This window comes from Nocardioides sp. WG-D5 (assembly GCF_054031175.1).
In genome coordinates this window covers 2,830,001-3,730,398 of record NZ_CM132928.1, presented here as the reverse complement: position 1 = coordinate 3,730,398, position 900,398 = coordinate 2,830,001, and the positions used below count along the sequence as shown (strand labels likewise).

Sequence of the window (900,398 nt, the reverse complement as noted above, 5' to 3'; positions counted from 1 at the left end):
GGGCCTCGGCGTTGCGGGCGTAGCCGGCGTACGGGCCGACGACGCCGGCCAGCTCGGCCGAGCGCTTGTAGCCGGCACCGGTCATCAGCGAGGTGATGGCGGCGGCCATGGTGCGGCCACCCTCGGAGTCGTAGCCCAGACCCATCGCCATCAGCAGGGCGCCGAGGTTGGCGTACCCGATGCCGAGCTGGCGGTAGTCGCGGGTGGTCTCGCCGATCGCCTCGGTCGGGAAGTCGGCGAAGCAGATGGAGATGTCCATCGCGGTGAAGACGATCTCGCAGGCCTGCTGGAAGCGGACCGCGTCGAAGGTGTCGTCGTCCTTGAGGAACTTCAGCAGGTTCAGCGACGCCAGGTTGCAGGAGGAGTTGTCCAGCGACATGTACTCCGAGCACGGGTTGGAGCCGGTGATCCGGCCCGTCTCCGGGTTGGTGTGCCAGTCGTTGATGGTGTCGTCGTACTGCAGACCCGGGTCGGCGCACTCCCACGCGGCGATCGAGATCTTGCGGAACAGCTCGCGGGCGTCGATCTCCTCGATGACCTCACCGGTCGTACGCGCCCGGAGGCCGAACTTCTTGCCCTCCTCGACCGCACGCATGAACTCGTCGGAGACGCGCACGGAGTTGTTGGCGTTCTGGTACTGCACGGAAGAGATGTCCTTGCCACCCAGGTCCATGTCGAAGCCGGCGTCGCGCAGCGCGCGGATCTTGTCCTCCTCGCGCGCCTTGGTCTCGACGAACTCCTCGATGTCGGGGTGGTCGACGTCGAGGACGACCATCTTCGCCGCGCGGCGGGTGGCGCCACCGGACTTGATGGTGCCCGCGGAGGCGTCGGCACCGCGCATGAAGGAGACCGGGCCGGAGGCGGTGCCGCCGGAGGACTTCAGCAGCTCCTTGGAGGAGCGGATGCGGGAGAGGTTGAGACCGGCACCGGAGCCGCCCTTGAAGATCAGGCCCTCCTCCTTGTACCAGTTCAGGATCGAGTCCATGGAGTCGTCGACCGAGAGGATGAAACAGGCCGAGACCTGCTGGGGGGACTCGGTGCCGACGTTGAACCAGACCGGCGAGTTGAAGGCGAAGTGCTGGTTGACCAGCAGCCAGGTGAGCTCGCGACCGAAGAGGTCGGCGTCGGCCTCGGAGGCGAAGTAGCCGTTCTCCTTGCCGGAGGCGACGTAGGTGTTCACGACCCGGTCGATCAGCTGCTTCAGGCTCTGCTCACGCTTGTCGGTGCCGAGGGCACCGCGGAAGTACTTGGTCGTCACGATCGTCGAGGCGTTGATCGACCAGAAGTCGGGGAACTCGACTCCGGTCTGCTCGAAGACGGTCTCACCCGTCTTCCAGTTCTTCTGGACGACGTCGCGTCGCTCCCAGGTGATCTCGTCGTAGGGGTGGACGCCCTCGGTGCTGAAGATCCGCTCGATCTTCAGCCCGGCGCCCGCCTTCGACGATGCCTGTGCCTCTGCTGCCGTGTCTGTCATTTCGTTCCCCCTGTTGTCATCGATCGCTGTGCCGTACTGCTGGTCGGTGCTGATGGTGGAGTCTCCTGTTGCGCCCGTTCGGGCTTCGTGCGTCGTGCTGTGCTGTTTTCGCTGGATGGCCCGGACAGGTCGCTTCCCCACGGCCTGCCCGGGCCGGTCTGTGTGCCATCGTTGCGAATGGCCGTGGGATCTAGTCGCTGCCCACCGGGGCCTCGACCGGATGTTCTGCCTCGAAGTCCTGGACTTCCCGTTCCGTACGCAGCATCTGGATCTCGCGCTCGAAGTCGTCGGCCGAGCCGAAGGCCCGGTAGACGCTCGCGAAGCGCAGGTAGGCCACCTCGTCGAGCTCGCGCAGCGGCGCGAGGATCGCCAGCCCCACCTCGTGGCTGGGGACCTCTGCCAACCCCTGGCTCCGCAGCGCCTGCTCGACCTCCTGGCCGAGGCAGGCGAGCTGGTCCTCGGTGACCGGACGCCCCTTGCACGCCTTGCGTACGCCGTGCACCGCCTTGTCGCGGCTGAACGGCTCCGCTGCGCCGGAGCGCTTGGCCACCATCAGCTGCATCTGCTCGACGGTCGTGAACCGCTTCCCACATTCCTGGCAGACCCGACGGCGCCGGATCTGGCCGCCGTCCTCGGCCACACGGGAGTCGAGCACCTTGGTGTCGCTGTGTCGGCAGAACGGACAGTGCACGGTCGAGCCCCTCTCGTGAAGCCTTGTGGATCCAGGCCGTCTCAGCGGCGGCCCGAGCCTGTGGAACCTGTGGAATTGAGCGTGAGTCCCTGTGGAACAACACCCTCGGGGCTGTGGGTCATCCGCCCGTTCATGTGAACTAGATGTGGATAACTACAGCGGTGTAACTACTAGATGTAGTGGTAACCGTACGCCCGCCCCCCAGCCGATGCAAGCGAGCGCCGCGTTTCCCCGTGCGCCCGGCGTGTCGCCGGTCAAACACCGAAAGATTCCGGTTCAGCGGCGACGGGCTGGCCCAGATGGGTAAGAATGACCCCGTGACAAACATCTCCGGAGGTAATCGCGTCGGGTCGCGGAGAGGCACGCGCCCCAGAAGCGGTCCCCGGCCACCGTTCATCTTGCCTGCGATCGCGACGCTGGCATTCCTCGTCATCTGGGGAGTGCTCGTGTGGATCGCCGTCGGTTTCGGGGCCGACGCACGAGGAGGCGATTCCGGCGCCTGGGTGAAGCTCGCCATCGCGGCCGTCGTCGCAGTCGCCTGTCTCTTCCTGACCTTCACCTTCGCCGGGAAGGCCTGGCGGGCCCTCACCGGCTCCCCCACCCCACCGCCCGCCGACGACTACACCGGAAGCCACTCCAACGCCTACGTCGAGGAGCAGGACTACCCGGAGCAGCCCTACGGCGACCCGACCTACACCGAGCAGGACTACTACGGCACCGGCTCCTACGGCTACGAGGACACCAGCTCCTACGGCCGGCACAGCTCCGACACCGGGAGCCAGTCTCCGTACGACACCGGCAACCAGTCTCTGTACGGCGACACCGGCAGCCGCTCGGCCTACACCGACACCGGCTCGCAGTCGCCCTACGGCTACACGAGCAGCTCCCCGGACTTCGGCAACACCGGGAGCCGGTCGGCCTACGGCGCACCGAGCTACCAGCCGCCGGCCCCGACACCGCCGAGTGCTCCGCCCTACTACACGAGCCCGCCGACGCCGACCTCCACGCCGACAAGCTCCCCGGCATACGGTTCGCAGGGCTACGGCACGGACAGCTACCCCACCCAGCAGGCCGGCTCGTCGCAGTATCAGTCGGGCGCCTACCAGGCTCCGACCAGCTACGGCCAGACCGGCTCGAGGGCTCGGCTGACCCAGGATCCCGCGGCGACGCAGGCGATGCCCGCCCAGCGCCAGCCCCAGGACCCGCCGGCCGCCGAGCCGGACGACGAGTGGCCGCCGCGCCACAGCTCCCGCAACAAGCCGTGGCCGCCGGCCGAACCGGACACGCCCTATCGCGGGCGTCACTGACGACCGCCAGGACAGCGAGAGTGCTGCAGACGCTTCCCATCGTCTGCAGCACTCTCACTTTTCCCCGGTTGCCGGCTGCCAGGGTCGAAGGAGCAGCCGGACATCTGTGGGCGCCTCTACGGCGCGGTCGGAATGATCAAGGTCTGCCCGGACACGAGCATCGAGGACTCGAGACTGTTGAGCTCCTTGATCCTCTGCTCCATCTCCCGAATCGAGGCGTCGGTCCCGGCGACGGCTTCCGCCGAGATGTCCCAGAGCGTGTCGCCATCGCCGACGACCATCGTGTGGGCGGAGGGAGCGGGGCTTTTGTCGGCACCGTCCTCCACCGCGAAGGCCACCCGCGCCCCGATCAGCGCGATCCCGAAGAGCACCACGAGCGCGAACGCGAACACGACGATCCGGCCCCGCCGAGTGAGCCGCACGGTCGAGCGACGCACCTCCCGCACGGGCCGGGGCGGCTCGGCTACGGGCAGCACATAGACGGTTGCACTCATCACGGCCTCCAGTTCACAAGTCTCTCGATCACGTGTTCGATCGAGCACATGTTCGAAGGTAGATCACGTGTTCGAACAACGCAAGTAGCGACCCCAAGAATTTTCGAACGCCGACACGCACTACCGAAGAGATCGAACAGATGTTTGATGTAGTGGTGCCAGAGGGACTAATGTGATGACATGACCACGCAGAAGACAGGCACCGGATCAGGCGGTTCGAAGAGCCGCGTCCGCGAGCTGCCCGACGGGCCGCCGGACGCGACCGGGCTCACGCCGCGTCAGCAGCGCATCCTCGCTCACCTGCGCGACAGCATCGAGCAGCGGGGCTATCCGCCCAGCATGCGTGAGATCGGCGCCGCGGTCGGGCTGACCAGCACCAGCAGCGTCGCCCACCAGCTGCGGGCGCTGGAGCAGCGTGGTCTGATCCGCAAGGACCCGAAGCGGCCCCGCGCCCTCGAGGTCTTCCTGCCCGAGGTGATGGCCCACCGCAAGGCGATGTCCGGCGAGGAGACCGAGCCGGCGATCACGGCCGAGGCCGTCGTCAACCCCAATCCCGACGCCGCCATGGTTCCCCTGGTCGGTCGGATCGCGGCCGGTGGCCCGATCCTGGCCGAGGAGACCTCGAGCCAGCAGAGCGTCGAGGACGTCTTCCCGCTGCCCAAGCAGCTGGTCGGCAACGGCGACCTCTTCCTGCTCTCGGTCTCCGGTGACTCGATGGTCGACGCGGCGATCTGCGACGGCGACTTCGTGGTCGTGCGCCAGCAGCCCACCGCCGAGAACGGCGAGATCGTGGCCGCATTGATCGACGGCGAGGCGACCGTCAAGACGCTCTCCCGCAAGGACGGCAAGGTCTGGCTGCTGCCGCACAACGCGGCGTACGAACCGATCGACGGCACCCACGCGACGATCCTCGGCAAGGTGACCGCGGTCCTGCGCAGCCTCTGAGTCCTGCCTCACACCTCCCGGAACCGGAGGGCATGTCTGGCAAATCCACGCCCGCTGCGCGACGTTTCGCATCCGATCTGGCGGCGTTGGCGCCGCTCGACAGCCTCCAGGATGCCTTCGCAGCGCCGCCTTGCCAGATCGGCCCGAAACGCCGCTCGCGGCCGCCGTGTCTTTCCCAGACATGCCCTCCCCGGGAACACTGCGTGAAATCCAGCCGCCGGCCCATGACAGGGCCGGCGGCTGCGTCGTTCCATACAGCGTGACTCAGACGCAGATCGACCGCCGCACCCTCATCGCCGCCGGACTGGCCACCGCCGCAGGAGCGGGGGCCGTGGCGCTGCCGGCACCCGCCGAGGCGGCCGGCGCCACGCTCAACCACTTCCAGCACGGTGTCGCCTCGGGCGACCCGCTCCCGCACCGCGTGGTCATCTGGACCCGGGTCACACCCACCGCGGAGGCGACTCCGGGATCCGGCCTGGGCGAGGAGGTCCTGGTCCGCTGGGAGGTCTCGCCGACCGCGGACTTCGGTCGCGTCGTCGCCAAGGGCTCCCAGCAGACCGGCCCCGACCGCGACCACACGGTGAAGCTCGACGTCACCGGCCTCTCGCCCGAGAGCTGGTACTTCTACCGCTTCAGCTACAACGGCCAGACCAGCCGCGTCGGCCGCACCCGCACCGCTCCGGCCGCGGACGCGACCCCGGACAACGTACGTTTCGGGGTGGTCTCCTGCTCCAACCTGCAGGCCGGCTGGTTCGCCGCCTACCGCCACCTCGCCGCCCGCGACGACCTGCACGCGATCCTCCACCTGGGCGACTACCTCTACGAGTACGCGCCCGGTGAGTACGGCTACGGCATGGCCAACGAGGACATCCGCTCGCACGAGCCGGCCCACGAGATGCACACCCTGGCCGACTACCGGATCCGGCACGCGCAGTACAAGCGGGACGTCGACCTCGCCGACGCCCACGCCCACCTGCCCTGGATCGTCACCTGGGACGACCACGAGTCCGCCAACGACGCCTGGCTGCTGGGCGCGGAGAACAACGAGCCCGGCGAGTACGACTGGATCGACCGCAAGACCAACTCCAACCAGGCCTACGACGAGTGGATGCCGCTGCGCGTCGACGGCACCGCCACGGTGGAGACCGACGACCACCTCCACGACACGATCTACCGGAGGCTCCGCTTCGGGACCCTGCTCGAGCTGAGCATGCTCGACCTGCGGTCCTACCGCTCCCAGCAGGTCGCCCGCACCGACCTGGCCGGGGCCGACGACCCGGACCGCACGATCACCGGCGACGAGCAGCTGGAGTGGCTCAAGGAGGGCCTGCTCACCGACGCCCGCTGGAAGATCGTCGGCAACCCGGTCATGATCGCGCCGGTCACCTTCGGAGCTCTTCCGAAGAGCCTCATCAGCCCGGTCAACGATGTCACCGGGCTGCTGCCCGACAACGGCATCGCCCTCAACGTGGACCAGTGGGACGGCTACACCGCCGACCGCACCGAGCTCTTCGAGCACATCCGCAACAACGCGATCACCGACACCGTCTTCGTCACCGGCGACATCCACTCGGCCTGGGCCTGCGACCTGCCGTACGACTCCGCCGTCTACCCGCTCGGCAGGACGGCCGGCGTCGAGTTCGTCGCCACCTCGGTGACCTCGAACAACCTCAAGGACATCCTCGGCGCCCCGCGCCGCACGGTCAGCGTGACGGTCGAGGAGATCATCAGGACCGCCAACCGCCACGTCCGCTACCTCAACTTCGACGACCACGGCTTCTCGGTCCTCGACGTGACCCGCAACCGCGCCCAGATGGACTGGTACGTCATCGCCGAGCGCAAGGACGCCAGGACCACGGCCACCTGGAGCAGGTCGTACGCCACCGCGACCGGGAGCAACCGGCTCCATCACGTCACCGAGCCCGTCTAGGCGTTTCACCGGTGTGGCCGGGTCGTCGTGCCCTTAGACTGCCCTGGTCTGCCTTCCCGAACGTCTGGTATCTCATGCGAAACATTGCCCGCCGGATCAACCGCAAACAACGCTCCTTCGTCTTGATCGCAGGGATGGTAGTGGCCACCTTCGCCGCCACCATGCCCGCAACCGGATCGACCCCGGCGAGCTCGGTGCGCACCGGCGGTGACACCAGCGCCGCGCAGCCGGTGACGGAGGAGGCGGCCCGGGAGGCTCTCGCCGAGGCCAAGAAGGTCAAGCGCAACCAGTCGGTCCGTGGCGCCCGCCAGGTCGTGCCGGGCAGGCACGTCGCGGGCCGGCCCGACGCGACCATCGCCCTGACCAACCTCTGGAACGCAAAGGACGCCCTGGACGGATCCAGCCAGAAGGCCGCCCGCCAGCTGCTCGCCCGCCCGCGCACCGCGACCCAGACCTGCAGCGACGTCGTCTGCGTCCACTACTCGCCGGGCAAGGGCGGCGACAGCGCCTCGGTGGCGTACGCGACCCAGGTCCGTGACGTGGTCACGAAGGTCCACAACGTCTATGTGCAGGCGGGCTACCGCAAGCCGGCGGCCGACAAGACGGTCACCCCGGGCAAGGTCGACATCTACCTGGAGAACCTCTACGACGAGGGCTACTACGGCTACTGCGCGCCCGAGACGAAGGTCTCCAAGACCGCCGCGACGGCCTACTGCGTCCTGGACAACGACTACGCCACCGCTGAGTACGGCACGGCCAACACGCCCACCGAGAACCTCCGGGTCACCGCCGCCCACGAGTACTTCCACGCCGTCCAGTTCGCCTACGACGCCGGCGAGGACCGCTGGATGATGGAGTCCACGGCGACCTGGGTCGAGGACGAGGTCTACGACAGCATCAACGACAACCGGCAGTACCTGGCCTACGGTCAGCTCGAGGACCAGCGCAAGCCGCTGGACAACTCCAACGTCTCCAACCTCGGCATCTACGGCAACTGGATCTTCTTCCGCTACCTCTCCGAGCGCTTCGCCAAGGAGCGGGGCTCCCTGCCGGAGGTGGTCCTCGGCGTCTGGAACCGGGCCCCGTCGACCTACTCCACCGCTGCCATCCGACAGGCGCTCGCCGCGCGCGGCACCACGCTGAAGCTGCAGTACGCCCGCTTCGCCGCCGCCAACCTGGCCCCCTCGAAGAGCTACAGCGAGGGCGGGGCCTACTACCCGCCGGTCTACGACGGCCGCACCGCGCTGCCCGCCAAGCGACAGACCGTCGACGGCCAGTTCACCCTCAAGCACCTCACCTACGCCTCCCAGCGTCTGGTGCCGAAGAACGTCGGCAAGGGCTGGAAGCTGCGCATCAAGGTCGACGTCGCCCGCCCCAACGCCAACGCCGCCGTGGTCAGCATCTTCCGCACCGACGGCACCCGCGGCGTCTACTACCTCAAGCCCAACAGCAAGGGCATCGCCACGAAGACGATCGAGGGCTTCTCGTCCAAGCGGATCCGCAAGGTCGAGGTCACCTTCGCCAACGCGAGCAGCAACTTCACGTGCGGCCAGGGCACCGCGTACTCGTGCCACGGCATCGCCACGCCCGACAAGGCCACCCACCGCTGGTGGGCCAAGACCTACCGCTGACCCGTTGAAGCACGCCGAGTCGGCTCGTCACAACGAGCCGACTCGGCGTGCTTCTCGGTCAGGCAGAGGCTGATTCGGAGAGCCGCTTCAGGGCCTGCCGCACGATGGCGGGGTCGGTGGTGGCCCACATCGGCGGCAGGCTCGCCTTGAGGAAGCCGCCGTAGCGGGCGGTCGCCAGGCGGGGGTCCAGCACCGCCACGACCCCGCGGTCGGTGGTGGTGCGGATCAGCCGGCCGGCACCCTGCGCCATGAGCAGCGCTGCATGGGTGGCGGCGACCTGCATGAAGCCGTTGCCACCGGCCTTGTCGGCGGCCTGCTGCCGGGCCGACATCAGCGGGTCGTCGGGCCGCGGGAACGGGATCCGGTCGATGATCACCAGCTGGCAGGTGTCGCCGGGGACGTCGATCCCCTGCCACAGCGACAGCGTGCCGAAGAGCACCGTGTGGGGGTCGGCGACGAACTGCGCGGCGAGCTCGGGCAGCTGCGCGTCGCCCTGGGCCAGCGTGGTCAGGTGAGGCAGCTTCTGGCGCACGACCTCGGCCGCCGCCTCGGCCGCGCGGCGGGAGGAGAAGAGCCCGAGCGTACGCCCGTCGGCGGCGTCGACCAGGTCGACGATCTCGTCGAGGGTCTTGGCGCCCATACCGTCGCGGCCGGGAGGCGGCAGGTGGCGGGCGACGTAGAGGATCCCCTGCCGGCCGTAGTCGAACGGGCTGCCGACGTCGAGCCCGACCCACGGCAGCACGTCGTCGGTACGCTGCGCCCCGGCGCCCAGCTCGGTGCGCTCCTCCGCCTTGAGCCCGAGGGATCCGGCCACGGGGCCGAAGTCGCCGCCGAGCTTGAGGGTCGCGGAGGCGAAGACGACGGTCTTCTCCCGCAGCAGCTTCTCGCGCATCTGCGCCCAGACCTGGAGCGGCGCGACGCAGAGTCGCGGCGGGATCCGGTCGCTGCCCTCGTTGAGCCAGATCACGTCGGACCCTGCCGAAGCGGAGCCCGAGGCATCAGGCGGAGCGGCCGCGGCCATCCGCTCGGCGGTCGTGAAGACCTCCTGGAGCCCGCCCTTGGCCTGCTGGAACCCGGGGTCGGCGCTGTCGGAGTCCTTCGGCTTCGGCAGCGCGGAGAGCGCGGACCGGGCGGCGTCGCGCACCAGCACGAGCGCGTCGGAGATCATCTCGGGGAGGGTCACGAACCGCCCCGGTGAGGACTCGTTGATCGCCGCCCGCAGCGCGTCGGAGGCGTCGGCCAGGTCGTCGGCCTCGGAGCCCTCGACGTGCTTCTGCGCCCGGCGGGCGGCGCGCTCCACCTCGGCGGCGGTCAGCTCGTCGGTCGCAGCCTGGGTCACCCGGGCGACCAGCTCGTGGGCCTCGTCGATCACCACCGCGTCGTACTCCGGGATCATCGGGACGCCCTCGATCGCGTCGATCGCGAGCAGGGAGTGGTTGGTGACGATCAGGTGGCTCTTCTGGGCCTTGTCGCGGGCGACCTCGACGAAGCACTCCTCGCCGAAGGGGCACTTGGCGGCGCCGAGGCAGTCACGGTGGTTGACCGAGACCTGCCGCCACTCGCGGTCGGTGTGGCGGGGCGCGGAGTCACGCTCGCCGCTGCCGCCCTTCTCCGCCTCCTTCTCCGCCCAGCTGCGCAGCTCGAGGACCTTCTCGGCCATCGGGCCCAGCGGAACGTCGACCAGGGTGCCCTGGTCGTCGGGCGCACCCTCGCGGACGCGGTGGAGGCAGGCGTAGTTGGAGCGGCCCTTGAGGACGGCGTAGGAGGCGTCCACGCCGGGGCGCGAGCCGATCGCTTTGACCAGGCGCGGCAGGTCGCGCTCGACGAGCTGGTGCTGCAGCGCCAGGGTGGCGGTGGCGACCACGACCCGGCTGTCGTGGAGCAGCGACGGGACCAGGTAGGCCAGCGACTTCCCGGTGCCGGTGCCGGCCTCGACGAGGAGGTGCTCCTCGTCGGCCAGGGCCTGCGCGACCGCATCGGCCATCTTCACCTGGCCCTCGCGGGTGGCCCCGCCGAGGGTCGCGACCGCATCCGCCAGGGCTTCACGTACGGGCGTCTGGGAGGCGATCTCGGTTGCGGTCACTCGGGCAACCTTAGCCGTGGGCGGGGACAGTCTCCGATCGGCTCTCCGCGATCCGGCGGGCGACGATCTCCCCGAACTGCATGTGGCCCGCGACCGTCAGATGGGTGTTGTCCTCGAGCATCGGCAGCTCGAGGTCGAAGACGTTGATGTACGTCACCCCGTACTCGGCAGAGACCCGCCGCATCATCTTGTTGACGACCTTGATCGCCTTGGCCCGGGAGTTCACCCTGGGCGCACTGAGCACGATGACCTCGTAGCCCTTGAGCTCGTCCAGCGTGGCCCGGAAGCCCTTCTCGACGTCGTCGATGTCGCTCTTGGAGTCGTTGATGCCGCCCTCGAGCACGACCAGGTCGGCGCCTTGCGCGATCACGTCCGGAACCCGCTCGGGGAAGGAGATCGGACCGCACGTCTCCATCGAGCCGGGCGCGTAGCCGGTGCCGCCGAAGCCGGAGACCCGCACCTCGCCGTCGAGATAGCGCGGCCACGACAGACCGGGGTCGTCCAGACCGAAACCGGAGGCCCAGGAGTCGCCGATCACGACGACCCGCTCACCGGCCCCGGTCACCACCGAGGCCCGGGTCACGGACTCGGCGGCCAGCCGGGTGCACAGGTCCTGGGTCACCTCGGTCCCGTGGCTCGCCTCCTGGCCCGGGAGCACACCCTCGCCCTCGTTGACGCAGCCGGCCAGGGTGGCCACGAGGACAGCACCGGCCAGCGCGCTCACGACCGTGGCGCGCGCCGCGTGGCGTCGACCTCTAGTGCGCATCCGTGACCTCTCCCTCGACCGACCGTCCCCAAGTGTGAGGGACGAGCGTGGCATCGCCTGTGTCGAAACGCCGAAGCCGACCCCGGATCAGGCAGGGTGCGCGCTCCGCGCGCTTACTCCCTCGCTCGGCGCGAACGGACGAGCAAGCTCGCCGCTCGGCCTCGCTCAGTTCGTGTACGCCGCCAGCTCCCCCGCCAGGTCCGCGTTGGCGCGACCCTTGACGACGGTGCCCTCGGCCGTGTGCTCGAGGTGGTCGATCTCGCCGTGCTGGTGGATCCGGTTGACCAGGTCACCGCGCTCGTAGGGAACCAGCGCGGAGAACTCGACGCCCGGTCGCGGCAGGTCGTTCTCGACGGCCTTGATCGCCGCGTCGATGCCCTCACCGGTCTTGGCCGAGACCGCGACCGAGTGCGGCTCGGCACGGAGCAGCCGGCTGATCACCAGCGGGTCGGCGATGTCGGCCTTGTTGATCACGACCAGCTCCGGCACGTCGCCGGCACCGATCTCGGCGAACACCTCGCGCACCGCGGCCAGCTGGCCCTCGGGGTCGGGGTGGGAGCCGTCGACCACGTGCACGACCAGGTCGGCGTCGGCGACCTCTTCCAGAGTCGAGCGGAAGGCCTCGACGAGCTGGTGGGGCAGGTGGCGCACGAAGCCGACGGTGTCGGACATCGTGTAGACCCGCCCGTCCTCCGTGGTCGTACGCCGCGTGGTCGGGTCCAGGGTCGCGAAGAGGGCGTCCTCGACGAGCACCCCGGCACCGGTCAGCCGGTTGAGCAGGGACGACTTGCCGGCGTTGGTGTAGCCGGCGATCGCCACCGCGGGGATCTGGTGACGCTTGCGGTCGGCGCGCTTGGTGTCGCGCGTGCCCTTCATCGCCTTCAGCTCACGGTTGAGCTTGGCGATCTTGGTGTTGATCCGGCGACGGTCGGTCTCGATCTTGGTCTCACCGGGACCACGGCCACCGATACCGGCACCGCCGGCGACCCGGCCACCGGCCTGGCGGGACAGGTTGCCACCCCAACCACGAAGCCGCTGCTTCATGTAGTTGAGCTGGGCGAGCTCCACCTGCGCCTGGCCCTCACGCGACTTCGCGTGCTGGGCGAAGATGTCGAGGATCAGCGCGGTCCGGTCGACGACCTTGACCCCGGTGCGGTCCTCCAGGTTTCGAAGCTGCGAAGGGGCCAGCTCGCCGTCGGCGATCACGGTGTCGGCGCCGGTCGCGGCGACGATCTCCTTGAGTGCCTCGACCTTGCCGCGTCCGATGTAGGTCGCGGGGTCCGGCGCCTGGCGGCGCTGGTAGATCGCCTCGAGCACCTCGGAACCGGCCGTCTCGGCCAGCAGCGCGAGCTCGGCGAGGGAGTTCTCGGCGTCGGTCTGGGTGCCGCCGGCCCACACGCCGACGAGCACCACTCGCTCCAGGCGCAGCTGCCGGTACTCGACCTCGGTGATGTCCTCGAGCTCGGTGCGCAGGCTGGCGACGCGCTTGAGCGCGTGCCGCTCGGCGAGCTCCATCGCACCGACGGTCGGATCCGTGTCCTCGGGATCCTCGTCGGCGTAACCACTCTCGAAGCTGTCGTCGAGCGCGTCCCAGTCCTCGGTGGCCTCGAGCTCGTCAGCGAGTGAAAAATCGTGTGCGTTGTTCGTCATATACCAACAAGGGTACGGCGCCACACCACCCGGGGGACAATGCTTATCCAGAAGCGGCCCTCAGCGCTGCGCGAGCGCCTCCCGCAGCACGGTTCCGACGTCCTCCGGACGCTCCGCGACGTACGCAGCTCCACCCGTCGCATCGGCGATCGCCTGCAGCGCGCCCAGGTCGGCGTCGGCGGTGATCCCGATGCCCAGGACGCGGACCGGCCGACGCGGGTCGGAGGCAGCCTCCAGCTGGCGTACGAGCTCGTCCAGGTCCATCGAGTCGGGGTCGTCGTTGGTGCCGTCGGTGAAGAGCAGGACGGTGTTGGAGGCGAGCGGGTCGTAGGCGGCGACGGCTGCCTGGTAGGCCGCGAGCGCGGTGTCGTGCAGGGCGGTGCCACCACCGGTGCGCGCGGTGAGACCGGCGATCGCCTCGGTCAGCTGGGCGCGCTGATCCTTCGTGGCCAGCTGACGGGTCGGGACGAGCACGGTGTGGTCCTCGTCGAGCATGCCTGCGCTCTTCTCCGAGAAGGCCCACAGCCCGACCGCGGCGCCGCCCGGAAGGAGGTCGACGGCCTCCGAGGCCGCCGCCTGGGTGAGCTGGAGCCGCGTCGTCGCGCCGGAACCGGTCGGCCAGGCCATCGACCCGGAGACGTCGACGACCGCGATCGTCCGGGTCGGCCGCAGCCTGGCGTTCCACGCGGCGGCGGCGCTGGTCACGCTGGCCGCGTCGACCCGGGTGTAGGCACCGACGTTGGGCGACGGCTTGCCGGCGCCCGCGGTGCGGAACCCGGCCTGGGTCAGCGCGGTGTCGGCGGCGCCGCCGTCGAGCACGCGGGCGAAGCTGGTGATCGACTCGGCGATCGTGTTGCGCCGCGACGAGTCGGCCGTGATCAGGACCGGGTAGTCGAGGACGACCGTTCCCTCCTTGGGCGCGGCGGCCTTCAGCGTCGGCGCGTACGTCGACCACTGCTGCTCGCTGGTCGCGGTCACTCCGCTCATGACGGTCTGCAGCTCGGCCAGGCGCCCCGAGTCGGTCGGGGCGGCAGCCTCGTCGCCGGAGGCGATCCGCTCGCCGTACGCCTCCAGCCTGGCCTCTCTCGCCGGCTTCGCCTGGCTGGCGACCACCGTGCCGAGCGCGCTCATCATCCGCTGGGGATCGCCCATCAGCAGGTCGTCCTCGGCGAACGCCTCGGCGTAGGAGGTGCGGGTGAGCCCGTCGCCGGAGACGAGCACGACCGGCGAGGAGGCCATCGAGGCCCGCAGCGTCACCGGCTCGGTCGCAGGCGTGATCCGGTCGAGCCAGAGCGAGGAGTCGGGGATCCACACGTCGGGCAGCTCGCCGCCGAGCGCCATCGGCTGGAGGACCTGGTCGGCCTTGGCCGACTCGACCTCGATCTGGGCACAGCCGGCCTCCTCGAGGATGTTGCCGACCACGGTCGCCGCCTCGGGAGCCACCGCGACCGTCATCTGCGGTCCCAGGCAGGTCCGGTCGCTGCTCGAGCCAGACGTGCCCTCGGCGACCAGCGCGGTGGCGAGCAGGCACAGCGCCAGGACACCGGCCGCACCGGCGATCACGCCGATCGTCTCCCGCCTGAACCGGGGCTGCTGCGCGGGCTCGGTCGGCCCGGTGGGCTCCTCGGGCTCGATGATCGCGAGCGCCTTCGACGTACTGGTGTCCGCCTTATCGGACATGCGAACTCCCCTAGCTCCGACGTCCGCGGAGCGGTCTGAACTGTCCGCGGCTGGCGCACACATTAGCGGTGCGCCAGCCGTCGGGGTACTACCTGCGTCCTGTTACCAGTTGCGTCCGGTCACTTCGGTGGCATCCGGATGCCGCCGTCGACCCGGATCGTCTCGCCGTTCATGTAGTCGTTGGTCAGGCACTCCACGACCATGCTCGCCAGCTCCTCGGGCACGCCGAGGCGGTGCGGGAACAGCACGCTCTCGCCGAGCTTGGCCTTGAACGCCTCGGACTCCGGGCCCTCGCCGTAGATCGGCGTGTCGATCAGACCCGGGGCGACGGTGTTGACCCGGATGCCGACCGCGGCGAGGTCGCGCGCGAGCGGGAGGGTGAGCCCGACGACGCCGCCCTTGGACGAGGAGTAGGACACCTGCCCGATCTGGCCGTCGAAGGCGGCCACGCTGGCCAGGTTGACGATCGCGCCGCGCTGCCCGTTGGCGTCGGGCTCGTTGCGGCTGATGTAGGTCGCCGCCTGGCGGCACATGTCGAAGGTGCCGATCAGGTTGATCGCGATGACCTTCTTGTACGCGTCCAGGTCGTGCGCCGACCCGATCTGACCGTCACGCCCGATGGTGCGCTGCGCCCACCCGATCCCGGCCGAGTTGACCACCGCCTTCAGCGGCGCGATCTCCACGGCCCTCTCCACGGCGTTGGTGATCTGGTCGGTGTCGGTGACGTCAACGGGCACGAACAGCCCCTTGATCTCCTCCGCCAGAGCCTCGCCCTTGTCCTTCTGCATGTCCGCGACGATGACCGTCGCACCCTTGGCCGCCAGCGCCCGGGCCGTCGCCGCCCCGATCCCGCTGGCTGCTCCGGTCACGATCGCTGTGCTGTCAGTCAACTCCATGGGCAGCACCCTAGACGTGACCACCCTCACGGTGGTGAATACCCGTTAACCGTCTCGCGGTCAGAGCGACGTCGTACCCTCAGCGACCAGGATCGCCGGTCCGGTGAGCAGAACGCGGTCGGCGGTCGTCCAGGTGACATGGAGCGTGCCGCCCGGCACGTCCACCCGGTACGTCACATCGGCATCGCGCGCGATCGCGAGACCGTCGGCCTCGGCGGCCGCGACCATCACCGCGCAGGCTCCGGTGCCGCAGGAGCGGGTCTCGCCCGCGCCGCGCTCGTAGACCCGCATGGCGAGGTGACGCTCGGCGACGCGTACGAAGAACTCGACGTTGACCCCGTGCGGATAGACGGTCTCGTCGAAGACCGGGGAGTCGTAGAGGTCACCGACGGGGCCGTGGGGATCGATCGACTCGACCTCGGCGGCGGCGTGCGGGTTGCCCATGTCGACGTTGCAGGCCGACCAGAAGTGGTGGGCGACGGTGACCTGGGTCGACCCGAGCAGCTTCGGCGAGCCCAGGTCGGCGGTCCAGACGTCACCCTCCGCACGCAGGGTCTTGTCGCCGGCGCGCGTGGCGAAGGTGACCTCGTCACCGGCGAGCCCGGCCGAGCGCAGGTATTCCGCGAAGACGCGGGTGCCGTTGCCGCACATCTCGGCCAGGGTGCCGTCGGCGTTGCGGTAGTCCATGAACCACTCAGCGTCGCTCGCCGGCCGGTCCGAGCCGGTGTAGGCGGCGGTGCGGATCACCCGCAGGATCCCGTCGCCGCCGATGCCGGCCCGGCGGTCGCACAGCGCCCGGACCCGCGCGGCCATCTCCTCGTCGGAGAGCGAGCCGTGCACCGACCCGTCGAGGTCCGGCAGCAGCACGAAGTCGTTCTCCGTGCCGTGGCCCTTCAGGTATGCGTAGGTCATCAGTAGAGGTACTTCGAGTAGACGTCGGTGCGGTAGTAGTCCTCCATCTCCGCCAGCGTGCGCGGGTCGTTCTCGACCTGCTTGGCGATGACCGCGCGCTTGGGGAGGTGGTCGGGGTTCCAGGTCTCCGGGTCCCACAGGCCCGAGCGCAGGAACGCCTTGGCGCAGTGGAAGAAGATGTCGTCGATCTCGACGACCAGGGCGAGGATCGGCCGCTTGCCCTTCACGGCCATCTCGTCGAAGAACGGCGCGTCCGAGACCAGCCGGGCGCGGCCGTTGATCCGCAGCGTGTCACCCCGGCCCGGGATCAGGAAGTTGAGCCCGACGTGCGGGTTCGAGAGGACGTTGCGGTAGCCGTCGACCCGCTTGTTGCCCGGTCGCTCCGCGATCGCGATCGTCGTCTCGTCGATGACGTGCACCAGCGACCCGGCCGGGTCCCCCTTGGGCGAGGCGTCGCAGTTGCCGTCGGCGTCGGAGGTCGCGAGCACGCAGAACGGCGTGGCGGCGAGCCACTCCCGGTCGATGTCGAGGAGCGCCGGGCGCCCCTTGGTCACCGCGCGCTCGTGCGGCGTGCCGACCACGTCGACGAGCTCCTCGAGCGTGCTGATCTCAGTCCAGGTAGGGGTCACTGCCCCAGGGTACGAGGCGGCACCTCGCCGCGGCGAGCCCGCAGCCAGTCGATCGGGTCACCCCGGTCGACCTCGACACCGGCCATCCGGAGCATCATCCGGGCCAGCAGACGCCGATGTGCTGCGTACGTCAGGACGTGGGCGACGACGGACCCCATCTGGAAGCTCTCCGGCGGCTCGCACAGGGCGTCCACGAGCCGGTCCTCCCAGGCCCCGCGCCGCTCGATGTCGCGGACGACCGCGAGCCAGCGTGCCGCCACGGACTCGTGACGCTCGATCAGCGCGGCGACGTCGTCGGAATGGCGCCGGACGGGCATCGAGAGCCCCTCGATGGAGGCCACCCAGCACTCCTTGGCCCACACCGTCGCCTCCAGGACCTGGAGGAGGGACTCCTCCGGTCCGTCCCACGGCAGCACCTCGTGGCCCGGCAGCCGCACCCCGACGAGCACCTCCTCGGGCAGGCCCTTGGCCAGATCGAGCAGCGCCCGGGTGTCGTCGACGTCATGCATCACCAGCTGCTCGGTCAGCGGCGCGAGCACCCGCTCCTGGGAGTCGACCCACAGCGACTCGGGCGGGTGGAAATGGATCCCGTTCGGCGCGGGCAGCCAGTGGCTGACGGCGGCCGTGCTCGGCGGGTGCCCGAACGCCTTCGCGTAGGCCCGTGAGAAGCCCTCGACCGACTCGTAGCCGGCGGCCCAGGCGGCGTCGGTCACGGTGCCGCCGTGCTGCAGTTGCCACGCGGCCCGCTCCAGCATCACCCGCCGCCGCATCGCCACCGGCGGCTCCCCGGCGCCCCGGGAGAGGAGCCGGTTGAAGTGGTAGGGCGAGGTGTAGGCGTCCCCCGCCATCTGTGCCAGCGTGCGGGGCTCCCCGTCGTCGGCGCCGTCGAGCACCGCGTCCAGCAGCTCCCGAAGACGGTCGCGCACCTGCTCGCTCACATCATCACCGCCCGCACGGCCGCGACGGCCTTCTCGAGACGGGACGGATCGTCGTACGAGACCCACACGACCCGCGGATCCTTGCGGAACCAGGCGTCCTGACGCCGTGCGAACTGCCGGGTCCTGATGGCGGTCCGCTCCATGGCCTCCTCCAGGCTCAGCTCCTGGGCGAGGTACGCGGCGACCTCGTTGTAGCCGATGGCCTTCGCCGCGGTCCGCGACCCTCCCAGACCGGCCTCCAGGAGCCGGGCGACCTCGTCGACGAACCCGGCCTCGAACATCTCCGCGACGCGTTGCCGGATGCGTACGTCCAGGGCTTCGCGGGAGATGTCGACGCCGATCTGGATGGAGGCCGGGTCCTCGTAGACCTGCTCGGGCAGACGGGCGCTGAACGGCTCACCGGTCAGCTCGATGACCTCGAGGGCGCGTACGACGCGGCGACCGTTGTCGACCTCGATCCGCTCGGCCGCCACCGGGTCCAGGGTTCGCAGCCGGTCGTGAAGTGCCTTCTCACCTGCGGTTTCTAGCTCCTTCTCCAGGCGCTCCCGCACCTCGGTCGAGGTCCCGGGGAACTCGAACCGGTCCAGGATGGCTCGGGTGTAGAGGGCGCTTCCGCCGACCAGCACGGGCGTCTTCCCGGCCTCGCGGAGCGTCGCGATCCGCTCGCGCGCCAGCCGTTGGAAGTCGGCCACGGAGGCCGGCTCGGCGATGTCGAGGAGATCCAGCAGATGGTGCGGGATCCCGCGCCGCTCGGCGACCGGGAGCTTCGCGGTCCCGATGTCCATGCCGCGGTAGACCTGCATCGCGTCGGTGTTGATGATCTCGCCGCCGAGGGTCTCGGCGAGGTCCAGGGAGAGTGACGTCTTGCCCGCCGCGGTGGCACCCACGACGGCCACGATCGGGGTGCTGGACCGAGGAGAAGATCCCAACCCGGGTAGCTCGTACGAGCTATCCGCGTCGCGTGTCCCCCTGTTGCTGTCGTACTCCATGTGGTTAGTCTGGCGGCTAGTTGGCTCATACGGGGAGCCACCGAACAAGAGGGGGGAAGCAATGAGCTTCTTGGACAAGGCGAAGGATCTCATCGGGCAGGGCGTCGACAAGGTCGGTGCCGACAAGGTCGGCGAGGGCCTGGACAAGGCCGGCGAGTTCGCCGACGAGAAGACCGGTGGCAAGTTCAGCGACCAGATCGACCAGGGCGTCGAGACCGCGAAGAACGAGGCGGAGAAGCTGGACGGCAACTGAGCCCACCCACGCATCGAGGCGGGGAGCAATCCATACCGGGTTGCTCCCCGCCTCGCGTTTCGTGGGCATTACACCCCGTCGACATTTTGCGTGGCTTTTTCCGAAACACTGTTACGGAGCTGTTGCCATTGGTGCCGTCACATGGAACGGTCGAGAGCGTCTCATTCGCGTGTCTCACCGAATGGGGCAGCCGGGGGGCGGACGTGCGATGCATGTTCCGAAGCCGGTCCGAACACAACTACTCGGAAGTGTGGACCAATATGTCTGAGAACTACGGCAACAGCGACGAGCAGCAGAACTACGGCCAGGAGGGCGGCTTCGGCGGCCAGGAGTCCAACGAGGGCTCCTCCTACGGCGAGCAGTCCAGCGAGGGCGGCTTCGGCGGCCAGGAGGGCGGCCAGAGCGAGGGCGGCTCCTACGGCGAGCAGTCCAGCGAGGGCGGCTTCAGCGGCGGCGAGCAGTCCGAGGGTTCGAGCTACGGCTCCGAGGGTGGCCAGAGCGAAGGCGGCTCCTACGGCGAGCAGTCCGACGAGGGCAGCGCCTACGGCGGCGGCGAGCAGTCCGAGGGCTCGAGCGAGGGTGGCTACGGCGGCCAGGAGCAGTCCGAGGGCTCCTCCTACGGCTCCGAGGGTGGCCAGAGCGAGGGCGGTTCGTACGGCGAGCAGTCCAGCGACGGCGGCTTCGGTGGCGGCCAGGAGCAGTCCGAGGGCTCCTCCTACGGCTCCGACGAGGGCTCCAGCGAGGGCTCCAGCGAAGGTGGCTTCGGCGGCGAGCAGGAGCAGTCGCAGTTCTGATCCAGCTCTGCTGATCGCACAAGGATCGAGCGCCGGGCCCGCGAGGGACCCGGCGCTCGGCGCTTCTACAGGGAGATCGTCAAGCAGCGATCAGGCGCGGTACGCCACCCACCCGTCGATCATGCGCTGCACCTGTCCCGGCGTGAACTCGTCCATGCACGCGTCCTCGGTGTAGTCCATGAAGTTGTGGATCGGGTCGAGGCCCGGGGCCGTGCAGGTGTCGGAACCCTCCGGGCAGCCGAAGGCGGGCGCCGCCTCGGCCGGGGTGTCGGCGACCTGGTCGCCCTTGCCGTGACAGCCACCCTGGAAGGTGTGGTAGAGGTGCAGCCAGTGGCCGACCTCGTGGGTCGCGGTGTCACCCTCGTCGTACGGCGCCGCCGAGCCACCCGGCAGCGACTCGCCGAGGATGACCACGCCGTCCTGCGACCCGATGTTCTTGGTCGGGAAGGTCGCCCAGCCGAGCAGGCCGTCGTCGATCTCGCCGATGTAGACGTTGAGCGCATTGTCGCCACCCTGACGCAGGGTCGACTTCATCTCCCGCTCGCCGGCCGAGCCGGAGATGATCGGGTACCAGGCCGGGTTGATCGTGGTCTCCTGGCCAGCCACCTCGAAGGAGAACGGCGTGCCAGCGTAGGCCGCGTTGAGGACGTCTATCTGCGCGTCGATGTTCGCCTGCGGGACGACGCCGGTGGTGGCGTCCTCCTGGATGACGTGGATGTAGGTCGGGATGGTCGTCGGGCCGAGGGTGGCGCTGCCGCCCTTCTTGCCCTTCGCCGCCAGCGCGTCGCTGAGCGCCTTCTCCTTGGCGTCGGCCTGCTTCGCGGTCAGGTGGTTCGTGTCGCGGACCTGCTTGGCGCCCTCGGCGACCCGGGCCGCGCCGACCTCGTGCGGGTCGAAGCAGGCACCACCTTCTCCTGCCGCCTGCATCGCGGACGCGGGCGCCGCGGCCGCCAGGCCTGATGCCACGAGCACTCCGAGCGCGCCCATCGCCGCTGCTCTGCCGGCCAGCTTGGGAATCGACATGGGGGTATCCCTTCCTGAGACAAGTTGCCTCAGGCTAGGACAGAAATACCCTCGGGGGAACGGCGTTACGGAGAATTTGCTGTTCGAGTAACGTGACGCCGCACGATCAGCCGCAGGCGGGTGCAGCGGGCAGCGGAGCAGGTACGCCGACCGACGGCATGCCGAGTCCCACCGAAGGCGTCTCAGGCTCGGTCCGGCCCTGGCGCAGCTCCCAGGCGTCGCCGGAACGGGTGCGCCGCACCTCGAGCACCGGGTTGTCGGCCACCAGGTGGTGCGGAGCGGCGTAGGTGATCTCGACCTTCACCATGTCGCCGGGACGTACGCCCTCGGCACCGGCCGCATTGAAGTGGACGAGCCGGTTGTCGGGAGCACGACCGGAGAGGCGGTGGGTCTCGGCGTCCTTGCGGCCCTCGCCCTCGGCGACCATCAGCTCGAGCGTACGTCCGACGTTCTTCTTGTTCTCCTCGTAGGCGATCTCGTTGACGAGGTCGACGAGGCGGCCGTAGCGGTCCTTGACGACCTCGGGCGAGATCTGGTCGGGGAGATCGGCGGCAGGGGTGCCGGGACGCTTGGAGTACTGGAACGTGAAAGCGGAGGCGAACCGCGACTCGCGCACCACGTCGAGGGTGGCCTGGAAGTCCTCCTCGGTCTCCCCCGGGAAGCCGACGATGATGTCGGTGGTGATCGCCGCGTGCGGGATCGCCTCCCGGACCCGCTCGATGATGCCGAGGAACTTGGTCGACCGGTAGGAGCGGCGCATCGCCTTCAGCACGCGGTCGGAGCCGGACTGCAGCGGCATGTGCAGCGACGGCATCACGTTGGGGGTCTCGGCCATCGCCTCGATGACGTCGTCGGTGAACTCCGCGGGGTGCGGGCTGGTGAACCGAACGCGTTCCAGCCCCTCGATCTCGCCGCACGCACGCAGCAGCTTGGAGAACGCCTGCCGGTCGCCGAACTCGACGCCGTAGGCGTTGACGTTCTGGCCCAGCAGGGTCACCTCGGTGACGCCCTCGGCGACCAGCGCCTCGATCTCGGCGAGGATCTCGCCCGGTCGCCGGTCCTTCTCCTTGCCGCGCAGGCTCGGGACGATGCAGAACGTGCAGGTGTTGTTGCAGCCGACGCTGACCGACACCCAGGCGGCGTAGGCCGACTCGCGCTTGGTGGGCAGCGTGGACGGGAAGACCTCGAGGGACTCCAGGATCTCGACCTGGGCCTCCTCCTGCACCCGGGCCCGCTCGAGCAGGACCGGGAGCGACCCGATGTTGTGCGTGCCGAACACCACGTCGACGTACGGCGCCTTCTCGGTGATCGTCGCCCGGTCCTTCTGCGCGAGGCAGCCGCCGACGGCGATCTGGAGGTCGGGGTTGGCCTCCTTGATCGGGGCCAGGTGGGAGAGGTTGCCGTAGAGCTTGTTGTCGGCGTTCTCCCGGACCGCGCAGGTGTTGAAGACGACCACGTCGGCCTGCGTGCCCTCGGTCGCCTTGAGGTAGCCCGCATCCTCGAGCAGCCCGGAGAGGCGCTCGGAGTCGTGGACGTTCATCTGGCAGCCGTAGGTGCGGACTTCGTACGTACGGGCCGTTGCGGAGCCAGAGGCGATCGACGTAGTCATAGCGCCCTCAAGCGTACGACCGCAGGGGCCGCGCGGAGGAATCCAGCGCGGATGGCGGTGGCGGTCCGGCGTACTGAATCTTGTTGGTTATCTGCTTGTAACCGATACCGGGGACCAAGTCATGGATGTGCAATGCAGGATGTGGTTAGGTCTGCGGCATGACCGTGCTTGACACAGATCCCACCAGCGCACCTTCGGGAGACGCCCTGGTGGTGCTCGACCATGTCGACAAGCACTACGGCGACCTGCACGTGCTCCAGGACATCAACCTGGAGATCAAGCGTGGCGAGGTCGTCGTGGTGATCGGGCCCTCGGGCTCCGGGAAGTCGACCCTCTGCCGCACGATCAACCGGCTGGAGACGATCGACTCGGGCACGATCACGCTCGACGGCAAGGAGCTCCCCGCGGAGGGCAAGGGCCTGGCCAAGCTGCGCGCCGAGGTCGGGATGGTCTTCCAGAGCTTCAACCTCTTCGCCCACAAGACGATCCTGCAGAACGTCACGCTCGGCCCGATGAAGGTGCGCAAGCTCAAGAAGGCCGACGCCGAGGCCGAGGCGAAGAAGCTGCTCGACCGCGTGGGCGTCGGCGCCCAGGCCGCGAAGTATCCGGCGCAGCTCTCCGGCGGCCAGCAGCAGCGCGTCGCGATCGCCCGGGCGCTGGCGATGAAGCCGCAGGTGATGCTCTTCGACGAGCCGACCTCCGCCCTCGACCCGGAGATGGTCAAGGAGGTGCTCGACGTCATGGTCAGCCTCGCCAAGGAGGGCATGACGATGATCGTGGTCACCCACGAGATGGGCTTCGCCCGGGTCGCCGCCGACCGCGTCGTCTTCATGGCCGACGGCCAGATCGTCGAGTCCAACACCCCTGCCGAGTTCTTCGACAACCCGCAGTCCGAGCGCGCCAAGGACTTCCTCGGCAAGATCCTCAAACACTGAACGTACGTCTCGGGTGAGCCGCTGAGCTCGCGAACCCTGCAATGCACCAACACTCATATCCCAGAAGGTGGATTCGATGAAGTTCAAGAAGATCGCCGCGGTCGTGGGCGCCCTTGCGCTCGCCGGCTCGCTCGCTGCCTGTGGCGGCAGCGACGACACCGGCTCCGACGCCGGCGGCGACAAGATCAAGATCGGCATCAAGTTCGACCAGCCGGGTCTCGGCTTCAAGGAGGCCGACGGCTCCTACTCGGGCTTCGACGTCGACATGGCGACCTACATCGCCGAGGGCCTCGGCTACGAGGGCGACCAGATCGAGTTCGTCGAGGCCGTCTCCGCCAACCGCGAGACCTTCCTCAAGGACGGCACCGTCGACATGATCCTGGCGACCTACTCGATCACCGACGAGCGCAAGGCCGAGGTCGACTTCGCCGGTCCGTACTACATCGCCGGTCAGGACCTCCTGGTCGCCGCCGACAACACCGACATCACCGGCCCCGACACGCTCGACGGCAAGAAGCTCTGCTCGGTGACCGGCTCGACCTCGGCCCAGAAGGTCAAGGACGAGTACGCCAAGGGCGTCCAGCTGCAGGAGTTCGACACCTACAGCAAGTGCGTCACCGCGATCGAGGGCGGCCAGCTCGACGCGATGACCACCGACGACATCATCCTCGCGGGCTACGCCCAGCAGGACCCGGGCAAGTTCAAGATCGTCGGCGCCCCGTTCTCAGAGGAGAACTACGGCGTCGGTCTGCCCAAGGGCAGCAAGGACCGCGACAAGATCAACGACCTGATCGAGCAGTCCTTCGAGGACGGCGCCTGGGAGAAGGCGTTCAACGACAACCTCGGTGAGTCCGGCTACGAGCTGCCGGAGCCGCCGGCGGTCGACCGCTACTGAGTGACCCACGGGGCAGGGGAGTCCGCTCCCCTGCCCCGTCGGCACGTCCAGCGCAAGAAATTTGGAAGGACCAATGGACCTCATCTCCGAGAGCGGGTCAGTCATCCTGACCTCGTTCGGGCTGACCTTGAGACTCGCCATCTTCAGCGGCATCTTCTCGCTGCTGCTCGGCGTGGTGCTCGCGACGTTCCGGGTCTCACCGGTTCCCGTGCTGCGCTGGATCGGCTCGGCCGTCGTCTACACGTTCCGCAACACTCCGCTGACCCTGGTCATGTTCTTCACGCTCTTCGGACTGAGCTACCAGCTCGGCGTCAGCTTCGACAAGGAACTGCTCTACCGGAACAACTTCTGGCTGGCAGTCCTGGCGCTCAGCGTCTACACCTCGACGTTCGTGTGTGAGGTGCTCCGTTCGGGCATCAACACGGTGCCGCTCGGACAGGCCGAGGCGGCCCGTGCGATCGGGCTGACCTTCACCCAAAACCTTCGTCTGATCGTGCTGCCCCAGGCGCTGCGGTCGGTGATCAACCCCCTCGCCAGCGTCCTGATCGCGATGACCAAGAACACGACGGTCGCCGTCACCATCGGCGTCACCACCGCCACCATGGTCAACGAGGCCTCGGGGCAGATGAAGTCGCTGATGGAGCGCAACTCCGACCAGATCCTGCTGATCTTCATCATCTTCGCGGTCGGCTTCATGATCCTGACCCTGCCCATCGGCTTCGTCGCCGGCTGGGCCGCCAAGCGATTCGCGGTGATCCGATAATGAGCGCCTCAGTTCTGTACGACGCCCCCGGCCCGCGCGGCAAGGCGCTCAACTGGGTCTACTCGGCCTTCGCCCTCGTGGTCCTGGCCTGGGTGGCCTGGATCGTCTACTCCAAGTTCGACGAGACCGGCCAGTGGGCTGCCGACAAGTGGAAGCCATTCCTCGAGGCGCCGGTCTGGGAGAACTTCCTCATCCCCGGTCTCCTGGGCACGCTGAGCGCCTTCGCGGCCGGTGCGGTGCTCGCGCTCGCGTTCGGGTTCGTCTTCGCAGTCGGCCGCCTCTCGCAGAGCCGGCTCATCAGCGTCCCCAGTGCCGTGGTCGTGGAGTTCTTCCGGGCGATCCCGATGCTGCTGCTGATGATGTTCATCTACTTCGCCCAGAGCGGCATGCTCGGCCTCGAGACCAGCGTCTTCTGGGCGGTCGTCCTCGGTCTCATGCTCTACAACGGCTCGGTGCTGGCCGAGGTGATCCGTGCCGGCGTGAACGCCCTGCCGAAGGGGCAGTCGGAGGCCGGTGTCGCGATCGGGCTCTCGCCCGGCCAGGTGATGCGTACGATCCTGCTGCCGCAGGCCGTGCGCTCGATGCTGCCAGCGATCATCGCTCAGCTCGTGGTGCTCCTCAAGGACACCGCGCTCGGCTACATCCTCGCCTACGACGAGCTGCTCAACCAGATCAACAAGATCGAGGGCAACTACGACAACCTGATCCCCGCGGCGATCGTCGTGGCGCTGATCTACATCTCGATCAACACGATCCTCGGTCTCGTGGCCAACTTCGTCGAAGCCCGTACGCGGCGAGTCGCTCACACCGCCGGCCCCGTCGGCACCGCGGAGGACCCGGACGTGCAGACCGCGACGGCGGCCGGAATGCCGGGTGGCGCCGCCTGACGCGGTCATGGACAGACAAAGCGGCCCGCTGCCCCTCGGGGCAGCGGGCCGTTGCGTACCTGCTGCTACTTCTTCTTCGGGGTCACCCAGAGGTTGATGGTGCCCTCGATGACGACAGTGCCGTCCTCCCGGATGCCCTTGACCCGGACGGCGAGGTCGCCGTCGGCGGTCTCCCAGTCCTCCTGGTCGGTCTCCGCGATGCAGGTGATGTCGGAGGTCGCCTTCGCGGTGTAGGAGACGGTCATCCCCTTGGGGATCCAGCGCTTGTCGCGCGGGATGGTGACCTCCGCAAGGGCACCCATCGCCATCTCGAGACCGTTGCACAGCGCGATGGCGTGAACGGTCCCGATGTGGTTGTGGTTGCCCTTGCGGTTGGGCACGATGACCTCGGCGTAGTTGGGCCGCAGCTGGTTGACCAGCGGGTGGATGGACCCGAAGTACGGCGCCTTCTTCGCGAATGCAACCGAGAATGCTCGCTTGCCCACAACCGGCACGCGGTTGAAGGACTTCCAGAGGTCGTAGAGCTGGCTCATGCCGGTCAGGTTACCCGAGGGTAACCCCCTCCCCTCTCCTGGCCCGAGATCAGGAGAGGGAGAGGAAGACCTTCTCGAGCTCCTCGATCTGCTCCGGGCGGTCTCCGTCGGCGTGCGCACGGCGCAGCTCGTTGGAGAGCAGCGCGAAGGCTGCCTTGTCGAGGGCGCGGGTCACTGCTTTGAGCTGGCCGACCACATCGGCGAGCTCGCGGCCGTCTTCGATCATGCGGAGCACGCCACCGAGCTGGCCCTGAGCCCGGCGGACTCGATTGACCACGCTCGTCGTCTCCGCGTCCCGAGGTTGGGGGACGGTCACGTCGTCAGTCAAAGTCTTGCCTTCCATCGTTTCTGGCATCGTTCCTGGCATCGTTGTTGTATCCCCCGGGGGACAACGGTCCAGACCAGTTGGCGTTACGGTTCTTTTTGCTTGATTCCAGTTTTCGCCTACATGGACCAGAAGTTCGTGCTAAACGGCGGTCGGCCACACGATCTCGACGCGGTTGCCGAAGGGATCACGGACATGGAAGCGCTGGAACCCGTCGGCGTTGTGGCGCTGGCTCCAGTCGACGTCGAAGCCCAGCTGCGCGAGCTTCGCCCCCAGCGCCTCCAGCTCTGCCTCGGTCTCGACGGCCAGGGCGGGATGAGCCTTCACCGGCGGCCGGTGCGGATCCTCGACCCCGAGATGGATCTCGGCGCCGCCCGGCGATCGGAACCAGGCGCCCCCTCGCTTCGCCAGCTCGGCCGGCTTCGGCACCTCGGTCAGCCCGAGCCCGTCGGCGTAGAACGTCCTGGCCTCGTCCTCGCGGCCGGCGGGCATGCCGACCTGTACGTGGTGGATGCGCATCATGCCGCCAGCCTGCGGGCGACCACGAAGACGCGGCGGAACGGGAGCAGGACGAAACTGTTTCCTACGGAATCATTTCGTACGGGATATGCCTGTACCAGACGGTTCTTGAGCTCCTCGGCGAACGGCTCGAAGAGCCCGGCCTTCTCCAGCGCGGCCGCGGTGGGCCGCAGGCTCGTTCCGGCGATCCAGGTGAAGACCGGATCCTCACCGGTCAGCACGTGCAGGTAGGTCGTCTCCCAGGCATCGACCGCGAAGCCCTCGTTCACGAGCACGTCGTAGTAGTCGGCCGGATCGTGCGACCCGGGCGCCTCGAGGTGGCCGGCGTGCTCGGCGTACGGCTCCTCCGCCGCCAGCTCCTCGCGGAGCCGGTGACTGGGCTCGTCGAAGTTGCCCGGGACCTGGAAGGCGAACCAGCCGTCGTCGCTCACGGCACGGGCGAGCGCCGGCAACAGCTCCAGGTGGCCGGGAACCCACTGCAGAGTCGCGTTGGAGAGGAGTACGTCGACAGACCCCGGCGCCGCCGAGTCGGCCCAGTCGCGAAGGTCCGCCACCGCGAAGTCGACACCGTCGACGGTCGAGCGGGCCTTGTCGATCATCGCAGAGCTGGAGTCGAGGCCGACGACCCTCGCTCCCGGCCAGCGTCCCGCCGCCAGGGCGGTCAGGTTGCCAGGACCGCAGCCCAGGTCGACCACCGACTTCGGCTGGTCCGCGGCGACCCGGCGGAGCAGGTCACCGAAGGGCCGGCCTCGCTCATCGGAGTAGGTCAGATAGCGCTCGGGGTCCCATGCGGTCATGGCGTACGTCCTCTCGATTTCTCTTGATGTCAAGATATTCCGATCGTCCTCCCGACTTGTCTCGATGTCAAGATTCTCGATGAGGCGAACTTGGGCTACGCTCGACGCCATGCGCGACGAAGTCGACGACCTGAGCGAGGCTTGGGCACACGAGCGGCCCGATCTCGACCTGGGGCCTGTGGAGATCTTCTCGCGTCTCTCCCGCCTCTCGCGCCACCTCGACCTGGCTCGACGTGACGCGTTCTCCGGGTCCGGGATCGAGTCCTGGGAGTTCGACGTGCTCGCCGCGCTGCGGCGTGCAGGCGACCCCTACGAGCTCTCCCCCGGCCGGCTGCTGCGCGAGACCCTGGTGACCAGCGGCACCATGACCAACCGCGTCGACCGGCTCGCCTCGCGCGGCCTGGTCGAGCGGCTGCCGGACCCGGCGGACCGCCGCGGCGTGCTCGTGCGCCTCACCCCCGACGGCAAGGCGACCGTCGACAGCGCCTTCGAAGCCCTGCTCGCGGCCGAGCGGGAGTTCCTCGACGGCCTCTCCGCCGACCAGCAGAGCCAGCTCACCGATCTGCTGCGCCGGCTGCTGGTCCCCTTCTCGTCCTGACCAAGGCCGCGAGCCGCCGACCAGCACTCCCCGAAGGGGCTACTCAAGCACCTCGGCCGCCTCGAGCCACTCCAGCTCGAGGTCGTCCTTCTCGGCGGCGAGCTGGTCCAGCTCGGCGCTGAGCTCGGCGAGGCGGGTGTAGTCGTTGACGGCCTCGGCCATCGCGAGCTCGAGCTTCTGCTGCTGCTCGCCGATCCGCTCGAGCTGCTTGTCGATCCGAGCGATGACCTTCTTCGCGGCTCGCTCCTCGGCCGAGCCGGGCTTCGCCTTCGCCGCGCCCGCCGATGACGTCTCGGCCGACGCGAGCGACGCCTCGGCCTGCGGGGCCGACGCCTCGGCAGGGATCGGGAGGCGGCGCTCGAGATACTCGTCGACGCCGCGCGGCAGCATCGAGATCTGGCCGTCGCCGAGGAGCGCCCAGATGGAGTCGGTGACGCGCTCGAGGAAGTAGCGGTCGTGGGAGACCACGATCAGGGTGCCGGGCCAGGCGTCGAGGAAGTCCTCGAGCACGTTGAGCGTCTCGATGTCGAGGTCGTTGGTCGGCTCGTCGAGCAGCAGGACGTTCGGCTCGGTCAGGAGCAGACGCAGCAGCTGGAAGCGGCGGCGCTCACCACCGGAGAGGTCGCCGATGCGGGTGACCAGCTTGTCGCCGGTGAAGCCGAAGCGCTCGAGCATCGAGGTCGCCGAGAGCTCCTGGCCGTCGGTCGTCTTGGTCACCCGCCTGATCGACTCCACCGTCGGCAGCACCCGGGCCTCGGGGTCGAGGTCGTCGAGCTGCTGGGTCAGGTGCTGGAGCGCGATGGTGCGGCCGTGGCGTACCTTCCCCGCCGCAGGCGCCAGGGACCCGTCCAGCAGGGACAGCATCGAGGTCTTGCCGGCGCCGTTGACGCCGACGATGCCGATCCGGTCGCCCGGACCGATCCGCCAGGTGGCGTGCGACAGCAGCTGCCGCTCACCGCGGTAGAGGTCGACGTCCTCGACGTCGATGACGTCCTTGCCGAGCCGCTGGGTGGCGAACTTCTGCAGCTCGAAGCGGTCGCGCGGCGGAGGTACGTCCTCGATGAGCTGGTTGGCGGCGTCAATGCGGAACTTCGGCTTGGACGTACGTGCCGGGGCACCGCGGCGCAGCCAGGCCAGCTCCTTGCGGACCAGGTTCTGGCGGCGTACCTCAGAGGCCGCCGCCTGGCGCTGCCTCTCGGCCTTCGCAAGCACGAAAGCGGCATAGCCACCCTCGTAGGCGTCGACCTGGCCGTCGTGGACCTCCCAGGTGAACTGGCACACGGCGTCGAGGAACCAGCGGTCGTGGGTGACCACGACGAGCGCGGAGGTGCGCGCGGCCAGGTGGGAGGCGAGCCAGGCCACCGCCTCGACGTCGAGGTGGTTGGTGGGCTCGTCGAGCACGATCAGGTCGTGCTCCCCGAGCAGCAGCTCGGCCAGCGCACAGCGACGACGCTCACCACCGGACAGTCCCATCACCGCCCGGTCGAGATCGATCCCGGCCAGCAGCTGCTCGACGATCTCGCGCAGCGCGGGCACCCCGGCCCACTCGTGGTCCGAGCGGCCACCGAGCACCGCCTCGCGGACGGTGTGGGAGTCGACGAGCTGGTCACCCTGGTGCAGGAACCCCACGAGCAGGCCACGCTGGCGCGAGACCCGGCCGGAGTCGGGCTCCTCCAGACCGGTCATCACCTGCAGCAGCGTCGTCTTCCCGTCACCGTTGCGGCCGACGATGCCGACCCGGTCGCCGGCGTTGATGCCGAGGGAGACGTCGTCGAGGAGGGGCCGGATGCCGTAGGCCTTGGAGACGTGCTCGAGGTTGAGGAGGTTCGCCATATCGCCTCCCATTGTCCCCGAGGGCGGTGAGGCGGCCTGCATCGCGGCGGCCATCCAGTGGCACACCGAGCGGACGAAGAGCCCCTGACCTGCCTAGACTGCGTGCAATGGTCGAGAAGACGCTCCGCGAGCACACCCACGGCTCGCGTCAGATGATCCTCGAAGCAGCGCTCCGCCTGGCGGCCGAGCGTGGCTATGTCGGCACGACGATGGCGCTGGTCCGGCGCGCGACCGGTCTCCCGCCGTCCTCCCTCTACTGGCACTTCCCCAACAAGGATCAGCTTCTCGCCGACGCGCTCGAGCACGGCTACACCCGCTGGCACCGGGCCGTGCCCCGATGGGAGGAGACGCCCAGCAAGGGCGACCTGCGCGAAGGGCTGCTGGCCAATCTGCGGCGTACGACCTCGGACACCCGCGACGCCAACGCCGACTGGTGGCGGATGGGCCTGATGCTCGCCCTCGAGTCCGGACCGACGGTCGGCGACGGCCCCCGGCAGCGCTTCCTCCAGATCCGCACGCAGACGCTGGCCGGCTTCGAGCTGTGGTGGTCCGGGGCGGTCGACCTTCCGCCCGCCCACATCGAGACCCTCGCGCGGCTGACCCTCGCCGCCCACGACGGCCTCTTCATCCACGTCCAGACCGATGCGTACGCCGCGCTCGACCCGCTCCGGCAGCGGCTCGCCGACGGGCTGGCCGAGGTCGCCGACCACCTCCGGAAGCAGGACCCGGCGGCCGTCCCGGAGGACGTGGACCTGCCGCCGGCGACCTTCGAGGGCAGGAGCAGCAGCCGCGAGAAGCTCGTCGCGGCCGCGCTGGAGGTCGCTGCGGAGAGCGGCTACGAGGGCGCCTCGATCAGCCGGATCTGCGCCGCGGCGAAGCTGCCGGCCTCCTCGGTCTACTGGCACTTCGCGAACAAGGACGACCTGTTCTCGGCTGCGGTGGACGACTCCTACCGCGCCTGGAGCAGCGCGCAGTCCTCGTGGCTGCCGCCGAGCGCCGACTGCGACTGGTCGACCGAGCTCCCCCGGATGCTGAAGCCGCTGGTGGCCAGCCTCCGCCGGCTGCCGCCGTTCCTGCGGATCGGCCTGATGCTGGTGCTTCCCAAGCGCCCCGAGCCGCTGCCCGGCCGCGACCGTTTCCTCGCCGTACGCCTCCAGTCGCGCGCCGACTTCGCCGGCTGGTTCCGCGGAGCCCTCGGCGACGACGCGGCGGAGCATGCCGAGGAGATGGCCGCGCTAGTGCTCGTGATCGCAGACGGACTCCTCTTCGCCGAGGCGCTCGACAGCGCCGACATGCCACCGGCCACGACCTCGGATCTGCTGGCGCGACTGGTCACGGCAACGCCGATTCATGCACAGATGAGCCACTGAGCTACTACCGTAGACCCACAGAGGGTTTACGAGGCTAACGGTCGAAAACGCATCGAAATGGGTGCTGTGTCATCTATTTCCGCAGGTCAGGAATGAGATTTATCCAACATTTCCGCCACAACCTCCGGAACGATCGTTACAGTGACTGCTGTCACAGAGAGTCGGGGCCACCAGATCCCCCCATCGCGGTGTGTCTTCGACTCAGTAAAGGAGATCCCCCCATGAGCGTCTCTGCTATCCCCACCCTGGCTAGTCAGCACGACCATGAAGGCGCCCCGAGGACGACCTCCTCGGCGACCCCGTCTGCGACGAAGGCCCTCCAGATCCTGGAGGCATTTCTCGGAGCCGGCCCGAAGCTCGGTGTCAGCGAGATCGCACGCACCGCGGGCCTACCCAAGTCGACCGCCTTCCGCCTCCTGCGTCACCTCGAGCAGAGCGGATACGTGGAGCGCACCGGCCGGCACTACGTGCTCGGGCGTCGCCTCTTCGAGCTCGGCAACGCGGTGCAGATCTGCCGCCCGCAGGGCATCCGCGAGACCGCGATGCCGCATCTGGCCGAGCTCTACGTGGCCACCGGCAAGACCGTCCACCTCGCCATCCTCGAGGGCACCGACATCGTCATCCTGGAGAAGATCACCGGACGCGGTGGCATCCAGCCCGATACGTACGTCGGCGGGCGAGCGCCCGCAGCCTGCTCCGCCCTCGGCAAGGCGATCCTCTCCTTCAGCGACCGCAACCACATCGCGGCCGTGCTGGAGTCGGGCCTGGTGAGGCGCACCCGCCACTCGCACGGCGACCCGGCGAAGTTCCTCGCCGAGCTCCGCCGCGCCAACAGCGAGCGCATCGCCTTCGACCGCGAGGAGGCCCAGCTCGGCATCGTCTGCGCCGCGGTCCCGATCATGATCGAGGGCCGTGCGATCGCTGCCGTCTCCGTCTCCGGCAGCGCCGCCGGGTTCAACGCCGCCAGCATCACCCGACACCTGCGCCGCGCCGCCGCCGCGATCTCCGACGAGGTCGTCTCCAGCGCCGCCTGACCTCGGCCGAGGCGTCACGTACGCCGGCCGAGGCGTCGACTAGGTCGGTCGAGGCGTCATGCGCTGACGTCTCGACCTGCCTACCTGACGTCTCGGCCGACGCGGCTGACGTCTCGGCAGGGTCGGGTCAGTAGGTGACCACGTGGGCGCCGGCGACCGGGCCCGGGGCGGTCCAGACGCGGTCGTAGTCCTTGGCCTGCATCGCTCCAGCGACCTCGCGGGCGTGGGCGGCGTCGCGGCAGAGCAACAGGATCGTCGGGCCGGAGCCGGAGAGCTGGACGGCCAGTGCACCGGCCTCCTCGCCGTCGGCGAAGGTCTGGGCGAGGTCGGGACGCAGCGCGAGCGCCGGGGCCCGCAGGTCGTTGGTGAGCGCCTCGGCGAGGAGGTCGGGGTCGCCCTTCTCCAGCGCCATGAGCAGACGCTCGGGCACCTGCGGGTCGCCGATCTCGGTACCGGTGTGCTCGTCGAACGCGCGGTAGACCGACGGCGTCGAGAGCCCCTGCTCGTTGCCGACGGCGACCCACCACCAGGCGCCGTTGTCGGTGACCGGCTCGACGATCTCGCCGCGGCCACCGCCGACGGCGGTGGCGCCGATGAGCGCGAAGGGTACGTCGGAGCCCAGCTGCCCCGCCAGCGCCAGCAGATCCTCGTCGGAGGTCTCCAGCGACCACAGACGGTCGAGGGCGACGAGCGTCGCGGCGGCGTCGGCCGAACCGCCGGCGAGGCCGCCGGCGACCGGGATGCCCTTGTGGATCTCGATCCTCGCCGCCTTGTCGACGCCGTGGTGGGCGGTGAGAGCCTTGCCGGCCCGCACGACGATGTTGTCGTCGCCGGTCGGGACCTCCCCGAGCGCGATGTGGTCCTCAGCGGTGACCGCGACCTGCCACTCGCCGGCCTCGCTCACGGTGACGTCGTCGTAGAGCCCGATCGCGTGGTAGACGGTCGCCAGCGGGTGGTACCCGTCCTCACGAACAGGACCCACGCCGAGGTGCAGGTTGAACTTCGCGGCCGCACGGACGGTGATCGTCATGAGGGAACCTTCTGGAGCGATTCGGTGATGCGTACGAAGTCCGCGATGGTCAGCGACTCCCCACGCGCCAGCGGGTCGATGCCGGCCGCGACGAGCGCCTTCTCGGCCGCGTCGGCGGAGCCGGCCAGCGGCTTGAGTACGCCGCGCAGCGCCTTGCGACGCTGCGCGAACGCGGCGTCGATGACCGCGAAGACCTCTTCGCGGGAGACCTCTGTCGACGGCGGCTCGCGGTGGCTCCAGTAGACGAGACCGGAGTCGACGTTGGGGGCCGGCCAGAAGACGTTGCGGCCGATCGCTCCGGCGCGGCGTACGTCGGCGTACCAGGCAGCCTTGACGGACGGGACGCCGTAGACCTTGGAGCCGGGCTTGGCGGCCAGCCGGTCGGCGACCTCGGCCTGCACCATGACCAGCCCGTGGCGCAGCGAGGGCAGCAGGGACATCAGGTGCAGCAGGACCGGGACCGAGACGTTGTAGGGCAGGTTGGCGACCAGCGCCGTGGGCGGCGGGCCGGGGACGGAGTCGACACGGAGGGCGTCGGCGCGGATCAGGCTGAAGGCGTCGGCCTGGTCAGGGGCGTACTCCTCGATGGTCCGCGGCAGCCGCTCGGCCAGGACCTCGTCGATCTCGATCGCAGTGACCCTGGCGCCCGTCTCGAGGATGGCGAGGGTGAGCGACCCCAGGCCGGGGCCGACCTCCACGACGACATCGGAGGAGTCGACGCCGGACTCGCGCACGATCCGGCGCACGGTGTTGGCGTCGATGACGAAGTTCTGACCGCGCTGCTTGGTCGGGCGCAGATCGAGCTCGGATGCGAGCGACCGCACCTCCGCCGGGCCCAACAGGCGCGGCGGGGTGCGGTCGGTCATGGGTACAGACTATGGCCCGAAGGCCGAAACAGCCTTACTGCGGCAGACCGAGCTGCTGCGAGCAGTGCGGCCAGGAGCCGTAGCCACCGTTGGCGTCGCGGACCTTCGTCGCGATCGCGATCTGGGCCTCACGGCTGTTCTCGTGCGGGTAGCCGGAGCCGCCGTAGGCCTGCCAGGTCTGCAGGTTGAACTGCAGACCGCCGTAGTAGCCGTTGCCGGTGTTGATCGCCCAGTTGCCACCGGACTCACACTGCGCGAGCTGGTCCCAGACGGTGCTGCCACCGGCGAAGTTGGCCGCGGGGGCCTCCTTCTCCTTGGTGCCGACCTTGACGATGCGCGGCTCGGCCTCCTCGATCACGTTCTGCTCGAGGACCTTCTTGGAGACGGCCCGGCCGTTCTTGTAGAAGACGCGGTAGGTCACCGAACGGAGACCGTCGGAGCCTTCCTCGACGACCTCGGTCTCCCCCTCGTACATCGACGAGTCCTCGCGCTCCTCGACCGGCGCCTCGACCTTCTCGCGGGCGACCTTCTGGATCTTGGCGGAGAAGTCGGTGAAGACGATCTTCTGACCGGTCTTCAGGGCCTTGTCGGAGGCCGGGGAGACCTTGTCCCGGCGCTCGAGCTCGACACCGAGGTCCTCGAGCGCGTCGCCGACGGTCAGCGCGGTCACGCTGACCTTCGTGGTCTTCCTCCCGGCCAGCGCGACCGTGACGGTCTTCGGCGTGATGACGTCGAGCGACATCCCGTCGCGGCCGATGTAGGCGCCGCGGCTGGTCGAGAGCTCGGCCCGGTCGTAGTCACGGCCGAGCTCGGCGAGAGCCCCGCCTACGGTCGTGGCGGTCACCCAGTGGTCCTGGGACTTGCCGTCGACCTCGAGGCTCAGCTGCCGGGCGTAGCGGACGCTGATGGCGCTGCCGTCCTCGACCTCGGTGTCGACCGACGGGGCGACGGCGTCACGGTCGCCGATCTCGATGCCTTGCGCCTCGAGGACCTCTCCGACGGTGTCGGCGTGGACGCTGACGTCCTTGGCCTTGCCGTCGACCGAGAGGATGACGTCGGTCTGGGAGGACTTGACCCCGTATGCGGTGCCGCCTGCCGCGACGACTGCGGCGGCGAGTCCGCCGACCAACAGGGCCTTACGGCGACGGGTGGATGCGATGTTACGAACCCATGAGGTGGTGCTGCTGACGGGCACAATGCTCCGATGTTCGTGCTCCCCGGGCACGGGCGCACGGTGTTGCGAGATCTGGTGATCTACGCGCTGAGGCCCACCCCCAACACCGTCCGGATCTATCCCGACCCCGGCTTTCTCGCCGGACAGCGGAACAAATGCGGGCGGTCAAATGCAAGTCCTGTGCCCACTCCGCAGGCAATATCAAGCATGCAATCTTGGCATCAAATGAGTGCCAGAGCGCCCTGTCAATACCTGTCGTAGCGAATGACAGCCGTGCGATTCATCACGTCGAAATCGCAGGTCAAGCGGGCTGATCACGGTCGCTGTCGTAATCCCGCCACGAAATATCGGGCCCACTGGCCAATAGGCGACAAATCCTTTACAGGTAACTCCGTTGCTTGGTGTTGTACTCCGAAGCCATCTCTGTCGTGATGGCCCGTCGTGCCGGTCAGTTCTCGGGGAAGGCAGATGTGCGCGATGTCACCAGACTCCGGAGGAACGATGAACAAGCGCGTTTTCAGCGCCCTCGCCGCAGTTGCGGTCGTGGGAGTGACGCCGGTTGTCCTCTCCCCCTCGACGGCCACCGCCGCCGAGGAGACCAGGACCCCGGCTTCCGCCAGCGTGAAGCAGAAGATCGACAACAAGCCAGATGCACTCCACACCAAGCGCACCGAGCTGAAGCAGGCCGCTGCCGAGGCCCTCGCCACGGGTGAGAAGAAGACCGTCACCAAGAACGGCAGTGAAGTCGTCAAGATGGGCAAGGGCGACAACACCCGCTGGGTCGAGCACCAGCCGACCGAGAAGTCCCAGCTGCTCAGCTTCCTGGTGGAGTTCGGCGAGGGCGGCAACCCGGCGTTCCCCGACAACACCTCGGGCCCGCTCCACAACGAGATCGAGGCTCCGGAGGAGGGCGACAACTCCACCTACTGGGAGTCCGACTTCTCGCGGGCCCACTACCAGGACATGTTCTTCAACGAGGACGCGCGCGCTGAGTCCTTCCACAACGTCTACAAGGAGATGTCGAGCGGCCGCTTCGACCTCCAGGGTGACACCAGCGACTGGGTGAAGCTCCCGCACGCCGCGTCCTACTACCAGAGCGAGACCGGCGACGAGACCGCCAGCTCGATGAAGAACTTCATCCAGGACAGCGCCAACGCCTGGTACGACGCCCAGAAGGCCGCCGGCAAGACCGACGCCGAGATCGTGTCCTACCTGAAGGACTACGACATCTGGGACCGCTACGACATCGACGGTGACGGCAACTTCAACGAGGCCGACGGCTACATCGACCACTTCCAGGCGATCCACTCCGGCGAGGGCGAGGAGGCCGGCGCCGACCCGTGGGCCATCTGGTCGCACCGCTGGGCCGCGAACGCCTCCGGCTCCGACGGTCCGTCGAACTTCCCGAAGGTCGGCGGCGTACAGATCGGCAACACCGACATCTGGATCCGTGACTACACCACGGAGCCGGAGAACGGCGGTCTGGGCGTCTTCGCGCACGAGTTCGGCCACGACCTCGGTCTGCCGGACTTCTACGACACCGCCGGCGGCGAGAACGGCACCGGCTTCTGGACCCTGATGAGCTCCGGCTCGTGGCTGGGTCACGGTGACGGCGCGATCGGCACCACCCCGAACCACATGGGTGCCCCGGAGAAGCTCTTCCTCGGCTGGCTCAACTACGACACCGTCGAGGCCGGCACCGCCAAGAAGCTCGCGCTCGGCCCGTCGTACCACGACACCGGTGCCAAGACGCCGCAGGCGCTGATCGTCAACCTGCCCGACGGCGAGAAGACGTACGACGCCGGCGACGGTTCCTCCGGGCGCTCGTTCCTCTACTCGGGCAAGGGCGACGACCGTACGGCCACCGCTGTCAGCCCGTCGATCACCGTCCCCGCGGGCGGCACGCTGTCGGCGAAGGTGAAGTACGACCTCGAGGCGGAGTACGACTTCACCTTCCTGGAGGCCTCCACCGACGGCGGCACCACCTGGTCGACCCCGCTGGCGACGAACCTGTCCTCGGCCGAGTACAACAACGGCATCCACGGCACCTCGGACAGCTCCTGCACCGGCAACTGCGCGACCAAGGACCCGGTCGAGTGGACCAACCTGACCGCTGACCTGTCCGCGTACGCCGGTCAGAACGTGAAGCTCCGCTTCCGCACCGCCAACGACGGTGGCCTGCACTACTACGGCTTCGCGATCGACGACCTGGCCGTCGGCTCGGCCTACACGACGGACTTCTCGTCCTTCGACGGCTGGACGGTGAACAAGTACTTCGAGCTCACCGACGGCACCTACACCCTGCCGTACAAGCACTTCTACATCGCCGAGAACCGGCAGTACAAGGGCTACGACAAGACGCTGGCCGAGGGTCCGTACAACTTCGGCTACGCCGTCACCGCGCCGGACAAGGTCGACCACTACCGCTACCAGGACGGCCTGCTGGTCTGGTACCAGAACGGTCTCTACACCGACAACAACACCTCCGCCCACCCCGGTGGTGGCCAGGCACTGATCGTCGACGCCACGGCCGGCGTCCAGAAGTGGTCGAACGGCGCCCTGTCCCGTAACCGGATCCAGGGCTACGACTCGACCTTCGACGTGGACCGCACCAACGCGCTCCACCTGGAGAGCGAGATCGCCGGCGCTCCGAACAACGTCCTCGACATTCCGTCGCGGAAGGGTGTCTCCACCTTCTTCGACAGCTCGGAGACGGCCTACTGGAACGCCGACAACCCCCGCCACTCGACCAAGACGGCCGGTAGCGGCGTGAAGATCCAGGTGCTCTCCTCCGACGAGAGGGCCGGCATCATGAAGATCAGCGTCTCCTGACCTGACTCAGCCGTGACAGAAGGGCCCGAGGCGATCGCCTCGGGCCCTTCTTCCGTCTGCCGGTCAGCGTCCGGAGATCACCAGGTGCCGCCGAAGGCGGTCTCGGTGTTGGTGTTGACGGCGTTGCAGAGCGCCTCGAGGTCGTCGCCGCGTACGTCGGCCATCACCCGCATCGTCGCCGGGATCATGTAGCTGGAGTTGATCGCGCCACGGTGGGGATGGGGCGTCAGGAACGGGGCGTCGGTCTCGACCAGGATGCGGTCCTGGGGCACGATCGCCAGGGCGTCGCGGAGGTACTGGGCGTTCTTGAACGTCACCGTGCCGGCGAAGGAGAGATAGGCGCCGCGGTCCAGGCACTGCCGGGCGAACTCGGCGTCGCCGGAGAAGCAGTGCATCACCCAGCGCTCCGGGGGACCGACGCTGTCGATCACCTCGAGCACCGCCTCGTGGGCGTCGCGGTCGTGGATCATCAGGGTCTTGTCGAGGCGCTTGGCGATGTCGATGTGGCGCCGGAACGAGTAGGCCTGGGTCTCGCGGCCCTCCTCGTCGGTGCGGAAGAAGTCCATCCCGGTCTCCCCCACCACGCGCACCTTGTCGTGCGCCCCGGCGAGCTTCTCGATCTCGTCGAGCGCCGCCTCGAGGTCGGGCTGGCGCGGAGCGTCGTTGGGGTGGAGCGCGACGCCGGCGACCATGTTGTCGTACGTCTCGGCCGCCTCGACCGCCCAGCGCGCGCCGGGCAGGTCGCAGCCGATCTGGACCACCCTGGTCACGCCGACCGCCGCCGCCTGGGCGAGCGCCTCCTCGACCGGGAGGCTCTCGTCGCCGCGGACGATGTCGAGGTGGGTGTGGTTGTCGACGACCGGTGCGGGAAGTGGCTCGGGTGCCGGGGCGAAGCTCATGCTCACCAGTCTTCTACACGCTCTTGTGGACGAGGTCGTAGACCTCACGTTTCGGTACGCCGGCGAGCTTGGCGACCTCGGCGATGGCCTCTTTCCGGGTGCGGCCCTCGCCCTCCAGGTCGGCCACGGCCTCGCGCAGGCTGTCCGGGTCGCTGCCGATCTCTGCGGACGGGTCGGCGCCGGTGACGACGATGGTGACCTCACCTCTCACGCCCTCGGCGGCCCAGGCCACCAGCTCGGCGAGGCCCCCGCGGCGTACTTCCTCGTGGGTCTTGGTGAGCTCACGGCAGACGGCGGCAGCGCGGGTGTCGCCGAAGGCTTCGCGCATGGCCTCCAGGGCCGCCTCGGTGCGGTGCGGAGCCTCGAAGAAGACCATGGTGCGCTCCTCCTTCGCCAGGCTCGCCAGACGCCGCGAGCGCTCGCCCGCCTTGCGCGGCAGGAAGCCCTCGAAGCAGAACCGGTCGACGGGGAGGCCGCTGACGGCCAGCGCGGTCAGGACGGCCGAGGGTCCGGGCACCGCGGTGACGTGTACGTCCTTCTCGACCGCCGCCGCGACCAGCCGGTAGCCGGGGTCGGAGACGGACGGCATGCCGGCATCGGTGACCAGGAGGACGCGGTTGCCGTCGAGGAGATCGGCGAGCAGCGCCGGCGTACGTGCGCTCTCGTTGCCCTCGAAGTAGGACACGATGCGGCCCTTGAGCTCGACCCCCAGATCGGTCGTCAGCCGACGCAGGCGACGGGTGTCCTCGGCGGCGACGACGTCCGCGGTGGCCAGCTCGGAGGCCAGGCGGGGCGGGGCGTCTTCGACACGTCCGATCGGGGTCGCCGCAAGTACGAGCACGCCGTCCTCTGGAACTACCACACCGATATTGTTGCAGGCTTATAAGGTTCCCTCGTGACGACGACGGTGACCGAGGAGCCGGAGCCCCTGGAGGGCCTGGCCAGCACCCCCTCGGGTCACCTCCTCCCGACCGCCTGGGAGCGCGCCCGGCGCCGCATCAGCGGCTCGCCGCGAGCCGGCTGGATGGCGACCATCGGGATCACCGCGCTCGCGTTCCTGCTGCGGCTGTGGCACCTGGGCACCCCGAAGGTCTTCGCCTTCGACGAGACCTACTACGCCAAGGACGCCTGGGCGCTGCTGGAGTTCGGCTACGCACGCAACTTCGTCGAGGGTGCCGACGAGAACATCCTGGCCGGCCAGCTCGACGGGCAGTTCGCCGACGGACCGTCGATGATCGTCCACCCCGACGTGGGCAAGTGGCTGATCGCGATCGGCATCAAGCTCTTCGGGATGGACCCGTTCGGCTGGCGGATCGCCTCGGTCGTGGTCGGCTCGCTCCTGGTGCTGCTGACGATCCGGTTCGTACGCCGCATCTCCGGGTCCATGCTGCTCGGCCTCGTCGGCGGCATCCTGGTCACCTTCGACGGGCTCGCCTTCGTGCTCTCCCGGCTGGCCCTGCTCGACCTCTTCGTCGCCTTCTTCCTCCTCCTCGCGGTGCACCTGATGGTGATGGACCGCGACTGGTGCCGGCGCCGGTTCTCGGGGCTCGCGCCCACCCAGCTCTCCGCGCCCGGCGCCTGGGGGCCGGTCCGGCGGATGCTGTTCCGCCCGTGGCTGCTCTGCTCGGGCATCGCCTGGGGCCTGGCCATCGGTTGTAAGTGGGAGGCGCTCTACCCGCTGGCCGCCTTCGGCCTCCTCTACGTGGCCTGGTCCGCCGGGATGCGGCGCTCCTTCGGCGTACGTCTCTCCTGGCTGCGCGCCTGTGTGGCCGACGGGCCGACGGCGTTCGTGCACCTGGTGGGCGTCGCGCTCGCGGTCTACGTGATGACCTGGATCCCGTGGATGGCCCACGCCGACGTCTACGAGGGCGCGCTCTCGGCGACGCAGTACACCCGCTACACCGGCGAGGGGCACTGCGAGAACAAGTCGTACGTCCCCGAGAACCTCAACGACAACCGCTGGCCGACCGCGACCGAGCCGGACGCCTCTGGCCTCGGCGAGGTCAGTCAGTCGCTGCGGTCGCTCTGGTACTACCACCGCGACGTCTACACCTTCCACACCCACTTCCTGGAGTGCGCCGAGCACACCTACGGCTCGCATCCGATCGGCTGGCTCGTCCTGAACCGGCCGGTCGGGGTCGCCGCCGACACCGGGATCCTGTCGGGCTCGAAGTCGCGTGGCGAGATGTGCGAAGCGACACCCTCGGCCGATCCCGACGGCAACGGTCCCGAGGAGGCGGGGACGTGCCTGCGGCAGGTGCTGCTGCTCGGCACCCCGGTGCTGTGGTGGGGCGCGTTCGTCGCGCTGATCGTCTCGGCGTTCCTCTGGGTCGCCGCGCGCGACTGGAGGTTCGGGGTCGCCGTCGTCGGGGTGCTGTCGACGTGGCTGCCGTGGCTGCAGTACGCCGGGCGGCCGATCTTCTCCTTCTACATGATCATCGCGCTGCCGTTCCTCGTGCTCGGCCTGTGCCTGTGCCTGGGCAAGCTGCTCGACCGGCCGCCGTCTCCGGTCGGCGGCAGCTCCGGTCACCGCCGTCGGGTCGGTGGCGCCGTCGCCGGAGGCATCTTCGTGGTGCTGGTCGTCCTCAACTTCGCCTGGTTCTGGCCCATCTACACCGACGAGCTGCTCACCCGGCAGGAGTGGCTGACGAGGATCTGGTTCAAGCGATGGATCTAGACCATGTGGTACGCGGCCGGGTGCCGCGGCCGGGAGGCTTCGACGACCTCGTCGTGACCGTCTCCGCCGGGGTCGTCACCGATGTGCGGACCGCCGTGGACGGTGATCCGGAATCGTCCGGGATCCTGCTGCCCGGTCTGGTGGACATCCACAACCACGGTGGTGGTGGCGCGTCCTTCCACTCCACCTCGTCCGACGAGATCGCCGTCGCTGCCGGGGTCCACCATGCCGCCGGTACGACCACGTTGCTCGCCTCGACCGTGACCGACGCGCCTGAGCGGTTGCTGTCGGTGGTCTCGGCCTTGGCCACCGCCGCGGAGGACGGGCTGATCGCCGGGATCCACATGGAGGGGCCGTTCCTGGAGCACTCCTGCCGCGGGGCGCACGATCCCGAGCTGCTGCGGGCACCGGATGCCGGGCTCGCCCGCGAGCTCGTCGATGCCGCGCGCGGGCAGCTGCGGGTGATGACCGTGGCGGCGGAGCTCCCCGGCGCCGACGAGGTCGCCGCGGTGCTCACCGAGGCCGGGGTCGTGGTGGCGCTGGGCCACACCGCCGCCTCCGCCGCTCAGGCCCGCGCGTTCCTCGCCGGACCGGGCGGTCTGGTCACCCATCTGTTCAACGGGATGCCGCCCGCGCACCATCGCTCTCCTGGACCTGTGCTCGGGTCCCTGGGAGCCGCGGGTGTGGGAGACGCCTGCGTGGAGCTGATCGCGGACGGCGTACACCTCGACGACGAGACGGTCCGGGCGGTGATGTCGATGGTGCCCGGCTCGGTCGTGCTCGTCACCGACGCGATGGCTGCGGCCGGGATGGCCGACGGCGACTACCAGCTCGGCCCGCTGTCCGTGGAGGTACGCTCCGGGGTCGCCCGAGTCGCCGACGGGACCGGCAACGGGTCGATCGCCGGTGGCACCTCGCGCCTCATCGACCAGGTACGCCGCCACGCGGCCGCCGGGATCGACCTGGCCATGCTCATGAAGGCTGCCGGTCTGCGGCCGGCCTCGGTGGTCGGGCTCGACGCGGGCCGCCTCGAGCCCGGTGCCCGCGCCGACCTGGTGGTCACCGACGAGTCGCTGCAGCCGACCCGGGTGATGCGCGGCGGGGCCTGGCTGTCCGCGTAGGCCGGGCTCGTATCCTGAGCACCATGTCCTCCACGGAGTCCTCCTCCCCACTCGTCGCCGGGCTCGTGCCGAAGTGGGCGGTCGCGGCCTTCGCGGTCGACGTCTTCTTCGTGCTCCTCTTCGCCTTCGCCGGGCGCCAGTCGCACGACTCCGGGCCGGCGCTCGTCGTGCTCCGCATCGCCTGGCCGTTCCTGGTCGGCCTCGTCGTCGCCTGGGCCGTGCTGGCCTGGCGCCGCTGGCCCGCGCTCCGCGCCTGGCCGGCGGGCGTGGTCGTCTGGCTGGGGACGTACGCCATCGGGATGGTGCTGCGCGGCCTCACCGGCGAGGGCCTCGCGCCGGCGTTCCTCGTCGTCTCGATCCTCTTCCTCGGCCTCACCCTGGTCGGCTGGCGTGGCTACGTCAGCGCCAAGCTCCACTACCGCTCGAGGCGCCTCGCCGAATAGGTAGTTGCGGCGGACGAGACCGTCGAAGTGGCGGACGAGACTGTGGTTTCGTCGCCCAGAACTGCAGTCTCGGCTAGAGGGTGGCGGCAGCGGCGACGGGGTCGAAGCCGAAGGGGAGCTCCAGGCGGTGGGCGCGCATCAGGTCGGCGTTGGAGAGCACATCGACCGTACGGCCCTCGGCGGCCACGACGCCGCCGTCGAGGATGACGGAGCGCTCGCAGAGCTCGAGGGCGTACGGCAGGTCGTGGGTGACCATCAGGACGGTGACGTCGAGGTCGCGGAGGATGTCGGCGAGCTCGCGGCGGGAGGCCGGGTCGAGGTTGGAGGACGGCTCGTCGAGGACCAGGATCTCGGGGTCCATCGCGAGCACGGTGGCCACCGCGACCCGGCGGCGCTGGCCGAAGGAGAGATGGTGGGGCGGCCGGTCGGCGAAGTCCTCCATGCCGACCTTCGCGAGCGCCTCGGTGACCTTCGCGTCGAGGGCCTCGCCGCGCAGGCCGAGGTTGGCGGGGCCGAAGGCGACGTCCTCGCGCACGGTGCCCATGAAGAGCTGGTCGTCGGGGTCCTGGAAGACGATGCCGACGCGGCGGCGGATCTCCTTGATGTTGGCCTTGGTGACCGGCAGGCCGCTCACCGCGACCGATCCCGCGCCGGCGAGGTGGATGCCGTTGAGGTGGAGTACCAGCGTCGTCTTGCCGGCCCCGTTGGGCCCCAGCAGCGCCACCCGCTCGCCACGGTGGACGTGCAGGTCGACACCGAAGAGCGCCTGATGGCCGTCGGGGTAGGCGAAGGCGAGGCCGCGTACGTCCAGGACTGGAGTGGTCACCGGGGCATTCTCCCTGTGTAGCCGCGCGAGACCATGGCCAGGTGCACCCGCTCACCGCGCTCGAAGGAACGGATGAACAGCGCGCCGACCGAGCGGGCGAGCACCGGCCAGTGGAGCGGATTTCGGGCCACGAAGCCTCGGGAGGCGCGCGCCACCGCCATCCGGCGCATCTCGTCGGTCACCACCTCCAGGTAGCGCACCATGAACGCCATGATCTGCACCAGCTGCTGAGGTAGCCGCAGCCTCTCTAGGCCGTGGACCAGCTCCTGCGGTGTCGTCGTCGCGGCCAGCAGCAGGCCCGCGATCACGCCGAGCGTGCCCTTGGCCAGCAGCCCCCACGCCGAGAGCAGCCCCGACTCGCTCAGGCTCAGCCCGAGCACGTCGATCCGCGGCCCGTGGGAGATGAACGGCATCAGCACCGCGAAGACCACGAACGGCGTCTCCACCACCATCCGCTTCAGCACCCATCCCGAACGCACCCGGCCCACCGCCCCGACCGTCACCAGGACGGCGAGGAAGATTCCGTACGCAGCGAACCACTCCCGCGGGGTCGCCACCACCACGAGCATGAAGCCGACCAGGGCCAGCACCTTCAGATGGGCGGGCAGGGCATGTCCGACGATGCGGCGTCGAGCTGAGCGTCGTCCAGCGCGTGTGCCGGCAAGGCGGAGGAGGGAGGCGGCCCGGGGTTGGCCGACGACCGACGACAACGCCGCCGGGACGCGTGATGGGCGGCGCTCAGGCGACGCTTCCGAATCGTGGGACATGCCCTGATCAGGCCTCGTCGGAGGAGCTGCTGGATCGGCGGCGCACGACCATCGCCAGGCCGCCTGCGAACAGGAGCACGACGACGGTGCCGATCACGCCGGCCAACCCGCCGGAGAGCCGCTCGTTGTCGACACCCTTCGTGCCGTAGTCGGCCAGCGGGCCGGCGGCGGCGCCGTGGTCGGAGGCGCTGTCGAGGAAGCCGGTCTTGCCGGCGACGTACTCGAGGCCGTCGGGGTGGGCGGAGGCGTAGTAGGAGACCACGCCGGCCAGGAGCAGGGCGACGACGGCGATGCCGACGGCGACCCACTTGAACGGGACGTGCTTCTTCGTCGTCGTGCTCATGCCACCGACTCCTTGGGCTTGATGACCAGGTCGCGCTCGGTGATCACGCCTCGGGCGGCGTAGACGAGGTCGGGGCGTACGGACAGGATCGCGCCGACCGCGAGGAACGTGATCACGCCCTCGCCCAGGCCGATGAGGGTGTGCCAGCCGAGCATCGCGGTGGCCAGCGTCGTCAGCGAGATGTCGGCGGTGCCGCCGACGGCGTAGAGCGCGGTGAAGACGAGGGCGGCCGCAGGGACGGAGACGAAGGCACCGATCGCCGCGGCGGGCGCGACCAGGCCGACCCGCTTCGGCAGCACCGTGATCAGCACCCGGCTCACCAGCCAGCCGACGACCACCGTGGTGACGGCCATGAGCAGGATGTTGGTGCCGAGGGCGGTGATCCCGCCGTCGGCGAAGAGCAGCGACTGCACGATCAGCACGACCGAGACGCACAGCACCCCGGTCCACGGCCCCACCAGCACGGCCGCGAGGGCGCCGCCCATCAGGTGTCCGCTCGTGCCGGCCCCCACCGGGAAGTTGAGCATCTGGGTCGCGAAGACGAACGCGGCGACGAGGCCGGCCAGCGGAGCGGTCTTGTCGTCGAGCTCGCGGCGCGCGCCGCGCAGCGCGACGCCGACCGCGACGACGGCGACAGCGCCGGTGGCGATCGACGTCGGAGCGTCGAGGAAGCCGTCGGGGACGTGCATGGTCACCTCTGGGATCTGCGTGGGGTCGGTCGAAGGGGAGCCCGAGAACTGCTAACGCGAACTTATCGCAATAGCCTCGCCCGCGCACTGTCCGGTCGGGTAGTGGATCAAGACGTCAGAGGTGTCAATCGACGCCAAATGAATACTTCTCAAGTCATGACTGTCCGCGTAACGTCGAGGGCATGAGCAGTGCCGCCAACGACATCGTCATCTGCGAGCCCCTCCGCACCCCGGTCGGCCGCTTCCTCGGCGCTCTGGCGCCCCTGACCGCCACCGAGCTCGCCACCACCGTGCTGCGCGAGCTGGTCGAGCGCACCGGCCTGCAGGAGGGCGACGTCGACGACGTCATCCTCGGCAACGGCTACGCGAACGGCGAGAACCCCGCGATCGGCCGCATCGCGGCCCTCGACGCCGGCCTCGGCACCGGCGTCCCCGGCCTCCAGATCGACCGCCGCTGCGGCTCGGGCCTGCAGGCGATCCTGTACGCCGCGGGCTCGGTCGCCACAGGCGCGGCCAACCTGGTCATCGCCGGTGGCGCGGAGTCGATGTCCAACGTCGAGCACTACGCGCTCGGACTGCGCGGCGGGGTGAAGCAGGGCGGCATCGAGCTGCTCGACCGCCTCGACCGGGCCCGCGAGACCGCGGGCGGCAAGGACCACCCGATCCCCGGCGGCATGATCGAGACCGCTGAGAACCTGCGCCGTGAGTACGGCATCTCCCGCGAGGAGCAGGACGAGTTCGCGCTGCGGTCCAACCAGCGCGCCGTGGCCGCCCACGAGGCCGGCAAGTTCGCCGACGAACTGGTCCCGGTGACCGTCCCCGGCGGGCGCCGCAAGCCCGACGTGGTGGTCGACCGCGACGAGCACCCGCGCGCCGACATCTCCCTGGAGAAGCTCGCCTCGCTGCGCCCGGTCCGGCTGAAGATCGACGAGGAGTCGACGGTCACCGCGGGCAACGCCTCCGGCCAGAACGACGGCGCCGCGATGTGCGTCGTGACCACCCGCGCCGAGGCCGAGAGGCGTGGCCTGACTCCCCTGCTGACGCTCAAGTCGTGGGCCGTCAGCGGCTGCGAGCCCGAGCGGATGGGCATCGGCCCCGTCCTCTCCAGCCGCGCCGCGCTCGGCCGGGCCGGGCTCACCCTCGACGAGATCGACCTGATCGAGCTCAACGAGGCGTTCGCCGCCCAGGTCCTCGCCGTGCTGCGCGAGTGGAAGATCGACGCCACCGACGTGCGGCTCAACCCCAACGGCTCGGGCATCTCGCTGGGCCACCCGATCGGCGCGACCGGCGCCCGCATCCTCGCCACCGCTGCCTATGAGGCGCAGCGCCGCGAGGCTCGGTACGTCCTGGAGACGATGTGCATCGGTGGCGGGCAGGGCCTCGCGGCGGTGTTCGAGTCGGTCCGCTGAGCAGCCGGCACGCTTCGTACGGAAAATCTCGAGAGAGCAGAGAAGACATGGGTCTGGACAAGGTGGTCGGGTCGGCCGCGGAGGCGGTCGCCGACATTCACAGCGGGGCCAGCCTGGCCGTGGGCGGCTTCGGGCTGGTGGGCATCCCCTGGTTCCTGATCGAGGCGCTGCGCGAGCAGGGGGCGGACGACCTGATGGTCGTCTCCAACAACTGCGGCGTCGACGGTGCGGGGCTCGGGCTGCTGCTCGACGACCACCGCATCTCCCGCGTGATCGCGAGCTACATCGGCGAGAACAAGGAGTTCGGCCGGCAGTACCTGGCCGGCGAGATCACCCTCGAGCTCACCCCGCAGGGCACCCTCGCCGAGCGGATGCGCGCCGGCGGCAGCGGGATCGGCGCGTTCTACACCCCGACGGGCGTCGGCACGATGGTCTCCGACGGCGGCCTGCCCTACCGCTACAACCCCGACGGCACGGTCGCCGAGGCCTCCGAGCCGAAGGAGGTCCGGGAGTTCCACGGCAAGCAGATGGTGCTCGAGGAGGGCATCATCACCGACTTCGCGCTGGTGCGCGCGACCCGCGTCGACCGGGCCGGCAACGCCCAGTTCAACGCCTCCACGCGCAACTTCAACGTGCCCGCCGCGATGGCCGGACGCGTGACGATCGTCGAGGCCGAGGAGGTCGTCGAGGTCGGTGAGATCGCCCCCGCCGACGTACATCTCCCGGGCATCTTCGTGAAGCGGATCGTCGCCCTGACTCCCGAGCAGGCGGCACGGAAAGACATCGAGAAGCGTACGACGCGCGGCGAGCGCCCCACCGAGACCGCATCGAGCAAGGAGGCCTGAGTCATGGCTTGGGACCGCAACCAGATGGCCGCGCGCGCCGCGCAGGAGCTCCAGGACGGCGACTACGTCAACCTCGGGATCGGCCTGCCGACGCTGATCCCCGACTACATCCCCGAGACCTCGACGGTCGTGCTGCACGCCGAGAACGGCATCCTCGGCGTCGGCCCGTTCCCCTACGAGGACGAGGTCGACCCCGACCTGATCAACGCCGGCAAGCAGACCGTGACCGTGCTCGCCGGGGCGTCCTACTTCGACTCCGCCACCTCGTTCGCGATGATCCGCGGGGGCCACATCGACGTCGCCGTGCTCGGCGCGATGCAGGTCTCCGTCAACGGCGACATCGCCAACTGGATGGTGCCCGGCCAGATGGTCAAGGGCATGGGCGGCGCGATGGACCTCGTCTCCGGCGCCGGGCGCGTGATCGTGCTGATGGAGCACGTCACCAAGAAGGGTGCCCCCAAGCTGCTGGAGGCCTGCGACCTGCCGCTGACCGGCCGCGGGATCGTGAAGCGGGTCATCACGGACCTCGGGGTTCTCGATGTCACCGGCGAGGCGTTCGAGCTCGTCGAGCTGGCGCCCGGGGTGACGTACGACGAGGTCGTGGCGGCCACGGGCGGGAAGGTCGTGGACCGCACCGCGCCGAGCGTCGCCGGCGTCTGATCGGTCGAACAACTCCGACACACCGTTGTCGCCCCGGTGACTCAGGGTGGGCACATGACCGAGTTCATGCACCCTACGACCGACGCCACGGCTCGACGCTCGCTCGACCTGTGGTTGACCATGTGGAACACCGACGGCGACATCGCCCGCCGCATCTGTGCCGACGACTTCCGGATCCACTTCGCCATGACCGAGGCCGACGGCTCGACCCCCGCGGACGACATCCGCTCCGCCGAGGACTTCGCGCGGTATCTCGACTGGTGGCACGGGCAGCACCCCGGTGTCGTGTTCACGACGGTCGCCGATGCGATCGACGGCGACCACGGACGGCTGCTCTGGGACATGCAGGCCGGCGACCTGCTCGTCGGCGGCGTCGACGTCTTCGACTTCGACACCGACGGCCGGGTCCGGCGGGTCTGGTCGGTCGGCGGCCAACGAAGCATGCGGAGCTGACGCGCGGGCTCACCGTCGGTGGCCACTGGAAGAATGCGAGCGTGAAGCGAGCCGAGCGGCAGTACGCACTGGTCGACCTGCTCCGCGGAGCACGTCGACCATGGTCCGCTGCTCGGCTCGCGGCCGAGTTCGAGGTCTCCTCGCGCACGATCGAGCGCGACATCAGATCCCTCCAGCTCGCCGGCGTCCCGATCTACGCGGACCACGGCGCGCAGGGTGGCTACCTGATCCTGCGCGAGTACTCGCTCCCGCCGCTGAACCTCTCCGCGGCCGAGTCGCTGGCCGTCCTGGCGGGTCTCGGGCTGCTCGAGTCGTCGCCCTACCAGGGAGCGGCCCGGCGAGCCCGGGCGAAGATCACGGCGGTCATGGCCGAGGAGCACCGCGACTCGGTGGCCGAGATGCTCGGGATGATCCAGGTCATCGAACCCGGTGCCCCGAACGACGGCAGCGTGCCGCTCGGCATGCTGTCCGACGTCGTCACGGCACGCCGCGTCGTACGCCTCACCTACCGCGGCGAGAGCGCGGACGATAGCGCCGACGGGAGCCTGGGCGGCCCCGTGACCACTGTCCGTGACGTGGAGACCATGGGGCTCCTCCGTGCCGACGACACCTGGCTCCTCGTCGGGTGGTGCCGCCTTCGTGCCGCGATCCGCGGATTCCGGATCGGGCGGATCGCCCGGCTCGAGATCCTCGACGAGGTGCCGCCTGCCCGCGATCCGTCGCTCCTGGAGGCCGACCTCGCCCGCTGGCCCACGCGACGTCTCGGATGAGCCACGCCCGCCGGTCACCGAACCGGCTCAGTTGCGTAACCCTCGTTTACATTCATCGTTTCACTCTGTGATCCCCACCACACCTTGGAGTGAGTGATGAACCTCGGACTCGTCTCGGTCCTCTTCCCGTTCTTGGCGCTCGTCATGAGCTTCCTCCCCGCCGTCGGCCCGGCGAACGGCACGGGCTCGCCGGGGTCGACCGCGCCACCGGCCGTGTCGGCGTCGCAAGCGCGGGGCACCGAGTCCGCGGCACGGTCGAGTGCGTGGAAGCCGCGGCTGGCGACGTACGGCGTGGTCGTGGAGAAGGACGTCGAGATCACGATGTCCGACGGCGTGGTGCTGCGCGCCGACATCCACCGTCCGGCGAAGGCGGACGGCACCGCGGCGGCCGGCCGGTTCCCGGTGATCCTGACGCAGAACCCCTACAACAAGAACGTCGCGGGCGGGGGCGGCGACTACTTCGTGCAGCGGGGGTACGTCTTCGTCCAGACCGACGTACGCGGCACCGGCTCCTCCGCCGGGCAGTGGGACGCGTTCGGCGACCGCGAGCAGAAGGACGGCCTCGAGGTGGCCAACTGGGCGACCTCGACGAAGCGCCCGTGGAGCAACGGCGAGCTTGGCCTGTGGGGCCCGTCCTACATGGCGATCAACCAGTTCTTCACCGCCGCCCAGCACCCGCGCGGGTTGAAGGCGATGTTCCCGATCGTGCCCGCCGGCGACGTCTACCGTGACGTCGTCGCCTCCGGCGGGCAGATCGACGCCGGCTTCATCCCGCTGTGGTTCGGGCTGGTCACCGGATCGGGACTGGTGCCGCCGGCCGTCAACAAGACCCGCCCGGAGGCCACGCTGACCACGTTGCTGCAGCACGTCGGCGGCGCGCTCGGGTTCCAGGTGCCCATGCTCGTCGGTGCGGCGCTGGGGAGCGACGCGGGCTACGACGGGCCGTTCTACACGAAGCGCTCGCCGCTGAGCGTGGTCGACGAGATCGATGTGCCGACGTTCGTCACGGCCGGGCAATACGACATCTTCCAGCGCGGCACCCCGATGCTCTTCGACCGGATGCAGCAGAACGGGGTCGACACCAAGCTGCTCATCGGTCCGTGGACCCACGCCGAGGCCGCGACCGCAGCCGGTCTGGACGGCAGCGGGATCAACAGCCTCGACGAGATGGCGCTGCGGTGGTTCGACACGCACATCAAGGACATCCCCGACGCGGCCCTCGACACGGACGTCGCCCCGGTGACCTACCACGAGATCGGGTCCGGGAAGTGGCGCACGATGAAGTCGTGGCTCGGGAGCGAGGTCCGGGCTAGGACGTACGCCCTCGGGTCGGACCTGAAGCCGGTCGGCGGCGACACCATCGTGCCGCTGCCGGTGCAGGGGCTGTGCTCCCGCAGCACCGCACAGTGGACCGCGGGCGCCCTCGCGATCCCCGGCTGCGTGACCGACAACCGGATCAACGACGCGCTCGGGGTCTCCTACGAGACCGCTCCGGCCACCTCTCGCACGGCCTTCTCCGGGCCGCTCAACGCGGACCTGTCCGTCTCCACGACCGGTACCGACGGACTGATCTCGGTCTCCGTCGAGGACGTCGCTCCCGACGGCTCCGTCGACCGCATCACCGGCGGCTGGCAGACCCTGCGCCACCGCGCCGTGATCCCGTCGAGGTCGCGGACGCTCAACGGCCAGGTCGTCCAGCCCTGGCACCCCTTCACCCGAGAGGCCGAGCAGGCGGTCGTACCGGGCCGGATCTATCGCGTTCCCGTCGAGGTCTTCCCGACCGGCGCGGTGATCGAGAAGGGCCACCGCCTCCGGGTCACCGTCCACTCCTACGACGTCCCGCACCTGCTGCCCAACGTCAAGCAGTTGGTCCGAGGCGTGGCCGGCGTGGTCACGGTCCATCACACGGCGGCGAACCCCTCGACGCTGGTCCTCCCGGTCCGGAGGTAGCGCCGAGGGGCACGGCCCTGGCATCGAGAGCTCAGAGACTGGCTTCTTCCGGCACGCGCTCGGAGACCTTCGGGTCCCGGGCGCGTGCGGCGTTCACGAGCAGGTACGCCGCGACCGCCGCCCCCACGGCCAACGCGATCGCCGCCGAGGCGTAGGCGGTGCCGTAGCCGGAGGTCGTGACCAGGCCCGCGGCGATCAGGGTGCCGATGAACCCGCCGGCCTGCTGGGTGGTCGTGGTCAGGCCCGAGCCGATCCCGGCGTGCTCCGGCGCCAGCGCGCCCATCGCCAGCGCCGTGACCTGCGGCATCGCGAGTCCGAAGCCCAGGCCCATCACGACCGCGCCGGGAAGGACGTCGAACGCGAAGCTGCCGGCCTCCGGCAGGCGAACGAGGTAGACCATGCCGGCGACGAAGCCGAGCACACCGGCGACCAGGACCCGCTCCGAGCCGAACCGCTCGGCCAGCGTGGCGCTGAAGCCCAGGCTCGCGACCGCGATCACCGCGCTGACCGGGAGGAACGCCAGGCCGGTCGCGAGCGCCCCGAAGCCGAGGACGTCCTGAAGGTAGAGCGTGGTGACGAACTGGAAGGTGAACCCGGCGAAGGTCAGGGTCAGCAGGATCAGGTTCGCGAGGGCGAACCGGCGCTCGGCGAACAGGCCGCGCGGGAGCAGGCCACCCTTGGCACCGGTGCGCGGCGTACCTTCCACCGCGCGGAGCGCGACGATCAGCGCGACGATCCCGACCGGCACGTTGATCAGGAACGCCCAGCGCCAGGACGCGACCTCGGTGAGTACGCCACCCAGGACCGTCCCCACCGAGGCACCGATCGATCCGACGAAGGCGAGCACGGCGAAGGCACGGAGGCGGTCGCGGGTCTCGGAGTAGAGGCCCGCGATCATGCCGAGCACCACGGCCGAGGCGATGCCGCCGCCGAGACCCTGGACGAACCGGGCGGCGACCAGGGACGTCGGGTCCCAGGCGAGACCGCACCATGCCGACGCGAGCGTGAAGATGCTCAGCCCGGCGAGGAAGACGGGGCGGGTCCCGAAGGCGTCGCCGGCCCGGCCTGCCGGGAGCAGGACGAGCGCGAAGGCGAGGAGGAAGCCGTTGACGATCCAGGCCAGCGAGGTGTCGCCGAAGCCGAGGTCGTCACGGATGGCAGGAAGGGCGACGGTCACGACCGTGCCGTCGAGGATCACCATCAGCTGAGTTGCTGCGAGGGTCGCGAGCGCGACTGTCTTGGTCGTCATAGATACGACCATAGAAGATTGTTTGTTATGAAACAATCTATTTCTGGATATTCGTTTGTGAGACCTATTTCTCAGCGAGCCGATGCAGGCGCACGGCGTCGCAGCGTCATCGTGTGCGACGGCGTGGCCCAGGGCCCCTCGACCAGGTGCTGCAGCGCCTCGAGGAACGCCTCAGCCTCGCTCGGCGCCAGGCTCTCGAGGGCCTTGGCGACGGTCGCGTTGTAGACCTTCGAGGCCTCCTTGAGCGCCTTCGCGCCGGCCGGGGTGAGCGCGACGATGCGAGCCCGGCGGTCGGTGCTCGAGACACGTCGCTCGGCGAGGCCGCGGCGCTCCAGGTTGTCGAGGGTGGTGACCATCGTGGTCTTGTCGAGCATCGCCATCTCGGCCACGGCGTTCTGGGTGTACTCCCCCTCGGCGGCCTTCATCAGCACGCAGTACTCCCGCACCGAGAGCTCCAGGTCCGCCAGCGCCTCGCCGACCTGGGCCGCGAAGGCGTGGGCCGACTGGTTGAGCAGGAACAGCAGGTCAATACGTGGTCCGGTCATGAACCAGATCTTAACGAACCATCTGATACGGAACTATCTTCTGATCAACTATCTATGCAGAACGGCGCCCGACCCCGGCATATCGGGATCGAGCGCCGTCCGGCATCGCCTCAGAGATACTGGGCGAGGTCCGCCTGGATCTCTTCAGGCGTCACCTGCGGCTCGTAGCGCTTGACGACCTCGCCCTCGCGACCGATGAGGAACTTGGTGAAGTTCCACTGGATGTCGCCCGGCGCCTCGGCACGAAGGAACTCGTAGAGCGGAGCAGAGTTCTCCCCGTTGACATCGATCTTGGAGAGGACCGGGAACGTCACGTCGTAGGTCGTCTTGCAGAACTCCTGGATCTCGTCGTCGGTGCCGGGCTCCTGACCCATGAACTGGTTGCACGGGAACCCGATGACCTCGACGCCGGAGTCGCTGGTGGCGCGATAGAGCGCCTCGAGACCCTCGTACTGCGGCGTCAGACCGCACTTGCTGGCTACGTTGACGATCAGCAGCAGCTTGCCCTTGTAGTCACCGAGCGAGACGGTGCTGCCATCAGCGGCGGTCACTTCGAAGTCGTACGTGGTGGTCACAGGTCTCTCTCCTCGATCGAGTTGCGGTGCAGGGGGACAACCTTGCTCGCCCCGAGGTTATGCCCCGCGCTGATGCGGGACCGACGAGGCCTCCTCGGCCAGGCGGCGGTCGCGCGCGACCGTCATGATCGCGGCCGACATCCACTCGAGCGCCTCAGGCATCTCGAAGGCGATCTCCTCGAGCAGCGTCGGCATGTCGTGACGCCCGACCGAGAGGAGCATCTCGCTCAGCGATCCGTCGGGCGCGGCGACCATGAACCGGAACTCGATCGCCTCGGGGGTCACCGTGGCCGCGCACCGGCTGGTCTCGAACGTCCACGGCGCACGGCGGGCCTGGCCCTGGGTGCCGGGAGTCGTCATGACCGCGCATCATATTCAGGTTGCCGCCCCGCCCGCACCCCTTTCACGCCTCGGATCACCCCTCGAACAGTGATTCGAATCTCGCCACGAGACACACCACCCCAACGCACGCGCAGGACGCCGACGACCGGTACGTTCATCCGCGGTCATACGGCGGGGGAACACTGGAGAGGGACACAACTTCACATGATGGGCGGGCATCACGCGGCCTCCGGGGCTGCCGCGTGGATCGCAGTGACATCGTCGGCACCGATCGCGTTCGGGTGGTATCCGGGCGTATCGGACGTGGGCGTGATGACCGGCACCCTGGTGTGCGCCGGCGCCGCGCTGCTTCCGGACGCGGACCACCACAACGGCACGATCGCCAACTCGCTGCCACCGGTCTCGGATGGCGTGACGAGGATCGTCGGACAGGTCTCCGGCGGCCACCGCAACGGCACCCACTCGATCCTCGGCGTGCTCGCCTTCACCGGCCTCGCCTGGGGCGCAGGCACGCTCTCCCTCCAGACCGAGCGCTTCGGCAGCATCCTGATCGGCCCGGGCATCATGTGCGTCCTGCTGGTCGCCTTCGCGATGAACGCGCTGAAGCTCACCCGCCGAGGGTTCGTCTGGCCCTGGGTCTCCGCGGTGACGCTGGCCACGGTGATCGCGATCTTCGCGCCCGAGGAGTGGTGGTGGATGCCGTTCTCGGTCGCGCTGGGCTGCGTCGTCCATCTCCTCGGCGACTTCGTGACCACGATGGGGATCCCGTTGTTCTGGCCGATCGCACCCAAGCCACCCAGGTGGGTCCGCCGCAACAAGTGGCTGCCCTTCGACAACATGTGGACCCGGGGCGGCAACTTCGCCCTCCCGATCCTCGGCGACGCCGGCTCCATCCGGGAGTGGGTCGTGATGACGCCGATCAGCCTCTACGCGATCGTCGGCTTCGGCTGGGCGCTGCTGAGCCAGATGGGCTTCGACGTGGAGAGCCGCTGGGACGTCCTGGTCTCGAACCTCAGCACCCTCGTCTGATCGAGGGCCCCGCCGACCGGTACGTCGAGGATCAGGCCTCGACGTACCGCCGCCGCCCGCGGAGCGGGCGCACGACGAACATCCCGGCCAGCAGCGCGAGCCCGGCGAGGAGGGCGGCGACGGCGAGGATCCCGCTCAGGACGACCTTCGTCTGGATGCCCCGGTGCTCCTCGCCGACATCGTCGGACACGATCAGCGTCATCGCCACGATGGTGTCCTTGAGGAGCTGGATGAAGCGGGTCATGTCCTCGGCCCAGACCTGCGCGGCCGGCCTGCCCACGCCGTGGGTCTCCAGGTCCGGGACGACACCCTCGAGCGACCCGTCGTTGATGACCTGGACGACGGCGTTCTGCGACACCACGCCCCGGGAGCCGTCCGCGAAGGTGCCGTCGGAGATCTTGTCGAGTGCCTTCTGGGTCGCCTTCGGGGCGTCGGCGTAGAAGGAGCGCGAGTTGAGCTGCCAGGACGTACGCGCCTCGCTCATCGCCTCCATCGACTCCTCGTCGATCCGCCCGGTCATCAGAGCGGGCACCATGATCGCTCGCTCGATTCCCAGCGACTCGGCCGCCGACCTGACGTACTTGAGGTTGGTGACCTGCTTGTAGATCTTCTCGTTGCGGATGTTGGGCATCTCGGTCGCGAAGTCGAGCAGCTCGTAGGCGGTGTCGGTGTAGGCGGCGATCGCCGCGTCCGTGCTCGCTTTGTCGCCCTCCTCGAGATCCTTACGATAGGCGTCGATGCCCTTGAGGACGGTGTACGTGCGCTCGACCCGCTCTCGCAGGCTCGGGGTGTCGGCGAGGTCGATCTTGGTGATGTCGGCGTGCCACGCCTCGATCGAGTCGTCGGTCACCTGGCGGTAGGCCTGCCGGACCGCGTCCGGGACCTGGTCGGAGCCCAGCGCGTCCCGCTCGAAGATGAGGTCCATCCCGAGCTCGTAGCTCTCCGGGAGAGCACCCGCGATCGTCATCGCCCGGCTGGAGACGGCCCGCTCCTCGAACGCGTCGGCGAAGGTCAGCCCGCCCAGGACGAGGGCGATCACGACCGGGACCAGAAGCGCGCCGAGCACCCGGGTGCGCAGAAACCACGGCTTCGGGGCGGCATGGGACCGAGGCGTACGTTGCCCCGACTCCACCACACCGGCGATCGCCGTCACCGGCGAGGCCAGCGACGGCGAGGAGGAGGACGAGGACGCCTTGGGGGCCATGATCGCCGCGGGCTTGGGCGGGGCCGACAGCTCCCGGCTGCCCGCCGCGATCGCGGGCACGACACCGGGTCTGCGCGCGAAGGCGACGACCTCGCCGGCGGTGGGCCGGCGGGAGGGGTCCTTGTCCATCATCGACGCCACGAACTCGTCGACGTGGGCCGGCACGGTGACGACGTCGTTGACGTGCGGAACCGGAGCGGTCACGTGCTGGTAGATCATCGAGACCGGCTCGGAGCCGGCGTAGGGTGCCCGCCCGGTGAGCAGCTCGAACGCGACGCAGCCGAGCGCGTAGATGTCGCTCGGCGGGCCGACCACGGTGTCGGCGGCCTGCTCCGGAGAGATGTAGGGCAGGCTGCCCATCACGTGGCGGGTCGAGGTGAGCCGCTCGGCCTGATGGTTGGCCAGCTGGGCGATGCCGAAGTCGAGCACCCGGATCCGGCCGTCACCGTCGTAGACGAGGTTGGACGGCTTGATGTCGCGGTGGATGATCCCGGAGGCGTGGACCGCGCCGAGGGTGCGCGCCACCTGGACGATCACCTCGCCGGTCTCCTCCATGGTGAACCGCCCCTGCTTCTCGAGCCGGTCGGCCAGCGTCGGGCCGGGAAGCAGCTCCATGACGAGGTAGACGATGCTGCCGTACTCGGTCTGCTCGACCCCGACGTCGTGCACCTGCACCGTCCCAGGGTGGCTCGCCGCCGTCGTCGAGAGCGCCTCACGCCGGAACCGCTCGGTCACCTTCGGGTCGGCCGAGGTCTCCACGACCTTCACGGCGACCCAGCGTTCGAGCCTGATGTCGGCGGCCTGCCAGACCTCGCCCATCCCGCCGCGGCCAAGCAGTCGGTGCAGGCGGTAGCGGCCTGCGATCGGGGGGCGCGTTCGCATGCGCATATGGTGTCGGACTCACACCCCGTGCGTCTCGTGTACGCACCGATGAATTCCGCCGATCTTCGCTGAAGTCGCCGGTTTACGCATCAACCGTTCGCTTTCGTGCTCGCAGCAGAGCGATGCCCAGCCCGGCGAACAGCGCCAGCAGGATGCCGCTGAAGATTCCCCAGCCGATCGTCTGGTTCTTCGCCTCCCGATGCTCGCGGTCGACGTCCTCGGCGAGCTGTCGCGCGGAGTCCACGACCACCTTCTTGAGGTCCTGGACGTAGCTGGCCGCATCGGCCAGCCAGATCTGGTCGACGGGCCTGCCGTCGGCGCCGTCCCCGAGCTGCCGGATCACGTCCTCGACGTCACGAGCGTTGAGCACCCGGATGACGGCACGCTGGGACGAGACCGCATAGGACCCGAACTCGAACGACTGACCCGAGATCCTGTCGAGCGCCTGCCGCATCGCCGGATCAGCTCGGGCGTGGATCGACGCCGAGTGGGTCGCCCAGGAGTCCTGCGCCGCGCTGAGATCGGCGATGCCGTGGTCGCTGATCCGCTCGTTCCGCAGCGCGTTCGCCATGATCCTCCGCTCGAGTCCGAGCACCTCCGAGACGGACCCGATCAGCTCGAGGTTGCGCGCCTGCCTGGCCAGCGAGTCGTCCTGGAACGAGGGCAGCTCGGCGGCGAGGTCGAAGAGCCCGTTGACCGCGTTGGTGTACATCTCGACGGCCGCCAGCTTCCCGGACCGGTCGCCCGCCCGGGCGGCCGTGCGGATGTCCGAGAGCCGCTCGATGGCGGCCGCCGTCCTCTCCGTACGCCGCCGCAGCCCCGGGTCGTCGGCGGTGTCCAGGTCCTTGATCTCGGCGGCCCAGGCCTCGATGGACCTGTCGGTGATCTGCAGGAAGTCCTCGGTCAGCGCCGCGTCGGTCCGCAGCGCGTCGCGCTCGATCGAGAGGTCGAAGGCGAGCTGGAAGCTGGTCGGCAAGATGTTGGCCAGCGGCCTCGCACTCCCGACGGTCGACGTCGTGTCGCCGGCCCGGAGCGTGCCCCAGCCGCCGAAGACCAGCCCGGGGAGGACGAGGAGCATCAGCACACCCAGAAGCGTGGGCGAGAGGCGCGGGCCGGTGATACCGGTCGGGCGTACGATCCGCTTCGGCGGGGCAGCGACGCCGCTCTCGAGCACCGCCGCGACCTCCTCGGCCCGAGGGCGCTTGGTCGGGTCCTCGGCGAGCATCGCGGTCGTGATGCCGTCCAGGTGGCCGGGCACGGTCACCAGCGTGCCGACCCGCTCGGGCTCGATGCCTGCGTACGGCGGGCGGCCGGCGAGCAGCTCGAAGAACACCGCGCCGAGCGAGTAGACGTCGCTGGCGGGGGTGATCCGTCGGCGGTCGATCTGTTCGGGCGACATGTAGGGCAGGGCCTCACCGCCGCGCGGCGGGACCGCACCGATCAGGGCGACCCGGCCGCCAGGTGCGTACCCGATGGTGGCCGGCCGGACGTCGCCGTGCACCTGCCCGACGGCGTGACCCGAGTCGAGGATGCGCGCCACCTGCGCGACGACGGCGGAGGCCTCATCAGGAGAGAAGCGGTTCGCCTGGGCAAGTCGGTCGGCAAGGCTCTGACCGTTCAGAGCGGGTCCGCCCTGTCCGGTCAAATGGTTCAAATGCTGGCGACCGGCGCGTGGGGGACGGATACGCATGGGTACATGGTCCCTGTTGAGCGCCGTTCCAGCCCGGGATCAGCCGAGAGTTTTCCTGGGCGTGGCCAAGAGTTCCACTTGCCCGGCGCGTCGTCCCAGGTAGGCCAGGCAGGCGACGGCGAGCGCCACGCCCCACACCGGCCAGAGCATCTCGGGGGCCCATGCCGCCCAGTCCGAGGTGGCGCCGGGGACGGCCCAGAGGTCACCGGCGACCACCATCCGCCAGAAGGACAGCCCGGCGGAGGTGACCGCGGCGGCGACCAGGATCCCGGGCACCAGCGCCATCGCCACCGGCACCGGACGGCCGCCGAACCGCGGCACCCAGGCCCAGAAGACCTCGCCCCAGCGGGCGACCAGACCCCAGGTCAGCACCGCCCCGACGACCGCGAAGAGCGCCAGCCCGAGGCCGGCCCATCTCCCCGAGCCGAGCTCGTCGAGCATCTCCTGCCTGATCCCGAGCGGCACGCCCACCGCCCAGGCGATCCGGGTGACGGCGTAGAGGAGGGGTACGACGACCGCGACCGTGACGGCCGGGCGACCCCAGCGCGCCCAGCGACCCCAGTCGATCCGGCCCTCCGGTGCGGCCCGTTCGAGCAGACCGATGCCGGTGACCACGCTCGCGATCCCGCCGACCGCGTGCGCGAGCGCCGTGCCCGAGTCGAGGAAGATCGCCCAGTTCAGGTGGCCGGCGGCCGGACCGACGCCGACCAGGGCGAGCAGCGTCTGCGGCAGATAGCCCAGGAAGGACAGCGCGCGGACGTCGGAGACGACCAGCGCCACCACGAGCCCCACCCCGACCAGCAGCCAGCCGGCCCGCCGCTGCGTAGGACGCTCCCGGCCGACGGCTCCCGCGACCCCGGCGGCCAGCACCAGGAGCGCGGCGACGGTGACCACCCAGGACATCTGGGTGCCGCTGAGCCCGCCGAGCGGCGAGGCGGGCTCGGGCGCCCACGGGTCGGACGTCCGGCCCACGAGCGCGAGCCCGGACAGCGCGCCGTAGGCGAGCGCCCAGGCACCGGCCACCCAGGGCGCCGCGCGGCGAACGGACGATCGGGGCTGCGTACGTTGCATCGTGGTCGTCATCTCGACAAGCTCGATACATCGCATCGGGCCACCCCCTGAGCGTTCTCCCAGCGACGGCCGACCGTGCGCAGCAGCGCCGGGTAGACGACGAGGTAGCGGAACGGCTTGATGAGGGCCATGTAGGCCTCCCCGAACAGCCCGTTCGGCCGCACCAGCACGCTCAGCTGCGCGCTGTAGCCGTCGGGCGCGGTCTCGTCCTCGACCCAGCCGAGGTGCAGGACACCGTGCATCGTGCGGTTGGCGATCTCCGCGGCGTACTCCCGGTCCGTCAGGTAGAGCGCGTGGAACGGGCTCGCGTCGCGCTCGGGTCCGGGATGGTCCCGGAGGTCGGCCGGGAGCCGGTCGACCAGCGAGGCGACGCGGCGCCCGAGGCCGTGCTCGTCCTGCTCGGTGCCGAGCATCCGGCCGAGCGCCCAGCGGACCGCGAAGAGGAAGCGGTACGCCGCCGGGAAGTCACGCTCCTCGCCGCTCATCATCGACTCGACGAAGCGGGGAAAGTCGTCGGCGCCGCCGTGGACGGGCAGGGCCCAGACGTCCTCGAGCTCGAAGTCCTCGGTGATCTGGTGGATCCGCCATGACTGCCCGGAGTAGGCGCCGGTCGGAAGCGGTCTGGTTCTGATCGGGGCGGGCCCGACGGGTGCGTGTGTGGTCATGTCTCCACACTCGTGCGCGCGCGGCCGCGGTTCGTCGCCCTCAGGTCGCGGGCCTCTCATCCTCCAGGATGAGGCTCAGCTCCGGGGTCCGACCAACCCGGTCTCGTACGCCAGCACGACCGCCTGCACCCGGTCGCGCAGGCCGAGCTTGGCGAGCACATGGCCGACATGCGTCTTCACCGTCGCCTCGGAGAGATGGACGCGACGGGCGATCTCGGCGTTGCTGTCGCCGGTGGCGAGCTCGAGCAGCATGTCGAGCTCGCGGGGCGTGAGCGTCGCCCGGATGTCGGCGGCCCGCCCGTTGTCCGGAGCCGGAGCGGTCGCCACGTGCTCCAGCAGCCGGCGCGTCGTCGACGGTGCGACCACCGCGTGACCTGCGTGAACGGTCCGGATCGCCTCGACGATCTCCTCGGCCCGGGCGTCCTTGAGCAGGAACCCGCTGGCACCGGCGCGGATCGACGGGAACGCGTAGTCGTCGAGGTCGAACGTGGTCAGCGCGATCACGCGCGTCGCCGGCTGCTCGCCGGTGATCGCTGCCGTGGCCTGGATCCCGTCGAGGCGCGGCATCCGCAGGTCCATGAGGACGACGTCGACCCGCTTCGTACGCACCAGGGCGAGCGCCTCGTGCCCGTCGGCCGCCTCACCGGCGAGCTCGAGGTCGGGCTGGCTCTCCACCATCATCCGGAGGGCCGAGCGCATCAGCTCCTGGTCGTCCACGATCGCGACCCGAATAGGGGTCTCTGGTTCCGTCACAGCGGCATCATGGCGCGGACCCGCCACCCCTCGCCGCTCGGCCCGGCCTCGAGCGTGCCGCCCACCGCGGCCACCCGCTCGCGCATCCCGCTCAGCCCTCGGCCGGGCGGACTCTGGATGCCCGCGCCGTCGTCGCTGACCTCGACCCGCAGCTGGCGCCCGGTGCGGGTCACCGACACGGTCGCGACGGCTCCGGGACCCGCATGGCGGGAGACGTTGGTGAGCGCCTCCTGTACGACGCGATAGGCGGTCAGACCGACGGCAGGAGCGACCGGCCCCGGGTCGTCCGCCTCGAGGTGGACCCTCAGACCGGCCTCGCGCATCCGGCCGACGAGGTCATCGACGTCGGCCAGCCCCGGCTGCGGCTCTGTCGAGGCGATGTATCGAGCTTGTCGAGATGACTCGCCACCGAGCACACCGAGCAGCCCGCGCATCTCCGCGAGGGCCTCCCGACCGGTGGTCGCGATGGTGTCGAGGATCCCGGAGGCCCGCTCCGGCTGCTGCCCGACGACCATCCGGCCCGCCTCGGCGTGGCTCACCACGACCGCCAGCGAGTGCGCCACCACGTCGTGCATCTCCCGCGCGATGCGCTGGCGCTCCTCGGCAGCCGCACGGTCGGCGAGCTGGTCGATCCAGGCGGCCCGGGTCGCCCGGAACCGGCCGAGCGCCCAGGCCGCCACCGTCGCACCAAGCGTCGCGGTGGCCACCATCAGCCACCACGTCCACCCCTGCAGCCCGGTGCCCTCGAACCCCGACAGACGTACGACGGTCACCAGGCAGCCGACCAACCCGATCCCGAGCGCGATCCCTGGCCACGGCCTCCGGTCACGTGCGCTCACCGCGTAGAGCAGCACGAAGAAGCACAGGCTGCTCGGCAGCAGCACCGGCCCGTAGTCGCTCCCCGCCGCCTCGGCCGTGGGCCCGCTCAGGTCCGGGGCCGCGACCATCACGAGCTCGGCCACCGACCCAGCCGCGAAGGAGACCAGCGGCCAGCGGCGGGCGGTGGCCACGGCGCTGTGAAGAACCACGAGCGCGGCGACGAGCGCGATCTCCCAGCCTCTGGCGATCTCGCCCTCGAGCACCGACGTCCAGCCGACCGGCAGCAGCACCAGTGCGAGCGCCCCCGCCAATGCGACCTGCCCCAGGTCACCGAGCCAACGGGGACCTGGGGCAGGGACTGAAGTCATGACCTCAGCGTAGGGCTTACATGCTGCGCGGGCCGGTGGCCTCGTCGCGCTCCTTCTCGGTCATGCTGCGCGACTTGAGCAGGCTCAGGATGGTGGTGATCGCCAGGATGCCGACGATGACGCTGAGCGAGACCTCGATGGAGACCTCCGGGGCCCACTCGACGTGGTGGCCACCGTTGATGAAGGGCAGCTCGTTCTCGTGCAGCGCGTGGAAGACGAGCTTGAGACCGATGAACCCGAGCAGGATCGCCAGGCCGTAGGACAGGTAGACCAGGCGCTCGAGCAGACCGCCGATGAGGAAGTAGAGCTGGCGCAGACCCATCAGCGCGAAGATGTTGGCGGTCAGGACCAGGTAGGCCTCATTGGTCAGACCGTAGATCGCCGGGATCGAGTCGAGGGCGAACAGCAGGTCGGTGGTGCCCAGGGCGCAGATGACCACGAACATCGGGGTCGCGACCCGCTTGCCGTTCTCCCGGATGAACATCTTCGCGCTCTCGCCCCACTGCGAGGTCAGCGGGATGTGGCGCTCGAGGAACTTCACCACGGCCGGCTCTTCGTACTCGTCCTCGTCCTCGCCGCCCTCCAGGGCCAGCTTGACCGCGGTGTAGATCAGGAACGCACCGAAGAGGTAGAAGACCCAGCTGAAGTTCTCGATCGCGGCCGCACCGACGGCGATGAAGATGCCGCGGAAGACCAGCGCCAGGATGATGCCGATCAGCAGCGCCTTCTGCTGGAACTGCCTCGGCACCGCGAACTTGGACATGATGATGATGAAGATGAACAGGTTGTCGACCGAGAGCGAGTACTCGGTCACCCAGCCCGCGAAGAACTGCGTGCCGTACTCATGCCCCGCGAACACGTAGATCCCGATGCCGAACAGCACGGCCAGGCCGATGTAGACGCTCAGCGCGACGATCAGCTCCCGGCGCGAGGGCTCGTGCGGACGACGGCCGATGACGAGTACGTCGAAGAGCAGCACGGCACTGGCGATGCCGATGGTCAACCACCAGATGAGCGGGGAGACGTCCACGAAGGGACTCCTTAGATCGTGAGGCAGAGCGTTTCTTTGGGAAGGTTAGGCGACCGGCGTCCAAGCTTCGAAGTCGTAGCGGCCGCAGCGTCCGTCGACGCCATCGGCGACGGCGCTGGAATCGGCGGACTGCGCCATCCCAACCGGAGTTGTATAACAAGTCCTTAGCTAAACTAACAAGTAACACCTCCGGCTGGTCCATGATCTCAGGCGCGGAAAGGCCGATGAGTCCTCGATCACACCATGGATCACTGGACCTCAACTGGACTTGATGTTTTAGCGTCGCTGCGAAAGAGAGAGGAGGGGGTGTGAGCGACACACTCACCGACCAGTTCAAGGCCGGCTTCCGTCGATACCCCACCGGCGTGGCCGTCGTCGCCACCTCGACCGACACCGGGCCCGTCGGGGCCACGGTCTCGAGCGTGGCCTCAGTGAGCGCGAACCCGCCGATGCTGTCGTTCTCGGTCTCGCGCTCCGGCCGGTCCGGGCCCGCACTCACCGCGAGCGACCGTCTCGCGGTGCACGTCCTGACCGATTCCCAGGCCGACGTGGCTGCGGCCTTCGCCGACCGCACCGCACCGCGGTTCACCGTGGCGCAGGGCTGGACCCTCCAGCACGGCGAGCCACCGGTCCTGGACGATGCCGCAGCGAGCTTCTACGGGCAGGTGGTGCGCGTCGTCCCCGCCGGTGAGGCCTGGCTGGTGCTGCTCGAGATCGACGCGGTCAGTCTCGACGAGACCGCCGAACCGCTCCTCCACCACGACCGGCACTACTGGTCGCTCGGCCCGTCCGCCGGCACCGTCCCGCTCGACCGCATCCTGCCCGAGAAGGCTTCCTGACCGTCGGGCTCGACGGTCTGTTCACCACATCATCGAGAGGATCCACCATGCGTCTGTTCGCTCCCACCATCGAGGTCTCGGCCCACTGCGACCTGCCCTGCGGCGTCTACGACCCCGCCCAGGCCCGCATCGAGGCCGAGTCCGTCAAGGCGGTCATCCAGAAGGCCCTGGACAGCGACGACCCCGACTTCCGCACCCGCGCCATCATCATCAAGGAACAGCGCTCCAACCTGGTCAAGGAGCACCTGTGGGTGCTGTGGACCGACTACTTCAAGCCCCCGCACTTCGAGGCCTACCCCCAGCTCCACACCCTCGTCAACGAGGCCACCAAGCTCGCCGGCGCCTCCGGCACCAAGGGCACCCTCGACCTCGAGACCGCCGACAAGCTCCTCGCCAAGATCGACGAGATCGCCGAGATCTTCTGGGCGACCAAGAAAGCCTGAGGAACGAAGTCCGACGCGAGAAGCCAGGTTCCGGCAGCCAGCCGGGGCCTGGCTTCGTCGATTTCTCGACGCGCTCGAGGCGATAGGCGTACGACAGTTCCGTCACCAGCGTGACCAGCACCCTGTCCCCATTACGCACTCACACCAACAGTTAAAGGCTGAACAACAGCCAGGTGTTACCAGGGTGTTGCAGCCACCCCGAATCGCTGAACGCCAGCGTTAAGAACACTTCACTCAGCACTTTTCGTTGTTACAGGGGGCATGCGCATGCGTAACTGCTCCGGAACCGGTCTGAGATCAACTATAAGTGCCAGATTTTCGGCGCTAACGACATACACATTGCCGTGCGCGTTCGCGAACACAGAATGGGCATTCACCATCCCGATCCCATTCGTCCTTCGCCACCGGGCACTGAGGCCATAGATGGCGCACGACACGTGGTGCTGCGCTCTCATGCGCAGGCCCGGTGTCGACTGAGCCAGGACCCCCTAGTTCGATGACTCGAGACTCGCTCAGGTGAAAGCAATGTCGAATTCTTCCACACGCGGATCGCGGCGACTCGCGACGACGTTCGCAGCGATGATCTTCGCGCTCTCGTTCCTGACTCCCACACTATTCACAGCGGCCCCAGCGTCCGCGCACGCGCACTTGGTCGAGAGCCTTCCGCAGGCCGGCGCCGTGCTCGCCGCCGGCCCGTCGGAGGTAGTGCTCACTTTCGACCAGCCGGTCCAAGCGTTCCCCGGCGCAAACGGCGTAGTGGTGACCGGCCCAAAGAACAGCCACTGGGCGTGCGGTCGTGCTCACATCAACGGGAACACCCTGACCGCCTCGATGAGTGAGGTGGGGCCGCCGGGCCGCTACCAGATCCACTACCGAGTGCTCGGAGCGGACGGTCACCCGATCACAGGGTCGGTGCCGATCGACATCCGGCGGTCGGCGTCCGCCGCGTACACCGCTTCCACAGCTTCCGCCGCGTCCGCCGCCGCAGCGATGACGGCGTTCAACGTGGATCAGCCGCGTGGTCTGGCAGCGATGCCCGCGTGGTTGTGGATCGCGCTGCTGTCCGCGATCGCGGTGTGCGTCGGGGCTGTCGGCCGCCGGACCGTACGCCGAACGGATGCGATATGAACGACCGTGCCTGGCTCCTGCAGGTATCGGCGCTTGTCGGCGCGAGCCTCGTCGTGCTTGCCTTCGGGATACTCGTCACACTGCCCCACCCGGTCGTCGGCATTCCCGAGCCGTCGGTGGTGGTGCGCACCGGAATCCCGCTGCTCCGCTGGATCGCGAACGTGTGCGCGATCGGCGCCGTGGGCTCCGTGCTGGTGCTGGTGCTTCTCGGTGAGGCTGGTCGCGACCGTGCTCCTGCCCTGGCCCGACGTACGTCAACGGCGGCGGTGTGGACCGCAGCAGTCTGGACGGTCGCGGCGCTGCTGGGTCTCTGGTTCAACGCGGCGGAGATCTCGCTCCGCCAGCTTCGGCTGCCGGTCGGCGGCGTGCTCGGCTACGGCGGAAACGTCAGCCTGGGTCTCGCACTGCTGATCAGCGCCGGGTCGGCGGGAGCGTTGACCGCCTATTCGGTTGCCCGCTTGCGGCGGCCGTCGCTGCCGCCGGACGTGGGCTTTCTGATCGCGCTGTCGGGCCTGACGGCCGTGTCGATGAGCGGGCACCCTTCGCAGGGTGAGCCACCGTTGCTGCTGATGACGGCGAGCGCCCTCCACGTGACCGGAGCGGCACTCTGGGTGGGCGGACTGGCGATCACCTCCCTGATCATCGGCGCCGACCGCCAGGCGCTGGCTGTCGTCCTTCCCCGGTTCTCGAGGGTCGCCGAGGTGAGTTTCGCGCTGGTGGGGGTCAGCGGCCTGTTGTTGGCCGCGACCCGGCTGACCGGCGACGTGACGCCGCCCCTCGGAGACGTGGTCGACGCATTGACACAGACCGGTGCCGGCTGGCTGGTCATGGGCAAGCTCGCCTGCATGGTGCTACTGGGCTGCTCGGGGGCGTACATCCGTTCTGCCGTCGTCGACCGCGTGGCACGCCAACAGCCCACGCCACTCACCGCGTGGGCCGGGCTCGAGCTGGCCGTGATGGCGGTCGCGGTCTCGCTGGCCACGGCGCTCGGGCGTCCCCTCTGACACGTAACGGCCTCTGGTCAGGGCAGGTTGACGCGCTGCCGAGGCTCCAACCGCTTTCGGCGGCGTCTCTGCTTCGCTGAGGCCTCAGAGAACGGTCACACGGGCACGGCGCCGCCGCAGCGCATTCACGGTTCCGTCGAGGACGACGAAGGCGACGAGGGTGACGCCGAAGACCGGCATCGCCCAGCCAAGGGCACCCGCCATGAGAAGCACCACGACCAGCGTCGGCACCGACAGGTTGGGCCACACCGGCGCCGGGGCGGAACGCCCGGACCGAGTCGGCCTGCGCTGCCACCACATCCGGTATCCCAGCCCCAGGAGCACGAGCGACCCCAAGGCCAGCAGGGCCAGCGCGAGCTGGTTGGCCAGACCGAACAGAGTGCCGCTGTGGGCGGCGATACCGATGCTGGTGAGCTTGGCCATCAACGGGTAGTCCTCCCAGCCCAGGCGGGCAGTGACCTGCTCCGTGTAGGGATCGATGACGACGGAGGTCTTGCGGATCGGCATCCCGTCGGACGACTCCTTGACGGTGAAGGGCTCTTCGGCAGCGTGCGGTGGGACGACAGTGAGTTCACCCTGCAGACCTTCGGACCTGGCCACCTCGACGGCACCGTCGAAACTGATCGGCTCAGCACTGTCCGCGGGCGTCACCTCCGGCATCGAAAGCCAAGGTGTCTTACCGTTCAGGGCTGTGATCGCGGCGTCGACGCGTCCACCCGCATAGTTCGACCAGGTCAGGCCGGTGATGCTGATGCCGAGCAGTCCGACCGCCAGCCAGAGACCCAGGACCCCGTGCCAGGACCGATTGCGTCCACGTCCCTTGGCCGTGAAGGACGGAACCAGCAAGGCCCGCAGGGATCGGCCACGGGCGCGTTTACTGAGCCACAGCACCAGGCCACCGAGCACGATCAGGGGCAGCCAGCTGGCAACGAACTCGGAATAGAGCCGACCTGGGTCACCCAGGTGCAGGTTGCCGTGGAACTCGCGCAGCCACACCTGCGCGGGTGGGCGGTTGTCCACGGTGACCAGCTCCCCGTTGACGCCACCGGTGTACGGATCGACGTACACGGTCAGCGACTCGGAGGAGAAGTCGCTCCCGGTCTCTTTCAGGCCTTCGATGCCCCCGAGCACGACCTCGGTGGTTCGGTCAGGGTTCTCCGCCGGAATGACTGACGTGACATGTGCTTCAGGATGGACGGCGAGGGCCGCCGCGACCTGCTCCGACAAAGGTCGGGGGCTTCCGGTCTGCGCCTCGACATACAGTTTGTCGCCGTACAGCACATCGTTGATCTGGGGGCTGAAGGCGTAGGCCAGGCCGGTCAACGCCAACACCGCAAGGAACGGCGCGACCAGAAGGCCCGCCATGAAGTGCACGCGTCGCGCGAGCAACCACAGCAGGGCGCTGGAGCGCTTTCGGTCGGGCGTGCCGGGACCAGTCCGGGGCTGTGAGGGTTCGGTGGGGATCGTGGTCATGCCAGCACCCGCTTGCATGCAGCGCCGGCGACGACCACTCGGATCTTCCCTCCAGCGCCGTCCTGGTAATCGTAGGTAAAACCAGACATGACCCCTCCTTCTTTACTTTTCACCTCGAATACCCAACTGGTTGCGGATGTTTCAGAGGTTTGTTTTGGATGTTTCAAGGCTTCACAGAAGCGCTATTCAGGCTCAGATAGTCAGTAGGCCGACCAGGTATGTCTGCTTCGTCGCTGTGATGTAACGCGGCAGTAAAAAGAGGACGAGGGCGCCCAATTCTTCCTTTTCAGGCGGCCACCCGCGGCCCGCATTAGAGGTCCCCGAATAAACGCCCCGGGGTATTATCGAGGTGAAACCGCCCGGGGTATTATCGAGAACATCACGCCTGGTTTTTACCTCATCACTTCCCGGCTCTTAATGCCGCTCGTGAGGCTGTGAGGTCCCATTAACGATGAGATTTCGCCCAGGGTTCTGGGGCCTTAATGCGCACAGGATTTAGTGGATCACACTCCTCGGAATCCCCAAATCTTCACCTTGGAGCTCACATCAATGCGCGAAAAGGAGATGCGTTCTATGTCTGAATTAGCTCCCCAAGGCTTCTTGGGGCTCAAGAAGCGACGGCGACGGCTCGGTGCAGTCGCCGTGGCGGCGGCCTCGGCGATCACAGCAGCGAGCCTGACCACGATGCCGGCGGTGGGCCAGCAGCCGGTCGGGGTGGGCCCGCTCCCCATCACCTTCGACCTGACCGACGAGAACGGAGGATGGTTCGACGCCGGGCTCAACCTCTTCGGCAGCAAGTCCCTCGCGGTCGGCGTCCTCCCCCGGGTCGCCGTACCTTCTGGCGGCCTGCCCTCCGTCGGTGGTCCGGTGCTGCCGGCTGACGGGTCGTTGGTGGAGAACCTCCTCGGTGGGCTCGGTGCCGCCGGCGGAGCGGGTGCCCCGACCGACCCGCTGGCCCTCGACACGACCCTGGCCACCGTGAAGGGCATCGCGAAGTCCTCGCCGGAGGCGGCGTCCAAGGCCGCCGAGGCCGAGAAGCTGATCGGCGAGCTCGAGACGACCGTCGCCGACATGCCGGCGGACGAGCCGGTCGACCTGACCTCGCTGCCGGTCGGCGTGGACCTGGCGGGTGTCCTGGACTCCCTCCAGGAGTTCGCGGTCGAGGGACCTCCGGTCACCGTCACGTTCAACGTGGACCCGGCCAAGTCGCAGGGAATCCGTAACCCCATCGGGCTGATCGCCCCGGAGGGAGCGGACGAGTTCCCGTACATGGATGCCAAGGGCGCCTTCTTCGGCGAGAAGACGATCCAGCTCACCGAGCCGGGGCTGTACGCCTTCACCGACTCGGTCGCGCCGTACATGCTCGGCGCTGTCGTGGTCGACGACCCGCTCACCTTGGGTCTCGACTTCGGCGAGAAGCTGGTGGTCAACGGCAAGCCCGAAGCCGTTCCGTCGAACGCCGACATCATCCAGCGGCTGGTGAACGCCTTCTTCACCATCACCAACCCGAACAACTGGCAGCAGTTCAGCAGCACCAAGGAGGTGTCCTGGAACCCGGTCCAGCCGCCCGCCCCGATCCTGCAGTACGACGCGGACGGCAAGCCGGTGCTGATCCCGAACCTGGACGCGTACTACGACCAGAAGTTCGAGTACCCGAGGAAGCTGCCTGCGCTGAAGAAGCCCACCACCCCTGGCGTGGGTGAGGTCTGGATGGCCACACAGATGGAGGACTACGCAGGGAAGGAGAAGCACGGCTCCATCACGAAGATCGACGTGGAGAACTGGACGATCGATCGGAAGATCGCGGCCCCCGAGATCAACATGAACAACGTCCACAACATGTGGTCGGACAAGAACTACAAGTACGTGTACGGGAACGAGTGGTTCGACAACGAGACCGACGTGTTCGACCGGGAGACCGGCAAGTTCGTGCGGAGCCTCGAGGTCGGGCCCAACCCGGCACACGTCATGACCCGTCCGGGCAACGACAACCTCACGATCGGCATCAACGCCGGGACGGACATCGTCGAGGCGGCACCAGGCGCCACGAAGGTCGTCAAGCGCATCCACGCCGACCCGGAGAGCGGCATGACCCCGCACCCGCACGCGCACTGGACCAGCCATGACGGCAAGACGGTCGTCGCGCCGAACACGATGACCGAGGAGGCCGTCATCGCCGACTTGGACTCGGGCACCGTCAGGCACGAGCCCGTCGGGGCGTTCCCGATCGCCACGTCGATGACGCCGGACTCGAAGAAGGCGTACCTGTCCAACTTCCTGGGCATGAGCGTGTCGTGTGTGTCGCTCAAGGAGGACGCGTGTGCGACCCCCGACGGCGGTGTGGCGAAGAACTCCACGATCGACCTGTGGCAGAACTACGACCCGCAGTCCGGCCCTGAGAAGGGCAAGTCGTGGGGCGGACTGACCATCCAGCTCCCGGTGAGCCCGGACGGTAAGGCGCTGTTGGCGGTGAACACCCTGTCCCAGACGGTCAACGTGATCGACCCGAAGACGCACAGGTTGATCAAGGATCTGCCGTGCAACGCCGGTTGCCACGGCGCCAACTTCGGCGCCAAGCAGGGTGGCGGCTACTACGCCTACGTCTCCAACAAGTTCTCCAACGCCATGCAGGTCATCGACGTCGACCCGAACAACGATGGCGACATCTCGGATGCCGCCATCGCCGGCCAGCTGCCGCTGGGACCGACGTCGGACACCAAGATGGACGACGAGCTCGTCGCCCACCCCGGTGTGGGTGGACAGGGCGTCCTGGCCCTCCCGCTGGTCTACAACGGCTGGTCACAGGAGATCCCGGCGGCCTGGCGAAAGGGTCTGACCTGCGAGCAGATCAACCCGATCGACGAGTCGGCCTGCTGATCACCATCTGACACCACCGACGGTCCGGGGCTGGGCAGCGCAGCCCAGCCCCGGATCGTCTCTGCCGGGCGCCGGCACTTTCCCCAGATTCCGACTCATGCAGGAGGTCCGCCGATGACGGCGCAGAAGATTCGCCCACAGGCTGTCACGACCCCATCGCACCCCGGGTTCCGTCGGCGCGTGATCGGCCTGGTCGTGTTGGTTGCAGTCTGCTGGGGCGTGTTGCTCACGGTGCTGCCGTCGCCAACCGGTGACCCGGTGCTGGTCGCGCTGAGCCCGAAGGACGGCGAGACGGTGAGGTCCCCCGACGAGGTCCGGATCACGTTCGACCGGCCGGTCCCCGCGGAGCTCGCGACGGTCCAGATGACGGATCCCGCAGGCGAGCGCATCGTGTCGACCCGGCCGTACAACCCGCCAGATGCCGACGACACGGTTGCCGTGCCGATGCCGAAGACCCGCTACGAGGGGATCTACTCGGTCGTCTGGTCGGTGCCGTCCAGCGCCCTCGAACCGATGGTCGGGTCGTCGACATTCTCGGTGTTCTCCGCGGCGAGGCTCACCGCTGTCCCCGGGCTCGTCGTCGACCGTGACCCGGTCGTCGTCACGGTCTACACAGTCGCGGGAGCCCTCGCGACAGCCGCCCTGGTGCTCGGCGTCGGCACCGTGTTCGTGCTCGGGGTCGTCTGGCCCGAGGGCATCCGTCGCCCGGGATCGCGCCGTCTTCTCGGGTACACATGGGCGACCTTGGTGCTGGCGACGCTCGTGTCCCTGCTCTCGTTCGGCGGTTACGCCGCCCGGACCTCGCTCGGGGACGCGTTCGATCCGGCACTCCTCGCCGGGACGTTCAAGTCGGACATCGGGGCAGCGCTCATGGCCCGGCTGCTCATCCTGGTGCCGATCACACTCGGCTTCTGGCAGCTCCTGCGAAGCGCGCCCGCCCGGACCCCGGTCGAGCGCTGGACGTCTGCCGCCACGGTGCTCGGGGCCGCCTCGGCGTTGGCGGCCACCTGGGTCTTCGCCCGCCCGCACGCACCGGCGGGACCGGGGCCGCTCACCGTGGCTGCGGGCACCGCTCTCCTACTTGCGGCTGCGGTCGTCGTCGGCGTCGCGGTGATGCAGTGGACGATCCTGCGTCGAGCCGGTGGACAGGCGGCGCCCGCCAAGCGGCTGCTCGCCCAGATCATGCCGGTGGGCGGTGCGGTGCTGCTGCTCGCGGCGACCGCGACCGGTGGCTGGCGGCTGATCGCCTACGGCGCGCTGGCGGTGGTGATCTTCGGCACGGGGGTGGCACTTCTGATCCGGGAGCGGCGCCGCAGATCCGACCCCGTGAAGAGCCGCGGCCGGCGGGACAAACCCGCTCGCCGGCGGCTGCAGGAGGTGGCCGCGGTGTCGGCCTCGGCCACCGTCGTGGTGCTCGCGGCGCTGCCCGGTTCGGCCCTCCCCGGTTAAGACGCGGCTCACACGAGAGGTACCCATGCCTACGTACCACCGCCCTCTCGGGCGATCCAGCATCACCATCGCCGCGACGTTCACGCTCGTCCTCACGCTCGCCGCGTGCGGAAGCGCCGACGAGGACACCGCCCCATCGGCCGAGTCGACCGATGCGACGTCCTCCGTGACCCCTTCGGTTACCACATCGCCAGCAGCTCCGGTCAGCCCCACGACCGCGTCAACCGATCTCGGTCCGACTCTCACGGTCACGATCGACGGCGACGAGGTGTCGCCCAATGCGGAGGAGATCCATCTCGGCACCGGAGAGAAGCTTCTCGTGGAGATCGACTCCGACCGAGCCGGCGAGCTGCACGTCCACTCCGCCTCCGAGCAGCTCATCGAGTTCGCCGAGGGGACCACGAACAGCGAGATCGTCGTGAGCACCCCTGGCACCGTCGAGGTCGAGGACCACGACACCAGCGCAGTCGTCGCCCTCATCGAGGTGCACTGACCTTGTTCCCCATGATCCTGCCCATGCATGGCTTGGGCGGGGGCGCCGACCTGCCCATTCCTGCCCCCTTCGCGATCGCCGGCGGCACCGCCGCCCTCGCGCTGTCATTCGTCGTCCTGCTCCTGGCGTGGCGTACGCCTCGGTTCGCGACGGCAGGCGGCGAGCGAACTGTCCACGTGGGTCTGGCAGGCCTCCTCGACAGCCGCGGCTGGACCACGAGCATCCGCACACTCGGGATGACGTTCTTCTGCTTCATGCTCTGGCCCGCGCTGTTCGGGCCGGACCTGCTGAGCAACCCCACCTTCGGCGTGGTCTACGTCTGGCTCTGGGTCGGCATCGTCTCGGCTTCGCTGCTGTTCGGCCGCTTCTACCGCGCTGTCAGCCCGGCCCGTACCCTCCACTCGATCCTCGCGAAGGTCGCCGGGCGACCACCTGGCGAGGGCCAGCGCCGATATCCGGCCCACCTGGGGTACTGGCCCGCAGCGATCGGTCTGTTCGCCTTCGTCTGGCTCGAGCTGGTCTCACCCCAAGCGACGTACCTGGGCTCGGTTCGCGCGTGGTTCGCGTGCTACCTCGCTGCGATGTTGATCGGCGGCGCGATCTTCGGCGAACGATGGCTCGAGCGGGCCGACCCGTTCGAGGTCTACTCCACCCTTCTGGCCCACCTCTCACCCTGGGCACGCAACGACGACGGCGACCTCGTCTGGATCAGTCCACTGCGGCACATCGCCCGCGTGCCGAGCGAAGCAGGACTGGTGGCCACGGTCGCCGTCCTCCTCGCAAGCACCGCATACGACAGCTGGCGCGAGAGCGTGACCTGGATCCGGTTCGTGCAGTCCAGCGGCATCGATCAGACCGTGTTGGGAACAGCCGGTCTGCTGACGGCGGTCACCGTCGTCGGAGTCGTCTTCATGGCGGCGTCGATGGCAACAGGGGCGGATGGGAAGGTCGCTCGCTGGCAGACCCCACGTCGGCTGGCTCACTCTGTTGTCCCGATCGTCGTCGGCTACATGGTGGCGCACTACCTGAGCTTCTTCGTACAGGTCGGCTCACAGACTCTGATCCAGATCAGCGATCCCATCGGAACCGGGGCGAATCTGTTCGGGACCGGCGACTGGGAGGTCAACTACTGGTTCTCCCAGCATCCGACCTTCCTGGCCACGACCAAGATCGTCGCCATCGTGACCGGGCACGTCTTGGGCGTCATCGCAGCTCACGACCGTGCCTTGGAGTTCCTCCCACGCCGTCACCAGGTCGCAGGTCAGTTGCCGCTACTCATCGCGATGGTGCTCTACACCTACATGGGCCTCTACCTGCTGTTCGGAGCCTGACACGGTCAGCCGACATCCTCGACCCTGTCCACCAGCTCAGCGGATCAGGTCGTCGACGCACCGGTTCCAGGCCACCAGGTCGAGCCGACTCACGCCGTTCACCGTGCACAGCGTGATCGCCTGGGTCAACGTCACGACTTGATCGACAGGTTCGCTGACAGGGGCTGGAAGTGGCTCGGTGACCTTCTCGAGAGTCCCCTCGTCCTCGTCCTGGCCGTGCTCGGGCGGCGAAGACGGCTCCGGAGCAGGTGACTCGGGTCTGGTCTCAGGCTCGTCTTCCGTGCTTGCCTGACCACCGCGATCCCGGTCCGGAGCGGAGGCCGGGCGATCCGTCGCGCTGTTGTCAGCCCCCGGGAACCGCCCTGTGTTCGGTACCCCGTTCTCGCCGTTGGCAGCAGCGTCAACCCGCCGATAGGAGCCGGACATGGCGGTCGCCGGCCCGATGTGGTCGGGAACGGCGGCGTAGTCACCCTTCAGGTACGCCACTCGAGTCCGCAGCACCTGGTCGGCGTAGGACCGCGACCGGTTGTAGCGGAGGAGCGCTTCGCGGCGGCCGGCCTCGCTACCGAGATCAAAGGGCCCTGAGCACAGGTACACCGCTGCTGCCAGCGCGGCGTCATTGATGTTCTGTGGGTTCCTCTGCCCGTCGCCATCGGCGTCCACCCCGACGGCCGACCACGTGGCAGGGACGAACTGCATCGGACCGACAGCACGATCCCAGACCTTGTCCCGGTCGTACTGCCCGGCGTCGGTGTCTTCGATCGCCTGGGTGTCGTTCGTACCGTCAAGCGGGATGCCGTAGATGCCTGGACGGGAGACGCCGTCGGGGCCCAGGGTGCTGCCGCCGAAGCGGCCGTGGTCCGACTCCACGTGACCCACAGCCCCGAGCAGCTGCCAGTCGATGTTGCACGTCTCGTCGGCAGCGTTGATGACGGTCTCAGCGCGCTGGTACGCGGCAAGTGCAGCTGTCGGGATTCCACTTGCCGAAGCGGCCGACGCAGCCTGTACGACACGCCTCTGTGGCACTCCGGCCCGGACGACCTCGGGTAGGGAGTAGCTCGCCGGTGCCTGCGGCGCCTCCACCGGCACCGAGATTCGGCTGGAAGCCGTGGCGCTCAGCCCGCTTGGGCCAGCGAACGCGTAGGGACCCATCAGGTGCGCGCTCCATACGAATGACAGGGCGGCCAGATGGACGTGGGCGGCAACGCGCCGCTTCGTGCTCGACGTCGGTATCTCGGCACTATCCGTGGCAAGCATGGCACCTCCGCAGGGTCCACAGTGATGACGCTGGGGCGAAGGATCGCACCGTTGCGACCGGAGACAGACGGGTCCTACCAAGCGGGGGCCACATCCGTCGCGGCTCTGATACGAGCTGGGCAACGGGGGACACCGGACCTCTTGACCGTCAATACTGGCGAGGCCGATCGCACCTCCAGACCACGTCGGCGTAAACATGCGGGACGCCTAGGTCTCACAACCTCACATCACGATCGCCCCGCTCCCGGCCATCGCCGAGCACACCGGCCCCGTGACCGCCTTCGCGGGCAGCCAGGACCAGTCCGGCCGTCCAGCCGGGAGCGCGTCCGCCGTCCGGCGGCCTGATGCTCCCGGTGTCGTGCCCGCTCACGGCGAGCAGCCAGGAGATCAGCGAGTTGGAGTTCCACATCTCTCCGGCGCCCAGCTCGTCCCGGCCCCAGGTGGCTGTGGGAAACGACGGTACGAGCTCGAGGAGCCGCGTCGTACGCCGCAAATCGGTCGCCACCGGGAGCGGACCACCGACAGCGGCGGAGACGTCCGGGATGACTCCGTCGCGCCAGCAGCGGACCTCGTACCGGAAGGCGCGGGAACGCCCCAGGACGCGCAGGCCGACGGGCCCCTCGGACACCGCACCCTGGCCGGCGCCGATGCTCCACACCGGCGCCATCTCGATCACGTAGCGCGCTCCTCCCCGCGAGACGTCCAGCGCCGAGTGGTAGAGGTCGCACCGGTCACGTCGCTCGATGAGCGCGACCAGCCTTTCGTAGGCCCGGCCGTTGACGCGGACGCAGTGCGTGTTGTCCCCGGCGCCCAACGGCAGCCAGTAGAGGTCGATGCGCGGTTCGGGCTCCACACCTCCACGCTGCGCCTCCCGACGCGCGGCGGCGAGGGCCCTTGTTCCCTGCCTGAGGGTCCGTTGGGCGGTTCACCCTGCCCGGAGGTTCTCGCCGGCCCGGGTCAGCTCGGACTGGGAGTGGCCATGGTGGCTGCGTACGTCTTGGGGCAGGTGCTTCCCGAACAGGCGCGGTACTTCGCATCGAGCGCCCTCAGCTGGGCGACGACCTGGGTGTACCTCGGGTCGCGGGCCAGGTTGCGCGTCTCGTACGGATCGACGGCGCGGTCGTAGAGGACGGGCACGCCGGTCGCGGTGAGGGTGATGTAGGTGTAGCGCCCGTAGCGGATGCCCCGGTACTTGCTGGTCGTTCCGCCCTGGGTCGGCCAGGCGGCGATCGGGATCGGGCGGTAGAGCGTCCTACCGGCCTTCACGCTCGACGCGAGCACCCGCGTGATGTCGACGCCGTCCTGGGTCCGCCCCGGCGTCGCCCGCCCCAGCGCGGCGACCGTGGTCGCGATGTCAGGGTTGCCGACCGCGGAACCGACCTTGATGTTCTTCGGGATCCCCGGTCCGACCATGATCAGCGGGATCCGCATCGACTGCGAGAACTCCCACAGCTTGCCCTGGCGGTTGTGATGGCCGGTGGTGTAGCCGTTGTCGCCGGAGAAGATGATGACGGTACGCCGGTACTGCCCGCTGTCCTTCAGGTGGGCGATCGTGCGGGCGACGGCCCGGTCGACCGACTGCGCCGCTTCGATGCGCTGCTGGTAGACGTAGCGCATGACCCGCTTCTGGGCCGTCGTGTAGGGCTTCCCGGCCGTCACCTGGCCCGGCCCGGCGTAGAACATGTCGGGTGTCTTCGGCAGCTCGAGGCCGCTGAAGCGTCCCTTGTCCGCACCCATCGGCCGGGTGTTCTCCAGCCACAGCGACGGCTGATCGGGGTAGCGCTTCTTCGGGTCGCTGGCCTCGACCGGGCCGCCCGCATGCGGCGCGACGTAGTTGACCCACAGGAACCACGGCTTCTTGCCGCCCACGTTGGTGCCGGCGTGCTTGATCATCCTGATGCTGCGGTTCTGCAGGGCGACCGAGCTGTAGATCCCCGGCGACTGGAGCGTCCCGTTGCTGTTGAACGTCGGACTCAGCAGGTTGTAGGTCGAGGGATCGACCGTCGCCTGCCAGTCATCCCACCCCGGCTCACCGCTGGAGTAGCGCTCCGAGCCCTTGCCGTAGTTGTTGAGGTACTTCCCGAGAAACATCGTCCGATAGCCGGCCTTGTCCATCCACACCGGAAGCGTGTTCCGACGCCCCGTGAAGCCCGCGTAGCCGCCGTTGGTCCCCGTGATCGACCAGTTCTTGTGGTTGTGCGCGTACTTGCCGGTCAGCAGGCTCGCCCGTGCCGGCACGCACAACGGCGTCGGCGCCACCCCATCGGTGAACGTGGTCCCCTGCTGCACCAGCAGCCTCTGCACGTTCGGCATGTACTTGATGTCGGTCGCCGCCAGATCGTCGACGTTGATCATCAGCACGCTCGGCCGCCCGGACTCCAGCCGACCGGGAAGCGCGGCCGCTTCCGCCGTCGACGTCGGACCGCACAACACCCCGACCGTGCTCGCCACCGCCACCGTCGCGATCGCAAGCCGTCCGCGCCGAAGAATGCCACCCAGACTTGCTTCAGAACTCAACGTCCGACCCGCTTCAGAAGACAGACAGCGACCATGCGACGGCATGGGAGATTCAACGAGACTCCTGGCAAGAATCGGACAGCTGGAACGCTTCTCCGATCCCGAGCCGGCGAGCAAGGCTGAACTTAGCCTCGGCTGGCATTTTTCGCAGGCGATTCAGGGCACTGTTAACCACGTGTCCATCAGCCGGCCTCGCCACGCCTGCCCTCGGACGGACATACAAGAAACCCGGCCGTCGCTGCGGTGGAGCTGCAGGTCAGAACCGGGTTTCTGCTTGTGGAGCTGAGGGGATTCGAACCCCTGGCCTTCTCATTGCGAACGAGACGCGCTACCAACTGCGCCACAGCCCCAAGCGATGAGAAACGTTAGCACCTCGTCGCGGGTGTTACCCAATCAGTAGGGCTTCAGGAGCCCGTGGCGCGGCCACGCGCCTCTTCGGCAGCCGAAGCCGCGGCGCGCTCGGCCTCCTCGGCCTGGCGGACGAGCTCGGAGTCGGCGGCGTTGCGGCCAGAGCTCCACACCCCGGTCGCGTCCAGGTCGATGGTGCGCACGGTGCGGCGCGGCGCCGCCTCCTTGGAGACGTACGTCGGCAGCGGTGTCTCCACCGGCTTCCAGGCACCCTCGGGGAGCTGCTCGCCGGTGTCGTCGTGCTCGACGACGGCCACCAGGTCGCCGGTGTCCTGGTCGATGTCGAAGGTGACCCGGGGCGGGGCGACGGGCTCCGGCTCGGGGATGTCCTCGGGGAACGGGATCCGCGCCCAGACCTCGCGCTGGTGGCGCACGCTGAGCCGGCAGGTGACCAGCCAGGCGACAACGAGCCCGGCCGGGATCGAGATCCAGACCGGGCCGAAGACACCGAAGCCGGCGAGCGCACCGACCGCGGCCAGGCCGAGGACGAGCACACCGAGCACGATGCTGCGGCGTTTGGCCGCGACGCGAGCCGCGCGGCGGCGTACGGCTATCGGGACGGGCCGTGGAGCAGGCTTCTCGACCTCGGGCTTCTTCGAGGACTTCTCGGTCACCAGGTCGGTGGAGTCCTTGCCCGTGGCCTCTCGCCGTGCGAGGATCCGGCGGGACTTGGAGATGGCGGCGCCGGCCCGGCTCTTCGTCCCGTCCTCGGCCGTCGCCGTGTGCTCGAGCGCTTTAGGCACCAAGTACACCGCCCACGCCACGGCGAGGGCGACGAAGATGAGTGCGCTCGGGTCCACGTTAAGAAGCGTAGGAGCCATTACCAGCCCGTAGGCGGACGTGCAGTGGTGTGTCGCGTGTGACTTGTGTGATTTCAGAAGGACACGCCGACGTCAATGCCTCATTCAGGTGACAAACCCAGTCTGGCCAGCATTCCTTGGTGACATTCCTCGACGGTTATCGCGAAGATTCGGTGATCTCGCCAGGCGCCGTCGATATGCAGGAATCGGGGCGCATATCCGATCTCGTTGATGCCGAGCTTCTCCACGACGCGGAGCGAGTTGGAGTTCTCCGGGCGGATGCAGATCTCGACCCGGTGCAGCCGAGCGGTGGTGAAGCAGTGGTCGATGACCAGCGCCACCGCCAGCGGCATCACGCCCCGGCCGGCGAAGCCCTGGTCGATCCAGTAGCCGATCGAGGCGAACTGCGCGGACCCGCGAACGATGTTGTTGACCGTGACCTGACCTGCGAAGACACCGTCGACATCGATCGCGAACGGATAGGTCACGCCACGCTTGGCCTGACGCCGAAGACGACGTACGAGGCTGGCGAACGTCGTGGGCCGGGCGCTCGAACCCGGGGGCACGGTCGCGTCCCACTGGTGCAGCCAGGCAGCCGAGCGGCGGCGCGCCTCGGTCCATGCCTTGGCGTCGCTACGGTCGAGAGGGCGTACGGTCACCGCGCCGTGGGACAGGACGGCGGGCCAGCCGGGATCGGTCATCAATGGTCCCAATCAGTGATCACTGCCGACCGACTGCTCCACGGCGTGGGGCAGCACCGGACGCAACACATCGATCGCATCCTTCACCCCGCCCCGGGATCCGGGAAGGTTCACCACAATGCACGCTCCGATCTGACCGGCCAGACCGCGGGACAGTAGCGCCGTCGGGATCCCCTTGGCCACTCCGGCCGCTCTGATGCCCTCGGCGATGCCGGGGATCTCGCGGTCGAGCAGCGGCTGTGTGACCTCAGGGGTGCGGTCGGTGGGGGTCAGGCCCGTGCCTCCGGTGGTGAGGACGACCCGCGCCCCCTCGTTGGCAGCCCGGGCGATCGCCTCGCCGACCGGGTCGCCGTCGCGTACGACCTCGGGAGGGCCGACCACGAAGCCGAGCTCTTCGAGAAAGGCGACCAGGAGAGGGCCGGTGGTGTCCTCGTAGACGCCCGCCGAGGCACGGTTGGAGGCGACGACGACGGTCGCTTTCAGACTCATCGGGTGAAGTCTCCCGACTTCCCGCCGGTCTTCGTCTCGACCCGCACATCGGTGATGACCGCACGCTTGTCGACCGCCTTGATCATGTCGACCACGGTGAGGCCGGCAACCGCCACAGCGGTCAATGCCTCCATCTCGACACCGGTGCGGTCGGTGGTCTTCACGGTCGCAGCGATATCGACCGATTCGTCGGAGACGCTCAGCTCGACCTTGACGCCGGAGATCGCCAACGGGTGACACAACGGAATCAGGTCGGGCGTCTTCTTGGCACCCATGATCCCGGCGATGCGGGCGACGGCGAGCGCGTCGCCCTTGGGTACGCCTTCGCCACGGAGCAGCTCGATCACCTCAGGAGAGACCAGAACCCGCCCGGAGGCGGTCGCGGTGCGGGTGGTGACCGCCTTCTCGGAGACGTCGACCATCCGGGCAGCGCCGGTCTCGTCGACATGGGTCAGCCGGTCAGCCATCAGAACTCCACATCCAGCTCGATCACGTCGACCTCGGCATCCTTGTCCAGCGAGGTCGTCTCCGGCGGGATCACGATCAGGCAGTTCGCGCCGGCCAGGTCGCCGATCAGGTGCGATCCCGGGCCTCCGATGGGCGAGACACCGGCGCGGGAGCCGTCGTACCAACCGCGGAGATACTGCTCCTTGCCCTTCGGGGAGCGTACGCCGTGGGTCAGCGCGGCGCGGCGCGCCGGTCGGGCCTCGGGGGTCATGCCCATCAGCCGGCGCAGCGCAGGGAGCACGAAGAGCTCGAAGGAGACGAACGAGGAGACCGGGTTGCCGGGAAGGCACAGGACAGGCACCCGCTCCTCACCGATCCGGCCGAAGCCCTGGGGCTTGCCCGGCTGCATGCTCACCGGACCGAACCAGACGCCCTCCGGCGTCAGCGCCTCCTTGACCACGTCGTAGTCGCCCATCGAGACGCCGCCGGAGGTGACCACCAGATCGGCGCGGACGAGCTGGTCGGAGAGCGCGGTCATGAACGCCCGCGGCTCGTCGGGCACGATCCCGACGCGGTAGGCGATCGCGCCGGTTTTGCGGGCGGCGGCGGCCAGGAGGAAGGAGTTGCCGTCGTAGATCGAGTCATGACCCAGCGTCTCGCCGGGCTCGCGCAGCTCGGTGCCGGTCGAGAGCACCACGACCCGGGGCCGCGGCCGCACGGCCACCTGGGCGCGTCCGACCGAGGCGATCAGACCCAGATGGCGCGGGCCGAGCACCGTGCCCGCGGGGATGAGCAGATCGCCCTTGGCGACGTCCTCGCCCGCGTAGCGGACGTGCTGGGCCTCCTCGGGCGTCTGCCGGATCTCGACCTCGGCGACGCCGCGGTCGGTCCACTCGTAGGGCACGACCGTGTCGGCGCCCGTGGGCAGCGGAGCGCCCGTCATGATCTTCGCCGCCGCACCCGGCGGGAGCGCCAGCAGCGAGGCCTGACCCGCGCCGATCTCGCCGAGCACCGGCAACCGCACCGGTGCGTCCGCCGAGGCGGTCGCGACGTCGGCGTAGCGGACCGCGTAGCCGTCCATCGAGGAGTTGTCGAAGCCCGGGAGCGCGACCTCGGCATGGATGTCCTCGGCCACCGCCAGCCCGAGGCAGTCCATCAAGGGCTGCGGGTAGGCCGGCATCGGCTCGAGATCGGCCAGGATTCGCTCGCGGTATTCGGCGGGGGTCACCCCGCCAACACTAGTCGGACAGCACGGTGGCGGGCGCGACGCGTTCGGCGTTGGCGCCGTCGAGCTCGACCGCGCCGATGACCTGGACGCCCTTGCCGAAGGTCCAGTCGCCGTTGACGGTCAGCGAGGACGCCTTCCGCAGCGACGGAGCACCCTCGGGGAAGCGCTCGTCGAAGTTGGCGACGTACTTGTAGTAGTCGCCGTCCAGGTCGATGAACGGCACCTCGTCGGCGACCTGGTCGAGCACGAAGTCCTCGCCGATGTCGTAGACGTCGGAGCGCAGCACGAGCAGGTCGTTGGTCGTCTTGACCGGCACGAACCGGTCGCGGCCGACCTCGATCAGCTGCGAGCCCTCGAAGACCTCGATCGCGGCGCCCATGGCGGTCTCGATCTGGACGACCTTCGGGGTGTTCGGGTCCGAGGGGTCGACGGTCTTCTCGTTGCGGATCAGCGGCAGGCCGAGGATGCCGTCGCGCTCGGAGAGGACCTTCTTGAGCGCCTTGAGGTCGAACCAGATGTTGTTGGTCGAGCAGTACTTGTGGCGGCTGAGGTCCTGCAGCGCCACCTTGTCCTCGTCGCGCGTCTGCGCGGTCTCGCGCAGGATGAGGCGCCCGTCGGACTTGCGGCGCGCGAAGTGACCGCCCTTGCGGTCGCTGGGGGTGCGGCGTACGGCCTCGATGGCGAAGGGAGCTCCGCTCATCGCGAACCAGCCGGCGACCTTCTCGTCGGGGACGGCGCCGAGGTTGTCGGAGTTGGAGACGAAGACGCGCTCGTAGCCCTGCTCGATGAGCAGATCGAGCAGCCCGGTGTCGAGCAGGGCGGTGTAGATGTCGCCGTGTCCCGGCGGGCACCACTCGAGCTCGGGGTCCTTGGGCCACTCGACCGGGGTCAGGTCGTCGACGAGCAGGCGCGGCTCGCGGTTCTGCAGGAACTCCAGCGGCAGCCCCTCGACCGGAAGGTCCTGGTAGCGCTCGAGCGCGGCCAGGCTGTCCTCGGAGGTGCGGAAGGAGTTCATCAGCAGCAGCGGGAGGCGTACGTCGTACTTCTCGCGCATGTGCAGGATCTGGCGGGCGATCACGTCCAGGAAGCTGAGGCCCTTGCGCACGCACAGCAGCGACTTGGCGCGGTCCATGCCCATCGAGGTGCCGAGGCCACCGTTGAGCTTGATCACCGCGGTGGTGGAGATGGCGGCGTGCGCCTCGTCGTCGCTGACCACGGCGTCACTGATCGACGGGATGTCGACCGGCTCGATCGTGTCCTCCGGGATCATCCCGGTCTCCCCGTGCTCGAGCTGGCGGTAGTAATGTGCGAATGTCTGCACCGCGACGTCTTCCACGCCGGCGTCGCGCATCTTCGCCATTGCCTTGGCCAAACCTGGGCTACCCATAAAGGAAAGCCTAGGCTGTCGTTGTGTCGGGTTCACACACCCCTCCGGGTTCTGAAGGTCCAGCCCCCGCTGACTTCGTGGGGCGCAAGACTGCCTTACGCGACCAGTTGTTGACCACCCGGGGGCGCATCGGGCTCCCCCGGCTGGGCTCGCTCGCGCGCGCCCTGTCGCAGGTGGTCACTGATATTCCAGACGTACGCAGCGCCGCCACGGTTGCCCTCTACGTCTCGATCGGCACCGAACCGGGCACCGGACCTCTTATCGACGAGCTGGACGCAGCCGGGAAACGCATCCTCCTTCCGTGCCTGCTGCCGGACAACGACCTGGACTGGGCCGTCTACGACGGAGAGCTGGTCCGGGCGGCTCGGGGGCTGCTGGAGCCCGGCGGGGAGCGCCTGGGCGTCTCCGCGATCGCCGGGGCCGACGTGGTGCTCGTCCCTGGCCTGGCCGTCGACTCGAGGGGACACCGGATGGGACGGGGCGGTGGCTCCTACGACCGGATCCTGGCTCGGGTGCCCGCCGGAACCTTTACCTGCGCACTTCTCTATCCGTGGGAGATCGGCCTCCCGGTGCCGGTGGAGGACCACGACCGGGCCGTGGGTGCGGCCGCTAGCGCGGAGGGAATGCAGCGCTTCTCCTAGGCGTTCGCTAATATTGGCAGTCGCACCCGACGAGTGCCAGATTCTGTTCTAGGAGAAACGTGCCCACCTATCAGTACGCCTGCACCGAGTGCGGCCACGCCTTCGACCAGTTCCAGAGCTTCAGCGACGCCTCGCTGACCGAGTGCCCCGAGTGCGGCGGCAAGCTGCGCAAGGTCTTCAGTGCAGCCGGCGTCGTCTTCAAGGGCTCCGGCTTCTACCGCACCGACTCGCGCTCCGGTTCGTCCTCGTCGACGTCGTCCACGTCCTCGACCTCGTCCTCGAGCACCCCCTCCCCGGCGCCCGCGGCCTCCGGCTCCTCGGACTGAGACCGCCCGCCACGGCGGGTTATCCACAGGTTCATCCACACCATCAGCTGGGCTGTGGATAGCGAGATGCGGGAATCACGGGGGCGACCTAGCGTGCCCGCATGCTCACTCGAATCACGTCCTTCACCCGTCGCGTACGCCGCGGGGTCCTCGCCCACCGACGCCTGCTGGCGTTCCTGCTGACCGCCTCGGCGGTCGCGATCGGGTTCTCGGCCACCCGGCCGGACCCACCCGACACCTCCACGATGGCGGTCGCGTCCCGAGATCTGCCGGTCGGCACGGTCCTCACCGCTGCCGACCTGACCGACATCGAGACCGACCCCGGCAGCGTGCCCGCCGACCTCGCCGAGGCGCCGCTCGGTGAGCGCCTCGCGGCTCCCCTGCGGCGGGGCGAGCCCGTCACCGACGTACGTCTCGTGGGGCCGGAGCTGACCGAGGGACACCCCGATCTGGTGGCCGTCCCGGTCCGGCTCCCCGATGCCGAGATGGCCGGCCTGCTCCATGTGGGCGACACCGTGGACCTCTACGCCACCGACCCCGCCACCGCCGAGACCGCCCGGGTCACCACCGACACGCTGATCCTCAGCCTCCCTCAGGCCACCGAGCCGAACCGGGATGATTCTTCAGCACAAGGAAAGACCGAAGGGTTTGGCGTCACGAACACTTCGGCGGGGCGTCTGGTCATCGTCGGAGTCGCCGCGAGCAGCGTCGAGGACGTCACATCAGCAGGGGTGGGTGGCTACCTCACCTTCGCGTACTGACGGCCCACGCACGCCATATCCGGGGTCTCCTTCACCTCACACAATGAGCACAGGAGAATTGCAAGACATGGACGGTTTCAAGAAGTTCCTGCTCCAGGGCGACCTGATCAAACTCGCGGTCGCCTTCATCATGGGCGGCGCGTTCGCCACGGTCGTGACCGCGACGGTTGACGTCATCATGGACCTGCTCGGCAAGCTCGGCGGCACGCCGGACTTCTCGAACTACGCGCCGGGCGGCGTCAGCCTCGGCGCATGGCTGACCGCGGTGATCGCCTTCCTCATCATGGCCACGGTCGTCTACTTCCTCATCGTGAAGCCGTACACGCACGCCAAGGAGCGCTTCTTCCCGGACCCGGACCCGGGCGAGACGGAGATCGACATCCTCAAGCAGATCCGCGACAGCCTCAGCGCCCGCTGATCCCAGTCGCACCCAGGTGCCGTCTCACCCACCGTGGTGAGGCGGCACCTGCGATTTCAGCCATCGGTCCGACGCCGACTCCTCCGACTCGGCCGACGACTCCCGCTCGTCCTGAGTCGTCTCGGGGAGCACGTCACCGAAGATCCGCGCCAGCCGCTGCTTGCGCTTCCACTCAGGCTCCTCGGGCTCCTCCGGCCCCGCCGTCTCGGACGAGGTGTCCTCATCCATCAGCAGAGACCCGCCCGCTCACGCGCCGCCTTCGCCTCTTCGGCGATCTGGGCGAGCTCTTCCTCGGAAGCGCCGCTGCTGGCACCGTCCGACGCGGTGTCCGACGACTCACCGGTCGCCGCATCTTCAGAGGGCTTCGTGTCCGCGGTCTCGCCGTCGGTCGAGCCACTGTCAGACGGCGCGTCGCCCGTGTCCTTGCTCTTCTTGCCGGAAGCCTCTCCGGCGTCCAGCGCCCCGGCGGCGATCTTCTTGGTCAGCGGCTTGTCGTTGGCGATGGCCTTGAAGACGTTCTTCGCCTTCTCCTCGTCGAGGACGACAGTCGCCTCAGGGTTCTCGGGATCGGGAACCGTCGGGATGGTGAGGAACTTGATGTTCTCCATCCCGATGCTCTTGAACCCGGCGCCGATCTTCGCCATCGTCTCGAGGTTGTCCTTGAGGCCTTCGTCCATGGTCAAGCCCTTGGTCGCGGCGTTGAGGAAGCTGAGCACCTTCGTAGGACTGGACAGGGTGTCGCCGGAGAGCAGCTTGGCCGCCATCGACCCGATGAACGCCTGCTGGCGCTTGGACCGGTCGAGGTCACCGCCATCACCGAGGCCGTGTCGCAGGCGTACGTAGTTGAGGGCCTGTTTACCCGTCAGCCTCTGCTTGCCCGCGTCGAAGTGAGCGCCGGTGTACTTGTCATCGACCTCCTCGGGAAGACAGACGTCGACGCCGTCGATGGCGTCGACCATTCCCTTGAAGCTCGCGAAGTCGACGACCACGAGATGGTTGACCGTGATGTCGCACTTCTTGCCGCACATCTCGCTGGCGACGGACTCCAGCTGGGTGATCGTGCAGGTCGGACCGGCCGTCGCGTACGCGGCGTTCCACCGCACGTACTCCGCCGGCGCCGTGCTCCCGTCCTCGGTCTTGCAGGAAGGGCGGTTCACCATCGTGTCGCGAGGGATCGAGACGCCGTAGGCGAACTTCCGGTTGGCGGACAGGTGCAGCAGGATGTTGGTGTCCGAACCGCCACCGCTCTCACCATCGACGCCGCACCCTTCGCAATCGCGGCTGTCCGAGCCCATCACCAAGATGTTGATCGGCTCCTTCGGACCGACATCCGCCGCTTTCTCTCCGAGGCTGACGGTGGTGATGTTCGACTTGAGGTCGCGGTAGGTGTAGACGACGAACAGCCCGACGATCAGCGCCAGCACGAGCAAGGTCGAGCTGAGCACCTGCCACACACTGATCCGCGGCTTGTCGCGGTCCTCGTCCTCGTCACCCGGGTAGGGGGCGTACGGCTCTTCGTAGCCGCCCTGGGGCGGGTAGTCGTCATACGGCTCGTCGTCGTAGCCCGACGCGTACGACGCGCCCCGGCGCTCCGGAGCGGGATAGGCCTCGTGCCGGGCCTCGTGCAGCTCGTCACGCGAGGACGTACGTCCGCGGGGCCGCTCGGCGGGGGCAGGGGCGTTCCAGTCGAACTCGCGGGCAGCCGGCGGGGCGAGCTGCTGGTCGGGGACCTTGGGCGCGGAAGGAACCGGCTGAGGATCTTGGCGATACCACTCGGGCGCGGGCGCGACCGCGGTCTCCTCGAGGGAGGGCGCCGGCGCAGGCGGCGGGGGTACGTGACGGGCGGGGCGCGGTGTCTCGCGCGGTGTCTCGCGTGGTGTCTCGCGCAGCGCCGGCGCGACAGCGGTCACGTCCGGGTCGCCCCACTCCTGAGGTGACGGCGGGGCAGGCGTCGGTGACGCACCCGCGCTCCCCCGGCCCATCGCCTGGTAGCGCTCGGCCCGGGTCGGCTCCCGCCGCACCGGTTCGACGCGCAGAGGGTCGACACGAGGCGGCTCGGCGACGGAACGATCGACCGGAGCCGGCTCCTGACGAACCGGACGCGCAGCGCGGCGACCACCGCCCGCTGACCCCGGCCCCGGACCTGGGCCCGGAGGAGGCGGCGACACGAACTCGGACTGCGGACGCGCGGCCCGCCGTCCACCGCCAGGCTCCGCCGACGGCTGGTCGGTCGGTACGTCAGCGGCCCGGGCACCACGGCCGGAACGAGTCCCCCCAGACTCATTGCCGGCAGCCTCGTCGGCGCCGTACATCCACTCGAATCCGGACACGCCCGAGCCAGAATCCGCACCCCCACGTCGGGGAGGCAGGGAGGGGTCAGGCATAGATCACCGTCACTCGTCGCTTGTCATCGGGGGGATTCGGGTTGAGTCGACGGTGACTCAACCTACGCGAGGGCCCCAAGTTTGGCCCCTGACCGCATCGAACCCCAAACCGTAGTATCACCCGCCACCATGGCAAGATATCCGCGAACGCCCCAGTAGCTCAGTGGATAGAGCAGCCGCCTCCTAAGCGAAAGGTCGCAAGTTCGACTCTTGCCTGGGGCACCACGAACCACCCGCCACACCATCCCGGACCGGCCCCGTGAGGCCGCTGACCTGCGGATAGCGTCAGTGCAGAGAGCCGTCCGGCGCCCCGACCCTCCAGTCGAAGAACGGGACCTCGAGCCCTGCACGTGTCGGAGCGCAGAGAAACGGCCCCGCGCTCACCTCACGGCGCGTCTCGAACGGAAGTACGCGCACCAGCTGCCAGCTCGCATCCTCCCTGCGCGCACGGATCGTCAGCGCGTCGTCCGCCCAGCTCACCCGGAACGTCACCCGGGTGTCGCCCCACTCGGGAGCTGACGAGGCCGACCAGTCCGATCGGCCGTCGGTCACGACCGCGCCGATCTGAGGAACCCCGTCGGCGAACTCGATACCGGCCTTGACCCAGCGCTCATCCGAGGCACGGACGAAGATCCCTGCCTGGTCGAACTGCTGCGAGAACGGCGTGCCGAACTCGACCTCCATCGAAGACCCGGGAGCGAACGGAGCGACGAGCGCGTGCTCGGTGTCGTGCACGAAGCCGTACGCGGTGTGCCGCCAGGCGTCGCTGCCCTCCACCGCGGTCGCGACCAGGACGCCCTCGGGCGTCACTCGGGCGGCGGCCGGCTCATGCGTCCACCGGCCTGCCGACCAGTCGAGTGAATTCATGGCGGTGATCCTAGGTCGGTCGGCTCCCGAGGCGACTCAGCCGGCCGGTGGCAGCCGCCAAAGCAAAGTTCTCCTCGGCCCCTTGACTGATATGAGGTCCGTCACACACTATGAATGGGAACGTTCCCGCTAACGTTCCCATCCGTCCCAGACACGAGGAGCCTCGCTCATGAACCTCGACCTTCGCGGCCTCACCCCCGCGCCCGTCACACCCTTCACTCGCGACCTCGAGGTCGACTACGACGCCCTCGCCTCGCTCACCCGTTGGTACGCCTCGATCCCCGGCATCACCGGGCTGGTCTACCTGGGCCACGCCGGCGAGGGCACCTACCTCACCCCCGAGGAGCAGGTGCGGGTCATCGAGGTCGCCGTGGAGAACGCCGGTGACGTACCGGTGATCGCCGGCATCACCGGCGAGGGCGACAAGGTCGCCGGACTCGAGGCCAAGCGCGCGATGGAGGCCGGCGCGCGTGCCGGCCTCCTCTACCCCTCGCACGGCTGGCTGCGCTTCGGGTTCCAGAAGGGCGCCCCTCAGGAGCGCTACCGCATCGTGCACGAGGAGTCCGGCCTCCCGCTCATCCTGTTCCAGTACCCCGACGCCACCAAGGCCAGCTACGACCTCGCCACCCAGCTCGAGATCGGGGCCCAGCCCGGCGTCTTCGCCACCAAGAACGGGGTGCGCAACATGCGCCGCTGGGACACCGAGATCCCTGTCCTCCGCCAAGAGCTCCCGGACCTGCAGATCCTGAGCTGCCACGACGAATACCTGCTGCACACGATCTTCGATGTCGACGGCCTGCTGGTCGGCTACGGAGGCATCGCTCCCGAGCTGCTCGTCGAGTTCATCGCAGCGGGCAAGGCCAAGGACTATCCCGAGGCGCGCCGCATCCACGACACCCTGCTCCCCGTCACCAAGAACGTCTATCACCGCGGCTCCCACATGGAGGGGACCGTCGCGCTCAAGCTGGCCCTCGTCGAGCGCGGCAAGCTCGAGCACGCCGCCGTGCGGCCGCCGCTGCTGCCGCTGGCACCCGAGGCCCAGGGCGAGATCTCGCTCGCGCTCAAGCACGCGGGCATCATCTGAGACCGGTGCCGGCCCCGCCACGATCCGCGTGGGCCGGCACCCACCCCGCACCGTACGACCGGCGACGCCTTCGGCTCGCGGCCCCACGCTCCGCATCCCGTCACCACTGACAGAGGCTTCTCGCGGAGCATCATCGACGGCATCATGGCGACTGTCACGGTCGGCCGCCGTCCCCGCCCGACGCCCGTTGCGTCGTGAGCATTCTTCCGCACATCCCCGCTGGCGTCGGGGCCGTGCCGAGATGAGAGGACCTCCCCATGTCCCACCCCACCGCCGTACCCTCCGACGCCGTCAGCGCCGAACGTCACCCAGCCTCCCCGGTTCGCAGGCGGGGCGTCCTCCAGATGCTGAAGCTGATGGGCCCCGCCTTCATCGTCGGCGCCTGGCAGTTCGGGCCCGGCAATCTCGTCTCTGCCGTCCAGGCCGGAAGCCTCTACACCTACGACCTCATCTGGGTCATCGTGCTCTCCACCGTGCTCATGCTCGTCTTCGCGGACATGAGCGTCCGTATCGGTATGTCGTCACGCGGCTCCGTCGTGGCCACCATCAAGGAGACGCTCGGAAAGCCCACGGGTGTCGCAGCCGGACTCGGAGTCTTCGGCATCACGCTGTGCTTCTCCGTCGGCAACGCGGTGGGCACCGGCCTCGGCCTCTCGCTCGTGCTCGGCGGCAAGCCCGTCATCTGGACCATCGCGTGCAGCGTCCTCGTCGTCGCGATCCTCTTCACCCGCAGTGCCTACAAGGTGATCGAGAAGCTGGTGCTTGCGATCGTCGCCCTGATGGCGGCCGCCTTCATCGTCACGGCCATCGTCACGAAGCCGGACTGGATGGGAGTCGCCGAAGGTGCGGTCGTTCCCACCGTGCCGCACGGTGTCGGGCTCCTCATCGTCGCCCTGGTCGGCACGAACTTCTCCCTCAACGCCGCCTTCTACGCCGGGTACGCCAGCCGCGAACGTGGCCTCCGGCCCGAGGACTACCGCGACACGACGATCGCCGACACGATCCCCGGGATCCTCGCTCCCGGCATGATGACCGCACTCGTGATCGCCGCGGCCGCGGCCACGCTCGCCGGCGAGGGCGGACCGGCCGGAGCCACGATCGAGCAGTTCTCCGCGGTCCTCGAGCCCGTCGCCGGCGAGGTCGGCCGGACGATCTTCGCCCTCGGCTTCTTCGGCGCCGCCCTCTCCGCCATGATCGCGAACGCCACGGCGGGCGGAACGCTCCTCGCCGACGGGCTGGGACTCGGGAACCAGATCGCGTCCAGCCGGGTGCGGGTCGGCATCGTCGGCGTCCTCACCTTCGGCGCGACCGTCACCATCCTCGCCGCGGGCACGTCGCCGGTGCAGCTGATCATCGTCGCGCAGGCGATGACCGTCCTGATCGCCCCGCTGCTCGGCATCCTGCTGGTGATTCTCTCGAACAACCGCCGTCTGATGGGCGGTCTGCGCAACCGCTGGTGGCAGAACGTGCTCGCCGCGGTCGGGCTCGTCACCATCATCGCCATGTGCTACCAGCTCATCGACACCGTCACCACCCTGCTCTCTACCTTGTGAGCCGTGGCGGACGTACGGCCCGACCGGCATCAGCTGCCGGCCGGGCCGTCCTGCTCCGCAGGTCCACGCCGCCGGAGCGGTTATGCTCGCGCCGACGGCGAGAAGGTGACACACATGACGGATACAGCAGGCCAGGCACGATCCGCGCGTGCGACGATCCGCGACGTCGCCCGAGAGGCCGGCGTCAGCACCTCGACCGTCTCCCGCGTACTGGACGAGCGGTTGCCCCCTTCGCGCAACGAGACTGCCGAACGCGTACGCGAGGTGGCGGCCCGTCTGGGTTACCGCAAGGACTCCCGTGCCTCTGCCCTGCGGCGCCAGCAGAGCGGGACCATCGGGGTGCTCGTGCCCCGCCTGACCGACACCGTGATGGCCATCCTCTTCGAAAACATCGCCACCGCCGCCGCCGAGCGCCAGATGTTCGCGATCGTGGCGACGACCGCCGACGACCCGGCCTCCGAGCGGTCGGCCGTGGAGAGCCTTCTGGACCAGCACGTCGACGGGCTCGTCCTCACCACCGCGCGCCCGGACGATGCGGTGATCACCGACCTCCGCGAGCGCGGCGTTCCTCTTGTCCTCGCCCTGCGGCACGACGGCGTGACGCCGGCCGTCGTCGGCGACGACGAGCTCGGCGGCTACCTGGCCACTCGCCACCTCCTGGACCTAGGCCACCGCGAGATCGCACTGGTCGCCGGACCGTCCTACGCGTCGAGCGCCGTCGGACGTGTCGCCGGGTTCAGGCGGGCGATGGCCGAGGCCGGCATCGATGACGTCGACCACCTCATCCACCCGTCGACGTTCGGGATGGAGTCCGGGGAGGAGGTCGGCCGTCGCATTCTCACGACCTCGCCGCGCCCCACCGCCGTGTTCGCCGTCAACGACAACACCGCCGTGGGTGTCCTGGCAGCTGCGCGGGCAGCCGGGCTGAGCGTTCCGGACCAGCTCTCGGTCGTGGGCTACAACGACATCCCGCTGGCGGCTCGGTTGCCGGTGCCCCTCACGACCGTCCACGTGCCGTTCGACCAGATCGCCGCACGCGCCGTCGCTGCGCTTGCCCGCCTGCTCGCCTCGCCCGGCGGGACCCCGCCCGGCACGACCACGACCCTCATGCCCTCGCTGATCCCGCGCGCCTCCACGGCACCCCCGCGCGCGGGCGGCCTGCGCTAGGAGGCCGCAACCACCTCGAAGCGGATCCCCGCAGCCTGGAGCCGCTCGAGGAGCGCGTCGCCCATGGCGACCGCGGTGGTCACCGACCCGGAGGTCTCGGGAAGCGTGTCGAAGGCGAGGCACAGCGCCGACTCGGCGAGCATCTTCGCCGTCTCGGTGTAGCCGGGGTCGCCTCCGGACACCTTGGTGTGGATCTTCCGGCCGTCGGTCTCGGCGACGAAGTCGACCGTGAACCACGACTTCTCGCGCCGGCCCTCGGAGGGTCCGGTGCCCTGCTTGACCCGCTCGCCGAGCTTGGCGCGCAGCGGCGGCACCTGCATCGCGAACGCGAGGCCGCCGGCGCCGAGCGCGCCACCGACGGCGTACCGCAGCGTCTTGGTCCCGGCGAAGTGCGAGTAGGTGAAGGCGGGGCCGTACGCCTCCAGGGCCCGGCCGGAGCGGGCGACGATGAACGGATCGATGGTCGGCAGCGGCAGCAGCCAGTAGCCGAGCTCGCTGTCACGGCCGATCCTGGGCTTCGCCGGCCGAGACGTACGTCCCTCCGGCCGCACCTCGAGCGCCCGGCGCTCGCGCGAGGCGGCCGCCATCTCCCGGGGACGCGACATCTGCCCGAGCGCCGAGTGGAAGGTGCCGCCGGAGAAGGTGGCGTTGGTGCGTACGACGCCCTTCATCGTCAGCGGGCCGGTGATCTCGCCACCGGCGGCGAGCTCGCGCACCGTGTAATAGGCGCCGAGGTCGTGCGGGATCGAGTCGAACCCGCAGGCGTGCACGATCCGGGCGCCGTTGGCGCGGGCGGTGGCGTCGTACATCACGAACATCCGGTCGACGAACTCGGGCTCTCCGGTGAGGTCGACGTAGTCGGTGCCGGCCTCCGCGCAGGCCTTGACCAGGGGCTCCCCGAACTCGAGGTAGGGACCGACCGTGCTGATCACGACGCGCGCACGAGCCGCCAGCGTGGCCAGCGAGGCCGAATCGTTCACGTCTGCCTGGATGAGCTCGACCTCGCCGGAGCCGAGCCCCTCGCGAACGGTCTCCAGACGTGACAAGGAGCGGCCCGCGAGCGCCCACCGCAGTCCGTCGGGCGCATTCGCGGCCAGATACTCGGCGACCAGACCGCCGGTGAACCCGGTCGCACCGAAGAGGACGATGTCGAGATCGCGAGAAGTCGTCATAGCCGCTACCTTTCCAGAAGCAACGAAATCCGAGACGGCACGGGTCTCTGAGTGATCAAATGTTGCATCAATAGGGATACTCTTAAGCGGTTTCTTTCGGCACCATCCCCAACGACGAGATGAGTGAGACGAGCCTGTGGGCGACGCGGTGATCAGCGTTCTGCTGGCCGACGGTCACGACGTCGTGCGTGTCGGCGTGCGTACGGTGCTGCGGCGCGAGTCGGACATCGAGGTCGTCGGCGAGGCGCGCACCGCCGCCGAGGCACGCCCGCTGATCGCGACGCTCCGTCCTGACGTACTCATCCTCGACGCCCATCTCCCCGACTCCTCCGGCGTCGCGCTGTGCCGCGAGGCGCTGGCGATGAAGAGCGACATCCGCTGCCTGATCCTGGCCACCGACGCCGACGACGAGGTGATGAGCCAGGCGATCATGGCCGGCGCCGCCGGCTACGTGCTCAAGCAGATCGAGGCGACGAGCCTGGTCTCCGGCGTACGCCTCGTGGCCAGCGGCCACACCCTCTTCGACCCCGAGGCGGCCGCCAAGGTCGTGCACAACGTCGAGGAGCGCCGTCGGATGCACGAGGTGGTCGCCGAGCTGACCCCGCAGCAGCGCCGGATCCTGGTGCTGCTCGCCGAGGGCATCTCCAACCGGGAGATCGCCGACCGGCTGGTGCTCGCAGAGAAGACCGTCAAGAACCACATCACCGGGCTCCTCGCGAAGCTCGGCGTCAGCCACCGCACCCAGGCCGCGCTGATGGCGAGCCAGCTGCTCGAGGACGGCGTCGTCCCCCGGCCGGCGCCCCCGGGCGACAACGCGAGGCCGGCCAAGGGCCCGGGTCCCAACGGCGGGCCGGTGCCCCCGCATCCTCGCGGCCAGTCTCCTTCCCACGCACCCGGTCGTTCCCGGTAACCACCTCGACGATCCGAGTACCGTGGATGGCATGTGCCGCAACATCCGCCCGCTCCACAACTTCGAGCCGCCTGCCACCAACGACGAGGTCACCGCTGCCGCCCTGCAGTTCGTACGCAAGGTGAGCGGCACCACCAAGCCCTCGGCCGCCAATCAGGAGGCCTTCGACCACGCCGTCGCCGAGATCGCCCACATCACCCGGCATCTCCTCGACGACCTGGTCACCAACGCCCCGAAGAAGAACCGTGAGGTCGAGGCCGCCAAGCGCAAGGCTCGCGCCGAGGCGAGGTACGCATCGTGACCCTCGCCCCGGAGGCGAGCAACACCGATTCGTACGCAGCAGCCCTGGCCCTCCTCCAGGACCGGCGACTCGTGGTGCTGACCGGGGCCGGCGTCTCGACCGACTCGGGCATCCCCGACTACCGCAGCCCGGGCAGCCCCTCACGCCAGCCGATGACCTATCAGCAGTTCATCTCGGGCCCGCAGGAACGGCAGCGCTACTGGGCGCGCAGCCACCTCGGCTGGCGACGGATGGGCAGCGCCGTGCCGAACGCCGGCCACCGCGCGCTGGCCGCGATCGACCCCGAGCTGCTGATCACCCAGAACGTCGACGGGCTCCACGAGCAGGCGGCGCCGGAGCTGGCCAGGAGCGGCCGGATCGTGACGCTGCACGGCCGGGTGGCCGACGTGATCTGTCTGTCGTGCCGCACGGTGAGTCCGCGCCGCGACCTCCAGGTGCGGATGGAGGCGCTCAACGCCGGCTGGGCCGAGGCGCACGCGGACGTGGAGAGCCGGCCCGATGGTGACGTCGCCCTCGAGGAGACGCAGGACTTCGTCGTTCCCGACTGCGAGATCTGCGGCGGCATCCTCAAGCCCGACGTCGTCTTCTTCGGGGAGAACGTGCCCAAGGACCGGGTCGCCCGGTGCATGGATGCGGTCGACGCGCTCGCGAAGGACCCGGGAGGTTCCGAGCTCCGCGGCGAGCGGCACGAGGGGAAGGGCGTGCTGCTCGTCGCGGGCTCGAGTCTGGCGGTGATGAGTGGCTATCGGTTCGTACGCCGGGCGGCCAAGGCCGGGATCCCGGTCGTCATCGTCAACCGTGGTGCCACCAGGGGCGATGGGGAGGCTACGTACAAGCTGGAGGTGGGGACCAGCGAGTTCCTCACCGCGCTGTCCTCACGCAGAGCGTGACTGGATCGGCATGTCTGCCATGCGGCCGGCGGCCTCGTCGACCGACAGTCTGGCTCCGATGAAGAAGTGGTAGACCGGACCTTCGTCGATCAGCAGCACCTTGGCGCTGTGGAAGTCCCCACCGAGGTCGGTGAGCACGATCTCCTCGCCACGCTCGAGGTGACGGGTCAGGCCGGTGTCGGTGTGGTGGACGGCGACTGGGCGGAACGTCTCATCCAGCTCGCGACCGCGAGCGGGCAGATGAACGACCTCCATAGAGCTCTCCCCTCCGGAGACCCCCGCAAGTCTCGACATGACAACTGCTGAAGCCCACATGGATCACTGGCCTCCAGCAGGCCCCGCACGTCAAACATAAGCATCGATGACGTAATCGGTCCAGAGTGATGTGCCGAATTCTGCCGACGTCGAGAGAATTTCACCCACGGTTGCAAAAGTGGGTGCGTGGTTGCCACACTGATGCCGACTCGTGGAGCCGACCGGCGGTGAATCTGCGGGTCAGAGCGCCTTGACGAAGATATGGTCCGCGGCCTCGGGGATGATCTCCGCGGTCTCCCCACCGGAGCCGAGCAGGACCCCGTCGGGGGTCGCCTTGATGGCGACGGTCTGGTCCGGGATCGCACCGACCCGGCGCAGCGCGCTCATCAGCGACTCGTCCTTCTGCATCTCCTCGGAGATACGTCGCACCAGGACGGTGGCGCGCTCGGAGCCCGCCGCGGCGGTGAGCGACTGGACGCCGGCCATGAAGTCCTCGTCGGCCGGCTTGCCACCGAGCTCGTCGAGACCGGGGATCGGGTTGCCGTAGGGCGACTCGGTCGGGTCGCCGAGCAGGTCGAGCAGACGCTTCTCGACGGTGTCCGACATGACATGCTCCCAGCGGCACGCCTCCTCGTGGACGAGCTCCCAGTCGAGGCCGATGACGTCGGTGAGCAGCCGCTCCGCGAGCCGGTGCTTGCGCATCACCCGAGTGGCCAGGCGAAGGCCCTCGTCGGTGAGCTGCAGGTGACGGTCACCCTCGACCGTGAGCAGACCGTCGCGCTCCATCCGGGCGACGGTCTGGGAGACCGTCGGACCCGACTGGTGCAGGCGCTCGGCGATGCGGGCGCGCAGCGGAACGATTCCCTCTTCGACCAGCTCATAGATGGTGCGAAGGTACATCTCGGTGGTGTCGATGAGGTCGCTCACGGGGTAATCCTACATCCTTGAATCAGTCAAAAAAACCGAACCCAGCAGGGTGTGTCCCGGACGACGTCGGCCTGCAGGAGAGATCATCACGGTGATCCCCTAGGTGCCCTAGCGCTCGAGGGCTTCGTTGTATCTCGAAAGCATAGCGCTGAGCCGGTCTATGTCGTCGGGACTCCAGTTGGACAGCCGGTCGCTGAAGCGTACGCGACGCTCCCGGGCCACCCGGTCGAGCCGTTCGCGCGCCTCGGCGGTCAGCGAGACCAGGCTGGCCCGGCCGTCCTCGGGATCGGGATGGCGCTCGAGCAGACCGAGGTCGACGATCGCCTGCACCATCCGGCTGACCGCACCCTTGTCGATGCCGAGCGCGTCGACGAGGGCGGAGGCGCGCAGCGGGCCGTGCTCCGCGACCCAGGTCAGCACCATGTAGCCGCCCGGCGGGAGGTCGGGGTGGACCATCCGGCCGCGGTCGCGCATCGCCCGCTTCGCCCGCCGCATGAGCACACCGACCTCGGCCTCGAGCCGGATCAGCGACTCCACCCGCGGGGCATCGATCCCGTCGTCCACGGCGGGCTCGTCAGTCATCTCCGAACAGCTCCCTCGGCGTCGGTCTCGGCCTCGGCGAGGGCCTTCTCGTCGGGGAGGTCGTCGACGGTCGTCTTGAGCGGAACCTCCCTGATGCCCACGATAGCGACCAGCGCGAGCAGGGCACACGGGATGGCCACGAGGAAGAGGTCGGCGGTGGCGACGGCGAAGGCGTGCTCATAGAGGGCCTGCATCGCGCTGGGCATGCTCGCCGGGTCGGCGAGCCCGCCGCTCTGCAGACTCTGCAGCTCCTCGGAGGTGACCTTGCCGCTGGCCACCAGCTCGGGGATGCCGTCGGTGATGACGTCCTCGACCCGGTGGGAGAGCACGGCGCCGAGCGCTGCGATGCCCATCGAGCCGCCCATCGACCGGAAGAAGGCGACCACCGAGGAGCCGGCACCCATGTCCTTGGTGTCGAGGTTGTTCTGCACCGCGAGCACCAGGTTCTGGTTGGTCGCACCGACACCGAGGCCGACGACGGCCATGAAGGCACCGACCAGGGCGAGGTTGGTGTGCTCGTCGATGGTGCTGAGCAGGTAGAGCCCGATCGGCAGCATGACACCGCCGAAGAGCAGGTAGCGCTTCCAGCGCCCGGTGGCGCTGATCAGGCGTCCGGTGACCATGCCGGCCACGGAGAGCCCGAGCATCATGCAGATCGACATCAGGCCGGCGTGGGTCGGCGTCATCCCACGGGCGGTCTGGAAGTACTGCTGCAGGTAGACCGTCGCACCGAACATTCCCGCACCCACGAAGAACGAGGCGACCGTGGAGAGCACCATGGTGCGGTCGCGGAAGAGCCGCAGCGGGATGATCGGCTCCTTGGCGAACCGGCCCTCAACCAGGATCGCGACGGCGAGCACGACGAGGCTGCCTGCGACCAGGGCGTACGACATCAGCGAGGCCCACTCGAAGGACTCACCGCCCAGGGTGACCCAGATCAGCAGCATCGAGACACCGGCGACCAGCAGGAACGCACCGAGGTAGTCGATGCTGACCTCGCGGCGTACGTGCGGGACGTGCAGGGTCTTCTGCAGCAGGATGAAGGCGACCACGGCGAACGGGACGCCGACGTAGAAGACGCCGGGCCAGCCGACCGGGGAGTCGACGACCACGCCGCCCACGAGCGGGCCGATGACCGTGGCCAGCGCGAAGACCGCGCCGATGTAGCCGGAGTAGCGGCCGCGCTCACGCGGGGAGACGATCGTCGCGATGATCACCTGGATCAGCGCGACGATGCCGCCCATGCCCAGGCCGGCGATCACGCGGCCGGTGATGATCACCGGCATCGACGGGGCCAGGCCACAGATCGCCGAGCCGACGATGAACAGGCCGAGGGCGACCTGCACCAGGACCTTCTTGTTGTAGAGGTCGGCGAGCTTGCCCCAGATCGGCGTCGTCGCGGTCATCGCCAGCATGCTCGAGACGACGATCCAGGTGTAGCCGCCCTGGGTGCCGCCGAGGTCGGTGACGATCCGCGGCAGGGCGTTGGCGACCGATGTGCTGGACAGCATGGCGACGAAGAGCGCCATCAGCAGGCCCGAGAGGACCTCCATGATCTGGCGGTGGGTCATCTCCGGCGCGGCGACGGCCTGCGAGGACTGCGTGGACTCTGACAAGTGGGGACTCGGCTCTCTCACAAGAATTGGTTGAACATCGGCAACCAATGTACGCCGGGTTAGTTGCTAAACGCAACTTGTCACCACTCGTGGTCGACCCTCGAAAACGGGACGACCCGCAGGCGGGCCAGGTGGCCGACCCGGTGGATGAGTCCGGTACGCCTGCGGGTCGGGTGGCTGCCGTTGGATTGCCAGCTCCCCATCCTTGGTTGGAGGGCTGCTAGCGAGCAGCCACCTCACGCATCCAATCGTTCTTCATCTGATCGGATCACCTCCTTTCCCGTGTGCCTCAACGGTAGGTGTCGAGGCCGCCCGGATTCAAAGGGTTTATTTCATGCGGTCGCGGGCTCCTCCTCGACGATCGCGTGACTGAACTGCGACTGGTAGAGCTCGGCGTACGCCCCACCTGCCTCGAGCAGCTCGGCGTGGTCGCCCTGCTCGACGATCGCGCCGTCGCGCATGACCAGGATCAGGTCGGCGTCGCGGATCGTGGAGAGCCGGTGGGCGATCACGAAGGACGTACGGTCCGAGCGCAGCGCCGCCATGGCGTGCTGCAGGAGCAGCTCGGTGCGGGTGTCGACGGAGGAGGTCGCCTCGTCGAGGATCAGCAGCGACGGCTCGGCGAGGAAGGCCCGGGCGATCGTGACCAGCTGCCGCTCGCCCGCCGAGAGGTTGCCGCCCTCGTCGGTGATCAGGGTGTCGTAGCCGTCGGGGAGCGAGTGCACGAACCTGTCGACGTACGTCGCCCGCGCCGCCTCGAGGAGTTCCTCCTCGGTCGCGGACGGCCGGCCGTAGCGGATGTTGTCGCGGATCGTGCCCTCGAAGAGCCAGGTGTCCTGGAGCACCATGCCGGTGCGCCCTCGCAGGTCCGCGCGGGGGATCGAGGCGATGTCGACGCCGTCGAGGCTGATCCGGCCGGCGTCGAGCTCGTAGAACCTCATGATCAGGTTGACCAGCGTGGTCTTGCCGGCTCCGGTGGGTCCGACGATCGCGACGGTCTGCCCGGGGCGGGCCACCAGCGACAGGTCCTCGATGAGCGGCCGGTCCTTGTCGTAGGCGAACGAGACGTGCTCGAACCGGACCTCGCCGGCGCCGGGCGACCCGTCCCCGGCTGCTCCGACGTCGGGCGACTGGTCCTCGGCGTCGAGGAGCTCGAAGACCCGCTCGGCCGAGGCGACGCCCGACTGGAGCAGGTTCATCATCGAGGCGAGGGTGGTGATGGGCTGGGTGAACTGGCGCGAGTACTGGATGAAGGCCTGCAGCTCGCCCAGGCTCAGCGCGCCGCTGGCGACGCGGAGCGACCCGACCACGCAGACCACCACGAACATCAGGTTGCCCACGAACATCATCAGCGGCATCAGGATCCCGCTGATGAACTGGGCCTTGAAGGCGGCGGCGAAGAGCTTGTCGTTCTCCTCGGCGAAGGTCTTCTCGACCTCCTCCTGGCGACCGAAGACCTTGACCAGGTCGTGCCCGGAGAAGGTCTCCTCGATGTGACCGTTGAGCTTGCCGGTGCTGCGCCACTGGGCCACGAACTGCCCCTGTGACCGCTTCATCACCGCACCGGTCACGACCAGCGAGACCGGCACCGCGAGCAGCGCGATCAGGGCCAGCACCGGGCTGATCCAGAACATCATGAACAGCACCGTGACCAGCGTGAACAGCGCGGTCAGCACCTGGCTGAAGGTCTGCTGCAGGGTCTGGCTGATGTTGTCGATGTCGTTGGTGACCCGGCTGAGCAGCTCGCCTCGCGGCTGCTTGTCGAAGTAGGACAGCGGGACGCTGTGCACCTTCTTCTCGACGTCCTCACGCAGCCCCTTCACGGTGCCCTGGACGACCGAGTTGAGGATCCAGCCCTGCGCGAAGGAGAGCATCGAGGCGACCAGGTAGACGACGAGCACGACCATCAACGCGTTGCGCAGGGCATCGAAGTCGACGCCGTGGCCGGGGTTGACGTAGTCCATCCCGGAGAGCATGTCGGCGAGCTTGTCGTCGCCCTGGGCCCGCAGGCCCTCGACCGCCTCCTCCCGGGTCACCCCGGCAGGCAGCTCGCGGGAGAAGACGCCGCCGAAGATGATGTTGGTCGCCTTGCCCAGCAGCCACGGACCGAGCGACATCAGCGTCACGCTGATCGCAGCCAGGACGATCGTGGCGAAGGCATGGATCTTGTAGGGCGCCATCCGGCGCAGCAGCCGCTTGGCCGAGGGGACGAAGTTCATCGCCTTGTCCCCCACCGCGCCGCCCGCGCCCATCGGACCGGGGCCGCCCTGGGGACGTACGATCCGCTCGGTCTTCTTCATCTGGCCGTTCTGGCCGTTCTGGCCGTTCTGGCCGTTCTGGCTGGTCTGGCCGGTCTTGGGGTCGCTCATGCGGCGGCCTCCTCTGCGCTGAGCTGGGAGGAGACGATCTCCTGGTAGGTGGCGTTGGCGGCGAGCAGCTCCTCGTGAGTGCCCTCGCCGACGATGGCGCCGTCCTCGAGCACGAGGATCTTGTCGGCGTCACGGATGGTGGAGACACGCTGGGCGACCACGATGACCGTGGCGTTGCGGGTCTCGGGGGCGAGCGCGGCGCGGAGGCGGGCGTCGGTGGCGACGTCGAGCGCCGAGAAGGAGTCGTCGAAGAGGTAGATGTCAGGGCGACGTACCAGCGCGCGGGCGATCGCCAGGCGCTGCCGCTGACCACCGGAGACGTTGGTGCCGCCCTGGTCGATCTCGGCGTCGAGGCCGGTGCCGCCCTCGGGCGCCATCCGCTCCACGAAGTCGCGTGCCTGGGCGACCTCGAGCGCGTGCCAGAGCTCCTCGTCGGTGGCGTCCGGCTTGCCGTGGAGCAGGTTGGACCGGACGGTGCCGGTGAAGAGGAAGGCCTTCTGCGGGACCAGTCCGAGGGAGCTGCGCAGGGTGGCCGGGTCGAGGTCGCGTACGTCGATCCCACCCACCCGGACGACGCCGGCCGTCGCGTCGAAGAGCCGCGGGACGAGGCCCAGGAGGGTCGTCTTGCCGGCTCCGGTCGAGCCGATGATCGCGACGGTCTGCCCGGGGCGGGCCTCGAAGGTGATGTCGTGGAGGACGGGGTGGTCGGCGCCGGGGTAGGTGAAGCCGGCGCCGGTCAGGTCGACGTGCCCGCGCCGGGAGATCTCGGTGACGCCGGCTGTCGGCGGGGTCACCGACGTCTCGGTGTCGAGGACCTCGGCGATCCGGTCGGCGCAGACGGCCGCGCGCGGCACCTGCATGAGCATGAACGTGCCCATCATGATCGACATCAGGATCTGCATCAGGTACTGCAGGAAGGCGGTCAGCGGGCCGATCTGCATCACCCCGTCGTCGACCCGGATGCCGCCGAACCAGATCACCGCGACGCTGGCGACGTTGATGACCAGCATCATCAGCGGGAACATCGTCGACATCCAGCGCCCGGCCCGCAGCGCGACGTCGGTGAGCTCGTCGTTGGCCTTCGCGAAGCGGTCGGTCTCCTGACGCTCGCGTACGAACGCACGGATCACCCGGATGCCGGTGATCTGCTCACGCAGGATGCGGTTGACCGCGTCGATGCGCTCCTGCACCCTGCGGAAGTTGGGCACCATGCCGCGCACGACCACGGTCATGGAGAGGAGCAGCACCGGGATGACGACCGCGAGCAGCCAGGCGAGGCCGGCGTCCTCCCGGATGGCCATCACGACGCCGCCGACCATCATCATCGGCACCATCACCGCGAGCGTGCAGGTCAGCACGGCGAGCATCTGGACCTGCTGGACGTCGTTGGTCGTCCGGGTGATCAGCGACGGGGCGCCGAAGCGGCCGACCTCGCGGGCGCTGAAGGAGCCGACCTTCGCGAAGATCGCCGCCCGCAGGTCGCGGCCGAAGCTCATCGAGCTGCGGGCGGCGAAGTAGACGCTGGCGATCGAGCACAGGATCTGCACCAGCGCCACGGCGAGCATGATCGCGCCGATCCTCATGATGTAGCCGGTGTCGCCCTCGGCCACGCCCTGGTCGATGATGTCGGCGTTGAGGCTGGGCAGCAGCATGAAGGCCGAGGTCGAGAAGAGCTGCAGGATCGCGATGACGACCAGGAATCTCTTGTACGGGAGCAGGTAGTCCCGCAGCAGTCGGAGAAGCATTCAGGGGGTCTCTCTGGTCAGGCTGTGCTCGATTAGAATCCCGCCGAGCAGCACGTCGATGACGTCCTCGCTGCTCAACGGCTGGTTGGTTCGGTTCAGACCGGGGAGCCAGGCCCCGATCGTGAGGCTGCGCAGCACCAGCGCCGCCTTGCGCGGCGGCAGCCGCAGCTCGTCCACGTGCGGCTCGAACACGAGCCTCGTCAGGTTGTCGACGAGGGCCTTGTTGGCCTCGATGAGGAATGTCGGCGGGCCGTGGGGATGACGTACGCCCTCGGGGTCCGCCTCCTCCATCACGGCCGAGCGCACGGCCATCATGACGAGGACACCACGCTGCGAGCCTGCGGCCAGCAGGTCGATCACGGCCCGGAGCTTGTCCTCGATCTCGGCCTTGTCCTCGAGGACGTCCGCCATGGACTCTCCGGTCCTGACCGGGTCGAAGACGTTCTCCGCCACCGCCCGGTAGAGCTCCTTCTTGTCACGGAAGTGCCTGAAGATCGTGCCTTCGGCGACTCCGGCCGCCTCGGCGATCAGCCGCGTGGTCGTTGCCGTGCCGTGCTCGATCAGCAGCGTCTCGGTCGCCGCGATGATCGCTGCGCGCCGGTCGGCTGCGGGAATCGGCTTCGCCCGCGTACGTCGTTCGTCCACGTCGACGAGCGTAAATGAGTGAGCACTCACTCACAACCCAATTATTGGGTGGATGGTGGATCCAAACCCTGTTCCATCGGATGCGGACTAGGGCATGCTGGGCCCACTGTCGGGCCGACAAGGGCCATGACAGCGGTGGTCCCGACAATCTCGACCACCGAATCCGGAATGGAGACAGCATGCGTAGGTTGTTGACAGGTGCGACCGCGGTCGCACTGGGGGTCACCGGCGCCCTCGTCATGGCGAACTCGGGAACCGCCACCTCCGACAAGGAGGTCCGCTATGTCGTGGCATATGCCGAGGGATCCTCGGCCGCCAATGCCCGTGCCGCGGTGAAGGCCGCCGGGGGCGAGATCGTCTCGGAGAACAGTGCCATCGGTGTCGCGACGGTGACCGCGGGTGAGGACTTCGCCGAGGCGGCCAACGCCTCGAGCGCCCTCGTCGGCGCGGCCCAGGACAGGATCGTGGGCGCCAACACCCCCGACGGGGCGAGCAACGCCCGCAAGCAGGAGGTGTCGAAGGTCGAGACCGAGTTCCGTGGCGGCAAGGGCACCGCACCCAAGACGCCGAAGCCCAAGGGTGGCAAGGAGCCGCTCTCCGGCCTGCAGTGGGACATGAAGCAGATCCACGCCGGGGATGCCAACAAGACCGAGCGCGGCAAGGGTGTCCGCGTCGGCATCCTGGACACCGGTGTCGACGGGTCACACCCCGACATCGCGCCCAACTTCGACGCGAACCTGAGCCGCAACTTCACCACCGACATCCCGGTCGACGCCAACGGCGACCCGGTCGACGGTCCGTGTGAGGACGAGCCCGACGCCTCCTGCGAGGACGCGGCCGACGTCGACGAGAACGGCCACGGCACCCACGTCGCCTCGACCATCGCCTCGCCGGTCAACGGCATCGGCATCTCCGGGGTCGCCCCGCAGGCCGACATCGTCAACCTGCGCGCCGGCCAGGACTCCGGCTACTTCTTCCTGCAGCCCTCGGTCGACGCACTGACCTACGCCGGCCGCCACGGCATCGACGTGGTCAACATGAGCTACTACGTCGACCCATGGCTGTTCAACTGCACCAACCACCCGGCCGACTCCGCCGCCGACCAGGCCGAGCAGGTCACGATCATCACCGCGATGCAGCGTGCCCTCGACTACGCCCGCGGCCACGGCGTGACCCTCATCGCCGCCGCCGGCAACCAGGCGATCGACTACACCAAGCCGCAGACCGACGCGAGCAGCCCCGACTACGCCAGCGAGCCCGGCGAGGCCGCCTACGTCCGTGACCTGCTGGACCCGGAGTCGTGCGTCTCGATGCCCACCGAGGGCAACGGGGTCATCGCGGTCAGCGCCACCGGCCCGTCCGAGCGCAAGTCCTACTACTCCAGCTACGGCAACGGCTTCGTCGACGTCGCGGCGCCTGGTGGGGATGCGTACGACACCGCGGACGGCACGCGCGACTTCGCCGCCAACATCCTGGCCGCCTACCCCTACGACCTGGCCGTGGCCGAGGGCGCGATCGACCCGGCGACCGGCGAGGTCGTGGTCCCGTGGGCCGTCGCGGACTGCTCCAGCGGCGAGTGCTCCTACTACCAGTACCTGCAGGGCACCTCGATGGCCTCCCCGCACGCTGCTGGTGTGGCCGCGCTGATCGTCGGCGAGTACGGCAGCCGCGACCGCTCCGGCAAGACCCTCTCGCCCACCAAGGTCGAGAAGATCCTGCTCAAGTCGGCCACCGACAAGGCCTGCCCGGTCCCGGCGGACTTCACCTATGTCCGCCACCTGCCCGACGGCTCGACGCGGACCAGCACGCACACCTGTGAGGGTGGCGACGCGCCGAACGGCTTCTACGGCAGCGGCATCGTCAACGCCGAGGCGGCTGTCAGCCGCTGATGCTCACCCCTCGCGGATGACCGCGACCTGGCCGGCCCGCACGACGTGCGGGCCGGCCTCGTTGCCGGAGAGCAGGTCGGTGCCCCGGACGGGCACGATGACCGCTTCGTGGGTGTGGTTGATGACGAAGACGTACGTCCCCTGCTCACCGACTCGACGGATCGCCTCGACGCCCTCGGGGAGGCCCCCGACGACCGGCTTGGTCGTGGTGAGGACCTGGTTGGCCAGGGTGTCGAGCGACTCGGGGGTGAGCTCGGTGCCGACGTACCAGGCCGTGCCCTTGCCGACCCGGCGCCGGGTGACGGCCGGGTCGCCGGCGCAGTCGCCGGTGGCGTACGCAGCCACCACATCGGCCCCGACGGCGCGGCCGCGCTCGCTCCAGATCGTGCCGGAGCCGTAGGCGGTCAGCGGGATCTCGTCACCCTCGGGAAGCGGGCAGAACTCCTCGATCCGCACCCCGAGGAGATCGGACAGCCCGCCCGGATAGCCGCCGAGCCGGATGTGGTCGTGCTCGTCGACGATGCCCGAGAAGTAGGTGGCGACCAGGGTGCCGCCGGCCTCGACGAAGGCGGTGAACCGCGCGACGGCCTCGTCGGAGAGCAGGTACTGCACCGGCAGCACCACCACTTCGTAGCCGTCGAGCGGGTCGGCGACGCCGACGATGTCGACACCGAGGTTGCGAGTCCAGCAGGCCTTGTGCCAGGCCCGCGCGGTCGCCATCGGGTCGACGTCGACCGACGGGTGCGAGTCGAACGTCGCCGCCCACCAGGACTCCCAGTCGAAGCAGATCGCGACGCCTGCTTGCGCGACCCGGGAGCCGGCGACCTCCGCGATCGCGGACAGGTCCGCACCGAGGCGTACGACGTCTCGCCACAGGCGGCTCTCGGTGCCGGCGTGCGGAACCATCGCGGAGTGGAACTTCTCCGCGCCACCGCGCGAGGCGCGCCACTGGAAGAACAGTGCTCCGTCGGCGCCCCGTGCGACGTGCTGGAAGGAGTTGCGGCGCATCTCGCCGGTGGTCTTGGCGATGTTGCGCGGCTGCCAGTTGACCGCGGAGGTCGAGTGCTCCATCAGCAGCCACGGCTCGCCGTGGGCCCAGGAGCGGGTCAGGTCGGCGGTCATCGCGAGCTGGTGGGTGCGGTCCTCGTCCGCGGCGATGAGGTAGTGGTCGTTGGAGACGAGGTCGCCGACATCGACCCAGCTGCGGTAGTCGAGCGACTTGCGGAAGCCCATGAAGTTGGTGGTCAGGGGCTTGTCGGAGTGCGCCCGCACCGCCGCCGCCTCGACCCGGTAGAGGTCGCGGATCTCGTCGGAGCAGAACCGCCACCAGTCGAGCTGCTGGCCGGGGTTGGCGACGTTGCCGTAGGAGACCTGTCGCGGCGGGCCGATCTGCTCCCAGCCGGTGTAGTGCTGGCTCCAGAAGGCGGTCGCCCAGGCCTCGTTGAGCTGCTCGATCACGCCGTAGCGGTCCCGCAGCCAGCGCCGGAAGGCCACCGCGCTGGCATCGCAGAAGCAGTGGTCGTTGTGACAGCCGTACTCGTTGTTGACGTGCCACATCACCACCGCCGGATGCTCGTCGTAGCGCTTGACCAGCTCGGTGATCAGGGACGTGGCGGCCTCGCGATAGCCGTTCGAGGAGGGGCAGTACGCCTGGCGCGCACCGAACGCGCGCTGGTTGCCGATCTCGTCGACGAGCGTGGCCTCCGGGTGCCGCTCGAGGAACCACGGCGGCGGGCTCGCGGTCGCGGTCGCCAGGTCCACGGCGATCCCGCCCGCGTGGAGCTTGTCGAGCACCCGGTCGAGCCAGCCGAAGTCGTACATCCCCGGCTCGGGCTCCAGCAGGGCCCACGAGAAGATCCCCACGCTGACCAGGTTGACCCCGGCCTCCTGCATGAGGCGTACGTCCTCGTCCCAGACCTCCTCCGGCCACTGCTCCGGGTTGTAGTCGGCGCCGTAGGCGATCCGGCCGCCCAGCGCTCGGGTGACCCGCTCCATCCCCGTCACGGAGCCAGCCTCTCCGTGCGCCACGTGTCGCCCTCGCGGCGGTAGACGAGCCGGTCGTGCATCCGCCCCGGCCGCCCCTGCCAGAACTCCACGGTCTCGGGCTCGACCCGGTAGCCGCCCCACTCCTCCGGCACCGGGACCGGCTGTCCCTCGAACTGCGCCTCGACCCGCGCGTACGCCGCCTCCAGCTCCTCGCGCCCGGAGACGACCCGGCTCTGGTGGGAGGCGTGGGCGCCGAGCTGGGAGCCGCGCGGACGCTGGGAGAAGTAGGCCTCGACGTCTGCTGCGGAGAGCTCGCGGGCGACGCCGTCGATGCGTACCTGACGCTCCAGCGGGTGCCACGGGAAGAGCACCGCGCAGCGTGGGTTGCGCGCGAGGTCGGAGCCCTTGCGGGAGGCGGTGTTGGTGAAGAAGGTGAAGCCCTCGGTCGAGAACCCCTTCAGCAGCACGGTCCGCGACGAGGGTGCGCCGTCCGCCGAGACGGTCGAGACCACCATCGCGTTGGGCTCGACGATGCCCGCGTCACGGGCCTCGACGTACCACCTCTCGAACTGTTGGAACGGGTCTGCCGCGAGGTCGTCCTCGGTCAGACCGCTGCGGGTGTAAGACTCACGCGCGGCCGCCAGCTCAGCTGAGAGATCCATGGTCTCAACCTACGACGTCGTGGAGTCACCGGTGTCGGGGACTCGACCCATCCGGATCAGCCCATGAAACCTTTGACCTGGGTGCCCGACTCGTCGAGCTTGTCGCCCAGCTGCTCCAGAGCCGAACCGACCTTCGCCAGCAGCTCGGCGATCGTCTCGAGAGAGCCGGAGAGGTCGTCGAGCGCCGAGCCGGCGCCGCCGATCTCCTTCGCGGCGCTCGCGATCGACTTCGCCGGGCCGTCGGCCATCGGCACCCGGCCGAGCCCCTCGGCGACATCGGCGAGCCGGTCGACGCCCTTCGAGATCGCGGCCGAGATGCCGCCCAGCGAGGTGGCGACGTCGCCCAGTGCGTCCTTGACGCCGCCCGCGCCGTCCCCGATCAGTACGGCACCGGCCTCGCGGGCGCGCCCACCGGCCGCCTCGAGCCCTTCGCCGAAGGAGTCGAACAGCTGCGGCAGCCGCTCGAGCGCCGCCAGCACGTCCTTGTTCTCGGTGATCAGCTTGATCACCTTGTCGATGTCCTTGGTGTTGAGGCCACCGACGAGCTTCCCCAGGTCCATGGTGGTGACAGTAGCGCCGGACCCCCTACCACGACCGCGCCCCACGCCCGGGTCGAAGCCAGGATGCGGCACAATGCCCATGACAACAGAGAACGGAGAAGGCAGTGAGCCAGGTACAGCACGGTCTCGAGGGCGTCGTTGCCTTCGAGACCGAGATCGCAGAGCCCGACAAAGAGGGTTCGGCCCTTCGCTACCGCGGGGTCGACATCGAGGACATCGTCGGGCGGGTGCCGTTCGAGAACGTCTGGGGCCTGCTGATCGACGGCTCGTACGGCCCCGGCCTGCCGCCCGCCGAGGCCTACAACCTGCCGGTGCACACCGGTGACGTACGCGTCGACGTCCAGGCCGCCATCCCCATGCTCGCGCCCGCCTTCGGGTTCGGTCAGACCTACGACATCTCCGACGAGCAGGCCCGCGAGGACCTCGCCCGCGTGGCCGTGATGGTCCTGTCGTACGCCGGCCAGTCGGCGCGCTCGATCCATCTGCCGGTGGTGCCGCAGCGCGAGGTCGACAAGGGCAAGACGCTGGCCGAGAAGTTCCTGATCCGCTGGCGCGGCGAGGCCGACCCCGCCCACGCCCACGCCATCGACGCCTACTGGTCCTCGGCCGCCGAGCACGGCATGAACGCCTCCACCTTCACCGCCCGGGTGATCACCTCCACCGGCGCCGATGTCGCCGCGGCCTTCTCCGGCGCGATCGGCGCGATGAGCGGCCCGCTGCACGGCGGCGCACCCTCCCGCGTGCTCGGCATGATCGAGGACGTCGAGAAGTCCGGCGACGCGGCCTCCTACGTCAAGGGTCTGCTGGACTCGGGCGAGCGGCTGATGGGCTTCGGCCACCGCGTCTACCGCGCCGAGGACCCGCGTGCGCGCGTGCTGCGCCGCACCGCCCGCGAGCTGAACGCGCCCCGCTACGAGGTCGCCGAGGCGCTGGAGAAGGCGGCTCTGGAGGAGCTTCGTGCCCGCCGCCCCGACCGGGTCCTGGAGACCAACGTCGAGTTCTGGGCCGCGATCGTCCTCGACTTCGCCGAGATCCCGGCCAACATGTTCACCTCGATGTTCACCTGTGCCCGCACCGGTGGCTGGTCCGCCCACATCCTGGAGCAGAAGAAGACCGGCCGCCTGATCCGGCCCTCTGCCATCTACACCGGCCCCGCCCCGCGCCCCGCCGACGCGGTCGAGGGCTGGAACCCCGACTGGGCGAAGTGACCGCCCGCTGACATCACGACGCAGGAACCGACCGGCTCGAGCCGGTCGGTTCCTGCGTTGTAAGGGGTGGCCACCGCTAGGTCGTGCGGCTGCTCGACCGGCCGACGTGGTCGAGAGACGCCACCGGGGCGTACCGGTCCACCAGCAGGAGGACCGCTGTCAGCACGATCGCGTAGCCGAGCACCGCGGCCGCACTGAGAAGGACAGGGACCATGCCGTTCTGGCCGACATCGAGGAACGGGTAGGGATACCAGCCGGTGATCGCGCCTCGGATGAGGGTGAGCACCAGCCAGGCGATCGGCCAGACGAAGGCGAGCACGGCGATCCGCACATCCCACTGGCGCCGTGGGCCCCACAGCAACCAGCCGAGCACGAACAGCACGGGGCTGGCGATGTGGAACAGGTTGGTCGCGACGACCGCCTCTCCTCGCAGCTCGATGCCGGGCGCGAGCACGAGGCTGAACACCGTGCCCGTGACCGTGATGCCGAGGAGCGCGCTCAGCCCGATCGCACGCGACGCCACGCTGTTCGCGGCCCGCCCGAGCGCCACCGCGGTGGCCACCGCGAGGACGAGCACGTTGCTGTCGACGGTGAAGAAGCTGAACAGCCTGGCGAAGCGTACGGCCAGCGGGATCTCATGACCCGACTCGCCCGAGTTCGCGTCCGCGCCGCCCGTGAACAGCAGATAGAACTGCAGCACGAATCCCACACCGACGACGACGGCGACGACCGCGTACCAAGCGCGCATCGCGACGGCGGTTCGAAGGGCCACGAGCACACGCTAACGTCCGTACGTCGGATGCCCGGGGTGCGACATCCGGACCGCGGCTGCCGGCGTGCTCTAGCCGTCGAGGCGCTTGGCCATGCAGACGACCAGGTCGTCGTCCTTGTAGTAGCCGAACGGCTCGACGTCGATGTAGCCGTTGGCCGCGTAGAGGCCGATGGCCTCGTGCTGGAGGCCACCGGTGGTGAGGACCATCGCCTCGAAGCCGGCCTCGCGGGCCGAGGCCTCGACGTGGGCGAGCATGCGTTTGGCGAGGCCCTGGCCCTGGGCCTCGGGGACGACGTACATCCGCTTGATCTCGGCGGTCACCACGGTCCCGAGCACGGACTCGCCGGAGCGGCGCCAGGCGCCGGAGGCGACCGGGACGTCGTCGAGATAGGCCAGGAAGTAGGCGCCCGCGAGGCCCTCGAACATCTCCGGCAGGGTCGGGTCGTGGTCGGGCTCGCCGTAACGCTCGACGTAGAACTCCTGGACCCGGTCGACCAGCTTCTGCGCATCCGGGTGGTCGTACGCGACCCGGCGAATCTCAACAGACACGTCGGTATTCTGGCCGACGCCCGCCTCTTGCGAGAATGGGTTTATGACGCTGCAGATCCCCGCCGACCTCCTGCCCGCCGACGGACGTTTCGGGTCCGGGCCGTCCAAGGTGCCCGCCGGGCGCCTGGAGTCGCTCGCCGCGACCGGGGTCTCGGTGATGGGCACCTCCCACCGCCAGCAGCCGGTGAAGGATCTCGTCCGCCGGGTCCAGTCCGGGCTGGCCGACCTGTTCTCGCTGCCGGAGGGCTACGAGGTCGTCATCGGCAACGGCGGCTCGGTGGCGTTCTTCGACCTGGCGACGTACGCCCTCGTGCGCGAGCGCAGCCAGCACGCCGTCTTCGGGGCGTTCGGCAAGAAGTTCCTCTCCGCGGCCAAGGCTACGCCGTGGCTGGCGGACCCGTCGGTGATCTCGGCCGAGCCCGGTGGTCTGGCGGTGCCGTCCCAGGAGGACGGTGTCGATGTTTACGCCTGGACACATAACGAGACCTCGACGGGCGTGATGGCTCCGGTCGTACGTCCTGCCGGCGCCGGTGCCGACCAGCTCACCATCGTCGACGCGACCTCGGCCGCCGGCGGGCTGCCGCTCGACGTGACCCAGAGCGACGTCTACTACTTCGCGCCGCAGAAGTCGTTCGCCTCCGACGGCGGCCTGTGGCTGGCGCTGCTCTCCCCGGCCGCGATCGCGCGGGCCGAGGAGATCGCGGCGAGCGGCCGGCACATCCCGTCGTTCTTCTCGCTCACCGAGGCGATCAAGCAGTCCCGCAGCGGACAGACCGTCAACACCCCGGCCGTCGCCACGCTCTTCCTGATGGCCGAGCAGCTCGACTGGATGAACGGCTCCGGCGGGCTCGACGCGATGGTCGCCCGCACCACGGCCTCCTCCGACGCGCTCTACGCCTGGGCCGAGAAGGCACCGTACGTCCGGCCGTTCGTCGAGGACCCGACCCACCGCTCCCTGGTGGTCGGCACCGTGGAGCTCGACGCCGGCATCGACAAGGATCTCCTCCGGTCGGTTCTGGCCGAGAACGGCGTCGTCGACCTCGACGCCTACCGCGGCGTCGGCACCAACCAGCTCCGGATCGCGATGTACCCCTCCGTCGACGCCGCCGACATCGAGGCCCTCACCGCCTGCATCGACTGGGTCGTCGACCGCCTCTGACCCGCCGACCCGGCTCGTCCTGACGAGCCGACTCGGCGTCAGGAGCGCTTGCGGAAGATGAAGTACGCAGCCACGGCGAGCACCACGAGCGCGGCCGGCCCCACCGACCCGCCGCCGGATTCGTCGCCCGCGTCGCTGTCCTCGGCGCCGGTCTCGTCGTCCGCCGGCTCGGTGGCATCGGGGCTGGGGTCCGCGGTCGGCGTCGGCTCCTCGCCGAGGACCTCGCTGACCAGCTCGGGGTCGACGCGGATCACCTCGGCCCGGATGCCCTCGCTGGTCACGACCACCTCGCCCTTGGCGGTGACGCCGATGGCCTCGCCCTGCTCCTGGTCGGGGGTCCGGAACGAACCGACGCGGTCCATCGAGGGCCAGTCGTAGATCGTGGCGGAGTAGTAGCCGCGTACGACCAGGTGCTTGCCGTCGGGGAAGAAGGCACCGTCGGTGGCCATCGGGATGACCGGGGCGACCTCCTTCAGCCGGTTGGGGCCGTCGGGGTCGAGACGCTTCGGGACGGCGTAGAGCCGGCCGCCTCCCCAGTCCTTCGTGGCGACGAAGACCTGACCGTCGGGGTGGGCCAGCAGGGACTCGGCGTTGTGCGGCCCGTCGGGGTAGACGAGCTCGTAGACGGTCGGCGAGACCGTCCGCTCGCCCCGCCCGACGCGTACCTTCGCGATCCGGATCGAGTCCCAGACGCTGTTGTTGTCGCCGATGTCGCCGACCCAGACGTGGTTGCCGCCGGCGGGTGCGAGCCCCTCGACGTCGACCGGGTCCGCCGCCCAGTGGGTCACCCCGACCGTGTCGCCGCGCGAGTCGACGGTGAAGACGCGGCCGCTGTCGCCGGAGTCGTTGGTGGTGGCGTACAGACCCTCGCCGAGAGGGGTCAGCGCACTGGCCTCGCTGATCGTCGGGTCGGAGAAGGAGAAGAGGACGTCGTCACCGGCGGCGTGCGCGGGCACGGACGAGATCAGCACCAGTCCGAGCGCGCCCGCAGCGGCGACGACCGCCTTCATCGGTCGGCGAGCAGCTCGCCGAGCTTCGGACGTACGCCCCACTCGGCCACGAGGTCGTCGTACTCCTTTTTCACCGAGCCGCCCTTGACCGGCGAGCCGGTGCGGATCGCGCGGAGCATGGTGTTGCGCGGGGTGTGCTGGCTCTCCACGAACTGCACCACCTCGACGCGGTAGCCGGCTAGGCGCAGCAGGCTCGCGCGCAGGGCGTCGGTCAGGGTGTCGGCGAAGCGTTCGCGGAGGATGCCGTGGCGGGTGAGCATCGAGTAGGGCGCCGGGGTCGGGGCCTTGCGGAGCTGGGCGGCGATGTCGTGGTGGCAGCACGGCGCGGCCAGCACCAGCGGCGCCTCCCACTCGACCGCGCGGGCGAGCGCGTCGTCGGTGGCGGTGTCGCAGGCGTGCAGGGCGAGCACCACGTCGGGCTTCTCGGTGAGCTGTACGCCCTCGATCGTCCCGGCGACGAACTCGGCCTTGCTGTATCCGAATTCCTTGGCGAGCTCGTCGGCGATCTTCGAGTTGTGCTCCCGCGACTGCTCCTTGACGTCGACGCCGGTGACGACGACGGGCAGCTCGCGGACCTCGGTGAGGTAGCGCTGGGCGGCGAACGTCAGGTAGCCGTTGCCGGCACCCAGGTCGATGATCCGCAGCGGCTCCTCCGCGGTCGGCCGACGGACCTTGCCGGACTTCATCGCGTCCGTCAGGGCGGCGTCGAGCTGCCGCAGGAACTCCTCGACCTGGCGGTACTTCGCCTGGCGCGACGGCTTCAGCTTCCCGTCCTTGTCGGAGAGGCCGAGCACCCGGAAGACCGGGTCGGACTCCGGCAGCAGCCGCTCCTTGGCCTGGTCATGGCCACGTTCGACTTCGACCGGCGCGGTCAGCTCCGTGGTCGAGACGAGCGCCGTCGTCGGCGTCTTCGCCTGGATCTGGGTCTGCTCGGTCGCGGTCGTGACGATCCAGTTGGCGAACGGTTCGTCGAGAAGATCGTCCAGTGACGAACTATCTCCTACGGGATGGTTCGCGGTGAACGCCTGGGTCGCGTCGTACGTCGTGATCTGCAGGTGTCGGCCGGCCTTGAGGTCGACGTAGCGGATCTCGGCGCGACGCCACTTCGGCGTGGTGCCGCGCTGCTTGCCCGACGCGACCGCCTTGACCAGCTGTTCGGGATCGAGGATCACCGATCGCATCCGGTTCAGCGCCCGCAGCAGCGGTTCGGACTCCCTGCTCAATTCAGCACCCCGGCAATGACGACCACCAGCAGAAGGGCGACCAGCGCGCCGGGAATGATCATTCGGCGGTAACGCGGGTTCACCGCTTCATTCTAGGCGTCGGCCGGGCACCAACACCCATCCCCGACCGCGGGCACCCGTCAGACCCGCGACGCGAACAGCTCGGCGAGATGCATGGTCGGCACCGAGGCGAGGTCGTCGAGCTGGACCCGGCACGACATCCCGTCGGCGAGGACGACCGCGTCGGGATGCGACCGCACAGCCGGGAGGAGATGCGTCTCCGCGACCGCGACCGACACCTCGTAGTGGCCCTCCTCGACGCCGAAGTTTCCGGCCAGGCCGCAGCAGCCCGAGACCTTGGTGACCGTCGCGCCGGCCTGCTTCAGGAGCGCCTCGTCGGCGGTCCAGCCGAGGACGGCGTGCTGGTGACAGTGCGGCTGCGCGACGACCTCGACGCCGCTCAGGTCGGGCAGGCTCACCCGCCCCTCAGCCACCAGGCGGGTCACCAGCTCGGCGAAGGTGAGCATGCCGTCGCGTACGACCTCGGCCTCCGGCAGGGCCGAGAGCTCGACCGAGTCCGAGCGCAGGGTCGCGGTGCACGACGGCTCCAGCCCGACGACGGGGACGCCGGAGGAGACATAGGGGGCCAGCGTACGGACCGTCTTCTCCATGATCTTGCGGGCGTCGTCGAGCTGGCCGGTGGTGATCCAGGTCAGGCCGCAGCAGGCCTTCTCGCCGATGACGCGCACGTTCAGCCCCTGCGACTCGAGCCACGTGATCGCGCCGTGGCCCGACTGGGCGAAGAAGTGGTCGGTGAAGGAGTCGGCCCAGATCCAGACGTCCGGGGTCTCGGTGGCGAGCCGGGCTACCGGCGCCGACCGCTTCAGCGTCTTCGGCGCGAACGCCGGGATCGAGCGCCGCTGGTCGATGCCGGCGGTCTTCTTGGCGATCTTCGCCAGCGGCGAGATCTTCAGGGACGCGTTGGCCATCTGGGTGAACGGCGCCGCGAGCCGGGCCCACTTCGGCAGCTGCCCGAGAAGAGCGTGCGAGCGCGGCCGCCGCTCCCCGAGGACGTCGTGCTTCTGGTAGAGCGCCTCCGACTTGTACGTCGCCATGTCGATGCCCGTGGGGCAGTCGGACGCACACCCCTTGCAGGCCAGGCACAGGTCGAGAGCCTCGGCGACCGCGGGGTCGCCGAGCCCGTCGACGAGCGAACCCTCCAGCGCCTCCTGCAGCACCCGCGCGCGCCCACGGGTCGCGTCCTTCTCCTCGCGGGTGGCGAGGTAGGAGGGGCACATCACGCCGATGGTCTTCGGGGCCACGCACTTGCCGACGCCGGTGCAGCGGTGCACGGCCGCGCCCAGGTCACCGGAGTCGTGGATGAGCCGCAGCCCGGTCCGGGGCAGGGCCCGGGGCCGTACCGGACGCAGGTCGTCGGTGATCGACGCCGGCCGCACGATGTTGCCGGGGTTGAGCAGGTCGGACGGGTCGCAGATGCCCTTGACCTGCTCGAAGAGCTCGATCGAGGTCTTGTCGTACATCAGAGGCAGCAGCTCGGAGCGCACCCGCCCGTCGCCGTGCTCACCCGACAGCGAGCCGCCGTAAGTGACCAGCTGCGTGGCGCACGCGGTCATGAACTCGCGGAACACCTGCGCCGACTCCGGCGAGTCCGGCGCGAAGGGGAAGTCGATGCGGCAGTGGATGCAGCCGTCGCCGAAGTGGCCGTAGGGATAGCCGTGCAGGCCGAAGTCCGAGAGGATCCCCTCGAAGTCGCGCAGCCAGGCGCCGAGGTGCTCCGGCGGGACCGCCGCGTCCTCCCAGCCGGAGTGGGCCGGCGTCGGCAGCGAGACCCCGGCCAGGCCGGCACCGTCCTCGCGGATCCGCCACAGCGCCGCCGCCTCGATCGGGTCGACGACCACCCGCGACTCCAGCGCGCCCGACTCGGCAGCGAGGCGTTTCACCAGGTCAGGAGCGTCCTGGCCGGCGACCTCGACCATCAGCCAGCCGGCGCCCTTGGGCAGGTCGGGCACGGCGCGGCCCTTGGCGCGCACCAGGTCGGCGATCCGGGCGTCCATCCCCTCGCACGCGATCAGCCGTCCTGGCGCCACCCGCAGGAGGGTGGGCACGGCGTCGGCCGCCTCGACCATCGTCGGGTAGCCGAGCACGAGCAGGAGTCGCCCGGGAGAGTCCTCGACGAGCCGCACGGTCGTCTCCAGGACGGTCGCGAGAGTCCCCTCGGACCCGGCCAGGAAGCGGTCGATCCGGCCGCCCTTCTCGGGCAGCAGGTGCTCGAGCGAGTAGCCCGAGACCTGGCGCCCGAAGCGGCCGAACTCGGTCCGCACGTGCCCGAGGTTGGCACCGACGAGCGCCTGGAGCCGCTCGGCGGTCTCCCCGGAGGAGACACCGTCGGCGTAGACCGCCTGCTCGCCGTTGCCGAAGAGCACGGTCAGCGACTCGATGTTGTCGACGGTACGGCCGTAGCCCAGCGCACGGTTGCCGCACGCGTTGTTGCCGATCATCCCGCCGATGGTGCAGCGGGTGTGGGTGGACGGGTCCGGCCCGAACCGCAGCCCGTGCGGGGCGGCCGCGCGCTGCAGATCGGCGTGGACCACGCCCGGATCGATCCGTGCGGTCCGCGCCTCCGGATCGATCTCGTAGATGGTCCGCAGGTCGCGCGTGTCCACGACGATGCCGGCGCCAACGGCGTTGCCCGCGATCGAGGTGCCCGCGCCCCGCATCGTCACCGGGGCGCCCGTCGAGCGGGACACCGAGTGCACCGCGAGCAGCTCGTCGCGGGACTGGGGCCGCACGACGACGGAGGGCACGACCCGGTAGAGGCTCGCGTCGCTGGAGTAGAGCGCCCGGGCCAGCGGCGAGTCGTCGACCCGGCTGATCCCCTGGTTGCGCAGCTCATTCGCCAGATCCGAGGCAGTCGCATTCACCCGCTCATTGTCACAGACCCCGGCGCCGCCACCGGCCAGCGCCCACCATCGGCGACCACAACGCGAACCCGTCTCATGGAGCGATATCGGGCTCTCATATAATGGGACGACCCGCGAGAGGCGGGCCCATCAACACCTCGGAGAGAGACCATGTCCGCCACCCCCGCACCGGCCAACCCGCGCTCGCGCGTGCTCGTCGCCAGTCTCATCGGGACGACGATCGAGTTCTACGACTTCTATGCGTACGCGACCGCAGCCGTCCTCGTCTTCCCCGCCCTCTTCTTCCCGGCCGGCGACCCGACCACCGCGCTCCTGGCGAGCTTCGCCGTCTTCGGCGCCGCGATGGTCGCCCGCCCGGTGGGCGCGATCTTCTTCGGTCACCTCGGCGACCGGCTCGGCCGCAAGACGACCCTGGTGATCTCGCTGCTCACCATGGGCATCGCGACCTTCCTCATCGGTGCGCTGCCGACGTACGAGACCGTCGGCTGGGTCGCCACCGCGCTGCTGGTGCTGATGCGCCTGGCTCAGGGCTTCGCGCTCGGCGGCGAGTGGAGCGGCGCGGCCCTGGTCGCGACCGAGAACGCCCCGGAGGGCAAGCGCGCCATCTTCGGTACGTTCCCGCAGCTCGGCGCGCCGCTCGGCTTCATCCTCTCCAACGGCCTGTTCCTGACCATCGCGGCGCTGCTCTCGGCGGAGGGCGCCGACCCGACCAAGCCGTCCGACGCCTTCCTGGCGTGGGGCTGGCGGGTACCGTTCCTCTTCTCCGCGGTCATGGTGATCGTCGGCCTGTGGGTCCGGCTGCGCCTGGTCGAGAGCGACGTGTTCACCAAGAGCCAGGACGCCGGCCTGGTCCGCAAGGTCCCGCTGGCCTCGGTCGTGCGCAACCAGGGCAAGCAGCTGGTCCTCGGCACCTTCTTCATGCTGGCGACGTACGTCCTCTTCTACCTGATGACCGCGTTCTCGCTCTCGTTCGGCACCGCGGCCAAGGACCTTCCGGTCGCCGGCCTTGGCTACGGCTACACGACCTTCGTGCTCATGCTGATCTTCGGCGTGATCTTCTTCGGCATCTTCACCATGGTGTCCGGTCCGCTGGCCGAGCGCTTCGGTCGCCGCCGCCTGCTGATCGCGGTCACCCTCGGAATCATCGTCTTCGGCCTGGCCTGGGTGCCGCTGGTCGACGCCGGCACCCCGGGCGTGCTTCTCTGGCTCGTCCTCGGCTTCTCGCTGATGGGTCTCACCTTCGGCCCGATGGGCGCGCTGCTGCCCGAGCTGTTCCCGACCAGCGTGCGCTACACCGGCTCCGGCATCTCCTACAACGTCGCCTCGATCCTCGGCGCCGCGGTCGCCCCGTTCATCGCGGTCGCGCTGTGGAAGCAGGCCGACGGCTCGCCCGTCCTGGTCGGCGTCTACCTCTCCGTGATGGCGGTGATCACCCTGATCTCCCTGCTGATCGGCAAGGAGACCAAGGACGTCGCGCTCGAGGAGACCGCGGAGAAGGCGACCGTCTGAGCGTCTAACGTGGCGGGATGAACGTCAGGATCCTCTCCGCCACCGACGTACGCAGCATCTTCACGCCGCAGCTCGCGCTGGAGTCCCAGCGTGAGGCGTTCACCCGACTGGGAGCCGGGGAGGCCGTCCAGCCTCCCCGGCTCCTCGTCCCGGGACCGGACTCGTCGGTCTCGTTCTGCTACTCCTCCCGGATCGCCCCCGACGCCCCCGCGGTGAGCAAGTTCGGCAGCGTCAACCCTGCCAACAAGGCTCGCGGCATGGGCGCCGTGCACTCGGTGATCACGGTCCTCGACGCCGAGACCGGCACACCGCGCGCGATCATCAACGGCGACAGCGTCACCGGCCTGCGCACCGCTGCCGCGACCACCCTCGCCATGCAGCAGCTCGCACCCGACGCCCGCACCGTCCTCGTCGTCGGCACCGGCGCCCAGGCCCGGGCCCACCTCGACGCCTTCACCGTGACCCGTCCCGACGCCGAGCTCCAGGTCTTCGGCCGGAACCCGGCGGCCGTCGCGGAGGTCGCCGGGTCGCACGATGCGGCTGCCATGACGGACCTGGAGCAGGCCGTACGGGATGCCGACATCGTCGTCCTCTGCACCTCGTCCCTCACCCCCGTGATCGAGGACGCCTGGGTCACCAACGGCACCACCGTGGCCAGCGTCGGCTCCTTCGCCCCCGACCGCGTCGAGCTGCCGCCGTCGCTGCTGACCCGCTCCACGGTCGTCGTCGACTACCGCGCGTCAGCGCTCACCGACTGCGGCCCGGTCGTCGAAGCCGTCGGCTCCGGGGCGGTCGACCCCGATCGGATCACCGACCTCGGCGCCCTCCTGACCGGCGCTGCCACCCTCGACCGCCGCGCCGCCGACGTGGTCACCTACTTCTCCGTGGGCGTCGGTGTCCAGGACGCCGCCGCGGCGGCGGTGATCCTGACCGCGGCCGAGGAGAACGGCGCCGGCACCCAAGCCGACCTGGGCTAGGAGCGATGCCCACAGCTCGAGGGGCTGGTCGTCGCTGCCAGGTCACGATGATGAGGGCGACCCCGCCAGGCCCCTGACCGCGCGGCGAACGAACTTTCTTTCGCGCTGGGAGCGTGAACGAATCTTCATTCACCCCGGACACGTGAACGAACTTTCATTCACCCCGGACACGTGAACGAACTTTCATTCACCCCGGACACGTGAACGAACTTTCATTCACCCCGGACACGTGAACGAACTTTCATTCACCCCGGACACGTGAACGAACTTTCATTCACCCCGGACACGTGAACGAACTTTCATTCACCCCGGACACGTGAACGAACTTTCATTCACCCCGGACACGTGAACGAACTTTCATTCACCCCGGACACGTGAACGAACTTTCATTCACCCCGGACACGTGAACGAACTTTCATTCACCCCGGACACGTGAACGAACTTTCATTCACGTACGACGCAGTCCACCACGACTAGGAGGCTGCCTTCTTCTCCGCATCGAGAGCCGCGGTGACCACGTCGAGGAGCGGCAGTGTCGCCAGCTCTTCGCGGGTCACCCAACGTACGTCGTCGGTGGTGCCGCCCTGCTCGACCACTCGCGGTTCCGCGTCGTCGGGGACGGTCGCGGCGAAGATGAGATGGACGCCGTGGAACTCCTCGTGACGACCGCTAGGAGCGGTGCCGGTGATGTTCACGTCGTGCACGTCGAGCAGGACGCCGACCTCACAGGTCAGGCCGCACTCCTCGGCCACCTCGCGCACCAGCGCCTCCCGCGGCTGCTCGCCGAAGTCGACCCCGCCACCGGGAAGCGTCCACGAGCCCGAGTGATAGCCGAGCGGTGAGATCCGGGTGAGCAGGATCGCGTCGTCGGCGTCCCGGGTGATGAACGCGTACGCAGCCAGCCGCTGCATCCGCGCCGGCTTGTGCACCTCGAGGGCATCGGTGACCAGCGGGGACGTCGGGATCTCGCCGCTCACCACCGCGGCGAGGGGCAGCCAGGCCGCCTCCGCCGTGGACCCGTCGACCTCCATCGTCTGCGGCTCGGGAGCGTCGTGGGGCACCCAGCCGTCGTAGACGATCCGGATCGCGTGGGAGTTGACCCGGCGGCCCAGCCGCCAGGCCTTGGCCTGGTGGACGGAGTAGACCCGCGCCTCGATGCCGACCTCGACCGGCACGCCGGCCTCCTCGTAGACCTCGCGCACGACCGCGTCGCGCGGGTCCTCGCCGTGGTCGATCCCACCACCGGGCAGCGTCCACCGCTCCTCCGGCGTGACCTTCTCCGAGAGCCGGCTGAGCAGGATCTCCGGCTCGGCGGCCGCACCCGCCCGGATGATGACGGCGTACGCCCCCACCCGCTGCACCTTCGGAAGCTTGCGTCGCCGCCCACTGCGGCCCCGATTCCGCGTCGCCATCAGCTGAACGGGGGTCGGGAGTCGAGAGCCAGCGAGCCGCGACCGGCCCAGCGCCACACCTTGGCGGCACGGTCGCGGTCCTCGTCGGTGACCAGGTTGCCCATCCACCGCAGAGCCAGCGTCATCAGCCACTCGGAGCGCATTCCGGCAGGTCCGAGGGTGGATACCAGCCGCGGTCGGGTCGCGATCCCGGCCAGGCGGCGGGCGATGGAGAACGCCTCGCCGTAGTGCTCACGCAGGGTCGCCGGCCATGCGGTGGCCAGGTCCTCGCCCGCGACGATGGCGTCGGCGACCATCCGTCCGGTCTCCAGGCCGTAGTCGATCCCCTCGCCGTTGAGCGGGTTCACGCAGCCGGCCGCGTCGCCGATCAGCGCCCAGTTGGCACCGGCGACGCCGGAGACCGCACCACCCATCGGCAGCAGCGCGGACTTCTCCGCCCGCAGCTCGCCCTTCAGCCCGAACTCGTCGCGGCACAGCGATGTGTAGTGGCGCATCAGCGGCTTGATCGCGACGTCCGCGGGCCGCTTCGAGGTGGCCAGCGCACCGGCGCCGATGTTCACCTCGCCAGATCCGAGCGGAAAGATCCAGCCGTAGCCGGGCAGCGCCTCGCCGGACTCGTCACGCAGCTCCAGGTGGGAGGAGATCCACTCGTCATCAGCCTGGTCGGAGGCGATGTAGGCCCGCCCGGCGACGCCGTAGACGGTGTCGCGGTGCCACTCGCGCCCCAGCACCTTGCCCAGCGGCGAGCGCACGCCGTCAGCCACCACGACCGACCGGCAGGCCACCTCGCGACCACCCTCGAACACGACCGCGGCGATCCGCTCGCCGTCCCAGCGCACATCGACCGCGCGCACGCCGTCGACTGCCGTCGCGCCGGACTTGATTGCCACGGTGCGCAGGTGGTCGTCGAGCTCGGTGCGCGGCACCGCGGACCCCCAGGACGGCAGCGTGCCGCCGGGCCAGGGCAGATGCAGCGTCTGCCCGAAGCCGTGCGCCCGCAGGCCCTTCGAGACCGGGTGCGCCCGCAGCCAGTCCTCCAGCCCGAGCCGGACCAGCTCGTGGGTCGCGCGCGGGGTGAGCCCGTCGCCACAAGTCTTGTCACGCGGGAAGACGGCGGCGTCGGTCAGCAGGACATCGACCCCGGCGCGCGCCAGCCAGGCCGCCGCGGCCGAGCCCGCAGGCCCTGCCCCCACGACGAGCACGTCAGCTGATTGCGGAAGGGACGAGGTCATGCGCATATCTTCCCAGACCCGCCACACGGCCGGTCAGAGAACCCTCACCTCCGCCCGGAGCGGGAGCCTGCTAGGTTATTGCAAGTTCTTCGCATTAACCCTCGGCGCAGTCTCGGAAGGCCCCCACGTGCACGACCCTCTCGGCGTACGTCGCCGCCGCCGGCGCGCCGTCATCTGGCTCCTGGGCCTCCTCGCAGCCGCCGTGACGACGGTCGTCGTCGCGGTCGGGCTGGGCGCTGCGTACGTCACGCCGGGGACAGTCGCCCAGATCCTCGGCCACCACCTCCTCGGCCTGCCCGAGACCGGCTGGAAGGCCACCGAGGAGGCGATCGTGTGGAAGGTACGCCTCCCCCGCGTCCTCCTCGGCGCCCTGGTCGGTGCGGGCCTGGCCGTCACCGGCATGGCCCTGCAGGCGATGGTCCGCAACATGCTGGCCGACCCCTACCTGCTCGGGATCAACTCCGGCGCCTCCAGCGGCGCCGCGGCGGCGATCCTCTTCGGCGCGGGCACCGGCCTGGGGGCGTACGCCCTGCCTGGCTCCGCCTTCCTCGGTGCTCTCGCCGCGTCGTTCCTGGTGTTCGCACTGGCCCGCAGCGGCGGCCGGGTCACCTCGCTGCGGCTGCTGCTCTCCGGTGTCGCGGTCGGCTATCTGCTCTACGGCCTGACCAGCTTCCTGATCTTCGCCTCGGGCTCGGCCGAAGGGGCGCGGTCGGTGATGTTCTGGCTGCTCGGCTCGCTCGGCCTGGCCCAGTGGGACGGCCTGCTCGCCGTCGTGGCCGTCGCGGTGATCGCCACGATCACCCTGCTGACCCTGTCCGGTCGCGGCCTCGACGCGCTCGCCATCGGCGACGAGACCGCGCACACCCTCGGAGTCTCCCCCGACCGGTTCCGCACGCTGCTGCTGGTCGTCGTGGCACTGACCGTCGGCGTGGTCGTCTCGGCCGCCGGCAGCATCGGCTTCGTCGGCCTGGTGGTGCCGCACCTGGCCCGCCGCGCGGTCGGCTCCGCCCATGCCGTGGCCGTCCCCGCAGCCGCGCTGATGGGCGCGATCCTCCTGGTCTGGGCCGACGTGCTCGCCCGCGTCCTGCTCCAGCCCCAGGAGATCCCGATCGGGATCGTCACCGCGCTCCTGGGAGCGCCGTTCCTCATCGTCCTGATCCGGCGCTTCTCCGCCCGCGACGTCTGACCACCCGCCCGACCCATCACCAGGAGCCCGACATGATCCGCCCCACGATCGCCACCGCCGCCCTCGTGCTGGCCACGACCACCGCCTGCGGCGCCGACGCCGCGGGCACCGAGGCCGCCCGAGACGGCTTCCCGGTCACCATCGAGAACTGCGGCGCCGAGGTCACCTTCGAGGCCCCACCGGAGCGCGTCGTGATGCTGAAGAGCTCCGCGGTGCCCTACCTGCACGCGCTCGGCGTGATGGACCAGGTCGTGGCCCGGGCCGGTGACTACCCGGCCGACTACTACGACACCGAGACCCGGGCCGAGCTCGACGAGATCCCGCTGCTCACCGACGAGATGGACACCAGCGGCCACCTGCAGATCTCCAAGGAGGTCGTGATCGCCGAGGAGCCCGACCTGGTCCTCGGCGAGGTCGACAACCTCTCCCGGGACACCCTCGACGCGGTCGACATCGATCTCCTCGAGGAGCCGGCGATGTGCCCGGAGGGCGTCGACGACCCCGGTTTCGACGACGTCTACAGCCAGCTCGAGGCCTACGGCCGCGTCTTCGACAAGACGGACGAAGCCGCCAAGGCTGTCGCTGACCTGCGCAAACGCGTCACCGACTTGGAGACGAAGAAGGTCGGCAAGGGACGCACGGCGGCGGTTCTCTACCCCACCGTCGGCGGCGGCGTGACCTACGCCTACGGCACCCGCTCGATGGCCCATCCGCAGCTCGAGGCGGCCGGGTTCGAGGACGTCTTCGCCGACGTCGACGAGCGGGTCTTCGAGGTCTCGACCGAGGACCTCCTCGAGCGCGACCCCGACGTGATCATCCTGCTCCACAACGCCGGCGACCCGGCGAAGGTCGAGGAGTCGATCACCCAGCTCGCCGGCGCCGAGGACCTCACCGCGGTCAGGAACGGCGACGTGATGGCGCAGCTGTTCAACTTCACCGAGCCGCCCTCGGCGCTCTCGGTCGACGGCCTGGAGCGGATCATCGACAGGTTCGGCCGGTGATCGAGGCCGGCGGGCTGTCCTGGACGTACGGCGCCACGAGCATCCTCGAGGACGTCGACGTCGACGCCCACGAGGGCCGGGTGCTGGGTCTGATCGGCCCGAACGGGAGCGGCAAGACCACCCTGCTCCGGATGCTCTACGGCGCCCTCCGCGGCAGCGGCACCGTCCAGATCGACGGCGACGACCTCGCCGGACTGCCCGCCAAGGAGGTCGCCCGCCGGCTGGCCGTCGTCGTCCAGGAGTCCGGCACGGACACCTCTCTCACCGCCGGCGAGATGGTGCTGCTGGGACGTACGCCGCACCTGTCCGCCTTCGCCAGAGCCGGTGAGCACGACCTGGAGATCGCCGCGGAGTGCCTGGAGCGGGTCGGCGGGACCCACCTCGGTCCACGCTCCTTCGCCGCGCTCTCCGGGGGCGAGCGTCAGCGGGTGCTCATCGCCCGGGCGCTGGCCCAGGAGGCGACCCACCTGCTCCTCGACGAGCCGACCAACCACCTCGACATCCGCTACCAGCACGAGATCCTCTCGCTGGTCCGCAAGCTCGGGACCACGGCGATCGTCGTGCTCCACGACCTCAACCTGGCGGCCCGCTACTGCGACGACGTGGTACTGCTCGACCAGCGCCGAGTGGCCGCGCGCGGCACCGTCGACGAGGTGCTCCGCCCCGAGATCCTGGAGCCGGTCTACGGCATCGGCATCGAGCGGCTCGAGCTGCGCGAGGAGATCCACCTCGTCTTCCGCCCCTCGAGCTGAGGCTCAGATCTCCGGGGCCGCCTCGACGCGGGTCTCCGGCGCCGCCTCGTCGTCCGGGTCGACCCCGGGAAGGTGCGCCTCCCAGAGCTCCACGTCCATCACGTAGAGCCGCAGCGGCGCCTCTCCGCGCAGCTCCTCGGGCTTGAACGCCCGCGCCGTCCCGACCAGCCGGTGGAACGCCACCGCGCAGCGCTTCTCGAGCTCGAAGTCCGGCACCTGGCGAGCCATCCCGGTGACGTACGCCGCGCTCGCGCCGGACCCGGGCGGGACCGAGGAGTCGAAGATGACCCCGGCCACGCGCGGGTCGCGCACGATGTTGCGGGAGTGCTGGGCGTCGGGTGCCGAGACCCAGTAGAGGTCCCGGTAACCGTCGTGGGAGAAGTAGACCGGCGACGTACGCGGCCTCCCGTCGGGATCCGAGGTCGCCAGCACCAGATAGGCGACGCTGTCGACGATCCCGCGGACGTGTCTGTCCAGATCAGCTGCCATACCCCAGAGGGTAGGCGACTTTCTTACTGGTGACCTGCGTATATACGCGGCAGCTTGTAGCCGTGCTCGGCCAGGACCTCGCGCAGCACGTCCGGCTTGTCGGTGATCAGCCCGTCGACCCCCAGCCCGATGAGGTGCTCCATGGTGGCGACGTCGTCCACCGTCCACGGCACGACCGCGATGCCGCGCGCGTGCGCCGCGTCGACCAGCTCCTGGTTCGTGAACGGCACATAGCCCGGATCGGACACCGAGCCGCCCTGCGGGTCGCCGTGGACCGGCGAGACCGCATCCGCCCCGAACGAGTCCGCGGCCGCGACGTACCGCTCCTGCAGCGACCCTTCGAAGTCGTCGATGTCGATCCCGCCCAGCCACGGCGAGGCCCCCGGCTGTCCCTGCTGGAGGAACTGCTGCCCGTTGGTCAGCGCGACGATCGACAGCCGCGGCTCGACCTCGCGGAACCGCTTCAGCGCACCCCAGTCGAAGCTCTGGATGGTGACCTGGTTGCGGATGTGTGCGCGTCGGATCTCGGCCAGGACGACGCGGACGAACTGCTCGCGCGGCGCGGTCTGCTCCGGCGCCCCCGCCTCGACCTTGGTCTCCACGTTCAGCGTGACCTGGCCGGCGTGGTAGCTGTTGACCAGCGCGAACACCTCCGAGAGCAGCGGCATCCGCTCCCCCGGCGACAGCTCCTGCTGGGGGAACTGCGGCTGGCGCATCGACCCGCAGTCGATCGTGCGCACCTGGGCGAGCGTCAGGTTCCTGATGTAGGTCCGGTTCGGCACGTACGGGAACTCCGGATCACCGGGGAACGCCGGTGCGGTGTCGACACACTTGGCCGGGTTCGGGTCCCGGTCGTGGGTCACGACCGCGTAGCCGTCGTCGGTGATCTGCACGTCGAGCTCGAGGGTGCTCACGCCCAGCTTGAGCGCCCGCGCGAAGGCCGGCAGCGTGTTCTCCACCGTCAGCGCGATGCCACCACGGTGCGCCTGGAGGTCGAAGGTACGCGGATCGCTCTCGGCGTGCGCCGGGGAAAGAGCGGAGAGGGCGGAGCTCGCCAGGAGCGCCGCGGCAACGAGGAGGCCTGCTCGGACACGTCTCATGCCCGCCAGGATCGCGCTGCCGGATGGCCGCTAGTGGAACGCGCGATGAGACAGGAGCGACACGTTCTTGTCCGCACACCCGGTCGTCTGGTGGCGGACGAACTGGGAGTCGTAGGAGTCCGGCACGTAGACCCGGAACCCGTCCACCTCGGTCGGCCTGCAGTCCGCGGCCGGGTAGTTCTCCGCCGTCGACTCGGCGACCGCGCTGACGGCCACCTGACCCGGCTTCATGATGACCTTGCGCCAACCGCCCTCACGCTTCGCGGGCGCACCGACCTGCGTGCCGTCGCCACCGCCGACGTACGAGAGACCGCCGAAGCCACCCAAGGAGCAGGCGTGGTCGGAGACGTTGGTCAGGGTGATCTCACCGAACCGCGATCCCGCGCCCGCATCGGTGGCCCGATAGCCCGCCTTCAGGTCGGCGTTGACGCACTTCGGCGTCACCGGATCCGCCGGCGCGGCGTCAGCGTTCTGAGACTCAGTCCCCACCGGCGAACCCCCCGTGGCCGCCGGTGAGGACTGAGTCGGGGACGATGGTGCACTGCTTCCCGAGGTGGGATCCGCGGTCCCGGAGGCAGATGGTGACGCGTCGACCGCCCCGTCCTTCGTCGACCCGCAACCTCCCACCGCGAGCACGCCGAGGATCCAGACGCCGACCACCATCAGCCGTAGGTGCCGCATCTTTGCTCCTCGAGTAGCAGATGCCAGCCAGATAACCCAGCCAGTTAACTCATCGTCCTACCCCTGTGACGTTCGGACCGCGGGGTTCGTTGCGTCCGATCTCGAGAAATTCTCAGACCCTGCCGTCGTACGTCGTGCGGGCCTCGTCCACCTCGGCCATGTGCTCCTCGGCCCACGCCTTGAGGTGGGCGAGGACGGGCAGCAGCGTCAGCCCGAGCGGGGTGAGCTCGTAGTCGGTCCGCACCGGCACCGACGGCGTCACCGTGCGGATCAGCAGACCGTCGCGCTCCATCCTCCGCAGCGACTGGGTCAGCATCTTCTGGCTCACCCCCTCGATCTGCGAGGCCAGCTCCGAATACCTCAGCGGGCCGCGGAGCCCCAGCGCCACGATCGCCAGACTCACCCACTTGTCACCGATCGTGTCCAGCAGCCGCCGGCTCGGACACAGCGCTGAGAACGCGTCGAATCCGCTCGGTCGTTCGGCTGTCGTCGTCCCCATGGCAGACCTCCAGGTGCGTACGCCACTTCAAAGTGCCTTCTTCCCAACGGAGAGTAGGGCACCGAAAGTAGTGCAGGCAACCAGACAGACCACCACAAAGGACGAACACCATGTACGCACTCATCTCCCGCGCCGGCGACCCGACCCCGCACCTCGAGGAGCTCCCGGCCCAGCCGCTCGGCCCCGACGACATCCGGGTCGAGGTGGCCGCCGCCGGCTTCACCCTCTTCGACGCCTTCGTCGCGAGCGACCACGCAGCCATCGGCCTCCCCGACGTGATCGGCCTCGGCTTCGACTTCAGCGGTGTGGTCACCGCGGTCGGCGAGGCCGTCTCCGGATTCGCTGTCGGCGACCGCGTCGCCGGTCTCCATGGCAACCCGGCCGCAGGCGCCCGCGCCCACGCGACCGAGGTCGTGGTGCCCGCCTCCGCCGCAGCGGCCGTACCCGACGGGCTCACGCTCGAGGCGGCCGCCGCGGCTCCGCTCAACGCGCTCACCGCCCGCCAGGCACTCGACCTGCTCGGCACCGAACGCGGCAGCCTCCTCGTCACCGGTGCCGCCGGCAGCGTCGGCCTGTGGGCATCCGGGCTGGCCAAAGCCGACGGTTGGACGGTCGACGCCCTGGTACGCCCCGGCACCGAGCACCTCGCCACCGGCGCCGACCGCGCCGTCACCGAGATCGAGCCGCACGGGCACGACGCCGTCCTGGACCTGGCAGCGCTCAACGAACCGGCGCTGGCAGGCGTACGCGACGGCGGCCGCTACGTCAGCGTCAAGCCCGGCCGGGCACCGGCGCCCGAGCGCGGCATCGAGGTCTCGACCGCGCTGAACCAGCCTGATGGGGCGATGCTCGCCGACCTCCTCCGGTTGGCCGCCGACGGCACCGTGCCGACCCGGATCGCCGCGACCCGTCCGCTGAGCAAGGCCGCCGAGGCCTACCAGGAGGCGGAGGCGGCACCGGGATCCGACGGACGCTGGCTCCTCGTGCCCTGAAAAGGACGAAGGCCCCGCCACCCGAAGGTGGCGGGGCCTTCTAGACCACTCGATCAGCTCTGGTAGGAACCGAAGTCGAAGTCGTCCAGCGCGACGGCCTGGCCGCCGGTGTTGCCGAACTCGTAGTCGTAGTTGTCGTAACCGGTCACGGAGTACGCCGCGGCACGAGCCTCATCGGTCGGCTCGACCTTGATGTTGCGGTAGCGCTCCAGGCCGGTGCCGGCCGGGATGAGCTTACCGATGATGACGTTCTCCTTCAGACCGCGCAGCGAGTCGGAGCGGCCGTTGATGGCAGCGTCGGTGAGGACGCGGGTGGTCTCCTGGAAGGAGGCCGCCGACAGCCAGGACTCGGTGGCCAGCGAGGCCTTGGTGATACCCATCAGCTCCGGACGACCCGAGGCCGGCTTGCCGCCCTCGGAGACCACGCGCCGGTTCTCCGACTCGAAGTCGATGCGGTCGGCCAGGTCGGACGGCAGCAGGTTGGTGTCACCGGACTCGAGCACCGTGATCCGGCGCAGCATCTGCCGCACGATGATCTCGATGTGCTTGTCGTGGATGGACACACCCTGCGACCGGTACACGGCCTGGACCTCGTCGACGAGGTGCTGCTGCGTCTTGCGGACACCGAGGATACGGAGGACCTCCTTGGGGTCCGGCGTACCGATGGTCAGCGCCTGGCCGACCTCGATGTGGTCGCCGTCGGCGACCCGCAGCCGCGAGCGACGGGAGACGACGTACTCCTTGACGTCCGAACCGTCGTCCGGGGTGACCAGGACCTTGCGGGCCTTGTCGGTCTCCTCGATCTCGACGCGACCGGCGACCTCGGAGATCGGCGTGACACCCTTCGGCGTACGCGCCTCGAAGAGCTCGACGACACGCGGCAGACCCTGCGTGATGTCGTCGGCCGAGGCCACACCACCGGTGTGGAACGTACGCATGGTCAGCTGGGTGCCCGGCTCACCGATGGACTGGGCGGCGATGATGCCGACCGCCTCACCGATGTCGACGAGCTTGCCGGTGGCCAGCGAGCGGCCGTAGCACTTGGCACACGTACCCGTGCGGGCCTCACAGGTGAGGACCGAACGGACCTTGACCTCGGTGATGCCGGCGCGAACCAGCTCCTCGATCTTGACGTCGCCCAGGTCCTCACCGGCGACCGCGAGAACCTCGCCGGTCTGCGGGTGCTCGATGTCGACGGCAGCCGTGCGAGCGTACGCAGCGGTCTCGGCGTTGTCGTCCTTGACGACGACGCCGCCCTGGTCGACACCGATGACCTTCGGCAGACCGCGCTCGGTGCCGCAGTCGTCCTCACGGATGATGACGTCCTGCGAGACGTCCACCAGACGACGGGTCAGGTAACCCGAGTCGGCGGTACGCAGCGCGGTGTCGGCCAGACCCTTACGAGCACCGTGGGTGGAGATGAAGTACTCCAGGACCGAGAGACCCTCGCGGAAGTTCGACTTGATCGGCCGCGGGATGATCTCGCCCTTCGGGTTGGCCACCAGGCCTCGCATGGCGCCGACCTGGCGGATCTGGTTGAAGTTACCCGACGCACCCGAGGTGACCTGCATGAAGATCGGGTTCTTGCGGTCGAACGCCTCCTCCATCGCAGCACCGACGACCTTGGCAGCCTCGGTCCAGATCTCGACGAGCTCCTGACGGCGCTCCTCGTCGGTGACCAGACCACGCTCGAACTGCTTCTGCACCTTGGCAGCCTGCTTCTCGAACGTCTCCAGGATCTCGGCCTTGTTCGGCGGCGTGGTGACGTCGTCGATGGAGACCGTGACACCCGAACGGGTGGCCCAGTGGAAGCCGTTGTCCTTGAGCGCGTCCAGCGACGCCGCGACCTCGACCTTGGTGTAGCGCTCGGCCAGGTCGTTGATGATCGCGCCGAGCTGCTTCTTACCGACCTCGTAGTTCACGAAGGGGTAGTCGGCGGGGAGGGTGTCGTTGAAGATCACCCGGCCCAGCGTGGTCTCGACGACGAGCGGGTCGCCCGCGGTCCAGCCCTCCGGGACGTCGTAGCCGATCGGCGGGACGATGTCGTCGAGGCGGATCTTGATCTTCGACTGCAGCGTGATCTCGAGGTGGTCGAAGGCCATGATGGCCTCGGCCGGGGACGAGAAGGCACGACCCTCGCCGACCTCACCGTCACGGTCGGAGGTGAGGAAGTAGAGACCGATGATCATGTCCTGGGTCGGCATGGTGACCGGACGACCGTCGGACGGCTTGAGGATGTTGTTGGTCGAGAGCATCAGGATGCGAGCCTCGGCCTGGGCCTCCGCCGACAGCGGCAGGTGGACAGCCATCTGGTCACCGTCGAAGTCCGCGTTGAACGCGGTGCAGACGAGCGGGTGCAGCTGGATGGCCTTACCCTCGATCAGCTGCGGCTCGAAGGCCTGGATGCCGAGGCGGTGCAGGGTGGGCGCACGGTTCAGCAGAACCGGGTGCTCGGTGATGACCTCTTCGAGGACGTCCCACACGACCGGGCGGGCACGCTCGACCATCCGCTTGGCGGACTTGATGTTCTGAGCGTGGCTCAGGTCCACCAGGCGCTTCATCACGAACGGCTTGAACAGCTCCAGGGCCATCTGCTTGGGCAGACCGCACTGGTGCAGCTTGAGCTGCGGACCCGACACGATGACCGAACGACCGGAGTAGTCGACGCGCTTACCGAGCAGGTTCTGACGGAAGCGACCCTGCTTGCCCTTGAGCATGTCGGAGAGCGACTTCAGCGGACGGTTGCCCGGCCCGGTGACCGGACGGCCACGACGGCCGTTGTCGAACAGCGAGTCGACGGCCTCCTGCAGCATCCGCTTCTCGTTGTTCACGATGATCTCGGGGGCACCGAGGTCAAGGAGACGCTTGAGGCGGTTGTTGCGGTTGATCACACGACGGTAGAGGTCGTTGAGGTCGGAGGTCGCGAAGCGGCCACCGTCGAGCTGCACCATCGGGCGCAGGTCCGGCGGGATGACCGGGACGGCGTCGAGCACCATGCCGGTCGGCTGGTTGCCGGTCTTGCGGAAGGCGTCGACGACCTTGAGGCGCTTGAGCGCGCGGACCTTGCGCTGACCCTTGCCGGTGGCGATGGTCTCGCGCAGGTTCTCGACCTCGGCCTCGATGTCGAAGTTCTCGAGGCGCTTCTGGATCGCCGTGGCGCCCATGTGGCCCTCGAAGTACTTGCCGAACCAGGTCTTCATCTCGCGGTAGAGCAGCTCGTCGCCCATGAGGTCCTGGACCTTCAGGTTCTTGAAGGTGTCCCAGACCTCGTCGAGACGGTTGACCTCACGCTCGGTGCGGTCGCGCAGCTGCTTCATCTCGCGCTCGGCGCCGTCCTTGACCTTGCGCTTGGCGTCGGACTTGGCGCCCTCGGCCTCGAGCGCGGCCAGGTCGGTCTCGAGCTTCTTGGCGCGGTCGTTGATCGCCACGTCGAGCCGGCCGGTCAGCATCTTGCGCTGCTGGTCGACCTTGGCCTCGAGCGAGGACAGGTCGCGGTGACGCGCGTCCTCGTCGACCGAGGTGATCATGTACGCAGCGAAGTAGATGACCTTCTCCAGGTCCTTCGGGGCGAGGTCGAGCAGGTAGCCCAGCCGCGACGGAACGCCCTTGAAGTACCAGATGTGGGTCACCGGAGCGGCGAGCTCGATGTGGCCCATGCGCTCGCGGCGTACCTTGGAGCGGGTGACCTCGACGCCACAGCGCTCACAGATGATGCCCTTGAAGCGCACGCGCTTGTACTTGCCGCAGTAGCACTCCCAGTCCCGGGTGGGACCGAAGATCTTCTCGCAGAAGAGGCCGTCACGCTCGGGCTTGAGCGTGCGGTAGTTGATGGTCTCAGGCTTCTTGACCTCGCCGTGGCTCCACGCGCGGATCTCGTCCGCGGTGGCCAGGCCGATCTTGAGCTGATCGAAGAAGTTGACGTCGAGCACGGTGGCTTCCAGTTCCTTCGTTAGTTCTTGGAAAGTTAAAGGGGACTGAGGGAGGGAGGTGCGCCCGGAGGCGCACCTCCCGCTCGTCAGACTTCCTCTACGGAAGAGGGCTCGCGGCGGGACAGGTCGATGCCGAGCTCCTCGGCGGCGCGGAAGACGTCCTCCTCCGCGTCACGGAGCTCGATCGCCGAACCGTCCTGGCTCAGGACCTCGACGTTCAGGCACAGCGACTGCATCTCCTTGACGAGAACCTTGAACGACTCCGGGATACCCGAGTCGGGGATGTTCTCGCCCTTGACGATCGCCTCGTACACCTTCACGCGGCCGGGCACGTCGTCCGACTTGATGGTCAGGAGCTCCTGCAGGGCGTAGGCGGCGCCGTACGCCTCCATCGCCCAGACCTCCATCTCACCGAAGCGCTGGCCACCGAACTGGGCCTTACCGCCGAGCGGCTGCTGGGTGATCATCGAGTACGGACCGGTCGAACGCGCGTGGATCTTGTCGTCGACCAGGTGGTGCAGCTTCAGGATGTACATGTAGCCCACGGCCACCGGCTCCGGGAACGGCTCGCCGGAGCGACCGTCGAAGAGGCGGGCCTTGCCGTCGGTGCCGACCACACGCCGACCGTCCCGGTTCGGGAGGGTCGAGGCGAGCAGACCGGTGATCTCGTCCTCACGCGCACCGTCGAAGACCGGCGTGGCCACCTTGGTGCCCGGGTCGGCCTTGTCGGCGTGGATCTTGATCAGGCGCTGCTTCCAGGCGCTGTCGTCGGGGTCGTCGGAGAGGTTGAGGTCCCAACCCTGCTTGGCGAGCCAGCCGAGGTGGAGCTCCAGGACCTGTCCGATGTTCATACGACGCGGAACACCGAGCGGGTTGAGCAGAACGTCGACCGGGGTGCCGTCCTCCATGAACGGCATGTCCTCGACCGGCAGGATCTTCGCGATGACACCCTTGTTGCCGTGACGGCCGGCGAGCTTGTCACCCACGGAGATCTTGCGCTTCTGCGCCACGTAGACACGAACCAGCTGGTTCACGCCCGGGGGCAGCTCGTCGCCCTCCTCACGGTCGAAGACGCGGACACCGATGACGGTGCCCTCCTCGCCGTGCGGAACCTTCATCGAGGTGTCGCGGACCTCGCGCGCCTTCTCACCGAAGATCGCGCGGAGCAGACGCTCCTCCGGGGTGAGCTCGGTCTCGCCCTTCGGCGTGACCTTGCCGACGAGGATGTCACCGGTGGTGACCTCGGCGCCGATGCGGATGATGCCGCGCTCGTCGAGGTCGGCCAGCATCTCCTCGGAGACGTTCGGGATGTCCCGGGTGATCTCCTCCGGACCCAGCTTGGTGTCGCGGGCGTCGACCTCGTGCTCCTCGATGTGGATCGAGGTGAGGTAGTCCTGCTGCACCAGACGCTGGGAGAGGATGATCGCGTCCTCGTAGTTGTGGCCCTGCCACGACTGGAAGGCGACCAGGAGGTTGGCACCCAGCGCCATCTCGGCACCCTGGGTCGCCGGACCGTCGGCCAGCGGGGAGCCGACCTCGACCCGGGCGCCCTCGTCGACCAGCGGCTGCTGGTTGACGCAGTTGCCCTGGTTGGAGCGCTCGAACTTGGCCAGCTTGTAGGTGGTGTAGGTGCCGTCGTCGTTGAGGGTCTCGATGACGTCGGCGGAGACCTCCTTGACGACACCGGCCTTCTTGGCGACGAGCACGTCACCGGCGTCGACCGCGGCCCGGTACTCGATGCCGGTGCCGACCAGTGGCGAGTCGCTGCGGACCAGCGGAACGGCCTGACGCTGCATGTTGGCGCCCATGAGCGCACGGTTGGCGTCGTCGTGCTCGAGGAACGGGATCAGCGCGGTCGCGACCGACACCATCTGGCGCGGCGAGACGTCGATGTAGTCGACCTCGTCGGCCAGGAGCTCGGAGACCTCACCGTCGCGCTGGCGGACCAGGACGCGCTCGGTGGCGAACTTCATGTTCTCGTCGACGGCCGCGTTGGCCTGCGCGATGACGTACTTGTCCTCGTCGTCGGCGGTCAGGTAGTCGATCTGGTCGGTGACGACGCCGTTGACGACCTTGCGGTAGGGCGTCTCCACGAAACCGAACGGGTTGATCCGGCCGAAGGAGGCCAGCGAGCCGATCAGACCGATGTTGGGACCTTCAGGGGTCTCGATCGGGCACATCCGGCCGTAGTGCGACGGGTGGACGTCTCGGACCTCCATGCCGGCGCGGTCACGGGAGAGACCACCCGGGCCGAGGGCCGACAGACGACGCTTGTGCGTCAGGCCCGCGAGCGGGTTGTTCTGGTCCATGAACTGCGACAGCTGCGAGGTGCCGAAGAACTCCTTCAGCGCAGCGACCACGGGACGGATGTTGATCAGGGACTGCGGCGTGATCGCCTCGACGTCCTGGGTCGTCATCCGCTCGCGCACGACGCGCTCCATACGAGCAAGGCCCGTACGCAGCTGGTTCTGGATCAGCTCGCCGACCGTCCGCATCCGGCGGTTGCCGAAGTGGTCGATGTCGTCGGCGGCGATGTCGATCGTGCCCTGCGGGGTCTCGAGCTGCGTACGCCCGTCGTGCAGCGCCACGACGTACTTGATCGTCGCGACGATGTCGTCGACGGTCAGGGTCTGCTGGTCGAAGGCCTCGGTCAGGCCGAGCTTCTTGTTGACCTTGTAGCGGCCGACCTTGGCGGTGTCGTAGCGCTTCGGGTTGAAGTAGTAGTTGTTCAGCAGCGTCTGCGCGGCCTCACGCGTGGGCGGCTCGCCCGGGCGCAGCTTGCGGTAGATGTCGAGCAGCGCGTCGTCCTGGGCGGTGGTGCTGTCCTTCTCCAGGGTCAGCATCATCGACTCGTACTCGCCGAACTCCTCGCGGATCTGCTCGTTGGTCCAGCCGAGGGCCTTGAGCAGCACCGTGACGTTCTGCTTGCGCTTGCGGTCGAGGCGGACACCGACGAGGTCGCGCTTGTCGATCTCGAACTCGAGCCAGGCACCACGGCTCGGGATCAGCTTGGCGGTGTAGATGTCCTTGTCGGACGTCTTGTCGGCGGTGCGCTCGAAGTAGACGCCCGGGGACCGGACGAGCTGGGAGACGACGACACGCTCGGTGCCGTTGATGACGAAGGTGCCCTGGTCGGTCATGAGCGGGAAGTCACCCATGAAGACCGTCTGGCCCTTGATCTCACCAGTGTCGTTGTTGGTGAACTCCGCCGAGACATAGAGCGGCGCGGAGTAGGTGAAGTCCTTCTCCTTGCACTCCTCGACGGTGTACTTGGGGTCGTAGAAGACAGGGCTCTCGAAGGAGAGGGACATCGTCTCCGAGAAGTCCTCGATCGGGGAGATCTCCTCGAAGATCTCCTGTAGACCGGACTTGTGAGACACGTCCTCACCCGCGGCTTCGCGGGCGGCAACCTGCTCCTGCCAGCGCTCGTTGCCGATCAGCCAGTCAAAGCTTTCGGTCTGGAGGGCGAGGAGCTGAGGGAGCTCGAGAGGCTCTGAGATCTTTGCGAAAGAGATGCGGCGAGGGGTGGAGTCACCCGACGAGGTGCGCGCGGCCAAGAGGAATCCTTCGACAAGGTTCGCAGGTGGATTCGCGCCGCCGACCACCGAACAGCCACCGGGCAGGCTGAGGGGCATATGAAGGCATGCGCAAAGCGCCATAGTACGGCATAAAAGCGCACTTCACAACACCGGGCCTCAATTAAAGTCCGGCGTTCCTTCATTCACACCTTCGGCGCCCGACCGTCGGCGTTGTCGATCGTTGCCTTGTCGAGCATCGCGGATGATCATGCGCCTCTTCGGCACCCCGGGTCAAGCATCCGCGCCAATCGGTCCGTCCTCCGGGAAGGTTGATCCGATCACTTGACAGGTAGGACGAGGCCTGCGGGCCTAGTCCTTGCTGGGCTGGGTCTCGACCTTGTCCACCAGCCACTCGTCGCCGACCTTGGTCATGGTGAGCATCGCGTACTCCTGGTAGCCGATCGGGGTGCTGCGCTGGGCGTTGGTGACCTGACGGTCGACCAGCACCAGGATCTGCACGGTGTCGTCGGAGACCCGGATGACGCCGGCGTCGACCGGGGCGAGGGTCTTCACCACGGTTTTCGTCTCGGGGACGTTGTCGACGAGCACCGCGAAGAGACGGTCGTAGTCCTCGCGGTAGTCCTTCGTCATCACGTCGTGAGCCTTGCTCTTCGACGCGTCCATCTTGCTGTAGTCGTAGGACAGCAGCGGGACCACGGCCTTCTTGGCCGCCTCGAGCGCCTCGGCGCCCTGCTCCTCGACGAGGAGCTTGTGGTTGCGGGTGATCTGCTTGCCCACCGCACCCTCGACCGTGCTGGTCGTGACGTTGTTGTTGGAGACGGTCTCCACCTTCTCCTGCCCGAAGAAGACCACACCGGCGGCCACGACCGCGGCCAGGGCGAGGGCAGCGGCGGCGACCAGGCCCCACGTCGGGAGCAGCGGGAGCGTACGGCCGCCGGGCTCCTTCGCCTCGTCGTCGGAGTCCTCGGCGTCCTCGGGAGCGGGTACGTCCTCGGCCACCGCGTCCTCGACGGCAGCGGTCTCCACGGCGGCCTCAGGGCCGTCGTCCTCGACCTCGTCGCTCTCGTCCTCCTCGTCCGCGGCAGCGGCGGCCTCCAGGGCCGCGAGCTCGGCGTCGTACGCAGCCCGCTTGTCAGCGTCCAGAAGGACCGCGGCGGCCTCGTTGAGGGTGCGGAAGCGACGGTCGGTCGGGTCCAGATCGGCGATCGCCGCCTTCCAGGCCGCCCGGATGTCGTCGGTGGCGGCGTCGGGCTCGACGTCGAGCAGGTCGTACCAGGTCGGAGAAGTCATCGTGGAACTCATGGTGTCACCCCTTCGCTGCTTTCCGAAGTAGGAGCCTCCTCGGCGGGATACCAGTCGTCGACCAGCCACTTCCCGTTCTGCTTCACGAGCTCCACCTCCGTCCGTGCGAGCTGGCGCGCCGCCTCGACGCGCTCCTCGGACCCCTCGGACTTCGGGTAGCTGATCGCGAGCTCGGCGACGACCAGCACCGTCGCGCTGTCCTCGTCGAGGCCGGCGACCGCCGTGCTGTGCACGTCGCTGGTGCGACCGACGCCCTGCTGGACGACGGTGGCCTCGGCGAAGGCGACGTTGCCGAGGAAGCTCTTCTCGAACTTGGGGGTCAGCAGCGCGCCGACCTCCTTGCGGTAGTCCGGCATCGTCTTCTTGTCGCTGCCGATGTCCTCGGGACCGTAGGTGTTGACCCGCCCGACGAACTTGTCGGCAGCGGCCATCACCTGCTCGCGCTGGCTCACCACGGAGTCGTCGGCGCCGCGGGTAAGCTGCCAGCCGACGTAGCCGACGGCGGCGATGATGACGGCGATCAGCAGCGCCAGCACGCCCCAGCGGAGCAGAGCGCCCTGCCTGGCCGTCGCCTGGTCGTTCTCTGAGCCGGTCTCCGTATCGGGTCCGGGGTCGGTCGTGGTGCTCAAAACGGATCACTCTCTGTGGTCAGTGGCTCCAGGAGCCATTTCCAGGCATCCTCACCGTACGCCGCCGGCGAATCGGTCGATGCGGCAGCACTCCGGGGCCCCGAACCCGGCGGGCTGCATGTGGTCGAAGTCGTCGCGCTACTGGGTCTCCATCGGCTGGAGGTAGAGCCACTTCCAGGCGTCGTCGCCGTAGGAGGACGGCGCCGCGGTCGACACCGAGGTGTCCTCCGCCTCGCCCCAGGTCAGCTTGCCCGTCTCCGGGTCGAAGGACGCGACCGAGCCGGCCTCGCCGACACCGGCGCGCGGCAGCTGGCTGGAGCCGCGGGCGTTGGACTTGGACGGGTCCTCGGTGCAGGAGACCTCGGTGTTGAACGGACGGCTCTGCAGGTCCAGCGGGCTGCGCTTCTTGGTGCTCTCGTAGCCCTTCTTGCACGGAGTCTGGCTGGTGATCACCAGTCCGAAGTGCGCCTGCGCCAGGCCCGGGTGGCCGACGTCGACCACGGCGAAGCTGCCCTCCACCACGGTGGGGAAGATGGAGAGCAGGTGCTTGACGCCCGGCAGGTTCTTGCGGACGACCTTGCCCGTCACCAGCACCTCGTTGAGGAGCTCGCTGATCTCGACGTCGTTCTGCTCGAGGAACGTACGCAGCTCGGTGGCGCCGGCGGAGCCGCTCTCGATCAGCTTGATCAGGTCCTTGTTGGAGCCTGCGAGCGTGCCGGTGAACAGCTCCAGGTCGGTCGCGAACGACGTGATCGCCGAGGTGCTGTCGAGCTGCCCCTGCAGGACGGTGTTGCTGTCCCGGATCAGCTGCGTGGTCAGCCCGAAGTTCTGGTCGGCGGTCTCCACGAACGCGGTGCCGGTGTCGATGATGGTCTGCAGGTCCTGACCGGTGCCGGCGAAACCCTTGCCGAGCTCGTCGACGGTGGTCGTCAGCGCCTTCTGGTCGACCGAGTTCACGGTGACGGTGATGTCCTCGAGCAGCTTCTCGGTCGGCAGCGGCGTGGCCGTCGCCGCGCGGGCGATCTCCGACCCCTCCTCGAGGTAGGGCGCACCCTTCGACTGCGGCTGCAGCTCGACGTACTGCTCACCGACGGCGGAGCGGTTGCCGACCACGGCGAGGCTGTCCGCCGGGATCTTGTCCTTCCACGCGTTGTCGATCTTCAGCGTGACGTCGACGCCGCTGCGGTTGAGCACGAGCTCACCGACCTGGCCGATCTTGACGCCTCGGTAGTCGACCTCGGCGTCCTCGTAGATGCCGCCAGACTGCTCGAAGTGGGCCATCACGACGTAGTGGTCCTTGACGAACAGGGACCCCAGCCGGGCGTAGCGCGCACCGACGAAGCTGACCCCGACGAGGGTGATCAGCAGGAAGATCATCAGCTGCATCTTCGTACGGCGGGTGATCATGAGACGCCCTCCTGATGAGTGTTGCTCGAGGTGCTCAGTGCCGGGATCATCAGCGAGGTCAGACCCGGGTCGAGCTCCTTGCTCAGCTCCTCGTACGTCACCGCGTGCGTGCCTGGTGTCGCGCCGGCGCGACAGAACAGCAGCAGGACGCACCCGGTGCCGTCGTCACCCGACGTGCTGCCGTCGTCGGACGAGGACGTCCCGAGGCCGAGCAGGCCGTCGAGGGTCTTCCCGATGGAGCCGAGCACACCGGTCACGCACGCCTGAGGCGCCGTCGACTGCCCGGTCAGCGCTTCCTGGCAGGTGTCGATGGCACTGGCCAGCCCGCCTTCCTTGCAGACGTTGGTGAGGTTGTTGAGCCAGTCGAGAGCCGTCTCCTCGTCGGGGAAGGTCTTGATCTTCCGGTTGATCTCCTCGAGGCCCCAGCAGGCGGCGCTTCCGACCCGAGGGGCGTTCTGCAGCAGGGTGTCGAGGTTGAGGTCGACGGTGACGTCGAGGTTGACGAAGTCACCCATGTGCAGGTTGCGCGCGGTCTGCGGCGAGCCACCGACCGCCTGGTCGACGAACGGGTAGGTGAGGATCGTGTTCATCGCCTTGACGAAGTCGTCGCCGGCGTCGGCGAGGTTCGACAGCAGCGGCCGGAGGTCCTTCACGATGCCGATCGTGTTGTCCTTCGACGCCCTGATGACACGTACGCCGGTGTCGCCGAGCCGCTCCAGCGCCTCGAGCATCTTGACCAGGTCGGCGCGCTGCTTGTCGATGCTGGAGATCGCCGAGGGCAGCTCGTCGAGGGCGGCGTCGATGGAGCCCATCTGCGCGTTGGTGGCCTTCGCCAGCGCGTCGAGCGCCTCGATGGCCGCGACGATCTTCTCCTTGTTGTTGTCGAGGTCGCGCGCCAGCTTCTCCACCTGGTGGAGCACCGAGCGAGCCGAGTCCTCGCGACCCGCGAGGGCCTTGTTGAGCTCGGTCGAGATCGTCTTCAGCTGGGCGACGCCACCACCGTTGAGCAGCAGGCTCAGCGCACTGAAGACCTCTTCGATCTCCGGGTTACGGCCGGTCTGGGCCAGCGGGATGGTCGAACCGTCGGTCAGCTTCGTCGACTCGGGCTCCGCCGGCCGCTCCAGCGAGACGAACTTCTCGCCGAGCAGCGAGGTCTGCTGGATCGAGGCCCGTGTGTTGGCGGGCAGGTCCACGTCCTTCTTCAGCAGCATCTCGACGGTCGCGACACCGTCGTCGAGCCAGATCTTGTTGATCTTGCCGACGTCGATGTCCTCGAGCTTCACGGTCGACTGGGGCACCAGGTCGAGGGTGTCCTGGAACTGCGCGGTGACCGAGATCGCGTCGTCTCCGGCGTCCACACCGCCCGGGAGCGGCAGGTCGTAGACGGAGAAGCTGCCGCAGCCGGTCAGCATCAGGGCGCCGACGAGCACACCGACGAACGCCTGGACGGCGCGCTTCATGGTCCTCATCGGTCCGTCACCTCCACCAGGCCGCCGAGCGACATGTCATAGGGCACTCCGTAGGACGAGCCCGTGCCGGGGCCGATCGCCGCGGAGCGGTTCAGACCGGGCATCTGCCGGATCTGCGTGCAGATCTCGGCGCTGCTGCCGTTGGTCGCCTGGTCCACCAGGCTGCACAGGAACGAGGCCGGGTTCTGGACGATCTCGTCGAGGACCATCGTGATGTTGGCGTTGGTGTCCAGCGTGCCGGTCTCCGGGTTGTACGCCAGGCCCAGGTTGTTGAGGGCCAGCGGAGCGGTCCGGAGGCTCTCGTCGAGCGCCTTGCGCTGCTTCACGAGCACCTTGCCGATCCGGTTGAGGCCTTGGATGTCCTCGCGCAGGATCGCCTTGTTGTCGCGGACGAACTGGGTCACCTTGGTCAGCGCCACCGACAGGTTCTTCATCGACGCCGCGAGCTCCTGACGCTCACCCTCCAGCATCGAGGAGACCTCCGCGAGGGCCTGGGCGAAGTCGCGTACGGTCTGGTCGTTCTCGGCGAGCGTGCCGATGAAGCCCTCGAGCTGCTCGGCGGAGTCGAAGAACTGCTCGTCGCGGTTGTCGAGCGTCTTGGTCAGCTTGCCGAGGTCGCCGACGGTCGAGTTGATCTTCTCGCCCTGGCCGCCGAGGTTCTTCGCGGTCTGCTGCAGCAGATCGGTGAGCGCGCCGTTCTTGTTGGCGCCGTCCGGCCCGAGCGCGACCACCAGGTCGTCGACGCTGGAGTAGATCTGGTCGAGCTCGACCGGGACCGACGTCTTGTCGGTGCTCAGCACCGCCCCGTCGTCCATCTTCTCGCCGCCGTCGTAGGCGGGCGTGACCTGGACGTAGCGGTCACCGACGATGGAGGGCGAGATGACCACGGCCTTCCCGTCGGCGGGCAGGTCGACGTCCTCCCGGTACTCCATGGTGACCTTGACGTCGGTGCCGTTCGGCTCGACGGCGGTCACCTTGCCGACGGCGACACCGAGCACGCGCAGGTCGCTGCCCTCGTAGAGGGAGACCGTGCGGGGGAAGTGCGCCACCAGCGTCTTCTCGCCGGTGTCGCGGACCAGCGCCCAGGCGCCGACCGCCAGGACGAGCGCACCGATGATGATCGGGACGATGTACTTGTTCACGGGGTCCTCCCAGTGACTGCCGGTACGGGAGGCATGTTCTGGACGTAGGTGTCCCACCACGGACCGTTGCCCAGGGTGTTGTTGAAGACCTTGTAGAACGGCGCCATCAGCCGCAGGGACTTCTCGAGGTTCTCCTCGTTCTTCGTGAACACGTCGAGGATCACGTCGAGGCTCTCGAGCGCCGGCTTGAGGTCGGCCCGGCTGTCGTCGACCAACTGCGAGAGCTCCTTGGAGAGCTGCTGGGTCGAGAGGAGCAGGTTGTGGACCGCCTCGCGCCGCTCGACCAGGGCTGCGAACAGCTGGTTGGCGTCGTTCATCAGAGCGATCAGGTCCTCGTCGCGCTCGTCGAGCACCTTGGTCACCCGGTCGAGCTGGGTGAGCAGCGAGTCGATGCGCTCGTCCTTGGCGGCCAGGTTGCGGGAGAGGTCGGAGACGCCGGTGAGGGCCGCCTGGAACTCCTCCGGCGTCGACCGGGTCAGGTCGGCGAGCGTGGTGAGCGCCGCGGCGAGCTGGTCCTTGTCGATGTTGGCGGAGGTGTCGGCCAGGCCCTCGAAGGCCTGGACCACGTCGTAGGGAGACTCGGTGCGGTCCACCGGGATGGTGGCTCCCGCCTTCATCTGGCCCTCGCCGGCCGGCTGGAGCTCGAGGAACATGTCGCCGAGCAGCGTCTTCACGCGTACGCCGGCACCGGAGCTCTCACCGAAGTTGACCTTCTCGCGGATCTTGAAGCCGACCTTGACCTGGTTGCCGTCGAGCTCGATCGAGTCGACCTTGCCGACCCGGACACCGGCCACCCGGACCTCGTCGCCGGTCTTGAGACCACCGGCCTCGGAGAAGTTGGCGTAGTAGGTGGTGCCACCACCGATCAGCGGCAGGCTGTCGGCCTTGAACGCCATCACCATCAGCATGAGGAGGACGGCGATCGAGACGGCACCGATCTTGACTGGGTTACGTTCGCGGAAGGGAATCATCCGAGGTTGCACCTCGCTTGACCGGGCTGGTAGAGCGGAATGTCGAGGTCCTTGCCCTCGGGGTCGCGGATCGTGCCCCGCAGACCGCACAGGTAGAAGTTGAACCAACCGCCGTAGCTGGCCGTCGCACCGATCTTGTCCAGCTTGATCGGCTGGAGCTCCATCGCGTCGTCGAGCTGCCGCTTGTCCTTGGCGACCTGGTCGGAGAACCTCCGGGCCTGGCGCAGGTCCTCGAGCAGCGGGTCCTTCGCCTCGTGCACGAGGTCAGCGGTCTCCACGGACAGAGCCGAGATCTGGTCGAGGGATCCCAGGATCGCCTCGCGGTCCTTGTTGAGACCGCCGACGAAGTCACGGAAGGTCACGATCAGGCTCGAGAGCTCCTTCTCGCGGTCTCCCACGTGCTCGAGCACCTCGGTGAGGTTGTCGATCAGGGCGTTGATGATCTGGTCCTTCTCCGCCAGCGTCGAGGTCAGCGACGCGGTGTGGGAGAGCAGGCTCTCCAGCGTGCCGCCCTCGCCCTGGAAGACCTGGACGATCTCGTAGGAGAGGGTGTTGACGTCGTTGGGCGACAGCGCCTGGAACAGCGGCTTGAACCCGTTGAAGAGCACGGTCAGGTCGAGCGCCGGGTGGGTCTGCCCGACCGGGATCGTCTGGCCCTCCTGAAGCGCCGACGCGTCGCCCACCAGCTGGTTGGTCAGCGCGAGGTAGCGCTGGCCGATCAGGTTGCGGTACTTGATCGTCGCCTCGGTCGTGGTCGCGAGCTGCTGCGCGCTGTCCACCGTGAAGGTGACCACGGCGCTACGGGCGTCGTCGGAGATCTCGATGCCCTTGACCGAGCCGACCTTGACCCCCGAGATGCGTACGTCGTCGCCCTTGTTCACACCGGTGACGTCGGTGAAGACCGCCTTGTACTCATCGGTCTGGCCGAAGGTCACGTTGCCGATCGTGATCGCGAGCAGCGCGGTGGCCAGCGTCGTGACGACGATGAAGATGATCAGCTTCCAGAAGTCCTGGAAGGTCTTGGCGTCGAAGAGCTTGACCGCGGTCATCGGTAGCTCACCTCCGCTCCACGCGCCGCCGGGCCGAGCATCAGCGCACCGAGGTCGGGGACCTCGTCAGCGGTCATGCCCATGCCCGGAGCGAACAGCTCGTTGATGACATCGGCCTCGGCCGACGTACCGACGTAGGACAGGGCCGAGTATCCGGTCGTCCCGGTGGCAGAACGCATGACGCCCTTTCCGGTGGGCTCGTCGACGCCGTCGTCCTTGTTCGGGAACGGGGCGAACGGCTTCGCCTGGGTCCAGGACGCGTTGGGGAGCTCGCCGCAGTCGGGACCGCTGTCCTCGCCGTAGCGCGGCTTGTCGTTGGTGTTGTAGGGGCGCGCCTGGTGCGGCAGCGTCTCCAGCGTGATGTGGACGGTGTAGTTGCGGAACACCTCGGTGAACTCGTCGGTCAGGGTGTCCATGCCGCCGATGAGACACGGGAGCATCGGGGCGTAGCGCGCCAGCGCCTGGGTGACCGGGCGGCCGACCTCGCCGAGCTGGATCAGCGTGTCGCCGTTGTCGTCGAGGAACTTGTCAGCGGTGTTGGAGAAGGCGGTGACGTCGGTCAGCATCTTGTTGAGCTGTGCCTCGCGGTCCTCGAGCGTGGTCGCCGTGACGATGGTGTTGCGCAGGATCTGACCCAGCTCGGGCAGCACGGCCTGGTAGGTGCCGGAGACCTTCGTGGCGAGCTCGAGGTCCTCGATCAGCGCCGGGATCTCGGGGTTGAGCCGCTTCAGGTAGGAGTCGAGGGTGTCGAGCGACTCGCCGAGCTTCTCGCCGCGCCCCTCGAGCGCGGTGGCCATGGCGTTGAGCGTCATGTTGAGGTCGGCCGGCTGGATCGTCCGCAGCAGCGGGTAGAGGTCGCGCAGCACGGCCTGGACCTCGGTGGCCAGCTTCGTCTTCTCGATGACGGCGCCCGGCTGGATCGACTCGGTGAAGTCGGAGTCGGGCGGGATCAGCGAGACGTACTTCTGCCCGAAGAGCGTCTTGGGGAGGATCGCGCCGGTCACGTCGGGGTGGACCTTGCTGATCTCGTCGGGGAAGAGCCCCAGGGTCAGCTCGGCGCCCTCGTCGGTCGCCTTCATGTCGAGGACCTCGCCGACGATCAGGCCACGGACCTTGACGTCGGCGCGGTCGGGAAGCTGCAGACCGATGCGGTCGGCCTTGAGGGTGATCTCCTCGAAGTCGCCGAACTTGTTGGTGAACTGCGCCCAGGTCAGGACGAGCGCGGTGAGGACCAGGGCGATGAAGACGATGCCGAGGATCTTGCCCTTCTGCCGAGCCCAGGCGAGGGCCACGGCGCTCCGCTTGTGAGGAGCGGGCACGTGGTGCTCGATGCCGTCTCGGCTGAGTGTCTGAGTCATCCCGCCAACCTCACAGTCGTCGTGCTGCCCCAGATCGCCATGGAGAGCATCAGGTCGAGCACGGAGACGGCGACGATGCTCGTACGTACCGCCTTGCCGACCGCGACGCCCACGCCAGCAGGACCGCCGGAGGCGTTGTAGCCGTGGTAGCAGTGGATCAGGATCACCACGACCGCGAAGATCAGCACCTTGCCGAAGGACCACAGCACGTCCACGGGCGGCAGGAAGGTGTTGAAGTAGTGGTCGTAGGTGCCGGCGCTCTGGCCGTAGAAGAGGATCACCGTGAACCGGGTGGCGACGTAGGAGGAGAGCAGACCGACCACGTAGAGCGGCACGATCGCGATCAGGCCGCCGATCATCCGGGTGGTGACCAGGAAGGGCAGCGACGGGATCGCCATCACCTCGAGCGCGTCGACCTCCTCGGAGATCCGCATCGCGCCGAGCTGAGCGGTGAAACCGCAGCCGACCGTCGCGGCGAGCGCGATGCCGGCGACCAGCGGCGCGATCTCACGGGTGTTGAAGTAGGCCGACACGAAGCCGGAGAACGCACTGGTGCCGAGCTGGTCGAGGGCGGTGTAGCCGGAGAGCCCGACCTGGGCTCCGGTGAAGAAGGTCATCGCCAGGATCACGCCGACGGTGCCGCCGATGACGGCGAGCGCACCGGAGCCGAGGGTGACCTCGGCGAGGATCCGGAGGATCTCCTTCTTGTAGCGCCTGAGCGTGCGTGGGAACCACGACACGGCACGCAGGTAGAAACCGAGCTCGTCACCGAGGTGGTCGAGGCTCTTGGCAGGCTTCTCGTAGATCGCCTTGATGTTCGCCATCCGTCTCGCCTCCTAACCGGTCTTGCTCGGGATGATCTGCAGGAAGATCGCAGACATCACGAAGTTGACGATGAACAGCAGCAGGAACGTGATGACGACCGACTCGTTCACGGCGTCACCGACGCCCTTCGGGCCGCCGCCCGCGTTCATGCCCTTGTACGCAGCCACGATCGCCGCGATCAGACCGAACACGAGCGCCTTCGCCAGGCCCTGCCAGAGGTCGGCCATCTGCGCCAGCGCGGTGAAGCTGGCCAGGTAGGCACCCGGGGTGCCGCCCTGGATGATGACGTTGAAGACGTACCCGCCCATGACCCCGACGATCGAGACCAGGCCGTTGAGGAAGACCGCGATCATCATCGCGGCGAGCACACGCGGGACCACCAGACGCTGGATCGGGTCGATGCCCAGAACCATCATCGCGTCGAGCTCTTCACGGATCTTCCGGGCACCGAGGTCGGCGGCGATCGCCGAACCACCAGCACCCGCGACCAGCAGCGCGGTCGCGATCGGGGCGGCCTGCTGGACGACCGCGAGGACCGCGGCCGACCCGACGAAGGACTGCGCACCGAACTGCTGCACGAGGCCACCCACCTGCAGCGCGATGACCGCACCGAAGGGGATCGCGACCAGCGCGGTCGGGACGATCGTCACCGACGCGATGAACCACGCCTGCTGGATGAACTCGCGGAACTGGAAGGGGCGCCGGAACACGGCTCGCCCCACGTCCAGCCCGAACGCGAAGAGTGAGCCAGCGGTCCCGATCGGTTTCAGGACCCTGGCAGCGGTCAGAGAAGACATCAGTGAGGAGCCTCTGTCGGATCTGCTTTCACGCCACCGGGGGCCATGGCGGCGTCGGGACGGAACGACCCCGGCGGCGGGGTGACACCGTTCTCCCGGCACCAGGCACCCGGGGGACGCTGGTACTTACGGGGGATGCCGTTGGACGGCTCGAGCTGCATCGGGATCGGCGGCAGCGGCGGCAGGCCCATGTCCTTCTCCGCGGCCAGCTCGTCGGCGTCCTTCTCCTCCGACATACCGATCGGCCCGATCGTCTGGGCGTTGAGGAACTGCCGCACCACGGGCTCCTCGGAGCTGAGCAGCATCTCGCGAGGCCCGTACATCGCCAGGTGCTTGTGGTAGAGCAGGCCGATGTTGTCCGGCACCGTACGCGTCGAGTTGATGTCGTGGGTCACGATCAGGAACGTGGCGTCGATCTGCGCGTTCAGGTCGATGAAGAGCTGGTTGATGAACGCCGTACGCACCGGGTCCAGACCCGAGTCGGGCTCGTCGATCAGCAGGATCTCCGGGTCGAGGACGAGGGCACGCGCCAGGCCGGCACGCTTGCGCATACCACCGGAGATCTCACCGGGAAGCTTGTTCTCGGCACCGATGAGACCCACCAGGTCCATCTTCTCCATGACGATGTTGCGGATCTCCGACTCGCTCTTCTTCGTGTGCTCACGAAGCGGGAACGCGACGTTGTCGAACAGGTCCATCGAACCGAACATGGCGCCGTCCTGGAACAGCACCCCGAAGAGCTTGCGGACCTCGTAGAGATCCCGCTCCGAGCACGTGGCGATGTCGACGCCCTCGATGACCACCGAGCCCTGGTCGGGCTTGATCAGACCGATGAGGGTCTTGAGAAGCACCGACTTGCCGGTGCCGGACGGCCCGAGCATCACGCTGATCTCGCCCGCGGGCAGCGTCAGCGTGACGTCCTTCCAGATGAGCTGCTTACCAAAGCTCTTGGTCAGCCCTTCGATCTTTACGTCTACACCCATCCGGGCCGGCTCCCTTCCTGTTCGCGGAGGTCTCCCTCAAGTCCCCCACTGCCCGACTAACGGCAGAGTGTGACGGGGGTTACGCACTTCCTGCGACACGCGTCACACTTTTGTAAACCATAGCGGCTGCGAACGGCGACGGTGATCGCCACCCGAGACGGGTCCTCTCGGCGAACGCTTCGACGGTCGGATCACGACCTTCGCGCTCGGCGTGTGTTCAAGATAACGAAACAAACCGCGGGAGGCTACTCTCCAGTAGCCTCCCGCGGTTGGAACGATCGGAGCGCTGCGCTGCAGCTTGACCGATCTGTGGCGGAACTGTTTCCGCGATGTAGCAAGCCCGGGCCGGCGGAAACCGCCGAACCCGGGCTCGCAGGGCCGAAGCCCTCAGATCACTTGACGGTGACGGTGGCGCCGGCGGCCTCGAGGGCCTCCTTCGCCTTGTCAGCGGTCTCCTTGTTGGCGGCCTCGAGGACAGCCTTGGGGGCACCCTCGACGAGCTCCTTGGCCTCCTTCAGACCGAGGGAGGTCAGGGCGCGCACCTCCTTGATGACGTTGATCTTCTTGTCGCCAGCGGACTCGAGGATGACGTCGAACTCGTCCTTCTCCTCGGCAGCGGCGGCGGCCGGGGCGCCCGGGGCGCCGGCAGCGGCAACGGCGACCGGAGCAGCAGCGGTGACACCGAAGGTGTCCTCGAAGGCCTTGACGAACTCGGAGAGCTCGATGAGGGTGAGCTCCTTGAAAGCGTCGAGCAGCTCGTCGGTGGAGAGCTTCGCCATGATGGCATTTCCTTTCGTGGTGGCCCTGTGCGTATTTCTTTGAGTACGCGGCAGAGCCGGGTTACAGGTGGTGGTTAGTTACGACCGGGGCGATCACGCCTCGGCCGGAGCCTCCTCGGCGGCAGCCGGCTCAGCGGCACCACCTGCGAGGATCGAGGGGTCCTCCGCGGCCTTGGCCTCGAGAGCGGCAGCGAGCTGCGCGGTCTTCGAGGGCAGAGCGTTGAAGGCGTACAGAGCCTGGGACATCGTCGCGGTGAACGCGCCCGCAAGCTTGGCGAGCAGGACCTCGCGCGACTCGAGATCGGCAAGCTTGCCGACCTCAGCAGCGTCGATGGCCTTGCCGTCGAGGTACCCGCCCTTGATGACAAGGTTGGGGTTGGCCTTGGCAAAGTCACGCAGACCCTTGGCCGCCTCGACGACGTCACCCTTGATGAAGGCGATCGCGGTCGGGCCGGTCAGCAGGTCATCGAAGCCTTCGATGCCGCTCTGGGAGGCAGCGATCTTGGCCAGCGTGTTCTTGACCACGGCGTAGTTAGCGCTCTCACCGAGCGAGCGACGAAGAGTCTTCAGCTCGCCAACGGTGAGACCACGGTACTCGGTCAGCACGACGCCGCTCGAGGCGCTGAACTCGTCAGCGATCTCGGCAACGGCAGTCTGCTTGTCAGCCCGCGCCATGGGTCTCCTTCTTCCGGGAATCGATCCCACCGGCGAGGGCCCGTGAATGACAAACGCCCCGAGCGCAGGCTCAGGGCGTGACGTACGATCTCGTCTTGCTCTTCACCTACGCTGGCCGTCCGCATCCTGCGGAACCTTCGATCGGGTGCATGCACACCTGACAACCGGCGGTCTCTGGTTTCGAACAACAATTATGCGTACGCCGCGGGGTGCCGCCAAATCGGCGGCGAGCGCTACCTTTGCGGCCATGGAGAGCCACACCTTCGGAAGGATCGGACGCACGGCGTCGGTCATCGGTCTCGGCACCTGGCAGCTCGGCGCCGACTGGGGCGAGGTCAGCGAGTCGGACGCCCTGGCGGTGCTCGAGGCCGCGGTCGGCGACGGAGTCACCTTCCTCGACACCGCCGACGTCTACGGCGACGGCCGGAGCGAGCAGGTCATCGGACGGTTCCTGCGGTCGCACGACGGCATCTTCGTCGCCACGAAGATGGGACGCCGGGTGGAGCAGGTGCCGGCCAACTACACGCCGGCCGCGTTCCGCGAGTGGCTGGACCGCTCGCGCACCAACCTCGGCGTCGACACGATCGACCTGGTGCAGCTGCACTGCCCGCCGTCGGAGACGATCGAGTCCTCGGCCACCTACGACGCGCTGGACGCCCTGGTCTCGGAAGGGGTGATCGCGGCGTACGGCGTCAGCGTGGAGACCTGCGACCAGGCCCTGGCCGCGATCGCGCGGCCCAACGTGGCTTCCGTCCAGATCATCCTGAACGCGTTCCGGCTCAAGCCGCTCGACCGCGTGCTCCCGGCGGCCGCGGAGGCCGGTGTCGGGATCATCGCGCGGGTGCCGCTGGCGTCCGGGCTGCTGTCCGGGCGCTACTCGGAGTCGACGACGTTCGCCGCCGACGACCACCGCACCTACAACCGCCACGGCGAGGCCTTCGACGTGGGCGAGACCTTCTCCGGCGTCGACTTCACCACCGGCGTCAAGGCCGCCCAGGAGTTCGCCGCCCTGGTGTCCGAGCACGGCCCCGAGGGTGCCACCCCCGCCCAGGTCGCCCTCGCCTGGGTGGCCCAGCAGCCGGGCGTCACGACCGTCATCCCCGGCGCCCGCAACCCGTCCCAGGCCCACGCCAACTCCGCCGCCGGCTCGCTTCCCCCGCTCTCCGAGGAGCTGCTCTCCGGCGTCCGCCAGATCTACGACACCCACTTCCGCGAGGCCGTGCACTCGCGCTGGTGACGACCCCGCCGAGGCGTCACTCCCGTCGGCCGAATGGGCACCGACTGCCGGTTCGGCCGACCTGGGTGACGTCTCGGCCGACCGTCGTGGCGTCTCGGCCGGCGGGATCGCCGTCTCGCTCTGTGTAAAAAATAGTGAGCCTTGGTAACGAATCAGGCAGAGTAAAGGCGTGGCGACGCAGACGACGACCGAGGGGTTCCGGTTCCGAGACATCGCGGTGGTGGCGTACGCACCGTCGATCGTCAGCTCGATGGGGCACGGGGCGGTGATGCCGGTCCTCGCGCTCCGCGCCTCCGACCTGGGCGCGGACGCGTCCATGGCCGCGTTCGTCGTCGCGCTCCTCGGGATCGGGTCGCTGGCCACCTCGCTGCCCGCCGGGTCGCTGGTGGCGCGGATCGGCGAGCGGCGCACGCTGATGGCGGCGGGTGCGCTCGACGCGGTCGCGATGACCGTGGCGTTCCTCAGCAGCTCGGTCGCGGTGCTCGCCGTCGCCGTGTTCGTGAGCGGGATGAGCTGGACGGCGTTCCTGATCGCTCGGCAGGGCTTTCTCATCGACGCGACCCCGGTCTCCCACCGGGCGCGGGCGATGTCGCTGCTCGGCGGGTCGTTCCGGCTCGGGGTCTTCGTCGGGCCGCTCCTCGGCGCCGGCCTCATCCACCTCTTCGGACTCCCCGCGGTGTTCCTGTTCGCGGCCGCGATGTCGCTGTGCTCGGCGGTGATCGGCGGCTGGATGCCCGAGCTTGGCCGGAGCCGCACGCGCGAGCAGGGACATCTGAGCGTACGCAGCGTGCTGTGGACGCACCGCCGCACCTTCGCCACGCTCGGCATCGCGGTGGTGATCATCGGGATCTCGCGGTCCGTACGCACCGGCCTGCTCCCGCTCTGGGCCGACCACATCCACCTCGAGGCCTCGGTCGTGTCGCTCCTCTTCGCCGGGGCCGCACTGGTCGACATCGCCCTCACCCTTCCCGGCGGCTGGCTGCTCGACCGCCGCGGACGTCAGGTCGTGGCGATCCCGGTGGTGCTCGCTGTCGGCCTCGGCTGCCTGCTGCTCCCCCTCACCCACGACGCGCTCAGCCTGGGCGCGGTGATGGCGCTGATCGCCATCGGCAACGGCCTCGGCTCGGGGATCGTGATGACGCTCGGCGCCGATGCCGCGCCGGCCGACGGACGAGCGCAGTTCCTCGGCGGCTGGCGGCTGTGCGGCGACCTCGGCGGCACCGGTGGGCCGCTCCTGGTCTCCGGGCTGGCCGCGGTCTTCTCGATCGCCGCCGCGCCGGTCGCGCTCGGCCTCTTCTCGCTCGCCGGGGCGGTCTGGGTCGGATACTGGACCGGCCGCGCCGACCGTGCCCGGCTCTCGGGCGCGGCTACGGAACGATCGCTCGAGACAGTGCCTCGGCCAGGGCTGCCTCGTCGCCGGTGACGGTCAGCTCGGCGGCGGTGGGCGACGTACGTCCCCAGAGCAGGAGCGCGAGGTCACGAGCCGTGCCGGTGACCGACACCTTCTGCACCGCGTTCGGTGCCCCGATCGCCCAGGTCTGGTCGATGTCGGTGGCGGTGAGCTCGATGCGGGTGACGACCTTCCGCGTACGCTTCAGGGCGATCTGACGCGGATACATCACCGTCAGCACCTCGTCGACGGTGTCGGCCCACAGCTCCGGGGTCGCCTCGGGAGCCGCGAGCCCTAGAGCCGAGCGGATGTCCCACAGGTGGACCAGGGTCTCGTGCACCTGGCGACGGAACCAGAACGAGACCGGTCCGAGGCCGTCCTCGGTCAGCCCGTTGAGGATCCGGCCGGTCGCCTCCGGACCGAGCGCCGACAGCGTCTCGCGCAGCTCGGCGGCCTGCTCCTGGTAGGCCGCGACCAGGTCCAGCGGGACCGGCAACGGCACCTCGTCCTCGTCGCGCGCCATCGCCGCAGCCCAGTGGTGCACCCCGGCCAGATGGTCGGCCAGGTCCCCGACCGACCAGTCGTCGCAGGACGGGACCGGCAGGTCTGGGTCGGCCTGCTTCAGCGCGGCGGCGAACTGGGTCTGCAGCTCACCGAGAGTCACGAAGTAGTCGTCAGGCGTGGGCACGTCGCCGACCCTACTGGCAACGGAGCCCGGTCTCAGCGGCATCTCGTCAGGACCGCGGCTAGCCGCTCCTCGAGGCGGGCCAGCTCGGCCGGATCGGTGATGAACGACGCCCTGCCCGGCGGCGGTAGGAAGCCGACGACGTCCATCACGTCGAAGTACGGTTGTGGTGCGCGGCCGGTCGTCGTGACGTACGCGTCGGCGAAGCGGTCCGCGACCTCGCTGCCGTGGGTGAGGGCGAGATTGGTCGCGCAGTGGGCCACGTCGAGCCAGGCCGGGCCGATCGACGTCTCCACCCAGTCGACCACACCGGTGATCTCACCGCGATCCCACAGCACGTTGCGCGGCTGGAAGTCACGGTGGATGAAACAGGGGTCGTACGTCGCCGCCTCGCCGCGCAGCAGCGCGAACGCGTCCTCCCACAGGCCCGCGTCGCTCGCCCACTCCGGCACGACGAACTTCGCCTCCCACGCCCACGACTGGTAGCTGCGTACGTCGATCGTCGGCGTGACCGCGTGGATGTCGGCCAGCAGCTCCGCGAGCCTTGCGAGCGAGGCGTCGTCGACGCGCTGCGGCTCGACCGCACCCGGGAGCAGCGTCATCAGGTGAGCCGGATGACCGCAGTGCTCGCCCGTCGCGTCGAGCGCGAGCGACCTCGGCGCCGGGACGTCCACAGCCGCGAGCATCCGCTGGATCTCGCTCTCCCGGGTGGTGAGCGGCTCGCCGTGCGTACGCCACGGCTCGTTGGTCATCAGCCGCAGCACCGCCGGCTCATGACCGTCCGCCGAGATCGCGAGCATGGTCGAGGTCCAGCCACCGGAGAGGCGTCGTACGCCACCGATCTCCCCCAGCGTCCGCTGTGCCCACTCGAGCGCGGCGGCCCAGTCCACCCCGGGATCGACTCGCACGCCGCAACTCTAGGAGACCGTCCGGCGAGCCCGGTGCGCGGCGGCCTTCACCCGGCTCTGGCACCGGGTGGAGCAGAAGCGGCGGCCGGCGTTCTTGGAGGTGTCGACGAAGACGCGGTTACAGGGGTCGGCCTGGCAGACACCCAGCCGGCCGGCGAGGTCCGAGCCGATCGCCAGCGCGAGCCCGGCGGCGATACCGGCTCCCCAGCCGACGACCAGGTCGGGCTCGCGACCGTGGAAGTGGAGGGCCCAGCCTCCCCCGCGGGCCCGGTCGAGCTGTGGGACCGACCCCATCTCGCGCAGGAGCGCGTTGACGGCCGTGGCTGCGGTGTCGACGTCACCGCTCGCCGCGGCCTCGAACACGACGCGCAGCGACTCGGCGAGGGCGACCATCCCGTCCGCGGAGGCCTCGTCGACCAACGGGTCGTAGTCGGGGCGAGCCAGCAGACCACGTACGACCTCTGCCCGCTGCCCCCGGGCCGGCGGCTCGACCGGTCGGGTGCCGTCGTGACCGGAGGTCAGGGCATTGACGAGCCTGCAGGCTTGATCGGTCACCGTATGAACGTGACTGTCGAAATGTATTTGACCAGTCACGACCGCCGGATCTACCGTCTCGTCCATGACTGTCATTCAATCATTGACCAGTCACCGGCGCACGAGGTGGCCGCGCTCTCTCGTCGCTCTGGTCATCGCCCGAGCGGTCAACCGGCTGGGCTCGTTCGCCATGGCGTTCATGGCCGTGGCCTTGGTCGAGGTCCACGGTGCGTCGCTCGCGACCGCCGGAGCCGTCGTGACGGCGTTCGGCGCTGCGACCATCCCCTCGCGACTCCTCGGCGGCCGGATGGCCGACACCCTGGGCCGTCGCCCGACCATCGTCGCCGGACTCGTCGCCTGCGCCGCCGCGCAGCTGGTCATCGCCACGTCCCCCGGCATCGGCGGCGCGCTGGTCGGCGCGACGCTGCTCGGGCTGACGTACGAGATCTACGAACCCGCCTCCCAGGCGCTGATCGCGGAGTCGGTCGAGGTCGAGCGTCGGCCGCAGACGTACGGGCTCTATGGGGCCGCGATGGCCGTCGCCGGAGTGGCGGCAGGCGCACTGGCAGCCCTGGTGGGCGGCATCGACCTGCGCCTGCTCTTCGTCGCCGATGCGGTCACCTGTCTGTGCGCTGCGGGGCTCGTCCTGGCCCTCGTGCGTGACACCGGAGCTCGAGCCACAGGTCCGCAGCGGCACGAGCCCAGCCCGTGGCGCGACCGGCGGCTCCTGACCATGCTCGCCCTCGGAACCGGATTCGCCACCGCCTGGATCCTGAGCACGATCGCGCTCCCGCTCACCGTCTCCGCACGCGGACACGACCCAGCCGTCACCGGCTGGCTGCTCGTGGTCGCCGCCCTGGTCACGATCGCCGGCCAGCGCCTGCTGCGAGGCGCCGCCGGCCGGCCGTTCACCCTCATCCGGGCCGGGCTGCTCTTGATGGCCGTCGGCTTCGCGGTGATCGCATACGCAGCATCGCTGCCGCTCCTCGCCGCCGGCACCGCGATCGTGGCACTCGGCGAGGTCCTGCTCCTGGGACCGCCGATCGCGCTCGTGGCCGGGCTCGCAGGCGACGCGTCGCGGGCGGGCTACCTGGCGGCGTACGGGACCTGCTGGGGAATCGCGCAGACGGTCGGCCCGCTGCTCGCGACCGGCCTGATGTCGCACGGGGTTCCCACGGCCTGGCTCACCGGCGCGGGCCTGTGCCTCGCCCTTGCGGCGGTCGTCGCGTCGGCGGCCCGCTGGATGTTCACCGAGTTACCTCGGTGAACATCCAGACTCAGAGCACGCGGGAGAGGAACGCCTGGGTGCGCTCGTGCTGTGGATTGCCGAGCACGTCGGCGGGGAGGCCCTCCTCGACGATCACGCCGCCATCCATGAAGACGACCTTGTCGGCGACCTCGCGGGCGAAGCCCATCTCGTGGGTGACGACCATCATCGTCATGCCCTCGGAGGCCAGGTCCTTCATGACCGCGAGGACGTCCCCGACCAGCTCGGGGTCGAGCGCGGAGGTCGGCTCGTCGAAGAGCATCATGTCGGGGTTCATCGACAGCGCCCGCGCGATGGCGACGCGCTGCTGCTGACCGCCGGAGAGGTGAGCCGGATAGGCGTCGGCCTTGTCGGAGAGCCCGACCTTCTCCAGGTTGGCCCGGGCGATCTGGGTGGCCTCGGCCCGGCCGCGCTTGAGCACCTTCTCCTGAGCGACCGTCAGGTTGCGCAGCACGGTCATGTGCGGGAAGAGGTTGAACTGCTGGAAGACCATCCCGATCCGGGCGCGCAGCGCGTCCACGTCGGCATCCGGGTCGGTGATCTCGTCGCCCTCGACCAGGATCGTGCCGCTGGTCGGCTGCTCGAGCAGGTTCACGCAGCGCAGCAGCGTCGACTTTCCGGACCCGGAGGGACCGATCACGCAGACCACCTCGCCCCGGCCGATGTGGAAGTCGATGCCCTTGAGCACCTCGTTGTCGCCGAAGTACTTGTGCAGGTTCTGTACGTCGATCGCCGCCGCCCCGCGGCCGGCAGCCGGCGTCGTCTCGGTCTGGGTCATCAGCGGGCCTTCCCGGACTTGGCTTCCATGCGGCGTACGACGATCGAGAGCGGCACGGTGATCAGTAGGTAGCACAGCGCGATCGTGACCATCGGGGTCAGGTTGGCGAAGGCGTTCATGTTCTCCCGGCCGAACGCGGTCAGCTCGTACTCGTCCAGCGACATCCCGAGGATGTAGACCAGCGAGGAGTCCTTGGTGAGCAGGATCAGCTCGTTGGTCAACGGCGGCAGGATGATGCGGAACGCCTGCGGGATCACGATCGTGACCATCGCGCGCGTATGGGTCATACCCAGCGTGCGGGCCGCTTCATACTGCCCCTTGGGCACTGCCTGGATGCCCGCGCGGATCGTCTCGGCCATGTAGGCACCGCCGACCAGACCGAGCGCCAGCGTCACCGTGACGATGTTGCCGAGGTTCACACCGAAGGCGATGGGCAAGCCGAGGCCGAGCACCAGGAAGACGACCAACGCCGGCAGCCCGCGGAAGAGCTCGATGATGCCGGTGGAGATCCACCGGTACGGACCCACGCTCGAGAGCCGCATCAGCGCCAGGACCAGTCCCAGCGCCAGACCGAAGGCGAAGCCGCAGGCGGTGTAGATGATCGTGTTCTTGAGCGCGATCAGGATGACATCGGGAAACAGTTGCGAGGCGATCTCGATGTCGAGGAACGCACGCCCGATCTCACCCCAGTCGGCGATCAGGGCAAGGACGACGACCAGCAGCACCAACAGGGCGTACTGGACATAGCGGACGAGCGCCGCGCGCTTGCGCGGCGACATCCGCTTCTTGGGAACTACCGCCGCGCTGGTCACTGCGCGGCAGCCTCCCCGAACCACTTCTTGTAGACCTCGTCGTAGGCGGCCTTGTCGTTGATCCCCTTGTTGAGCACCTCGAGCAGCTTGTCGTTGCCGCCCTTCTTGACCGAGAAGCCGTACGCCTCACCGGTCTGGAACTCGCTGGTGATCTCCGTGTCGGTGTTCTCCTTGACGAAGTCGTAGAGCAGACCGTTGTCGTTGACGCCGGCGTCGGCCTTGCCGGACTTGACCGCCTGCATCATCAGCGCGGAGTCCTCGAGGGTGATGATCTTGGCGTCCTTGGGAGCGTTCTCCTTGACGTAGTCGGCGCCGGTGGTCGCCTCCTGGACCGCGATGGTCTTGCCGGCGAGGTCGTCGAGCGACGCGTAGCCGGCACCCTTCTTCGTCATCAGCGCCTGGGTCGCCTCGAAGTAGGGCTCGGTGAAGTCCATGACCTTCTCGCGCTCCTCGGTGATCGTCATCGCACCCGCGGCGACGTCACACTTGCCGGAGTTGAGCGCCTCACCGGAGACGATGGTCTCCCAGCCGATGTTGACGACCTCGGTCTCGAGCTTCTCGGCGTCGGCGGCGATCTTGAGCACGTCGATGTCGAAACCGACGACCTCGCCGCCCTCGTTGAACTCGAACGGCTTGTAGGGCAGGTGCGTGCAGATGGTCAGGGTGTCGGCCTTGACCAGCTTCGCGCCCGACGGTGAGGTGCCACCCTCGTCGCCGCCACCGCAGGCGGCGAGCGCCAGCCCGAGGGCAGGAACGGTCAGGGCAGCAGCAAGCTTCCGCAGATTCATGCGCCGAACTCTACGACTCTTTGAACGCCGATGGCCCGCCACCCCTCGGGGTGGCGGGCCATCGGAACGATGAGGTTCAGGGAACTGTGCAACGCAGACGTGGATCTCGACCCGCTTCGCGGCTTCGCAAGCTCAGCCGCTGCGCTCGCTCGATCCCTTCGCGTTGCGACCCTGTTCGTTCCTCACAGGATCGCAGGCTCAGGCCTCGTCCTCACCCGCGACGTTCTTGATGCGGTTGGGGTCGACCTGGACACCGGGGCCCATGGTGGTCGAGAGGGTGACCTTCTTCAGGTAGCGGCCCTTGGAGGAGGACGGCTTCAGACGAAGCACCTCCTCGAGAGCAGCGGCGTAGTTCTCAGCGAGCTGAGCCTCGGAGAAGGAGGCCTTGCCGATGATGAAGTGAAGGTTGGCGTGACGGTCGACCCGGAAGTCGATCTTGCCGCCCTTGATGTCGGTCACGGCCTTGGCCGGGTCCGGGGTGACGGTGCCGGTCTTCGGGTTCGGCATGAGGCCACGCGGGCCGAGCACGCGGCCGAGGCGACCGACCTTGCCCATCATGTCGGGGGTCGCGACGACGGCGTCGAAGTCGAGCCAACCGCCGGAGACCTTCTCGATGAGGTCGTCGGCACCGACGACGTCCGCGCCGGCCTCGCGAGCGGCCTCGGCCTTGTCCGGAGCAGCGGCGAAGACGATGACGCGCATCGTCTTACCGGTGCCGTGGGGCAGGCTGACGGTGCCGCGCACCATCTGGTCGGCCTTGCGGGGGTCGACGCCGAGACGCATGACGACGTCAACGGTCTCGTCGAACTTCTTCTTGCTGGAGCCCTTGGCGATCTTGATCGCGGCCAGCGGGGCGTAGAGCTCGTTCTTGTCGAACGTCTCCGACGCCGCGCGGTAGGTCTTGCTGCGCTGCATGGTGATTCCTTCGGTAGTTAAGAGGAGATGTGGTTAGCGAGCCAGCGCGGCTCTCCCACGTATCAGTCGGTGGTGACGCCCATGGAGCGGGCGGTGCCCTCGACGATCTTCATCGCGGCGTCGATGTCCTCCGCGTTGAGGTCGGGCATCTTGGTGGTCGCGATCTCGCGCACCTGGTCCTTGGTCAGCTTGCCGACCTTGTCCTTGTGCGGGACGGACGAGCCCTTCTTGAGGCCGGCGGCCTTCTTGATCAGCTCAGCGGCCGGCGGGGTCTTCGTGATGAAGGTGAACGAGCGGTCCTCGTAGATGGTGATCTCGACGGGGACGACGTTGCCGCGCATGGACTCGGTCTGGGCGTTGTACGCCTTGCAGAACTCCATGATGTTGACGCCGTGCGGACCGAGCGCGGTACCGACCGGCGGGGCCGGGGTCGCGGAGCCGGCCTGCAGCTGCACCTTGACGAGCGCTGCGATCTTCTTCTTCGGAGGCATTCTTGAGATCTCTTCCTTCTCGTGGTCATGACGAAGCCGCTTGTACGTTTCGGCCTCTGCCACCTGCGGTGTTGCTCTCGCAACTGGTCAATTGTCCGTGATCGGTCCGGGTTCACGAAATCAGCGCAGGGCGGCCCACTGAGTGGGACCCCCTGAGTGACGGCCACCACTCCCCTTGGCATACTCCCCCGGGGATTTACAAAGGGAGCTCAATTGTTCAATCGACGTCGTCTGTCCATGTTCGCCGCGCTCGTGCCGCTGGCCGCGCTCTCGGCCGCGTGGACCGCCGCCGCCACCGGAACGGCGTTCGATCCGGTCGAACCCGTGACGCTGCCCGGCGGGGAGACCATGGCGACCTCTGTGATCGACCAGCCCGCGAGCGTCACCGAGCCCGCCCCGGCACAAGGTGCGCGCAAGGGCGCCCGGACCGGCACGATCGCCGTCGCGATGGCGCAGGGAAGCGACATCCCGATGCCTGCCCTGGCGGCGTACCAGCGTGCGGCCGCCGTGGTGACGACCGCCGACCGTGCATGCGCCCTCGACTGGACGCTGCTCGCCGCCGTCGGGATGCTCGAGTCCGACCACGGCCGCCTGAAGAGCAGCCGGCTCGACGACTCGGGCAAGGCCACCCCTCCGATCTACGGCCCCGCGCTGACCACTCCCGCGGGCGACCCTTCCCCCGACACCGACGGAGGCTCCGTCGACAAGCTCTCCAGCGGTGACCGCGCCGTCGGGCCGATGCAGTTCATCCCCACGACGTGGCCGTTGGTCGCCGTCGACGGAGACGGTGACGGCGTACGCGACCCGCAGGACATCGACGACGCCGCCCTCGCCGCCGCGGTCTACCTCTGCTCGGGCGACGAGGACGTCTCCACCGATCGCGGGAAGCACGCCGCGCTCAGTCGCTACAACCAGAGCCAGGCGTATGTCACCACCGTCCTGAAGATCGCCAAGGGCTATGCCGACAGCCCCTACGGCGGTGACGACGTCGAGCTCGCCGCCGCCGCTCCGGCCCACGCCGAGTCCGGCTCCTCCGGCCGCGGACCGAACGCGACGAAGAAGACCGACAAGAAGCCCGCGAAGAAGATGCCGGCGACGACCGCTCCGAAGCCGACCGCCGGCGCCGAGCCCACGGCGAAGCCGAGCTCGAGCCCCTCGACCGCTCCGAGCCCCAGCCCGACACCGACCGACGACGGCAGCTGGGCCTCGATCTCCGAGCGGCGCGGGATCTGTGCCGCCGAGCTCGGCTCCCGCTTCCCCGATCTCGCCGAGGGCTGGGACACCAACCGCGCCGTCGACGCCTGCAGCATCCGGCTGCTCGGCAAGACCGTCACCCAGACCAAGGCCGCCGTGCCCGGAGTCGTCACCGACATCACCGGGTACGTCGAGTGGCTGATCAAGACGCTGCCGTGATCCCGTCACCGATCACTGCTTCCCGCTACTGCTGAACCGAGAGGGACGGCTCCCACGTGCGGCCGCCGTCGGTGGAGGCCAGCACCTCCCCGCCCGGGGCGAGATAGAGCGTGTCACCGACCCGGGCGGCGTCCCAGACCTCTGCACCCTCGCCGAGACCGGTGTCGACCTTCTGTGCGCCGGCCTCGGTGAGCAGGGTCTCGCGCTCGCCACGCAGCAGGATCGCGTCGTCGGTGAGGGCCACCCGATCGTTCAGATGACCTTGCACGCTGCCGAACTCCTGCCACGAGATCAGGTCGGTCGATCGGTACACGGTCGCAGCCGCCTCGTCTGCTCGGCAGAGCGAGAAGACCGCGGTCCCGGCAGGCATCAGACTGTTCTCGCCACTGCACGGGAACGGCAGCTCGGACCAGGTCCGACCACCGTCACGGGTGACCCTCGGCACCGAGGTCACGTTGCCCTCACCCTCGGGCCTCGGCGTGACCACGAGCGCGTCGCCGACCTGGATCAGATCCTGGGCAGCTCCGATCTCGTCGTACGACACCGATGCGAAGCGGTCGCCGTCGAACCGCCACATCGCGCCGGTCGTCGCATCGACCGCCCATGCCGGCCACGCCGGATCGCCGGTGGCAGCCAGCAGGTAGCTGTGCTCGCCCGGCTCCTCACCCGTCATGACGGCCTGCTTCCAGGTTTCGCCGCCGTCGCCGGTGGTCCAGATCCTCCCGCCGCCGGCGGCGGCGGCCCAGCCGCTCCGGCCGTCGGGTGCCATGGCGAGCCGGTCGACGTACTCCTCGGTGAAATCGTGCAGCCGCTCCCAGGTCTCGCCGTCGTAGCGCCACAGCACGCTGCAACCACAGTCCTCCTCGTTGGACGTCACGAGCACCCGGTCCGAAGCGGCCTCGATGGTGAGGGCGTGCGTCGGCCGCACCGGGTCGGCTGTCGCCGAGGAGGACTCCGTCGGCGACGGGGCCGGTGTTGCCGGTTCGGGTGCGGAGTCGTCGCGAGTGCTGAGCAGCGAGCCGCCGACGGCGACCCCGGCGACCAGCACGGCTGCCGCGCCGACCACCCCCGCAGTCCGGCGGACCCGGCGTCGCTGCGCGCCGCGTCGTACCTCTGCCAGCATCTGCCGAGCGGGCGGTTCCGCGGCGATGTCGCGGTCGATCGCGTGGCGGATCTGGTCTTCGAACTGGTTCATCGCTCGTCCTCCCGGTCGGCGAAGGCGGACTGTTGCGCGCGGAGCGTGGTCATCGCTCGGTGCGCCTGGCTCTTGACCGTGCCCACCGAGCAGCCCAGCACCTCCGCGACCTGTGCCTCCGTGAGATCTTCGTAGTAGCGCAGCGCGATCACGGCACGCTGCCTCGGTGGCAGCCGTTTGACCGCCGCCAGCAGCTCGTGGTCGGCCGGCCGGTCGGTGCCGACCGGCTCGCGCAGCTCCGCGAGCGGCCGTTCCCGGTGCAGCTTGCGCCACACCGACACGCTGCGGTTGGCCATGGTGCGCCGTACGAACGCCTCGGGGTCCTGCACCTTCGACCAGTTCAAGAGGGTTCGCTCCAGCGCGTCCTGGACCAGGTCGGCCCCGCGCTGGTCGTCGCCGGCCAGCACCCGCCCGAGCTTGAGCAGATGGGACAGCCTGGCGGTCACGAACTCGGTGAACGCGGCATCGTCTCGCACAGTTGCGCCGGGCGCCCGGGGTCTGGTCATCGCGCACTCACCCGATATGTGACTTCGCTCCATGACCTGGTGACGCACCAGCCGCGCCGATGGTTGTACTGGGCGAGGGTCGCGGCCAGCATGCGTCGCGAAATCGCGGAACGCCCGGGGCTTCGTGCCCGGGCGTTCGGCGTGCTGAGTCTTCTTAGACTGGGTCTCGACCCGCTTACACCGCTTCGCAAGCTCAGCGGTGACGCTCGCTCGACCTCTTCGCGTTGTGACCTGCGACTTCGTCGCAGGTCACAGGCTCAGACCTTCTCGATCTGGTTGAACGAGAGCTCGACCGGGGTCTCGCGGCCGAAGATCTCGACGAGCGCCTTGACGCGCTGCGACTCGGCGTTGAGCTCGGTGATGGTCGCGTGGAGGGTGGCGAAGGGGCCGTCGACGACGGTGACCGAGTCGCCCTCGGCGAAGTCGACGACCTCGACGGGCTTCTTGGCGGTGCCGGTGGCACCGGTGCTGGCGGTCGCGGCCTCACCGGCGGCGGCAGCCTCGGCCTCGGCCTGGGCGACGACGGCGGGGGCGAGCATGTTCTCGACCTCGGTCATCGACAGCGGCACCGGCTGGTGGCTGTGGCCGACGAAGCCGGTCACGGACGGGGTGTGGCGTACGGCGGCCCAGGACTCGTCGGTGAGGTCCATCCGGACCAGCACGTAACCCGGGAGAACGGTGCGCTTGACCATCTTGCGCTGGCCGTTCTTGATCTCCGGGACCTCCTCGGTGGGGACCACGATCTCGTGGATGTAGTCCTCCATGTTGAGGGAGACGATGCGGTTCTCCAGGTTGGACTTCACCCGGTTCTCCATGCCGGAGTAGGTGTGGATCACGAACCAGTCGCCCGGCTTGGCCCACAGCTCACGGCGGAACGCCTCGAGCGGGTCGTCGTCAGCGGCCTCAGGGGCCTCGCCCTCGACGATCTCGTCGAAGGAAGCGTCGTCGGACTCCTCGGCCTCGCCGGCCTCGTCGAACTCGGCCTCTGCAGGCACGTCGGAGGCGGCCTCGGCCGTCTCGAGGACCTCGGTCTCCTCGGTGTAGTCCTGCTCAGACACGTCCTGCTCCAAACCGTTGATTGTGTGTATCGGGTGTGTTCCGCGGGCCGGGGCCCACGCGATCACGCGTCGCGGCCGCCGAACACCCAGAACATCAACTTGCCGAACCCGAGGTCAAGGCCCGCGGTGATCGCCATCATCACGAGGACGAAGACCAGAACCACGATGAAGTACGTCGTGAGCTGGTTCTGCGTCGGCCAGACGACCTTGCGGAGCTCGGCCACGACCTGGCGGTAGAACGTCGGGAGACTGGTGCGCTTCTCCGTCTTCTTGTCGTTCGGAGTCGGGACTGCCTTGCTGTCCGTCACGCCGCCACCTTCTCTCGAAAACGTTTCCATCGCTGGTCCGGCTTTGCAGGGCACGAGGGACTTGAACCCCCAACCTTCGGTTTTGGAGACCGATGCTCTGCCAGTTGAGCTAGTGCCCTACGGAGGTCTGCATCAGACGCGCGGTTGAGGGCGCGGCTAACCATGTGGGAAGACCACCAACGGTGAGTCTACGCACGGGGCGATGGCGGTTCCAAAACCGGGGTGCGATGACCCATAGGATTGCTGGCATGACCTCAGATCCCCGTCCCCTCGCCGAGCTCTCGCGCGAGGAACTCGAAGCGTTCGCAACGGAGCAGCGCACGGCGTACGACAACTTGGTGGCCAAGGGCCTGAAGCTGGACCTGACCCGGGGGAAGCCCTCCGCGGACCAGCTCGACCTTTCCGACGGCCTGCTCCATCTCCCCAAGTCGACGACGGCCCCGGACGGCACCGACACGCGCAACTACGGCGGTCTGGCGGGCGGCATCGAGATCCGTGAGATCTACGCCGAGCTGCTCGGCCTGGAGCCCGACCAGATCATCGCCGGCGGCAACTCGAGCCTCACCATGATGCGCGACACGCTGATGTACCTGTGGCTTCACGGTGGCGTCGACAGCGAGCGTCCCTGGGGTCGCGAGGAGACGGTGAAGTTCATCTGCCCGGTGCCGGGCTACGACCGCCACTTCACACTGCTCGAGTGGTTCGGGATCGAGATGGTCACCGTCCCGATGCACGCCGACGGGCCCGACGTCGAGGCCGTCGCCGCCCTGGTCAAGGACGACCCGACGATCAAGGGCATGTGGCTGGTGCCGACCTACGCCAACCCGACCGGTGACACCACCTCGCAGGAGATCGCCGAGCGGCTCGCGTCGATGCCGACCGCCGCGCCCGACTTCAAGATCTTCTGGGACAACGCCTACGCGCTGCACCACCTCACCCCGGCCGAGACCAAGACCGCCGACGTCGTCTCGCTGGCCAACGCCGCCGGCAATCCCCACCGCCCGCTGGTCTTCGCCTCGACCTCCAAGGTCACCTACGCGGGCGCCGGCGTCGGCTTCTTCGGCGGCTCGAAGGAGAACGTCGCCTGGTGGCTCGACCACCTGAGCCACGGCGCGATCGGCCCCGACAAGGTCAACCACCTGCGGCACGCGGAGTTCTTCGGCTCGGCTGCCGGCGTACGCGAGCACATGGCCAAGCACCGCGAGCTCCTGGCGCCGCGGTTCGCGGCCGTCGAGGACGCGCTCACCGACCAGCTCGGCGCGCTCGGTGTGGCGACCTGGACCAGGCCCGCCGGCGGCTACTTCGTCAGCCTCGACGTGCTCCCGGGCACCGCGACCCGGGTGATCGAGCTGGCCAAGGGTGCCGGCGTCGCGCTGACCCCCGCGGGCTCGGCGTTCCCCGGCAAGGTCGACCCCGAGGACACCAACATCCGCCTCGCCCCGTCCTTCCCGCCGTTGGAGCAGGTCAGCGCGGCCATGGAGGTCGTCACGGTGTGCGTGAAGCTGGCCGCTGCGGAGAAGCTGCTCGCGTGACTTCTGACCGACGCGACCTACGTACGCTGCCGAAGGCGCATCTGCACCTGCACTTCACGGGGGCGATGCGCCACGAGACCCTGCTCGAGCTTGCCACCCGCGACGGGATCCGGCTGCCCGACCAGCTGGTGTCGGAGTGGCCGCCGGCGCTGAGCGCGGCCGACGAGAAGGGCTGGTTCCGGTTCCAGCGGCTCTATGACGTGGCCCGCTCGGTGCTGCGCACCGAGGCCGACATCCGGCGGCTCGTCATGGAGGTCGCCGAGGACGACGTACGCGACGGCGGCAGGTGGCTCGAGATCCAGGTCGACCCGTCGGGCTACGCGGCGAAGTTCGGCGGGATCACGGCCTTCACCGATCTGGTGCTGGACGCCGTCGGCGACGCCGAGCGGGCGACCGGGCTGGGGATCGCGGTGATCATCGCCTCCAACCGCACCCGCCACCCGATGGACGCGCGCACGCTGGCGCGCCTGGCCGGGCAGTACGTCGACCACGGTGTGGTCGGGTTCGGGCTCTCCAACGACGAGCGGCGCGGCCGGACCGAGGAGTTCGACCACGCCTTCCGGATCGCCGAGCGTGCCGGGCTCCGGCTGATGCCGCACGGCGGTGAGCTGCGCGGCCCCGAGCACATCCGCACCGTGCTGCGGTCGCTGCACGCGACCCGTCTGGGTCACGGCGTACGCGCTGCCGAGGACCCGGTGCTGCTCGACGAGATCGTGCGTGCGGGCGTCGCGTTGGAGGTCTGCCCGACCTCCAACGTGTCGCTCGGCGTCTACTCCGACCTCACCTCCGTTCCGCTGCCGCAGTTGCTCGACGCGGGCGCGACGGTGGCGCTCGGGGCCGACGACCCGCTGCTGTTCGGGTCCCGGCTGGCGGCGCAGTACGCGACGATGCGGGCCGCTCACGAGCTCACCGACGAGACCCTCGCCGACCTGGCGCGGATGTCGATCACCGCATCGACCGCGCCCGAGTCGACCAAGAAGGGTCTGCTCGCCGAGGTGGACGACTGGCTCAATACGCCCTCGCAACCCACGGATCCGCCGAGTTAAGACAGAATGTCGGCCATGACGAACCCGTCCGACGATCAGCCCGATCCCAACCAGCCGGCCGACGCCTCCACGCCGCCTCCGCCGACCCCGTCCGAACCGGCTCAGCCCGGGCAGGACGAGTCCGACGCGACCCGGGTGGCGACTCCGCCTGCGTCGACGCCGCCCGCGCCGACCCAGCCGATGTACGGCCAGACCTACGGCGAGCAGCCGGCGAACCCCTACGGCGGGGCGACCTTCGACCAGAAGCCGCCGGTCCCGCCGGCGCCGGCAACGGGCTACGGCCAGACGCCGCCGGCCTATGGCGCTCAGCCGGGCTACGGCCAGGCGCCCTACGGCGCACCGGCTGCGTACTCGGCTCAGGTGGGCACCCCGGACTCCGGCGCGACCACCGCGATGGTCCTGGGCATCATCGGGCTCGCGGGCGGGTTCTTCTGCGGCCTCCCGATCGTGCTCTCCCCCTTCGCCCTCTTCATGGGTCTGTCCGCGAAGAAGCGGATCGATGCGGCCGCCGGCGCCCTCACCGGCCGCGGCAACGCTCAGGCCGGCTTCATCCTCGGCATCATCGGCACCGTCCTGCTGGTCCTGAGCATCCTCGTCATCGCCATCATCATCGTCATCGGCGTCAGCGGCGGTTTCGACGACGGCGGCTACGACAGTGGCTACGAGCCGTACGACAGCGAGTTCTGAGGGATGACGAGCACGCCACCGCCGGGCTATCAGCCGGGCCATCAGCCGGCGCCCTACGGGTTCCCGCCGCCTCCTCCCCACCCCGAGGCCAACTCGGCGATGGTGTTCGGGATCGTGGGCCTGTGCCTGTCGGTCATGTGCGGCGGGATCGGCGTCTTCATCGCACCGTTCGGATGGATCAAGGGCAAGCGGGTGATGGCCGAGATCGACGCCAACCCCTCGGCCTACGGCGGCCGCGGCAACGCGCAGGCCGGGTTCATCACCGGCCTCATCGGGACGATCTTCGGGGCGCTCTACCTGCTCTTCTGGGTCGCCTACGTCATCTTCATCATCGTGATGCTCTTCGTCGTCGCCGAGGAGACCGACCCCACCACGACGTTCGACAGCATCAACGCGATGCTGAGCAGCCGCATCTGACCGATGGACTGCGGCTACTTCACCTCCGACGCCTGCCGCTCCTGCCGCTGGCTGGAGATGGCGTACGCCGACCAGCTGGCGCAGAAGCAGCAGCGGGTCGCGACCGCGCTCGATGCGGTCTGGCCCGGCGCCGTACGTTGGGAGGAACCGGTCTCCAGCCCGGAGGCCGGTTTCCGCAACAAGGCGAAGATGGTCGTCGCCGGGTCGGTGGAGGCGCCGACGCTGGGGATCCTGTCCCACGACGGTCTCGGCGTGGATCTGCTCGCGTGCGGGCTGCACACGCCGGGGCTGCAGGCCGCGCTGCCGGTCCTGTCGCGGTTCGTCACGGCCGCGCGGCTGACCCCCTACTCGGTGCCCGAGCGGCGTGGCGAGCTCAAGCACGTGATCGTCACCGAGGCTCCCACCGGGGAGCTGATGGTGCGCTGGGTGCTGCGGTCCACCGAGGCGCTGGCCCGGCTGCGCAAGCACCTTCCGGCGCTGCTCGACGAGCTGCCGATCGCGGTCGCCTCGGTCAACATCCAGCCCGAGCACAAGGCCGTCATCGAGGGGCCCGAGGAGATCTTCCTGACCGCCCGCGAGGCGCTCACGATGGAGGTCAACGGGATCGGCCTGCGACTGCGGCCGCACTCCTTCTTCCAGACCAACACCGCCGTCGCCGCGGCCCTCTACCGCCAGGCCCGCGACCTGGTCTCCGCGGTGTCACCGGGCTCGGTATGGGACCTCTACTGCGGCGTCGGTGGCTTCGGGCTGCACGTCGCCGCCCCGGGGCGGGAGGTCCTCGGCGTCGAGTCCAGCGAGCAGGCGATCGAGGCCGCCGCCTCGACCGCCGCCGAGCTGGGCCTGTCGGGCACCAGCTGGGTGGCCGGGGACGCGACGGCGTACGCCCTCTCGGCGGGCGCCGCACCCGACCTGGTCATCGTCAACCCGCCGCGGCGCGGCATCGGCTCCTCGCTCGCCGGATGGCTGGAGGAGTCGGGCGTCGAGCACGTCGTCTACTCCTCGTGCAACGTCGACACCCTCGCCCGCGACCTGCGTGACATGCCCTCGTTGCGACCGGTGTCCGCACGTCTGCTGGACATGTTCCCGAACACCGATCACCACGAGGTCCTGGTGCACCTGAAGCGCGCCTGATCCCGACCCGGCGCTGATGTCCCGGAATTTCGCGCCGAGTCGGCGCATCTGTCCCGGGATTCTGGGACAGATGCGCCGACTCGACCTTTCAGCGTGGGACATTTGCGCCGACTCGGCGGGCTCTGCGCAGGGTGACGGCGCCCAGGGCCAGGGCCGCGAGGCCGAGGACGATCGCCATCCCGCCGCCGACGACGCCGTTGCCGGTGCCCGGCCCGCCGTCGGCGACCAAGAGGTTGACCACGCCCACGACCAGGGCGATCGAACCGCAGCCGAGCGCCACGACGGCGCCGTTGCGGCCACGGTTGCCGACACCCCGGACGGCGCGGGACAGTGCCGCCGCACCGGCCACCGCTCCGCCGAACCCGACGAACGCGGCAAGCGTCGCCCAGAGCCGGGCGGTGGTCAGTGTGTAGGCACCGACGTCCGAGCCGGCAGCGTTGACGAGCACATCGTTCAGGGACATGTGAGACTCCTTCGTCGAGTTCCATCGGATGACTCGATCGTCTCGTCGGCGCACCTCCGAGTCGTCCTGCCGACGTGGACTCTTCGGCGCCGTCGCTACTGCGTACGTGGTAGCCGGAAGTCCTACGGGAGACGGACTCGCGCGCGGCGCCGCGGGCATATCCTGCTCGCATGGCCAGGCGGCGGATCACCCTCGGGGACGCAGGTATCGCCGCAGGAGTGGCCGTGGCCCAGCTGGCTGCTGCGCTGAGCGGCGGCCACCCGGGCTCCGGCAACGAGCTGCTCGGCTACGCCGCGCTGGTCGCGAGCGCTCTGGTCCTCGTCGTCCGGCGCCGGGCGCCGGTCGCCGTGCTGGTCGTCAGTGGCGCGTGCGGACTGGCCTTTCAGGCGCTCGGCTTCGACGTCGCGGTGATCGCGTTCCTGGTCGCGGTCTACGCGGCGGTGCGCGAGGGACATCGGCTGGTCACGCTGCTCGCCGCCGTCGTGATGCAGAGCGGACTGTTCCTGGTGGCGTACGCCGCCACGGGCGACTTCGGCGCCGCCTCCGAGCAGGCGCGCGGAGCCCTCGAGATCGCCTGGCTGATCGCGGCGGCCGCCGCCGGCGAGGCGCTCCGGCAGGCCGAGCGGCGGGCCGACGAGGCCGAGCGCACCCGGGAGGCCGCCGCCCAGCGCCGGGCCGACGACGAGCGCCTCCACATCGCCCGCGAGCTGCACGACTCGCTCACCCACCAGATCTCGGTCATCAAGGTGCAGTCCGAGGCCGCCGTCCACGTGGCGCAGCGGCGCGGCGAGGAGGTCCCCGAGTCGCTGCTGGCGATCCGGGAGGCCGGGCGCGAGGCGGCCCGCGAGCTGCGGGCGACGCTGACGGCACTGCGTGACGACGATCCGAACCCGCCGCGGGGGCTCGAGGACGTACGCGATCTGGTGGGGTCCGCCGGAGCCACCGGGCTGGAGGTCACGCTGACCGTCGACGGGCAGCCCGGCACGGTGCCCGTGGCGGTGGGCCGGACGGCCTACCGGATCGTCCAGGAGGCGCTGACCAACGTGACCCGTCACGCCGCGGCCACCACCGCGTCGGTCCGGATCGACCATCGGCCCGGCTCGATCGGCATCCGGGTCGAGGACAACGGCACCGGCGCCCCGGCGGCGACCGTCCCCGGCGTGGGTCTGCTCGGGATGCGAGAGCGGGTCTCCGCTCTCGGAGGTGAGCTGCGGGCACAACCCCGCGAGGAGGGCGGTTTCATGGTCGAGGCGCGGCTGCCGGTGGAGCGTACGTCGTGATCCGGGTGCTCCTGGTCGACGACCAGCCGCTCATCCGGAGCGGGTTCCGGGCCTTTCTCAACCTCGAGGACGACATCGAGGTGGTCGCCGAGGCGGCGAACGGCGTCGAGGCGGTGACGCTCGCCCGCGAGCACCTGCCCGACGTGGCGATGGTCGACATTCAGATGCCGGTCGCCGACGGTCTCGAGGCGACCCGGCGAATCGCCGCCGACCCTTCGCTGGGCGGCGTGCACGTGGTGATCCTGACCAACTACGGGATGGACGAGTACGTCCTCGAGGCCCTACGTGCCGGCGCCGCCGGGTTCCTCGTCAAGGACATCCAGCCGGAGGACTTCGTCCACGCCGTCCGGGTCGCCGCCCGAGGCGACGCGCTGCTGGCGCCGTCGATCACCCGCGCGCTGATCGACCAGTACGTCGCCCAGCCCTCGCCCGCCGACGCACCCCTCGGGCTCGCCGAGCTCACCAACCGGGAGCGCGAGGCGGTCGCCCTGGTCGCCCGGGGCATGACCAACGACGAGGTCGCCGAGACCATGGTGATCAGCGTGCTGACCGCGAAGACCCACATCAACCGGGCCATGACGAAGCTGCACGCGCGTGACCGCGCCCAGCTCGTCGTGATCGCGTACGAGTCGGGGCTGGTCGCGCCTAGAGCTCCACGCCGAGCATGACCGGCTCGTTGACGAGCACGATCCCGTACGCCGCCTCGACCCCGTCACGGACCTCTCGTGCCAGCACGAGGAGATCCTCGGTCGTGCCTTCGCCGCGGTTGGTGAGGGCGAGGGTGTGCTTCGTGGAGAGCGAGACCCTGCCCGCCAGACCCTCGGGCGTGTGGCCCTTCTTGAAACCGGCGTGGTCGATGAGCCAGGCGGCGGAGGTCTTCACGGTGCCGTCGGGCTGCGGGTACGCCGGAGCGCCCTCGGGCACGTCGTCCGGCGCGACCACGGGGTTGGTGAAGAACGAGCCCGCCGACCAGGTGTCGTGGTCGGCCTCGTCGATGACCATGCCCTTGCTGCGACGCAGCGCCAGGACGGCCTCGCGGATCTGCTTGGACGGCACCCGGGTGCCCTGCTCGACGCCGAGGGCGCCGGCCAGCTGGGCGTAGGCGATCGGCGAGCCGGTCTCGCCGTCGGTGCCGAGCCGGAAGGTGACCTCGAGGACCACGTAGCGTCCGAGCACCTCCTTGAACCGCGACCAGCGGTAGCCGAACCCGCACTCCTCCGCGGTGAAGGTGCGCAGCTCGCGAAGCTCGCGGTCGAACACCCTCACCGAGGTGATGGTCTGGGAGACGTCCTGGCCGTACGCCCCGACGTTCTGGATCGGCGTCGCGCCCACGCTGCCGGGGATGCCGGAGAGTGCCTCGACCCCGCTCCAGCCCTTGTCGACGGCGGTGGTCACGAAGTCGTCCCAGGTCTCGCCCGCCGCCACCGTGACGAGTACGCCACCCTCGACCGTCTCCACCTCGACGCCCGTGGTCGCCAGCTTGATGACGGTGCCCGGGAACCCGGCGTCGGCCACGACGAGGTTGCTGCCGCCGCCGAGGACGAGCACGTCCTGGCCCGCCGCGTCGGCCGCGGTCACGGCGTCGATGATCTCCCCCTCGGTCGTCGCGGTGACGAACTCCGCCGCCGGGCCGCCGAGATGGAAGGTGGTGTGGCGGGACAGTGATTCAGACACGTACGGAGACCTTCGGCATACCGAGCACCTTCTGGGCTTCCCCGGTGGTCGAGCTTGTCGAGACCACGGTCAGGGCGATCGTCGCGAGCCCGTCCTCGACCGACTTCACGGTGCCACTGACCGTCACCGACGTCCCCTCGTCGTCGTCCGGCACCACGACCGGGTTGGTGAACTTCGCACCGAAGTCGACGACCTCGGCACCGTCGGTCCACTCCGAGACGGCTCGGGCGACGAGGGCCATGGTGAACATGCCGTGGGCGATCACGCCGGGGAGGCCGACGGCGGTGGCGATCCGGTCGGACCAGTGGATCGGGTTGAAGTCGCCGCTCGCGCCCGCGTAGCGGACCAGCGACGCCCGGGTCACGGGGTAGGTCTTCGGGGCGAGCTCGGCGCCTGCTTCGAGTGTCATCAGGCGACCTCCGCCGCTCGGTGGACCAGGGTGGCGGACGTGGTGCACACGACCGCACCGGAGTCGTCGGTGATCTCCGAGACGGTGCCGATGATGTCGTTGCCGCCGATCTGGCGCAGCGAGGCGACGCTCAGGGTCGCGGTCAGCACGTCACCCGGCGCGATCGGCCGGGCGTAGGAGAACTTCTGCTCGCCGTGCACGATCCGCGACAGCTCCACCTCGACGTCGTCGAGGAACGCGTTCATCGCGTCGAAGGCGAGCACGATCGGGAACGTCGCGGGGACCGGGTCCCCGCTCTCCCAGCCCACACCGGTGGCGGCAGCGAACTCCCGCACCTTCTCGTCGGTGACCCGATAGGGCCTGGTCGGAGGAAACGCGCGCCCTACGAGCGACCCATCAACTGCCATGCGGCCAACTCTAGTGGTCGGCCGAGAAGTCGCCCGCGTCGGCCGAGGCGTCACGTACGTCGGCCGAGATGGCACCGGCCTGACAGCTCGACCGACGGGAGCGACGTCTCGGCCGACCGGGGTGATGTCTCGGCAAAAGAACGAACGCCCCGCCTCCCGGAACTCGGGGCGGGGCGTTCGGAGCGCCGATCAGCGTCGCGCTCTACTGAGATGCTTCAGCGGGTCTCGCGGTGCGCGGTGTGCTTGCGGCAACGCGGGCAGTACTTGTTGAGCTCGATGCGGTCGGGGTCGTTCCGACGGTTCTTCTTCGAGATGTAGTTCCGCTCCTTGCACTCGGTGCAAGCGAGGGTGATCTTCGGGCGAACGTCGCTGCTCTTGCTGGCCACAGGAGTTTCCTTACAGTGCTGATCGAGGTGATGCGGTCTTTGGCGGTAGCGGGGGCGGGGATCGAACCCGCGACCTCACGATTATGAGTCGTGCGCTCTAACCGCCTGAGCTACCCCGCCTCAACAGGAATCAGGCCCGCAGTATTCCTACTGCGGGTCCCGAACTCCAGAGCCCCTTTACGGAATCGAACCGTAGACCTTCTCCTTACCATGGAGACGCTCTGCCGACTGAGCTAAAGGGGCGTTGCGAGAGAGAACATTACGGCACGGCGCGATGGTCAACAAATCGAGAAGCACCCTTCGCTCGGCGACCGCATCACCGCAGGTCAGCGGGGTCCTCGGCGCTCCCGCCGGGCTCCCAGATGCGCGCGAAACCCATCGCTTCCTCGAGCTCGTAGGACAGCTCGAGGAGCATTCGCTCCTGTCCTGGCGCGGCCCCGAACATCATCCCCTGGGGCAGCCCGGCGAGCGTCTGCTGGACCGGTAGCGACACCGCCGGCCCACCGGTGACGTTCTGCCACGGGGTGAACGCGACCCAGTCCATCAGCCGCTTCATCACCAGGTCGTAGGCCTGGCTCGGGGCCAGCCGGCCGACCTCCGGCGTCTCGTGCGCGACGGTGGGCGTCAGGACGACGTCGTACGCAGCATGGAACCCCTCCGCGATCGCCTGCACCTTGCGCAGCCGGACGATGGCGGCCGGAACGTGCTTGGCGTTCCTCATCGTGTGCTGGGCCAGGCCGACGGTGAGGTTGTCGAGTCGCTGCCGGTCCCAGGTCTTGCCGCGCAGCGGGCCGGCGTTGACCAGGGCGACGGCGAGCGTGCCCCAGTAGAGGACGAAGTCGTCGGCGAAGGTCTCGGGCACCGGCGGTGGGACCGTCTCGACGGTGTGGCCCAGCTCCTCGAGCACCGCCGCCGTCTTCATCGTCAGCTCGGCGACCTCGGGGCTGGCCTCGCGCCCGAGCGCGCCGGTGAAGACCGCGAACCGGAGCCGTTTCGAGCCGGGACCGGTGACGTTCCCGATCGGCGGCAACGAGGTGTGGTGCGCCTTCTCGGCCTCCCGGAAGAAGGCGGCCGTGTCTCGGACCGATCGGGTCAGGACGCCGTCGGTGACGATCTTGAGGGGCAGCAGCCCGTAGAGCGGGTCCTGCGGCAGTCGGTCACGGGTCGGTTTGAGGCCGACCAGCCCACAGGCGCCGGCCGGGATCCGGATCGAGCCACCACCGTCGTTGCCGTGGGCGATGGGCACCGCCCCGGCGGCCACCAGCGCACCCGACCCCGCCGAGGAGGCACCGGCCACCCGGCCGGTGTCCCACGGGTTGCGCACCGCCCCGAGCCGCGCGTGCTCGGCGGTGCCCGAGAAGCCGAACTCGGAGAGCTGCGTCTTGCCCAGCGACAGCAGGCCGAGCTTGAAGAGCAGCTTGGTCATCTCGCCGTTGCGTGACGCCGGCGGCATGACGTACGAATCCGTGCCGTTCCTGGTGGGCACCCCGGCGACGTCGGTGTTGTCCTTGATCAGGGTGGGCACGCCCGCGAAGAACCCTGCCCGGGGAGCGCGCGCCTGGACCCGGGCGCGGTCGAAGGTGCGGTAGGCCATCGCGGCGAGCGCGGGGTCGACCGCCTCGATCCGGGCGATGGCCGCCTCGACCGCCTCCACGGTGCTGAGATCACCACGCCGCAGGGCCTCGGCGACCCCGACCGCGTCGAGAGTGCCGAGTACGTCGTCGGTGAAGGCGTGCACTCGAGCCATGAGACCAACGTTAGGGCGTGGGCCGGGTCAGAGGAGGAAGTACGCCGCCAGCGGAACCATGAGACACGTCACGACCGCGGTGAGGCCCATCGCCAGGCCGGAGAAGGCGCCCTCGACCTGGCTCTCCTCCAGCATCCGGGCGGTGCCGATGCCGTGGGAGACGGCGCCGACGGCGACGCCACGGGCTCGCGGGTCGCGGATCCCGAGCAGGGTCAGCACCCGCGGCGCGACCATCGCGGCGATGATCCCGATCACGATGGCGAAGGCCGCCGACAGCTCCGGATAGCCGCCGAGGCGGTCGGTCAGCTCGATCGCCACCGGCGTCGTCACCGCCTTCGGAGCCATCGTCCGCTCGAGCACGTCGCTGCCACCGAGCCAGCGCACCAGCAGGATGCCGCTGACCACCGAGACCACCGCACCGGCGGTCAGTGCGACCAGGACCGGCACCACCATCCCCTTCAGCCGGGAGACCTGGTGGTAGAGCGGGATCGCCAGCGCCACCGTCGCCGGGCCGAGCAGGAAGCTGATCAGCGCGGTGGCGTCGGCGTAGTCGTCGTAGGCCGTGCCGCTGACCGTCAGCAGCGTGCCGACGATCACGATCGCGACCGCCACCGGCTGCGCCAGCGGCGAGTGGGTCCGCTTGCGCAGCCACCGCCCGAGCTCGTACGCCGCCACCGTCACGAACAGCCACAGGATGACGCTCACTCGATCTCCTCCCCGGGCGCGCCCTCGGTGCCGGCGACCGACGGAACCCGGCGGAGGAACAGGCCGAGCACCCAGCCCACCGTGGCCAGTCCGAGGATCCAGGAGCCGAGCAGCGCGACCACGATCGGCACCGCCGCGTCACGGATGACCGCGACGTAGGCGATCACGCCGACGCCGGCCGGGATGAAGAAGAGCTGCAGGTGGGAGAGGAAGTAGTCACCGACCTGGATGACCGGGTCGTCCTCGCCGTCGCGGCGGCGCAGGAGCAGCACGACGAAGAGCAGCAGCATGCCCACCACCGGACCGGGCAGCGGGATCCCGGTCAGCTCCACGATCGCGGTTCCGGCCAGCTGGCACCCGAGCAGCCAGAGCAGGCCGACGATCACGAGGCGATGGATTCGATGGCCATCGCGGCGCAGCCGACCAAGCCCGAGGAGTCCCCGTGCAGCTGGGCCATGAAGGTGAGCTCGCGGGTGGCGATCGGGTTGGCGCGGGCGTAGACGCTCTCGCGCACCCCGGCGGTGTAGAGGTCGAAGGCGCCGGCCATGTCGCCGCCGATGACGACGACCTCCGGGTTGAGCAGGTTGACGGCCGTGGCCACCACCTCGCCGAGCTGTCGTCCGCCCTCGCGCAGCAGCCCGCGCGCCACCGCGTCGCCGGCCAGCGCGGCGGCCACCAAGTCGCGTACGTGACCGGCGGGGACGCCGGAGTCGGTCAGCCGCTGCGCGAGCGCCCAGCCGGACGCGACCGTCTCCAGGCAGCCGGTGGAGCCGCAGCGGCAGGGCCGGTCGCCGGCGGCGTCGATGCGGGTGTGGCCGATCTCGCCGGCGGCCCCGAGCGCACCGGTGACCACCTTGCCGTCGGTGATGATGCCCATGCCGAGGCCGGTCGAGGCCTTGATCACCAGGGCGTTGCGTACGGGATGGTCGGAGTTGAAGAGCTCCGAGCGCGCCAGCGCGTGGGCGTCGTGGGCGAGGATCAGCGGGGCGTCGGTCAGCGAGGTGAAGTAGGGCGCCAGCTGGACGCCGTCCCAGCCGCCCATCGCCGGGGTGTCGATGCTCATCCCGAGATCGGGGTTGACCACGCCGGGAAGGCTCATCCCGATCGCCAGCACCGGCAGATCGATCGAGGCCACCATCTTGGTCATCCGCTCGACGATCTCCGGCATCAGCGCCTCGGCGGAGATACCGACCTCGTGGTCGCGGGTGTCGCCGGCCAGCTCGCGGCCGGCGAGGTCGAAGACCGCCGCCTGGCTACGGCTGCGGCCCACCGCCACGGCCAGCACGACCCCTGGGTCTGCGGATTCGTCACTCACGACTGCAGTCTAAGCACGAGCCGCGACGCCACCTAAGACCGCGAGCTAGGACCGGGAGCGGAGGCGCGCGTTGGGCAGCGGAGGCGCCGGGATGGGCCTCTGGTGGTTGCCCTCGACCACGCCGAAACGCCCCTCGGCCAGCTCCTGGGAGTCCTCGACGACCTCGCCTCCACCGCGGGTGATCTGGTCCTGCCACTCCTGGCGGTAGGCCACGACTTCGTCGTGCGTACGCCCGACGAAGTTCCACCACATGATGATCGACTCGCCGAACGGCGGACCGCCGAGCAGGAGCAGCCGGGTCCACGCCTCACCGGCCTGCAGGACCAGGGTGGTGGCACCCGGAGGCGCGTACGCCAGCGAGTCCTTCTCCACCGTGGCCGAGGCCGGGCCGGACGGGCCCACGCCGGTCATCGAGACCTCGCCCGTGTCCACGAGTACGCCGTGCTCGAACCGGCTCTCGACCGGGATCTCCAGCCGGGCGCCGGGCTCGAGCAGGATCTCGGCGCCGAGGAGCTCGGAGTAGGTGCGCACCGGGGACGTGGAGCCCAGGAGCGAGCCCAGGAAGACCCTGACCGTCGCCCCGTCGCGCTCGATCGGCGTCGGGACGTGGTTCTCGAAGGCCGGCTCGACATCGCGGAACTCGTCCGGCAGCGCGACCCACAGCTGCGCCCCGTGCAGGACAGTCGCCTCGGGCGTCGAGTTCTCCGAGTGGGAGATGCCGCGCCCTGCGGTCATCAGGTTGACCTCGCCCGGGCGCACCATCGCCACGGTGCCGACCGAGTCACGGTGCTCGATCTCCCCGGTGAACAGCCAGGAGACCGTCGCCAGCCCGGTGTGCGGGTGGGGCGGCACCTCCATCCCGCCGGAGACCACGACGTCGTCGGGACCGTAGTGGTCCAGGAAGCACCACGCGCCGATCAGCGAGCGCGCGCGGGCGGGCAGGGTGCGGCGTACGTTCATCGCCCGAGGACCACCCAGAGGCACGTCGCGCGGAGTGATGATCTGGATCTCGACGCCTTCGTCGCCAGTGCCTCCGACACACTCGACGGGGGTGGGGTGCGCGTCCAGGTTGGTCATACCGCAAACGCTACTCCCGAACGTTCGACCCTGAACCAATACGCCACCTCGCCATGCCGACGTCACATCGAGGTCGCCGACGGGCTACCTCGATGCCACACGATGTGGCCCGTGCTCATCGCTCAGCTCGCGAACTTCGTCGGCCCCACGTCCGGAGGGATGAAGACGGCTCTGGAGGCTCTCGCCCGCGGATATGTCGAGGCGGGCCACGACCGGCTTCTCGTCGTCCCCGGCCCGTACGACGCGGTCACCTCGACCGACCTCGGCGAGGTGGTGCAACTGAGAGCGCCACGCGTGGGCGGCGGCTACCGGCTCATCATCGAGCCGTGGCGGGTCACCGACGTGCTGACCCGCTACCGCCCGACGAGCCTCGAGGTCAGCGACAAGTTCACGATGCTGCCGGTCTCGCGCTGGGCCCGGCGGCAGGGCATCGGCACGGTGCTCTTCTCACACGAGCGGCTCGACGAGTACATGCCCACCTACACCGGCATGGACACCACCTCGAAGGTCTCCACCGCGCTGCTCAACCGGATGCTGGTGCGCTCCTTCGACCAGGTGCTGGTCACCTCCGACTACGCCCGGCACGAGTTCGAGCCGCTGGCGGCGACCGTCGGCTGCCCGATCGCGCAGGTGCCGCTGGGCGTCGACCTGGACTTCTTCCAGCCCTCGCCCGGCCACCGCGACGACACCCTGCGGATCGTCCACGTCGGCCGCCTGTCCCGGGAGAAGTCGCCCGATCTCGCCGTCGCCACCGCCGTCGAGCTGCATCGCCGTGGGTTCGACGTACGGATGGACGTCTATGGGGACGGACCGCACCGTGCCGAGATCGAGGCGCTCGCCGCCGGCGCGCCGATCGTCTTCCACGGGCACGTCTCCGACCGCCACCGGATCGCCCGGGCGCTGGCGGAGGCCGACGTGGCGCTCTCGGTCTGCCCGCGCGAGACCTTCGGGCTCGCCGTCCTGGAAGCCCTCGCCAGCGGTACGCCGGTGGTGACCGCCGACCGCGGCGGCGCCCGCGAGCTCATCGACCCCCGGTGCGGAGCCTGGGCCCCTGCCCACCCCACCGCGCTGGCCGACGCGGTGATCGACGTCGCCGAGCGGCCCGTGGCGGCGACCCGCCACGCGGCCCGGGAGCGCGCCGAGCAGTTCCCGTGGTCACGCACGATCGAGCAGATGCTGGAGCTCCACGAGAGCCTCGCGCAGGAGACCGCGCCGACCTATCTCCTCGCTCGTTCGCGGCAGCGGCAGGCGGCCCGGCGGGCTCGGCGTTACGCATGAGCCGTTGACTCGTTAGACCGTTCACCATGAGCGATTCAACGAAAGTCACCGCTGAAGCCGACCAGGTAACACTGCCGCAGCCCACCCACTTCGCCGACTCGTTCGGCCCGGTGTGCAGCGCCTACGGGGAAGATCCGACGACCACCTACGACTACCGCAACGTCACCTGCGGCGACTGCCGGCATGCCGCGCCCTACATCAGCGCGCTGCCCGAGCACCTCAAGCCCAGGTCGACGCGACGGCGCTCCTGGCCGCGGTCGATGCAGGATCGGGCCTAGGGCACGTCCGAGTGGACGCGGATCACGGTCGGCTCCGGCTGCACCGGCGTCCACCGCTGCGCCGAGCGTGACCGGGCGAGCCCGACGATCCCGGTGACCAGCAGGGCCCCGGCGCTCACCGCGACCCACAGCGTGGGGGCGGACGCGCCGAACGCGACAACGGCCGCGACGTACGAGACGGTGGGGTTGGTGATCGTCATCGCCGCCATCGCCCAGGGCAGCGGCCCGGCGGCCAGTGCCGCCTGGGTGAGCACGATGCCGAGGCCGCAGGTGCACAGCAGCCCGTAGAACGCCGGCAGCGTGAGCAGCCCGACGAAGCCGTCGGCGGCGGCCCGGTCGGCGGTGATCTTCAGCAGCACCGAGGTGGTCGCGAACGAGCACCCGGCCGCGACCGCCGTGGTCGCCGCAGCGATCGGCGGCGGGAACCGGTGCGCCACCAGCAGGAGTACGCAGATCACGACCGCCACGCACGCCGCGAAGAGGGCGACGCGGCCGACGTCGGCGTAGGTCCCGCCGCGATGGTCGTCGGTGACCAGCAGGATCACGCCGCCGCAGATCGCGGCCCCGCTGACCCAGTCGACGACCGTCGGCCAGTGGCGCGCGGCGATGGACGCGAAGACGAGCGCGAAGAGCAGCTGGGTGGGCATCACCGACTGCACCACCGAGACCGACCCGAGGTGGAGCGCGACCGCCTGCACCCCGAAGCCGACGGCGTTGATCGCCGCGCCGGTGACCCACAGCGGGTTGCGCACCAGCGCCAGCATCAGCTGCTCGACCCCGGAGATCCCGCCGCTGCGGCCGGGCGCGAGAGCGCTGGCGCGCTGCTGAACGGCAGCGGAGAGCGAGAACAGGACGCATGCGCCGATGGCCAGGCCCACGGCCGCAGCATGATGCATGCTGCGACGCTAGACCTCCCCAGGAAAGCCCACCCGCCGCTCACGCGAGCATCGGATGAACCCTGGGGGTCAGTTCTTCACCTTCGCGCCCATGATCTCGCCGTACTCGACGCCGAGGACCGACGGGTCCCCGTCCTGCGGCACCAGGACCGCGACCGTCACCGCCGTCCGGATCGACAGGTTCTTGCCCGCCCGGCTGCGGAACTCGTCATAGGGCGGGTTCCACTCCCACTCGCTGTCCTGGCCGCCGACGATGGAGTCGGTCGTGAAGTCCAGCATCGCGAGGGCACCCTCGGGCGTCTGCACGATGCGGGTGCTGGTCGTGTCGAAGGGCTCGGCCGTCGTCCTGACCAGGTCGACACCCATGTCCGAGGCGTACGCCGCGATCTCCTCGCCGGGGTCGGCGAGCTTCTTGAACCCGTCGAGGCCGTCGATCCTCGTGGGCTTCTCGAGGTAGGCGTCGATCGTGGCCGCGACCTCCTCGACCTGCTTCGTCACCGCGGCCGAAACAGGCGCCGCTCCCTCGACCTCGGACGGCACTGCCTTCTTCTTGACCCCGAGGCTGCTGTGTACCTTCCAGGGCGAGAGGGCGTCCTGCTGCTCGTAGACGGCCAGCCGGGTCAGCTTCGCCTTCCTCTCGCCCTTGACGTTGACCTCGATGACCGCCCACATCGGGTACTCGCCGAGCTGCACCGACCACACCCGTCCCGGCACGGCCCTCCAGGTGGGCGGGCGATCGCGGACGTCGAAGCTCTTGTTCGCCGCGGAGGTGAGCTGGTCCTTGGCCAGGACCGGTCCGCTGTCGGCCTCGGCCCACGCCTCGCCCTTCCACTTCCCGGGCTGGTTGGCCTTGATCGCCTTGTTGTTGCGCTTGTTCCAGTCCTTGATCAGGTCGGCGACGCCGTCCTTGCGCAGCGAGACCTTGCTGGCCGGTTCGAGCTCGACCGCCGCCGGCATCGAGCAGCCGGTGAGCGAGAGCGTCAGTACGCCGACCCCCGCCGCCACGCCCAGGCGGCGGTAGAGCCCACCGGCGGGCGGTCGTGGCGGTGCGGGGCGCTCCGGGGCGGGCCCGGTCAGGGTCGGCCGAGCCGGCTGCGTCGGCCGGGGCGGATGGGCAGGGTGGATCGGGTGGGTCGGCTGAACGTACGAAGCCGGCGGGCGCGGCGGCTGCCACTGCTCCGGTCGCTCGGGCCTGCCGGTCAGCAGCAGGACCACCGCGCCAACCAGCAGCAGGGCACCACCGCCGGCGACGCCCAGCGAGGCCGCGAAGATCCCGTCGAGCCGATACCCGAAGGCGAGCTTGATCGGTGCGCCGTCCCGGCTCGCGGCCAGGAACGAGACCGGCTCGCCCTCGAGCGTCACGTTCAGCTCCTGCGTACCGGAGCCCGAGACCGTCCCGTGCCACCACGGCGCCTGGGAGGCATCCGGCACCTCGTCCCCCGAGCCCGCGGTGCCGCTGACCCTGGTCAGCGGGGTCCTGGCGATCTCGACGGCCTTGGTGTCCTCGACGACGTCGAGGACGTCGACCGGGTTGCCCACCCCGATGTACGTCTCCCCGATCGCCTCCACGCGCACCGTGACCGGGAGTCGGTCGAAGGCGAACGCCTCCGGCGTGGAGTACGCCGCGCCCTGCTCGATCGGGGTCTCCTTGCCCATCACCACGTCGTCGGGCCCGGCCGCGATGGCCAGACCCGTTCCGAGGAGAACAAGCGGCCCCCCGAGAAGTCCGAGGACAACCGCCAAGAGGACCCTGCCGCCCTTCCTCAACCGATCGGGACCAGGGTTCACGGGTGCGTACGTTGCCGAGCTCATCGAGGCCTTCTTCGTGGGGGTCCCGAGAAGTGGACGCGGCAATCTAGCGTCTCCGGCATCTCGCGCGAAGCGATTAACCCAGCCGGGCACGGTATTACCGGGCAGTATGGAACGTTTACGTTGACTTGGTAACCCCGATGCCGTGTCGCTCGGACAACCGGTCGTTCAGTGTCTTTAGCGTCATGAAGCGGTCACGGACGTGCCGATGCCGATGTCGGCCGAACCGTGACCGCTGATGTTGTTTCAATTCGAATTGATCGACGAAAGGTATGAAATGAGCAAGAAGACAGGGCTGCTCCGCCGCGCCGCGGCCGTCGCCGCCTTCTCGGGTGTCGCCTTCGCGCTGACCACCGGAGCCGCCACGGCTGCTCCGGCCGACGTCGAGGTGCCTGCCGCCTCCTCCGTGACCCCCTCGGACCTCTCGCCCTCGTCGCAGAAGGCCTGGGAGGACTTCATCCTCGGCGGCTCCTACGTGACCGAGGGTGCTGCCCAGATGGTCAGCGGCGCCTGGGTCGGTGCCCCGGGCCTGCTCCTCGCCGGTGCCACCGGCGCCCCGCTGACCCCGGAGCAGCTGGCTGCCTGGGAGAACTGGGACGAGGGTGGCCGCAAGATCGGTGAGGGTGCCGCCATGATGGTCGCCGGCGCCTACGTCGGTGCCCCGGGCATCATCCTCGACCAGATCGCGGGCGGGGCGACCCCGAGCGACCTGTCGCCGAGCGAGCTCGAGCAGGTCACGTTCCTCATCCCCGAGGACAGCCCGGCTCTCGACGGCGTTCCCACCGAGCAGGTCCCGAACCCGATGGCTCCCCTCGGATCCTTCTGAGCGGCGACATGACTGCTGCCGACCGGTCGTAGCTCCCACCACGGTCCGATCGGCGCCGTCTACAGATGGCCTTGGCGTGCACTCGTGCACGGCCGGGCCATCTGCGCATTTACGCGCGGTCAGACAACAACGTTGCAGTTTGGCGAAAATTACGTCATTACATTTCTTTCGGCACTTAGTTGACACGAAAACAGCCGTGTCGCTTGCGCTGATGACCCTCGATGCTCCTAGCATCTTTTCCCGGATGCGAACGTATCGATGCGTCTGTTATCGGTCCGGGGGTCGCGTCCGTGCGTGATGTTTCAATTCGAATTGATCGATGAAAGGTACGAAATGAACATGAAGACAGGGCTGCTCCGCCGCGCCGCGGCCGTCGCCGCCTTCTCGGGTGTCGCCATCGCTCTGACCGCCGGCACCGCCAACGCGGCTCCGGGCGACGAGCACCACAAGCGCACCGAGGCCCAGTGCATCAAGGAGAACTCCGCCGGTGCCTCGGACCTCTCGCCCTCGAGCCAGAAGGCCTGGGCCAGCTTCATCTGTGGCGCCGGCCAGGCCACCGGCGGCGCCGCCCGCATGGTCAGCGGCGCCTGGGTCGGCGCCCCGGGCCTCATCCTGATGGGTGCCACCGGCGACGAGCTGAGCCCCGCGCAGAAGAAGGCCTGGGTGAACTGGGACGGTGGCGCGCACCAGGTCGGCAACGGTGCCGCTCTGGCCGTCTCCGGCGCCTACGTCGGCGCGCCCGGCATCGTGATGGACAAGATCCTCGGCGGCGCCGTGCCGTCCGAGCTGTCCGACCGCGAGATGGACCAGGTCTCCTTCCTGCTCCCGATGGAGAACCCGGCCCTCGACGGCCTTCCGGTCCACGAGGTCCCGAACCCGCTGGGTCCGCTGGGCACCTTCTGAGAAACATGACCATGGCCGAGTGATCACCCCCTACCGACTGCTCGGCAACGTCACACAGGTGGCCCCGGGCGTGCACAGGTGCACGCCGGGGCCACCTGCACGATTTGAGCGGGGTTCAGCCGGGCCCGGCACGGCTCAGTCGTACGCCAGAGGCTCCTCGATCACGTTCATCACCGCCCTGGCGACCCAGTAATGCCGGCCGCCGCGGCCCGACCGGCCGGCCGCCTCGATCCACCCACGCCGCTCGGCGTCCTGGATCAGGTTGCGCGCGCCCTGGTTGGTCAGGCCGGTCGCGTCCTGGACCCGCTTGACGGTCAGGTAGGGGTTGGCGAACAGCAGCGTGACCAGCCCGGACAGGTTGGCGCGCGAGGTGGCCGCCTCGTCGAGGTAGGCCTCCCGGAGCGCGACCAGGCGCTCGGAGCGGGTCGTGGCATCCTCGGCGGAGCGCCGCACCGCGGTGAGGAAGAACTGCAGCCACTCCTGCATCTCACCGCGCTCGCGGACGCTCTGCAGCCGCTGGTAGTAGGTCTGGCGGTGCGCCTCGATGTAGCCCGAGAGATAGAGCAGCGGCGTGGTCATCCGCCCCTCCTCCATCAGCATCAGGTTGATCAGCAGCCGGCCGATGCGGCCGTTGCCGTCGAGGAACGGGTGGATCGTCTCGAACTGGTAGTGCATCAGCGCGCAGCGCACCAGCGTCGGGCTGAGGTCCGGGACGTTGACGTACGCCTCCCAGTCGGCGATCAGCTCCGGCAGGTCCGGCGGGAGGGGCGGGACGTACGCGGCGGTGGTGGGGTCGTCGGTCGGCGAGCCCACCCAGACCGGCATCCGCCGGAACTCTCCGGGGTGGCGCTCGTGGCCCCGGACGCCGGTCAGCAGCGTCTTGTGGAGCTCGAGCACGAGGCGCTGGCTGAGCGGCCAGCTCTTGATGAGCTCGAACCCCTGGCGGGTCGCGGCGAGATAGGCCTTGACCTCGGCGACGTCCTCGCTCCTGGTCGCCTGACCGCTGGCCTCGTCCTGGAGCACCTCCTCCAGGGAGGTCTGGGTGCCCTCGATCCGCGAGGAGGCGACCGCCTCCTGGGTCAGGTAGGGCCCGATCAGCAGCTCGGGGTCCTGGATCAGCGCGCTCACACCCTGCAGTCGCCCCAACGCGGCGTCGGCGTCCGAGAGCGCCTTCACGGTGAGCGGCTGGAGGGCCAGGTCACGCGGGATGTGGGCGGGCAGGTAGTACCAGTAGGCCCACTTGTTGCCCGGCTCGCGGGTCACCCGGCCGAACTGCGGAGCGTCGTACCTCTCCGGATCCATGACCGCTGAACTTACCACTCAGATGCAGTTTGAGTTGGAAGTTGGCGGGAACTTCCAACTGAGAGTTGGCAGTTCCTGACAACCTCCAACTCCGCCCCGGACGGACCTAGGCTGGGGAGCGTGCAGTTCGGACAGTATCCCGCTCCCCGTCATACGATCGCCCACCTCCGACACCCATCTCTACGCCGGTGACCGGCGGATCTTCGGCAAGGTCGACCCGACGCCCGGCTTCGAGCGCGCCCTGGACCGGCTGCGCGGGATGACCGTCCCGCCGCAGGCGATCGTCTTCACCGGCGACCTCGCCGACCTGGGCGAGCGCGACCCCTACGTACGCCTCCGCAAGCAGGTCGAGCCGGTCGCCGCGGACCTCGGGGCCGAGATCATCTGGGTGATGGGCAACCACGACGAGCGCGAGGTCTACTCCGAGATGCTGTTCGGGGAAACCTCCGACGCCCCGCAGGACCGGGTCTACGACATCCACGGCCTGCGGATCATCTCCCTGGACACCACCGTGCCCGGCTGGCACCACGGCGACATCACCCAGGCGCAGCTGGACTGGCTGAGCGAGGAGCTCGCCGAGCCGGCACCGCACGGCACCCTGCTCGCGATGCACCACCCGCCGATCCCGCTCCCCCTCAACGAGGCCAGCGTGATCATCGAGCTCGACGGCCAGGACCGGCTCGCCCCGGTGCTGGAGGGGACCGACGTACGCGCCGTTCTCGCAGGTCACCTGCACTACTCGACCAGCACCACCTTCGCCGGCATCCCGGTCTCGGTCGCCTCCGCGAGCTGCTACACCGCCGCGCCCGCGACCCTCGACCGCTACTCCGCCTCCGTCGACGGCCACCAGGCGATCTCGCTGGTCCATCTCTACGACGAGGGGGCCGGCGGGGTCCCCGGCGCCCCGGTCGTCCACACCACCGTCCCGATCGGCGAGGCACCCGAGGTCGCCGGCTTCCCCTCCTCGGTCCTCGCGAAGCTCGGCCCGATGTCCCCCGCCGAGCGCCGCGACCTGTTCTCCCGCAAGGGCAAGGCCGCCCGCGCGCTGCGGCGTCAGCTTCGAGACTGACCGAAGCGGGCCTCGATCTCCGGCTCGAGGCTGATGTGGGCGTACGTCCAGGCCCGGAACGATGGCTGCGAAACGTCGACGACGACAGGAGCAGTCATGTCTCGGACCCTCGTCCGCACGAGCACCGCAGCGATCGCCGCGGTGCTCCTTCCGCTGACGGCCGTGCCGGCCGCGTACGCCCAGCCCGATCCCGGTCCCGGTCGCGATCCCGGTCGCGGGCCCGCGGCCGTTGCGCCGGACCCGACGGCGCTGACCCGGGAAGCGACCGCGATCGCCGAGCGGGCGGCGGCCGAGCAGCAAGGGTTCAAGGCGCGGTCGTCGACTCCGGCTGCCGCGGAGCTCGACCGAGCCGTCGACGCGGTCATCGCCGACGGTGCCCTCGGCGTCACCGCCCGGGTCGAGGCTCCGGGTCTGACGTGGACGGGGGCGGGTGGCGTACGCGAGGCGGGCACCGAGCGCGACGTCCGGGCCTCCGACAGGTTCCACGTCGCCAGCAACACCAAGACGATGATCGCGACCCTGGTCATGCAGGAGGTCGAGCGCGGCACCTGGAGTCTGGACACGTCGGCCGAGGACGTACTGCCCGGGATCTTTCCTGCCGGCGTCACGATCGAGCACCTGCTCAGCCACCGCTCCGGGGCCCCGCGCGGCCCCGAGGAGCTGCTGCTGACCCGCGTCGAGGACCCCGACTCGTTGGAGCAGCTCATCGACGCCGTCGGTCAGCACTACACCGAGGCCGAGCACCTGGCCGCGATGCGCTCGGTCCCCTGGCTCTTCGAGCCGGGCACCGACTTCTCCTACTCCAACTACGGCTACGTCGCCCTCGGCGTCATGCTCGAGAAGGAGACCGGCCACGATCTCGATGACCTGCTCCACCGGCGCATCTTCTGGCCGGCCGGCATGCTCCGCACCGACTACCCGAAGACCTCGCACAACCGCGGACCGTTCCTCGAGGGTGCGGCCGAGATCGACCAGACCGGATGGCGGGCCCTGACCGACCTGGACCCGAGCGTCTTCCACGCCTCCGGCGCCGCGACCAGCACCACCCGTGACCTGGCCTCGCTCAACGAGGCGCTGCTGACCGGCGAGCTGGTCTCGCCGGCATCGGTCGACGCCATGCTCCCGCCTCGCTCGGGCAGCGCCGACCCCGACTACGGACTGGGCATCTATCGCGTCGCCGACCCCTGCGCGGAGGGTGAGTACCTCTACGGCCACGACGGCGCCCACTTCGGCACCCAGTCGATCAACTGGAGCTCGCGCGACGGGGAGCGTCAGGTCACCCTCGCCTGGACCGGCCGCGACTACACCGGTGCCACCGAGCCGCCCTACGACCTCGGCCTCCTGCTGGAGCCGATGCTGCTCGCGACCTGCTGACGGCCCGGCGTACGCCGCTACGGTCAGGGGCGCAGGATGCGGCGCTCGATGGCCGTGGCGACGGCGCCGGCGCGGGTGTCGACGCCGAGCTTGGTGTAGATGTGGGAGAGGTGGGACTTGACCGTCGCCTCGCTGACCAGGAGCTCGCGGGCCATCTCCTTGTTGCCCAGGCCCTTGGCGAGCAGGCGCAGGATCTCGACCTCGCGCGGGCTCACCTTCGGCGCCGGGGAGGCGGCCCGCTGCAGCAGCCGGGTGGCGACCGAGGGCGCCAGCACGGTCTCGCCGCGGGCGGTGCCCCGGATCGCCCGGAACAGCTCGTCGGGCGGGGCGTCCTTCAGCAGGTAGCCGGCCGCACCGGCGTCGACGGCCTCGAGGACGTCGGCCTCGGTGTCGTACGTCGTCAGCACCAGCACCTGCGGGGGCGAGGGCAGGTCGCGGACCAGCCGGGTGGTCTCCGCACCGCCGGGCCCGTCGCCGAGGCTGAGGTCCATCAGCACCACGTCCGGCTTCGTCTCGGCCACGATCGCGACCGCCTGGGCCGAGTCGGCCGCCTCGCCGACCACGTCCAGGTCGTCCTGGGCGCTCACCAGGGCGCGTACGCCGGCCCGGACCACCGGATGGTCGTCGACCAGCACCACCCGGACGTGTTGCTCACCCACGACGTTCCTCCGCTCCCAGCTGGGCCGCCGCGAACGAGGCCGCGACCACCGTGCCCTCCCCCGGGGCACTCTCGATGACCAAGTCTCCACCCAGCAGCCGGGCGCGAGCCCGCATTCCGGCCAGGCCGTGTCCCCGCAGACCGTCCGACTCCTTGAGGTCGGCCGGGTCGAAGCCCGCCCCGTCGTCGCGTACGTCCAGGGCGACCCCGCCCTCGTGGAAGGTGAGGGACGTGACCGCGGTGATCGCGCCGGCGTGCTCGGCGACGTTGGCGAGGGCACCGCGCAGGGTGCGGACGACGGCCGTCGCGACCCGGCCGCCGACCTCGTGCGGCTCGCCGTGGACGTGGACGGGGATGTCGAGCCCGGTGGTGGCGGCGACGTCCTCGGCGACCTGGCGTACGGCCGTGACCAGCGCCGATCCGCCGGTCAGCTCGGCGGGGGCGAGGTCGCGGACGACCCGGCGGGCCTCGTCGAGGGAAGAGCGGGCCATGGTGGCGGCCTGGTCGACGTGGTCGCGGGCGTCGGCCGGGCGCGACTCCCACTCCTGGTCGGCGGCCTGGAGCAGCAGGTTGATGCTGGTCAGGCCCTGGGCGACGCTGTCGTGGATCTCCCGGCTCAGCCGCGCGCGCTCGGCCACCACACCGGCTCGGCGCTCGGCGTCGGCGACCTCGTCCTGGGCCGCCTCGAGCTCGGCGAGGAGCATGCGGCGGGTCGCCGCGTCGCGCTCCAGAGCCCGGTAGGCGGTCACGGCGAGCACGGCGACACAGACCGGGCCGAGCAGCACGGTCGGGTCGGCCAGGCCGGTCATCCGGCTCCAGGCGACCGCGACGACCGCGACGAGGAACACCGTGACTGCCACCGCCCAGCGGAAGGGCAGCACCCGCAGCGCCAGGAAGACCAGGGGCACCGCCGCCCATGAGAAGGACGGCGCGATCAGCGCCAGCACGGTCCAGCAGGCGACCACCGCGGCCAGCCAGACGACCGCGGCCGTGCCGATGAGGCGGCGGCCCGCTGCGTACGCGATCAGGAGGACGGCGGCGCCGGGCAGGACCACCTCGGCCTGGTCGCCGAGGCCGTGCCCCTGCAGGTAGCGCGCGACCGAGGCGACGACGAGCACCACCAGTGAGATGTGGAGCCAGCGGTCGAGCAACGACTGGCCGGCCAGGATCCCACCGGCGGCGGACGGGGTTGGCCCTGGAGCTGGCTCGGTGTCGGTCGACATGGTCGTTCCAGGCTAAGCCGGTCGCGGGGCACCGGCATCATCCAATCGGCTATCCGGGGTGTCGCCGGACGGCTATCCAGACGTCGCCGGTCTCCCGATGTCCGGACCCCTCCCCGACGGCGATGGTTGAGGCACATCAGCTCGACCATCAAGCACGGAACTCAGGAGAACCACCATGCGTACGTCCCGAATCGCCGCCCTCGCCGGCCTGGCCGGCATCGCCGCCACGGCCACCCTGTCCTTCACCGCCCTCGGCACGGGCACCGCGGCCAACGCCGCGGAGGGCCGGCCGGCGAGCTACCTGCTCGAGGGCGAGTCGTTCGCCCAGGGCGGCTCGAAGTTCGAGGGGATCGGCGTCGACCAGGAGTCCGGGACGTTCTACGTCAGCGAGGTCACCGGCGGCGAGATCCAGCGGGGCACCGCCGACCGGGCCCAGGCCGAGGAGTGGCTGGCCGGTGACGGCACCGACGGCCGCTACACCGCCCGCGGCATCACCGTCGACGACGAGGGCCGCATCTACATCGCCGGCGGTCCGAACGGCACCGGCAACGACCGTCCCGACCTGTGGGTCTACAGCCCCTCGGGCGAGCTGCTGGCGGCGCTTCGCGTCCCCGACAACAACGCGTTCCTGAACGACGTCGCGATCGGACCTGACGGGGCTGCGTACTTCACCAACTCCAACGACCCGACGATCATCCGCGTCGCCGAAGGCGCGAACGGCTGGGAGGCCACCGAGTGGGCCGACGGCAGCTCGCTGATCGCCCGGCAGGAGGGCTTCAACCTCGGTGGCATCGTGCTGAGCACCGACCGCTCGGCGTTCGTGGTCGCCCAGGGCAACACCGGCCAGCTGTGGCGCTTCTCGGTCGCGACCGGTGAGGTCAGCGCGATCGACACCGACGGCGCCGACCTGCGCAACGCCGACGGCCTGATCCGGCAGGGCCGCGACCTCGCCGTGATCCGCAACTTCGACAAGCAGATCGTGCACCTGGAGCTGAACCGGTCCGCCACCTCCGCCGAGCACGTCTCCTCGCGCGCGACCGACCCGGACCGCGTCTTCACCACCGGCAAGCTGCTCGACGGCCGGATGCTGCTGGTCGACAGCCACTTCGACGAGCAGACCGCGCAGGGGCCGTACGAGATCGTCACCGCACGGATGCCGCGATGACGCTGTCCACATCGGTGCGGCCACACCTGCGCTGGTCGATGGCCGCCGCGGCGCTGGCCGTGCTTCTGGCAGGCTGCGCCGCGGCGCCGGTGGAGACCGCCCAGTCGTCTCCGTCCAGCCCTGCGTCGGCCCCGTCCGAGGCGCCGAAGAACACCCCCGACCCGGAGGAGCGACAGCGGATGAACGAGCAGCTGATCAAGGCCGCCTGGGACAACGACGTGGCGCGTGCCCGTGAGCTGATCCGGGCCGGTGCCGACGTCGACTACCAGGACGACACCCAGCAGAGCGTCTACCTCATCGCCGCGAGCGAGGGCTATGTCGACCTGCTCGACCTGACCCTGCGCAACGGCGCCGACATCAACGCCAAGGACTCCTACGACGGCACCGCGCTGATCCGCGCCGCCGAACGTGGGCACGCCGACGTCGTCGGTCGCCTGGTGCAGGCCGGCATCGACCTGGACCACGTCAACAACCTGGGCTGGACGGCACTGCACGAGGCGGTCGTCCTGGGTGACGACGGCCCGGACGCCGCCGACACGGTGCGGGTGCTGGTGGCGGCCGGCGTGGACATCTCGGTCAAGGCGGGCCGGGACGGGAAGACCGCCCTCCAGCACGCCGAGGGGCGCGGGTTCGACGCGATCGTGTCGACGCTGCGTACTGCTTCCTCCGAGGTCGCCGACGCCGACGCCCAGCTCCTGCACGCCGCTTCAGCCGGCGATGCGGACGCGGCCGCGGCGGCCCTCCGTGGCGGCGCCGACCTGGAGGCACGCGACGGCAACCGGCGTACGCCGCTGCTGCTCGCGGTCACCGAGGACCACCTCTCCACGGCCCGACTGCTGGTGCACCTGGGGGCCGACCCGGACGCTCTCGACGGCCAGCACGACACCCCGTGGCTGGTCACCGGCGTCACCGGGAGCGTCCCGATGGCCGAGCTGCTGCTCAGCGTCGACCCGGACCTGACCGTGCGCAACCGCTACGGTGGCGTCTCGATCATCCCCGCGAGCGAGCGCGGCCACGCGGACTACGTGGAGCGGGTCGCTCGCACCGAGATCGATGTCAACCACGTCAACGACCTCGGCTGGACCGCCCTCCTCGAGGCCGTGATCCTGGGCGAGGGGACCGAGCGCTGGCAGCGGGTCGTCCGCAGCCTGCTCGAGAACGGCGCCGACCCAAGCATCGCCGACCGCGACGGCGTCACGCCGCTCGAGCACGCCCGCAGCCGCGGCTTCACCGAGATCGCTCGCATCATCGAACGGCACAGCATCGAGCGGCCCGGCGGCTGATCCGTCGCCGCTGCCTCACAACCCGAGGCCCTGACCGGTTCCCCCGCCGGTCGGGGCCTCGTCCCGGGTGAAGGTGAGCTGCTGGACGTCGATGTAACCCGCCGCGAATCCAGCCCGGGAGTACTCCAGGTAGAAGTGCCACATCCGCAGGAAGGTCTCGTCGAAGCCGAGCGCCCTGACCTCGTCGGCCCGGTCGCGTACGGCGAGGTCCCAGCGCCGCAGCGTCTCGGCGTAGTGCGGGCCGAAGGAGAGCCGGCTGCGTATCCGGAGCCGGGTGTGCGCCTCGGTGGCAGCGGTGATCGCCTCGGTCGAGGGCAGCAGGCCGCCGGGGAAGATGTACTTGGTGATCCAGGTCTCGATGTTCCGGGTCGCCAGCATCTGGTCGTGCGGCATGGTGATCGCCTGGATCACCGCTGTGCCGCCCGGGGCCAGGACCTCATCGATCTTCGCGAAGTAGACCGGCCAGAACCGCTCGCCCACGGCCTCGATCATCTCGACCGAGACCACCGCGTCGTACGTCCCGTCGACGGCCCGGTAGTCGCGCAGCTCCACGTCCACCCGATGGCTCAGACCGGCCGCGCCGATCCGGCGGCGCGCCAGGTCGGCCTGCTCGACGGAGAGGGTCACCGTGGTGACCTGGGCGCCCCGGGCAGCGGCCCGCAGGGCGAGCTCGCCCCAGCCGGTGCCGATCTCGAGCAGCCGGGTGCCCGCGCCGACCCCCGCCTCCTCGAGGATCCGGTCGATCTTGCGGTGCTGCGCGATCGCCAGGTCCTCGGTGGAGGGAAGCGAGGAGAACAGCGCCGAGGAGTAGCTCATCGTCGGGTCGAGGAAGAGCGCGAAGAAGTCGTTGGAGAGGTCGTAGTGGTGCCCGATGTGCTCGCGCGCGTTCTCGGGGGTGTTCAGGTCGGTGGCGCCGCGACGACGCTCGTAGACCGCGCCCGCCTTCTGCGCCCATCCGGGCAGCAGGTCCCTGACGTCGCGGCACAGCACGGTCAGCGTCTCGCCCAGCTCAGGAGCGTCCCAGGCTCCGGTCAGGTACGCCTCGCCGAAGCCGATCAGACCGTGCCGGCTGATCCTGGCGTAGAACTCCTCGGGCCGGTGCAGCACGATGTCGGCCGGGCCGCCGTCCTCGCTCACGCTGATGCCGAGCCGCTTCGTGGCGGTCCGGAACAGGGTCGCCGCAGCGGCCGCGGCGCCTCGGGTCACCAGGCCGGTGGGCGCCTCCTCCAGCATCGGCCAGCGGTCCTCCACGGCCGGGGCGACGGGTGCTTCGACGGTGTTCATCGGACTCCTTCTTGATGGTGCAGCGGCCGGCTGTGGACCGGCAGGCGTCGTAGCCACAGCGCGATGCCGTGGAGGCGGATCCACGCCGCGCCGAGCAGCGCGGCAGGAGCGGAACGGAGGGTGGCCCCGAAGCGCGGTTCGACCCGGACGCCGCGGACGGCGGCGTCGAAGACGGTCCCGTCCTGGGTGGTCAGCCGGACGGCGACCGCGAGCCGCCCGTCGGGCGGCGGCACGGTGAGGTCGTAGTGGCCGTCGACGCCGTGGAACGGCGAGACGTACATCGCCTTGGCGACCTGTGCCCGGTGCCGCTCGTCGGGGTGGACGAGGTAGGCGTGCCGGTCGCCGTAGGTGTTGTGCACCTCGACGACGGTGGCCAGCGGCTCCCCGGAGGCTGCCGTGCACCAGTAGACGCTGATCGGGTTGAAGGAGAAGCCGAAGGCTCTCGGTTGGGCCGCCATCAGCACCCGCGCGTCGGCCAGGTCGATGTCGTGGAGCTTCAGGAACGCGGCGAGGTTCTCCCGGATCGAGAGCTCGGGGTCGCCGAGATGGTCGCGGGCCTCGAAGCGGCCGAGGGGCCCGTGATCGGGCAGCCGGTCCAGGTCGACCACCTGCCAGTGGGAGCGGTGCACGAACCGGTTCCGCAGCGGCCCCCGCCGGGTGTGGCTGATCGTGGTGCGGTAGACACCGGTCGCCGGCTCCCCGCGCGGCTTCGTGGGCTTCGTCCACCGCAGCCCCAGCCGCTCGGCCGCCCGGGCCCCGGAGCGGGCGCCGTCCTCGTGGAACCCCCAGCCACGCCAGGCGCCGGCGAAGACCAGCACGTCCGAGTCCAGCTCGTCAGCACGCTGCTGAGCGGCGACCGACTCCGGGGTGTAGAGCGGATGCTCGTACTCCATGGTGGCGATGACCTTCTCCGGATCGATCAGGTCCGCCCCACCGAGCGTGACCAGGTGACGTACGCCTCCGGGAGCCGGCAGCCGCATCAACCGGGTCAGGTCGTAGGTGACCGTGACCCGACCGCTGCCCGGCCGCTCCAGGTAGTTCCACGAGGACCGGACGTGCTCGCCGGCCGGCAGCAGGCTGGTGTCGGTGTGCAGCTGAGCCTGGTTGGCGGAGTACGGGAACCCACCCAGGATCTCCCGCTGGTCCGCCGTCGGCTCGCCGAGCATCGCCAGCGACTGCCCGGGGTGGGTCGCCAGCACGGCGGCGTCGAAGACCTCGGTGGTCCCGTTGCCGTCGGTGATCTCGACACCCGCACCGGTCTCGACCACGGTGACCACCTTCGTCGAGGTCAGCACCCGGCCGCCGCGGTCACGGATCATGGCGGCGACCCTCTGGACGTACGTCGCCGACCCGCCGGTGACCGTGCGCCAGCGCGGCGAGCCGAAGACCTGCAGCATCCCGTGGTGGCTGAGGAACTCGAAGAGGTAGCGAGCCGGGTAGCTCAGCGCCGTCGCCGGGTCGCACGACCACACCGCGGCGACCAGCGGCGCCATGAAGTGGCGGCGGAAGTGCGGGGTGAACCCGTGCTCGTCCAGGAAGGCCCCGAGCGTGCGGTCGTCGGGCTCGTCACCGGCCAGCAGCGCCCGGGCGGCCCGGTGGAACCGGGGGATCTCGGCGAGCATCCGCAGGTGCGCCGGCCGCAGCGCCCGCCGGTCGGGCAGCACCCCGCGGATCCCGCGCGCGCCCGCGTACTCCACGCCCGCGGCCTCAGACCGCACCGACATCGACATCTCCGAGACCTGGGTCGGCACGTCCAGCTCGGCGAAGAGACGCAGCAGCGTCGGATACGTACGCCGGTTGTGCACGATGAACCCGGTGTCGATCGCCAGCTCGCTCCCGTCCGGCGTGGTCACGCGGTGGGTGTCGGCGTGGCCGCCCAGCCTGTCGTCGGCCTCGTAGAGGGTGACCGCTCCGTGCAGGGACGCGATGTACGCCGCGGTCAGGCCCGCGACGCCGCTGCCCACCACTGCGATCCGGCGGCGTTCGGGATCGGGGCTGCTCATCCGGGCTCCTCGGGGGTCGAAGGGACGACCGGCGCAGGGGCGCCGTCACCGGGTCTTCGGTCCCCGAGGCGAATCGGATTTCGTCTTCAGGTCGACTTTTTCGCCGTCGACGAGCTCGATGGCGGCTACGCCGGCTCCTCCCCAGCGCTCGCTGCCGCAGACTAGGAGACGAGCGTTCCGCCGTCGACGACGGAGACGGTGCCGGTGACGTAGTCCTGGTCCATGAGGGCGAGGAAGGCCTTGGCGACGTCGTCGGGCTCGCCCACGCGCTTCAGCGGCAGTGATGCGGACAGGCTGGCGTACATGCCTTCGCGGTCCTCCTCGCTCATCTGCGACCACAGCGGGGAGCGGACGACGCCGGGGGCGACGACGTTCACGCGTAGCGGCGCGAGCTCGACGGCGAGGCTGCGGGCCGCCGAGACGACGGCTCCGGAGACGGCGGTGCCGAGGGTCCAGCCGGGGCCGCCCTTGAACGCGGCGGTGCCGCTCATGAGCGTGATGGAGCCGTGTGAGGTTAGGTGCGGAACGGCGAGGCGTACGGCATCGAGCATGTGGAAGAGCCGCAGCGCGAAGAACTGCTGGGCGCTCTCGACGGTGTAGTCCGCCATCGGGAAGCCGGTGAGGTTCTCCGCGGCGGTGTAGGCGAAGTGGTCGAACTCGCCGATCTCGTCGAAGAAGCCGGCCACGGCGTGGCTCGAGCTGGCATCGACGGCGCGACCGACGACGCCGGCGGGGAGCTGCCCCAGGGCGCGCTCGATGGACTCGGGTCGGCGCGAGGCGATGGTCACGGCGGCGCCGGACTCGGCGGCACGCCGGGCGATGGCCAGGCCGATGCCGCTGGTGGCGCCGATGAGAACGATGCGGGAAGAGGTGGAGATGGTCACGTATCCAGGATCAGTGTGACCCGGGCGCCTCGTCCAAGACCCTTTCCGTCGTCAGCGATGTCCGCAAGGCATGAGCGAGCTCGATCGCCCGCGTCAACGGTTCCGAGCGACGTCGCGCCGCCCAGGCGACACCCACCTCACTCGGTCCGAGGCCACTGACCTCTTTCGCGATCAGGTCCGGCCGGGAGTAGAACCGTGCGGTGGAGGCGGGCAGGAACGCGACGCCGAGCCCGAGGGCGACCTGCTCCAGCTTCACCTCGACCTCGTGGGGATAGCTCGGCGCCACGGATACGGGCAGACCTCTCCGGAGACGCGCTTCACGCCACTCCGGTACGGCGTCCGGCGACTGCAGCAGCTCGAGCTCGGCCACGGCGTCCATGTCGAGCGCGCTGCGGTCGGCCAACGGATGCGTACGCGGCAGCACCGCCAGTCGGTGCTCGGCGAACAGCGGCTGCACGGTCAGCCCGCGGGTCGGTACCGGCAGACGCACCAGGCCCAGGTCCACGCGGCCGTCGAGGATGGTCTCGACCTGGTCGTCCCAGCTGGTGCGCACCGTGCTGACCTCGAGGGCCGGGAACGCGGCGCGCAGTCCCTGCAGGATCGGGGTGGCCAGCAGGCCGGGCATGAAGCCGACCACCAGACGCTGGGTTCCGCGCGCGGCTTGCCGGCCGCGCCGCTGAAGAGCCGCCGCGGACTGCAGCATCGCCTGCGCGTCCGGAAGCAGCTCGCGGCCGGCTTCGGTGAGGGAGGTACCCCTGCTGGATCGCTCGAACAGAGGCACCCCCAGCTCCCGCTCCAGCAGCGCGATCTGACGGCTGAGGACCGGCTGGGTGACGTGCAGACGCTCGGCGGCACGACCGAAGTTCAGCTCCGCAGCCACGACCACGAAGTACTCCACGCGCCGCAGGCTCAACTCGCTCACACCGGAATGCTCTCAAACACGGCCCGCCTCGCCTCCTCGATCACCAGCGGCGGCTGACCTAGGCCGAAGAGCCCTCCATCTCCTTCCGCGGAGGTGGCGGACCCTTCGGTGCGGGCGAGATTCGAGGAGGTTCGACGGGCGGGGTGAGACCGTGGGCGATCGCCCAGCTGACCGCCTGGCTGCGCGTGGTGACGTGGATCTTTCGGTAGGCCCGCCGGATGTGGCTCTTGAGCGTGTTTCCGCTCATGGCGAGCCTCTTCGCGATCTCCTGGTTGGGCAGGCCCTGGGTGATCAGCTTGAGGACCTCGATCTCCCGGACCGTGAGCCCGGCTGCGGTGCCTTGCCGGTCGCTCGGGGGCTCGTTGATCGGCTCGCCGGCGGCGGTGAGTTCGATGCTGCGTACGAGCTCGGCGGCGTCCGCGCTCATCGAGATCCAGGCCCTGGCGCCCAGTGCGTAGGCCTGGGCGTGCAGGTCGGGGCGGAGGTCTCGGCTGTAGATCAGCACCTTCGCATCGGTCTCGTGCAGCAGGTGGGCGAGTTCACGCTCACCGTCGAGGAACAGGCCGTAGGTGTCGTACACGATCAGGTCGAAGCCAGTCGTGTCGCTGCGGGCGGACGGAAGGGCGGTCACGGCCACGCGGTCGGGGTAGTCGTCGAGCATCGAGGTGATTCCGCGTTCGACGACTTCCTGCGGGCTGACCACGGCTACGCGCACCGGTCCTGACATCGACATGAGCTGACGATCTCAGACCGGAGAGGCTGGCGGACCCGAACGGCTGTTCTAACCCATTTCAGGGGTACGAAGTGGGGCCGTGCCGTCAGCCGCGGCCGGCGTACGGCATCCCGGTCGCGAGGATGGTCATCGTGGGCACGCTGACGCCGAGCGGCAGCTGGGCCATGGCGACCACTGCGTCGGCGACGTGCTGGGGGTCGAAGGTCGGCTCGGGGCGTACGGTGCCGTCGGCCTGACGGGCGCCGACGGCGATGCCCGCGGTCATCTCGGTGGCCGCGTTGCCGATGTCGATCTGGCCGACCGCGATGTCGTGGGCCCGGCCGTCGAGGGCGAGCGAGCGGGTGAGGCCGGTGATCGCGTGCTTGGAGGTGGTGTAGGCGGCGCTGCCGGGGCGGGGTACGTGGGCGGAGATCGAGCCGTTGTTGATGATCCGCCCGCCGCGCGGGTCCTGCCGCTTCATCTGGGCGAACGCCTCGCGGGCGCACAGGAAGGAGCCGGTGACATTCACCGCGAGGGTCGCGGCGAACTCCTCGACCGGGATCTCGTCCGGATCCCCGCTCGGGCCGAAGGTGCCGGCGTTGTTGACCAGCAGGTCCACGCGCCCCCACATCCCGACGACCGCGGCGAACGCCGCCGACACCTCGTCGGCGGAGGCGACGTCGGTCGGCAGCACGAGGGACCGCGCCATCACCGACGCGGTCTCCTCGAGCGAGGCATTGGTCCGCCCTAGCAGCGCGACCTGGAAGCCGGCCCCGTCCAGGGCCTGGGCGATCACCCTGCCCAGACCCGAGCCTGCGCCGGTGACGACCGCGACCGGCATCAGCCGAACTGCCGCGAGAGGACCGCGTGCCGGTTGACGTCCTTGTAGAGCAGGTAGCGGAACCGGCCGGGTCCACCGGCGTAGCAGGCCTGCGGACAGAAGGCGCGCAGCCACATGAAGTCGCCCTCCTGCACCTCCACCCAGTCCTTGTTGAGCAGGTAGACGGCCTTGCCCTCGAGGACGTAGAGCCCGTGCTCCATCACGTGCGTCTCCGGGAACGGGATCGCGCCGCCGGGCTCGAAGCTGACGATGTTGACGTGCATGTCGTGGCGTACGTCATCGGGGTCGACGAAGCGCTGCGTCTTCCAGGCGCCGTTGGTGCCCGGCATCTCACCACCGGGCACGTCGACCTCGTTGGTGACGAACGGCTCCGGTACGTCGATGCCCTCGACCCGCTGGTAGGCCTTCCGGATCCAGTGGAAGCGGGCGACCTGGTCGCTGGTGTTGTGGAGCGTCCAGGCGGAGCCGGGCGGCAGGAACGCGTAGCCGCCCGGGGCGAGGTCGTGCTTCTCGCCCTCGATCGAGAGCGTCAGCGCGCCCTCGACCACGAACAGGACGCCCTCGGCGCCCGGGTCGAGCTCGGGCTTGTCGCTGCCGCCGCCGGGCGAGACCTCGACGATGTACTGGGAGAACGTCTCGGCGAAGCCCGAGAGCGGCCGGGCGATCACCCACAGCCGGGTGCCCTCCCAGAACGGGAGCTTGCTGGTGACGATGTCGCGCATGGTGCCACGGGGGAGCACGGCGTACGCCTCGGTGAAGACGGCCCGGTCGGTGGTCAGCTCCCGCTGCGACGGGTGGCCGCCGGTCGGGGCGTAGTAGCGAGGTTCGCTCATGGTCGGGCTCCTTCTGTGGTGACTCTGCTGAGCAGCCGGCCCTGGGGCGCGGCCTCGATGTCGATCTTCTCGCCGCGCAGCCAGGTCGCGCGGACGACGCCGGCGAGGGTGCGGCCGTGGTAGGGCGTGACGGCGTTCTTGTGATGGAGTCGCGCGGCGTCGACGACGAAGGTGTCGTCGGGGGCGAGGACGGCGAAGTCGGCGTCCTGGCCGACCGCGATCTGCCCCTTGCTCGGCAACCCGGCATGACGGGCGGGGGCCGCAGACATCCAGCGGGCGATGTCGGTGAGGGCGAAGCCACGGGCCCGGGCCTCGGTCCAGACCGCCGCCAGGCCGAGCTGGAGCGAGGAGATGCCGCCCCAGGCGACGCCGAAGTCGCCGGTGTCGAGGGCCTTCAGGTCCGGCGTCGAGGGCGAGTGGTCGGTGACGACCATGTCGATGACGCCGTCGCGGAGGCCCTGCCAGAGCAGCTCGCGGTTGGCCGCCTCCCGGATCGGCGGGCAGCACTTGTACTGCGTCGCGCCGTCCGGGATCTCCTCCGCGGCGAAGGTCAGGTAGTGGGGGCAGGTCTCGGCGGTGATCGGGACCCCGTCGCGACGGGCCGAGGCCAGCATCGCGAGCACGTCGGAGCTGGAGACGTGCAGGATGTGGACGCGGCAGCCGGTCCACCGGGCCAGCTCGATCACCTGGGCGATGGCCAGGTTCTCGGCGCCCCGCGGGCGGCTGTGCAGGAATCGCTCGTACGCCCCACCGTCCGCCGCCGGCGCGTGCTCGATCGCGTGGGCGTCCTCGGCGTGCACGATCAGCAGGCCGTCGAAGGAACGGATCTCGCGCATCGCCTGCTCGAGCTGCTCGGCGTCGAGCGGTGGGAACTCGTCGACGCCCGAGTGCAGCAGGAAGCACTTGAACCCGGAGACGCCCGCCTCGTGCAGGGGTCGCAGCTCGGCGACGTTGCCCGGGATGGCACCGCCCCAGAAGCCGACGTCGACGAAGGCCTGGCTGGCGGCGGTCTTGCGCTTGAGGTCGAGCGCCGGGAGATCGCAGGTGGGCGGGATGCTGTTGAGCGGCATGTCGACGATGGTGGTGACCCCACCCGCGGCCGCGGCCCGGGTCGCGGAGGCGAAGCCCTCCCACTCGGTCCGGCCGGGGTCGTTGACGTGCACATGGGCGTCGACGACGCCCGGCATCAGCACCTCGTCGTCGGCGAGCTCGACCACGCGGTCCGCGGTCAGGTCCCCCGGCTCGACCGCGACGATCCTCCCGTCGCTGATGCCGACGCTGCCTGCTGTCTCCCCGTCCGGGGTCACCATCCGCGCCGCGCGGATGACGACATCGAGATCTCGACTCACACCTTCACCTCTGCCTCATCGACTGCCTCTTCGACTGCCACCACCCGCGTACGCTGGCGCCCGAGGCCGGTCACCTCGACCTCCACCACGTGCCCCTCCCGCAGGAAGGGCCGGGGCTCGGGCCGCAACGCTGCGACCCCGCCAGGCGTCCCGGTCAGCACCAGGTCGCCGGGTTCGAGTGTCATCAGCGTACTGAGGAAGGCGAGGACCTCACCGACGCCGTAGGCCATCCGGGCGGTCGTCCCGTGCTGTCGCAGCTCGCCGTCGACCCACAGCTGCAGGCCGAGGTCCTGCGGGTCGCCGACGGTATCCGGCGTGACCAGCCAGGGGCCGATCGGTGTGAAGGTGTCGGCACACTTGCCCTTGGCCCAGGTCGGCCCGGCCGCGATCCGAGCCCGCTCGCTGACGTCGTCGGCGGTGAGGTAGCCGCCGACCGCGGCGAGCGCCTGCTTCGGGTCCGGGCACCGGGAGAGCCTTCGCCCGATCACCACCCCCAGCTCGACCTCGTAGTCGGTCATCGTCGAGCCGGGAGGCAGCTCGATCGCGTCGTACGGCCCGACGACCGTCGTCGAGGGCTTGAGGAAGACCACCGGCTCCTCCGGGATCGCGACCCCGGCCTCCTCGGCGTGGTCCTCGTAGTTGAGTCCGACCCCGACGACCTTGCCCGGCCTCGCGACCGGCGGTCCGATCCGGGTGGCGTCGGGGACTCTCGGAAGGCGGCCTGATGCGACTGCCGCTCTGACCGAGTCGAGCCGCTCGGGGTCGCCCAGCAGGTTCCCGTCGATCTCCGGCACGACGGCCGACAGGTCGCGCAGGATGTCGTGGTCGTCGAGGGCGGCGGGGCGTTCCTGCCCCGGCGGTCCCACGCTCAGCAGTCTCATGTCGCCTCCTCGGATGTCGACCGAGGTATCTCGGTCTGGTTGCTGTTCCCTCGTGGAACTCCACGAAGGAGGTGCGCGCTCACCGAGTTACCTCGGTGAGCATTCCGACGGCGATCCGCTCGGCGATCTGCTCGAGCAGGGCCGCTGCGTCGGCCAGGCAGCGCTGCCGGTCGGGCTCGACGTCCACCAGGGCGTACGCCGCCCCGATCCCGGCCGCTCGCAGCCGGTCGTGGTCCAGGTGGTTGACCCCGCAGACCGCCACGACCGGGACGCCGGCGCGGGCAGCCGTGGCGGCGACGCCGGCCGGGGCCTTGCCGTGCAGGGTCTGCTCGTCGAGCGCTCCCTCCCCGGTGACGACGAGGGTCGCGCCGTCCAGCGCCGCGGCGAAGCCGACCAGCTCGAGCACGAGGTCGATCCCCGAGCGGAGCTCGGCGCCGAGGAGGGCGACAGCAGCGAAACCCACACCTCCGGCGGCACCGGCACCCGGATGGTCCCGGCAATCGGCGCCGGTCGTCGCTGCGACGACGTCGGCCCAGTGCGCGAGCGCTGCGTCGAGGCGGCGTACCTGGTCGGGATCGGCACCCTTCTGCGGCCCGTAGACCGCGGCCGCGCCGCGGGGGCCGGTGAGCGGGTTGTCGACATCGCAGGCGACGGTGATCTCGACCCCCTCGACCCGGCGGCGGAGCTCGGCGAGGTCGAGCCGGGCCACCTGCTCCAGGCCGGCTCCGCCGTCGGGCACCGGTGCGCCGGACGCGGTGAGCAGCCGGGCACCGAGCCCGCGGAGCAGACCCGCTCCCCCGTCGGTGCTGGCACTGCCGCCGATGCCGAGCACCACCCGGCGACAGCCGGCATCGATCGCCGCCGCCATCACCTGGCCGGCCCCGAGGCTGGAGGCGCCCAGTGGATCGGGCGCCCCCGGCAGCTGGGCGAGCCCGGCCGCATCGGCGAGCTCCACGACGGCGACGTCATCGCGCCGGGCGTACGCCGTCTCGACCGGCGACCCGGTCGGCCCGGTCACGGTCACCGGCACCAGCGTGAAACCGGCGGACTCGGCCGCCGCGAGGGTGCCGTCGCCGCCGTCGGCGACCGGGATCGCGTCGACGACCACACCGGGACGCCCCCGGCGCATCCCCGCGCTCACCGCCGCCGCGACCTCGGCAGCGGTGAGCGACCCCTTGAACTTGTCGGAGGCGACCAGGACTCTGACCATGAGTCAGTCCAGCGGGACGAGCGCGGTCGGGGCGTGCTCACCACGCTCGGCGAGCTCCTCGAACTCGACGACACCGTCGATCTCGACGCCCATCGAGACGTTGGTGACCCGCTCGAGGATGACCTCGACCAGCACCGGGACCCGATACTCCGCCTGAAGCGCCTTGGCCTTCTCGAAGGCGGCACCCAGATCGCTCGGGTCGGTGACTCGGATCGCCTTGCAGCCCAGGCCCTCGGCGACCTTGAGGTGGTCGACGCCGTAGCCGTCGACCTCGGGGCTGTTGACGTTGTCGAAGGCGAGCTGGACGCAGTAGTCCATCTCGAACCCGCGCTGGGCCTGGCGGATCAGGCCGAGGTAGGAGTTGTTCACGACGACGTGGATGTAGGGGATGTTGAACTGGGCGCCGACCGCCAGCTCCTCGATCAGGAACTGGAAGTCGTAGTCGCCCGAGAGCGCGACGACCTGGCCGTCGGGGACGGCGGTCGCGACGCCGAGGGCCGCCGGCAGGGTCCAGCCGAGCGGGCCCGCCTGACCTGCGTTGATCCAGTGCCGCGGCTGGTAGACGTGCAGCAGCTGCGCGGCCTGGATCTGGGACAGGCCGATCGTGGTGACGTACCGGGTGTCGGCGCCGAAGGCGCGGTTCATCTCCTCGTAGACCCGCTGCGGCTTGATCGGGACGTTGTCGAAGTGGGTCTTGCGGTGCAGGGTCCGCTTGCGCTCGGCGCACTCCTCGGCCCAGGCCGTACGGCTCGGGATCCGGCCCGCCCCCGCCCATTCCCGGGCGACCTCGACGAGCACCTCGAGCGCCGCGCGGGCGTCGGAGACGATCGAGTAGTCCGGTGCGAAGACCCGGCCGATCTGGGTCGGCTCGATGTCGATGTGCACGAACGTACGTCCCCGGGTGTACGTCTCGACCGAGCCGGTGTGGCGGTTGGCCCAGCGGTTGCCGATGCCGAGGACGAAGTCGCTGGCCAGCATCGTCGCGTTGCCGTAGCGGTGCGACGTCTGCAGACCGACCATGCCCGCGTTGAGCAGGTGGTCGTCCGGGATCGTGCCCCAGCCCATCAGCGTCGGGACGACCGGGACGCCGGTCACCTCGGCGAGCTCGACCAGCAGGTCGGCGGCATCGGCGTTGATCACGCCTCCGCCCGCCACGATCAGCGGACGCTCCGAGGCCAGCATCATCGTCAGCGCCTTCTCCGCCTGGGCACGGCTGGCCGCCGGCCTGGCGATCGGCAGGGGCTCGTACGTCTCGATGTCGAAGTCGATCTCGGCCAGCTGGACGTCGAGCGGCAGGTCGATCAGGACCGGGCCGGGACGTCCCTCGCGCATCAGCCGGAAGGCCTTCTGGAAGGCGCCGGGGACCTGGGCGGGCTCCATGACGGTGACCGCCATCTTGGTGAGCGGTCCGGCGATGGCGGCGATGTCGACGGCCTGGAAGTCCTCCTTGTGGAGCTTCGCGACCGGCGCCTGACCGGTGATGCACAGGATCGGGATCGAGTCGGCGGAGGCCGAGTAGAGGCCGGTGATCATGTCGGTGCCGGCGGGACCGGAGGTGCCGATGCAGACGCCGATGTTGCCGGCCTTCGCCCGGGTGTAGCCCTCGGCCATGTGGGAGGCCGCCTCGACGTGACGGGCGAGCACGTGGTCGAGACCACCGTGCGCACGCATCGCGCTGTAGAACGGATTGATCGCGGCACCCGGGAGGCCGAACAGCTGGGTCGCGCCCTCCTTCTCCAGGATCAGGACGGCGGCGTCGACCGCGCGCATGCGTGCCATGTCAGTTTTCCCCCTTCAGCGCAGAGCCGCTCAGCCGCTCGACGCCCCGCAGCAGCGCGGAGTGGTCCAGGCCGCCGTCGCCGTTGGCCCGCGCGCTCGCCATCAGCTGGGCGACCAGGGAGCCGAGCGGGACCACCACGCCGGCCTCGCGGGCGGCGGCGGTGACGATCCCCATGTCCTTGTGGTGCAGGTCGATCCGGAAGCCGGGCTGGAACGAGCGGGTCAGCATGTTCTCCTTCTTCTGGTTGAGAACGGCCGAGCCGGCGAGCCCGCCGCCGAGCACCTCGAGGGCGGCCTTGGTGTCCACGCCGTACGCCTCGAGGAAGACGACCGCCTCGGAGAGCGCCTGGATGTTGGCGGCGACGATGAGCTGGTTGGCCGCCTTGACCGTCTGGCCGGCGCCGCTCGGGCCGACGTGGACGATGGTCTTGCCGACCGCGTCGAAGAGCGGCTTCGCGGTCGCGAAGTCGTCGGCCGAGCCGCCGACCATGATCGAGAGGGCCGCGTTCTTCGCGCCGGCCTCGCCACCGGAGACCGGGGCGTCGAGGATGCGGAAGCCGCGGGCGGTGGCCTGCTCGGCGAGCGCCGTGGTCACGTCGGGCCGGATGCTGGAGAAGTCGATGATCAGCGCGCCGGTCGGGGCGCTCTCGAAGACGCCACCCTCGGCCGCGAGGACCTCCTCGACGTGGGGCGAGTCCGGCACCATGACGCAGACGACCTCGGCGTCGCGGCAGGCGTCGGCGGTGGACTCGGCGGCCCGGCCGCCCGCCTCGACGAGGGCCTTCGCCCGCTCGGTCGAGTGGTCGTAGCCGGCGACGGTGTGGCCGGCCTCGGCCAGGTGGACGGCCATCGGGTTGCCCATGATGCCGAGGCCGATGAATGCGATGTTGGTCATGATGTTCTCTCCTGCTGGATGGTCAGGGGGCGTGTCAGCGGGTGGCTGTCGCGGCGCTGCGGCGCTCGCGCGGCAGCCAGTCGAAGCTCTCGGCGGAGGTCGTGGCGGGCTTGTACTCCAGCCCGACCCACCCGGTGTAGCCGGCCGCCTCGAGGGCGGCGAGCTGCCGCTCGAGCGGAAGGTCGCCGCTGCCGGGCTCGTTGCGGCCCGGGGCGTCGGCGATCTGGACGTGGGCGATGCGTGCGGCGTACGCAGCGATCACCGCGTCGACGTCGTCGCCGTTCACGGCGAGGTGGTAGAGGTCGGCGAGGAGACCGATGCCGGGCTCGCCGGCTCGGTCGATCGCGGCCACGGCGTCGGCGGCGGTGAGCAGCGGGTAGCGGTCGGCGCCGCTGACCGGCTCGACCAGCACGGTGCCGCCGATGCGGGCCGCAGCGCGGGCGGCCAGCGCGAGGTTCTCGGCGCCGAGCTCGTCCTGCGCCTCGGGGTCGGTGCCCTCGATGCGGTTGCCGTAGAGCGCGTTGAACGCGGTGCAGCCGAGGCGCTCGCCGATGCCGATGGTGACGTCGATGTTGTCGCGGAACTCCGCCGACCGGGCCGGCCACGAGACCAGACCGCGGTCACCGGCGGGCATGTCGCCGGCGAAGAAGTTGAGGCCGACCAGGTGCACCCCGGCGTCCTGCACGGCGGCGACGAAGGCGTCCACGTCCTTGTCGGACGGAACGGCCTCGGCGAACGGCCACCAGAACTCCACCGCGTCGAAGCCGGCGGCCTTCACCGCCGCGGGGCGCTCGAGCAGCGGGAGCTCGGTGAACAGGATCGAGCAGTTCACCTCGTAGCGGAGCTGGTGGGACATTCTCACCATTCCTTCCGTAATGCGGAATTTGATTTCTGACATTCGAAATATAAGGATGTGAGCGGAGTCACGTCAACCCCGGCCGGTTCCCGGGCCCCAAACTGATGAAGAAACGACAACGGGCCTCGCACGCACGTACGCAGGCGTTGTACGTTCCTCCAAGACGCGGCTTCGGACCGGCGGACCGTGGAGGCACCCGTGCTACTTGCAGAGCTGTTGGAGACGCCCAGCCTGGAGCTGCGACTCCTGCACGCGCCCGAGGGCTCGCTCGAGCGTCCGGTGGGCCGCACGATCACGATCGACCTGCTCGAGCCCGGCCGCTATCTGAACGGCGGCGAGCTCGTCCTGACCGGCCTCGTCTGGCGTCGCCGGCCCGAGGACAGCGAGACGTTCGTGTCCTCGATCGCCGACGGGGGCGCGACCTGCCTGCTGGCCGGCGCCGCGCTCCTCGGCGCGGTGCCCGACGATCTCGTCGAGGCCTGCCGCCGCCACCAGGTCGCCCTGGTCGAGGTCCCCGGAGACGTGGCGTTCGCCGACGTCACCGAGTACGTCGCGGCCGCCGGCGCCGCCGGCGAGAGCGCCCGGATGTCGGCCAGCCTGGCCCGCCAGCGCCAGCTCCTCTCCGCCATCGCCTCGGGCCGCAGCCTCGACGAGCTGGCCGCCCGGGTGGCCTCCGAGATCGGCCATGCGTGCCGGGTGCTCACCGCGAGCGGCCGACATGTCGTCCCTGGGCCCGGCGAGCTCGATCCCGAGACCGTCGACGCGCTCACCCGCCGCTTCCTGACCGCCGACCTGCTGCCGGCCGTGGCCGACGTGGGTGACCGCAGCTACTCCCTGTTCCCGGTTGGATCGGGCCTGGCCGACCGGGTCACCGGCTGGACCGTGGTGGTCGAGGGCGACCACACCACCTGGCCACGGGAGGACCTCGACATGGTCCACGAGTTCGGGGCCATCACCGCCCTGGACCGCTCCCGGCGCGACGAGGGATTCCGCGTCCGGCGGCCCCTCGCGGCCGCGACCCTCGCCCACCTCGAGGCCGGTGCCTCACCTGCCGAGATCGCGGCCGGGCTGCGCCAGTCCGGGATCGACCCCGAGCGTCCGCTCGTCCTCGCCGTCGCCGAGCTCGGGCCGGGCGGCCCGCCCGACGCGGTGGCCGCGGTACTCGAGGACGTGGCCCTCGGCCTGGGACCATCCGTCGTCGCGAGCGCCCGCGACGGCTGCGCGGTCGCCTTCCTCCCCGCCCGCCCGGACCTCACCGACCAGCTGCGCCGCTCGCTCACCCGGCTGGGGCCGGCGCTGGTCCGCGGGTCCCTGTCGGTGGGACTGAGCGGCGAGAGCGGGATCGAGGCACTCGCCGGCGCGCTCGAGGAGGCCCGGTTCGCGCACCGGGTCGCCCGCTCCGGCGGTGGCGCAGTGGCGCTGTCCAGCTCGGAGGAGGTCACCTCCCACGTATTGCTGCTCGCCACCGTCCCCGACGACATCCGCCGCACCTACGCCCAGCGCGTCCTCGGCCCCGTCCTCGAGCACGACCAGCGCACCGGGAGCGATCTGGTGCCGACGCTCGAGCGGTTCCTGACGTACGCCGGGTCGTGGACGCGCACCGCGGAGTCGCTCCATCTCCACGTCAACAGCGTGCGCTACCGGATCTCCCGGGTCGAGGAGCTGACCGGCCGTGACCTGACCACGATGGAGGACCGCGTCGACGTGTTTCTGGCCCTCAGATCGCTGTGACCTATCTGATCGAAACGCGCGCTGGCCGGCCGGCGGTGTAACACGTCGTTCGTAGTACTACTCGCCCTATTGGAACGACCGGATAGTGCTACGAACAGCGTGTTACACGCATCCCGGCGCGGAGATTCACGCCGCAGAAACGGCTACGAAACCAGCCGCGCGCCATTCTGGAGCATCACACAAAGGCCACATCCGCACCGACCCCATCTTCGGATGATCGGCGGGTGCCGCTCGGGGCGCCGAAAGACCAGGCTGTGGGGTAAGTCACAGCTCACCTGCCCACCGAGGGCGCCCCCGAGAAAGGTGTGAGGATGAACGCGAGAGCAGTCCTGAGGTCGATGAGGCCCCAGCAGAAGGTCGGTGCCGGCCCCACCCACCCCGTGGACGAGGTGCTGCCGGCGGGCAAGCTCGCCGTCTACGGCCTCCAGCACGTGCTCGCGTTCTATGCCGGTGCGGTGATCGTGCCGATCCTGCTCGCCAACTCGATCGGGCTGAGTCAGCAGGAGCTGATCCACCTGATCAACGCCGACCTGTTCACCTGCGGCATCGCCTCGATCATCCAGTCGGTCGGCTTCTGGAAGGTCGGCGTACGTCTCCCGCTGCTGCAGGGCGTCACCTTCACCGCCGTCTCGCCCATGATCGCGATCGGGATGGCGGCCGGCGGTGGCACCGACGGCCTGCTCGTCATCTACGGCGCGGTGATCGTCGCCGGTCTGGCGACCTTCTTCATCGCCCCCTACTTCAGCCGCCTGATCCGGTTCTTCCCGCCGGTCGTGACCGGCTCGGTGATCACCATCATCGGCATCGCGCTGCTGCCCGTCGCGGCCGCGGACGCGACCGGCGGCGCCGGTCCGACCTCGGACCCCACCAGCGGTCGCAACCTGGCGTACGCGCTGGGCACCCTGGCACTCATCGTGGTCATCCAGCGGGTGTTCAAGGGCTTCATGGCCACCGTCGCGGTGCTCGTCGGCCTGGTCGTCGGCACGCTGGTCGCCTGGGCCCTCGGGGACGCCCACTTCGACGCGGTCGCCGGCTCCGACTGGGTCGGCGTCACCACGCCGTTCCACTTCGGCTGGCCACAGTTCTCCGCCGCCGCGATCGTGTCCATGATCGTGGTCATGCTGATCACCGCCGTCGAGACCACCGGTGACGTCTTCGCCACCGGCGAGATCGTGGAGAAGCGGATCGGCCGCACCGACATCGCCCGGGCCCTGCGCGCCGACGGCCTGGCCACCACCATCGGCGGCGTCTTCAACTCCTTCCCCTACACCTGCTTCGCTGAGAACGTCGGCCTCGTCCGGCTGACCCGGGTCAAGAGCCGTTGGGTCGTCGCCGCGGCCGGCCTGATCATGGTGCTGATCGGGCTGCTGCCCAAGGTGGGCGCGATCGTCGCCGGTATCCCCCACCCGGTCCTGGGCGGCGCCGCCCTGGCGATGTTCGCCACCGTCGCGGTCGTCGGCTTCCAGACCCTCAGCAAGGTCGACTTCCACGACCACCGCAACGTGGTGATCGTGGCGACCAGCGTCGGCCTGGCCATGTACGTCACCGCGCAGCCCGAGGTCGCTCAGGCCGTCCCGGGGTGGGCCGAGATCATCTTCGGCAGCGGCATCACCCTCGGCAGCCTCACCGCGATCCTGCTCAACATCCTGTTCCACCACGTCGGCCCGGACTACGGCCCCGCCGTCGCCGGTCAGCCCGGCGAGGGCGTCCGGCTCGACCAGGTCAACCAGATGGGACGTACGGAGTTCGTGGAGACGTTCGACGGTCTCTTCCAGGGACCGCGGTGGATGGTGGAGCGGGCCTGGGAGCAGCGGCCGTTCACCGACACCCACGCGCTGCGCCGCGCCTTCCAGGACGCCCTCTTCAGCGGCTCGGCCGAGGAGCAGCGCGAGCTGATCGAGGCCTACCCCGAGCTCGGTTCGAAGCTGGTCTCGGAGGGGATGGTCGGTGAGGAGTCGCTGCGCGACCAGTCCTCGAGGGGCCTGACCCACCTGGCCGAACCGGACCAGGAGGCGCTGACCTCCCTCACCGAGGCCTACCACGAGCGGTTCGGCTTCCCGCTGGTCATCTCCGTACGCGACTCCGACTCGCTCGACCGGATCCTCGCCGAGGGCCGCGAGCGGCTCGGCAACTGCGAACGCCAGGAGCACGCCGCCGCGCTGATCGAGATCGCCAAGATCGCCGGCCACCGCTTCGACGACTTCCTGCGCGATGCCAACCCCATCCACAGCGCCCGCACCCGCAACCCGATCCGGAGTCAACGATGAGCACACCCAGCGCCCCCAGTGTCACCGTCAACGGGGACCAGGTACCCCTGACCGGGGTCGCCACGCACACCACCGCCCTCGACTGGCTGCGCAACCGCGGTCTGACCGGTGCCAAGGAGGGCTGCGCCGAGGGCGAGTGCGGCGCCTGCTCGGTGCTGGTCGCCCGGCCCGGCACCACCTCGCCGACCGAGTGGACCTCGGTCAACGCCTGCCTCGTCCCGGTCGCCGCGCTCGACGGCCAGGAGGTGGTGACCAGCGAGGGTCTCGGTTCCAGCGACGACCTGCACCCGGTCCAGCAGGAGCTCGCCGTACGCGGCGGGTCCCAGTGCGGCTACTGCACGCCGGGCTTCGTCTGCAGCCTCGCCGCGGAGTACTACCGCCCGAACCGTGAGCCGGCACCCGAGACCGACGGCGCCGCCGCGGCCTGCGACCACGAGCACGGCCCGAACGGCGTCGACCTGCACGCACTGAGCGGCAACCTGTGCCGCTGCACCGGCTATCGGCCGATCCGCGACGCCGCCTACGCCCTCGGCGCGCCCGACGCCGACGACGCGTTCGCGGCGCGTCAGCAGCAGCCCCCGCCCGAGCCGCGACCGACCCGGATCGCGGTCGACGGGGCCGAGTTCGTACGCCCGAAGACGCTGACCGAGGCGCTCGACGTGATCACCGAGTGGCCGGAGGCGCAGGTCGTCGCCGGCTCGACCGACTGGGGCGTGGAGGTCAACCTCCGCGGTCGCCGTGCGCGGCTGGTCGTGGCGGTCGACCGGCTGCCCGAGCTGCGCGAGCTCTCCTTCCGGACCGGCCACGTGGAGATCGGCGCGGCCCTCACCCTGACCGAGATCGAGCGCAAGCTCAACGGCCGGGTGCCGCTCCTGGCCGAGCTGTTCCCGCAGTTCGCCTCGCGGCTGATCCGCAACAGCGCGACGCTCGGCGGCAACATCGGCACCGCCTCTCCCATCGGCGACGCCCCGCCGGCCCTGCTCGCGCTCGACGCCGAGGTCGTGCTGGCCTCGCCGCGCGGCGAGCGGGTCGTCCCGCTGGCCGACTACTTCACCGGCTACCGCGAGACGGTCCTCGCCGATGACGAGCTGATCCGCAGCGTACGGCTGCCGTTGCCGTTGGCTCCGGTCGTCGGCTTCCACAAGATCGCCAAGCGCCGCTTCGACGACATCTCCAGCGTGGCCGTGGGCTACGCGCTCGAGATCGCCGACGGCACCGTGGTCCGCGCCCGGATCGGCCTGGGCGGCGTCGCCGCGACACCCTTGCGTGCCGTCGCCACCGAGGACGCCCTGGTCGGACAGCCCTGGACCGAGGAGTCCGTACGCCGCGCCGCAGCCGTCCTCGCCGGCGAGGGCACACCGATGGACGACCACCGCGCCAGCGCGTCCTACCGCTCGGCGATGCTCGGCCAGTCCCTGCTGCGCCTGTTCCACACCCATCCGGAGACCCACACGGACCGCGAGGAGGTGCCCGCATGAGCGCCCTGTCAGAACGCCCCGACAACCCCGTCGTCGGGATCCCGCTCCCGCACGAGAGCGCCGCGCTGCACGTCACCGGCGAGGCGCTCTACACCGACGACCTGGTCGGGCGGATCGCCGGCACGCTGCACGCCTGGCCGGTCCAGGCGACGCACTCCCATGCCCTGGTCACCGCGCTGCGGACCGCGCCCGCCTACGCGGTGCCCGGTGTCGTGCGCGTGCTGACCGCCGAGGACGTACCCGGCATCAACGACGCCGGTGTGAAGCACGACGAGCCGCTCTTCCCGACCGAGGTGATGTTCCACGGCCATGCGGTGTGCTGGGTGCTCGGCGAGACCCAGGAGGCGGCCCGGCTGGGCGCTGCCGCGGTCGAGGTCGACTACGAGGCCTTGCCGTCACTGGTGACGGTGAAGGAGGCGATCGCGGCCGAGAGCTTCCAGGGCACCCCGCGCCACCTCGAGCGGGGCGACGTCGCCGGCGCCTTCGAGAGCGCCGCCCACGTCTTCGAGGGCGAGTTCGAGTTCGCAGGTCAGGAGCACTTCTACCTCGAGACCCACGTCTCGCTGGCGCTGGTCGACGAGGGCGGCCAGGTGCTGGTGCACAGCAGCACCCAGCACCCCTCCGAGACCCAGGAGATCGTCGGCCACGTGCTCGGCGTACCGAGCCACGAGGTCACCGTCCAGTGCCTGCGGATGGGTGGCGCGTTCGGCGGCAAGGAGATGCAGCCGCACGGCTACGCGGCCATCGCCGCGCTCGGCGCCACGCTGACCGGCCGGCCGGTGCGGCTGCGGCTCAACCGCACCCAGGACATCACCATGTCCGGCAAGCGCCACGGCTTCCACAGCACCTGGCGCGCCGGGTTCGACGACGAGGGCCACATCGTCGCTCTCGAGGCCACCCTCACCGCCGACGGTGGCTGGAGCCTCGACCTCTCCGAGCCGGTGCTGGCCCGCGCGCTGTGCCACATCGACAACGCCTACTGGGTGCCCAACATCCGGGTCGACGGCCGGGTCGCGCGCACCAACAAGACCTCGCAGACCGCCTTCCGCGGCTTCGGCGGCCCGCAGGGCATGCTCGTCATGGAGGACCTGCTCGGCCGGTGCGCACCTCTGCTCGGCATCGACCCGCTCGAGCTGCGGCGCCGCAACTTCTACCAGCAGGACCAGACGACGCCGTACGGCCAGCAGGTGCGCCAGGCCGACCGGCTGGCGGCCTGCTGGGACCAGGTCGCTGCGTCCGGAGAGGTGGCCCGTCGCCGCGCGGAGATCGCCGATTTCAACCGCCGTCACCCGCACACCAAGCGGGGCCTGGCGATGACGCCGGTGAAGTTCGGCATCTCGTTCAACCTGACCGCCTTCAACCAGGCCGGCGCCCTCGTCCACGTCTACAAGGACGGTTCGGTGCTGATCAACCACGGCGGCACCGAGATGGGCCAGGGCCTGCACACCAAGATGCTCCAGGTCGCCGCCACCGCGCTCGGGCTCCCCCTGTCCCGGGTCCGGTTGGCACCGACGCGCACCGACAAGGTGCCCAACACCTCGGCGACCGCGGCCAGCTCCGGCGCCGACCTCAACGGCGCCGCGATCAAGAACGCCTGCGAGCAGATCCGCGAGCGGCTGGCCCAGGTCGCCGGTGGCCATCTCGGGATCAGCCCCAGCGACGTACGTTTCGACGACGGCGTCGTCCGCGGTCTGTCGCCTGCGTCGGGGTCGATCGGCTGGGACGAGCTGGTCAACACCGCCTACCACCAGCGGGTGCAGCTGTGGGCGGCCGGCTTCTACCGCACCGAGGGCCTGCACTGGGACCCCAACGCGATGCAGGGCGAGCCGTTCAAGTACTTCGCCAACGGTGTCGCCGCGTCCGAGGTCGAGGTCGACGGCTTCACCGGCGCCTACACGCTGCGGCGCGTCGACATCGTCCACGACGTCGGCGACAGCCTGAGCCCGCTGATCGACATCGGCCAGATCGAGGGCGGCTTCGTGCAGGGCGCGGGCTGGCTGACCCTGGAGGACCTGCGCTGGGACACCTCCGACGGGCCCAACCGTGGCCGGCTGGCGACGCAGGCGGCGAGCACCTACAAGCTGCCGAGCTTCTCCGAGATGCCCGGAGACTTCCGGGTGAAGCTGCTCGAGAAGGCCCACGAGGAGGGTGCCGTCTACGGTTCCAAGGCCGTCGGCGAGCCCCCGCTGATGCTCGCCTTCTCCGTGCGCGAGGCGCTGCGCGAGGCGGCCGCCGCGTTCGGTCCGGCCGGGACCAGCGTCGAGCTGGCGTCCCCCGCGACCCCGGAGGCCGTCTACTGGGCGCTCGACAAGGCGCGTACGCCGCAGGCCCCCGCGACGAGCGACGCCGGCGCCGAGCCGGCCATGGCCGGGGAGAGGTGACGACATGGAGTGGCTGAAGGCCGTCCAGCGGCTGCGCGAGCAGCGGGTTCCCGGCGTACTCGTGACGCTCACATCCGTGCGCGGTCACTCGCCGCGCGAGGCCGGGGCGAAGATGGTGGTCTCGACCGACCGCACCTGGGCCACCGTCGGTGGCGGCAACCTCGAGGCGGTCGCGATCGAGCGCGCCCGGGCCATGCTTGCCGAGGATCGTGGGATGCCGGAGAGCCTGAAGGTGTCGCTCTCCGACAAGGCGCCCTACCAGCACGGCGTGCAGTGCTGCGGCGGCGAGGTCGAGCTGCTGCTCGAGCCGCTGCCCGTGGTCCCGTCCGTGGCCGTCTTCGGGATGGGCCACGTCGGGGTCGAGCTGGCGCGCATCCTGGCCCGCCACGACCTCGAGCTGCACCTCGTCGACTCACGCGCCGCCCAGCTCTCCCCTGCGCATCTGCGCGGTCTGGACGACGCCGTCGCCGGCATCCACGTCCACGAGGTGCCGGTGCTGCCCGAGCTCGTCATCGGCGAGCTCCCCGAGGGCACCCACGTCCTGATCATGACCCACGACCACGCCGAGGACGCCGCGTTGTGCGACGCGGCACTCCGCGCCGCCCACCTCGGGTCGATCGGGCTGATCGGCTCGAGCGCCAAGTGGAGCCGGTTCCGGTCCAAGCTCGCCGACGAGGGGCACACCCCCGAGGCGATCGCCCGGATCACCACCCCCATCGGCCTCCCCGATCTCGGTGGTAAGGAGCCGGCCACGATCGCGGTCAGCGTCGCGGCCCGGCTGCTGCAGATCTTCGCGGGCGAGCCCGCATCAACCGAACAACAACCAAGGTGAACCCCACGATGACGCTCTTCCGAGGAACCTTCCTCGACACCCCCTCCGACCCGTTCTCCGGCGGCGAGCTCCGCACGGAGCAGGACGGCGCCCTACTGGTGCGCGACGGCGTGATCCGCGCCCGCGGGTCCTTCGCCGAGCTGCGCCGGCAGCACCCCCAGGAGGAGGTCGTCGACCTCTCCGGCGGCTTCGTGCTGCCCGGATTCGTCGACACCCACGTGCACTTCCCGCAGGTACGCGTCATCGGCGGCCTCGGCATGCCGCTGCTCGACTGGCTCGACCAGACCGCCCTCCCCGAGGAGGCGCGCCTGGCCGACACCGCCTACGCCGCGGGCGTGGCCACCGACTTCGTACGCGGCCTGGTCGGTGCCGGCACCACCACGGCACTCGTCTTCGGCAGCCACTTCGCCCCCGCCGTCGACACGGTCTTCGCCGAGGCCGCGCGGGTCGGGCTACGGATCACCAGCGGCCTCGTGGTCAGCGACCGGCTCATCCGCGAGGACCTGTTCACCGATCCTTCGCGGGCACGGGAGGAGTCGCTCGCGCTCGCGGCCCGCTGGCACGGTGTCGGCCGGGCCCGCTACGCCGTGACGCCGCGGTTCTCGCTGTCGTGCTCCGAGCCGCTGCTCGAGGCCTGCGGTGACGTGCTGCGCGCGGTGCCGGGTGCGATGTTGACCTCCCACGTCAACGAGAACACCCGCGAGATCGAGACCGTCGAGGAGCTCTGCGGCTGCGACTACGTGACCTCCTATGACCGCCACGGCCTGGTCGGCCCCGGCACCGTCCTGGCGCACAACGTGCACCCCACCGACGCCGAGCTCGCCCTGTTGGCGGCTCGCGGCGCCGCCGTCGCGCACTGCCCCTCCAGCAACGCCGCCCTCGGCAGCGGCCTCTTCCCGCTCGCCCGCCACCGCGCCCACGGCGTACGCGTCGCGATGGGCTCCGACGTCGGCGCCGGCACCGGATTCTCCCTGCTCAAGGAGGGCCTGGGAGCGTACGTCGCCCAGCAGCTCCTCGGCGACGCCGGCCACCCCCTGACCCCCACCCACCTCCTCCACCTGGCCACGGTCGCCGGCGCCGAAGCCCTCGGCCTCGGCGCCTCGATCGGCGACTTCTCCGTCGGCCGCCGCTTCGACGCCCAGTGGATCAAGCCCGCCCCGAGCACCCCTCTCGCCGTCGGCCTCGCCCACGCAGCGGATGCGGGCGACGCCCTGGCCAAGATGTTCGCCCTCGGCACCCCCGCCGACGTACGCAGCGTCTGGATCGAGGGCGACCTCGTCAACGCCTCCGATCCTCACCTGGTCGGCTGACCCCGCCGGTGCCGAAGCGTCGCCCCGGTCGGCCGAAGCGTCACTTTGGTCGGTCGAGTTGGCACCTCGGTGCCAGCTCGACCGACCGGACTGACGTCTCGGCCGGTGCCCTGGCACCCGCCACTTCTTCCAAGACCACCAGCAGCTCGACTGCCCTCCGCCTTCACCAGACGATGACACCTTGTGAGCAATTCACAAGGTGTCATCGTCTGGTGAAGCCGACGTCGGTGAGTGTCACGTCCTCTCGATGTCGTCGTCGAGCCGGTCCCCGAAGGCCTCACGAGAGTCCTGCGAGGCGGCGAAGACGGAGGCGCCCGAGCGGTTGCCGAGGGTGATCTCGTTGAACAGCAGGTTGAGGACGACGGCGACCAGGGCGGTGGCGCTGATGCCGGAGTGCATGACCACTCCGAGCCAGGACGGGAAGGCGTCCCAGAAGGTCGGGGCGGCGATCGGCAGGATCCCGACGGCAAGAGCCACGGAGACGATCACCATGTTGAGGTTGTCCTCGTAGTCGACCCGGGACAGCGTGCGGATCCCGGATGCCGCGACGGAGCCGAAGAGAACGATGCCGGCGCCGCCGAGCACGGGGTACGGGATGGCGGCGACGACCGCGCCGACGACCGGCAGCAGCCCGAGCAGCAGCAGGACGAGACCACCGGTCGCGACGACGTACCGACTGCGGATGCCGGTCAGAGCCACCAGCCCGACGTTCTGTGCGAACGCGCTGCACGGGAACGTTCCGAACAAGGGCGCAACCGTCGTCGCGGCCATGTCGGCGCGGAGACCACGAGCGACACGTCGAGCGTCCACGTCGGTCTCCACGATCTCGCCGATCGCCAGGATGTCGGCGGTCGTCTCGGTCATGATCACCAGGATCACGATCGTCATCGAGACGATCGCACCGACCTCGAAGGTCGGGCTGCCGAAGTGCAGCAGCGGCGGCAGCGCGACGAGGTCGGCCTTGCCGACCGCCGAGAAGTCGGCACGACCGGCGGCGACGGCGATCAGGGTGCCGATGACCAGCCCGATCAGGATCGACAGGCGTGAGATCGCGCCCTGGAACACCCGGCTGATCACCAGGATGATGAGGAGCGTCAGACCGGCGTACGCGATGTTCGTCATCGAGCCGTAGTCCGGAGCGGAGGCGTCGTTGCCCATCGCCCACCGGAACGCCACCGGCATCAGCGAGAGCCCGATGACGGTGATGATCGTGCCGGTGACGACGGCCGGGAAGAGCCGGACCAGCTGGGCGAAGAACGAGGACAGGACCAGCCCGATCAGGCCGGCGACGATGATCGCGCCGAAGACCGGGCGCAGCCCGTCCTCGCTGGCGATGGCGACCATGGTCGAGACGCTGGCGAACGAGATCCCCTGCACGATCGGCAGCCGGCTGCCGAAGGGCCCGAGACCGAGCGTCTGCAGCAGCGTGGCGAGGCCGGAGACGAAGAGCCCGGCGGTCACCAGGAGCGCCAGGTCCGTGCCCGAGAGGCCCGCGGCACCCCCGACGATGAGCGGCGGCGCGATCACGCCGCCGTACATCGTCAGGATGTGCTGCGTGCCGTAGGCGAGAAGCTGGCCCGGTGGATGCCGTTCGTCCTCGGGACGGGTCGATACCGATGCGGTTGCCTGTCTCCTACGACCAAGCATGGCCGGGCCTCAGCAGAATCCGGGGATGGCATGCCAGGCGTTGCCGGCGTCAGGGGCCTCGTCGCGTACGACCGAGGCTTCGATCAGGCCGTAGGGCCGGTCCGCGGCGAAGAAGACCTCGCCGGGGTTGTCCAAGCCGAACGGCGAGAGGTCGGACAGGAAGTGGTGCTTGTTGGGCGCGGAGAACTTGATCTCGGCGACGTCGCCGTGCTGCTCGAGCACCGAGGTGCCCATCCCGTTCAGGGTCTGCTGCAGGGCGAGGCTGTGGATCTCCGCGAACCGCTGCAGGAGCAGGGCCCGGATCGAGTCGTACGACTTGTCCCAGTCGATCTCGCCCCTCGAAATCGGCAGAGTCGAATAGCGCCAGCGGGCGACGAGCGAGGTCGCCAGGATCCGGTCGGTGGTCTCCTGCAGGGTCGTGTACTCGTCCTTGAGGAAGCCGTGGAACTCCGAGCCGGTCGACTTGAGCACGACCAGGTCCTTGATGCCCGAGACCACATGGGCCACCCGGTCCGACCCGCGGCCGTCGACGTTCACCACAGTCGTCCGTACGCCGCCACCGGATCGCACGAATGAGTGGTCGTGACCGGCCCCGTCGACCTCGATCCGGTCCCAGGCGTACTCGTCGATCTCGACCCGGGCGCCCTCGGCGGCCGGGCAGGCCTCGAGGTAGCGGTCGGCGAGCGCGAGCGCGAACTCCTCGATCGAGGCGACCCCGATCTTCTTCGCGTAGGCGAAGACGGTGTTCTTCTGGGTGTCGGTGGGCAGCACGTCCTGCTGGTCACCGCTGGTGTGCGCGTCGTCGAAGCGACCACGCAGGGCGGTGGAGACGTTGAGGTCGCGGATCTGGTGGCGAGGAGTGTCGCGGTAGATGCGTACGACGCGGTTCTCGGCCTTGCCGTACTGGTTGGATCCAAGGTGGATGGGCATGTCAGCTCCCTCGGTAGGTGGAGTAGGCGAACGGGCTCAGCAGAAGTGGCACGTGGTGGTGCCGCCGATCGGTGACCGCGAAGGTGACGAGGACCTCCGGGTAGAAGCACTCCTGACCGGTCGCCGCGTAGTAGGCGGCGGTGTCGAATCGGAGCTGGTAGGTGCCGGCGGGGGCCTGATCGGGCCCCAGGTCGGTCACCCGGCCGTCGTCGTCGGTGGTGGCGTCGGCGAGGACGGAGGTCTGTCGGGTGTCGTCCTCGATCCGGCTGAGCCGGACCGGGACACCGGCGGCCGGACGGCCGAGGGCGGTGTCGAGCACGTGGGTGGTGATGGCACTCATGCCGAGACCTCCTCGGCGTCCAGGACCCGCTCGAGTCGCAGCAGCGCGATCTTGCGCAGCTCGTCGGCGACCACGGCCGCCTCCTGGTCGTGCTCGTTGCCGAGCCGCTCGCGGAGCGAGGTCAGGACCTGGTCGGCCGAGAGGCCGGTGGCGCAGATCAGGAAGACCCGTCCGAAGCGCTGCTCGTAGGCCCGGTTGCCCTCGGCGAGGGCCTGCGCGGTGGCCGGGTCGGTGCCGACCGCGGCCTGCTCGCGCCGCGACCAGGCGGCCTCGGCGTGCTCGCCCTCGGCGCGCTCCCCGATCCGCGGGTGGGCGGCCAGCGCCTGGTCGACGTCGGCCGCGGTGAACCGCCGGGCCGCCTCGTCGGCAGCCCGGACGACGTCGGCCTCGTCGGCGTAGGGACGCCCGGCGAGGACGGCGGCGACCCAGCTCGGCGCGTCGCAGCAGGCCCGCAGCGCAGGTCGCACGACGTCTGCCGGTGAGGTGTTGAAGCTCTGGAGATCCATGAACCGTTCTCTCTCGCTATGCGGAAACTAATTTCCGTACAGCAACAACGATTGCATGTGGCTCTCGTCACAGTCAACAGTTTGTTGAAAAGTTTGGGCTACTCCCGCTCACGGTTCAAGTAGTTGTAGACGGTGAACCGGGTGACCCCGAGCGCACCGGCCACGATCTCGGCGCTCTTGCGGTAGTCGAAGGCGCCACGCTCCTCGAGCAGCCGCACGGCGCGCTGCTTCCCCTGGCGGTCCAAGGACCGCAGGTCGCTCCCGAGCTCGTCGGCGACCTCGGCGAGCAGCCCCTCCAGCCCGCCGGCCGTACGCCGCGGCGCGCTGCGTCCCTCGACGCGGACCTGGAAGGTGATCTGGTCGGCTCCGTGGTCCAGCCCCGCGGCGACCACGTCCGCCAGCGTCGCGAGGACGGCGTCGCGCTCACCGCGCACCGAGGTGCCCAGCGGCCCGAAGTCGCACTCCAGACCGGCCCCGCGCGCGGCCTCCAGTGCCGCGGTCGCGTGCTCGGGAGGCTCGCCCTCGCCACGGAACGGTTCGGTGGTGAACTCGGCTTCGACGCGCATGGCGGCAGGCTACCCAGCCTGCCGCCGTGCGTCCGGCAGGCTCAGGCGACCCGCCGACGGGCCAGCTCGGCCAGCTTGACCTGGTCGATCCCGGCGAGCCGCTCGACCTCGTCGGTCGCGACGGCGCCGCACTCGACCCCGCGCAGCACGAAGGCGGCGAGCGCGGCAGCAGTCGCCGGCTCGTCGAGATAGCTGGAGTCGCCGCCGTGGACGTACGCCCGCAGCCGGGCCGAGGCGACCTCGAGCCCGTCGCGGAAGAACGCGTACGTCGCGAGGTAGCGACTGGGGAGCTGCGCCGGGTGCAGGTCCCAGCCCTGGTAGATCCCGCGCGCCAGCGAGCGGCTCACCAAGCGCGAGTGGAGCTGCCACGCAGCGCGCACCGAATCGCGGTCCCCGACCGGGAGCACGTTGGTCGAGCCGTCCGAGACGAAGACACCGGTCCCGGCGGCGGCCACCTGCATCACGTCCTTGGCGTGGTCGGCGACCGGGTGCTCCATGCTCTGGAACGCGGCCGCGACCCTGAGCGAGGCGGAGTAGTCGTACGTCCCGTAGTGCAGGCCCGTGACCCGGCCCGCCCCGGCGGCGATCATCCGCGCGACCAGCGCCGTGCCGTCGGAGCCGAGGATCGACTGCGGCGTCTCCACCTGGATCTCGAACCGAAGACTCCCGTCCTCGATCCCGTGCGCCGCCTCGAGCGCGGACAGCGCGGTGACCATCGCGGTCACCTGCTCCACCGAGGTCACCTTGGGCAGGGTGACGACGAAGCCGTCGCCCAGACCGCCGTCGCGGACCAACGAACCCAGGAAGAGATCGAGCGTACGCAGCCCGCGATGTCGCGTCGGAGCCTCGAAGGACTTGATCCGGATGCCGTGGAACGGGGGCGCGGCGCCGTCGCGGACGGTGGCGGCAAGCGCCCCCGCGGCTGCCACGACCTCAGCGTCCTCATCGACATCAGGCCGGTTCCCGTAGCCGTCCTCGAAGTCGATCCGCAGGTCCTCGATGGGCTCCTCGGTCAGCTTGGCGCGCGCCCGGTCGTAGATCGCGGCGACCGCGTCAGAGCCCAGTCCGAAGACCGAGGCCACCTCGGCAGCCGAGCCCCCGAACTCATCCAGCGCGGCGACCGATTCGGCCGACCACTGCGCCACCGTCTTGTCCGAGTAGCGGTCGCCGGGCACGTAGACCGTGTGCACCGGCTGGCGTACGCCACGATCCCCCGGATAGCCGGCGGCCAGCGCCGCGTCGGCCCCTGCGAGATCCCGGTCGAGCCGCGCAACCAGATCCTCGAGATGGCTCATGCACCCACCACCTGGTCGTAGGCGGGCAAGGTCAGGAAGTCGATGTAGTCGTCGGCGAGCGCGACCTCCTCGAAGATGGTGCGGGCCTGCTCCAGGCGGTGCTCGATCCCGTCGGCGGCCGCGAGCAGCTTCGCCATCTCCTCGTCCAGGACCTGGCGTACGAGCTCGGCGGTCACCGGCGTCCCGTCGTCGAGCTTCGAGGAGTTGTGCACCCACTGCCAGATCTGCGAGCGCGAGATCTCGACGGTGGCGGCGTCCTCCATCAGGTTGTGGATGGCGACGGCGCCGGCGCCGCGGAGCCAGGCGTCGAGGTAGACCAGCGAGACCTCGACGTTGTCGCGCAGACCGGCGAGGGTGATCGCGCCGCCGGCGGAGGCGACGTCGAGCAGGTCCTCGGCAGCGACCGTGACGTCGTCGCGCTGTCGGTCGACCTGGTTCGGGCGATCACCGAGCACACCGTCGAAGATCTCGCGGCAGATCGGGACCAGGTCGGGGTGGGCCACCCAGGAGCCGTCGAAGCCGTCGCCGGCCTCGCGCTCCTTGTCCTCGCGGACCTTGGCGAAGGCGATGGCGTTGACCTCCTGGTCCTTGCGGCTCGGGATGAAGGCGGCCATCCCGCCGATCGCGTGGGCGTTGCGGCGGTGGCAGGTCTTGACCAGCAGCTGGGCGTACGCACGCATGAACGGCGAGGTCATCCCGACCGTGGCCCGGTCGGGCAGCACGAAGGAGGGCCCGGCGTCGCGGAAGTACTTGATCAGGCTGAACAGGTAGTCCCAGCGGCCGGCGTTGAGACCGGAGGCGTGGTCGCGCAGCTCGTAGAGGATCTCGTCCATCTCGAACGCGGCCGGGATGGTCTCGATGAGCACGGTCGCGCGCACGGTGCCGTGCTGGATCCCGAGCTCCTCCTGCGCGTACGTGAACACGTCGTTCCACAGCCGCGCCTCGAGGTGGCTCTCCATCTTGGGGAGATAGAAGTACGGCCCGCTCCCGCGCTCCACGAGCTCGCGGGCGTTGTGGAAGAAGTAGAGCCCGAAGTCGACCAGGGCGCCGACGACCGGCTTGCCGTCGACCAGCACGTGCTGGTCGTCGAAGTGCCAGCCGCGGGGGCGCATCACGATCGTGGCCAGCCGCTGGTCCTGCTTGAGCTCGTAGAGCTTGCCCTGCGGCGACATCGCGGAGATGTCGCGCCGGATGGCGTCGTACAGATTCACCTGGCCGCCGATCACGTTGTTCCAGTGCGGGGTGCTGGCGTCCTCCATGTCGGCCAGCCAGACCCGGGCGCCGGAGTTGAGCGCGTTGATCGTCATCTTCCGGTCGGTCGGGCCGGTGATCTCGACGCGACGATCCTGGAGGTCCTCGGGCACCGGTGCCACGGTCCAGTCGCCGGCGCGTACGTCGGCCGTCTCCGGCAGGAAGTCGAGGCGCCCGGTGCGCGCGACCGTGTCGCGCCGGGCCTTGCGGGCGGCGAGCAGCTCGTCACGGCGGGCCCCGAACCGTCGCTGCAGCTCCGCGACGAAGTCGAGGGCTTCGGGCGTGAGGATCTCGTCTCCCCGCTCGACGTCGCCACCGGTGATCTGAATGTTCACGAGCTCCACCCTCCCAGGGCCACAGTTTCCTTTGAATGGATTCTTCTTTCCGCATTGCGGATATTAATCCCGGGGAACAACCGGCGCAACCGTCCGGATTTCCTCTAGACGACGCTAGACTTCCGTCATCCGGAAGAACAGCCCGGACGGACAAAGGAGTTCAGGTGAGCGAGAACGAGAAGGCACCCAAGGCACGCGCCGGTGCCGTGCAGTCGATCGAGCGCGCCTTCGCGCTGCTCGAGACGATGGCCGACGCCGGCGGGACCATGGGGCTCTCCCAGCTCGCCGCCGCCTCCGGTCTCCCGCTGCCGACCATCCACCGCCTGGTCCGCACCCTCGTCGACCTCGGCTACCTCCGCCAGGAGGCCAACCGGCAGTACGTCCTCGGCCCCAAGCTGATCCGGCTCGGCGAGAGCTCCTCGCGCATGCTCAGCACCTGGGCCCGCCCCCACCTGGCCCGACTGGTCGACGAGGTCGGCGAGTCGGCCAACCTGGCGATGCTCGACGGCGACCAGATCGTCTACGTCGCCCACACCGAGTCGCGCCAGTCCATGCGCATGTTCACCGAGGTCGGCCGCCGGGTGTCCCCGCACTGCACCGCCGTCGGCAAGGCGATCCTCGCCGACATGGCTCCCGACCAGGTCCGCGACATCCTCCGGCGCACCGACATGGTCCCCTACACCTCGACCACCATCACCGACCGCAACGACTACCTCGACCAGCTCGAGCAGGTCCGCGACCGCCACTACGCCATCGACGAGGGCGAGCAGGAGGCAGGCGTACGCTGCGTCGCCGTCGCCGTCCCCGACTACGCCCCGCGCCTGGCGATGTCGATCAGCGGGCCCACCGGGCGGATGACAGACGAGCTCATCGAGCGCGCCGTCCCGCTGCTCACCGAGGCCGGCAAGCAGCTCGCCGCCGACCTGGCCTGACTCGCGCCGAGCGGCATCCCCGCAGCGCGCCTCCCGACGTGGTACGTATTGCGGTTCCGGGCCACGTCGACCCGGTAGATCTCGGGAGATCTCCATGTTGCCCACCGACGTCGGCCTGAACCGCCGCACACTGCTCCAGGGAGCCGCCGCCATCGCGGGGCTCACCGCTCTGTCCTCGTCCGCGGCCGCGTCCGCGACCTGGGGCGGCGAGCCGCACCAGAGCCCCATCCGCATCACCCCCGGCCACACCGAGCCGGCGCACCTGCCCACCATCCACGTCCACTACCCCCGCGACGCGACCGTCACGATGACGTACGTCCGCGAGGACGCCGACGACCCCGACGGCTGCACGGTGCGCGGCCACGAGGAGACCGTGCGCGCCGAGCTCCCGCCCGGCGCAGCGTCGCTCACGGTCGGCGGCGTGACGTACGGCCTGGCGCAGTTCCACTGGCACACCCCGAGCGAGCATCGCCTCGCCGCCCGGGACTACCCGATCGAGATGCACTTCGTGCACCAGGACGACACCGGCCACACCCTGGTCATCGGCGTCTGGGTCCGCCCCGGTCGGGCCAACCAGACCCTCGGCCGCCTCTACGACCACCTGGTCTCCGAGTGCGCCGCTGCCGACCCGGTCGGTCACATCGACGTCGGCGCGCTCCTGCCGCGCCGGCACGCCTCCTACCGCTACGACGGCTCCCTCACCACGGCCCCCTACACCGAGGGCGTCCAGTGGGTGATGCTCACCGAGCCCATCACCGCCTCGCCCCGCCAGATCGAGCGCCTCCGCACGATGTTCCCGACCGGCAACCGCCGCGACGTGCAGGACATCACCGACCGCACGGTCCTCTCCGACCGCGGCCCCCTCTAGAGCCGGGTCAGCCGACCCGGACGCCGAGGTTCCGGGTGAAGAAGGCACCCAGTCTCTCGACGGCCGCCCCGACGTAGGGCTCCCGGTCGTAGAGGTCCACGTGGCTCGCGCCCTCGACCCAGAAGGCCTCCTTCGGCCCCACGGCTCGTTGGAAGGCCTCGGTCGTCATCCATGCCGTCTCGGCACGGGTGCCGACCACCATGAGCAGCGGTCGCTGCCCGATCAGCGGAATCTGCGCGAACGCGTCGAACATCGCCATCCTGTCGACGCTCGTCCAGTCGAAGGCCTTGGCGGCTCGCTCGTGATCGGCACGCGGGGTGCAGTAGTAGTCGAAGCCCTCGGCGGCATGCTCGCCGCCGATCGCTCGCGCCTCGTCCGCCGTCGCCGGGAACAGCGGCAGCATCCCGGGGTCCTCACCCTGGGCGCGGGCCGTGCGGGCGGCCGCCGCACCGTCGAGCATCGCCTGGAAGACCGACGGGTCCTGGGTGCCGTCGGCGCCGAGACGGAACTGGCGGGCGACATCGACCGCGCAGACGGTCGCGAGCGCCTTGATCCGGTGGTCGCCGGCGGTCGCGGGGAGCGAGTAGCCGCCCGACGCGCAGATGCCGAGCACCCCGATGCGCTCGCGGTCCACCTCGGGACGGGTGGTCAGGAAGGAGACCGCCGCCTTGATGTCCTCGATCCGCTGAGCCGGGTCCTCGAGCCCGCGGGGAAGACCGCCGCTGGCCCCCTGGTAGGCGGCGTCATAGGCGACGGTCACGAAGCCCTGCTCGGCCAGGCGCGAGGCGTACAGCCCCGAGGCCTGTTCCTTGACCCCCGTCCCCGGATGACCGACGACGACGGCGGGCGCGTCGCTCGCGCCTTCGGGGATGTAGAGGTGGGCAGCGATCTGGATCCCTGCGCTGTCGAATGTGACGTCGTGCTTGGTGACCATGGGTCTCTCCTTCGTACTGGCGGCCGGTCCGTCCGGTCCGCGCCGGCGGGTTCGCCGCCGGCACACACCAACTTCCACCGCGTCGAAGGACCGCGAAAGCGGCCAGTATCTGCCTGGGAAGGTTTCTTCCCTCCCTGGCCGCGTACGTCCCGGCCACAATGGACCCATGAGCAACCCAGCCGTTCCCGACGAGCTCGGAGCGTTCCTCAAGGCCTGTCGGGCGCGCCTGACCCCAGGCGATGTGGGCCTGCCTGACCTGGGAAATCACCGGAAGGTACGTGGCCTGCGCCGGGAGGAGGTCGCCGGCCTCGCCGTGATCAGCGTGGACTACTACACCCGTCTCGAACAGGGGCGCGTGAAGGCGTCCGCATCCGTCCTGGAGACGCTGGCTCGTGCGCTTCGACTGGACGAGGACCAGCAGGCGTACCTGTACGAGATCGCCGGCAAGGTCGATGCGCTTCCAAAGCGCCGGCGGACCGTGCAGACGATCCGGCCTGCCGCACGCCGGCTCCTCGATCAGCTGGTCGACACGCCCGCACTGGTGCTGGGGAGGCGGCTCCACGTCCTCGACTGGAACCAGGCCGCCACGGCGTTGTTCATCGACTTCTCGACGATCCCCGAACGGGACCGCAACTACATCCGTCTGATGTTCACCCATCCGCTCGTACGCGGCCTGCATGCCCGCTGGGAACACGACGCCCGCGACGCCGTGGCCGCCCTGCGGATGGAGGCAGCGAACGACCCGCACGATCCCGACCTCGCCAAGCTCGTCGGCGAGCTCTCCGTGAGAGACCCCGACTTCCGTACGTGGTGGGCGGAACGGCACGTGAACTCCGCAGGCTCCGGGACCAAGCACTACCACCACCCTGCGGTCGGTGACCTGACCCTGGACTGCGACACCTGGCAGAGCCCGGACGGCTCCGGTCAGCGCCTGATGGTGCTCACCGCCCCCGCCGGCAGCCCGTCCGACGATCGCCTGCGCATCCTGACGTCGTGGCGGGCCGACCGCGACGTACGGAGGCCGGACTCAGCGACGCAGTGAGCGGTGAGTGACACTCCCGGTTGCCGTGCTCACCAGCCCGAAGGGCGGGTGTTGCCGAGCACCCGGGTCACGGTGATCTCGATGACCACCCGCTCCGGGTTGGGTCGAGGCTGCCGGTAACGCTCGGCGTAGCGCCGCTCGGCGTCGGCCACCGACTCCGCGTCGTCCTTGACCACCGCGGTGCCCTCCAGGGTGCACCACCGCCGCCCGTCGACCTGGCTCACCGCCGCCTGCGCGCCGTCTCCCGCCGCGCGTACGTTGCGGACCTTCTTGCTCCCCGCGCTGCTGATGATGCGCGCGATGCCGGCCTCCGGATCGAACGTCACCCCCACCGGGACGAGATGCGGACTCCCGTCCGGGCGGCTCGTGGTCAGGAAACAGACCCGCCGCTCCCGCCAGAACTCGTCGTTCTCGGTGGTGGAGGGCGTCGTGTCGGCTGTCATGGGGCTCCTTCGTGGACCGGGACCGGGCAGGCCCATCGGTGGGTCAGCGGTTGTCGCCGCTGCCACCGATGGCGTCACGCTGCTGACGATCGGCGAGCTTCTTGATGTTGAGCTCGGCGACGTCCGCGAGCGGGAGGCCGAAGTGGTCGGCGAGGACCGCCAGGTACCACAGTGTGTCGCCGAGCTCCTTGGCGAGATCATCGAGGTCCCACCGGGCGAAGTCACTGTCGTGGTCCCGGATGATCTTCTTCGCCTTCTCGGCGATCTCACCGGTCTCGCCGACCAGCCCGAGCAGCAGGTGGAACACCTCGTTGGGCGTGCCCTTCGACGCCGCGGTCCGCAGCGCCGCCTGCTGGTAGGCGTTCATGTCCATCACCAGAACCTATCGCGCCTCCCGCTCAGACGGTCGGGACGGTGCCGCCGTCGATCACGTACTCGGCGCCCACGATCGCCGAGGCACGGTCCGAGACCAGGAAGCCGACCAGGTCCGCGATCTCCTCGGTGCGCGCGAACCGTCCCAGGGGTACGCCGCCGAGGGAGTCATAGATGCTCTGCTTGGCTGCCTGACGGGTGAGCCCGTTGCCCTCGGCGATCCGGTCCACGAATCCCTCGTAGGCCTCGGTCTCGATTCCGCCGGGGCTGATCGCGTTGACCCGTACGCCGCGCGGGGCGAGCTCGTTGGCGAGCCCCTTGCTGTACGTGCGCAGGGCGGCCTTCGCTGCTGCGTACGCCAAGGTCGCGTCGTGCAGGGGCAGCTCACGCTGGATCGAGGTGAAGTGCAGCACCACGCCCGACCCGGACGCGATCATCGCCGGGAGAAGGGCTCGGTCCAGACGTACCGCTCCGAGGAGGTTGAGGTTCAGCTCGGTGAGCCACTGGTCGTCGGTGATGACCGCGAACCCACCGGGCGGTGTCGACGACCCGCCGACGACGTGCACCAGGATGTCGAGCGTGCCGCCGACCTCGGCGATCCGAGCGGCAACGGCGTCGGTACCGTCAGCCGTCGAGATGTCCGCTTCGATGAATCGGTCGGGGTGCTCGTACCCCTCGGGCATGGTGCGCGCCGTGACGTACACGTCGGCACCCATCTCTCGCAGTCTCTCTGCGACGGCCTTGCCCGAGCCCTTCGAGCCGCCCGTGACCAGCCCCCGGCGACCGTCGAGACGGTCGCGATCTGAGATAGACATTGTTCTCCTGTGAAGATCGAAGTGTGTGGTGTGGTCAGGCCGGGTGGTTGGCGATGACGAGCTCGGCGATGAGGCCGTCCCGCAGCGCGAACCGGTAGTCGAGCTCGGCGACGCCGCCCGGGAAGGTGCCCTCGAGCCGCAGGGTGACCACCCAGTGGGTGTCGTCGGCGCGGTGGGCACCGATCTGCTCGGTCGTGTACTCGAACTCGGACCCGGCGTCTCGCAGGAACGCGTAGACCACCTCCCGTCCGCGGAATGTCTCGTCCTGGTCGACGATCACCGCGTCCTCGGTGAGGAACGACGAGGCGGTGTCGGCGTCGTAGGCGATGTGCGCGGTGAGGAAGTCGCGCACGGTGGTCGGGAGCAGGTCGGACGGGATCTCGGTGTGCTGTGTCATGAGCCCACCGTGCGGCGTCTCGCCGCGGGAGGGTCAAGCGGTGGACTCTCCCCCTGGGGGAGCGTTCACAATGAGGGGGTGCTGACCATCGGGGAGTTCTCGCGGCTGACCCACTTGAGCGTACGGACCCTGCGCCGGTATCACGAGGGTGCTCTGCTGGAGCCCGCCGTGGTGGACGAGGCCACCGGTTACCGCTACTACGGCGTCGACCAGATCCCGACCGCGCAGGTCATCCACCGGCTTCGTGAGCTCGACGTCCCCCTGAGTGACGTACGGCGAATCCTGAGGACCCCCGACCCCGGTGTCCGGGCGGCCCTGGTCGCAGAACACCTGCAACGCCTCGAGGAGGTGCTCGACCGCACCCGGGCCGCGGTCGTGTCGCTGCGCCGCCTGCTCCAGCCCGACCCCGCGCCGATCGACGTCGAGCTGCGCGCGGAGCCCGCCCGGACGGTCGCCGCGGTGGAGGCCGTCGTCGGGCACGACGACATGGAGTCCTGGTACGCGGGCGCGATGGCCGAGCTCGAGGCGGCCGTCGGCGCCGCCGTGACCGGACCGCCGGGCGGCAGCTACGACAACGCCCTCTTCGAGCAGGAACGCGGTCACGCGCTCGTCTACCTGCCGACCGCCGCGCCACCTCGCACCGGACGCGTGCACCCCGCGACCCTGCCGGCCGCGGAGCTGGCCGTCACCACCCACGTCGGCGAGCACGACGGCATCGACGTCACGTACGGCGAGCTCGGGACCTGGGTGGTGGAGAACGCGATGTCGGTCGCCGGGCCGGTGCGGGAGGTCTACCTCGTCGGCCCTCGCGACACGAGCGACACCGCTGCGTGGCGTACCGAGATCGGCTGGCCGGTCTTCCGGGTCACCTGACGACCGTCGCTAGGGCTGACACCGCCAGAGAAGCGAAACACCCCCCGGTGGCCAACGTTTCCGCTGGTCACCGGGGGTGTTCTCCCAGGCGTGGCAGGTGAAGGATTCGAACCTTCGAAGGCAAAGCCGACGGATTTACAGTCCGCTCCCATTGGCCGCTCGGGCAACCTGCCTGGGTTGTGCGCGTCCCGTCGGAGACGGATCGCGACAGCACGAAACAATAGCGCAGGGGCTGGCGGCGTACGAAAACGGCACGAGGTCCTAGGGTGAGACAGGTACGTTCCCGGGGCACCGTCCTGGTCAGAGGCTAGAGGAGAGAGTCATGGCTGACTCGTCGTTCGACATCGTGAGCAAGATCGACCGCCAGGAGGTCGACAACGCGCTGAGCCAAGCCGCACGTGAGGTGGCGACGCGGTTCGACTTCAAGGGGACCAACGCGACCATCGAGTGGAGCGGGGAGCATGCCATCGAGATCTCCGCGTCCGCCGACGACCGGGCCAGCGCGGTGCTCTCGGTTTTCCAAGACAAGCTGATCAAGCGCCAGCAGTCGCTGAAGATCCTCGACGCGAGCGAGCCGCGCCAGTCGGGGCAGCAGTCGAAGATCTCGATCACGCTCAAGGAGGGCATCTCCTCCGAGGACGCGAAGAAGATCTCCAAGCTGATCCGCGACGAGGGCCCCAAGGGCGTCAAGGCGCAGATCCAGGGCGACGAGCTCCGCGTCTCCTCCAAGAAGCGCGACGACCTGCAGACCGTGATCTCGCTGGTCAAGGCCCAGGACTACGACTTCGCGGTGCAGTTCATCAACTACCGCTGACCTCGTGCCCTACGAGCACCCGAGAGCCTCGGCCGAGATCGACGCCCCGATCGAGGTGGTGTGGCGGGTGATGCTCGAGACCGAGTCGTACGCCGCGTGGAACCCTTTCGTCGTTCGCGCGGAGACCGCGCAGCCGGCGGCGGTGGGCAACCCGATCATCTTGCACGTGACCTGGGCGAACGGTGGCCGCGCGCGCTCACCCGAGCGGATCTCGGCTCTCGAGCCGCCGGTCGTGGGCGAGGACGGAGTCGGGGCTGCGTACCTGGCCTATGTCTACGAGGGCTGGCCGGCGCGGCTCGGCCTGGTCCGGGGCGTACGTCACCAGCGACTGACCCAGCGACCTGGCGGGCCGACGCGCTACGAGACGGTCGAGGAGTTCTCCGGTCCGCTGGTCGGGCTGGCCGGTCCGGAGCGGGTCGCGGACGGGTTCCGGCGGCACGCCGCCGCTCTGAAGGAGCGCGCCGAAGAGCTCGCGAGTGAAAGTGGACTTGACCACTAGATTGAGCGAAATTCTGCATTCATCTGCAAGAATGTGGCTGTGCGAGTATCTGCCAAGTCCGACTACGCCCTCCGCGCCCTCATCGAGATGGCCGCGCGCGAGGACGGAAAAGCTGTCAGCGCCGAGGAGCTCGGCCGCGCCCAGGAGATCCCTCACGGGTTCCTGCAGGCGATCCTCGCCGACCTCCGCAAGGCCGGCGTCGTCATCTCCCAGCGCGGTCAGTCGGGCGGTTGGCGCCTGGCCCGCAAGGCGTCGGACGTGTCCGTCGCCGACGTGATCCGCGCCGTCGACGGCCCGCTGGTCTCGGTCTACGGGCTGCGCCCCGAGGCGGTTACCTACAACGAGCGTGCCGACGTCCTCCAGCACGTCTGGATCGCCGCGCGCGACTCGCTGCGCGAGGTCTTCGAGAAGGTCTCGATCGCCGCGCTCGCCGCTCGCGAGCTGCCCGACGAGGTCACCACCCGCACCGCGCGCGACGAGGCCTGGCTGCCTCACTGAGGCTGCGGGCTGTTGGTCTAGGTATGCAGTCGAACCGTCACTTCCCTCGCGGAGTTCCGCACGGGAACTGACGGTTTCCCTGCATACCTAGACCAACAGCCGCCCCTACGCCGCCGGCGAAGGCGCCGGCATCGTGTAAGCCCCGGGCGACGGCGTGACGAACACGTTGACGCCCTCCTCGAGCTGCAGAGCCCGGGCATGCGTACGCGTCAGCTCGGCGGTCACCACCTCGCCGTCGTCGGTGAGGACGGTGAGGCGCACCTCGAAGCCGATCCGCAGGACGCGCGAGACGGTGCCCTCGAGCGAGTGCTCGGAGATGGGCGACGGGGTGACCTCGACGTCGTGCGGCCGGATCAAGGCACCGCCGAGCGTGGTCACGTCGCCGAGGAACGACATCACGAAGTCGTTGGCCGGCTCGTCGTAGAGCTGCTCGGGGGTGCCGATCTGCTCGATCCCGCCCTGGTTGACGACCACGATCTCGTCGGCGACCTCGAGGGCCTCCTCCTGGTCGTGGGTCACGAAGACAGTGGTCACGTGCACCTCGTCGTGGAGACGGCGCAGCCAGTCGCGCAGCTCCTTGCGCACCTTCGCGTCCAGCGCGCCGAACGGCTCGTCGAGGAGCAGCACGGACGGCTCGATCGCGAGCGCACGCGCCAGCGCCATCCGCTGCCGCTGGCCGCCGGAGAGCTGCGAGGGCAGCCGGTTGGCGAACTGCGAGAGGTGGACGAGCTCCAAGAGCTCCTCGACCTTCTTCTGGATCTCGACGCGCGGCCGCTTCCGGATCTCCAGACCGAAGGCGACGTTCTTGGCCACCGAGAGGTGCTTGAACGCGGCGTAGTGCTGGAAGACGAAACCCACGTTGCGCTTCTGCACGGGCAGCGACGTCGCGTCCTTGCCCTCGATCACGACCGACCCGGAGTCGGGCGTCTCGAGCCCGGCGATGACCCGCAGCAGCGTGGTCTTGCCGCCACCGGAGGGCCCCAGGAGGGCGGTCAGCTGCCCGGTCGGGATGGTCAGATTGATGTCCTCGAGCGCGACGAAGTCGCCGTAACGCTTGTTGACACCACTTACTTCGATGCTCATGGGATGGGTCCTTTCACCGCACGCGCGCACCGCGGGCGCGCAGCACGAAGACGATGAGGATGCAGACGACCGAGACGCTGGCGAGGAGGAAGGCGACGGCGTACGCGCCCTGCTGGTCGAAGTTGAGGTACTTCTCCTCGACCGCGAGAGTGGCGGTGCGGGTCTGGCCGAGCACGTTGCCGGAGACGACCTTGACCGCGCCGAACTCGCCGAGCGAGCGGGCCAGGGTGAGCACGACGCCGTAGATGACTGCCCACTTGATGCCCGGCAGGGTGATCCGCCAGAACGTCTGCCACGAGCTCGCGCCCAGCGACGCGGCGGCCTGCTCCTGCTCGGTGCCGATCTCCTCGAGCACCGGGATGACCTCGCGGATCACCAGCGGCAGCGACACGAACGCGGTCGCCATGATGATCCCGGGGGTCGCGAAGATGACCTGGATCCCAGCGGATTCCAGGGAAGGCCCGAACCAGCCGTCGCGTCCGCCGTAGACGAGCACGAGGGCGAGTCCGACCACGATCGGCGAGACCGAGAGCGGCAGGTCGATCAGCGCGCTCAGGACGCGCTTGCCAGGAAATTCCGTACGCACCAGCAGCAGCGAGATCGAGACGCCGAAGACCAGGTTGATCAGCGTCGCGACCACCGCGGCCCAACAGGTCAGCTGGATCGCGTGCATCATCTGCGGGTCGCTGAAGATCTCGGCGAACGCCTCGGTCGTGAAGCCGACGTCGGGCACGTGGAAGGCGTTCCACGCGACCAGGACCACCGGCCAGGCCACGAGTAGGCCCAGATAGGCGATGACGATGATGCGGAGGACGTACGTCAGCGGGGTGCGGGGAGCACGACGGGTCTCAGCCACGGCGGACCATCCTCCTCTGGATCAGGTCGAGGACGACGATGACGAGGAGCGAGACGACCAGCAGCATCGCCGCGATCGCCGCCGCGCCCTCCGGGTTGTCGTTCTCGATCGCGGACAGGATCCGCACCGAGGCGACCTCGGACTTGAACGGCAGGTTGCCCGAGAGCAGGACCAGGGAGCCGTACTCCCCCATCCCGCGCGCGAAGGAGAGCGCCGCACCCGCCGCGATGGCGGGGGCCAGCGAGGGCAGGATGATCCGCCGGAACGTGGTGAACCGAGAGGCCCCCAGGGAGGCCGCGGCCTCCTCCACGTCGGCGTCCAGCTCCTCGAGGACGGGCTGCACCATGCGTACGACGAAGGGCAGGGTCACGAAGGCGAGGGCCAGGTAGACCGACATCGACGTGTTCGCCCAGTGCAGGCCGAGCGGTGACTCGGCGCCGTAGAGGGAGAGCAGCACGAGGCCGGCGACGATCGTCGGCAGCGCGAACGGGATGTCGATGATCACCTCGAGCAGGCCCTTGCCCCAGAACTTGTCGCGCACCAGCACCCAGGCGATGACGGTGCCGACGACGACGTTGATCAGCGTGACCACGATGGCCGCGCGGATCGTCAGCCAGATCGCGGATGCGGTCTGCTCGTTGCTGAGCTGGCTCGCGAAGGCGGACCAGCCCCCGCTGGACGCGGTGATGACCACCGCGACCAGCGGGATGAGGACGAGCAGGCTGAACCAGAGCATCGTGACACCGAGCCCGATGCCGCTGGTCCTTGTCAGAGTGGAGGCCGGCCGGCTGGACCGAGGAGCAGCCGGCCGGACCTCAGGGATGGTTGTCGTCATGACGGGACTACTGGGAGGCCTTGCCGGACTTGGCGATGGAGTCGGTCACGATGCCGAGAGCCTCGCCGTCCTCACCGGTGCCGAAGAGCTTCTCCTTGACGCCCGACCAGTCGCGGCCGCCGAAGTCGTTCTCCAGGGTGAGTAGCTGCTTCGGCGCCGGGAACGGGTCGGCCGGGTCCTTGGCACCCTTGATGTCCTCGGGCTTGAGGCCGATCGCGTCCCAGTCGACGACGCCGGGGTTCTCGGTGTTGACCGGACGGAAGCCGGTCAGGGCGAACTGCTTCTGGCCACCCTGGGGGTCGAGGACGAAGTCGAGCCAGTCCTGGGACGGCTTGGAGGCGTCCTTGAGGATGGCGCCCGGGTTCTCGATCAGGACGGTCGAGTCCGGGATGATGTACTCGAAGCCCTCGCCCTGCTGCGACGCGAGGATCGCCTCGTTCTCGTAGGCGAGCAGTACGTCACCGGTACCGCCCAGGAAGGCGGTGGTGGCGTCGCGACCGGAGTTGGTCAGGGTGACGACGTTCTTGAAGAGCTTGTCGAGGTAGGCCTTGCCGTCCTCCTCGGTGCCCCCGTTCTTCACGACGGAGCCCCAGGCGGCCAGCGCGTTCCAGCGGGCAGCACCGGACGACGCCGGGTTGGCGGTGACCACGCCGACACCCGGCTTGATCAGGTCCTCCCAGCCCTGGATGTTCTTCGGGTTGCCCTCACGGACACCGAGCACGACGATCGAGCTGGACACGATGCCCTTGTTGGGGCCGTCGTCCCACTTCGGGTCGACCAGGCCGGCCTTCTCCAGGCGCTGTACGTCGGTGCCGACGGACAGGTGGACGTAGTCGGCCTTCAGACCCGACTCGACCGCCCGGCTCTGGTCGCCCGAGGCGCCGTAGGAGGTCTCGAACGTGACGCCCTCGCCCTCGGGGGTCTTGTTGAACTCCTTGGCGATCGCCTTGTTCGCGGTCTCGGGGACGGCGAAGCCGACGATGGAGATCGACTCCGCGTCACTGCCACCGCCGGAGCCACCGCAGGCGGTCAAGGTCAGGATGCTCGCAGCGGCCAGGGCCACTGCAACCTTGATCTTCTTCATCTGGTTCCTCACTTCTGCCCTGCCGAGTCAAGGTCGATCGGGTTACGAATGTCGAGGACAATACTTGAGTTAGTAGAGAGCATGTGAAAACGCGCGATCGTTCCGCCCATTGGACGGAACGGTCACGGACCGGACGGTGAACCGCGGCCGAAGCGGCGCGGGTCGCGAGCTACACGCCGGTGGAGCTCAGCGGCGCGACCTGCGCACGCAGGACCTTGCTGCGGTGGTGGACGGCCTCGGCGCTGAAGATGATCAGGGCGACCCAGACGATCGCGAAGCCGGCCCAGCGGCCGGGCGGCATCGCCTCGTGGGCGATGAAGACGCCGACGGCGAACTGCAGGATGGGCGCGAGGTACTGCAGCAGCCCGATCGTGACCATCGGCACCCGGATCGCGGCCGCCCCGAAGCAGGCCAGCGGCACCACCGTGATCACGCCGAGGCTGATCAGCAGGAGTACGTGGAGGACACCGTGCCCGACGAGCGTACCGTTGCCGGTGGCCTGGAGAGCGACGATGAGCGCCAGCGCGAAGGGCGTCGTCACGGCCGTCTCGACCGCCAACGACTCGAACGGGCCGACCCCCGCGCTCTTCTTCAGCAGCCCGTAGGTGCCGAACGAGAACGCCAGCAGCAGCGCGACCCACGGCAGTCGCCCGTAGTCGATGGTGAGCACGATGACGGCCACGAACGCGATCCCCAGCGCCACCCACTGCAGCTTCCGCATCCGCTCGCGCAGGATGATCACGCCCATCAGCATCGTGACCAGCGGGTTGGTGAAGTAGCCCAGGCTCGTCTCGACGATCCGCCCGTTGTTGACCCCCCAGATGTAGGTCACCCAGTTGAGCGAGATCACCGCCGCGGCCGCCGTCAGCAGCCCGAGCTTGCGCCGGTCGCGCAGGATCGCCGCCACCTGTGCGCGGCGCCCCACGATCAGAACCAGCGCCCCGGCCACGACGAGCGACCACACGATCCGGTGACCCAGGATCTCCCAGGCGCCGGCCGGCTCCAGGAGCGGGAAGTAGAGCGGGAACGCTCCCCACATGACGTACGCCGCGGCGCCGAACATCACTCCACGCCGTTGCTCATTCACGTCGCAACGGTACTGCCAGGGCGTCGATACCCTTTACCGAATATCGCGCCTCGGCTCACACGGAGCGGACGGCGACGATGTCGGCGAAGGCCTCGAGGGCCTTGCGGACGGGCCCCTCGGGCAGTGGCGCGAGGGCGGCCTTGGCCTCCTCGGCACGGGCCTGGACGTAGGCGCGCGCCTCGGCCAGCGCCGGGTGGGCGCGGAGCAGCGCGACACACTCGGCCAGGGCCGCGTCGTCGGTGAGATCGCCGTCGAGCAGCTCGAGGAGGCGGGCGTCGCCGGGCTCGTTCGAGCGGCGGACGAACAGCACCGGGAGCGTCGGGACGCCTTCGCGCAGGTCGGTGCCCGGGGTCTTGCCGGACTCGTCCGAGGCGATGTCGAGGATGTCGTCGGAGAGCTGGAAGGCGACGCCGACGATGTCGCCGTAGGCGACCAGGGCGTCCTGGATCTCCTTGTCGGCACCGGCGAAGAGCGCGCCGTAGAGGGCCGAGGTGGCGATCAGGACGCCGGTCTTCCCGGCCAGCACCTCGAGGTGGTGGTCGACCGGGTCGACACCCTCGGCCGGCGCGACGCCCTCGAGGATCTGGCCCTCGACGAGCTTGGCGAAGGTGGCCGCCTGGATGCGTACGGCATCGGGACCGAGCTCGGCGGTCAGCGAGGAGGAGCGGGCGAAGAGGAAGTCGCCGGTCAGGATGGCCACGTGGTTGTCGAAGCGGGCGTTGGCCGTGTCCTCGCCGCGGCGCAGGAGCGCCTCGTCCATGACGTCGTCGTGGTAGAGCGAGGCCTGGTGGGTGAGCTCGACGATGCAGGCGGCGGTGATGACCTCGTCGGCGAGCGTGTCGGGGCCGCACTCGGCGGCCAGCAGCACCAGCAACGGCCGGAACCGCTTGCCGCCGGCCTCGAGCAGGTGCGACGCCGCTTCCGTGACGAACGGCGAGCTGCTGCGGGCATAGCCCGCCAGCTTCTCCTCGACGATCGCCAACCGAGCGCGCAGCCGCTGCTCGAGCTCGGGATCGGTGATCGGGAGGGCGAGTTCAGGGGCTCGGTCGGTAGGTGCGCTGGTGCTCACCCGATGAATCCTCCCGCATCCACCAACAGGCTGAGCACAGGGCCCGGAATTACACCCAACAAGACGGTGGCGACAGCGCTCAGAGCGATCACGACGGAGGTGGCGTACGACGGCCTGGAAACGGTGGCCACGTCCTCGCGGGCGTCGGTGAAGAACATCAGCATGATGACGCGTACGTAGAAGAATATCGCGATGATGCTGGAGCCGATCGCGACCGCGACGACGGGCCACTGACCGGCACCCAGGGCGGCGGCGAAGACGCCCCACTTGCCGATGAACCCGGCCGTGAGCGGCAGTCCGGCCATCGAGAGCAGGAAGCCGGCGAAGGTCGCCGCGACCCAGGGGTGGGCGCGGCCCAGGCCCGCCCAGCGGTCGAGCGAGCCGACCTCGCCGTTGGGCCCGCGGACCAGGGAGACGATCGCGAAGGCACCGAGCGTCGCGAACCCGTAGGCGGTCAGGTAGAAGAGCACCGCCTGGGTCGAGCCGAAGGCGTCGGTCTGCACACCGAGGAGGCCGGTGAGCAGGAAGCCGGTGTGGGCGACGGCGGAGTAGCCGAGCATCCGCTTCACGTCGGTCTGGACGATCGCGAAGGAGGCGCCCAGGAGCATCGTCAGCACCGCGACGACGCCGATGGCCGGGCGCCAGATCTCGCCCTCGGCGCCGAAGGCGACGTAGAAGAGCCGGAGCATCGCGGCGAACGCGGCGATCTTGGTGGCCGCGCTCATCCACGCGGTCACCGGCGTCGGGGCGCCCTGGTAGACGTCGGGCGTCCAGGAGTGGAAGGGCACCGCGCCGGTCTTGAAGAGCAGACCGACCGCCATCAGGCCGATGCCGAGGAGCAGCAGCGGGCTGGAGCCGTCCTCGGCCGCCACCTCACCGATCTCGGCCAGCGACATCGAGCCGGCGAAGCCGTAGACCAGCGCGAGGCCGTAGAGGAAGATGCCCGAGGAGAAGGCGCCGAGCAGGAAGTACTTCAGCGCCGCTTCCTGGGAGAGCAGCCGGCGACGCCGCGCCAGCCCGGTCAGCAGGTAGAGCGGGAGCGAGAGCACCTCGAGGGCGACGAAGAGCATCAGCAGGTCGCCGGAGATGCAGAAGAGCATCATCCCGCCGACCGCGAACATCATCAGCGGGTAGACCTCGGTGTGCTCCAGCCCCCTCTGGGAGGCCGTGCGCTCGGCCGAGGTGCCCGGCAGAGCCGCGGCCTGACCGGCGAAGGCGCTGACGCCGTTGTCGAGCCGGCGCTCGGCGAAGAGCGCCACGCCACCGAGCGAGACCAGCAGCACCAGCCCCTGGGAGAACATGCCGGGACCGTCGATGACGAGGGCGCCCTCACCGGTCGACATCCCGAGGCTGCTTCCGGCGCCGACGGCGACGGTCCCGGCGAGGGCCGCGACCAGGCCGGCCAGCGCCAGCGACACCTGGGCGTTGAACCGTGCGGCGCGCGGCGCGAAGGCCTCGACGACGACACCGGCGCAGGCCACGCCCAGCACCAGCAGGACGGGCCAGAGGGTGGCGTACGAAATTCCGGGGGACTCGAACATCGCGTCACTCACCTGCCTGGATGACATCAACAAGAGGAGCCACGACCGGTTGGGCCGCCGAGATCAACGGGCCGGGGACGAAGCCGAAGAAGAGAAGGGCGACGAGCAGCGGCGCGAGTACGCCGACCTCCCGCCGGTCGAGGTCGCGGACCGGCCCCCGGGAGAGCTGAGCGGGCCCGGTGAAGATCCGCTGGTAGGCCCACAGCACGTAGATCGCGGCCAGCACGATCGCAGTGACCGCGATGACGCCGACCAGCCAGTGGTAGTCGAACGCGCTGATCAGGACCATGATCTCGGAGACGAACTGGGACAGTCCGGGCAGGCCGGCGGTGGCCAGGCCGGCGACCAGAAACGTGCCGGCGAGCACCGGGGTGGCCTTCTCCAACCCGCGCATCGAGGAGATCGAGGCGGTGCCCTTGCGGGCGATCAGGAAGCCGGCGATCAGGAACATCGCCGCGGTCGCGACCCCGTGGTTGACCATGTAGAGGATTGCGCCGACCAGACCCTCGCGGGTGGCCGCGAAGATGCCCAGGGTGATCAGCCCGAAGTGCGAGAGCGAGGTCAGACCGATCAGCCGGAGCAGGTCGTCCTGTCCGATCGCGAGCACCGCGCCGTAGACGATCGAGATCAGCGCCAGGACCACGACGACGGGCGTCGCCCAGGCCGAGGCCTCCGGCACCAGACCCAGGCAGAGCCGGATCATGCCGAAGGTGCCGATCTTGTCGAGGACGCACACCAGGAGCACCGAGGTCGGCGTCGTCGCCTGCTCGGTCGTGTCGGCCAGCCAGGTGTGCACCGGGAACAGCGGCGCCTTGACCGCGAACGCGATGAACATCGCCACGAAGATCCAGCGCTCGGCGGTGGTGCCGATGTCGAGCTGGGCGAGGTCGCTGATCAGGTAGGACGGCGCGCCGGCCTCCGAGGAGACCACGAAGAACCCGATCAGCGCACCGAGCAGCACCAGTCCGCCGCCGAGCTGGAACATCAGGAACTTCAGCGCGGCCTTCGCCCGGTGGGGCCCGCCGTGCTGGCCGATCATGAAGTACGCCGGGATCAGCGTCGCCTCGAAGGCGATGTAGAAGACGAACAGGTCGGCGGCCAGGAAGGTGAGCAGCGCGAAGGCCTCCAGGGCCAGCGCCCAGGCGTACCACCGCTTGTCGTGGTCCTTGACCGCCGCCACCATCACCAGCGGGACCAGGACGACGGTGAGCAGCACCATCAGCTTGCCGAAGCCGTCCATCTCGAGCGCCCAGTGGACGCCGAGCGGCTCCATCCAGACGAGGTCGGTGTCGGGAGCCGTGAACATCGTGACCAGGCCGGCGATCAGGGTGGCGATCGCGAAGCCGAAGGCCCACAGCTTGGGCCGGGCCGGCATCACCGCGGTGACCAGCGCGCCCACGAACGGGATGAGGACGAGAGTTGTCAGCATCAGTTGACCACCAGGATCGCGAGGGTCACCAGCACAGTGCCGCCGAGGACGGAGAGGGCATAGGAGCGTACGTAGCCGGTCTGTGCCTTGCGGAGCTCACCGGCGATCGCCGCGAGGGCGATCGGGCCACCGCTCATCAGGCCGTCGACGGCGTACTTGTCGGTCGCCAGGGCGCCGCGGGTGATCGCCATCCCGGGCGGCACCACGACGTCCTCGATGTGCGGGACGTGCAGATAGGGGGTCGGCTCGGTCGTGGCCGGGCGGCGCCCGAAGACGAACCCGGCGGCCGCCACGCCGATCGCGACGACGAGCACCGCGAGGACGGAGGTCGCCCAGACCGGGAGCGGACCGTGGTGCTCGGCGTGGCCGATGGCCACGACCGGCTCGAGCCAGTGCTCGATCCAGCCGCCGAGCGTGAACACGCCGCCGAGGACCGACAGCGCGGCGAGGACGACGAGCGGTCCGGTCATGATCCGCGGCGACTCGTGCGGGTGTACGCCCTCGGGCCACCGCTTGCGGCCGAAGAAGGCGAGCATCATCAGGCGGGTCATGTAGAACGCGGTCACGCCGGCGGCCAGCAGGGCGATGATGCCGACCAGCCAGCTCTCGGCGAAGGCGACCTCGAGGATCTTGTCCTTCGACCAGAAGCCGGCGAAGCCGGGGAAGCCGATGATCGCCAGGTAGCCCATCGCGAAGGTCAGGAAGGTGACCGGGAGCGCCCGGCTCAGGGCGCCGTAGTGCTTGAGGTTCACGTCGTCGTTCATGCCGTGCATCAGCGAGCCGGCGCCGAGGAACATGTTGGCCTTGAAGAAGCCGTGGGTGAGCAGGTGGAAGATCGCGAAGGCGTAGCCCGGCCCGCCCAGCCCGGCGGCCAGCATCATGTAGCCGATCTGGCTCATCGTCGAACCGGCCAGGACCTTCTTGATGTCGTCCTTCACGCAGGAGATCGCGGCACCCCAGATGATCGTCACCAGGGCGACGACCACGACGGCGGTCGAGGCGGCCTCGGCGGCGTCGAAGATCGCGCTGCTGCGGACGATGAGGTAGACGCCCGCGGTCACCATGGTCGCCGCGTGGATCAGCGCCGAGACGGGCGTCGGGCCCTCCATCGCGTCGAGCAGCCAGCCCTGCAGCGGCACCTGGGCGGACTTTCCGCAGGCGCCGACCAGCAGCAGGATGCCGAGCCAGTTGAGCGTCGTCGTGGTCGTGTCGCCGATGTCGATCGCGGAGAAGGACGTGGAGCCGAAGGTGACGAAGGACAGCGCGATCGCCAGCGAGAGACCCATGTCGCCGACCCGGTTCATCACGAACGCCTTCTTGGCGGCGGCGGCCGCGGACGGCTTGTGCTGCCAGAAGCCGATCAGCAGGTAGGACGCCAGGCCGACGCCCTCCCAGCCGAGGAAGAGGCCGACGTAGTTCTCCGCCAGCACCAGCATCAGCATCGCGGCGAGGAACAGGTTGAGGTAGCCGAAGAACCGGGTGCGCCGCTCGTCGTGGGCCATGTAGCCGACCGAGTAGACGTGGATCAGCGTGCCGACCCCGGTGATGAGCAGCAGGAACAGGCTGGAGAGCTGGTCGTAGAGCAGGTCGAAGCCCACCGACAGGTCACCGGTGTCGAACCAGGTGTAGAGGTGCTGGACGACCTGCCTGCTCTCCTCGTCGCGACCGAACGCGGCGATGAAGAGGACGAGCGACAGCACGAAGGACGCGCCGGCGAGCACGACCGCGAGCCAGTGCCCGATCCGGTCGAAGAGGGCCGGGGCGAACGGCCGGCCGATCAGGATCAGCGCAGCGCCGGCCAGGGGCAGCGCGATGACCAGCCAGATCAGCGAGAAGACGCCGCTGGCCTCAACAGGATTCACCACTTGAGCATCCTTGGCTCGTCGACCGAAGCCGTGTTTCTGGTGCGGAAGATGGTCATGATGATCGCCAGCCCGACGACCACCTCAGCGGCCGCGACGACCATCACGAAGAACGCCGTCACCTGCCCGTCGAGGTTGCCGTGCATCCGGCTGAACGCCACCAGGGCCAGGTTGGCTGCGTTGAGCATGAGCTCGACGCACATGAAGACGACGATCGCGTTTCGCCTGGTCAGCACGCCGATCGTGCCGATCGTGAAGAGGATGGCGGACAAGATAACGTACGCCGTGGTGTTGTCTGTCATGCCGCCGCCTCCGTAGCGCAAGCGCCAGAATACGAACGCGGCGGCATGTTGATCCTATGACTCGCTCGCTGACGCTCGCTCATTCGCCCTGCCCCTCGTCACCTGTTCCGTTCGAGCGTCCACCGGCGAGGATGGCCGGGACCGACTTCGTGCTCTGCGACCCGTCCGGCAGAAGCGCCGGGGTGTCGTTGCTGTTGTGGCGCGCGAAGGTGCCCGGTGGGGGCAGCGGGCCGAGGTGCTTGCCGCTCTTCGCGTAGTCGGCGACCCGCTTGCGGGCGAGGTCGCTCTGGCTCTGCTTGGGGTCGATCCGCTCGCGGTGGGCCAGCACCATCGCCCCGATCGCGGCGGTGATCAGCAGCGCGCTGGTCGCCTCGAAGGCGATCACGTAGCGGGAGAAGAGGAGGTCGGCGAGGCGCTGTACGTTGCCGCCCTCGTTGGCGCTGGACAGCCCGCGCATCGTGGCGATGCTCGCCTGGCCGACGCCCGCGATCAGGGTCGCCCCGAGACCGATGCCGAGCAGGGCCGCGAGCACCTTCTGCCCCGCGATCGTCTCCTTGAGGGTGTCGGAGGTGTCGACGCCGACCAGCATGATCACGAACAGGAACAGCATCAGGATCGCCCCGGTGTAGACCACGATCTGCACCGCGAACAGGAACGGCGCCTCCAGCGTCGCGTAGATCATCGCGAGCCCGACCATGACGACCGCCAGCGACAGCGCGGCGTGCACCGGCTTGCGCGCGAAGAGGAGGCCCAGCGCGGCGATCACCGTGACCGACGCGAGGATCACGAAGCTCATCGGGCCGACTCCTTGGGCTCCGGTGCGTAGTAGGAGGTGTCGTCGTTGCCGAGGAACATCGGGTGCGGAGGAGCCTCCATCCCGTCCTCGAGCGGCGCGAGCAGGTCCTGCTTCTCGTAGATCAGGCTCTCGCGCGAGGTGTCGGCGAGCTCGTACTCGTTGGTCATCGTCAGCGCCCGGGTCGGGCAGGCCTCGATGCACAGCCCGCACAGGATGCAGCGCAGGTAGTTGATCTGGTAGACGCGGCCGTAGCGCTCACCCGGCGAGTAGCGCTCCTCCTCGGTGTTCTCCGCGCCCTCGACGTAGATGGCGTCGGCCGGACAGGCCCACGCGCAGAGCTCGCAGCCGACGCACTTCTCCAGGCCGTCGGGGTGCCGGTTGAGCTGGTGGCGGCCGTGGAAACGCTCCTCGGTCGGCTCCTTCTGCTGCGGGTACTGCTCGGTGACCGGCTTCTTGAACTGCGTCCCGAACGTCACCGCGAACCCGCTCACCGGGTCCCAGAAGCGCTCCTTGAACGTGCGGTCGTCGTTGCTCACTTTGCCTCCTCAGGAGAGGGAAGAATGCGTACGCCGTTGGCACCCGACGGCGGGCCGAACACCAGCGGCTGGGCGGCACCTCGCACCGCTCCGCCCTGCGGCAGCGCGGGCGTTGGGAAGCCGCCGGCCGGCGTGCTGACCTGGGCCTCCTTCTCCGGCAGCCGGTTGAGGAAGCCGAGCACGACGACGGCCGTGACGGCCACCCCGAAGCCGAAGAGGACCCAGTTGGGACTGAAGCCGCCCTCGATCGCGGCCATCTTGATCACCGCGACGACGACGATCCAGGCCAGGCTCGCCGGCAGCAGGACCTTCCAGCCGAGCGACATGAACTGGTCGTAGCGCAGCCGCGGCAGGGTGCCGCGCAGCCAGATGAAGATCCAGATGAAGAAGAACATCTTCAGGAAGAACCACAGCACCGGCCAGTAGCCCTCGTTGGCGCCGGCCCAGAGGGTGCCGAGGCCGAGCGGGGCCTGCCAGCCGCCGAGGAAGAGCGTCGTGGCGAGCGCGCTGACGGTGGCCATGTTGATGTATTCGGCCAGGAAGAAGAGCGCGAACTTCAGGCTGGAGTATTCGGTGTGGAAACCACCGACCAGCTCACCCTCGGCCTCGGGGAGGTCGAACGGCGCGCGGTTGGTCTCGCCGACCATCGAGATGCAGTAGATCAGGAAGGACGGCAGCAGCAGGGCGCCGAACCACCAGTCCTGCTGGGCGGCGACGATCTGGCTCGTGGACAGGCTGCCGGCCATCAGGAAGACGGTGACGAGGGCCAGGCCCATGCTCACCTCGTAGGAGATCATCTGAGCGCTGCTGCGCAGACCTCCCAGCAGGGAGTAGGTGGAGCCGGAGGCCCAGCCGCCGAGCACGATCCCGTAGATGCCGATGCTGGCGATCGCCATCACGAACAGCACCGCGACCGGCATGTCGGTCAGCTGCAGCGGCGTCTGCACGCCGAAGAAGTTGACCTCTGGCCCGAACGGGATCACCGAGAACGTCACGAACGCCGGCACCGTGGCCAGGATCGGGGCCGTGATGAAGACGATCTTGTCGGCCTTCTCCGGCGTCAGGTCCTCCTTGAGTGCCAGCTTCACGCCGTCGGCGAGGGACTGCAGCAGGCCGAACGGTCCGTGCCGGTTGGGCCCGATGCGGTGCTGCATCCGGGCCACGACCTTGCGCTCCCACCAGATGTTGAACAGCGTCAGCACGACGCAGACCACGAAGACCAGCAGGACCTTGATCGCGATGATCCACCACGGGTCCTGGCCGAACTGCTCCAGTCCGTTCACTGTCATGCCCCCTCTACCGTGACCGTCGAGCCCGGCGAGGCGAGGTCCGCCCAGACGCCGCGCCCGAAGCTGTTCGTCGGCACCCACACGGTGTTGTCGGCGAGCTCGGCCGGCAGCGCCGGGAGCGTCCAGCTCCCCCGGTCGCCGGTCACCGTCACGACGTCGCCGAGCTCCGCGTGGAGCGCTGCCGGGATGCGTACGAATGCGGGGCGGGCGGTCGCCGCCAGCGCCTTGTCACCGCTCTGCAGCGTCCCGTTGTCGAGCATCAGGTGCCAGGTCGCCAAGTGGAATCCACCCGAATCGGTCGTTGTGGCGGCCGAGTCGGTCGTTGTGGGCGACGAGACGACAGTTTCGTACGCCACTTCTGCGGACTCGGCGTCCAGAAGTGAGAACTCGGCGGTGATGTGGGCGAGGACCTCGGCGTCGGAGTAGGCCGCGGGCTTGTCGAAGACCTTCTCGAACGGACGGCGGCGACCCTCCCAGGTGACGAAGGTGCCGGCCTTCTCGGAGGCGGTGGCGACGGGGAGTACGACGTCGGCGCGCTCGGTCACGGCGGTGACCCGCTGCTCGAGACTGACCACGAAACCGGGCTGGTCGAGGGCGGCCAGGAAGGCGGCGGGGTCGGCGGTGTCGTCGGGGTCGACGCCAGCGATCACCAGAGCGTCGAGTCCGGCACGGACGATCGCCTCGGCGTCGAGGCCGCCCTCGCCCGGGAGCAGGTCGGCCTCGACCGCACCCCGGTCGCCGGCGCGGCGCGGCACCCAGGCGAGCCTGGCGCCGGTGCGGTCGGCGAGCTCCGCAGCCGCGGAGTAGCCGCCGGGGCTGGTCGCCAGCCGCTCGCCGACCAGGATCACCGAGGCCGCGGTGACTCCGCTGACCTGCGACAACACGTCCTTCTCGGCGCCGGGAGCGGTCAGCACGACGTGGGCCCCGAGCTTGCGGGAGCCCTCGGATGCGTACGCGCTCAGGGCGGTGATCCGCAGGCCCTTCCGGTTGGCCTTGCGCAGCCTCAGGAAGAGCGTGCCGGCCTCGTCCTCGGGCTCGAGGCCGACGAGGACGACATGGTCGGCGGCGTCGAGGTCGGCGTAAGTGACGCTCGTGCCTGCCACCCGGGTGCGGAGGAAACCGGTCTCCTCCTCCGACAGCGGACGGGCACGGAAGTCGATGTGGGGCGTGCGCAGCGTGTCGCGGGCGAAGGTCGCGTAGGCCTTCGCGTCCTCCAGCGTGAGCCGGCCACCGGGCAGCACGCCCACCGAGCCGGCAGCTGCCAGACCCTGGGCGGCGACCGCGACGGCCTCCAGCCAGGACGCCGGGCGGAGCTCGCCGTCCTCGCGGACCATCGGCGAGGTGAGCCGGTCGCGCACGGCGTAGCGGAAGCCGAAGCGGTCCTTGTCGGAGATCCACTCCTCGTTGACCTCGGGGTCGTTGCCGGCAAGGCGGCGCATCACCTTGCCCCGACGGTGGTCGATGCGGATCGCGGCACCGCAGGCGTCGTGCTCGGCGACGCTCGGGGTCGAGACCAGGTCGAAGGGACGGGCGCGGAACCGGTAGTCGTCGCTGGTCAGCGCGCCGACCGGGCAGATCTGGATGACGTTGCCGGAGAAGTAGGACGAGAACGGCTTGTCGTCGGCGATGCCGATCTGCTGCTGGGCACCCCGCTGGATGAGCGCGATCCCCGGGTCGCCCGGGATCTCGGCGGCGAACCGGGTGCAGCGCTGGCAGACGATGCACCGCTCACGGTCGAGCAGCACGTTGGGCGAGAGGTTGATGGGCTTCGGGAACGTACGCTTCGTCCCCTCGAACCGGGTCTCGCTCTGCCCGTGGGACATCGCCTGGTTCTGCAGCGGGCACTCGCCGCCCTTGTCGCACACCGGGCAGTCCAACGGGTGGTTGACCAGGAGGAACTCCATGATCCCGTGCTGCGCCTTCACGGCCGTGGAGTTCTGGGTCTCGACCACCATGCCCTCGGCGACCGGGATCGTGCAGGAGGCCTGCGGCTTCGGGAAGCCACGGCCGTTGCCGGCGTCGGGGATGTCCACCAGGCACTGCCGGCAGGCACCGACGGGGGCCAGCAGCGGGTGGTCGCAGAACCGCGGGATCTCGATCCCGGCCACCTCGGCGGCCCGGATCACGAGAGTCCCTTCGGGCACGGTCACATCGGTGCCGTCGATCTTCAGCGTCACGTCAGTCATGGTCGACTGCCTCCTCGCGGGTGGTCTCGACAAGCTCGACCACCGGATCCGCCCATGCAGTCGACGCGGCCGGGTCGAACGGGCAGCCGCCCTGCTCGAGGTGGGCCAGGTATTCGTCTCGGAAGTACTTGATCGAGGAGGTGATCGGGCTCGTCGCACCGTCACCCAGCGCACAGAACGAGCGGCCGAGGATGTTGTCGCACTGGTCGAGCAGCAGGTCGAGGTCCTCAGGCTTGCCGTCGCCCTTCTCCAGCCGCTCCAGCACCTGCACCAGCCACCACGTGCCCTCGCGGCACGGGGTGCACTTGCCGCACGACTCGTGCTTGTAGAACTCCGTCCACCGCAGCACCGCCCGCACGACGCACACGGAGTCGTCGAAGATCTGCAGCGCGCGGGTGCCGAGCATCGAGCCCGCCGCCGCGACGCCTTCGAAGTCCAGCGTCACGTCCAGGTGCTCCTGGGTGAACAGCGGGGTCGAGGAGCCACCCGGGGTCCAGAACTTCAGCTCATGACCCTCACGTACGCCACCGGCCAGCTCGATCAGCTGGCGCAGCGTGATGCCGAGCGGAGCCTCGTACTGGCCGGGCTTCTTGACGTGACCGGAGAGCGAGAAGATGCCGACGCCGGCCGACTTCTCCGTGCCCATCCCAGAGAACCAGGAGGCGCCGTTCTTCACGATCGCCGGTACCGAGGCGATCGACTCGGCGTTGTTGATCACGGTCGGGCTCGCGTAGAGACCGGCGACGGCCGGGAACGGCGGACGCAGCCTCGGCTGCCCGCGACGTCCCTCGAGCGAGTCGAGCAGCGCGGTCTCCTCGCCACAGATGTAGGCACCGGCGCCGGCGTGCACGACCAGCTCGAGGTCGTAGCCGGAGCCGTGGATGTTCGTGCCGAGGTGGCCGGCCGCGTAGGCCTCACGGACCGCGGCCTGCAGCCGCCGGATCACGTGCAGCACCTCGCCGCGTACGTAGATGAAGGCGCGCTCCGCACGGATGGCGTAGGAGGAGATGATCACGCCCTCGACCAGGGTGTGGGGCGAGGCCATCATGAGCGGGATGTCCTTGCAGGTGCCCGGCTCGGACTCGTCGGCGTTCACGACCAGGTAGCGCGGCTTCGGGTTCTCCGGATCGGGCGGCGGCAGGAAGCCCCACTTCACCCCGGTCGGGAAGCCGGCACCTCCGCGGCCGCGAAGGCCGGAGTCCTTGACGGTCGTCTGTACGTCCTCAGGAGCCATCCGGAGCGCGACGTCGAGCGCCTCGTAACCCCCGGTGGCGGTGTAGGCGGGCAACGTCCAGGCCCGCTCGTCGCCCCAGTTGGCGGTCAGGACCGGGGTCAGGGTGTCGGTCATGCCTCAGGGGCCTTCCACTCGTTCTCGGCGGCCAGCTTCAGACCCGCCTGGGAGGCCTCGCCCGATGCCGGCCCCTCGTCGACGAGCCCGTCCTCGAAGCCGGCCAGGACCCGCTCGGCCTCGCGCCAGCTCGTGATCCGGGCGCCGCGCGAGGCCACGACCTCGCGGCCCTCGCGCAGGTCGTCGACCAGCTGCGAGGCCGACTCGGGGGTCTGGTTGTCGAAGAACTCCCAGTTGACCATCACCACCGGCGCGTAGTCGCAGGCCGCGTTGCACTCGATGTGCTCGAGGGTGATCGCGCCGTCGGCGGTGGTCTCGTCGTTGCCCACCTCGAGCTTCTCGCGCAGGCAGGCGAAGATCTCGTCGCCGCCCATCACCGCGCAGAGCGTGTTGGTGCAGACGCCGACATGATGACGACCGACCGGGTGGCGCTTGTACATCGTGTAGAACGTCGCGACCCCGCTCACCTCGGCCGGGGTGAGCCCGAGGACGTCGGCGCAGGCCTGGATGCCCTCGGGCGTGACCCGGCCCTCCACCGACTGCACCAGGTGGAGCATCGGCAGCAGCCCGGAGCGGGCCTGGGGATAGCGGGCCGCGATCTCGCGCAGCTCGTCGAATGTCTCAGGAGCCAGACTCATCGGTCGACGCCTCCCATCACCGGGTCGATGGACGCGATCGCCACGATCACGTCGGCCACCATGCCGCCCTCGGACATCACGCTCGTGGCTTGAAGGTTGGTGAACGACGGGTCCCGGAAGTGGACCCGGTAGGGCTTGGTGCCGCCGTCGCTGACCACGTGGGCGCCGAGCTCTCCGCGCGGCGACTCGATCGCGGCGTACGCCTGGCCGGCCGGCACCCGGAAGCCCTCGGTCACCAGCTTGAAGTGGTGGATCAGCGCCTCCATCGACTCGCCCATGATGTGGCGGATGTGGTCGAGGGAGTTGCCCTGACCGTCGGGGCCGACGGAGAGCTGCGAGGGCCAGGCGATCTTCTTGTCGGCGACCATCACGGGGGCGCCGTCGAGATCCTTGAGCCTCTTGAGCGCCTGCTCCATGATCCGCAGCGACTCCCACATCTCGGCCAGCCGCACGCGGAACCGCCCGTAGGAGTCGCAGGTGTCCCAGGTGATGACCTCGAAGTCGTAGTCCTGGTAGCCGGAGTAGGGCTGGGTCTTGCGCAGGTCCCACGGGTAGCCGGTGCTCCGCAGGATCGGCCCGGTCAGACCGAGCGCGAGGCAGCCCTCCAGGTCGAGGTAGCCGACCTGCTCCAGGCGGCCCTTGAAGATCGGGTTGGCGTTGCAGAGCGCCGCGTACTCGCTCAGCCGGGTCTTCATCAGCTCGATGAACTCGCTCACCCGCGCGACGGTGCCCTCCGGGACGTCCTGGGCGACGCCGCCGGGACGGATGTAGGCGTGGTTCATCCGCAGCCCGGTGATGAACTCGAACAGGTCCAGGCACAGCTCACGCTCGCGGAAGCCGATCGTCATCACGGTCAGCGCGCCGAGCTCCATGCCACCGGTCGCGATCGCCACCAGGTGGGAGGAGATCCGGTTGAGCTCCATCAGCATGACCCGGATGACGTCGGCCTTCTCCGGCACCTCGTCGCCGATGCCGAGCAGCTTCTCCACCCCGAGGACGTACGCCGTCTCGTTGAAGATCGGCGAGAGGTAGTCCATCCGGGTGACGAAGGTCGTGCCCTGGGTCCAGGAGCGGAACTCCATGTTCTTCTCGATGCCCGTGTGGAGGTAGCCGATCCCGGCACGCGCCTCGGTGACGGTCTCGCCCTCGAGCTCGAGGATCAGCCGGAGCACCCCGTGGGTCGAGGGGTGCTGCGGACCCATGTTGACGACGATCCGCTCGTCCTTGACGTCCTTGAGGGCGTCGGTCAGCTCGTCCCAGTCCTGGCCGGTGACGGTGAACGTACGGCCCTCGTCAGCCTCTGTCGCGGTCATGAGTAGCTCCTGCGAGTGTCCGGCGGCGGGATCGTCGCGCCCTTGTATTCCACGGGGATCCCACCCAGCGGGTAGTCCTTGCGCTGCGGGTGGCCCGGCCAGTCGTCGGGCATCAGGATCCGGGTCAGACCCGGATGGCCGTCGAAGACGATCCCGAACATGTCGTAGGTCTCGCGCTCGTGCCAGTCGAGCGTCGGGTAGATGCCCACCCCGCTCGGCACGTGCGGGTCCTCGTCGGGGGCGCTCGTCTCGACCCGCACCCGGCGGTTGTACGTCATCGAGAGCAGGTGGTAGACCGCATGCAGCTCTTTGCCCAGGTCAGCGGGGTAGTGAACCCCGGAGACCCCGGAGCAGAGCTCGAAGCGCAGCTCGTCGCGGAGCACCTGCAGGGCCTCGAGCAGCCGCTCGCGGCGTACGTGGAAGGTCAGCTCACCACGGTGGATGACCGCCTCCGCCTCGGTGAAGGCGAGGGCGTCGGCGATCTCCTTGAACCAGCCGCCGTAGGGCTGCACCCCGACGTCGCTGGTGCGGCTCGGCATCGAGTGGCGGCGGGTGAGGCCGCCGTATCCGCTGGTGTCGCCGGTGTCGCTCACGCCGAACATGCCGCTGTTCTGGCCGCTGTTCTGGTCGCTCACCGCAGAAGTCCCGTCTGGTCGATCAGCGGCAGCTGGCGCAGGGCCACGGCCTCGTTGTCGATGTCCTCGCGCTCGGCGTTGACGCCCAGCGAGCCGTGCTGGATCTTGTCGTGGAGCTTGAGGATCGCGTCGATCAGCATCTCGGGGCGCGGCGGGCAGCCGGGGAGATACATGTCGACGGGCACGATGTGGTCGACGCCCTGGACGATCGCGTAGTTGTTGAACATCCCGCCACTGCTGGCGCAGACGCCCATCGCGAGCACCCACTTCGGCTCGGGCATCTGGTCGTAGATCTGCCGCAGCACCGGCGCCATCTTCTGGCTCACCCGGCCGGCCACGATCATCAGGTCGGCCTGCCGCGGACTCGCGCGGAAGACCTCCATGCCGTAGCGGGCCAGGTCGTACTTCGGGCCGCCGCTGGTCATCATCTCGATGGCGCAGCAGGCCAGCCCGAACGTCGCCGGCCACAGGCTCGCCTTGCGGAAGTAGCCCGCCAGGCCCTCGACGGTCGTGAGCAGAACCCCGCTCGGAAGCTTTTCTTCGAGACCCATGTCAGTCCCAGTCCAATCCACCGCGGCGCCACACATAGGCGTACGCGACAAAGACGGTCAGCAGGAACAGGCCCATCTCCGCGAGGCCGAACCACCCCATCGCGTCGAACCTGACGGCCCACGGGTAGAGGAAGATGATCTCGATGTCGAAGATGATGAAGAGCATCGCGGTGATGTAGTACTTCACCGGGAAACGACCGCCCAGCGCCTGAGGCGTGGCCTCGATCCCGCACTCGTAGGGATCCGCCTTGGCCTGGTTGGCGCGACTCGGTCCCACGACCGAGCTCATGATCACCGAACCGACCGCGAAGAGCGTCGCCAGTCCCGCCAACGCGAGCACCGGCACGTAGAGCTCCATCTCGCCTCCTACCCTGAGCGGCCCACCCCTTCTTGAGACTTTGTGAATAGAATCACAATGTGGGCCAACTCACATCCTGCCACTCCTGCGGCGGATTGCAAGTGGGTTGCTGAAATGGCGCGCGGGCACTTTCGCGCCATGGCGGGAAAGTGCCCGCGCATCCGGCGGCAAACGCTTGCAGAATCACGCCATGGCGGGGTTGTGACGGGTCAGACGTCGGCGTTGGCCGCCGGCGTTGGCGCGTCGAGGAAAGCTCGGGGGATCACGACGGTCCGCCGGTCCAGGCTCGCAAGTCCCCTGCGGGGCCGGATCGGCACAACGTTGTACGCCACGACGTGCTCAGTCGCTCGGACCTGTCGGAGCCAGCCCCGATGCCAGGCGACACTCCCCCACGGCCCCTGAATCAGGACGGATTCGCCCACCGAGCCGACGACGGTCGCGCCGACCGGATACATGACGGAGATCGGGGCCCGCCCTCCGCGGAGTGCACTCACCGTGTAGAGCAGCAGAATCAGCGTCCAGACGATCATCTGCCGGTAGGCGCCGTCGATCAGGTTGGTCGTGCATTGGAAGACAGCCAACGCCAGGAACACCCACACCGGCCACCTCATCTGCTGACGCATCCAGCCACTGCTGAGCCGTACCTGAAGCGCTCGATCGATAACGACTGGCTCGCCTGAGGGCGCCGGCTCCTCAGACCCGCCCGACCTCATCGTCAGCTCCCGAGCGATGCCCGGACCGATCAACTGAACCGGAAAGTCCAGCGACTTCGACAGCTCCTCGGGCCCAACCAGAAGAGAGGTCTGCACGTGCAGCCTGAACCGGCCGATCCGCTGCGGGAAGCGCACGGTCACCGATCCATGATCGACCTGTGTGAGCCGTGACCACGGGTAGAGGGCGAGGCGGTTGGGCGTACGCACTCCCAGACCGGTCGTCGTCGCCCACGATGTGAACGTGGATCCGACCGGGAAGTCGCCTTCGACCCGGCGGCGCACGGACTGGACTCCCGTTGCCGCCAGGAGTACCTGGACGGCGACCGTCACCGCCGCGATCAGCATCAGTTCGATATCGAACGGAAGCTGATCGATCGGCAAGCCCCAGGCCCACAGGTAGACCCCGACCAAGATCGGCGGAAACGCCGCCACGGCGACCCAGAAGCCCAGGCTCGTCAGCTGAGCCATCACCTCGGCTCGCCTCAGGCGACGCTGATCGGCGATCGTGACGGTCCAGTCCGTCACCGATCCCGGCACCACATCCACGTCCACGAACGGCTCCCCTCAGCGTCCCCGCGGCCCAAAGTCGCCGCAGCGTAACGGATACCGGGGAGGGAATGTCGGCAAACTCGGAACGGGTCCCCGTCAGTCGGGATCCGGGCGGATCCAGCCCTTGGCGAGACCCGCACGCACGATGGCGTCGGTGGCTTCCCCGAGGGTGGTGCTCGCTGCGACGACACCGGCCTCGCGGGCGCGGACCCGGGACTCGGTGGCACCGGGCATGCTCCAGGTGCCGCCGCGGTTGAGCCAGTTCAGGAGCATCGGCTCGAGGCGGTCCATCGCCTTGCAGAAGCGCGCCTCGGGGGTCTGAGCGGCCTCGAACTCGTCCCACAGCGCCCGGATCTCACCTGCCTGGTCCGGCGGCAGCATCGTGAAGAGACGGTCGGCGGCGGCGAGCTCGCGCTCGACCTGGTCGACGACCGCAGCAGCGTCGAAGACCGGGCTGTCGCCGGCGTAGATCTCGACCATGTCGTGGATGATCACGAGCTTGATCGCGTGCCCGACGTCGATCGGCTCGTCGGCGTACTCGGCCAGCAGCAGCACCATCAGCGCCAGGTGCCAGGAGTGCTCGGCGTCGTTCTCACGGCGGTCGGCCGCGGCCAGCGGGGAGGCGCGCAGGATCGTTTTGAGCCTGTCGGCCTCCGCGATGAACTCCAGCTGGGCTCGCAGCCTCCCGCCGATCTCGGCAGGGAGCGGATTCAGGTCGGTGATGAGGTCGGCGGGCGAGTCATCCATGCGTTGACCTTCGCATGGCGCGTACGTCTGGAGAAACCGACTCCTCGTCGAGGATCGCCCGCGGCACGATCACCCGCGCCGCGCCCGACCTGAAGACGATCGCATACCTCGTCCTGGCGACCGGCGCGAGCTTGGACCGGTGGATCGACGTACGTCCCCACGGGCCACGGACCACCAGATACTCACCGAAGGAACCGCTGATCGTCGACCCGATCGGGTAGGTGCCGATCGTCGGAAGGACGGTAGCGGCGATGACGACGCCCAGGGCGAGCGTCACCCCTCCTGCCGTCCCCAGAGCCGGCCAAAGGTCGCCGTCAGCAATCCTGAGAAGCACCAACAGCACGGCTGCGGCGACCACGATCCAGCCCGCCACGCGGAAGCGGCGCACTGCCGCCGCGCACAGGGCGATCTGCAGCTTTCGGTCGACGACCACGGAGCGCTCGCCGGGTGCATCCTCGCGAGCAACCGGTTCGACGACACGTCCATCGACACCGCGGTCCAGGCGCGCCCTCGCCTGCTCACCCAGCACCTGCCGAGCCATCAGGAGATTCTGCTTCGGACTCAGTGTTCGCAGGTGCACGGCGATCGGCCCGACGTTCGTAGCAGCGATGCGATCCCAGTTGATCTCCATACCGCCACCGCGGCCGTCGAGCCGGTACGCCGTCGCGCCCGCCCAGGAACGGAAGGTCTCTCCGACGGGGTAGACCTGTCGGACCCGCCGCACCGAGATCCCAATGATCAGGGCCACAGAGGCAAGCATGGCGGCGATCGCCACGACCGGGTGCCAGTCGAGCACCATCGCAGCGCAGGCGATGATCCCCACGGCTACGCACAAACCCAACCAGGTCGAAGGCTGCCGCACCCACCACCGCCGATACGCACGCATGAACTCGCGCCGTTCCTCGGCGGTCACCGTCCATGTGGCGTCCGGCGCGTCGATCGAGTCAGTCACGACGCCGCATCATGCCGTAGCGGCACACTCCAACAGGCCTCGGGTCAGCGGGTGGGCAGGGGAAGCGCGCGCTTGGAGCGGCTCACGTAGGCCGAGCCCTCCGGGCCGACGACGACGTAGGAGTCGCCCAGGCGGGAGTTGTACTCCAGGTGCGCACGACCCCAGAACATGCCGATCCGGATGCCGCCGTACATCCCCGGGGCGGTGAACCAGGCCTCGTCGGGGCCGCCCTCCTCGGAGATGAGCCGGACGTCGAACGTACGCAGCTGGTGGTCGCCGCGGAACTCGGCGGTCAGCTCGGCGAGCGTCGTGTTGACGTGGTGGTTGACGGCCTCGAGGTTGTCACCGAGCGGGGTGCCGGGGCGGAAGAACGGGTCGAGCATGTCGAGCAGGTGGTCGTGACCGCGTCGCTTGGCGAGCAGGTAGGGCGTCTCGCCGTGCGCGGTGGGCAGCGACCGGACCCCGCCCAGCGAGAGGAGCTCCTGGACCGTCTCCCGCGGCGCACCGAGGTAGGCGGCGTGGTGGAGCGGGGTGAACATCGACTCGCCGCCGATCTTCCAGGTGTTGACGCCGACGGTGTAGTCGTTGCGTACCTGCGAGAGCGCGCGGCGCCAGTCCCCCTGCGCGGCCGCGTCGGTGAGCGAGTCCCTGGCCTTGACCGCTGCGGGGCCGTAGGCCTCGCGAGGCATCAAGATGCCGTCCCATGGCAACGTGGTGGTCATAGTTGAACTTTCGCAGAGATCAAGCGGTTGCGTGATGGAGTGCGACGATTCCGCCCGAGAGATTCGTCCAGGTCGGCGACTGCCAGCCCGCTGAGGAGAGCATCTCGGCGAGACCTGCCTGGTCTGGCCATGCCCGGATGGACTCAGCGAGATAGACGTACGCGTCGGGGGAGGACGATACCGCGCGCGCGACCGGAGGAAGGGCCTTCATCAGGTATTCGACGTAGAGCGTCCGGAACGGCTTCCAGGTCGGGTGCGAGAACTCGCAGACCACGATCCGGCCGCCGGGGCGGGTGACCCGGCGCAGCTCACGCAGGCCGGCCGCCGGGTCGACGATGTTGCGCAGACCGAACGAGATCGTGACCGCGTCGAAGGTCGCATCGCGGTAGGGAAGCCGGGTGCCGTCGCCGGCCGTGAACGGCAGGTGGGGCTTGGCCTCCTTGCCGACCTGGAGCATCCCGATCGAGAAGTCGGTCGGGACCACCTCGGCTCCTGCGTCCAGGAACGGCTGCGACGAGGTGCCGGTGCCGGCGGCCAGGTCGAGCACGAGCTCGCCGGGCTTCGGGTCGACGGCCTTGATCACCTCGCGACGCCAGCGCCGGTCCTGGCCGAGCGAGAGCACGTCGTTGGTGATGTCGTAGCGCTTGGCCACGGCGTCGAACATCCGGCGGACGTCGCCGGGCTGCTTGTCCAGATCTGCTCGGGTCACGGGCTGATTTCTGTCTCGGGTCGCTGTCCGGACCGAACTCAGGCGAGCTTCTCGAAGATCTCGTCGGCGTACTTCGCCGCGTCTTCCTTCGAGGCGGCGGTCGCCTGGACGGTCAGGTCGTTGGACGCGTGCGAGCAGGTCGCCTGGGTCTGACCGGTCGACTGGTCGGCGCTGGAGTAGCAGACGTTGTCGCGCACCTTGGAGACCTCGCCACCGCCGTAGTAGGCGCTGCCGTCGCCGGCGAAGGCGCGGATCATCACGGACTTCTTCATGTCCTTGGTGATGTAGGTGCGCGAGGACATCGAGAACCCGAGCGCGTCGGACACGTTGCGGTCCTCGGTCCTCGAGCTCGCCGCGTTCTGCTTGATGAAGGTGTCCAGCTGCTCCTCGGACGCGCCCTGCTTCTTGATCACGTCGAGGTCGTAGGAGGACTTCTTGTCGGCCGGCTGGTAGCCGCCCGACAGCGTCTCGGGGAGCGTGATCTTCACGCCCGAATGGGACTCGGAGTCGCCAACCCACCGTGGCAGGCCAACGCCCAGCACGACGAAGAGGGCCAAGGCGATGATGCCGAGGGTGATGCCGTTCTCTGCGATGAACGACTGCTCTTTGTTGGTACTCACGCCAGCGCACGCTACAACCCCGATGGTGGTGGATGGCAAACGGGGCGCAATGCCACATACATCACTTCGACTCGTCTCGGCCGACACCACGCCGATACCCTGAGGGCGTGAGTGAGTCTGAGCAGCGGTCCCTGGTGGCCACCACCGTGGCCCTCGACGCCGGGTCGGAGACGCTCGACGACCTGCTCGCGCTGCTGCCCGCACGCCGGCGCGTGCTGTCCTGGGTCCGCCATGGCGAGGGCCTGGTCGGCTGGGGCACCGCCGCCGAGATCCGTACGTCCGGGCCCGAGCGTTTCGCGCACGCGACCAAGTGGTTCGAGGAGCTGGCCGCCGTCTCGACGGTCTCCGATCCCGTCGGCGTGCCCGGCACCGGACTGGTCGGCTTCGGCTCCTTCGCCTTCGCGGACCTGCCGGGATTCTCCGTGCTCAAGGTGCCCGCGGTCGTCGTCGGCAAGCGTGGCGACACCGCCTGGGTGACCACCGTAGGGCCGGCCGCCACGCCACCTCCTCCCCTGGCTCCGACACCGGCCCCGGAGGCGCCGCGCGACGTCGTCTTCGCCGACGCCTACGTCGACGGCGAGCACTGGATGCGGATCGTCGCCGACGCCGTCTCCCGGCTCCAGCACGGAGACCTCGACAAGGTCGTCCTCGCCCGCGATCTGCTGGCCGCGGCCAGCGCACCGATCGACGTCCGAGCCGTGCTGCGGCGGCTGGCGGCTGCGTACCCGACGTGCTGGACGTTCCACGTCGACGACCTCTTCGGCGCGACCCCCGAGCTGCTCGTCCGCCGCGAGCGCGGCCTGGTCACCTCCCGCGTCCTCGCGGGCACGATCTGGCCGACCGGCGAGGAGGACCTCGACCACGCCCTGGCCGCCTCGCTGGCGGAGTCGTCGAAGAACCTGGAGGAGCACGAGTACGCCGCCAGGTCGGTCGCCGACGCCCTGGAGCCGCACTGCTCCTCGATGAACGTGCCCGAGGCTCCCTTCGTGCTCAAGCTCCCGAATGTGATGCACCTGGCCACCGACATCACCGGCGTGGCCAGCGACGGGGTGAGCTCGCTCGACCTGGCCGCGGCGCTGCACCCCTCCGCCGCGGTCGGCGGCACCCCGCGCGAGGACGCCGTCGCCCTCATCGCCGAGATCGAGTCGATGGAGCGCGCCCGCTACGCCGGGCCGGTCGGCTGGATGGACGCCTCCGGCGACGGCGAGTGGGGCATCGCGCTGCGCTCGGCCGAGATGATCGACGACCGCACCGCTCGCCTCTTCGCCGGCTGCGGCATCGTGGCGAGCTCCGACCCGGAGACCGAGCTGGCCGAGACCCAGGCCAAGTTCGTCCCGATCCGCGACGCCCTGTCCTAACCTCCATTCATGGAGAACTCGGACGGTCTCATCCGCACAGCCCTGCGCGAGGGGGAGGAGAACGCCGATCGGCTGGCACGCACCCAGCTGCTCCTGGTCCCGGTCCTGATCGTGGCGATGATCTCGGTCCCCGCCTATCGGATCGTCCATGACGACGGGGCGGACGGGGACAGCTACGGCTTCTGGTCATCCATCAGCTGGCTGGCCGACCGCCCCGACGACGCGCCCGGCGCCTATCGGCTGCTCGTCATCGCGGCGATGCTGACGATCGTCTTCGCCGTGGCGGCCGCGGCGATGGGCCTCTTCCTCGCCTACTCCCGAAGCAACCATCCCGCCGTCGAGACCGGGATCGCGATCGCGTCCGGAGCGTTGCCGAGCGTCGTGGGCGTGATCGGCGTGATCGCGCTGCCCGAGGACTCGGCCGTACAGATGGGCTGGGGCCTGCTCCTCCCCGCCTTCCTCGGACTGTGGCTCGCCAACATGGTCCGCTCCGAGGTCTAGATCCGGCGCGATAGATTCGGCGGCATGAGGATCACGAAGTTCGGCCATTCCTGTGTCCGGATCGAGCACGACGGGGCGGTGGTGGTCGTCGACCCGGGCGTGTTCGCGCAGCCCGAGGCGCTCGACGGGGCGACGGCGGTATTGATCACCCACGAGCACCCCGACCACTACAACCCGGCTCTCCTCGAGGGCAGCGACGCGCCGGTCTTCACCATCGGCGCGGTCGCGGCACAGATCCAGAAGGGTGCTCCTGAGGTCCACGAGCGGACCACCGTGGTGAAGCCGGGCGAGTCCTTCGACGTCGGGCTGCCGGTCACCGCGGTCAACGAGAAGCACGCGGTGATCCACGCCGACCTGCCCCACTTCGACAACTCGGGCTACCTGATCCAGGCCGGGGACACCAAGATCTTCCACCCGGGCGATGCGCTGGACGGCCCCGGCGAGGCCGTGGACGTACTCTTCCTGCCGGTCTCGGCGCCGTGGGCCCGGTCCGCAGAGCTGATCGACTTCGCCCGCTCGGTGGGAGCCTCGCGTACGGTCGCGATCCACGACCGGGTCTACTCCGAGGCCGGCTCCGGCATCTTCGACACCCAGGCCGCCGCCCTGATCCCGGCCGAGCGTGGCTACGTACGTCTCGCGGACGGGGCTGACCTCTGATGGCCCTCGTCGCAGTCCTGTACGCCTACAACGACCTCCCCGACGTACGCGCCGAGCACCTCGACGCCCATCGCGGGTTCCTGGCGAGCCAGGACAACCTGGTCCTCTCCGGCCCCAGCTCCGACGGATCCGCCCTGCTCGTCTTCGAGGGCGAGATCGCCGGCGTCGAGGCGACCTTGGACGACGACCCGTTCCTCGCCGTCGGGCTGATCAAGGAGCGCCGGGTCTTCGAGTGGACCCCGGTCCTCGGCTCCTGGAAGTCCCAGCTGGGCCTGTGAGGACCCGGGGGCCACCCCGGAGGAGTCAGCCCAGCGCGAGCGCCTGCAGGCGGTCGTACGCGCCGTTGAACGTGTTCTGGTCCAGCGGTGAGGACGTGTACTGCCAGAAGGTGTAGTAGCCCCAGCCCGCCGGCAGCGTGCCGGGCGAGCTGGCGTAGCGCGCGATCCACAGCGGATGGGCGCTGGCGAACTGCGAGGTGTTGCCCGTGCAGGTCGTCCACCAGTCGGTGGTCGTGTAGATGACCGCGTCGCGGCCGGTGCGGTAGCGGTAACGGTTCAGGAAGGCCGCGATCCAGGAGCGCATCGACGCCTGCGAGAGGCCGTAGCAGGTGCCGCCGCTATAGGGGTTGTACTCGATGTCGAGCACGCCCGGCAGGGTCTTGCCGTCGGCCGACCAACCACCGCCGTTGTTGACGAAGTAGTCGGCCTGGGCCGCGCCGCCCGAGTCGGACGGGTTGGCGAAGTGATAGGCGCCGCGGATGAAGCCCTGGTTGTAGGAGCCGTTGTACTGCTGCGGGAAATAGGTGCTGTTGCGGTAGTAGGTGCCCTCGGTCGCCTTGATGTAGGCGAACCGCTTGCCCTGGCCCCACCAGTAGGCCCAGTCGACGTTGCCCTGATGACCGGAGACGTCGATGCCCGACACGGACGCCTGGGCCGTGATCGGCTGCTCCTGGGGCGTGCCGCCCTCGGCGTGCGAGCCCGGCGTCGACCAGCCGACGTACGCCCCGTGCTCCAGCGTGACGCCGTGGGACCTCGCCTTCTGGGTGAGACGGCGGTCGTCCTTCTCGGCGGCGCCGGCGGACTGTGTCGGGGAGAGGGAGACGGCAAGGAGGAGACCGGCGGCTATCGCGGTCACCCTCATGGATCTGCGGCGCGAAGGACTCATGGGTGGGGCCTTTCCCGAGGAGGAGCACTGCACTGGCACAACATGGTGCCGCAACCGATGTCCCCCGGGGAGTGTTTTCCGGTAAGCAAGTTACTCAACCAAATGGTTGACAATGCCGTACGCGACGACCTAGCCTCGTTATCAACCAAATGGTTGAGGAGTGACGGATGAGCGAGGACAGACTCTCCCGAGTCTTTGCGGCACTGGCGGACCCGACCCGGCGCGACCTGGTCGCCCGGCTCTCGTCTGCCGACGCGACCGTCGGCGAGCTGGCGGCGCCCTATGACGTCAGTCTCCAGGCGGTCTCCAAGCACCTCAAGGTGCTCGAGGACGCCGGCCTGGTGAGCCGGGAGTCGCGCCGCGCGCCCGTCCGCCTCGAAGCGGAGGTGTTCGACCTCATGACCAGATGGATCGAGAGATACCAGCAGCAGGCCGAGGAGCGCTACCAGCGCTTGGACGCACTGCTCGCCGAGATGCAGGAAGACCGACCAGCCCGAGAACCAGCCCGAGAAGAGGACGCATCATGACCACCACGAAGCACGAGACCACGATCGAGGCCTCCAAGGAGACCCCCACGATCACCATCGTCCGCGAGTTCGACGCTCCCCCGGAGCTCGTCTTCCGCGCCCACGCCGACAAGGACCTGTACGCCAGGTGGCTCGGGCCCCGCGACGTCGGCATGAACATCACCGAGTGGGACTTCCGCACCGGGGGCTCGTGGGCCTACTCGGCCGAGCGCGACGGTGACGAGTTCACCCAGTTCTTCGGCAGCTTCCACGAGGTGCGCGAGAACGAGCGCATCGTGCAGACCTTCACCTGGCGCGGCGCTCCCGACGGAGCCTCGCTGGAGTTCCTCACCCTCGAGCCACTCCCCGGCGGCCGCACCCGGCTGACCGGCCTCAGCGTCGTCGAGTCCTTCGAGACCCAGGCCGCGATCATGGCCAGCGGCATGGACAAGGGCGTCATCCAGGGCTACGAGCAGCTCGACGAGCTCCTCGAGGAGCTCTCGTGAGTCCTTCCGAGCAGCACGCCTACGACGCGGCCCGGTTCGCCGAGCTCGTCGGCTCCGCCGCCCCCGGGGACTGGGCCCGCCCCAGCCCGGTGGCGGCGTGGACCGCTCTGGACGTCGTCGAGCACCTGGTCGGGTGGCCACGCGACTTCCTGCGGGGATCGGCCGGCGTGGACCTGGCTCCGCTCGACGTCGCGGCTGATCCGGTCGCCGCCTGGAAGACCCACACCGCCGACATCCAGGGGCTCTTCGACGACCCCGCCGGCCGGATGGTGTCCAACCCCCACATGGGCGACAAGCCGCTCGACGTGGCACTCTCGGAGATCTACACACCCGACATCTGGATGCACTCCTGGGACCTCGCCCGGGCCCTCGGGCGCGACTTCGACCTCGGCGACGAGCGCGCGTCGGCGATGCTCACCGGCGCTGCTGCGATGGAGGACGCCATGCGCGCCTCGGGTCAGTTCGGCCCCCGCGTCGAGGTCCCCGCCGATGCGACCCCTCAGGCGCAGCTCCTCGGCTTCATCGGCCGGGATCCGTACTGGCGGGCCTGAGTTCCCCACGCCGGCGGAGACTCTCCCACAACGACAGAGGATCCTCTGCTCCGGAGCGGGGGGAACCGCCGTCAGCGTGGGGAATCTCCCTGGGTGCGGGAAGGACGCTGCGCCGCACCGCACCCGTGCCGCGCACTCCGATGCCCGCCCGGCGACATCCTCCGGGTGGCCGGACCTCAGGACAGCGTGAGGGAGCCGACGCCGGAGGTGTAGTGGGTCGCGTACGTGAGCTGCACCTGCTCCGCGCCGGGCGCGAGCAGGATGGTGGCCGCCTGCTGGATGTAGTCGCCTTCGACATGGACGCTGATGTGGCAGGCCCGCTCGGCGGGGATCTCGAACGACACGGTCCCCCAGTAGACGACGTACTGCCTCCCGTCGATGCTGGCGATCGGCGGCAGCTTGCCGGGGTTGTTCGCCAGCATCACGTTTCCGCTGGTCAGGTGGAGCACCAGGATGCGCTTCGTGCCGGTGTAGTAGTCGACGTAGGGCACGACGCCCGGCCACTGCGGCTGTTCGGTCACGAGGTCACTGTGCCATGTCATCCGGGCGGCGGCTCAGGAACGAGCGAGCGCGCGGATGGCCAGGTCGAGCTCCCGGCGGCCGGCACGGGAGACCACGGCCTCGATGACCTCGATGCCGCCATTCGGGGAGGCGAGAGCGGCCTCGAGCTCGGGGACGGAGGTGACCGCGAGGTGCGGGATGCGGTGGGCGGCGCAGAGGGCTTCGAGAGAGGTGCCGTGCGGAGTTCCGAAGAGGCGCTCGAAGCGGTCGGCGTAGTCGTCGGCACCCTGCTCGAGCGAGGCGAAGATCGAGCCGCCGTCGTCGTTGGCGACGACGAGGGTGAGGTCGGGGTTGACCTCCTCGGGGCCGAGCAGGAGACCACCGGCGTCGTGCAGGAAGGTGACGTCGCCCATCAGCGCGAGCGCGCGCGTCGACGACGGTCGGCCGACGGCGGCGCCGATCGCGGTCGAGACGATGCCGTCGATGCCGGCCAGGCCACGGTTGGCGATCACCTTCCGTCGCCCGCCGACGTTGTTGGGCCGCATCATCAGGTCCAGGTCGCGTACGGGATTCGAGGGACCCAGCATCAGGAGCCCGCCGTCGGGCAGGGCGCGGGCGACACAGGCGGAGACGTCGTACGCGGTCATCTCCGGCTGCTCGTGGAGCAGCCGGTCCACCTGGCGGCTGACCTCGCGATCGGCCGAGCGCCATTCCTCCAGCCACGCGGTGTCCGGGGTGCCGTCGACGTGGAGCCGGGTGCGGATCGTGCGGTCGACCCGGAACGGGCGCGCGGGCCAGATGCCGTCGACGGGGGCCGCGATGATCTCGACGTCGGCGCGCGCGAGCAGGTTGGTGACCGGACGCGAGAGGGTCGGGTGACCGTAGACGACGACCCGCTCGATCCGCTGGGCGAGCGGCGACTCGAGCAGCAGCCGGTAGGAGCGGAGGGCGTTGTCGCCCGTACGGGCGCCCGAGGAGGGCTCGGCGAGCAGCGGCCAGCCGCCGTCCTGGGCGAGGACACGCGAGGGCGGGCCGGCGTCGTCGCCTGCGACGACGACCGTCAGCGGCGTACCGGCGCCGGTCGGGATCGACTCGTAGATCTTCAGCTCGGGGCGTAGCGGCTCCGTGCGGACCTCGACCCGCCCCGGCTCCCACCGGTCGGGCGGGGTGAGCGGCTCGTCGAGCTGGAGGTTCCAGTGGACGGGGCCGCGTGCGGCGTCGAGGGCATCGATGTGGTCCTCGGCCGGCGCCTCGGCCAGATCGAGGGTCTCCACCAGCCGGCCGAAGATGCCGACCTGGTCGGTGACCTGGTTGGCACCGGTCTCGCGGAGCCGCGCCGGCCGGTCGGCGGTGACGACGATCAGCGGTACGCCCGCATGGGCTGCCTCGAGCACCGACGGGTGCAGGTTGGCGACCGCGGTGCCGGAGGTGCACATCACCGCCGCGCGCGAGCCGACCTTGGTCAGGCCCAGGGCGAAGAAGCCGGCCGAGCGCTCGTCGATCCGGGTGTGCAGGCGCACCAGCCCGGCCCGCGCGGCATCGAAGGCCGCGAACGACAGCGGCGCGTTGCGCGAGCCCGGCGCGATGACGAGGTCGGTGACGCGCGCCTCGAGGAGCGCGGTGACGACCGCCCGGGCGAGCTCAGTAGCTGTAGCCACGTCGGCTCCTTCCGTCGGCTGTGTGAGGGTCCGGGGCACTTTCCCGGTAGGCCACCACGTCTGCGAGACGCCGGCGCCAGGATTCCGTACGCTCCGCGTTCGCGCGCAGCGCCGGTTCGGCGAGGAGGCGGGCGGGTGCCGGCGAGGCCGGGAGCACCGGCAGGAGGCCACCCTCCGGAAGGAGCGAGGTCGCGGTGATGTCGTCGGCGAACATCGAGACCGTGCCCAGCCCGCAGGCATAGGGCAGCTCGGGCAGCGCCGCCGCGAGCGCGATCCCGGCGGCCATCCCGACCGAGGTCTCCAGCGCGGAGGAGACCACGCACGGCAGCCCGATGTCCTCGGCGATCCGCAGGCAGGCGCGTACGCCACCCAGCGGCTGCACCTTCAGCACCGCCACGTCGGCAGCCTGGAGGTCGCGTACGCGATAGGGGTCCGTGGCCCGCCGGATCGACTCGTCCGCGGCGATCGGGACGTCCACCTTGCGGCGTACGTCGGCGAGCTCCTCGACCGTGGGGCAGGGCTGCTCGACGTACTCGAGGCCGCCGGCGGCACGGTCCAGCACCTTGATCGAGGCCAACGCCTCGTCGACCGTCCAGAGGCCGTTGACGTCGATGCGCACCCTGCCCGCGGGGCCGAGGGCGTCCCGGACCGCCTCGACGCGGGCGATGTCGTCGGCCAGGCTCTGGCCCGGGTCGGCGACCTTCACCTTGGCGGTCGCGCACCCGGACCTGGCCACGATCTCGTGGGCGCGCTCCGGCCCGACGGCGGGCACGGTGGCGTTGACGGGCACGGCGTCACGGACAGGCACCGGCCAGTCCCCCGCGGCCGCCTCCTCGGCGCAGCGCAGCCAGGGCTCGATCTCGGGGGTGTCGTAGTCGAGGAACGGCGACCACTCGCCCCATCCCCCGGCACCCTCGAAGACGAGGCCCTCGCGCTCGGTGATCCCGCGGAAGCGCGTGGTCATCGGGAGGGAGAAGACCTGCGGGCTCATCGGGACTCCATCTCGTCGCTCGTGGCCAGCGCGAGCAACGCCTGCCGGTCGGGCTTCCCGTTGCCGAGGAGCGGGACCTCGTCGAGCGCGACGACCTGTCGCGGCGCCCACGAGCGGGGATGCTCCGCGGCGACCCACTCACGGGCGGTGCCGGCGTCGATGTCGCCGACGACGAAGGCGACCAGGCGCTGACCCCACTCGTCGTCAGCGACGCCGAGCACCTCGGCGGCCGTCACGGCCGGGTGCTCGCGGAGCCTCCTGGCGACGAGGGCCGCCGGCACCTTCACGCCCCCGGTGATCACCATGTCGTCGAGACGGCCGAGGATCCGGAGCCGTCCGTCCTCGTCCAGCGTGCCGGCGTCGGAGGTGAGGAACCAGCCGTCCACCAGCGCCTCCGCCGTCTGGACGGGATCGTCCTGGTAGCCGTCGAAGAGCGTCGGACCACTGATCCGGACCCGGCCGTCGGTGCCGATCGCGATCCCGACACCGTCCAGCGGCATCGCGTCGTAGACGCACCCGCCGCAGGTCTCGGCCGACCCGTAGGTGGCCACGACGTCGACCCCGGCCTGCTCGGCCCGGGTACGCAGCGACGGGTCGATCGGGCCACCGCCGAGGAGCAGCGTGTGGAAGCCGGCCAGCGCGGCGAGATCGTCGCCACCGGACTCGATGATCCGGTGCAGCTGGGTCGGCACCATCGAGACGAACCGCGGCCCCTCCGCCATCGCCTCCGTGGCCTTCGCGAAGGATTCGTGGGCGGCGGCGATCACCGGCTCGTGGCCGGCGAGGAGCGAGCGGGCGATCACGTTGGCTCCGGCGACGTATGAATCGGGCAGGGTCAGCAGCCACTGCCCGCTCGCCCCGATCCGCCGCGCCGACGCCGCCGCGGACGCTGTCATCGCCTCGCGCGACAGCATCACCCGCTTGGGCGTGCCGGTGGAGCCGGAGGTCTCCACGACCCAGTGCTCCGGCCCGCCTCCGGCGAGCCACTCGGCCATCGCGGCGACGGTCTTCTCAGCCCGTACCACCGCGTCGTTCATGCGCCCAACGCTATCTCCTGCGGTAGGAGGGCCTGCGGTGGGCTGCTGGGTCCGCGGGCTGTAACACGCTGTTCGTAGCACTATCCGGTCGTTCCGATAGGGCGAGTAGTGCTACGAACGACGTGTTACACGTCCCGCAGCCGCTACTGGCCGCGGATGTTGAAGTCGCCCACCAGGCCGTGGTGGTCGGAGGCGAGCTTGAACGTGGCGTGCCGCGTGGGGGTGGCGGTGGCGTTGGAACCGAGGAGCCAGTCGATGGTGCCGCCGCCGTCGTGGGTGGCCCAGCCCTGCGGGGGCGCGCCGAGGGTCTCAAAGGAGGAGGTCATCCCGGCCTTGGTCATCAGCGGCTTCGGACCCCACGGGTCCCCGTCGCCGCCGTCGCGCGGGTAGGGCGAGTTGAGGTCGCCGGCGACGAGGACGGGGCCGTACTTCTGCAGGCCCTGCGCCAGCCCGGCGAGCTTCGCGAAGCCGCGCTGGGCCTCGTCCTTACGCGCCTGGGGGCTCTTGGCGGGCGAGGTCATGGTGTGGGTCGAGATCACCGAGATCCGCCCGGAGCCGTCGCTGCTGGCGAGCACCACCCAGGTGGCGTACCTGTTGTCGTTCTTGACCCCGGTGACCGGCTTGGTGAGCTGGACGGTGCCCTTGTCGACCGCCACCCAGCGGTCGGTGCGCCACATGACGACGGGGCTGAGCGCCTGGCTGCGGGTGCCGTACTCGTCCGAGGAGGCCCGGTAGGTGCCGTAGCCGCGCACCGAGATGTCGGAGACCGTACGCGACTGGGCCTCGTTCAGGGAGACGAAGTCGGGTCCGTGCTTCATGACCTCGGCCAGGTCGGAGCGGTACTTCGCGCGAGAAAGGGAGACCTTGATGTTGGCCTGGGCCAGGCGCACCTGCGGGCCGGAGACGGCCGCCGGAGAGGCACCGGGCTGCCCCGCACCCGGCAGTCCGGCGACCTGCTTGGTGGCCTGGAGCGTCTTGCCGATGTTCTTCGTCAGCCACGCGGCGGGGTCGACCTGGTCCTGCAGATAGCCGCCGCCGTGCGGGTGCACCTCGAAGTGGAGGTGGCAGCCGGTCGAGTTGCCCTCGCTGCCGACCTGCCCGATGACCTGCCCGGCCTTGACCATCTGGCCCTCGCGGACGGAGAGCGACTGCATGTGGCCGTACCACGTGGTCAGGTTGCCGGGCGCCGTCTGCACCTTCACCAGCCAGCGTCCCGACCAGCCCCAGCCGCCGCCCGACTCGATCACGATCGTGCCGCCGTGGGCCGCCTGCACCGGGGTGCCGCACGGCGAGGAGTAGTCGTTGCCGGTGTGCATGTTGGCCCAGTTGGAACCTGAGTTGCCGTAGTTGTTGTTGTCGATCGCGAGCCCGGCCTGGATGGGACGTACGACGGAGGTGCTGATCCCGGCCATGCCGATCGTGCAGGCCACGTCGGTCGCGGTGGCCTTCAGGTCGGCGGCGGTGACCCCGTCGGCGAGCGCGGCGACGAGAGCCCGCGCCTCGTCCTCGTGCTGGGCGTACGCCAGCGGGAACGCCGAGCGCTGCACCGCCTGGGCCGCCGCGGTGACCTGCATCTTGCGCCACCCCGGGATGTCCAGGAGGCCGGTGTTGCCGGTGTGGGCGGCAACGCCGTAGAACGCCTGGGCCGACTTGACCGGGTTCATGATGTCGGCGACGGTGCCCCATCCGGAGACCGGCCGCTGCTGGAACAGACCCACCGAGTCGCGGTCGCCGTAGTCGAGGTTGCGCAGGGTGCTCTCCTGCATCGCGGTCGCCAGCGCGATCACCCAGCCGTAGGCGGGTACGCCGGACTGCTTGCCGACCGCCACGATCGTCCGGGCGTTCTGGATCTGCTCGGTGTTGAAGCCGGCGATGCTGCCCTCGGGCACCTCACCGTCCGGCCCCAGGTTGCCCGCCGGGATCGCGTTGACCCCGCCGACACAGCCCGACTCGGCCTGGTCCTGGTTGCTCTGCTCGGTGCTCGCCAGACCGCCGATCAGGATCACCAAGGCACCGGTGACCACCAGGACGAGCGTCGCCGCCGCGGCCACGATTCCCCAGATCAGACGTGCCTTGAAGATCCACATGTCAGACCGTGCCTCTCGATGCGACGCCGAGCGAGCGGCGTTCCAGTGCGTGTCCGGCAAGGCGGAGGAGGGAGGCGGCCCGGTGTTGGCCGTCGACCGACGACAACGCCGCCGGGCGCAGGTCTGAACGAAGTGGCCTGGGGCGCCGCGCAGCCGGCGCCTTCGGATCGAGAGGCACGGTCTTAACCTCCGGGGAGGATGTTCGCGACGTACCAGACGTTGTCGACCAGCGTCAGGTAGACGATGACCTTGGGGCCGTCGGTGGTGACCTCGACGCGGGCCTCCCCGTCGGTCTGCTCGAGCACTTCCGCGGCGCCGACGACCTTGGTCGCCGGTACGGTCGCCGGGTCGGTGGTGCCCAGGGCCTGGGCGAGCGACTCGTCCGGGCGGGCGGCGTTGATGCCCTCCCACCACTGGTCGGTGGTCAGGTCGGGGCGGGCCCACGCGGCGACGAACTTGGTCGCCAGGGGCCGCGGGTCAGGGACCGGCGCCGGCGATCCGGTGGCGCCGGGGCTCTGCTCGGCCGTCGCCGAGCCCCGCTCGGGCTGCGCGGCCGGCTCGGCGTCGGGGGCGTCGCTCCACTGGGCGATGAGCCAGATGACGAAGACGATGCCGACGACCACCGAGAAGAACCGGAACGGCGACCGCATGGGCCACCTCAGCACCGGCGCGATGACCTCCCACAGCACACCACGCGTCGTTGTCGACCGCACTACCGGGCTCCTCCTTCAGCTGACCCCCAGCTGGAACCGTTGTCGACGGGCACCGAGCGGTTCCCGTTGGGTGAGTAGATGACGAAGACCGGGTTGCCGTCCGCGTCGTAGTCCACGTTGGCCTCCGCGACCGGCGAGTGGCGCGGCGGCTCCGGCTCACGGTCGGAGTAGGCGGTGTGGTCGACGGGGCTCGGCGCATCGGAGCGGCCGTCGGTGTAGACCTGCGCCGCAGGTCCGCGAGTCGGCTCGCCACGGTAGGGCGGCTCGTCGACCTCGGCGGAGCGCGAGTCGAACCACTGTCCGGCCACGCGCTCACCGTCGTTGCCGCTCATCGAGGACCCCAGGGCGTACGTCGGAGCTGCGCTCGCGCTCGACCCGGCACCCAGCGCCCCGGCAGCCGTCACCGGCGCCTGGTTGGGCACCTGCTCGGCGATCATGGTCGGCCGGTTGCCGGTCAGCTCGTGCCCGGGCATGTAGACCCCACCGGGGCTCGAGATCGCTCCGGTCCCGGCCGGGGCACCGCCCGTGGCGGGCCGGTCGGCGGTCGCGTCGCGTACCCCGGCCTCGGTGCCCGTCCGGGCGCCGACGTACGAGGTGAGCATCGAGGTGAGCCGGCCCATGCCCGGCAGCGGGATCCCGTAGGCGGCGGGGCGGGTGAGTCGCCAGGCCAGCACGGTCAGCACCGCGATCAGCCCCAGCTTCAGCACGAACCACATCGTCGAGGTCAGGATCGCCGAGTCCAGCCGCAGCAGCAGCAACGCGACCAGGAAGTAGATCGGGCCCATCACCAACGGGCCCACCACCCGCTTCAGCATCGCCACCGCGGCATCCCGGGTGTGGTCCAGCATGAACAGCACCCCGGCCGCCGGCGCGAACGGCACGATCAACCGGATCAACGCGAACGAGAGCAGGATCGCCAAGCCCGCGACCAGCAGGAACCCGCACACCACCACGACCACCACGAGGTTCACCAGCGCCGTGGTCGCGCGCTGCGACCAGTGCTCACCCTTGAAGTACTCGTACGCCACCGGGTCGGACTTCTTGACCGCCTCGGCATGCTCCTTGAACGCGTCCTGCTTGGCCTCCAGGACCTTCTTGCCCTCGCCGTTGGGGTCCTTGCGGTAGGCGTCGTACTCCTGCCAGGAGAAGTGCGTCGACCGGAACACCCGCGGACCGTACGTCTTCGCCGTGGCCGAGTCGGGGTCGCCGAACGCACCCGCCAACCAGGTGCGGTACTGCGTCGAACGCACCACCTCGTCCATCTGGCCGTCCACGGCCTTGACCGCATCGGTCTCACCGAAGTTGTCGTCACCGACGCCCGGGACCGTCCTGCCGTCGTTGAACCCGGTCGCGATCAACCCGGTCGCCGACCGCACCCCGTCATCGACCAACCGGGTCGACTCGACCGGATACTGGATCAGCCACGAGGTCACCACGAGCACACCCAGCGCCCAGCCCGCCGCCGTCACCGCCCGCGCGAACCGGCCGTCCCGCGCCCGGATCATCACCGTCGCCGCGACCAGCAGGAGCACCACGCTCACCCAGGGCGCCCAGACCCCGTCCGTGACCGCCTTGGACGCGGCCACGATCGGGTCGTCCAGCGCCTTCAGGAAGGAGTTCTCCCCGATCACCGCGTTCAGCAGCGCGTGCGACCAGTTCGGCAGGATCCCCGAGATCTCCAGCATGATGTTGCCGATCGAGGTGCCGGCCCCCGCCACGAACTGCCCCGTGCAGCCGTTGTCATAGGTCCACCACTGCGGAGACGTGCCGTAGGCCGACTCCAGCGAGACCTCGTCCTTGTTGCGGAACGGGTCCAGCTCGTCGTCGATCTTCTCCGGATCGTTGAGCTCCGTGCCCGCCTTCGACGCCGCCCCCAGCGCCGTCATCCGCACGATGAACGAGCCGTCCCCGTAGGGAGAAGCCGGCATCGGCGCATCCAGGTTGTTGCACGCGTCGCTCACGCCCGAGAGCCCACCCGTGGGGTCGAACGGGATCGGGATGTCGATCCCCTTCGGACCCGCAGCCGTCGCCGGCCCGGCGACGGACAGAAGAGCAACCACGAGTACGAGGAGGGCAGCCGCCCTACGGCGCCACCCGCCCCCGCTGGTCGAGCCGCCGGAGCCGCTAGGCGGAGGCGTGTCGAGACCAACACGGTTCCGTCGAGCGACGAGGGGACTGTGTTGGTCTCGACACGCTCGCTGGCGCTCGCGGCTCGACCGACGGTGGGCGGGGCGGGGCGGCATCAGCCGATCCCGTCCCCGGAACGATCGGTCATGGCGCGGTCGACCGGCTCGCCGCCGATGGCCCGGCTGACGCGGCGGGTGGGGTCGGCGGTGGTGTTGAGCGCCTCCTGCAGACCCGGGTGGTGGTTGAGGGTGACCTTGATGATCTCCATGCCACCGTGGCCGGTGTCGCCACCGAGGCCGTCGCGGTAGATGAACTCGCGGTAGCCCAGCTGCTCGTCACCGCGCCGGGTGCGCGGCGAGAGCCGCGCCAGGATCGACTCGTAACCCAGACCCTCGGGCTTGCCGAGCAGCTTGAGCGCGTCGCGCTGGGCGGTCTCGTCCTGCGTACGTCCCACGAAGGCCGCGCCGACGAAGTTGTTGATGTCGGAGCCCAGGATCGCGGAGGCGTTCTGGGTGGAGACCAGCGCGGCACAGTTGTTCTTGCGGGAGTCGCTGGAGAGCTTGTGGACCAGCGCTCGCCCGGTGCCGCCGGAGGCCTGGGTGACCTCGTGGGCCTCGTCGAGCGCGAACAGCTTCCGCTCGTTGGGGTCGCTGCGGTAGATCAGGTGGAGCGCGGACCAGGCCGCGAGGGTCATGATCGGGCGCGCCATCTGCTCCTCGGCGCTCCACTCCTCGCGCGGCACGTGCTCGGGCGGGGTGTTGAGGCCCTTGAGGTTGTAGAACGTGAACGGCGTGCCCTTCAGCTCCTCGTCGGACTGGAGGAAGTCGTTGCCGAAGAAGAGCCGGCCGAGCTCGCGCTCGCGGGCGGCGGCGAGCTCGCGGGCGATCTCCTGGTCGCCGCCGTCGCCCTCGAAGAGCATCTTCACGATCGTCGAGGTGTCGGCACCACGATCCGCCTGCGCCTCCATGACGCGGGCGCGGATGCGCTTGAGCACCTCTTCGTTGTTGGCCAGCCCGACCGGGAGGCAGGAGCGGAGCACGGAGACGGTGAGGTCGCGGCGCTGCTGCACCGCTGCCGACCGCTCGCGGTGGAGCCGCTCGGCGAACTCGTGGTCCGACATCGCCTCGGCCCGGATCAGCTCCGGGTTGGGGTCGGGCACGACCGCGTAGGGCGACAGGCTTCCCGGACGACCGCCGAGGACGTCGACGCTGCGAGCGCGGGCCGGCACCTGTTGGCCGTTGAAGATGCCGCCGCCGATCTCGGGCAGCGTCATCAGCCGCTGCAGACGGCCCGCCGGGTCCATCGCGACGCCGTGGATGCCGGACAGGATCGACATGTAGATGACGACGCCCATCAGGGTCGACTTTCCCGAACCCGGGGTGCCGACGAGCGGGATCAGGCCCGCCTGCTCCATGACCTCGGTCAGGTACCACGGGTCCATCAGCACCGCCCGCGAGGCCATCGCGGAGGTCTCGCCGAGGTAGAAGCCGCGCTTGTCACCCACCTCCGCGGTGACCGCCGGGAGCCCGGCGGCGACCTTGAGCACCGGGAACTTCCGGGCGTGGGCGGTCGAGGCGAGCGGCTCGCCCGGGACGAACTCGCGAGCCAGGTGGTACTGCCCCAGCTGGCGGGTGATCTTGATCTGCGGCCGGTAGAGGTCGACGACCTTCTGCGCCTTGTCGAGCGCCTCGGCCTCGGTGCGGCCGGTGACGGCGATCCGGTACCAGCCCCTGGTCCGGGTCGAGAGTCCGGTGAACTCCGAGCGCATCTCGTCCTCGACGTCGGCAGCCCGGCCGGCCTGGCGGGAGAGCTGCTTCGGCGGCCGCTTGCCGTGGTCCTCGGACCAGTGGCTGACCTGGCCGTCGATACGCCGGGTCAGGCTCGCCATCTCCCGGGAGACGTCCTCGGGTGAGCGCGGCTCGACCCGGAAGGACCACTCCACCGGGAAGCCGAGCGCGTCGGTCTTCGCCATCCACGGCGCATGGGTCTCGGGGACCTCGATGTCGCCGATCCGGGAGACGGTCAGCACGCACACGTGGCTGGTCTCCTGGCGGCCGCCGATGCTGCTGGTGACCTGCACCGTCGGGGCCAGCGGCTCGGCCGACCAGGCGACCGACTCGAACCACTCGGCCATGTCGTCGGTGTCGAGGAAGTTCTGCTGGGCCTCGCCCGGCTCCGGCACGGGGATCTTGGCCCCCAGCGAGAGCGAACGGGCGATCATCCACTCCATGTCGTGACCGACCGCGGGCCGCGCCGAGAAGCCCGGCCGCGACATCACCCGGTTGACCGTGTCGAGCCGCTCGCTGATCGCGGCCATCTCCCGCTCGGCGGCGCTGGCGGAGAACTTCGCCAGGGTGCGCACCGTCGCGTCGCGGCGGCCGAGATCGACGCCGTAGTAGACGAGCTTGTCGGCCTGGCTGTGGGCGGCCATGTGGGCCTGGTTGCGCGCCATCATCTCCTCGAACCCGGGCTGCGGGTCGGGGGCGTTGGCGAACGCGGCATGCGCCCAGTGACGTACGGGATAGGGGCGGGTGGTGACCCGGCCGTGGATCGTGTTGCCGACCAGGTCGGCCAGCTGGCTGGCCTGGTCGGTGATCAGCGCCTCGAGGTCGGAGTGGGCACGGAACGACCAGGTCTGCGGCTCGGCGAGGTACCAGGCGATGATGCGGTCGCCGGTGAAGGTCAGGTGACCGCGCACCTCCTCCAGCGCCCACTTGTCACCTCTGGGCTCATGGACGCCCTTCGAGTCGTCGCCGCCCCGGCCGAAGACGCTCCTGCGTCCCGGCTTGGGCTTCTCGAAGCCAGGCCCGTAGGCCCGCTCCGTTCGCGGCCGCCTCATGCGGTTCCTCCGTCGTTGGGTGCGTCGTCGCCGTTGAGGCGCTTGCGGTAGTCGTCCACGCTCTGCGGGCGCTCGTCGGTCGTCGCCCACTCGTCCTGATTGTCCCTGGGACGCGTACGTCCCGAGGGCGCATCGTCGAACTCGTCGAAGTCGTCGAACTCATCGAGGTCGTCGAGACCCGGCTCCGGCGCGATCACCACGGCCGGCCTGACCGCGTGCGACAGCGGCTGCCGGGCCGGCTTCGGAGCCTCCTGGCCGGTGCCCTCGTCCGCCGGCTTCGGGGCGGGCTGCTGGGCTGCAGGGGCCTGAGCGGGCGGGGGCGGAGGCGGAGACGACGGGGGCGGCGCAGCGGGTCGGGCCGGCGCAGCGACCGGGGTGGCCGGCGGAGTCGCCGACGGACTGGCAGGAGGGGCCGGAGTGGCAGGAGGAGGGGGCGGCGGCGCGGGAGAAGCGGCCGGAGGCGGCGGCGCGGGCTGCTCGCGCTCCTGGCGTGCCTGCCACGGCGCCCCGCCCTTCCACGGGACGTCACGGGGCTCACGCGGCGAGGAGGACGGCCGGCTGGACCAGCCGCCCTTCGCCGGACGTACGCCGGACTGGTGCTGGCGCGCAGGCTGACGCACCGGCTGGACCGCGGGCTGGACCTTGAGCTGGGCGGGAAGCGGCTCCTCGACGACCTTGGCCTCGATCACCGGTCGGACGGGCGCGGCCTTGCCGCGTACCGGCGGGGTGTGGGTGCGCGGCTTCGAGGCGACCACGGTCGCCTGCAGCATCTGCGGCTCCGGAGTGGCGCCGGGCTGCTGCGCGAACCGGCGGCCCGGCCGTCGCATCGCCTTGGCCCAGCCGCCCCGGGGGCTCGTGGCGTGGCGGAAGGCGACAGCCGCCCCGCCTGCGTACTGAACGCCCGTCTCCACGCGTGGCGTGGTCAGCTCGTGCCAGAAGGTCATCAGCCAGGCTCCGGCGGAGCTCTCCGAGCTGATGTAGTCGGAGGCCTTCATCGAGAGGTAGGAGGCGCCGATCAGCCACAGTCCCATGCTGAGCAGCGTCACCGGCATGCCGAGCTTGCGCAGCAGCACAAGCGTCACTGGTGCGATCACCAGGAACAGGAAGATGGTGCGATAACGCATCTCCCCGATGTAGCGACGAGGGGGACCGAGATACGTCTGGTCGACCTCGTACAGCTCGTCGTCGTCAGGCAGCCTCATCCCCGAGATCCCTCCCTGGGTTAGCTAACGGGACCGGGATCACCCCTTGAAGAGACCAGCCATCCACGTGCCGAGGTCCGTGGCGTTGTTGCCGACGGCCAGGCCGAGGACGCCGAGACCGATGATCAGGCCGCCGACGATCGTCACGGCCTTGGAGATGTTGCCGCTGCGGGCAGCCCACAGGACCGTGACGCCCAGGATCAGGACGACGAGGGTGATGATGTTGTCGGTGATCCACTCGGCCAGGCCACCGGTGCCGTACTCGGCGGCCTGAGTCGTACTCTGAATCAACTGGTGCGGTGCCATTGCTCTGCTCCCTTTCCCGAGGTGAGGTGTGGTTGCCGGACACGTCCGGAAGTATTCGATTGTCCCGTCCGGCGCAGCCCCATGCGGCACCGGTGGGTGGAGGCGTCTCGCCCCTCCCGCGCGCTGACGCAAACTCCCGGGCATCGGCATTTCTGGACAAACGCCACCGCCATGTGAGACGAGCGTAGTCGCCAGACCGCCTCGGCGCACCTCGTTCCACCTGACGACACGTCTTGTACCGCGCGCGTAGGGGGCGGTGGCGCACCCGGTTCACCCGGCGGTCATGCCACCCACCGGACCGTTGGGCGCGACACTGTCCCGCTCAGTGGTCTCCTTCGGCGAATTCTTGCGAGGGGAGGCTAACTTCGGGGAACCTATATTCCGGTGCATCCTCGCGAATTTCGCGCGCTTGCGTCCGGATTCGCGAATTTACATTACATTCAATCGGATTTCTCGGGAGGACGAGCTCACATGGACAAGAAGAAGATCTTCATCGTCATCGGCGTTCTGTTCGTCGGGTTCTGGCTGTTCACCGATCCGCAGGGACTGACCAGCACGATCTCGGCCATCGCCGGTGGCATCTGGGGCGTCACCACCGACGTCTTCGGCGGCGTGATCGGCACGATCGAGGGCTCCACCCGCTGACCCCGGCCGCCACCTACGCCGACACACGGGTGCCGGCGCGATGGGCTCCTTTTTTCTCGCTGCCCGGTTTGGGGACCGAGCAGCACAGATAACTGTTTGACGTCGAACGAGGCGATGACAAGACTGCGCTTGTCTCGATGTCAAGATAGTTCGGAGTCGACGTGTCCCCTCACTTCATCCGGTTGAGGGACAAGGTCCTCTCCGACGACCCGCTCATCCGGGCGATGTCGTACCAGTCGGTGCTGTCGGCCTTCGCCGAAGGCACCTTTCTCACCGGTTCGGCGGTCTTCTTCACCCAGATCGTCGGCCTCTCCGCCGCACAGGTCGGCCTCGGTCTCACGATCGCGGGCGTCGCCACCTTTATGTTCGCCGTCCCCCTGGGCCGACTCGCGGATCGTCTCGGCACCCGGTTCAGCTGGATCGCCGGTGCCGTTCTCCAGGCGCTGCTGTTCGGCGCCTGGGTACTGGTCGGCAACTTCGCCGCGTACGTCGCCGTGGAGGTGCTCCTCGCGCTCGCCTCCTCCTGGCAGAAGTCGGGCCGTGACGCCTACCGGATCTCGGTCTTCCCCGCAGCGACCCGGGTGCGCGGGTTCGCCTACATGCGCGCCGCCCGCAACGTCGGCTACACGCTCGGCGCCCTGGCCAGCGGCCTCGCCCTCGCGGCCGACTCCAACACCCTGATCAAGGCCGTTCCCCTGATGACCGCCGTGGTGCTGCTGGTCAACGCCTACTGGATCTCGCGGCTCCCCCGCCTCGCCACCGCTGCCTCGCCCGGCGACCTGAAGAAGGACGTACGCGACCGCCTCGGCGCCCTGCGCAACCGCGCCTTCCTCGCCACCACCTTCTTCGACGGCGTGCTCGGGACTCACCAGGTCCTGCTCAACGTCGTCATCCCGCTGTGGCTGGTCCAGGAGACCGACGCCCCGCGAGTGCTGCTGGCGTGGCTGTTCGGCACCAACACCGTCATGGCCGTCGGTCTGCAGGTGATCGCCGCCCGCGGCGTGACCGACGTGACGACCTCGCTGCGTGCGCAGCGGCGGGGCGCGCTCTGCTTCCTGGCCTCCTGCGCCATCATCGCGGTCACCCACGACACCGTCGGGCTTCTCACGATCGCACTCGTCTGGATCGGCCACGTGACCGTCACCGGCGCCGAGCTCTTCCAGTCCGCCGGCGAGTGGGGCCTGGTCGCCGACCTCTCCGACCCGGAGCACCGCGGCGACTACCAGGGCGCGGCCCAGGTCGGCTACACCCTCGGCACCGTCTGGGCCCCTGCGGCGTACACCTTCCTGGCCATGGAGCTCGGTCACCTCGGCTGGGCCGTCATCGCCGGGATCATCGTCGCCGCCGCGATCGGCGTCCACCCCTCCGCCCGCGCTGCTGAGCGCTATCTGGCACGGCGGCGGAGGTCGGTGGCTGAGCTGGTGTAGGCGGTCGTGTAACACGTCGTTCGTAGTACTACTCGCCCTAAATGAACGACCGGATAGTGCTACGAACAGCGTGTTACACCTCGCCCAGTCCGCCGCGCCGGGCCACTCACCATCCACAGCGCCACCCCGCGGCGGCGTTATCCACAGCGCGGCGGCGGGCGCCTGCGGTTGTCCGTGGGAGGCAGCAGGGTGGTGACATGAACCCGCGCATCCAGGCGATCATGGCGGCCAACCACGGCCTCGTCACCCACAACCAAGCGCTCGCGGCCGGCCTCGACCTCAACGCGATCCACCGGCACCTCAAGGAGGGCATGTGGACCGTCGTACGCCGGGGGGTCTACGCCGAAAGCACCTACGTCGAGAGCGTCAGGCTGCCCTCCGACAGGCAACGGCTCCTCGACCGGGCGGCGTGCGCCGCGATCACCGTCCCGTTCATCCGAAGTCACGACACTGCTGCACTGGAGCTCGACATGGGCATCCTCCTGCCCAGAAAGCCGCAGACCCACGTGACCCGCCAGCCCGTCGTCGGCACTCACAACAAGTGGGGCGTGAAGCACCACCTCGCGCCTTACCTCGACGCTCAAGTCGTTCAGGTGAACGGGTTCGAGGTCCTCGGCCTCGCCCGGACCGCGATCGACATCGCCCGCGAGCACGGCCGCCCGTACGGGGTCGTCGCCGTCGACTCTGCTCGAAGGATGGGGGTGTCCGTCGACGAGCTCTGGGAGGTCCTCGACCACATGAAAAATTGGCCCAACCGCCGACTGGCGATCGAGGCCATCGACCTCTCTGACCCGGGCGCCGAGGCGGTCGGGGAGTCACTCACCCGCGACGTACTCGAAGAGCTCGGGCTGACGGGGATTGAGACGCAGTTCGAGATCACGGACGGCGTACGCACCGCCAGGTTCGACCTCCGGGCGGGCCGTCACCTCTTCGAGTTCGACGGCCGGAGCAAGTATGTCCCTGTCGCCGACGGAGGTCTGGCGCTCAGGTCGGTCGATGACATCCTGGCCGAGGAGAAGGCCCGACAGGACTGGGCTCACGGTTTCCATCTCGGCATGTCGCGCGTCGGGTGGGCCGACCTCTTCGGCCGCAACCGCGACGTCCTCAAGGGCCGCCTGACCCGCGAGTATCTGACCACCTGCCGAGCCTTCGGCACCGACATCTCAGACCTGGAGCGATTCCGCGTACGTCGCCCGAAGGTGGCATGAGCCTGGGCTGCGGGAGATGTAACACGTCGTTCGTAGCACTACTCGCCCTATCAGAACGACCGGATAGTGCTGCGAACAGCGTGTTACACCGTTCGCAGGCGCTCAGACGAACAGCAGAGGTACGCCGACCAGCAGCCCCCACACGAGCGTGGCCAGCCCCGTCTGCTGGAGGACGGGGATGAGCCGCGGGCCGAGGTTGGCGCGGTCGAGGACGGTGCGGACGCCCTGAGCGGCGACCACGACGAACCCGAGGCCCAGCAGCGCCCACCAGGAGGTCGTCAGGGCCACGAGCACGACCGAGACGGCGGCGACGGCCACGAGGGCTACGTAGAGCCAGCGGGTGCGCGCGTCGCCGAGGCGTACGGCGAGGGTGATCTTGCCCGACTCGGTGTCACCGGGGATGTCGCGGAGATTGTTGGCGACGAGGAGGGCCGAGGTGATCGCGCCGATGCCGACGCCTGCCCACAGCGCGCCCCACTCCCAGGTCTGGGTCTGGACGAAGGTGGTGCCGACGACCGCGACGAGGCCGAAGAAGACGAAGACCATGACCTCGCCGAGGCCGGCGTAACCGTAGGGGTGCGAGCCGCCGGTGTAGTACCAGGCGGCGATCATGCAGACCAGGCCCACGACGACCAGCCACCACGCGGAGGTCACCGCCAGCACCAGCCCCGCCACCGCGGCGACGCCGAAGGCGATGAACGCGGCCCGCTTGACCGAGGCCGGCGCCGCGAGGCCCGAGCCGGTGAGCCGCAACGGCCCCACGCGCTCGTCGTCGGTCCCGCGGATCCCGTCGGAGTAGTCGTTGGCGTAGTTGACCGCGACCTGCAGCGCCAGCGCCACGACGAGCGCGAGCAGCGCCTTCCACCAGACCAACCCACCGGCGTACGCAGCCACTCCGGTGCCGGCGATGACCGGCGCGAGCGCCGCGGGGAGGGTGCGAGGACGGGCTCCCTGGAGCCACTGAGCGGTGTTTGCCACCCCGCTATTCAACACCGACGGCTCGTTGCGGGTGCCGCGGGGATGTAACGCACACCAACCCCGAAAACCCGACGACCCCTGCCCGGGGGGAGGACAGGGGTCGTGGGGTGGGGGAGGGAGGGATGGATCAGGTCTTCGGAGGGTCGTTGGAGTCGACGCTCAGCTCGGCCTCCATGGCCTCGATCTCCTCGGCCAGCTTGTCGGGCGGCGGAGCGCTGGGCTCGGCGGACTCGGCACCCGCGCCACCGGAGCCGGCGGTGCGGCGCTTGTTCCACACGTCGAAGGCGACGGCGAGCAGGAGCACGAGGCCCTTGATGGCCTGCTGCCAGTCGATGGAGACACCGAGCAGCGACATGCCGTTGTTGAGGACACCCATGACGAGACCACCGATGATCGCGCCGACGACGGTGCCGACACCGCCGGTGACGGCCGCGCCACCGATGAAGGCGGCGGCGATCGCGTCGAGCTCGAAGTTCACACCGGCCTTGGGGTTGGCCGCGGTCAGACGGGCGGTGGTGACCAGGCCCGCGAGACCGGAGAGCAGACCCATGTTCATCATGACCAGGAAGTCGACACGCTTGGTGTTGACGCCGGACATCGTCGCCGCGTCGACATTGCCGCCGATCGCGTAGACGTGGCGGCCGAAGACGGTCCGGTTCATGATGAACGTGTAGACCACGATCAGGCCGCCCAGGATCAGGCCGACGATCGGCAGGCCGCGCGCGTCGGCGAGCAGGTAGGCGAAGTACATGATCACGATCGTCAGCAGCGCCAGCTTCACCACGAAGAGCGGGAAGGGCAGGACGTCGAAGTTGTAGGCGGCCTGAGCCGACCGGCGCCGCACCTCGAGCACGATGAGCACCGCGACGGCGGCGACGGCGATGATCAGCGTCAGGTTGTGGAACCCGGTGTCCGGCCCGATCTCGGGCAGGAAGCCGTTGCCGATGGCCTTGAACTGCTCGGGCAGACCACCGACGGTCGCGCCCTTGAGCACGACCAGGGTCAGACCGCGGAAGAGCAGCATCGAGGCCAGCGTGACGATGAACGCCGGGATCCCGACGTACGCCACCCAGAAGCCGTGCCAGGCGCCGATCGCGGTGCCGATCAGCAGGCCGAGGAAGACGGCCAGCCACCACGGGAAGTCGTACTGGGTCATCATGATCGCCGAGGCGGCGCCCACGAAGGCGGCCACGGAGCCGACCGAGAGGTCGATGTGGCGCGCCACGATCACGATCACCATGCCGATGGCCAGGATCAGGATCTGAGCGTTCTGGACGACCAGGTTCGAGACGTTGAGCGGCTTGAGCAGCACGCCCTCGGTCGAGATCTGGAAGAGGATGACGATCGCCGCCAGAGCGATGATCATCCCGTACTGGCGGAGGTTCCCGCGCAGCGTGTTGAGCAGGGCATTCATCGGGTGTTACTTCCTCGCGTCCGCGGTCATGTAGCGCATCAGGGACTCCTGGGTGGCCTCTGAGCGGTCGAACTCATGGGTGATCACGCCCTCGGCGAGCGTGTAGATGCGATCACACAGACCGAGCAGCTCGGGCAGCTCGGAGGAGATCACCAGTACGCCGCGACCGCTGCGGGCGAGCTCCTGGATGATCCCGTAGATCTCGTACTTGGCACCGACGTCGATGCCACGGGTCGGCTCGTCGAGGATCAGCAGCTTCGGGTCGGTGTACATCCACTTGGACAGCACCACCTTCTGCTGGTTGCCGCCGGAGAGCTTGCCGACCCCGGCGGTGATCGACGGCGCCTTGATGTTGAGGTTCTTGCGGTAGCCCTCGGCGACCACGACCTCCTTGTGCTCGTCGACGACCAGCCCACGCCGCAGCTTGTTCAGCGCCGCCGCGGTGACCGAGGTCTTGATGTCGTCGATGAGGTTGAGCCCGAGGCCCTTGCGGTCCTCCGAGACGTACGCGATGCCGGCCTCGATCGCCTGGGTGACCGTGTTGAGCTGCAGCTCCTTGCCCTCCAGCACCAGCGAGCCGGACGTGCGGGAGCCGTAGGAGCGGCCGAAGATCGACCGCGCCAGCTCCGTACGTCCCGCACCCATCATCCCGGCGATGCCGACGATCTCGCCGGCTCGCACGGACAGGTTGGCCTGGCGGATGACCTCGCGGTGGCTGTCCTGCGGGTGCATGACGGTCCAGTCGCGCACCTCGAAGAGCACGTCCCCGATGGAGGGGGTGTGGTCGGGGAAGCGGTTCTCCAGGTCACGGCCGACCATCCCGCGGATGATCCGGTCCTCGTCCACGCCGCCGGCGGCGACCGAGAGGGTCTCGATGCTCTGACCGTCGCGGATGATGGTGATCTCGTCGGCGATCTGCTCGATCTCGTTCAGCTTGTGGCTGATCATGATCGAGGTGATCCCCTTCTCCTTCAGCCCCTCCAGGAGCGCGAGGAGATGCTGGGAGTCGTCGTCGTTGAGGGCGGCGGTCGGCTCGTCGAGGATGAGCAGCTTGACCTCCTTCGAGAGCGCCTTGGCGATCTCGACGAGCTGCTGCTTGCCGATCCCGAGGTTCTTCACCGGCGTCAGCGGGTTCTCCCGCAGGCCGACCCGCGCGAGCAGGTCGATCGCCTCGCGGTTGGCGCGGCCCCAGTCGATGATGCCGCGCTTGGCGGTCTCGTTGCCGAGGAAGATGTTCTCCGCGATCGAGAGCTCGGGGATGAGGGCGAGCTCCTGGTGGATGATCACGATGCCGGCGGCTTCGCTCTGCCGGATGTTGGCGAACGTGGCGGTCTCGCCCTCGAAGACGATGTCGCCGCTGTAGGTGCCGTGGGGGTAGACCCCGCTGAGCACCTTCATCAGGGTGCTCTTGCCGGCGCCGTTCTCACCGCAGATCGCGTGGATGTCGCCACGGTTGACGACGAGGTTGACGTCGGAGAGCGCCTTGACGCCGGGGAACTCCTTGGTGATGCCGCGCATCTCCAGGATCGGTGAGCTCATGTGGTTCCTGCTATCTGGCAAGGGGCCGGCGTGGGCCCGGTCCGGAGGGACCCGGGCCCACGCCGCGTACGGGGTGCTACTTGATCTCGTCGGCGGTGTAGTACTCGGAGTCGACGAGCACCTTGGTGACGTCTTCCTTGGTGACCACGACCGGGTCGAGGAGGTAGGACGGGACGACCTTCTTGCCGTTGTCGTAGGTCTCGGTGTCGTTGACCTCGGGCTCCTCGCCCGCACCGACGGCGACGATCATGTCGACGGTCACCTTCGCGAGCTCGCGGGTGTCCTTGAAGATCGTGGAGTACTGCTCACCGGCGTTGATCGACTTCACCGACTGCACCTCGGCGTCCTGACCGGTCACGACCGGGAGGTCGGCGGTGGTGTAGCCGTTGCCCTTGAGCGCGGCGATGATGCCGAGCGAGAGGCCGTCGTAGGGCGAGAGCACGCCCTGGACCTTCTTGGAGGCGTACGTCTTGGTGAGGATGTCCTCCATGCGCTTCTGCGCGGTGGCGGGGTCCCAGCGCAGGATCGCGGCCTGCTTGAAGTCGGTCTGACCGGAGGGGATGACGATCTCGCCGGACTTGATCAGCGGCTCGAGCACCGACATGGCGCCGTCCCAGAAGAAGGTGGCGTTGTTGTCGTCGGGCGAACCACCGAAGAGCTCGACGTTGTAGGGGCCCTCGCCCTTGGCCTTCAGGCCCTCGACGAGCGAGGTGGCCTGCTGCACGCCGACCTGGAAGTTGTCGAAGGTCGAGTAGTAGTCGACGGCCTCGGTGTCGCGGATGAGGCGGTCGTAGCTGATGATCGGGATGTCCTGCGACTCCGCGGTCTCGAGCACGTCGCCGAGCGCGGTGCCGTCGATGGCCGCGACCACGAGGACGTCGACGCCCTTGGTGACCATGTTCTCGACCTGGGAGACCTGGGTCGGGATGTCGTCCTCGGCGTACTGGAGGTCGACCTTGTAGCCCTCGGCCTCGAGCTGCTTCTTGATGTTGTTGCCGTCTGCGATCCAGCGCTCCGAGGACTTGGTCGGCATGGCCACGCCGACGGTGCCCTTGTCGCCGCCCTCGCCGCCGTCGCCGCCACCGCATGCCGCCAGGCCGAGCGCAAGCGCCGCCGCGGTGATCGTGGTGAGTACCTTGCGCACTAACCTGCTCCATTTCATCTACGGCCACGCCGGTAGGCCGACGCGCCGCTGTCGGGGGTGCCGGAGACCGGCGCACAGGCCGGTTCCCGGGTGAGCCACATCACAGATGTGAACGCTCACATCGAGACAATGTGCCTCCTCACCTCCGAATGCGTCAAGTGCAGGACGAGGATGTTTCCGACTCGTGACTTAGTGGTGCCCCCGTTGATCACCTGAATCTCACAGCAGGCTCACAGACAGGACGGCAGGCCTGTCGCAACAGCGACGAGCCGGCCTCTGCGATCAGCGGTGACGTACGCCCACCAGCGCCGCGTCACCGTCCGGCCAGGTGACCTGGATCGAGTCCGTGCCGTCGGCGTCGGAGCCGTCGACGACGCGCTTGACGACGACCACGAAGCTGCCCACCTCGACGCGCGACTCGGCGCCGTGGGAGCGGATGGTGACACCGTCGAAGTGCGGCACCGCGTGGCGCGACCACGAGCCGGTGCCGGCCGCGGTGACGACCGTCTCGCGGCGCTCGACCAGACGGCCCTGGTCGTAGACGTCCATCGGCTCCTGGGTCGCGCCGGTGAGCGCGGCCGCCAGCAGCGCCCGGACCGCGACCGGGTCGGCGCAGGCGTCGTAGACGTAGCGGGTCCCCAGCGCCGAGTGCTCGGTGGTCGCCATCAGGAAGTCCTCGGCGCCGTCGAGCGGCGCCTCCCGGTAGGAGACCGGGAGGTGGACGACGGAATCGCCGACCTCGAGGAGCACACACTCGATCCCGACTCTTCCGGCCGGATCGTCGAACCGGTAGGAACCGATCGTCCCGGTCAGGTCACCCTCGCACCACGACTGGGTGGCGAGCCAGGCGCCGAAGATCTCCTTCTTCGACGGGGTGAGCGTGGCCTTGTGAACGATCGACATGACCGTTATCTACCAGGTCAGGAGACCTTGTGGCTATCGCCTTCGCCGTTCGAGGGGGTGTCGGCCTCGGAGTCGATCTCGGAGCCGGTCTCGGAGTCGATCTCGGCGTCCTCCTTGGCGCGCGCGGCCTCGACCGCCTTCGCGGCCCGGGCCTCGACCTTCTCGGCGAACGCCCGCCGCTGCGGGTCGAGCACGAAGAAGGAGAGCACGCCGCTGATCACGAACGCCACGATCACCGAGAGGAAGATGTCGACCTCGCCGGCGACGAGCGACCAGATGCCCGCCACGATGCCGAAGGTGGCGACCAGCGACAGCAGCCGCAGGCCGGTGTAGATCCAGAACTCTTTCATCGTGAGGCTCCCTCAGTGAGCTCGACAACAGCCGGGGCCGCGGGCGCTGCGTACGAATGCTGCGAGGTGGACGAGAAGTAGTTGATGCCGATGAAGTTGAACCACAGCGTGGCCAGGCCGATCAGCGCGACGATCGCGGCCTTCTTGCCCTTCCAGCCGGCGGTCGCGCGCGCGTGCAGGTAACCCGCGTAGACGACCCAGGTGATGAACGCCCAGACCTCCTTGGGGTCCCAGTTCCAGTAGGAGCCCCAAGCCTCGTGGGCCCAGATCGGCCCGGAGATCAGCACGCCGAAGGTCCACACCGGGAACGCGAAGGCGTGGATCCGGTAGGAGACCCGGTCGAGCGCGTCCAGCTCGGGCACCCGCGCCAGCAGGGCGGCGTCGGGGAAGCGCGACTTGAGCAGGTACGCCACCGCCGCGATGCCGCCCAGGGTGAACCCGCCGGTGGCGATGATGGCGGCGATGACGTGGATGACGAGCCAGTAGGAGTTGAGCGCCTCGGTCAGCGGCGCGACCGGCTCGTAGAGCCCGACGACGGCCAGCATCAGTACCACGACGGTGAAGCCGAGCAGCCACGGCGCCATCCAGGCCAGCTTCAGGCGCCGGTGCAGGACGACGTACGCAGCGGCCACCACGAACGAGCCCGAGATCGTGAACTCGTACATGTTGCCCCACGGCACCCGGTTGGGGTCGGCGGCCATCCCGCGGGCGACCAGCGCCGCGAAGTGGCACGCCACCGCGATCGCGGTCAGGAGCAGGCTGAGGCGGCCGAAGAGGGCGGCCCGCTGCTCGCGTACGGCATCGGCGGCGTTCGGCTCGGCAGCGGTCCCGTCCGCCGGAGCACCGGCCCCGACGAGCTCCTTCGCCGCGACCGCGGACCGGGCCCGCGACTGCCAGGCGGACCACTCGACCAGCGCGCAGAGCAGCGCCAGGAAGTAGACGACCCCGGCGGCCGTGATGGCCTGGTTGCTGAGAACGCCCCAGGTGTGGTCAGACATCCTTCTCCTCCTGTGTTCGCACGCCTCGGAGGGCCTCCACGAGGCCGGTGACGACGGCGGCGGTGTCCCCGCCGCCGGAGCGGTCGAGCGCGGCGATCTCGACCAGTGTGCCCCCATCGACGCGGCGGGCGCGAACCCACACCCGTCGCGAGCGGATGAAGAGCGACCCGAGCAGACCCACCAGGGCGAGGGAGACCCCGAGCAGCGCCCACTCCTTGCCGGGCGACTTCGAGATCTGCACCCGGTTCCACTGCTGGACGTCGTCGAACGAGACCGAACCGAGCCCGTCGGGCAGCTCGACGGTCTCGCCCAGGCGCAGGTTGAACGCCTTCCCCGACTCGTCGGGCGACATCATGTTGGCCTTGGACGTGTCGAGCGCGTAGACCGACTGCGGCCCGGCGTCGAGGTTCAGGTCGCCCCGGAAACCCTGCAGCGAGAGCATCGCGTGCGAGCCGTCGCCGATGTCGCCCATCAGGTTGACCGGCTCACCGTCGACCGTGCCTTCGAACGGGTAGAACAGCCCCTGGAAGCCGAGCTCCTCGGGCGAGGCGTACGGCGCCTTCACGACCCCGAAGGAGAGCAGGTTCTGGCTCTGCGGGAGGAAGATCGTCGGGCCGGAGTAGGCCACGTTGCCCTCGCCGTCGCGCACCGTGATCACCGGCGCGTAGCCGTGGGCGAGCAGGAAGACGTCGGTGCCGCCGATGGTCAGCGGGTGGTTGACCTTCAGGTCGTAGGTCTTCTCCTCGCTCGTACCCGCCGTGTAGCGGATCTTCGAGTTGAACCCGCGTGCGGTCCCGGCGCCCGCGCCGGTGGTCAGCCACTCCGCCTTGAAGTCGTCGATCTTGAAGCTGAAGTCGTCGAGATCCTCGGGGGCGAAGAGGGAGCCGGGCTTGAAGTCGTCATACTGCGAGAGCTCGTTGGCGAAGCCGTACTCCTCCCCCACCAGCACGATCACGCCGCCCTTGTAGCCGAACAGGCTCCCGGTCGCGAACGCGACCAGCACGATGATCAGCGACATGTGGAAGATCAGGTTGCCGGCCTCGCGGAGATAGCCCTTCTCCGCCGAGACGGAGTCGCCGTCTGCCCCGGAAGACGACTCGTCCTTGCGGAGGCGGTAGCCGCGGAGCTGCTTGCGCGCGGCGGCGAGGACCTCCTCCGGCTCCTGATCGGTGACGTACGAGGCGGAGTCGGGCAGCCGGGTCAGCTTGGCCGGCGTCGCCGGCGGCTGAGCGCGCATGGCCTTCGCGTAGACCAGGCAGCGCGGGATGATGCAGCCGACGAGCGAGACCATCAGCAGCAGGTAGATGGCCGCGAACCACGGCGTCGAGTAGACGTTGAAGAGCCCGAGCTTCTCGTAGATCGGCGTCAGCGTCGTGTGCGCCTCGCGCCACTGGTCGGCCTTCAGCGAGTCGACGCCGTCCTGCGGGATCAGCGACCCCGGGACGGCCGCGAGCGCGAGCAGCAGGAGCAGGATCAGCGCCGTACGCATCGAGGTCAGCTGGCGCCAGCCCCAGCGTGCCAGCTCACGGGCGTTCAGCTCACCCGGGCGGCGTACGTCTTCGTTCTTCTGGTCGGGAACAGAGGTGGTGCTCACAGCGCGATGCCCTCCCAACGCTGGACGAGCTGGACCTGGAGCCACTGGACGCCGTTGTCCCACCAGCCGGTGAGCATGGCGACGCCGATCAGGATCATCAGCACGCCGCCGATGATCGTGATCGCGCGGGTGTGCCGGCGGAACCAGCTCAGCGCGACGGTGGCCTTGCGCCACATCACCGCGACGAGCACGAACGGGATGCCGAGGCCGAGCGCGTAGACCGCGAGCAGCAGGCCGCCGCGCGCGGCGGTGCCCTGATCCCAGGCGAGCCCGGCGATGACGCCGAGCGTCGGACCGGTGCACGGGGTCCAGGCGAGCCCGAAGAGGAAGCCGAGCAGCGGTGCGGCCGCCAGGCCGACAGCGGGTACCTTGTGGAACTTCAGGTCGCGCTGCAGCAGCGGGATGAAGCCCATGAACGCGACGCCCATGATGATCGAGAGGACGCCGAGGACCTTGGTGCCGGTCTGCTGGAACTCGAGCAGCTTGTAGGCGATCCCGCCGACGGTGATCCCCATCAGGACGAAGACCACCGAGAACCCGGCGACGAAGAGCAGTGACCCGGCGAGCATGCGGCCGCGGCGTACGTCACCGGAGGCGAGGTCGGCGCCGGACAGGCCGGTGGCGTAGGAGAGGTAGCCCGGGAGCATGGGCAGCGTGCAGGGCGAGATGAACGAGAGGAACCCGGCCAGCAGCGCGATCGGGACCGCCAGCAGCAGCGACCCGCTCCCGGCGGTGCTCGCGAACCAGTCCGTCACGATTCAGCTCCTGCCGAGGAGATGAGCTCGTCGAGCGTACGTGCCGACGGGATCTCGCCGCGGATGAGCGCGGCCACGCGCCCCTCGGTGTCGAGGATCGCGGTGGCCGGGATGGCGCGGGGCGCCAGCGACCCCTTCAGGGCGAGGACGGCGGCACCGTCGGGCGAGTAGACCGACGGGTACTCGACGCCGTAGTGCCGCTCGAAGGCCAGCCCCTGGGCGGCCGAGGCGTCGCGGGTGTTGAGCCCCACGAAGGCGACCTCGTCACCGAGCTCCTCGTAGGCCGCCTGGAGCATCGGCATCTCCTTGCGGCACGGCGCGCAGCCGGTCCACCACACGTTGAGCACCGTGACCTTGCCACGCGTGTCGGCGAGGTCGAACGGCTTGCCCTCGAGGGTCTCGCCGGTCAGCTCGACCGGCTCGCCGCGGTCGGCGACCGGGATCTCCTGGGTGCGGCCGTCACCGGAGATGTAGCCCGCCTCGTTCGTGCCGTTCTGCCCGCAGGCAGCCAGCAGCCCCACCATCACCACAGTGAGGACGAGGCCACCCAACTTCATACGCACGCGCAGGACTCTTCCTGACAAACCTGAGAGACCCGTTAATCTTCCGCGTCGCCGGCCGAGAACGGCGCGTACTTGTCCTTCGCCGGCAGCATGTCACCGGCGGGCTCGCTGTAGGAGAGCGCGACGAACTCGTCGTCCACGAAGTGCAGCGAGGTCAGCGAGCACAGCGCACACTGGCGGCGGCGCGGGTCGTGCAGGAAGCTGCGGCCCTCGATGTGCAACCGGGTGGTCCAGATCGGCAGCTGGTGGGAGACGATGACCGCCTCGTGGCCCCGCGCCAGGTCCCGGGCGTCGTGGATCGCGGCCATCATCCGGGCCACGATCTCCAGGTAGGGCTCGCCCCACGACGGCTTGAACGGATTGAGCAGCTTCGGCCAGACCTTCGGGTCCTTCAGCGGGCCCATGCCGTCCTTGAAGCTCTTGCCGACGAAGAGGTTCTCCGACTCGAGCACCCGCTCGTCGAGCGAGATGTCGAGGCCCAGCGCCTTCGCCAGCGGCCCCGCGGTCTGCCGGGCACGCTCCAGCGGGCTGGAGATCACGTGGGTGATGTCCTGCCCGCCGATCCGGTCGGCGACCCGCTCGGCCATCTGCAGGCCGAGGTCGGAGAGGTTGAACCCGGGCCGGCGCCCGTAGAGGATGCCCTCCGGGTTGTGCACCTCACCATGACGCAGCAGGTGAACCGTGGTCTCGATACTCATCCCTTCACCTTTCACAACAGTCTCTTTGCAGCAGCCTCGGCGGCGTACGGAAGCGCCTCCGTGATCCGGGAGATCGCCCGCTCGTCGTGGGCGGAGGACAGGAACCAGGCCTCGTAGGCGCTCGGCGGCAGGTAGACGCCCTGGTCGAGCATGGCGTGGAAGAAGGCCTTGTACGCCACCTCGTCGGTGGTCTTGGCCTCGTCGAAGTTGCGCACCGGCCTGTCGGTGAAGAAGACCGAGAACATCGTGCCGGTGGACTGGATGACGTGCGGGAGACCGACCTTGGTGAAGCTCTCCTCGATCGCCTCCTTGACGGTCTCCGCGGCCTTCCCGATGTGGTCGTAGACCTCGTCGGTCGCCAGCCGCAGCGTCGTGAGGCCGGCGGTGGTCGCGACCGGGTTCCCGGAGAGCGTGCCGGCCTGGTAGACCGGCCCGTCGGGGCTGAGCGAGCCCATCACGTCGGCGCGGCCACCGAAGGCCGCCGCCGGGAAGCCGCCGCCCATCACCTTGCCGAAGGTGACCAGGTCGGGCGTCCAGCCCTCGTTCTTGCCGTCGAGCCCCCACTGACCCTGCTTGCTGGCCCGGAACCCGGTCATCACCTCGTCGGAGATGAACAGGGCACCGTTGTCCTTGCACGTGGTCGCGAGGAACTCGTTGAAGCCGGGCTCCGGCGGCACGACACCCATGTTGCCCGGCGAGGCCTCGGTGATCAGGCAGGCCACCCGGCCCCGGTACTCCTCGAACGCCGCGGTCACGGCGGCCCGGTCGTTGTAGGGCAGCACGACGGTGAGCTCGGTGCTGCTCTCGGGCACGCCCGGGGTGCCCGGGATGGCGTGGGTGACCAGGCCGGAGCCGGCGCTGGCGAGGAGCGAGTCCACGTGGCCGTGGTAGTTGCCGGCGAACTTGAGGATCACGTCGCGTCCGGTGAACCCTCGTGCCAGCCGGATGGCCGACATCGTCGCCTCGGTGCCGCTGCTGACGAACCGCACCTTCTCGACCGGCGCCCGCTCGACGATCGCCTCGGCCAGCTCGACCTCGGGCGTCGTCGGGGTCCCGTAGGACGTGCCACGCGCGACAGCCGCCAGGACCGCTGCCTGGACCTCCGGGTGGGCGTGGCCCAGCAGCATCGGGCCCCAGGAGCAGATCAGGTCGACGTACTCGTTCCCGTCGACGTCGGTCAGCCACGCCCCCTTCGCCTCGCGGATGAAACGCGGCGTGCCGCCGACCGCGTTGAAGGCGCGCACGGGTGAGTTCACGCCACCCGGCGTCACGGCCTTCGCGCGGGCGAAGAGCGCTTCGGATGCCGCTGCGGACAGGGGTGAGATGTCGTGAGGCACCGGGTCATTCTTCATCAACCCGCTCCGCAATCCCCATTCCCCGCCACATTCCACACGGGCGCTTCCACGGAATCGAGTTACCGATGCGTACGAAAACCGATGTTCGCCGTCATGACCCGCCATAACCTGCGTCTCATCGGCGTCTCGTTTACTGGAACGCAATGTGCCAGTAAAACGTGACGTGCGTAACTTTGACGTGAGACGGTTCGTTGAGAACGTTGCGATTTGGGGAGCAAGACCCGGGACCTTAGGCCCTGGGGATTGAGAGGGAGATTCGATGTCCGCTACGCGCTACAACCGCCTTCAGAAGGCGACCGCGCTCGTCCCGCTCGCGCTGCTGAGCGCGGCCTGGACGGTCAACGTCACCGGTCTGACGCAGTCGAGTGCCACCGCATCAGGGACGAGATACGACGACGCGTTCAGCCTGCCCGACGGCACCTCGGTGCCGTCCGAGGCGATCGAGGCGCCGGCCAGCGTGTCCGCCTCGACCAACCAGGGCGACAAGTCGCTCCCGGGTACGGCCAGCGCCGCCGGCATCCCATCCGCCGCCCTCGCCGCCTACCAGCGCGCCGCCACGGTCATCAACGCCGCGGACGCCGCCTGCCGGATCGACTGGCCGCTGATCGCCGCGATCGGCAGGGTCGAGTCCAACCACGGGCGCGCCAACGACAACCGGCTCACCGCCGAGGGCGTCTCCACCCCGGGCATCTACGGGGTGCCGCTCAACGGCAAGGGCAACGTCTCCCAGATCACCGACACCGACGGTGGGCAGTATGACGGCGACACCAGCTATGACCGCGCGGTCGGGCCGATGCAGTTCATCCCCTCCACCTGGGCGATGGTCGGCGTCGACGCCGACGGTGACGGCAAGCGCAACCCCCAGGACATCAACGACGCCGCGCTCGCCAGCGCCGTCTACCTCTGCTCCGGCAACGACGACCTCTCCACCGACCAGGGCGCCCGGGCCGCGGTCTTCCGCTACAACCACAGCCAGTCGTACGTCACGACGGTGCTCGGTATCGCCGAGGCCTACCGCTCCGGTGAGTTCACCTCGATCCCGAACAGCACGGTCCCGGTCGACTACGCCATCCCGCGGATGGACGCTCCCAAGTCCTCGAAGCAGAAGGGCCGCGAGCTCCGGGCAGGCGGTCAGCAGGCCGGCCCGCGCGGCGGCTCCTCGCAGTCCCCGTCCGGCCCGTCCAGCGAGGCTCCGTCCGGCGGCGAGACTCCCGGTGGGAGCACCGGCGGCGGTGGCACCGGAGGCGGCACCGGCGGCGACGGCGGCGAGACCGTCACCCAGCCGGGCGAGCAGATCGCCGGCTCCACGCAGGCAGCGATCGCTACGACGAGCCAGCTGATCACCGTGTGCACCGAGGCTCTTCTCGGGAAGTACGGCAAAGCGCCGCAGGACGCGGTCACCGCATGCGTCGGTCAGCTCAGCGGCAAGACGCTTCCGGAGGCGCAGGCGGCGGTCGGCGGAGTCTTGAGTGGTCTGACCGGCCTGATCTGCGGCCTTCTCGACCCGCTCGGACTGGGCCTGCTCGGTTGCCCCAAGAAGTGACCGTTTGACGCGAAGGGCCCCGCCATCCGGCGGGGCCCTTCGCGTTCTCGACGGTGCTCAGGCGGCGGGTTCGTCGTCCTCGTACTCGGTCACGAAGTCGCGGCCGGCCTCGCGGACGGCGGGCAGGGAGGACGCGTCGGCGAGGAGCGAGCTGAGGTGGTAGTCGGCGACCGACTCGGCCAGGGCGTCCGAACCCCCAGGGGCCCTCTCGTCCTCACGGCGGCCGTGCCAGAGCCGGTGCTGGGCGCCTTCGTTGAGCGAGAGCAGCATCAGCGCGGTGGCGGCCGGGTCGGTCTGGCGCAGCTCACCGCTGTCGACACCCAGCTCGAGGAGCTGGGCGGCCGCGGCGCGCAGCTTGTCGCCGTCCTCCTCGAAGCCCGCGAAGACCTGCGGCTGGGCCAGCGCGGCCACCTCGAGCTCGTAGAAGTCGAGCGGCGCGGTGCACAGCTGGCGTACGTCGGTGTAGAGGAAGGCGTAGAGCCGCGGGGCGACCGGGCCGTCCTCCTCGAGAAGCTTCTCCGCGAGCGTCAGCGACTCGCGGTTCTTCTCCATCAAGGCGGAGAGGATTTCCTCCTTGGACTTGTAGTAGTAGTACATCGAGGACTGGCGCAGCCCGACGCACTCGGCGATCTGACTGATCGTGGTCGCGGCGACCCCTTGAGCGGTGAAGAGCCTGGATGCCTCTTTGAGGATCTCCTCGCGCGGATTCGCCGAATCACGTCCACTGTTGCGCGGCCGACCGGTGCGCTTGGGGCTGCCCAACTCTCGATTGGTCACGGTCTCGAGTCTACTCTCCGGATATGTTCCACGTCACAGAGCTGGGAGGGCTGTCAGGCGAGAACGTCAGCCTCGCAGCCAGCCAGCTGCTTCCGTGGCCCAGTAGGTCAGAATGACGTCCGCGCCCGCCCTCTTGAAGGCGGTGAGTGTCTCCAGGATCGCCGGTTCGCGGTCGATCCAGCCGTTCGCGGCCGCGGCTTCCAACATCGCGAACTCCCCTGAGATGTTGTAGGCAGCCACCGGAACATCGACAGACTCACGCACTCGCTGGAGAACGTCGAGATACGGGAGCCCGGGCTTGACCATCACGATATCGGCGCCTTCGGCCACGTCAAGGAGCGCCTCGCGGACACCCTCCAGTGCATTGGCCGGATCCTGCTGATAGGTGCGCCGATCGCCCTTGAGCGAGGAGTCGACGGCCTCGCGGAAGGGTCCGTAGAAGGCGGAGGCGTACTTCGCGGAGTAGGCGAGGATCGAGACGTCGGTGTGGCCGGCGCCGTCGAGGGCGTCGCGGGTGACCGCGACCTGGCCGTCCATCATCCCGGACGGGCCGACCATGTGGACGCCGGCCTCGGCGTGGGCGACCGCCATCTGGGCGTAGATCTCGAGGGTGGCGTCGTTGTCGACGGAGCCGTCCTCGGCCAGCACACCGCAGTGACCGTGGTCGGTGAACTCGTCCAGGCACAGGTCGCTCATCACGGTGAGCGTGTCGCCGACCTCGGAGACGACGTCGGCGATGGCCACGTTGAGGATGCCGTCGGGGTCCAGCGCACCGGAGCCGACCGCGTCCTTCGTCTCGGGGACACCGAAGAGCATGATCCCGCCGATACCGGCCGCCGCCGCCTCGGCCGCCGCCTTGCGCAGCGACTCACGGGTGTGCTGGACCACGCCCGGCATGGTCGAGACCGGGACGGGCTCGCTGATCCCCTCGCGCACGAACGCGGGCAGGACCAGGTTGGCGGGACGTACGGCCGTCTCCGCGACCATCCGGCGCATGATCGGCGTGCGGCGCAGCCGGCGGGGACGGATCACGGGCTTCTCGATGCTCATCTGCACTCCATCGCAAAAGGGTACGTTCCACGGTAGTGCAACAGCCGCGTGCTCCCACACTCGGGAGCACGCGGCTGTCGCGTCAGAACGGTCGGTTCAGGAGGTGCGCGAACGACGGCGCGAGGCCGGGCGTCGGTCGGACGGCTTGGTGACCGGCAGACCCTGCTCGACCAGCGACGCACGACGTGCGGCTCCGAAGGCGGCGAGCGCCTCGGTGAGCGCCTCGATCGACGGCTCCGGCGACATCACGTCGACCCGCAGGCCGTGCTCCTCGGCGGTCTTGGCGGTGGCCGGACCGATCGCCGCGATCACCGTGGAGGTGTGCGGCTTGCCCGCGATGCCGACCAGGTTGCGGACCGTGGACGAGGAGGTGAAGACCACCGCGTCGAACTTGCCCGTCTTGATCGCGTCGCGGGTCGGCGCGGGCGGCGGAGCAGCCCGGACCGTGCGGTAGGCGGTCACGTCGTCGCACTCCCAGCCGAGGTCGACCAGGCCGGCGATGAGGTTCTCCGTGGCGATGTCGGCACGCGGGAGGAAGACCCGGTTGATCGGGTCGAGGTCCTCGTCGTACTCCGGCCACACCTCGAGCAGGCCGGCGGCCGACTGGTTGTCGGTGTGCGGCACCAGGTCGGGACGCAGGCCCCAGGCCTCCAGCGCCTGCGCGGTCTTCTCGCCGACGGCGGCGATCTTCAGACCGGAGAAGGCACGGCAGTCCAGGCCGTACTCGTCGAACTTCTCGCGCACGGCGCGCACCGCGTTGATCGAGGTGAAGGCGATCCAGTTGTAGCGACCCTCGACCAGGCCGCGTACGGCCTTGTCCATCTGCTGCGGGTTGCGCGGCGGCTCGACGGAGATCGTCGGGACCTCCTCGGGCACGGCGCCGAAGCCCTTCAGCTTCAGCGACAGCGCCGGCGCCTGCTCCTTGGTGCGCGGCACCAGGACGCGCCAGCCGAAGAGCGGCTTCGTCTCGAACCACGAGAGCGTCTCACGCAAGTTGACCACCTTGCCGATCACCACGATCGCCGGCGGCGCCATCCGTGCGGCACGAGCGTCGACGGCGATGTTCTCCAGCGTCGACTCTACCGTCGCCTGCTCGGTCGTGGTGCCGACGCGGGTGATCGCGACCGGGGTCTTGGCGGAACGGCCCGCGGCGACGAGCTCCTTGGCGATGTCGCCGATCATGCCGACACCGGAGAGGAGGACGAGCGTGCGGTTGTCCGCGTACTGGCTCCAGTCGATCTTCTCGTTGCAGGTCACGACCGCGACCTCTTGGTGGTCCTTGGTCGTCAGCGGGATGCCGGCGTAGGCCGGGACGGCCGACACCGACGAGACGCCGGGGACGATCTCGAAGCCGATGCCCGCCTTGGCGCAGGACTGCGCCTCCTCGGGGCCGGAGGCGTAGAGGAAGGGGTCGCCGGTCATGAGGCGCACGACGCGCTTGCCCAGCTTCGCCTGCTTGACGACGGCCTTGGCACGGGCGGCGTTGGCGAGCGGCTGGCCGTCCACGCCGAACCCGCCGTCGATGAACTCGGGTCCGACCGGTTCCGGGGTCTCTTCACCCTCGGCCGGCTCGACCGGCTCGGGGATGCCGAGTACGCCGCGCACCATCGAAGCGTGCTCGGGGGCCTCGGTCACGACAACATCGGCCTGCTTCAACAGGTCGATCGCCCGTACCGTCAGCAGCTCAGGGTCACCGGGACCGCTGCCGACGAAGGACACCCAGCCCAGTGGGGTGGTCGAGCTGTGCTCGGCCGTCTGCTCGGTGGTCTTTGCTCGGGTCATGCGTTGTGCACCTTGTCCTGCTCGGGAGCGGTCTGGGGGGAACCGCCCGTGTCCATGACAGCCTGGCCTGGGTCCGCGGGATCGTCGGTCAGGTCTGCTGCACCCTCGGCGAGCATCTCCTCGGCGAGCCGGCGGCCGACGCCTGCGGCGTCGTCGAGCGGCCCCGATGCGGAGAGTCGAACCGAGAGCGAGCCGTCGAGTGAGAGCGCCACTGCCCGCACCCACAGCTCTGGTCCTTCCTCACCCTCCACCACGTCGGCGAGGGTCCCGATGGGCGCGGCGCAGCCACCTTCGAGGGTGGCGAGCACTGCGCGTTCTGCCTCGACTGCCGCTCGGGTGGGCGCGTCGTCGAGGGAGGTCAGAATCTTGCGTACGTCGGCATCGGCGTCGCCCTCGCGACACTCGACCGCCAGGGCCCCCTGACCAGGAGCGGGCAGCACCTGGATCGGGTCGAGGACCTCGGTGACCTCGTCGAGCCGGTCGATGCGGGCCAGGCCGGCGCGCGCGAGGACGACGGCGTCGAACTCGCCGGAGCGGACCTTGCCGATGCGGGTGTCCACGTTGCCGCGGATGCCGGCGAGCTCCAGGCCGAGGCCGAGGGCCTTGATCTGGGCGACCCGCCGCGGCGAGCCGGTGCCGACCCGCGAGCCCGGCGGGAGCTCACCGAGGGTCAGGCCGTCGCGGGCGACGATCACGTCGCGCGGGTCCTCGCGCGGCAGGATCGCGACCAGCTCGATGCCTTCCTCCGGGTAGGTCGGCAGGTCCTTGAGCGAGTGGACCGCGAGGTCGATCTCCTTGGCGTGGAGCGCGTCGCGCAGCGCGCTGACGAAGACACCCGTCGAGTTCGCGCTGGTCAGCGGCGTGTTCGACGCCTGGGTGCGATCGCCGTCGGAGACGATCTCGACCAGCTCGACGATGTGGCCCTGGGCGCGGAGCATCTCCGCGACCAGGGTCGACTGCGTGACGGCGAGCTGGGAGCGGCGGGTTCCGAGACGGAGGGTCCTCATGAGAGATCACCAAGATTCCGGTGGTCGAGCTTGTCGAGTCCACCTGACGAAGGCACGTCGGCCCGGGTGACGGCCGAGACCGCGTTCTGGTCGAGCGCGAAGAGCTCGGCGAGAGCCGCGGCGTAGGACACCGCGCCGGTCTCGTTCGCGAGCTCCTTGACCCGGACGGTCGGCTCGTGGAGAAGCTTGTCGGCCACGCGGCGTACGGTCCGGAGGACCTCCGCCCTGGTGGCCTCGTCGAGGTCGGGGAGCTTGTTGTCGAGGCGCTCCATCTCGGCGTCGACGACGCCGGTGGCCATGCTCCGCAGCGCGACGACGGTCGGCGTGACGGCCGACTGCCGACGGGCGCTCAGGAAGGCCGCGACCTCCTGGGTGACGATGTCGCGGACCGCGAGCACCTCCTTGCCGGCGGGCGAGGCGTGCAGCTCGTCGGCGAGGGCGGCCAGGTCGATCAGGGTCACACCCGGGAGCGACGCCGCCTCCGGGTCGATGTCGTGGGGCAGGGCCAGGTCGATCAGCGCGACCGGGTGGCCGCTGCGGTCGCCGACCATGTCGGCCGGGACGAGCAGCCCGCTGGCGCCCGCGCAGGTGATCACGATGTCGGCGGCCGCGACCTCCTCGGCCAGCTTGTCGAGGGAGGCGGCGCGCGCGGCGTACTCCTTCGCGAGGCGCTCGGCGTTGGCCGTGGTTCGGTTGACCACGACGACGTCGGCGGCCTCCATCCGGGACACAGTCGCGGTGGCCAGTCCGGCCATCGCACCGGCGCCGACGACGGCGACCCGCTTGCCGCGTACGTCACCCACGGCTCGGGCCGCACGGACCAGCGACGCGGTCACCAGCGAGGGCGCGGCCCGGTCGATGTCGGTCTCCGCGCGCGAGCGCTTGCCGACCCGGAGCGCCTGCTGGAACAGGCTGTTGAGCGCCGGTCCGACCGTGCCCATCTCCTGGCCGAGCTGCAGGGCGGCGCGGGCCTGACCGAGGATCTGCCCCTCGCCCACGGCCATCGAGTCGAGCCCGGCGGCCACCTTGAACAGGTGGGAGACGGCGCCGTCGTCGTAGTGGACGTAGAGGTGCGGCAGCATCGTCTCGAGCGTCTGGCCGGCGCCCTCGATGATGCGGCGGGAGAGCTCCTCGACGGAGCCGTGGAAGCGATCCACCTCGGTGTAGATCTCGAGGCGGTTGCAGGTCGCGATGACCGCTGCCTCGCTGACGTGCTCACAACCAGCCACGTCGGTGAGGAGCTTCTGCAGACCGTCCGCGTCCACCGACGCCGCCTCGAGCAGCGAGACCGGCGCAGAGTTGTGGGAGATTCCGACCACCAGAACACTCATGCGGTAATCCCTTCCTCGGAACCATTGTCCACCGTCTCGTCTGCCTCTGCAGCCTTGCGCGACTCGTGATACGCGAGGATCTGCAGCTCGATCGAGAGATCGACCTTGCGTACGTCGACACCCGGCGGCACGTTGAGCACCGCGGGCGCGAAGTTGAGGATGCTGCTGATGCCGGCCGCGACCATCGCGTCGGCGACGTCCTGGGCGGCGGTCGCCGGCACCGAGATGACCCCGATGGAGACCTGCTCGGCCGCGACGATCTCGGCCAGGTCGGCGAACGGCCGGACCTCGAGGCCGGCGACCGTGCGGCCCTGCATCTGCTCGGCGGCGTCCAGGAGCGCGACCGTGCGGAAGCCGCGGCTGCTGAAACCGGAGAAGTTGGCCAGCGCCTGACCGAGGTTTCCGATACCGACGATGATGACCGGCCAGTCGTGGGTGACGCCGATCTCACGGGCGATCTGGTAGCTCAGGTAGTCGACGTCGTAGCCGACCCCACGGGTGCCGTAGGAGCCCAGGTAGGAGAGGTCCTTGCGCAGCTTGGCCGAGTTGACCCCGGCGGCCGTGGCGAGCTCCTCGGAGGAGCAGGAGGCGATGTTGCGCTCGGCGAGCGAGGTCAGTGCCCGGAGGTAGACCGGGAGCCGGGCGACTGTCGCCTCGGGGATGTCCCGGTGGGGGTCCTGGGCACCGCTGCCCTCGCCCGTATTCGTACTCCGTGCCGTCACGCTCTGCTCTTTCAATGCCGGCGCCACAGACGGGGGCTTTTTAGCCCGGGATCGCCCTGCGGCTCAGCCACCATACGGACTTTGTGACCGCGAGAACAAACTCGCAGAGCGTCGGCTAGCACACGTGTTTGCGGAGTTGTCAGAGGGGGGTTGTTCAGGGTATTGGGCCGATCGACAGTTATTCTGGGGAGCGCGCCAGCGCTGCCCTCAGCCGCTCCTCGGAGACACGCCAGAAGTCGTGCTGCTTCCCGTCGACGTACGTCACCGGGACCTCGTTCGTGAAGCGCTCGCGCAGCTCGGGGTCGGCGTCGATGTCGACCTCGGTGTAGTCGGCGCCGACCACCTTCTCGACGACCAGCCTCGCCTCGTCGCACAGATGGCAGCCCTGACGGGAGTAGAAGGTCACACGCGGTTCCATCCGACCATCTTGGCACCTGGGTCCCGCATCGGCTCCCGGACCACTACTGTTGGCGAAATGAGCAGCGCCAGCGACCGCCGCCGCGCCGAGCTGCGGCGAAAAGACCTCAAACGCCGCTCGGCTCTCGCCGGCGAGGCATCGGCCGCGGCCGCGGAGATAGAAGCCTGGCTCTACCCCGCAGGCGGAGACCCGACGGCGGCCGCCTTCTTCGACGTGGACAACACGATCATGCAGGGCGCGACGATCTTCCATCTCGCGCGCGGCCTGCATCGGCGCAAGTTCTTCCGTACGCGGGACATCGCCTCGGCCGCGTACAAGCAGGCCTACTTCCGGGTGGCCGGGGTCGAGGACCCGGCTCACATGGAGTCGGCGCGCTCGTCGGCGCTCTCGTTCATCCGCGGCCACCGCGCCGAGGAGGTCGAGAGCCTGATGGAGGAGATCTTCGACGAGGGCATGGCCCACCGGATCTGGCCCGGCACGCGGGCGCTCGCGCAGACCCACATCGACCAGGGACAGCGGGTGTGGCTGGTGACCGCAGCGCCCGTCGAGGCCGCCCGGGTCATCGCCAAGCGGCTCGGGCTCACCGGCGCCCTCGGCACGGTGGCGGCCACCGAGGACGGTGTCTACACCGGCGAGCTGGTCGGCGAGATGCTGCACGGGCCGGCCAAGGCGGAGGCGGTCAAGGCGATCGCCGCGCGCGAGAATCTCGACCTGTCTCGCTGTGCGGCCTACTCCGACTCCTACAACGATCTGCCGATGCTCTCGCTGGTCGGACACCCGTGCGCCATCAACCCGGACGCGCGCCTGCGCGCCCACGCGCGCGAGAAGGGCTGGCCGATCCGGGACTACCGCACCGGGCGCAAGGCCGCCCGTGCCGGCGTGGTGACCGCGGCGCTGGGCGGTGCCGCCACCGGGGCGATCGCGGTGGCGATCGCACTGCGCGGACGACGGGAGTGATCCGGCCGGTGGCGACCGGTATGCACGGGCGGGTATTCACCCCCGTGTCGGGAAATTGCCACCACACGCCGACACGACTTCGGCTCGGGACCTGACATCGGGATGCCCTAACCCGTAAGGTTGCTCTCGCTCAGGGGGAGTCTTCGGGAGGGACCCACATGTCGCGCCGCGCCAATGACGTCCATCGTCGCTTGGATGCGCTGCGTGCTGCGGTCGCACTCCTGATGAACGAGGGCTACGAACCCGCCTACGCGGGTGTGGCAGGTGCCACCGGCCCGTTCGCCGAGCCCGAGCGTCGCGGCTCGGGCGGCACCCACGAGACGAAGCCGCGCTCCGACAACGAGCCCGACGACGACACCGAGCTCGCCGCCTCCTCGGAGGAGACCGAGGCCGACCGCACCCGGCTGATCGCGCTGGTCGAGCTCGCCCGCAAGGGCGACAAGGAGGCGTTCGGCCTCCTCTACGACCACTACCACGGCGCGGTCTACCGGTTCCTCTTCTACCGGACCCGCTCCACCCAGGTCGCCGAGGACCTCACCTCGGAGACCTTCTTCCGGGCGCTGCGCTCGATGACCGGCTTCCGCTGGCAGGGCAAGGACTTCGGCGCCTGGCTGATGACCATCGCCCGCAACCTGGCCACCGATCACTTCAAGGCGGGACGTACGCGCCTGGAGATGACGACCGAGGACATGGGTCTGCACGACTCCGCGGCCGACGGTCCCGAGAAGATCGTGATGGCCGGGATCACCAACGAGATGCTGCTCGGCGCACTCTCCAAGCTTCCCGACGAGCAGCGCGACTGCATCATCATGCGTTTCCTCCAAGGGCTGTCCATTGCCGAGACAGCGGCTATCCTCGGACGCAGCGACGGAGCCGTGAAACAGCTCCAGCTGCGCGGGATCCGCAATCTCGCGAAGCAGATGCCTGACGGGATCCGCTGATGACTGTGTTCCGCACCACCTTGAATGCTCGACCGGTTGCCGTAACCCGCGGCCGGGGCGACTCGTTGTCCGACATGGCTGGCCCTTGTGCACAGCTGTTTCGACGAATCCCTCACTGCCGATACCGAGTAGGAACCATCCGATGAGCCCGGCGTTTCCGGCGCGAAAGCGCGCCGACGAGTTCGACCGAATGGTCGCGGCGTACTCCGCGACCGATCGGCGATCCTCGCATTCTGCCGACGAGCTTCGCGATCTGGCAGCCCTCGCTTCGTCGCTCTCCGCTCTCAGCGACTCCGCCGTGCCCCGCCGCGACTTCTCCGTCTCGCTCCGTGAGCGCCTCATGGAGGCTGCCGACACCGAGCTCGTGCCGGCGCCGCGCATGGAGAAGACCGTCGAGCGCAAGCTCACCGTCGGATCCGTACGCAGGCCGCGCCGGCAGCGCAAGCTGGCCGTCGCCCTCGCCGCGATGGCGATCGTCGGTGGCACCGCAGGCGCCGCCGCGGCGTCGCAGACCGCTCTTCCGGGCGACTCGCTCTACCCGGTCAAGCGTGCCGTCGAGAACGTCTCCGCCGGTTTCACGGTCAGCACCCAGGCCCGCGGCATCCGGATCCTCGAAGACGCCGGCACCCGCCTGCGCGAGGCCAAGTCGCTGGTCGCCGAGGCGCCGCTGACCGACTCCGAGCGCGTCACCACGACCCTCGAGACCTTCTCGCGACAGGCCGCCCACGGCTCCGACCTGCTGATCAGCGACTTCGAGAAGTCCCAGGACAACGACTCGCTCGCCCAGCTGCGTACGTTCGCGGCCGATGGCGTCGAGGAGCTGGCCGAGCTGAGCCCGCAGGTCCCCGAGGGCGCCGAGCCGGCGGTCTCCGACGCCGCCCAGACGCTCGTGCTGATCGACCAGGCCGCCGCCCAGCTCTGCCCCACCTGCGAGGGTGGCATCACCGAGCTTCCCGCGACGCTGGTCTCCAGCCTCACCTCCGAGATCGACGGGCTGCTTCCGGCCGACACCGTCGTCGAGGCCGAGGCGCTGCCGCCGCTCAGCCCGGACGACAACGCCCTCGACCTGCCCTCCATCGATCCCGACAAGATCGGTCCCGGCTCGGTGACCGACCCGAAGGACGAGAAGGACGACGACCAGGAGCAGCCCTCCGAGGCTCCCGAGGACGACGGCAGCATCCTGCCCACGCCGACGCCCTCCGACGGCGGTCCGTCCGAGGAGCCCGACACCGACACCGGCACCGTGACGGACCCCGTCACCGGCCTGGTCACCGGCGTCACCGGCCTGGTCGGCGACGTGCTCGCCGGCGCCACCGGCCTGCTCACCCCGTAATCACCGAGGCGTCACGGGCGCTGGTCGAGCTGGCAGACGTCTGCCGTCTCGACCGGCGCCGCTGACCTCTCGGCCGGCGGAGGTGACGCCTCGGCCGGGGTGGATCAGCCGAAGACGGAGGCGCGCTCGCCCAGCAGACGGTAGAGCGTCTGCTGGATCGTCTCGCGCACCTGGTCGGTGACGTTGAAGACCAGCATCGGGTCGTCGGCCTCCGAGGCGTCGTACGCATCGGTGCGGATCGGCTCGCCGAACTCGATGAGCCACTTCGACGGGAGCGGGATGAGGCCCAGCGGCCCGAGAAGCGGGAAGAACGGCGTGATCGGCAGGTAGGGCACGCCGAGGACCTTGGCGAGGGCCGGGATGTTGCCGACGAGCGGGTAGATCTCCTCGGCTCCGACGACGGAGAGCGGGACGATCGGGACACCGGTGCGCAGCGCCGAGGACACGAAGCCGCCACGGCCGAAGCGCTGCAGCTTGTAGCGCTCGCTGTAGGGCTTGCCGATGCCCTTGAAGCCCTCGGGCCAGACGCCGACGAGCTCGCCGTTGCGGAGCATCCGCTCGGCGTCCTCGCTGCAGGCCAGGGTGGCGCCCGCCTTGCGGGCGATGTTGCCGACGATCGGCATCCGGAAGACCAGGTCGGCGCCGAGCGGCCGCAGGTTGCGTCCGAGCTCGTCGTGGATGGAGACCATGGTCATCAGGCCGTCCATCGGGATCGTGCCGGAGTGGTTGGAGACGATCAGGGCGCCGCCGTCGGCCGGGATGTTCTCGATGCCGCGTACCTCGACCCGGAACCACTTCTCCTTGATCGGCCGCAGCACGGCCAGGAGGAAGCGCTGGGTGAGCTCGCGGTCGAAGCCGTATTCGTCGACCGAGTATTCGCCCGAGATCCGGCGCCGCAGGAACACGATGAACCGAGCCAGCTGCTCCTCCCACTCGGCCCCGAAGACCTCCTTGGCGGCGCTCTCCAGAGCCGCGGCCCAGTCGGCCGCCGGGATCGCCCGCAACGGGTGTCGCTCGCGTGTGGTGGCGCCGATGAAACCCTGGGCGGCGGACTCAGTCACCGGGCGCTCCTGTCAGTCGGCTCTCCAAGGCGGCCAGCGCGCGGTCGGCACGGTTGGCGGACGGCATCACGCTGTCCGCAAAGTCTACGACCGTCTCCTCGGTGGTGTATCGGGGTTCGAAGCCCAGCAGGGAGCGCATCCGCGAGGTGTCGACGCCGCGGCCGTAGGTCAGCAGCGCGCGCAGCTCGGCGGGATACTCGCCACCGCCGAACCTCGCCAGGCCGAACAGGGGCTCGGGGATCGGCACGGTCATCCGCTGCAGTCGCCGGGCGACCTGGGAATGGGTCAGCACGCCGTCGCCGGCGACGTTGAAGGTCCCGGGCACCCCGGTGCGTACGGCATGCTCGAGGACGCCGTAGAGGTCCTGCTCGTGAAGGAACTGCAGGCGCGGGTCGAAGCCGAGCACGTTGGGCACGACCGTGCGCCGGAAGTGGGACGCGATCGGGCTGATCACCCGCGGTCCGAGGACATTGGCGCAGCGCAGCACCGTGACGGCCACGTCGGGACGGCGCCGGGCGAAGCCGCGTACGTAGGACTCGATGTCGGCCACGTCGCGGGCATAGCCGGAGGACGGGGTGCGCCGCGGCTCCATCGACTCGGTGAACATCGCCGGGTCGCGGCTGCTCGCCCCGTAGACCTGGGTCGTCGACTTCACCACGACCTGGCGCAGGGACGGCGCGGTCTGGCACGCCGCGAGGAGCTGCATCGTCCCGATGACGTTGAGCTCCTTCATCGTCGAACGACCCCCGGTGGTGCCGGGGGTCGCGATGACGCTGAGGTGGACGACGGTGTCGACCTCCTCCTTGGCGATCACCTTGGCGATCACCGGGTTGCGGATGTCGGCTCGGACGAATCCGACCTTGCCGATGTCCCCGCGTGGCGGGGCGACATCGACGCCGATCACCCGCTCGACGTTCGGGTGGCGGGCGGCAGCGCGCGCGAAACGGCGCCCGAGGTCACGCGAGACCCCGGTGACCAGGAGAACCCGACCGGGTCCGGTGCGTTCCGCCACCTACGCCACGTACGTCACTTGCCGAGCTTGCGGCGCTGGACGCGAGTCTTCTTGAGCAGCTTGCGGTGCTTCTTCTTCGCCATGCGCTTGCGACGCTTCTTGATGACAGAACCCACGGGGAACCCTTCACGATCGTTGCAGAGAATGCCGGCCCGGTGCCGACGCGGCCACTCACCGCAGCGCGCGGCAAACAGACCTAGGGGGTAAGACTAACGAAGGCAGGGCACCCAGAGAGAATCGGTGACCCGGCGAGACGGGTGTTGCCCCCGCGCCCATCGTGCTCGGGCGCGGGGTCCGACAACTAGCCCGCGTTGTAGAACGAGCTCTTGAGGTATTCGTTCGCGTCGTCCTCCCGAACTCGGAAGGAACGACCGACACGTACCGCAGGCAGCTCGCCCGAGTGAACCAACCGGTAGACCGTCATCTTGGAGACGCGCATCATCGACGCAACCTCGGCCACGGTCAGGAACTTGCTGTCAGAGATGTCTCCAGAAGGAGTAACCATCTGCTTCCACCGTTCTCTCTCGAGTGATCGCGACGCCAGCGGCTTCCCCACCGCTGGTCCAAAACGCGATCCCAAAGTGAGAATAGGGCCTGATGTGACTGATGGGGAAGGGGACACCCTTGACAATCTCACATACCACCGGCGTGTCGAGTTGCTTTTGGGCGCGACGATCTGCGGTTTCTAGACCAGCTCGAAACTAGGTGCCCGGGCTACGGCATCGGGTCCAGTCCGTGCAGCGGGAACACCGCTGTGCGAGTCGCGTGGACCTGCCGGTCCAGCCACGTGCCGGGGTCATACCCGCTTCCCCAGTCGCGGTAGGCCGGTTCACGCCCGTCCGTCATACGCAACGGTGCGACCCTCCCGAGGCGCGTCTGCACGTGCTCGCGCCAGCCACCTGGCACGTCGAGCGTCGGCTCCAAGGGATTACCCGAGACTAGCGCAAGAAGGTGGGTCCACGCGCGTGGCACCACGTCGACCACGGCATATCCGCCGCCGCCGAACGCCACCCACTTGCCCGCACACACCTCGTGGGCGAGCTCGTGCAGCGCGACGTACGCAGCCCGCTGGCCGTCCACGCTGAGGGCGAGGTCGGCGAGAGGGTCGTCGGTATGGGAGTCGCAGCCCTGCTGGGTCACCAGGATCTCCGGCTGGAACTCCCGGATCAGGTCGGGCACGACGGCGTGGAAGGCGCGCAGCCAGCCGTGGTCGGCCGTTCCCGGGGGCAGCGCGACGTTGACGGCGCTCCCCTCGGCCTCGGGACCACCGACCTCCTCGGCGAAGCCGGTGCCGGGGAAGAGCAGCTGCCCGGTCTCGTGGAGCGAGATCGTCAGGACCCGCGGGTCGTTCCAGAAGGCCCGCTCGACCCCGTCCCCGTGGTGCACGTCCACGTCGACGTAGGCGACCTTCTTGACGCCCTGGTCGAGGAGCCACTGGATGCCGGCGGCGACGTCGTTGTAGATGCAGAACCCGGCCGCGCGTCCACGCATCGCGTGGTGGAGGCCGCCCATGATGTTGGCGCTGTGGAGGCTCTCGCCGGAGTAGACCTGGCGGCAGGCCTCGATGCTCGCGCCGACGATGTGGGCGCTGGCGTCGTGGATGTGCGGGAAGACCGGGTCGTCCTCCGTGCCCAGGCCGTGGGCGAGATCCGACTCACCGCTCCTGCCGGCCCGGATGACCGCCTCGATGTAGCTCTCGTCGTGGATCGTGAGCAGCTGCTCCGGGGTGCCCATCGGCGCCTCGACGACCTTCAGGTGGTCGAGCACTCCGAGCTCGCCGGCCAGGCGCATCGTCAGGTCCACCCGGATCGGCGCCATGGGGTGCGTCGGGCCGAAGTCGTAGTCGGCCAGGCTCTCGTCGTAGACGACCGTCGAGTGCCCCTGGCAGGTGTTGGGCCCTGCGGTCGGCGCAGCGGTCGGCGGAGTCGTCATGGGCCACACGGTATCCGTGACGTGTGCGACACTGGAGACGTGTTCAGCATTCGTTCCACCCAGTGGTGGTCCGCCTCCTAGGCGGTCCACCCGATTGTTGAGCACTCACATCAGGCCGCCCACGGGCGGCCTTTCTCGTTCGATCGTCGCTGACCCGTGGGCCTCACACCCGAAAGGTCCATCATGACCAAGCGACTCTCCCTCATCACTCCCTCCGGCCGGCTGACCCTCGGCAACCTGCTCGGAGCGCTGCGGCCCATGGCCGCCTCCGCCGACTCCTCGGCCTTCTACGGGCTCTCCGACCTGCACGCACTCACGCTGCCGCACGAACCGTCGGTGCTGCGTACGCGGACGGAGGAGATGGCCCTCCTCCTGATGGCGTCCGGGCTCGAACCGGCCACGTTGTTCATCCAGTCGCACGTCCCCGCGCACCGGTCGCTCAGCTATCTGCTGGAGTGCGTCGCGCACACCGGCGAGCTGGGCCGGATGATCCAGTTCAAGGAGAAGTCACGCCGCGTCGGGGCATCGGTGCGCGCCTCGCTGTTCACCTATCCGGTGCTGATGGCCGCCGACATCCTGCTCTACGGCGCGTCCGAGGTGCCGGTGGGCGACGACCAGCGTCAGCACGTCGAGCTCGCCCGCGACATCGCGGTGCGGTTCAACACGACGTACGGCCGGGTCTTCGCGGTCCCGCAGGCGGTGCATCCTGCGGCCGGGGCCCGGATCATGGATCTGGCCGACCCGACGCGCAAGATGTCGAAGTCGGCCGGCGACGAGCACCCGGGCTCGATCTTCCTGCTGGACGATCCCGATGCCGTACGCCGCAAGGTGGCTCGTGCGGTCACCGACTCCGCCGGGGACGTCTCCCGGGATCCGTCACGGCCGGGGGTGACCAACCTGATCGACATCCTCGAGGCGTGCGGCGGTTCCGCGGCCGGCCTGTCGGGCTACGGCGCTCTGAAGTCGGCGGTCACCGACGCCGTCGTCGCCGAGCTCGAGCCGATCCAGAAGCGCTACCGCGAGCTCGCCGCGGACCGGGCGTACGTCACGCAGGTGTACGCCGCCGGGGCCGAGCGGTGCCGCGAGGTGACCGCTCCGGTCCTGGCCGCCGCGGAGGCGGCGATCGGGCTGGCCTGAGCGGGGCCGGCCCGGGTAACACGCTGTTCGTAGGACAACTCGCCCTATCTGAACGGGCGAGAAGTCCTACGAACGACGTGTTACAGCGGCCGGGCCGGTCAGATCCGCACGTCCGCCAGCTCACCGACCCGCGCACGCTGCGGGCGCAGGTAGACCATGAAGGTGACCAGGGCGCAGATGGCGTAGAAGATGGTGAAGGCGACGAACGCCGACTTGGTGGCGTCGAGGGGGTTGGTGACCCACGGGCTGTTGAAGGCGATCGGGATGAGGAAGCCGCCGACCGCGCCGACGGCGCCGATGATGCCGACCGCGGCGGAGGACTTCTTGGTCGCGCCGACGAGAGCGGCGTCGCGCTCGGCGGTGCCCGGCGTGGTGGCCATCTCGGCCTCACGACGGAAGATCGCCGGGATCATCTTGTAGGTCGACCCGTTGCCGATGCCGGTCGAGGCGAAGACCAGCATGAAGAAGCCCAGGAAGACCGGGAACCACGACTGGTTCGCCTGCGCGATCGCGGGCGAGGCCTCCGGGTTGGGGGTGAGCTGCATCAGGGTCCACAGCACCGCGAGGGTGAAGACGACCAACCCGATGAATGCGCCGAGCGTCACCTTCGCGCCGCCCCAGCGGTCGGCCAGCCAGCCACCCAGCGGCCGGGTCGCGGAGCCGATCAGGGCGCCGAGGAAGGCGAAGTAGGCGAAGTAGATACCGGTGCCCAGGGGCGCGGGCTCGGGCACCCAGAAGTTGAGCTTGATCAGCAGCGGCATCGCGGCCGAGTAGCCGATGAAGGAGCCGAAGGTGCCGATGTAGAGGAAGGACATGATCCAGGTCTGCTTCGACTTCACGACCGAGAGCTGCTCACGCGTGGACGACTTCGCGGAGCTGAGATTGTCCATGAAGAAGAAGGCGGCGAGGATCGCGATGACGGCCAGCGCCGCGTAGACGAAGGCGGCCCGCTCGAGGTGGATGCCGCCGTCGGAGGCCTTGATCAGCCCGAAGATGCCGGCACCGCCGACGATCACCGGCAGCAGGAACTGGATGAGCGCGACGCCGAGGTTGCCGCCGGCGGCGTTGAGACCGAGCGCGGCGCCCTTCTTGTCGGACGGGTAGAAGAAGTTGATGTTCGCCATCGAGGAGGCGAAGTTGCCGCCGCCGAGACCGGCCGTGGCGGCGATGAGGCAGAAGGCCCAGTAGGGCGTGGACGGCTGGGTCACGGCGTACGCGAAGCCGAGGGTCGGCACGAGCAGCAGCGCGGCCGACATCATCGTCCAGTTGCGGCCGCCGAACTTCGGCACCGCGAGGGTGTAGGGCACCCGCAGCAGCGATCCCACCAGGTTCGGGATCGCGATCAGGAAGAACAGCTGGCTCGGGGTGAAGTCGAAGCCCTGGGCGACCAGGAAGGCGGACGACACCGACCAGATCAGCCAGACCGAGAAGCCGAGGTGCTCGGCGAAGATCGACCAGATCAGGTTGCGGCGGGCGGTCTTCGCCCCGGTCTCCTCCCAGAAGGTGGCGTCCTCCGGACGCCAGTCGTCTATCCAGTAGCGGCGGCTCATGGTGGCTCCTCAGATACGGCAGTCGGCGAGATACCACCCACGATCGCCAGCCAACGTTTCAGCAGCCGCCAACCCTCGCGTGCGAGCCCGTCAACTTCCGCTCACGACCTCACAGAACTCACAACCTCACGTCGGCCGGGCCTCCACGGGGTCGGCCCGGAGAAAGTACGCGGCGGGCGGCCCGAGCCGCCCGCCGCGTACGTCGTGGTCTCCTGGGTCGCGGAAGCCTCAGCCGAGGTAGCGCTCCCACGGGCCGGTGATGGCCAGGGTGTAGCCGGGGTCCTGCATGTTGACGAAGAGGACCTTGCCGTCGGGCGAGAAGCACGGGCCGCAGAACTCGGAGTCGTTGAGGTCGTTGCGGGCGATGGCGTACGCCGGGCCGCCCGGGAACGCACCGAGCACGTGCGAGGCGCCGCTGCCGTCCTCGGCGAGCACCAGCGACCCCCACGGGGTGACAGTGACGTTGTCGGGACCGTCGAAGGTGAGATCGCCGTACTTCGGCGCCGGAGCATCGTCCTCGGACTGCGTCTGGTGCGGGAAGTACGTCACCAGCTGGATGGTCTCGGCCTCGTAGTCGTAGAACCAGACCATGCCGTCGTGCGGCGAGGCGTCGGCGGGGAGATCGGTGTCCTCCCAGGCGTAGGAGTTGACCACGTAGACGCCCTCGTCGGTGCCCCACACGCCCTCGAACTTGCGCCCGCGGGTGACCTCGCCGTCGGCGAACTGCTCCCGGCACGGCGTCTCCTGGGCGTCGCGCTCGGGGACGGTCTTCCACCTCACCGGGAAGGGCTGGCCCATCTGCGCGGAGGTCAGGTAGGCCACGTCGGGCAGCACCGAGCCGTCGGGCAGGATGATCTGCATCGCGGCGAGCGTGCCGGCGTCGTCGGCCAGCTCGGTGAGCACGCCCGGACCGAGCCTGACCCCGGCCGGAGCGGTCCAGCGGTAGAAGAGCCCGTTGGGCTCGTCGGCGTCCTCGGACAGGAAGACCTTGGTGCGGGTCCGGTCGATCGCGAGGGCCTCGTGGTCGTAGCGACCGAACGCCTTGATCGGACGCGGGTCGGCCGAGCCGTCGGCCCAGACCTCGAAGACGTAGCCGTGGTCCTTCTCGTAGACACCCGTGCTGCCGTCCTCGCCCTCCCACTCCTCGTCGGCGTCGTTGACGGTCTCCTCGCAGGTCAGCCAGGTCCCCCACGGCGTCGGGCCGCCGGCGCAGTTGGTCGAGGTGCCGGAGATGGCGACGAACTCACCGAGGTTGGCGCCGCCCGCGTCGGTGGTGATCACGGTGCAGCCGCCCGAGGGGGCGCCGGCGTCGTAGACCGTCCCGGGCACCAGCGGGACCGGGATACCCTCACCGGGCTCGATCTCGTGGTTCTGGATCAGCGTGTAGCGCCCGCGCCGGCCGCCGAGCACCATCATCCCGTCGTGGTTGGACGGCGTCTTCTCCCCCGACTTCAGGGTCGTCTCGCCGGCGGAGGTGACGATGGCGTACGAGAACCCCTCGGCCAGCGCGAGGATGCCCTGGGGGTCGTCCACGAGCGGCGGGAACGGCTCACGAGCGCGCTTGCGTCCTGGGGTGCCGGGCCGAGCGGGCTTCGCCTCGGCAAGGGCGGGAACGGCACCGGCGACGGCCAGGCCGACCCCGGCCACGGCTCCTCCGGTGAGCAGGGAGCGTCGAGTAGCGGACATGGGTTGGAACTCCTCGGAGCTTCGTAGGGGAACCCGTGACAGGTCTCGACCCTCTACCCAAGCCACTCCGCAACACCTGCGCGACCGCCCGAGGTGAACCTCAGGCGACGGCACCGTGAAACGTACGCCGGCGGCGCCTCAGGCCGCTCCGAACAGGCCCGACAGACCGACGTTGCGGACGCCGCCAGGACGACCGCTCTCCCACGCGTACCCACACCTGCAGCACATCAGCCGCCGGCGGCCCCCCGCCGAACGCGCGAGAACCCGGATCTCCTCGTCTTCGGTGCACTTGGCACACATAGCCGAAGTCATCGAGTGAACACCTCGCACTTCTACGTGAACAGAATCTGTACAACTCACCCCAGGGTGACACAGCCACGCGCCTGTCCCCCAGTTGAGAACTTCCTGTGGTCGAACTGTGAAGGTGCTATTGACCAGGAGGAACGTCGTCGGAGTTGGCCACGCCGTAGGGGATGTGGACCCCGGCGATCGAGCCGACCGCCTCGTCCAGGTGGGTCGTCTGGTCGTCGAAGAAGATCAGCGGGCGCAGGACCTCCAGCACGCGCCTCTTCTCCACCCCGCCGAGGAAGAAGGCCTCGTTGACGTAGACGTCCCAGGACTGCAGCGACCGGATCGCGCGCTCGTGAGCCGGGGCCCCGCGGGCGGTGACCAGCGCGATCCGCAGCCGCGGCTCGTAGCCCGGATCCTCCAGGCGGCGCTGCTCCTCGATCTGCTGGATCCGGTTGAGGTCGCGCAGCAGCGGCTGCAGCGGCCCGGGCTGGAGCGGCTCGGTCTTCCGGCTCGCCTCGTAGGCCCGATAGCTCTCGATGCCCTCCTCGCGGAAGATCCGCTCCGAGCCGTCGTCGGCGAGCACCCCGTCGAAGTCGAAGGCGACGACGACGGAGCGGTCGTTCTCGTCGTACGTCGCCGCCGACGGCAGCACGTGACCGGCCGGGAACCCCTCGCGGTTGGCCGCGATGACGTCGTCGCGGTTGCCGCTGAGGAACAGCGACATCCCGAGCGCGCCGATGTAGGGGTGGGGCGAGCGGCCCTGGGTGAAGACGGCACGGGTCATCGGCAGGCCGTGGTGCTCGATCGAGCGCATCACCCGCAGCCCGGTGCTGGGGTCGTTGCGCGAGACCACGATCACCTCGACGAGACCGTCCTCGGCGTCCTCGGCCAGGTCGTTGAGACTCAGCAGCCGCTTGATGAACGGGAACGCGACTCCGGGGCGGAGCTGGTCGTCGATGCGCTCGTCCTGATAGCGGCGGTAGGCCTCCTCGCCGTGCTCGCGGAAGTAGGCGTCCGACTCGGTCAGGTCGAAGAGCGCGCTCGACGCGATCCCGACGACCAACCGCCCGCTCAGCTCGTATCCCACGCTCCGCAACCTACCGCTCGCCTCCGACACCGGGCCGGGGCGTTTGGGTATGAGAAGCGGTGAATCGGGTACCGGGAACGTCGGTGAAGGAGGTAGTGATGCCGACGAGCGAGCGTGAGCACCACTCCGAGCGTCAAGGCGGCGAGATGCCGTCCGAGGTCGGAGACCATCTCGGGGTGTTCGACCGGTTCGCCACCCATGCGAGCAACTTCGTGTCGCGGGCGTGGTTCTTCATGATGTGCGTGCTGCTGGTGGTGATCTGGGCACCGTCCGTCTTCGTGCTGCCCGATGTGGACACCTGGCAGCTGATCATCAACACGGCCACGACGATCATCACGTTCCTGCTGGTGGCGCTCCTGCAGAACACCCAGAAACGAGCCGACGACGCCGTCCAGCAGAAGCTCAACGCCATCGCCGGAGGTCTCTCCGACATGATGGAGAGGCTGGGCCGTGACCACCCCGAGCTGCGTGAGGACCGCGACGAGCTGCGCCAGGCAGTGGGCCTGGAGGAGCGGGAAAGCGCGGAATGACGCGCCTTGCCCCGGAGTCACGTCAGTACGTACGTGAACGCTTCTCGGCCGCGGCCCACGTGCTCTCCGGCGTGGCCGGTTCGGCGTGGGCCAGCGGGATCAGCATGATCGTCGTCGCAGGACTGCTGATCGCCGGTCTGGTCACCGGGTTCGCCACGTGGTGGCACAGCCTCGTGTACGCGACCGCCTCCATGGTCAGCCTCCTGGTGCTCTTCAGCATCCAGCACACGACCAACCGGCAGACGAAGGCCATCCTGCTCAAGCTCGACCAGCTGGTCGAGGGCGTCGAAGGCGCGGACAACGACGTCATCGCCATCGAGGACCGAGACCTGGAGGACCAGGAGGACTCCGTCACCGGCATCACCGGTGAGTCCTCGCGGATAAATGGTGCGCATCCGACGTCTGGCCCGCCTAGCGTGGTCGGCATGCAGCAGCGACCGCTTCCGTTCCACCGCCACCCGTTCGGGGAGCGGCCGCTGACCTGAGCCTGCACTCAGGCGCAACCAGGCCGCTCCGAGGAAACTCCTCGTGGCGGCCTTCTCTGTCTGTGGACAACGGGTTGTAGGGAAGCGGCCATCCCTCCTGGTTTGGGTCCAGGCGATCGCGGGTTCGAGTCCCGCCAACCCGACGAGGTCTCAGTCGACCTTGGTGACGCGGAGGAACTCCTGGACGTCGAAGACGGCCCGGAAGACGCCGGCGGCCTTGGGGAGCAGCGGCGCGACCTCGGCGTAGGGGACGACCCGCGGGTCGGTGACGCGGTGCTCGATGCCGTCGTGGACGATCGTGGCCGAGTTGGCGGCCAGCACGTTCTGGGCCCAGTCGACCTTCGAGGTGTAGGGCAGGTTGATGACGAAGCCGTCGGGTGTCGGGAACGGCGTGATCGGGGTGGCGTACTCCCGGCCGCTCGCGCGGCCCACGTGGAGGACGACGCCGTTGGTGGCGCCTTCCCCGCCGGCGGTCTTCAGCGCCTCGGCGGCGAACCGCTTCGAGAAGGCGCGGATCCGGTCCTGCAGCCAGGGCGACTTGTTGCGCATGCCGATCACGAAGGCGGCGCCCGCGCCCGCTACACCGACGGCCAGCAGACCCGGGATCACTCGACTCAGTCGCATGCGCCAAACCTACCTCGCGACCCCGCAGCGGCTCGGGTGACAGATAACGTGGGCGCCATCACACTGGAGGTCGATGGAGCACCGGCGAGGAAGGAGCACGGATGCGGCGCTGGAAGCGAACCCACCTGGGCACAGAAGCCGATCGGGCGACCTTCCGCACCCTCCACAACGCATCGCTGGCGAGCCCGGCCCTGCGCGGCGGCCTGACCGTCGACAGCGCCGAGCGCGCCGCCCCGCACCTCCAGGCGCTCCTGGCCGCCCCTGCCCTCGCGATCACCGACACCGACGGCCTGCTCGCCTGGGAGGGCATCGGCACCCATCACCAGGAGCACGTGACCAAGCTGGCCGAGGGCACGCTGGAGCGCGGCGCGACCCGGTTCTACGACCGGGTCGACCTCGAGTGCGGCCAGGCCGGCTGCCCGATCCACTCCGCCGTGGTCAGCCCGCTGGTCGTCGACGACCATCTGGTCGGCACGCTGCAGGCCTACGCCCCGGACACCTCCGCGATGATGGTCCGCGCCACCGACGAGGTCGCGACCTGGGTCTCCGGGCAGCTCGAGCTCGCCGAGCTCGACGCGTCGCGGCGGCGGCTGATGGAGGCCGAGGTGCGCGCTCTGCGCGCTCAGATCAGCCCCCACTTCATCTACAACTCGCTGGGGGCGATCGCCAGCTTCGTACGCACGGATCCGGAGCGGGCGCGGGAGCTGCTCCTGGAGTTCGCGGACTTCACCCGCTACTCCTTCCGCACCCACGGTGAGTACACGACGCTGTCCGAGGAGCTCCGCTCCGTCGAGCGCTACCTGCTCCTGGAGCAGGCCCGGTTCGGCGAGCGGCTCTCGGTCAGGCTGTCGGTCGCGCCCGAGGTGCTGCCGATCGCGGTGCCGTTCCTCTGCCTGCAGCCGCTGGTCGAGAACGCCGTACGCCACGGCCTGGCCGACGCGCAGACCGGCCACATCTCCATCCGGGCCGCCGACAGCGGCACCGAGTGCGTCATCGAGGTCGAGGACGACGGCGCCGGCGAGGACCCGGAGAAGGTACGCAACGCGCTGGCCGGCGGCGCCGACTCCGTCGGGCTCGGCAACGTCGACGCGCGGCTCCGCAACGCCTACGGCGACGACTACGGCCTGGTCGTCGAGACCGCCCGCGGCGCCGGCACGAAGGTCATCCTCAGAATCCCGAAGTTCGCCCCAGGAGTGCACACATGAACGCCCGTACGACGCAGGCATTCGCCGCGCGCCAGGGAGCGCCGGGAGGCCGGCTCCGCGTCCTGGTCGTCGACGACGAGCCGCCGGCGGCCGACGAGCTCTCCTACCTGCTGACCCAGGACGCACGGGTGGCGGAGGTGCGCACCTGCCTCAACGCGACCGACGGGCTGCAGCAGCTGCAGGGCTCGGGCGTCGACGCGGTGTTCCTCGACATCCAGATGCCGGGGCTCAACGGCCTCGAGCTGGCCCGGCTGCTGGCGCGCTTCAAGACGCCGCCGGCGGTCGTGTTCGTGACCGCCCACGAGGAGCACGCGCTCGAGGCGTTCGACCTGCGCGCGGTCGACTACGTGCTCAAGCCGGTGCGCGCGGAGCGGCTGGCCGAGACCGTGACCCGGCTGATGGGCAGCATGCCGGAGGAGGAGCCGAGCGGCGACATCCAGATCCCGGTCGAGCTGGGCGGCGTCACCCGCTTCGTGTGGCGCTCCCAGATCACCCACGTCGAGGCGCAGGGCGACTACGCCCGGCTGCACACCGCCGACGCCTCCCACCTGGTGCGGGTCCCGCTGACGCAGCTGGAGCAGGAGTGGGCATCCGCCCGCTTCGTACGCATCCACCGCTCGCTCCTCGTCAACCTCGCCCACGTGACCGAGGTCCGCTCCGAGGCCGGGCGTTGCTCGGTCGTCGTCGGCGGCGCGTCCCGCGGCACCGAGCTGCAGGTCAGCCGCCGCCACACCCGCCAGCTCAAGGACCTGCTCGCCCGACGCTCATGACCCGATCCGATGACTGAACCCCAACGCGTACGCGTCACCGGTCCGCCCCGGCGTCGCCCGGCCGTCCGCCGGGTCGATGTCGGCGAGGACACCCGCCTCGGCGAGGTCTACCTCGGCTCGCTGATGCGCGCCCAGCTCTCGATCGCCGTACGCACCCTGGCCGTGCTCTTCCTCGGCGTCGGCTCGCTCCCGCTGCTGTTCTGGCTGGCTCCGGGGCTGGTCCACACCTCGCCGTTCGGCATCCCGCTCCCGTGGCTGCTCCTCGGGGTGCTGGTCTACCCGTTCCTGTTCCTCCTCGGCCGCTGGTACCTGCGCGGTGCGGAGCGCAACGAGGCCAGCTACGCCGACCTCCTGAAGTCGGACGACGAGACGCCATGACCTTCGACTCCGCCCCGGCGATCGTCGCGGTCACCCTGGTCACCCTGGCGACGCTGACGATCGGCACCTGGGGGCTGCGATTCAGCCGGACCACGAGCGACTTCTACGTCGCCTCGCGGTCGGTGCGACCCGGCCTCAACGCGAGCGCGATCGGTGGGGAGTATCTCTCCGCCGCCTCCTTCCTCGGTGTCGCCGGACTCGTCTTCACCTCCGGCGCCGAGATGCTCTGGTATCCGATCGGCTGGACCGCCGGCTATCTGGTGCTGCTGACCCTGGTCGCGGCACCTCTGCGCAGGTCAGGGGCGTATACGCTGCCCGACTTCGCCGAGGAGCGGCTCGCCTCGCGCGGCGTCCGGAGGCTCTGCTCGCTGCTGGTCGTATCCATCGGCTGGCTCTATTTGCTGCCACAGCTGCAGGGTGCCGGGCTGACCCTGGAGCTGGTCGCCGGAGCCCCGCGCTGGGTGGGACCGGTGCTGGTCGGGACCGTGGTGCTGGTCAGCGTCTTCTCGGGCGGGATGCGCTCCATCACGTTCGTCCAGGCCTTCCAGTACTGGCTCAAGCTGACCGCCCTGCTGGTGCCGGTCGGGGTGCTGGTCGCGGTCTGGGGCAGCGACGGCGCGCCTCGGGCCACCGACCTCAGCCAGACGTGGTCGCTGCCGATGGGCACCGACGGCTCCGCCGGCCTCTACGCCACCTACTCGCTGATCGCGGCGACCTTCCTCGGCACCATGGGCCTGCCGCACGTGGGCGTCCGCTTCTACACCAACCCCGACGGCCGCGCCGCCCGCCGCACCACCCTGGTCGTGCTGGCACTGCTCGGCGTCTTCTACCTGCTGCCACCGATCCTCGGGTTGTTGGGAAGGGTGTACGCCGCCTCCCCCTCCTCCGCCGACACCCTGGTGCTCGAGCTCCCCCGTCTGATGGTCCCCGGCTGGGCAGGTGACGCCCTCACCGGGCTGGTCTGCGCGGGTGCCTTCGCCGCGTTCCTGTCGACGTCGTCGGGCCTGGCCATCGCCGTCTCCGGTGTGCTCTCCCAGGACGTGGTCGTGCCGCTGCTGCGCCGCCGGGGCAGCAGCTACGGCGGTGTCGCCGCCTTCCGGATCGCCTCCCTGGTCGCCGTCATCGTGCCGGTCGCCGGGGCCCTGCTGACCCCCAGCGTCGGGGTCGCCCGCGGCGTCGCGCTCGCCTTCGCCCTCGCCGCCGCCACCTTCTGCCCGCTGCTACTGCTCGGCATCTGGTGGCGCCGGCTGACCGCCTACGGCGCCGCGACCGGGCTGGTCACCGGGCTCATCACCACCGGCACGGCCGTGGTGTTCACGATCAGTGGGTCGCGTACGGACACCTGGGCGGATGTCGCTCTCAGCCAGCCGGCGCTGTGGGCGGTGCCGCTGTCGTTCGCGGTCATGATCGTGGTCAGCCTCGCCACCGCCGCCCACGTCCCCGCCCACACCACCCGGCTTCTCGTCCGCCTCCACACCCCCGAACCGACGATCGAGCCCGCCGTCGCGCCTGCGCTGCAGCGCTGACTCTCAGCAGACGGTGATCTCCGCCTGAACCGAGGTGGTCCACCCATGACCGTCACCGCCGTGAATCACCAGCAGGTGCGAGCCGGGTGCGAGCGGCTCGACGACAGGGACGTCGAATCGCCGCGCTGACACGCCACCGCGGTTGCCAGCGACGAACCAAGCGCTTGATCCTTCCAGCGCATCGCCGCCTCGATACCCTCCCGCCGCCAGGTGAACGAAAATTCGTTCACCCATCACAGAGCGAACGAATTTTCGTTCGTCCCGGTGACCACCGGCCACGCAGGCGACGGCTCGAAACTCCGGCGAGATGGGCACTTCCATCGCTAACCGGCCCACAAAATCGCGGCTGCTGGTCGCCCGATCCGCCCGTCGAGATCGCATCCCCATATTTAGGGAGACCAGCCTGAGAGCACCCGTCGATGGACGTCGAGCGTCTTTACGATCTCGCGGTTCTCGGCACGTGTCGTCGGGACGCCGCAGCCCGTCCCGAACGATGAATTCGAAAGGCACATGAAGAAGTTCGCAAGCCTCACCGCAGCGGCAATCGTCGTACCGCTGCTTGCGCTGGCCAGCCCGGCCAGCGCCGCCCCCGGAGACGTGACTGCCTCCGCTCGCAACGTCACCCTTCCTCCGGGAGCCTGTGACTACCACGGATACATCGAGGTCAAGGTCGAGAGGGACACGTACGACACTGGCGGATGGCTCTCCCTCGACATCATCGATCCTGCTGGCGCCGAGGTCACCGGAGTCTACGAGCAGCCAATCAGCACGGAGGGGGACGTCGACACCTACGCCAGCACGGTGTTCCTGTGCGATGACCGCCCGGGCACCTACACAGCTCGTGGGTCGGCCGACTACTACAACAGCCAGACCGGCAACGAAAGCTCGTACGGCGTCTCGACGACCTTCACTCTGAAGATCCAGGCGCCTTCCGTGTCGGTCTCTGCCTCGAGCGTGAAGGTCTGGAAGGACACCTGCGGCAACGTCGGCAACGTCGTCGTCAGCGGAGTGAGCAACATCCCGGCAGGCTGGAACCTGTACTCGCGGAGCGGCTACACCTACACCTACAACCAGGCAGGTTCACTCGTCGATTCGAACGCGGGTTCCTTCCGCTGGTGCAGAGGCACGACCGGGACCTATCGTGCGACGACCAGCCAGTTCATCGAGCTCGTCAACCCAGCCACCGGCGATGTCGCCTATGTGTCGCTGAACAGGTCGAAGACCTTCGGCGTCTCGTACAACTCGCCCTACTGGTCGAGCGTGACCAAGTACGGAAGCACTGCCAAGGCGACCGACAAGCGCTGGCGAGTGACCGGCAAGCTTGCCCGCCAGGGCGACTCCAGCTACGGCGGCCGTCGGATCTACCTGCAACGTTGGACCGGCACCAAGTGGGCGACCGCCACGTCGTGCGTGACGCCTTCGACCGGGCGGTGCTCCGTGGCGCTACGACCGCCGAGGCGATCCAGCTACAGGTGGTACGTCCCGGCGACAGCCCGGGTCAAGGCGGACACTTCGGCGACGTTCATCCTGACCCGTCGGGCATAGCTCCGCACGACATCCACGTAGCCGTCAGCTATGAGAGAGGGTCCAGCCTTGTGAATCGTTCACAAGGCTGGACCCTCGGTCGTAGCCGCTCCCGAGCCCTGGGGGGGTCGGTGCCACTCGACGTACGAAATCGACCGCTCGTCGCGCGACCGCGCCGCCCACCGAGGGAGGGCGCGCTACCCCGCGACGAGCGGGGCGAGCGAGCCCTAATGTGACTGCGATCACACGTCGCCCGTCCTTCACCCCCACGATGGACGGCCTCGTCAACGAAAGGGTTAACCGTGAGCGCTGAAGCACACGACCAAGCCCACCGGCACGACCCGGTCTACGACAGCCTGCACGCCACGGCGGAGTTTCGCGCTCTGCGGTCGGCGTACCGGAAGTTCGTCTTCCCGGCCACGGTGGCATTCCTGGCTTGGTACCTCCTCTACGTCGTCTGCTCGAACTGGGCTGAGGGCTTCATGAACACCAAGCTGGTCGGCAACATCAACGTCGCGCTGGTCTTCGGGCTCCTGCAGTTCGCGACCACGTTCGGTATCGCCTACCTCTACGCCAACTACTCCAACAAGCACCTCGACCCGCTGGCTCGGAAGCTCGACGAGGAATACGAGAGCCAGAAGAGGGAGATCTGACATGGACGGTAGCCAGATCCTCACCACGGTCCTCTTCCTGACGGTCGTCGCGATCACGATCGGCATCACCTTCTGGGCGAGCCGGCAGACGAAGACCGCGGCCGACTACTACGCCGGCGGCCGCGGCTTCTCGGGCTTCCAGAACGGGCTCGCGATCGGCGGCGACTACATGTCGGCGGCCTCGTTCCTCGGTATCTCCGGCGCCATCGCGCTGTCGGGCTACGACGGCTTCCTCTACTCGATCGGCTTCCTCGTCGCCTGGCTGGTGGCGCTGCTGCTGGTCGCGGAGGTGCTGCGCAACTCGGGTCGCTACACGATGGCCGACCAGCTGGCGTACCGGATGAAGCAGCGCCCGGTCCGGATGGCGGCCGCGACCTCCACGGTCGTCGTGTCGATCTTCTACCTGCTGGCCCAGATGGTCGGTGCGGGCGCCCTGGTGGCCCTGCTGCTCGGCGTCGAGGACCAGGCGGTCAAGAACGTCGTGATCCTGTTCGTCGGCGCGCTGATGATCTTCTACGTCACCGTCGGCGGGATGAAGGGCACCACCTGGGTCCAGATCGTCAAGGCCGTCCTGCTGATGACCGGCTCGGCGCTGATCGTGATCCTGGTGCTCGCCCAGTTCGGCTTCAACCTCTCCGAGCTGCTCGGCTCCGCCGCCGACGCCTCGGGCAAGGGCGACGCCTTCCTCCAGCCCGGTCTGAAGTACGGCCTGAGCTTCACCAGCGAGCTGGACTTCGTCTCGCTCGGGCTCGCCCTGGTGCTCGGCACCGCCGGCCTGCCGCACATCCTGATCCGCTTCTACACCGTCCCGACCTCGGCGGATGCCCGCAAGTCGGTGCTGTGGGCGATCGGTCTGATCGGCGTCTTCTACCTGTTCACCCTGGTCCTGGGCTTCGGTGCGGCCGCGCTGGTCGACCCGACCACCCTGGACAAGGCCGGCAACCTGGCGGCGCCGCTGCTCGCCCAGGAGGTCGGTGGCGGTGAGGGCTCCATCGGCGGTGCCGTACTGCTGGCACTGATCGCGGCGGTCGCCTTCGCGACGATCCTCGCCGTGGTCGCGGGCCTGACGCTGACCTCCTCGGTCTCCGTCGCCCACGACATCTACAACTCGGTGATCAAGCGTGGCAAGGCCACCGAGAAGGAGGAGCTGAAGGTCTCGCGCTGGGCCGCGGCGGGCATCGGCCTGGTCGCGATCCTGCTGGCCATCCCGGCACAGTCGCTGAACATCGCGTTCCTGGTGGCGCTGGCCTTCGCGGTCGCCGCCTCGGCGAACCTGCCCGCGATCATCTACAACATGTTCTGGGCGCGGTTCAACACCCGCGGCGCGACCTGGTCGATCTACGGCGGCCTGATCTCCTGCGTCGGCCTGGTCTTCTTCTCGCCGGTCGTCTCCGGCAAGACGGCCGTGGACGCGGTGACCGGCGAGACGATCTCCGCCTCGCTGTTCCCGCTCGGCGTGGACTTCTCCTGGTTCCCGCTGGAGAACCCCGGCATCATCTCCATCCCGCTCGGCTTCTTCCTGGGCTGGCTGGGCACGGTGACGTCGAAGGAGCCGGAGACCGCAGAGCGGTACGTCGAGCTCGAGGTCCGCGCCCTCACCGGCGCCGGCTCGGAGAAGGCGATCACGCACTGATCTCCCCACGGCGGGCCGTCGTACATCTGCGGTTGTACGACGGCCCGCCATCATTCTTTCCCCCGCACTACCCTGTGGCTTGAGCCACACATTTTTCGTACGTAGGAGTCACTGTGACCGACGAGACCCTGTCCAACCTGCTGCACGAGAAGCGCCGGTTCGAGCCCCCTGCCGAGCTCGCCGCCGCAGCCAACGTCAAGGCCGACGCGTACGACGCCGCGACCGCGGACCGCGACGCCTTCTGGGCCGCCGCCGCGGAACGGCTCACCTGGGCCAAGCCGTTCGATCGCGTCCTCAACTGGGACAACCCGCCGTTCGCGAAGTGGTTCGAGGGCGGCGAGATCAACGTGGCGTACAACGCCGTCGACCGGCACGTGGAGGCCGGCCTCGGCGACCGGGTCGCGATCCACTGGGTCGGTGAGCCGGCCGACGACAAGCGGACGATCACCTATGCCGAGCTCAAGGACGAGGTCTCGCGGGCCGCGAACGCCTTCGAGGCGTTGGGGGTGTCGAAGGGCGACCGGGTCGCGATCTACATGCCGATGATCCCCGAGGCCGTCTTCGCGATGCTGGCCTGCGCCCGGATCGGCGCGATCCACACCGTCATCTTCGGTGGCTTCTCGGCCGAGGCCCTGGCCGCCCGGATCACCGACTGCAACGCCAAGCTCGTGGTCACCTCCGACGGCGGCTACCGCCGCGGCGCTCCGTCGGCGCTCAAGCCGGCCGTCGACGAGGCGCTGGGCAAGATCGACGCCGGGATCGTGGAGAACGTCGTCGTCGTCCGCCGCACCGGCCAGGACGTCGAGTGGAACGACTCCGTCGACACGTGGTGGTCCGACATCGTCGATGGCGCGTCGGCCGAGCACACCCCGGTCGCGCACGACGCCGAGCACCCGCTCTTCGTGATGTACACCTCCGGCACCACCGGGAAGCCGAAGGGCATCCTGCACACCACCGGCGGCTACCTCACCCAGGCGGCGTTCACCCACTGGGAGGTCTTCGACCTCAAGCCGGAGACCGACGTCTACTGGTGCACCGCCGACATCGGCTGGATCACGGGCCACTCCTACATCGTCTACGGACCGCTGGCCAACGGCGCGACCCAGGTGCTCTACGAGGGCACCCCGGACTTCCCGGAGAAGGGCCGCTGGTGGCAGATCATCGAGGAGTACGGCGTCACCATCTTCTACACGGCGCCGACCGCGATCCGGACGTTCATGAAGCAGGGCCGCGCCATCCCCGACGCCCGCGACCTCTCCTCGGTCCGCCTGCTCGGGTCGGTCGGTGAGCCGATCAACCCCGAGGCCTACATCTGGTACCGCGACGTCATCGGCGGCTCGAAGGTGCCCGTCGTGGACACCTGGTGGCAGACCGAGACCGGCGCGATCATGATCTCGCCGCTCCCAGGGGTCACCCACGGCAAGCCGGGTTCGGCGATGAAGGCGCTGCCGGGTGTGGGCGCCGACGTGGTCGACGACAACGGCGTCCCCGTGCCGGACGGTGCCGGGGGCTACCTCGTGCTCACCCAGCCGTGGCCGTCGATGCTGCGTACGATCTGGGGGGACGACCAGCGCTACATCGACACCTACTGGTCGCGCTTCAAGGACCAGGGCTACTACTTCGCCGGCGACGGCGCGAAGAAGGACGAGGACGGCGACGTCTGGGTCCTGGGCCGCGTCGACGACGTGATGAACGTGTCCGGGCACCGGCTCTCCACCACCGAGATCGAGTCGGCGCTGGTCTCCCACGCCTACGTCGCGGAGGCGGCGGTCGTCGGTGCGACCGATCCCGACACGGGGCAGGCCGTGGTGGCGTACGTCATCCTGCGCGACGGGTCGCCCGAGGACTGCGAGAAGGAGCTCTCCGACCACGTCCGCAAGGAGATCGGCCCGATCGCCAAGCCGCGGCAGATCATGATCGTGCCCGAGCTGCCCAAGACGCGCTCGGGGAAGATCATGCGGCGGCTGCTGCGCGACCTCGCCGAGGGTCGCGGTGTCGGCGACACCACCACGCTCGCTGACCAGACGATCATGGATCTGATCGCCGCCGGGCAGGCGACCTCCACCGAGGACTGATCCGCTCGGCATCGCGGCCCGGTCGCCCTCGTGGGCGACCGGGCCGCTGCGTACTCGCGATCGCGTCCACTTCACGGACGAGGCCGAGGACGCTTGCTAGGGTCGAGGTCAGGTGTGCCGGGAAGTCTGGTCGGCGTGAGTTCGTCGACCCCTGAGCCGCTGGAGGCCCACTCGTGACCGACACCCGCAACCGCCTGTTCACCCGTGGCTCCTGGCTGGAGACCTCGCGTACCGCCGAGATCCTGCGCGCCGAGACGACCGGCGGCATCCTCCTCATCATCGCCGCGGTGATCGCGGTCGTCCTCGCCAACAGCCCGTTGCAGGACGCGTACGAGGCGCTCCGGGACTTCCGCGTCGGGCCGGCCGCGCTCCATCTCGACCTGAGCATCGGGGCCTGGGCGGCCGACGGCCTGCTGGCGATCTTCTTCTTCGTCGCCGGCCTCGAGCTCAAGCGCGAGTTCGTCTCCGGCGACCTGCGTGACCCCCGCAGGGCCGCGCTGCCGATCGCGGCCGCGGTCGGCGGCATGGTCGTGCCGGCCCTGGTCTACGTGGCGGTCAACGTGATCGGCGACGGCTCGCTCGCCGGCTGGGCGACCCCGGTGGCCACCGACATCGCCTTCGCGGTCGCGATCCTGGCGGTCATCTCGACGCACCTGCCGGCAGGGCTGCGTACGTTCCTGCTGACGCTCGCCGTCGTCGACGACCTCCTCGGCATCATCGTCATCGCGATCTTCTTCACCTCGGAGCTGCACATCGGGATCCTGCTGCTGGCGCTCGTCCCGATCGGGCTCTTCGCGGTGCTCGTGCAGCGTCGGATCCGTAGCCCGTGGCTGCTGCTCCCGCTCGCCGCGATCGCCTGGGCGCTCGTCCACGCCAGCGGCGTCCACGCCACCGTCGCCGGCGTACTGCTCGGCTTCACCGTGCCGGTCATCGCCCGCAACCCGGAGGCCAAGCGCGGCCTCGCCGAGCACTTCGAGCACCTGGTCCGGCCCATCTCCGCCGGTATCGCGGTGCCGATCTTCGCCTTCTTCGCCGCGGGCGTCTCGTTGGGAGGCTGGTCGGGGATCACCGGGGCGTTCCGCGACCCGATCACGTTGGGCATCATCCTCGGCCTGGTCGTCGGCAAGACCGTCGGCATCACCGGTTCGACCTGGCTGCTCGCCCGGTTCACCCGGGCCTCGCTCGACGACGACCTCGCCTGGACCGACGTCATCGGGATGGCGATGCTGGCCGGCATCGGGTTCACCGTGTCGCTGCTGATCGGCGAGCTGGCCTTCGGGTCGGACCCGTCCGCTCACGACCACATGAAGGTGGGCGTCCTGTTCGGCTCCGTGCTGGCCGCGCTGCTCGCCACGGTCGTGCTGCGCGCCCGCAACCGGGTCTACCGTCGCATCGAGCAGCTGGAGACGATCGACGCCAACAAGGACGGCGTGCCGGACGTGTTCGAGGATGATCAGGGTCGGGACCGGTAAGGTCGTGGACGCTCCCCAACACACACGTTCAGCGAAGGGTTCCCATGGCAGTCGACATCGTGAAGTCCCCGGGCGGCGAGGACCCGACGATCGGGAAGCTCGTCGTCGACGCCACTCGTGACATCTCCGAGCTCGTCAACAAGGAGATCACGCTCGCCAAGCAGGAGCTCAAGGTCTCGGTGACCAACGCCGGCGTCGGCATCGGCCTCTTCGCCGCCGCCGCGTTCCTGCTCGTCCTGGCCGTGATCATGCTCTCCGTCTCGGTGGCCTACTTCATCCACTGGGCCGGCCTCGGCCTGCACTGGTCCTTCCTCATCGTCTTCGGCTTCTACGTCTTGCTGGCCGCGTTGCTCGGATTCATCGGCGTACTCAAGGTGAAGAAGGTCAAGGCCCCCGAGAAGGCCATCGCCCAGGGCAAGGAGATCCCCCGGGCGCTCAAGGGCCAGCGCTGACCCTCACCGCCGAGGCGTCAGCCCCGTCGGCCGAGGCGTCAGCCCCGTCGGCCGAGGCGTCACTCCGGTCGGCCGAAACGTCACGGTGACGGGCCAGTTTCCTTCCACAGGGCAGATTGATCCCGGAGTTATCCACAGCTGCGGAAAAGACGGATGACTTCGTACGCGGCCTGACGCACGCTGCGGCCATGAACCTCTCACTCGTCAAGACCGACGGCCCTCTGCCTGATCGACCCTTCACCACGTCCGACATCGAGTCGGTCGCGACCAGTCGCTACGCGCTCGCCCAGGCGATCAGCCATGGCGACGTACGCCGCCCGTTCCGGGGCGTCTATCTCGCCGCCCAGGCCGAGGACGACCCGGTCAAGCGCGCCGAGGCGCTGGTGCACGTGGTGTCCGAGCACCAGGTGATCAGCGACCGCACCGCCGCCTGGGTGCACGGGATCAACGCGTTCACCCAGACAGAGCTGGCGCAGGTTCCGGCCGTGGAGACGTGTGCCGTCCGGGGTCACACCCGCACGCGGCGCCCGGGCACCGACGGCCGCTCGCGGGACCTGCTCCCCAAGGACATCACCGTCATCAGCGGCGTACGTGTGACGACACCGCTGCGGACGGCGCTCGACCTCGGCTGCAACCTGAACCGGCGCGAGGCGATGGCGGCGCTCAACGAGTTCGCCCGACACCACGGGATCACCCGTGCAGCCCTCGACAAGGAGTTGCCGCGGTTTCGGGGACGTCGCGGTGTCGTCCAACTCCGGGAGCTCGTCCCGCTTCTCAACCGTCGCCTCGAGTCGCAGCGCGAGTCTTGGACCTTGCTCGCGATCAACGACGCCGGTCTCCCTCTTCCCGAGGCTCAGGTCTGGGTGGACGTCGAAGGAATCCCGACCTACCGACTCGACTTCGCCTATCGACTCGCCAAGGTCGCGATCGAGTACGACGGCGATGGCCATGACGACCCCGACCAGCGAATCTACGACGAAGAGCGCCGGGGCTGGCTGATCGATCACGGCTGGACGATCGTCATCGTGCGCAAGGGTGACTTCACCGGCGACCGTCTCGACGCCTGGCTCCGCGAGATCAAGGACGCCCTGACCCCGACCTACTCCTCACGCCGCTTCTGACCGAGCCGTCACCGCCGCCGGCCGAGCCGTCACCGCCGCCGGCCGAGCCGTCACCGCCGCCGGCCGAGGCGTCACCGCCGCGAGCCGAAGCGTCAGCCGCGCTGGCCGAAGCGTCGCTCCCGTCGGCCGAGTTGGCATCGTGTTGCCAACTCGGCCGACGTAAGTGACGTCTCGGCAGGCCTGCCTGACGTCTCGGCCGACCTAGCCGACGCCTCGGCGAGAAGTCAGCCGGCGCAGGCTCCCGTGTCGACGGCAGCGGTCTGCGAGCGAGCCTCGCGAGCGATGTCGATGACCTGGTCGGTGGTGAGGGCGTAGCCGGTCTCGGAGTCGGTGACCGAGGCGGCGAAGACGACGCCGACGACGTCGCCCTCGGAGTCGACGATGGGGCCGCCGGAGTTGCCGGGGCGGATGAGGCTGCGTACGGAGTAGACGTCTCGGATGACGGTGCCGACGCCGTAGATGTCGGGCGAGCGGAGGCGCTGCTCGGCACGGATACGGCCGGGCTGTACGTCGAAGGGGCCGTCCTGCGGATACCCCAGGACCGCGATCGGGTCCTCGGCAGCGGCAGTGCGGTCGAACTCGAGACGGTCGAGGTTGCCGCCGCCCTTGAACTTCAGGACCGCGATGTCGATCTCGGGATCGTAGTGGACGACCTTGGCGTCGTTGGCTCCGTCGCCGACGATCACGTTGGGGTCATCGACGCCGGCCACGACGTGGGCGTTGGTCATCAGGTAGCCGCGCCCGATGACGAAGCCGGTGCCCTCGACTCCCTTGCCACACTCGTTGGCGCCACGGATCTTGAGGACCGACTCGCCGGCGCGTACGACATCCGGGTCGGTGAGCATGCGGCGCGGGCCCGGCCCGACCTCGACGATCCGCTCACGGGCGAACGGCTCCAGGTAGCGCGGGAAGAACGAGGTGCCGACGACGTCGTTGAACGCGCGCAGCGCACGGTCGGCGGGCGACGGCATGATCGAGTCGACCTTGGCCAGGATCGCCGACCCGCGTACGGCCGGGGTCAGCCCGTTGATCTGAGCTCCGGAGACCGCCACACCGAGCGCCCAGGCGACCACCAGCACGGCAGCCGCGCTGAGCAGCGATCCACCGAGCGCATCGACGATCCGAGCCGGCTGCCAGGTGATCTCGTCGCGCACCCTGACTCCGCCGTACTGCAGCACCGCCTGGCCGATGGATGCACAGGCGATCACGACGAACAGCGCACCGAGCGATACCCACAACGACGGCGCTGCGCTGCCCAGCACCTTCGGCGCCAGCCAGATGCCGATGAAGCCGCCGAGCAGCAGTCCACCGGTCGCGAAAGCGCCGGTGATGAAGCCCTGCCAGTAGCCCGAAAGCGCATAGGCCCCGACGAGGACGATCAGGATCCAATCAAGAAAGTTCACGGCCGATTCCGTTCGCGTCCCTGCAGCATGTATTCGGGCAACTCCTTGATCGGGGCGTCCGGAATCTCCGAGATCCACCCGAGATAGGTGAAGAAGCGGTTGATGATTCCACCTGTAAAGCCCCAGAGGATGACATCCTTCTCCGGTCCGATCAAGAACGCGGGCATCAGCCATCCGCCGCGCCCCGGCGAACCCACCTGGATCCGGTGGGCCGGATCCATGAGATCGGACAACGGCACCCGATAGACCGCGTGCACCTCCTCGACCGAGCGCGTCGTCACCGGCGACGGCTCCCGCCACCACGCGATGATCGGCACCACGGCATGGTTGGAGAACGGGATCCACAGCGCCGGCAGCCGACCCACGACGTCGACACCTGTCGGGTCGAGGCCGGTCTCCTCCCACGCCTCGCGGAGCGCGGCTTCCTCGGCGGTCTCCCCGGGATCGAGCCGTCCGCCTGGGAACGACACCTGGCCGGGGTGTGAGCGCATCGTGTGCGAGCGCTCGGTCAGCAACAGATCGGGGCCCTCGGGACCTTCACCGAAGAGCATGAGCACGGCCGACTCCCGCGCACTGCCGTCCGCGGGCGGCAGGAACTGCGAGATGTCCTCGCCCTGGATCCGCTCGGCCGCGTCGACGATCTCGTCGAACCACTCCGGCCGCGCGAAGCCAGGACGGTTCGCCCGCTGAGGCTCGCTCACAGCGTGATCCCCAGCTTCTTCTCGACCAGCTGCTTCACCTGGGTCTCGCTGTCCATCCCGCCCATCTGAAGCAGCTCCACCTCACCCGAGGAGGACAGGACGTACGTCGTCGGCACCGCCCGCGCGGTGAGCGGACCGCCCTGCAGCTCACCGCCGGGATCGGCGTACATCGGGAAGGTCACCCCGCGCGAGATCGCCTCCTCGAGCGCGACCCCGGGGACGGTGTCCAGGACGTCGATGCCGATCACCGGCACCTCGTCACCGTAGGTCTCGTAGAAGCTCTGCAGCGCGGGCATCTCCTCCTTGCAGGGCGCGCAGAAGCCCTGGAAGAGGTTGATCACCATCGGCCCCTCGAACGAGGCGAGGTCGGCCGACTCGCCACCACCGAGGCACGGCAGCTCGACCGACGGCAGACCACCGTCGCTCGCAGACCCCGGGCGGCACTCCTCCACGTCGGATGCCTTCTTGGCCGCCACCATCTCGTCGGTGGCCACGTCGACGTTCGAGGAGGACGGTCCGTCGCCGAGCGGCGCGCCGGACTGCCCGCCACCGGCCGAGGACTCGGTGCCGCAACCGGCCAGGCTCGCCAGCAGCAGAGCGGCCATCGCCGCACCAACTCGACGAAGCATCAGTTGCGGCCCTCCGTGCGGACCAGCTTCGCGGCGGCGACCGGGTCGGTCGGTCCCTCACCGTACGCAGGGCACAGCTGCGACACCGGGCAGGCACCGCACGCCGGCTTCTGGGCGTGACAGATCCGCCGCCCGTGCCAGATCACGTGGTGGGACAGCATCGTCCAGTCCCGCTTCTCGAACAGCGCGCCGACCTCGTGCTCGACCTTGACCGGGTCCTTCTCGGTCGTCCAGCCGAAGCGACGCGAGAGCCGACCGAAGTGGGTGTCGACGGTGATCCCCGGCTTGCCGAAGGCGTTGCCGAGCACCACGTTGGCGGTCTTGCGCCCGACACCGGGCAGCTTGACCAGCTGCTCCAGGCGGGAGGGCACCTCCCCGTCGTACTCCTCCACCAGCACGGCGCTCAGCTTCAGCAGCGCGTCGGTCTTGGCGCGGAAGAAGCCGAGCGGCCCGACGAGCTGCTCCAGGTGCTCCCGGGGCGCCGCCGCCATCTCCTTCGCGGTCGGGTAGGCCGCGAACAGGGCGGGCGAGGCCAGGTTGACCCGCTTGTCGGTCGTCTGGGCGCTCAGCACCGTGACGACGAGGCACTCGAACGGGTTGGTGAAGTCGAGCTCGGCCTTCGCATCGGGGTAGGTCTCACCGAGGATGCGGTCGATCCGACGGGCGCGACGCACCAGACCCAGGCGCGTCTCAGTCGCAAACTTCTGGGCAGGCACGCAGCAAGGCTACGCGGCCGCACCGACAATCCCGATCCGGCCCAGCAGACGACTAGCACAAATACGGCCACACACATGCACTTTCTGGGCTTATCGGTGGCTTATCGGTGGGGGATGTGCACCTGTGAGACGTTCCACAGATAGGATTCCCGGTGTAATACCCGCGGATGTGGGGAAAATCCAGGAGGAATGGCCGCAATGGACAACGACGTACTCCGTCAGGCACCGCTCTTCAGCGCACTCGACGACGAGTCGATGACGGCCCTGCACGCCTCGATGGCAGAGTCGAAGCTCCGCCGCGGAGAGGTGCTCTTTCACGAGGGTGACTCCGGCGACAAGCTGTACGTCGTGATCGACGGCAAGGTGAAGCTCGGCCGCACCTCGTCCGACGGCCGCGAGAACCTGCTCGCGATCATGGGCCCCGGCCAGATGTTCGGCGAGCTGTCGCTCTTCGACCCGGGCCCCCGCTCGGCCACCGTCACCGCGGTCACCGACTCCGCCTTCGCCAGCCTCTCGCACGAGGACCTCCTCAAGTGGCTCGAGGGCCGCCCGGTCGTCGCCCGCGGCCTGCTCGCCCAGCTGGCCGGCCGCCTCCGCAAGGCCAACGACGTCGTCGCCGACCTCGTCTTCTCCGACGTCCCCGGCCGCGTCGCGAAGGCCCTCCTCGACCTCGCCGACCGCTTCGGCCGCACCGCCGACGACGGCGTCCACGTCCACCACGACCTCACCCAGGAGGAGCTCGCCCAGCTCGTCGGCGCCTCCCGCGAGACGGTCAACAAGGCCCTGGCCGACTTCGCCAGCCGCGGCTGGCTCCGCCTCGAGCCGCGCAGCGTGGTCATCATGGATATTGAGCGCATGGCCCGCCGCGCCCGCTGAGTCTTTACCTTTCAACAGGCACCCGGCCTCCTCTCATCCGGCGTAGTAGCCGGTGAAAGGAGGCCGTGTCTTTGTTCTCCCCCACAGATCTCGATCGCGGGGCGTTCGAGCATTTCGTACGCTCCCGGGTCCCGGCGCTGTCCCGAACCGCCTACCTGCTCACCGGTGACGCGCACCTCGCCGAAGACCTCGTCCAGCAGGCCCTCCTCTCCGCCGCCAAGTCGTGGCATCGCATCCAGGGCGACCCCGAGCCGTACGTCCGTCGCATCCTCTACACCCAGAACATCTCCTGGTGGCGCCGACGTCGTCTTCAGGAGACTCCGATGGAGTCGTACGAGGCACCTTCTGCCCCGGCAAAGGACTCCGATCTCCGGCTGAGCCTCGAGCAGGCGCTCGCCGAGCTGACCCCGAGGCAACGCACGATCCTCGTGCTCAGATTCTTCGAAGATCTCACCGAGGTCCAGACCGCCCACGTCCTCGGGATCCACTCCGGCACGGTCAAGTCCACGACCCGCAAGGCCCTCGCCCGCCTGCGCACCCTCGCACCTCATCTCGAGGAGCTTCTCCATGACTGACCAGCAGCTCCGTGAGGAGCTCCACCGCATCGCCGAGCGAGCCCCCGAGGCGTACGTACCCACCGACACCTTCGTCCGCGGCCGCCGCGCCCATCGCCGCTCGGTCGTCATCGCCGTCAGTGCGATCTCAGCCGCCGTCGCGCTCATCGCCGGCTCCGTCGCCTTCGCTCCGCACCGCGACTCGGCCGAGGTCGACCCCGCCCGCGGCGACACCGATCTCGCCGTCCCGGACACGATCTATGCGGCGCCGACGTGGCTGGCCGAGACCGAGGACGGCCGCTACGTCAACGTCGGGAAGCTGGAACACGACCTGGCCATCGGCACGGGCGCGATCGCGTACGTCCAACCGGCTCAGGACTCGAACGGAGCCGTCGCGGTCGTCGTCGATGCCGACGACGGCGACTACCACCCGCTCGCCCTCGACGACTTCATCGGCCTCGATCCCTACTGGCAGAACTCATACGGCGACGACGGCGGGCACCGCCCGCTCGCTCTCTCACCGGACGGGACCCACCTGGCGTGGTCCTGGGGTCTGGGTCGTGACGCGGCGCCCGACAGTCAGCGCGTCTCGGGCGGCGTACGCATCGCCGACCTGACCACCGGCGAAATCTCCGAGTGGGACCTCAGCTACGACGGGAGCACCTACGTCACGGGCGTGAAGTGGTCCGAGGGCGGAAGGCAGCTGCTCTGGACCGGGCTACAGATGGACCGCTGGGACACCGCGGGGTACGTCCCAGGCGATGTCGTCGCGGGCGTCATCACCCACGCGTCGGCCAAGGTGACCACCTACTCCGGAGAGATCGGCGACGCGACAGACCTCGGCCTCTGGGCGGTCTCCGACGAGGGTGCGATCGCCTTCAACGGCACCCCCGATGATCAACTACATGTCCAATCCGCCGAGGGGAAGCTCACCGCTCTGCGGCTTCCCGAGAGCGCTTCCGTCTACGTGCCGATCATGTTCCACGGCTCTGACCTCTACATCACCTCGGAGGATGGGCTTGTCCCCGTGGACGGCGACGGCCAGACCTACGCCACCCCCTCCGATGGCATGTGGCGGCCAGTGGGCTGGTCGGGAGATGCGCCGCTGCTCAAACTCTACGGCGCCGACAACGTCTACTTCGGTCAGGTCTGGAACGTCGATGACGAGGCAGCGGACAAGGTCGCCGGTGGCAACTCGCTGATCGCACTCGACGGCAGCGCCGGGATGGTTGCGGACACGGTGAGCATCGCCTACGACCTCATCGACGCCGACTCGATCAAGCACCCGACGGTGCCTCGGAGCAAACCGTTCTTCTGGCCCCCGTGGATCGGCGGGGCGGTTTTCTGGCTGGTTGCTGCACTCGTGATGGTCGTCGTCTGGCGGCGAGCGAGGCGCATGCTCCTGGTCGTCGCCGTCCTCGCTGCTCTGCTGATCCTCGCGGGCGCTCTCTTCCTCATCGATACGACCGGCGCCTTGTCGCGAGGTGACAACGTGGAGGGACCAGGCGGCGTGATCGAGATCGAGGCGCAAGGTGATTCGGACGTACCGAGTCGTGCTGTGATTCCCACCCAGATCCGCTGGAACGACCCGTTTCAGGAGGGCGCTCCCGACGTGCCCATCAGCACCTCGTTCGACGTCGGCTGGGCCCTCGCCGCCTTCGAGGATCCCTACAGCCGGGAACAGATCCAAGCCGTGGTGATCACGGCGGCAGGCAGGTACCACAGGCTCGCCCTGCCGGACAGCGACGGAACCCGAGTGCTCTCCGACGAACCGACCGTGGAACTGTCACCCGACGGTTCTCGACTCGCGTATTCGACGTGGAAGGGGCCTGACGGAAGTCGCGTCAACATCGTCAACCTGCTCTCCGGGGATGTCGACACCTTCGTTCTCGGGATCACCGGCAATCACAACCGGGTGAGGAGCCTCGCCTGGTCACCCGATTCCACCTGGCTGGTGTGGTCCAGCGAGCAGGGAGGGTCTGAGGATGCAGGGAGGATCAACATCTCGGACGGCACGAGCCAACGCCTTCCTGATGGCTCCTGGACCAACGCGGGCATCTCCGCCGACGGCACGGTCGGGATGCGTTCGAGCGACCGTACGCGGGTATGGCCAGGCTATGAAGGTGACCTTCCGGGAGACGAGTCCACCACGGTGTCGACCTGGGTCGGATCCATGATCGGCGACGACGGTCCGAGCATTGGTTCGGTCGGCTTCACCCGCACACGCACAGTGCTCAGCCTCGGACCGAAGCCTTCAGTTCGCAGCGTCGACGTCGACGGTCGGACCTTCGAAGGCGTCGCTGGCTGGGACCCCCATGGCACGGCGTTGATCGTGACCAGGAAAGAGGACGACAGGGATCTCCGTACGGTCGCCTCCGACGGGTCGACCGACATCGTCGCTCACATCGACACCGGCGTGCAGAACCTGAGCGTCGCAACGTCTTTGTCCCCTGACGTCGTGGTCTCGGTTCCGGAGACCGAGTGGGCCGAGCCCAGCCCGCTCCGCTGGCTGCCGCCCATCGGAGCCATCGGTGCAGTCGTGACCGGCTTCCTCATCTGGGGACACGTCAGGCGAAAGAAGACCGAGATGGCCACCTGAACGGGGCTACCGGGGCCGGCGCTTCTGGGGGTGGATCGTCTCGTGCCGCGCCAGCATGGCGACGTACTCCTCGATCCTGCGCGCCCGGGCGGCCTCGGTCTTCAGCGCGGTGATGCGGTGGTAGAGGGCGTAGCGATTCTGCGAGGTGAGGACGTCGTACATCGCCTGCGCCTCGGGCACCGCGGCGATCGCGGCGAGGAGATCGGGAGGCGTCTCGGCGGTGGCCGGACCGGCATACGCCGCCTCCCACCGCCCATCAGCCTTCGCCGCCTCCACCGCAACCCGTCCGGCGGCGGTCATCCGGCCCTCGGCCTCGAGCCGGGCGATGTGCTCGACGTTCCGCAGTGACCAGCGGCTCTTCGGCCCACGCGGCGTGAACCGCTGGAACGACGACTGATCGTCGCGCCGCCGGGCCTGACCGTCGATCCAGCCGAAGCAGAGCGCTTCGTCGAGCGCGGTCTGCCAGGTCAACGTGGTCAGCGTGCCGCCCTTCTTGGTCAGCACCAGCCAGACCGCGGACGTGTCGGCATGATGCTCCTCCAGCCAACCCCGCCAAGCGGGCGGATCGGGAAGCAGGAGCTCGACTCCGGGCAGGGTGGCCATGAGCCGAAGAGTAGGCCTCAGCGCTCGGCGAGGTAAGCCAATTGCGCCCTGACCGAGAGCTCGGCCGCACCCCACAGGACCTGGTCGACGTCGGCGTACACGATCTCGACGATCGCCCTCGGGTCCGCCTCGACGGGCGTGGCGCCGAGCTCGGCGAGGGCGCTCTCGACCTGTCCGAGGCGCTCCCGGCGGTGGGCGATGTAGTAGTCGAGCGCTCCGAGAGCGTTCCCGATGACCGGGCCATGACCCGGCCAGACGCTGCCGACGCCATGCTCGGAGGCGAGCGCGTGGAGGCGGTCGAGCGAGTCCAGGTAGGCGCCGAGCTCGCCGTCGGGGTGGGCGACCACGGTGGTCCCGCGGCCGAGGACGGTGTCTCCGGTCAGCACGGCTCGGTCTCCCGGCAGCCAGAACGACAGCGAGTCCGAGGTGTGCCCGGGAGTTCCGACGACGCGGATCTCCAGGCCGTCGACCTCGATCACGTCACCGTCGCCGAGCCCCTCGGTGCCGAGCCGGTACTCCGGATCGAGAGCACGTACGCCGGCCCCGACCCGCTCGGCGAAGGCCCGCGCCGCCTCGGAGTGGTCGTAGTGGTGATGGGTCAGCAGCACCGTCGCCACCTCGCCGGCGGCTTCCGCGACCGCATCGAGATGCCCCTCGTCGAGAGGGCCGGGGTCGATCACGACCGACCGGCGCGCGCCCGGCTCGCGCAGCACCCAGGTGTTGGTGCCGTCGAGCGACATGATGCCGGGGTTGGGCGCGAGGATGCACTGGCCGCGCTCCCCGAAGGTCCCACCTGACCAGGACTCGGTCATGAGCGTCCCCTTCCGGCGACGAGCGAGGCGTGCAGCGGCATCATCGACAGCGCGTGGCCGCCGTCGACCTCCGTGACGGCAGGCGTGAACATGGTCAGCTCGCGCTCCGCGGCGGCGGCGAGCACGTCGTCCTCGGTGCCGATCGAGGCGATCTCGAGGCAGTTGAGGTAGGTCGGCGGCATCATCGCCAGCTCGCCGGCCTCGACCTGGTCGACCGCCTCGGCGGCGCTGAGCCAGTGCACCGAGGAGGACTCGCTCGACACGTCCCGGGTGACCTGCCCCTCGGGCAGCCGGGCGACGAAGAACCAGGTCGCGAAGCGCTTCGGCTCGAAGACCGGCGTCGTCCAGGCGGCCCACGGCCCCAACAGATCCGTACGCAGCACCAGCCCGCGCCGGGTCAGCAGCTCGGTCAACGACAGCGAGTGCGACTCCAGCGCGACCCGGTCCGCCTCCCAGTCCGAGCCCGAGACGTCATCGACGACGGCATCGGCCGACGTCCCGGCGAGCAGTACGCCGCACTCCTCGAACGTCTCCCGCACCGCCGCGGCGACCAGCGCTCGCGCGCGGGCCTCGTCGACCCCGAGCCGGCGTGCCCACTCACCGGCGGACGGCCCGGCCCAGCAGGAGTCGGGCAGCTCGGCGTCGCGTACGTCCACACCGCCGCCGGGGAAGACGGCCATCCCGGCGGCGAACCCCATCGTCAGCTGACGACGGAGCAGATAGACCTCCGGGCTGGAAGAGGACCCGGCATCCGAGCCCGGCCGCAGCAGCAGGACCGTCGCCGCGTCGCGCGGCTCGACCGGGGTGCGTACGCCCTCGGCGTACTCCCCGGCCAAGGCCACGATGTCGTCACCAAGCCGGACGGGAGGGATCGGGATGCGCACGCTCGTCACTGTAGCGACGCGCGCACCCGCGCCCTACCCCCATCCGAGGCTCAGATCTCGACGACGATCTCCACCTCGACAGGCGCGTCCAGCGGCAGGACGGGCACGCCGACGGCCGAGCGGGCGTGCCGGCCGGCGTCGCCGAAGACCTTGCCGAGCAGCTCGGAAGCACCGTTGGCGACACCCGGCTGGCCGGTGAAGTCGGGCGTGGAGGCGACGAAGCACAGCACCTTCACGACCCGCTTGACCTGCGAGAGGTCACCGATCTCGGCCTTGACCGCGGCCAGGGCGTTGAGCGCACACTGCTGCGCGGCTGCGTAGCCGTCCTCGGCCGTGACGTCCCCGCCGACCTTGCCGACCGAGAGCAGCGCACCGTCCTTCATCGGGAGCTGGCCCGAGGTGAAGACGTGGTTGCCCGAGCGCACCGCCGGGATGTAGGCCGCCACCGGCGGCACCACGTCCGGGACGCTCAGCCCGAGCTCGGCGAGGACCTCCTCAGGGGCGGCGCTCACTCCGAGACCGCCCGCTTGAAGAATCCGACGTAGTTGCCCGTGCCGTTGTCGAGGATGGTGACGAGCTCCCACCCGTCGGCACCGAAGTTGTTGAGGATCTGCGCCGCTGCGTGATTGAGGACCGGCGCCACCTGGTATTCCCACTTGGTCATAGCCGCACCCTACTTCGCGAGACCTGCGCGGCTCCTCCCGATGACATGGTTGGATCTTCCAACCGAGCGACAGAGCCACTACCGTCGGCCCCGTGACTTCCACCGAGCAGCTGAAGACGTACGTCGACACCTGGTGGTCCGCGATCCAGGACCTCCTCGCGCTCCTGGAGGAGCTCTCCGAGTCCGACTGGGACCGGCCCACCGATCTGCCCGGCTGGGACGTCCGCGCCATCGCCTCCCACGTCGCTCACCTCGAGGGCCTGACCGCCGGTGCTCCGCGCGAGGAGGCGGAGGTGCCCGAGTCGGCTCACATCAGGTCGCCGATGGGCCAGTTCACCGAGGTCGGCGTGCTCACCCGCCGCGAGGCCGCACCGGCGAGCATCATCGACGAGATCCGCCGCTACTCCTCCGTACGCCACCAAGAGCTGCTCGCCTCCCCGCCCGATGACCCGGCAGCGCCGGCGCCCGGCGTCTTCGGTGCGATCGGGTGGAGCAACGGCAAGCTGCTCCGCAACCGGCCGCTCGACGTCTGGCTGCACGAGCAGGACATCCGCCGCGCGACCGGCCGCCCGGGCAACCTCGACACCGCCGGCGCCCTCCACACCGCCGACTACCTGCTCGAAGGCGTCGGGTTCGTGCTCGCCAAGAAGGCCGGCGCCGACCCCGGCTGCACGGTCGTGGTCGAGGCCGAGGGCCACGCTCCGTACGCCTTCACGGTCACCCGGGAGGGCAAGGGAGTCCCCGTCGTGGACCCGGTGGCCGAGCCCACCGTCACGCTCTCCACCGACCGCGAGACGTACGTCCTCCTCGCCGGCGGCCGGGCCTCCGCCGACCCCGCCAAGGTGACGATCACCGGCGACACCACGCTCGGCAGCAAGATCGTCGAGAACCTCAACATCACCCCCTGAGGGCACGTCCCCGTTAGAGTCACCCCATGAGTTCCGACTGGCCCCATGTGCAGCTGCACGTGGTGACCGGCAAGGGCGGCACGGGCAAGTCGACGGTGGCTGCGGCCCTGGCGCTCGGGCTGGCCTCCCACGGAAAGAACGTCCTGCTCTGCGAGGTCGAGGGCCGGCAGGGTGTGGCGCGGATGTTCGACGTCGACCCGCTACCCTATGCCGAGACCCGCATCGCGACCGGGCTGCGGATGCGGTCCCGGTCCGGCGCCGACGCCGAGCCGGGCAACGTCTACGCCCTGCACATCGCTCCTGAGGAAGCGCTCCTCGAATACCTCAAGATGTACTACAAGCTCGGCCCGGCCGGCCGCGCCCTCGACCGCTTCGGCGTCATCGAGTTCGCGACCACGATCGCGCCCGGGGTCAGGGACGTCCTCCTGACCGGCAAGCTCTTCGAGGCCGTCCAGCGCAACAGCCGCAACAAGGGCGCCCGCACCTACGACGCCGTCGTGCTCGACGCTCCCCCGACCGGCCGGATCACGACCTTCCTCAACGTGTCCGAGTCCGTCGCGGGACTGGCCAAGGTCGGCCCGATCAAGAACCAGGCCGACACGATGATGACGCTGTTCCGCTCCCGGCGGACCGCGGTGCATCTGGTCACCCTGCTCGAGGAGATGCCGGTCCAGGAGACCGCCGACGGCATCAGCGAGCTGCGTGCCGCCGGGCTTCCGGTCGGCGGCGTCATCGTCAACCAGGTGCGCCCTCGCGACCTCCCCGACGAGTCCCTGGCCGCTGCCCTCACCGGCTCGCTCGACGGCGAGACCATCGCCGAGGACCTCAAGCGCGCCGGCGTCGAGCCCGACCCGGCCCTGATCGCCGCGCTGACCACGGAGGCGAAGGAGTACGCCGAGCGCCGATCCCTCGAGGACGCCCAGCGTGACCTCGTCGCCGGTCTCGGTGTCCCGACCTACGAGCTCAACCGGATCGCCGGCGGCATCGACATCGGCGGGCTCTACGAGCTCGCTGCTGAGCTGAAGGACCAGGGGCTCGCATGACGTCTCACCCCCGCGTCGGCCCGCTGGCCGCCCACGCCGACCACACCCGGACCCTCGAGGTCGACCGGCTGCTCGACGATCGAAACACCCACATCATCGTCTGCTGCGGCAGCGGCGGGGTCGGCAAGACGACCACGTCGGCCGCACTCGCGCTGCGGGCGGCCGAGCGCGGCCGCAAGGTGGTCGTGCTGACGATCGACCCCGCCCGGCGCCTCGCCCAGTCGATGGGCATCGCCCAGCTCGACAACACCCCGCGCCCCGTTCCCGGGGTCGGACCGGGCCGGCTCGACGCGATGATGCTCGACATGAAGCGCACCTTCGACGAGGTGGTCGAGTCCCAGGCCAGCCCGGAGAAGGCCCAGCAGATCCTCAACAACCAGTTCTACATCGCGCTGAGCTCCAGCTTCGCGGGCACGCAGGAATACATGGCGATGGAGAAGCTCGGCCAGCTCTACCGCGACTCGTTCGCCCACAACGGCGGCAACGGCGACTACGACCTGATCGTCGTCGACACGCCCCCGAGCCGGAGCGCCCTCGACTTCCTCGACGCACCCGAACGCCTCTCCAGCTTCCTCGACGGCCGGTTCCTGCGCCTGATGCTGGCGCCGGCGAAGGGACCGGTCCGGCTGATGTCGGCCGGGATCAGCATCGTGACCAACGCGCTCAAGAAGGTGCTCGGCGGGCAGATGCTCACCGACCTGCAGACCTTCGTCACCGCGCTCGACACCGTCTTCGGTGGCTTCCGGCAACGAGCACAGGAGACGTACGCACTGCTCCAGGCCGACGAGACCGCCTTCCTCGTCATCGCGGCCCCTGAGCCCGACGCACTGCGCGAGGCCGCCTACTTCGTCGAGCGGCTCTCCGGCGACCGGATGCCGCTCCAGGGGCTGGTCGTCAACCGGGCCACGCTGCCCGACGAGGCCTCGCTCACCGCCGCCGCGGCAGGTGCCGCCTCGGAGCGTCTCCCCGACGCACCGCTCACCGCCGGCCTGCTGCGGCTCCACGCCGACCGTGCCCTGCTGGTCGAGCGTCAGGACCAGCTGCGCGAGCGCTTCGCCGTCGCCCACCCGCACGTGCCGACCGCCGTGGTGCCGGCGCTGCCCGGTGACGTACACGATCTCGACGGGCTCCGCGAGATCGGCCGGTTGCTGGCCCAGGGCTGAGCACCTGGAAAAAGGGGAGAGCCAGGACGTACGTCACGTACGTCCTGGCTCCGACCAAGATCTTCAGCGATCCACTCGAGTAGGGGACGAGTGATCACTCCACCGAGGCACGGGTGCGTGCGGCCTCGAGCACGGCACGCCACGAGGCGTTGGGGCTGCGGCGGAGCAGCGCACGACGCTCGCGCTCGGTCATGCCGCCCCAGACACCCCACTCGATCTGGTTGTCGAGCGCCTCGGCCAGGCACTCGGTGCGGACCGCGCAGCCGGAGCAGACCAGCTTGGCCTTGTTCTGCTCGGCGCCACGTACGAAGAGCTCGTCGGGCTCGTTCTCACGACAAGCGGCCTGTAGCGACCATTCATCAACCCACATTGTGTGCCATCCCTTCGTCGGAGCGCATCGCCCTCCCCAGTTGACGGCGTGGGCGCCCGTGCGGACTAAAGGTTAAGGACCCTGACCTGTCGAGTGACACACCCTTCTTACCCAAAGTACGTAGTCCGAAATGACTAGTAGGGGCCTCGGGACCCCTTTGTGGCCTCCCTGTCCGGCCCCGGTTGCGAATCATGTGCTATTAGCCGCGATCACCTACGATGACGAGCATGTCCTCGCCGTCGCTGCGCCCGCAGACCGTGCTCAAGCATCTCGCCGTCATGTGTGGAGTGGCAGCCGTCCTCGGGGTCGTCGCCGCAGGTCTGGCCATCCCCTTCGCCGGGGTGGCCGGGATCGCGGCCAAGGAGACGGCCGAGAAGATGGACTCGCTGCCGAAGGCCTTCGAGGTCGACGACATGTCCCAGACGACCAAGATCGTCGACCGCAAAGGCAACCTGATCACGACGCTCTACGACCAGAACCGCGTCTACCGCCCGCTCGACCAGATCTCGTCCAACATGACGAAGGCGCTCCTGGCGATCGAGGACTACCGCTTCTACCAGCACGGCGCGATGGACCTCAAGGGCACGCTGCGCGCGCTGATCACCAACCAGGCCAGCGACTCGGTCCAGGGTGGCTCCTCGATCACCCAGCAGCTGGTGAAGACCACGCTGGTCTACTCCGCGAAGACCGAGGCCGAGCGCAAGGCGGCCATCGAGAAGTCCACGGCCCGCAAGATCCGCGAGCTGCGCTACGCGATCGCGCTGGAGGAGCAGCACTCCAAGGACTGGATCCTGGAGCGCTACCTCAACGCGGCCTACTTCGGTGACGGCGCCTACGGCGTCCAGGCGGCCGCGAAGCACTACTTCAACGTCAACGCCTCCGAGCTCAACTGGCAGCAGTCGGCGATGCTGGCCGGGATGGTGAAGAACCCCACCGGCTACGACCCGACCAACTACCCCGACGCCACCATCGCCCGCCGCAACGTCGTCATCGACCGGATGGCCGCGCTCAAGGTCGTCTCCCGTCCCGAGGCGGAGAAGCTGAAGGACGCCGGCCTCGGCCTCAACGTGCAGAAGCAGCGCAACGGCTGCCTCGGCTCCTCCGCGGAGTTCTTCTGCGACTACGTGATCAAGTGGCTGCTCAAGGACCCTGCCTTCGGCGAGAACGAGACCGACCGGCTGGCGCTGATCAAGTCGGGCGGTCTGACCATCAAGACCACGCTCGACCAACGCTTCCAGGACGCCGCCCAGGAGTCCGTCGAGGACCACGTCGACGCCACCGACCAGGCGATCGGGGCCCTGGCGATGGTCGAGCCCGGCAGCGGTCGGGTGCGGGCGCTGGCTCAGTCGCGACCGATGGGTGACAACAAGAAGAAGGGCCAGTCCTACCTCAACTACCTGGTCCCGAAGGAGAAGTCGGGCGACTCCAACGGCTTCCAGGCCGGGTCGACCTTCAAGGCGTTCACCCTGGCCGCGGCCATCGAGCAGGGCTTCCCGCTCAAGCAGAAGATCAACTCGCCCGAGGAGCTGACCCTCAACGAGTCGACCTTCGCCGGCTGCCCGGGCGACGGCAACCGCGTCGGCACCCACACGTTCCACAACTCCACCACCTCGGGCAGCAAGGACGCCTACACCGGCACCCGGGAGTCGGTGAACACCTTCTACGCCCAGCTCTTCCAGCTCACCGGCATGTGCACGCCCTACAAGATGGCGCAGAAGATGGGCGTCAAGCTCACCGCCCCGTTCGGCGTCAGCTTCGACGACGGTCACGTCTGCAAGCCGAGCGAGACCGGCTGCGGCGGCGCGGAGCGCGTGCCGACCTTCACCCTCGGCGTCGTCGACGTCAGCCCGCTGGAGATGGCCGAGGCGTACGCGACGTTCGGTGCCCGTGGCAAGCACTGCGACTCGGTGCCGGTCAACGAGATCCTCGACGCCAACGGCAAGGTCATCAAGAAGTACGCCCCGACCTGCCAGCAGGCGATGGCCAAGGGCACGGCCGACGCGGTCAACGACATCCTCCGCGGTGTGATGGAGCCGGGCGGCTTCGGCCAGAACCTGGCGCTGTCCGTCCCGAGCGCGGGCAAGACCGGGACCACGCAGGACAACAAGGCGGTGTGGCTGATGGGCTACACCCCGAGGCTCGCGACCGCCTCGATGATCGCCGGCGCCAACTCCAAGGGCACGCCGCTCAGCCTCAACGGCCAGGTCGTCGGTGGCAACTACGTCTACGAGGCAGCTGGTTCGACGACGGCCGGCCCGATGTGGGGCGGCGCGATGCAGGTGATCGACAAGTACCTCAAGTGGGAGGACTTCCACGAGCCCGACCCCAGCGTGATCGCCGGCCGCACGGTCGACGTCCCCTGGACGGGCGGAATGACCGTCGAGAAGGCGACGAAGGTGCTGCGGAAGGCCGGCTTCCAGGTCCAGGTCGGACCGGAGGCCTACTCCGAGTACGACCGCGGTCTGGTCGCCTTCACCACTCCCTCCGGCGACGCCGCCGAGGGGTCACCGGTCACGATCTACACCTCGCTGGGCCCGGAGCCGAAGCCCGAGCCGAAGAAGAAGAAAAAGCAGCCCGAGGAGTCGACGCCCCCGGAGGACGACGCCAAGCCGAAGCCGAGAGCCGATCCGAACGAGCCCGACTTCGGCTGGGAGTGGCCGACCGGCTGACGCCTGGCCCTGACGACGAGCGTGGCCCCCACCGATCCGGTGGGGGCCACGCTTCGTTCGGTGCTGCCGTCAGCCGAGTTGCTTGCGCACCTCAGCGGCCACGGCGCCGCCATCGGCCTTGCCCTTGGTCTGCGGGGTCAGGATGCCCATCACCTTGCCCATCGCGCGCATCCCCTCCTCGGCAGCACCGGTCTGGGCGATGGCCTTGCTGACCAGGTCGGAGATCTCCTCGGCGCTCAACTGAGCGGGCAGGTACTCCGTGATCACCGCGGCCTCCCCGGTCTCCTTCTCGGCCTGCTCGGTGCGGCCGCCCTCGGCGAAGGCGGTGGCCGCCTCGCGGCGCTTCTTGGCCTCACGGGTGAGGATCGTGATGATCTCGTCGTCGGTGAGCTCCTTGGCCTCCTTCCCGGCGACCTCGGCCTCGCTGATCGCGGCCATGACCATCCGCAGCGTGCCGGCGCGATCCTTGTCCCGAGCCTTCATCGCGGAGGTCAGGTCGGTGCGAAGTCGGTCCTTCAAAGAGCTCATGGGACCCATTGTGGCAGGGTTGAGCCATGCGGCTCGCCTCAGTAATCGGCGCAACCCTCGGCACCGGGCTCGCCACCGGCGCGGCCCTGACGACGTACGCCCTGTGGGAGGCCCGTCAGTACACGCTGCGCGACGTGACGCTGCCCGTGCTTCCCGAGGGCGCGGACCCGCTGCGGGTGCTGCACCTCTCCGACATGCACGTGGTCCCCTCGCAGCACAAGAAGCTCGACTGGATCGCCTCGCTCGCCGCGTTGAAGCCCGACCTGGTCGTCGACACCGGCGACAACCTCGCCCACCAGCGGGCGGTGCCGGCGATCGTCAACGCCCTCGGCACGCTGCTCGACGTGCCCGGGGTCTTCGTGCACGGGTCCAACGACTACTACGAGCCGCGGATGCGCAACCCGTTCGGCTACCTGTTGCCGGACAACGGCAAGCGGCGTACGAACGTGCCTGAGCTGCCCTGGCGCGACCTGTCCGCGTCGTTCACCAAGTCGGGCTGGCTCGATCTGACCAACACGCGCTCGTCGCTGACGGTCAACGGCATCGAGTTCGCCTTCGCCGGCGTCGACGACCCACACCTGGGACTCGACAACCTGCCCGCGGTCGCCGGGCCGGCGGACGCTGCTGCGGACGTACGCCTCGGGGTCGCGCACGCGCCTTATCTGCGGGTCCTGGACCAGTTCACCGCCGACGGCTACGACGCGATCCTGGCCGGTCACACCCACGGTGGTCAGGTCTGCCTGCCCGGCGGGCGGGCGCTGGCCACCAACTGCGACATCGACCCCGCCCGGGCGCGCGGGCTGCACACACACACCCATGCCGGACGGCAGGCCTGGCTGCACGTCTCGGCCGGCCTCGGCACCTCTCCCTACACCCGGATCCGCATCGCCTGCCGCCCCGAGGCCACCCTGCTGACGCTGACTCCGCGTGGTGCGTCTCGACGGTAGGGCTCGATTACGAGTCGGAGCAGTCTCTGGGCTATGCTCATTTCTCGTTGGACCGTTGATCGGTGCAGCATTCGGGTTGTAGCGCAGCTTGGTAGCGCACCTCGTTCGGGACGAGGGGGCCGCAGGTTCAAATCCTGTCAACCCGACATCGAGTTCAGGCTCGGAGATCGCAAGATCTCCGAGCCTGAGTTCATTTCCCGCCGGTAGTGTCGACGCCATGAGCTTCGACACTCGCAACGGCACCCGGGGCGCCAGGCAGCCCACCGCCAACCCCCTCCTGAAGCTGGGCAACAAGCTGATGATGCGCCGGGCCCGCAAGAGCGACTCCACGACGGCCGGGATGCGCCTGCTCGTGCTCACGACGATCGGCAAGAAGAGCGGCGAACCCCGTTCGTCGCCGCTGGCCTGGTTCCCCGGCGATGACGGCTCCTGGCTGATCGTCGCCTCCGCCGGCGGCGCGGCGAAGAACCCTGCGTGGTACTACAACCTCGCGGCCAACCCCGACCGCGTCACGATCGAGCTGGGCGGCGAGACCATCCCGGTGGTCGCCGAGCAGCTCCACGGTGAGGAGCGGGCGCAGGCCTGGGCCACGATCGTCGCGTCGGCTGCCAACTTCGGGAGCTACGAGAAGAAGACCGATCGCGAGATCCCGGTCATCCGTCTGACCCGCGCCTGAGTTCAAATGTGACGCGCGGCATGCGAAACTGCCCCTCATGAGCAACGACCCCGCCGACAAGCTCGCCGCGCCGTCGTTCGGCTTCAAGAAGAAGCGCGGGGGCACGAAGCCGACCAGCACCAAGCCAGAGAAGGCTCCCGCCGAGAAGACTCAGGTGCTCGAGACGGCACCACCCGTCGTCACTCCCGAGCCGCCTGCGGAGAAGTCCGCGGAGAAGCCTGCGCCGAAGCCTGCGAAGAAGCCTTCGCCCAAGCAGAAGGCCGAGAAGCCGGCCAAGCCCGCGAAGGAGCCGAAGGCACCCAAGGCTCCTCGAGAGCCGAAGGCCCCGAGGCAGCCGACGGACGCGATCCAGCGGCGCATCAACCTCGGCACCCCGTCGGGCTTGTCCGCGGCCGTCATGATCGGCGCCATCGTCGGCGCGGTCATGGCTCTGGCCGTCTGGTTCAGCGGCATGGTGAGCCAGTGGACGCGTGGCACGTCGTCGCTCGGCGACACCGGCGCAGTCGTCCTCATCGCCGTCTTCGTCCTCGCGGTCCTCGTCGGCGGCTACCTCCTCCGCCTGGCCAGCGCCCGCTCCCCCTTCACGATCAGCTTCCTCGGCTCGGCCCTCGTCGCCGTACTCTCGATGCTGTTCCTCACCGAGGTCTTCAACCACGCCTGGGGCGTGATCATCGTGGTGATCCTCACCGCCGCCGCGTACGCGCTCGCCTATTGGGTGACGACCAACTACATCGACTGACCACCTAGGCCGAGGCGTCACCTACGTCGGCCGAAGCGTCAACGCCGTCGGCCGAGGTGGCCCCGTGGTGCCACCTCGGCCGACGTGGGTGACGTCTCGTCAGAGGGCGGCGGCCACCAGCTCGGCGAGCTGGACCGTGTTGAGTGCGGCGCCCTTGCGGAGGTTGTCGTTGGAGATGAACAGCGCGAGGCCGCGGTTGTCCGGGACACCCTCGTCCTGACGGATGCGGCCGACGTAGGACGGGTCCTTGCCGGCGGCGTAGAGAGGCGTGGGTACGTCGCGGAGCTCGACGCCCGGGGCGTTCGCCAGGATCTCGGTGGCGCGCTCGGGGGTCAGCGGCGAGGAGAACTCGGCGTTGACCGCGAGCGAGTGGCCCGTGACGACCGGGACGCGGACGCAGATGCCGGAGACGCGCAGGTCGGGCAGGGAGAGGATCTTGCGCGACTCGTTGCGGAGCTTCTGCTCCTCGTCGGTCTCGTTGAGGCCGTCCTCGACCAGCGACCCGGCGTAGGGAAGGACGTTGTAGGCGATGGTCTCGACGTACTTGTCCGGCTCGGGGAAGGCGATCGCCGAGCCGTCGTAGGCCAGCTCGCTCGCCTTGTCGCCCGCCGCAGCGATGCCACGGACGAGCTCCTCGACACCGGCGACGCCCGAGCCGGAGACCGCCTGGTAGGTGGAGACGACGAGGCGCTCGAGGCCGGCCTCGTCGTGGAGCGCCTTGAGCACCGGCATCGCGGCCATCGTGGTGCAGTTCGGGTTGGCGATGATGCCCCGACGAGCCTCGATCACCCCGGCCATCGCGGACGGGTTGACCTCGGAGACGACCAGCGGGATCTCCGGGTCCTTGCGCCAGGCCGAGGAGTTGTCGATGACGATCACGCCGGCGTCGGCGAACTTCGGCGCCAGCGCCTTCGAGGTGGCGCCGCCGGCCGAGAAGATCGCGATGTCGAGCCCTGACGGATCGGCGGTGGCCGCGTCCTCGACGACGATCGAACGCTCACCGAACTCGATGGTCTTGCCCGCCGAGCGCGCGGAGGCGAAGAAACGTACCTCGCCGAGCGGGAAGTTCCGCTCGAGCAGGATCTGGCGTACGGCGACGCCCACCTGCCCGGTTGCTCCTACGATTCCCAGGTTGACGCTCATCGGCCGGTCCCTCCGTAGACGATGGCCTCTCCGTCGCTGTCGAGGCCGAATGCTCTGTGTGTGGCGCGCACTGCGCGGTCGAGGTCGTCGGCGCTGACGAGCACCGAGACGCGGATCTCCGAGGTCGAGACCATCCTGATCAGGACTCCCTCGGCGGCGAGCGCGGCGAAGAACTTCGCGGTGATCCCCGGATGCGTACGCATCCCGGCACCCACGATCGAGAGCTTGCCGATCTGCTCGTCGGTGACCGGGTCGGCGAAGCCGACCTCGGCCTGGATGTCGCCGAGCGCGGCACGCGCCTTCTTGACGTCGGCGCGCGGCAGCGTGAACGAGATGTCCGTACGCCGCGTCTCCTCGGCCGACACGTTCTGCACGATCATGTCGATGTTGATGCCGTTGTCGGCGAGGGTGTCGAAGATGCGGGCCGCCTCGCCGGGCTCGTCGGTGACGCCGGCGACGGTGATCTTGGCTTCGCCACGGTCGTGGGCCACGCCGACGATCTCCGGGGTGTCGCCATTGGCGTCGGCGCCGTAGGAGACCTTCTCGACCTCCACGTCGCTGAACCGCTCCGCCGCGGCCTGGACCGCGCGGTCGACCTCGTCGTCGCCGACGACGACCGAGACCCGGACCTCCGAGGTGGAGATCATCTGGATGTTGACCCCGGCCTGAGCGATGGCGGAGAAGAAGTCGGCAATCTTCTTCGGCTGCGTACGCAGCCCGGCGCCGATCAGGGAGACCTTGCCCATCCGCGGCTCGGTGCTCACCCGCTCGAAGCCGAGCTCCTCACGCGCCAGCTCCAGCGCCTTCCCGGCCCGCTCGGCGTCGTCACGGGGCAGCGTGAAGGTGATGTCGGTGCGCTCGGCGGCCGCCGACGACGAGTCCTGGACCACCATGTCGACGTTGATGCCGACCCCGGCGATGATCTCGAAGACCTTCGCGGCGGCGCCCACCTGGTCGGGCGCGTTGACGACCGTGATCTTCGCCTGGCTGCGGTCGTAGGCGATGGCCGCGACGATCGGCGCCTCCATGCCGGCGTCCGCGCTCGGCTGGTGGTCGGCGCGCGGCGAGACCGCGTCGATGCTGCCCTTCACGACGGTGCCGTTGAGGGTGGAGAAGGAGGAGCGTACGTGGATCGGGAGGCTGTGGCGCCGCGCGAACTCCACCGAGCGCAGGTGGAGCACCTTGGCACCGGAGGCGGCCAGCTCGAGCATCTCCTCGAAGGCGACCTCGCTGAGCTTGCGGGCGGTCGGGACGATCCGCGGGTCGGCGGTGAACACGCCGTCGACGTCGGTATAGATCTCGCAGACGTCGGCGTTCAGCGCCACCGCCAGCGCGACCGCGGTGGTGTCGGTGCCGCCACGGCCCAGCGTGGTGATGTCCTTGGTGTCCTTGGAGACGCCCTGGAAGCCGGCCACGATCGCGATCGCACCGTCGGCGATCGCCGCCTGGATCCGCTCCGGGGTGATGCTGAGGATCTTGGCGCGCCCGTGCTGCGCGTCGGTGATCAGACCGGCCTGCGACCCGGTGAACGACCGGGCCTCGTACGCCAGGCCGCGCTCGTTCGCGACGTCGTTGATCGCCATCGCGAGCAGCGCCATCGACTGCCGCTCCCCGGAGGTGAGCAGCATGTCGAACTCACGCGCGTGGGCGGTGGCGTCGGGCGAGACCTTGTTGGCCAGGTCGATCAGCTCGTCAGTGGTGTCGCCCATGGCGGACACGGCCACGACCACGTCGTGGCCCTGCTCTTTGGTCGCGACCACTCGCTGAGCTACACGCTTGATGCCTGCGGCATCCGCAACCGAGCTGCCACCGTACTTCTGAACGACGATTCCCACGTCGCAGAAGTCTACGTGGCCGTCGCGGCCGTCTTCTCCAGCATCTCATCAGCGGCCGCCAGGTCCTCGTCCTCACCGGTGAACGGCTCGGAGTCGAGGCGGTCGTGAGCCACCACCGTGAGCAGCGCGTTGAGCACCGCGCCGGCCAGGTTGCCCCAGTTGTTGACGTAGCTGAACTGCCACCACCACAGCGCCTCGTCCACGTCGCCGAGACGGTAGTGCCGCAGGCCGTACTCCAGATCGGTCACCAGGCTGGCGACGTCGTCGGAGATCTGGCTGTCGACCACGTCCGGGCTGTAAGGATCGAAGACGAAGCTGTAGGTGTCGATGTCGCCGAACATCTCGGCCAGCCCCATCCGAAGCTCGTCGACGTCGGCCTCCATGCCGACGTCGGGCTGGAACTCCTCCCGTGGCTCGAAGTCCTGCTGGGCGCCCAGTCGCGCACCCGCCAGCAGGATCTGGCTCACTTCCAGCAGCAGCATCGGGACAGCGCTGCCGCCGTCGCCGTCTGCAGCGATCGCGCGCACCGAGAGCAGAAAGCTCTCCACCGAGTCGGCGATGCTGGTGGCGAAGTCCTTGCCGGTCAAGTCGTTCGTCATGACGGCCCCCTTCCCGAGGTCCCTTGAATCGTCAGGCTACCGCCGAAGCCGCGGCCTGACGAGGGTAAAGAGTCTGCTCTTAGGGACTACTCAGCCGCGCGGCGACCGGCGAACGCGCGCCCGAGAGTGACCTCGTCGGCGTACTCCAGGTCGCCGCCCACCGGAAGACCGCTGGCCAGACGGGTGACCTTCAGCCCGAGCGGGCTCAGCTGACGGGTCAGGTAGGTCGCCGTCGCCTCGCCCTCGAGGTTGGGGTCCGTGGCGAGGATCACCTCGGTGATCCCGGGGTCGTTGAGCCGCTGGACGAGCTCACGGATCCGGAGCTGGTCGGGACCGATCCCGTCGATCGGGCTGATCGCGCCACCGAGCACGTGGTAGCGCCCGCGGAACTCGCGGGTGCGCTCGATCGCGACGACGTCCTTGTATTCCTCGACCACGCACAGCACCGACTGCTCGCGACGCGGGTCGCGACAGATCCGGCACGTCTCCTCCTCGGAGACGTTGAAGCAGACCGAGCAGAACTTCACCTTCGCCTTGACCTCGTTGAGGATCGAGGCCAGCCGATGTACGTCGGCGGGATCAGCCTGGAGCAGATGGAAAGCGATCCGCTGGGCACTCTTCGGGCCTACGCCCGGGAGCCGTCCCAGCTCGTCGATGAGGTCTTGGACCACACCCTCGTACAACGCTGTTGCCTGTCCTTCTAGAAGCCGAGCTTGAACGGCGGCTCGTCGCCGCCGGGGGCACCCATACCGCCGCCGAGGCCGCCCGCGAGCGGGCCCATCGCCTCGCCGGCGAGGGCGTCTGCCTTGCCCTTCGCGTCGCGGTAGGCGGCGACGATCACGGCACCGAGGTCCTCGAGGTCGTCGGGGCTGCTGCCGTCGAACTCGCCCTGCTTGATCTCCACGCCGACCAGCTCGCCGGTGCCGGTGAGCTTGACGGTCACCGCACCGCCGGCGACGGTGCCGTCGACGATCGTCTCGGCGAGCTTCTCCTGGGCGTCGACGATCTGGCTCTGCAGCGCCTGCGCCTGCTGCATGATCGCGTTGAGGTCGAAGCCGCCCTCGCCACCGAGGCCTTCGAGTGGGTTCGTCATCTGTGCCGTCCTAGTTGTGAGGAATCTCTTCGATCATCGTTGCACCCAGCTCCTGAGCGAGCAGTGCCTCGGCACCCATCGCGGCCGGACCGTCGTAGGCCTGGTCGTCGGGGTTCACCGCGGCGTCGGCCTCGGCCAGACGGGCCGCGGTGTCGTCGACCGGGGGCTCGTAGTCGGCCGCACGCGTCGGCCGGATCGCCTCGCGCGCCAGCGCGATCGCTCCAGGATCGGCCGGCTGTGTCGCAGGCGACTCCGGCGGAGCGGGCGGCTGGTCGGGCGGGGGCGGCTCGGCGGCCCAGTCGGGCGGCGGGGCCTGCTCGTTCCAGGACGCCTCCGGCGGCTGCTGCGGCTGGGTGGGCTCCTGCGGCTGGCTCGGCTGAGGCTGCGGCGGGGCCTGCCGCTGCGGGGCGCTCTGGCCACCGCCGGCGACGATCGCCTCGATCTTCGGCTGGATGCCGATCACGTTGACCAGCGCCTGCCCGAGGATCGGCTCGTGCCCGCCGGTCGCGAACCGGTCACGCAGCCCCGGCGAGGCGAACCCGAGGGTGAGCACGCCGTCGCGGAAGTCGATCACCTGCGCGTTCTGACCCACCAGGGACCAGGTCGCCCGGCGCAGGCCCTTGGTCTGGGCGATCACGTCGTCCCACAGACGGCGGATGTCCACGTTGCCCATGCCACCCGGCTGTGCCGGCGCCTGGGGCTGACTCGGCGGCTCCGGTGCGGGCGGGGTCGCCGGAGCCTGCTGCTGCGGAGGCATCTCGGCGGCCGGGGCGGGCTCGCGCGCGGGCTCGGGCTTCGGGGCGTACATCTGGACGGGCTCGGGCGGCGGCGCGACCGTCTCGTGTCCCGGCGCACCGACGGACGGCTTGAGCACCGGCCGGTCCTGGGCCGGGGCGGGAGCCACCGGAGCAGCGGTCACCGTCGGCGTACCGCTGATCTCGATCCTCCGCTCGAGACGGTCCAGGCGCGCGGCGAGGCCGTCGGCGCCATCGGCCGCGGGCAGCAGGACCCGGGCACAGATCAGCTCGAGCAGGAGTCGGGGCGCGGTGGCACCGCGCATCTCGGTCAGACCGGTCGCGACCGCGTCGGCCGCCCGGGAGAGGTCGTGGGGTCCGAAGCGACCGGCCTGGGCGACCAGCCGCTCGCCACCGTCCTCGGAGACGTCGATGAGGCCGGTCGCGGGCGCGTCCGGGACCGCCTTGACGATCACCAGGTCACGCAAGCGGCGCAGCAGGTCCTCGGTGAACCGCCGCGGGTCCTGGCCGGTCTCGATGATCTTGTCGATCACCCCGAAGACCGCGGCACCGTCGTGAGCCGCGAAGGCGTCGACGACCTCGTCGAGCAACGCGTCCGGGGTGTAGCCGAGCAGCCCGGCGGCCAGCTCGTAGGTCACGCCCTCAGGGCCGGCGCCACCGAGCAGCTGGTCCATCACCGAGAGGCTGTCGCGCATCGACCCGGCACCCGCGCGGGCGACCAGCGGCAGCGCGGCCGGCTCGACGTTGATGCCCTCCTTCTCGCACAGGGTCGCGATGTAGTCGGAGACCAGCTTCGGCGGGAAGAGGCGGAACGGATAGTGGTGGGTGCGCGACCGGATCGTCGGGATGACCTTCTCCGGCTCCGTCGTCGCGAAGATGAACCGCAGGTGCTCCGGCGGCTCCTCGACGAGCTTGAGCAACGCGTTGAAGCCCTGCGTCGAGACCATGTGGGCCTCATCGATGATGTAGACCTTGTAGCGGCTCTTCACCGGCGCGAAGAACGCTTTCTCCCGCAGGTCACGGGCATCGTCGACACCACCGTGCGACGCCGCGTCGATCTCGATCACGTCGATGCTGCCCGGCCCGCCGCGCGCCAGGTCGCGGCACGAGTCGCACTCTCCGCACGGGTCCGCGATCGGTGCCTTCTCGCAGTTCAGCGCACGCGCCAGGATCCGCGCCGAGGTCGTCTTTCCGCAGCCGCGTGGGCCCGAGAAGAGGTACGCATGGTTGACCCGGTTGCCCGCCAGCGCATTGCGCAGCGGGCCGGTGACGTGATCTTGACCGATGACCTCGGCAAACGTCTCCGGCCGGTAGCGGCGGTAGAGAGCTAGCGGTGCGTCCACCCCATGAACCCTAACGACACCCACCGACAGTCGGTAGCCGCCGGGCGGCCCGGTCGTGGACGAACCCGCAAAGTGGGTCGTTCTGACCCATTCTCCTGCGCAGCCCTCCACCGGCGGACCAGCATTCGCCCAGGGCGCTTGTGGGCGTCGGACATTTCCGGAAGGACGATCGATGGACCATCACGACGACACGCTGTCGATGTTGCCGCACCAGCCCGTCCCCCAGCACCTGCCGGCTGTCCCGCGTGGTCTGGCGAAGGTCGTGATCGCCCTGGCCGTCGCCCTCACGGTGTTTCAGCTGGTCACCTACGCGATCCACTCGGTTCCTTCCCCTGCGCGGTGGGCTTGGGACGTACTCACGCTGATCTCGTTGGCTGCAATCGGGACCGTCATCGCCGTCTACCTGGTGGGCACCCTGTGGCTCCTGCGAAGCTACGACTTCGCGAAGCTGGTCGATCCGACGTTCCCCATGCGGCGCAGCCGATCATGGACGTGGCTCGGGTGGTGGGTTCCGATCGTGTCGCTCTGGTTTCCCTTCCAGATCGTCGACGACGTACGCCGCGCGACCGCGAAGGGCGAGACCCGTCCGAGTCCGGCCCTCTGGTGGGCAGCCTGGTTGATCGCCACCTGGGCGCCGCAGATCCCCATGAGAGACGACGGCGGGCTGCTGGTCACCAGCCGCGACGCGGTCTCCGTCGTCGCGATGGTGGTCGCGTGTGTCGCGTGGATCTCGATCGTCCGCGGGATCACCCGCGACCAGGGCGCCGCTCGCGGGTGACGTCAGGAAATAGAAAAGGCCCCCCACGTACCCAACAGAGCTCGCTTATCCTTGCTGCCTTCCGGCCCTGGGGAGGTTCGACAAGATGTCGCCACATGGGGGGTTGCCGATGAGTCTAGACGAGTCGCCGCGCCGATCCCAAAGGCGGCCCGCTGGCCCTGCGCCGATTTCCCCCAGGCTCGCGGATCCGCGTAGGATCCCTCACGGATCTGTCGCCTAGTGGCCTATGGCGCACGGCTGGAATCCGTGTTGGGTTAATAGCCCTCGGGGGTTCGAATCCCCCCAGATCCGCCAGCAGGAAACCACGGTTGACCTGCAAGAACGCCGATCCGGACAGCGCAAGCTCCGGATCGGCGTTCTTCATTTCGCAGCGGTTCGGTCCAAGACGGCGTACGCCTCGGCATCCTGACGAGCTACATCGAGCCCTTGCGACGTGAGAACAGCGGCCGCAGGACCAGCCCGAGCCCGAGCGCGCCGCCACCGCCGATGCCCCACCAGACCGCGTTGTCGCGGACAGAGGCCAGCGGGTCGACCTTCTCGCGGGCCATCGGGGCCTGCTCGACCTCCGGGGGCTCGGCGGCTTCCTTGACGGCCGGCCTCATGAGCGCGTCGTAGGCGTTCACGACTCCGGCGCCCCAGTATCTGCCGCCCTGGCCCTCACGGCCCGAGGTGGTGCTGTAGAGGCGGTCGATGACCTGGCTGGAGCTCCAGCCTGGGTTGGTTGACCAGATGAGCGCAAGGACCCCCGAGACCTCGGCGGAGGCGAAGGAGGTGGAGATCGTGTCGACCCAGCACGAGTGGCCGAAGAGGGTCTTCGAGGGCGCACCGTACGTCGGAGCGGCGACGTCCGTGTTGGAGTTGGGCAGCACCGTGGAATCGGTGGGATCCGACGCCCAGGTGCCGGAGGCACTGACCGTCACCACCGAGTCGTTGGCGTTCGGAAAGACCTTGGGGCCGACGTCCCGGTCCGTATCGGTGGCGATGCCGGACCAGTCCGCGGCCATCACCACGATGGCCCCCTTCTTGATGAGCGTGTCGACCGCCGTCTGGAGACCCGACGCGCCCTGCGTCGCAGGCAGACCGATGTCGACGATCAGACCCTTGGCGTTGCCCTTGGCCAAGGAGTTGAGCTGAGCGACCATCTGCTTGGCGTCGATCGTCGACTTCTCCTGGCCGACCTTGAGGACCGGGTGGTCGCTGAGCTTCGCCTTCGGCGCGATCTGGGAGATCAGACCTGCTGCGACGGTGCCGCGATAGTCCTGCGCGCTGCGGCTGTAGCCGGAGTCGACCACCGCGACACGGATCCCCTGGCCCTGCTTGCTCACCTGCTGCGCCTCAGCAATCCGCATGATCGCGAACGGAGCCGCCTTCTCCGGCACCGGCGCCGTCCGCGTCTCCGGCTTCTGGGGTGTGCCACCACCGGTGTTCGTGGCGTAGGCCGAGCAAAACGGCCGCTCCTCCGCTGCGTACGCGGGGCTCGGGCTGCCGAGCAGGGCCAGCCCGCCGACGACGGCGGCGAGCGTGATACCGCCACGGACCAGTGTCACTGGATCGCCACGCACTGGCTCTCCTGAACCTCTCCGGTGTTCGGCGGGCACAGGGCGAGCTCCGTCGAGAGCGCTGCGCCGGCGGGAAGCAGCTGGAGCCACGTGCCCGGGACGATCGGACCGGAGTCGGCTGTCAGACCGAGCCGCTCCACCGTGAGTTTGCCGTCGAGGGTGTTGGCAGTGCCGCGGGCATCGATCAGGTAGGGCGTCCCGCTCTTCTTGTCGAGCTCCTCACCGTTGGCGGCGTACACGAAGGCACCCTTGCCGGGGTCGACCCGGACCGAGGTGAAGTCGCTCGCCTCAGGAGGCTCCGACGCCGGCCAGGCGTTGTTGCCCGGGTCGATGCCGAGCCGCACCGTCGTACCGTCCGCGGTGTCCAGCTTCGCACAAGCGCTCGAGATACCCGGGTCGAGCTCGGTCTTGGGCCAGAAGGTCTCCAAGGTCTCGCCGTCGATCGTGGGGCCGCTGTCCAGCGACTGGGTGTTGACCGATTTGCCCGCTGCCTGCAGGGCGGTGTCGTACACCTCAGCGGTGAAGTCGCTGATGCGAATCCAGCCGCTCTCCGTCAAGAGGTAGCTCTTGGTGTCGAAGATGCCCTTGGTCCCGATCGGATAGTCCTCACCGGCCACCGCTTGGCCGAACTTCGAGTACGCGCTTCCGAATGCCTCCGCTCCCAGCGGGGAACCAGCGGGGAACAGGTTGACCCACGCCTGCGGGACCTTGAGCGTCGGCGGGGAATCATTGAAGACACGGTCGGCGTACGTCTCCTGATCGCCGTCGATCTTGTAGCTGTAGGCCTGGGTGTAGCCCTCATCGGTCCGATACTCGGCGATGAGGTAGTTGCCCGCTTCGGTCTGCACCATGAAGCCGGTGTTGGCGGCCGCCTTCACGTCCGGCTTCTCGGAGATGTTCAGGTACGTCCCCGCCCCGTCGGCTGTGCATGCGGTCCAGCCGGTGTTGATGAAGTCGGACTTCAGCGGCAGCTCCTCCGGCACCTTGGGGCCGGAGAGGCCGATCGTCTGCTTCGGGAACTCCTTGTCGATCTCCTCCTGGTCGATGACCTTGGACTTCTTCTCCAGGTCGAGACCGAGGATGAGCTGAGCGCTGGCGAGATTGACGACCGGGTGCAGCTCCTTGGCGTTGTCCGGACCGGTGACGACGTAGCGGGCGCCACCCTTGGTCACGATCAGGCCGTCCACGTCGGCCCAGCCGGTCGCGGCCTTGGGCGAGAGGAAGTGGGCGACAGCGCCGCCGGCGATGAGCAGCACCGCGAGCACGACGCCACCGAAGACCGAGCGGCCCGGCCGGGCCGGCTCGACCTCACGCCCGCCGGGGGCACCGGAGAGGAACGCGGAGACGAGCCGGCGGCGGCTGAAGGCGTGCGCCTCTACGAGGTCCTTCTTGCTGGCCATCAGAAACCAGCCACCGCGGCGCCGAAGAGGCCCGAGGCGAGCACCATCAGCGGCAGCATCGCGAGCAGGCAGATCGTCTCGGCGACGTCGGCCAGCCGACCGCGCCGGATCGACCCGACGTCGGGGACGAGCGTCAGCACCAGGAGTACGCCACCCGCGGCCGCCAGCACGACGGCGGTCGTCGGCCGCCACGACTCGTGGTAGACCAGCAGGGCGGCACCGATCGCGAGCAGGCCGGCGATGCCGGAGACCAGCCCGACGAGCACCTCGGACCCCGTCCGGTACTGCCGGGTACGCAGCATCAGCACGACACACGCGGCGACGGCCAGCAGCGTGCCGAACAGCCCGAGACGCACCACGAACGGCGCGGTCAGCACGACCAGCACGCCGACGGAGAGCGAGATCGCGACCAGGATCTCGTGAGCGACCTTGGCGTCGACCCGGACCTGGTCCTTCCGGATCTCGTCCGGGTCGAGGTTGATGTCCTCGTCGGAGTAGAGCTGCGGGACGTCGGTCTTGGTCGTGCTCAGCGCCAGCCACGGGAAGAAGCTGCCGGCGAGCACGACCACGACCAGCACGATGCCGAGCACGACGCCGGCCTTCCAGCCGGTCGCGCTCAGCAGCAGGCCGGCCACGAGGAACACTCCACCGACGAGCGCACCCGGCATCGCCAGCATCCGGGCCTCGCCCAGGCCGAGGAAGCCGATGGCGGAGAGGAGCATCGCGCCCGCACCGGCGAACGCCAGCGGCATCCCCACACCGCCGTCCAGGCCGAGGGCGGCCGCGCCGATCAGAAAGCCGGCGACCGCGCCGTAGACCTCTCCGATCCAGACCGCGGCGATCGCGGCGTCGTTCTCCGCCTCGAGCCTGGAGAGCACGATCGCGCCTCCGGCGAGGACGATGCCGATCACCGCGGCGGCGACGCCGGCGAGCATCGACGGCGCCTGGGTCCACAGCGCACCGGCGCCGAGGAGCAGGAGCAGTGCGGCGGCCAGCAGTGACGTACGACGTCCGGCTTCGGGCTCCCAGGGAGCCATCTCGCTCTCGACGACGTCGGTCATCGCCTCGACCACGTCGTCGTAGACCCGCGGCGGCTTGTCGTCGATCCCGGCGCTCACGGTGAGCACGCCACCGTCCTCGACGCCCTGCGGGATCAGGCCCAGGTCGCCGGCGAGCTTGCGTCCGTCGGCGAGCACGACGCGGTAGCCGGCGTAGGCCGTCTGCGGGTCGAGCAGCCCGACGCTTCGCGCGAGCTCCGGCACGAGCTCCGCCACCGGCACCGAACCCGGCAGGACCAGATCCATCCGACGGGTGCCGGAGGCGACCGTCACCCGGACCAGCCCAGTGGGCGCCACCTGCGCCTGCGTCATTTCACGAACTCCTCGCGTCGTGCCTGTGCCCGAGACGAACCGACCGAATGTCCCGGGAGTTGCGCCGAATGTCTGCTCGTGGCTCAGCCGACGAGCGTCAGCGCTGACTTTGCCATAAAACCAGTGACGAGGGGACCGGTGCCCCGCACCGGTCCCCTCGTGTTGCCTGTGTGCTGAAGAACTCAGCCGCCGAAGCCGCCGGCACCGCGCATGTCAGCCTCGTGCATCCGCGCCTGCGACTCGTTGACGAACTTGCTGCTGCGGTCAAGCGTGGCACTCAGCTCACGGATGGTCCCGTTCCACTTGGCCTGCGCCTGGTTGTAGGCGTTGGCCGCCTCACCGGTGAAGTTCTCCTGGAGGTTCAGGATGTACCTCTCGAGCTCGTCGAGGGCGCCGTCCATCTCCTTCACGCCCTTGAGCAGCACGTCCACGATCGAGCCCATGGCTCCGTGGTTAACGACAATCTCTTCGCCCATGACAGTTCCCTTTCAGTCTGTTGCGTCGGGTCAGAACGAGTACTTGGTGCCCTCGACCTGGCTGCTGATGGCGCTGGTCTGCCCCGCGACATCCTGGTCGGCGTCGGACCCCAGCTGGCGGGCCTTGGTGAGCCCCGCGGTGAGCTGGTCGAGCGCCGTGGTGATCTCGCGAGCCTTCTCGTTGTAGGTGTTCATGAGCTGCTGGAACGCGTTGCCACCAGCACCCTTCCACCCGGAGGACCCAGCAGACTGAGCCTCGGAGACCGTGCGGGAGTTGATGTTCTCCAGCTTGGCCTTCGTCTCCTCGATGAACTTGACGGCGGACTCGATCGCCTGCCCTTGCTTGATCTCACTGCTCATGGTGCTGTCCTTCCACCGGCGGAACCGGTTTCCTAGGTTTGATACCTGTCGGAGCCCGGCTCCCGATGGGCTCCCCCGAGGTCCGGACAATGTGTTCTTACCCCGTCCCCGGAGTTCTAAACACAAATCTCTGAACTTTTTTCAGCCCTGCTGCCTAGCCGTTGAAACCCGATTCCCACAGGTGTCGGAAGAACCCCGAGGAAACCACGAACGAGGCGATGACGGCGGCGCCGCACAGCGACTCCGACCAGTCGGCCCGAGCCGCCCACTTCGCCGAGCGCCACCCCCGGCCGGTCGCGATCGCCGCGATGATCACGGCGAACCCGATCAGCACGACCCCGAGACCGAACCAGGAGACCAGCTCCGGGTCCGCCCACCCTACGAAGGCCCGCACGCCGACCGCCAGCGCAATAACGCCAGCGACCCGCAGTACGCCGCGCGGCAGCCAGTAGCGGTAGCTGCGCGCCGAGAGCAGGATCACGAAGGCACCGGCCAGCATGATCAACCAGGCACCGACCCGGTCCACGTCGGCGGTCGCGGTCGCCACCAGCCCCGGCCCGCTCACCGCGACGACGCCGAGGATCGCCCAGGAGGCCGCCGCCAGCGTGCGCGCACCGCGCTCGGCCACCTCGGTGACCTCGTCGAACGGGACGGTCGCCTTGCCGGTGGTGGTCTTGGCACGTGCCGACCAGGCGGTCACCGACAGCTTGGAGACGTCGAGGAGATAAGAGTCCGGCACGTCGACGGCGTACGACGGGACGATCCGCGCCGCGAGGGCGGCCGCGGCGAACAGGATCGACCACGGCACCTGCGGCGAGGTGCCGAGCAGGGCGCACAGTGCGGTCACCACGAAGACCGTGACGCCGGTCAGGGTCCAGACCTTGAGGGCGGCATCGACGGTGTCGACCAGCGAGCGCGAGACGGTCGCGACGACCGCGGCGGCCAGCCCGGCCACGCCGACCGCCAGCGGCAGCGTCTCTGGTTCGGGGGTGACGGTGATGACGAACGCGGCGCCCGCGGCGAAGGCCGGGGCTGTGATCGCGCGGCGGGCTGCGTACGGTCCGGCGGGGATGATCCCGACCAGGGCGCCGAGCGCGAGCAGGCCGGCGATCGCCAACCGCTGCCAGCCGTCGGCCTGGGCGCCGAAGACCGACGCCGCGACCGCCAGCAGGGTGGCCAGGCCGACCCAGTAGAAGGAGAAGCTGCCCGCGCGGACCGGCTCCGCCGTCTCGACGACCTCGCGCCGCGCGTAGGCCTGGGTGGGCGGCGAGTCCGCTGCGAGCAGGGCGCCCGAGGTGATCCCCCGCGAGGCGAGCGAGGCGTCCGGCTGGATCACCTCACCGCGCCGGTCGCGCAGCACCGGCGCAGCCGGAAGACCGACGGCGGTGGCGTACTCCCGGGCCAGGTCCGAGGCGTGCGCATCGGACGGAACGACGATGTCGACCACTCCGGCGGTGCCGTGGACCGTGACCGCCAGGCCGCCTGCGGCGAGCGCCGGCGCAACGGCATCGGCCGTCTGAGTGGGCATGACACCTCCCGGATGCGTGATGACCCTGTGACAGAGTTCCACATCGGAAGCTCCACCGCCCGTTTTACCCGACCGGCACGGTTAAGGGTAGTAGCCGGGGTGTGGGCACTCTAAGATCCAGACCACCTGCGGCATCCGGGCCCGCGGGGCACTGAACCAGTCTCAGGGGGACACGTGACTATCGCTGCGACAGCCGGCGGTACCCGCACCGAGGAGCCGGAGGTCCCCGAGGGGGAGCTCGCACTCAACGCTCCACCGGCTATCGAAGAGGGCGAGGGTGTCGGCGGCGTTCTCATGAACGCGATCCCGATGCTCGGCAGTCTCGGTTCGATCGTGCTGGTCGCCACGATGCAGCCTGCGGGCGGCACCGGCGGCGGTGCTCCGATCCAGAAGTACCTGGCCGCGGGCATGTTCCTCTTCGCGACCCTCGGCTTCATCTTCGTGCAGATCGACCGCCAGCGGAAGCAGAAGCAGAAGCAGGTCGGCGGCCAGCGCACCGACTACCTGCGCTACCTGGCCGGCGTCCGGCGGTCGGCCCGCAAGGCCGGCGAGCAGCAGCGCAAGGCGCTGACCTGGCACTACCCGGCGCCGTCCTCGCTGCCGTCGATCGCGGAGGAGCGCAGCCGGCTGTGGGAGCGCCCGAACACCCACAAGCGCTTTCTCGACGTCCGTTACGGCGTCGCCCACCAGCCTCTGGCCCTGACCCTCGTGCCGCCGCAGCAGACCCCGATCGACCAGGTCGACCCGGCCTCGGCGAGCGCGCTGCACCGGCTGCTGACCGTCCACCGGGTCCAGCCCGACCTGCCGGCGGCGACCAACCTGCGCGGGTTCGACAAGATGGAGATCTGCGGCAACGAGGACCAGGCCCGGGCGCTCGCCCGGGCTCTGATCTGTGGGATGACGGCCTTCCACTCGCCGGAGCAGCTGATCGTCGCCGTGCTCACCTCCGAGCGCAACCTCGCCGAGTGGGACTGGGTCAAGTGGCTCCCGCACGCGCAGAGCGGCCGCGAGGTCGACGCCGTCGGGCCGCGCCGCATGGTGGTCACCAACATCAACGACCTTGCCGCGCTCCTCCCGACCGAGGTCGGCGAGCGCGCCCGCTGGGGCACCGACGACCGGATCCCCTCGCCCCAGGTCGTGGTCATCGTCGACGGCGGCTCCGTCCCGCCGGGCAACCACGTGCTCCCCGACGACGGCATCCAGGGCGTCACCGTCATCGACCTGCCGACCCACTGGGACGAGCTGTTCGACTCGAGCCGGGTGCGGTTCCTGATCGACGACGAGGAGCCCGACGAGAACAACACGGTTCCCGGCTACCAGGTCCGGGTACGCATGGACCCGGTCCGGCTGCGCGTGGACCAGATGAGCATGGCCGACGCGGAGGCCTACGCCCGCCGCCTGACCGCGCTCTACACGGTCGCGCCGGAGGGCTCCGACGCGGCCGCCGAGACCCCGCAGGACACCGAGATCGCGGCGCCGAAGGACTACATGGCGCTGCTCGGTCTGGGCGACGTACGCTCCTTCGACCCGGACGTCGCCTGGCGTCCTCGCGCCAACCGCGACCGGCTGCGGGTGCCGGTCGGTGTCGGCGAGGCCGGCCAGCAGATCTACATGGACATCAAGGAGTCGGCCCAGCAGGGTATGGGTCCGCACGGCCTCGTCATCGGCGCGACCGGTTCCGGTAAGTCCGAGTTCCTCCGCACCCTCGTCCTCGGTCTGGTGCTCACCCACCCGCCGGAGGTCCTCAACCTGGTGCTGGTCGACTTCAAGGGTGGTGCGACCTTCGCCGGGATGGCGGGCATGCCGCACGTATCCGCGGTGATCACCAACCTCGAGGGCGAGCTCACCCTCGTCGACCGTATGCAGGACGCGCTCTCCGGCGAGATGACCCGGCGTCAGGAGCTGCTGCGCGAGGCCGGCAACTTCTCCTCGCTGAAGGACTACGAGAAGGCGCGTACGCAGGACCCCTCGATGGATCCGCTGCCGTCGCTGTTCATCGTGGTCGACGAGTTCTCCGAGATGCTCTCGGCGAAGCCCGAGTTCATCGACCTGTTCGTCGCGATCGGTCGTCTGGGCCGATCCCTCGGCATCCACCTGCTGCTCGCCTCGCAGCGCCTCGAGGAGGGCCGCCTGCGCGGCCTCGACTCGCACCTGTCCTACCGCGTCGGCCTGCGTACGTTCTCCGCGCAGGAGTCGCGGACCGTGCTCGGTGTGCCGGACGCCTACGAGCTCCCGGCGGTCCCCGGCCTCGGTTACCTCAAGCCCGACCCGACCTCGATGCAGCGGTTCCGGGCGGCGTACGTCTCCGGGCCGCCGGCCGCGGGGTCGCGGATCCGGCGCGACGAGGGCGGCAAGCTGCAGGGCATCTTCCCGTTCTCGATCGCCGAGGTGAAGCAGCTGGCGATGCCGGTCGAGGAGGAAGAGCGTCCGGCGGCCCCGGTCGTGGGCGCGGACGGCGTCGAGAAGTCGATGCTCGACATCGCCGTCGAGCGGATGACCGGCCACGGCAGGCCCGCCCACCAGGTCTGGCTGCCGCCGCTCGACATCCCCGACACGCTCGACTCGCTGATGCCCGACCTGACCACCTCGCCCGAGCTCGGGCTGCACTCGCCGGCGTGGAAGCGTCTCGGCGGTCTGGTGGTGCCGCTCGGCATCGTCGACAAGCCGCGTGAGCAGCTGCGTGACACGCTCACCGTCGACCTGCGCGGGGCCGCCGGTCACGTCGCGGTCATCGGTGCGCCCCGCACCGGCAAGTCGACCACGCTGCGCACCATCGTCACCTCGATGTCGCTGACGATGACGCCGCAGGAGGTCCAGTTCTTCGTGCTCGACTTCGGTGGCGGCACGTTCGCGCCGCTGGCCAAGCTCCCGCACGTCTCCGGCCTCGGCACCCGGTCCGAACCGGACGTCGTACGTCGCGTCCTGGCCGAGATCTCCGGCATCATCGACCGCCGCGAGGCCTACTTCCGGGCGCAGGGCATCGACTCGATCGAGACCTACCGCACCCGCCGCGCCCGCGGCCAGGCCGACGACGGCTGGGGCGACGTCTTCCTCGTCATCGACGGCTGGGGCACGCTGCGCGCCGACTTCGACGACCTCGAGTACGCCATCCAGGAGATCGCTCCGCGTGGCCTGACCTTCGGTGTCCACATCGTCGCCGCGGCCGGCCGCTGGGCCGAGTTCCGCTCCTCGATGCGCGACGTCTTCGGCACCAAGCTCGAGCTGCGTCTCGGTGACCCGATGGACTCCGAGCTCGACCGCAAGCTGGCCGCGCTGGTGCCGACCGGGCGCCCCGGTCGAGGCATCGTGAAGGAGAAGCTCCACTTCCTCAGCGCACTGCCGCGCATGGACGGCGACGGCTCCGCGGCGACGCTCGGCGACGGCGTCGACGACCTGATCTCCCGGGTCTCCGCCGCCTGGGAGGGACCTGCCGGCCCGAAGCTGCGGCTGCTGCCGGAGCAGATCACGATCGAGCGGATCCGGGAGCAGGCCGGAGTCACCGAGGAGAATCCCGGCAAGCGACTGCTTCTGGGCATCAACGAGAAGGAGCTGGCTCCGGTCGGCCTCGACCCCGACGCGGAACCGCACCTGCTCGTCTTCGGCGACGGGCAGTCCGGCAAGTCCACCCTGCTGCGTAACATCGCCCGTGAGATCATGCGGACGCACTCGCCGAAAGAGGCCCAGATCGCGGTGGTCGACTACCGGCGCTCGATGCTCGGCGAGATCCCGGACGACTACCTGGTCAGCTACCTCACCTCGGCCACCCAGGCGACACCCGCTCTGAGCGATCTGGCGGACTACCTGTCGAAGCGGATCCCGGGGCCGGACGTCACACCCGAACAGCTGCGCAACCGGTCCTGGTGGACGGGTGCGGACCTGTTCCTGCTGGTCGACGACTACGACCTGGTCGCCACGCAGCAGGGGTCGCCGGTCGCACCCCTGCAGCCGCTGATGGCTCAGGCACGCGACGTCGGCCTGCACGTGATCATCGCCCGCCGCTCGGGTGGAGCCTCGCGATCGCTCTACGAGTCGGTCATCCAGTCGATGCGCGACCTGGCCATGCCCGGCCTGCTGCTCTCCGGCAACCCCGACGAGGGCCCGCTCATCGGCAACCTGAAGCCGGTCCCGACTCGCCCGGGTCGTGGCCGCCTGGTCACCCGCGACCGCGGTATCGAGGTCGTCCAGCTGGCGTGGAGCGAGTCCTCGGTGTAGCTCGCCTCGTCCCGAGCGAGACAGAACGGCCCGCGACCTGATCCAGGTCGCGGGCCGTTCCAGTTGATCCAGAGGTTGATCTAGAGGGTCCCGGTGCCGTTGTTGTTGGAAGCCTTGCGCAACGGGGGGTGGGGCTGGAACTGGTCGGCCCCCGGCATATCCCAGGTCTCCACGGTGAACTGGTCCTTGCCAGAGATCAGGACCGAGGCCTTGTTGAGGTATTCGTAGTCCCCGTCCCCCGCACGCAGCGGGTTGACCAGGTCGTCGCGGCCGTCGCCGTTGACGTCGGACACTGCAGGGATCTGAGAACCGCTGACCGCGTCGTCGTTCCTGACCGGGTCGTCGATGTCCCACGACGGCTCGTGGACGAACTTCTTGCCCTCGGGGTCGAAGGAGTAGACCCGGAAGGCCCACTTCTGCTCCACGATCTCCTGGGTGATCATCTCGTCCTTCCCGTCACCGGTGAGGTCGGCGAAGATGGCGGTCCCTGCGGACCGGTCACCGTCGGGTCCGGGCAGCTCGAGCTCCGTCTTGGTGAGCTTCGATCCCTGGCTCATCAGCAGCACAGCTGCGGCCGGCGACCTCTCCCTGGCGCCCATGACGATGTCGGCCCGCTTGTCGCCGTCGAGGTCACCGACCTCGAAGTTGATGTCGAACGTGGTGCCGTTCCAGGGCCCGGCGTACCAGTCGGCGCTCTTGGCCCAGGTGTTGTCGGCCTTGCTCAGCATGACCGTGACGTGGGCCTGGAGGTCCTTGAGCTTCCCGAGCTCTGCGTCGTCCGCGGGCAGCTTGGTTCCGTTGCCGACAGAGATCATGCCGATGTCGTCGCGCCCGTCACCGTTGAAGTCGGCGCAGAACATGGCCAGGCGCTTGGCCGAGACAGGGACCTGGATGGAGCCGTCCGGTTGATCCTTGGCGTTCGACTCGACGCTGAAGGTCGACCCGACGCCGGACAGCTGAACAACGTCGACCCGACCGTCGGCATCCAGATCACCGAGCAGGTTGCCGAACCGGAGGTTCTTCTCGGTGCCTGTCTTGAACGCCTTGCCCGTCGAGGCGAACAGAGTGGCAGCCTCGCTGTCCGAGGCATAGCTCAAGCCGAGGAAAGGCGCACCGAGAACCACGTCACCCAACCGGTCTCCGGTGATGTCCCCGCTCACGGCCGGCTTGGGCTTGGCCGGGGTGTTCTCCGTGGTGGTGAGCGTGATCCCGAGCGCGGCACCACCTGCGACGAAGACCGCCGCTGCCGCGCCCGCGGCAACCCACCACTTGGTCTTGGCGCGCTTGAGCGTGACGGTCGCACCGGAGGCGAACCCCATCTGACGCCCCGCCATCGCCGCGAACCGGTCCCGGACCCGGACGGCATCGCTGGACCGCCCGGCCGGGTCCTTGGTGAGCAGGCCGCCCTGACCCGAGAGCAGGTCGTTGGCCTGCAGGGTGAAGTCGTCGCGGCCGGGCAGCGTGGGGATCGGCTGGGAGCTGTGGGCCATCGCGGTCTCGACGTCGTTCGCCCCGGTGAAGGGCACCGACCCGATGACCAGCTCGTAGAAGAGGCAGCCCAGCGAGTAGAGATCGGTCGCCGGGCTGGCCGGCGCTCCCATCGCGCGCTCGGGCGCCAGATAGTCCCAGGCACCCGAGTGGATGCCGGGCCGGGCCGTCGCGGAGTCGTCGGCCCGCGCCGCCGCGAAGTCCGAGAGATAGGCGTACGGCGGGGTGTTGCCGTCACGCAGCAGGATGTTCGACGGCTTCACGTCGCCGTGCACCACCCCGACCTCGGGTGAGTGGATCGCGGCCAGGCCGTCGGCGATCTGGGCACAGATGTCGGCGGCCATCGGTCCAGGGAGCCGGCCCTGAGCCTTCAGCAGCGAGCCGAGGTCGCCGCCGTCGGCGAACTGGGAGACCAGATAGGGGGCGCCGTCGTTGGTCCGGCCGTTGGTGTAGACGCCCATGATGTGGGGTGAGTCGAGCTTGGCCATCAGGGTGGCCTGCTTGTCGAATCTCGACACGAACTCCGGGTCGCGGGCGCTCCGCCCGAGGAGCACCTTGATGGCGACCGCTCGGTTGAGGCGGGTGTCGGTGGCCCGGTAGACCACCGCGCTGTCGTTGGCCGCCACCTGCTGCTCGAGCCGGTAGGGCCCGATCATCCCAGGGGTGTCCTGCGGCGCAGGCGGTGGCGGCGGGGGCGGCGCTGATCCAGCCGGTCCCTGCGTCGGCGCCTGGGTCGGCGCCTGGGACGGCGCCTGCGTCGGCACAGGCATCGAAGGCGGCGGAGGCGGAGGGGGTGGTGCCTGGGTCGAAGGTGGTGGGGGCGGCGGTGGCGGCGTACCGGCTGGCCCACCGGGTCGAGCGATCCGGGGCCGGATCGTGGTCTTGTCAGGGTCGTCGACGACCGGACGCTCGAACGAGGGCTGAGGACCGCGAGGGCTGTCGTCGGGGATTCCGGTGGAATCGCTCATCCGATGGTTCCTCCCATGATGTTGTATCGACGCACGTCTTCGGGTGACGATTTCCATGTCGCCAGCTCATGGCCCTGGAACGAGCCTTCCTTCGCTGCCAGAGCCACATAGAACGTGTACGGGCTGTCGCTGGTGTCCTGGGAGGCCGCGATCACGTCGGTCAGCCCGTCCCCGTTCACGTCGGCGAGAGTCACGGGATACCTGCTGGTGGTCTTGAGGGTGTTGCGGGGCTTGGGAAGCTTTCCGCGAGTGGCGATCGAGAACTCGGCCAGGTCGTCGCTGAAGGTCCCTACCGTGATCGTCTGCCCCTCGCCCCGTCCGGACTCTCCGACGACGATCTCGTCCCGGCCGTCGCCATCGACGTCGCCGGCGACGATCGAGCTGATCCCCTTGTGCTTGAAGGAGAACGACTTGGCCTCGGCGATGGTGGCCCCGTCTCCCTGATAGAGGTCCAGCTCCGAGGTTCCGGTCGTGAGCGTCTTGTCCTCGGGCTCACCTGCGGCTCGGTTCAGCACCACCAGATCGGCCTTCTCGTCACCGGTGAACTCACCCACCACGATCTGCTCCCTGGTGTCGGCCGGATAGGCCGCGAACTGCGTCGGCTCCGCAAACCCCGACCCGGTGCCGCGATAGACCCAGATGGCGCCGTCCCCGACCGTCCTGCCCTGTCTGTCGAGGTCCGGGTCCGGGTTGCCGAAGGTCGTGGCCATGAACAGATCGGCGACACCGTCGCCGTCGAAGTCGTCGGTGCCCAGGTCGTAGTAGAACGTCGACCCGGCCATCTTCTTGCCCTGCTCGACGACCCCCGCCGGCGCTTTGAGTGATCCCTCCAGGTCGCCGTGGAAGTTGAAGCCCTTCTCGCTCCGCACAAACGTGATCAGCGAATTCTTCCCATCGCCGGTGAAGTCGGCGCAGAGCGGGAACACCTCGCTCCCGTCGTTGTCCGCGGGGAGGGCGGGGTCGTCGTACGTGACGGCTTTCGACGGGGTCAACGTGCGCCCGTCCGACTTCCAGGTGACCACGTCGACGCCCTTGCCGTCGGGGTTCTGGGTGTTGGTGACCACGTCCCCGAACTTGTCGCCGTTCACGTCCGCGTACGCAGCGCCCTTGACGGTCGGCACGATGGGCTCGGGCCCGTGCTCGACCCAGGGCTGGGTGATCGCCAGAGCTCCACCGACCCCGAGGGCGGCCACGCCGACCATCGCCGCACCGACCCGGAGCGGGGTGATCCTCGACGGCCGCGCGGCCTCCTCGATCAGGATGGCCTCGCTCTCCGACGGCGCCCGCACCGCCGCGACCAGGATCGGCAGTGGGTTCGGGTCGGTCATGGAGGGCGCGGGCACGATCTGCGCCGGGGCGGTGATCTCGCGCAGCTTCAGCAGGTCGTCCTTGAACACCGCGGCGCTCTGGTAGCGGTTGCGCCGGTCCTTCGCCATCGAGAGCTGCAGGATCCGGTTGGCTTCCCTGGTCCACTCGTCGGTGCCGACGAACTGCGGGATCGGCGCGTTCTGGTGCGCCATCGCCACCTGCACGGCCTCACCGGCGTACGGGATCCTGCCGGTCAGCGAGAACCACAGCATGCAGCCGGCGGCGTAGATGTCTCGTGACGGCTCCGGCATGATCGGGCGGCCCTGGGCGTCGCGCTCGTCGCGGATGTACTCCGGTGCCAGGTAGTTCCACGTGCCCGTGATCCCGCCGGCCGGCGAGTCCGAGGACGACGTCGCGATCCCGAAGTCGCACAGGAACGCGAACGGGTCGAGAGGGCTCGCCGGGTTGCGTACGAGCACGTTCGACGGCTTGACGTCCTGGTGGATGATCCCCACCTGGTGGGCGTCGTGGAGCGCGCCCGCGACCTGCGCGTTGACCAGGCAGGCCAGGTGAGGAGCCAGCGGCCCCTTCGAGCGTACGAGGCCGGACAGGTCGCCGCCCTTGATGAACTGGGTGACGATGAACGGGCTGCCCTGCTGCTCGCCGATGTCGTAGATCGCGATGATGTGGGGCGACCTGATCTGCGCGAGGGTCTGGCCTTCGCGGATGAACATGTCGATGAACTGCCGGTCGGCGAGATGGGCGTGCACCATCTTCAGCGCGACCTGGCGTTCGAGCCTGGTGTCGAATGCGTCGTAAACGACGCCCATTCCACCTTCGCCGAGAATGCGGTCCAGGCGGTAGTGTCCGAACACTGCCCCGGGATGAAGCGTCGTCATGCCCGCACCCTATGCAAGGGGCGACGGACCCAACCACTCAAAAAGTCGAAAAGTCCGCTACTTCTTGGTCGGCGCCCACTCGACGATGGTCGAGATGAGCGGCGCGACCTGACCGGACCGAGGTCGTACGCTGTCGACCTTCTTGTCGCTCACCGTCACCGTCGGGTTCATCACGATCGGCACCACGATCGAGTCCTGGACCAGCGTCTTCTCGATCTCGACGCGTACGTCGCGGGCCTCGTAGGGATCGGCGGTGCGGGCCAGCTCGCTGATGAGGCGGTCGCGTTCGCGGTCACCGCCGCCGGTCGCGTTCTGGCTGCCCTTGCTGCCCCACTGCGCCGAGATCTCCTCCGGCGTCTGCGGGATCGGGATCCTGGCCAGGACGGCGTCCCACTTGTTGCCGGACATCACCTTGTCGGCCCCGGACGCACCGCAGTCGGTGGTGGACCAGCCCTCGTCGTCGACGACGTTCGCGATGGTGTCGTAGGCGCCGGAGGCGAACGCGCTCGACTTGTCGTAGGCGATGCACACCCGGGCGCCGCGCGGGGCCTTGGCATCCTCGGAGGCTTTGAACTTCGTGGAGAACCCGGAGTCCTCGGTCGCGATCTGGTAGCCCTCACCACCCGGCGGGAACAGCACGACGTCGGTGGCTTCGTACGCCTCGGCCCACTCGCCCGCACCGCCCTCGGCGATGTCGCCACGCGGCACGGCACGGAGGTAGGCCGTGCGGGTCTCCTTGCGCTTGAACAGGCCGCGGTCGGTGCGGAGGATCAGCGCCCACATGGTGCCGTCATTGGCCTCGGCGACGCCGTAGTCGCGACGCTCGAGGTCGCGCACCTGCTTCCGGTTGGCCTTGGTCGGGGTGACCTGGACGACGTCGACCTCCTCCCCGAGGCCGGCCAGCGCGTCGGCGCTCGCCGGGGTGAGGCGTACCTGCTCGTAGGTCGGCCTGGCCTCGCCCGCGTACTCGGGGTTGGCCTCGAGGTCGACCTCCTGGCCGGTCTCGCCCGCAGCGATCTTCACGACCCGGTAGGGCCCGCTGGACAGCAGCGCCTCCTCGGGCGCCTTGCCGTCCTCGGCGACCGTGAAGGCGGTCTTCCACGCCTCGGCGATCTTGGTCAGCTTCGCGGTGTCGGACTCCTCGATGGCGGTCTCGACGACCTCCTTGGCCTCGATCGGGTCCTCGATCTTCAGCGCCTTCTGCCCGACCACGTGCGCCGGGACGGCAACATCCAGGGCCGTACGCCAGTCGACCACCGGCACCACCAGCGGCACCTCGATGGCCCGCGCGCCCTCGTCGACCTCGGGGATGTAGGCACTCTTGGTCAGTCCGGTCGGCACTCCGCCGAAGTCGACCTTGCCGTCGCTGCCCTTCTGGGCGGTGCCGAAGTAGCCCGACGTGGCCGCCCAGGCGAGCATCAGGTCGGCCGTGTCGATCGGAACCCCGTCGGACCAGCTGGGCTCGGCCAGGTCGTAGCGCACCCGGGCCTGCTTGTCGCCCTCCATCGTGACCTTGCCGAACGTCTCGTCCATCTCGACCGTGTCGTCGACGAGAGTGCCGAACGCGCCGCGGGTCAGCGAGGCGATGTCGAGGTTTCCGTCGGTCACGCTCGCGGCGCTCGCCGGGTTGGTGCTCGTCAGGGACCCTTGCCACGCCACCGCGACCTCGGTGCCCTCCTCGACCGACGCCGGCAGATCACCCGAGCAGGCGGTTGCGACGAGCGCGAGACTGGCAACGGAAACGAGCCCCACGCGACGACGTGCCCCAGGATGCACCTTCAGTCCCCTCTCCGAGACAACGGACGCCCAGATCCTAACGAGCCGCGGCGGAGACCTGCCATCGACATAGCCGGTCTCCGCCGAACGGTCTGTGGTCACCTCACGAGGCGGGGATCTCCACCTGCTCCGTGAACTCGGCAATGGTCTTGTCCGAGCCGATCACCTTCGCTCCGTCGCGCTCGTACTCGATGAGGTACGTGTCGGCCTTCTCCTCCACCTGGAAGGCGATCCAGGCGGTGTGCTCGCCGCCGTCGCGCCGCTGCACGTCCTCGAGCGGCGTACGCTTCGCGGCGGTCAACTCCTCCGTCATCAGACGGGTGTCGGAGCTCTCGAAGTCACCGCCGTTGTCCCACGAGATCTCGAAGTTCCCCTCGGAGATCCGGCCGCCGTACTCCGTGCCGGGCTTGATCTTCACCTGAAGCAGCACGACCTCCCCGCCCTCGGCGATGAGGTCCGCCTCCTCCGTCGACGGGAAGTCGCGGACCGCCGAGACGACCTCGATCGTGTCGCCCATGTCGGGGTCCTTCAACGTCTTCCCGATCTTCACCTCGGTCTCGTCGCCGGCCGGCGCCGCAGCGGACGGGGACTCGGAGGCCGGTGCGCTGGACTCGACCTCGACCGCGGCGTCCGCGTCGGTCTCCTCGGAGCCGCACCCGGCCAACGTGAGCGCGACGCCGAGGCTGAGGCCGACGGCGGCCAGTCGACCGGTCCGGACGGTGGTGCGAGTACGCATGAAGAACCCTTTCAACAGTGAATGTTCCCGAGATCGAGAGGTACGCGCGTCACCCTGGCAACCCGAGCCCCTGCAGCGCGTTCTTTACTTCGGCGTGTCGCGCGGTGACCTTCGCAACATCAGCATCGCGACCTCTCCGTGGTCAGCGAACCTGTTCGTCGCTCGCGTCGAACTCGCGCCATCCGACGTGGCGATACTCCAGAACCCGCCGCCACTCCCGCTCGTCCAACCCGTCGAGCTCCGACCAGTAGCCCAGAGGCATCTCACGAAGCCGGATCTTGTCTCCTTCGTCCACCGTCACCAGCCGACGTTGGATGAGGATCTCCAGGAGCCTGGCGCGCGCCTTGCTCGCCCGCAACCGCTGGCTCGAACCTCGTGGCCCACGCGGCGGCGGCTTCCGGTTCTTCGCACCGCCCTCCGGCTTGGAGACCAGCTCGAGAACCAGACGTGCGGTTCCGAGAATCGCGGCGACGAGCGCCAACGCAGCCAGCCAGGCCATCTCAGGAAGATCGAGGATCAGGACCAAGACGTACGCCGCGCCCGCTCCGATCGCGGTGACAGCGGCGGTCGCCACCCCGTAGGCGCTTCGCCGACGCGTCCCCCACCACGTGGAGAGCTCCAGGCCGGCCACGATGATCGCGAGCCCGAAGGCGAGCCTGGCCAGCCACAGCAGCCCCTCGGCACCGGTGCTCTGCGCTGGGGCGAGCGCAACCAGAACGAGCCCGATCAAAGCGGCCCCGTAGAGCGGGGCAGCGATCAGAGCGAGGAAGCCCACGCCGACAAAGCCCACGAGCTTCAGCGCGAACCTTCCCGGCAGCGGCGGATAGTCGCGACCGAGCACCGCGGCCTCCGCCTCCCCCCAGTTCAACGGCTGCGAGAACGGCGCCGTGCGTGCCCAGCTGTCGACCGCTTCTCGAGCCCACACCTTCTCTGCTTCATCGGTCTTGCGTGCCCACGCCGCGAGCACCTTCGGCACCTCGGCCATCAGCTATTCCCCCTCTTGGCCAGCCAGTCCGGGTTGATCGCCAGAGCCGTGACACTGGCGTCCTTGGTCGGGAAGTCGACGTCATCCATGTCCACCTCCAACGCCAGGGACGGCTTCCCCGTGGCCAGATCCGTGCGTACCAGGCTCAACTCCGTCAGCTCTGTCCACACACGATCACTTCGACGCCTGGTGAAGCGCTTGTGCAGGTCGGTCTCGTTCGTGACCGTGTAGGCAGCGTTCGCCGAGTACGCCAGCACCTCCGCATCGAGCCCGACGGAGCCCGGCAGGTAAACCACCTTGCGGGCACGAATCGGCGCAGCCTCGGTGGTCGGCACCGGTGCGCTCCACATCGTGTTGTCGACGACCCAGAAGAGCTGTCCGTCCGAGACCGTCACCCGATCCGGTCCGCCGATGCGTGATGAGTCGTCGTCCGCCGGGTAGACGATCTCGTGGTCGACGGCGACTTGCGCTGCGGGCGTTCCCTTGGCGGTGTTCCAGACCCGTACGAGGTGCTGGTCAGCGTCGTTCTCCCACCCTTCGTAGACGATGCCGTCGACGCACGGCGACGTCGTGCCCGGGAAGGTCGAAGGCTCCAAGCTGCTCAAGATGTCCGTACCGTCATGCGGGTAGGCCGACGTCAGTGCGGCGCGGTCCAGCTGGTTCTCCGGGACGGACTCGCTGTCGTCCTCGAAGGCTTTGGTGTCGGTGCCCCGCCCAGAGGAGAACACGCGCTCACCACACACCGCCGCGGTCGACGTACCACCGTACGGAGACACTCGGGTCGTCGCCTCGCCCGTGTCATCGTCGATGTAGGTCACGAACGAATCCTTGGACGAGTCTGCGGGACTGAAGCCGACCAACGTCCCCTCGCCAACCTGCACGCGGTACCACTCCTGACTCGTCTCGAGAGACTCATCGCCACTCGTACGCTTGTGGTCGGTGAGCCCGGACTCGTCGATCACATAGTCGTGCTTCGGGTCGGAGGTCGTGATCCCATGCTCCGTCCAGGAGATCCCGGCGCCTTCGACCCCGTCGAGCTCGATCGCTCGAGTCTTCCCCTCCGGTGAGACCAGAACGAGGTGGCTGGAGTCCTCCCCACCCTCGTGCACTCGCATCGCGAGGACCGCGTCCTCGATCGCGAAGTCCTTGGGCGGAGCACCAACGCTGCAACCCGAAACCAGGGCCGCCGTGGCCGCCGTCATCGCTGCGATTCCCCGAGTCACCGCTCACATCCCGTCATCTGTAGGTTCGCAAAGCCGGGGTAAGGCTAGCGATCCAAGACCTACGTCGCGTTCGTCGCCTCGTCGGACTTCCGCTGCCCGACCCCAGGAGGCCGGACTGGCCACCGCTCCCGAAGGAAGTTGCGGAACTCTCGCTCGCTCACTGCCTGCCACACGTGCAGTCCCATACAAACGAGAACGAGAAGCAGACTCGCGCCGATCACCCCGAGCGCAGGTGCCACGTACGCACCGAAGATCTGGTCGCTGCCGCGATAGATGTCAGCAAAGCCGCCCATGTCGAGAGAGCCCAGAAGCACGAGACCGGTCCCGAATACGGACACCAGCCCTGCGACGAATCCCATCCCCTTCAGCGCGGGTAGCCCTTGGCGCTCCGAGAACCCCAGAAGCACTTGGCACGGCGGCCTGCTGGCCATCGGATCAGCCGCCCGCTCGCGCAACCAACGCTCCATAGCACTCGTCCCCGCCTGTGCCAGCACAGCGGAAGCGAGGATCATCAGCACGCAGGCAGCCACGACCGCGAGCATGATCCACCAGATTCCGCTGAGCAGGGCCTCGCCAGCGGTGTCATACTCCACCTCGTCAGCGAGCTGGTACTTGCTCGAGCCGGGGTGGCGAACCGCGAGCCCGATCTGCATCAAGAACACAGCAATGATCGCGAGCCCGCCCGGCAACAGGACGAGGGTCCTGGCAAACGCCCGAAGTCGCCCGCCGGGCGCTCCCTCGATATCGCCCTCCTTCACCGATGTCGGCTTCTTCGCCGCTCGTGCCCGCACCGCGTTCTCAGCCTGTTCGGGCCAGCACATGGTGACCCGTTCCCGCCACCGCTGCTGTCGCACAGTCAACCTGGCACGAAGCTTGTTGACCCCGACCCAGAGTCCGATGGTGTACGCCGCGACAACGAACACCGCGAGCCAACCGGCCACCGACTCCTCGACGACGGCAAACAGCACGAGCAGCGCGACAGCAAACCCGCCGACCCAGAGATTCACCTTGGCGAAGATCCGCATTGCTTCCAACGGCTCGCCTTCGACCTGCCGAATCTGCGAGGGAGGCGGCACCAAACGCGGATCACCATCGTCTGCCGCGTCGAACAGTGCCTTCGACACCCTCGCCTCGATGACGGTTTCGGCGAGCGTGATCGCCAAGAACCCCAGGTAGGCGAACGCCACGACAGGAAGGAACGAGATCCTCAGCAACAGGTCCAGGTTCTCGCTGACGTCCTGAGCGCGATACAGCGGAATCCAACGCTCCAGCACATCCGTGATCACGCCTTCCTCGCCCACCACGCCGATCACGATCATGCTCACGAACGAGACGCCCAATCCTCCCAAGAACGGCACCATGAGGAAGCCCACCGCGTACGCCCACTCCGCCCGCATTCCAACCGCGTACTCGTGCCAGCGTGCATCGCCGAGCGCTGTCTTTTCTGGGTGGTTCACGGTTGCATTCCTTCCGAGAGACACAATCGTCGTAGACGTCCGTCCGGGCGCGCTACGACTCCGCGAAACGGTCGGAATCCGGCCAGCCGCGACTGGGCGCGAACCCCCGACCTCACCCGCTCGTGCTATGCCCGCGGCGGCGACCAGCGAAGCGACGACGCGCACACGTCGAACGCCGTCTTCCAGCCGATGAACAACGGGTCTGTCGCCGACATCTCCACGGGCCGCGCGACCGATGCCGTGAGCTGAAGACCGCGACGGTGCTTCGACCCAGGGATCGGTGTCACATAAACGATCGAGGTCATGACGATCGAGCCACCCTGGAGATCCTTCGTCGACTCTCGTTCGAAGCGGATGAACCGCTTGTCGCCGAAGAGCGGCTTGGCGTCGTACGCCTGGATCGCGTGTGTCACATAGCCGTCGAGGCTCTCGCCGTTGGGTGCGCGCCGGATGGTGGCGAACATGGAACCCGGGATGTAGACGTCGCCGGTCGGCGCCGCGGTGGGCGCGAAGTAGGCGATCACGTTCTGCTGCTTCATGAGCGAGAACGCCTGATCCATCTGCATCCGAAGGTGCGCGTGCAGATCGGGCCGGTTGGCCTCCATGCAGCGCCGCTTCATCTCGGCGTCGATCGCCTCCCGGTCGGAAGCGTCCGGAACGTGGCGCTCCCAGCCATCGAGGAGCTTCAGGTGGAACTCCGGGTCCTTGGGCGCACCCAGCATCTCCCTCAACGAGCCTGCGCCGTTCACAGACATCTCAAGCCTTTCCGTCAGCACTCGCAGTCAGAGGACTGCGGTCCAGTGCATCGAATTCGTCGTAGGACACGATGGAACGCGAGCGGAGCGTGGTCAGCGCTTGACGCCGCAGGGCGAGAAGGACGTCGAGCTCGTCCGAGGTCAACGCGTTGACGTCGACCGCCGGCGGCTTCTCCTTCGAGTAGAGCCGGAACTCCGCGACGATCACCGCGATGCCGAGAACCAGCAGCAACAGCGGTGCGATCACGAGGGGAACCCGGGGGTAGGCATCCGCGTCGCTCATGAAGATCAGGACCAGAAGCAGGACGGTCGAGACCAGTACGAAGACCGAGAACCCGAACAGGGATCGGTCCCACTGCCGGTGAGTCGACCGGACCCACGGCACGAAGTGGTAGAGCAGGGCCAGGAATCCGAGCGCGCATCCGATGTAGACGCACGGAACCTCGAAACCCGGCGAGAAGTCTTCGGAGAGCTTCCTCGTGCCTCCGCCGCTGGCAAAGATCGCCACGGAGAACAGCGGTCCCGCCAGACCGATGAGCGCGACCCAGAACATCAACTTCGCAGCAAGGTTCGCCGCACCCGAGCGGCGACGCTTCCTCTCGGCTGCTTCCAGCTCGATCTGCGCGTAGTCCAGAACGACTCGATTCAGCTCGTTGATGTCGAAGCGATCGAAGTTGCTGTGCACCGTTGCCCAGTTACCCGGATCAATCGCTGCCGCCTTAGGCATTGGAAAGGTGCTCCCATTCGTCAACGTGGTTTCGTGTGAGACCCGGAACCGGGTCGGCTTCGAAGGTCCGACCATCCGGGTCGATGAGTGAAAGGCTCGAGAGGATGATCGGCATCTGAGTGATCGTGAGCTGGAAGGCCAAGGGCAGGCCGGACTCCACGATCAGCCCCACGCCGCCGGAGGCCCCGCTGAAGGCGTACACCGCGGTGGACAGGTGTAGATCCCGTCCGTCGATGCTCTCGTCCCGCGATGCGATGCACTTGATGCCCGGGCCGATCGCCGCACCGATGCACTCGTCGACGTCGAACCCGGACTTCTCCCAGGCCTGGACGTCGAGGTCACCGGGCTCCGCGAGGACGAGTCTGACCCGGCTGGCGATCGGGACAGTCATCGGCCAGTGAAGCATCGTGACCAGCCTGCCCGGTTCACCGATGGTGGCGAGAGAGTCCGTGAGGATGCGACGTACGTCCTCATCGGACTGCCGGCTCGCGTTGGTCCCGAACCACTCCCGCACTCGGGCACACTCGGTCGACACCCACGCTTCGGCGCCCTGTCCCAAGTCACTGGGAACAAAGGTCCATTCGCGTTGTGGGTGGATTCCTTCAGCCCGCCACGTTCCGACCACGGTCGTCCTCCGATTTGATTACAAGCTCCGAGCAGCACACATCATGCATGGAGGTCGACCACTCAGGCGAAGATGTCGACGGCCGAGTCGGGCAAGCCCTGGATCGTGTTCACCGTGCTGTAGAACGAGTTGGCCTGCTTCGCCAACGCACCCTGGATGTCGCCGGCAGAGGCCCATATCTTGCTGTACGAGCTGATCCGCGTGAAGTCACCGACGTCGAGACCGGCGTGAAGACTGGTCATGATGTCCGGGAAGGCCTTGAGCTTGACGGCGTCTCCGACGCCACCCGCTGCCTTGTACCCAGCCGAGAACTTGGCGAACTTGGACGCGCCGGCGCCCAGATCAGTGATCGCATCGGCCATCTTTCCGAACTTGCCGAACGGCACGACGTCGAGAACCGCAAGGCCGAGGTCGACGAGCGAACACTTTCCGGCACAGAACTGGATGGACTTCGCAAGAAGCACCAGAGCCGACACCGCCATCGCGATCGCCGCCAGCGGTCCCGCGATGAACAGGCTCGCCACGAAGAGCACCATCGCAACGATCTCCAGGACGGCGATGATGTCGTCGAGGACCTCCCAGAAGCCGTCCTCGATCTTCCCGGACATCTCGTTACCGATGCCGCTGACGGCAGCGTCGTACGCGTCTTCCCAGGAGTCGTAGTAGCCGTCCCAGGTCTCGGCGGCGTTCTCCCAGTCCTTGCGGGCCTGTTCCTTGGCCTCGGCGGCGTCCTCCTCCTGCTGCGCCTCCGGGCTGCCTTCCTCCGGACCGGCGCCCGACGGGTGGTTCGGCGCACCTTCCATGCCGTCGTACTTGGCCCACAGGTCCTCGCAGGTGTCCACCTGCGACCTGATCAGCGGCTGCCACTGCTGCAGCTCTTCGCCGTACTTCGCGATGATCGGTCCGACCGGTCGATAGAGCTGGCTGGCTTCGCGGAGCGTCTGGTGGGAATCCCCGATCTTCTCCTGCAGCTTCTCCACTGCCTTGCCGTCCATCTCGCCGTTGGCAAGATCGTGGGCGGCGATCATCGCCAGCTCATCGGCGCAGGAGCTCATCATCTCGCCCAGTCGCTCGATGGCGTTCCCGCGCTCGATGATGCCGGAGGGGTTGCCCTCTACGGTCTTGATCTCTCTGCCCTTAGGGGACGAGTCCATGGTCTGTGCGCTCCTAGGTCCGAGCAGGTGTGTCGTGGATACGCGTCTTAGACGGCGGAGCCCGAAGGAGCACCGCCGGATGCCCCGGGGGCTTGGATCGAAGTATTCGACTGGAACTGGAGGGCAGTCTCGCTGTCCCAGTTCTCGAAGCCGTCGACTACCCCTTTGACGTGCTCTTGGAGCTCCTTCAGGCTCTCCTTGAGTTCGTCACGCTTGTCATCCCAGCGCTCCTCGAAGTCCTGTGCCTTGTCACGAAGGTCGCTTCGGCCGTAGGGGTTGCCGATGTCGGCCTCCAGCTCTTCGGACTGGCTTTCCGCTTTCTCGAACTCGTTGACGATCGAGTCCAGCTGCGACGCGATCTTCGCGAGAGTATCGATCTTGATCCTGACGTCCGCCACCGCACGTTCCCCTTCGATCTTCCGTCAATCTGCCCGGTCAAAGTGCCGAAATGCCGCCTCGGGCGGGGCGATCACTCGCGTGTCGCCCCGCCCAATCAAGCGAATGGATCAGCCGCCGGCGAGCTGGCTGTCCAGGTCCTGGATCGCCGTGGCCATGTCACGCAGCGCCTGCGCCATGTCCTCGACACCAGCAATGGCGTCCTTCAGACCCGTGGTCATCTCGGTGTAGCCGTCCTGGAACTTACCGGACGCCTTCTCCGTCTTGAACCCGTCCTGAACGAGCTCGTCGACGTAGCCCTGGCACTCGTCAAGCGCGGACTCAATGGTGTCCTTGCCCTGGTCGAGCTTGTCGGCGGTGCCGGTCATCTCGTCGTATGTTGCCCCGAAGTCAGTCATCGATCATTGCCTTTCCCGCGATTTCATTGCACAGCGCCCGATCTCGGGACACCGTGGGTCACCGTAGTCACGCCGCACAGGCTTGTGAAGCGTAAAAACGAATCCGTTGCGGCATCGGTTCAGAAGTTCACGTTCCGGCCTCCAACGGTGCCCGCAAGGCTACTGATACCACGTCAGACGGTCGTCGCTGGGTCGGCACCCTGCGCGTCCCACTTGGCCGGCGAGCGACTCGCATCCGACAGGGTGCGCGATCAAAGGCCGTATACGGCCAGAAGATTGCCACCGAGCTCGATCTCCGGCTCCTGATTCGGGTCGAGCCACGGAACCTGAGTCTTCTTCTTGAGGTAATGGTTAGTCACCGGCGACGCCGGCGCCGGAGCGCTACCGTCGAGCGCTGCTTGAACCGCTTCGACGAACTTCTTCAACGCTCGGTCGTTCATCGTTCCGTCTAAGAGCGCAGAAGGCGTTCGAGGGTCGGCACCGACCACCACGTGCAACTGTGAGCCCGCACCGTCAACGGTGACCCCGACGAGGACGAACTTCGGATTCGAGAACTTCGGCTTCTCGCGGACGACGAGCTTGCGTCCTTCATTGTGCACGGCCAAGATCTGTCGGACCTTCGCACCTTGAACTACGCCGACTGCAGCTTCGAAAACCTCACCGGCATCCCGCGACATTCGGATGGAAACCTCTTTAGCCTGACGCACCGTGCACCTCAATCTTTGAATGGATCGCAACCAATTAGAGAGCTTCCGCACCGCAATACAGCCACTCGCGGAAGACATAGACGACAGGAAGATCAAACGACCGCCAATGCATCACCGCGACGCACTGGCTGTCCACGGACGTCGCGTCGGTGTCCGTTCAGACTCCGAAGCCTCATGCCCATTCTCACCGGACTCTGAGCACACAGTATGATGTGCAGCCTCCGAAAACTTTGAGAGGGACAGTCATGGATACGGGATCAGTCACCGCACTTGTCATCGGCATCGCACTGCTGATCGCGCCTGTTTGCATGGCAATACTTTGGATTCGCCGCAGTATGCGCCGGGCCAGTTGGACCCGGACCGAGGCAACGGTCCGTTTCGTGAGACGAATTAAGCGAAGCACATCCGCCACCAGTTCGGTCGAGGCTGAGAAGGTGACTCAGACTCAGTACACATATACCGATTCGCAGGGTCGCCAGCACCAAGGTGAGTCGGAAGTCTTGAAGAACCCTGAGGTAGGCGACGTGGTCGAGGCGCTGTACGACCCCAACAACCCGGGATCGAGCGAACTTGTCGGCCCCAACTCACTTCTGGTCAATCTGCTGACCCGCGGCGCTGTGTTCATCGTTCTTGGAGCGTTGGGACTGTTCCTGGTCATCGCCGCCCTGGACGTCGTTTCAGTCTGAGTTCGCAATGATCCGTCACGTATCAGCGCCACTGCAGCGTTGAGACACAGGCATCGAACAGCAGTCGCACGGAGTTGATCGACTCCGAGTCAGCGTCGATATCAGGAGTCCTGGCGAAACCAGCCACCAGTGAAAGTGCGCGCCTTCGTTTGGCCCCCGGGATCGGGGTGAGATAAACGACGGAATGGTTGATGACAATCTCGGTCCCGACCCGGGTCGTCTTCTCCTTCTCCACCCGCAGGGTCCGATGATCGCCCAGTAGCGGCGTCGCCCCGTGGTCGCGAATAAGGGTTCGGACCAAGTTGTCGAGCGTCTGGCCCGGTTCGCCGCTCCGGATGGAGGCATTGATCGACGACGGGATCGCCAGAGTCCCATCACCAGGAGTCGTCGGGGCGAAGAAGGCAAAGACACCACCCTTACGCATCGACGCGAAGGCGGCCTCGAGTTGACCCTTCACCTCTGCGTACAGGTGGACGGCGTGCGCCTCCATGCACCGCTGCTTTGCGGCAGCGAGCATCGCTTCGAGCGAAGCGTCGTCCACGCCGTGACGCGCCCAGCCATCGGGTAGTTCGAGCTCGAACTCGGGCACGACGGGCACGCCCAATGCTTCACGCAAGTTCATGAGACCCCACCATCAGAGAGCACCCACTGCTCTTCGCGAACGTAGTCCGGCACCACCGTCGAGGTGAACGGCGTGCCGTCAGCCTTGACCACCTGCAATGCATCCTTCAGCCGGGTGAATCCGACCACCGCGTGCGCAATGAGCGTCGAGATGGACTCTTCCAAAGTCAGCATCAGGGCCACTTCGCCATCGTCGAAGACGAAGTGAACCGAGCTCAGATCGATCGGAGCCTCAGGGCCGTCGACCTGCCGGCGCGTCGAGTACTGAAGGCCGGGGCCGAGATATCGCGCGTCAGCCGCGTGAATCACTCCGTCGAGATCTCTCCAGTTTGGAAGGTCTTCGCTTGCCACGAAGTCGACGTGACACATCACTGCTGCAGGAGCGAGGACGGGCCAAACCTGATACATCGCATATGACGCCGACCTGGCGCGAGCAGCGAGACCCTCGGCGAGCACGGACCGAACCATTGTCTCGGTGCCACGAGCCTCGGTTGCCGGACCTGAGCCAATGACACCCCACAGAAGCTCTGTGGCCGAGTGCAGCCACAATTCCTGCTCGTCGCGTGCGAGCCCCTCCGGGAGGAAGAGCCAACCGGGCAGGTCGACATCCTCACCAAATCCTAGTGACCATCCCTCGAGCGAACTCAAGATCGGGTCCCCTTCCTATTGTTCGTACGCACGGGTCCCTTGGCGATCGCCTTAGAGCCCGCTACGTATGACGACCCCACTAGATGAACGCTCCGACAGGCCCTGGAATGCTGATGTCGACTCCGCCGCTGCTGCTGATCGCCGTCGCCACGCTGCCGTAGTGACTGCTGAACGCGCCGACCCTGCTCGCCACAGAGTCGACTTTGGAGAGGTTACGCACCATCCCCAGGCCCGACTCCAGAGCTGAGCGGTTGCCGATGTAGAGGCCGATGTTTCCCTTGCGGATCGACTTGACGCCCTGACCGAGCAGCTTCTCACCGATCTCGGACTTGGTGAGGAGCCGGATCGGCTTGTTGTAGTTTTTCGCCAGCTCACGCAGCGGACCACCGCCCGTGGCTTTCCATGTGCGACTGATCGCGTTCATCATTCCACCCGCCTTGGCGAGCTTGGGAAACTGCGCGAACTTCGTCAGACTCGTGATCTTTCCGACGGGGAAAATCGCTAGTCCTGCCAGCAACAGTTCGAGTCCGGAGGCCTTGCCATTGAGGTATTTGATGCCGGTCAGCAAGAAGGCAGCAATCGCCAAGCCGACTGCGAGCGCGACGATCCACCCGCCACAGAAGAGAGCTACCACGCCGACGATAAGGGCAGCCCAGCTGAGGATCTCGGTGAGAACCTCGATGACGTCGCCCCAGTTGTCCCAGAATCCATCTTCGATGGAGCCGGAAAGGCCGTCTGAGATACCCGTGACCGCTTCGTCGAACGCGTCCTCCCAAACGCCGTACCAGGTGTCGAACTGCTCAGCCTCATCTTCCCAGGCTTCGTACGCTTCCTTCTTGGCCTTGTTCTCGGCGGCCTCTTCCTTGTCTGTGTCGCCGATGCCGAGAAGACCACCGTCGTCCTCGGTGGTGCTGTCGTCCTTGTCTCCCGGAAGGCTCTCGTATGTAGCCCAGAGGTCGTTGCAGTTCCGCGCCGTGCTGTCGATCTGCGGCTTGTAGGTCTCCAGCATCTCGCCGTACTTCACCAGCACGGGGCCTACAGGCTTGTAGAGGTCAGCCGCCTCTTCGAGAGTCTTATAGGATTCACCAATGGTTTCCTGAAGCTTCTCGATCGCCTTTCCCTCTTGCTGACCACCAGCGAAACTGTTTTCCTTGATGCTCCGCAGCGTGTCGGCCGAGGTGTCCATCATCTTTCCGAGGCGCTCGATCTCCTTGCCTCGCTCGATGATCCCGGACGGAGTTCCCTCGACCGTCTTGATCTCGCGCCCTCTAGGGGAATCCGGCATGCCACCGAACATATGCTCTTCCTTTCACCAGCGCTTACGACGCGGGTCGGGCAACTTCTCTCTTGGGCTCGAACTGCAGCGCAGTTTCGCTGTCCCAGTTCTCGATCCCGTCGATGACGCCTTTGATGTGCTCGCTGACCTTCTTCAGGCTCTCTTTGAGCTCATCGCGCTTGTCATCCCAGCGCTCTTCGAACTCACAAGCCTTGTCCCGCAGGTCGCTTCTATCGAACGGGTCGCCGATGTCAGCCTCGAGGTCTTCGGAGCTACTCGTGGCGTTCTCGAACTCCTGGACAATCGAGTCCAATGAGGTCCTGACCGTCTCCAGCTCGGAGATCTTGATCAAAATGTCCGCCATGGCACGCACCTTTCACGTGGTTACAGAAGCGCGCCAGCGGGGGTCGTCACCGTAGGCGCGTGACCGAGAATGGAGGATGGTGGGCCGGCAGACGCCAGCCCACCATCCGACAAGCGTTGTGACTCAGCCGCCGGCGAGCTGCGAGTCCAGGTCCTGGATCGCCGTGGCCATGTCACGCAGGGCCTGCGCCATGTCCTCGACGCCAGCGATGGCGTCCTTGAGGCCCGTGGTCATCTCGGTGTAGCCGTCCTGGAACTTGCCCGACGCCTTCTCCGTCTTGAACCCGTCCTGGACGAGCTCGTCCACGTAGCCCTGGCACTCATCGAGGGCGGACTCGATCGTGTCCTTGCCCTGGTCGAGCTTGTCGGCAGTGCCGGTCATCTCGTCGTAGGTTGCCCCGAAGTCAGTCATCGATCATCGCCTTTCCCGCGATTTTCCCATTTCACGACACCCATTGCGGCGCCGTTCGTCACCTTCGCTCACGCATCACGTGTTCGTGGAGCGTGAACCCGACGAGCCGACACCGTCGTCCCGGGTGTGGTCCGAGATCCAGGCGATCAACGTCGTCGCGGTAGTCCTACCCGCTACGTCCAGTTCTAAACATCTTTGAAAGTAAAGTCTCTGCTGATTCTGGGGGGAGGTACCGGCGAGAGTCGACACCGCAGTACCTGTCCGAGAACGCTGATGGTGGGCCGGCGTAGGCCGGCCCACCATCTGGCAAGCGTTGCGGCTCAGCCGCCGGCGAGCTGCGAGTCCAGGTCCTGGATGGCGGTCGCCATGTCGCGCAGGGCCTGTGCCATGTCCTCGACACCTGCGATGGCGTCCTTGAGGCCCGTGGTCATCTCGGTGTAGCCGTCCTGGAACTTGCCGGACGCCTTCTCGGTCTTGAACCCGTCCTGGACGAGCTCGTCCACATAGCCCTGGCACTCGTCCAGAGCCGACTCGATCGTGTCCTTGCCCTGGTCGAGCTTGTCGGCGGTGCCGGTCATCTCGTCGTATGTTGCGCCGAAGTCACTCATCGATTGTTGCCTCTCCCGGGATTTTCATGAGGTGACGCCCGTACGAACGCCGCTGGCCACCGTAGGCCACTGTCTTCGCCCCTGTGAAGGGTAAAAACACCTTCGTTGTGCGATTTGTGCAGAGGTTCATGCAGAACCCTCGGATTCGCTCGCCAGAGGCATCTGCATGGTCACCGTGCGACCGGCCTGGACGAAGATTCCGCGACCCGCAGGGAAGTCGGTGCGCTTGAGCTTGCCGAACGGAACCTTGAACAGCGTGTCGCCGTCGTAGGTGTCCGGCTTGAGCACGATGCCCTGACGAGCGGCCTTCCACTCACCCATGACGCCCGAGCCGCCGCCGGCTCGAGTGACATCGGCGTCGCCGATGAAGAGGTGGTCGGAGTTGTTGATGGCCTGCAGCAGGGCGCGCATAGGACGGTCGGCGGGACCGTCGGCCAGGTGGGTCATGTCCTCGGCGACGATCATGATGCGGCCGGGGAAGGACTCGTCGGCGACGATCTCGGCGAGCTCGGTGACGAGCGCCTTCTCGTCGTCGGGGCGGGTGGCGCTGCGTACCCACGGGCGGAAGTCGCCGAGGGTGGCGCGACGGCTGCCGAGGTGGAACAGCTTGACCTCGGGGTCGAAGCGCTCCACGGACTCGACGAGCGCCTTGAGGGCGTTCGTCTTACCCGACTGCGGCGGTCCGGTGATGATGAACGAGCCGATCGGGTCGAAGCCGCGGGCGGACAGGGTGTCGTCGGCGATACCGAAGACGGGCTGTCCGTTGACCTGTGCCGGCATGGCCCGGCTGGAGATCTTCGTCGGCAGGGCGCCGATCTCCCCGACCTCAGGTACGCCCTGGGCACGCAGCTGGCTGACGAGCTCGTCGAGAGCCTTGGTCTGCTCGGCCACGTTGGTGGTGCCGCCGAGCACGGCCAGCTGGACCTCGGCCTTGTCGACGACGGCACGGCCGGGCACCGACTGCTCGTTGAGTACGTCCTTGGGTGCTCCGACCAGGACGTACTGGCTGGGGTCGGAGAGCCGCATGACGACACGGCGCGGGATGTTCGCGAAGACCGCCGTCGGGACGGACCCGGACCGGTCGGCGGTGATCACCGCGTGGATGCCGAGCGGGCGGCCCTCACCGAGGACACGCATGAAGGACTGGTAGAACGGCGCGCGACCGGCGGCGATCTCCCACTCCTTCTTGAACTCGGGGTAGTTGTCGATCAGCAGCAGGATGCGCGGCATCGAGGCGTCGGCGATCTCGCGGTACTCGGTGAGATTCGCGGCCGCAGCCTTGGAGAACAGCTCGGAGCGGCGGTCCATCTCCCGCTCGAGCGTACGCATCAGCCGCTGCAGACGCTCGGCGTCGTCGCCGTCGATGATCGAGCCGACGTGCGGGAGACGCTCGATCGCACCCAGCGCGCCGGAGGCGAAGTCGAGACCGTAGACGTGCACCGTGCCGAGCTCCGGACGGGCACCAGCGGCGGTCGCGATCGTCTTGAGCAGCGTCGACTTGCCGGAACCGGACGAGCCGAAGATGAGCAGCGAGCCGTCCCGGTCCGGGGAGAAGTAGACCGCGTTCTGCTGCTGACGCTCCGGGATGTCGGCGAGACCCAGCAGGATCTGACCATCGCCCTCCAGCGGCAGGTCGCGCATGTCGACCACGGGAGCCAGGTCGTCGAGCCACGGACGCCGCGGGGTCATCAGGCCGGCGGTGGCCGAGGCCTTGATCAGCGTGGCCACGATCCGCTTCTGGTCGTTGGGGCCGAGATCCTCGTCGTGCGAGTCGCTCTCCGGCGGACGCTCCGGCTCCCACTCGGTGATCGAACCGAACTTGAGCTCGGCCACCTTCACGTCAGCGGTGACCACCTCGTCCTCGCGGGTCCAACCACCGGCGTACGCGGACTGGAACGGCGTCAGGCGACCGGGACCGGTCTTCGCGATGCCGCGGCCGGGCAGGGACGGCGGGAACGACGCCGCCACCGGGTCGTCGACGACGTCTTTGGAGTCGGTCTCGTCGGCCATCCGCAGCGCGACGCGGAGGTTGGTGTTGGCCCGCAGGTTGTCCTTGATGACACCCGCCGGGCGCTGGGTCGCCATGATCAGGTGGATGCCGAGCGAGCGGCCTCGCTGGGCGATGTCGACGACACCGTCGACGAACTCCGGGACCTCGCCGGCCAGAGCGGCGAACTCATCGATGACCAGCACCAACGCGGGCGGGCACTCCGGGTCCTGGCGCTTCTCCAGCTCGAGGAGGTCCTTGGCCTTCTTCCGGTTGAACAGGTGCTCGCGGTAGTGCAGCTCGGCCTTGAGGCTCGTCAGCGCGCGGCGTACGAGGTGCGGGCTCAGGTCGGTCACCAGGCCGACACAGTGCGGCAGGTCGATGCAGTCGGCGAAGGCCGAGCCGCCCTTGTAGTCGACGAAGAGGAACGTCACCCGGTCGGGCGAGTGCGCCGAGGCGATGCCCAGCACCCACGCCTGCAGGAACTCGGACTTACCGGCACCGGTGGTGCCGCCGACGAGGGCGTGCGGACCCTGCGTACGCAGGTCCAGAGTCATCGCGTCGGAGGCTCCCTGGCCGATGATGGCGCGCAGGTTTCCGGCCTTCTTCAAGCGCGGCCGGGGCCGGTCGGAACGGTCGATGATGGAGTTGTTCTGCGCCCAGCGCTCGACGACGGAGTGCGGGTCCTCGGCGACCTCGTTGCCCACCAGGGACAGGAAGCTGACCGAGTTCGGGAGGTCGGAGGAGTCGTGGACCACGGTGCTGGCGTCCACGACGGGCGCGAGGCGCTTGGCGAACATGTCCATGTAGGCGTTGGAGACGCCCTCGACGGTGACGCCCTCGTAGAGGTCACCGTTGCGGACCAGTCCGACGGTGGCGCGCTCCAGGCCCTCGCTGACGTCCAGGTAGCTGCGGCAGACCGCCGGCAGCGCCTCGACGGTGGAGGACATGAAGACGGCGTGTACGCCGACATCGGCTCCGCGCTCGAGCACCTGCACCAGCCGGGCACGGTCCACCGGAGCGTCGTTGGTGACAAAGACGATGATGGAGACCTGCACCCGCGCGTTGGTCTCCTCGCCGGCCCGAGCGACGTCGGTGCCGTACTGCATCGGGTTCCACTTCTCCGGGAACGGGCCGCGGTGCTCCGCGGTCCGCCCGGCGCGCATGATGTATTCCTCCAGCGCGCTGAGCAGGGCGTTGGCCGTCGGCGCGGAGTCGGCCAGCGGCATGTCCTTGAACCGGTTGGTCTCGGAGGTGGTGTGCGGCAGCCACTTGAGCCACTCGAACTCCTCGACCCAGTCGGGGTCGGCGAAGGCGACGGTGACGACCTCGTTGGGCGCGTGCAGACCGAAGAGCTGCACCGCGATCCCGCGCATCGCGTCGGCCGCCGGGCCGGCCGGACCGGCGACACCCACGGAGCCCACCGCCGGCAGCGACTCCAGCAGCGGTACGTCGTCGACGTACTTGTAGCGCTCCTTCAGACGGTCGATCCGCTCGATGAACTCGGGCAGGCCGTTCTGGGTGTCGCGCTCCGCGATCGAGTTGCGCGAGAGCGCGCGGGTGGTGCCGAGACGTACGGCCAGGAAGTTCCAGTGCTCAGGACGCCTGGTCCACAGGCGCGGACCGAGCTGCATCGCCTGCTCGAAGACCTCCGCGACCGGCGGGACCTCCTCGTTGCGCGCCAGCTCCTCCTCGGGCTTGCTGCGGTAGAAGACCTCTTCCAGCTTCTCGAACTGCCGCTCGAAGAGCTCGATCTCGTGATCCTGCTTCGCGCCGGCCTGGCGGTGCTGGTTGATGAAGTTGCCGACCGCCATCATCGGCGTCATCACGACCAGCAGCAGCGCCCGGGCGCGACCGGTCATCGCGTAGATGGAGAGCGCCATGATGATCGGCGCGATCAGCACGAACCACGGGAACAGCTTCTTCTGCATCTCCGTGGGCATCCACGGCGGCGGGTGCTCGGTGCCCGGGTAGCGGACGTCGACCCGAGGGCTGCGGTTGAAGAGCAGGCCGCCACCGCGCTCGAGGACCGGGTCCTCGACCGTGTCGAGGAAGTCCTGGGAGAGCTGCATGACCAGCGTGGTGCTGCCGATGATGACGGGCGTGTCCGGCGCCAGACGTACGCGGGAGACCTGGGTGCCGTCGACGACGACGCCGTTGGCGGAGTTGAGGTCGACCAGCTCCACGGAGCGGTCCACCTCGATACGGGCGTGGCGCTTGGAGACCATCGGGTCGGCCAGCACGATCTCGTTCTCAGGTCCACGGCCGATCGAGGCGTGGCCGGTGACCAGCGGGAACGCCTGTCCCCGGACCGGACCGTCGATGGCGCGGAGCACGCCGACGCTCTTCCGCCGCGAGCCGGTCGCCTCGGCGTCCGGGCCGAGGTTCACCACCGCTGCGGCGAAGCCGGACCCGATCGGCGCCTCGCCGATGGGGATGTCGTGCTGGAGCGGCTCCATCCGGTCGGCGGTCGGCGGAGCGACCGCCAACGTCAAGACGTCGTGCTCACCCGCGATGATCGAACGAGCCGGGTCGGCGTCGGCGATGTGCCGGGCGACGTCACCAGCGGTGGCAGTGGAGTCAGCCGTGACGATCACATCCGCAGGCGCGACACCGGGCCGGTGCAGAGTGAGCTTGACCTTCATCCTTCGTTCCCCTCGTCAACGTGCTGAAAGACCATGCAGAAAGATCGTGCGGGCGGGAACGCGGTCACCCGCGTCGCACCAGGGCGGAGCGGTCGCCGAACCGGATCATCGCGCCGACGGGGGCCAGCACCGGCTCCCAGGCCTTCAGCCGGCGGGTGGCACCCTCGTGGATCACCACGGTGCCGTTGGTCGAGCCGCGGTCGGTGACCTCGACACCGTCACCGCTGGGCCGCAGCGAGAGGTGGGTCTTCGAGACCGACACGTCGATGATCGAGACCGTACGCGCCCCGAGCGTGTTCTCCGTCAGGGCGGGGTCACGACCGACCAGCACCAGGCCGGACACCGGGATCCGCTCGCCGGAGTCGACCTTGAGCATGATGCCGCGCGACTGTGCCGCAGGCTGGTGGGAGCCGGTGGTGGGCGCCGGAGCCGGAGCCGGCGTCGGGGTCGGGGTCGGCGGCGGGGTCGGCGCGGGAGTCGGGATCGGCGCCGGCGTCGGGGCGGGCGCCGGAGTCGGGTGAGGGGTCGGGGCAGGCGTCGGGGTCGGGGGCGGCGGGGGCACGGTCTGTCCCTGGTTGGGCACCACACCGCGCGAGGGCGGGATCGACGGCATCACCGGCTTCGGCGCCACCGGTCCCGACGGCGGGGTCGCGAGCGCACCACCTGGGGAGGCACCGGGCTCCTCGCGCTTCGCCTTCGGACGGGACACCCCGAGCACGCCGGCGCTGACCCGCCCCGCGGGACGGTAGCTGCCGGCGTCGTGGTCGTTGGGCGTGCTGAGCGAGGGCAGCGACTTCCGCTCCGCGACGGGCGCGGCCGCGACCGTCTTGCGGGCGATGCGCATCCGCTTCTCGTCGTAGGGATCGAGACCTTCGCGGACGTCGACCATCCAGGTCTCGGCGACCTTGTCGTGCCAGCCGCGGCCACGGTTCTCCTTGTCGAACAGCGGCGAGGCGAGGAAGACGATCGGCGCGATCGGGACGATGCCGGACCCCCAGAGCACGAGGGCCCGGAGGAACGCGCGGCCGACGCCGGGGCGCTCGAGTGTCTTGACGTTGACCGATCGGACCCCGGCCATGGACTTGCCCAGCGTGACGCCGCGGCGGCCGTGGAAGACGATCTGGACGATGACGAAGATCAGCGACAGCAGCACGGTCGCACCGCCGGCGATCGCGGCCAGCGTGAAGTCGGGGTGGCTCAGGAACCGGGCGAAGCCGAACTTGCCCTGGGCCAGCTTGAGCAGCAGCGGAAGGGTGAAGACGAGATACGGCACCTGAAGGACCAGGTAGCAGACGATGTCGACGGCCGCGGCGGCCGCCCGACGGCCCAGGGGCGCGTCCTTCAGCCCGAGCGAGGCAGCGTAGGCCGGGTCCGGCTTTCCGTCGGCGGTGAGACCTTCGATCCGGTCGTCATTTTCGGCGACCTCCCATATCTCCACCGCAAGAACTCCTCACGCCCGATGTCCGAGTATTTTCGGCGCTGACCCAACAACGCCAGAAGGCTACCGGAATCTCCCGGCTCGGGCGCGATGGTGTCTGGCAGGATCGACGTATGTCAACACCCTCCGGGCCATCCGGGAGCCCCGAGCGCATCGTCTTCTCCGACGGCAGCACCGCCGATCTCGTACGCAAGGAGGACGGCTGGGTCATCGAGATCAACGGTGTGGCGCAGTCCCACCTCGGTGACCCCGGGCAGCCGCCGAAGCTCGCCTCGATCCGGTGGATGCTGGCGGCGCTCGGCGACCGGGCGCCGCGGACGGCCGCCCACCTCGGCGGGGCGCTGCTCGCGCTGCCCCGCGCGGTCGCCCATAGGTGGCCGTCGACCACGCAGACGGTCGTGGAGCTGGAGCCCGCGCTCGTCGAGCTCACCGCGTCGCGGTTTCCCCTGCCCGCGGGGATCACGATGGAGACGGCCGACGCTCGCTCGTGGCTGGAGGCGCACCCGGGGTCGGAGCACGATGCCGTCGTCATCGACATCTTCGTCGGCAACCGGATCCCGCCGGCGTTCACCTCGCTGGAGTGCATGACCGCGGCTCGCCGTGCGCTGAGCGAGGAGGGTCGGCTGGTGCTGAACTCCGTCGCCGGCCCCGAACTGCTCTTCACCCGGCGCGAGCTCGCGACGCTGCGTACGGTCTTCGAGCATGTCGCGATGATCGTGCAGGGGTCCGCGCTGGCGGGAGCGCGGTTCGGCAACGCCACGCTGATCGCCTCGGCGTCCCCGATCGACTTCGACGCGATCCGCGCGGCGCTCGCCGGCGACCCGTCGAAGGGGGCGCTGGTGACCGATCTCGACCCGATCGTCGACGGGGCCGGCCCGATCCGCGACGCCGACCAGCTCTGGTCCCCGGAGCCGAACCTGCCCGACGCGAGCGCGGCGCTGCGGCTCCTCGAGCAGGCCCGCCGGGCCGTCGGCACGCTCAGAACCGCCGCCGACTGACCTTCCGTCCCCTTTGTCTAGCGAGATTCGGCCCTATCGCTCGGCAGATACCGCGACAGGCATCGACGGGCATTTCTTTTACCGAAACCGGCTTGTAACGTTCAAACAACCTGCTCGCGACTTGAGGGCGGGATGCTTGATGCGCAAGACAAACCACGATGCACACCATCTATCCGTTGTAGGGGGGACCTCGATGGAAACACTCACCGCGATCGAGCCTGAGGCCAGCAGCGCCGCTAAGCAGCGCAGCCTCAAGTTCCGCCACGCCAGCGCCCTGACCAAGCTCATGGAGGAGCGTCAGGACCTGCGTGGTGTTCACGTGTTCGCCGACTTCGTCGACGACTCGGTCCGCTGGTCCGCGTGACCAGCATCTGATTTGGGGGGATCCACGATCCCGATGCGTGAGGCCCGGCCAACGACGGCCGGGCCTTCGCAGTTCTCGAGGGCGCCTAGGCCGTACGGTGGACGATCCGCCCGCCGACCACGGTCAGCACGACGCCGCCGTGGGCGATCGCGGCCAGGTCTCCGACCGAGGCCCGGAGCGGGTCGATGTCGAGCAGGGCCAGGTCGCCGCGAGATCCGGGAGCGACCGTCGGCTGGCCGTCCACCGAGGCCGTCAGCGCCTCCTGGACGGTCAGGGCCTGCTCCGGATGCCACGGCTCCTTGCCATCTCGCGAGCGCCCGACGGCCGAGGCGATCGCCAGCCACGGGTCGAGCGGCGCAACGGGGGCGTCCGAACCGAGCGCGATCCGCACCCCCTCCTCGAGCATCCAGCGGGTCGCGAAGCAGCGCTCCTCCCGCCCCGGCCAGACGTCCTCGGTCATCTCGCGGTCGTCGAGGATGTGGGCCGGCTGCACCGAGGCGGTGATCCCGAGCCGGGCCATCAGCGGCAGATCCTCGCGACGTACGAGCTGGGCGTGCTCGATGCTTCCGCGCGCACCCGTGGCCGCGTACGCCGCCAGAGCCTCCGACACCGCCCGGTCGCCGATCGCGTGGGTGGCCACCTCCAGGCCGGCCGCGCGGGCCTTCCCGAGCAGCCCGGTCAGCTCCTCGGGCGACTGGTTCGGCGCCCCGCAGCTGTCCGGGTCGTCGGCGTAGGGATCGCAGCACCACGCGGTGCGGGTGCCCAGCGAGCCGTCGCTGATGATCTTCAGCGGTCCCATCGTGAGCCGGTCCTCGCCGGGGATCAGCGGGTCGCCGGTGCGAAGACCCGAGGCGATCGCCTCGTCGAGCTGGTCGGCGTACGTCGCGACCCGGATCCGGAGCAGGTCGCAGCCGGACGACCATCGTGACCGCCAGTCGTCGAGCCGGACGCCGACCTCGAAATCGGTCATCCCGACCACCCCGAGCGCGGCGGTCCGGGTGAGCATCCGGCGATAGGCCGCCGGAGTGCTCCCGCGGCTCTCGAAGAGCTCCGCGACCCGCGGATAGGCCTGGTACCACTCCGTCTCCTGCACCATGTCCTCACGGCGAGGAAGCTCCAGGGCGTCGAGGGCCGCGGTGTTCAGCCAGGCGTGGTGGAAGTCGTGGTTGACCAGGATCGCGGGGACGGGGCCGGTGACCGAGTCGAGCTCGGAGACGGTGCCCCAGCGGTCCCAGGTTCCGGCCGAGTGGCCCATCCCGACGATCGCCTCACCCGGCTGGATCTCACGTGCCGCCGCCGCGACCCGCGCCAGCGCCTCGGCCGGCGAACGCGTCCCGTGCAGGTCCAGCCGGCTGGCCCGCAGCGTCCACTGGCCGAGGTGGGTGTGGGCGTCCCACAGTCCCGGCACCAGCCAGCGGCCGCCCGCGTCGTACGCCTCGACGCCATCGGGCCGGGACAGGCCTTCTCCGACCGCCGACACGAGACCGTCGGTGACGAGGACGTCAACCACCTCGGTGGGCACGTCCGCCCGAGGTGAGAGCGGAACGATGCGTACGTTCCGGAGGAGAAGGTCGGGCATGAGCAGACGATAAGGAGTCTGCCCATGCCCGGGCCAATCAGATATCGAGGTGGCTCAGCGGCGCTTGAAGAGTCCCCTGACGAGCTCCCTCGCGGCGGTGCGCGCGGCCTGCTTGAACGCGGTCGACTTCACCACCGTCTCGATCATCGAGTCGTCGTCGTCCCGCGACCGCGAGCGTGATCCCGAGGACTTCTTCGGGGCGGTCTTCTGGGCAGCCTTCTTGGCCGCCTTCGCCTCGGCCTCGGCCGTCCGCGCGGCCGCCGCGGCGTCCGTCTTCGTCTTGAGCTGATCGACGGCGGACTCGACCTCGACGGCCGTGGAGTACTTCGCCGCGAGCGGTGAGCCCGCCACGGCTGCCGTCATCGCCGCGGCCTCCGCCGGACCCATGAGCGCCTCGGGCGCCCGCAGCCGGGTCCAGGCGACCGGCGTCGGCGCGCCGCGCTCGTTCATGACGGTCACGATCGCCTCACCGATGCCGAGCGTCTGGATGACCGCGCCGAGGTCGTCGTAGGAGGAGGTCGGGTAGGTGTTGACGCTGGCCTTGAGCGCCTTGGCGTCGTTGGGCGTCGCGACCCGCAGCTGGTGCTGGATGCGTGAGCCGAGCTGGCCGAGCACGTCCTCGGGGACGTCGGTCGGCTTCTGGGTCACAAAGAAGACGCCGACTCCCTTGGACCGGATCAGCCGGACCGTGTTGGTGATCTGGTCGAGGAACGCGTCGGAGGCGTCGTTGAAGAGCAGGTGCGCCTCGTCGAAGAAGAAGACGAGCTTCGGCTTGTCCGCGTCGCCGACCTCGGGAAGCGCCCGGAAGAGCTCGGCGAGCAGCCACATCAGGAAGGTCGAGAAGATCGCCGGCCGGTCCTGCAGGTTGGGCAGCTCGAGCAGCGAGATGATCCCGGCCTCGCCGTCGTTGCGTACGAAATCCGTGACGGCGAAGGCCGGCTCACCGAAGAACTCGTCCGCACCCTGGTCGGCGAAGGCGATGAGCGTACGCAGGATCACCCCCGTCGTGGCGGAGGAGAGGCCGCCCAGATCCTTGAGATCGACCTTGCCCTCGTCGGAGACCAGCCACTGCAGCACCGCCCGCAGGTCGTCGAGCCCGACGAGCTTGAGGCCCTCCTTCTCGGCGTAGTGGAAGACGAGCCCGAGCGAGGACTCCTGGGTCTCGTTGAGGCCCAGCACCTTGGAGAGGAGCGTCGGGCCGAAGGCATCGACCGTGACCCGGACCGGGATGCCGGTGCCCTCGCCGCCGAGCGCGAAGTATTCGACCGGGAACCCGCGCGCCTGCCAGGTCTGCCCGACGGAGGCCGCCCGCGCGGTCAGCTTCTCGCTCGACTCGCCCGGGGCAGACAGACCGGAGAGGTCGCCCTTGATGTCGGCGGCGAACACCGGGACCCCGGCCGCGGAGAGCTGCTCGGCCAGCAGCTGGAGGGTCTTCGTCTTTCCCGTGCCGGTCGCACCGGCGACCAGGCCATGCCTGTTCAGCATCCCCAAAGGAATGCGGATCGGCGTCTCCGTCAACGTCTCAGCGTCCGCCATCAGCCCCCCGAGCTCGAGGGCCGAGCCCTCGAATTGGTAGCCGGGCCCGACCGCTTCTGAGAGAGCAGCAGCATCCGTCATGACGAGGACTCTATGTTGGTATTTGGTTGCGGGGCGATACAGTCACGAGGGTGATCTTCAAGCGTGTCGGCGATTCTCGCCCCTACCCTGACCATGGTCTGACGACCAAGGGGTGGGCCGCGCTGCCTCCTCGGACGGTCCGTCTCGACGAGCTGGTGACCACCAAGGACACCCTCCAGCTGGTGGCTCTGCTCAACGAGGACTCGACGTTCTTCGGCGACCTCTTCGCCCATGTCGTGGAGTGGAACGGCGAGCTCTACCTCGAGGACGGGCTCCACCGGGCGCTCCGCGCGGCGCTCCAGCAGCGCAACGTGCTCCACGCCCGCGTGCACACGCTCGGCTAGAGATGCTGAGCGGTTAGGCTCGGCGTCATGCTCGACTCGGCCCTCACGGGACTTCGTACGTTCATCATCCTCGCCGTCCTCGCGGCTGCGGTCGCTCTGGCCGGTGCCTGGGGATGGAAGGCGATGACCGCACCCTTCCCGCAGAAGGTGGACGTCGGGCCGTGCGTGGACACGTCGGTCAAGAAGGGCTCGGAGGTCTACCCCTCGCAGGTGGTCGTGACCGTGCTCAACGCGAGCACGCGGGCCGGGCTCGCCACCCGGGCGATGACGGACCTCGTCGACGAGGGCTTCGTCAAGGGTCGGACCGGCAACGCGCCCAGCGGCACCCGGCTGAAGACCGTCGAGGTGTGGACGCCCGACAAGGACGCGCCCTCCGCCGCGCTGGTCGCGAGCTGGCTCGGCGACGCGAAGATCGTCGAGAAGAAGTACGACGTCCCCGGCATCGTGGTCGTCACCGGCGAGAACTTCCCGGAGGTCACCGGCGGCGACAAGACGGTCACCGCCAAGGCGGACGCCACGATCTGCAGTCCTCCGGTCGAGTAACCCTCAGCGCAGCCAGCCGGCGAGGCGGCCCTTCCGGCTGACCAGCTCGAGGCGCCGCTCGGCCTGCTCACGCTGGTGGCGGGGCACGACGACGAGGACCACGTCGCGGGCACGGAGCACCGTGGTGCTCTCCGGCACCAGGGTCTGTCCGCCGCGGATCAGCAGCGACACCGACGACCCCGAGGGCAGCCGGAGCTCGCCGACCTCGACACCGTGGAGGCGCGACTCGCGCGGGATCCGGAGCTGGATCAGGTCGGCCGCGATCTGCTCCAGCGGCGCGACGTCGAGATCGAGCGATCGGGGGTCGTCGGGCCGGGCGACGGCGAGCACCCGCGCGACCCAGGGCAGCGTCGGCCCGGTCAGCAGCGTGTAGACGACGACCATCACGAAAACCAGGTCGAAGAGCTCCTCGGCACCGTCGACGCCCTCGGCCAGGGGGATCGTCGTGAGCACGACCGGCACCGCCCCTCGCAGCCCGGCCCAGGAGACGAACACCGTCTCGCGCCACGACATCCGGGAGACCAGCGTGCTGACCAGCACGGACGCGGGCCGGGCGAGGAACGTCAGGATCAGCCCGGCGGCGAGCGCGAGACCGATGGTCTGGAGGTCGATACGTCCCGGGGAGAGCAGCAGCCCGAGCATCACGAAGAGCCCGATCTGCGCCAGCCAGGCCACGCCCTCGGCGAAGGACCTGGTGGCGCCGCGGTGGGGCAGATCGGTGTTGCCGAGCACGAGCGCGGCCACGTAGATCGCCGCGAACCCGGATCCGTGCAGCCAGGACGACCCGCCGTAGGCCAGGAAGGCCAGCGTCAGCACGGCCAGCGGGTAGAGACCGGCGGAGGGCAGCGCAGCCCTGCGCATCAGCCACGCACCGCCGAAGCCGACGAGCAGACCGATCACGATGCCCAGCAGCAGCTCGCCGATCACGATCCCGGCCACGACGACCGGATGGTTCTCCCCGATCGCACCGCTGGCGATCAGCGTCACGATCACCACGGTCGGGGCGTCGTTGAGCCCCGACTCGGACTCGAGGACACCGGTCAGCCGCTTGGGCAGCGGCACGACCCGCAGCACCGAGAACACCGCGGCCGCGTCGGTCGGCGACGTCACCGCCCCCAGCAGGAACGCCAGCTGCCAGGAGAGCCCGAGCAGGTAGTGCGCCCCCACGGCGACGATCCCGATCGAGACCACCACCCCGACCGTGGCCAGCATCAGGCCGAGACCGAAGGAGGGACGTACGTCCTTCCACGAGGTCGTCAGACCACCTTCGGCCAGAATCAGCGCCAGCGCGCCGAAGCCGATCGCGTGCGCCACCGCAGCGTCGTCGAAGCGGATCCCGAGCACCGACTCCCCGAGCAGGACCCCCATCAGCAGGTAGATCAGCAACGACGGCAGGCCCGCCTTCGTCGAGACCCGCACCGCCAGGATCGCCAGGAGCGTGACCAGGGAGCCGATCAGCACGAACATGTCGAGCTGATGGACATCGAAGCTCATCTGCGTCGGGCCCCCCTCCGACCTCTGGAACTGCATCTTAGGGCGTGTCCGAGAATTGCCCGGCGGCATGCGCCGCCATGGCACGCGCTGGCCGGCGTTGCCGCTCCTCGAAAGACCCCGGTATGCCTTCGGAGCGGCGCCTTGGCCAGCACGCACCCTGACGACGCATGCCATCCGGGCCATTCTCAGCCACGCCCTAATGTTTGCCCCTATGGACCGCCTGACTGTTGCCCAACGCGCGAACGTGCCTCCTTTTCACGTGATGGACATGCTCGAGCGCGCGGCGCAGAGGCAGCGGACGTACGCGGACCTCATCTCGCTCACCTCGGGGCAGCCGTCCACCGGAGCACCCCAGGCGGTCACTGCCGAGGCGGTGCGACTGCTGCAGAGCGGTGACCCGCTGGGCTATACGCCGGCGACCGGCATCCTGGAGCTGCGCCAGGCGATCGCGGGGCATCACCGGGCCTGGCACGGGATCGAGGTCTCACCGGAGGACGTGATCGTCACGACCGGCGCCAGCGGCGGGTTCCTGGCCAGCTTCCTGGCCGCCTTCGACGTCGGCGACAAGGTGGCGATGGCCCGGCCGTCCTACCCCTGCTACCGCAACGTGCTCGCGGCCCTCGGGTGCGAGGTCGTGGAGATCCCGACGGGTGCGGCCGAGCGGTTCCAGCCGACCGTCGAGCAGGTGCAGGAGCTGCACGAGCGCGTCGGGCTGAAGGGCCTGGTCGTGGCCAGCCCGGCCAACCCGACCGGCACGATGCTGCGCCCCGAGGAGCTGGCCGGGCTGGCACGCTACTGCGAGGAGGCCGGGATCCAGCTGATCTCCGACGAGATCTACCACGGGCTGACCTACGGTGGGGACGGCAGCCGTGGCCGCAGCGCCTGGGAGACCTCGCGCGACGCCGTCGTGTTCGGCTCGTTCTCCAAGTACTTCTCGATGACCGGCTGGCGCATCGGCTGGCTGCTCGCCCCGGCCCATCTACGGCGCGCGATCGACGTCCTGGTCGGCAACTTCACCATCTGCCCGCCGGCGCTCGCCCAGCACGCCGCCGTGGCCGCGTTCACCCCGGACGCCTACGCCGAGCTCGACAGCCACGTGACCCGCTACGCGACCAACCGTGGCGTGCTCCTCGACGGCCTGCGCTCCCTAGGGGTCACCGAGATGGCCCCGGCCGACGGTGCGTTCTACGTCTACGCCGACGTCAGCCGCTGGACCGACGACACCATGGCCTGGTGCCACCAGGTACTCGACCGCACCGGTGTCGCGATGGCCCCGGGGATCGACTTCGATCCCGTCGACGGCCATCGCTTCGTACGTCTCTCCTTCGCCGGTTCCGCCGCCGAGATCGAGCAGGGCCTCGACCGTCTCTCCACCGTCCTTCGCTAGGTGTTCTGGCCGGGGAGGTTGGGTACGCGGTCGATTGGTGACTTGCCTTTGAGGCTGGTGTGGCCGCGGTGGTGATTGTAGTGATGCAGCCATGCGGGGTATGTGGCTGCTCGGTCGGCTTCTGAGGTGTAGGTCGTGGCGTAGGCCCACTCTTCGAGCAGTGTCCGGTTGAACCGTTCGACCTTGCCGTTGGTCTGTGGTCGATACGGCCGCGTGCGTCGGTGCTTGACCCGCCGGCCGAGCGTTTTGGCCCAGAGCCGGCTGCGGTAGCAGGAACCGTTGTCGGTGAGCACGGCCTTGACGGTGATGCCGTGGGCGGCGAAGAACCTCTTGGCGCGCTTCCAGAACGCTGCTGCGGTCTCCTTACGCTCGTCACTGAGGATCTCGGAGTAGGCCAGCCGGGAATGGTCGTCGACGGCGTGGTGCAGATAGACGTAGCCGCGCGAGGACGCGGCACCGGCTCGGCCTGCCCGGTCGCGGGCCGCGTGAGTTGCTCGCGCCTGTGCCGAGTCCCGACCGAAGACCCTCCACCCACCGCCGTCGGGGATCTTGCCGAGCTTCTTGACGTCGACGTGGATCAGGTCGCCGGGTGCTGGGTGTTCGTAGCGGTGCTTGTCTCGTGAGGAGGTCTTGATCCGGGCGCCGGTGGCCGGGTCGGTCCACTTCAGTCGCGGGCAGCCGTTGCGTCGAAGGACCTGGTGAACGGTGGAGGGGTTCTGGCCGAGGTGGTAGGCGATCCGGGCTGGTCCCCAGCGCCGCGTCACCCGCAGCTTCACGATCCGTCGCTCGGTCCGCTGCGGCAGCCGGTTCGGGCAGCGGTGCGGACGCGAGGATCGGTCGACCATCCCGGCCTTGCCGAGCTCGCGATAGCGCTGGGCCCAGCGCCGCGCGGTCGTGACACCGACGGAGAACCGCTCAGCGGCCCTGGCGTAGGACCAGCCCTTGTCGACGACGAGTTTGGCTAGGCGCAGACGTCCCGCTGGTGTGAGGGTGGCGTTAGCGTGGGACACGAAGACCTCCGTGGTGGATGTGGGTGCGTGGTAGCTCCACACCTCACCCGGAGGTCTTCGTCATCGTCCAGTCGGCCCGCCGTACCTAACGTCCGTGGTCAGAACAGCTAGGGCGTCGCGGGCGGTTTTGAGAAAGTTCAGGATTTTACGTTTAGAACTCGCACAGCGGGGTAGGACCATCTCAGAGAACTGTCTGAGGAGGGATATGTACGGCGACAGCGACGTGATCCGCCGTCGGGTGAACCGTCTGCGTGAGCAGGCGGACGACATCCGCGCGAGTGCCGACAAGCTGGTGAGCCAGGCCGAGGCCGTGCCGTGGCACGGTCGTGCGGCCGAGTCCCTCCGCGGGCGGATGAAGGAGCGTGCCACCGCGCTGCGGATCGCCGCCGAGCAGCACGATCGGGCGGCCGACAGCCTGGCCAAGCACCTCAAGCAGGTCGACCTGCTCAAGGAGCAGATCGCCGAGGCCGAGACGCGCGCGGAGACGCTGATCACCGACGGCAAGCTCAACGGATTCGAGGCCCCTGAGCCGGGCCACAAGGACTGGCTGGAGGTCACCGTTCGATGACCACGATCGACCTGGGACCCGCTCCGGCGGCGCCGACCGAGCCGTGGGCAGGCGTGCCCCGACGGGTCGGCCTGACCCTTCCCGAGCTCACCCACGCCTGCGAGACCATCGGGGCGCCGCTCCCCTTCGAGGTCGCGACGCACCGCGAGGAGGGGCTCGACGCCCGGCTGGGGCGTACGCGCTCGGCGGCCGAGGCCGAGGCCCTGGACCGCGCGCTCGCCGGCTTCGGTGAGGGCAGCACCTCGCTGCAGCGACGCGATCTCCTCGACGCCGACGGCACCCTCGACTCCGGGATCGCCGGTGCCCTCGGGCTCCTGGCGACCCCTGAGGTGGTCATCGACCTCGACGTCGTCGTCGACGGTCTGCACGGCCGTGCCTGGCACCGGCAGAAGGGCGACGCAGCCGCCTCGCTCGCCACCGTGGACGGGCTCGTCTTCGAGCTGTCCTGGTATCCCTCCGCAGCCTGGGCGGCCGAGCTCGGCCGCACCGCCACGCTGCCGGGCGACACCGCCCGGCTGACGTCGGCGGTGCCCGACAAGCTCGAGGTCCCGTTCGCGACGGCCGATGCCGTCTTCGAGGCGCTGCGCACCGGGCGCGGCGACCTGGTGCCCGTGCTGACCGCGGGCGACGTCGTCGTCTCGACCGCACTCGAGGCCCTGTCCACCGAGACCCACGGCCGGCTGCGCGCGGTCGTGGCGACGACCGCCGACCCGGAGCACCCGCTGATCGGCACCGTCTCCTGGACGCTGGTCAACGACGGCTGGCGTTCGATGCGTACGGTGTCGCTCGACGGAGAGCTGACGCTGCTGATCACCAGCGTCGAGCCGTCCGAGCTCGCCGCAGACCTTGCCCCTGTTCTCGCGGAGGTGGCCCGATGAACGAGGCCGGAAACAACGCAGCCAACGCTCCGGTCGACCGCCTGGGTCCGGTCCCGGGCGGCGCCGCCGACCCGGCACCGCCGCCGGCGGGGCCGGAGGACAAGTACGCGCAGATCCTCGGTCTGGCGAGCTCGATCGGCGACGCCGGCGCGCAGCTGCGCGAGTGGGCCGAGCTCGGTGCGGAGATCCTTGCCGACGACGACGTCACCGACTCGGCCGAGCTCTCCGCGAAGACCTGGGAGCCGGCCGAGGACGAGATCCGTGCCGCCGTCTCCGAGAAGGGTGGTGTCCTCGGCCTCGGGCAGGCGCTCGACGCCGACGCCGTCTCGGTGCGCGCGACGGTGCAGACCTATCGCTGGATCGACGAGCTCCAGGCAGCGGCCCGCCGCTCGTTGGGCGCGATCGCGGCCAACGCGCTCGACTACCTCGCACCCGAGGTCGAGCTCGGCGGGTCGCTGCTGTCCGCCGGACTCATCGAGACCGACGCGCTGGACCGTGAGGGCGTCACCGCCTACCTCGGCGAGCTCGCCCAGGGCCACCCCGAGCTGATGGACCACATCGCCACCGGCGGCGGGCTGCTCGAGTCGCTCGAGCTGCGCTCGCTGCTCACCGCCGACTTCCCGCGCGGCGACGACGCCGCGGCTGCCACCGCGGGCGCCCGGCGCGCCGCTGGCATCGACGCGTTCACGACCGACGCCGGTCACGCGCTGCGCGACGTCGGTGAGGCGCTGGCCACCACCGCCGAGGAGACAAAGGTCGGCGATGTCACCGCGGGCACCCCGGCGACCATCGAGGAGCTGATCCGCACCCTCGAGGCCACCGAGTCCGGTGTCGCGGTCCAGCAGACGGCACCCGGTCGCTACATCGCCTACCTCCCGGGTCCGTACGCCGGCAGCCGGCGGCTGCGGCTCGTCTCCGGCGACCTCTCCGACTACATCGCCACCGCGTCGCGGACCATCGAGAAGACGGTCGAGACTGGCTCGCACGTGATGCTCGTCGGCGCAGCGGCAGGGGGAACCGCGGCGGCCGCGATCGCGGCGTCAGCCGGGGCTGCGTACGTCGTGGACCAGGTGGTCACCGTGGGGGCTCCGGGCGCGGCAGCGCCGAGGGTCCCGGAGTCCACCCGGGTGCTGTCGCTGGAGGACCGCTCCGACCCGGTCGCGCTTCTCGGCGGGCTCATCAACGCGGGTGTCGGACACCGGTTCACGGTCGTCTACGACGGCACCGCGGCGGAGGAGAGCCACTACATCGCGGGCGGCCGGGCGGCCGACAACGCCAGCCACGACGAGCTGCGCGAGGAGATCGGGCGGATCCGCAGTCTGGGATATCTCGGTTAGCCGCCGCGGGGTTGCCTCGGGGATCTGAATCGATACGGTGTAGTTCGCCCCCTGCACCATCCCCGGCCAACCGGCGCCCGTCACCGGCTGGTCGATCGCGGCGGGCACTCTGACGCCTACCGGATCGGTCCCTGTGAAGTCCATCGTCATCCACGCCGGCCTCCCCAAAACGGGCACCTCCGCGGTCCAGGCTTTCTTCAGCACCCATGCGGACGAGCTCGCGCGGGCCGGCATCTTCTACCCCCAGCACAGCGTCGACACCAACGGCATCAGCGCCGGCAACGCCGGGTCGCTCATGGAGCGCTCCGGGCATCTCTTCGTGGCCTCGCCCCGGGAGGTCGCCCGGACGCTCGGGGAGTTCGAGGCCAGCGGCTGCCACACGCTGCTGCTCTCCTCCGAGGCGTTCCTCCCCGAGCTGCCCGGGATCGCCGAGCTGCTGCCGCCGGAGGCGCGGTTCGTCCTGTACGTCCGCGATCCCCTCGCGTTCCTCGAGTCCGACTACAACCAGCGGGTCAAGCGGCTCTCGCACGTCGAGCCGTTCGAGCCGTCGCCAGGCGTGTACGGCGGGTGGCTGGGCCATGAGCACCTCTACCACGCGCTCGACTCCGAGACGGTGCGCTCCCGGCTCGTGCTCCGGCCCTACCTGCCGGAGCTCTTCGTCGGCGACAACCTGCTCACCGACCTGCTCGACACGGCCGGGATCGACACGGCGGGGCTCGGCGACCTGTCCCTGCGGAAGGTCAACCTCTCCTACTCGCTGCACGCTCTCGAGATCAAGCGCGCGCTCAACGTCCTCCCGCTCGGGCCGCAGCTCCAGGAGCGCCTCGACATCCACCTCCAGTCCTGCCCCCTCGGGCCGACGACCTACACCCTGATCCCTCCCGCCGACCACGAACGGCTCCGGAAGGTCGCCGACGACGAGCTGCACGCGCTCGCGCTGCGCTACGACATCGACTCCCTCGAGCCCATGCGCGAGCTGTTGCGGGCCAAGCCGCAGAAGCCGTACCACCCGCAACAGCTCACCGACGACGAGGTCGACGCCGTCGTACGTCACATCGCCGGCGTCGGCGAGCGGCTCACCCGACGCATCGCCCAGACCCTCGCGGAGCACCCCGAGATCGAGCTCGTCTACCCCTCCCTGCGCGACTCGTTCGCCGCCGCTGCCGCCGAGCTGGGCGATGAGCCTGTGGCCACCCCGCGGCGGCGTTGGTGGCGGAGGCGCGGCTAGGCGCAGGGATACCCGGTTAACCGGGTATCCCTGCGAAGTCAGGCCAGATCGGCAACCACGATGGTGTGGTTGTCCGGCTCCCCCGCGGCGACCACGGCCGCGGCGACCGCATCGGCGATCTCCTGCGGTCCGGCCTCGGCGGTGATCAGCGCGTCCAGGTCGTCCACGTAGGAGTGGACGCCGTCGGTGCTCAGCACGAGCCGGTCGCCTGGCAGCAGGTCGAGCGTGATCTCGTCGGCGACGACCCCGGGCACGAGGGCGCGGTTGAGCAGTGCCCGGTGCTCGTGGGAGCGAGCCTCGTCGAGGGTCAGCTGGCCCGCCTCGACCATGGCGGCGACCACGGTGTGGTCATGGGTGACCTGACGTACGTCCCCGTCGCGTACGAGGTAGACCCTCGCGTCGCCGATGTGGGTGATCCGCGCGACCGAGCCGTGCAGGTCGATCGCGGTCAGGGTGGTGCCCGACTTCGGCACCTCGGCGAAGACCTCCTGGATCGCCGAGGTCAGCCCGCCCGCGGCGTACGCGGTCAGGACCGCCCCCGCGAGATCGTCGCGATCCCCGAAACCGTCGGCGACGGCGATCAGCTCGGGGGTCACCAGGATGGCGTCCTGCTGGGTGGCGCGGCCACCCTGCTCGTGACTGACGCCGAACTCCGCGTGCAGTCTTTCGGTGGTGGTTGTCATCGGTCGTGCCTCGTTCCTCATCGCGTGGACGAGGATGGAGACCATGGTGCGACGCGTGGCTGTGTCAGCCTCGACCTGCCGCCAGTACCTCTCGACCTCCGCCGCCGCGGCGACGGCCGGCATGTCGAGGATCTCCCGGATCCGGGCCAGCGGCATCCCAACCAGGCGCAGCGTTGCCACCAGCCGGGCGAGTCCTACCTGGTCAGACGTGTAGCGACGGTAGCCCGAGTGGGGATCCACCTCCGCAGGCGGCAGCAGACCCAGGTCGTCGTACAACCTCAGTGCCTTCGGCGTCAGCCCGGTCGCCCGGGCGAAGTCGCCGATGTTCACAAGCCCCTTCAGGCCGCTCATGTCCACCATCCTCCCCGGTGAAGGTCACCGGTGTCAGCAGATTGGCGTCTGCCCTTGGGGCAAGCTCAAGCCCCGGTCTGCTCGGCCCACTTCTCCAACAGCCGCGCGAGCGACCGCCGTTCGGCGGCGGTGAAGACGGCGAGCAGACGGTGCTCGTTGGCGATGTGGTCGGTGAAGGCCGCGTCGATCAGCTCGCGTCCGCTCTCGGTCAGCGTGATCCGGCGCCCGCGACCGTCCTCGTCACGACGGCCCCGGCTGACCCAGCCCTGGGCCAGGCAGCGGTCGACCCGCTTGGTGACCGCGCCCGAGGAGACCATCGTCTGCTCGCCGAGCTCCTTCGGAGTCAGGGCGTACGGAGCGCCTTGCCGTCTCAGCGTCGCGAGCACGTCGAACTCCCCCTCACCCAGTCCGTGCTGGGCGTAGACCTGGACGAGCTCGTCGGTGAGTCGCAGCGCGAGGCGGTGCAGCCGGGCGATGACGGCCTGCGGGGTGATGTCGAGATCGGGGCGCTCGCGCTCCCACTGCGCCATCACGGTTGAGACATGGTCTGCCATGACTCTGGAATATATCTGACGCGGAAGATATTATCTCTTCCATGGAAAGTAGATTGGTCACCCTCGCACTGACCGCGATCGCCCCCGTGGCTTGGGGATCGGGCTACTTCGTCACGGCCACGTTCCTGCCGCCGGACCGCCCGTTGTTCGGTGCCGTGGTCCGGGCGCTCCCCTTCGGGCTGCTGCTCCTGGCGCTCCGGCCGGGCCTGCTCCACGGCTCCTGGTGGTGGCGCACGGCAGCGCTCGGGCTGCTCAACTTCGCAGCGTTCTTCGCCCTCGTCTTCGTCGCCGCCTACCGGCTCCCCGGCGGCCTCGCCGCGACCCTGACCGCGGTCTCGCCGATCGTGGTGATACTGCTGGCCTGGGCCTTCGCCGGGGAGCGACCACGCGCCGGGTCGCTCGCAGCCGGCGTCGTCGGCGCCGTCGGCGTGGCCCTGCTGGTGCTCCGCGGCGGCGCGAGCCTCGACCTGGTCGGCGTCCTGGCGGCCTTCGCCTCGGTGGCCGTGTTCTCCACCGGATTCATCCTGGTCAAGGTCTGGCAGCCGCCGGTCGGACTGCTCACGTTCACCGCCTGGCAGCTCGTCCTGGGCGGACTCGTGCTCGCCCCGGTGGCCCTCCTCGTCGAAGGCCCACCACCCACGCTCGACCTCCCGGCGGTCGGGGGCTACGCCTATATCGGCATCGTCGGCACGGTCGTCGCGTACGCGGTCTGGTTCCGCGGCGCCCGCCGGCTGCCCGCGGCCGCGGTGTCGCTGGTCGGTCTGCTCAACCCGGTCGCCGGCATCCTCATCGGCCTCGTCCTCGCGGGCGAGCACCTCACCCCGGTGAGCGCCCTCGGGATGGCGCTGGTGCTCGGTGGCGTACTGCTCGGACAGCCCGCCGTGCTCGACCGGATCCGGGCGCGACGTACGCCTCGACCGGGTCCGTGTGCGGACGTTGGAGTCGCCGGATAAGTTCACCTCCATGAAAATGCGTGCGCGTGCGCTCGAGCTCCTCGTCTTCACCGTCGGTGCCGGCACCTTGGGATCGGAGATGGCCGCGGCCCGCCTGCTCGCTCCGTGGTTCGGCGACTCGACGATCGTGTGGGCCAACACGATCGCGACGGTGCTGGTGGCTCTCGCGATCGGCTACTCCGTCGGCGGCCGGATCGCCGACCGGAACCCGCACCCCTCCGGCCTCGCCAAGATCGTGCTCGTGGCCGCCGCCCTCCTGGCCGCGGTGCCGTTCATCGCCGACCCGTTCCTCCCGCTCGCGGTCAAGGCGGTCGACCAGCTCAGCATCGCCACCTTCGCCGGCTCGCTGGTCGGGGTCGGCGTCCTGCTCGCGATCCCGCTGTTCCTGCTCGGCATCGTCAGCCCTTACGCGGTCCGGCTGAGCGTCGAGGCCGTCGAGGACGCCGGCCACGCGGCCGGGCGCCTCTACGCGATCTCGACGGTCGGCTCGCTGGTCGGCACCTTCGCCGCCTCGTTGTTCCTCATCCCGGTCGTCGGGACGCGGCGTACGTTCCTGATCTTCGCTCTCTGCATGGCGGTCTGCGCGATCCCGCACCTGGTCAAGCGCCGCCTGCCGGCCGCCGTCGTCCCGATCGCGATCCTCGCTCTGATCGCGTTCCCGACCGGGTCGATCAAGACGCTGACCAGCAACGGCGGCGAGGTGATCTGGGAGAAGGAGACGGAGTACCAGTACGCCCGCGTGGTCGAGTACGACGACGGCACCCGCTACCTCGAGCTCAACGAGGGCCACGCCGTGCACTCGGTCTACACCGAGGGCGAGTGGCTCACCGGCGCCTACTGGGACGAGATGCTCTCCCTGTCGTACGCCGGCGCGGAGGCCCCGAAGTCGGTGGCGATCCTGGGCTCGGCCGCCGGGACGACCGCGCGTCAGTTCGGCCACTTCGCCCCCGAGACCCGGGTCGACGCCGTCGAGATCGACGAGGACGTCACCAAGGTCGGCCAGGAGCTCTTCGACCTCCAGGACCAGCCGAACCTCCACCTCCACACCGCCGACGCCCGCCCGTGGCTGCAGAAGCAGACCCGGAAGTACGACGCGATCATGGTCGACGCCTACCACCAGCCGTACATCCCCTTCTACCTGACGACGAAGGAGTTCTTCGCGCTGGCGAAGGCCCACCTCAACCCGGGCGGGGTGCTCGTCGTGAACTCAGCCCACCCGGAGGGCTCGACAGCGCTGGAGAAGGTCCTCACCGCAACGCTGCGCACCTCGTTCGGCGAGGCCGTGTGGCGCTCGGACTCCGGCCCGACCAACACCCACCTCGTCGCGACGGCCGACCCTGAGGCCGATCCCGCCGCCAACCTCACCGCCACCGCCGAGTCGCAGCCCGCCGACCTGGCCGGCGCCCTCACCGACTCCGCCTCCCGGCTCGAGCCGGGCCTCCGGGGCGGGACGGTCTACACCGACGACGTCGCGCCGGTCGAGTGGCTCACCGACCTGAGCCTGCTCGAGGTCGCCTGATCCGCTCGGGCGCTTCACCTCCCCGATCGGGGTCTTGCGCAGGCACCCGACGCACACCTGGTCGGGCGCGACCTTGCTGAGCCGGCGCGGCGGCAGCACGTGCCAGGTGCCCAGCCGGCGGCCGCACACGGTCAGGACGTACCCGTTGCTCTTCTTGGCCGAACGAAGGTGCCAGAAGCTGCCCCGGTCGGTCCGGTAGACCAGCGGGTCTTTGGCCAGGACCGGCGGTTTCCCGCTGGACCGCATGCTGAGTCTGTCGTCTACGAACACGAATTCCCCCCAAGGAATGTCGATGGCTCTCGTCGTTTGAGTGCCTCGAGACGCCGGTTCACGACTGGGCCATGCGCCCAACGCCCCGAGACGACTTCGACCATAAGTCCACTCATTGCAACGGGTCAAGGCGGAAAGGGTGGGGCTATGCGGCTATTCGGGATCTGTACGGCTCAGTAACGTGTTCTCCTATGAGCAACCCCCGTCCGCGCGGCCTGCCGAAATACCTCCACGTGGCCGACTATCTGCGGGCCCAGATCGACGACGGCACCTATCTGCCCGGCGAGCGTCTACCGACCGAGCCCGAGCTGATGGACACCTTCCCCTACGACCGCGCCACGATCCGGCGCGGCCTGGCGGTGCTGCGCAACGAGGGCCTCATCACCAGCGAGCAGGGTCGCGGCGTCTTCGTACGCGACGCCACCAAGACCCGCTACGACTTGATGAGCATGCTGATCACCGACCCGAGCCACCCGGCGAAGCCCGATGCGGCCTACCACCAGCCGCCGCGCGGACCGGACGACGGCATCTCGGTCGAGCACTCCTACGAGGTCATCCCGGCGGGCGAGAAGCTCGGGGAGGCCTTCGAGCTCGACCCGCGCAGCGAGCTGCTCAGCACCACCTACACGTTCTTCATCAGCGGCGACACCGCCGAATACCGCACCACGGCCTACATCCCGTATCCGCTGGTCATCGACACCCCGCTGGCCACGCCGAGCGACGACTGGCCGCAGCCGCCGATCAAGGACCTGCTGGCCACGGTCGGCGTGAAGGTCACCACCGTCGCCATGGACATCGAGTCCCGGATGCCGACGCCGCAGGAGACCTTCGACCTGCAGATCCCCGACGGCACACCCGTGTTGTCCGACCGGCGTCGCTTCCTCGCTGATGACCGGGTCGTGTGCATCACCGACTCCGTCGGCGTCGCCGACCGGATCGTCTACGGGCTCGATCTGAAGCTGCAGTAGGGCCGAGGCGAACGAATTTTCGTTCGAGCAGGGCTTGTTGGATGGGTGAATGAAAATTCATTCGCGGCGAGACCCCGAACGAATTTTCGTTCACCTCCAGGGACCCGCGGCCAGCGTCAGGTGAATGAATTTTCGTTCACCGCGAGCGACTACCTCCGGAGGAGCGAGTGCTTCCCGGCCACACTTGGGGCCGCCGACCACGAAGAAACAGTCCCCGACCACCGTCAAGCCCCGCTCAGGCGAGGTCGTGGACGAACTCGGAGAGCTGGGTGAGGTTGCGGCACTCCCGCATCTCGATGATCGACCCGTAGCGGGTCGCCTCCGAGTCACCGGTGTCCCACTGCGTACGGACCTCGGGGTTGAGCCAGTAGGAGTGCCGCGCCGACTCGGCCATCGCGCGCAGCGAGCCGACGGCGAGGTCGGAGTAGTTGGACCGGGCATCGCCGAGGATCAGCAGCGACGACTTCGGACCGAGGGCGTCGGCATGCCGCTCCTGGAAGAGCGAGAAGGCCCGGCCGTAGTTGGTGCGTCCCATCCGGGCCGCGTGCTCGGTCGCCTTGGTCAGCTCGGTCATCGTGTCGACCAGGTCGGCGCCGGGACGGAAGTAGGAGGTGACCTCGTGGATCTCGTCGACGAAGGTGAACGCGCGCACCTTGCCGAACTGCTCCCGCAGCGCGAAGACGAGCATCAGCGTGAAGGTCGCGAAGTTGGACACCGAGCCGGACACGTCGCACAGGATCACCAGCTCGGTGCGGTGCGGGCGCTTGGGCCGGTATCGCAGGTCGACGGGTACGCCACCGGTGGACATCGAGGACCGCAGCGTACGTCGCAGGTCCACCGCTCCGCGCCGGCGAGCGTGGTGCTCCTGGGTGAGCCTGGTCGCCAGCCGGCGCGCCAACGGGTAGATCTCGCGTCGTAGCGCCTCCAGGTCGGCCCGCCGCGCGTGCAGGAAGTCGAGCTTCTCGATCGTCGGGCGGACGGCGATCTTGGCGATCTGCTCGGGACCCTTCTCCTCCGCGATCCGGCGGCGGGCGTCGGCCTCGACGAGACCGCTGAACCGATCCACGCGCCGGGTCCCGACGCGCGCCGCCTCCTCCTCGGTCCAGCCGCCCTGCTGGAGGCCCTCGATGAGTCGCGAGGTGAGCTCGTCGGTCGAGAGCCGGCGCAGCGCGGTGTAGGAGGACCACGAGCTCAGTCCCGGGCCGCGGCCGGGCATCGCGCCGAAGCGTGCCACCGCCTCGGCGGCCAGCTGGCGGAGCATCTCGGCGTCGTCGGCCTCCAGCGCCGCCGCCAGCCGCTCGGTGAACTCGCCGAGCGCCTCGGGTCCGTCCTTCACCGCCCCGGCGGACTCGGCCTCGCCCGTCAGCGAGGGCGACGTGCCCGAGCCGACCATCCGCGGGAAGTAGAGCTCGAAGAGGCCGTCGAAGGTGGCGCGCTGGTTGGCGCGCTTGACCAGGGTCGCGGCGTACGCCTCCTTGACCTGGGTCCGGTCGTTCCAGCCGATCAGGCCGAGCGCGGTGACCGCGTCCAGGCCCTCGGAGAGCGACACCGGCAGCCCTGCTCCCCGAAGTGCTTCGAGGAACTCGATGTGCCGGTCGAGGAGGGTCACCGCTTCAACCGCAGCTCTCGGACCGCACGGTCGACGTCGGAGGAGTGCTTGAGCACGACGCCGAGGGTGTCGGCGACGGCCTTGTCGGAGAGGTCGGTGATCTCGAGCGCGATCAGGGTGCGTGCCCAGTCGACGGATTCGGCGATCGAGGGCGACTTCTTGAGCTCCAGCTCGCGCAGCCTGCCCACCACCGAGACCAGCTGGCGGGCGACCTTGTCGTCGAGCCCGGGGACCTGGGAGAGCACGATCTCGCGCTCCCGGTCGGCGTCGGGGTAGTCGAGGTGGAGGTAGAGGCAGCGTCGCTTGAGCGCCTCGGAGAGCTCGCGGGTGGCGTTGGAGGTGAGCACGACCAGCGGCCGGCGGGTCGAGGTCATCGTGCCGAGCTCGGGGATGGTCACCTGGAAGTCGGAGAGCACCTCGAGCAGCAGCCCCTCGACCTCGACGTCGGTCTTGTCGACCTCGTCGATGAGCAGCACCGTCGGCTCCTCGCGGCGGATCGCGGTCAGCAGCGGCCGGGTCAGCAGGAACTCTTCGGAGAAGATGTCGTCGTGGGTCTCCTCCCACGCCTGGCCGTCACCGGCGGCCTGGATCCGAAGCAGCTGCTTCTTGTAGTTCCACTCGTACAGCGCCCGCGCCTCGTCGAGGCCCTCGTAGCACTGCAGCCTGACCAGCTCGGCGCCGGTCGCGCGGGTGATGGCCTTGGCCAGCTCGGTCTTGCCCACCCCGGCAGGCCCCTCGATGAGCACCGGCTTCTCCAGCGCACCCGCGAGGTAGGTCGTCAACGCGGTCGAGGCGTCCGCCAGGTAGCCGACGTCTCCCAGACGGGTGACGGCCTCGGCGGGCGAGGAGAACCAGGAAGACGTACGGGAAGGCATGACGCGACACTAGCGACTCTGCTCCGGCTCCGCTCCCGGTGTCCGGATGGGACTTTCGTCATAGTGTCGGAACGACCCGTCACCGGGACAGCGATCAGTCGTTGGATACGCGTGCACTCGGACACCCCGCGACCTCTGACGCTGGTCGTCGTCGCCATGAAGGTATGCGCGCTGACGGCGCTGGCGGCCTTCTGTCTGGTGGCCATCACGACGCCGGCCGAGCCCCGGTCGCTGGCGAAGCGGGAGCAGCCCGAGCTCGCCGCGATGCTCGAGCAGCACCACTGCGTGGCTCCGCCGACGATCGCGCCGTGGCGCCGCGAGAGCGCCATCATCCGCTCCCCGCTCGGCGAGCTGAAGCACGTCACCCTCGAGGTGGGCCAGATGATCGAGCAGGGCAAGGCCCGCGGCGAGCTGGTCGCCTTCTGCGCCGATCCGGTCTCGCCGACCCCGTAGCCGCGGCATCCTCGGGCGCCGCACGGATCAGTCGAAGGCGACCTCGAGGACCGCGACCAGGTCGCCGCGCCAGGTCACGGTCATCGTCCCCGCTCCGCCCTCGTCCCACCGGAAGCGAACGCGGTCGGTCGCACCGTCGGTCGTCACCGAGTCGACCGTCATCGTGTCGTCCGGCGGCTGCGCCAGGTAGGCCGCGAGGATGGCCTCGCGTCCATGGAAGGGACCCGCCGGGACCCCGACGAACCTCATCTCGGCGTCCTCCGCGAACGTCGCCACGAAGTCGTCCCACCGTCCCGATCGCTGGCAGGTGTTGAACAGCGCGGCATGACGGTCGACCCGGTCAGGAATCGGCCTCTCCCGTGGAGCCGACGTCGTCAACTGGCCTCGGCGAGCGTGTTCGCGAACAGCCCGAGCACGCGGTCCAGCGCAGCGCGGTCACCCTCCACCCGGAGCCCGGCCTCGGCGATCGCCGCGTCCACCGGGAAGCCCATGAACACGACGCCGGTCCAGGCCGTCGAGTCGCCGGCGACGGTGACGTCGGCGTCCTCGAGGGTGCCCTCGGCGAGGTCGAACTGGTTGCCCGTCCAGACCAGCCGGAACTGCTGTGGGTCGGCGTCGGGACGGCGTGCGTCGGTGAGCTCCCAGGCCACGGTGATCGGCTCCGGGGTCGTCGCGCTGCCGGCGGGCACCATCGTGCGCATCGCCACCATCACGCCGCTCGGCGTCATCCCGGCGGTCATGATCGGGAAGCGGGACGAGCCGTGGGCCCAGCGTCCGAGCGCCCCGAGGATCGTCTCGAGCTCGCGTCCCCACGGGGTGAGGGCGTAGGCCGTCGTCTTGGTGATGTAGCCGAGCTCGGTCTCGACGACGACGCCGGCGTGCTCGAGGAACTGCAGCCGGTCCTTCAGCTCGTCGGCGCCGACCCCGATCACCGACGATTCCAGGTCACGCGCGGTGCGCGGCCCGAACATCAGCTCGCGCACGACGATGAGGCTCCACCTGTCGCCGATCAGGTCCAGCGCGTGCGCTGCTGCGCAGGCGTCTCCGAGGTCCCCGTAGGTCAGGTTCAGGGTCACGTCGATCCTCTCCGAGTCATTCGATCCCATCGAGGGTAGTGAGACCGAACTACACGTCGTCAGTGCCAGAGGTCCCGCCGCGTCCGTGAAATCGTGGGCCTACGCGATGGCCGCGTACGCAGCAGCGACCCGTTCCACGGCCCGCCGGTCGCCCTCGATACCCATCGCGTCGACCGGCTCACCGGCGAAGACCACGCCCGCCCACGCGGAGGAGTCGCCGGCGACGGTCGCATCGGGCGCCTCGTCCGCACCCTCGGTCAGCTCGAAACGGTCCTCGTCCCAGTGCAGCCGGTAGCGGCGTACGCCCGCGGCGGGACGCCGCTCGTCGTGCAGTTCGATGGCGATTCTGACCGGGCCGTCGCCCCACTCCGGCATGGCGGCGTACGCCGCCATCGTGCGCATCGCGACGATCACCCCGTCGGGGGTCATGCTCCCCTCCGGCACCGGGAACCCGGGCGAGCGTTGGGCCCAGCGGCCGAGGGAGCGCATCACGTCCTCCAGCTCCTGCCCCCATGCGGTGAGCCGGTAGACGCGGGTCTGGCCGAGGTCGTCGAGCTGTGCCTGCTCGACGACGCCGGTCTCCCGCAGCGCCTTGAGCCTGGCGGTGAGGACCGCGGGCGTGATCCCGACGACCGCCGAGGCGAGGTCGGCGAAGCGGCGCGGACCGAGCATCAGCTCGCGCGCGATCACGATGCTCCACCGGTCCCCGATGACGTCCATCGCGTGCGCGGTCGCGCAGGCATCACCCAGGTCAGCGTACGTCTGCTTCTTCGGCATCGATCCTCCTGACTCTCTTCACAAGAGTATCAACTATGTTTAACGTAGTCCGCATGACCACGACTCCGACCACTGCTGCCACTGAGGAGAACCCGATGCGTACGACGATCGCCCTGCCCACCCGCGACCGGTCCCGGTCCCACGTGTTCCTCCGCGACGGCCTCGGCCTCGAGACTCCCGGCGAGCTCGCTCCTGACGGGGTCCCCGAGCCGCTCCGCGCGACCCTGTCGGAGACCTGCGAGGTGATGATGATCCCCACCGGCGGATTCAAGTGGGTCACCGGCCAACTCGGGGACGAGCCGATGGATGCGGCGACCCTGCCCGCAGCGGAGGGCCCGAAGCAGTGCCTGGTCACCATCGGGCTCGGCTCCCGCGACGACGTGGAGGCTCGTTATGCGGCCGCGACGGCGTTCGGCCGCGGCGTACTCGGGCCGGAGGCGGCACCGTGGGGTGAGTACCGCGCCGTCGTCGCGGACCCCGACGGCCATCTCTGGCAGCTGACGTCCCCCTGAGGTCACGTCGTGCCGCCCCTAGAATCTCCCTATGGCCGGAGACGACACACGGATGCTGCTGCTCGGAGCGGTGGCGCTGTTCGAACCCGTCAACGGCTACCAGATCCGGCGCGAGCTGATGTCGTGGCAGGTCGACCAATGGGCCAACATCAACCCGGGCTCGATCTACCACGCGCTGACCTCGCTCGCCGACAAGGGCCATCTGACCAGGCACGATCTGGTGGACAACGGGCGTACGGTCGCGGTCTACGAGATCAGCACCGGCGGCCGCGCGGAGCTGGAACGTCTGATCACCCGTTCGCTGGAGGCCGTCGACGCCTACAACGGGCTCTCCTTCTACGCCGCCTTCTCGCTCGCGCCACTGCTGGAGCGGCCGGCCGCGGTCCAGCACCTGAGCGTCCGGCTGAAGAACCTGGAGCGCACGATCAAGGAGCTCGACGCCGCGGCCCGGGTGAATGCGCGCATGGCACCGCCCCACACCGTCAGCGGCCTGCACCTCCAGATCGACAAGCTCCGCTCCGAGCGGTCCTGGCTGGTCGAGGTGCTGGACGACGTACGCAGCGGCAAGCTGTTCTTCGCCGGCGACGCACCCGGCTGGACGCCCGCCGACGACGACCCGGGGTGGCAGATGGACGCCGACCGGAAGCGCTATCGCGAGATGCTGCGGGGCTGAGCCTCCACACTCCCGGGGGGAATCGGTTTGACAACCCGCGTTCAAAATTGAACACTCGCGCTATTCAACTTTGAACACCCGGGAAAACCGGGTGATTGTTGTCCGTGGTCCGTGCTTGTCTGGACTCGCACGCACAAGGGAGTGACACATGATTCACGCACGCGGCCTGAGGCACACCTTCGCCTCCGGCCATGGCAAGCAGAAGAAAGAAGTCGTCGCGGTCGACGGGGTCGACCTCGACGTCGAAGAGGGCGAGGTGGTCGGCTTCCTGGGGCCCAACGGCGCCGGCAAGACCACCACTCTCCGCATCCTCACCACCCTCCTCAAGCCGACGGCTGGCACCGCCACGGTGGCCGGCTTCGACGTGGCCACGCAGTCCGTCGACGTCCGACGCAGCATCGGCTACTGCTCCCAGGTCGGATCGACCTTCTCCGGCGCCTACGCGGGCGACGAGGTCGTCGACCACGGAATGCTCTACGGGATGTCCAAGAAGGACGCCGTCGCCCACGGGCAGGCGCTCTTCGAGAGGCTTCAGCTCGAAGGGCTCTGGCGCCGCAAGCCGCGCAACATGTCCGGCGGCCAGAAGCGCCGACTCGACATCGCGATGGCGCTGATCCATGCCCCCAAGCTGGTCTTCCTCGACGAGCCCACCACCGGGCTCGACCCGCAGGCGCGAGCCAACCTGTGGGACCACATCGCCTCGCTGCGTACGGACCACGGGGCGACGGTCTTCCTGACCACCCACTACCTCGACGAGGCCGACACCCTCGCCGACCGGGTGATGGTCATCGACCAGGGCCGCATCGTCGCCAACGACACCCCGGAGAACCTCAAGGCGGCGGTCTCCGGCGACCTGGTCTCCCTCGAGGTCGCCACCGACGAGCAGGTCGCGATCGCCCGGGAGAAGCTCGGGTCGATCTCGGAGAACGTCGAGGTCGACGAACGACTGGTCAGCGGCCGGGTGCCGCGGGCCGGGAAGGCCGTCCCCGGCCTGCTGCGCGACCTGGAGTCCAACGGCGTCTCCCTCGAGTCGATCGAGGTGGCCCGGCCCACCCTGGACGACGTCTTCCTGACGCTGACCGGGCGCTCGCTGCGCGACGCCGAGGAAGGCGCACCCGAGGCCGAAGAGGCTGAGCAGAATTCGGGGGCGAAGTGATGACCGAGTTCCAGCAGCCCGTCCTCAAGTCCGGCTTCCTGCGGGAGTCGTTCGTCGTCTTCAACCGTCAGCTGCGGATGAACCTCCGCAACCCGGCCTGGGTGCTCATCGGAGTGATGCAGCCGATCCTCTACCTGCTGCTCTTCGGGCCGCTGCTCGAGCCGCTGATCGAGCAGCTCGGCGGCAACGCCTACAACTGGTTCGTCCCCGGCATGCTCGTCCAGCTCGGTGTCTTCGGCGCGATGTTCGCCGGCTTCTCGCTCATCGGCGAGTGGCGCGAGGGCGTCATCGAGGCGGAGCGGGTCACCCCGGCCTCGCGCGGGGCGCTGCTCTTCGGGCGCCTCTACCGTGACCTGCTGCAGATCCTGGTGCAGGCGATCATCCTGGTCGCGCTCGGCCTGGTGATGGGCATGGACTTCAAGCCGCTCGGCATCCTCGTCGGCATCGCGATCACGGTGCTGATCGGTGGCGCCGGGGCCGCCGCCTCCAACGCGTTCGCGCTGCTCGTCAAGAGCGAGGACGTGATGGCGCCGGTGACCAACATGCTGCTGATGCCGATCCTGCTCCTCTCGGGCATCTTCCTGCCGATGAGCTTCGGTGCCCAGTGGCTGGAGACGCTGGCCGACATCATCCCGACCAAGCACATCGTCGACGCGGTGCGAGCCTCGTTCTTCGGTGACCTCGGGATCGCCGACATCGGCTGGGGCGTCGGCTGGACCCTGGTCCTGTTCGCGCTCTCCGTCTGGTGGGGCATCTCCACGTTCCGCAAGGAGAACGCTTAGGAAGACACGCGCTGTCTCTCAGCGGCGCCTCAGCGAGGGGTGGCAGGGTAGGAGTGTGAACAGCCCTGCCACCCCCAGCGACGCTTCCGGCGACAAGCCGCACGTGCTGGTCGTCGATGACGACAAGGCCGTGCGCGAATCCCTGCGCCGGTCCCTGGAGTTCAACGGCTACGTGGTCGCCCTGGCCGGCGACGGCGCCGAGGCGCTCGCCGGGATCGCCAACCACGGCCCCGACGTCGTCGTGATGGACGTGATGATGCCCCGGCTCGACGGCATCGAGGCCACCAAGGCGCTGCGGGCAGCGGGCAACGACGTACCCATCCTGGTGCTGACCGCCCGCGACGCGGTCGGTGACCGGGTCGACGGCCTGGACGCCGGCGCCGACGACTACCTCACCAAGCCGTTCGCGCTCGAGGAGCTGCTCGCCCGCCTGCGTGCGCTGCTGCGCCGGGCCGCGCCGATCGGCGAGGAGGACGAGGAGACCCTCTCCTTCGCCGACCTCACCATGAACACCACGACCCGCGAGGTCACCCGCGGCGATCGGGCCATCGAGCTCACCCGCACCGAGTTCACGCTCCTCGAGATGTTCCTGCGCCGGCCTCGCCGCGTACTCGACCGGTCGTTCATCCTCGAAGAGGTGTGGGGCTACGACTTTCCGACCACGGCCAACTCGCTGGAGGTCTACGTCGGCTACCTGCGCCGCAAGACCGAGGCCGAGGGTGAGGCCCGGCTGATCCACACCGTACGCGGCATCGGCTACGTGCTGAAGGAGCCGTGAGCAGCGCGATGACCATGACGGCCACCAGCTCGCGCTACCGCGGCTCCCTGGCGGGCCGGGTCACCCTGCTGACGACCCTCGCGGTCGCCGGCTCGATCGCGATGATCGCGATCGGGCTCTATTTCGTCGTACGCATCCAGCTGCAGGCCAACATGGACGAGTCGCTGCTGAAGCGGGCCAGTGTCGCTGCCGCGAACACCGCGTCCATCCAAGACACCCGGACCGGTGCAGCATTTCCGACCTGGGTGCTGAACGCCGGCGACATCCAGATCGCGGAGGTTGCCGACGCACACAACTACTGGTCGCCGACGTACGGCACGTTTCCACTGCCAGGGGAGCCTGAAGAGGCGGTAGCGAAGGGCCACGCGAAGCAGGCGGTCCGGACCGTACACACCCAGAGCGGTGTCTTCCGGGTGGTGAGCGTGCCCATCCCGGAGAGCGACACTGCACTGATGCTGGCGCAGTCGCTGGAGCCGCAGCAGGCGATGTACAAGCGACTCGGCTTCGTCGTGCTCTTCTTCGGCGCGGCGGGGGTGGTTGCGGCGGCCTTCGCCGGGTGGGTCGTGGCGGCGGGCGGGCTGCGGCCGGTGAGGCGGCTGACCGCCTCGGTCGACCGGATCGCGACCACGGAGGACCTCACCCCGCTCCCGGTCGAGGGCGACGACGAGATCGCCAGGCTGGCGACCTCGTTCAACCGCATGCTGTCCGCGGTCTCCGCCTCCCGGGACCGGCAGCGGCAGCTGGTCGCGGACGCCTCGCACGAGCTGCGTACGCCGCTGACCTCGCTCCGCACCAACGTCGAGCTGCTCACCCAGGCAGACGCCTCGATCTCGGGCGAGCAGCGGGCCGATCTGCTCGGGGACATCCGCGCCCAGATCGAGGAGCTCACCAACCTGATCGGCGACCTCGTCGAGCTGGCCCGCGACGAGCCTGCCGAGCCGACGCTGGAGACGGTCGACCTCTCCGACGTGGTGGACCGGGCGCTCTCCCGGGTCCGTCTGCGCGCGCCGTCGGTGACCTTCACCGAGGAGATGTCGTCGTGGTGGGTCATGGGCGACGCCAGCTCGCTGGAGCGGGCGGTCACCAACCTGCTCGACAACGCCGCCAAGTGGTCCCCGGACTCCGGCACGGTGCACATCTCCCTGCACGCCGGCGTGCTCAACGTCGACGACGAGGGACCGGGCATCGCCGAGGACGACATCCCCTACGTCTTCGACCGGTTCTACCGCTCCACCGAGGCCCGTTCGATGCCCGGGTCGGGGCTCGGTCTCGCTATCGTCCGGCAGGTCGCCGAACGCACCGGCGGGTCGGTCTCCACGGCCCGTTCCCCGTTCGGCGGTGCACGGATGACCCTGCGCCTGCCCGGCGCGGCCTCACCCCGGCCGACCGAACCGCCCACGGCTGTGTTGAACAATGAAGGGCTGAATCGTTGAGATACGCCGTCCTGGCGCCCGCTCTGCTGGCGCTGCTCTCCCTCGCTGCCTGCGGAGCCGAGGATCCCGCCCCGTCCGCATCCGCATCGGCCTCTGCATCGGGCTCTGCATCGGGCTCTGATCACTCCGCCAAGGAGACGTTCAACCCGTGCGATGGGCTCGACATCGCTCCCGTCGAGAAAGCACTCGGCGCCCAGCTCCGCGTCGAGAAGGGCACCTCGGCGGCACCCCGCTGCGCACTGCTTCCCGAGAAGTCGGGTGGGACGGCGTACGAGCTGAACTACCTGCCCTTCAAGGGCACCCTCGCGGAAGCGTGGAAGACCATGGACGTCCAGTCGGGCAAGGTCAGCGAACCCGAGGTCGAGGGCGCCGACGACGCCAGGCTGGTGAAGCAGCAGGGCGTCAGCTCGTACGCCGTCACCGGCTTCGTCCAGAACGGCGCCCTCATCCAGAGCTTCAACTCCGTCGACCTGGAGCCCTACGACGGCGACGCGATGGACCAAGCGGCCCAGGCTCTGCTCGAGCAGCTCAGCGCCAACGCCCCGTAGCCGGGGCGTCGGCGCCATCGGGTGCCGCTCCGGCTAGTGCTTCTTCGTCTCGCGCCAGGAACGCTCGAAGGGGAGGCGCCAGGCGTGCGGGGCGATCAGCTGGTGGATCGAGTTGGGGCCCCAGGAGCCGGGAGCGTAGAGCCGGACCGGCGGCGGGTTGTCGAGGAGCGGCTGGGAGATCTCCCAGAGCGTCTCGATGCCCTCGGCGGTGGTGAAGAGGGTGTGGTCGCCGCGCATGGCGTCGTGGATGAGGCGTTCGTACGCCTCGAGGACACCGGTCGAGGAGCTCGTCTCCTGCGTGGCGAACTGCATGGAGAGCTTCTCCAGCTTCATCCCGGGCCCGGGACGCTTGCCGTAGAACGACAGCGACATCTTCGACTGGTCGGCGAGGTCGAAGGTGAGGTGGTCGGGGCCCTGGGTGCCGGCGCCGGAGTTGGCCGGGAACATCGTCAGCGGTGGCTCCTTGAACGCGATCGAGATGATCCGCGCGCCCTCGGCCAGCTTCTTGCCGGTGCGCAGGAAGAACGGCACACCCGCCCAGCGCCAGTTGTCGATGATCACCTTCATCGCGATGAAGGTCTCGGTGTCGGAGTCGTCGGCGACCTCGTTCTTGCCGCGGTAGCCGGAGTATTGGCCACGCACCACGTTGCGCGGGTCGAGCGGCTGGATCGAGCGGAAGACCTTGTTCTTCTCCTCGCCGATCGGGTCGGGGGCCAGCGACGTCGGCGGCTCCATCGCCATGAACGCCAGCACCTGCATCAGGTGGGTGACGACCATGTCGCGGTAGGCGCCGGTGCCTTCGTAGAAGGCGGTGCGTCCCTCGAGGCCGAGCGTCTCCGGGATGTCGATCTGGACGTGGTCGATGAAGTTGCGGTTCCAGATCGGCTCGAAGAGCCCGTTGGCGAAGCGGAAGGCCAGGATGTTCTGCGCGGCCTCCTTGCCGAGGAAGTGGTCGATCCGGAAGATCTGCTCCTCGGTGAAGACCTCGTGGATCTTCGCGTTGAGCTCCTTGGCCGACTCGAGGTCGGTGCCGAAGGGCTTCTCCATGATGATCCGGGCGCGCTCGACGAGGTCGGCCTCCTCGAGCTGACGGATCACGTCCTGGGCGGCCTTGGGCGGGACGCTGAGGTAGTGGAGGCGGCGTACGTCGCTGCCGACCCCCTGCAGCTTCTTCTCGGCGAGCTTCACCGCGTCGGCGAGCGCGTGCGGTCCCTCCTTGGTCGAGACGTAGGAGAGCATCCCGCCGAAGGCCTCCCAACGCGCGTCGGTGATCTCGCCCTTGCCGAACTCCTCGCACGCCTCGCGGGCGAAGGCGACGAAGTCCTCGTCGGACATCTCCTCCAGCGACGTGCCGACGATCTGGGCGTCCGTCATCAGCCCGGCCTCGTTGAGTCTGAGCAGGCCAGGCAGGAGTTTGCGGCGCGCCAGATCACCCGTCGCACCGAAGAGCACGATCACATGTGGCAGGGCTTTGTCATCGATGGTGGCCATGATGAGTCCACGGTAGTCCCCGTTTTATGAACGATCCAATAGACAACGGCCGCTGTCTCAACGTGTCGCCGTCTTTTCACCTGCTTGATCATCTGCCGAGGGAAGCGCGCACCCGGTCGGCCTTCAACCGCGCCTCGGCAGCCTCCTCGACGACGTCGGATCTGACGGTGATCCCGCCACCGGTGCCGATCTGCCAGGTGCGGGTGTCGTGGGTCGTCAGCGTGCGGATGACGACGCCGAGGTCGGCCGGTCCGTCACCGGAGATCCAGCCGAACGCACCGGCGTACGCCGCCCGCGGCCCGCCCAGGTCCCGCTCGGCGCGCTCGATGACCTCCATCGTGCGCAGCTTGGGCGCGCCCGTCATCGAGCCGGCGGGGAAGAGCCTGCGCAGGGCCTCGACCGTGGTGATCCCGTCGCTGAGATGTCCCCTGACCGTGGTGACGAGCTGGTGCACGGTCTCGTAGGACTCCACCTGCATCAGCCCCGGCACCTCCACGGTCCCCGGCTCGCACACCATCGCCAGGTCGTTGCGGAGCAGGTCGGTGATCATCAGGTTCTCGCTGCGGAGCTTCGGATCGGTACGCAGCAGCTCCGCGTTGGCGGCGTCCTGTTCTGCTGTTGCGCCTCGTGGGGTCGTCCCCTTGATCGGCCTCGTCTCGATCGTGCGGTCTTCGTCGATGAGCGCATAGCGCTCGGGGCTCGAGCTCAGCAACCACGCGGTGTGACCGGCGACGTCGTGCTGGAGGAACCCTGCGTACGGGGCGGGGTTGATGCTCCTGAGCCGCAGGTAGGTCTCCACCGGGTCGGCCTCCGCGTGCACCGTAGTGCGGTAGGTCAGGTTGGCCTCGTAGGTGTCGCCGGCCCGGAGGGCTTCCTGGACCTGGTCGAAGGCAGCGCGGTAGGCGGATAGTCGGGGATCAAACGGTCGGTTACCGACGGGTAGAGCGACCGTTTGATCCCCGACTACCCCGAGCGGGTGGTCGAAGAGACGGACATGGGACGGGCGCATCCACACCGCGTCCGGCACGTCGAGAGAGGGGGTGGCCGGGAGATCCGTACGGCACGCGTAGCCGAGGTAGCCGAACCACTGCTCCCCGGGCCCGACCTCGCGTTCGAGAACCTCCCAGATGTCGTCGCCGACGACCTCGGAGCGGCCGCCGGCATGGCGCAGCACCTCTCGGCGCGCGGCGGAGTAGGTCAGCGAGACGTCGTCGTCCTCCAGCCAGCCGATCAGGGACCGGGTGCCGGACCACTCCCGCGCCCCGCCGCCGTCGAGCCAGACGCAGCGGGGGTGTGCGGCGGCCACCTCGGCGAAGAGGTCCTCGACGCTCACCGGTGCCTCACCGCTGCCTCAGACCTGCCGGTTCAGGAAGTTCGCGACCATCGCCGCGCCGTGCTGGGAGAGCACCGACTCGGGATGGAACTGCACGCCCTCGAGCGGCAGCTCACGATGGCGTACGCCCATCACGACCCCGTCCTCGGAACGGGCCGTGACCTCGAGGACATCGGGCACGGAGACGGCCGCAAGGGAGTGGTAGCGCACCGCCTCGAGCGGCGAGGGAAGGCCCGCGAAGACGCCGCGACCGTCATGGGTCACCTGCGCGACCTCGCCGTGGGCCGGCTCGATCCGGTCGACGACGCCGCCGTAGGCGGTCACCAGGCCCTGCATCCCCAGGCAGACGCCGAGGACGGGCCGCCCCGCCGCCAGGAGTACGTCACGCCCGACCGCGAAGTCCGCCGGGTCGGCAGGGTGGCCGGGCCCGGGCGAGAGCACCACGTGGGTGTAGCCGGCGAGGTCGCCGAGCTTCACCTCGTCGTGCTCGACGACGTCGGGCATCTCCCCGCTGACCTGCGCGATCATGTGGACGAGGCTCCACACATAGGAGTCGTGATGATCGATCACCACCACGCGGTCGGTCATTGTGCGAGGAGGTCGCTGACGACATCGTGGATGAGGTCGTAGCCGCGCTCGGTGAGGACAGACTCCGCGTGGAACTGGATGCCGGCGTAGTGGGGCCCGGAGATGGCGTGGATGTCGCCGGTCTCGGGGTCGGCGTCCACGGACACCCCCGCGGGCAGCTCCGTGGAGCCGACCCGTCCGACGAAGGTGTTGTAGAAGCCGACGCGCTCGCGGCGCGGCCGCCCGCCGAACCCGAGGCCGACCCGGGTCTGGGTGCCCTGGAAGACGATGTCCTTGTAGTGGAGCCCGATCCCGAGCTGGTGGCACAGTGCCTGGTGACCGAGGCAGACCGCCAGGAACGGCTGCTCGCTCTCGAGCAGCGACGCGACAGCGGCCCGCAGCTTGCCCATCTTGGGGTCCTCGTCGTCGCGCGGGTCACCGGGCCCGGGGCCGACGATGACGAGATCGGCACCCTCGAACGCACCCTCGGAGTAGTCCTCGTGGCGCACCACGGACGAGGTCATACCGAGCACCCGGAGCACGTGGCGCAGCATGCGCACGAAGTCGTCCTCGCCGTCGAGGATCACCGCGTGCTTGCCGGCGAGGTGGGCCGAGGGCTCCTCGTCGGCCTGGTCGGTCAGCCAGAACGACGACAGCCGACGGTTGCGGGCGGCCAGGGTCAGCAGCAGGTCCTCGTCGTTGACCAGCTCGGACACATCCTGTGCCAAAGCAGGTGCCGCCGGCACCAGGCCGAAGGCGGACAGGATGCCGCCGGCCTTGGCGTGCGTCTCGGCGACCTCGTAGTTCGGGTCGGAGTCGCGTACGAGGGTCGCGCCGGCGCTCACCTTCAGCCGGCCGTCGATGGAGACGTCCGCCGTGCGGATCACGATCGGCGAATCGACCGTCGGGGCGCCGGACTCGTCACGGCCGAGCAGCGCGAGGGCGGCACCGTAGTAGCCACGGCCCTCCGGCTCGTACTTCTTGATCAGCCGGCAGGCGTTCTCCACCGGCGAGCCGGTCACGGTGGCGGCGTACATCGTGTCGCGCAGGATCTCGCGCGGGTCCCGCCCGGAGCGGCCGGCGAGCAGATATTCGGTGTGGATCAGCCGCGACATCGGCTTCAGGAACGGGCCGAGCACCTGGCCGCCCTGGTCGCAGATGTCGCACATCATCTTGAGCTCCTCGTCGACCACCATGAAGAGCTCGTAGACCTCCTTCTGATCCGTCAGGAAGTCGGTCAGCTGCCCCTTGAGGTCGTGGGCGATCTTCTCCGGCGTTCCCTCGAGGTCGCGCGGCAGCCGGAAGGTGCCCGAGATCGGGTTCATCCGGACGTCGCCGCCGTGGACGCTCACGTGGCGCTCCGGCGAGGCGCCGATGAGGTAGCGGTCGCCGGTGAAGAAACAGTAGGTCCAGTACGCCCCGCGCTCGCGCTCCAGCAGACGACGCAGCACGGTGAGCGCGCGCTCGTGGTTCCAGTCGTCGAGCTGCGCCCGGTAGTGGCGGCCGATCACGAAGTTGGCGCCCTCGCCCTGGCCGATCTCGTCCTCGATGACTGTCTTGACCAGGTCGGCGTAGGTGTCGTCGTCGACGTCGAACCCCCCGCGGTCGGTGAACTCCACGGGGACCTCGGGCAGTGCGTCGATGACCTCGGCGACCGAGAACTCCCACTCGCGCTCCACGTCGACGACCACCAGCGGGGTGCCGTCGTCGTGGGCCTCGAAGCCTCGCTCGCTGACCTGCCGGAACGGCACCGCGAGCAGCCGGTCGGCGACCTTGCCGGGCTCCGGGGTGCCCTCCTCGAGAGGTACGTCGAGCAACGACTCGACCACCGACCGGGTGCCTGCCAGCATGCCGACCGTGTCGCGGTCACCCGCCCGCGAGGAGCGCCGGATGATCGCCCACGCCTCGTGCCCCGTGATCTCCTCGATCGCGGTCTTGGCAGGGCTGTTGGTCGTCATGGGAGGAGCCTAATCCGCACGCTCGCACGAGGCGCATTCGATTCGGATGGTGGGCCGCGTGCAACCCCGCGGTGCCCCCGATCCGTTGACAGAGCGTGAGACGTTCCCAAGACGCCGAATTCGAGGCCTTCGTACGCCGCCACCGAGCGCAGCTCGTCGGCACCGCCCGGCTGCTGACCGCCGGCGACGCCCACCTGGCCGAGGACCTGGTCCAGACGACCCTGGTCAAGGTCTACCTGGCCTGGGGGCGAGCGTCGCAGCAGCCCGCTGCGTACGCTCGCCGCACCCTGGTCAACTGCCTGACCGACCATCGCAGGCGCCCGTTCTTCCGACGGGAGCACGGCGCGGTGTCGCTGCCCGAGACCGCGGTCGAGGACCCGGCGATGGTCGATCCCGAGCTGGTCGCGGCACTGGCCGAGCTCCCGCCCCGGCAGCGCGCGGCCGTCGTGCTCCGACACGTCCACGACCTCTCGGTCGACGAGGTCGCCGACGCACTCAGCTGCTCGACCGGAACCGTGAAGTCCCAGACGGCACGCGGCCTGGACAAGCTCCGCGCGCTGCTCACCCCCACCCAACTGACAGGAGACTCCCGATGAACGACGTGATCGACCGCCTCGCCCGCCTGACCCCCTCCGCCCCTTCGGCCGACGATGCCACCGCCGACCTCCGTCGTGGCCACCAGGCGCTCGCCCGGCGCCGGATCAAGCGCGCCGCCCTCGGTGGTGCCGCCCTGACCCTCGCGGTCGGCGGCGCCTTCGGCGGGATCGCCCTGACCTCCGACAACGGCGGCACGCCGACGGTCCAGGCCGCCGACACCGTCAAGCTGGTGGACTACAACGGCACCCAGATGCCCGGCTACACCGTGGCGAAGGTGCCCGAGGGGTTCGTGCTGCAGGGCTCCGACCAGTACGTCCTCGCCGTCGCCCGCCCCGACGACAAGTCGACCATCAGCGACTTCCGGGACAAGATCGTGGTCACTCTCGAGTCGCCCTCGGCGCCCGCCGAGGGCGCCACCGACACCACCGTCAACGGCCAGCCCGCCACCCTCGTCAAGACCCCCGACGGCGCGACCATGCTCAAGTACGCCTACCGCGACTTCACCGTCGTCATCCAGATGTGGAGCTCCATCCACCTCACCGACAAGCAGCTCGTCGAGTTCGCCGAGGGCGTCGAGGTCACCGCCGACGCCAAGCCGTCCGTCGGCTGACCCCTCCCCAGCCCCGCTGGTCGAGCCGCGAGGCCGCCTGCTGCCGAGCGTGTCGAGACCAACACGGTCGAATCGAGCGCCGAGACGACTGTGTTGGTCTCGACACGGATTCGTTCGTCCCTCACGAATCCGGCTCGACCAGCGAGGGCTAGGAGACCGTGGTCAGGAGCTGCGTGGCGCGGGTGAGGACGACGTAGAGGGTGGCGCGGCCGGTGGCCGACTCACGCTCGATCTCGTCGGGGCTGACCACGACGATGCCGTCGAACTCGAGGCCCTTGGTGTCCAGGCCGGTGAGGACGACGATGCGGTCCTCGCCGGAGGGCACCGAGGTCGGGTCGGCGGCAGAGGCAGCAGCCGACGGAGCGTCGGCCGCGAACTCCGACCACGACGCCAGCCACGAGTTGACCTCGGAACGGCGGGCGACCGGGACCACGATGCCGACGGTGCCGCCGACCTGGGCGGCGATCTCGCCGACCGCCTCGCGGGTGGCCTTCTCCAGGTCGACCGCGTTCTCGATGACCTGCGGCTCGACGCCGGTCGACCGGACCGCGGTGGGCAGGTCGGCGTCGAGGCCGACCCGCTCGGCGTACGCGGCGGCGAAGGCGTAGATCTCGGCCGAGTTGCGGTAGTTCGTGGACAGGTGGAACGCGTGGACCGGCTTGCCCTCCAGCGCCTTGGCCCGCGCCTCCTCCGCCTCCGACGCCACCGGCCACGAGGACTGGGCGGGGTCGCCGACGATGGTCCACGAGGCCGTACGTCCCCGGCGGCCGACCATCCGCCACTGCATCGGGGTGAGGTCCTGGGCCTCGTCGATGAGGATGTGGGCGAACGGGTCGTCGTCGATGCGGTAGGTCGGCGGGCGCCAGCCCCGGCCCGAGGAGAACTCGCGGTCGGAGGCGGTCATCAGCTCGGCGATGTCGATGCCGCTCTGGTCGGCGTCGCGCTCGTCGGCGGCCTGCTCGGGGATGTCGCCGATCGCGTAGCGGAGCTCGTCGAGCAGCGGGATGTCCTCGATGGCCAGGTCGGCGTCGGTCAGGCCGCGGCCGGCCCACGACTTGAGGAGCAGCTGCTGCTCGTCGTGGGTCAGGATCCCCTCGGAGACGCGGGCCAGGAACTCGGGCTCTCGCAGCCAGCCGAGCACCTCGCGCGCCTCCAGTGCCGGCCACCAGGCGGCGGCGAACTCGAGGAAGGCGGGGTTGTCGAGCATCTCGTCGTTGAAGACCTCACGGCCTCGCTCGCGGCCGCGCTCACCGCGTACCTGACGCCAGAGGATGTCGAGAAGCATCTGGGGTACGCGGCGCAGCTGCTGGTTGCGGCGGCCCTGGCTCATCAGCTGCCGGCGCAGCTCACCGAGCCGCTTGCCGTCGAGTCGCAGCGAGTCGTCGCGGTAGAAGACCTTGAACTCGCGCGGGGACCCCGGGGCCTGCTGGCGCGAGGCCCGGCGCAGCACCTCGGCCATCCGGGCCGAGCCCTTCACGTCGGCGACGGCGGGGTCGTTGTGCCAGGTCGCGCGTACGCCGTCGACGACCTCACCCAGCGACCGCAGCGCCACCGCGGTCTCGCCGAGGCTCGGCAGGACGCGCTCGATGTAGCGCATGAAGACGCCCGACGGGCCCACGATGAGCACGCCGCCGGACTCGTAGCGGCGTCGCTCGGTGTAGAGCAGGTAGGCGGCCCGGTGCAGAGCCACCACGGTCTTGCCCACGCCCGGACCGCCGGAGATGGTCGTGACGCCCTTGCCGGGCGCCCGGATGGCCTTGTCCTGCTCGGCCTGGATGGTCGCGACGATGGAGTGCATCGTGCGGTCGCGGGCGCGGCTGAGCTGGGCGATGAGGGCGCCCTCGCCGACGATCGGCAGCTCGGCGCCGGAGCGCTCCAGAGCCTCGGCGTCGAGCAGCTCGTCCTCGACACCGATGACGCTCTGCCCCTCGGAGCGGAGCACCCGGCGCCGGATCACCGACCTCGGCTCGACCGCGGTGGCCTGGTAGAACACCGCGGCCGCCGGCGCGCGCCAGTCGATCAGCAGCGAGTCGCGCTCGGCGTCGCGCAGGCCGATGCGGCCGACGTAGCGCGGTTCCGGGTCGACCGCGGGGTCGAGGTCGAGGCGGCCGAAGACCAGCCCCTCGTGAGCAGCGTCGAGCTGCGCGATCCGTCGCGCCGCCTGGAAGGCGAACGCGTCGCGCTCGACCAGCCCGCCCTCGTGCCCCAGGCGGCCACGGTCGCGGCCCTCGTTGGCCAGCTCCTGCGCAGCGCGCGCCGACTCCCCCAGCTGGAGGTAGACACGATCTACGAACCTCTGCTCCTGAGCGATCTCGCGCTCAGCCAGCTTGTCGTTCAACTGGATGTTCCCCCGTTACCAAAGATCCACACCCGCCGTGCGCCCCCCATGGCGCACGGCAAGGAGACAACTCTACCCCGACGTGGGGTAACGCGGGCACGGACGCCACCACTCGACTGACGTTGGCGAGGCGGCTATCCGCCGACCCAGCCCTTGTCGTGGTCGATCACCGTCAGGTTCACCCAGACGGCACCGTCCGCCGGGACGTACGGCGATCCGTCCTCGTGCTGGGCACGCAGGGTGACCGTGTGCTCACCCGGCCCGCTGAAGTACTTGCCTCCGTGCTCGACATCGAAGTCGGCTTTCGGCTCTCCGCACCAGCCTGCGGTCTTCTCGTCCCAGTCGCCGATCGACCAGTAGACCCGCAGATCTCCCGGTGCATCGAACCGGCATCCCAGCGACACGAGGAACTCGTCACGGGTCGTCGTGAACTCGATGTCGTGCCTGGCGCCGTTCAACATCTGGCGGCCGTCCTCGCTCTCCCAACTGACCATGACCTCGTGGTCAGCCGGGGGCGCGGTCAGCGGCGCGGCGGAGACCTGCGGCTTCGGGGTCCACACCCAGCCTTCGTCGTCATCGCCGAAAGGATCGATCACCCAGACGACCCCGGCGACGACAACGAGGCCGAGCAGACCTGACAGGACCTTGAGCATCCCCACCTCTTTCCCTCGGACCGAAGGGAGCATAGGGACACTCCGGGTCTCGCGCCTCCTACTTCTTCCGGGTCAGAAAGGCGGTCATCGCCTCGCGGGCCTCGTCGGAGCCGAAGAGGCGGGCGGAGAGGGCGGCCATCTCCTCGCCGCCGGCGTCGATGTGCTCGACCAGGCCACGGACCATGAGGCGCTTGGTCTCGCGCAGGCCCTGGGGGGAGCCTTCGAGAAGCGAGGAGGTGATGGCGGCGACCTCGTCGTCGAGCGACTCGGCGGGGACGGCGGCGGTCAGGATGCCGATGCGGGCGGCCTCGGCGGCGTCGAACTTGTCGCCGGTGAGGAAGTAGCGGGACGCGGCGCGGGAGTCGATCCGGGGCAGGATCGAGAGCGAGATCGCGGCGGGGGCCAGGCCCAGCCGGACCTCGGTGAGCGCGAACGAGACGGTGTCGGCGGCGATCGCGATGTCGGCGGCGGCGACGAGCCCGAGGCCGCCGGCGCGGACCGGCCCTTGGACCTTCGCCACGACGGGCTTGGTCAGGGCGACGATGGTGCGCTGGAGACGTACGATCCCCCGGGTCCCCTCCTCCATCGGCACCGTCGCGGCCTCGGAGAGGTCGGCGCCGGAGCAGAAGACGGTGCCCGTGGCCTGAAGCACGACCGCCTTGACCGAGGCGTCCTTGTCGGACGCGTGCAGCGCCTCGAACAGCTCGGTGACCAGCTGGCGCGAGAGCGCGTTGCGGTTGGCCGGCGAGTCGAGGGTGATGGTGGCGACACCATCGGCGACGTCGAGGTGGACGAGCTCGGCGGGGGTTTCTGGCGACTCAGTCATGGGGCAGACACTACGGTGCTTGACTGGACGTGTGGACCCGGTCCTCGATGCGTTCGCCGCCATCCCCCGGGAGGGTTTCCTCCCACCCGAGGAGCGGGACTTCGCAGGCTTCGACGAGCCGCTTCCCATCGGCCACGGGCAGACCAACTCACAGCCGCGAACGGTCGCCGACATGCTGCACCTTCTCCAGGTCGCACCGGGCGACAAGGTGCTCGACGTCGGCTCCGGATCGGGCTGGACCACCGCACTGCTCGCCCATCTGACCGGCCCGGCGGGGAGCGTGGTCGGGGTCGAGCTGGAGCCGTCGCTGGTCCGGTTCGGCCGCCGGAACCTGGCGGCCACCCACCAGCCGTGGGCTCGCATCGAGAAGGCGAAGGCCGGGGTGCTCGGCTGGCCCCGGGAGGCTGCGTACGACCGCATCCTCGTCTCCGCCGAGGCCGAGGCGATGCCGAGCGAGCTGATGGACCAGCTCGCCGCGCCCGGCCGGATGGTGGTCCCGGTCGCCGGTCTGATGATGCTGGTCGAACGGAACGAGACCGGCACCGCGCGCCTGAGCAGCCACGGCTGGTATCGCTTCGTGCCGCTGCGAAAGGCCTAAGGACCCGTACGCCGCGGCCGCTCGCCCTCGTCAGGGTGCGGCACCGCGCGCAGCTTGCCCGGCGGCACCGGGGGTGGCGGGGTGGTCGGCGGCAGCGGCCGGCTGAACTCGTCGCGGCGACGGATCCGGCGGGCGGTCTTGCGGAGCCAGGAGGGGTCCATGACGATCTCGTGGGTGTTCCCGTCGGGACCGTCGAAGGTGACCGCCACCGTCTCGAAGCCCTTGTGACGCTGCATGAGGGCGTAGCTCGCGTAGGCGCGGCGGTCGGCCTCGGTCAGCTCGACGTCGTCGGTGAAGAGGGTGAGCAGCGCGCGCGGCCACAGGTGACGGGAGTAGACGACGTTGACCTCGATCGAGATCACCACCATCAGCGCCGCGATGTAGAGGAAGGCGACCAGACCGAGGACCAGCGCGAAGGTCTGGTTCATGCCTCGGGTGGCGGCGAGCACGTGCTGGACGAACTCCGCGCCGAAGTACTGCAGCACCTGCCACAGCATCGCGAACGTGATCGCGCCCGGCAGCGCGTGCGCGAGCGAGTGGTCACGGGTGGTGGCCATCCGGAAGACGACGCACAGCATGCCGGTGACGATCGCGACGGTGCCGAGGATCACCAGCCAGTAGCCGATGTCGACCGCCTTGAACCCGAGGAAGTCGGTGTGGCTCAGCACCAGCGACAAGCCGGTGACCGAGAGGATGGCCAGGCCGCCGGCGGCGAGCATGAACAGCGACCGCACCCGCAGCAGGATCGGGTTGGGACGGCTGTTGCGCGGCACCGACCAGGCGGTGTTGACGGCGTTCTGCATCGAGAGGCCGAGGCCGAGCGCACCGTAGAGGGCGGCCAGACCACCGACGATGATCGCGCCGGTCGACCCGGTGAGCTCCTTGCGGCCGAGCTGGTCGCCGATGATCGGGAACTGCGCCAGCGCCGTGTCGAGCACCGCCTCCTGCAGGCCCGGGTTGCCCTCCAGCACGAAGCCGAGGATCGAGGAGGCGAGCAGCAGGATCGGGAAGACCGCGACGAACGCGTAGTAGGTGATGATCGCGGCGAGGTTGTTGCCCTGGTCCTCGTAGAACTTGTAGACGACAGCGATCGGGAACGCGACCGGCGGGAACCGGCGCTGAGCCCGATCCATTGCCTTCGCCGCTCCAGCCATAAGGGTCAGGCTAACCCCTGCCTGACCCGATAGATTGAACGTCGGTCAGGTCAGCAGGTCTGCACACTCGAGGAGATGACCCACCAGATGTCCAACTTCGGCCCGCCGACCGGGCCGCCGCCAGGCGCCCCGCAGGACCCCGCTCGTGGACCGGGCGAGCAGCCCCAGGCCCCGCCCTGGGCACAGCAGTCGTACGTCCCGGCCGGGCCGCCGCTCGCGACCTGGGGCCGCCGGGTGGCCGGTGCGCTGATCGACGTCGCCCTGCTGCTGCCGTTCTACCTGGTCGCCGGCGTGGGCGGTGGGCTGTCGCAGGAGTCCGGCTTCTTCGTCACCGCGTTCGGCCTGCTGGTGACCATGGCCGGCTGGATCGGCGGACTCGCCTTCGCGGTCTGGAACCACGTCCTCAAGCAGGGCCGCACCGGCTACACCATCGGCAAGGGGGTCGTCGGGATCAAGCTGGTCCGGCGGGACTCGCAGGCCACGACGGGCGTCCCGGTCGCGCTGGCGCGGCAGTTCCTCCACGTCCTCGACGGGTTCTGCATGATCGGCTACCTGTGGCCGCTGTGGGACGACAAGAGGCAGACCTTCGCCGACAAGATCGTCGGCACGCTGGTCGTCGTGGAGCCCCGCTCTTAGCCGCAGCGCCCAGGCGTGTGCGCTGACATTTACGTTGAGATGTGGCCATACTCGGCCCCATGTCTAACTACGGCCCGCCTCCTGGCGCCCCGCAGGACCCCTCCGGCCAGCCCCTGCCGCCGACTCCGCCGCCCGCACCGGCCTACGGTCAGCCCAGCGCTCCGCCGCCTCCTCCCGCGCCGGGCTACGGCGCTCCTGCCGCTCCCGGCTACGGCGCTGCCCCCGCCGCACCCGGCTACGGCGCCGCCCCGGCCGGCTACGGCTACGGCGCCCCGACCCCGCCGTACGCCTCCTGGGGTGCACGCGTCGGCGCCGCGATCATCGACGGGCTCGTCGGCGCGGTGGCCATGATCCCGTTCTGGATCGGCTACGGCCTGCTCATCGCCGGGGCCGCCTCGGGCACCGCCTCGGAGTACGACCCGAACACCGGCATGTACACGCCCGGCGGCGAGCCCAACGGGGCGCTCATGGCCATCGGTGGGCTCCTGCTGTTCATCGGCTTCCTGGTGAGTCTCGCCTTCCTGTTCTGGAACTACGGCCTGAAGCAGGGCAAGACCGGCTACACGATCGGCAAGGGCGTCCTCGGCATCAAGGTGGTCAAGGAGGCCGACGGCCAGGTCCTCGGCACCTGGTTCTCGATCGGGCGATTCTTCGTCCACTACCTCGACCAGCTCGCCTGCTACATCGGCTACCTGTGGCCGCTGTGGGACGAGAAGCGGCAGACCTTCGCCGACAAGATCCTCAGCACGATCGTCGTCACCGAGCCGAAGAAGTAGACACAGACGTACGCAGCAGGGCCGGTCGCTCACGCGACCGGCCCTGCGCCTATCTCCGCGTGCTCAGTAGGACTTCGGAAGCCCCAGGGTGTGCATGGCGATGTAGTTGAGGATCATCTCCCGGCTGACCGGGGCGATCCGGCCCAGACGGGCGGCGACGAGCTGGTTGGCCAGCCCGTACTCCACCGTCAGGCCGTTGCCGCCGTGGGTGTGGACCGCGGCGTCGGTGGCGTTGCAGGCGACCTCGCCGGCGGCGTACTTGGCCATGTTGGCGTACTCACCGGCGCCGGCGTCGTCGCCGGCGTCGTAGAGCGCGGCGGCCTTCTGCCACAGCAGGCGGGCCTGCTCCAGCTCGATCTTGACCTTCGCCAGCGGGTGCGCGATGCCCTGGTGGGAGCCGATCGGGGCGTCCTTCCAGACCGAGCGGTTGGCGGCGTACTCCACCGCCTTCGCCAGGGCGTAGCGGGCCATCCCGCAGGAGAGCGCCGCGCCCATGATCCGCTCGGGGTTGAGGCCGGCGAAGAGCTGCCAGATGCCGCCGTCCTCGTCACCGACGAGGGCGTCGGCGGGGAGACGTACATCGTCGATGAAGAGCGTGAACTGCTTCTCCGGCGCCTCCCAGGCCATCGGGATGACCTGCTTCTCGAATCCCGGCGAGTCGGTCGGGACCACGAAGAGAGCCGGCTTGAGCTTGCCGGTCTTGGCGTCCTCCGTACGGGCGACGATGAGGACCGAGTCGGCCTCGTCGACGCCCGAGATGAAGGTCTTCTGGCCGTTCAGGACCCACTCGTCGCCGTCGCGCTTGGCGGTGGTGGTGATCTTGTGGGAGTTGGACCCGGCGTCGGCCTCGGTGATCCCGAAGGCCATCAGCAGGCTGCCGTCCGCGATGGCCGGAAGCCAGCGCTTCTTCTGCTCCTCGGTGCCGCAGCGGCCGATGATGCTGCCGCAGATCGCCGGGCTGACGACCATCATCAGCAGCGGGGCGCCGGCGGTCGCGGCCTCCTCGAGCACGGCGGCCAGGTCGCTCATCCCGCCGCCACCGCCGCCGTACTCCTCGGCGATGTTGACGCCGAGGAAGCCGTTGCGGCCCATCTCGAGCCACATCTCGGTCATCTTGCCGCCCTCACGGGCCTGCTTGGCGACGAAGTCGTGACCGTACTTGCCGGCCAGCTTCGCCACCGCCTCGCGCAGCGCGGTCCGCTCCTCGGGCTCTGTGAACGCGGTGGTCATTCTGACTCCTCTACGACGGCCAGCACCTCGCCGGCGGCGACCTGGGTTCCTGGTTTGACGTTGATCTGGGTGAGTACGCCGCCGGTCGGCGCGGTCACCGTGTGCTGCATCTTCATCGCCTCCAGGACCAGCAGCGGCTGGCCCTCGGTGACGTCGCTGCCGGCCTCGGCCAGGACGTCGACGACCGAGCCCGGCATCGGTGCCAGCAGGCTTCCGGGCTGGGTCTGGGTGGCCGGGTCGGTGAACCGCGGCCGCTTCCGGAGCGCGGTGTGACCGAACGGCGCGTCGACGTCGATCCGGTCACCGTCGACCGCGATCTCGTACGTGGTGCGCAGGCCGTCCTTCTCGAGGACGACCCGCTCCTGACCTGCATCGATGACGTCGAAGCCATCGATGCGGTAGCCGTCGCGGGTGCCGTACCACTCGACAGTCAAGCCGTCCTCGGACCCGTCCTCGAAGACCGTCCGCTGGGGCTGGTTGACGACGTTGCGCCAGGCGACCGGGATCCCGGGCCGACGAGTCCGCTCGGCCAGGGCGACCGCGGCAGCCACGGCGGCGCCGGGGTCGTCGACGGATGAAAGAAGAGTCTCTTTCGCGAGCAGCGCGGTGGTGGCCTCGCCGCTGCGGAACGCGTCGGAGCCGAGGATCCCGATCAGCTGCTCGCGGTTGGTCACCAGGCCGTGGACCTTGGCCGTACGCAGCACCGAGACCAGCCGCCGGATCGCCGCCTCGCGCGTGGGCGCGTGCACAATCACCTTCGCCAGCATCGCGTCATAGAAGGTGCTGACCTCCGAGCCCGAGGTGTAGCCGGCGTCGATCCGGGCGTCGCTGGAGAACTCCAGCTTGGTCAGCGTCCCCGACTGCGGCTGATAGTCCGCCGACGGGTCCTCGGCGTAGAGCCGCACCTCGATCGCATGCCCGTCGACGCCGCCGGTGGTCGAGCTTGTCGAGACCACCTCCGACGCGCCCTCGGCCACCGCGATCTGCAGCTCCACCAGGTCGACCCCGTGGACCAGCTCGGTCACCGGGTGCTCGACCTGGAGCCGCGTGTTCATCTCCAGGAACCAGAACCGCTCCGAGGCGGCGTCATAGAGGAACTCGACGGTGCCCGCACCGCGGTAGTCGATCGCCGCGGCGGCGTTGCGGGCCGCCTCGTGGAGCGCCGACCGGACGGCATCGGGCAGCAGCGGGGCCGGGGACTCCTCGACGACCTTCTGGTGTCGGCGCTGCACCGAGCAGTCGCGCTCGCCGAAGACGGCGACGTTGCCGGCACCGTCACCGACGACCTGGACCTCGACGTGACGGCCGGCCTCGACGTACGGCTCGACGAAGACGGTCCCGTCCCCGAACGCCGAGGCGGCCTCGGCCTCGGCGGCCGCGATCTCGGCGGCGAGCGCGTCGAGCGACCGGACGATCCGCATCCCGCGCCCACCGCCGCCGGCGGAGGCCTTGACCAGCAGCGGCAGGTCGGCCTCGACCGGCGAGGCCGGCGCCTCCAGGACCGGGACCCCGGCCGCGGCCATGATCTTCTTGGCCTCGATCTTCGAGCCCATCTGCTCGATCGACTCGGGAGCGGGCCCGATCCAGACCAGCTCGGCCGCCTCGACGGCGCGGGCGAAGTCGGCGTTCTCCGACAGGAACCCGTAGCCGGGGTGGATCGCGTCGGCGCTGGCCACCTTGGCCGCCTCGATGACGAGGTCGGCGCGGAGGTACGTGTCGGCGGGGGCGTGGCCGGGGAGGCGTACGGCATGGTCCGCCTCGGCCACGAACGGCAGGCCCGCGTCGGCGTCGGAGTGCACCGCGACGGTCTCGATGCCGAGCCTGCGGGCGGTGCGGAAGACGCGCGAGGCGATCTCGGCGCGGTTGGCGACCAGAATTCGGTTGATCATGATTCCCTTTCGCTGGTCGAGCCGCCGGAGCCGCTAGGCGGAGGCGTGTCGAGACCAACAGAGTCGACTGTGTTGGTCTCGACACCGCTCGCTGCGCTCGCGGGCTCGACCGACGGTGGCTGGTCACATCCGGAAGACACCAAAGTTCATCGCCCCCTCGATCTCCTTCGTCGCGATGGCCGACAGGCAGAGGCCCAGGACGGTGCGGGTGTCGCGCGGGTCGATGACCCCGTCGTCGTAGCCGAGGCCGGAGAGGAACATCGGCAGCGACTGCTCCTCGACCATCCCCTCGACCATCTCCTTGACGCCCTTGAACCCCTCGGCGTCGAAGACCTCGCCCTTCTTCTCGGCGGACTCGCGGGCGACGATCTCCATCACCCCGGCGAGCTGGGCCGGTCCCATCACCGCTGACTTGGCCGAGGGCCAGGTGAAGAGGAATCTCGGGTCATAGGCTCGGCCGTTCATGCCGTAGTTCCCCGCGCCATAAGACGCGCCCATGATCACGGTCAGGTGCGGGACGGTCGAGTTGGAGACCGCGTTGATCATCAGGGCACCGTGCTTGATGATGCCGCCCTGCTCGTACTCCGTGCCGACCATGTAGCCGGTGGTGTTGTGCAGGAACAGCAGCGGGGTGTCCTTCTGGTTGGCGAGCTGGATGAACTGCGCCGCCTTCTGGGCCTCCTCCGACATGAGCACGCCGCGCGCGTTGGCGAGGATGCCGATCTCGTAGCCGTGCAGCCGCGCCCAGCCGACGCAGAGGCTGGGCCCGTAGAGCGGCTTGAACTCGTCGAACGCCACCTCGTTGTCGGGACCGGTCCCGTCGACGATCCGCAGGATCGCCTCGCGCGGGTCGAAGGGCTCCTTCAGGTCGGTCGGGATCAGGTCGAGCAGGCCGTCGGGGTCGAGCTCGGGCTCGTAGCTCGCCTTCGGCTGCGGGCCGCGCTTGCGCCAGTTGAGCCGGGCCACGACGCGTCGCGCCTGCCGGATGGCGTCGTGCTCGTCGACCGCGAGGAAGTCGGAGGAGCCGGAGATGCGCGAGTGCATCTCGGCGCCGCCCAGCGACTCGTCGTCGGTGTCCTCGCCGGTGGCCATCTTCACCAGCGGCGGGCCGGCCAGGAAGACCTTCGCGCCCTCCTTGACCATGATCACGTAGTCGCTCATGCCGGGGACGTACGCACCACCGGCCGTGGAGTTGCCGAAGACCACCGAGATGGTGGGCTGCTTGCGGGCGGAGGACCTGGTCAGATCGCGGAAGCCCTTGCCGCCCGGGATGAAGATGTCCTTCTGTGTGGGCAGGTCGGCGCCGCCGGACTCGGTCAGGTTGATCGTCGGGAGACCGTTCTTCTCCGCGATCTCGGCCGCCCGGAAGGAGCGCTTGAGGGAGTAGGGGTTGAGCGCCCCGCCTTTCACCGTCGGGTCGTTGGCGACGATCATGCACTCGACGCCCTCGACCACACCGATGCCGGTGATGATCGAGCCACCGACCGGGAAGTCGCTGCCCCAGCCGATCAGCGGCTGGGTCTCCAGGAACGGGCTGCCCTCGTCCAGCAGCAGCTCGATCCGCTCGCGGGCGAGGAGCTTGCCGCGGGCCTTGTGGCGGGCGACGTACTTCTCGCCGCCGCCGGCCGCGGCCTTCGCGTGCTCGGCGTCGAGGGCCTCGATCTTCTCGAGGAGGGCTTCTCGGTTCCCGCTCATGAGGTGTAGCCCAACAGCTTGGCGGCCAGGTCGGTCATCACTTCGGTGGCTCCTCCTCCGATCGGCAGGATCCGGGCGTCGCGGTAGTGCCGCTCGACCTCGGTCCCGTGCATGTATCCCGTCCCGCCGTGAAGCTGGACGGCCTGGTCGACGACCCAGGTGCAGGCCTCGACCGCTGTCTGCTTGGCCAGCGCCGCCTCGGCGATCGTCTGTTGTGTCGAGCCTTCGCGGTCGTAGCGGGCGACCACGGCGTGGGTGTAGGCCTTGGCGACCTCCACCTGCCGGTGCATCTCGACGAGCTTGTGGCGTACGACCTGACGCTTGATCAGCGGCTCACCAAACGTCTCGCGCTGGCGGCAGTAGTCGGCGGTGAGCGCCAGGCAGCGGGCGGCGGTGCCGTAGCCCTGCACGGCCAGCGCGATCCGCTCGGTCACGAACGCCGCGGCGATGTAGATGAAGCCCGCGTTCTCGTCGCCGACGAGGTTGGCGGCCGGGACGCGTACGTCCTCGAGGGCGAGCTCCGCCGTGTCGGAGCACTTCCAGCCCATCTTCTCGAGCTTGCGCGTGACCGTGAAGCCAGGCGTGTCCTTGTCGATCACGAGCAGGCTGATACCACCGGCTCCCGGGCCGCCGGTGCGGACCGCGGTGGTGACGAAGTCGGCGCGTACGCCGCTGGTGATGAACGTCTTGGCGCCGTTGACGACGAGCTCGTCGCCGTCGCGAACCGCGGTCGTGCGGAGGTGGGAGACGTCGGAGCCGCCGTCGGGCTCGGTGATGGCGAGGCTGCCGATCTTCTCGCCGGCCAGGGTCGGCTTCACGTACGTCTCGATCAGGTGGGGCGAGCCGTGCTTGGCGATGTGCGGCAGTGCGATCCCGTGGGTGAACAGGCCCGCGAGCAGGCCGGACGAGGCGCCCTCGGACATCATCCCCTCGGTCACCGCGACGGTGTCGGCCAGTCCGCCGCCCTCGCCGCCGGCCTCCTCGGGGAACCCGATCCCGAGCAGCCCCTGCTTCGCGGCGGCCAGGTGGACCTCGCGCGGGATCTCCTGGTTGTCCTCCCAGACCTGGAGGTCAGGGAAGACTTCACGGCGGGCGAACTCGGCGCCCAGCTGGAACAGGTCGTCGCTCACAGGAGCTCCTCCGGGCCGAGCTCGGCAGGTACGTCGACGATCCGGCTCCGGGCCCACTCGCCCAGGCCCTTCGCCTGCGGGTCGAACCTCGTCGAAGCCGCCACTCCTTCGCCGAGCAGGTCGTGGATGACGATGTTCACGCCACGCAGGTGAGGCAGCGGCGTGATGTCGATGGCGAGGTCCTCGGCCTCCGGCAGCAGCGCCCGTACCCACTCCGGCGTGACCGTGTCCAGCAACCACTCGACGACCGCGTCCGGCCGCCACTGCGGCGCCCAGAGCCCGAGGTTGGCGTCGCCGCCCTTGTCCCCGGACCGCGCGTAGACCAGCTCGCCCAGCGCTCGCCGAGGCGTCGCCCCCGCCGGCCGAGGCGTCGCTCCCGTCGGCCGAGGCGTCGCTCCCGTCGGTCGAGTGGTCCTCTCGCTCGACGCGCGTGACGTCTCGGCCGACGTACGTGACGCCTCGGCATAAGCGAGGGGCGACGGAACCTCGTAGGTCGAGCCGTCGGGGAGGTGGACGGTCTCGGGGGCGCGGTCGCGCCGGACGTACGCAGCCTTGTAGATGCCGAACGGAGACGGCCGTCCCGGGGGCGCGGTGACGTGGAAGCCCGGGTAGGAGGCGAGCGCCAGCTCGATGGCCGGAGCCGTCAACGCACGGCCGACGGCGTCGGCGTCGGCGGCGCGCGCGTTGAGCCGCAGGATGCAGGCGGCGCCCTCCTCGGTCGGGGAGTCGGGCGCGGGGATGCGGTAGGTCGACCAGGTGTAGTCGGGCCCGATCGGGAGCTCGGCGTCGAGCTGGTCACGCAGCCAGGCGGCCTTGGCGTCGATGTCGGGCCCGGTGAGCACGAACTCGGCGGAGTTGCGGTAGCCGCCGAGCGAGTTGACCGCGACCTTGAGCGTGGCCGGTGGCGGGGTGCCGGTCACGCCGGTGATGGCGACCCGGTCGATGCCGACCTCCTGGAGCCGGATCGAGGTGAGGTCGGTGGTGACGTCGGGACCGAGGTAGAGCGGCCCCTGGATCTCGTAGAGCAGCTGCGCGGTGACCGTGTCGACCGTGACGGTGCCGCCGGTCTCGTCCTGCTTGGTGATGATCGAGGAGCCGTCGACCGCGATCTCGGCGACCGGGAACCCCAGCGGACGCGCGCGGGCCTGCGGCGACATGGTCAGGAACCCGGAGAAGTTGCCGCCGGTGGCCTGGGTGCCGCACTCGATCACGTGGCCGGCGACCACGGCGCCGGCGAGCTCGTCGTAGGAGTCGCGCTTCCAGCTGTGGTGGGCGATCGCCGGCCCGACGACGACGCTCGCGTCGGTCACCCGTCCGGTCACGACGATGTCCGCACCGGCGTCGAGCGCGTGCGCGATCCCGAAGGCGCCGAGGTAGGCGTTGGCGGTCAACGCGTCGGGGTGGGAGTCGAGGCGTCCCCGGAGGTCGTCGCCATCGACATAGGCCACCTTGGCGCTCGTCCCGAGCGCCTCGATGGCGGCAGCGAGACCGGCGGGGTTGAGGCCGCCGGCGTTGGAGACGATCTTGACGTCCCGCTGCAGGGCGAGGTCGAGGCAGTCCGCGACCTGACGCAGGAACGTCTTGGCGTAGCCCGTCGTCGGGTCCTTGAGGGTGTCCTTGCCGAGGATGAGCATGGTGAGCTCGGCGAGATAGTCGCCGGTCAGCACGTCGAGCCGACCGCCTTCGAGCATGTCCCGCATGGCCGAGAACCGGTCACCGTAGAAGCCGGAGCAGTTGCCGATGGTGATCACTTCTTGGGCCTCCCGCCACCGGTGGGCCCGGCGAAGGCCTGGGCGATGGTCAGCCACTTCTCGGCATCGTCGCCGGTGGTCTCCAGCGCGGTGTCGTCACGGTGGATGCGCTGGGTGACCAGCCGCGCGAAGTCGTACGCAGGGCCCCGGACGCTCTGCGCCGCGTCCTCCGGCCCCCACGCCCACTGCTCGCCGGACGGGGCGGTGAGCTCGACGCGGAACGGGTCGGAAGGCGGGGTCAGGCCGTGGACGCCGTAGGAGAAGTCACGGGTGCGGGTGCCGAGATGGCACACGTGCTTGATGCGGTCGCTGGGCTCGTAGGTGTGGCCGAGCGCCTCACGCACGTCCAGCCCGTGGGCCCAGGTCTCCATGAACCGAGCGGTCGCCATCGAGGCCGGCGACATCGGCGGCCCGAACCAGGGCAGCTTCTTCCCGTCCGGGACGTTCGCGAGCGCACCGGCGAGCTCGCCGCGTACGCCGTCCCAGTGCTGCAGCAGCTCCGTCGCCGGCATCGTGGCCAGCGCCAGCGCGGCCTCGTCGACGTAGCCCTCGGGATTCTTCAGACCCTCGGTGACCAGCTCGTCCCAGGCGCTGGGGTCGCCGGCCACCCACTCGGTCGCGGCGAGCGCGGCCTCGTCGGTCCAGGCCAGGTGGGCGATCTGGGCGGCGACGTCCCACCCTTCGGCGGGCGTCGGCTCGCGCCAGCCCGCCTCGCTCAGCCCCGCCACCACCTGGCGCAGCTCGAACCCCTCCATGGAGAGGTCCTCGAGAAGTTCATCCAGCAGACTCATCGCAGCTCTCTTTCCAGAACCTCGGCCCAGTGATCGAGGATCCGCTCGCGTCGGGCAGCGTCGTCGGTAATCGTGTCAGCCAGAGCCAGGCCGCGGACGAGATCGAGCGTGGCCTGCACGAGCTCGCGTACCCCCGGCTTCCGCTCGTCCACACCGAGCAGCTCGACCGTGGCCCGGTGGAGCTCGCGACCGATCCGCTGCTCGAGCGGACCCACCGCCGCAGCCAGCTGCTCGTCGGTGCGTGCGGCCACCCACAGCTCCAGGGCCGCGGCGAAGACCGGCGAGGTGACCTGCTCGGCGAGCATGGCGAGCACGTGCCGCGTACGCTGCCCGCCCTCCGGGAGCGCTCCGGCCGCCTCCTTCAACGCCTCGCCGCGAGCCTCGGTGATGTGCTCGACCGCCGCCACGACCAGGTCGTTCTTCGCCGGGAAGTGGTGCAGCTGCGCCCCGCGGGAGACTCCGGCACGCTGGGAGACGAGCGTGGTCGTGGTCCCGGCGAAGCCGCGCTCGGCCAGCAGCTCGACGGTGGCATCGAGGAGGCGCGCCCGCATCGCGCGGGTGCGCTCCTCCTGGGGTACGCGGGTGGCCTGGCTCACAGACAGGCACTCTTCCGCGCCAGAAACAAACAGTCAACCCTGACTGTATATTTCTGAGACGGCGTCAGGACAGGCGGAAGCGGAACGTCCGGAACCGGTCCTAACGTCGGACCCATGGCTATCGCACGCAATCCGCAATGGGTCATCGACTGCCCCGACCCGGCAGCCCTGGCCACCTTCTACGCAAAGCTGTTCGACTGGGAGACGAAGGTCGACGACGACGGCACCTGGGCCGAGTCCTGGGGCGACGGAGGCGCCCTCAACTTCCAGGCGGTCGAGGACTACCGCGCCCCGCAGTGGCCCTCGCAGGACGTACCCCAGCAGTCCCACCTCGACGTCTTCGTCGACGATCTCGACGCCGCCGAGGCGGCCACCGTCGCCCTCGGCGCCACCAAGCACGAGGTCCAGCCCGGCAAGACCTTCCGTGTCTTCCTCGACCCCGCCGGCCACCCCTTCTGCCTCTGCCAGGCCTGACAAGCCCCGCCGAGTCGGTAGAAATGGCGAGCCGAGAATGTAGTTGTGGGCGACGAAACTCGCGTTTCGTCGCCCACAACTGAGGATTCGGCCCGCCAGAAGTCCCTATTCGACGCGGGCGACCATGGGGAGCCGGCCGCGGGTGGTGACCGCGACGATGAGCGCGATCAGCAGCGGCAGTCCGACGACCACGATCCCGACCAGATCCCAGGGGATCTCGAGGTAGTGGGAGGCGACGCTGTCGCGCTCCGGCCAGCCTTCGGTGGTGATCGGATAGCTGATCGCGATGCCGGGCACGAAGCCGATCAGCGCGCCCGGGATCGCCCCGAGCAGCGCCACGACCAGGGCGTACGAGGCAGCGACCCCGCGCCGCGTACGCGTCCTGGCACCTACCGCCGAGAGGGTCGCCAGGTCGGGGCGGGCGTCGTTGATCGCGAGGTGGGTCGCGGTCAGCGCGCCGCCGATCATCAGCACGGACCCCAGGGTGACCAGCAGGATCCAGACGATCACGACGGAGTCCCTCTCCACGTAGCCGCGCTCGACCAGGATCGTCGTGGAGAACTGGCCGGCGGCGAGGGCCTCGTCGAGATCGGTCTCGGCCTCGGCGCTGAGCCGTGCGTTCTCGACGTAGAGGCCCGTGACCTGCGGTTCGACACGGAGCTGCTCAGCCATCGCGGGCGTCACGACCGCGTACGCAGGCGCGGCCCGCTCACCGACGTCCAGATAGGTCGCCGGCACCTCGACGGTGGCGACGTCACGGTCCTCGCCGTCCTCCTCGGACCACTCCCTGACGACCAGGTGCGCGGACTGCGAGGACAGCAGCTTGTCGTCGGTGGTGAACACCACCGCTCCGGAAGACCGCAGCGTCTCGGCAGCGGTGGCGGCGTCCCGCTCGGACAGCGAGCGCGCCACCACCGGCGGGAGGCTCCCGTCGGCGCCGGCGACGATGAGGTCGCCGAACTCGCCCAGGGTGGTGTCGAGCGAGACCATCGCGCCGTCGCCACTCTCGACGGCGACATAGCGTCCGTCGTCGTCGACCACCGCGCTGGACGTCGGTGTGGCCGTCGCCCCGGGGATGGCCTTCTCGACCTGCGCGGCGATGCTGTTCCACCGCGCCGCCGACTCCTCGGCATCGGTCTCGTCCTCGGTCTCGCTGTGTCGCGGATGCACCACGGCGTCGCCGATCGCGAAGGCAGGCAGATAGCTCTCCTCGTTCTGCTCCCGATCGCTGCTGAACGCGATCCCGAGCGTGACCACGCCGACGACCGTCACCGCGATCGCCCCGGCAGCAGGCACCGTCCGGGTGCGGTGCCGGTCGGCGTCGCGCGTCGCGAAGCGGATGACGAGCGGCATCCGGGCGCTCGACCGAGCCGCCAGCGAGACGAGGACCGGCAGGATGAACAGCAACCCGGCGACGCAGAGCAGCACGCCGAAGGCGATCGGGATGCCGCTGAGTGCGTTCCGCGTGCCGAACGCCGCGGCTGCGATCCCGGCTGCGATCAGGACGAGGCCGATGATCGGCGACCGCCGCGAGGGCAGGCTCTCGGAGCGCCGCCCGGCCAGCACGCTGACGACGTTCTGCCGCGAGGCGATCCAGGCGGGCACGATCGCCGCGCAGATCGCGGCCGCGAACCCGATGACGGCCACCGCCAGGACCTGCAGCCACGGTACCTCGAACGGGCCGAACCAGGCCGAGACCTGATCCTGGGCGAGCGGCTGGAGAAGCCGCGCCAGCCCGACCCCGAGCACGGCGCCGATGACCGCCGCCACCGCACCGATGACGATCGCCATCCCGAGCAGGACGCGGCGCGACTGACGAGCGGTCCCTCCCGAGGCGGCGATCAGGGCGAGGTCACGCGCCTGGCGCCGGGCCGCGACCGCGAACGCCGGCCCGGCCAGCAGGACCACCTCGAGGATCACCATGACCACGATGAGGACGATGACCACGACCTCGGAGGGGTCCGGGGCGCCCATCGGCGGACGGATGTCCTTGTCGGCCGCGAGTGCGGCGGGCGATGGGTCCAGGACGACCGAGCGCGAGAGCACGAAGGCGCCCGCCGCGTTCAGGTCCTCGATGTCGGACCAGGTCACCGGCGCCCCGCCGACGAGCCAGGTCGAGCGGTCACCGGCGTAGTCGACCGGAAGGTCCGGCCCGGCGACGAAGGCGTCGTTGCGTACGGTCGACGACTCGACGATGCCGACGACCTTGCGGACCTCGTCGATGTCGCCGTTCGGGATCTGCAGCTCCTCGCCGATGCCGGGTCCCCGGAAGGCAAGGGTCGAGTTGACCACGACCTCGTCCGGCCCCTGAGGCAGGCGGCCTTCGGTCAGCCGCGTCAGCCCGGCGGCGAGCGGGTCGTTCAGATCCGTCTCCAGACCGCTGACCCAGGTGACCCCCTTGTCCGTGCGTACGTCGAAGGTCCGGTCCATCACCTCGAGCATCGGGCGCTCCCCGATGACGGCCTTGACGCCCGCCGCGTCGAGCGGGTCGGCATCGGAGTCCTCGAGCCACTCGGACGCGTTCTCGGGGTCGATCCCCTGCCGGACCGCGCCGGCCGTCTGGACGTCGATGCTGGCCGCGGCCTCGGTGCCGAGGCGGCGATCGAGGCCTTCGACGGTGTCGACGTCATAGGTCTGGTACGTCACCGCGACCGCGGTCACGCCCGCCACCGGCAGCGCGATCATCAGGACGACCAGCAGGCTGCGCCACTTCGCCCGCCAGGCCTCGCGTTGCCCGATACGGAGCGCGAGGCGCCAGCCGCCGAGACCCGAGCTCATGCCTCCACCTCGTCCGCGAACACCGTGCTCGGCGTCTCGCCGGCCTCGTCGACGACGAGCCCGTCGCGCACGTAGATGACCCGGTCGGCCCAGCTGGCGTAGCGCGGCTCATGGGTGACGAGCACCCCGGCCGCACCCGCGTCGCAGCGCGCGCGGATCAGCTTGAGGATGTCCTCGCCGGTCTCGGTGTCGAGGGCGCCGGTCGGCTCGTCGGCAAGGATCAGGCGACGCTCGCCGACGATCGCCCGGGCGATCGCGATCCGCTGCCGCTGCCCGCCGGACATCTCGTCAGGGAACCGGTCGGCGAAGCCGTCGAGCCCGACCTCCTCGAGGGCCGTCCTCGCCGCAGCCCGCGCCGATCGGCGACCGGCGCCGTCGAGCTCCAACGGCAGCGCGACGTTCTCGGCGGCGGTCAGGGCCGGGATCAGGTTGAAGTCCTGGAAGACATAGCCGATCGACGTACGCCGCAGCTTGGCGCGCCCGCTGATCCCGGCCTCGCCGAGATCCTGGCCGTCGACGGTCACCGACCCGGAGGTCGGCGAGTCGAGGCCACCGGCGATGGTGAGCAACGACGACTTCCCGGAGCCGCTCGGCCCCATGATGGCGACCAGCTCACCGGCGTACGCAGCCAGGCTGACGCCGCGCAGGGCGTGGACCTCGGCGGCGCCGGTGCCGTGGACGCGGCTCACGTCGGTGAGCCGGAGGACGGGTTCACTCATCGGTGGACTCCTTGGTCTGGGTGGTGCCTGCGGTGGCAGGCGATGTGTGGATGCGGCGGCTCAGCCGCTCGCGGGCGTCGGCGAGCCAGCGGTCCTGGTCGTGGCTGAGGCGGCGCAGGTCGTGGGCGAGGGCGGCGTTCATCGGTCCCCTCCCTCGACGGGCTCCGGCGCGGTGCTCGACGCGGCCGCCCGGCGGAGCCTGGCCTCGCAGTGGTCGAGCCAGCGGATCTCGGCCTCGGCCGCGAAGACGAGCCGGTCGAGGACCAGCCCTCCGGCGAGGTCGTCCCCGGCACCGGACCGCGACTGGCGGCGGTACCCCTGGAGCGCCTGCATCGTCGCGTTGCGCTGCTGCTGGACGACCTTTCCGACGTCCACGCTCGGCACCGCGACCGCGACGGCGAGCTTGATCGCGAGCTCGTCTCGCTGCGGCTGCGTACGCTCCACGGGGGTGTCGAACCACCCCTTGACCTCGACCTTGCCGGCCTCGGTCAGCTGATAGAGGGACCGTCCCTCCGCGTCGGTCCCTCCGGCCTCGACGAGGCCGTCACGCTCGAGTCGCGACAGAGTCGTATAGACCTGCCCGACGTTCAGCGGCCAGCTCGCGCCGGTGCGCTGCTCGAACTCGGCGCGCAGCTCGTAGCCATAGCGCGGCTTCTCCAGCAGCGCCAGCAGTGCGTGCTTCACGGACACTCGATCACCTCCCTAGTTACTGAGTATGTATATACCGAGTATGTACCGGGTCGCAAGTCGCTGTCGCCGCGGATCAGTGGTCACGGTTCGGAGAATTCGCTGCCGGAGCGCCGACTGCATGTAAGACTTCCGCCGCCGGGTTCGGGTCGGCGCTGCGGCACACACCTCGCCGCTTCAGCTCCCACTCACCGGACGGATCCCCACATGGCATCCCTTCACCGGCTCACTGCGCTGACCGCGACACCGCTTGTCGCGATCGCCATGACCGTGTTCACTCCTGATCTCGTGCCCGCAGGGCACGCGGCCGGCAAGCCCGCCCCCGCGATCGCGGCGGAACGGCTCCACGCCGATGCCGACCGCGCCGTGCGCACCAGCCGTCAGAACGGCAACCTGCGTTTTGCCGGCGCCAGCGGCGGACGGATCGAGAACCCCTCGGTCGACCGCTCGGACTCGACCGCCGTCGCCGCCCGTGCTCACGTCGACCGCTACGGCGCAGCGTTCGGCGCCGATCGTGCGGGAACGACGCTCGCCGCCGCCGGCACGACGCGCACCTCGACAGGCACCGACGTCGTACGCCTCGACCAGCGCGTCGACGGCATCCCGGTGCTCGGCGGCCAGATGGTCGTGACGATGGGTCCGGACCGCGCCCTCGCTTCGCTGGCGTCCAGCCTGAGCGCGACGTCCACCGTCGCCGAGCCGCGCATCTCCGAGGGCAGAGCGCGTTCACTCGCCCTGGCCACGCAGTCCCGCTCGGACAAGCCCACGTCGGTGGACATCGTCGGCAACGGCCGGACGGTCTTCGATCCGGCCGTGTTCGGGACGACGACGGACGACGGCGCACGCAGCGGCTGGCGTTTCGAGGTCTCGGGCTCTGACGGCGCACGCCGCCTGTTGATCATCGACGACCAGGACGGGCGAATCCTCCTGGACATCGACGAGAACCAGCAGCTCGACCGAGTCGTGTGCGACAACGCCAACGCGACGAACACCACTGACGTCCCGTGCACGACTCCGGCACGCACCGAGACCGGCGAAGCCAGCGGAAGTGCCGACGTCGAGAGCGCCTACGCCTTGGCCGGTGAGGTCGACTCGTTCTACGACCAGGTCGCGGACATCGACCTGACGAGCCTCATCGGCATCACCCAGCCCGACGGCCGCAAGAGCCTGGCCTCGACCGTCAACTGGTGCTACACCGCGTCGTCGGGGTGCCCGTACGCCAACGCGTTCTGGAACGGCACCCAGATGTACTACGGCGCCGGCTTCGCGATCGCCGACGACGTCGTCGGCCACGAGATGACCCACGGTGTCATCGACCGGTACTCGCAGCTCTTCTACTGGGGTCAGTCCGGCGCCATCAACGAGTCGATCGCCGACGTGATGGGCGAGATCATCGACCACCGCCACACCGCCGCCGGTGACGACGACAGCGGCTGGGGCCTCGGTGAGGACCTCCCTGGCGGCGCCATCCGGAGCATGAAGGACCCCGCGCTGCACAGCCAGCCCGACACGATGACGAGCGCGGCGTACGTCTCCGGTCTCGACGACAACGGCGGCGTCCACACGAACAGCGGCGTCGGCAACAAGACCGCTTTCCTCATCTCGCAAGGCGGAACCCATGCGGGGGCTGACTTCGCCGGCATCGATGCCGGCGACGCGACCCTCACCAAGACGGCGACGCTCTACGTCGACGTCCTCCAGCGGCTGGCACCCGGCGCCGAGTACGCCGACCTGGCCAACCAGCTCGAGCAGAGCTGCGCCGACCTGGTCTCGGCTCAGAAGGCGGGGTTCACGAGCGCGGACTGCACGATCGTCCAGCGTGCAACCGAGGTCACTCAGCTGCGTACCAACCCGGCGGTGGAGGGCACCCGCACGGACGCCCAGATGAGCTGCCCTGCGCAGACGACGGTGCGTACGCTCTTCGACAGCGAGACGGGCGACCCCGCATCGAAGTTCGCCGCGGGCTCGTGGAGCCGCAACCCATCGACGTACTGGGGACCGAACGCCGCCTCGGGCAAGGAGGCGTGGCACTATTCGCCGGCCTCCAGGAACGGGACGATGACGAAGGGTCGGACCCGCCTCCAGACCCTGAACGGCATCGACCTTCCGGCCGGCCAGACGACCTACATGTGGTTCCGCCAGTGGCACCTGTTCGAGTACGACTCAGACGGCGCCTGGGACGGCGGGACCGTGGGCTGGACCGACGACACGACTCAGACCACGTGGCGTTCGGGAACCAGCGGCTGGACCAATGGGCCGAACGGACGCATCCAGACGTCCAGCTCGCCCTATTACAACGACAACCCCAACGCCGGCCAGACAGGCTTCGTCCGCGACGGCAAGGGCTGGTACGCCAGCCGGGTCGACCTCTCGGAATATGCCGGACACACCCTGAGGCCCTACTTCGAGGCGTCCTGGGACAGCCTGGGCTGGTACGTCGGCTGGTTCCTCGACGACATCAAGGTCTACACGTGCGAGCCGATTCCGCTGGCGAACACCACCCCACCGACGATCACCGGGACGGCACGAGTCGGGTCCACGTTGACCGCCGCGCCCGGCGCCTGGTCCCCGGCAGCAACGAGCGTGACCTACCAGTGGCTGCGCAACGGATCGCCGATCAGCGGGGCCACCTCCTCGACGTACACCCTTGCTGCGGCTGACTACGGGACCCGTGTCTCCGTCAGCGTGACGGCGAGCTCGACCGAGTGGTCCGCGGGAGCCTCGGGCACCAAGGCCAGCGCACCGACGGCGTCGATCGCCCTGGGCCCGTCCATCCGCGCCACCGTCCGTCCCGTCATCAGTGGCACCACGCGCCTCGGCTCGAAGCTCACCGTGTCGAAGGGAACCTGGGACCATCCGCCGCAGAGTTACAGCTACGCCTGGTTCCGCAACGGCTTCATGGTCGCCGAATCCGCCAGCAACACCTACACGCTGCGCGTGAGCGACGTCGGCTCCAAGATCACGGTCAGGGTCCAGGCATGGAGCGAGGGCTGGGCTGCGGGGAGCAGCACCACCCTTCCGACAGCGGCGGTAGCGCCCGGCTATCTCACCGCAGCCACCCCCACGATCGGCGGCACCCGCAAAGTCGGCTACCTGCTCACGGCCTACCCCGGCACCTGGAAGCCCTCGGGGATCACCTTCTCCTACCAGTGGCTGCGCAACGGCGTCGCGATCTCGGGCGCGACCGGGAAGTCCTACCGGCTGCGGTCCGTCGACCGCGGTGACCGTATCCGCGTCCGGGTGACCGGCCGCAAGGCGGGCTACTACACGAAGAAAGTCACCTCGGCGGCCACCAGCACCATCCGCTGACCCAACTCCCGCCGAGACGTCACGTACGTCGGCCGAGGTGACATCACGGTGTCACCTCGGCCGACGGGACCGACGTCTCGGCCGTCGCAGCCGCGAAAATACGGGCGACGGCACCCGCGACCGACTGGGAGACTTCTGACCGCTGGTTCGGGCCGGCGGTCTTGTCGGCCCGTGAAACTCCTCCGGGCCGCTCCCACTCCCGAAGGAGTCGAAGTGTCAGCTCGTAGACGCGTCGTCGCCCTGACTGCGACCGCACTTGCCCTCGGCGGGCTGAGCGTCATCCCGATGGCTCCGCCCGCCTCCGCCGAACCCGACCCGGTCGCGACCTACCAGGACCGTGCCGACGTCCCACTCACCATCCATCGCACCACCGACGGGATCGCCGACTTCATCGGTTCGAAGACCGAGGCCGTCGACCCGCTGGGGGCCACCGTCAAGCCCGCCAAGGCGGCTCAGACCCACCTCGACCGCGCCGCGGAGGCGCTGGGCACCGACAAGAAGGACCTGCGCGAGGCGTCGACCAGCAAGGCCGTCGGCGGTGGGTCGGTGACCAGATACGAGCAGTACGTCGACGGCCTCCCTGTCCTCGGCGGCGAGGTGGTCATCGGGCTGGACAAGGCCCGCGGCCTCACCTCCGCGGCCACCAACCTCTCCGAAGCCACGGATGTCGCCGGGCCCGACGAGTCGGTGCGCACGAAGGCCGAGGACGCGGCCAGAGCCGTGGTCGCCAAGGCCAATCACGGAGCGACCGGCCTCACCGTGGACGACGAGGGCGCCTGGCTCTACGACGACGACCTGATCAGCGGGCCGCAGATCGGCGAGACCAGCGTCTTCCGGTTCTCGGTGACCAACGGCTCCACCATCCGCGAGACCGTGCTCGTTCACGCCGGCACCGGCCGCGTACTCATGCACATCAACGAGATCGCCCACGCCAACCGCCGCATCTGCGACAACGCCAACGTCCGCGCCGCGGCGACCGGCTGCGCCGACACGAGCCTCACGGTCAAGCGGCGCGAGGGCGACGCACCCTCCGGGATCGCCGATGTCGACACGGCATACGACATGCTCGGCGCGACCTCGGACCTCTACGCCTCCCTCGGGCTGGACCTGACCGACGAGATCGGCTGGTCCAGCGGCGCCACCGCCAAGGCGATCACCGCCACGACCCGCTACTGCGAGCCGACGGAGCCGGGCTACACGCCGCCGTGCCCGATGGACAACGCGTTCTGGAACGGTCAGCAGATCTACCTCGGCCAGGGCCTGGTGGTCGACGACATCGTCGGCCACGAGCTGACCCACGGGGTGATCGAGAAGAGCTCGAACCTCTTCTACTGGCACGAGTCGGGCGCCATCAACGAGTCGATGGCCGACATCATGGGCGAGATCGTCGACCACCGCTACGCCACCCCCGGCGACTCCCCGACCGACTGGCGCGTCGGCGAGGACTCCTCCTTCGGCGCGATCCGCGATCTCGCCAACCCGACGGTGTACGACCAGCCCGACCGGATGACCAGCTCGCTGTGGGAGGCCGACGACCTCAGCTACTACGCCGACGGCGGCGGGGTGCACACCAACAGCGGGGTCGGCAACAAGACGGCCTACCTGATCTCCCAGGGCGGCACCTTCAACGGTCGCACCATCACCGGCATCGACGCCGGTGACCCGACCCTGCAGAAGACCGCGGCCCTCTACCTCTACACGATCCAGCACCTCGTCTCCGGAAGCCAGTACGCCGACCTGCGCCGCACCCTCGCCAACGGCTGCTCCGCGCTGGTGGCCGCCGGTACCGCCGGCTTCACCGCGGACGACTGCACCCAGGTCAACCTCGCCACCGACGCGACCGAGCTGGCCAAGTCGCCCACCAAGGCAGGCGCGACCCGGCCCGCGGAGGCGCCCAACACCTGCCCCGCAGGAAGCACCGGCAAGGCCACGGTGGCGACCCCGTCGCTCAGCCGGGGTGTGCTGTGGAACCCGGCGCCCGACGCCGCGCAGGGCATCCCCGCGAACGACCGTGACGGCAACGGCTCCGACTTCGGCATGAACCCCGACCCGGAGACGTACGGCGACCCGACGGCCAGCGGCCTGACGACGGCCGCGATCAACGTGCCGGCCGGAAAGCGGACCTACCTCCGGTTCAGCCACTGGTACCTCTTCGAGTGGTACACCGGCAGCGACCCCGCCTACCCCACGCCCGAGTACTACGACGGCGGCGAGGCGCGGTTGCTGGTCAACGGCGTCGCGACCGCCATCCCGTCCACGGCCTGGGTGAACGGCCCGAAGCAGAAGCTGCTGCTCAACAGCCCCACCCGGCCGCTGACCGGCTTCGGCGGCGACTCCAACGGCTGGATGAGCTCTCGGGTCGACCTGTCCGCGTTCGCCGGCAAGACCGTCCAGTTCCAGTGGGTCGTACGCGGCGACAATGTCGGCTCGTTCATCGGCTGGTTCGTCGACGGGATCGAGCTCTACACCTGCAACCCGCTGACCATCGCGAGCACCGCGCCGCCGACGATCAGCGGCACCCCGCGGGTGGGCTACACCCTGACGGCGACGAAGGGCTCGTGGAGCCCGACGGCCACGAGCGTGAAGTACCAGTGGCTGCGGAACGGCGTCCCGATCTCGGGTGCCACCGCGTCGACCTACAAGCTCGCCGGCGCCGACCACACCAAGGAGATCCGGGTCCGGGTGACGGCGTACTCCTCGACCTGGCCGGCCGCCAACCCAGGTGTCCGGGCGAGCGCGGCGACCGCGAGGATCGCGGCCGGCTACCTCACCGCGGCCACGCCGACGATCGGCGGCACCCGCAGGGTCGGCTATCTGCTCACCGCCTACCCCGGCGCCTGGAAGCCCTCCGGGATCACGTTCAGCTACCAGTGGCTGCGCAACGGCGTCGCGATCTCGGGCGCGACGGGAAAGACGTACCGCCTCCGGTCCGTCGACCGCGGTGACCGCATCCGCGTCCGGGTGACCGGCCGCAAGGCGGGCTACTACACCAAGACCGCCACCTCGGCGGCCACCAGCACCATCCGATGATCCGGATCCGGCCCGACGACGGCGCGCTCAGTCGCCGTCGTCGGGTCGGCCGGGATGCAGCAGCAGGTCGACCTCGTCGATGACCACCTCGGTCACGACGCCGACGGCGAGGCCGTCGATCCGGGTGCCCGCCAAGGTGCCGCCGAGGCCATCCGGTCCGGTCAGCCACGCCGCCGGCCGGGCGCGGACCGCCTCACCAAGCCGGCGCTCCAACGCCGTGTGCAGAACCGCGCGCGGGTCGATGTACGCCGCACCGACCCGAGGCGGGTCGACGTCGACGGAGAAGGTGGCGAGGACACGTACGTCCTGGCCGTCCCCGGTCCGGGTCCGGACGACGACCGCGATCTCGATCTGCCCGGTCGGCCACTCGAGCACCTCGTGGAAGCCGGGGACCGCCACGGTCATCGAGTCGGAGGCGATCCGGACGATCCGCCGGTGCCGGGTCACGACCAGGCACTCGCCACGGCGGGCCCGCCGCAGCAGCGAGGCCACCACCAGGCCGGCCGCGACCACCGCGATCAGCAGAATCGTCGCCGTCTCCCCCATGGCCCGAGTCTTCTCGGCTCGGGCTCGATTCCGAATGGGCGCTGCCACCCATTCGTCCGAGCGTCCACGTCGCCGCAGATGTCAGCCGACGGCCTGTGCCCACGGGCTGATCCTCACCTCGGCCCCGTCGAGGATGTCGAGACCGCTCGGCCCGTCGGGTACCGCGACAGCGAGCGTGGTGGGCGTGCTGCCGGGCATCGCGGTCACGAGCAGCTCGGTCGTGATGTCAGGGTCGTTCGCGGTGGACATCGCCTGCCAGTCGATCACCGCCATCACCGACTGCGCCGGAGGGACGACGACGCGCTCGGGCACCATCGAGGGTTCGTACGGCTCGACCATCACCTCGGTCTGCCGAGCACCGGCGGCGTTCAGGAACGCGACATCGGGTACGTCTTCGATCGCACAGGCGAGACGGCCGAGGTTGCGGGCCCGGAGCCACGCCTGCCGCGATCCCAGAGCCGCGTCCTGGCCGCCGAAGGTGACCTCGAGATCCGATGGCCGGCACGGCGGCGCGGCTGGGTCCGTGGGCCAGGGCGCACCGTCACCGAACGGCGGCATCGTCGTCGGCGCCGGGGTCTTCCCTCCGACCCAGCCCTCGACCTTGCCGCCGCGCGTCCCTTCGACCACGTACTCCAGCGGCTGCCCCGACCCCACGGGATAGCCCTGGTAGGCGGTCAGCCACCTGCTGACGTCGCCGATCACCCGGTCACCCTCGGCGGCCTCGACCAGGACGATCAGCGGTTCGTACGGAGCGGCCAGCTGGGCCGAGGTCACCGACCGCTGCTCGGAGGCAGCCACCACGAGCCTCACCGCCGCCGGATCGGGCACCTCGTTCGACCGGTACCACGCATCGCCGCCGCGGAGATCCACCGGGCGCTGCCGGTCGCGGGCGACCGCGGCCAGTGCGGCCAGGCGGGCCTGCGGCGCCTCCACGTCGGCCTTGGCAGGAAGCCCCGTCTGCGGGTCGGCGACGGTCGACGACACCGACGTCGCCCCGGCCTCTCGCAGAGCGACGGCATCGGCGAGCGCATCACCCATGGCATCACCGGGGTTCAGACCACGCTCGCCCACGGTGATCCGGGTAGGGCCCATCGTGAACGAGACGCCGGTCCGGTCAGGCCCCGCCTCCGGCGCACGTCGGGTGATCTCGGGACGAACCAGCCGGAGCACCTCCTTGCTCGCCGCGGCCGCCTCGGCCCCGTCAGATCGTCCTCCAGGGACACCTCGACGCTGACCGAGTGCTCCTCACGGTCGGCCTCCCCGAAGTCCTCCCCCGGGACGCGCCGGGACTCGTCGACGGCCAGCACGTCGCGTACGCCGGGGACGGACCGCCACTCGTCGGAGATGTCGAGGATCCTCGACACCGACTCCGGTGTTCTCGTCCCGGCCGCCGACACAACGGGCCGGATCCAGAGCACCGCGACCGCGCACCCGACCACGACCAGCAGGACGAGCGCGACAGCCACGATCCCCACCCGGACCTCGCGCCTGTCAGTGCCGCCCGGCATCGCCACCTACGTCCTCCTCGACCGTTGCGGAAGGCAAAGAGTCGCACAGGACGAACCTCGTCTGCCCCGCAAATAGCGAACCGGCACGGTTCCTTCACAGGATCCGTGCCGGTTCACCACATCGCCGTGGCTGGCTGGGTCAGGCCGGGAAGCCCTCACCCTTGGCCGCGAGGTCGCGGAGGTACTGCGTCGGGCGGAACCGCTCGCCGTACTTCTCAGCCAGCTCGTCGGCACGAGCCAGGAACGCCTCGATGCCGATCGAGCCGTCGGCGGCCTCGTAGCCGGTGATGAACTGGGCCGCACCACCGGTCTGCGGCGGGAAGCCGATGCCGAAGATGGAGCCGATGTTGGCGTGCGCGGCGGAGGTGATGACACCTTCCTCGAAGCACTTCGCCGTCTCCAGGGCCTCGATGAAGAGCATCCGCTCCTCGGCGTCCCGGATCGGGATCTGCTCCTCGGCGACCGGGAACACGGTCCCGAGGTCGGCCCAGATCGAGCCACGCTTGCCGTCGAAGTAGTCGTAGAACCCGGCACCCTTGAGCTTGCCGGAGCGACCCGCCTCGATGAGCGGGTTGAGCACCCGCTCCGTGGTGGTCAGCTCCCCGATGCCGGCGGCCTCCCGCGTCGTACGCGCGATCTTGACCATGAGCTCGTGGTTGAGCTCGTCGGCGATCTGCAGCGGCCCGACCGGGAACCCGGCCTGGGTCGCGGCGCGCTCGAGCGAGTAGGGCGCGAAGCCCTCGGCGAGCAGCTCCAGACCCTCCTGGATCTGGGTGCCGATGACGCGCGAGGTGTAGAAGCCACGGCTGTCGTTGACGACGATCGGGGTCTTCTTGATCTGCTGGACGATGTCGTAGGCCTTGGCCAGCGCGACGTCGCTCGTCTCGGAACCCTTGATGATCTCGACCAGCGGCATCTTGTCGACGGGCGAGAAGAAGTGCAGACCGATGAAGTCGGCCGGGCGGTCGATCCCCTTGGCGAGCTCGGTGATCGGCAGCGTCGAGGTGTTGGAGCAGAGGACCGCGTCCTTGTTGACGAACGGGGCGATCTCGTTGAAGACCTTCTGCTTCAGCGACACGTCCTCGAAGACCGCCTCGACGACCACGTCGACGCCGGCGAAGTCCTCCGGGGCGACCGTCGGCGTGATCCGGTCGAGGATCTCGTCGGCCTTCTCCTGGGTCAGCTTGCCGCGGGAGACGGCCTTCTCGTTGAGCTTGGCGGTGTAGGCCTTGCCCTTCTCGGCCGACTCGATCGCGACGTCCTTGAGGACGACCTCCGCGCCCGCACGGGCGAAGGAGTACGCGATGCCCGCACCCATCATCCCGGCGCCGAGCACGCCGACCTTGGTCGCGGTGAACTTCTCGACGCCGTCAGGACGCAGCGTGCCGGCACCGATGGCGCCGAGGTCGAAGAAGAACGCCTGGATCATGTTCTTCGACTGCTGGCCGGTGACCAGCGAGACGAAGTAGCGCGACTCGATCCGGGTGGCGGTGTCGAAGTCGACCATCGCACCCTCGACCGCGGCCGACAGGATCGCCTTCGGCGCACGCATGTCGGACTGCTTGAGCTGCTTGCGCAGGATCGGCGGGAACGCCGGCAGGAAACCGGCGAGAGCCGGAGAGGTCGGCTTGCCACCGGGCATCTTGTAGCCCGGCTTGTCCCACGGCTGCGCGATCTCGTCGGGGTTGGCCTTGATCCACGCCTTCGCGGCGGGCACGAGCTCATCGGGGGAGGAGACCAGCTCGTGGATCAGGCCCTTCTCGAGGGCGGCGGCGGGCTTGAACTTCGTGCCCTGACCGAGGACGTCCATCAGGCCGGTCATGATGCCGAGGAGACGTACGACGCGGGTGACGCCGCCGCCGCCGGGCAGCAGGCCGAGGGAGACCTCGGGCAGACCGATGTCGTAGCGGGCGTCGAGGGCGATGCGGTGCTGGGCGGCCAGCGCGATCTCCAGGCCACCACCGAGGGCGGCGCCGTTGATCGCCGCGACGACCGGCTTGGGGAAGGTCTCCAGCTTGCGGAGGGTGGCCTTGATCGACTCGACCTCCTCGAAGACCTGGGCGGCGTTCTCCGGCCGCACCTGGATCATGTTCTTAAGGTCACCACCGGCGAAGAAGGTCTTCTTCGCGGAGGCGATGACGACGCCGGTGACCCCGTCGGCCTCGGCGTACAGCTTCTCGACGGCCTCCGCCATCGAGGTCTTGTACAGCTCGTTCATGGTGTTGGCCGACTGGTTCGGGTCGTCCAGGGTCAGCGTGACGATGCCGTCGGCATCCTTGTCGTACTTGACTGCACTCATAGCTCTTCAGATTCCCTTTCAGACCAGCTCGACGATCGTCGCGATACCCATGCCGCCACCGACGCACAGCGTGGCGAGGCCGCGCTGCTTGCCCTGACGCTCGAGCTCGTCGACCAGGGTGCCGAGGATGATGGCCCCGGTCGCGCCCAGCGGGTGGCCCATGGCGATCGCGCCGCCGTTGACGTTGGTGATCGACTCGTCGATGCCCATGTCCTTCATGAACCGCATCGCGACCGCGGCGAACGCCTCGTTGATCTCGAACAGGTCGATGTCGTCCACGGTGAGACCGGCCTTGGCCAGCGCCTTGCGCGAGGCCGGCGCCGGACCGGTGAGCATGATCGTGGGGTCGGCACCGGAGACGGCGGCCGAGACGATCCGGGCGCGCGGGGTGAGGCCGTTGGCCTTGCCGGCCTCCTCGGAGCCGATCAACATCAGCGCGGAGCCGTCGACGATGCCGGAGGAGTTGCCGGCGTGGTGGACGTGGTCGATCTTCTCGACCCAGTGGTACTTGGCCAGCGCGACGTCGTCGAAGCCGGCCTCCTGGCCCTGCTGGAGGAAGGACGGCTTGAGGCCGGCCAGCGTCTCGGCGGTGGTGCCGGGGCGGATCAGCTCGTCGTGGTCGAGCACGGTGAGGCCGTTCTGGTCCACGACCGGGATGACGGCGTCCTTGAAGTAGCCGTTCTCCCAGGCGGCGGCAGCCCGGGCGTGCGACTGGGCGGCGTAGCGGTCGACGTCCGCGCGGCTGAAGCCCTCCAGGGTCGCGATCAGGTCGGCGCCGATGCCCTGCGGCACGAAGCCGGTCTTGAGGGCGGTGTCGGGGTCCTGCGCCCAGGCGCCGCCGTCGCTGCCCATCGGCGCCTTGCTCATCGACTCCACGCCACCGGCGAGGATGAGGTCCTCGAATCCACCGCGTACGCGGGAGGCGGCCTGGTTCACGGCCTCCAGCCCGGAGGCGCAGAAGCGGTTGAGCTGCACACCCGCGGTCGTCTCGGGGAGACCGGCCTTGATGGCGGCGGTCTTGGCGATGTCACCGCCCTGCTCGCCGACGGGGGTGACGACGCCGAGGACGACGTCGTCGATCAGCGCCGGGTCGAGGTTGGGGTTGCGCTTGCGAGCCTCATCGATCAGGCCGACCACCAGGTCGATCGGCTTGACCTCGTGGAGCGCTCCGGTCTTCTTACCCTTCCCGCGCGGCGTGCGCAGGTGGTCATAGATGAATGCTTCAGCCATGCGCCGATTGTGACACTAAAACTGTCACAGTCAACAGGGTGTTGCCCAAAAGCTTCACGACAGATTGCGGGAGATCGTCCGGTTCACGGCGTCCTGGAAGCTCACCACGATCGCCTCGGTGGTCAGCTGCCGCAGCCGCGGGAGCACCTCCTCGAGGTGCTTGGCCTCCTCGGGGCTGTGGTGGGTGCGCCGGAACGGATCGACGACCTGGTCGCGCAGGATGACGTTGAGCTCGGCGGCGAGCTCGGCCATGAGACGAGAGGTCGCTGCGTACGCCGCCGCGAGGGCGTCGCGCGGCAGGCCCAGCGCGATCAGCTCACGCCCGATCCTCGCCTGGATGTCCTCGGTCGGCTCCGTGGCCCACGACGTGATCATCGCCCGCTGCATCGCGAGGTCCTCACGCGTGATGTCGGCGGGGAGGCGGGCGAGGTAGCGCTCGATCGCCTGCAGCGTGAACCCGTGCTCCTGGAGCGCCCTGACCAGGTCGAGCCGAGCACGGTGCTCGGGGCCGTAGTAGGCCACCCGCCCGCGACGGATCGGCGCCGGGATCAACCCGAGGCTCGCGTAGTAGCGCGTGGTGCGCACCGAAAGCCCCGTGGCGGTCGACAGCTCATCGATCGTCATCAGCTCATCGGTCGTCTCGGTCATGTCAGGGACCGTAGACCAAACCATTGCCACTTCGCCAGTGTTACTGTCACAGTTGCTCCGTCGCCCATCACGACAATGCGGTCTGCGTCACAGTGGTGAGGCATCATTAACCGGGTACGTCTACGGAGGAGAGTCATGCCCCAGAAGCCCACCATCTACGAAGCAGAGCACGAGGACTTCCGTGCCACCGCGAAGGCCTTCTTCGAGAAGGAGGTCGTGCCGTTCCACGACCAGTGGGAGAAGGACGGCATCGTCCCCCGCGAGCTGTGGAAGAAGGCCGGCGACACCGGGCTGCTCTGCTTCGACGTCGACGAGGAGTACGGCGGCCCCGGCATCAAGGACTTCCGGTTCAACTCGGTCCTCCACGAGGAGATGGCGAAGATCGGCGCCAGCGGGCCCGGCTTCTTCGTCCACACCGACATCATCGTCCCCTACATCTCCCACCTCGGCACCCCGGAGCAGAAGGCCCGCTGGCTGCCGGGCTGCGTCTCCGGCGACATCATCACCGCTGTCGCGATGACCGAGCCGGGCGCGGGCTCCGACCTCCAGGGCGTACGCACCACCGCGGTCGACAAGGGGGACCACTACCTCCTCAACGGCTCGAAGACGTTCATCTCGAACGGCATCAACGCCGACCTGGTCATCGTGGTCGCCAAGACCAACCCCGAGGCCGGCGCCCACGGCATCTCGCTGCTCGTCGTCGAGCGCGGCATGGAGGGCTTCGAGCGCGGCCGCAACCTCGACAAGGTCGGCATGAAGGCGCAGGACACCGCCGAGCTCTCCTTCACCGACGTGGTCGTGCCGAAGGAGAACCTCCTCGGCGAGGAGGGCTCCGGCTTCATCTCGCTGATGACCCTGCTGCCGCAGGAGCGCATCTCGGTCGCCTCGATCGCGGTCGCCGCCGTCGAGCAGGTCCTCGAGCTCTCCCTCGACTACGCCCGCACCCGCGAGGCCTTCGGCCGCCCGATCGGCCGCTTCCAGAACACCGCGTTCACCCTCGCCGAGATGGCCACCGAGGCCTACCTCGCCCGGCTGTTCCTCAACGACGCCGTCACCCAGCTCAACGCCGGCACCGCCGACACCGTCCTCGCCTCGATGGCGAAGTGGTGGACCACCGAGCTGCAGAAGAAGTTCGTCGACCAGGGCGTCCAGATCCATGGCGGCTACGGCTACATGATGGAATACCCGATCGCCAAGGCGTTCATCGACAGCCGCATCCAGACCATCTACGGCGGCACCACCGAGGTGCAGAAGCTGATCATCAGCCGCCACCTGGGCCTGTAGGTCACATCGGTCGGCCCGCGAGCTCAGCGAGTGGGTCGACCGAGGCAGCGCCGGGTCCTCACCGGGCCTGGCTCGACGTCGGCGCCGGACAGGTCCGTGTGCGAGTCTGTCCAGGTGTCGCACTCGATCGACCCGGACGCCATTCGTCTTGCCCCGATGACGCTGGAGCAGGCCGAAGACATCACGGGCTGGCGCTACCAGGCGCCTTACGACGTGTACGACATCCGGGATGGGACTACGACGAGTCCGCACTCGACACCGGGGGCGGAATGCGCCCCGAGCTCACGGGCCAGGGACTTGGCCGGGTCGTCATCGCGGCAGGTCTCGAGTTCGGTCGGAGCCGGTTCGCGCCCGCAGGGTTCAGAGTCACCGTCGCGTCGTTCAACGCCAGAGCGCTACGAACTGTGGAATCCCTGGGCTTCGAGCGAGTCGGGACCTTCAGAGCGACCCGCAGCAACCGCGACTTCCACGTCCTCGTCCGCGTCGAGCATCGACGACACGAGGGCCCAGCGCCGCATGCTTGACAGTCTCGACCCAAGCAGACGTCGAACGATCCGAGAAGTGGTCGATGTAGGCCCGCCGAGACGCTCCCCTCGGGCCCAGATCGACCACTTCTCGTCAGGAGAGCTCTTGGCTGCGTACGTAGGCGGCGCGGGTGGCCTCGAGGAAGGCCGCCCGCAGGCCGTTCTTCTCGAGCGCGCCGAGGGCGGCGGCGGTGGTGCCGCCCGGGGAGGTGACCTGCTCGCGGAGGACCGCGGGGTGGGTGCCGCTCTCGAGCAGCTTGGCGGAGCCGGTCAGCGTCTGGATGACGAGAGTGGTCGCGTCGTCCCTGGTCAGACCCAGGTGGACGCCGGCCTCGATCCAGGCCTCGGCGACCAGGAAGACGTACGCCGGGCCGGAGCCGCTGATCGCGGTGACGGCGTCGATCTGCGCCTCGGGGACGGTGACGACCTTGCCGACGGCACCCATCAGGTCGGCCGCCGTCGCGACGGCCTCGGCCGTCGCCTTGGCGCCGCCGGCGACGGCGGACATGCCCTCGCCGACCAGGGCCGGGGTGTTGGGCATGACCCGCACGACCGAGACACCGTCGGGGACGGCGGGCTCCATGGCCGAGGTCGGCACGCCGGCGGCCAGCGAGACCACCGTGGTCCCCTCGCGCAGCGCGGAGGCGATCGACTCCAGCACCGGCACGACGCCGTAGGGCTTCACGCCCAGCACCACGACGTCGGCCTCGGCGACGGCTTCGGCGGCCGGCAGCGTACGGATGCCGTGCTTCTCCCGGAGCGCCGCGGCCTGCTCCTCGCGCGCCTCGACGACGATGACGCTCTGCGGGGAGTGACCCGCCTCGAGCAGCCCGGCCAGCACGGCCCCGCCCATGTTGCCTGCACCGATGATCGCGATCGTCATACTCGCCAGTCTCTCAGAGCGGATGACCTGCGGGGATAACGCCCCACGGGACCCAAGCAACTGCTAGTTTGCGATACCCACACCCGTACATTCGCCGCTGGTCATCGGGAGGCCACATGCGCATCAGACGTACGTCCCTGCTTGCTGTGATCGCCCTCGCGGTGACCGTCGCGATGGTGGGTCCGCCCGCCTCCGGTGACGATGTGGAGCGGCGGCTTCCCTCGCCGGAGTCCGAGCTCAACGTGACCGGCGAGCCGTTCACCGGCACCGCTCCGGACGGCACGGTGCGCGGGCTGATCGACGCCCACAGCCACATGTTCATGCAGGACGGGATCGGCGGCGCGGCCGTCTGTGGCAAGGCCTGGTCGGCGAACGGGATCGCAGACGCGCTCAAGGACTGCCCCTCCCACGGCATCGCGGGTGAGACCGCGCTGCTGGAGAACCTGACCCGCTCGGGCAGCCCGCTCGGCTTCCACGACACCACCGGCTGGCCGTCGTTCAAGGACTGGCCGGCCTACGACTCACTGACCCACCAGCAGATGTACTACCGCTGGGTCGAGCGTGCCTGGCGTGCCGGCCAGCGGATCCTCGTGGTGCAGCTGACCAGCAACAAGGCGCTGTGCGCGATCAACCCGGGCACCCACCAGTCCTGCGACGAGATGACCGCGGTGCGGAAGCAGGCCAAGGACGCGTACGACACCCAGGCCTTCATCGACGCGCAGTACGGCGGCGAGGGCCGCGGGTGGTACCGGATCGTCACCGATCCCGGCCAGGCGCGCGAGGTGATCGAGGACGGCAAGCTCGCCGTCGTGCTCGGCGTGGAGACCTCCGAGCCGTTCGGCTGCTCCCAGAAGCTGCGGCTGCCCTCGTGCACGCGCGCCAACATCGACGCGGGACTCGACGAGCTGAAGTCGCTCGGAGTCTCGTCGATGTTCCTGTGCCACAAGTTCGACAACGCGCTGTGCGGGGTCCGCTACGACAAGGGCACCACCGGGCTGCTGATCAACGCCGGCCAGTTCCTCACCACCGGGACGTTCTGGACGCCGAAGGCCTGCGACCCCGGCCAGCCGCACGACAACAACCCGCGCCTCGTCGACCGGCCGGCCGAGCTCGCCTGGCTGCCGCAGCCGCCGATCTATCCGTCGGGGACGGTGTGCAACCCGTACGGCCTCTCCGCCCTGGGCGAGTACGCCCTCCGCGGACTGATCAAGCGCGGCATGATGGTCGAGGTCGACCACATGAGCGCCAAGGCCGCCGGCCGCACCCTCGACATCCTCGAGGAGACCGACTACCCCGGCGCCCTCGCCAGCCACTCCTGGATGGACGAGCGCTACCTCGACCGGCTCTACGCCCTCGGCGGCTTCTCCACGATCTACGGCCACAGCACCGACCAGTTCCTGGCGGAGTACGCCCGCACCGGCCCCGTCCGCGACCGCTACGGCGCGGGCATCGGGTTCGGCTTCGACATGAACGGCTTCGGCGGCACGCCGGGACCGGCGAAGACGCGGGTCAGCTACCCGTTCCAGAGCATCCTCGGTGACTCCGTCGTCGATCGGCAGGTCACCGGCCAGCGGATCTGGGACTACAACACCGACGGCGTCGCCCACTACGGGATGATCCCCGACTACCTCGAGGACCTCCGCCTCACCGGCGGCCAGGACGTCGTCGACGACATCGTCCGCGGCTCGGAGTCCTACCTGCGTACGTGGGCGGGGGCACGCTCGGCAGCACACTGACGAGCAGGCCTGCCGAGTCGGCGCACCTGACCCCGTGCCTCGCGAAGCGAAGCGAGGGACGCACTCAGCCACACACCGACCCGCAGGCGCGCCGACTCGGCAGTCATGTCAGAAGCAGGCGATTCAGTCGTCTCGAGAACGCCTCAGCCAGCCCCCGCCGAACAAAGCCCAGACGACGAGCACAGGCTGGAAGAACAACCGCACCAACCGCTTCGTGTCCGTGTCGAGACCGAACGCGTCGACACCTTCCACGTACTGCGCGATGTTGCCGGGGAAGATCGCCACGAAGAACGCGGCGAGGAGCGCTCCGACGAGCCGCCGCCTGGCCGGCAGAGCGACGAAAGCCAGCCCGAGCCCGATCTCGACGACGCCCGAGCCGAGGACGGTCAGGTCCTCTTCGATCGGGAACCAGCTGGGCACCTGGGCTCGGAACTCTTGTCGCTGGGTGGTCAGGTGCGCCACCCCTGCGCCGGTCATCGCCACGCCGAGCAGGAGGCGCGCGACAGTGCGCGCGATCGAGGTCATCGCCTCACTGTAGGAGAAGCGCAACGGCTCGCCAGGGTCGGCCACGCGGTGGCCGACCCTGGCGAGGGTTTTCCGTCAGAAGAGGTTGTCCACCAGCGGCGTCGGGGAGCCGAAGCGGTGGGCGGTGATCGAGACGGCCTGCTCGTGCAGGAAGGTGAGCAGCTCGACCCGGCCGGCCTCGACGACGGGCTGGGCGTAGAGGGCGATGTCGACGCGGCCCTGGCTCGCCTCGGCGAAGACCTCGCGCGACCCACCCAGGAGACGTACGCGGCTGGGTGCATACGGCCCGGAGAGGATCGACGCCCACGCGGCCATGTCCTCGACGACGTAGGTCGCACCGGTCGCCTTCACCAGCGAGGCGGTCTCGTCGTCGAGCGCGGCGGCGACGGAGACCGTCACCGGGGCGCCGGCGGCGACACCGGCGGCGAGCACCCGCAGCAGGTGAGCGACGGGGCCGCCCTCGTAGCGGATGGTGACCGGCACCGGCGAGTAGCGCAGCACGTTGACCTCGGCGGTCAGCCGCGAGACGTCGCGGGCGGCACCGAACTCGCGCTCCCAGGCGACCGCGTCCGACCCGGCACCGCGCTGGAGCATCTCGATCCCGTCGATCCCGATCCGACCGGCCCAGTCGACGATCGACCGGACCGCAGGTGCCGGCGTCGCGAGCTCGGTGGCGGGAGCGGACACCCAGTCGCTGAGACCGACCAGGTAGTTGGGCCCGCCGGCCTTCGTGCCGGCGCCGACCGCCGACTTCTTCCAGCCACCGAACGGCTGCCGGCGCACGATCGCGCCGGTGATGCCGCGGTTGACGTAGACGTTGCCCGCCTCCACCGACGAGAGCCACTGCGCGATCTCGGCCCGGTCGAGGCTGTGAAGACCCGCGGTGAGGCCGTAGTCGACCTGGTTCTGGATCTCGATCGCCTCGTCGAGCGAGGAGGCCGAGATCAGGCCGAGGACGGGACCGAAGTACTCGGTCAGGTGGAACTCGGAGCCACGCTTCACACCGGTCTTCACACCCGGCGACCAGAGCCGGCCGGTGTCGTCGAGCTGGCGCGGCTTCACCAGCCACGACTCACCCGGCGTGAGCGTCGTCAGCGCCTTGAGGAGCTTGCCGGAGGCGGGCTCGATGACCGGACCCACCTGCACCGTCGGGTCGGTCGGGTAGCCGACCTCGAGGGAGGTCACCGCGTCGATCAGCTGGTCGCGGAAGCGTCGCGAGGTCGCGACCGAGCCGACCAGGATGCCCAGCGACGCCGCCGAGCACTTCTGTCCGGCGTGGCCGAAGGCGGAGTAGACCAGGTCCTTGACCGCCAGGTCGAGGTCGGCGTCCGGCGTGACGACCAGCGCGTTCTTGCCGGAGGTCTCGGCCAGCAGCGGCAGGTCCGAGCGGAAGGAACGGAAGAGCTCGGCCGTGTCGAAGGCGCCGGTCAGCACCAGGCGGTCGACCAGCGGCGAGGCGATCAGCGCGCGACCGACCTCGTTCTCCGGCACGTGCACCAGCCGCAGCACCTCCTTCGGCACCCCGGCGGCCCACAGCGTCTCGACCAGCACCGAGCCACAGCGCTGCGCCTGCGGAGCCGGCTTGATCACCACGACCGACCCGGCCGCGAGCGCCGCCGCGACACCACCGGTCGGGATGGCGAGCGGGAAGTTCCACGGCGGGGTGACCAGGGTGAGGCGTACGGGCACCTGACGCGCGCCGTCGACGGTGTCGAGGTCCTCGGCCAGGCTCGCGTAGTAGTTGAGGAAGTCGATGGCCTCGGAGACCTCGGGGTCGCCCTGGTCGAGCGTCTTGCCGCACTCGGACGCGGCGACCTCGAGCCACTCGGCCCGGCGTCGCTCGACCTCGACGGCGGCGGCCCGCAGCACGGCGGCCCGCTCGGCACCGGTCTTGCGGCCCCAGTCGGCCTGGGCACCGACGGCACCCTCGAGCACCGACTCCACGGCCTCGACCGAGGTCACGGTGTGGTCGGCGACGAGCTGGTCACCCAGCGTCGAGGAGCCCACCCGGGCGATGATCGCCTTGCCCCACTCCCGGTTGCCCGGCAGGTGGGGGTCGGTGTCGGGAGCGTTCTCGAACGTCCGCTGCACGTCATCGGCGACCGGCTTGCGCCGGTCCTGGGTCCGGTTGGGCGGCGGAACGGAGTCGTCGACAGCCGCGAGGGAGCGTACGAACCGCTCCTTCTCGCGCTGGTAGAGCGCCTCGGAGGAGTTGAGGTCGAAGACGGCCGACATGAAGTTCTCGGTGCTGGCACCCTCCTCGAGGCGACGCACCAGGTAGGCGATCGCGACATCGAAGTCCTTGGGGTGCACGACCGGCACGTAGAGCAGCAGTCCACCCACGGTCTCCCGGACCGCCTCGGCCTGACCCTCGGCCATGCCCAGCAGCATCTCGAACTCGACCGAGTCACGAACCTGCCGCTGACCAGCCAGGATCCAGGCGTACGCCACGTCGAACAGGTTGTGGCCGGCGACGCCGAGGCGCACGTTGGCCATCCGCTCGGGGGTCAGCGCCCAGGACAGCACCCGCTTGTAGTTGGTGTCGGAGTCCTGCTTGGTCGACCAGGTCGCGACCGGCCAGCCGTGCAGCGACGCCTCGACGTGCTCCATCGGGAGGTTGGCGCCCTTGACCAGGCGCACCTTGATCGGCGCGCCCCCACGCGCACGCCGAGCAGCCGACCACTCCTGGAGCCGCATCATCGCCGCCATCGCGTCGGGCAGGTAGGCCTGCAGGACGATGCCCGCCTCCAGGTCGGCCAGCTCGGGACGGTCGAGCAGCCGCGTGAAGACGTCGATGGTCATGTCGAGGTCGCGGTACTCCTCCATGTCCAGGTTGATGAACTTCTTCGTCCCGGCGGCCGAGGACGTCGCGGCGTAGGTGTAGAGCGGGAGGAGCCGCTCGACGACGTGCTCGACGGCCTCGTCGTAGGCCCAGACCGCATGCGGCGCGACCGGCGAGGAGACCTTCACCGAGACGTAGTCGACGTCGTCGCGGGCCAGCAGCTTGCGGATGCCGGCCAGACGGCGGTCGGCCTCCTTCTGGCCCAGGACGGCCTCGCCGAGGAGGTTGATGTTCAGGGAGACACCGCGCTCGCGGATCCGCTCGATCTGCTTGCCGAGCCGCGCGTCGGAGGCGTCGATCAGCAGGTGACCCACCATCTGCCGCAGCGCACGGCGCGCCACCGGGATGACGAACCAGGGCGCCACCAGCGACATCAGCGCGCCGAGCTTCACGCCCAGCTTCAGGTGCCAGGGCAGGAACGACGGTACGTTGCCGGCCAGCTCTCGAAGGCTGGCGGCCGCCACGCGTACGTCCTCGGGGCGGATCACCCGGTCCACGAACCCGACGGTGAAGTCGAGCCCGGAAGGGTCCTTGAGGACGTCGGCGAGGCGCTGGGCGGCCGCGGCGGTGGGCTTGGTCGAAGCCTTCGCCAGCCAGCCGCGGACGAGGTGGTCGACCTCGGCGATGAGCGCGTCATTGGTGGTCATAGTGCCGAGTATGCGACCGGAGTCACGTAAGATAAAGCGATGTTTGTTGGAGTTTATTCGTAAGCAGAACTGAAGGGTCGGAATGCTCGACGTCCGCCGCCTCCGACTCCTCGCCGAGCTCGCCGCGCGCGGGACGCTGGCCGAGGTCGCCGAGGCCCTCCACCAGAGCCCCTCGTCGGTCTCCCAGCAGCTCGGTCTGCTCGAGCGGGAGGTCGGTGTCCCCCTGCTCACTAAGGCGGGAAGGCGGGTTCAGCTCACCGCCGCGGCCGAGGTGCTCGTCGAGCACACGACCGAGATCCTGGCCCGGCTCGAGGCCGCCGAGGCCGCGGTCACCGCGCTCGGCGACGAGACCGCCGGGACGGTACGGGTCGCCGTCTTCCAGTCCGTGGCCCTCGCCTACATGCCGCAGGCGCTCGCCGACCTGACCCGGCGTCACCCGAGGCTGCGGGTCATGCTGTCCCAGCGTGCGCCCGAGCAGGCGCTCAACGACCTCGCCCTGCGCGAGCTCGACCTGGTGGTCGCCGAGCACTACCCCGACCACGGCGCACCGCACTTCGACGGTCTCGACCGCCAGCCGCTCACCACCGACCGGCTCAGGCTGGCCGTCCCGCCCGAAGGCTCCGGCGAGATCTGGGACGCCATCACCTCGCTGGCCGACGCCGGCCGTGTCCCGTGGGCGATGGAGCCGCCGGGCACGGCGTCCCGTCACTGGATCGAGGAGCAGTGTCGCCGGGAGGGCTTCGAGCCCGAGGTCCGCTACGAGACCGACGACGTCGAGGCCCACGTCGCGCTGGTCGAGTCCGGCAACGCGGTCGCCCTGCTCTCCGACCTGATGCGCGTGCGCCACCGGACCGCGGTGCGGCTGATCGAACTGCCGGGGTCCCCGCGGCGTACGGTCTTCACCGCCACCCGCACCGCCATCGCCGACTCCCCAGGCATCATCGCGTGCCGGGCCGCACTGGGCCGGGTGGTGCCGGCAGATCTCACACTGCCGACCTGAGCCGGACCGGTCAGCCGAGGAGCTCCTCGAGCGGCTGGTCGTGGTCGATCGAGAGCCCGTACGCCATCGCGCGGGTGTCGATCATCGCCAGGACGGCCTCGGTGACGACCGAGGTCAGATGCTCGGCGTCGGGGATGCCCTCGCCGAGATGGACCCAGCGGCGTACGGCGCCGAAGACCATCCCGATCAGGCCGTAGATCAGCGGGTCGACGGCCTTCTTGTCGACCTCGGAGATCGTCACGCCGCCCAGCTCGAACGCTGCCAGCATCAGCTCCTTGATCCGCTCCGCGACTCGGTCGAGGCCCTGCTGCAGCGGCCCGGTGCCGTTCGGCGCGGTGTCGACGTCGGCCACCTGGTGCAGGAGCGGGTGCTCGAGCGCCCAGTTGACGTAGGCACCGACGGTGCGGGAGATGATCTGCCGGATCGATCCGGTCAGCTCCATCGCCGGGAAGAGCTTGGCCCACAGACCGGCGAGGATGTCGGCCTGGATGGCGAGGTCGAGCTCGCGCCGGTCGGCGAAGTGCCGGTAGACCACGGACCGGGAGAGCCCGGCGGCCTGGCCGATCGCCTGCAGGCTGACGTTGACGCCCTCGGTCTCGATCAGACCGATCGCGGCGTCGACGATGCGCTTTCGTCGGTCATCGTTGTGCCGCTTCCAGCGAACTGCCCTGCCATCCATGGTGGGACCATCGTAGTCCCACGTACTTCACACCGGGCCTGGAATGCCTGTCACAGTAATCACAGGCCCGGCGCCAGCACGGCTCAGCCGAACCGGATGACCCCATCGGCGACCTGCGCCCCGAGCGCCTTCATGTCCACCAGGTAGTTCTGCTTCGCGGCCCACGGCGCCCGGTCACCGGCCTTCGGCATGAGCTCCAGCGAGCGCTGGATGTAGCCCGAGGCCAGGTCCATGAACGGCCGCTCCTCGACGCTCGGATCCCGCGAGACCGAGGCGACCTCGTAGCCGTTCTCACTCATGAAGTCGAGCAGCCGGATGACGTAGTCGGTGACCAGGTCGGCCTTGAGCGTCCACGACGCGTTGGTGTAGCCGATCGTGTAGGCGAAGTTGGGCATCCCGGTGATCATCAGGCCCTTGTAGGCCATCTGGTCGGGCAGGCTGACCGGCTCGCCGTCGACGGTGTAGTCGAGACCGCCGAAGAGCCGGAGGTTGAGACCGGTGGCGGAGATGACGATGTCGGCCTCGAGCGTCTCGCCGGACTCGAGCTCGATGCCCTTCGGCACGAACGTCTTGATCCGGTCGGTCACCACCGCGGCGTACCCCTCCCGGATCGACTTCATCATGTCGCCGTCGGGGACGAAGCAGATGCGCTGGTCCCAGGGGTTGTAGGGCGGGTTGAAGTGCTTGTCGACGTACGCGGTCGCCTCGTCCTTGGTCATCCCAGGACGGTCGCCGCGGGCGGTGAGCCCGTTGATCCACTGGTCGCGGATCACCTTCTTGACGACACCGGGCGCCCGGCGGGCCAGCTGGTAGGTGCCGACGGTGAGGACGATGTTCTCCCAGCGCACCGTCTCGTGGCCGATCTTCTCGCGCACGCGCTTGAAGGGCAGCTTGCCGAGCAGCTTGAACGGCGCGGTGTTCAGCAGCGAGGCGATCGCGTCCTGGCCCGGACGGGAGAGGATGTACGTCGGGGTGCGCTGCAGCATCGTGACCTTCTCGGCGCGGTCGCTGCCGGCACCGGCCAGGTTGGGCAGCAGGGTCACCGCGGTCGCGCCGGAGCCGATGATCACGACCTTCTTGCCGGCGTAGTCGAGGTCCTCGGGCCAGTGCTGCGGGTGCACGAAGGTGCCCTCGTAGTCGTCGAGGCCGGCGAACTCGGGCTGGTAGCCGTTGGCGTAGTCGTAGTAGCCCGAGCAGTTCCACAGGAACCCGGCGGTGATCTCGGAAGGGCCGTCGGCGGTCTCGACGGAGACCGTCCACTGCTTGTCCTCGCTGCTCCACGACGCGCCGGTCACCTTGTGGCCGTAGTGGATCAGCTTGTCGACGCCGTAGTCCTTCGCCGTCTGGCGCAGGTAGTCACGGATCTGGTGACCGTCGGCCAGCGCCTGCGCGCTCTGCCACGGTCGCCACTTGAACGCGAACGTGAACATGTCGGAGTCGGAGCGGATGCCCGGGTAGCGGAACAGGTCCCAGGTACCGCCACTGGCATCGCGCTGCTCGAGGATCGCGAGCGTCTTCCCGGGGAGGCGCTCGCGGAGCTGTGCGGCGGCGCCGATGCCGGAGACGCCGGCACCGATGATCAGTACGTCGACATGCATGTGGGTCACGTTACCCGGGAGTACGTGTTTGCGACACCCTGTCCCGCAAACTTTTGCAAGCAAATCAGGAGATCAGCGATTGAGCAACGGCTCGGTAACACCAGGGCGCCCCACTTCCACGCGTGTATTCGAGGTCACTACGCTGCCGTCTGCAGCTGTGGGGGCGGCGAAGCATCCACAGCGATTTCGGGGTCACTCACCCATCGCTTTCGGTGGCTGAGGCTGCAGGCGGACCGCAGAGCGCGGTCACATGGTCTTCGAAAGGTTTTCCAGTGTTGAGTTTCGTACGCGCCGGCGCGGTTGTCGCGGGCGTCGCCCTTGCCGGGCTCGCCGCAGCCCCGGCTTTCGCCACCGGTGACCCGGGCGGCAACAACGGCACGGTCAAGATCGAGGACCACGTCCTCCCTGACGACGCCCCCGATGACACCCCGGAGAACAACCCGCACCAGAACTGCTCCTTCGACATCGAGTGGTATGGCTTCGACGAGGGTCCCGAGGTCGTCTCGAAGGTCAGCATCGTGCTGCACGCACCGACGCTCGAGGGTGAGCTCGACATCGACGGTCCGCTCGAGGTCACTGTCGGCGGCGATTCCGCCACCGGCGCCGGCACCGAGAGCGGCCTGGACGCTCGCGAGACCTACACGCTGACCTCCAGCGGCATCCCGCACCCGGAGCAGGGCTTCCACGCCAAGGTCACGGTCGAGACCCCGCGCAGCAACGGCAACACCACCAAGTCGAAGGTCTTCTGGTTCGGCGACTGCTCAGTCGAGGAGCCGACCCCGACGCCGTCGCCCACCCCGTCCGAGGAGCCCTCGGAGGAGCCGAGCGAGGAGCCTTCGGAGGAGCCGACCGAGCCCGTCGTCCTCGAGGAGGAGCCGACCGAGTCCGCGTCCGCCGTCCCGACGGCTGAGGAGTCCGACTCCGAGGTCCCGACCAACATCGACGCCGGTCTCGCCGGCGAGAGCGACTCCCCCGTGCCCGCGATGTGGCCGCTGCTGGCCATGCTCGCCGGTGCTGCCGCCGCCAGCACCGCGCTCGTCGTGGTCCTGCGTCGCCGCGCTGCCGCTCTGGTCCACAAGGACTGAGCCGAACCGCGCCGTTTCTCTTTCTGCTCCGCGGTCCGCTCGTCAGTCCTGGAACGCGGCGCCCTTCTCGATCAGCGCGTCGGCGTCGTCGATGCCCCACGCGGCGAGGGCCTCGCGGGTGTGCTGACCCGCGCTGGCCGCCGGTCCCGCACCCAAGGTGGAGGCGGTGCGGCTGAACCGCGGGGCGGGGGCGGGCTGGGTGACGCCGTGGTGGGTGACGTACGTCTGGCGGGCCTGCAGGTGCGGATGGGTCGCCGCCTCCGACGGGGTGAGGACGGGGGCGACGCAGGCGTCGGTGCCCTCGAAGAGCTCCGCCCACTCGGCCATCGTCTTCGACGCGAAGGTCTTGGCGAAGAGGTCGCGCATCTCGTCGTAGCGCTCCATCTCGTACTGGCCCGGGCAGACGCCGTCGAGCCCCAGCCGGGTGACCAGCTCGGCGAAGAACTTGCCCTCCAGCGCGCCGACCGCGACCTGGCGGCCGTCGGCGGTGTCGTAGAGCGCGTAGAACGGCATCGCGCCGTCGAGCAGATTGCTCTGCCGCTGCTCGTGCCAGGTGCCGGAGGCGAGCATGCCGGAGATCATCGTGGCGAGATGGGCGGTGCCGTCCACGATCGCGGCGTCGACGACCTGCCCCTGGCCGGTGGTCCTGGCCTCGACCAGTGCGGCGAGGATGCCCATGACCAGGTAGGTCGATCCGCCACCGAAGTCACCGAGCAGGTTGAGCGGGAAGTGCGGTCGGGCGCGGTCCTGGCCGAGGCCGTTGAGCACGCCGGTGGTGGCGATGTAGGTGAGGTCGTGGCCTGCGGACTGGGCGAGCGGTCCGTCCTGGCCCCAGCCGGTCATCCGGCCGTAGACCAGGCGCGGGTTGCGCTCCAGACAGGCGTCGGGCCCCAGCCCGAGGCGGTCGGTCACGCCCGGGCGCAGCCCCTCGATGAGCACGTCGGCGGTCTCCACCAGACGCAGGACGGTCTCGACGGCATCGGGGTTCTTCAGGTCCAGCGCGATGCTCGGGCGGCCCCGGGTGAGCAGGTCGCCGGCACCGCCGCCGAGCAGGTTGCCGCCCGGCCGGTCGACCCGGATCACGTCCGCCCCCATGTCCGCGAGGATGGTGCAGGCGTGCGGTCCCGGCCCGATCCCCGCCAGCTCGACGACCTTGACCCCGCGGAGGGGACCGGTGCCCTGGTCCAACGTCACTGTGGATTTCTCCGTCGACTCAGTCATGCCGGCCATCCTTGCAGGATCCGGCCTCCCGGAGTCCGGGTCCGCGGTCTGGATCCAGAGTCTGGAACCCTCCGCCCGGCCTGACCTGATCGCGGCGCAGAGTCCGCTACGCTCCGAGACACACTCGCCGGTGCACAGGAGCAGAGAAGTTGTCTCGGGAAATCCCCACATCCCCCCAGTCCCTCGCGTTCACCTCGGTCAGCCCGCTGACCGCGAACGATCCCCGCGAGATGGGTCCCTACGCACTGACCGGCCGCCTCGGTCACGGTGGCATGGGTGTCGTCTACCTGGGTGAGGACGCGGCGGGCATGCAGGCGGCGGTGAAGGCGATCCTTCCCGAGCTCACCTCCGACCCCGGCTTCCGCGCCCGGTTCGAGCGGGAGATCGCGGCCGCCAAGAAGGTGGAGAGCCGCTTCACCGCGCGGGTCCTGGACGCCGACCCCGATGCCGAGCAGCCCTGGATGGCGAGCCAGTACGTCGCAGACCCGCCCCTCAGCAAGCTGGTCAGCTCCGGTCAGCGTCTGCCCGAGATCGACGTACGCCAGCTGGTGGCCGGGGTCGCCGAGGCGCTCGCCGCGGTCCACCGCGTCGGGCTGGTCCACCGCGACATCAAGCCGGGCAACATCCTCTACGGCGCCACCGACCCGTGCGTGATCGACATGGGCATCGCCCGCTCCGTCGACGGCACCGCGCTGACCCAGACCGGCAAGGCGGTCGGCACCTACGGCTATCAGGCGCCCGAGCAGGTCCAGACCGGCACCTTCTCCAGCGCCGTCGACATCTGGGCGCTCGGTCTGGTGGCCTTCGTCGCCGCCACCGGGCGCTGGCCGTTCAGCGGCGAGATCGGCTCGATGGGGCATCTCCTCACGGGCGAGTCGCCCAACCTGAGCCTGTGCCCGGTCTACCTGCGTCCGCTCGTCGCCGCGTGCCTGGCCGAGTCGCCGGCTGCGCGGCCCTCCGCCGCCGACATCCTCGCCACCAACGGCGACTGGACCCTGCTGCCGGCCCCTGCCACCTCGGAGCAGGAGACCACCATCGGCGCGCCGCCGCCCGCGTTCCCCGCAGGCGGGATCGCTCGTGCCCCGCGGCCTCCCGTAGGCCCCACCGACACCGCCGACCTGCCCACCCAGGCCCCCACGTTCGCCGAGCCCCAGCAGCCCTCCGGGCGTCGCTGGAAGATCGCCGGCCTCGCCGCCGCGGCGGTGGTCCTCGTCTCGGCCGGCGTGGCCGTCGCCGCCAACCCCGGCCTCCTGCCGGGCCAGGACGACGCACCGAAGGTCGGCGAGGTGACCCCGTCCGCCGAGCCGACCACCGGCGAGAGCAGCACCGCGCCGACCACACCGGTCGGCGGCTCCGTGGAGACCGGGGACGATTCCGAGTTCGCCGAGCGGCCCGACAACGAGGACGCGGAGGACGAGGGCGAGGTCGCTCCGAGCAGCGGCACGGACACCGGTGGCGACGTGACACCGTCCGAGACGACGGAGCCGACCGCGACGGTCCCCAGCGAAGAGGCCAGCGAGCCGGCCACCGAGACGCCGACCGCCGAGCCGACCGAGACCGCGACGGTCGAGCCGACCCCGGAGCCGACCGAGGAGCCGACGGCCACCGCCACTCCCTGACGGCGTCTTCCGGCTCGTTCCGGGCCTGCTCGTAGAGGTTGGAGAGACCCCCGTCACACCCTGTCCGAGGTTGGATCGATCAAGGTGGCCGGGGCTGTCGCCATGCCGATAATCGAGCCTGGCGGGGTGTGCCGTCCCATCTTCCCGAGCAACCGAAAGTTGAGCTGTGAGCGACACCGACGAGACCTTCAACGACTGGCAGCACCGCGAGGAGCTCGCGGAGACGATGATCCCGATCATCGGCAAGCTCTACCGCGAGAAGGATGTCACCATCCTGGTCCACAGCCGGTCGTTGGTGAGCAAGTCCGACATCTCGATCCTCAAGGCGCACCGGTTCGCGCGCCAGATCGAGGGCGAGGAGCTCTCGGTCACGGACACGTTCCCGCTCCTCCAGGCGGTCGCCAAGCTCGACCTGGGCCCGTCGAAGATCGACCTGGGCCTGCTCGCGGTCCAGTACGCCGAGGACGACCGCGGCCTCTCGGTCGACGAGTTCGTGGCCGAGAAGCTGTCCGGTGCCATCGGTGACAACAAGCTCGAGCGCAACGGCGGCCAGGACGTCGTGCTCTACGGCTTCGGCCGGATCGGCCGGCTCGTCGCCCGGCTCCTCGTCGAGAAGGCGGGCTCGCGCCACGGCCTGCGACTGAAGGCTGTCGTCGTCCGCAAGGGCGGCGAGGACGACCTCATCAAGCGCGCCTCGCTCCTGCGCCGCGACTCGATCCACGGCCAGTTCGCCGGCACCATCACGGTGGACGAGAAGAACGGCGTGATCATCGCCAACGGCAACCCGATCCAGTTCATCTACTCCAACGACCCGACGACGGTCGACTACACGGCGTACGGCATCAAGGACGCCATCCTCATCGACAACACCGGCAAGTGGCGCGACCGCGAGGGGCTGTCGCAGCACCTGCGCCCGGGTATCAAGAAGGTCCTGCTGACCGCGCCGGGCAAGGGCGACGTCCCCAACATCGTCCACGGCGTCAACCACCAGACCCTCACCGGCGACGAGAAGGTCATCTCCTGCGCCTCCTGCACGACCAACGCGATCGTGCCGCCGCTGAAGCTGATGGAGGACCGCTTCGGGATCGTGCGCGGTCACGTCGAGACGGTGCACTCGTTCACCAACGACCAGAACCTGCTGGACAACTACCACAAGGCCGACCGCCGTGGTCGTTCCGCACCGCTCAACCTGGTGCTCACCGAGACGGGTGCGGCCTCTGCCGTCGCCAAGGCGCTCCCGGACCTGAAGGCGAAGATCACCGGCAACTCGATCCGCATCCCCACCCCGGACGTCTCGATCGCGATCCTGTCGCTCTCGCTCAAGGGTGAGACCTCGAAGGAAGAGGTCGTCGAGTACCTCCGCGAGGCCTCGCTGACCGGCGAGCTGCGTCGCCAGGTGGACTTCACCACCGCCCGCGACGCGGTCTCCTCTGACTTCATCGGCTCGCGCGCCGCCTCGATCATCGACGGCAACGCGACCATCGTCGACGGCGACTCCGCGATCCTCTACGTCTGGTACGACAACGAGTTCGGCTACTCCTGCCAGGTCGTCCGCACCGTGCAGTCGATCTCGGGTGTCGAGTACCCGACCTTCCCCGCCCCGGCCGCGGTCTGATCCAGGCCTCTACGCTGCCCCGCCCTGTCCGGTCTCCGGACGAGGCGGGGCAGTCCGGTTCCAGGCCCGGAGGATCGCCTCGGTGTCGGTCAGGCCGACCTGTGCCACGTCGCGCAGGGCAGGGGCGGACCGTCGCCACATCTCGTACTCGATCTGCTTCTTCTGCTTTTCGGCATCAGCCCTGAGCCAGTCGACCGCATGCAAGGGGCCGTTCGTGGTCGGCGCACCCCAGACCGTCACCGTCGGCCCGTGCTCGAGCGGCAGCCAGGTCTCCTTGATCGGCTCGAACCAGTCACCCGGGGGTTCGACCTGGAACGTACGCGGCGGTGTGCTGCGGTTCGCCGCCGGCGGCGCTCCCTCGTCGTAGGTGTGGCCCACGACCTCTGCACCGAACACCACCCAACTGGCGATGGTCGCGACCAGCGGGAACCGCCGGCCGTCCAGGCAGCCCCAGCGATCGAGCATCGCGCCGAGGAAGAACGGCACGTACCAGTTCCGCCGCACAACCTCGGCCTGCTCCTCCCAGGTCTTCGAGAGGTCGAACCTGCGATCGCGACCGAGCCGCACGATGAGCGGGCGAACCGCGTCCAGTGTCTGGTCCGTGCAGCGCGGTCGGGCGAGTAGCGCAGCGAGCCTTCGCTCGTCGTAGAGGATCGCGCTGCCGACCTTCTGCCCGGGGCCGGCCAGGCCTGCGATCAGGACCCGGTTCGCCTCGACCTTCCCGATCATGTGCAGCTCGCAGATCCGACGTATCGCCTCGCGCGTGGTGACCTCCATGCGCAGGGACGGTAGGAGGACTGGCCGTCGGGAGCGACCGAAATCAAGATCCTGTGGATAACTCTGTGGAAACCGCCTCCTCGGTCTGCCGCCCCCACCTCGGACCCGTTCCTTTTACTAGACGATGACACCTCATGAACGGGGTGGACTCAACCGGTCGAAGCAACGGTTGGTCAGGCTGCTGGGTTCAGCAGCTGGGCCAGCCGTTGGGCCGGCGTCTGTAGGTCAAGGGTAGGGCGTGGGCGTTGGTTGAGGGTGTCGGCGATGCGTTGGAGGTCTTGGGGAGTGTGGCGTGAGAGGTCGCTGCTCTTCTCGAACCAGTGTCTGAGGAGCCGGTTGGTGTTCTCGTTGGATCCTCGCTGCCAGGGGGAGTGTGGATCGGCGAAGTAGATGGTGGTGCCGAGCTCGACCTGGATGTGCTGGTAGCGGGCAAGTTCAAGGCCACGGTCCCAGGTGATCGAGCGTCGTAGGTGATCGGGCAGCGTGCCCATCTCGCGGATCATCGCTTCAGCAACGGTCTCGGCGTCGTGGCGACCGGGCAGGTGGAGCAGGATCACGAACCGGGTGGTGCGTTCGACCAAGGTGCCGATCGCTGAGCCGTTCCCGCTCCCGAGGATCAAGTCGCCCTCCCAGTGCCCCGGAACGGCTCGGTCAGCGACCTCGGCAGGTCGTTGACTGATCTTGAATGCCTCGGCATAGGCGTTCTTGCTGGGGTCATGGCTGGAACGGCCACGAGGTTTGCGGGCCTTGCGCCGAGTAGAGAGGCATCGATGTAGATCGGCTCGGAGCTGACCGCGGGTTTGAACATAGAGGGCCCGGTAGATCGTCTCGTGACTCACCCGTCCCATCCTCGCAGCCGGATCGGCACCGGGGTGATCGGTGCGCAGCACCGCCGCGATCAACCCGGGTGACCAGCCCTGGTCCATCCAGGTCTCGATCAGCCGAGACAGTCGTGGGTTCGCGGCCAGCTTGAACTCCTTGGGACGCCGGCGGCGCTGGTGGGCTGCCCGATGAGCCACCTCACCGCGATAGACACCATCGTGGCCGGTGTTGCGGGCGACCTCGCGGCACACCACCGACCTATCCCGCCCGATCACCGCAGCGATCTTGGCCTGCGACCACCGATCAGCCAGTCCTGCAGCGATCACCGCACGATCCTGGGCGGTCAAACAACGACGCTGACGGCCTGCACGGTCGGTACCGGGGACACTCGGGTCACTCTGTAGCACTGTGCCCAGCCCACCCCGTAACGCACCCTGCTCAAGTGGAATCGGCACTGGGCAAGCCTGATGCCACCACAGCACCGCGGTCGGTTTCGCCACGCCGACCACATCAGCAGCCCGCCGTGCCGACATACCCGCACAGATCAGATCCACGACTCGAGAACGACACTCCTGTGAAAAGGGCTTCCCCGTCGGCATCACAACGCTCCTTCAACTCAGCGTTGCTTCGACCGGTTGAGTCCACCCGGTTCACGAGGTGTCATCGTCTAGTAAAAGGAACGGATATCCCGCGGCGGTCAGGAGCGGACGCGAGCCAGGAACGCGCGGGTGCGCTCCTCGACCGGGTCGCCGAAGAGCTGCTCCGGTGGACCCTGCTCCAAGACGCGACCGCCGTCGAGGAAACAGACCTTGGTGGCGACCTCGCGGGCGAAGGACATCTCGTGGGTGGCGAGGACGAGGGTCGTGCCCGCCTGCGCCTCGGCCCGGACGATCTCCAGCACCTCACCGACGAGCTCGGGGTCGAGGGCGGCGGTGATCTCGTCGAGGAGCAGCAGGCGCGGGCGTGTGCACATCGCCCGCACCAGCGCGACCCGCTGCTGCTGGCCCCCCGAGAGCGCGTCGGGATGGGCGTCGGCCTTGTCCGCGAGGCCGAACCGCGCCAACAGCTGCCGCGCTCGATCGGCCGCCTCGTCCTTGGCGACGCCGTGCACCCGCACCTGGGCCAAGGTGCAGTTGTCGAGCACGGAGAGATGAGGGAACAGGTTGTACGCCTGGAAGACCATCCCGATCTCGCGCCGGACCGAGCGCGGGTCGACGAGCGGGTCGGAGATCTCCCGGCCGTCGAAGGTGATCACCCCGTCGTCGATCGTCTCGAGCAGGTTGAGGCAGCGCAGCAGGGTCGACTTCCCCGACCCCGACGCCCCGATCAGGCAGACCACGTCGTGTTCTGCGACGGACAGGTCCAGGTCGTCCAGGACGACCTTCCCGCGATAGGCCTTCCGCAGCCCCTTCGCCTCCAGCAGGCCTGACATCGATGCCGTCATCGGCCTTGCTCCTTCTCGATCTGTCGCCGCATCAGCCAGTCGGTGAGCCGGGTGAGCGGCACCGCGACGACGAGGAAGTACGCAGCGGCGACGAGCAGCGGCGTTCCGTTGAAGTTGTAGCCCTGGTAGTCCTGGGCCGCCCGGAGCGCCTCGAAGACCCCGACCGCCGAGATCAGCGCGGTGTCCTTCTGGAGCGAGACGAGGTCGTTCATGAGGGGCGGTACGACGCGGCGTACGGCCTGCGGGAGGACCACGAAGCGCATGGTCTGGGCGCGAGTCAGCGCCAGCGCCTCGGCCGAGGCGACCTGGGTGGGGTGGATCGCCAGGATGCCGGCGCGGAAGACCTCGGCGACGTAGGCCCCGTAGCAGAGCACGAGCGCGAACGTGGTCAGCCAGAACAGCGAGCTGGTCACCCCGGACAGCCCCAGCGCCGGGATCCCGATGCCGCAGATGACCACGACCATGATCGACGGCACCCCACGGAACAGGTCGGTGTAGCCGGTGGCCAGGAGCCGCAGCGGCGCCAGCCACGGGGAGGTGGTCTGGCGGGCGACGGCGACGAGGGCACCGAGGACGAGCACGCACGGCTCGGCGACCAGGAAGATCCTGATGTTGATCCAGAACCCCTCCCCGATCGCCGCGAACGAGTCGCGTGCGTGCGACCAGCTCAGGAAGTAGTCCCGGACCCGGTCCCACCCGGGCGAGGAGACGACCAGCAGCCCCAGCCCGACCGCGACCACCGCGGTCACCACGGTGGCGATGGTGACCTGCTGGAGCCTCAGCCGGCGGCGTACGGCCTGCCTCTCGAGCTCCCGCTCACTCGGTGGTCGAGCCTGTCGAGACCCCTCCACAGAATGAATCGACGCTGTCACTTCAAGACCGGCACGGAGACGACGTCGGAGAGCCACTCCTTCTCGAGCGCGGCGAGGGTCCCGTCCTCCTCGAGCGCGGTCAGCGCCTCGTCGAGGCACGGCGCCAGGCCGCTGTCCTTCTCGGTCAGCAGGCCGAACTCCTCCGGCTTCTCGCTGCTCTCGAACTGCCCGGTGATGGTGCTGCCCTCGATCTCGGCGGCGGTGATGTAGAACGCCGTGGGCAGGTCGAAGACGAGCGCGTCGACCTGACCGTTGAGCAGCGCCTGCTTGGCCTGGTCGCTGGTGTCGAAGACCAGCGGGTCCGTGGTCGGCTGGACGTCCTCGCGGATCGCGGTCAGCGACGTGGTCGCGGTCTGGGCACCGAGCTTGAGGCCCTTCAGATCGGCGAGCGACGCCGCCTTGTCCGCGTCCTCCTCCATCGTCACGACCGCCTGCGAGGCCGTGTAGTAGCCCTGCGAGAAGTCGACGACGCCTGCTCGCTCGGGGGTGATGGAGATCTGGTTGATGTCGAAGTCGAACTTCTTCTCGCCCGGGGTGTAGGAGGTGTTGAACGCCTGCTTGACCCAGACGACGTCGTCCTTGGCGAACCCGAGCTGCTCGGCGACGGCGTAGGCGACCGCCGACTCGAAGCCCTTGCCGTTGCTGGGGTCGTCCTCGGAGAACCACGGCTCGTACGCCGGGGAGTCGGTGCCGATGGTCAGCTTGCCGTCCTGCTTGAGCGGCAGGTCCGCGGCCTTGCACGAGGCAGGTGCGCCGCCCGCGGCGCTGGTGTCGTCCTCGCTTCCGCACGCGGTCAGAGCGGCGGCCAGAGCGAGTGAGGCGACGAGAAGGGGAGTAAGGCGAGTGCGCATGTGCGGAATGCTAAATGGAACCAGCACTGGCCGCTTCTTATTACTCATGAGTAGCATACGTCCATGGCGTACGAATCCCTGCTCTCCCCGCTCACGATCGGGTCGCTCACCCTGCGCAACCGCGTGGTGATGGGGTCGATGCACACCGGCCTCGAGGACCACGCGTGGGACATCCCCAAGCTGGCGGCCTACTTCGCCGAGCGCGCACGCGGCGGCACCGGGCTGATCATCACCGGCGGCTACGCACCCAACAAGCGCGGCTGGCTCAAGCCGTTCGCGAGCGAGATGAGCTCCCGGCTCCACGCCATCCAGCACCGCCGGGTCACCGGCGCGGTGCACGAGGAGGGCGGTGCGATCGCGATGCAGGTGCTGCACGCGGGCCGCTACGCCTACACGCCGTTCTCGGTCAGCGCCTCGGCCGTCAAGGCGCCGATCAACCCGTTCAAGCCCGCGGCCCTCTCCGACAAGGCCGTCGACGCGACCGTGAACGACTTCGCCAAGAGCGTGTCGCTGGCGAAGAAGGCCGGCTACGACGCGGTGGAGATCATGGGGTCGGAGGGCTACCTGATCAACCAGTTCCTCGCCGAGCGCACCAACCAGCGCGAGGACCGCTGGGGCGGCACCGCGACCAACCGGATGCGCTTCCCGGTCGAGATCGTGCGGCGCTCGCGCGAGCTGGTCGGGGACGACTTCCCGATCATCTTCCGGCTCTCGATCCTCGACCTGGTCGAGGACGGTCAGACCTGGGAGGAGACGATCGAGCTCGCCTACGCGCTCCAGGACGCCGGGGTCTCAGTGTTCAACACCGGCATCGGCTGGCACGAGGCCCGGGTGCCCACGATCATCACCCAGGTCCCACGCGGCGCCTGGCTCGACATGACCGCGCGCCTCAAGGCCGAGGTCTCGATCCCGGTCTGTGCCTCCAACCGGATCAACACCCCCGAGCTCGCCGAGTCGGCGATCGCTGAGGGCAAGGCCGACCTGGTCTCGATGGCTCGCCCGCTGCTGGCCGACCCGGAGTTCGCCAAGAAGACCGCCGAGGGCCGCACCGACGAGATCAACACCTGCATCGCCTGCAACCAGGCCTGCCTGGACCACGCCTTCGCCAACAAGGCGGCCTCCTGCCTGGTCAACCCGCGCGCCGCGCGCGAGACGACCCTGGTGCTCTCCCCGACCAAGCTCAAGCAGTCCGTGGCCGTCGTCGGCGCCGGTCCGGCCGGCCTCGCCGCCGCCACCTCGGCCGCCGAGCGCGGCTTCGCGGTGACCCTGTTCGAGAAGTCCGCCGAGATCGGCGGCCAGTTCCGCCTCGCGATGGCGGTGCCGGGCAAGGAGGACTTCAAGGACACCCTGCGCTACTTCGGCCGGCGTCTGGAGGTGCTGGGCGTCGACGTACGCCTCGACACCGAGGCCACCACCGCCGATCTGGAGCCCTTCGACCACGTCATCGTCTCCACCGGCGTCACCCCGCGGGTGCCGCAGATCGCCGGCTCCGAGGACGACCGGGTGGTGACGTACGCCGACGTGCTCGCCGGCCGGGTCGTCCCGGGCCGCCGGGTCGCGGTGATCGGCGCCGGAGGCATCGGCGTCGACGTCTCTGCCTGGCTGACCCACCAGCCCGAGACGCTCGAGGAGTGGAAGGCCCGCTGGGGCGTCGGCGACCCGGCGACCTTCCGCGGCGGCCTCACCACCCCGGTGCTCGAGGCCCCCGCCCGCCAGGTGACCCTGCTGCAGCGCAAGTCCACTCCGATCGGCATCGGCCTCGGGAAGACCTCCGGCTGGGCCCACCGAGCGCACCTGAAGCAGGACGGCGTCAAGCAGGTCCGCGGCGCGACCTACGACAAGATCGAGGCGGGCGACGACGCCGTCACCCTTCACTACGCCGTCGACGGTGAGCCGCACACGCTCGAGGTCGACCACGTGATCCTCTGCGCCGGCCAGGAGTCGGTGCGCGACCTGTGGACGGAGCGTGACAACTGGCACCTGATCGGTGGCGCCGACGTCGCGGCCGAGCTGGACGCCAAGCGCGCGATCAAGCAGGGAACCGAGGTCGCCGCAGAATTGGATGCGATGCTGACGCATCGCGCAGCGCGGCGGCGGTGACCCGATAGCCTCGGGGACATGAGCGATCCCGACTGCCTGTTCTGCAACATCGTCGCGGGCAACATCCCCTCGACGAAGGTCTACGAGGACGACGAGACGTACGCCTTCATGGACATCGCGCCCGCTGCCGAAGGGCACACGGTGGTGGTGCCGAAGACGCACACCAAGGACGTCCTGGAGGCCGACCCGGCGGTCTACGCCTCCACCGCGAAGGCCGCCCAGGCGGTCGCGCGGCGGGCGGTCGACGTGCTGCAGGCGGACGGGGTCAACGTACTCAACAACTGCGGGCCGGCGGCGTGGCAGACCGTCTTCCACCTGCACTTCCACGTGATCCCGCGCTACACCGACAAGTCCAAGGACTCGCTCACGCTCCCGTGGGTGCCGCACCCGGGCGACCTGGACGCAATCAGGGCGATCGGCGAGAAGCTGGCGTTCTAGCCGGTCGGCGCGCCCTCGGCGTGGGCGGCGACCATCTCGGCGTACCACCCGAAGGACCGCTTCGGCGTACGCACCCCGGCGGAGTCGACGTGGACCAGGCCGTACTTCCCGCCGACGCCGTCCTCCCAGTCCTTGCCGGTGAACGGAGCCTCCCAGCCGTCGCGGTCGAGCAGGGTGTAGGCGTAGAAGCCGCGCACGTCGACGCCACGCTCGATCGCGGCCGAGACCGCCTCCAGGTGTGCCTCGAGGTAGTCGATCCGGGCCTGGTCGTCGACCTCGCCGTCCACCACCGGAGCGTCGTACGCAGCACCGCACTCGGTCACCACGATCGGCGGCATCGCGGCGCGATAACGGGACCGGGTGATGATCAGCCATTCCCGCAGGGCGGTCGGCACCACGCCCCAGCCGGTGTCGGTGGCGGGGTAGCCGACGAGCGGCACCATCCGGAACGGGATGTCGTCGCCCTCGGCGGAGGCGCCGATGCGCTGCGGGGCGAAGAAGTTGACCCCGTAGAAGTCCAGGGGCGAGCGGATCACGGCCATGTCGCCGGGCATCACGACCTCGTCGGCGAGACCGGCGAGGTCACGGGGGTAGCGGCCCAGCAGCATCGCCTCGAGCGGCACCGCGTTCCAGGCGAGATCGATGAGCTTGGCGGCGCCGACGTCGGCGGGATCCTCCGAGAGCGGCCAGATCGGCTCGTGGTGGTTCGCGCAGCCGACGGACCCGACCCCGGCGGCGCGCAGCACCTGCACGCCGCGACCGTGAGCCAGCAGCAGGTGGTGCATCGCCGCGACGACGCCCCAGCCGGCCCGGCGGCCGGGCGCTATCGTGCCGAGGCCGTAGCCGAGGTAGCCGGCCACGTTGGGATCCTGGACCGGCACCCACTCCGGGACGCGGTCGCCGATCAGGTCGGCGACCGTCTGGGCGTACTCACCGAAGGCATCGACCGTGGCCCGGTTGAGCCAGCCGCCGTCGGCGGCCAGCGGCTCGGGCAGCTCACCGGCGTAGAGCGTGGCCGACGGGCGCAGGCCGGCCTCGAGCAGCTCGTCGACCAGGCGGTCGTAGCGAGCGCGGGCATCGGGATCGAAGACACCGCGACCACCCGGCTGAAGCTCACGCCAGGAGACCGCGAACCGGTATCCCGGCGCACCGAGACGCATGAGCAGCGCAACATCCTGCTCGCCCCCCGGCCGGGTGGCGTCTGCAGTGCCGAACACGAAGCCAGTCGGGAACTTGGGAAACGCCACGGCACAATCATGACTGTGACTGCCCAGATCCGCCGAGGAACCGCCCGATTCACGGAACGTCCACCCGGCCTCAGGCCAGGAAAAATTACCTGGCACACCTACTCCTTCGGACCCCACTACGACCCCAGCAGGGTCGGCTTCGGCCCGATCGTGGCCTACGACGAGCACCTGCTGCGCAACGGGGAGGGCTTCGAGAACCACCACCATGCCGGGGTCACGATCGTCACCTGGCCGATCTCGGGCGAGGTGACCCACACCGACTCGACCGGCGCCACCGGGACCGTCGCCCGTGGCCAGGTCGGTGTCTTCACCACCGGCGACGGCGTCGACCACTCCGAGTTCGCCTCCGCCTCCGGCACCCGGTTCATCCAGGTCTGGGTGACGGGCAGCACCGGCGAGCCGGCGTACGCCGTCCACGACGTCACCCCGGTCGAGGGCGAGTGGGTCGAGGCGGTCCGCCTGGACCAGGGGTCGCTGCTGGTCGGCCATGTCGGCACCGACGGCCCCGCCGAGATCACCCTCCCGGACGGTCGTCTCCGCCATCTCCACGTCGCCTCCGGCGCCCTGCTGCGCAGCGGCATGGCCGAGCCGCTGACCGCCGGGGATGCCTTCGAGGTCACCGCCGGCGAGGATCTGCCGCCGGAGTTCACGGTCAGTGCGGGCGTACCGACGGAGCTTCTTCTCTGGACCTTCGAATAGGGCGGACAAGCCCCGGCTCGACGGATAAAGTCCGCACCAGACTGCTGCTCAGTGTGGAGACTCTGCCGAAAGGTTTGGTGTGACGACGTTCCTGATCATCGGAGCCGTCGGGCTGGGCCTCCTGCTGGTGTCGCTGGTGATCGGCGACCTCCTCGACGGCTTCCTCGGCGGCGCGCTCGATGCCGACTGGTTCTCGACCGCCGCGATCGGCGGATTCGTGTCCGCCTTCGGGTTCGGCGGCGCCCTCGCCGTCGGCCCGGTCGGCACGCTCCCGGCCATCGGGATCGGAGTCCTGGGCGGCGCCCTCTTCGCCTGGTTCGCGCTGTGGCTGACCCGCCTCCTGAAGGAGGAGAACACCGACGCGGCGCCTTCGGGCGACGCCGCCGTCGGGCTGGACGCCGCGGTGATCACCACGATCCCGGCCGGCGGGTTCGGCGTGGTGCGGGTCGCCCTCGGGGGCCACACGGTGACCTACAACGCCAAGGCTCCCGAGCTCGACGAGGCGATCACGCCCGGCACCCCCGTGCACGTGACCGGGGTCCTCTCACCGACGGCAGTCACCGTCGCGCCGACGTGGCGCGAGATCACCTCCTGACCTGAAGGGGTCCTCATGGAACTGCTGGTGCCGATCGCCGGCCTTGTCGTACTTCTCATCCTGCTCCTGCTGCTGGTCACCAGCCGCTACAAGGTCGCCGGTCCCAACCAGGCGTTCATCGTCACCGGCCGCAAGGGCAAGGCCGTCCTCAACCCGGAGACCGGCCAGCTCACCACCGACCTGTCCGGCCAGAAGGTCGTGCTCGGTGGCGGTGTCTTCGTGGTGCCGTTCGTCCAGAAGCTGGCGACGATGGACCTCTCCTCGCGCCGGATCTCGGTGCAGATCCGCGGCGCGGTCTCCGGCCAGGGCATCAAGCTCAACCTCGACGGCGTCGCCATCGTGAAGGTGGGCGGCAACGCCGACCAGATCCGGCTCGCCGCGCAGCGGTTCCTCTCCCAGCAGGAGGAGATCGAGCCGTTCACGCAGGAGGTGCTCGCCGGCGCGCTGCGCTCGATCGTCGGTGGTCTGACCGTCGAGCAGATCATCCGTGACCGGGCCGCCTTCGCCCAGCGGGTCGCCGACGAGTCCGAGTCGTCGCTCACCGGCCAGGGCCTGATCCTGGACACCTTCCAGATCCAGGACGTCACCGACGACGGCTCCTACCTCGCCAACCTCGGTCGCCCCGAGGCCGCCCGCATCACCCAGGCCGCCTCGATCGCCGAGGCGGAGGCGCGTCGTGCCGCCGAGCAGGCGCGCATCAAGGCCGAGGAGGAGATCGCGATCGCTCAGCGCGCGCTCGCCCTCAAGCAGGCCGAGATCAAGGCCGAGACCGACGCGGCCGCTGCCAACGCCGCCGCCTCCGGCCCGCTCGCCCAGGCCGACCGCGACCAGGCCATCCTCACCGAGCAGGAGAAGGTCGCCGTACGCCAGGCGGCGCTGACCGAGCGCCAGCTCGAGACCCAGGTGCGCAAGCCTGCCGACGCCGAGCGCTACCGCGTCGAGCAGGAGGCGGAGGGTCGGCGTAACTCGGAGATCGCCGCCGCGGAGGCCCGCAAGGCGGCCACCATCGCCGCGGCCGAGGCGGACGCCGAGCAGGCCCGGCTCACCGGTGAGGCGGAGAAGGCCCGCCGTGCCGCGCTGGCCGAGGCCGAGGCCATCGAGGGTGCCAAGCGCGGTGAGGCGCAGAAGTCGCTGCGTCTGGCCGGCGCCGAGGCGACCCGGGCCGAGGGTGAGGCGAGCGCCGCCGCGACGCTGGCCGTGGGACAGGCCGAGGCCGAGGCGATGGACAAGCGCGCCTCGGCGTTCGCGTCCTACAACGACGCCGCCGTGCTGCAGATGCTGATCGAGGTCCTGCCGCGGATCGCCAAGGAGGTCGCCGCGCCGATCAGCGCGATCGACAGCCTCACCGTCCTCTCCACCGAGGGTGCGGGCGCCATCCCGAAGCAGGTCAACGACAACGTCGTCCAGACGCTCAACATGCTCAAGACCACCACGGGCGTCGACCTCGGCTCGATGCTCCGCAAGGCCGTGTCCACGACGAGCGAGAACGGCATCGCGGAGATCCCCGCCGACAGCGCTCCGCAGTGACCGGGCCACAGCTTGCCCACACTCGGTCAAGAACTCTGTAGAAAACGGGCATAAACGTGACAGCCAGAAACAAGTCTGGTTATGTATCCACGTCGACGTAGGGAGGGAGCACTCCAAACCTCGACCGGGCCTCGCGGCCGAAAGGCCGCCAGGCTCGCCCCTCGAGTCTCTCTACTGTTCCCCCCGTCGGTGGAGAGACACCGAGGGAAATCGATTGTGGCCCGGCCTCACGGCCGGGCCACAACGCATTTGGGTGGCGCCTCAGCGCTCGTTGACCATCCGCAGGAACGCCTCGACGAGCGGGCCCGAGGTGGCCGCCCCGTTCTCGCCCTCGTCGACGTAGACCGCCACGGCCAGGTCGCCCTGCGCCGCGATCATCCAGGTGTGGGTGAGGCGCTTGCCGTTGCGGTCGAACTCCGCCGTGCCGGTCTTGGCGATCACCGGCTTGCCCGGCACGTCGGCCAGGCCGCGACCGGTGCCGTCGGTGACCACACCCCGGAAGATCGTACGCAGCTCCGCAGCCTCGTCGGCAGCCAGCGGCTCCACGCCCGACGGCTTGGCGGCCTGGCCCTGGACGAGGTTCGGGACCACGGTGTGACCGGCCTGGATGGAACCGATGACGGTGGCCATCACGAGCGGCGAGGCGAGCACCTTGCCCTGTCCGATCAGGTCGGCGGCGTGCTCGGTGTCGCCCGCTGGCTCGGGGATCTGGCCGAAGTAGGAGGTGAAGCCGGCGTCGCGGTCGATGCCGAAGCCCAGGGAGGCGGCGGCCGAGGCGATCTCGGCGTGACCGACCTCGCCCGCCGCGCCGATCATGGCGGTGTTGCAGGACTCGGCGACGGCGTGGGCGAGCGTAATCTCCCCGAGTGCGGACTTCGGGTACCAGGAGTCGTTCTTGAACGTCTTGCCGTCGACGGTGGCCTTGGCGGGACAGGTGACCCGGCTGTCGGCGTCGAGGCCCTTGCGCAGCAGCGCGAGCGTGGTCGCGGCCTTGAAGGTCGATCCCGGCGCCGCCTGGCCGTAGGTGGCCAGGTTCATCTTGTTGTCCTTGCCGTTGGCGGCGACCAGCACGGCGCCGTCGCTGGGCCGGATCGCGACCAGGGCGCTCTCGGGCTTGACCTCCTTCAAGATCTTCTCGGCACTCTTCTGCATCCGCGCATCGAGGGTGACGGTCAGCGACTTCCCGTCGATCGGATCGGTGCTGTAGAGCTTCTTGAGCACCTCGCCCTCGTCCCCGAGCACCGAGACCTGCAGCCCGGGCTTGCCCCGCAGCTGGTCGTCGTAGCGGGCCTGCAGCCCGGAGAGCCCGGCGAGATCGCCGGGGAGGTAGGTCCCGGGCTTCTTCTTCATCATCTCCGCCGTCACCTCGCCGACGATGCCGACGACCGGCGAGGCGAACTCCTTGGTCGGGCCGAGCGGCAGCGTCCGGTTGAGCATCGCGGCGCCCTTGATCTTGGCGATCCTGGAGGCCTTGGCCTTCGTCATCATCGGCTTGCGGATCGAGAGGGCCTCGACGAACGCCTTGTCCCCGGCCGCCCGGACCCGCTTGGCGTAGCGCTTGGGGTTGATGCCGACGATCGCGGCGACGTCACGGGCGGCAGCGGGCGCCGCGACCGGGTCGATCAGCGTCTTGTCGATGCCCACCGTGACGACCGGACGGTCGGCGACAAGGGTCTCGCCCGAGGTGCTCAGGATCTCGCCACGCTGCTGCTGGACGGTCTCGACGTGCAGGCTACGTCCCTCGGCGAGCGTGGGCGCGACGACGGTCGGCTCCCAGACGAACTCCCACTTCTCACCGGTCTTGCGGAGCTCGACCTCCGACTCGTAGGTCCACCGGCCGCCCGGAAGGCCCCACGCCCAGGTGAGCGTCGACTTCGCGCTGTCGGTGCCGTGGCCGGTGAAGGTGGGCTTGGTGGCGGACACGTCCGGCGCCCCGAGCTTCCCGAACAGGTTGCCGGTGAGGTCGTGGTAGTCGGCCGCGACGGCAGCAGGATCGGTCTTCGCCACGAAGTCGACCTTCGTGAACGTGCCGCGCTCCAGGGCCGTGGTCAGGGTCGACATGCTCGGACCGGGGTCCTTGGCTCCACCACAGCCGGCAAGCAGCGGTAAGGCGACAGCAAGGGCCGCAATGCCCCGGGAGACTCGCATGGAACGGTTCTATCAGCCTTGCCCCCAAGATTGGGTTACACCCGTCCAACGCAGAGGTTGTGAAGCCGAGTGTGACCGGTGGGCCACGCTCGGCTTCACGACCGCTCGGATCAGTGCGTCGCCAGCCAGGCGTCCAGGTCGACCCCACGCTGGTCGGCGAGCTTCTGCAGGCGCTCACGGGTCGGCGGCTGGAACACCTTCGGCTCGATGTGGCGGTCGAGCGCGGCGTACGTCCTCTGCTTGGCGGCCTGTGCGGGACCGGTCGCCTCGGCAGCGGCGATCACCGCGGGGCCGGCGGTGAGGGTGGCTCCGGTGAGCGGCGAGCTCACCAGGGGCGTGTAGCCGTCACGGTGTCCGGCCGCGTTGGCGTGGTAGGACTCCTCGATCGGGTCGGAGAGGCCGTTGATCCACTCCACGTCGTCGCAGACCGCGTGTCCGGTGAACCGGCTGATCGGGTTGACGTAGGTGAACCCGGCGGCGCTCGCGCGCGAGGCCGTGGTGTTGTTGAGGAGCACCGCGGTGTCGTTGAGGATCGCCTCGTCCTGCGGGCTGAACCAGGTGAAGGCGTTGCAGTCCTCCCCCATGAACAGCTTCGGGTAGCCGACGACCACCACCTTCGCGTTGGGTGCGGCCGAACGGATCCTCGAGTAGAGCGTCCCGAGGCTGCCCGGGAGCGTGTTGCGGATGTAGCTCTGCGCACCCGCGACCGCGCCCGAGCAGTCGCTCGCCCAGGCGGGCAGCGCGCACTCGGTGATCACGTCGGCGAAGCCCGCGTCGTTGCCGCCGACCGAGATGGTCACGTAGCGGGTCGAGGTGGACAGCGCGCTGAGCTGGCTGTTGGTGACGTCGGCGACGACCGCTCCGGAGCAGGCGCGGAAGTTGAGGCTGTAGCCCTTCGCCGCGGCGACCAGGCTGGGGTACGCCAGGGTCGACCGCTTGCAGCTGCTGCCGTCGTTGATGTAGGTGCGGGTGCCGACTCCCGAGGAGTAGGAGTCACCGAGCGCGACGTACGGCTCCCCAGCCGCTGAGGCTGGGGAGCCGGGGGCGACGGCGAGGCCGGCGCCGAGAAGGGCGATGGAGGTGAGGGAGACCGCGAGGCGGACTGTGGACAGGCGGAAGATCACGTTCATGGCAACTCCCGAAAGCCGGGGACCGCTGGGGGTGCGGCCCTTCCCTTCGGTTGTACGCGCCCTTACGTCTCCCCGCAGGAAATTTGTTTCACGTCCAAGTAACTGTCCGGAACCCGCTTACCCGGGTTCATTCGACGTTCTGGAGACGCGGCAGGATCCGGTCGAGCCACCTCGGCAGCCACCACGCACCGGCACCGAGGATACACATCACGGCGGGCACCACCAGGCACCGCACCACGACCGCGTCGAGCAGCACCGCCACCGCCATCACGAAGCCCATCTCCTGGAGCATCCGGTCAGGACTGAACCAGAAGGCTCCGAACACCACGACCATGATGGCGCCGGCCGCGGTGATGACACCGCCGGTGTGCGCCAGGCCCTCCCGGACCGCCTCCTGGGCATCGCCGCTGCGCAGCCACTCCTCGCGCATCCGTGAGATCAGGAAGACCTCGTAGTCCATCGAGAGCCCGAAGACGATCGCGAAGGTCATCACGGGCAGGAACGCCTCGATCGGACCCGGCTCGACCCCGAGCAGCCCCTCCTGGAAGACGTACGTCATCGCCCCCATCGAGGCACCGATCGAGATCAGGTTGAGGACGGCTGCCTTGATCGCCACCGCGACCGAGCGGAAGACGCACATCAGCAGCAGCGCGGAGAGCCCGACCACGAGCCCGATGAAGAGCGGCAGCTTCTTCCCGACCGCGTCGGAGTAGTCGATCAGCGCCGCGGTCGAGCCGCCGACCAGGGCGTCGTCGCCGAGGTCCGCTCGCAGGTCCTTGACCAGCTCGGTGGTCTCGGCGTCCTGCGGGCCGGTCTCGGGGAAGGCGATGGAGGTGAACACCGCGCCGTCGGCCGACGGCTGCGGGGGCGTCACGGCGGCCACGCCGTCGTACCCCTGGACCTTCTCGTACGCCGCGGCCGCCTGCCCCTGCGAGCCCTCGGTCATGATCACGAGCGGACCGTTGGCACCGGGACCGAACTTGTCGCTGACCAGGTCGTAGGCCTTCCGCGTGGTCGAGGAGGGGTCGTCGTTGCCGGCATCGGCGAAACCGAGCTGGAGACCGAGGACCGGGGTGGCCAGCGCGCCGAGGGCGACCAGGGAGACGAGCAGTGCGGCCCACGGGTGCCGCTGGACGCCGGAGGCCCAGGACCGCCAGCGCTGACCGGGCTCGCGACGGGATCGGGCGGCGTGGCGGCGTACGGACTTCTCCAGGCGCTTGCCGAACAGGGTCAGCAGCGACGGGAGCAGGGTGACCGCGGCGATCATGGTCATCAGGACGGTGAGCGCGACGCCGAGCACGACCCCCTGGATCGAGGTCAGCTGCAGCACGTAGAGACCGCAGAGCGCCAGGATCACGCTGACACCGGCGAAGAGGACCGAGCGCCCGGCGGTGTCGATCGCGGTCGCGGTGGCGTCCTCGCGGGTGGCGCCGTGGAGCAGCTCGCTGCGGTAGCGCGAGAAGACCAGCAGCGCGTAGTCGATGCCCACACCGAGCCCCACGATCATGAGCATCGGGGCGGTGTAGTCCGGGATCGTGGTGAGGTGGGAGAGCAGCGTGACCACGCCGAAGGTGGTGCCGACCGCGAAGATCGCGGTGATCAGCGGCAGGCTCGCCGCCAGGAACGAGCCGAACATGAACAGCATGATCACCAGCGCGGCGAGCATGCCGATTCCCTCGGAGCTGCCGCCCTCGCCCTCGTTCACCTCGCGCATCGAGTCGCCGGCCATCTCGATCTGGAGATCGTCGGTCGTGGTCTCGTCCGCGATCTCGAGGAACGGCTCGTAGGCGCTGATCGGGAGCTCGCCGGGCTCGGCGTCCATCACGATGGTGACCAGCGCGGTCGTACCGTCCTCGCTCACCGACCCGCGCTGCGGGTCGGCGGCCTCGACGGCCTCCACGTGCGGCACCTCGGCGAGCTCCGCGAGCAGGTCGTCGACGGCCTGCTGGTCGGTGTTCCATCCACGCTCGTCGTGGATGACCGCGCGGATCTCGTCGCCCGTCGACCCACCGTGCTTCGCCTGCAGGTCGGCCATCTCCTGCGACTGCGTGCCCGGGATGTCGAAGGAGTTGCGGTAGTCGTCGCCGATGCTCTGCGCGGCCGCGGTCACGCCGACGAGCACCACCACCCACAGCAGCAGCGCGGTCCAGTGGTGGCGTTGGGAGAAGGACGCCAGCCGCCGCAGCGGACTGGGTCTCGTGGTCGTCTGGATGGTCATCATGTCTCCTTGTCGGTGTTTGTCTGACTACCTGTAGACAGACAACATGTATGGAGACAATGTACGACGGACTGTGTAGGCTGTCTACATGAAAGCCGACGCCCTCCGTGGCCACCTCGACTCGCTGATCCTGGCCGTCGTCGAGAAGCAGCCCCTTCACGGCTACGCGATCATCGAGGCGCTCAGCGCTCGCAGCGGTGGTGAGCTCGACCTCCCCACCGGCACGATCTACCCGGCCCTGCGCCGCCTGGAGAAGGCCGGTTACCTCGACAGCTCCTGGTCCGAGGTCGGCGGCCGCAAGCGCCGCACCTACGAGCTCTCCTCCGCCGGCCGCAACGCCCTCGCCGCCCACCGTCAGGAGTGGCGCACCTTCGCCAAGGTCGTCTCCGGCGTACTCGGCGAAGCCTGACCCGCCGAGGCGTCACCCCGGTCGGCCGAGGCGTCACGTACGTCGGCCGAGTCGGCACTTCTGGCGACCGAATCAGCAGTTGTGGCGAACCATTCAGGGAGTTCCCTGATGTGGCCGAGGCCGCTGGGGACGGAAGATGGGGCGCATGAGCGCCGTCGACGTCTACCTAGCGGACCTGCGTGCCGCGATCCCCGGCCCGAGCTGGACCCGGCGCGACCTCCTGCGCGAGGCCGGTGACCATCTCGAGGACGCGACCGAGGCCTACGCCGCGGCCGGCTACACGACCACCGAGGCGGAAGCCCTGGCGCTGCGCGACTTCGGCTCGGTCGACGACATCGCTCCCGGCTTCCGCGACACCGTCGCGATCGGTGCCGCGCGACGTACCGCCCTCATGCTCGTCCTCGTCATGATCCCGCAGGCGTTCCTGTGGGACGACGGGATCGACCTGGGTTCGAGCGGGCAGCTTGCGGCTCCCGATGCCGGCCTGTTCAACGTGCTGGACACGATCATCGAGTACGTCGGCACGATCGGCGCACTGGGCGCCGCCATCGCACTCGTGGTCACCGCGATCGGTCAGCGGTGGCTCGCGGTCGGCCGGCGCACCGCACGCATCGCTGCGACCTGGGCCTTCGCCATCGCGGTCGTGATCCCGGTCATCGGCCTCACGATGCTGGCCCTCACCGGCAGCCTCACCGTGATCGTCGCGCTGGCCGCGATCGCCTTCATGGTGACCCCGTTCGCGCTGGTCGCCGCCTCGGCCCAGCGCACCCTCGCCGCCTGCTGACCTGCCGAAGCGTCACTCAGGTCGGCCGAGACGTCACCGACACGACCAGTCGGCCGACGCGCGTGACGCGTCGGCCGACGCGGGCGACGTCTCGGGTCAGTCGAACTTGCGCTTCTGACGCGGCTTGCGGGGCCGGTCACCGGCCTCGGGCGCACCGCGACGCGACCCCTGGCTGCGGTCGAAGCGACCACCCGAGCGACGCACGGGGCCGCCACCGGAGTCCTCGGAGAGCTCGATGAGCTTGCCGGAGATGCGGGTCGACTCGAGGGCCTTCCAGGTCTCGGGAGCCAGGTCGGCGGGCAGCTCGACGAGCGAGAAGTCGTTGCGGATGGAGATGTTGCCGAAGTCGGCGCGGCGCAGGCCACCCTCGTTGGCAATGGCGCCGACGATCTGGCGCGGCTCGACGCGGTGACGCTTGCCCACCTGGATCTTGTACGTCGCCAGCGGCTGCCCGTTGCCACGCGACCGCGACGTCTCGCGACGCTCACCGCCTCGCTCGCCCCCGCGGTCGTCGCGGTCGCGACGGCCCCGGCGCTCCTCGTAGGCAGGCTTCTCGGGCTCCGGCTCCAGGAGCAGCGGCTCCTCGCCGTGGAGCACCGCGGCCAGCGCGGCGGCGACGTCGACCTCGGGGACGTCGTGCTCGTCGACGTAGTGACGCACCACGTCGCGGAAGAACTCGATCTTCTCGCCCTCCTGGAGCGCGGCGGTGATGCCGTCGTCGAAGCGGGAGAGGCGGGTCGCGTTGACCTCGTCGACCGAGGGCAGCTGCATCTGCACCGGCTGGGCCTTGGTGTGCTTCTCGATCGCACGCAGCAGCCACCGCTCGCGCGGGGTGACGAAGGAGATCGCGTCACCGGTGCGGCCGGCGCGGCCGGTGCGACCGATGCGGTGGACGTAGGCCTCGACGTCGGTCGGCAGGTCGTAGTTGACGACGTGCGAGATCCGCTCGACGTCCAGACCACGGGCCGCGACGTCGGTCGCGACCAGGATGTCGAGCGAGCCGTCCTTGAGCTGGTTGACGGTCTTCTCGCGCTGGGCCTGGGCGATGTCGCCGTTGATCGCGGTCGCGGCGAAGCCACGCGCACGCAGCTTCTCGGCCAGCGACTCGGTCTCGGACTTCGTGCGCGTGAAGACGATCATGCCCTCGAAGTTCTCGACCTCGAGGATGCGCGTGAGCGCGTCGACCTTCTGGGGGTAGGACACCATCAGGTAGCGCTGGGTGATGTTGGTGTTGGTCTGCGTCTTCGCCTTGACCGAGATCTCCTCGGCGTCGCGCAGGTACTTCTTCGAGAGCCGGCGGATCTGGGCCGGCATGGTCGCGGAGAAGAGCGCGACCTGCTTGTCCTCGGGGGTCTCGGCGAGGATCGTCTCGACGTCCTCCGCGAAGCCCATGTTGAGCATCTCGTCGGCCTCGTCGAGCACCAGGAAGCGCAGCTGGGAGAGGTCCAGCGTGCCCTTCTCCAGGTGGTCCATGATCCGGCCGGGGGTGCCGACGACGACGTGGACGCCGCGGCGGAGCGCGGTCAGCTGCGGGCCGTAGCCCTGGCCGCCGTAGACCGGCAGGATGCGTACGCCGTCGAGGTTGGACGCGTAGCGCTCGAACGCCTCGCACACCTGCAGGGCGAGCTCACGCGTCGGCGCGAGCACCAGCGCCTGCGGCGCGTTCTGGTAGACGTCGAGGTTGGAGAGAACCGGCAGCGCGAACGCGGCGGTCTTCCCGGTGCCGGTCTGCGCGAGACCGACGACGTCACGCCCCTGGAGCAGCGTGGGGATGGTCGCGGCCTGGATCGCGCTCGGCGTCTCGTAACCGAGGGCCTTCACGGCCTCGAGAACGCCCGCGGACAGACCGAGTGAATCGAAGGTCGGACCCTGATCTGCCTCCACGATCGGCTCCTCGGTCGCGGGAGTGGTGGATACGGCAGAATCAGCGTCGGTGCTCACCATCCAACGGTAGGCCCTTATAGCACGATCTCGACATTCCTCGGCGCGGTGGTCCCCGTCACTCAGGAGACGATGACCTCGTCGCCGACCGCGATCTCACCGGGGTGGACGACGCCGAGGTGCACCGCCGCCCAGGTCTTGCCGTCCCACCTCCGATGGACCGCGAGCGTACGCAGCGGCTCCTTGCTCTTCTCCAGCGTCACCGGATCGATGGTGGTCATCACGCATCGCGGGACCGCCGAGACCACCCGGAACCGGACCGGTCCGATGGCGATCTCCTTCCACCCGTCCTCCGCGAACGCCTCCTCGGCACCCTCGACCAGGAGACTGGGCCGGAACCGCTGCGCGGTGATCGTCACCTCGCTCCAGGAGTCGATCGCGGCGACCGAGGCGTCGGTGATCAGCGAGACCGCGGAGTCGTCCTGGAAGGCGGCGCGGTCGGACGGGCCGAACCCGTCCTCGGCGTCGAGCACGCGGCGGAACGGGTCGTGGCACCACACCAGCGACAGGTCGTCGCGGCCGAGGACGCGGCGCAGCCACGCATCGGCCTCCGGACCGGCCGGGCGCACACGCATCCTCGGGCGGTTGAACATCTGCACGTCGCGTACGCCCTCGCTCGGGAGCGCCAGCTCGATCGCCTCGTGCCCGGGCGCGCTCAGCCGCAGGTCTGCCCCGCCGCCCGTCGCCGGGGTGTCGGCGACGACGGTGAAGAGCTCGCGGACCTCCCGGGCGGAGACGAGCTTCCCCTCACCGTCGACGACCATCCACTCCCGGTCCCCGACGAGCCCCGCCCTGCCGACGTACGCCTCCTGCACCGGCCTGATCGCCGTCGACTTCACCGGATGGAGATTGATACCCGCCAGACGCATGGCCCGATTCAACCGCTCCCCACTACTCAACGGTTACCGATTTTGCGAGGTTGCGCGGCTTGTCGACGTCGTGGCCGAGGGCCTTGGCGGCATGGAAGGCGATCAGCTGGAGCGGGATGGTCAGCAGGATCGGGTCGAGCTCGACCTCGTTCTTCGGTACGTCGACCCGCAGTGCGTCGAGCTCGCCGAGGTCGACCTCGGGGTGGGTGACGACGACCAGCGGCCCGCGGCGGGCGCTGATCTCGTGCAGGGCCGCGACGTTGCGGTCGGTCAGTTCGTCCTGGGGGACGATCGCGACCGTCGGCACGGACTCCGAGATCAGCGCGAGCGGGCCGTGCTTGAGCTCGGAGGTCTGGTACGCCTCGGCGTGCCGGTAGGAGATCTCCTTCAGCTTCTGCGCGCCTTCGCGGGCGACCGGGTAGCCGCGTACGCGACCGACGAAGAACATCGACTCGGCCTCGGCCAGGCGCGCCGCGACCTCCTCGAGGTGGGACTCGCTCTTGAGGATCTCCTCGATCTGGGTCGGCAGTGCCTGCAGGCCGGCGATGAGTCGCTTCCCGTCGGCGATCGAGAGGTCGCGAACCCGGCCGAGCTGGAGCGCCAGCAGGGAGAACGCGACGTACATGTTGGTCAGGGCCTTGGTCGAGGCGACCGCGATCTCCGGGCCGGCGTGCAGGTAGATGCCGCCGTCGACGGCGCGCGCGATCGCCGAGCCGACGACGTTGACGACGCCCAGCACCCGGCCGCCCTTGCGCTTGATCTCCTGGACGGCGAGCAGGGTGTCGATGGTCTCGCCGGACTGGGAGACGACGACATAGAGGGTGTCGGGCTCGATGATCGGGTTGCGGTAGCGGAACTCGGAGGCAGCCTCGGCGTCGGCGGGGATCCGGGCCAGCTCCTCGATCAGCCCCGCACCCATCTGACCGACGTAGTAGGCGGAACCGCAGCCGAGGATCTTCACCCGGCGGATCGCGCGCAGCTCGCGGGGATCGAGGTTGAGCCCGCCGAGGTGAGCCGTCCCGAACCGCTCGTCGAGCCGCCCGCGGAGCGCGCGCTCGACCGAGGACGGCTGCTCGAGGATCTCGGTGAACATCCGCGGCTCGTCGGCGAGCTCGCCGTACTCGTACGCCGACGGGTCCACGTCGACCTCACGGGCCGTCGTGGTGGTCGTCGTGAGGTCCTGGCGGAAGGTCGTGAAGCCGGTCGCGGTGACGGTCGCCAGCTCGCCGTCGTCGAGGTGGGCGACGGTGGTGGTGTGGCGTACGACCGCGGCCAGATCGGACGCGACGTACATCTCCCCGTCGCCGACACCCACGATCAGCGGCGAGCCGTTGCGAGCCACGACCATGCGGTCGGGGAAGTCGGCGTGCACGACGGCCAGCCCCCAGGTGCCCTCCACCTGGGAGAGCGCGTCGACGACCTTCGCCTCCAGATTGTCTGCAGTCGACAATCCGATGAGGTGCGCGAAGACCTCGGTGTCGGTGTCGCTGACCAGCTCGACGCCCGCCTCGGTGAGGCGCTCCCGCAACGAGGCGGCGTTGTCGACAATCCCGTTGTGGACAACCGCCACCCGCCCGTCGGCGGAGACGTGCGGGTGAGCGTTGGTGTCGTTGGCGGGGCCATGGGTGGCCCACCGGGTGTGCCCGATCCCGACCTTGCCGGCGAACCGCTTCGGGAGGGCATCGACCAGGTCGCGTACGCGCCCGGCCTTCTTCACCACCTGCAGCCTGCTGCCCAGCACCGCGACGCCCGCCGAGTCATACCCGCGGTGCTCGAGCCGGGCCAACCCCTCGGTGAGCAGGCCGGCAGCCTGCTGGGGTCCGATGTAGCCGACGATTCCGCACATGTGTCCTTGTCCGTCCTATCCGTAGATGAGCCGTCGCAGCTGCCGCTCGGTCAGCCGCGGCGCGGCAACGACCCGCGCCCGCAGCTCCTCGGCCAGCTGCGCGAAGATCGCGTCGTTCTTCGCGCCGTAGGTCTTCAGCTGCGCATGCCGGCGGCGTACGTACGTCTCGACCGGTTCGTCGAAGTACGCCACCACGTCCTCGACCACCCGCGCCGCCTCCGCGGACGAGAGCCCGGTGGTCGCGACCAGGTGGTCGATCAGGGGTTCCTCGGCACTCACCCCACCAACTGTGGGGCACACCCGAGACAACGAGCAAGTTTCTGCCCGATTTCGGGCAGAAACAGGCGATTGGTCATCAGGTGGGGCGGCGGTCGCTCAGATCGCCCATTCCGATGCCCCCAGGTGGAGCGGGCCACACCATCTGGCGGACTACTTGGACATCGGGGTGGAGGTGCGGTACCTTAGGTGAACACAAGGTGAACAGGAGGTGTCTGATGAACGGAAATAAAGTGACTGGCAAGCTCGAGCTTCGCTGGCTCCCTGTCGTCGACCGCCGCGGCCGCAAGCACATGGAGGCCCGCTGGGTCGAAGTCAGTGCACCCGCGACCACCCGTCACGCTGCCTGACAACCGCACAACGCTTCCGAGGCCCGCTCCCGACAGGGGAGCGGGCCTCGTGCGTTTAGGGATAGCGTTGTCACTGCAACCAATCTTCCGCCGCCGTCAGAAACACGCACGAGAGCGGGAACATTGGGCGAGATTCCCCCGTTATGATGCTTGCAGTTTCAACCAATTCTTCCAGGAGCACATCCGCCATGGGCATTTTCAGCAAGAAGGACACGGCCCCCGCCGCGACCGAGTTCGACACCCCGACCGCCGCCATCGAGGACATCTCGGGTGACTACACCCTCGACGTCGCCCACACCCGCCTGGGCTTCTCGGCCCGCCACGCGATGGTGACCACCGTCCGCGGCTCCTTCAAGGAGTTCGAGGGCACCGCGACGATCGACACCGCCGAGCCGGCCAAGTCCAAGGTCTCGCTCACGATCAAGGCCGACTCCGTCGACACCGGCAACGCCGACCGCGACGCTCACCTGCTCTCGGGCGACTTCTTCGAGAACGAGGCCCACCCCAACATCACCTTCGAGTCGACCGAGGTCGAGTTCGACGGCGAGACCTGGAACATCACCGGCGACCTGACCATCAAGGGCACGACCAAGTCGGTCACCGTCCCGTTCGAGCAGACCGGCTCCGCCAAGGACCCGTTCGGCAACACCCGCGTCGGCTTCGAGGGTGCCGTGGCGATCAACCGCACCGACTGGGGCCTCTCCTTCAACGCCGCTCTCGAGACCGGCGGCGTGCTCGTCTCCGAGAAGATCAAGCTCGAGTTCGACATCTCCGCCATCAAGACGGAGGCCTGAAGAGACACCGACCACCGTCGGTGAAACCACAGCGGGGCCACCGGGAAACCTCCCGGTGGCCCCGACGCGTCTCCCGGCGTCAACTGACGCGCTCAGTACCCGTTCGGGACGTTGTAGTGCTTCTCCACCCCGATGCGAGCCGTGCCGACGGCATCGACGGACGAGGAGTCGCCCGTGACTCCCCCGGCAAATCCCAGCTGATCCGTACCGAGGCCGACGTCGCGGCCGTTGCCGAGCGGCGAGGCGGTGTCCTCGTCATGGTGGACGACACCACCCCCGGCCTGGTCGACAGGAGACTCGAGGTGCGCGCGGCCACTGGCCACGACCGTCGTCCCGTCTGTCGTCACCGTCACCGCTGCGTCGTTCCCGGACTGCGCTCCCGAGACCGTCACCGGGCCGACCGGCCCTCGATCCGGAGCCTTGATCGGCTTCGACGCGGCCGCCGGTGCGGCCCTGCCGTCAGCGTGTTCTACGGACTGCGAGTCGGCGCAGGCGACCCCGGCGCCGGCGGCCACGAGGCCACCGGCCACGAGGGTCGCCGCCACGGTCTTCCGAAGTGCCCCGAGGACCTTCGAGCTCATCGCGTTCTCCTGACTTGAGTTGCACGGCATGGGACACGGGACCCCGTCAGCGCCTACTCCCGGCGCCCGAGCGCACGGGGATCGCGGTGGCACCGACGGGGTCCCGCCGGGTGGAGCGAGCGCGGTTCTGGTCGTGCTCGTAGCCCCACCCATCGGACCGGACGGATCGGCAGTCCCGAGGATCTGCCACTGTCACGCCCGGTGGTAGATCCACACAGACGACGCCCCCCGGCGCCCAATCGCCTGCATGGATCCGTTGCTCGACATCACGCTCGGTCGCGGCCATCGAGGCATGGCGAGCCGTCACGGCCCGACACATGTCGCCTCGACTGCTCGTCGAGGCCGTAACTGCCTCATTGCCCCACATGGACGCTCCCGAGATCGGTCCGGATCAGACCCTTTCGATACCTGTTACGTACTTCCGTGCGTTGACGTTGCAGTTACATCGGAAATATGAGAAAAGTCCCGCAAACCCGCCACTGGGACGCGTTTGCGGGACTTTGCCCGGGATCGCTCAGCGCACCTCGGTCGTCGAGCTCAGCTCGTCGACGACACCCTCGTCGCCGGCGTCGACCGAGTAGTCCGACGCCACCGTGGCGTCCTCACCGTCGGACACCTTGAGCGCCCTCAGGATCGGAGTCAGCACGACGACCACGACGATGTTGAGCAGGAACGCGGTGAGCGCGATGTAGATCGGGGTCTCCGTGCCCGGGAACGGCGCCAGCGGTCCGCCGAAGTGCTCCTGCGTGGGCGAGGAGACGCCGTAGGCGACGTACGTCCCGTACGCCATCCCGACCGCCCAGCCGGCCAGGACCGCCCAGCGGTGGAACCACCGGGTGTAGAGCCCGACGACGATCGCCGGCAGCGTCTGCAGGATCCAGACGCCCCCGAGCAGCTGCAGGTTGATGGCGTACGACTTCGACAGCGCCAGCACGAAGAGCAGCGCCCCGAACTTCACGATCAGGGACACGATCTTGGCCTGCTTGGCCTCGTCCTGCGGGGTCGCGTCGGGCCTGAGGTAGGCCTTGTAGATGTTGCGCGTCCACAGGTTCGCCGCCGCGATCGACATGATCGCCGCCGGCACCAGGGCACCGATGATGATCGCCGCGTACGCGACACCGGCGAACCACGCCGGGAACTGGTCCTCGAAGAGCTGCGGGATCGCCAGCTGCGGGTTCGGCGGGTCACCGACCATGACGCCGGCGGCGAGGGCGACGAACCCGAGGAGCGCCAGGAGCCCCAGCAGGAACGAGTACGCCGGCAGCAGCGAGGCGTTGCGACGGATCACGTTCCGGCTGCGCGTGGAGAGGACGCCGGTGATCGAGTGCGGATACATGAACAGCGCCAGCGCGGAGCCGAGGGCGAGCGAGGCGTACGCCCACTGGCCGGCGGCCTGCGACGGGAAGAGCGCCTTCGGTGCCGCGTCGCCGGCGGCGATCGCGTCGGCGTTCTCGGTGTTGAAGGTGTCGAAGCTGCCCTGCACCGTCTCGAAGATGTTGGCCCAGCCACCGAGCTGCGACGGGATGTAGATGATGGCCACGATGATCACGATGTAGATCAGCGAGTCCTTCACGAACGCGATCAGCGCCGGCGCCCGCAACCCGGAGGAGTACGTGTAGGCGGCCAGCACCGCGAACGCGATGAAGAGCGGCAGGTCACGGATGAACCAGTTCGAGGAGTCGCTCTGCAGGCCCATCACCTCGAGCACGACCTCCATGCCGACCAGCTGCAGGGCGATGTAGGGCATCGTGGCGAGCAGGCCGGTCAGCGCGACCGCGAGACCGAGGGACTTGGACCCGTAGCGGCCGGTGACGAAGTCGGCCGGGGTGACGTACCCGTGCTTGTGCGAGACCGACCACAGCTTCGGGAGGAACGCGAAGATGATCGGGTAGACGAGGATCGTGTAGGGCACGGCGAAGAAGCCGACGGCGGCGCCGGCGAACAGCGTCGCGGGGACCGCGATGAAGGTGTAGGCCGTGTAGAGGTCGCCGCCGATGAGGAACCAGGCCACGAACGTACCGAACCCACGGCCACCGAGGCCCCACTCGTCGAGGTTGTCCATCGACTTCGCGCGGCGCCAGCGCGCGGCGGAGAAGCCGAGGATCGTGACCAGCAGGAAGAGGAAGGCGAAGACGGAGACCGCTACGGCGCTCACTGGCCGCCCTCCTTCCATGGGCGCCCGGCGGCGGCACGGTCACGCCGGAACGCGGCCTTGGCGACGAAGTAGGCGACGGTCGTGAACAGGACCGAGCAGGGGATGAGGACGAGCTGGAACCAGAAGTAGAACGGGAATCCGGCGAACGTCGGGTCCTCCTTCGCGTACAGCGGCACCGCGAGTGACGGGGCTGCTGCCGCGACCAGGAGGACCCCGACGAGGATCCACGAGCCCTTGGACGAGGACGGCATGGGTCACCTCCGAGATCTGTCGAAATGGGTTGGGGCGATCTGTGACCTTGGTCACATTCACCTGCGGTGTCCAGCCCCAACCGACCGGCACGACGACGAACGGTCGATCTGCCGCGACGAGCGGTCGAATCGCCTGCCGCGCGACGCCTTCAGGGCTAGCCTGCAAGGTGATCTCCCCCTCGGCACAGGAGCGCCCCATGAGCACTGAAGTCCCCAGGATCGACCGGCGCCGCCTGCTCGGCGCTGCCGTGGCCGGCGCCGCGGCGACTCCGCTCCTCACCGGCTCGACCGGCTCGGCGAGCGCGGCGGAGGCGGCGGGCGCGGCAGTCGATCCGCTCGGGCGCGGCGAGGCTGTCCGGCCGGGCGCCGACCGGGCCGCGGCCGACGGCTGGGCGGTGCTGTCCGGCGAACGGGTCGGCATCATCACCAACCCCACCGGCGTGCTGCGCAACCTGCGCAACATCGTCGACGAGATGCACGAGTCGGGGGCCGTGAGCATCGCCGGGGTGTTCGGACCGGAGCACGGCTTCCGCGGCACGGCCCAGGCGGGCGGCTCGGAGGGGACGTTCGTCGACGAGCGCACCGGGCTGACGGTCTACGACGCCTACGGCGCGAACGTGGCGAAGATGAGGGAGCTGTTCACGGCGGCCGACGTCGAGACGGTCGTCTTCGACATCCAGGACGTCGGCTCCCGGTTCTACACCTACATCTGGACGATGTGGACGGCGATGCAGGCAGCTGTCGCGACCGGCAAGCGCTTCGTGGTCCTCGACCGGCCCAACCCCGTGGGTGGGACCGCCCGCGGACCGATGATGACGGCGGCGTACACCTCGGGTGTCGGCGCCCGCGAGATCGTCCAGCAGCACGGGATGTCGGTCGGCGAGCTGGCCCGGTTCTTCGACCGCGAGTTCCTCGAGGAGCACGCCGGCGGGCGGCTGGACCAGCTCGACATCGTGCAGGTCTCCGGGTGGCGACGGACGATGCTGTACGCCGACACCGGCCTCGACTTCGTCCTGCCGAGCCCCAACATGCCGACGCCGGACACGGCGCTCGCCTACCCCGGCACCTGCATGTTCGAGGGCACCAACCTCTCCGAGGGACGCGGCACCACCAAGCCGTTCGAGCTGGTCGGGGCACCCTTCGTCGACCACCGCTGGGCCGCGGCGCTGGAGGAGGCGAACCTGCCCGGCGTGACGTTCCGGGAGGCCTACTTCAACCCCTCGGTCAACAAGTTCGCCGGCCAGGTCTGCGGCGGCGTACAGGTCACGATCCAGGACCGCGACCGGTTCGATCCCGTCCGTACCGGGGTCGAGATGCTGGTCACCGCGAAGGCGCTCTATCCCGAGTTCGCCTGGCGCCAGGACTCCTGGGACACCACCCGCCCGTTCTGGATCGACAAGCTCACCGGATCGACGAGACTGCGTACGCAGATCGACGCCGGCGCCACCGGCGACGAGGTCGAGGCGGCCTGGCGCGAGGAGCTGGCCGCCTTCGACGCGACCCGCCGCCAGTACCTGCTCTACCGCTAGCCCGCCGAGTCGGCGCATCAGTCCCGCGAGAAACCGCCGAGTCGGCGCATCAGTCCCGCGAGAAACCGCCGAGTCGGCGCATCAGTCCCGCGCAGGCGGGACAGTTGCGCCGACTCGGCGGGTTTTTCCGGGACAGTTGCGCCGGGTCAGCGGAGGGCGGCGGTGGCGGCCGCGAGCGCAGTGACGCGGTCCCAGTCGCCGGAGGCGAGCGCGTCGGCAGGGGTCAGCCAGGAGCCGCCGACGCAGCCGACGTTGCGGAGACCGAGGTAGCTGGGAGCGCTGGCGAGCGTGATGCCGCCGGTGGGGCAGAAGCGTGCGTCGGGGAGCACGGAGGGCAGCGAGCCCAGGAACTTGGCGCCACCCGAGGCCTCGGCCGGGAAGAACTTCATCGCGGTGTGGCCGGTCTCGAGGACCGCGAGGGCCTCGGAGACGGTGGCGGTGCCGGGCAGGAACGGCAGACCGGTGTCGCGCATCGCGCCGAGCAGCGTCGGGGTCGCGCCCGGCGAGACGAGGAACTGGGCCCCGGCCGCGGCGGCCTCCTTGGCGAGCAGCGGCGTGGTCACGGTGCCGGCGCCGATCAGGACCTCCGGCACCTCGGCCGCGATGGCCCGGATGGCGTCCAACGCCACCGGCGTACGCAGCGTCAGCTCGACCACGGGCACGCCACCCTCGGCGAGGGCGCGAGCCACCGGCACCGCCTGGTCGACAGCGTCGACGACGACGACCGGGATCACCGGGGAGAGGTCGAGCAGGTCGGTGGACTTCAGGTCAGACATGGACAGGGCTCTCCTGGGACGATGCGGCGAACTGGAAGACGGAGGCGCCGGTGTCGGCAGAGCCGACGGTGGCACGGAAGGCAGCGAAGAGCTCACGGCCGGTGCCGCGCCACTCCGCGTCGAGCGGAGCGCGGCCGGTGGTCGGCCGGTGCGCGAACTCGTCGGGGTCGACCCCGATGCTCAGGGTGCCGGCGACAGCGTCGACGGTGATCAGGTCGCCGTCCTGCACGCGGGCGAGCGGTCCACCGAGCGCGGCCTCGGGCGTGAGGTGGATGGCGGCGGGCACCTTCCCGGAAGCGCCGGACATCCGGCCGTCGGTGACGATGGCGACGTGCTGGCCGCGGTCCTGCATAACCCCTAGAGCCGGGGTGAGCTTGTGCAGCTCGGGCATGCCGTTGGCCGCGGGGCCCTGGTAGCGGATCACCGCGACGAAGTCGCGACCGTCGAGGCGCTTCTCGGAGAAGGCGGTGAGGAAGTCGGCCTGGTCGTCGAAGACCACCGCCGGGGCGGAGACCACCCGGTGCTCGGGCGCCACCGCGGAGGTCTTGATGACGGCGGTGCCGAGGTCGCCGGTCAGGACCCGCAGGCCACCGTCGGGCGAGAACGGGTCGTCGGCCGGGCGCAGCACGTCGAGGTCGCCGGAGGTGGGCGCACCCTCGACCAGCTCGATCTCGCCGTCGCGGGTGAGCCGTGACTCCTGGGTGTAGGCCGACAGCCCCGGGCCGAGGATCGTGGTGACGTCCTCGTGGAGCAGCCCGGCCTCGAGCAGGGTGCGGATCAGGAAGCTCACGCCACCCGCGGCGTGGAAGCGGTTCACGTCGGCGGAGCCGTTGGGGTACATCCGGGTGAGCAGCGGCACGACCGGCGACAGGTCGGAGAGGTCGCCCCAGGTCAGCTGGATCCCGGCGGCACGGGCGATCGCGACGAGGTGCATGGTGTGGTTGGTCGAGCCACCCGAGGCGAGCAGTGCGACGCAGGCGTTGATGATCGACTTCTCGTCGATCATCTCGCCGATACCGGGACCACCGGTGAGCGCCAGCTCGGTGGCACGCTCGGCGGCGGCGCGGTTGAGCGCGGCGCGCAGCAGGGTGTCCGGCGAGGCGAACGAGGAGCCCGGCAGGTGCAGGCCGAGCACCTCCATCAGCAGCTGGTTGGAGTTGGCGGTGCCGTAGAAGGTGCAGGTGCCGCGGGAGTGGTAGCTGGCGGCCTCGGCCTCGAGCAGCTCCTCGCGGGTGGCCTCGCCTGCCGCGTACCGCTGGCGGACACGGGCCTTCTCCTTGTTGGGGAGGCCGGAGGACATCGGGCCGGCCGGCACGAAGACGGTCGGCAGGTGGCCGAACGAGAGGGCGCCGATCAGCAGCCCCGGCACGATCTTGTCGCACACGCCCAGCATCAGCGCCGCGTCGAACATGTCGTGGGAGAGGGCGATCCCGGCCGACATCGCGATCACGTCGCGCGAGAAGAGGGAGACCTGCATGCCGTCGCGGCCCTGGGTGATGCCGTCACACATGGCGGGTACGCCGCCGGCGACCTGCGCCAGCCCGCCGGCCCGCATGACGGCGGCCTTGAGGAGCGGCGGGTAGGTCTCGTAGGGCGCGTGCGCCGAGAGCATGTCGTTGTAGGAGGTCACGATCGCGACGTTGGGCTTGGCCGCGGGGGTGATCACCTTGAGCTCGGCCTTCGTCGGCGCGGTGGAGGCCGCGAAACCGTGGGCCAGGTTGCTGCACGCGAGCCGGCCGCGAGCGGGCCCGGCGACACGGGCTGCCGCGATGCGGGCCAGGTAGTCGGCCCGGGTGGCGGCGGAGCGCTCGATGAGGCGCGCGGTCACGTCGGCGACGGTGGGGGAAACGGCAGTCACGGGTCCTCCAAAGACAGTGTGCTTTGGCACACAATGACATGATCTTTGGATCGATACAAGTAAATCTTTGGTACGACGAAGACATAAGTAGCGTACGCTCGCCTCATGCCCGAGATGACAACCGCCGCCGACGTACTCGATCTGGTGCGCTCCGGACGCGCCGTGACCCGCAGCGATCTGCAGAAGACGACCGGCCTGTCGCGTACGGCCGTGGTCTCCCGGGTCTCGGCCCTCGTCGACGCCGGGCTGATCCTCACCGGCGAGGAGCTCGCCTCCACCGGTGGCCGGCCACCGGGCTCGTTGACCTTCAACGCCGACGCCGGCGTCGTCCTGGCCGTCGCGATCGGGCGCTCCCGCAGCCAGCTCGCCGTCTTCGACCTCGACGGCCGAGAGCTCGCCGGCGACACCCGTGACCACGAGGTCGGCATCGCGGCCGACGACCTGATGCCCGACGTGACCGACCGGCTGGAGCGGCTCCTCGACGGCATCGCCCCGCCGGTCCTGGGCGTCGGGATGAGCCTGCCGGGTGTCGTCGACCCTGTCCGCCTGGTCTCGGTCGACTCACCGGTGATGCGGGGCTGGGACGGCGTCGCGCTCGCCCCCTACTTCGAGCGGCTCACCGACGGTCCGTTGGTGCTCGTCAACGACACCGACGCGCTGGCCACGGCCGAGCTCTTCGGGAGCGGGCTGCACCCGCGTGACGCGCTCGTCGTGAAGGCGTCGACCGGCCTCGGTCTGGCCGTCATCGCCGACGGCAAGGTGCTGCGCGGCCACGCCGGCGCCGTCGGCGAGATCGGGCACACCCGGGTCGAGTCCGCCGGCGAGCGCCCCTGCCGCTGCGGCGCGACCGGCTGCCTCGAGACCGTCGCCGCGGGCTGGGCGCTGACCCAGGGGCTGGTCGACTCCGGCGTCTCCGCCGGCCACATCCGCGACCTCGTCGCCGCCGCGCTGGCCGGCGATGCCATCGCCCGGGGTCTGCTGCGCGAGGCCGGCCGCCAGTTCGGCGAGGTGCTGGCGATCGCGATCAACCTGCTCAACCCCGAGGTCGTGGTCATCGGCGGCGACATGGCCGCCGCGTTCGACCTGTTCACCGCGGGGGTACGCGAGACCGTCTACTCGCGCTCCACCGCCCTGGCCACCCGCGACCTGACCTTCGTGCCCTCCACCCACGCCGACTCGACCGGCATGGTCGGCTGCGCCGCGGTGGCGATCAACCACCTGCTCTCCCCCGAGCGCCTCGACGCCCACCTGGGCGCCGGCACCAGGTAGCCCTGGCCGGGTCGACCAAAGGTCAGGGCGTCGCGACCGTGAAGGCGGCCTCGACCTCGGCGTAGACGGTGATGTCGTCGGGGTCGAAGGCCAGGTCGGGGGCCGCCGACCCAGCGTCCGCGAACTTGGCGGCGGCCGGCATGGCCATGGCCGCCGACTCGTACGCCACCTCGCGGCTGACCCCGACGTCGTTGATGCTCCGGACCGCGACCGGGCCGAGGTCGAGGGCATCGGCGTAGTCCTGCGCACGCACCTTGGCCTGGCGCACCGCCTCCTGACGTACGTCCCGCTCGACCTTCAGCCGGCTGTCCTTGGTGAGCCGCCAGGAGACCTCGTGTACCTGGAGGCCCTCGTCACCGGCCGTACGACCGACCCAGGTCGCCAGCACCGTGAAGTCGACGAACTCGACCGCGAGACCCACGGACGCACGGTGCACGAGCGGCAGCCGCTTGCCGTCCTGGTTCCAGGGCCGCTCTGCCGAGGTGCGCACCCGCTGGACCAGGAACCGCTCGACCGCGCCCTCCTGCTCGAGCCGCTCGAGCTCCGTACGCACGCCGTGCAGCCCACGCTGCAGCCGCTCCATCACCGGCTCGGGCGAGGCGCCCTCGAACCGGATCTCGGCCGAGACCACCCCACGCTCCGGAGCCACCTCGACACTGTGTGACCCACGCACCTTGATCAGGATCTCGCTCATGCCAGGAAACGTACGCCGTCAGGACCTATCCTCACCAGCGTGAATGAAACGAGCCGCCTGCGCCAGATGACAGGACGCGACCCGTACGAGGAGCATCGGGCCGCGACACCCTTGGAGCTGCTCTTCGATCTCACCTTCGTCGTGGCCTTCGGGGTGAGCGGCAACGAGCTGGCCCATCAGCTCGCGGAAGGCCACGTGGCGGCCGGGATCGTCGCGTTCTGCTTCGCGTCGTTCGCGATCTGCTGGGCGTGGATCAACTACTCCTGGATGGCCTCGGCCTACGACACCGACGACTGGGCGTTCCGGCTGCTCACGATGGTGCAGATGGTCGGCGTGATCATCATGGCGCTCGGCCTGCCGGAGATGTTCGAGAGCGTCTACGAGGGCGAGCGGCTCCACAACGAGATCCTCATCGCCGGGTACGTCGTGATGCGGGTCGCGCTCTGCGGCCAGTGGATGCGGGCCTGGCGCCAGGATCCCGCCCGGCGCGGCGCGCACCGGGTCTACCTGATCACGATCCTCACGGCTCAGGTGCTCTGGTGCGTCATCGCCGTCCTGCCGCTCGACGTGGCGACCGCCTTCGCCGCGGCAGCGGTGCCACTGGTCATCGAGCTGGTCGGCCCGTTCATCGCCGAGCGCCACTTCGGTGGCACTCCCTGGCACGCCCACCACATCGCCGAGCGCTACGGCCTGCTGACGATCATCACCCTGGGCGAGGGCGTGATCGGCACCGTCGCGGTGCTGTCGGTGATCGTCCACGACCCGGAGATCGGCTGGACCCTCGAAGCGATCCTCCTGCTGGCCGCCGGGATCGGCCTGACCTTCGGCCAGTGGTGGACCTACTTCATGATCCCGTGGGCCGAGGTGCTCCACCGCCGCCGTGACCGCTCGTTCCTGTGGGGCTACGGACACATCCTGATCTTCGCCTCGATCGCGGCCACCGGCGCCGGCCTCCACGTCGCCGCCTACCTGCTGCAGGGAGAGTCCACGCTGGGTGAGGTCGGCACGGTCGCGTCGGTGACCATCCCGGTCGCGGCGTACGCCCTGCTCCTCTACGTCCTCTACAACTCGTTCCTGCACGTCATCGACCCGTTCCACATCCTCCTGGTCGCGCTCACCGGTGTCGTGCTGGTCGCGAGCGTGGTGATGGCGGCCGCAGGCGTGCCGGTGTCGTGGTGCCTCATCGTCGTCGCGCTGGCGCCCGTGGTGACCATCGTCGGCTACGAAGCCGTCGGGCACCGCCACCTGGCCGCCCACCTCGAGGCACTCTGACCCGGCCTGCGGATACCTGATGTGTGGGGATGCCGGTGGGCCAGCTGCTGTCCACAGGTTCCCCACGCTCCGGAGCGTGGGGAACCTACCTGCGGGTGGGGACCTCTCCCCACGGGTGGGACATCAGGCCTTCGGCTCGGGGCCGGGGTCGCCGTCCTCCGTCTCCTCGGCCTCGTCGATCTGCTCGGCTGTGACTGCCCCTTCACCAGGAACGGTCTCGTCGTCGCCGGCCGCGAGGAGGCCGTAGAGCTTGCGGCGGGTGTCGGCGAGGATGTCGGCCGCGGCCTGGCGCTGGGCGTCGGTGCCGGAGGTGGCGAGCTGCCACACGGCCGGGAGGACCTGGGCGAGCTCGCCGCCGAGGATGCCGAAGCCGGCGAGGTCGCCGACGCCCTGTCCGCGACCACCACGGCCACCGGCACGGGCGTTGTCGACGGCCTTGTCGAACGGCTTCCACACGGCAGCCAGCTCGTCCTTGTGCTCGACGGCGTAGGTCTTACCGGCCTCGGTCAGCCGGATCGCGCGGCGGCCGTGCTCGTCGTCAGACTCCACGAGGCCCTCGTCCTCGAGCTGCTGGATGGTCGGGTAGACCGAGCCGGGGCTCGGCCGCCACTCGCCCGAGCTGCGCTCGGAGATCTGCTGGATCACCTGGTAGCCGTTGATGACCTGGCCCTGCTCGGCCGCTTCGGCCATCACGTAGATGATCGCGGACCGTACGTCACCACGACGGACCCGGGGACCGGGCCGCTGCGGGGGCTGGTTGTCGAAGCCGAGCAGTGCCGCGATCCACGGTGGCGGACCGGCCGGTCCGCGACCGCGACCGTGGTGGCCGCCCTGCCAACCTGGGCCGCCGGGGCCGCCCCATCCGGGACCGCCCCAACCGGGACCACCCTGCCAGCCATGGGAGCGGCGCGGGCCGCCCTTGCCGAACTCTCGACCCATCTGGTCGATCCACTCACCCCAAGGGTTGTTGCTGTAGCTCATCAGTTTCTCTCTCATTCGGAAGACTGGATCGCGTTCCTTCGCGATATATCGTGATCGTACGCCGCTCACGATGCCCGTTCAAGCCAAATGAAGGGAGCCCCCGAAAATCCGGGGGCTCCCTGAGTCAGACCCTGAGGGTCGTCGCTCCGCTCAGACGCCAGGCGTCGGCGGCGGAGTCGGGTTCTGCGTGGTCGGCGCGGCCGCACGCGAGGCAGCACTCTCGGCCTGGAGCCGCTCCAGCTGCCGGGCGGCAGCGTCGCGACCACCGAGGCCGAAGGCGAGCGCCGCGGCAGCGGCACCACCGACGACCACGGCACCGAAGCCGAGGTTGATGATCGAGTCGGCCAGACCCATGAACTTCAGCCCGATCGCGACGAACAGCACGATCGTGGCGTACTTCAGGATCTGCGAGGCCGACCCGGGCACCAGCTTGGCGATGACACCGGCGATCACGACACCGGCGGCGATGATCGCGCCACCGAAGATGACCTTGCCACCCAGCTCGAGCACCTCGCTGATGAACGCGGTGATCTGCGGGAACTCCAGCATCTGCGCCGCCATCACGGCGAAGAAGAGCACGATGCCGATCTGGATCACCTTGGTGATCGCCGGAGTCGCGCTCTGACCGGCGGGCAGCACGTCCATCGAACGGAGCGCGTTGTCGAAGCCGAGCCCGTCGATGATCTGGCCGAGGATGTCGGCGGCGAAGCGGGCGATGAGCACCCCGATGCCGAGCAGGATCGCAGCGGCGATGAGCTTCGGGATCGCCGCCAGGATCATGTTGAGCATGCCCTCGGCAGGCTCCGAGATCGAGCTGATCCCGAGGATCTGCAGAGCGGCGATGGCCACCACGATCATGATGATGGCGTAGAGCACGAGACCAATGACCTTGACGATCTGCGCAGCAGTGCCCGCGGGCACAGCCGGTGCGTCGTACGGGTCGGCGGTGTCGTCGACACCCACCGTCGAGTCAACGCGGCCGGAGAGCTTGCTGCCACTGCCGATCCACTTGTCGAACGGGACCGCACCGAGCGCGGTCTCGACGAGCTGGCGGACGACCTTGGCGACGAGCGCGCCGACAATGAAAACGAAGACCGCGCCGATGAGGTTGGGCAGGAAGCCCAGCACCCCGTCGAGCAGGCCCTGGATCGGCGTCAGCACGTTGCTGAGCTCGAACAGGTCCAGCAGCGCGATCAGACCGAAGAGCCACACCAGCAAGCCGGCTACAGAGCCGAGGCTCTTGCCGATGGTGTCCCCGTCATTTCCAGCCTTCTGGAGCACCGGGATCTTCGAGGTCAGCTTCGCGAACGCCCAGGCGACGATCTTCGCGATGATCCACGTGACCAGGATGATGACGATCGCGGCGAGCACTTTGCTCCCGAGAGCCACCCAGTCGATGTCCTTCACGGCATCCATTTGTCTCCCCCCTCAATAGGGTTCTTGAGAAGGTGCCTGAGATCGACGAGCAGCCCGAGTGATGCGCGCAACAGGCACCTCTGCTTCCAGAGACGTTCGTCCAGATGGAGCCATGAAGCAAGTTTGGCGCTCCAGCGGACGCAAATAAGCCAATGATTTACATTTCCGGGCTTACTGTCGCGAACGCGGTGAAACGTGCCCTAGGAGACCAACCAGGCCGCGTACGCATCGAAGGAGTAGGGCCGGCCGAGGAAGTCCGCCACCAGGTCGGCGGCATCCTTCTCGCCTCCGCGGGCGAGCACGAGGTCGCGGTAGCGGCCGGCCACCTCGGGAGCGAACAGGTCGTCCCGGTCGAAGGCGCTGAACAGGTCCTTCGCGATGACCAGCGACCACATGTAGGTGTAGTAGGCCGAGGAGTAGCCGCCCAGGTGGCCGAAGTTGGCGAAGAAGTGGGTGCCGTCGAGGTAGGGATAGGGCGAGTACGCCGCCTGCAGCTCCTGCAGCCGCTTGGTCAGGTCCTCGGGCTGCTCCTTGTGGAACCAGTAGGAGATGGCGGCGTAGAACATCTGCTGCCGCGCGTGGTAGCCCTTGCCGAAGTCGTCCGCCGCCCGCATCCTCGCCACCAGGTCGGCCGGGATCGGCTCGCCGGCCTCGTTGGTGGCGAAGGTCTGCAGCACGTCGGCGTCCCAGGCCCACTCCTCGAGCATCTGGCTGGGCGCCTCCACGAAGTCCCACTCCGTCGCGACGCCGGAGAACCGCGCCCACTCGCCCTGCCCACCGAGCACGTGGTGGATCAGGTGGCCGAACTCGTGGAAGAGGGTCACCACGTGGTCGTGCTCCATCAGGCCTCGGGAGAAGTTGCAGACCAGCACGCCCTCGGGCAGCTGCCGGCCGGCCACGCCCGGGGCCAGGTCGAACTGTGCGGCGTGCTTGTACTTGCCCTCGCGGGGGTGGAGGTCGAGGTAGATGCGGCCGAGACGCTCGGCACCGTCGTGCGGGTAGACGTCGAAGACGCTCACGTCCTCGTGCCAGGTGATCACGTCGGCGACCGGCTCGTAGCGCAGCCCGAAGAGCCGCCCGGTGACGTCCAGCAGCCCCTGGTGCACCTTCGCGAAGTCGAAGTAGGTGCGCACCACCTGGCTGTCGACGTCGTACTTCTCCTGCCGCACCAGCTCCTCGTAGTAGAGCGCGTCGGCCGCGGACACCGCGCTGGCCCCCGGGACGTCGCGCTCGTAGCGGTCGAGGAGCACCTCGAGGTCGCGCTTCATCCGTCCTTCGGCGGCACCGGCGATCTTGTCGATGAACTCCGGGATCGCCGGCCCCTCGCCGATCATCTTCACCGCGGCGTCGAAGGCCGGCCAGTCCTCGTAGCCGACGAGGTTGGCCAGCTCGTGGCGCAGCGCGAACATCTCCTTGAGGACCGCGTCGTTGTGCGGCCAGCCGCGCTCGAGCCCGGCCACCGTGACGGCGCGACGGATCGCGGGGTCCTTCACGAACATCCGCGCGGGCAGCGCGTCGGGGTAGTCGGTGGTGATCTCCACGAGCCCCTTGTCGTTGACCGGGTGCGCCTCCAGCCAGTCGGCCGGCATCCCGTCCAGCTGCTCGGGCGTGGCCGTGGTGATGCGTACGTCGTCCCTGGTCACGCGCGAGAACTCGAGGTTGAGCTCGGTGAGCCGTTCGTTGATCTCGGTGAGCCGGGCCCGGGTGGCGTCGTCACGGTCGACACCGGCGCGGGTGAAGTCCTGCAGCGTCTTCTCCAGCAGCCGGGCGGCGAGCGGGTCGAGCGCCGCGGTCTGGTCCTCCGGGAGCTCGGCGAAGACGCGGTAGAGCGTCTGGTCCTGGGTGAGCTCGGTACGCAGCCGGTCGACCTCCACCTCGGTGTCCTCGCACGCGGTGCGGACCGCCTCGACGGGGTGGACGTTGGCGAGCAGGCCGGCCATCCCGCCGAGCGAGCCGAGCTCGAGCGAGAGCTGGTCCCATGCCTTCAGCACCTCGATCGCCCGGCTCGGCGGCGCGGTCCGCAGCTGTTCGGCCAGCTCGCGCACGTGGGTCAGCGTCGCTGACGTACGCTCCTTGACCCAGCCCTCCGCGGCCTCGGTGTCGGGCAGGACGAGCGGCTCTGGCGTACTCATGCGGCAAGCCTGCCACGACCCTGTCAGTAGAGGATGTAGTTCCTCGTCATCTGCACAGGAGCCGTGGTCAGCGGTACCAGCCACAGCCGTCCGCAGGCAGTGGTGGTGCGACGGACGGAGACCCACTTCCAGCCGGTCGTGCTCGACCAGGCGTTGACCGTGCCGACCTTCGTCGAGCCGAGCAGGACGGTCATCTTGCCCTGGTGCGGCCCCTTGTGAACACGGAGCCGGGCGCCCTTCGCGCAGTAGGCACCGTTGGAGCGCTGCTTCCCGTAGCGTGTCGAGACGTAGACGACGTCCGGACCGTCGGAGTTGCCGTTCAGGTTGAGCTTGGAGACCAGGTTGGGCTGGCAGCACCAGGAGAACGTCTCACCAGCGAGCATCGGGGCGTGCGAACAGCGCCAGCCGGTCCACGCCGAGGTCAGACCGGCGGCGTCCTTGGCGCGGACCCGGAAGCAGGCCACGCCGCCCGACTCCACGGTCGTGGTGACCGAGGTCCTCGACGGGTAGAGCCAGGTGCTGGAGCCGTCGGTGCGCCAGACATAGCTGGCCGCGCTCATCTTCGCGGGCGAGGACGCCGTGCTGCTCCGGGGCGCGACCTTGACCTGCACCTGATAGCCGGCGATGCCGGCGTCGTCGCTCGCGGCGTACGTGAAGGCGGGATGCCACCAGATGATCCCGGTGGTCTTGACCGGCAGCCAGGTGCGGACGGTCGCCTTGGTGATCCGTGGCGCGGTGTTGGCCGCCGCAGGCTGGGACGTCAACAGCCCGGCACCGAGCAGTCCGGCGACGAGAAGGGTGAGGAGATGCGTCCGAAGACGGCGGTGGGGGATCAACGAAGCTCCTGCGAGAGACCGGCACCGAGGAGTGCCCGATAGAGGCGCTGCCAAGCGCAGCGGACGTACCCTAGCGGGCATCCTCCACGGTTGCCCCACCTGTCCCCCGGCGGGTCAGTCCTCCCAGGAATACTCGTTCGGGAAGCGGTGGACCTCCTGCGGCCAGTCGAGGCAGACCGCCACCCGGCCGGCCCAGTAGCGCGCCGCCTCGTCGTCGGCCACGTCGATGACCGTGAAGCCACCGATGTGCTCCTTGGTCTCGACGAAGGGGCCGTCGGTGAAGACGGCCTCGCCGTCCTTGGTCTCGACGCTGAAGAGCGCGGTCGAGGCGTCGATCCCTCCGTTGGCGTAGACGAAGACCCCGGCGGCCTTCATCTCGTCGAGCACGGCCTTCGAGGCGATGCTCTTCTCGCGCAGCTGCTCCGTCGTGTGCTCGGCCACCCACTCGTCGTTGAATGCGATCATGTACTCAGGCATCCGTGTGATCTCCTCGTCTCCGGGGCGGTCCGGTGACCGCCACTCACTCTTCCTACGAACGCACCCACCCCGATCCGACAGCCTCGGGCGAAATTCTTTCAACTACCTCCGAGCTGGTCCCGGCGCCTGGTCAGCAGCGCGACCTCGGCAGCGTTCTCGGCGAGCTCGATGGCCCGGTCGTACGCCGCGCGGGACTCGCCGCTGCGGCCGAGCCGGCGCAGCAGGTCGGCCCGGGTGGCATGGAAGGCGTGATAGTCCTCCAGGTCGAGCCGGTCGATCTCGGCGAGCGCGACCTCGGGGCCGTCCAGCTCGGCGACGGCGATCGCGCGGTTGAGCCGGACGATCGGTGAGGCGTCGACGCGGATCATCTGGTCGTAGAGCGCGACGATCTGGGACCAGTCGGTGTCGCGGGCGTCCCGCACCGAGGTGTGGACGGCGTTGATGGCGGCCAGGATCTGGTAGCGCCCGGGTCGCGGGCCCCCGTTGGCGACGACGGCGAGCCGCTCGCGCACCAGCGCGTGGCCCTCGGCGATCAGCGCGAGATCCCAGGAGCCGCGGTCCTGCTCGTCGAGGCGGACCAGCTCGCCGTTCGCCGACACCCGGGCCGTACGCCGCGCCTCGATCAGCAGCATCAGGGCCAGCAGACCGGCGACCTCGCCGTCGTCGGGGAGCAGGACCCGGACCAGCCGGGTCAGCCGGATCGCCTCGGCGGTCAGGTCACTGCGTACGGCGTTCTCGTGGTCGCCGGAGGAGAGATAGCCCTCGTTGAAGACCAGGAAGAGAACCGCCAGGACGCCTGAGACCCGCTCGGGGAGGTCGGCCGTCTCGGGGACGCGGTAGGGGATGTGGGCGGCCTTGATCTTGTTCTTCGCCCGGGTGATCCGCTGACCCATCGTGGTCTCCTGGACCAGGAAGGCCTTGGCGATCTCGGGAACGGTCAGGCCGCCGACCATCCGCAGCGTCAGCGCCACCCGGGCCTCGGGTGCGAGCGCGGGGTGGCAGCAGGTGAACAGCAGCCGGAGCCGGTCGTCCTCGATCGCGCCGAGAGGCTCGTGCGGGGTGTCATCGTGCATCGCGACGGCCTCCTTCTGCTTGTCGTCACGCTTGGACTCACGGCGGATCCGGTCGATCGCGCGGCGGTTGGCGGTGGTGGTGAGCCAGGCGCCGGGATTGGGAGGTACGCCGTCGAGCGGCCAGCGCTCGACAGCGATCGTGAACGCCTCGGCCGCGGCGTCCTCGGCGATGTCGAGGTCACCGAAGCGGCGGGTGAGGCTGGCGACCACCCGGGCCCACTCCTCCTGGTGGGCCCGGGTGATCGCCTCGTCGACCTCGATCAACGGCGGGTCACGCCTCGGGGCCGGTCTGCATCGGTCGCACCTCGACCTTGCCGAGGCACGCGGCCGACGCCTCCGCCGCAAGCTTGAGCGCGACGTCGAGGTCGGGGACGTCGATGATCCAGAAGCCCGCCATGTACTCCTTGGCCTCTGCATAGGGGCCATCCGTAATGATCGGCTTCTCGCCCTGGCCATCGACGACGGTCGCCGTCTTCGCGGCGTCGAGGCCGTCGGCGAAGACGAAGTAGCCCTCCTGCTGAAGCTTGTCGTTGAACTTCCCGGTGGCCTCGAACGAGGCCATCATCTCCTCCTCCGAGGCGTAGCCGTAGTGCTCCTTCTCGTAGTCCGAGTCGGGACCCCAGACGGACATCAGGTACTTGGCCATGGTGCTCACTCCTTCGTGTCGGACGGCCCCGGTGGCCGCCTCTCACCCCTGCTACGAACCTCTACACCCCGATCCGACACCTCTCATCGGAATTTCTCCAGGTAAATTCAAGTCCTTACCATTGGTAACCATGTTGGAGACCCTTCAGAAGTGAGCATCACCGCAAAGCTCAAGGGGGCGGTGGCCGACACCCGCCCCCTCCAGGAGCCGCACTTCCGGCGCCTGTGGACCGCCGGGATCGTCACCATGATCGGCGCGCAGCTGACCGTGGTCGCGGTGCCGGCCCAGATCTACGCGGACACCGGCTCGTCGGCGTACGTCGGGCTGACGGGCGTCTTCGGACTGGTCCCGCTGATCGTCTTCGGCCTCTACGGCGGTGCGCTCGCGGACCACTTCGACCGGCGTACGATCCTGATGGTCTCGACCACCGGCCTGATCGTCACCAGTGCGCTCTTCTGGCTCCAGTCGGCGCTCGGCAACACCAACGTGTGGGCGCTGCTGTGCCTCTTCTCGGTGCAGCAGGCCTTCTTCGCGGTCAACCAGCCGACCCGGAACTCGCTGCTCCCCAAGATCCTGCCCGCGCACCTGCTGCCGGCCGCCAACTCGCTCAACATGACGGTCTTCCAGGCCGGCGCGATCGCCGGTCCGCTGGTCGCCGGGGTGATGCTCCCGTTCACCGGGTTCACCTGGCTGTACGCCATCGACACGGTCACCCTCTTCGCGACCCTCTACGCGGTCGTACTGCTGCCGCGGATCCCCGTCGAGGGTGCCGGCTCGAAGGTGCCCGGACTGCGGTCGGTGTGGGACGGCTTCGCCTACCTGCGCCACCAGCCGGTGCTGCTGATGAGCTTCGTGGTCGACCTGATCGCGATGGTCTTCGCGATGCCGCGGGCGCTGTTCCCGCAGATCGCGCACGAGTCCTTCGGCGGGCCCTCCGAGGGCGGCATCGCCTTCGCGCTGCTCTTCGCCGCCATCCCGGCCGGCGCCGTGATCGGTGGCATCTTCTCCGGCTGGGTCTCCCGCATCGAGGCCCAGGGGCGCGTAGTGATGTGGTGCATCGCCGTGTGGGCCCTCGGGATCACCCTGTTCGGGCTCACCGTGACATTCGCCGACCACTTCACCGCTCTGATGCTGGGGCTCGGCGTGCTCTTCATGATGGTCGCCGGCGCCGCCGACGTGGCCTCGGCGGCCATCCGGATGTCGATCCTGCAGTCGGCGGCCGACGACAACGTACGCGGCCGGCTGCAGGGGGTCTTCACGGTCGTCGTCGCGGGTGGCCCGCGCGTGGCCGACGTCCTGCACGGAGGCGCGGCGGCCGTGGTCGGCACCGCGATCGCGACCACCGGCGGTGGCCTGCTCAACCTCCTCGGGATCGCGCTGTGCGCGCTACTCGTCCCGAGCTTCCTCGCCTACCGGGTCAACCGGACCGCGCCCGCCCAGGACGAACTCGCGAAGTAGTCCGGCGAGCAGCTCGGGCTGGTCGATCGGCACCAGCGTCGAGGAGTCCTTGACGATCTCCAGGCGCGCGTCGGGATAGTGCGCGGCCAGCCGCGGACCGTGCTCGGCGGGCATCAGGGTGTCCTGGTCGGCCCAGACCACGAGCACCGGCTTGGTGAACTTCTGCTGCCCCTCGGCCAGCTCGAGCAGCTCCTCGCGCCCGGGCGCGCCGCCGGCGAACTTGATGAAGTCGCGACGGATGGCCTTGTCGGTCAGCGCCGGGGCGAACCAGCCGTGCACGAGGTCGTCGTAGAGGTGGTAGTCCTTGTCGACCGACATCCCGCCGTAGCCCGAGCGCGCCTGCCGGAAGCTCTGCATGCGGAACAGCTGCAGCCCGGCGGTGAACAGCGGCGGCACCTTGGAGAGCACCGCCAGCGGCCTGGCCGCCTTGGGCGGGTAGTTGTCGAAGGCCTCGCACGCCACCAGCGCCAGCCGCCCGATGCGGTCGGTGCGGCCCTCGTTGATGAGGAACTGGCCGCCGCCCCAGTCGTTGAGGACGAGGGTGACGTCGTGGAGGTCGAGCGCGTCGAGGAAGTCACCGAGGATGTTGGCCACGCCGAGCTGGCTGAGGTCGGCGTCGGGGTTCATCGGCTTGCGGTGGCCGCCGAGCGGCAGGGTCGGCCGGATCACCCGGAACCCACTCAGGTAGGGCATCGAACGACGCCACAGACGGCCGTCCATCGGCACTCCGTGGAGGAGTACGAGGACAGGGCCGTCACCGCCGGTATCGTCGAAATCGATCGGACCGGCCGACAGCTGGACGCTGGGCATTCAGTGGGCTCCTCGAAGCAATGACGTGGGGTGCCCACACCTTGCCCCCCGGGGAACCCCCGTGCAACGGGAATCGCCCATTTCCCCACGCATCTGGGTATATCGCGGGTCTTAAGTCCCTGAGCCTCTAGGGCCATGTGATACACCCATGGGTTTCGGACCGGCCCGGTCCGCTCAGAGCCCGTCGGGCAGGTCCTCGGCGGCGGCGAACGCCTCGATCGCCTTGGCCGGACCGCGCTCGTCGATCATCGCGATGAGGTCGGCGAGGTCGTCACGACGGTCCTGCGCGACCAGCCAGGCCATCAGGCGCTGGCCGCGCGGGACGGTGGTCTCCTCGAACGGGACACCGGCGTCGTACCAGAGCTCGAGGACGACCTCGCGCAGCAGCGACCAGTAGCGGTCGGGGTCCTCGGTGGCGGGGTTGACGGCCGCACGGAAGTGCTCCCACATGTCGATCGGGAGGATCTCGGTGCGCAGCGTCCGCATCAGCTTCTCCGAGCCCGAGGCCGCCACGAGCTCGACGGTCTGCCGCTTGGTGGTGATCCGCTCGGTCAGGTTGGCGATCTGGGCGCGCTTCTGGGTGGCGGAGGAGAGGTCGGAGCGAACCCGCCAGTCGTAGACGACGTCGGTGAGCACGTCGAAGTTCCGGGCGGCCAGGAACGCCTTCGTCAGGGCCACCTGGTCCTGGTAGCGGGTGCGCTCGGGGAAGGTGATGTCGTTGTCGGTCCAGAAGGAACGCCGGAAGATCTTGTTCCACACGAACACGTCCGCGAGCATCAGCGGCGCGTCCTCGATCCGGCACCTGAGGCGCGTGCGAGTGTGGTTGCGGCGCATCAGCGGGGTGACGTACCTCCGCTCCTCGCCGTTCACGACGGTGATGCGCTCGGCGGAGCCGACCGCGAAGTCGGAGCCCGTACGCCGCAGCGTCTTGATCATCGAGCTCCACGCGTCGCGGGGCAGGATGTCGTCGGGGTCGACGAAGGTGAGCAGGTCGCCGGAGGTGGCCTCGACCCCGGTGTGGCGGGCGATGGAGACCCCGGAGTTGGGCTGGGTGATCAGGGTGACCCGAGGGTCCTTGGCGGCGATGTCCTTGACGATCTCGGCCGAGCCGTCGGTCGAACCGTCGTCGACGACGACGACCTCGATGGCGCAGACCTCACGCAGCGGCTGGCGCAGGATGCTGGCGAGGCTGTCGGCGACGTAGTCGGCCACGTTGTAGACCGGCACGACCACACTGAGCAGCCTCGGCTTCCTCCTCCTGAATCCCCCCACGCGCATAGACTCTAAATGGGTGCGCATCAACGCGACCTAGCGATACTGAGCGTGTCGACCTCAGACCCGTCCGTGGCGATGACTTCGAGGTCGAGCCGGGCCTTCCCGTGGGCGTCACGCGGGTGCGCGTCGAAGAACGCGACCGAGTGGGTGGCGTCGCCGACGGCACGGTAGGTCGTGGGCTCCGGGATCTTCAGGCCGTTCTTGTCCGTGTAGTAGGAGAGCACGGGCAGGACGTCGGGGTAGGTCGAGCCGCCACCGCCGCCGGCGGTGATGTAGACCGTGCCCTGGCCGGTGTCGACCGTGGACCCGCGCGGCGCCTCCTGGACCGGCTTGCCGCCGCGCATCAGGTGGGTGCGCTCGTAGCAGTGGTTGTGACCGTTGATCACCACGTCGACCTGGTAGCGGTCGAAGAGCGCCTCCCAGCGGTCGCGGATGCCGCCGTCGGAGGCGTGCGCGATGTTGGTGCAGTAGGCGCACTGGTGGAAGCCGACGAGGATGAAGTCGATGTCGTCACGGGCCCGGAAGTCGGCCAGCCGCTGCTCGAGCCAGCTGTCCAGGGTCTCACCGAGGTAGCCCGCGTTCCGGGTGTACTCGTACGTCGCGTCGTTGCCGTCGAGGGCGATGAAGGCCACGTTGCCGCGGACGAAGGAGTAGGTCTCCTCGCCGCCGCCGGCACCGTTTCCGGGGTGGCGGAAGCGGGCCCGGTAGCCGTCGTAGCCGAGCTCGCCGTTGCCGTTCTCCATCTCGTGGTTGCCGACGACCGTCATCCACGGGATGGCGTTGGCGCTGGGCTGGATCTGGGTCAGGAACTCGTCCCACACGCCGAAGTCCTGCTGCAGCTCCCCGCTCTTGCCCTGGCCGCCGGTGTCCGCGTAGGCGATGTCACCGACCACGAACGCGAACTCGGCGCCCTGCTGGCGGATCAGGTTCACGTTGCGGGCGGCGTCCTCGGCCACGCCCATGTCGCCGAAGGCGGCGAAGCGGAAGCTCTCCCTGCCCTTCGGGGCGGTGGTGAACGAGCCCCTGGTCGGGGTACCGCCGTCGTGGCTGAGGCGGTAGTAGTAGCGCGTGCCGGGCTTCAGGTCGCTGAGGTCGACGTGGTGGTAGACGCTGTCGACGCGGATCGAGGAGAGCGACTCGGGCCGGAGCGTGAGGCCGTAGTCGGGCGTGACACCGAGGTCGAGCCGCGGCGCCTTCACCGAACCGGCGGTCGACCAGGAGACGTTCATCTGCCGGACCGGGTTGGCACCGTAGGACAGATGTACGCCGGTGGCCGGTGCGGCCGACCTGGCAGCCTGGGTCCACAGCAGCGGGCCGGTGACGACACCGGCGCCGCCGATCAGACCGGTCTTGAGCAGGGTGCGCCTGGACGGGCCGATACGGGTGGGGCCGGAGTGGGGGCTGACGGTCACGGGAGGATCAACGCATAGGTAGACGAGACGTTAGGCCACGTCCGGTGTCTCCAGGGTGAACGAGTGGTGAGAAGTTAGACGCTCGCAGCATGCGATACGGCCATTTGCGCGCCGAAGGCTGCGTTGTCGCGTACGAGCGCGATGTTGGTCGCCAGCGAGTCGCCGCCGGTCAGCTCGACGATCCTGGCCAGCAGGAACGGGGTGATGTCCTTGCCGTGGATGTCGCGAGCCTCGGCGTCGGCGAGCGCCTGGTCGATGTGTTTCCCGATCACCTCGGCCGGGATCTCGTCGGCGACGGGGACCGGGTTGGCGATGACGAGGCCGCTGGGGAGACCGAGGTCCCAGGTCGCCTTCATCACCGCGGCGGCCTCCTCGGGACCGTCGATGCGCAGCGGCGCCGCGAAACCGGAGCTGCGGGAGTAGAAGGCCGGGAACTCGTCGCTGCCGTTGACCAGGACGGGCACCCCGTAGGTCTCCAGCGTCTCGAGGGTCAGGCCGATGTCGAGGATCGACTTCACCCCGGCGCTCACCACCGCGACCTGGGTGCGGGCGAGCTCGGTCAGGTCGGCGGAGATGTCGAAGGACGTCGCCGCACCCCGGTGTACGCCACCGAGCCCACCGGTCACGAACGTCCTGATCCCGACCATCGCCGCCAGGCGCATGGTGGCCGCGACCGTGGTCGCACCGTGGAGACCGCGGGCGACGACATAGGGGAGGTCGCGGACGCTGACCTTCGTCACGCCGGGGTCGGAGGCGAGGAGCTCGAGGTCGTCGTGGGACAGCCCGGCGCGAGGGATGCCGTCGAGCAGCGCGATCGTGGCCGGGACGGCGCCGTTGTCGCGCACGATCTGCTCGACCTCGGTGGCCATCTTGACGTTGTCGGGGTAGGGCATGCCGTGGCTGATGATCGTCGACTCCAGCGCGACGACCGGGCGGCCCTCGGCGAGCGCCGTGGCAACCTCGTCGGTGAGCCTCACTGTCACGCGAGCTCCCGCACGAGGCTCTCGCTGAGGTCCATCCGGACGGTGTCGTGGGTGCCGCAGGTCAGCGCGGCCGCGGCGTGCCCGAACCGCGCCGCCTCGACCAGGTCGACGTCTCGGAGCAGCTCGTGGGTGAACGCCGCGAGCATCGCGTCGCCCGCACCGGTCACGTCGACGACCTCTGTCGGCACCGCCGGGAGCTCCTGGTAGATGTCGTTGTAGCTGATCACCGAGCCGCGGGCGCCGAGACGCACCCAGACGACGCCGACACCACGGTCGTGCAGCGAGTGGACAGCCTTCTCGATCTCCGCGTCGGTGCCGGAGGGCAGGTCGGTCAGCGCGGCCAGCTCGGCCTGGTTGGGCGTGACCAGGTAGAGCTCGCGGTCGGCGCGGATCAGGTCCCGCGCGCGCCTCGCCTTCGGCACCGAGACCGGGTCGAACACGACCGGCACGTCGAACTCGTGGGCGAGGTCGATCGCCACCTCGGCCGTGCGGACCGGGATGTTGCCCTCGACGAGCACCCCGCGAGCGGTCTTGATCATGTCGCGCGCGGCCTCCACGACCAGCGGCGAGAACTCGTCGGTCGCGGCCATGTCGGCCACGGCGACCACCAGCTCACCGGAGGAGTCGAGCACGGCGTTGTAGGTGCCGGTGCGTACGTCTGCCCGGCGGCGGACATAGGTGCAGTCGACGCCGACGTCCTCGGTGTAGCTGATCACCTCGTCACCGATCGGGTCGTCCCCGACGACCGAGACCAGCGCCACCGAGTCCCCCAGCCGGGCCAGGTTCTCGGCCACGTTCCGGCCGACGCCCCCGGGCGAGAGGCCGGCGGATCCGGACATGCTCGAACCCATCACCACCTGCTCGTGTGCCCGAGCGTGGAGATCCATGTTGGAGCCGCCGATCACGACGATATCTGGCGGTATGTGCGGGTTCATCACCTGCATCGTAAGTGGGGTTCACAGATAGCGCCCCCTCATAAAGTATGAACTTGGCGCCGCCCCGACGTGTCCCTGCTCTCAGCCGCGGTTCGTCACCTACCGCCGGACGGCGTCGCGCCGCGGATGCTAGATTCCGCCGGTCCGGCGCGAATACGCCTCAGGGGGTATGTGCTCAGGGTCGCCCGGCACCGTCCCCACCTCGGCAGCGCCGTCGCCGGCGCTGACACGTCTCGAAGGCAGCACACATGTCTCTACATCGGCGCAGGATCGCGCTGATCTCCGCCTCGACGGCAGCCGCCGTGCTGAGCGCGGCTCTCACGTTCACCCCGGCACCGGCAACGGCCGAGACCTCCGCCGACGACGAACCCCGCCCCGTCGTCCCGACGCTCGAGTACGCCACCAGCGGCACCGTCCACAACTCCGTCTCGGGTTCGACCACCTTCGACCCCTGGGACGACCGGACCTGGGTCGGCTTCTGCGACTCGGCCGAGGTCGACCCCGAGGAGGACTACGGCACGGTGATCATCGACGCCTGCGGTGAGACTCCCTCGAGCCAGCGCATGGTCTGGGACTTCGACCAGAGCGTGCTGGCGGAGCTGTCACCGGAGGACATCGAGTCGGCGACGTTCCAGGTCAGGGCCGACCTCGCCTGGGTGGACAAGGAGACCTGCCGGCAGGGTGCGCTCGAGCTCTACCAGGACGCCGACTGGTCCCAGAGCCCCGTGGGCGTCAAGACGTACGCCGCCAGCGGCTGCGAAGGCGCGCAGGCATGGAACGGCTACTTCGGGTTCGACGCCACCGACCTCGCCAAGCAGGCCGCGGCCGGCGACGGTTCTCTGACGGTCGGGCTCAAGGCGGCCGACGAGACCTGCATGTCCTGCGGCTGGAACCAGGTCAAGAGCGGGACCCTGCAGATCGTCTTCAACCGCGCCCCCGAGGCCCCGGCGGACCTCCAGGTCGGCACGTTCTACCCGGGCACCCAGCCGTGCACCTCGACACCGCAGTGGCTGAACAGCGACATCTACGCCAGTGCGTACGTCGCCGACCCGGACACCTCGCAACACAACGGCTCCGAAAAGGTGACCGCGACCTTCCAGGTCTTCCCGGCCGGCCAGTCGCCGGAGGGCACGCCGCTCTTCGAGCTCACCGCCACCGAGCAGTACGCCGACGCCCGGATCGCCGTCAAGATCCCGCCCGAGCTGCTGGCGGACGGTGCCTTGTACGACCTCTGGGTCACCCCTCAGGACAGTTACGGCGAGGTGGGCGACGCCGCGCACTGCACCTTCGGCGTGGACCGCACCGACCCGGAGCCTCCGACGATCACCCCGGTCGTCGGTGGCGAGGCCGTCTACGTCGCGGACGAACCCCGCGGGGGCGCCGGGATCCCCGGCTACTTCTGGATCAGCGGTGGCGGCTCCGACGTCGACACCTACCGGATCTCCGGAGGCTCGAGCGCATCGTGCGGCACCGGGACCTCGTCACCCGCGACCGCGACGACCGGCTTCTCCTACACCCCCGACTCGCGCGCGGTGTACCTGGAGGGACGCGTCGTCGCCTGCGCGGTCGACAAGGCCGGGAACTGGAGCCAGACCTCGACCTACGTCTTCGACGTGGCGAGCAGCGACAGCGTCGTGGCGACACCGCCGGCGATCACGGTGAGCGGTGGCTCCTCCTACAGCTACGGCAGCAGCTACACCTCCGCCGTCACGCTCAGCACGGACGCGGCGACCCCGTACGGCGGGGTCACCGTGAGCGAAGGTTCCACCGTCCTCGGGGGCGCGACGTTCAACGCTCGCACGAAGTCGGTGACCATCCCGGCCAAGAAGCTCGCCGTCGGCTCGCACACGCTCACCTACGCCTACCAGGCCTTCCCGGGCGCACCGAAGTGGTCGACGACGAAGGTCGTCAAGGTGGTCGGCACGTTCGTCGCGCCGACGCCGACGATCAGCGGCACCGCCAAGGTCGGCAGGACCCTGACCGCGTCGCGGGGCACGTGGACGCCGACGCCGAGCACGGTGACGTACGTCTGGAAGGCGGGCACCACGACCATCAAGTCGAGCACGTCCAACCAGCTGGTCGTCCCGGCCTCCGCGAAGGGGAAGCAGATCACGGTGAGCGTGGTCGGGGCCCGGTCGGGCTACACGACGAAGACGGTGACCAGCGCGAAGACCGCCACGGTCGCGGCGGGCACGTTCACCGCTCCGCGTCCCTACCTCAAGGGCACCGTCGAGTACGGCCACACCGTGACCGCGGTGCGCGGCAGCTGGTCGCCGTCTCCGTCGTCGGTCACGTACGTCTGGAAGATCAACGGGACGGTCGTGAAGCGCGGGACGTCGTCCTCGCTGTTCCTCAGCAAGGCCTGGAACGGCAAGCAGGTCACCGTGACCGTGATCGGCTCACGGGCGGGGTACACGTCCAAGACGGTCACGTCGTACGCGAAGACGATCTGATCCGCCGGCGGGCCGGGAGCGCGAGTCGCGCTCCCGGCCCGGCTGGTGTCAGCCGAGGAGCTCTCGGCCGACCTCGTCGACCGAGCGGCAGCCGACCAGGCCGAGGGAGAGGTCGAGCTCGGCGATCATGTGCTCCACGACGGCCTGGACACCAGCGGCGCCGGCCAGGGCGAGGCCGTAGACGTAGGGGCGGCCGAGGAGGACCGCGTCGGCCCCCAGGGCGAGCGCCTTGAGGACGTCGGCGCCGGAGCGGATGCCGGAGTCGAAGAGCACCGGGATGCGGCCGTCGACCTCGTCGACGATGCTCGGCAGGGCGTCGATGGAGGCGATGGCACCGTCGACCTGGCGGCCGCCGTGGTTGGACACGATGATCCCGTCGACTCCGTGCTCGAGCGCGCGGCGGGCGTCCTCGGGCGCCTGGAGCCCCTTCAGCACGATCGGCAGGTCGGTCATCTCGCGGAGCCGGTCCAGGTCGTCCCAGATCAGGTCGGAGCGGGAGAAGACGTCGAGGAAGGTCTCGACCGCGGCGCGGGCCTGGCCGGAGCGGAGGTTGTCCACGAGCTTGCCGGGGTGGTGCTGGGCCATCGAGGCGACCGCGCCGAGGGCCGCGGGGATCTCCCGGATCCCGGGCCGCACGCTCGTGCCGCCGCCACTCGTGATCCGCTCCTCGACGAGGGCGCGGAAGGCCGGGTCGGAGGTGTACTGCGCGATCCCGAGCCCCCTGGCGAAGGGCAGGTAGCCCAGATCCAGATCACGCGTACGCCACCCCAGCATGTGCGTGTCGAGCGTGACGACCAGCGCGTCGGAGCCGATGGCCTCGGCGCGGCGTACGAAGGACTCGACGATCGACTCGTCCTTCGACCAGTAGAGCTGGTAGAGCCGCGGGGTGTCGCCGAGGTCCTCGGCGACCTCCTCCATCGGGACGGACGCCTGGGTGGAGATCACCATCGGGATACCCGTCGCGCGAGCCGCCGCGGCGACCTCGTGCTCGGCACGCGGGTGGGCGAGCTCGAGCACGCCGACCGGGGCGAGCATCAGCGGCGCCGGCATGTCGACCCCGAACAGCGTGGTGCGCAGGTCGCGGTCCTCCACGTCGGCGAGCATGCGGGGCACGAGCCGGAAGTGGTCGAAGGCGGAGGTGTTGGCGGCGACGGTGCGCTGCTGGCCGGCTCCGCCGGCGACGTAGGCCCAGGCCTCCTTGCTCATCGCCCGACGGGCAGCCTCGGCCAGCGCCGAGGGCTCGGTCGGCACCACGGGAAGCCGGCCGAACAGGCCCTTCCGGAAGATCGCGGACTGAAGGTCTCTGCCGATACTCACGCGCGAAGGCTACTCGCGCCCGAAGCGATCTGGGCGGGAAGCGCGGCTCCGGAGAGCGCGGTGATCAGCCGATGGCACCGCTCGGTCATCTCGGCCGGGGTGACCCCGGGGTGGTCGAGCCACCAGGTGATCAGCGCATCGACCGCACTCATCCAGACCGCGGTCAGCGCAGAGGCATCGAGAGGGTCGTCATCGCCCACGAGCCGCATCAGCTCACCGACGCCCTCGACGGCCAGACGGGTGATCCGGTCGGTGTAGACGGCGCGAGCCGCCGCCACCTCACCGTCGTCGGGCGCCGACGGGTCGAAGAGGAGCCGCCACACCCACGGCTGGGGCTCGAGCGTCCGGAAGAGGCCGTCGAGCGTGCGGAGACCACGCTCGAGGCCGACGGAGTCGTCGGCGGCGACCCGCTCCATCTCGGCAGCGAGCGTCTCGGCGCCGTAGTTGAAGCTGGCCAGGAAGAGGCCCTCCTTGGAGCCGAAGTACTGGTAGACCAGCGGTTTCGAGATGCCGGCGTCGGCGGCGATCGCCGCGACCGACGCCTTGGCGAACCCGACGGTGCCGAAGGCCTGGCAGGCGGCCAGCACGATCTGCAGCTCGCGGTCGGCGCGCGGGACGCCCTTGGTTCCAGCGTTGGCCCGTGACATGCCCAAGAGTCTAGCGGTGGCATATGACCTTGAGGTAACTTACTCCAAGGTCATATCCCTGGGAGGTCCCCCATGAACGACATGCTCGACCCGCTCAAGAACCCGCTGACGTACGCGATCCCGTTCTTCGCGCTCTCGATCCTCATCGAGCTGGCAGCACTGAAATGGCTCGACCACGACGACAATCTGGCCGGCTACGTCTTCAAGGACGCGCGCACCTCGGTCCTGATGGGCCTCGGGTCGATCGTGTCGATGACCGTGTTCAAGGTGCTGACCTTCGCGGTCTACGCGGCGATCTTCGCCTACGCGTCGCTGTGGCAGATCCCGGAGACCTGGTGGGGCCTGGCGATCTCGGTCGTGGTCGTCGACCTCGCCTACTACTGGAACCACCGCTTCGTGCACCGCACGCGCGTCGGCTGGGCGGCCCACCAGGCGCACCACTCGAGCGAGTACATGACCTTCGCGACCGCGCTGCGGCAGAAGTGGAACCCGTGGTTCGAGTTCTTCTTCTTCCTGCCGCTGCCGTTCCTGGGCATCTCACCGGCGGCGATCTACATCGCCTTCTCGATCAACCTGATCTACCAGTTCTTCGTGCACACCGAGACGATCGGCCGACTCTGGCGACCGCTGGAGCTCGTGCTCAACACCCCGTCGCACCACCGCGTCCACCACGGCTCCGACCCGGAGTACCTGGACAAGAACTACGCCGGCATCCTGATCATCTGGGACCGCCTCTTCGGCACGTTCCAGCCGGAGGTCCAGCGCCCGACGTACGGCCTGACCTACAAGGTCGACACCTACAACCTGCTCCGGCTGGAGTACGGCGCATTCCGCGAGCTCTGGAACGACGTACGCAGCGCCGACGGCTGGCGGCTCAAGCTGAGCTACCTCTTCCGGCCGCCGGGCTGGACGCCGGAGAAGGCTACGCCGTCCTCCGCCGTCCGAGAATCATCACGATGATCAGGCCGAGCAGACCCACGACGACGAGCACGACGCCGGGGGCGGCGACCTCGACGAGCTTCGCGCCCTCGGGGGACGTGGGCTCGCTGAAGCTCACCTGCTGAGGCTCGGGGGCGATCGCCTCGGGGAACTCCTTGGCGATCTCCGCCTGGAGCTTGTCGGTGTATTCCTCGACGCGCGGCGCGCTGCCGGCGGCGAGGATCGTGTCGCCCTTCTGCTGCACGAAGAAGTAGTAGTCCTCGTTGGCGGTCAGCGACTTGCGCTGGCACGGCCCGGTGTTGAGAGTGACCTGGAGGTTGCTGCCGCTGATGACGCCCTTGAGCGCCTTGACGACGGTCACGGGGTAGACGACCGGGCCGCCCTTCCGGGTGGCCTTGCCGGGGCCGGTCACCCGCGCGTGGAAGACCAGCGGCTCCTCGACGGCGTCGCTGAGCTTGAACGCGGGGCACTTCGCGGGAGCCGTCAGCGGCGAGGTGGCAGGGGCTGCCGAAGCAGGTGCGGGGCTCGTCATGATCATCGCTGTCGCGACAAGAGCAACGGCAGCGAGGAGCTGGGGGACGCGGCGCATGGCGAAGATCAAACCAGTCAGAGCCCGAAGACTCCAGCCAGCACCCGCGCGACACCGTCATCTTCGTGTCCGGGCGCGAGGTGGGACGCGCACGCGACCACGCTCGGGTGGGCGTCGGCCATGGCGTAGGACGTCCCGGCCCAGGTCAGCATCGGCAGGTCGTTGGGCATGTCGCCGAAGGCGATCACGTCCGTCGCAGAGATGCCGAGCTCGGTGCAGACGAGCTCCAGCGTGGAGGCCTTGGTGACCCCGGGAGCGCTGATCTCGAGCAGCGGGAACGAGGAGTGGGTGACGTTGACCCGGTCGCCGACGGCGGCCGTCGCGGCCGCGAGCAGATCGTCGGCGTCATCGTCGTCGTGGCGCCGGGCGAGCAGCTTGATCAGCGGCTCGTCGGCGAGCTCCTCGATCGCGGCGACGCGCCTGGCGGGCCGGCGGGCGTCGGAGGTGTGGGTCACGAAGTCCGGCTCGCACGACCAGCCCTCGAGCGACTCCGTCGCGAAGACCAGGCCGGGCAGGCTGGCCGTCAGCGTCGCCGCCACCTCGGCGGTCAGGGCGGGCTCGATCAGCCGCGTGAGCCGCGGCTGATCGGTGGAGACGTCCCAGACCAGCGCGCCGTTGGAGACGATCGCCAGGCCGACGCTGCCGATGTGCTCGAAGAGCTCGCGGGTCCAGCGCAGCGGCCGACCGGTCACGAAGATGACCGGCACGCCGATCTCCTCGAGCTTCACGAGCACGTCACGGGTGAATTCCGAGACCGAGCCGTCCGCTCTGACCAGAGTGCCGTCCAGGTCGGTGGCGACGAGCTTCGGCGTACTCATTCTTCCATTCTGCCACCGGGGACAGGCCTGGCCATCACCAGATGCCCGTCCTCGTCGGCGCCCCGGAGCTCGGTGAACCCACACTTGGCGAGCACACGGAGGCTGGCCGCGTTGGTGGGTTCGACGGAGGCCCGGATGCGTACGCCCTCCGCGTCGGCGCACGCGAGCAGACCCTTGAGCGCCTCGGTGGCGAAGCCCCAACCGCGTGCCTCCTCGACGAGGCCGTAGCCGACCTCGGTCTCCGGGGTGCCGTCAGAGGCGGCGTCGGGCGGCCCGAAGAAGCCGATCGAGCCGAGCACGGTCCCGTTGCGGATGATGTAGCGGGAGCTCCACGGGTCGCCCTCCACCCACATGGTCGCCGCGTCGCGGTCGTCCTCACGCGGGAACTGCGGGTGCCAGCCCTGCTGCCGCCCGTTCCGGCCCTGCTGGTCGACGATGGCCTCGATGTCGGCCTGGGTCCACAGCGGCAGCGTCAGCCGCTCGGTGAGGATGGTGGTGGGAAGAGTCACGAGCGCCAAGACTCTCAGAACAGCACTCTCAGAACCAGCGGGAGAGTTCCAGCGCCGCGCCGTCGTCGGCGACGTGGGCGGTGACGGCGTCGGCGATCTCCTGGACGACCTCGGGAGCGTTGCCCATGGCGACACCGCGACCGGCCCACTCGAGCATCTCGACGTCGTTGCGGCCGTCGCCGATGGCGAGTACGTCGGCGGGTTCGAGGTCGAGCTGGTCGCAGACGTAGGCGAGGCCCGATGCCTTGGAGACGCCGACCGGGGTGAGGTCGAGCCAGGCGGTGTAGCCCACGACGTAGTCGATGCCGTGCAGGCCGAGCTCGCGCCCGAGGGCGAGGAAGTCCTCCGGGGTCGCGTCGGGGTCACGGATGATCACGCGCGAGACCGGCTCGGCGACCATCTCCTCGATCGGCGCGATCAGGTGAGCGCCGTCGAGCTCGCCCTCCGGGAACGGCCGGTTGAACCGGTAGCCCAGGCCGCGGTTCTCCACCGCGACCAGCACGTTCGGACGTCGTTCCAGGATCTTCTCGACGGCCGCGCGAGCATCAAAGGTCTCCTCGTGCACCACGTCGACCGGCGGGTAGCGGAGCACCACCGCACCGTTGGACGCGACGATCCACAACCGCTCCGCACCCTCGTCCGGAAGCCCGAGCAGGTCGGCGATCCCGGTCATCGAGTGGGCCGAGCGGCCCGAGGAGAGCACCACGTGCGCCCCGGCGTCGTACGCCCGGCGGACCGCATCACGCACCTTGTCCGAGAGCGCCTCGGAGGTCGTGCCGGTGCCCTCGATCCAGCGCAGCAGGGTGCCGTCGATGTCGAGCGCGACGAGCTTCGGGTGCCAGGCGGCCTCGCCCGGCCGCGCGGTGCTGCTCTCGGTCGTGCTCACTTCTGGACCGGCTCCAGGACCTCGCGCCCGAGCCACTTCTGCAGCGCCTTCGGCACCCGCACCGACCCGTCGGCCTGCTGGTGGGTCTCCAGGACGGCCACGATGGCGCGGGTGATCGCGGTCAGCGTGCCGTTGAGCGTGGCGACCGGGGTGGTGCCGCTCTCCGTGCGCTGCCGGATGTCGAGGCGGCGCGCCTGGAAGGTGGTGCAGTTGGACGCCGAGGTGAGCTCGCGGTACTTCCCCTGCGTCGGGATCCACGCCTCGCAGTCGAACTTCCGCAGCGCGCTCGGACCGAGGTCGCCCGCGGCGACGTCGATGACCTGGTAGGCCAGCTCGAGCTTGTCCAGGAACGCCTTCTCCCACTCGAGGAGACGCTGGTGCTCCGCGTACGACTCCTCGACGGTGGTGTAGACGAACATCTCCACCTTCTCGAACTGGTGGACCCGGATGATGCCCTTGGTGTCCTTGCCCGCCGAGCCGGCCTCCTTGCGGAAGCAGGACGAGAAGGCGGCGTAGCGGCGCGGCAGCGTCTCGGGGTCGAGGATCTCGTCGGCGTGGTAGGCCGCCATCGGCACCTCCGAGGTGCCGACGAGGTAGAGGTCGTCGTCCTCGATCTTGTAGACGCCGTCGTCGACCTGGTCGAGGAAGCCGGTGCCCTCCATCGCCTCCGGGCGCACCAGCGCCGGCGCGATGACCTGGGTGAACCCGGCCTCGCGGGCCTGCTCCATCGCCAGGTTGATCAGCGCGAACTCCAGCTCGGCGCCGACGCCGGTCAGGAAGTAGAAGCGGCTGCCCGAGACCTTGGCGCCACGCTCGAGGTCGATCGCACCGAGCATCTTGCCCAGCTCGACGTGGTCGCGCGGCTCGAAGCCCTCGGCCTCGAAGTCGCGCGGCTTGCCGACCTTCTCGATCAGGACGAAGTCGTCCTCACCGCCGGCCGGAGCGTCGTCGGCGAGGTTGGGGATGGCCTTGAGGGCCTTCTTCCACTCCTCCTCGGCCGCTGCCTGCGCGGCCTCGGCCTCCTTGACAGCCTTCGCGAGATCCTTGACCTCGGCGAGGAGCTGCTGCTTCTCCTCGCCCTTGGCCTGGGCGACCTTCTTGCCCATCTGCTTCTGCTCGGCCCGCTTGGCCTCGAAGTCCGCGATCGCCGCCCGCCGGGCACTGTCCGCGGACAGCGCCCGGTCCACCACGTCGGAGGACGCGCCGCGGCGCTCCTGCGAGGCACGTACGCGGTCGGGGTCTTCGCGGAGGATGCGCGGGTCGATCATGCGGCAAGGCTAGTCGACCGGGCCATCAGATCTCACTTCAGTAAGTGAGCGTCACGGAATGCGCACGCGCCGCTCGACCGAGGACGAGCTGTCCCGGCCGGTTCCCCCGTCGCCGTAGTCGCTACCGGTGCCGCCGTAGAGCTTGTCGGCGCCGCCGCTGCCGTAGAGCTTGTCGCCGCCGGCGTCTCCGTAGAGCCTGTTGGCCGACCCGTTCCCCTTGAGGACGTCGGCGCGCGTGGTGCCGATGACGTTCTCGACGTAGGTGATCTTGTCGTAGCCGGCGTTGGTGCGCTGCCGGGAGGTCGCCGCGAGCGACACCCGGACACCTACACCGACGTTCCGGTAGCTGATCGTGTCCGACCCGGCTCCACCGCTGACGACGTCGTCGCCATGGCCGGGCAGCACGGTGTCGTTCCCGTAGCCGGCCGTGATCGTGTTGCTGCCCGAATTTCCGGCGAGGCGGTCGGAGTACGAGGTGCCGATGATGTTCTCGGTCTGACTGACCGTCTCGTAACCCGAGCTGCCGGTGTTCTGAGCTCGGGTCGTGGCCAGGCTGATCTGGATCGGCCTGTAATAGCCCTTGTAGCTGATCGTGTCCGTGCCGGTCCCGCCGATCACGGTGTCGTTGTCCTTGCCCGGCCAGAAGGTGTCGTTGCCGCTCCCGCCGTCCAGCCGGTCGTTGCCGTTGAGCCCGTTGATGTAGTCGCTACCGCCGCCACCGAGGATCACGTTGCCGCCCAGGTCCCCGACGAGGTTGTCGGCGTACGGACTTCCGGTGAGGTTCTCGACCTCTTCGATCGTCTCGCGGCCGGCGCCGGCACCGTAGTAGGCAGGCTGCCCGAGATAGATGCGTACGCCGCTGGTCAGGTTGGCGTAGCTGACCGTGTCCACCCCGGAGCCGCCGGTGATCAGGTCGGTCCCGGCCCCGGGCGCGAACCAGTCGTTGCCGGCACGCCCGTCGATGATGCTGTTCCCCGAGCCACCGGTGAACCGGTCGGCGTAGTCGGTCCCCGTCAGCTCCTCGATGCCGGCGAGGGCGTCCGTGCCGAGGCCACCGGTCACCTTCGTCGTCGTCGCGACGATGCCGCTGGTCGCCTCGGCGTACGTCGCCTTGTCAGTCCCGGCTCCGCCGTCGATGGAGTCATCTCCCGCGCCCCCGGCGATGCGGTCGGCTCCATCCCCACCACGCAGGACGTCACCCTCTGATCCACCGGAGATGACGTCGTCGCCAACGCCTCCGTCCACCTCGTCCGAACCAGAGCCGGCGAGGACGATGTCGCCGCCCGCATCGCCGGCAAGCACGTCGTTGCCCGAGGTCTCCTCGATCAGGTCGTCGCCCTCGCCCGCACGGGCGACGTCGTCGCCATCTCCTCCGTTGAGCAGATCGCCATCAGATCCACCGATGAGCGTGTCGTTGCCGGCACCTCCGTAGATCTCCGCCCCGCCCTGACCGACGACGCAGATGGTGTCGTTGCCGCCCAGCCCACTCACGGTGGCACCTGCCGGGACGGCGATGACGTCGTCGAGTTCGGTCGGGGCCTGACCCTCTCTGACGTCGACGGTGACGGCCTTGCCGTCGCACTCACCTTCCGCCGCGGCAGCGGAGCCGGCGAGGAGGCCACCGACGCCGAGGGCGACGGCGGGGACGGACAGGAGCCCGAGAAGGGCGTACGAGGACACGCGAGAGCGCATGAGAGAGACCTCACAACGACGAGGGACCGAGGAATGCCGACGCCGACCCGAATCATGCGCGGAGAAGGAACAGTAACGCTCACAACCGTGCGCCGCCTCGGCTTTTGTCCAGGTCGTTCATTCACTGTGTGGAAGCCGTTTCGCGCATACTGACTCACCGTGCTTGACCTTTCGCGCCGTGCCCTGCTGCTCTGGGCGGCTTCGCTGTTCGCCCTGTGCGCCCTGATCGGGATCGCGGCGATCAACGCATGGCCGCCGGTCTCGACGTTCGACGAGCTCGGCCGCGAGGCAGCGGCGGTGACGGCGGAGCACGGCTGGATGCTCGGCTTCTGGCACGTCGTCGAGGTGGTCACCGAGTGGTACCTCCCGGTCGGGGTCGCCTTCCTGGTCGCCGCCGGGCTGTTCCGCAAGTATCTGCGCGCCGCGGTCTACGTGTTCGGCGTCGTGGCCGTCACCCTGGTCGTACGCCGTGGCCTGGTGCTGCTGATCGACCGGGACCGGCCGGAGTGGCAACTGTCGTCGTGGCTGCACGACTCGCCGGCGTACCCTTCCGGTCACGCGACCGGGATGGCGGTCCTGGCGGGCGTGATCGCGGTCGTCGTGACGATGTTCGTACGCCGCCGCGGCATCCGCCGCCTCGCCTACACGGGCCTCACGCTGCTGGTCGTGCTCGTCGCCGCGGACCGGGTCTTCCTCGGCCGCCACTACCCCTCCGACGTGATCGGCGGGATCGCTTTCGCCGCCGGTGCGGTCTTCCTCGGCATGGCGCTCTACACGCCGCTGCCCACCTCGCACGCGCTGGGGCGGCGGCCGCTGGTGGACTCGGTGCGCGGCAACCGGAAGATCGCGGTCGTCCTCAACCCGATCAAGGTCGAGTCGGTCGACCAGTTCAAGACCATGGTCACCACGATGGCCAAGGAGTCCGGCTGGAAGACGCCGACCTGGCACCTGACCACGGTCGACGACCCCGGCCGAGGGATGGCGCGCGCTGCCCAGGAGGAGGGCGCCGACCTGGTGCTCGTGTGCGGCGGCGACGGCACCGTGCGTGAGGTCTGCTCCGCCCTGGCCGGCACCGGCATCGCGGTGGGGATCGTCCCCGGCGGCACCGGCAACCTGCTCGCCCGCAACCTGTCGATCCCGCTCTACATCCGCGCCGCGATCGACGTCGCGCTCACCGGGCAGGACCAGGCGATCGACCTGGTCGAGGTCTCCGGCGACAACCTCGAGGACACCAACTTCCTGGTCATGGCCGGGATGGGCTTCGACGCCGCGATCATGAGCGGCGTCAACGAGGACATCAAGAAGAAGATCGGCTGGATGGCGTACGTTCTCTCCGCCTTCAAGAGCCTGATGTTCCCGGCGATGCGGCTGGAGATCTCCGTCGACGGCGGCGAGTTCACCAGGCACCGGGCGCGCACGGTCGTCGTCGGCAACGTCGGCTACCTCCAGGCCAACATGCCGCTGCTGCCGGCGGCCGCGCTCGACGACGGGCTCGTCGACGTGGTGCTGCTCTATCCGCAGCGGTTCTGGTCCTGGCTCCCGCTCGCGTTCCGGGTGCTGAGCAAGCGGCCGCGCACCGACAACCTGGTCAACCGGATGACCGGCGCCAGCGTCGTGATCCGGACCAACCACGACCAGCCCCGCCAGCTCGACGGCGACACCATCTCCGAGGGTCGGGAGCTGCGCATGACGTGCCTTCCGGGACGCCTGCTCGTCCGCGTGCCACGCTGAAACGCGGTCCCGATTCGGTCCCGAATCCAACGACACGCAGCCAAGCAGAAAGTCCCGGCAATCAGGGTCTAAGGTCCCGGATCAAGCGTATTTTCAGCGTGTTTGGGATCAATTTTCGTGCGACTCGATGGCGACTCGCGGGCACAGATGTCTTGTTGATCAGTAAATGTTCATAAGGTGTCTGACACGACTCGGCGTGAGCCGAGTCGGCGTCCCCGATCGGGCTCAGCCTGACTCCGGCCGGTGACGTGCAAGACCCACACACTGGTCGGAAATCCCCCGCGACCAGTGTTCGACTCCCGGGCCGTCCCACCCGCAGCCCGGGTTTGAAAACCGGCACGCTCGGAACGGTTCCCCCGCCACGCCCGAGCGTGCCGGCGTCGTTTTCGGCCCGATCCGGTCGCCTCGGATCAGCTCCTCGGCTTCGCCTGCTGGACCGCCTCGGTCTCCTCGGGCGACATCAGCTGGGACGACTCCCAGCCGCTGATGCTCTTCGCGTACGACCTCGCCTCGGTGCGGCCGTGGATCGAGGTGAGCACGACCCCGTCACCGTTGTCGTCGAGCAGGGCAAGGCACCAGCTCAGGTGGCCACCGGCGTCCCCGAACGCGTCGAAGCGCACCACCGCGAGATGGCGCAGGTTCATCGCCGACTCCGCCCGCAGGGCCGCGACCTCGGCACGCAGACCGGCCACATCGGTCGGCAGCGACTCGACGGCGGCGGGGTCGGGGCGGCGTACGTCCTTCGTCCTCTGCCAGGCCGCCCCGGCGAACACCAGGGAGGCGATTGCTGTCAGCAGACTGAGAATGGCAAGAGCGAGCACAACGGGCGAATCTAGACTGTCGCTGTGTCCGAGCCACATCGCATCGCCTATCAGGGCGAACCAGGGTCCAACTCACACATGGTCTGCCAACGGCACTACCCCGAGCTGGAGTCGGTGCCGTGCGCCTCGTTCGAGGACGTCTTTGCGACCGTCGAGGCAGGTGAGGCGTCGCTGGCGATGATCCCGATCGACAACTCCCTCGCCGGGCGGGTGGCCGACATCCACCACTTCCTCCCCGAGTCGAACCTGCACATCATCGCCGAGCACTACCTGCGGATCCGGTTCCACCTGCTCGGTCTTCCGGGCGCCCATCTCGACGACATCCGTACGGTCCACTCCCACGTCCACGCGCTGGGCCAGTGCCGCAACATCATCCGGGAGCACGGGTTCACGCCGGTCGTCTCCGGCGACACCGCCGGTGCCGCGCGCGAGGTCGTCGAGGCCGGTGACCCGACGATGGCCGCGATCTCCCCGCCGCTGGCCGCCTCGATCTACGGGCTCGACGTGCTCGCGACCGACATCGAGGACGCCGACCACAACACCACCCGCTTCGTGGTGCTCTCGCCCGACTTCATCCAGGCGCCCTCCGACCAGGGTCCGGTGGTGACCTCGTTCATCTTCAACGTACGCAACCTCCCGGCCGCCCTCTACAAGGCGCTCGGCGGCTTCGCGACCAACGGCGTCAACATGACCAAGCTGGAGTCCTACATGGTCGACGGGAAGTTCACCGCGACCCAGTTCCTCGCCGAGGTCGACGGCCACCCCGACCAGCCGGGGCTGAAGCGGGCCCTGGAGGAGCTGGCCTTCTTCACGACCGACGTGAAGCTGCTCGGGGTCTATCCCGCCGACCCGGCCCGGTTCTGAGGATGCCCGACCAGGAGACGACCGCGGACCTCGGGTTCGCCCGCGTGGACCTCGACCGTGAGCGGCGCACGGGTGACCCGGAGGTCGTGTACGCCGACGGCAAGACCCCCGAGCAGGTCGTCGCGATCCTGGCCCGGCTGCACCGTGCGCATCCCACGCGCGCCGTCCTGGCCACCCGGGTCTCGGCCGAGGCAGCGGCCCTCGTCGCCGCCGAGCTGCCCTCGGCGACCCACGACGCCGAGGCCCGGGCGATCACACTTGGGCCGCTGCCGGCCCCGCAGGGCCGGGTCTGCGTCGTGGCCGCCGGCACCTCCGACGGGCCGGTCGCGGCCGAGGCGGCACTGACCGCCCGGGTCCACGGCGCCGGCGTCGAACGGATCACCGATGTGGGTGTCGCCGGGATCCACCGCCTGATGGCCGTACGCGACCGGCTCGACGACGCCGACTGCCTGATCGTCGTCGCCGGGATGGAGGGTGCGTTGCCCTCGGTGGTCGGCGGGCTGGTCGGGGTGCCGATGATCGGGGTGCCGACGTCCGTCGGCTACGGCGCCTCCTTCGGCGGGCTGGCCGCGCTGCTGGCGATGCTCAACTCGTGTGCTCCCGGCGTGACCGTGGTCAACATCGACAACGGCTACGGTGCCGGGGTCGCGGCGGCAAGGATCGCCAGGCGGGCTCGGGCTCGATGAGGGTCGTCTGGGTCGACGCCTCCTCCGGGGCGTCGGGCGACATGCTGCTCGGCGCGCTCGTCGCCGCCGGGGTGCCGCTGTCCGTGATCGCCTCGGCGGTGGATGCAGTGGCTCCCGAGCCGGTGGATCTCGTCGCTGAACAGGTGAGACGTGGCGCCCTGGCCGCGACCCGGTGTCATGTCTCGATCGCGGACTCGACCCACCACCGCACCTGGACCGACGTCCGGGAGCTGCTCACCGGCGCCTCGCTGGACGGCGCGGTGCGCGACCTGGCGCTGCGGGTCTTCGAGCGCCTCGCCGTCGCCGAAGGGGCCGTCCACGGGATCTCCCCCGAGGAGGTCCACTTCCACGAGGTCGGGGCGCTGGACGCGATCGCCGACGTGGTCGGGGTCTGTGCCGGTTTCGTGCACCTGGGTGCCACCGACGTCGTGGTCTCCCCGGTCGCGGTCGGGTCGGGCTCGGTCCGGGCCGCTCACGGGACCCTCTCGGTGCCGCCGCCGGCGGTGGCACGGCTGCTCACCGGCGTACCTTCCTTCGCGGGGCCTCCCGGGCACCCGTCGATGGAGATGTGCACGCCGACCGGGGCCGCCCTGCTCACCACCCTCGCCACCTCGTGGGGTGACCAGCCGCCGATGGTGACCGGAGCCGTCGGGGTCGGGGCCGGAGGCAGGGATCCCGAGGGCTGGTCGAACGCGATCCGGCTGCTCGTCGGGGAGGCGGCTGAGACGCCGGCGGCAGATCGTGCGGCCGCCGAGCTCGTCATCGAGGCGAACATCGACGATCTGGAGGGCCGACTGATCCCGGGCGCGCTCGACGCACTCCTCGCCGCCGGGGCTCACGACGCCTGGGTCACGCCGATCCTGATGAAGAAGGGCCGCCCCGCCTACACGCTCCACGCTCTCACCCGCCCCGACGCCGCCGACGCGGTCCGGCGGGTGTTCTTCCGGGAGACCTCGACGATCGGCGTACGCGAACACGTGGTCGTCAAGTACGCCCTGCCCCGCGAGATCCTGACCGTGACCGTCGACGGACACCCGATCGCCGTCAAGGCCGCCCGCCTCGACGGCGAGATCGTCAACCTGCAGCCCGAGTGGGACGACGTCGCCCGTGTCGCCGCCGCGCTCAACCGCCCCGCGATCGACGTCCTGGCGGCGGCCAAGGCGCTGGCGGTTCGTCCAGGTATGTAGCCGAGCATCCGCATCCCTCGTGGAGTTCCACCAGGGGAGCGACTGTTCGCCTGCATACCTAGCTGAACATCCCGCCCCGCCGAGTGCGACCATGACCCCGTGGACATCACCGTCATCGCGCTGGCCTTCGCCGCGATCTTCGTCGTCGAGCTGCCGGACAAGACGTTCCTGGCGACGCTGGTGCTGTCGACGAAGTACCGGCCGATCTTCGTCTGGCTCGGCGTGGGCGCCGCGTTCGCGATCCAGACGCTCATCGCGGTGGCGATCGGTGGCGTGGCGACGCTCCTGCCGACCAGCCTGATCCACATCGTCGCCGCGCTGCTCTTCCTCGGCGGCGCGGTGCTCCTGCTCGTCGAGGGACGCCGCCACCACGGCACCGCGAGCGAGGAGGACGGCAGCGAGTTCGCCGAGAAGGCGAAGGACGTACGCGGCTTCCGCCAGGTCCTGGCCAGCTTCATGGTCCTCTTCGCGGCCGAGTGGGGCGACCTCTCCCAGCTGCTGAGCGTCTCGCTGGTGGCCCGCTACCACGAGCCGGTCTCGGTCTTCATCGGCTCCTGGGCCGCGCTGCTGACGGTGTCGGGGCTCGCGGTGCTGCTGGGACGTACGCTGCTCCGGTTCATCAAGCTGCACGTCCTGCACTACGTCGGAGCCCTCGTATGCCTCGTCCTGGGCATCCTGACGCTGGTCGAGGTGTTCGCCTGAGCGACCGTCGCCTAGGCTGCCGACATGGTTGAACTTGGCGCCGACAGCGAGGTCGGACGGCTGCGTACGGTAATGCTCCACCGACCCGGTAGGGAGCTGACCCGGCTGACGCCGCGCAACAACGACAAGCTGCTCTTCGACGGCATTCCGTGGGTGAAGCGGGCACAGGACGAGCACGACGCCTTCGCGGCCGCGCTGCGGGATCGCGACGTCGAGGTGCTCTACCTGACCGACCTGCTCACCGAGACCCTCGAGGTGCCCGAGGCCCGCAAGCTGGCGCTCGACAACGTGCTGGGCTCGCTCACCCTGGGCGATACCCTCCGCGACTACCTGAGCGGTGCCCTCGCCGACGCGGGACCGGCCGAGCTGACCGACCACCTGACCGCGGGCATCCGCAACGACGAGGTGCGCGGCGGCCACGGTCTGGTCACCAGCCTCCTCGCCCACGACGACTTCCTGATCGACCCGCTCCCCAACCTGCTCTTCACCCGCGACTCGTCCGTGTGGATCCGCGACCGCGCGACGGTCACGAGCCTGGCGATGCCGGCCCGCAAGCGCGAGACCGCGCTGACCGAGCTGATCTACCAGTTCCACCCGCGGTTCCGGTCCAGCCCCCGGCTGCACGGCTCCCACCTCGAGCACGTGGAGGGTGGCGACGTGCTCCTGCTCGCGCCCGGCGTCGTCGCCGTCGGGGTCGGCGAGCGTACGACCCCCGCGGGTGCCGAGCGGCTGGCGCGCCAGGTCTTCGCGGAGGACCTCGCCCACACCGTCCTCGCCGTGCCGATCGCACAGGAGCGCGCGACGATGCACCTCGACACGATCGCCACGCTGGTCAACACCGACAAGATGGTCATCTACCCCAACGCGGTCGACTCGCTGGTGGCGTACGCCGTGACGCCGTCGGGCGAGTCCGACCAGGTGGACATCGCCGCCCCGCGTCCGTTCCTCGAGGTCGCGGCCGAGGCGATGGGCATCGACAAGCTCCACCACGTCGACACCGGGCTCGACCCGGTCGCCGCCGAGCGCGAGCAGTGGGACGACGGCAACAACACCCTGGCACTGGCGCCGGGCGTGGTCGTCGGCTACGAGCGCAACACCCAGACCAACGAGGCGCTGGAGGCCGCCGGGATCGAGGTCATCGCGATCGCCGGCTCCGAGCTGGGCTCCGGCCGGGGTGGTCCGCGATGCATGAGCTGCCCGATCGCCCGGGACCCGCTGGGATAACTCGCCAGTAGGAAAGTCGTTGTCCTTGTGACCGTCCCCACAGCCGACCGAAGGAAAACCTCGTGACCGAGTCGTTCTTCTCCATGTTCACGCCCAAGGAGATCGCGCACATCAGCGCCACCGGCACCCGCGTGCATCTGCCGGAGGGCTGGTCGCCGATCTGGGAGGACACCCCGCCGGACAAGGCCTACATCATCCTCGACGGCACCGTCTCGGTCCGCCGGGACAAGGAGGAGATCGCCCAGTGCGGTCCCGGTGACATCATCGGTGAGGCGGCGATCATGCGGGGGTCGCTGCGGACGGCCTCCATCGTCGCCCTCACGCCGCTCGACCTGATCCACCTCAGCGCCGACAAGCTGCAGCAGCTCTCCGTGGAGATGCCGTCGTTCGCGAGGGCGCTGGACAAGGTCGCCAAGGACAGGTTCGGCTCCTGACGCTCGACGACCAGACCGACGAGGGTCTCGACCACGGCCGCAGCCGTGAGGCCGACATCGAGCTGGCCGAAGCGCTGGCCGTGGTCGAGTCCTTCGTCCTCGGACAGACGCCCACACTGACCCGCGCCGACGTCGCGGGCGCGGTCGGCGTGCCCATGGAGGTCGCCGAGGACCTCTGGCACCACCTCGGCTTCCCGCACGCGGGCGACGACGAGATCGCCTTCACCGAGGCCGACGTCGAGGCGCTGCGGATGACGCAGGAGCTCGTACGTCTCGGGGTGCTCAGCGAGGACCGGCAGGCCGCTCTCGTGCGGACCTGGGGGCGCTCCTACGCCCGCCTGGCCGAGTGGCAGACGTCGCTGCTCGCCGAGGTCGCCCGCGAGCGGGGCGGCGACGAGGTCGAGGACCTGGTCGCGCTGACCGCGCAGGTGCTGCCGCTGGTCGAGTCGCTGCAGGACTACGTCTGGCGCCGCCACCTGGTCAGCGCGGCCCGCCGGATGCTCACCGTCGCGGACGCGTCCGCGGTGCCGCTGGCGGTCGGGTTCCTCGACATCGTCGGCTACACCGCCCGCTCCAAGCGGCTCAGCGACAAGGAGCTCGTCGACTGGGTCGAGGAGTTCGAGGACACCTGCTCCGACGTCGTCGTCGAGCACGGCGGCCGGGTGATCAAGTATCTCGGCGACGGGGTGTTCTTCACCTTCGAGGACGTCCCCTCCGCCGCTCGGACGGCGCTGGAGCTGGCCGCGCTGGGCGAAGACCGCGACAGCGCGTTTCCCCACGTCAGAGCCGGGATCTCCTACGGCGACGTGGTGCTCAGGCTTGGCGACGTCTTCGGCCCTACGGTCAACATCGCCGCCCGCCTCACGACCGTCGCCCGACCCTCGTCGGTGGTCGTCGACGAGCACGCGGCGGCGGCGCTCGAGGACGTCGACGGCTTCCAGGTCGAGAAGATGCGGCGGGCGAGCGTGAAGGGCTACTCACGCCTGCAGGCGTTCCGGCTGCGGTCCACATCGGATTGAACCCGCCCGACTGAACCGGGCCAGAAAAGTCGGGCCCGGAGGGGTGCTCCCGAGCCAGGCTTGACGGCGACAGGAGGACCACATGATCGGCACGCTCAACACCCTGGTCGACCTGGTCGAGGCCGAGCTCGACGACGGGCTCACCGGCGAGGTGGACGTGGCTCGGGTCGCTCGCGACCACGGCACCACCGAGTACCACCTGCGCCGGATGTTCTCGGCGCTCGCCGGGATGCCGCTGTCCGAGTACGTCCGCCGCCGGCGGATGACCCTGGCCGCGGCCGACCTCGTCGCCGGTGCCCCCGACCTCCTGGAGGTCGCGGTGCGCTACGGCTACGGCTCGACCGAGGCGTTCGGGCGCGCGTTCCGTGCGGTGCACGGTTCGGCTCCGGCCGACGTACGCCGGTCCGGTGGTCCGCTACGCACACAACCCACGCTCAGGTTCCGCCTGAGCGTCGAAGGGAGCACCCCGATGGACGTCACCATCAACGACATGCCCGAGCTGCGCCTGGTCGGCCACGCCGCCAAGGTCCCGCTGATCTACGAGGGCGTGAATCCGCACATCCAGGCACACATCGCCTCGCTCGAGCCCTCGGAGCACGTCCGGCTCAAGGAGCTCAACGACACCGACCCGCGCGGCATCCTCGCGGTCACCGACTCCCCGTCGCCCGATGCACCGGAGGGGACGATGATCACCTACCTGCACGGGGTCGCGGTCACGCCGTCGGCCTCGGTGCCGGAGGAGCTGGATGCCATCACCGTGCCGGCAGGCTCCTGGGCGGTCTTCGCCGCCAGCGGCCCGCACCCGGAGACGCTGCAGCGTCTCTGGGCCGCGACCGCGACCGACTGGTTCCCGTCGAACCCGTGGCGGCTCCGCCCCGGACCGTCGGTCCTGCGCTACCTCGAGCTCACCGAGACGTACGCCTCGTGCGAGCTGTGGTTGCCGGTCGAGCGGTGACCACGCTGGTCGAGCCGGATTCGTGAGGAACGAACGAATCCGTGTCGAGACCAACACGGTCCCGTCGAGCGCGTCAGGACTGTGTTGGTCTCGACACGCCTCCGCCTAGCGGCTCCGAGGTCTGAACGAAGTGGCCTTCGACCAGCGGGGATCAGCGGATGGTGACCTGCCGGTTCGCGAGCCCGGCGCGGGCCGAGCGGACCTCGGGGGTGATCTCGGAGTCGTCGGCGAGCGCCTCGTCGAGCAGCTTCTTGAACGCCACCGCCGGCTCCTCGAGCGCCTCGGCGCCGGTGCCGACCGGCAGGTCCCAGACGGGGGCGAGCAGGCCGTGGGCGCGGAACATGCCGACGAAACGGGCGTCGGGGACGATCACGTCGTCGCCGGCCACGTGCAGCCGCGCGAGCGCGGTGAGCAGGGCGTCCTCGGGCTCGGGCATGACCCAGCGCAGGTGCTCCTTGGAGCCCACCGAGGTCCAGTACGCAGCCTCGACCGAGGTCAGCCGCTCGGTCGGCAGCACCGACTCGTTGGCGTGCTCGAGGGCGTGCTCGAAGTCGCCCTTGTCCTCGACGTCGGCGAGCCACCAGTCGAAGCCCTCGTGGACGGTGACGTCCAGGGACGAGTTGGTGACGATGTCCTGGAGCCGCGGGCCCTCGCCCGGCGCGGAGGTGAGGCCGAAGATGCCGGACTCACCCGCGGCGCGGCTCTCCAGAGCCTGGAGCAGCGCCGCGGCGACGTCACGCGACACGTCGCCGTAGTTGTGCTGCACCTGCAGCCCGGCCCAGACCTCGCCCGAGTCGCGCGACATCGCCGGCGCGGCGCCGGGCAGCAGGGTGCCGAGCGTGACCGGGGTCGACTCGTAGCCCTTCACCTGCAGCGACACCGTCGCCGAGGGCACCAGCTCGCGCAGCGCGACCAGGTCGCACTCGCCGGGCAGGCCCTCGAAGGGGCGCCCCACGAACGCGCCGCCGGCGGCACCGTGGCACGCCTTGTAACGCTTGCCGGACCCGCACGGGCACGCCGCGCGCGGGTTTGGACCGTCCGTCGGGGCCGCAGCCGCCTGACGGTTCTTGACTCGGGACTTCTTGGCCACGTCCGAACCCTAACGGCCGAGCAGCTCCAACATGAACCCCGGACGATCCGTGATGACCGCGTTGACCCCGAGGTCGAGGCAGAGCTTGAGCTGCTCCTCGGTGTTGACGGTGTAGACGTGGAGGTTGCGCCCCTTCGACGCGAGCCGCCGGGCGAGCTTGGGGTGGGCGGTGAGCATCTCGATCCCGGCGCCCAGCCACCAGTCCTCGCCGATCGCGTGCCGCAGGAGCGACCAGTTGGCGGCACGGTCGATGAGCTGGACCAGAGGTACGCCGGGGGCCAGCCGCTCCACCCGCTGCAGCGCCGTGAAGGAGAAGCTCATCACCCGCACCGGGCTGCCCGGACCCGCCCAGCCGAAGTCGTTGAGCACGTCGACCAGCCGCCCCTCGGTGAGCCCGCCGTAGCGCGTCGGGTGCTTGGTCTCGATCGCCATCTCGACGTGCCGGGGGTAGTCCCGCACGACCCGCAGCAGCCGGTGCAGCGTGAGCACACCCCGCATGTCCCGGTCCGGCGGCTCGTCCTCGCCCTCCCAGAACCCGTTCTTCCAGGCCGCGAAGTCGATCGCCTGCAGCTCGGCGAGGGTCATCTCCGAGACGAGCCCACGCGCGCCGATCCGGCGCAGGTGCCGGTCGTGGACGCAGACGAGGTGACCGTCCATCGTCAGGCGCACGTCGCACTCCAAGGCGTCCGCACCCGCATCCAGGGCTGCGACGTACGCAGCCAGGGTGTGCTCCGCGATCTCATGACTGGCGCCGCGATGCGCGACCACCTGGGGCCTCATGAGGAGATTGTGGGCCATCCGGCAAGCCCCGTCGCGCGACACGAGCGAGATGTAACCAAGGTCGCGATCAATGGTCACATCCGCTCGTGCCCGCAGCGGAACTGCCTAGAACGGCACGACCTCGAGCCGACCGAACGCGACGAAGGCCGCCAGCCCCCAGAAGACGAGATCGCCGTAGAAGGCGCCCCACTCCCGGCGGATGATGCGGGTGGTCGCCGCGCCGGTCATCAGCAGCACCAGCCCGAGAGCGGCCAGCGGCACCAGCCACGTCGCGGTCCCGGTCACCGGGGGCAGGATCAGCCCGGCGGCGGCCAGCACCTTCATCACACCGATGACCTTGAGAAAGCCGTCCGGGAAGTCATCGGCGTAGCGCCAGCCGTCGAAGGCGTTGCGAAAGCGCTCCTTCGAGAGCACCAGCATCGCCACCCCACCGGCCAGGAACCCGGCTGCCAGAAAGATGGTCAGGATCCACAAGATGATGTTCATGCCAACCAGGACGACGTACGCCGCCGTCCTGTGACATCACCGCCCGCCGGCCACCCGGAGCGTGGTCGCGGTGACGTAGGAAGCCTTGTCGCTCATCAGCCAGGCGACCGCCTCGGCGACCTCGTCGGGCGAGGACGCGCGGCCGAGCGGGATCTGGGGAGCCATCCGCTCGATCCGGCCGGGGTCGCCGGTCGCGGCGTGCAGGTCGGTCTCGGTGAGTCCGGGGGCGACCGCGACGACCCGGATGCCGAGCGCGGCGACCTCGAGCCCGAGGCCCTTGGTGAGCGCGTCGATCCCGGCCTTCGCGGCGGCGTAGTGGACGTACTCTCCCGGCGATCCCAGGGTCGCGGCACCCGAGGAGATGTTGACGATCACGCCACCCTCGGCGAGCGAGGACACCGCCGCGCGGGCGACCAGCGTGGGACCGACCAGGTTGACGTCGTACGTCCTCCGGATCTCGTCCGCAGGAGTGTCGACGAGAGGGGCGTAGCGGTAGGTCGCGCCGGCGTTGTTGACCACGCCCGTGATCGGCCCGGCGGCCTCGAAGAGCGAGGCGATCCCGGCGTCGGTGGTGATGTCCGCGGCCACGATCTCGCAGGAGACCCCGAGGGCCCGGATCTCGTCGCGCGTCGCCGTGGCAGAAGCCTCGTCGGACAGATAGCCGAGCACGAGCGAGTGGCCGTCAGCGGCGAGCCGACGAGCGATGGCGGCGCCGATGCCGCGGGTGCCTCCGGTGATGAGCGTCCGTTTCACACCCGAAGGGTGTCACGCAGCCTCCACGCCACCAACGCCAGTGCCAGGACACCGGCGAGGGCCCATCCGGCGGGGTAGTGCACCGCGGGCTCGTTCCAGCGCTCGTGGAAGTACACCAGGTGCGAGGAGAGCAGCCCGGCGTCGACGGAGCGCCCCTCCTGGATGAGTACGCCGATGGCCACCAGCACCGTCAGCAGCGTCTGCATCGCCCAGCCCAGGATCCAGGCCGGCACCCAGGCGACGACGTCGACGGCGCGGCGTACGGAGGTCACCAGGACGGTCACCAGCGCGGCGGCCAGCAGCGCGTCGATCACCGACGACGGCAGGTCACCGGGGAGCATGCCGTCCAGCCAGAGCGGTACGCAGACGGCCGGCGCTGCCAGCATCGGAGCCCGCAGCACGCACGGCCCGAGGCTTGCCGCGATCCCGGCGGTGAGACCCGCGACCGTCGTGATCGCGGCGATGACGATCAGGTGGCTCAGCATCCTCGGGTTGGTCGCCGCGGGTCCCGCGGCGAGCGTCAGCCCCAGCAGCGCCGCACCCACGACGCCGGCGCCGGCCAGTGTCGCGCTGACCAGCCGGCGGTCCGGGCGCAGGCCGGCGGCGAGCCCGCCGAGCGCGGCGGCGAGCAGCGTGAAGGAGACCAGCTCGGCGACCATCGGGGCGAGCAGGAGCGGCTGGGGCTGGACGAGCTGCGGGAGAAACCCGACGCCCCAGCCCGCGGCCGCGCCCGGCGGAACCATCCACAGACGCGTCCGTTCAGTCATGCCGTCCACGGTGACAGCCGCAAGGTGAGACCAGGCGGCGAGCCGGGGAACACCAGCCCAACGTCAGGTGGCACGACCGTGGCGATTCATCACCAATGGGGGTGATTTCTTATTGCCGGGCGCCGAAGTGGAATACCTGGGTAGGCTCAGGTGACGTACACGTCCCCCACGCGTGGATGAGGTGAGACCGGCATGACCAAAGCACCCCGAAAGTTCTGGGCCAGAAGCATCAGCACAGCGGCGCTGACCAGCCTCGGGCCTCGGGCCGTGGCTGCCGTCGCGCTGACCGCTGCCTTCGCTTTCCTGGCCCCCGACGAGGGGAGCCTGGACACCGGCCACCAGCAGCCCGAGCTGCCCGACCCGGGCGCTCTTCAGGACCCGCTGGGCATCGCCAACGGCCTGGGCGGCGTGAAGAACCTGACCCCCACCGACGCGGTGCGGCTCGCCTCCAACGCCGAGGAGCTGTCGATCCCGCCGGTCGCCCTCGCCGCCTACCAGCGCGCGGCCACCGTGCTCAACGACGCCGACGCCTCCTGCCGCATCGACTGGGCGCTGATCGCCGGGATCGGCATGGTCGAGAGCAACCACGGCCGCTTCGGCGGCAGCGAGCTCGACTCCAACGGCCTCGCCCTCCCCGCGATCATCGGCCCGCAGCTCAACGGCGCCGGCAACTACGCGGCGGTCCGCGACACCGACAACGGTCTCTACGACCACGACACCGTCTACGACCACGCCGTCGGCCCGATGCAGTTCATCCCCTCCACCTGGACCTTCGCCGGCACCGACGGCGACGGCGACAACCGCCGCGACCCCCAGGACATCGACGATGCCGCCGTCGCCACGGCGGCATTCCTGTGCGCCGGCACCGAGGACGTCAGCACCGACTCCGGTGCCAACGCCGCGGTCTACCGCTACAACCAGAGCGACACGTACGTCGAGGCGGTGCTCAAGATCGCCGACCAGTACCGCAACGGGGAGTTCCCGGGATCACCGAGCGTGGACGGCGGAACCCCCTCCGCGGTGAGGCCCAACGCGTCCGCTCTCCCGCGCACCTCGAACACCGTCACGAAGCCCGACGCCGACACCAACGGCGCCGCCAAGACGCCGGTGCCGGCCGAGCCGGTGGAGTCCGACAGCGGCTCCGGCGACAACGAGCCCGAGCCTTCGACCGAGCCCAGCACCGGCCCCAGCACGGACCCCACCACTGAGCCCACCGACGGCACGGACCCCGGCGACGGCGAGACCAGCGAGCCGGTCGACCCCACGCCGACTCCGACGCCCACCCCGACGCCCACGCCGACTCCGACGCCCACCGACGCCGCGACGGCAGCGACCCTCGCCGAGCCCTGCGACGCGGCCGCGATCGCGGTCTACGGCGAGACCTTCGAGGTGGACGACAAGGCCACCTACGACGCGGTGATCGCCAACTGCATCGCGACGTTCGAGCCCGAGACCACCCTGCCCACGGACCTCGCGATCAGGGAGCACCTCCGCACGCTCTACGGCAACCCGGACTTCCCCGACCTCAAGGAGCCTGCGCCGGAAGCGGCCGCCCCCGGCGAGACGGTCACGGAGGAGTCCCCGACCGCCTCGCCGACGGCCTGAGCTCGGTCAGACCTTGATCACCGTCTTGCCGAAGTTCTGACCGCGAAGCATCCGGTTGAACGCGGCGGGCGCGTTCTCGAGTCCTTCGGTGACGTCCTCGCGGTAGCGGAGCCTGCCCTCGGCCAGCCAGCCGGCGGCCTCGGTGAGGAACCGCTCCTCGTGGTCACGGACGAACTCGGTCTGGATGAAACCCCTGATCAGCAGCGACTTGTTGAGCACGTGCCGCATCAGCCCGGGCGCCCGGTCGGGCCCCTCGGGCGCGGAGGTGTCGTTGTAGTGGGCGATCAGACCGCAGACCGGTACCCGGGCGAACTTGTTGAGCCGCGGCAGCACCGCGTTCCACACGTGCCCGCCGACGTTCTCGAAGTAGACGTCGATCCCGTCGGGGACGGCGGCCTTCAGCTGGTCCTTGAAGTCGGGCGCACGGTGGTCCAGCGCGGCGTCGAAGCCGAGCTCGGTCAGGTGGGCGACCTTCTCCGGCCCGCCGGCGATCCCCACCGCGCGGCAGCCGAGGATCTTGGCGATCTGGCCGACCGTGGCGCCCACCGGACCGGTCGCGGCCGCGACCACGACGGTCTCTCCGGGCTTCGGCTGCCCGATCTGGGTCAGCCCCGCGTACGCCGTGAAGCCGGGCATCCCCAGGACCCCCAGCGCGGTGGAGACCGGCGCGACGGACGGGTCGAGGCGGCGGGTGTGCCTGGCCGGCGCGATCGAGAACGACTGCCAGCCTCCGTACGCCAGCACCACGTCGCCCACCTGCCGCGACGGGTCCCGCGACTCGACCACCTCGGCGACCGTGGCGCCGGGCAGCACGCCGCCCAGCGCGGTCGGCTCGGCGTACGAGGGCGCATCGCTCATCCGTCCGCGCATGTAGGGGTCGAGCGAGAGGAATCTCGTACGCAGCAGCACCTCTCCCTCGGCCGGCACCGGCACCTCGGAGCTGACGATCGAGAAGTCCTCGGCGGTGGGCTCGCCGACCGGGCGGGCGCGGAGCAGGATCTGGGTGTTCGTGTCGGTCATCCCGCCATGGTGCCGTACGGGCGAGTGGGCTTGCTTAATCACAACTAATCTTATTGACTTAGCCCATGAAGCGCCCGGTCGACGTCCACCAGCACCTGTGGCCGCCGGCACTGGTCGAGGAGCTGCGCCGGCGGCGGCAGCCTCCCTACCTCGACGGCTGGGTGCTCCATCTCGACGGGGAGCCGCCCTACCCCGTCGACCCCGCGGATCATGATCTCGCCGGTCGTGCGGCACGCGAGGACGGGCTGGTGCTGCTGTCGCTCTCCAGCCCGCTGGGGATCGAGTCGCTCGGCCCGGAACAGTCCCGCCCGCTGCTCGACGCCTGGCACAGCCTCTCCGACGAGCTCCCCGCCGACTACGGGCTCTGGGCGGCACCCGGCCTCGTCGAGCCCGACCTCGACGATCTCGCGACGCTCCTGAAGAACGACCGCATCCACGGCCTCCAGGTGCCGGCCACGGCGCTCGCGACGCCTTCCGCGCTCGAGGCCCTCGCTCCGGTGCTCGCGACGGCCGAGCAGGCCGACCTGCCCGTCCTGGTCCATCCCGGCCCCGCCGGTCCCACGACGGACCACGACGACCTGCCCGGCTGGTGGCCCGCCCTGACCTCGTACGTCGCCCAGCAGAGCGCCGCCTGGCACGCCTGGCACGTCGCCGGCAGGTCGCTGCTCCCGACGCTGCGGATCGCGTTCGTCGGGCTGGCCGGACTCGCGCCGCTCCATCACGAACGCCTCGCCCAGCGCGGCGGGAGCCTCGGCGCCATCGACCGGCACGTCTACTACGAGACCTCGTCCTACGGCACCCAGGCGATCGACGCGATGTCCCGCGTGGTCGGCGTCGACCCGCTGGTCAACGGCTCGGACCGGCCGTACGCCGAACCGACCGACCCCGGCCTCGGGGAGGCCCTGAGCCGGGCGATCTTCGTCGCCAACCCGCACCATCTGCTCACCGGAGGAGACCGATGACCATCACCGAACCGACCGTCACCGTGCCCACCGTCGACAGCGTCCTGAGCACCGCGGACCTGCCCGCTCTGCCGGGCCGCACCCTCACCCCCGGCGAGCTCCGCACCTGGGTCGACGAGCTCGCCGCGCGCCCCGAGCTGTGGGAGCACCTGGCGCGCCACGACACCGGCGGGCGCCACTACGTCTCGCTCTACCGCGACAAGGACATCGACGTCTGGCTGCTGTGCTGGAACACCGTCGACGACACCGGCTGGCACGACCACGACATCTCCTCGGGTGCGGTCGCGGTGACCCACGGGGCGGTCGTCGAGCAGCAACCGCGGTTCGGCGGCGAGCCGGTGCAGCGGGAGGTCGGCGCGGGCCGCAGCTTCGGCTTCGGCCCCGACCACATCCACCGGATGAGCGGCGCCGTCGACGGCTCGGTCTCGATCCACGCCTACTCGCCTCCGCTGTGGCGGATGGGACAGTACGCGATCAGCGACGACGGGGTCATGCGCCGCGTCTCGGTCTCCTACGCCGACGAGCTCCGCCCGCTGGAGGACTGACACGGCTCGCCCGGTCGCTCGAGATCGTCCGGAATGAGGCGTACGTCGACGTCGTTGCCACGTGAAACGGCGGCGACATCTCGGGCGCCGAGCCCCGGTTGACCGACAGAGCGGGGCAGATGTGGCAGATTTCAAGTATCGAGAACCGAAGTCCGGCAAACCCTAGTTTGACCATCCGTTTAATACCTTCTGTTCCTCACCCTGATCTGGCAGGCTGAGGATCTTGTGCAACGGCGTCCGCAGGTGGAGAACGAAAGACAGGAGCGGTGGCTGTGATCGAGTTCGACGGCGTCACCAAACGCTATCCGGACGGCACAGTGGCCGTGGACGACCTCTCCCTGAAGGTGGAGACCGGCCAGATCACCGTGTTCGTCGGTCCGTCGGGATGCGGCAAGACCACCGCGCTGCGGATGATCAACCGGATGATCGAGCCGACCTCCGGCCGGATCCTGATCAACGGTGACGACATCACCACCCGCCCGGAGGCACAGCTGCGTCGCGAGATCGGCTACGTGATCCAGGGCGCCGGGCTGTTCCCGCACCGCACGGTCCTCGACAACGTCGCCACCGTCCCGGTCCTCCAGGGCGTCTCGCGCCGGGAGGCACGCACCAGCGCCCTCGGACTGCTCGAGCGGGTCGGACTCTCGCCCGACCTCGGCGAGCGCTACCCCGCCCAGCTCTCCGGCGGCCAGCAGCAGCGCGTCGGCGTAGCCAGGGCACTCGCGGCCGACCCGCCGGTGCTGCTCATGGACGAGCCGTTCTCGGCGGTCGACCCGGTCGTGCGCGACGACCTCCAGCAGGAGCTGCTCAGGCTTCAGGGCGACCTCGGCAAGACGATCGTGCTCGTCACCCACGACATCGACGAGGCGATCCGCCTCGGGGACGAGGTCGCGGTGTTCTCGAACGGCGCCCACCTCGCCCAGTTCGCTCCGCCGGCCGACCTCCTCGCCGCCCCCGCCAACGACTTCGTCGCCTCGCTCGTGGGTCGCGACCGCGGCTTCCGCGGCCTCTCCTTCGCCGACGGCAGCGAGATCGCGCTCAAGCCGGTCGACCACGACGTCGACGGGCTCACCCTCGAGGTCGACCGCGACGGCCGGCCCCTGGGCTGGCGCGGTCCCGCCGGGCTGCTCCCGACCGAGGGCACCTTCCGCGACGGCGCGAACCTGCGTACGGTCACGGACCTGGTCATCCTCTCGCCCGCGGGCGCCGCGGTGCGGGTCGACGCCGAGGGTCGTGCCGACGGACTGGTCCTGCTCGAGGACCTCGCGGGTAGCGTACGTTCGCAGCAGCGGGAGCGGCTGGCGGCCCTGGCTTCCTCGGAGGAGGCAGGGTGAGTGACCTCTGGGGCTACCTCGAGACCAACATCGGCGACGTCCTCACCGCGCTCGTCGAGCACATCTGGCTCGCCCTGCTGCCGGTGGCGATCGCCTTCGTCCTCTCGCTGCCGCTGGGCGCGCTCGTCCACCGCTACGCCCCCGTGCGCCACATCGCACTCACCACCGGCAGCGTCGTCTACACGATCCCGTCGCTGGCCCTGCTCCTGCTGCTCCCGGGCGTCCTCGGCACCAGCGTCCTCGACCCGCTCAACGTGGTCGTCGCGCTCACGCTCTACTCGCTCGCCCTGCTCGTCCGCACGACCGCCGACGGTCTCGACGCGGTCGACAGCACGGTCCTGCAGGCGGCCACCGCGATGGGCTACCACCCCCTGCGCCGCTGGTTCGCCGTCCAGCTGCCGCTGGCGATGCCGGTGATCCTGACCGGTCTGCGGGTGGCCACCGTGGCCAACGTGAGCATGGTCAGCATCGCCGCCCTGGTCGGCATCGGCGGTCTCGGGCAGCTCTTCACCCGAGGGTTCCAGCTCGGCTTCTACCTCCCGCCGATCATCATCGGGCTGGTCCTCTCGGTCATGCTCGCGGTCGTCGCCGACGTCCTGATCGTCGCCGTCCAGCGCGGACTCACCCCGTGGTCGAGAGCGGGTGCGCGATGAGCCTCGACTACCTGCTCGACGCAGCCAACTGGTCGCTGACCAGCCCCGACGGCTTCCCGCAGCGCATCCTGGAGCACCTCGGCTACACCTTCCTCTCGCTGGTGATCGCGGCCGTGATCGCCTTCCCGATCGGCCTCCTGATCGGCCACACCGGACGCGGCGCGCTGATCGCCATCAACCTCGGCAACGCCGGCCGCGCGCTGCCGACCCTCGGCGTGCTCATGCTCGCCCTCGGCCTGGTCGGGATCGGCCTGGTCCCGGTCACGATCGCCCTGGTCGTGCTCGCCATCCCGCCCATCCTCGCCACCACGTACGCCGGGATCCGGGCCGTCGCCGACGAGACCGTCGACGCGGCGCGAGGCGTCGGCATGACCGAGTCCCAGATCGCCTGGCGGGTCGAGGTCCCGATCGCGCTGCCGATCATCATCGGCGGCCTGCGCAACGCCTCGCTCCAGGTCGTCTCGACCGCGACCATCGCCGCGTACGCAGGTCTCGGCGGCCTCGGCCGCTATCTCTTCGACGGCCTGGCGACGCTGCAGTACGACCAGGTGGTCGCCGGCGCCATCGTGCTCGCCGTGCTCGCGGTCCTGATCGACCTCGTGCTCGCGGGGGCGCAGCGGCTCCTCGTCTCGCCCGGCGTCGACGGCCGTAGCGCCGGCAACCGCCCGACCACCGCCCGCCCCGAACCCAAGCTCGCCGGCTGACCCATCCAGCAACCCGAGAGGTATCTCAATGTCCCGCCGAACCCGCACCACCGCGTACCTGTTCGCGACGCTCGCCGTGGCAGGCACCCTGACCGCCTGCGGCGGTGACCCGCTCGACTCCGGATCGGACTCCGACTCGGGCAGCGGCACGATCGTCGTCGGCTCGGCCAACTTCCCCGAGAGCGAGCTGCTCATGGAGATGTACGCCCAGGCCCTCGAGGCCGAGGGCGTCAAGGTCGAGACCAAGCCCAACATCGGTTCCCGCGAGGTCTACATGGAGGCCTTCAAGAGCGGCGACATCGACCTGCTGCCGGAGTACAACGGCGCCCTGCTGGCCTACCTGAAGCCGGACGGTGTCCCGGAGAACGTCTCCGCCCCCGAGGACGTCTACGAAGCGCTCCAGGACGTCCTGCCGGAGGGCAGCGAGACGCTGCCTCAGTCCGAGGCCGAGGACAAGGACACGCTCACCGTCTCCAAGGAGACGGCCGAGAAGTACTCCCTGACGAGCATCGAAGACCTCGCGCCGGTCGCGAAGAACCTCACGCTCGGCGGTGCCCCGGAGTTCAAGACGCGCCACCAGGGTCTGATCGGTCTCGACGAGGTCTACGGGGTCACGTTCAAGGAGTTCAAGCCGCTCGACGCCGGCGGCCCGCTGACGTCCAGCGCGCTGAAGAAGGGCGACATCGACGTCGCGAACGTCTTCTCCACCGACTCCCAGATCCCGACCAACGGCTGGGTCGTCCTGGAGGACCCGAAGAACCTCTTCCTCTCCCAGAACGTCGTCCCGCTGATCCGCTCCGAGGCGCTCAGCGACGACGCCGAGACCGCGCTCAACGCCGTCTCGGAGGCGCTGACCACCGACAACCTGACCGAGGCTCTCGCGAAGGTCCAGGTCGACAAGGCCACCCCGGCCACGGTCGCCAAGGAGTTCCTCGCCGACAACGGCATCGAGTGACCAGCCTGCTCGTCTACCGCAGTCCGCTGCGGTAGGCGAGCAGCCCCTCGAGGCCGCGTAGGAAGGTCTCGCAGACAGGCTCCGGATCGGTCAGGCATCCGGCAGCCATCGCGCCGTCGCGCAGCATCACGAAGTGGCGCCCGGCGAACTCCGAGTCGGGCTTCCCCGTCTTGGAGAAGAGCTCGGTGATCGTGGCCAGGAACCACTGCCGGTGCTCGAGCACCGCCTGATGGACCATGTGCGCCGGGTCCGGATATTCGGCCGCGGCGTTGAGGAACGCGCAGCCCCTGAACCCCTCGCTCCGGATGTCGTCCGCGATCGACCGGCCGACGGTCCGGATGAGGTCGTCGGGGTCCGTCACCTCCGCACGGGCCGCGTCCACGCGCGCCCGGATCGCCTCGTCGGCCTGCGTCAGGTACGCCACGACGAGCTCGTCCTTGCTCCGGAAGTGGCGATAGAGCGTCGCCCGCGTGACGCTCGCCTCGGCGATCACGCGATCGACTCCGACCGAGTGCAGACCCTCGGTGTAGAAGAGCCGACTCGCCGTGCTCAGCAGTCGATCCCGGGCCTCAGACATCCGTCATCCCTCTCTTTCTCGCTGCCTCGACGGTAGCAGACAGAACGATCGGTCTTGCATTTTCCGATCGAGCCGTGCCAGAATCTCGAAACAAGTAGAACGACCGTTCTATCTCATGCTCTGGTCCGAGAAAGGGATCCGATGTCCACCTCCGTAGAGGCCGGCCGTTCCGGCACACTGAACACCCCGTCCGGCGGACTGCCGAAGCTCTACTTCGTCCGCTTCGGGTTCGCGATCGTGTGGGCGGTGCTGGTCGCCCTCACCGCGTCGACCCTCGGCCCGGTGAGCATCGCGCTCCTGGTGATCTATCCGCTCTTCGACGTGGTGGCCGCCGTGGTCGACTTCCGCACCTCGGGCGCCAGCGGTCCGCGCGTCCTGCTCTACGTCAACATGGCGCTCAGCCTGCTCACCGCCATCGGTGTCGCCGTCGCCGCCACCTCCGGCATCCCTGGCGTCCTGCGCGTCTGGGGCGCCTGGGCCATCACGGCCGGCCTGGTCCAGCTGTTCGTCGCGGTGCGGCGCTACCGGCTCGGCGGCCAGTGGGCGATGATCCTCAGCGGCGGCATCTCGACCTTCGCCGGGACCGGATTCATCCTGATGGCCGCCGGCCCGAACGCGTCCCTCACCGGCCTCGCCGGATACGCGACGCTGGGCGGCATCTTCTTCCTCATCTCTGCCGTCCGCCTGCGCCAGCGCGCCGGTAAGGTCAACTGACATGACGAGCGCCAGCAGAGATCTCACCGTCGACGTCATCGTCGTCGGCGCCGGACCCACGGGCGAGAACGTCGCCGACCGCGTGGTGCAGGGCGGCCTGACCGCCGCCATCGTCGAGAGCGAGCTCGTCGGCGGCGAGTGCTCCTACTGGGCCTGCATGCCGACGAAGGCGCTGCTCCGGGACGCGGCGGCGCTGCGTGCCGCGAAGGCGCTTCCGGCCGCCGGCCGAGCGGTCACCGGCACGCTCGACCCCGCCGCCGTGTTCTCGCGGCGCGACGATTTCGCAGCCCACTGGAACGACTCGGGCCAGGTCGAGTGGCTGACCGGCGCCGGGATCACCCTGGTCCGCGGGCACGGACGGATCACCGGCACCCGTGCCGTCACGGTCACCGCGGCCGACGGCACGACCACCGACATCCAGGCGCGGCACGCCGTGGTCATCGCCACCGGCACCTCCGCCCTCATCCCGCCGATCCCGGGGCTGGCCGACGCCTCACCCTGGACCAACCGCGAGGCCGCCGGCGCCACGTCCGTCCCCGGTCGCCTGGCGATCGTCGGCGGCGGCGTGGTCGGTGCCGAGATGGCGACCGCCTTCAGCGCGCTCGGGTCGCAGGTCACCCTCATCTCGCGCACCCGGCTGCTGCCGGGGGTCGAGCAGTTCGCGGGTGAGCAGGTGGCCGATGCGCTCCGGACGTACGGGGTCACGCTGCATCTCGACGTCGGCGCGGAGGAGGTCCGTCGCGACGACGCCGGGGAGGTGCACCTGACGCTCTCCGACGGGACCGAGGTGACCGCCGACGAGGTCCTCGTCGCGACCGGTCGGGTCCCGAATACTAAGGACCTCGGTCTGGAGCACGTCGGCCTCGAGCCCGGCAGCTGGCTGCGCGTCGACGACGCCCTGGCCGTGGTCGACGACGGCGGCCGGCTCGAGGACGGCTGGCTCTACGCCGCCGGCGACGTCAACCACCGGGCGCTGCTGACCCACCACGGGAAGTACCAGGCCCGCGCCGTGGGCGACCTGATCGCGGCACGCGCCCGCGGCGAGGAGCCCGACCTGAGCACGTGGGGCCGTCACGCCGCCACGGCCGACGAGCGGGCCACCACGCAGGTGATCGTCACCGACCCCGAGGTCATCGCCGTCGGACACTCCGCCGAGTCGGCCGAGGCGGCCGGCATCGAGGTCGGCGTCGTCGACTACGACCTCGGCTCGGTCGCCGGCGCCTCGCTGCACGCCGACGGCTATCACGGCAAGGCGCGGATGGTCATCGACGAGCAGCGCAAGATCCTGGTCGGCTTCACCGCCGTCGGCCCCGACACCGCCGAGCTCCTGCACGCGGCCACGATCGCGGTCGTCGGCGAGGTTCCCCTCGACCGCCTCTGGCACGCCGTCCCCGCCTACCCGACGGTCAGCGAGATCTGGCTCCGTCTGCTCGAGACCGCGGGGCGCGACCGCTAGACCTGGAGCAGCAGCGGACCGCGGCCGTCGTCATCGACGGCCGCGGCCCGCTCATCGGTCGGCTGCTCAGCCGCCCGGCTGGGTGACGCCGTCGACCGTCAGGGTGTAGCGCGCCGGATCGGACACGCTCTCCGTCGGGTCGTCGAACATCACGATCGCCGCCACGGTCTCGGCGGTGTCACCGATCACGGCGTCGAGCGCGGCCCCGCTGAGGCTGCCGTCGAACGATCCGTCCAGCGCGAGCGTGTGCACCCACGCGGGCGAGCCCGCCGGGCCGTACGCCACCAGCTGGACCGTCCAGCCCTCGACCGGAATCGGGTTGACCTGCGTCATCGACTGCCAGCCGTCCAGCGTGTTGCTGGGCAGCGCGGTGCCGCCCACGGCGATGTTGCGCACCCAGAAGCCGGACTCGTCGACCCCCGGGTCGGTGATGTAGCGGAACGCCACCAGCACGCTCTGCCCGCTGTACGCCGACAGGTCGGCGCTCTGCGGGCGCCAGCCTCCGGAGTCACCGGAGAAACCGGGCAGGTTGTCGACCACGGTCGGGATGGCACCCGGGTCGTGCTCGCTGGTCGTGTCGGCCGTGGCCAGGCTCTGCCAGGTCTCACCGCCATCGGTCGAGACCTGGACGTAGCCGAAGTCCCAGCCTGCCTCGGCGTCCCACAGGGCGTCGAAGGTCAGCGACCCACCACCGGCGGGCACGTCGACCGCTCGTACGACCGACCGGTCCAGGTTCGGCCCGCAACCGGAGTAGAGCGCGGCCGCTCCGGTGCCGTCGGCAGGCGGCGAGCCGCAGCTGCTGTCGGCCGCCGTGGCGTCCGGCGGGGTGGCGTCGACCACCCACTCGACCGGCTTCGGCTCCAGCTCCGTCGCGCCGTCGAAGCTGATCGACTCGATCTCGCTGGCGGAGAGGTAGGCCCCGGAACCGTCGCGCAGGCGTACGTAGTCCGAGCCGTTCGGCGGTGCGCCGTTCTCGTTCCACGCCTCGGCGTTGTCCCAGTTGATCTTTGCGGACAGCGAGTCGGCCTGGAACCTCGCCGCGTCACCGCCGTTCAGGTCGCCGCCGTTGGCGTCCAGGGCGGCGTCGAGAGCCATCGCGGCGGCCCAGTCGTGGATCGTCTGCTGGGCCGAGACCCCGGCACCGAACTGGTCGAGCACGATCTGGAGCCCCTCGAGGCCACCGGCATCCTCACGATGCAGCACGCTGAGGAAGTCGGAGCCGTAGTGGCTGGCCAGATACTCCATGAAGGAGTACGCCGCGCCGTAGTCGCACAGCGTCTCCGGCCCGCCCTGGTCGCCCCAGAGGGTCAGCGAGTTCTCCGAGCCACCGAACGCCGGATCCAGATAGCCCATGAAGCACGCCAGATGGGAGTCCGCGCCAGGATCGTCGGGTGGGGTGCTCGGGTCGACGTAGCCGACCAGGGTCTGGGCGTAGTCGGACAGACCCTCGTTGACCCAGGAGACCTCGTCGGCGTCCTCGTAGTACTCCAGCAGGTGCTGGTACTCGTGCGCGAACGTGCCCTCGTACAGCAGCGGCCGGGGTGCCCCGACCTGCCGGCCGGGAGCGCTGTTCAGCTCCTGGTTGCAGGCGACGTACGCCGGATCGGTGCTGTCGTCGGGCGGGTTGGTCCCGGTGCGGTGGAGCCAGTCGAAGACGTCGATGCTCATCACGTTGCGGTCGAAGTACTCGTTGAAGACCGAGTAGAAGAAGCCCGCGATGTAGGTCTGCCCGTCAGGAGTGGCGGGCTCGTAGAAGTTGGCGTCCCGGACGTTGTCGACCAGCACCACGATGTTGTCGCCGTCGCCCTTGTACTCCGAGGAGGGCAGGTTGGGGATCAGCTCCGGCAGGACTGCCTGCTTGCCGTCCCGGTCCGGCGGCACCGAGAACTCCTCCGACTCGATCGGGTAGATCGTGTTGTCGAACTCCGCGATGAAGTTCGAGATCTGGGCGTCCGTCACCTCGGTCAGACCGAGCTCGTTGCGGCAGTCACCCTCTGGGAACGCCCGGTCGTCGGCGACCCAGACCTCGATGTTGTCACCGACGCCGCGCAGTGTGTAGTCCTTGAGATAGAGGCTTCCCTGGGCGTCGTCGAGCCCGAGCCAGGTGCGGCTCTGGCCGACCTTCGCGGGTCCCTTCGGCGGCTGACCGTGCACGTCGCCCCGGTGCCGCTCGATGCCGAGACGCTTGCCGTCGTTGTAGTCGGACCCGGTCTGCTTGAGCTCCTTGGCGGCCCGGCCGCGATCATCGTCCGAAGGTGGCGCGCTGCCGGCGGGTGCGCCGGGCAACGTCAGACCGAGGACGAGCGCTCCTGCGGCTCCGATGGTGAGGAGCCGTGTTCTTCTCCAACCCCGCATGCGTGGTTCTCCCTCCACTCGTTCTAGCTGCGCCCGAGATCGCTGCGGGAGTATGGCCTGATGTGATGTGCGTCACTGGTCATGCAGCAGTCAAGCACCGGCAGTACGCGAAGGGAAGACCGGATTTCGGCATGTTTGCGTGGAGTCGGCGCGGACGAGCCGGCCGACACAGATGTCGACAAATCGGTTAGACCGCATGTCGCCGACCGGCGAGCACGCGCGGACGATGCCGCGCGCAGGTCACTCGCGGAACAGGCCGATCATGTTGCCGCTGGGGTCGCGGAACATGGCGAAGGAGCCGACGCCGGGGATCTCCATGGGCGGTACGACCGTCTCGCCACCCAGCTCCCCGACGCGACGGAGGCCGGCCTCGAGATCGTCGGTCGAGACGTACACGGTGACGTAGGAGGGCATGTCGTCACGGGTCTGCATCAGGCCGCCACCGATCCCATCCTCTCCGGCCGTCGCGAGCCAGTAGTCGGGGCCGGCGCCCTGGATCTCCCAGCCGAACAGGTCTCGATAGAACGCGACGAGCGCCTCCCCGTCGGGGCCGGCGATCTCGAAGTGCACCACAGGATGTGCCATGACTGTCTCCTTCCGTCTCGGTCGAGCATCCGACGAGACGGCGGTGCGTACCCAGGGACGAAGTACCGCTAGGGCTGGTCCTTGGTCCCCGACCGTCGGGCGCTCGACCACCCCAGGCCGACCAAGGAGACCGCGACCGTCCCCATGACCGCCTGCAGAGGATCGAGGCCGACGAAGGGCACCTGGACCGCCAGCTCCACCAGGAGCAGCACGCCGGCACCGACCGCCGCCGGCCCCATCCATCGCGATCGGCGCCACGCCAGGACGGCCGTGCCCGCGCAGGGGATCGCGACGCTTCCGGCCAGCCACAGGCCGGGCAGCACCCACGACTCCAGCCCGAGCGGTCGCAGGTCGCTGACCGGCGGGGCGAAGGTGCCGGTGATCAGCTGGACCGACCCGACCGCCGCGGCCGCACCGGTCAACGCGGAGACGACCCCCACCGTACGCCGCCACGCGGGCACCGAGAGGCTCACGTCGACGCCCGCGGCGCTCACCGTTCTCGCCTCGACGACACGGTTCCCGCGTGCGACCCGCCGAGATCCAGGGCGATCGCGAGGATCAGGGTGCCGGTCCAGACGTTGACCGGGTCCAGATGGAGGGGTTCATGCGCTCCCACGATGTTCGCGATGAACCAGACGATGAACCAGATGATCGTCATGGCGGTCCTACCTTTCCGGTACGTCCATCACTGCGCTTGCCGTCGACGCTAGGTGCTCCCGCATCCCACCGTGGAGGGACGAACTTCCCGCACCCGGGGACGGTGGTCCCTGATCCGGAGGCGGATCGGGCGCGTCACAGGCCACCGGGTCCGAGGACTCATCGACGGGGGCCTTTGGACCGCTGCTCCAGGCATGGCCGCCTCCTAGCGTCGAGGACGAGCATGGGACAACCGACCGAAGGGGGACGTCACCATGGATGACCGGAACACCTCAGCCGAGGAGCGGACCGACCCACCGGCGATCGCGTCCGAGGAGGAACTGCGCCTCGCCGCCGTCAAGCGCCTGAAGAAGCGCCGGGACCTGGCTGGTCACTTTCTCGTGTACGTCCTGGTGAACGGGGCGCTCACGGGAATCTGGGCGATCCTCACGCCGGACTCGTTCTTCTGGCCGCTGATCGTCCTGCTCCTGTGGGGGATCGGCCTCGTGATGAACGTCTGGGACGTGTACCTGGCAGGCGATCCGAGCGAGGCCAGCATCGCGCGCCAGATGAACCGGCTGCGCAAGCGCGCCTGAAGAAGGATGGAGACCCACGATGATGTACGCAGCAGTCGGTGACCGGCTGGTGGTCCGTGGCCACAACGTCGGCGGGCCCGTGCGCGACGCCGAGATCCTCGAAGTCCGCCACGACGACGGCAGCCCGCCCTACGTCGTACGTTGGTCCGACAACGGCCATGAGGCGTTGGTGTTCCCGGGTTCGGACGCCTTCGTGGAGCATTTCGAGCACGAAGCCGGGCCGCCAGAGCACCGGTGAGACCGACCGGGCTCACGAGCCCAGGAGCACTCGCTCACCCAGCCGGGGAACCACGGCCACGATCCCGAGCTCGTCCTGGATCCGGTCGGCGAGGGCGCGGGAGGCGGTGGGCTCGCCGTGCACGACGTAGACGGTCTGCGGGAGCTCGGGCGCCGAGGCGACCCACGCGACGAGCTCGTCGGCGTCGGCGTGCACGCTGAAGTCCGAGATCGCGACCACTTCTGCCCGCACCGGGACGTACCGGCCGTGCATCTTCACCGCCCGGGCACCCTCGACCAGCTGCCTGCCGCGGGTGCCCTGCGCCTGATAGCCGGTGAGCACGACGCTGTTGCGGGCGTCGGGGAGCTGGCGGAGCAGGTGGTGGACGACGCGGCCGCCGGTCGCCATGCCGGAGGCGGAGATGATGATGCACGGACTCTTGGGGCGATTGAGCTGCTCGGAGGCGGCGGCGTCCCGGATGCGGTGGACGTCGAGGCGGTCGAGGTCCTGCAGCGGCGCCGCGCGCTTGCTGTTGAGCTCGTCGCTGTGCGCACTCAGCGCCGCCCGGTAGACATCCAGCGCGGCCAGGGCCATCGGGCTGTCCACGAAGATCGGGACCTGCGGGATCTGGCCGGCACGGCGAAGCCGGAGCAGCTCGAGCAGCACCAGTTCGGTCCGGTCCACCGCGAACGCCGGGATCAGCACGACACCACCTCGGTCCACCGTGCGGCGTACGGTGTCGGCGAGAGCATCGGGGTCGGCCGGTGGATGCCGTCGATCGCCGTAGGTCGACTCGAGCACCATCGCCGAGGCGGCGGGAGGTCTGGCGGGCGACCTCAGGATCGGGTGACCCGGGCGGCCAAGGTCACCGCTGAACACCACCCGCTCGCCACCGACGTCGACCACCGCCACCGACGAGCCCAGGATGTGGCCGGCGCGCTGCAGCGTCACGCTCATCCCGTCGACCGGCCGGGGTTCTCCGAACGCCACCGGGTGCAGGCGCTCCAGCGTCCGCTCCACGTCTGCCGAGGTGTAGAGCGGCAGGGCCGGGTCGTGCTTCGTCCAGCCACCCTCGTTGGCATAGCGCGCATCCTCCTCCTGGAGGTGGGCGCTGTCACGGAGCACGATCGTGGTGAGCGAGGCGGTGCCCGGCGTACACAGCACCTCACCGCAGAAGCCGTCGCTCACCAGCCGTGGCAGGTAGCCGGTGTGGTCGAGGTGGGCGTGGGTGAGCACGACGGCGTCGATGTCCGCGGGCGGCACCGGGAACGGAGCCCAGTTGAGCCGCCGCAGCTCGCGCAGCCCCTGGTAGAGGCCGGCATCGACCAGCAGCCGGTCGGAGCCGTCTGTGACCAGGAACCGGCTTCCGGTCACCGTGCCGGATGCCCCGAGGAACACCAGCGCGGGATGCGTCGAACGGGATGCGCCGGGGTCGATGTCGCCGACGGCAAGGGTCTCGGAGTGCGCCATCGGACTTCCCTTCGCAGGTGATGGTGTCACCACGCTGCGGCATTTCGTCAGGGTGCGGGGAGGGTCCTACGGCCTTCGCGACCGTGACCGATGACCCCGATCGAGCTCAGCCCTGCTGACGGAGGTAACGGCCGAAGTGAGGGACCGTGAACGCGATCCGGCCGCGTTCACCCGAGTAGATCAGGCCCTTCTTCATCAGCGCGTCACGGGCCGGGGAGAGCGACTGCGGCTTCTTGTTGAGGAAGGCGGCGACGTCGGCGGTCGCGACGGTGCCGATGTCGTCGGCGCCGAGCTCGACGGCGGCGTCGGCCATCGCGCGGAGGTAGTCCCGCTCGGCGGGCGTGGCGCGCTCGTAGCGGGAGCCGAAGAAGCCGACCGCGAGCTCGCGCTCGGCCTCGGGGGCGGCGACCCTCACGTCCTCCGCCGTGATCGGCGAGCGGGGCGCCTGGTCCCACACGGTCTTGCCGTAGGCCTGGATGAAGTAGGGGTAACCGCCGGTGGCGGCGTACATCTCCGCGAGGGCGTCGGGCTCGAACTCGGCCTCCTCCTCGCCCGCGGGGGCGGCGAGGGCGCGGTCGGCCGCCTCGCGCTCGAGGCGGTCGATGCGCTGGTAGGAGAAGAGCCGCTCGGAGTAGGACTTGCTCGCCGAGAGCACGGCCGGCAAGTGCGGCAGGCCGGCGCCCACGACGATCACCGGGAGCCCCGACTGGCTGATCTCGTGGCAGGCCGCGCACATCGCGGAGACGTCGTCCGGACCCAGGTCTTGCATCTCGTCGATGAAGACACCGACACCCTTGCCGACGTCGGCGGCGAGCCCTCCGACGTCGGTGAGCAGCTCGACCAGGTCGATCTCTATGTCACCGGAGTCGGCCCGACCCCGCACCGCCGGCGCCTCGATGCCCGGCGACCACTGCTCGCGCAGCTTGGCGTTGGGACCCGCCTCCCGCTGGGCGAAGCTCCGGATCACGCCGAGCACGTGGTCGACGTCGTCGGAGTTCGGATGGCCCAGCTCGCGCACCGCCTGGTGCAGCGCGCTCGACAGCGGCCGGCGCAGCGACTGGTCGGGCCGGGCCTCCATCTTCCCGGTACCCCAGCCCTTGCGGACCGCCGCGGAGCGCAGGGTGTTGAGCAGGACCGTCTTGCCGACGCCGCGGAGCCCGGTGAGCACGAGCGACCGCTCCGGGCGACCGCGTGCCACCCGCTCCAGCACCACGTCGAACTGCCCGAGCTGCTCGTTACGACCAGCGAGCTCCGGGGGCCGCTGACCGGCGCCGGGAGCGTACGGATTGCGGATGGGGTCCATGATCAGACGGTATCCACATATCTAGGGCGCGTCTTAGATTTCGCTAGCGAGGCACATCATTTGCGAGCGTAGGTCTCTATTCACCTTTCTAGGATCAATCCTAGAAAGGCGCAGACTCCTGCATCGACCGCTGGCGTCGAACGTGTGTTCGATGATAACCGGATTTCCTCCCCCTGCGCAAGCGTCACGATCTAGACTCGCGACCATGCCGGAACTCCCCGAGGTGGAAGCGCTCGCCGAGGACCTGCGCGGGCGCCTGAAGGACCGTGCGATCACCAAGGTGCACGTCGCGCAGTTCAGCGCGCTGAAGACCTACGACCCACCCCTGACCGCGGTCGAGGGCACGCTCGTCGACAACGTGACCCGCCACGGGAAGTTCATCGACATCGAGGCCAGCGGCATCCACCTGGTGCTCCACCTCGCTCGCGGGGGCTGGATCCGGTGGCGCGACGAGGTCCCGGCGACACCGCCGCGCCCGGGGTCGAAGTCGGGACTGGCGATCCGGGTCGTGCTCGACGACGACACCGGGCTGGACATCACCGAGGGCGGCACCAAGAAGCGACTGGCGCTCTACGTCGTCCACGACCCGCAGGACGTCCCGGGAGTCGCCTCCCTCGGTCCCGACCCGCTCGCCGACGACTTCACCCTGGCCCGCTTCCGCGAGATCCTCGCAGGTCAGGGCCGCAAGCAGATCAAGGGTGTGCTGCGGATGCAGTCGATCATCGCGGGCATCGGCAACGCCTACTCCGACGAGATCCTGTGGGCCGCGAAGATGTCGCCCTTCAAGCCCGCGGAGATGACCGAGGAGGAGTCGGAGAGCCTCTACGACGCGCTGCGGACCACCCTGAAGGAGGCCGTCGAGCGCGACTCCGGTCTGGCGATGAGCGAGCTCAAGGGCGAGAAGAAGTCGAATCTCGCCGTGCACGGCAAGGCGGGCAAGAAGTGTCCGGTCTGCGGTTCCACGATCCTCGAGGTGAGCTTCGCCGACTCGAGCCTGCAGTACTGTCCCACCTGCCAGACCGGCGGCAAGCCGCTCGCCGATCGCCGGATGTCCCGCCTTCTCAAGTAGGATTTGAGCGTGACCATCCCCACCGTCGAGATCGCCGGAGTGCCCGATCCCCTGCCCGTGGCAGTCCTTGACGTCCGCGAGGACGACGAGTGGGCCGCGGGACACATCGAGGGCGCGACGCACATCCCGCTCCAGCAGCTCCCGGCGCGCCTCGGTGACCTTCCCGAGGGCCAGACCCTGGTGGTCTGCAAGGTCGGCGGGCGCAGCGCCCAGGCGGTCAACTACCTCGCCCAGCAGGGCTACGAGGTCGTCAACCTCGCCGGCGGGATGCTCGACTGGGCCGCCGCCGGGCGGCCGATGGTCAGCGAGACCGGCGCCGAGGCGTACGTCCTCTAACCCTCTGCCGAGGGACCACCGAACGCCTCCGGGAGCGGCAGCCTGAGCGCCTTCTCCAGGCGGTCGAGGTAGTCGTTGCGATCGATCTCGACCACGCCGAGCGAGGCGAGATGGTCGGTGCGCCACTGCACGTCCAGGATCCGCTGGTCGATCGACCCCGCCTCGCGCAGCGCGGAGACCAGCCCGACCAGGGCGACCTTGGACGCGTCGCGCACCCGGTGGAACATCGACTCCCCGGCGAAGAGCCCGCCGATCGCGACCCCGTAGAGGCCGCCGACCAGACGACCGTCCTGCCAGGCCTCCACCGAGTGCGCCCAGCCGAGCCGGTGCAGGTTGCCGTAGGCCCGGCGGATCCGCTTGTCGATCCAGCCGTGCGGCCGACGCGGGTCGGCGCACGAGGCCACCACCTCGTCGAAGCTGGTGTCGATCCTGATCTCGAAGTCGCGCACCGACCGTCGCAAGGACCGTGAGACCACCAGCCCGTCCAGCGGGAGTACGCCCCGCTTGACCGGCGAGAACCACATCATCGGATCGCGCGAGGACTCCCCGGGCATCGGGAAGATCCCGTGCCGGTACGCAGCCAGGAGTGTCCCGGGCGCGACGTCCGCGCCCATACCCACCAGATCGTCCAGATCAGCCCCACCGTGGCCGGCACCTGGGTCCCGAAGGTCGGCGAAGGCCCACGGCGACGGCTCCGGTTCGATCGGACCCCCAAGATTCGCCACGACGAAACGTTATCGCCCCGCACGGCCGCAACCACCACACACTTAAGATTTGCCACATGATCGGTCCCAAGTCAGTGCTCACCAGTGCGGCTGGCCGGCTCGCACCCAAGGTCATCCAGTCCGCGCCGGGCGTCACCACCAACGTGGTCCGACAGGCGCTGCACCACGCGATCGTGGGCATCGGCCCGCTCCCGGGGGCGGCCGCCACCGCCGAGAAGCACCTCGCCGACCACGACAACGACGTCGAGCTCGCGGTGAAGCACATCATCGACAACCACGTACGGCTGGCCGGCGTGGGCGGCTTCGCGACCAACATCGGCGGTCTGGTCACCCAGGCGCTGACCCTCCCGGCCAACATCACCGGGATGGCGATCATCCAGTGCCGGATGGTGGCCTCGATCGCGCACCTGCGGGGCTACGACCTGACCGACCCCCGCGTACGCAACGCCATCCTGCTCACCCTCCTCAGCGAGGAGAAGGTGAGCAAGCAGATCAAGGAGAAGAAGATCCCGGCTCCGCCGATGGCCGTCGCGACGGCTCCGGCCTACGACCGGGCGGTCGACGACCTCGTCGCCGCCGAGGTCGCCCAGGAGCTGATCGGCCGCGTCGCTGGCAAGCGGATGGTCTCGATGGTGGCCAAGCGGGTTCCGCTGGTCGGCGGTGTCGTCGGCGCCGGCACCGACGGCTGGATGACCTACCAGATCGGTCGCTACGCCTCGCGCGAGCTGCTGCCGCGTCGCAAGGACCAGCAGAACTAGCGCCGGACGAGGCGGTAGACCTTCAGCACCGCCCGGCCCCACCAGCGCCGCTCGAGACCCTCGCGCGCACGCTGCTTCGGCACCAGCGACCGGGTGTGGTCCAGCTCGGCGCGGAGCTCGGCGACCTCGTCCTCGAGCCGAGCCTCCGACTTGCGCAGCCGGATGGCCTCCTGGAGCAGCGCGTCGATCGTGGCGACGCCGGCGTCGAGGACCTCGCGCGGGGCGACGGTGTCGGGGTCGACGAACGGCTTGCCCGCGAGATCCTCGGGGACGAGGAGCTCCTCGAGCCCGCCGACCACGTCGTAGCCGCGTCCCGACAGCGCCTTGACCCAGCTCTCGGAGAGCGACTCGACCCACGGCAGGATCGAGGGGGAGAGCGCCAGACGGGCGGAGTCGCGGCGCTTGGCCAGCGTGCGGTGGGCCAGGAACTCGCGTACGAAAGGCCTGTAGTCGGCCGGCTCGAGCACCGGCACGACCGCGAGGTTGATCTCGCGGAGCAGCGCCGCCTCGGGCACGCCGAGGGACGGGTTGCCGCGGTCGATGCCCTCGAAGTCGATGGTCAGGTCGTCGAGGCCGAAGGCGGTGGAGAACCGCTCCCACAGCAGCGTCGACGGCGACCCCGGCAGCGGGACGGTGATCAGGTGGACACGCTCGGGCGGGATGCCCTGGGTCCAGCGGTCGAGGATGTCGGGCAGCTCCTGGACACCCCAGAACCACGACCCGATGCGGCCCTCGCGGGCCGGGTCGCGGATCTCCTCGAGGAAATCCGCGTAGCTCACGACCGAGCGGTGCTTGACGTTCTCCTGCCACTCGGCCGGGATCTGCCGGGCCAGGTCGCGCGCGGAGAGCATGATGTGGATCTCGGAGTCGCCCAGCGAGTCCAGCGCGTGCTTGGCCTGCTGCCAGGACGCGCTCGCCAGGATCTCGTGAGAGATGATCACGGTGCCGTTCTCGACCTCGCGCACCTTCGCGGCAAGTGCGTCCCAGGCGCCGGTGGCCTCCTCCTCGATGCCGCCCCAGGGCAGGTCCATCAGGTCGAGGGCCGCCAGGAAGTGGGCGTCGAAGCGGTCGGCGAAGTAGTGAACCCCCTGCTTGGCCAGGGACTCCCGATTGTGGAAGAGGACGTCTTGAAGATAGGAAGTGCCCGTCTTCGGGGTGCCGACATGAAGCAGCACGCGCCGCCCAGTCTCCAACGTTCTACTCCTCTAGGAATGCCCCGCCAGCAATGACAACGCGAGCGCCAGCGCCCGGCGCTCATCGGGACCCTGGATCGCCCTCCCCGAGGGGAGGAGCCGGTCAGGGTCTCCGTGGAGAGCGTATCCGGCTTCCACCAATGCATCACGTTGGGCCCGCGCCTGTGTTTCGACCCAATCCAAACTTTCCGCGGGTACGCCGACCTCCCGGGCCCCCGGAAAGAGCGGTTCGAGCTTCTCCAACCGCGGTCGCAGCTGGTCGACCAGCAGCTTCCGCTGGGTCTCCAGATCGGTGCGTACGCTGAGAACCTGCCCGATCACACGGGCGACCTCGTGGCCCTCGGCCGAGATCGACCAGGGCCCGGGCAGTCTGTCGACGCCGAGCAGGCCGGGCAGCAGAGCAGGGTCGGTGACGATCTCGACGCGGTCCTTCCCGACCCGTCCGGCCCACCAGCGGGCGATCCGGGGCAGGTCGGCACGCGGGCCGAACCAGCCGCGCCACTGCGCGTCGCGCATCCAGATGTGCCAGGGGTTGACCCGGTTGGTGAAGGTGCGGAACCTCCACGCGGCGGCGGCGATCTCGTCCAGCGGGCCACCGAGGACGTAGACCGTGAAGCCGTCGCCGCCGGGCAGCCTCCCCTGTCGCTCCAGCTCCTCGCGGATGGGCAGCGTGAGCCACGGGGAGCCGACCAGACGGTAGGGGAACCTCTGCTGCTCAGGCGCCACCGTCGTGCGTCGGCGTCGCCACCTCCGCGGGCGCGGCACGGGCACGGTCTCCACCGTGTCCAGCAGGTCCTCGGCGAGCCGCACGCTCGCCGCTCTCAGCAGCTCCCTCGGCGACAGCGTCTCCGGATCCACCGGCAGCGGACCGTACGTCCTGGTCTCGGTGTCCCCGAGCAACGGCAGGTCGCGACGGCCGCGGCCCGGCGGGCTCGTACGCAGCAGCGCGTCGACCCGGGACGGCTCCGACGGTGCGGTCTCGTTGAGCTGCCGCAGCAGCTCGAGCATCTCGGCACCCGGCAGGTGGTCGGTCGTGAAGGGCACGGCGGGCTCGGACCAGGATGACCAAGGAGTCGTCCCACCCTCGCGAAGGTGCGCGGCCCAACCCCAACCCCGCGTGGGTGTCGGCATCAGGAGCGTCGCCCCCGGACCCGGCGCATGGCCCGGGCGGCGCGCGACGCGACCGGGCGCTGGGGCGGGTCGGTGCGGGCGGCCTCGACGACGACCGCCACCAGGGCGTCGATCGCAGCGTCGGCCACGTCCTTGGTGCGCGGCGTGTCCGGGTCGACCCACTCGACGTCGGCCTCGGGTCGCTGCGGGCGCAGCTCGTCGAGGTCGCCCGCGATGTCGACCTTGGCCAGCTCGGCCCACTCGATCCACAGCTCGGCGACCTGGTCGGCCCAGTCGAAGGCGGAGGGCGGCAGGGTGACCCGCTCGCGGCCGTCGCGGTGGGCGAGGGTGCGCTTGGCGATCACCTCGGTGACAAGGTGGCGGTAGTCCTCGCGGGGCAGCTCCTGCGACTCGAGCCGCGCGTTGAGCCGGCGCAGCAGCGTCGCCTCGGCGCGGCCGAGCGACTGGTTGTGGCGGTCGCTGTCGACCGGGGTCCAGGCCTCCTCGATGCCGACGACCTCGCAGAACCGGCGCCAGAGCACCTCGCTCGGCGCTCCGTCGTGCGGCACGGTGACCAGGTGCACCCGCTCCGGCGGCAGGTTGCGGCCCCACCGGCTGAGCACGTCGGGCAGGCCGTGCGTACGCCAGAACCAGGCGGCCGAGCGCGACTGCTTCGCGGTCTGCATCCGCTCGAGGTAGCGGGCGAAGGTGACCTTGCGCTCGCGCTGCACCTGGTCCTGCCACTCCGCTGCCAGCACGCGCGCGACGTCGCGGGCGGTATAGACGATGTGCACCTCGGTGCGGCCGCCCTCACCGAGGTCGTTCATCGCCTTCTCGACCCGGTCCGGCCTGGCGCCGGCGAAGAGGTGGTGGCTGATCAGGATCGTCTCGGACTCGTGGCGGCGCACGCGCTTGACCAGCGCGTCCCACTCGCCGTGGACGGTCTTCCGCATCCCGCCCCACGGACGGTCGATCAGGTCGAGCGCCGGCCGGAAGAAGTCGGGCTGGCTGCCGACCGGGTAGAAGACGCCATGCTTCTCCAGGGACACCCGGTTGTGGAACAACCTGTCCTGGAGGTACGTCGTGCCCGTCTTCGGAGCGCCGACGTGGAGAAAGACTTTGCGCGCCATGGTCCCGCTATTCTGCACCAAGTTAGTAGAGATTGTCGCGGCGGACCGTCTTTTGTCACCCGGCCGTCACTCTTGGGTGCAGTCTAGGGCGTATGGCCAGCTACGAACGCAGGGCACGTACGACGGCCGAGGGGCTCGGCCTGCCGAGGTGGCCGGCGAGCCAGCTGCTCGTGTCGGCGACCTTGTCGAGATCGACGCCGTGGTCGATCCCGAGCCCGTTGAGCATCCAGAGCAGATCCTCGGTGGCCAGGTTGCCGGTCGCGCTCTTGGCATAGGGGCAACCGCCCAGACCGCCGGCACTGGCGTCGTAGGTGGTCACGCCGCACTGGAGCCCGGCGAGGGTGTTGGCCAGGGCCTGGCCGTACGTGTCGTGGAAGTGCAGCGCGAGGCGCTCGGTCGGGACGCCTTCATGTTCGAACGCCTTGATCAGCGCCTTCACGTGGCCCGCGGTGGCGACGCCGATCGTGTCGCCGAGGCTGAGCTCGTCGGCGCCCAGATCGAGGAGCCGCTTTCCGGCCTCGACCACCTTCGCGATCTCGACCTGACCCTCCCAGGGGTCGCCGAAGCACATGCTGAGGTAGCCGCGGACGGTCATGTTCGCGTCCTTGGCCCGGTTCATCGTCGGCTCGAACATCGCCCACTGGCCGTCGAAGCTCTGGTTGAGGTTCTTGTTGGCGAACGTCTCCGTCGCGCTGCCGAAGATCGCGACGTGCCGCAGCCCCAGCTCGAGCGCCCGGTCGAGACCCTTCTCGTTGGGGACGAGCACCGGGAGCTCTCGCGCCCTGTCGCCGATGCGGTCGACCAGCTCTTCCATGAGCTGTTTCGCGTCGGCCAGCTGCGGCACCCACTTCGGGTGCACGAAGCTCGTCGCCTCCACCGGGCTCAGCCCGGCGTCGAGCAGCCGGGTGATCAGGTCCGCCTTGACGCCGGTGTCGATCGCCGTCTTCTCGTTCTGGAGGCCGTCACGCGCACCGACCTCGTAGATCGTGATCCTGCTGGGCAGGTCGTCGTGGCGTACGACGGCCGGGAGGTGTCCTGAGCCTGTCGACGGGTCACTCATGCTTGCCAACCTAATCCTCGTGGGGAACCTGACAGATACGAGACAGAGATCTGAGAGCGCCCTCTGACACGGTCGATCCCGACGCTCGGACAACCGGGTCCGAGCCTGGTCGACAGGCAGGTCCTCACATGACGAACCCGACTCTCACCATGCTGCGGACGCACCGTCCGCATCGTTCCGCAGCCGTTCTTCTGGCCGCTGCGGTCACGACGATCATCACCGCCTTCGGGCTGATCGCAGGCTTCGCAACGCCTGCGTCGGCCGCCACCGAGACCTATCGGAACCAGGCCACCGGCCTGTGCCTGGAGGACACCACGACCGAGCCGCGCACCGCGGCCTGCGCCGGAGTGTCCACGCAGCAGTGGATCGTGACGGCCTGGAACGACGGCACCCGTCGCTTCCAGAACGGCCGGACCGGGGAGTGCCTGCACGCCCAGCTCGGCACCGGCACGGGCGTCATCTTCCTGCGCAGCCTCCCCTGCAACGACAGCGAGGAGCAGAGCTGGTGGATCAAGCGCTGGGCGGACGGCACGATCCGGTTCCAGAACGAGGCCTACGGCTGGTGCATCCAGGATCCGTACGTCGGCGGCCTGGCCGAGTGCGACAGCAGCACGAACCAGAGCTGGTACTGACGGATCACTCCGCATCGGGCGACACCACGAACAGCTCCGCCCCGAGCGGAACCTGGGAGCCGGCACCCGCACCGACGACGGTGACGGTGCCGGCGACCGGCGCCTTGAGGGAGACCTCCATCTTCATCGCCTCCATGACGCCGAGGACCTGGCCCTCCTCGACGGTGTCGCCGACCGCGACGCGTACGTCGATGACGGTGCCGGGCATCTTGGCCTCGACGGCTCCGTCGCTGTGGTGGGCGGCGGCGCCGGCGACGCGGTCGGGCGGGGAGAAGTCGAAGCGGTGGCCTTGGTGGACGATCTCGGCGAGACCGGGCTGTACGTTGATCGCCGCCCAGTGGCGTACGCCGTCGACGATGGCCACGAGGACGTGGTCGGCCGCGCTGATCTGCCGGACCAGGTGACCAGCGCCATCGCTGGCCACACGGCCGGAGGGACGGTCGACGGTGACGCTCCGGTCGAGGTCGACGATGGTCGGCGCCGGGGAGCCGGCGAGCCGCCAGCCGTCGGCACGGAACGGGGTCGTGGTGTCCGAGACCGCGGCGAGCATCGCGCTCACCCAGGCCACGAGCGTCCGCGGAACATCGGGATCCGGAACGGGCACCTCGTTGCGGTCGAGCCAGGCGGTGTCGATCTCGGCGTCGCGGAAGGCGTCGGAGGCGGCCAGCACGCGGAGGAAGCCGGTGTTGGTGGTCAGCCCGAGGACGGCGGTCGAGTCGAGTGCCTTCACCATCGCCGCCCGAGCCTCCTCGCGGTCGGCGCCGTGGACGATGACCTTGGCGAGCATCGGGTCGTAGGCGGTGCTGACCACCTGCTCGCTCTCCAGGGCGTGCTCGACGCGAGCCCCCTCGGGCCAGCGCACGATCGAGGTCCGGCCGGCCTGGGGAAGGAAGCCCTCGAAGGCGTCCTCCGCGTAGACCCGGACCTCGATGGCGTGGCCGTCGATGCGTACGTCGTCCTGGGCGATGCCCAGCGGCTCCCCGGCAGCGACGCGGAGCTGCAGGGCGACGAGATCGGCGGAGGCACCGTCGATGCGGACGGCCTCCTCGGTGACCGGGTGCTCGACCTGGAGACGGGTGTTCATCTCCAGGAAGTACGCCTCGCCGGACGCCTCGTCGAGCAGGAACTCGACGGTCCCGGCACCGGTGTAGTCGACCTGGCGAGCAAGCGCGACGGCGCTGGTCAGGACCAGGTTCCGCTGCTCGTCGGTCAGTGTCGGGGCAGGCGCCTCCTCGATCACCTTCTGGTGGCGGCGCTGCACGGAGCAGTCGCGCTCGAAGAGGTGGATGACGTTGCCGTGGGTGTCGCCGAAGACCTGCACCTCGATGTGACGGCCACGCTCGACGTACTTCTCGATCAGGAGGGTCTCGTCGCCGAACGCGCTCAGCGCCTCGCGGGCGGCTGCCGCTCTGGCCTCGTCCAACTCCTCCGGCGAGCGAACGATGCGCATGCCCTTGCCGCCACCGCCGGCCGCGGCCTTGACCAGCAGCGGGTAGGGGCTGTCCTCGCCCCGCGGAACCACGGGTACGCCGGCCGCGACCGCGATCTCCCGGGCCGCGTCCTTGCGACCCATCTGCTCGATGACCTCGGGTGTCGGCCCGACCCAGGTCAGCCCGGCCTTCGTCACCGCCCGCGCGAACTCGGCCCGCTCGGAGAGGAAGCCGTAGCCCGGGTGGACGGCCTCCGCCCCGGCTTCGGCGGCGGCGTTGACCACCGCGTCGGCGTCGAGGTAGGACGCCACCTCGACGGCTTCGTCGGCGTCGCGTACGTGGGGCGCGTCCGCGTCGAGCGCGGTGTAGATGGCGATCGTCCGGATGCCGAGCTCGCGGCAGGTCCGGAAGACGCGGCGCGCGATCTCGCCCCGGTTGGCGACCAGAACACTCTCGAACACGGCCATCACATCCTGAAGATTCCGTAGTTGGGCTCGGGCGTGGGCGCGTTGGCCGCGACCGCGAGCCCCATCGCCAGCACCCGGCGGGTGTCGGCGGGGTCGATGATGCCGTCGTCCCACAGCCGCGCGGTGGCGTAGTAGGGCGAGCCCTGGGTCTCGTACTGGTCGCGGATCGGCGCCTTGAACTCCTCGTCGTCCGGCTTGCCGGCGACGGTCGCGAGGACCGAGGCGGCCTGCTCGCCGCCCATGACCGAGATGCGCGCGTTAGGCCACATCCACAGGAAACGCGGGTCGTAGGCGCGGCCGCACATGCCGTAGTTGCCGGCGCCGTAGGAGCCGCCGATGACGACGGTGAACTTCGGGACCACGGAGCAGGCGACGGCGGTGACGAGCTTGGCGCCGTCGCGGGCGATGCCCTTGTTCTCGTACTCCTTGCCGACCATGAACCCGGTGATGTTCTGCAGGAACACCAGCGGGATGCCGCGCTGGTTGCACAGCTCGACGAAGTGGGCGCCCTTGAGCGCCGACTCGGAGAAGAGGATGCCGTTGTTGGCGACGATGCCGACCGGCTGCCCCTCGATGTGGGCGAAGCCGCAGACCAGCGTCTCGCCGTAGAGCTGCTTGAACTCCTGCAGCTTCGACCCGTCGACGATGCGGCGGATCACCTCGCGTACGTCATAGGGGGTCCTGGTGTCGGCGGGCACCACGTCGACGAGCGTCTCGGGGGACTCGACGGGCTCGTCGTACGTCCTCGTCCGCGTCTCCTGCTCAGGGAGCGTCGAGACGATGCCACGGACGATCTCGAGGGCGTGCTTGTCGTCGTCGGCCAGGTGGTCGACCACGCCGGACTTCGTCGCGTGGACGAGCCCGCCACCGAGCTCCTCGGCGGTGACCTCCTCGCCCGTGGCCGCCTTCACCAGCGGCGGTCCGCCGAGGAAGATTGTGCCCTGGTCGCGCACGATCACGGTCTCGTCGCTCATCGCCGGCACGTAGGCACCGCCCGCGGTGCACGAGCCCATGACCGAGGAGATCTGCGGGATGCCCTTCGCGGACATGTTGGCCTGGTTGAAGAAGATCCGGCCGAAGTGCTCGCGGTCGGGGAAGACCTCGTCCTGCTTCGGCAGGAACGCGCCGCCGGAGTCGACCAGGTAGATGCACGGGAGGTTGTTCTCCGCCGCGATCGTCTGCGCCCGCAGGTGCTTCTTGACGGTCAACGGGTAGTAGGTGCCGCCCTTCACGGTCGCGTCGTTGGCGACGATCATGCACTTGCGGCCGGCGACCAGCCCGATGCCGGCGATCACCCCCGCCGACGGCACCGCCCACTCGTCGCCGTCGTCGTACATCCCGTACGCCGCCAGCGGAGCCACCTCCATGAACGGTGACCCGGGGTCGAGGAGACCATCCACCCGGTCCCGCGGGAGCAGCTTCCCGCGGTCGGTGTGCCGTTGCCGGGAGCGTTCGCTCCCTCCTTGCCGGACCCGCTCGAGCCGCTCACGCAGCTCGAGGGTCAGCTCGCGCAGATTCGACGCCATGGCACGAGGTTAACGTTCATTAACCTCGTGTGACAAGCCCCACTCCGAAGTCGGCCGCTACTCGGCGAGGGCGGCGCGGGCCATCTTGGTGAGCACGGCGCGCGTGGACTCCTCCGGGAGGACCCGGTTGTGCGGCGTGGAGTTGATCAGACCGAAGACGGCGTGGGCCATCGCGCGGGCACTGTCGAGGGCCAGCGAAGGGTTGCGGTCGCGGAGCTGGTCGGCCCAGAGGTCGACGTACTTCCGCTGCAGGGTGCGCACCTGATCCCGCGCCTCGTGCGGGAGCGACTGCCAGTCGCGCTCCTGGACGACGATCAGGGCCCGGTCGCGCAGCGCGAAGTCGACGTGCCAGTCGATCAGCGCCTCGATGGCCTCGGTGGTGCTCGAGGCACCCTTCACCCGGGCGCGGCCCTCGCGGAGCAGCTCCTGGGAGATCGAGACGAGCATCTCGGCAAGCATCGCGTCCTTGCTCGGGAAGTGCTTGTAGAGCGCGGGGCCGGAGATGCCGCAGGCTGCACCGAGCTCGGAGACGGACACTCCGTGGAAACCGCGGGCCGCGAAGAGCTCGGCCGCGGTGTCCAGGATCTGCTCGCGCCTGGTCTTCGTCGGAGCCGAAGTCATTCCGTCAGGTTAGCCGCTGTTCACCCTTTCGAGTCACTCCTCCAGCATGTGACGCGCCCGAAGCACCGCGTCGAGTGCGATCTCGACGTCATCGACCTGGTCGCGCGTCGCCTCGCCGACCGGAGCCGCTCGGACGATCTCCGGTCCCGGACGCAGACGCCCGATCAGCTCCTCGCGCTCCGCGCCACGTAGGTGAAGCAGCACGGTGGCGTCGCGGTCGAGGGTCCAGCAGAGCTGGTGGAGCACCGCGAGCGAATGACCGCACACCGCATGCCAGTGGCCGCACGTGCAGGTCACCGCGAGCTCGTCGCCGTAGGGCACCAGCTCGACCCCGGCCTCCTCGGCGTGCTCGGCCACATCCAGCGGAAGCTCGCCGACGAGGAGCGCCTCGGCCCGCTCGGCCGAGGCACCGAGGACCTCCGAGAGCGCGGCGACGTCATCTGCGCTCAGCACCGGAACCGTGCCGGTCACCGTCCACAGCCCGCGCTCGTCGTCGACCGCGGCCGCGAACCGGCCGGCCTCGACGACCAGCCCTCCGATCCGCCCCGAGCGGGCGAGCGAGCGGGCCCCGGAGAGCTGGTTGTCGTCGTAGGCCAGCTCCTCGATCGCCCGCAGGAACGCCCGCCCCCACCAGGAATCGACCCGCACCATCCCGCGTCGGTGCGGCTCGCGGGCGAAGGTCAGGGCCGGACTCATGACGCGATCCGGCGGCGTTTCCGGCGCTTCTGGGGACCGAGCTTGACGAGCTCACGGAGCTCGGCGTTGGACAGCTCGGTGAAGGCGGCCTCGCCCGCCCCGAGCACCGCGTCGGCGAGGACCCGCTTGCGCTGCAGCAGCTCGGCGACGCGCTCCTCGACGGTGCCCTGGGTGATGAGCCGGTGCACCTGGACCGTACGCGTCTGGCCGATGCGGTGGGCGCGGTCGGTCGCCTGGTCCTCGACCGCCGGGTTCCACCATCGGTCGACGTGGATCACGTGGTCGGCACGGGTCAGGTTGAGCCCGACCCCGCCGGCCTTGAGCGAGAGCAGGAAGACCGGCACCTCGCCCTCCTGGAAGCGCTCGACCATCCGCGACCGCTCCGCCACCGGGGTGCCGCCGTGGAGGAACTGGTGCGCCACACCGGAGGCGGCCCAGTGGGCCTCGAGGAGGCGGGCCATCGCGACGTACTGCGTGAAGACGAGCACCGCCCCCGACTCGGCGAGGACGGTCGAGACCAGCTCGTCGAGGAGCTCGATCTTCTGCGACCTCCCCGTGATCCGGCCGGCCTCCTGCTTGAGGAACTGCGCCGGGTGGTTGCAGATCTGCTTGAGGCCGGTGAGCAGACTCAGGACCAGCCCCCGCCGCTGCGGATCGTCGGCGTCGAGCCGCTCGATCCTCTCCATGGCGTTTCGGACGAATGCCTCATACAACACGGCCTGCTCCCGGGTCAGCGAGAGCAGGTGGTCGGTCTCGGTCTTCGGTGGCAGCTCGGGCGCCACCCCGGGGTCCGACTTGCGGCGACGGAGCAGGAACGGGCCGACCAGCGCCGCGAACTCCTTCGCCTTCCCGACGTCCGCACCGGCCTCGATCTGGCTCGCCCAGGCCCTCCGGAAGGCGAGGCGGCTGCCGAGCAGCCCCGGCACGCACCAGTCGAGCAGGGCCCACAGCTCGGTCAGGTTGTTCTCCACCGGGGTGCCGGTCAGCGCCACCCGGGCGTGCGACGGGATCTCGCGGAGCGCCTTCGCGGTCGCGGAGGCGGCGTTCTTCACGTGCTGCGCCTCGTCGGCGACGACGAGCCCCCACTGCACCGCGGAGAGCAGCTCGACGTCGCGCCGCATGGTCCCGTACGTCGTCAGCACGACACCCGTGGCCCCGTCGAGGTCGCGCTCGGACCCGTGATGGCGGCGCACCTCCACCTCGGGGGCGAACCGGGCGAGCTCGGCCTCCCAGTTGCCCAGCAGGCTCGCCGGGCACACCACCAACGTCGGTCCGGCGTGCTCCTTCTGGCGATGCAGGTGGAGCGCGATCGTCATCAGCGTCTTGCCGAGACCCATGTCGTCGGCCAGGCACCCGCCCAGGCCGAGCGAGGTGATCCCCGCCAGCCAGGTCAGCCCTTCGACCTGATAGCCCCGCAGTGTCGCCTGCAGCTCGGGTGGCACGTCGACAGCAGGGCCCGAGGTCGCCGCGATCACCTCGTCACGCAGCCGTGCGATCGAGGCCCCGATGATCACCTTCTCGCCCGGCGCGGCCTCGGCGACCTCCGCCGGCACCTGACCGGTCAGGGCGACGGCCAGCGCCTCGCCGCCGGTGATCCGCTTGAGCAGCCGCTTGCGCGCACGGCGGAGCACCGAGGGATGGACGACCGCCCACGCCCCTCGCAACCGCAGGATCGGACCCGCGGCCGCCGCCAGGGCGTCCATCTCGGCGGCATCGAGCGGCTCACCACCGAGCGCCACCTGCCACTGGAAGGCGAAGAGACCCTTCTCCCCGAGCGGCGACTCGCGCATCAGGTCCTCCCGCGCGCGGGAGGAGGTCGAAGGCGCCCGGTCCACGGCCACCGACGTGGTCAGGTCTCGCGACAGCGAGCGCGGCCAGAGCACGTCCACGCCGCGCTCCTTGAGCCACCCGGCCCCGTCCTCGAGCAGCCCCACGACCTCGTCGCTCGACAGAGTCAGCGACGTGGGCACCGGCAGGTCGAGCAGCCGGTCGAGCACCGGCCACGCCTCCGCGGCTCCGCGGAGAGCGACCTGCGCATGCGTACGCGCCCGCGGGCCGAAGCCGTGATCGTCGGCCTCGTCCCACAGCCTCTCGGCATCGGCCACGTGCAGCGGGTCGGCCTCGTCGTGCACCTGCGGCACCAGGGTCAGCGCCCCCGCGAGCAGGTCCTCCTCCGGAGCCTCGACCCGGAAGGAGAGCCGCACCAGCGACGGCAACGCGGCCGTCACCGGCCCCTCGTCGGTCCGGTAGCGCGCCAGCCGGGTCTGCAGCGACTCCCGGAACGCACCCGACCCGGACGCCTTCGGCGCCGAGGTCGGCACCGCGTCCGCGACCGCGGCCACGATCTCCCGCACCAGCAGCTCGGCCGCCTCGCCGTCGAGATCCTCATAAGCCCGAGACTCGGCCAGCAGCCGCACCCGCTCCTCGTCCTCCGGCGTGTAGCGGACCGCCCACGAACCGTCGACGGGCTCCAGCTGTCCCGCGGCCACGAACCGGAGCCCGAGGTGGGCTGCCGACGCGACCAGAGCGACCGAGGGATGCAGGTCGGAGGCTGCGTACGCCTTCTTGAGGACCGGCAGCGCGGCCCGCATCGGCAACGACACCGACCGTCGGGCGTCCGTGAACTCCACGGCCGAGTCCCGCGGCGGCTGCGCGGGCCGGAAGACGGCGCGGCCGGTGACGGGTACGAAGGACATGGAGACGACCGTAGCCGCCACCACCGACTTCCGAGCCTTGCCCGGCGCTTGCGCCGGGCAAACGGGAGGAGGTCGAGCGAGCGCAGCGGGTGAGCTTGCGAACCCGCGAAGCGGGTCGAGACCCAGTCGCTTCGCGGAGCCCGAACCCGACCGCCGAACGCTTCCTCATCCTTGAGGATGAGACGGCCGCTCCCCAGGGTTGAGGCGCACCGTGCCCCGTCGCTGTCACGGTGACTGACATGACCGAGACCACCCGCCCACGCGCCGCCCTCCCGCCCGGGCAGCGGGAGATCGACTTCTTCCCGCGCTTCGGCCGACGTGTCGACCAGCCCCCTCCGACCGTGCCCGCCCATCCGACCGTGACCTTCGGCGGAGCGCTCACGGCGCCGATCGAGATCCCCCTGGACGAGCTGGTCGGCGCTGATCGTCGCGAGCTCGCTGCCGACTTCCACTGCGTCGCCGGCTGGTCGGTGACCGGTCTCCTCTGGGAGGGCGTCGCGTTCGCCGACGTCTATCAGCGGTACGTCGCACCGGCCGTCACCCCGGGCACGACCGTCACTCACGTGATGGTCCGCGCCCTCGACGGCGAGTTCTTCGTGGCCCAGCTCGACGATCTCCTGGCCGACGACGTCCTGCTCGCCGACCGGCTCGGCGGCCGGCCCCTCGACGGCGCTCACGGCGCACCGTTGCGCCTGGTCAACCCTGCGCAGTACGGCTACGCCAACATCAAGCACGTGTGCCGCATCGACGTGCTCGCCGGCACCCCGGAAACGGGCTCACCGGCGCTCCTCGACCGGCTGCTCCAGTCCCATCCGCGGGCGCGCGTCTGGGAGGAGGAGCGCCACGGCACGGTGCCGGGCTGGCTGATCCGGCCGATCTACCGAGTGATCAAGGCTGTCATGCTCTCCGCGGCCGCTCGCCGCAGTGAGTCAGGTCACCATTCAAAAGTAAATATTGGCTAGGGGACCTATCAACCCACACGTAGGCTGTCAACCCGTGACAGACATTTCTGCCAAGCCTGAGAAGGCGCCGGACGACCACCTCGACAAGAGTGTGCTCATCGTCGCTGGCGTCGTCGTGCTCGGATCGATCATGTCGATCCTCGACATCACCGTTGTCTCCGTCGCACTGGAGACCTTCCAGCGCGAGTTCGACGCCACCTCTGCCGAGGTCGCCTGGACGATGACCGGCTACACCCTCGCTCTGGCGACGGTGATCCCGCTGACCGGTTGGGCCGCCGACCGGTTCGGCACCAAACGTCTCTACATGACCGCGATCGTGCTGTTCGCGCTCGGCTCGGCGCTGTGCGCCTTGGCCACCTCGCTGCCGATGCTGGTCGCCTTCCGCGTCATCCAGGGGCTCGGTGGCGGCATGCTGATGCCGCTCGGTATGACCATCCTGACCCGCGCAGCCGGTCCTGAGCGGGTCGGCCGCGTGATGGCGATCCTCGGCTTACCCATGCTCCTCGGCCCGATCCTCGGCCCCATCATCGGTGGCGCGCTGATCGACTCCGCCTCCTGGCACTGGATCTTCCTGATCAACATCCCGATCGGCGTCGTCGCCATCATCTACGCCTGGCGCGCGCTGCCCAAGGACCACGTCGAGCCGTCGCAGTCCTTCGACTTCCTCGGCATGGTGCTGCTGTCCCCGGGTCTGGCGCTGTTCCTCTACGGCGTCTCCTCGATCCCCGAGGCCGGCACGATCCTGGACACCAAGGTGCTCTCCTTCATGGTCGCGGGCCTGGTGCTGATCGCCGCGTTCATCCCGTGGGCGCTGTCGGCTCGCAACGACCACCCGCTGATCGACGTACGCCTCTTCGGCAACAAGGAGCTCACCGTCGCGGTGATCACCCTGTCGATCTTCGCGATGGCGTTCTTCGGTGCCTCGCTGCTCTTCCCGCTCTACTACCAGCAGGTACGCGGCGAGGACGCCCTCCACGCCGGTCTGCTGCTGGCTCCGCAGGGTCTGGGCGCGATGGTCACGATGCCGCTCGCCGGCATGCTCGCGGACCGCACCGGCCCGGGCAAGATCGTCCTCAGCGGCCTCACCACGATCGCGGTGGGCATGTTCATGTTCTCGCGGCTCGACGACGCCACGCCCTACTGGTACCTGCTCGTGTCCCTGTTCATCATGGGCCTCGGCATGGGCGCGACGATGATGCCGACCTTCGCCGCCGCCCAGGCGACGCTGCGCGAGCACACCATCGCCCGCGGTACGACCCTGGTGAACATCGTCCAGCAGGTCGCCGCCTCCGCCGGCACCGCGCTCTTCTCGGTGCTGCTGACGAACGCCCTGTCCGGCAAGGAGTCGATCTCCGCCGCGGACGACCTCGCCGACAAGCTCGGTGTCCCGGCGGCCGGTCTCGAGAAGTTCATGAGCGACCCGGCCAACCAGCAGAAGGTCGGTGAGGCCGCTGCCTCGCTGGGTCTCGACCCGGCCAAGCTGCCGGAGGTCTTCAAGGCCATCCCGGTCGAGATGGCCGAGGCCTTCTCCACCACTTTCGTGATCGCCGCGATCCTGGTCCTGGCCACGCTCATCCCCGCGTGGTTCCTGCCCAAGAGCAAGGCCGAGCACGGAGCCGCCGCTCCGACGGTCCTCCACTGATCCGCTCACGGTCACGTACGCAGGGCCGGGCTGCCATCGGCAGCCCGGCCCTCGTCGCACTTGTCGGATCGTTCGCCTTGGTGGCCTGCGGGCCCGCCGCGGCGCCGTCTGCCGACACGGCGCCCGCTCTCCCGCCCACCGACGGCGTCTTCGACTACCAGCTCGGCGGCACCGCCGATGAGCTGCCCGACGGCACCCCGATCGACGTGGTCGCCCGCGACGCCACCGCCGAGCCCCTCGAGGGCGCCTACAACGTCTGCTACGTCAACGGCTTCCAGACCCAACCCGGCGCCGACTGGTCCGAGCGCCCCTCAGCGCTGCTCCGCGACTCCTCCGGCGATCCCGTACGCGACCCCGACTGGCCCGACGAGATCATCCTCGACCCCTCCACCGCCTCCGCGCGTTCGGCGATCCTCGACGTTGTCAGCCCGGTCATCGAAGGCTGTGCCGACAAAGGCTTCGACGCCGTCGAGATCGACAACCTCGACACCTGGACCCGCTTCGAATCGATCTCCCGAGAAGGCGCCTTCGCCCTTGCCCAGGCGTACGTCTCGACCGCCCACGATCTCGGCCTGGCGATCGCCCAGAAGAACGCCGCCGAAGCCGCCCGCACCGCCCACGACGACCTCGGTTTCGACTTCGCCGTCGTCGAGGAGTGCGGTGCCTACGCGGAGTGCTCCGCCTACACCGACGTCTACGGCTCCCACGTGCTCCAGATCGAATACCCCGACTCCCTCACCGAAGCCCGCCTCTCCTTCGCCGCCGTCTGCGCCGACCCCCACCGCGCCCCGCTCACCATCCTCCGTGTCCGCGATCTCGTGGGGCAGGACGATGCGGCGTACGTCTATGAGGCCTGTTAGAAAACGCGGTGTGCGGAAAGCTGGACGCGCGGACGGTTGGCAACGGCCTTCCTCAGCACACTGCCTGACGCCATCTCGTAAGAAGGCGATCTCCGCAATGGATGACCGCGCCGACAAGCGCGAGCATCGACGCTGCCAAGGTGATCGCCGCACTCCTGATGCTCGGCGGCATCCATTCCTCGGGTGGCCTGCCCAAGATCCAGGCCGAACATGGAGCGGCTCCTCCGGTTCTCCACTGAACCACTCACGCTCACGTACGCAGGCCGCGACTGCCGTTGGTAGCCCGGGCCTGTTTGCCAATCCCCACCACTTTGCCGTGGTTTCATAGAGGCATGACGATCACACGCGCCATCTCGGGTGCCGTCCTCTGCGCAATTGTCGTCCCGGTCTCGGCTTGCTCGGTGTCGTTCAGCGCCGGCACGTCCCTCAGCGAAGAGAAGGCCGAGAAGCAACTAGCCCAACTACTCGAGAAACAGACCGGGGTTCGACCCGACGACGTCGACTGTCCTGGCGACCTGCCAGGCAAGAAGGATGCAGTCCTGAAGTGCAGCGTCTCTGCAACCGGCGAAACCCACACCGTCAAACTTACGGTAACGGAGGTCGACGGAACTGACATCAAGTACCGATACAAGGTTGTAGAATCCACCGGCACCAGCCTTCCAACAAATCCCATAGTCGATAAGGCAACGCTCGAAAAGAAGGTCGCGGATATCCTGGAGCAGGAGGTCGGCCAGCGGCCAGACAAGATCGACTGCCCCGGCGATCTCAACGGAACAGTCGGCGAAACGATGAGGTGCACGCTCACAGCTGGAACCGACCAACTCGGACTCACAGTCACCGTCCGCGCCGTTGACGGCAGCAACGTAGACTTCGGTGTCCAGGTAGACGGCTGACGACCAGGAACTCGTATAACGAGTTCACAGACCCGGCCCACCATCGAGGCTCAGCACTGCGTCGGCCAAGCTTCTGGGTGTACGTCCGGATGTATTTGGGCGTATCGTCTCTGGCATGCCGACACCGCTAGCTGAGATGCTTCCGCAGATCGTCACTCTCAATGTCCCCGACTGGCCATTCAGCTACTACGCCGAGGGAATCCAAATTCTTGGTTGGTGGGACATGACGAAAGTCTCGGCTCTCTATCCAGCGCAGGAAGGCGAAGCCGACCAGACCTATCGGCTAACCGTTACCCTGAATCAGGCGACTGGAACATTCAATTACAACGAGACACGTAGATCGGCCTCTTTCGGAGCGGCCGGCTACAACGATTCGGGATTCAAGACAAGCGGGATGACCTGGAGCTCCGGAAAACGAATAACGAAGGACTTTTCGTTCACCCTGGGCGGCAAAGCAGACGACACGGACCCAGAAGATGAGCAAGGCAAGGATTCACCATACCTCTTTCGCGAGGACCGGATCAAGGCACCGCTTTTCGAGTGGCTGCATGCTCACGGATGGAATCACCAGAATGCAGTTGGACGATTCTTTGCGCCCTAATCCATCAGCCCGATAGAAACGAAACTGAATCCATAAAGTCCGAGAATTCGTCCTGAAGCTGTTGCCGTTTCTTGAATTCACTAATCATAGTGAACGTCAACAGGTACCGGCGTGCAGGTTGCGCTAGATCTTGGATCACCTGCAGCACCTGAACTTGCTGGAGGTCAAACCGCCGACCATCCCTCTGCTCCTCGATCTCTATCAACTGAAGGATCGACGACGAGTTTTCGGTACGGCTCTCACGACGCTTGACCAAACCGGCGTGGTCACACTGTTCTCGGAGGCCCGTTACAACCTCGTCAGCGAGTTTCTCGACTTCGAAGTCACCCTCGCGGACTTCTCCATCCACTATCAGAGTCGGTACATACTCACCCTTTTCCACGGCGCGCACGGCCATAAACCCGACGGGCGCCATCGACAACGCCTCTGGATCGATTCGATGCCAATTCACGGACGGAAGCTTCATTTGTAGCGGAACGGGCAGCCTTGTCGCACTCATTCGAACAGGCCCTTCACGCCTCGTGCTATTTTCGAGCCCGCACTCTTAAGTTCGTCGGCGTCGAGCGTCGTCGCGTCGCCAATCGCTTCTCTGTGTTCATATGCGACGCCGGCCAGCATCGCACCGCTTTCAGCAATCTCGCTCGGCGTGTGAATTTTGCTATCCACCACGTGCCGCGCAATTTCTTCACGGTTGTCCCATGCGGCACCTCCCAAAGCCTTAGCTCCGTCACCGATCTCCTGTCGATGCGAGTAGAGCCACCCTCCGCCTTTCGCTATCTCGTCCGGCGACACTTGATAGTCCGCCAATTTCCTCGGATCCTTGATCGTCTCGATCGCAGAATTCTTAACTTCGTCCGGGTCGACAGTAATATTGGCGCCCAAGGCACCCCCGTATTCGGCAGCCACACCAGTCTTGGCGTTGAAGACGAACTTCCCGTCCTCGTTAAAGCCAGCATCCAACTCGGCCTCAGCGCCGGCTCCCGCCCATCCCTCGCCTGTTAGTCCGACTCCAATACCTCCCGCTATAAAACCACCTTCGAGAGCAGACTTGGCGCCGACAAACGCTCCCAGGTCAGCGTGGACGCCCTCTTTATCGGTGTCAATCCGCGCAATGCCATCGGCACCGATATAAGCGCTCCCCTTACCATAGAACTCAACCTCATCGTACTTAACCGATGCCCCGCCCTTGGCTTCAACGAGCCGTATATGGCCCTCCGCCCCCAACGCAAGTCCGTCCTTGTCGATTCTGGCGAAGGCTTCACCGCTAGCCCCCAACACAGTCACCGTTCCATCGGCGTGAAACTGAAGTTCGCCGATCTCCTGATCAAACTGTCCTTGAAGGTCATACACCGCACCTTCGAACCCAGCAGATCCTGCTTTGATGCTCCACTCATCCGGTGATCCGAACGGAAGATTCGCCTGCGAATTGCCGCTCACTCCCGCCTTCCAGTTCATGAACTCGCCCGGAAAGTTGCCGCCTCCGTTGCCGAGATCCCGTCCCTTCTGGAAAGCGCTCTTCAAGTCGTCGAACATTCCAAACCCGGGGAACCCGCGCTTTGCCTTTCCTTCTCCGGATGTTGAGACTCCGGCGAACGGCGATGTGGGATTGACCGCGGTGGTTCCTGCGCTGTCCAACTCCTTACGGGCGTCCTCCAGGATCTCCTCAGCCTCCTTACGCAGAGCCTCGCCCGGGTCGACGAAAGGACCGGGTGGAGTGAAGGCAATCGCTGGAACCGGGAGTCCAGCTTTCAACCTGACGTTGTGCGCGTCAACGCGCTCATTGTGTGACTGCACGGCGGCGTTATGGTCAGCGAGGGCCTCTTTCGTCGCCTGCTCGCCTTCGTTCCACTTATTGATGGCGTCCTGGGCCCGGCCCTGAGCCGTCGCTAGCGCGTCAGAGTAATCGACGAGGCGCGTGCCGGCTTGCTTGAGCACGTCTCGATACGCCCCCAACTTCATCGCTTCGGCGATCTTCAGGCTGCCGTACTGCAACTGACCGATCCCCCCTTGCCAACTGTCGATGGCAAGGCCGTTGAGACTGTCGAGAAGCTTGGCGATACGACGTTGCTCATCGAGGATCGCGGTGCCTTGCTCAGCCACCGCCGCCTTGTCGCCGACGATCAGGGCCTTGGGGTCGTTGGTGGTGCCAAGCTCCGCACCCTGCGGGAGCGTCATGAGTTGCCGTTCGGCCAAGTGTCCGTGAGCGGTTGGACATCCCCTGGGGCCTGCCCTGGCGTCCACTCACCTGGCAAGAGCTGCACGTTCCGTGGCGACTGACCTTCTCTCCACGTGTTGAGGAACGTGCCGTTGTCGAGGTCGGTCTGACCGCGCTTCATCAGGTCCTCGCTGTCGAGGTCGGCCTGCTCGTAGTCTCGGGCCTTGTCGATAAGGAACTCGGAGATGCGGTCGAGGCCGTCCTTGAGCTCCTTGTGTGCGTCCTTCGACTCGTTGACGACTTCCTTCAGCCAGGAGGCGACCTCATTGTGACCGAGGCGGTCGGCGCTCAGCGCGGAGTCTGGCATCTTCGACGACCCCAGGTCCTCGACGAGTGCCTTGTACTTGCCCGACGCGCGCCTCAGTTCCTCAACTGTAACTTCGTACCCGCTCACTCGAATCCTCCGTGCGCTGTGGTTGTTACTCGTCTTCTTCCCCAGAAGTCAGCAGTTCAAACACATACGACACAAGAAAATTCTGTCTACCCGAGGAAACAAGAGCCTTTCAGGCCCAACCTAAAGTTGGCACGAGCGAAACGGCGCAGTCAACGCCAATCCCATGCCATAGACGCCATCCGTGGTGCCAGCTCGCTCGACGAAGGGACGTCGGGCCACCGCCGTGGACAGCGGAACTATGCAAACTAACTGCGGCGGTTCTTGCCATCGCTGGTGTCGTCCCCCGGCGTTGAGGTCGGGGCCCAGCCGCGGGATGCGTTGGGGTCCAAGACGTCGCTTGCTGTCTCGGTCCAGTCGTCGGTGTAGTCGGCTTCCCACTCTTGGTTCTGGCTGCCGTTCTGGTCCCGCTTCTTGCTGCCGCGGCCACCGGCGGCACCGGCTCCACCGCGACCGGCAGCACCGCCCCGGCCGGCCCCACGTCCGCCGGCACCAGTGCCTCGCGCGCCGGCTCCCGCGCCACGCGCGCCCGCACCGCGGGCCCCAGCGCCAGCGCCGGCTCCCGCACGGGCACCCGCGGCGCCAGCCCTGGCAGCTGCGGACCTGGCTGCGGCCGACCGGGAGGTGGCTCCAGCGGTCGCTGCCTTCGCGGACGCTCCGGCGGCGAACCTGCTGGCGATGGCCTTGGCCACGCCGGCGCCGAGAAGGGCGCCGCCACCGACGATCGCCAGGGCGGACATACCGCCGGTGCCGCCAGCGAGGGGTGCGAGGCCGTCAGCGGTCTCGACCATCGCGTACGACGTCGAGGGGGCGGGAGTGCCGTCCGCGTTGATCCACTCGCTGCCGTTCCACTCGGGCTTGTTCTCCGCCTTGTGCGCTTCGATGTTGGCTTTCTCCTGAGTGATCAGCTCATGGCCCCAACCGTCGGAATAGAGGGTGCCGGAGTTGTACTTCGCCATCCGGGCTTGGGACGCGGCAACCTGGCTTGCCGAACCCGGTTGTGCCGATGTGCCGGGAGGCAGCGCGTTGGAGTCGCTGCCATCGTCGTACAAGGCACGTACCTTTGGTTCTGCATCTTCGACGGAGACGTCGACAGCTTGGACCCTCTGTGCAGCCTCCCGCTCGGCATCGGCGATCGCCGCCTCATCCTTGGCGTACTGCTGCTTCGCATCCGCATACTTCTGCTGGTTCGCCGCCGCTTCGGCGGTCGACGTGCCGCCACCAGCTTTCGTGTTGAAGGACGACTCTGGCGGCACCGGGTTGTGAGACGCGGGCAACGTAGCCTCGAGCCGTTTGTGCGCCTCCATCGCCTCGTACAACTTGGCGTGGACGATCCACAGCGCGTCGATCGCGTCCTTGAGCACATCGCGCTTCTTGTTGGTCTCTTTGCCTGAGGTTTCCATGTCCCGCCGAGCGGCCTGGCCGGACAACGACGTCTCCGAGAAGCCGTCTTCGACCCGTCCAGCGTTGTCAAGCATCGTCTTGCCGGCACCGTCGAAGTTGTCTCGGGCGCCCTCCCAGCTTCTGAGCATCGCTTCGATAGCAGCGATGTCTCCACCCCGCACGTAGTCGCCGAGCCGAAGCATCCACTGACCCTTGACTGCCATAGTCCCTCCCGAGGGCTTGGTTGAGGGACCGCTCGATCCCAAATGCATGTTGTACGACTGACTGGGCATCGCGCCCGGCACATGCGGTGGTTTGTTCTAGAGTCTGCCTCATGACGATGTCCCGGGCGAGCGCCATGGCCGCATTGATCCTGTCCGTTGCCCTCGCTGGTGCCGGCTGCACATCATCAGGCGGCGGCACCTCTCCCGGAACTGCCGAGCCGAAGCCCACACCGTCCGCTTCACCCAGCGAATCGTCTGTTCCTGCGGATTGGAAGGTCGCAGCGATCGAGGAGGCTCAGGTCCAGATCCCGCCGGATTGGACGACCGAGCAGGCGGGGAAGTGGACCGTGTCCCTGGTCGCTCCGAAGGATGACCTCGGGTCGTCCGCTGGGTTCGGGACCTTCCTGTCGGGCGCCCTCGGACCAGGAGACCTCGAGAAGGCCGCCGGGTACGAGAAAGACATTCTCGTCGAGGACGGCGCCGAGAACCTCAAGCGCCTCCCCGACGTCACAGTCGACGGGTCGGTGTTCTATCACTTCCAGTACGAAACCGGTCGCACCTGGAACGACAGCTACGGCACCAAGGACGGCGAAAAGCTCATCGAGATCAACTGGGACTTGTCCAAGACCAGCCTCGACCGGAATGAAGCGGACGCCCTTATCGCCAAGGTTCTGCCGACGTTCAAACTGCTCTGACTCCGTCGGCAGAGTCAGATCGCGAGGTACTTACCGGGGCCTTGGTTCTTGTTGAAGATGACCAATGGGTTGCTCATCAGCGCGAGGGCATTGGCGAACTTCTGCGCAGTGACCGCAGCGTCGACGTCAGCCCCTTCGATCGCAACCATGGCGTCGTGGATCGCTTCGCTGGTCTCATGGAGACCCTTAGCGGTGTCCCCGAGGGAACTGTCGATGTTCTGGTGCCCCTTCCGGACGACAGCCCCTAGCCACTCACCTCGCGAGGAACCTCCGAACATGCCACCAACGGGATCAGCGAGCTGCTTCCGCGCCTCCAACACGCGTTCGCGTTGGTCGTTCAGGTTCTGCCGCGCTGCGTCAAGCCGCATGGTGTCGACGCTGACCTGACCGTTCTCACCCATGGTCCGCCCTCCCGAGGCTTCCGATCGCACCCCCGGCGGGTGCCTCAGTAGGAGTAGTACACCACGGGTCACAGGGCGACCGGCAGGGATGCGTAGCCGCGGAGGATGCGGGTGGGGCGGCGTATGCCTTCGCCGGAGACACGGAGAGACGGGAAGCGCTCGAAGAGCATGCGGAGGCCTACGCGGGCTTCGAGGCGGGCGAGGCTGGCGCCGAGGCAGAAGTGGGCGCCGGCGGAGAAGGAGAGGTGCTGGTCGGCGTCGGGCCGGGTGATGTCGTACGTGTCGGGGTCCTCGAACACGGACGGGTCGCGGTTGGCTCCGCCGATGACGACCGCCACGGCGGTGCCCTTGGCGACGTCCGTGCCGGCGACGTGCGTATCCGCGTAGGCCTGGCGGACGGTGGCCATGACGGGCGGGTCCCAGCGCAGGGTCTCCTCGACGACACCGTCGGCCAAGGTCGGCTCGGCCAAGAAGAGGGAACGCTGCTCCGGATGCGCATCGAGGGCGGCGACGGCGTTACCGAGCAGGTTGACGGTGGTCTCGAAACCCGCCGCCAGGACCAGGAGCCCGAGCGCGTGGAGCTCGATGTCGTCGAGGTCGCCGGCGATCACCAGGGCGCTGAGGAGGTCGTCGGCGGGGTCTGAGCGAAGGCGGCGTACGTGGTCCTCGAACCAGTGGTGCAGGGACCTCATCGCGGTCTCGACCTGCGCGTAGTCGCGCCACGACAGCCCGGGATCGAGGATCGCGGCGGCCTGATCGCCCCAGCGCAGGATGTCCGCCCGGTCGGAGTCGGGCACGCCCAGCAGCTCGGCGATGACGGCGATCGGGAGCTTCGCGGCGTACTCCTCGATGATGTCGACCCGCCCCTCGCGCGGGTCGATCTCGTCGAGCAGGTCGCCGGCGACCGCGGTGACCATCTCGGCCATGGAGCTGATCCGGCGGGCGGTGAACGCCTTCGAGACGTGCTTGCGATAGCGGGTGTGCAGCGGCGGGTCGACCGCAAGCATCGACGGCGGGTCGACCGGGCCCAGTGCGTCGGGCGCGCTCACCTTGCCGAGCAGCCACCGCAGCGGCACCGGGAGCTCACCCTGGCCGTCGCCGACGCCGAAGTCGCTGCTGCGCAGGATCTCGTTGGCGGCGGCGTACGACACGGTGCCGGCCATGAACGGGTTCACGTGGATCGGGCCTCGCGCTCGCAGCCGGTCGTAGTCCGGCACATCGCGCGACCACATCAGCTCGGCGAGCGGGTCGCCGCGCCTCGACGCGAGGCTCAGCACCGCTCGGTTGATGCCCTGGGACAGCGCCCAGCGGGCGTACGACCTCCCTCGCTCGATCGGTCGCAGATCAAGCCGAGGCATCGGCCAGCTCCTCGCTGAACTCGTGGGTGCCGATCCGTCCCATCAGCGGTGCCAGGTCGGCCAGCAGGTCGGCGAAGGTGGCCTCGTAGTCCTCCTGCGACAGCGCCGGGTCGAGCTGCGCCTGGAAGCGGATCCGCCACCGGTGGCGCAGGGCCTGAGCCAGGCGCTCCGGGGTGCCGAAGGCCTCGGCATAGGCCGGCGACCACGGCAGCCTGCGCGCGAAGCCGGCACGCAACTCCTCCTCCGCCTCGTTCAGCAGGCGGTAACGTTCGTGGGTCTGGCTCCAGGTCATGGTCCTCACCGTCCGTCGTCGTTGGGATGGGTTCGACGCTACGGATCGGCGACGCCCGGGCGCATCGGACGAGGGCAGGCACCTGCGTTCCTACCGTGGTAGGAGAGTCGCCACCTGCCGTGGTCGGATGCGACGCGACTCACGCGTTTCTAGACTGAACGGCATGAGTGTCCAGGACTCCGCTCGCGATGTGCGTGACTTCCTGGAACGGCGCTGCCGCAGCAAGAATCTCGACATCCCCTGGTGGGCCCCGCTGCTGTCGGCGTTCGGGCTCGTCGCGATGGTCACGGTGGCCGTGCTCCAGCGCGAGGCCGCCGCCGACATGGTCGCCGCCGGCCTGGTCGTCGTCGTCCCGTCGCTGAGCATCTTCTTCATCCCGAACACCGGCGAGTGGCTCAAGAATCACATGTGGGCCGTCGACCTCCTGCCGACCCTGGCCGGGTCGGCGTGGCTGATGTCGCAGCCCGCCTCCGCGTTCTGGCCACAGCACGACTTCGCGCCGGCAGTGCTGGTCCCGCTCACTCTGGAGATGGTCGTCCGTGAGGGCTTCCGGACCGGGACCCTCTATGCGATCGCCTCGGCCGTGGTGATGAGGATCTTCGCCTCCGACACACCCAGCGGTGTCGGGGTCCACTTCCTGCTGCTCTTCGTCGGCTGGATCCTCGGACTGCTGATCCTCGCCCAGATGCGGGCGCTGCGCGCCGAACGGCAGGCGCGGTCGCAGGAGCACGCCCGCGCGACCGAGGCCGAGCGCACCCGGATCGCCCGCGAGATCCACGACCTGGTGGGGCACTCGCTCTCCATCACCCTGCTCCACCTCACCGCGGCGCGGCGCTCCGTCGCCGAGGGGGACGACCCCGATGAGGCGGTGTCCGCGCTCACCGAGGCGGAGGCCGTCGGGCGCCGGGCGATGGCCGAGATCCGGCGTACGATCGGGGTGCTGTCGACCTCCGGCCCCGGGACGGCGCCGCTCCCCGGGGCCGCGGACGTGGTCCGGCTCGTGGAGGAGGGCCGCAGCGCGGGGCAGACGATCACGTTCGCCTCCTCCGGCGACCTCTCCCGCATCGACGCCGGCGTGGGGCTGGGCATCTACCGGATCCTGCAGGAGTCGCTCGCCAACGCCATCCGGCACGCGCCCGGGGCGCCGGTCTCGGTCTCGCTGGCGGTCGCGGACGGCGTACGTCTCTCCGTGGAGAACCCGATCGTCGGCACCCGGCGCGGGGTCGGCGAGGGGTCCGGGCTGGCCGGGATGGCCGCCCGCGCCGAGCAGCTCCGCGGCCGGTTGTCGGCGGGGGCCGAGGAGTCGATGTGGAAGGTTGACCTCGTGATCCCGCCGCACTGTCTCGTACGCAAGGCTCTCGCATGACGCCGGTCAGCCCCGCCGCCAGCAACACAACGTCGCCGATCCGGGTGATCGTGGTCGACGACCAGGAGCTCGTACGCAGCGGCCTGCGCCGCATCCTGCGACGGCGCGACGGGCTGGAGATCGTCGCCGAGTGCGGGGACGGCTCCGAGGTGGTCGCGGCGCTCGAGGCCAACCCGGCCGACGTCGTCGTCATGGACCTCCGGATGCGGCAGGTCGACGGGATCACGGCAACCGGCCTGGTGCGGGCGCTGCCGGAGGCTCCGCCGGTGCTGGTGCTGACCACGTTCGACGAGGACGAGCTCGTCTCCGGTGCCCTCCGCGCCGGCGCCGCCGGCTTCATCCTCAAGGACTCACCCGCCGAGGAGCTGGTCATGGCCGTACGCTCCGTCGCCCTCGGCGACGCCTGGCTCGATCCCGCCATCACCGGCCGGGTCCTGGCCACCTACCGTTCCGCGGTCGCTCCGCCGGCGTCGAGGGCGGTCGAGGTCTCCGAGCTCACCGACCGCGAGCTCGAGGTGCTCCGCGGCCTCGCCTCCGGCTGGACCAACTCCGAGATCGCCGAGCGGCTCGTCATCTCCGAGCTCACGGTGAAGTCCCACATCGGCCGCATCTTCGCCAAGCTCGACCTCCGCGACCGCGCCGCCGCCATCGTCTTCGCGTACGACCACGGCATCGTCCGGCCTGCGATCTGAAGGAGCGCCCCGCCGGTCGAGCCGCGAGCGCCAGCGAGCGTGTCGAGACCAACACAGTCATCTGCGCTCGATGGGACTGTGTTGGTCTCGACACGGATTCGTTCGTTCCTCACGAATCCGGCTCGACCAGCGAAGGTGAATCAGGTGGTCGTCGCCAGCACCAACGGGCTCACCGAACCGGCGCCGGCGTCGAGGAGAGCGCGGGCCGCGAGGGTGATGGTCCAGCCGGTCGCGACGCGGTCGTCGACGAGCAGTACGTCAGCACCGGGCGGGACCTCGGCGTGGAGCGAGAATCGGCGACCGACCGCCGCGACGCGCTGGGCGGAGTTGGAGGCGCCGTGACCGGGACCGATGTCGGGGTCGACGATGGCCCACGAGCCGAGGACGGGGACGCGGAGGTAGCGCGAGAGACCGTCGGCGAAGTCGCGGGTCAGGGTGGGGCGGGTCGCCGACTCGACATAGACGATGCCGCCCACGCGAGGCTTCCAGTCGCCCAGCACCTCGACCACCGCCTTCACCAGCGGCACCGGCACCGGACCGTCCTGGGCGGGCTCACGGAAGAGGTCACGCAGCGCCTGGCCGTAGCCGAGATCGGTCAGCCGCGCGACCGCGCGCCCTTCGAGCGGCCCCTCCTTGATCTTGCCCTTGAGCGAGATGCCGAGCCGGTCGAGGCCGGTCGGCCACATCTTCTTCGGCTCCACGACGACCCCGGGCCGCGACAGCCGGGCCGACGCCTCCTGGACCGCCCCCTCGGAGACCGCCGATGTCACCGCGAAGCCGCCGCAGTTGTCGCACCGACCGCAGTCGACGGCGCCGGGGTCGTCGAGCTGCTCGCGCAGGAACCGCATCCGGCACTGGTCCGTCGAGATGTAGGCGAGCATCGCGTCCTGCTCGCGGCGCCGAGCCTCCGCGACCCGCGCATAGCGCTCCGCGTCGTAGTCCCACGGGACACCGGTCGCCTCCCAGCCACCGCCGACCCGGCGGGCGGCTCCGTCGACGTCCAGCACCTTGAGCATCTGCTCGAGGCGTGAGCGGGACAGGTCGACGTACGTCTCCAGCGCCTGGGTCGACAGCGCCCGCCCTGCCTCGGAGAGGACACCCAGGGTCTGCCGCACCTGCTCCTCGCGCGGGAAGGCGAGCGAGGCGAAGTAGGCCCAGATGTCGCGGTCCTCGACACCGGGAAGCAGCACGACCGAGGCGTCGGACGTGCCGCGGCCGGCGCGCCCGACCTGCTGGTAGTAGGAGACCGGGGAGGAGGGCGCGCCCATGTTGACCACGAACCCGAGCGTCGCGTCGAAGCCCATCCCGAGCGCCGAGGTCGCGACGAGCGCCTTGACCTTCCCGGCGGCCAGCGACTCCTCCAGCTCGGCCCGCTCGGCCGCCTCCGTGCGTCCGGAGTAGGCGGCCACGTCGTGACCGCGCGAGCGCAGGTAGTCGGCGATCTCCTCGGTCGCGGCCACGGTCAGGCAGTAGACGATGCCCGATCCGGGCTGCTCGGAGAGGTGGTCGGAGAGCCAGGCCAGCCGCTGCTCCGGGGTCTTCAGCGAGACTACCCCGAGCCGCAGCGACTCGCGGTCCAACGATCCTCGAAGCACCAGAACTCCCGAACCCATCTGCTCGGCGACGTCCGCGGTCACCCGGGAGTTGGCGGTCGCGGTCGTCGCGAGCACCGGGATCCCGGTGGGAAGGTCGGCCAGCAGCGTACGGATCCGGCGGTAGTCGGGCCGGAAGTCATGCCCCCAGTCGGAGATGCAGTGGGCCTCGTCGACCACCAGCAGGCCGCACTCGGCGGCCAACCGAGGCAGCACCGCGTCGCGGAACTTCGGGTTGTTGAGCCGCTCGGGAGAGACCAGCAGGACGTCCACCTCGCCGGCGTGGATGGCCTCCTCGATCGAGACCCAGTCCTCCGGGTTGGTCGAGTTGATCGTCACCGCCCGGATCCCGGCCCGCTGCGCGGCCGCGATCTGGTTGCGCATCAGCGCGAGCAGCGGCGAGACGATCACCGTCGGCCCCAGACCGGCCTCGCGCAGCAGCAGCGTCGCCACGAAGTAGACCGCCGACTTCCCCCAGCCGGTCTTCTGCACGACCAGCGCGCGACGGCGGTCGACCGCGAGCGCCGAGATGGCCGACCACTGGTCCTCGCGCAGAGACGCATCCGGGCGCCCCACGAGGGCGCGCAGATGCGCCTCGGCACGAGCACGTACGTCACTGGCGGGATCAGTCATGCACCCAGGTCTACCAGGGACCACCGACTACTTTCCCAGCGCCGATGTCGGCCAGTCGGCGAGATCGGCCAGCATCTGCCGGTCGTGCGTGGCCACGACGACCGCCGCCGGCGTCGCCCGCAACGCAGCCGTGAGCTCGTCCACCAGCCCGGCCGAGAGGTGGTTGGTCGGCTCGTCCAGGATCAGCAGGTGCGGGCGCGAGGCCAGCCGCAGCGCCAGCTCGAGCCGTCGCTGCTGCCCCTGGGACAGCCGCGACGCAGGCGTACGCCGCGCCTCCGCGTCCATCAGCCCCGTCGACCGGAGCGAGACGAGCGCCCGCTCGGGCACCACCCCGGCGGCGACCAGCCGTCCGCAGTGCTGTGCATAGACCTCGGCCGCGGTCAGCCCCGGCGCCCAGGCCGGCTCCTCCTGTCCGACCAGCGCCACCCGCGCCCCCGGCGAGACCCACACCGAGCCCGCCGAAGGAGCGATCCCGCCGCCCAGCACCTGCAGCAACGTCGACTTGCCCGCCCCGTTCGGACCGATCACGAGCAGCCGCTCGCCGGCGTCGAGAGCGAGCGAGACGGGCGCGGACAGCCGACCGAACACCTTGATGTCATCAGCCCGCAGCAGCGTTCCCCCGACATTCGACGGGAGCGACGGAAACTGCAGCGACACCGGCGGCTCCGGCACGGAGACGCGGTGCGCCTCGAGCGCCGCGAGGTCTCGGTTGAAGGAGCGCACCAACCCGGGAGCGCGGGTCTGTCGCTGATGCTTCCCGGTCCCCTTGGGTGGGCGCCAGCCCGTGCTCAGCCGGTCCCGGGCCGCCGAGACCGAGTCCTGCAGCCGCCGGTGCTCCTCCTGCTGAGCCGCGAAGTCCTGCTCCCAGCGCTCACGTTCGCGCCGCCGGCCCTCCTGCCAGCCCTGATAGCCCCCGGCGTACGTCCGGGCGCGGCCGTCCTCGCTCGGGTCCAGGTCGAGGAACTCGACGGCGGTGTCCCGCAGCAGGAGACGGTCGTGGGAGACCAGGACGACCCCGCCGGCATGGCTCCGGATCCGCTCGGTCAGGAACGCCAGCCCCGAGGCGTCCAGGTGGTTGGTCGGCTCGTCGAGCACGAGCAGGTCGTGGTGCGCTCCGAGCAGGCAGGCCAGCCGCACCCGGTAGCGCTGCCCGACCGACAGGGTCGCCAGCTCCCGAGTGTGGTCGGTGCACGCACCGAGTGCCTCCAGCGCGATCTGCACCCGGCGCTCGGCGTCCCAGGCGTCCAGCGCCGTCGCGCGCTCCAGCGCGACGGCGTACGTCCCTGCGGAGTCCGACGGATCCTCGGTGAGCGCCGCAGCAGCGTCGTCGAGCGCCCGGAGCGCGTCGTGGGACTCCGCCAGCGCGGCGGAGGTGAGGGTGCCGACGGTGTCCCCAGGACGTACGTCCAGGGCTTGGTGGGCGATCCCGAGACTGCCGTGCCGCTGAACACGCCCGGAGTCGGGGACGAGCAGTCCGGCCAGGACGTGGAGCAGTGTGGTCTTGCCGCGGCCGTTCTCGCCGACGACGGCCAGCCGGGACCGGTTGGCGGCGGAGACGGTCAGGGAGACGCCGCGCAGGACGGAGCGACCGCCACGGGTGACCGAGATGTCCTCGGCGCGCAGGTGGGCAGAGGTGTGATGGGTCTGTACAGACACGAAAGTGAACTTCCAGCTCGCGTACGGGAGCCGGGAAGCGAGAGGCAGCTACCCGGCAGATGGCCGGACAGCGGCGTGAGTATGCCTCGAAGCGCCGCCGTCAGGCGGCGGGGCGCAGGCGCATGTAGGCGATACCGAGGTTCATGCCTCGAGCGTAGCCAGAGACGAACCGTCCGCGCGAACCGTTATTCACCGAGCGGGAAGAAGTAACGCCGAGCCGGCGCTGTTGGTCCTCCCCCACGGGGACCCGCAGAACCGGCCCGGCGTCTCCAGTATGCGTCCAATCGCCGCACCGGCATAACCACACGCCCGAATTCGTACTTTAGTTACCAAAAGCGGTCGACGACGCCGTCTTTTGAAGGGACGGCGCCGTCGAGACCGGCTCTGTGAGGGTGCTGAGGGTCAGCTCACCGAGACCGCGGTCCAGGCCGCCTCGACGGCCGCGACCTCGGCGCTGGAGGCGCCGTAGAGGTCCGAGGCCGCCTTCACCGTCGCGTCGCGCGCGCCGGCGTAGTCGGTCGTCGAGGTGAAGTAGGTCGAGTTGGCGCGGAACCAGATCTTCTCGGCCTTGTCGCGACCGATGCCGGTGATCGTCGAGCCGTCGCACGTCGTGCTCGAGTGGGCGACACCACCGATCGTCTTCGCACCCGAGCCCTCGGCGAGCAGGTAGAAGAAGTGGTTGCCGACGCCGCTGGAGTAGTGGACGTCGAGGTTGCCGGTCGAGGAGGACCAGCAGTTGACCGAGTTGCCGTCGGCGGACGGGTTGTCCATGCGGCGCAGCGGGTCGCCGCCGTCGAGGATGAAGGACTCACCGATCAGGTAGTCGCCCTTGTCCTCGGCGTTGTTCGCGTAGAACTCGACCATCGTGCCGAAGATGTCGGAGGTCGACTCGTTGAGGCCACCGGACTCGCCGGAGTACTCCAGACCCGAGGTGTTCTCGGTGACACCGTGCGTCATCTCGTGGCCCGCGACGTCCAGCGACACCAGCGGTCCGTAGCCGACACCGTCGCCGTCGCCGTACGTCATCTTCTCGCCGTCCCAGAAGGCGTTGACGTAGTTCTTGCCGTAGTGGACCCGGTTGTAGGAGCCCGAGCCGTCGCCGAAGATGCCGTCGCGGGCGTGGACGTTCTTGAAGTAGTCCCAGGTGACGTTGGTGCCGTACTGCGCGTCGGCCGCCGCGGTCGCCCGGTCGGCGTTGGAGCCGTTGCCGAAGGTCGTGGTCGGGCTCGTGACCACGGTGCCCGCCGCGCACCCGAACCCGAGAAGCTGGCACAGCAGGCTGTCCTCGGCGTTCTTCATGTCGGTCGTGTAGGTGCCGCCACGGGTCTCGTCGCGCAGCTCGTACGTCGAGCCGTTCTGCTTCACCTGCAGCGGGACGGTCCCGGAGTAGAGGGTGTTGCCCTCGCCGTCGATGGTGTGGATGCCCTCGACCCGGCGCAGCACCGTGCCGGTGCCCGCGTCGACGTAGGTCGCCAGACGGGAGGGGGTGCCGTCGGACTGCTTGCCCTTGGTGGTCACCCGCCAGGCCAGCGTCGGCGAGCCGTCGACCGCGTCGACGACGAGCTCGGGGGCGTACTTCTTGTCGACCGCAAGATCGGTGATCGTCTTGGTGACCGCGTCCAGGGTCAGCGCGGCCCGCGTCGCCGCGGCCGAGGTGACGGTCGGCTTCACCGAGAGGTCCAGCACCGTGGCCAGCCCCTGGGAGACCGAGGTCACCGCACCGGACCTGTTCTGGTGGGCGACCAGGTCGCCGCCGACGACCTCGAGGCCCTCGTAGGTGCGGTTCATCCGTACGTGGGTGGCGCCGGTGGTGTCCTTCAGGGTCACCACCGGCTCGAGCTCCTGGCCCGCGCCGACCTTCCAGGTCGACGGCTTGCTGGTCAGCGCCCTGATGGCCTTGTCCGCGATCGACTCGTCGTCGATCACCTGCTGGGCGGCCAGGCCGGTCGTCGTCACGCTCGCCGGCGTGATGGTGGAGGCGGAGCCGGCAGGGGTGGCGCCGGCCGGGCTTCCGAAGGAGGCGATGAAGGCAGTTCCTGCAACAGCGACAGCGGTCGCTGCTCCCGCTACTCGGACGATACGCATCGTGGGGGTTCTCCTCGATTGTGGGGACCAGGATTGGGGGAATCCTTGCACCGGAATCGATAGCGCGGAGAAACAATTTCCTGCAATGCGGATTTATGAAGCCGCCTTCCCGCGTAACTCCTTTACGTTGTTATCGAATATTGACCAATACCCCTACCCCCAGGGGTCACCAGATCCGAACGCGCTCCTCCGGATCGAGCCAGAGACCGTCACCCGGAGCGGTGCCGAAGACCTCGTGGAACTCGTCGAGGTTGCGCGCGATGTTGGCGCGGAACTCGGGCGGGCTGTGCGGGTCGATCGTCAGGTACTGCTGCGCCTGCTCCTTGCGGCGCACCGTACGCCACACGTAGGCCCAGTTGAGGAAGAGCCGCTGCCGGTCGCCGATCTCCGCCGAGCCACCGGTCGCCAGCATGTAGGCGGTGTGGGCGATCGTCAGGCCGCCCAGGTCGCCGATGTTCTCGCCGACGGTCAGGGCACCGTTGACGAACTCGCCGGGCAGATCCCGCGGGGAGAGCTTGGAGTACTGCTCGATCAGCGCCTTGGTCTTCACCTCGAAGGCAGCCTTGTCCTCCGGCGACCACCAGTCCTGCATGTTGCCGTCGCCGTCGAACTGCGCGCCCTGGTCGTCGAAGCCGTGGCCGACCTCGTGGCCGATCACCGCGCCGATGCCGCCGTAGTTCTCCGCCGGGTGGGCGTCCTTGTCGAAGAACGGGCGCTGCAGGATGCCGGCCGGGAAGCAGATCTCGTTGGTTCCGGGGTTGTAGTAGGCGTTGACCGTCTGCGGCAGCATGAACCACTCGTCACGGTCGACCGGGCCGCCGAGCTTGCCGAGCTGCCGGTCGGTCTCGAAGATGCTCGCCGCGGAGACGTTGCCGATCAGGTCGTCCTTGCTGATCTGCAGCGCCGAGTAGTCGCGCCATTTGTTCGGGTAGCCGATCTTCGGCGTGAACTTGTCGAGCTTCTCGTAGGCCTTCTCCTTGGTCTCCTCGCCCATCCAGTCGAGCTCGGAGATCGACTTGCGGTAGGCCTCCAGGAGGTTGTGGACGAGCTCGTCCATCTGCGCCTTCGCCTCGGGCGGGAAGTGGCGCGCGGCGTACTCCTTGCCGACCGCCTCCCCGATCGCGCCCTCGACCAGCGCGACGCCGCGCTTCCATCGTTCGCGCAGCTCAGGGGTGCCGTTGAGGGTGCGCCCGTAGAAGTCGAAGTTGGTCTCGACGAAGTCGTCGGTCAGGTACGGCGCCGCCCAGCGCAGCACGTGGAAGTAGAGCCACAGCTTCCAGTCGTCGATGTCGACCTCGCCGAGCACCGTGGAGAGGTGGGCGAAGAAGGACGGCTGCCGCACGACCACCTCACCGAGCACCGCGTCGGTGGTCAGCTTCGAGCCGGAGAGGTTGCGGACGTAGGCGTCCCAGTTGAAGTTGGGGGCCAGCTCGCGCAGCTCGGCGAGGGTCAGCAGGTTGTAGGTCTTCTGCTTGTCGCGGGTCTCCTCGCGCGCCCAGTGGCCCTCGGCCAGGCGGGTGTCGATCCGGATGATCGTCTCGGCGGCCGCGCGCGGGTCGGGGTGCTCGGCGAGCGCATAGAGCCGCTCGAGGTAGCCGGCGTACTTCCCCAGCACCTCGGCGAACTTCTCGTCGAAGTAGTAGTCCTTGTCGGGCAGGCCGAGGCCACCCTGGAGCAGGTTGAAGATGTAGCGGTCGGACTGCTTGTCGTCGTTGTCGACGTAGGACCCGAACAGCCCGTGGCCACCGATCCGCTCGACCTCACCCAGGAACGCCGCCAGGTCGTCGGCGTCGCGGAGCCCGTCCACGGCGGCCCTCAGACCGTCCAGCGGCCGTACGCCGCGCTCGGCCACCGCCGCCTCGTCCATGAAGCTCGCGAAGAGGTCACCGATCTTCTGGGCGTCGCTGCCCGGCTCGCCGCCGGACGCCGCGAGCTCCTCGATGATCGCGCGCACGTCCTTCTCGGCCTGGTCGGCCAGCATCACGAACGGCCCCCAGCTGGACCGGTCGGCCGGGATCTCGACCTCTCGGAGCCAGGTGCCGTTGACGAACCCGAACAGGTCGTCCTGCGGCCGGATGCTGTCGTCCATGCCCGGGCGGGCGTCATCAAGAATCGTCACAGGCCCCAGCGTAGATGCGGCGTCCCAAGCGGGTGGGCAACTACCCCGGGGTTAGCCAGGTTTGACGATCCGGTTCATCTCGAAGTGCATCGGGTCGGTCCACTTCCAATTGCCGCCCCAGGTGAAGCCCCAGCGCTCGAAGATGGAGACGACGGTGCGGTCCATCTCGCCGACGGTGCCGCGCTGGTTGCCGGCGGTGTTGAGGTCGACGGCGGTGCCGAACGCGTGGTTGGAGAGCTGGGTGGTGTTGGCGATGAAGCGCGGGTAGTAGCAGCCGGCGTACTGCGACGGGATGATCTTCTTGGCCAGGCCGCGGTCGACGACCTCCTGCAGCGCCGCACGCAACTGCGGGATCATCACCTTGTTGCAGGTCACCGAGCCGAGGATCGGCACCTGGGCCGTCACGATGTGGGAGCTCACCCAGCTCGAGGCGGGGGTGATGGTGCCGTCGCCGTTGGCGCGGTAGGTGTAGTTGCCGACGGCCTCGGCGACGGTGCCGACGACGTAGGCCTTCTGGGGAGCGTTGGGGTCGAGGCCGGCGCGGGCGACGACGTCGAGGCGCTGGACCGAGGCGTCCGAGCCGACGACCTTCTGGATCGGCGCGACGACCCGGTTGGGAGCGATGGCGGCGGTGGAGACGATGAGCGCGTTGCCCTTCTCCATGCCCATCTCCTCGCCCCACCTGTGGTTGACGACCGCGGCGGCGAGGCCCGGCGGCTGGGGAGCGTACGCACCGACGTGGACGGTGGTCGCGTCCTTCTTGGAGCCCAGCGTGACGAAGCCGTCCTTGTCGGCCGGGAGCTCGTCCTGGCGCTCGGGGTCGATCGCCACCTCGCCTCCGGCGACGCGCTGCCAGACCTCGTCGGAGTCGGCGCTCTGGAAGGGGGCGAAGTTGCGGTAGGTCGACGGGTCGACCGCGACCACCTTCACCAGCCGCCCCTCGACGCTGACCTGGGCCATCGAGATCTGCTCGACCCCGGACACACCGTCGAGAGACCGGATCTTCTTGACGTCGGCGGAGGAGAGGGTGTCCTCGGAGAGGATCAGCAGATCGGTCGAGTGCAGCGTGCCCTCGCGCTTCCCGGGCATCTCCACGGCGTGCGACGGGTCGGCGACAGGACTCTCGTCCTTCGCGGCCCCGCTCGCGCTCGCGCTCGGGCTGCCGCTCGGGGAGGCCGGCTTGGACGGCTCGCCTGCACAGGCCGCCAGGGTCACCACGAGGACCGCCCCGATCGCCGCGGCCGCTCTCAACGAGACCTGTCGCATCCAGTCACCTCCCCGCAGGAAGGTTAGGCGAGGGTTGGTGACGACCCAACTCGTGGGTAACTCAGCCGAGGACCCGCGACGCCAGCCAGGCGATGTCGTCGGCCGTCTCGTCGGGCGACTTGGTGGGCTGCATGACGTGGCTCAGCACGACCCGCACGACCATCTCGATGGCGACATCGGCCTGATGGTCGCTGAGCCCATGGTCGAACTTGTCGATGTGCTGGTGGATGATCTCGATCGCGTAGCCGAGCAGCCCCTCGCTGTGACTGGTCAGGTAGGGCAGCAGCTCGGTGTCGGCGCCGTGGGTGGCCGAGACCACCGCGTGCAGCAGCTTGTTGTCCTGGGCACGGTCGAGCACGCCGTACGTCGCCTGCCGGATCGCCCCGAGGAAGTCGTCCTCCTCGTCGAAGGCCGCGCTCACGACGGCGAGGAACTGCTCCAGCTCGCGCAGGATCAGCGACTTGGCCAGGGCCGGCTTGGCGCCGATGTCGTTGTAGACGGTCTGCCGGCTGACGCCGCACCGCTCCGCGATGCGCGACATCGTCACGCTCGCCCACCCGGTCTCGGTCGTCATCTCGACGGCAGCGTCGAGGATCCGCTGACGGGTGGTTTCAGGTACTCCGGCCGCCATGGGGCCAGAGTCTAGTGCGCCCGGCCCCTAGGACTCGACCGAGTCCGACGCCAGCGGCACGAAGTCGACCTTCTCCCGGACACCGCAGTCCGGACAGCACCAGTCGTCGGGTACGTCCGCCCAGGCCGTGCCGGCGGCGAAGCCCTCGGCCTCGTTGCCCTCCTCGACCCGGTAGGTGTAGCCGCAGCCGGGGCAGCGGGCGGCCAGGACCTCGGCCGCGATGACCTGGGCGACGGTGTCGTCGCCGGCCTCGGCCCGGTCGGCGGCGGGCGGCGGATACTTCGCCAGGATCTTCTCCCGCTTGCGCGGCAGGATGTTGGCCCGCGACATGTCGCCGTCGAAGTGCGCCAGCACCCTCGGGTCCATCACCCGGCGCCAGACCGGCGGCAGGATCGCGAGCAGGATCATCCCGGCGTAGCCGGTCGGCAGCACCGGAGACTCCTTGTAGTCGCGCAGGGTCTGGTAGCGGCGTACGGGGTTGGCGTGGTGGTCGCTGTGGCGCTGCAGGTGGTAGAGCAGCACGTTGGTCGCGATGTTGTTGGAGTTCCACGAGTGGCTGGGGTCGACGCGCTCGTAGCGTCGACCGACCCTCTGCCGCAGCATCCCGTAGTGCTCCATGTAGTTGATGACCTCGAGCAGCGAGAACCCGACCACGGCCTGGATCAACAGGAACGGGATCACCACCGGCCCGAGCCACACGATCAGCCCGCCCCAGAGCACCGCGGACATGAGCCAGGCGTTGAGTACGTCGTTGCCGATCCGGAACGGGTGCTGGTCGCGGCGGCCGTACCTCTTCCTCTCCAGCCGCCACGCGCTCTTCAGCGACCCCGAGACCGTGCGCGGCCAGAAGGCGTAGAAGGACTCGCCGACCCTGGACGAGGCCGGGTCCTCCGGCGTCGCGACACGGACGTGGTGACCGCGGTTGTGCTCGATGTAGAAGTGGCCGTAGAAGCTCTGCGCGAGGGCGATCTTGGACAGCCAGCGCTCGACGTCCTCGCGCTTGTGGCCGAGCTCGTGGGCGGTGTTGATGCCGATGCCGCCGATGCACCCGACCGAGATCGCCAGCCCGACCCGGTCGACCGTGCTCAGGGTGTGGCCGTCGAAGGCGCCGTGGGCGGCGATGGCCATGCCGCCGATGAAGACGGCGTACTGCAGCGGGAGGTAGGAGTAGACGATCCACCGGTAGTAGCGGTCGTTCTCCAGCGCCTCGATCATGTCGTCGGGCGGGTTGGACTGGTCGAGGCCCGCGAACAGGTCGATCGCCGGCACCACGATCAGGATGATGATCGGTCCGGTCCACAGGAACGCGCCGATGTCGGTGAGATGCCAGCCGCCGATCGCGATGAAGCCGAGGATGGGAACCACCAGGCCCAGCAGCCACAGATAGCGCTTCTTGTCGCGCCACTGCTCGGTCGAGCCGTCGGGCACGGTGCTGTTGGCGATCTCCATCGTCGACCCCCTTGACAATTCAGGATGATCTGTCAAGTGTCGTACGTCACGTCGGTGCTTGTAAATAGGATGGACGCATGACGACGAGCCTGCCCTTCGGCATCGACTTCGGCGGCACCGGCATCAAGGGTGCCCCGATCGACCTCGCGACCGGCGAGTTCGCCGAGGAACGCGTACGCATCCCGACCCCCGAACGCTCCACCCCCGAGGCCATCGCCGAGATCTTCGTCGACCTGCTCGCCCAGTTCCCGGACTACGACGGGAAGGTCGGCGTGACCGTCCCCGGCGTCGTACGCCACGGGGTGGTCCACTCCGCCGCCAACATCGACAAGTCCTGGATCGGCGCCGACGCGGACGCGATCTTCACCGCGGCCACCGGGCGCGACGTGCACGTGGTCAACGACGCCGACGCGGCCGGCCTGGCCGAGGTCCGCTACGGCGCCGCGAAGGGCCGGCGCGGGCTGGTCATCATGACCACGCTCGGCACCGGCATCGGCTCGGCGCTCCTCTACGACGGCGTGCTCGTGCCCAACTCCGAGCTCGGCCACCTCGAGCTCGACGGCCACGACGCCGAGACGCGTGCCTCCAACGTCGCCCGCAAGCGCGAGGACCTCTCCTGGAAGCACTGGGCCAAGCGGCTGCAGAAGTACTACCGCCACCTGGAGATGCTCTTCTCGCCCGACCTATTCCTGGTCGGCGGAGGGGTGTCGAAGGAAGCGGCGGAGTTCCTGCCGCTGCTCGAACTGGACACCGAGATCATCCCGGCGAAGCTGCTCAACACCGCGGGGGCCGTGGGGGCCGCGCTGTACGCCGAAGAGCTCGCCACCGACTGATCCCGCGGGTCCCGGCGGGCTGCCCGACCGGCTGCCCGGCGGACCGGCCATCGGCGGACCGGGCATCGGCGGGCCGCCCATCGGCGGCATCGGCGGCATCGGCGGCGCCGGGCGATCCCACGGAGCCCCCGCCTTCTTCGTCTCCTTGACCTGGGCGAGGAAGGCCTTGCGGGCCGCGCGCCGCTGCTGGCGAGCCTGGCGCCGGCCCCGTGCCCACGGGCTGCGAAGCACCCGGAACGCCGCGTACGCCACACCGACGAGCACCAGCAGCGCGACTAGGCCGACGGCCAGGGCCCAGTCGGCCCGGGCGCTCACCCCGGCCGCGGTGGAGGAGGCGTCCTCGAGATAGCCGTTGTCGAGGTCCGCTCGCGCACCGGCCGCGCCCGCGTCGAGAAGCAGCACCAGCTCACCGAGCTCGGTCAGCGGGTCCTGCATCCCCTCGACGTCGGCCGTCGCCTCGCCGACCTCGGTGATCACCTCGGCAGTGCGGGGCAGCGTGGTGGCGAGGTCGCGATAGAGAGCCTCTTCGTTCGCGCCCTCGTAAGCCTCCCTGGCCGCCGTCGGCACCGGCAGGTCCGCCTTCTCCGCAGCCTCCTGGACCGCGGCGGCATCGGCGCTCGCAGCGCCGAGCTGACCGATGACCGGGTCGACGTCCTCGAACGTCCACGCGGCCATGACGTCGCGCAGCCCCAGGGGCGGCATCCACTCACCGTCGGCGGTGTCGATCGCGGCGTACGCCTGGCGGGCCTTGGCCCTGGGCTTGAGCTGCTTGGCCTCGGCACGGGTCAGCACCCACGTCTTCAGCGGCTTCTCCGGAGAGGCGTCGGTGTCGTACCTCTGCACGATGTCGAGGAAGAAGCGCCAGTCGACCGGACCGCTGCTGATCTCGTCGTCGGCGGGGTCGTAGCCGCTGCGGCCGTCGTAGACGTCGTCGACCACCTGGGTGAGCTGCTCGTCGGTGAGGTCGGAGAGCATCGCCGAGACGGCGGTGTAGGCCGCCGGATAGCCGTACGCGTCGTTCTCCTGGCTCCACCCCTCGGCGTCCCAGCTCAGGAGCGGGAACGCGGCCTTGCCGCCACGCTTCACCTTGCCGTACTTCTGCCCCTTGGCGCCGACCTCCTTCGTCGCGCGCTGGGCGATGACCTCGGTCAGGCCCTCGCTCAGCCAGCGGCCCTCGACGAGGTCGGGGTTGATCCAGGCGTGGGTCATCTCGTGGTAGAGGATCGCCGTGTCCAAATCCTCGGAGACGACGATCTCGTCGGCGTCGGAGTCGAACCAGGCGTAGCCGACCGCCTCCGCGGAGCCGTCCTCACGGATGGTCTCCAGACCGCCGGGCCACTCGTTGCCCGTCAGGCGCTCGAGCACCGGCATGCCCTCGGTCACCCGCTTCTCGGCGAAGTCGAGCCAGTCCTCGTCCTCGGGGAAGCTCTGCAGCGACAGCTTCGTGTCGCCGATCTCGATCTTCTTCTCGTCGAAGGCCTTCGGGTCGCGGGCGGAGACGCCGGCGTCGACGAAGTCGCCCTCGGAGTGCCAGGTCGTCGTCCTGCCCTTCGTCTTCTTGGTGAAGTCGCCCGAGGAGGCGGTGAACGTCATCGACTTCGGCAGCACCACGTCGACGGTCACCTGCCCGTCGTCACCGAGGCCGATCACGGGGAAGACGGCGTAGCCCTCACCGATCCGGATGTGGTTCTTCTTCGCCCGGATCGGGGTGCCCGTCAGCTCGTAGGTCCAGGTGATCGTGCGCGACTTGCCGTAGTAGAGGTTCGGGAAGGACACGGTCACCACCTCGAGACCGGTGCCCTTGACCTTCTCCGTGCTCACCGGCAGGTTCGCGCCGTTGCTGGTCGCCCTGACCTTCTTCGCGCCGGCCGGGATCGGGATCGCGTGACCGGTCAGGAAGTAGTAGGTCGTGGCCGTGCTCGGCTGCTGGTTGGTGACGGTGACCTCGGACTTCACCTTCACCGTCCGGGCCTTCTCGTCGAGCACGTAGCGGGTGCGCGAGGACTCGCCGACCCCGTCATCGGGTGCCGCGACGGCTGTCGGCGCCGTCATCACCAGCCCAGCACCCAGCAGCCCCAGCACGAACAGACCCGCTGCCACGCGCCGGAGCAGACGTGCTCCCTGACCGCTCTCCACCCGGGCACCTTAGACCGATGCCCCGCCGGGTACGACCTTTTTGGACCGCTCCCCGGACGGCCACGCGGGACGTCACGCCCAGGGCGTGCCCCACTTGTCGGCGTACGCGATCTCCTCGAGCGGACGCCGGACACGCTCGCGCTCCTCGCGCTCGGCATCGCGCGGGTCGACCTCGGCGGGGTCGCCGTGGAGGCCCACCGCGATGCCGGTCATGACCTTCCACCAGTCCGGTACGCCGAAGGCTGCCGCCACCGCACCGTGGTCGAACCCGGCGAACTGATGGGAGGACAGCCCGAGGGAGGCGGCCTGGACGGACAGGTGCGCGGCCGCCTGACCGAGGTCGTAGTAGGAGTAGTCGGCCCACTTCGGGCCGTTGCCGTCCGGGTCGGCGGCGACCTGGGCGACCGCGACGAAGACGGCCGAGGCCCGCGGGACCCAGCCGGAGTTGCCGCGGGAGAGGTGGGCGACGAAGGTCTGGTGGCCGGCCGATCCACGAGGCAGGACCAGGAAGGACCACGGCTGGCTGTTGCCCGCGCTCGGTGCCCAACGGGCCGCCTCGAGCAGCAGCCTGATCTCGGCGTCGGCGAGCTCGTGGGCCGGGTCGAAGACGCTCACCGACCAGCGGTCACGCAGGTGCTCGGTCAGGTCCTCGGCGCCGGGCTGGGGCGCGCGCTTCGCGGCAGTCATGCATCCATTCTGCAATGTCTACTGCCTTGAGCGACAAACTGTCTCAGAGGGCGTCAGGCGAGGTAGCGGCCGGGGCGGTGGTTGAAGGCCAGGATGATGTTGAGGACGACCGCACCGAGGGCGGAGAGCAGGACGGTCACGGGCGAGACGACGGCGAGCGCGAGCAGGATGACACTGAGGTCGAGACCCATCTGGACGTATCCGGCGCGCAGGTTGAGCCGCTCCTGCAGGACCAGGGCGAGCACGTTGAACCCGCCCAGCGAGGCGCCGTGGCGGAAGATCACCAGGAGCCCGAGGCCGACGAGCAGGTTGCCGGCCACGACGCCGTAGATCGTGTCGAGCCCGTCGAGCGGGAGCAGGTCGGCGTGGACCCGGGTCATCGCCGAGACCGCGATGACGCAGCCCAGCGACCGGACCGTGAACCAGGTGCCCTTCTTGGAGAGCGCGAGCCCGAAGAAGGGCAGGTTGACCAGCACGAACAGCACCTCGAACGGCAGCCCGGTCCAGTAGCTCACCAGCAGGCTCAGGCCGGCGGTGCCGCCGGTCACCGAGCCGACCGACTGGATCAGGTAGAGACCCAGCGAGGTCACCACGATGCTGGTCACGTAGCCGAGCGCGTCCTCCAGCAGGGTGTGGGGGACGCGGATCGACTCGAGGGAGTCTGTCAACGGCTCGGACACGACACTCATTCTGGGTGCCGTGCCCGAGCCCCGGGGAATTCAGAAGGACGAGATCTGCACCACTCCCGGTCGCCTCACCGCTGGCCTGTCGGACGCACGACGATCTCGTTGACATCGACGTCCGGGGGCTGCGCGAGGGCGAATCCGACCGCCCTGGCGATCGCGTCTGCGGGGATCTGATGGGCACGGTAGGTCGCCATCAGTTCGGCTGCCACGGGGTCGGTGAGATGGGTGGCGAGCTCGGAGGTGACCACGCCCGGCGAGATCGTGGTGACCCTGATCGACGGGTCGGACTCCTGTCGCAGGCCCTCGGTGAGCGCCCACGCTGCGTACTTGGTGGCGGCATACAGCGCGGCGGTCGGGCTGACCTGGTGGGCAGCTATCGAGGCGATGGTGACGAAATGCCCGCCACCAAGCCGTTGGAAGTGCGGCAGGGCGGCGGCGATCCCGTGGTGGAGGCCGCGTACGTTGACATCGATCATCCGGTCCCACTCCTCGACCAAGAACGCGTCGAGACGGGACAGCAGCATGACCCCGGCATTGCCCACGACGGCGTCGATGCGCCCCTGACCTGCGACGACGTCGTCGACAAGAGCCTTGTACGCAGCGAGGTCCGTGACATCGAGCGCATGTCCCTCGGCGGACTTCCCGGCACCGGTCAGTTCGGTGACGATCTCGTCGAGGCGGTCCTTGCGGCGGGCCGCGAGCACGACGTGGTGGCCCTCGGTGGCGAGCCGTCGGGCGGTGGCCTCACCGATGCCGCTGGACGCGCCGGTGACGAGGACGATCTTCTGGTCGGCGGTCATCGCGCGCTCACCTCGGCCGGCTCAGCCCCGCCGTGCGATCGGACGGCGAGGTGTCCCCACGCGTCCCACTCGGCGAGCCGCCGCTCGTAGATGCCCCGGATGAGATCGGGAGCCTGGTCGCCGAAGAGCACCCGCAGCGGCGGCTCGGGTGCGTCGACGATCTCCAGGAGCGCGTCCGCAGCGGCGGCCGGGTCGCCGACGCTGAAGCCAGCGCGACGCGCGGCGGCCTCCTCGCGCATGGGGTCGTAGGCGTCCAGCGGTGTGCTGTGGCGGGCGGACGGGCCGCTCCAGTCGGTGCCGAAGGCGCCGGGCTCGACGATGGTGACCCGGATGCCGAACCGGGCGACCTCGGCGGCAAGTGCCTCGCTGAGGCCCTCCAGCGCCCACTTGGACGCATGGTAGGCCCCGACGTTGGGGAAGGCGCCGATGCCACCGATCGAGGAGATCTGCACGAGATGGCCGGCCCGGCGAGACCGCATGCGGGGGAGCACCGCCTGGGTGACGTGGAGGACACCGAAGAGGTTGGTCTCGATCTGGTCCCGCAGCTCGCTCGGAGTCAGCTCCTCGACCGCGCCGAAGTGGCCGTAGCCGGCGTTGTTGACGACGACGTCGAGCGGGCCGAGCCGCTCCTCGGTCTGGTCGACACCCGCCCGCACGGCGTCCCGGTCGGTGACGTCGAGGGCGAGCGGGAGAAGCGTGTCCGGGTACTGCTCCCGGAGCCCGTCGAGGGCATCCGGAGCACGGAAGGTGGCGGCGACCCGGTCGCCTCGGGCGAGGGCCGCCGCGGCGTACGCCTGGCCGAAGCCGCGGGAGGCTCCCGTGATCAGCCAGGTCCTGGAGGTGGTGGTTCCGTTGTGGTTCATATCCTCGACGATCGGCCGGTCGAGCCAGCGGCAACAGGACGCGTTCTGCCTGGGAGCGGCACACCCAGGCATCGCGCGGATCCGCCCTCTAGCCTGGAGGTATGGCCGACAACCTCCTGGGCGACTTCCTGCGGGCCCGGCGTGCCCAGGTCACGCCCGCGGCGGCCGGGATCCCGGACTTCGGCCGTCGCCGGGTGCCGGGGCTGCGGCGCGAGGAGGTCGCGACCCAGGCCGGGATGAGTGTCGACTACTACGTACGTCTCGAGCAGGGCCGCGAGCGCAGCCCGTCGGCGCAGGTGCTGGAGGCGCTGGCACAGGTGCTGATCCTGGACGAGGACGCGCGGCTGCACCTGTTCCAGCTCGCCGGTGTGGCGCCGGGAGCGCGGCGTACGACTCCGACGGAGCGGGTCGACCCGGAGCTGCGGCGCCTCCTCGACATGTGGCCCGACAACCCGGCGATCGTTCTCGGACGCGGCTACGACCTGCTGGCCGGGAACGCCCTGGCGTACGCCCTCTTCGGAGGCTTCGAGCACGGCGCCAACCTGGTGGTGAAGATCTTTCTCGACCCGGGTGGGCGCAGCCTCTACCCCGACTGGGAGCACGTCGCCGCCTACACGGTGGCCGGGCTGCGGATGGCGTACGGCGAGGATCCCACCGAGCCGCGGATCAACGAGGTCGTCGACATGATGCTCGCCCGGAGCCCCGACTTCGCCCGGCTGTGGGAGCGTCACGAGGCTCGCCGCAAGCGCATGGAGTCCAAGCGGTTCCGCCACCCCGAGGTCGGCGAGATGACTCTGTGGATGAACGCCTTCGACGTGAAGTCGTCGCCCGGCCAGGAGCTCATCGTCTACCACGCCAAGCCGGCCACGCAGTGCGCCGACGCCCTCAGGCTGCTCGGCACGCTCGCCGCCACACGCAGAACGGCCGAGGAGTCACGATCGTGACCGCTCGGCCGTCCTGAGCGACGTCTCGCCGCGGGGTCCCTCAGGCAGGCACCCGGGCGAGGGCGCCGACGATCTCGTCGACCTTGGTCTTGGCGTCACCGAAGAGCATCTGCGAGTTCTCCCGGAAGAAGAGCGGGTTCTGCACACCGGCGTAGCCCGCGGCCATCGACCGCTTGAAGACGACGACGTTCTTGGCCTCCCAGACCCGCAGGACGGGCATGCCCGCGATCGGGCTGCTCGGGTCCTCGGCCGCAGCCGGGTTCACGGTGTCGTTGGCACCGATGACCAGGACGACGTCGGTCTCGGCCAGGTCGTCGTTGATCTCGTCCATCTCCAGGACGATGTCGTAGGGCACCTTGGCCTCGGCCAGCAGGACGTTCATGTGGCCCGGCAGGCGGCCGGCGACCGGGTGGATGCCGAAACGTACGTCCACGCCCTTGTCCCGCAGGATGCGGGTGAGCTCGGCGACCGGGTACTGCGCCTGGGCGACGGCCATGCCGTAGCCCGGGGTGATGACCACGGAGGAGGCGCCGGCGAGGAGCTCGGCGGTGTCCTCGGCGTTGATCTCGCGGTGCTCGCCGTAGTCGACGTCACCGGACGGCCCGGCCTCGATGCCGAACCCGCCGGCGATGACCGAGATGAACGAGCGGTTCATCGCCTTGCACATGATGTAGGAGAGGTACGCACCCGAGGAGCCGACCAGGGCACCGGTGACGATCAGCAGGTCGTTGCTCAGGAGGAAGCCCGAGGCGGCCGCGGCCCATCCGGAGTAGCTGTTGAGCATGGAGACCACGACCGGCATGTCACCGCCGCCGATGGAGGCGACCAGGTGCCAGCCGAGCGCCAGCGCCACGACCGTGACGGCGATCAGCAGCGGGAGCGTCGGGTTGATGACGTAGACGACGGTCAGGATCACGAAGACGACCAGCGCGCCGATGTTGATGACGTTCTTGCCGGGCAGCATCAGCGGCGCCGACTTCATCCGCGCCGAGAGCTTCAGGAACGCGACGATCGAGCCGGTGAACGTGACCGCACCGATGAAGACGCCGATGAAGACCTCGGCGGAGTGGATCGCACCCCCGTGGATGTGACCGGCGGCGGCCTCGAGGTGGCCGTTCCAGCCGATCAGGACGGCGGCCAGACCCACGAAGGAGTGGAGCAGCGCGATCAGCTCGGGCATACCGGTCATCTCGACGACCTTGGCACGCCACAGGCCGATGACCGCGCCGACGGCGACCGCACCGGCCAGGACGAGGATCGCGGTCGTGGTGCCGGCGTCGGCGACCTGGATGACGGTCGCGATGAGCGCCAGCGCCATGCCGGCGACGCCGTAGAGCCAGCCCTGCGAGGCGGTCTCGTGCTTGGACAGACCTGCCAGCGACAGGATGAAGAGGAGGGCGGCGACGAGGTAGGCGGCGCCGGCGATCGAGAAGATATCCATGACGTGTTACCTCAGGCCTTCCGGAACATCGAGAGCATGCGGCGGGTCACGGCGAAGCCACCGAAGATGTTGATGCTCGCCAGCAGCGTGGCGATGCCCGCGAGCACGAGCACCACGTTGTCGGCGACGGTGAGCTGCAGCAGGGCGCCGACCACGACGATGCCGGAGATCGCGTTGGTCACCGACATCAGCGGGGTGTGCAGCGCGTGGTGCACGTGGCCGATCACGTAGAACCCGATCACCACGGACAGCGTGAGCACGGTGAAGTGCCGGGTGATCTCGGCCGGAGCGACCGCGTTGAGCAGGAAGAGCGCGAGCGCACCGGTGCCGACGAGCGCGAGCTTGGCACCGGCGGAGAGCGGCTTCTTCTCCTCCTTGACCGCCACCTCGGCGGGCTCGGCCACGGCGGGAGCCGCCGAGACCTGCACGGGCGGGGGCGGCCAGAGCACGCCACCGTCGTGCACGACGGTCAGGCCGCGCTGGACCTGGTCCTCGAGGTCGAGGGCGAGCACGCCGTCCTTCTCGGGCGTCACCAGCTTCATCAGGTTCACCAGGTTGGTGCCGTAGAGCTGGCTGGACTGCGCGGGGAGGCGCGCGGGCAGGTCGGTGTAGCCGATGATCGTGACGCCGTTGGGCGTGGTGACGACCTCGTCCTTGACGGTGCCCTCGACGTTGCCGCCCATCGCGGCGGCCATGTCGACGATGACCGAGCCGGGCTTCATGGACGCCACGTCCGCGGCGGTGATCAGTCGGGGCGCGGGGCGTCCCGGGATCAGCGCGGTGGTCACGATGATGTCGACGTCCTCGGCCTGCTCGGAGTAGATCTCCGCGGCGCGCTGGTCGTAGGCCTCCGAGGTCGCCTTGGCGTAGCCGTCGGTCGACTTCTCGACCTCGACCTCGACCTTCAGGTATTCACCACCGAGCGACTTGACCTGGTCGGCGACCTCCGGGCGGGGGTCGGTCGCGCGCACGATCGCGCCCAGCGAGCTCGCGGCGCCGATGGCGGCCAGGCCGGCAACACCGGCACCGGCCACGAGGACCTTCGCCGGCGGCACCTTGCCCGCCGCGGTCACCTGGCCGGTGAAGAAGCGGCCGAAGTGGTGGGCCGCCTCGACGACGGCGCGGTAGCCGGCGATGTTGGCCTGGCTGGAGAGGATGTCCATGGACTGCGCCCGCGAGATACGCGGCACCGCGTCCATCGCGAACGCGTCGACCTTGCGGGCGGCCAGGGCGTCGAGCAGCTCACCGCTCTGCGCCGGCGCCAGCGGGGCGACCAGCGTCGCGCCGCTCTTCAGCAGCTCGACCTCGCCGACGGAGGGGGCGTTGACCCGGAAGACCAGGTCGGCACCCCACGCGTCGGCGGCCGTGCCGATGCGGGCGCCGGCCTCGGCGTACGCCTCGTCCGTGAAGCTGGACGCCTCCCCGGCGCCACTCTCGATGACGACGTCATAGCCCAGGCCGGTCAGCTGTTTGACGGTCGCGGGGGTGGCCGCGACCCGGGTCTCCCCGGGCTTCGTCTCTCGGGTCACTCCGATGAGCATCCTCGACTCCTTGGGTCTAGCTGCGCAGTGTCTTCAGTCTCCAGCATGGTGGGATCCCGGTCAGCCGATCAGCGCGTGACCGATTCATGACCGGCGCGGGTCCGGAACCCCACCGTGCTGGTTACCGGCCGGTAACGGTAGGGCAGATCAGCACGTGGACACCAGGGTTGCCCGGTTGTATCGGTCCAAGACCTGTGGTCTTCCTCACGGTCTCACGGCCACGTCCCAGCGGAGAGCCGCGCCGTGGCCCTGGAACCAGCCGACCGCCCGTCCGTCGACCGCGAGACAGAAGTGATGGTCCGGGTCGGGCGGGTTCGGCGCACCGGCGGCGAGGGACGGAATCACCCGCGGGCCCTCGAGGCTGATCCAGTGGCAGCGGCCGGCCGCCACGAGCGTACGCATGCGGTGCTCGAGGCGGGCGCGATCCTGCTCGTCCAGGTAGGCCGCGGCCGCGCTGTGATGGACCACCGGGGTGCCGCCGGAGGCGGCGGCGATCTCCAGCGCGTCGTCCAGCCGGTCGAGCATGTCGCCGGCAAGGAGCCGGGGTGGCTCGGCCCGGGTCGTCTCGATCGCCGCGGCGAGGCGGTCGCGGCGCTCGTCGTGGCCCGGCCAGATCAGGGTGAGCAGCCACCTGATGTCCTCCTCGTCGGTGACGTCGAGCGGGTTGAGGTCGATCCCGACGCGAGCGGTGATGCGCGGGTGCGCGGCGGGCACGGGGACCGGCCCGTCCGACGGGATCCGGAGGACCGGCCCGCCGGAGCCGCGGAGCTCGCCCGCGCCGTCCCAGAGGTAGTCGTAGCGGTCGGGGTAGAGGCAGAGCCCGGCGCTGGCGCCGAGCTCGACGAGGGCGAGCGGCCGGTCCCCGAGCATCCCCAGTGCCGGGGTCAGCGCGGTCAGCCGGGCGACCTCGTTGGTCTGCGTACGCCGCGCCAGGATCGTCTCACGCATCAGCGGCCACTCCGGCCCGAGGAGCATGGCCCGGAGGTCGGCGTAGGGCCCGGGCTCGAGGCCGTGCCACCGAGCCGCCGCGAAGACGAGGTTGGCCTGCTGCTTCAGCGTCGGCAGGTCGCTCAGCACCCGGAGCACCTCCGGGTCGTCGGCGACGGCGCTCGCCCAGGCGAGGTAGCAGGGAGAGGTGGACATCTCGGCGGCATGGAGCAGGTAGCTCCCCCGGATGTCGGTCAGGTCGTTCAGCGGCAGCATGGCGGCTCCTCCTCGGACGGGTCGGAAGCTCACCGTGCCGCCGCGGGGCCGGGTGGCGCGATGTCGATCGAGTCGACATGGCGCCGGAGCCGCTCCGTGGGCGAGAGTGTGGTCGTGACGGAGTGGATCACGACGCGGGAGGCGGCTCAGCGCCTCGGGGTGAAGCGCACGACGCTCTACACCTACGTCAGCCGGCGCCTGCTCACCCGGCGCCGCAGCGGCGGCGAGAGCCTGTTCGACCGCGCCGAGATCGACGCGCTGGCCAGCACCCGCCACCATCCCGGCTCCCCGCTCGGCGTGCTGCCGATGCGCTCGGTCCGCTCGAGCGTGAGCGAGGTACGCGAGGGTGAGCTGTTCCTGCGCGGCGTGCCCCTGGCCGACCTCGCCGACGAGCCGTTGGACGAGGTGGTCGATCTCGTCCTGGGTCCGGCCCCGTCGGTGGCCGTCGAGGTGCCGGACCACCTGGCCGCGCTCCCGCTCCACCGACGGCTCCCCGCACTGGCCCAGTGGGCCGGTTCCCACGGCGAGTGGGTCGGGCCCGCCGCGGCCGCCGGCGTCGCCAAGGGCCTCCTGCGGGCGGCGCCTCTCGCACTCGACGGCCGCGCCGACCAGGACCGCCCGGTTCCCGAGGCGATCTTCGCCGCCGTCGCCGGGCGCCCGGGAAGCCCGCGGGAGGTGGCCACGCTCAACACCACGCTGGTCGCGCTCCTCGACCACGGCCTGGCCGCATCGGTGGTGGCGGCCCGGGTCGCGGCTTCGGCTCGGGCCTCGGCGTACGACTGCCTGGTCGCCGGCTATGCAGCCCTCTCCGGGCAGCTGCACGGCGGGATCGGCCGGTCGGCTCTCGCCGTGCTGCGGGACGGCCCGCCGGCCGACCCGAGCAGCCCGGTCCCCGGCTTCGGGCACTGGCGCCATCCCGAGGGCGACCCACGAGCCGATGCGATCCTGGCTCGGCTCGCCCTCGTCGACGGCTCCGCGCCGACTCTGTCTCGCCTGGCCGAGATAGCCGCCCGCACCGATCGCCGGCCGAACATCGACGGGGCGCTCGCGGCCCTCGTCCTCACCTGCGAGCTGCCCGACGCCGCCGCGGAGGTGTTCTTCCAGGTGGGCCGTACGATCGGCCTCGCCGCGCACGTCGCCGAGGAGTCCGAGGAGAACCCGCTGCGCTGGCGCGCGACCGACCCCACCGCCTGACCCCCGCATCAGCCCGCGGCCGGCCGCTCGCTGTCGAGCTGGTCCATGAACTGAGCGGGGTAGCGGTCGCCACGAGCGGCACCGACGGGCACCGCGGCGTCGATGCGGGCGAGGTCGGCCTCGTCGAGCATGACCGCGTTCGCTCCAGCCATCGAGTCGATCTGGCTCACCCGACGCGAGCCGATGACCGGGACGATGTGCTTGCCCCGGGCCGCGACCCAGGCGATGGCCAGCTGCGCCAGGGTGACGCCCTTGGCCGCGGCGATCTCCTCGAGGGTGACCAGCAGGGCGCGGTTGTGGTCGAGGTTGTCTCCCTGGAACCGCGGCATGTGCGCGAGCGCGCCGCCGAGCGCGCCACTGCCGCCGATGAGGCCGCGGCCGAGGACGCTGTAGGCGGTGATGCCGATGCCCAGCTCGTTGCAGGTGTCCAGGATGCCGTTGGTCTCGATATCCCGGCTGAGCAAGGAGTACTCGATCTGCAGGTCGCTGATCGGGGCCACCGTGGCGGCCCGCCGGATGGTGTCCGCGCTGACCTCGCTCAGCCCGATGTGGCGTACGTAGCCCGCCTCCACCAGCTCCTGGACCGCACCCACGGTCTCCTCGATCGGCACCTGCGGGTCCAGGCGGGCGGGGCGGTAGATGTCGATGTGGTCGGTGCCGAGCCGCTGCAGCGAGTAGGTCAGGAACGACTTGACCGCCTCGGGACGGCCGTCGAACCCGACCGGCAGCCCGACCGGGGTGAGCAGGGCGCCGAACTTCACCGAGAGCACCACATCGTCGCGGCTGCGCTCACGCAGCGCCCGGCCGATGAGCATCTCGTTGTGCCCGGCGCCGTAGAAGTCGCCGGTGTCGATGAGGGTGCCGCCGGCGTCGAGATAGGCGTGGATGACGCGTACGCCCTCCTCGTCGTCGACCGCGCCGTAGGCGCCGGAGAGGCTCATCCCGCCGAGCGCGGGAGAGGAGACCTCCGGTCCGGTGCTGCCGAGGCGGCGCTTCTGGAACTGTGTCTGGGCTGTCTGTGAGTTCGTCATGCCTCCACCGTGCGGGCTTTCCGAGACGTACGGCAGGGCCGGTTCATCCAGGGACGGCTTCTCCCTGGCTGAGGCTCGGCTCCGGATCGATACTGGTCGGTGTGACCGACCGCAACGCACTCGCCGACTTCCTGCGCCGACGGCGGGCGCTGATCCGCCCGGCCGACGTCGGCCTGCCCGAGGGCATCCGCCGGCGTACGCCCGGCCTCCGCCGCGAGGAGGTCGCGATGCTCGCCGGTGTGTCTACCGACCACTACACCCGGCTGGAGCAGGCCCGCGGGTCGGCGCCGTCGGAGTCGGTGGTCAACGCGGTCGCCCGGGCGCTGCAGTGCGACCTCGACGAGCGCGACCACCTCTACTACCTGGCCGGGATGACCCCACCGCCCCGCCGAGGCCACGTACGCCCCGGGCTCATCGCCCTGGCCAACCGGCTCACCGACCTGCCCGTGATGATCTGCAACGACCTCGGCGAGGTGCTCTTCACCAACCCGATGGCCGACCTGCTGGTGGGACACCTGCGCGGCAGCGGAGGGAAGACCGAGAACATGGTGTGGCGCTGGTTCACCGACCCGGCCTTCCGGCAGATGCCCGAGGAGGACTGGGACCGGATCTCGGCCGTCCACGTCAGCGACCTGCGCGCGACCCACGCCCGTCGCGCCGGCGACCCCGACGTCACCGGCCTCGTCGACGACCTGCTCGCCGCGAGCGCGGAGTTCCGCGAGCTCTGGGAGCGCCACGAGGTGGGCGTCCGCCGCGCCGACCGGAAGACCTTCCTCCATCCCGAGGTCGGGGCCGTCGAGGTGCGCTGCGAGGTGCTCTTCAGCGAGGGGCAGGAGATCCAGCTGGTCGCCTACTTCCCCGCCGAAGGCACCGACGCGGCCGAGAAGCTCGACCTGCTCCGGGTGATCGGCACCCAGGCCTTCTCCTAGGCCGTCATCGCAGAGCGCGGCGCGGCCATCACCACCCTCAGGATGACGAATCGCACCAGGGTGGCGGCGGCGTTGGCGACGACGAGCACCACCAGCTCGGTGGGTCTGGCCGGCATCGGGGCGGCCAGGTGGAGGAGTGCCAGCGAGCCCGACGTCAGCGCCAGCCCCAGCCCGAAGGCCAGCAGCCCGGCGACGTGATGCCTGACGGCACCCTGCCGCACGGTGATCCCGAAGGTCAGCCGGCGGTTGGCCGCCGTGTTGGCGACGGCGGTCACCAGCAGGCTCACCAGGTTCGCGATCTGGGCGTCGACCGTGACCCGGAGGAGGGAGTAGAGGACGACGTACGCGAGGGTGCTCATCGCTCCGACGGCGGCGAACCGCATCAGCTGCTCGGGCAGGCCTCGCTTCGGGCCGGGAACGATGGCCTCGTTCAGCGCGGCCACTCCGCGCAGGTCGATCCGTCCTGACACCAGTCCTCTCAGGAGACGGGCGACACCGCGGAGGTCCTCCTTGACCGTCGCAGCGATGTCGACCCTGGAGTCCGGGTCGTCGACCCAGTCCACCGGCACCTCGTGGATGCGCAGACCGGCCTCGGAGGCGAGCACGAGCAGCTCGGTGTCGAAGAACCAGCTGTCGTCCTCGACCAGCGGGAGCAGCTTCTCCGCGACGTCCCGGCGGACCGCCTTGAAGCCGCACTGCGCGTCGGTGAACTCCGCGGAGAGCACCCCGCGCAGCAGCAGGTTGTAGCCCTTGGACAGGAGGTCCCGCTTCGGTCCGCGCTCGATCCGGCTGCCCCGGGCCAGCCGGGACCCGATGGCGACGTCGGAGTGGCCCGAGAGCAGCGGGGCGAGCAGCGGCGGCAGGGCACGTAGGTCGGTGGAGAGGTCGACGTCCATGTAGCCGACCACCTCCGCCCGCGAAGTGGACCAGGCCGCCTTGAGCGCCCTTCCCCGGCCCTTCTCGTCCAGGTGGATCGCCCGGACCCGGGTGATCTCGGTCGCGAGCCGCTCCGCGATCTCCCAGGTGGTGTCGGTGCTGGCGTTGTCGGCGATGGTGATGGTCGCGGGGATGGGCAAGGTACGCAGGTAGCCGTCGAGGCGGCGTACGGATGCCTCCAGGTCCTTCTCCTCGTTGTGGACCGGGATCACCAGGTCGACCGCCGTCAGCAGCCGCTTCCCGTCGAGGACCCACCCTTCGTTCGAGAGCTCCGTTCCCGCGGTCACGAGTCGGTCCCGGTGGTCGAGCTTGTCGGGGCCAGGTCGTAGACGGTGCTGTCGCCGATCGTGGTCCGGGTGAAGTTCTCCTCCACCCAGGCGCTGATCTCGGAGGCGCTGGAGGTCTCGTCGCCACCGCCTCTCATCCCACCCATCCCGCCGCCGGCGATGAAGTAGTGGATCTCGCCGTCGGCGACGTACTCCTGGAACTGCTCGAGCGTGATGCTGTTCGAGGTGCCGTTGAATCCGCCGATCGCCATGACCGCCTCGCCGGTCTCCAGCTGGAGGCCGGCCGCGGTCTGGGAGCCGATCGTCGCGGCCACCCAGGTGTATTTGCCGGCGTTGGTGCTGACCGCCTCGGCCAGCTCCTCGTCGACCTCGCCGCCGCCCATCATCCCGCCGCCCCGCAGGCCGCTGGGCATGCCACCGCCGTCCCCGCCTCCCGGCAGCTGCTGCGGCTGGCCCTGGGTTCCGCCGGGGGCGCCGTTCGGCGGCGCGCCGATGACCTGGCCGCCCGGACCGCCACCGGGCATGGCCCGGCCGCCGCCCATGCCGCCCATCCCGCCCTGGTACGGCCCCGCGGTCACGATCGAGCCGGTGTGAGCGGTGCCGATCGTCTGGAGGGCGTACGCCGCCGGCCCGATGCCCAAGGTCACGGCTGCCGCCGCGAGCGTTACGCCCGCGGCCCGGCGGGTGAACCTGTCCGCGAGGACGAACGCGGCGGCGAGCCCGAGGCCGATGATCAGGATGGGCCAGCGCAGCGCGTCGTACGGCTGCTCGCCCGACTGCCCGAGGAGCACCCAGCCCCACAGGGAGCTGCCGGCCATGGCGACCGCCAGGGTGACCCGGGCGAGGAGGCTGTCGCGGTCGCGCCACATGACGACCGTGCCGACGACCGCGGTGACCGCGATCCACGGAGCCAGCGCGACCACGTAGTAGTCGTGGTAGATGCCCTCCATGAAGGAGAAGACCAGGCCGGTGACGAGCATCGTGGCGCCGCTGAGCATGAGCGTGGCACGGGTCAGATCGGTGCGGGGTGCCTTGCGCAGCGCGACGAGCCCGGTCACCAGGAGGAGCAGCGCCGCGGGCAGCAGCCAGGCGACCATGCCGCCGGAGACACCCTGGAAGAGCCGCAGGATCCCGGCCCCGCTGGAGAAGCCCGCGTTGCCGAGGCCGCCGTAGTCGCCGCCGTTGAGGCGGCCGACGCCGTTGTAGCCGAGCGTCAGCTCGAGGAGCGAGTTGCCGGTCGAGCCGTCGATGTAGGGCCGCCAGGACTCCGGGATGAGCTCGACGACCGCGATGTACCAGCCGGCGCTGACGACCATCGCGGCGAAGCAGGCGATGCCGTGCGCCATCCTCCTCGCGAAGGTGCCTCGGCCGGCGATCAGGTAGACCACCGCGATCGCCGGGACGATCAGGAACGCCTGCAGCATCTTGGTCAGGAAGCCGAAGCCGAGCAGCACCCCGGCCAGCACCATCCACCTGCCCCTGCCGGTCTCGATCGCCTTCAACGTCGAGAACCCGGCACCGACCAGCATCAGGAGCAGCAGCGCGTCCGGGTTGTTGAACCGGAACATCAGCGCCGCCGCCGGCGTCAGCGCGGTGAAGGCCCCCGCCGCGATCCCCGCCTGCCACGGCGCGACCCTCCTGACGAGGCCGTGGACCAGGCCGACCGTGGTCACGCCCATCAGTGCCTGCGGGACCAGGATGCTCCACGAGGACAGCCCGAAGATGCGTACGGACAGGCCCATCACCCACAGCGACGCTGGCGGCTTGTCGACCGTGATCGAGCTGCTCGCGTCGAGCGCCCCGAAGAACCACGCCTTCCAGCTCTCGCCGCCGGCCTGGGCGGCCGCGGAGTAGTACTGGTTGGCGTATCCCGACTCCGACAGCGTCCACAGGTACGCGACCGCGGTCAGGGCGAGCAGGACGATCAGGGACGCCCGCTCGGGGGTCGGGCGCCATCGGCTTGTCGGGGGTGTCGGCTCAGGCGCCTGACTGGTCGGTGGGTCCAGGAGTTGGGTCATGCCGACGAGGCTCCGACGTGGGTCTGTGGCGGCCTTACGACGAGACTGTGAGCGTCCTATGTGCTGCGGTTCACAGCGGTTCGGCCCGGCAGCCGAAGGCCTCGCCTTGACTCCGGGCGATACCCGGAACACCATCGAGTCAGGCTCGACGACGCGCCGTACGTGTTGGAGATCACTCCCCGACATCCCCCCAAAACGAGAACACGTTCTAGGATTGAGCGTGAAACTCGCGTACGGCCACGTAACCACCTGGTGGAACGGATTCGGAGGGTTACACGACCCCCTTTAGGCTTGCCTTAGTACTCCACGGAAGGTTGAACTCCCTTATGCGTGACATCCGCGTTGCGATCGTCGGTGCCGGCCCGGCCGGCATCTACGCTGCCGACATCCTCACGAAGGAGCACCCTGGTGCGCGCGTCGACGTCATCGAGCGTCTGCCTGCCCCTTACGGCCTGGTTCGCTACGGCGTGGCTCCTGACCACCCGCGAATCAAGGAGATCATCAAAGCTCTGAAGCGCGTCCTGAACCAGGACAGCATCCGGTTCATCGGCAACGTCGACTTCGGCACCGACCTCAAGCTCGACGACCTGCACCGGTTCTACGACGCCGTCATCTTCGCCACCGGCGCGATGGCCGACCGCGAGCTCGACATCCCGGGGATCGACCTGCCGCAGTCCTACGGCGCGGCCGACTTCGTCAGCTGGTACGCCGGACACCCCGACGTCTCCCGCGAGTGGCCCCTCGAGGCCGAGGAGGTCGCCGTCCTCGGCGCCGGTAACGTCGCGCTCGACGTCGCCCGGATGCTGGCCAAGCCCGCCGACGAGCAGCTGGTCACCGAGGTCTCCGACAACGTCTACCAGGGTCTGAAGAAGAACCCGGCCAAGACGATCCACGTCTTCGCCCGCCGCGGCCCGGCCCACATCAAGTTCAGCCCGATGGAGCTGCGCGAGCTCTCCCACTCCCCGTCGGTCGAGGTCGTCGTCGAGGAGGAGGGCTTCGAGATCGACGAGGCCGGCGAGAAGGCGATCCAGAGCCACAAGGCGACCAAGCTCGTGGCCGACATCCTCCTGAAGTACATGGAGGCCCCCAGCGCCGGCAAGCCCCACAAGATCGTCATCCACATGATGCAGAACCCCGTCGAGATCCTCGGCGAGGACGGTCGCGTGGTCGCGCTGCGCAGCGAGAAGACCGAATACAACGGCGACGGCACCGTCTCCGGCACCGGTGAGTTCACCGACACCCCGGTCCAGGCCGTCTACCGCGCCGTCGGCTACCTCTCCGAGGCACTCCCCGACGTGCCCTTCGACGGCGAGAACGGCGTCATCCCCAACGATGGCGGCCGGGTCCTCGGCCTCAACGGCGAGCACATCAACGGGACGTACGTCACCGGGTGGATCAAGCGCGGACCGGTCGGCCTCATCGGCCACACCAAGTCCGACGCCAAGGAGACCATCGACAACCTCCTCCACGACCTCGACAAGCTCGAGCCGGCCGAGCACGCCTCCCCGGCGGCGGTCCTCGAGCACCTGTCCGGCAAGGGCGTCGAGTTCACCACCATCGAGGGCTGGGAGAAGCTCGACAACCACGAGCGCTCCCTCGGCGAGGCCCAGGGCCGCGAGCGGATCAAGGTCGTCCCGCGCGACGAGATGATCCAGATCTCCAACGCCTGACCAAGCGAGTACGCAGCGGGGCCGGCCATCCACAGAGATGGTCGGCCCCGCTTCTGTTCCGCGGCTAAGCCTCGGCAGAAAACGGGTTGTGAACGTCGACCCCCGTCGATGCGAAGTCCTTGGTGTTGCGGGTCGAGACCGTGAGCCCGTGCTCAAGAGCAGTCGCGGCCAGAAGCGAGTCCACAGCCGGCAGCGGTCGCACCGAGTTCAGCTCGCCCCAGCGATCTGCGACCCGGGCAGTGATCGGCAGCACCTGGTCGTCGTACTGCTCCACGAGCCCTTCGATCCAGACCGTCAGCGCCTGTGCCGCGACCTCGTCACCTCGTGCCGCTAGGCGAGCGGCTCCCGCCCGCAGCTCTCCTACCGTCAAGACGGACAGGTGAACCTCGTCGGCTCCGAGCCCGTTCACCCACGCGACGACGGCCGGGTCAGGGCGCTTCTTCCGAAGCTCGGAGACCACATTCGTATCGATCAGATACCTCACGCCATCCCCTCGAGGTCAAGCTCTCGGAAGTCTGAACGGTCGCGATCGAGATCGAGGTCGTCACCCTTGGGCACATCCAGCAAGTACTCGGACAGTGGCCGTCGTGGCTGAGCGATCCGTCGGTAGTCATCGATGCTCAGCACGACGGCAATCTCCTCGCCGTGCTTGGTGATCAGCTGCGGGCCGCCAGCAGTCGCCTCGCGAAGCACCTCACTGAACCGTTGCTTGGCCTCTTGTACTTGCCATGACATCGACCCACCTCCTTCATCTAGACAGACTAGACAGAGGGGCCACCAGATGCAACCGAGGAACCGCACTCGAGCGCGTCAACCAAAGGTTGACGCATCACGATCGTCAACCTAGAGTTGACGTATGGTCACTTCTGAATCCGGCCCCGCACACCGGCATCGCCAGATGGCCGAATCGTTCGGTGCCGACGTCGATCGCTACGACCGAGCCCGGATGGCCTATCCCGACGAGCTGATCGCCCGGATCATGGAGCACTCCCCAGGTGTCGACCTGGTGGATGTCGGGTGCGGGACCGGGATCGAAGCCAGACAGCTTCAGGCGGTCGGCGCAACCGTGCTCGGCGTCGAGCCGGACGCGCGGATGGCGGCGTACGCACGTTCGCGCGGGCTCGCCGTGGAGGAGTCGCGGTTCGAGGACTGGGACACCGCGGGGCGCACGTTCGACACCGTCATCGCGGCGCAGGCCTGGCACTGGATCGACCCCGTTGCCGGCGCAGCGAAGGTGAGGGACGTGCTGCGTCCCGGCGGGCTGTTCGCAGCCTTCTGGAACGTCTACGAGCCGCCCGCGCCGGTGGGCGATGCGCTTCTCGAGGGCCTGAGGCAGGTCGTTCCCGACCTCCCTCTCGGCCTGGGCGCCATGAAGCAGGCGGACAAGACGTACGAAGCGGGTGCCCGGCAGGTCGGCGAGCGCTTCGTCGAGCTCGGCGGGTTCGCCGAGCCGGAGCCTTGGCGCTTCTCGTGGTCGCGTGACGTCACGCGCGAGGAGTGGCTCGACTTCGTGCCGACCCAGGGCTTCCTCACCCGGCTCTCCGCCGAACAGTGTGCGCCGGCGCTGGAGGCGGTCGGTGCGGCTATCGACGACCTCGGCGGCGCGTTCACGCTGAACACCGTCACGGTGGGAATCGCGGTCCCACTCCGGCGCGTGCCATGACCCGACAGTTCCGATCACCTAGGAGAAACGTATGACCAGCACCCCAGACCCCGCCCTCAAGGCCGTGCGCCTCGACACCCTGATCGACTCGATCAAGAAGGCTCGGTCCGAGCCTCTGGACCAGCTGGCCGACGCGATGGTGGTCGGCGAGCACCTGGGCGAGGTGGCCGACCACCTGATCGGGCACTTCGTCGACCAGGCTCGCCGCTCCGGCGCCTCCTGGACCGAGATCGGGACCCGGATGGGGGTGACGAAGCAGGCGGCGCAGAAGAAGTATGTGCCGAAGGCCGGCGATCAGTCGCTCGACCCCAACGCCGGGTTCGCGAAGTTCACCCCGCGCGCCCGCACGGTGGTCGTCGCCGCCCAGGCGGAGGCAGGGAAGGCCGCGAACGCGGAGACCGGCGTACCTCACCTCGTGCTCGGTCTCCTCTCCGAGCCGGAGGGGGTGGCGGGCCACGCGATCCGGGCGCAGGGCGTGACCCTGGAGGCTGTTCGCGAGGTGGCGACCGCCGCGACCCCGGAGCCGTACGGCGAGGTCGGCGAGATGATCCCGTTCACCGCCGACGCCCGCAAGGTGCTCGAGCTGACCTTCCGCGAGGCCCTCCGCCTGGAGCACTCCTACGTCGGCACCGAGCACATCCTGCTCGCCCTCCTCGAGCACGAGGACGGCACCGGGATCCTCCACGACGCCGGGGTCGACAAGGAGGCGGCCGAGCAGAGCATCACCTCGATCCTCGACTCGCTGAAGGTCGGCTTCGCCTCGGCCGAAGCCGAAGCCGACGCCAGCGCAGCGGAGTAGTCCGCTACCTGATCTGAGGGACCGCCGGCACGAGCAAAGAGCACGTGCCGGCGGTTTCGCTACGTTCCGAAGATGCCTCGCAGTCTCGCCCGACTCGTCCTCGGCATGGTCCTGGCCACCGCGGTCGTCACCGTCCCTGCCTCCGTGACGACGCCGTCGGCCGAGGCGGCCTGCCGGCCGGCGCTCCAGTCGCTGACGCTCGCGAGAGGCACCGTGGTCGGCGGCAAGTCGACCACCGCCACGGTCCGGCTCACGTGCCGGACCCCGAGGCGCACCAAGGTGCTGCTGTGGGCGAGCACCGGCATCCGCGTGCCGGCGTACGTCTACGTCCCAAGGGGCCGGAGCACGACCACGGTCACCGTCCGGACCTCACCGACGACGGTCCGCAGCAGCGGCAGGGTCAAGGCGGTCCACCGCCAGGTCGTACGCCGCGCCACGCTGATCCGCACCGTCACCCCGTGCTACCCCACGCCGGTGCCGACGGCCGTGGCACTGCCCGCCTACGTCCACGCCGGCCAGAGCGCCACCGGGACGGTCACCCTGGACTGCGTCGCCAGGACCTCCCTGGCCGTGAGCCTGACCTCGAGCTCGTCCTGGGTCACCGTGCCGGGGACGATCACGGTCGCGGCGGGGCGGCGTACGGCCTCGTTCCGGGCCGTGACCACGGCGCCGTCGGTGGGGTCACTTCCTGCCTTCGACGTGACGATCCGGGCCACCCGAAACCGGAAGAGCGCCGCCCGGGTGATGCAGGTGCGGCCGGAGATCCGGCCGTTCCGGGCCGGGGACCGGTTCACCGTCAACGAGCCGGTGCTGACTCCCGAGGGGACCGACGGCTGGGTGCGCGGCACCCTGCGGATCACCCTGGACCATCCGGCGCCGCCGGGCGGGCTCGACGTGAACGGCTCGATCATCCCCGAGGGCGGGACGTGGACCGAGGTGACCATCTACCACCACCCGTATCCACCCGACTCCCGGGTGACGGACCACCTCACCATCACCGACTCCGCCGGCAACGTCCTGCTCCACGAGGACTTCACCTACGTCGTCCATCCGGCCCGCTGAAGGTCCCGAGAGTCCCTGACGTGTCGGAGCAACACCCCTGTGCCCGAATCACGCCAGGGACGTTTCAGGCGCCCGCGGGCGCGAGCACGATGTCGAAGCGCACCTTCGACCAGGTGCCGTCGACGGCACGGCCGTCCGGCGTCGGCGTCCCGGCGGCCTGCCGCTCGAACTTCTTGATCAGCGACTCCTTGACCCCGAAGACGGTGTCCTTCCAGCCGATCGGGTCGCCCTCCGGGAAGATGTGGGTGACCAGCGTGCGGCACCCCTCGTGGGTGACCATGAAGTGCAGGTGCGAGGCCCGCAGCGGCGAGCGCCCGACCGCGGCCAGCATCTTGCCGACGGGGCCGTCGTCGGGGATCGGGTACGGCGTGGGCGTCAGCCCCCAGAACCGATAGCCGCCCTCGGCGTCGGTGAACAGGTGCGCCCGCGCAGCTCGGGCGCCGGCGTCTCGCTGGACGTCGTAGAGCCCGTCCTCGTCGGCCTCCCAGACCTCGATCTTGGCTCCGACCAGCGGCTTTCCGTCCGTGTCGGTGACGGTCCCGACGACCCAGCACGGTTCGCCCGGGGCCCCGAAGGCCATGTCCCCGCCCAGCTCGATCGCCGGGGAGTCCTCCACGAAGAACGGCCCGAAGACGGTGGCCTCGGTCGCGTCGGCGTACGCCTCGTTGTTGATGTTGATCGTCTGCATCGAGGCGCCGAGGGTGTCGGAGAGGAGGATGAACTCCTGGCGTACGTCGTCGGTGATGTGGCCGGCCGCGGTCAGGAACGCGATGGCCGCGCCCCACTCCTCCTCGGTGAGGCGTACGTCGCGGATGAAGGCGTGCAGGTGACGCGTCAGCGAGACCATGACCTCCTTCAGGCGCGGGTCCTCGCAGGCGTCGAAGGACGCGACCACGGTGTCGACCAGGGTCTGCTCGACGGCCTCCTGCTCCGGCGATACGTCGCTCATCAGCTCTCCTCTCCCGACCACGCCGCGGTCAGCAGCGCGGTCAGGTTCTCCTCGGTGACCGGGGTCGGGTTGTTGTCGGGGATGGCGGCCATGATCGGCGCCACCGCCTTGGCGATGCCGTCCTCGGGCATGCCGTAGTCCTCGAGCGCCTTCGGCGCCGACAGCGTCCTGCGCAGCCCCGCCAGCCCTTCGACGGCGCTCGGCGCGCCGAACGCCGCGGCCATCCGCGCCTCCGCCTCCGGGGCGTTCGGGGCGTTGAAGGCGAGCACGTGCGGGAGCACGACCGCGTGGGTCTGGGCGTGCGGCAGGTTGAACATGCCGCCGAGCACGTGGCAGATCTTGTGGTGCATCCCGGACCCGGCGGACGTGAACGAGACCGCTGCGAGGTAGGCGCCGTAGAGGGTCTGCTCGATCCCCTCGATGCTCGCGCCGTCCGCCGCGACCAACGGCAGCCCACCGGCGAGCCCGCGGATCCCCTCGGCGGCGTTGACCTGGTCGATCGGATCCACCCGCGGGCCCCACATCGCGTCGACGCAGTGCGCGAGCGCGTTGAGCCCGCTGGCGACGGTCATCTCGCCGGGCAGCGTGGTCAGCAGAGAGGCGTCGTAGACGACCGACCGCGGCAGGACCCGGGCATCGACGCCGGTCGTCTTGGTCTCGCCCGAGGTCAGACCCCAGACGTTGGTCGCCTCCGACCCGGCGTACGTCGTCGGGACGGCCACGATCGGCAGCCCCGTGGTGAGCGCGACGGCCTTGGCCAGGCCGGTGGTCGAGCCACCGCCGACGCACACCAGCGCGTCGACCGCGGCCTCGGCCGCCCGTTCGCGCGCCCGCTCGGCGACCTCGACCGGGACGTGCATCACGACCTCGTCGTGCCGCAGCGCGACCGGTACGTCGGCCGTCACCCGGGCGGCGAGCTCGGCCTCGCGCTCGCCGGCGACGACCATCACCCGCCGTGCGCCGAGCTCGTCGATCTCTGCCGCCACCGCGGCGGGCGCCTCGCCGGTGGCGAAGCGGACCCGCTGCGGCAGCGACTCGTGCGTGAACTTCATGCGATTCCCCCGCCCGGCCCGAACGATCAGGCCTTGCCCAGCAGCGTCGCGACCGCCTCGCCCAGCGCGGTGCCGGGGTCCTCGGGCAGCGACATGGCACGCCAGGCGATGTGCTTGTCGGGGCGGACCAGGATGGCGCCCGACTCCTCGACCTCGCGGAGCTTGGCCCAGTCGAAATAGAGGTCGGTGACCGGACGGCCGGGCCCGATGACGACGGTCTGGAGCGGGATCCCGAACTTCGTCCGGGCGGCCTCCGCCGCGTCCTCCCATGCCTCGCCGGCGATGCCGGTGATCAGCGTCCACTGGGTGTAGGGCGCGAGGTCGAGCATCGCGTGCTTCTCCACGTTGTCACCGACCCAGGCGTGCGGCAGGTGCGCACCCGGGGAGGTCGACATCCGGTGGTAGAGGTCCTCGTCCTCGGTCGGCGCGGGCCGGCTGCCGTCGGCGAGGATCGCGTTGGACTCGTAGAACTGGCCGAGCTCGACGCCGTGAGCGTTGAACTCGTAGTTCTTGCGCTCCATCGCGGTGACCAGGGCGGCCCGCTTGGCAGCACCCTCGGGGGTGTTGGCCTTGCGCTCCTCGATGGCCCTGGCCATCTCCTCGCCCTCGAGACCGACGACGCCGAGCGCCTCGAAGAGCTCGCCGAACTCGCGTGCGGACTGGTTGGCGCGGGTGACGATGCGCTTGGCGACCGGGGCACGCTCGGCGGAGTAGGACTCCAGGAGCGACGGCTCGGCATAGCCCTGGAGCACCGCGGCGAGCTTCCAGGCCAGGTTGTAGGAGTCCTGGATCGAGGTGTTGGAGCCGAGGCCGTTCGACGGCGGGTGCCGGTGGATGGCGTCGCCGGCGCAGAAGACGCGGCCCTTCTGGGCGTGGGTCGCGTACATCTCGTTCACGCCCCACAGCGAGTAGCCGGTCACCTCCGGCTCCAGGTCGGGCATGCCGAGCAGGTCGCGGATCACGCCGACGGCGTACTCCTCGGTGAGGTCGGGCGGCGGCTGGTTGATGTCGTAGCCCCACACGATCAGCCACTCGTCCCACGGACGGACCATCCGGACCAGGCCGGTGCCGATGCCGCCGACGTTCGAGCCCGGCTGGATGACCCAGTAGAGGACCGAGGGGCGGTGGTCGACGAGCTCGGAGAGGTCGGCCTTGAACGTGATGTTCATCGACCCGGCGATGTCCATCGCGCCCTCGAGCGGGAGGTCGATGTCGGCGCCGACCTGGGTGCGGGCGCCGTCGGCGCCGATGAGGAACTTCGACCGGATCTTGTACTCGTGGCCGGTCAGGCGGTCACGGGCGGTCGTGGTGACGCCGTCCTCGTCCTGGACGTGCGAGACGTACTCGGTGGAGAACCGGGTCTGGGTGCCGCGCTCGGTGGCGTTGCGGACCAGGATCGGCTCCAGGTAGGTCTGCGGGATGTCGACGGTCAGGCACGGGCTCGCCAGCTGGTAGTCGGCCTCGCGGTCGGGGCGGGTGCCCCAGGTGCGGATGCGGCCGATCTCCTCCCCGGCGATGCTCGTGCAGAAGACGGTGTCACCGACCAGCTCGTGCGGCGTCGCGTCGGCGAGCACCTGCTCCTCGATACCCAGGTCGCGGAAGATCTCCATCGCGCGCTGGTTGGTGATGTGCGCCCGCGGGGTGTTGGCGGTCCAGCGGTACTTCGTGATCATGATGTTGTCGACGCCGAGCTCGCTCAGGAAGAGCGCGGCGGACGCGCCGGCCGGACCGGAACCCACGACGAGCACGTCGGTGGTCACGACATCCTCGGTCTCGGGGATCTCGGTCTCTTTCTGGCCGTCGTCGAAGACTGGCATTTCCTCACCTTTCCGAGACCGCGGTGGGGTGTGTGATCGCAGTCTCAGGGCGAGTCTTACCGGCCCGCGCGGGCGGCATCAAAGGTGGACCCGCCGGTTGGCGGAAATGCGTACGCGACTAGCGCGCGAGCCACTCCCGGACGGCCGCGATCGTCGAGTCCGGCTTCCGGGCCCACTTGAAGTGGTCGATGCCGGGCTCGTCCAGGTGGACCCGCGCGACCTCGAGCCCGGGCATCCGCCGGTGGATCTCGTCGACCGTCGCGCTGGGTGCCAGCCAGTCGCCCTCGATCGAGACGACGAGCGCGGGCTTCGCCAGCGCTCGCATCTCCGCGGTGAGGTCGCGGGCAGGGCTGCCGAAGCGGAGACGGCCGGTGCGGGCGTATCGGGCCCATTCCTTCATCAGCGTGCGCGCCTCGCGCCCGGCGAACTTGAGCTGGGTGCCGGGGAAGTGGCCGACGACCCGGCCGATCAGACCCATCGCCTGGCTCGCGACCAGGAAGCCGGGGCCGTAGTTGCGCCAGTAGGGCGTCTGCGACGCGACGTAGATCAGCCCGGCGACGCGGTCGGGGTGGAGCGCCGCGTAGGCGCTGGCGGCCTGGCCGCCGAGACTGTGCCCGAGGACGTACGTCGCCCCGGCCGCGGCCGGGATCAGCTCGCCGAGGCGGTCGACCGCGGCGGCGATGTCGTCGACCAGGTCGGCGTAGCCGAAGTCGTAGCCCCAGCCGGCGACCCGCCCGCCGCTCTCCTCGTGGCCGCGCTGCTCCATCCGGCCGACGTTGATCCCTGCCTCGGCGAAGGCCACGATCAGCTTGTCGTAGTAGCCCGCCGGCATGCCCATCGCCGGCACCACGAGCACCGTCGCCGCGTCAGGGTCCGCCGCACGGACCACCGTCAGCGTGAAGCTGGTGCCTTCCGAACGCTCGATGACGTACGCCTCGGGTGTGGTCGTGGGGGACGAAGTCTCGGTCACGCGGGCAATGTTACCCGCCAGTAGCACCGCCGGGTAGTCGGGGAGCGAGCGGTCGGTTACGCGCGAGTAGACCGACCGTTTGATCCCCGACTACCGGCTCAGGCCGCCCATCGATGGCTCAGCAGATGGCGGCGCTCGTCTTTGGAGAGTGCTCGTCGCTCGGCCACCGTCACGGTTGAGGTCCACCATGCCGGCGGATCCAGTGTCCAACGTCTCGGCCCCGCCGCCGCTCGCGCGCGCTTCCGTGCAGCCAGGGTGCGAGCCTTGAATCCCGACGGATCACCCAGGTCGGCGGAGACCATGGTGACGTACTCCAGACCAGCACCGCGTAGATCTTCCTCACGTCTGATGTCTTGGGCACGCTGCTTGCCCTCGAGGTGCAAGAAACCGTCGTACTCGCCCACGACACCGGCCTCCAGGTCGAGTACATCGGGCGTGGCGAGATGCCGGCCATCGCGGTCGAACACCGGGTGGTTGCACACGACATCACGGATGCCGAGCTCCTCCCACGCGAGTCGGAGATCGACCTCGGGCGGTGACCACGCGTTCTCGTCGAGGAAGGGGAGCGCGTCCCGGATCTTCGCGATTCCGGTCCAGCCGCGGTGCGCATCTGCCCACGCGACGATCTCCGCGATGGAGACCAGGTCGTGGAACGCCACCATGTCGTGGGCTCGCACCGCCGCCCGTCGATCGCGGGCGTAGCACATCTCGAAGGTCACCGACCGCACCGGGATCGTCACTCGCACGCCGTCGACCACCTGGACGTCGGAGGGGAGGAGTCGCTCACCGCACACGGTGATGCCGGGACGTGAGACCAACGAGTGGGCCGTGGCGGCCACGGTCACCCGCCTGGGTCGACCGGAGGCGTCGCGGCCGTCGAACCACGTGCATCGCATCCACGCCAACGCCGCCCACCCTGTCAGCGCCGCATGCGCGGGAAGCCGCACCGATGCCTCGAGCGCTCGCTGCATCGGCGCATCGGCATCCACGTCGGCCGGCACGTAGAACCCGTGGCTGCTGCGTCGCCACCCACGCCCCCGAGCCTGGCGCGGAGTCGGGCCGGCCTCTCCAGTCGGGTCGAGGCGCACCGGCTGCACCACACCAGGCCGCGCGGAGGAGTATTCCGGCGGTCGGAAGTGAGGAGCTCGGGCAACCACGCCAACAGCATCGACCAGCCGCCGTCCACCGATCCACATCAATCCCCCACCTGTGCACAACCCTGTGGATAACTCGCGAGGACGGTGGATAGGCGGGGATCAAACGGTCGGTTACTCGCCAGTAGGACGACCGGTTGATCCCCGACTATCGGGTCAGGACCGTGTGACCGACAGGGAAGACCTGGTAGCGGCCACGCGTCGCCAGGCCCCACAGCCCGCGCGGGGCGAGCAGCACCACGGCGATCGCGACGGCACCGAGCGCGATGAGGTACCAGGTGCCGTACGAGTCCAGCAGCTGCTGCAGCGCGAAGAAGATCACCGCTCCCAGGATCGGGCCCTCGATTGTCCCCAGGCCGCCGATCACGACGATGAAGATCATGAACGCCGTGTACTGGACCGAGAACATCGAGTCCGGCGAGACCCGCAGACCGTTGACCGCGATCAGCGCGCCGGCCAGGCCGGCACCGCCGGACGCGGCGACGTAGACGAGGCGCTGCGAACGCCGCACCGCGACGCCGAGGTTCGCGGCCGCCACGGAGTCGTCGCGGATCGCGGTCAGGCCGAGCCCGACGCGCGAGCGCATCAGCGCGTACGTCGCGAGCACGACGACCACGGCCAGCACCAGCGCCAGGTAGTAGACCGTCGCGATCCGGGTCACCCGGTCGACGCCCTGGAAGGCGGTGAGCGAGAGGCCGGAGCCGCCGCCGAAACCGGGAAGCTCCTGGGTGACCAGCTTGAAGACCTCGGCCACCACCCAGGTGCCGATCGCGAAGTAGCCCCCGACCAGCCGGAACAGCAGGAACGAGGTGGGGATCGCCAGGGCGGCGCAGACCATGCCGGCTGCCACGACGGCCACCGGGATCGGCAGCCCGACGACGTCGGCGAGCTTGATCACGCCGTAGCCGCCCGCGCCGATGAACGCCTGCTGCCCGATCGAGACCAGTCCGCCGTAGCCGGACATCAGGTTCCAGGTCGTGCCGAGAATGATCAGCGCGAAGAGCGTGACCAGGTTCGTGACGTCGCCGGGGCTGAAGACGAACCACGGCGCCGCGGCGAGGAACACCACGACCGCAGCGAGGACACCGCCGCCGGCCAGCGACGGCCAGCCGCCGCGTACGACCTTCAGGGTGGTGGAGGGGGCCAGGGTTGTCGTGGGGCTCATGCGACGACCGCCTTCGGGAGGAGGCCCTGGGGCCGGAACAGGAGCACGACCAGGAAGATCAGGTGGCCCGCGAGGACGCCGTAGGCCGGGTCGATCTGGGCGCCGACGGTCTGCGCGACGCCGAGCACGAGCCCGCCGAGGAGGGTCCCCCACAGTGAGCCGAGGCCCCCGATGATGACGGCCTCGAAGGCGAAGATGAGGACCAGGTCCCCGTACGTCGGGCTGAACTGCGTCGACATGCCGAGGAAGACGCCGGCCAGTGCGACGGTGCCGATCGCGATGGCGGTGGCCAGGGCGTACATGTGCCTCTCGTCGATCCCCATGAGCGTGGCTGCCTCGGGGTCGTCCTTGGTCGCGCGCATGGCACGGCCGATGCGGGTGTGGGAGAGGTAGAGCTGCAGGCCGACGATCACGCCGACCGCGACCACGAGGGTGAGCAGGGAGAAGACGCCGAGCCGGAGCTGGCCGAGCTCCACCGACGAGGTCGACAGCGTGCCGATCGAGATCTTGCGGGAGTCGGCGGTGAAGATTTCCTGGAGCAGGTTGGCGCCGATGACGGCCAGGCCGAACGAGACCAGCAGCGGCGACAGCTCGCCGTGGCGCAGTGCCGCATTGAACAGGCCGCGCTGGATCGCGTAGCCGACCGCGGCGAGCACCGGGATCACGATGACGATCGTGAGGAACGAGGGCATCCCGGTCTGCTGGACGAGCCAGAGCGCGAGGTAGGCCGCGGCGACCGCGAGGACGCCGTGGGCGAGGTTGACGATCCGCATCACCCCGAAGATGAGGCTCAGACCGCAGGCGAGGAGCGCGTACTGCCCACCGAGCAGGAGTCCCTGGAGGACCGCGTTGATCCAGTCCATCAGCCGGCCTCCTGACCCTCCGGGGCATCGACCCCGAAGTACGCCGCCTGGACCTGCTCCCTGGTGACGTCGGCCGCCGCGCCCTCGAGGACCGTGCGGCCCTCGAGGAGGCACTGCACCCGGTCGGCGACGGTGAGCGCCTGGGTGAGGTCCTGCTCGACGACGAGCACGGTCGTCCCCTTCGCGGTGATCGCGGGGAGCGCCTTGTAGATGTCGGCGATCACGACCGGGGCGAGCCCGAGCGAGACCTCGTCGAGCAGGAGCAGCTTCGGGTTGGACATCAGCGCCCGGCCGATGGCGGTGGCCTGCTGCTCGCCGCCGGACAGATGCGCTCCGCGGCGCGCCCGCTTCTCGGCGAGCAGCGGGAACGCGTCGTAGACGGTGTCGAGGTTCCAGGGGCCGGGGCGGCGGCCGTGCGCACCGACCTTGAGGTTCTCCTCGACGGTGAGCGAGCCGAAGATCCGGCGGCCCTCCGGGGTGAGCGCGATGCCCTCGCGGACCCGCCGGTGGGCGGGGGTGTGGGAGACGTTGTGGCCGTCGAAGCGGATCTGGCCGGCGCTCGGGCGGAGCAGGCCGGCGATGGTCTTCAGCAGCGTCGACTTGCCGGCACCGTTCGCCCCGATCACGGCCAGGGTCTCGCCCTCGGCGACGGTCAGGGTGATGCCGTGCAGTGCGCGGAAGTCGCCGTAGGCGACGTCGATCGCGTCGACCTCGAGCAAAGCGCTCATGGGGTCTCGCCTTCCAGGTCGGGGGAGCCGAGATAGACGGCGGCGACCGCGTCCGAGGCCATCACCTCGTGCGGGTCGCCGGTGGCGACGACGTCGCCCTGGGCCAGGCACATCAACCGGTCGACGACCTGCAGCAACGCGTGCACGATGTGCTCGATCCAGACGACGCCGGTGCCGCCGTCGCGGATCGCCGAGATGGTCTCGATCAGGGCGGGCAGCTCGTGCTCGGTGAGGCCGCCGGCGATCTCGTCGAGCAGCAGCAGCCGCGGGCGGGTGGCCAGCGCGCGGGCGAGCTCGAGCCGCTTGCGGTCGAGCAGCCGGAGCGAGCCGGCGGGGGTGTTGGCCAGGCGGGTCAGGTCGGCGGTCTCCAGCGCCTGCCAGGCCTGGTCGTTGGCCTCGCGGCGGCGCGTGCCGGCGCCGAAGGTGGATCCGACCAGCACGTTCTCGAAGACGGTGAGCCCCTCGAAGGGGCGAGGGACCTGGAACGTACGCCCGATCCCGAGGGCCGTACGCCGGGCGGCCGGCATCCGGGTGACGTCGGTGCCGCCGAAGCGGATCGTGCCGGCGTCGACCGGGAGGGTGCCGGTCACCAGATTGAGCAGCGTGGACTTGCCGGCGCCGTTGGGCCCGACGATGCCGAGCGCCTCGCCCGCGGCGACGTGGAAGGAGACCGAGCGGGCGGTGACGACCTGGCCGAACGCCTTGGCCAGGCCTTCGGCCTCCAGCAGCGTGCCGCCGGGCACGCTGCTGGAGGCCTCGACCGATGATGGGGCAGAGGTCACTTGAGGGCCTCGGGCTCGCCCCCGAGAGGTACGTCGGGAGCCAGGGAGTTCTGCACGACGACCAGCTCGAACGGGTGCTCCCCGCCCTCGACCTGGCGCCACTGGCCACCCGCGAGCGAGGTCTTGGCGACGTACGGCGGGACGTTCTCGTCCTTGCCCCAGGCGACGTCACCGACGACCGTGGAGACCTCGAGGCCGGAGAGCGCCTTGGTGATCGCGTCGGCGTCGGTCGAACCGGCCTCGGTCACCGCCGCGGTCGCGACCTCGAAGAGCGCGTGCGCGAAGCCCAGCGGCTGGGTCCACTGCTTGCCGGTCTTCTCCTCGTACGCGTCCGCCAGCTCCTGCGCCGACTGGCCGGTCAGCGAGGACTTGTAGGGCGCGGTCGGGGTCCACCACACCTCGGTGGAGAGGTTGTGGGCGATCGGACCCAGCGCCTCGACGCTGCTCGGGAAGAGGAGCGCCTTGCCGATCGTGGCGACCTTCGGGTTGTAGCCCTGCTGCTTCGCCTGCTGCCAGAACGTGGTGAAGTCCGGCGGGATCGGGACGCCGACGAGCACGTCGTGACCCTTGTAGGCGCTGATCTGGGCGGAGAAGTCCTTGGTGCCGTTGGGGTAGTTGCCCGGGTTGTCGATCTTCACACCGGACGCCTCGGTGAGCGCCGGGAAGTTGGCGCCCCAGGCCTCGCCGTCGGGGTCCTTCGGGAACAGGCCGCCGGCCTTCTTGTTGTTGGGGACCTTGCCCCAGATGTCGGCGTAGACCGTCGCGACGTCCTCGAGGCCCCAGAAGAAGTGGTAGCTGTACTTCAGCTCGGCCGGCTTGTCCCCGCTGCGGATCGCGAACGGCTGCCACGGGGCGACCGTCGTGATGCACGGGATCGAGTTGGCCTCGCACTGCTCCGAGACCGGGTTGACGATGTCGGGCGTCGAGGAGGCGACGATGATGTCGGCGCCGTCCTTGTTGATCAGGTCGCCGGCCACCGCCCCGGCCTTCGTCGTGTCGCTCTGCGCGTCGCGCACCACGATCTCGACGTCGAGCTCCTTGTCGCCGACCTTGACCGGGTGGTCCTTGAAGTAGGTCTCCATCTCGTCGACGACGAAGCTGTTCGCCTCACCGAACGGCGCCGAGGAGCCCGTCTCGGTCGAGACGAACCCGATGGTCAGCGTGTCCTCGCCGCCACCGCCTTCGTCGTCGATGCCGCCCGACCCGCAGGCCGTCAGGGTCAGCGCCATCGCTGCGACACCGGCGGCGGCCATGCTCAGGCCGCGTCCGGTGGTGAGTCCGTTGCGCACGTACGTCTCCTTAGAGAGTGTGGGGTGTTCGAGAGTGTCGTCCGTCACGGTCCCTACGGGTGGGAAGCAGGGTCCGGTTGGCGGAAAATCGCATGGAAGACCTATCGGATCTTTGGTGGACTTGTCACCCTTTCGCGCCGAGAAGTGACTTCTGGGCGCCGAGAAGTGACTTGTGGCGTACGAAACTCGACTTTCGTTCGCCACAACTGACGACTCGGCCGCCACAAGTGCGGACTCGGCTGAGGTCAGGCGCGGGCGGCGCGGCGTACGTCTCCGGCGGCGACTCCGAAGCGCTTGCGGAAGGCCTGGGAGAAGTGGGAGGCGGAGGTGAAGCCGCACTTCTCGGCGACGTCGACGGTGCGGATGGCCGGGTCCGAGCCGGTGGCGAGCATCGCGTAGGCGAGCTCGAGGCGGCGGCCGAGGATGTGGCGAGGGACGCTGGTGCCGGCGTCGGCGAAGAGCCGGGAGAGGTGGCGCTCCGAGATGCCGGCGCCCGCGGCGACGGCGGTCGCGGAGAGGCCGGGGTCGGCGAGGTGGTCCTCGATGAACGCCTTCGCCGCGGCCCGGTGGGCGGTGGCCAGGGAGACCTTCCCGTCGGTGGCGATCACCGAGATCAGGTCGAGCACGGCGCCCTCGTCGGCGGGTACGGGGTCGTTGGGCCGCAGCGCGCGGCCGACCATCTGTACCAGGGCTCGCCCGTGCGGGTCCTGGCCGCGACCGGCGTCGAGAACCAGCGGCGACGGCATCGACGCGATCCCGGTGCGGGCCGCGAAGGCCTCCACCGGAACCTTGACCGCGAGCTCCTCGAGCCCGTGCCCGAAGCCGCGCAGGAACGGCGCGTCGACGTCGCACACGATCAGCTGGCCGGGCCGGATGACCTGGCGGCGGCCGGCGTACTCGAGGATCGCCTCACCACGGAGGCTGGCATAGACGGCGATCGACCTGGCGGGGATCTCCTTGACGAGGCTGGCCGGGCGCTCGACGACGTGGCGGGTGGCCCGGACCCGCGCCAGATGGATCTCGTCGAGCTGCAGGTTGACCTCCTGCGCCTCGAACCCATGGCCCTCGATGGGCCGGCAGGAGAGCGCGACCAGCGCGCAGGCGTTGTGGCGTTCCCAGGCCTCGACCTGCGCATCCGCGCTCAGCCGGCTGGTCTCGAAGACCTCCGGGCGGCGAACCCGTGCGACGAGGGGAGATTGCGGCACGAAACGACTCTACGGCGTGCCCGTATGCCAAGGCGATGACTTAGGGAAGACTTACCTTTCTGGAATCGTTCAAGAAAAGGTGGCACAGTGGGTGTCACCACGAAAGTCCGACACTTCAATCTGGGGGACCCACCGAACATGGCCACGAAGACCGACACGAGCAGCGCCACGCACACCTCGCACCCCGCGTTCATCCCGAGCCCGGCGTTCGCGACCCAGATGCAGCGCCTGCTCGTCGATCTGACCGAGCTCAGCCTGCAGGGCAAGCAGCTGCACTGGAACGTCGTGGGCAAGAACTTCCGCGACATGCACCTCGTCCTCGACGAGGTCGTCGACGCCGCCCGTGACTTCACCGACGAGGTCGCCGAGCGCATGCGCGCGCTCTACATCCTCCCCGACGGCCGCACCGGCACCGTCGCCGAGGACACCACCCTCGCGCCGCTCCCGGCGACCGAGGTCGACACCGCGACCGCCGCCGACCTCGCCGCCGCCGCGCTCTACGCGACCTCGAAGACCGCCCGCGAGATCCACGACGACATCGACGCCGAGGACCCGACGACCGCCGACCTGCTCCACGCGATCATCACCCGGGTCGAGCAGCTCGCCTGGTTCATCGACTCCGAGAACCGCGTCGCCAACCAGTCCAAGCCCGCTCAGCTGACGGTCTGATCTTTCCCTGAGGACGGCGTCCCGCGACTTCCGCGGGGCGCCGTCCTTCGCTGTCCACTACCTCCGCAGCAGACTCCGAAGGTTCTGCGTGGGATCGGCGAGATCAGAGGCCCGTACGTCGACACCCCGGTCGATCATCCGGCGCGCCGCGCGCACGGCGTTGGGGTCGTCGACCGCGACCGCGCCGATGACGCGCTCACCGCGCAGCGTGAACACGGCGAAGGGCGGCTCGCCGACCACGCCGCGTACGACGGCCTGGTGCTGGGCGTCCGGCGAGCGCATCTCGCCGACCCCCTCGACGTGGAGACCGTAGCGGTCCGACCACCACCAGGGCGCCGTGGCGGGCGCGGGCTCGGCTCCGAGGATCGTCGCCGCCGCCCTCGCCCCGTCGACCTGGGCGGCCTCCCAGTGCTCGGGCCGGTGGTGATCACGGAGCCGGGCGCAGTCGCCGACCGCGAGCACCGCCGGGTGGCTGGTCACCTGGCCGGAGTCGACGAGGATGCCGCGCGAGGTCTCCAGGCCCGCTTCCTCGGCGAGTGCCGTCTCGGGGACCAGGCCGACGGCCAGGAGCACGGCGTCGAACTCGCGCGAGTCCGGCTCGCCCTTCAGCTGCGCCGCGACGCCGGTCGGGGTCTCGAGCAGCGTCTCCACCGTGGTCGTCAGCGTCTCCACCCCGTGGTCGGCGTGCAGGGCGTGCAACCAGGTCGCCACCTCGATCCCGACGGCAGCGGCGAGAGGCGGCGAGAGCGGGTCGACCAGCACGACCTCGGCCCCCAGCCCGCGCGCGGTCGAGGCGACCTCGGCCCCGATCAGGCCACCACCGACGATCAGCAACCGTGCCCCCGGCACCAGCTGCGTACGCAGCCGGTCGGCGTCCGCGACGTCCCGCAGCACGTGGCTCGGGGATCCGAGCGCGGGCCGTACCGCGCGACCACCGGTGGCGAGCACGATCCGGTCGGCGGTCAGCACGCGTCCGTCGGCGAGCTCGACCTCCCCTGCGTCCGGGCGTAGGGCGGCGGCGACGGCTCCCCCGATCAACGAGATCCGCTGCTCGGCGTACCACTCCGGAGACTGCAGCGCGATCGAGTCGAGATCGCGGCTGCCGGCGAGATACTCCTTGGACAGCGGCGGACGGTCATAGGGAAGAACATCGGCCGAGAGGAGCGTCAGGTCACCGACGTACCCGTTCTTGCGCAGCTCCGCGACCGTCGACACCCCGGCGATGCCGCCACCGACGACGACGACCGAGGAGACCGTCACGGCCTCTCGCCGGGGAAGAGGTAGATCTCCCCGTCACGCACCTCGACCCGATGCGGCACGGTGTCGCGGGTGGCCGGGAGGCCGTCGACCTTGCCGGTCTTGAGGTTGAACCGCGAGGAGTGGAGCGGGCACTCGACGTCGCCGTCCTCGACCCAGCCCTCGGCCAGCGATGCGGTCTCGTGGGTGCAGGTGTCGTTGAGGGCCCAGCAGGTGCCGTCGTCGTCGCGCAGGATGGCGATGTCGTCCTCGGTGCCGGTGATGTCCGAGGAGATGGCGATGCCCTCACCCTCCGGGATGTCGTCGACGGACGCGACGCGGATGCCTGTGCTGTTTCCGCCGTTTCCACTATTTCCGGTCATGCCCCCATCTTCCAACGTGGACCACGAAGAACCGGCCACCTCCCCCGGGGTGGCCGGTTCTGGGGTCGCGACCGAGGGGTCAGTCGGGGCAGGTGTTGCGGTAGTCGGACAGGTAGATCGAGGACGGCGCCGGGCAGAGGAACTGCGAGTAGCGGGTGTCGTCGTCGACGTACCTCTTCAGCCAGGTGACGAACAGGCGCCCTTGCCAGTCGTCGTCGGTGTTGGCGATGAAGTGGTCGCCGTTGTTGATCTCGCCGTACGCCTTCTCCCGCGCCCCGGTCATCGAGGTGTAGAACGGGATCGAGTGCGAGGCGACGGGCGCGACCGAATCGTTCTCCGCGCCGATGATCATGGTCGGGATCTGGATGCCGGGCCAGGTCTTGTCAGTGTGCCAGGGCTGGAGCGCAACCGCGGCCTTGATCGAGGAGTCCTGGTTGGCCGCTGCGAGCGTGCCGCCGCCGCCCATGGAGTGGCCGGAGACCGCGATCCGGGTCTCGTCCAGGCGCGAGGCGACGGTTGAGGAGGCGCTGTTCTTCAGGTAGGAGACCGCCGCCAGGATCTGCGAGCCGCGACTGTCGGGCTGGTCGTAGCGGGAGTTCGTGTCGATGGCGAAGACCACGAACCCGTGCGAGGCCACCCGGCGCGCGACCGAGGAGTAGGACGACGAGGAGGCCGTGTAGCCGGGAGCGAGGACGACACCGCCGAACGTCCCCTGGGTCGTCGACGTCGGGTAGTAGATCGTCCCGCCGCCGAAGCCGGTGACCAGCGAGGACACCGACGTCGAGGAGAGGGAGAACGTGCCGTTGTCCAGGACGCTGGCGGACGTCGGGTCCGGCCCGCGCTCGTAAGGGCTCTCCGCTTCGGCCGGCGCGACCAGACCGAAGAGGGGGAGAGTGACGGCCGCGGCGACCGCGGCGATTCGGAGAGAGAGTGATCTGAGCACCGAGCATGCTCCTTCGTCCGTCCGGCCCCGGGCTGTCCGGGGTTCCGGTTGCTCATCGAAGGTAGGGGCGCGGCCGGTCGCCCGGCACCGGCACAGAGGCAGAACCTGTTTGGGCGGCTGTCACAAAACAGAAACAAGCGGCGTACGCAGGTGGGGCTGCGTACGCCGCCGGTTTCTGTGCAGAGTGTGGCGTCAGCAGTACAGATTTCCGCCCGGGTCCACCCCGAGCAGCGAGGTGACCTCGCGGTAGTTGTCGACGCGGCTCTGCACCTGGGCCGGGTTGCCGCCGTTGCACTCGATGGCGCCGTTGATGGACCGGATGGTCTCGCCGAAGCCGGCGCCGTTGACCATCGCCGCGTGCGGGGTCATGGTGCCCGGGCCGTTCTGGGTGTTCCAGTACCAGAGCCCGGTCTTCCAGGCGACCGCCGGATCGGTGGCGACCAGGTTGGGGTTGTTCAGCAGGTCGATCCCGAGCGCGTCCCCGGCGGCCTTGTAGTTGAAGTTCCAGCTCAGCTGGACCGGGCCGCGACCGTAGTACTGGTCGTTGCCGGCCGGGCAACCGTAGGGCTGGGACGTGTCGCAGTAGTGCGGGTAGTTGGCCTGGTTCTGCTCCACGACGTAGAGCAGGTCACCGGTCTCGTGGGCGACGTTGGCGACGAACGCGGCGGCCTCGCGCTTCTGGGTCGCCTCGTCCCCAGCATTGGTGAACTCCGGATAGGCGCTGAGCGCCTCGACGAGCCCTGCGTACGTGTAGAAGGGGTTGCGGTTGGGGAAGAGCTGGTTGAACTGCGCCTCGCTGACCGGGAACTCTCCGGCCACCGGCGCCGGCGACTCCGGGTCGGTGGCGGTGCCGCCGATGTTCACGTCGATGCAGGCGTAGAAGGCGTTCGCGGTGTCGGCGACGTTCCAGACCGCGAGCACCTTCTGGCGGCCGGTGAAGGACCCGAAGTCGACCTGGTGCTCGACGGTGGCCGGCGGCTGCGCGCCGCCGTCGTCGAACTCGGCGATCTTGGTGCCACCGATGAAGTACTGCCAGGTGCTGGTGCTGTGCCGGGCGCTCAGCGACCAGCTGAAGGTCTGGCTCCGGCCGACGGGCGTGACCTGCCAGTTCTTCGAGTCGTCGTCGAGCTCGGCGAACCGGGCGTTGCCGCCGGAGCAGCTGGTCAGGCCCTTGGGGCCCTCGACGCTCTGCGGTTCGTACTTGATGTCACCGCACTCCACGGTGCCGGCAGCACACTGTGCCTGCCGGCTCGGGGGGTTCGAGATGTAGCCGTGCGCACTTGCGGGGCTCGTCGGCACCATGGCCAGGACGGGCGCCAGCAAGATCCCGCCGAGAACGGCGATCTTCGTTGTAGTACGCATTCCAAACTCCTTGAGGGGGTTGAGATGGATGGCGATCGAAGCCCCTACTGTAAGGTTCCTTTACAGTTACCGTCTAGACCCGGCGTGGACAGACACCGGCGGGAGCGCTGCAATTGTTAGGTTGGTTTTCCGTACGCCACCCTCCCCCTCGAAAGGAGCGCCGCCGATGTCAAGAGCACCCAAGACACACCTGATCCGCGACACGAACGACCGCGCGGCGCTCGACCTGATGCTCTCGAACGGGCCGGTGACGAAGACCCGGCTCGGCGAGCTCGTCGGCCTCTCGAAGGTGACCGCCGGACAGCTGCTGACCCGGCTCGGCGAGCGCGGCCTCGTCGAGGTGGTCGGGGCCCAGCAGGGCGGCCGCGGCCCCAACGCGGCGCTCTACGGGGTGGTCCCCTCGGCCGGCTACGTCGCGGCCCTCCACATCGGACCCGACCAGATCACCGCGTCGGTCGCCGACATCACCGGCACCGAGCTGGCCACCGGCGAGCTCGACCCCCACGAGGCCTCCGACCCGGTCGAGGCGGTGCGGGCCACCGTCGCCAACGCCACCCGGAGCGCTGGCATCACCATGGCGCAGCTCCGCTGCCTCTCGATCGGCACGCCCGGCATGATCGACCCGCGCACGGGCGACATCCGGTTCGCCAACGACCTGCCCGACTGGCGCGCGGGCGTCCTGGAGGACCTCCGCCGCAGCTTCCAGCGGCCGATACTGATCGAGAACGACGTCAACCTGGCCGGGCTCGCGGAGCAGTCCGCCGGCGCGTCCCACGGCGTCAAGGACTCGGTGCTCGCCTGGATCGACCGCGGCCTGGGTCTCGCGGTGATCGTCGACGGCCGCCTCCATCGCGGCGCCGGCGGTGGCGCCGGCGAGATCGGCTATCTCGCGGTCCCCGGCGCCTCCACGCCGCACGGCACCGACAGCCCGCAGCACGCCGCCTTCCAGTCACTGGTCAGCGTCGAGGCGATGGACACCCTCGCCCGCGCGTTCGGACTGAGCGGCGACGGTGTGGACTGCGTACGCTCCGCGGTCGGGGGCGACCCCGACGCCGAGCCGTTCCTCGACGAGCTGGCCCGAAGGCTCGCCCTCGGCCTGGCCGGCATCTGCGTGGTACTCGACCCCGAGCTGTGCGTGCTCGCGGGCGAGGTCGGGCGTGCCGGCGGGCCGGTCCTGGCCGACCGCGTGCAGAAGGCGATCGCCTCCCTCGGCCCCAACGTCCCCACGGTCGTCCCCACCGAGATCTCCGGCGACCCGGTGCTCCGCGGCGCCCTGCAGATGGGCCTCGACACGGCCCGCGACGAGGTCTTCTCCAACCAGGGCTGACCCCGACGAGGACGCTCCGGCGATCAGGGGAACGCCCGATGCCATACGTACCTCGTCTACATATCGTCGAGGGGTGACCACAGAGATACGCCAGCGTCGACCACGCATCAGCCTCTTCTGCTTCCGAGCCGTCGCGGTGCTGATCGCGCTCTTCGCGATCGGCCAACCGATCTTCATCGGCTCCTACTTCTCGGGCACCTTCGAGGCCCTGGGGTTGCACTCGGCCGGCGCGGCGGCGCTGCAGGCGCTCGGCCTGCTGCTGCCGATCGCCGCAGGTGCCGTCGTCGCGATGCGCGGCCGCTGGTGGTTCCTCGTCTGGTCGGTCGTGCTCTTCCTCCTCATCCACGTCCAGGCGATCCTCGGCTACACCCGGGTCCTCCAGCTGCACGTCCCGGTCGGCGTGCTCACCGTCGGGATCGCGGTGGCCCTCGCCATCGCCTCGCTGCGTCGCAGCGCCGGCAGCCCGCGGGAGGTCCGGCGATGAGGCTCAGCCGACGGATGCTCCTCGGCGCAGGCCTGGCCGCTCCGGTCGCCGGATCGCTGGCCGCCTGCGGCGACGCCCCCGGACAGACCGGGAGGGTCCTGCGTAGCGCGGCGAAGCTGCCGGAGGCGTACGCGACGCCGTTGCCGTTGCCGCCGGTCAAGCGCCCGTCGGGTGGCCTGATCGAGATCGCCCAGCGCACCGCCTCGGTCGAGATCCTGCCCGGGCTGCGGACCGAGATGATGACGTACGACGGGGTCTTTCCCGGGCCGACGCTGGAGACCCGCCGCGGCCAGGCCGTGACCGTACGCCACACCAACTCGCTCACGCTGCCGACCGCGACGCATCTCCATGGCGGGCACACCCCCGCGGAGAGCGACGGCTGGCCGACGGATCTGCTGGTGCCGCCCGGCTTCGAGGCTCCTGCTCATCATGCCGGGCACGGGAGTGGGCACGGCGGCGGACACGGCGGGCACGAGGCGATGGCCGACCCGAAGGCGCAGGTCAGCACCGGAAAACGGGACTACCGCTATCCGCTCGAGCAGCCCGCCACGACGCTCTGGTACCACGACCACCGGATGGACTTCACCGCCCCGCAGGTGTGGCGTGGGCTGGCCGGCTTCCACATCATCCGCGACGACGAGGAGGACGCGCTCTCGCTGCCGCGGGGCGAGCGGGAGCTGCCGCTGATGATCGCCGACCGGGCCTTCGACGAGGACGGCGCGCTGCGCTACCCCGCGCTCGACCCGGAGCTCCTCGGCGAGCCCGGCGTCGAGGACCGCTACATGGCCGGCGTGCTCGGCGACGTCATCCTCGTCAACGGCGCCCCGTGGCCGGAGGCGGAGGTCGAGGCGGCGCAGTATCGGCTGCGGCTGCTCAACGCCTCCAACGCCCGCCGCTACGCGCTCAGCCTGCGTACCGCCGACGGCAAGCGGGTCGGGTTCACCCAGATCGGCTCCGACGGCGGACTGCTCGCCGCCCCGGTCGAGCACGACCAGATCACGATGGCCTCGGGCGAGCGCTTCGACGTCGTCGTCGACTTCCGTGGGCTGGCTCCCGGGACGACCGTCGAGCTGCGCAACGGTCTCGGCACCGACAGGACCGCTCAGGTGATGCGGTTCCGGATCACCCGGCGCGCGACCGACGACGTCCGGCTCCCCGAGAGGCTCGCCGACGTACCCGAGCCCGAGAGGCCCGACGGCGCGGTCGTCCGCAGGTGGCACTTCCGCCAGGCCAGCGTCCACGGCCGCCGCGGCTGGGGGATCAACGGCAAGCCGTTCGACCCGGCCGTCCCTCAGGCCCAGGTGCCGCTGGGCTCCACGGAGATCTGGGAGTTCTTCACCGACGCCCACCACCCCGTCCACGTCCACCTCTCGCCCTTCCAGGTCCTGCGCCGCGGCAACCGCGGCCCCGGCCCCATGGACCACGGCTGGAAGGACACCGTCGGCGTCCGTCCCTACGAGGCCGTCCGGGTCCGGGTCAGGTTCGAGAAGTACGCCGGCCGGTTCCTCATCCACTGCCACAACCTGGAGCACGAGGACATGGCGATGATGGCCGGCTTCGAGACAGTCTGAGCGTGGAGCTACCAGCGGGTGGCGAGGAACAGCGTGACCAGCGCCCACAGCACCAGCACACCGTTGAGCCACAGGTCTCCGCGCTCTCCGCGCGAGAGGTGGAAGACCGTGGCGAGCACCTGCACCAGAGCCAGCCCTCCTGCCGCCCAGAACGCCAGGCTCGGGGCGATGCCCGTCAGCGGCGGCAGGATCAGCCCCAGTGCGCCGGCGACTTCGACCACGCCGATGGCCCTGACGCCGGCCATCGGGATCGCCGTGCCGGCCCACCCCATCATCGGCGCCAGCTGCTCCTGGCTCCGGACGATCTTGATTCCGCCCGAGTAGAGGTAGAACGCCGCGAGCAACCCGGCGACGATCCAGTACGCGACCACCATGTCGAACTCCTTGGTTACGATGAGTAACTAACCGATCGAGAATTCAGCATGGACGGGTTTCGAGAGGCGTACAAAAGGCACATCGGTGTGCCTGAGGAGCGGCGGGAGCGGGCGCATGTCGGACTACGAGAAGGTCTGCCTGATCAGGGGCGATGGCGGGAGCGCGATCCGCGGCATCCTCGACCGCATCGGCGACAAGTGGAGCCTGCTGGTGATCGCCACGCTGGACGGCGGTCGGCTGCGGTTCGGGGATCTGAAGCAGCGCGTCCCGGGCATCTCGCAGCGCATGCTCACGCTCACCCTGCGCCACCTGGAACGCGACGGGCTGGTGAGCCGGACGAGCTACCCGGAGGTGCCACCGCGGGTGGAGTACGAGCTGACCGGCATGGGCAGGACGCTCGTCGGCCCCGCCGTCACCTTGGCCGAGTGGGCGATCCGGCACAACCCGCTCATCGACGAGAACCGACGCTCCTACGACGCTCGTCAGGACTGATTAGACCTCGAGCCGCTTCTCCATGTCGTCGAGGATGGACTCGACCCTCGCGTACGTGTGGGAGCTGTAGGCGCCGATGCTGCGCTCGGCGGCGAGCGCCTCGCGCATCGCATCGAGGTAGCGCATCTGCAGGATCATCGTCTGCTCCATCACGGCGGGCCGCACTCGCGGCGCCTCCTGCACACCGGCGAGCACCCGCGGGAGGATGCGGTCCTTGAGCTTCGTCACCAGCTGCGGGTCGATCGGCTCGCCGTCGATGGTCTGCGACTCGAGCGGTCCGAGGGTGTCGACGGCCGACGCACCGACCTGCTGCAGCAGTGAGCGGAACGCGTTGTGCCTGTCCTTGGCGCTCTCCGGGGAGAACCGCAGCCGGCGGATCAGGGCCGGAAGGGTGAGGCCGAAGAGCACCAGGGTGATGAGCGCGACCAGGAAGGCGGCGAGCACGACGGTCGCCCGGTGGGAGGTGCCGGCCGGGATGGTCTGGGCGGCGGCGACCGTGACGACGCCGCGCATGCCGGCCCAGCCGATCGTCAGGAAGCCGCGCTTGGTGATCGGCTCGCGCTCCTCGAAGTCGATGTCCGCCCGGCCCCGCGCGAGCCGTCGCCGGGCCGCGGTGATCCGGGCGTCCTCCCGGTCGTCGGCAGGGGTCAGCGAGTCGAGCTTCTCCTCGAACTGGTCCAGGCGGGTGCGTACCTCTTCCTGGCTCTCCTCCCGGTCCCGCAGCGCGGGGCCGGCGAGGCCGGCGAACCGGAGCGCGACCAGCAGTCCGACGACGACCAGGACGAGCCCGGCCATCTCGCCGGGCGTGGTCTCGCCCTGCGCCGCGTCGACGAAGTCGGGCAGCTGGTAGCCCATCGCCAGGAAGACGCCGCTCTCCAGGATGAAGTTGAACGTGGTCCAGGTGGTGGCCTGGGTCTGCCGGTCGCGGGCGCTGAACCGGCGGCTGCCGAGTCCGCCTGTCACCAGCCCGGCGACGACCACCGCGAGCACGCCGGACGCGTCCAGCTCCTCGGCCGGGAAGTAGGCGATGAACGGCACCGCGAACGAGATCGTCGTGTTGAGCACCGGGTCATCCAGGCGCCGCCGGAGCTCGACGGTGAGCCAGCCGACGAGGCCACCGATCACGAGAGCGCCCAGCACCGCCCACCCGAACTCCAGCACCGTACGTCCCAGGGAGAACGACCCGGCGGCCGCGATCCCCGCGACGGCCGTCCGCAGGACCACGAGGGCGGACGCGTCGTTGACCAGGCTCTCGCCCTCCAGCACCGTCATCACCCGCGGCGGCAGCCCGACCCGGCGCCCGATCGCCGTCGCCGCGACCGCGTCGGTCGGGCTGACGACCGCGCCGAGCGCGACCGCGAGCGGGAACGAGATCTCGGGGAACAGCCAGTGCACCACCGCCCCGATCACCAGCGCCGAGACGATCACCATCACGACCGAGAGCCAGCTGATCAGCCGGAAGTTGCGCCGGAAGTCGATCACCGGCAGGTTGACCGCGGAGGAGTAGAGCAACGGCGGCAGTACGCCGGCCAGGATCAGCTCCGGATCGAGCTCGACCTCCGGCGCACCCGGCAGATAGCTCGCCCCGATCCCGAGCCCCACCAGCAGCAGCGGCGCCGCCACCCCCGTACGCCGCGCGAACACCGACGCCGCGATCATGATCACCAGCGCCGCCCCGACGATCAGCAACACGTGTTCGTCCACGTTCGGGAGTCTATGTTCGCGGACGGTGACTCGGCCGGAGGCAAGCGCGGTGGTAATCGTGGCGGCTGCGGTCGCACTATCGGCGGTAGATCGCTGGTGGCGCTACCACTGGGCACAGACAGTTCCGGGTCGCACTATCGGCGGCCCCGGCGGGGTGGTCCCACCGATAGAGGTAACTATCGGCGGAAGGCTGCCTGGTGACCCTCGATGAGAAGGAGGGTTCTCGAACGCACCCGGATCGGGCGCAGCGGCATCCCGCGCAGCCGCGAACAGGGCAGCAGTTGCTGCGCCTCGCTAGGTCAGCTCGAGCCGGCCGCTGGCGTTGATCAGTTGGTCTCGGATCTCGTCACGGCGTGATGGATCGGCTTGCACAAGGCGAAGGGCTTCGAACAACGTGACAGTGTCGATCACGAGTCCCCCGTCAGTTGCGTAGGCGTTGACGAGATCCTGATTGTTCGCGAACGGTTGGCCACGGTCGTACGGATCTCGCTGGCGGTTGTGGTTGGTGACGAACCATCGTGCGCTTGGTCGGCGCCCCTCGTCCGCGAGGAAACCTTCTGCCCATCTGCCAGTCGTGTAGAGGTCCGTTACCTTCGCGCCCTTGGTGTAACCCTTCACCTCAACGATGGCCACCCAGTTCGTGTCAGTTGTGGTGCGGACGCGGAGATCTTCGCGGCGCTGTCCCTGGGGCCAGACCTCGTCCATGTTCTGCACTTCGAACCCTAGGTCGGCCAGCGCCTGCTCCACTGCCCGCTCTAGGACCTCGCCGTCCTTGGTCAGAAGCGCGCGTTCGTACGCATCAGCCCGCTCGCCCGCAACCTCGAGTTCGGCGTCAAGGGCCTCGTGCTGGTTTCGTAGCTCGTCGATCTGGACCTGGATCTCGGCCTCGACTTGCTCTTTGCGTGCGATGATCTCGAGCTCGGCCGCCGACTTCCATGCGGGATCGTTGTCCCAGTCCGGGATCACTGGGAAGCGGGCCGGATCGAGCGTGTGCCAGTCCCGGAGCGCTTCCCTTAGCCATGCCGAGGTGTCTGGAACATCCCCAGGGATCACCCACACCGATGCCTTCTCAGACCGCTCGTAGCTACCGGCAAGGATGCAGTTCTCCGGCCCGAAGAGGAACGGTCTGAACTGGAGCTTTCCCGCAGCGTCGGACGATCCCGGCACCACAGAACGAGCGATCGAAGTGTGTCGCTTGCGCTTCTTCACCGCAGGCACCATGACTCGTCTGACCAAGTCAGCCAGGCCATCGGGCAAGACTTTGCTCTCACTTATGTGGCTGCCGACAATCCGATCCCTCTGGACGAGCGCAACCTGAGGCGTACCTCGGCCGCTGGGCGGATAAACATCCAGGGCTTGAGTCCGTCCGTATTGCTCTTCATCCATGATCAGGAGGAGACACAGATTCTCCGGGAACCACTGTCTCCACGAAAAGCCGGAGCGATCACCGGCTCGCTCGGCGGCTCCACCGAGAGGCAATCGATTGTTGATCGGCGCCTGGTCCGTGACGAGAACGTCCCACTCAGTCAGGTTCACCTCCTCATGAGAGGTGATCACCTTCACCGTCGGGACGAACCCTTGTAGCTGTTCGACGATGTCCTCGCTGAGCTTCACAACTGACAGATCGACAAGAACCCGCGGAGACACCTGACGAGTCAGAGGCTGGCCTGGGTGCACGCCAGCAGGATCGGTGTTCACAACCACTTATCTTGACCTAGAGCACCGACAACCGTGCTAGCTCCGCAGGAACGGCCCAGAGACCAGCGCTTGGCAGCGGCCATCACCGGTTGATCCGTGCCTCGTCTCAAACGTTCGCCCATTCGGCCAGACGCTCCGCACGAATACGACCATTCTCGTAGCGCAGCCGCTTGCCAGCGTTGAGCTTCTTGGCGATGTCGGCCAGGTCCAGCGGTCCTTGCCCACCCCAGCCGTTTCGGATCGCCTCGGTGACCAGCTGCTCGGGCACCAGCCGGTGACCACGGTCGCGAAGGTATGTCAGCGTCTGGACGGCATCGGAGCGCTCCCGTGAATCGGCTAGACCCTGATTCCGGATCGCCTCCCAGCTGATACCCGAGATCGCGGCCTTGATCGCCGCTGACGCTTCGGGGACAGCGGCAACGATCTGGCCCCCCAGGTGTTCGGCGCCGTGTGCAGTGATCCACGGCGCGTGAGATTTGTGTCCCCTCACGAGGACAACGCCGTCGACGTCGTAGCGGTGCTCGATCTCCAGGATCTCGTCGAGGTTGAGACACCATGCGATGACGATCCCTTGCGGACGCCCGGCGTACTTCGAGCGCCTACCGCCGACGGTGCCGATCGAGACCCCGCTCTTCAGCAGCCAGGGTGATGCGTCCACTGCGCCGGTGGACGGCGCCATCAAGGTGCCCAGGTTGGGTCCCGACCAGGCTCGCGCCAGGCTGAAGGAGTCCCTCAGCTCGCAGTGGGCGTCGATGTAAGCGCGTCGCATACCTCGCAACCCTATTGAGCACCACCGACATTTCCGACGCGCAACCGCAGGGGTTGCGGGCTTAGGATTCACGTGGGTCACGTCGGCACCCCCTCGACCGGCGGACCCAGCTCCAAAAGCACGGAGGGGCCGCAGCTCCTACGCTGCAGCCCCTCCATGGCCGGGAGTCCTGGGGGATCCTCCTCTCGGCAAGGTCACGTTTTCCCCTGCCTGAGGCCCAGGTGGCGGTCGATGTATCGGTTGACATCTACGCCCTCTTACGACTGGGTCGCCCTCGGTGCGCCCTGGGCCACAGGCCACCTGCTCCGGACTGGCTGCCCGGGTTAGTTCCTGTGCCATAGACGCCTTGCTGGGCGACTTACCACCATCATACCCCACGCCACCGACAGTTTTGAGGGCCAGACGCAGGGGTGTCCAGGGGCTAGCGAAAGTTCCGAAAATTGCCAGTCGTAGAGTAAGAGACGCTTACCGCTTTGCGGATTAGTCACTTATACTTTTGTGACATACCGAGATGGTCGCGGTGTGGTGAAGTATGAAGGACTCCATGTATATCGGATGAAGATGCTAAGGACGAAGCGTGTCTTCTGTGAACGTTGAAACCATCAAACCGTCGGCGCCACAGTGGTCACTCGACACCGCCAAGGGGCTCGAGCGCGACTCTGGGCGGCGCAAGGAGATCCCCGTCCGACGCTCTTTCGTTCGCGGCGACGACGGAGATCCATCCCCCATGGCCAGGCTGGTCTCCCGCGGCGGCCGGGGCGGCGAGGTGCCCTTGAAGCTCTACCTCGCGCTCATCTGGCGATGCTCCGCCAAGCCTTTCCAGACCAGCATCCTCGCCCGGAACTGGGCTACTCTCCTCGGGCTCGACGACCCGAACGGGCTCGGAGCCCGTCGAGTCACCAACGCCCTGAAGGTCCTCGAGCGCGAGCGCCTGGTTCAGCTCCAGCCCCGACGCGGCGACTCGACGATCATCACGTTGCTCAACGAGAGCGGCCGCGGTGAGCGCTACAGCCTGCCTTCCACTGCCGCAGCTCGAGCTCCTGGCGAACAGCAGTTGGCGGCCAACCTCTACTTCAAGATCCCCCTCGAGCTGTGGACCGAGGGCTACATCCAGTCGATGTCGACCGCCGCTGTCGCGATGCTCCTGGTGCTCCTCGACAGCCGCAACATCGACGGCCGCCGAACCTGGTGGAGCACCACACGGTTCCCCGAGCTGTTCAGCCTGAGCACCTCCATCCGCACCAAGGGCACCACCGAACTCATCAACTTCGGCCTACTCAGCGTTCGCAAGGAACTGGTCGCCGACACCCCTCAGTTCTCCTTCGGCCGCGACCGTGTCCGCAACACCTATGCGCTTCGGGGCGCCGCGCGTCCCGAAGACATGCGCGAGAAGGAGAAACCGAAGAAGGCCGCTGCGGGTGGGCGAAAGCGACTCACACGCCCAAGCGAGGTCACCGGCCGCAGAGCCACCACCACAGTCTCCGGACGGAGAGTCGTGCCAGTCTCCGGACGGAGAGTCGTGCCTGCCTCCGACACAGCCGACGAGGAATCCACGACCAGCGGGCCTGACCCCTTCTGAGAACGGCTACTCCGCCGCCAGCCTCGGCTCGAGCAGCTCGGCGACCTCGTACATGTCATGGACACTCACGAGCAGGTGAAGGTACTCGGCCGCGGAGTGACGCGGATTCGTACCGGTACCCGAGCGGGCAGCCAGCGCCTCAAGGGCACGTACGCCGGCGCCCGGATGAGCTGCCACCGTGTTGGCAGCGAACACCTCCGGCTTCAAGACATCAACGGAGGCCGCTTCAAGGTCAGCCGACATCTCGAACAGGGCTTTCTTGTCATCCGTCACGATGACGTCGGCTGCCCGCATGATCGCTGCGTAGACCACGTGCCCGTCGCCCGGATCGGCGATGTCGAAGGCGTACGCCCGCTCTCGCGGAGCCTCGATGGCCGCACCAGGAAATGCACTGTCGATCATGACTCGAAGACGTGCGCGATACGCGACGCTCTCATCCTCCGGCTTGCCGTACTTCTCATCCAGGCGCCCCAGGACGTCATCGAGCTCGTCGAGGATGCCACTACTCCACACCGGGGCGTAGGCGCGCTCCGCGGCGAGCTGGAGCAGGAAGTCACGCTGCAGGCTCGGGACGAGCACGCAGGTGTCGAGTACTGCGCGAAACACCAGGCGAGTGTCGCAGAACGACTCTCGCCTGGTGCCGTTTCAGCCAGAACTTCCTCAGCGGGACTTTCGTACCTCAGCGAGCGCCTGGCGCGCTTCCTCCGGGTCCACATCGGCGTACGCCGCCGAGGACTCGGCAATGAACTCGTTGCGCGCAGCGTAGAGCTCATCGCGGTAGGCCATGACGTCGGTCAGGAGCACCTTGCGCCGGCTGACACCTGGAACGGTCGCCGCGATCTTGCCCGCGTCGATCAGTTTGACGACGGTTGGACGGCTCAGACCGAGGATCTCGGCCGCCTGCTGGGTGGTGATCTCTCGGTCGCGAGCGTGGATCTGAACCGACTGGCCCTTCGCCAGTGCACCAACCAGCTGCTTGAGCATCTGGAACAGGTCTTCGGTCAGCTCGACACGATCGTGCTCCTCTGCTCCGCAAAGGAAGTATGTCGGCTCTGGGGCCTCGCCGTGTCGCGCCTCGTGCGCTTCGATGAAGCTCAGAACCCTCGCGTTCTGCTCAGCCACCTCCCGGCTCGGAGGCATGTGCTCGCTTGCTGCTGCGGTCATCCTGGGTCACCTCTTCGGCTCGACTAGGGAAGGTCTCGAGCTACACCAAAAGACGATAGGTTAGTTTCGAATCTTTCGGAACCCAAATTTCGAAACTTACGAAAAGAGTCCTAGCCCCGCGTCACCCACAATGACTAGGCGCTCCCAGGCTGGCGGCCTCACCAGCCTGGCCGGCCAGTGATCTTCGCCTGGTCCCTCGATGAGCTCGTCGACCAGGGACGACAGGAAGGCGCTCGAGGGATGGATCGGAGACGTTGCGAACGAGTGTCTAGAACGCGCTCGGCGCGGACGTGCCGTGAGCGTTCGCCTTCGGCCGTCTTTGAACTAGGTGTTCTGGCCGGGGAGGTTGGGTACGCGGTCGATTGGTGACTTGCCTTTGAGGCTGGTGTGGCCGCGGTGGTGATTGTAGTGATGCAGCCATGCGGGGTATGTGGCTGCTCGGTCGGCTTCTGAGGTGTAGGTCGTGGCGTAGGCCCACTCTTCGAGCAGTGTCCGGTTGAACCGTTCGACCTTGCCGTTGGTCTGTGGTCGATACGGCCGCGTGCGTCGGTGCTTGACCCGCCGGCCGAGCGTTTTGGCCCAGAGCCGGCTGCGGTAGCAGGAACCGTTGTCGGTGAGCACGGCCTTGACGGTGATGCCGTGGGCGGCGAAGAACCTCTTGGCGCGCTTCCAGAACGCTGCTGCGGTCTCCTTACGCTCGTCACTGAGGATCTCGGAGTAGGCCAGCCGGGAATGGTCGTCGACGGCGTGGTGCAGATAGACGTAGCCGCGCGAGGACGCGGCACCGGCTCGGCCTGCCCGGTCGCGGGCCGCGTGAGTTGCTCGCGCCTGTGCCGAGTCCCGACCGAAGACCCTCCACCCACCGCCGTCGGGGATCTTGCCGAGCTTCTTGACGTCGACGTGGATCAGGTCGCCGGGTGCTGGGTGTTCGTAGCGGTGCTTGTCTCGTGAGGAGGTCTTGATCCGGGCGCCGGTGGCCGGGTCGGTCCACTTCAGTCGCGGGCAGCCGTTGCGTCGAAGGACCTGGTGAACGGTGGAGGGGTTCTGGCCGAGGTGGTAGGCGATCCGGGCTGGTCCCCAGCGCCGCGTCACCCGCAGCTTCACGATCCGTCGCTCGGTCCGCTGCGGCAGCCGGTTCGGGCAGCGGTGCGGACGCGAGGATCGGTCGACCATCCCGGCCTTGCCGAGCTCGCGATAGCGCTGGGCCCAGCGCCGCGCGGTCGTGACACCGACGGAGAACCGCTCAGCGGCCCTGGCGTAGGACCAGCCCTTGTCGACGACGAGTTTGGCTAGGCGCAGACGTCCCGCTGGTGTGAGGGTGGCGTTAGCGTGGGACACGAAGACCTCCGTGGTGGATGTGGGTGCGTGGTAGCTCCACACCTCACCCGGAGGTCTTCGTCATCGTCCAGTCGGCCCGCCGTACCTAACGTCCGTGGTCAGAACAACTAGGTCGCCGGCACGTAGAGCGAGTAGACGAAAACCACCGCGGCTTCGATGCGCTCACGGATCGCGCTGAGCTGAGTGATCGTGAACCGGCCAGCGTGCCCATGGGTGCCTCTGTTGAGAGTGCCGAACAGGTTCACCACGTTCTCCATGTCAGCCTCGACCAGGCCAGTGATCGCCGGATCCGTGATGCTTCGACGTGCCAGCAGGTACTCCACCTTGGCTCTCCGTGACGGCTTGCCGGCGTGCACGCCCTGCTCGACCTTGGGGCAGTTCGGGTTAGCGGCAAGCACCGCCTTGTCTGGCGCCGCAACGTCCAGCATCTCGACGAGCACCTCTCGCGCGCTGGTGCAGAAGTGCCGGGCCGCATCCGGATTCCGCGGGCTGAGCGCAAATAGCGCGCCCGCCCACCGCTCCTTCAGGTCCTGAGAGAACGCTGCGAGCTCGGCCTGCAGGCTCGATGCTCGCAACTCGTCCTCGGTCGGGTCATCTTCTGACTCGCCGTCCCCCTCAAGGGCGTTCAACAGGTACGCGCTGTTAGCCGCGTCCTCACTGACGCGGTCGATGACCTCACGCTCGGCCGGGGTGAGCGCACGACCGGCCAGACGCTCCTCGGTCTGCTCGTAGGAGCGGGCCAGCGTGGTGACCGAGGTCTGGTAGGTGACGTAGGTTGTCGACGTCGGCCTGGAGTTGAGGCGTTGGATCTCCTGGTTCAGCCGCCGCCGCTGGTTCTCGACCTTGGCATTGTGGCGGCGCACCTTCGCGTTGTAGGCCCGGGCCTCGCGGTTGTACGTGTCGACGGCCTTCTTCACGCCGGCGTTGTACTTCCGCACCTCGCGGTTGTAGTTGTTGATGGCCTGCTTCTGTTCCCGCTGTGCCTTCTGGACGGCGGAGCGAAACTGTGCCGGAGTCATTCGTCGGACCATGGTCACCAGTGTGAGCCGCAGCACCGACAGTTTCGAATCGGTTTACGCCAAAGCGGTGCGCGTTCCGGACACCTCAGGAGCTGGAGTCGTGCTCGCCGGCGTCGGCGCGGGCGTCGTCGACCAGGGCGGCTCTCCATCGGTATCGTCAGCCCGCTGCCATCGACCTAGTCCAGCTAACCCAGGAGGGTCTCGGCGGTCTTCTGCGCGAGGTTGATACGAGCTTGGTCGATGCCACACAGCCGTAGGCACGAGGATGCGATAGATGCAGACTCGTCGACATCGATCCAGCGGCCGGCGTTCCGCAGTCCGATGACCTCCTCGACGTTGTGGACCAATTTCTCGCCGAGTCGGACCGGCCCGAGAGCACCGAGGACCTCGGAAGTCGCGATCGGCGCGGCCAGGCGGGCGTAGGTGGCAGCGAGGTCCGAGCGGGCCTCGGTGAACTCGTCGAACCCCTCGACCTGGGCGACATCAGGGGCAAGGTAGAGCCAACCGGTGTTGTGCGGCGCCTTCACCAACGTACGAACATCGGTCAGCGCCACCATGTACAGCACCGCGTCAGGGTCATCCGTCAGCGACTCGATCTGGGCCACGCTGTCCACCGTCGGCCGGATCGTCTGAGCCAGCAGTTCGGTGACGATCTCGCCCTTGCCCGCGAAGTGGTAGTAGAGCGAGGCCTGCCGGATCCCGACCGCCTCAGCGATCTCCCGGGTCGAGGTCGCCGCGTACCCCTTGCTCGTGAACAACCGAGCCGCCACTTCCAAGATCTGCTCGCGCGGTGACCCGTCGAACCGGGTGGGGACAAGGCGCGGTCGGCCGACTCCACGAGAGGTCGCTGTCATCCTTGGGGTCTCCTTGGTGGCTGTTGGAGTGCCCCAGCCGCGAGGCCTTCGGACGTGTCGCGGCCGGGGCGACTGCCACGTTGCCCGCAGCGACGACGCTGGCTCGATCCCTTCGCGTATATCTCACCGTGAGATAACTTGGACATCTCGGAGTCGGCACGGAGGAGGCGCGATGACCATCGGCTCGGATCCAGTGGCGATGCCGTCGTGGGCGTGGGAGAGGCCTGAAGTACGCGAGGCGCTGGTCGGCCGCGACATGGGCGGCGTGTTCCGAGCGATGCAGCAGTACGCCGGGTTGAGCCAGGCACGGATCGCCGCGGCGACGGGCTTGTCACAGTCGAGGGTGAACGAGGTCATCAACGGCCGACGCGAGATCACCAAGCTCGATGTCTTCGAGCGGGTTGCCGACGGGTTGGACATTCCTGCCGAGAGCCGACGCATCCTTGGGCTGGCGCCGGCCCGCGCCCCCGGACAGCGCGATCCTGCCGATCTGTCCGCCTATCCGGAGGTCGTCAACGTCTATCGCGACCAAGGCTTCGCACGAGAAGAGATCGCAGCCCAGCTGCAGATCGCCTCGAGCATCGATGTCCTCGCGATCCGCGGTCTGGGTCTCCTCGGACTCAAGGACTCGCTGCTTCGCTCCCGTCTCACCGACGGAGCCGAGGCCAACGTACGCATCATGCTCCTCGATCCTGACAGTGAGGCGACGGCCGCCAGGGCAGCTGAGGTGGGTGAGAGTCCACAGGAGTTCGCGGCGGGCATCCAGATGACGATGTCTCGGCTGGAGGGACTGCCCGGGGTGCAGGTCTACCTCTACGACCAGACGCCGGTGTGGCGGGTGATCAGGCTGGATACCGTCATGTTCGTATCCACCTTCGGCACCTGGGAAGGACACGAGTCAGCGATGTACAAGATCATCGCCACCCCACGCGGCCCTCTCTTCCATGGACTCTTGCGGCACATCGAGGCCCTGGCCACGGGGCCCATCGCGACCCAGTCAGCAGATCACGGAAAGGTGGAACGATGAGCGGACTCATCGAGGTCGAACTGAAGGCCAAGGTCAGCGACATCGACCATGTTCGGGCCGAGCTCGAACGACTGGCTCCCGGAATCGATGAGACCTACCACGACACCTACTACGACCTATCCGACGAGACTCTCACCGCCCGTGACCAGGAGCTTCGGGTCCGGACTGTCACCAACGATGGAGGCAGCCGCTCGCTGTTGACCTTCAAGACCGCCCCAGTCGAAACGGCCTCGGGGTCAAGGCCCGAGCACGAGACCCAGATGACCGACCCGGCTGTCGTCGACACCGTTCTGAAGGCTTTGGGCGCAGTGGAACTGATCTCATTTCGCAAGCTGTGCCGCAATCATCGGTTCGAAGCCGAGGGTCGTGAGGTGCTGGCGACTCTCGTCGAGGTGCCCGAGATCGAGGGTACGTATCTGGAGGTCGAGACGCTGGCACCTGCCGACGATGTCGAGGCCGGCCTCGGCACGATCCGTACCGTCCTCGCGACACTCGGAATCGGCGAAGCCGACCTCACCACCGAGACCTACACCGGAGCAGTCGCAACCGCCCGCCGGGGGGGTGGCGTTGGATAGTGCCTGCCGACGTGCGCGACACGGTCGAGGCACGGGTGTCAAGGGCGGATCTGCACCACGTCGAAATCGGTGCCGGGAGGTGCCCCGGGACCGAACGGCGGCGGGAAGCCGAGGTCGAACCGGCCGTTGACCAGGGCGAGCGTGCTGCCGTGGAGGTCGACCGTGGTCGGCACCCGGAACAGGTCGGACTCGACCACCTCGACGACCTCGCCGCTGGTGAGGTCCGGCGAGAGCCACACGCGGGCCACGGAGTTGGCGAAGTTCTGCACCACCCAGGCGGTGCGGCCCTCGAATTGCAGCCCGTCGAGCGTTCCCGGCACCAGAGGGGGGCCGGACAGCGGGATCTCCTGGCTCACGCCGGTCTCCGGGTCGACCAGCGCGAGGATGCCGAGCTCGGTGTGGTTGACGATCAACCACCCTCGGTGGGTCGAGTCGATGCCGTTGAGCCCGAAGCCGCCGGTCTGAGCGGCATCGCCGGTCACCTCGATCGGTTCCGTCGTGCCGAACGATCCGTCCGGAAGGATCGGGACCCGGTAGATCACGGCCGCGAACGTGTCGGTGAAGTACAGCGCGTCCCTGGTGATCGCGACGTCGTTGCTGAAGGTGGTCCCGGCCGGGCCGAGCTCGAGCTCGTCGACGGTCGATCCGTCCCGCGTGTCGTAGACCCATGCCCGGCCGGTCGCACCGCCGGCCACGACGAGCCAGTGGCGTGCCTTGTCGACCCGCATGCCGACCGCGACCCTGCCGTCCTCGGGATCGTGGTCGATGAAGGTCGAGCCCTCGCCGCTGCGGAGGTTGCCGCGGTAGATGTCGCCGTCCAGCAGCGAGCCGACGTAGAAGGTGTTGCCCTCGCCGATCGCGATGCCCTCAGGCTGGAAGTCGTCGGGAAGGGGGATCGAGGACGTACGCGGCACGGCCACGGCGGGCGCGACCAGAAGCGGGACGACTGCCACTGCCAGCAGTGGGGTGAGGAGACGCATGGTTGAGCTCCGATCGCAGGAAGACCTCTCCTTCACGATGCGCCCCGCGAACGGTGATGTGAATCCCCTATTCGGGGCACCCGCGCGGTCGCGGACGTTCCTACGCTCATAGACACAAACACGGTGCTCCTCGGGCGCGGTCACGCCCGAGGAGCACTTGTTCGCGGATCAGCGGAAGCGGCGCAGCCGGAGGCTGTTGCTCACCACGAAGACCGACGAGAAGGCCATCGCGGCGCCGGCGAGCATCGGGTTGAGCAGTCCGGCGACGGCCAGCGGGATGGCCGCGACGTTGTAGGCGAACGCCCAGAACAGGTTGCCCTTGATCGTGGCCAGCGTCTTCCGGGAGAGCCGGATGGCGTCGGCCGCGACGCGCAGGTCGCCGCGGACCAGGGTCAGGTCGCTGGCCTGGATGGCGACGTCGGTGCCGGTGCCCATCGAGAGGCCGAGGTCGGCTTGGGCCAGGGCCGGCGCGTCGTTGACGCCGTCGCCGACCATCGCGACGACGCGGCCCTCCTCCTGCAGCCGGCGGACCACCGCGACCTTGTCCTCGGGGAGCACCTCAGCGATGACGGTGTCCGCGGAGACCGGGATCCCGACCTCGGCGGCAACGCTCCGGGCCACGGTCTCGTTGTCGCCGGTGAGCAGGACCGGGGTCAGGCCCAACCGCTGGAACTCCGCGATCGCGGCGGCCGAGGTCGGCTTGATCACGTCGTTGACGACCAGGACGCCCCGCGCCTGTCCGTCCCAGCCGACGGTGACGGCGGTACGGCCCTCGCTCTCGGCCTCGGCCATCGCGGACGCGAGGTCGTCGGTCAGGTACTGGCTCCACTCCTCGAGCAGCCGGACCCGGCCGACGAGGACGGCGTGGCCCTCGACGATGCCCTGCACGCCCAGGCCCGGGACGTTGGCGAAGTCTTCGGCCGTGGGCAGGGTGCCGACGCGGTCCTCGGCGCCGGACGCGATCGCGCGGGCGATCGGGTGCTCCGAGGCGTACTCCAGGGCGCCGGCCAGCCGGGCGATCTCGTCGGCGTCCTCGCCGGGTGCGGCGATCACGTCGGTCAGGGTCATGGTGCCGCTGGTGACGGTGCCGGTCTTGTCGAGCACGATCGTGTCGATCCGGCGGGTGCTCTCGAGCACCTCCGGGCCCTTGATCAGGACGCCGAGCTGGGCGCCGCGTCCGGTGCCGACCATCAGGGCCGTGGGCGTGGCCAGGCCGAGGGCGCACGGGCAGGCGATGATCAGCACCGCGACGGCCGCGGTGAAGGCGGTCGCGGCACCCGCGCCCGCACCCAGCCAGAACCCGAGGGTGATGGCTGAGAGGGCGAGCACGATGGGTACGAAGATGCCCGAGATCCGGTCGGCGAGCCGCTGCGCCGCGGCCTTGCCGGTCTGCGCCTCCTCGACCAGGCGCGCCATCTGGGCGAGCTGGGTGTCGGCACCGACGCGGGTCGCCCGGACGACGATGCGGCCGCCGGCGTTCACCGTGGCCCCGGTGACGGCGTCGCCGGGGGCGACCTCGACCGGCACGGACTCACCGGTCAGCATCGCCGCGTCGATGGCGGAGGACCCGTCCTCGACGATGCCGTCGGTGGCGACCTTCTCCCCGGGACGTACGACGAACAGGTCGCCGACGGCGAGCTCGTCGACCGGGATCCGGGTCTCGGACCCGTCGCGGAGGACGGCGACCTCCTTGGCGCCGAGCTCGAGGAGCGCGGTGAGGGCGGCGCCGGCACGGCGCTTCGAGCGGGCCTCGAAGTAGCGGCCGGCGAGGATGAACGTGGTGACGCCGGCTGCGGCCTCGAGGTAGATGTTGCCGAGCCCGTCGGTCCGCTCGATCGTGAAGCTGAACGGGTGGGTCATGCCGGGCTCGCCGGCGGTGCCGAGAAAGAGGGCGTACAGGGACCAGCCGAAGGCGGCCAGGGTGCCGATGGAGACCAGCGTGTCCATCGTCGCCGCGCCGTGGCGCGCGTTGGTCCACGCCGCCCGGTGGAACGGCACCGCGCCCCAGACGACGACCGGCGCGGCGAGCGTGAGCGAGAGCCACTGCCAGCTCTCGAACTGCACGGCCGGCACCATCGCCAGGAGCACCACGGGGACGGTGAGCAGGGCCGAGATCAGCAGCCGCTGCCTGAGCCGGTCGACCGGGTCGGTGGCCTCGCCGTCGACGGGCGCGCCCGGCGACGGGTCCTCGCGGCGGGGCTCCTTCGCGCCGTACCCGGCGCTCTCGACGGTCGCGATCAGCACGCCCGCGTCGATGTCGGTCTTGTCCGCGGCGACGGAGATCTTCGCCTTCTCGGTCGCGTAGTTGACGGTGGCGGCCACACCGTCGAGCTTGTTGAGCTTGCGCTCGATGCGGTTCGCGCACGACGCGCAGGTCATGCCGTTGATCTCGAGCTCGAAGTCGGTCGTGGGGGCAGAGGTTCCGGAGACGGTCATCAGGTGTCCTTCGGGTGGGTGGATCGGCGTACGCGTCGGCTCCCCGCTCACAGGGAGCCGACGCGGATGGCTCAGCCGGCCAGCTGGTAGCCGGCCTCCTCGACCGCCCGTTGAACCTGCGCGGGGTCGAGCTCGTTCTCGGAGGTGACGGTCACCTGGCCGGTGGCCAGGTCGACGTCGACGGAGGAGACGCCCGCGATCTGGGTGACCTCCTCCTTGACGGAGCTGACGCAGTGGCCGCAGGTCATCCCGGAAACGGTGTAGGTGGTGCTGCACATGGTGCTTTCCTCTCTCTGTGGTGGACCCTGCTCAGGCAGGGGGTCAGTGGGCTGTTCCGTGGGCTTCGGCTGTGGCGGTGAAGGCCGCGGTGCGCACCTCGCCGGCGTGCTGGAAGTCGAGGAACAGGCGGTACGTCCCGGCCGAGGGCACCTCGGCGGAGAAGGTGATCTCCGGGCCGGGCTCGGTGCGCCCGTCGCCGGGCGCTCCTTCGGGGTGGACGTGGAGGTAGGCCAGGTCGCCGTCGCGCAGCGCGACCAGGTGGCCGTACGCCTCGAGGTAGGGCTCCAGGTCGGTGACCGGCTCGCCGTCGCGGGTCACGGTCAGGGTCAGGCGCGAGGTCTTCCCGGCGACCAGATGGCCGTCGATGTCCACCTGGTAGGGACTGATCGTGCTGGTCGTGGCGGCTGCGGGGAGCGGCTGCGGCTCGTAGGACCCGCCGACGAAGAGGTCCTGGCCGAGCGTCAGGCCCTCTTCCTCGGCCGCCGGCCGGAAGTCGGCGAAGACGCGGTAGGTCCCGGCCTCGGCCAGATCGGCGCCGACCGACCAGGTGCCGTCGGCGGCCATCACCGGGTGCACGTGCTGGAACGTGGCCAGGTCGCGGCGTACGACGATCAGGTGGAGCTTCTTCCCGTGGGCCGTCTCGAACCGGGTCACCGGCTCGTCGTCGGCGCCGAGGATCCGGAACCGCAGCGTGGCGTCGGCCGTACGCTGGTAGCGGTCCTCGACGAGGTCGAGCGTGTAGCCGGCCTCGCTGACGTTGAGCCCGGTGGCCGTGGGCGCCGTCGTGGCGCCGTGTCCGGCGTGGCCGCCGTGGCTGCTCTTCTCGGCCGCGTGCTCCTGATGGCTGGGACGCTCGGGCTCGCCCACCGGGCCGACGGAGGCACCCACGGCGGAACCCAGGCCGCCGAGGGCAACGACGGCTCCGGCGAACGCACCGACCTTGGCAATGGCGTTCATGTGATCACTCCTGGCTCGGATCTCGATGACTCTTGTTGACGTGCCAGAGGTTGCTCGGGCGATCTGTCTGCGTACTGTCCCGGCGTTGTCGGGGCTCGGACAGCTCGGACAGCTCGGACAGGAGCCCGGACAGATATCCGTTCGGCGCCCGAGCGGGGGCTGACTACGATCTCGACGTGCTGCCGACCTCACGTGACATCCGCTTCGGGCTGCTCGGTCCGTTCGAGGCGACGGTCGACGGTGAGCCCGTCAAGGTGCCCGGTTCGGCGGAGCGGGCTCTGCTCGCGGTGCTGCTCCTGGCGCGCGGGCGGATCGTGCCGGCGTCGGCGCTGATCGACCGGCTGTGGGCCGACTCGGCGCTGCCGGCCGACCCGCTCAACGCGCTCCAGCTCCGCGTCTCCAAGCTGCGCCGCGTGTTCAAGAACATGGGGCTCGACCTGGTGCAGCGCGACGGCGGCGGCTATCGGGCGGCGGTCGACCCCGGCAGCATCGATGCCGAGGCCTTCGAGCGACACATCCGCGAGGTACGCGCAGCGGTCGCCGGGTCCGGGAGCCCGACCGAGGCCGATTTGGCCACCTACGACGCGGCGCTCGGACTCTGGCGCGGCGAGGCGCTCGCCGACTTCGCCACCGAGCCGTGGGCGGTGCCCGAGTCGGTGCGGCTGGAGGACCTCCGCCGGACGGCGTACGCCGAGCGGGCCCAGATCGCGCTGTCGCTGGGCCGGCACGCGGAGGTCGTCACCGACCTCGAGCCGCTGCTGCGTACCGACCCGACCCATGAGGCGATGGCCGGTCTGCTGATGGTCGCGCTCTACCGCGCCGGCCGGCAGGCCGACGCCCTCGAGGTCTTCACCCGCACCCGGAGGACGCTCGACGCCGACCTCGGTCTCGAGCCGTCGGCCTCGCTGCGGTCGCTCCACGAGCGAGTGCTGCGGCAGGATCCGTCGCTCGGCTCCTCCGGCGAGGTGACCCTCTCCACCCTGGCGACCGCACCCCACCGAGCCCGGTCCGGGGCGCAGCTCTCCAACCTTCCGGCCGACCTGACCCCGCTCGTCGGGCGGGACGAGCTGCTCGACTCGCTGAGCGACCGGGTCGGCAGCTCCAGGCTCACCACCCTCGTCGGCCCCGGCGGATCCGGAAAGACCGCCCTCGGTCTGCACGCCGCCCAGCGCCTCGCCGACCGGTTCCCGGACGGCACCTTCCTCGTCCGTCTCGCCGCGATCCGGAGCCGCGAGCACATCGTGCCGGCCGTCGCCGCGGCGGTGGCGATGCCGCAGGACGGATCGGCGACCGACCTCCAGGCACGGCTGGTCGAGTTCCTCGCCGACAAGCACCTGCTCCTGGTCGTCGACAACTGCGAGCACCTCGTCGACCCGGTCGCGACGCTGGTCGAGCAGCTGCTGACCCGCTGTCCGCAGCTCACCGTCATCGCCACCAGCCGCGAGCCCCTCGCCCTGCCGAGCGAGGTGCAGACCCTCGTCGGGCCGCTCCCGACACCACTCGAGGACGACGACGCCGAGACGATCGCGGAGACGGCCTCCGTGCAGCTCCTCGTCCGCCGGATCGCGTCGGTCGTGCCCGGCGAGACCGACCCGGAGGCGTACGCAGCGCTCGGCCGTATCGCCCGTGCGCTCGACGGCATGCCGCTGGCGCTCGAGCTGGCCGCGGCCCGGGCGTCCTCACTGTCGCCGAGCGACCTCGCCGACCGACTCGACCAGCGCTTCACGCTGCTCACCTCGGGGCCACGGACGGCGGAGGAACGTCAGCGCACGCTCCGCGCGACCGTCGACTGGAGCTACGACCTGCTCGACGACCTGGAGAAGCGCGTCTTCGAGGGACTCGCGGTCTTCCACGGCGGCTGGACCCTGACCGCCGCCGAGCAGGTCCTCGCCGACGACGAGACCGACCCGAGCCAGGTCATCCATGCCGTGGGCCGCCTGGTCGAGCAGTCCCTGATCGTCGCCGAACGCGGCCCGGTCACCCGCTACCAGATGCTCGAGACCCTCCGTGAGTACGCCGCCGACCGGCTGGCGACGACCGGCCGGAGCGACGCCCTCGCCACCCGGCACGCCCACCACTTCGCCCAGGTCGCGGAGCGGTCGGCCCAGGCGCTGCGCGGTCAGGGCGACCCGCGCGCGCGGAACCTCCTGGTCGACGAGCAGGCCAACGTACGCTCGGCCATCGCCTGGCTGGAGGGCCCCGCCGGCGACATGGACGCCGCCCTGCGACTGGCCGGTCACCTCGGTCTCTTCTGGCACCAGGGTCGCCACCTCGAGGGCCGCCGGATCCTGCGCCGCCTCCTGGAGCAGGACCGCGGAAGCGCCCCAGCACGGGCCGCCGCCCTGCAGGCGGTGTCGCTGGTCGAGCGCCCCCGGGCCTGCGTCGTCCACCCCCACCCGCGCTGTGCCGAGGCGGCCCGCGAGAGCCTGGCGATCTTCAGCGAGGCAGGCGACGCCGACGGGGCCGCGGTCTCGAAGGTGCTGCTCGCCGTCGAAGGCGTCAACGGGCAGGACCCCGAGGCGCCGGCACTCCTCGATGCCGCCGAGGCATCCTTCCGCGACCGCGGCGACCGCTGGGGGCTCGCCGTCGCAGGGTTCGTCAGGCTCGAGACCGCCCTCAAGGCCAGGGACGAAGCGACGGCGACGCGGCTCGGCAGGGCGACAGCGGCCGAGTTCCGCCACCTCGACGACCCCTGGGGTCACAGCGCCGTCCTGTACCACCTCGGCTACGGTCTGCGGCACTTCGGACGCCTACGCGAGTCGGCCCGCACGCTCGAGCAGGCGATCGACGTCGCCACCTCTGCCGGGATCCACAACACCGTGCAGTGGGCGCTCGCCGACCTCGGCATCACCCACCTGGGTCTGGGCGACCACGAGTCGGCCGAGGACGCGTTCCGGCGCGCGGAGCTGGCGTCGCGTCACGTCGGTGACCGTGCCGGGTCGGTCCTGGCGGCGTACGGACGTGGCCGGCTCGCCGAGCGTCAGGAGGACTGGTCGACGGCCATCGACCTGCTGACGACGGCCATCCAGGGCTTCGAGACGCTGCAGACGCCCGCCATGACGGCGAAGGCGACGCTCGCGCTGGCCCGGTGCCACGAGCAGCTGACCGAGGTGGAGGCGGCCGCGGAGCGCTACGAGGAGGCCCGGACCCTCGGGCTCGCCACCGGCGAGGTGGCACTCGCGGGCCAGGCCACCGAGGCGCTCGACCGGCTCAACGGCCCCCGGACAGACGGCGCCCGGACAGACCAGGGACAGTGACGCGGGACAGGTTCTCCTCACGCGGTCGAACGGCCGCCCTGACGAAGAGAGAGAACCATGTCTTCCACAGCATCCCCGGCGGCGGGTGCCAACAGCCGCCGCTGGCTCGCCCTCGGCCTCATCGCCGCCGCCCAGTTCATGGTCATCATGGACACCTCCATCATCGGAGTCGCACTTCCCGAGATACAACGCGATCTCGGATTCGCCCCGCAGGACCTCAGCTGGGTGTTCAACGCCTACGTGGTCGCCTTCGGCGGCCTCCTCCTGCTCGGCGGCCGGCTCTCCGACCTGCTCGGCGCCCGCCGGATCTTCGCCCTCGGCTGGCTGGTCCTCGGCGTCGGCTCGCTGGTCGCCGGACTGGCTGACAGCGTCGCCGTCGAGATCGCCGGCCGCGCCGTCCAGGGCGCCGGATCGGCGCTCATCGCACCCTCCGCGCTGACGCTCCTGTTCATGACCTTCGGAGCCAACCCGAAGGAGCTGACCAAGGCGCTCGCGCTCTACGGCGCGGCCGCCCCGGCCGGCGGCACGGCCGGCGTGTTCCTCGGCGGCGTGCTCACCGAATACCTGTCCTGGCCGTGGGTCTTCTTCATCAACCTGCCGATCGCCCTCGCGGTGCTCGCGCTGACGCCCGGCACGATGCCGGCAGGGACCGCGCAGCGCGGTCGCATCGACCTGCTCGGCGCGCTGACCGTCACCCTGGGTCTCGCCGCCGTGGTCTTCGCGGTCGTACGCGTCCCCGAAGAGGGCTGGGGTTCGCCCAGCACGCTCATCGCCGGCGCCGTCGGCATCGCCCTGCTCGTCGCGTTCGTCGCCCTGCAGGCCGGCTCCTCGGCGCCGCTCATGCGCCTCGGCATCTTCAAAGCCCCGAACCTGGCCGCCGCGAACATCGCCCAGCTGCTGCTCGGTGCGGCCTGGATCCCGATGTTCTTCTTCGTCAACCTCTACCTCCAGCAGGTGCTCGGCCTCGGTGCCTTCGCGTCCGGCGCGGCTCTGCTGCCGATGACGGTGACGATCATGCTCGGCATGGTCGCCGTCGCCCCGCGACTGACCGCTGCGTTCGGACCGAAGGCGATGACCGTCGGCGGCCTGATCGTCCTCGCGCTCGGACTGGTCTGGCTCTCCCGGATCGACGCCGACGGCAGCTTCGCCGTCGACGTGCTCCCGGCGACCCTGGTCACCGCTGCGGGCATGGCGCTGGCGTTCATCCCCTCGCTGAGCACGGCGCTCGGCGCGGCCGCTCCCGAGGAGGGCGGTCTGGCCGCCGGGATCGTCAACACCAGCTACCAGGTCGGCTCGGCGCTCGGACTGGCGGCGATGACCGTCGTCGCGGCCGCGTACGGCTCCGACCAGGTCGGTGACCTGGCCGCCATGACCGAGGGCTTCTCGGCCGGGTTCCTCGGCGCGGCCGGGATCGCCCTCGCCGGTGCCGTCGTCACCGGGCTCGGCTGGAAGCCGGTCCGCACCGAGACCGCGGCCGAGTCGGTCCCCACCGGCCGCTAGCCCGTCCGACACCGTCGTGGCCCCGGATCCGTCCGGGGCCACGACGGCACTGCGAGACCACCAAGGAGACCGCCATGCAGACCATCCAGCTGTACGTCGAGGGCATGCGCTGCCCTCGATGCGTCCGTGAGGCCACCGCCCGGCTCCGGGACCTCCCCGGCGTCGCCACCCTCACCGCCGACCGCGAGACCGGCCAGATCACCGTCACCGGCGAGGTCTCGGCCGCCGACCTGCTCGACGCGCTGGCCGGCAGCAGCTTCACGGCCGTGAGAGCACGCTGACAACGCCGCGATCGGCGTCGACCTCGACCCAGTCGCCCGTGGTGATCCGCGCCACCGGGTCGTCGTCGAGATCGGTCACCGCCGGCACACGGGTGACGATCGCACCCAGGGCAGCCTTGGTGGTCAGCTGTGTGAAGACCATCGCCAGCGGCGCGGTGCCCATCAGACGGGTGGCCTGGAAGAAGCCGGACCATCCGGACGACCCCTTCGCACCCGGGAAGATCAAGATCTTCCCGGTGAAGCACACGTCGTACAGCTCGTGGCGGCGTTCGATGATCCGGCCGGTGGCGGGATCGATGCCACCCCATCCGGAGATCGTCTCGTGGGATACCAAGGCCTCCCCGCTGACACGGCCAGGGACGATCCCGCGGCCCCGCAGAACCACCCCACCATCGGTCCCGCGGCTCATCTCACGACCTCCGCCTGCGCCAGCGAACCCCGCCACCGCCCGGTGACCGCGGCGGAGACGCACTCCTCGGTGGTGCCGAACCACGCCTCGATCCCGAGGATCGCCGGGAGATAGTGGGCCTGCTTCGCCGAGTCGGTCGCGAACACCTTCGTCCCGACCGGAGCCACCCGTGACATCGCCGGGCAGGAGTCCGTCAGCACTCGGCCACCCGCGCGTTCGATCGTGGCGGTCCAGCCGTTGCGATCGGCGACCGTGCGAAGGGCACGGGGCGTCATCACCCACAGCTCCGTGCCCGACGCGAGCCGGCGTCCCTCGAGCAGACGGGCGACGACCTGGATCTGCTCCAGCGACGCGTGCGGACAGCCGATGAGGACGAAGTCGACCTCCTCGGTGTTTCCGATCGCGTTCAGCGACTCGTAGATCTCTCGGCGCTCGCGCTCGCCGTAGTGGACCGCCTCGGGCAGCGACCGCCCGCCGAATGCCGCCTCGAGGGTCGGAGCGTCCGGAGTGCGTCCAGGGATGTGAAACATCTCCACTCCGCCGGAGGAAGCCGCCGCCGCTCCGAAGTGCTTGAGGTCGGCAAGGTCGGGCTGTCCGAGATCGCCGACCATCACCGGTCGCGCCTCCTGGACGACGTCACCGACGAAGTACCCGAACATCCCCCAGTCCTGGAAGCCCGTCATGCGCAGGCCGGACTGCAGGAGGTGAGTGCCGTAGCGGTTCTCCACCAGGTGATTGCCCCAGCAGGGGATGCGGCCGGTGATGCTCGCCGACCCGGTCGAGGCGCCCCCTTCACAGTTGGTGCGTGCTCCGAGCACCGAGTTGGCGAAGACGACCGCCGAGGACTCCATCCAGGCGATGTGCTCGCCGTAGGTCGGCAGGTTGCCGACCTGGTACGGCGTGCAGGTGGCGAGGACGTTGACGCCCTTCTCGCTGTAGAAGGACTCTGCGTCGGCCTGGATCTCGATGTTCCGTTTCCCGTACGGCATGATGCCGAGCGCCTCGTGGCCGAAGCCGTGCTGCAGCTGGCAGGTCGGCACCTTCATCTGCGGCATGTCGATGTCGTCGTCGCAGTCGAGGCTGATCACGGCGAAAGCCTTGGCCCAGCCGCCCTCCTCGAACAGGGCGGTTTTCGCGGGCGAGGGCTGGGTGGTGGTGCCGGCGACATTCCGGGTCTCGCAGAGCCGCTCGGCGCCCAGCGCGTCGCCGTACCGCACCAGCAGATCCATCGCGGCTGCGACGGCTCGGCCCTCGGCTCCGTCGAGCATCGCCTTCTCGTCATCGGTGAGTCTCATGCGGTCACCTCCTCAGGCCTCGACGTTCTCGTAGACACGCTTGCGCAACGAGGCCGGGTCTATGGTTCCCAAGCCGTCCTCGGCCGCGAGGTCGAGCGCGTGAGCCGCGCCGAACCCCATCGCCGCGCAAGGGCCCATGACCCGGACGCTGGACAGCGCAGCGGCGTCTCCGTCGACGCAGCGGCCGGCCGCGACCAGATTCTTCGAACCGATCGGGATCAGGCTACGGAGTGGGACATAGTGCACGTGATCGGGCTCGAAGGTCTCCCAGACATAGCCTTCGACGCGGTCATGGAGCTCGACCGGCCACGCGGTGCGGGCCACGGCGTCCTCGAACGGTGTCCCGTCGCGAACCTCCTGGAGGGACAGCTGGTGCTCAGCTGCGATCCAGCGGGTCTGCCTCCGCCCCGGCAGGCCATAGCTGCGTACGTTGGCCCGCCCGAAGGCGGCAGGGAACTCACGCCGCAGGAAGGCCACGACCCGGTCGGCCTGCGCACGTCCTTCGAGCTGCGCCTCGGCGGCGCGTACGGCCTCCAGGGGCGCCTCGACGTGGGTCATGTTCATGACGGCCGTGTTCCTGCCCGGGAAGAAGAACGCCAGACCATCACGCCGCACCAAGCCGTACTCCTCGGCCTTCTCGTCCACCCGAGCGACCAATTCCGCCGGCGACGGCTTCGACGCCTCGTCCAGGTTCTCCAGCCGGATCTGCTGCGACCCCCAGACGGTCCGTTCCGGGACACGACACGGCAGACCGGCTTCCCAGGTCAGCGCTGCGTCACCCGTCGCGTCGACGAACCCGGATGCCGTGACGCGTACGTCCCCGTGCCGGGTGGCGAACGAGACCGAGCCGACCCGGCCGTCCTCGATGTCGACGTTGGACACCGATGCCCCGACCACGACCCGGATCCCGAGCCGTTGGACCAGGTTCTCCACCCAGCGGCCGAGGACCACCTCGTCGTAGCTCACAGTCCGGGTGTGGCCGTCGTTGAAGTGGATGTCCCCTGTTCGACCGAGGTCCGCGAACATCTCGTCGAAGATGCCATGGGTGAGCTGATGGTAGTCAGGGCCGTTGCCGTAGACGCCGCAGAACAGACCGATGAGCGAGTTGACGCACTGGCCGCCGAGAACCGGCAGCGCGTCGAGCAGCGCGACAGTCCGGCCCAGCCGCCGCGCCTCGATCGCCGCGGACAGGCCGGAGATGCCCGCGCCCACCACGCAGACATCTGCCGCGAGGTGCTCGGCCACCCTGCCCGGCGGTTTGGTGACGGTGTTGATACGAAGCTCGGTGAGTGGATGCGGCACTGGTTCTCCTGGATCGTCGAAGACAGGTGTCAGATGAGGGGTTCGGGAGCCCGGCGAAGCGTCGCTCCCTGATGAAGGGGCTCGACCGACCGGGCGTAGACGCCGAGCCACCCGGAGGTCGGGGGTGCGGCCCGGTCGGGTCGCAGGGTTCGGCTTCGGCGGGCCAGCTCCTCGTCGGCCACGAGGAGGTCGACTCGGCGTCTGCCGAGGTCGATCTCGATCACGTCGCCGTCCTCGACCAGCGCCAGCGGTCCGTCGAGCGCGCCCTCGGGCGACACCTCCCCGACCACGATGCCCTTGTTCACGAGGCCGGAGAGCTGTCCGTCGGTCACGATCGCGACCTGCCCGGTGAGCCCGGCCCCATCGACGGCGAACACGGTCTGCGAGCCCATGCCCATGCCCGGGGTTCCGATCGGACCGAGCCCGCGCAGCACGAGTACGTCGCCCGGCTGCAGCTCGCCCCGCTCGATGCCGGCGACGGCCGAGGCGGCATCGCCGTAGACCCGGGCCGGCCCGCGGAAGGTGCGTGGTCGCCGCTCGGTGGCCGAGAGCTTCACGATGGCCGACGACGGCGCGAGCGACCCACGGATCACGACGACCGAGGCGTGGTCGCCGTGCGGTCTGGTGGCGGGCCGGATGACCTCCTCGTCCTTCACGATCGCGGCAGCCACTCGTTCGGCGACGGTGTCGCCGGTGACGGTGACCTGGTCGCCGTGAACGAGGTCTCCGAGCTGCTTGAGCACCGCCAGCGCTCCGCCCGCGTCTTCGAATCGCTCGATGGACTCCTCGCCGTTGGGCCTGACGGCGGACAACGGCCGGACGGTCTCGGCGTACCGCTCGAACAGTGCGTAGACGTCTACGTCGGAATCAGCCTCGCGAGCGATCGCCTGGAGGTGTTTGACGGTGTTGATCGACCCACTCACGGCGAGCACGGTCATCACCGCGTTCTCGAACGCCCCGGCCGTCAGGATGTCGCGCGGTCGTCGATTCTCGGCGATCGCATCCACGATCACGCGACCCGATGCAGCGGTCGCGGCCCACATCCGGGGGCTGTTCGCCCGCACGGGTGTGGAGCCTGGTATCGCCATCCCGAGCGCCTCGGCGACGATGTGCATCGAGTTGGCGGTTCCCATTCCGCTGCAGACGCCGGGACCGGTGATCGCTCGGTCGCTCATATCGCACAGGGACTCGACCGTGACCGAGCCGGACGCGACGTGACCGGCCTGGATGAACACCTCCTCGATGTCGACCGGCCGACCGTCCTCCAGCGTGCCGCAGCTCTGATAGCCGCAGGAGACCACCAGCGTGGGGATGTTGGTGCGAGCGGCTGCCATCAGCTGCCCCGGCGTGGTCTTGTCGCAGGAGGCGAGGCAGACCATGCCGTCGAGCTGGGCGCCCTCGACGACGGCCTCGATGTCGTTGCTGATCAGGTCGCGGCTGGACAGGACGTAGCCACCCCCGCGGCCGGCGCTCATGATGAAGTCGGTGGGTGCGACGGTGCGGATCTCGAATCCGACCCCGCCCGCTGCCTCGATCGACTCCTTCACCTTGTCCGCGATCGGATCAAGGTGACTGAAGCAGGGCGCGAGCTTCGAGGAGGAGTTGACGATCGCGATCTTCGGCTTCGTCATGTCCTCGTCGCCGAGCCCGAGCGCTCGCCACTGGGTGCGACGGGTCGCCCAGCGGGGGCTGCCGACCGGGAAGTTGCTGCGCAGCTCGCCAGTCACCGGCTCACCTCGGCCTTGTTGTAGACCGACTCGTGCCAGGGGATGAAGAACCGCTTCAGGCTGGTGACGGTGAAGTAGAGCGCGAGGCCGAGCGCGGACAGCAGGATGATCACGGCGAACAGCTCTGGGGCGTTCAGCTGGTTCAGGGTCACCACGACCAGATAGCCGAGTCCTTCACTGCCTCCGAGGTACTCGCCGACGATGGTGCCGATGACGGCAAAGACGATGCCGACCTCCATGCCGGCGAAGACGTACGGCAGCGTGCTTTTGAGCTCGAGATTGGTGAACGTCTGCCAGCGGCTCGCGTTCAGGCTTCGCATCACCTCACGTTGGCCGGAGTCCACAGACCGCACCCCGAGCTGGACATTCAGCATGATCGGGAAGAACGCGAGCATCGCGGCCATGATGATCTTCGAGGTGACCCCGAAACCGAACCAGATGACGAAGAGCGGGATCAAAGCGACCTTCGGCACGACCTGGGATGCCACGATCATGGGTCGCAGACTCAGCTCGAGCCAAGGGATCTTGCCGAGGACGACCCCGGCGGTCACACCGAACAGCAGCGCAAGGCCGAAGCCGACCACCGTCTCGTAGGTGGTGACCCGCGCGTGCTGCCAGGTCTCGGGCCGCTGGACCACGTCGACGAAGCTGTCGAGAACCGTGCCTGGCGGCGGCAGGACGAGCTCGGAGATGCCGAACACCTTGATGAACAGGTCCCAGATCACGAAGAGCAGCACCGGGAGCAGCGGCGTGCTCAGCCAGGGCAGCAGCTTGAAGATTCTCTCGCGACTCATCTGCTATTCCCTTTCGTCGAGCGCATGGCGCAGGTCACGGATGAGGTGGCCGAACTCTGCTTCGGTCTGGACGTCGATGGCTCGGGGGCGAGCGAAGTCGACGCTGGTGATGTCACGGATCCGACCGGGCCGCGGGGTCAGGTGCACGACTCGGTCCCCGAGGAACACGGCCTCGGTGATGTCGTGGGTGACGAAGACGACGGTGGCCTGGGTGGCGAGCGCGATCCGCTGGAGCTCGAGATTCATCCGCTCGCGGGTCAGGGCGTCGAGCGCGCCGAACGGCTCGTCCATGAGCAGCAGCTTGGGATTGCAGCTGAGCGCTCGCGCGATGGCGACGCGCTGCCGCATGCCACCGGACAGCTCTCGGGGATAGGACTTCTCGAAGCCCTTCAGGCCTACCAGCTCGGCGAGCTCAGCGGCGCGCTCACGTCGGGCCTTCGTCCCCGTGCCGCGCAGCTTGAGAGGCAGGGCGATGTTGTCCAGGACGGAGTACCAGGGGAACAGGTTCGCCTCCTGGAAGACCACGCCGAGCTGGTTCACGACGGAGGGATCGACCTTGGCGCCCTGCCACAGCGGCCTTCCGTCGACGAGGACCTCCCCCGCTGTGGGACTGATCAGTCCGGCCATGGTTCGAAGCAGTGTGGTCTTGCCGCAGCCGGACCGGCCGATCAGCGAGACGAACTCCCTGTCATCGATGGTCAGGTTGATGTCGGAGAGTGCGAGAGTGGTCTTGCGCCGAGTCCGGAACTCCTTGCTGATTCCACGGATCTCGAGCTTGGGCGCGCTCCCGGCGCTGGGATTCTCTGTGGCCGCCACGCCCTGCTCGCGGAGCAGGGCTGGGGTCCGATGCGAAGTGGACATCGTCTTCCTCTCAGGAGCTCTGCAGCAGGCCGTTGTCGACCCAGGTGGACGGGTTGACGCCGGTCTTCACCATCCCGGCCTTCGCGAGCTCGTCGTATCCCGCCTTCCAGTAGTCCTCGTCAGTTCTGAGGATCGGCTGGGTGCCGTCTGCCGTCCACAGCGAGCGGAGCGACGCCAGGCTCTTCTTTGCGATGTTGTCGTCGTCGAGGGAGGGGAACGAATACTTGCTGCGCAGCACCTTCAGCGTCTCGTCGAGCTTCTCGTCGGCAATCGCATCGGCGAGCGCAGCCTGGATCGCGGTCAGGTATCGCGTGATCGTCTCGCCGTCGCTCTCGATCGCCTTGGTGGTCGAGGTGTAGACCTGAGCGTCGGACTTGACCGACATCCCCGGGTCGAACACAACACAGTCGTCGTTCTGTGACGCGACGACGTTGGCGGTGTCGATGCTGACGATGTATCCGGCGATCCTGCCCTGCTGGACCAGGTTGAACGTGCCCGGCGTCAAGCCGACGACCTGCCGCTTGACCTGCGCTGGGTCGAGTCCGGCGTTGGAGAGCATCAGCGACAGCGCCTTGTCGCTCGTCCCACCTTCGGACGGGACGCCCATCGTCTTGCCGACGAAGTCCTCGGGCTTCTCCAAGGGGTCGCTCGAAGCGGACAGGAATCGCAGTGCAGAGCCACGTACGAGACTGCCTACGTTGACCAGAGGTTGACCGTCGCCGGCAGCCGACATCAGGTCGATCTGCCCGATGCGAGTGATCGGAGCGATCCCACCGAGGAGGCTCTGCATCGCCTGCGGTGATCCCCGAGTCACCTGGAACTGGACGTCGAGGTCCTGCTCCTTGAAGTAGCCGCCGGCATCGGCGAGCAGCTCGGCGGTCATCGACAGCGTCTCCATGGGCAGGTAGCTCAGAAACGTCACCTTCCCCGAGGACGTGGCGGTCGATCCGCAGGCGCTGAGCAGGCTGGGGCTCAATGCCGCAGCGGCGACCGTCAGCGCGGAGCGGTTCAGGAACGAGCGCCGGGTGAGTCCCGGGCCAGGATGCGAAGTTGAGTTGAACGAGGTCACAGTCGGTTCTCCTTGCGGTGTGCCACGACGCTCGAGGCGTCGAAGAAGAGACTTCAGTCACACTCGCTCAGGGACCACCGCGCTTTCCGCATATCGGAAGGGAATGTTGTCGCCCACACCCTCCGCGGCCCGTACGTCCCTACCCGGACTCGCGCAGAGCCCGGCTGCTGCGTGGGGTCGACAGATTCGCACCGAGGGCGCGCGAGATGGCGCGCGCACTGGACTGCACCAGATGACCGTGGGCCGGCCCTTTCGCCTCAGCGAACGGCACGATCAAGGACAGTGCTGCGACGACCCCACCTTCGGCACCGTAGATGGGTGAAGCGACCGAGACGAACTCGTTGCTGATCTGCCGGTCGCTGTAGGCGTAGCCCTTCCGCCGCACGTCCGCGAGAACTCGCCGCAGCTCGTGCGGATCGGTGCAGGTTCGGCGGGTGAACGACGGGAGCGGGCCACTCAGGAGGTCGTCCAGAATCTCCTTCGGGGCGTAGGCGAGCAGGACCATCCCCACTGCGGTCGCGTGCATGGCATAGCGGCCGCCGACCCGCGGGCTCCCGCTCAGGTTGTCCGGGCTCACGAGCCGTTCGACGAACACCACCTCGCCCTTCTCCCGCACGGCGAGATGCACACCGAGATGTGTCGTCTCGTAGAGGTCTTGCATGTAGGGCAGCGCGATCCGCTGCAGGCCTACCGAGCGAGGCGCGAGGGAGGCGACCTCCCACAGCCTCAGTCCGATGCGGTAGTTGCCGGCGCCATCACGTTCGAGTACGCCACCCTCGGCCAGCTCCGTGACGATCCGGAACGTGGTGGTGAGCGGGATACCGGACCGTCGGCTGAGCTCGGAGAGGCTCATCGCCTCGGAGCCGACCACGAACGTCTCGAGGATCTTCAGGGTGCGTTTGACAACCGATCGCCGGTCCGACAACTCCAGCTCCTCTCGCTCACCAGACGTCATCGCCCGTTGTAACCCGAACCAGAGCACGGCGGCCAGGGTCGCTCACCACACGGCTCGTCTGAGGGCTGAAGGGTAACTTCTCGATTCGCTGGATCGGGGGCGAGACCGCCACCCTCGCCCCCGACCTGCTCGACGCGCTGGCCGGCAGCAGCTTCACGGCGCAGGTGCGTCCGCGGCCGTGAACTTCTCGCGGTGGATCAGCCGGGGCGCCATCCGGCGGCGCTTGAACGCCTTGACGCCGGCCTCGACCATCGGCGGCGGGCCGCAGAGCCAGCCGGACCAGCCACGGGCGCTGGCCACGTCCTCGACGAAGGCGTCGGGGGCGTAGCCGTTGCGGTGGCCCGGCACGGACTCCCGGGAGAGCACGGTGACGAAGCTGAACCCGGGATGGCGGATCACCAGCTCCTCGAGGCGGTCGGTGTCGTAGAGGTCCGCCTCGTGGCGTACGCCGTGATAGAGGACCATCAGCCGCTTGGGATGGCGCTCCAGAGCCGTGCGGGCGATGCCGAGCAGCGGCGCCAGGCCGGTGCCACCGCCGATGAGCACCATCGGCTCGCCCTCGTCCTGGTCCGCGTCGGGGACGTGGAAGTCGCCGAGCGGGCCGCGCACCTCGACCCGGTCGCCGACAGCGACCGGCCCGAAGAGCCACTCGCTGGCCACGCCACCGGGGACGCGGCGTACGTGGAGCTCGAGGACCTTGTCCTCCTCGGCCGTGTTGGCGAGGGAGTAGGGGCGGCGCTCGGAGGTGCCGGGGACGAGCATCTCGACGTACTGCCCCGCCGAGAACGCGAGCGGCTCCTCGAGGCCGAGCAGGACCCGCCGGGTGTCCCGGGCGATCTCCTCGACCGCGACGACGGTGGCCGTGAGGTCGCGCAGCACGTGGGTCGTACGTCCCGTCTGGGAGCCCCGCAGCGCGACCTCGGTCTCGGCGAGCGGCCGGGCCTGGCAGGCGAGCGCCAGCCCGGCGGCACGCTCCTCCGCGGTCAACGTGTCGAGCGGGGACTCACGGTGGTCCACCTCGCCGCAGACGACCTGCAGCTTGCAGGTGCCGCAGGTGCCCTGGTTGCAGGAGTTCGGCATCCAGATGCCGGCCCGGAGGAACGCCTCGAGGATCGACTGGTCCTCGGCGCACTCGACGCGGCGGCCGGCGACGCTGATCGCGGCGGACACGGCTCAGACCTCCCAGGTGCAGTGCAGGCTCGTCGGGCCGCGAAATCCCCAGCCCCAGAACTCCACGCCCTCGCCGGTGTCGCGCTCCAGGTTGGGGATCGCCTCGAAGAGCTCCTCGAGCCCGATCCGCATGACCTGGTTGGCGTAGTAGATGCCCGCGCAGGCGTGGTTGCCGGCGCCGAAGGCGAGGTGCGGCAGCGGCGGCCGGTGTAGGTCGTACTCGGTGGGGGCGTCGTACTTCCCGGTGTCGTGGTTGGCGGAGCCGTAGGAGAGGATCACCGGGGTGCCGGCGGGCAGGTCGACGCCGGCGATGGTGACCGGCTTGGTGCTGATCCGGGCGGTCGCCGACCAGATCGGCGAGGTCCAGCGCATGCCCTCGGAGATGGCCCGCGGCAGCAGCGACGGGTCGTCGACGACCTCCTCCAGCTGCTCGGGACGGCTGAAGAGCCCCACCAGCGTGGAGGCCATGCCGTGGCCGGGCTCCTGCATCGCGCCGAGCAGGTAGACGTAGATGGTGGGGTAGATGTACTCGCGGGCACGGGTCTTGCCCGGCGGCATGCCGTCGTGGAGCCAGTGGGAGATCGCCGTGTTCTCCGGGTGCTCGATCCAGCGGTCGATCAGCGGATCGACGACCTCCTGGATCTCCGCCCGGGCCTCGTCGCCCGGGGTGAACCCCTCCGGGTTGGTGAACTCCCCGTTCTCGTCGACCGCGGCGTTGGTGAACGAGACGCTCAGCTTGTGGAACCACTCACGGAGCTTGTCGGAGGAGACCGACTGCAGCCCGAGCAGGTCGCCGAGCGAACGCACCGAGACCGGCTCGCAGAACTCGGCGACCAGCTCGGCGCTGCCGCGGTCCTCGAACTGCTCGACGTGGCTCCGGGCGATCGGGCGCACCAGGTCGTCGACCCAGCTGTCGACCTCGGCCGGCTGCAGCTGCGGCTCGACCATGCCGCGCAGGTCCGCGTGGATGTCGCCGTTGACACCGATGATCGCGGGATGGCCGAACGTACGCCCGCCGGCCGGGGTGATCACGGCCTCGAAGTCGGGGCTGGTCGCGACCTCGCGGCACACCTCGGCGGTCGAGGCGACGTACGACCCGAGGACCGGGACGAAGGCGAGCGGTGCCTCGCGGCGGAGACGTTCGTAAATCGGGTAGGGATTCCGCTCGAGGTCGCTCATCGTCACGTCGTCGAGCCAGGACAGGTCCTGCTGGGTGGTGGTCATCGGGTGCTCCTCGAAGGCTGAACGGGTCGGCACTGAGATCCCGAAGTTAGGTGCGTCACAGCAGACCGGCGACACGGATCGCGCGGTCTCGGCACCGGATGCGCGACCTTTTTGTGACGGACGTCTCAGGTAGACTCCGCGCCATGTCCGGTCGCCGGCGCACCGCCCCCCGGGACTGGGGCCAGGCCTCGAACGTGGTCGCCCAGGCGTACTTTCCGCATGAGCTGAGGCCGCTCGGCGGGAGCCACGAGCCTCGGCTGACGCTGCGTACGCTCGACCTCGGGCCGGTGCTGATCGGCCACGTCGGCTGGGGCGCCGACGTGGCGATCGACTGCGACTACCCCGGTGCGTTCGAGATCAACATGCCGATCACCGGGCATCTCGCGAGCCGGGGACGGTTCGGGGAGATCACCTCGGTGACCGGTCAGGGCACGGTCTTCCGCCCCGACACCCCCTCGCTCATCAGCCACTGGGACGCGACCTGCACGGTGCTCGGCGTGAAGTTCGACAGCTCCTGGCTGGAGGTGGAGGCCGAACGCGTCCTCGGCACCGACCGGGTCAACGTACGCACGCTGCTGCCGGAGCAGCTGTCCGTGCAGCACGGCCGGGCGCGGGCCTGGCACCACCTGATCACCAGCCTGGCCACCAACCTGCACGACCCGGACCTCTACGCCGACAGCGAGCTCGTACGCAGCCAGCTGGCCGGCGCGGTCGCGGTCGGTCTGCTCGAGGCCTGCTGCCCCGACGGCGGGGTCCGTCCGGCGGCGCAGCCGCGGATGATCCGGGCCGTGGTCGAGGCGCTCCACGACGACCCGGCCCGGGCCTGGACCGCCGCCGACATGGCCGTCCTCGCCGGCACCAGCGTCCGGCGCCTCCAGGAGGGCTTCCAGCGCTGGGTCGGCCAGTCGCCGACGCAGTACCTGCTCGACATCAGGCTGCAGCGGGCCCATGCCGACCTGGCCGGCGACCCCGCGCTCGCCATCGGCGACGTCGCCGCGCGCTGGGGCTTCTCGTCCGCGAGCAGGTTCGCGGCCGCCCACCGCCGGCGCTACGGCACCGCGCCGTCCCAGGTCAGGGACTGACCCCGCGCGCGCCCGCCACGGTGCGGGTGGGACGCGCTGCGGCGGAGCAGTCGGCACACCACCGGCGGATGTCCTCGGAGCGCAGCTGCCAGAACGCGTGCCAGCCCTGAGCCGGTGCACCGCAGAGGGTCACCTGCGTGCCGATCCGCTTCAGGTGCGCCTCGCCCCACGGCGCAGGATCCTTCGTGCCCGCGGGCTGGCGGTGCCTGGCCACGATGATCCAGCTGCGCCCTATCGTCCGGGGATCGACGCCTGTCGTGGGCACGGCCATCTCATCCCGCCGCCGCTTCGGTGTCGTCGGCCTCGCGGTTCGCGATCAACGCCATGACGCTCGGGTCGCTGAGCGTGGTGGTGTCACCGACGTCGCGGCCCTCGGCGACATCGCGCAGGAGGCGGCGCATGATCTTCCCGGACCGCGTCTTGGGCAGCTCCGGGACGATCGTGATCTGCCGCGGCTTGGCGATGGCCCCGATCTCCTTGGCCACGTGGCTGCGCAGCTCCTGGACCAGCGCCTCACCGGTGTTGCCGTCCCCCGAGCGCAGGATGACGTAGGCGACGACCGCCTGGCCGGTGGTCTCGTCGGCGGCGCCGACGACGGCTGCCTCGGCGACCCGTGGATGCGAGACCAGGGCGGACTCGATCTCGCTCGTGGAGAGGCGGTGGCCGGACACGTTCATCACGTCGTCGACGCGGCCGAGGATCCAGATGTCCCCGTCCTCGTCCTTCTTGGCGCCGTCGCCGGCGAAGTAGTAGCCGAGATCCGCGAAGCGGGTCCAGTACGTCTCGACGAAGCGGTCCTCGTCCTGCCACAGCGTGCGCAGCATGGCGGGCCAGGGCTTGGTGAGGACCAGGTAGCCGCTGGACCCGTTCGGCACCGAACGACCCTCCTCGTCGACCACGTCGGCGCCGATGCCGGGCAGCGGCCGCATCGCCGAGCCGGGCTTGCCGGCGGTGACCCCGGGGAGGGGGCTGATCATCATCTGACCGGTCTCGGTCTGCCACCAGGTGTCGACGACGGGGCAGCGGTCGCCGCCGATGACGTCGCGGTACCAGAGGTACGCCTCGGGGTTGATCGGCTCGCCGACCGACCCGAGGAGCCGCAGCGAGCTGAGGTCGTAGGTGTCCGGGATCTCCCGGCCCCACTTCATGAACGTCCGGATCGCCGTCGGGGCGGTGTAGAAGAGGGTCACGCCGTACCGCTCGATGATCTCCCACCAGCGACCCCGGTGCGGGCTGTCCGGCGTGCCCTCGTAGAGCACCTGGGTGACGCCGTTGGCGAGCGGGCCGTAGACGATGTAGCTGTGCCCGGTGACCCAGCCGATGTCGGCGGTGCACCAGTAGACGTCGGTGTCCGGCTTGAGGTCGAAGACGGCATGGTGGGTGTAGGCCGCGCCGGTCAGGTAGCCGCCGGTGGTGTGCAGGATGCCCTTGGGCTTGCCGGTCGTGCCCGAGGAGTACATGACGTACAGCGGGTGCTCGGCGTCGAACGCCTCGGGCGTGTGCTCGGGGGAGGCGCTGTCGACGACGTCGTGCCACCACAGGTCGGTGGCGTCGTCGAAGGGGACGTACTCCCCGGTGCGGCGCACGACGAGGACGTGGTCGACCGGGCTCTGGCTGCCCAGCCGCGACAGGGCGGCGTCGACGGCCGGCTTCAGCGCCGACGGGGCCCCACGGCGGTAGCCGCCGTCGGAGGTGATGACCAGCTTGGCCCGGCAGTCCTCGATGCGCGAGGCCAGCGCTTCGGCCGAGAACCCGCCGAACACCACGGTGTGGGTGGCGCCGATACGGGCACAGGCCAGCATCGCGACGATGGCCTCGGGGATCATCGGCAGGTAGATCGCGACCAGGTCACCGCTGCCCACGCCGAGGGAGGTCAGCGCGTTGGCGGCCCGGGACACCTCGTCCTTGAGCTCGGCGTAGGTGATGTCCCGGGTGTCACCGGGCTCGCCGACGAAGTGGAAGGCCACCTTGTCGCCGCGACCGGCCTCGACGTGACGGTCGACGCAGTTGTACGCCGCGTTGAGCTTCCCGTCCGCGAACCACCGCGCGCTGGGGGCCCGGGACCAGTCCAGCACCTCGGTGAACGGCTCGGCCCAGGTCAGCCGCTCGGCCTGCTCGGCCCAGAAGCCCTCGAGGTCGGACTCGGCACGGGCGTACGCCTCGGCGGTGACGTTGGCGGCAGCGGCGAGCTCGGCCGGCGGCTCGAAGCGGGTCGGTTTGCTGGGGATCGTCAGGTCGGTCATGGCGTCGTGCTTCCTTCGGGGGCGGGAGGGGATGGCTGGTGAGGCCGGCTAGCCGAGCAGGGCGGCCTCGTCGTCGGTGAACAGTCGCGACCGGATCAGGAACCGCACGCCCTCGGGCGCTTCCAGCGAGAACCCGGCGCCGCGTCCGGGGACGACGTCGATGGTGAGGTGGGTGTGCGACCAGTACTCGAACTGCGAGCGCGACATCCAGACGGGCACCTGGTCGTCCAGCCCGATGTCCAGGTCGCCCAGGTGGATGTCGGCGTCGCCGAGCATGAAGTCGCCGCTCGGGTAGCACATCGGGGCGGAGCCGTCGCAGCATCCACCGGACTGGTGGAACATGACCGGCCCGTGGATACCGACGAGACGGCGGAGCAGGTCCGCCGCCTCGTCGGTCACGGCGACCCGCGCCGGAAGGGAGGAGGCGTGGGTCGCGCTCATCAGAAGAACCCGAGGGCGTCGGGGCTGTAGCTGACGAGCAGGTTCTTGGTCTGCTGGTAGTGGTCCAGCATCATCTTGTGGGTCTCACGACCGATGCCGGACTGCTTGTAGCCACCGAAGGCCGCGTGGGCCGGGTAGGCGTGGTAGCAGTTCGTCCACACCCGGCCGGCCTTGATCTCCTTGCCCGCCCGGAAGGCCTGCGACCCGTCGCGCGACCAGACGCCGGCACCGAGGCCGTACAGGGTGTCGTTGGCGACCTTGAGGGCGTCGGCCTCGTCGTCGAAGCCGGTCAGCGAGACGACCGGGCCGAAGATCTCCTCCTGGAAGATCCGCATCGAGTTGTCGCCCTCGAAGACGGTCGGCTGCACGTAGTAGCCCTCGGCGAGGTCGCCCTCGAGGATGTTCCGCTCGCCACCGGTGAGGACCTTGGCGCCCTCGTCCTTGCCGATCTCGATGTAGGACAGGATCTTCTCGAGCTGGTCGTTGCTGGCCTGGGCGCCGATCATCGTGGTGTCGTCGAGCGGGTTGCCCTGCTTGATCTTCTCGACCCGGGCGATCGCGTCGCCGACGAAGTCGGAGTAGATCGAGCGCTGGACGAGCGCGCGCGACGGGCAGGTGCAGACCTCGCCCTGGTTGAGGGCGAACATCGTGAAGCCCTCGAGCGCCTTGTCGTAGAAGGCGTCCTTCTCCGCGGCGACCGAGTCGAAGAAGATGTTCGGGCTCTTGCCGCCGAGCTCCAGGGTCACCGGGATGATGTTCTGGCTGGCGTACTGCATGATCAGGCGGCCGGTCGTGGTCTCACCGGTGAAGGCGACCTTCGCGACCCGGGGCGAGGAGGCGAGCGGCTTGCCGGCCTCGACGCCGAACCCGTTGACGACGTTGAGCACGCCGGCGGGCAGCAGGTCGCCGACGAGCTCGACGAGCTTGAGGATCGACCACGGGGTCTGCTCGGCCGGCTTGAGCACGACCGCGTTGCCGGCGGCCAGGGCCGGGGCGAGCTTCCAGACCGCCATCAGGATCGGGAAGTTCCACGGGATGATCTGGCCGACGACGCCCAGCGGCTCGTGGAAGTGGTACGCCACGGTGTTCTCGTCGATCTCGCCGATGGTGCCCTCCTGGGCACGGAGCACACCGGCGAAGTAGCGGAAGTGGTCGATCGCGAGCGGGATGTCGGCGGCGAGGGTCTCGCGGACCGGCTTGCCGTTCTCCCAGGTCTCGGCCACGGCGATGGCGGTGAGGTTCTCCTCCATCACGTCGGCGATCTTGAGCAGGATGTTGGCCCGCTCCGTCGTCGAGGTCTTCCCCCACGACGGAGCGGCGGCATGTGCGGCGTCCAGGGCGGCCTCGATGTCCTCGGCCGTGCCCCGGGCGATCTCGGTGAACGGCTTGCCGTTCACCGGCGAGATGTTCTCGAAGTAGGCGCCCTTGACCGGGTCGACCCACTGGCCGCCGATGTAGTGGCCGTAGCGGCCTTGGACGGTGACCAGCGAGTCGGGCTGGCCGGGAGCTGCGTATACGGTCATCGGGAATTCTCCTCAGGCAAAGTCAGGCATTGGGGCGTGATCGTGGTCACAGACGCTAGGAACGCCGAGGTTGCAGCCACGTTGCGGAACCGATGCAACGTGAATGCAACCTTCAAATGTGACCCTCGTCACCAGAGGAGGTCCGGATGAGCGATACGAAGCAGAGCGCCTCGATGCGCGCAGCCGTGGCGGACTCGTGGCACCGGTCCGCCGCCGCCGGGGTGACCGCGGACGACACGTGCGCGCCGATCACCCTCCCCGAGGACCAGCTGCGAGACGTACGTGCCGCCCATCCGCTGGCGCGCGTGTTCCCGCTGCTCGACGACGTGCTCGGGCAGGCGGCGCGCGACTGCGACGCGATCATGGCCGTCTCCGACGAGGCCGGCCAGCTGCTCTGGGTGTGCGGGGCTCCGGCAGCCCTACGGCGCGCGGAGCGGATCGGCTTCGTCGAGGGGAGCAACTGGGACGAACGGCTCGCCGGCACGAACGCACCCGGCCTCGCGCTCCGGCTCGACCGGCCGACCAGTGTCGTCGCCGCCGAGCACTTCCGGCGCTCGGTCCAGCAGTGGAGCTGCGCCGCCACCCCGATCCACGACCCGGGCGACTCCCGCCTGCTCGGCGTCCTCGACATCACCGGCGGTGACTCCATCGTGGTACCCCAGACGATGGCGATGGTGCGCGCCGCGGCCAGGCTCGCGGAGTCCGAGCTCGCGCGCGAGCAGCTGCTCCCGAGGCAGCCCGAGACCCGGCCCGGCTGGGCGCGCATCGCCGTGGAGACGCTGGGTCGCCAGGACCTGCTGCTCTCGATCGACGACGGCCGTGGCCATCGCGCCCAGCTGCGGCTCTCGCCGCGCCACAGCGAGATCTTCCTGCTCCTCGCCAGCGCCCCGCGCGGGCTCTCCGGCGACGAGCTCGCCGTCCTGCTCTACGAGGACGACGGTGGCTCCTCGACGCTCCGCGCCGAGCTCAACCGGCTGCGCAACCTGCTGGGCGAGGAGTTCCTCGCCTCCCGGCCCTACCGGCTCACCACCGAGGTCACCGGCGACTGGCTCGGCGTGGAGGCCCGGCTCGCGGTGGGCGACGTCGCCGGCGCGCTCCGCTGCTACCGCGGCCCGATCCTGCCGCGCTCGGTGGCGCCCGGCGTCGTACGACTGCGGGAGACCCTGGCGCAGCAGCTGCGTGCCGCGGTGCTCCAGTCGGGCCAGCCCGACCTCGTCTCGACCTGGACCCGGTCGGCGTGGGGCGCCGACGACTACGAGATGTGGCTCCGCCTCCAGGACCTGCTGCCGCCCGGTTCCCCGCTGATGGCGCTCGCCGACGGTCAGATCGCCCGGCTGGACCGCGAGGTGGGTCTCTGAGATGAGCGCCGGAGCCGGAGCCACGACAGCAGTGATCGCCCGCACCCGGGAGGCCCCTCCCCGGCACGAGCCCGTCCCACCGACCGCCCCGCTCGACCAGGTGGTGAAGTTCCAGGCACCCGAGGTCGTCTTCGGACCCGACTCGCTCGGCGAGGCGGGCTACGCCGCCGCCCGGCTCGGTGCCCGGCGGCCGTTCGTCGTCACCGATCCCGGCATCGTCGAGGCCGGCTGGGTCGACGAGCTGCTCCGGCTGCTGCGGGCCGAGGGGCTCGCCCCGGTGCTGTGGACCGAGGTCACGCCGAACCCCAAGGACCACGAGGTACGCCGCGCCTACGAGAGGTACGTCGAGACCGAGGCCGACGTCATCGTGGCGATCGGCGGCGGCTCCTGCATGGACGCCGCGAAGGGCGTCGCGGTGCTCTCGGGCAACGGCGGCGACATCCTCGACTACGCCGGGATCGACCAGATCGCCCGGCCGATCCCGCCGATGCTGATGATCCCGAGCACCTCCGGGACCGGGGCCGACGTCTCCCAGTTCTGCATCGTCACCGACACCGACCGCCGGGTGAAGATCACGATCATGGGCCGGGCGCTGGTGCCGGACGTCTCGATCACCGACCCACGACTGCTGACCACGATGCCGGAGGCGCTCAACGCCGCGACCGGCCTGGACGCGCTGACCCACGGCATCGAGTCGTACGTGTCGCTGGCGCACAACCCGCTGGCCGACGGGCACGCGATGGCCTCGGTCGCCCTCGTCTGCCGCCACCTTCGCTCGACCATCACCGACCCCGGCGCGATGGAGCACCGCGCGATGATGGCGCAGGCGAGCCTGCAGGCCGGACTGGCCTTCACCAACGCGATCCTCGGGGCGACCCATGCGATGAGCCACCAGGTCGGCGGGCTGCTCGACGCCCCGCACGGGGTGGTCAACGGCGTGCTGCTCCCGCACGTGATCCGCTACAACGCGCGCTCGGTCCCCGAGCGGTTCGTCGGCCTGGCCCGGGCGGCCGGGCTGCCGGTCGACGGCGTCCCCGGGTACGTCGCTGCCGAGATGCTGGCCGACCACGTGCGGCGCCTGGCCGACGACGTCGGCGTGCCCCGAGGCCTGCGTGATCTCGGGGTGACCGACACCGATCTCGACACGCTGTCGGTGACCACCCTCGACGACGCCTGCCTGACGACGAACCCACGACCGGCGAGCCGCACCGAGATCCACGCGCTCTTCCGGGAAGCCCTGTGAAGGCAGTCCCGTGAGCGCCCCCGACCTGGCAGCACTGACCGGCGTACGTTCCGGCAAACGCTCCTACTACCGCGCCTTCCTGCGCTCCGACGAGCGGATGCAGCAGGCCGTACGCGCCATGGACTCGATCTCCCGGGCGCTGGTGCGCACGGTGGAGGGTCCGCGGGCGCTCCTGGAGGAGGTGGCCCGCGCGGCCGCGGTGCACCTCGCCGCGGAGTGGACGATCCTGGCGCTGGCCGACGGCCACCTGACCGGGGCGCGGCCGAGGTTCATCGTGGTCGACCACGACGGTCGGGTGGTCGGCGACGAGGAGGACCTCCCCGGCGTCGTACGCCGCGAGCTCGGTGCGATCCGGGCCGGCCATGCCACCGGAGCCCCCGGCCCGGCCCGCTGGGTGCGAGTGCCGATGACGCTGGAGAGCGTCATGATCGGCAGCCTGGTCGGCCTCCACGGGCTCGCGGACGACCCCGAGCCCGGGGACCTGTCGGTGCTGCGGATCCTGGCCAACGAGGCCGCGGTGGCGCTGCACACCTCCGAGCAGTACCAGGCCGGGCTCGCCCAGCACCGGCGCGCCCAGCGGCTCTACGACGAGGTCGGCGCCCGGGAGCGGGACCTCGAGCAGCGGACCCGAGAGCTGCGCGAGGCCGAGGAGCGGCTGCTGGTGGCCCGGCAGCGCGAGCTGGTCGACCACGAGCGCCACCGCATCGCGCGGGAGCTCCACGACAGCGTGACCCAGTTCGTGCTCTCGGCCGGGATGTCGGTCGAGGTGGCGCGCGGCGAGACTGAGGACCTGGGGCCTGCCGGCGAGCGGATCACCGAGCTCCTCAACACCGCCAAGCAGCTCACCCAGGACGCCGTGGAGCAGCTGCGCCGGGCGATCTACGCCCTGCACCAGCCGCATCGCGACACGGTCTCCTCGCTGCCGGAGCTGCTGCACGAGGTGGCCGAGCACCATCGCCCGCACCTGGACGTGTCGGTGCGGGTCGAGGGCGAGGTGTGCCCGATGCCCGCGGAGGCCAAGCACGACATCGCCCGCGCGGTCGGCGAGGCGCTCTTCAACGTGGCCATCCACGCCGAGGCCACCCAGGCCGTGCTCCGGCTCCGCTACCGCAAGCACGAGCTCTACGTCGGGGTCGCCGACGACGGCCGCGGCGACCCCGGCCTGCTCGCCCGGAAGCTGCGTCTCGAGCGCGGCGCCTCGATCGACGGGAGACACCGCGGCCTGGCGAACATCGAGACCCGGATCAGCGAGCTCGGCGGCACCGTCGCGTTCCGCCGCTCGCACCTCGGCGGGGTCCGGGTCGAGCTCCGGGTGCCGCTGCCGGTCGTGGACCGCGGCCGAGGAACGATCTGCGGGCTCATCGAGGACCCGCAGTAGCCGCTTCGAGGAGGAACCCATGACCATGCTCAGCGCACCCCAGGCGGTCCCGGCCACAGCGGTCCCGGACCGGACCACGGCCGGGATCGACGTACTGCTGGTCGATGATCACGCGATCGTGCGGCAGGGTCTGCGCTCGATCCTGGAGCGTGAGCCCGGGCTGCGGGTCGTCGCGGAGGCGGCGACGGCGGCCGAGGCGCTCGCTCGGGTCAACAGCGCCCGCCCGGACATCGTGCTGCTCGACCTGAAGCTCTCCTCGTCCTCGGACGCCGAGGGGCTCGAGCTCTGCGCGGCGCTCACCCAGCGCCATCCGGAGGCACTGATCCTGGTGCTGACCACGTTCCTCGACGAGCAGCTGGTGATGCAGGCGATCCGAGCCGGCGCCCGCGGCTACGTCGTCAAGGACGTCGACACCACCGGGCTGGTCCGGGCGATCCGGGACGTGGCGAGCGGCGGCAGCGCCTTCGACGCGCGCTCCGCGGCGGCGATGATCCGCGGCGTGAACATGCCGGTGACCAGCGACGACTCCGAGCTCACCAGCCGCGAGCTCGAGGTGCTGGAGCTCCTCGCCCACGGGCTGTCGAACCGCGCCATCGGCCACCGGCTCTACATCTCGGACACCACCGCGAAGTTCCACGTGGGCAACATCCTGCGGAAGCTGGGCGTCAGCCGCCGGGCCGAGGCGGTGTACGAGGCGTCCAAGATGGGACTCCTCTGACCGACGGCCCGACGGCCGAGCGAGATCACGGCACCGGCAGGACCGTGCGGTCCCAGGTCGTGTTCACGATGATCGCGGCCGAGGCGTAGAGCGCCACCACGGCGTCCAGGATCAGCACGTAGCCGGCGGTCTTGCCGAGACCGGCGCTGCCGAGGAACGACCCGAAGGCCGCGAGGTAGAAGACCCCGGCCAGGAGCACGAAGATCACGATCGTGGTGGTGTTGGTGCGCAGCGCCGCCAGCAGCATGTAGGACGTGAACAGCGCCCAGGCGAGCAGGAACATCCCGGTGATCGCGGCGCCGTCGGCGGTCACCATCGGACCGTAGAACTGCACCAGCAGCGCATAGGAGAGCCAGAACCCGGCGTACGCGGTGAACACGAGGGCCGGGAACGTCTCGCCACGCCGGTAGTGGACCAGACCGGCCAGGAGCTCGGTGGCGAAGCCCAGCGCCAGCGCGAGGGGCAGCACCGCCGGCAGGGCGGCCGCGTCCACGAGTCCCGACATCACGCTGGACAGCACGAGCGCCGAGATCCCGAAGCTGGCCAGGCCGAGCGGGAACGGGTCGCCCCAGGCCGTCGGGGTGGTGCCTTGCACCGTGGGCACCTCTGCATCGATGGATGTGTTCGTCATCAGTTCCTCCAGGGAGTGAGCCGTGGTCCGGGCTGGGCTACGGTCCTCTCAAACTAGTGACGTACGACACACCGGCAGACCCGCCGAGTGGGCGGTCGCGCACCTGCCCTCGGGTAGGCCTCCTACCCGGTTGCGTGCGGCCGACGGACAGGTCGGACCGGTCTGTGACCTGGCCTGACGCGGAGCCGGGCGGACCGATCATCGTCCGCGTCGTCGACGGACAGGTCGACCGGCGAGGAGCGATCAGCGGTCGGTGTCGATGACGAGCCAGCCACCGTGGTGCTCGACGACCCGGTGCGGGTGTCCCGAGGCCTCGCCCCACGCGGCGAGGTCGTCCAGCGACACCGTCCGGACGTGTCCCCAGGTCTCGTCGGGCTCGTCCTCGAGGGGTACGGCGATGACGACCCGGCGACGCGCGACCCGGATCGCCTCGGCGACCGCCCGGTCGCCGAGGCTCGGCTCGATGTGCTCGAGCAGGTGGATCAGCAGCACGTTGTCGGCGGCGTCGGCGGCCCACGGCAGCCGGGTGGCGTCGGCGGCACGCGTGGCCAGCGGGACCTTCAGCCGGGAGGCGGCGGCGCGCAGCAGCGTGACGGTGCCCGCGGAGAGGTCGGAGGCGGTCACGTCCCGGCCCGCGGCGGCCAGCCGCAGCGAGAGGAACCCGAAGCAGCAGCCGACCTCGAGGACGGAGCCACGCGCCAGCTGCTGCTCGACGAAGCGGTAGACGGGGGCGTACTCGGCGACGGTCCCGTGACCGGCCGGGGTGGGGCCGGGGCGCTCCAGCGCCTCTTCCACGTGGCGCAGGGTGTTGCGGTAGAACGCGGCCCAGGCCTGCCCCGGGTCGGGGGCGCTGCTGATCACGACGCCGGTGAAGAGCCGCTCGAACAGGTCCGGACCACGCAGCCAACCGGGCTGGAACAGCTCCTCGGCCAGCAGCCCGGAGAGGTCGTCGTCGATCTGCTCCGCCCGCAGGCAGTGGACCAGGTGGACCTGGTGGCCCTCGCGGTGGACGTCGAAGTGGCGAGTGCGGATCGTCCCGAGATGGCGACGCGGCCGAGGGCCCTGCCAGGCCCGGACGCTCACGACCTCGTCGCGATAGACGCCCGCCTCCGGACCGGGGCGAAGTGCGTCGATCACCCCGAGCTCGCCGGGCGGGGTGGTCATCGTCCGGCCGACATCGTCTGGGTCACGTTGTCCAGCCCACGCAGGTTGCGGACGACCTGGACCTTGTCGCACCACTCCGCGTACTCCGGCAGGTCGCAGCCGCCGAGCGCCCACGAGTAGCGCGGCTCGGGGGTCAGCCAGATCGTCGACCGGGCGCGCCGGGTGAGCTCCTCGAACGCGGCGAAGCCCGGATCCCTGCCGTTGCCGCGACCGTCGCCGAGGATCACCAGCGTGGTCCTGCGGTTCACCGCCGAGCCGAACTGCTCCAGGAACTGCTCGAACGAGGAGCCGTAGTCCGAGTCCGCGTCCACGTCGAGCACGCCGCCTGCCGGAAGCCCCGAGAGCACCAGGGACAGCGCGTCCTCGATCCGGTGCTCGGCGAACAGGTCGGTGATCTCGACCAGGTCCTTCACGAACGCGAACGACCGCACGGAGGTGGCCACCGACTGCAGGCTGTGCAGCAGGTGCAGGGTGAAGCGGGCGGTGGAGCGTACGGACAGGGAGACGTCGCAGAGCACGAGCAGCCGCGGCCGGTCGTGCGCCTTGGCGACGGTGACCGGCCGGAACGGCACCCCGTCGTACTTCATGTTCGTGCGCATGGTCCGGCGGCCGTCGACGATGCCGCGGGCAGCGACCGTACGCCGCGGGCGCGGGGCTCCGTGGAGCTTCCTGAGCAGCCGCCGCAGCGACTCCTCCAGCGCGGCCCGGTCGTGCTCGGCGACGGTCTCGGCCTGGGCGGCCTGGATCTCGCGCGACTCGATCTCGCGCTCCATGCTCATCAGCCGTTCGAGGTGGTCGCGGATCCGCTCCGGCAGCGTGGCCAGCCACGGCGAGAGGGCCTTGCGGAGCTCCGCGAGAGCGTCGTCGTCGTCGATGCCGCTGTCCGGCTCGCGCTCCTCGAGCCAGCTCAACAGCGCGATCTCCTCCTGCACCGAGAGCTCGGTGTCGAGCTGCATCCCGGCGTCGCGGATCAGGTCGCCCGGGTTGCCGGGGTTGTGCATCCGGCTCGTGGAGAGCTGGACCCGCGCGGCCTCACCGGGGCTGGACTTCGGGTCGTTGGAGAGGACGATCTCGTCGGTGAGCGCGGCGATGTCGATCTTGTTCGCCTCCTGGTGGAGGTTGTAGCGCTGCGCCATGTCCTCGGGCTTGAAGTACTCCTTGATGTCGTCCGGCTTGCCGTGGCTGTGCCCGTCCTCCGGCACCTCGCCCGGCTCCTCGGAGAGCGTGAAGTCGGTCAGCTGGCCGTCGTCGGAGAGGTCGTCGTGGCTGTGCCCGTGCTCGTCCGTCTCCTCGACCACCGGCCGCAACCCGAAGAACCGGTCGAAGACCAGGTCGAAGGTGTCCAGGTCGCGGCGGTCCTTGACCAGGCTCGCGGTCAGCGCAGCGTGGAGCAGGTGGCGCTGCTCGAGCACCCCGGGCTGGGCGACCGCGTGCATCGCGTCGATCACCTCGGCGGTGCTCACGCGTACGCCGTAGAGCCGGAGCAGCCGGATGAAGCGGTGCAGTGCGGTCTCCATGTCGGGCCTCGATCCCGCCTCAGACCGGACGCTTGCGGGCCGACGGGAACGCCCGGGTCCCCTGGCTGGTGGACACCGCCGGGGCCGTACGCGGCCCGGTGCCGCCGGCGCCGCCGTAGTAGCCCGCGTTGTGCCGGCCGGGCTGGTCCTTCGCCTTCCGCTCGGCGCGGCCGTCGACGTCGTCCTCGACACGGTCCTCCGCAGCCGGCGCGTGGGAGTGGCCATGACCGTGGCCGTGCCCGTGACCATGGCCGTGCAGGTGGTCGGGCACCTCGGCGTTCGGGTCGACCAGCCGCGGCAGCGCGTCCATGACCCGCTTCAGGTCGCGCTCGTACTTCACGACCACGTTGAGCGTCGTGGAGAGCACGTCGGCGGTGAGCTCCTCGACGCCGAGCACCGCCAGCGTACGAGCCCAGTCGACGGTCTCGGAGATGCTCGGCGCCTTGCGCAGCTCGAGCTCGCGGATGCCGCGGACGATGTCGACGAGCCGGGCCGCGAGCGAGTCGGCGAGACCCGTCTCCTTGGACCGGATGATCTCCAGCTCCCGGACCGCGTCGGGGTAGTCCAGGAAGAGGTGCAGGCAGCGGCGCTTGAGCGCGGCGGAGAGGTCGCGGGTGTTGTTCGAGGTGAGCACGACGTACGGCATCGTCTTGGCGGTGATCGTGCCGACCTCGGGGATGGAGATCTGGAACTCGGCGAGCAGTTCCAGCAGCACCGCCTCGAGGGCCTCGTCGGCCCGGTCGACCTCGTCGATGAGGAGCACGACCGGGGTGTCGGAGTCGATCGCCTCGAGCAGCGGGCGGGCGGCCAGGAAGCGCTGCGAGAAGAACACCGAGTCCTGCTTGGCGATCCGCTCGACGGCCTCGTTCAGGTCGGCGGCGTCCTCGACGACCTGGCCGATCTTCTCGCGCAGGATCTGGGTGTAGAGCAGCTGCTTGCCGTAGTCCCACTCGTAGAGCGCCTTGGTCTCGTCCTGACCCTCGTAGCACTGCAGCCGGATCAGGCGCCGCCCGGTGGCGGTGGCGAGGCTCTCCGCCAACTGGGTCTTGCCGACCCCCGCCGGGCCCTCGAGCAGGACCGGCTTCTCCAGCCTGGTCTGCAGGAACACCGTGGTGGCGAGCCGGTCGTCGGCGAGGTAGCCGCACGCCGCGAGCTGAGCGCGGGTGTCCTCGACGTCGGTGAAGCCCTGGGTCGGTTCGGTGGTGGTCGACACGTGCACTCCTCGAGGTGATGGATGGGGCCGAGGCGGCGGGCCCGGCTGGTGGTCTCAGCCGGCCGGGCCCGCCACGCTCGTGTGATCAGCTGGGCCGATCAGCCGAGCAGGTCGTCCAGGTCGCCGTTCAGGCAGTGGTCGACCACCGGACGTACGGTCTCGAACGTGCACTCCTTGGCGTTGCCCGGCGTGCAGGCGTCACCGAGGACGTGGTTGGTGATCCGGTCGACGTCCGAGTCGTCGCCGACGATCTCCTTGGCGTTGGCGTAGTAGGCCGTCGGGCCCTGGCCGAGCCGGTTCTTCGAGTACGTGTCCTGCTTGACGTCCACGAAGCGCTCGGTGATGCCGACGTCACGCAGCAGCCGGATGGCCGCGGCGAGGGCCGCGTCGGCGGCCTGCACGTCGGTCATGCCGTGGGTGTCGACGCCCATCGCGCGAGCGATGTCGGCGAACCGCTTGTAGTGCGTGGGCATGTTGAACGCCCAGACCCGCGGCAGCGCGATCGCGTTGTTGAGGCCGTGGTGGGTGTCGTAGAAGGCGCTCACCGCGTGGCTGATCGAGTGGATGATGCCGAGGCCGCCGGAGTTGAACGCCTGGGCGGCGATGTACTGGGCGTACATCATCCCCTCACGGCCACCGAGGTCCTGGCCGTTCCAGACCGCCTGCCGCAGGTTCTCCGAGGTCAGCTTGATCGCGTGCAGCGCGTTGCCGAGCGACGGCTGGAAGTTGATCCGGGAGACGTACGGCTCGCTGGCGTGCGCCAGGACGTCGAAGCCGCACTGCGCGGTGTAGTCGACCGGGCAGTCGTAGTAGAGCACCGGGTCGTCGATCGCCAGGCTGGCGACCGAGGCGTCGTCGAAGGCGACGTACTTGTGCGGGTTGTCCGGGTCCGTGGTCGTGTCGGTGATGACGTACGCCCAGGACGTCTCCGAACCGGTGCCGGCCGTGGTCGAGACCGCGATGTGCGGCGGGTTCTTCGGGTTCTCGGACATGTTGAAGCCCTCGAACTCGTTGACGTTGCGGCCGTCGTGGGCGACCGAGATGCGCGCGCCCTTACAGGCGTCGTGCGACGAGCCGCCGCCGATGGAGACGAACGAGTCGCACTCGTTCTCCTGGTAGAGCTTGACCGAGTCCATGACGTTGTAGTCCTTGGGGTTGGACTCGACCTTGTCGTACACGACGACCTCGAGGCCGTGGTACTTCATCGACTCGACGATCTTGGTGACGATGTCCGTGCCGCGCAGGCCGGACGTCATCACCAGGGTCTTGCGGAAGCCCATCTTCAGGGCCTCGGGACCGATCATCTCGTGAGCGCCGGGGCCCATGAGGGCGCGCGGGAAGGGGTGGAACTCCTTGATGGGGAATGGCTTGAGTAGTTCGTCGACCTGCATGGCAAACCTCCGTTGATGTGTGACGCTCAGCACATTAGGTACGGCGAAAGGGCCGCGAACAGGCGAGGAACGGGAAACAGCCCGGCCCGGGAGGGGCTTACCTACCCGTTGGGAGAGGTGCCTCCCTGGCCGGTCTTCTGGCCAGGTCGGCGCGGCAGCAGACAGGTCACCGAACGGGCTCTGATCGCGCCGGCCCAGAGGCCTGCGCCGTACGCCATGTCGTCCAGCCGGCGGGCCAGCGGACGGTATCTCGTGCCGGGGTTGTCGACCCGGGCGACGACCACGTCGACGACCAGGGAGGCCGCGAGGGCGCGCCGGACAAGGGCACTGCGCGGTGCGAGGAGCACGGTCAGCGGCCACCAGTGCCGCAGCAGCAGCGCGGCCTCCTGGCGGACCGTCCAGCCGAGGCCCTGGACACAGAGCTGGACCGCGAGCCGGTCGCGTCCGGGGGTCTCGGGCAGCCGTCGGCGCAGCGAGAGGAGGCCGTAGGCGATCCCGGCGGCGGCGACCGGGAGCGACCACCGGCGGTGCACCAGCAGCGCGGCGGCCGTGGCCGCCATGCTCGCCGTCATCACCGCCGGGGCGCCCTTGCGGCCGTGGCGGACGGCCAGGTCGGCACCGCCGGTGCCGTAGAGGTACTTGCGGCCCAGCCAGCCGCGGACGGTCGTGCGGGTGTCGTGCCAGGCGACCTGGTCGGGGTCGTAGCGGACCACCTCGCCGGCCTCGACCAGCCGCCAGACGAGATCGACGTCCTCGCCCACCCGCATCGTCTCCTCGAAGCCCACCCCGAGCCGTTCCGTACGTCCCACCAGGCAGGCGCTGGGCAGCCAGCCAACCGCGGCACCCGGGCGTACGACGCAGGCGCGGGTGCCGAGGGCGAGGGAGGAGTCGTCCTCGTCGAAGCGCTCGAACCACCGCGGTTCCCGGCTGCGCGCGCGGCTGCGGACCAGCGGCGCGACCAGGGCGACGCGGCTGTCGGCGAAGTGGCGGGAGAGGTCCAGGAGCGTGCTCGCCTCGACCGTGACGTCGGAGTCGACGAAGGCGACGTAGGCGGTGCGCACCGCGCGCAGGCCGGCGTTGCGGGCACCCGCCGGGCCGAGGTTCACCGGCAGCCGCAGGAGGTGGGCGCCGTGGCGGCGGGCCACCCGCTCGACGGCGTCGGGGTCGAGCGAGGCGTCGTCGACGACGATGCGGTGGAGGCCCTTCAGCGGCCCGAGCGCGCGGTCGAGCTGCTCGGGCCGGTCGCGCACCGGGATCACGACGGTCAGCTCCGCCGGCTCCACGCCGGCCCCGTCGAGCACGGGATCGGCCAGGTTGCCGTCGACGAGCCTGGCGGCGAGCGCGTCGGTCGCCGCGTCGACCACGGTGACCTCGCCGTCGGCCAGCAGCGTCAGCGCCGCCTTGGTGAGCCGGACGGCACGCAGCGGCGAGCCGCCGACGAGCAGGCGACCGTCGATGCGGCGTACGTCGTCGCGGATGCGGGCGCGGAAGCCGATCGGGTATCTCACGGGCGGGAGCGGTTCATCCCACGGCCACGCCGCCGGGCGCCAGCACGTCCATGGTGGTCTGCTCGATCATCGTCGTGAGCGCCTGCGCTCCCTCCGCCGCGGTGGCGCCTGTCGGGTCGCCGAGGACGCCGTTGGCGGAGACCGCCGCGACCCCGCCCGCCCGCATCGCCGGCAGGATCTCGGCGAGCGGACGGGTGTCGCCCGGCTCGGCCAGGTCCAGGCGTACCGACTCGGGGCGCAGGTGCAGCATCAGCGACGTCTCGGTGCGGCCGGCGTGCAGGTCGTAGTCCTCCGTGCGGCACGGCAGCCAGCAGGCCGACTGCCGCTCGTACGCGAGCTGGTTGACCGCGCTGGTCAGCGCGGCGGCGTTGCCGCCGTGGCCGTTGACGAGCACGACCCGCTCGGCCCAGGTGCGGGCCGAGCGGACCAGCTCGACCACGACCAGGTGGAGCGCGTCGCTCCCGATCGACACGGTGCCGGCGAAGGACTGGTGCTCGCCGCTCGACCCGATCGCGATCGGTGGGGCCACCCAACTCTCGACACCCTGCTCCGCGAGCCGGTCGGCCACCCCCTGCGTGACCGCCGACGCGATGGTGGTGTCGGTGTCGAACGGCAGGTGCGGTCCGTGCTGCTCCAGCGAGCCGACGGGCACCAGCAGGACCGTGCCCTGGCGCACCTGCGGCCAGGTGGCGTCACCCAGTGCGTACATGGAAGCCGTCCGGGACGATCAGGTGCTCCGGCCGCAGCTCGGCGACCGATCCGACCGCGAGCCCCCGCAGCGCCGAGTCGATGCCACCGCTGAGCACGTCGAGGACGTTCTCGACCCCGGCCTGGCCGTTGGCCGCCAGGCCCCACAGGTAGGCCCGTCCGATCAGCACCGCCTTTGCGCCGAGCGCGAGCGCCTTGACGACGTCGGAGCCGCGGCGGACGCCTCCGTCCATCACCACGTCGACCTGGTCGCCGACGCGGTCGGCGATCGGCTTGACCATCCGGATCGCGGCCGGGGTGCCGTCGAGGTTGTTCCCGCCGTGGTTGGAGACCGAGATGCCCGCGACCCCGGCGTCCACGGCGCGGAGCGCGTCGTCGACCCGGCACACGCCCTTGAGGACGAACGGCGTACCGCTGATCTGGTGCCACTGCTCGCGCATCCAGGCGACGTCGTCCCAGGTCGGCGGCGGGGTGGTCATCCACTCGTAGTAGGCGCCGAAGAACGTCGGCGCGCTTCCACCGGGCGGGGCGAGGTTGGGCGCGGTGAGATCGGGGAAGGAGCCCGTACGCCCGAACTGCCACGCCCACCGCGGCCTTGCCGCCACCTGCGGCGCCAGGCGCATCATCGTCCGCAGGTCGACCTTCTCCGGGATCTCGGGACTGCCCCAGTCACGGCCGATCGAGAAGGACCAGTCGAGGGTGGCGATCAGGCCCTGGGCACCGGCGGCGTGCGCCCGCTGCATGCGCTGGACCATGGTGTCGCGATCGCCGGTCCAGTACATCTGGAAGAACGTCGTCGCGCCGGTCGCCGCGACCTCCTCCACGGACCTGGAGGCGAAGTTGGACAGCCCCATGATGGTGCCGCGGGCCGCGGCGGCGCGGGCGACCGCGACCTCGCCGTCGGGGTGCACGGCCTGGACCCCGGTGGGGCTGATCAGGACCGGCAACGGGATCGCGTGGCCGAACACGGTGGTGCCGAGGTCCCGCTTGGCGTGCTGTCCCACGACGTGAGGTGCCCAGCCGAGGTCGGCGAAGGCGTCCTGGTTGGCGGTCATGCTCTGGCCGCGCTCGGACCCGGCGACGAGCGCGCCGTAGACCGGCTTGGGCAGCCGGCGGCGGGCCCGCTCCTGAGCGACCGCGACCGACTCGAACCACGGGTTCTTCTTCCACGGGTTCTCGAGCTTCACGACAGGTCACCTCCGGCGAGCGGGTCCTCGTTGCAGGCGGAGACGGGGCGCCGCCTGGTGGCACCGAGATTGAGCAGCACCGGCGCGTTGCGGCTGGCCTGGCTGCGGGAGTGGTCCTTGCTCGCCGGCGGAACGAGCCGGTCGCCGGCCAGCGCGCTCTCGCCGTAGCCCTGGACGCACTCCGGGTCCGGCCCGTCCAGCGGCAGTCCGGTGAAGAACTTGGCGGCCATGCAGCCACCGCGGCAGGCGTCGAAGTGCTGGCACTTGGTGCAGGCGCCACCGGTCTGCGGCGAGCGCAGCTCGGTGAACAGCTCGGAGGACTGCCACACCTCCTGGAAACCGCCCTCACCGAGCAGGTTGCCGGCCAGGAACTGGTCGTGGATCGCGAACGGGCAGGCGTAGACGTCGCCGACCGGGTCGATCAGGCACACCACCCGCCCGGCACCGCACAGATTGAGGCCCGGAAGGGACTCGCCGTAGGCGGCCAGGTGGAAGAAGGAGTCGCCGGTGAGGACGTTGTCACCGTGCGCCATCAGCCAGTCGTAGAGCTCGCGCTGCTGCTCCGGCAGCGGGTGCAGCTCGTCCCAGACATCCGCGCCGCGGCCCGAGGGACGCAGGCGGGTGAGGCGCAGGGTGGCGCCGTACTCGTCAGCGATGGCCTTGAAGTCGTCGAGCTGGCCGATGTTCTCCCGGGTGCAGACCACGGAGATCTTGGCGTCGGTGAAGCCGGCGTCGCGGAGGTTCGCGAGCGCCTTGAGCGCGGTGTCGTACGACCCCGCGCCGCGGACCCGGTCGTTGACCTCCGCGGTCGCGCCGTCGAGCGAGATCTGTACGTCGACGTAGTCCGTCGAGGCCAGGAAGGCGGCACGCTCGGGAGTGATGCGGAAGCCGTTGGTGGAGAACTTCACGCCGACCTGGTGGTCGACGGCGTACTCCACGAGCTCCCAGAAGTCGGGGCGGATCGTCGGCTCCCCGCCGCCGATGTTCACGTAGAAGATCTGCATGCGCTGCAGCTCGTCGATGACGGCCTTGCACTGCTCGGTGCTGAGCTCGCGCGGGTCGCGCCGGCCCGAGCTCGACAGGCAGTGGGCGCACTCGAGGTTGCAGGCGTACGTCAGCTCCCAGGTCAGGCAGATCGGGGCGTCGAGCCCGAACTCGAACTGCTCGACGAGGGTGCCGCCTTCGGGACGGGCCTGGGGAGTGCTCGCGGGAGTGCTGGGGCGTTCAGGTGCGATGGTCACACTGCCTCCTGGTGGCGGGGGCGGATCATGTCGGTCTCGGCGAGGGTGCGGAGCGCCGCTGCGTACGCGTCGTGCTGTTCCGGCGGGATGCCGGCGGCATCGAGCGCGCTGCCGAGACGGGGGTGATGCTCGAGGAGCCGCACCACCTCGACCAGCTCCGGCCGCTTGAGGAAGGTCAGCTTCCGGTTGCCGAAGTGGTAGGCGAGAGCCCCGAACGGTTCAGGACGCAGCGCCACCGAGGGCGAGAGTGTCCACGGCTCCTCGAGCATGCGATCGGGCATCAGTAGACGCCGCACATTCCGTCGATCGAGACCTCCTCGATGAGGTCCTCGGTGGCGACGTCGCTGGCGATGTCGACCGGGTTCGACTCGTTCTGGGGTTCCATCTGCTGCTCCTCTCACGTTGTGACCGTTCGCACATTAGTTACGGCGTGAGCGCAGCAACCTCCCCGATCGGAGAGTCTTGCGGGCAGGATCAGGGAGGTGTGGCCACACCCTCCCGGGGCACCACGTTGAGCAGCGGGCGGCCCTCGGCGAAGCGTCGCAGCTGCTCGGCGACCAGGCGCTCGGCGCGCGGGTAGAAGGTCGCCGCACCGCCACCGACGTGCGGGGTCACGATCGCGCCGGGCGTCGACCACAGCGGGTGGCCGGCGGGGAGCGGCTCGGGGTCGACGACGTCGAGCGCGGCGCGGAGTCGACCCGTGGAGAGCTCGGCGAGGAGCGCGCCGGTGTCGAGCGTGCGGCCGCGGCCGATGTTCACCACGAGCGCGCCGTCGGGCAGCAGCGCCAGCTGCTCGGCGCCGATCAGACCGATCGTGCCGGGGTTCTCCGGAAGCGTGAGCACCACGATGTCGGCCGTGGGCAACAGGACAGGGAGCTCGTCGACACCGTGCACCTCACGGTCGGCGTCCGCCCTGGACGCGACCCTGACGACCTCGGCCTCGCAGGCGAGCAGGCGCCGCTCGAGCGCGGCGCCGATCGAGCCGTACCCGACGATCACGACCCGCGAGTCGGCCAGCGACCGGGTGTGCTCGGGCTGCCACCGGCCGGCGTCCTGGTCGCGCACCCAGCGGGGCAGCTCCCGCTGGGCGGCGAGGATCAGGCCGAGCCCGTGCTCGGCGGCGCTGGCGTCGTGCAGGCCCCGCCCGTTGCAGAGCGTGACCTCCGGCCCGATGAGCGGGAGCACCTTCTCCACCCCCGCGCTCAGGCTCTGTACGGCACGGAGCGCAGGCATCCGCGGCAGCAGGTCACGCCCGGCGCTCACGCCGTACGGCAGCACGTAGAACGCCACGTCGGAGACGTCGGCAGGCGCGGCGGCGGTGCCGTCGAACACCTCCACCTGCAGGCCGTCGGGCCAGCCACCCATCTGGTCCTCCAGGTGGGCCCACGGCACGAGTACGCGCATCGAGTTGTTTCCTTTCGCTGGTGTCATCGGTCAGGCGGCCACCGAGGTGGTCGCCAGAAAGTGGTCGAGCCGTTCCCGGTCGGGAAGGCCGTCCTTGTCGCCGGCCGAGGTGGTGGCCAGCGCACCGACCGCGGCGGCCCGCTCGAGCGCCGGGCCGAGCTCCAGACCGTCCAAGTGGGCGCTGATCAGCCCGGCGGCGAAGCCGTCGCCGGCACCGACGGTGTCCACGACGTCGACCTGGAACGCGGGCTGCCGGACCGTGCCCTCCGGGCCGAAGGCGACGGCTCCGTGACAGCCGTTCTTGACGACCACCCGCGCGACGCCCGCGGCGAGATAGTGCTCGGCGATGGACTCGGGGTCGCCGTGGCCGGTCAGCACCCGGCCCTCCTCGACCCCCGGGAGCACCCAGTCGGCCAGGGCGGCGACCTCGTTCACGACGGCGACCATCTCCTGCTCGCTCGCCCACAGCGACGGACGCAGGTTCGGGTCGAAGGACACGCTGGCGCCGCCCGCCCGGGCCGCGGCCACCGCCCGGAACGCGAAGTCCCGCGCCGTCTCGGAGATCGCCAGCGGGATACCGGTCAGATGGAGGTGACGGGCCGAGGAGACGTACGTCCCCATCGGCTCGCTCCACGCCAGCCGGCTCCCCGCGGACCCGCGCCGGAAGTAGACCACCTCCGGGTCGCCACCGTCGGCTCGCGACTTCAGCTGGAAGCCGGTGGGCGCGGTGTCGTCGGTCTCGACCCGAGACAGGTCGATCCCGCAGCCGCGGAGCTCCTCCTCGACGAACAGCCCGAGCGGGTCGTCTCCCAGCCGTCCGATCCAGCCGGACCGATGGCCGAGCCGAGCCAGCCCGGTCGCCACGTTGGTCTCGGCCCCGGCGGTCGCCCGGACGAAGGTCGCGGCCCGGTGCAGCGGTCCGCTCTCCTGGGCGACGAACATCGCCATCGCCTCCCCGAAGGTGACCACGTCCAGGCCGGTCTCGGTGCCGGTCATGCCGCACCCCTCTCCGTACGCCGCTGATGCACGCCCTCGACCACCGGATTGACCAGCTCCCCGATGCCCGCGACGCTCGCCGTGACCTGCTGTCCCGGCCGGATCGGGAGGCTGGTCCCGGGGGCACCGGTCAGGATGACGTCGCCCGGCCCGAGCGGGAGGAAGCCGCTGACCCACGCCACCACCTCGTCGACGGTCCGGGCCAGCCGGCCCGTGTCGGCCTCCGGCGCAACCTCGCCGTCGACCCGGAGACCCACAACGGCACCCGCCGGGTCGAGATCCGTCTCGATCCACGGGCCCAGCGGGGTGAACCCACGCTGGCCCTTGGCCTGTGTCCACAGCGAGTCCTGGGCCTGCAGGTCGCGCGCGGTGACGTCGTTGGCGACCGTGTAGCCCAGCACGGTGCCGGAGCTCCCGATCACGACCGCGAGCTCCGCCTCCGCGTGGACCAGACCGAGGCCGGCCGGCACCGGCACCGGGTCACCGGGGCCGATCACCGACCGAGCCGGTTTGAGGAACGCCTGCGGCGGCAGCAGCCGGTCGCTCGGCCCGGTGTTGTGTGCCATCCCGACCACGGTCCGCGGCTCGACCGGAGCCAGCAGGCGGGCGTCGGCGAGGGCGACCCATCGGTCCCGGCACCGGATCTCGTCGGCGAACACGTCCTCGACCACCCGGTAGCCGTCGGCCTCGACCACGGCGTGGTCGATCCCGTCGGGATGCTCGATCCGAGCGATCCTCATCGAGCAGTCTCCGAAGCAGTCTCCGAAGCACCCTCCGCGGCCGGCGCCTTGACCAGCAGCATCACCACGGCGGCCAGCGCCAGACAGCCCGCCATCAGCAGGAACGAGGCGTCGGTGCTCCCGGTCGTGCCGTTCAGCCAGCCGACCAGGTAGCTGCCCGCGAACCCGCCGAGAGCACCGAAGGAGTTGATCAGCGCGATCGCCGCTCCGGCCACGTTGCGCGGCAGGAACTCGGGGATCTGGGCGAAGTAGGGACCGTACGGCGCGTACATCGCGCCACCGGCGAGCGTGAGCAGGATGAACGAGAGCCAGAACTGGTCGGGACCGAGCAGGTAGGAGCCGTAGAACGCCACCGCACCGACCAGCAGCCACGGCCACACGAACCGCCCGCGCGTCCCGGCACGGTCGGAGGCACGGCTGTTGACGATCATCAGCACGACGGCGAGGACGTACGGGATCCCGGAGATGAGCCCGGACATCCCGATGCCCTCACCCGAGGCGGCCTTCACGATCGAGGGCAGCCAGAAGACGAAGCCGTAGACGCCGACGCTCCACAGGAAGTACTGCAGCGAGAGCAGGACGACGTTGCGCGACCGGAAGGCCTCGCCGTAGCCCTTGACCGGGGTCAGCGCACGCTGCTCCTGGTTGAGCTGCTCGACGACGGCGTCGCGCTCCGCAGGGTTGAGCCACGTGGCCTGCTCGGGGTGGTCGCTGACCATCGCCCGGAAGACGAACGCCCAGACGACCGCGGGCAGGCCCTCGATGATGAACATCCACCGCCAGTCGGTCGCCTCGATGAGGAAGCCGGACACGACCGTCAGCCACAGCACGGTGACCGGGTTGCCGAGGATCAGGAAGGTGTTGGCGCGGCCGCGCTCACGGCTGGTGAACCAGTGGCTGAGGAAGATCACCATCGCCGGCAGCACGGCGGCCTCGACGACACCGATCAGGAAACGTACGACGATCAACGCGGTCGCCGAGCTGAGCAGCCCCTGCACCGAGGCGAGCAGGCCCCAGGCGATCAGACTCCAGAAGATCAGCGACCGTACGCTGCGCCGCTCGGCGTAGATCGCTCCCGGGATCTGGAAGGCGAAGTAGCCCAGGAAGAAGGCAGCGCCGATGAGCGCGGAGACGGCGGGCGTGATCGCGAGGTCCTCCGCCATGCCGCCGGCGATGCCGATGGAGAAGTTGGAGCGGTCGAGGTAGGCCAGACTGTAGGTGATGAAGACGATCGGCAGCAGGCGCACCCAGCGCTGCGTGCCGATCGTCGTCGCGCCGGAGTCGGCGCGCGTGTCGGAGGTGGTCATGGGGGGATTCCTTTCGCTCCACTACCGCGTGGCGGAAGTCACTTTCACCATGCGAGTGTGGCGGCGACCACATCGGCCCGTCAACGCATTCCTTTCATGTTTCAGATATCGCTTCCACGATATGGAAGAATCTCGGTCATGGACGACACGACCGAGGCCGAGGCCAAGCGCGACATGGTCGGCAAGGCGCTGCTGCTGCTGGACCGGCTCAGCGCCTACCCCTCCGGCGTACCGCTCTCCACGCTCAGCCGGGAGACCGGCTTCCCGCTCAGCACCTGCCACCGGCTCGCGGCGGCGCTGATCCGCGACGGCTACGCGAGCTTCGACGAGGACAGCAAGCGCTACTCCCTCGGGCTCAAGGTCTTCTCGCTGGCCCAGTCCGTCGCCCACCGCCGTGGCTTCGCAGGCTCAGCCCTGCCCGCGCTGGAGGAGCTCACCGAGCAGACCCGCGAGACCTCGCTGATGTCGGTCCGCTCGGACCACAACCAGCTCTACGTCCACCACGTCCAGGGGCCGCAGCAGGTCAGCGTGATCGGCACCCCCGGCGGCCTCGGCCCGCTGCACTGCACGTCGATGGGCAAGGTCCTGGTGGCGTTCGCCCCCGAGCCCGAGCGGAAACGGCTGATCGACGACCTCGACCTGGTCGTGAAGACGCCGCACACGATCTCCGACCGCGCCGGCTTCGCGGCGATGATCGAGCAGGTGCGCGAGCAGGGGTACGCCGTCGCGGACGAGGAGCACGAGATCGGCATCCGCGCCCTCGGTGTCCCCGTGCTCGACCCGGACAACCATGCCGTCGCCGCCGTCTCGATCGCGGCGCCGTCCTACCGCATGGAGATGGACCGGATGGTCGAGCTGCTCCCGCACCTGCGGGCCGCCGCCCAGCACCTCGCGGTCGTGCTGCCGATCACCTCGCGGCGTACGTGAGGACCTGCTGACCGATCGTCGAGAGCCTGCCCTCCTCGACCACCAGCTCCCACCCGTGTCCGGCGTCCGCGGCCACGAACTCCGAGGACGTGGCCTCCGCCAGCTCTCGGGCGGCGTCGGCCTCCTCGGCACCGTCGGCGTCCTCGGAGATGGCGACCAGGCCCGGGGTCCGGATCGTGTCGGCGACCGAGGCCAGGTCGACACCGGCCCAGGTCGACGGTCCGGACAGGTCGACCCAGCCGTCGACCTCCACCCCGGCGGCGACGGCCCGCACGGTCTGGCTGCCGCCCATCGACGCTCCGACCAGCACGACCGGCGCGTCCGGCCACTGCTTCTCGACCTCGCGCAGCACGGCCCGCACCTGCGGCACCGGGTCGTCCGGATCCTCGATCCTGCAGTCGGCGGTGCCGTAGCCGCACTGGTCGTACGAGATGCCGGCGACTCCCTGGAGAGCGGCCAGGATCGCGAAGTCACCCCATCCGCAGCGGTTGCCGTCGGTCTGGTGGAGCATCACCAGCACCGCCGACGGGGCCGTGCCCTCCGGCGGGGCGAACCGGATGCCCGGCAGCATGAGGTCCTTGCCGACGACCTGGATCGGCTCGACCCCGGCGTCGGTCTCCGGCAGGAAGCAACCACCGAGCTCGCCCTTGAGGTACGGCCCGTCCGTCGGCAGCACCGGACCGGACTCCTTCGCCGCCGCTGAGCCGCCGTCCCCGCCGCCGCTCTCCGCGCCGCACCCGGCCAGCAGCACGGCCGCGATCGCCACGCCGGCCGCCACGCCCTTCACGCTCGTCATATGTCAATATTGACATATGCCAGATCCCGGTGCAGCCACTTCCAACCTCGGCTTCGCGATCCTCGGCCTGCTGGCGCGACGTGCGTGCACCGGCTACCAGGTCGCCCAGCGGATGCGCCAGCCGATCGGCTACTTCTGGACCGCTCGCCACTCGCAGATCTACCCGGAGCTGAATCGCCTCGACGCCGCCGGGCTGGTCGAGCACGAGGTCATCGACGGAGCCGGTCCCCGACCGACGAAGCGCTACCGGATCACCGGCGCCGGCCAGGACGCGCTGGCCGCCTGGGTCGTCGGCGATCTCGAACCCCAGCCCGTCCGCGACCTGGAGGTGCTCCGGTTGTGGTCGATCTGGACCGTCGAGCCCGCCGCGGCCGACGAGCTGGTCGGCCGCCTCGAGGCAACCCACCGGGACGTTCTCGACCGCTACCTCGCCGAGCTGGCCGAGATCTCCGACGAACCCGGTGCTCGCGACCCCGCGAACCCGCTGTTCGCCAGCCGGATCACGCTCGAAGGAGGCATCCGGTCGCGGCGTACGACGGTGGAGTGGTGTGCCTGGATGCGCGCGGAGCTCGCCGCCGCCGAGCGACGGCGGTAGCCCGCGCGCATCCCGGCGCCGCTCAGGCCGAGACCGTACGCAGCGCGATGATCGCGACCGAGACGACCGCGAAGACCGCGGCCGGGGCGATGGCCGTGTCCCGCACGCGGACGTGCGCGATGACCGCGCCGATGAAGTACAGCAGCGTGCCGATCGCGGCCGCGACGCCGAGCGGCCACCAGAACAGGCCGATGATCAGACCGGCCGCGCCGGCGATCTCGAGCAGCGCCAGGATCGGCACGATCCGGGTGACGCCCACCTTCTCCAGGGTCTCGGCCTGGGCGGGGTTGTGGGTCAGCTTCCCGTACGCCGAGAACAGCAGCAGCAGGGCGAACAGGATGCTCAGGACGAGCGTGGCGATGAACATGCGATGGTCTCCTAGATGATCCGGACTGATGTCTCCGGTATAGAAGCGGAGAGTGGTCCCCGGTATTCCCGGAGCCGTCGTAGGCTGGTGCCATGGGGTGCCCGAAGGATCGCGACGAACGCCCGGAACGACCCCCGGAACGGGCCCAGGCACGGCCCCGGCGGCCGGCACGTGCGGAGCGGCGCGACAGCATCCGCAACCGCGAGCGGATCGTCGCGGCGGCGCAGGCCGTCTTCCAGCGCGACGGGATCCACGCGCCCCTCGACCACATCGCGGCGGAGGCCGGCGTCGGCTCCGGCACCCTCTACCGGCACTTCCCCGACCGCGTCGAGCTCTGGACGTCGGTCCTCGCCGAGCCGCTGCAGGCTCACCTCGCGACCGCGCAGGCGGCGCTGTCGGCCGACGACCCGTGGGACGGCCTCGTCGCCTACCTCACCGCGAGCTGCGAGCTCGAGGCCGCCGCCTCCGGCTACGTGAACCTGATGTCCACGCACTTCGAGGGCGGCTCCGAGCTCGCCGTCCTCCGTGCGGAGATCCAGCAGACGATCGAGGCCGTGGTGCACCGCGCTGTCGACACGGGCGCGGTCCGTTCGGACCTGGTCCCCGAGGACCTGCTCTTCGTGGTCCTCTCCCACAGCAAGGTCATCGAGGTGACCGGAACCATCGCGCCGGAGGCTTGGCGGCGCAACCTGGCCTTCTACCTCGACGCGTTCCGCCCCGGCGCCGCGCATCCCATCGACGTCCCGCCGCTCACGCCACGCCAGATCCTGCTGAGCCTGCTGGTGCCGAGCGCCCGGTCACGGCGACGCGGCCGGACGACCTGAGACGACACCCGCGAGGCGTGGCGCAGATCAACCAGCGGCCGGGTGGTGCCTCTGCACGAAGGCGAGCGCGGTCTCGGCGACCTCGCGCCAGCCGCTGTCGATGGTCAGGGAGTGGCCGCGGCCCGGGATCTCGACGAACTCGGTGACGGCGTGCGTGTTGTGGGCGTGCTTCTTGTACGCAGCGTGCGTGATGGCGTGCGGCACGGTGTGGTCCTTCTCCCCGGAGATGAGCAGGATCGGCCCGCGGTTCTCGGCCTTGTAGTCGACCCTGGTCTCGCTGAACGGGTTCAGGTTGGCGACCGCGGCCTGGAAGATCGGGACCCCCGAGGCGGCGACGTGGTACTCGTCGTAGAGCTTCTTCGACTCCTCCTCCGTGAGGTTGTTCGTCCAGCCGTACCGGAACTCGTCATAGGTCAGGGTGACCGACCGGCGGGCGTTGGCCGGGTTCCCGAGGACCGGAGAGCCGGCCTTGAGCGCCGACGGCGGCAGCGGGAGCACGCCGCGACCCGGCGCCGGGTCGATCGAGACCGTGGCTGCCGACGCGCCCTCGCCGGCGATCTTCTGGGCGATGAGCCCGCCGAAGGAGTGACCGACGACGGCCGGGGTAGCGCTCAGCCCGCCGATCGCCTCCAGGTAGTGGTCGGTGACGGCCTGGACCATCTTGCGGGCGAACACCTCGGGGTGCTGGCGTGCTTCCTCGATGGTCTCGGGGTCGTCGGGCCACCCGGGGGCGATGGTCGCGTAGCCGTTCTCCTCGAAGAGGGAGCGCCAGCGGTCCCAGCTGCTGGAGAGCAGCCAGAGGCCGTGCACGAACGCGACGACGGGCCGACCGTCCGCGTTGGCTCGTTCGATCTCGTCGAGTTCCCGTGAGGTGAGGGCGGACATGGTGGAGCTCCCTTCGCGAATGGCCAGGTGGTTGGCCGTGTCCTCACGCTAGTCAGCGCCCCGCGCACGGATCTCGTCTTTCCGTGACCGAATTCCGGCCTGGAGTGACAACCTCACGGGGACGAGGACGCGGGCGCGTCGGCGTACTAGCGTCGGGCGGGACGACTCACCGATCCCGGCAGCCAGAGGAGGAGCCTTGACGTCGACGGTGACCTCCGCGGAGCTGCAACAGGTCGAGTCCGCCAACCGCTCGGGACGTCCGGTCGTGGTGTTGGTGCACGGCATGTTCGTCCACGCGAGCAGCTGGCGGCAGTGGCGGACCCTCTTCGAGGGCGCCGGCTACGCGACCGTCGCGCCCGGGTGGCCCGGTGAGGCCGATGCGGTGGACGGGGCTCGCGCCGACGCTGGCCCCACCGACCGGCAGGACCTGCGCTCGGTGCTCGCGCACCACCGGCACCTCCTCGACCGGTTGGACCAGCAGCCGGCGCTGATCGGTCACTGCGCGGGCGGCTGGGTCGTCCAGCGGCTCGCCTCGGAGGGACTCGCCTCGGTCACGGTGGCGATGGAGCCCACCCCGTTCCGCGGGGTCCTGCCGGTCCCGCTCAGCACCGTGCGCTCGACCCTGCCCGTGCTGGCCAGGCCTCGGCGCTACCGGCACGCCACCACCCTGACGTTCGACCAGTTCCGCTACTCGTGGGGCAACGCGCTCGGCGTGGACGAGGCGCGTGAGCTCTACGAGCAGCACCACGTGCCTGCTCCCGGCGCAGCACTGTTCCAGTCGGCGGCGGCGAACCTGAGCCCGAGGTCACCGACCCGGATCGACACCCGCGCGGCCGACCGCGGGCCGCTCCTTCTCGTCGCCGGCGCCGAGGACCGGCAGGCGACCTGGTCGATGACGCATGCTGCCTATCGGCGCCACCGCCGCAACCCGCACCCCACCGAGATCGTCGAGATGCCTCACCGGGGGCACACCATGCCCTTCGACCACGGCTGGTCGGAGGTGGCTCTGCTCGCGCTGTCGTTCATCGAACGGCACATCCCGTCGCCGCCCCTCCCGGCAGCTCGTCCACAAAAAGCATGAACCCGACACCGACTCGGAGCCCCGAGACGCCTGCGCGCCCTAGGCTCGGCGGCGTACGACCAGCGGGGCCGAAGGGAGACCCGGATGGACACTGTTCGGCTCGACGCTGAACTCTTCGCGCCCCGGGACCGCGAAGAGGCCATCCGGGCGATCATCTGGGACAGCGTCGTCAGGGTCGAGATCCAGCAGCAGCCCGATCCCGAACAGATCCGCGTCCACGCACGCATCGCCGACCTGGGGGCGCTCAACATCTGCTCGGTCCGGGCCAACGCGACGACCATCGAGCGTACGTCCGCACTCGCCGCGGATCCCGCGGACGCGTACCTCTTCGTCGGCCTGCAGCTCTCCGGCACCAGCATCGTGGTGCAGGGCGACCACGAAGCCGTCCTCCGGCCGGGAGACCTCGCGGTCTACGACACCCGCCGGCCCTACACGCTCCTGAACGACCACGGCATCCACCAGCACTACTTCCGGGTGCCGATCGGCGCGCTCGCACTTCCCGGCCGGGCGCTGGAGGCGGTGACCGCCGTACGTCTGGACGGCCGCCGCCCGCTGGCGCGGGCGACCGCGGGATATCTGGGCCATCTGGCCGACAGCGTCGGCGATCTCTCGACCGCCGAGGCCGCACAGGCCACCGCCCCGACCATCGGTCTCATCAGAACCCTTCTCACCGCTCAGCTCCTGGAGTCGCCGCTCCGCCGTGAGCACCTCGAGGACAGCCTCGAGACACGGATCCTCGAATACATCCGCGTGCACCTGGGCGACCGCGACCTCTCTCCTCGTCGGATCGCCGCCGCTCACCACATCTCGGTGCGCCATCTCTACCGGCTGATGGGCAGGTCCGGCATCGTCCTCGGCGACTGGATCCGCGAGCGTCGTCTCGAGCGGTGCCGGGACGAGCTGGCCGACCCGATGGGCCGTACGACGATCGCCGAGGTCGCCCACACGTGGGGTTTCTCGGACCCGTCGCAGTTCGGCCGGGCCTTCAAGCGCGTCTACGCCATGACCCCGCGCGAGTGGATGCACATCAGCCGGGCGCAGTCACCGGACTGACCTCACCGCGGGATCGGTAGGAACCGCTCCAGCAGACGCCGCTCGGTGGCTGCGTCCTCGCCGGGCTCGGTGAGGAACGACAGGATGATGCGCAGCACCCAGTCGGCGAGGTCGGGGTCCTCGTCGCCGGAGGCGAGGTAGCTCTGCGCGACGCCGCGGATGATCGGGGAGTCGCGGAGCACCTCGCGCAGGAGGGCGCTGTCGCCGGAGTACCAGGCGGCGAGGTGGGGGCGCTCGCGTACGGCGGCGAGGCAGGCGAGGACGGCATCGACCACGCGACGACGCGGGTCGGAGATGTCGGCCACGGCCTGCCCGACCTGCGTGGTGATCAGCCGTGCCTCGCGGTGGGCGAAGGCGTGGATCAGGGCCTGCCTGTTCTCGAAGTAGCGATACAGGGTCGCCCGCGAGCAGCCGGCCGCGCGGGCCACCTCGTCCATGCCGGGCCTGTCGACGCCACGCTCCACGAACAGCGCGCCCGCGGCGTCGAGGATCCGCTCGGCGGCGAGCTCGCTCCGCTCCGCCTCCAGCCAGCTCATGCGGTCACCTCGACGCGGAGGCTGACCGGCCTGCGTACGTAGCTCCCCGGCGCCCACGCCACGGAGTCGTGGTCGACGGTGAAGGACGGCATCCGGGTGAGGATCTCGGTGAGGGTCACGCGACCCATCATCCGGGCCGCGGCGGCGCCCAGGCAGTGGTGCGCGCCGTGGGCGAAGGTCAGGATCTGCCGTGGGTTGCGCGTGACGTCGAGCTCCTCGGCGTCGGCGCCGAAGGCGCGCGGGTCCCGGTTGGCGGCGGCGTAGCAGAGCAGGACCTTCTTCCCCGCGGGGATCGTGACGCCGTGGAGCGTGACGTCGCGGGTGGTGGTCCGGGCGAGCCCCTGGACCGGCGAGGTGAGCCGCAGCAGCTCCTCGACCGCGGCCGGGACGTCCTGCAGCGCGAGCGCGCGCTGGTCCGGTCGCTCCGCCAGCAGCGGCAGCCCGCCACCGAGCAGCCCGGTCGTCGTGTCGTTGCCGCCGGCCACCATCGTGAACGCGAACGCGAGCACCCGCAGCAGCCCGGCGTCGTCGTCGGCCTCCCCGGCGGCGACGAGATGGGAGACCGTGTCGTCGCCGGGATCACGGCGGCGCCGCTCGATGAGCTCGGCGAAGTAGCCCATCAGCTCGGCGGCGGCCCCGGCCCCGATGCTCTCGTCCTGCGCCGCGTTGGCCGTGACGATCGCGTCGGTCCAGACGTCGAACCGGCCCCAGTCCTCCTCGGGAACGCCGAGGTAGTGGGCCACGACCATGCTCGGCAGCGGCTTGAACAGCTCCGCGACGATGTCGCCGCCACCGGCCGCCCTGATCGCGTCGATGCGCTCGCTGACGAACCGGGTGACCCGAGGCGTCACGTCCTCGACCTGCTTGGGCGTGAAGCCGCGGTTCACCAGCTTGCGGAACGCCGTGTGGGCCGGCGGATCGGTCATCACCATCGGCGGGTTCTCGGCCAGACCGATCCGCTCGAGCTCGTCGTGCGCCGTCGTCAGGCCCCCGGTCGAGCTGAACGTCTCGTGGTCGCGCACCGCCGAGAAGACGTCGTCGTGCCTGGTCAGGACCCAGTAGTCACTCCGAACGACATGGTGGACCGGGTCGTGCTCGCGCAGCGCGGCGTACATCGGCCAGGGGTCGGCCCACGAGGGCCCGGTCGGCGGGACGTACGCGGCGATCCCGTGAGACACATCGCTAGTCATGTCTCACAGAATCAACATCCTTCGTCAGTTTGTCAACGGCTGGGTTCCGGCGAGCGCGACGCCGTGGCGCTCGGTGACCGACAGGATCGCCGCCATCGAGTCCGTCGGCGGAAGGTCGGCGCGGACGGAGCTGGAGAAGTCGTCGAAGAAGCGGCCGGCGCGGTCGCCGGTGACGATCGCGAGGAAGCGGGCCGACTCGCCGACGACCTCGAAGGTGAGCGGAATGCCGGTGGGACAGACGATCAGCCCGCCCGGCTCCACGTCGTAGGGCTTGCCGTCGACGTACACCGTGAGCCGGCCCTCGAGCAGGTACAGCACCCCGCTCCACGGGGAGACGTGCGGGGGCGCCATCGGCGCGGCCGGGGCGGTCACCTCGAAGACCTCGAAGGCCCCGAGGTCGTCCTTGACGGCAGCCTTCGCGACGTGGTCGCCATCGATCATCGGGTAGCGCCGACCCTCCTCGGGCCGTACGTAGGTGGTGCTCATGACTCCTCCTTCGGTTGGGTGCGTTCAGCATCCGCCGCAGGAGCGGGCGCGGACCGAGTAGTGCGCTACTCGACTCCGAGGAGACCGGAGAGCGCCGCCCGCTCGGAGACGCCGAGCTTGTGACCGGCGCGGTAGAGGTGCCCCTCGACGGTCCGCACCGACAGCGTCAGCCGGGCCGCGATGTCCTTGTTGGACAGCCCCCTGGCGGCCAGTGCGGCGATCTCGCGCTCGCGCGCGGTCAGCGGCAGCGGCCGGGCCGCGACCACGAGCGCCGGCGTGCAGGCACCCGACCTCTCGGCCAGCTTCTCGGCGGTGGCCGCCGCGGTCAGGGCCGACCCCTGCCTGCCCGCACGGCGCTGCACGTCGGCGGCCTGCGCCGCCGCGTCGCCCGCGGCGACGAGATCACCGAGCCGGGCCCACGCGTGCGCCACCTCGAGCAGCGCGTCGCCGTCCTCGTCGGACCACGCTTTGGCATGGGTCAGCGCGGTCTCCGCCCGTGGGCCGAGCCCGGCCAGCGACGTCAGACGTCGCGTCGCGGCCGCGGTCGCGCCCCCGAGCTGGACCGCGGTCTGCCAGGCCAGGACCTCGTACGCAGGAGAGCCCGCCTCGCGGGCGAGGTCCGCCGCGTCGGCCGCCCGTCCGATCGCCTCCGTCGTCGCCCCCTCCGCCGCGGCGCCCCACGCCAGCGCGAGGAGGTCGTCCGGCAGGTAGAGCCGGTACGCCGGATGGTGCCCGCCAGCCACGCCGGTCAGGAGCGGGGCGGCCTCCGCGGGCCGGCCGGCCTGCGCCAGGGCGGTGGCGAGCAACGTACGGCAGCGGAAGCCGAACTCATGGCCTGATCCGTCGAACCCCGCCCATGCCTCCCGTAGGGAGACCAGCGCATCGTCGACGCGGCCGCAGGCGAGGGCGGCGTGACCTGCGACGACGAGTCCCATGAGCCGGGCCGGTCCCGGGAGGTCGGCCGAGGCGGCCCGCATCCGCCGGGCCAGGTCGGCACCCCGGTCCGGGGTGCCGGCGAGCCGGTGCCCGAGCACCTGGAAGTCGGCGAGCCCGAAGCCGGGGATGACGGTCGGCGCCCGGTCGGCGGTGAGCCCACCCACGACCGCGGCCTCGTCGAGGAGCTCGTCCTCGCCGGCGACGGCGGCCGCCGCGGAGGCGGCGCTGGCGACCAGGATGCCGGCCAGATCGTCGGGAAGGCTTCCCCGCAGCAGCTGCGGGGCGCGATCGAGGACGCCCCCGAAGTCGCCTTCGGCCACGTCGAGGACGAGCGACATCGCGGCGGCGTGGGCCGGAGCCGCACCCGTGGCGTCGGCGGCGGCCAGCGCCAGACGCGCCCTGTCCGGCCGCGCCATCGTGAAGAGCAGGTTGCCGGCCCGATGGAGCTGCACCATCGCGAGCGTCCCTGGGTCGGGTGCACCCTCGACGAGGTCGAGGTGGATCGCCTCCGCCTCCTCACCGCGGCTGAGCCAGGAGAGCGCCGCGGCATGCACCACCCGGGCGGCGAAGTCCCCGGTGTCGGCTGCGGCGTGGGCCAGCCGCTCGGCCAGCGGCAGGTCGTACATCCGGGTCGCCGCCTCCGCTGCCCGCAGGAACAGCGCCGGCTCTGGCGGCAGGTCGGAGTCGAGGGTGAGCACGGCCCGGGGGATCGGGTCCGGCTCGGGGTCGAGGGTCTGCGCCACCCGGCCGCGGAGTCGGCGGGCGCGCAGCGTGCCCATCGCGGCGCGGCGTACCTCTCCGTACAGGGGATGTGCCAGCCGGGCGACCGCTCCGTCGGTACGCACCAGCCCGCGGCCCTCCGCCTCCTCGACGTCCTCCGCGGAGGCCAGCGCGGACAGCGTCGGGACCGCCACCGGCTCGGCCAGCGCGACCATGTCGACGACGTCACGCACCCCCGCCGCGAGGTCTCCGATCTCCCGTTCCAGGAGACCGGCGAGCTCGGGGGAGATCGTCGGCTCGCTTGTCCAGCGCCAGATCCCGGACGCCGGGGTGAACCGCCCCGCCGCCACCTCCCCGGCGAGCAGGTGGCGCAGGAAGAGCGGACTGCCCTCGGTCATCGTCCACAGCCGGTGCGCGGAGGCCGTGTCCACCGGACCGCCGAGCACCCGGGCGATCAGCTGCGTGCTCTCCTCGGCATCCAGCGGCGTCAGCTCCAGACGCGGCAGATGGTCGTCCTTCCACAGCGACGTCACGATGTCGGGCGCGGTCTCGCCGGTACGCAGCGTGATCAGGACCGGCGCCAGCCGCCGCGCCACCACCCGGTGCACCACGATCGCCGAGTGCTCGTCGAGCAGGTGGGCGTCATCGACCGCCAGCACCAGCGGCAGCTGCCGACCGAGCTGGTCCAGCGCCCTTCCGATCGTCTCGGCCGCCTCCCCGGGCGGCACGTCGAGCAGCCCGGCGAACGCACCCAACGGGAACGGCCGGGCGGCCGTGCTGCCCTGGGCGAAGACGACGGTCTCCCCGCGGCGTACGCAGCCCGCCAGGGCCTCACGGGCGAGCCGGGTCTTCCCCACCCCCGCCGGACCCGCAACGATGACGCCCGCCGCACCGGGCCGGACCGCCGCCGCCACCCTGCGCAGCTCGTCGTCCCGCCCGGTCAGCGGCCACGGCCGCTCCATGCCGTCAGGCTAGCGACCCGGTTCCGCGGGCGCATCACTCAAAATGCGGCATCGGCGGCACCGGGCGCTCCGCCACCCCCTGCGCAGCGGAGCGCCGTGCCTGCTCTTCCGGCCCTTCCACAACGCGCCTCAGACGCGGGCCGCGCGGTGCACGTCCATCGTGCCGATGTGCTGCTCGGACTCGACCAGGCCCTCGTCGCTGGGGCTCTCGCCCTTGTCGAAGACCCGCTCGCGCTGCTTGGCCCGCAGGTCGGGGTGCGCGGCGCTCGGGACGTCGAAGCCGAAGTGGGCCTGCGCCTCGCGCACCTCCCACACCTTGTCGCTCAGCGGCGGGATACCGAGGATGGCCGGCGCCGCGACCGGGGTGGCCTGCGGCGCGAGCAGGCCGAAGAGGGCAAGCCGGGCGTTGAGGGAGCGGAAGAGCACGGCGTGGAGGAGGCGGTTCGGGATCCGTACGAGGGCGTCGAGCAGGGGACCCTGGCGGAGGTTGGCCATCTCGCGCATGTAGCGGGGGTAGGTCGAGATGACCCCCTTGCTCATCAGCCACATCGTCGGCGCCAGGAGTGCCTTCTGCCAGGCCGGCATCGCCGGCGGCAGCGCGACCTTCAGCGGGATGATGAAGTGGATCATGTCCTGGGCCGCCTCCGACGCGGCCAGGTGCGGGCGCCAGTCCTCGAAGTACTGGTGCACCTCGTCGCGGCTGGTCGGCACCGTGGCGGGATCGATCGTCTGCAGCTTGGCGATCTCGCGGCACTCCGCCCAGAACTGCTTCTCCTCGTCCTCGGAGAGTCGGCCCGGGCCGAACATCTCGTAGCACTTGAGGATGGAGTGCCACGCCGTCATGTGGATCCACAGCTGCGAGGACGGCTTGTTGGCGTCGTACTCACCACCCGTCACCGGGTCGTGGCCGATCGCCTTCGAGTGCACCTTGACCAGCACGTCGGCCGCACGGCAGGTCTGCTCGGCACCGGCGAAGAGCTGCATCGCGAAGTAGCGCAGGGTGCGGCCGTAGCGGGTCGAGGGCCGGTACTTCACACCGCCGGACTGGACGACGGCGGCGGCGAGGTTCGGGTCGAAGTGCTCGATCGTCACCGAGCGCGCGAAGCCCAGGACGTACGACGTCGGGTGGCCCCATACCTTCCAGGCGACCGAGTCGGGCCCGAGGAACCCGTAGTCGGCCATGGGCTCGTACTGCTTCATCAGCTGCTTCCGAGTCTTGACGCCGAACACCATCGTTCTCTCCTTTGCTACACCACTGTAGGTTCAGCGTAATCTACACCTCTGTAATATTGTGTGCACGTGACGCCCGACACACCTCCACGGCCGAAGCGCCGCTACGCACGCCGGCTTCCGGTCGAGCAGCGGCGCGAGCATCTCCTCGACGCGGCTCTGCGGGTGATCGCGCGCGACGGCTACGAGTCGGTCTCGATCGAGGCGATCGCGCAGGAGGCCGAGGTCACCCGCCCCGTCGTCTACAGCGCGTACGACGGCCTCGAGCCGCTCCTCCACGCGCTCCTCGACCGCACCCAGCGCCGTGCCCTCGCCTCGGCCCTCCGCCTGATGCCGCAGCCCGGGGGCGACCAGGACGTCGCCGAGTGGGCACTCGAGGCGTTCGCCGCCTTGCTGGACATCGTGCGCAAGGAGCCCGACGTGTGGCGCCCGGTGCTCGGCCTGACCCGCAACGCGCCCGCCGTCGTACGCGACCGCATCGACGCCACCCGGGAGCTGATCCGCGGCTACCTCGTCGACGCCTTCCAGGAGGGCCTCGAACGACGAAATGAGAGCAAGGAGGTCGATGTCGACCTCCTTGCCCACCTGACGCTGGTCACCGCCGAGGAGTTCGCCCGGCTGACCCTCGAGGACCCGGATCGCTACGACAAGGACCGCCTGATGGCGACCATCGAGACCCTGCTGTCCTCGTTCACCGACCGCTAGAACGGCTAGAACGGCTAGAACGGCTCGATCGCGAAGCGCCCCCACGCGATGAACACCATCGCCGCCAGGAACACCAGGTCGCCGACGAGCTCCTTGTACTCCCCGCGCCGGATCCGCTCGGTGACCGCCCCCGCCATGTAGAGCGCCATGCACGACGCCGCGACCGACACCAGGATCGGCGCCACGCTCACCAGCCCGGGGAGGACGAGCCCGACCCCACCGAGGACCTCCACCACGCCCATGAATCTCACGGTGCCGGGGGTGAAGTCCTCGGCCCAGCCCGTCTTCGCGGCGTACTTCTCATAGGGCATCGTCTGCTTGACGATGCCGCCGACGATGTAGCCGAAGGCGAAGACGCCGGCGACGATCCAGAGCGCGATGTTCATGATGTCTCCCTGTGTTCAGATGATCTCGAAGTTCAACCCCTCCGACGGAGCACCGGATCGATCTGTGACATCGACGGACCGGCGCATCACCGTGCAGCCGCGAGACGGGCGGCCACCTCCGCGCTGATTCGAGTACCGCACTACTCGCAGCCCGGGGCCCGGTTTGCACGAGGGTCGGTGCATGAGCACTCGAACCGTCCTCGTCACCGGCGCCGGCCGAGGTATCGGCCGCGCCATCGCCGTACGCCTGGCCCGCTCGGGTTGGCGGGTCTACGCCGGCGTCCGCACCGACGTCACCGCCAAGGATCTGGCCGCAGAGTCCGAACTGATCACGCCGCTCGAGCTCGATATCACCATCCCCGAGCACGTGGCCGCGCTCGACCGCGAACTCCCCGAGCGACTCGACGCCCTGGTCAACAACGCCGGCATCGCGGTCGCCGGCCCGCTCGAGTCCCTGTCGCGCGCAGACATGCGACACCAGTTCGACGTGAACCTGATCGGGCCGCTCGCGCTGACCCGGGAGATGCTGCCCCGGCTGCGACGAGCGCGAGGCCGCGTGGTGTTCATCTCCTCGATCAACGGCCGGGTCTCGTTCCCGTTCACCGGGATGTACAACGCCTCGAAGTACGCGACCGAGGCCGTGGCCGACTGCCTGCGGGTCGAGCTGCGCCCCTTCGGTGTCCAGGTCGGCCTCGTCGAGCCGGGAGTCATCGACACCGATCCCTGGCGCCAGATGGACCAGCTCATCGACGAGCTCGAGGCCGGCCTCGACCCCGAGCACCGGACCCTCTACGCGCCGCACTTCGCCGGCGAGCGGCAGCTGCTCAGGAAGATTCGCAAGAATGCCAAGCCGCCCGAGCGGGTCGCGGCCGTCGTCGAACGCCAGCTGACCCGACGGCGGATGCGGCCGCGCACCCTCGTGGGCGCAGACGCCCGGTCGATCCTGGCGATGAAGGCACTGCTGCCGGCCCGCGGCCTCGACGCGGTCTGGGCTCAGGGCCTCGGGGTCTGACGCTTCGAAGATCATCGCCCGCCCCGCCCGAAAATGGACAAAGCCCCGGATCGACGATCCGGGGCTTGTCGCTACGTGCGCGAGGGGGGAGTTGAACCCCCACGTCCTTTCGGACACACGGACCTGAACCGTGCGCGTCTGCCTATTCCGCCACTCGCGCGTGCAACAGAGGAAACGTTAGCCCACGCGCGTCCGCCCGCCCAAAACGACGGCACCCCGCCCGCCTTGACGCTGGCGGTCACCCGATCGTGGGAGGATCGAAACCACGCAGAATGCGGGAAGTGGCAGATCCCCTGGGGTGCACCGATACGATCGGGCCGAATCCGGGGACGACTATGCCCGTACGCGACTGACACCCAACCCGACCGGCCTACCCGGCACCTGAGAGGAGCGCAACAACGTGAGCGGCCTGCAGAAGTTCGAGCAGAAGCTGGAGCAGCTCATCTCAGGCGCTTTCGCCAAGGCGTTCCGGTCCGAGGTGAAGTCGGTGGAGATCGTCGCCGCGCTCCAGCGCGAGATCGACAACAACGCCCAGGTGCTCAGCCGCCAGCGGCGCCTGGTCCCCAACGACTTCTTCGTCGAGCTGTCCTCCAGCGACCTCGGCAAGCTGGAGTCCTACGGACCCCACCTCAAGGAAGAGCTGAAGCGCCAGCTGATGGACCACGCCGAGGCGCAGGGATTCGTCTTCCCGGGCCGCGTGAACATCGAGTTCGGCGAGGCGAAGGACCTGACCATCGGCCGGTTCCGGGTGCGCAGCCGCGCCCAGGCCGCGGTCTCCGGCGCCGACATGAGCGACACCCAGGTCAGCCGCGCGCAGGCCTACCTGGAGATCAACGGCACCCGGCACCCGCTCCACGGCAACCTCGTCGTGGGCCGAGGCACCGACGCCGATCTGCGCATCAACGACCCGGGCATCAGCCGCCGCCACATCGAGTTCCGCTCGAAGCAGGCCGGCGACCGTGTGCGGGTCGAGGTCTACGACCTCGGCTCGACCAACGGAATGCTGGTCAACGGGCAGAAGATGGCGAGTGCAACCTTGGACGACGGCTCTCAGGTGCGCATCGGCACCACCGTCATCACCGCGCACATCGTGGAGGAGCGCCGTTGAGCGAGCTGACCCTTTTCCTCATCCGGGTCGCCTACCTGGCGATCCTGTGGATCTTCGTGCTGGCGGCGTTGTCGGTGATCCGCTCCGACATGTTCGGTGCACGGGTCACCAACGCCTCCGCCGGCCAGCCCGCCGCCGCACCGGGCCGCGGCAAGTCCCCCGCGGCGAGGGCACCGCGGCGCGGCGTACCCACGCATGTGGCCGTCACCACCGGCTCCAACGCCGGTGTGACGGTGCCCCTCTCGCAGGCCCCCATCGTCATCGGCCGCGGCAGCGATGCCGCGATCATCCTCGATGACGACTACGCCTCCACCCGCCACGCCCGGATCGCCGTCTCCGGCGACCAGTGGTTCGTGGAGGACCTCGGATCGACCAATGGCACCTACATCGGGTCCGTCCGGATCAATCAGCCGACCGCCATCTCTCTCGGAACCCAGGTGCGGATCGGTAAAACAATCCTGGAGCTGCGCAAGTGACCGCTGCGACCGACCCCACCCCCGACCCCGCTCCTGTCCGTGGCTCTGCCGACGGACGCCCGTTTCGCCTCGAGTTCGCGGCGATCTCGGACGTCGGCCGGGTCCGCAAGGACAACCAGGACAGCGGGTACGCCGGCCCGTGGCTGCTGACCGTCTGCGACGGCGTCGGTGGCGCTGCCCGCGGTGACATCGCCTCCAGCACGGCCGTCCAGCAGCTGCGCAAGCTCGACGAGGAGCCCGCTCCCGGCCTGGTCGACGACGACCTGATCGGCCTGGTCTCCCACGCGCTCCACATGGCCCACGACGAGATCGGCCACCTGGTCGACCACGACCCCACGCTCAACGGCACGAGCACGACCTCGACCGTCGGCCTCTTCGACGGCTCCAAGCTGACCGTCGGCCACGTCGGTGACAGCCGTGCCTACCTGCTCCGCAACGGCGCGATCCACCAGGTCACCCACGACCACACCTTCGTCCAGACGCTGCTCGACGAGGGGAGGATCACGGAGGAGGAGGCCAAGACCCACCCCCACCGCAACCTGATCCTCAAGGCCCTCGACGGCACCCGCGAGCTCGAGCCCGACCTGTTCATCGTCGACCTCGCCGCGGGCGATCGGCTGATGTTCTGCAGCGACGGCGTCTGCGGCTACGTCGACGACCCCCGGATCGCTGACATCCTGGCCACCGGCACGCCCGAGTACGCAGCCGTCGAGCTGGTCCGGGTCTCCCTCGACTCCGGCAGCACCGACAACGTGACCTGCGTGGTCGCCGACGTGGTGCCCAGCGACACCGTCCCGTCCGCGGGCCTCGAGGCCCAGATGGTCGGTGCGGCGGCCGAGCTCAAGCGGAGGACCACCAAGACCGGCCAGATGACCGCTCTGTTCCGCGGTCACCGGATGGGCGACACCGGCGAGCTCGACCCGATCGACGAGGAGATCCCCGACGGCGCGATCGCCGCCGACCCGGAGGAGATGCGCTACGCCCTCCAGGCGCCGGCGAAGTATCTGAAGCTGCGCTGGGCGTTCGGGCTGCTGACCCTCCTCGGTGTCGTCTGGGTCGCCGTCGCGACCGCCTTCGTCTGGTCGCAGAACCAGTGGTACATCGGCGAGCAGGAGGGCAACGTCACGATCTTCCGCGGCGTACCCACCACGATGGTCGGCTTCGACCTCTCCGAGCCCTACCAGACCTCTGACCTGAAGGTCTCCGACCTGGCCGAGACCTACCAGAACCAGCTCGAGGACGGCATCCACAGCAAGGACCTGGCCGGCGCCCAGGAGAAGGTGCAGTCGCTGGCCGACCAGAGCGCCGCGGACGCGGGAAGCGGGTCATGAGCGGTTTCACCCCGGCGAGCTCGATGCCCGTCTTCGTCCACCGGTCACGCCGAGGGGCGGAGCTGGTCCTGCTGATCCTGGCCCTCGCGGTCGGGATCGGGGCCTACGCCGCGGTCGGCCTCGGGGTGCAGGAGAAGATCCCGGTCGACATCGTCGGCTACGGCACGTGGCTGGTCGCGCTCCTGGTGGCGGCCCACATCGGCGTACGTCTGCTGGCTCCGTACGCAGACCCGGTGCTGCTTCCGCTGGTGGCGATGCTCAACGGGTTCGGTCTGGCGGTCATCCACCGGCTCGACCTGGCCGCCGGGGCGAGCGAGTCCGACGCGTTCGCCCGTCAGCAGCTGATCTGGATGACGATCGGCGTGGTGCTGTTCCTGATCACGCTCTTCGTGGTCCCCGACCACCGGATGCTGCAGCGGTTCACCTACACCGCCGGCCTCGGCGCGGTCGTCATGCTGATCCTCCCGATGCTCCCGCTCATCGGCAAGCAGATCAACGGTGCGCGGATCTGGATCAACCTCGGTCCGGTCAGCTTCCAGCCCGGTGAGGTCGCCAAGGTCCTCCTGGTGATCTGCTTCGCCGGCTACCTGGCGGTCCACCGCGACGCTCTCGCCCTGGCCGGCCGCCGCTTCATCGGCATCGACCTGCCCCGCGGCCGCGACCTCGGCCCGCTGCTGATGATGTGGGTGATCAGCCTCGCGATCCTGGTCCTCCAGCGTGACCTCGGCTCCAGCCTGCTCTTCTACGGCCTCTTCGTGGTGACGTTGTACGTCGCGACCGAACGCAAGGGCTGGATCGTCGTCGGCGGTCTGCTGTTCGCAGGTGGGGTCTTCGCCGCGATCAGTCTCTTCAGCCATGTCCGCGTCCGCGTGCTGACCTGGCTGAACCCGTTCGACTACTACCCGGAGCCCCTCAACGGCACCTCCTCGGAGCAGTTGGTCCAGGGACTCTTCGGGATGGCCTGGGGCGGCATGATCGGCCGTGGCTTCGGCTCCGGCCAGCCCTGGCGGATCCCCTACGCCAACTCCGACTTCATCGTCCCGGCGATCGGCGAGGAGCTGGGTCTGACCGCGCTCCTCGCGCTGCTGCTCTGCTACGGCCTGATCGTCGAGCGTGGCCTGCGTACGGCGATCGTCGCCCGCGACGACTTCGGCAAACTGCTCTCCGTCGGTCTGGCCACCTCGGTCGCGCTGCAGACCTTCGTGGTCGTCGGTGGCGTCACGGGGCTCATCCCGCTGACCGGTCTGACCACACCGTTCCTCTCGTATGGTGGGTCATCGCTGGTCGCCAACTGGGTGATCGTGGCCCTGCTGTTGCGCGTCTCGGACCAGTCGCGCCGTCCGCTGCCGACTGCGCCGTCCGATGAAGACCTCGCCGCTGAGGAGACCCAGATCGTCAAGCTCGACAAAGGGGCGATGAGCAAGTGAACCGCCCCATCCGCACGCTCAGCGTCGGCTGCCTGATCCTGTTCGTGGCGCTGATGCTGAACCTGACGTACGTGCAGTTCTTCAAGGCCGGCTGGTACAACAACCGCGCCGACAACCGACGGGTCACCGAAGAGGCCTACTCGCAGCAGCGCGGCGACATCCTGGTCGGCAAGAAGGCGATCGCCACCAGCAAGCCGAGCGACGACACCTTCAAGTGGCAGCGCACCTACCCGGGCGGCAAGAAGTACGCCCCGATCACCGGCTTCATGTCCTACTCCTACGGCCAGACCGGGATCGAGAGGTCCCAGGACTCGGTGCTGTCGGGCAAGGACAACAAGCTGTTCACCAACCGCCTGGTCGACCTGGTCACCAACTCCGAGCCGGCCGGCGGCAACGTCGAGCTGACCATCAACCCCAAGGTCCAGGACGCTGCGTACGAGGGCCTGACCGCACTGGGCGAGGACGTCCAGGCGGCCGCGGTGGCGCTCGACCCGAAGACCGGCCGGATCCTGGCCATGGCCTCGACACCGACCTACAACCCCGACCGGCTGGCGACCCACGACTTCTCCGCCGCGGGGAAGTCCTACAACCAGCTCTCGAAGGACGAGAACGAGCCGCTGCTCAACCGTTCCATCCAGACCGCGCTGCCGCCGGGCTCGACCTTCAAGCTGGTCACCGCGGCGGCCGCGATCGAGAACCTCGACATGGACGGCGACAGCAAGGTCTACGGCGGTGCGTCCCTCGACCTGCCCGGCACCACCACGGACCTGCCCAACCTCAACGGCACCAGCTGCGGCGGCGAGCAGATCACCCTCACCCGCGCTCTCGAGGTCTCCTGCAACACCGCCTTCGGGCAGCTCGGCATGGAGCTCTCCGATGAGGAGATGCAGGAGCAGGCCGAGGCCTTCGGGTTCGGCCAGGACTACCTCGACGACCTGCGCCCGCTGGCCAAGAGCCAGTACCCCGCCAACGACGGCAAGGCCGAGCAGGCCCGGGCCGCGATTGGCCAGCAGAGCGTGATCGCGACCCCGCTGCAGATGGCGATGGTCTCCGCGGGCATCGCCAACGGCGGCGAGGTCATGAAGCCCTACCTCGTCGACCGCGTCACCTCCTCCTCGCTCGACGTCATCGACCAGGGCAACCCGACGCCCATCGACAACCAGCCCGCGGTCTCGCAGGACACCGCCGAGATCCTGACCCAGATGATGGTCAGCACCGTCGAGAACGGCACCGCCGAGGCGGCCGCGATCGACGGCGTGAGCGTCGCCGGCAAGACCGGCACCGCCCAGACCACGCCGGACAAGCCGCCGTACGCCTGGTTCACCTCGTTCGCCCCGGCGGAGAACCCGTCCATCGCCGTCGCCGTGATGGTCCAGAAGAGCGGCACCGAACGCAGCGAAATCGCCGGCGGACGGCTGGGCGGCCCAATCGCGAAGGCCATGATGGAGGCAGCGATCTCATGAGTCGTTACGTATTCCACGAGCTCATCGGCACCGGCGGGATGGGCGAGGTGTGGCGGGCGACCGACACGACGCTCAACCGCGAGGTCGCGATCAAGCTCCTCAAGCCGGAGCACGCCGAGGACCCGATCGGCCGCTCCCGCTTCGAGTCCGAGGCGAAGCATGCCGCCGCGCTCCATCACCCCAACGTGGTGGCCGTCTACGACGTCGGCGAGATGCCGACCGCCTCCGGCCTGATGCGCCCGTTCCTGGTGATGGAGCTGGTCGACCACAAGCCGCTCTCCGAGCTGCTCCGTGACGGCCGTCCGCTGGCCCCCGAGGTCGTACGCGACCTGCTCGGCCAGGCCGGCGACGCGCTGGCCGCCGCCCACCGGGCCGGCATCGTGCACCGCGACGTGAAGCCCGCCAACCTGCTGATCACCCCGCAGCGCAAGGTGAAGGTTACCGACTTCGGCATCGCCCGCGCCCAGGCGTCGACCGGCATCACCGGCACCGGCCAGGTGATGGGCACGCCTCAGTACCTCAGCCCCGAGCAGGCCCGTGGCGAGAAGGCCACGCCGGCCTCCGACGTCTACTCCCTCGGTGTGGTCGCCTTCGAGTGCCTGGCCGGCTACCGGCCGTTCCAGAAGGAGACCCCGGTCGCCACCGCGATCGCCCACCTGCACGACCCGGTGCCGCCGCTGCCCGACCACGTCCCCGCCGACCTGGCCGCGATCGTGATGCGCAGCCTGCAGAAGGACCCGACGCTCCGCTACGCCGACGCGGCCGCGTTCACAGCCGCGATGGTCGGTCACGGTGCCGCCGTTGACCCCGACGCCGACGCCACCACCGTCGTAGCGGCTGCGCCCGCCGACGCGACCGCGGTCATGGACCCGGTCCCCTCGCCCGCGGGCGCCCAGAACTTCGTCGGCATGCAGGGCGGTGCGGGTGGCCCCGAGGGTCCGCCGCCGCCTCGCTACCAGGACCCCTACGACCGTTACGACGAGGACGCCGACCAGCGGCCCTGGTACAAGAAGCCGTTCAACATCGTGGTGCTCGTGATGCTCGTGGCCGTGATCGTCGCGATCATCTGGATCATCTCGACCCTAGCCTTCGACCCGGAGACGCCTCCGGCCAACGACACCTCCACCACGCCCTCGGCCTCCCCGACGCCTACTCCCTCGGAGGAGCCCGAGGAGGAGCCGAAGGCCGTCGAGATCGACGAGGACGCCTACATCGGCCGCAACGTCGACGAGGTGCGTCGCGAGCTCCAGGACATGGGTCTCGAGGTCGACCCGACGGTTCAGGACAACGACGGCAGCAACGAGCCCGACACGGTCGCCGGCCTCGACCCGACCCGCAACCTCTACGAGGGCGACACGATCACCATCCGCTACTACGGCGAGCGCCCGCAGGTCGAGCCCACTCCCACCGAGGAAGAGCCCGACGAGGAGGAGACCGACGAGGAGGAGCCGACCGACGGCGAGTCCTCCGACGGCTGGGTCTTCCCCGACATCCCCGGCGAAGAGAACACCGACGGTGGCAACGGCAACGGCAACGGGGGCGGCAATGGCTGAGGGAGCGCTCCTCGCCGGTCGCTACGAGGTCGGCGAGCTGCTCGGCCGGGGCGGGATGGCGGAGGTCCGCAAGGGCACCGACCACCGGCTCGGTCGCGTCGTCGCGATCAAGCGGCTGCGGATGGACCTCGCCAGCGATGCGACCTTCCAGGCGCGTTTCCGGCGCGAGGCGCAGTCCTCGGCCAAGCTCAACCACCCCTCGATCGTGTCGGTCTACGACACCGGCGAGGAGAAGACCGACGACGGCGTCGCCCAGCCCTACATCGTGATGGAGTACGTCGCTGGCCGCACGCTGCGCGACGTACTCCGTGAGGGTCGCAAGATCCTGCCCGAGCGGGCGCTGGAGATCAGCTCCGACGTACTCAACGCGCTCGACTACAGCCACCGCAACGGGATCATCCACCGCGACATCAAGCCGGGCAACGTCATGCTGACGCCGGCCGGTGACGTGAAGGTGATGGACTTCGGCATCGCCCGGGCGCTCAACGACGTCCAGTCCACGATGACGCAGACAGCGGCCGTCGTGGGCACCGCGCAGTACCTGAGCCCCGAGCAGGCCCGTGGTGAGCAGGTCGACGCCCGCTCCGACGTCTACTCCGCCGGCTGCCTGCTCTACGAGCTGCTCACCGGCCGTCCGCCGTTCGTGGGCGACTCGCCGGTCTCGGTGGCCTACCAGCACGTCCGCGAGCACGCCCAGCCTCCGTCGGCCCACGACCCGTCGCTGCCCCGTGAGCTCGACGCGATCGTGATGAAGTCGCTGGCCAAGCGGGTCGAGGACCGCTACCAGTCGGCGCAGGCGATGCGCACCGACATCGAGCGCTACCTCGCCGGACGTCCGGTCCAGGCGACCGTGCCGCCGAGCATCGACCAGACCCAGGTCGCGCAGAACCGCGTTCCCGGCCCCTACGGCGACCCCACCAACGGTGGATACTACCCGCCTCAGGACGAGAGACCCGACGGACCTCGGCCCTGGGTGCTCGTGCTGCTCGGGCTCGTCATCATCGGCCTGATCGCGGTCGGCGCCTACTTCCTTCCGACGGCTCTCGGTCCGCAAACCACGCCCGCCCCCGACGTCACCGGTCTGACCCAGGAGAAGGCGATGGCCGAGCTGAGCACGGCCAAGCTGAAGGGCGCGGTCAAGCAGGAGTCGAGCGACACCGTCGCGGTCGGCGTCGTGATCTCCCAGGACCCGCCCGCCGGCCAGGACGTCGAAGAGGGCAGCACCGTCACGATCACGGTCTCCACCGGGCCACCCAACCGGGAGATGCCCAACGTGATCGGGATGCCGCAGAAGACGGCCAAGGAGCTGCTCGAGGGCGATCCCTACAACTTCACGGTGAAGATCGAGACGGCCGAGTCCGACAAGGACAAGGGCACGGTGATCGAGTCCGACCCGGTCGACGGACAGAGCGTCACCACCGGCAAGACCACCGAGGTCCTCCTCACCGTCTCCAAGGGCCCGGAGAAGGTCCCGAACGTCGTCGGAAAGACGGAGGAACAGGCGAAGGAGATCCTCCGCAGCGCCGGCTTCACGCCGGTGGTCAAGGCCGAGCCGAACACCGACAAGCCCAAGGGCACCGTCGTCGAGCAGACACCGGCCAAGGGCACACCGCTCGCCCAGGACGGCGAGGTGATCATCTTCGTCTCGACGAAGGAGGAGGCCCTGCCGAGCTGTCAGACGCTCGTGCCCGGGACGGACCCGGCCAACCCGTCGGCGTCGGCCACCCAGACCGCCGAGCCGGGCGACCCCCCGACGTGTGACCCGGCGCTCCCGCCGAGCACCTCGGCCGCGCCGTAGTCGCGCTCGCCGGAGCCCCTGCCTCAGTTGTCCTGAGGCAGGGGCTTCGCGTATTTCACGTCGAGCAGGCCGTCGTAGGCCGGCGCGGTGAGGTAGGTCAGCGGCTTGAGGAACCAGCCGATCTGGACGTTGGGGTCGCGAGCGTCGGCCCGATAGTTCTGCACGTGGTCGTCACGGTCGATCGCCGCCTGGAGCCGGTCGGGGTCGCCGACCGCCTCGATGACGTACGGCTGGGGGTAGGGCACGCCGTCGAGCTGCACCGTGCTGCCGGAGCACTTGATACCGGTGGTGGTGATGATCCGCTTGCCGGCGATCGTGATCGCCTCGGCGCCACCGGCCCAGAGCGCGTTGACGACGGCCTGGATGTCCTGCTGGTGCACGACCAGCGAGTTGGGGTCGTCGCCGGTGTAGCTCTCCTGGACCTCCGAGGGGGCGTCGCCCAGGACGATCTGCATGCCGGGGCCGCTGTGGTCGGAGGTGCCCGCCGGGTCGGCGAGCCTTGCGGACTGGTGCTGGAGCTTCTTGACGTCCTTGTCGGTGACCCCGCTGGTGAGATGGTCGACCTCGCTCTGCAGGTCGGCCAGCTGGGCCTCGAGGCGGTTGTAGCGGATCCGCTCGCCGTCGACCAGCGTCGCCAGGTCCTCGTAGCGGCCCGGACGCAGATCGGTGCCGTCCGCGTTCACGAAGCTCACCGCCAGCAGGCCGCCGCAGAGCAGCACCACGACGGGCGTACCGACCCGCCAGGAGGTCACGCGGGACCAGCGCTTTGGCTTAGAGGTGGGGTTAGCCTGGGTTCCGGAGCTCACGACCATTAGGGTATGCGCAGCAATCACATTTGTCTGAGGAGCATCACCCGTGGCCAAGCTCAAGCTCTCGAAGAAGAGTGATCTCGACCTGCCCAAGGACCCGATCTTCACTCCGCGCTTCGGGATCGCACTGTTGCTGATCGCCCTCGGCATCGGCTGGATCGTCTACTACTACGTCGGGGTCCGCCCCAACGAGGTCGGTGGTGACTTCACCGGGCCGACGCCGGTGCAGAAGCTCGAGGGGTGGAACTACCTGATCGGGTTCGTCCTGCTCTTCCTGGGCCTGGCCGTCTCCGCCCACCCGAAGACCCCGCTGGGCCGCGGGCGCGGCGTCGTGGTCGGCATGCTCGGGTGCTTCGTGATCGGCCTGATCTGGATCTGCGTCTTCTACATCTTCGCCAACGACCACCTGGACAAGATCTGGGTGTTCAACGACCTCGGTCAGAAGAACCTCCTGGTCGGCATCGGCTTCATGGCGGTGGGCTTCACCTTCGCCACGAAGTGGGAGTGATCCCTGCGTTAGACCCCGAAAGAGGCGCAACCCTTGCGGTTGCGCCTCTTTGCGTTACACGGGTGTAGTTCTCCACAGGGTCTTCCACACCTGTGGATTTGTCCACGCCGAGAAAACGCCCCGAAAACACCTATTCCGAAGGCGTCAGAACATCAACATCCGTACGCCGACGAGCGCAAGCAGCAGCAACGTGAACCCGCCCAGCGCAGCCCATTGCAACGGCGCCTTCCGGTCGGCCCGGAACTGGGTGAAGATCCACGCGACGACGAGACCGCCGAGGAACCCACCGACGTGGCCCTGCCAGGAGATGCCGTTGCCGAAGAAGGTGATGCCTGCGTTGATCAGCAGCACCGGCAGCAGCGGGGAGAGCGACTGCCCGGCCCGGACGAAGAGCACCACGAGAACGCCCAGGAGCCCGAAGATCGCACCGGAGGCGCCGACCGTCGAGCCGGCCGGTGTCGCGGCCCAGACCACCAGGGCAGAGCCCGCCAGCCCGGAGATCAGGTAGAAGACCAGGAACCGCAGCCTGCCCACGATCGGCTCGAGGAACGAGCCGAGCATGTAGAGGGACAGCATGTTCACGGCCAGGTGGATGATCGAGACGTGCGTGAACGTCGAGGTCAGCAGCTGCCAGACCGCGCCGTCGTCGACGCCTGGCATCCAGGTGTAGCCGCTCGACCGGCAGACGCCTTCCGGCACCGCGAAGCCACCGTCCGGCGTGCGACAGTAGCCCTGCAGACGGATCGCGATGAAGTCGGCGATCCTCGAGCCGGCGCCGCCGGTGAGGGTGATGCTCAGCCAGACCAGGACGTTGACGCCGATGAGCGACAAGGTCACCGGGAGTGCCCGGAAGCCGATCCGCGCGCTGGTGAAGCGCTTGGGCTGACGTACGGACCTGTGGCCTTCCTTCACGCACTCGGGGCACTGGAAGCCGACGGAGGCGCTGGCCATGCAGTCAGGGCAGATGGGACGCCCACAGCGCTGACAGCTGATGTGAGTCTCACGGCCGGGGTGGCGGTAGCAGACCGGCACCCCGACCGGGGTCGTCTCGGACAATCAGCCCTCGACGATCTCGACCGTCTCGATGACGACCGGCTCGACCGGGCGGTCCATCGCGCCGGTCTTGGTGCCGGAGATCGAGTCGACGGCCTTCTTCGACGCCTCGTCGGCGACCTCACCGAAGATGGTGTGCTTGAAGTTCAGCCACGGCGCCTGGCCGGTGGTGATGAAGAACTGCGAGCCGTTGGTGCCGGGGCCGGCGTTGGCCATCGCGAGCAGGTAGGGCTTGTCGAAGGTGAGCTCGGGGTGCGGCTCGTCCTTGAAGGTGTAGCCCGGGCCGCCCGTACCGGTGCCCAGGGGGCAACCGCCCTGGATCATGAACCCGTCGATGACGCGGTGGAAGCCGAGACCGTCGTAATAGGGGACACCGGAGCGGCCGGCGTCGTCCGTGTACTCCTTGGTCCCCGTCGCGAGGCCGACGAAGTTGGCGACCGTCTCCGGAGCATGGTTGGGGAACAAGGTGATCGTGATGTCACCGTGATTGGTGTGGAGGATGGCCTTCTGGTCAGCCATGACCTGCCCTTCCGACATTGGGATTGGTACGGGATGTAACTCCTCGATCCTCCCACAGTGTCGGTCGTGGGCCCGAGGTCAGGAGGCCGCGTCAGCGAGCTTCGGAGCGATCCGGTCGGCGACGCGGCGCTCGACCCAGAAGATCAGCCCCGGGATCAGACCGGCGATCATCATCAGCAGGAACTCGGGGATCGTCCAGCGGGCCTTCTGGGTGAGCAGGAACGCGACGATCACGTAGATGATGAAGATCCAGCCGTGCGCGACCCACAGCGGCGTCATCGTCTCGCCGAAGGACTGCAGGGCGGTGCCCTCGGGGAGCAGATACTTGAACAGCGAGGAGATGGTGCCGACGAGCAGCAGCACCCCGACGACGTACGCGAGCACCTTGTAGGTGCCGAACAGCTTGTTCACGCGTCCGAGGGTACGCCCCCGGTGGTCGAGCTTGTCGAGACCATCTGTCCCGACGCATCGACCCCGTGATCTGCATCATCGTCATCAGTCCGCGGACGGAGCGTGTCGCGCACGTAGCGCCACCACACATAGATCCCGAAGATGCCGAACAGCCACCACTCGATCGCGTAGAGGAGGTTGCGCAACCCCGTCGTGGCCTCCGGCTCGGGCAGCTGCGGAGCGGGTACGTCGGCCACGTCCGTGGCGCCGTCGTTCACCGGCATCGAGCTGGCCGGCCAGTTGTCCTCGACCGGCGAGCGCACCATGTAGGCGCTGTAGAGGTCGTAGCTGGTGCGCGAGATCAGGTCGGAGATGTCGAGCTGCGGGAAGACGTTGTCGGACTTGCGGTCGTCGGCGACGTCGGTCCAGTCGCTGGGCTGCAGCCAGCCGGTGACGGTGACGTGGCCGCGCGGCGCCGGCGGCGCGGTGCCGACCTCCGGGGTCCAGCCGCGCACGACGTAGACGGCCGATTCAGTGTCCTCGACGAGCACCGGCGTGACGGCCCAGAAGCCGACCTGGGAGCCCCGCTCCATCCCGTCGATGAAGATGGTCTCCTCGGGCATCCAGATCCCGGAGACGGTCACCGGACGGCCGATCTGCTCCCACGGGAAGGCGTCGTTGGGCCCGATCAGATCCGTGAACGCCTTCGGCTTCGCGTGCACGAGCTCGGCGACCTGGTCCTGCTTGTCCTGCTGGCTCGACTGGTACTGCCACACCCCGAGCAGCACCGCGCCGGTCACGAAGATCACCACCAGCGCGTGCGCACCCCACATCCTGGGGGAGAAGATGCTTCGCGGGGGACTGGTCTGGGCGGCCATAGCACTCTCAGAGTACGGGGGCCTAGTCGCAGACCGCGAATGGGACGGGTTCGCTGGTGACCAGGGTGGCCGCCGTCACCGGACTCGTCACCCGGAACCCGATCCGCCCCGTGGACGGGTCCGCGACACCGTGGGTGAAGACCTTCTTGTACGCAGCGTCCTGATCACCCAGCTTCAGCCGGTAGAACAGGTCGTCGCGGTCCTCGCCGAGTCGCAGCGTGGCCAGCCCGCCGCCGAACTCGACCGAGAAGGCCTCGACCGGCGCCAGCCGGGTCTTCTCCTTCGGTCCGCCCTCGGCGCAGCCGTTGACGACGTACGTCGAGGTGGCGGGGCCTCCGGCGACCGCGACCAGCTTCTCCTGGGCTGCCCAGTTCTCGGTGCCCGGGGCCGCGGTGTGCTTGGTGATCAGGTGGGTCTTCGGGTCGAACGTCGCGCCCTTCAGCGGTCCGACGCCGGCCTTGATCGCCTGGCCCGGCTTCACCCGGTCGGCGACCTTGATGACGAACCCCTCCTTGCCGCCGCCGGTGAACCTGGCCTCCCAGACGACGTCGGCCGCGCCCCACTTGTAGGTGTCACGCAGCCGCTGGTCGACGCCGCGCAGCAGCCCGCCGCTGACCTGGGCCGCGCCTTTGTCGGCCCGGCTCCACAGGTTGCTCTGCTCCGCCGGGCTCGTCCTGCTGGTGACGTCGTCGAGGCCGAAGAGCGACTTCACCTCGTCGTAGTCGGTCACCGCCAGCGTCTTCGCACCCACGGGCACGAACGTCATGGCGGCCTCGACCGGGCTCATGGTCGCGGCGTACGCGGGGTAGGTCTCCTCCGTGGGCGCCGCTTCCGGCTTCTTGGGCTCGCTGTCGTCCCCACAGCCGACCAGCGCAACTGCCAGCCCCACGGCCAGCACGCCGATACCCCATCGCCTCACGTCCACCCCAACGAGTATTCCCGATCCCCGTCACGGTAGGTGGCACATCGGTCCCAGCGAGATGGGGCACCACATAGATGGAGGCCGCAGGCAGATCGCCTGCGGCCTCCTTGATCCCGAGCGTCAGCGACCAGCGGCTGTGAGCTCAAGGGATGCGGGGAGAGGCTCGAGCACCGGGTCGATGATCCGCGACGATGCCTCCGACCGAGCGACCCGACTGCGGCGCAGGTCCTTGACGGTCGTGAGGCGGCGGAGCCAACGGTCGGTGCCGTCGTAGCGAGCCTTGAACGGCTTACGGCCGTGCAGTGCACGGTGGTTGTCGACGATGAGGATCTCGCCCGGGGCCAGGGCGACGTCCTCGACGTTCGCGGAGAGCTCCATGATGAGCAGCTGGAGCGCCTGGTCGGCCTCGACGTCACCCGGCAGCGCCTCCATGTAGGGCGGGTCGAGCCGGACGTCGGGAGCCTGCGGAGAGCCGGAGAGCACGGCGGTCGGCGTGGCGAGCAGCTCGCCCTCGTTGACGCCGGCCTCGCGCAGGTTGCGGAGGTGCTCGTCGTCAGGGCGGATCACGTAGCGCGGCTCGAACAGCGGCGCGTACTCCGGGCCGGTCACGTCGATCGAGCTGATCCCCACCGCGGTGGTCGGGATCATGTCGTCGTTGCGCAGCGAGATCAGGCCGAGGTGGTCGCAGCGCAGGTCGCTGAACGCGTCCTCGATGTGCAGGTCGAGCACGACGTCGCTGCTGTGGCCGGTCTGCAGGCTCTCCTGCTTCTGGATGGGCAGGATGTTGTTGACCAGCTGGCCACCCTGCAGCGAGGACCAGGAGACGGCGTCGCCGAGCTGGGCCATGATCAGGGCGAGCCAGAAGTCAGCGGCGTGCGGCGCCTGGGCGTCGGGGTGGTTCCAGTGCGGCGGGGTCGGGCCGGCGGTCACCGGAAGGCCGCTGATCACCAGAGCATCGGTCGCATCGCCGTAGCGGAACGCACGGATCGCCCGGGCGACGCTCTCGGGGAGCTCACCCCCGAGGAACGGCGCGGTCTCGAGGAACTCCGAGGAGACCGGATCCCCGAATCGAGCGAGCAACGACTCCGCCAGCGTGGCTGCGGCCTGGGACTCGGCTGGGGTCATCTCGACCCGGGTGACTACGGACTCTGCGCCCACAACATTGACCTTTCGGACTTTGTGGTGGAGGGGTTTCGTCAGAAACGTTTTCTGGCACCCGCACCAAAGGGTTTCCTAAGTTCGGGACCACTTTGTTCCGCCGTACGGAATTCAAACGAGTGATAGGTCCAAATGACGAGACGATAGGTATTAGGCCCCTTGCGCAAACGGCGTGAACCTGTTTAGGGAATGTATCTCCCTTGCGGTATCCCAGTTACCAGAGATTTGCCCGTTCAGCCTGGCTTTTCGGAAATCGTGGGCAGGAACCTTCACCGGTACGGATCGACGAGCTCGCGCAGCGAGGTGAGCGCCTCCCGCAGCGCCGTCGCCAGACGGGGCCCGAGGTAGTCGTTCCACTCCTGCTCGACGCTCATCGCCACCTCCCGCGCACGGTCGGCCGCGGCCTGACCCTCCACCGTGAACCTGATCAGGCGCGCGCGACCGTCGGTCGGGTCCGGGACCCGCTCGACGAGCCCCTCCCGATCCAGCGCCGCGACCAGCACGCTCGCGGTCTGCTTGGTCACCTGTGCCTGCTCAGCCAGGTCCACCAGGCGCGAGCCGTCCTCGGCGATCCGCTGGGCGAGGCGAGCCTGCGCGACGGTGATGTTGTAGCCGGCGTCCCGCATCGCCGAGATGACGCGCTCGTCCATCGCCCGGTAGGCGATGAGCATGAGCGTTGCGATGTCCATCGAACCCCCTTGACACTCTGCGGCACCCTGGTCAATATGGTCAGTAAGACTGACTATCATACCGCTCTCCGGTGTCCAGACAGCCGTCTGTTCACGGGGCTCCGCCGGACGCGTGTTGCCTTCACGATCTCCACCGCCTCGCTCGTCGAGGCCCATCCCGAGCAGGTCACCATGAACGCAGTCGCACAGCTCAGCGCCGGCATCTCCGCTGTGATCCTCATCGCCGTCTTCCCCGTCGAGGCCTTCTTCATCGAGCGTCCGGCGGTCCAGCGCTTCCTCGGCATCGAGGCGCACGGCATCCGCAACGTCCACCTGTGGTCGTTCTGCATCGGCGCCCGTAACGCCCTCGCCGGCGTCGGCACGCTGATCGGGCTCTGGATGGTCAACTTCGGCGACGAGACCGCCGGGGTCACCGTCGTGGTCGTCACCTGCATCTACATGCTGCTCGCCTCGCTGTTCATGGGTGTCGCCGACGCCCTCGGCTTCTGGCTCCCGCGCGGCGGCAGCATCAAGGGAACGGTCGCCTCGTCCGTACTCCCGGCGATCGCACTGATCGCGATCGCAGTCTGATAGCGGGAACCACCCCGGAGCACTACGCTCCGAAGCATGGGCACCGCGATCATCTCGGGACTCTTCGCCGTGGTGCTCGCCTGCGTCGCCTGGGGCCTGCAGAACGGCAGCCGACGGGCCCGTGTCCTTTCCCGGATCGAGCGCTACACCCAGATCCTCAAGGACATTCCGTACAGCCATCCGGCGCGGGCCCATCTCGACGCCGCCCTGGCCGCCGAGGCCAAGAAGTTGAGCGCCCTGACCGGCGCGACGCCGTCGTTCGCCCCCGCGCCGCTCCCCGACGGTCCACTCGAGCCCGCCGACGGCGGACCCGCGACCATGGACGACGTCTTCGGGACGGGCGACCATCGACCGATCACGCCCGGCGCACGGCCCCCGGTTCAGCCGCCGATCCTCTCACCACCATGGACTGCGCCAGCACGGGTTCGCTCGTCCACGCCGCTTCGGGCGTACGCATCCGTGGGGCTGGGGATCCTGGCCGGCGGGTTCGCGATCTTCGCGCTCTGGCTCGCCATCGACCAGCTCGTGCGCTGAGATCACATGCCTTGACAGGAATATTCCGTGTGAGGCATGTTTAACGGGTGCCCACCCGAGACGTCTTCAGCGTGATCGCCGACCCGACCCGTCGACAGATCCTCGATCTGCTCTGCCAGCGCGAGATGGCGGTGGGGGAGCTGGTGGAGACCCTCGGGCTCGCCCAGCCGAACGTGTCCAAGCACCTGCGGACCCTGGGCGAGGCAGATCTGGTCCACGTACGCATCGACGGACCGCGCCGCCACTACCGGCTGCGTCCCGAGCGGCTCCGCGAGCTGGAGGAGTGGCTGGCGCCCTACCGCCGGATGTGGGCCGACCGGCTGGATGCGCTCGAGCGTCACCTGGACCAGCTCGACGACCCCGACCACAAGGAGGACTGAGATGACCACGACGACCGGACCCATGGGCGAGGTGATCCGCGACGGCGAGAGGACAGGCCTTCGCTACGTACGCCTGCTTCGCCACTCCCCCGAGAAGGTGTGGCGGGCGCTGACCGAGCCGGACGCCCTGCGGCACTGGTTCCCGACCGACATCGTCGGCGAGCGTGTCGCCGGGGCGCGCCTGAGCCTCCCGTTCTGGCCCGAGGGCCTGGAGCTGGCGAGCACCACCGAGGCGATCGAGGAGATGGGTGTCGACCCGGACAGCTATGTCTCGGAGGGGGAGCTGCGCGTATGGGACCCGCCCCGGACGTTCGAGTTCACCTGGGGGATGGACGGCCGCGACGAGCTCACCGACGTACTCCGCTTCGAGCTCGAGCCCACCGATGACGGCACCCGCCTCACCTTCACCACCTGGCTCGGCGGGCCGACCGGCAACACGGACACCGCCGTCGGCTGGCACGTCTGCCTCGACCAGCTCGCCGGCCTACTCGACGCCCCGGGCTCGCCGACCGACGATGCCGCCGTCGTCGTCCAGCGCGTCATGGCCCAGACCGACGAGCTGCGCCCTGCGTACGCTGCCCTGATCTCGTCGTAAATGAAATGAACCGCAGGTAAGCCTGCGGTTTCTGTGGTGGAGCGTAGGGGACTCGAACCCCTAACCCCCTGCTTGCAAAGTGTCGGCAACGTCGTCGCAGAGCCTCGCTTGAGCGCTGGCCAGAGCCGGATTCGACCTTCGAACGGTGCTGTACTTCGCCCTCGTTGCTGTACTTTCCTGCTGTACTTCTTCGGGGCCTTTGGGCGGCTCCTGGCCCTCCTCGACCTGGTCGCCCTCAAGCACGCTGGGGCGGCAGGTGGCAGGGGTAAGCGCTACGTCTTCCCGAGAGTGGCCCCATCTGCGGGGGTCTGGGGGCTTGCCCCCACGCTGCCCAACACCACCGATCATAGAAGCGTCGCGGGGAGTGTTCTCGCCGGCAGCAGCGCCCACCTCCCCCTCGTCATCAGCCGTCTCGCTGGATCCCTGATTGCCTCGGTGTCGCGTGCGTTCGTGGTCCGGCTCGGGGTCGGGCGTCGTGAGAACTTTTGGCGGTTTCGGTTCGTCGCTGGCCGGATCGGGTATGAACCTGGTTATGAGGACGGCGCTTTCGGTTCAGGTGATCCGCACGTCTTGGACAAAACTGAGCCGCGGTATGCCTGGAGCTGGGCTGCGCAGTGGTCTGCCGGAGGCTGCCCGTCTGCCAGATGGGCTGGGCGACCAGATGCACGAACTGCTCTATGCGGAAGAGTCCGGCTTTTCGTGCGTCGAGCGACTGGCTCCGGTGGATGTCCGGATCTCGATGCGCCGGGGCGACGGTGGTTGCCTGCTCGTGAGTTTGGCAGAGACGATGTACAACGGTGTGCCACGTCGCGGATTCCGGCCTCGGGTACCGCTCGACCCCGGGGACTGGGTTCGGTGGCGGTACAACTGGCGTTGGCCCGGCAAGGACACCTGGTTCTACGAGGATGAGGTCTGGAACATCGCTTACGGCGATGTCGACCCGGGCGCGTTCCTCGGCGAGCCCGGTTCGGTGGTCGATGAGCGGGTGAGCCTCCACTGATGCAGCGTCTTGGTCTTCGGACCGAGGCGCTCTTCTCGTTTGGCCCAGAGCCGGCGGGACGGGGGTGCGCGTAGGGACCGGCCGCCAGGCCGCATGCCCGGAGCGCGGGGGTCCCTGGCCCGCCGGCGGCGGGCCAGCGCGCGGAGCGCGCCTTGAGTCAGTAGAGAAAGTTCTCACGAGGGAGCACCTCTGCGCTGTACGTTCAACTCGTGCTGAAGGAGCTTCTGTACGGCCCCGCCCGGGTCGAGAGCGGCGGCGGCGCTGTGGTGCAAGTCCGTTCGATGGTGCTCGAGCCAGATCTAATCGCCGAGCTGGCTCAGCTAGTCGCTGAGCGGACTGGACACTCTGAGCTGCGGGCAGGTCCGATTGGTGACCCTTCTGAAGGCCCGTCGGAGATTGTTGCGGCCGAAAACATCCGCACCCTGCCAACGTGGCAACTCACGCGGCTGGTACTCCATGGCGGAACGACTGGTGAAGGCGGCCCGATCTTCGTCGACTTCCGGTACGGCACACAGCCAGTGATCATCGCTAACGAGCCGGGTGATCGGCGATTGATGACGGAGATTGCAGATCGGCTTGATGCCGAAGGTAAGCCTCGGATCAACTGGCACCGACTACTCGGCGTGATGCCTTGGCTCATCTGCGTCGTTATCGTCGCGGCATGGGTTGGCGTGATTGCAGCTGAGAGGCCTGGTCCGAGTTGGATCGTGTTCGGGAGCCTCGTCGCCGTCGTAATGTCAGCGTCCAGCTGGCATATGACAGCAGCGCTTGAGCGTCGCCTTCGACCAGGCTGGCCCGGCCACTTGATCCGTCCGATGTCCCGGGCCGAAGTTCGGGCACATCGAGCGAGTCGGCGCGCGGGCCTGAAGCAGGCGGCAATCACGGTGCCCGCGGCTGCGTTTCTGGGTGCGCTGGCTCAATGGATCTTCACGCGCTGAACGCAGTGCCCAAACCCCACCGAGCGACATGCCAAACCGCAGACTCGTGCCAAGGGCTCCCAGGCAGGCACGCCTAGCGGCGTCGCTTGGCCTGCCCGTTCTGCTCAACGTCACGTGTCTTTTCGGCTAGCCAGAGTCGGAAGTCTGGAATCGTGAGCATCGGTTCGTGCTCTGAAGTCCGGAACCGGTAGACGAGCGACGAATACGTTTCGACCGCTGGTCGCCCAGCCCACTCGCGGAGCGAGCCGCCCACCTTTCCGTTGCACACGTTGACTAGATGCGTGACGTCCTCCGGAGCGTAGACACCTAGCGCGTCCTTGAGGATCTGGGCAACGGACCGCTCGTCGCCATCTTCTCGGCTCGGGGGAACCAGCGTCTCTGCTAACTGAAACCAGTCGACGCGGTGGCCATTCAGCTCTGTGGACCCGGACGCGACGCTTTCCTCCTTGAGGCGCGCTAGGACGTCATCCGTGTACAGGTAGGGCACATCCGTACCCGGAGTCGCGAGCTTGAATTCTCCGCGGTAGGCGACGAACGCCCATCCGGCGAGAAGCGTCCGGCGAAGGCCTCGGAGCGCGGCCAGCGTGGTGACGTCAGCGGCCTCGACCTCCTGGAGAATCCTCGTCATGTCGTCGCCGTGCGCGCGAGTTAGGTCAAGGAGCCACCTGTCCGGGAGAAGCAGGCACGACGCAAACACATCGGCCTCATCCTCGGACGTATACCGACTCAGGTCCATGAGGCCGGCTTCAGATTGAACCTGGCAGTTTGCGCGCGGCAGATGCCATGGAAGAGTCAAGTGGCCCATTTCGTGGGCAAGCGTGAATCGTTCGCGTTGGGGATTCTTCGTCGCGCGATAGAAGATCCGGGGCCTTTCGATGGACCCTAGCCCCAGAATGATCGCGTCTGTGTCTTGGAACGGCCATTCCATTCGCTGAAGGTCAGCCCTTTCAGCGACCAGTGCTTCCACGTCCACAGGCGGGGTCAGATTGAAACGGGTGACAACGAGGTCAGCGAGCCGACGCGCGACGAGCTGCGGCGCCGGCCCCTTCTTCTTGATCACTCGGCGAGCTGGTTGGTCTCACGAAGCCAATCGAGGACCTCTTCGGCTTTGCCTTCGGCATTGCTTCGGGCCGCGAGAGCGTAGTCGTCGCGCCCAGTCAAAATCTGAGCCACTGGAGTCTGGTGCCGGTGAGCCGCGACAATGAAGCGCAGAGCCTGCGGCTTCTCAGCCCACAGCGCGCCCTCGTCATCGGTGAAGCCGAGGTACTCGTCGAGCGTTGCGTCGACGTCTGCCTCGTGCCACTGGTCCACCCAGTCGTCAACATCCTCCAGGAGCGCGTCTCCGGAGAGACACGCGTCTACGAAGGTCATCGCAGACCTAGACATCGATCTTCCTCCCTTTGATCGCGTTTTTGATTCTCTTACCCGTTACAGCATCAAAGACCCCGACATGCATTCCCCGTCGGTTGTAGCCCTCGATGTGTCCATGTAGCCAGTCCCATTCCCACAGCCGCTCGCCACTTGGGCTAACCCACCTCGCGTTGCCCCGTCGTTTGAGCTTTATTTGAGTGTCCAAGAAGCATGGCTTCGGTGGTGGGATTGGAGGCATAGTCCTTTGTCATATGTTGATGTGCGGTGTATCACATCAGTGTAGTTCGGTATCTAGCATCTCGCCGACACCATATTTGGTCAATGGCCCGGTCCCAAGTGGCGCGATCTACGTCCGCTTCCGTGCAACCTCGTACGGGTACTCGGGCAATCGGACCGCCACGGCGGTCGCATCGTCATGGCGCTTCCCCCGGCCGCCCGTCTCGACGTCCTCATCGACGTTACGTGTCTCCAAGATGAGGACCTCAGGGCCCTTCTCGATCAAGTGCATCGCCTCAGCCCAAGAACGACCGTGACGTTCCACGAGGGTTGCAGCTCCATCCGTGAGCACCGCAGCCAACTCCACCGCCTGCTCTTGCAGGTTCACCGACCCGCTGACCGCCTTGTGCGCGGCCTCCGGTCGGGTACTGGCGACCCAGAATCCATTATCGGTGTTACGGACAGCAGCGACGCCAGCAAACGAGTAGTCGGCCAGGTGGTCGAGTCGGTCATCGGTGACAGCGCGAACCGTGCCATCGACAAACCGAAACACAACCGACGAATCCGCGAGGGCGAGGTAGTCAACGTGGTTTCGCCCGCGCCGACGGAGGAGCGCCACCGTAGAGGATGGGCTGTTCGGGTTGCTCAGATCGCAGGTGTTCTCATGGCTTTCGCAGACTCGACGGATCGCGACCTCAAGAGCCTTAGGAAGTTCCACTTCCTCATCGGCCATCAGCTGGCCCGCGAGCTGGAGGCCGAGAGATCTGACGAGCCATGGCACGTCATGGACACAGCCCGTTTCGAGCCCAGCCGCCGGAGAGGCCCCGTCGAGCACGATGACGAAGTTCTGGCCGGTCAAGACCAAGTCCTCGTTGATCTCGTGGGTAGGCGAAGTCTCGCTGTAGATCCTGGTCTCGATGCTGCTGGTCACTCAGGGGCCTCAAATTCGTAGGCGAAGGTGTGGCGATTGCCAGCCATCACGGATCGGAAGACCTCAAGCGGTCCGCCGGTCGTGAAGGCTATGCGGTGAAGTTCAATCACCGGTACCCCAGACGGCAGCTGAATTTCCTCGGCTTCCTCGGGCGTCGGCTGTCGCGCTTCCAACTCCTCGCGGAAGTGAATGATGTGGTGACCGGCCTCCTCGAGCCGCGCGTAGGACCCTCCAGGCCCGGTGTTCTCTTCGGTGACCAGGGTGCCGCGTACGACCTCAGGGAGGTAGTAGCTGTCGGCCAACTGTGTGGGCTCGCCTTCCACCCAAGTTCGGCGACGACGCACGAACGTTTCTGCGCCCGGCTCGATCCCGAACCACTCGGCGACCCACGAAGGCGCGGGAGTGATGCCAAGTTCGAGGATCTCCTGACGCCAGTCGAGCCCAGCAGTCTCAGCTTCGGCCTGGAGTGGAGCCTGCCCCCTCTCCCGCAGACGACGCGAGTAGCGCGCAGACCCAAGGCGGATCAGTGGCGGCCGACGTCGTACGAACACCCCACTGCCGGCGCGACTATCAATGAGTCCTTCGGCCTTCAGGGCAGCGATGGCTTGCCGCGCCGTTTGGTAGGCGACGCCATACCGCTCCATGAGTTGCGCGGTCGACGGAAGCCGCTCTCCTTCTTCGAGCGCGCCGGTTCGGATCTCCGTCCGCAGGTCTTCAGCGATCCGCTGGGACGGAGTGAGACGGCCAGGTCGATTCGAGGACATGAGACGAATCCTGCCACCTAACTAGTCAAGCCGCAGAAACGGTGCTACCTTCGTCATCGAGCCTAACTAGTTAGGTGCCTAGGCGACGGGGGAAGCCCGCGCCGTCAATCGACAAGGAACTAGAGCAATGGCGATGCCGCGACGTATGAGCGTGAAGTTTGAGGGACCGTTCCCGAACGGGGCCTACGTGGTGGGTGAGGTGACCCCGGTGCTGGACTTCAACGCGGGCAAGCGGCCGGACGGGTCGATGCCGCAGAAGATCGATGAGGACTCCGGCCTGCCGGTCTGGACCGTGCCCGTGCTGGATGCGGACCCGGAGGCCCGCAAGAACGAGAAGACGGTCAACGTCAAGATCATGGCCAAGCACCAGCCGGTGCCGCCGGCCAACGACACGGGCCTGCCGTTCGTGCCGGTCGAGTTCGTCGGCCTGACCGCGGCTCCGTGGATCGACACCAACGGTCCGCGTCCGCGTCTGCAGTGGTCGCTGATGGCAACCGAGATGACCGCCCCGAGCGCGTCGACCCCGGCCGGTGCCGCGAAGACTGGCACCAGCTCGACCTCCTCGAAGGCCGCCTGATGCGGTCGCACGAAGCGGCCTGGGTCGCAGAGCTGCTGATCCTGCTCCCCGAGGTCGACGTCCTCTCCGTCCGCGTCGACACCGAGACCATGCGGATCGGCCCCGACCGCGAACACACGGTGCCGGTGGTCGTGCTGGACGTGCACGCGGCCACGCTCTCGGATGCTGTCCAGATCGCGCAGGCGCTGCACCTGACCGAGGTCGACCCCGAGGAGCTTCCCAAGTCCTGGCGCGTCGACCCGCAGCGGGTCTGGCACCGCTGGCGCGGCTGGGCTCACGAGGGCTCGCGCGAGATGGCGTGCCGGGTCGTGGTCGACACCGCCGAAGACATCCCCGCCGAGCACCAGGTCGCGGCGTGAGCCTCTACCTCGTGTGGATCGGCGACGGCTCGGACCCGGCGCACCTGGCCGGACTCAACGCCGACTTCACCCTGTGCGGTGAGCCCAACGCGGGCAGCCGCTGGTCGTGGGACTACCCCGACCTCTCCACCCCGGTGTGCCCGGTCTGTCGCGGCAAGGCGGCAGGTCTGTGACCACGGCCAGAACCGGCCGAAGCACACCCACATTCGCCCGCTGGCCGTCGCGTTTGGGAAGGCGTGGCGGCTGGCGGGTCCCAACCACAACAGCACGAGCAGCACTCACAGCACGGAGGGGAAAGCGTGATGAGGATCAAGAGCAAGGATCTGGATGCCTGGGCGGGAGCGCTCGGGGTGTCGAACGATGCCGACGCGATGGCGGCGTTGCGGAAGATGAGCGCGAGGATGCTGACCCTCGCGGGGGAGATCGCGAAGACGCGTCAGACGCTTCTCGACGGCGGCGTGCCGGACCGTAGCCCGGTGATGGAGGAGTTCCTCAAGTCCTCCGCCTACACCCTGGACGCCGGTTTGGCGCTGGGTCAGGTCCGGATGGCGTTCGCCCGTCACGAGCGGGGGGCGGCCTGATGGTGACCAATCGACGCAAGGACCTGGACGCCTGGGCCGAGATCCTCGGCGTGACCAACGACGCCGACGCGATGCGGGTGCTGTCTGGCCAGTACGGCCGACTCCTGGTCATCGCCGGAGAGCTGAACTCGTTCCAGAACCGCTACACCCGATCCGGGTTCGTCGGCGGGGACGACATCCTCGTCGCTCTCAACGACGCCGCACGCGACGTCCTGGACGCCGCTGATGGGCTGCGGCTCCTGCGCCGCTCCTTCGAGCGTCACGAGCGGGGTGTCGCCTGATGTGGGGCATCTACGGCGGCGGTGCTGGCCTCCGCTCCGACTTGGACGCCTGGGCCGACGCGCTGGGTGTAGGCAGCGATGACGCCGCGTTGGGTGCGCTGCGCCGGGTCTCGACCGACCTCAACGAGGTGACCATGCGGCTGGATCTGGTCCACGCCTCCATCGGCGGTGGCTCCTCGGTCTACAGCTTGACCATCGCCGAGAACCTGCGCGCCTCGAAGTCCTCGGCATCGGCCGCGCTGACCGAGGTCGGCCTGGTCGTCGCCGCGTTCAAGCGACACGAAAGGGGTGCCTGATGGGTGCCATGCTCAAGAAGCTCGGGACCAAGCTGCTCATCGCCACGGTCTGGGTGGTGTGGTCGATCGTCCGCCGTCCCGGCCTGGTGCTCCCGTTCGCGATCCTCGGCTGTGCTCTCGCTGCCCTGGTCGAGGCCGCTGGTCGTATCGGCTGGCTCCCCGTCGCCGGGGCCGCCCTCGGGACGCTTGCGCTGATCGCTGGCGGTCTGACCATGTGGTGGCGCTTTGCCCCGGGCTCGTTTGCCCGCTTCGTCGGTCCTGCTGGGCGTCGTGCTGGCCGGTACGCCCGTAACTGGGTGAACCGCTGGTTTTGGTATGGCCTGATGTGGGCTTTCTGGATGCGCCGCTGCGGTCTGACCACCACGGATCGGCACTCGGGTCGGGTCCTGGCCCCGCGGCTGGTCAAGGTCCGCTCGACTCCGGCCATGGATCGGCTCCTGGTGCGTCTGCCGGCGGGCATGGCTCCTAGCGCCCTGGAGGGTTGTGACGAGGCCATCGCCAACGCCATGCGAGCCTCTGAGGCTCGGGTTCGTGCCCACAAGCCGGGGATGTGCTGGCTGGAGCTGGAGAAGCGCAACCCCCTCACGGCGATCATCGCCGCGCTCCCGGTCCCGACCGGCCCCGAGGCCCTCGATGTGGCGCGCCTGGATGGGCTCCACATCGGCTTCACCGACCTGCTGGAGCCCTGGCTGCTCAAGGTCCGCGGCACCCACACCCTCCTCGCTGGCGAGACCGGCGCGGGCAAGGGATCGGTGGTCTGGTCGCTGCTGCGCGCCCTGGCCCCGTTCATCAAGGCGGGCCTGGTGCAGGTGTGGGCCATCGACCCCAAGGGCGGGATGGAGCTGGAGTTCGGCCGTGACATGTTCGCTCGCTACGAGCGCGACGACTACGAGGCCATGGCCAAGCTCTTCGAAGACGCCGTCGGGGTCATGGATGACCGCACCATCGACCTGCGCGGGGTGGCTCGATCGTTCACGGTCTCGAAGACTTCGCCGCTGGTCATCGTCTTGGTCGACGAGCTGGCCGACGTCACCGAGCTCAACGAGGACCGTCAGATCCAGAACCGGATCGAGTCCGCGATGGGGCGGCTGCTGACCAAGGGCCGTGCACCGGGGTTCTCGGTCTTCGCCTGCACCCAGATCGTCACCAAGGACGTGGTCCGGTGGCGCGACCAGTTCCCCACCCGGATCGCGCTGCGGCTCAAGACCTCCGGCCAGGTCGAAATGGCCCTGGGCGAAGACGCCCACAACGCCGGCGCCTACTGCGAAGCCATCCCCGAGGACCTGCCCGGCATTGGCTACGTCTACCTCGACGGCCGCAAGAACCCGGTCAGGGTCCGGGCTGCCTACGTCACCGATGAGGAGATCCAAGACATGAACAAGCACTACCCCGCCACGGGTGCGGTCGAGCTGATCCCCACCGGCCGACGCGACCACCACGCCGAGACCACCGAGGCCACCGAGGCCCGCACCATGGAGCCCGCCGGGGTCAGCAATCTTATCGGCCTGGCTGAGTCCGACCTGGTCCCCGCCGTCGCCCAGAGCAAGAGCACCCGCCCGGGCGACAACCGGCCTCCTCGTGGTCCGTCGACCCCGAACGGTGCGCCTCGTACGCGGAAGCCTCGTCGGCCCCGCACCCGCCACTCTGAGCCCTCCTCCGAGGTCGTTGCCGGTGAGGTCGTCAGCTCCACCGACTCCACCGACTCGGACGCTGCGGAGGTGCTGTCATGAGCACGGCGTGGATGGCTGACGCTGCGTGCACCACTCGCGAGGTTCAGGGGCTGCCGTGGACGACCGACACCATCGAGGTTCCCGAGGTCATCGTTGACCTGATGCGGTCCACATGCGACGGCTGCGCCGTCCGTTCCGCCTGCAACTCGTACGCCCTCAACGAGCGGGTTTCTGGTGGCATGTGGGCCGGAACCGACCGCGCCCCCGAGCCTGAGGATCTGCTCGACCTGATCGACGCCATCCCCATGACGACGCCGACCACCCCGACTGACCCGATGGCGGTGGCGGCATGACGACCTGCACGGCGAACCTCAACAACGAGGACCACGTCCACACCTGCACCCGTCCCGATGGTCACCGGCTCTCGGGCAGCCACATCTGCCCGACCTGCTCAGCACGCTGGATCAGCAACGCCGAGTGGGCACGCATCCAGCAGGGGCTCCCCGTCAACATGGGACACGACGGTCAAGGACGGCTCTTTTGACCGCCACGACCCTCGACGCACCGATGGTTGCTCCGGGCATCCACAGTGACGCATCCACCCCCAACTCTGGGTTCCCGGGGTTCGGGGAGGATGCGCCGCTGGATCTGTCCGGCCTGACCGACGCCGGCCTCCAGGCCGTCACCGCCCGCCTGACCGACCGCACCTTCGACGCCTTCGCCGAGACCGCAGCAGCGGTCAAGAACTGCGCCCACCCCGTCCGCCTGGTCGGCCGCTCCGAGACCTACCAGCTCGACCCCACCACGGGCGAGATCGGCGGGCTGCTGTCCTCCTTCGACTCCGCCGACGCGCCGCTGGGGCTGCTCTATCGGGCCTGCGGCAACCGTCGCGCCGACGTCTGCCCGTCCTGCTCCCGGACGTATGCGCGGGACACGTTTGCGATGATCAACGCCGGCCTCGTCGGTGGAAAGACGGTCCCTGAGAATGTGGCGGAGAATCCGCTGCTTTTCGCAACGTTTACCGCACCTTCCTTCGGCCATGTCCACGGATTCCGTGGCGGCAAGCCCTGTCGCCCACGGGCTCGTGTCAAAGACGAACGCTGCCCGCATGGTCGACCGACCTCGTGCCACAAGCGCCACGACGAAGACGCCTCGATCAACGGCGCACCCCTGTGCTACGAGTGCTACGACTGGCAATCCGCCGTCATCTGGCAATACAACCTCCCCGAGCTGTGGCGCTACACCACCCAAGCTCTGCGCCGCGCCCTGGCTCGACGTCTCGGGGTCCCCGACTCACGCCTGGGCAAGACCGCGTCGCTGCAGTTCGTCAAGGTCGCCGAATACCAAGCCCGTGGCCTGGTCCACTTCCACGCCCTGATCCGCCTTGACGGCCCCGACGGTCCCGGATCTCCGGCACCGCTGGACGGTCTCGACCTCGCTCAGATCCTCCAGGCCGCTGCCGCTGAGATCTTCGTGGATGCTCCGCCGGCCTACGCCGGTGACCCGTCACGGCGGCTGCGGTGGGGCAAGCAGCTCGACATCCGCGTCGTGCGGGAGGGTGACCGTCTCGAGGACCCAGAGAACGACCTCACCCCCGGTCAGGTCGCCGGATATCTCGCGAAGTACGCCACCAAGGACGCCAACTCTGTTCGAGCTGACACGCCCCGGCCGCACCTGACCCGGATGGCTGAGGAATGTCGCGAGCTCGCCGAGTCTGCTGCCGGTTACTACGGCTACGGGGTCGATGAGAAGAGCAAGCCCCTCAACCCGTACCACTACCTGGCCAAGTGGGCTCACATGCTCGGGTTCCGGGGTCACTTCTCGACCAAGTCGCGGCGCTACTCGATCACCTTGGGTCGCCTGCGTCGGGCTCGGGCTCGCTACCAAGCCCTGGTCGCTGCCTCCCACACCGACGAGGAAGCACGCGCAACGCTGCTCGACCTCGGCCAGCTCGAAGCCCAGCTCCTGGCCGACGAGGAAGAAACCACTCTCGTCATCGGCACCTGGACCTATCAGGGCTCCGGCTGGACGAACCCCGGGGACGAAGCACTCGCCCTCGCTGCCGCAGCTCGTGCCCGTGAGTACGACCAGTGGCGGGCCCAGACCAAGCACCGAAACCGCACGCAATGAACGAAGGAGTGGCAGACATGAAGGCTGACCAGAGCGAAACCCACGTCGTGTTCACACGGAAGTGGTTCACCGTGCGTGAGGTCGCTGACCAGCTCGGATATGGCGAGACGAAGGTGCGCATGCTCATCGCTCAGGGCCGGATCCGGTCTCTGAAGGATGGGCGCTCTCGGCGGATCCTGCCGCAGTGGATAGACGAGTACATCGAGCTGTGCGCCGAGGAGTCAGAGATGGGTGTCGCATGAGTAAGCGGCTCAATGGTGAGGGCTCGATCTACCGCAACGGCAACCGCGGATATGCAGCCTACGTTTGGATCGACCTGCCCAACGGCGAGCGCGATCGCAAGTACGTCTACGGTCAGACGACCGACATCGTCCAGGAGAAGTGGAACAAGCTCAAGGCGCAGGCCGCTCGCGGTCCGATGGCCGCTCGTGTTCCGACTGTCGAGTCGTACGCCGCTGGCTGGCTTGAGGACGTGATCAAGCCCGATCTCGTGCACAAGACTTACGAGAACTACGAGCTGTTCACTCGGCTCTACATCGTTCCGTACATCGGCAAGAAGCGCCTCGACAAGCTGACGCTGCGCGACGTGCAGAAGTGGTTCAACGACCACAAGACACGGTGCCAGTGCTGCGCTCAGGCGAAGGATGCTCGGCGTGCCGAGACCGGCAAGGCTCGATGCTGTGCGAAGGGGGAGTGCTGTGAGCAGATCGCATCGGAGTGGACTCGTCATCAGGCTTGGACGGTTCTCTTGAGCATGCTCTCGTCGGCGGTTCGCGATGACCTGGTGACACGTAACGTCGCGTCGCTACTGAAGGTGCCGGTACCTCGGAAGTCGAAGGATCCGGTATGGGAGGTAGAGGAGTCGCGGCAGTTCTTGGAGAGTGCCGAGGATGACCGTGACCAGTGGTACGCGGCGTACGTCCTGCTCCTGCTGTTCGCACTGCGGAAGGGCGAGTTGCTGGGGCTCGGCTGGGATGAGGTAGAGCTCGATGAGGACTCCGACACCGGCACCGCTTCGTTGGAATGGCAGATCAAGCGGGAGAACGGTCGCCTCGTCCGCCGGCGTCTGAAGACAGCCGCATCGGAGGCTCCGCTTCCTCTGCCTGCGCCGGTTGTCCGGGCTCTGCGTGGTCAGCAGCTGCTCCAGGAGCAGTGGAAGATGAAGGCGGGGGAGGCATGGGAAGACTCGGGCCTCGTCATCACGACGCGCCTCGGTGGCCCAGTCGACCCGCGCAACTTCCACCGCGCGTTCAAAGCTCGGATCAAGAAGGCTGGGGTTCGCGAGACGACCGTTCACGCCACCCGCAAGGCGTGCGCCTCGCTCCTGGTCGCTCTCGAAGTGCATCCGCGCATCACTATGGCGATCCTTCGTCACAGCAAGATCTCGACCACGATGGAGATCTACGCGAAGGCTACGAACAAGAAGACGCTGGAAGCTCTGCAGCGCCTTGGCGAGCAGTTCGAGCGTGGTCCGGTGGCGTCATGATCGAGCGCACTTCGACGGACTCGTTGCTGTACTTTGCTGCTGTACTTGGCCGATTCGGCCTGGTCGCGAGGCTGAAACCGGCCTCTGACCTGGTGGAGCGTAGGGGACTCGAACCCCTAACCCCCTGCTTGCAAAGCAGGTGCGCTACCAATTGCGCCAACGCCCCGGACGGGTGTCCGTCGGTCAGTTCACCTTGTCGGTCGCCGCGGCCCAGTGACCCTTCTCGGGGTTGGACTGGTCGAGCTTCTTCTTGGCGAGGACGATGCCAGCCGCGGCCAGCAGTACGAGGACGATCTTCTTCATGTCTTCTCCTGCAGGTCGTGGGGGAGCATCACTGCCCGTTAGACCAGGAAAGCGTACCGGCCAGCCATGAGGCGTACGAAATCAACCGGCCTCGGGATCGGGCGCCAGGCCGAGGGAGGCGATGGGGGTGAGGGTCATGTGGGTGCTCGCCCACATCCGGCCGGTCAGGAGCCCGAACCCGTACGCCGAGGGCCGGCTGTAGGGGGAGGCGCCGGACTCGTAGGTGGTGATGAGCTCGCCCGAGACCTCGACGATGGCTTCGGCCATGTTGGGGAACTTGAACTTGCGCCGGACCGCGCCGACGCGGCCGTCGGGCTTTCGCTCACAGATGAAGATGGTGCTCGGCCGGTGGCGGCCGAACGAGGAGGAGAAGACGTACTCGTCACGGCGCACCACGACGCCCTGGACCTTCGGCGGGGTGGTGGTCGAGATGACCGGCTCGGAGAAGTCCCACTCGCCGTTCTCGCTCTTCTCGTAGGCGAACAGCGTCTGGTTGCCGAAGCCACCCACGTAGAGCTGGTTGCCACGGATCCGGCAGTAGGAGCCGGCCGCCACCTTCACCGGCGCCTCGATCGGCTCGACCTCGGCGGCCTTCTCCGAGTTGCGGATCTTCGACAGCGAGTAGCGGTAGAGCTTGCCGGTGCCGCCGCCGGCGCCCTTGGACACCCAGACGTCGTCGCCGTCGACCGCGACGCCGCCGGCATGGCCGGGGCCGGCCTTGCCGTTGAAGCCCACCAACAGCACCTCGGCGACGGTCTTGCCGCTCTTCAGGTCGACCAGGACGAGCGCCGAGCCCTTGTCGTGGGAGTAGTAGCTCTGGGCCAGCAGGTTGGTGTCGGGGCCGTAGCCCAGCCCCTGCGGAGTCCAGTCGTCGGTGCCGCCGGTGGCCAGCGTGTTGGGGATGAGCGGGCCGACGCGCCCACCCAGCCGCTGCCCCCACCTCTCGGTGCGCCGCATCCCTCCCCTGACCCATCGCCGCGTACGTCCCGGGATGGAGTCGAGGTCGAACGGAAGGTCGATCTTCGTCATGATGGTGATGTTCGCATGCGGTTCCTACCGTGGTCGGATGGCGTACCGGCTCACGGCCGATACGTTCCCTCTGTGACGAGCGATCCCACTATCTCTGCAGCCACGCCGACCCCGCGAGAGCTGGTCGGCGCCCTGACCGGGTTCGGCCGCGGTCTGCTGCGCCCACGCCGCCCCGACCAGCGCCTTCTCGCCTCGATCACCGACGCCGGCCTGCCTCGGGGCGACCGGACGGTGACCGTACGCACGATGCCGCAAGTGCCGCGTACGCTGCCCGCCGGCGGCCTCATCGAGGGTGCCGGGCTCCGCCGGTCCGTACGCAACGCGATGACCTGCTTCATCGTCAGTCATCCCGAGGCGACGTTCGTCGTCGACCCCTCCTACTGCCGCGACGCACCCGAGCGCGCCCTGAGCGAGCTCCCCGGGATGCTGCGCCGGCTCGTGACACCGCCGGCCGACACCGTTCCGACGGTCGACTCGCTGCGAACCGCGCACGTCGAGCCCGACTTCGCCCTCCCGACCCATGCCCACTGGGACCACATCTGCGGCCTCCTCGACCTGCCCGGCCTCCCGGTCCACATGCGGACCACCGAGCGCGACTGGGTCCTCGGCCCCGGCCGGCCGCCCGTCGGGGGAGTGCGCCCGGCTCTGACCGATGGCCGGCCGGTGGAGACGTACGACCTCGACGGCCCGCCCGTCGCCACCTTCACCGCCTCCCACGACCTGTTCGGAGACGGCTCCGTCCTGCTGGTCGAGCTCGCCGGCCATACGCCCGGCAGCATCGGTGTCCTCGCTCGCACCGCCTCCGGCTGGGTCCTGATCGCCGGCGACGCCGCCTGGCACTACGACCAGGTCGATCTGATCAGGCAGAAGCCGGCCTTCCCCGGCGACCTCGTCGACGAGGACCGCGACGCCGCCTTCGCCACCCTCCACCGCCTGCACCTGGCGCGCCATCTGATGCGGGTCGTCCCGACCCACGACCACGACGCGTCCAGTCGGCTCTAAACGAGGAAGAGGCCCCCGACGGGAGCCTCTGACCTGCGGCTCTCGCTCGCCGCGCTCGAGCCTTCTCAGGCATCGTGGCCCCGCCGGATCGACGGGGCCACGAGCAGTATTGAAAGTCAGAACGTACGTCGCACCGTGACCGTGGTGGTCTTGCCACTTCGGATGTTCTTTGCGATCAGTACGGCCTTGGTGAACTTGTTGGTCCGCTGGAAGCCGGTGAAGCGGTGCCTGAACTCACCGATGTTCGTGTCAACGCCCACGTTGACGACCCTCGACTTCTCTTGGAAGCCGGCCGGAGTCCACAGACGTACGGTGAGGCGGTACTTGCCGAGCCGGTTCGCCACGCCCTCGACCCGGACAACGCCGGAGTCGCGGCGCACCGTGATCTGGGAGGACGGGCCCATGCCGATGACTCGGTAGGGGTTCTGGTCGACACGTCCGACGCAGACGACCGAGTAGTCGCCCGAGAAGTACACGCCCATGACCGGCTTCGGCCAGGCGAGGGTGGACTTCGTGGTGTCGCGTACGACGCCGTCGACCGGGTGGAGCGTCGCCGGCTCAGTCGACGGATCGGACGGCTCGCTGTTGCCGACCATCGTGAATCCGGACCAGTTGGGCCTCTTCACGTCACGAATCACCGTCGTTCCGATGGTGCCGCCACTGGGCGAGCGCCGGGCGCCGACGGTGATGACACCAGCGCCACCCTCGCAAGCGCTTGTGACGTTGACAGACGGGGTGGTCGCAGCCTGCGCGGAACCACCGAGTGACAGGGTCGCTGCACCGAGCGCGAGGGCAGCGGCAGCAAGCGTGAACTTGCGGAGCATGGGGGTCTTCCTTCGAAGTCTAGGCGCGCTGCGACATGCGGCGCGCCTGCATTGAAACACCCGTGCAGGTATCCGTCAGTCGATTCGACACACAGAACCCCAACAGCGCTCGCGGAGCCGGTTCGGCAAAGCGCATCCTGGGCACGCCTCCGCGGCCATGACGATGGACCTCTACGGGCACGTCGTCGACGACAACCTCTGGCCCTCTGCTGAGGCTCGGGGGAACCGTGGGGGCACCTGACGAGGACGACAGCCCTGAAAACGAAGGCGAGGCCCCCGGCGGGAGCCTCTGACCTGCGGAAACGCTTGGTGCGCTTAGGAGGACTTGAACCTCCGACCCCACATTATCAGTGCGTGGCCTGCTCTCCGGCCGCCCACATCCACCCTTCTTCTATACGGGATCTCAACCTGTTGAGCGTCGGTTGTTATGGGCTGTTTTGGGGCCTTCGGGGGCCTCTGGGGGCCTCGATCTATGGCACGTGCGTTGGTCCGTATCGCGGGGGCGGAGCGTCACCCAATCCGGCACCTGGTCCCCTCGGCGGGGGTCTGGGGGCTTGCCCCCACGCTGCCCAACGTAGCCGAGCTGAGAAGCGTCGTGGGGAGTGTCCTGCCGACAGCAGTGCCCACCTCCCCCTCGTCATCAGCCGACTGCCTGGATCCTGATCGACTGGATGCCGCGAGTCAATGGCTGGGCTCGGGGCCGGCGGCCTGATGGTTCATTGCTGTGCGTTGTGGTGCGAACGGTCCGAGCTGGGTCTACCGTCGGGTCCAGGTTTGAGGTGGAGGGTGATGGGGGAGTCGTGGATGTATCGGTGACGATCGAGCCGGGGATCGATATCAAGGACCGTCGGCTCGTTGAAGACGCGATCGTGGATGCACTCGATGTCCGGTATCCGGGTTGGGGCGAGGTAACGGGCCGCGGAGGGTATGCCGATGGCTCGGAGTCGGACATTGGGTTCGAACTCGTGCAGTCCGCTGACGCGGTCTCGATTGCTCGGGTGATGGGCGCATCGGCGACGGAGACGCTTCGTGAGGCCGCGCAAGGACCCGGCTCGCGGATTGTGCGGGTCGATGCACAGGGCAAAGTGTTGTGGTCTGGCGTGGTGCTCTGAGACGAGCTGGTCCGCCGAGGCCAATTGAGGACGTCTTTTCCTGTGCGATCGGGCGTCCTCTTCGTGTTGGCCGAGAGCCGGCGGGACTGGGGTGCGCGTAGGGACCGGCCGCCAGGCCGCATGCCCGAAGCGCGGGGGTCCCTGGCCCGCCGGCGGCGGGCCAGCGCGCGGAGCGCGCCTTGAGTCAGTAGAGAAAGTTCTCACGAGTCACGGGATGTTTGGAGCACCAGAGCGGCCGAATCCGAATCTGGTGTTCCGAGCGTCCTGTAGACGGCCCACGGTACGAGTGAGAATCCCGGGGCTTGCGGAAGATCCGTGAAACCCGTCTGACCCAGGACGCCCCCGAGCCGATTGATGTACCGGCCAAACTCCGCGCGGCGGATGCTTTCACCGTCCAGGAAGTCGGGATTGTCCATGTTTTGGCCCGGGACGGGGTGATGCCCGACGGTACCGACCACGGTCCAGTATTGGGACCCCACGCCATAGCGGGCGAACAAGATGTCCGGTTCGGTGTCGAGGTACTGTCGCCCGTCTTGAAGCCGCACCGTGATGGGCCCCGCGGTGTCGATATCTGGCATCAGCATCAGATGAAGACCTGGGGCGAACACGCCGCGTGCGACTTGTACGACTCCTCGGAAGAATTCGCCGGTGTCTGATCCAGGCTCTCCGGTTGGCATCTGTCCTAGTGGGATCCTGCCTTCCAAGCTGACATCCTCACCAGGCAGTTGCTCGTACTTCTTGGCGGGCTTCTTCGCCTTCGGCGGCACTACGGCGTTGTTCGGCCCGTCGAAGACGCCCATGTTCACCAGGCCACGTTGGGTCACTGCGTAGCCCTCGATGAACCCAGCGACGAAACGGGCATCAAACAGGTATCCGGGAGCCGTGATCCGAACGATCTTGCCCGCTGGAAGCAGGTCTTCCATCGTGAACGATTCCCAACTTGCCGGATCGGCGACCACATCGGAGACGTCCTCGAGAAGACCGTGGACCGTTAGCCCTTCCTCCAGAAGGGGAAACACAGCATCGCCCATCGTCTTCGTCGTCGTCAGGTCGTCACCCCAGTCACGAGCGTGTTCCAGATACCCCTTGACACCGATGCTGGTCTTCTTGGCATTCGCCGACTTCGACGTTTCGGACTCTACGATTCCGGTATCCAGTTGAGCGAGGGCTCCCCTCACTGCGGCGGTATCAACATAGAGGTACTCGCGAAGAATCACGTTGCACTCCCCCTGCTCACAGTTGAACGCCAATGGACCATCCACTGAGTTCCGCGCCCAAACTAGAGTGACCTGGCTAGAGGGGTGACTGGTCCTTTACGTACTCTTACCCAATCTGAGGGAAGGGCTGCTGACCGGCCGGACAACTCGATGAACCGCCGCAAAGCAGGTCGGGGGCCTCGGAGCCCTCCAACGCAAAGCCTGAGCCTGGTCAGAACGCCAGAAGTGACGATGAGGGAGAGACGGAAATCCATGCCTGACATGCAGAAACGCCCCGAACCGGAGTCCAGGGCGTGTGCTGTGCGCTTAGGAGGACTTGAACCTCCGACCCCCACATTATCAGTGTGGTGCTCTAACCGTCTGAGCTATAAGCGCAGGCGCCAACTGGGGGTGGAAGCCCCACCAGCAGGCGAGAGGAAACATTACCCGCCCGCCGCCCGCGGAACCAAAACGGTGACACCCTGCCCACCCTGGGGAGGTCAGTCCGAACCTGGTTCGGATGAGCCTCCCCAGGGTTAGGGTTCCAGAATGTCCGACTCGGAGGACCTGGCGGCGATCTTCGCGCGTGAGGATGCGGCGCGCTTGCTCGATGCTCAGCGGCGGATGCAGCACGGGGTCGCGAGCTACGCCCAGCTGACGGCGGGCGGGCTCAGTCGGGTCGACGTCGAGCGGGCCGTACGCCGCAACGAGCTGCGCCGGGTGCACCCTCGCGTCTACATCGACCACACCGGCCCGCTCACCTGGGAGCAGCGGGCCTGGGCAGCGGTGCTCTACGCCGACCCGGCCGTGCTCTGCCGGGACAGCCTCGAGGCGCCCAGGGGCCGTGACGACGGTCGGCCGATCCACGTCGCGATCGACCACTCCCGCAAGGTGATGCCTCAGCCAGGCATCGTCGTCCACCGGATGCGCGGGCTGAAACCCAAGGCCTACGGCGGCGCGCTGCCACGTCTCAAAGTCGAGGACAACGCCCTGGCGATGGCGAACGAGGCGACCTCCGAGATCGACGCGATTGCGCGTGTCGCCGAGTGGGCGAGCAGGGTCCTACGTCACGGCGGCCAGTCTCCAGGCTGCACTGGACCGCACGCACTCCCTGCGCCGCCGCAAGCTCATCCAGGGTCTGGTGGACGATCTGGCGTCGGGCACGCACTCTGTGCTCGAGCACGGCTACCTCACCAAGGTCGAGCGGCCCCACGACCTGCCAGCGGGCAGGCGCCAATCTCCCCGGGTCGGTTCCACGGGAAACCAGCACCGCGACGTCGAGTATGAGGCGTACCGGCTGGTGGTCGAGCTCGGCGGTGCCCTCGGCCACGACTCCTGGCGAGACCAGGCTCGCGACGCGGACCGCTCGTTGGACGATCTGGCTCAGCTGGGGTCCGTCACGGCCAGACTGAGGTTTCGCCAGGTCTTCGGCACCCCGTGCCAGACCGCAGCACGCATCGGACGGATCCTCACCAAGAACGGATAGCCCGGAAACCTGCGCCCATGCGGCGACACCTGCGAAGCCTCATACAAATGAAACCTGGGGAGAGCCATCCGAACCATGTTCGGACTGCCCTCCCCAGGTTGAGAGAAGCGGGTGCGGCTCAGTTCTCGGTGAGCTCGACCTCGACGCCGCCGAGCAGGGCGGCGGCCATGTTGTAGAGGAACGCGGCGAGGGTGGCGACGGCGGTCATCAGGACGATGTTGACCACCGAGACGACCATGGTGAAGCCCATGACGCGGGCGAGGCCGAGGTAGTCCTGCACGTTCCAGCCGGCGCTGGAGTCACCGACGACGTCCTGGACCGCCTGGTTGATCGAGTCCCAGACACCGGCGGCGCCGAGCACCGACCAGATGACGAAGACGGCGACGATCACCACGACGCTGAGCGCGATCGAGAGCAGGAAGGCCATCTTCATGACCGACCAGGGGTCGATCCGGCTCAGGCTCAGCCGGGCACGGCGGGCCGAGCCGCTGACCGCGGCCCGCTCCGCGCCGGCTGGGCCGGAGGTGCGGGCGGTCGAGGCGACCGCCGAGGTCGTACGCCTGGCAGCGTTGGCCACGGTGTCAGTGATCCGCTGGGTCACCGGCTGTGCTGCGGTCTCGTTCCGCTCGGTCATCGCGACTCCCCCAGTCGTGCTGTCGGCGGTGCGGTCCGTCATCAGGATTCATCTTCCGTCGTCGTATCGGACGGCGCTCCGTGCTCGCCGTCTCCATCGATTGTTACATCATCTGCAACCTCTGTCCCGGGGACGATCTCATCGTCGACCTCGCGGGCCTCGACGGAACGTGCCACGACGGCGACCGAGTCACCCTTCTTGGGCGAGACGAACTTGACGCCCTGGGTCGAGCGACCGGTGGCCCGGAAGTCGGAGTTGATCGGGCTGCGTACGACCTGGCCGGACGCGGTGATCGAGAGGACCTCGTCGCCGTCGACCACGATGAACGCACCGACCAGACCGCCGCGATCGGCGTTGGCCAGGGCCATCGTCTTGATGCCGAGACCGCCGCGGGACTGCAGCCGGTACTCGGAGATCTTCGTACGCTTCGCGAAGCCACCGTCGGTGATGGTGAAGACGAACTGCTCCTTGACCTGGTCCGGCGACTCCGCGCCGGAGACCGGAGCGGCCACGTCGGCGGTGTCCTCGTTGGCCTCGGAGAGCCCGGCCGCGATCTCGGCGGCGACGTGCTCGGCCCGGATGACCGACATCGACAGCAGGGAGTCACCGTCGCGGAACTTCATGCCGGTGACGCCCGAGGTCGCCCGGCCCATCGGCCGCAGCTGGTTGTCGTCGGCGCGGAACCGGATCGCCTGGCCCTTGCGGGAGACCAGCAGGATGTCGTCCTCGGAGTTGACCAGCTCGGCGCCGATCAGCTCGTCGTCGTCCTCGCGGAAGTTGATCGCGATGACGCCGGCCTGACGGGGCGAGTTGTAGTCGCCGAGGCGGGTCTTCTTGATCAGACCGGAACGGGTCGCCAGCACGAGGTAGGGCGCCTGCTCGTAGTCGCGGATCGCGAGCACCTGGGCGATCGACTCGTCCGGCTGGAACGAGAGCAGCCCGGCCACGTGACCGCCCTTGGCGTCACGCGCCGCCTCGGGCAGGTTGTAGGCCTTGATCCGGTAGACCCGGCCGGCGGTGGTGAAGAAGAGCAGCCAGTGGTGGTTGGTGGTCGCGATGAAGTGCTCGACGACGTCGTCGCCGCGCAGGGTGGCGCCGCGTACGCCCTTCCCACCGCGCTTCTGGGTGCGGTACTCGTTGGCGAGCGTGCGCTTGGCGTAGCCGCCGCGGGTGATCGAGACGACCAGCTCCTCATCGGGGATGAGGTCCTCCATGGAGAGGTCACCGTCGGCCGCGATGATCTGCGTACGCCGGTCGTCGCCGTACTTCGCGACGATCTCGTCGAGCTCGTCGCCGACGATCTGACGCTGACGGGCGACGTTGGCGAGGATGTCCTCGAGGTCGGCGATGATCAGCTCGAGCTCGGCGAGGCGGTCGATGATCTTCTGCCGCTCCAGGGCCGCGAGGCGACGCAGCTGCATGTCGAGGATCGCGTTGGCCTGGATCTCGTCGATCTCGAGGAGCCGGATCAGGCCCTGGCGGGCGTCGTCGACCTCGGGGGAGGAGCGGATCAGCGCGATGACCGCGTCGAGCTGGTCGAGAGCCTTGACGAGGCCGCGCCAGATGTGGGCGTCCTCCTCGGCCTTGCGCAGCCGGAACGCCGTACGCCTCCGGATGACGTCGATCTGGTGCTCGACCCAGTTGGAGATGAACTGGTCGATCGACAGCGTGCGCGGCACGCCGTCGACCAGCGCCAGCATGTTGGCGGAGAAGTTGGTCTGCAGCTCGGTGTGCTTGAGCAGGTTGTTGAGTACGACACGGGCGACCGCATCGCGCTTGAGCACCACCACGAGCTGCTGCCCGGTGCGGGAGGAGGTGTTGTCCTTGACGTCCGCGATGCCCTGCACCTTGCCGGTGTCGGCCAGGTCGGCGATCTTCTGGGCCAGGTTGTCCGGGTTCACCATGTAGGGGAGCTCGGTGATGACCAGGGTGGTGCGGCCCTTGTTGTCCTCGTCGACGTCGATCACCGCACGCTGGGTGATCGAGCCGCGGCCGGTGCGGTAGGCCTGCTCGATGCCCTCACGGCCGACGATCAGCGCGCCGTTGGGGAAGTCGGGGCCCTTGACCCGCTCGATCAGCGCGTCCTGGAGCTCCTCACGTGTCGCGTCGGGGTGCTCGAGCGCCCACTTCGCGCCGGAGGCGACCTCACGCAGGTTGTGCGGCGGGATGTTGGTCGCCATGCCGACCGCGATGCCGGCCGAGCCGTTGACCAGGAGGTTGGGGAACCGCGACGGCAGGATCGACGGCTCCTGGGAGCGGCCGTCGTAGTTGGGGCCGAAGTCGACGGTGTCCTCGGTGATGTCGCGGACCATCTCCAGCGCCAGCGGCGCCATCCGGCACTCGGTGTAACGCATGGCCGCGGCCGGGTCGTTGCCGGGCGAGCCGAAGTTGCCCTGGCCGTGGATCAGCGGGTAGCGCAGCACCCACGGCTGCGCCAGCCGGACCAGGGTGTCGTAGATCGCCGAGTCGCCGTGGGGGTGGTAGTTACCCATCACCTCACCGACGACGCGGGCGCACTTGGAGAACCCGCGGTCGGGGCGGTAGCCACCGTCGTACATCGCGTAGAGCACCCGCCGGTGGACGGGCTTGAGGCCGTCGCGTACGTCCGGCAGCGCCCGGCCGACGATGACGGCCATCGCGTAGTCGATGTAGCTGGCCTGCATCGAGGACTGCAGCTCGACGGTCTCGATCCGGCCGCCGGCAGAGGTCTGCCCGGGGCCTTCCGGAGGAGTCTCGGTCACGATTTCACTTTCTGCGTGCGTCTATCGGTATCTAGGGCCTCGGCGAGACTCAGATATCGAGGAATCGGACGTCCTTGGCGTTGCGCTGGATGAAGGAGCGCCGTTCGGCGACGTCCTCACCCATGAGGATGGAGAAGATCTCGTCGGCGTGCGCGGCGTCCTCGAGGGTGACCTGCAGCAACAGCCGCTGCGAGGGATCCATCGTGGTCTCCCACAGCTCGTCGGCGTTCATCTCGCCCAGACCCTTGTAGCGCTGGACCGGGTTCTCCTTGGGAAGCTTCTTGCCCTGCTCGAGACCGTCGCGCATGAGCGCGTCGCGCTCGGCGTCGGAGTAGACGAACTCGTGCTCGGCGGGCTTGTTCCAGCGCAGCCGGTAGAGCGGCGGCTGGGCGAGGTAGACGTAGCCCTGCTCGATCAGCGGCTTCATGAACCGGAACAGCAGCGTCAGCAGCAGCGTATTGATGTGGTGACCGTCGACGTCGGCGTCGGCCATCATCACGATCTTGTGGTAGCGCAGCCGGTTGATGTCGAAGTCGTCGTGCACGCCGGTGCCCAGCGCGGAGATGATCGACTGCACCTCCTGGTTGGCGAGCACCTTGTCGATCCGGGCCTTCTCGACGTTGAGGATCTTGCCTCGGATCGGGAGGATCGCCTGGATGCGCGGGTCGCGGCCGGACTTGGCCGAGCCGCCCGCCGAGTCACCCTCGACGATGAAGATCTCGCACTCTTCGGGGTTGGTCGACTGGCAGTCGGCGAGCTTGCCGGGCAGACCGCCACCGCCACCGATGCCCTTGCGGTTGCGAGCCAGGTCGCGGGCCTTGCGGGCCGCGATCCGGGCCGAGGCCGCGGCCATCGACTTGCGGATGACCTCCTTGCCCTCGGCCGGGTTCTGCTCCAGCCAGGCACCGAGCTGGTCGTTGACCGCGCCCTGCACGAAGCCCTTGACCTCGGTGTTGCCGAGCTTGTCCTTGGTCTGACCCTCGAACTGCGGCTCGCTGATCTTCACCGAGATGATCGCGGTGAGACCCTCACGGATGTCGTCACCGGTGAGCCGGTCCTCCTTCTTCTTGATCAGACCCCACTCCTCGCCCCAACGGTTGATCAGGGTGGTGAGCGCGGCGCGGAAACCCTCTTCGTGGGTGCCGCCGCCGGGGGTGTTGACCGTGTTGGCGAAGGTGTGGACCGACTCGTTGTAGGAGGACGCCTGCCACTGCATCGCGATCTCGACGCTCATCGGGTTGGGCGCCTTGTCGTCGGTCTCGGCCTCGAAGGCGATGATGCTGGAGACCGGGGTCTTGCGCTTGTTGAGGTGGTCGACGTAGTCGGCCAGGCCGCGCTCGTAGTAGAAGGACTGCTCCAGCACCCGCTCGCCGTTGCCGGTGCCGTGCAGCTCGTCGGCGCTGTCGGTGTCGGACTCGATGGTGCCGTCCTCGACGGCCTCGGCGATCGCGGAGGCCTGCGGACGCTCGTCGCGCAGCTCGATCCGCAGCCCCTTGTTGAGGAACGCCGTCTCGCGGAAGTGGCTCGAGATGGTCTCGAGGTTGTAGTCGGTCGACTCGAAGATCTCCGCGGAGGCGTTCCACGAGATCGTGGTGCCCGTGCGCTCACCCTCCTCGAGCTCGCGGACCTCGCGCAGGTCGTAGTCGGGTACGCCGCGGGTGAACTCCTGCTCCCACAGGCGGCCCCGGTTCTTGATCTCCATGTGGAGGTTGGTCGAGAGCGCGTTCACCACGGAGGAGCCGACACCGTGCAGACCACCGGAGACCTTGTAGCCGCCACCGCCGAACTTGCCGCCGGCGTGCAGGACGGTCAGCGCCAGGGTCGCGGCGGGGATCTCCTGCCCGGCCGCGGTGTCGGTCGGGATGCCTCGGCCGTTGTCGGCGACGCTCACCCAGCCGTCCTCACGCAGCGTCACCTTGATGGTGTCGCAGTAGCCGGCGAGCGCCTCGTCGACCGCGTTGTCCACGATCTCCCAGATCAGGTGGTGCAGGCCGCGGGCTCCGGTCGACCCGATGTACATACCCGGTCGTTTGCGGACCGCTTCGAGTCCTTCGAGGACCTGGATGGCAGACGCGTCGTATGCGACTCCGTCGGCGGTCTGGTCGTCCGGCATGGGAGTCGTCTGGTCGGCAGCGGTCACCGGTGCGATCCACCTGTCATTTCGGTCCGGATACGGACGTGGTGTCGGTCGGGCATGCAACGGGCCGACCAGCGCCGGGGAAGTAAAACCTAGGACGATCGACCCAACCTCTATGTTACCCCGTAGAACCCCGGATTCCACGCACGCGGCCTGTCCTGAGGGGCAACTGTGACCGAAATAGCCGTCTGTACGTCTCCTGACGGTGTCTCTGCGCCCTCAGCAGGGGGCTCGGTGAGTCCCTATACGTCCACGGGGCGCTCAGAGCGGCAGATCGCGGCTCATGCGATGAGGCTCGAACACCTGTTCATGGCACGTTCTGGAGCCGCCGTCAGCCGTAGGTGTCGCGGGGCCCGCGGCCGTCGCGTACGCCTCGGGGACCCTTCTTCCACGAGGGAAGGTGCGGGCCGAGCACCTCGATGACGAGGACGGTTCCGTGCCCGAGCTCCTCGTTGAGCCGCTTGACCAGGTTGGGCGCCAGCAGCTTCAGCTGGGTGGCCCATGCGGTCGAGTCGGTGCGGACGGACAGCTTGCCGTCGGCGTACGACTCCGGGGTGGTGTGGTCGGCGATCTCCTCACCGACGATGTCCGGCCAGCGGGCCATCACGCCGTGGACCCGGAGCGAGGTGTCCCAACCGTGGTCGTCGACCATCCGGCTGACCACCGAGTCGATGAGCTGGGGGTCGCGATCGTCGGGGCGGGCACCGGAGACCATGCCGCGCCGCGTCGCGCCGTCGGGCGGACGCCGCTTCTTCCGCATCCCGGCCTTCGGTGCGGGCATCTTCGCGGTCGCCCGGGTCAGGGACCGAGCGAGGTCGAGGCCGTCGGGGCGCTTCTCGGGCTCTTCCTCACCGCCTTCGGCGGTGGTCTCGACAGGCTCGACCACCGGCTCGTCACTCACCGCGGGTCACCTCGCCGGCCTTGACGTGGTAGCGGGCACCGGCGAGAGCGGCGGGTACGTCCTCGGGGACCGCGGCGGTGACCAGGACCTGCTCGGCGTCGGCGACCAGCTCGGCCAGCTGGACCCGCCGCTGGCTGTCGAGCTCGGCGAAGACGTCGTCGAGGATCAGGATCGGGTCGTCGCCGTCGGCCCGCAGGAGGTCGTACGCCGCCAACCGGAGCGCCAGCGCGAACGACCAGGACTCGCCGTGGCTGGCATAGCCCTTCACCGGGAGCCGCTCGGCGCCGGCGCTGATGTGGAGGAGCAGGTCGTCGCGGTGGGGACCGACGAGACTGATCCCGCGGTCCAGCTCGTCCTTCTGACGCCTTGCCAGCTCCTCGAGGATGGCCTGGCGGAGGGTCTCGACGCTCGGGGTGGTGGTCTCGACAGGCTCGACCACCGGTTTGTAGGTGATCTCGGCATCGTCCCGGCTGGCGCCGCGGGCGACCGTCTCATAGGCCTTGCCGACGTACGGCTTCAATGCCTCGACCAGGGAGAGCCGCTGGGAGAGGATCTCTGCACCGATGGTGGCGAGGTGGTCGTCCCAGACGGCCAGGGTGGCGAGCGCACCCTCGCGCGCGGACCCGCGCGCGAGCCCGGCGGTCTTGAGCAGGGAGTTGCGCTGCTTGAGGACACGGTCGTAGTCGCTGCGTACTCCGGCCAGTCGCGGGGCGCGCAGGATCATCAGGTCGTCGAGGAACCGCCGCCGGTCGGAGGGGTCGCCCTTGACGAGGGTGAGGTCCTCGGGGGAGAAGACGACGGTGCGGACCAGGCCGACCAGGTCGCGGGTGCGGGGGAGCGGGCTCTTGTTGATGCGGGCCTTGTTGGCTCGGCCGGCGTTGATCTCGACCTCGAGCGTCGCGGTGCGACCGTCCCGCACGACGGCGGCGCGCACGACGGCCTGCTCGGCGCCGGCCCGGACGAGCGGAGCATCGGTGGCGACCCGGTGGGACTGCAGACGGGAGAGGTAGTCGATCGCCTCGACCAGGTTGGTCTTGCCCTGGCCGTTGCGCCCGACGAAGGCGGTCACGCCCGCTTCGAGCGGGACCTCGACGTTCGGGTAGGAGCGGAAGTCGTGCAGAGAGAGGTGTGAGACGTACATCGGGTTTCCTCTCTCGTTAAGGTGCCTGCATGACCCAGTCTCCCAACCCTTACGGCCCGCCTCCAGGGCAACCCGCCCTTGGCGAGCCGGCCGGGCCTTTCTACCTGTCGGTGATGGGCCAGGTCCACGGGCCCTACCCGGTCCAGCAGCTCGCCCAGATGGCTGCGGCGGGACAGATCAAGTCGGACACCCCGGCGAGCCTCGGCACCGACCAGCAATGGTTTCCCGTGAAACAGATCCCCGGCGTCTTCTCGAGGCGGGAGTGGCTGATCACGCTGCTGTTCTCGATCTTCCTGGGTGGGTTCGGTGTCGACCGGTTCTACGTCGGTCAGATCGGGCTCGGTGTCCTCAAGCTGGTCACCTGTGGCGGCTTCGGGATCTGGTCGCTCATCGACATCGTGCTCGTCGCCATCAGAAAGTTCCCGGATGTCGACGGCAAACCCCTCGCCTGACCTGCACGAACGCCTCGCGGCGGTGAGCTCCACGGAGGTCACCGCCGCCATCGGCGTCGGCGGTGTCGTGATCGCGGCACTCCTGCCCGCCGGCGGGATCGAGGACGGTCCGGTGCTCTGCCCGTTCCGTGCGCTCACCGGTCTGCCCTGCCCCGGCTGTGGCCTGACCCGGTCGTGGGTCTACCTCATGCACGGCGACATCGGCTCCTCGCTGGCGAGCAACTGGTTCGGTCCGGTGCTCGTCCTGGCCGTCGTCGTCCTGGCCGTGGTCTCGGTCCGCTCCCGGGTGGCCGGGAAGCGCCCTGCCGATCTCGACAAGCTCGTGAAGAGCCCCGTCGTCCTCGGACTCTTCGCGCTCTTCATCACCTACGGCGCCGTGCGCCTGATCCTCACCCTGACCGGAGTCATCGACCCCATCTAGGTGGTCGAGCTTGTCGAGACCACCCGCGCAGCGGGTGCTCAGGCCTCCGACTCAGAGATCACCGCGTGCCCACCGAAGCCGTTGCGCATCGCAGCGATCGCCTTCATCGCGTGGTCGTCCTCCTGGCGCGAGACGAACCGCGCGAACAGCGAGGCCGAGATCGCCGGCATCGGGACGGCGTTCTCGATCGCGGCCTCGACGGTCCAGCGGCCCTCGCCCGAGTCGTCGGCGTAGCCCTTGATCTTGTCGAGGTGCTCGTCGGCGCGCAGCTGGTCGACAAGAAGGTCGAGCAGCCAGGAACGTACGACCGTGCCGGTGCGCCACGAGGCGAAGATCTCCGGGACGTTGTCGACGATGTCGACCTTGTCGAGGAGCTCCCAGCCCTCGGCGTAGGCCTGCATCATCGCGTACTCGATGCCGTTGTGGACCATTTTGGAGAAGTGGCCGGCGCCGGGGGTCGAGCCGCAGTGGACCAGACCGTCCTCGGTTCCGGACGGCTTGAGCGCCTCGAACGCGGGCATCACCTTGGCGGCGTTCTCGGCGGAGCCGCCGTACATCAGCGCGTAGCCGTTCTGAAGACCCCAGACTCCGCCGGAGACGCCACAGTCGACGAAGCCAATGCCCTTCTCGGCGAGGCTCTCGGCGTTCTTGGCGTCGTCGGTGTACTTCGAGTTGCCGCCGTCGACCACCAGGTCGCCCTCACCGAGGAGCTCCTTGAGCTCGGCGATCGTCGAATGCGTCGGGTCGCCCGCCGGCACCATCACCCAGACCACCTTGGGGCTGGGCAGTGCCTCGACCAGCTCCGCCAGGCTCGCCACGTCGGCGAGGTCCGGGTTGCGGTCGTATCCGACGACGGTGTGACCGGCCTCCCGCAGCCGGGTGCGCATGTTGCCACCCATCTTGCCGAGACCCACGAGTCCGATGTCCATGCAAGGTTCCTTATCCGGTGGTCGAGCTTGTGCCCGGTGGTCGAGCTTGTCGAGACCACCCTACGAGCGACAGAAATCAGGAGAGCAGTCGCCGCGGCATCAGCAGGTAGCGGAAGCCCGGCTCCTCGCCACCTTCGGCCGGCTTGCCGCTGATCACCACGGGCTTCGGGGCCTGGGTGAAGGCGAGCTCGACGACCTGCTCGTCGATGGCCTGCAGCCCGTCGAGGAGGAACTGCGGGTTGAACCCGGTGGTCAGTCCCTCGCCCTCCATGGTCGCCTCGATCGACTCGGACGCCTGGGCCTCGTCGCCGGAACCGGCGTCGAGGGTGAGCACGCCGTCCTCGAAGACCATCTGGACCGCGGTGTTGCGCTCGGCGACCAGGGCGACACGCTTGACCGACTCCACCAGGGAGGCCTTGTCGACCAGCGCGGTGGTGAGGTGCTCGGCCGGGAACAGGCTGCGCACCTTCGGGAACTCGCCGTCGAGCAGGCGCGTCGTCGTGCGTCGTACGCCACCCGCGGCCGCGCCCTCGAAGCCGATGATCCCCTCACCGGTGCCGGTGGTGGACAGCGCCAGGGTGACCTCGCTGCCGCTGGTCAGCGACTTGGCGGTGTCGCCGAGCACCTTCGCGGGGACCAGCGCGGCCAGGCTCTCGTCAGGGGTCGCCGGGTTCCACTCGAGCTCGCGGTGGGAGAGCCGGAAACGGTCGGTGGCGAGCAGCGAGATCGTGGAGCCCTCGATCTCGAGCCGCACGCCGGTCAGCACCGGGAGCATGTCGTCGCGGCCGGCGGCGGTCACGGCCTGGGCGACGGCGTGGGCGAACAGCTCCGACTTCACGGTGCCGGCCGCGGTCGGCATCTCCGGCAGGGTCGGGTAGTCCTCGACCGGCATGGTCTGGAGACTGAACCGGGCGCTCCCACAGGTGAGCGAGACGCGGGCACCGTCGGTGACCATCTCCACCGGCTTGGCCGGGAGACTGCGGCAGATGTCGGCGAGCAGCTTGCCCGAGACCAGTGCCTTGCCCTCGTCGGCGACCTCGGCCGACAGCGTCGCCCGTGCGGAGGTCTCGTAGTCGAACGTCGAGAGCACGAGGCCCTCGTGGCCCGCCTCGATCAGGAGGCCGGAGAGCACCGGGGTGCTGGGGCGTACCGGAAGGCTGCGGGCAGCCCAGGCGACGGCATCCGCGAACACGTCGCGGTCGACGCGGAACTTCACGATGACCTGTCCTTCTTCTAACTCGACATCGGGGCGTGTGAGGACATGTGGCCCGGGCTGTGCTTGAACCTGGGGGAAGACGCCACCGGTTCCGGAACGCCCCCGCGTTGACATGACCTGGAGTACGCATCCTGCCACGGACCGCCGACAACCGGTAAGCGCTCAGCCCTGTCGTCTCTGCACAAGCGTCCAGGGCGCTCGAAGCGCGGAGCGGGTTGTCCCCAGGGAAGGGCGTTCGTGGAATTTCACCGAGGATCCATGGACATAAATAGTTTCGTACGTCGTAAGAGCATCTGTGGGAAATGTGGATGATCGCGGTTTTACCTGGTCAAGCCAGGAAATGTGATTCCACAGGGGGTGTGGACGCCTTGCTGAAATGACGCACGTCACTGTGGGCTGTGGAGAGTTGTCGGCCCGTTCCGGTGTTTTGTGCACAGACCATCCCCTTTTCCATCCCATTTGAACGGCCGGTTCTCCACAGGTTCCACCCAACCTGTGGGCTGTGGACAACCTGGGAAATCTCGTCCTGTGGGTTTTCCAAATCCCAAAACGCGAAACGGCCGCCGACCCGGAAGGGGCGGCGGCCGCGTACGACTGCTGGTTCGGCTAGGCCTGGCGCGCCTGCATCTTGACGCGGTTGGTGAGCTCGGAGACCTGGTTGAAGACGGCTCGGCGCTCGGCGAGGAGCTGGTTGATCTTCCGCTCGGCGTACATCACGGTCGTGTGGTCGCGGCCGCCGAAGTGCTTGCCGATCTTGGGCAGGGAGTCCTCGGTGAGCTCACGGCACAGATACATGGCGATCTGGCGGGCCATGACGAGGTGACGCCCGCGCGAGGGGCCGGTGAGCTCGTCGATCGACAGCCCGAAGTAGGCCGCGGTCTGGGCGATGATCAGGCCGGCGGTGATCTCGGGCTCGCCACCCTCCGGGATCAGGTCCTTGAGGACGATCTCGGCCAGGGTCAGGTCGACGTCCTGCCGGTTGAGGTTGGCGAACGCCGTCACCCGGATCAGCGCGCCCTCGAGCTCACGGATGTTGGTCTGGATCTTGCTCGCGATGAACTCGAGCACGTCGGGCGGCGCGGTGAGCCGCTCCATCGCCGCCTTCTTACGAAGGATCGCGATGCGGGTCTCGATGTCCGGCGGCTGCACGTCGGTGATCAGGCCCCACTCGAACCGGTTGCGCAGCCGGTCCTCGAGCGCCTCGAGCCGCTTGGGCGGGCGGTCGGAGGTGAGCACGATCTGCTTGTTGGCGTTGTGGAGCGTGTTGAAGGTGTGGAAGAACTCCTCCTGCGTCTGGGTCTTCCCCTCCAAGAACTGGATGTCGTCGATCAGCAGGACGTCGACATCGCGGTAGCGCCGCTTGAACCGGTCCTGCCGGTCGTCGCGGATCGCGTTGATGAACTCGTTGGTGAACTCCTCCGAGCTGACGTAGCGCACCTTCGCCCCGGAGTAGAGACTCCGGACGTAGTGACCGATCGCGTGCAGCAGGTGGGTCTTGCCCAGACCGGACTCGCCGTAGACGAGCAGCGGGTTGTAGGCCTTGCCCGGCGCCTCGCTGACCGCGACCGCGGCCGCGTGCGGGAACCGGTTGGACGACCCGATGACGAAGGTCTCGAAGGTGTACTTCGGGTTCAGCCGGGTCTCGAGGACGTTGTGGCTCGGCTCGCTCGCCCGCGTCGGCGGGCCGGGCACGAGCGGCCGCGGCGGGACGGGCTCCTCGATGGGAGCCACCGGAGGAGCCGGGGGATTTGTCGACATATCGGCATAGTCGGGACGTACGTCGTCATGACCTGCCGGCTGAGACGGCTGCTGAGTGGGCGGCGGCACGGTCGGAGCCTGCGGTGCCGCGTAGGCGACAGGGGCCCCGGGCTGCTCGCGCGGCATCTCGGTGGCCGGCGGGACGCCGGGGATCAGGCCCGGCGCGTTGGTCGGGTAGACCGACTGGTGCGGGAAGGCCGACGGGTTCGGGAAGGCGTTCTGCTGGAGCGCGGCCGCGGCCGCGTCGGCAGCAGCGATCTCGCGCTCGGAGATCATGATCGCCTGGGTGTCGGGGTCGGGCGTGACCTCGATGTCGGGGTTGACGGTGACCGCGATCCGGATCTCGCGGTTGAAGATCTCACCGAGCGACTTCTCCAGGGTGCCGCGCAGGCGGCCCTCGATCTGGTTGCGGATGAAGTCGTTGGGGACCTCGACGATCGCGGTCGACCCGTGCAGGGTGAGCGGCTCACTGTCCCGGAGCCAGGCTCGCTGGTTCGGCGGAAGCTCGGCGACCACCCGCGTCCATGCGGACTGGAGATCTGGCTGTGGTTCTGGCGCGAGGCCGGAGTGCTCCACAGATTCCTGCCTTCCCTGAGGGCTCGGGTGGGTGGTCTTGTCTTGATGCAGCCTGGATTGACGCAGCGGTCAGGTCTACATCCTCCACAGACTTTTCCACAAGCTGTGGAGCATCCCCGAATGTAGGCATCGGAGACCAACCGAGACACGTCGCCGTTCTCGAGAATCCGACCGTTTCGGCAGGTCAGGCGGGAAAAATAGATCCCGGCTTGGCATCCCCCCGAATGCGGCCGACGCTCCTGACGATGTGCAGGGAAACCTCGGTAGAGGACGAAGTTACCGGCTGGCGACCTCCACGGGCAACCCGTCCTCCACAGGTGGAGGCATAATCACAGGGATGTGATAGGGCGTGAGTTTGACCGTGGTTTCGCCGTCCACGTACCGTTGCTAGGTCCGTCGAATCTACGGATGCCGCATGTCCACGCCTTGGTCGCCGAGGCGCGGACGGGCGGTGTTTGTTGAAACGGCCCGCCTGGAAACACCGAGGGCGACCCCATTCGTGCCGGAAGAGCGACCGGCCACCACACCACACCACTAAGGAAGCACCCCGTGAGCAAGCGTACTTACCAGCCGAACAACCGCCGCCGTCACAAGACGCACGGTTTCCGCCTGCGCATGCGCACCCGCGCCGGCCGTGCCATCCTCGCGGCGCGCCGCCGCAAGGGTCGCGCGAGCCTGACCGTCTGAGGCCCCGGCCTCAGCCACCACGCGCGTGCTGCCACGTCGTCATCGACTGATCGATTCGTCGGGCTTCAAAGAAGCGGTACGACGAGGCAAGCGCGCGGGCTCGAAGAGCCTGGTGGTCCATCTGCTCGTCCCCGACACCGGCAGCGATGCCACTCGGGAGAGCGACCCGCAGGTGGGCTTCGTGGTGAGCAAGGCCGTCGGCCCGGCCGTCGTCCGGAATCGTGTGAAGCGCAGACTGCGTCATCAGGCCCGGGAGTCCCTGAGCGGACTCCCGGGCTCTGCTGTGCTTGTGGTCCGTGCGCTTCCCGCTGCCGCCGACGCCGACTACGACGCGCTCGGCGCCGATCTGCGGCGCTGCCTGGAGCGGGTGCTCCGATGAGCACGGCAGTCCGCGTCGTACGTGGCGGCCTCGACAGGTTCGACCACCTGGTCGCGTCCGTCCTGATCGGGCTGCTGCACGTGTGGCGGACTCTGGTCAGTCCGCTCTACGGCGATGTGTGCCGCTACTACCCGTCGTGCTCGGCGTACGGACTCGAGGCCGTCAGGACGCACGGCCCGTGGCGCGGGAGCTGGCTGACGGCGCGCCGTCTGGCCCGGTGCGTCCCCTGGGCCAAGACCCGGGGCTTCGATCCCGTACCTACCAAAACCCCTGAAGACGTTGTCCGTGTAAGTGCGGACTCCCCAAACCGAGGAGCCTGATTCCGTGGGAGCCATAGGCGATCTGTTCGGATGGATCGCAACACCGCTGTATTACGCCATCTCGGGCATCCTGCTCGTGTGGCAGAAGGCGTTCGCGTACGTCATTCCGTCTGAAGGCTGGCAGTGGGCTCTGGCCATCGTCGGCCTGACCGTGACCATCCGAGCGCTGCTGATCCCGCTGTTCGTGAAGCAGATCAACTCCAGCCGCAACATGCAGCTGCTGCAGCCGAAGGTCCGCGAGCTTCAGAAGAAGTACGGTCACGACCGCGAGAAGCTCGCCAACGAGACCATGAAGCTCTACAAGGACTCGGGCACCAACCCGTTCGCGTCCTGCCTGCCGCTGCTGCTGCAGATGCCGATCTTCTTCGTCCTGTTCCGGATGCTCGAGCACGCCTCGGACGGCATCGGCAAGGGATTCCTGAGCGACGAAGCCGCCCACGAGTTCGCCACGTCGACCTGGCTCGGCTCGCTGCTCTCGGACCAGTTCACGACGGCCGACCACACCAGCACGTACTTCCTGACCGGCTTCCTGGTCGTGGCGATGATCGCCACCACGTTCCTCACCCAGCGTCAGCTGATGTCGAAGAACATGCCGGCCGACGCGATGACCGGACAGTACGCCCAGCAGCAGAAGCTTCTGCTCTACGTCCTCCCCGTCGTGTTCGCTGTCGGTGGTATCGCCTTCCCGGTCGGAACGATCCTCTACTGGACCTCCTCCAACCTGTGGACCATGGGCCAGCAGTTCTACGTGATCCGCAACAACCCGGCCCCGGGCACTCCGGCGTTCGAGGCGAAGCAGGAGCGTGACAAGGCCAAGCGCCGGAAGAAGGGCCTGACCGACGCGGAGATCGACATCGCCGAGGCCAACGAGGCGGCGGAGGCGGAGAAGCGCTCCGCGACGCGTACGCAGCCCAAGAACCAGACCAGGAGCCAGCGGAAGAAGGCCGGCACGAGCGCCGGTCGCTCCACGACCCAGAAGAACGGGGGAACCAAGTGACGACTCAGGACGTGAGCGAGACCGTGACCGAGACTGAAGACGCGGTCACCGAAGAGACGCGCCTCAAGCAGCTCGAGCAGGAGGGTGACATCGCGGCGGACTACCTCGAGGAGCTCCTCGACATCGCCGACCTGGACGGTGACCTCGACATGGACGTCGAGGGCGACCGTGCCGCGGTCTCGATCGTCGGTGGCGACCTGCAGCAGCTGGTCGGCCGGCACGGAGAGGTCCTGGACGCGCTCCAGGAGCTGACCCGGCTCGCTGTCTACCGCGAGACCGGCGAGCGGTCCCGGCTGATGCTCGACGTCGGTGGCTACCGCGCCGACCGTCGCTCGACGCTGATGGCGCTTGCCGAGGAGACCGTCGCGAAGGTCAAGGAGTCCGGTGCGCCGGTCTCGCTCAAGCCGATGTCGCCGTTCGAGCGGAAGGTCGTCCACGACGCCGTCGCCGCCGCGGGACTCACCTCGGAGTCCTCCGGTGTGGAGCCGCGACGCTACGTGGTCGTCCTGCCTGAGTGACGCTGACACAAAGAGATCGCCCCTCGTGCCGACTGGCACGAGGGGCGATCTCTTTGTGCGGATGTTTCACGTGGAACGGGCGGGGGTCGGTCGTCGAGCTTGTCGAGATGACCACTGCGGTGACGCATGGTTCGTGGTCTCGACAGGCTCGACCACCGGAGCGTCTAGGACCAGTAGACGATGACCCGGTCGCCGATGCGGATCTGGTCGAAGACCCACGCGATGGACGACTTGTTGCGGACGTTCACGCAGCCGTGGGAGCAGCCGTTGTAGCCGCGGGCGGCGAAGTCGGGCGAGTAGTGCACGGCCTGGCCGCCGTTGAAGAACATCGCGTACGGCATCGGCGTGTGGTAGATCGACGAGACGTGGTTGCGGCTCTTGCGGTAGACCTTGAACGCGCCCTCGCGGGTCTTGGTGTCCGCGCAACCGAAGCGGGCATCCATCGCCCGGACGATCTTGCCGGCGCGTACGTAGCGCATCCGGCGGTCGGTCTTGTCGACGCAGAGCACCCGGCCGGTGAGGCAGCGGCGGTCGAGGTTGTAGAGCGCCGCGTCGGTCGGGGTGCTCGTCAGCGAGCGGAGGCGGTCGAGGGTGCGCTGGTTGACCTTGCCGGTGATGGCCAGGTGCTGGTTGCGCTGGAAGACCTTGACGGCGCCGGTGGTCTTGGAGCCGTAGTTGCCGGTGACGCGGCCGGTGTAGATGCGCCGCTCCTTGAGGCGAGCCTGAACCCTCCGCACCCCGATGCCGGTCGAGCCCTGCTGGTAGAGGACGGTGTAGGCCGTGTGGAAGCCGGTCTGACCGATGGAGGCCGACGGCGCACTGGCCTGGGCGCCGCCGGGCGCCGCGATCGAGCCCAGGGAGAATCCCAGGGCAAGGAGGGTGGTGAGGAAGATCGCCACCGGGGTTCTACGGACGTTCACATCATCTCCGTGGGGTCAAGGAATCGTGGCCCGGTCGCGCGGGCCGCTGGGGTCGCACTCGAGGTGCGACGTTCTACGACTAAGACGTTCGAGCAGCGTGTGCGGTTGCATCAGATTGCGCGATGGCTGCTCGCGGACTTTAGCGCACCGGGAGCCCCTGAGACCCCTTTCCGGACCCTTCTCTGGATTCGTCGGGATGTGGTCGCTCGAGGGGTCGTTGGGGGGTGTGTTTCACGTGAAACGTGCGGTGGTCGAGCCTGTCGAGACCACGGTCTGTGCGGGGTCGGTGTCGTGGTCTCGACAAGCTCGACCACCGGGTTCGCGGTCATCGAGCTTGTCGAGATGACTCTCGTTGGGGTGGTGGTCTCGACAGGCTCGACCACCGTTCTTGGGGTCATCGAGCTTGTCGAGATGACTCTCGTTGGGGTGGTGGTCTCGACAGGCTCGACCACCGTTCTTGGGGTCATCGAGCTTGTCGAGGTGGCTGTGGTTGGGGGTGGTGGTCTCGACAGGCTCGACCACCGGGTTCGCGGTCATCGAGCTTGTCGAGATGACCTTGGATGGGACGGGCTCGGTCATCGAGCTTGTCGAGATGACCTTCACTGCGGGGGCGGGTCCAGAGGGTGCGGCGTCTGCGACGTGTTGGCGAGCCGCGGGAGGTCGCCGAGCTGTCCTCTGATGAGCGCGAGCCGTTTGGCGCGGCTCCAGTTCTGAAGCTGCTTCTCCCGGTCGAAGGCATGGGCGACGTTGTCGTACTGCTCGTACCAGACCAGCTGCACGGGGAGGCGATGGCGGGTGTACTCCGAGCCGAGGCCGACGCGGTGCTCGGACATCCGGCGTTCGAGGTCGGTCGTGCTGCCGACGTAGAGGGTTCGGTCTGCGCAGAGAAGCATGTAGGTGTAAGCCATGCCGCTCATCATGAGCGGGACCACCGACAGTCTTGGGCCGGCGAGCTCTTGCTTATCCGGAGGTCGAGCTTGTCGAGACCTCGAGGGTGGCGACGGGGTGGTGGTCTCGACAGGCTCGACCACCGGGAGGGACCGGTCGTGGGGCGGACGGGGTGGTCTCGACAGGCTCGACCACCAGGGGGTCAGTGTTGGTTAGGGCGGGAAGTTCTGGGTTGTGCGTTTCACGTGAAACAGTTTGATCTGTGAGCGAGGAGCGTGAGGGTGTGGAGGGTCTCGGGAAGATCGATCCCCGAGCGGAGAAGGTCTTTCCGGCCGATCGGCTGGAGCTCGCGGAGAGGTACGCGGCCTGGCTGGCCGACGCCGGGGTGGTGCGAGGTCTGATCGGGCCCCGGGAGGTTCCGCGGCTGTGGGACCGGCACATCCTCAACTGCGCCGTGCTGGGCGAGGTGATCCCGGAAGGGGTCGCCGTGGCGGACATCGGCTCCGGCGCGGGGCTCCCGGGCCTGGTCCTCGCGATCGCCCGCCCGGATCTGCAGATCACGCTGATCGAGCCGCTGCTGCGGCGTACGACCTTTCTCGAGGAGGTCGCCGAGGATCTCGGGCTCGAGAACGTGACGGTGCTGCGGGGGAGAGCGGATGCCTTCCACGGTGAGCTCGGGTTCGACGTGGTGACCTCGCGAGCGGTCGCCGGCCTGGGGAAGCTGCTCGACTGGTCGATGCCGTTGGTGGTTCCCACCGGAGCGCTCGTCGCGATGAAGGGGTCGAGCATCGAGGCGGAGATCGCGGAGGCCGACTCAGAGCTGAAGAAGTGGGGATGCGCCCCTCCGACGGTCTCGGAGCTAGGTGTAGGCGTTTTGGAGACGACAACTGTCGCGGTTCGGGTGGTTTGGTCGGATCCCGCACGGGTAGATTGGCCGCCGGTCCCGAAGGGCGGCCAGAAGGGGTCCAAGGGTGGATCCCGGAAGAAGCGCCGCTGACGCGCACAACGCGGTGGTCTCGACAGGCTCGACCACCGGGTGGTCTCGACAAGCTCGACCACCGGCTATGGAGGGTTAGGAACTATGCCGTACGACGACGAGAGCGCACAGAACGCCGTTTCACGTGAAACCGACGAGCCGGTGTCGATCAGGCTCCGTACGGCCGGCGACATCGCATCCTTCGAGAACGACTTCGCCACGGAGACGACGCCGCTGGCCGCTGCCGCCGAGCACACGCTCCTGGCGCGGGGCGCCGCGAGCAACCGGCCGCCGCTGCCGCGGCCGGCGAGCACGCGCGTGATCGTCTCCGCCAACCAGAAGGGTGGGGTCGGCAAGACCACCTCGACGGTGAACATCGCGGCGGCGCTGGCCCAGCTCGGCCAGAAGGTGCTGGTCATCGACCTCGACCCGCAGGGCAACGCCTGCACCGCGTTCGACGTCGACCACTACCAGGGCACCCCGGGGACGTACGAGGTCCTGGTCGAGGGTGCGGCGATCGAGGACGTCGTCGTGCCGGTGCCGAAGCTGGACGGCCTCGAGCTCGTGCCGGCGACCATCGACCTGGCCGGTGCCGAGGTCGAGCTCGTCGAGGAGGAGGGTCGTGAGCAGCGCCTGAAGACGGCGCTGGCGAAGTCCCCTCGCGTCGGCGACGCGGAGGACCGCTGGGACTACGTCCTCATCGACTGCCCGCCGTCGCTGGGCCTGCTGACGGTCAACGCGCTCGTCGCGAGCACCGAGGTGATGATCCCGATCCAGGCGGAGTACTACGCGCTGGAGGGTCTCGGTCAGCTCCTCAAGACGGTCGAGATGGTGCGCGCCGCGCTGAACCCGTCGCTCAAGGTCTCCTCGATGCTGATCACGATGTACGACGCCCGCACCCGCCTCGCCTCGCAGGTCGCCGAGGAGGTCCGCGAGCACTTCGGCGACACCGTCATGCGCACGTTCATCCCCCGCGCCGTGCGCGTGTCCGAGGCACCGTCGTTCGGGCAGACGGTGATGACGTACGACCCGGGCTCGCCGGGCGCCCTGAGCTATCTCGAGGCCGCCAAGGAGCTCGCCAAACAGGGCGAGCAGGGATGATCGAGCTAGTCGCGACCGCCCGCGAAGCCGGTGGAACACCGGTGGTCGAGCCTGTCGAGACCACCCGCAAAGCTGGCGAAACATCGGTGGTCGAGCCTGTCGAGACCACTCACCAAGCCGGTGGAACATCGGTGGTCGAGCCTGTCGAGACCACCCGCAAAGCCGGTGGAACATCGGTGGTCGAGCCTGTCGAGACCACCCGCAAAGCAGCAAGAAACTGACATGGGGGACACCGAAATATGAGCAAGCAGCCGCCGAAGCGTGGTCTCGGACGGGGTCTGGGCTCGCTGATCCCGACCGCTCCTGCCACCAACGGAAACGAGTCGACGGACAGCGCTTCTGTCCAGCCTGACGTCCGTCATTCGGACCTTTCCGCTGGAGCGACTTCTGGCCCATCCGTGGACCCCGGGTCCACCGGCTCGGCGGAAGGCCGCCAGATCGAGAATTCGGATCTGGCACCCGTCGACGGCGCATATTTCGCCGAACTCCCGGTCAAGCAGATCCACCCGAACCACGTGCAGCCTCGTCAGGTCTTCGACGAGGAGGCGATGGCCGAACTGGTCCATTCGATCAGTGAGATCGGCCTTCTGCAGCCCATCGTCGTCCGGAAGGTGGACACCGACTCCTACGAGCTGGTCATGGGTGAGCGCCGTTGGCGCGCCACCCAGCAGGCCGGCCTCGATGTCATCCCGGCGATCGTCCGCGAGACCGACGACACCGACATGCTCCGCGACGCGCTCCTGGAGAACCTCCACCGCTCGCAGCTGAACCCCCTCGAAGAGGCGGCCGCCTACCAGCAGTTGCTCAACGACTTCGCCTGTACGCACGACGAGCTCGCGCAGCGGATCGGCCGGTCGCGGCCGCAGATCTCGAACACGATCCGGCTGCTGAAGCTGTCGCCGTCGGTGCAGCGCAGAGTCGCCGCGGGCGTGCTCTCCGCCGGCCACGCCCGGGCGCTGCTGGCGGTCGACGGCGAGGCACAGCAGGACAAGCTCGCCCAGAAGGTCGTCGCGGAGGGCATCTCCGTGCGCGGCCTCGAGGAGATCGTCGCTCTCGGCGACCCGGACGGCGACGCCTTCGCCACGCCACGCGTGCGCCGGGCCAAGCCGAGTGCGCCAGGGCTCAAGGAGATCTCCGACAGGCTCTCGGACCGCTTCGACACCCGCGTCAAGGTCGATCTGGGGCGTTCCAAGGGAAAGATCACCGTCGAGTTCGCCACGCTGGATGACCTGCGACGGATCGTCGAGCTGATGTCGCCGCCTGCGGACGAATCCATTTAGGCATCAAGCGATAAAGCGTTTTGTCGACAAATAGCTAGAGGGATTTCGGCCGGGTCGTCGAGCCCGTCGAGATGGCCCAGCCGAGGGCGCAGTGGTCTCGACAAGCTCGACGACCGGTCATCGAGCTTGTCGAGATGACGCCCGGAGGGGCGCGAGGACCTACTGCGTGTTCGTCGAGGGGTGCTCGGCGCCGCGGATGGGCAGTCCCGGGATCGGGCCGGTCGCGCCGAACGTCTCCAGGAGCTCCATCTCGGCCTCGATGACGCCGGCCAGGCGGCGTACGCCCTCTCGGATCCGCTCCGGAGTGGGGTAGCAGTAGGAGATCCGCATCGACGAGGCGCCGAAGCCGTCGGCGAAGAAGCCGGTGCCGGGGACGTACGCCACGCGGGCGGTGACCGCCCGGGGCAGCATCGCCTTGCAGTCGATGCCGGAGGGGAGCGTCAGCCAGACGAAGAAACCGCCCTCGGGCTTGGTCCAGGTGCAGGCCGCGGGCATGTAGTCCTCGAGCGCGTCGAGCATGGCGTCGCGGCGCTCGCGGTACATCTCCCGCATCTCCTTGATCTGGCCCTGCCAGTCGTGGTTGGAGAGGTAGGCGGAGACGGCCATCTGGTTGAACGGCGGCGGACAGAGCGTCGCGGACTCCTGGGCGAGGACCAGCTTCTCGCGGATCGCGGAGGGGGCCAGCGCCCAGCCGACGCGCAGGCCGGGGGAGAACGTCTTGGAGAAGGAGCCGAGGTAGATGACCCCCGGATCCTGGGCGCGCATCGCCGGGCGGGGCTCGTCGTCGAAGCCGAGGAGACCGTAGGGGTTGTCCTCGAGCACCAGGATGTCGTGGCGACGGCAGATCTCGAGGATCTCGGTGCGGCGCTCGGGCGTCATGGTGACGCCGGTCGGGTTCTGGAAGTTCGGGATCGTGTAGAGGAACTTCACCCGGCGGCCCGAGGCCTTGGTGGAGACGATCGCCTGCTCCAGCGCGCTCGGGATGAGGCCGCTGGCGTCGACCTCGGCATGCACCACGTCGCACTGATAGCCCTTGAAGACACCGAGGGCCCCGACGTACGACGGGGCCTCACAGATCACGACGTCGCCGGGGTCGCAGAAGACGCGGGTGACCAGGTCGACTGCCTGCTGGGAGCCGACGGTGACGACGACGTCGTCGGGGTGGGCCTCGATGCCCTCCAGGCGCATGACCTCGCAGATCTGCTCGCGCAGGACGGGGTCACCCTGGCCGCCGCCGTACTGCAGCGCGGTCGGGCCCTGGCTCAGGACCAGGTCCTTGATCGAGTCGCCGACCACGTCCAGCGGGAGGCTGGAGATGTTGGGCATGCCGCCGGCCAGCGAGACGACCTCCGGGCGCGCTGCGACTGCGAAGAGAGCTCGCACCTCCGAGACCGTCATGCCTGCCGTGCGGGCGGCGTAGCGGTCGGCGTAGGGGTCGAGGCGGGATGATGTTGCGCGCTGGGGAAGATCAGTCATGGTGTCACCATCATGAAGGATCGCATACGCTGGTGACAGACCCTTAACCGATGATCAAGGGTGAGACATGGCACGCAGGATCCTTCCGCTGACGCTGGACCTCTTCGCCGAGGTCCCGGCGCCGTGCCGCGCCTGTCTGTTCTGGGAGCGCGACCCCGTCGGCCATCGCCGCGTCGACGCCTCGCAGACGATCGCGCTCAAGGAGGCGTGGATCTCCGAGGTGCTCCGCGAGTGGGGATCGTGCGGCCGGGTGGCGGTGGTGGACGGTACGCCGGTGGGCTTCGTGCTCTACGCGCCGCCGGTCTTCGTCCCGCGGGTGGCCTCGTTCCCGTCCGGGCCGGTCTCCGCCGATGCCGTGCTGATGACCACCGTGTGGATAGACCCGCGTCGTGCGGGCGGTGGGATCGGCCGGATGCTCGTCCAGGGAATGGCCCGTGACCTGGTGCAACGCGGTGAGTTCCGGGCCATCGAGGCCTTCGGCGACGTCGGGCCGCTGAGCGGCATCCATGGCCGCCGCTGCGCCGCTCCGGCCGACTTCCTCGGGCGCGTGGGCTTCAAGACCTATCGCGAGCATCCGACCGTGCCGCGGATGCGGATGGACCTGAAGCAGACGGTCACCTGGATCGACGACTTCGAGTCGGCCTGGGAGCGGTTGCGGGAGGTCGTACGTCCCCGCAGCCATCCGTCACCGGCCTCCACCGAGCTGCATCGCGACAGCGACTGATTGTTTCCCGTGAAACGGTGGTCGAGCCTGTCGAGACCACCGACCCTGAAATGACGCCGGCCCGCCCCTGTGACAGGGGCGGGCCAGGCGGGTGACAGCTGGTGTCAGCCGATGAACTCCTGCAGCTCCTTGAGGAGCGCGGCCTTCGGCTTGGCGCCGACGATGGACTTCACGACCTCGCCGTTCTGGTAGACGTTGATGGTCGGGATGCCGGTCACGCGGTAGTTGGAGGGGGTGACCGGGTTCTCGTCGACGTTCATCTTGGTGAAGGTGACCTTGTCGCCGTGCTCGCCGGCCAGCTCCTCGAGGATCGGGGACACCTGGCGGCACGGGCCGCACCACTCGGCCCAGAAGTCGACCAGGACGGGCTTTTCGGACTTCAGAACGGTCGAGTCGAACTCGGCGTCGGTCACGGCGGTCATGTTGTCAGCCACGATGGGTTCCTTCTCGGTAGGGACGGGTTTAGGAGGTCTGTGGTCAGAACGCTGGGCTTGTGTCGCGCATTCCCGCTACAAAACGTACGAGACGTCAGGCCGAGACAGCCGCAGCGGCCTCGGCGTGGGCCTGGTGAGCGAGGAACTTCTCCGCGTCGAGCGCGGCCTGGCAGCCGGTGCCGGCGGCGGTGATGGCCTGGCGGTAGACGTGGTCGACCAGGTCACCGGCGGCGAAGACGCCCTCGATGTTGGTGGCGGTGGAGCCCTCCTTGGTCAGGACGTAGCCCTCGTCGTCGAGGTCGACCTGGCCGGTGAGCAGCTCGGACCGCGGGATGTGGCCGATCGCGATGAACAGGCCGGAGCACTCGAGATCGCGCAGCTCGCCGGTCTTGGTGTCCTTGACGGTGATGCTCTCCACGGAGAGCTCGCCGTTGATGGACTCGACCACGGAGTTCCAGGCGATCTCGAGCTTCGGGTCGGCGAAGGCACGCTCCTGCATGATCTTGGAGGCGCGCAGCTCGTCGCGGCGTACGAGCAGGGTGACCGACGAGCCGAAGCGGGTCAGGAAGAGGGCCTCCTCCAGCGCGGAGTCACCGCCACCGACGACCACGATGGGCTTCTGGCGGAAGAAGAAGCCGTCACAGGTCGCACACCAGGAGACGCCCTTGCCGGAGAGCTCGTCCTCACGGGGCAGGCCGAGCTTCTTGTAGCCCGAGCCGGTGGCGAGGATGACGGCCTTCGCGTAGTGGGTGTCGGTCGCGGTCTTGATGACCTTGACCGGCCCGGTGAGGTCCATCTCGACCACGTCGTCGGGCTCGAGCTCGGCACCGAAGCGCTCCGCCTGGGCACGCATGTTGTCCATCAGCTCCGGGCCCATGATGCCGTCACGGAAACCGGGGAAGTTCTCCACCTCGGTGGTGTTCATCAGGGCGCCGCCGGCGGTCACCGAGCCCTCGAAGACGAGCGGCTGCAGTCCGGCGCGGGCGCTGTAGACCGCTGCGGTGTAGCCCGACGGGCCGGAACCCACGACGATCACGTTGCGGGGGTCGGTCGGGGACGACGGGGTCGGCATCAATGGCTCCTCAGGTGTGGCTGGCGAACTGCACAACAGATCGTAGGCCACGTACATTCCATGGCCTCGAACGCCGATACCTGACTCTCGTCAGGAGACGGGGGTGCCGAGGACCTGGATCTCCTCGACCTCGGTCCGGTAGCCGCCGTCGACCTGGGGGAGGGCGGTCATCCAGACCAGGACGTAGCCGCCTTCTGGGGCGTCGTCGAGCTCGATCTCGCCGGTGGTGCCCACGCTGGCCTTGGCAGCGGCGCGACCGCTGGGGGCGTCGGTCCACGGGGAGTCGCCGACGTAGACCTCGATATCGGTGGGCTCGCCGATCATGTTGAACTTCAGGGAGTCGACGGCGTATTCGCCCTTGAGGTCGAGCACGAGACCGATCCCGGGCTTGAGTGAACGGGGACGGTCACCGATCTGGTCGTTGTAACGTTCGGTGCGCCAGCGAGACTCATCGCCAGTCTTGCCGTCGACGACGTATTGGACCAGGTCGGGATATTCGGACTTGGTGTCGCTGAACGGATCGAGGTCCTTCGCGGTGATGCCCTTGATGGGGGTCGGCTTGGCCGCGGTGGGGTTGTCCCCACCGTTGCTCCCGGTGCCGGGGTTCTCCGCGGTGGTGTCGGGGTCGTCGCCGACGATGTTCCAGGCGATCGAGCCGGCGATGAGGACGAGGACCACGAGGGCGACGCCCATCGCGATGCGGAGCCAGTTGGCGCCGGGCTTCTGGTTGTAGTCCGGCTCCTCGGCGATCGGTACGTTGGCGCCGGTCCAGGGGCCCTGCCAGCCGTTGTAGGACGCATCCGGAGCCACCGGGCGCCGAGCGGCGGAAGGTGCCTGCTGCGGGCGCGCCGGCGGAGGCGTGTAACCCGGGGTCTCGTCGGCGAAGAGCGGCTTCGACGGGGTCGGGTCCTGCATCGGCGGCGGGGAGGCCGGACGCTGACGCTGGGGACGTACGACGTCGGGGGCCACGCCGATGGCGTTCGACACCGCCGGTGCCTCGGCGGGCTCGAGCTTGGCCGGCGGGGCCATCGCCTGGGTGTCCTCGTCGATGGCGGAGGGCCGGTTGAGGGGCGCGGTCGGCTCGCCGGAGAAGCCCGCGAGCGCGGAGTGGAGCTCGGCCGCGGTCAGCGGCGGCATGTCGGCACCGCTGCCCAGCACCCGGTCGCACAGGTCGTCGAGCGGACGCGGCACCCCGGCGCGTACCTGCCGGGGACGGAGCACGCGGCCGTGGTCGCGCGGCGCGGGCGGCATCGAGGACAGGGTCTCGCCGGCCCACTTGCCGGTGAGGGCGGCGTAGAGGACGCCGACGGCGTCGACGCGGTCGCGGCGCTGGGAGTCACGCGTGTCGGGGTCGATGCCGTGCAGCGCGGCGTCGACCCCGAAGCCGATGACGCGCACCGCGCCGAGGTCGTCGAGCAGCACGGCCTCGGGGTTGAGTCGGCCGTGGGCGTGGCCCTGGTCGTGGGCCAGGACCAGCAGGTCGGCGACCTCGGAGGCGATCCAGGCGGCCTGCTGCGGCGGCAGCGGACCACCGGCGGCCAGGGCGTTCTCCAGCGACGCGCCCTCGCCCCACTCGTTGACGACGTACGCCACCTGGTCGGTCTGGGCGGCGTCGAGGACGCGCAGCATCCGGGGGTCACCGACGGCGGCGGAGTTGCGGGCCGCGGCCATCAGGCGCGGCGCGCGCTCGTCGCGGGCGTCGAGGACGTGCACGGCAACCGGGCGTCCGAGCACCGCGTCCTGGGCACGCCAGAAGCGTCCCTCACGGGACTCGCTCAGCAGATCCGTCAGCTGGTATCTGCCGGCGAGGACGTCGCCTGATTGCGTGAACTCCATATCGGACCCATTCTTTCAGACCTTGCCAGACAGTGATGAGGCTGTCCGATGGTGGTCAAGGACAGGTGCTCAACGGCGGAGCCGTCGGGCAACCTGTTGCACCATCGCGGTCAGCTCCTTGACCTGGGCAGCCTGCGCCCCGAGGAGCAGCATGCCGAGATGCAGCGCCCCGACGATAGCGGCCCCGATCAAGGCCAGCACCATCGTCGGCTCGTCGTTGATCAGGCCCAGCCCGGTGCGCAGCAGCCAGGCGGCGGCAGCGGCGACGACCGTCACCATGACCAGGCGGGCCAGGAACGCGAGCAGCCCGCGACCGTCCAGGTCGCCGAGGGTGCGCTTGAGCACGACGTACGAGACGACGGAGCCGACCAGGTAGGACAGCGAGTAGGCGCCGGCCAGGGCGGCGGCGGTGTGCTCGGCGGAGAACGCCCGGGTCAGCAGCAGCGCGGCGACGATGTTGGTGGTGGCGACAGAGCACTGGATGAAGAAGACGGTGCGGTTCTGCTCGAGCGAGTAGAAGCCGCGCAGCAGCAGGTAGTGGATCGTGAAGAAGACGAGTCCGGCCGCGAAGACGGACAGCGTCGGGGCGTACGTCTTGAACGCGTCGGCGCCGGCGCCGTAGCCGAACAGGATGTGGGCGATGTCCTCGGAGAGCACCGGGAGCAGCGCGGCGATCGGGATCACGATCGCGAGCGCGTTGCGCAGCTGCCGGGACAACGTACGTCCCAGCTCGGGCAGCTCGCCGGCCGCGCCGTGGCGCGACAGGATCGGCAGGATCGCCGTCGCCAGCGAGACCGTGATGATCGAGTGCGGCACCTGGGTGACCAGGAAGCTGTTGGAGTAGACGGTGTAGCCGGTGCCGTCGGCGGCCGAACCAGTCGAGGCGAGCCTCGTCACGATCGTGTAGGCGATCTGGTTGACGACCACGAACAGCACGGTCCAGATGCCCAGCTTCGCGGTCTGGGAGAGCCCTGCGCCGCGGAAGTCGAAGCGGGGGCGGAAGCGTACGCCGGCCTTGCGCAGCACCGGCAGGAGCAGCAGGAACTGGAGCGCGATGCCGAGAGTCGAACCCAGGCCCAGGAGCGTCTCCTCGGCGGAGGTGTAGCCGCCGGAGTTCGAGGGACCGAAGACGACCAGGTAGATCACCAGGGTCGAGATCGCGATGATGTTGTTGGCGATCGGCGCCCACATCATCGGCCCGAAGCTGCCGCGGGCGTTGAGCACCTGCCCGACGAGCACGAACATCCCGTAGAAGAAGACCTGCGGCAGGCACCAGCGGGCGAAGTCGATGGTCGACTCGAGCTGCGCCTCGTGGTCGGCGGAGTACCAGTCGGCGCCGAGGTAGAGGCGCATCAGCAGCGGAGCCCCGAGGACCAGGATGATGGTCACGGCGCCGAGGAAGAGCCCGGCGAGCGTGATGATCCGGTCGGTGTAGGCCGCCCCGCCGTCCTCGTCGTTCTTCTGCGCCTTCACCAGCTGCGGCACGAGGACCGCGTTGAAGACGCCGCCCGCCAACAGGATGTAGAGCATGTTGGGGACGGTGTTGGCGATGTTGAAGACGTCGGCGTGCAGCCCGGAACCCAGGGCCGCGACCAACAGGGCGGATCGGAGGAAGCCGCTGAGCCGGGAGAACATCGTCCCCGCGGCCATCACCGCGCTGTTGGCCAGGACCGAGCTTCCGCCGGACTTCTGCTCGGTGGCTGTCACGCCGCCACCTCCGTAGCGCAAGCGCCAGAATACGGACGCGGCGGCGTCTTGCATTCATGGTTCGCTCGCTGACGCTCGCTCACGCTGCTCCTGACGTACGGGCTTTCTTGGCCTTCATGATGCGCCGGGTGAGTCGCACGGCGATCGCCGCGAAGAGTAGCGCGCAGCCGGTGCCGACGAACCACCAGATCACCCCGCTCACCTGCGAGGGACGGATCGGGACGGACGCATGGGCTCCCAGCGGGTTGCCCTTGGTGTCGGTGACGACGATGAGCGCGGTGTGGGTGCCGGTGTCGTGCATGCTCGCCGCGAGGTTGAAGCTCGCCTTCGAGTTGGCGTCGAGCTGGACGGGCTCGGAGGTCGCGACCCGCAGCGAGTCGTCGGTCATCGCGTCCAGCCGCACCGTGACCGGCTCGTCGAGCTCGTTGCTCAGCGTGACCTGGAACTCGCCGCCCTTCATGCTCGACAGGATCACCTTCGGCGGAACGCTCACGGTGATCGAGCTGAGCTCGGAGCTGATCTGGTCGAGTGCGTTGGCGGCAGAGTCGGTGTCGCCCTTGCGGGCGGAGTAGGACGTCGTGGTGAGGGCCTCGCTGGTGACGTCGGAGGCGACCTCGTCGTTGTGGGTCAGTACGCGCTGCAGCAGCGCGCCGGCGCCGACGAGCTCCTTGGCGGTGCTGATCCGGTCGGCGGAGATCTCGGCCTTCATCTCGCGGCGCGGGTAGCGCAGCTGGTCGACCGTCACGGACTTCGCCTTGTGCCCGGTCATCGCCTCGGCCAGCGTCGAGGACGAGATCCAGCGGGCGTTCTGCCACGGGGTGACGAACGAGGCCGCGGACTGCGGAGGATGCCAGCGGTCGGGGATGACCGCCACGAGCGGCTTGCCGGAGCCTCGGCGCAGGGCGGCTTCGGCGACGATCCGCTGGCGCACGGAGATCGCGTCGATGGGGTCGTTGGGCCCCGGCCCGCCGGCGGCGGCCCCCGAGGAGGTCACGATCATCTGGTGGCCGTCGAGATCGGCGATGACCGGCGCGTTGCCGCGGAACATCCGGTCGCTGACCAGGTTGACCGCGCCCGGCTCGAGGAGGTTGACCGCGGCACGGTCGAGGTAGCCGGTCGGCGGGGCGACGGCCGAGGTCGCCTTGATGCCGAGCTCCGCGAGCACCTGGGCGGTCTGCTCGCGCGCGGTGGCCAGCAGGTCGGGGTCGCTGGTGGCGAGCGCGGACAGGTCGGGGTCGCCGTAGGGGAGCGCGAGCAGGTTGTGGCCGGCGAGCGCCTTCTCGAGGCGGCCCAGCCAGACGGTCGCGGCCTTCTGCGCGGCTTCGGCCTCCTCGTCGACCGCCGTCTCGGCCGCGGCGTCGGCGCTGCCGGTGCTGTCGGAGTCGCTCGGCAGCAGCGCGGAGGCGGACGGCGATGCGCTCTGGCTCCCGCTCTCCTCCGGCTCCTCGCCGCCCTCGTCGGTCGGGGACAGGTTGCGGGGCGGGTTGCCCTCGGCGAGGTGGCGTACGGCATCGATCAGCGCGGGGTCGATGGCCCAGGTCAGGCTGGGGATCTCCGTGCCGGTCTCGAGCAGCCGGAAGAGGCGTCCGCCGGCGCTCAGGTCGCGGATCCAGCCGGGGAGGTAGTTCACGCTGCCGTCGGCGTCGTAGACCACGCTGCGGCGCAGCGGCATGACCAGCGAGACCTTCTCGGCCTTGGCCCGCTTGTTGGGCTCCTTGACCAGCGGCAGGAAGGTCCGCGCCCGGCCGTCGGCGGTGGTGGGGGTGGTCGCGCCCAGCGCGTGGACCCCGAACCAGTAGACGCCCGGCTCGGTGACGTGCAGGAGCTTGCGCGGCACCGTGAGCGACCACGAGTAGGACTCGCCGGGGGCGAGGTCCGGGATCGTCGCGTACGCCCCCTCGGTCACGATCCGCTCGCCGACCAGCGCGTCCGCGGGCAGCTTGGCCGCCTCGGCCAGCTCTTCGGAGGTGGTCATCGGCGTGTCGCCGATAAAGGGGTAGACCTTGACCCCGTTCCACTCCTCCTCGGTGGTGTTCTCGACCTTGCCGCGCACCGTGATCCGGCCCTTGGTGCGGCCGTCGAGGCTGACCGTGTCGAGCTGGTCGATGCTCACCGCCAGGGGGTCGGTCTCGACAGCCTCCTCGTCGGCCTGCGCGGGCGCCGGAAGCATCAGCAGCAGGGGTGCCAGCAGCGCCAGGATGAGTGCGGCGGTGGCTCGTCCACGTGGCCGTGGCGGCCTCGCCTGATGCTGGCGAACTGGCATGACTTCGAGAATATCTTTCCGGGGGTGCGGTCCTCGTAGACTGCGGCGTTGTGTCCGACAGCCAGCTTCCCCCGATCAGCGTCGCCGATGTTCAGCGATCGGTGACTGCTGAACTGGACCGTATCGCACCGGTGATCGACTCCCTCGGAGAGGCCTTCGCTGCAGGCGGTCACGAGCTGGCCCTGGTCGGCGGACCCGTCCGCGACGCGATGCTCGGCCGTCCCCACAACGACCTCGACTTCACCACCTCGGCGCGTCCCGAGGAGACCGAGAAGATCCTGCGTACGTGGGGTGAGGCGCTGTGGGACATGGGCCGCGACTTCGGCACCATCGGCACCCGCAAGGGCCCGTGGCAGGTCGAGGTCACCACCTACCGCTCCGAGGCCTACTCGGCCGACTCTCGCAAGCCTGCCGTCGCCTATGGCACCTCGCTGGCCGACGATCTCGTACGCCGCGACTTCACCGTCAACGCGATGGCGGTGCGACTCCCGGGCCGTGAGGTCGTCGACCTCTACGGCGGTGTCGTGGACCTGGCCACCCGGATGCTGCGGACCCCCGGGACCCCTGAGGACTCCTTCTCCGACGACCCGCTGCGGATGATGCGAGCGGCACGGTTCGCCGCTCAGCTCGGTTTCACGGTCGCGCCCGAGGTCGTCGCCGCGATGACGGACATGGCGTCGAGGATCTCGATCATCTCCGCCGAGCGGGTCCGCGACGAGCTGGTCAAGCTGATCTGCGCGCCCTTCCCGCGTCTCGGGCTCACGCTGCTGGTCGAGACCGGGCTGGCCGAGCTCGTGCTGCCCGAGCTGACCGCGCTGCGGATGGAGCGCGACGAGCACAACCGGCACAAGGACGTCTACGAGCACACCCTCACCGTGCTCGAGCAGTCGATCGACCAGGAGGCGCGCCTCGGCGGCGGGCCCGACTTCGTCTCGCGGTTCGCTGCGCTGATGCACGACGTCGGCAAGCCGCGCACGCGTAAGTTCCACGACGACGGGACCGTCTCGTTCCACCACCACGACGTCGTCGGCGCCAAGATGACCCGCAAGCGGATGAAGGCGCTGCGCTTCTCCAACGACGAGATCGAGGCGGTCTCGAAGCTGGTCGAGCTGCACCTGCGCTTCCACGGCTACGGCGACGGCGATTGGACCGACTCGGCGGTGCGCCGCTACGTCCGCGACGCCGGTGACCAGCTCGACCGGCTCCACGTGCTCACCCGCGCCGACTGCACCACCCGCAACCGCCGCAAGGCCGACCGCCTCGCCCGCACCTACGACGCCCTCGAGGCCCGCATCGAGCGGATCTCCGAGGAGGAGGAGCTCGCCGCCCTCCGCCCCGCGCTCGACGGCAACCAGATCATGTCGCTGCTCGGGATCGCGCCGGGTCGCGAGGTCGGGGCTGCGTACAAGTTCCTCATGGACCTGCGCCTCGACGAGGGCATCCTCTCCGAGGACGAGGCCGCCAAGCGGCTCCTCGACTGGTGGGCCGAGCGCTCCGCATAGCCCGTTCGGGCTGTGTCGCCCGGCAGCGTTCGGTCCAACGTGAACCGCCCGCCGGCTCTGTTGACATCTGGGCACCTACTGTCCATCGAGCCATACTGACGGTACGGTTCCGGCTATGACGACGATCACAGATCTCGAGGCGACGACCACCATCAACACGACGCCGGCCCAGGTGTGGGCGGCGATCACCGACCTGCCGCGGATGGCTTCGTGGAGTCCGCAGGTGGTGAAGACGATCGTGTTCGGGCAGGTGAAGGAGGGGACCCGCTTCCTCAACATCAACCACCAGGGCTGGAAGCACTGGCCGACGAACGCCAAGGTCGTACGTTTCACCCCGCACTCCGACTTCGCGTTCCGGATCACCGAGAACACGACGGTGTGGTCCTACCAGCTCGAGGAGACGCCGGAGGGGACGCTGGTCACCCACCGCCGTGAGACGCCGACCGGCATCTCCGCTCTCTCCCGCTCGCTGACGAACATCGCGTTCGGTGGTCAGGAGCCCTTCACCGAGGAGCTGCGTACCGGCATGGCGACCACGCTCGCCAAGCTCAAGGCCGACCTCGAGCGCTGACGCCTCGGCCTCAGGCCTTCGCCCTGGTCCAGCGGTAGACGCTGCTGGTCGAGACGCCGAGCTGCGCGGCCACGTCGGGGATGCGGGCGCCGGCGTCGACGAGGAGCCGGGAGGCTTCGGCCTTGTCGTCGGGGAGATTCGCCAGCAGCTCGGCGATCTCGTCGGGGAAGATGTCGGGATAGTCGATGGCCGGCTCGGGGTCGGGGATGTTCTCCGGGAACGGGATCCGGTCCAGGAGGGCGCCGTCGGCGTCGGCGGGCTTGCTGGCCGTGCGGCCGTTGCTGAACTGCGGTGCCATCCCGGCTCCGGACGCCGCCTCGGCGGCGGTGCGTGCGGCGTCGGGCACCCGGCTCGAGACCCGCTGGCGGGCATCGGGGGTGGCGAGGGCCGAGGCCATCTCGCGAGTCCGGGGCTCCCGCGACGGGGTCACCTCGCGGGGCACGTCGGAGACGGTGTCGGCGGTCCGGTCGAACGGGATGTCGGCCGGCGCCTCGATGGCACGGTCGGCGCCGGGAGCGGGCGTGACGCGCGAGATCTGCTCCACCACGGGCACGCTGAGCGCCTCGTGCACGTCGGGCAGGGTGATCGGCAGCCGGTCGGCCTGGCGGGTGCCCTCGGCGACCGCGGCGAAGGCGTCGACCCACTGGTTGATCTGCTCGCGCATCGCGCCCGGCGCGACGGACCGCAGCGCCACCGCCTCGGCGCGCCAGTAGCGCTTCTGCGCGCGTTCGAGCTTCCGCCGCGAGGAGGCCGTACGCTTCCGCAGCGCCGTGTCGCGAGCGCGGCGCCACTCGACCCGGGTGGCGAGGAGGGCATGCATCCGGGCGCCCATCCGCAGGTCGGACCAGGAGCGCTCCATCGCGAGGTGGCGGTCGCCGACGAGCGCCAGGTGCCACATCAGCGCGGCCAGCAGCGGCACGATGAACCGGAACGCCGCGGCCGTGGCGGCGTGGCCGAGGTGGATCTCGTGCCAGCCGGCGAAGAACCCGGACGCGGCCGACAGCAGCCAGGTCAGGGTCAGCAGCGTCTGCGCCGGCCGGTCCTGCTGCGCCGCCTCTCGCGCCATCAGCGCGACGGTGACCAGCGAGAGCTCGAAGACCCCGGCGAAGGCGTAGGCGTTGATCGTGCCCATGGCGAGCACGTCCCGCCCGAAGCCGACCATGGCGACGTACGCAGCCGCCGTCGAGATCAGCGCGACGGAGACGGCCCCGAAGAGGATCAGGCCACGGCCGTTCGTTGCCGTGCCGTTGCCCGTCGGGGTCGGCCGGTCCGAGGTCGTGTCGTTGTCGGGACGCATCGTGGGGTCTCCGGTACCTGAGGCGGTCGATCGTTCGGGCCCCGGAGTCTAGGGGATGGAACACACGTTCGATAGTCACGTGGCGGGAGTGTTGCCGAACCGGTCCGAAATTCGGCCGCCGGGACCCGACACCCGGGGCTACAGTCCGCTCATGTCGAAGACGGCGGTGCGCCGCGTACTTTTCAGAACGTTCTGGGCGGTGATCGGGCTGGTCGTCGCGGTCAGCCTCTTCAAGCTGGCCTTCACCGGTTCGACGCAGGATGCGGACGGGGCACCCTTGACGCCGACCGGGCAGATCCCGCCGGAGGAGGTCGTCGCCGAGAAGGGCACGATCTCCAACTCGCTCACGATCGACGGCACCATCGTGATCGACAAGCCGGTCTCGGCGACGAGCTCGGTCAGCGGCGTGCTGGCGCACAAGTTCGCCGACACGGGCACCAGGGTGAAGAAGGGCGACAAGCTCTTCCAGGTGCGTGCCGAGGAGGAGGCGGCCGTGGAGGAGCCCGTCGAGGAGGAGCCCGGGAAGGTCGACGACGCCGCCGGGGACGGCGATCGCGACGACGCCCCGGTCGAGCAGCCGGCGCCGAAGCCGGTCTACCACTGGTACACGGTCGTCGCGCCCGCCACCGGCATCGTGGGCAACTACGCCGTCGATATGATGGCCGACGTCGCCGAGGACGGCGTGGTCGTCTCGATCCGTCCCACCACCTTCCACGCGGTCGGCGCGATCTCACCGCTGGACCGCTACCGGCTGGCCGGCAACCCCGACCGCGCGACCGTGACCATCGAGGGCGGCCCCAAGCCGTTCACCTGCACCGACCTGGTCGTCGGCGACGCGGCGACCGAGACGATCGCCGGCGACGCACCCGAGGACGAGATGATGGAGGGGGCGCCCGGCGGCGAGGGCGAGGGCGAGTCCGATGCGGGCGCCCGGATCAGCTGCCTGGTGCCGGAGAAGGTGACCGTCTTCGACGGCCTGACGATGAGCATGACCATCGACGCGGGCACGAGCGACGGCGACGTCGTCACCATCCCGGTGACCGCGGTCACGGGTCTGGTCCGCGAGGGAAGCGTCTGGGTCGTCGGCGAGGACGGCACCCCTACCGAGCAGCCGGTCAAGCTCGGCCTCACCGACGGCAAGCTCGTCGAGGTCACCAGCGGCCTGAAGGCCGGCGACTCGGTGCTGCGCTACGTCCCGGGCTCGAAGGAGAAGGGCGGCGGCATGGACGACGGGATGTCCGAGGAAATGCCTGCGGGGGAGATGTGAGCGCGGAGGAGCTCCTGAGGCTCACCGGCGTGGCCCGCACTGTCGAGCTCCCCGACGGCGAGGACCTACACATCCTGAGGGCCGTCGACCTGCACGTACGCCGCGGGGACCATGTCGGCATCGTGGGCCGCTCCGGCACCGGCAAGTCGACGCTGCTGAACCTTCTCGGCCTGCTGGACCGACCCACCGGCGGCACCCTGGAATGGGCCGGTCGCAACGTCACCGACATCAGCAGCCGCCAGGCCGCCCGGATCCGCGGCCGGGACGTCGGGTTCGTCTTCCAGCAGTTCAACCTGCTGCCGGGGCGTACGGCGCTGGAGAACGTGATGGCGCCGCTGCTCTACGCCTCGGGCAGGGAGTTCTGGCAGCGGCGCCGGATCGCCGCGACGATGCTCGACAAGGTCGGGCTCGGTGACCGGCTCGACGCGATGCCGCAGTTCCTCTCCGGTGGTGAGCAGCAGCGCATCGCTATCGCCCGCGCCCTGGTCCGCACCCCGTCGGTCGTGCTGGCCGACGAGCCGACCGGGGCGCTCGACGTCGAGACGGGCGCGATGGTGATGAGCTTGCTCGACCAGGCGACCTACGACTCCGGCGCGGCGCTGATCACGATCACCCACGACCAGAACGTCGCGGCGCTGGCCCGGCGGAGGTTCCGGCTCGCCGAGGGCCAGCTGCACCCGCTGACCGAGGAGGCGGTCGCGTGAGGACGTCCCTGGCGCGGATCGTCACCGGCCTGGCCGCCTCGACCGTCGAGGCGTGGCAGGAGCTGCGCATCCACAAGCTTCGGGTGCTGTTGTCGCTGGTCGGCGTGGCGGTGGCGGTCGCCTCGATCACCGCGACCGTGGCGGCCGGCCAGATCGCGAAGCAGATGTTCACCGAGTCCTACGAGACCGACGGGCGACCGGCGCACATCTCGATCATGGCCTACGACGACCGCAACGGCATGCCGCTCTCGGTCGAGCGGGTCCGGCCCGCGTTCCAGACGGTCGCGGAGCGGTTCGACGTCACGTACGCCTCCGCCCGGATCTCCGCCTACGACATCAAGGCGACCACCGCGAGCCGCAGCAAGCGGATCGAGCTGATGGGGGTCGACCCTGCGTACGCCGCCATCCACCGGGTCGTGGTGCCGCAGGGTCGCTGGCTGGAGGAGTCGGACACGGAGCGCCTCTCCCCGGCGCTGGTGGTCGACGAGACGCTCCTGAAGAAGCTCGGCCTGCAGGGCACGCCGCTGCCGGCCTCCGTGGAGCTGAACGGCCAGGGGCTGTCGGTGACCGCCACGATCGTCGGCGTGACCAGCCTGCGCGGCTACGGCACGCCGCGGGCGTTCATGCTGGCCGACTCGCTCGAGCACTGGCAGACCGGAACCCCTTCGGACGCCAGCTACGAGATGTGGGTGCCGGTCGAGGGTGCCGACGCGCTCGCCAACGAGATCGGGATGGCGATGCGCGCCGAGCTCCCCGGGCTCGCGGTCGACGCCCAGCGTGACGACTACATGGCGTGGGGCGGCGAGGACCCGATCGGCCCGGTCAAGTGGGTGATCATCGGGATCGCCGGGATCATCCTGCTGCTCGGCGCCCTGAGCCTGCTCAACATCGCACTCGTCACCATCCAGCAGCGGATCCGGGAGATCGGGATCCGGCGCAGCTTCGGCGCGACCACAGGGCGGGTGTTCTTCTCGGTGCTGATGGAGAGCGTCGTGGCCACCGTCGTCGCGGGCGTGATCGGCGTGCTCCTGGCCGTGGCCGCCGTCAAGAACCCGCTGGTGGAGAAGTACGTCCTCCAAGGCATCGACGACGTCCCGCCGTTCCCGCTCTCGGCGGCCTTCCTCGGCCTCGCCGTCGCGCTCGCCGTCGGCGCGCTCGCCGGGATCCTTCCGGCGATGATCGCCGCGCGCGTCAGGATCATCGACGCCATCCGCTTCTGACGACCTGCCCCGGACATGCGACTGCCCCGGGTGCCAGGCACCCGGGGCAGCTCAGCGGAAGAGGATCACTCGCCGCGGATGAACGCCTCCAGCTGGGCGCGACCCTCGGTGTCCTCGATCTGCACCGGCGGGCTCTTCATCAGGTAGGCCGAGGCCGGGATGATCGGGCCGCCGATGCCGCGGTCCTTGGCGATCTTGGCCGCACGGACGGCGTCGATGATGATGCCCGCCGAGTTGGGCGAGTCCCAGACCTCGAGCTTGTACTCCAGGTTGAGCGGGACGTCACCGAACGCACGACCCTCGAGCCGGACGTACGCCCACTTGCGGTCGTCGAGCCACTGCACGTAGTCGGACGGACCGATGTGCACGTTGCGGTCGTCGATCTTGTCCGCGAGCTCGCCGCGGAGGTTCGAGGTGACCGCCTGCGTCTTCGACACCTTCTTGGACTCCAGGCGCTCGCGCTCGAGCATGTTCTTGAAGTCCATGTTGCCGCCGACGTTGAGCTGGTACGTCCGGTCCAGCGCGACGCCGCGGTCCTCGAACAGCTTCGCCATGACGCGGTGGGTGATGGTGGCACCGACCTGCGACTTGATGTCGTCACCGACGATCGGGACGCCGGCGGCCTCGAACTTCGCGGCCCACTCCGGGTCGGAGGCGATGAAGACCGGCAGCGCGTTGACGAAGGCGACGCCCGCGTCGATCGCGCACTGCGCGTAGAACTTGTCCGCCTCCTCCGAGCCCACGGGAAGGTAGGAGACGAGGACGTCGACCTCCTTCTCCCGAAGGATCGAGACCACGTCGACGGGGTCGAGGCCGGACTCGGAGATGGTCTGCTTGTAGTACTTGCCCAGGCCGTCGAGCGTGGGGCCACGCTGCACCTCGACGCCCTTGAACGGGACGTCGGCGATCTTGATGGTGTTGTTCTCGGAGGCGTTGATCGCCTCGGAGAGGTCCTTGCCGACCTTCTTGTCGTCGACGTCGAAGGCAGCGACGAACTCGACGTCAGAGACGTGGTAGTCGCCGAACGTGACGTGCATCAGGCCCGGGACACTGCCCGCCGGGTCGGCGTCCCTGTAGTACTCCACACCCTGGACCAGGGAGCTGGCGCAGTTGCCGACTCCCGCGATTGCTACACGAACCGAACCCATCGGGGCTCCTTCCAATACTTCTGGCCGGCTCACCGGCCAGAAGGTCATTTCTCGTTCTCTTGGCTGCTCTGCGCTGTGCGCGAGACGTCCGCTTCGGCGCGTACGCCATCGTCATCCCCCAGATCCCCTCGACCCGCTGCCTGCTCGTCGTTGACAGGCTTGGGGTTGCGCTCGGCATCGATCAGCGAGGAGAGCCATCGGACCTCCCGCTCGACCGACTCGACACCGTGACGCTGAAGCTCGCGGGCGTAGGAGTCGACCTCTTTCTGGGTCATGGCAAGCTCGCGTTGCACCCGGTCGAGCCGCTCCTGGAGCCGGCTGCGACGTCCTTCGAGGACGCGCAGCCTGATCTCCATGTCGGTGCGACCGAAGAACGCGAACCTGATGTCGAAGTTGTCGTCCTCCCAGGCCATCGGACCGACCTCGGACATGAGCTGGGTGAACTCACGCTCACCGGCAGCCGTCAGCTGGTAGACGATCCGCGGCCGCCGGGTGACCGGCGTGACGGCCTGCGCCACCTCCTCGATGAGGTGCTTGCGCAGCATCTTCTTCAGGGCCGGGTAGAGCGAGCCGTACGACAGCACTCGTCCCCAACCGAGCATCAGGTTGAGCCGCTTGCGCAGCTCGTAGCCATGCATAGGCGACTCGTGCAGCAGTCCGAGGACTGCCAACTCGATCGTCTCTGCGCGACGTGCCATGCGACCTATCGTACCGATATATCCACGATGGCAAATAGAGACCAAAGTCTTGTCTGATAACGCCCAGGAGCGGTGTTTCGATGCAACCGTCACCGAACTGTTGACGTCAGGTGACTTGAGGCGCGCTGGGCGTGGATGCGGGGGCGCTAGCGTCGATTGCGTACGCTGATGGCTGCCGTTCAACGACCCGAGGAGCCACCCGGGGGAAATGTCCGGCAGCGTCGCGCGTCAGGTTGATGGGATTCCCTCGGGGGGATTCAGCGACGTCGGGGGATTGTCAGTGTCAGCCCGTCCGGTCACGTGCCGGGCAGTCACAGGAGCAGTGCTACACCCGTGAGCGACCCATCCGGCGGCTTTTCTCAAAGGCCCAGCCCCCGCAGCGCCAGTCCCCGTAGATCCAATCCCGGTGGGCTGCAAGGACGACCCCAGGGCGGCCCGCGCCCACCGCAGGGTGGTCCGGCAGGCCGTCCGCCGGCGCCGCGTCGCCCTCAGGGTGCTCCGCAGGGCCAGCCCTCGGGCGGTCGCCCGCAGCCCCGTGGCCAGCGCCCGATGCCTCCGGGCGGTCCCCGTTCCGGTCAGCGGCCGCCCTACCCGGGCCCGCGTCGCCCCGGTGAGCCCCCGGTCGACCGCCTCGGCCAGCGTCCCGCCCGTCCTGAGCCGGGTGGTCCCGGTCGCCCGCCGCGTGACCCCAAGGCCGCCTTCGGTGCAGCGCTGGACCGGTTCAACGACCCGGAGATGGACAAGAAGGGCCTCGCCGTCCGGATCGCCAAGATCGCGGCGATCTTCGTCCTGGTGATGGCGCTCATCGGCAGTGCCGCGGTGATCGTCTCCTACAACATGATCTCGATCCCGAGCGCCAACGCGGCGTTCCAGGCGGAGTCGAGCTTCGTCTACTACGCCGGCGGCAAGAAGGAGCTCGGCCGGTTCCAGGCGGGCGACCAGAACCGTGACGCGCTGCGCCCGGACGAGATGCCCGCGCTCGTGAAGGACGCAGCCGTGGCCGCCGAGGACCGCAGCTTCTACGAGAACAACGGCATCGACCTCAAGGGCATCGCGCGCACGCTCTTCTCCAACGCCACCACCGGCAGCCAGGGTGGCGCGTCGACGATCACCCAGCAGTACGTCAAGAACCTCTACCTGACCCAGGAGCGCACCTACACGCGCAAGGTCAAGGAAGCGGTCATCTCGCTCAAGATCAGCCGGCAGCAGTCGAAGGACGAGATCCTCACCGGCTACCTCAACACCGTCTACTTCGGGCGTGGCGCCTACGGAGTCCAGGCCGCGGCGAAGACCTACTTCCGCAAGTCGGCCCAGGACCTCGACATCAGGGAGGCCGCGGCGCTCACCGCGATCCTCAACAACCCGAACGGTTTCGACCCCGAGAAGGCCGGCGCCGACTCCGGCGGCACCGAGCTGTTGGGCCGCTACCAGTACGTCCTCAACGGCATGGCCGAGCTCAAGAGCCAGGGCAAGGCGCTCAGCGAGTACGACGAGGCCACCCTGGAGAAGGCGAAGGAGGCGCTGCCGAAGTTCCCCAAGCCGAAGGCCGACAGCCGTCTCGGTGGTCAGAAGGGCCACGCGCTCACCCTGGTGAAGAACGAGCTGAAGTCCCTCAAGAACGAGAACGGCGAGCCGCTCTTCACCGAGGAGGAGATCGACAGCAAGGGGCTGAAGGTCACCACCACGCTCAGCGCGAAGGCGATGAAGGCCGCGGAGCAGGCCGTCAAGGACGTACGTCCCGACGACAAGAAGGCGGTCAGCGAGAAGCACCCGGAGAACGAGCTGCACGTCGGTGCCGCGACGGTCGACGTGAAGACCGGTGCGCTCAAGGGCTTCTACGGCGGCCAGGACTACCTCGACTCCCAGATCAACTGGGCGGCCTCGGGCGGTATGGCCGGATCGACGATGAAGCCGTTCACGCTCGCCGCGGCTCTCGAGGCGGGCTACTCGCTCAAGGACACCTGGACCGGTGAGGGTGGTCTGGAGATCCCCGGCACCGACCGCGTGGTCCGCAACTCGGGCCAGAGCGACGCGGATCCGACCGGTCACGGCTACGGCGAGCACATCACCGGCATCAAGGCGATGGAGGAGTCGGTCAACACCTCCTTCGTCCAGATGTCGACCGCGCTGCCCAACGGCAGCGAGGACGTCTACGACATGGCGGTCAAGGCCGGCCTGCCGCCGGACGAGCAGCACGCCGAGAACGCGCCGGCCGACTACCGCTCGATCCCGGCCTACTCGATCGACTTCGACCCGAAGAACTACCTGCTCACCCTGGGGCGTCAGGCGATCAGCCCGATCAACATGGCCAACGCCTACGCGACCATCGCCAACGGCGGCGTACGCAACACCGTGCACCTCGTCTCGAAGGTGGTCGACGCGGATGGCGAGGTCGTCTACGAGTGGAACCAGCGCGACGGCGAGGAGCGGGCGATGTCCGAGGACGCCGCCGACGACACCTCCTACGCCCTGCAGCAGGTCGTCAAGAACGGCACCGGCAGGACGGCCGGCGTGATCAACCAGCCGGCCGCCGGCAAGACCGGCACCGCGACCAACGCGAACGACGACGTCTCCTCCGCGTGGTTCGCCGGCTACACGCCGCAGCTGTCCACGGCCGTCATGTACGTCCGCGGCAAGGGCTCCGGCAAGCTGGACGGCTGGCTGGACTCCTACTTCGGAGCCGGCTACCCCGCCGAGACGTGGGCCCAGATCATGGGCACGCTGACCGACGACCTCGACATCGAGGAGTTCCCGGAGCCGGCCTGGATGGACGGCGTGGCCCCGCAGGACGGTCACGAGCCGTCGCTGACGGCCACCCCGGAGCCGACCCCGACCCCGTCGAAGGACTGCTCCCGGAAGGACGAGCGCAAGGGCCTCTGCATCCCGATCGAGGAGCCCACGCCCAGCATGTCGCCCAGCGACGGGGCGACCGACGGTCAGCCCGGCGGGGGCACGACCCCCGACGAGTCGGAGTCGACGGAGCCCGAGGTCACCGAGACCGCCTGCGACTGGTTCGGCGACTGTGAATCGTCCTCGCCACCCGCTGACGGCAATAATGGCGGCGGCAACAACGACGGCGGCACCGCGGAGGGCACCACTCAGTGACGGATGGTCCAGTGACCGCCCCGACGGCGGAGGATCCGGTCGTCAGGACCGCCTCCGCCGCGGTCGGCGGTCCTCTCGGGCGACTCGCACACGGCCGACGGCGCTGGTTCAGCGCGGTCGGCCTGTTGCTGCTCCTGACCTCGCTCACCTTCGCGATCGGGATGGTCTCCAAGCAGACCTGCTACAACGCCACCTGGACCAACGGCGAGAGCAGATACACCCACTTCTGCTACTCCGACCTGCCCTATCTCTACGTCGACCGCGGCCTGGCCGAGCACGAGTGGCCCTACTCCTCCGACCCGGAGGTCCGGGCGCGCTACCAGCAGGTGATGGAGTACCCGGTCGGCATCTCCTACTACGCCTGGGCGACGTCGCACGTCACCGACTGGCTGGCCGACACCCCCGACGAGGACGAGCGTCACCTCGTGGAGACCTCCAGCTTCTGGGGTCTGCCGGGCATGCACCACGAGATCAGGGTCTTCATCATCGTCAACGTGATCGGCTTCGCGGTCACGGCTCTGCTCTCGGCCTGGTTCCTGGCGCGTACGCATCGCCGAAGGCCCTGGGACGCGGCCGCGTTCGCGCTCGCCCCCGTGCTGGCGGCGACCGGGATCATCAACTGGGACATGCTGGCCGTGGTCTTCGTGGCCGGTGCGCTGTGGGCGTGGTCGCGGGACCGGCCGCTGCTGACCGGCGTACTGATCGGGCTCGGCTGCGCGACCAAGCTCTATCCGCTCTTCCTGCTCGGCGGGCTGATCGTCATCTGCATCCGGCGCCGCCGCTACTACGACCTGGCGGTCGCCGCCCTGGCCACGGTGCTCGCGTGGGTGCTGGCCAACCTGCCCGCGATGGCGACCGGCCTGGAGGAGTGGAAGGTCTTCTGGAGCTTCAACTCCGAGCGCGGTCCCGACCTCGGCTCGCTGTGGCTCGTCGTCCAGCAGGCCAGCGACGCGGCGATCTCGGCACAGACGGTCAACCTCGTCTCCTGGGCCTTCTTCATCGCCTGGTGCAGCGGCGTACTCATCATCGGGCTGACCGCCCGCGAGACACCGCGCCTGGCGCAGCTCGGCTTCCTGATCGTCGCCGGCTTCCTGCTGGTCAACAAGGTCTACTCACCGCAGTACGTCCTGTGGCTGCTGCCGCTGGCGGTCCTCGCCGTGCCGCGCTGGCGGGACCAGCTCATCTGGCAGGCCGGTGAGCTCTTCTACTTCGTCGCGGTGTGGTGGTATCTCGCCGACATCCTGGCCAGCAGCGGCGGTGACCAGCCGGTCTACTGGTTCGCGATCCTCGTCCGCGTCGCCGCCGAGATCTATCTGATCGCGGTCGTCGTCCGGGAGATCTACGAGCCGTGGCGCGACCCGGTGCGGTGGACCGAGGCGACGATCGAGGCCGAGGAGGCTCAGGAGTCCAGGATGATCTCGTCGAACGAGGTCGCGGTGTAGCGCACCCGCACCTCGAGCTCCTCGCCGACCTCGGGCACGCGCGCGCCGGAGGGAAGCATGAGCATCGACTCCTGCATGTGCGGCGGCTCGGCGAACCAGAGAGCCTTGCCGTCGAGCGTGTAGGGAGAGCGCGACTGACCCATGGCATCGAGTCCACCGCGGGCGACCGCGAGGGCGCGCGAGCGCAGGTGGGTGTCGCCCAGCGGCGCCTCGAGGCCGATCCCGTGGGCGGTGCCGCCGGAGGCGACCACCAGGTGACCGGCGCGCATGGCCGTGCGGCCGCGGTAGCCGTAGGAGTAGCCCCGCTCCAGCGGGTGCACGTCCTCGACGGTCGCGGTCACGTGGAGCGCGCCGCGGTCACCGAGCCACAGGGCGGTGCCGACCCGGGGGCGGAAGATGATGTCGCCGTAGGAGGCGCGCAGCTGGGCCAGCTCGTTGGCGCTCAGGTGGGAGACCCACACCGTCTTCGCCTCGGCGCCGACGACGGCGTCCATCTGGGCGCGTACCTCGGCCAGCGACCCGCCGTCGAGGCCGAAGTGCATGGTGACGCCCTCGAAGCGGGCGTGCTCGCGGGCGATGGACGCGGTCGGCCACAGGTCGCTCGGCGTCATCCCGTGGCGGCGCATCGAGGTGACCAGCTCGAGGATCACCCTCGCGTTGGGCTGACGCTCCAGCATGAGCGGCAGGTCCTCGGGGCGGCTGATCGTGTGGATGATCCGGTCGGCGATCTCCGGGTTGATCTCGGGAGAGTAGGGACGCCATGGGGTGAGGACGTAGATCGACCCGCTGAACCGGGTCGCGACCTCCCACACCTCGTTGTAGGTGCCCACCGCGAGCGTGTCGACGCCGGTGCCGAGGCTCGTGAGCCACTCGGTCTGGTGGGCGAGCTTGCGGAGGGTGAGGCCGTAGCCGTTGCCCTTGGCGACCGGGACCAGGCCGGGCGTCGCCTCGGCGAAGGTCTGGACGTGCTTGCGCCAGCGATCGGCGTCAACTGTCAGTTTCAGCGGCATACGGAGATCAGCGCCTCTTCATGTAGACATCGAAGGCCGTGTAGATCGGCTTGTTCAGCGGCAGGTCCCACTCGCCGGCGTACTCCACCGCCTGGCCACCGGTGCCGACCTTGAACTGGATCAGCCCCACGTGGGAGTCGTCGGTGGAGAGCGTCGGGGTGATGCCGCGCAGGTCGTAGGTGGTCGCGCCGGCGGCCATCGCGTCCTGGATCATCGCCCACTGGAGGGCGTTGGAGCCACGTACGTCGCGCTTCTCGGTCGAGGAGGCGCCGTAGGAGTACCAGGCGTGCTGCCCGACGCGGACCATGATCGTGGCGGCGACCAGGTCGCCCTCGTGCCGCGCCAGGAAGAGCTTGATGCGCTCCGGGTCCTCGCTCGACATCGCCCAGAACATGGTGCTGAAGTAGCTCCGCTGCCGGGGAGTGAAGTGGTCGCGCGCCGCGGTGTGGACGTAGAGATCGTGGAAGGCGCTCAGGTCGCCCTCGAAGTCGCCGTCCGCCGGGTCGACCGGGGTCGCGACGGAGACCTCGACGCCCATCTTGGCCGCCTTCTTGATGTTGCGGCGCCAGAGCTGGTTCATCCCCTTGAGGACCTCGTCCTCGGTCTTGGGGGTGCCGTCCTCGTGAGCCAGCGGGATGACGAAGTTGTACTGCGGCTGCCCCGCTCCGAAGCCGTCCTCGGGTGACTGCAGCCGCCAGCCCGCGGCCCGCAGCTGCGAGACCACGCGCGCGCCGGTGGCGTCGCGGTGGGTCGGGGTGAGCTGGTTGAGCCGCTGGACGGTGTCGTCGGCGATGCCGTCCTTGACCTGCGCCGCGCTCCAGGTCGCGGTCGTGACCGGCGGGCCGATCCGGATGCCGAAGGCGCCGTTCTTCTTCAGGTACGCCGCCAGCGGCTCCAGCCACGGAGCCAGGTCACCCGACCAGTCGATGCTCGGACCCTCGGGCAGGTAGGCGAGCGTGAACCGCTCCAGCTTCGGCACCGGCCGGTGCAGCACCAGCGCGGCGCCGACGAGGGCGCCGCCCTGCAGGCTGTCGAACCAGCCCACCGACTCCGAGCGCCACTCGGTCTTGACCCGCGCCCACGACGGGGTCTGGAGGAAGCTCACGCTGGGTTGCTTCTCGATGAAGGCGAGATGCTCCGCAGCGGTGATGGGGCGCACGGTGAGACTCACCCGCAGAAGGCTACCCGCTCCGGCAACGGGGCCGAATCCCGGTGCTCGAGCTTCTCGGGACCGCTGTCCGTGACCGTCTCACCGACCCCCAATGTGAGGACAATCGTTCCGCTCCCTAGTGAGTCGGAGCCGCCGAGACGCTATTGTCAGCGACCAGATGTATCACGGCTTGGGGCCCGGGCCTCCTTGGAGCCGTGACAGCAACTATGACCACCACGATGACGCGTCCGCGTGTCGTCTGGCCCCCCATCGGCTCGCCGCCGAACCGGAGGCCGCCGGTCGAGGAGGGGACTGTGACACGGGTACGACGCGGGATCGGTCATGCCGACGCACCCGCGACCGTGTGGTCCCGGGCAACGGCCGACTTCGACCGCTGGCTCAGCGGTGACTCCGCCGCCCTCGATGAGCTGGTCGCGACGATGACCCCGATCCTGTGGCAGGTCGCCCGCTCCTACCGGCTCACCCAGGAGCAGGCCGAGGACGTCGTCCAGACGACCTGGCTCACCTTCGTACGCAAGCACTCCTCGATCCTCGACACCGCCGCCGTCGGTGCCTGGCTCACTCTGACCACGCGCCGCGAGGCATGGCGGGTCGCGAAGCGGTCCGGGCGTGACGTACCTGTGGAGGACGAGGCGCTCGAGTCCCGCGTCCCGACCCAGCGCTCGGCCGAGTCCCTGGTCGTCGAGGGCGACCGCAACTCGCTCATCTGGGCGGCCGTGGAGGGCTTGCCCGAGCGGTGTCGCCGGTTGCTGCGCGTGGTCGCCTTCTCCGACCGGCCGGACTACGCCGGCCTGGCCGAAGAGCTCGAGATGCCCATCGGCAGCATCGGCCCCACCCGCGGCCGCTGTCTCGGGAAGCTGCGGGACGCACTGCGCGAAGAGGGGGTGTCGTGATGGGTCGCTCGGAGGAGCCCACACGCGAGGAGCTGTTGGGTCTGGTTCGACAGGCGTACGTCGCCGGTGATCCCGTCCCGGGCGGCCTGATCTCCCGGATGCAGGCGGCCGCCGCCGGCGCCGCCGAGGAGTCCGGTCTCGGGCTCGACCTGGAGCTGATGCTCCTGGTGGAGTCGTCGTCCGAGGCCGCCGGGGTGCGCTCCACGGCCCCCGCCTCCGCCCGCTCCGCCTACACCTTGCGCTTCGCGCAGTCCGGAGTCGACGTTCTCGTCCGTGTCGCCTCCGACACCGACACCACGGCCCGCCTCGACGGCTGGGTCGTCCCCGGTTCACCCATGACCGTCCGCGCCATCCGCGCCGACGAAGTCCGTACGCCGATCGTCGCCGTCACCCTCGGCGCCTCGGGCCGCTTCGAGCTCACCTCGCTGCCTGCCGGCCTCATCCGGCTCCGCTTCGAGCCCGCCGACGGCTCCGCCGCCTTCCTGACCCCCACGTTCGAGATCTGATCCAGGAGACAACATGGTCCAGCGCCCCACAAGGCGAGCAGTCAACCGTCGAGTGCTCGACCCCAGATCGGCGGTGACTGTCGGTGATTCCACGATCAAGGGCGGCACGATCTACGCGGGAGATCGACTGCTGATCGCTGAACTCGACGGTTACGACGACCGGATGGAATGCCTTACCGAGCAGGCCACGTCGTTGGGGTGGACGGTAGTGCGAGAGGAGTTGACCCCGGGCCTGAGTGTGGTACTGGTCGGGGGAGCCGAAAGCGTTGTTTCTTCCCCTCCGGATGCGTGGGTCCTGCTCCAGCATGCGCGCGCTGCGCATGGCAAGGACTTGCCGGGGGTGGCGCTCGACCACATGATCCCGGCGCCGGGAATCCAGGGGAACCCGGTCGAGATCTCGCATCCTGTCGAAATCTCGCACCCCGTGGAGATCTCTCACCCGGTCGAGATCTCTCACCCGGTGGAGATCTCCCACCCGGCTTCCACCTATGGGATCCCTGGTGCCGGGGGGCGTCAGCCGGTGGCGATCCTGGGAGACGCGCCCCGGCGCAGAGACAAGGTTCCTGGCCGACGCCCCGTCGTGGCGATCCTTGATACCGGCGTCGGTTCCCACCCGTGGCTCGATGACGTTGTTGAGCACGAAGTTCGGGATGTCGACGGGCGCCGGATCGGATACGCAAGGGAGCGAGACTACGCGCCGGGCGACGACGCACCGAAGGACATCGACGGGCTACTCAACAGGCTCGAGGGCCACGGCACGTTCATCGCGGGGATCGTTCGCCAGGTCTGTCCAGACGCGGAGATCCTTTCGTGGCGCAGCGTGCCGCTTGAGGGTGCCGTGCGCGAGAGCGACTGGATTACGTCGATATACCAGATCGCCGGCCTTGTTCGCCGCGCGGTTGAAGATGCAGAGGCTGGTCGGACGGCATCCAAGGGTCATCTCATCGACGTTCTCAATCTGTCGATGGGCTACTACCACGAGAACGATGCGGACCGTCTGTTCGACTCCGTGCTCAAGCCTGTGATCGACGAGCTCGGATCGCTCGGCGTGGCTGTCGTGTGTTCTGTCGGAAATGATGCGAGTCGACGACCGAGCTTCCCGGCCGCCTTCGCGCCATGGCGCGGAACGCATGCTGACCCGGACGTCGTCCCGGTCGTTTCTGTTGGGGCGCTGAATCCGGATCAGAAGACTGCCGCTTACTTCTCCAACATGGGGCCGTGGGTCCGCGCGTGGGCGCCCGGCGGAGCGGTCGTGAGCACGATGCCGCCGATCGACGGAAGCCTGCAGCCGATGGCCGAGGACGTCGCAGACGGTATCCGGCGCGCATGTATTGATCCCGACGACTTCACCGGTCAGTTCGCGGTCTGGAGTGGTACGTCGTTTGCCGCGCCATGGATGGCGGCACGGATCGCCGACGGGATCGGAGCCGCCATAGAGACTGGTGGGGCGGATGACCGTCGTGTGGCTCGTGTCAAGCGTGGCTGGGAAGTTGTCAGTGGCCTGACATCGATTGTCCAATGAACCGATGGATAGCGCCGCCGAACTCCATGAGCGTGGGCTGACCGCGCTCAATAAGCGACGCTACGACCAAGCGGAGAAGACCCTGGCGCTGGCAGCGATGGAAGCCGAAAAATCGGGCGACCAGCTGCGTCGTGCCCGCATTGCGACGACGCAGGCATACCTTGTCTACGAGACGGGCGACCCCGATGGCGCGTTGAGTCGTATCACCGAGTTGCTCGGCGAGCGATGGCTCACTGAGGAAGCCGAAGGCGTCATCCATTGCCAACACGCGATGTTGCTTCTTCGGCGGGGCCACACGGCGGATGCGCTGGCGGCGTTTGACCGTGGGATCGGGCGACTGAATGGTCCGGTGGACCTTGCCACGGCGCTGGTTAACCGCGGCGGGGTCTACCTGGCGCAGCTTCGCCCGAGGGAGGCTGCCCAAGACTTCGAACAGGCGCTTGGCTTATGGCCTGAGGGGCATGAGGATCAGCGTGCGATGACCCTTCATAACCTGGGCTACGCCCAGTACGTCGCCGGCGACCTGATCGCGGCACTGGGGTCGATGGATCAAGCTGCTCCGCGAATGAGGGAAATGTCGCCAGCAATGGCCGCGACAGTCGATCAAGATCGTGCCGAGGTGCTTGTCGCGGCCGGCCTTCGGGTTCAGGGACAGCAGTCGTTGAGCGCGGCAGCGGCGGCCTTCGGCGAGCTCGGCCTCACACAGCGCCAGGCGGAGGCGGAGCTCGCTCTGGCTTCCCACTTGACGGTGACAGATCCTGACGAAGCGGATCGCGTGGCTCGCTCGGCGTTGGATGGGTTTGAGGAGGTACGAGCGTCGGGGCTGGCCCTGCGGGCGCGAGCCGTCGCGTTCGAGGCGGCGGTAACAGCGGGCGCGAATCCGAGCGACGACGGTGAGGCGCTGGCCGGCCCGCTAGAGGAACAGGGCTTGAGCTGGCCTGCTCTCCGAGTGCGCATACAGGCGCGGCTTGCGCGCATTCGATCGGCGGAGAGCGCCGGTCTACCGACAAGACCGGCGAGTGGGAGGGTCATCGGACCGGTTCCGCCAGAGGCGCCCATCGACATCCGTCTCTTGGAGCGAGAGCTCCGAGCGGAGTTGGCGGTGGCCGCAGGCCGTGCGTTAGCCGGACTGCGTGAGCTCCGTGCGGGACTGGACGACTTCCATCTGTGGCAGAGCTCGTTCGGAAGCCTTGATCTGCAGACCAACGTTGCCGGCCACGGACGGATCCTTGCCCGGCGAGGGTTGGAGCTGGCAGTCGACTCTGGCGAGGCAGACGTGCTCTTCGAATGGTCGGAGCGTGCGCGGATGCTGGCGTCCCGCGTCCAGTCGGTGCGCCCGCCGTCGGATCCGGCGCTGGCCGAGATGCTGACTGAGCTACGCGGCGGGGTAGGTCCTGAGCGGGAAACGCAGCTCAGGCAAGAGATTCGCGAGCGTGCCTGGCAGGTCAAGGGCTCGGGTCAGGTGGCCGATCCAATTTTGTTGGGTGACCTGCAAGAACGCCTCGATAAGTCTGCGCTTGTCGCGTATGTGGTTGCAGGGGAGCGCGTCGTAGCTCTCGTCGTGACGGCCGATTCCGTGAATCGGGTCGACCTCGGTGACAGCGGCACGCTCCGGTCAACCTTGGGCGGTCTTCTACCTGACTTGGACGTCGCGGCGACGGACCTGCCGGGGCCACTTGGTGCTGCGGTGCGCGGTGATCTTGTGGACCGCCTGGCACAGCTTTCGAAGATCCTGGTCGTCCCCCTTCTCGACTACATCGGTGACAGACCAATAGTCCTCACCCCGTCGGCGATCTTGGCGCCCGTGCCTTGGACCTTGCTGACGGGACTCGTCGGCAGGTCAGTCACGGTGGCACAGAGCGCCACCACTTGGTTGGCCCGCAGCGCCACGCCTATTCGCCTGGACTCGGCTGGATTCGTTGCCGGTCCCCGCGTGATGAGGGCTTCGGACGAAGTTGCGGCAGGCGCTGCCTCGTGGCCCGGCTCCCGGTGCCTAACCGGTGACGAAGCGTCGGCTGAGGCGGTGGCCAGCCTCGCTCAAGAGGTCGACGTACTGCACATTGCGGCCCATGGGCGTCATTCGGCCGAGAACCCCCTCTTCTCGGGAGTCGAGCTCGCCGACGGCGCTTGGCACGGCTACGACATCGATCTTCTTGCAACAGTCCCCGACGTGGTCCTGCTGTCGGCCTGCGAGGTCGGGCGGTCGAATGTCCGGTGGGGCGAAGAGTTGATCGGGCTCGTCGGTGCCTGGCTCCACGCCGGCACGCGAGTGGTTATCGCCTCGCCGGCTGTCGTGGCGGACGAGGTCGCGCACAAGGTCTTCCTGGACCTCCATGCTGGGCTCGCCAAGGGTTTGGCCCCTGCGGAGGCGCTCGCTGGTGCCATTCGCCCGGCGGACACCGACTCCGCTCCGGCGCCGTTCGTCTGCTTCTCGTAGGACCGGGCATCGACGCAGATGGGTGAGAACCCGAAAGTCCTCACCCATCGAACCGCGTCTAATTGGGGACATTGTGCGGCGCCGCGAATGCGTAGATCGCCAGCGCGGTCGTTACAGCTGTCGTGCCCGCGAGGTAGGCGCGGGACTTCATACCGTTCATCGACATCGGTGTTCCTCCTCTCGTGGGGTAGAGGTTGAGGACTGGCGCGGCTACGCCGATGGCTGGACGGAGCCGTTCGGCTGGGTGGCGTTGTCAGAAAGGCCCTGCGTGCTGGGGCGGTAACAGGCGACGACCAGCAGCACTAGGCCAGGAATCAGAAGTACGTCGCCGACACTGAGGACCTTCATCAGCACAGGGATGGGGATGAGGTCGGAGAGCGGGATCCAGAGACGTGAGACGTCGTCCAGGCGGATGTATCCGGGCGCGTCGGTCGCCAGCTCAGTGCTGGAGTAGCCGGCGGCGCGTGCGCCCGAAACGCTGTACGGCATCGCACCGAGGACGGCGATCGGCAGCGAATTGGATGCAGTTCCGAGCGGGATGAGCGACAGCGCCCACCGGCCCGAGCGACGAGACCAGAGCGAGCGATTCAGCCAGCAGAAGGCGATCGCGATGACCACAACCAGGACCGCATAGACCCGACGCTCAACGCTCTCTTTGACCTGATCTGGCCATAACCCCTCGACGTGCATGAACTGCAGCGCTGCGACGAGAGCGATCAGCCACTTCCCGCGCAGGCTCGTCAGAGAGGTCGCGACGTTCGGGCGGGCGACGATGATGAGGCCGATGACCGCGGGAAGCACCATCAGCGTGAGCATTCCTGGGCCCGGCATGCGAAGGAGCGTAGTGGCGCCGTATCGCGTCCGTAAGGGGAACGAGGCAACTCGTTCCGGGCCGTACGGCGTGCTGAGCCGGCTCGATGGAAGTCCGAAAGAAAATACTGAAGACCGTGTATCAAGCGGTTCGCCGCGTACTCCTTGGGGCTGTCCGGACCGAGATTCGGGGGAATTCGGTTCGGACGCTGGCGCCGCCGCCTTGGGGGAGGCAGGCGGTTTCGGGGCCGCAGCGCGGGTTGGGCACTAGGGGGATGCCCAACCTGCGCCAGGCGGCCGGAAACGCGGACGTGGGCCGGGCGGGGCGGTGAGGGGACATGACTGCCCCGCCCGGCAACCTTCAATTCTTCCGCTCCGACACCGCCAGGGCAATGGTCGGCGAGCGCAGAACTGATATGTGTTCTAGGCGGAACGGTCCAGGCGGCCGAGGCGCTTGCCGAGGGCCGGGGTGACCCGGTCGACCCAGGTCGCGGTGATGTGGGAGTCGTCGTAGTAGGTGACGACGTCGCCGACGACGAGCGGGCAGCGCTCGGTGCAGACCAGGTCGACGATGTCGACGTACGCGGCCTCGGTGCCCTCGAGCGCCTCCTGGGTCACCTCGTTGGAGTCGACCTCGGTGCCGTCGGCCTTCACGACGCAGTCCTCGAGGAGGTTGCGGGCGTCGGAGAGACACTCGCCGGGGTCGTTGTCGACGGCCGGGACGTCGGCGAAGACGCGTACGTCGGGAGTGATCTTCTCGAAGGACCTGACGCCGTCGCGTACGCCCTCACGCCACTGCTCCTCGGTCGAGACGCCGTCGCGTTCCTCCATGTCGAGCATGCCGCGGGCGCCGACGACGATCGTGTCGGGGTTGAGCTCGGCGATCTGCTCGTTGGTCCATGTGCGGAAGTCCTCGCACTCCTCGACGGTCATCTTCGAGGACTTCTGCTTGACCCCGTACGCAGCGCAACCGAGCTTCACGAACGGGATCAGCTTCACGTGCTGACGCTCGGCGAGGGTGTCGAGCGCGGGGAGCCACATCCCGATGTGGGAGTCGCCGACGACGGCCACGGTGCGCTCGGCCTTGCCGTCGCCGTAGACGCAGTCGCCGTCGAGCTCGGTCTCGCCGTAGCCGGCGTAGCAGTAGCCGCCGCGCTCGGCCCACGAGTCGCTGGCGTCGAACTTGGCCTCGGGCGGCAGCGGCGCACCCTCCTCCGCGGCCTCGATCGTCGTCTTCAGCACGCCGGTCACCGGCTTGTCGTCGGTCTCGAGAACGTCGGGGTTCTCCTTGAACCACTCCTCCGCGTTGGCCTTGGCGACGTCGACCTGATAGCCGGCGTACGCCTGGGAGCTCGTGCCGGCGACCAGGGCGAGGGCAGCGGCGGCGGGCCAGAGGGCGAGCGCGCGCCGGCCCTTGGTGAGGTGAGGGATCCGGTGACGCTGGAAGGGCATCTCGATCCAGTGGTAGCTCGCCGCGGAGGCGGCCAGGATGAGCGCCAGCATGATGAGCAGCTGTCGTACGCCGCCGCCGGGGATCTCCTCGGGGGCGAGGATCAGGATCGGCCAGTGCCACAGGTAGAGGCTGAAGGAGATGTCGCCCAGGTAGCGCAGCGGCTGCTGGGAGAGCAGCCAGCCGGTCGGGGTGGCGGGGCCGGCGACCAGGAGCGCGGCCGTCGCGAGCACCGGGACCAGGGCGTGCCAGCCCGGGAAGTGGGTCGCCTCGCTGAAGCTGGCGGTGGCGTAGACGAGGGTGCCGACACCGGCGATGCCGAGCGCTGTCGAGGCGATACGCCCGGTCCGGGTCGCGCTGGTCGCGACCTGCAGACGACCCGCGACGCAGGCCAGCAGGGCGCCGGCGGCGAGCTCGAACGCCCGTGCCGGCGTCGAGAAGTAGGCCGTGGTCGGGTCGGCAGCGGTCGCGTGCAGCGACCAGGCGAGGCTGACCACCGCGACGAGCGCCGCGAGCGCGGTGACCGCGCGGCGGCGGTGGTGCTTCGGGATCCAGAGCGCGACGGCGAGCACCAGCAGCGGCCAGACGACGTAGAACTGCTCCTCGACCGAGAGCGACCAGTAGTGCTGGAACGGCGAGGGCGCGGCGTTGTTGAAGTAGTCGACGGCCTCCCTGGCGAAGTGCACGTTGGCCAGGAAGACCGCCGCCCAGCCCGCGTCGCCGGCGATCTGGTCGGTGCGTGTCTGGGGCAGGACGATGGCGCTGTAGGTGAGTACGACCAGCATCGTCGCGGTCGCCGCCGGGAGGATCCGGCGGGCGCGGCGGGCGTAGAACTGGCTGATGCTGACCGTGCCGCTGCGGTCGGTCTCACGCAGCAGCAGAGTGGTGATCAGGAACCCGGAGAGGACGAAGAAGACGTCGACTCCGACGAACCCACCTTCGAAACCCGAGAGTCCCGCGTGTCCTGCGATCACCAGACCGACAGCGACGGCACGGAGACCTTGAACATCGGCGCGCCAGTTCGAGCTCATTTAAAAAAGCCTATGTCAATGGCCCTGATGGGTCATAGCCGACGGTCCCACTGGGTGGTCCTTCTCGCCGATTATCAGGGACCTCTCAGTGAGCTCTTGTCTCAGCGGCCGCGTGCGCCCGGCGACCAGCCGAGCATCGGTCCGAGCCTCGTCGCCATGTCGGTGAGGATCTGCACGTAGTCCTCGTGGGCGAAGGTGAACGGCAGCGCGAAGGCCACCTCGTCGACCGCCTGGAAGCCCGCGTGGTTGCCGAGCCGCTCGGCCAGCTGCTCGCTGCTTCCGACCAGGTCAGGGGCGAAAAAGGCGCGCTTGTGCGGACCCAGCTGCTGAGGCTCGCGAGTGCGGGGCAGCCGGGCGGCGGCGTACGCCTCGTACTTCTGCTTCTGCTCCGGCGTCGCCGAGTCGGTCGGGATGACGACGAGACCCTGGGAGACGCGGGCGGCCTCGCCGGCGGGATGCAGCGAACGGAAGAGGTCGATCTGCGCGCGCTGGATCTGGGCAAAATCTTCGCCCTCGGCGTCGATCACGCTCGAAGTGAGCAGGTTGAGGCCGTGCTCGGCGGCCCAGGTGACGCTGCGGGTGGAGCCGCCGCCGTACCAGACCCGCTCGCGCAGGCCCGGCGACTGCGGCTGGATGCTCCGGGAGAACGTCTCGATCCCGCGGGTGCCCTCGAACGTCGAGACCGGCTTGCCCTCGAGGTTGTGGAGGAGCCGCTCGACGCGGGTGTAGGTGAAGTCCTCGACGTCGTGGGTGTCGGGGTAGAGGTGGTCCTTGAGCGCGTCGTAGTTCATCGGCGGTCCGACGCTGACGCCGGGGTTGATGCGGCCGCCGCTGCCGCGGTCGGAGAGTACGTCGACCGTGCCGAGGTCCTCGGCGAGACGGAACGGGTTCTCCAGCCCGAGCGGCGTGACCGCGGTGCCGAGCTCGATCCGCGAGGTGCGCTGGGTGGCCGCGGCCATCACCGCGATCGGTGACGAGATCCCGTATTGCAGGTGGCGGTGGCGCAGCCAGGCCGAGTCGAAGCCGAGCTCCTCGCCCAGCTCGATGATCTGCAGGGTCTCCTCGTGACCGGCGGCCGGTGCGGCGGGGTCGAAGAGCCCGATCGTGAGGAAGCCGAGCCTGCGGAGCGGTCGCGTCATGTCTGCCGTGGGCCTCAGAGCCGCTCGCGGAGCCAGGCGAAGTCGCTGGTGTGCTCCGCGGCGCCGCCCGGGGTCTCGCAGATGACCGGGGCGCCGGCGTCGCGGACCACGCCCGCGAGCAGGTCGGGGTCGATGCGCCCGGCGCCGAAGTTGGCGTGGCGGTCGGCTCCGGAGTCGAACTCGTCGCGGGAGTCGTTGCAGTGGACCAGGTCGATGCGGCCGGTGATCTTGCGGACGTCCTCGACCACCGTCTCGAGCGGGTTGCCGCCGGCGTGGGCGTGGCAGGTGTCGAGGCAGAAGCCCACGTTCTCCGCGCCCTCGGCGGTGGAGATCGCCTCCCAGACGCCGGCGATCCGGTCGAGGTAGCGCGCCATCGCGTTGTCGCCGCCGGCCGTGTTCTCGATCAGGAGCGGGACCTTGATGTCGGTGGCCTCGATCGCCTTGCGCCAGTTGTCGAAGCCCTTCGCCGGGTCGTCGTCCTTGTTGACGTGACCGCCGTGGACGATCAGGCCCTTGGCGCCGACCTCGGCCGCGGTGTCCATGTGCTGCTGGAGGAGCTTGCGGCTCGGGATCCGGATCCGGTTGTTCGTCGTGGCGACGTTGATGATGTAGGGCGCGTGGACGTAGAGATCGACACCGGCCTCCTCCGCGCGGGCCTTGAGCTCTGCGGCACCCTCGGCGTACGTCACGACCGGGCCCTTGTAGGACTGCGGGTCGCCGAGGAAGAACTGCACCAGGCTCGCCCCGCGCGCGGTCGCCTCGGCGACGGGGTCGGTCTGGTCTACGTGGGCACCGATCGCAACAGCCATGGCTCCAGTCTAGGGCCCGGCACCGACATCGCGGGGTTGACTTCATACCTTACGGGGGTATGGTAGGCGCCATGGACGAGCACACCGGGCCCGAAGGCCACGCGGATCACGGATACCTCCACAACAAGAACAAAGAGGCGTATCTCAAGCGCCTCAAGCGCATCGAAGGTCAGGTGCGCGGGCTCCAGCGGATGGTCGAGGACGAGGCCTACTGCATCGACATCCTCACCCAGGTCTCCGCCTCCACCAAGGCGCTCCAGGCGGTCGCTCTCGGGCTGCTCGACGAGCACCTCGGTCACTGCGTCGCCGGCGCGGTCCAGAACGGTGGCGCCGAGGCCGACGAGAAGCTCGCCGAGGCCTCTGCTGCCATCGCACGCCTCGTCCGGTCCTGATTGTCAACAATCCAACAACCCTAGGAAGAGTCTCATGAGCACCCAGAACTTCACCGTCGTCGGCATGACCTGTGGCCACTGCGTCGCCTCCGTCACCGAGGAGGTCACCGAGATCGCCGGTGTGAGCAACGTCGACGTCGACCTGGCCTCCGGCAACGTCACCGTCACCGCCGCCGAGCCGATCTCTGACGACGCCATCCGCGCGGCCGTCGAAGAGGCCGGCTACTCGCTGGCCTGATCACGATGAGCCCCACCGCCGCCACCCCCACGGAGCAACAGCTCGAGATCGAGGGCATGACCTGCGCGAGCTGCGTGCGCCGTGTCACCAAGGCCATCAGCCGTGTCGAGGGTGTCGAGGACGCCAACGTCAACCTCGCCACCGAGACCGCCCTGGTGCACTTCGATCCCACCCGCACCGACCTTGCCGAGATCAGCGCCGCCATCGAGAAGGCGGGCTATCAGGCGGTCCTGCGATCGTCGACTGTCGACAATCCGCAGGAGCCTCATGTAGCTGAGGATGATCGGGACGTACGCCGCGAGACAGAGCTCGTCCAGCTCAAGCGGCGGTGGATCACGGCCCTGGCGGTGGGGCTGGGCCTGATGGCCCTGATGTACGTCCCGCTCCCCGTCGACGCCATGGAGCCGGTCATGTCGATCGTGCTCGTGGTCGCTGCGATCACCCAGTGGTGGGCGGGCCGGGAGATCTACCTCGCGGCGGCGCGTGGCCTGCGCCACGGCTCCGTCGACATGAACACCCTGGTCACGCTCGGCACCGGCATCGCCTTCGCCTACAGCGCCTTCGTGACCCTGTGGATGGGGCAGGCCGAGGCGTGGGGCCTGCCGCTCCACCTCTACTTCGAGACCGCCCTGGTCATCGTCGCGCTGGTGCTGATGGGCCGCTGGCTGGAGGCCCGGGCCAAGTCGCGTACGGCCGATGCGGTCAAGGCCCTCGTCGGTCTGATGCCGGAGACGGCCACGGTCGTCCGCAACGGCCGTGACGTCACCGTCCCGGTCGCGAACCTGAAGGTCGGCGACCGGATCCGGGTGCGCGCCGGCGAGAAGATCCCGGTCGACGGCCGCATCGTCGCCGGGGCGTCGTACGTCGACGAGTCCATGCTCACCGGCGAGAGCGACCCCGTGCGGAAGGCCGAGGGCGACATCGTCATCGGCGCGACCATCAACCAGACCGGCTCGTTCGAGATCGAGGCGACCGCGGTCGGCTCCGAGACCACGCTGGCGCAGATCATCGCGATGGTCGAGTCCGCGCAGGGCTCCGGCACCAAGCTGCAGCGCCTGGCCGACCGGGTCTCCGAGGTCTTCGTGCCCGCCGTCCTGGTCGTGGCTGCACTGACCTTCGTGGGCTGGCTCGTCCTCGGACCCGACGCCGAGCGACTCACCAGCGCCGTCACCGCGGCCATCGCGGTCCTCATCATCGCCTGCCCCTGTGCCCTCGGCCTGGCCACCCCGGCCGCCGTCATGGTCGGCGCCGGGCGCGCCGCCGAGCTCGGTGTGCTGGTCGGGTCGGGCGAGACCCTCGAGCGTGCCCGCTCCGTGACCGCCATCGTCTTCGACAAGACCGGCACCATCACCCACGGCAAGCCCGAGGTCTCCGACATCACCGTGGCCGCCGACTGGACCCCGGATGCGCTCGTCCGCATCGCCGCGGCCGCCGAGACCGGCAGCGACCACCCGCTGGCCACGGCGCTCCGAGCCCGCGCGGAAGCGTCCGGAGACGCCGCCGACGCGCAGGTCTCGGCGTTCGAGGCCCACCCCGGACGCGGGATCAGCGCCGTCGTCGACGGGCGCCGGGTCCTCGTCGGCAACTCGGCGATGCTGGCCGAGGAGGGCATCGACGCCGCCGACAACGGCTCGGTCCTGGTCGCGGTCGACGGGACGTACGCCGGGTCGATCCGTGTCGAGGACCAGGTCCGCGACGAGGCCCGGGAGACGGTCCGCCTGCTCGAGGAGTCGGGCGTCGAGGTGCACATCCTCAGCGGCGACGCGGCCTCGACGGTGGCGAAGGTGGCCGACGAGGTCGGCGTACGCCACGCCGCCGGCGGCCTCCTGCCCGAGGAGAAGCTCGCCCGGATCCACCAGCTCCAGGCCGACGGCAAGGTCGTCGCGATGGTCGGCGACGGAATCAACGACGCCCCGGCGCTGGCCCAGGCCGACGTCGGGATCGCGATCGGCACCGGGACCGACGTCGCGCTCGCCGCCTCCGACATCACCCTGGTCGGCGGTGACCTCCGCGGCGTGGTGACCGCGCTGGCGCTCTCCCGCCGCACCGTCGCGACGATCAAGCAGGGCTTGTTCTGGGCCTTCGCCTACAACGTGCTCCTCATCCCCGTCGCCGCCCTCGCCCTGCTCGACCCGGTCCTCGCCGGCGCCGCGATGGCGATGAGCTCGGTCAGCGTGGTCACCAACGCGCTGCGCCTGCGCGGCTTCCGCCGACCCGAGACCCCCGAGGCGTACGCCGGTCGCGGCCTCCTCACCAAGGCCCGCGACGGTGGATATCTGCTTGTCACGGCCGTGATCGCGCTCTCGATCGGGGCCGCGCTGACCTACCTGTCGCGCACCGAGCCCGCGCAGCGGGGCATGAACGGCATCCTGGAGTGGGCGCAGGGGATGAGCCCGATGCGGCCGTCGATGACCGAGATGCACGAGGTCGACATCGCCCCGGTAGCCTCCGACGAGTCGGGCATCGACGTGGCGATCACCCGGCGCGCGGGCGGGCTCCGGTTCCTGGTGACGGACGCCGCGACCGGCGAGCCGGTGACCGACCTCGGCCGCACCCACCAGGCCTGGATGCACGTGATCGTGACCAGCGAGGATCTGTCCTGGTTCCGTCACCTGCACGCCGAGCCGACCGGCCGGCCGGGCGAGCTCGAGACCGACGTGACCTTCCCCGCCGGTGGCACCTACCGTGTCGACACCGAGTTCCGCCGTCGGGCCGACATGGCCGATGTCCTCGACCGCCAGCAGCTCACGATCGACGGTACGCAGCCTCCGGCCGTCCCGCTCGAGGCGAGCCCGCGATCGTCGACTGTCGACAATCTCACCGTCACCCTCGAAGGCTCACTGGTCGCGGATCAGCAGAGCGACCTGCACTTCCGCTTCGAGGACGGCGACGGCAGGATTGTCGACGATCTACAGCCCTACCTCGGCGCCGCCGGCCACGTCGTGGTCATGAGCGCGGACGGCGAGACGTTCGTGCACGGTCACGCCGAAGGTGCCGAGCTGGCGGTGCCCGGGGCGACTTTCGGGCCTGAGCTCGGGCTGCACCTGGACGTACCGGAAGCCGGGCTCTACCGCCTGTGGGCCCAGTTCCGGCTCGGGGACGGCGAGGTGATCACGGTGCCGTTCACGGTCGAGGCCGTGGATTCGGCCGCGGGTTCCGCTGGTTGATACGCTGACGCGTCCCTCTCCACAGACGGAGATGGGACATCGCATCAGCCCTCCTGCCATGGAGAGACCATGGCCGCCGAGTCCGTAGGAGGTGGAGAACGCTATGCGCGCCTATGAAGTAATGGTGATCCTCGAGCCCAGCCTCGATGAGCGCACCGTCGCCCCGACCCTTGACAAGTTCCTGAAGGTCGTCACCAACGATGGTGGCACCGTCGAGAACGTTGACGTCTGGGGACGTCGTCGCCTGGCCTACGAGGTCAACAAGAACGCCGAGGGCATCTACGCCGTCGTCAACCTGACCGCTGAGCCCAAGACCGTTCTGGAGCTCGACCGCCAGCTTGGCCTCAACGAGCAGATCCTGCGTACGAAGGTCATCCGCCCGTCCAAGTGACGCGGATGTCACCGTCGGAAATGTCGGTGCTGGGCCCTATGTTTGGGCTCTAGGTACAACTCCTGACCGACACCGACACCCAGATCAGACTCAAGGGAGATCTCATGGCAGGCGACACCGTCATCACCGTGATCGGCAACCTCACCGACGACCCGGAGCTTCGCTTCACGCCGTCGGGTGCAGCCGTTGCCAACTTCACGATCGCTTCGACGCCCAGCAGCTTCAACCGGCAGACCAACGCGTGGGAGGACGGGGAGACCCTCTTCCTGCGCTGCTCGATCTGGCGTCAGGCCGCTGAGAACGTCGCCGAGTCCCTGCAGCGCGGCATGCGTGTCGTCGCTCAGGGCCGCCTGAAGTCGAGGTCCTACGAGACGCGTGAGGGCGAGAAGCGCACTGTCTTCGAGCTCGAGTGCGACGAGATCGGTCCTTCGCTCCGCTACGCGACCGCCAAGGTCACCAAGGCCAGCCGTCAGTCCGGCGGCCAGGGTGGCGGCGGCGGTTACAACCAGGGCGGTGGCTACAACCAGGGCGGCGGCTACGGCGGCCCCCAGGGTGGTGGCCAGCAGGCCCCGGCCGGCAACGACCCGTGGGCCTCGCCGGCTCCGCAGCAGCCCGCCAACGCGGGCGGCGGCGCGCCGGCCAACGACCCGTGGGCGACCCCGGGCGTGGGCAACGACGAGCCTCCCTTCTGATCAACAGATCCACATTCCGAATCCCTCAACCATTCCGGCGCATGCCGGGCTTCTAGAAAGGAAGCACCACAATGGCCAAGGCAGTGATTCGCAAGCCTAAGAAGAAGGTTTGCCAGTTCTGCAAGGAGAAGGCGACCGGTGTCGACTACAAGGACGCCACCCTCCTCCGTAAGTTCATCTCCGACCGCGGCAAGATCCGCGCCCGCCGCGTGACCGGCAACTGCGTCCAGCACCAGCGCGACGTGGCCATCGCCGTCAAGAACGCGCGCGAGGTCGCTCTGCTGCCCTACACCTCCACCGGTCGCTGAGGAGGATCGACATGGCTACCAAGATCATCCTTCAGCAGGAGGTCACCGGGCTCGGTTCCGCCGGTGACGTCGTCGAGGTCAAGGACGGCTACGCCCGCAACTACCTGATCCCGCGTGGCGACGCCATCCGCTGGACCCGCGGCGCCGAGTCGCAGGTCGAGTCGATCAAGGCTGCGCGTTCGGCTCGCTCCGTGCGCGACGAGGCTCACGCCGCCGAGATCAAGGGCAAGCTCGAGGCCAACACGGTCAACGTGAAGGTCCGCGCCGGCAAGGACGGCCGCCTCTACGGCGCCATCACCGCCGCCGACATCGCCGCCGCGGTCACCGAGACCACCGGTGAGTCGATCGACAAGCGCACCATCGCGCTGGGCAACCCGATCAAGTCGCTCGGTGCCCACGAGGTCTCCGTCAAGCTCCACGACGAGGTGTCCGCCAAGCTGGCCCTCAACGTGGTCCCCGCTTGATCTAGGGATTCACACGGGCCCGCCTCCTTCGGGAGGCGGGCCTGTTCGTTTTCACCGAGAACCGGCGGGTGTCAGAATCTGTTGGCGATCTCGGTCAGCTTGGCGACGTACGCCGGCCAGTCGTACTCCGAGGGGATGTTGTCACCGGGCTTGCGCCAGCCGACCGCTCCGTCGACCTCCTCGCGGAGGATGTCGGCCTGGCCACAGTGGCCGGCGAGATCGGCGAAGAGGTGCACCAGCATCTGGTGGAGGGTGACCTCCTCGCCGCCCCAGTGCGGCACGTGGCCGACGGCGTCGATCGGCAGCGCGTCGATCGTCTCGTTCCCGTGAGCGATGACCCGGCGGTAGCGATCGATGATCCCTGCGACCGTCTCGTCCTCGGTGGCGTACCAGTCCGCCTGCGGGTCGACCTCGAAGTCCTCGTCCGCGATCAGCTCCTCGGGGTGCGGATACGGGCGACCGAACGTCGACCCCAGGTAGACGGCCTCGACCCCGGTGACGTGCTTGATGATGCCGAGGAGGTTGGTCCCGGTCGGCGTACGCGGCAACCGCGCCTCTCGCTCCGGCAGGTCCTCGACCTTGGAGATCAGTGCCTCGCGGCGTGCATCGAGGTAGCTCTTGAGGGTGCTCTTCGGATCAGCGGCCATGTGCTGACCTTCGCGCCAAGCGGGATCCGGCGCAACCGAGTATGTGGGACCGGTTGTCTCGAAACCTCATCGAAACATCGGGCGGATCTATAACCTGTTCTCTTGCGGATCGCCGGGGATCCGCTGGCGGCCATTCGGGAGGTCCCCCATGTTGACCGATGACAACCGCGCGGTGCTGGGAAAGCTCGAGGGGGTCAAGCCGCACTCCAGGTGGATTCTCGGCGAGACGCTCGAGGTCATGCTGCACAACGGCGTCGACCGGCCCGCCGATGTCGCGGTGCGGATGCAGCTGCCGCCGTCCACGGCCGCCTACCGCGTACGTCTCCTCCGCGAGCTCCTCGGGCCGGACCTGCACGACCCGGCTCTCAGGCTGGCGATGATGCGGGCGTTGCGGTCGGCGCTGCCGCGCTGGCGGGCGGAGGCGGCGTACGCGAAGCGGCGCCGGACGAAAGGTAACCGGGACACATGTTGTTGATATGAACGAAATAGTGCGGGTCCCTGGTCCGGACCAGCCCGTCCGTGCCGAGCCGCTCCTAGCGTGATCGTCGGCCGAGACCACTCGGCCGACCCCACCACCAGAGGAGCGTGTCATGTCGAACATGTCCAAGCTGGCCAGATTCACCGTCGTACCGGTCGCAGCCGTCGCCGCGATCGGCCTCGCCTCACCAGCAGCCTTCGCCGCCTCGAGCTACAACCTCAGCGCCGGGTCCGCAGCCGCCGGATCGAGCGTCGCCTTCGGAGCGCAGGGGAGCGGCATCACCTTCACCGACGTCACCGCCGGCGCCACGGTCACCTGCAGCGGCAGCTCGATCTCGGGCACCGCGACCCCGGGCGCTGCCATCAGCGGCACCGGGATCGCCGCGCTCGACGGTTCCAGCGTCTCCTTCACCGACTGCACCGGCCCTGCGGGGATCGACTTCACGGTCACCGGATCGGGCACGTGGTCGCTCGACGCCACCGGTGACACCGACGCGAACGGCTCCACCGCCGGCAACATCAGCGGGATCTCGGCCAGGGTCAGCGGCTCGGGCTGCTCGTTCGACGCGACCGGCTCGGTGGCCGGTTCCTACACGAACGGCGCCTCCTCGGGCACGCTCACCCTCCCCGGCAGCGAGCCCACCCTGACGCTGTCCAACGTGTCCGGCTTCCTGTGCGGTGTCGCCGGCATCTCCAACGGCGACCAGGTCTCCTTCGCGGCGACCTACACCGTCAACGCGACCGACGCGGCCAACAACCCGATCCAGGTCACGAGCAACCCCTGATGTCAGCACTGGCTGGTCACCGGCGGCTCAGACGCCGGTGACCAGCCAGTGGTCGCTGCGCGCGCGGAGCGTCAGCACCACGAAGCGGGCGCCCATGAAGCCGATCGCGAAGGTGATCCACACCCACACCAGCCCACCGCCCAGGATGACGGCCAGGGCGACCAGCGGGACGTACGCGACCAGGGTCCAGATGCCGCCCCAGGCCAGGTAGCGCCCGTCGCCGGCGCCGATCAGCACCCCGTCGAGCACGAAGACCACGCCGGCCAGCGGCTGCGCGATCGCCGCCACGATGACCACCGGCACCAACAGCTCCCGCACCGCCCGGTCCTCGGTGAAGAGTGCGCCGAGGAAGGGCGAGAGAGCAGCCAGCAGTACGCCGACAGCAACCCCGATCACGACGCCCCACCACACCATCCGGGCCGTGATGGCCCGGGTCTCCTGGGTGTCTCCGGCTCCCAGCGACCTACCGGTCAGCGCCTGGGCGGCGATCGCGATCGCGTCGAGCACGAACGCCAGGAACGTCCACAGGGTGAAGGCGATCTGGTGGGTCGCCAGCCCGACGGCCTGGTCGCCGACGGTGAGATGGGTGACGGCGTACGTCGTGACCAGGAGCGCCACCCGCAGCGTCAGCGTGCGCACGACGAGGGCCACACCGGCCCGCGCGGCGGCTCGGATCCCGGGCGCGTCCGGTCGCAGCGGCACCGACTCGGCGCGGGCGGCGCGCACCACGACGTAGGTCAGCATGCCGGCCGCGAGCACCTGGGCGATCACCGATCCGATCGCCGAACCCGCGATCCCGAGCCCGGCGCCGTAGACGAGGCCGAGGTTGAGCACGATGTTGAGCACGTTGGCGATGATCGCCGCGACCAACGGTGTCCTGGTGTCCTGGAGCCCGCGGAGGACGCCGGTCGCGGCGAGCATCATCAGCAGCGGCGTCACCCCGAGGACGGCGATCCGGAGGTAGGTCGTGGCCGGACCGACCACGTCGTCGCCCGCGCCGATCGCCCGGCTGAGGGGCTCGGCCAGCACCATCACCGGGACGGTCACGACGACCCCGATGAGCACCGCGAGCCAGATCCCGTCGATCCCCTGCCGGAGCGCACCGGCGGTGTCGCCGGCGCCGATCCGGCGGGCGACCGATGCTGTCGTGCCGTACGCGAGGAAGACGCAGAGACCGACGATCGTCTGGAGCACGACCCCCGCGACACCGAGGCCGGCGAGCTCGCGGGTGCCGAGGTGGCCCACGATCGCGGAGTCCGCCAGCAGGAAGAGCGGCTCGGCGACAAGCGCCAGGAAGGCGGGGATCGCAAGCCGCCAGATCTCCTTGTCGAGGCCTCGGCGGTCGGTCTTCGAGTAGCTCTTCGCATCCGCCGGGGTCGTCACGGTCTCAAGGTTAAACACCGCCGGCGCGAAGCGTTGTTCAGGGCAGGTGGAAAACCTGTGGAAAACGTCGTTGCGGCGCTATGTCGACAAAACGCCTGAGGTGGAACGACGATCCTGGGGGTAAATCCGGATGCGTTGCGTACTTTCTTCCGTCCACAGGACGTGAACTACGAAGTCGCAGGTCAGAGTGGGTTTACTGATTACGTTGCACTAGTTATGCACAGCCAGTTCCCCAGGCTGTTCACATTGACCAGGGTGTCGTCCACCGCTATCCCCTGGTTATCCCCAGGGCCTGTGGATAACCCTCTGTCGCCGATGTGGTCTGCGACGTAGGGTCGCGGAGACTTGAGGTGTCGTCGAGGGTCGGCCCAGGACTGCGCGAGCAGAACTGTCGGTGCTCACCCGTAGCGTGGGAACCGGACCGACCGAGATCACGCCGCGACGATCCGCAGACATGGAGGGGCAAGGGAATGAGCGTCACTGAGACCGGCTCGATGGACGGTCCGGGCGACTTCCCGGAGCCGCCCTTCGAGGAGTGGGGCGACGGCCCCGCGGCGTACGAACCGGGCAACGCTCCGCGCGCGGTCAACGACCGCACCCCACCGCAGGACATGGCCGCCGAGCAGGCCGTCCTCGGTTCGATGCTGATCTCCAAGGACGCCATCGCCGACGTCTCCGAGACGCTGCGCGGCACCGACTTCTACCGGCCGACCCACGAGTCGATCTACGACTCGATCCTCGATCTCTACAGCCGCGGCGAGCCGGCCGACATGGTCACCGTCGCCGACGACCTGCGCCGCAAGGGCGAGCTCGAGCGCATCGGCGGTGCGCCCTACCTGCACACGCTCGCCTCCAACGTCCCGATCGCCGCCAACGCGGCCTATTACGGCGAGATCGTCCGCGACAAGTCCGTCCTGCGGCGTCTGGTCGAGGCCGGCACCAAGATCGTGCAGATCGGCTACGCCGGCGAGGGCGAGGTCGACAACATCGTCGACGAGGCCCAGGCCGAGGTCTTCAAGCTCACCGACAAGCGCTCCGGTGAGGACTACTCGCCGCTCGCCGACATCATGGACGGCGTCCTCGACGAGATCGAGGCGATCTCCAACCGCGAGGCCGGCCTCTACGGCGTCCCGACCGGCTTCGCCGACTTCGACGAGCTGACCAACGGCTTCCATTCGGGCCAGATGATCATCGTCGCGGCCCGACCCGCGATGGGTAAGTCGACCCTGGCCCTCGACTTCTGCCGGGCGGCCTCGATCCACAACAACCTGACCAGCGTCTTCTTCAGCCTGGAGATGAGCCGCTCCGAGATCACCATGCGCCTCCTCTCCGCGGAGGCGAAGGTGCCGCTCAACCACATCCGCAACGGCAACATGTCCGACGACGACTGGAACAAGCTGGCCCGCAAGATGGGCGAGGTCTCCAGCGCGCCGATGTTCATCGACGACAGCCCCAACATGACGATGATGGAGATCCGCAGCAAGGCCCGGAGGCTCAAGCAGCGCCACGACCTCCGGCTCATCGTGATCGACTACCTCCAGCTGATGAGCTCCGGCAAGAAGGTCGAGTCCCGTCAGCTCGAGGTCTCCGAGTTCTCCCGTCAGATCAAGCTGCTGGCCAAGGAGCTCGAGGTCCCGATCATCGCGCTCTCCCAGCTCAACCGTGGTTCCGAGCAGCGCGCCGACAAGCGCCCGGCCGTCTCCGACCTCCGTGAGTCCGGATCGCTCGAGCAGGACGCCGACATGGTCGTCCTCCTCCACCGCGACGACGTCTACGAGAAGGAGTCGACCCGCCCCGGCGAGGCGGACGTGATCATCGCCAAGCACCGTAACGGCCCCACCCGCGACCTCGTCGTCGCCTTCCAGGGCCACTACAGCCGCTTCGTCGACATGGCCCACTGACCGGACTTTGTGTAACTGATCATCGGCTCACGGTGTTCAGTTCAGACCTAGGTGCTTGTCGCCGAAGGCCAAGCCGGAACTGATGGCTTCTGCGGGCCGCTGAAGGCGACGCGGCCTCGATCTCGTCACATCTGCGGACGCGGATACGTCCTTGTTGATGAGACACGAGAGCCGTGCTCATCCCAAAGGAGCCCTTCATGTATCTGGTCACCGGAGCCACCGGCCTTATCGGACGCCCGCTGGTGCGGGCGCTGCTCGCGGAGGGAGCTCGGGTCCGCGCCGTGACGCGAGACGTCAGCAACGCCGACATTCCCAGCGGGGTCGAGCCTGTACATCCGAATGACGTGGCGGCCGCGCTGAGCGGCGTCGACGGGGTGTTCGTCCACCCCCGTGCCACCCTCGGTAGCATCGACGGGCTGCTCGACGCTGCCGTTGAAGAGGGCGTCCCGAAGGTGGTCGTCATGTCGGCGATCAACGTGGACGACGAGCCCGGCCATCAGCCGTCCCGATTCAACGGCGACCGCAACACCGAGGCGGAACGTGCCGTCGTCTCGTCTGGGCTGCCGTGGGTCGCCGTGCGTCCAGGCTCGTTCGCGGCGAACACTCTGGGCATGTGGCGCGGCCAGCTGGCGTTCGGTGACACCATCCGGGGCCCGTACGGGGCCTTTGCCGAGGCCGTGATCCACGAACGTGACGTCGCCGAAGTCATCGCCGACGCCCTCCTCGACGATGCGCTGCTCGGCCGGGTGCTCGCCGTCACCGGCCCCGAGGCGTTGACCCTGGAGGAAATGGTCGCGGTCCTCGGTGCCGCGATCGGCAGGCCCCTGACCTTCGAGGAGGTGCCGCCCGAGATGGCCGCCGAGGGCATGATCCGCGGTGGTCTCGACGAGCGCTTCGTCGCTGCCCTCCTGTCTCGCTACGAGCGCGAGACCGGCCGCCAACCGGCGGTCACCACCGAGGTGGAGGCCCTTCTCGGCCGGCCTGCCCGCACCTTCGCCGACTGGGCCGCCGACCACGCGAAGGACTGGTCATGACCGCCCTGTTGCGCCGCGCCTCGCTCCTGTTCACAGGTCTGTTCGCCGGCTTCCTGGTGGCAGTCCTGGTCCTGGAGCTCTCTCTGCGCGACGCCACTGCAACCGTCTACACCGAGGTCCGCCTGGTCGAACTCGAGAACCTCGACAAGCTGGCCATAGCCACCCTCCTGCCAGCGGTCGTCATCACCGCAGCGCTCCTTCTTCGCACCTTCCGTGGCGGTGGCCCCAGATGGTCGGCGGCCATCGGCCTGACCCTTCTCGTGGCGATCCTCATCCTCACGGTATCGGTCAACCTCCCGATCAACGCCGACCAGCTCGACTGGCACCCGCAGTCACCGCCTGCCGACTGGAAGACTGTTCGCGACACCTGGCAACTGGCCCACGCCACCCGCACTCTCGCCGCCGTCCTTGCCTTCGTCGTTCTGCTCGTCCCCGGTGACCACGACGCGTCCAACCGAGACGTACGGTCCACCCGGCTCGCGGGCCAGGGCTGAGTCATGCAGCACGAGACCTGTCCAGATGACAGGACCGATGCGATGCACTGGTTCGCCCAGCGATTCGAGGAGCATCGGCCCCGCTTGAGGGCGGTCGCCTACCGCATGCTCGGCTCATTGACCGAGGCCGACGACGCTCTCCAGGAAGCGTGGATCCGTACGACCAAGTCGGACGGTGCAGCAATCAAGGACATGAGCGGCTGGCTCGTCACCCTGGTCGGGCGGGTGTGCATCGACATGCTCCGGGCCCGCAAGGCACGACCCGAGGCCCCCGTCGACGCGCTGCCCGAGCCCGTCGTGTCGACCGGCGGGTCGGACGATCCCGAACAGGCCAGCCTGCTGGCGGACTCCATGGGGCTTGCGCTCCTCATCATCCTGGACACCCTGGACCCAGCAGAGCGGTTGGCCTTCGTCCTGCACGACATGTTCGGGGTCCCGTTCGACGAGATAGCCCCGATCGTGGATCGCACACCGGTCGCGGCACGTCAACTGGCGAGCCGGGCCCGCCGACGCGTCCAGGGCACGAGCTCCGTGCCAGACGCAGATCTCCCCACGCAACGTCGGCTGGTCGACGCGTTCCTCGCCGCAGCTCGCGCCGGCGACTTCGAGAGCCTGCTGGAGGTGCTCGATCCGGACGTCGTGTTCCGCGTCGATGCCGGAGCACGCGCCGGGATCGCTCCCGCACTCCTCGTGGGAAGAGACGATGTCGCCCGCCACACCGCGGTTCAAGGTCCCCGCTTCGCGACGCTGTGTCGGCCCGCTCTGGTCAACGGATCCGCCGGCCTCATCGCCCAGCGCGCAGGCGATGTCATGGCTGTCGTGGGGATGACCGTGCAGGGACAGCGAATCACCGAGATCGACCTGATCCTTGATCCGGCCAAGCTCACTGGCCTCACGATCGCCGGCTGATCAAGACGGGATGACTCGGCAAAGGCCGGCCACGCCGAGCTCGTTCCCACCACCGGGGCCGAGCTTTCGAACTACGCTTCAGAGGGCGCGGCGCCAGACAGCCGCTGAGCCTCTGACACCGAAGGAAGGGTAGGTGGCTTGAGATGGTGCACGTGACGCGCGGCTTCACGGGCAGGCACCCTGCAACGGACGACCGACTGCCCCCTGGGCAATACCTGACCGAGGACTTCCCGGTGCTGTCCGCCGGCCCGACACCCGCCATCCGACGAGACGAGTGGACGTTCAGCGTCAGGGACAGAGACCAGGCCCTGCGATCCTGGACATGGGACGAGTTCACGGCCCTGCCCGCGGAGGACATCACGGTCGACATCCACTGCGTAACTCGCTGGAGCCGACTGGACACCACCTGGAGAGGTGTCGCCATCGACGATCTCCTGGCAGACGTCGACACCGCGGCCGAGTACGTGCTCGCTCGCTCCTACGGCGGCTACACCACGAACCTTCCGCTCGAGGACCTGCTCGACGGCAAGGCCTGGATCGCTTACGAGCACGACGGGGACGACCTTCCGGCCGAGCACGGCGGGCCAGCTCGACTTCTGGTCCCGCACCTGTACCTCTGGAAGTCCGCCAAGTGGATCAAGAGCCTCGATCTCGTCGATGACGACGACCCGGGCTTCTGGGAGTCGCTCGGCTATCACGACTACGGCGACCCATGGCGCGAGCAGCGATACCAGGGCGACTAGGAGCGCGGCGCTGGCAGAGCGCCACCGTGACCGGAAGCCGCGCGGAGACGGCCACGGCCCACACCCTGTCCCTGCGGGTCGACGAATGGAACGGTCACCTGCCCGGACAGCACGTCGATGTGCGGCTGACCGCCCCGGACGGCTACCAGGCCGTACGCAGCTACTCACTCGCAGCGCCGGCCGATGACGGCGTCATCGAGATCACCGTGCAGCGCCTGCCCGGAGGCGAGGTCTCTGAGTTCCTCACCGATATCGCCATGATCGGCGACGAGCTCGAGGTCCGAGGCCCTCTCGGCAACTGGTTCGTGTGGGATCAGGACGACCCTTCGCCTGTTCTGCTCGTCGCGGGCGGATCGGGCGTCGTTCCCCTCATGTCCATGATCCGTGCTCGCGATGAAGCCGACATCCGGACACCATTTCACCTCATCCACTCCGTACGAACCCCGCAGGATCGCATCTACGGAGACGAGCTCACCCGGCTCGCAGCCCAGGCCGGAGGGCCTTCGGTGACGTGGCTGTACACACGCACCGCACCCCCGACCGAGACGCGTCCGCCAGGTCGACTCCGTCAGAACGATCTCGACGACGGAAGCAGCTGGACGTCGGGGGCAACGCCGACCTGTTTCGTCTGCGGCCCCACCGGTTTCGTCGAAGACGCGGCGAACCACCTGCTCGCAGCCGGGCACCATGCCGACCGGATCCGTACCGAACGTTTCGGCGGCCGGTGAGCGACGAGACCACTGCACCACGAGTCATGGAAAGGAAACCCTGTCATGAGCGAACACCGTGACGGCAACGCGCTAGCAGGACCGCTCGCCGACATCTTCACCGCCGAAGCCACCACCGCCCAGGTGCGGTGCCGAGCCTGTGGGCTGTCGACGACGCTGGCCCAACTCGTCGTCTACGGGCCCGAGCCGGGCCTCGTGGGCCGCTGCCCAGGGTGCACCGAATACGTCATCCGCGTGGCGACGACGCCCTCAGGCACCTGGCTCGACCTCGGCGGAGCCACCTCGTTCCACTTCACATCGACGGTCGACGTCCCGATCCGCTGAGAGCGTGCGGGGCGAGGGCGGCCGCGAGATCGCGGTGCCCGACGAGCTCGAAACCCGCGATGGGGATCACGGCCGCGACCGCGATCACCGCCAGGCCCACGGCGATGGAGACGCCCGCTGCGACCAGGACGACGGCCAGGACGGTCACTGCCGAGGTGCCGATGATCAGGCCGACGTGACGACGGTTGCGGCTTCTGACCAGGGTGCTCCACTGGGCGTAGAGCATCCAGACGAAGATCACCAGGGGGATCGCGACCGTCAGGATGGTGGGTACGGCCCCGATCTCGGAGTCGTGCTCGAGGCGGAGTGCGGCGACGTGCAGGCCGGCACCGACGGCCACGATCGCGCCCACGATGACGTGGTGCCCGTAGGACCAGAAGAACACCCGCTCCCGGTGGACTCGGAGGACGAGTGCTGAGGGGACGGTGAAGTACATCCACCACATCGCGAGCGCGAGCCCGATCCCCGCGGTCGCGGTCACGGCCGCATCGATGCTCCAACCGGCGGGACCGTGCACTGTCGCCGACACCGCGGCGATCGTGCCGAGGACGACCTCGCCGAGGGCGACGATGACGAGCAGCCCGTAGCGCTCCGCGACGTGGTCGGCGTTCCAGGGAGTCCCGCCCTTCCCGCGCTGCGCGATCACCGGCCCGACCGTCTCGATCGCGAGCAGCGCCACCCCGACGACTGCCGCAGCGGGCAGCGGAAGGGCGGCCGCGACGAGGAACGTCCATCCGGCCTGGGCGAGGGCGATGGTCCAGAAGTACGTCATCAGTGCCGGCCGACGTACCGGATCGTTGCGGGCCGCCCGCAACCATTGGACGGCCATCGGCACGCGCATCACGACGTAGCCGCCGACCACGATGCCGTAGCCGCCGTCCTCGGCCCCGGCGAGCGAGGCGAACATCTCGGGCAGCCCGAGCGCGACGATGCCGACGCCGACCATCTGCACCATGGTGGTGAGCCGGCAGATCCAGTCGTCCTCGTCGTACGCCGATGCGAACCAGGTGTAGCTGCCCCAGGCCCACGAGATCAGAACGACGCCGAGGGTGAACCCGACGACCCCGACAGCTGGCCGGCCCGCCGCGACGTGGTGCGCCAGCTCGTCGGCCGCTTGTCCGAAGGCGACGATGAACACCAGGTCGTACAGCAGCTCCAGGGGGGTGGCCGATCGGTGCTCCTCGGTCGGTGAGCGACCCACCAGGCTGCGCCGACGGTGCGCGAGTGCGCTGGCCATCAGCTCGCGAGCCTCGGGTCGCAGAGCACGCGCGCGAGCCAGTCGCTTCGGGCGGCTCGTGCTGCCTGCGACACCTGGGCCTGGGGGAAGAGGGCATCGAAACCGTGGAAGCCGCCGGCCCAGACGTGGAGCTCGGCCTGCCCGCCCGCGGCCCAGATGCGGGAGGCGTACGCGACGTTCTCGTCGCGGAAGACCTCGGCACTGCCCGCGTCGACATAGGTGGTCGGCAGCCCGGCGAGATTCTCGGCAAGCGCCGGCGAGACGTAGCCGGGAACGTCGCCGTCGGCGAGGTCGCCGAGGACCGATTGCCAACCGAACTCGTTCGCCTCGCGGGACCAGACACCGGGACCCGTGAACTGGCGGCTGGACTCCGTCGTGTTGCGATGGTCGAGCATGGGGCAGATCAGGACCTGAGCCGCGATCGCCGGACCTCGCCGATCGCGCGCCAGAAGGGTGGCGCCGGCGGCGAGCCCGCCACCCGCGCTCGTACCGGCAACGATGATCCGAGCGGGATCGATGCCGAGCTCGTCCGCGTGCGAGGTCACCCAGCTGAGGCCGGCATAGCAGTCCTCCACGAGCGTCGCCCCCGATGCCTCGGGCGCGAGGCGGTAGTCGACCGACACCACGGTGGCGCCGAAGCTCTCGAGCCAGTCGAGCGGGATGTCGATCTGGGAGAAGCGGTCACCCATGACCATCCCGCCGCCGTGCACCCAGTAGATGCACGGGGCCGCCGTTCCGGGTTCGCCGCCTCTCGCCGGGGCGAGGATGGTGAGGGGGAGAGGCGCGCCGTCAAAGCTGGGGACAGTGACGTCGCGTCTGTTCAGATCGTGCCCGGCAAGCGCCACCTCGGCGTCGACGGTCGCGAACGGGCGGATCATGGGAAGGGTCTCCGCGCTCAGCGGAGGTGCGTCGGGCATGTCGGCGAGCAGGGCGCCGAGCTCCGGATCGAGGCTCGGCCGAGCGGTCGTCATGGTGGCTGCGTTGTCCATGGCGGTCACCGGGCGGTGGCGGACGGGGACAGGGCCGGGGGAAGGATCGCCTTGCCGCCCAGCGGGACGAAGTCGGCGTACGTCGAGTCGGCGACGAGCTCTGCGAAGCGGGCGATGTAGCCCTGCGACTCAGGGTCGTCGAAGACGGCGTGGTGCACCTCTTCGCTCACCCAGCCTTCTACGAGGTGGACCACCTCGGGCTGGGTGGCCGACCGGCTGACCAGGAACACGAGGCAGCCCTCGTGCGCGGAGGGTCCGACGGTGGGACCGGAGAGCAGGAGCTCGACGAGCTCGTCCGCCTTCCCCTCCTTGGCGGTCATGGTGGCCTGGAATCCGTACTCGATGTTCATCGCTGTCGCCTTTCAGGTGGTGTGCTCCGCACCGATCGGTGCGGGGCTTTCGACCCGTTCAGCGAACCAGCCCGGGCTTCCGCGGCGTGAGACCAGACATCGCCGATGATTGCCTGATCCTGCTCGAAGAAGCAGAACCAGGCGACGACAGCCAGGTCGGCAACGTACCTTCGTCAGGTGACCGACACCCCGCTCGAAGAGCTGCGCCGACGCATCGAGAAGCACGCACGGCCCGACCAGACGACCCCGATCGAGGGGATGCTGCTCGCCCGCGCCGATGCGGTGGAGGCACCGTCGACCAACGGTTCCGGCACGGTCTTCGCGCTGATCACCCAGGGTCGCAAGCGGATCTCGGTGGGCGATCGCGTCCTCGAGTACGGTCCCGGGCAGTACCTCGTCGCCTCCGTCGACGTGCCGATCACCGGTCACTACAGCGAGGCCTCTCCGACCCGGCCCGCGCTCGGATTCGGGCTGGTGCTGCGGCCTGCCGCGATCGCGTCACTGCTGCTGGAGGCGCCACCGGGGGTGGTGGCCGTACGGAACAGTGCTGCCCCTCCTGCGATCGGTGTCGCCGACGCCGAGCCCGAGCTGATCGACGCCGTCGTGCGGATGGTTCGCCTCATCGACCGGCCGCAGGACCGGGCGGTGCTCGCGCCGATGGCGGAGCGGGAGATCCTCTGGCGACTGCTCACCGGCCCGCTCGGAGCGAACCTCGCGCAGATCGGGGTCGCCGACAGCTGCACCACCCAGATCAGCCGCGCGGTGCGGTGGATCACCGAGAACTACGCCGAACCGTTCCGCGTCGACGAGCTCGCCGGCAGCTGCGGGCTCAGCGTCTCCGCCTTCCACCGCAAGTTCCAGGGCATCACGGCGCTCAGCCCGATCCAGTTCCAGAAGCAGATCCGGCTCCACCAGGCACGACTGCTCCTGGTCTCGGGAGCCGACGACGTCGCGACGGTCGCCCACCGCGTCGGCTACGACAGCGCCACCCAGTTCAACCGCGAGTACCGCCGGCGCTACGGCGAGGCCCCCGGCCGCGACACCAGCCGGCTGAGGAGTCTCTCCGCGGGCTGACCAGGCATCCGATGCCGTGACCGGGTCAGGAGTCCCGAAGGTCGGCCGCGGCCCGGGCGCGCTCGATGTCGGGTACGTGGGTCTCGGCCCACTCCCGAAGTGCGCTCAGCGGCGGCAGGAGCGTGTGCCCCAGCGGGGTGAGGGCGTACTCGACGCGTGGTGGGTTGCCTCCGAACGCGGTGCGGCTGATGAGTCCGTCGTACTCCATCGCCCGCAGCGTCTCGGAGAGCGCCTTGGGGGTGATGCCGCGGATGTACGCCTTGAGCTGCGTGAACCGCATCGGCCCGTCGGCCAGCGCGGTGATCACGAACACCGTCCAGCGGGCGCCGATGCGGTGCAGCACCGTGCGGCTCGGGCAGGTGGCTGCCATGACGTCGTACGCCTTGCCCATGCGTGTCTCCAGTAGCGTTGTAGATACCGGTAGCAAATCTATACCGTCCTAGCCATGACGCACCCACTTCACGACCAGCGCATCCTGATCATCGGCGGCGGCAGAGGGATCGGCGCCGACATCGCGCGCCGCGTGGAACAGGCCGGCGCAACCAGCATCGTCGCGACCCGCGCGGGCGACCACGACCTGAAGCTCGACGTGCTCGACGAGGAGACGATCGCCGCCGCCGCAGCCTCCCTCGGGCCGGTCGACCACATCGTCTCGACCGTGTCGGCGCACCACGATGTCCCCGTCAGCGACCTAGACCCCGACAAGGTCACCGCCGCATTCGGCACCAAGGTCGTCGCCCCGCTCCTGGTGGCCAAACACTTCGCCCACCTGGTGCGGCCCGGCGGGTCGATGCTCTTCTTCTCCGGTGTGGTGGGCTGGCAGCCGAAGCCCGGCACCGTGGTCAAGGGCGTCGCCAACGGCGCGCTGGACTTCCTTGTTCGCCACCTGGCTGTGGAGCTCGCCCCGCTGCGGGTCAACGCCATCGCACCAGGACTGGTCGACAGCGGCACCTGGGACCGCCTCGGTGAAGCGGGCAAGTCGGCCCTTCTCGCGAACGCCGCACAAGGCTCTCTCGTGGGACGGCACGGCACGGTCGGCGACATCTCCGACGCCGCGCTGTGGCTCCTCGGCGCCGGGTACGTCACGGGCGAGCTCATCCACGTCGACGGCGGCGCTCGTCATCGGTGAGTGCCTCGGCTGGAGTGCGAAGCCGTGGAGTGGCCGTGCGCCGGGACAGCCAGATCAGTTCGCCAGATCGAGCGACCAGGTCACGACCCGATCGCCGTCGTCGTACTCCCACGCGTCGGAGACAGCGGTGAAGCCCGCCCGTTCGTAGAGCGCGATGGCGCGTACGTTCGTCTCTCTGACATCCAGCTCGATGCGCTGGAACCCGGCAGCCCGTGCATGTTCGGCGGCATCGGCGACCAAGGCTGCGCCCATGCCGCGCGAAGTGGTCGACGGGTCGACGCAGAGCCGGGACAGCAGCGCGACGCCCTTCTCTCTGGTGAGAGTGAGCGCGAACCCGTCGGGTGCCGACCCGACGACGGCGAAGCGTACGGTCGGCTCGTCGAACGCTGCTTGCGCTCGCCGCGCAGCTTCGTCGGCGACACCCGTGCCGTCTCGGGCGACGATCACGCGCGTCCACAGATCGACGCAGCGGGCGACGTCGCCGATGGATCCGGGGTGGATCGAGAAACTCATGCGTCCAGTGTCGCCTCTTGGCGGCAGACACACGTGCGCCGGCGTGGGCGCCCTGCATGAGGAAGCAGGGCGCCCCGCCGGCGCGAACGTTGATCGACGTCAGTCGGTGAGCTCCTTCACCTGGACGTTGCGGTAGTAGACGGTCTCACCTCCGCCGTGGTTCTGCATGCCGACGAAGCCGGCGAGGTCGCGGGCGGGGTCGGTGCTGGTGAAGTCGTTCACCAGGGTCCCGTTGAGGAAGATCTTGACGGTCGAGCCCTCGACGCGGATGTCGTACGAGTTCCACGACCCGACCGGGTTGAGGGCGGCCGCGACGGCCTCCGGGTCGGCTCCCTGGAAGGTGTAGATGGCGCCGGTGGTGCGGTCCGGGGCGTCGGTGGCGTCGATCTGGACCTCGTAGCCCTGGTTGACCGCGACCCACGGGTCGTTGCCGGGGTTGGGGAAGCCGATGAAGACGCCGCCGTTGTTGTCGTTGACCAGCTTCCAGTCGAGCTTCAGGCTGTACTCGCTGAACTCCTGCTCGGCGTACCACAGCAGGCCCAGGCCGTTGGTCGTACGCAGCGAGCAGTCATCCTGCCGGCCGAACGAGCCCGGTCCGGCCATCCGCCACGAGGCCAGCGAGGCCAGGGTCCCGTCGAAGAGCGACGTGTAGCCCGGGGCGGGTCGCCGCGGCGTACAGACGTCTTCGCCGCCGCCGACCTTGAGCACGTCGAAGTTGACGTTCCCCTCGTCGCCCTCCTCGTAGCGAAGGGTGATCCGGTTGACGCCGGCCTTCAGCCGCATCGGCCGGGTCGCGGTGCCCCAGGTCTGCCAGTCGCCGGTGGACTCCAACGCCCACGGCTCGACCTCGGTGCCGTTGAGGTAGACCGAGACCCGCTTCGTGCCGGGTGCCGGGTCGGGGCCGTTGGCGTAGCGCAGCCGGACCGGGTACGTCCCGGCGCGAGCGATCTTCGCATCGAAGGTGACCGAGGCACCGATGTTGCCGAAGCCGTCCACGAACCCGGAGCCGGAGTAGCCGTTGTGCTCGACCGCGACGTTGGCGCTGCCGCGCAGGGTGGCCTCCTCAGCCTCGAGGTAGTTGCGGTCGGCCGGCGACTCGTAGCCAGGGATCGAGTTGAGCGTGTACCACGCCTCGGTGTTCCACAGCTCCTTCCCGCCCTCGCTGGAGAAGGGCCGCGGCGAGCGCAGGTGCACGACCCGGCCCTCCTCGAGGCCGTCCACGGTGAGCCTCACCGAGGTGCGGTCGGCGGACACCTCGGCGCCCGAGACGAACAGCGGACGCTCGTCGACCTTCGGGCCGCCGTACGTCGGCCGCGGCGCGTAGCGCCAGTGGGTCATCCGGAACGCGGCGTTCGGGTCCGCGGCGATCTTCTCGACCGTCTCCTGGGACAGCGGCTTCGTGTAGCGGATCTCGAAGCCGTTCCTGGTGGCGCGCATCTGGTGCATGTCGAACGCCGAGCCGTCGTTGGGGCTCATCCGCTGCAGGCCGTAGCGGAGCTTGCCCGGCTCGCTCCAGTTGCCGGCCTCGCCGATGCCGCCGACGTAGATCGACCCGTCGGGGCCGAGCAGGGTGCGGTTCACCCCGGCCTCGAGGCCGGCGGAGTAGCGGAACACCGCGCCCTGGTACTCACCCTCGACCTTCTCCAGGAAGCCGCGCTGCAGGCCGCCGTAGGTGACGTCGCCGAAGATCATCTGACCGGCGTACGCACCCTTCTCCAGCATCATGGGGCTGCTCGGAGAGTTTCCGATCTCGTTCTGCGGCACCCACAGGGCGGGGCCGGTGACCGGCTGGTCGTCGAACGGGCCGGCCGGGTTGGTGTAGTGGTTGAAGAACCGCCCGGGCTTGACGTGCACCAGCTTCGAGCTGGGCAGCCAGGCGCCCTGGTTGTCCATCACGAACAGGTCGCCGTCGGGTCCGCGCATCATCCCGTTGGGCGTACGCAGCCCACCCGCGACATAGCTGACCTGACCGGTCTTGCGGGAGATCTTCACCGTCGTGCCGCGGTTGCGCGCCGGCTGCGGATCGGTGGTCGCGCCACCGAAGTTGATGGCGACGGAGAGGTTGACGTAGAAGTTCTCCTCGTCGTGGAGGAGGCCGAAGGCGAACTCGTGGAAGTTCTCGCCGAAGGGCCACTCCGCCACCTTCCGGTGGTCGTCGTAGAAGCCGTCCCCGTCGGGGTCGGTCAGCTCGGTGAGCTGGTCGCGCTCGGAGACGAAGATCGACTCGCCGATGACGGCCACGCCCATCGGGTTGAACAGGTCCGTGGCGACCTTCTCCACCTCGACGTCCTCGGGACCGTCGGCGGTGCGGGCGTTGCTGAGCAGGAAGATCTCGCCCGGCTCGGGGTTCTCCACCCAGCCCGACGGGCTCACCGACCCGGAGGTCACCACGGCGAGTCGGCCGTCCGGCGCCCAGTCCAGCGCGGACACCATCGGCTCGAAGCCCTCGGGCCGCAGGTCGGTCAGGTCGTACGCCGGGTGCACGCTGTCCAGCTGCATGCCGTCACCGGCGGTGTCGTTCTGCCCCTCGCAGTACTTCGTGCCCGGTGCGGTCACCCGCACCACCCCGGCCTCGGTGCTCAGGACCTCGGTCGGCACCAGCGCGAAGTCCGCGGCGCCCGGGGGACGCCACTGCAGGCGCAGCACCTCGCCGCCGCCGTTCTCGAAGTGCTCCACCCGCAGATCGTGGAAGCCCTCGCTCAGGCTGACGGAGCCGTCCTTGGCGGTCTCCCCGTGCAGGCCGTCGTGGTTGATGACCTCCGAGCCGTCGATGACCAGCCGGGAGCCGTCGTCGCTGATCAGCCGGAAGTCGTACGTCCCGGCAGCATCGATGCGCAGGTTGGCGAGGGCGTGCGAGATGAACCGCTCGGCGAGGCCGAAGTCCTCCGGCGAGTCGTAGTCGATGACCGAGGTGAGCCTGTCGACGTTGGGCGTCTGGCCTGCGCGCAGCGTGCACAGCTGCTCGATCGGCCGGCTCATGTCATAGGTGCGCAGCGTGACGCCGGGCTCCTGTGGTGGTAGCTCCGCCTCCTCGGCGGCGGCCGCGGGGCCGCTGCCGAGCAGCGCGGCCACGACTGACAGGCCGACGAGTGGGCCGAGCACGGCCCTGGACGGGGGGACATGGATCATGGGGGCCTCCGCGAGAGATGTGGCGTGAGTCACATCAGAAGGTAGGGACCCTGTGAGACTTCGTCAAGAAGTTTGAGAACTTTCGCAAGTAAGTTGGAAATGTGCGGAGGTGGCGGTACTGAGGATCAGGATCCCGAGAAGAGTCGGTCGAGGTGTTGATCGACGGCTGCGAGCGCCGCTCCGGGTTCGATCACGCCGAGCTCCAGGAGCGGCGTGAACCCGGTCAGCGCGAGGATGAGATCGGTCTCGATCGCAGGGTCGCGTTCCGAGGGGATCTGGCCGTCGGCGATCGCCTGCCGGATGAGGCGCTCGACCAGGTCCCGTCCCTCCCTGAGCCCGGCGCGCGCCACCTCACGCAGCTCGGGGTCGTGCAGCGCCTCGAGGACGTACGCCGCATTCATCCGGCTCGTGGTGTGAGCGTCGGGGTGCAGCGGGAGCATCTCGGTGACGACCACCCGCAGGACGTCTCGGGGGTGAGGAGGCTGGCCGAGCCCGGCCACGCCGTTCGCCACCCGAGATGAGGTCTGCTCGGCGGCGAACTCCATCGCGAAGGCCAGCATCGAGGCACGGGACGAGAAGTAGTGCTGGAGCTGCCCGAGGGACACGCCCGCCTCGTGGGCGACCTCGCGCATGGTCGCGCGCGGCCACCCCTGTTGCTCGACCACCCGCCACAGCGCGTGCGCGATCGCTTCCCGTCGTTCGCGGTGGTCGACGATCTTCGGCATCTGCGTGGCCTCCCTGGTTTCAATACGCGTGACATAATACAGGTGACTTATATCCGCGAAGAGGTCAGGTGATGAGTGTGCAGCCCCATGACCCGTACGCCTTCGCGATCGACGACGCGGTCGCGGTGGCGCTGCTGGCCGACTTCCAGGTCCGTAAGGCGATCGCACGCGGCGACTTCGACGACCTGCCCGGCAGTGGCGAGCCGATCGACCTGCCGGACCAGCATGACCCGGAGTGGTGGGTCCGGAGCCTCATCCAGCGTGAGCGCATCGCGCTGCTGCCGTCGTCCATCCAGCTCCGCAAGGACGACGCCGCGCTCGACGAGCGCCTGGACGAGCTGGTGGACGAGCCGGCCGTACGCCGCGAGATCGACGACTTCAACGAACGCGTGATCCGCGCTCGCTACGAACCGCCGGCGGGGCCGCCACTGATCACGATGCCGCGCGACCCCGATGCCGCGGTGGCCGCATGGGCGGAGCGCCGAGCGGCGCGAGCGGCGAAGGCCCGCGAGGCCGCTCGGGCGGCCGGGCCGCGGCGGACCCGACGGCCCAGATTCTTCCGCCGCCGGTAGACGACCGGTCCGGGTCGCTCACCGCGACAGCTCCTCCAACGCCTTCCGGAGCTGGTTCAGGACCCGCGCGGTCGTCGCCAGATCGTCGGCCGCGATCCCCTGCAGGCGCTCGGCGATCACCGCGTCGACGGTCGGCGTGGCCGCGGTGAGGGCGCGCTCACCGTCTGGCGTGACCGCCAGGATCGAGGACCGCCGGTCGTTGGGGTTCGATGCCCGCCGGCACAGGCCCGCCGCCTCCAGCCGGTCGACGGCCTTGCTCGCCGTGCCGACGCCGATGTCCATCGACGCCACGATGTCGGAGACGCGGCACTCAGGAGTCGTCGCGATCAGGTCGAGCATCTGGAACTGCCCGAGGGTGAGGCCATCGTGTCCGGCGCGCACCCTCGCGTCCAGCTGGTTGAAGAGCCGCGTCTCGGCGCGGACGAGGTCGGAGAAGAACTGCCAGCCGTCGGGCATGAGGAAACCTGCTTCCAGGGAATTATATCGAAAGGAATCTACTTCCATCCGATACAACATCGTCCCATGCAGGAGGCATCATCGTGAGCAAGCAGCAGCGCGACGCACTGGACGCAGCCATCCGCGACTTCCCCTTCGACTCCTCGGTGAGCGTCGAGGAGGCCCGTGCCGGCTTCGACGCCGGTCAGACCCGGCCGTTGCCCGACGAGGCGGGAGCCCGGGCGATCACGATCGGCGGGATCCCCGGACTGGAGCTGTATCGCGACGCCACCGAAGGAACCCTGTTGTACCTCCACGGTGGCGGATACGTCGTCGGCTCCGCGCGCACCGGTGCCTCGCTCGCCGATGGCCTGGCCGGTCGCGCCGGGCTGCGGGCGATCTCGATCGACTACCGGCTCGCCCCGGAGGCTCCGTATCCGGCGGCCGTGGACGACGGGCTCGCGGCGTACCGTGGCCTGCTCGACGCGGGCGTGGAGCCTGACCGGCTCGTCCTGGCCGGCGACTCGGCCGGGGGCGGCCTGACGATGGCGACCCTGCTGGCCGCCCGCTCGGCCGGTCTGCCGCAGCCGGCCGCCGCGGTGCTGTTCTCGCCGTGGACGGACCTGACGCTCTCCGGTGCGACGATCGAGACCAAGCTCGATGCCGACCCGCTCTTCGACCGCGCCGCCCTCGAATGGTTCGCCCGTCGCTACCTCGGCAGCGCCGACCCGACCGATCCGCTGATCAGCCCCGTATTCGCCGACCTCGCCGGTCTTCCCCCGCTGCTGATCCAGGTCGGCTCCCACGAGGTGCTGCTGGACGACTCCCTCCGGCTCGCCGCCAGGGCGGCGGAGGCGGACGTGGAGGTGATCCTCGAGGTCGGTGCCGAGCTGCCGCACGTCTTCCAGAACCAGACCGGTTCGCTCGACGAGGCCGATGCAGCGCTCGACCGGGCGAGCCGGTTCCTCTCGGAGCGGCTCGCGGGGGCGCTCGCGGTGAGGTGACCGCAGGCGGCGCAGTCGGGCGTGACGGGTCCTCGGCCGTTGCCGCCTATCCGCGCCCGAGCAACGTGTCCGAGACGTGCTCGAGGTGCTTCCGCATCGCCTGGTGGGCCTGGTCCGGATCACGGTCGAGAAGGGCAGAGACGATCGCGTCGTGCTCGCGATGATAGGCGGCACGGTTCTCGGGAGTGGACGTCCGGCGCTTGAGGCTTCCCCAGACCGGCAGTGAGCGAGCCGAGTTCATCACGTCGAACATGCTGAGAAGCAGCCCGTTGTGTGCTGCGGTGGCGATGGCGCGGTGCAGTTGAGCATCACACGATTCGAAGGCCTCGAACTCTGTGCTCGCGCCGCCGGCCTCCAGGTGCTCCTGGATCCGCGCGAGGTCGGCCTGGGTGGCGACGCGCGCGGCGAGGCCGGCGACCGGAGGCTCGATCACGAGGCGTACCTGCATGATCTCGGTCGGACTCGTGTCCGGCGGCGCCCCCTCCGAGCGACCCGCGGCCTCGGTGAGGAAGGTGCCCCGGCCGACGTGTCTGACGATGCGCCCCTCGCGCTCGAGAGCGTCCAGTGCGCGCCGGATCGCGCTGCGGGGCTCCTGCAGGCGTACGACCAGCTCGCGCTCTGTCGGCAGCTTGGATCCGGGGCCGAGGTGGCCGATGGCGGTCTGCTCATCGAGCAGGGCGCGGAGGGACTGCTCAACGGTGCTCACGCGGCGACCCTAACCCATGTGACCAATCAGAACCAATGACTTTGCGCCAGTTCCGGGAGGCACATCACTTTCGATGTGACCCTGGACACAACGTGCATCGCACCGTATTGTCCAACCATCGACCAAATTGGTCGTCTATTGGTTCAGATTGGTTCTGGGATGAAGCTGGCAACATTCACCGCCGTAGGTAGTGACGTCGACCGGGTCGGCGTCGTCGACTCCGAGGCAGGGGTACTCAAGGACATCACCGACGCCCTCGGGGTGCAGGGTCTGCTCGACGTGATCAGGACCTGGTCCGCACGACGCGCCGAACTGACGGCTGCGCTCGCCGCGCTCCCCACGATCCCGCTGGAGGAGGTCATCCTCGGAGCGCCGATCCCGACGCCCGTACGCAACGTCTTCTGCGTCGGGAAGAACTACTCCGACCACGTCCGAGAGTTCGGACGGAGCGGCTATGACACTCCCTCGCGCTCGGAGGAGCTGCCGGCTCGCCCGATCGTCTTCTCGAAGGTGCCGACCTCGGTGACCGGCCCATATGACGACATCGAGTCGCATCCCGGCCTGACGAATGAGCTCGACTACGAGGGCGAGCTCGGGGTGATCATCGGCGTAGGTGGACGAGGCATCAGCCGCGACGAGGCGTACGACCACGTCTGGGGCTACACGATCATCAACGATGTCACCGCCCGCGACCTTCAGCGCGACCACAAGCAGTGGCTGCTGGGCAAGAGCCTGGACACGCACTGCCCGATGGGGCCGTACGCCGTGAGCGCGGACGAGGTCGGCGACGTCAGCACTCTCGAGATCGAGACACTGGTCAACGGCGAGCGTCGTCAGTTCGCTCCGGTGAAGGACCTGATCTTCGATATCCCCGAGCTGATCGCCACCATCTCGGCCGGCATCACCCTCGTCCCCGGCGATGTGATCGCGACCGGCACCCCGGCCGGCGTCGGGATCGGCTTCGACCCGCCGAAGTTCCTGCACTCCGGGGACGTCGTCGAGGTGCGCATCACCGGCCTCGGCGCCCAGCGCAACACGATCGCCTGACCGCCACTCACCAGAAGGGACGACATGGACATCAACGGACACCACCTCGCCGTCGAGATCGAGGGCGACGGCCCCGCCGTTCTTATGGTCCACGGCCTCGGTGGCACATCGAACTTCTACGAGCCGCAGGTGCGCGGTCTGGTCGACCGCTTCACCGTGATCCGCGTCGACAGTGCCGGCGCCGGCCGGTCAGAGGTCGCCGACCCGATCAGCATCTCCAGCCATGCGGACGATCTCGTGGCGGTCCTCGACCAGGCAGGCGTGACGTCCGCGGCCGTCGTCGCCCACTCGATGGGCACGCTGGTCGCCAGGGAGCTGGCGGCGAAGCACCCCGACAAGGTCACCAAGCTCGTCCTTCTCGGTGCCGTGGCGGAGCCCGCCGACGCCGGTCGCCAGGCCCAGCGCGACCGCGCCGCGGTGCTGCGCGACCAGGGCACCGTCGCTGTCGCGCCGGGGGTCGTCGCCAACGCGTTGTCCGAACGGACCCGCAACGAGCGACCGGAGGTCGCCGCCTTCGTCCGCGAGCTCATCATGCGCCAGGACGCCGAGGGCTACGCCCGCAACTGCGAGGCCCTGGCCACCGCTCGGGCCCCCGAGGCGGTCGCCTCGGATCTGCCGCTGCTGCTGGTCACGGGCAGCGACGACAAGGTCGGCCCGCCGGCGGTCAGCGAACAGCTCGCGGCCGCTCACGGATCCGCCGAGCTCCAGGTCATCGACGGCATCGGGCACTGGACGGCTCTCGAGGCCGCCAGTGACGTCACCGACCTCCTCCGCAAGTTCCTCTGACCCACCACCCCTCAACGGAGAGAGAAGCGCATCATGCCCATCCCGAGCGACAAGACCCTGTTCCGCAACGTCTCCATTCTCGACTCGACCGGCGCGGACCCCTATCCCGGTGACGTACTCGTCGAGAACGACCGCATCTCCGCCGTCGGTGTCGTCGCGGAGAGCGCCGCTGCCGGCGCCCGTGTGATCGACGGCCGTGGCCGCACCCTGATGTCCGGTCTCTGTGACGCCCACACACACCTGACCTGGAACAACAGCGCCGATCTCGAGGGCTTGGGCAACATGCCCGTCGAGGAGCACCTGCTGTTCAGCCTTGAGTCCGCGCGTACGTACATCGACTCGGGCTACACGATGTGTCTGGGCGCCGCCTCCGCGAAGGAGCGACTCGACGTCGTGTGCCGCGACGCGATCGAAGCCGGTCGAGTGCCGGGACCCCGCTATCTTGCCAACGGTCCGGAGATCGCCGTGACAGGAGGTGCGATCGTCAAGTCGATCACCAAGTTCGCCGATGGGCCCGAGGGCATGCGAAAGGCCGTTCGGGAGCTGGTCGCCATCGGGGTCGATCAGATCAAGCTGTCGATGACCGGCGAGGAGATCACCGGTGACATGCACGCCGACGACACCTACTTCTCCGAGGAGGAGGTGGCCGCCGCAGCGACCGAGGCGCACCGCTTCGGCAAGCGGGTCTGCGCGCACGCCCGTAGCGCGGAGAGCGTCAAGATGTGCGTACGCAACAAGGTCGACATCATCTACCACGCCAGCTACGCCGACGCCGAGGCCATGGACATGCTCGAGGCGAACAAGGACTGGGTGTTCGTGGCGCCGGCGATCAACTGGCTCGTGGCAACGCTCTACGAGGCCGAGTCCTACGGTTACCCGCAAGAGGCCGCAGAGGCCGCCGGCTACAAGATCGAGCTGGATGCCGCGATCGCCGGCCTGAAGGAGATGCACCGACGCGGCGTCCGGGTGCTGCCGGGCGGTGACTACGGCTTCGCGTGGACGCCGCACGGGACGTACGCCCGCGACCTTCAGCACTTCGTCGAGCTGCTCGACTTCACGCCCATGGAGGCGATCGTGTCGGCCACCGCGCTGGGCGGGGAGATCATGCTCCGCCCCGACGAGCTCGGCAAGGTCCAGCCCGGCTACCTCGCCGACCTCATCCTGGTCGACGGCGACCCGCTCGCCGACATCACGATCCTGCAGGACCACGACCGGCTGCACTACATCATGAAGGATGGCCGATTCCACAAGCAGCCGGCCGACGAGGTCGCCGCCGTCCGATAGGTCGCCGCACCGTCAGCCCCGCACGTGGAGCGGGCCGTCAGTGGACGGCCCGCTCCACCAGCTCGGTGAGCTTCTCCTCGACGGCCGGGGTCATGGTCGTCACCGCGAAGACGGTCGGCCAGATGTCGCCGTCGTCGAGGTTCGCCCACTCCTGGAAGCCGATCTCGGCGTAGCGCATCTTGAACTTCCCGGCGCACTTGTAGAACACCACGACCTTGCCGTCGGCGTTCGCGTAGGCGGGCATGCCGTACCAGGTCTTCGGTGCCAGGTCGGGGGCGTGCGTGGTGACGACCCGGTGGAGCGTCTCGCCGATGGCGCGATCGTTGTCGTCCATCGCCTCGATCTTCGCGAGGCAGTCGGCGAGGTCCGCCTCGGCCTTCTTGCTGCCGCTGCCACGCTTGGCGGCCGTCCTCCGCTCGGCGGCCGCCTCCTTCATGGCGGCCTTCTCTTCCTCGGTGAATGTGCTGCTGTTCGCCATCGGTCTTTCCTTCCTGGTCGGTCTGTTGAGACGAGCCTAGAAAGTCCGGAGCACGTACGCTTCTTCGTTCCTGATCAGTCGAGGGGCGTGTAGACCATGTCCTCGCGGACCTCGAGCCCGAGGTCGTCGAGCATGTCGATGAGCACCACGACGACCTGCCGGGTGAGCCGGCCGATGAGCTGGTCTCTGGTCTCGTCGTGGTGGTCGAGCCACCAGATGATGCTGGCGTCGACCATGCCCATCAGGCCGGCGAGGATGCCGTCCGAGGGCGTGTCGCTGATGTCGGAGGCGCGCAGGTAGGAGCCCATCGCGTCGATGAGCTCGTCGAGGAAGCGGTTGCGTCCCATCCGGGCCCGGTGCAGGGCCCTGGTCTGGTGCTGCGCGGCGACGAACCGGTAGAGGTTCGGGTGCTCGTCGGCCCAGGCGACGCAGGACTCGAGGATGCCGCCGACGACCTCGTGCGGGGTCCCGGCACGGGCGAGATGAGGGCGTACGCGGCGGATCAGCTCGGTCGACGCGAACCGGACGACCTCGGCGTCGAGCTGCTCCTTGCTGGCGAAGTGCCGGTAGACGTTCGGGCGGGGGAGGCCCGCGCGCTCGGCGACCTGGGCCATGCCGACGCCGGGCCCGCGCTCCTCGATCGCCTCGACGGCCGCCTCGACCACCTGGGCGCGGCGTGCGTCGTTGTCGAGCGCCTCCTTCGCGGAACGGCGCCGGACCGTGGAATCCACCCACTTCACCACGTCAACCACATCGTCACCCTAGCGAGACATCACCGGCTACACCTTGTATCCAGCGGATAAGTGGGACACCATGTCCTTGATACAGCATGTACCCACCACCGAAAGGCCACGCATGTCCCGCCGCTCGCCCTGGATGGACCAGGACCTCGACGACCTACGCGACCTTGCCCGGACCTTCTTCGAGAAGGAGGTCAAGCCGAACATCGACACCTACATCGCCGACAAGCACGTCGACCGTGATCTGTGGCGCAAGGCCGGTGAGCTGGGCCTGCTGTGCCTCTCGATCCCGGAGGCGTACGGCGGTGGCGGCGGCACCTTCGCCCACGAGGCCGTGCTGATCGAGGAGCAGGCCCGGGTCGGCGACACCGCCTTCGGTGCCTCGCTGCACAGCGGGATTGTGGCCCACTACCTGCTGGCGTACGGCACCGAGGAGCAGAAGAACGAGTGGCTGCCGAAGCTCGCCTCCGGCGAGGTGGTCTCCGCGATCGCGATGACCGAGCCCGGCACCGGCTCCGACCTGCAGGGCATCCGCACCAAGGCGATCAAGGACGGCGACGAGTACGTCGTCAACGGCGCCAAGACGTTCATCACCAACGGCCTCCTGGCCGACATGGTGCTGGTCGCGGTGAAGACCAACCCCGAGGAGGCGGCCGCCGGGATCTCGCTGGTCATCGTCCCGACCGATGCCGAAGGCTTCCGTCGTGGCCGGGTGCTCGACAAGATCGGCATGAAGGGGCAGGACACCTGCGAGCTCTTCTTCGACGATGTACGCATCCCCGCGTCGAACCTGCTCGGCGACAAGGAGGGCGACGGGTTCGTCCAGCTGATGATGCAGCTGCCGCAGGAGCGGCTGATCGTGGCGGTCGGCAGCGTGGCGGCGATGGAGTTCTGCTTCGAGGAGACCCTGCGGTACGTCAACGAGCGCACCGCCTTCGGTCGGCCGGTCTTCGGCTTCCAGAACACCAAGTTCGAGATGGCCGAGATCGCGACCGAGGCTCGGGTCGCCCGCTCCTTCATCGACGAGTGCGTCGAGCTGCACGTCAAGGGCGAGCTCGACATCCCGACCGCCGCGATGGCCAAGTACTGGAGCTCCGAGCGCGCCGGCATCGTCGTCGACAAGTGCCTCCAGCTCTTCGGCGGCTACGGGTTCATGGAGGAGTACCCGATCGCCCGCGCCTTCACCGACCTCCGCGTCCAGCGCATCTACGCCGGCACCACCGAGATCATGAAGGAGATCATCAGCCGATCCCTTCCGGTCCCCACCCGATGAGAACCACGAGGAGGTCGTGATGAACACGACGACGAAGCAGTCCTACTACGACACCCTGCGGACGCTCTCGCAGGCGTCGGTCGACCAGCACTTCCAGGCGTTCAAGGACATCGCCTGGGACGACCCCGAGTTCCACCTCGACCCGAACGACGAGCGCTTCATCCTCACCGACGCCGACGAGATCGGCCGTCACGAGTGGTACAAGTCGCTCTCGAAGGAGCGCCAGATCCAGGTCGGCGTCTACCGCTACGCGCAGATCGCGAAGGTCGGGCGCCAGTTCGAGCAGGTGCTCATCGCCGGGGTGATGCACCACCTGATCCTGGCGAAGGACGGCAATCCCGAGTTCCGCTACGCGATGCACGAGGTCACCGAGGAGACCCACCACATCCAGATGTTCCAGGAGTCGGTCAACCGGTTCGTGGAGAACTCCGGGGTCGACGGTGTCGCCGGGGCGCCGGGCTGGTTCGCCTGGCTGGCGCCGCTGGTGACGTCGGCCGGGACCTGGTTCCCGGAGATCTTCTTCGTCGGCATCCTCGGCGGCGAGGAGCCGATCGACCACCTGCAGAAGAGCATCCTGCGGGCCGGCGGCAGCCACCCCCTGATCGACCGCGTGATGCAGATCCACATCGCCGAGGAGGCGCGCCACATCGGCTTCGCGCACCAGTACCTGGAGCACCACTGGGCGCGGATGAATCCCGTCAAGCGGCGCGCGCTGACCTACCTGTTCCCGGTCGTCATGCGACTCCTGTGCGACGTGATCATGGTGCCGAGCAAGCAGGCGCGCGAGGACATGGGCATCCCGAAGGACGTCGCCCAGGAGATCTGGTGGAAGTCCGAGGACTCCGAGAAGCTCCTGCGCGACCTCTTCTCGGACGTACGCCTCCTGGCCGACAACCTGGGCATCCGCAAGGGACCGGCCAAGCTGGTCTGGCGGGCCCTGGGCATCGACGGGCGGGCGGCGCGCTTCCGCGCGGAGCCCTCCAACGCGGCGGTCTGACGTGCTGGCGTACGAGAGTGCTGGCTCGGGCGAGCCGCTGCTGCTGATCCATGGCATCGGTCATCGCCGCCAGGCCTGGCACCCGGTCGTCGACCGGCTCGCCGAGCACCACGAGGTGTTCCTGGTGGACCTGCCCGGGCACGGTGAGTCGCCGGCCCATGTGACCGACGGCCGCTCGCCGCGGCAGGCGCTGATCGAGCCGCTGGAGGAGTTCATGGCCGCGGCCGGTCTGGAGCGTCCGCACGTGGTGGGCAACAGCCTGGGTGCGCTGATCTCGCTGGAGATGAGCAAGCACGGGCTCGCTCGGAGCGTCACCGCGATCTCCCCGGCCGGTTTCTGGCGCAACGACGTCGAGTTCGCCTACGTGCGGGCGCTGTTCGCCTCGGTCATCGCGACCTCGGGCGTGTTGAAGCCGGTCGCGCCGTGGCTGCTGCGTCACCCCTGGGGCCGGACGCTCGGACTCAGCTGGGCGAGCGCCCGGCCGACGCTGATCGCGCCGGAGGTGGCGTACGAGGACCTGCGGAACATGCTCGACTCCAAGCAGGCCGTGCGCGACATCATCCGCGGTGGCTACCTCTTCGACGGTGCCGTGCCGGCGGATGTGCCGATCACGATCGCCTGGGGCAGCAAGGACCGGGTCCTGCGTCCCTACCAGGCCGGGCAGGCGCGGGTGCGCCTGCCCGGAGCCCGCCACGTCGAGCTGCCCGGCTGCGGGCACGTGCCGATGGCGGACGACCCCGACCTGATCGCCGACACCATCCTGGCGACCACCCAGGACACGAGCACGGACCTCCGGAGGACCGCATGACCACCCACCGCCACGTCGACGTGGTCATCGTCGGGGCCGGCCTGTCCGGTGTGGGCGTCGCCAGCCAGCTGACCCGCGAACGGACCGGGCGGACGTACGCCATCCTCGAGCGCCGCACCGCGATGGGCGGCACCTGGGACCTGTTCCGCTACCCCGGGATCCGCTCGGACTCCGACATGTTCACCTTCGGCTACGGGTTCCGGCCGTGGCACGGCACCAAGGTGCTCGCCGACGGCCCGAGCATCAAGCGCTACATCGAGGAGACCGCGGACGAGTACGGCGTCACCCGGCACACCCACTTCGGCCGCAAGGTCGTCTCCGCCTCCTGGTCCAGCGAGCGTGGCCTGTGGACCACCACGGCGCTCGACGAGACCACCGGCGAGACGGAGGAGTGGACGAGTCACTTCCTCGTCGGCGCGACCGGCTACTACGACTACGACCAGGGACACCGACCTGTTTTCCCTGGTGAGGACCGGTTCCAGGGCGATCTGATCCATCCGCAGCACTGGCCCGAGGACCTCGACCACACCGGCAAGCGCGTCGTCGTCATCGGCAGCGGCGCCACCGCGATCACCCTGGTCCCGAACATGGCAGAGAAGGCCGAGCACGTCACGATGCTGCAGCGCTCGCCGACGTACGTCGTGCCGGTCCCGGCCGACGACCCGGTCTCGGCCGCGTTCAACCTGCTCAAGGTGCCGAGCCGCGCGGTCTACGGCACCGGACGCGTACGCAACATCCTGCTGCAGCAGGGCATGTACCGCTTCTGCCGCACCGCTCCCCAGGCCGCCCGGAAGGCGATCCTGGCCGCCATCCGGGCCCAGGTCGGCGGCGAGGTGGACATGAAGCACTTCGAGCCGAGCTACAACCCCTGGGACGAGCGGCTCTGCGTGGTGCCGAACGGTGATCTGTTCTCCGTCCTGCGGCGCGGCGAGGCCTCGATCGTCACCGACACGATCGACACCTTCACCGAGACCGGCATCCGGCTGGCGTCCGGCGAGGAGCTCCCCGCCGACATCGTCATCACCGCCACCGGACTCAAGATCCAGCTGCTCGGCGGCATGCGCGTCGAGGTCGACGGCGAGCCGGTCGACACCCGCGACCGGATGCTCTACAAGGGCACGCTGGTCGAGGGCGTGCCCAACGCGATGATCGTGATGGGCTACACCAACGCGTCCTGGACGCTGAAGGCCGATCTCGCCGGCGCGTACCTGTGCCGCCTGCTCAAGCACATGGCCCGCAACGGCCACGGCCAGGTGGTCGCGGAGGCGGCGGACGATGATCGCGAGGAGGTCTCCGTGATGGGTGCCTCGATGCGGTCGGGCTACATCCAGCGCGGCGACGCCGTCATGCCCCGCCAGGGCAAGCGGGCCCCGTGGCAGATCCGGCAGGACTACCTCTACGACACCCGCGAGCTGCGGCTCCGTTCCGTCGACGACCCGAACCTCCGGTTCACGTCGCGGACCGTGCCCGCGCCCGTCGCCGCGCCGGTCGGCGAGCGGGTGCCCGCCTAGCGGCCGGCCTCCGGCGCCCGCCCGACGACGATGGCCCCGGGACCTCGTCGTCGGGTCGCATCAGGAGCTCGGCCTCGATCACGAAGCCGGCCTCGCGCAGCCATCGGGAGATCTGCTCGGGCCGGCGCCGGTGGCTGTCGACGTTGATCGGGCGCCCGGTGTAGCCCGTGGTCGAGTGCCGGGTCTCGTCGCCGACGTGGAACCCGACCAGCACCGGTGCGCCGGGCCGCAGCACCCGCCGGAACTCCGCGAACACCCCGGGCACCGCCGCGTCAGGGATGTGGATGACGGACCAGAAGGCGAGTACGCCGCCCACGGATCCGTCCGCCAGCGGCAGATCGGTCATCGACCCGACCTCGAACCCGAGATCCGGGTGGTCGCGCCGCGCGATCGCGATCATCTCGGGGGAGAGGTCGATCCCGAAGGCGTCGACCCCGAGGTCGTGCAGGTGCCGGGTGACGTACCCGGGGCCGCAGCCGACGTCGGCCACCGGCCCACCGCCGCCGTCCCGCACGGTCTCGGCGAAGACGGCCAGCCCCACACGCAGGTAGGGGCGATCGTCCAGCAGGCCGCGTACCTTCTCGGCGTAGCCGGCGGCGTCCGTGTCGTAGGACTCGCGGGTCTGGTTCAGCCAGTCGTCGGGCATCGCGGCGGCTCCTGGTCAGCCCACGCGCGAGGCGAGCGCGCTTGCCGCCTGGCGCACCTCATGGCCGAGGGGAGTGGGGTCGGCGAAGGCGGGGTTGGTGGTCTGGCCGGCGACCTGGATCGCCGCGAGGAACTCGCCGTCGGCGCTGATCAGGGGTGCCCCGACCGAGGATGCGCCCACCACGCGTTCGTCGTGGGACGCGACCCAGCCGCGCTGCCGGATCTCCTCGAGCTCACGGCGGAAGTCCTCGAGCGAGACCCGGGTCCCGTCGGCCCGGGTGAACTCGTCGATCCCGCCGAGCACTGACTCGAGATCCTCGGGATCCATGTAGGCAGCGATGACCTTGCCCGCACCGAGGTGGAGCGGCAGCCGCTCGCCGATCGGGAGGACGTAGCGCAACGGGTCGCTGCCCTCGACCCGCGCGATCACCGCGCGCGACGAGCCGGCGCGGACGAAGACGGACGCGGTGAGTCCGGTGGCGGCGGCGAGCTGCTGCAGGATCATCGGCGCGGTGGCCGCCAGCCGGTTGGTGGCCAGGTAGGCGTGCGCCCCGAACAGCATCGCGACACCCGTGCGGTAGCCGGTGCCGTCCTGCTCGACGCGACCGCGGGCCTCGAGCGCGTTGAGGATGCGCTGCGTCGTGGCGACGTGCAGGCCGGCTCGGCGCGCGACCTCGCTCAGTCGCAGCGGCGTACGCGTCGCCTCGAGGACCTCGAGGACGTCGATGGCTCTCTCCAGAGACCGCATCGTGCTTGCCGGTTTCTCCTCGCTCACGTGCCTCCTCCGTTTCGTCGCGACGCATCGAATCCTCGCACCCCCGGCCACGGGGGCTTGACAGGGTGACGACCGTCACGGATAGTTCCTCATGCCGTGATACACCTTATCACAGAATGAGAAACATGAGCGACAACACCAACATCCCCGCCTCCACGGCGGCAGGCGGTCCAGCGACCGCCGACGAGCGACGCAGGTCCGTCCTGCCGTTGGTCGTCGCGGCGCTCGTCGTCGCGATCGGAGCGGCCGCGTTCGTCGGCTCGCGCTCCCTCGGCTACTGGGACGACCTCGGGCCCGGGCCAGGCTTCTTCCCGCTCTGGCTCGGCGTGCTCCTGGTCGTGCTGGGGCTCGTCTGGTTCGGCCAGGAGCTGCGAGCCCGCCTCCGTCCCGAGACCCCCGAGAACCCGAACAGACCGGCCGTCGACGAGGAGGAGACGCCCGACTACTCCCTCCCGACCGTGCTGGCCATCCTGGTGAGCCTGTGCGTGCTCGCGGCCTGCCTCGAGCTGGTCGGCTACCAGGTCAGCATGCTGGTCTTCCTGCTCTTCCACCTGCTGGTGGTCGGGCGCCGTGGGCCGCTGCAGTCGCTGGTGATCGCGGTGATCGGGAGCTTCGGCGTCTTCTACGCCTTCACCCGGCTGCTGACGGTTCCGCTGCCGGTCTCCAGCATCCCGTTACTGCGCGACCTGGGGCTGTGAGGTCATGGACTCCTTCACCGCACTCCTCGACGGCTTCGCCTCCGCGCTGACGCCGCAGAACCTGCTCTTCGCCCTGATCGGCTGCCTGCTGGGCACGATCCTGGGCATCCTGCCGGGCATCGGCTCGACCGCCGGCATGGCGATCCTGATCCCGCTCACCCTGACCATGGACCCGACGAGCGCGATCATCATGCTGGCCGCGATCTTCTACGGCGGCGCGTACGGCGGGACGATCACGAGCGTCCTGCTGAACATCCCGGGCGAGGGCGAGTCGGCGATCACCTGCATCGACGGCTATCAGATGACGTTGCGCGGCCGGGCCGGAGCAGCGTTGGCCACGGCCGGCATCGGCTCGTTCATCGGCGGCACGATCGCCACCCTCGCGCTCGTCGTGGCGGCGAAGCCGCTCTCGGAGCTCGGCCTGCGGATCGGGCCCCCGGAGTTCTTCTCCCTGGTGCTCATCGGCCTGGCCCTGCTGGTCGGCCTGGTGGGGCGGTCGGTCCTCAAGGGACTCATCTCGGCCTGCCTCGGGCTGCTGATCGCGATGGTCGGCATCGACCCGGTCATGGGCCTGCCCCGGTTCACCTTCGATCAGCCGCACTTCTTCGACGGCATCAGCTACGTACCGGTCCTGGTCGGCATCTTCGGGCTCGGCGAACTGCTCGCCACCAGCGGCGGCGCGGCTCCCAAGCCCACGGCGCCGACGCTTCGCCAGCTGCTCCCGACGCGGACCGACCTCCGCCGGGCCGCGCCGGCGATCGGACGAGGTGCGTCGATCGGCACCGTCATCGGACTCATCCCCGGGGTGAGCGCGGCGATCTCGTCGCTGCTGGCCTACAGCACCGAGAAGAAGGTCTCGCGCCACCGCGACGAGCTCGGCAGCGGCGCGATCGAGGGCGTGGCCGCTCCCGAGACCGCCAACAACTCGCACAGCAACGCCGCGTTCATCCCGCTCTTCACCCTGGGCATCCCGGCCTCGCCGGCGATCGCGGTGCTCATGGGCGCCTTCCTGCAGAACGGGCTCACCCCCGGACCGCAGCTCTTCACCGAGGCACCCGACCTGGTCTGGACGGTCATCGCGAGCCTGTTCGTCGGCAACCTGCTCCTGCTGGTGCTCAACGTCCCGATGGTCGGGCTCTGGACCAGGATCCTGGCGATCCCCTACTCGGTCCTGCGCGCGGTGATCTTCGCCTTCATCGTGATCGGCTCGTACGCGGTCAACAACAGTGTCATCGACATCTACGTGATGGTGTTCTTCGGGATCGTCGGCTTCGTCTTCCGACAGGTCCACCTGCCGCTCGCGCCGCTGGTCCTGACGCTCATCCTCGGTCCCTTCATCGAGAGCGCGCTGCGGGAGTCCCTGCAGATCTCGCAGGGCGACTTCGGGATCTTCGTCGACCGTCCGCTGTCGCTGGTCTTCCTCCTGGTCGCCCTCGCGGTCCTCGCCGCGTCGGTGTTCAGCGCCGGCCTGAAGAGAAAGGCGGGGCTGCCCACCGACGCCGAAGTCTGACCCACCCCTCCCTCCACGAAAACGAAAGGTCATCACCATGAACCGCGCACCTCGCGTACTCACCCTCGCCGGTGTCGGGCTCGCGTGTCTCTCGCTCGCCGCCTGCTCCCAGTCCGGCACCACCGCCGCGGCCGGCGACTACCCGACCAAGCCCATCGAGCTCGTCGTCGGGTACGAAGCGGGCGGCCCGACCGACATCGGTGCTCGCATGCTCGCCAAGGAGCTCGAGGACAAGCTCGACGCCACGATCACGGTCGTCAACAAGCCCGCCGCCAACTCCCAGGTCGCCTACACGGCGCTGACCCAGGCGAAGCCCGACGGCTACACGATCGCCGCCACCACCTTCCCGTCGGCGATCATGACCGTGCTCGACGAGAGCCGGGGCGCCTCCTACGAGCGCGACAGCTTCGCGCCGGTGGCCCTCCAGGTCGTCGACCCGACCGCGGTGGCGGTCGCCCCCGACAGCGACATCAAGACCCCGAAGGACCTGGTCGAGGCCGCCAAGGCGGAGCCCGGGAAGCTGCGCGCGACCACGACCGGTGTCGCGAGCAACGAGCACTTCGCCCTCGCCAGCCTGAAGGAGGTCTCCGGCGCCGACCTCGCCCCGGTGCACTTCGCCGACGGCAGCACCGCCGCCACCACCGCCTTCCTGGGCGGCAACACCGAGGTCCTCCTCACCAACGTGAGCGATCTGCAGCCACTGGCCGACTCGGGCAAGGTCCGCATCGTCGGCGTGATGGACGCCGAGCGCGCCGAGTCGCTGCCCGACGTACCGACGTTCAAGGAGTCCGGCTACGACGTGGAGATCTCCTCCTCGCGCGGCTACGCCTTCCCGGCGGGCACGCCGGACGAGGTCGTCGACGAGATGTCCACCGCCATCGGCGAGATCATGGAGGACCCGGCGTTCCAGAAGAAGATGACCGACGCCGGCCTCGCCCCGTCCTACCTGGACGCCGAGGAGTACTCCGCCTACTGGGACGACACCGAGAAGACCTTCGGCGACCTCTTCCCGCTGGTGAAGGCGGACAGCTGATGACCGACAGCATCATCACCGACCAGCAGCTCAACCCCGGCGGTCGCGTCGCCAGGTCCCGGCCCGAGCGTCCCGACGAGGCCCTCCTCGACCGGTTCCGCCGCCTCCCCACCGCCAACATCGGCGACGCCATGGACCGGTTGGGCTCGCTCGACTCCGTCATCGCGCCTGCCTGGCCCGGCGCCAGCATGGTCGGCACCGCGTTCACCGTCTGGACCCGTCCCGGCGACAACCTCGGCATCCACCAGGCGCTCACCCAGGTCGAGCCGGGTGAGGTGATCGTGGTGAGCGGCGGCGCCGACGAGTCGCGCGCACTCATCGGCGAGCTCGTCGGCGGCAAGGCCAAGGCCCGGGGCGTCGCCGGGTTCCTCCTCGACGGCGCCGTCCGCGACGCCGACGGCCTGGCCGAGTACGAGATGCCCGTCTTCGCCCGGTCGCGGACGCCGGCCGGTCCCTACAAGGACGGTCCCTACGCGCTCTCCGTCGACGTCGCCGTCGCCGGCGTGGTCGTACGCCCCGGCGACATCATCGTGGGTGACGCGGACGGCGTCGTGGTGGTCCCGCTCGAGTCCGCGGCCGTGATCGCGGACCGGGCCGAGGCCAAGCACGCCGCCGAGGAGGCGACCCGCCGCGACATCGACGCCACGCTCGGCGTCACCACCGCAGCAGGGGATCAGCGATGACGATCATCGTGGGCTACATGCCCGGCGACGCCGGCGAGCGTGTCCTCGCCGGCGCCGTCCGGGAGGCCCGGACCCGGGGCAGCTCCCTCCTGGTCGTGAACTCCTCGACCGGGGGCGCCTACGCCGACCGCGGCCTCCTCCCGGCCGCCGAGCTCGAGGCGGTGCGGCAGCGACTGGCCGCCGACGGCCTCGAGGTCGACGTGCGCCAGTACGCCGAGGCCGTCTCCGTCGCCGAGACGCTCATCGACGAGGCGGAGCGGGTGAGCGCCGACCTCGTGGTCGTCGGTCTCCGCCGCCGCTCGCGCACCGGGAAGTTCCTCCTCGGCAGCACGGCCCAGACCGTGCTGCTGCGCGCCCCCTGCGACGTCCTGGCAATCCGGATCCCCACCGACGACTGACCCCTTGACCCTTCCACGCACTGAAAGTTCGACGATGTCACACAGCACGACCTCCGACAGTCCGCTCCAGGCCACCCACGTGGCGATCCTCGGCCTCGGCGAGGTGGGCCGTATCTACGGCGCCGCCCTTGCCGAGGCCGGCCACCGGGTGACCGGCTTCGACCCCTACCTCCACGAGTCACCGGCAGGCGTCGAGGTGGCGGACACCCTGGAGAAGGCGGTCGAGGACGCCCGGATCGTGGTCGTCCTGACCGCGGCCTCGGCGAGCCGCTCGGTCGCTGAGTCGGTCGCCGGCGCGCTCGCACCGGACGCCGTCTATGCCGACTTCACCTCCTCCGGGCCGCTGGAGAAGCGCGAGCTGGCCACCGTGTTCGAGGGGCGTGCGGACGTACGCCTGGTCGACGTCGCCATCCTGGGACCGGTCATCCTGCTGGGCACGGCCACGCCGCTGATGGCGGCCGGACCGGCCGGCGAGGTGGTGGCGGAGCTGATGCGGCCGCTGGGCACGCCGGTCGAGGTGGTGGGCGGCGATCTCGGCGACGCGATGGCCCACAAGCTGCTGCGCAGCGTCTTCATGAAGGGGCTCGCCTCGGTCGTGGTCGAGGCGGTCGGTGCCGGACGTGCCGCCGGGATGGAAGAGTGGACCCGTGGCCAGATCGCAGGCGTTCTCGCCGGGGACGGACAGGCGGTCATCGACCGCTTCCTCACCGGCACGGCGAAGCACGCCGCTCGCCGGGCGGCGGAGATGCGTTCGACCAGCGCCTACCTCGCCGACCTGGGGGTCCATGCCGAGATGACGGAGGCCTCGATGACAGCGTTGGAGCGGATGGCCGGCGACGGGAAGCCGTCGTGATCGGTGTCTGGGCGCTCGGCGTCTACCTGGCGGTGATCCTGGCCTGGACGACCCTGCTGCGCCGCAACGTCGGCGAGGCGATGGTGGTCGGGTTCGTCGTCGCCGCGGTGTTCAACGGCAGCCGGTTCCTCAGCGCCGGCTGGGACGCGCTCTCCGCCGCGCTCGTCGACGAGATCGTCTACGCCACCGTCATCTTCGTCTTCATGGGCTACCTCCTGGAGAAGGCGGGCGTCACCCACCGGATGATCGACCTGCTCGACGCCCTCATCGGACACCGCCGTGGCGGCCCGGCGTACGTCTCGACGGTCGCCTCCGCGGGCCTCGGCAGCATCGTCCACAACCAGGCCGCCATCGCCGCCACCGTCGGGTCGGTGACGATCCCCTGGATGGAGCGCACCCGCGTCGACCGCACCACCGCCGCCACGATCGTGGCCGGCAACGCGGGCATGGGCATCACCTTCCCGTTCAGCGCCTCGATGTTCGTCCTGGTCGGCTCCTCGGTCGGCGGCGCGCTCGTCGACGTCGACTCGCTGATCGTGCCGCTGCTGATCGGTGGTCTGTGGTGTGTGCTCCACCGCCTGATCGTCACCTACCTGCTCGTACGCCGCTCCACCCGCGGGAGCGGTCCGGCCGTGTCGCGCAGCGGCCGGGACGTACGGGCCGCGTTCTCGCACGGCTGGCCGACGCTGCTGCTGTTCGCCGGGATCGCCATTCCGATCGTGCTCACCACCGGCGCCGTCGCCGAGGCGCTCACCGAGCGGATCGGCACCGACGTGACCGAGGCGCTGAGCCCGATCTTCTGGATGCCGGTGATCCTGATCCTGATCGGCCTGCTCCTCGGCCGTGGCCGGCTGCCGCGCGACGGCCGGGGATGGGCCGAGCTGATCGGCAGCTCGGCGCCCCGGTTCGGGGTCGTCGGCCTGACCGTGCTGTTCGCCTTTGCCGGCGCGAACGCGCTGGCGACGACCGGCCTGCCGGAGCAGCTGGCCGGGCTGCTCGGTGACCTCGATCTCCCGGTGTGGCTGCTGGCCCTGGTCATCGGGATCATCGTCGTCGCCGTCGCGGCACCGCTCTCCAGCACGGCGACGATGGCAGCCGTCGGTGTCGTCGGCGTCGCCGCGCTCGCCGCCGCGGGCGTACCCGCCACCACCGCAGCGGTCGCGGTCCTCATCTTCTCCTCCTGCGAGGCTGCCGTGCCGCCTGGCGGAGCGCCGCTGTACGTCGCCTGTGGCATCGCCGGCGTCGATCCGCTACACACGTTCCGCAGGATGCTGGCCTACTACGCGCTGCCGCTGCTCGGCATCGGCGTGCTCGTGGCCTCCGGAATCCTGCCGGTCTGAGAAAGGACGGACACCCATGACCCGATCGATCCTCCACACCCTCTTCGTCTCGTCGCTGGTCGTCGCGCTGCTCGGCGGTCTCGCGCTCATCGGCCTGCAGGCCGTCGGCCTGGTCGTCGGCAGCCAGGCGCTCGTCGTCGGCCCGAACGGCCTGTTCAAGACGATCCTGTGCGTCGCCGCCTCGATCGCGGCCGTCGCCGCCTACCTCCTCACCCACGTCGGCCCCGAGGTGAAGGCGCGCGACGACGCAGGAGCGACCAGATGACCACCCACGACCGCCCGAGCCGGGCCGAGCTCCACGACCGACCGGGGCTGTTGCGGGGCACCTCCTGGGAGCTCTTCGAGGACCCCTGGCGAGGCACCCCGTCGTTCGCGGACGAGCAGGCCGTGGTCGCGGCTGCGGGCCTCGTCCAGCTGGGGGAGGCCTTCGGGCTGGACTACCCGGTCAACGCGTTCATGCCCGGGATGTCCCAGGCCAGGAAACCGGCCGGGCACGTCATCTACGCCAACCACCCGGCTCACCGCGACGACCATCTCGACAGCTACTACCTCCAGTCCTCGAGCCAGATCGACGGGCTGCGCCACCGGCGGGCCGACGACGCCGGGTTCTACGCCGGGACCCCCGACGAGCTGATCATCCCGGGCACCGAGGAGATCGGCATCCAGGTCTGGGCCGACCGCCCCATCGTCAGCCGGGGCATCCTGGTGGACATCGCCGGCCTCCTCGCCCGGCGCGACGAGAGCCTCGACCACGAGGCCGGCGAGCCGATCCCGTACGAGTACATCGACCACGCCCTGACCGCCCAGGCGATCGAGCTGCGTGCCGGTGACGTCGTCATGCTCCACACCGGATGGTGCGAGTGGTTCCTCGAGCTCACCGCCGAGCAGAAGCTGGCTCAGCAGGCCCTCCGCCGCGCCACCGGCATCGCGCAGAGCGAGGAGGTGCTCGACTGGGCCTGGGACACCGGCCTGGCGCTGCTCGCCGCGGACACCTTCGCCGTCGAGTGCCTGCCGCCCGTCCCCGACTCACCGTTCCTCCGGTCGGCGCCCAACGACCGCGGGATGATGCACCAGGAGTTCCTCGCCAAGCTCGGCATGCCGCTCGGTGAGCTGTGGCGGCTCGGGCCGCTGGCACGACGCATGGACGAGCTGCAGCGGTGGGACTGCTTCGTCACGGTCAAACCGCTCAACGTCACCGGCGCGACCGGATCACCGGCGAACGCCATCGCCATCCTCTGACCGGGACGTAGGTTGGACGGCGTACGCAGCCGTCACCGGATCCAGAGAGTGGGGAGTGCCGTGCGCCGCTGGGTGCGCAGGTCCTTGTGGGACGTCGTCCCGCGCGATCACCGCCAGAGCGACGCCGCCCTGCGCCGCCGTCAGCTGGTCACGGCCGGCTTCGTGCTGCTCGGGGCGGTGGTGCTCGGGGTCTCGCTGCGCATCGAGCCGGGCAGTGTCTGGTTCTATCCCGCCACCTTCGCGCTGGCCGGGGTGTGGGCGCTCGGCGCCTTCGTCTCCGGGCCGCTGCACCTCGGCCGGATCCCTGCCTGGCGCCGGCACGAGCGGAAGGGCGAGCATCGGCTCGTCCGCCCGGTGCTGGCGCCGATCCTGATCGGCCTGGGCCTGGCCGGCATCTTCGTGATCGGCGGCCTGGTCGTGCGCGAGATCGACTGGCTGGACCGGCAGGTCCGCTCCGTCCTCGACTTCGCCGACCAGGGCTCGCTGCCGATCCTCGTCGTGGTCACCGCGGTCAACGGCGTGGCCGAGGAGCTGTTCTTCCGCGGCGCGCTCTACGCCGCCCTGCCCCGCCATCCGGTCGCCTGGTCGTCGGTGGCCTACGTGATCGCGACGCTGGCGACCGGCAACGTGATGCTGACCTTCGCGGCGATCCTGCTCGGGGTCGTGGTCGGGCTCGAGCGGCGCGCCTCCGGCGGCGTGCTCGCGCCGATCCTCACCCACTGCGCCTGGTCGCTGTCGATGCTGCTCGCCCTGCCGCTGCTCTTCGGCTGAGGAGACCGGCGGCGCCTCAGAGCGTGTTCTGGTCGGCCAGCCGTTCGGCGAGGGCGCGGCGTACAGCCTCCCGGTAGGGCAGCGGATCGCCGGGCACGACGTCGAGGATGCGCCGGTCGCGTACGACGACCTCGGTGGTCATCGAGTCGATCAGGTTGCGCCCGGTGGTCACGTCGACGTCGGTCACCAGGGCCAGCCAGTACGACGACAGCCGGGGCGTCAGCACCGGCACGGGCGCGACCGGGATCGATCGGCCGTTGGCCACCTCGGAGGCGACGGTCAGCATGTCGAGGTACGTCATCGCCTCGGGGCCGCCGATCTCGAAGACCTCGCCGATCGCGTCCTGGTTGTCGATGACACCCGCGAGATAGCGGATGACGTCGTCGACGGCGATGGGCTGGGTGCGGGTGGCGGTCCACCTCGGCACCACCATGGCGGGGAGGTTCTTGACCAGCTGCCGGGTCAGCTCCCAGGAGACGCCGCCGTGGCCGACGACGATCGCCGCTCGCAGCGTCGTGACGGGTACGCCGCCCTCGCCGAGCAGGGACTCGACCTCGCGCCGGGAGCGCAGGTGGGGCGAGAGGTCGCCGTCATCGTCGCCGAGCCCGCCGAGATAGACGATCTGCCGCACCCCCGCCCCGGCTGCGGCAGCACCGAAGGCCCGGGCGGCTCGCGCGTCGCGCTCCTCGAAGTCGTCGTGGTCGAGCGAGTGCACCAGGTAGACCGCGACATCGGCGCCCTCGAGCGCGGCCGGCAGCGTGGCCGGGTCGTCGACGTCGGCACCCACCGCCTCGCCGGGGCCGTCGTAGTCGTCCGGCCGCCGGGTCATCGCCCGCACCGTGACGTCGCGTTCGGTCAGCTCCGCGACCAGCCGCCGACCGATGAACCCGGTCGCGCCGGTGACGAGCACGGTGGTCGAGGTCTCCATGGGTCGAGCCTACGGACGCCGTCAGCCGACCGGGCGGCAGTCCTGCCCGCACCCGTCCTCGGGGACCGGCCCGGAGGCGTGCGACGCCGGCCGGTGCAGCACCGCGCCGGTCGGGGTGACCACGACGTCGGAGCCGTCCACGAGACCGGTGCCGTCGACGATCAGCGCGTGCTCGCGCGGCGTGAGCGGGGCGTACGTCAGGGTGAGCACCGGGTTGCTCGCGAGGTTCGCCCGCGTGCCGCCGCCGGGGTCGGAGATCCGCAGGGACGAGCCCTCGACGACCGGGTCCACGACCACGACCTTGATCCGCTCGCCCGCGGTGGTCAGCAGGAACCCGCTGCCGAAGCGCTCGAGCGTGGCGGCGAGATCGGACAGTGCGACCGGGATGCTCATATCCGGCACCTTAGTCCGACCTCGCCGGGCGGGTCAGAGGTTGATCATGTGGCCCGCGATCCCGTGGACGGCCTCCTTGACCGCCTCGGAGAGCGTCGGATGGGCGAACACGTTGCGCGCGACCTCGTCCGCGGTGAGGTCCCACTGCTGGGCCAGGGTCAGGACGGGCAGCTGCTCGGTGGCGTCGGGGCCGATCACGTGGGCGCCGAGCAGCTCGTTGTGCTCGGCGTCGGCCACGACCTTCACGAAGCCGACGGTCTCGCCGAGGCCGCGCGCCTTGCCGTTCGCGGAGAACGGGAAGGTGGCGGTCTTGACGTCGTAGCCCTTCTCCTTGGCCTGCGCCTCGGTGTAGCCGAAGGACGCGATCTGCGGCTGGCAGAAGGTCGCCCGCGGGACCATGTCGATGTCGATCGGCATGGTCTCCACGCCGGCGATCGTCTCGGCGGCGACGACGCCCATCCCCTCGGCGACGTGGGCGAGCATGAGCTTCCCGGTGACATCGCCGATGGCGTACACGTGCGGGACGCTCGTACGTCCGCGGTCGTCGATCGCGATGGCCTCACGGTCGGTCAGCTCGACGCCGAGCTTCTCCAGTCCGTAGCCGCTCACCCGCGGCGCGAAGCCGAACGCGGCGAGCATCATGTCCGCCTCGAGGACGGTCTCACCGTCACCGCCGACGGGAGAGACGGTCACGCGCACGCCGGAACCGGTGTCCTCGGCCCCCGTCACCGCGGTCGAGGTGAGGACGGTGATGCCGAGCTTGCGGTACTGCCGCAGCAGCTCCTTGGAGACGTCGGCGTCCTCGGTCGGGACCATCCGGTCGGCGTACTCGACGACGGTGACGTCGACGCCGAAGTTCTTCATCACGTACGCGAGCTCGACCCCGATCGCGCCCGAGCCACCGATGACGATCGACCGCGGCAGCTTCTCGCTGAGGATCAGCTCCTCGTACGTCACGATGTTCTGTCCGTCCGGGACGACCCCGGGCACGCTGCGCACGGTCGCGCCGGTCGCGATGATCAGGTCGTCGCAGGTGTACGTCTCGGTGACGCCGTCCCGGCCGGTCACCTCGATCGCCAGGGTGCCGTCGGCCTGCGGTGCGGCGAGCGTGCCCCAGCCGTCGATCTCGGTGATCTTGTTCTTCCGCATCAGGAAGTGGACGCCCTTGGCGCTCGCGTCGGCGACCCGGCGGCTGCGCTGCCAGCTCCCGGAGTAGTCCACGCTCGCGTCGCCGCGGATCGAGAAGGCGTCCTTCTGGTGGGTCAGCATGTGGGCGATCTCGGCGTTGCGCAGCAGCGCCTTGGCCGGGATGCAGCCGACGTTGAGGCAGACGCCGCCCCAGTACTTGTCCTCCACGACGGCGACGGACCGGCCGAGCTGGGCGGCGCGCACCGCCGCGGTGTAGCCGCCGGGCCCTGCTCCCAGGACGATGACATCGATGTGGCTCATAGGTTCTCCTTCTCCGTGGCGCCGATGATCCGGCGCATCCCCTGGTAGGCGTGGTCGGCGGCCCGGTCGTCACCGTGCAGGAGGAGGGCCGGGGTGATGAACGAGGCGAGCGACTCGAGCCCGAACACGACCGCCTCCACATCGGTGTCCTCCGGCAGGTCGCCGGCCTGCACGGCGGTGGTGACGTCGGCGCGCAGCGCGGCCCGCCACTGGGTGCGTCCCTCGAGCAGTCGCTCGTGGACGACGCCGGAGCGGCCGTCGTAGTCGTAGGTCACCTGCGTCATCAGGCACCCGCCGGGATAGCCCGGGTCGGCTGCGTACTCGGTCCAGGCCTCGCACGTGGCCAGCAGCCGGGGGAGGCCCGCCGGGAACCGCTTGACCGTGTCCCAGACCCGGGTGCGGAAGTCGGCGAAGACCATCTCGACCGTCTCCAGCTGCAGGGTCTCCTTGGTGCGGAACTGCCCGATCACCCCCGACTTGCTCATCTGGACGATGTCGGCCAGCCGCCCGATCGTCACGCTGTCCAGACCCTCGACGGAGGCCAGGTCGGCTGCTGCCTTGAGCACGCTCCGTCGGGTCTCGAGTGCCGCCTGTGCGGACGCACGTCCTGCCATGCCTTCGATTTTAGCGCACGAACGATCGCTATTGCATAACGTACGATCGTGTGCTTAATCTCATTTCATGACGATCCACGAACTGGCCGGCGGCTTCGAGCTGGAGGCGACCGATCCGCACTGCGTCGACCCCGAGGCCGCCGCCGACCGACTCCGCCACCAGCCGTGGCAGCGCTTCGCCGTGCTCGGTGACAGCGTCACCGCCGGCGTGCGGGGCCCGCTGGACGGCTACCGGGACGCGTCCTTCGCCGATCGCCTCGTGGAGGCGCTGGCGAGCACCCGCCCCGGGTTCGAGTCGGTGAACCTCGCCATCCCCTACCTGACCGTCGCCGAGATCCGCGAGGTCCAGCTCGAGCCGGCCCTCGCGTTCGCGCCCGACGCCGTGCTCGTGAGCGCGGGCGGCAACGACGCCTTCAACCCGTTCGACCCCGACCACCTGCGTACGCAGCTCGAGCTGCTCCTCGTGCCGCTGGCCGAGAGCGGTGCCACGGTCCTCACCGTCGGGCTCTTCGACCTCGCCCGCTCCGGGCTCGTGCCCGCGGACCAGGCCGTGGAGATGGCCGAGCGGTTCGACGCCCTGGACCGGATCACCGCCGAGGTCACCCAGAACCTGGGTGGCATCCACATCGACACCCACCACCACCCGCTGTCGGCCGACGCGTCGATCTACGCCCGCGACCGGATCCACGGCAACGCCCGTGGGCACGCGGTGGCCTTCGCCGCGATCGTCGACGCGCTCACCTGACCGGGCCGCGAGCTTCGCCGGGTCGGCGGGCTAACCTGCCTCCGATGAGCACGTACCGGTCCGACTGCTCCCGCTGCGCGGGCCTGTGTTGTGTGGCGCTGCCCTTCGCCCGCTCGGCGGACTTCCCGGAGGACAAGGCCGGCGGCGACCCGTGCCGCCACCTCGGACCCGACTTCGGCTGCGGGATCCACGAACAGCTGCGGGACCGCGGGTATGCCGGGTGCACGGTGTTCGAGTGCTTCGGCGCAGGTCAGCAGGTCACCCAGGTGACCTTCGGCGGTGCGGACTGGCGCACCGAGCCGGCGTCGCGGCAGGAGATGTTCGACGTCTTCGCGGTGATGCGGCAGCTGCACGAGATGCTGGCGCTGCTCCAGGAGGCGGTCGAGCGCAGCACGTCACCCGACCTCGCCGAGCTGGCCGCCCGGATCTCCTCGGCGGCGGGCGGCTCCGCAGACCAGGTGCTCGCCACCGACGTCGGCGCACTCCGCTCGGCGGTCGGGGGCGCGCTCCGCCGGGTGAGCGCCGAGGTGCGCCACCCCGCAGGCCAGGCGCTGGCGGGTGCCGACCTGCTCGGTCGTGACCTGCGCCGGAGAGACCTGCGCCGTGCCGACCTCAGGGGCGCGCTCCTGGTGGCCGCCGACCTGCGCGGCGTCGATCTCACCGACGCCGACCTGCTCGGCGCGGATCTCCGGGACGCGGCCGTCGCGGGCGCGGACCTCTCGCGGGCGCTCTTCCTCAGCCAGGCGCAGGTCAATGCCCTGCGAGGAGACGGGAGCACCCGCCTGCCCGCAGGGCACGACCGGCCCGCCCACTGGGGCTAGCGGGGGATCAGCCCAGCGTGGCCGTGTCGATCACGAAGCGGTAGCGCACGTCGGAGGCCAGGACCCGGGCGTACGCCTCGTTGATCTGGTCCGCCGAGATCACCTCGACGTCGGCGCCGAGGCCGTGCTCGGCGCAGAAGTCGAGCATCTCCTGGGTCAGCGGGATGCCGCCGATCATCGAGCCCGCGAAGTTGCGGCGGTTGGTGAGCAGCGAGAACACGTTGACGCTCAGCGGCGCGGGCGGGGCGCCGACGTTGACCAGCGTGCCGTCCACGGCGAGCAGGCCGAGGTAGTCGTCGACGGGGATCTCGGCGCTGACCGTGTTCACGATCAGGTCGAAGCTGTTCTTCAGCGTCTCGAACGTCGCCGGGTCGGAGGTGGCGTAGTAGTGGTCGGCACCGAGCCGCAGACCGTCCTCCTGCTTCTTCAGCGACTGCGAGAGCACCGTGACCTCGGCACCCATCGCGTGGGCGATCTTGACGCCCATGTGGCCGAGGCCGCCAAGCCCGACGATCGCCACCTTCTTGCCGGGGCCGGCGCCCCACCGCTTCAGCGGGGCGTACGTCGTGATGCCGGCGCACAGCAGCGGAGTGGCAGCCGCGGGGTCGAGGCCCTCCGGCACCTTGAGCGCGAAGTGCGCGTCGACGACGACGTGGGTGGAGTAGCCACCCTGGGTGAAGGAGCCGTCCCGGTCCTTCGCGGCGTACGTCCCGACACCGCCGCCGGGGGTCGAGCAGTGCTGCTCGTCGCCGTTGCGGCAGTTGTCGCACTCGCGGCACGAGTTGACGAAGCAGCCGACGCCGACGCGGTCGCCGACCTGGTGGTTGGTGACGGCGGAGCCGACCTCGGTGACGCGGCCGACGATCTCGTGGCCCGGGACGACCGGGAACGGCTGCGGGCCCCAGTCGCCGTTGACGGTGTGGATGTCGGAGTGGCAGATGCCGGCGTACTCGATCGCGATGAGGACGTCGTTCTCCCCGACCGGGCGGCGCTCGATGGTGGTCGGGGCCAGCGGCTCGCCGGCGGAGGGGGCTGCGTACGCGTTGACGCGCATGGATGTTCTCCTGGGTCTGAGATGGGGGTGGATCAGTGGTTCTCGCGGCTGCGGATCTGGCCTGCCAGCGCGTGTGCCTGCTCGCCGATCTCATCGGCGCGCACCTCGTCGCCGGCCGCGACGGCTCGCCAGTAGTCGGTCTTGAGACCGACGTACGCCCGCCGCAGCTCGAGAAACTCGGCCTCCCGGGCGAGGTGCGCGGCATGCTCGGTGAGCATGTCGATCTGCTCGCGCGCGCCGTCGCGCCCGAGACGGCTGTTGCCGACGTACGTCCTCATGTCGTCGATCGAGAGGCCGATCGCGGCGAGGCACGCGACGCCGGTCAGGCGGTCCAGGTCGGTCTCGTCGTAGACCCGGTGGCCGCTGCTCGCGCCGCGGCTGACCGGCTCGATCAGCCCGATCGTCTCGTAGTAGCGCAGCGTGCTGGCCGGCAGCCCGGTCAGCGTCGCCACCTCCCGGATCGTGTACGTCCGAGTCGTCGATGCAGTCACGTCGATGACGCTAAGAACTTCAAGTACTTGAAGTCAAAGGTCACGCTGACCCGGTGAGCACGAGCGCGCCGAGCCCGGTCATCGCGGTGCCCGCCAGCCCTTCGGTACGCCGTGCGAAGGCCGGTGACTGCAGGCGCGGAGCGAGCCGGGTGATGACGGTGATCAGCGCGGCGTACCAGACCAGGCAGAGCAGCCAGAAGGTCGCCGCGAGAGCGATGTGCTGGGCGAGCGGCGTCAGCGGCGAGAGGTCGAACTGCGGGAACAGCGAGAGGTAGAAGGCTGCGACCTTCGGGTTGAGGAGGTTGCTGAGCAGGCCCTGGCGGAAGCATGCCGAGCGTGCGATGCCACCCGGCCTCGGGCGGCCGATGGCGGCTGCGGCTGCCGATACGCCCGGGGTCCGATGCTCGCGGCGGGCGCGGACGTAGGCGCGCAGGGCCTGGACGCCGAGGTAGACGAGGTAGGCGCCGCCGGCGATTCGGACGATCTGGAACAGGGTGGGAGAGGCGGTCAGCAGGGCGGTGATGCCGAGGGCGGCGGCGGTGCCGAGGATCGCGAGGCCGGTCATGATGCCGGCCGCGGTCCAGAGGGCCCCGGCGCGTCCGCTGCGGGCGGCGTTGCGCAGCGTCAGCATCATGTCCGGGCCGGGGACGACGATGACGACGAGCGAGGTGGCCGCGAAGGCGACCAGTTGTTCCAGCATGCACGCCATTCTATCGCTCATTCGGCGCACTTTGATTGCCGATAATGTCCTCAGTGGCGGATACTGAGCAATATGACGAGCATCGATGCCACCGACCGAGCAATTCTCCGTGAACTCACCATCGACGGTCGGTTGAGCAACGTCGAGCTGGCCTCTCGGGTGGGCCTGACACCTGCGCCGTGTCTGCGCAGGGTCAGGCGCCTGGAGGAGTCCGGGGTGATCGCCGGCTATCGGGCCCGGTTGGACCCGGTGGCCTCGGGGCGGGAGTTCTGCGTCTACGTGCTCGTCCAGATCACGATGACCAGCAGGGAGGTCGTCGAGCAGTTCGAGGAGAAGGTCGCCTCCTACGAGGAGGTCACCGAGATGCGGCGCGTCTACGGCGAGATCGACTACGTGATCCGCGTCGACGTCGCCGACAGCAACGCCTTCGAACGCTTCCAGACCGAGAAGATGTACCCGCTCCCGGGCGTCCACCGCATGGTCTCCCATCCCACGATGAAGGCCGTCAAGAGCAACGACTGACCGTCAAGAACAGAAGACGTACGTCACGGCTCGCAAGCCCAGCGAAGGCAAACCGGCCGACTTCCTGATGTGTGACTTCGACCGCGAGATGAAGCGCTGTGCCGGTGTCGTGCGAGACACTGCTGACCTCGGTGTCCCGGAGCCGGATCGGGTGACTGTGGACGTACGCCCCGACGACGAAAGGGCTCGGCAATGTCAGTGATCGATGTGACCGCTCCTTCGGTGGTTCGGCAGGAACAGCTCTTCGAGCAGATCGCCATCCGCCTCCCTGACGAGGTCGACGGCGACTGGACGATGCTCGTCTTCAACCACCGCAATCTCCTGGGTCTCTCCAACGGCCGCATCGACATCCATCGACCAGGTGGCTACATCGACTACTCCGTGCCTCCGGACGTGGTCGTCCCGTCGATCGACGAGCTCAGGCGGGTCATGTACCGGCCCGGAAGGGGCGCCTGGTTCTCGGGGCGATGGACCATCACCAACATCGACGGCAACGGCGAGAAGATCTCGGCCAACGCCTCGTTCAATCGCGACGACGAGCCCGTGTGGCGCCGCACCGTGCACCCCGAGCTGTACGCCCTCGACCTCGAAGCCTTTCCGCGCGACGAGGAGAGCACCCCAGAATGGTTGCGTCAGAAGGTCGCGGAGGCGCGCAGAGCGTTCTAGACGGACTGTGAGCGGCGGTCGAGAGCAACGACTGATACGGCGTTGACGTCGCTCTCGCCGTTCCCCAAGATGGGTGGTCGGTATCCAGGAGGACGACGTGGGACGACTGACCGATCGTTTGAGCCGTTTCGTTCCTGGACGAGTGGCGGCCCAGGCCGAGGAGTTCATCGCTGCTGCGCGGCTCGGCGACGTGGACGTCGCGGTCGCGACGACGGACAAGGCACTACTGTCCCAGCTGATCGCGCGGTTCCGCGAAGCGTACGGAGCTGAGTCGCGAGAGCTTCGCGCCCTCATCGGGTCCACCCTCGTGTGCGTCGACTGTGCGACGAGGTGGCCCACGGCACTGTTCGGAGTGAGAGCATGCCCGAGCTGTCGGGGAAAGCGGGCGATCCTGCATTACCGCCTCCTCGACCCGGACACGTTCGACCTGGAGGATGTCGCCGCGCTGCGTCGGCTCTGGAGGGACCAAGCCGCGCGGTGGTGGCAGCGGACAGCTCGTTCGACGGCTCGCTGCGACGTCTGCAACATCGAGCTGGTCCGCCCGGCGGGATCGCTGGCAGTCACCGATCTTCTGTGTGACGGCTGCGTGGACGACCTGCTGACCGACGGTCTGATGGCGCTACGCCGAGATCCGTACGCGTTCGGCGGTCTCGAGCTGGAGCTCGCCCGACCGTTCCGGTCCTACGCCCGGCCCCACCATCTTCAGCTCGACTGGGAATCGCTGTTCTCCAAGTTCGGCTTCAACGACGGCGACGTGCCGGAGGAGTTCGACGCCTGGCGCGCAGCACAGGGGTACGAGGCGATCGACTGGGCGCTTGAAGGGGACTGGCACACGATCCTCGACGAGACGGTCCGTGCGTGGCTGCTGCCTGCCACCGACCGCGAGGTCGTCGTGACGGCGACGATCACCAACCACAACCCCATCCGTGCGGTCGAGGTCGACGGCGTTCCCGCCGAGGACTTCGACGAGCTGGTCCGTGAAGGTCTCGCGGCGGATCTGCAGCCGGAGTACGTCGAGGTTCCCTACCCGGAGGTGGAGAAGGTCCTGCAGAGGACCGAGAACGGTCTGTTCCCGCTCGCCGAGGCCGTTCGCGATGTCGCTCAGCAGCACGCGCTGACCCCGCGGCAGCATGCCGAGCTTCGTTCGATCGTGCTGTCGACCACGCTCCCTCCCGCCTTCATCACCGACTGTGCCGGGATCCTCGTCGGCGCCAGAGGTGCCGATGAGGAGGTACGCCGCGTGGCCGACCGAGGCGAGTGGGGTCTGCCGCGCACCGTGGCGGCGTTCCGTGCGGCAGATCTGGTCGCCCACCCCGAGCTGGTCCGACGGACCTTCGACCTGGAGCACTGGTCGGCGATCCACCGGCAGCTGTTCCACGACATCGACGAGGCCGCCGGAGTCGTACGCCCCGACCTCGATGTCGACCTCGAGCCGGCGCTGGCCGCTCTGCGTGAGATCACCGCCGAGACGGCCGCAGATGTCCTGGCCGCCGCAGCGCCGGAGCTGGCGCGCGCCAAGCCCTTCATGAGCTCGGGGTCCCCTGCCGACGGCGACACCCATGCACGTCGCGTGTTCGTGCAGCACGCGCTGGAGCGGGCCGGGCTCAGGATCGACTGGAAGTGGTTCGACCTCGCGCTCGAGCCCTACTCATCGACCGGCGACAACCGCCGTGAGCTCTTCGAGCGGGCGGTCAGCTGACGTCCCGACGGGGCGGTCGAAAAAAGGTCAGAACTTTCGCTTGACCTTGACCCAGCGTCAACCCTCGACGCTATTCGACATGAACCCGACACCAGCAATCGAGATCGCCGGACTGACCAAGTCCTACGGCGACGTACATGTCCTCCAGGGCGTCGACCTGAGCGTCGAGAAGGGCAGCATCTTCGCCCTCCTCGGCTCCAACGGCGCCGGCAAGACCACGACCGTGAAGATCCTGACGACGCTCCTCAAGGCGGACGGCGGCCAGGCGACGGTCAACGGCTTCGACGTCGCGACCCAGGCCCAGGACGTACGCACGTCCATCAGTCTCACCGGCCAGTTCGCCGCCGTCGACGAGATCCTGACCGGCCGCGAGAACCTCATCCTGATCGCCAAGCTGCTCCGCCAGAAGAACCCGGGCGCGGTCGCCGACGAGCTCCTCGCCCGGTTCTCGCTCACCGAGGCCGGCAACCGCAAGGTCGCGACGTACTCCGGTGGTATGCGCCGCCGGATCGACATCGCGATGAGCCTCATCGGCAACCCGCCGGTGATCTTCCTCGACGAGCCGACCACCGGCCTCGACCCCGAGGCGCGGATCGAGGTGTGGGCCACCGTCAAGGAGCTCGCCGACAGCGGCACGACGGTCCTGCTCACCACGCAGTACCTCGAGGAGGCCGAGCAGCTCGCCGACCGGATCGCGATCCTCCACGAGGGCCGCATCATCGCCAACGGCACCCTCGCCGAGCTCAAGGCGATGTTCCCGCCGGCCAAGCAGGAGTACGTCGAGAAGCAGCCGTCCCTCGAGGAGATCTTCCTCGCCATCACCAGCAAGTCCAACGGCGCGTCCGCCACCCCCGTGAAGGAGTCATGATGAACACCCGATTCTTCGGCGACACCGCCGTCCTGCTCGGCCGCTCCCTGCGACACATCGGCCGCAGCCCCGACACCATCGTCACCACCGCGATCACCCCGATCGCCATGATGCTCATGTTCGTGTACGTCTTTGGCGGCGCGATCGACACCGGCTCCCACGAGAGCTACGTCAGCTATCAGCTACCGGGCATCCTGTTGATCACGATCGCCTCCGGCATCGCCTACACCGCCTACCGTCTCTTCCAGGACAAGAACGGCGGCATGTTCGACCGGTTCCAGTCGATGCCGATCGCTCGGTCCGCGGTGCTGTGGGGTCACGTGCTCACCTCGGTGGTCGCGAACATGATCTCGCTGGTCGTGGTGGTGCTCGTCGCCCTGCTGATGGGCTTCCGCACCAGTGCGAGCGTGCTCGACTGGCTCGCGGTGGTCGGCATCCTGGCCCTGTTCACCCTCGCGCTGACCTGGCTCGCGGTGGTTCCGGGCCTGACGGCCGGCACGGTCGAGGGAGCCAGCGCGTTCTCCTACCCGCTGATCTTCCTGCCCTTCCTCAGCTCGGCGTTCGTGCCGACCGACACGATGCCCGGACCGGTGCGAGCCTTCGCCGAGCACCAGCCGGTCACCTCGATCGTCGACTCCATCCGGGCGATCTTCGCCGGTCAGGACCTGGGCAACGAGCTGTGGATCGCACTGGCCTGGTGCGTCGGCCTGCTGGTCGTCGCGTACGTCCTGGCCACCGCCGCCTACCGCCGCAAGTTTGCCTAAACCACGCGACAAACCCGGGCCTTCCCGTCACTATTCGGGAATGCTCACGATCAGCCAGCTGGCGTCGTACGCCGGTGTCACCGTCAGGGCCGTGCGCCACTACCACGCCAAAGGGCTGCTGGTGGAGCCAGAGCGCGACCACTCGGGATACCGACGCTACGACGCCGCTGCTGTGGTCGACCTGATCAAGATCCGCATCCTCGCCGACGCCGGCGTCCCGCTCTCCCGTGTCAAGGAGCTGCTGGACGCCGGCGACGACGATTTCAAGAAGGCCGTCGCCGAGATCGACAAGCGCCTCCGTCTCGAGATCCGCGAGCGGCAGGCCCACCGCGAGCGGATCGCCCGCCTCGTCCACGGTGACGGCCTCGCCCTCCCGCCGGAGGCGGTCGCCTATCTGGAGCGGATGCGCGAGCTCGGCATCCCGGAGCGGATGATCCAGGGCGAGCGCGACGCCTGGATCCTCGTCGCCGCCCAGCAGCCGCAGAGCATGGAGGCGTTCATCCGCAACAAGGTCGGCCAGCTCGACGACCCGTCGGTCGTGGATACCTACCGCGAGCTGGAGGCCATGCTCGACTGGGAGCCGGGCGACCCCCGTCTGGAGACCATCGCCGACCAGATCGTCGCCCAGATGAACGCGGTCTCCGACGAGGACTGGGCCGCCTACGTCGATGGCGACCAGGCCATGCCCGACGAGCTCGCCGCCCTGCTCGACTCGATGTTCGTCGAGCAGGTCCCCGTCGCCCGCGACCTCATGCGCCTGGTCGAGAAGCGCGGCTACACCGGCTGGACCAAGCTCGAGCGGATCCGGGACTAGAAGACGTACGTCCCGGAGTGCCCCGGGGTGCTCCGGCGGTTCAGGCGCCGGCGATCGCGAGGAGGTCGCGGACCGGTCCCGCGGGCGGGCGACCGCCACCGACCCATACGGCTCGGAACTCCCGTGACAGGTCCAGCTCTGCCACCGGCACCCGGACCAGGGTGCCGAGGTCGACGTCGGCCTGGGTCGCCCGGCTGGACACGAACGCCGGCGATCCGCCCGCGCGGACGGCGGCGAGGATCGCGGCGTTCGTCGCGAACTCCACCTCGGGATCCGCCAGCCGCTCGCCCACGGCTGCCAACGCTGACTCGACGACTGCCCGCGTGCCGGAGCCGTGCTCGCGACAGGTCAGCGGGCGGGTCGCGAGCTCACGCGGGCTGATCCCGGCGCGGCGTCGGGCCCAGCGGTCATCGGGCGCCGCGACCAGCACGAGGTCGTCGACCCCGACCTTCGCGGTGGCGAGTCCCGCGGTGTCGACCGGACCCTCGACGAAGCCCAGGTCCGCCTCGCCCTGACGTACGGCGGTGACGACGTCCTCGGAGTTCGCGGCCCGGAGGCTCACCGCCACCCGGCGCTGCTGCCGCAGGCGTACGAGCCAGCGGGGGAGCAGATACTCGGCCGTCGTCATCGACGCGTGCACGTGCAGCTCGTCGGAGCGGCCGCTTCGCAGCGTCTGCAGTGCGGTCTCGATCTCGTCGGCGCGCTCGAGCAGGTCGACGCTCCACTCGACCAGCAGCTTCCCCGCCTGGGTCAGCGCCGATCCGCGCCGCGCCCGCTGCACCAGCACCAGCCCGACCTGGGTCTCCATCGCCCGCAGCCGCTCCGAGGCGGACTGCTGCGATATGCCCGCCGCCCGGCCCGCGGCGCCGATGCTGCCCAGGCGGGCGACGTCGGCGAGCAGACGCAGGGACGGAAGGTCGGGCAGCACGCTCACAGGTTATCCCTGTGAGCCCACAGTCATCTGGGTTCTACCGGCGCCGCGCGCCCGCGCCGAGCATGGAGACATGAGGCTCCCCTACGGTCCGAACTGGTACGCAGCCACGATGGGTACCGGCATCGTCGCCGTCGTCCTGCCCGGCCTTCCCTTCCGGGTGCCGGGGGCGATGCCGGTCGCGCTGGCGTTCTGGCTGGCGGCGAGCCTCCTCCTGACGGCCACGGTGGCGGTGATGCTGCACGCCGTCCGGCAGGACAGCTCGCTGCTGCGCCGTCACTACGACGACCCGGTGATGTCCCACTTCTACGGAGCCCCGGCGATGGCACTGATGACCGTCGGGGCCGGCGCGGTCGGGGTCGGGGTCGACGTACTCGGTGCCGGCGCGGCGGTCGGGCTGGGCGCGGTCCTGTGGGCGGCGGGCACGCTCCTCGGCCTGGGGACCGCGATGGCCGTGCCCTACCGGGCGATCACCCGCCACGTGGTCGCCGACGACAGTGCCAGCGGGGCGTGGCTGATGCCGGTCGTGCCGCCGATGGTCTCGGCGACGACCGGCGCCGCTCTCGTGCCGCACCTCCCGGCCGGCGAGGCGCGCGAGACCCTTCTTCTCGTCTGCTACGCCCTCTTCGGGCTGACCGTGATCGCCGGGTTCCTGGTGCTCAACCAGCTGTGGCAGCGGCTGATCCGTCACGGGGCGCTGGCTCCGGCAACCGTGCCCACGGTGTGGATCGTGCTCGGCTTCCTCGGCCAGTCGACCACGGCGGTCCATCACCTCGGCGTGCTCGCGCCCTCGGTGGTGCCCGGCTACGGGCACGCCCTCAGCATGCTCGCGGTCTGCTACGGCGTGCCGGTGTGGGGTTTCACCGTGCTGTGGAGCGTGCTGGCGCTCGCACTGACGGTGCGCCAGGTCCGTGACGGCCTGCCGGTGGCGGCGACCTGGTGGTCGTTCACGTTCCCGGTCGGGACGGTCGCCACGGGCAGCAGCGCACTCGCCGCCGCGACCGGCCTCGCGCTCTTCGAGATCGGGGCCGCGGTTGCGGCGCTCGGACTGTTGGTGGGGTGGCTCGCCGCTGCGTACGCGACCCTGCGGCTCTTCGCCGACCAACCGGTATTGCAACCAGAAGGTTGCAAGATGCTGATGGAAGTGCAACACTGAGGTTGCAGTTCCACTATCTGAGGAGGACCCATGGTTCACACCGCCGAGGAGCTCGCCGAGCTCGACAGCATCAGCCGCCAGATCGACATCGAGGCCAGCGCCGAGAAGGTCTGGTCACTGATCACCCGCCCGGGGTGGTTCGTCAACGACGGCACCGTTCTCGACGACTCGGACACCCGCGTCGAGACCGCACCCGACGGCACCGAGGTCGCCGTCGTCACCCACCCCACGATGGGTGAGTTCCGATTCCGCACGGTCGAGCTCGACGAGCCGCGCTACGCCGCGTTCCGCTGGCTCGGCACCCCGTTCCGCGACGTCACCGAGGGCACCCTGGTCGAGTTCTGGATCAAGGACAACCCGGCTGGCGGGGTGACCCTCGAGGTCCTGGAGAGCGGCTTCTCCACCCTGTCCGACGACCCCGCGGTCTGGCTCAAGGAGCGCGAGGGCAACGACAACGGCTGGGCCATGGAGCTCGAGGTCGCCAAGACGTACGCCGAGGCGCGCGCGTGACCACCACACCCACCCTTCCCGAGATGTGCGCGGCCCTGGGCGACCAGACCCGCTGGGACATCCTCACCCGGCTGGGGCAGGAGACGATGTCCGCCTCCGCCCTGGCCCGGGTGCTCCCGGTCAGCCGCCAGGCGATCGTCAAGCACCTCGACGTACTCTCCGACGCAGGCCTCGTCACCGCCGAGCGCCGCGGCCGCGAGATCGTCTACGCCGCCCTCGGCTCCCGCCTCAACGCCCTCGCTCACGAGCTCGACCGCATCGGCAGCGCCTGGGACACCAGGCTCCGCGCCCTCAAGTCCCTCGCCGAGTCGCCGGGCGACTGACGCAAGAGAGGTCTTACGCACCCCACCCGATCGCGAGCTCGACCGCCCGTCGCCACCGAGCGAACTCGGCGTCCCGGGCGGCGGCGGACATGGCGGGCCGCCACTCGGCCGCCCGGCGCCAGTGCCGTCGCAGGACCTGCCGGTCGGGCCAGTAGCCGGCCCCGAGACCGGCAGCGTAGGCGGCACCTCGGGAGACCGTCTCGGCGACCATGGGACGTACGACGGGGATGTCGAGGAAGTCGGCGATCGTCTGCATGAGCAGGTTGTCGGCGGTCATGCCGCCGTCGACCGCCAACCGCTCCAGCGGCGCAGACACGTCGGCGTTCATCGCGTCGATGACCTCGCGGGTCTGCCAGGCGGTGGCCTCGAGGACGGCGCGGCACAGATGCGCCTTGGTGACGTACGAGGTCAGCCCGACGATCACACCGCGGGCATCGGGCTCCCAGTGCGGTGCGTACAGGCCGGTGAACGCCGGGACGACGTAGCAGCCACCGTTGTCAGGGACGGTCAGTGCCTGAGTCTCGATCTCCGCGGCCGAGCGGATCAGCCCGAGGCTGTCGCGGAACCACTGCACGAGCGAGCCGGCGACGGCGATCGAGCCCTCGAGCGCATAGGCAGCAGGCTCACCTTCCATCGCGTGCGCGACCGTGGTGATCAGGCCGTGCTGCGAGCGCACCGGCGACGTGCCGGTGTTGAGGAGCAGGAACCCACCGGTGCCGAAGGTGCACTTCGCGTCGCCCCGGTCGAACCCGGCCTGCCCGAACAGCGAGGCCTGCTGGTCGCCGATCACCGCCGTCAGCGGGATCCCCGCGATCGGCGCGACCGTAGTCCCGAAGGAGGAGACCGTCGGCCGGATCTCGGGGAGCATCGCCCGCGGCACCCGCATCGCCGCCAGCAGCTCCGGGTCCCAGTCGAGCGTGCTGAGGTTCATCAGCATCGTCCGGCTGGCGTTGGTCACGTCGGTGACGTGCGCCCCGCCGACAGTGCCGTTGGCTGGCCCGCCGGTCAGGTTCCAGACCAGCCACGAGTCCATCGTCCCGAACAGCAGGTCCCCGCGCTCCGCCCGCTCCCGCAACGCCGGAGACGAGTCGAGCAGCCAGCGCACCTTCGGCCCCGAGAAGTACGTCACCAACGGCAGCCCGCTCCGAGCCTGGATCTCCGTCTCGGGCATGTCGGCGGCGACAGCGGGCAGCACGGCGGACGACCGGGTGTCCTGCCACACGATGGCGTTGTGGACCGGCCGACCGGTGTGCCGATCCCACACCACCGTGGTCTCGCGCTGGTTGGTGATCCCGAGCCCGACGACCTGGTCCACGGAAGCACCCGCATCCGCGAGCGCCTCCGGCATCACCCGGCGGACGATGTCCCAGATCTCCATGGGGTCGTGCTCGACCCAGCCCGCGCGCGGATAGTGCTGATGGTGCTCCCGCTGTGCCAGCGAGACCATCCGTCCCTCGCGGTCGAAGAGCATGCACCGGGTCGAGGTCGTGCCCTGGTCGAGCGCGGCCACGTACCGCGGAACACTCATGCCGCCCGGCCGTGACCGAGCGCCCGCGAGATCGATCTGGAGACGCCGACGACCTCCTCGACGAGATCCGAGCGAGGCAGTCCACGTGCGTCGCACAGTCGCATCACCGGCCCTGCGATGCCCACGGCCGCCACCACGTACCCGCCCCGGTCGCGCACCGGAGCCGCGATCCCGGCCAGCTCCGGGCGCGCCTCGGAGACGGCCGAGGCCCACCCGGTGTCGCGCGCGTCCGCCAGCGCCCGCAGCAGCGCCGACCGGTCGGTGATCGTCCGGAAGGTCAGCCGGTCCAGCGGCTGTCCGACGACGCTGCGGGCGGCGCCGGGATCGAACGCGACCAGCACCTTCCCGAGGGCGGTGGCGTGCAGCGGGAGCGACCGGCCGGTGTCCATCACCTGCACCCCCGGCCCCGCCCGGAAGACATGGTGCGCCACCACGGCAGCGCCGTCGCGGTAGGCCGCGATCCGCGCCTCCTCTCCCGTACGCGCCGCCAGCGTGTCCACCCAGTTCAGCGTCTCCGAGCGCAGCTCGTTGAGGTCCAGGGTCACGGACCCGAGATGGAGCAGCCCGGAGCCCAGCAGATAGCGCCCGGTCGCAGGCTCCTGGTCGACGAACCCGGCCCCCGCCAACGTACGCAGCAACCCGTGCGCCGTCGGCTTGGCCAGCCCCACCGCAGCCGCCAGCTCACCGAGAGCCATCGGTTCACTCTCGGCGGAGAGCACGCGTAGCAGCGCAGCCGCCCGCTCGACGGATTGCACGGTCCGAGACATTGGGTAAAAGCGTAGGGGCCGAACAAATTCCGGGCACCGGGTTCGACGATCCAGGACCGACCGGGTGCCACCCGGTGAAACACGGCCGCGTTCGGCGATGTCGAACGCACCCCGTTGTGACGCCCGTCACGCCTCCCTACGGTGCACAGGTCCGCCAGACCCCACACGGCAGGAGCAGCGCATGAAGACAGACAGAAAGCTCATCGGGGAGCTCAGCGCCGAGTTCGCCGGGACGATGATCCTGATCCTCTTCGGCGTCGGCGTGGTCGCGCAGGTCGTGACCGGCGACGGCGGCCTCGGCGACCACGACTCGATCGCCTGGGCCTGGGGCATCGGGGTGATGCTGGGCATCTACACCGCGGGACGGATCAGCGGCGCCCACCTCAACCCGGCCGTCAGCCTCGCCATGGCGGTGTTCGGCGACTTCGAGTGGCGCAAGGTGCTGCCCTACAGCATCGCCCAGATCCTCGGCGCCTTCGTCGGTGCCCTGATCGTCCGCGCTGCCTACGGAGACGCCATCGCCAGCGTCGACCCCGGCCACACCCACGCCACCCAGGGCATCTTCTCGACGCTCCCGGGCAACGGCGACGCCGCGCTCGGCGTCACCCTCACCACGGCCTTCGCCGACCAGGTGATCGGCACCGCGATCCTGCTGTTCCTCATCATGGCCATCACCGACGCGAAGAACTCGGCGCCGATCGCCTGGTTCTCGCCCGTCGCGATCGCCTTCGTGATCGTCGGGATCGGCATGGCCTGGGGCACCAACGCCGGCTACGCCATCAACCCCGCCCGCGACTTCGGGCCGCGACTGGCCTCCTTCGTCACCGGCTACGACGGAGCCTGGGTGACCGCCGCCGGCGATCTCTACTTCTGGATCCCGATCGTGGCCCCGCTTGTCGGTGGACTCATCGGTGCCGGAGCGTACAAGGTGTTGATCGCACGCTTCTTGCCCGCCGAGGAGGAGGCTGAGGAGACCAGCGACCTGCCCGCCGCCGCCTGACCACCGATCGCCCCGCCCGACATCCCTGGACACAGCAAGAACCCGAAAGGACCGACATGCCCGACTACGTCGCAGCCGTCGACCAAGGCACCACCAGCACCCGCTGCATGATCTTCGACCACGGTGGCAACGAGGTGGCCCGCCACCAGCTCGAGCACGAGCAGATCATGCCGAAGGCGGGCTGGGTGGAGCACAACCCGGTGGAGATCTGGGAGCGCACCAGCTCGGTCATCCAGACCGCGCTCGGCCGCAAGGGACTCACGGACAAGGACATCGCCGCGCTCGGCATCACCAACCAGCGCGAGACCACGGTCGTGTGGAACAGGAAGACCGGCCGGCCCTACTACAACGCGATCGTCTGGCAGGACACCCGCACCGACCGGATCGCCGCCGCCCTCGACCGGGACGAGCGCGGCGACATCATCCGCCGCAAGGCCGGCCTCCCGCCCGCGACCTACTTCGCCGGCGGCAAGATCCAGTGGATCCTGGAGAACGTCGACGGCGTCCGCGAGGCCGCGGAGAGCGGCGACGCCATCTTCGGCACCACCGACAGCTGGGTCGTCTGGAACCTGACCGGCGGACCTCACGGCGGCGTGCACGTCACCGACGTCACCAACGCCAGCCGCACCATGCTGATGAACCTCGAGACGCTGGACTGGGACGACGAGCTGCTCGGCTTCTTCGACATCCCGCGCCAGATGCTCCCCGAGATCCGGCCCTCCTCCGAGCCCAACGCCTACGGCACCACGCTCGCGAACGGACCCCTCAAGGGCGAGATCCCGATCACCGGCATCCTCGGCGACCAGCAGGCGGCGATGGTCGGCCAGGTCTGCCTGGACGCCGGCGAGGCCAAGAACACCTACGGCACCGGCAACTTCCTCCTCCTCAACACCGGCCAGGAGCTCGTACGCTCCGAGAACGGCCTCCTCACCACGGTCTGCTACCAGTTCGGCGACCAGCCCCCGACGTACGCCCTGGAGGGCTCGATCGCCGTCACCGGCTCCGCGGTGCAGTGGCTGCGCGACCAGCTGCGGGTGATCAGCAACGCCGCCCAGTCCGAGACGCTGGCCAAGGAGGTCGAGGACAACGGCGGGGTCTACTTCGTCCCGGCCTTCTCCGGCCTCTTCGCCCCCTACTGGCGCTCGGACGCCCGCGGCGTGATCGTCGGCCTGTCCCGGTTCAACACCAGCGGCCACATCGCCCGGGCGACCCTGGAGTCGATCTGCTACCAGAGCCGCGACGTCGCCGACGCGATGGAGAAGGACTCCGGCGTACGCCTCGAGGTGCTCAAGGTCGACGGCGGCGTCACCGTGAACGAGCTGTGCATGCAGATCCAGGCCGACGTCCTGGGGGTCGAGGTCAGCCGTCCGGTGGTCGCCGAGACGACCGCGCTCGGAGCCGCCTACGCGGCCGGCCTCGCCGTCGGGTTCTGGAAGGACACCGACGAGCTGCGTCAGAACTGGAACGAGTCCAAGCGTTGGCAGCCGGCCTGGTCCGAGGAGCAGCGCGAGGCCGGGTACGCGGGCTGGCGCAAGGCCGTGGACCGCACGCTGAACTGGGTCGACGTCGACTGACGGTCCCGGCCGATCGTCTGAAAAGGGCCCTGTTTGGGGTATGCGCGGGGCGCCCCGGCCGACGTACGTTGCGAATGGGCCCGGCCGGGGCCCGGACCCTGCCTCGACCGGTCCGTTGGCACACCGACGACCAGGAGGCAGCAATGTTCATCCAGATGATTCACGCGCCCTGTACCCGGCAGGACGAGGCCCACCGGCTGCTCGACGAGTGGCGGCGCGACCTGGCGCCGGGCGCGACCGGGTGGCTCGGCGGAACCTACGGGTTCACCGACGACGGCCAGCTCTGCGGAGTGGTCCGCTTCGAGTCCCGTGAGGCGGCGATGGCCAACTCCGACCGTCCCGAGCAGGGGGAGTGGGCGGCGAGGATGGCCGAGGTCATGGACGGGCCGATGGAGTACCACGACTGCGACGACGTCACGCTGCTCTTCGACGGCGGCTCCGACGACGCCGGGTTCGTGCAGATCATCCGCGGCCGGGTCGACGACCCGAGCCGGCTCAAGGCGATGCTGGCCGACACCACCCAGCTGCACGAGGCGCGCCCCGACATCCTCGGCGGCACTCTCGCGATCGAGCCGGACGGCAGCTTCATCGAGACGGTCGCCTTCACCAGCGAGGCCGAGGCGCGCGAGCGCGAGAAGGTCGAGCCCCCGGAGGACGTACGCCGCGAGCTCGACTACGTGATGAAGGGCGCGACCTTCTACGACCTCCACCACCCGTGGTTCGAGAGCGCCTGAAGGAGGCCGTGATGCTGACCGACAGCAAGGTGATGGCGAACATCCCGGCCGCCGACCTCGAGCGGGCGCGTCGCTTCTACGCCGACAAGCTCGGGCTGGAGCCGGCCGACGAGAACCCCGGCGGCCTGGTCTACAAGACGTCCGGCGGGACGTCCTTCCACCTCTACGAGACCGACCAGGCGGGCAAGGCCGGACACACGATCGCCCAGTTCCACGTCGCCGACGTCCGCAAGGAGGTCGACGACCTCGGGGCCAAGGGCGTCACGTTCGAGCACTACGACATGCCCGGTGTGACCTGGGACGGAGACGTGGCCGGGATGGGCCCGGAGGGGCATGCCGCGTGGTTCAAGGACAGCGAGGACAACATCCTCTGCATCGACGACATGGTGCCTGCCTGAGGCGGGCACCTGCGACGGAGCGGTGGTCCCGGCTCAGCCGGGGCCCTCGCCCGCAGCCACGTGCTGGGCCAGGTACTGCTGGAGACCCACGCGGTCGATCGCGTCGAGCTGGGACTCGAACCAGTCGGCGTGCTTCTCCTCGTCGCGGACCATCTCCTCGAAGACGGCAGCGGTGCCGTGGTCCCCGAGCTGGTGACACTCGTCGCCGCCGGCGTTGAACTGCGCCACCGCGGCCCGCTCGCTCTCCAGGGCGAGGGTGAGCATCTCCTGGGCCGTCTCGCCGACCTGGATCGCGTTGAGCCGCTGCACGTTCGGGTGGCCGTCGAACATCAGGATCCGGTTGATCAGGTCGTCCGCGTCGCGCATCTCGTCGATGGAGAGGTCGTAGAACACCTTCCCGAGCTTCGGCAGGCCCCAGTTGTCGAGCATCCGGGCATGCAGGAAGTAGGTGTTGGTGACGGTGAGCTCGAACGTGAGTGCCTCGTTGAGGAGCTCGACGACGCGTGGATCGACTGGCTGCATGACGCACCTCCGGTAACGGGATCTGTCCCGATACTCGCACGGCACCCCGGGAGTGAGGACAGACTCAGTTTGCGACCGGTTGCGGTGGGTCAGCTAGCAGCGCCGTCGGCCGCCAGGTGCGAGCACTCCTGCGCGAGGTGCTGCGTGACCAGCTTCTTCACCGAGAAGATGCACGAGCCGCAGTCCTGAGCGGCGCCCGTGGAGCGGCAGATCGCGCTGACCGTACGGGCTCCGTCGGCCAGCGCGGCGTCGACGTCACGGTCGGTGACGACTCGGCACTGGCAGACGATCATGAGATTAGGTTAGCCGACCCTAAGCGCGGTGACGAGAGGAGGTCTCAGTTCTTACCTTTCTTGCCACTCGGTCGACCCCGCGCGCAGATTCACATTCTCCCGGTATGGTCCAGGTCACATCACGCTCCCGGCCCTCGGAGGATTCTCTTGCGCATCGCAGTCATCGGCACCGGCTTCGGCGGCCTGGCCGCCGCGATCGAGCTCAAGAAGCGTGGTCACGACGACATCGTCGTGTTCGAGAAGGCCGGTGACGTCGGTGGCGTCTGGCGCGAGAACACCTATCCGGGAGCCGCCTGCGACGTACCGTCCAGCCTCTACTCCTTCTCCTTCGAGCCCAACCCGCACTGGCCCCACAAGTTCTCCCGCCAGCCGGCGATCCTCGACTACATCCACAAGGTCGTCGACAAGTACGACGTACGCCGCCACATCCGGTTCGACACCGAGGTGACGGCCGCGCGCTGGGACGACGAGGCGAAGACCTGGCAGCTCGACCTCGGCACGGGGGAGACCGAGACGGTCGACCTGTTCGTACCTGCCGTCGGTCAGCTCTCCCGTCCCTCGATCCCGAGCATCCCCGGCGCGGACACCTTCCGCGGTGAGGCCTTCCACTCGGCCGAGTGGAACCACGACCTGAGCCTCGCCGGCAAGCGGGTCGCGGTGATCGGCACCGGCGCGAGCGCGATCCAGTTCGTGCCCGAGGTGCGGAAGGACGCGGCGAAGGTGCTCCTCTTCCAGCGCTCGGCGCCCTACATCGTGCCGCGCAAGGACTTCGAGCGCACCGATCCCGCCCGCCGCCTCCCGCAGCTGCTCGACCGCGCGAAGATCTGGACCCAGGCCGAGTGGCTGACCACGACCTTCCACATCAAGCCGCTCTCCGCGGTCATGCGCACCTGGTCCAAGCGGCACATGAAGGCGCAGACCGCGGCCAAGCCGGGGCTCTTCGAGAAGGTCTGGCCCGACTACCCGTTCGGCTGCAAGCGCGTCCTCTTCGCCGACGACTACCTGCCCGCCCTCGCCCAGCCCAACGTGGACGTGATCACCGACGACATCACCGAGATCACGCCGACCGGCGTCACGACCGCCGACGGCCGGCACCACGAGGTCGACGTCATCATCTGGGGCACCGGCTTCAAGGCGACCGACTTCCTCGCCCCGATGACGATCGCCGGCACCCAGGGCCGCGACCTGCACACCCACTGGAAGGACGGCGCCCACGCCTACCACGGCATGACCGTCCCCGGGTTCCCCAACCTGCTGATCATGTACGGCCCCAACACCAACACCGGCGGCGGCTCGATCATCTACTTCCTCGAGACCCAGGCCCGCTACCTCGGCCGCTACGCCGACCACGTCGCCGAGGCCGGCCCGCTCGAGGTCCGGGCGGAGGTCGAGGAGGCCTACGACGCCCGGATCCAGGACCAGCTGGCCGACAGCGTCTGGAGCAAGTGCACCTCCTGGTATCGGGAGAAGAACGGCCGCATCACCACCAACTGGCCCAGCATCTCCGCCCACTACCGACGCAGCGCCAGCTACCGGAAAGCCGACTACGCACCCGCTTGAGAACCGTCCTGATGGGTCTTTGTGCCCGATCTGTTCCTTCCCTTATGCGTGTGGTAGGCCACATACTCGAAGAGATGACTACCTCAACCCCCCGGCGGCGACACTTCGCCGCGAGTCCGTTCAAGACTGATCCCGAGCCGGTCATTGAGCAGTTCGAGTCCGGAGACCTGGTCTCCCACGACTCATTCGGCCTGGGTCGGGTCGTCAACAAGGAAACGGCCGCAGTCACTGTCGACTTCGGTCCCCAGCTGGTTCGCATTCCCAGCCCCTTCCCCAAGCTTGCCAAGCTCTGACCTCGGTCTGAGCTGAACAGAGATCGCCCTCCCCGAGCACTGCTCGAGGAGGGCGATCTCTGTGTCCGAGGCCTACTTCCTCTTCACCGGATAGGCCGCGTCGACCTCCACCTCGACGAGCCAGCCGTCCACCGGCAGGTTCTCGATCTCGAGCGCGAACCGCGACGGCCGGGCCGGGTTGGTGACCATCGGCTCGGCGGGCGGAGCGGTGCCGAGCGGCACCGGGATGACCTCGCCGGTCGAGACCGACGTGTTCGCGAAGAACTGCCGATAGGCCCGGTTCCAGCCCGCGAAGTCCATCTTCGCCTCGCCCGCGGGGTTCTGCAGGAAGACGCGCATCGTGATCACGTCCTCGTAGGAGAGGCCGGCCGCCGCGAGGTTCTCCCCGATCCGGCGCAGCACGTTGATCCCCTGCGCCTCGGTGATCGTGACGCCCGGTGGCAGCTGGCCACCGGGGAACACCTCGGTGTCGATGTAGGCCTGCTCGCCGGTCGCCCCGGTGTTCAACCGCGACGGTCCGAGCCCGCTGGTCTTGTAGATCGCGGCCGCCGGCCCGATCGCGACACCGTTGGCGATCGACGGGTTGTCCTGACCCGCCGGCAGCACCGAGATCGTCTCCCCGCCACGCGGCGGGAACGGCGACCACTTGCTCCCCGCAACCGCAGCTGTCGGTGCCACCAGAGCCGCGGTCAACCCGACCACAGCCACCACCTTCGTACGCGGCGACATCATGCCGTCACCCGCGCGTGCAGCTTCTCGACGGCTGCCCGGGCGGCCGTGATCGCGCCGTGCTGCCAGGCGACCGCGTGACTGAGGTGGTCGCCGGCGAAGTACGTGTTGCCGGTGGCGTCCAACAGCCGCGTGTAGAGCGGATCGGTGTCCGCCGTCGTCGAGTAGGCCCAGGCCCCCTCCGAGAACTTCGCCGACTTCCAGTCCTGGCTGTAGGAGGCGGTGATGCCCTCGCCGTAGACGTCGCCGAAGATCTGCTTGCCCATGTCCACCGCGCGGGAGAGCCGCTGGGCAGGGGTCAGAGCACCGTAGGTGTCCGCCGCGCTACCGGTGTTGTAGTAGCCGATCATGGTGCCCTTGTCACCGTTGAACCCGTACGACGGATGCCACATGTTGCGCAGGTCGAGGCGGGTGTTGGTGATCCCGCCGTAGATCCGGAAGTCCTCCTCCCACCAGCGCCGGTCGTACTCGATCCCGATCTTGCCCGCGTTCGACGGCCCGAAGGACTTCAGGCTCGCGGTGATGTCGGCGCCGAGGTTGTGCGGGATCTTGGCGGCGATCTGCGGCGGCATGCAGTTGATCGCGAAGTCCGCCTCGATGACCTCGGTCCGCCCACGAGCCTTGTAGGCGACGGAGACGCCGGTCGAGGTGTTGTTCCACTCGACGACCTCCGCCCCGTAGCGGATGTTGCGCGCCCCGATGGCCTTGGCGAAGGCCTTCGGAATCGCGTCCATGCCGCCGACCGGCTGATACATCATCATCGCCTGGTCGTAGCCGAACTCGAACGAGAAGTACTGACCCAGTCCGGCCGCGAGGACCGCGCTCATCGCGTGGGGCGCCACCTCGGTGCCGGACTCCTGACCGGCACCCGGCTCGACGGTGTAGCCCGCACGGCTGGAGCCGGTGTAGGCGTACCCCTCCGCCTTGGTGCCGAGGTCGCCGAAGCTCCTCAGGAACGCGATCAGCGCCTCCTTGTCGGCTGCGGTCAGCTCCTCGTCCAGGGCGCCCTTGTCGGTCGCCTTCGCGAGCAGCTCGGAGACATAGCCGTAGGTGTCCGCCTTGGCGTGGCGCATCTGGACAGCGCCGATGCCGTGGTCACCCGGGTAGTAGAGCAGCGCGTTGGCGTTCTGGTTGGTGAACGCCTCGATCGGGACGCCCAGCTCCTTGCAGTAGTCGAGGGTGATGTGGCTCTGTGGCAGCCGTCCGGGCCCGGCGTTCATGTACTGGCCCTGGGAGAACCCGGCGACCTGGGTGACCCCCTTCAGATCGGTGACGCGGGTGCCGCCACGGACAGTGAAGTTTCGGCCACCCGGCCGGTCGCGTCCCTCGAGGACGGTGACCCGGTAGCCGCCCTTGAGCAGCTCGTACGCAGCGGTCAGCCCGGCGACGCCACCGCCGAGGATCACGACCGACTTGCTGCCGGCCCGGGCGAGGTCCGCGGGCTTTGGAGGAGTGAAATCGGGTGTCTCCGCGGCGTGCGCGGAGGTGAGCCCGAGGGCACCCATGCTGTGCAACATGACGCCTGCTCCGCCGGCGAGGCCGACGTTGCGCAGGAAGTTCCGACGTGACTGAGTCATGTGGGGTTCCAATCTGTTGGGGGCACCCCGCAAGGTAAAGAGGGTTTGTTGCACCGCCATTGCGTCTGTGTCTCGCTAGAACACGTGTTCCCCAACTCGCGAGTAGCTCTAGGATCGGCACCGTGACCGTCACCATCCGCGATGCAGCTCCCGCCGACGTACCCGAGATCCTCCGCCTCGTCCACGCCCTGGCCGTCTACGAGAAGGAGCCCGACGCGGTCGAGGCGACGGAGGCCGACTTCGCGGCGGCTCTCTTCCCCGAGTCGGGCACCCCGACCACCCACTGCCTGATCGCGGAGGAGGACGGCACGGTCATCGGCATGGCGGTCTGGTACGTCACCTTCTCCACCTGGACCGGCCGCAACGGCATCTGGCTCGAGGACCTCTTCGTCGACCCGGAGCACCGCGGCGCCGGCGCCGGCAAGGCCCTGCTCGTACGCCTCGCCGAGATCTGCGTCGAGAACGACTGGCGCCGCCTCGAGTGGTGGGTGCTGAAGTGGAACGAGCCCTCGATCGCCTTCTACCGCTCCCTCGGCTCGGTCCCCCAGGACGAGTGGGAGGTCCACCGCATCGACGGCGCCGAGCTGAAGGAGCTCGGCGCCGCCGGCGGCCTCTGATCTCAGGCCTCGTACGCAGCGGCGAACCGCCGCGCCCACTCCCCGAAGCCGCGGGCCGGCCTGCCCAGGACCTCCTCGACGTGCGGGCTGACCGCCCGCTCGGCGTCGGTCGGGTGTCCGAGGATCGCGAGCGTCCCCTCGGCGACGGCCGGTGGCATGAACGCAGCCATCTGGCGCAACGCCGCTTCCGGCGTCAGCTCGACGAACTCCACCGCCCGCCCGGTCGCCGCCGCGATCTCCGCGACCTGCTCGCGAGGCGTGATCGCGACCGGCCCGGTGATCTCGTACGTCCGTCCCGCGTGACCTTCCTCGGTCAGCGCCGCCGCGGCCACCTCGGCGATGTCGAGCGGGTCGACCACGGGAAGCGCGACGTCGCCGAAGGGCGCATGGACGGTGTTCGTCTCCTTGACCATCGGCACCCAGGCGAGCGCGTTGCTCGCGAAGCCGCCCGGTCGCAGGATCGTCCACTCCATCGCCGAGCCCCGCACCGCGTCCTCGAGCTCGACGAGCGGCGCGTGGGACGGCGTCCCCGGCCGGGTGCCGACGGCCTGGGAGGACTGCAGCACGACCCGGCGTACGCCTGCGGCCTCGGCATGCTTCATCAGGGCCGGGCCGTCGACGTGAGCGCCGGCGCCGCTGACCAGCAGGAAGAGCGCATCGGCACCTGCCAGGGCCGGCGCCAGGGTCGCGACGTCGGAGAGGTCGGCCTCCGCGGTGACGACTCCGGGCCGTGCCGGCAGCGGCGCCGACTGTGCGCGCGAGACGGCGGTGACGGTGTGTCCGGCGTCGGCCAGCAGCTCGACGAGGGGGCGTCCGACGTTCCCCGTCGCTCCGGTGATGACGATCATCGAGGGTCTCCATTCATACGTGGGATCTGTGTGCACCGACGTTAGATCCCTCGATACAGTGGGTTCCCCAAGGTAAGTATTGGAGCGACATGACCTGGCACCCGAGCGCCGACGAGCCGGTGGAGGCCTGCCCGATCGCGCCCGCGGTCGAGCTGATCTTCAGCCGCTGGACGACACCGATCCTGTGGGCCCTGCACGAGTACGGCACCCAGCGCTTCGTGGAGCTCGAGCGCCGCCTCGGCACGATCTCGTCGAAGGTGCTCACCCAGCGCCTGCGCCAGCTCGAGCGCGACGGTCTCGTCGAGCGCCGCTACCACGCCGAGGTCCCGCCCCGCGTGGAGTACGACATCACCGACCTGGGCCGCAGCCTCCAGCCGGTCTTCGCTGCCGTCGGCACCTGGTCGGAGACCAACATGCCGGCCGTGGAGACCGCCCGGCAGGCCTACACCGGCCCGCTACCCCGCTGAGGCCGGCTCCGGCGCAGCCCCCGGCCCGGCCAGCACCTCGACGTCGTCGGCGTGCATGGGCCCACCGCAGTGGGTGCACCGCAGATCGACGCGGCCGATCTCCCCACAGGCGTGATGCCGGTAGAGGACGGGCGGCCCGGCCTCGCCCGCGAGCCACTTGTCGCCCCACCCGGCCATCACCATCAGGACGTCGACCAGCTCGCGGCCCTTCTCGGTCAGGACGTACTCAAAGCGCGGCCGGCTGTCGTACGCCCGCCGCTCCAGCACTCCGCGCTCGACCAGGTGCCCGAGCCGCTCGGTGAGCACCTTCCGCGAGATCCCGAGATCCGCCTGGATCTGGTCGAAGCGGTTCATGCCCACCCAGATGTCGCGCAGCACGAGCGGCGACCACGGCTCGCCGATCACGTCCAGCGTGCGCGCGATCGAGCAGGCCATGTCGCCGAAGTTCGTACGTTGCATGATCCGAATCTACCATTTGGGGTTCCCTGAAGGAACTCAGAAGTGCTATGGTCGCTGAGTCTCTTCAGGAAACCCCGACTCTCCAGGAGCCGTCATGAGCAAGGTCCTCGCAGCACTCTCGGTCTCCGTCGACGGCTTCATCACCGGACGGGATCCCGGCCCCGGCCGCGGTCTGGGCGATGGTGGCGTCCTCTTCGAGTGGTACTTCGACGGCGACACCCCCAGCCAGGTCTTCGACGGCTTCAAGCTCTCCGAGCCGAGCGCGCGTGTCTTCGACGCGCTGGCCGCTCGCGACGGTGTCAGCGTCGCGGGGCGCAACACCTACGACGACTCGGGCTGGGACAAGGGTGGTGCGCCGCACCCCACGGCACCCCTGGTCGTCCTCTCCCACCGACCCGCTCCGGCCGACCACGACCGGCAGACCTTCACCACCACCATCGAGGAGGCGATCGCCGTCGCGAAGGAGCAGGCAGGCGGCAAGGACGTCGGGCTCATGGGCGGCGGCGTCGTGACCGAAGCGCTGCGGGCCGGACTGGTGGACGAGATCGTCCTCCACCAGGTCCCGGTGCTCCTCGGCTCCGGCCGCCGCTTCTTCAACGAGCTCCCCGAGCACATCGCGCTCGAGATCGTCGACGTCGTCCCCGCGTCCGGCGTCACCCACCTCCACTACCGCGTCATCCGCTGACCACCACTGCCAAGGAGAAGCCATGATCGACCCCGACGTACGCCCCTTCCTCGAGGGCACCGAGCTGGCCCACGTCGCCACCATCGGCCCCGACGGCGCTCCGCGAACCTCCCCGGTATGGACCGGCACCCACGGCGACCACGTCGTCTTCCTCACCGGCAACCGCGCCCGCAAGTACCGCGACCTCAAGGCCGACCCGCGCATCGCGCTCTCCCTGGCGCCGGCGGCGAACGACTACATGCCGGTCATCCTCCGTGGCCGGGTCATCGGCTGGGTCGAGGACGAGAGCCGCTGGGAGATCATCGACGAGATCGCCACCCGCTACACCGGCGCTCCCTATCCCCGCGAGGTCGACGCGTTCGGCGACCGCGCCATCGCGCTGATCGAGCTCGACCACCAGCACATCGGCGTCGGCTGATCCCTCCTTTCGCGTCACCGCTCCCCGAGAACGGTCGCCACCAACCCCTCGACCTCGTCCGTACGCAGCGGCACCGGTGTCATCAGCCGCCGGTAGAACACCGCCCCCGCCAGCGCCTCCGCCGCCCGCTCCGGATCCCCGACCGGTTGCCCCGATTCCTTCAGCCGGACGAGAGCATCGACCAGCCGCGTACGCCGCTGGGCGCTGTAACGGTGATGCAGCTCCCGCAGTCCGGCGTCGCGCTCGGCACCGTCGAGCACCGCAGGGAGACAGTCGGACATCAGGGACGACTGCATGGCGGAGGCGAGATGGGCGACGATCGCGACCACGTCCGCTCGCGGGTCCTGGCCACCTGCCTCGGGGCGCGGTTGGACGTTGAGCGTCTCCATCGCGTCCGCGATCAGACTGAGCCGGTCGTGGCCGAGCCGATAGATGGTGCTCCGTGCGACGCCGGCGCGCGTCGCCACACCGTCGATGCTGAATCCGCCGTATCCACGCTCGGCGAGCTCCGCGAGCGCCGCTTCGAGCACTCGCTCGCGGCTGCGCACCACCCGAGGGTCCGTTCGCCCTTGACGAGAAGCCATGTCGGGAGCCTACTATGCAACAGTAGTGTTGCAGAGAGGAGAGACAGATGATTCCTGGATTCCGCTACATCGTCGACGACATCCCTGCGGCGGTCGCGTTCTACCGCGAGCTCGGTTTCGAGGACGTCGGACCCAGAGCCGGCGGCTTCGCCATGCTCGAGGGGCACGGCCTGAGGCTGATGCTGAACACCGCCGGTGCCGGCGGCGCCGGGCACGCCTCAGACGACGGGAAGCTGCCCAGCCCCGGTGGCTGGAGTCGTATCCAGCTCGAGGTGCCCGACGTGGACGAGGAGCTCCGGCGGCTGAGCGAAGCCGGAGCCCGGGTACGCACCAGCCGCATCGACGGCAGGGGCGGTGCCCAGGCCGTGATCGAGGACCCGGCCGGCAACGCGGTCGAGCTGTTCACGCCCGCCTGACCGAGAGGGACGTCAGGGTCCTGCGGCCGTGTGGGCAAACGGCCACGGGGCCTTGTCCCGGGGGTCTACAGTGGGCGTCAGAACATCGCACGAAAAAAGTTGCTCTGGCGATTTGAAACGGCGTCAGGGTGTGTGTAGTGTTCTCCGAGTCGCCAGGGTGCGGCGGGAAGCAAGCGCGAGTCTTCGGGCGGGCTTCCGGCCCCGGAGCGGCCACCTCCACTCTTCGAGCATCGCTCGAGCCAGGGTGTTCTAGATGTTGATCTTCGAATCGA

870 protein-coding genes, 12 tRNA genes, 1 other RNA gene and 2 pseudogenes (1 of these 885 cut by a window edge) are annotated in these 900,398 nt (G+C 69.3%); 351 read left to right on the top strand and 534 right to left on the bottom strand.

Annotation, left to right across the window (positions count from 1 at the left end):
• Both ACWZJV_RS18150 and nrdR read right to left on the bottom strand, forming a co-directional pair.
• A protein-coding gene (locus ACWZJV_RS18150) for a vitamin B12-dependent ribonucleotide reductase (RefSeq protein ID WP_457177629.1) crosses the window boundary here: on the bottom strand, positions 1-1,474 show its 5' portion. Its footprint begins 1,457 nt before the window's first position; the window shows 1,474 of its 2,931 coding nt (coding positions 1-1,474); its start codon is at positions 1,472-1,474; its stop codon lies off the left edge, out of view.
• 190 nt (positions 1,475-1,664) lie between these two features.
• Positions 1,665-2,165 carry a transcriptional regulator NrdR gene (gene nrdR / locus ACWZJV_RS18145; RefSeq protein WP_008362544.1) on the bottom strand — a complete coding sequence of 167 codons (501 nt, stop codon included), beginning with the start codon at positions 2,163-2,165 and terminating at the stop codon, positions 1,665-1,667.
• Between the two features lie 398 nt (positions 2,166-2,563).
• Between nrdR and ACWZJV_RS18140 the strand changes: the two genes are divergently transcribed.
• Positions 2,564-3,472 carry a hypothetical protein gene (locus ACWZJV_RS18140; RefSeq protein WP_457177627.1) on the top strand — a complete coding sequence of 303 codons (909 nt, stop codon included), beginning with the start codon at positions 2,564-2,566 and terminating at the stop codon, positions 3,470-3,472.
• Between the two features lie 116 nt (positions 3,473-3,588).
• On the opposite strand, the gene ACWZJV_RS18135 is transcribed toward ACWZJV_RS18140, so the two are convergent.
• A complete protein-coding gene (locus tag ACWZJV_RS18135; protein WP_008362548.1) occupies positions 3,589-3,966 on the bottom strand; it encodes a LysM peptidoglycan-binding domain-containing protein in 378 nt (125 codons plus the stop codon).
• Between the two features lie 180 nt (positions 3,967-4,146).
• Here ACWZJV_RS18135 and lexA point away from each other — a divergent pair, with 180 nt between their 5' ends.
• The 3 genes from lexA (at position 4,147) to ACWZJV_RS18120 (ending at position 8,472) form a co-directional block, all read left to right on the top strand.
• The gene (lexA, locus tag ACWZJV_RS18130) at positions 4,147-4,911 is read left to right on the top strand and encodes a transcriptional repressor LexA (RefSeq protein WP_457177625.1); all 765 of its coding nucleotides are present in this window, start codon (positions 4,147-4,149) and stop codon (positions 4,909-4,911) included.
• A 259-nt stretch (positions 4,912-5,170) separates the two neighbouring features.
• A complete protein-coding gene (locus tag ACWZJV_RS18125; protein ID WP_457177623.1) occupies positions 5,171-6,841 on the top strand; it encodes an alkaline phosphatase D family protein in 1,671 nt (556 codons plus the stop codon).
• A gap of 140 nt (positions 6,842-6,981) precedes the next feature.
• The gene (locus ACWZJV_RS18120) at positions 6,982-8,472 is read left to right on the top strand and encodes an MXAN_6640 family putative metalloprotease (protein ID WP_457177621.1); all 1,491 of its coding nucleotides are present in this window, start codon (positions 6,982-6,984) and stop codon (positions 8,470-8,472) included.
• 58 nt (positions 8,473-8,530) lie between these two features.
• On the opposite strand, the gene ACWZJV_RS18115 is transcribed toward ACWZJV_RS18120, so the two are convergent.
• The 9 genes from ACWZJV_RS18115 to miaA all read right to left on the bottom strand — a co-directional run bounded on the left by ACWZJV_RS18115 (position 8,531) and on the right by miaA (position 18,955).
• Positions 8,531-10,555, bottom strand: a complete 2,025-nt coding sequence (locus tag ACWZJV_RS18115) for an ATP-dependent DNA helicase (protein WP_196875595.1) — start codon at positions 10,553-10,555, stop codon at positions 8,531-8,533.
• A gap of 10 nt (positions 10,556-10,565) precedes the next feature.
• Positions 10,566-11,321, bottom strand: coding sequence for an SGNH/GDSL hydrolase family protein (locus ACWZJV_RS18110; protein ID WP_457177618.1), 756 nt, complete (start codon positions 11,319-11,321; stop codon positions 10,566-10,568).
• Between the two features lie 165 nt (positions 11,322-11,486).
• The gene (gene hflX / locus ACWZJV_RS18105; protein WP_008362561.1) at positions 11,487-12,971 is read right to left on the bottom strand and encodes a GTPase HflX; all 1,485 of its coding nucleotides are present in this window, start codon (positions 12,969-12,971) and stop codon (positions 11,487-11,489) included.
• A gap of 60 nt (positions 12,972-13,031) precedes the next feature.
• Positions 13,032-14,651 carry a VWA domain-containing protein gene (locus tag ACWZJV_RS18100; RefSeq protein WP_457177616.1) on the bottom strand — a complete coding sequence of 540 codons (1,620 nt, stop codon included), beginning with the start codon at positions 14,649-14,651 and terminating at the stop codon, positions 13,032-13,034.
• 119 nt (positions 14,652-14,770) lie between these two features.
• A complete protein-coding gene (locus ACWZJV_RS18095; RefSeq protein ID WP_328527436.1) occupies positions 14,771-15,547 on the bottom strand; it encodes an SDR family NAD(P)-dependent oxidoreductase in 777 nt (258 codons plus the stop codon).
• 60 nt (positions 15,548-15,607) lie between these two features.
• Positions 15,608-16,459 (bottom strand): diaminopimelate epimerase, encoded by an 852-nt coding sequence (gene dapF / locus ACWZJV_RS18090; protein ID WP_457177614.1) that lies wholly within the window; start codon positions 16,457-16,459, stop codon positions 15,608-15,610.
• The gene (locus ACWZJV_RS18085) at positions 16,459-17,088 is read right to left on the bottom strand and encodes a pyridoxamine 5'-phosphate oxidase family protein (RefSeq protein ID WP_457177612.1); all 630 of its coding nucleotides are present in this window, start codon (positions 17,086-17,088) and stop codon (positions 16,459-16,461) included. Before ACWZJV_RS18085 ends, dapF begins: the two co-directional genes overlap by 1 nt.
• Positions 17,085-18,026 (bottom strand): helix-turn-helix transcriptional regulator, encoded by a 942-nt coding sequence (locus ACWZJV_RS18080; protein ID WP_457177610.1) that lies wholly within the window; start codon positions 18,024-18,026, stop codon positions 17,085-17,087. Before ACWZJV_RS18080 ends, ACWZJV_RS18085 begins: the two co-directional genes overlap by 4 nt.
• Positions 18,023-18,955, bottom strand: coding sequence for a tRNA (adenosine(37)-N6)-dimethylallyltransferase MiaA (gene miaA / locus ACWZJV_RS18075; protein WP_457177608.1), 933 nt, complete (start codon positions 18,953-18,955; stop codon positions 18,023-18,025). Before miaA ends, ACWZJV_RS18080 begins: the two co-directional genes overlap by 4 nt.
• 121 nt (positions 18,956-19,076) lie before the next feature.
• Between miaA and ACWZJV_RS18070 the strand changes: the two genes are divergently transcribed.
• Together ACWZJV_RS18070 and ACWZJV_RS18065 are read left to right on the top strand one after the other, a co-directional pair.
• Positions 19,077-19,268, top strand: a complete 192-nt coding sequence (locus ACWZJV_RS18070; RefSeq protein WP_040756889.1) for an antitoxin — start codon at positions 19,077-19,079, stop codon at positions 19,266-19,268.
• A gap of 260 nt (positions 19,269-19,528) precedes the next feature.
• Positions 19,529-20,062, top strand: a complete 534-nt coding sequence (locus ACWZJV_RS18065) for a hypothetical protein (protein ID WP_050800975.1) — start codon at positions 19,529-19,531, stop codon at positions 20,060-20,062.
• A 90-nt stretch (positions 20,063-20,152) separates the two neighbouring features.
• Here ACWZJV_RS18065 and ACWZJV_RS18060 read toward each other — a convergent pair whose 3' ends face one another.
• Both ACWZJV_RS18060 and miaB read right to left on the bottom strand, forming a co-directional pair.
• Positions 20,153-21,085 (bottom strand): zinc metalloprotease, encoded by a 933-nt coding sequence (locus ACWZJV_RS18060; protein ID WP_008362578.1) that lies wholly within the window; start codon positions 21,083-21,085, stop codon positions 20,153-20,155.
• A gap of 106 nt (positions 21,086-21,191) precedes the next feature.
• Entirely contained in the window at positions 21,192-22,694 is a 1,503-nt protein-coding gene (gene miaB / locus ACWZJV_RS18055) for a tRNA (N6-isopentenyl adenosine(37)-C2)-methylthiotransferase MiaB (protein ID WP_008362580.1), read from the bottom strand.
• Between the two features lie 158 nt (positions 22,695-22,852).
• Between miaB and ACWZJV_RS18050 the strand changes: the two genes are divergently transcribed.
• The 4 genes from ACWZJV_RS18050 to ACWZJV_RS18035 all read left to right on the top strand — a co-directional run bounded on the left by ACWZJV_RS18050 (position 22,853) and on the right by ACWZJV_RS18035 (position 26,174).
• Positions 22,853-23,629: an amino acid ABC transporter ATP-binding protein gene (locus ACWZJV_RS18050; protein ID WP_374221690.1), complete on the top strand. Its 777-nt coding sequence runs from the start codon at positions 22,853-22,855 to the stop codon at positions 23,627-23,629.
• A 76-nt stretch (positions 23,630-23,705) separates the two neighbouring features.
• Positions 23,706-24,524 carry a glutamate ABC transporter substrate-binding protein gene (locus ACWZJV_RS18045; protein ID WP_008362584.1) on the top strand — a complete coding sequence of 273 codons (819 nt, stop codon included), beginning with the start codon at positions 23,706-23,708 and terminating at the stop codon, positions 24,522-24,524.
• 73 nt (positions 24,525-24,597) lie between these two features.
• Entirely contained in the window at positions 24,598-25,287 is a 690-nt protein-coding gene (locus tag ACWZJV_RS18040) for an amino acid ABC transporter permease (protein WP_008362586.1), read from the top strand.
• Positions 25,287-26,174, top strand: coding sequence for an amino acid ABC transporter permease (locus ACWZJV_RS18035; protein WP_457177603.1), 888 nt, complete (start codon positions 25,287-25,289; stop codon positions 26,172-26,174). Before ACWZJV_RS18040 ends, ACWZJV_RS18035 begins: the two co-directional genes overlap by 1 nt.
• 65 nt (positions 26,175-26,239) lie before the next feature.
• Here the strand turns inward: ACWZJV_RS18035 and ACWZJV_RS18030 are convergent, their stop codons facing one another.
• The 4 genes from ACWZJV_RS18030 to ACWZJV_RS18015 all read right to left on the bottom strand — a co-directional run bounded on the left by ACWZJV_RS18030 (position 26,240) and on the right by ACWZJV_RS18015 (position 28,348).
• Positions 26,240-26,707, bottom strand: coding sequence for a hotdog fold domain-containing protein (locus ACWZJV_RS18030; protein WP_008362589.1), 468 nt, complete (start codon positions 26,705-26,707; stop codon positions 26,240-26,242).
• A 49-nt stretch (positions 26,708-26,756) separates the two neighbouring features.
• Positions 26,757-27,023 (bottom strand): metal-sensitive transcriptional regulator, encoded by a 267-nt coding sequence (locus ACWZJV_RS18025; RefSeq protein ID WP_008362591.1) that lies wholly within the window; start codon positions 27,021-27,023, stop codon positions 26,757-26,759.
• A gap of 150 nt (positions 27,024-27,173) precedes the next feature.
• Positions 27,174-27,554, bottom strand: a complete 381-nt coding sequence (locus ACWZJV_RS18020; RefSeq protein ID WP_008362593.1) for a VOC family protein — start codon at positions 27,552-27,554, stop codon at positions 27,174-27,176.
• Positions 27,551-28,348: a methyltransferase domain-containing protein gene (locus ACWZJV_RS18015; protein WP_008362595.1), complete on the bottom strand. Its 798-nt coding sequence runs from the start codon at positions 28,346-28,348 to the stop codon at positions 27,551-27,553. Before ACWZJV_RS18015 ends, ACWZJV_RS18020 begins: the two co-directional genes overlap by 4 nt.
• Positions 28,349-28,457: 109 nt before the next feature.
• Between ACWZJV_RS18015 and ACWZJV_RS18010 the strand changes: the two genes are divergently transcribed.
• Entirely contained in the window at positions 28,458-28,946 is a 489-nt protein-coding gene (locus tag ACWZJV_RS18010) for a MarR family winged helix-turn-helix transcriptional regulator (protein ID WP_008362597.1), read from the top strand.
• A gap of 39 nt (positions 28,947-28,985) precedes the next feature.
• On the opposite strand, the gene ACWZJV_RS18005 is transcribed toward ACWZJV_RS18010, so the two are convergent.
• On the bottom strand, positions 28,986-30,779 hold the full coding sequence (locus ACWZJV_RS18005) for an ABC-F family ATP-binding cassette domain-containing protein (protein WP_457177600.1): 1,794 nt from the start codon (positions 30,777-30,779) through the stop codon (positions 28,986-28,988).
• Positions 30,780-30,886: 107 nt separating this feature from the next.
• Between ACWZJV_RS18005 and ACWZJV_RS18000 the strand changes: the two genes are divergently transcribed.
• Both ACWZJV_RS18000 and ACWZJV_RS17995 read left to right on the top strand, forming a co-directional pair.
• Positions 30,887-32,149 carry a TetR/AcrR family transcriptional regulator gene (locus ACWZJV_RS18000; RefSeq protein WP_457177598.1) on the top strand — a complete coding sequence of 421 codons (1,263 nt, stop codon included), beginning with the start codon at positions 30,887-30,889 and terminating at the stop codon, positions 32,147-32,149.
• A 221-nt stretch (positions 32,150-32,370) separates the two neighbouring features.
• Entirely contained in the window at positions 32,371-33,183 is an 813-nt protein-coding gene (locus ACWZJV_RS17995; protein WP_008362600.1) for an IclR family transcriptional regulator, read from the top strand.
• A 127-nt stretch (positions 33,184-33,310) separates the two neighbouring features.
• Here the strand turns inward: ACWZJV_RS17995 and ACWZJV_RS17990 are convergent, their stop codons facing one another.
• The 3 genes from ACWZJV_RS17990 to ACWZJV_RS17980 are packed head-to-tail and all read right to left on the bottom strand — an operon-like array spanning position 33,311 to position 36,208.
• Entirely contained in the window at positions 33,311-34,213 is a 903-nt protein-coding gene (locus tag ACWZJV_RS17990; protein WP_457177596.1) for a 4-(cytidine 5'-diphospho)-2-C-methyl-D-erythritol kinase, read from the bottom strand.
• Positions 34,210-35,079 carry a 16S rRNA (adenine(1518)-N(6)/adenine(1519)-N(6))-dimethyltransferase RsmA gene (gene rsmA / locus ACWZJV_RS17985; protein WP_457177594.1) on the bottom strand — a complete coding sequence of 290 codons (870 nt, stop codon included), beginning with the start codon at positions 35,077-35,079 and terminating at the stop codon, positions 34,210-34,212. The genes ACWZJV_RS17990 and rsmA overlap by 4 nt, the downstream gene beginning before the upstream one ends.
• A 34-nt stretch (positions 35,080-35,113) precedes the next feature.
• Entirely contained in the window at positions 35,114-36,208 is a 1,095-nt protein-coding gene (locus tag ACWZJV_RS17980) for a ubiquitin-like domain-containing protein (RefSeq protein WP_457177592.1), read from the bottom strand.
• A gap of 546 nt (positions 36,209-36,754) precedes the next feature.
• On the opposite strand from ACWZJV_RS17980, the gene ACWZJV_RS17975 reads away from it, so the two are divergent.
• Positions 36,755-39,085, top strand: coding sequence for an immune inhibitor A domain-containing protein (locus tag ACWZJV_RS17975; protein WP_457177590.1), 2,331 nt, complete (start codon positions 36,755-36,757; stop codon positions 39,083-39,085).
• 77 nt (positions 39,086-39,162) lie between these two features.
• Here the strand turns inward: ACWZJV_RS17975 and ACWZJV_RS17970 are convergent, their stop codons facing one another.
• Together ACWZJV_RS17970 and rsmI are read right to left on the bottom strand one after the other, a co-directional pair.
• Complete coding sequence (locus tag ACWZJV_RS17970; RefSeq protein WP_040756893.1) at positions 39,163-39,984, bottom strand: TatD family hydrolase; 822 nt, start codon at positions 39,982-39,984, stop codon at positions 39,163-39,165.
• Between the two features lie 13 nt (positions 39,985-39,997).
• Positions 39,998-40,846, bottom strand: a complete 849-nt coding sequence (gene rsmI / locus ACWZJV_RS17965) for a 16S rRNA (cytidine(1402)-2'-O)-methyltransferase (RefSeq protein WP_457177588.1) — start codon at positions 40,844-40,846, stop codon at positions 39,998-40,000.
• Positions 40,847-40,879: 33 nt separating this feature from the next.
• On the opposite strand from rsmI, the gene ACWZJV_RS17960 reads away from it, so the two are divergent.
• From ACWZJV_RS17960 to ACWZJV_RS17950, 3 genes are read left to right on the top strand one after another with little or no spacing between them, the layout of a single operon-like run.
• On the top strand, positions 40,880-42,661 hold the full coding sequence (locus tag ACWZJV_RS17960; protein WP_457177586.1) for a dolichyl-phosphate-mannose--protein mannosyltransferase: 1,782 nt from the start codon (positions 40,880-40,882) through the stop codon (positions 42,659-42,661).
• Positions 42,652-43,782, top strand: a complete 1,131-nt coding sequence (locus ACWZJV_RS17955; protein ID WP_457177584.1) for an N-acetylglucosamine-6-phosphate deacetylase — start codon at positions 42,652-42,654, stop codon at positions 43,780-43,782. The genes ACWZJV_RS17960 and ACWZJV_RS17955 overlap by 10 nt, the downstream gene beginning before the upstream one ends.
• Positions 43,783-43,805: 23 nt before the next feature.
• Positions 43,806-44,225 (top strand): DUF3054 domain-containing protein, encoded by a 420-nt coding sequence (locus ACWZJV_RS17950; RefSeq protein WP_457177582.1) that lies wholly within the window; start codon positions 43,806-43,808, stop codon positions 44,223-44,225.
• A gap of 73 nt (positions 44,226-44,298) precedes the next feature.
• Here the strand turns inward: ACWZJV_RS17950 and ACWZJV_RS17945 are convergent, their stop codons facing one another.
• The 4 genes from ACWZJV_RS17945 to ACWZJV_RS17930 all read right to left on the bottom strand — a co-directional run bounded on the left by ACWZJV_RS17945 (position 44,299) and on the right by ACWZJV_RS17930 (position 46,850).
• Entirely contained in the window at positions 44,299-45,051 is a 753-nt protein-coding gene (locus ACWZJV_RS17945) for an energy-coupling factor ABC transporter ATP-binding protein (RefSeq protein WP_457177580.1), read from the bottom strand.
• Complete coding sequence (cbiQ, locus tag ACWZJV_RS17940; RefSeq protein ID WP_457181964.1) at positions 45,048-45,659, bottom strand: cobalt ECF transporter T component CbiQ; 612 nt, start codon at positions 45,657-45,659, stop codon at positions 45,048-45,050. The genes ACWZJV_RS17945 and cbiQ overlap by 4 nt, the downstream gene beginning before the upstream one ends.
• Before the next feature lie 166 nt (positions 45,660-45,825).
• Positions 45,826-46,161 carry a PDGLE domain-containing protein gene (locus tag ACWZJV_RS17935; protein ID WP_457177578.1) on the bottom strand — a complete coding sequence of 112 codons (336 nt, stop codon included), beginning with the start codon at positions 46,159-46,161 and terminating at the stop codon, positions 45,826-45,828.
• Entirely contained in the window at positions 46,158-46,850 is a 693-nt protein-coding gene (locus ACWZJV_RS17930) for an energy-coupling factor ABC transporter permease (protein ID WP_040756896.1), read from the bottom strand. Before ACWZJV_RS17930 ends, ACWZJV_RS17935 begins: the two co-directional genes overlap by 4 nt.
• A gap of 182 nt (positions 46,851-47,032) precedes the next feature.
• On the opposite strand from ACWZJV_RS17930, the gene ACWZJV_RS17925 reads away from it, so the two are divergent.
• The 6 genes from ACWZJV_RS17925 to ACWZJV_RS17900 all read left to right on the top strand — a co-directional run bounded on the left by ACWZJV_RS17925 (position 47,033) and on the right by ACWZJV_RS17900 (position 52,937).
• Positions 47,033-48,259, top strand: a complete 1,227-nt coding sequence (locus ACWZJV_RS17925) for an acetyl-CoA C-acetyltransferase (RefSeq protein WP_457177576.1) — start codon at positions 47,033-47,035, stop codon at positions 48,257-48,259.
• Positions 48,260-48,306: 47 nt separating this feature from the next.
• Complete coding sequence (locus tag ACWZJV_RS17920) at positions 48,307-49,104, top strand: CoA transferase subunit A (protein WP_008362620.1); 798 nt, start codon at positions 48,307-48,309, stop codon at positions 49,102-49,104.
• Between the two features lie 3 nt (positions 49,105-49,107).
• The gene (locus ACWZJV_RS17915) at positions 49,108-49,764 is read left to right on the top strand and encodes a CoA transferase subunit B (RefSeq protein ID WP_457177574.1); all 657 of its coding nucleotides are present in this window, start codon (positions 49,108-49,110) and stop codon (positions 49,762-49,764) included.
• A 54-nt stretch (positions 49,765-49,818) separates the two neighbouring features.
• Positions 49,819-50,217 carry a nuclear transport factor 2 family protein gene (locus ACWZJV_RS17910; protein WP_457177572.1) on the top strand — a complete coding sequence of 133 codons (399 nt, stop codon included), beginning with the start codon at positions 49,819-49,821 and terminating at the stop codon, positions 50,215-50,217.
• 41 nt (positions 50,218-50,258) lie between these two features.
• Complete coding sequence (locus tag ACWZJV_RS17905) at positions 50,259-50,987, top strand: helix-turn-helix transcriptional regulator (RefSeq protein WP_457177570.1); 729 nt, start codon at positions 50,259-50,261, stop codon at positions 50,985-50,987.
• Between the two features lie 96 nt (positions 50,988-51,083).
• Positions 51,084-52,937 (top strand): CocE/NonD family hydrolase, encoded by a 1,854-nt coding sequence (locus ACWZJV_RS17900; RefSeq protein WP_457177568.1) that lies wholly within the window; start codon positions 51,084-51,086, stop codon positions 52,935-52,937.
• Positions 52,938-52,968: 31 nt separating this feature from the next.
• On the opposite strand, the gene ACWZJV_RS17895 is transcribed toward ACWZJV_RS17900, so the two are convergent.
• The 4 genes from ACWZJV_RS17895 to ACWZJV_RS17880 all read right to left on the bottom strand — a co-directional run bounded on the left by ACWZJV_RS17895 (position 52,969) and on the right by ACWZJV_RS17880 (position 55,666).
• On the bottom strand, positions 52,969-54,186 hold the full coding sequence (locus ACWZJV_RS17895) for an MFS transporter (RefSeq protein ID WP_457177566.1): 1,218 nt from the start codon (positions 54,184-54,186) through the stop codon (positions 52,969-52,971).
• 71 nt (positions 54,187-54,257) lie between these two features.
• A complete protein-coding gene (locus ACWZJV_RS17890; protein WP_457177564.1) occupies positions 54,258-54,731 on the bottom strand; it encodes a MarR family winged helix-turn-helix transcriptional regulator in 474 nt (157 codons plus the stop codon).
• Positions 54,732-54,841: 110 nt separating this feature from the next.
• Positions 54,842-55,306 carry a glutathione peroxidase gene (locus tag ACWZJV_RS17885; protein ID WP_008362629.1) on the bottom strand — a complete coding sequence of 155 codons (465 nt, stop codon included), beginning with the start codon at positions 55,304-55,306 and terminating at the stop codon, positions 54,842-54,844.
• Positions 55,307-55,363: 57 nt separating this feature from the next.
• A complete protein-coding gene (locus tag ACWZJV_RS17880; protein ID WP_008362630.1) occupies positions 55,364-55,666 on the bottom strand; it encodes a hypothetical protein in 303 nt (100 codons plus the stop codon).
• 186 nt (positions 55,667-55,852) lie between these two features.
• On the opposite strand from ACWZJV_RS17880, the gene ACWZJV_RS17875 reads away from it, so the two are divergent.
• Positions 55,853-56,677, top strand: a complete 825-nt coding sequence (locus ACWZJV_RS17875; protein ID WP_008362632.1) for a metal-dependent hydrolase — start codon at positions 55,853-55,855, stop codon at positions 56,675-56,677.
• 31 nt (positions 56,678-56,708) lie between these two features.
• On the opposite strand, the gene ACWZJV_RS17870 is transcribed toward ACWZJV_RS17875, so the two are convergent.
• From ACWZJV_RS17870 to ACWZJV_RS17840, 7 genes are all read right to left on the bottom strand, one after another.
• The gene (locus ACWZJV_RS17870; RefSeq protein WP_457177561.1) at positions 56,709-58,763 is read right to left on the bottom strand and encodes a protein kinase domain-containing protein; all 2,055 of its coding nucleotides are present in this window, start codon (positions 58,761-58,763) and stop codon (positions 56,709-56,711) included.
• An 82-nt stretch (positions 58,764-58,845) separates the two neighbouring features.
• Positions 58,846-60,408: a serine/threonine protein kinase gene (locus tag ACWZJV_RS17865; protein WP_457177559.1), complete on the bottom strand. Its 1,563-nt coding sequence runs from the start codon at positions 60,406-60,408 to the stop codon at positions 58,846-58,848.
• A gap of 84 nt (positions 60,409-60,492) precedes the next feature.
• Positions 60,493-61,536, bottom strand: a complete 1,044-nt coding sequence (locus ACWZJV_RS17860) for a hypothetical protein (RefSeq protein ID WP_196875628.1) — start codon at positions 61,534-61,536, stop codon at positions 60,493-60,495.
• Positions 61,533-62,189 carry a DUF2867 domain-containing protein gene (locus ACWZJV_RS17855; RefSeq protein WP_196875629.1) on the bottom strand — a complete coding sequence of 219 codons (657 nt, stop codon included), beginning with the start codon at positions 62,187-62,189 and terminating at the stop codon, positions 61,533-61,535. The genes ACWZJV_RS17860 and ACWZJV_RS17855 overlap by 4 nt, the downstream gene beginning before the upstream one ends.
• Before the next feature lie 75 nt (positions 62,190-62,264).
• Entirely contained in the window at positions 62,265-62,942 is a 678-nt protein-coding gene (locus ACWZJV_RS17850; protein WP_196875630.1) for a response regulator transcription factor, read from the bottom strand.
• Positions 62,939-64,129, bottom strand: a complete 1,191-nt coding sequence (locus tag ACWZJV_RS17845; protein WP_457177556.1) for a sensor histidine kinase — start codon at positions 64,127-64,129, stop codon at positions 62,939-62,941. Before ACWZJV_RS17845 ends, ACWZJV_RS17850 begins: the two co-directional genes overlap by 4 nt.
• Positions 64,130-64,145: 16 nt before the next feature.
• Positions 64,146-65,159, bottom strand: coding sequence for a TerC family protein (locus ACWZJV_RS17840; RefSeq protein WP_457177554.1), 1,014 nt, complete (start codon positions 65,157-65,159; stop codon positions 64,146-64,148).
• A 308-nt stretch (positions 65,160-65,467) separates the two neighbouring features.
• On the opposite strand from ACWZJV_RS17840, the gene ACWZJV_RS17835 reads away from it, so the two are divergent.
• From ACWZJV_RS17835 to ACWZJV_RS17820, 4 genes are all read left to right on the top strand, one after another.
• Positions 65,468-65,998, top strand: coding sequence for a flavin reductase family protein (locus tag ACWZJV_RS17835; RefSeq protein WP_457177552.1), 531 nt, complete (start codon positions 65,468-65,470; stop codon positions 65,996-65,998).
• Between the two features lie 47 nt (positions 65,999-66,045).
• Positions 66,046-66,441, top strand: coding sequence for a superoxide dismutase, Ni (sodN, locus tag ACWZJV_RS17830; RefSeq protein WP_008362648.1), 396 nt, complete (start codon positions 66,046-66,048; stop codon positions 66,439-66,441).
• Positions 66,442-67,020: 579 nt separating this feature from the next.
• Positions 67,021-67,569 (top strand): copper resistance CopC family protein, encoded by a 549-nt coding sequence (locus ACWZJV_RS17825; protein ID WP_457177550.1) that lies wholly within the window; start codon positions 67,021-67,023, stop codon positions 67,567-67,569.
• Positions 67,566-68,573 carry a copper resistance D family protein gene (locus ACWZJV_RS17820; RefSeq protein WP_457177548.1) on the top strand — a complete coding sequence of 336 codons (1,008 nt, stop codon included), beginning with the start codon at positions 67,566-67,568 and terminating at the stop codon, positions 68,571-68,573. The genes ACWZJV_RS17825 and ACWZJV_RS17820 overlap by 4 nt, the downstream gene beginning before the upstream one ends.
• An 84-nt stretch (positions 68,574-68,657) precedes the next feature.
• Here the strand turns inward: ACWZJV_RS17820 and ACWZJV_RS17815 are convergent, their stop codons facing one another.
• Positions 68,658-70,046 carry a PepSY-associated TM helix domain-containing protein gene (locus ACWZJV_RS17815; protein ID WP_457177546.1) on the bottom strand — a complete coding sequence of 463 codons (1,389 nt, stop codon included), beginning with the start codon at positions 70,044-70,046 and terminating at the stop codon, positions 68,658-68,660.
• A gap of 573 nt (positions 70,047-70,619) precedes the next feature.
• On the opposite strand from ACWZJV_RS17815, the gene ACWZJV_RS17810 reads away from it, so the two are divergent.
• The 4 genes from ACWZJV_RS17810 to ACWZJV_RS17795 all read left to right on the top strand — a co-directional run bounded on the left by ACWZJV_RS17810 (position 70,620) and on the right by ACWZJV_RS17795 (position 76,196).
• On the top strand, positions 70,620-72,923 hold the full coding sequence (locus tag ACWZJV_RS17810) for a YncE family protein (protein WP_457177544.1): 2,304 nt from the start codon (positions 70,620-70,622) through the stop codon (positions 72,921-72,923).
• Positions 72,924-73,142: 219 nt separating this feature from the next.
• Positions 73,143-74,372, top strand: coding sequence for a copper resistance CopC family protein (locus ACWZJV_RS17805; protein WP_196875637.1), 1,230 nt, complete (start codon positions 73,143-73,145; stop codon positions 74,370-74,372).
• A 25-nt stretch (positions 74,373-74,397) separates the two neighbouring features.
• Positions 74,398-74,865: a hypothetical protein gene (locus ACWZJV_RS17800; protein ID WP_196875638.1), complete on the top strand. Its 468-nt coding sequence runs from the start codon at positions 74,398-74,400 to the stop codon at positions 74,863-74,865.
• Positions 74,866-74,888: 23 nt separating this feature from the next.
• A complete protein-coding gene (locus ACWZJV_RS17795; protein ID WP_457177542.1) occupies positions 74,889-76,196 on the top strand; it encodes a hypothetical protein in 1,308 nt (435 codons plus the stop codon).
• Positions 76,197-76,232: 36 nt separating this feature from the next.
• Here ACWZJV_RS17795 and ACWZJV_RS17790 read toward each other — a convergent pair whose 3' ends face one another.
• From ACWZJV_RS17790 to ACWZJV_RS17745, 10 genes are all read right to left on the bottom strand, one after another.
• On the bottom strand, positions 76,233-77,453 hold the full coding sequence (locus ACWZJV_RS17790; protein ID WP_457177540.1) for a lytic transglycosylase domain-containing protein: 1,221 nt from the start codon (positions 77,451-77,453) through the stop codon (positions 76,233-76,235).
• A 214-nt stretch (positions 77,454-77,667) separates the two neighbouring features.
• Complete coding sequence (locus ACWZJV_RS17785; protein WP_457177538.1) at positions 77,668-78,306, bottom strand: hypothetical protein; 639 nt, start codon at positions 78,304-78,306, stop codon at positions 77,668-77,670.
• A 104-nt stretch (positions 78,307-78,410) separates the two neighbouring features.
• Positions 78,411-79,910: a sulfatase-like hydrolase/transferase gene (locus ACWZJV_RS17780; RefSeq protein WP_457177536.1), complete on the bottom strand. Its 1,500-nt coding sequence runs from the start codon at positions 79,908-79,910 to the stop codon at positions 78,411-78,413.
• A 337-nt stretch (positions 79,911-80,247) separates the two neighbouring features.
• A tRNA-Ala gene (locus ACWZJV_RS17775) sits at positions 80,248-80,320 on the bottom strand.
• Positions 80,321-80,374: 54 nt separating this feature from the next.
• Complete coding sequence (gene sepX / locus ACWZJV_RS17770; protein WP_457177534.1) at positions 80,375-81,178, bottom strand: divisome protein SepX/GlpR; 804 nt, start codon at positions 81,176-81,178, stop codon at positions 80,375-80,377.
• A gap of 101 nt (positions 81,179-81,279) precedes the next feature.
• Positions 81,280-81,879, bottom strand: coding sequence for a GNAT family N-acetyltransferase (locus ACWZJV_RS17765; protein WP_008362769.1), 600 nt, complete (start codon positions 81,877-81,879; stop codon positions 81,280-81,282).
• Between the two features lie 12 nt (positions 81,880-81,891).
• A complete protein-coding gene (locus tag ACWZJV_RS17760; protein WP_457177532.1) occupies positions 81,892-82,368 on the bottom strand; it encodes a MogA/MoaB family molybdenum cofactor biosynthesis protein in 477 nt (158 codons plus the stop codon).
• Positions 82,365-82,835 carry a cyclic pyranopterin monophosphate synthase MoaC gene (gene moaC, locus ACWZJV_RS17755; protein WP_457177530.1) on the bottom strand — a complete coding sequence of 157 codons (471 nt, stop codon included), beginning with the start codon at positions 82,833-82,835 and terminating at the stop codon, positions 82,365-82,367. The genes ACWZJV_RS17760 and moaC overlap by 4 nt, the downstream gene beginning before the upstream one ends.
• Positions 82,835-84,043, bottom strand: a complete 1,209-nt coding sequence (glp, locus tag ACWZJV_RS17750) for a molybdotransferase-like divisome protein Glp (RefSeq protein ID WP_457177528.1) — start codon at positions 84,041-84,043, stop codon at positions 82,835-82,837. The genes moaC and glp overlap by 1 nt, the downstream gene beginning before the upstream one ends.
• A 10-nt stretch (positions 84,044-84,053) precedes the next feature.
• Positions 84,054-85,430, bottom strand: coding sequence for a UTP--glucose-1-phosphate uridylyltransferase (locus tag ACWZJV_RS17745; protein ID WP_457177526.1), 1,377 nt, complete (start codon positions 85,428-85,430; stop codon positions 84,054-84,056).
• 23 nt (positions 85,431-85,453) lie between these two features.
• On the opposite strand from ACWZJV_RS17745, the gene ACWZJV_RS17740 reads away from it, so the two are divergent.
• From ACWZJV_RS17740 to ACWZJV_RS17725, 4 genes are all read left to right on the top strand, one after another.
• Entirely contained in the window at positions 85,454-86,071 is a 618-nt protein-coding gene (locus ACWZJV_RS17740; RefSeq protein ID WP_457177524.1) for a 5-formyltetrahydrofolate cyclo-ligase, read from the top strand.
• 59 nt (positions 86,072-86,130) lie between these two features.
• A complete protein-coding gene (locus tag ACWZJV_RS17735; protein ID WP_457177522.1) occupies positions 86,131-86,397 on the top strand; it encodes an FmdB family zinc ribbon protein in 267 nt (88 codons plus the stop codon).
• A gap of 101 nt (positions 86,398-86,498) precedes the next feature.
• Positions 86,499-87,158, top strand: a complete 660-nt coding sequence (locus tag ACWZJV_RS17730; RefSeq protein WP_457177520.1) for an SAF domain-containing protein — start codon at positions 86,499-86,501, stop codon at positions 87,156-87,158.
• Positions 87,159-87,225: 67 nt separating this feature from the next.
• On the top strand, positions 87,226-87,576 hold the full coding sequence (locus tag ACWZJV_RS17725) for an MscL family protein (RefSeq protein ID WP_457177519.1): 351 nt from the start codon (positions 87,226-87,228) through the stop codon (positions 87,574-87,576).
• Between the two features lie 24 nt (positions 87,577-87,600).
• Here the strand turns inward: ACWZJV_RS17725 and ACWZJV_RS17720 are convergent, their stop codons facing one another.
• On the bottom strand, positions 87,601-87,804 hold the full coding sequence (locus ACWZJV_RS17720) for a hypothetical protein (RefSeq protein WP_457177517.1): 204 nt from the start codon (positions 87,802-87,804) through the stop codon (positions 87,601-87,603).
• On the bottom strand, positions 87,804-89,597 hold the full coding sequence (locus ACWZJV_RS17715; protein ID WP_457177515.1) for an LCP family glycopolymer transferase: 1,794 nt from the start codon (positions 89,595-89,597) through the stop codon (positions 87,804-87,806). The genes ACWZJV_RS17720 and ACWZJV_RS17715 overlap by 1 nt, the downstream gene beginning before the upstream one ends.
• Before the next feature lie 512 nt (positions 89,598-90,109).
• On the opposite strand from ACWZJV_RS17715, the gene ACWZJV_RS17710 reads away from it, so the two are divergent.
• Positions 90,110-90,185 (top strand) — tRNA-Arg (locus ACWZJV_RS17710).
• A 60-nt stretch (positions 90,186-90,245) separates the two neighbouring features.
• Here ACWZJV_RS17710 and ACWZJV_RS17705 read toward each other — a convergent pair.
• Complete coding sequence (locus tag ACWZJV_RS17705; protein ID WP_457177513.1) at positions 90,246-90,827, bottom strand: DUF1349 domain-containing protein; 582 nt, start codon at positions 90,825-90,827, stop codon at positions 90,246-90,248.
• Between the two features lie 169 nt (positions 90,828-90,996).
• On the opposite strand from ACWZJV_RS17705, the gene ACWZJV_RS17700 reads away from it, so the two are divergent.
• The 3 genes from ACWZJV_RS17700 to ACWZJV_RS17690 all read left to right on the top strand — a co-directional run bounded on the left by ACWZJV_RS17700 (position 90,997) and on the right by ACWZJV_RS17690 (position 94,631).
• Positions 90,997-91,911, top strand: coding sequence for a dihydrodipicolinate synthase family protein (locus tag ACWZJV_RS17700; RefSeq protein ID WP_196875649.1), 915 nt, complete (start codon positions 90,997-90,999; stop codon positions 91,909-91,911).
• A gap of 257 nt (positions 91,912-92,168) precedes the next feature.
• Entirely contained in the window at positions 92,169-93,464 is a 1,296-nt protein-coding gene (locus ACWZJV_RS17695; protein ID WP_457177510.1) for an Nramp family divalent metal transporter, read from the top strand.
• 114 nt (positions 93,465-93,578) lie between these two features.
• Positions 93,579-94,631, top strand: coding sequence for a LacI family DNA-binding transcriptional regulator (locus ACWZJV_RS17690; RefSeq protein ID WP_457177508.1), 1,053 nt, complete (start codon positions 93,579-93,581; stop codon positions 94,629-94,631).
• On the opposite strand, the gene ACWZJV_RS17685 is transcribed toward ACWZJV_RS17690, so the two are convergent.
• Positions 94,628-95,803, bottom strand: a complete 1,176-nt coding sequence (locus ACWZJV_RS17685) for a saccharopine dehydrogenase family protein (protein WP_196875651.1) — start codon at positions 95,801-95,803, stop codon at positions 94,628-94,630. The genes ACWZJV_RS17690 and ACWZJV_RS17685 overlap by 4 nt on opposite strands.
• Before the next feature lie 148 nt (positions 95,804-95,951).
• On the opposite strand from ACWZJV_RS17685, the gene ACWZJV_RS17680 reads away from it, so the two are divergent.
• The 3 genes from ACWZJV_RS17680 to ACWZJV_RS17670 are packed head-to-tail and all read left to right on the top strand — an operon-like array spanning position 95,952 to position 97,904.
• Entirely contained in the window at positions 95,952-96,713 is a 762-nt protein-coding gene (locus tag ACWZJV_RS17680; protein WP_008362792.1) for a response regulator transcription factor, read from the top strand.
• Positions 96,714-96,744: 31 nt separating this feature from the next.
• Positions 96,745-97,014, top strand: a complete 270-nt coding sequence (locus tag ACWZJV_RS17675) for a DUF2277 domain-containing protein (RefSeq protein ID WP_040756919.1) — start codon at positions 96,745-96,747, stop codon at positions 97,012-97,014.
• Entirely contained in the window at positions 97,011-97,904 is an 894-nt protein-coding gene (locus ACWZJV_RS17670) for a Sir2 family NAD-dependent protein deacetylase (RefSeq protein WP_457177506.1), read from the top strand. The genes ACWZJV_RS17675 and ACWZJV_RS17670 overlap by 4 nt, the downstream gene beginning before the upstream one ends.
• On the opposite strand, the gene ACWZJV_RS17665 is transcribed toward ACWZJV_RS17670, so the two are convergent.
• From ACWZJV_RS17665 to ACWZJV_RS17635, 7 genes are all read right to left on the bottom strand, one after another.
• Complete coding sequence (locus ACWZJV_RS17665) at positions 97,890-98,159, bottom strand: hypothetical protein (RefSeq protein ID WP_196875654.1); 270 nt, start codon at positions 98,157-98,159, stop codon at positions 97,890-97,892. The genes ACWZJV_RS17670 and ACWZJV_RS17665 overlap by 15 nt on opposite strands.
• Before the next feature lie 240 nt (positions 98,160-98,399).
• Complete coding sequence (locus ACWZJV_RS17660) at positions 98,400-99,086, bottom strand: metal-dependent transcriptional regulator (RefSeq protein ID WP_008362800.1); 687 nt, start codon at positions 99,084-99,086, stop codon at positions 98,400-98,402.
• Between the two features lie 108 nt (positions 99,087-99,194).
• Entirely contained in the window at positions 99,195-99,668 is a 474-nt protein-coding gene (locus ACWZJV_RS17655) for a MarR family winged helix-turn-helix transcriptional regulator (protein WP_457177503.1), read from the bottom strand.
• Positions 99,665-101,284 (bottom strand): MDR family MFS transporter, encoded by a 1,620-nt coding sequence (locus ACWZJV_RS17650; protein WP_457177501.1) that lies wholly within the window; start codon positions 101,282-101,284, stop codon positions 99,665-99,667. The genes ACWZJV_RS17655 and ACWZJV_RS17650 overlap by 4 nt, the downstream gene beginning before the upstream one ends.
• Positions 101,285-101,616: 332 nt before the next feature.
• Entirely contained in the window at positions 101,617-103,653 is a 2,037-nt protein-coding gene (locus ACWZJV_RS17645; RefSeq protein ID WP_457177499.1) for an ABC transporter ATP-binding protein, read from the bottom strand.
• Entirely contained in the window at positions 103,650-105,398 is a 1,749-nt protein-coding gene (locus ACWZJV_RS17640) for an ABC transporter ATP-binding protein (RefSeq protein ID WP_457177497.1), read from the bottom strand. Before ACWZJV_RS17640 ends, ACWZJV_RS17645 begins: the two co-directional genes overlap by 4 nt.
• Positions 105,399-106,043 carry a TetR/AcrR family transcriptional regulator gene (locus ACWZJV_RS17635; protein WP_457177495.1) on the bottom strand — a complete coding sequence of 215 codons (645 nt, stop codon included), beginning with the start codon at positions 106,041-106,043 and terminating at the stop codon, positions 105,399-105,401.
• Between the two features lie 179 nt (positions 106,044-106,222).
• Between ACWZJV_RS17635 and ACWZJV_RS17630 the strand changes: the two genes are divergently transcribed.
• A complete protein-coding gene (locus tag ACWZJV_RS17630) occupies positions 106,223-107,932 on the top strand; it encodes a S8 family serine peptidase (RefSeq protein WP_457177493.1) in 1,710 nt (569 codons plus the stop codon).
• Positions 107,933-107,935: 3 nt separating this feature from the next.
• On the opposite strand, the gene ACWZJV_RS17625 is transcribed toward ACWZJV_RS17630, so the two are convergent.
• The 3 genes from ACWZJV_RS17625 to ACWZJV_RS17615 are packed head-to-tail and all read right to left on the bottom strand — an operon-like array spanning position 107,936 to position 111,140.
• The gene (locus ACWZJV_RS17625) at positions 107,936-109,927 is read right to left on the bottom strand and encodes a beta-galactosidase (RefSeq protein ID WP_457181962.1); all 1,992 of its coding nucleotides are present in this window, start codon (positions 109,925-109,927) and stop codon (positions 107,936-107,938) included.
• Between the two features lie 5 nt (positions 109,928-109,932).
• Positions 109,933-110,580, bottom strand: a complete 648-nt coding sequence (pdxH, locus tag ACWZJV_RS17620; RefSeq protein ID WP_457177491.1) for a pyridoxamine 5'-phosphate oxidase — start codon at positions 110,578-110,580, stop codon at positions 109,933-109,935.
• A 56-nt stretch (positions 110,581-110,636) separates the two neighbouring features.
• A complete protein-coding gene (locus ACWZJV_RS17615) occupies positions 110,637-111,140 on the bottom strand; it encodes a hypothetical protein (protein WP_008362818.1) in 504 nt (167 codons plus the stop codon).
• Between the two features lie 104 nt (positions 111,141-111,244).
• Between ACWZJV_RS17615 and ACWZJV_RS17610 the strand changes: the two genes are divergently transcribed.
• A complete protein-coding gene (locus tag ACWZJV_RS17610) occupies positions 111,245-112,348 on the top strand; it encodes a citrate synthase 2 (protein ID WP_008362820.1) in 1,104 nt (367 codons plus the stop codon).
• 76 nt (positions 112,349-112,424) lie between these two features.
• On the opposite strand, the gene ACWZJV_RS17605 is transcribed toward ACWZJV_RS17610, so the two are convergent.
• Together ACWZJV_RS17605 and ACWZJV_RS17600 are read right to left on the bottom strand one after the other, a co-directional pair.
• Complete coding sequence (locus tag ACWZJV_RS17605) at positions 112,425-113,120, bottom strand: Pr6Pr family membrane protein (RefSeq protein ID WP_457177488.1); 696 nt, start codon at positions 113,118-113,120, stop codon at positions 112,425-112,427.
• Positions 113,121-113,189: 69 nt separating this feature from the next.
• Positions 113,190-113,669 carry a GNAT family N-acetyltransferase gene (locus ACWZJV_RS17600; RefSeq protein WP_457177485.1) on the bottom strand — a complete coding sequence of 160 codons (480 nt, stop codon included), beginning with the start codon at positions 113,667-113,669 and terminating at the stop codon, positions 113,190-113,192.
• Positions 113,670-113,712: 43 nt separating this feature from the next.
• On the opposite strand from ACWZJV_RS17600, the gene serC reads away from it, so the two are divergent.
• Entirely contained in the window at positions 113,713-114,828 is a 1,116-nt protein-coding gene (gene serC, locus ACWZJV_RS17595; protein ID WP_457177483.1) for a phosphoserine transaminase, read from the top strand.
• Between the two features lie 38 nt (positions 114,829-114,866).
• Here the strand turns inward: serC and ACWZJV_RS17590 are convergent, their stop codons facing one another.
• The 3 genes from ACWZJV_RS17590 to ACWZJV_RS17580 all read right to left on the bottom strand — a co-directional run bounded on the left by ACWZJV_RS17590 (position 114,867) and on the right by ACWZJV_RS17580 (position 120,003).
• Entirely contained in the window at positions 114,867-115,838 is a 972-nt protein-coding gene (locus ACWZJV_RS17590) for a hypothetical protein (RefSeq protein ID WP_457177480.1), read from the bottom strand.
• Positions 115,835-117,061: a class I SAM-dependent methyltransferase gene (locus ACWZJV_RS17585; RefSeq protein ID WP_457177478.1), complete on the bottom strand. Its 1,227-nt coding sequence runs from the start codon at positions 117,059-117,061 to the stop codon at positions 115,835-115,837. Before ACWZJV_RS17585 ends, ACWZJV_RS17590 begins: the two co-directional genes overlap by 4 nt.
• A 140-nt stretch (positions 117,062-117,201) precedes the next feature.
• A complete protein-coding gene (locus ACWZJV_RS17580; protein ID WP_457177476.1) occupies positions 117,202-120,003 on the bottom strand; it encodes an FAD-binding and (Fe-S)-binding domain-containing protein in 2,802 nt (933 codons plus the stop codon).
• A gap of 150 nt (positions 120,004-120,153) precedes the next feature.
• On the opposite strand from ACWZJV_RS17580, the gene ACWZJV_RS17575 reads away from it, so the two are divergent.
• Positions 120,154-121,512 (top strand): MFS transporter, encoded by a 1,359-nt coding sequence (locus tag ACWZJV_RS17575; RefSeq protein ID WP_008362831.1) that lies wholly within the window; start codon positions 120,154-120,156, stop codon positions 121,510-121,512.
• Between the two features lie 17 nt (positions 121,513-121,529).
• Complete coding sequence (locus ACWZJV_RS17570; RefSeq protein WP_457177474.1) at positions 121,530-122,489, top strand: ornithine cyclodeaminase family protein; 960 nt, start codon at positions 121,530-121,532, stop codon at positions 122,487-122,489.
• A 473-nt stretch (positions 122,490-122,962) separates the two neighbouring features.
• On the opposite strand, the gene ACWZJV_RS17565 is transcribed toward ACWZJV_RS17570, so the two are convergent.
• Positions 122,963-123,841, bottom strand: coding sequence for an NUDIX domain-containing protein (locus tag ACWZJV_RS17565; protein WP_196876532.1), 879 nt, complete (start codon positions 123,839-123,841; stop codon positions 122,963-122,965).
• 59 nt (positions 123,842-123,900) lie between these two features.
• Positions 123,901-125,133, bottom strand: coding sequence for a geranylgeranyl reductase family protein (locus tag ACWZJV_RS17560; protein WP_457177472.1), 1,233 nt, complete (start codon positions 125,131-125,133; stop codon positions 123,901-123,903).
• Positions 125,134-125,260: 127 nt separating this feature from the next.
• Between ACWZJV_RS17560 and ACWZJV_RS17555 the strand changes: the two genes are divergently transcribed.
• Genes ACWZJV_RS17555 through ACWZJV_RS17545 form a run of 3 tightly spaced genes read left to right on the top strand, consistent with a single transcriptional unit; the run spans position 125,261 to position 128,072 of the window.
• The gene (locus tag ACWZJV_RS17555) at positions 125,261-126,319 is read left to right on the top strand and encodes a FecCD family ABC transporter permease (protein ID WP_457177470.1); all 1,059 of its coding nucleotides are present in this window, start codon (positions 125,261-125,263) and stop codon (positions 126,317-126,319) included.
• 32 nt (positions 126,320-126,351) lie between these two features.
• Positions 126,352-127,320 carry an ABC transporter substrate-binding protein gene (locus ACWZJV_RS17550; RefSeq protein WP_457177468.1) on the top strand — a complete coding sequence of 323 codons (969 nt, stop codon included), beginning with the start codon at positions 126,352-126,354 and terminating at the stop codon, positions 127,318-127,320.
• Positions 127,317-128,072 (top strand): ABC transporter ATP-binding protein, encoded by a 756-nt coding sequence (locus ACWZJV_RS17545; RefSeq protein ID WP_457177466.1) that lies wholly within the window; start codon positions 127,317-127,319, stop codon positions 128,070-128,072. The genes ACWZJV_RS17550 and ACWZJV_RS17545 overlap by 4 nt, the downstream gene beginning before the upstream one ends.
• 3 nt (positions 128,073-128,075) lie before the next feature.
• Here the strand turns inward: ACWZJV_RS17545 and ACWZJV_RS17540 are convergent, their stop codons facing one another.
• The 4 genes from ACWZJV_RS17540 to ACWZJV_RS17525 all read right to left on the bottom strand — a co-directional run bounded on the left by ACWZJV_RS17540 (position 128,076) and on the right by ACWZJV_RS17525 (position 130,841).
• Positions 128,076-128,561: a pyridoxamine 5'-phosphate oxidase family protein gene (locus tag ACWZJV_RS17540; protein WP_008362844.1), complete on the bottom strand. Its 486-nt coding sequence runs from the start codon at positions 128,559-128,561 to the stop codon at positions 128,076-128,078.
• Positions 128,562-128,584: 23 nt separating this feature from the next.
• Positions 128,585-129,661: a glycerophosphodiester phosphodiesterase family protein gene (locus ACWZJV_RS17535; protein ID WP_457177464.1), complete on the bottom strand. Its 1,077-nt coding sequence runs from the start codon at positions 129,659-129,661 to the stop codon at positions 128,585-128,587.
• Between the two features lie 30 nt (positions 129,662-129,691).
• Positions 129,692-130,150, bottom strand: coding sequence for a DUF4232 domain-containing protein (locus ACWZJV_RS17530; RefSeq protein WP_457177462.1), 459 nt, complete (start codon positions 130,148-130,150; stop codon positions 129,692-129,694).
• 304 nt (positions 130,151-130,454) lie between these two features.
• Positions 130,455-130,841: a winged helix-turn-helix transcriptional regulator gene (locus tag ACWZJV_RS17525; RefSeq protein ID WP_457177460.1), complete on the bottom strand. Its 387-nt coding sequence runs from the start codon at positions 130,839-130,841 to the stop codon at positions 130,455-130,457.
• Between the two features lie 110 nt (positions 130,842-130,951).
• On the opposite strand from ACWZJV_RS17525, the gene ACWZJV_RS17520 reads away from it, so the two are divergent.
• The gene (locus ACWZJV_RS17520; RefSeq protein WP_457177458.1) at positions 130,952-131,833 is read left to right on the top strand and encodes an alcohol dehydrogenase catalytic domain-containing protein; all 882 of its coding nucleotides are present in this window, start codon (positions 130,952-130,954) and stop codon (positions 131,831-131,833) included.
• Between the two features lie 53 nt (positions 131,834-131,886).
• On the opposite strand, the gene ACWZJV_RS17515 is transcribed toward ACWZJV_RS17520, so the two are convergent.
• The 15 genes from ACWZJV_RS17515 to rplJ form a co-directional block, all read right to left on the bottom strand.
• Positions 131,887-135,762 carry a DNA-directed RNA polymerase subunit beta' gene (locus tag ACWZJV_RS17515; protein ID WP_196875676.1) on the bottom strand — a complete coding sequence of 1,292 codons (3,876 nt, stop codon included), beginning with the start codon at positions 135,760-135,762 and terminating at the stop codon, positions 131,887-131,889.
• A gap of 86 nt (positions 135,763-135,848) precedes the next feature.
• Positions 135,849-139,319 (bottom strand): DNA-directed RNA polymerase subunit beta, encoded by a 3,471-nt coding sequence (gene rpoB / locus ACWZJV_RS17510; protein ID WP_457177456.1) that lies wholly within the window; start codon positions 139,317-139,319, stop codon positions 135,849-135,851.
• 330 nt (positions 139,320-139,649) lie between these two features.
• Positions 139,650-140,591, bottom strand: coding sequence for a J domain-containing protein (locus ACWZJV_RS17505; protein WP_457177454.1), 942 nt, complete (start codon positions 140,589-140,591; stop codon positions 139,650-139,652).
• Positions 140,592-140,599: 8 nt separating this feature from the next.
• Entirely contained in the window at positions 140,600-141,232 is a 633-nt protein-coding gene (locus tag ACWZJV_RS17500; RefSeq protein ID WP_457177452.1) for a hypothetical protein, read from the bottom strand.
• Positions 141,233-141,370: 138 nt separating this feature from the next.
• Positions 141,371-142,639, bottom strand: a complete 1,269-nt coding sequence (locus tag ACWZJV_RS17495) for an MCE family protein (RefSeq protein WP_457177450.1) — start codon at positions 142,637-142,639, stop codon at positions 141,371-141,373.
• On the bottom strand, positions 142,636-144,108 hold the full coding sequence (locus tag ACWZJV_RS17490) for an MCE family protein (protein ID WP_457177448.1): 1,473 nt from the start codon (positions 144,106-144,108) through the stop codon (positions 142,636-142,638). Before ACWZJV_RS17490 ends, ACWZJV_RS17495 begins: the two co-directional genes overlap by 4 nt.
• On the bottom strand, positions 144,105-145,250 hold the full coding sequence (locus ACWZJV_RS17485; protein ID WP_196875681.1) for an MCE family protein: 1,146 nt from the start codon (positions 145,248-145,250) through the stop codon (positions 144,105-144,107). The genes ACWZJV_RS17490 and ACWZJV_RS17485 overlap by 4 nt, the downstream gene beginning before the upstream one ends.
• Positions 145,247-146,221 carry an MCE family protein gene (locus ACWZJV_RS17480; protein WP_457177446.1) on the bottom strand — a complete coding sequence of 325 codons (975 nt, stop codon included), beginning with the start codon at positions 146,219-146,221 and terminating at the stop codon, positions 145,247-145,249. The genes ACWZJV_RS17485 and ACWZJV_RS17480 overlap by 4 nt, the downstream gene beginning before the upstream one ends.
• Positions 146,218-147,270 carry an MCE family protein gene (locus ACWZJV_RS17475; RefSeq protein WP_457177444.1) on the bottom strand — a complete coding sequence of 351 codons (1,053 nt, stop codon included), beginning with the start codon at positions 147,268-147,270 and terminating at the stop codon, positions 146,218-146,220. The genes ACWZJV_RS17480 and ACWZJV_RS17475 overlap by 4 nt, the downstream gene beginning before the upstream one ends.
• Positions 147,267-148,628, bottom strand: a complete 1,362-nt coding sequence (locus tag ACWZJV_RS17470; RefSeq protein WP_457177442.1) for an MCE family protein — start codon at positions 148,626-148,628, stop codon at positions 147,267-147,269. The genes ACWZJV_RS17475 and ACWZJV_RS17470 overlap by 4 nt, the downstream gene beginning before the upstream one ends.
• Positions 148,625-149,452 carry an MlaE family ABC transporter permease gene (locus tag ACWZJV_RS17465; protein ID WP_008362875.1) on the bottom strand — a complete coding sequence of 276 codons (828 nt, stop codon included), beginning with the start codon at positions 149,450-149,452 and terminating at the stop codon, positions 148,625-148,627. Before ACWZJV_RS17465 ends, ACWZJV_RS17470 begins: the two co-directional genes overlap by 4 nt.
• Positions 149,453-149,464: 12 nt before the next feature.
• Positions 149,465-150,250 carry an MlaE family ABC transporter permease gene (locus ACWZJV_RS17460; protein WP_008362876.1) on the bottom strand — a complete coding sequence of 262 codons (786 nt, stop codon included), beginning with the start codon at positions 150,248-150,250 and terminating at the stop codon, positions 149,465-149,467.
• Complete coding sequence (locus ACWZJV_RS17455; protein ID WP_008362877.1) at positions 150,250-151,233, bottom strand: ABC transporter ATP-binding protein; 984 nt, start codon at positions 151,231-151,233, stop codon at positions 150,250-150,252. Before ACWZJV_RS17455 ends, ACWZJV_RS17460 begins: the two co-directional genes overlap by 1 nt.
• 392 nt (positions 151,234-151,625) lie before the next feature.
• Entirely contained in the window at positions 151,626-152,012 is a 387-nt protein-coding gene (rplL, locus tag ACWZJV_RS17450; protein ID WP_008362878.1) for a 50S ribosomal protein L7/L12, read from the bottom strand.
• Positions 152,013-152,105: 93 nt separating this feature from the next.
• A complete protein-coding gene (gene rplJ, locus ACWZJV_RS17445) occupies positions 152,106-152,687 on the bottom strand; it encodes a 50S ribosomal protein L10 (RefSeq protein ID WP_008362879.1) in 582 nt (193 codons plus the stop codon).
• A 247-nt stretch (positions 152,688-152,934) separates the two neighbouring features.
• Between rplJ and ACWZJV_RS17440 the strand changes: the two genes are divergently transcribed.
• A complete protein-coding gene (locus ACWZJV_RS17440; protein ID WP_457177438.1) occupies positions 152,935-153,924 on the top strand; it encodes an aldo/keto reductase in 990 nt (329 codons plus the stop codon).
• A 169-nt stretch (positions 153,925-154,093) separates the two neighbouring features.
• A complete protein-coding gene (locus ACWZJV_RS17435) occupies positions 154,094-155,347 on the top strand; it encodes an MFS transporter (protein ID WP_457177436.1) in 1,254 nt (417 codons plus the stop codon).
• On the opposite strand, the gene ACWZJV_RS17430 is transcribed toward ACWZJV_RS17435, so the two are convergent.
• Genes ACWZJV_RS17430 through ACWZJV_RS17420 form a run of 3 tightly spaced genes read right to left on the bottom strand, consistent with a single transcriptional unit; the run spans position 155,292 to position 157,462 of the window.
• Complete coding sequence (locus ACWZJV_RS17430) at positions 155,292-156,002, bottom strand: maleylpyruvate isomerase family mycothiol-dependent enzyme (RefSeq protein ID WP_196875686.1); 711 nt, start codon at positions 156,000-156,002, stop codon at positions 155,292-155,294. The genes ACWZJV_RS17435 and ACWZJV_RS17430 overlap by 56 nt on opposite strands.
• A 32-nt stretch (positions 156,003-156,034) precedes the next feature.
• Positions 156,035-156,907 (bottom strand): phosphotransferase family protein, encoded by an 873-nt coding sequence (locus ACWZJV_RS17425; RefSeq protein ID WP_457177434.1) that lies wholly within the window; start codon positions 156,905-156,907, stop codon positions 156,035-156,037.
• Positions 156,908-156,916: 9 nt separating this feature from the next.
• Positions 156,917-157,462 (bottom strand): CGNR zinc finger domain-containing protein, encoded by a 546-nt coding sequence (locus ACWZJV_RS17420; RefSeq protein ID WP_457177433.1) that lies wholly within the window; start codon positions 157,460-157,462, stop codon positions 156,917-156,919.
• Between the two features lie 64 nt (positions 157,463-157,526).
• Here ACWZJV_RS17420 and ACWZJV_RS17415 point away from each other — a divergent pair, with 64 nt between their 5' ends.
• Complete coding sequence (locus tag ACWZJV_RS17415) at positions 157,527-158,708, top strand: MFS transporter (RefSeq protein WP_457177431.1); 1,182 nt, start codon at positions 157,527-157,529, stop codon at positions 158,706-158,708.
• A 10-nt stretch (positions 158,709-158,718) separates the two neighbouring features.
• Here the strand turns inward: ACWZJV_RS17415 and ACWZJV_RS17410 are convergent, their stop codons facing one another.
• The 5 genes from ACWZJV_RS17410 to rplK form a co-directional block, all read right to left on the bottom strand.
• Positions 158,719-159,486, bottom strand: coding sequence for an amino acid ABC transporter ATP-binding protein (locus tag ACWZJV_RS17410; RefSeq protein WP_457177429.1), 768 nt, complete (start codon positions 159,484-159,486; stop codon positions 158,719-158,721).
• On the bottom strand, positions 159,486-160,298 hold the full coding sequence (locus ACWZJV_RS17405) for an amino acid ABC transporter permease (RefSeq protein ID WP_457177427.1): 813 nt from the start codon (positions 160,296-160,298) through the stop codon (positions 159,486-159,488). Before ACWZJV_RS17405 ends, ACWZJV_RS17410 begins: the two co-directional genes overlap by 1 nt.
• A complete protein-coding gene (locus ACWZJV_RS17400) occupies positions 160,295-161,086 on the bottom strand; it encodes a transporter substrate-binding domain-containing protein (RefSeq protein ID WP_008362890.1) in 792 nt (263 codons plus the stop codon). The genes ACWZJV_RS17405 and ACWZJV_RS17400 overlap by 4 nt, the downstream gene beginning before the upstream one ends.
• 198 nt (positions 161,087-161,284) lie before the next feature.
• Positions 161,285-162,001, bottom strand: coding sequence for a 50S ribosomal protein L1 (rplA, locus tag ACWZJV_RS17395; protein WP_008362892.1), 717 nt, complete (start codon positions 161,999-162,001; stop codon positions 161,285-161,287).
• Between the two features lie 62 nt (positions 162,002-162,063).
• A complete protein-coding gene (rplK, locus tag ACWZJV_RS17390; RefSeq protein WP_008362894.1) occupies positions 162,064-162,492 on the bottom strand; it encodes a 50S ribosomal protein L11 in 429 nt (142 codons plus the stop codon).
• Between the two features lie 237 nt (positions 162,493-162,729).
• Here rplK and ACWZJV_RS17385 point away from each other — a divergent pair, with 237 nt between their 5' ends.
• A complete protein-coding gene (locus tag ACWZJV_RS17385) occupies positions 162,730-163,905 on the top strand; it encodes a lytic transglycosylase domain-containing protein (RefSeq protein ID WP_457177424.1) in 1,176 nt (391 codons plus the stop codon).
• A gap of 25 nt (positions 163,906-163,930) precedes the next feature.
• Here ACWZJV_RS17385 and ACWZJV_RS17380 read toward each other — a convergent pair whose 3' ends face one another.
• The 5 genes from ACWZJV_RS17380 to ACWZJV_RS17360 all read right to left on the bottom strand — a co-directional run bounded on the left by ACWZJV_RS17380 (position 163,931) and on the right by ACWZJV_RS17360 (position 167,091).
• On the bottom strand, positions 163,931-165,100 hold the full coding sequence (locus ACWZJV_RS17380; protein ID WP_457177422.1) for a hypothetical protein: 1,170 nt from the start codon (positions 165,098-165,100) through the stop codon (positions 163,931-163,933).
• A complete protein-coding gene (locus tag ACWZJV_RS17375; RefSeq protein WP_457177420.1) occupies positions 165,097-165,606 on the bottom strand; it encodes a SigE family RNA polymerase sigma factor in 510 nt (169 codons plus the stop codon). The genes ACWZJV_RS17380 and ACWZJV_RS17375 overlap by 4 nt, the downstream gene beginning before the upstream one ends.
• 257 nt (positions 165,607-165,863) lie before the next feature.
• Positions 165,864-166,664 carry a transcription termination/antitermination protein NusG gene (gene nusG, locus ACWZJV_RS17370; protein WP_457177418.1) on the bottom strand — a complete coding sequence of 267 codons (801 nt, stop codon included), beginning with the start codon at positions 166,662-166,664 and terminating at the stop codon, positions 165,864-165,866.
• 62 nt (positions 166,665-166,726) lie between these two features.
• On the bottom strand, positions 166,727-167,002 hold the full coding sequence (gene secE, locus ACWZJV_RS17365) for a preprotein translocase subunit SecE (protein WP_008362901.1): 276 nt from the start codon (positions 167,000-167,002) through the stop codon (positions 166,727-166,729).
• Between the two features lie 16 nt (positions 167,003-167,018).
• Positions 167,019-167,091, bottom strand: a tRNA-Trp gene (locus tag ACWZJV_RS17360).
• A 129-nt stretch (positions 167,092-167,220) separates the two neighbouring features.
• Between ACWZJV_RS17360 and ACWZJV_RS17355 the strand changes: the two genes are divergently transcribed.
• Genes ACWZJV_RS17355 through rlmC form a run of 5 tightly spaced genes read left to right on the top strand, consistent with a single transcriptional unit; the run spans position 167,221 to position 171,785 of the window.
• Positions 167,221-168,504 (top strand): aminotransferase class I/II-fold pyridoxal phosphate-dependent enzyme, encoded by a 1,284-nt coding sequence (locus tag ACWZJV_RS17355; RefSeq protein ID WP_457177416.1) that lies wholly within the window; start codon positions 167,221-167,223, stop codon positions 168,502-168,504.
• Positions 168,501-169,550, top strand: a complete 1,050-nt coding sequence (locus ACWZJV_RS17350) for an adenosine deaminase (protein WP_457177414.1) — start codon at positions 168,501-168,503, stop codon at positions 169,548-169,550. Before ACWZJV_RS17355 ends, ACWZJV_RS17350 begins: the two co-directional genes overlap by 4 nt.
• 15 nt (positions 169,551-169,565) lie before the next feature.
• A complete protein-coding gene (locus ACWZJV_RS17345) occupies positions 169,566-170,237 on the top strand; it encodes a DUF4190 domain-containing protein (protein ID WP_457177412.1) in 672 nt (223 codons plus the stop codon).
• Between the two features lie 3 nt (positions 170,238-170,240).
• Positions 170,241-170,654: a DUF4190 domain-containing protein gene (locus ACWZJV_RS17340; RefSeq protein WP_457177411.1), complete on the top strand. Its 414-nt coding sequence runs from the start codon at positions 170,241-170,243 to the stop codon at positions 170,652-170,654.
• 3 nt (positions 170,655-170,657) lie between these two features.
• A complete protein-coding gene (gene rlmC, locus ACWZJV_RS17335; RefSeq protein ID WP_457177409.1) occupies positions 170,658-171,785 on the top strand; it encodes a 23S rRNA (uracil(747)-C(5))-methyltransferase RlmC in 1,128 nt (375 codons plus the stop codon).
• An 88-nt stretch (positions 171,786-171,873) separates the two neighbouring features.
• On the opposite strand, the gene ACWZJV_RS17330 is transcribed toward rlmC, so the two are convergent.
• Positions 171,874-172,248: a DUF6223 family protein gene (locus ACWZJV_RS17330; RefSeq protein WP_457177407.1), complete on the bottom strand. Its 375-nt coding sequence runs from the start codon at positions 172,246-172,248 to the stop codon at positions 171,874-171,876.
• Positions 172,249-172,418: 170 nt separating this feature from the next.
• On the opposite strand from ACWZJV_RS17330, the gene ACWZJV_RS17325 reads away from it, so the two are divergent.
• The gene (locus ACWZJV_RS17325) at positions 172,419-173,528 is read left to right on the top strand and encodes a sensor histidine kinase (RefSeq protein ID WP_457177405.1); all 1,110 of its coding nucleotides are present in this window, start codon (positions 172,419-172,421) and stop codon (positions 173,526-173,528) included.
• Positions 173,525-174,196: a response regulator gene (locus ACWZJV_RS17320; protein WP_457177403.1), complete on the top strand. Its 672-nt coding sequence runs from the start codon at positions 173,525-173,527 to the stop codon at positions 174,194-174,196. Before ACWZJV_RS17325 ends, ACWZJV_RS17320 begins: the two co-directional genes overlap by 4 nt.
• Here ACWZJV_RS17320 and ACWZJV_RS17315 read toward each other — a convergent pair.
• The 11 genes from ACWZJV_RS17315 to ACWZJV_RS17265 form a co-directional block, all read right to left on the bottom strand.
• The gene (locus ACWZJV_RS17315; protein WP_457177401.1) at positions 174,174-175,202 is read right to left on the bottom strand and encodes a UDP-N-acetylmuramate dehydrogenase; all 1,029 of its coding nucleotides are present in this window, start codon (positions 175,200-175,202) and stop codon (positions 174,174-174,176) included. The two genes, ACWZJV_RS17320 and ACWZJV_RS17315, sit on opposite strands and share 23 nt — an antisense overlap.
• Positions 175,195-175,611: a MaoC/PaaZ C-terminal domain-containing protein gene (locus tag ACWZJV_RS17310; RefSeq protein WP_196875701.1), complete on the bottom strand. Its 417-nt coding sequence runs from the start codon at positions 175,609-175,611 to the stop codon at positions 175,195-175,197. The genes ACWZJV_RS17315 and ACWZJV_RS17310 overlap by 8 nt, the downstream gene beginning before the upstream one ends.
• Positions 175,611-176,018 carry an FAS1-like dehydratase domain-containing protein gene (locus ACWZJV_RS17305; protein ID WP_196875702.1) on the bottom strand — a complete coding sequence of 136 codons (408 nt, stop codon included), beginning with the start codon at positions 176,016-176,018 and terminating at the stop codon, positions 175,611-175,613. The genes ACWZJV_RS17310 and ACWZJV_RS17305 overlap by 1 nt, the downstream gene beginning before the upstream one ends.
• A gap of 215 nt (positions 176,019-176,233) precedes the next feature.
• Positions 176,234-176,404, bottom strand: coding sequence for a 50S ribosomal protein L33 (gene rpmG, locus ACWZJV_RS17300; protein ID WP_091042824.1), 171 nt, complete (start codon positions 176,402-176,404; stop codon positions 176,234-176,236).
• Positions 176,405-176,450: 46 nt separating this feature from the next.
• Positions 176,451-176,524: transfer RNA gene (locus ACWZJV_RS17295), tRNA-Met, on the bottom strand.
• 50 nt (positions 176,525-176,574) lie between these two features.
• A tRNA-Thr gene (locus ACWZJV_RS17290) sits at positions 176,575-176,647 on the bottom strand.
• A 73-nt stretch (positions 176,648-176,720) separates the two neighbouring features.
• Entirely contained in the window at positions 176,721-178,151 is a 1,431-nt protein-coding gene (locus tag ACWZJV_RS17285; protein ID WP_457177398.1) for an amidase, read from the bottom strand.
• A 27-nt stretch (positions 178,152-178,178) separates the two neighbouring features.
• On the bottom strand, positions 178,179-178,856 hold the full coding sequence (locus ACWZJV_RS17280) for an LrgB family protein (RefSeq protein WP_457177396.1): 678 nt from the start codon (positions 178,854-178,856) through the stop codon (positions 178,179-178,181).
• Positions 178,853-179,242 (bottom strand): CidA/LrgA family protein, encoded by a 390-nt coding sequence (locus ACWZJV_RS17275; protein ID WP_196875705.1) that lies wholly within the window; start codon positions 179,240-179,242, stop codon positions 178,853-178,855. Before ACWZJV_RS17275 ends, ACWZJV_RS17280 begins: the two co-directional genes overlap by 4 nt.
• Entirely contained in the window at positions 179,239-180,171 is a 933-nt protein-coding gene (locus tag ACWZJV_RS17270; protein WP_457177393.1) for an ROK family protein, read from the bottom strand. Before ACWZJV_RS17270 ends, ACWZJV_RS17275 begins: the two co-directional genes overlap by 4 nt.
• Positions 180,172-180,216: 45 nt before the next feature.
• Complete coding sequence (locus tag ACWZJV_RS17265) at positions 180,217-181,248, bottom strand: pirin family protein (RefSeq protein WP_457177391.1); 1,032 nt, start codon at positions 181,246-181,248, stop codon at positions 180,217-180,219.
• A gap of 102 nt (positions 181,249-181,350) precedes the next feature.
• On the opposite strand from ACWZJV_RS17265, the gene ACWZJV_RS17260 reads away from it, so the two are divergent.
• Positions 181,351-182,526, top strand: a complete 1,176-nt coding sequence (locus ACWZJV_RS17260) for a glycosyltransferase (protein ID WP_231380436.1) — start codon at positions 181,351-181,353, stop codon at positions 182,524-182,526.
• Positions 182,527-182,552: 26 nt separating this feature from the next.
• Positions 182,553-182,804 (top strand): hypothetical protein, encoded by a 252-nt coding sequence (locus ACWZJV_RS17255; protein WP_457177389.1) that lies wholly within the window; start codon positions 182,553-182,555, stop codon positions 182,802-182,804.
• Here ACWZJV_RS17255 and ACWZJV_RS17250 read toward each other — a convergent pair.
• Positions 182,801-183,700, bottom strand: coding sequence for a DMT family transporter (locus ACWZJV_RS17250; protein WP_457177387.1), 900 nt, complete (start codon positions 183,698-183,700; stop codon positions 182,801-182,803). The two genes, ACWZJV_RS17255 and ACWZJV_RS17250, sit on opposite strands and share 4 nt — an antisense overlap.
• A 69-nt stretch (positions 183,701-183,769) precedes the next feature.
• On the bottom strand, positions 183,770-185,512 hold the full coding sequence (locus ACWZJV_RS17245; protein WP_457177385.1) for a hypothetical protein: 1,743 nt from the start codon (positions 185,510-185,512) through the stop codon (positions 183,770-183,772).
• Between the two features lie 274 nt (positions 185,513-185,786).
• On the opposite strand from ACWZJV_RS17245, the gene ACWZJV_RS17240 reads away from it, so the two are divergent.
• Together ACWZJV_RS17240 and ACWZJV_RS17235 are read left to right on the top strand one after the other, a co-directional pair.
• Entirely contained in the window at positions 185,787-186,335 is a 549-nt protein-coding gene (locus ACWZJV_RS17240) for a hypothetical protein (protein ID WP_008364264.1), read from the top strand.
• A gap of 333 nt (positions 186,336-186,668) precedes the next feature.
• Positions 186,669-187,238: a type III effector gene (locus ACWZJV_RS17235; protein WP_457177383.1), complete on the top strand. Its 570-nt coding sequence runs from the start codon at positions 186,669-186,671 to the stop codon at positions 187,236-187,238.
• 135 nt (positions 187,239-187,373) lie between these two features.
• On the opposite strand, the gene ACWZJV_RS17230 is transcribed toward ACWZJV_RS17235, so the two are convergent.
• The gene (locus tag ACWZJV_RS17230; protein WP_457177381.1) at positions 187,374-188,540 is read right to left on the bottom strand and encodes a Fic family protein; all 1,167 of its coding nucleotides are present in this window, start codon (positions 188,538-188,540) and stop codon (positions 187,374-187,376) included.
• A gap of 136 nt (positions 188,541-188,676) precedes the next feature.
• Between ACWZJV_RS17230 and ACWZJV_RS17225 the strand changes: the two genes are divergently transcribed.
• Both ACWZJV_RS17225 and ACWZJV_RS17220 read left to right on the top strand, forming a co-directional pair.
• Positions 188,677-189,609 carry a metallophosphoesterase gene (locus ACWZJV_RS17225; protein WP_457181961.1) on the top strand — a complete coding sequence of 311 codons (933 nt, stop codon included), beginning with the start codon at positions 188,677-188,679 and terminating at the stop codon, positions 189,607-189,609.
• 96 nt (positions 189,610-189,705) lie between these two features.
• The gene (locus tag ACWZJV_RS17220; protein ID WP_457177379.1) at positions 189,706-190,983 is read left to right on the top strand and encodes a serine hydrolase domain-containing protein; all 1,278 of its coding nucleotides are present in this window, start codon (positions 189,706-189,708) and stop codon (positions 190,981-190,983) included.
• Between the two features lie 23 nt (positions 190,984-191,006).
• On the opposite strand, the gene ACWZJV_RS17215 is transcribed toward ACWZJV_RS17220, so the two are convergent.
• Together ACWZJV_RS17215 and ACWZJV_RS17210 are read right to left on the bottom strand one after the other, a co-directional pair.
• Entirely contained in the window at positions 191,007-191,642 is a 636-nt protein-coding gene (locus ACWZJV_RS17215; protein WP_457177377.1) for a response regulator, read from the bottom strand.
• Positions 191,635-192,864 carry a sensor histidine kinase gene (locus tag ACWZJV_RS17210; RefSeq protein WP_457177375.1) on the bottom strand — a complete coding sequence of 410 codons (1,230 nt, stop codon included), beginning with the start codon at positions 192,862-192,864 and terminating at the stop codon, positions 191,635-191,637. The genes ACWZJV_RS17215 and ACWZJV_RS17210 overlap by 8 nt, the downstream gene beginning before the upstream one ends.
• Positions 192,865-193,039: 175 nt before the next feature.
• Here ACWZJV_RS17210 and ACWZJV_RS17205 point away from each other — a divergent pair, with 175 nt between their 5' ends.
• Entirely contained in the window at positions 193,040-194,029 is a 990-nt protein-coding gene (locus tag ACWZJV_RS17205; protein WP_457177373.1) for an SMP-30/gluconolactonase/LRE family protein, read from the top strand.
• On the top strand, positions 194,026-195,312 hold the full coding sequence (locus ACWZJV_RS17200) for an ankyrin repeat domain-containing protein (RefSeq protein ID WP_457177372.1): 1,287 nt from the start codon (positions 194,026-194,028) through the stop codon (positions 195,310-195,312). The genes ACWZJV_RS17205 and ACWZJV_RS17200 overlap by 4 nt, the downstream gene beginning before the upstream one ends.
• Positions 195,313-195,327: 15 nt before the next feature.
• Here ACWZJV_RS17200 and ACWZJV_RS17195 read toward each other — a convergent pair whose 3' ends face one another.
• The 13 genes from ACWZJV_RS17195 to ACWZJV_RS17135 form a co-directional block, all read right to left on the bottom strand.
• Positions 195,328-196,596: a class I SAM-dependent methyltransferase gene (locus ACWZJV_RS17195; protein WP_457177370.1), complete on the bottom strand. Its 1,269-nt coding sequence runs from the start codon at positions 196,594-196,596 to the stop codon at positions 195,328-195,330.
• Positions 196,593-198,599, bottom strand: coding sequence for a DUF1365 family protein (locus ACWZJV_RS17190; RefSeq protein ID WP_457177368.1), 2,007 nt, complete (start codon positions 198,597-198,599; stop codon positions 196,593-196,595). The genes ACWZJV_RS17195 and ACWZJV_RS17190 overlap by 4 nt, the downstream gene beginning before the upstream one ends.
• 161 nt (positions 198,600-198,760) lie before the next feature.
• A complete protein-coding gene (locus ACWZJV_RS17185; RefSeq protein ID WP_457177366.1) occupies positions 198,761-199,483 on the bottom strand; it encodes an SDR family oxidoreductase in 723 nt (240 codons plus the stop codon).
• 10 nt (positions 199,484-199,493) lie between these two features.
• Positions 199,494-200,405 (bottom strand): LysR family transcriptional regulator, encoded by a 912-nt coding sequence (locus tag ACWZJV_RS17180; RefSeq protein WP_457177364.1) that lies wholly within the window; start codon positions 200,403-200,405, stop codon positions 199,494-199,496.
• Positions 200,406-200,463: 58 nt separating this feature from the next.
• Entirely contained in the window at positions 200,464-201,138 is a 675-nt protein-coding gene (locus ACWZJV_RS17175; protein ID WP_457177363.1) for a LuxR C-terminal-related transcriptional regulator, read from the bottom strand.
• Between the two features lie 85 nt (positions 201,139-201,223).
• A complete protein-coding gene (locus tag ACWZJV_RS17170; protein WP_457177361.1) occupies positions 201,224-201,958 on the bottom strand; it encodes an SDR family oxidoreductase in 735 nt (244 codons plus the stop codon).
• Complete coding sequence (locus ACWZJV_RS17165; RefSeq protein WP_008364285.1) at positions 201,958-202,791, bottom strand: bifunctional allantoicase/(S)-ureidoglycine aminohydrolase; 834 nt, start codon at positions 202,789-202,791, stop codon at positions 201,958-201,960. The genes ACWZJV_RS17170 and ACWZJV_RS17165 overlap by 1 nt, the downstream gene beginning before the upstream one ends.
• The gene (allB, locus tag ACWZJV_RS17160) at positions 202,788-204,140 is read right to left on the bottom strand and encodes an allantoinase AllB (protein ID WP_457177358.1); all 1,353 of its coding nucleotides are present in this window, start codon (positions 204,138-204,140) and stop codon (positions 202,788-202,790) included. The genes ACWZJV_RS17165 and allB overlap by 4 nt, the downstream gene beginning before the upstream one ends.
• Positions 204,137-205,021 carry a fumarylacetoacetate hydrolase family protein gene (locus tag ACWZJV_RS17155; RefSeq protein ID WP_457177357.1) on the bottom strand — a complete coding sequence of 295 codons (885 nt, stop codon included), beginning with the start codon at positions 205,019-205,021 and terminating at the stop codon, positions 204,137-204,139. The genes allB and ACWZJV_RS17155 overlap by 4 nt, the downstream gene beginning before the upstream one ends.
• A 79-nt stretch (positions 205,022-205,100) precedes the next feature.
• Positions 205,101-206,231, bottom strand: coding sequence for a glycerate kinase (locus ACWZJV_RS17150; RefSeq protein WP_457177355.1), 1,131 nt, complete (start codon positions 206,229-206,231; stop codon positions 205,101-205,103).
• Between the two features lie 3 nt (positions 206,232-206,234).
• Positions 206,235-208,010, bottom strand: coding sequence for a glyoxylate carboligase (gene gcl, locus ACWZJV_RS17145; protein WP_457177353.1), 1,776 nt, complete (start codon positions 208,008-208,010; stop codon positions 206,235-206,237).
• Between the two features lies 1 nt (position 208,011).
• The gene (locus ACWZJV_RS17140; RefSeq protein ID WP_457177351.1) at positions 208,012-208,905 is read right to left on the bottom strand and encodes a 2-hydroxy-3-oxopropionate reductase; all 894 of its coding nucleotides are present in this window, start codon (positions 208,903-208,905) and stop codon (positions 208,012-208,014) included.
• Positions 208,906-208,939: 34 nt separating this feature from the next.
• A complete protein-coding gene (locus tag ACWZJV_RS17135) occupies positions 208,940-209,761 on the bottom strand; it encodes a hydroxypyruvate isomerase family protein (protein WP_457177350.1) in 822 nt (273 codons plus the stop codon).
• A 198-nt stretch (positions 209,762-209,959) separates the two neighbouring features.
• On the opposite strand from ACWZJV_RS17135, the gene ACWZJV_RS17130 reads away from it, so the two are divergent.
• The 6 genes from ACWZJV_RS17130 (at position 209,960) to ACWZJV_RS17105 (ending at position 219,760) form a co-directional block, all read left to right on the top strand.
• Positions 209,960-211,492, top strand: a complete 1,533-nt coding sequence (locus ACWZJV_RS17130) for a PucR family transcriptional regulator (protein ID WP_457177348.1) — start codon at positions 209,960-209,962, stop codon at positions 211,490-211,492.
• 311 nt (positions 211,493-211,803) lie between these two features.
• On the top strand, positions 211,804-213,759 hold the full coding sequence (uraD, locus tag ACWZJV_RS17125) for a 2-oxo-4-hydroxy-4-carboxy-5-ureidoimidazoline decarboxylase (protein ID WP_457177346.1): 1,956 nt from the start codon (positions 211,804-211,806) through the stop codon (positions 213,757-213,759).
• Positions 213,756-215,237 carry a xanthine dehydrogenase small subunit gene (locus tag ACWZJV_RS17120; RefSeq protein ID WP_457177344.1) on the top strand — a complete coding sequence of 494 codons (1,482 nt, stop codon included), beginning with the start codon at positions 213,756-213,758 and terminating at the stop codon, positions 215,235-215,237. Before uraD (ACWZJV_RS17125) ends, ACWZJV_RS17120 begins: the two co-directional genes overlap by 4 nt.
• Complete coding sequence (xdhB, locus tag ACWZJV_RS17115; RefSeq protein WP_457177342.1) at positions 215,234-217,618, top strand: xanthine dehydrogenase molybdopterin binding subunit; 2,385 nt, start codon at positions 215,234-215,236, stop codon at positions 217,616-217,618. Before ACWZJV_RS17120 ends, xdhB begins: the two co-directional genes overlap by 4 nt.
• Positions 217,619-217,622: 4 nt before the next feature.
• Entirely contained in the window at positions 217,623-218,450 is an 828-nt protein-coding gene (gene xdhC, locus ACWZJV_RS17110) for a xanthine dehydrogenase accessory protein XdhC (protein WP_457177340.1), read from the top strand.
• Positions 218,451-218,458: 8 nt separating this feature from the next.
• A complete protein-coding gene (locus ACWZJV_RS17105; RefSeq protein ID WP_457177339.1) occupies positions 218,459-219,760 on the top strand; it encodes a guanine deaminase in 1,302 nt (433 codons plus the stop codon).
• Positions 219,761-219,994: 234 nt separating this feature from the next.
• On the opposite strand, the gene ACWZJV_RS17100 is transcribed toward ACWZJV_RS17105, so the two are convergent.
• The 7 genes from ACWZJV_RS17100 to aceB all read right to left on the bottom strand — a co-directional run bounded on the left by ACWZJV_RS17100 (position 219,995) and on the right by aceB (position 226,630).
• Complete coding sequence (locus ACWZJV_RS17100) at positions 219,995-221,407, bottom strand: nucleobase:cation symporter-2 family protein (protein WP_457177337.1); 1,413 nt, start codon at positions 221,405-221,407, stop codon at positions 219,995-219,997.
• 9 nt (positions 221,408-221,416) lie between these two features.
• Positions 221,417-222,337: a factor-independent urate hydroxylase gene (gene pucL, locus ACWZJV_RS17095; RefSeq protein ID WP_457177335.1), complete on the bottom strand. Its 921-nt coding sequence runs from the start codon at positions 222,335-222,337 to the stop codon at positions 221,417-221,419.
• Between the two features lies 1 nt (position 222,338).
• On the bottom strand, positions 222,339-222,677 hold the full coding sequence (uraH, locus tag ACWZJV_RS17090) for a hydroxyisourate hydrolase (protein WP_196875743.1): 339 nt from the start codon (positions 222,675-222,677) through the stop codon (positions 222,339-222,341).
• Positions 222,674-223,183, bottom strand: a complete 510-nt coding sequence (uraD, locus tag ACWZJV_RS17085; protein ID WP_457177333.1) for a 2-oxo-4-hydroxy-4-carboxy-5-ureidoimidazoline decarboxylase — start codon at positions 223,181-223,183, stop codon at positions 222,674-222,676. The genes uraH and uraD (ACWZJV_RS17085) overlap by 4 nt, the downstream gene beginning before the upstream one ends.
• 98 nt (positions 223,184-223,281) lie before the next feature.
• Entirely contained in the window at positions 223,282-223,749 is a 468-nt protein-coding gene (locus ACWZJV_RS17080) for a helix-turn-helix domain-containing protein (RefSeq protein ID WP_457177331.1), read from the bottom strand.
• 41 nt (positions 223,750-223,790) lie between these two features.
• Entirely contained in the window at positions 223,791-225,044 is a 1,254-nt protein-coding gene (locus ACWZJV_RS17075) for a DUF6986 family protein (RefSeq protein WP_457177329.1), read from the bottom strand.
• Positions 225,041-226,630, bottom strand: a complete 1,590-nt coding sequence (aceB, locus tag ACWZJV_RS17070) for a malate synthase A (protein WP_457177327.1) — start codon at positions 226,628-226,630, stop codon at positions 225,041-225,043. The genes ACWZJV_RS17075 and aceB overlap by 4 nt, the downstream gene beginning before the upstream one ends.
• Before the next feature lie 164 nt (positions 226,631-226,794).
• Here aceB and ACWZJV_RS17065 point away from each other — a divergent pair, with 164 nt between their 5' ends.
• A complete protein-coding gene (locus ACWZJV_RS17065) occupies positions 226,795-227,562 on the top strand; it encodes an IclR family transcriptional regulator (RefSeq protein WP_457177325.1) in 768 nt (255 codons plus the stop codon).
• A gap of 94 nt (positions 227,563-227,656) precedes the next feature.
• Positions 227,657-228,430, top strand: a complete 774-nt coding sequence (locus ACWZJV_RS17060; protein WP_457177324.1) for a carbonic anhydrase family protein — start codon at positions 227,657-227,659, stop codon at positions 228,428-228,430.
• Positions 228,431-228,437: 7 nt separating this feature from the next.
• Here the strand turns inward: ACWZJV_RS17060 and ACWZJV_RS17055 are convergent, their stop codons facing one another.
• A complete protein-coding gene (locus ACWZJV_RS17055; protein ID WP_457177322.1) occupies positions 228,438-229,532 on the bottom strand; it encodes an alpha/beta hydrolase in 1,095 nt (364 codons plus the stop codon).
• On the opposite strand from ACWZJV_RS17055, the gene ACWZJV_RS17050 reads away from it, so the two are divergent.
• Positions 229,531-230,406 carry a helix-turn-helix domain-containing protein gene (locus tag ACWZJV_RS17050; RefSeq protein ID WP_457177320.1) on the top strand — a complete coding sequence of 292 codons (876 nt, stop codon included), beginning with the start codon at positions 229,531-229,533 and terminating at the stop codon, positions 230,404-230,406. The genes ACWZJV_RS17055 and ACWZJV_RS17050 overlap by 2 nt on opposite strands.
• A gap of 29 nt (positions 230,407-230,435) precedes the next feature.
• Here ACWZJV_RS17050 and ACWZJV_RS17045 read toward each other — a convergent pair whose 3' ends face one another.
• From ACWZJV_RS17045 to ACWZJV_RS17030, 4 genes are read right to left on the bottom strand one after another with little or no spacing between them, the layout of a single operon-like run.
• Complete coding sequence (locus ACWZJV_RS17045; RefSeq protein ID WP_196875752.1) at positions 230,436-230,849, bottom strand: PPOX class F420-dependent oxidoreductase; 414 nt, start codon at positions 230,847-230,849, stop codon at positions 230,436-230,438.
• Positions 230,850-230,892: 43 nt separating this feature from the next.
• On the bottom strand, positions 230,893-231,222 hold the full coding sequence (locus tag ACWZJV_RS17040) for a nucleoside triphosphate pyrophosphohydrolase family protein (protein ID WP_008356524.1): 330 nt from the start codon (positions 231,220-231,222) through the stop codon (positions 230,893-230,895).
• Positions 231,223-231,247: 25 nt separating this feature from the next.
• Positions 231,248-232,036: an SDR family oxidoreductase gene (locus tag ACWZJV_RS17035; protein ID WP_457177318.1), complete on the bottom strand. Its 789-nt coding sequence runs from the start codon at positions 232,034-232,036 to the stop codon at positions 231,248-231,250.
• 34 nt (positions 232,037-232,070) lie between these two features.
• Positions 232,071-232,433 carry a nuclear transport factor 2 family protein gene (locus ACWZJV_RS17030; protein ID WP_457177316.1) on the bottom strand — a complete coding sequence of 121 codons (363 nt, stop codon included), beginning with the start codon at positions 232,431-232,433 and terminating at the stop codon, positions 232,071-232,073.
• 78 nt (positions 232,434-232,511) lie between these two features.
• Between ACWZJV_RS17030 and ACWZJV_RS17025 the strand changes: the two genes are divergently transcribed.
• Positions 232,512-233,306, top strand: coding sequence for a MerR family transcriptional regulator (locus tag ACWZJV_RS17025; RefSeq protein WP_457177314.1), 795 nt, complete (start codon positions 232,512-232,514; stop codon positions 233,304-233,306).
• Positions 233,307-233,397: 91 nt separating this feature from the next.
• Here the strand turns inward: ACWZJV_RS17025 and ACWZJV_RS17020 are convergent.
• Positions 233,398-233,479: transfer RNA gene (locus tag ACWZJV_RS17020), tRNA-Tyr, on the bottom strand.
• Positions 233,480-233,628: 149 nt separating this feature from the next.
• Between ACWZJV_RS17020 and ACWZJV_RS17015 the strand changes: the two genes are divergently transcribed.
• From ACWZJV_RS17015 to ACWZJV_RS17005, 3 genes are read left to right on the top strand one after another with little or no spacing between them, the layout of a single operon-like run.
• Complete coding sequence (locus ACWZJV_RS17015) at positions 233,629-234,120, top strand: YajQ family cyclic di-GMP-binding protein (protein ID WP_008356498.1); 492 nt, start codon at positions 233,629-233,631, stop codon at positions 234,118-234,120.
• Between the two features lie 4 nt (positions 234,121-234,124).
• Positions 234,125-234,619: an SRPBCC domain-containing protein gene (locus ACWZJV_RS17010; RefSeq protein WP_457177312.1), complete on the top strand. Its 495-nt coding sequence runs from the start codon at positions 234,125-234,127 to the stop codon at positions 234,617-234,619.
• Between the two features lie 39 nt (positions 234,620-234,658).
• On the top strand, positions 234,659-235,117 hold the full coding sequence (locus ACWZJV_RS17005) for an RrF2 family transcriptional regulator (RefSeq protein ID WP_457177310.1): 459 nt from the start codon (positions 234,659-234,661) through the stop codon (positions 235,115-235,117).
• Between the two features lie 105 nt (positions 235,118-235,222).
• On the opposite strand, the gene ACWZJV_RS17000 is transcribed toward ACWZJV_RS17005, so the two are convergent.
• The 26 genes from ACWZJV_RS17000 to ACWZJV_RS16875 form a co-directional block, all read right to left on the bottom strand.
• Positions 235,223-236,200, bottom strand: coding sequence for a sulfate/molybdate ABC transporter ATP-binding protein (locus ACWZJV_RS17000; RefSeq protein ID WP_040754714.1), 978 nt, complete (start codon positions 236,198-236,200; stop codon positions 235,223-235,225).
• A gap of 13 nt (positions 236,201-236,213) precedes the next feature.
• On the bottom strand, positions 236,214-237,056 hold the full coding sequence (locus ACWZJV_RS16995) for a sulfate ABC transporter permease (RefSeq protein ID WP_008356462.1): 843 nt from the start codon (positions 237,054-237,056) through the stop codon (positions 236,214-236,216).
• Positions 237,049-237,891, bottom strand: a complete 843-nt coding sequence (cysT, locus tag ACWZJV_RS16990; protein ID WP_008356461.1) for a sulfate ABC transporter permease subunit CysT — start codon at positions 237,889-237,891, stop codon at positions 237,049-237,051. The genes ACWZJV_RS16995 and cysT overlap by 8 nt, the downstream gene beginning before the upstream one ends.
• Positions 237,892-237,898: 7 nt before the next feature.
• Positions 237,899-238,975: a sulfate ABC transporter substrate-binding protein gene (locus ACWZJV_RS16985; RefSeq protein ID WP_008356460.1), complete on the bottom strand. Its 1,077-nt coding sequence runs from the start codon at positions 238,973-238,975 to the stop codon at positions 237,899-237,901.
• A gap of 169 nt (positions 238,976-239,144) precedes the next feature.
• A complete protein-coding gene (gene rarD / locus ACWZJV_RS16980) occupies positions 239,145-240,062 on the bottom strand; it encodes an EamA family transporter RarD (RefSeq protein ID WP_008356459.1) in 918 nt (305 codons plus the stop codon).
• A gap of 55 nt (positions 240,063-240,117) precedes the next feature.
• Positions 240,118-241,131, bottom strand: coding sequence for a polyprenyl synthetase family protein (locus tag ACWZJV_RS16975; protein ID WP_008356457.1), 1,014 nt, complete (start codon positions 241,129-241,131; stop codon positions 240,118-240,120).
• Positions 241,128-242,672, bottom strand: coding sequence for an NADH-quinone oxidoreductase subunit NuoN (gene nuoN, locus ACWZJV_RS16970; RefSeq protein ID WP_457181960.1), 1,545 nt, complete (start codon positions 242,670-242,672; stop codon positions 241,128-241,130). Before nuoN ends, ACWZJV_RS16975 begins: the two co-directional genes overlap by 4 nt.
• Positions 242,673-242,676: 4 nt before the next feature.
• A complete protein-coding gene (locus ACWZJV_RS16965; protein ID WP_457177306.1) occupies positions 242,677-244,101 on the bottom strand; it encodes a complex I subunit 4 family protein in 1,425 nt (474 codons plus the stop codon).
• A complete protein-coding gene (gene nuoL, locus ACWZJV_RS16960) occupies positions 244,101-245,966 on the bottom strand; it encodes an NADH-quinone oxidoreductase subunit L (protein ID WP_196875762.1) in 1,866 nt (621 codons plus the stop codon). Before nuoL ends, ACWZJV_RS16965 begins: the two co-directional genes overlap by 1 nt.
• A complete protein-coding gene (gene nuoK / locus ACWZJV_RS16955; RefSeq protein WP_008356449.1) occupies positions 245,960-246,265 on the bottom strand; it encodes an NADH-quinone oxidoreductase subunit NuoK in 306 nt (101 codons plus the stop codon). Before nuoK ends, nuoL begins: the two co-directional genes overlap by 7 nt.
• Positions 246,266-246,344: 79 nt before the next feature.
• On the bottom strand, positions 246,345-247,061 hold the full coding sequence (locus ACWZJV_RS16950) for an NADH-quinone oxidoreductase subunit J (RefSeq protein WP_008356447.1): 717 nt from the start codon (positions 247,059-247,061) through the stop codon (positions 246,345-246,347).
• The gene (gene nuoI / locus ACWZJV_RS16945) at positions 247,058-247,597 is read right to left on the bottom strand and encodes an NADH-quinone oxidoreductase subunit NuoI (protein WP_008356445.1); all 540 of its coding nucleotides are present in this window, start codon (positions 247,595-247,597) and stop codon (positions 247,058-247,060) included. The genes ACWZJV_RS16950 and nuoI overlap by 4 nt, the downstream gene beginning before the upstream one ends.
• Positions 247,594-248,886: an NADH-quinone oxidoreductase subunit NuoH gene (gene nuoH / locus ACWZJV_RS16940; protein ID WP_457177303.1), complete on the bottom strand. Its 1,293-nt coding sequence runs from the start codon at positions 248,884-248,886 to the stop codon at positions 247,594-247,596. Before nuoH ends, nuoI begins: the two co-directional genes overlap by 4 nt.
• A complete protein-coding gene (locus ACWZJV_RS16935; protein ID WP_457177301.1) occupies positions 248,883-251,072 on the bottom strand; it encodes an NADH-quinone oxidoreductase subunit G in 2,190 nt (729 codons plus the stop codon). The genes nuoH and ACWZJV_RS16935 overlap by 4 nt, the downstream gene beginning before the upstream one ends.
• Entirely contained in the window at positions 251,065-252,420 is a 1,356-nt protein-coding gene (gene nuoF / locus ACWZJV_RS16930) for an NADH-quinone oxidoreductase subunit NuoF (protein ID WP_457177300.1), read from the bottom strand. Before nuoF ends, ACWZJV_RS16935 begins: the two co-directional genes overlap by 8 nt.
• Positions 252,417-253,058, bottom strand: coding sequence for an NADH-quinone oxidoreductase subunit NuoE (gene nuoE, locus ACWZJV_RS16925; RefSeq protein ID WP_457177299.1), 642 nt, complete (start codon positions 253,056-253,058; stop codon positions 252,417-252,419). The genes nuoF and nuoE overlap by 4 nt, the downstream gene beginning before the upstream one ends.
• Entirely contained in the window at positions 253,055-254,371 is a 1,317-nt protein-coding gene (locus ACWZJV_RS16920; protein ID WP_457177297.1) for an NADH-quinone oxidoreductase subunit D, read from the bottom strand. Before ACWZJV_RS16920 ends, nuoE begins: the two co-directional genes overlap by 4 nt.
• Positions 254,368-255,006 carry an NADH-quinone oxidoreductase subunit C gene (locus ACWZJV_RS16915; protein ID WP_457177295.1) on the bottom strand — a complete coding sequence of 213 codons (639 nt, stop codon included), beginning with the start codon at positions 255,004-255,006 and terminating at the stop codon, positions 254,368-254,370. Before ACWZJV_RS16915 ends, ACWZJV_RS16920 begins: the two co-directional genes overlap by 4 nt.
• Entirely contained in the window at positions 255,003-255,557 is a 555-nt protein-coding gene (locus tag ACWZJV_RS16910) for a NuoB/complex I 20 kDa subunit family protein (RefSeq protein ID WP_008356430.1), read from the bottom strand. The genes ACWZJV_RS16915 and ACWZJV_RS16910 overlap by 4 nt, the downstream gene beginning before the upstream one ends.
• A 1-nt stretch (position 255,558) precedes the next feature.
• The gene (locus tag ACWZJV_RS16905) at positions 255,559-255,915 is read right to left on the bottom strand and encodes an NADH-quinone oxidoreductase subunit A (protein ID WP_008356428.1); all 357 of its coding nucleotides are present in this window, start codon (positions 255,913-255,915) and stop codon (positions 255,559-255,561) included.
• Positions 255,916-256,124: 209 nt separating this feature from the next.
• The gene (locus tag ACWZJV_RS16900; protein WP_457177293.1) at positions 256,125-257,180 is read right to left on the bottom strand and encodes a hypothetical protein; all 1,056 of its coding nucleotides are present in this window, start codon (positions 257,178-257,180) and stop codon (positions 256,125-256,127) included.
• A gap of 93 nt (positions 257,181-257,273) precedes the next feature.
• The gene (locus ACWZJV_RS16895) at positions 257,274-257,924 is read right to left on the bottom strand and encodes an HD domain-containing protein (protein WP_196875767.1); all 651 of its coding nucleotides are present in this window, start codon (positions 257,922-257,924) and stop codon (positions 257,274-257,276) included.
• Complete coding sequence (locus ACWZJV_RS16890) at positions 257,917-258,876, bottom strand: hypothetical protein (RefSeq protein WP_457177291.1); 960 nt, start codon at positions 258,874-258,876, stop codon at positions 257,917-257,919. Before ACWZJV_RS16890 ends, ACWZJV_RS16895 begins: the two co-directional genes overlap by 8 nt.
• A 44-nt stretch (positions 258,877-258,920) precedes the next feature.
• Positions 258,921-259,598, bottom strand: a complete 678-nt coding sequence (locus ACWZJV_RS16885; protein WP_008356421.1) for an ankyrin repeat domain-containing protein — start codon at positions 259,596-259,598, stop codon at positions 258,921-258,923.
• A gap of 19 nt (positions 259,599-259,617) precedes the next feature.
• Positions 259,618-260,307 carry a demethylmenaquinone methyltransferase gene (locus ACWZJV_RS16880; RefSeq protein WP_008356420.1) on the bottom strand — a complete coding sequence of 230 codons (690 nt, stop codon included), beginning with the start codon at positions 260,305-260,307 and terminating at the stop codon, positions 259,618-259,620.
• Between the two features lie 38 nt (positions 260,308-260,345).
• Entirely contained in the window at positions 260,346-260,927 is a 582-nt protein-coding gene (locus ACWZJV_RS16875) for a hypothetical protein (RefSeq protein WP_008356418.1), read from the bottom strand.
• A 107-nt stretch (positions 260,928-261,034) separates the two neighbouring features.
• Here ACWZJV_RS16875 and ACWZJV_RS16870 point away from each other — a divergent pair, with 107 nt between their 5' ends.
• Genes ACWZJV_RS16870 through ACWZJV_RS16855 form a run of 4 tightly spaced genes read left to right on the top strand, consistent with a single transcriptional unit; the run spans position 261,035 to position 263,721 of the window.
• Complete coding sequence (locus tag ACWZJV_RS16870) at positions 261,035-262,285, top strand: isochorismate synthase (protein WP_008356416.1); 1,251 nt, start codon at positions 261,035-261,037, stop codon at positions 262,283-262,285.
• Between the two features lie 9 nt (positions 262,286-262,294).
• Positions 262,295-262,786 (top strand): hypothetical protein, encoded by a 492-nt coding sequence (locus tag ACWZJV_RS16865; RefSeq protein WP_457177289.1) that lies wholly within the window; start codon positions 262,295-262,297, stop codon positions 262,784-262,786.
• Positions 262,787-262,810: 24 nt separating this feature from the next.
• Complete coding sequence (locus ACWZJV_RS16860; protein ID WP_457177287.1) at positions 262,811-263,443, top strand: MBL fold metallo-hydrolase; 633 nt, start codon at positions 262,811-262,813, stop codon at positions 263,441-263,443.
• A complete protein-coding gene (locus ACWZJV_RS16855; protein ID WP_008356413.1) occupies positions 263,443-263,721 on the top strand; it encodes a YciI family protein in 279 nt (92 codons plus the stop codon). Before ACWZJV_RS16860 ends, ACWZJV_RS16855 begins: the two co-directional genes overlap by 1 nt.
• A gap of 25 nt (positions 263,722-263,746) precedes the next feature.
• Here ACWZJV_RS16855 and ACWZJV_RS16850 read toward each other — a convergent pair whose 3' ends face one another.
• On the bottom strand, positions 263,747-264,583 hold the full coding sequence (locus ACWZJV_RS16850) for a GH25 family lysozyme (RefSeq protein WP_457181959.1): 837 nt from the start codon (positions 264,581-264,583) through the stop codon (positions 263,747-263,749).
• A gap of 191 nt (positions 264,584-264,774) precedes the next feature.
• Here ACWZJV_RS16850 and ACWZJV_RS16845 point away from each other — a divergent pair, with 191 nt between their 5' ends.
• The 3 genes from ACWZJV_RS16845 to ACWZJV_RS16835 are packed head-to-tail and all read left to right on the top strand — an operon-like array spanning position 264,775 to position 266,170.
• Positions 264,775-265,134 (top strand): ArsR/SmtB family transcription factor, encoded by a 360-nt coding sequence (locus tag ACWZJV_RS16845; protein WP_008356409.1) that lies wholly within the window; start codon positions 264,775-264,777, stop codon positions 265,132-265,134.
• Positions 265,131-265,619, top strand: coding sequence for an SRPBCC domain-containing protein (locus ACWZJV_RS16840; protein WP_008356406.1), 489 nt, complete (start codon positions 265,131-265,133; stop codon positions 265,617-265,619). Before ACWZJV_RS16845 ends, ACWZJV_RS16840 begins: the two co-directional genes overlap by 4 nt.
• Positions 265,616-266,170, top strand: coding sequence for a TIGR03086 family metal-binding protein (locus ACWZJV_RS16835; RefSeq protein WP_457177284.1), 555 nt, complete (start codon positions 265,616-265,618; stop codon positions 266,168-266,170). Before ACWZJV_RS16840 ends, ACWZJV_RS16835 begins: the two co-directional genes overlap by 4 nt.
• A 176-nt stretch (positions 266,171-266,346) precedes the next feature.
• On the opposite strand, the gene ACWZJV_RS16830 is transcribed toward ACWZJV_RS16835, so the two are convergent.
• From ACWZJV_RS16830 to ACWZJV_RS16785, 10 genes are all read right to left on the bottom strand, one after another.
• Positions 266,347-266,691, bottom strand: coding sequence for a hypothetical protein (locus ACWZJV_RS16830; RefSeq protein WP_457177282.1), 345 nt, complete (start codon positions 266,689-266,691; stop codon positions 266,347-266,349).
• A 33-nt stretch (positions 266,692-266,724) separates the two neighbouring features.
• Entirely contained in the window at positions 266,725-268,329 is a 1,605-nt protein-coding gene (gene menD, locus ACWZJV_RS16825; RefSeq protein ID WP_457177280.1) for a 2-succinyl-5-enolpyruvyl-6-hydroxy-3-cyclohexene-1-carboxylic-acid synthase, read from the bottom strand.
• Positions 268,313-269,320 (bottom strand): o-succinylbenzoate synthase, encoded by a 1,008-nt coding sequence (locus tag ACWZJV_RS16820; protein ID WP_457177279.1) that lies wholly within the window; start codon positions 269,318-269,320, stop codon positions 268,313-268,315. Before ACWZJV_RS16820 ends, menD begins: the two co-directional genes overlap by 17 nt.
• Positions 269,317-270,357 (bottom strand): AMP-binding protein, encoded by a 1,041-nt coding sequence (locus ACWZJV_RS16815; protein WP_457177277.1) that lies wholly within the window; start codon positions 270,355-270,357, stop codon positions 269,317-269,319. Before ACWZJV_RS16815 ends, ACWZJV_RS16820 begins: the two co-directional genes overlap by 4 nt.
• Positions 270,358-270,500: 143 nt before the next feature.
• A complete protein-coding gene (locus tag ACWZJV_RS16810; RefSeq protein ID WP_457177275.1) occupies positions 270,501-272,444 on the bottom strand; it encodes a peptidoglycan DD-metalloendopeptidase family protein in 1,944 nt (647 codons plus the stop codon).
• 182 nt (positions 272,445-272,626) lie between these two features.
• Positions 272,627-273,157 (bottom strand): hypothetical protein, encoded by a 531-nt coding sequence (locus ACWZJV_RS16805; protein WP_008356387.1) that lies wholly within the window; start codon positions 273,155-273,157, stop codon positions 272,627-272,629.
• On the bottom strand, positions 273,157-275,217 hold the full coding sequence (locus ACWZJV_RS16800; protein WP_457177273.1) for a hypothetical protein: 2,061 nt from the start codon (positions 275,215-275,217) through the stop codon (positions 273,157-273,159). The genes ACWZJV_RS16805 and ACWZJV_RS16800 overlap by 1 nt, the downstream gene beginning before the upstream one ends.
• A gap of 182 nt (positions 275,218-275,399) precedes the next feature.
• Positions 275,400-278,123, bottom strand: coding sequence for an ATP-binding protein (locus tag ACWZJV_RS16795; protein ID WP_457177271.1), 2,724 nt, complete (start codon positions 278,121-278,123; stop codon positions 275,400-275,402).
• On the bottom strand, positions 278,120-279,325 hold the full coding sequence (locus ACWZJV_RS16790) for a hypothetical protein (protein WP_457177269.1): 1,206 nt from the start codon (positions 279,323-279,325) through the stop codon (positions 278,120-278,122). Before ACWZJV_RS16790 ends, ACWZJV_RS16795 begins: the two co-directional genes overlap by 4 nt.
• Positions 279,326-279,364: 39 nt before the next feature.
• Positions 279,365-279,631, bottom strand: a complete 267-nt coding sequence (locus tag ACWZJV_RS16785; protein ID WP_008356375.1) for a hypothetical protein — start codon at positions 279,629-279,631, stop codon at positions 279,365-279,367.
• Between the two features lie 471 nt (positions 279,632-280,102).
• On the opposite strand from ACWZJV_RS16785, the gene ACWZJV_RS16780 reads away from it, so the two are divergent.
• The 3 genes from ACWZJV_RS16780 (at position 280,103) to ACWZJV_RS16770 (ending at position 282,911) form a co-directional block, all read left to right on the top strand.
• Positions 280,103-280,276: a hypothetical protein gene (locus ACWZJV_RS16780; RefSeq protein ID WP_008356373.1), complete on the top strand. Its 174-nt coding sequence runs from the start codon at positions 280,103-280,105 to the stop codon at positions 280,274-280,276.
• A gap of 161 nt (positions 280,277-280,437) precedes the next feature.
• Complete coding sequence (locus ACWZJV_RS16775; RefSeq protein ID WP_457177267.1) at positions 280,438-281,703, top strand: MFS transporter; 1,266 nt, start codon at positions 280,438-280,440, stop codon at positions 281,701-281,703.
• Positions 281,704-281,900: 197 nt separating this feature from the next.
• Complete coding sequence (locus ACWZJV_RS16770; protein ID WP_457177265.1) at positions 281,901-282,911, top strand: type IV toxin-antitoxin system AbiEi family antitoxin domain-containing protein; 1,011 nt, start codon at positions 281,901-281,903, stop codon at positions 282,909-282,911.
• A gap of 102 nt (positions 282,912-283,013) precedes the next feature.
• Here ACWZJV_RS16770 and ACWZJV_RS16765 read toward each other — a convergent pair whose 3' ends face one another.
• The 12 genes from ACWZJV_RS16765 to hemL all read right to left on the bottom strand — a co-directional run bounded on the left by ACWZJV_RS16765 (position 283,014) and on the right by hemL (position 295,199).
• Positions 283,014-283,889: a 1,4-dihydroxy-2-naphthoate polyprenyltransferase gene (locus ACWZJV_RS16765; RefSeq protein ID WP_457177263.1), complete on the bottom strand. Its 876-nt coding sequence runs from the start codon at positions 283,887-283,889 to the stop codon at positions 283,014-283,016.
• A gap of 127 nt (positions 283,890-284,016) precedes the next feature.
• Positions 284,017-285,303 (bottom strand): multiple monosaccharide ABC transporter permease, encoded by a 1,287-nt coding sequence (gene mmsB, locus ACWZJV_RS16760; protein WP_457177261.1) that lies wholly within the window; start codon positions 285,301-285,303, stop codon positions 284,017-284,019.
• 6 nt (positions 285,304-285,309) lie between these two features.
• On the bottom strand, positions 285,310-286,842 hold the full coding sequence (gene mmsA, locus ACWZJV_RS16755) for a multiple monosaccharide ABC transporter ATP-binding protein (RefSeq protein ID WP_008356366.1): 1,533 nt from the start codon (positions 286,840-286,842) through the stop codon (positions 285,310-285,312).
• Between the two features lie 76 nt (positions 286,843-286,918).
• The gene (chvE, locus tag ACWZJV_RS16750) at positions 286,919-287,986 is read right to left on the bottom strand and encodes a multiple monosaccharide ABC transporter substrate-binding protein (protein WP_457177258.1); all 1,068 of its coding nucleotides are present in this window, start codon (positions 287,984-287,986) and stop codon (positions 286,919-286,921) included.
• A 282-nt stretch (positions 287,987-288,268) separates the two neighbouring features.
• Entirely contained in the window at positions 288,269-288,889 is a 621-nt protein-coding gene (locus ACWZJV_RS16745; protein WP_457177256.1) for a maltokinase N-terminal cap-like domain-containing protein, read from the bottom strand.
• A 17-nt stretch (positions 288,890-288,906) separates the two neighbouring features.
• The gene (locus tag ACWZJV_RS16740) at positions 288,907-289,239 is read right to left on the bottom strand and encodes a DUF4229 domain-containing protein (RefSeq protein ID WP_457177254.1); all 333 of its coding nucleotides are present in this window, start codon (positions 289,237-289,239) and stop codon (positions 288,907-288,909) included.
• On the bottom strand, positions 289,236-290,237 hold the full coding sequence (gene ccsB / locus ACWZJV_RS16735) for a c-type cytochrome biogenesis protein CcsB (protein ID WP_457177252.1): 1,002 nt from the start codon (positions 290,235-290,237) through the stop codon (positions 289,236-289,238). The genes ACWZJV_RS16740 and ccsB overlap by 4 nt, the downstream gene beginning before the upstream one ends.
• Positions 290,230-291,831, bottom strand: coding sequence for a cytochrome c biogenesis protein ResB (resB, locus tag ACWZJV_RS16730; protein ID WP_457177250.1), 1,602 nt, complete (start codon positions 291,829-291,831; stop codon positions 290,230-290,232). The genes ccsB and resB overlap by 8 nt, the downstream gene beginning before the upstream one ends.
• Positions 291,828-292,586, bottom strand: coding sequence for a cytochrome c biogenesis CcdA family protein (locus ACWZJV_RS16725; RefSeq protein WP_457177249.1), 759 nt, complete (start codon positions 292,584-292,586; stop codon positions 291,828-291,830). The genes resB and ACWZJV_RS16725 overlap by 4 nt, the downstream gene beginning before the upstream one ends.
• Positions 292,583-293,143, bottom strand: coding sequence for a TlpA family protein disulfide reductase (locus tag ACWZJV_RS16720; protein ID WP_457181958.1), 561 nt, complete (start codon positions 293,141-293,143; stop codon positions 292,583-292,585). Before ACWZJV_RS16720 ends, ACWZJV_RS16725 begins: the two co-directional genes overlap by 4 nt.
• A gap of 41 nt (positions 293,144-293,184) precedes the next feature.
• Positions 293,185-293,847 (bottom strand): histidine phosphatase family protein, encoded by a 663-nt coding sequence (locus ACWZJV_RS16715; RefSeq protein WP_457177247.1) that lies wholly within the window; start codon positions 293,845-293,847, stop codon positions 293,185-293,187.
• 11 nt (positions 293,848-293,858) lie between these two features.
• A complete protein-coding gene (hemL, locus tag ACWZJV_RS16710; RefSeq protein ID WP_457177245.1) occupies positions 293,859-295,199 on the bottom strand; it encodes a glutamate-1-semialdehyde 2,1-aminomutase in 1,341 nt (446 codons plus the stop codon).
• Positions 295,200-295,461: 262 nt separating this feature from the next.
• Here hemL and ACWZJV_RS16705 point away from each other — a divergent pair, with 262 nt between their 5' ends.
• The gene (locus ACWZJV_RS16705; protein WP_457177243.1) at positions 295,462-296,745 is read left to right on the top strand and encodes a lytic transglycosylase domain-containing protein; all 1,284 of its coding nucleotides are present in this window, start codon (positions 295,462-295,464) and stop codon (positions 296,743-296,745) included.
• A 57-nt stretch (positions 296,746-296,802) separates the two neighbouring features.
• Here ACWZJV_RS16705 and ACWZJV_RS16700 read toward each other — a convergent pair whose 3' ends face one another.
• From ACWZJV_RS16700 to ACWZJV_RS16670, 7 genes are all read right to left on the bottom strand, one after another.
• Positions 296,803-297,522 carry a TetR/AcrR family transcriptional regulator gene (locus ACWZJV_RS16700; RefSeq protein WP_196875797.1) on the bottom strand — a complete coding sequence of 240 codons (720 nt, stop codon included), beginning with the start codon at positions 297,520-297,522 and terminating at the stop codon, positions 296,803-296,805.
• A 66-nt stretch (positions 297,523-297,588) separates the two neighbouring features.
• Positions 297,589-298,572 carry a porphobilinogen synthase gene (hemB, locus tag ACWZJV_RS16695; RefSeq protein WP_457177241.1) on the bottom strand — a complete coding sequence of 328 codons (984 nt, stop codon included), beginning with the start codon at positions 298,570-298,572 and terminating at the stop codon, positions 297,589-297,591.
• Between the two features lie 96 nt (positions 298,573-298,668).
• On the bottom strand, positions 298,669-300,354 hold the full coding sequence (locus tag ACWZJV_RS16690) for a bifunctional uroporphyrinogen-III C-methyltransferase/uroporphyrinogen-III synthase (RefSeq protein ID WP_008356340.1): 1,686 nt from the start codon (positions 300,352-300,354) through the stop codon (positions 298,669-298,671).
• Complete coding sequence (gene hemC / locus ACWZJV_RS16685) at positions 300,351-301,361, bottom strand: hydroxymethylbilane synthase (protein WP_008356338.1); 1,011 nt, start codon at positions 301,359-301,361, stop codon at positions 300,351-300,353. The genes ACWZJV_RS16690 and hemC overlap by 4 nt, the downstream gene beginning before the upstream one ends.
• Positions 301,358-302,692, bottom strand: coding sequence for a glutamyl-tRNA reductase (locus ACWZJV_RS16680; RefSeq protein WP_008356336.1), 1,335 nt, complete (start codon positions 302,690-302,692; stop codon positions 301,358-301,360). The genes hemC and ACWZJV_RS16680 overlap by 4 nt, the downstream gene beginning before the upstream one ends.
• Positions 302,689-303,414: a redox-sensing transcriptional repressor Rex gene (locus tag ACWZJV_RS16675; protein ID WP_050800533.1), complete on the bottom strand. Its 726-nt coding sequence runs from the start codon at positions 303,412-303,414 to the stop codon at positions 302,689-302,691. The genes ACWZJV_RS16680 and ACWZJV_RS16675 overlap by 4 nt, the downstream gene beginning before the upstream one ends.
• 178 nt (positions 303,415-303,592) lie before the next feature.
• Positions 303,593-303,832: a glutaredoxin family protein gene (locus ACWZJV_RS16670; RefSeq protein ID WP_457177238.1), complete on the bottom strand. Its 240-nt coding sequence runs from the start codon at positions 303,830-303,832 to the stop codon at positions 303,593-303,595.
• Between the two features lie 57 nt (positions 303,833-303,889).
• Between ACWZJV_RS16670 and ACWZJV_RS16665 the strand changes: the two genes are divergently transcribed.
• The 3 genes from ACWZJV_RS16665 to ACWZJV_RS16655 all read left to right on the top strand — a co-directional run bounded on the left by ACWZJV_RS16665 (position 303,890) and on the right by ACWZJV_RS16655 (position 307,063).
• Positions 303,890-304,789 (top strand): HAD family hydrolase, encoded by a 900-nt coding sequence (locus ACWZJV_RS16665; protein ID WP_008356330.1) that lies wholly within the window; start codon positions 303,890-303,892, stop codon positions 304,787-304,789.
• Positions 304,790-304,980: 191 nt separating this feature from the next.
• Positions 304,981-305,730, top strand: coding sequence for a sigma-70 family RNA polymerase sigma factor (locus ACWZJV_RS16660; protein ID WP_231380442.1), 750 nt, complete (start codon positions 304,981-304,983; stop codon positions 305,728-305,730).
• 142 nt (positions 305,731-305,872) lie between these two features.
• Positions 305,873-307,063, top strand: coding sequence for a DUF5667 domain-containing protein (locus ACWZJV_RS16655; RefSeq protein ID WP_457177236.1), 1,191 nt, complete (start codon positions 305,873-305,875; stop codon positions 307,061-307,063).
• A gap of 104 nt (positions 307,064-307,167) precedes the next feature.
• On the opposite strand, the gene ACWZJV_RS16650 is transcribed toward ACWZJV_RS16655, so the two are convergent.
• The 5 genes from ACWZJV_RS16650 to ACWZJV_RS16630 all read right to left on the bottom strand — a co-directional run bounded on the left by ACWZJV_RS16650 (position 307,168) and on the right by ACWZJV_RS16630 (position 311,068).
• The gene (locus tag ACWZJV_RS16650) at positions 307,168-308,124 is read right to left on the bottom strand and encodes a lysophospholipid acyltransferase family protein (RefSeq protein ID WP_008356325.1); all 957 of its coding nucleotides are present in this window, start codon (positions 308,122-308,124) and stop codon (positions 307,168-307,170) included.
• Positions 308,117-309,136 (bottom strand): NAD-dependent epimerase/dehydratase family protein, encoded by a 1,020-nt coding sequence (locus ACWZJV_RS16645; protein ID WP_196875800.1) that lies wholly within the window; start codon positions 309,134-309,136, stop codon positions 308,117-308,119. Before ACWZJV_RS16645 ends, ACWZJV_RS16650 begins: the two co-directional genes overlap by 8 nt.
• A 14-nt stretch (positions 309,137-309,150) precedes the next feature.
• Positions 309,151-309,252, bottom strand: a complete 102-nt coding sequence (locus tag ACWZJV_RS16640) for a 30S ribosomal protein bS22 (protein ID WP_008356322.1) — start codon at positions 309,250-309,252, stop codon at positions 309,151-309,153.
• A 185-nt stretch (positions 309,253-309,437) separates the two neighbouring features.
• Positions 309,438-309,641, bottom strand: coding sequence for a helix-turn-helix domain-containing protein (locus ACWZJV_RS16635; RefSeq protein ID WP_008356311.1), 204 nt, complete (start codon positions 309,639-309,641; stop codon positions 309,438-309,440).
• Between the two features lie 209 nt (positions 309,642-309,850).
• Positions 309,851-311,068 carry an acetoin utilization protein AcuC gene (locus ACWZJV_RS16630; protein ID WP_196875801.1) on the bottom strand — a complete coding sequence of 406 codons (1,218 nt, stop codon included), beginning with the start codon at positions 311,066-311,068 and terminating at the stop codon, positions 309,851-309,853.
• A gap of 183 nt (positions 311,069-311,251) precedes the next feature.
• Here ACWZJV_RS16630 and trpS point away from each other — a divergent pair, with 183 nt between their 5' ends.
• The gene (trpS, locus tag ACWZJV_RS16625) at positions 311,252-312,205 is read left to right on the top strand and encodes a tryptophan--tRNA ligase (RefSeq protein ID WP_457177233.1); all 954 of its coding nucleotides are present in this window, start codon (positions 311,252-311,254) and stop codon (positions 312,203-312,205) included.
• A 98-nt stretch (positions 312,206-312,303) separates the two neighbouring features.
• On the opposite strand, the gene ACWZJV_RS16620 is transcribed toward trpS, so the two are convergent.
• The 3 genes from ACWZJV_RS16620 to ACWZJV_RS16610 all read right to left on the bottom strand — a co-directional run bounded on the left by ACWZJV_RS16620 (position 312,304) and on the right by ACWZJV_RS16610 (position 316,819).
• Positions 312,304-313,755, bottom strand: a complete 1,452-nt coding sequence (locus ACWZJV_RS16620) for an MFS transporter (protein WP_457177231.1) — start codon at positions 313,753-313,755, stop codon at positions 312,304-312,306.
• Positions 313,756-313,983: 228 nt separating this feature from the next.
• On the bottom strand, positions 313,984-315,441 hold the full coding sequence (locus ACWZJV_RS16615) for an alkaline phosphatase PhoX (protein ID WP_008356306.1): 1,458 nt from the start codon (positions 315,439-315,441) through the stop codon (positions 313,984-313,986).
• 427 nt (positions 315,442-315,868) lie between these two features.
• Positions 315,869-316,819 (bottom strand): 5'-nucleotidase, encoded by a 951-nt coding sequence (locus ACWZJV_RS16610; RefSeq protein ID WP_008356305.1) that lies wholly within the window; start codon positions 316,817-316,819, stop codon positions 315,869-315,871.
• A gap of 98 nt (positions 316,820-316,917) precedes the next feature.
• Here ACWZJV_RS16610 and ACWZJV_RS16605 point away from each other — a divergent pair, with 98 nt between their 5' ends.
• The 3 genes from ACWZJV_RS16605 to ACWZJV_RS16595 all read left to right on the top strand — a co-directional run bounded on the left by ACWZJV_RS16605 (position 316,918) and on the right by ACWZJV_RS16595 (position 317,977).
• Entirely contained in the window at positions 316,918-317,349 is a 432-nt protein-coding gene (locus tag ACWZJV_RS16605; RefSeq protein ID WP_457177229.1) for a low affinity iron permease family protein, read from the top strand.
• Positions 317,346-317,834 carry a low affinity iron permease family protein gene (locus ACWZJV_RS16600; RefSeq protein ID WP_457177227.1) on the top strand — a complete coding sequence of 163 codons (489 nt, stop codon included), beginning with the start codon at positions 317,346-317,348 and terminating at the stop codon, positions 317,832-317,834. The genes ACWZJV_RS16605 and ACWZJV_RS16600 overlap by 4 nt, the downstream gene beginning before the upstream one ends.
• Positions 317,835-317,904: 70 nt before the next feature.
• Positions 317,905-317,977, top strand: a tRNA-Pro gene (locus ACWZJV_RS16595).
• A 7-nt stretch (positions 317,978-317,984) separates the two neighbouring features.
• Here ACWZJV_RS16595 and ACWZJV_RS16590 read toward each other — a convergent pair.
• Complete coding sequence (locus ACWZJV_RS16590; RefSeq protein ID WP_457177225.1) at positions 317,985-318,458, bottom strand: hypothetical protein; 474 nt, start codon at positions 318,456-318,458, stop codon at positions 317,985-317,987.
• A 101-nt stretch (positions 318,459-318,559) separates the two neighbouring features.
• Between ACWZJV_RS16590 and ACWZJV_RS16585 the strand changes: the two genes are divergently transcribed.
• From ACWZJV_RS16585 to ACWZJV_RS16570, 4 genes are read left to right on the top strand one after another with little or no spacing between them, the layout of a single operon-like run.
• On the top strand, positions 318,560-319,663 hold the full coding sequence (locus ACWZJV_RS16585; protein ID WP_008356301.1) for a sensor histidine kinase: 1,104 nt from the start codon (positions 318,560-318,562) through the stop codon (positions 319,661-319,663).
• Positions 319,660-320,433 carry a LytR/AlgR family response regulator transcription factor gene (locus ACWZJV_RS16580; RefSeq protein ID WP_457177222.1) on the top strand — a complete coding sequence of 258 codons (774 nt, stop codon included), beginning with the start codon at positions 319,660-319,662 and terminating at the stop codon, positions 320,431-320,433. The genes ACWZJV_RS16585 and ACWZJV_RS16580 overlap by 4 nt, the downstream gene beginning before the upstream one ends.
• Positions 320,434-320,442: 9 nt before the next feature.
• On the top strand, positions 320,443-320,811 hold the full coding sequence (locus ACWZJV_RS16575) for a DUF485 domain-containing protein (RefSeq protein ID WP_008356299.1): 369 nt from the start codon (positions 320,443-320,445) through the stop codon (positions 320,809-320,811).
• Positions 320,808-322,337, top strand: a complete 1,530-nt coding sequence (locus ACWZJV_RS16570) for a sodium/solute symporter (protein ID WP_457177220.1) — start codon at positions 320,808-320,810, stop codon at positions 322,335-322,337. The genes ACWZJV_RS16575 and ACWZJV_RS16570 overlap by 4 nt, the downstream gene beginning before the upstream one ends.
• A gap of 3 nt (positions 322,338-322,340) precedes the next feature.
• On the opposite strand, the gene ACWZJV_RS16565 is transcribed toward ACWZJV_RS16570, so the two are convergent.
• Positions 322,341-322,658: a hypothetical protein gene (locus tag ACWZJV_RS16565; RefSeq protein ID WP_457177218.1), complete on the bottom strand. Its 318-nt coding sequence runs from the start codon at positions 322,656-322,658 to the stop codon at positions 322,341-322,343.
• Between the two features lie 189 nt (positions 322,659-322,847).
• Between ACWZJV_RS16565 and ACWZJV_RS16560 the strand changes: the two genes are divergently transcribed.
• The 7 genes from ACWZJV_RS16560 to ACWZJV_RS16530 all read left to right on the top strand — a co-directional run bounded on the left by ACWZJV_RS16560 (position 322,848) and on the right by ACWZJV_RS16530 (position 331,267).
• A complete protein-coding gene (locus tag ACWZJV_RS16560) occupies positions 322,848-323,882 on the top strand; it encodes a hypothetical protein (protein WP_457177216.1) in 1,035 nt (344 codons plus the stop codon).
• A gap of 281 nt (positions 323,883-324,163) precedes the next feature.
• Positions 324,164-324,514, top strand: a complete 351-nt coding sequence (locus ACWZJV_RS16555) for a DUF485 domain-containing protein (RefSeq protein WP_457177214.1) — start codon at positions 324,164-324,166, stop codon at positions 324,512-324,514.
• A 1-nt stretch (position 324,515) separates the two neighbouring features.
• Positions 324,516-326,147 carry a solute symporter family protein gene (locus ACWZJV_RS16550; RefSeq protein WP_008356290.1) on the top strand — a complete coding sequence of 544 codons (1,632 nt, stop codon included), beginning with the start codon at positions 324,516-324,518 and terminating at the stop codon, positions 326,145-326,147.
• A gap of 113 nt (positions 326,148-326,260) precedes the next feature.
• Complete coding sequence (gene acs, locus ACWZJV_RS16545) at positions 326,261-328,222, top strand: acetate--CoA ligase (protein WP_457177212.1); 1,962 nt, start codon at positions 326,261-326,263, stop codon at positions 328,220-328,222.
• A 173-nt stretch (positions 328,223-328,395) separates the two neighbouring features.
• Positions 328,396-329,694, top strand: coding sequence for a Na+/H+ antiporter NhaA (gene nhaA, locus ACWZJV_RS16540; protein WP_008356287.1), 1,299 nt, complete (start codon positions 328,396-328,398; stop codon positions 329,692-329,694).
• A gap of 44 nt (positions 329,695-329,738) precedes the next feature.
• Positions 329,739-330,146, top strand: a complete 408-nt coding sequence (locus ACWZJV_RS16535) for a phage holin family protein (RefSeq protein WP_008356285.1) — start codon at positions 329,739-329,741, stop codon at positions 330,144-330,146.
• Positions 330,147-330,334: 188 nt separating this feature from the next.
• Positions 330,335-331,267, top strand: a complete 933-nt coding sequence (locus tag ACWZJV_RS16530) for a DUF559 domain-containing protein (protein WP_457177209.1) — start codon at positions 330,335-330,337, stop codon at positions 331,265-331,267.
• Between the two features lie 224 nt (positions 331,268-331,491).
• On the opposite strand, the gene ACWZJV_RS16525 is transcribed toward ACWZJV_RS16530, so the two are convergent.
• Genes ACWZJV_RS16525 through nth form a run of 4 tightly spaced genes read right to left on the bottom strand, consistent with a single transcriptional unit; the run spans position 331,492 to position 334,716 of the window.
• Positions 331,492-332,670 carry a MarP family serine protease gene (locus ACWZJV_RS16525; protein WP_008356278.1) on the bottom strand — a complete coding sequence of 393 codons (1,179 nt, stop codon included), beginning with the start codon at positions 332,668-332,670 and terminating at the stop codon, positions 331,492-331,494.
• The gene (locus tag ACWZJV_RS16520) at positions 332,667-333,371 is read right to left on the bottom strand and encodes an NUDIX hydrolase (RefSeq protein ID WP_457177207.1); all 705 of its coding nucleotides are present in this window, start codon (positions 333,369-333,371) and stop codon (positions 332,667-332,669) included. Before ACWZJV_RS16520 ends, ACWZJV_RS16525 begins: the two co-directional genes overlap by 4 nt.
• A complete protein-coding gene (locus ACWZJV_RS16515; protein WP_457177205.1) occupies positions 333,368-334,000 on the bottom strand; it encodes a TlpA family protein disulfide reductase in 633 nt (210 codons plus the stop codon). The genes ACWZJV_RS16520 and ACWZJV_RS16515 overlap by 4 nt, the downstream gene beginning before the upstream one ends.
• On the bottom strand, positions 334,000-334,716 hold the full coding sequence (gene nth / locus ACWZJV_RS16510) for an endonuclease III (RefSeq protein WP_008356271.1): 717 nt from the start codon (positions 334,714-334,716) through the stop codon (positions 334,000-334,002). The genes ACWZJV_RS16515 and nth overlap by 1 nt, the downstream gene beginning before the upstream one ends.
• A 198-nt stretch (positions 334,717-334,914) precedes the next feature.
• Between nth and ACWZJV_RS16505 the strand changes: the two genes are divergently transcribed.
• The 3 genes from ACWZJV_RS16505 (at position 334,915) to ACWZJV_RS16495 (ending at position 338,745) form a co-directional block, all read left to right on the top strand.
• Positions 334,915-335,592: a Crp/Fnr family transcriptional regulator gene (locus ACWZJV_RS16505; RefSeq protein ID WP_008356269.1), complete on the top strand. Its 678-nt coding sequence runs from the start codon at positions 334,915-334,917 to the stop codon at positions 335,590-335,592.
• A 65-nt stretch (positions 335,593-335,657) separates the two neighbouring features.
• Positions 335,658-336,167: a SigE family RNA polymerase sigma factor gene (locus tag ACWZJV_RS16500; RefSeq protein ID WP_457177202.1), complete on the top strand. Its 510-nt coding sequence runs from the start codon at positions 335,658-335,660 to the stop codon at positions 336,165-336,167.
• Positions 336,160-338,745, top strand: a complete 2,586-nt coding sequence (locus ACWZJV_RS16495; RefSeq protein ID WP_457177200.1) for a TolB family protein — start codon at positions 336,160-336,162, stop codon at positions 338,743-338,745. The genes ACWZJV_RS16500 and ACWZJV_RS16495 overlap by 8 nt, the downstream gene beginning before the upstream one ends.
• A gap of 6 nt (positions 338,746-338,751) precedes the next feature.
• Here ACWZJV_RS16495 and ACWZJV_RS16490 read toward each other — a convergent pair whose 3' ends face one another.
• The 5 genes from ACWZJV_RS16490 to ACWZJV_RS16470 are packed head-to-tail and all read right to left on the bottom strand — an operon-like array spanning position 338,752 to position 341,708.
• On the bottom strand, positions 338,752-339,348 hold the full coding sequence (locus ACWZJV_RS16490; protein ID WP_457177198.1) for a YdeI/OmpD-associated family protein: 597 nt from the start codon (positions 339,346-339,348) through the stop codon (positions 338,752-338,754).
• 17 nt (positions 339,349-339,365) lie between these two features.
• Positions 339,366-340,160 (bottom strand): MBL fold metallo-hydrolase, encoded by a 795-nt coding sequence (locus ACWZJV_RS16485; RefSeq protein ID WP_457177196.1) that lies wholly within the window; start codon positions 340,158-340,160, stop codon positions 339,366-339,368.
• A complete protein-coding gene (locus tag ACWZJV_RS16480; protein WP_457177194.1) occupies positions 340,157-341,044 on the bottom strand; it encodes an NUDIX hydrolase in 888 nt (295 codons plus the stop codon). Before ACWZJV_RS16480 ends, ACWZJV_RS16485 begins: the two co-directional genes overlap by 4 nt.
• Positions 341,045-341,094: 50 nt before the next feature.
• Positions 341,095-341,556: a RidA family protein gene (locus tag ACWZJV_RS16475; RefSeq protein ID WP_008356258.1), complete on the bottom strand. Its 462-nt coding sequence runs from the start codon at positions 341,554-341,556 to the stop codon at positions 341,095-341,097.
• Entirely contained in the window at positions 341,553-341,708 is a 156-nt protein-coding gene (locus ACWZJV_RS16470; RefSeq protein ID WP_008356256.1) for a DUF4177 domain-containing protein, read from the bottom strand. The genes ACWZJV_RS16475 and ACWZJV_RS16470 overlap by 4 nt, the downstream gene beginning before the upstream one ends.
• 92 nt (positions 341,709-341,800) lie before the next feature.
• On the opposite strand from ACWZJV_RS16470, the gene ACWZJV_RS16465 reads away from it, so the two are divergent.
• From ACWZJV_RS16465 to ACWZJV_RS16455, 3 genes are read left to right on the top strand one after another with little or no spacing between them, the layout of a single operon-like run.
• Positions 341,801-342,616, top strand: a complete 816-nt coding sequence (locus ACWZJV_RS16465; protein ID WP_457177192.1) for a maleylpyruvate isomerase family mycothiol-dependent enzyme — start codon at positions 341,801-341,803, stop codon at positions 342,614-342,616.
• A gap of 26 nt (positions 342,617-342,642) precedes the next feature.
• On the top strand, positions 342,643-343,659 hold the full coding sequence (locus ACWZJV_RS16460; RefSeq protein ID WP_196875817.1) for an ArsA-related P-loop ATPase: 1,017 nt from the start codon (positions 342,643-342,645) through the stop codon (positions 343,657-343,659).
• The gene (locus ACWZJV_RS16455; protein WP_008356250.1) at positions 343,656-344,822 is read left to right on the top strand and encodes an ArsA family ATPase; all 1,167 of its coding nucleotides are present in this window, start codon (positions 343,656-343,658) and stop codon (positions 344,820-344,822) included. The genes ACWZJV_RS16460 and ACWZJV_RS16455 overlap by 4 nt, the downstream gene beginning before the upstream one ends.
• Before the next feature lie 94 nt (positions 344,823-344,916).
• Here ACWZJV_RS16455 and ACWZJV_RS16450 read toward each other — a convergent pair whose 3' ends face one another.
• Positions 344,917-345,192, bottom strand: coding sequence for a WhiB family transcriptional regulator (locus tag ACWZJV_RS16450; protein ID WP_008356248.1), 276 nt, complete (start codon positions 345,190-345,192; stop codon positions 344,917-344,919).
• A gap of 227 nt (positions 345,193-345,419) precedes the next feature.
• Between ACWZJV_RS16450 and ACWZJV_RS16445 the strand changes: the two genes are divergently transcribed.
• A complete protein-coding gene (locus ACWZJV_RS16445; RefSeq protein WP_457177188.1) occupies positions 345,420-347,861 on the top strand; it encodes a transglycosylase domain-containing protein in 2,442 nt (813 codons plus the stop codon).
• 69 nt (positions 347,862-347,930) lie between these two features.
• Here the strand turns inward: ACWZJV_RS16445 and ACWZJV_RS16440 are convergent, their stop codons facing one another.
• Positions 347,931-348,389: a GatB/YqeY domain-containing protein gene (locus ACWZJV_RS16440; RefSeq protein ID WP_457177186.1), complete on the bottom strand. Its 459-nt coding sequence runs from the start codon at positions 348,387-348,389 to the stop codon at positions 347,931-347,933.
• 26 nt (positions 348,390-348,415) lie between these two features.
• Here ACWZJV_RS16440 and ACWZJV_RS16435 point away from each other — a divergent pair, with 26 nt between their 5' ends.
• The 4 genes from ACWZJV_RS16435 to ACWZJV_RS16420 all read left to right on the top strand — a co-directional run bounded on the left by ACWZJV_RS16435 (position 348,416) and on the right by ACWZJV_RS16420 (position 350,751).
• Complete coding sequence (locus tag ACWZJV_RS16435) at positions 348,416-349,336, top strand: metallophosphoesterase (RefSeq protein WP_457177184.1); 921 nt, start codon at positions 348,416-348,418, stop codon at positions 349,334-349,336.
• A 72-nt stretch (positions 349,337-349,408) separates the two neighbouring features.
• Positions 349,409-349,482: transfer RNA gene (locus ACWZJV_RS16430), tRNA-Pro, on the top strand.
• 71 nt (positions 349,483-349,553) lie between these two features.
• On the top strand, positions 349,554-350,012 hold the full coding sequence (locus ACWZJV_RS16425) for a nitroreductase/quinone reductase family protein (RefSeq protein WP_196875820.1): 459 nt from the start codon (positions 349,554-349,556) through the stop codon (positions 350,010-350,012).
• A 37-nt stretch (positions 350,013-350,049) separates the two neighbouring features.
• Positions 350,050-350,751 carry a hypothetical protein gene (locus ACWZJV_RS16420; RefSeq protein WP_457177182.1) on the top strand — a complete coding sequence of 234 codons (702 nt, stop codon included), beginning with the start codon at positions 350,050-350,052 and terminating at the stop codon, positions 350,749-350,751.
• A gap of 99 nt (positions 350,752-350,850) precedes the next feature.
• Here the strand turns inward: ACWZJV_RS16420 and ACWZJV_RS16415 are convergent, their stop codons facing one another.
• The 7 genes and pseudogenes from ACWZJV_RS16415 to ACWZJV_RS16385 form a co-directional block, all read right to left on the bottom strand.
• A complete protein-coding gene (locus tag ACWZJV_RS16415) occupies positions 350,851-351,894 on the bottom strand; it encodes an aspartate-semialdehyde dehydrogenase (RefSeq protein ID WP_008356234.1) in 1,044 nt (347 codons plus the stop codon).
• Entirely contained in the window at positions 351,891-352,385 is a 495-nt protein-coding gene (locus tag ACWZJV_RS16410) for an ACT domain-containing protein (protein WP_378907276.1), read from the bottom strand. The genes ACWZJV_RS16415 and ACWZJV_RS16410 overlap by 4 nt, the downstream gene beginning before the upstream one ends.
• Positions 352,386-352,424: 39 nt before the next feature.
• Positions 352,425-353,729 (bottom strand): annotated as a pseudogene (locus tag ACWZJV_RS16405) (aspartate kinase); the annotation flags it as partial.
• A gap of 11 nt (positions 353,730-353,740) precedes the next feature.
• Positions 353,741-354,328, bottom strand: a complete 588-nt coding sequence (locus ACWZJV_RS16400; RefSeq protein ID WP_008356230.1) for a DUF5063 domain-containing protein — start codon at positions 354,326-354,328, stop codon at positions 353,741-353,743.
• 86 nt (positions 354,329-354,414) lie between these two features.
• Positions 354,415-355,011 (bottom strand): recombination mediator RecR, encoded by a 597-nt coding sequence (gene recR / locus ACWZJV_RS16395; protein WP_008356228.1) that lies wholly within the window; start codon positions 355,009-355,011, stop codon positions 354,415-354,417.
• Between the two features lie 17 nt (positions 355,012-355,028).
• A complete protein-coding gene (locus ACWZJV_RS16390) occupies positions 355,029-355,421 on the bottom strand; it encodes a YbaB/EbfC family nucleoid-associated protein (protein WP_457177180.1) in 393 nt (130 codons plus the stop codon).
• A gap of 10 nt (positions 355,422-355,431) precedes the next feature.
• Positions 355,432-357,519 carry a DNA polymerase III subunit gamma and tau gene (locus tag ACWZJV_RS16385; RefSeq protein WP_457177178.1) on the bottom strand — a complete coding sequence of 696 codons (2,088 nt, stop codon included), beginning with the start codon at positions 357,517-357,519 and terminating at the stop codon, positions 355,432-355,434.
• Between the two features lie 172 nt (positions 357,520-357,691).
• Between ACWZJV_RS16385 and ACWZJV_RS16380 the strand changes: the two genes are divergently transcribed.
• Positions 357,692-358,297: a DUF4328 domain-containing protein gene (locus ACWZJV_RS16380; RefSeq protein WP_457177176.1), complete on the top strand. Its 606-nt coding sequence runs from the start codon at positions 357,692-357,694 to the stop codon at positions 358,295-358,297.
• Positions 358,298-358,311: 14 nt separating this feature from the next.
• Here the strand turns inward: ACWZJV_RS16380 and ffs are convergent.
• Positions 358,312-358,402, bottom strand: an RNA gene (gene ffs / locus ACWZJV_RS16375) — signal recognition particle sRNA small type.
• 100 nt (positions 358,403-358,502) lie between these two features.
• Between ffs and ACWZJV_RS16370 the strand changes: the two genes are divergently transcribed.
• A tRNA-Ser gene (locus tag ACWZJV_RS16370) sits at positions 358,503-358,591 on the top strand.
• A 119-nt stretch (positions 358,592-358,710) separates the two neighbouring features.
• Here the strand turns inward: ACWZJV_RS16370 and ACWZJV_RS16365 are convergent.
• The 6 genes from ACWZJV_RS16365 to ACWZJV_RS16340 all read right to left on the bottom strand — a co-directional run bounded on the left by ACWZJV_RS16365 (position 358,711) and on the right by ACWZJV_RS16340 (position 364,990).
• Positions 358,711-359,859, bottom strand: coding sequence for a S8 family serine peptidase (locus ACWZJV_RS16365; RefSeq protein WP_457177174.1), 1,149 nt, complete (start codon positions 359,857-359,859; stop codon positions 358,711-358,713).
• Positions 359,841-361,256: a type VII secretion protein EccB gene (locus ACWZJV_RS16360; protein ID WP_457177172.1), complete on the bottom strand. Its 1,416-nt coding sequence runs from the start codon at positions 361,254-361,256 to the stop codon at positions 359,841-359,843. The genes ACWZJV_RS16365 and ACWZJV_RS16360 overlap by 19 nt, the downstream gene beginning before the upstream one ends.
• Positions 361,256-362,626 (bottom strand): type VII secretion integral membrane protein EccD, encoded by a 1,371-nt coding sequence (gene eccD, locus ACWZJV_RS16355; protein WP_196875827.1) that lies wholly within the window; start codon positions 362,624-362,626, stop codon positions 361,256-361,258. The genes ACWZJV_RS16360 and eccD overlap by 1 nt, the downstream gene beginning before the upstream one ends.
• Before the next feature lie 182 nt (positions 362,627-362,808).
• Entirely contained in the window at positions 362,809-363,102 is a 294-nt protein-coding gene (locus tag ACWZJV_RS16350) for a WXG100 family type VII secretion target (protein WP_008356212.1), read from the bottom strand.
• A gap of 30 nt (positions 363,103-363,132) precedes the next feature.
• The gene (locus tag ACWZJV_RS16345) at positions 363,133-363,462 is read right to left on the bottom strand and encodes a WXG100 family type VII secretion target (RefSeq protein ID WP_008356211.1); all 330 of its coding nucleotides are present in this window, start codon (positions 363,460-363,462) and stop codon (positions 363,133-363,135) included.
• 154 nt (positions 363,463-363,616) lie between these two features.
• On the bottom strand, positions 363,617-364,990 hold the full coding sequence (locus ACWZJV_RS16340; RefSeq protein WP_457177169.1) for a hypothetical protein: 1,374 nt from the start codon (positions 364,988-364,990) through the stop codon (positions 363,617-363,619).
• A gap of 174 nt (positions 364,991-365,164) precedes the next feature.
• On the opposite strand from ACWZJV_RS16340, the gene eccCa reads away from it, so the two are divergent.
• Positions 365,165-369,202 (top strand): type VII secretion protein EccCa, encoded by a 4,038-nt coding sequence (eccCa, locus tag ACWZJV_RS16335; protein ID WP_457177167.1) that lies wholly within the window; start codon positions 365,165-365,167, stop codon positions 369,200-369,202.
• Between the two features lie 80 nt (positions 369,203-369,282).
• Here eccCa and ACWZJV_RS16330 read toward each other — a convergent pair whose 3' ends face one another.
• From ACWZJV_RS16330 to ACWZJV_RS16265, 14 genes are all read right to left on the bottom strand, one after another.
• Positions 369,283-371,346, bottom strand: coding sequence for a protein kinase domain-containing protein (locus ACWZJV_RS16330; RefSeq protein ID WP_457177165.1), 2,064 nt, complete (start codon positions 371,344-371,346; stop codon positions 369,283-369,285).
• A gap of 308 nt (positions 371,347-371,654) precedes the next feature.
• Positions 371,655-373,865: a protein kinase domain-containing protein gene (locus tag ACWZJV_RS16325; RefSeq protein WP_457177163.1), complete on the bottom strand. Its 2,211-nt coding sequence runs from the start codon at positions 373,863-373,865 to the stop codon at positions 371,655-371,657.
• A gap of 57 nt (positions 373,866-373,922) precedes the next feature.
• Complete coding sequence (locus ACWZJV_RS16320) at positions 373,923-375,617, bottom strand: ABC transporter substrate-binding protein (RefSeq protein WP_457177161.1); 1,695 nt, start codon at positions 375,615-375,617, stop codon at positions 373,923-373,925.
• Between the two features lie 127 nt (positions 375,618-375,744).
• The gene (locus ACWZJV_RS16315) at positions 375,745-376,377 is read right to left on the bottom strand and encodes a transcriptional regulator (protein WP_457177159.1); all 633 of its coding nucleotides are present in this window, start codon (positions 376,375-376,377) and stop codon (positions 375,745-375,747) included.
• Between the two features lie 142 nt (positions 376,378-376,519).
• Positions 376,520-377,362 carry a hypothetical protein gene (locus ACWZJV_RS16310; RefSeq protein WP_457177157.1) on the bottom strand — a complete coding sequence of 281 codons (843 nt, stop codon included), beginning with the start codon at positions 377,360-377,362 and terminating at the stop codon, positions 376,520-376,522.
• Positions 377,362-378,564, bottom strand: a complete 1,203-nt coding sequence (locus tag ACWZJV_RS16305) for a hypothetical protein (protein ID WP_457177155.1) — start codon at positions 378,562-378,564, stop codon at positions 377,362-377,364. The genes ACWZJV_RS16310 and ACWZJV_RS16305 overlap by 1 nt, the downstream gene beginning before the upstream one ends.
• An 80-nt stretch (positions 378,565-378,644) precedes the next feature.
• Positions 378,645-380,042 (bottom strand): hypothetical protein, encoded by a 1,398-nt coding sequence (locus tag ACWZJV_RS16300; RefSeq protein ID WP_457177153.1) that lies wholly within the window; start codon positions 380,040-380,042, stop codon positions 378,645-378,647.
• 125 nt (positions 380,043-380,167) lie between these two features.
• Positions 380,168-380,797 (bottom strand): protein TPRXL, encoded by a 630-nt coding sequence (locus ACWZJV_RS16295; RefSeq protein ID WP_457177151.1) that lies wholly within the window; start codon positions 380,795-380,797, stop codon positions 380,168-380,170.
• Position 380,798: 1 nt separating this feature from the next.
• Complete coding sequence (locus ACWZJV_RS16290) at positions 380,799-381,524, bottom strand: hypothetical protein (protein WP_457177149.1); 726 nt, start codon at positions 381,522-381,524, stop codon at positions 380,799-380,801.
• A complete protein-coding gene (locus tag ACWZJV_RS16285; protein ID WP_008356190.1) occupies positions 381,517-382,149 on the bottom strand; it encodes a hypothetical protein in 633 nt (210 codons plus the stop codon). The genes ACWZJV_RS16290 and ACWZJV_RS16285 overlap by 8 nt, the downstream gene beginning before the upstream one ends.
• 62 nt (positions 382,150-382,211) lie before the next feature.
• On the bottom strand, positions 382,212-383,303 hold the full coding sequence (locus ACWZJV_RS16280) for a hypothetical protein (protein WP_457177147.1): 1,092 nt from the start codon (positions 383,301-383,303) through the stop codon (positions 382,212-382,214).
• Between the two features lie 47 nt (positions 383,304-383,350).
• On the bottom strand, positions 383,351-383,701 hold the full coding sequence (locus ACWZJV_RS16275; RefSeq protein ID WP_008356186.1) for a flagellar protein FlgN: 351 nt from the start codon (positions 383,699-383,701) through the stop codon (positions 383,351-383,353).
• Positions 383,702-383,809: 108 nt separating this feature from the next.
• A complete protein-coding gene (locus ACWZJV_RS16270) occupies positions 383,810-384,097 on the bottom strand; it encodes a WXG100 family type VII secretion target (protein WP_008356184.1) in 288 nt (95 codons plus the stop codon).
• Positions 384,098-384,348: 251 nt separating this feature from the next.
• Positions 384,349-384,774: a hypothetical protein gene (locus ACWZJV_RS16265; protein WP_457177145.1), complete on the bottom strand. Its 426-nt coding sequence runs from the start codon at positions 384,772-384,774 to the stop codon at positions 384,349-384,351.
• Positions 384,775-385,049: 275 nt separating this feature from the next.
• On the opposite strand from ACWZJV_RS16265, the gene ACWZJV_RS16260 reads away from it, so the two are divergent.
• Positions 385,050-385,490: a DUF3592 domain-containing protein gene (locus ACWZJV_RS16260; RefSeq protein WP_196875838.1), complete on the top strand. Its 441-nt coding sequence runs from the start codon at positions 385,050-385,052 to the stop codon at positions 385,488-385,490.
• Between the two features lie 22 nt (positions 385,491-385,512).
• On the opposite strand, the gene ACWZJV_RS16255 is transcribed toward ACWZJV_RS16260, so the two are convergent.
• The 8 genes from ACWZJV_RS16255 to ACWZJV_RS16220 all read right to left on the bottom strand — a co-directional run bounded on the left by ACWZJV_RS16255 (position 385,513) and on the right by ACWZJV_RS16220 (position 395,488).
• Complete coding sequence (locus ACWZJV_RS16255; RefSeq protein ID WP_196875839.1) at positions 385,513-386,112, bottom strand: protein TPRXL; 600 nt, start codon at positions 386,110-386,112, stop codon at positions 385,513-385,515.
• Entirely contained in the window at positions 386,109-386,759 is a 651-nt protein-coding gene (locus ACWZJV_RS16250; protein WP_457177142.1) for a hypothetical protein, read from the bottom strand. The genes ACWZJV_RS16255 and ACWZJV_RS16250 overlap by 4 nt, the downstream gene beginning before the upstream one ends.
• A 79-nt stretch (positions 386,760-386,838) precedes the next feature.
• Positions 386,839-388,056, bottom strand: coding sequence for a hypothetical protein (locus ACWZJV_RS16245; protein ID WP_040754685.1), 1,218 nt, complete (start codon positions 388,054-388,056; stop codon positions 386,839-386,841).
• A gap of 22 nt (positions 388,057-388,078) precedes the next feature.
• A complete protein-coding gene (locus ACWZJV_RS16240) occupies positions 388,079-388,399 on the bottom strand; it encodes a flagellar protein FlgN (RefSeq protein ID WP_457177140.1) in 321 nt (106 codons plus the stop codon).
• Between the two features lie 123 nt (positions 388,400-388,522).
• Positions 388,523-388,810 carry a WXG100 family type VII secretion target gene (locus tag ACWZJV_RS16235; protein WP_008356184.1) on the bottom strand — a complete coding sequence of 96 codons (288 nt, stop codon included), beginning with the start codon at positions 388,808-388,810 and terminating at the stop codon, positions 388,523-388,525.
• Between the two features lie 320 nt (positions 388,811-389,130).
• Complete coding sequence (locus tag ACWZJV_RS16230; protein WP_008356172.1) at positions 389,131-389,418, bottom strand: WXG100 family type VII secretion target; 288 nt, start codon at positions 389,416-389,418, stop codon at positions 389,131-389,133.
• Between the two features lie 126 nt (positions 389,419-389,544).
• Complete coding sequence (locus ACWZJV_RS16225; RefSeq protein WP_196875841.1) at positions 389,545-394,050, bottom strand: FtsK/SpoIIIE domain-containing protein; 4,506 nt, start codon at positions 394,048-394,050, stop codon at positions 389,545-389,547.
• A 64-nt stretch (positions 394,051-394,114) separates the two neighbouring features.
• On the bottom strand, positions 394,115-395,488 hold the full coding sequence (locus tag ACWZJV_RS16220) for an RDD family protein (protein WP_457177138.1): 1,374 nt from the start codon (positions 395,486-395,488) through the stop codon (positions 394,115-394,117).
• 113 nt (positions 395,489-395,601) lie between these two features.
• On the opposite strand from ACWZJV_RS16220, the gene ACWZJV_RS16215 reads away from it, so the two are divergent.
• A complete protein-coding gene (locus ACWZJV_RS16215) occupies positions 395,602-396,486 on the top strand; it encodes a spermidine synthase (RefSeq protein WP_457177136.1) in 885 nt (294 codons plus the stop codon).
• Between the two features lie 193 nt (positions 396,487-396,679).
• Positions 396,680-396,850 (top strand): hypothetical protein, encoded by a 171-nt coding sequence (locus ACWZJV_RS16210; RefSeq protein ID WP_008356160.1) that lies wholly within the window; start codon positions 396,680-396,682, stop codon positions 396,848-396,850.
• A gap of 85 nt (positions 396,851-396,935) precedes the next feature.
• On the opposite strand, the gene ACWZJV_RS16205 is transcribed toward ACWZJV_RS16210, so the two are convergent.
• Positions 396,936-398,429: an amidohydrolase gene (locus ACWZJV_RS16205; RefSeq protein ID WP_457177134.1), complete on the bottom strand. Its 1,494-nt coding sequence runs from the start codon at positions 398,427-398,429 to the stop codon at positions 396,936-396,938.
• Between the two features lie 54 nt (positions 398,430-398,483).
• The gene (locus ACWZJV_RS16200) at positions 398,484-400,046 is read right to left on the bottom strand and encodes a helicase HerA-like domain-containing protein (RefSeq protein ID WP_008356157.1); all 1,563 of its coding nucleotides are present in this window, start codon (positions 400,044-400,046) and stop codon (positions 398,484-398,486) included.
• Between the two features lie 50 nt (positions 400,047-400,096).
• Here ACWZJV_RS16200 and ACWZJV_RS16195 point away from each other — a divergent pair, with 50 nt between their 5' ends.
• A complete protein-coding gene (locus ACWZJV_RS16195; protein WP_008356154.1) occupies positions 400,097-400,390 on the top strand; it encodes a type II toxin-antitoxin system VapB family antitoxin in 294 nt (97 codons plus the stop codon).
• A gap of 27 nt (positions 400,391-400,417) precedes the next feature.
• Entirely contained in the window at positions 400,418-400,933 is a 516-nt protein-coding gene (locus tag ACWZJV_RS16190; RefSeq protein ID WP_008356152.1) for a LytR C-terminal domain-containing protein, read from the top strand.
• A gap of 3 nt (positions 400,934-400,936) precedes the next feature.
• Here the strand turns inward: ACWZJV_RS16190 and ACWZJV_RS16185 are convergent, their stop codons facing one another.
• Entirely contained in the window at positions 400,937-402,427 is a 1,491-nt protein-coding gene (locus ACWZJV_RS16185; protein WP_040754684.1) for a potassium/proton antiporter, read from the bottom strand.
• Between the two features lie 262 nt (positions 402,428-402,689).
• On the opposite strand from ACWZJV_RS16185, the gene ACWZJV_RS16180 reads away from it, so the two are divergent.
• Positions 402,690-403,814 carry an aminotransferase class I/II-fold pyridoxal phosphate-dependent enzyme gene (locus ACWZJV_RS16180; RefSeq protein ID WP_457177131.1) on the top strand — a complete coding sequence of 375 codons (1,125 nt, stop codon included), beginning with the start codon at positions 402,690-402,692 and terminating at the stop codon, positions 403,812-403,814.
• Here the strand turns inward: ACWZJV_RS16180 and ACWZJV_RS16175 are convergent.
• Positions 403,811-404,824: an IS481 family transposase gene (locus ACWZJV_RS16175; protein WP_457176814.1), complete on the bottom strand. Its 1,014-nt coding sequence runs from the start codon at positions 404,822-404,824 to the stop codon at positions 403,811-403,813. The two genes, ACWZJV_RS16180 and ACWZJV_RS16175, sit on opposite strands and share 4 nt — an antisense overlap.
• Before the next feature lie 205 nt (positions 404,825-405,029).
• On the opposite strand from ACWZJV_RS16175, the gene ACWZJV_RS16170 reads away from it, so the two are divergent.
• The 4 genes from ACWZJV_RS16170 (at position 405,030) to ACWZJV_RS16155 (ending at position 408,835) form a co-directional block, all read left to right on the top strand.
• Positions 405,030-405,392, top strand: a complete 363-nt coding sequence (locus ACWZJV_RS16170; protein ID WP_008356146.1) for a hypothetical protein — start codon at positions 405,030-405,032, stop codon at positions 405,390-405,392.
• The gene (locus ACWZJV_RS16165; RefSeq protein WP_008356144.1) at positions 405,389-406,270 is read left to right on the top strand and encodes a hypothetical protein; all 882 of its coding nucleotides are present in this window, start codon (positions 405,389-405,391) and stop codon (positions 406,268-406,270) included. The genes ACWZJV_RS16170 and ACWZJV_RS16165 overlap by 4 nt, the downstream gene beginning before the upstream one ends.
• Positions 406,267-407,607, top strand: a complete 1,341-nt coding sequence (locus tag ACWZJV_RS16160; RefSeq protein ID WP_457177128.1) for a hypothetical protein — start codon at positions 406,267-406,269, stop codon at positions 407,605-407,607. The genes ACWZJV_RS16165 and ACWZJV_RS16160 overlap by 4 nt, the downstream gene beginning before the upstream one ends.
• A gap of 133 nt (positions 407,608-407,740) precedes the next feature.
• Complete coding sequence (locus ACWZJV_RS16155) at positions 407,741-408,835, top strand: hypothetical protein (RefSeq protein WP_457177126.1); 1,095 nt, start codon at positions 407,741-407,743, stop codon at positions 408,833-408,835.
• A gap of 38 nt (positions 408,836-408,873) precedes the next feature.
• On the opposite strand, the gene ACWZJV_RS16150 is transcribed toward ACWZJV_RS16155, so the two are convergent.
• Entirely contained in the window at positions 408,874-409,869 is a 996-nt protein-coding gene (locus ACWZJV_RS16150) for a MerR family transcriptional regulator (protein ID WP_457177124.1), read from the bottom strand.
• Positions 409,870-409,934: 65 nt separating this feature from the next.
• Positions 409,935-410,423: a MarR family winged helix-turn-helix transcriptional regulator gene (locus ACWZJV_RS16145; RefSeq protein ID WP_008356133.1), complete on the bottom strand. Its 489-nt coding sequence runs from the start codon at positions 410,421-410,423 to the stop codon at positions 409,935-409,937.
• Between the two features lie 41 nt (positions 410,424-410,464).
• Between ACWZJV_RS16145 and ACWZJV_RS16140 the strand changes: the two genes are divergently transcribed.
• The 3 genes from ACWZJV_RS16140 to ACWZJV_RS16130 all read left to right on the top strand — a co-directional run bounded on the left by ACWZJV_RS16140 (position 410,465) and on the right by ACWZJV_RS16130 (position 414,133).
• Complete coding sequence (locus ACWZJV_RS16140) at positions 410,465-411,376, top strand: DMT family transporter (RefSeq protein WP_457177122.1); 912 nt, start codon at positions 410,465-410,467, stop codon at positions 411,374-411,376.
• 10 nt (positions 411,377-411,386) lie between these two features.
• On the top strand, positions 411,387-412,895 hold the full coding sequence (locus ACWZJV_RS16135) for a spermidine synthase (protein WP_457177121.1): 1,509 nt from the start codon (positions 411,387-411,389) through the stop codon (positions 412,893-412,895).
• 461 nt (positions 412,896-413,356) lie between these two features.
• On the top strand, positions 413,357-414,133 hold the full coding sequence (locus ACWZJV_RS16130) for a GntR family transcriptional regulator (protein WP_008356128.1): 777 nt from the start codon (positions 413,357-413,359) through the stop codon (positions 414,131-414,133).
• A gap of 235 nt (positions 414,134-414,368) precedes the next feature.
• Here ACWZJV_RS16130 and ACWZJV_RS16125 read toward each other — a convergent pair whose 3' ends face one another.
• Together ACWZJV_RS16125 and ACWZJV_RS16120 are read right to left on the bottom strand one after the other, a co-directional pair.
• On the bottom strand, positions 414,369-415,742 hold the full coding sequence (locus ACWZJV_RS16125) for a vWA domain-containing protein (RefSeq protein WP_457177119.1): 1,374 nt from the start codon (positions 415,740-415,742) through the stop codon (positions 414,369-414,371).
• On the bottom strand, positions 415,739-416,617 hold the full coding sequence (locus tag ACWZJV_RS16120) for an AAA family ATPase (protein ID WP_008356123.1): 879 nt from the start codon (positions 416,615-416,617) through the stop codon (positions 415,739-415,741). Before ACWZJV_RS16120 ends, ACWZJV_RS16125 begins: the two co-directional genes overlap by 4 nt.
• A 111-nt stretch (positions 416,618-416,728) precedes the next feature.
• Between ACWZJV_RS16120 and ACWZJV_RS16115 the strand changes: the two genes are divergently transcribed.
• Complete coding sequence (locus ACWZJV_RS16115) at positions 416,729-417,070, top strand: hypothetical protein (protein ID WP_008356122.1); 342 nt, start codon at positions 416,729-416,731, stop codon at positions 417,068-417,070.
• A gap of 27 nt (positions 417,071-417,097) precedes the next feature.
• On the opposite strand, the gene ACWZJV_RS16110 is transcribed toward ACWZJV_RS16115, so the two are convergent.
• The 3 genes from ACWZJV_RS16110 to ACWZJV_RS16100 form a co-directional block, all read right to left on the bottom strand.
• Positions 417,098-417,448, bottom strand: coding sequence for a nuclear transport factor 2 family protein (locus ACWZJV_RS16110; RefSeq protein ID WP_457177117.1), 351 nt, complete (start codon positions 417,446-417,448; stop codon positions 417,098-417,100).
• Positions 417,445-418,146 carry a winged helix-turn-helix transcriptional regulator gene (locus ACWZJV_RS16105; protein ID WP_457177115.1) on the bottom strand — a complete coding sequence of 234 codons (702 nt, stop codon included), beginning with the start codon at positions 418,144-418,146 and terminating at the stop codon, positions 417,445-417,447. The genes ACWZJV_RS16110 and ACWZJV_RS16105 overlap by 4 nt, the downstream gene beginning before the upstream one ends.
• A gap of 99 nt (positions 418,147-418,245) precedes the next feature.
• On the bottom strand, positions 418,246-418,923 hold the full coding sequence (locus ACWZJV_RS16100) for a winged helix-turn-helix transcriptional regulator (protein ID WP_457177113.1): 678 nt from the start codon (positions 418,921-418,923) through the stop codon (positions 418,246-418,248).
• A gap of 53 nt (positions 418,924-418,976) precedes the next feature.
• Between ACWZJV_RS16100 and ACWZJV_RS16095 the strand changes: the two genes are divergently transcribed.
• The 7 genes from ACWZJV_RS16095 to ACWZJV_RS16065 all read left to right on the top strand — a co-directional run bounded on the left by ACWZJV_RS16095 (position 418,977) and on the right by ACWZJV_RS16065 (position 424,805).
• Positions 418,977-419,435, top strand: a complete 459-nt coding sequence (locus ACWZJV_RS16095; protein ID WP_457177112.1) for a VOC family protein — start codon at positions 418,977-418,979, stop codon at positions 419,433-419,435.
• Positions 419,436-419,466: 31 nt separating this feature from the next.
• Positions 419,467-420,108, top strand: a complete 642-nt coding sequence (locus ACWZJV_RS16090) for a PadR family transcriptional regulator (RefSeq protein ID WP_457177110.1) — start codon at positions 419,467-419,469, stop codon at positions 420,106-420,108.
• 148 nt (positions 420,109-420,256) lie between these two features.
• A complete protein-coding gene (locus ACWZJV_RS16085) occupies positions 420,257-421,264 on the top strand; it encodes an ATP-binding cassette domain-containing protein (RefSeq protein ID WP_008356116.1) in 1,008 nt (335 codons plus the stop codon).
• The gene (locus ACWZJV_RS16080) at positions 421,264-422,046 is read left to right on the top strand and encodes an ABC transporter permease (RefSeq protein ID WP_457177107.1); all 783 of its coding nucleotides are present in this window, start codon (positions 421,264-421,266) and stop codon (positions 422,044-422,046) included. The genes ACWZJV_RS16085 and ACWZJV_RS16080 overlap by 1 nt, the downstream gene beginning before the upstream one ends.
• A gap of 55 nt (positions 422,047-422,101) precedes the next feature.
• Complete coding sequence (locus tag ACWZJV_RS16075) at positions 422,102-422,824, top strand: response regulator transcription factor (protein ID WP_307785700.1); 723 nt, start codon at positions 422,102-422,104, stop codon at positions 422,822-422,824.
• Positions 422,821-424,257: an ATP-binding protein gene (locus ACWZJV_RS16070; protein ID WP_457177105.1), complete on the top strand. Its 1,437-nt coding sequence runs from the start codon at positions 422,821-422,823 to the stop codon at positions 424,255-424,257. Before ACWZJV_RS16075 ends, ACWZJV_RS16070 begins: the two co-directional genes overlap by 4 nt.
• A complete protein-coding gene (locus tag ACWZJV_RS16065) occupies positions 424,254-424,805 on the top strand; it encodes a hypothetical protein (RefSeq protein WP_457177104.1) in 552 nt (183 codons plus the stop codon). The genes ACWZJV_RS16070 and ACWZJV_RS16065 overlap by 4 nt, the downstream gene beginning before the upstream one ends.
• A 33-nt stretch (positions 424,806-424,838) precedes the next feature.
• On the opposite strand, the gene zwf is transcribed toward ACWZJV_RS16065, so the two are convergent.
• From zwf to ACWZJV_RS16045, 4 genes are all read right to left on the bottom strand, one after another.
• Positions 424,839-426,296 carry a glucose-6-phosphate dehydrogenase gene (zwf, locus tag ACWZJV_RS16060; protein ID WP_008356111.1) on the bottom strand — a complete coding sequence of 486 codons (1,458 nt, stop codon included), beginning with the start codon at positions 426,294-426,296 and terminating at the stop codon, positions 424,839-424,841.
• 88 nt (positions 426,297-426,384) lie between these two features.
• Complete coding sequence (locus ACWZJV_RS16055) at positions 426,385-427,629, bottom strand: anthranilate synthase component I family protein (RefSeq protein ID WP_457177101.1); 1,245 nt, start codon at positions 427,627-427,629, stop codon at positions 426,385-426,387.
• Positions 427,630-427,647: 18 nt separating this feature from the next.
• Positions 427,648-428,217 carry an anthranilate synthase component II gene (locus ACWZJV_RS16050; RefSeq protein ID WP_196875856.1) on the bottom strand — a complete coding sequence of 190 codons (570 nt, stop codon included), beginning with the start codon at positions 428,215-428,217 and terminating at the stop codon, positions 427,648-427,650.
• Complete coding sequence (locus ACWZJV_RS16045; protein WP_457177099.1) at positions 428,214-430,154, bottom strand: anthranilate synthase family protein; 1,941 nt, start codon at positions 430,152-430,154, stop codon at positions 428,214-428,216. The genes ACWZJV_RS16050 and ACWZJV_RS16045 overlap by 4 nt, the downstream gene beginning before the upstream one ends.
• Before the next feature lie 95 nt (positions 430,155-430,249).
• On the opposite strand from ACWZJV_RS16045, the gene ACWZJV_RS16040 reads away from it, so the two are divergent.
• Together ACWZJV_RS16040 and ACWZJV_RS16035 are read left to right on the top strand one after the other, a co-directional pair.
• Entirely contained in the window at positions 430,250-430,750 is a 501-nt protein-coding gene (locus ACWZJV_RS16040; RefSeq protein WP_008356103.1) for a SigE family RNA polymerase sigma factor, read from the top strand.
• Entirely contained in the window at positions 430,747-431,361 is a 615-nt protein-coding gene (locus tag ACWZJV_RS16035; protein ID WP_457177097.1) for a hypothetical protein, read from the top strand. Before ACWZJV_RS16040 ends, ACWZJV_RS16035 begins: the two co-directional genes overlap by 4 nt.
• 148 nt (positions 431,362-431,509) lie before the next feature.
• On the opposite strand, the gene ACWZJV_RS16030 is transcribed toward ACWZJV_RS16035, so the two are convergent.
• From ACWZJV_RS16030 to ACWZJV_RS16020, 3 genes are all read right to left on the bottom strand, one after another.
• Positions 431,510-433,699 (bottom strand): HelD family protein, encoded by a 2,190-nt coding sequence (locus tag ACWZJV_RS16030; protein WP_196875858.1) that lies wholly within the window; start codon positions 433,697-433,699, stop codon positions 431,510-431,512.
• Positions 433,700-433,833: 134 nt separating this feature from the next.
• A complete protein-coding gene (locus tag ACWZJV_RS16025) occupies positions 433,834-434,352 on the bottom strand; it encodes a hypothetical protein (protein WP_457177095.1) in 519 nt (172 codons plus the stop codon).
• Between the two features lie 58 nt (positions 434,353-434,410).
• Entirely contained in the window at positions 434,411-435,178 is a 768-nt protein-coding gene (locus tag ACWZJV_RS16020; protein WP_457177093.1) for an enoyl-CoA hydratase family protein, read from the bottom strand.
• A gap of 19 nt (positions 435,179-435,197) precedes the next feature.
• On the opposite strand from ACWZJV_RS16020, the gene ACWZJV_RS16015 reads away from it, so the two are divergent.
• Positions 435,198-435,776 carry a protein-L-isoaspartate O-methyltransferase family protein gene (locus ACWZJV_RS16015; protein WP_457177092.1) on the top strand — a complete coding sequence of 193 codons (579 nt, stop codon included), beginning with the start codon at positions 435,198-435,200 and terminating at the stop codon, positions 435,774-435,776.
• Here the strand turns inward: ACWZJV_RS16015 and ACWZJV_RS16010 are convergent.
• Positions 435,773-436,909 (bottom strand): YihY/virulence factor BrkB family protein, encoded by a 1,137-nt coding sequence (locus ACWZJV_RS16010; RefSeq protein WP_457177090.1) that lies wholly within the window; start codon positions 436,907-436,909, stop codon positions 435,773-435,775. The two genes, ACWZJV_RS16015 and ACWZJV_RS16010, sit on opposite strands and share 4 nt — an antisense overlap.
• Positions 436,910-437,005: 96 nt before the next feature.
• Here ACWZJV_RS16010 and ACWZJV_RS16005 point away from each other — a divergent pair, with 96 nt between their 5' ends.
• Both ACWZJV_RS16005 and ACWZJV_RS16000 read left to right on the top strand, forming a co-directional pair.
• Entirely contained in the window at positions 437,006-437,566 is a 561-nt protein-coding gene (locus ACWZJV_RS16005) for an RDD family protein (protein WP_457177088.1), read from the top strand.
• A 59-nt stretch (positions 437,567-437,625) separates the two neighbouring features.
• The gene (locus ACWZJV_RS16000) at positions 437,626-438,342 is read left to right on the top strand and encodes an RDD family protein (protein WP_008356088.1); all 717 of its coding nucleotides are present in this window, start codon (positions 437,626-437,628) and stop codon (positions 438,340-438,342) included.
• 63 nt (positions 438,343-438,405) lie between these two features.
• Here the strand turns inward: ACWZJV_RS16000 and ACWZJV_RS15995 are convergent, their stop codons facing one another.
• From ACWZJV_RS15995 to ACWZJV_RS15965, 7 genes are all read right to left on the bottom strand, one after another.
• Entirely contained in the window at positions 438,406-439,572 is a 1,167-nt protein-coding gene (locus ACWZJV_RS15995) for an acyl-CoA dehydrogenase family protein (RefSeq protein WP_457177086.1), read from the bottom strand.
• Positions 439,569-441,461, bottom strand: a complete 1,893-nt coding sequence (locus ACWZJV_RS15990) for an ATP-binding protein (RefSeq protein ID WP_457177084.1) — start codon at positions 441,459-441,461, stop codon at positions 439,569-439,571. The genes ACWZJV_RS15995 and ACWZJV_RS15990 overlap by 4 nt, the downstream gene beginning before the upstream one ends.
• A gap of 123 nt (positions 441,462-441,584) precedes the next feature.
• Positions 441,585-443,156 (bottom strand): acyl-CoA carboxylase subunit beta, encoded by a 1,572-nt coding sequence (locus ACWZJV_RS15985; protein ID WP_457177082.1) that lies wholly within the window; start codon positions 443,154-443,156, stop codon positions 441,585-441,587.
• A complete protein-coding gene (locus tag ACWZJV_RS15980; protein WP_457177081.1) occupies positions 443,153-444,286 on the bottom strand; it encodes an acyl-CoA dehydrogenase family protein in 1,134 nt (377 codons plus the stop codon). The genes ACWZJV_RS15985 and ACWZJV_RS15980 overlap by 4 nt, the downstream gene beginning before the upstream one ends.
• A complete protein-coding gene (locus ACWZJV_RS15975; protein WP_457177079.1) occupies positions 444,283-446,037 on the bottom strand; it encodes an acyclic terpene utilization AtuA family protein in 1,755 nt (584 codons plus the stop codon). The genes ACWZJV_RS15980 and ACWZJV_RS15975 overlap by 4 nt, the downstream gene beginning before the upstream one ends.
• On the bottom strand, positions 446,034-446,828 hold the full coding sequence (locus ACWZJV_RS15970) for a TIGR03084 family metal-binding protein (protein WP_008356078.1): 795 nt from the start codon (positions 446,826-446,828) through the stop codon (positions 446,034-446,036). Before ACWZJV_RS15970 ends, ACWZJV_RS15975 begins: the two co-directional genes overlap by 4 nt.
• Entirely contained in the window at positions 446,825-447,424 is a 600-nt protein-coding gene (locus ACWZJV_RS15965) for a TetR/AcrR family transcriptional regulator (RefSeq protein ID WP_457177077.1), read from the bottom strand. The genes ACWZJV_RS15970 and ACWZJV_RS15965 overlap by 4 nt, the downstream gene beginning before the upstream one ends.
• A gap of 114 nt (positions 447,425-447,538) precedes the next feature.
• Between ACWZJV_RS15965 and ACWZJV_RS15960 the strand changes: the two genes are divergently transcribed.
• On the top strand, positions 447,539-447,898 hold the full coding sequence (locus ACWZJV_RS15960; RefSeq protein WP_457177075.1) for a VOC family protein: 360 nt from the start codon (positions 447,539-447,541) through the stop codon (positions 447,896-447,898).
• Between the two features lie 105 nt (positions 447,899-448,003).
• Here ACWZJV_RS15960 and ACWZJV_RS15955 read toward each other — a convergent pair whose 3' ends face one another.
• From ACWZJV_RS15955 to ACWZJV_RS15940, 4 genes are read right to left on the bottom strand one after another with little or no spacing between them, the layout of a single operon-like run.
• Positions 448,004-450,676 carry an FtsX-like permease family protein gene (locus ACWZJV_RS15955; RefSeq protein ID WP_457177073.1) on the bottom strand — a complete coding sequence of 891 codons (2,673 nt, stop codon included), beginning with the start codon at positions 450,674-450,676 and terminating at the stop codon, positions 448,004-448,006.
• Entirely contained in the window at positions 450,673-451,395 is a 723-nt protein-coding gene (locus ACWZJV_RS15950) for an ABC transporter ATP-binding protein (RefSeq protein WP_457177071.1), read from the bottom strand. The genes ACWZJV_RS15955 and ACWZJV_RS15950 overlap by 4 nt, the downstream gene beginning before the upstream one ends.
• Positions 451,388-451,537 (bottom strand): hypothetical protein, encoded by a 150-nt coding sequence (locus ACWZJV_RS15945; protein ID WP_196875873.1) that lies wholly within the window; start codon positions 451,535-451,537, stop codon positions 451,388-451,390. The genes ACWZJV_RS15950 and ACWZJV_RS15945 overlap by 8 nt, the downstream gene beginning before the upstream one ends.
• The gene (locus ACWZJV_RS15940) at positions 451,534-452,085 is read right to left on the bottom strand and encodes a PadR family transcriptional regulator (protein WP_040754676.1); all 552 of its coding nucleotides are present in this window, start codon (positions 452,083-452,085) and stop codon (positions 451,534-451,536) included. Before ACWZJV_RS15940 ends, ACWZJV_RS15945 begins: the two co-directional genes overlap by 4 nt.
• A gap of 204 nt (positions 452,086-452,289) precedes the next feature.
• Here ACWZJV_RS15940 and ACWZJV_RS15935 point away from each other — a divergent pair, with 204 nt between their 5' ends.
• Together ACWZJV_RS15935 and ACWZJV_RS15930 are read left to right on the top strand one after the other, a co-directional pair.
• Positions 452,290-455,391 carry a M4 family metallopeptidase gene (locus ACWZJV_RS15935; protein ID WP_457177069.1) on the top strand — a complete coding sequence of 1,034 codons (3,102 nt, stop codon included), beginning with the start codon at positions 452,290-452,292 and terminating at the stop codon, positions 455,389-455,391.
• Positions 455,392-455,604: 213 nt separating this feature from the next.
• Positions 455,605-458,421, top strand: a complete 2,817-nt coding sequence (locus ACWZJV_RS15930) for a M4 family metallopeptidase (protein WP_457177067.1) — start codon at positions 455,605-455,607, stop codon at positions 458,419-458,421.
• Between the two features lie 27 nt (positions 458,422-458,448).
• Here ACWZJV_RS15930 and ACWZJV_RS15925 read toward each other — a convergent pair whose 3' ends face one another.
• The 6 genes from ACWZJV_RS15925 to ACWZJV_RS15900 all read right to left on the bottom strand — a co-directional run bounded on the left by ACWZJV_RS15925 (position 458,449) and on the right by ACWZJV_RS15900 (position 464,652).
• On the bottom strand, positions 458,449-458,967 hold the full coding sequence (locus ACWZJV_RS15925; protein WP_457177065.1) for an SPFH domain-containing protein: 519 nt from the start codon (positions 458,965-458,967) through the stop codon (positions 458,449-458,451).
• A gap of 81 nt (positions 458,968-459,048) precedes the next feature.
• Positions 459,049-460,005, bottom strand: coding sequence for a DUF4232 domain-containing protein (locus tag ACWZJV_RS15920; RefSeq protein WP_457177063.1), 957 nt, complete (start codon positions 460,003-460,005; stop codon positions 459,049-459,051).
• A 14-nt stretch (positions 460,006-460,019) separates the two neighbouring features.
• Entirely contained in the window at positions 460,020-460,481 is a 462-nt protein-coding gene (locus tag ACWZJV_RS15915; RefSeq protein ID WP_457177061.1) for a hypothetical protein, read from the bottom strand.
• A 133-nt stretch (positions 460,482-460,614) separates the two neighbouring features.
• Positions 460,615-462,774, bottom strand: a complete 2,160-nt coding sequence (locus ACWZJV_RS15910) for a 3-hydroxyacyl-CoA dehydrogenase NAD-binding domain-containing protein (protein ID WP_457177059.1) — start codon at positions 462,772-462,774, stop codon at positions 460,615-460,617.
• A gap of 18 nt (positions 462,775-462,792) precedes the next feature.
• Positions 462,793-464,004: an acetyl-CoA C-acetyltransferase gene (locus ACWZJV_RS15905; protein WP_008356061.1), complete on the bottom strand. Its 1,212-nt coding sequence runs from the start codon at positions 464,002-464,004 to the stop codon at positions 462,793-462,795.
• A gap of 54 nt (positions 464,005-464,058) precedes the next feature.
• Positions 464,059-464,652: a MerR family transcriptional regulator gene (locus tag ACWZJV_RS15900; protein ID WP_040754673.1), complete on the bottom strand. Its 594-nt coding sequence runs from the start codon at positions 464,650-464,652 to the stop codon at positions 464,059-464,061.
• Between the two features lie 135 nt (positions 464,653-464,787).
• Between ACWZJV_RS15900 and ACWZJV_RS15895 the strand changes: the two genes are divergently transcribed.
• Positions 464,788-465,936, top strand: a complete 1,149-nt coding sequence (locus ACWZJV_RS15895) for an acyl-CoA dehydrogenase family protein (protein ID WP_008356058.1) — start codon at positions 464,788-464,790, stop codon at positions 465,934-465,936.
• 618 nt (positions 465,937-466,554) lie between these two features.
• Here the strand turns inward: ACWZJV_RS15895 and proC are convergent.
• The gene (gene proC / locus ACWZJV_RS15890) at positions 466,555-467,343 is read right to left on the bottom strand and encodes a pyrroline-5-carboxylate reductase (RefSeq protein WP_457177056.1); all 789 of its coding nucleotides are present in this window, start codon (positions 467,341-467,343) and stop codon (positions 466,555-466,557) included.
• Between the two features lie 116 nt (positions 467,344-467,459).
• Here proC and ACWZJV_RS15885 point away from each other — a divergent pair, with 116 nt between their 5' ends.
• Positions 467,460-469,079 carry a Coagulation factor 5/8 type domain-containing protein gene (locus tag ACWZJV_RS15885; protein ID WP_457177054.1) on the top strand — a complete coding sequence of 540 codons (1,620 nt, stop codon included), beginning with the start codon at positions 467,460-467,462 and terminating at the stop codon, positions 469,077-469,079.
• 123 nt (positions 469,080-469,202) lie between these two features.
• Here the strand turns inward: ACWZJV_RS15885 and ACWZJV_RS15880 are convergent, their stop codons facing one another.
• Both ACWZJV_RS15880 and ACWZJV_RS15875 read right to left on the bottom strand, forming a co-directional pair.
• The gene (locus tag ACWZJV_RS15880) at positions 469,203-469,604 is read right to left on the bottom strand and encodes a DoxX family protein (RefSeq protein ID WP_457177052.1); all 402 of its coding nucleotides are present in this window, start codon (positions 469,602-469,604) and stop codon (positions 469,203-469,205) included.
• Positions 469,605-469,679: 75 nt separating this feature from the next.
• A complete protein-coding gene (locus ACWZJV_RS15875; RefSeq protein WP_457177051.1) occupies positions 469,680-473,093 on the bottom strand; it encodes a bifunctional proline dehydrogenase/L-glutamate gamma-semialdehyde dehydrogenase in 3,414 nt (1,137 codons plus the stop codon).
• Between the two features lie 82 nt (positions 473,094-473,175).
• Between ACWZJV_RS15875 and ACWZJV_RS15870 the strand changes: the two genes are divergently transcribed.
• Positions 473,176-474,093, top strand: coding sequence for a LysR family transcriptional regulator (locus ACWZJV_RS15870; protein ID WP_457177049.1), 918 nt, complete (start codon positions 473,176-473,178; stop codon positions 474,091-474,093).
• Between the two features lie 10 nt (positions 474,094-474,103).
• On the opposite strand, the gene ACWZJV_RS15865 is transcribed toward ACWZJV_RS15870, so the two are convergent.
• Both ACWZJV_RS15865 and ACWZJV_RS15860 read right to left on the bottom strand, forming a co-directional pair.
• Positions 474,104-474,772, bottom strand: coding sequence for a TetR/AcrR family transcriptional regulator (locus ACWZJV_RS15865; RefSeq protein ID WP_008356044.1), 669 nt, complete (start codon positions 474,770-474,772; stop codon positions 474,104-474,106).
• An 83-nt stretch (positions 474,773-474,855) separates the two neighbouring features.
• The gene (locus tag ACWZJV_RS15860) at positions 474,856-476,370 is read right to left on the bottom strand and encodes a flavin-containing monooxygenase (RefSeq protein ID WP_457177047.1); all 1,515 of its coding nucleotides are present in this window, start codon (positions 476,368-476,370) and stop codon (positions 474,856-474,858) included.
• Between the two features lie 275 nt (positions 476,371-476,645).
• Between ACWZJV_RS15860 and ACWZJV_RS15855 the strand changes: the two genes are divergently transcribed.
• On the top strand, positions 476,646-477,455 hold the full coding sequence (locus tag ACWZJV_RS15855) for a hypothetical protein (RefSeq protein WP_457177045.1): 810 nt from the start codon (positions 476,646-476,648) through the stop codon (positions 477,453-477,455).
• A 42-nt stretch (positions 477,456-477,497) separates the two neighbouring features.
• Here ACWZJV_RS15855 and ACWZJV_RS15850 read toward each other — a convergent pair whose 3' ends face one another.
• On the bottom strand, positions 477,498-478,676 hold the full coding sequence (locus ACWZJV_RS15850) for a CaiB/BaiF CoA transferase family protein (protein ID WP_457177043.1): 1,179 nt from the start codon (positions 478,674-478,676) through the stop codon (positions 477,498-477,500).
• A gap of 230 nt (positions 478,677-478,906) precedes the next feature.
• Here ACWZJV_RS15850 and ACWZJV_RS15845 point away from each other — a divergent pair, with 230 nt between their 5' ends.
• A complete protein-coding gene (locus ACWZJV_RS15845) occupies positions 478,907-480,295 on the top strand; it encodes a protein kinase domain-containing protein (protein WP_457177041.1) in 1,389 nt (462 codons plus the stop codon).
• A 166-nt stretch (positions 480,296-480,461) separates the two neighbouring features.
• On the top strand, positions 480,462-481,910 hold the full coding sequence (locus tag ACWZJV_RS15840) for a glyceraldehyde-3-phosphate dehydrogenase (protein ID WP_457177039.1): 1,449 nt from the start codon (positions 480,462-480,464) through the stop codon (positions 481,908-481,910).
• Between the two features lie 9 nt (positions 481,911-481,919).
• Here ACWZJV_RS15840 and ACWZJV_RS15835 read toward each other — a convergent pair whose 3' ends face one another.
• The 5 genes from ACWZJV_RS15835 to ACWZJV_RS15815 all read right to left on the bottom strand — a co-directional run bounded on the left by ACWZJV_RS15835 (position 481,920) and on the right by ACWZJV_RS15815 (position 486,676).
• The gene (locus ACWZJV_RS15835) at positions 481,920-482,687 is read right to left on the bottom strand and encodes a hypothetical protein (RefSeq protein WP_457177037.1); all 768 of its coding nucleotides are present in this window, start codon (positions 482,685-482,687) and stop codon (positions 481,920-481,922) included.
• 173 nt (positions 482,688-482,860) lie between these two features.
• On the bottom strand, positions 482,861-484,108 hold the full coding sequence (locus tag ACWZJV_RS15830) for an IS30 family transposase (RefSeq protein ID WP_457177035.1): 1,248 nt from the start codon (positions 484,106-484,108) through the stop codon (positions 482,861-482,863).
• A gap of 98 nt (positions 484,109-484,206) precedes the next feature.
• Entirely contained in the window at positions 484,207-484,953 is a 747-nt protein-coding gene (locus ACWZJV_RS15825; protein ID WP_457177033.1) for an amino acid ABC transporter ATP-binding protein, read from the bottom strand.
• On the bottom strand, positions 484,950-485,804 hold the full coding sequence (locus ACWZJV_RS15820; protein ID WP_457177031.1) for an amino acid ABC transporter permease: 855 nt from the start codon (positions 485,802-485,804) through the stop codon (positions 484,950-484,952). Before ACWZJV_RS15820 ends, ACWZJV_RS15825 begins: the two co-directional genes overlap by 4 nt.
• A gap of 17 nt (positions 485,805-485,821) precedes the next feature.
• Positions 485,822-486,676, bottom strand: a complete 855-nt coding sequence (locus ACWZJV_RS15815; protein WP_196875910.1) for an ABC transporter substrate-binding protein — start codon at positions 486,674-486,676, stop codon at positions 485,822-485,824.
• 63 nt (positions 486,677-486,739) lie between these two features.
• On the opposite strand from ACWZJV_RS15815, the gene ACWZJV_RS15810 reads away from it, so the two are divergent.
• Positions 486,740-488,776, top strand: coding sequence for an NADPH-dependent 2,4-dienoyl-CoA reductase (locus ACWZJV_RS15810; RefSeq protein ID WP_457177028.1), 2,037 nt, complete (start codon positions 486,740-486,742; stop codon positions 488,774-488,776).
• Positions 488,777-488,794: 18 nt separating this feature from the next.
• Positions 488,795-489,214 (top strand): HIT family protein, encoded by a 420-nt coding sequence (locus ACWZJV_RS15805; RefSeq protein ID WP_008356022.1) that lies wholly within the window; start codon positions 488,795-488,797, stop codon positions 489,212-489,214.
• Here ACWZJV_RS15805 and ACWZJV_RS15800 read toward each other — a convergent pair.
• Positions 489,211-490,461, bottom strand: coding sequence for a glycoside hydrolase family 1 protein (locus ACWZJV_RS15800; RefSeq protein WP_457177026.1), 1,251 nt, complete (start codon positions 490,459-490,461; stop codon positions 489,211-489,213). The genes ACWZJV_RS15805 and ACWZJV_RS15800 overlap by 4 nt on opposite strands.
• Positions 490,462-490,476: 15 nt before the next feature.
• Between ACWZJV_RS15800 and ACWZJV_RS15795 the strand changes: the two genes are divergently transcribed.
• From ACWZJV_RS15795 to ACWZJV_RS15785, 3 genes are all read left to right on the top strand, one after another.
• Positions 490,477-491,160, top strand: coding sequence for a pirin family protein (locus ACWZJV_RS15795; RefSeq protein WP_457177024.1), 684 nt, complete (start codon positions 490,477-490,479; stop codon positions 491,158-491,160).
• A gap of 79 nt (positions 491,161-491,239) precedes the next feature.
• Positions 491,240-491,755 (top strand): hypothetical protein, encoded by a 516-nt coding sequence (locus ACWZJV_RS15790; protein WP_008356016.1) that lies wholly within the window; start codon positions 491,240-491,242, stop codon positions 491,753-491,755.
• Positions 491,756-491,770: 15 nt separating this feature from the next.
• Positions 491,771-493,282 carry a flotillin family protein gene (locus ACWZJV_RS15785; RefSeq protein ID WP_196875914.1) on the top strand — a complete coding sequence of 504 codons (1,512 nt, stop codon included), beginning with the start codon at positions 491,771-491,773 and terminating at the stop codon, positions 493,280-493,282.
• A gap of 261 nt (positions 493,283-493,543) precedes the next feature.
• Here ACWZJV_RS15785 and ACWZJV_RS15780 read toward each other — a convergent pair whose 3' ends face one another.
• The 3 genes from ACWZJV_RS15780 to ACWZJV_RS15770 all read right to left on the bottom strand — a co-directional run bounded on the left by ACWZJV_RS15780 (position 493,544) and on the right by ACWZJV_RS15770 (position 498,778).
• Positions 493,544-495,343: a penicillin-binding transpeptidase domain-containing protein gene (locus ACWZJV_RS15780; RefSeq protein WP_457177023.1), complete on the bottom strand. Its 1,800-nt coding sequence runs from the start codon at positions 495,341-495,343 to the stop codon at positions 493,544-493,546.
• 197 nt (positions 495,344-495,540) lie between these two features.
• Positions 495,541-496,560: an SGNH/GDSL hydrolase family protein gene (locus ACWZJV_RS15775; RefSeq protein ID WP_457177021.1), complete on the bottom strand. Its 1,020-nt coding sequence runs from the start codon at positions 496,558-496,560 to the stop codon at positions 495,541-495,543.
• Between the two features lie 127 nt (positions 496,561-496,687).
• Positions 496,688-498,778: an MMPL family transporter gene (locus ACWZJV_RS15770; protein ID WP_457177019.1), complete on the bottom strand. Its 2,091-nt coding sequence runs from the start codon at positions 498,776-498,778 to the stop codon at positions 496,688-496,690.
• Positions 498,779-498,866: 88 nt separating this feature from the next.
• Here ACWZJV_RS15770 and ACWZJV_RS15765 point away from each other — a divergent pair, with 88 nt between their 5' ends.
• Entirely contained in the window at positions 498,867-499,187 is a 321-nt protein-coding gene (locus ACWZJV_RS15765) for a PadR family transcriptional regulator (RefSeq protein WP_008356007.1), read from the top strand.
• 145 nt (positions 499,188-499,332) lie between these two features.
• Complete coding sequence (locus ACWZJV_RS15760) at positions 499,333-499,971, top strand: permease prefix domain 1-containing protein (protein ID WP_457177017.1); 639 nt, start codon at positions 499,333-499,335, stop codon at positions 499,969-499,971.
• Between the two features lie 96 nt (positions 499,972-500,067).
• On the opposite strand, the gene ACWZJV_RS15755 is transcribed toward ACWZJV_RS15760, so the two are convergent.
• From ACWZJV_RS15755 to ACWZJV_RS15740, 4 genes are read right to left on the bottom strand one after another with little or no spacing between them, the layout of a single operon-like run.
• Complete coding sequence (locus tag ACWZJV_RS15755; protein ID WP_008356004.1) at positions 500,068-501,915, bottom strand: DEAD/DEAH box helicase; 1,848 nt, start codon at positions 501,913-501,915, stop codon at positions 500,068-500,070.
• Positions 501,916-501,974: 59 nt separating this feature from the next.
• Positions 501,975-502,781: an MOSC domain-containing protein gene (locus ACWZJV_RS15750; RefSeq protein ID WP_457177015.1), complete on the bottom strand. Its 807-nt coding sequence runs from the start codon at positions 502,779-502,781 to the stop codon at positions 501,975-501,977.
• A 22-nt stretch (positions 502,782-502,803) separates the two neighbouring features.
• A complete protein-coding gene (gene glmS, locus ACWZJV_RS15745) occupies positions 502,804-504,627 on the bottom strand; it encodes a glutamine--fructose-6-phosphate transaminase (isomerizing) (protein ID WP_196875920.1) in 1,824 nt (607 codons plus the stop codon).
• A 15-nt stretch (positions 504,628-504,642) separates the two neighbouring features.
• On the bottom strand, positions 504,643-504,906 hold the full coding sequence (locus ACWZJV_RS15740) for a hypothetical protein (RefSeq protein ID WP_008355999.1): 264 nt from the start codon (positions 504,904-504,906) through the stop codon (positions 504,643-504,645).
• Positions 504,907-505,441: 535 nt separating this feature from the next.
• Between ACWZJV_RS15740 and ACWZJV_RS15735 the strand changes: the two genes are divergently transcribed.
• Entirely contained in the window at positions 505,442-506,047 is a 606-nt protein-coding gene (locus ACWZJV_RS15735; protein WP_008355997.1) for a YceI family protein, read from the top strand.
• A 92-nt stretch (positions 506,048-506,139) separates the two neighbouring features.
• On the opposite strand, the gene ACWZJV_RS15730 is transcribed toward ACWZJV_RS15735, so the two are convergent.
• From ACWZJV_RS15730 to ACWZJV_RS15720, 3 genes are all read right to left on the bottom strand, one after another.
• On the bottom strand, positions 506,140-506,628 hold the full coding sequence (locus ACWZJV_RS15730) for a hypothetical protein (protein ID WP_457177012.1): 489 nt from the start codon (positions 506,626-506,628) through the stop codon (positions 506,140-506,142).
• Between the two features lie 514 nt (positions 506,629-507,142).
• Positions 507,143-508,783 (bottom strand): monocarboxylate uptake permease MctP, encoded by a 1,641-nt coding sequence (mctP, locus tag ACWZJV_RS15725; protein WP_457177011.1) that lies wholly within the window; start codon positions 508,781-508,783, stop codon positions 507,143-507,145.
• Entirely contained in the window at positions 508,780-509,034 is a 255-nt protein-coding gene (locus tag ACWZJV_RS15720; protein WP_008355993.1) for a DUF3311 domain-containing protein, read from the bottom strand. Before ACWZJV_RS15720 ends, mctP begins: the two co-directional genes overlap by 4 nt.
• Before the next feature lie 197 nt (positions 509,035-509,231).
• Between ACWZJV_RS15720 and ACWZJV_RS15715 the strand changes: the two genes are divergently transcribed.
• Entirely contained in the window at positions 509,232-510,563 is a 1,332-nt protein-coding gene (locus tag ACWZJV_RS15715) for an exo-beta-N-acetylmuramidase NamZ family protein (RefSeq protein WP_457177009.1), read from the top strand.
• Positions 510,564-510,709: 146 nt separating this feature from the next.
• On the opposite strand, the gene eda is transcribed toward ACWZJV_RS15715, so the two are convergent.
• Complete coding sequence (eda, locus tag ACWZJV_RS15710; RefSeq protein WP_457177008.1) at positions 510,710-511,339, bottom strand: bifunctional 4-hydroxy-2-oxoglutarate aldolase/2-dehydro-3-deoxy-phosphogluconate aldolase; 630 nt, start codon at positions 511,337-511,339, stop codon at positions 510,710-510,712.
• On the bottom strand, positions 511,332-513,197 hold the full coding sequence (gene edd, locus ACWZJV_RS15705; RefSeq protein ID WP_457177006.1) for a phosphogluconate dehydratase: 1,866 nt from the start codon (positions 513,195-513,197) through the stop codon (positions 511,332-511,334). Before edd ends, eda begins: the two co-directional genes overlap by 8 nt.
• A 105-nt stretch (positions 513,198-513,302) precedes the next feature.
• Between edd and ACWZJV_RS15700 the strand changes: the two genes are divergently transcribed.
• Entirely contained in the window at positions 513,303-514,466 is a 1,164-nt protein-coding gene (locus ACWZJV_RS15700) for an ROK family protein (protein ID WP_457177005.1), read from the top strand.
• A gap of 22 nt (positions 514,467-514,488) precedes the next feature.
• Here ACWZJV_RS15700 and ACWZJV_RS15695 read toward each other — a convergent pair whose 3' ends face one another.
• Positions 514,489-515,160 carry an SIMPL domain-containing protein gene (locus ACWZJV_RS15695; RefSeq protein WP_457177003.1) on the bottom strand — a complete coding sequence of 224 codons (672 nt, stop codon included), beginning with the start codon at positions 515,158-515,160 and terminating at the stop codon, positions 514,489-514,491.
• Positions 515,161-515,199: 39 nt separating this feature from the next.
• Between ACWZJV_RS15695 and ACWZJV_RS15690 the strand changes: the two genes are divergently transcribed.
• A complete protein-coding gene (locus ACWZJV_RS15690; RefSeq protein WP_457177001.1) occupies positions 515,200-516,432 on the top strand; it encodes a low temperature requirement protein A in 1,233 nt (410 codons plus the stop codon).
• 123 nt (positions 516,433-516,555) lie between these two features.
• Here the strand turns inward: ACWZJV_RS15690 and ACWZJV_RS15685 are convergent, their stop codons facing one another.
• The 7 genes from ACWZJV_RS15685 to ACWZJV_RS15655 form a co-directional block, all read right to left on the bottom strand.
• Complete coding sequence (locus ACWZJV_RS15685) at positions 516,556-517,413, bottom strand: PadR family transcriptional regulator (RefSeq protein ID WP_457176999.1); 858 nt, start codon at positions 517,411-517,413, stop codon at positions 516,556-516,558.
• Between the two features lie 150 nt (positions 517,414-517,563).
• Positions 517,564-518,829: a mechanosensitive ion channel gene (locus tag ACWZJV_RS15680; protein ID WP_457176997.1), complete on the bottom strand. Its 1,266-nt coding sequence runs from the start codon at positions 518,827-518,829 to the stop codon at positions 517,564-517,566.
• Between the two features lie 200 nt (positions 518,830-519,029).
• Positions 519,030-520,961, bottom strand: coding sequence for a M3 family metallopeptidase (locus ACWZJV_RS15675; protein WP_457176996.1), 1,932 nt, complete (start codon positions 520,959-520,961; stop codon positions 519,030-519,032).
• A gap of 23 nt (positions 520,962-520,984) precedes the next feature.
• The gene (locus ACWZJV_RS15670) at positions 520,985-521,797 is read right to left on the bottom strand and encodes a hypothetical protein (protein ID WP_457176994.1); all 813 of its coding nucleotides are present in this window, start codon (positions 521,795-521,797) and stop codon (positions 520,985-520,987) included.
• Between the two features lie 114 nt (positions 521,798-521,911).
• Positions 521,912-522,274, bottom strand: a complete 363-nt coding sequence (locus ACWZJV_RS15665; protein ID WP_008355973.1) for a YciI family protein — start codon at positions 522,272-522,274, stop codon at positions 521,912-521,914.
• A gap of 98 nt (positions 522,275-522,372) precedes the next feature.
• A complete protein-coding gene (locus ACWZJV_RS15660; protein ID WP_457176992.1) occupies positions 522,373-523,611 on the bottom strand; it encodes an RNA polymerase sigma factor in 1,239 nt (412 codons plus the stop codon).
• 7 nt (positions 523,612-523,618) lie between these two features.
• Positions 523,619-523,993: a YciI family protein gene (locus tag ACWZJV_RS15655; protein WP_196875935.1), complete on the bottom strand. Its 375-nt coding sequence runs from the start codon at positions 523,991-523,993 to the stop codon at positions 523,619-523,621.
• Positions 523,994-524,143: 150 nt separating this feature from the next.
• Here ACWZJV_RS15655 and ACWZJV_RS15650 point away from each other — a divergent pair, with 150 nt between their 5' ends.
• Positions 524,144-525,451: an MFS transporter gene (locus ACWZJV_RS15650; protein WP_457176990.1), complete on the top strand. Its 1,308-nt coding sequence runs from the start codon at positions 524,144-524,146 to the stop codon at positions 525,449-525,451.
• Here the strand turns inward: ACWZJV_RS15650 and ACWZJV_RS15645 are convergent.
• The 5 genes from ACWZJV_RS15645 to ACWZJV_RS15625 form a co-directional block, all read right to left on the bottom strand.
• A complete protein-coding gene (locus tag ACWZJV_RS15645; RefSeq protein ID WP_457176988.1) occupies positions 525,380-526,261 on the bottom strand; it encodes an alpha/beta fold hydrolase in 882 nt (293 codons plus the stop codon). The genes ACWZJV_RS15650 and ACWZJV_RS15645 overlap by 72 nt on opposite strands.
• Positions 526,262-526,435: 174 nt before the next feature.
• On the bottom strand, positions 526,436-527,539 hold the full coding sequence (locus ACWZJV_RS15640; RefSeq protein ID WP_457176986.1) for a glycosyltransferase family 2 protein: 1,104 nt from the start codon (positions 527,537-527,539) through the stop codon (positions 526,436-526,438).
• A 20-nt stretch (positions 527,540-527,559) separates the two neighbouring features.
• Positions 527,560-528,948: a purple acid phosphatase family protein gene (locus tag ACWZJV_RS15635; RefSeq protein ID WP_457176984.1), complete on the bottom strand. Its 1,389-nt coding sequence runs from the start codon at positions 528,946-528,948 to the stop codon at positions 527,560-527,562.
• Between the two features lie 74 nt (positions 528,949-529,022).
• Positions 529,023-529,931 (bottom strand): pseudouridine-5'-phosphate glycosidase, encoded by a 909-nt coding sequence (locus ACWZJV_RS15630; RefSeq protein ID WP_457176982.1) that lies wholly within the window; start codon positions 529,929-529,931, stop codon positions 529,023-529,025.
• Positions 529,928-530,866, bottom strand: coding sequence for a carbohydrate kinase family protein (locus tag ACWZJV_RS15625; protein WP_457176981.1), 939 nt, complete (start codon positions 530,864-530,866; stop codon positions 529,928-529,930). Before ACWZJV_RS15625 ends, ACWZJV_RS15630 begins: the two co-directional genes overlap by 4 nt.
• 248 nt (positions 530,867-531,114) lie before the next feature.
• Between ACWZJV_RS15625 and ACWZJV_RS15620 the strand changes: the two genes are divergently transcribed.
• Positions 531,115-533,319 (top strand): hypothetical protein, encoded by a 2,205-nt coding sequence (locus tag ACWZJV_RS15620; protein WP_457176980.1) that lies wholly within the window; start codon positions 531,115-531,117, stop codon positions 533,317-533,319.
• Between the two features lie 48 nt (positions 533,320-533,367).
• Here the strand turns inward: ACWZJV_RS15620 and ACWZJV_RS15615 are convergent, their stop codons facing one another.
• Positions 533,368-534,636 carry an alpha-hydroxy-acid oxidizing protein gene (locus ACWZJV_RS15615; protein ID WP_457176978.1) on the bottom strand — a complete coding sequence of 423 codons (1,269 nt, stop codon included), beginning with the start codon at positions 534,634-534,636 and terminating at the stop codon, positions 533,368-533,370.
• Complete coding sequence (locus ACWZJV_RS15610) at positions 534,633-535,283, bottom strand: TetR/AcrR family transcriptional regulator (RefSeq protein WP_196875942.1); 651 nt, start codon at positions 535,281-535,283, stop codon at positions 534,633-534,635. Before ACWZJV_RS15610 ends, ACWZJV_RS15615 begins: the two co-directional genes overlap by 4 nt.
• Positions 535,284-535,355: 72 nt before the next feature.
• Between ACWZJV_RS15610 and ACWZJV_RS15605 the strand changes: the two genes are divergently transcribed.
• Positions 535,356-536,243, top strand: a complete 888-nt coding sequence (locus ACWZJV_RS15605; RefSeq protein WP_457176976.1) for a sterol desaturase family protein — start codon at positions 535,356-535,358, stop codon at positions 536,241-536,243.
• On the opposite strand, the gene ACWZJV_RS15600 is transcribed toward ACWZJV_RS15605, so the two are convergent.
• Genes ACWZJV_RS15600 through ACWZJV_RS15575 form a run of 6 tightly spaced genes read right to left on the bottom strand, consistent with a single transcriptional unit; the run spans position 536,206 to position 541,984 of the window.
• Entirely contained in the window at positions 536,206-536,811 is a 606-nt protein-coding gene (locus ACWZJV_RS15600; protein WP_457176974.1) for a hypothetical protein, read from the bottom strand. The two genes, ACWZJV_RS15605 and ACWZJV_RS15600, sit on opposite strands and share 38 nt — an antisense overlap.
• Positions 536,812-536,828: 17 nt before the next feature.
• Positions 536,829-537,629 (bottom strand): HAD family hydrolase, encoded by an 801-nt coding sequence (locus ACWZJV_RS15595; protein WP_457176972.1) that lies wholly within the window; start codon positions 537,627-537,629, stop codon positions 536,829-536,831.
• Positions 537,626-538,138, bottom strand: coding sequence for a GNAT family N-acetyltransferase (locus tag ACWZJV_RS15590; protein WP_457176971.1), 513 nt, complete (start codon positions 538,136-538,138; stop codon positions 537,626-537,628). The genes ACWZJV_RS15595 and ACWZJV_RS15590 overlap by 4 nt, the downstream gene beginning before the upstream one ends.
• 28 nt (positions 538,139-538,166) lie before the next feature.
• Positions 538,167-539,024 (bottom strand): HAD family hydrolase, encoded by an 858-nt coding sequence (locus ACWZJV_RS15585; protein ID WP_196875945.1) that lies wholly within the window; start codon positions 539,022-539,024, stop codon positions 538,167-538,169.
• Entirely contained in the window at positions 539,021-540,292 is a 1,272-nt protein-coding gene (serS, locus tag ACWZJV_RS15580) for a serine--tRNA ligase (RefSeq protein ID WP_457176969.1), read from the bottom strand. The genes ACWZJV_RS15585 and serS overlap by 4 nt, the downstream gene beginning before the upstream one ends.
• 51 nt (positions 540,293-540,343) lie before the next feature.
• The gene (locus ACWZJV_RS15575) at positions 540,344-541,984 is read right to left on the bottom strand and encodes a calcium-binding protein (RefSeq protein WP_457176968.1); all 1,641 of its coding nucleotides are present in this window, start codon (positions 541,982-541,984) and stop codon (positions 540,344-540,346) included.
• A 159-nt stretch (positions 541,985-542,143) separates the two neighbouring features.
• Between ACWZJV_RS15575 and ACWZJV_RS15570 the strand changes: the two genes are divergently transcribed.
• Positions 542,144-543,715 carry a diacylglycerol kinase family protein gene (locus tag ACWZJV_RS15570; RefSeq protein ID WP_457176966.1) on the top strand — a complete coding sequence of 524 codons (1,572 nt, stop codon included), beginning with the start codon at positions 542,144-542,146 and terminating at the stop codon, positions 543,713-543,715.
• A 410-nt stretch (positions 543,716-544,125) separates the two neighbouring features.
• Here the strand turns inward: ACWZJV_RS15570 and ACWZJV_RS15565 are convergent, their stop codons facing one another.
• Positions 544,126-544,536, bottom strand: a complete 411-nt coding sequence (locus ACWZJV_RS15565; RefSeq protein WP_307785708.1) for a DUF4446 family protein — start codon at positions 544,534-544,536, stop codon at positions 544,126-544,128.
• 24 nt (positions 544,537-544,560) lie between these two features.
• Here ACWZJV_RS15565 and ACWZJV_RS15560 point away from each other — a divergent pair, with 24 nt between their 5' ends.
• From ACWZJV_RS15560 to ACWZJV_RS15525, 8 genes are all read left to right on the top strand, one after another.
• Positions 544,561-545,400 (top strand): prephenate dehydratase, encoded by an 840-nt coding sequence (locus tag ACWZJV_RS15560; protein WP_008355931.1) that lies wholly within the window; start codon positions 544,561-544,563, stop codon positions 545,398-545,400.
• A gap of 2 nt (positions 545,401-545,402) precedes the next feature.
• Positions 545,403-546,086: a nickel pincer cofactor biosynthesis protein LarB gene (gene larB / locus ACWZJV_RS15555; protein ID WP_008355928.1), complete on the top strand. Its 684-nt coding sequence runs from the start codon at positions 545,403-545,405 to the stop codon at positions 546,084-546,086.
• A complete protein-coding gene (gene larC / locus ACWZJV_RS15550; RefSeq protein ID WP_457176962.1) occupies positions 546,083-547,273 on the top strand; it encodes a nickel pincer cofactor biosynthesis protein LarC in 1,191 nt (396 codons plus the stop codon). The genes larB and larC overlap by 4 nt, the downstream gene beginning before the upstream one ends.
• Positions 547,274-547,372: 99 nt before the next feature.
• Positions 547,373-547,975 (top strand): TMEM165/GDT1 family protein, encoded by a 603-nt coding sequence (locus tag ACWZJV_RS15545; RefSeq protein WP_008355925.1) that lies wholly within the window; start codon positions 547,373-547,375, stop codon positions 547,973-547,975.
• 24 nt (positions 547,976-547,999) lie between these two features.
• Positions 548,000-549,199, top strand: coding sequence for an arginine deiminase (locus tag ACWZJV_RS15540; protein WP_457176960.1), 1,200 nt, complete (start codon positions 548,000-548,002; stop codon positions 549,197-549,199).
• Positions 549,200-549,261: 62 nt separating this feature from the next.
• The gene (locus ACWZJV_RS15535; protein ID WP_008355922.1) at positions 549,262-549,633 is read left to right on the top strand and encodes a cyclic nucleotide-binding domain-containing protein; all 372 of its coding nucleotides are present in this window, start codon (positions 549,262-549,264) and stop codon (positions 549,631-549,633) included.
• Positions 549,634-549,713: 80 nt separating this feature from the next.
• Positions 549,714-550,652: an adenylate/guanylate cyclase domain-containing protein gene (locus ACWZJV_RS15530; RefSeq protein WP_457176958.1), complete on the top strand. Its 939-nt coding sequence runs from the start codon at positions 549,714-549,716 to the stop codon at positions 550,650-550,652.
• An 82-nt stretch (positions 550,653-550,734) separates the two neighbouring features.
• Entirely contained in the window at positions 550,735-551,607 is an 873-nt protein-coding gene (locus tag ACWZJV_RS15525; protein WP_008355918.1) for an AraC family transcriptional regulator, read from the top strand.
• Positions 551,608-551,758: 151 nt separating this feature from the next.
• On the opposite strand, the gene ACWZJV_RS15520 is transcribed toward ACWZJV_RS15525, so the two are convergent.
• From ACWZJV_RS15520 to ACWZJV_RS15500, 5 genes are all read right to left on the bottom strand, one after another.
• Positions 551,759-552,697: a DUF5926 family protein gene (locus ACWZJV_RS15520; RefSeq protein ID WP_008355916.1), complete on the bottom strand. Its 939-nt coding sequence runs from the start codon at positions 552,695-552,697 to the stop codon at positions 551,759-551,761.
• Positions 552,698-552,706: 9 nt separating this feature from the next.
• A complete protein-coding gene (locus tag ACWZJV_RS15515) occupies positions 552,707-553,477 on the bottom strand; it encodes a glycerophosphodiester phosphodiesterase family protein (RefSeq protein WP_196875954.1) in 771 nt (256 codons plus the stop codon).
• A gap of 105 nt (positions 553,478-553,582) precedes the next feature.
• Positions 553,583-553,963: a DoxX family protein gene (locus ACWZJV_RS15510; protein ID WP_457176955.1), complete on the bottom strand. Its 381-nt coding sequence runs from the start codon at positions 553,961-553,963 to the stop codon at positions 553,583-553,585.
• Between the two features lie 36 nt (positions 553,964-553,999).
• A complete protein-coding gene (locus tag ACWZJV_RS15505; protein WP_457176953.1) occupies positions 554,000-554,716 on the bottom strand; it encodes an SDR family NAD(P)-dependent oxidoreductase in 717 nt (238 codons plus the stop codon).
• Positions 554,713-555,483 (bottom strand): hypothetical protein, encoded by a 771-nt coding sequence (locus tag ACWZJV_RS15500; RefSeq protein WP_457176951.1) that lies wholly within the window; start codon positions 555,481-555,483, stop codon positions 554,713-554,715. Before ACWZJV_RS15500 ends, ACWZJV_RS15505 begins: the two co-directional genes overlap by 4 nt.
• A 192-nt stretch (positions 555,484-555,675) precedes the next feature.
• Between ACWZJV_RS15500 and ACWZJV_RS15495 the strand changes: the two genes are divergently transcribed.
• Positions 555,676-557,088 carry a lytic transglycosylase domain-containing protein gene (locus tag ACWZJV_RS15495; protein WP_457176949.1) on the top strand — a complete coding sequence of 471 codons (1,413 nt, stop codon included), beginning with the start codon at positions 555,676-555,678 and terminating at the stop codon, positions 557,086-557,088.
• A 6-nt stretch (positions 557,089-557,094) separates the two neighbouring features.
• Here ACWZJV_RS15495 and ACWZJV_RS15490 read toward each other — a convergent pair whose 3' ends face one another.
• Positions 557,095-558,108 carry an NADP-dependent oxidoreductase gene (locus tag ACWZJV_RS15490; protein ID WP_457176947.1) on the bottom strand — a complete coding sequence of 338 codons (1,014 nt, stop codon included), beginning with the start codon at positions 558,106-558,108 and terminating at the stop codon, positions 557,095-557,097.
• 65 nt (positions 558,109-558,173) lie between these two features.
• On the opposite strand from ACWZJV_RS15490, the gene ACWZJV_RS15485 reads away from it, so the two are divergent.
• The 6 genes and pseudogenes from ACWZJV_RS15485 (at position 558,174) to ACWZJV_RS15460 (ending at position 563,261) form a co-directional block, all read left to right on the top strand.
• Positions 558,174-559,070 (top strand): amidohydrolase, encoded by an 897-nt coding sequence (locus tag ACWZJV_RS15485; protein ID WP_457176945.1) that lies wholly within the window; start codon positions 558,174-558,176, stop codon positions 559,068-559,070.
• Complete coding sequence (locus tag ACWZJV_RS15480; protein WP_457176942.1) at positions 559,067-559,615, top strand: cysteine dioxygenase; 549 nt, start codon at positions 559,067-559,069, stop codon at positions 559,613-559,615. Before ACWZJV_RS15485 ends, ACWZJV_RS15480 begins: the two co-directional genes overlap by 4 nt.
• Before the next feature lie 272 nt (positions 559,616-559,887).
• A pseudogene (locus ACWZJV_RS15475) lies at positions 559,888-560,610 on the top strand (ABC transporter ATP-binding protein); the annotation flags it as partial.
• Positions 560,611-560,945: 335 nt separating this feature from the next.
• Entirely contained in the window at positions 560,946-561,602 is a 657-nt protein-coding gene (locus ACWZJV_RS15470; RefSeq protein ID WP_457176941.1) for an ABC transporter permease, read from the top strand.
• Positions 561,599-562,306 carry an ABC transporter permease gene (locus tag ACWZJV_RS15465; RefSeq protein ID WP_457176939.1) on the top strand — a complete coding sequence of 236 codons (708 nt, stop codon included), beginning with the start codon at positions 561,599-561,601 and terminating at the stop codon, positions 562,304-562,306. Before ACWZJV_RS15470 ends, ACWZJV_RS15465 begins: the two co-directional genes overlap by 4 nt.
• Before the next feature lie 28 nt (positions 562,307-562,334).
• Positions 562,335-563,261, top strand: coding sequence for an ABC transporter substrate-binding protein (locus tag ACWZJV_RS15460; RefSeq protein ID WP_008355901.1), 927 nt, complete (start codon positions 562,335-562,337; stop codon positions 563,259-563,261).
• A 13-nt stretch (positions 563,262-563,274) separates the two neighbouring features.
• Here ACWZJV_RS15460 and ACWZJV_RS15455 read toward each other — a convergent pair whose 3' ends face one another.
• Complete coding sequence (locus ACWZJV_RS15455) at positions 563,275-563,838, bottom strand: TetR/AcrR family transcriptional regulator (RefSeq protein ID WP_008355900.1); 564 nt, start codon at positions 563,836-563,838, stop codon at positions 563,275-563,277.
• Between the two features lie 141 nt (positions 563,839-563,979).
• Between ACWZJV_RS15455 and ACWZJV_RS15450 the strand changes: the two genes are divergently transcribed.
• Positions 563,980-564,552, top strand: coding sequence for a hypothetical protein (locus tag ACWZJV_RS15450; RefSeq protein ID WP_457176936.1), 573 nt, complete (start codon positions 563,980-563,982; stop codon positions 564,550-564,552).
• A 1-nt stretch (position 564,553) separates the two neighbouring features.
• Positions 564,554-566,008: a dihydrolipoyl dehydrogenase family protein gene (locus tag ACWZJV_RS15445; protein ID WP_457176934.1), complete on the top strand. Its 1,455-nt coding sequence runs from the start codon at positions 564,554-564,556 to the stop codon at positions 566,006-566,008.
• Between the two features lie 66 nt (positions 566,009-566,074).
• On the opposite strand, the gene ACWZJV_RS15440 is transcribed toward ACWZJV_RS15445, so the two are convergent.
• The 4 genes from ACWZJV_RS15440 to ACWZJV_RS15425 form a co-directional block, all read right to left on the bottom strand.
• Positions 566,075-568,363: a peptidase M6 gene (locus ACWZJV_RS15440; protein ID WP_457176933.1), complete on the bottom strand. Its 2,289-nt coding sequence runs from the start codon at positions 568,361-568,363 to the stop codon at positions 566,075-566,077.
• A 240-nt stretch (positions 568,364-568,603) separates the two neighbouring features.
• Positions 568,604-568,948 (bottom strand): VOC family protein, encoded by a 345-nt coding sequence (locus ACWZJV_RS15435; protein ID WP_008355893.1) that lies wholly within the window; start codon positions 568,946-568,948, stop codon positions 568,604-568,606.
• 68 nt (positions 568,949-569,016) lie between these two features.
• Positions 569,017-569,442, bottom strand: a complete 426-nt coding sequence (locus tag ACWZJV_RS15430) for a hypothetical protein (protein ID WP_196875968.1) — start codon at positions 569,440-569,442, stop codon at positions 569,017-569,019.
• Positions 569,439-569,606 (bottom strand): hypothetical protein, encoded by a 168-nt coding sequence (locus ACWZJV_RS15425; protein ID WP_457176930.1) that lies wholly within the window; start codon positions 569,604-569,606, stop codon positions 569,439-569,441. The genes ACWZJV_RS15430 and ACWZJV_RS15425 overlap by 4 nt, the downstream gene beginning before the upstream one ends.
• Positions 569,607-569,859: 253 nt before the next feature.
• Here ACWZJV_RS15425 and ACWZJV_RS15420 point away from each other — a divergent pair, with 253 nt between their 5' ends.
• Both ACWZJV_RS15420 and ACWZJV_RS15415 read left to right on the top strand, forming a co-directional pair.
• Entirely contained in the window at positions 569,860-570,180 is a 321-nt protein-coding gene (locus tag ACWZJV_RS15420; RefSeq protein WP_457176928.1) for a 2TM domain-containing protein, read from the top strand.
• 19 nt (positions 570,181-570,199) lie between these two features.
• Positions 570,200-570,418 (top strand): DUF1918 domain-containing protein, encoded by a 219-nt coding sequence (locus tag ACWZJV_RS15415; RefSeq protein ID WP_457176927.1) that lies wholly within the window; start codon positions 570,200-570,202, stop codon positions 570,416-570,418.
• 12 nt (positions 570,419-570,430) lie between these two features.
• Here the strand turns inward: ACWZJV_RS15415 and ACWZJV_RS15410 are convergent, their stop codons facing one another.
• Complete coding sequence (locus ACWZJV_RS15410) at positions 570,431-571,867, bottom strand: MBL fold metallo-hydrolase RNA specificity domain-containing protein (protein ID WP_457176925.1); 1,437 nt, start codon at positions 571,865-571,867, stop codon at positions 570,431-570,433.
• A 106-nt stretch (positions 571,868-571,973) separates the two neighbouring features.
• Positions 571,974-573,170, bottom strand: coding sequence for an ATP-binding protein (locus ACWZJV_RS15405; RefSeq protein ID WP_008355880.1), 1,197 nt, complete (start codon positions 573,168-573,170; stop codon positions 571,974-571,976).
• Positions 573,171-573,375: 205 nt separating this feature from the next.
• On the opposite strand from ACWZJV_RS15405, the gene ACWZJV_RS15400 reads away from it, so the two are divergent.
• Both ACWZJV_RS15400 and ACWZJV_RS15395 read left to right on the top strand, forming a co-directional pair.
• Positions 573,376-574,239, top strand: coding sequence for an Fpg/Nei family DNA glycosylase (locus tag ACWZJV_RS15400; protein ID WP_008355878.1), 864 nt, complete (start codon positions 573,376-573,378; stop codon positions 574,237-574,239).
• A gap of 9 nt (positions 574,240-574,248) precedes the next feature.
• Positions 574,249-574,575: a rhodanese-like domain-containing protein gene (locus ACWZJV_RS15395; protein WP_196875973.1), complete on the top strand. Its 327-nt coding sequence runs from the start codon at positions 574,249-574,251 to the stop codon at positions 574,573-574,575.
• Here ACWZJV_RS15395 and aat read toward each other — a convergent pair.
• Positions 574,572-575,300, bottom strand: a complete 729-nt coding sequence (gene aat, locus ACWZJV_RS15390; RefSeq protein ID WP_008355874.1) for a leucyl/phenylalanyl-tRNA--protein transferase — start codon at positions 575,298-575,300, stop codon at positions 574,572-574,574. The genes ACWZJV_RS15395 and aat overlap by 4 nt on opposite strands.
• Before the next feature lie 56 nt (positions 575,301-575,356).
• Between aat and ACWZJV_RS15385 the strand changes: the two genes are divergently transcribed.
• On the top strand, positions 575,357-576,058 hold the full coding sequence (locus ACWZJV_RS15385; RefSeq protein ID WP_050800505.1) for an EcsC family protein: 702 nt from the start codon (positions 575,357-575,359) through the stop codon (positions 576,056-576,058).
• Here the strand turns inward: ACWZJV_RS15385 and ACWZJV_RS15380 are convergent.
• From ACWZJV_RS15380 to ACWZJV_RS15365, 4 genes are all read right to left on the bottom strand, one after another.
• A complete protein-coding gene (locus ACWZJV_RS15380; RefSeq protein WP_457176921.1) occupies positions 576,055-577,251 on the bottom strand; it encodes a hypothetical protein in 1,197 nt (398 codons plus the stop codon). The two genes, ACWZJV_RS15385 and ACWZJV_RS15380, sit on opposite strands and share 4 nt — an antisense overlap.
• 12 nt (positions 577,252-577,263) lie before the next feature.
• On the bottom strand, positions 577,264-578,295 hold the full coding sequence (locus ACWZJV_RS15375) for a hypothetical protein (RefSeq protein ID WP_457176919.1): 1,032 nt from the start codon (positions 578,293-578,295) through the stop codon (positions 577,264-577,266).
• An 86-nt stretch (positions 578,296-578,381) separates the two neighbouring features.
• Positions 578,382-579,491, bottom strand: a complete 1,110-nt coding sequence (locus ACWZJV_RS15370; RefSeq protein WP_196875975.1) for a hypothetical protein — start codon at positions 579,489-579,491, stop codon at positions 578,382-578,384.
• A gap of 100 nt (positions 579,492-579,591) precedes the next feature.
• The gene (locus ACWZJV_RS15365) at positions 579,592-580,551 is read right to left on the bottom strand and encodes a hydroxymethylglutaryl-CoA lyase (protein ID WP_457176917.1); all 960 of its coding nucleotides are present in this window, start codon (positions 580,549-580,551) and stop codon (positions 579,592-579,594) included.
• Between the two features lie 128 nt (positions 580,552-580,679).
• On the opposite strand from ACWZJV_RS15365, the gene ACWZJV_RS15360 reads away from it, so the two are divergent.
• Positions 580,680-581,183, top strand: a complete 504-nt coding sequence (locus tag ACWZJV_RS15360) for an RICIN domain-containing protein (RefSeq protein WP_008355863.1) — start codon at positions 580,680-580,682, stop codon at positions 581,181-581,183.
• Between the two features lie 4 nt (positions 581,184-581,187).
• Here the strand turns inward: ACWZJV_RS15360 and ACWZJV_RS15355 are convergent, their stop codons facing one another.
• Genes ACWZJV_RS15355 through ACWZJV_RS15335 form a run of 5 tightly spaced genes read right to left on the bottom strand, consistent with a single transcriptional unit; the run spans position 581,188 to position 588,619 of the window.
• Entirely contained in the window at positions 581,188-583,080 is a 1,893-nt protein-coding gene (locus ACWZJV_RS15355) for an acetyl/propionyl/methylcrotonyl-CoA carboxylase subunit alpha (protein WP_457176915.1), read from the bottom strand.
• Positions 583,080-584,606 (bottom strand): carboxyl transferase domain-containing protein, encoded by a 1,527-nt coding sequence (locus tag ACWZJV_RS15350; protein WP_457176913.1) that lies wholly within the window; start codon positions 584,604-584,606, stop codon positions 583,080-583,082. Before ACWZJV_RS15350 ends, ACWZJV_RS15355 begins: the two co-directional genes overlap by 1 nt.
• A 57-nt stretch (positions 584,607-584,663) precedes the next feature.
• Positions 584,664-585,227, bottom strand: coding sequence for an SACE_7040 family transcriptional regulator (locus ACWZJV_RS15345; protein WP_008355856.1), 564 nt, complete (start codon positions 585,225-585,227; stop codon positions 584,664-584,666).
• Positions 585,228-585,260: 33 nt separating this feature from the next.
• Complete coding sequence (locus tag ACWZJV_RS15340) at positions 585,261-585,923, bottom strand: SWIM zinc finger family protein (RefSeq protein WP_457176911.1); 663 nt, start codon at positions 585,921-585,923, stop codon at positions 585,261-585,263.
• Entirely contained in the window at positions 585,920-588,619 is a 2,700-nt protein-coding gene (locus ACWZJV_RS15335) for a DEAD/DEAH box helicase (protein WP_457176910.1), read from the bottom strand. Before ACWZJV_RS15335 ends, ACWZJV_RS15340 begins: the two co-directional genes overlap by 4 nt.
• Positions 588,620-588,858: 239 nt before the next feature.
• Here ACWZJV_RS15335 and ACWZJV_RS15330 point away from each other — a divergent pair, with 239 nt between their 5' ends.
• The 6 genes from ACWZJV_RS15330 to ACWZJV_RS15305 all read left to right on the top strand — a co-directional run bounded on the left by ACWZJV_RS15330 (position 588,859) and on the right by ACWZJV_RS15305 (position 593,577).
• Positions 588,859-589,581: a molybdopterin-dependent oxidoreductase gene (locus ACWZJV_RS15330; RefSeq protein ID WP_457176908.1), complete on the top strand. Its 723-nt coding sequence runs from the start codon at positions 588,859-588,861 to the stop codon at positions 589,579-589,581.
• A gap of 34 nt (positions 589,582-589,615) precedes the next feature.
• Complete coding sequence (locus tag ACWZJV_RS15325) at positions 589,616-591,223, top strand: DHA2 family efflux MFS transporter permease subunit (protein ID WP_457176906.1); 1,608 nt, start codon at positions 589,616-589,618, stop codon at positions 591,221-591,223.
• A gap of 80 nt (positions 591,224-591,303) precedes the next feature.
• Positions 591,304-592,083, top strand: coding sequence for an endo alpha-1,4 polygalactosaminidase (locus ACWZJV_RS15320; protein WP_457176904.1), 780 nt, complete (start codon positions 591,304-591,306; stop codon positions 592,081-592,083).
• Between the two features lie 101 nt (positions 592,084-592,184).
• Positions 592,185-592,322 carry a hypothetical protein gene (locus ACWZJV_RS15315; RefSeq protein ID WP_457176902.1) on the top strand — a complete coding sequence of 46 codons (138 nt, stop codon included), beginning with the start codon at positions 592,185-592,187 and terminating at the stop codon, positions 592,320-592,322.
• 93 nt (positions 592,323-592,415) lie between these two features.
• On the top strand, positions 592,416-592,976 hold the full coding sequence (locus ACWZJV_RS15310; RefSeq protein ID WP_457176900.1) for a DUF4333 domain-containing protein: 561 nt from the start codon (positions 592,416-592,418) through the stop codon (positions 592,974-592,976).
• Positions 592,977-593,091: 115 nt separating this feature from the next.
• Entirely contained in the window at positions 593,092-593,577 is a 486-nt protein-coding gene (locus ACWZJV_RS15305) for a hypothetical protein (protein ID WP_457176898.1), read from the top strand.
• A gap of 4 nt (positions 593,578-593,581) precedes the next feature.
• Here the strand turns inward: ACWZJV_RS15305 and ACWZJV_RS15300 are convergent, their stop codons facing one another.
• The 4 genes from ACWZJV_RS15300 to ACWZJV_RS15285 all read right to left on the bottom strand — a co-directional run bounded on the left by ACWZJV_RS15300 (position 593,582) and on the right by ACWZJV_RS15285 (position 597,790).
• Positions 593,582-594,076: a hypothetical protein gene (locus tag ACWZJV_RS15300; protein ID WP_457176896.1), complete on the bottom strand. Its 495-nt coding sequence runs from the start codon at positions 594,074-594,076 to the stop codon at positions 593,582-593,584.
• The gene (locus ACWZJV_RS15295; protein ID WP_457176895.1) at positions 594,073-595,752 is read right to left on the bottom strand and encodes a putative T7SS-secreted protein; all 1,680 of its coding nucleotides are present in this window, start codon (positions 595,750-595,752) and stop codon (positions 594,073-594,075) included. Before ACWZJV_RS15295 ends, ACWZJV_RS15300 begins: the two co-directional genes overlap by 4 nt.
• Positions 595,749-596,186, bottom strand: coding sequence for a hypothetical protein (locus tag ACWZJV_RS15290; RefSeq protein WP_457176893.1), 438 nt, complete (start codon positions 596,184-596,186; stop codon positions 595,749-595,751). The genes ACWZJV_RS15295 and ACWZJV_RS15290 overlap by 4 nt, the downstream gene beginning before the upstream one ends.
• A 245-nt stretch (positions 596,187-596,431) precedes the next feature.
• Positions 596,432-597,790 (bottom strand): hypothetical protein, encoded by a 1,359-nt coding sequence (locus tag ACWZJV_RS15285; RefSeq protein WP_457176891.1) that lies wholly within the window; start codon positions 597,788-597,790, stop codon positions 596,432-596,434.
• Positions 597,791-597,900: 110 nt separating this feature from the next.
• On the opposite strand from ACWZJV_RS15285, the gene ACWZJV_RS15280 reads away from it, so the two are divergent.
• On the top strand, positions 597,901-598,485 hold the full coding sequence (locus tag ACWZJV_RS15280) for a hypothetical protein (protein WP_008355832.1): 585 nt from the start codon (positions 597,901-597,903) through the stop codon (positions 598,483-598,485).
• Between the two features lie 14 nt (positions 598,486-598,499).
• Here ACWZJV_RS15280 and ACWZJV_RS15275 read toward each other — a convergent pair whose 3' ends face one another.
• From ACWZJV_RS15275 to ACWZJV_RS15265, 3 genes are all read right to left on the bottom strand, one after another.
• Positions 598,500-598,886, bottom strand: a complete 387-nt coding sequence (locus ACWZJV_RS15275; protein WP_196875991.1) for a hypothetical protein — start codon at positions 598,884-598,886, stop codon at positions 598,500-598,502.
• Positions 598,887-598,954: 68 nt separating this feature from the next.
• A complete protein-coding gene (locus ACWZJV_RS15270; protein ID WP_457176888.1) occupies positions 598,955-600,244 on the bottom strand; it encodes a cytochrome P450 in 1,290 nt (429 codons plus the stop codon).
• Positions 600,231-600,536, bottom strand: a complete 306-nt coding sequence (locus ACWZJV_RS15265) for a hypothetical protein (RefSeq protein WP_457176886.1) — start codon at positions 600,534-600,536, stop codon at positions 600,231-600,233. The genes ACWZJV_RS15270 and ACWZJV_RS15265 overlap by 14 nt, the downstream gene beginning before the upstream one ends.
• A gap of 163 nt (positions 600,537-600,699) precedes the next feature.
• On the opposite strand from ACWZJV_RS15265, the gene ACWZJV_RS15260 reads away from it, so the two are divergent.
• On the top strand, positions 600,700-601,902 hold the full coding sequence (locus ACWZJV_RS15260; RefSeq protein WP_457176884.1) for a sensor histidine kinase: 1,203 nt from the start codon (positions 600,700-600,702) through the stop codon (positions 601,900-601,902).
• Positions 601,899-602,594: a response regulator transcription factor gene (locus ACWZJV_RS15255; RefSeq protein WP_457176882.1), complete on the top strand. Its 696-nt coding sequence runs from the start codon at positions 601,899-601,901 to the stop codon at positions 602,592-602,594. Before ACWZJV_RS15260 ends, ACWZJV_RS15255 begins: the two co-directional genes overlap by 4 nt.
• A 140-nt stretch (positions 602,595-602,734) precedes the next feature.
• Here ACWZJV_RS15255 and ACWZJV_RS15250 read toward each other — a convergent pair whose 3' ends face one another.
• The 7 genes from ACWZJV_RS15250 to ACWZJV_RS15220 all read right to left on the bottom strand — a co-directional run bounded on the left by ACWZJV_RS15250 (position 602,735) and on the right by ACWZJV_RS15220 (position 614,025).
• Positions 602,735-604,819 carry a DEAD/DEAH box helicase gene (locus ACWZJV_RS15250; protein ID WP_457176880.1) on the bottom strand — a complete coding sequence of 695 codons (2,085 nt, stop codon included), beginning with the start codon at positions 604,817-604,819 and terminating at the stop codon, positions 602,735-602,737.
• A 27-nt stretch (positions 604,820-604,846) separates the two neighbouring features.
• Positions 604,847-606,475 (bottom strand): ABC-F family ATP-binding cassette domain-containing protein, encoded by a 1,629-nt coding sequence (locus tag ACWZJV_RS15245; protein ID WP_457176878.1) that lies wholly within the window; start codon positions 606,473-606,475, stop codon positions 604,847-604,849.
• Positions 606,476-606,877: 402 nt separating this feature from the next.
• Complete coding sequence (locus ACWZJV_RS15240) at positions 606,878-608,560, bottom strand: M4 family metallopeptidase (RefSeq protein WP_457176876.1); 1,683 nt, start codon at positions 608,558-608,560, stop codon at positions 606,878-606,880.
• Between the two features lie 166 nt (positions 608,561-608,726).
• Positions 608,727-610,679, bottom strand: coding sequence for a M13 family metallopeptidase (locus tag ACWZJV_RS15235; protein ID WP_008355816.1), 1,953 nt, complete (start codon positions 610,677-610,679; stop codon positions 608,727-608,729).
• Positions 610,680-610,730: 51 nt separating this feature from the next.
• On the bottom strand, positions 610,731-611,945 hold the full coding sequence (locus ACWZJV_RS15230) for a M15 family metallopeptidase (RefSeq protein ID WP_457176874.1): 1,215 nt from the start codon (positions 611,943-611,945) through the stop codon (positions 610,731-610,733).
• Between the two features lie 61 nt (positions 611,946-612,006).
• Complete coding sequence (locus tag ACWZJV_RS15225; RefSeq protein ID WP_008355812.1) at positions 612,007-612,576, bottom strand: TetR family transcriptional regulator; 570 nt, start codon at positions 612,574-612,576, stop codon at positions 612,007-612,009.
• Between the two features lie 27 nt (positions 612,577-612,603).
• The gene (locus ACWZJV_RS15220) at positions 612,604-614,025 is read right to left on the bottom strand and encodes a fatty acid desaturase (RefSeq protein WP_457176872.1); all 1,422 of its coding nucleotides are present in this window, start codon (positions 614,023-614,025) and stop codon (positions 612,604-612,606) included.
• Between the two features lie 77 nt (positions 614,026-614,102).
• Here ACWZJV_RS15220 and ppgK point away from each other — a divergent pair, with 77 nt between their 5' ends.
• Positions 614,103-614,858: a polyphosphate--glucose phosphotransferase gene (gene ppgK / locus ACWZJV_RS15215; protein WP_196876001.1), complete on the top strand. Its 756-nt coding sequence runs from the start codon at positions 614,103-614,105 to the stop codon at positions 614,856-614,858.
• A gap of 2,208 nt (positions 614,859-617,066) precedes the next feature.
• Here the strand turns inward: ppgK and ACWZJV_RS15210 are convergent.
• The 4 genes from ACWZJV_RS15210 to ACWZJV_RS15195 all read right to left on the bottom strand — a co-directional run bounded on the left by ACWZJV_RS15210 (position 617,067) and on the right by ACWZJV_RS15195 (position 620,030).
• Positions 617,067-617,681, bottom strand: a complete 615-nt coding sequence (locus ACWZJV_RS15210; RefSeq protein ID WP_008355805.1) for a nitroreductase family protein — start codon at positions 617,679-617,681, stop codon at positions 617,067-617,069.
• A 53-nt stretch (positions 617,682-617,734) separates the two neighbouring features.
• Positions 617,735-618,370 (bottom strand): YitT family protein, encoded by a 636-nt coding sequence (locus tag ACWZJV_RS15205; RefSeq protein WP_008355803.1) that lies wholly within the window; start codon positions 618,368-618,370, stop codon positions 617,735-617,737.
• Between the two features lie 65 nt (positions 618,371-618,435).
• On the bottom strand, positions 618,436-619,167 hold the full coding sequence (locus ACWZJV_RS15200; protein WP_457176869.1) for an SDR family oxidoreductase: 732 nt from the start codon (positions 619,165-619,167) through the stop codon (positions 618,436-618,438).
• Entirely contained in the window at positions 619,164-620,030 is an 867-nt protein-coding gene (locus tag ACWZJV_RS15195) for an oxidoreductase (protein WP_457176867.1), read from the bottom strand. The genes ACWZJV_RS15200 and ACWZJV_RS15195 overlap by 4 nt, the downstream gene beginning before the upstream one ends.
• A gap of 101 nt (positions 620,031-620,131) precedes the next feature.
• On the opposite strand from ACWZJV_RS15195, the gene ACWZJV_RS15190 reads away from it, so the two are divergent.
• Entirely contained in the window at positions 620,132-620,974 is an 843-nt protein-coding gene (locus ACWZJV_RS15190; RefSeq protein WP_457176865.1) for a helix-turn-helix transcriptional regulator, read from the top strand.
• 40 nt (positions 620,975-621,014) lie between these two features.
• Here ACWZJV_RS15190 and pntB read toward each other — a convergent pair whose 3' ends face one another.
• The 3 genes from pntB to ACWZJV_RS15175 form a co-directional block, all read right to left on the bottom strand.
• The gene (pntB, locus tag ACWZJV_RS15185; RefSeq protein WP_008355801.1) at positions 621,015-622,415 is read right to left on the bottom strand and encodes a Re/Si-specific NAD(P)(+) transhydrogenase subunit beta; all 1,401 of its coding nucleotides are present in this window, start codon (positions 622,413-622,415) and stop codon (positions 621,015-621,017) included.
• Between the two features lie 11 nt (positions 622,416-622,426).
• Positions 622,427-623,956: a Re/Si-specific NAD(P)(+) transhydrogenase subunit alpha gene (locus tag ACWZJV_RS15180; protein WP_196876006.1), complete on the bottom strand. Its 1,530-nt coding sequence runs from the start codon at positions 623,954-623,956 to the stop codon at positions 622,427-622,429.
• Between the two features lie 204 nt (positions 623,957-624,160).
• Positions 624,161-625,159 carry a DUF2332 domain-containing protein gene (locus ACWZJV_RS15175; protein WP_196876007.1) on the bottom strand — a complete coding sequence of 333 codons (999 nt, stop codon included), beginning with the start codon at positions 625,157-625,159 and terminating at the stop codon, positions 624,161-624,163.
• Positions 625,160-625,273: 114 nt separating this feature from the next.
• Between ACWZJV_RS15175 and ACWZJV_RS15170 the strand changes: the two genes are divergently transcribed.
• Complete coding sequence (locus ACWZJV_RS15170) at positions 625,274-626,353, top strand: citrate synthase (protein ID WP_457176862.1); 1,080 nt, start codon at positions 625,274-625,276, stop codon at positions 626,351-626,353.
• 8 nt (positions 626,354-626,361) lie between these two features.
• Here ACWZJV_RS15170 and ACWZJV_RS15165 read toward each other — a convergent pair whose 3' ends face one another.
• Positions 626,362-627,384: an aldo/keto reductase gene (locus ACWZJV_RS15165; protein WP_196876009.1), complete on the bottom strand. Its 1,023-nt coding sequence runs from the start codon at positions 627,382-627,384 to the stop codon at positions 626,362-626,364.
• A 101-nt stretch (positions 627,385-627,485) separates the two neighbouring features.
• On the opposite strand from ACWZJV_RS15165, the gene ACWZJV_RS15160 reads away from it, so the two are divergent.
• The gene (locus ACWZJV_RS15160; RefSeq protein ID WP_196876010.1) at positions 627,486-628,313 is read left to right on the top strand and encodes a helix-turn-helix transcriptional regulator; all 828 of its coding nucleotides are present in this window, start codon (positions 627,486-627,488) and stop codon (positions 628,311-628,313) included.
• On the opposite strand, the gene ACWZJV_RS15155 is transcribed toward ACWZJV_RS15160, so the two are convergent.
• Together ACWZJV_RS15155 and ACWZJV_RS15150 are read right to left on the bottom strand one after the other, a co-directional pair.
• Complete coding sequence (locus ACWZJV_RS15155) at positions 628,310-629,536, bottom strand: glycosyltransferase (protein WP_457176860.1); 1,227 nt, start codon at positions 629,534-629,536, stop codon at positions 628,310-628,312. The two genes, ACWZJV_RS15160 and ACWZJV_RS15155, sit on opposite strands and share 4 nt — an antisense overlap.
• A complete protein-coding gene (locus ACWZJV_RS15150) occupies positions 629,533-631,554 on the bottom strand; it encodes an ArnT family glycosyltransferase (protein WP_457176858.1) in 2,022 nt (673 codons plus the stop codon). Before ACWZJV_RS15150 ends, ACWZJV_RS15155 begins: the two co-directional genes overlap by 4 nt.
• A gap of 326 nt (positions 631,555-631,880) precedes the next feature.
• On the opposite strand from ACWZJV_RS15150, the gene ACWZJV_RS15145 reads away from it, so the two are divergent.
• Positions 631,881-633,224 carry an FAD-dependent oxidoreductase gene (locus tag ACWZJV_RS15145; protein ID WP_008355789.1) on the top strand — a complete coding sequence of 448 codons (1,344 nt, stop codon included), beginning with the start codon at positions 631,881-631,883 and terminating at the stop codon, positions 633,222-633,224.
• Between the two features lie 64 nt (positions 633,225-633,288).
• Here ACWZJV_RS15145 and ACWZJV_RS15140 read toward each other — a convergent pair whose 3' ends face one another.
• Positions 633,289-633,708 (bottom strand): type II toxin-antitoxin system VapC family toxin, encoded by a 420-nt coding sequence (locus ACWZJV_RS15140; protein WP_008355787.1) that lies wholly within the window; start codon positions 633,706-633,708, stop codon positions 633,289-633,291.
• Positions 633,705-633,959: a type II toxin-antitoxin system Phd/YefM family antitoxin gene (locus ACWZJV_RS15135; protein ID WP_008355785.1), complete on the bottom strand. Its 255-nt coding sequence runs from the start codon at positions 633,957-633,959 to the stop codon at positions 633,705-633,707. The genes ACWZJV_RS15140 and ACWZJV_RS15135 overlap by 4 nt, the downstream gene beginning before the upstream one ends.
• Before the next feature lie 121 nt (positions 633,960-634,080).
• Here ACWZJV_RS15135 and ACWZJV_RS15130 point away from each other — a divergent pair, with 121 nt between their 5' ends.
• From ACWZJV_RS15130 to ACWZJV_RS15120, 3 genes are all read left to right on the top strand, one after another.
• Complete coding sequence (locus tag ACWZJV_RS15130) at positions 634,081-634,887, top strand: class I SAM-dependent methyltransferase (RefSeq protein WP_008355782.1); 807 nt, start codon at positions 634,081-634,083, stop codon at positions 634,885-634,887.
• Between the two features lie 31 nt (positions 634,888-634,918).
• Positions 634,919-635,686 carry a Clp protease N-terminal domain-containing protein gene (locus ACWZJV_RS15125; protein WP_457176854.1) on the top strand — a complete coding sequence of 256 codons (768 nt, stop codon included), beginning with the start codon at positions 634,919-634,921 and terminating at the stop codon, positions 635,684-635,686.
• A 72-nt stretch (positions 635,687-635,758) separates the two neighbouring features.
• Positions 635,759-636,748, top strand: coding sequence for a hypothetical protein (locus ACWZJV_RS15120; protein WP_457176852.1), 990 nt, complete (start codon positions 635,759-635,761; stop codon positions 636,746-636,748).
• 64 nt (positions 636,749-636,812) lie between these two features.
• Here ACWZJV_RS15120 and ACWZJV_RS15115 read toward each other — a convergent pair whose 3' ends face one another.
• From ACWZJV_RS15115 to ACWZJV_RS15065, 11 genes are all read right to left on the bottom strand, one after another.
• Positions 636,813-637,697 carry a dioxygenase family protein gene (locus tag ACWZJV_RS15115; protein ID WP_008355777.1) on the bottom strand — a complete coding sequence of 295 codons (885 nt, stop codon included), beginning with the start codon at positions 637,695-637,697 and terminating at the stop codon, positions 636,813-636,815.
• Positions 637,697-638,749 (bottom strand): maleylacetate reductase, encoded by a 1,053-nt coding sequence (locus tag ACWZJV_RS15110; protein WP_457176850.1) that lies wholly within the window; start codon positions 638,747-638,749, stop codon positions 637,697-637,699. Before ACWZJV_RS15110 ends, ACWZJV_RS15115 begins: the two co-directional genes overlap by 1 nt.
• Positions 638,750-638,775: 26 nt before the next feature.
• Entirely contained in the window at positions 638,776-640,566 is a 1,791-nt protein-coding gene (locus tag ACWZJV_RS15105; protein ID WP_196876017.1) for an FAD-dependent oxidoreductase, read from the bottom strand.
• A gap of 118 nt (positions 640,567-640,684) precedes the next feature.
• Positions 640,685-641,536: an alpha/beta hydrolase family protein gene (locus ACWZJV_RS15100; RefSeq protein WP_457176848.1), complete on the bottom strand. Its 852-nt coding sequence runs from the start codon at positions 641,534-641,536 to the stop codon at positions 640,685-640,687.
• A gap of 98 nt (positions 641,537-641,634) precedes the next feature.
• Positions 641,635-642,624, bottom strand: coding sequence for a hypothetical protein (locus tag ACWZJV_RS15095; protein ID WP_457176846.1), 990 nt, complete (start codon positions 642,622-642,624; stop codon positions 641,635-641,637).
• A gap of 214 nt (positions 642,625-642,838) precedes the next feature.
• Complete coding sequence (locus ACWZJV_RS15090; protein WP_457176844.1) at positions 642,839-643,855, bottom strand: branched-chain amino acid ABC transporter permease; 1,017 nt, start codon at positions 643,853-643,855, stop codon at positions 642,839-642,841.
• The gene (locus tag ACWZJV_RS15085; RefSeq protein WP_457176842.1) at positions 643,852-644,718 is read right to left on the bottom strand and encodes a branched-chain amino acid ABC transporter permease; all 867 of its coding nucleotides are present in this window, start codon (positions 644,716-644,718) and stop codon (positions 643,852-643,854) included. Before ACWZJV_RS15085 ends, ACWZJV_RS15090 begins: the two co-directional genes overlap by 4 nt.
• Positions 644,718-645,446, bottom strand: a complete 729-nt coding sequence (locus ACWZJV_RS15080; protein WP_457176840.1) for an ABC transporter ATP-binding protein — start codon at positions 645,444-645,446, stop codon at positions 644,718-644,720. The genes ACWZJV_RS15085 and ACWZJV_RS15080 overlap by 1 nt, the downstream gene beginning before the upstream one ends.
• Positions 645,443-646,228 (bottom strand): ABC transporter ATP-binding protein, encoded by a 786-nt coding sequence (locus ACWZJV_RS15075; protein ID WP_457176838.1) that lies wholly within the window; start codon positions 646,226-646,228, stop codon positions 645,443-645,445. The genes ACWZJV_RS15080 and ACWZJV_RS15075 overlap by 4 nt, the downstream gene beginning before the upstream one ends.
• Complete coding sequence (locus tag ACWZJV_RS15070) at positions 646,225-647,517, bottom strand: ABC transporter substrate-binding protein (protein ID WP_008355761.1); 1,293 nt, start codon at positions 647,515-647,517, stop codon at positions 646,225-646,227. Before ACWZJV_RS15070 ends, ACWZJV_RS15075 begins: the two co-directional genes overlap by 4 nt.
• Positions 647,518-647,762: 245 nt before the next feature.
• The gene (locus ACWZJV_RS15065; protein ID WP_008355759.1) at positions 647,763-648,722 is read right to left on the bottom strand and encodes a helix-turn-helix domain-containing protein; all 960 of its coding nucleotides are present in this window, start codon (positions 648,720-648,722) and stop codon (positions 647,763-647,765) included.
• A gap of 138 nt (positions 648,723-648,860) precedes the next feature.
• Between ACWZJV_RS15065 and ACWZJV_RS15060 the strand changes: the two genes are divergently transcribed.
• Positions 648,861-649,391: a Dps family protein gene (locus ACWZJV_RS15060; protein ID WP_008355758.1), complete on the top strand. Its 531-nt coding sequence runs from the start codon at positions 648,861-648,863 to the stop codon at positions 649,389-649,391.
• 57 nt (positions 649,392-649,448) lie between these two features.
• On the opposite strand, the gene ACWZJV_RS15055 is transcribed toward ACWZJV_RS15060, so the two are convergent.
• The 4 genes from ACWZJV_RS15055 to ACWZJV_RS15040 all read right to left on the bottom strand — a co-directional run bounded on the left by ACWZJV_RS15055 (position 649,449) and on the right by ACWZJV_RS15040 (position 653,315).
• Positions 649,449-650,651: an NAD(P)/FAD-dependent oxidoreductase gene (locus ACWZJV_RS15055; protein ID WP_457176835.1), complete on the bottom strand. Its 1,203-nt coding sequence runs from the start codon at positions 650,649-650,651 to the stop codon at positions 649,449-649,451.
• Positions 650,648-651,010, bottom strand: a complete 363-nt coding sequence (locus ACWZJV_RS15050) for a non-heme iron oxygenase ferredoxin subunit (RefSeq protein ID WP_008355755.1) — start codon at positions 651,008-651,010, stop codon at positions 650,648-650,650. The genes ACWZJV_RS15055 and ACWZJV_RS15050 overlap by 4 nt, the downstream gene beginning before the upstream one ends.
• Positions 651,011-651,089: 79 nt before the next feature.
• Complete coding sequence (locus tag ACWZJV_RS15045) at positions 651,090-651,953, bottom strand: alpha/beta hydrolase family protein (RefSeq protein ID WP_307785712.1); 864 nt, start codon at positions 651,951-651,953, stop codon at positions 651,090-651,092.
• A 192-nt stretch (positions 651,954-652,145) separates the two neighbouring features.
• Entirely contained in the window at positions 652,146-653,315 is a 1,170-nt protein-coding gene (locus ACWZJV_RS15040) for a glycoside hydrolase family 19 protein (protein ID WP_457176832.1), read from the bottom strand.
• Between the two features lie 166 nt (positions 653,316-653,481).
• Between ACWZJV_RS15040 and ACWZJV_RS15035 the strand changes: the two genes are divergently transcribed.
• From ACWZJV_RS15035 to ACWZJV_RS15025, 3 genes are all read left to right on the top strand, one after another.
• Entirely contained in the window at positions 653,482-654,642 is a 1,161-nt protein-coding gene (locus ACWZJV_RS15035; RefSeq protein ID WP_196876023.1) for an ROK family transcriptional regulator, read from the top strand.
• 73 nt (positions 654,643-654,715) lie between these two features.
• Complete coding sequence (locus tag ACWZJV_RS15030; protein ID WP_457176830.1) at positions 654,716-655,126, top strand: hypothetical protein; 411 nt, start codon at positions 654,716-654,718, stop codon at positions 655,124-655,126.
• Positions 655,123-656,697 carry a multicopper oxidase family protein gene (locus ACWZJV_RS15025; protein ID WP_457176828.1) on the top strand — a complete coding sequence of 525 codons (1,575 nt, stop codon included), beginning with the start codon at positions 655,123-655,125 and terminating at the stop codon, positions 656,695-656,697. The genes ACWZJV_RS15030 and ACWZJV_RS15025 overlap by 4 nt, the downstream gene beginning before the upstream one ends.
• An 8-nt stretch (positions 656,698-656,705) precedes the next feature.
• Here ACWZJV_RS15025 and ACWZJV_RS15020 read toward each other — a convergent pair whose 3' ends face one another.
• Entirely contained in the window at positions 656,706-657,071 is a 366-nt protein-coding gene (locus ACWZJV_RS15020) for a DoxX family protein (protein WP_008355744.1), read from the bottom strand.
• A 115-nt stretch (positions 657,072-657,186) separates the two neighbouring features.
• Here ACWZJV_RS15020 and ACWZJV_RS15015 point away from each other — a divergent pair, with 115 nt between their 5' ends.
• On the top strand, positions 657,187-657,564 hold the full coding sequence (locus ACWZJV_RS15015; RefSeq protein ID WP_008355743.1) for a winged helix-turn-helix transcriptional regulator: 378 nt from the start codon (positions 657,187-657,189) through the stop codon (positions 657,562-657,564).
• On the opposite strand, the gene ACWZJV_RS15010 is transcribed toward ACWZJV_RS15015, so the two are convergent.
• The 3 genes from ACWZJV_RS15010 to ACWZJV_RS15000 all read right to left on the bottom strand — a co-directional run bounded on the left by ACWZJV_RS15010 (position 657,565) and on the right by ACWZJV_RS15000 (position 661,735).
• A complete protein-coding gene (locus ACWZJV_RS15010) occupies positions 657,565-659,268 on the bottom strand; it encodes a cation:proton antiporter (RefSeq protein WP_457176826.1) in 1,704 nt (567 codons plus the stop codon).
• A gap of 294 nt (positions 659,269-659,562) precedes the next feature.
• Positions 659,563-660,966 carry a hypothetical protein gene (locus ACWZJV_RS15005; protein ID WP_457176824.1) on the bottom strand — a complete coding sequence of 468 codons (1,404 nt, stop codon included), beginning with the start codon at positions 660,964-660,966 and terminating at the stop codon, positions 659,563-659,565.
• 106 nt (positions 660,967-661,072) lie between these two features.
• The gene (locus ACWZJV_RS15000; RefSeq protein ID WP_457176822.1) at positions 661,073-661,735 is read right to left on the bottom strand and encodes a hypothetical protein; all 663 of its coding nucleotides are present in this window, start codon (positions 661,733-661,735) and stop codon (positions 661,073-661,075) included.
• Positions 661,736-662,312: 577 nt separating this feature from the next.
• Here ACWZJV_RS15000 and ACWZJV_RS14995 point away from each other — a divergent pair.
• Positions 662,313-663,314: a hypothetical protein gene (locus ACWZJV_RS14995; RefSeq protein WP_457176820.1), complete on the top strand. Its 1,002-nt coding sequence runs from the start codon at positions 662,313-662,315 to the stop codon at positions 663,312-663,314.
• Positions 663,315-663,320: 6 nt separating this feature from the next.
• Here the strand turns inward: ACWZJV_RS14995 and ACWZJV_RS14990 are convergent, their stop codons facing one another.
• The 5 genes from ACWZJV_RS14990 to ACWZJV_RS14970 all read right to left on the bottom strand — a co-directional run bounded on the left by ACWZJV_RS14990 (position 663,321) and on the right by ACWZJV_RS14970 (position 667,689).
• A complete protein-coding gene (locus ACWZJV_RS14990; RefSeq protein ID WP_457176818.1) occupies positions 663,321-663,920 on the bottom strand; it encodes a PIN domain-containing protein in 600 nt (199 codons plus the stop codon).
• A gap of 54 nt (positions 663,921-663,974) precedes the next feature.
• Positions 663,975-664,478, bottom strand: coding sequence for an excisionase family DNA-binding protein (locus ACWZJV_RS14985; RefSeq protein ID WP_457176816.1), 504 nt, complete (start codon positions 664,476-664,478; stop codon positions 663,975-663,977).
• A gap of 324 nt (positions 664,479-664,802) precedes the next feature.
• The gene (locus ACWZJV_RS14980; protein WP_457176814.1) at positions 664,803-665,816 is read right to left on the bottom strand and encodes an IS481 family transposase; all 1,014 of its coding nucleotides are present in this window, start codon (positions 665,814-665,816) and stop codon (positions 664,803-664,805) included.
• A gap of 107 nt (positions 665,817-665,923) precedes the next feature.
• On the bottom strand, positions 665,924-666,835 hold the full coding sequence (locus ACWZJV_RS14975) for a pPIWI-associating nuclease domain-containing protein (RefSeq protein ID WP_457176812.1): 912 nt from the start codon (positions 666,833-666,835) through the stop codon (positions 665,924-665,926).
• Between the two features lie 185 nt (positions 666,836-667,020).
• Positions 667,021-667,689, bottom strand: coding sequence for a TetR/AcrR family transcriptional regulator (locus tag ACWZJV_RS14970; RefSeq protein ID WP_457176810.1), 669 nt, complete (start codon positions 667,687-667,689; stop codon positions 667,021-667,023).
• Positions 667,690-667,861: 172 nt separating this feature from the next.
• Here ACWZJV_RS14970 and ACWZJV_RS14965 point away from each other — a divergent pair, with 172 nt between their 5' ends.
• Both ACWZJV_RS14965 and ACWZJV_RS14960 read left to right on the top strand, forming a co-directional pair.
• Positions 667,862-668,716 (top strand): helix-turn-helix domain-containing protein, encoded by an 855-nt coding sequence (locus tag ACWZJV_RS14965; RefSeq protein WP_457176808.1) that lies wholly within the window; start codon positions 667,862-667,864, stop codon positions 668,714-668,716.
• A complete protein-coding gene (locus tag ACWZJV_RS14960) occupies positions 668,713-669,291 on the top strand; it encodes a class IV adenylate cyclase (protein WP_457176807.1) in 579 nt (192 codons plus the stop codon). The genes ACWZJV_RS14965 and ACWZJV_RS14960 overlap by 4 nt, the downstream gene beginning before the upstream one ends.
• Positions 669,292-669,329: 38 nt before the next feature.
• Here ACWZJV_RS14960 and ACWZJV_RS14955 read toward each other — a convergent pair whose 3' ends face one another.
• The 4 genes from ACWZJV_RS14955 to ACWZJV_RS14940 all read right to left on the bottom strand — a co-directional run bounded on the left by ACWZJV_RS14955 (position 669,330) and on the right by ACWZJV_RS14940 (position 673,943).
• On the bottom strand, positions 669,330-670,271 hold the full coding sequence (locus tag ACWZJV_RS14955; protein WP_457176805.1) for a hypothetical protein: 942 nt from the start codon (positions 670,269-670,271) through the stop codon (positions 669,330-669,332).
• 168 nt (positions 670,272-670,439) lie between these two features.
• Positions 670,440-672,782 carry a heavy metal translocating P-type ATPase gene (locus ACWZJV_RS14950; RefSeq protein WP_457181956.1) on the bottom strand — a complete coding sequence of 781 codons (2,343 nt, stop codon included), beginning with the start codon at positions 672,780-672,782 and terminating at the stop codon, positions 670,440-670,442.
• Positions 672,779-672,985, bottom strand: coding sequence for a heavy-metal-associated domain-containing protein (locus tag ACWZJV_RS14945; protein WP_196876030.1), 207 nt, complete (start codon positions 672,983-672,985; stop codon positions 672,779-672,781). Before ACWZJV_RS14945 ends, ACWZJV_RS14950 begins: the two co-directional genes overlap by 4 nt.
• A 43-nt stretch (positions 672,986-673,028) precedes the next feature.
• Positions 673,029-673,943: a hypothetical protein gene (locus ACWZJV_RS14940; protein ID WP_457176802.1), complete on the bottom strand. Its 915-nt coding sequence runs from the start codon at positions 673,941-673,943 to the stop codon at positions 673,029-673,031.
• 176 nt (positions 673,944-674,119) lie between these two features.
• Between ACWZJV_RS14940 and ACWZJV_RS14935 the strand changes: the two genes are divergently transcribed.
• The 3 genes from ACWZJV_RS14935 to ACWZJV_RS14925 all read left to right on the top strand — a co-directional run bounded on the left by ACWZJV_RS14935 (position 674,120) and on the right by ACWZJV_RS14925 (position 678,981).
• Positions 674,120-677,200 (top strand): AfsR/SARP family transcriptional regulator, encoded by a 3,081-nt coding sequence (locus ACWZJV_RS14935; protein ID WP_457176800.1) that lies wholly within the window; start codon positions 674,120-674,122, stop codon positions 677,198-677,200.
• A gap of 57 nt (positions 677,201-677,257) precedes the next feature.
• Positions 677,258-678,700 (top strand): MFS transporter, encoded by a 1,443-nt coding sequence (locus ACWZJV_RS14930; RefSeq protein ID WP_457176798.1) that lies wholly within the window; start codon positions 677,258-677,260, stop codon positions 678,698-678,700.
• A 74-nt stretch (positions 678,701-678,774) separates the two neighbouring features.
• Positions 678,775-678,981: a heavy-metal-associated domain-containing protein gene (locus ACWZJV_RS14925; protein WP_457176796.1), complete on the top strand. Its 207-nt coding sequence runs from the start codon at positions 678,775-678,777 to the stop codon at positions 678,979-678,981.
• Here the strand turns inward: ACWZJV_RS14925 and ACWZJV_RS14920 are convergent.
• The 10 genes from ACWZJV_RS14920 to ACWZJV_RS14875 all read right to left on the bottom strand — a co-directional run bounded on the left by ACWZJV_RS14920 (position 678,959) and on the right by ACWZJV_RS14875 (position 689,787).
• Positions 678,959-679,390, bottom strand: a complete 432-nt coding sequence (locus ACWZJV_RS14920) for an aconitase X swivel domain-containing protein (protein ID WP_457176794.1) — start codon at positions 679,388-679,390, stop codon at positions 678,959-678,961. The two genes, ACWZJV_RS14925 and ACWZJV_RS14920, sit on opposite strands and share 23 nt — an antisense overlap.
• Positions 679,387-680,685, bottom strand: a complete 1,299-nt coding sequence (locus tag ACWZJV_RS14915) for an aconitase X (protein WP_457176792.1) — start codon at positions 680,683-680,685, stop codon at positions 679,387-679,389. The genes ACWZJV_RS14920 and ACWZJV_RS14915 overlap by 4 nt, the downstream gene beginning before the upstream one ends.
• Before the next feature lie 12 nt (positions 680,686-680,697).
• Positions 680,698-681,987, bottom strand: a complete 1,290-nt coding sequence (locus tag ACWZJV_RS14910; protein WP_457176790.1) for an FAD-dependent oxidoreductase — start codon at positions 681,985-681,987, stop codon at positions 680,698-680,700.
• Between the two features lie 29 nt (positions 681,988-682,016).
• Positions 682,017-683,714, bottom strand: coding sequence for a dihydroxy-acid dehydratase (gene ilvD, locus ACWZJV_RS14905; protein WP_457176788.1), 1,698 nt, complete (start codon positions 683,712-683,714; stop codon positions 682,017-682,019).
• Complete coding sequence (locus tag ACWZJV_RS14900; protein WP_457176786.1) at positions 683,711-684,508, bottom strand: ABC transporter permease; 798 nt, start codon at positions 684,506-684,508, stop codon at positions 683,711-683,713. The genes ilvD and ACWZJV_RS14900 overlap by 4 nt, the downstream gene beginning before the upstream one ends.
• Positions 684,509-684,511: 3 nt before the next feature.
• The gene (locus ACWZJV_RS14895) at positions 684,512-685,369 is read right to left on the bottom strand and encodes an ABC transporter ATP-binding protein (RefSeq protein WP_457176784.1); all 858 of its coding nucleotides are present in this window, start codon (positions 685,367-685,369) and stop codon (positions 684,512-684,514) included.
• 10 nt (positions 685,370-685,379) lie between these two features.
• Positions 685,380-686,438, bottom strand: coding sequence for an ABC transporter substrate-binding protein (locus tag ACWZJV_RS14890; RefSeq protein ID WP_457176782.1), 1,059 nt, complete (start codon positions 686,436-686,438; stop codon positions 685,380-685,382).
• A 139-nt stretch (positions 686,439-686,577) separates the two neighbouring features.
• The gene (locus tag ACWZJV_RS14885) at positions 686,578-687,420 is read right to left on the bottom strand and encodes an IclR family transcriptional regulator (protein ID WP_457176780.1); all 843 of its coding nucleotides are present in this window, start codon (positions 687,418-687,420) and stop codon (positions 686,578-686,580) included.
• Positions 687,421-687,546: 126 nt separating this feature from the next.
• Positions 687,547-688,563 carry an FAD-binding oxidoreductase gene (locus ACWZJV_RS14880; protein ID WP_457176778.1) on the bottom strand — a complete coding sequence of 339 codons (1,017 nt, stop codon included), beginning with the start codon at positions 688,561-688,563 and terminating at the stop codon, positions 687,547-687,549.
• A gap of 3 nt (positions 688,564-688,566) precedes the next feature.
• The gene (locus ACWZJV_RS14875; RefSeq protein ID WP_008355727.1) at positions 688,567-689,787 is read right to left on the bottom strand and encodes a cytochrome P450; all 1,221 of its coding nucleotides are present in this window, start codon (positions 689,785-689,787) and stop codon (positions 688,567-688,569) included.
• A gap of 143 nt (positions 689,788-689,930) precedes the next feature.
• Here ACWZJV_RS14875 and ACWZJV_RS14870 point away from each other — a divergent pair, with 143 nt between their 5' ends.
• Positions 689,931-690,869 (top strand): AraC family transcriptional regulator, encoded by a 939-nt coding sequence (locus ACWZJV_RS14870; protein ID WP_457176776.1) that lies wholly within the window; start codon positions 689,931-689,933, stop codon positions 690,867-690,869.
• On the opposite strand, the gene ACWZJV_RS14865 is transcribed toward ACWZJV_RS14870, so the two are convergent.
• Genes ACWZJV_RS14865 through exaC form a run of 4 tightly spaced genes read right to left on the bottom strand, consistent with a single transcriptional unit; the run spans position 690,859 to position 695,076 of the window.
• Positions 690,859-691,083 (bottom strand): hypothetical protein, encoded by a 225-nt coding sequence (locus tag ACWZJV_RS14865; RefSeq protein WP_457176774.1) that lies wholly within the window; start codon positions 691,081-691,083, stop codon positions 690,859-690,861. The genes ACWZJV_RS14870 and ACWZJV_RS14865 overlap by 11 nt on opposite strands.
• Positions 691,084-691,141: 58 nt before the next feature.
• Positions 691,142-693,112, bottom strand: a complete 1,971-nt coding sequence (gene acs / locus ACWZJV_RS14860) for an acetate--CoA ligase (RefSeq protein WP_457176772.1) — start codon at positions 693,110-693,112, stop codon at positions 691,142-691,144.
• Positions 693,113-693,160: 48 nt separating this feature from the next.
• Complete coding sequence (locus ACWZJV_RS14855) at positions 693,161-693,553, bottom strand: DUF779 domain-containing protein (protein WP_008355722.1); 393 nt, start codon at positions 693,551-693,553, stop codon at positions 693,161-693,163.
• Positions 693,553-695,076: an acetaldehyde dehydrogenase ExaC gene (gene exaC, locus ACWZJV_RS14850; protein WP_196876041.1), complete on the bottom strand. Its 1,524-nt coding sequence runs from the start codon at positions 695,074-695,076 to the stop codon at positions 693,553-693,555. The genes ACWZJV_RS14855 and exaC overlap by 1 nt, the downstream gene beginning before the upstream one ends.
• Positions 695,077-695,222: 146 nt before the next feature.
• On the opposite strand from exaC, the gene ACWZJV_RS14845 reads away from it, so the two are divergent.
• From ACWZJV_RS14845 to ACWZJV_RS14830, 4 genes are read left to right on the top strand one after another with little or no spacing between them, the layout of a single operon-like run.
• On the top strand, positions 695,223-696,434 hold the full coding sequence (locus ACWZJV_RS14845) for a helix-turn-helix domain-containing protein (RefSeq protein ID WP_008355718.1): 1,212 nt from the start codon (positions 695,223-695,225) through the stop codon (positions 696,432-696,434).
• Position 696,435: 1 nt separating this feature from the next.
• Positions 696,436-697,677 carry an iron-containing alcohol dehydrogenase gene (locus tag ACWZJV_RS14840; protein WP_196876042.1) on the top strand — a complete coding sequence of 414 codons (1,242 nt, stop codon included), beginning with the start codon at positions 696,436-696,438 and terminating at the stop codon, positions 697,675-697,677.
• A 10-nt stretch (positions 697,678-697,687) separates the two neighbouring features.
• Positions 697,688-699,055 (top strand): MadS family sensor histidine kinase, encoded by a 1,368-nt coding sequence (locus ACWZJV_RS14835; RefSeq protein ID WP_008355714.1) that lies wholly within the window; start codon positions 697,688-697,690, stop codon positions 699,053-699,055.
• A gap of 19 nt (positions 699,056-699,074) precedes the next feature.
• Entirely contained in the window at positions 699,075-699,773 is a 699-nt protein-coding gene (locus ACWZJV_RS14830; protein ID WP_457176768.1) for a MadR family response regulator transcription factor, read from the top strand.
• Between the two features lie 25 nt (positions 699,774-699,798).
• Here ACWZJV_RS14830 and ACWZJV_RS14825 read toward each other — a convergent pair whose 3' ends face one another.
• The 15 genes from ACWZJV_RS14825 to ACWZJV_RS14755 form a co-directional block, all read right to left on the bottom strand.
• On the bottom strand, positions 699,799-700,404 hold the full coding sequence (locus ACWZJV_RS14825; RefSeq protein WP_196876044.1) for an acetate uptake transporter: 606 nt from the start codon (positions 700,402-700,404) through the stop codon (positions 699,799-699,801).
• A gap of 243 nt (positions 700,405-700,647) precedes the next feature.
• Positions 700,648-701,568: a mycofactocin oligosaccharide methyltransferase MftM gene (gene mftM / locus ACWZJV_RS14820; RefSeq protein ID WP_457176765.1), complete on the bottom strand. Its 921-nt coding sequence runs from the start codon at positions 701,566-701,568 to the stop codon at positions 700,648-700,650.
• Complete coding sequence (locus tag ACWZJV_RS14815; RefSeq protein WP_457176763.1) at positions 701,565-703,085, bottom strand: VWA domain-containing protein; 1,521 nt, start codon at positions 703,083-703,085, stop codon at positions 701,565-701,567. Before ACWZJV_RS14815 ends, mftM begins: the two co-directional genes overlap by 4 nt.
• Positions 703,086-703,104: 19 nt before the next feature.
• Positions 703,105-704,298 (bottom strand): AAA family ATPase, encoded by a 1,194-nt coding sequence (locus ACWZJV_RS14810; protein WP_457176761.1) that lies wholly within the window; start codon positions 704,296-704,298, stop codon positions 703,105-703,107.
• Positions 704,299-704,396: 98 nt separating this feature from the next.
• Positions 704,397-705,689: an NDMA-dependent methanol dehydrogenase gene (gene mdo, locus ACWZJV_RS14805; protein ID WP_008355702.1), complete on the bottom strand. Its 1,293-nt coding sequence runs from the start codon at positions 705,687-705,689 to the stop codon at positions 704,397-704,399.
• 101 nt (positions 705,690-705,790) lie between these two features.
• Positions 705,791-707,197: a mycofactocin biosynthesis glycosyltransferase MftF gene (mftF, locus tag ACWZJV_RS14800; protein ID WP_457176760.1), complete on the bottom strand. Its 1,407-nt coding sequence runs from the start codon at positions 707,195-707,197 to the stop codon at positions 705,791-705,793.
• Between the two features lie 13 nt (positions 707,198-707,210).
• Entirely contained in the window at positions 707,211-707,906 is a 696-nt protein-coding gene (mftE, locus tag ACWZJV_RS14795; RefSeq protein ID WP_457176758.1) for a mycofactocin biosynthesis peptidyl-dipeptidase MftE, read from the bottom strand.
• The gene (gene mftD, locus ACWZJV_RS14790; RefSeq protein WP_378876746.1) at positions 707,890-709,092 is read right to left on the bottom strand and encodes a pre-mycofactocin synthase MftD; all 1,203 of its coding nucleotides are present in this window, start codon (positions 709,090-709,092) and stop codon (positions 707,890-707,892) included. Before mftD ends, mftE begins: the two co-directional genes overlap by 17 nt.
• Entirely contained in the window at positions 709,089-710,333 is a 1,245-nt protein-coding gene (gene mftC / locus ACWZJV_RS14785) for a mycofactocin radical SAM maturase (RefSeq protein WP_457176756.1), read from the bottom strand. The genes mftD and mftC overlap by 4 nt, the downstream gene beginning before the upstream one ends.
• Positions 710,330-710,614, bottom strand: coding sequence for a mycofactocin biosynthesis chaperone MftB (mftB, locus tag ACWZJV_RS14780; protein ID WP_457176754.1), 285 nt, complete (start codon positions 710,612-710,614; stop codon positions 710,330-710,332). The genes mftC and mftB overlap by 4 nt, the downstream gene beginning before the upstream one ends.
• The gene (mftA, locus tag ACWZJV_RS14775) at positions 710,614-710,718 is read right to left on the bottom strand and encodes a mycofactocin precursor MftA (RefSeq protein WP_008355686.1); all 105 of its coding nucleotides are present in this window, start codon (positions 710,716-710,718) and stop codon (positions 710,614-710,616) included. Before mftA ends, mftB begins: the two co-directional genes overlap by 1 nt.
• Positions 710,719-710,807: 89 nt before the next feature.
• Positions 710,808-711,737 carry a 2-hydroxyacid dehydrogenase gene (locus tag ACWZJV_RS14770; RefSeq protein ID WP_457176752.1) on the bottom strand — a complete coding sequence of 310 codons (930 nt, stop codon included), beginning with the start codon at positions 711,735-711,737 and terminating at the stop codon, positions 710,808-710,810.
• 30 nt (positions 711,738-711,767) lie between these two features.
• A complete protein-coding gene (locus ACWZJV_RS14765) occupies positions 711,768-712,733 on the bottom strand; it encodes a sugar kinase (protein WP_457176750.1) in 966 nt (321 codons plus the stop codon).
• Positions 712,730-713,473: a fumarylacetoacetate hydrolase family protein gene (locus tag ACWZJV_RS14760; protein ID WP_457176748.1), complete on the bottom strand. Its 744-nt coding sequence runs from the start codon at positions 713,471-713,473 to the stop codon at positions 712,730-712,732. Before ACWZJV_RS14760 ends, ACWZJV_RS14765 begins: the two co-directional genes overlap by 4 nt.
• Positions 713,470-714,780 (bottom strand): MFS transporter, encoded by a 1,311-nt coding sequence (locus ACWZJV_RS14755; RefSeq protein WP_457176746.1) that lies wholly within the window; start codon positions 714,778-714,780, stop codon positions 713,470-713,472. The genes ACWZJV_RS14760 and ACWZJV_RS14755 overlap by 4 nt, the downstream gene beginning before the upstream one ends.
• Before the next feature lie 138 nt (positions 714,781-714,918).
• Here ACWZJV_RS14755 and ACWZJV_RS14750 point away from each other — a divergent pair, with 138 nt between their 5' ends.
• Positions 714,919-715,707: an IclR family transcriptional regulator gene (locus ACWZJV_RS14750; protein WP_457176745.1), complete on the top strand. Its 789-nt coding sequence runs from the start codon at positions 714,919-714,921 to the stop codon at positions 715,705-715,707.
• Here ACWZJV_RS14750 and ACWZJV_RS14745 read toward each other — a convergent pair.
• On the bottom strand, positions 715,688-716,503 hold the full coding sequence (locus tag ACWZJV_RS14745; protein WP_457176743.1) for an alpha/beta hydrolase: 816 nt from the start codon (positions 716,501-716,503) through the stop codon (positions 715,688-715,690). The genes ACWZJV_RS14750 and ACWZJV_RS14745 overlap by 20 nt on opposite strands.
• Positions 716,504-716,519: 16 nt before the next feature.
• Here ACWZJV_RS14745 and ACWZJV_RS14740 point away from each other — a divergent pair, with 16 nt between their 5' ends.
• Positions 716,520-717,098: a PadR family transcriptional regulator gene (locus ACWZJV_RS14740; RefSeq protein ID WP_457176741.1), complete on the top strand. Its 579-nt coding sequence runs from the start codon at positions 716,520-716,522 to the stop codon at positions 717,096-717,098.
• Between the two features lie 22 nt (positions 717,099-717,120).
• On the opposite strand, the gene ACWZJV_RS14735 is transcribed toward ACWZJV_RS14740, so the two are convergent.
• The gene (locus tag ACWZJV_RS14735; RefSeq protein ID WP_196876059.1) at positions 717,121-717,465 is read right to left on the bottom strand and encodes a DoxX family protein; all 345 of its coding nucleotides are present in this window, start codon (positions 717,463-717,465) and stop codon (positions 717,121-717,123) included.
• 92 nt (positions 717,466-717,557) lie between these two features.
• On the opposite strand from ACWZJV_RS14735, the gene ACWZJV_RS14730 reads away from it, so the two are divergent.
• The gene (locus ACWZJV_RS14730) at positions 717,558-718,289 is read left to right on the top strand and encodes a TetR/AcrR family transcriptional regulator (protein ID WP_457176738.1); all 732 of its coding nucleotides are present in this window, start codon (positions 717,558-717,560) and stop codon (positions 718,287-718,289) included.
• 27 nt (positions 718,290-718,316) lie between these two features.
• Here the strand turns inward: ACWZJV_RS14730 and ACWZJV_RS14725 are convergent, their stop codons facing one another.
• Entirely contained in the window at positions 718,317-719,174 is an 858-nt protein-coding gene (locus ACWZJV_RS14725; protein ID WP_008355670.1) for an alpha/beta hydrolase, read from the bottom strand.
• A 196-nt stretch (positions 719,175-719,370) separates the two neighbouring features.
• Between ACWZJV_RS14725 and ACWZJV_RS14720 the strand changes: the two genes are divergently transcribed.
• Both ACWZJV_RS14720 and ACWZJV_RS14715 read left to right on the top strand, forming a co-directional pair.
• Positions 719,371-720,255, top strand: a complete 885-nt coding sequence (locus ACWZJV_RS14720; protein WP_457176736.1) for an alpha/beta hydrolase — start codon at positions 719,371-719,373, stop codon at positions 720,253-720,255.
• An 84-nt stretch (positions 720,256-720,339) separates the two neighbouring features.
• Positions 720,340-721,308, top strand: a complete 969-nt coding sequence (locus ACWZJV_RS14715; protein ID WP_457176734.1) for an AraC-like ligand-binding domain-containing protein — start codon at positions 720,340-720,342, stop codon at positions 721,306-721,308.
• Between the two features lie 2 nt (positions 721,309-721,310).
• Here the strand turns inward: ACWZJV_RS14715 and ACWZJV_RS14710 are convergent, their stop codons facing one another.
• The 5 genes from ACWZJV_RS14710 to ACWZJV_RS14690 all read right to left on the bottom strand — a co-directional run bounded on the left by ACWZJV_RS14710 (position 721,311) and on the right by ACWZJV_RS14690 (position 727,371).
• The gene (locus tag ACWZJV_RS14710; RefSeq protein WP_457176732.1) at positions 721,311-721,844 is read right to left on the bottom strand and encodes a TetR/AcrR family transcriptional regulator; all 534 of its coding nucleotides are present in this window, start codon (positions 721,842-721,844) and stop codon (positions 721,311-721,313) included.
• Positions 721,841-723,034 carry a cytochrome P450 gene (locus ACWZJV_RS14705; RefSeq protein ID WP_457176730.1) on the bottom strand — a complete coding sequence of 398 codons (1,194 nt, stop codon included), beginning with the start codon at positions 723,032-723,034 and terminating at the stop codon, positions 721,841-721,843. The genes ACWZJV_RS14710 and ACWZJV_RS14705 overlap by 4 nt, the downstream gene beginning before the upstream one ends.
• A gap of 24 nt (positions 723,035-723,058) precedes the next feature.
• Positions 723,059-723,520 carry a cupin domain-containing protein gene (locus tag ACWZJV_RS14700; RefSeq protein ID WP_457176728.1) on the bottom strand — a complete coding sequence of 154 codons (462 nt, stop codon included), beginning with the start codon at positions 723,518-723,520 and terminating at the stop codon, positions 723,059-723,061.
• 65 nt (positions 723,521-723,585) lie between these two features.
• Positions 723,586-726,138 (bottom strand): LuxR C-terminal-related transcriptional regulator, encoded by a 2,553-nt coding sequence (locus ACWZJV_RS14695; RefSeq protein ID WP_457176726.1) that lies wholly within the window; start codon positions 726,136-726,138, stop codon positions 723,586-723,588.
• Positions 726,139-726,267: 129 nt separating this feature from the next.
• Positions 726,268-727,371 (bottom strand): oxygenase MpaB family protein, encoded by a 1,104-nt coding sequence (locus ACWZJV_RS14690; RefSeq protein WP_457176724.1) that lies wholly within the window; start codon positions 727,369-727,371, stop codon positions 726,268-726,270.
• 66 nt (positions 727,372-727,437) lie between these two features.
• Between ACWZJV_RS14690 and ACWZJV_RS14685 the strand changes: the two genes are divergently transcribed.
• The gene (locus ACWZJV_RS14685; protein ID WP_457176723.1) at positions 727,438-728,073 is read left to right on the top strand and encodes a TetR/AcrR family transcriptional regulator; all 636 of its coding nucleotides are present in this window, start codon (positions 727,438-727,440) and stop codon (positions 728,071-728,073) included.
• A gap of 14 nt (positions 728,074-728,087) precedes the next feature.
• Here ACWZJV_RS14685 and ACWZJV_RS14680 read toward each other — a convergent pair whose 3' ends face one another.
• Positions 728,088-728,459: a DoxX family protein gene (locus ACWZJV_RS14680; RefSeq protein WP_457176721.1), complete on the bottom strand. Its 372-nt coding sequence runs from the start codon at positions 728,457-728,459 to the stop codon at positions 728,088-728,090.
• Between the two features lie 181 nt (positions 728,460-728,640).
• Here ACWZJV_RS14680 and ACWZJV_RS14675 point away from each other — a divergent pair, with 181 nt between their 5' ends.
• Positions 728,641-729,471, top strand: coding sequence for an SDR family oxidoreductase (locus tag ACWZJV_RS14675; protein ID WP_457176719.1), 831 nt, complete (start codon positions 728,641-728,643; stop codon positions 729,469-729,471).
• Positions 729,472-729,547: 76 nt separating this feature from the next.
• On the opposite strand, the gene ACWZJV_RS14670 is transcribed toward ACWZJV_RS14675, so the two are convergent.
• Positions 729,548-729,631, bottom strand: a tRNA-Leu gene (locus ACWZJV_RS14670).
• Between the two features lie 240 nt (positions 729,632-729,871).
• Between ACWZJV_RS14670 and ACWZJV_RS14665 the strand changes: the two genes are divergently transcribed.
• Genes ACWZJV_RS14665 through pknB form a run of 7 tightly spaced genes read left to right on the top strand, consistent with a single transcriptional unit; the run spans position 729,872 to position 738,627 of the window.
• Complete coding sequence (locus tag ACWZJV_RS14665; protein WP_008355647.1) at positions 729,872-730,579, top strand: FhaA domain-containing protein; 708 nt, start codon at positions 729,872-729,874, stop codon at positions 730,577-730,579.
• A complete protein-coding gene (locus ACWZJV_RS14660) occupies positions 730,576-731,055 on the top strand; it encodes an FHA domain-containing protein FhaB/FipA (protein ID WP_008355644.1) in 480 nt (159 codons plus the stop codon). Before ACWZJV_RS14665 ends, ACWZJV_RS14660 begins: the two co-directional genes overlap by 4 nt.
• Positions 731,052-732,386 carry a PP2C family protein-serine/threonine phosphatase gene (locus tag ACWZJV_RS14655; protein ID WP_196876068.1) on the top strand — a complete coding sequence of 445 codons (1,335 nt, stop codon included), beginning with the start codon at positions 731,052-731,054 and terminating at the stop codon, positions 732,384-732,386. Before ACWZJV_RS14660 ends, ACWZJV_RS14655 begins: the two co-directional genes overlap by 4 nt.
• Complete coding sequence (locus tag ACWZJV_RS14650) at positions 732,383-733,813, top strand: FtsW/RodA/SpoVE family cell cycle protein (protein WP_196876069.1); 1,431 nt, start codon at positions 732,383-732,385, stop codon at positions 733,811-733,813. Before ACWZJV_RS14655 ends, ACWZJV_RS14650 begins: the two co-directional genes overlap by 4 nt.
• Positions 733,810-735,276, top strand: a complete 1,467-nt coding sequence (locus tag ACWZJV_RS14645) for a peptidoglycan D,D-transpeptidase FtsI family protein (RefSeq protein ID WP_457176715.1) — start codon at positions 733,810-733,812, stop codon at positions 735,274-735,276. The genes ACWZJV_RS14650 and ACWZJV_RS14645 overlap by 4 nt, the downstream gene beginning before the upstream one ends.
• Complete coding sequence (locus ACWZJV_RS14640; protein ID WP_457176713.1) at positions 735,273-736,829, top strand: serine/threonine protein kinase; 1,557 nt, start codon at positions 735,273-735,275, stop codon at positions 736,827-736,829. The genes ACWZJV_RS14645 and ACWZJV_RS14640 overlap by 4 nt, the downstream gene beginning before the upstream one ends.
• Positions 736,822-738,627, top strand: a complete 1,806-nt coding sequence (gene pknB / locus ACWZJV_RS14635) for a Stk1 family PASTA domain-containing Ser/Thr kinase (RefSeq protein ID WP_457176711.1) — start codon at positions 736,822-736,824, stop codon at positions 738,625-738,627. Before ACWZJV_RS14640 ends, pknB begins: the two co-directional genes overlap by 8 nt.
• A gap of 23 nt (positions 738,628-738,650) precedes the next feature.
• On the opposite strand, the gene ACWZJV_RS14630 is transcribed toward pknB, so the two are convergent.
• Positions 738,651-739,439, bottom strand: coding sequence for a DUF881 domain-containing protein (locus ACWZJV_RS14630; protein WP_457176709.1), 789 nt, complete (start codon positions 739,437-739,439; stop codon positions 738,651-738,653).
• A gap of 43 nt (positions 739,440-739,482) precedes the next feature.
• Here ACWZJV_RS14630 and ACWZJV_RS14625 point away from each other — a divergent pair, with 43 nt between their 5' ends.
• Complete coding sequence (locus tag ACWZJV_RS14625; RefSeq protein WP_457176707.1) at positions 739,483-739,944, top strand: cell division protein CrgA; 462 nt, start codon at positions 739,483-739,485, stop codon at positions 739,942-739,944.
• Between the two features lie 144 nt (positions 739,945-740,088).
• Here ACWZJV_RS14625 and ACWZJV_RS14620 read toward each other — a convergent pair whose 3' ends face one another.
• From ACWZJV_RS14620 to ACWZJV_RS14590, 7 genes are all read right to left on the bottom strand, one after another.
• A complete protein-coding gene (locus ACWZJV_RS14620; RefSeq protein ID WP_457176705.1) occupies positions 740,089-740,895 on the bottom strand; it encodes a rhomboid family intramembrane serine protease in 807 nt (268 codons plus the stop codon).
• Between the two features lie 105 nt (positions 740,896-741,000).
• Positions 741,001-741,516, bottom strand: a complete 516-nt coding sequence (locus ACWZJV_RS14615) for a peptidylprolyl isomerase (RefSeq protein WP_008355625.1) — start codon at positions 741,514-741,516, stop codon at positions 741,001-741,003.
• A gap of 78 nt (positions 741,517-741,594) precedes the next feature.
• The gene (locus ACWZJV_RS14610; RefSeq protein WP_008355624.1) at positions 741,595-741,927 is read right to left on the bottom strand and encodes a DUF3817 domain-containing protein; all 333 of its coding nucleotides are present in this window, start codon (positions 741,925-741,927) and stop codon (positions 741,595-741,597) included.
• Positions 741,924-742,784: an SURF1 family protein gene (locus ACWZJV_RS14605; protein WP_196876073.1), complete on the bottom strand. Its 861-nt coding sequence runs from the start codon at positions 742,782-742,784 to the stop codon at positions 741,924-741,926. The genes ACWZJV_RS14610 and ACWZJV_RS14605 overlap by 4 nt, the downstream gene beginning before the upstream one ends.
• Positions 742,785-742,806: 22 nt before the next feature.
• Positions 742,807-743,709: a hypothetical protein gene (locus ACWZJV_RS14600; RefSeq protein ID WP_457176702.1), complete on the bottom strand. Its 903-nt coding sequence runs from the start codon at positions 743,707-743,709 to the stop codon at positions 742,807-742,809.
• A 117-nt stretch (positions 743,710-743,826) separates the two neighbouring features.
• Positions 743,827-744,831, bottom strand: a complete 1,005-nt coding sequence (locus tag ACWZJV_RS14595) for a TauD/TfdA family dioxygenase (RefSeq protein WP_008355617.1) — start codon at positions 744,829-744,831, stop codon at positions 743,827-743,829.
• 302 nt (positions 744,832-745,133) lie between these two features.
• Positions 745,134-745,553, bottom strand: coding sequence for a MarR family winged helix-turn-helix transcriptional regulator (locus ACWZJV_RS14590; RefSeq protein ID WP_457176700.1), 420 nt, complete (start codon positions 745,551-745,553; stop codon positions 745,134-745,136).
• 171 nt (positions 745,554-745,724) lie between these two features.
• Here ACWZJV_RS14590 and ACWZJV_RS14585 point away from each other — a divergent pair, with 171 nt between their 5' ends.
• The 6 genes from ACWZJV_RS14585 to ACWZJV_RS14560 all read left to right on the top strand — a co-directional run bounded on the left by ACWZJV_RS14585 (position 745,725) and on the right by ACWZJV_RS14560 (position 749,570).
• A complete protein-coding gene (locus ACWZJV_RS14585; protein ID WP_457176698.1) occupies positions 745,725-746,123 on the top strand; it encodes a DUF1304 family protein in 399 nt (132 codons plus the stop codon).
• Positions 746,124-746,159: 36 nt separating this feature from the next.
• Positions 746,160-746,657, top strand: coding sequence for a hypothetical protein (locus ACWZJV_RS14580; protein WP_457176696.1), 498 nt, complete (start codon positions 746,160-746,162; stop codon positions 746,655-746,657).
• A 47-nt stretch (positions 746,658-746,704) separates the two neighbouring features.
• A complete protein-coding gene (locus ACWZJV_RS14575; protein ID WP_355018851.1) occupies positions 746,705-747,037 on the top strand; it encodes an ArsR/SmtB family transcription factor in 333 nt (110 codons plus the stop codon).
• A 1-nt stretch (position 747,038) separates the two neighbouring features.
• On the top strand, positions 747,039-747,632 hold the full coding sequence (locus tag ACWZJV_RS14570; protein ID WP_457176694.1) for an SRPBCC domain-containing protein: 594 nt from the start codon (positions 747,039-747,041) through the stop codon (positions 747,630-747,632).
• A 532-nt stretch (positions 747,633-748,164) separates the two neighbouring features.
• Positions 748,165-748,632, top strand: a complete 468-nt coding sequence (locus tag ACWZJV_RS14565) for a hypothetical protein (RefSeq protein ID WP_457176692.1) — start codon at positions 748,165-748,167, stop codon at positions 748,630-748,632.
• 209 nt (positions 748,633-748,841) lie between these two features.
• Positions 748,842-749,570: a hypothetical protein gene (locus tag ACWZJV_RS14560; RefSeq protein WP_457176690.1), complete on the top strand. Its 729-nt coding sequence runs from the start codon at positions 748,842-748,844 to the stop codon at positions 749,568-749,570.
• A gap of 73 nt (positions 749,571-749,643) precedes the next feature.
• Here ACWZJV_RS14560 and ACWZJV_RS14555 read toward each other — a convergent pair whose 3' ends face one another.
• From ACWZJV_RS14555 to ACWZJV_RS14535, 5 genes are all read right to left on the bottom strand, one after another.
• The gene (locus ACWZJV_RS14555; protein ID WP_457176689.1) at positions 749,644-750,630 is read right to left on the bottom strand and encodes an ImmA/IrrE family metallo-endopeptidase; all 987 of its coding nucleotides are present in this window, start codon (positions 750,628-750,630) and stop codon (positions 749,644-749,646) included.
• Entirely contained in the window at positions 750,627-750,941 is a 315-nt protein-coding gene (locus ACWZJV_RS14550) for a hypothetical protein (protein WP_457176687.1), read from the bottom strand. The genes ACWZJV_RS14555 and ACWZJV_RS14550 overlap by 4 nt, the downstream gene beginning before the upstream one ends.
• A 7-nt stretch (positions 750,942-750,948) precedes the next feature.
• On the bottom strand, positions 750,949-751,179 hold the full coding sequence (locus tag ACWZJV_RS14545; protein ID WP_091044497.1) for a colicin E3/pyocin S6 family cytotoxin: 231 nt from the start codon (positions 751,177-751,179) through the stop codon (positions 750,949-750,951).
• A gap of 108 nt (positions 751,180-751,287) precedes the next feature.
• The gene (locus tag ACWZJV_RS14540; protein WP_457176685.1) at positions 751,288-752,088 is read right to left on the bottom strand and encodes a protein phosphatase 2C domain-containing protein; all 801 of its coding nucleotides are present in this window, start codon (positions 752,086-752,088) and stop codon (positions 751,288-751,290) included.
• Positions 752,085-752,852, bottom strand: coding sequence for a GntR family transcriptional regulator (locus ACWZJV_RS14535; RefSeq protein WP_457176683.1), 768 nt, complete (start codon positions 752,850-752,852; stop codon positions 752,085-752,087). Before ACWZJV_RS14535 ends, ACWZJV_RS14540 begins: the two co-directional genes overlap by 4 nt.
• A gap of 145 nt (positions 752,853-752,997) precedes the next feature.
• Between ACWZJV_RS14535 and ACWZJV_RS14530 the strand changes: the two genes are divergently transcribed.
• From ACWZJV_RS14530 to ACWZJV_RS14475, 12 genes are all read left to right on the top strand, one after another.
• On the top strand, positions 752,998-753,429 hold the full coding sequence (locus tag ACWZJV_RS14530) for a plasmid replication, integration and excision activator (protein WP_457176681.1): 432 nt from the start codon (positions 752,998-753,000) through the stop codon (positions 753,427-753,429).
• Positions 753,429-753,788, top strand: coding sequence for a hypothetical protein (locus ACWZJV_RS14525; RefSeq protein WP_457176679.1), 360 nt, complete (start codon positions 753,429-753,431; stop codon positions 753,786-753,788). The genes ACWZJV_RS14530 and ACWZJV_RS14525 overlap by 1 nt, the downstream gene beginning before the upstream one ends.
• On the top strand, positions 753,785-753,961 hold the full coding sequence (locus ACWZJV_RS14520) for a hypothetical protein (RefSeq protein WP_396988779.1): 177 nt from the start codon (positions 753,785-753,787) through the stop codon (positions 753,959-753,961). Before ACWZJV_RS14525 ends, ACWZJV_RS14520 begins: the two co-directional genes overlap by 4 nt.
• 129 nt (positions 753,962-754,090) lie before the next feature.
• Positions 754,091-754,369, top strand: coding sequence for a hypothetical protein (locus tag ACWZJV_RS14515; RefSeq protein WP_457176677.1), 279 nt, complete (start codon positions 754,091-754,093; stop codon positions 754,367-754,369).
• Complete coding sequence (locus ACWZJV_RS14510) at positions 754,369-754,650, top strand: hypothetical protein (RefSeq protein WP_457176675.1); 282 nt, start codon at positions 754,369-754,371, stop codon at positions 754,648-754,650. Before ACWZJV_RS14515 ends, ACWZJV_RS14510 begins: the two co-directional genes overlap by 1 nt.
• Positions 754,650-754,946, top strand: a complete 297-nt coding sequence (locus ACWZJV_RS14505; protein WP_457176674.1) for a hypothetical protein — start codon at positions 754,650-754,652, stop codon at positions 754,944-754,946. Before ACWZJV_RS14510 ends, ACWZJV_RS14505 begins: the two co-directional genes overlap by 1 nt.
• Positions 754,946-756,676 (top strand): FtsK/SpoIIIE domain-containing protein, encoded by a 1,731-nt coding sequence (locus tag ACWZJV_RS14500; RefSeq protein WP_457176672.1) that lies wholly within the window; start codon positions 754,946-754,948, stop codon positions 756,674-756,676. The genes ACWZJV_RS14505 and ACWZJV_RS14500 overlap by 1 nt, the downstream gene beginning before the upstream one ends.
• Positions 756,673-756,969, top strand: coding sequence for a WhiB family transcriptional regulator (locus ACWZJV_RS14495; protein WP_457176670.1), 297 nt, complete (start codon positions 756,673-756,675; stop codon positions 756,967-756,969). The genes ACWZJV_RS14500 and ACWZJV_RS14495 overlap by 4 nt, the downstream gene beginning before the upstream one ends.
• Positions 756,966-757,160: a hypothetical protein gene (locus ACWZJV_RS14490; RefSeq protein WP_457176667.1), complete on the top strand. Its 195-nt coding sequence runs from the start codon at positions 756,966-756,968 to the stop codon at positions 757,158-757,160. Before ACWZJV_RS14495 ends, ACWZJV_RS14490 begins: the two co-directional genes overlap by 4 nt.
• Positions 757,157-758,746, top strand: coding sequence for a replication initiator (locus ACWZJV_RS14485; RefSeq protein ID WP_457176665.1), 1,590 nt, complete (start codon positions 757,157-757,159; stop codon positions 758,744-758,746). Before ACWZJV_RS14490 ends, ACWZJV_RS14485 begins: the two co-directional genes overlap by 4 nt.
• Before the next feature lie 17 nt (positions 758,747-758,763).
• The gene (locus tag ACWZJV_RS14480) at positions 758,764-758,988 is read left to right on the top strand and encodes an excisionase family DNA-binding protein (protein WP_457176663.1); all 225 of its coding nucleotides are present in this window, start codon (positions 758,764-758,766) and stop codon (positions 758,986-758,988) included.
• Positions 758,985-760,232: a site-specific integrase gene (locus ACWZJV_RS14475; RefSeq protein WP_457176661.1), complete on the top strand. Its 1,248-nt coding sequence runs from the start codon at positions 758,985-758,987 to the stop codon at positions 760,230-760,232. The genes ACWZJV_RS14480 and ACWZJV_RS14475 overlap by 4 nt, the downstream gene beginning before the upstream one ends.
• A gap of 90 nt (positions 760,233-760,322) precedes the next feature.
• Here ACWZJV_RS14475 and ACWZJV_RS14470 read toward each other — a convergent pair.
• From ACWZJV_RS14470 to ACWZJV_RS14460, 3 genes are all read right to left on the bottom strand, one after another.
• Positions 760,323-760,398, bottom strand: a tRNA-Ala gene (locus ACWZJV_RS14470).
• A 17-nt stretch (positions 760,399-760,415) separates the two neighbouring features.
• Positions 760,416-760,535 carry a DLW-39 family protein gene (locus ACWZJV_RS14465; RefSeq protein WP_008355567.1) on the bottom strand — a complete coding sequence of 40 codons (120 nt, stop codon included), beginning with the start codon at positions 760,533-760,535 and terminating at the stop codon, positions 760,416-760,418.
• Positions 760,536-760,616: 81 nt separating this feature from the next.
• Positions 760,617-761,564 carry a hypothetical protein gene (locus tag ACWZJV_RS14460; RefSeq protein WP_457176659.1) on the bottom strand — a complete coding sequence of 316 codons (948 nt, stop codon included), beginning with the start codon at positions 761,562-761,564 and terminating at the stop codon, positions 760,617-760,619.
• A gap of 72 nt (positions 761,565-761,636) precedes the next feature.
• Between ACWZJV_RS14460 and ACWZJV_RS14455 the strand changes: the two genes are divergently transcribed.
• Positions 761,637-762,566, top strand: a complete 930-nt coding sequence (locus tag ACWZJV_RS14455; RefSeq protein ID WP_457176657.1) for an MBL fold metallo-hydrolase — start codon at positions 761,637-761,639, stop codon at positions 762,564-762,566.
• Positions 762,567-762,682: 116 nt separating this feature from the next.
• On the opposite strand, the gene ACWZJV_RS14450 is transcribed toward ACWZJV_RS14455, so the two are convergent.
• Positions 762,683-763,390, bottom strand: coding sequence for a hypothetical protein (locus ACWZJV_RS14450; protein ID WP_008355562.1), 708 nt, complete (start codon positions 763,388-763,390; stop codon positions 762,683-762,685).
• A gap of 812 nt (positions 763,391-764,202) precedes the next feature.
• On the opposite strand from ACWZJV_RS14450, the gene ACWZJV_RS14445 reads away from it, so the two are divergent.
• Positions 764,203-764,502: a hypothetical protein gene (locus tag ACWZJV_RS14445; protein WP_457176655.1), complete on the top strand. Its 300-nt coding sequence runs from the start codon at positions 764,203-764,205 to the stop codon at positions 764,500-764,502.
• A 200-nt stretch (positions 764,503-764,702) separates the two neighbouring features.
• Here ACWZJV_RS14445 and ACWZJV_RS14440 read toward each other — a convergent pair whose 3' ends face one another.
• Together ACWZJV_RS14440 and ACWZJV_RS14435 are read right to left on the bottom strand one after the other, a co-directional pair.
• Positions 764,703-765,719 (bottom strand): DUF6414 family protein, encoded by a 1,017-nt coding sequence (locus ACWZJV_RS14440; RefSeq protein WP_457176653.1) that lies wholly within the window; start codon positions 765,717-765,719, stop codon positions 764,703-764,705.
• Positions 765,720-766,020: 301 nt separating this feature from the next.
• Positions 766,021-766,094 (bottom strand) — tRNA-Ile (locus tag ACWZJV_RS14435).
• 640 nt (positions 766,095-766,734) lie between these two features.
• On the opposite strand from ACWZJV_RS14435, the gene ACWZJV_RS14430 reads away from it, so the two are divergent.
• Positions 766,735-767,184 (top strand): hypothetical protein, encoded by a 450-nt coding sequence (locus ACWZJV_RS14430; RefSeq protein WP_457176651.1) that lies wholly within the window; start codon positions 766,735-766,737, stop codon positions 767,182-767,184.
• 118 nt (positions 767,185-767,302) lie between these two features.
• Here the strand turns inward: ACWZJV_RS14430 and ACWZJV_RS14425 are convergent, their stop codons facing one another.
• The 5 genes from ACWZJV_RS14425 to recF all read right to left on the bottom strand — a co-directional run bounded on the left by ACWZJV_RS14425 (position 767,303) and on the right by recF (position 774,738).
• Positions 767,303-767,860: a DUF3566 domain-containing protein gene (locus ACWZJV_RS14425; protein WP_008355554.1), complete on the bottom strand. Its 558-nt coding sequence runs from the start codon at positions 767,858-767,860 to the stop codon at positions 767,303-767,305.
• Positions 767,860-770,559, bottom strand: coding sequence for a DNA gyrase subunit A (gene gyrA, locus ACWZJV_RS14420; RefSeq protein WP_457176649.1), 2,700 nt, complete (start codon positions 770,557-770,559; stop codon positions 767,860-767,862). The genes ACWZJV_RS14425 and gyrA overlap by 1 nt, the downstream gene beginning before the upstream one ends.
• Before the next feature lie 49 nt (positions 770,560-770,608).
• Positions 770,609-772,672 (bottom strand): DNA topoisomerase (ATP-hydrolyzing) subunit B, encoded by a 2,064-nt coding sequence (gene gyrB, locus ACWZJV_RS14415; RefSeq protein ID WP_008355550.1) that lies wholly within the window; start codon positions 772,670-772,672, stop codon positions 770,609-770,611.
• A gap of 355 nt (positions 772,673-773,027) precedes the next feature.
• Entirely contained in the window at positions 773,028-773,597 is a 570-nt protein-coding gene (locus tag ACWZJV_RS14410) for a DUF721 domain-containing protein (protein ID WP_457176647.1), read from the bottom strand.
• On the bottom strand, positions 773,590-774,738 hold the full coding sequence (recF, locus tag ACWZJV_RS14405) for a DNA replication/repair protein RecF (protein ID WP_457176645.1): 1,149 nt from the start codon (positions 774,736-774,738) through the stop codon (positions 773,590-773,592). Before recF ends, ACWZJV_RS14410 begins: the two co-directional genes overlap by 8 nt.
• A 29-nt stretch (positions 774,739-774,767) precedes the next feature.
• Here recF and ACWZJV_RS14400 point away from each other — a divergent pair, with 29 nt between their 5' ends.
• On the top strand, positions 774,768-775,190 hold the full coding sequence (locus tag ACWZJV_RS14400) for an NINE protein (RefSeq protein ID WP_457176643.1): 423 nt from the start codon (positions 774,768-774,770) through the stop codon (positions 775,188-775,190).
• A 22-nt stretch (positions 775,191-775,212) separates the two neighbouring features.
• Positions 775,213-775,611, top strand: coding sequence for a DUF2752 domain-containing protein (locus tag ACWZJV_RS14395; protein WP_196876085.1), 399 nt, complete (start codon positions 775,213-775,215; stop codon positions 775,609-775,611).
• A gap of 38 nt (positions 775,612-775,649) precedes the next feature.
• Here the strand turns inward: ACWZJV_RS14395 and gnd are convergent, their stop codons facing one another.
• The 3 genes from gnd to dnaA form a co-directional block, all read right to left on the bottom strand.
• Entirely contained in the window at positions 775,650-776,540 is an 891-nt protein-coding gene (gnd, locus tag ACWZJV_RS14390; protein WP_008355537.1) for a phosphogluconate dehydrogenase (NAD(+)-dependent, decarboxylating), read from the bottom strand.
• A gap of 76 nt (positions 776,541-776,616) precedes the next feature.
• Positions 776,617-777,756, bottom strand: a complete 1,140-nt coding sequence (gene dnaN / locus ACWZJV_RS14385; protein ID WP_008355535.1) for a DNA polymerase III subunit beta — start codon at positions 777,754-777,756, stop codon at positions 776,617-776,619.
• 606 nt (positions 777,757-778,362) lie between these two features.
• On the bottom strand, positions 778,363-780,030 hold the full coding sequence (gene dnaA / locus ACWZJV_RS14380) for a chromosomal replication initiator protein DnaA (protein WP_457181955.1): 1,668 nt from the start codon (positions 780,028-780,030) through the stop codon (positions 778,363-778,365).
• A 609-nt stretch (positions 780,031-780,639) separates the two neighbouring features.
• Here dnaA and rpmH point away from each other — a divergent pair.
• Genes rpmH through ACWZJV_RS14355 form a run of 5 tightly spaced genes read left to right on the top strand, consistent with a single transcriptional unit; the run spans position 780,640 to position 782,991 of the window.
• A complete protein-coding gene (gene rpmH, locus ACWZJV_RS14375; protein WP_008355531.1) occupies positions 780,640-780,777 on the top strand; it encodes a 50S ribosomal protein L34 in 138 nt (45 codons plus the stop codon).
• 25 nt (positions 780,778-780,802) lie between these two features.
• Positions 780,803-781,156, top strand: coding sequence for a ribonuclease P protein component (gene rnpA, locus ACWZJV_RS14370; protein WP_008355529.1), 354 nt, complete (start codon positions 780,803-780,805; stop codon positions 781,154-781,156).
• The gene (gene yidD, locus ACWZJV_RS14365; protein WP_008355528.1) at positions 781,153-781,476 is read left to right on the top strand and encodes a membrane protein insertion efficiency factor YidD; all 324 of its coding nucleotides are present in this window, start codon (positions 781,153-781,155) and stop codon (positions 781,474-781,476) included. Before rnpA ends, yidD begins: the two co-directional genes overlap by 4 nt.
• 4 nt (positions 781,477-781,480) lie before the next feature.
• The gene (yidC, locus tag ACWZJV_RS14360) at positions 781,481-782,473 is read left to right on the top strand and encodes a membrane protein insertase YidC (RefSeq protein WP_008355525.1); all 993 of its coding nucleotides are present in this window, start codon (positions 781,481-781,483) and stop codon (positions 782,471-782,473) included.
• A gap of 11 nt (positions 782,474-782,484) precedes the next feature.
• A complete protein-coding gene (locus ACWZJV_RS14355; protein WP_307785716.1) occupies positions 782,485-782,991 on the top strand; it encodes a Jag family protein in 507 nt (168 codons plus the stop codon).
• Positions 782,992-783,155: 164 nt separating this feature from the next.
• Here the strand turns inward: ACWZJV_RS14355 and ACWZJV_RS14350 are convergent, their stop codons facing one another.
• From ACWZJV_RS14350 to ACWZJV_RS14340, 3 genes are all read right to left on the bottom strand, one after another.
• Entirely contained in the window at positions 783,156-783,911 is a 756-nt protein-coding gene (locus ACWZJV_RS14350; RefSeq protein WP_196876090.1) for a L,D-transpeptidase family protein, read from the bottom strand.
• A gap of 231 nt (positions 783,912-784,142) precedes the next feature.
• Positions 784,143-784,490, bottom strand: a complete 348-nt coding sequence (locus tag ACWZJV_RS14345) for a hypothetical protein (protein WP_457181930.1) — start codon at positions 784,488-784,490, stop codon at positions 784,143-784,145.
• 20 nt (positions 784,491-784,510) lie between these two features.
• Positions 784,511-784,819 (bottom strand): GIY-YIG nuclease family protein, encoded by a 309-nt coding sequence (locus ACWZJV_RS14340; RefSeq protein WP_196876094.1) that lies wholly within the window; start codon positions 784,817-784,819, stop codon positions 784,511-784,513.
• Positions 784,820-785,061: 242 nt separating this feature from the next.
• On the opposite strand from ACWZJV_RS14340, the gene rsmG reads away from it, so the two are divergent.
• The 4 genes from rsmG (at position 785,062) to ACWZJV_RS14320 (ending at position 788,156) form a co-directional block, all read left to right on the top strand.
• Entirely contained in the window at positions 785,062-785,796 is a 735-nt protein-coding gene (rsmG, locus tag ACWZJV_RS14335) for a 16S rRNA (guanine(527)-N(7))-methyltransferase RsmG (protein WP_457181929.1), read from the top strand.
• 84 nt (positions 785,797-785,880) lie between these two features.
• On the top strand, positions 785,881-786,876 hold the full coding sequence (locus tag ACWZJV_RS14330; RefSeq protein ID WP_269210665.1) for a ParA family protein: 996 nt from the start codon (positions 785,881-785,883) through the stop codon (positions 786,874-786,876).
• Complete coding sequence (locus ACWZJV_RS14325; protein WP_457181928.1) at positions 786,873-787,097, top strand: hypothetical protein; 225 nt, start codon at positions 786,873-786,875, stop codon at positions 787,095-787,097. The genes ACWZJV_RS14330 and ACWZJV_RS14325 overlap by 4 nt, the downstream gene beginning before the upstream one ends.
• Before the next feature lie 18 nt (positions 787,098-787,115).
• Positions 787,116-788,156, top strand: a complete 1,041-nt coding sequence (locus ACWZJV_RS14320; protein WP_457181927.1) for a ParB/RepB/Spo0J family partition protein — start codon at positions 787,116-787,118, stop codon at positions 788,154-788,156.
• A 159-nt stretch (positions 788,157-788,315) separates the two neighbouring features.
• Here ACWZJV_RS14320 and ACWZJV_RS14315 read toward each other — a convergent pair whose 3' ends face one another.
• On the bottom strand, positions 788,316-789,632 hold the full coding sequence (locus ACWZJV_RS14315) for an aminotransferase-like domain-containing protein (RefSeq protein ID WP_457181926.1): 1,317 nt from the start codon (positions 789,630-789,632) through the stop codon (positions 788,316-788,318).
• Between the two features lie 67 nt (positions 789,633-789,699).
• Between ACWZJV_RS14315 and ACWZJV_RS14310 the strand changes: the two genes are divergently transcribed.
• Entirely contained in the window at positions 789,700-790,356 is a 657-nt protein-coding gene (locus ACWZJV_RS14310; RefSeq protein WP_008355505.1) for a GNAT family N-acetyltransferase, read from the top strand.
• Between the two features lie 104 nt (positions 790,357-790,460).
• On the opposite strand, the gene trxA is transcribed toward ACWZJV_RS14310, so the two are convergent.
• The 5 genes from trxA to ACWZJV_RS14285 all read right to left on the bottom strand — a co-directional run bounded on the left by trxA (position 790,461) and on the right by ACWZJV_RS14285 (position 797,668).
• Positions 790,461-790,790: a thioredoxin gene (trxA, locus tag ACWZJV_RS14305; protein WP_457181925.1), complete on the bottom strand. Its 330-nt coding sequence runs from the start codon at positions 790,788-790,790 to the stop codon at positions 790,461-790,463.
• A gap of 94 nt (positions 790,791-790,884) precedes the next feature.
• Positions 790,885-791,862, bottom strand: coding sequence for a thioredoxin-disulfide reductase (trxB, locus tag ACWZJV_RS14300; protein WP_457181924.1), 978 nt, complete (start codon positions 791,860-791,862; stop codon positions 790,885-790,887).
• 90 nt (positions 791,863-791,952) lie between these two features.
• Complete coding sequence (locus ACWZJV_RS14295) at positions 791,953-793,698, bottom strand: protein kinase family protein (protein ID WP_457181923.1); 1,746 nt, start codon at positions 793,696-793,698, stop codon at positions 791,953-791,955.
• Positions 793,699-793,767: 69 nt separating this feature from the next.
• Positions 793,768-795,405, bottom strand: coding sequence for a murein biosynthesis integral membrane protein MurJ (gene murJ, locus ACWZJV_RS14290; RefSeq protein ID WP_457181922.1), 1,638 nt, complete (start codon positions 795,403-795,405; stop codon positions 793,768-793,770).
• 79 nt (positions 795,406-795,484) lie between these two features.
• Complete coding sequence (locus tag ACWZJV_RS14285) at positions 795,485-797,668, bottom strand: DUF6049 family protein (RefSeq protein ID WP_457181921.1); 2,184 nt, start codon at positions 797,666-797,668, stop codon at positions 795,485-795,487.
• A 74-nt stretch (positions 797,669-797,742) separates the two neighbouring features.
• On the opposite strand from ACWZJV_RS14285, the gene ACWZJV_RS14280 reads away from it, so the two are divergent.
• Both ACWZJV_RS14280 and ACWZJV_RS14275 read left to right on the top strand, forming a co-directional pair.
• On the top strand, positions 797,743-799,170 hold the full coding sequence (locus ACWZJV_RS14280) for a CCA tRNA nucleotidyltransferase (RefSeq protein ID WP_457181954.1): 1,428 nt from the start codon (positions 797,743-797,745) through the stop codon (positions 799,168-799,170).
• 115 nt (positions 799,171-799,285) lie between these two features.
• Entirely contained in the window at positions 799,286-799,741 is a 456-nt protein-coding gene (locus ACWZJV_RS14275; protein ID WP_008355491.1) for an SRPBCC family protein, read from the top strand.
• A gap of 10 nt (positions 799,742-799,751) precedes the next feature.
• Here the strand turns inward: ACWZJV_RS14275 and ACWZJV_RS14270 are convergent, their stop codons facing one another.
• The gene (locus tag ACWZJV_RS14270) at positions 799,752-801,038 is read right to left on the bottom strand and encodes a helix-turn-helix domain-containing protein (protein ID WP_457181920.1); all 1,287 of its coding nucleotides are present in this window, start codon (positions 801,036-801,038) and stop codon (positions 799,752-799,754) included.
• A gap of 151 nt (positions 801,039-801,189) precedes the next feature.
• Between ACWZJV_RS14270 and ACWZJV_RS14265 the strand changes: the two genes are divergently transcribed.
• The 3 genes from ACWZJV_RS14265 to ACWZJV_RS14255 are packed head-to-tail and all read left to right on the top strand — an operon-like array spanning position 801,190 to position 804,229.
• Positions 801,190-802,305 (top strand): hypothetical protein, encoded by a 1,116-nt coding sequence (locus ACWZJV_RS14265; protein WP_457181919.1) that lies wholly within the window; start codon positions 801,190-801,192, stop codon positions 802,303-802,305.
• A 29-nt stretch (positions 802,306-802,334) separates the two neighbouring features.
• Positions 802,335-803,009 (top strand): ABC transporter ATP-binding protein, encoded by a 675-nt coding sequence (locus ACWZJV_RS14260; RefSeq protein ID WP_457181917.1) that lies wholly within the window; start codon positions 802,335-802,337, stop codon positions 803,007-803,009.
• Positions 803,006-804,229, top strand: a complete 1,224-nt coding sequence (locus ACWZJV_RS14255; protein WP_457181916.1) for an ABC transporter permease — start codon at positions 803,006-803,008, stop codon at positions 804,227-804,229. Before ACWZJV_RS14260 ends, ACWZJV_RS14255 begins: the two co-directional genes overlap by 4 nt.
• A gap of 65 nt (positions 804,230-804,294) precedes the next feature.
• On the opposite strand, the gene ACWZJV_RS14250 is transcribed toward ACWZJV_RS14255, so the two are convergent.
• Complete coding sequence (locus ACWZJV_RS14250; protein WP_008355480.1) at positions 804,295-805,377, bottom strand: inositol-3-phosphate synthase; 1,083 nt, start codon at positions 805,375-805,377, stop codon at positions 804,295-804,297.
• 44 nt (positions 805,378-805,421) lie between these two features.
• Entirely contained in the window at positions 805,422-806,075 is a 654-nt protein-coding gene (locus tag ACWZJV_RS14245; protein WP_008355479.1) for a PadR family transcriptional regulator, read from the bottom strand.
• 549 nt (positions 806,076-806,624) lie between these two features.
• On the opposite strand from ACWZJV_RS14245, the gene ACWZJV_RS14240 reads away from it, so the two are divergent.
• Both ACWZJV_RS14240 and ACWZJV_RS14235 read left to right on the top strand, forming a co-directional pair.
• On the top strand, positions 806,625-809,180 hold the full coding sequence (locus ACWZJV_RS14240) for a transglycosylase domain-containing protein (protein ID WP_196876106.1): 2,556 nt from the start codon (positions 806,625-806,627) through the stop codon (positions 809,178-809,180).
• 11 nt (positions 809,181-809,191) lie between these two features.
• Entirely contained in the window at positions 809,192-810,622 is a 1,431-nt protein-coding gene (locus ACWZJV_RS14235; protein ID WP_307785720.1) for a glycosyltransferase family 87 protein, read from the top strand.
• On the opposite strand, the gene ACWZJV_RS14230 is transcribed toward ACWZJV_RS14235, so the two are convergent.
• Both ACWZJV_RS14230 and ACWZJV_RS14225 read right to left on the bottom strand, forming a co-directional pair.
• A complete protein-coding gene (locus ACWZJV_RS14230) occupies positions 810,580-811,632 on the bottom strand; it encodes an alanine racemase (RefSeq protein ID WP_457181915.1) in 1,053 nt (350 codons plus the stop codon). The genes ACWZJV_RS14235 and ACWZJV_RS14230 overlap by 43 nt on opposite strands.
• 7 nt (positions 811,633-811,639) lie before the next feature.
• Complete coding sequence (locus ACWZJV_RS14225; RefSeq protein ID WP_050800483.1) at positions 811,640-812,803, bottom strand: peptidoglycan bridge formation glycyltransferase FemA/FemB family protein; 1,164 nt, start codon at positions 812,801-812,803, stop codon at positions 811,640-811,642.
• Positions 812,804-813,096: 293 nt separating this feature from the next.
• On the opposite strand from ACWZJV_RS14225, the gene ACWZJV_RS14220 reads away from it, so the two are divergent.
• Genes ACWZJV_RS14220 through ACWZJV_RS14205 form a run of 4 tightly spaced genes read left to right on the top strand, consistent with a single transcriptional unit; the run spans position 813,097 to position 818,161 of the window.
• Positions 813,097-813,696, top strand: coding sequence for an RNA polymerase sigma factor (locus ACWZJV_RS14220; protein ID WP_008355468.1), 600 nt, complete (start codon positions 813,097-813,099; stop codon positions 813,694-813,696).
• The gene (locus ACWZJV_RS14215; RefSeq protein ID WP_008355466.1) at positions 813,696-814,202 is read left to right on the top strand and encodes a hypothetical protein; all 507 of its coding nucleotides are present in this window, start codon (positions 813,696-813,698) and stop codon (positions 814,200-814,202) included. The genes ACWZJV_RS14220 and ACWZJV_RS14215 overlap by 1 nt, the downstream gene beginning before the upstream one ends.
• 13 nt (positions 814,203-814,215) lie before the next feature.
• Positions 814,216-815,724, top strand: coding sequence for a S8 family peptidase (locus ACWZJV_RS14210; RefSeq protein WP_008355464.1), 1,509 nt, complete (start codon positions 814,216-814,218; stop codon positions 815,722-815,724).
• Between the two features lie 4 nt (positions 815,725-815,728).
• Positions 815,729-818,161, top strand: coding sequence for a CHAT domain-containing protein (locus ACWZJV_RS14205; RefSeq protein WP_457181914.1), 2,433 nt, complete (start codon positions 815,729-815,731; stop codon positions 818,159-818,161).
• Positions 818,162-818,371: 210 nt separating this feature from the next.
• Here ACWZJV_RS14205 and ACWZJV_RS14200 read toward each other — a convergent pair whose 3' ends face one another.
• From ACWZJV_RS14200 to ACWZJV_RS14185, 4 genes are all read right to left on the bottom strand, one after another.
• Positions 818,372-818,992 (bottom strand): DUF5317 family protein, encoded by a 621-nt coding sequence (locus tag ACWZJV_RS14200; RefSeq protein WP_457181913.1) that lies wholly within the window; start codon positions 818,990-818,992, stop codon positions 818,372-818,374.
• A gap of 402 nt (positions 818,993-819,394) precedes the next feature.
• Entirely contained in the window at positions 819,395-821,452 is a 2,058-nt protein-coding gene (locus tag ACWZJV_RS14195) for an acyltransferase family protein (protein WP_457181911.1), read from the bottom strand.
• 101 nt (positions 821,453-821,553) lie between these two features.
• Entirely contained in the window at positions 821,554-822,591 is a 1,038-nt protein-coding gene (locus ACWZJV_RS14190) for an LLM class flavin-dependent oxidoreductase (RefSeq protein ID WP_457181910.1), read from the bottom strand.
• Positions 822,592-822,605: 14 nt separating this feature from the next.
• Complete coding sequence (locus ACWZJV_RS14185) at positions 822,606-823,400, bottom strand: deoxyribonuclease IV (protein ID WP_457181909.1); 795 nt, start codon at positions 823,398-823,400, stop codon at positions 822,606-822,608.
• Positions 823,401-823,471: 71 nt separating this feature from the next.
• On the opposite strand from ACWZJV_RS14185, the gene ACWZJV_RS14180 reads away from it, so the two are divergent.
• The 7 genes from ACWZJV_RS14180 (at position 823,472) to rplI (ending at position 829,052) form a co-directional block, all read left to right on the top strand.
• Positions 823,472-823,792, top strand: coding sequence for a metal-sensitive transcriptional regulator (locus tag ACWZJV_RS14180; RefSeq protein WP_008355454.1), 321 nt, complete (start codon positions 823,472-823,474; stop codon positions 823,790-823,792).
• A 34-nt stretch (positions 823,793-823,826) separates the two neighbouring features.
• A complete protein-coding gene (locus ACWZJV_RS14175) occupies positions 823,827-824,030 on the top strand; it encodes a heavy-metal-associated domain-containing protein (RefSeq protein WP_008355452.1) in 204 nt (67 codons plus the stop codon).
• A gap of 5 nt (positions 824,031-824,035) precedes the next feature.
• The gene (locus tag ACWZJV_RS14170; RefSeq protein ID WP_457181908.1) at positions 824,036-827,197 is read left to right on the top strand and encodes a heavy metal translocating P-type ATPase; all 3,162 of its coding nucleotides are present in this window, start codon (positions 824,036-824,038) and stop codon (positions 827,195-827,197) included.
• 103 nt (positions 827,198-827,300) lie between these two features.
• Complete coding sequence (gene rpsF / locus ACWZJV_RS14165; RefSeq protein ID WP_008355448.1) at positions 827,301-827,588, top strand: 30S ribosomal protein S6; 288 nt, start codon at positions 827,301-827,303, stop codon at positions 827,586-827,588.
• A 104-nt stretch (positions 827,589-827,692) separates the two neighbouring features.
• On the top strand, positions 827,693-828,280 hold the full coding sequence (locus tag ACWZJV_RS14160; protein WP_196876124.1) for a single-stranded DNA-binding protein: 588 nt from the start codon (positions 827,693-827,695) through the stop codon (positions 828,278-828,280).
• A 71-nt stretch (positions 828,281-828,351) separates the two neighbouring features.
• Positions 828,352-828,588, top strand: coding sequence for a 30S ribosomal protein S18 (gene rpsR / locus ACWZJV_RS14155; protein WP_008355445.1), 237 nt, complete (start codon positions 828,352-828,354; stop codon positions 828,586-828,588).
• Between the two features lie 11 nt (positions 828,589-828,599).
• Positions 828,600-829,052 (top strand): 50S ribosomal protein L9, encoded by a 453-nt coding sequence (gene rplI / locus ACWZJV_RS14150; protein ID WP_008355442.1) that lies wholly within the window; start codon positions 828,600-828,602, stop codon positions 829,050-829,052.
• Between the two features lie 71 nt (positions 829,053-829,123).
• Here the strand turns inward: rplI and ACWZJV_RS14145 are convergent, their stop codons facing one another.
• Complete coding sequence (locus ACWZJV_RS14145; RefSeq protein ID WP_196876126.1) at positions 829,124-829,699, bottom strand: DinB family protein; 576 nt, start codon at positions 829,697-829,699, stop codon at positions 829,124-829,126.
• 148 nt (positions 829,700-829,847) lie between these two features.
• Here ACWZJV_RS14145 and ACWZJV_RS14140 point away from each other — a divergent pair, with 148 nt between their 5' ends.
• Together ACWZJV_RS14140 and ACWZJV_RS14135 are read left to right on the top strand one after the other, a co-directional pair.
• The gene (locus ACWZJV_RS14140) at positions 829,848-830,174 is read left to right on the top strand and encodes a helix-turn-helix domain-containing protein (protein ID WP_457181906.1); all 327 of its coding nucleotides are present in this window, start codon (positions 829,848-829,850) and stop codon (positions 830,172-830,174) included.
• 115 nt (positions 830,175-830,289) lie between these two features.
• Positions 830,290-830,961, top strand: a complete 672-nt coding sequence (locus tag ACWZJV_RS14135; protein WP_457181904.1) for a hypothetical protein — start codon at positions 830,290-830,292, stop codon at positions 830,959-830,961.
• Positions 830,962-830,988: 27 nt separating this feature from the next.
• Here ACWZJV_RS14135 and ACWZJV_RS14130 read toward each other — a convergent pair whose 3' ends face one another.
• Positions 830,989-832,344 carry an MATE family efflux transporter gene (locus ACWZJV_RS14130; RefSeq protein WP_457181903.1) on the bottom strand — a complete coding sequence of 452 codons (1,356 nt, stop codon included), beginning with the start codon at positions 832,342-832,344 and terminating at the stop codon, positions 830,989-830,991.
• Between the two features lie 470 nt (positions 832,345-832,814).
• Between ACWZJV_RS14130 and dnaB the strand changes: the two genes are divergently transcribed.
• The 7 genes from dnaB (at position 832,815) to ACWZJV_RS14095 (ending at position 838,477) form a co-directional block, all read left to right on the top strand.
• Positions 832,815-834,245 carry a replicative DNA helicase gene (gene dnaB, locus ACWZJV_RS14125; RefSeq protein ID WP_008355432.1) on the top strand — a complete coding sequence of 477 codons (1,431 nt, stop codon included), beginning with the start codon at positions 832,815-832,817 and terminating at the stop codon, positions 834,243-834,245.
• Positions 834,246-834,442: 197 nt separating this feature from the next.
• Positions 834,443-835,279: an NAD(P)H-binding protein gene (locus tag ACWZJV_RS14120; protein ID WP_457181900.1), complete on the top strand. Its 837-nt coding sequence runs from the start codon at positions 834,443-834,445 to the stop codon at positions 835,277-835,279.
• Positions 835,276-835,773 (top strand): anthrone oxygenase family protein, encoded by a 498-nt coding sequence (locus tag ACWZJV_RS14115; RefSeq protein WP_457181899.1) that lies wholly within the window; start codon positions 835,276-835,278, stop codon positions 835,771-835,773. Before ACWZJV_RS14120 ends, ACWZJV_RS14115 begins: the two co-directional genes overlap by 4 nt.
• A gap of 3 nt (positions 835,774-835,776) precedes the next feature.
• Positions 835,777-836,682: a sigma-70 family RNA polymerase sigma factor gene (locus ACWZJV_RS14110; RefSeq protein ID WP_457181897.1), complete on the top strand. Its 906-nt coding sequence runs from the start codon at positions 835,777-835,779 to the stop codon at positions 836,680-836,682.
• 143 nt (positions 836,683-836,825) lie between these two features.
• Complete coding sequence (locus ACWZJV_RS14105) at positions 836,826-837,425, top strand: sulfite oxidase-like oxidoreductase (RefSeq protein ID WP_457181895.1); 600 nt, start codon at positions 836,826-836,828, stop codon at positions 837,423-837,425.
• Between the two features lie 26 nt (positions 837,426-837,451).
• Entirely contained in the window at positions 837,452-838,153 is a 702-nt protein-coding gene (locus tag ACWZJV_RS14100) for a ferredoxin reductase (protein WP_457181893.1), read from the top strand.
• 45 nt (positions 838,154-838,198) lie between these two features.
• A complete protein-coding gene (locus ACWZJV_RS14095) occupies positions 838,199-838,477 on the top strand; it encodes a DUF6510 family protein (RefSeq protein WP_328528146.1) in 279 nt (92 codons plus the stop codon).
• On the opposite strand, the gene ACWZJV_RS14090 is transcribed toward ACWZJV_RS14095, so the two are convergent.
• The 3 genes from ACWZJV_RS14090 to ACWZJV_RS14080 are packed head-to-tail and all read right to left on the bottom strand — an operon-like array spanning position 838,446 to position 841,053.
• Complete coding sequence (locus ACWZJV_RS14090; RefSeq protein WP_457181891.1) at positions 838,446-839,714, bottom strand: low temperature requirement protein A; 1,269 nt, start codon at positions 839,712-839,714, stop codon at positions 838,446-838,448. The two genes, ACWZJV_RS14095 and ACWZJV_RS14090, sit on opposite strands and share 32 nt — an antisense overlap.
• On the bottom strand, positions 839,714-840,703 hold the full coding sequence (locus tag ACWZJV_RS14085) for an alpha/beta hydrolase (RefSeq protein WP_457181889.1): 990 nt from the start codon (positions 840,701-840,703) through the stop codon (positions 839,714-839,716). Before ACWZJV_RS14085 ends, ACWZJV_RS14090 begins: the two co-directional genes overlap by 1 nt.
• A 5-nt stretch (positions 840,704-840,708) precedes the next feature.
• On the bottom strand, positions 840,709-841,053 hold the full coding sequence (locus tag ACWZJV_RS14080) for a putative quinol monooxygenase (RefSeq protein WP_457181888.1): 345 nt from the start codon (positions 841,051-841,053) through the stop codon (positions 840,709-840,711).
• A 177-nt stretch (positions 841,054-841,230) separates the two neighbouring features.
• On the opposite strand from ACWZJV_RS14080, the gene ACWZJV_RS14075 reads away from it, so the two are divergent.
• Entirely contained in the window at positions 841,231-842,127 is an 897-nt protein-coding gene (locus tag ACWZJV_RS14075; RefSeq protein ID WP_457181886.1) for an AraC family transcriptional regulator, read from the top strand.
• A gap of 25 nt (positions 842,128-842,152) precedes the next feature.
• On the opposite strand, the gene ACWZJV_RS14070 is transcribed toward ACWZJV_RS14075, so the two are convergent.
• On the bottom strand, positions 842,153-842,518 hold the full coding sequence (locus ACWZJV_RS14070; RefSeq protein WP_008355417.1) for a winged helix-turn-helix transcriptional regulator: 366 nt from the start codon (positions 842,516-842,518) through the stop codon (positions 842,153-842,155).
• Positions 842,519-842,572: 54 nt separating this feature from the next.
• Between ACWZJV_RS14070 and ACWZJV_RS14065 the strand changes: the two genes are divergently transcribed.
• Entirely contained in the window at positions 842,573-843,256 is a 684-nt protein-coding gene (locus ACWZJV_RS14065) for an SDR family oxidoreductase (protein ID WP_457181884.1), read from the top strand.
• 54 nt (positions 843,257-843,310) lie between these two features.
• Here ACWZJV_RS14065 and ACWZJV_RS14060 read toward each other — a convergent pair whose 3' ends face one another.
• The 3 genes from ACWZJV_RS14060 to ACWZJV_RS14050 form a co-directional block, all read right to left on the bottom strand.
• Positions 843,311-843,769, bottom strand: a complete 459-nt coding sequence (locus ACWZJV_RS14060) for a GNAT family N-acetyltransferase (RefSeq protein WP_457181883.1) — start codon at positions 843,767-843,769, stop codon at positions 843,311-843,313.
• A gap of 99 nt (positions 843,770-843,868) precedes the next feature.
• Positions 843,869-846,898, bottom strand: a complete 3,030-nt coding sequence (locus ACWZJV_RS14055; RefSeq protein WP_457181881.1) for a family 16 glycoside hydrolase — start codon at positions 846,896-846,898, stop codon at positions 843,869-843,871.
• 125 nt (positions 846,899-847,023) lie between these two features.
• A complete protein-coding gene (locus ACWZJV_RS14050; protein WP_457181880.1) occupies positions 847,024-847,623 on the bottom strand; it encodes a TetR/AcrR family transcriptional regulator in 600 nt (199 codons plus the stop codon).
• Positions 847,624-847,694: 71 nt separating this feature from the next.
• Here ACWZJV_RS14050 and ACWZJV_RS14045 point away from each other — a divergent pair, with 71 nt between their 5' ends.
• Positions 847,695-848,195: a DnaJ family domain-containing protein gene (locus ACWZJV_RS14045; RefSeq protein ID WP_457181879.1), complete on the top strand. Its 501-nt coding sequence runs from the start codon at positions 847,695-847,697 to the stop codon at positions 848,193-848,195.
• An 18-nt stretch (positions 848,196-848,213) separates the two neighbouring features.
• On the opposite strand, the gene ACWZJV_RS14040 is transcribed toward ACWZJV_RS14045, so the two are convergent.
• Positions 848,214-848,651, bottom strand: coding sequence for a MarR family winged helix-turn-helix transcriptional regulator (locus tag ACWZJV_RS14040; RefSeq protein WP_457181878.1), 438 nt, complete (start codon positions 848,649-848,651; stop codon positions 848,214-848,216).
• Between the two features lie 83 nt (positions 848,652-848,734).
• Between ACWZJV_RS14040 and ACWZJV_RS14035 the strand changes: the two genes are divergently transcribed.
• Positions 848,735-849,634, top strand: coding sequence for an alpha/beta hydrolase (locus ACWZJV_RS14035; RefSeq protein WP_457181877.1), 900 nt, complete (start codon positions 848,735-848,737; stop codon positions 849,632-849,634).
• A 46-nt stretch (positions 849,635-849,680) separates the two neighbouring features.
• Here the strand turns inward: ACWZJV_RS14035 and ACWZJV_RS14030 are convergent, their stop codons facing one another.
• Entirely contained in the window at positions 849,681-850,340 is a 660-nt protein-coding gene (locus ACWZJV_RS14030) for a FadR/GntR family transcriptional regulator (protein WP_457181876.1), read from the bottom strand.
• Between the two features lie 159 nt (positions 850,341-850,499).
• Between ACWZJV_RS14030 and ACWZJV_RS14025 the strand changes: the two genes are divergently transcribed.
• Genes ACWZJV_RS14025 through ACWZJV_RS14015 form a run of 3 tightly spaced genes read left to right on the top strand, consistent with a single transcriptional unit; the run spans position 850,500 to position 853,457 of the window.
• On the top strand, positions 850,500-851,387 hold the full coding sequence (locus ACWZJV_RS14025) for a fumarylacetoacetate hydrolase family protein (RefSeq protein WP_457181875.1): 888 nt from the start codon (positions 850,500-850,502) through the stop codon (positions 851,385-851,387).
• A gap of 24 nt (positions 851,388-851,411) precedes the next feature.
• Positions 851,412-852,173: an alpha/beta fold hydrolase gene (locus tag ACWZJV_RS14020; protein WP_457181874.1), complete on the top strand. Its 762-nt coding sequence runs from the start codon at positions 851,412-851,414 to the stop codon at positions 852,171-852,173.
• A gap of 33 nt (positions 852,174-852,206) precedes the next feature.
• Positions 852,207-853,457 (top strand): amidohydrolase family protein, encoded by a 1,251-nt coding sequence (locus ACWZJV_RS14015; protein WP_457181873.1) that lies wholly within the window; start codon positions 852,207-852,209, stop codon positions 853,455-853,457.
• Positions 853,458-853,494: 37 nt separating this feature from the next.
• Here ACWZJV_RS14015 and ACWZJV_RS14010 read toward each other — a convergent pair whose 3' ends face one another.
• Entirely contained in the window at positions 853,495-853,935 is a 441-nt protein-coding gene (locus ACWZJV_RS14010; RefSeq protein ID WP_457181872.1) for an iron chaperone, read from the bottom strand.
• Positions 853,936-854,009: 74 nt separating this feature from the next.
• Positions 854,010-854,687, bottom strand: a complete 678-nt coding sequence (locus tag ACWZJV_RS14005; RefSeq protein WP_457181871.1) for a TetR/AcrR family transcriptional regulator — start codon at positions 854,685-854,687, stop codon at positions 854,010-854,012.
• 103 nt (positions 854,688-854,790) lie between these two features.
• On the opposite strand from ACWZJV_RS14005, the gene ACWZJV_RS14000 reads away from it, so the two are divergent.
• The 4 genes from ACWZJV_RS14000 to ACWZJV_RS13985 are packed head-to-tail and all read left to right on the top strand — an operon-like array spanning position 854,791 to position 859,264.
• Positions 854,791-855,948 (top strand): acyl-CoA dehydrogenase family protein, encoded by a 1,158-nt coding sequence (locus ACWZJV_RS14000; protein ID WP_457181870.1) that lies wholly within the window; start codon positions 854,791-854,793, stop codon positions 855,946-855,948.
• Positions 855,949-855,967: 19 nt separating this feature from the next.
• Positions 855,968-856,945 (top strand): AurF N-oxygenase family protein, encoded by a 978-nt coding sequence (locus ACWZJV_RS13995; RefSeq protein WP_457181869.1) that lies wholly within the window; start codon positions 855,968-855,970, stop codon positions 856,943-856,945.
• 1 nt (position 856,946) lies between these two features.
• The gene (locus ACWZJV_RS13990) at positions 856,947-857,753 is read left to right on the top strand and encodes an alpha/beta fold hydrolase (RefSeq protein ID WP_457181868.1); all 807 of its coding nucleotides are present in this window, start codon (positions 856,947-856,949) and stop codon (positions 857,751-857,753) included.
• On the top strand, positions 857,750-859,264 hold the full coding sequence (locus ACWZJV_RS13985) for a flavin-containing monooxygenase (RefSeq protein WP_457181867.1): 1,515 nt from the start codon (positions 857,750-857,752) through the stop codon (positions 859,262-859,264). Before ACWZJV_RS13990 ends, ACWZJV_RS13985 begins: the two co-directional genes overlap by 4 nt.
• On the opposite strand, the gene ACWZJV_RS13980 is transcribed toward ACWZJV_RS13985, so the two are convergent.
• Positions 859,203-859,910 (bottom strand): class I SAM-dependent methyltransferase, encoded by a 708-nt coding sequence (locus tag ACWZJV_RS13980; RefSeq protein ID WP_457181866.1) that lies wholly within the window; start codon positions 859,908-859,910, stop codon positions 859,203-859,205. The genes ACWZJV_RS13985 and ACWZJV_RS13980 overlap by 62 nt on opposite strands.
• A 15-nt stretch (positions 859,911-859,925) precedes the next feature.
• On the bottom strand, positions 859,926-860,684 hold the full coding sequence (locus tag ACWZJV_RS13975; RefSeq protein ID WP_008355401.1) for an IclR family transcriptional regulator: 759 nt from the start codon (positions 860,682-860,684) through the stop codon (positions 859,926-859,928).
• A gap of 125 nt (positions 860,685-860,809) precedes the next feature.
• Between ACWZJV_RS13975 and ACWZJV_RS13970 the strand changes: the two genes are divergently transcribed.
• The 10 genes from ACWZJV_RS13970 to ACWZJV_RS13925 are packed head-to-tail and all read left to right on the top strand — an operon-like array spanning position 860,810 to position 869,209.
• Positions 860,810-861,382, top strand: coding sequence for a tripartite tricarboxylate transporter TctB family protein (locus ACWZJV_RS13970; protein WP_457181865.1), 573 nt, complete (start codon positions 860,810-860,812; stop codon positions 861,380-861,382).
• Between the two features lie 4 nt (positions 861,383-861,386).
• Positions 861,387-862,892 (top strand): tripartite tricarboxylate transporter permease, encoded by a 1,506-nt coding sequence (locus tag ACWZJV_RS13965; RefSeq protein ID WP_008355398.1) that lies wholly within the window; start codon positions 861,387-861,389, stop codon positions 862,890-862,892.
• Positions 862,893-862,929: 37 nt separating this feature from the next.
• The gene (locus tag ACWZJV_RS13960) at positions 862,930-863,925 is read left to right on the top strand and encodes a Bug family tripartite tricarboxylate transporter substrate binding protein (RefSeq protein WP_457181864.1); all 996 of its coding nucleotides are present in this window, start codon (positions 862,930-862,932) and stop codon (positions 863,923-863,925) included.
• Positions 863,925-864,608, top strand: coding sequence for an RraA family protein (locus ACWZJV_RS13955; RefSeq protein ID WP_457181863.1), 684 nt, complete (start codon positions 863,925-863,927; stop codon positions 864,606-864,608). The genes ACWZJV_RS13960 and ACWZJV_RS13955 overlap by 1 nt, the downstream gene beginning before the upstream one ends.
• Complete coding sequence (locus tag ACWZJV_RS13950) at positions 864,605-865,006, top strand: universal stress protein (RefSeq protein ID WP_008355392.1); 402 nt, start codon at positions 864,605-864,607, stop codon at positions 865,004-865,006. Before ACWZJV_RS13955 ends, ACWZJV_RS13950 begins: the two co-directional genes overlap by 4 nt.
• Positions 865,007-865,040: 34 nt before the next feature.
• Positions 865,041-865,859, top strand: a complete 819-nt coding sequence (locus ACWZJV_RS13945) for an NAD(P)-dependent oxidoreductase (RefSeq protein ID WP_196876147.1) — start codon at positions 865,041-865,043, stop codon at positions 865,857-865,859.
• Positions 865,856-867,199, top strand: a complete 1,344-nt coding sequence (locus ACWZJV_RS13940; RefSeq protein WP_457181862.1) for a TRAP transporter large permease subunit — start codon at positions 865,856-865,858, stop codon at positions 867,197-867,199. The genes ACWZJV_RS13945 and ACWZJV_RS13940 overlap by 4 nt, the downstream gene beginning before the upstream one ends.
• Before the next feature lie 16 nt (positions 867,200-867,215).
• Positions 867,216-867,464 (top strand): hypothetical protein, encoded by a 249-nt coding sequence (locus tag ACWZJV_RS13935; protein WP_457181861.1) that lies wholly within the window; start codon positions 867,216-867,218, stop codon positions 867,462-867,464.
• Positions 867,461-868,438 carry a cyclase family protein gene (locus ACWZJV_RS13930; protein ID WP_457181860.1) on the top strand — a complete coding sequence of 326 codons (978 nt, stop codon included), beginning with the start codon at positions 867,461-867,463 and terminating at the stop codon, positions 868,436-868,438. Before ACWZJV_RS13935 ends, ACWZJV_RS13930 begins: the two co-directional genes overlap by 4 nt.
• Before the next feature lie 48 nt (positions 868,439-868,486).
• On the top strand, positions 868,487-869,209 hold the full coding sequence (locus ACWZJV_RS13925) for a CPBP family intramembrane glutamic endopeptidase (RefSeq protein WP_307785721.1): 723 nt from the start codon (positions 868,487-868,489) through the stop codon (positions 869,207-869,209).
• A gap of 16 nt (positions 869,210-869,225) precedes the next feature.
• Here the strand turns inward: ACWZJV_RS13925 and ACWZJV_RS13920 are convergent, their stop codons facing one another.
• Genes ACWZJV_RS13920 through ACWZJV_RS13905 form a run of 4 tightly spaced genes read right to left on the bottom strand, consistent with a single transcriptional unit; the run spans position 869,226 to position 872,593 of the window.
• Positions 869,226-870,137 (bottom strand): NAD(P)H-binding protein, encoded by a 912-nt coding sequence (locus ACWZJV_RS13920; protein WP_196876151.1) that lies wholly within the window; start codon positions 870,135-870,137, stop codon positions 869,226-869,228.
• Between the two features lie 21 nt (positions 870,138-870,158).
• Positions 870,159-870,530, bottom strand: a complete 372-nt coding sequence (locus ACWZJV_RS13915; RefSeq protein WP_008355378.1) for a hypothetical protein — start codon at positions 870,528-870,530, stop codon at positions 870,159-870,161.
• A 33-nt stretch (positions 870,531-870,563) separates the two neighbouring features.
• Positions 870,564-871,979, bottom strand: a complete 1,416-nt coding sequence (gene lpdA / locus ACWZJV_RS13910) for a dihydrolipoyl dehydrogenase (RefSeq protein ID WP_457181859.1) — start codon at positions 871,977-871,979, stop codon at positions 870,564-870,566.
• Positions 871,976-872,593 (bottom strand): TetR/AcrR family transcriptional regulator, encoded by a 618-nt coding sequence (locus ACWZJV_RS13905; protein ID WP_008355375.1) that lies wholly within the window; start codon positions 872,591-872,593, stop codon positions 871,976-871,978. The genes lpdA and ACWZJV_RS13905 overlap by 4 nt, the downstream gene beginning before the upstream one ends.
• A 67-nt stretch (positions 872,594-872,660) precedes the next feature.
• Here ACWZJV_RS13905 and ACWZJV_RS13900 point away from each other — a divergent pair, with 67 nt between their 5' ends.
• Both ACWZJV_RS13900 and ACWZJV_RS13895 read left to right on the top strand, forming a co-directional pair.
• Positions 872,661-873,338, top strand: coding sequence for an SGNH/GDSL hydrolase family protein (locus ACWZJV_RS13900; protein WP_457181858.1), 678 nt, complete (start codon positions 872,661-872,663; stop codon positions 873,336-873,338).
• A gap of 44 nt (positions 873,339-873,382) precedes the next feature.
• Positions 873,383-874,159 carry a pentapeptide repeat-containing protein gene (locus ACWZJV_RS13895; RefSeq protein WP_196876154.1) on the top strand — a complete coding sequence of 259 codons (777 nt, stop codon included), beginning with the start codon at positions 873,383-873,385 and terminating at the stop codon, positions 874,157-874,159.
• Positions 874,160-874,166: 7 nt separating this feature from the next.
• Here ACWZJV_RS13895 and ACWZJV_RS13890 read toward each other — a convergent pair whose 3' ends face one another.
• The 3 genes from ACWZJV_RS13890 to ACWZJV_RS13880 are packed head-to-tail and all read right to left on the bottom strand — an operon-like array spanning position 874,167 to position 876,404.
• Positions 874,167-875,213: an NAD(P)-dependent alcohol dehydrogenase gene (locus ACWZJV_RS13890; RefSeq protein WP_457181857.1), complete on the bottom strand. Its 1,047-nt coding sequence runs from the start codon at positions 875,211-875,213 to the stop codon at positions 874,167-874,169.
• A 32-nt stretch (positions 875,214-875,245) separates the two neighbouring features.
• Positions 875,246-875,704: a MerR family transcriptional regulator gene (locus tag ACWZJV_RS13885; protein WP_457181856.1), complete on the bottom strand. Its 459-nt coding sequence runs from the start codon at positions 875,702-875,704 to the stop codon at positions 875,246-875,248.
• A 40-nt stretch (positions 875,705-875,744) separates the two neighbouring features.
• The gene (locus tag ACWZJV_RS13880; protein WP_457181855.1) at positions 875,745-876,404 is read right to left on the bottom strand and encodes a LysE family translocator; all 660 of its coding nucleotides are present in this window, start codon (positions 876,402-876,404) and stop codon (positions 875,745-875,747) included.
• Between the two features lie 72 nt (positions 876,405-876,476).
• On the opposite strand from ACWZJV_RS13880, the gene ACWZJV_RS13875 reads away from it, so the two are divergent.
• The 6 genes from ACWZJV_RS13875 (at position 876,477) to ACWZJV_RS13850 (ending at position 881,737) form a co-directional block, all read left to right on the top strand.
• Entirely contained in the window at positions 876,477-876,926 is a 450-nt protein-coding gene (locus ACWZJV_RS13875) for an Lrp/AsnC family transcriptional regulator (RefSeq protein WP_008355362.1), read from the top strand.
• Between the two features lie 192 nt (positions 876,927-877,118).
• On the top strand, positions 877,119-877,592 hold the full coding sequence (locus tag ACWZJV_RS13870) for an agglutinin cell wall attachment protein (protein ID WP_457181854.1): 474 nt from the start codon (positions 877,119-877,121) through the stop codon (positions 877,590-877,592).
• Between the two features lie 142 nt (positions 877,593-877,734).
• A complete protein-coding gene (locus ACWZJV_RS13865) occupies positions 877,735-879,291 on the top strand; it encodes a hypothetical protein (RefSeq protein ID WP_457181853.1) in 1,557 nt (518 codons plus the stop codon).
• A 79-nt stretch (positions 879,292-879,370) separates the two neighbouring features.
• The gene (locus tag ACWZJV_RS13860) at positions 879,371-880,159 is read left to right on the top strand and encodes an ABC transporter ATP-binding protein (protein ID WP_008355348.1); all 789 of its coding nucleotides are present in this window, start codon (positions 879,371-879,373) and stop codon (positions 880,157-880,159) included.
• Complete coding sequence (locus tag ACWZJV_RS13855) at positions 880,159-880,923, top strand: ABC transporter permease (protein WP_008355346.1); 765 nt, start codon at positions 880,159-880,161, stop codon at positions 880,921-880,923. Before ACWZJV_RS13860 ends, ACWZJV_RS13855 begins: the two co-directional genes overlap by 1 nt.
• 40 nt (positions 880,924-880,963) lie before the next feature.
• On the top strand, positions 880,964-881,737 hold the full coding sequence (locus ACWZJV_RS13850) for a MerR family transcriptional regulator (protein WP_457181852.1): 774 nt from the start codon (positions 880,964-880,966) through the stop codon (positions 881,735-881,737).
• 40 nt (positions 881,738-881,777) lie between these two features.
• On the opposite strand, the gene ACWZJV_RS13845 is transcribed toward ACWZJV_RS13850, so the two are convergent.
• The gene (locus tag ACWZJV_RS13845; protein WP_457181851.1) at positions 881,778-882,671 is read right to left on the bottom strand and encodes a LysR family transcriptional regulator; all 894 of its coding nucleotides are present in this window, start codon (positions 882,669-882,671) and stop codon (positions 881,778-881,780) included.
• 70 nt (positions 882,672-882,741) lie between these two features.
• Between ACWZJV_RS13845 and ACWZJV_RS13840 the strand changes: the two genes are divergently transcribed.
• From ACWZJV_RS13840 to ACWZJV_RS13830, 3 genes are read left to right on the top strand one after another with little or no spacing between them, the layout of a single operon-like run.
• The gene (locus ACWZJV_RS13840; protein ID WP_457181850.1) at positions 882,742-883,824 is read left to right on the top strand and encodes a TDT family transporter; all 1,083 of its coding nucleotides are present in this window, start codon (positions 882,742-882,744) and stop codon (positions 883,822-883,824) included.
• Between the two features lie 30 nt (positions 883,825-883,854).
• Positions 883,855-884,334, top strand: coding sequence for an ATPase (locus tag ACWZJV_RS13835; RefSeq protein ID WP_457181849.1), 480 nt, complete (start codon positions 883,855-883,857; stop codon positions 884,332-884,334).
• Positions 884,331-884,657 carry an ArsR/SmtB family transcription factor gene (locus ACWZJV_RS13830; protein ID WP_457181848.1) on the top strand — a complete coding sequence of 109 codons (327 nt, stop codon included), beginning with the start codon at positions 884,331-884,333 and terminating at the stop codon, positions 884,655-884,657. Before ACWZJV_RS13835 ends, ACWZJV_RS13830 begins: the two co-directional genes overlap by 4 nt.
• A 13-nt stretch (positions 884,658-884,670) precedes the next feature.
• On the opposite strand, the gene glpK (ACWZJV_RS13825) is transcribed toward ACWZJV_RS13830, so the two are convergent.
• Both glpK (ACWZJV_RS13825) and ACWZJV_RS13820 read right to left on the bottom strand, forming a co-directional pair.
• Positions 884,671-886,185, bottom strand: coding sequence for a glycerol kinase GlpK (gene glpK / locus ACWZJV_RS13825; RefSeq protein ID WP_457181847.1), 1,515 nt, complete (start codon positions 886,183-886,185; stop codon positions 884,671-884,673).
• Positions 886,182-886,952 (bottom strand): IclR family transcriptional regulator, encoded by a 771-nt coding sequence (locus ACWZJV_RS13820; RefSeq protein ID WP_457181846.1) that lies wholly within the window; start codon positions 886,950-886,952, stop codon positions 886,182-886,184. The genes glpK (ACWZJV_RS13825) and ACWZJV_RS13820 overlap by 4 nt, the downstream gene beginning before the upstream one ends.
• Before the next feature lie 181 nt (positions 886,953-887,133).
• On the opposite strand from ACWZJV_RS13820, the gene ACWZJV_RS13815 reads away from it, so the two are divergent.
• The 4 genes from ACWZJV_RS13815 to ACWZJV_RS13800 all read left to right on the top strand — a co-directional run bounded on the left by ACWZJV_RS13815 (position 887,134) and on the right by ACWZJV_RS13800 (position 890,658).
• Positions 887,134-887,952, top strand: coding sequence for an MIP/aquaporin family protein (locus ACWZJV_RS13815; RefSeq protein ID WP_008355330.1), 819 nt, complete (start codon positions 887,134-887,136; stop codon positions 887,950-887,952).
• Positions 887,953-888,008: 56 nt separating this feature from the next.
• A complete protein-coding gene (gene glpK, locus ACWZJV_RS13810) occupies positions 888,009-889,526 on the top strand; it encodes a glycerol kinase GlpK (RefSeq protein ID WP_457181845.1) in 1,518 nt (505 codons plus the stop codon).
• A 143-nt stretch (positions 889,527-889,669) separates the two neighbouring features.
• The gene (locus ACWZJV_RS13805; RefSeq protein ID WP_008355326.1) at positions 889,670-890,260 is read left to right on the top strand and encodes a hypothetical protein; all 591 of its coding nucleotides are present in this window, start codon (positions 889,670-889,672) and stop codon (positions 890,258-890,260) included.
• An 11-nt stretch (positions 890,261-890,271) separates the two neighbouring features.
• On the top strand, positions 890,272-890,658 hold the full coding sequence (locus ACWZJV_RS13800) for a VOC family protein (RefSeq protein WP_457181844.1): 387 nt from the start codon (positions 890,272-890,274) through the stop codon (positions 890,656-890,658).
• A 33-nt stretch (positions 890,659-890,691) separates the two neighbouring features.
• On the opposite strand, the gene bfr is transcribed toward ACWZJV_RS13800, so the two are convergent.
• Together bfr and ACWZJV_RS13790 are read right to left on the bottom strand one after the other, a co-directional pair.
• Entirely contained in the window at positions 890,692-891,180 is a 489-nt protein-coding gene (gene bfr / locus ACWZJV_RS13795) for a bacterioferritin (RefSeq protein WP_008355323.1), read from the bottom strand.
• Between the two features lie 89 nt (positions 891,181-891,269).
• Positions 891,270-891,473, bottom strand: coding sequence for a (2Fe-2S)-binding protein (locus ACWZJV_RS13790; RefSeq protein WP_008355320.1), 204 nt, complete (start codon positions 891,471-891,473; stop codon positions 891,270-891,272).
• A gap of 147 nt (positions 891,474-891,620) precedes the next feature.
• Between ACWZJV_RS13790 and ACWZJV_RS13785 the strand changes: the two genes are divergently transcribed.
• Both ACWZJV_RS13785 and ACWZJV_RS13780 read left to right on the top strand, forming a co-directional pair.
• Positions 891,621-893,033 (top strand): flavin-containing monooxygenase, encoded by a 1,413-nt coding sequence (locus ACWZJV_RS13785; RefSeq protein ID WP_457181843.1) that lies wholly within the window; start codon positions 891,621-891,623, stop codon positions 893,031-893,033.
• Between the two features lie 74 nt (positions 893,034-893,107).
• On the top strand, positions 893,108-893,326 hold the full coding sequence (locus ACWZJV_RS13780; protein ID WP_040754833.1) for a hypothetical protein: 219 nt from the start codon (positions 893,108-893,110) through the stop codon (positions 893,324-893,326).
• A gap of 72 nt (positions 893,327-893,398) precedes the next feature.
• On the opposite strand, the gene ACWZJV_RS13775 is transcribed toward ACWZJV_RS13780, so the two are convergent.
• Both ACWZJV_RS13775 and ACWZJV_RS13770 read right to left on the bottom strand, forming a co-directional pair.
• The gene (locus ACWZJV_RS13775) at positions 893,399-894,028 is read right to left on the bottom strand and encodes a Rid family hydrolase (RefSeq protein WP_457181842.1); all 630 of its coding nucleotides are present in this window, start codon (positions 894,026-894,028) and stop codon (positions 893,399-893,401) included.
• A 26-nt stretch (positions 894,029-894,054) separates the two neighbouring features.
• Positions 894,055-895,632: a flavin monoamine oxidase family protein gene (locus ACWZJV_RS13770; RefSeq protein ID WP_457181841.1), complete on the bottom strand. Its 1,578-nt coding sequence runs from the start codon at positions 895,630-895,632 to the stop codon at positions 894,055-894,057.
• 122 nt (positions 895,633-895,754) lie between these two features.
• Here ACWZJV_RS13770 and ACWZJV_RS13765 point away from each other — a divergent pair, with 122 nt between their 5' ends.
• Positions 895,755-896,249 (top strand): GNAT family N-acetyltransferase, encoded by a 495-nt coding sequence (locus ACWZJV_RS13765; protein WP_008355311.1) that lies wholly within the window; start codon positions 895,755-895,757, stop codon positions 896,247-896,249.
• A gap of 2 nt (positions 896,250-896,251) precedes the next feature.
• On the opposite strand, the gene ACWZJV_RS13760 is transcribed toward ACWZJV_RS13765, so the two are convergent.
• Entirely contained in the window at positions 896,252-897,097 is an 846-nt protein-coding gene (locus ACWZJV_RS13760) for an NmrA family NAD(P)-binding protein (protein WP_457181840.1), read from the bottom strand.
• Between the two features lie 89 nt (positions 897,098-897,186).
• On the opposite strand from ACWZJV_RS13760, the gene ACWZJV_RS13755 reads away from it, so the two are divergent.
• Positions 897,187-897,564, top strand: coding sequence for a winged helix-turn-helix transcriptional regulator (locus ACWZJV_RS13755; RefSeq protein WP_008355308.1), 378 nt, complete (start codon positions 897,187-897,189; stop codon positions 897,562-897,564).
• Here ACWZJV_RS13755 and ACWZJV_RS13750 read toward each other — a convergent pair.
• Positions 897,553-898,023 (bottom strand): winged helix-turn-helix transcriptional regulator, encoded by a 471-nt coding sequence (locus ACWZJV_RS13750; RefSeq protein ID WP_457181839.1) that lies wholly within the window; start codon positions 898,021-898,023, stop codon positions 897,553-897,555. The two genes, ACWZJV_RS13755 and ACWZJV_RS13750, sit on opposite strands and share 12 nt — an antisense overlap.
• 94 nt (positions 898,024-898,117) lie before the next feature.
• On the opposite strand from ACWZJV_RS13750, the gene ACWZJV_RS13745 reads away from it, so the two are divergent.
• On the top strand, positions 898,118-898,708 hold the full coding sequence (locus ACWZJV_RS13745; RefSeq protein WP_457181838.1) for a dihydrofolate reductase family protein: 591 nt from the start codon (positions 898,118-898,120) through the stop codon (positions 898,706-898,708).
• Positions 898,709-898,730: 22 nt separating this feature from the next.
• Positions 898,731-899,126: a TIGR03618 family F420-dependent PPOX class oxidoreductase gene (locus ACWZJV_RS13740; RefSeq protein ID WP_457181837.1), complete on the top strand. Its 396-nt coding sequence runs from the start codon at positions 898,731-898,733 to the stop codon at positions 899,124-899,126.
• 14 nt (positions 899,127-899,140) lie between these two features.
• Here ACWZJV_RS13740 and ACWZJV_RS13735 read toward each other — a convergent pair whose 3' ends face one another.
• Positions 899,141-899,674, bottom strand: coding sequence for a TetR-like C-terminal domain-containing protein (locus ACWZJV_RS13735; protein ID WP_457181836.1), 534 nt, complete (start codon positions 899,672-899,674; stop codon positions 899,141-899,143).
• A gap of 83 nt (positions 899,675-899,757) precedes the next feature.
• Here ACWZJV_RS13735 and ACWZJV_RS13730 point away from each other — a divergent pair, with 83 nt between their 5' ends.
• Complete coding sequence (locus tag ACWZJV_RS13730; RefSeq protein WP_457181835.1) at positions 899,758-900,126, top strand: VOC family protein; 369 nt, start codon at positions 899,758-899,760, stop codon at positions 900,124-900,126.
• Positions 900,127-900,398 lie beyond the last annotated feature (272 nt).

Bases quoted from the DNA above. Each gene is read 5' to 3' on its own strand.
- ACWZJV_RS18100 (WP_457177616.1), bottom strand. From the start codon at position 14,651: ATGTCCGATAAGGCGGACACCAGTACGTCGAAGGCGCTCGCGATCATC.
- ACWZJV_RS17440 (WP_457177438.1), top strand. From the start codon at position 152,935: ATGGAGAGCCACACCTTCGGAAGGATCGGACGCACGGCGTCGGTCATC.
- ACWZJV_RS16160 (WP_457177128.1), top strand. From the start codon at position 406,267: ATGAACGAGGCCGGAAACAACGCAGCCAACGCTCCGGTCGACCGCCTG.
- ACWZJV_RS15230 (WP_457176874.1), bottom strand. From the start codon at position 611,945: ATGCGACAGGTCTCGTTGAGAGCGGCCGCGGCGATCGGGGCGGTCCTC.
- ACWZJV_RS15305 (WP_457176898.1), top strand. From the start codon at position 593,092: ATGCCGACACCGCTAGCTGAGATGCTTCCGCAGATCGTCACTCTCAAT.
- ACWZJV_RS16585 (WP_008356301.1), top strand. From the start codon at position 318,560: ATGCGGCGCTGGAAGCGAACCCACCTGGGCACAGAAGCCGATCGGGCG.
- ACWZJV_RS15315 (WP_457176902.1), top strand. From the start codon at position 592,185: ATGACCGCGCCGACAAGCGCGAGCATCGACGCTGCCAAGGTGATCGCC.
- ACWZJV_RS14920 (WP_457176794.1), bottom strand. From the start codon at position 679,390: ATGAGCCGCGGGACCGATGGTGGGGTGGTTCTGCGGGGCCGCGGGATC.
- ACWZJV_RS18005 (WP_457177600.1), bottom strand. From the start codon at position 30,779: ATGGCGAACCTCCTCAACCTCGAGCACGTCTCCAAGGCCTACGGCATC.
- ACWZJV_RS16290 (WP_457177149.1), bottom strand. From the start codon at position 381,524: ATGCCTAAGGCGGCAGCGATTGATCCGGGTAACTGGGCAACGGTGCAC.
- ACWZJV_RS15815 (WP_196875910.1), bottom strand. From the start codon at position 486,676: ATGCGCACTCGCCTTACTCCCCTTCTCGTCGCCTCACTCGCTCTGGCC.
- ACWZJV_RS14040 (WP_457181878.1), bottom strand. From the start codon at position 848,651: ATGCCCGACGGCTGGCAGTTCTTCTCCGACCTCGTCCGCGCCGAGACG.
- ACWZJV_RS17745 (WP_457177526.1), bottom strand. From the start codon at position 85,430: ATGGGTAGCCCAGGTTTGGCCAAGGCAATGGCGAAGATGCGCGACGCC.
- ACWZJV_RS14895 (WP_457176784.1), bottom strand. From the start codon at position 685,369: ATGTCCACTTCGCATCGGACCCCAGCCCTGCTCCGCGAGCAGGGCGTG.
- ACWZJV_RS15455 (WP_008355900.1), bottom strand. From the start codon at position 563,838: ATGTCTGAGGCCCGGGATCGACTGCTGAGCACGGCGAGTCGGCTCTTC.
- ACWZJV_RS15090 (WP_457176844.1), bottom strand. From the start codon at position 643,855: ATGAGCCCCACGACAACCCTGGCCCCCTCCACCACCCTGAAGGTCGTA.
- ACWZJV_RS15785 (WP_196875914.1), top strand. From the start codon at position 491,771: ATGGAACTGCTGGTGCCGATCGCCGGCCTTGTCGTACTTCTCATCCTG.
- ACWZJV_RS16850 (WP_457181959.1), bottom strand. From the start codon at position 264,583: ATGAGGGTGACCGCGATAGCCGCCGGTCTCCTCCTTGCCGTCTCCCTC.
- ACWZJV_RS15285 (WP_457176891.1), bottom strand. From the start codon at position 597,790: ATGGCAGTCAAGGGTCAGTGGATGCTTCGGCTCGGCGACTACGTGCGG.
- hflX (WP_008362561.1), bottom strand. From the start codon at position 12,971: ATGACGAACAACGCACACGATTTTTCACTCGCTGACGAGCTCGAGGCC.
- ACWZJV_RS16485 (WP_457177196.1), bottom strand. From the start codon at position 340,160: ATGACCGAGTCCTGGTCAGGTGGGACCTTCGGGGAGCGCGGCCAGTGC.
- ACWZJV_RS17150 (WP_457177355.1), bottom strand. From the start codon at position 206,231: ATGGTCAGAGTCCTGGTCGCCTCCGACAAGTTCAAGGGGTCGCTCACC.
- ACWZJV_RS17230 (WP_457177381.1), bottom strand. From the start codon at position 188,540: ATGGATCCGGAGAGGTACGACGCTCCGCAGTTCGGCCGGGTGACCCGC.
- ACWZJV_RS16920 (WP_457177297.1), bottom strand. From the start codon at position 254,371: ATGACCGCGACAGAGGCTGACGAGGGCCGTACGTTCACCGTCACCGGC.
- ACWZJV_RS14505 (WP_457176674.1), top strand. From the start codon at position 754,650: ATGTGGGGCATCTACGGCGGCGGTGCTGGCCTCCGCTCCGACTTGGAC.
- ACWZJV_RS17030 (WP_457177316.1), bottom strand. From the start codon at position 232,433: ATGACACAGCACACCGAGATCCCGTCCGACCTGCTCCCGACCACCGTG.
- ACWZJV_RS15685 (WP_457176999.1), bottom strand. From the start codon at position 517,413: ATGAGCTACAGCAACAACCCTTGGGGTGAGTGGATCGACCAGATGGGT.
- ACWZJV_RS17570 (WP_457177474.1), top strand. From the start codon at position 121,530: ATGAACGTCAGGATCCTCTCCGCCACCGACGTACGCAGCATCTTCACG.
- ACWZJV_RS14010 (WP_457181872.1), bottom strand. From the start codon at position 853,935: ATGGCGAACAGCAGCACATTCACCGAGGAAGAGAAGGCCGCCATGAAG.
- ACWZJV_RS16170 (WP_008356146.1), top strand. From the start codon at position 405,030: ATGTACGGCGACAGCGACGTGATCCGCCGTCGGGTGAACCGTCTGCGT.
- ACWZJV_RS15195 (WP_457176867.1), bottom strand. From the start codon at position 620,030: ATGAACCACAACGGAACCACCACCTCCAGGACCTGGCTGATCACGGGA.
- ACWZJV_RS17550 (WP_457177468.1), top strand. From the start codon at position 126,352: ATGATCCGCCCCACGATCGCCACCGCCGCCCTCGTGCTGGCCACGACC.
- ACWZJV_RS15125 (WP_457176854.1), top strand. From the start codon at position 634,919: ATGACCAGCACCCCAGACCCCGCCCTCAAGGCCGTGCGCCTCGACACC.
- ACWZJV_RS15625 (WP_457176981.1), bottom strand. From the start codon at position 530,866: ATGAACCCGCACATACCGCCAGATATCGTCGTGATCGGCGGCTCCAAC.
- ACWZJV_RS15970 (WP_008356078.1), bottom strand. From the start codon at position 446,828: ATGAGTCTGCTGGATGAACTTCTCGAGGACCTCTCCATGGAGGGGTTC.
- ACWZJV_RS16820 (WP_457177279.1), bottom strand. From the start codon at position 269,320: ATGAGCCCGCAGGTCTTCTCCCTCCCGATGACCACGCGCTTCCGCGGG.
- ACWZJV_RS17375 (WP_457177420.1), bottom strand. From the start codon at position 165,606: ATGACCAGACCCCGGGCGCCCGGCGCAACTGTGCGAGACGATGCCGCG.
- ACWZJV_RS13855 (WP_008355346.1), top strand. From the start codon at position 880,159: ATGAACACCCGATTCTTCGGCGACACCGCCGTCCTGCTCGGCCGCTCC.
- ACWZJV_RS15270 (WP_457176888.1), bottom strand. From the start codon at position 600,244: ATGCCTCGGCTTGATCTGCGACCGATCGAGCGAGGGAGGTCGTACGCC.
- ACWZJV_RS16135 (WP_457177121.1), top strand. From the start codon at position 411,387: ATGAAAATGCGTGCGCGTGCGCTCGAGCTCCTCGTCTTCACCGTCGGT.
- glpK (WP_457181845.1), top strand. From the start codon at position 888,009: ATGCCCGACTACGTCGCAGCCGTCGACCAAGGCACCACCAGCACCCGC.
- uraD (WP_457177346.1), top strand. From the start codon at position 211,804: ATGAACGCGAGAGCAGTCCTGAGGTCGATGAGGCCCCAGCAGAAGGTC.
- ACWZJV_RS17220 (WP_457177379.1), top strand. From the start codon at position 189,706: ATGTCTCGGACCCTCGTCCGCACGAGCACCGCAGCGATCGCCGCGGTG.
- ACWZJV_RS16350 (WP_008356212.1), bottom strand. From the start codon at position 363,102: ATGGGCGAAGAGATTGTCGTTAACCACGGAGCCATGGGCTCGATCGTG.
- ACWZJV_RS15345 (WP_008355856.1), bottom strand. From the start codon at position 585,227: ATGACTTCGGCTCCGACGAAGACCAGGCGCGAGCAGATCCTGGACACC.
- ACWZJV_RS13945 (WP_196876147.1), top strand. From the start codon at position 865,041: ATGTCACACAGCACGACCTCCGACAGTCCGCTCCAGGCCACCCACGTG.
- ACWZJV_RS14045 (WP_457181879.1), top strand. From the start codon at position 847,695: ATGAGTGTGCAGCCCCATGACCCGTACGCCTTCGCGATCGACGACGCG.
- ACWZJV_RS14050 (WP_457181880.1), bottom strand. From the start codon at position 847,623: ATGCCGAAGATCGTCGACCACCGCGAACGACGGGAAGCGATCGCGCAC.
- ACWZJV_RS15755 (WP_008356004.1), bottom strand. From the start codon at position 501,915: ATGGTGAGCACCGACGCTGATTCTGCCGTATCCACCACTCCCGCGACC.
- ACWZJV_RS16095 (WP_457177112.1), top strand. From the start codon at position 418,977: ATGACCACGACTCCGACCACTGCTGCCACTGAGGAGAACCCGATGCGT.
- ACWZJV_RS15780 (WP_457177023.1), bottom strand. From the start codon at position 495,343: ATGTCGACCCTGACCACGGCCCTGGAGCGCGGCACGTTCACGAAGGTC.
- ACWZJV_RS15460 (WP_008355901.1), top strand. From the start codon at position 562,335: ATGTCCCGCCGAACCCGCACCACCGCGTACCTGTTCGCGACGCTCGCC.
- ACWZJV_RS14345 (WP_457181930.1), bottom strand. From the start codon at position 784,490: ATGACCGAGCCCGTCCCATCCAAGGTCATCTCGACAAGCTCGATGACC.
- ACWZJV_RS16345 (WP_008356211.1), bottom strand. From the start codon at position 363,462: ATGAGCAGTGAGATCAAGCAAGGGCAGGCGATCGAGTCCGCCGTCAAG.
- ACWZJV_RS14740 (WP_457176741.1), top strand. From the start codon at position 716,520: ATGCCAGATCCCGGTGCAGCCACTTCCAACCTCGGCTTCGCGATCCTC.
- ACWZJV_RS14725 (WP_008355670.1), bottom strand. From the start codon at position 719,174: ATGTCCGCCCTCACCTCACGGGAACTCGACGAGATCGAACGAGCCAAC.
- ACWZJV_RS15845 (WP_457177041.1), top strand. From the start codon at position 478,907: ATGGGTCCCTACGCACTGACCGGCCGCCTCGGTCACGGTGGCATGGGT.
- ACWZJV_RS17330 (WP_457177407.1), bottom strand. From the start codon at position 172,248: ATGTCCCTGAACGATGTGCTCGTCAACGCTGCCGGCTCGGACGTCGGT.
- ACWZJV_RS15135 (WP_008355785.1), bottom strand. From the start codon at position 633,959: ATGTCATGGCAAGTACAAGAGGCCAAGCAACGGTTCAGTGAGGTGCTT.
- ACWZJV_RS18035 (WP_457177603.1), top strand. From the start codon at position 25,287: ATGAGCGCCTCAGTTCTGTACGACGCCCCCGGCCCGCGCGGCAAGGCG.
- nuoF (WP_457177300.1), bottom strand. From the start codon at position 252,420: ATGACCGACACCCTGACCCCGGTCCTGACCGCCAACTGGGGCGACGAG.
- ACWZJV_RS15860 (WP_457177047.1), bottom strand. From the start codon at position 476,370: ATGCATGTCGACGTACTGATCATCGGTGCCGGCGTCTCCGGCATCGGC.
- ACWZJV_RS14480 (WP_457176663.1), top strand. From the start codon at position 758,764: ATGAAGGCTGACCAGAGCGAAACCCACGTCGTGTTCACACGGAAGTGG.
- ACWZJV_RS16720 (WP_457181958.1), bottom strand. From the start codon at position 293,143: ATGAAGTTGGGTGGCCTCGTCCTCACTGTGGTGATGGTGGGGCTGCTG.
- ACWZJV_RS15445 (WP_457176934.1), top strand. From the start codon at position 564,554: ATGACGAGCGCCAGCAGAGATCTCACCGTCGACGTCATCGTCGTCGGC.
- ACWZJV_RS13890 (WP_457181857.1), bottom strand. From the start codon at position 875,213: ATGCGCGTCAACGCGTACGCAGCCCCCTCCGCCGGCGAGCCGCTGGCC.
- ACWZJV_RS17310 (WP_196875701.1), bottom strand. From the start codon at position 175,611: ATGACACTCGAAGCAGGCGCCGAGCTCGCCCCGAAGACCTACCCCGTG.
- ACWZJV_RS14570 (WP_457176694.1), top strand. From the start codon at position 747,039: ATGACCACGACGACCGGACCCATGGGCGAGGTGATCCGCGACGGCGAG.
- ACWZJV_RS17075 (WP_457177329.1), bottom strand. From the start codon at position 225,044: ATGAGCCATCTCGAGGATCTGGTTGCGCGGCTCGACCGGGATCTCGCA.
- ACWZJV_RS14070 (WP_008355417.1), bottom strand. From the start codon at position 842,518: ATGGGCAAGGCGTACGACGTCATGGCAGCCACCTGCCCGAGCCGCACG.
- ACWZJV_RS15130 (WP_008355782.1), top strand. From the start codon at position 634,081: ATGGTCACTTCTGAATCCGGCCCCGCACACCGGCATCGCCAGATGGCC.
- ACWZJV_RS16025 (WP_457177095.1), bottom strand. From the start codon at position 434,352: ATGCTCAAGGTCCTGTCAGGTCTGCTCGGCCTCGTTGTCGTCGCCGGG.
- ACWZJV_RS14115 (WP_457181899.1), top strand. From the start codon at position 835,276: ATGACCGCCCTGTTGCGCCGCGCCTCGCTCCTGTTCACAGGTCTGTTC.
- ACWZJV_RS17525 (WP_457177460.1), bottom strand. From the start codon at position 130,841: ATGGGGACGACGACAGCCGAACGACCGAGCGGATTCGACGCGTTCTCA.
- ACWZJV_RS14465 (WP_008355567.1), bottom strand. From the start codon at position 760,535: ATGAAGAAGATCGTCCTCGTACTGCTGGCCGCGGCTGGCATCGTCCTC.
- ACWZJV_RS17000 (WP_040754714.1), bottom strand. From the start codon at position 236,200: ATGAGCATCGAAGTAAGTGGTGTCAACAAGCGTTACGGCGACTTCGTC.
- ACWZJV_RS14630 (WP_457176709.1), bottom strand. From the start codon at position 739,439: ATGGTCGTGAGCTCCGGAACCCAGGCTAACCCCACCTCTAAGCCAAAG.
- glpK (WP_457181847.1), bottom strand. From the start codon at position 886,185: ATGAGTGTTCCGCGGTACGTGGCCGCGCTCGACCAGGGCACGACCTCG.
- ACWZJV_RS17995 (WP_008362600.1), top strand. From the start codon at position 32,371: ATGAGCGTCTCTGCTATCCCCACCCTGGCTAGTCAGCACGACCATGAA.
- ACWZJV_RS15485 (WP_457176945.1), top strand. From the start codon at position 558,174: ATGAAGCGCCCGGTCGACGTCCACCAGCACCTGTGGCCGCCGGCACTG.
- ACWZJV_RS15240 (WP_457176876.1), bottom strand. From the start codon at position 608,560: ATGCGTATCGTCCGAGTAGCGGGAGCAGCGACCGCTGTCGCTGTTGCA.
- ACWZJV_RS15665 (WP_008355973.1), bottom strand. From the start codon at position 522,274: ATGCCTGAGTACATGATCGCATTCAACGACGAGTGGGTGGCCGAGCAC.
- ACWZJV_RS17475 (WP_457177444.1), bottom strand. From the start codon at position 147,270: ATGACCGCGGTCAAGCTCTTCGACGCCAAGACCTTCCAGGACTTCTGG.
- trxB (WP_457181924.1), bottom strand. From the start codon at position 791,862: ATGCCGACCCCGTCGTCCCCGACCGACCCCCGCAACGTGATCGTCGTG.
- ACWZJV_RS14640 (WP_457176713.1), top strand. From the start codon at position 735,273: ATGAGTCGTTACGTATTCCACGAGCTCATCGGCACCGGCGGGATGGGC.
- ACWZJV_RS17640 (WP_457177497.1), bottom strand. From the start codon at position 105,398: ATGCTTCTCCGACTGCTGCGGGACTACCTGCTCCCGTACAAGAGATTC.
- ACWZJV_RS15675 (WP_457176996.1), bottom strand. From the start codon at position 520,961: ATGAGTACGCCAGAGCCGCTCGTCCTGCCCGACACCGAGGCCGCGGAG.
- ACWZJV_RS14495 (WP_457176670.1), top strand. From the start codon at position 756,673: ATGAGCACGGCGTGGATGGCTGACGCTGCGTGCACCACTCGCGAGGTT.
- ACWZJV_RS17470 (WP_457177442.1), bottom strand. From the start codon at position 148,628: ATGACTCAGACACTCAGCCGAGACGGCATCGAGCACCACGTGCCCGCT.
- ACWZJV_RS17480 (WP_457177446.1), bottom strand. From the start codon at position 146,221: ATGATTCCCTTCCGCGAACGTAACCCAGTCAAGATCGGTGCCGTCTCG.
- ACWZJV_RS16050 (WP_196875856.1), bottom strand. From the start codon at position 428,217: ATGACCGACCGCGTGGTGGTGATCGATCATCACGACTCCTATGTGTGG.
- ACWZJV_RS17015 (WP_008356498.1), top strand. From the start codon at position 233,629: ATGGCTGACTCGTCGTTCGACATCGTGAGCAAGATCGACCGCCAGGAG.
- ACWZJV_RS17950 (WP_457177582.1), top strand. From the start codon at position 43,806: ATGTCCTCCACGGAGTCCTCCTCCCCACTCGTCGCCGGGCTCGTGCCG.
- ACWZJV_RS17465 (WP_008362875.1), bottom strand. From the start codon at position 149,452: ATGGCGAACATCAAGGCGATCTACGAGAAGCCTGCCAAGAGCCTCGAC.
- rplK (WP_008362894.1), bottom strand. From the start codon at position 162,492: ATGCCTCCGAAGAAGAAGATCGCAGCGCTCGTCAAGGTGCAGCTGCAG.
- ACWZJV_RS17800 (WP_196875638.1), top strand. From the start codon at position 74,398: ATGCCTACGTACCACCGCCCTCTCGGGCGATCCAGCATCACCATCGCC.
- ACWZJV_RS16935 (WP_457177301.1), bottom strand. From the start codon at position 251,072: ATGACTGACGTGACGCTGAAGATCGACGGCACCGATGTGACCGTGCCC.
- cysT (WP_008356461.1), bottom strand. From the start codon at position 237,891: ATGACGACAACCATCCCTGAGGTCCGGCCGGCTGCTCCTCGGTCCAGC.
- mftA (WP_008355686.1), bottom strand. From the start codon at position 710,718: ATGGAACCCCAGAACGAGTCGAACCCGGTCGACATCGCCAGCGACGTC.
- ACWZJV_RS15415 (WP_457176927.1), top strand. From the start codon at position 570,200: ATGATGTACGCAGCAGTCGGTGACCGGCTGGTGGTCCGTGGCCACAAC.
- ACWZJV_RS17760 (WP_457177532.1), bottom strand. From the start codon at position 82,368: ATGAGTCTGAAAGCGACCGTCGTCGTCGCCTCCAACCGTGCCTCGGCG.
- ACWZJV_RS13800 (WP_457181844.1), top strand. From the start codon at position 890,272: ATGCTGACCGACAGCAAGGTGATGGCGAACATCCCGGCCGCCGACCTC.
- moaC (WP_457177530.1), bottom strand. From the start codon at position 82,835: ATGGCTGACCGGCTGACCCATGTCGACGAGACCGGCGCTGCCCGGATG.
- ACWZJV_RS16460 (WP_196875817.1), top strand. From the start codon at position 342,643: ATGAGTTCCGACTGGCCCCATGTGCAGCTGCACGTGGTGACCGGCAAG.
- ACWZJV_RS15300 (WP_457176896.1), bottom strand. From the start codon at position 594,076: ATGAGTGCGACAAGGCTGCCCGTTCCGCTACAAATGAAGCTTCCGTCC.
- ACWZJV_RS16450 (WP_008356248.1), bottom strand. From the start codon at position 345,192: ATGTGGGTTGATGAATGGTCGCTACAGGCCGCTTGTCGTGAGAACGAG.
- ACWZJV_RS14325 (WP_457181928.1), top strand. From the start codon at position 786,873: ATGATCGAGCTAGTCGCGACCGCCCGCGAAGCCGGTGGAACACCGGTG.
- ACWZJV_RS14875 (WP_008355727.1), bottom strand. From the start codon at position 689,787: ATGACCACCACCCAGCAGGACCTGTCCTGGCTCGACGACGTGACGATG.
- ACWZJV_RS14675 (WP_457176719.1), top strand. From the start codon at position 728,641: ATGAGCACTCGAACCGTCCTCGTCACCGGCGCCGGCCGAGGTATCGGC.
- ACWZJV_RS15205 (WP_008355803.1), bottom strand. From the start codon at position 618,370: ATGAGTGTCGTGTCCGAGCCGTTGACAGACTCCCTCGAGTCGATCCGC.
- ACWZJV_RS14620 (WP_457176705.1), bottom strand. From the start codon at position 740,895: ATGGCCAGCGCCTCCGTCGGCTTCCAGTGCCCCGAGTGCGTGAAGGAA.
- ACWZJV_RS14945 (WP_196876030.1), bottom strand. From the start codon at position 672,985: ATGTGCAGCACCACCTACACCGTTTCCGGGATGACCTGCGGCCACTGC.
- ACWZJV_RS14085 (WP_457181889.1), bottom strand. From the start codon at position 840,703: ATGGACAACGCAGCCACCATGACGACCGCTCGGCCGAGCCTCGATCCG.
- rplI (WP_008355442.1), top strand. From the start codon at position 828,600: ATGGCTACCAAGATCATCCTTCAGCAGGAGGTCACCGGGCTCGGTTCC.
- ACWZJV_RS15950 (WP_457177071.1), bottom strand. From the start codon at position 451,395: ATGAGTGAACCCGTCCTCCGGCTCACCGACGTGAGCCGCGTCCACGGC.
- ACWZJV_RS18000 (WP_457177598.1), top strand. From the start codon at position 30,887: ATGGTCGAGAAGACGCTCCGCGAGCACACCCACGGCTCGCGTCAGATG.
- ACWZJV_RS17955 (WP_457177584.1), top strand. From the start codon at position 42,652: ATGGATCTAGACCATGTGGTACGCGGCCGGGTGCCGCGGCCGGGAGGC.
- ACWZJV_RS14295 (WP_457181923.1), bottom strand. From the start codon at position 793,698: ATGGAGTTCACGCAATCAGGCGACGTCCTCGCCGGCAGATACCAGCTG.
- ACWZJV_RS13995 (WP_457181869.1), top strand. From the start codon at position 855,968: ATGAACACGACGACGAAGCAGTCCTACTACGACACCCTGCGGACGCTC.
- ACWZJV_RS17675 (WP_040756919.1), top strand. From the start codon at position 96,745: ATGTGCCGCAACATCCGCCCGCTCCACAACTTCGAGCCGCCTGCCACC.
- pntB (WP_008355801.1), bottom strand. From the start codon at position 622,415: ATGGATATCTTCTCGATCGCCGGCGCCGCCTACCTCGTCGCCGCCCTC.
- ACWZJV_RS17665 (WP_196875654.1), bottom strand. From the start codon at position 98,159: ATGGAGGTCGTTCATCTGCCCGCTCGCGGTCGCGAGCTGGATGAGACG.
- ACWZJV_RS17915 (WP_457177574.1), top strand. From the start codon at position 49,108: ATGGCTTGGGACCGCAACCAGATGGCCGCGCGCGCCGCGCAGGAGCTC.
- ACWZJV_RS14210 (WP_008355464.1), top strand. From the start codon at position 814,216: ATGGTCCAGCGCCCCACAAGGCGAGCAGTCAACCGTCGAGTGCTCGAC.
- ACWZJV_RS13840 (WP_457181850.1), top strand. From the start codon at position 882,742: ATGAGGCTCCCCTACGGTCCGAACTGGTACGCAGCCACGATGGGTACC.
- sodN (WP_008362648.1), top strand. From the start codon at position 66,046: ATGCGTCTGTTCGCTCCCACCATCGAGGTCTCGGCCCACTGCGACCTG.
- larC (WP_457176962.1), top strand. From the start codon at position 546,083: ATGAGGGTCGTCTGGGTCGACGCCTCCTCCGGGGCGTCGGGCGACATG.
- ACWZJV_RS14105 (WP_457181895.1), top strand. From the start codon at position 836,826: ATGGTGCACGTGACGCGCGGCTTCACGGGCAGGCACCCTGCAACGGAC.
- ACWZJV_RS17890 (WP_457177564.1), bottom strand. From the start codon at position 54,731: ATGACCGGACCACGTATTGACCTGCTGTTCCTGCTCAACCAGTCGGCC.
- ACWZJV_RS18050 (WP_374221690.1), top strand. From the start codon at position 22,853: ATGACCGTGCTTGACACAGATCCCACCAGCGCACCTTCGGGAGACGCC.
- hemB (WP_457177241.1), bottom strand. From the start codon at position 298,572: ATGAGCATCGAGAAGCCCGTGATCCGTCCCCGCCGGCTGCGCCGCACG.
- ACWZJV_RS16185 (WP_040754684.1), bottom strand. From the start codon at position 402,427: ATGAGCTTCGATGTCCATCAGCTCGACATGTTCGTGCTGATCGGCTCC.
- ACWZJV_RS17495 (WP_457177450.1), bottom strand. From the start codon at position 142,639: ATGATCACCCGCCGTACGAAGATGCAGCTGATGATCTTCCTGCTGATC.
- ACWZJV_RS17615 (WP_008362818.1), bottom strand. From the start codon at position 111,140: ATGGACCTGGGGAAGCTCGTCGGTGGCCTCAACACCAAGGACATCGAC.
- acs (WP_457176772.1), bottom strand. From the start codon at position 693,112: ATGACCGACCTGACGATCCCCAGCAAACCGACCCGCTTCGAGCCGCCG.
- ACWZJV_RS17990 (WP_457177596.1), bottom strand. From the start codon at position 34,213: ATGACGATCACCGTCCGTGCGGCCGCGAAGTTCAACCTGCACCTCGGC.
- uraD (WP_457177333.1), bottom strand. From the start codon at position 223,183: ATGGATCTCCAGAGCTTCAACACCTCACCGGCAGACGTCGTGCGACCT.
- ACWZJV_RS16020 (WP_457177093.1), bottom strand. From the start codon at position 435,178: ATGACTGAGTCGCCAGAAACCCCCGCCGAGCTCGTCCACCTCGACGTC.
- pdxH (WP_457177491.1), bottom strand. From the start codon at position 110,580: ATGGATCTCTCAGCTGAGCTGGCGGCCGCGCGTGAGTCTTACACCCGC.
- ACWZJV_RS14840 (WP_196876042.1), top strand. From the start codon at position 696,436: ATGAGCGCCGGAGCCGGAGCCACGACAGCAGTGATCGCCCGCACCCGG.
- ACWZJV_RS15985 (WP_457177082.1), bottom strand. From the start codon at position 443,156: ATGAGCGGGAACCGAGAAGCCCTCCTCGAGAAGATCGAGGCCCTCGAC.
- ACWZJV_RS13930 (WP_457181860.1), top strand. From the start codon at position 867,461: ATGACCACCCACGACCGCCCGAGCCGGGCCGAGCTCCACGACCGACCG.
- ACWZJV_RS16010 (WP_457177090.1), bottom strand. From the start codon at position 436,909: ATGGATCGGGCTCAGCGCCGGTTCCCGCCGGTCGCGTTCCCGATCGCT.
- nuoN (WP_457181960.1), bottom strand. From the start codon at position 242,672: ATGTTCGAGTCCCCCGGAATTTCGTACGCCACCCTCTGGCCCGTCCTG.
- ACWZJV_RS17250 (WP_457177387.1), bottom strand. From the start codon at position 183,700: ATGCATCATGCTGCGGCCGTGGGCCTGGCCATCGGCGCATGCGTCCTG.
- ACWZJV_RS14275 (WP_008355491.1), top strand. From the start codon at position 799,286: ATGACGACGATCACAGATCTCGAGGCGACGACCACCATCAACACGACG.
- gyrB (WP_008355550.1), bottom strand. From the start codon at position 772,672: ATGCCGGACGACCAGACCGCCGACGGAGTCGCATACGACGCGTCTGCC.
- miaB (WP_008362580.1), bottom strand. From the start codon at position 22,694: ATGACTACGTCGATCGCCTCTGGCTCCGCAACGGCCCGTACGTACGAA.
- ACWZJV_RS16600 (WP_457177227.1), top strand. From the start codon at position 317,346: ATGACGCGCCTTGCCCCGGAGTCACGTCAGTACGTACGTGAACGCTTC.
- ACWZJV_RS13820 (WP_457181846.1), bottom strand. From the start codon at position 886,952: ATGTCTCGGACCGTGCAATCCGTCGAGCGGGCGGCTGCGCTGCTACGC.
- exaC (WP_196876041.1), bottom strand. From the start codon at position 695,076: ATGACCGTATACGCAGCTCCCGGCCAGCCCGACTCGCTGGTCACCGTC.
- mftE (WP_457176758.1), bottom strand. From the start codon at position 707,906: ATGTACGCACTGGGTGACGCCACCTGGCCGCAGGTGCGCCAGGGCACG.
- ACWZJV_RS15105 (WP_196876017.1), bottom strand. From the start codon at position 640,566: ATGCCAGTCTTCGACGACGGCCAGAAAGAGACCGAGATCCCCGAGACC.
- ACWZJV_RS18040 (WP_008362586.1), top strand. From the start codon at position 24,598: ATGGACCTCATCTCCGAGAGCGGGTCAGTCATCCTGACCTCGTTCGGG.
- ACWZJV_RS14615 (WP_008355625.1), bottom strand. From the start codon at position 741,516: ATGGCTGACCAGAAGGCCATCCTCCACACCAATCACGGTGACATCACG.
- ACWZJV_RS18065 (WP_050800975.1), top strand. From the start codon at position 19,529: ATGTCTGAGAACTACGGCAACAGCGACGAGCAGCAGAACTACGGCCAG.
- ACWZJV_RS15920 (WP_457177063.1), bottom strand. From the start codon at position 460,005: ATGGGTGATGCGCTCGCCGATGCCGTCGCTCTGCGAGAGGCCGGGGCG.
- ACWZJV_RS17490 (WP_457177448.1), bottom strand. From the start codon at position 144,108: ATGAGGACCATGAAGCGCGCCGTCCAGGCGTTCGTCGGTGTGCTCGTC.
- ACWZJV_RS15015 (WP_008355743.1), top strand. From the start codon at position 657,187: ATGTCGGACTACGAGAAGGTCTGCCTGATCAGGGGCGATGGCGGGAGC.
- ACWZJV_RS16495 (WP_457177200.1), top strand. From the start codon at position 336,160: ATGACTGACCAGCAGCTCCGTGAGGAGCTCCACCGCATCGCCGAGCGA.
- ACWZJV_RS15060 (WP_008355758.1), top strand. From the start codon at position 648,861: ATGGCCACGAAGACCGACACGAGCAGCGCCACGCACACCTCGCACCCC.
- ACWZJV_RS16005 (WP_457177088.1), top strand. From the start codon at position 437,006: ATGACCCACCAGATGTCCAACTTCGGCCCGCCGACCGGGCCGCCGCCA.
- ACWZJV_RS16530 (WP_457177209.1), top strand. From the start codon at position 330,335: ATGAACCTCTCACTCGTCAAGACCGACGGCCCTCTGCCTGATCGACCC.
- ACWZJV_RS17810 (WP_457177544.1), top strand. From the start codon at position 70,620: ATGTCTGAATTAGCTCCCCAAGGCTTCTTGGGGCTCAAGAAGCGACGG.
- ACWZJV_RS15600 (WP_457176974.1), bottom strand. From the start codon at position 536,811: ATGCGCCGCGTCCCCCAGCTCCTCGCTGCCGTTGCTCTTGTCGCGACA.
- ACWZJV_RS17925 (WP_457177576.1), top strand. From the start codon at position 47,033: ATGAGCAGTGCCGCCAACGACATCGTCATCTGCGAGCCCCTCCGCACC.
- xdhB (WP_457177342.1), top strand. From the start codon at position 215,234: ATGAGCGCCCTGTCAGAACGCCCCGACAACCCCGTCGTCGGGATCCCG.
- ACWZJV_RS16325 (WP_457177163.1), bottom strand. From the start codon at position 373,865: ATGACGACGCTTCATCCCGGGGCAGTGTTCGGACACTACCGCCTGGAC.
- ACWZJV_RS13760 (WP_457181840.1), bottom strand. From the start codon at position 897,097: ATGATCGTCATCACCGGAGCGACGGGGAACGTCGGACGCCCCCTCGTC.
- ACWZJV_RS14140 (WP_457181906.1), top strand. From the start codon at position 829,848: ATGTTGACCGATGACAACCGCGCGGTGCTGGGAAAGCTCGAGGGGGTC.
- ACWZJV_RS13950 (WP_008355392.1), top strand. From the start codon at position 864,605: ATGACGATCATCGTGGGCTACATGCCCGGCGACGCCGGCGAGCGTGTC.
- ACWZJV_RS16985 (WP_008356460.1), bottom strand. From the start codon at position 238,975: ATGAAGAAGATCAAGGTTGCAGTGGCCCTGGCCGCTGCGAGCATCCTG.
- lpdA (WP_457181859.1), bottom strand. From the start codon at position 871,979: ATGAGCCACATCGATGTCATCGTCCTGGGAGCAGGGCCCGGCGGCTAC.
- ACWZJV_RS17815 (WP_457177546.1), bottom strand. From the start codon at position 70,046: ATGACCACGATCCCCACCGAACCCTCACAGCCCCGGACTGGTCCCGGC.
- ACWZJV_RS15880 (WP_457177052.1), bottom strand. From the start codon at position 469,604: ATGACCTCGATCGCGCGCACTGTCGCGCGCCTCCTGCTCGGCGTGGCG.
- lexA (WP_457177625.1), top strand. From the start codon at position 4,147: ATGACCACGCAGAAGACAGGCACCGGATCAGGCGGTTCGAAGAGCCGC.
- ACWZJV_RS13870 (WP_457181854.1), top strand. From the start codon at position 877,119: ATGTCAGTGATCGATGTGACCGCTCCTTCGGTGGTTCGGCAGGAACAG.
- ACWZJV_RS13965 (WP_008355398.1), top strand. From the start codon at position 861,387: ATGGACTCCTTCACCGCACTCCTCGACGGCTTCGCCTCCGCGCTGACG.
- ACWZJV_RS17410 (WP_457177429.1), bottom strand. From the start codon at position 159,486: ATGACCCAGACCGAGACGACGCCGGCTGCCGGCCGCGGGGCGGCGGCG.
- ACWZJV_RS15960 (WP_457177075.1), top strand. From the start codon at position 447,539: ATGGCTATCGCACGCAATCCGCAATGGGTCATCGACTGCCCCGACCCG.
- eccD (WP_196875827.1), bottom strand. From the start codon at position 362,626: ATGACGCAGGCGCAGGTGGCGCCCACTGGGCTGGTCCGGGTGACGGTC.
- ACWZJV_RS15900 (WP_040754673.1), bottom strand. From the start codon at position 464,652: ATGACCGAGACGACCGATGAGCTGATGACGATCGATGAGCTGTCGACC.
- ACWZJV_RS15640 (WP_457176986.1), bottom strand. From the start codon at position 527,539: ATGCGCGTGGGGGGATTCAGGAGGAGGAAGCCGAGGCTGCTCAGTGTG.
- ACWZJV_RS16215 (WP_457177136.1), top strand. From the start codon at position 395,602: ATGTCAACACCCTCCGGGCCATCCGGGAGCCCCGAGCGCATCGTCTTC.
- ACWZJV_RS17050 (WP_457177320.1), top strand. From the start codon at position 229,531: ATGAGCAACCCAGCCGTTCCCGACGAGCTCGGAGCGTTCCTCAAGGCC.
- ACWZJV_RS17560 (WP_457177472.1), bottom strand. From the start codon at position 125,133: ATGACCTCGTCCCTTCCGCAATCAGCTGACGTGCTCGTCGTGGGGGCA.
- ACWZJV_RS15295 (WP_457176895.1), bottom strand. From the start codon at position 595,752: ATGACGCTCCCGCAGGGTGCGGAGCTTGGCACCACCAACGACCCCAAG.
- ACWZJV_RS16310 (WP_457177157.1), bottom strand. From the start codon at position 377,362: ATGGCCGAGGTGCCGAAGGTGCTCGCGGCGTGGGCACGCAAGACCGAT.
- ACWZJV_RS18070 (WP_040756889.1), top strand. From the start codon at position 19,077: ATGAGCTTCTTGGACAAGGCGAAGGATCTCATCGGGCAGGGCGTCGAC.
- ACWZJV_RS16260 (WP_196875838.1), top strand. From the start codon at position 385,050: ATGGATACGGGATCAGTCACCGCACTTGTCATCGGCATCGCACTGCTG.
- ACWZJV_RS13790 (WP_008355320.1), bottom strand. From the start codon at position 891,473: ATGATCGTCTGCCAGTGCCGAGTCGTCACCGACCGTGACGTCGACGCC.
- ACWZJV_RS15750 (WP_457177015.1), bottom strand. From the start codon at position 502,781: ATGCGTCTGGCGGGTATCAATCTCCATCCGGTGAAGTCGACGGCGATC.
- ACWZJV_RS15655 (WP_196875935.1), bottom strand. From the start codon at position 523,993: ATGGCCAAGTACCTGATGTCCGTCTGGGGTCCCGACTCGGACTACGAG.
- ACWZJV_RS16895 (WP_196875767.1), bottom strand. From the start codon at position 257,924: ATGGATGACTCGCCCGCCGACCTCATCACCGACCTGAATCCGCTCCCT.
- ACWZJV_RS16615 (WP_008356306.1), bottom strand. From the start codon at position 315,441: ATGTCCGCTACTCGACGCTCCCTGCTCACCGGAGGAGCCGTGGCCGGG.
- ACWZJV_RS15420 (WP_457176928.1), top strand. From the start codon at position 569,860: ATGGATGACCGGAACACCTCAGCCGAGGAGCGGACCGACCCACCGGCG.
- ACWZJV_RS17765 (WP_008362769.1), bottom strand. From the start codon at position 81,879: ATGACCGATCCCGGCTGGCCCGCCGTCCTGTCCCACGGCGCGGTGACC.
- ACWZJV_RS16620 (WP_457177231.1), bottom strand. From the start codon at position 313,755: ATGAGCCGCCGCTACTGGATAGACGACTGGCGTCCGGAGGACGCCACC.
- ACWZJV_RS15825 (WP_457177033.1), bottom strand. From the start codon at position 484,953: ATGACGGCATCGATGTCAGGCCTGCTGGAGGCGAAGGGGCTGCGGAAG.
- ACWZJV_RS16330 (WP_457177165.1), bottom strand. From the start codon at position 371,346: ATGATCGGGCCCTACCGGCTCGAGCAGCAGGTGGCGGCCAACGACAGC.
- ACWZJV_RS17855 (WP_196875629.1), bottom strand. From the start codon at position 62,189: ATGACCACACACGCACCCGTCGGGCCCGCCCCGATCAGAACCAGACCG.
- ACWZJV_RS15365 (WP_457176917.1), bottom strand. From the start codon at position 580,551: ATGAGTGACCCGTCGACAGGCTCAGGACACCTCCCGGCCGTCGTACGC.
- ACWZJV_RS13740 (WP_457181837.1), top strand. From the start codon at position 898,731: ATGATCGACCCCGACGTACGCCCCTTCCTCGAGGGCACCGAGCTGGCC.
- ACWZJV_RS15465 (WP_457176939.1), top strand. From the start codon at position 561,599: ATGAGCCTCGACTACCTGCTCGACGCAGCCAACTGGTCGCTGACCAGC.
- rlmC (WP_457177409.1), top strand. From the start codon at position 170,658: ATGGACTGCGGCTACTTCACCTCCGACGCCTGCCGCTCCTGCCGCTGG.
- mftM (WP_457176765.1), bottom strand. From the start codon at position 701,568: ATGACCACCCCGCCCGGCGAGCTCGGGGTGATCGACGCACTTCGCCCC.
- ACWZJV_RS15830 (WP_457177035.1), bottom strand. From the start codon at position 484,108: ATGCCGACGGGGAAGCCCTTTTCACAGGAGTGTCGTTCTCGAGTCGTG.
- ACWZJV_RS16745 (WP_457177256.1), bottom strand. From the start codon at position 288,889: ATGTCGATCGTTCACAAGGCCACGCTCACCCCGTCGAAGAAGGAGATC.
- ACWZJV_RS17975 (WP_457177590.1), top strand. From the start codon at position 36,755: ATGAACAAGCGCGTTTTCAGCGCCCTCGCCGCAGTTGCGGTCGTGGGA.
- ACWZJV_RS17200 (WP_457177372.1), top strand. From the start codon at position 194,026: ATGACGCTGTCCACATCGGTGCGGCCACACCTGCGCTGGTCGATGGCC.
- pucL (WP_457177335.1), bottom strand. From the start codon at position 222,337: ATGCCCATCCACCTTGGATCCAACCAGTACGGCAAGGCCGAGAACCGC.
- ACWZJV_RS13730 (WP_457181835.1), top strand. From the start codon at position 899,758: ATGATTCCTGGATTCCGCTACATCGTCGACGACATCCCTGCGGCGGTC.
- ACWZJV_RS15500 (WP_457176951.1), bottom strand. From the start codon at position 555,483: ATGACTGAACGGACGCGTCTGTGGATGGTTCCGCCGGGCGCGGCCGCG.
- xdhC (WP_457177340.1), top strand. From the start codon at position 217,623: ATGGAGTGGCTGAAGGCCGTCCAGCGGCTGCGCGAGCAGCGGGTTCCC.
- ACWZJV_RS17260 (WP_231380436.1), top strand. From the start codon at position 181,351: ATGTGGCCCGTGCTCATCGCTCAGCTCGCGAACTTCGTCGGCCCCACG.
- ACWZJV_RS17285 (WP_457177398.1), bottom strand. From the start codon at position 178,151: ATGGCTCGAGTGCACGCCTTCACCGACGACGTACTCGGCACTCTCGAC.
- dnaB (WP_008355432.1), top strand. From the start codon at position 832,815: ATGAGCGTCACTGAGACCGGCTCGATGGACGGTCCGGGCGACTTCCCG.
- ACWZJV_RS17645 (WP_457177499.1), bottom strand. From the start codon at position 103,653: ATGAGCGACCCCAAGACCGGCCAGACCAGCCAGAACGGCCAGAACGGC.
- ACWZJV_RS14735 (WP_196876059.1), bottom strand. From the start codon at position 717,465: ATGTTCATCGCCACGCTCGTCCTGAGCATCCTGTTCGCCCTGCTGCTG.
- ACWZJV_RS16255 (WP_196875839.1), bottom strand. From the start codon at position 386,112: ATGAACTTGCGTGAAGCATTGGGCGTGCCCGTCGTGCCCGAGTTCGAG.
- ACWZJV_RS16535 (WP_008356285.1), top strand. From the start codon at position 329,739: ATGGCAGTCGACATCGTGAAGTCCCCGGGCGGCGAGGACCCGACGATC.
- ACWZJV_RS17035 (WP_457177318.1), bottom strand. From the start codon at position 232,036: ATGTCTATCTCAGATCGCGACCGTCTCGACGGTCGCCGGGGGCTGGTC.
- ACWZJV_RS15145 (WP_008355789.1), top strand. From the start codon at position 631,881: ATGCGTGACATCCGCGTTGCGATCGTCGGTGCCGGCCCGGCCGGCATC.
- ACWZJV_RS14195 (WP_457181911.1), bottom strand. From the start codon at position 821,452: ATGAGCTCGAACTGGCGCGCCGATGTTCAAGGTCTCCGTGCCGTCGCT.
- ccsB (WP_457177252.1), bottom strand. From the start codon at position 290,237: ATGTCTGACCACACCTGGGGCGTTCTCAGCAACCAGGCCATCACGGCC.
- ACWZJV_RS15935 (WP_457177069.1), top strand. From the start codon at position 452,290: ATGGCATCCCTTCACCGGCTCACTGCGCTGACCGCGACACCGCTTGTC.
- ACWZJV_RS13880 (WP_457181855.1), bottom strand. From the start codon at position 876,404: ATGCTGGAACAACTGGTCGCCTTCGCGGCCACCTCGCTCGTCGTCATC.
- ACWZJV_RS15265 (WP_457176886.1), bottom strand. From the start codon at position 600,536: ATGACCTGGAGCCAGACCCACGAACGTTACCGCCTGCTGAACGAGGCG.
- rpsF (WP_008355448.1), top strand. From the start codon at position 827,301: ATGCGCGCCTATGAAGTAATGGTGATCCTCGAGCCCAGCCTCGATGAG.
- larB (WP_008355928.1), top strand. From the start codon at position 545,403: ATGCCCGACCAGGAGACGACCGCGGACCTCGGGTTCGCCCGCGTGGAC.
- ACWZJV_RS16770 (WP_457177265.1), top strand. From the start codon at position 281,901: ATGAACCCGCGCATCCAGGCGATCATGGCGGCCAACCACGGCCTCGTC.
- hemC (WP_008356338.1), bottom strand. From the start codon at position 301,361: ATGAGGACCCTCCGTCTCGGAACCCGCCGCTCCCAGCTCGCCGTCACG.
- ACWZJV_RS15385 (WP_050800505.1), top strand. From the start codon at position 575,357: ATGATCGGTCCCAAGTCAGTGCTCACCAGTGCGGCTGGCCGGCTCGCA.
- ACWZJV_RS13875 (WP_008355362.1), top strand. From the start codon at position 876,477: ATGACGAGCATCGATGCCACCGACCGAGCAATTCTCCGTGAACTCACC.
- ACWZJV_RS15335 (WP_457176910.1), bottom strand. From the start codon at position 588,619: ATGTCCTTCGTACCCGTCACCGGCCGCGCCGTCTTCCGGCCCGCGCAG.
- ACWZJV_RS16910 (WP_008356430.1), bottom strand. From the start codon at position 255,557: ATGGGTCTCGAAGAAAAGCTTCCGAGCGGGGTTCTGCTCACGACCGTC.
- ACWZJV_RS14545 (WP_091044497.1), bottom strand. From the start codon at position 751,179: ATGCCTCCAATCCCACCACCGAAGCCATGCTTCTTGGACACTCAAATA.
- ACWZJV_RS13780 (WP_040754833.1), top strand. From the start codon at position 893,108: ATGACTACCTCAACCCCCCGGCGGCGACACTTCGCCGCGAGTCCGTTC.
- ACWZJV_RS15995 (WP_457177086.1), bottom strand. From the start codon at position 439,572: ATGACCACCGCGTTCACAGAGCCCGAGGAGCGGACCGCGCTGCGCGAG.
- ACWZJV_RS16360 (WP_457177172.1), bottom strand. From the start codon at position 361,256: ATGGCCAGCAAGAAGGACCTCGTAGAGGCGCACGCCTTCAGCCGCCGC.
- ACWZJV_RS14500 (WP_457176672.1), top strand. From the start codon at position 754,946: ATGGGTGCCATGCTCAAGAAGCTCGGGACCAAGCTGCTCATCGCCACG.
- ACWZJV_RS15730 (WP_457177012.1), bottom strand. From the start codon at position 506,628: ATGAGCTCGAAGGTCCTCGGGGCACTTCGGAAGACCGTGGCGGCGACC.
- ACWZJV_RS15035 (WP_196876023.1), top strand. From the start codon at position 653,482: ATGTCAAGAGCACCCAAGACACACCTGATCCGCGACACGAACGACCGC.
- ACWZJV_RS16815 (WP_457177277.1), bottom strand. From the start codon at position 270,357: ATGAACGACGCGGTGGTACGGGCTGAGAAGACCGTCGCCGCGATGGCC.
- ACWZJV_RS17795 (WP_457177542.1), top strand. From the start codon at position 74,889: ATGCATGGCTTGGGCGGGGGCGCCGACCTGCCCATTCCTGCCCCCTTC.
- ACWZJV_RS16340 (WP_457177169.1), bottom strand. From the start codon at position 364,990: ATGCCCACTCAGACGGCCGATGCCGTTGCGCCGGCGCTCGCCGCAGGC.
- ACWZJV_RS17535 (WP_457177464.1), bottom strand. From the start codon at position 129,661: ATGAGACGTGTCCGAGCAGGCCTCCTCGTTGCCGCGGCGCTCCTGGCG.
- ACWZJV_RS17505 (WP_457177454.1), bottom strand. From the start codon at position 140,591: ATGACTTCTCCGACCTGGTACGACCTGCTCGACGTCGAGCCCGACGCC.
- ACWZJV_RS15515 (WP_196875954.1), bottom strand. From the start codon at position 553,477: ATGAGGCCCCAGGTGGTCGCGCATCGCGGCGCCAGTCATGAGATCGCG.
- ACWZJV_RS16855 (WP_008356413.1), top strand. From the start codon at position 263,443: ATGGCCCTCGTCGCAGTCCTGTACGCCTACAACGACCTCCCCGACGTA.
- ACWZJV_RS15835 (WP_457177037.1), bottom strand. From the start codon at position 482,687: ATGGAGGTCACCACGCGCGAGGCGATACGTCGGATCTGCGAGCTGCAC.
- ACWZJV_RS15120 (WP_457176852.1), top strand. From the start codon at position 635,759: ATGCCTCGCAGTCTCGCCCGACTCGTCCTCGGCATGGTCCTGGCCACC.
- serS (WP_457176969.1), bottom strand. From the start codon at position 540,292: ATGATCGACCCGCGCATCCTCCGCGAAGACCCCGACCGCGTACGTGCC.
- ACWZJV_RS14550 (WP_457176687.1), bottom strand. From the start codon at position 750,941: ATGACCTTCGTAGACGCGTGTCTCTCCGGAGACGCGCTCCTGGAGGAT.
- ACWZJV_RS15510 (WP_457176955.1), bottom strand. From the start codon at position 553,963: ATGAACATCATCTTGTGGATCCTGACCATCTTTCTGGCAGCCGGGTTC.
- rplA (WP_008362892.1), bottom strand. From the start codon at position 162,001: ATGCAGCGCAGCAAGACCTACCGCGCGGCGTCGGAGACGTTCGACAAG.
- ACWZJV_RS16655 (WP_457177236.1), top strand. From the start codon at position 305,873: ATGAGCCCGGCGTTTCCGGCGCGAAAGCGCGCCGACGAGTTCGACCGA.
- ACWZJV_RS14690 (WP_457176724.1), bottom strand. From the start codon at position 727,371: ATGGTGTTCGGCGTCAAGACTCGGAAGCAGCTGATGAAGCAGTACGAG.
- ACWZJV_RS17155 (WP_457177357.1), bottom strand. From the start codon at position 205,021: ATGAGACTGCTGAGCGTGGGACCGCCGGGGCAGGAACGCCCCGCCGCC.
- ACWZJV_RS14815 (WP_457176763.1), bottom strand. From the start codon at position 703,085: ATGGAGACCGCACTGCACCGCTTCATCCGGCTGCTCCGGCTCTACGGC.
- ACWZJV_RS16810 (WP_457177275.1), bottom strand. From the start codon at position 272,444: ATGTGGATCTTCAAGGCACGTCTGATCTGGGGAATCGTGGCCGCGGCG.
- ACWZJV_RS17540 (WP_008362844.1), bottom strand. From the start codon at position 128,561: ATGGCAGCTGATCTGGACAGACACGTCCGCGGGATCGTCGACAGCGTC.
- ACWZJV_RS16380 (WP_457177176.1), top strand. From the start codon at position 357,692: ATGGACCATCACGACGACACGCTGTCGATGTTGCCGCACCAGCCCGTC.
- ACWZJV_RS13860 (WP_008355348.1), top strand. From the start codon at position 879,371: ATGAACCCGACACCAGCAATCGAGATCGCCGGACTGACCAAGTCCTAC.
- ACWZJV_RS14265 (WP_457181919.1), top strand. From the start codon at position 801,190: ATGTCGAAGACGGCGGTGCGCCGCGTACTTTTCAGAACGTTCTGGGCG.
- ACWZJV_RS16150 (WP_457177124.1), bottom strand. From the start codon at position 409,869: ATGAGCGGCCTGAAGGGGCTTGTGAACATCGGCGACTTCGCCCGGGCG.
- ACWZJV_RS15110 (WP_457176850.1), bottom strand. From the start codon at position 638,749: ATGAAGTTCACGCACGAGTCGCTGCCGCAGCGGGTCCGCTTCGCCACC.
- ACWZJV_RS13895 (WP_196876154.1), top strand. From the start codon at position 873,383: ATGAGCACGTACCGGTCCGACTGCTCCCGCTGCGCGGGCCTGTGTTGT.
- hemL (WP_457177245.1), bottom strand. From the start codon at position 295,199: ATGAAGAATGACCCGGTGCCTCACGACATCTCACCCCTGTCCGCAGCG.
- ACWZJV_RS15405 (WP_008355880.1), bottom strand. From the start codon at position 573,170: ATGGACCCCATCCGCAATCCGTACGCTCCCGGCGCCGGTCAGCGGCCC.
- ACWZJV_RS17325 (WP_457177405.1), top strand. From the start codon at position 172,419: ATGGCCAGGCGGCGGATCACCCTCGGGGACGCAGGTATCGCCGCAGGA.
- ACWZJV_RS14760 (WP_457176748.1), bottom strand. From the start codon at position 713,473: ATGAGGATCGCTCGGATCGAGCATCCCGACGGGATCGACCACGCCGTG.
- ACWZJV_RS14180 (WP_008355454.1), top strand. From the start codon at position 823,472: ATGGACGAGCACACCGGGCCCGAAGGCCACGCGGATCACGGATACCTC.
- ACWZJV_RS16400 (WP_008356230.1), bottom strand. From the start codon at position 354,328: ATGACGAACGACTTGACCGGCAAGGACTTCGCCACCAGCATCGCCGAC.
- ACWZJV_RS14710 (WP_457176732.1), bottom strand. From the start codon at position 721,844: ATGAGCTGGCTGGAGGCGGAGCGGAGCGAGCTCGCCGCCGAGCGGATC.
- ACWZJV_RS14185 (WP_457181909.1), bottom strand. From the start codon at position 823,400: ATGGCTGTTGCGATCGGTGCCCACGTAGACCAGACCGACCCCGTCGCC.
- ACWZJV_RS17705 (WP_457177513.1), bottom strand. From the start codon at position 90,827: ATGAATTCACTCGACTGGTCGGCAGGCCGGTGGACGCATGAGCCGGCC.
- ACWZJV_RS16180 (WP_457177131.1), top strand. From the start codon at position 402,690: ATGGACATGCTCGAGCGCGCGGCGCAGAGGCAGCGGACGTACGCGGAC.
- ACWZJV_RS17935 (WP_457177578.1), bottom strand. From the start codon at position 46,161: ATGAGCACGACGACGAAGAAGCACGTCCCGTTCAAGTGGGTCGCCGTC.
- ACWZJV_RS17380 (WP_457177422.1), bottom strand. From the start codon at position 165,100: ATGAACCAGTTCGAAGACCAGATCCGCCACGCGATCGACCGCGACATC.
- ppgK (WP_196876001.1), top strand. From the start codon at position 614,103: ATGACGACGAGCCTGCCCTTCGGCATCGACTTCGGCGGCACCGGCATC.
- glmS (WP_196875920.1), bottom strand. From the start codon at position 504,627: ATGTGCGGAATCGTCGGCTACATCGGACCCCAGCAGGCTGCCGGCCTG.
- ACWZJV_RS15865 (WP_008356044.1), bottom strand. From the start codon at position 474,772: ATGGATGGCAGGGCAGTTCGCTGGAAGCGGCACAACGATGACCGACGA.
- ACWZJV_RS14515 (WP_457176677.1), top strand. From the start codon at position 754,091: ATGAGGATCAAGAGCAAGGATCTGGATGCCTGGGCGGGAGCGCTCGGG.
- ACWZJV_RS15910 (WP_457177059.1), bottom strand. From the start codon at position 462,774: ATGAGTGCAGTCAAGTACGACAAGGATGCCGACGGCATCGTCACGCTG.
- ACWZJV_RS14845 (WP_008355718.1), top strand. From the start codon at position 695,223: ATGAGCGATACGAAGCAGAGCGCCTCGATGCGCGCAGCCGTGGCGGAC.
- ACWZJV_RS14090 (WP_457181891.1), bottom strand. From the start codon at position 839,714: ATGGCCAGCGCACTCGCGCACCGTCGGCGCAGCCTGGTGGGTCGCTCA.
- ACWZJV_RS17695 (WP_457177510.1), top strand. From the start codon at position 92,169: ATGTCCCACCCCACCGCCGTACCCTCCGACGCCGTCAGCGCCGAACGT.
- ACWZJV_RS17575 (WP_008362831.1), top strand. From the start codon at position 120,154: ATGTCCGCCACCCCCGCACCGGCCAACCCGCGCTCGCGCGTGCTCGTC.
- ACWZJV_RS15495 (WP_457176949.1), top strand. From the start codon at position 555,676: ATGACCAAAGCACCCCGAAAGTTCTGGGCCAGAAGCATCAGCACAGCG.
- ACWZJV_RS16740 (WP_457177254.1), bottom strand. From the start codon at position 289,239: ATGAAAGAGTTCTGGATCTACACCGGCCTGCGGCTGCTGTCGCTGGTC.
- ACWZJV_RS16315 (WP_457177159.1), bottom strand. From the start codon at position 376,377: ATGCGTACTCGCACCACCGTCCGGACCGGTCGACTGGCCGCCGTCGGC.
- ACWZJV_RS16455 (WP_008356250.1), top strand. From the start codon at position 343,656: ATGACGTCTCACCCCCGCGTCGGCCCGCTGGCCGCCCACGCCGACCAC.
- ACWZJV_RS14765 (WP_457176750.1), bottom strand. From the start codon at position 712,733: ATGACCGGCACCGAGACCGGCCTGGACGTGGTCACCTTCGGGGAGGCG.
- ACWZJV_RS15080 (WP_457176840.1), bottom strand. From the start codon at position 645,446: ATGAGCGCTTTGCTCGAGGTCGACGCGATCGACGTCGCCTACGGCGAC.
- ACWZJV_RS13850 (WP_457181852.1), top strand. From the start codon at position 880,964: ATGCTCACGATCAGCCAGCTGGCGTCGTACGCCGGTGTCACCGTCAGG.
- ACWZJV_RS17165 (WP_008364285.1), bottom strand. From the start codon at position 202,791: ATGAGCGAACCTCGCTACTACGCCCCGACCGGCGGCCACCCGTCGCAG.
- ACWZJV_RS17170 (WP_457177361.1), bottom strand. From the start codon at position 201,958: ATGCCGGTCGCGGTCGTCACCGGCGCAGGCTCGGGTCTGGGCAGGGTG.
- ACWZJV_RS14200 (WP_457181913.1), bottom strand. From the start codon at position 818,992: ATGCCGGGCCCAGGAATGCTCACGCTGATGGTGCTTCCCGCGGTCATC.
- ACWZJV_RS14145 (WP_196876126.1), bottom strand. From the start codon at position 829,699: ATGGCCGCTGATCCGAAGAGCACCCTCAAGAGCTACCTCGATGCACGC.
- ACWZJV_RS17820 (WP_457177548.1), top strand. From the start codon at position 67,566: ATGAACGACCGTGCCTGGCTCCTGCAGGTATCGGCGCTTGTCGGCGCG.
- ACWZJV_RS17245 (WP_457177385.1), bottom strand. From the start codon at position 185,512: ATGAGCTCGGCAACGTACGCACCCGTGAACCCTGGTCCCGATCGGTTG.
- ACWZJV_RS16425 (WP_196875820.1), top strand. From the start codon at position 349,554: ATGAGCTTCGACACTCGCAACGGCACCCGGGGCGCCAGGCAGCCCACC.
- ACWZJV_RS17305 (WP_196875702.1), bottom strand. From the start codon at position 176,018: ATGGCAGTTGATGGGTCGCTCGTAGGGCGCGCGTTTCCTCCGACCAGG.
- ACWZJV_RS16570 (WP_457177220.1), top strand. From the start codon at position 320,808: ATGACCTTCGACTCCGCCCCGGCGATCGTCGCGGTCACCCTGGTCACC.
- ACWZJV_RS14745 (WP_457176743.1), bottom strand. From the start codon at position 716,503: ATGACGAGCGTGAAGGGCGTGGCGGCCGGCGTGGCGATCGCGGCCGTG.
- ACWZJV_RS14490 (WP_457176667.1), top strand. From the start codon at position 756,966: ATGACGACCTGCACGGCGAACCTCAACAACGAGGACCACGTCCACACC.
- ACWZJV_RS18045 (WP_008362584.1), top strand. From the start codon at position 23,706: ATGAAGTTCAAGAAGATCGCCGCGGTCGTGGGCGCCCTTGCGCTCGCC.
- ACWZJV_RS17140 (WP_457177351.1), bottom strand. From the start codon at position 208,905: ATGACCAACATCGCATTCATCGGCCTCGGCATCATGGGCAACCCGATG.
- ACWZJV_RS16965 (WP_457177306.1), bottom strand. From the start codon at position 244,101: ATGCTGACAACTCTCGTCCTCATCCCGTTCGTGGGCGCGCTGGTCACC.
- ACWZJV_RS16165 (WP_008356144.1), top strand. From the start codon at position 405,389: ATGACCACGATCGACCTGGGACCCGCTCCGGCGGCGCCGACCGAGCCG.
- ACWZJV_RS17685 (WP_196875651.1), bottom strand. From the start codon at position 95,803: ATGACGACTTCTCGCGATCTCGACATCGTCCTCTTCGGTGCGACCGGG.
- ACWZJV_RS17345 (WP_457177412.1), top strand. From the start codon at position 169,566: ATGACGAACCCGTCCGACGATCAGCCCGATCCCAACCAGCCGGCCGAC.
- ACWZJV_RS16120 (WP_008356123.1), bottom strand. From the start codon at position 416,617: ATGCCTTCCCGTACGTCTTCCTGGTTCTCCTCGCCCGCCGAGGCCGTC.
- ACWZJV_RS15945 (WP_196875873.1), bottom strand. From the start codon at position 451,537: ATGAACGCCGCCCTCGCCCACGACCTGCGCCGCCTCAGCCACGACCAG.
- gnd (WP_008355537.1), bottom strand. From the start codon at position 776,540: ATGGACATCGGACTCGTGGGTCTCGGCAAGATGGGTGGCAACATGCGC.
- ACWZJV_RS14450 (WP_008355562.1), bottom strand. From the start codon at position 763,390: ATGCTCCGCAAGTTCACGCTTGCTGCCGCTGCCCTCGCGCTCGGTGCA.
- ACWZJV_RS14120 (WP_457181900.1), top strand. From the start codon at position 834,443: ATGTATCTGGTCACCGGAGCCACCGGCCTTATCGGACGCCCGCTGGTG.
- ACWZJV_RS14095 (WP_328528146.1), top strand. From the start codon at position 838,199: ATGAGCGAACACCGTGACGGCAACGCGCTAGCAGGACCGCTCGCCGAC.
- ACWZJV_RS16390 (WP_457177180.1), bottom strand. From the start codon at position 355,421: ATGACGAACCCACTCGAAGGCCTCGGTGGCGAGGGCGGCTTCGACCTC.
- ACWZJV_RS17205 (WP_457177373.1), top strand. From the start codon at position 193,040: ATGCGTACGTCCCGAATCGCCGCCCTCGCCGGCCTGGCCGGCATCGCC.
- ACWZJV_RS13935 (WP_457181861.1), top strand. From the start codon at position 867,216: ATGACCCGATCGATCCTCCACACCCTCTTCGTCTCGTCGCTGGTCGTC.
- ACWZJV_RS15250 (WP_457176880.1), bottom strand. From the start codon at position 604,819: ATGACTGATCCCGCCAGTGACGTACGTGCTCGTGCCGAGGCGCATCTG.
- ACWZJV_RS15275 (WP_196875991.1), bottom strand. From the start codon at position 598,886: ATGGGTGAGAACGGTCAGGTCAGCGTCGACACCATGCGGCTTGACGCA.
- ACWZJV_RS15260 (WP_457176884.1), top strand. From the start codon at position 600,700: ATGAGTGTCCAGGACTCCGCTCGCGATGTGCGTGACTTCCTGGAACGG.
- ACWZJV_RS17415 (WP_457177431.1), top strand. From the start codon at position 157,527: ATGACTGTCATTCAATCATTGACCAGTCACCGGCGCACGAGGTGGCCG.
- ACWZJV_RS15340 (WP_457176911.1), bottom strand. From the start codon at position 585,923: ATGAGTCCGGCCCTGACCTTCGCCCGCGAGCCGCACCGACGCGGGATG.
- ACWZJV_RS16000 (WP_008356088.1), top strand. From the start codon at position 437,626: ATGTCTAACTACGGCCCGCCTCCTGGCGCCCCGCAGGACCCCTCCGGC.
- ACWZJV_RS14245 (WP_008355479.1), bottom strand. From the start codon at position 806,075: ATGGCACGTCGCGCAGAGACGATCGAGTTGGCAGTCCTCGGACTGCTG.
- ACWZJV_RS14915 (WP_457176792.1), bottom strand. From the start codon at position 680,685: ATGAGACTCACCGATGACGAGAAGGCGATGCTCGACGGAGCCGAGGGC.
- ACWZJV_RS16605 (WP_457177229.1), top strand. From the start codon at position 316,918: ATGCCGACGAGCGAGCGTGAGCACCACTCCGAGCGTCAAGGCGGCGAG.
- ACWZJV_RS17520 (WP_457177458.1), top strand. From the start codon at position 130,952: ATGTACGCACTCATCTCCCGCGCCGGCGACCCGACCCCGCACCTCGAG.
- ACWZJV_RS13805 (WP_008355326.1), top strand. From the start codon at position 889,670: ATGTTCATCCAGATGATTCACGCGCCCTGTACCCGGCAGGACGAGGCC.
- mdo (WP_008355702.1), bottom strand. From the start codon at position 705,689: ATGCAGGTCGACGAACTACTCAAGCCATTCCCCATCAAGGAGTTCCAC.
- ACWZJV_RS16950 (WP_008356447.1), bottom strand. From the start codon at position 247,061: ATGAGCTTCGTGATCCTCGCGTCGGTCACGGTGATCGCCGCGCTGGGC.
- yidD (WP_008355528.1), top strand. From the start codon at position 781,153: ATGAGCACGGCAGTCCGCGTCGTACGTGGCGGCCTCGACAGGTTCGAC.
- ACWZJV_RS14310 (WP_008355505.1), top strand. From the start codon at position 789,700: ATGGCACGCAGGATCCTTCCGCTGACGCTGGACCTCTTCGCCGAGGTC.
- ACWZJV_RS15190 (WP_457176865.1), top strand. From the start codon at position 620,132: ATGGCCGACAACCTCCTGGGCGACTTCCTGCGGGCCCGGCGTGCCCAG.
- ACWZJV_RS13985 (WP_457181867.1), top strand. From the start codon at position 857,750: ATGACCACCCACCGCCACGTCGACGTGGTCATCGTCGGGGCCGGCCTG.
- ACWZJV_RS15350 (WP_457176913.1), bottom strand. From the start codon at position 584,606: ATGGCGTCGAATCTGCGCGAGCTGACCCTCGAGCTGCGTGAGCGGCTC.
- ACWZJV_RS14650 (WP_196876069.1), top strand. From the start codon at position 732,383: ATGAGCGGTTTCACCCCGGCGAGCTCGATGCCCGTCTTCGTCCACCGG.
- rplJ (WP_008362879.1), bottom strand. From the start codon at position 152,687: ATGGCGCGGGCTGACAAGCAGACTGCCGTTGCCGAGATCGCTGACGAG.
- zwf (WP_008356111.1), bottom strand. From the start codon at position 426,296: ATGGCCACCATCGATGACAAAGCCCTGCCACATGTGATCGTGCTCTTC.
- ACWZJV_RS17080 (WP_457177331.1), bottom strand. From the start codon at position 223,749: ATGCGCGTCGAAGCCGAGTTCACCACCGAACCGTTCCGTGGCGAGGGC.
- ACWZJV_RS14965 (WP_457176808.1), top strand. From the start codon at position 667,862: ATGACCATCGGCTCGGATCCAGTGGCGATGCCGTCGTGGGCGTGGGAG.
- ACWZJV_RS15220 (WP_457176872.1), bottom strand. From the start codon at position 614,025: ATGGAGATCGCCAACAGCACCGTGCCCGACGGCTCGACCGAGCAGTGG.
- ACWZJV_RS16035 (WP_457177097.1), top strand. From the start codon at position 430,747: ATGAACGACGTGATCGACCGCCTCGCCCGCCTGACCCCCTCCGCCCCT.
- ACWZJV_RS13970 (WP_457181865.1), top strand. From the start codon at position 860,810: ATGAGCGACAACACCAACATCCCCGCCTCCACGGCGGCAGGCGGTCCA.
- ACWZJV_RS13750 (WP_457181839.1), bottom strand. From the start codon at position 898,023: ATGCAACGTACGAACTTCGGCGACATGGCCTGCTCGATCGCGCGCACG.
- ACWZJV_RS14870 (WP_457176776.1), top strand. From the start codon at position 689,931: ATGTCCGGTCGCCGGCGCACCGCCCCCCGGGACTGGGGCCAGGCCTCG.
- ACWZJV_RS15720 (WP_008355993.1), bottom strand. From the start codon at position 509,034: ATGCCGTCCTCGTCCAAGGGCTCGTGGATCCTCGTCGGGGTCCTCCTG.
- ACWZJV_RS14930 (WP_457176798.1), top strand. From the start codon at position 677,258: ATGTCTTCCACAGCATCCCCGGCGGCGGGTGCCAACAGCCGCCGCTGG.
- ACWZJV_RS15870 (WP_457177049.1), top strand. From the start codon at position 473,176: ATGCTCGACGTCCGCCGCCTCCGACTCCTCGCCGAGCTCGCCGCGCGC.
- ACWZJV_RS14605 (WP_196876073.1), bottom strand. From the start codon at position 742,784: ATGGCCGCCCAGACCAGTCCCCCGCGAAGCATCTTCTCCCCCAGGATG.
- ACWZJV_RS14060 (WP_457181883.1), bottom strand. From the start codon at position 843,769: ATGAGTTTCTCGATCCACCCCGGATCCATCGGCGACGTCGCCCGCTGC.
- ACWZJV_RS17590 (WP_457177480.1), bottom strand. From the start codon at position 115,838: ATGAAGGCGGTCGTCGCCGCTGCGGGCGCGCTCGGACTGGTGCTGATC.
- ACWZJV_RS17400 (WP_008362890.1), bottom strand. From the start codon at position 161,086: ATGAATCTGCGGAAGCTTGCTGCTGCCCTGACCGTTCCTGCCCTCGGG.
- ACWZJV_RS15760 (WP_457177017.1), top strand. From the start codon at position 499,333: ATGAGCGCCGTCGACGTCTACCTAGCGGACCTGCGTGCCGCGATCCCC.
- ACWZJV_RS17625 (WP_457181962.1), bottom strand. From the start codon at position 109,927: ATGGAGCGGGTCACCCGAGCGCTGGGCGGCCGGATCGCCTACGGCGCC.
- ACWZJV_RS16665 (WP_008356330.1), top strand. From the start codon at position 303,890: ATGAGCAGCGCCAGCGACCGCCGCCGCGCCGAGCTGCGGCGAAAAGAC.
- ACWZJV_RS18010 (WP_008362597.1), top strand. From the start codon at position 28,458: ATGCGCGACGAAGTCGACGACCTGAGCGAGGCTTGGGCACACGAGCGG.
- ACWZJV_RS14955 (WP_457176805.1), bottom strand. From the start codon at position 670,271: ATGCGTCTCCTCACCCCACTGCTGGCAGTGGCAGTCGTCCCGCTTCTG.
- ACWZJV_RS15450 (WP_457176936.1), top strand. From the start codon at position 563,980: ATGTCCACCTCCGTAGAGGCCGGCCGTTCCGGCACACTGAACACCCCG.
- ACWZJV_RS14205 (WP_457181914.1), top strand. From the start codon at position 815,729: ATGGATAGCGCCGCCGAACTCCATGAGCGTGGGCTGACCGCGCTCAAT.
- ACWZJV_RS16560 (WP_457177216.1), top strand. From the start codon at position 322,848: ATGAAGAAGTTCGCAAGCCTCACCGCAGCGGCAATCGTCGTACCGCTG.
- ACWZJV_RS15025 (WP_457176828.1), top strand. From the start codon at position 655,123: ATGAGGCTCAGCCGACGGATGCTCCTCGGCGCAGGCCTGGCCGCTCCG.
- ACWZJV_RS17970 (WP_040756893.1), bottom strand. From the start codon at position 39,984: ATGAGCTTCGCCCCGGCACCCGAGCCACTTCCCGCACCGGTCGTCGAC.
- ACWZJV_RS15765 (WP_008356007.1), top strand. From the start codon at position 498,867: ATGAAAGCCGACGCCCTCCGTGGCCACCTCGACTCGCTGATCCTGGCC.
- ACWZJV_RS14925 (WP_457176796.1), top strand. From the start codon at position 678,775: ATGCAGACCATCCAGCTGTACGTCGAGGGCATGCGCTGCCCTCGATGC.
- ACWZJV_RS17655 (WP_457177503.1), bottom strand. From the start codon at position 99,668: ATGACTGACGAGCCCGCCGTGGACGACGGGATCGATGCCCCGCGGGTG.
- ACWZJV_RS15050 (WP_008355755.1), bottom strand. From the start codon at position 651,010: ATGACCGGAAATAGTGGAAACGGCGGAAACAGCACAGGCATCCGCGTC.
- ACWZJV_RS15490 (WP_457176947.1), bottom strand. From the start codon at position 558,108: ATGACCGACACGAACACCCAGATCCTGCTCCGCGCCCGCCCGGTCGGC.
- ACWZJV_RS17100 (WP_457177337.1), bottom strand. From the start codon at position 221,407: ATGCTTGGTCGTAGGAGACAGGCAACCGCATCGGTATCGACCCGTCCC.
- ACWZJV_RS16190 (WP_008356152.1), top strand. From the start codon at position 400,418: ATGCTCGACTCGGCCCTCACGGGACTTCGTACGTTCATCATCCTCGCC.
- ACWZJV_RS14770 (WP_457176752.1), bottom strand. From the start codon at position 711,737: ATGCGCGTACTCGTGCCGTGGGCCCACCTGGAGGACCAGATGGGTGGC.
- ACWZJV_RS14160 (WP_196876124.1), top strand. From the start codon at position 827,693: ATGGCAGGCGACACCGTCATCACCGTGATCGGCAACCTCACCGACGAC.
- ACWZJV_RS15540 (WP_457176960.1), top strand. From the start codon at position 548,000: ATGGTTGAACTTGGCGCCGACAGCGAGGTCGGACGGCTGCGTACGGTA.
- ACWZJV_RS17845 (WP_457177556.1), bottom strand. From the start codon at position 64,129: ATGACTTCAGTCCCTGCCCCAGGTCCCCGTTGGCTCGGTGACCTGGGG.
- ACWZJV_RS17460 (WP_008362876.1), bottom strand. From the start codon at position 150,250: ATGTCTTCTCTGACCGCTGCCAGGGTCCTGAAACCGATCGGGACCGCT.
- mmsA (WP_008356366.1), bottom strand. From the start codon at position 286,842: ATGAGCTCACCGATCCTGGAGATGCGCGGCATCACCAAGGAGTTCCCC.
- secE (WP_008362901.1), bottom strand. From the start codon at position 167,002: ATGGAAACGTTTTCGAGAGAAGGTGGCGGCGTGACGGACAGCAAGGCA.
- recF (WP_457176645.1), bottom strand. From the start codon at position 774,738: ATGTACGTCTCACACCTCTCTCTGCACGACTTCCGCTCCTACCCGAAC.
- ACWZJV_RS16440 (WP_457177186.1), bottom strand. From the start codon at position 348,389: ATGAGCTCTTTGAAGGACCGACTTCGCACCGACCTGACCTCCGCGATG.
- ACWZJV_RS17105 (WP_457177339.1), top strand. From the start codon at position 218,459: ATGACGCTCTTCCGAGGAACCTTCCTCGACACCCCCTCCGACCCGTTC.
- ACWZJV_RS15480 (WP_457176942.1), top strand. From the start codon at position 559,067: ATGACCATCACCGAACCGACCGTCACCGTGCCCACCGTCGACAGCGTC.
- ACWZJV_RS16205 (WP_457177134.1), bottom strand. From the start codon at position 398,429: ATGCCCGACCTTCTCCTCCGGAACGTACGCATCGTTCCGCTCTCACCT.
- ACWZJV_RS14055 (WP_457181881.1), bottom strand. From the start codon at position 846,898: ATGATCCATGTCCCCCCGTCCAGGGCCGTGCTCGGCCCACTCGTCGGC.
- ACWZJV_RS18020 (WP_008362593.1), bottom strand. From the start codon at position 27,554: ATGATGCGCATCCACCACGTACAGGTCGGCATGCCCGCCGGCCGCGAG.
- ACWZJV_RS16690 (WP_008356340.1), bottom strand. From the start codon at position 300,354: ATGACCCGAGCAAAGACCACCGAGCAGACGGCCGAGCACAGCTCGACC.
- mmsB (WP_457177261.1), bottom strand. From the start codon at position 285,303: ATGAATGCCCTGCTCAACACGCTGCGCGGGAACCTCCGCCAGTACGGG.
- ACWZJV_RS16885 (WP_008356421.1), bottom strand. From the start codon at position 259,598: ATGACCACCACGTTGCCATGGGACGGCATCTTGATGCCTCGCGAGGCC.
- ACWZJV_RS16085 (WP_008356116.1), top strand. From the start codon at position 420,257: ATGATTCACGCACGCGGCCTGAGGCACACCTTCGCCTCCGGCCATGGC.
- ACWZJV_RS17195 (WP_457177370.1), bottom strand. From the start codon at position 196,596: ATGAACACCGTCGAAGCACCCGTCGCCCCGGCCGTGGAGGACCGCTGG.
- ACWZJV_RS16420 (WP_457177182.1), top strand. From the start codon at position 350,050: ATGAGCAACGACCCCGCCGACAAGCTCGCCGCGCCGTCGTTCGGCTTC.
- ACWZJV_RS14285 (WP_457181921.1), bottom strand. From the start codon at position 797,668: ATGCCAGTTCGCCAGCATCAGGCGAGGCCGCCACGGCCACGTGGACGA.
- rpsR (WP_008355445.1), top strand. From the start codon at position 828,352: ATGGCCAAGGCAGTGATTCGCAAGCCTAAGAAGAAGGTTTGCCAGTTC.
- ACWZJV_RS16280 (WP_457177147.1), bottom strand. From the start codon at position 383,303: ATGGACTCGTCCCCTAAGGGCAGAGAGATCAAGACCGTAGAGGGCAAC.
- ACWZJV_RS14110 (WP_457181897.1), top strand. From the start codon at position 835,777: ATGCAGCACGAGACCTGTCCAGATGACAGGACCGATGCGATGCACTGG.
- ACWZJV_RS17340 (WP_457177411.1), top strand. From the start codon at position 170,241: ATGACGAGCACGCCACCGCCGGGCTATCAGCCGGGCCATCAGCCGGCG.
- ACWZJV_RS17875 (WP_008362632.1), top strand. From the start codon at position 55,853: ATGATGGGCGGGCATCACGCGGCCTCCGGGGCTGCCGCGTGGATCGCA.
- ACWZJV_RS14985 (WP_457176816.1), bottom strand. From the start codon at position 664,478: ATGACCGCAGCAGCAAGCGAGCACATGCCTCCGAGCCGGGAGGTGGCT.
- ACWZJV_RS13955 (WP_457181863.1), top strand. From the start codon at position 863,925: ATGACCGACAGCATCATCACCGACCAGCAGCTCAACCCCGGCGGTCGC.
- nuoK (WP_008356449.1), bottom strand. From the start codon at position 246,265: ATGACAGACAACACCACGGCGTACGTTATCTTGTCCGCCATCCTCTTC.
- ACWZJV_RS14425 (WP_008355554.1), bottom strand. From the start codon at position 767,860: ATGACGGACCGCACCGCCGACAGCACGACTGGGGGAGTCGCGATGACC.
- ACWZJV_RS16305 (WP_457177155.1), bottom strand. From the start codon at position 378,564: ATGACGGCGGCCACGGCGGCCCTGGTTTCGGGTTGCAGCGTTGGTGCT.
- ACWZJV_RS16140 (WP_457177122.1), top strand. From the start codon at position 410,465: ATGGAAAGTAGATTGGTCACCCTCGCACTGACCGCGATCGCCCCCGTG.
- ACWZJV_RS14680 (WP_457176721.1), bottom strand. From the start codon at position 728,459: ATGAACATCGCGCTCTGGATCGTCGCCGGCGTCTTCGCCTTCGGCTAC.
- ACWZJV_RS16865 (WP_457177289.1), top strand. From the start codon at position 262,295: ATGGAGAACTCGGACGGTCTCATCCGCACAGCCCTGCGCGAGGGGGAG.
- bfr (WP_008355323.1), bottom strand. From the start codon at position 891,180: ATGCAGCCAGTCGATCCACGCGTCGTCGAGCTCCTCAACGAGGCACTC.
- ACWZJV_RS15330 (WP_457176908.1), top strand. From the start codon at position 588,859: ATGACCGAGACCACCCGCCCACGCGCCGCCCTCCCGCCCGGGCAGCGG.
- ACWZJV_RS13960 (WP_457181864.1), top strand. From the start codon at position 862,930: ATGAACCGCGCACCTCGCGTACTCACCCTCGCCGGTGTCGGGCTCGCG.
- ACWZJV_RS15355 (WP_457176915.1), bottom strand. From the start codon at position 583,080: ATGGCCGTGTTCGAGAGTGTTCTGGTCGCCAACCGGGGCGAGATCGCG.
- ACWZJV_RS15895 (WP_008356058.1), top strand. From the start codon at position 464,788: ATGCCCCAGAAGCCCACCATCTACGAAGCAGAGCACGAGGACTTCCGT.
- ACWZJV_RS16415 (WP_008356234.1), bottom strand. From the start codon at position 351,894: ATGAGCGTCAACCTGGGAATCGTAGGAGCAACCGGGCAGGTGGGCGTC.
- ACWZJV_RS15885 (WP_457177054.1), top strand. From the start codon at position 467,460: ATGCGCATCAGACGTACGTCCCTGCTTGCTGTGATCGCCCTCGCGGTG.
- ACWZJV_RS16860 (WP_457177287.1), top strand. From the start codon at position 262,811: ATGAGGATCACGAAGTTCGGCCATTCCTGTGTCCGGATCGAGCACGAC.
- ACWZJV_RS15525 (WP_008355918.1), top strand. From the start codon at position 550,735: ATGATCGGCACGCTCAACACCCTGGTCGACCTGGTCGAGGCCGAGCTC.
- ACWZJV_RS16635 (WP_008356311.1), bottom strand. From the start codon at position 309,641: ATGGTTACTCCTTCTGGAGACATCTCTGACAGCAAGTTCCTGACCGTG.
- ACWZJV_RS17720 (WP_457177517.1), bottom strand. From the start codon at position 87,804: ATGGATGAGGACACCTCGTCCGAGACGGCGGGGCCGGAGGAGCCCGAG.
- ACWZJV_RS17725 (WP_457177519.1), top strand. From the start codon at position 87,226: ATGGACGGTTTCAAGAAGTTCCTGCTCCAGGGCGACCTGATCAAACTC.
- ACWZJV_RS13920 (WP_196876151.1), bottom strand. From the start codon at position 870,137: ATGGAGACCTCGACCACCGTGCTCGTCACCGGCGCGACCGGGTTCATC.
- ACWZJV_RS15620 (WP_457176980.1), top strand. From the start codon at position 531,115: ATGTCTCTACATCGGCGCAGGATCGCGCTGATCTCCGCCTCGACGGCA.
- trpS (WP_457177233.1), top strand. From the start codon at position 311,252: ATGACCAAGCGACTCTCCCTCATCACTCCCTCCGGCCGGCTGACCCTC.
- ACWZJV_RS17355 (WP_457177416.1), top strand. From the start codon at position 167,221: ATGACCTCAGATCCCCGTCCCCTCGCCGAGCTCTCGCGCGAGGAACTC.
- ACWZJV_RS17730 (WP_457177520.1), top strand. From the start codon at position 86,499: ATGCTCACTCGAATCACGTCCTTCACCCGTCGCGTACGCCGCGGGGTC.
- ACWZJV_RS14175 (WP_008355452.1), top strand. From the start codon at position 823,827: ATGAGCACCCAGAACTTCACCGTCGTCGGCATGACCTGTGGCCACTGC.
- ACWZJV_RS14250 (WP_008355480.1), bottom strand. From the start codon at position 805,377: ATGGGTTCGGTTCGTGTAGCAATCGCGGGAGTCGGCAACTGCGCCAGC.
- ACWZJV_RS14975 (WP_457176812.1), bottom strand. From the start codon at position 666,835: ATGACTCCGGCACAGTTTCGCTCCGCCGTCCAGAAGGCACAGCGGGAA.
- ACWZJV_RS17900 (WP_457177568.1), top strand. From the start codon at position 51,084: ATGAACCTCGGACTCGTCTCGGTCCTCTTCCCGTTCTTGGCGCTCGTC.
- ACWZJV_RS15680 (WP_457176997.1), bottom strand. From the start codon at position 518,829: ATGGATGCCGTGAAGGACATCGACTGGGTGGCTCTCGGGAGCAAAGTG.
- pknB (WP_457176711.1), top strand. From the start codon at position 736,822: ATGGCTGAGGGAGCGCTCCTCGCCGGTCGCTACGAGGTCGGCGAGCTG.
- ACWZJV_RS16470 (WP_008356256.1), bottom strand. From the start codon at position 341,708: ATGACCAAGTGGGAATACCAGGTGGCGCCGGTCCTCAATCACGCAGCG.
- nuoH (WP_457177303.1), bottom strand. From the start codon at position 248,886: ATGACAGTGAACGGACTGGAGCAGTTCGGCCAGGACCCGTGGTGGATC.
- ACWZJV_RS14530 (WP_457176681.1), top strand. From the start codon at position 752,998: ATGAGCGTGAAGTTTGAGGGACCGTTCCCGAACGGGGCCTACGTGGTG.
- ACWZJV_RS14730 (WP_457176738.1), top strand. From the start codon at position 717,558: ATGGGGTGCCCGAAGGATCGCGACGAACGCCCGGAACGACCCCCGGAA.
- ACWZJV_RS16235 (WP_008356184.1), bottom strand. From the start codon at position 388,810: ATGACTGACTTCGGGGCAACCTACGACGAGATGACCGGCACTGCCGAC.
- uraH (WP_196875743.1), bottom strand. From the start codon at position 222,677: ATGAGTGCCATCACCACCCACGTGCTCGACACCGCCCTCGGCCGTCCG.
- ACWZJV_RS15905 (WP_008356061.1), bottom strand. From the start codon at position 464,004: ATGGCTGAAGCATTCATCTATGACCACCTGCGCACGCCGCGCGGGAAG.
- ACWZJV_RS17060 (WP_457177324.1), top strand. From the start codon at position 227,657: ATGTTGCCCACCGACGTCGGCCTGAACCGCCGCACACTGCTCCAGGGA.
- ACWZJV_RS16230 (WP_008356172.1), bottom strand. From the start codon at position 389,418: ATGAGTGACTTCGGCGCAACATACGACGAGATGACCGGCACCGCCGAC.
- ACWZJV_RS14270 (WP_457181920.1), bottom strand. From the start codon at position 801,038: ATGCGTCCCGACAACGACACGACCTCGGACCGGCCGACCCCGACGGGC.
- ACWZJV_RS16225 (WP_196875841.1), bottom strand. From the start codon at position 394,050: ATGAAGGTCAAGCTCACTCTGCACCGGCCCGGTGTCGCGCCTGCGGAT.
- ACWZJV_RS14340 (WP_196876094.1), bottom strand. From the start codon at position 784,819: ATGGCTTACACCTACATGCTTCTCTGCGCAGACCGAACCCTCTACGTC.
- ACWZJV_RS14135 (WP_457181904.1), top strand. From the start codon at position 830,290: ATGTCGAACATGTCCAAGCTGGCCAGATTCACCGTCGTACCGGTCGCA.
- ACWZJV_RS17880 (WP_008362630.1), bottom strand. From the start codon at position 55,666: ATGACGACTCCCGGCACCCAGGGCCAGGCCCGCCGTGCGCCGTGGACG.
- ACWZJV_RS16630 (WP_196875801.1), bottom strand. From the start codon at position 311,068: ATGACGACTCCGCCGACCGCTGCGCCGACCGCAGGGCCCAACACCTGC.
- ACWZJV_RS15575 (WP_457176968.1), bottom strand. From the start codon at position 541,984: ATGCGCTCTCGCGTGTCCTCGTACGCCCTTCTCGGGCTCCTGTCCGTC.
- ACWZJV_RS16100 (WP_457177113.1), bottom strand. From the start codon at position 418,923: ATGCCGAAGAAGCAGACGTACGCTGACCTGGGTGATGCCTGCGCGACC.
- ACWZJV_RS16435 (WP_457177184.1), top strand. From the start codon at position 348,416: ATGCGGCTCGCCTCAGTAATCGGCGCAACCCTCGGCACCGGGCTCGCC.
- ACWZJV_RS14580 (WP_457176696.1), top strand. From the start codon at position 746,160: ATGGGCACCGCGATCATCTCGGGACTCTTCGCCGTGGTGCTCGCCTGC.
- ACWZJV_RS14590 (WP_457176700.1), bottom strand. From the start codon at position 745,553: ATGGACATCGCAACGCTCATGCTCATCGCCTACCGGGCGATGGACGAG.
- dapF (WP_457177614.1), bottom strand. From the start codon at position 16,459: ATGACCTACGCATACCTGAAGGGCCACGGCACGGAGAACGACTTCGTG.
- ACWZJV_RS14960 (WP_457176807.1), top strand. From the start codon at position 668,713: ATGAGCGGACTCATCGAGGTCGAACTGAAGGCCAAGGTCAGCGACATC.
- ACWZJV_RS15225 (WP_008355812.1), bottom strand. From the start codon at position 612,576: ATGGCGGCCGGAGTACCTGAAACCACCCGTCAGCGGATCCTCGACGCT.
- ACWZJV_RS16780 (WP_008356373.1), top strand. From the start codon at position 280,103: ATGGACAAGAAGAAGATCTTCATCGTCATCGGCGTTCTGTTCGTCGGG.
- ACWZJV_RS15360 (WP_008355863.1), top strand. From the start codon at position 580,680: ATGACGAACCCGACTCTCACCATGCTGCGGACGCACCGTCCGCATCGT.
- ACWZJV_RS14970 (WP_457176810.1), bottom strand. From the start codon at position 667,689: ATGACAGCGACCTCTCGTGGAGTCGGCCGACCGCGCCTTGTCCCCACC.
- ACWZJV_RS14475 (WP_457176661.1), top strand. From the start codon at position 758,985: ATGAGTAAGCGGCTCAATGGTGAGGGCTCGATCTACCGCAACGGCAAC.
- ACWZJV_RS15805 (WP_008356022.1), top strand. From the start codon at position 488,795: ATGAGCGATCCCGACTGCCTGTTCTGCAACATCGTCGCGGGCAACATC.
- ACWZJV_RS16715 (WP_457177247.1), bottom strand. From the start codon at position 293,847: ATGAGTATCGAGACCACGGTTCACCTGCTGCGTCATGGTGAGGTGCAC.
- ACWZJV_RS15175 (WP_196876007.1), bottom strand. From the start codon at position 625,159: ATGCTGCCGCTGAACGACCTGACCGACATCCGGGGGAGCTACCTGCTC.
- ACWZJV_RS16590 (WP_457177225.1), bottom strand. From the start codon at position 318,458: ATGCGACTGAGTCGAGTGATCCCGGGTCTGCTGGCCGTCGGTGTAGCG.
- ACWZJV_RS17385 (WP_457177424.1), top strand. From the start codon at position 162,730: ATGTTCGCCGCGCTCGTGCCGCTGGCCGCGCTCTCGGCCGCGTGGACC.
- ACWZJV_RS16845 (WP_008356409.1), top strand. From the start codon at position 264,775: ATGAGCGAGGACAGACTCTCCCGAGTCTTTGCGGCACTGGCGGACCCG.
- ACWZJV_RS14400 (WP_457176643.1), top strand. From the start codon at position 774,768: ATGACCCAGTCTCCCAACCCTTACGGCCCGCCTCCAGGGCAACCCGCC.
- gcl (WP_457177353.1), bottom strand. From the start codon at position 208,010: ATGGCACGCATGCGCGCGGTCGACGCCGCCGTCCTGATCCTGGAGAAG.
- ACWZJV_RS17255 (WP_457177389.1), top strand. From the start codon at position 182,553: ATGAGCGATTCAACGAAAGTCACCGCTGAAGCCGACCAGGTAACACTG.
- ACWZJV_RS17895 (WP_457177566.1), bottom strand. From the start codon at position 54,186: ATGACGACCAAGACAGTCGCGCTCGCGACCCTCGCAGCAACTCAGCTG.
- ACWZJV_RS16145 (WP_008356133.1), bottom strand. From the start codon at position 410,423: ATGGCAGACCATGTCTCAACCGTGATGGCGCAGTGGGAGCGCGAGCGC.
- ACWZJV_RS18015 (WP_008362595.1), bottom strand. From the start codon at position 28,348: ATGACCGCATGGGACCCCGAGCGCTATCTGACCTACTCCGATGAGCGA.
- ACWZJV_RS14315 (WP_457181926.1), bottom strand. From the start codon at position 789,632: ATGACTGATCTTCCCCAGCGCGCAACATCATCCCGCCTCGACCCCTAC.
- ACWZJV_RS16575 (WP_008356299.1), top strand. From the start codon at position 320,443: ATGACTGAACCCCAACGCGTACGCGTCACCGGTCCGCCCCGGCGTCGC.
- ACWZJV_RS17210 (WP_457177375.1), bottom strand. From the start codon at position 192,864: ATGTCGACCGACACCGAGCCAGCTCCAGGGCCAACCCCGTCCGCCGCC.
- ACWZJV_RS16670 (WP_457177238.1), bottom strand. From the start codon at position 303,832: ATGGAACCGCGTGTGACCTTCTACTCCCGTCAGGGCTGCCATCTGTGC.
- ACWZJV_RS15775 (WP_457177021.1), bottom strand. From the start codon at position 496,560: ATGAACGTGATCTTCCGCCTGTCCACAGTCCGCCTCGCGGTCTCCCTC.
- ACWZJV_RS14330 (WP_269210665.1), top strand. From the start codon at position 785,881: ATGCCGTACGACGACGAGAGCGCACAGAACGCCGTTTCACGTGAAACC.
- ACWZJV_RS18095 (WP_328527436.1), bottom strand. From the start codon at position 15,547: ATGGAGTTGACTGACAGCACAGCGATCGTGACCGGAGCAGCCAGCGGG.
- ACWZJV_RS17040 (WP_008356524.1), bottom strand. From the start codon at position 231,222: ATGGACATGAACGCCTACCAGCAGGCGGCGCTGCGGACCGCGGCGTCG.
- ACWZJV_RS15990 (WP_457177084.1), bottom strand. From the start codon at position 441,461: ATGATCAACCGAATTCTGGTCGCCAACCGCGCCGAGATCGCCTCGCGC.
- ACWZJV_RS15955 (WP_457177073.1), bottom strand. From the start codon at position 450,676: ATGAGCTCGGGTCTCGGCGGCTGGCGCCTCGCGCTCCGTATCGGGCAA.
- ACWZJV_RS14215 (WP_008355466.1), top strand. From the start codon at position 813,696: ATGGGTCGCTCGGAGGAGCCCACACGCGAGGAGCTGTTGGGTCTGGTT.
- ACWZJV_RS17700 (WP_196875649.1), top strand. From the start codon at position 90,997: ATGAACCTCGACCTTCGCGGCCTCACCCCCGCGCCCGTCACACCCTTC.
- ACWZJV_RS15925 (WP_457177065.1), bottom strand. From the start codon at position 458,967: ATGGGGGAGACGGCGACGATTCTGCTGATCGCGGTGGTCGCGGCCGGC.
- ACWZJV_RS17690 (WP_457177508.1), top strand. From the start codon at position 93,579: ATGACGGATACAGCAGGCCAGGCACGATCCGCGCGTGCGACGATCCGC.
- ACWZJV_RS14750 (WP_457176745.1), top strand. From the start codon at position 714,919: ATGGACGACACGACCGAGGCCGAGGCCAAGCGCGACATGGTCGGCAAG.
- ACWZJV_RS17455 (WP_008362877.1), bottom strand. From the start codon at position 151,233: ATGGGTGTAGACGTAAAGATCGAAGGGCTGACCAAGAGCTTTGGTAAG.
- ACWZJV_RS15085 (WP_457176842.1), bottom strand. From the start codon at position 644,718: ATGGACTGGATCAACGCGGTCCTCCAGGGACTCCTGCTCGGTGGGCAG.
- ACWZJV_RS15595 (WP_457176972.1), bottom strand. From the start codon at position 537,629: ATGAGTACGCCGAAGCTCGTCGCCACCGACCTGGACGGCACTCTGGTC.
- ACWZJV_RS15435 (WP_008355893.1), bottom strand. From the start codon at position 568,948: ATGGCACATCCTGTGGTGCACTTCGAGATCGCCGGCCCCGACGGGGAG.
- ACWZJV_RS16680 (WP_008356336.1), bottom strand. From the start codon at position 302,692: ATGAGTGTTCTGGTGGTCGGAATCTCCCACAACTCTGCGCCGGTCTCG.
- ACWZJV_RS14320 (WP_457181927.1), top strand. From the start codon at position 787,116: ATGAGCAAGCAGCCGCCGAAGCGTGGTCTCGGACGGGGTCTGGGCTCG.
- ACWZJV_RS16295 (WP_457177151.1), bottom strand. From the start codon at position 380,797: ATGTCTGTGAACGGCGCAGGCTCGTTGAGGGAGATGCTGGGTGCGCCC.
- ACWZJV_RS15200 (WP_457176869.1), bottom strand. From the start codon at position 619,167: ATGACCGCCGACCAGAAGATCGTCCTCGTCACCGGCGCGTCCAGCGGC.
- ACWZJV_RS18060 (WP_008362578.1), bottom strand. From the start codon at position 21,085: ATGTCGATTCCCAAGCTGGCCGGCAGAGCAGCGGCGATGGGCGCGCTC.
- ACWZJV_RS14755 (WP_457176746.1), bottom strand. From the start codon at position 714,780: ATGACCACCTCCGACACGCGCGCCGACTCCGGCGCGACGACGATCGGC.
- ACWZJV_RS17630 (WP_457177493.1), top strand. From the start codon at position 106,223: ATGCGTAGGTTGTTGACAGGTGCGACCGCGGTCGCACTGGGGGTCACC.
- ACWZJV_RS14900 (WP_457176786.1), bottom strand. From the start codon at position 684,508: ATGAGTCGCGAGAGAATCTTCAAGCTGCTGCCCTGGCTGAGCACGCCG.
- ACWZJV_RS14065 (WP_457181884.1), top strand. From the start codon at position 842,573: ATGACGCACCCACTTCACGACCAGCGCATCCTGATCATCGGCGGCGGC.
- ACWZJV_RS15040 (WP_457176832.1), bottom strand. From the start codon at position 653,315: ATGCGTACTACAACGAAGATCGCCGTTCTCGGCGGGATCTTGCTGGCG.
- ACWZJV_RS15370 (WP_196875975.1), bottom strand. From the start codon at position 579,491: ATGGCGCGCAAAGTCTTTCTCCACGTCGGCGCTCCGAAGACGGGCACG.
- ACWZJV_RS15610 (WP_196875942.1), bottom strand. From the start codon at position 535,283: ATGTCACGGGCCAACGCTGGAACCAAGGGCGTCCCGCGCGCCGACCGC.
- ACWZJV_RS15210 (WP_008355805.1), bottom strand. From the start codon at position 617,681: ATGACTGCCGCGAAGCGCGCGCCCCAGCCCGGCGCCGAGGACCTGACC.
- ACWZJV_RS16840 (WP_008356406.1), top strand. From the start codon at position 265,131: ATGACCACCACGAAGCACGAGACCACGATCGAGGCCTCCAAGGAGACC.
- nuoE (WP_457177299.1), bottom strand. From the start codon at position 253,058: ATGAGTCTGGCTCCTGAGACATTCGACGAGCTGCGCGAGATCGCGGCC.
- ACWZJV_RS14020 (WP_457181874.1), top strand. From the start codon at position 851,412: ATGGACATCAACGGACACCACCTCGCCGTCGAGATCGAGGGCGACGGC.
- ACWZJV_RS15605 (WP_457176976.1), top strand. From the start codon at position 535,356: ATGAACGACATGCTCGACCCGCTCAAGAACCCGCTGACGTACGCGATC.
- ACWZJV_RS15310 (WP_457176900.1), top strand. From the start codon at position 592,416: ATGACGATCACACGCGCCATCTCGGGTGCCGTCCTCTGCGCAATTGTC.
- ACWZJV_RS15425 (WP_457176930.1), bottom strand. From the start codon at position 569,606: ATGACGATCATCTGGTTCATCGTCTGGTTCATCGCGAACATCGTGGGA.
- ACWZJV_RS17930 (WP_040756896.1), bottom strand. From the start codon at position 46,850: ATGCACGTCCCCGACGGCTTCCTCGACGCTCCGACGTCGATCGCCACC.
- ACWZJV_RS16045 (WP_457177099.1), bottom strand. From the start codon at position 430,154: ATGACGACCAACAGCCCTGCCAAGACCGCGATCGAGGAGATCACGGGG.
- ACWZJV_RS16445 (WP_457177188.1), top strand. From the start codon at position 345,420: ATGTCCTCGCCGTCGCTGCGCCCGCAGACCGTGCTCAAGCATCTCGCC.
- ACWZJV_RS16240 (WP_457177140.1), bottom strand. From the start codon at position 388,399: ATGGCGGACATTTTGATCAAGATCTCCGAGCTGGAGACGGTCAGGACC.
- ACWZJV_RS15715 (WP_457177009.1), top strand. From the start codon at position 509,232: ATGAGCACTGAAGTCCCCAGGATCGACCGGCGCCGCCTGCTCGGCGCT.
- ACWZJV_RS13980 (WP_457181866.1), bottom strand. From the start codon at position 859,910: ATGCCCGACGACTGGCTGAACCAGACCCGCGAGTCCTACGACACGGAC.
- ACWZJV_RS15700 (WP_457177005.1), top strand. From the start codon at position 513,303: ATGCCCGAGATGACAACCGCCGCCGACGTACTCGATCTGGTGCGCTCC.
- ACWZJV_RS16550 (WP_008356290.1), top strand. From the start codon at position 324,516: ATGGACGGTAGCCAGATCCTCACCACGGTCCTCTTCCTGACGGTCGTC.
- ACWZJV_RS18110 (WP_457177618.1), bottom strand. From the start codon at position 11,321: ATGCGCACTAGAGGTCGACGCCACGCGGCGCGCGCCACGGTCGTGAGC.
- ACWZJV_RS14015 (WP_457181873.1), top strand. From the start codon at position 852,207: ATGCCCATCCCGAGCGACAAGACCCTGTTCCGCAACGTCTCCATTCTC.
- ACWZJV_RS16210 (WP_008356160.1), top strand. From the start codon at position 396,680: ATGGAAACACTCACCGCGATCGAGCCTGAGGCCAGCAGCGCCGCTAAG.
- rsmA (WP_457177594.1), bottom strand. From the start codon at position 35,079: ATGACCGACCGCACCCCGCCGCGCCTGTTGGGCCCGGCGGAGGTGCGG.
- ACWZJV_RS14585 (WP_457176698.1), top strand. From the start codon at position 745,725: ATGAACGCAGTCGCACAGCTCAGCGCCGGCATCTCCGCTGTGATCCTC.
- ACWZJV_RS15115 (WP_008355777.1), bottom strand. From the start codon at position 637,697: ATGAGCGACGTATCGCCGGAGCAGGAGGCCGTCGAGCAGACCCTGGTC.
- ACWZJV_RS16905 (WP_008356428.1), bottom strand. From the start codon at position 255,915: ATGGAGCTCTACGTGCCGGTGCTCGCGTTGGCGGGACTGGCGACGCTC.
- ACWZJV_RS14170 (WP_457181908.1), top strand. From the start codon at position 824,036: ATGAGCCCCACCGCCGCCACCCCCACGGAGCAACAGCTCGAGATCGAG.
- ACWZJV_RS13770 (WP_457181841.1), bottom strand. From the start codon at position 895,632: ATGACTCAGTCACGTCGGAACTTCCTGCGCAACGTCGGCCTCGCCGGC.
- ACWZJV_RS17240 (WP_008364264.1), top strand. From the start codon at position 185,787: ATGAGCAAGAAGACAGGGCTGCTCCGCCGCGCCGCGGCCGTCGCCGCC.
- ACWZJV_RS17920 (WP_008362620.1), top strand. From the start codon at position 48,307: ATGGGTCTGGACAAGGTGGTCGGGTCGGCCGCGGAGGCGGTCGCCGAC.
- ACWZJV_RS16505 (WP_008356269.1), top strand. From the start codon at position 334,915: ATGGACAACGACGTACTCCGTCAGGCACCGCTCTTCAGCGCACTCGAC.
- serC (WP_457177483.1), top strand. From the start codon at position 113,713: ATGACGCTGCAGATCCCCGCCGACCTCCTGCCCGCCGACGGACGTTTC.
- ACWZJV_RS17120 (WP_457177344.1), top strand. From the start codon at position 213,756: ATGAGCACACCCAGCGCCCCCAGTGTCACCGTCAACGGGGACCAGGTA.
- ACWZJV_RS15440 (WP_457176933.1), bottom strand. From the start codon at position 568,363: ATGCGGGGTTGGAGAAGAACACGGCTCCTCACCATCGGAGCCGCAGGA.
- ACWZJV_RS15020 (WP_008355744.1), bottom strand. From the start codon at position 657,071: ATGGTGGTCGCGTACTGGATCGTCGCCGGGTTGCTCGCGGCGTTCTAC.
- ACWZJV_RS14000 (WP_457181870.1), top strand. From the start codon at position 854,791: ATGTCCCGCCGCTCGCCCTGGATGGACCAGGACCTCGACGACCTACGC.
- ACWZJV_RS15735 (WP_008355997.1), top strand. From the start codon at position 505,442: ATGGGCATTTTCAGCAAGAAGGACACGGCCCCCGCCGCGACCGAGTTC.
- ACWZJV_RS15410 (WP_457176925.1), bottom strand. From the start codon at position 571,867: ATGGCGCACTCCGAGACCCTTGCCGTCGGCGACATCGACCCCGGCGCA.
- ACWZJV_RS15875 (WP_457177051.1), bottom strand. From the start codon at position 473,093: ATGACCACCAATGACGCGCTCATCGCCGAGGTCGACCACCTCGTCCGC.
- ACWZJV_RS13835 (WP_457181849.1), top strand. From the start codon at position 883,855: ATGGTTCACACCGCCGAGGAGCTCGCCGAGCTCGACAGCATCAGCCGC.
- ACWZJV_RS15695 (WP_457177003.1), bottom strand. From the start codon at position 515,160: ATGAGCGAGATCCTGATCAAGGTGCGTGGGTCACACAGTGTCGAGGTG.
- ACWZJV_RS14565 (WP_457176692.1), top strand. From the start codon at position 748,165: ATGAGGACGGCGCTTTCGGTTCAGGTGATCCGCACGTCTTGGACAAAA.
- ACWZJV_RS16565 (WP_457177218.1), bottom strand. From the start codon at position 322,658: ATGGAAGTGCCCATCTCGCCGGAGTTTCGAGCCGTCGCCTGCGTGGCC.
- ACWZJV_RS14525 (WP_457176679.1), top strand. From the start codon at position 753,429: ATGCGGTCGCACGAAGCGGCCTGGGTCGCAGAGCTGCTGATCCTGCTC.
- ACWZJV_RS14230 (WP_457181915.1), bottom strand. From the start codon at position 811,632: ATGCCGCTGAAACTGACAGTTGACGCCGATCGCTGGCGCAAGCACGTC.
- ACWZJV_RS17860 (WP_196875628.1), bottom strand. From the start codon at position 61,536: ATGACGACCACGATGCAACGTACGCAGCCCCGATCGTCCGTTCGCCGC.
- ACWZJV_RS16130 (WP_008356128.1), top strand. From the start codon at position 413,357: ATGAGCAACCCCCGTCCGCGCGGCCTGCCGAAATACCTCCACGTGGCC.
- ACWZJV_RS18135 (WP_008362548.1), bottom strand. From the start codon at position 3,966: ATGAGTGCAACCGTCTATGTGCTGCCCGTAGCCGAGCCGCCCCGGCCC.
- ACWZJV_RS16270 (WP_008356184.1), bottom strand. From the start codon at position 384,097: ATGACTGACTTCGGGGCAACATACGACGAGATGACCGGCACCGCCGAC.
- ACWZJV_RS15165 (WP_196876009.1), bottom strand. From the start codon at position 627,384: ATGACGAACTCACAGACAGCCCAGACACAGTTCCAGAAGCGCCGCCTC.
- ACWZJV_RS14855 (WP_008355722.1), bottom strand. From the start codon at position 693,553: ATGAGCGCGACCCACGCCTCCTCCCTTCCGGCGCGGGTCGCCGTGACC.
- ACWZJV_RS14695 (WP_457176726.1), bottom strand. From the start codon at position 726,138: ATGGAGCGGCCGTGGCCGCTGACCGGGCGGGACGACGAGCTGCGCAGG.
- ACWZJV_RS14025 (WP_457181875.1), top strand. From the start codon at position 850,500: ATGAAGCTGGCAACATTCACCGCCGTAGGTAGTGACGTCGACCGGGTC.
- ACWZJV_RS14535 (WP_457176683.1), bottom strand. From the start codon at position 752,852: ATGTCCTCGAATCGACCTGGCCGTCTCACTCCGTCCCAGCGGATCGCT.
- ACWZJV_RS16490 (WP_457177198.1), bottom strand. From the start codon at position 339,348: ATGGCCACCCTGCCCGGAGTCGAGCTCCTGCTTCCCGATCCGCCCGCT.
- ACWZJV_RS15400 (WP_008355878.1), top strand. From the start codon at position 573,376: ATGCCGGAACTCCCCGAGGTGGAAGCGCTCGCCGAGGACCTGCGCGGG.
- ACWZJV_RS17790 (WP_457177540.1), bottom strand. From the start codon at position 77,453: ATGCTTGCCACGGATAGTGCCGAGATACCGACGTCGAGCACGAAGCGG.
- ACWZJV_RS13755 (WP_008355308.1), top strand. From the start codon at position 897,187: ATGACCTGGCACCCGAGCGCCGACGAGCCGGTGGAGGCCTGCCCGATC.
- rplL (WP_008362878.1), bottom strand. From the start codon at position 152,012: ATGGCGAAGCTCTCCACCGACGAGCTGCTCGACGCTTTCAAGGAGCTC.
- ACWZJV_RS17055 (WP_457177322.1), bottom strand. From the start codon at position 229,532: ATGGGTCCATTGTGGCCGGGACGTACGCGGCCAGGGAGGGAAGAAACC.
- ACWZJV_RS16790 (WP_457177269.1), bottom strand. From the start codon at position 279,325: ATGAGGCTGCCTGACGACGACGAGCTGTACGAGGTCGACCAGACGTAT.
- eda (WP_457177008.1), bottom strand. From the start codon at position 511,339: ATGTCTGACCTGAAGTCCACCGACCTGCTCGACCTCTCCCCGGTGATC.
- ACWZJV_RS15280 (WP_008355832.1), top strand. From the start codon at position 597,901: ATGACGATGTCCCGGGCGAGCGCCATGGCCGCATTGATCCTGTCCGTT.
- ACWZJV_RS16515 (WP_457177205.1), bottom strand. From the start codon at position 334,000: ATGCTTCGTCGAGTTGGTGCGGCGATGGCCGCTCTGCTGCTGGCGAGC.
- ACWZJV_RS13815 (WP_008355330.1), top strand. From the start codon at position 887,134: ATGAAGACAGACAGAAAGCTCATCGGGGAGCTCAGCGCCGAGTTCGCC.
- ACWZJV_RS17825 (WP_457177550.1), top strand. From the start codon at position 67,021: ATGATCTTCGCGCTCTCGTTCCTGACTCCCACACTATTCACAGCGGCC.
- ACWZJV_RS15850 (WP_457177043.1), bottom strand. From the start codon at position 478,676: ATGACTGAGTCGACGGAGAAATCCACAGTGACGTTGGACCAGGGCACC.
- ACWZJV_RS15810 (WP_457177028.1), top strand. From the start codon at position 486,740: ATGGCGTACGAATCCCTGCTCTCCCCGCTCACGATCGGGTCGCTCACC.
- ACWZJV_RS17190 (WP_457177368.1), bottom strand. From the start codon at position 198,599: ATGAGCAGCCCCGATCCCGAACGCCGCCGGATCGCAGTGGTGGGCAGC.
- ACWZJV_RS13915 (WP_008355378.1), bottom strand. From the start codon at position 870,530: ATGAGCATCCCGGTCGCACTGTCCGATCTCGCCGCCACGCTCGAGCGC.
- ACWZJV_RS15255 (WP_457176882.1), top strand. From the start codon at position 601,899: ATGACGCCGGTCAGCCCCGCCGCCAGCAACACAACGTCGCCGATCCGG.
- ACWZJV_RS14240 (WP_196876106.1), top strand. From the start codon at position 806,625: ATGCCTCCGGGCGGTCCCCGTTCCGGTCAGCGGCCGCCCTACCCGGGC.
- ACWZJV_RS16265 (WP_457177145.1), bottom strand. From the start codon at position 384,774: ATGTCGCGGGATGCCGGTGAGGTTTTCGAAGCTGCAGTCGGCGTAGTT.
- ACWZJV_RS14830 (WP_457176768.1), top strand. From the start codon at position 699,075: ATGACCATGCTCAGCGCACCCCAGGCGGTCCCGGCCACAGCGGTCCCG.
- ACWZJV_RS15180 (WP_196876006.1), bottom strand. From the start codon at position 623,956: ATGCTCATCGGAGTGACCCGAGAGACGAAGCCCGGGGAGACCCGGGTC.
- ACWZJV_RS13900 (WP_457181858.1), top strand. From the start codon at position 872,661: ATGACGATCCACGAACTGGCCGGCGGCTTCGAGCTGGAGGCGACCGAT.
- ACWZJV_RS14510 (WP_457176675.1), top strand. From the start codon at position 754,369: ATGGTGACCAATCGACGCAAGGACCTGGACGCCTGGGCCGAGATCCTC.
- ACWZJV_RS14460 (WP_457176659.1), bottom strand. From the start codon at position 761,564: ATGACGAAGATCGACCTTCCGTTCGACCTCGACTCCATCCCGGGACGT.
- mftB (WP_457176754.1), bottom strand. From the start codon at position 710,614: ATGCCCGATCGCATGCTCGAGGAGCCGTGGACACTCTCGCCCTCGGTG.
- ACWZJV_RS16245 (WP_040754685.1), bottom strand. From the start codon at position 388,056: ATGTTCGGTGGCATGCCGGATTCCCCTAGAGGGCGCGAGATCAAGACG.
- proC (WP_457177056.1), bottom strand. From the start codon at position 467,343: ATGACGATCGCGATCATCGGTGCAGGCAACATGGGCGGGGCCGTGCTG.
- ACWZJV_RS17045 (WP_196875752.1), bottom strand. From the start codon at position 230,849: ATGACAGCCGACACGACGCCCTCCACCACCGAGAACGACGAGTTCTGG.
- ACWZJV_RS15645 (WP_457176988.1), bottom strand. From the start codon at position 526,261: ATGCCCAGCGTCCAGCTGTCGGCCGGTCCGATCGATTTCGACGATACC.
- ACWZJV_RS14595 (WP_008355617.1), bottom strand. From the start codon at position 744,831: ATGACCCCAGCCGAGTCCCAGGCCGCAGCCACGCTGGCGGAGTCGTTG.
- ACWZJV_RS13745 (WP_457181838.1), top strand. From the start codon at position 898,118: ATGAGCAAGGTCCTCGCAGCACTCTCGGTCTCCGTCGACGGCTTCATC.
- ACWZJV_RS17135 (WP_457177350.1), bottom strand. From the start codon at position 209,761: ATGTCCCACCAGCTCCGCTACGAGGTGAACTGCTCGATCCTGTTCACC.
- ACWZJV_RS17265 (WP_457177391.1), bottom strand. From the start codon at position 181,248: ATGACCAACCTGGACGCGCACCCCACCCCCGTCGAGTGTGTCGGAGGC.
- ACWZJV_RS13905 (WP_008355375.1), bottom strand. From the start codon at position 872,593: ATGGCAGGACGTGCGTCCGCACAGGCGGCACTCGAGACCCGACGGAGC.
- ACWZJV_RS15000 (WP_457176822.1), bottom strand. From the start codon at position 661,735: ATGCGACGCGCTTACATCGACGCCCACTGCGAGCTGAGGGACTCCTTC.
- ACWZJV_RS17175 (WP_457177363.1), bottom strand. From the start codon at position 201,138: ATGTCGATGTCAGGACCGGTGCGCGTAGCCGTGGTCAGCCCGCAGGAA.
- ACWZJV_RS14940 (WP_457176802.1), bottom strand. From the start codon at position 673,943: ATGAACGCCATTGCCAAGGTCGGTGCGTTCGCCGGAGCCGTCGTTGCC.
- ACWZJV_RS17910 (WP_457177572.1), top strand. From the start codon at position 49,819: ATGACCGAGTTCATGCACCCTACGACCGACGCCACGGCTCGACGCTCG.
- ACWZJV_RS14705 (WP_457176730.1), bottom strand. From the start codon at position 723,034: ATGACTAGCGATGTGTCTCACGGGATCGCCGCGTACGTCCCGCCGACC.
- ACWZJV_RS14825 (WP_196876044.1), bottom strand. From the start codon at position 700,404: ATGACGAACACATCCATCGATGCAGAGGTGCCCACGGTGCAAGGCACC.
- ACWZJV_RS16080 (WP_457177107.1), top strand. From the start codon at position 421,264: ATGACCGAGTTCCAGCAGCCCGTCCTCAAGTCCGGCTTCCTGCGGGAG.
- ACWZJV_RS16090 (WP_457177110.1), top strand. From the start codon at position 419,467: ATGGCCGGAGACGACACACGGATGCTGCTGCTCGGAGCGGTGGCGCTG.
- ACWZJV_RS14190 (WP_457181910.1), bottom strand. From the start codon at position 822,591: ATGACGCGACCGCTCCGCAGGCTCGGCTTCCTCACGATCGGGCTCTTC.
- ACWZJV_RS17870 (WP_457177561.1), bottom strand. From the start codon at position 58,763: ATGCGAACGCGCCCCCCGATCGCAGGCCGCTACCGCCTGCACCGACTG.
- ACWZJV_RS17235 (WP_457177383.1), top strand. From the start codon at position 186,669: ATGAACATGAAGACAGGGCTGCTCCGCCGCGCCGCGGCCGTCGCCGCC.
- ACWZJV_RS16705 (WP_457177243.1), top strand. From the start codon at position 295,462: ATGTCCGCTACGCGCTACAACCGCCTTCAGAAGGCGACCGCGCTCGTC.
- ACWZJV_RS16200 (WP_008356157.1), bottom strand. From the start codon at position 400,046: ATGACGGATGCTGCTGCTCTCTCAGAAGCGGTCGGGCCCGGCTACCAA.
- ACWZJV_RS16785 (WP_008356375.1), bottom strand. From the start codon at position 279,631: ATGGCACCGCACCAGTTGATTCAGAGTACGACTCAGGCCGCCGAGTAC.
- ACWZJV_RS14700 (WP_457176728.1), bottom strand. From the start codon at position 723,520: ATGAGCACCACCTACGTACGGCCCGAGGAGGGTCGGCGCTACCCGATG.
- ACWZJV_RS14715 (WP_457176734.1), top strand. From the start codon at position 720,340: ATGGACACTGTTCGGCTCGACGCTGAACTCTTCGCGCCCCGGGACCGC.
- ACWZJV_RS16795 (WP_457177271.1), bottom strand. From the start codon at position 278,123: ATGAGGCGGCCGCGAACGGAGCGGGCCTACGGGCCTGGCTTCGAGAAG.
- ACWZJV_RS14080 (WP_457181888.1), bottom strand. From the start codon at position 841,053: ATGAACATCGAGTACGGATTCCAGGCCACCATGACCGCCAAGGAGGGG.
- ACWZJV_RS15150 (WP_457176858.1), bottom strand. From the start codon at position 631,554: ATGACCCAACTCCTGGACCCACCGACCAGTCAGGCGCCTGAGCCGACA.
- ACWZJV_RS15770 (WP_457177019.1), bottom strand. From the start codon at position 498,778: ATGACCATCCAGACGACCACGAGACCCAGTCCGCTGCGGCGGCTGGCG.
- ACWZJV_RS16580 (WP_457177222.1), top strand. From the start codon at position 319,660: ATGAACGCCCGTACGACGCAGGCATTCGCCGCGCGCCAGGGAGCGCCG.
- ACWZJV_RS18030 (WP_008362589.1), bottom strand. From the start codon at position 26,707: ATGAGCCAGCTCTACGACCTCTGGAAGTCCTTCAACCGCGTGCCGGTT.